Genomic DNA, 922,746 nt, shown 5'->3' on the forward strand with positions numbered 1-922,746 from the left:
TAGGTTTTCTAAACCTTGTTGATTAGGATCAATCGCAATTTTCACGGCAATGCGTTGCACGACTTTGGTGAAATTTCCTGTGGCATTGTCAGGCTTCAATACACTAAATTCAGAACCAGCCGCAGGGGAGATTTGCTCAACTTTGCCGTAAAATTTTTGATGTTTCATGCCATCGACGCTGAACCACGCTTTTTGACCAATATGCATATCTGCAATTTGCGTTTCTTTAAAGTTGGCAGTCACCCAGCGCTGCTGTGGAATCAAATACATCAGTTGAGAGCCTGCAGCAACATATTGACCAATCCGCGGGCTGACTTCGCCAAGCTGACCATCCATAGGTGCCACAATTGTGCTGTAGTCTTTGGTGGTCACGGCCTGATCAAACTGTGCTTTTGCGCTATTCACTTGTGCTTTAAGCCCCATCGCTGCAACTTGTGCGGTCTTGAATGATTCTTTGGCAACCAGCAAATTGGCTTCTGCTTGATGAAGTTGGGCCAAACTATTTTTAGCATCTGCAGTGGCTTTGTCTTGTTCCGTTTTCGATGCAGCGCCAGTATTGCCGAGTTGTTGGTAGCGCGTCATTTGTGCAAGGGCTAATTCATAGGCCGCACGCGTTTGGTCAACTTTCGCTTCGGCTGCCGTAATATCTGCTCTGCGTTGTTCAATGGCCTGGCTTTGATTGGCAAGCGAGTTCTGTGCTTGTTCCACCCCAGATTCAGCCTGTGTGACTTTTTGATCATAGGTCGTTGCATCGATATGCATAAGCACTTGACCTTTTTTCACATGATCAAAATCCGCCACCAAAACATCTTTCACATAACCATTAATTTGTGATGAAAGTACCGTCGTTTTGCCTTTGACATAGCTATTTTCAGTCGACTCGATACTGTTATGAAATGGACCAATCCGCCACGCCCATAAGATCAGTGCAATCCCCAGCAAGAGGATGATCAACATGAAAATCAGGGTACGCTGCGGCGTAGAGATAAGCTTGCTTGATGGCGCAGGCATAGCGGCTGCTGCTTGTTGTTGCTGCGTTGCTGCTGCTTGCTCAGTGGGTTTATGGTCTTCGGTCATGGTGTTCTCAATATCAATTAGGTCATTTGGCTGTGGCTTATGTTGTGTAAATCGAAGAAATCTAACTACTATCCGTGCGTTGCTGTTGGCGTAATTGATATTTATTTTTGCCCATCAGCAATAAACCCCAAAGCAACAATAAAACGGCGAAGATGCCATTTAAAAAAATCACATCGTTATAGGCTCGAACTTGGGCTTCTCGAGTGATGGTTTGATTAAGGCTACGTATGGCTTGTTGTTGGTCTAAATTGGGGTCTAAAGAATATTGATGTGCACTTTGCGCCAATTGTTGTAGGCGCTGTTCGACTATAGGGGAGGTTTGCGATAAATCATTATAAATCTGTGCCTGATAGGTTTGAGTACGCATTTGCTGATAGGTCGAAAAGAACGATGATCCGACCAGTCCCCCAAAGGTCTGTGTCGCAGAAAACAGTACGATAAACGTCACCATGTGCGATGGGCCTTTTTGCAAAGCACTGACAATGCCTGTAAGCAAAAGTGGGCCAATAAACATGCCACTAGCAAAGCCCACCAAAAACTGACTCCAATAAAAATCATGCGGTCGAACATCACTGGTCAGGTGGTAATCCAGCGCACAGGCAAAGAGCACGAGACCTGCTGCACCGAGTAGATGAAGCACGATTTTTTCTTTGGAAAAGGTCAGGGCACTAAACACTGTGCCTAAGACAATTCCGATCAGCACGACGGTATAAAAGGAAACAAATTGGTCGGGTCCCATGCCCATGGTTTTCAAAAAATTCACTGCCGCATAGCTTTGTTCTGACATGAGAAAGCGAATGGCAAAGGCACCAATAATAAAACTCACGGTAGACGATGTTCCGAGCCAGCGTGTGACAATCAGGGGATTGACCCGAAAATGTTCATAGGTCAGACCAACAACTAAAAGAATCAAAGCGGCGATGAGTAAATAGGCCAACCATTCAGCTTCAAACCACCAAAGAATCGGGCCTTGAGTCAACACGATACATAGCAACGCAAAGCCGGGTGCCAATAATGCAAAGGTGAATAAATCTTGCTTTTCAAACACTTCGATACGTAGGCTTCGTGGCAGTTTTAGAGAGACCACCATCGCCAAACAACATAAGGCTAAACCTAATTCAAAGGTATAGAAAATAGACCAATCATTTACATCGACCAGATAGGGCGACATGATCCATGCCAGTGGAATCCCCAACTGCTGAAAGCCCAAAGCTAGATAAAGCCCACGACCAAAATGAGCACGTTTAAACGCTTGCATGATGTAATACATCCCAAGCGAACTGAGTGGAGCTGCAAGTAAGCCGCTAATCACCCGTGCAAAAATTGCCATTTCATAGGTATGGACAAATAAATGCAGCATCATTACCGCGATAAATAAAACCAAACCAATTTCTGAAAATAGCCTAAGTCCATATTGTTGACGGGCTTTAAATAAGATCAGGTTAGAGCTGACATTGGCCATAACAAATGCCGCAGGGATCCATGCCGCTTCAGAAGGCGTTAAGCCATATTCACCTTGTAGAAGGGGTAAATTTGCCGTAATGAATCCATTACTTAAGCTCCCCGAGATCGCAACAAATAAACCGATAAAGAAGTATAAAAAACGCTTATAGGTGGGATGCGCAATGGCAGCGGGAGAGCCGGGCAAAGTTGGTTTTTCTTCGGGTGTCCAATCCGGAGCAGGTTCCAATAAACGTGGAGATTTGGACATAACGTGTTACCCACAAATACCATGTAGTAAAAACTCCACAGCACGTTTGGCGAGTTTTTCTTGATCTGCTTCGGTATGGCCTTGCAAAGCTGCACGCAAAATGGAGGTGACCATGGCATAGTCCGCCGGTTTAAAGTCCGCTCGGCAGCGACCATTTTGAATGGCCTGATCAATCATCGGTTGCAATATGGCATCACGTCGTTGGTATATTTCAACCATGGCGGGATCATCCCGATCGATCACACGCCAATATTCCATTAGGGCTGTGAGATAGGGAATATTATAAATATGGTCTTGAATGAGGCGAATAAATCCATCATCGAACTGTGCATAATTAAGCGCACGTTGTTCAAGTCGGTTTAAGGCAGCTTGCATTAAGGCGAGTACCAACTCACGACGGTCATTAAAATTACGATAAAACGTCGCACGTCCAACTTGAGCTTGATCCATGATGAGTTGTAAAGGCGCATTGATTCCGTGAATACGGAAAACCTCAATCGCAGCTTCTAAAAGGATTTCACGATTTTGTGCAGCGAGTTGTTGACGTGTGGACATTATTCTTTGGCATCATCATTTTAAATTTATCTAGATATTAAACGGACAAAAGTGTCCGAAGTAAAATCGTATTCGATAGCAGTTTTGTAACTTGTCTTCTATGTAGTTAAATAAAATGAATCAATTATTTATTTTTAAAAGGAAATATTTTTCTATCGGCATCAGTTTGCATCCGCATTGGAAAGACCGTCGACACATAATTCCTGACAATTGACCCTAAATCGGCAGATAAATAAGGTGAATATCTGCACAAAAATGTTATGCTGAATTTATAAACAAGATAATTATAAAAATGGAGGGCATCCAATGAGCAAATTAAGTCGGGCTGTGCTGCCTATGCTGTGCCTGTGCAGTTTTTGGATGGTGGGTTGTGATACGACTGACGAATTGCATCGTCCTCAAAATGAACATCGCACCATGATCATTGGTGGTGTCCCTGTAAATGACCTTGATTATAAATTACCGCGTGAAGATGTTGCACTCAATGAAGCCGCTGCAGATGACGATTAGCAGATGGATCCGTAAAAAAAATAGGGTGGACATACTGTCAGTACACGGTAGTGAGACGTGACATGTAAAGAGTCACAGATGCAGTGTGCTACGTCAGATGTGTGAACATTTTGAAGTAGACGTCTTACTTCTGCAGTGTAGTTTGTTGGATTAAAGCCTTACAAACATTTAAAAAGGCTCTGTACTCGCCCAGTATGCCCGAACTGGAATGAACCGTGGTTCAAATGCTTAAATCAGGTCAATCTATCAGGTCTATTTGCCAATTGGATGCCTGAATTTCTAAGTTATTTTGTCTAAGTTGCTGACTAATGCTATCGGCCTGTTTCTGTAAATCTGCCACTGCAATGGTTTTAATCCAACGGATTTCACTCGAGCTATAACGACCATTTTCACGGCGTGAGCTGTCGATTGCTTGTTGCAAGATTCGATGCTGCTGGGTCAATAAATCACGTTCATTGAGCACTGAAAGCATGCAGCGTCCAGAACGGGTTTTAGCCTGTGCGTTGGTGGCGTGAATCTTTTCAATTAAGCCATAAAGTTCTGTATTTACGGCAAATGCTTCTTGAATTAAAGCATTCGGTTCTTCACTGGGTACATCACCTTCTTGAATGAGCACGTTGTTATTGATTCGTTGTTGCAGTGAAGCCAATTTTGTTTGTAAGTCACTGCGTAAAAGTAGGGCTTCGGCTAATTTCATTGTCTTGATATTAATTTGTACTTTTAGCGATCATGCGATGGATTAATGCGGTATTCAAGTTATTTATAGTGAAAAATTTGGTCAATTAAAATAAACACTGCAAATTATAGGGAGAAATTCAGAGATTCTGTCTGTAAAATTGCCACGAATTTAAGTGAAAATGGTGTGACAGTGGAATCATTTTGGATATTAGGCTCGATTGCGGCAGCACTATTACTTGGTGCAATGAGCCCGGGGCCAACGTCAATTTATGTGGCGAAGAATTCCATTGCGATTTCACGTAAACACGGTTTATTTACTGCACTTGGTACAGGATTGGGCGCTGCAATATTTGGGCTTTTAGCGGTATTGGGTTTGCAGGCATTTTTATTGGCTGTACCTTCCGCATATTTGGCTTTAAAAATTTGTGGTGGTTTATACCTGCTTTGGATGGCATTTAAAATTATAAAACATGCCAAAGAACCGATTGAAGCTGGTGATGCCAGCAGCTCGCAGATGTCACTCCGTCGTGCCTTTACGACTGGTTTAATTACTCAGTTGTCGAATCCTAAAATTGCAATTGTGTTAGCCAGTATTTTTACGGCACTTTTACCGAAAGAGATTCCGACGTATTTTTACTTTGTACTGCCAGTTTTGTGTTTCTTTATCGATGCAGGGTGGTGCTCATTGGTCGCTGTGGCTTTGTCAGCAGAAAAACCACGTAAAATCTATTTGAAGTTTAAAGCGGGTTTTGATCGGGCAGCTGGGGCAGTGATGACAGTGCTGGGTTTAAAGTTGATTTTTGGGATGAAGTGATTGAACTTAGCTCTCTAAAAAAGCCTCTTTGATAGAGGCTTTTTTTATGCAGTCTTATTTGTTGCATTCTGGTTGTGAACGGTCAATAACTTGTGTACCTTCAACGCGATAGCCAATTTGACCAACAAGGAATGCTTGGTTTAGTTGAGTGATAACAACGTCTGAAAGTGCAACTGCACAGCGGTCTTTTTCGATAGCACGGTCAATTGCTGTTTTGAAATTTGGAATACCTAGTGGGAATAACACAACTGGTACTTTATCTTCACCAGTAACGCGCTGACCTTTTACGAATTGATTTGAGTTTAAATTATAATTTTTTGTAGAAGCTACAGTCATATCCGCCATACGGATTGAACAGCCAGTGAAAGCCACTGTCGAAACTGCTAGTGCTGCAACCAATAATTTTTTCATGTTGTACCCCTAAGATTAATAAATTATAAAAAGCGAGCACATTTTATATAAAGATAGTGAAATATCAATAAATTAAATTTACTTTAATTTAAATAAGTAGTTTTTTCACAGAGTGATTTATCCATATTTTAGTTTTAGCTCTTTTTTAGCATAGTGAATGCTTAAAGCTTTATAGTAGTTTGGAATGAATGGTTTCATGGGTCACAATGAATTTTCCCTCTCCTTTTAGGAGAGGGTTAGGGAGAGGTATATATTTGAAAGAGTTAAAATTTGTATGCGGGTTTGATTAAAAAATATAATCTATAGTAGTACATATTTAATAAATTGAAAAAATGGCGAAAGATTGGTTTGATTTTCAGGAAAAAATAGCACAGCATTTTCGTAGTCTAGGAGTAAAGGCTGTTACCAATGAGACTATTACTGGTGTTCGAACCGAACATGATATTGATATTTATGTTACTTCTAAATATTTAGGTACAAATATCAAATGGGTGATAGAAGCAAAATATTGGAAAACAAAAGTTCCAAAAGAAAAAGTTTTAGCCCTACGCACTATAGTCGATGATATTGGAGCAGATAAGGGTTTTATTATCTCACAAATTGGTTTCCAATCTGGTGCAATAGAGGCTACTAAAAATACAAATATTGAACTCTACACTTTAGATGAATTAATTTTTAAAACTAAAAGTTATATTCAAAATGAAATTTTAGAAACATATATTCAAAGAGCAAGGCTACTTGAAATAAGGTATTTTTCACATGAAAAATCTATACGAAAAGAATATGGATTAAGAGAAGAAATTTATGACACTACAAAGTTCTCAGTTGCTTGGTTATTGTTAACAATATTTGACGTATTAACAAAAGCTAAAAATAATTTGTATCCAATTGACTTAAGAACACATTTAATTGAAAAGGTTGGACATGATTTAGCAGAAGATTTTATTGAATTAGTTCAATGGTTAAACTTGAATCTTAATTGGTTGGATCAAAAGCTATTAAATGCTGAATATCACATGATAATGGATGGTGTTTTTAAGCCATCTTTAGTTGAACCTAAAGCAGATCAAGAAGCTATATATGAATTAATTCAAAATATTAGAACTAATGAATAAAATCATCTCAAATTTATAAGAAGACCTCTCCCTAACCCTCTCCTAAAAGGAGAGGGAACTTTTAGGCATAAAAAAAGCCCCTACAACGTAGAGGCTTTTTCCAATCTTAATCTTAAAAGTTAAGACACTTTATCACCAGCTTTAGCACCAGTTTCAGGTGAAATCACCCAAACACCATCGCCATTACCCGCAGCTAATACCATACCGTTAGAAATACCAAAACGCATCTTACGCGGTGCAAGGTTAGCTACCATGACCACCAATTTGCCTTTAAGGTCTTCAGGTTGGTAAAACTCACGGATACCGCTAAATACGTTACGCGGTTCAGCTTCACCAACATTTAAAGTCAATTGAAGCAGTTTATCCGAACCTTCGACGTGAGCAGCTTCAAGAACTTCAGCCACACGCAAGTCAACTTTCATAAAGTCTTCGATACCGATAATTTCAGCTTCGCCGACTTTAGGCTCAGGTTTCTTTTCAGCTTTCTTCTCTTTTTTCTTCTCAGCTTTTGGTGCTTCCGCAGGTGCAGCTAAAGAGTCTTTAGACGCATCAACCATAGCAGCAACAGCTTTGGGATCTACACGCTGCATCAATGGTTGGAATTGAGCAATTTCATGATCCACCAAAATCGTTTTACCAGACGCAAAGTCGAAAGATTCTAATTTTAAGAAGCTTTGAACTTCTGCTGCCAAGGTAGGAAGTACTGGTGCAAGGTAAACAGCCAATTGACGGAATAGGTTAATACCAACAGAACATACGTCGTGAACTTGTTGTTCTTCACCTTCAATTTTCGCTAAAGCCCAAGGCTTTTTCTCGTCGATATATTGGTTGGCTTTGTCCGCAAGCGCCATGATTTCACGGATGGCTGCAGAGAACTCACGTGCTTCATATTGAGCAGCGATTGAAGCGCCTGCATCAATAAAGCTTTGTACCAATTCAGGCTCTGCACACGTTGCAGAAAGTTTGTTATCAAATTTAGTATTGATGAATTTCGCACAACGACTTGCGATGTTGACCACTTTACCCACTAAGTCAGAGTTTACTTTCTGAACGAAATCATCAAGGTTCAAGTCAGAATCTTCAACTTTGTCAGAAAGCTTAGATGCAAAGTAGTAACGTAAATATTCAGGGTTTAAATGCTCTAAGTATGTTTCCGCTTTAATGAACGTACCGCGAGATTTAGACATCTTCTGACCATTTACAGTCAAGAAACCGTTGACGAATAAGCTTGTTGGGGTGCGGTAGTTTGCACCTTCAAGCATTGCAGGCCAGAACAACGCGTGGAAGTAAACGATGTCTTTACCAATGAAGTGATACACCTCATTTTTAGAATCTTTTTTCCAGTAGTCTTCAAAGCTTAGGTCAGGACGTTTAGTCTTGATGTAGTTTTCAAAGCTCGACATATAGCCGATCGGTGCATCTACCCAAACGTAGAAGTATTTGTTTGGCGCATCAGGAATTTCAAAACCGAAGTAAGGCGCATCACGTGAGATGTCCCAATCAGACAGACCTGCTTCAAACCATTCATCGAGTTTGTTGGCAATTGACACAGGCAGACGGCCTTCGTCTCTTGTCCATTTTTGCAGGTATTCACCAAAGTTTGGCAGTTTAAAGAAGTAGTGATCTGAAGATTTTTCTACAGGTGTCGCACCGCTCAAAGTCGATTTTGGATTGAGTAATTCAGTTGCGTTGTAGGTTGTACCACATACTTCACAAGAGTCGCCGTATTGGTCTTCCGCTTTACATTTCGGGCATGTACCTTTAATGAAACGATCCGACAAGAACATTGCTTTTTCAGGGTCAAACAATTGCGTCACAGGGCGTACTGCAATGTTGCCCGCTTCACGGTTTTTGATATAAATCTCAGAAGCACGTGCTTGGTTTTCAGGGCTATTAGTTGAGTCGTAATGGTCAAAGTCAACTCTAAAGCCAGCAAAGTCACGTTCATGTTCTTTTTGCACATTGGCAATTTGCTGTTCAGGCGAAATACCATTGGCTTCCGCACGTAGCATAATCGCTGTGCCGTGAGCATCATCCGCACATACATAAGTCACGTTATGACCCATTGCACGCATGGCACGAACCCAAATATCAGCTTGGATATAACCGAGTAAATGACCCATATGAATTGGGCCATTCGCGTATGGAAGGGCGTTAGTAACTAAAATATTACGCACGGATATGACTCTCTCATTCGTATTTATGTAATGGGCTGTAATTTTACATGAGATAGCCAGTACTTGCACAAGGGAATAGGTGAAATCTTTGCAAAAGTAAAAAAATCTATATTGCTGACACAATTACAGTGATAATAGGGCATAACTGTGATGCCTAAGAGTAACAAGCCCATGTATGAAGATGACTATGAAGACGATCAGCCAATCACTCGTATTCCTCAAAATGAACAGCGTCATAAATTGGGGCATCACATTATTAAAGATGCGCAGCAATATTTAGAACAGATTTCTGCAGATGAGCATGCCTTACTGATTCAAACCCTGCGTCATTTGGCACAAGATGAGCCTTATTTCGATATTTTGGCCGATGAACTAGATCAGCCTATAGAAATGAAAGTAGCGAATGATGCTTTAAATTTATTGTATTTTTGGCAACTGCTTCATCAACATGAAGATCAAAAACAGTTTCATTTACTCGATGCGATTAACACCGAGTTTTTTCAGACAGAAATGTTGAAAGCCTTTGATGCCTTAGAGATTGGTGAAAATAAAGCGCAACGTCGTTTGGTTCTACTTGAAGCTTTTAAACTGTATAAGCTGAATTTCCATGCCGGTTGTATCCCTGTCTTGTATGCACAGTTAGAAGGCATTTTAACGGATGTACTGATTCAAACGGGCTTTTTAAAGCAGAGCGGTACCAAGTTTGTCGATGTATATAAAATTGTACCCGGTCTAAAAGGCAGTGAAATTAAGAGTCTTTGGCATAAAGCAAAAATTGCCAATGAGTTGAATCCGTATTTTGCCGAATTGGCGGCCTATCAAATGGATAGCAGTTCAACAGTTGCGATGACGCGCCATAATATTTTACATGGAACAGAGCTTACCCATTTCAATCAAGGTCGTAGCTTTGTACTCTTTATTTGGTTATTTGCAGCAGTTAGTTTTATGAGCACAGTCAGCAAATAATCTTTTTATGTAGCGGTAAAGTGCGTGATTAGGGGCTTTACCGTTATTCCTTTTGCTTAATTTAGATTGATGAATATCAATACAATAAAAATAGCCTTTATATTTTTCAATGATTTAATACATTTAAACTCGGATCAATTTTAAATCCTAAACTTATGCCAAAAAGCATAAATGCAACGTCATGTAGCTCAATTGTTTCTAAATGCATATTTTTAAGGTCATCCCGTCAAAGCACGTTATAACTATTGTTAGACAATAACAGAGAAGAGGCGAGAACGATGACAACTGAAAATAAAATTGATCAATTGAAAGATAAAGCGTCAGAATTGGGTGATGATCTAAAGCTCAAAGCCAAAGAAGCTCAGCTTGAAGGTGAAAAAGCCCTCGATGGTGCAAAGCATAAAGCTGAAGAGTTAAAACTCGAAGGCGAAAAAGCCTTAAATGATGCCAAGCATGAACATACCGAGCAGAGTAATGAAGCCAAAGATAAATTTGAGCATCTCAAGGCTGAAGCCAGTCACAAATTAGATGAAGCCAAAGTCAAAGCCGCCGAACTTAAACATGAGGCTGTCGAAAAATTTGATGAACTCAAAGTGCAGGCGACAGAGAAATTTGACGAGTTAAAAAAGAAAGCCACTGACACACTGAATAAGTTTAAAAAAGATGATCAAGCTTAATTGGGGCTGATCAAAAAAGCCGTTCTATCAAGAGCGGCTTTTTTAGGATTCATTGTTTTAATCCATCTAAATTTTCAGTCTTAATATTTTTGACTTGATCATCGACTACGGTAATCACATAGCGCATATTGGCAATTTCATAGGTGTAATCTACCGCTAGTTTCGCAGGCAGATTTTTCTCTTGCAGCGGATAAGACACCATTTTCATCGGAGATGCTTGCATACGCGAGCGCATGAGATCGATGCTATCACCAATCGCTACAGTTTGTCGGTCAGGTGTTTGAATGGCTTCAGTTGCAATTTCTGCATAGGCTGCTGAAGTCAGGAGCATCAAGGCACATAAAGTCGTTTTATAAATATTCTTCTTATAGATAGTCTGCTGATACATAGTTTTCCCCATTTTTAAAATTAAAAGCACAAAATGTGCCTTTAGATTGCACATCCATCGCTATGATTATTCTGTTGAAACGATTGAAATATAAACTGAAATTACGCTGTAAAAGTATGGTTGATATGTAATCAATTTAAAATTTATTGGCTTTGGTTTAGCCGCATAGATCAACTATAAGGGCATTTTAAGTGGCACACGCTTGAAAACTTGCTTGAAAGCTGACTAAATTAATCAACTTTATAAGCTTATAGGGATAAGTCATTCATCTCCCTCTTACTCTGGGGCAGATGAACAGGTAAACTATCGCTATTATCTTTTGATTTTCCTGTTTGGAGACAACATAATGTCGTGGCTTTCTTCTCTAAAATCTGTGTTTTCACCCTCCCAAGAGGTGAAAGAAGAGGAAATCCAACAGGTTTTACAAAACTATGTACTTCCCAATTCAAAAAATGCCTTAAAAGACCGTATTACACAGGTGAATGTGCAAGGTCAGATCTTACAGATCACGATTAATACCTTTCCTTCAGAAGCCGATGACTTGCAAAAAATCCATGATGATTTGGCTGATGCATTGGAAAAATGTGGCATCACAGAATTAAATATGCACGTGATTCAGCAAAAGACTGGACATACATCGGGTGGTTGCGGTCATTACCATGCAGAAGACGAAAGCTGTTCTAGCCAAGAAAAAGCTGAAAGTTCAGCAGCAAAAAGCCAGTTACCTCCAGTTGTGGATGCGTCTGCGAAAACACCCGAAGCACCTGCCGAAGTTGATCCGAATAACCCACCGATTCAAAAAGCCGCTCCACAACAGCGTGATGTACCGAAACACCCACGCATTCAAAATGTCATTTTGGTGTCATCTGGTAAAGGTGGTGTGGGTAAATCGACCACCACTGTGAATTTGGCGCTTGCATTACAACAGCTGGGTTTAAAAGTTGGGATATTAGATGCAGACATCTATGGTCCAAGTATTCCAACGATGCTTGGTAACGCAGGCCGCACGCCGATGATTGAAGCTGAGCAATTTGTTCCTATCGAAGCATATGGTATGGCTGTGCTTTCAATTGGTCACTTAACAGGTGATAACAATACGCCAGTGGCTTGGCGTGGGCCGAAAGCGACAGGGGCGTTAATGCAGCTCTTTAACCAAACTTTATGGCCTGATCTGGATGTATTGGTCATTGATATGCCACCAGGTACAGGTGATATTCAGTTGACGCTTGCACAGCGTATACCGGTGACAGGTGCTGTGATTGTGACGACACCACAAAACGTTGCATTAATGGATGCGACCAAAGGCATTGAGTTGTTTAATCGTGTACACATTCCCGTGATGGGCGTGGTTGAAAATATGTCGACCCATATTTGTTCGAACTGTGGGCATGAAGAGCAAATCTTTGGCACAGGTGGTGGCGACCAACTTTCAGCCCAATACGACATTCCACTCTTAGGCCGTTTACCGCTGAACGTACAAATTCGTGAAAATGCCGATGCAGGGAAACCGTCCGTGATTGCTGGTGATGATGCTGCTGAAAGCTACATGGCGATTGCACAAAAAGTTGCAGATGCATTACCTCAGGCTGAAAAAGATAAAAACCGTATTTTCTAAGGGTGAACTGAAATTTAAGTTGATCGTATTAAAATCTGGCCTCGTGCCAGATTTTTTATAACGTGGTATTGGGAGTGTTTGAAAATTATGAGTACTGAACTTTAGACATTCAACGATGTCTATGAATTACACATCTAAAAAACGATTTGCACAATTTCTTATTTTTCCTGCGATTATAAGCCGTCTGCCAAGGATAAAATTCTTGAGGCATATCAAAGGATGTCGCGTTTGTACTTAGTTTTTACAAAATAGCTTTCACGATATTTCTATTATTTTGGCTAGGATCAATTCTTTGAACGGCAGTAACTGTACAAACGCATTGTGTCTTAGATTTTTTGCCAAATGTCCTCTGTTACAAGGGGCTTAGCATTGAAAAAATATAGAGGAACAAATAATTTTAAATATTATTTGAAGTCATTAAAACCCACCCATCAAATGAGGGTACGCCTTAGTCTAAGAAATTAAAAAGCCCGGTAATTACCGGGCTTTTTAATTGGTTTTTTAGGAGGAAAGAGACGGGTTTGCTTTACGTTTAGCAGTGATAATATTCACCGTAATTGCGATGATGACCATGATAATGCCTACAATATCTGTAATGGTTTCTGGAATAATCATACACAGCGCACCCACACCTAAAAAAATACGCCAGAACCAGTTGAGATAAGTCTTGAAATAACCTTCAACTGCGGAGCCTAAAGCGAGAATTCCTATCACTGAAGTGACAGTAATACTCACTATAGTTGTCCATGCAGGAAAGGCAAATTCTCGAGCATTGACTGCAACATTGGTGGTATCAATCATCAGCATGGCAGGGTTATAAACGAATAAAAATGGAACAATAAAACCAGCAAGAGATAGTTTTAAGGCCTGAAACCCAGTGCGCATTGGATCACCGCCTGCAATTCCTGCGCCCGCAAAGGCGGCAAGGGCAACTGGTGGGGTGATGTTTGCAAATAAACCAAAATAGAACACAAACATATGCGCGACTAATACAGGGATATCAAAGTTTGCGAGTGCTGGTGCTGCCATGGTGGCAGTAATGATATAGGCCGGAATAGATGGAAGCCCCATGCCTAAAATCATCGATGCAATCATGGTTAAAAATAAAGTGAGAAAGAGACTACCTGCACCTAAACTCATAATTGAAGAAGTCATTACTGAACCAAAACTTGTCAGACTTACTACGCCGATAATAATACCAACGACAGCACAAGCAGCCATCACAGATAATGATTGTTTGGCTCCATCAACGAGCGCATCTAAAATATCTTTTACACCCATTCGTGTTGATTTTCTTAAAGCTGCTACAAAGATGGTCAGGACGATGGTGTAGACAGCAGCATAGCTCACAGGAATATTTTGAAATAAGAAAAAGACCAGTGCCAAAATTGGAATAAGTAAATGTCCACGCTCTTTTAGAACTTCTTTTACTTTAGGTAAATCAGCTTTAGGTATGCCTTTCAGATCATCTTTACCCGCACGGAAATGAACTTGAGCCATGACGCCAAGGTAATACAATAAGGCAGGTAATAATGCGGCTAGTGCAATCGTGCCATAACTCACGCCAGTTGTTTCGGCCATAATGAAGGCACTCGCACCCATGACTGGCGGCAAAATTTGTCCACCGACGGATGCACTGGCTTCAACGGCACCAGCAAAATTCTTGTGATAACCAATTTTTTTCATCAATGGAATGGTAAATGAGCCTGTGCCAACAACATTGGCAACAGCAGTTCCATTAATACTGCCCATAAATCCACTTGAAATTACAGCAACTTTGGCAGGACCACCTTGTTTATGACCCGCCAATGCCATGGCAAGATCATTGAACAATTTCCCCATACCTGATTTTGCAAGAAAAGCACCAAAAAGGATAAATAAGAAAATAAAAGTGACGGATGCACCAATTGCCGAAGAATATAAGCCTTCGGTTTTTAAATACATATGTCCGAAAATGTCGCTGATGGTATAAGGGCGAGTAATTAATCGATCTGGCAACCAATCAAAGTGACTGATAAATGTATAGGTCAGGAAAATTAAACTTAAAATGGGCAGCATCCACCCCATGACCCGGCGAGTTGCTTCTATGACTAATACCACACTCATAATTGCAAACGCGATATCTAAGGTATTTGGAATACCACCTCGAGTGGTCATAATAGATTGATATTCTTTCCATAAATATAAAAAACTGAAGATGGAAAGCAAAGCCAAGAACCAATCGAGAAGTGAAATATGCTGTCGGGAGCTTGTTTGACGAGCTGGATAGAGTAAAAAAATGAGTGCTAGGCCAATAGCGACATGGGCTGCACGCTGTATTAACTCAGGTAAAGGATTAAACGTAATAAATAAATGAAATAATGAATAAAAGATCGCTACAAATGCAACAAAGTAGGTAACAGATTTGCTCATATTGATTCGAGTAACAGATTCCCGATCAAATTTTTCTAATATGGCTTGTTGTTGTTTCTCATCGAGTTGTTCTAATACAACTTTATCTTCTTTGGAATTCATAGGCATTCTCCAATCCACCAAGACTTCCATTTGGGTTGATATTGAACCGAGATGTTGACCAAACTATAGTCTGGGTAACTTTGAAAAATAGACCAAATTTTTTGGTCAGCGAGGATCGTGCCTTGCATATTTCTAGAAATCACCCAGTTGATTTCATCTATATTTTGATTGACCCGCATTCTAATCACACCATTTTTTTGAAACTCAATGGGATAATTTGAGGGTGTACCTGCACCAAATGAAATCAAATCGGTGTGGCGCAGTAAAAACTTATTCTTTTGACGCTGATATTGTTCAGACCAAGCCGTCTTTTCTACTGAATGCTTCCACTGTAAATCAAATTGATCAGTTGAAATTTTGCATATATCAGTTTCAACTCTAACCTGCGTATACAGTGTTGGATAGCTAGCATAGATTAAGAAGAACAATATAAAAAATGCAGTATAAACTGCATTTTTTTGAAGCTTATTATTTTTTAGCCACTTCATCATAGTAGCGTTTCGCGCCTGGATGTAGAGGCGCTACAAGGCCTTGTTGAGCACCTTCAAGCGTGATTTCTGTTGCTGCTTGGTGTGAAGTTGCCAATTGAGGCAAACTGTCAAAGAAAGTTTTTGTTAGTTTGTAGACATCATCATCCGATATATCTGTGCGAACAACTAATGCATTTTTAATTGCGGCAGTTTGAATGTCCGCAGTATTGCCATATGTGCCTTTTGGAATAATCATCGGTAAGAAATAACTTTGATCTTTAGCTATTTCTTTGACTTTATCTGCATTGATTGAAACTAACTGTAGATCAAAGCTTTGTTGAAGTTCCATGAGTGATGAATTTGGAATGCCACTAGTCAGGAATGCTGCATCAAGCTTGCCACCTTTTAAAGCATCAGCGGCTTCAGCATAGCCTAAATAATCAACTTTAATATCTTTATAGGTGATTCCAAAACCATTCAACAGTGTGCGTGCATTTACTTCTACACCTGAATTTTGTGCACCCACAGCGATACGTTTACCTTTCAAATCTTCGATATTTTTGATCCCTGATTTTTTAGAGGTTACGATTTGTACGTAGTTTGGATAAAGCGCTGCGACTTGGCTGACATTCTCAACTTTACCATTTGCGAAACTTCCTGCTCCGTTCAGTGCTTCTGTTAAGCTGTCACTCATAACAAATGCCATTTCAACTTTATTCTGTTTGAGAAGGTTTAAGTTTTCGACTGATGCACCTGTAGTCTGAGTCTTAGAATTTACACCAAAAGTTTTGTTATAAATTTCTGCAAGACTCGTCCCAATCACATTGTAAGGTCCTGATGCTCCGCCAGTTGCAATGGTTACGAACTTAGTTTGAAGTTGGTTAGATGTAGCTGTTTCTGCGCTTTTTCCTTCCGTGGTATTTTTTGAAGTAGATTGATCATTTGAGCAAGCAGTAATACACGCCAAAGTAACCGAGAGTAACGTGAGTTTTGTCCATTGGTTCATAGAAACGTCCTTTTACACATAAATTTTGAATATTGATTTGATGAGTTTTAATTTTAATTTCCACTACTCAATTGAACATAACTTAATCAATTATTTTTGAAAAGTATTTTTTTTTGATTTTTTAGTCTCCAATAAATAATGGTTATGCGTAAGAATGGCATGGAGCTATATCGTTTATTTTAATAATATTTTGTCACGTGTAAAAACTGTAGGGTATACATGGAATCATGTGAAATTTCTTTTATAAATATAAGTTCAAGATATTTCTTTGAATTGTAAGGTGCTCTGAATGACTGTTCAGCTAAGGTTTTGTTTTTCTATTTAAGTTACTGAATTTATAATTAAATAAGGAGTTTTTTATAAGCATTTCTATTTTTTATTTTGCTAATACGAAACAACTGAATTAATCTTCGCGGATTAAGTTTGAGGTCAAAGTATGATTTCATGGTTTTTTATTGGTCTAGTTATCAGTATTTTGTTAACGCCAGGACCAACCAATACCTTACTCGCATCTTCGGGTATTCAAGTTGGGCTACGTAAATCATTCCGACTCATTCCAGCGGAAGCCTTTGGTTATCTTATTTCGATTAGCCTATGGGGTTTTCTCATTGGTAAAATTTCCGTCCATCTCCCTTTACTGCCGACCATTTTGAAATTGTTTAGTGCCGGCTATATTCTATTTTTGGCTATGCGATTATGGCGTACAGCAACTGGTGCTGAAAATTTTAATCAAAAGGGTATTCGTGCACGCGAACTCTTTGTTGCGACTTTATTAAATCCTAAAGCACTATTATTTGCATCCGCGATTTTTCCTGCATTGGCTTGGCAAAATGTGCAGTATTACGTAGCACACATGCTGATTTTCTTGCTGTTGATCGTTCCAATAGCATTCTTTTGGACTTTCCTCGGTTCAGTTTTGGCGTCGAATAAAATTAGTTGGCTCAATCAAGCCAATTTACAACGAACAGCGTCATTGGTCTTGGTTAGTTTTTCGATTCCACTGAGTTATTCTGCGATTTTAAAACTCTAAATTGATTTGAAAATGACTAAATCCGCTTAGTTCGGCAAAGCTTATTTTCATTAAGTCGGATTTCAGTTAAAGTACCACGCAATAATTGATTTAAGTTTTTGGATAGAGATAAATGGCTATTAAGTCTGATCGTTGGATTCGCGAAATGAGCGAAAAACACGGCATGATTGAACCGTATGCAGAAAACCAAGTCCGTTATGATGAAAATGGCGAAAAGCTTATTTCGTATGGCGTGTCGAGCTATGGTTATGACGTGCGCTGTGCTCGTGAATTTAAAGTCTTTACCAATGTTCATTCAGCAATTGTTGACCCTAAAAACTTTGACGATAAAAGCTTTATTGATATCGAATCAGACGTTTGTATCATTCCGCCGAACTCGTTTGCACTGGCACGGACAGTCGAATATTTCCGTATTCCACGTAATGTGTTAACCGTTTGTTTGGGTAAATCAACCTATGCGCGCTGCGGTATTATTGTCAATGTGACGCCTCTTGAACCAGAGTGGGAAGGTCACGTTACTTTAGAATTTTCGAATACAACCAACTTACCTGCACGTATATACGCGGGTGAAGGTGTCGCACAAATGTTGTTCTTTGAATCAGACGAAGTGTGTGAAACCTCTTATAAAGACCGTGGTGGTAAATACCAAGGTCAAACCGGTGTGACATTACCGAAAGCTTAATCCTTCGGATTGAGTTTAAAAAAGCGGGCGAATTAGCCCGCTTTTTTGTTGGGTCATTCATCGGAAAATAGACCATTCGGTGGGGAAGTTTTTGCAATTGAGTAATTATTCAGCATAATAAAAAGTTAAGTGACTGGTCTATCACAAGTCTCCATTTAAGGAATAAATGGACAATAACATCAAAGCCAGTTCTTAGGAATAAATATAAGAGAGATGCAGAGCATCTGATAAAAGGAAGGTCGAGATGACTCAATTCACCCAGGCTAAGTTATTCCGCCAGAGTTGCTTAGCAGCCGCAGTCAGCATTTTTGCTGCACCATCTGTTTATGCGCTTCAAGATTTATCAGATGAAGCACTTTCAGCCACAACTGGTGAAGGTGTTGCACTCACTTTAGAGAATTTCAAAATGGTCTTTCAAGGGCCAAATGACCGTTCTACGGCTTCTAGTTATGCGTCTGGTATGGTTGATCCTGGGAAAAACGATACAGGTTTTATTCGGATTATTCCTACAGGTGAAAACTATGAACAATTAGGGCAGCGTGCTTACGATAAAATCTACAAAGCAGCTTATGTTGATGCTTATCAGCAAGGCCGAGTTACGGGCTATAACGGTGTTTATGACTCCACTTTCTTAAGTTCTAAAAGCACCTATGAGACCAATAATGCTACACGTATTACCAATGAAACCATCGCAACATATTCAACAGAATATCGTGGCCGATTAGTACAGTCTTATCTTGAATCACCAACGATGAAGGCATATTACGATCAGCGTTATGCAGATTATTATGATGGTTCATCGGCTGGCTTATCTTTTGAAAACGATGGCACAACGAAAGAATCAATTACACCGTTCTTAAAAGAAAAGTCTCAAGCTGCCGCTTTAAAAAATACCTATGAAATGATTGAGTTACTATACGGTAACAATAGTACGGGTAATTTACCGACCACTTCGACATTTTATAAAAATTATGTCTCAGGAAAAATTACACGTTCAAATATTATTGATACAACAAAAGATGCTCAGTTAAATGCCAAAGCTGCAGAAACCCTCAATCAGTTGGCAACGGACTATGCCAAGCTTGAAGCTCAAAAGGCAAGCGATGCAGCATTAGCAACCGTGAAGAAAAATGCTGAGATTACAGCAAAACAAATTGCTTCGACTGCGACCGTATCGAGTCTCAGATCGAAAGCAGATGTCTTTATATATGGCTTAGCCCTGTCCAATAGCAAAGATAAAAATGGCAAAAGTTCATTAGCAACACGCTATACAGACCAAGGATTTAATTGGGGTACAGCAGAAAACCCATGGCTTTTCCATGCGGGGAATCAAGATGTTGAACAATTTGCGAAAGATAATAAGGGGAATGTTGGTTACTTAGCGATTGAGGCACCATTAAAGAAAATTGCGGCAGATGATGCATCTAACAACATCAAGCTTGGTTTGTGGATGGATGTATTTTCACGGTCTTTAAATTCAAGTAATGTCGTCGATCCGATTACCGGTGCGCCGACCAGTGGCTTAGATAAAGACTATCGTTTACGTACTCAAATTGTTGCGAATGGTTTGAGTTTTAATGGTTCACAAGTTCGAATTTTTCAAACCCTAAAATCAACAAATACCAACTATAACCAAACTTTAGGTTTAGCCAGTTTAATTCGTATTAATACCAATGATCGTGCTGAGTCACTGAGTATCAATGACGGTGATTTGGATGCTCGCGGTATGCGTATCAGTACAGCTGCACGCTCCGAACTGGATGATGGTACTGCAGCGACACCAGCGATGGATCGATCTGCAGCTCCAATCTTTCATGAAACTGAAGGTCTATATTTATATAGCCCAAATATCAATTTAGTTTTAGGAAATATGTATCAGCCCTTTATTGTGGGTTCAGAAGGTCGAAATATTATTCTGGAAGTAACTCGTATTCCAAATGTGCCTTCTATTTACAGTAAAATTTATACCTACTATACGGATATCCCGGGTAATACCACAGGTACATCGGGTTTAACCGCTGCTGACTTTAAAGGTTCAACCTGTAACGTCTATAGTTGTGGTACGGAGTTAAAAGCAAACTCTTCAGATGCGACAGCACTATATCAAGGGCGTAATGCAACACATAGTAGTATTGCAATCGGTACAGTAGAGCGCTTGCCTGGTAATCTGCTGAATGCAAAAAGTACGGATACGGCGACAGGTGTGGTCTTTAAAGGTGTCAATGGACAAAGCACGAATTTAGGATCTGTTGCCATAGATGGCGTATTGATTCAGCACTTAAAAATAAGAACAACAGGGCTGTAGGAGAAATTAAATGTATAAAATTTTATGCGCTGTTGTTTGTGCTGCACTGACACAAACTCATGCAGGCTTAGTGTCTATGGATAATACCGAACTCACTGCTGCAACCGGTCAAGGCGGTGCTGATCTCAGTTGGACACTTTCATTAAACCATCAATACGCCAATGATATGTCGAAAAACAACATTTCTATCATGGATGCGAATGGAAAAACGACTCAAGCTTTTTATGGATATCAATGTTCATCCAATGAGTTTTGTCGCTTAGCACTTGCGCCCAATAATCATGTGGATGCAAATGGTAATAAGAAATGGTTGGTGTTTAAACAGTTTCAAGGAACGTTACAGATCGATCAATTTTCACTAGATGGTGTGACGATTATCAATCGTGAAGGCAATCCACAAACGGCTATGCAGTTGACATTTTATGATGATAAACCATTAAAAATTAGAAATTTAGGTTTTGCTACGTTGGCGGTGGAAACAGGGACGACAGGTAAGGAAGGTTATGAAAATACCAGTACTTATACGACCTATACCGAAAAGAAAGCTGATGGAACAACTTCAACTTTAGCTGTGCCTGATTTTGATCGTGGTTCAGAACAAGGATTTATGGGTGTTAATGTGCATGGCAACATGCACATGAGTGGAAAGTTAAACATCTTCAGTTTTAACTGCACTGGAAATGGTGCAGGTCGCTGTTAATCAGCTTTGACTGAATATAAGGATATTGTGATGAAAAAAATAACAACTTTAACGGCACTCGCAACCAGTATTTTACTTGCTCAACACGCCTATGCTTTTGAAGCGATGACCGATGAAAGCTTGGGTGCAGTTACTGGCCAAGATGGTATTTCGATTACCCATGAAGTTTCTAGAGTCAAAGTTGATCAGTTAAATTGGGTTGACCCAACCGACCAAAATAAGATGAAAATGGGTTTGCACAATGTGCAAATAGATGGCGTTGGGCAAAGCACCATTACATCAAAATTAGATTTTGATGTCGGGACTACGGATGCTGGTGTAGGCATGCGTATAGCTGCGAGTGTCAGCCCATTTACGGCTGTTGCACAAAATATTATGTTGCTGTGTCAAGGTGCAACGTGCCAAACGCCTACACAAAATTTAGGTTCACTTACGATTGCAACATCTTCACCTTTAAAAGTATTACTTGAAACCAGTAATGGTCTATTTAACCGTAATGATACGGCATATATGGAATTTCAATTGCAAAATGCCAGTATTAGTCATGGTATGAATGGACATAGCGTAACCTTAAAGGACTTTAACTTTAACTTTGCTGGTTCAGGTTATATGTATGTCGCAGCTGATGAAGGCATTGTTCTCACCACAAAATCCACAGGGAGCAAAGACCATGCGGTCAATTTGGGGCGGGTAAAGGATACTTCAGATGTACATAGCTCACGTAGCGATGCCACAAACCCCGGCGTTAATATCGATTTACGCTACGGTACCGATGGTGGTGCACAGCGCAATTTAATTCGTATGGGAGCATCGGGTGCTGTCACTAATGCACGAGTTGCCTTAAATGCCAATCAAGAAGGAATTAAAGATTTTGGTCTAGCAACGAAAGCTTCAGGATATGAGTCCGTTGGTTCAGGTGGTTTACATTTAGGTGTGCGCGCGGATTTCACTTCAAAAGATGATCCGAGTCTTGTTGCAGGTCAAGCACCGACAACCTTAGAAATTGGCCATACGGGTATTGGTAGTTATGCCATTGAGTTTTCTAATTTAACGTCTTTAGTTGCTGATAAAAATGCCTATATTGATTTTGGCGATATTTATATCAATACCATTCAAGCAAAAAGCCTTGATTTTCTGGTAAATGATAAATTAAAAGCGACATTAGGTTTAACCAATAATGTTTTAACCCAGAATCTGTCAAATCAAACGGCGGGCGGAAATTTTGCACTAGTGGCGATTCGTGGTATGGATTTTCAGTCCATCGCGCGTACCGCACGATTTATTTCTGATAACTCAATTGCCGCAATTGCAAGTAATGACAACAGTTGGGGGATTGGTATCCCAATTTATAATATGAATGCCAACGTTGCATTATCAGAGAAAAAATACAGTTATAAAAATGCGGCTGAAAAATCAGGTATTGGCTATAACCTTGTAATGAGCACAGATGGTTATGGTGTTGATAAAAAAACAGGAACACCAAGTACAACTTCTATTATTTTGATTGATGGTAAAAAAGGTATTAATGGTCAAGAAGTCAATTATTATGCCGGCTTGCGAAACATCAATGCACTTATTCAATCTGATGGTGTGATTGGTTATGAAAATGATGGCATCTATGTACGTGCAGATAATTTATTGATTGCAGCTAATGCCGAGTTAGCGATTGGTCAACTTCCGGGTTCAACCTATAACTGTGCGACTACAGCTTCTGCCAAATGTGGGATTACAGTACCTTTAGATAATTTCTCTAAACGTGATGATGTGTTGACGAATATTGCGTTTAAACTCGATGGTAAAGGTGAGCTATTTATAGTACCGGGTCTAAATGACAGTGCAGAAAATAATTATTTATCTTTTCGTGGAAGCTTTGAATTTAAAGCATTAACAGATGCTGAAAAGAAAGATCAAAAAGTTATGGGAAGCTATTTAAGTTTGATGAATGAAGATGTAAATGCCAGCGGTGTCGTTTCAGCTTCAAGTATCAATATTAATAAAATGCAGGGTGATCTAGGCTTTGATGCTCGAATTAAAATGAAACAAGATTCGGTAGAGTTTGATAATCAGGTAAAATTCAATCCAACCAATAATATGTCTAAAGCGTTTCGTGCAGAAGTTTCGATGTTAACAAATGGCAATATGCAGAAGATGGCGGATATTGCCCTAACAGGTGGAACAATGCGAAGTACGATGGGGATTACTCCACGCTAGTAAAATTAAATCAATAACAAATAAATAAAATAACGAACAGGGAATTTGTTATGAAAAAGAAGTTAATCAGAGGTTTGATATTCTCGACATTTGCGATGAGTAGCTTATCTCATGCAATGATGGCTTTAGATGATGAAAGCTTATCAAAAGTTGATGGTCAAGCTTTACTCTCCATGGAATATACGCAGGGGTATAATTCTGTGGATGAGAGTGGACAAGCCGTTGACCAATCCAAAGTTGGCTTTTATAAACTTGGTTTGGAAGCTGAAATGGAGCTCAATGCCAATATTAAAAAGCTCCAATTGGGTTGTGGTGGTGCAAATGGCTCAGGTGCTTGTGATATTGATATTGATCATATTTCACTGAGTGGCTTGCCTGCAAATAGCAATTATACGTCGGATGAACGTGCGGCAACTTCAGCTTTGCTGACCAATCCTTTTATCGAAATTGCAATTAAAGATCCGAAATCAGCGGCAACACGTGAAGTGATGGGCTTTCGTTTGAGCGCTGAAAAAATTTCTGGATTAATGACATTAGGTACAGAAAATAGCAATACACCCAATGGTATCAATACCTTTAGTGGTTATATGAAAACAAAAGCGTCTGCGGGTGTTGCAACAACTGCCGAGCGTGTGATGGACTATGCTTCTACGCAGCAATACATTGAAGGGGCTGTTAAGGGGACATTATTTGGTGCTGAAGTTGATCTACCGCTTCACTACAAATCAGATAATTATTCTTTTAATTTAAAATCAACCACGGCTCCTTTTACGATTCCAGCCACTGTTGTAAGTGGGAATCGAATGACAGATGTACAGTTAAAGGGTACAGGAACTGTTGATCGTCTAGATTTTAGTGGTCCATTAGAAGCTCAAATCTCTTTACTCGGTTTAAACATTAATTTGAATAAAGATGTGACGGGGTATCTTACTGGGCTAAAAACCGATATTACGGTAAATCAAAGTTTAGGTTTGATTCACGCACTTTATCTAAATAACCCTGCTTCGCTATCTTTACAAGCTCAAAAAATACTCTGGCCTGGTGCTGCAGTCGCAGCAGAAAGAGGGTGGTGGCTGGCGATGGAAGATGAAGTTGATTTGGGCAGTATTACACCATCAGATAAAGTGGCGATTACGGATGAAGTATTGAAACAAACGATCGCCGGAATTAACCATGACCTAAGTACCAATGTTCGTAACTGTGGAGATTTACTCTTTGGTTGTGTTGCAGGTTCTTCTTTGGATGTTAAAGAGATTAAAAACCCGTCATTAATTGATTTCCCATTAACCAATTTAAAACTGTCTGGACAGGAGTTTCGTTCTAACTGCTTCGGCGGTCTGAAATTCTGTTAAGGCTTAAAATATTTCATATAAAAAATCCCGCACTTAGCGGGATTTTTTATGTTTAGCGCAAATTATTTTGCAATTTTCGCTAAAAGGTCTTCTTTACTGAGGTTGCTTGATTCTTCATCACGGCGACCTTTGTACTCAAATGTACCAGCATCCAAACCTTTCTCGCCAATGACAATACGGTGTGGAATACCTGTTAACTCGATATCAGAGAATTTAACACCAGGACGCTCATTACGATCATCAAGAAGAACATCATAACCAGCAGCAGTTAATTCTGCATACAGTGCTTCAGCTGCTTCCATTGTACGTGGTGACTTATGTGCATTCATGGGCACAATAGCAACTTCGAAAGGAGCAATTGCAGATGGCCAAATAATACCTTTGTCATCGAAGTTTTGTTCAATCGCAGAAGCAACAACACGAGTTACACCAATACCGTAGCAACCCATAGTCACAACGAGAGGTTTGCCATCTTCACCTAAAACTTTGCAGCCAAGCGCTTCAGAGTATTTTTGACCCAACTGGAAGATATGACCAACTTCAATACCACGTTTAATCAAGATTGTACCTTGACCATCTGGAGAAGGGTCACCTTCAACAACATTACGCAGGTCATAAACTTCGGTGAATTGTGCATCGCGTTCCCAGTTTACACCTACAGCATGTTTATCAACTTGGTTTGCACCAGCAACAAAGTCTGAAAGTACAGACGCTGCACGGTCAACAATAACGGTAATGCCTTTTTCGGTTAAGCCTTGAGGGCCACAGAAACCAGCAGTTAAGCCTAAGTCAGCTAATTGTGCTTCAGTTGCAAAAGTTAATGGAGCAGCAATTAATGGGTGTTTTTCTGCTTTAATTTCATTCAGTTCATGGTCGCCACGTAGGAATAAGGCAACCACTGGTGCAGCTTTACCTTCTTCAGCAACACCTAGAACCAATAATGCTTTGACAGATTGAGTAGGGTCTGATTTAAGGAATTCAGAAACCTCAGCAATGGTTTTCTGATTTGGTGTATCAACAATCTCAAGTGCTTTAGTCGGAGCAGCACGTTCACCTACTAATACTGCTTCCGCCATTTCTACGTTAGCAGCATAATCTGACTCTGTAGAGAATGCGATGTCATCTTCGCCGCTAGACGCAAGGACGTGGAATTCGTGTGAACCAGAACCACCAATTGAACCTGTATCCGCTTGAACTGGACGGAAATTTAAACCTAAACGAGTGAAAATTTTGCAATAAGCTGCATACATCTTGTCATAGGTTTCTTGTAAAGAAGCTTGGTCAACATGGAAAGAATAGGCATCTTTCATGATGAATTCACGTGAACGCATCACACCGAAACGAGGGCGGATTTCGTCACGGAATTTGGTTTGTACTTGGTAGAAGTTTGCAGGCAATTGCTTATAGCTTTTCAATTCATTGCGAGCAAGATCTGTAATCACTTCTTCATGTGTAGGGCCAAGTACAAAGTCATTGTTATGACGGTCTTTAAAACGTAAAAGTTCTGGACCATATTGTACGAAACGACCTGATTCTTCCCATAAAGATGCGGGTTGAGTGACAGGCATCAGGACTTGAAGTGAACCAGCACGATCCATCTCTTCGCGGATAATCGCTTCAACTTTATTTAATACGCGAACGCCCATCGGCAGCCAAGTGTATAAACCTGAAGCCAATTTACGAATCATCCCGGCACGAAGCATAAGCTGATGTGAAATAACTTCAGCATCGTTTGGGGTTTCTCTTAACGTTGCAAATAAAAAGCGACTCGCGCGCATGGAAACTGTCCTAAAAAATTAAGCGTTAAAGTGGAGAGTATACAATAAAAAATGAGGTGAACATTTTCCAAAGTCACCTCATTTTAGATTTTGTCATTATGACATGATTTTTTTGGCCTGACGTGCAAGGAAGTTTCGGAAATCATCCAAATAGGTAAAAATCACCGGCACAACCACAAGTGTTAGTAGGGTAGAGGTAATCACCCCGCCAATCACGGCATGTGCCATTGGCGCGCTTTGTTCACCGCCTTCACCTAAACCAAGTGCAAGCGGAACCATACCCATCACCATTGCACTGGTGGTCATTAAAATGGGACGTAAACGGGTTTTACCTGCTTCAATAATCGCTTCATAACGATCTACACCATGATCCATGGCTTTTTTAATAAAGTCGATGAGTAGAATTGCGTTCTTTGTCACCAAGCCCATGAGCATAATAATCCCGATAATGGAAAAGAGGTTCATGGTTGAATTAAATAAGAATAAGGCTAAGAATACCCCAATCAATGATAAGGGCAATGAAGCCATAATGGCTGCAGGGTGAATGAAGCTATTAAATTGTGAACCCAAAACAATATAAATAAATACAATAGAGAGGGTAATCGCTGTCATTGCATAACCCGCAGACTCAGCCATATCTTTATTGGCACCTTGCGTGACAAAACTATAACCTGGTGGCAAGTCGAAGTTTTTCTCTATCTCATTGATTTCGGCACCAATATCACCCGCAGGACGTCCTGCTGTGTTGGCTTCAACCATCACTTCACGTGCCAGATCACGACGGTTAATTTGTGAAGCACCAAGTGTTTCTTCAAAGCTTGCCACACTTGCCAATGGAACTAAAATAGGTAAGCCTGCAGCATCGGTTTTTTGTGATGTGATGTACATGCTTTGAATGTCAGTTGGCAGTCGACGCTGATCTTCAGTGAGTCTTAAATTTACATCATAGGTTTCGCCTTTATCATCCTTCCACGTTGTTACATTATCACCCGCAAGAAGAGGGCGTAATACATTGGCGATTTGATTGACGGATAAACCTAAATCACTGGCTAAAACGCGATTGATATGTACACCTAAGGTCGGTTTAGGTTCTTTGAGTGAGCTTTCTAAGTCGACAATACCGTCGACTTTCGAAATTTCTTTCATGAAGCGGTCAGAAATGCGTTGTAACTCATCTAAGTCTGGTCCTTTAATCGAGATCATAACCGGCTTTTGGCCGCCCGATACTGTTTCATCAGCTGAGGCAATCGAGGTAATGGTAATACCTGCTACATGTTTTAAGCGGGTACGGAATTCATTGTTGAGATCCGTTAAGGTCTGACTACGCTCCGTACGTGGTGAAACAGTGACACGAATGCTAGCATGGTTTTTACCCCGATCAGTGGCACTATTAATTGCACCATAAGTGGCTTTGACTTCTGGATGTTGGCGAATGATACGATCTACTTGCTTAAGCTTAGCCTGCGAATATTCAAGGGTTGCATCAACTGGTGTTTCAAATTTGATCCGAATTTCACCTTTGTCTGGTACGGGTACAAATTCAGTTCCGATCATTTTGGATAAACCTAATGCACCAAATAAAGACGCGACGGCGATTAAAAGGGTAATGAGCCTAAATTTTAAAGCAAGCTTGAGTAATTTTTCATAATGATGGCTTAGGTTGTCGAGCTTGCCCGAAATCCAGTTAAAAAAACGTTTGATTTTACCCGGCTTTTTATTTGGATCTTGGCGCTCTGCCCAGTGAGCAGACAACATGGGGTCAAGGGTGAAACTCACAAACATTGAAATCAGTACAGCGGTACTGACGGTTACACCAAATTGATAGAAGAAACGCCCAATAATGCCGCCCATAAATGCCACAGGTAAAAATACCGCGACAATGGTCAATGTTGTGGCCAATACGGCTAAACCAATTTCTTTCGTGCCGTCGAGTGCAGCGGTGACGTGGTCCTTGCCCATATCGGCATGGCGGACAATATTTTCACGAACCACAATGGCATCATCAATCAGGAGACCGATACTCAGTGAGAGAGCTAGTAGGGTCATCATATTGATAGTAAAACCAAAAATCCAAACAAAGGTGAGGGTACCTAGTAGCGAAATCGGTAGGGTTAAACCTGTAATGGCTGTCGAACGAAATGAGCCGAGAAATAACAATACAATGAGTACCGCAAGTACTGCACCTTCAATAATCGTACGTGCCACGTCTTTAATGCTGCCACGAATACCTTTTGAAGAATCAACCACAATTTCTGCAGTCGTGCCTTTTGGCAATTGCTGTTGGATTTTACTTAAGGTTTTACGGGTATTATCAACCACCTCAATTACATTAGAGTCCGAACTTCTCAGAATGTCGACAGCGACGGCTGTTTTACCATTCAGATAGGCACTCGACTCCATTTCAGCTTGGCTATCTTCTATCTCGGCAATTTGTTTGAGATAAATCGGCGCGCCATTTTTATTGGCAACCACTAAATCTCCGAAAGAATTTGGGTGAATAACCCGAGATTTAATTTCGACCACCAATTCTGAGTTCTTTTGTTTTAAAGTCCCCCCCGGAACTTCAATATTTTCAGATTTTAGGGTGTTTATAACTTGGTCTATCCCAATCCCGAAACTTTGTAATTTTTGTGGATTTACTTGTATCCGAATTTGACGCTGCGCATCGCCCAATAAATTGACCGTACCAACACCGGGAACCGTTCTAAGCTGTGGCACAATCCGTTGATTCAGATAGGAACTCAAATCACGTAAAGACATGTCCTTCGATTCAAAAACAATCGACATAATCGCACTGGCAGTAGGGTCGTAGCGTTCTACAATCGGGTCATCAATTTCATCACGAAATTGTGCGGTTACTGGTGCAATTTTATCTCGAATATCCTGTGCAGCTACAGAGGACGAGACATCTAGATTAAATTCGACAATAACCGTGGATAAACCTTCACTGGACTGTGAAATGACTTGCTTGAGGCCTGAAATCGTATTGATCTGATCTTCAAGTTTCTTAGTGATTTCAGATTCGACAGACTCAGGAGAAGCACCCGGATAGTTGGTGTAGACTACAACAAAAGGGAAGTCGACATCAGGAAACTCTTCAACACCCATACGTTGCCAAGAAGCAAGTCCTAACACCATCAGACAAAACATCATCATGATGGTGAAAACAGGATATTTCACACTAATTCGGGTTAACCACATAACAACTGTCCTGCCTTATTCTTTTAATTTTGGCTGATACTTACATCTTGTTTGATATCTGAATCATTAAATTTAATTCGGCTGATCAGATCGCTATTTTGTAAGCCCTGAACAATCGCGGTGTTATTGCTATAACTCTGATTCAAAATTTGTACAGGTACTTTGGCAATTTTATTTTGACGAATGACCCAGACGTAAGGTTTATCTTTTAGACTTTGGATGGTGTCGAGTGGAATTTTTTGGCCTGAAATATTATCCGTGCCTAAGATGTGGCCTTCGACAAAAGCACCAATACTTAATGAAGTAATAGTTTCATTTGGGGCTGCAAAAAATTCAATTTGACGACTGGCTTGATCGGCAATCGGTGAAATCCGGCTGATTTGTGCTGTGAGTAAATTGCTATTACCTTGGATGCTATATTCAATCTTTTGTCCAATTTTCAGTGCAGCTTGCTGATCACTTGGTAATTTGGCTTGAATTTCTAATTGGTCTGGATTGACAATTTCAAAAAGGGTTTGTCCGGCAGCAACCGTTTGTCCCGGTTCAACATCACGTTTGGTAATCACGCCTTGGATAGGGCTATAAATGGTACCATCTTGATTGGCTTTTCGCGCAATATCGACATTAGCTTGTTGGGCACGAACATTTTCCATTTGAGCTTGGTAATCGACACGACTTTGTTCAAACTCTACTTTGGAAATAAAGCCTTGATTCAGCAAACGCTGTTTACGTTCCATCATCAGTTTAGCTTGATTGGCTTGAGCTTGCGTTGATGCAAGGTTTGCTTGAGATTGAGCAAGACGTGCGGCATTGTCTTGATTATTTAAACGCACCAACACTTGGCCTTTGCTGACACGTTGTCCGACTTCTGCATTAACATTGGTTGCAGTCGCAGTGACTTGGGCTTGAATACTGCTCTGATTGACCGCCCGAATGGTACCTGTAAAGGCTGTTTTTGAAATGGCGTTGCCTTGTTCGATCGTGACCAGATCTTGTTGAATCAATTCAATCTTATTTTCTGGTTTAACACTTTGCTGCGGATCTTCTTTTTGACATGCAGCCAAAGTCAGGCTTATGCAAAGCAGGCTAAGCTTTAAAAATGGGGATGATTGCTGTGCAGAGTGCATAATGGTCCTTATATCAGCGGTCTACAAAAGCAATTGAATAACAAGTTTATTCCATCGCTTTTAAACGCGTAATAATTCTGTCGTATTCAGCTTCTGTATTTCGATAGCGAGTTTGTAACGATTGAATGTATTCTTTTTTTGCTACCATATTTTTTTGATTATTATCCAACATTGTTTTTAATTTTGCCGGAACGGTTTCACCTTTTCGAAAATGTTCACGTTCTTGGCGAACAAATAATACACGATCATTTTGTAATTGTTTTAATTGTTCTTGTTCAAACACGATCTGTTTACGTATACCAGTCAGTGCATCACGCTTTTTGATGGCCGCAGTTCGGCTATTGGTATAGGCTTTTTTAAGTTTGATATCTGATGCTTGCTGACGTGCTTGGGCAGCACGCTGAGGAGCTTGTCTAACATCAGCTTCAGCATTGTAGGGGCGGTTACGTTTAATCACTTGCATATTTTGATCAAGTGCTTCATAACCATAGCGGATGTGATTTGGTGTCACATTGGTACTGATGTTTGCTACACCTTTACTGTCATAGTAACGATACCAAGTCGCCTTTTGTGGTTGCTGTATATTGGTTGGTGCAGCAAATAAAAGCGGGGTATAAGCCAGTAAACAAGTCGTCAGAATGATTTTTTTTGAGAAATGTTTAAGGCCAATCAAGTGAATTTTTTTTGTAAGCGGACTCAACCTTGTACTCCCCAGTTTAAAGTTGACTAAATTACTTATTTTAAAGTAATAATCTTGCTATAATATGCTTAATTAAGATAATTAAATACTATTCCAAGTTAAAAAAAAATCGTTGGTCATTGGAAAGTGTGAAGCAGTTAATAAAAACAAGAAATCTTGTGTGTTTGCGCAGAAAATGTTCATTGAAAACGCAAGTAAAGATATGTTAAAAATGTTCACAACTTGTAAATAATAATGCTGCTAACTTAATTGTTTGTACATCCTCAATGGGTAGGGTCAATAAATGGACGATAAATTCCAAAATCTAAAAGTCATGGTAATTGATGATTCAAAAACCATTCGTCGTACGGCCGAAACGCTGCTTCAGCGTGAAGGATGTGAAGTAGTCACTGCTGTAGATGGTTTTGAAGCACTTTCAAAAATTGCAGATGCGAATCCAGATATCGTATTTGTCGATATAATGATGCCACGTCTAGATGGCTATCAAACTTGTGCCCTGATTAAAAACTCTCAAAATTATCAAAATATTCCTGTGATTATGCTTTCAAGTAAAGATGGTTTATTTGATCAGGCGAAGGGTCGTGTTGTAGGTTCTGATGAATACTTGACTAAGCCATTCAGTAAAGATGAATTGCTGAATGCAATCCGTAATCACGTTACAGCTTAATTAGATTTTTTATTTTTTGGGGAAAAAGCATGGCACGTATCCTAATCGTTGATGATTCACCAACAGAAACTTTCCGTTTTAAAGAAATTTTAGGTAAACACGGATTTGAAGTGATTGAAGCTTCAAATGGGGCAGATGGGGTGACAATGGCTCAAGCTGAGTTACCAGACTTGGTCTTAATGGATGTGGTAATGCCGGGTGTGAATGGATTCCAAGCAACACGTCAAATTGCACGTGGTGCGACCACCAAGCATATCCCGATTGTCATTGTAAGTACCAAAGATCAGGCAACTGACCGTGTTTGGGGTAAACGCCAAGGTGCTTCTGATTATCTAACTAAACCTGTAGACGAAAAACAATTAATTGATGTGATTAAGCAACACCTCAATGCAGGATAAAGCTCTATGGCAGCAAATGGATTTATCGAATTACTTCGAATCGCAAAACGAGGAAACAAAAACTACGTTTCCACTGAAAATGAAGTAAACCGATGGTCAGGCATTGCTTTTGAGATGATGGGGCAATATTACGTTGCTCCTTTAGGTGAAGTAGCTGAAGTGATCTACCCACCAAAATATACGCCAGTTCCCAATACCCAACCTTGGGTGATGGGATTAGCCAATATTCGGGGACGCTTACTTTCTTTGTCTGACCTAGCACAATATATAACCGGTCATCGAAGTAGTTTTTCACCCACTCAAAAAGTTTTATGTATTAGTCATAATGACCATTATGTCGGTTTAGTAGTCGATCAAGTTTTGGGTATTCAACACTTTAATAAGAAAAGTTATTTTTCTAAACATAATGAGTTGGATCGAAATTTGCAGGAATATTGTCAGGGGTATTTCCACCAGCATAACCAGCAGTGGAATGTATTTCTCTTCAGTCGTTTACTGCAAAATCCCAAATACATGAACGCATCTATAAAATTTATAAATTAATTGTCGCGCACGAACGAAAGAAGGCGTAATCGGGGAGAAGCTGAATGGGCTTTAAACTTAAAAAGAAAAATACGGGTGAAAGCACCAGTGGTCGTAAAGGCGGTAATGCTTTTCTGGCAAAACTGCAATCACAGACAGATCAATTATCTCGAGTTTTTGGTGATAGTGAAAAATCCAAACCATTTATTTATGGTGCGATTGGTTCATTAGTACTGGCAACGATTATTTTATTATACCTATTCTATAGCGTTCCTCGCGGTAACCAATTAACGCAAAGTTTGGGTGAACTCCGTCTTCTTTCGCAAACAATTTCGCGTCAAGCAACTGAGGCAACTGCATCAGGTACTGAAGATGCAATGAAAAAATTAATTGCCTCTCAAGATTCGTTCAAAGAAAACTTAGAAACTGTAAAAGACATTCATGCAAATACAGATGCGCTGAAATCTGTAGATACGCAGTGGGCTGAGGTTTCAAAAAGTATTGACTTGATTACTTCGCAACAAAAAATCATTAATAAGTTATATGACACGAACATCGCGATTGGTGAAACCATTCCGGGGATTCAGGCTGAATATAACTTGATGGTCGACCAAATGGCACGTCAAGACATGCCTTCGAATCAGGTGGTTATTGCGAAAAACCAGGTATTCATTGCTGAACGTATTTTACGTTCGATCAGCTCGGTGCTTTCAGGTTCTGATAGCTCACGTGAGTCTGCGGATGACTTTAGTGCCGATACTGAAACCTTCGGTTTGTACTTAAATGCCCAATTGGATGGTAGTACAGAGCTTGGTGTACAACGTATTGAAAGCCCTGAATTACGTGAGTCACTTGAAGGCATTAAAGCTGAATATGACGATGTATTAAAATCAGCGGCTGCGACAATTTTGAAAAACTCAACGCAAATTGTGAACGTACGTAAAGCATCTTCACAAATTTTTGCTGAGTCAGACAAATTGTTGGACAACTTAAATCAATTGTCTTCTAGCACAGGCTTGAAAACCATTTTACCTGCGGTACTGTTGATTCTTGCTTTAACAGCCTTCTTGATCTGTGTGTTCAAACTTCTTTCTTTACGTGGTCAATCGGATAAATTCCGTGTAACCCGTCTTCAAGAAGAATATGACCGTAACCAGAACGCGATTTTACGTTTACTCGATGAAATTGCCGATCTTGCAGACGGTGACTTACGTTCGTATGCGACGGTATCTGAAGACTTTACGGGTGCGATTGCCGACTCGATTAACTTCGCAATCGACCAATTACGTGACCTTGTATCGCGTATTACAGAAACTTCTCAAGAAGTTGCACAATATACGGCAAATACGCAGGGTATTACCAACCAGCTTGCAGAAGCATCTGAACATCAGGCGCAAGAGATTGCTGGTGCATCTGCCGCGATTAACGAAATGGCAATGTCGATTGACCAAGTATCTTCGAACGCTGAAGAATCAGCTGTCGTAGCAGAACGTTCTGTACAAATTGCTGCAAACGGTGCAGATGTCGTAAACCGTTCAATTGAAGGTATGGACACGATTCGTGAACAGATTCAGGAAACTTCAAAACGTATTAAACGTTTGGGTGAGTCTTCACAAGAGATTGGTAATATTGTCGCATTGATTAACGATATTGCCGACCAAACAAACATCTTGGCATTAAACGCAGCAATTCAGGCGTCGATGGCGGGTGAAGCAGGTCGTGGTTTCGCCGTGGTAGCGGATGAGGTACAGCGTCTTGCGGAACGTTCAGCGTCTGCAACCAAACAGATTGAAGGCTTGGTAAAAACCATTCAAACGGATACCAACGAAGCCGTAATTTCAATGGAACAAACGACTTCGGAAGTTGTACGTGGTGCGAACTTGTCTAAGGATGCCGGCGTAGCACTGGATGAAATTCAGTCTGTATCGGGTAACTTGGCGAAACTGATTGCAAACATTTCGGATGCTGCAAAACTTCAGTCTGCTTCAGCAGGTCATATTGCGACAACGATGAACGTTGTACAAGAAATTACCTCGCAAACCACCAGTGCAACATTTGATACTGCACGTTCGGTATCTGAATTGGCGAACATGGCTGAATCATTACGTGAATCTGTATCTGACTTTAAACTCCCAGAGTAAGTCAGGCGCAAACCTGGAGTACCTTAGCTGCGGCTAGGGTACTGCACCGATTACAGATAACACATCGATAAGGTGAACTTAACGTCACAGTTAAGTCTTAGGTGATGGTTACAATTAAGTTTGAGCAACCTTCTTGGTGGCAAAACATAAGAAGCCTTAGCTATGAAAGAAATATTAAAAAATTTAGTTGAAACAACTACGCTTCCTGAAGATAGTTATCTTGATCAAGATGCAGAAATTTTAGAGATTTTTGTTGAAGAAATAGAAGAAATCTTTGAAGAACTGGCGGGTTTATTTACAACTTGGTTGGAAAATCCACAAGATAAAGACACTTTAACGACGATTCGTCGTCATTTCCATACCCTGAAAGGTTCAGGTCGTATGGTCGGGGCAAAATCGGCGGGTGAAACTGCATGGGCAGTTGAAGATACACTGAATCGTGTCATTGCGGGTTCAGTACAGTTAACGCCGACCGTTCAAAAGTTTGCACAAACAGTTTTAAATGTTTATCAATATAAGCTCTATCCACGGTTTAAAAATGTTGCCGAATTGGATGTAGACTTACGTCCATTGGTTTTAATGGGGCAACAATTACAACAAAATATTAGCCTTGAGCCTGCACTCGAAGAATTATTAAAACTGGCAGATCAATTAAAATCTGAAGATGGTGTCACTGGTTTAGAACTGACTGATGTTGAAGCTACAGCACCTGTAGAAGTGCTTGAAAGTACGATTGATGTGGTTGTTGAATCAGAACCTGCTCCTGAACAAGTGGATGCAGATGCATCACTGGTCGAAGAGACTGTGAGCATTTTTATTGAAGAAGCTGAAGAACATCTACAAACGATTGATCAGTTCCTCCAATCAGATGACAGTAAATCACAAGACTATAATGGCTTGATTCGCGCGCTACACACCTTACGTGGTAGTTCGTCAATGGCGCAAATCGAAGAGATTTTTGAAGCCAGTTCAAAAGTTGAAAACTTATTCAAAACCTTATTACAAGACGAAATCGTATCGAGCTCGAAAGAAACTGCTTTATTGATTCAATATGCTGAATTTGTTCGTGATTATTTGCACGTGCTGCGTTCAGGGGATAAGACAAATCTTGCATCTATTTATGAAACCTTCAAAGCTGCTTGGGATGATTATGGTTTTGCTAGCCAAGATCAATTGGCGCCTGAAGATAATCCGCAAGGTTTGGTTTCTAAGCTAATCGAATTAAATATTGATCAGTTATTGGATGCTGAATTTGAGTTTGATAAACGTGCCCTTGCTGAATTCCCAGACTATATTCAACAGCTCAGTCAACAAGCTTTAGAGTTGATCAAACATACGGATAATCGTGCGTCTGTTGGAATCCATGATTTCACAACTCAACTGCGTGCAGCATATCAGTCTTTAGTTGAAAAGCCTGAATTACTCCATGCTGATTATGGCTATGAGTTATTTGCGCAAGCACATCAAGAGTTTATTCACTTATTTGACACTTTAGCTGCAGGTCAGCGTGTAGTGTTAAGTGAAGCGGTTCAACGTTTCTTAAATGAGCTGACTGCATTTGTTCAACAAGACATTGAAGCAGTTGCAGCGACGACAACACCAGAAGCCCATGTAGTTGCTGAACCTGTTGCCACTGTAGAAGATAAAGCCGCTGTTCCAAATACAACAGCAGTAGACTTTGCACAATTAAGTCAGCGTATTCAACTTGATCATCAACAGATGCAAGCGGCGGATGCGAATAATGACTTTGATGAAGATCTTTTAGGGATCTTTATTGAAGAGGCTGAAGAATTATTGGTGGGGATTGACCAAGACCTCAGTACTTGGACGCGCGATCAAACCAATACTTCAGCTTTGAATAATTTAATGCGTTATTTGCATACCCTAAAAGGTGGTGCAAATATGATTGCCGCGTCTCATGTGGGTTTAATTTCGCATGAATTGGAATCGATTTATGAGCGTATTATTCGTCAGCAAATTTTGATTACCCCTGCGTTAATTCAAATTATTCGTTTGGTGCAGGATGATATTTCAGATCGTATTCAAACCATTCGTGACCAAGGGATCGACTACCCTGCGAATAATGTGATCGATATTCTCAAGAATATTCAGTCAATTGTGGCAGGAGAGCGTTCAGAAGCTGTTGCATTGGCTTCGACCGATTCTATTTTAGCTGAAACTGAACAAGCAGCAGTAGAACAAGATGTATCGGTGTTAGAGCCGATGGATGTTGCTGTAGACACAGCAGAAGCAGTGGTTGAAGCTCAAACGACTGCTCACACTGAGTCCGCTGTTGAACATCTTGAACATGCGGTTGCTGAACATGTTGAGCATCCAGATGATGATCTACGTTCGGTCATGGAAGAAACCTTCCTTGAAGAGTCTGAGGAAATTCTTGAACAAGCCGTTCAATTATTAAATCAATGGACTGAACAACGTAGTGACCGTAACGTATTGCTTCAATTACAACGTGCTGCCCACAGTATTAAGGGTGGTGCGCGTATGGTTGAAAATGAACCTGTTGCCGCAATTGCGTATCAACTTGAGACGACGTTTGAGCATTTTGCGGTTCATCATTTCAACTCAAATGCATATGACGGCTTAATCAAAACGACGTTGGCATGGTTAAAAGAAGCAATCTTCAACCATGACTATAGTAATTTTGACAGCATCAAATTGAGCTTAGAATCCATTCAGTATGTGGATGTTACGGTTCAATTGCCAAACCGTGTTGCAGAATTAGAACAAGGTATTGTCAGTAAAGGCTTTGAATTTATTCAAGGTGATGGTGTTGAACCTCCATCTATGTTGGGTGAATGGTCTGAAGCTAATTCTTCTGATAACAGTAATGAGATGATTCGTATCTCGGCTGATCTCGTCGAGAAGATGATTGACTTATCAGGCGAAAACTCGATTAACCGTTCACGTATTGAGATGGACTTAGGTCAGCTAGGCAATACTTTGAATGAAATGGAGTTAGCAATTAAGCGACTTGCTGACCAGTTACGTCGAATGGATGGTGAGCTTGAGTCACAAATTATTGCCAAACATGGTTCTGAAAATTCACGCTATGCGGATTTCGACCCATTGGAGATGGACCAATATTCATCGATTAACCAATTGTCAAAATCTCTAGCCGAATCTGCGTCGGATTTGGTTGACTTCAAGAGTACTTTGGCAGAAAAAATCCGTGATGCGGAAGGTTTGTTATTACAACAATCACGTATTCAGTCAGAAATTCAAGAAAGTCTGATGCGTACCCGTTTGGTGCCATTTGATCGTTTGTTACCACGTTTACAACGTATTGTGCGTCAAACCTCTTCGACCTTGAACCGTCCTGCAGAATTGATTGTTCAAAATACAGAAGGTGAATTGGACCGTACGATCTTAGAGCGTTTGGTGACACCATTTGAACATATGCTGCGTAATGCGGTCGACCATGGTTTAGAAGATACTGCTGACCGTTTGGCTTTAAAAAAGCCAGAAGTAGGTAGCATCGTCTTGAACATTAGTCGTCAGGGTACTGATGTACTGGTGTCTTTCAGTGATGATGGTAAAGGGATTGATGAAACCAAAATTAAAGACAAAGCCTTAAAACTTGGTTTAATCAAAGCGGATCAGTTCCTCGATAAACAAGAAATCTTGCAATTGATCTTCCATCCAGGTTTCTCAACGGCACAATCGGTAACGCAAATTTCGGGTCGTGGTGTTGGTCTGGATGTGGTGCAAAGTGAAATTAAAGCCTTGGGTGGTCATGTTTCCGTTGAGTCTGAGTTAGGTAAAGGGACGACCTTTACCATTCGTGTACCAACCACAGTAGCGGTCAGCGATGCCTTGATGGTGAAAGCGGGCGATCAGCAATATGCGATTTCATTAGCGCAAATTGAACGTATTGTCCGTATTGCACCTACGGCACTCGAAACTTACTTCAATAGTAAGGATGACATGTTTAAAATTGACAACACCAATTACAAACTACGTTATCTATCAGAGTTTGTGGGTAATCAGCCAATTCCACGTTTAAATAATGTCGGCCATTCATTGCCTGTACTACTAATTAAAGGCAACAGTGGTCAAACCATTGCTTTATTGGTCGATCAGCTGGTGGGTTCACGTTCTCAAATCGTGGTGAAACCAATTGGTCAACAATTTACCAGTGTAGCCGCGATTGCAGGTGCCACGATTCTAGGTGATGGTCATGTATGTTTGATTTTGGATGGGCAAAATATTGCACGTCAAATTCAAACTACGCAGCGTGTTAAACATTCAGCTGAACAGCGTGATTTGGGCCGTCAAGCCAATGCGCGTCGTTTAGTGATGATTGTCGATGACTCGGTAACTGTACGTAAAGTGACTTCACGCTTACTTGAACGTCAAGGTTATGACATTGTGACAGCGAAAGATGGTGTGGATGCAATTGAGCAGCTTGAAAATGTCCGTCCAGACTTGATGCTACTCGATATTGAAATGCCACGTATGGATGGTTTCGAAGTGACAAACTTAGTTCGTCACCATGACATTCACCGTGAGCTGCCAATCATTATGATTACATCACGTACAGGTGAAAAACATCGTGAGCGTGCATTTAGCTTAGGTGTGACTCACTATATGGGTAAACCATTCCAAGAAGCTGAATTGCTTGCCAATATTGAAGCTTTAATTGCAGAAAAGCAGGGGTAATCTATGAGCCAAAATACTGTTTCTCAGATTGTCAGCGATAAAATTGATCAACAGGAACTGCAACATCTCATTACGGTATCTACCGGGTTTATCGATGCATATATCATTGATTGTCATGGTAAAGAGCCAATGTTGTTGCCACAAAATATTGTGCTATCAGCGCTCGATAGTGCAACCAAGGTTCCTTTTGTTGAATGGCATGAATTGAAATTGCCTGTTTTCTCAGTCAATGATCCTGCCAAAAATCAGGGTGTGGCTTTGGTGATTGAAGGCGATGATGTTGGACAGCGTTTTGCACTGATGTGTAATGAAATGCCGAAAACCATTCGTCTGCGTATTTCTGAAGTGGTTGATGAAGAAAAAGCCGTGAAAGACGCCAATATTTTCCAATATGTACGCATGGCCGATCAGGTATTTCATATTCCAAATTTAGCCAATATTCAAAACAGCATTGGGCTTCAAGCGGCTTAATATTTGCAAAAAAGAGATATAAAAAAGGAACTCTATGGAGTTCCTTTTTTATATCTTTACGGGAAATGTTTAGGCCAAAAGATTTTCTAAAATCTTTTCGTAAATTTCAGAAAGCGGCTCTAGTTCTGCTACATTGACGTGTTCATTTATTTGGTGAATCGTGGCATTTAAAACACCCAGTTCAAGCACCTGCGCACCTGTAGGCGCAATGAATCGACCATCAGAAGTACCACCACTGGTCGAAAGTTCTGTTTCTGTTCCTGTAACATCTCGAATGGCGTCACGTGCGGCATTTACTAACTCACCTACAGGGGTTAGGAATGGAAGACCAGATAACGTCCATGAGATGTCATATTCAACGCCATGACGATCTAGAATTTCCAAGGTACGTGCTTTGAGTTCATCTGCCGTTACTTCAGTTGAATAACGGAAGTTAAACAGTAGATTCATCGTGCCCGGAACAACGTTGGTTGCACCTGTACCGGCATTGATATTGGAAATTTGGAACGACGTTGCAGGGAAGTATTCGTTGCCATTGTCCCACACGGTATCGCAAAGCTCGGCCAATGCTTTTGAAGCAGTATGGATTGGATTGATTGCTAGATGTGGGTAAGCAACGTGCCCTTGTTTACCCTTAACTGTTAAATTGGCATTTAGCGAACCACGACGACCATTTTTAACAATATCACCGAGTGTGTTGGTGCTAGATGGTTCACCTACCAGACACCAAGTCATTTTTTCATTACGCGCTTCTAAAGTTTCAACAACTTTGACTGTCCCGTTGATCGAAGGACCTTCTTCGTCAGAGGTAATGAGAAATGCAATAGAACCTTTATGATTTGGATGCTTCGCAACAAAACGTTCTGAAGCCACAACCATAGCTGCCAACGCAGTTTTCATATCTGCGCTGCCACGACCATACAGTTTACCGTCGCGAATTTCAGGAAGAAATGGGTCAGAACCCCATGCATCCAAGTTACCCGTAGGTACTACATCAGTATGACCTGCAAAGCAAAATACTGGTGCTTCAGTCCCTTTACGTGCCCAAAGATTATCTACATCATCAAAACGCATATTTTCAATGTTAAAGCCAATCTTGGCTAAACGTTCCGCCATAATGTTCTGGCAGGTATGGTCAATCGGTGTTACCGAAGGTTGGCGCAGTAATTCTAGGCTGAGATCAAGAGTTGCTGTTGAGGTCATGCTAAATACAGAAGTCAAAAATGTCGCAATATAATAGGCGAATCAACAAGCGAAGGGAAATTTAGACGTAAAAAAACCCTATTTAAAAAATAGGGCTCTTTTATAAATTCTTGGGAAAGAAATTAATTGCGGCGAATTTCTTCCGAAGTTTTCTCAGCAGTATTGGTTACAGCATCTCCAGCTTTAGATACGTCTTTACCAACACCTTTTACTGTATTACAACCTGTCAATACGAAAGCAACCATAAGTGATGCAGCTAAAATTTTTTTCATTGAATGTAATCTCCATTATGAAAGAATAATTTTTAGAGGACTAAATTATTCTGTTGTGAGATTTAGATTAAAAAATAGGCTTATTGAACAGTAGGTAGTTTTTATGGTGGTTGAGTAAATAAATGTAATTATCTACTAGGCTTTATATTTAGTATTCTGCCATTTCAAGTGGTTTGAGGCAAAATTAAGCGTGGTAATCTATACATATAATAGCTTTCATCACTGTCCTTTTTATATAAACCATCTGTCCACCAATGTGCAGTTTTATTTGTGGGTTGCTGCTGTGCGCAGATCCATTCATGTCGTTGTAGGCGATAGAAACCTTGACTTATGGACGGAATGACATGTCCCCATTGACCTATTCTGCGCGCAGGATTGACCCAGTTTGGCAATGTGTTGGTACACTGAATAGGTAAATATAATTGACCCTTTAAAACGCAATAGCGTTGTTGAATCTGCTGCCCAAGTGCTTCATCAAATTGGAATTGTTTTTGGGTAAAATGATTAAGCTTTCGAGCCAAAGTATCACTACGATTTAAGCCATACCAATAGGGTAATTGAAAATCGCGCTCTGCTAGATAGTATTTTAAAGCCACTTCCCAATGTTCAACTTCACCACTTTCAGTATTTTTTAAAACAAAGTCGAGTTCACCTACTGTACGAGGGCCGTCAATTTTTTGAATGCTATGTCCGAGTAACTGGTAGGGATGGTATGGGTGATCGAGAAGCCAAAACCATATAAACATTTCGAAACGTAAACCAAGGCGAGTACTTTTTAATTTTTGTAAAAATTCTACTAATGCACTTGGGTGTTGTTCGAGTTGTTTTAAACGGGGAAGGTAGGCTTCAAAATGTTTTTGCCAAAGCTCGTTTGAATGAAAATGAAAGGGATAGCGGATTTCGAGTTCATTGGGAATTTGCTGCAGAATATTTGGGCTAGCAATACAGAAAGCTAATTGGCGAACTAAGGGCTGTTTAAATTGCAACCATGGCTCAAAATAAGACGACGTTGTCGGGGCTACAGCCATATTGAAACCTTTTGAATAATGCAGAATAACAACGGATAATTGTTAAAAACATCTTATACTACCTGAATTGAAAGTTCAGGGTAGCGGTATGAAGACGTTGTTTTGGCGAAGCTTAGTGGTTGTCTTTGTCATTTTAGGCTTTATAGGGGCTTTATTGCCGGGAATGCCCACGACAGTCTTCTTAATATTAGCGGCATGGGCGGCTTCAAAAGGTTGGCCTCAAATGGATGCTTGGTTGTTGAATCATCCTAAATATGGGCCAACCTTACGCGCTTGGCGCGAAAATGGCACAGTCCCACGCAAAGCAAAATGGTTTGCATCGATCATGATGTTTGTGAGTGGTCTGATTATGCTTTTTACATCAGCACCGATTGCCGTCAAGATTTTCACTGACTTAACCATGTTGATTGTTGGCATTTGGTTATGGACACGACCAGAGCCAAATAAGATTAGAACTATTGAAACATCGCCGCAGACACAACCACAAGATAAAGATAAGCAGAAAGAGCAAGAGCATGTCTGAATATACCCAAGATCAAGCAGATATCCTGATTAACTTGAAAGATCAAACTTTAACTTTGCCGAAACTGAATAAGTTTTACCTCATTTCATCGGGTAAAAATGGCATTGGTGAGCAGGAAAATAGTGGAAAGACGCCACGAGGCTGGCATCAAGTGGCTGAAAAGTTTGGTGGACAACATCCTCAAAATGCAGTTTTTAAAGCACGTCAGTGGACCGGAGAGGTTTACGACGAGCAACTTGCTGCATCACACCCTGATCGGGATTGGATTTTATCTCGAATATTATGGCTCAGTGGCTTAGAACCCGGCTTTAATGCAGGTGAGGGCTGTGATACTTATCAACGTTATATTTATATTCATGGCACACCAGATCGCGAGCCTATGGGTATACCGATGTCACATGGTTGTATTCGCATGCGAAACAGCGATGTTATAGAACTTTATCAATTGATTCCATTAAATGCGCTGGTTTACATCACTGAACATTGAACACGTCGTTAAAAGCACAAGCCATGAAAGCCGAAGTTCATGACATCAAACCATGGTTTGAAGAATTAAAGTGAGTTTGAAAGGCGTTTTTTGTCAGAAGTAATACACGCAAACTAACAGAAAATCGTGTTTGAATGTATTTTGTACACTGTGGTGTTTTAGAATGTAGTGTATGTGATGAATTAATCGTCGGTTCGCTGAATGATTAGTTATGAGTCCACGCGAAAAACTGTTTTTTATGTGAATGATGCAGAATATAAGTCATATTTTTAGTAATAAATTTACAGGTTTATAGCTAAAAAATGTTCAAAAATACTGATTTTTCCGCAATATAACTTATTTTTTAATCACTCAAACAGAAAAAGTGGAAAAGAGTTAGAAAAGCGTTTGACAGACCGTGAGGATTCTCTATAATGCACCTCATCAAACGATGAACATGTTTTGAAAAGGGCGCTTAGCTCAGTTGGTAGAGCGTCTGCCTTACAAGCAGAATGTCGGCGGTTCGATCCCGTCAGCGCCCACCAAACCTTTTCAGCGTTAAGATATTTAGAGTGCAGCGGTAGTTCAGTTGGTTAGAATACCGGCCTGTCACGCCGGGGGTCGCGGGTTCGAGTCCCGTCCGCTGCGCCACTTTGAATCTTAATTCGTTTGAACCACAATAGCGACATTGTGTAAGTGCAGCGGTAGTTCAGTTGGTTAGAATACCGGCCTGTCACGCCGGGGGTCGCGGGTTCGAGTCCCGTCCGCTGCGCCATTTACATGATAGACCTTTTGAGGGCGCTTAGCTCAGTTGGTAGAGCGTCTGCCTTACAAGCAGAATGTCGGCGGTTCGATCCCGTCAGCGCCCACCATATTTTTTGCGATGCAGCGGTAGTTCAGTTGGTTAGAATACCGGCCTGTCACGCCGGGGGTCGCGGGTTCGAGTCCCGTCCGCTGCGCCATTACAAAGAATATAATTGTTGTACCCTTTAAGGGCGCTTAGCTCAGTTGGTAGAGCGTCTGCCTTACAAGCAGAATGTCGGCGGTTCGATCCCGTCAGCGCCCACCATATCTTTTAAGATATAGGTTGTGTTTCGAAAGAAACTACGTGATGCAGCGGTAGTTCAGTTGGTTAGAATACCGGCCTGTCACGCCGGGGGTCGCGGGTTCGAGTCCCGTCCGCTGCGCCATTTATCTTAAAAATCTCTGTTCAAGAGAATGCCTTTAGAAAAATCTTGGATTTTTCTCTTGCGCTCAGACAAGGCTTCGCTTTGTTACTCTTCGCTCAGGGCGCTTAGCTCAGTTGGTAGAGCGTCTGCCTTACAAGCAGAATGTCGGCGGTTCGATCCCGTCAGCGCCCACCATATTCTTCTATAGAAACTTCTTTATCCAAAAGCTTGCCTAAATTTTCTGATTTACATAAAATCCGCTCTATAATAATTTTAATATTGTATGTGATCTATGAGAAATCCATATCAGCGCAAGGCAGCGTCTAAAACTCAAACTACAAATTACAATCCTCAAGAAACCTATAAACAATTTATTGAAAATATGGTCGCTCAAGGTAGCGTGATTGCGTTATATCAAGATGGTTGGGCACTTTGTGCGACACCTACAGGTCAGCGTTCCTTCGCTATTTGGCAAAACCGTGGTTTGGCACGTTTATTAATTAAAGATAATTGGTCCAATTATGAAATTCAGGAAATTTCATTAAAAGACTTTATTGAAAAAGTCATTCCGTTTTTACGCAGCGAGAGCACTACGGTATCTTTAGATTTGACCCCAGAAGGGCAAAATATTTTGGTTGCGCCTGAAAAGATGCTATTAGATATTAAAAATTATTTATATCAAGTCTATCAACAGCGCCCAGAAATTTTTGAAAACCTTAAAATTCCTTTGCCACGTAACATTCGTTTAAATTAATTGTTTATTCACAGCATAAAAAGCCCTTGTTTACTGATCAAACAAGGGCTTTTTTTAATATTCATTGAGTACAAAACCGCTCAAAAAGGCAAAATATTCACGTAACCAAGAGTTGTAGCGGATGTACAGCGGTGTAGGCGCTGCAATGGTATACACCTGTGTATAGCCTAGCTTTTGTGCAATTGCTTTTGCACGTGGGAGATGAAAGTCACTACTGGCAATCGCAATGGGTGCATCAAGCGAAATCTGATGTTGTTTTAAAATCATTTTACTGTTGATCAGGTTGAGTTCTGTACTGGTACTTTTACTTTCTTCATATATGCCTGCCGCTGAAATGTCATAGTGTTGAAGTAAATAGCGTTTCATGACGGAAGATTCGGTCATTTTTTCATTAAAGTCTAAACCACCGGTCATGATCACAATAGTATTGGGTTGTTGCAAGGCATACGGTGCTGCGGCATCGAGACGCGCCTTTAAGGTCGGAGAGGGTTGACCATTTTCAATACCACTACCCAAAACGATGATGGCTTGGACGGAAGTAAATGGCTTGGATTGCTGGCTATTGAAGTGTAAATACGCAAAAAACAGTAAAAGGCTCAATAGCCAAAGCCAAAACAACCACCATGCCGCACGCCAGAGCCTTTTGAGTTTGGGGGAATGATCTAAAATATTGTGGATTTGGGTTGTAAATAGTCCGGATATAAGAAAAATACACCCAATGACTAAGGGTAAAAGGATGCCTAAATGAATTTTATCTAATGTAAGTAACCAAATGGCATCTACACAGAGCAGTAAGCCTACACAAAGCATTAGTATTCTTTTCATTCAAAAAATTCAAGCAGTATCCGTATTTGGCCTAAGTATAGCGTGAAAAAACCAGACACGAGGTCTGGTTTTGAGTTGGGACTATTTATGAGTAAACATCTTATTAGTAAACATCACGGCGGTAACGCCCAGCTTGACGCAGTTCAGCAACAACATCTTCACCTAATATATCAATCAGTGCGTGGTCAACGTCCGTTGCCATACCGTTGATACTACCGCAAACGTAGATCACGGCACCTTGTTCTACCCATGATTTTAGTAAGGATGCTTGATCACGTAGCTCATGATGCACATAGCGTTTCTCCGCTTGATCACGAGAGAAGGTGAGGTCTATGCGTTGAACTAAACCGGTGTTTTGCCATGCTTCAATGATGTCTTGATAGAAGAAATCATGTGCACGTTGGCGCTCCCCAAAAATCAGCCAGTTTTGCGTATAGTCTTGACGAACTCGTGTATGTAACAGGCTGAGTAAACCAGCAATACCTGTACCGTTACCAATACAAATCACAGGACGATTATCTGCAATCAGATGGAATGATTCATTGGTACGAATACGCATTTGTAGTGTGCTATTGATCGCAGCATGTTGTGTTAACCACCCTGAGCCTAAGCCGAGCTCACCATCCGCATTGGATTGCTGACGCACCACTAAGCGTAATACTTGCTGACTTGGAATACTGGCAATCGAGTATTCACGAGTTGGAAGCGGTGGAAGCTGTTCGAGCAAATGATCAAGGTTGGCAAAGGGTTCAACATCCGTATTTAGGTTACGATCCCATAATGCATCTTCAATGCGTTGCTGGGTAGAATCAACCACTTGCTGACTTTGAATCTGATACTTTTGCATGAAGTTTGCAATACGTTCAGCACTATTACCCGGCTGAATCTCTGCAATATCACCCGCTTGCCAATTGGCTTCATGTTGCGGTTTTAACTCAATATTAAATGCAGGTGCACCTAAACTGTTCGGGTTGAGTAAATCACGTTTGGTCAATGTCCATGCATCAAAAGTTTTTTCAATTTGCATGTGCTGAAGTTCAAGTTTAGTCGCTTTGGCTAAAGCACTATTCCATGCTTGAATGGCTTGGGTGTCGCCATTATTGACTTCAATCGTCTCAAACAGGGGCTTCGCAGCATTACTTTGCATCCAGCGATGAATCTCATGACCAAAGCTACAGAACGTATCCGGATATTCTTCTGAACCTAAAGCTAATACGGCAAACTGAACATGACTCAAATCGAGGCTTTGTGTCATCAGTTTACGTTCAAAGCTTGAAGCGAGGTCAGGTGCTTCCCCAGTGCCATAGGTACTTGCAACAAATAAAACCTGAGCGGCTTGCGTTAAGTCATCTGCTGAAAGTTGCTGAACAGCTTTCACTGTGACAGGCTGACGAGCCTCTTGTAAGCTTGTTGCTGTACGCCATGCCAATTGTTCAGACTGACCTGTTTGTGATGCATAGCAAATTAACCAAGGCTGTGCATTTGGGTCGATGGTAACTGGTGCTAAGCTTTGACGGGCTTGCTGTGTCAGTTTTTTCTGTTTACGACGTTTGAGATAGAGCATCCATCCTGTGACAAAGAACAGCGGCATCATGAGGGATGCAATAACCACAAAGAACTGATAAATCGGTCCGAAGAAACTACCACGATGCACAGGTAACATGCTGGTCATGATTTTTTCATTTAATTTTTTATCTTCGTATAACTCGATATCGGTGAGAGCAGACGTTTTGTAGTTATAAGTCGCTTTGTTGCGAGCACGTTCATGTTGAGGGACGGCATCCACAAAGTTAATTTCTAATTCACCATTGGCTTTTTTCGGAATATTAAAAGTGACACTTGAGTATTCACGACCAATATTTTGATTAAAGCCATTCCAACTTTGGGTAAGGGCAATATTCACTTGTTCTGGTTTTAGACCACGTTTTTCTCCGCGACCTTCAGCACCATGTTTATTTTCTTGAGCGCCGTGTTCAGAGGGACTCGACGTTGCAGGATTTCTTTCAGAACGTGCTTGGTGTTCACCACGAGTTTGTCTTGCTTCAGTGGCTTGTTTTTCAGCGCTTTGCTTTTCGCCCGCATGTTCAGCAGGTTGTCCATTCGTTTTTGGACCTTCTTGCAATTGGGGCTGTGGACGTTCAACGCCCATGACTTTAAACATGCCATTACGCCACCAATCATAAGACCAGTACAGACCTGTACATGCCAAAATGAGATAAAAAACAATCACCCATGTGCCGACGACAGCATGTAGATCCCACAGGAAATTACGTCCTTTGAGCTTTGGTTTAACTGCAAGCCATTGTTTAACAGAATGTCTCTTTGGCCAACGCAGATATAAACCACTCAATACAAAATAAATCAGCATCAGTGTACATGCGCCGGTAATTTGTTTACCAACAGGGCCAACAGTTAAATTACGGTGTAGCTGCTGTACAAACTGGAAGAATTTTTGACCTTTAATTTCAGGTAAAACTTCGGCTGTATAGGGGTTAACCATCATGTTATAGCCACGACGAGCACCTTCTTTGACAATATTCACGGTACTTGAGGCGGTAGCATCTGAGGCAATAGAGATGCTGTTAATTTTCATGTCAGGATCAGACTGACTAAAGTGCTGATAAAGCTCAGCAGGGGTTAGTTTAGGCTGCTGTTGAGCCTGAACCACATAACTGTCCTGATTGATTGCTTTAAGTATTTGCTGTTCATAGGAATAAATGGCACCTGTAACCCCCATGAGCGAGAGTATTAAGCCGGCACTAATCCCCAAGAACCAGTGAATCTGGAAAAGGGTTTTCTTAAACATGATGAATTTAATATTGATAAAAGGTTGCTGAATTGCGACAAATTATAAACGATGATGTAGTAGAGAATGTGGAAAAAGTAAGTAATATTCATTCTCATTATTGTAATTATCAATAATTATTCAAAAATTAAACAGATAAAAAAACCTCCAAAGAGAGGAGGCTTTTTATACACAAACGTCTGTTAGGCTTAAATTGGTTTAGCAGGGCCTACAGTTTCATTTAAATGTTTACGAATGGTCGAAAATGGAAACTTCTTGCTATCCATACGTTTAGGCAAGATGTATGCACCGTCTTGACCCTTTACTTTAAAGTTCAAAAGGATGAAGTCTTTGGTGTCATACCATTCATGAATGTCTTTCCAACCGACAGTCATCGTCCCCATGTTTGCGCCCATACGTTGCTGCATAGAGATCCCATGCGGCTGAACACCCATACGGATGCCTTTAATTTCTTGAACAGGGACTTCGTTCAGTTTGCGTTTCGCATACCACTCGATACCGAATTTACGCACAAGGAAGTAAATCACAACACAGACAATAGCTACCCAGCAAAATACTGTTGAATAGTTCTTAATAAAGATGAGGCCCAAGAGTGCCAGTGCAAGAATTGCACCCATAATTAGCCATGCTTTTTTGCCAATTTTGAAGTTACTGCGAGACAGAACAAGTTGAGCATAACGTTGTTCTTCTTCAGAAATTTCATAAGCCACTGGCTCTAGCGTGTAGGCGTATAAATTTTTTGCGGTCATAGTGAAAGTAACAGATTTAAAACTGTAAAAAGTTTAGCATTATTTATACCAATTCAGTGAGTATATTGTTCCAAAATCATCCAAATTATAGCGAAGCCAGTTCAGTCGATGCTTGATCATGCTCATGACTGAGATTTTGTTTCAATTGGCTAAATTGGTTCAACACGTTAAACATTAAGGATAGCTGTTGTAACACAATTAAGGATTTTTGATCTTCCTCACTATTTTGTGACAATCGCTGACGGATTTCTTGCAACATATTTTGCGCAGATAAGTCTGGAACTTCGTCACGTAGTAATGCACCTTGAATGTCATCTGTGGCTTTATCCAATAAGGTTAAGACCTGTTGATCTTGAATTTTTTCACGATGTGCACCTAAGGCTGCGATATAACTAATAAAGGTATGATTGAGACACAAAAACTCAAAGGCTAAAGCTTTTTGAGTCGGATCGGTATCGGGTTCGGTGGCTAATGTGGAAATCAGTGATGCTACTTCTGCATCGGTATTATGTGCTGCACGACGGACCACACGATAATTCAAGCCGTTATTACGACCAGATTTGTATTGTTCAACCACTTCGGCCAAATAATCACACTGCGCTTGAATCGAACGGCTGATGGTCCGAGGTAGGCGACGGAACTTCCAGTCTGGGAAAATGAAACTCACACCAAACCATGCCAAGGCACAGCCAATCAGTGTATCAATCATACGCGGCATAGCTGCGGCAAAACCCATGCCATCTAAGTTAAAGTTGATCAGCGCCAAAATGGTAATAAATGCAGTGGCTTGTGCATATTGCTTACTGCGTAATTCAAAAAACAACACGCCACTTAAAATGAGCAGTAATAGTTGACCTTCGACAGAAGGGACAAAATATAAAATCGCATAACCTAAAATAATCCCGACCAAGGTGCCAATGATACGTAAATAGAGGCGACGTTTGGTGGCGTTAAAGTTCGGCTGGCTGACAAACAGTGCGGTCAATAAAATCCAATAGCCATAACTGATATTGGTCACTTGGACAAAAATATAACCAATAAATAAGACAGTCGATAAACGCACAGCATGACGGAACAGCACCGACTCTGGACTCAAATGTTGTTTGAATCGAATGACGATATCGTCCCAGCCTTTTAAATCATCATCTTTTAAACGATTTTCAATCAGGGCTTGTCGGTCAATATAACGCTCAGTTTCGACGTTGCGTAATTGCGCATCGATGCCTTTTAGGTTTTGGTATAAAGCAAATAAAGAGTTGATCCAGACTTCATCGTATTTTTGTTCTTCACGCAGCTTTTCGAGTGACAATTTTAGATTGTGGAACGCATGTTTAAAACGTTGATTATGATGATAGGGTTTTCGCTGTAAGATGCTGATACTTAAATCTTTACAGGCTTTTCCTTGAATTGAGAGCACGCGTTGAAAGCGAAATAAAATATCACTATGTTCAAAAATACGGGTCAATTTTTGATAATCAATATGTGCGGAATCGGCACGTTCATGGATGTCTTGCGCGACAAAATAATATTGCAGGCTACGACGTGTATCTTTTTGTCCACGGTCTCCTTTTAAACGCGTTAATAAGGCCGTTTTCATATCGTTGAAAATGCCAATTAATTTGCCATTTTCGAGCGATAGCTCAATCAAACTTTGCTGGTAACTTTCTGGTGTCATATCGACATCAAACAAGTTAGATTTTGCAAATAAGAAGTCACCTAGAGATGAATAGCTTTGCGCCAATTTGTCCTGAACTTGACGTACAGGAAACAGTAGAAAGCTCAAAGTCGAAAGCAGTCCATACCACATCGCACCGATGACCAATAAACCTGCTTGTGTATACCAATTTTCAAAAAGTTCGACCCCTAGCATGGAATACACGGAGATTACCAGACAGCCATAAGAAATGGTGGCATAGCGACGACCCAATGAACCCAAAAGAATCCAACCGATACAAGACACAATCAGCCCCAAAGCAAATAAAATCGGATGTGGGAACAACAGATAAATGGATACCGCAGTAACAAAGAACCCGATATAGGTATAAATTTGATTGAGCACACGGACTGAAAAGCGGTCATCGATATCACTTAGACCTGCGGCCACCACACCCAAAGTGAGGGGAATGGTCATTAATTGCTGATCTAAAAAATAAGGGACAAAAGCAGTTCCTGCGAAGGCAATGACCATGCGCAAGTTATACATAAAGGTCGTGTTATAGGTTGCTTGTTTCAGTCGTGCGAGCCAGGCGTTCAAAATTTTTCCTTTGCTAAAGCGATGGGGCAGTAAGCAATGTGTATCGTGTGAATTTTCACATTGAAGCCAAGAAATAATACTATGTGCAGTGTAAACTTGTCTGCAAAACTTGCTTGCAATAAATGAATTATTCTTATGAAAAGCGTCGAATCACAAAAGGAATTTTCTCAACGCTGGATCGTCTTATTGGCGTTGCTGACTTCTTTAGGGCCACTTTCAATCGACATGTATTTGCCGGCTTTGCCTCAAATGGCTGACGATTTTGGTGTCACAACCCAACAAGTAGCCAATAGTCTTCCAGCGTATTTCTTGGGTTTGGCGATTGGCCAGTTAATTTATGGGCCAGTCAGCGACCGTATTGGGCGTAAAACACCGCTATATTTCGGTTTGGTTTTATATATTTGTGCCAGTTTTCTGTGTGTCTTTGCCAATAGTGAATGGAGCTTGATCGCTGCTCGTGTTTTGCAAGCGTTGGGTGGCTGTGTCGGTGTGGTGATTGCCCGTGCTGCAATTCGTGATCGCTTAAGTATGCAAGCTTCTGCTCAAGCCTTTGCGAGTATGATGATCGTGACAACAATTGCACCAATCATTGCACCTACTTTAGGCGCGTGGGTGTTACAGGTGTTTGAATGGCAATACATATTTGCGGTATTGGTACTTGTCGGTATTTTTTGTCTTTTCTGCGTACATTTTTTCTTTCAAGAAACCCTCCCTGTTGAGCGGCGCTTAAACTTAAGTTTAAAACAAGTCTTAGGTTTATATGGTGCGATTTTGCAAGACGAAACCTTCCGTAAACCGATGCTCACAGGCTGTTTTTCTGGCGCAATTTTATTTTGTTATATCAGTGGCTCATCTGCCATTTTAATGGATGGTTATGGTCTGAGCCAACAGCAATTTGCTTATGTATTTGGTGCGAATGCTTTAGGGATTATGGTGTTTTCGACCCTCAACAAGAAACTTGCAAATCGACTGGATGTTCGCCATCGATTGCACTTGGGTAATGCACTTCAATTGTGTGGTGTGCTGATCTTATTGGTGGCGGGGCTATTTTATCTTTCATCTATCATTGTTGTAATGTTGGGCATGTTCTTATGTGTTGCATCAATTGGCTTCACTGGGCCAAATGCGATGGCTTTGGCGATGTCTGAACAAGGCTCACGAGCTGGCACAGCCAGTGCAATCATGGGAAGTATGCAATTTGCCTGTGGTCTATTGGCTGGAGTGTTTTTGAACTTTTTAGTATGGTCAGCGCTGATCAATATGGCCCTGATTATGCTGCTATTTGTGGTTGTTGCAATGATTATAATGCGTAGTTTAAAAGCTTCAGCCATGGGTTGAGCTGAATGCAGGTGATGACGTTTAGCAGGTCTTACTTAAACGTCAGTCATCAACGTACTAGTATTATTGATCAAATATCCACGTCACTCATTATAAATGTTCATCATCCATAACTTTAGAAGAGGGCGCTATTTTCCCATTGTGAGGGCAGTATCTGTTTACTCGAAACTTATATCTAAACAATCATCCACTTGAAAATAATTAATGAAACTGCGCATCATTGTTGTCTTAATCTAAGGAAATAGAATAATTATTAAATAAGTATTATTCGCATTAAATACATTAAGTTATGCTGGATAAATACATTGTGAATGTCTCTATCGGTAATATATCGGATTTTATAGTTTTTATTGCATACCTACAGGGTATGGGTTTTTACCTTTAAGGTATGAATATTGAGATTTTTTGCCATCTGAATCGGCTAAGTCCGAATTTTAACTAAATATTTCAGTCTATTTTCAGTAATGGATTCAGATTTCTTGCTTTTTGCTTTCAAGTATTTCGTTATTGGGGGCTACAAGTTAAGGCTTTAATGCGACTAAAGCACGGATATGCAGCTTGAAATTTGTCCGCTCAAATAGCTGAATAACAAAGCACCCGGATTTAGGGTATACAACAATGACAGGACAATAGAGAGCTTAGGATGAAAACTCAAACTGTATTCCACCCAATGAAAACCCTTGTTGTTGCCATGAGTTTGGCAACGGTATCAATGGCTCATGCAGGCAGCAATACTTCTGAAATTGAACAATTACGTGCAGAAGTTGCAGAACTGAAAAGTTTGATTAAAGCGCAGCAGCAAGTTCAACAACAGCAACAAACAGAGATTCAGCAAGTTAAAGCGCGTCCTGTTGCACCACCACCGCAACCAGCTACTCCAGCTGCAAGCTTAAAATCTAAAACAGGTGCAGATGTAAGTCTTTACGGTTTTGTTCGTGGTGATGCGAACTACATTATTGAAGGTGCGGATAACGACTTTAACAACGTACATACGTCTAAAGAAGAAGCACGAGATAAACTTCGTGCAACTGCAAAAACCACACGTTTTGGTTTAGATTTTACAGCACCCGTCGGTGGTGATGATAAAGTGGGCGGTAAAATCGAGGTCGATTTCAATGGAAGTGGCGAAACTATTCGTCTACGTCATGGTTACTTAACCTTTAACAACTGGTTATTTGGTCAAACGACATCTAACTTCTTGTCTAACCATGCACCAGAAATGATTGATTTCAATACAAACTTGGGTGGTGGTACTACACGTATTCCTCAAGTTCGTTATAACTACAAGTTAGCTCCAGATACTCAATTATTTGTTTCTGCGGAAGAAGGGGATAGTAAAGGGACTGTTGCTGCAGATCCGACGTATCGCCTTCCAAACTTAACTGCCAAAGTGACTCAAAGTTTTGCCGCAGGTAAAGGTAGCGCTTCAGCTCGTGCATTGGTTGAAAACTACAAATCTAAAGCTGCGGATGATACTGAAACAGCTTGGGGTGTAGCAGCGGGTGCATCTTATGCAGTGACTGATCAATTGAAATTGAATGGTGATGTTTCGTATACAGAAGGCAACAGCAACTATTTATATGGTTCTAACTCGGCTTACTCTGTGGTAGATGGCAACATCGAGCAAAACAAATTCACTGCTGTACAAGTGGGTGCAACTTATAAGTTTAATGAAAAACTACGTTCGACTTTAGCTTACGGTGCGCTATTTGCGGATGATGGCAGCGCGTATGCGAAAGATGCATCTAACTCAAATGCAAACGAAGAAGCACAGCAAGCTTGGATTAACTTTATTTACGCACCTGTAAAACCAGTTGAACTTGGCTTGGAATATGTGAACGGTAAACGCAAAAACTTTGCGGGTGAATCTTATAACGATGACCGCGTGGGCTTAATGGCTAAATATAGCTTCTAAGCTAAATCATCGAAAAGAATCGATCAAAAAAGCCTGACTCAGTTCAGGCTTTTTTTGTTGAAACAGGAGATTTTTCAACGCAAATTAACCCATAGCACTAAGCAGATGGAATCACTAAATCGCCTGAGTCTTGATGTCGTACTGGTTAAAGCAGTCGTTTAACCACGTCTTACATGGGCATCATGTTCAAATCTTTAATATTTTATATAGATAAAAAATGCGAATGCATTTAAATAAAAACAATTAGATATAACTTTAAATTATAGGAAAATTAACTTTTTTTAATAAAAAGTGCTGAAATTTTATCTCACTCCACGCATAATGTGCGACTTTTCTAATCAGCATTTGATTTTATGTATTTCATCTATGATGTGAATATTGTAGTAAGTGTTGGTTTAGTAAGCATGAACTGCTTTTATGGATTTGTTTTGTCGAATTGAGTTTTCACTTTTTTCAACTCAGGCATACATATTTGAATCAGATGATGAATATTTATGATTGGCAATGAATAGCTGGTAGCCTGATTTATTGGTTAAATTTACAAATTGGAATTGTATTTTAATTTATAAACGCTACTAATTTCTATTAATTGGACTAATAAATATTCTAACCATTTTGGACAAATTATTATGGAATTTAGCTTTAACGCATTTTATACCTTAATTGCGGCGGTGATCGTTCTTTTATTAGGACGTTTTCTGGTAAATAAAATCAGTTTTTTGAGGCGTTACAATATTCCTGAGCCCGTAGCTGGTGGTTTGGTTGCTGCAATAATTTCATTGGTTGTACATAGCATTTGGGGTTATAGCATTACTACGAGTAGTGAATTACAAACCAGTTTTATGCTGATTTTCTTCGCATCCATTGGTTTAAGCGCAAACTTTGCCAAATTGAAAGAAGGTGGAATTGGTCTTGTTATTTTTCTGGTAGCCGTTGCTTCTTTCATTGTTGTGCAGGATGTCGTTGGTATCAGTCTTGCCACTTTATTGGGTATTGATCCACTGATTGGTTTGATTGCAGGTTCAATTACGTTGACAGGTGGTCATGGTACAGCTGGTGCATGGGGTGAAATTCTTGAAGTTGAACACGGTATACAAGGTGCATTAGCTTTAGGTATGGCAAGTGCAACTTTTGGTTTAATCATTGGTGGTATTATTGGTGGCCCATTAGCTAAGTTGCTAATTAATCGTTATCGCCTAGCAACTCCGCGCACGAATGAGCAAATTGAGCGTAGTGATAACACACCACTAGCTGATATTAATTCAACAGAATATGTACCTTTTGAATATCCACATCGTGTTCGTTTAATTACCGCAGATAATGCAATTACGACTTTGGGCTTATTTGCTGGCTGTTTAGCATTTGCTGATTTTATGACGGCTTTCAGTAAAGGTACGATGTTTGAATTACCGACATTTGTATGGGCTTTAGCTGGTGGTGTCATTTTACGTAATGTATTAGAAGGTATTTTCCGTGTACAAATATTTGATCGTGCAATTGATGTATTTGGTAATGCCTCATTATCACTGTACTTAGCAATGGCACTATTATCGTTGAAACTATGGCAGCTATCAGATCTTGCAGGACCATTAGTTGTGATTTTGGGAGCCCAAACATTAACAATGGCACTATATGCTGCGTTTATCACTTTCCGTGTAATGGGCAAAAATTATGATGCTGCGGTTTTAGCGGCGGGTCATTGTGGTTTTGGTATGGGGGCAACACCTACCGCAGTTGCAAATATGCAAGCCATTACCAATATGTATGGTCCATCTCATAAGGCTTTCCTAATCGTTCCTTTATGTGGCGCATTTTTTGTTGATTTGATTAACGCAACAGTTATTCAATTAATTCTTAAATTCTTTGCTTAATTTAGAAAGGCTCTTCAAAAAAGAGCCTTTTATACTTTTGACCATTTAAAACTAGGGTTGAATATGAATGAACAATTAAACGAAACCCTGATGAGCTGGGTCAAAGTTTTTAATGATCCGCTTTGGGATTTCTTAGTCGTATTTTTAGTGGCGGTTGGTATTTTTTATACCTTAATCACTGGTGCAGTTCAGATTCGTCTATTTTTTCATAGTATTAAAGTGATGAAATCTAGCCGTAAAGAAGGCGATGATGAGCATGGGATTACACCATTCCAAGCCTTTGTGACTGGACTGGCAAGTCGTGTCGGTGTGGGTAATGTCGCAGGTGTTGCAATTGCGATTGCAATTGGTGGGCCGGGTGCAGTGTTCTGGATGTGGTTTACCGCATTTTTAGGCATGAGTTCTGCATTTGTGGAGTCTTCACTTGCACAGCTCTTTAAAGTGCGAGATACGCAAAATCAGCAATTCCGCGGTGGACCAGCTTATTACATTACCCAAGGCTTAAAACAAAAATGGTTGGGTGTAGTATTTGCGATTGCCCTGATTTCAACCTATGGCTTTGTGTTTAATGCAGTACAAGCCAATGCCATTACGGGTGCAACTTCACATGCTTGGGGTTGGAATAAAGCCAATCTAGTATTGAGTTTGGGCAGTTTTAGTTTTGAAATTTCATGGGTAGGGTTATTCCTTGTCTTTATAACAGCGCTGATTATTTTTGGTGGTATTAAGCGTATTGCAAAAGTGGCAGAACGTTTTGTTCCATTTATGGCATTACTTTATTTGGCAGTCGCGCTCTATATCGCTTTTGCTAACTTTGCAATCTTGCCTGATATCTTCCAGTTAATATTCAGCAAAGCATTTGAGTTTGATGCTGCAGCTGGTGGTTTCTTCGGTGCTATGGTTTCTATGGCGATGATGCAAGGCATTAAGCGTGGATTATTCTCAAACGAAGCGGGTATGGGTTCTGCTCCGAATGCTGCGGCAGCATCAGATGTTAAACACCCGGTCAATCAAGGCCTAGTTCAGATGCTCGGTGTCTTTGTCGATACATTTGTGGTGTGTACCTGTACGGCGATCATTATTTTGGCATCTGGCTTGTATGAAAATGCAGGCTTTGAGGGTGTTGCTTTGACGCAAATGGCGCTTGAAAGCCAGATTGGCGCATGGGGAGATGACTTTCTTGCCATAATCTTGTTCTTATTCGCTTATTCTTCAGTAATCGGTAACTATGCTTATGCTGAAGGTAATGTGCAGTTTATCAATAACAATCCTAAGGTCATGTTTATATTCCGCGTAGTCGTCCTCATGATGGTGTACTTTGGCTCAATCATGAGTGTGCCACTGATTTGGAACTTAGCGGATCTCTTCATGGGCGTGATGGCGAGTATTAACCTCTTTGCGATTTTATTGCTGACGCCATTCTTATTGATGCTGATGAAAGACTACACCTCACAGTTAAAACGGGGTGTAAAAGAGCCAGTATTTAAAATGGATGAACATCCAAAATATAAGGATCGCGTTAATTCCGATATTTGGTAAAGTCAAAAATTAACTTTAAAAAGCTCCGTTATCGGGGCTTTTTTTGCTAGACAATTTTTTGGATCTTGATGTGGAAATTCTGCTAGACACTGAAATTTTGACAGCCAATGACTTTCTAGGTTGTATGTCAATATAATGTGCATCGGTCAGAGGCATTAACGAATAATAACAGTGACGTGAATGTGGACTGATTAGACTACTTTTTCTCTTCAAATCTCGAGTTGCATTTGGAATATCTCTCAATGAAAAGCATAACTGTTTTGATGACTGCATTCGCAATCAGCCTTGTAGGTTGTCAAAGTGTGGGCTCAAAAAAGGTCAGCGCTGAAACAACATCACAAATTCGAACTTATACAGCAGCACCTGCTCAAGTGGCGAATAACCGCATTGACTTTAAAAAAGTGAAAATGCAGGAAAAGCGTCCGATTGTTGCTTTGGTTTTAGGGAGTGGTGGGGCACGTGGTTATGCACACATTGGCGCCATTCAGATACTTGAACAGCAGGGAATACACCCAGATTTTATTGTTGGAACCAGTGCGGGTAGCATTGTGGGTTCAATCTATGCTTCAGGTAAAAGTGCCAATGAGTTAAGAGATATCGCCTTAAATATGAAAGCCAATGATGTTCGAGAAATACGTTTGGACAAAAAAGGCTTTTTTGACGGTAAAAAAGTTGAAGATTATATTAATGAGCAAGTTGATGATGTGCCTTTAGAGTTGCTAAAAACCCCAATGTATGTGGTGGCAACCGAGTTAAAGGATGGCAAAAAAGTCGTGTTCAATTATGGTAATACGGGGCAGGCCGTTCGTGCTTCGGTGTCGATTCCGAGTATGTTTATTCCAACGATTATTGAAGATACAGAATATGTCGATGGTGGCTTGGTCAGTCCTGTTCCTGTGGACGTTGCACGCGATTTAGGGGCAGATATTATTATTGCGGTGGATATTTTGGCACGACCGATTCATACCGAAACGTCGAATGTTTGGGGCTTGTTTAACCAAAATATCAATATTATGCAAAATCGTTTAGCTCAAGAAGAGCTCAAGCGAGCAGACATTGTGATTCAACCTGATTTACGTGAAAAAGCACATATATTTGATGTGAAAGGGCGTGAAGCGACGATGCTTGCAGGTGAAGAGGCAACCTTGGAAAAACTTGGAGAGATTTCTCGGGTCTATGCTGAACATCAATACAGCAAGGGACATCATATTCCTTATTTAGCGGCCAAAGACTAGGTTGGTACAATCCATAAATTGACATGCATCCTGTTCACGTAAGAGGGTGCATTTTTTTTCAGCAAAGCATTTTAATTTTTGCTCTCAGCTTTTCCCATGCTTAATAGTGTCTATTAATCATTAATATATTGGATATTGATTGGTTTTAGGTCTTAATCAAAAGATTTGTCAAATATAAAAATCGTAATACTAAGAAAATATACAGTTAATTGTTTGAAAATAATTAAGAAATTTATATTAATTTGTTTTACGTAGCTTTTAAGAGTATATATCTATATTAGCGTTTTTATTCATGTGCTTACGTTTACCAATACTGTTGAAGTGTTTAGAATATCATCAGGTTATTAATACTTAAAACCAATAAATTTTTTAAAGGTGGCTGTAGATGAAAACGCTTGATGTAGGACAAAAAGTAAAGCTTGCGATGATGGAAGATAACGTATTTATTGTCACTCATGTACATGTAGATAATTCTTACACGCTAGAAAGTACCAATGATGGTGGACAAAAAACCAGCTATGACAACGTATCTTTCGAGATGTTAAAAGTCTTAGAAGATTAAGTTTAATGCCGTGCTATGTTGAATCGATGAACAACGCGTTTTAATGTATATGTTTTAAATATAAAACACAGCATAGCTTGGATTAAAAAAAACTGATAGATAGCGCGATAAATACTTGTTTATCGGGTGTATATCGTTATCGATATATATTTTACTGAATGATGGTATGATCACTATAAATAATAATGATGGTTTTTTTGCCGATTTGAACATTTAATTTTGATTAAAATCTATATAATAATCACATTAATCATTGTTATATCACGAGTCTAGAGAAACAAGATGTCCCCATTAGATCAAATTGCGAATGCACTAGACGACCAGTCAGAATTATCGATGTCAGTTTTAATGACTCCTGACATGGCGAATTTTTCGGGTAATGTGCATGGTGGAACGATTCTAAAATTGTTAGACCAAGTCGCGTATGCTTGTGCAAGTCGCTATTCTGGTAGCTACGTGGTGACACTATCAGTCGATAAAGTAAATTTTAAAGAACCAATTCACGTGGGTGAGTTAGTGACTTTCCTTGCAAGTGTGAACCATGTTGGTCGTACTTCAATGGAAATTGGTATTCGTGTTGAAGCGCAGAACATTCAAAAACGTACAGTACGTCATACCAATAGTTGCTATTTCACAATGGTCGCTGTTGATGATCAAGGTAAGCCGAAACAAATTCCAGCATTGAATCTAGATAATGACTGGAAACGTTGTCGTTTCGAAGCTGCGGAACAACGTAAAGTGGCACGTTTACAGGAAAATCATCATCCTTCTTGCAGTATTTATAAAAAGTCGACACAAAGCTAATCACTTTGGTGGTTGAATATTTGAAAAGATCGCTTAGGCGATCTTTTTTGTATTCTGAAATTCGTCTGGAGAGTGCAGTTGAGATTTGAGTTCCGAGTGTGCGACTAAAGTTTATTCTTCGAAGCTCAGTTAAAGATAGTCATTCAGTCCAATAATGTTTAATATAAAACGATACGTAGCGTTTCGTTTTTAAATTATGAGTGAAACTGAAAAAACTTCTCGGCGTAAGCAATGTATCTTACAAGCGGTCACTGATGCTTTAGCGGAAAGTGATTATCGAAGCATGACCATTGAAGATATTGCGGCTCGTGCAGGCGTGGGAAAATCGACGATTTACCGTTGGTGGAAGCATAAGTCTGATCTGGTTTTCGATGCTTTTAAAGCGCACACCGCGTCGGTGTTTGAACTCGATTTATCACAAAGTTTAGAGTTCAATCTAAATCAACAATTGCTCAAACTATCACGGGCTTTAAATCAGCACGTGGGTCGAGCATTGCTGGTTGTATTGGCGGAGCATCGTGAAGCAGCGGGTGAGTTTTTTAAACAGTATTTGTTACCTCGACGAGAAGCGACACGTGAGCTGATCCAATTGGCCATTCAACGAGGCGAAATTCGCGCGGATTATCCTTTCGAACTCATGTTGGATATGTTGTATGGCCCGATTCATTATCAGATCATTTTCTTTAATACCCAGCCAGATGAAGACTATATCAAGCGACTGGTGCAGTTGGCGCTAAACCCGATTTTTACGCAGTCCCAAGCCACGCGTAGCAGCGAGACAATGACCTCATGACTACTCAACATCAGGCATCGCTATGGAACAAGTCTTTCGTTTTTTGTCTGTGTAATAACTTGTTTTTATTTAGCTATTACTTTGCGCTGCTGACCATATTGCCCATTTATATTATGAAAGAATTGGGTGGTTCGATTCAGCAAGCGGGTATGGCTTTAACGCTATTTTTGGTGTCATCCATTGCGATTCGTCCCTTTTCCGGCATGATCATTGAACGTTTTGGTAAAGCCAATTCTGTACGTATTTCAGGCTTTATCTTTGTCGTTTTTGCGCTGAGTTATTTGTGGATTGACAGCATGTGGTCGTTGTTGGTCATTCGTTTTTTACATGGTTTTTGGTTCAGTATATTAACCACGGTCAATGTTCCCATCGTAAATGATTACATCCCAGATCATCGAAAGGGCGAAGGCATGGGCTACTTTGTCATGTCGACCAACTTAGGCGTGGTGATCGGGCCATTTTTAGCGCTGAGTATGATTCAATTCAGCAGTTTTAGTACCTTATTTGCAGTATTAGCCTTATTGGTTGCAGTGGGCTATATTTTTACGTGGTTAGTTCAAATACAAGAACACGTACAGCATAAATCAAGTGATCAAGCGAGCCAATCCGCAGCCATCCAATGGCGTGATGTGATAGAAACACGGGTACTTGCCATCAGTTTTGTGGCATTGCTGACCGCATTTGCATATTCGAGTGTGATGAGCTTTATCACCGCTTATGCAGAGTTGAAGCATTTACTCGCTTATACCAGTATCTTTTTTATTGTCTTTGCCGTATCGATGTTGATCGTCCGTCCTTGGGTTGGCAAAGTTTATGATCGCAAAGGCCCGAGCGCAGTCATCTATCCATCCTTTATTTGCTTTGCCATTGGTTTGGTGGTTGTGAGTTTTCTCACGAATCAATGGGTGCTTTGGATATCGGCAGTTTTTATGGGCATCGGCTACGGTTCAGTGTTCCCATGCCTGCAAACGGTCGCAATTCAAACGGTAGAAAAAGCCCGAATGGGACATGCGATATCCACCTTTTTTGCCTTGTTTGATATTGGCCTTGCTGTCGGTTCGGTCATTATGGGTGTGCTGATTGCATACTTTGGATTTCAGGCAACCTATTTATTTTGTGCGGTGATGGTGCTGTTCACTACGTGGATGTATCGTCTATTCGTGGCAAACCAATTCAAACGCAGTGCTTTAGGAGCTGAATAATGGAATTACGACATCTACGATATTTTGTTGCGGTTGCCGAAGAGCTAAATTTTACCAAGGCTGCGCAGCGAATGTGTACTGTGCAACCTTCTTTAAGTCAGCAAATTAAAGATCTAGAACAGGAAGTTGGGGTGCAATTATTGATGCGAACCAACCGAAAAGTTGAACTGACTGCAGAAGGTCAGGCCTTTTTAAAAGAAGCGCGTTTGAGTTTAGAGCATGCAGAAAAAGCTATGATTGATGCGCGTCAAATTGCGAAGCTCAGTAAAGAACAACTGAATATCGGCTTTGTTCCTGTGGCTGAAATGAAGGTCTTTCCTTATATCATGCCAAATATTCGAGCTCAGTTTCCTGAGTTAAAAATTCATTTTCATAGTTTAATGGATGTCGATCAGATCAGTGCAGTGCGTAAGGGAGAGATTGATATTGCCTTTACCCGTTATGTCGAAGAAAGCCCTGATATAGAATCTGTTCAGATTTTTACTGAGCCTTTGGCGTTGATTGTACCGAAAAATTCGCCTGTTGCAGAACAGCGGCATATCAGCATTAAAAACATGAATAATCAGGATTTTATTATTAGTGATGAACATTCATCACCTGAGCTATACCGAATTATTCAAGATTTCTTTAAGCAAAATAAACTGAATGTGAACTTAGTACAGCATTCGACCAATATTTTGTTAAATGTCAATTTGGTCGGTATGGGTGTGGGGTGGAGTTTGGTGCCGTCTTATGTCATTCCATTGCTCGGTGATAAAATATTGGTTAAAAGTACCGTTGAACCCTTGCCGACCATTGGTTTGTATGCGAGCTATCGAAAAGATCGTAAAAATGATGCGATCGAATTGATTTTAAAAGTCTTAAAAGAGCAGTTCTATATGGGCTTTTTCTAAGCCTTTAAATATTGCCCTAAGATTTAAATAAAAAAATCCCGAATTAAGCGCTTCGGGATTTTTTTATTTATCGTATTTTTAATCATAGATTAAATGAAGAATGGAGCTTGTTCAGCTCATTCATTTAAACCATTTTTGTAAATAGGGTTTCATCACGCGGTAGGCAATCAAACCGATAATAATAATCAGATAGATTGGCCAAATCGTAATGAGAATAACCAGCAGGCTCAACACAAATTGCCAACCTTTTTGAATACCGTACCACGCTCTTTGCCAGAAACTATCGCCATTTAACTGCGCAATAGCATCAAGGTTAATATCGATATGTTCACGGACAGTGGCAGGTTGAGTAAAGCCAATCACAATCGTGCTATAGCGGACACGATCTTGAACTTCTAAGCGAGTCAGGCGTGAGATTTCATTGACTTGCGCGGCTGCAACATGGTCTGGCACGACCTGTGTTTGTGACATTTTTTCTTCGAGTAGTTTTAGCTCATAGCGTTTTGCCGAATATTGCTGACGGTTCAAAAAATGCATAAGGGGCAACAGTTGATTGACGAAATGTGCAGCTTTTTCACTTGGCACACGAATGATCATTTCCGCTTGCGGATTTACTTTTTCAAAGATTTTAATTTTGCCGTCAGCAATCGGGTAGGATTGACTCTCTTGCACCACAAAGTCGATATTTTTCTGTTCAATAAAGCCACCTAAACTTAGCGTGAGTTTTTCAATTTCTAAGGCCGTTTTAACCACATCTTTCGACTCAAAACTGACATTAGCTTCTCGAACCATTTTACGAGAGGCTTCGGCTGGGTTGACCTGCTCATTTAAAATAGTTTCAGGTTTTTGTGTTGTTGCAGGCGTGGTAGACGGTTCATTGGAAGTGCTTACCGCTGCTTGATCTTGCTGTGTACTGACTTGAGCAGGTTGTGCATCTGCGCTGGCTTCAGTTGCCATTTCTTCGGTTTTCTTGGAACAGCCTGAAATTAAAATCACCGTTAACATGGCAATTAAATATTTATTTTTCATAGATGTAGAGCTCAATTGTTTGATTATCAGAAAGTCGGAGTAAATACTTTTTGCTTTAAATATAGATTCAAATTTAGCGTAATTATTAGTCGGGCGTATTGTATCGGAAAGTGTTTAAAGCAGGGATGAACGCAACATAATTCTACATAGAGCCGCGTATAGTCATAGATAGAACAACAAGGAAGAAAATAAGGATATCTACAATGAACCCAACAATGAAACTCTACAGCAATCCACGCTCACGCAGTAATACCATTCTGCCTTTATTGAAAGAATTAAATATCTATTGAAAGAATTAAATATCGAGTCAGAAGTTGAGATTATTGAAGTGCCATATGAAGAGATGCACCAAGCGGCATATCTCAAGATTAATCCCATGGGCAAAGTTCCCTGCTTGGTCGATGGTATTGTCGTGATTAGTGAGACCGCAGCCATCTTTAGTTATTTAGCCGATAAATTCAGTGACAAAGGTTTGGCACCCGCCTTGGATGATCCCAAACGTGGTGAATATTTGAAATGGATGTTTTTCTGTCATGGTCCGCTGACTGAATACCTGGACATGAAAAATGTCGGCATTAGCACAGAGTTGATGGATGAGAAACGTGGCAGTTTGAGTTTTGGTAATGAAAAAATACTTTTAGATTTTATTAAAACAGGGCTTGCACAGGCTCAACCATATCTGTTGGGGGATAAAATTAGTGCAGCAGATTTGTATTTAGCTTATTGGATGGTGTATGCAATTTCATTCAAAATATTGCCATATTTGGATGAATTTAAACCTTTTATTCAGCTGATTCAGCAACGTGAATCGGTAAAAGATGTGCATTGGTTTCAGTCGGTTTAACTTGGATACTTATTTGATTAATGACTGAACGTAGTGTTGCTATATGTCTATTCATATAACTCTTTCTTTGAGAACTAAAAAGAAAGAGTTTTAAATATCAATCACGAAGATGCTAAAGCGATTTTAATTATTGCCTAGATAATGTATGGCATATATTGCGCTAAATTAAATAGACTCAATCGTTGTTGGTTCTATTTAAAAAATCATGGGATTCATCATCAGATAGAGGTGGGCCTAAATCTCTTTCAAGTTTGGCATATATTTCAAGCAGTCTTTTTTGTTGTGGATCCATATCTAAGGCACGATGCTGCTGATATGTTAATTGATCATTAATCCAATAATAATGCTGAACCGCAGCCCCTGCGAAACTGGTTTTCAAATGGAGTTTGTAATAACCAGAAAATTTATGTTTCTTGGTATCTAGACAGAGATACGCGAAGGTAGACCAACCACTTTCGGGAAATTTAAGGCGAGCTCGGCAGGGCTTCTTTTCTAGTGTAAATGTAGGTGAATAGACTTGGCCTTTTAGAATGATATTTTTATCTTGACCAAAATATTGAGTTTGTAATGCAAATAAAGCAAGAATCACTGTGGTGAGAAAAAAGCTGGCAATGACTGAATAAAAAAATGAAATGTATAAATGGAAGGACAAAAAATTAGATTCTTCGTTTTTGTTCACATCTTTTTCTAAGCGTAATAAATAGCAATTCAAAGAAATAAGAAAACAGAGGCAAAAAACGAAAATAGGTAACCAACTATTGGCATGAAAATGATGTATCTCTACGAAAATGAGTGAACAGATAAAAATAAAACCTAACAAACTATAAATGAATAATTTCTGAAATCTTTTTTGCATTTTGCGAAGCTTATAATTATGTATTGAACGATTATAGCATCTGATGTTTATAGTGATTGTAGAAAAAAATCACCATGCTTTATGCATGGCGATTTTTAATTCTTGCAGATCTATTTAGATTATTAAGCATGCAATTTTGCAAAAAATTGTTGGCTCACGCTGTCTAAAGTTTGTGGAATTGCAATCGCTGCAACAAAACGGTCTGGGCGAAGAATCGTAACAGATTCAGTGGTTTTACCAAACCAACCACGAATATCGGTACCAATATCACCAATCGTAATCACATTGTCGTACTTGGTGCGATTTTCATTGCTAAGTTGAACAGCAGGCAATACTTGGATAAATTTAACGCCCAATTTTTGCCATTTTTTCATGGTCGCATCTGACAGACCCCATTTTGGATCGACGCCCCAAGCAATGATTGCAAAGTCGTTACCGATGACTTCATCAAGTAGGACTTTCTCACCAGATTCAAGTTGAACATGTGGTTGAATGAACATTTTACCCACAGGTGAGTCTTTAACGCCGTTATTGATCAACGCACCGTCGTTGTACTTTGGCATCGGCTTGAAGCGCATTTCCAATAGATATTGCTTGATCGGTTTGATGTAATTGAGCGCATACGCGATACCATCACGCACGAAACCTTGCCATTTTTTAGGTGGCGCAAGGACATGACCTGCCATTACAGAAAGATCAATCATCGCTTTGGCATGATCTTTACGTTCAACTTGGTATGTATCTAAAAGCGCTGGGCCAGCTTTGCCTTGTACAACCATTGCAACTTTCCACGCAAGGTTGAATGCATCACGCATACCACTGTTATACCCTTGACCTTGCCATACTGGCATGATGTGCGCAGCATCACCTGCAAGTAAAATACGGTCTACACGGAATTTATCTGCAATACGGGCATTGTGGGTATAAACGCGCTGACGAATCACTTCAATACCGTCGGTCGTTGGAAGCACTTTCGACAATAATTTGGCAATGTTTTCAGGTTTGCTTAATTCTTCTTGAGTTTCACCAGGCATCACCATAAATTCGAAACGACGAATACCGTGTGGAAGAGCAGCAGATACATAAGGACGCACAGGGTCACAGCATAGGTAAATGTGTGGCGTTGCAAGTGGGTCATTATTGATGTCGATCACGATCCATTGGTTCGGTGCAGTTTTACCATCGAAGCCGATGTTGAGGGTACGACGTACCACAGAGTTACCACCATCACAAGCAATCAAATACTGCGCTTGAATTATTTCAGCTTCACCGTCTTTATTTTGAATATTGAGCGTTACACCATTGGCATCTTGGCTAAAATCAGACAATTGACGAGAGAATAAAACATTTGTGGTTTCGTACTGTTTTAAACCTTGTAGTAGTACATTATCGACTTGCGGTTGAATAAAGGCATTACGACGTGAGAAACCAAATTCACGAGTGAGCGGTTGAATGTCTGCGAAACAACGACCTTTAGGGGTTAAGAAACGCATCGCGTGGTTCGGTGTCGTATGCGGTAACACTTGGTCCACTAAACCTAATGATTGGATGGTACGTAATGATTCATCATCAATACCAATCGCACGTGGGTAGTCAATCAGGCTGTCCAGTTGTTCAATCACAGTGACTTTGACACCTTGCTTACTTAAGTAGTTTGCAATGGTTAAGCCGACAGGACCTGCGCCCAGAATGGCAACTTCCGTTGTGTAATTTGCTTTATTGCTCATGCGTAAACATCCAATCACTTCACATATGCCACTATTAAGTTCTAAAGCAAGGCTTTCAACAAGCTAGGCATAAGTCGAAACGATGAATCGAATTGTCGTGTTTTTTGCAGGGTTTTATTTTAAGTAAATGATATATATTTATTTATATGAAAATCATCAATCATTTTGAATGATTTATCTATCATTAAAATCTATCAATTAGTAGCTTTGAGCATAAAAAAGCCGAACCATTTTTCAATGATCCGGCGACTTTAATTCATTTAGCACAACATTCTATTAGTGAGGGATAAATGTTGAGCAGCAGACTAAATGAATTTAGCGTGTGGAGTACGCTATCCGTCTATTACTGAGCAGGTTGAGCTGGTGCAGAACCTTCAGCATTGGCTTCTGAAGCAGGTTGAGCAGCAGTACCTTCAGCAGCAGTTGTTTCAGTCGCTGGCTGTTCTTGAGTGCTAACCACTACTTTTTCTTGTTCAGGTGCTTCTTGTTTATCTTTGCTTGCAGCAAAACTTGTTGCAGCTGCAGCAGCTAGAGTAGAAGCAAGTAAAATTTGAGTTAATTTCATTTTGAGCATCCTTATATATTTTAGTAAGTCCTGAAAAGATCATCACGTCCATCAGGAGAGAACTCATGCTAAATCGAGAAAACCGAGTGATCAATGCGAGCAACAAAGTGAAACAGACTGGTTAACTGGATGAATACATAACCGTCCATCCTGTGTTTTAAATGTAAAAAAATATCGGAATCTTCATTTAACTTTGCAAGAAAAAATGACCAAATCGACTTCATGATTCATTCATTGTTTACATGATGATTACATCGAAGTCGTAATTAAGCTGAATCCAGAATTTTCACTAAAATCCAAATGTAAGGATTCTTTTCGATATGGCTATTTTTTAAATATAAGAGTTAACTTTGCCAATAAAATGTGACCAGATATGTCATGCATTCATGCAAATGGAATAAATAGGCTGTTTAACAGCCAGATCATCATTCAATGCCTCGGATACTAGGCTGATCTATGCTTTAGGAAAATGAAGACGGAGAAATGAAGACTAGGCTTGCAGCATTTTTTTGAAATCATTATGGTAAAGGCCATCAATCATTGGCTATTTATTTGAGTGACTCACTTTTGAAATTAGTTTCTACCCACGGTGCGATTCCTGTTCATATTATTTCTGGCTTTTTAGGTGCGGGTAAAACCACAGTTTTACAGCAGCTATTAAAGCAAAAGCCAGCGGGCGAAACTTGGGCCGTACTGATGAATGAGTTTGGGCAAATTGGGGTCGATCAACAGATGTTGCCGCAAGATCAGGGCTTTGCGGTGAAGGAATTATTGGGTGGTTGTCTATGTTGTAGCAGCCAACTGCCGATGCAAATTGCGTTGTCACGGTTATTGTCAGAGGTGAAACCCGACCGACTGTTTATCGAGCCAACAGGTTTGGGGCATCCTGGACAACTTTTGGAGCAATTGACTGAGCCACATTGGCATCCGCATTTAGCCATGCGGGCATTGGTAACCGTGGTTGATGGCTCACGCTTACATGATCAAGAGTGGACTTCGCAAAATCTGTATGCCGATCAACTCAAAGTGGCACAAATCGTTGTGGTGTCTCATGTCGATTGCATGAGTGATGCCGATCAAGCTGGTTTGGAACGACTCAAACAAGCATATTTACCGTATCAGCAGCAATGGATCAATGTTGTAAAAGGTGATTTAAAACTGGCAAATATTGATCTCGCCTATGTGGTAAGTCCGCGTAAAATTCAGCCTTTATTGGCGATACAAAAGCAAATGCTGGTCGATGTGCCCATAGAAATTAAACAGTTGCCTTATCATTATGTTGAATCCGCTCAGGGCTATAGTGTCGCAGGTTGGAAACTCCCAAAACGATGGACCTTCGATTTTTTTGAGCTGTTAGATTTACTCTGTGAGCAGCAAGATTGGCTACGGATCAAAGGTATTTTTCAGACCGACCAAGGGTGGAAAACCTTTAACTTTAATCCCGATCAGTTTAATTATCAGTCGAGCGAGGAAAGTATCGATAATCGTGTCGAAATTATTTACCAAACTGAACGTGAATGGCTCGAATTTGAAGATCGCTTAATGCAGTGTCGTATCGATGCCGATAAAGCTGAGAAATAAGTAAATCAACGCAGCAAAAGCTTGCTAAATCTTATATGCTAGGCGCCAAATTTGAGGACTTTACCATGGCGCTAAAAGCTACAATTTATAAAGCAGATTTGAACATTGCCAATATGGATGTACACCAATATGGTGATTATCAATTGACGATGGCTTTGCATCCTTCTGAAACGATTGAACGTTTGATGGTGCGTGTCTTGGCATATGCACGCTATGCAGATGAAGCATTAGAATTTACCAAAGATCTTTTCGAAACAGATGAACCAGCGCTGTGGGAAAAAGATTTAACAGGCCAATTGGTGAAATGGATTGAAGTCGGCTGTCCTGACGAAGACAAAGTCAAAAAAGCCAGTGCACGTTGCCCAAACGTTGCTGTGATTACTTATGGTTCATCAGTAGATGAATGGTATAAACGCAACAGCAAATTGAAAACACTGAAGAATGTTGAGATTTGGCAATTATCTGAAGCGAGTACAGCTGCCATTCAAGAGTTATGCGAACGAACCATGTCTTTACAATTAAACGTAATGGACGGCGAATGGACTTTGATTGGTGATAAAGCTCAAGCTGTGATTGAATGGACACAATTGCAATAAGCGCATGATTTGATTTAACTCATGATGATGGATGCGAGTTTAGGCTTGCATCCTTGTCGCTATAACTATTTTTCAGCTAATACAATTCTGTTAATTTAACTGTCGATTTAAAACTCAGTTGACCTAAAACCATCATAAAAATCTAATTTGGGGAAAATTTCCAGGCCTCAATTTATGTAATGCTCATGGATGAATCCTCTTTATTATCATTGTAAATAGCGTTGTTCTTACCGCATAAATGTCTTCATTCAATGAACGTTCAAACTTTTAGAGCGCTTTAAATTTTTTATTCGTTTCTTCCCAATGCATCTTAGTGATAACGGAATACTCCTAAATGTTTCAAGACATGTGAGCTTTACTAGTAAATGTTTATTTGCATGCTGATCTAAATCATTGTGTTCTCAACTTTGAGTCGGTAAGTTCTAATGCATTCAAGGGCATCATGTTCAGACTGATTCTGTTTATAATAGTGCTTTATTTAGATTGCGGCATTTGAGGTTGAGAGCATGAGCACGGAATTAGAAATTATTGACTTAGTGGTAGGTGAAGGTAAAGAAGCGGTTAAAGGCGCTTTGATTACAACTCACTATACAGGCTGGTTAGAAGACGGTACAAAATTTGATTCATCACTGGATCGTGGTAATTATTTTGAAACAGTGATTGGTACTGGCCGTGTGATTAAAGGTTGGGATCAGGGCATCATGGGGATGAAAGTCGGTGGTAAACGTAAGTTAATCGTGCCATCACATTTGGCTTATGGTGAACGTAAAATGGGTAATGTAATTCCTGCCAATTCAAATCTTATTTTTGAGATTGAATTGTATGATGTAAAAACTCGCGATTAAGACTTCGACTGTTTTAGATCAGTGACATGGAAGTTATTGATCAATTTGATAAAATAGTAGTTGTTATTTTTGTCTTTTACCGTAGATTAGAATAATTGCTCGAGTATAAACGCAGGAATCAAAGCCGTTGTCTTTACAGTTGCCTTGCACCAGATTGTTCTGGGTTCTTACCTTTATTATTTTTACATTGGCATTCACTGTATCGACTGCTCAAGCACAGTATGAAACTGCTCCTAAATCGTTTTATTTAAAACATCAAAACGAAGTTAACCAAATCTACTTCACGGAAGACACCAGTAGCCTCTTACAAGGCAAATGGTTGTTTTATCCAAATCAATTTTTAACGTCTCCGAGTTCGGTTCTAGTCGGTCAAACGGTCTATCTGCCTGCATCATTTAAAGACATCACAGGGGACAGTAAAGGTTTTGGGACATACACTGGGCATTTCCAAATTCCCAAACAATTTATTGGCCGACGTATCGCGGTATTGATTCCAAATCAGTACGGTGCATATCGGGTATTTTTAAATGGTGATGTGATCGTTCGTTTGGGAGAAGTTGGGCGTACTGAAGCAGAACAAAAAACGGAGAATGCGCCGCGAATTGCCTATTTTGTGGCACAAGATGAATATTTCACTTTAACCATTCAGGCTTCAAGTTTTAACAGTATGCATGGCGGGTTTGAAAACCCGATGCGTATTGGTATTGCTAAGACAGTAAACCGCCAATTCCAACAACAGATGATGAGTATTGGAATGGTGTCTGGTGCCGTTTTGGGTGTGGGACTATTTACGATCCTATTTTCTGTTTTCCGAGGTTTACGCGGTCGCAATAGCCGAAGTAATTTGGTGTTTGGCTTATTTATTGTCTTTTTAGCACTCCATAATTTATTTTCAGCACCTTATGCCTATACCACTTTTACCGATATTAATTGGTTGTGGGGCACGCGATTAGAATACTTATTTACCTATTTGGCATCGATTTTCTTTTTAAGTTATATCCACTTGCTCAGTCGTCGCTATTTATTTACCTTAAATTATCAGATCGCGATGTTGCTGTTGTCGTTGAATATTTCAGTGACTTTTGTTTCGACGCCTGAAATTTTTCAACCTTTGGCAACTTACAGTTTTGCCTATGTGATCGTTGTTCTAAGTAATTTTGCTTATGGTTTTTACCTAACACTGAAAAAGAAAGAGCCGTATTCAAAATTAAATTTAATCGCGGTTATTTTCCTGTGCATTACTTTTTTAAACGACTTTTTGCTGATGATGAATTTGATTGATTCCGTCAATTTATCGTTCATTTCAACCAGTTTGTATGCCTTGTTGATCATGTTTCAGCAATCGCACCATTATGCACAGCAGTCGATGCATACCGAGCAGTTAAATAATAGTCTGCTTGAGCTAAACAGTTCACTCGATCAGAAAGTTAAAGAACGCACCTTACAGCTCCATGAGCTGAATAAAAAATTAGAGCTACAAATTCGTATTGATGCCTTAACGGGGGCATTCAACCGTCGTGCTTTGAATGCCGAAATTCAACGTTTATATTCAGAAGTCCGTTTTCATAGTCATCGAACATTGGTCTTTGCCATGTTAGATGTCGATTATTTTAAAAATTATAATGACCACTATGGACATCTCAAAGGCGATGAGGTGTTACAGCAGATCGTGAAAACCATGCAAAATACCCTGCCAAGTTCAGCCTATGTGGCTCGCTACGGTGGAGAGGAGTTTGCCATATTGATGCATGATGTTCCGTATGCGATTGCCCAAGAGCAATTACAATTGGTACTCGAAGCCATGCGTAATGAACAACTTGAACATGTTAATCGGGGTGATGAAAAAAATTATGTCACACTGAGTTTGGGCATGGCATGGATGGATAAGCAAAATGACTTCGACAGTATCGAAGCCTTAATGAAGCATGCAGATCATTATTTATATATGGCCAAACAGGCAGGACGCGATCAACTTAAGCCTTGATACACAGTTGTAAACGGTTAAAACTTTGCGGTGCTATTGTTAGTACCATTGCCAATACTCATTTAAATTCATCTCTCAAATTCATGCTGTTTGAAAATCTATCCTTCTATGAACTTTATCTCTCTACTAACAGAGCTGTTTAACCAATTTGAGCGGAACATCGGCAGGCTCAAAATCCTGATGTGTGACAAAGCCATATTTTTGGTAAAAGGCGAGTGCCGTATGGGTACTTTCTAGACTGATCTCGGTAATATTCTTTTTCCGGACACAGTGAATCATGTTTAACAATAACGCCTTACCAATGCCTTGGTACTGACGTTCTGGGCAGATATAGTTCAGTAAAATTTGTCCCTGATCACTGACTAAAATAAAGCCGACCACTCGATTGTCACTGACGTAGACCCAACTATCGTTGTAAAGCATCCACATTAAGATATTTGATTGATTTGCCTCCTCAAGCCAAGTTTGAATCACACTTTCATTACGTTGATGGTCCTGGATACATGAACGAATGCTGTTGTGAATCACGTGAATAATTTCGGGTATATCCTGAATTTGTGCTTCGCGTATCATAATTTTTTCTTTTTATAAAAAACTCCAACAGCCTGTCATTTCAGAAGATATCGCCTTGTGCTTAAAGAGGCTTCTTGTTGCGTTTTATGTTTTTTTGCAGCCATTGCGCCGTTGGGTTGGGTTTTTATTTCAAAATTGTTGCAAAATTTACAAATGTATATTTATAAATTAATCGTTAAATACGGATAAATAACCACATAAATGCATCTAACTATACTGTTTTTAAAGTAATAATAGATTTTTTAGAAATGTATACATACTCAATGATTTCAACAGGTGTAATAGTTTGAAATAAATTAGCAAAGAAAATTGGCAAGATTTCAGCTTTAAAATAATTTTGTATGAATTTTAAACGTTATTGTGCGTTATATTAGTCCATAAAAATATTCGATGATTCAAGATGTGCATGCGCGTCATCGGCAGTAGGTTGTTATTATGGTTAATTTTCTCATTGTGATATGTATTCTGATCGCGTTGTCTGCAGCGGGCATTGTGGTCAAAAAAATCCTAAAAACAGAAAAATATCGTCAAAAATATACGCGCTACCAAGCACCAAAAAAATCGAACAGTATCTCTTTAGCATCGAATGATGATGCTATACGCCAAGTCGATCAGGTCATTGAAGTTGATGAATATGAACAGCAACTTTTTGATGATATTGCGGAAATTTTCTTTCAACAACAATACAAATTAGATTCGCTACAGGCAGCCGAGCAATTACAAGAAGTCTTTTTACGTCGCATGCCAGTGAATTGTAAAACTCAAATTCGCCAATTAGATCTGAATGAATGGTCGATTTATTGGAGTTTTTACAATCAATCGCTCGAGTATTATTTAGGCCGATACGGTGAGTTTTATACACATGTCGACCGTTTTGGCGAAGAACATAAAATTGAATATCGCTATCAAGACTCCGCAAGTTGAAGCAAAATGCGTTCTCGGACTAAATCGAGATAACTCAAATCATCGCTCATTCGAGCCATTAAAATTGCGCCTTCATAATCCGCCAAGCTGACTTTGGCAAGTTGCGTGGCGTGTTCGATGGTCATGCATCGCTTAAAAAACACTTCAAAGGCGAGTTGCCACTCGTGAAAGATGGATTGTAATTTTGCAAAAATCTCAGTTGGCAAATGTTGCCGCTCCATACTTAAGATCCCGACTAAACAACCTAATCCACCTTGGCTAAAAAATTGTATGGCGAGTTGATGGATGTGCGAGAAAGCCTGTTGAGGTGAGGTAGTAGTTTGCTGTAATTGCTGAAAAATACTGTGCTGTAACTTTATATGCGTCAGGTTTAAAATTTCCATCAGCAAAGCGTCTTTATTCGGATAATCATAATAAAACGCAGCTTTTGAAAGTCCACAGGCTTCAGCCAATTTCCCCATGCTGCAGCCTATATAGCCATAGCGTTTAAATGCGTGTGCTGACTGTAGTAATAGATGTTCTGAGGTGTTTTTCCGTGGACGCATGTATCTCTCTATCCAAATAAATCACTATGATGTGTATAAAGTAAATTGGTTTAACCGACTAATAGTTCGTCAAACCGTTCAATCACTTCCTGCCATAAGAGTTCAGCACCTTTGCGGAAATATCCCATATGACCAATCTGTTTTAGACCATAATCTTGCGCTTCAATATTGATATAGTGCATTGATGCTTGCGCATAATGTTGCATAAAAGCATGTCGTGAATTGGGTAATGCCCAGTCATCATCAAGTGCAGCGACCGCATAAATCGGCGTTTGAACTGCAGCATATTGTTGAGATAGCTCACTCAGCTCAGGGTCGGCAAAGAAATAGGTTGGGTTTTTACACCAACGACGCCATTGTTTATAGACATCGACAGGAAGGTCAGTGCCCATATTGAGTTTGCTCCAAGGCAAATACCCTTTTACGGCAACCATCGGCGGAAAAACGATATTCCACATCACATGAACTTTCATTTTTTCTTTAAAGGGCATATAGCCATGCCAACCTGCGCCAGTGCCAAAACAATACATGGCACGAATCTGATCATGATTTGAGGTGAGGCCTAGGGCTTGACCGCCATAGGAATGTCCCACTAGAAAAGTTTCCTGACTGTGTTGTTGCATATAAGCTATGGCACCAGAAAGGTCATAACGTCCCCAGTCGAGGTAGGACATCTTAAAGCCTTTAAGTTTTGACGGTGCAGAACGTCCAATACCACGATAATCAAAAGTCAGTACTTGATAACCGAGTCCTGCGGCATATTCGGCAAAACGACGGTAAAATTGTTGAGGTACACCTGTTGCACTTGAAATAATAATATTGGCTTTAGCAGCAGAATTAGGCCGATATTCAACGCCTGAAAGCGTATAGCCATCGGTTGCTGGGAAACTCACGGGTGTAGTACGTATTTCTTGCGTTGCTTGTTCTAAATCCGTTGGCATAATTTTTCTCTTCGTGTGGCAGGGTGCTAAGGGTTTATTCGGTTTAAACAAAGGCTTATTTGCCCTGAAAATTGGCTGGGCGACGTTGTAGCATGGCTATCACACCTTCTTGTACATCTTGTGTTTTTAGTAGTGGCTGTAAGTGCTGATCCAATTGAGCAAAGGCAGCATCGGCTCCCAAATGCACCCCTTGCTGTGCTGCAGAGAGTGTTGCCTGAACCGCCAGTGGTGCAGCCTGTGCAATTTGTTCTGCAAGTTCTATTGCACGAGATAAGGGCGCTTGGTCTGTGATTTCAGTCACCAAGTTCATGTCATATGCCGTTTGTGCATTGAAACGTTCACCCGTGAGTAAATAGCGCATCGCCTTATTCCAACCCGCTGCTTGCACAAAGCGAACAGTTGCACCACCAAAGGGAAGAATGCCACGTTGCACTTCCATTTGAGCAAACTCTGTCTGACGCTGAGCGATCACGATATCGGCATTCAGCATGAGTTCAATACCCGCTGTAAAACAGAACCCTTGTACCGCGACCACAACTGGTTTTTTTCGTTGTCGTGAGTTGGTTCCCCACGGATTAATTTGCTGATCAGGAAAATTAAACAGTCCACTGCCAAGTTTGGGTTGTAGTTCGACCAGATCTAGACCTGCAGTAAAATGCTCGCCATGTGCAAAAATCACTGCACAGCGTAAATTTGGATCATCTTCATATTCAGTGAGTGCCAGTGAAAGGTCATGAATTAAATGACTGTCAAACGCATTTCGTTTATCTGCACGGTCCAAACCGATCAAATAAAGATGACCACGGATTTCTCGACTTACACGACCTTGTTGTTCTGACATTTTAATGATTCCTTCTGATTATTCTTTAGATATAGCTAAGTTTTTAAACGATTGTTAGAAAACTGTCAAAACTGATGCGTTCAAAACATCAAAATCATCGTCTGGTGGATGAGTGGTTTGATTTAAAATTTACAGAGTTGATATGAAATAGTGCATGATATAGCTTGCCTTTAGGCTGAATTTTTCCATAATAGCTGCAGCTTTTTTAAGGCCCAATCAACCATGTCGAACTTAGAAATATTTGCAGTCATTATTAGCTTAATCGGGGTGACTTTAACCATAAAGCGAAATATGTGGTGTTGGTGGTTTAACTTTGCAGCTTTTTTGCTGTATGCCTACTTGTTTTATACCTACAAACTTTATGGCGAAACCATTTTGCAGTTTTTCTTTGTGGTGGTGAACTTCTACGGTTTTTATCACTGGTTGAAGGGCAAACAACAAGATCATGACATCCGTATTGAACCGATTGCGACCAAAATTGTGATCTTTCAAATGCTCTTAGCTGCGGTGGGCGGTTTGATTTTTGGTTTAAGCCTGCACTATTTTACCGATGCAGCCGTACCAATTTTGGATGCACAATTGGCCGCGTTTAGCTTACTCGCAACGTATTGGACCAGCCGGAAACATATTGCTACTTGGGTGCTTTGGGTATTTGTCGATATTATCTATGTGGGTATGTTTATATACAAAGACCTGTATCTCACTGCGGCGTTGTATGCAGGTTTTGTGGGCTTGGCGGCATTTGGTTGGTGGCAATGGACACAAGTCAAAAATAAACAGCAGCAACAGGCGATGAAAGCTTTATCCATTTAGCCCACAGATGTTTTTTTCATTCCCAATTTGACAATTTATAAAAATATATTTACTTTGTAACCATAAAGGGCATTTCATAATCGGGCTTCACCCCGATGAGAAGTGCCTTTTTTATGCCTTAAGAAATGTGGCTGTGTTCATTTGAGTCTAAGACATGTCATAAAATCCTCTGTGAATTTATAAGCAAAATTGGGTGTCTGCGAAGCTTGATTTTAATAGCCGATGATCCGATCCCGATGAATAAGTAAAGAGCGTGCAGAGTCATGATTATCGACTTTCAACTTGAGCAGCAACTGCGTTTTGACCGACAAGCTACGGTTCTACTGCAGCAAAAGGCGAGCTTTTTTCAGTTTGAGCAAATAGCAGATGTGTATAACGCTGAATGGCTCAAGGCATTTCCACAAGGGACGCAATGTAGCATCAGCGGTTTGGATGATGGTGCAGATGAATACGGCATCCAAATCAGTTATAAACACCAAAGCATCTTGATCGATTATTCACAACCGATCAAATTGGTACACCGTGATCGGGATGGTGTAGTGCATAGCATGCTGTTAAATTAACAACTTAAATTAAACTGAGATTTATAAAAGCAGTACCACAAAGATTTGTTATAGAAATATAAAAATAAGCGCAAGAAGAAATGAAAAGATATGGGAAGCTATTAAAGCAATGACGCAACTTGATCCCAAAGATTCAACATTTGAAATTTTTAATCAGCTATGTTTTGAACTGTTTCATCATTATGGCTCGCACTTCAAGTCTTTTGAACCTAGCGCTTTAATACATGCAAAACCAATGCAACAGCTTCCTGAACAAGCCAGCTTTGATATTTTTAGCCTCGAGTTTGGTCATTGGTACGCAAAGTTGTCCTATGCAGGGATGTATTTAAAAATTGATGCGGGCTGGGAATTTCAGCTCGAGTTGAAAAATCAGCATGGGCAAATATTTCAAAAAAGCCTTTAAGGCAGAGTCCCTCTGAGTTGCAGTATGGCAATTCTGTTTTTCTAGCTTGGTTTCAGGTCAATGACAGCCACAGCGCTTTTCGATTTAATTCAAAGCACAGTTTTAGCAACTGTAGACTGGGCGAAATAAAACAATAAAACCAATATTGACCTGAAGGATTACGAGAATGGCACATCAATTTACCGTCAATGCCACAATTCATGGCGTTTCACTTGAAGATTTTAAACGACTAGCCGCAGATATCAGCTTGCATGAAGCGGTGTGCAAACGCATACCGGGTGAAAATCTAGAAATTTTAGAATCAAAAAAAACAGGTGATATGTATACCTTAAAACGTGCCTATAACTTGGATGTAAATATTCCAGATATTGCCAAGAAGTTTTTAAAAGATGCGTTTCGTCTGAAACGTACGGATATTAGTAATTTGGCGGCATTAACCTCTGACGTCAAACTAGATCCGAACCTACCGCTCGAAGCCAGTTGTAAACGAAGTGTCAGTGGTGATGCAACACAAGTGAGTTTCAATTTGGACTGGACGGTGAAAGTCAAAGTTCCACTGCTTGGTGGATTACTTGAAAAACATGCAGAAGGTGAAATTCGTCGTTTTAGTCAGCTTGAGATTGAAATTGTAGAAGATGAATTGCGTAAAAATTTAAAAGCCTGAATTGATTTGAAAGAGAGTTAAAAAAAGCGGTCATTGACCGCTTTTTTTAGTGACTGATGTTACGCACGTAAAAGTAATTTCACAATTTTTAAATGATATTCAAGTCTATTCGACGGGGTCTTTCATCTATGGATTGAATAAAGGGATTAGCCTTCGGCTGGAGGTACTTTTGTTTAGGCAAAAGTACCCAAAACCATTGTCATCCGCAAAACTCGTTCACTAGCGTCAAATTTTTCAAAGTATTGCAAAAACAATTTTGATTAAAAGTAGTCCTGTCTCAAACACTTGCGGATGACCTTAGCGCGTATCGTTCATTTATTTGAATCAAATTGCGCTGCTGATGTTACTTCGTAACATCAGTTAGTGCGAAGTTTTTTCAAAACGTTGACGATAGAGCATCGCAGTAAAGAAGGTCACCAAACAGACGGTCCAAATATAATACATGGCGCCAATGTTGCTGTATAAACTCAACCATTGAACCAATGGCAAGGTGATACCACCCGCGATGGCATAGGCCAAATTGTATGAAAATGAAATGCCCGAGAAACGAATCTGTGCAGGGAACATTTTCACCATACTATAAGACACCATACCAACCGTGCCTGATGCCAAACCGAGCAGCATATAGAGCGCAAACACGGTCGATGCTGCCACATGGCCCAAGCTGTTATAGAACACGCCCGCAATTATCGCGACAAGGAGGGAACCGAACAGCATCACTTTGCCCGCACCGAAGCGATCTGCCAAAAGACCTGCCAAGATACAACCGACCATTTGCATCACAATAGCGGCACTTTGCATTTTAAAGGCATCGGCCCGTTCAAAACCAAAGGCGCCCGTGAGTAGATTTGGCATCGCTAAAATCAGCACAACAACACAGCCGGTTAAGAACCATGTAAACAGCATACCAATCACAACGCCTGTTTTGTGCTGTTGCAGTACTTGTTTCACTGGAAGCTCTTTAGCCAATTGTTTCTTTTCTTGCATGGCTTTAAATACTGGCGTTTCTTTTAAATAACTGCGTAGATAGAGCGCAACAAAACCAAAGATTCCGCCTAGAATAAATGGAATCCGCCATGCCCAATCATGGATTTCTGACTCTGTAAATTGTAATGAAATAAACAAAGACATCAGTGCGCCCAATAGGATACCTAAAGATAAGCCAGCAGTGAGTAAGCCATTGGCGATCCCAATTTTTTGCTCAGGCACATGCTCTGAAACAAAAGTCCATGCCGCTGGGATTTCACCACCAATCGCGATGCCTTGAATCACACGCATCAGTAGGAGCAAAAGTGGTGCTGCATAACCAATACTTTCAAAAGTCGGCATCACACCAATCATCAGTGTAGGCAGAGCCATGAGTAAAATAGACAAACTAAATAAACGCTTACGACCAATCAAATCGCCAAAATGCGCCATCACCACACCACCCAATGGGCGGAAAAAATATCCTGCTGCAAAAATACCGTAAGTATTCAGCATCGCCCAAAATGGACTGAGTCCAGTGGGGAAAAACAGTTCCGAAATAATTTTGGCGTAAAACACATAAATGACAAAGTCATAAAACTCAAGTGCGCCACCGAGGGATGACAGTCCGAGGGTGCGTTTATCTTGACGAGTCAGGCGTGGCTGAGCTTCCATGCAAATATTTTCCAGCAGCAAATAGCATTTGACGATTTTAGTGATTCAATTTTTTATTGAATAATCAAACTTTTTTGCCTTATTAAAAACTTATAGTTATGAAAATATTATTAATTAAGAACAAAATAATATAGATAAAGTCGCATTAACTTAAAGAATGATTGGTAATAGATAATGGCGTACCTTGATGTATAAATGATAAATATCAATGGCATAGGGTAGTATGATCTACTTTTTTACTTTGTGCTCTATATAAACCACAAAAGATTCAAAGCCATAGCACGCTGTTGTTTTATACTCAGAACCGATAATAATGCATATTGCATGGTTGTTTTTTAAAGTGATTTCAGCCCGCTAGACTTAAAGAAAGGATAAATACATGAGTTATGTTGCTGCTGTTGCACAGCGTGGTGAAGCAATTTTGACGCTAACTGCCGCAGAGGTACAAGCATCTGAAATAGGTTCTGCATGGTTAACTGCACTGAGCGAAACACTGCATGCCACCATGCTTGAGCGTCAAGGCGTAGGCATTGCCGCACCGCAAATTTATGTTTCAAAGCGGGTGATTATCGTGGCTTCACGTGCAAATTTACGCTATCCCGACGCGCCTGAAATGGAGGCGATCGTGATGGTGAATCCAGTGATTACATCTCGATCTACGACCACGGTTTTGGGTGAAGAAGGCTGCTTAAGTGTGCCGAATGCACGAGGACAAGTCCCGAGAGCCGAGCAAATTCACGTGCGATATTTGACCCTTCAAGGTGAAGTCAAAGAGAAAACCCTGAATGGCTTTCCTGCACGGATCTTACAACATGAGGTCGATCATCTGAACGGGATCTTATTCACCGAGCGTTTAGAATAATAAACCGTGTTATTTCAAAAATAAAAAAGTGACCAATTGAGCTAAAAAAATAACGGAAAAGTAATTTGAATAGTGGTGCAAGTGAAGTTTAAAGGCTTCAAAGATTGCATGCTTAACTGTGAAAATAGACTTTCTTTTTGAAGCTGAAACCTTGTATAACTAGCGAAATAATAAAATAAAAAAGAAGATTAATGGGGAAAAATTGGGGCAATGCTGTCTGTACGAAATGGGGCGTACAATGGCGTAAATTGAAGCATCTTTTATTTGAATCCGACTATCTCATCATCAATTGGTCTGACTATGATAAAGGGCGTTTACTCCTCATCTTTGGCATGCTGAGTCAAGTTAGCGTGTTGAAGTGGTGCATCATGAATTTTTATTATTCGACCAATCGGATTTGGTTTAATCCGAGTGAACTCAAGTTCAGGATCATCGTCGCTTGTATAGTCCTACTCAGTTATGGCGTATTGGCAGTACTCAGTCTTTATTTTAAAAAATATTTAAATTTTAGACTGTTTTTTAGCTATTTTGCGCCCGTCCTGTTTGGGATCGGCATGATCTATGGTGGCTATATGATCGGGATCTATAGTCCTGCCACTATGGCGGGGACGGTCAATCTGCTGATGGTCGGTTTGGTTTTTTATCGTCCTGCGATTATGCTCAGTATTACATTTCCGATCACACTGTTTATTGGCTACATTTGCTATCAAACTTCGATTGACCATCTAGAATATGCACCGATTTTCAGCCCAGCTTTAAAACAGAGTGAGTTTTACGACAACGCCTTTTGGCTCATGAGTATGGCGGAGTTGTATTTACCCATATTGATCGTCAGTGCAGTATTTTTTCAGATTTTGCTTTTACGGTGGCGACACCGTGAACAAAAGATGGAAGTCCTCAGCCGTGTCGATGGGCTGACCAATGTGTTTAACCGTCGTTATGTTAGTCATGAACTTGATACGCTCAGCAAACGGACACGGCCTGAATTTGCAGTCGTTTTGCTTGATCTCGACCATTTTAAACTGATCAATGACCAATTTGGTCATGACGCAGGAGATGCTGTTTTACAGTGTGTTGCTCAAATTTTAAATGACAATACCCGTGTGCAAGATGTGGTTGGGCGTTATGGCGGTGAAGAATTTATTTTAATTTTAAAAAATCAGAGTTTAGAGCAGGCGATAGAGGTCGCTGAGCGCTGTCGATTGGCCATTTCTGAAGCTAAAACCATGATAGCCAACAATCAAATGTTGAAGATTAGTGCAAGTTTCGGTGTGGCAACGGCGATTGAGGGGACACCGTCTGCTGTAGTCACGCGTATGGCCGATCAAGCACTGTATATGGCAAAGCAACAAGGACGTAACCAAGTGCGCAGCTTTCGTGAGTTAAACTTGGCAGAAGATTAAAAAAGTTAAAAGGTAGCGATGCAGCAATTACAATTTCAGCTCGGATTAGAGCAGCTCGACTTTCAGACCGAGCAACAGAATATTCATTATGATCACGGCTTAGCGGCTTTGGTACAAAAATGTGTTCGACATCAGCGCTTCGATGCTTTGGCAATTGAATATTTGATCTATGAAATTGAAGAAATTTTAGAACGATTACAGCTCGATTATCAGACGCAGCGCTATGCTCAGTCGAATGACTCGATGCTGCATATATTGGCGCAGACCTTTTTTGAACATGCGACCCTCATTGAACGACAAAGCTTAGAACATGGCTTTAATGAAATGATTGAACATACTGAATATTATCAAAATCTATTTGGTGAACAGGCAATCATTCAACTCAGTTATTTCGTTTTTATTCGAGAAATGATGCACCATTTAAACCTACGGCACATACAGATTTTAGCTCAGAACACGTCTTCACCATAAGGACTTATACAGAGGCAGCTCAATTTGTTATAAATAAAAAAGCACACAACAAAAAATAGCCCTTATGAAAACGCCTGTTCCAGACTATTTACAGCATGTCCTCAATGCCTGCGATGCCAATCAGTACGGAGCTTTGGCAGATTATATTCCTGAGTTAGCTAACGCCAATCCGAATAGACTGGCTTTGGCACTGTCTACCGTAGATGGCAAGATTTATTCTACGGGTGATGACGAAGTCGAGTTCACCATTCAGTCGATGTCTAAACCTTTTGCTTATGCCTTAGCGATTTGTCATCTTGGCTTAGACAGTGTTTTACAAAAAGTTGGTGTCGAGCCATCGGGAGAGGCGTTTAATCAAATTGCGCTCGATCCACAAAGCAATACCCCGAAAAACCCGATGATCAATTCGGGGGCAATCACCACACATTCACTTTTACCGCATGACGAGCACAGCACTCGAGCTGAAAAACTCCGTGAATTTTTAAGTGAAATGGCAGGGCGTGAGCTGAGGTTTGATGAAGCGGTTTACCAGTCTGAAGTGAAGACGGCTTTTCGAAATTTGTCGATCGGTTACATGCTACGCACAGTCGGTGTACTTGAAGAAGACCCTGAAGATGTGGTGAACGGCTATATTCGTCAGTGTGCAATATTAGTGACGGTTAAAGATTTGGCAAAAATGGCCAGTGTGCTTGCCAATGGTGGCGTGCAAGCAGCCACAGGCAAACGGTTGCTGTCTCGTTCGGTGGTACGCCAAGTGTTGAGTGTGATGATGACTTGCGGCATGTATGATGCTGCGGGTGATTGGCTGACAACGGTCGGTATTCCTGCCAAAAGCGGTGTGGCTGGTGGTATTATGGGGGCCTTGCCAGGGCAGGTTGGGCTGGCGGTCTTTAGTCCGAAACTCGATACACATGGAAATAGTGTTCGAGGCGTCGAAATATTTGAACGACTGTCTAAGGACATGGGACTACATGTCATGGAGGGAACACCTTCAGCGCAAACGATCGTCCAAAGTCGCTATACCTGCGGGATAGATCATTCGGTCGTGGTGTATGAGCTGCGTGGTGTATTGCAATTTACTGAGTCGGAAATGTTGCTGCGGATCTTAGAAGATGAACCTGTTGCGAATAACCATATCGTTTTAGACCTGACCAATATTTCTTTGATACACGATGTTGGTGTTCGAATGCTCTTTGAAGGCGTCGATCGTTTAATTGCAGATGGTCATCGCGTGGCAGTGATCGACTCAGAGCATCTCTTGGAACAAAGTCGAAGTCATGCAGGACATGAGGTGGTGGTTCGAGAAGAGTTGGGTCAATATTTACAGCAGTTTGATGGTTAATTGATAAAAATCCATTGTTGATTCATACAAGGTGCTCATAAGTTTAGTGCTTAGATCGGCTATAATTTTCTTTTTGCGTTAAATTTGCTTATGTCTTTTGAGTTAAAAGTCAGTTTACTCCCGAGTGTTGACGCTTTATCCCCACAGCATAAAAAGCTGAATAAACTGATTGAGCAAATCGAACAGCAAAAGCTGGATTTAGATCTTTGGCAAAATGCCAAAAGTGAGATTCAGAGTTATATCCAACTGAAACTTGTGCCGATATATCGTGATTTGCATGCGGTGTACTACCGCCAGCTTGCACAGCTTTGGCACCACATACAGCAAGAAGACTTTGCCAAAGCGGATTTAGCTCAGCTCGATGTGAAGCTTGCGAAATTGGCAAAGCAGCTGAAAAAATCCAACTATTTAAATACAGCAGAACTTGAAAAAGTCTCGGAGGTCGATGCTTTTTATCAGCAGCACCATGCGCATAATCAAAAGCCAAATAAAAAGGCCAAGTCAGCCCAAACTGAACAGAGCAAAGTAGAAGGTCATGTTGATATAGAACAAGAAACTACAGAACAAAATGAGTCTTATGAAGCGTGGGACAGCGAACAATATCAACGTGAGAAAGAAGAGCATCAGCGCAGACGCTTAGCGCAAAAACGCGAGCAAGCTGAAAAGTTAGTGAACCAATCACTGAAAACTGTGTATTTAAAAATCACTGCCATGATTCACCCGGACCGTGAACCTGAGGAAGCTAAAAAAGCGGAAAAAACCGAGTTGCTGCAAGTGGTGAACCAAGCCCATGAAGCACAGGATTTGTTTTATTTATTAAAGTTGCAATTACAGCTTGAGACCAATAAAGGCAAAAGCCCTAAAGCCTTAACCGATGAACATTTAAAGTTTTATAAAATGGCTTTAGAGGCACAAAGCCAACGCTTAGCGAGTCAGATAGATGACATCACGGATAGTTTTCACTGGACTGAAAAACCGAAGCCGAAAAATATGCAGATAAAAGATGTGTATAAGGTGATTGATGGCGATGTTTCGGTGTTAAAAGAACAAGTGAGGTGGGAAAAAGAACGACTGAAATATATGGAGAAGGTGAAAGGGTTGGAAGTGTTGTTGGCACAGAATGTACTTTGATGCTTTTCTCCCTTAAAAGCACCTCTCAATAACCCTCTCCTCGAGTTACCCTCACCCCCTTGCGAAGCAATGCTTCTCATCCCAAAGGGAGAGGGAGTTGCATCTAATTAAATACCGTCTATTGGCTTAATAATGAATATTCCCTCTCCTTGTAGGAGAGGGCTAGGGAGAGGTTATAAAATTTGATAATCTAAATAAAATAATAAAAAGCAAAATGCAATGAACAATAAACTCGACCCCCAACTTTTAATATTCGCCAAAACCATGCGCCACACTGCCACCGATGCAGAACATCTGATGTGGCAACTTCTACGTGCTAAACGCTTTATGAACCTGAAATTCCGCCGTCAGCATGTAATCAAACCTTATATTGTGGATTTTTACTGTCATGAAATTGGTTTAGTGATTGAGTTGGATGGTAGTCAGCATGGAACGGATGAGGCAATTGAATATGATGCTGAACGGACGAAGTTTTTAGAGACTTTGGGTTTAACCGTTGTGCGGTATTGGAATCATGATGTTTTGAGTCGGACGGATGCGGTGTTGGAGGATTTGAGGCAGAGGTGTGCTGAATTGAAAAATACCTCTCCCTAACCCTCTCCTAAGAGGAGAGGGAAATTCTTTAAAATTTAAATATAGTTGTTGTATGTTTTTTATTCTTATATAATTTAATACAAATTAAGTCCTTACAGAGAGATAGATGAATAACTTTATATTATCTAGCCTTTCTTTTTTAGGATTTGTATTTTTTTACATACTTAAAAATGAATTTTTTCAGAATGAGCTTTCAATAGTATTTACTTATGATGCTCTAATAATTCTATTTGTACTTTTTAACCTGTGGGGTGGGTGCTTCCTTCGAAATCTTCCTCATGATGAAGTGGCTGATTTTACTAATTCTGAAATTGTTCCCATGGAAGGCAGTTTAATTCCTGTTTATTTAGGAATGTATGTAATTTCTTTAAGCTTAGGTGGATTGAATGTTGGAACTTATATTATAGGGGCTAGCTTATTTGCTCTTTGGGTTTCTTTAGGAAGAGTAACATTTTTTAATCCAATCTTATGTTTTTATGGTTATAGATTTTACCAAATAAAGACAAAGGGGAATTTTCCTATATTGTTAATTTCAAAAAGAAAAAATCTAAAGATTTTGGGTTCTACGGAAAATTTAAGGCGAATTAATAGTTATACTTTTTTGGATGATGGTACAGGATGAGTATTAAAAAAAGGTTATTTGCATTACTAGATGATGGTCATTTTTGTTTTATTTTTAATGATCAAACTCATCCACAAGCAATAAAAGAAATTGAAGATTATTTTTCAATTTCTGATAAGTTAAATAAAATACAGTTCAATGTAGAATATAATTTAGCAGATACGGAAATTTTCACCTTTAGTCAAACACCAAACGATCCAAAGATATTACCCTTAATAAAAAAATATACGGATATTTTGGCTAATACTCTTAATGGGCACGAAGTAAAAGAATGTTCTGATAATTTATCTAAAATAGTGTGTTTTTGTTTTTCTGAAAAAAAAGGTGCTATTGAAACTATAAAATTCTCACGAGTATTTAAGAAGTACAAATTAAGTAATAAAAAAGTTTTAGGTATTTTTGGCAAAGGAAAGCCTGAAGTTGTAGAGGTTAATAATCAGATTGAATTTAGTGGAATAGTTGATGCTTATTGGGATGGACAAACTCTAACATTTAAAAAATTTAATCATATTTCAAGTTTATTTGATGGTGTTCACCAGTTTTATAGAGAGGCTAATGAGTTGGAGGTACACCAATTTCTAACGCAATCTTGGTTTAATTTATCTAGTGATTATGATGTTAATACAATTCACTTAAGATCCTCAAAAAAAATTGCACAGATTATGGATTCAAAAAAAATTGATTTTTCAAATCCGCAATTATTTGGGAAAATTACGAGTAATATTAATCAGTTTCCATCTAATAAACTTAAGATAGAAAAAGGTAAAATTATTATTTCTAATAATGAAGATATAAATGAATTTTTGAAATATGTTGAAAGTAAATATTATTATTCATTGATTGATGGCGAGCCTATGGAAGCTTTAGCAACTCAAAAAGCTAAATAAAAAATCCCCTCATTCGAGGGGATTTTTTTGAATCAAATTACAGCATTAAAGCGCTGCAATTTGCTCCATATTCGCTTTAATCTTCGCTAACTGATCAGCAAACTCAGCAAGTTTAACTTTCTCGCCTTCAACCACAGCAGCAGGTGCTTTCGCTACAAAACCTTCATTGCCAAGTTTAGTGGCAATTTGGTCATGCTGTTTTTGAACCTTGTCTAAGTCTTTTTGTAGACGACCCAATTCCGCTTTAGGGTCAATTAAGCCCTTCATTGGAACGAATACAGACACATGACCCACTACAGATGAAGAAGACAATGGCGGTTGTTCAGCATCAGCAAGGAAAGTAATGCTTTCAACTTTCGCCAAAGCTTTAAACAATGGTTCAATACGTGCAATTTGCGCTTTTTCAGCTTCAGTCGTGTTTTGAAGAAGAACAGGCAACAAGCGAGCATTACCAAGACCCATCTCACCACGGATGTTACGTACAGCACCAATCAAACCTTGAAGCCATTGCATATCAGCTTCAGCTTGGTCGTTAATGAGTGCTTGCTCAGCAACAGGGTACTGCGCCAACATAATGGTTTCGCCAGAAATGTTGAGTTTCGGCGCAAGTGTTTGCCAGATTTCTTCTGTTAGGTAAGGCATTAACGGATGAGCCAAACGTAACGATGCTTCCATCACAGAAAGAAGAACACGACGCACTTCAGCTTTACGCTCAACTGATACGTTTTCATCATTTAGAACAGGCTTAGTCAGCTCTACATACCAGTCACAGTATTCATTCCAAATGAACTCGTAAATCGCTTGCGCAGCCAAGTCTAAACGGTAGGTCGCAAATGCTGTTTGCACTGCTTGTTCTGCTTTTTGCAGACGGCTCACGATCCATTGTTCAGGCAATTCCCAAAGGTCTTGACGAGCATCGATACCAATTACTTGCTCTTCGCAGTTCATCATCACGAAACGCGTTGCGTTCCAGATTTTGTTGGCAAAGTTACGGTAACCTTCAACACGTTTCATGTCGAACTTGATGTCACGACCTGTGTTTGCAAGCGCACAGAATGTGAAACGAACCGCGTCAGTACCGTAAGATTGAATACCTTCAGGGAATTCTTTACGGGTTGATTTTTCAATCTTCGCTGCTTGTTTCGGGTTCATCAAACCTGTTGTACGTTTTTGTACTAAAGTTTCAAGATCAACACCGTCAATCAAATCTAATGGGTCAAGCACGTTGCCCTTAGATTTAGACATTTTCTGACCTTCGCCATCACGAACCAAACCGTGTACATACACAGTTTTGAACGGAACTTGCGGTGTGCCGTCTTCATTTTTCATGAAGTGCATGGTCATCATGATCATGCGGGCAACCCAGAAGAAGATGATGTCGAAACCTGTTACTAGTACATCAGTCGGGTGGAAAGTATTTAAGAAGTAGTTTTCTTTATCTTTCGCAGCGTCACCAGTCCAACCTAAAGTTGAGAATGTCCAAAGACCAGATGAGAACCATGTATCCAATACATCTTCGTCTTGTTTTAATTCAACTTCAGGTGCAATGCCGTTTTTCGCACGAACTTCAGCTTCATCACGACCTACAAATACGTTGCCTTCAGCATCGTACCAAGCAGGAATACGGTGACCCCACCACAATTGACGTGAAATACACCAGTCTTGAATGTTATTCATCCAAGCCATGTACATGTTGCTGTATTGCTCAGGGACAAACTTAATTTGACCGTCTTGAACCGCTTTAATTGCAGGCTCAGCAAGTGGTGCAATTTTTACGTACCATTGGTCTGTTAGAAGTGGCTCAACGATCACGCCTGAACGGTCACCACGAGGTGGCTTCAAGGTATATGGTTGAATTTGGTCTAACCAGCCTTCAGCTTCCGCTTGAGCAACCAATTTTTTACGTGCTTCAAAACGTTCTAAACCAATGTAGTCCGCAGGTGCAGGAATGGTTTTAGAAATTTGCTCGCCCGCTTTCGCGATGTATTCAAATTCAGCAAGAACTTCAGCATTTTTGTTGAAGATGTTGATGATTGGAAGTTCACAGCGTTTGCCCACTTCATAGTCATTGAAGTCGTGTGCAGGCGTGATTTTTACACAGCCTGTACCAAATTCTTTGTCTACATATTCGTCTTTAATGATTGGAACTGCACGGCCTGTAATTGGCAAGATAATGTTCTTGCCAACAAGCGCTGCATAGCGTTCATCATCCAGTGCAACTGCAACAGCGGTATCGCCAAGCAATGTTTCAGGACGTGTTGTCGCCACAACGATGTGGTCTTTACCATCGTGGGTGCGGATTGATTTGTCTTCAAAGAAATATTTGAAGTGCCAAAGTGAACCTGCTTCTTCTTTATCAGACTCAACTTCTAAGTCAGAAAGGGCAGTTTGTAGTTTAGGGTCCCAGTTTACAAGGCGTTTACCACGGTAAATTAAGCCTTCTTCATGTAGCTTAACAAAGACTTCTTTAACGGCATTTGAAAGACCTTCGTCCATGGTGAAGCGTTCACGTGACCAGTCTACAGATGAGCCTAGACGACGAATTTGACGGGTAATGTTCCCGCCAGATTGTTCTTTCCATTCCCACACTTTTTCGATGAACTTTTCACGGCCAAGGTCGTGACGGCTGATGCCTTCAGCACCCAATTGACGTTCAACAACCATTTGCGTTGCGATACCTGCATGGTCGGTACCCGGCTGCCAAAGGGTATTTTTGCCAGACATGCGGTTATAACGAGTCAACGCATCCATAATGGCATTGTTAAAACCATGACCCATGTGCAAGCTACCAGTGACGTTTGGTGGCGGAATCATAATACAGAATGAATCACCTTTTTGAGATGGCTTGAAGTAGCCTCTCTCTTCCCAAGTCTTGTACCATTTTTTTTCGATCTCGGTCGGATCGTAGGTCGTAGCAATATTTTGCGCTGAATCAGTCATAGTCTAAACAGATCAAAAGTGGATAAAAAATTAGATCTATTGTAGCAAAAAAAATGGTGAATTAGGGATGTTGGGCGAATGTTAACTTTTAGGATTTGGCAGTAAATAAAAGAGTCCGTATGATAGGACCTAAGATAAGAAGTATCCATTGATCCCAAAACTAAGATAAAAGGAGCAATATCAAATGACTTATTCTATTTCTTTAAAGATTCAACCTACGACATATCAACGTTTTGAGACGATTCATCAAAAACTCAATGCAGGTGAAACAGAAAGTCAGTCCAAAGCCTTAGGGGATAATCTAGCGGATATTGCATGTGAAATTTTAGATCAAGTTTTTGGCCAAATGGCGCGCATGAATAAGTCTGGAGACAATGAATCCGAAAAAATTATTCAGCAAATACGTGAAACGACCCGTAAATATATGCCGTGGTCGGTGTCTTTTTTTGGCAATGACCGCCTTGTACCGATGGTCAATTATTTATATGGACGTTTTTACAGCGAAGATGGTCAGCATTATATGCATTATCCGATCGATGCCTCTTTAGCCACCGACTTGCTTGCCTATGTCAATCAAATGAAAGAAGGGCAGAATCAATATGTGCCGCTCGCGTTGAAGGCATTTACACAAGTGGTCGATGCCGGGGTGACGCATTTGGTGCGAGAACCGAAAAAAATGCTGAAATTTAACATGGTGGTGGATAAAACTTTAACCGGTGTCATCAATCTCACCACGCAACTCGGTTATAAACGTTTTGATAAACTCGGCAAAATTTATGATGCACAGTCAATGAGTCAGTATTTTGACCATTTTATGGTGTTTTTGAACAATGAGCCTGTACTACGTAAAGCATAAAATACATATAAATGAATAAATTAGTTATTTAAAAGGATGTCAAAATGGCAAAACGTGATGATTTGAACGGAAAAGTGGTATGGATTACTGGGGCATCGTCAGGTTTGGGTGAAGCTTTAGCAAAAGAATGTGCTTTGCAAGGGGCGCAGGTCATTTTGACCGCACGTCGATTTGAAGAGTTGGAAAAAGTCCGTGTTTCATTATTACATCCAGATCAGCATCTTTCAGTGTGTGCAGACATTACCAATGAAGAACAAGTTCGCCATGCTTATGAACAAGTCCTTGCGCATAAAGGTCGAATTGACTGGCTAATCAATAATGCGGGATTGAGTCAGCGTGCATTGATTACGGATACGACCATGCAGACTGAACGTGCCATCATGGAAGTAGATTATTTTTCGCAAGTCTATTTAACCAAAACCGTTTTACCGACATTTTTAGCACAAAAGTCTGGTCGAATTGCTTTTGTTTCAAGTGTTGCAGGCTTATTAGGGACACAATACCGCGCGACCTATTCTGCTGCAAAAGCTGCCATTCATATGTGGGCGAACAGTCTACGTGCGGAAGTTGCGGATCAAGGGGTGGGCGTATCGGTGATATTCCCCGGATTTGTCAAAACCAATGTTTCATTTAATGCACTCAATGGTGCCGGCAAGCCACAAGGGCATCAGGATGAAGCCATAGAAAATGGTCTAGAAGCCAATGAGTTTGCCGAAACGGTGGTGCAATCTTTGCAGCGTGGGGAAGAATACATCGTGGTGGGTGGTTCTAAAGAAAAGCTCGGTGTTTGGGTATCTCGATTATCACCGACAACGTTATATAAAATGATTCGTAAAACCAAAGTGAAGTAAATTTTATCAAGTTTAAATAGTTTAAAAGTCACTCTTAACAGTGACTTTTTTAATGAGTAACGAGATTATAAGAAATGAAAAAGAATAATTTTAACAAATGGGGAATAGCCATCATTTTGTGCGCAATCATTGGTGCAATCGGTACGGTGGCTTATTTTTATTTTAAACAGAAAACTCAAAAAATTGAGCACAACTCAACACTCGAAAAGCCTGAAAAAGAAATAGGAACTGTATCAGAACCCGTTACTGAATCTGTTGAGATTGAACCTAATGTTGAAGCGGCGAGTGCAGAAGTTGTTATGCGAGGACCGAACGAGGGGTGGTTACCGATCGAAGCACTGTTTGATGAAAAAGGATTATTGAAGTCTGAGTATTATAGTCAAAATCCTCAAGATTCAGATGTTGATAAATTACCTTATAGCTCGAATAAAATTGGTGATTTTAAATGGCGAGCTGAATTTCATCCTGTTGATGATTTTAAAGGCGATCAAGCTAGACTCAAAGATCAATGTTTTGGATATTGTATTTTAGTGAAAGGTAAGTTGCTGACCAGTGTTGAATCGACTGTATTTACGGGAGCATTTATTGCGAAAGATCATTTGATCGAAGTGATTGCACATAAGGGGAGTGGCGCATATATGCCTGTCAACTATAGCTTTATCAAAATCGACAAAGCTGGTAATGCAGAGTTAATCTCAGATGATCATAATTCTTACAAAGATCAATTGGCTCGTATCAATCATTCGGGACTCGAGATTGACTTAAAACCATTTAGAAAACTTCAATATTTTCTTCTAATGAATGAAAATGGTTTAAATGTGTCGATGCAAAAACCCAATAAGGTGGATGTCGAACCGACTCAGTGTAAAGAGTATTACGAAGGAACATTAGAGGCATGTCCAACTTTATATGGATGTAAAGCTGACATTGTGGTGCAAGATCTGGCACGTGCTTATGCTGGAGATGTTGCATTTAGTTATCATGATCCAAATATTGATGAAAAGAAATTTAATGAAGTTTGTTTTAAAGTTTGTCGCAATGAAAATGTGAGTTATGAAGAGTTTGAAAACACATTGTGTAAAGTAAATTAAATAGTAAAAATGAATTGGGGAGAAGTAGAGAGATCAGATGTCTCTCTTTTGAATAGCAGTTCCATACGCAAAGACTTCGACCATGCCGCCTTGCATACCCAGCTCAGTGGTGCTTAAACGTAAGCCCATAATTTGGTTTGCGCCCATCTTTTCAGCTTCTTGCTTTAAACGCACCACGGCTTCACGACGCGCCCGATCGACGATGCTTTCATAACTGGTTAAACGTCCACCAAAAAAGTTCTGAATATTGGCAATCACATATTTAAAATAATCATGTGAAATCACTACATTACTTGAAATCAGTTGTCCGAAATGTTCAGTAGTTTTAAAGCGGTTGTTGTCTATGCGAATATGCGCCAATCGCTTTTCTTGAGCTTCGAGTTCTTTGAGATGTTTTTGTTCGATATGGCGACCAAAGCCCCAACCAATACAAAAGAGCACCACAAAGATCAGGACTTTAAAAATAAAGGCATCCATGACTTAGTCCTGAGTTGGAAATGGGTCTGGTAGTTTTGCTGAGTTGGCTTCTACGCGAACAGCCGTGCCATACACAAATAATTCAGAGGCGCCTTGAGCAATATTTGAGGTTGAAAAACGGATGCCGACGACAGCATTCGCGCCTAAGGCACGTGCTTTGTCAATCATACGGCTCATGGCTTCTTGACGAGATTCTTCGAGTAGTTCTGTATAACCTTTGAGTTCACCACCCACGATATTTTTTAGGCCAGCCATAAAGTCACGACCAACATGTTTACTGCGGACAGTACTGCCATAAACGACATCAAGTTGTTGTGTAATGGTATGACCCGGAACAGATTCAAGATTACTTAAAAGCATTTTTAGTTATCAATATAAAAAGGTGAATTGAAGATAGAAAACTCTTTAGCAAAAAGCAATAAATTCATTTTTATTTTAAAGCTTCGATCTAAAAATGAAAAAGCCCACCGAAGTGAGCTTTTCAAATATTACGGGCTAGGCTAAATCAAATTATTGTTTTGATGCTGCTTTACGCTCAGCAGTAGAAGGTTGGTATTGCACAGCATCAGAAGTGTTGGCTTTGATACCACCACCAAGTGTTTTATACAATTCAACTTGGTTGTTGAGATTTGCTTGTTCAAGCAACAACAAACCTTGCTCAGCTGCATAAGATGCACGCTGCGCATCCAGCACAGTTAGGTAGCTATCAATACCAGCACGGAAGCGAGCATTTGATAGTTTGTAAGTTGTATTGGTTGCATCAACTAAACGGCGCTGTGCTGCAATACGGTCACCGATGTTTTGACGAACTGCAAGCGCATCATTCACTTCACGGAAAGCAGACTGAACTGATTTTTCATAATCAGACAATGCAATTTTCTGGTCAGTTTCAGAAACTTTAATATTGGCCTGACGTGTACCCCAGTCGAAGATTGGAATATCTAGGCTAGGGCCAGCAGACCATACAAAGTTGCCTGATTTAAATAGATCACCTAAGTCCGTTGAAGCATAACCCGCAGAACCTGTTAGGCTAATCGTAGGGAACAGACGTGCTTTAGCTGCACCAATGTTCGCACCAGCGGCAGACAGTTTGTATTCAGCTGCACGTACATCTGGACGGTTGTTCAACAAGTCACTTGGAATACCTGAACCAATGGTATTGGTCGAAGTAATTCGATTGACACGTTGGTTCGGCAGCAAGTTCGCAGGTACTTGTTGACCCACTAATAGGTTCAATAAATTTTGCGCTTGAGCAATTTGAGTTTTGTAGTTCGCAACATCATTACGTGCAGTTTCTACAGAAATTTGAGCCTGACGAACAGGAACTTCACTGTCAATACCGACATCAAAACGCTTTTTGTTCAGGTTGTAAGATTCAAGCTGAGCTTTTAAGGTTTGATCCGCAAGCTTCAAGTTCGAATTGGCATACGCGTAGTTTAACCATGCTTGAGCCACTTGACCGATCAACGCAATTTGTGTTGCATCACGGGCACTTGCAGTTGCAAGGTAACTGTCCAAAGCATTGTCTTTTAAGCTACGTACACGACCCCAAAAATCAAGTTCATAGGCAGTGACACCTAAACCGACATTATAAGAGGTGATAGGCTTTTGTGTATTCAACGTGTCTTGACGAAGTACACTACCACTTGCACCAATGGTTGGTAATTGACCATTGGCAGTGATTTGATACTGTTGCTGTGCACGTTCAATATTTAAAGCAGCCGTACGTAGGTCACGGTTATTGGCTAAAGCTAAGTCAAGAACTTGTACCAGACGTTGGTCAGCAAAGAAATCTTTATATCCTTGTTCAGCAACAGAAGTACCAGAAGCACTTGCTGTGTAGCTTTCGGGGATATTGGTCTGAACAACCGGCTCTGGACCACGCATGCTTTGGCAGGCAGCCAAAGCAAGCGCAAGTGAAGAAACCGCAATGCTACGACCTGCAATAGACCATACATTTTGCATCACGATAAATGCTCCTGATTATTTTGTTGTTTTGGTTTGTACTTAAAGATACTTCGGATCCATACATAGAACACAGGAATAAAGAAGATACCAAGTAGGGTAGAACTGATTACGCCGCCCAATACACCATAACCTACGGAGTGCTGACTACCTGCACCTGCACCCGAAGAAAGGGCAAGCGGAAGTACACCAAAACCAAAGGCTAAAGTGGTCATGATAATTGGACGTAGACGCATTTTAGCGGCATGCAATGTTGCGTCAAACAGATCTTCACCTTTTTCTTGAAGTTCTTTGGCGAATTCTACGATCAAGATCGCATTCTTCGCAGACAAACCAATGACGGCAATAATAGCCACCTGGAAGTAAATGTTATTCGCCAAGTTTGGATTTTTGAAGAACACCATTCCAAGGAAAGTCAGTAATAACGCACCCAATACACCTAATGGTACAACCAGTAATACTGAGAACGGAATAGACCAGCTTTCATACAAGGCAGCAAGACATAGGAAGACGATTAACAATGAAAGTGCGTATAAGAATGGTGCTTGTGCGCCAGACTCACGTTCTTCTAGAGATAAACCAGTCCATTCATAGTCAAAGCCTTGAACGCCCATCGAAGGAAGTTTTTGTACAATTTCTTCCATCGCTTTCATCGCATCGCCCGAACTTACACCCACACCCGGTGAACCTTGAATGTTCACAGATGCGATACCGTTATAACGTTCAAGACGTGGTGAACCATAAGTCCATTCGCCAGTAGCGAAGGTCGAGAATGGAACCATTGTGCCTTGGTTGTTACGGACATACCACTGGCTCAGGTCTTCAGGCATCATACGTGCCGCAGCTTCACCCTGTACATAGACTTTCTTCACACGACCACGGTCAACGAAGTCATTGATGTAAGAACCACCCCATGCCATACCCATTGTGGTATTGATTTCAGCAATGCTGACACCCATAGCACCGGCTTGAGCTTGGTCAATCGTGATTTTGTACTGTGGCGTATCTTCTTGACCGTTAGGACGAACACCCATGAGGCGTTTATCTTGAGCAGCCATACCGAGCACCATATTACGGGCATCGATAAGTTGTTGATGAGTTTGACCTGCAGAAGCTTTTAACTGCAAGTTGAAGCCGGCAGTTACACCCAATTCAGGCATTGCTGGTAATTGGATTGGCATGATGTATGAAGCATCCTTCACGATCATGTTCAATGCCATACCACGTTGAATAATCGCACCCACTTGAGATTCAGGTGATGTACGGTCTTCCCAATCTTTTAACTTGATGAATGCAAGACCTGCGTTTTGACCTACACCTGTGAACGAGAAACCGGCAACACTGAATACAGAATCGACATATTTTTCTTCGTTTTTCAGGAAGTAATCGGTCATTGCAGTGACAGTTTTATCCGTACGCTCAAGTGAGGCATTCGGTGGTAACTGTACCAGTGTCATTACAACACCTTGGTCTTCTTCAGGTAAGAATGATGATGGTAACTTTTGGAATAAAAGCACTAATAAGCCGATTACAACTGCATAAATCACACCAGAGAAAATCTTGTGGTGTGTCATGAAGTTCACGCCGCCTTGGTATTTATGCGCAACTTTATCAAAAGAGCTGTTAAACCAACGGAAGAAACGGGCAAAGATATTGTTGCTTTCGGGTTTGTTTGGATCATGTTGTTTCAACATGGTCGCGCATAGGGCAGGGGTAAAGGTCAATGCTACAATCAATGACAGAATCATTGCTGTTACCAGCGTGATTGAGAACTGACGATAAATTACACCTGTTGTACCACCGAAGAATGCCATCGGCACGAATACAGCGGTTAACACAGAGGTAATACCGATAAGGGCACCCGAGATCTGTTTCATTGAGATTTCAGTTGCAGTCACTGGGTCAAGATGATCTTCAACCATGACACGTTCAACGTTCTCTACGACAACAATCGCATCATCCACGAGGAGACCAATCGCCAGTACCATCGCGAACATGGTGAGTGTGTTGATCGAGAAACCAAACATGTTAATGACAGCAAAAGTACCCAATACCACTACAGGTACAGCCAATGTCGGAATAATCGTTGCGCGCCAGTTCTGTAAGAATAAGAACATCACAAAGAATACAAGAATCACGGCTTCTACAAGGGTATGTACAACACTTTCAATCGATAACTTAATGAATGGAGTCGTATCAAATGCAAGCGTGTCTTCTAAACCTTCAGGGTAGTTTGGACGTAGTTCTTTTAAACGTGCTTCAACAGCTTCGGCTGTGTCTAATGCGTTTGCACCAGTTGCTAGTTTGATCGCTACACCACCAGCAGGTTTGTTGTTGAACTTAGAGTCGAACTGATAGTTGTCAGCACCTAATTCAACACGTGCAACATCACCTAAACGTACCTGAGCACCATCACTACTGTTACGCAGGAAAATGTTTTTAAACTGCTCTGGTGTTTGCAACAAACTTTGTGCTGTAACTGTCGCGTTCAGTACTTGACCTTCAGTTGCAGGCGCACCGCCTAACTGACCAACAGCAACCTGAGCATTCTGTGTACGGATAGCCGCAGCCACATCACTCGGTGTAACTTTCAGGTTTGCCATTTTGGCTGGATCTAGCCAAATACGCATCGCATAAGAACCACCGAATACTTGGACTTCACCTACACCTGCCACACGGCTGAGAGGTTCAGAAATATTCGAGTTTACATAGTCCTTAATGTCGTCCGCAGTCAACTTACCCGATGGTGAGTGGAATGCTACAACTTGTAGGAAGCTTGCGCCAGATTTGGTGACTTTTACACCTTGACGTTGTACGTCTTCAGGTAATAGCGCTGTCGCAGACTGGAGTTTGTTTTGGACTTGAACTTGGGCGATATCTGGATCGATCCCTTGTTCAAAGTTCAATGTAATAGATGCTTGACCGTTACCCGCACTGTTTGACGAAATATAACGTAAGCCATCCAAACCATTCATTTGTTGTTCAATGATTTGGGTTACGGTGTTTTCAACTGTTTCTGCAGACGCACCAGGGTAAGTCGCAGAGATTGAAACCGTTGGCGGCGCAATGGTCGGATACTGTGCAATTGGCATATTAGATAGCGTGAGTACACCCGCCAGCATAATCACCAATGCAATCACCCATGCAAAAATGGGGCGATGAATAAAGAATTGAGCCATTCAGTCTACTCCCTATGCGTTTGAAGTAGCTTTTTGTTCAGATTTAGGTGCTGCTTGTTCTGCAACTTTAGCATCTGGCTTTGCTGCAGCAGGTTGTTGCGCACCTTGAGGTGCAGCAGCCTGAGGTTGATACGGTTTGGCTACAACTTGTTGCTCTGGCTTAACTTTCGCAATACCGTCAACAATCACTTTATCGCCAGTATTCAAGCCTTGAGTCACGATCCAATTCGAACCTTGTGTACCAACAGTGGTTACAGGACGAGATTCAACAGCACCTTTTGCATTCACAATCATTGCCATTGCTTGACCTGTAGGGGTACGTGTAATAGCAGCTTGTGGAATCAGGTAAGCATTTGGAATCACACCTTGAACGATGCGAGCATTGGCAAACATACCCGGAAGTAATAAATGATTCGGGTTAGAAAAAACAGCACGAAGTGTAACCGTACCTGTATCTGGGTTTACACTCGCATCAGAAAATGCAAGACGACCTTCAATTGGGTATTCGCTACCATCTTCAAGACGTAATTTCACTTTGGTGTTATTACTGCTGTCTAAGTTGCCTTGGCTTAATTGTTGACGTAAGCGAAGAAGTTCAGCACTTGATTGGTTAATGTCAACGTACATTGGATCAAGACGTTGAATTGTGACTAATGGATCAGCCTGAGATGCAGTAACTAATGCACCCGCTGTGACTGTAGAACGGTTGGTTTGACCTGAAATTGGCGCACGTACAGTTGAGTAACCTAAGTTAATTTCTGCATTTTTAAGTTCTGCCTGAGATGCAGCAACGTCTGCTTCAGCCAGTTTTACTTGCGCAACAATATCGTCATATTCTTGTTTAGAAATCGCATTTGAGCCAACAAGCTGACGGTAGCGACCTTCTTTAACACGTAACACGCCTAAATTTGCTTGTTGACGTCTTAAAGCAGCACGAGCACTGTCAGCTGAAGCACGGTTTGTACGCGAGTCGATCTCGTACAAGGCTTGTCCTTCGCGAACATAGCTACCTTCTGCAAATAAACGTTTCAGTACTACACCACTGGTTTGTGGACGTACTTCTGAAATTTCATAGGCAGATGTACGGCCTGAAAGTTCAACAGATTGTTCAACGCTTTGCGGTTGGGCAACAATGACACCGACTTCAGTTGGTGGCATTTGCTGTGCAGCAGCAGCTTGCTGTGCATTTTTAGGATCTTTGCTACAACCAACAAGTGCAATACTTGTTGCCAATGCGCAAGCAGTCAGGGCGGGAGCCCAAAGCTTTGCAGACATCATTGTTCCACCTCAATTAGATATTTATCTAAATTATTCATTTGTTTACGCTTTACTGATTTTGATGTAACTCAAATAAAGTAGCGCGATCCAAATAAAACTTATGCTCCAACCGGATAAGACATCTGTCGGAAAATGAACCCCAACATATACTCGCGAAACACCCATACACAGCATCCATAACAATGCCAAAATGGTGATCAAGCGATGTTGAGCATGTTGTCGGTAAATCAAGATCATAAGACACGCAAGCGATGCAGCATAACAACTGTGTGCGCTTGGGAATGAACTCCCGTAAGACGCTACAAGATGGTACATTTCTGGGGGACGCGGTCTGGTGAACGTAAATTTAAGCAACCATGCAAGGCCGATACTTCCAAAGATCCCTATACTGATAAAAACAATCTCTGTGTATTTTTTATACCACGCAAAGTGTAAACACCATAGCGTGGTGAAAAATAATACAAAAGGCATGCCGCCTAGCGCCGAAAGTCCGATGGCAATTTGATTAAAAACAGCAATACGGTGCTGACTCATCCATTCCACGATACTTAAATCTAATAGATTTAAATAGCTAGAATAAAGCGACAACACACTGATAATTAATGCAAAAAAACCAACAAACAGTAGCGTTCGTGGCATATTTTATTCCTTGTCATTTTAACCGGTTTGAGCTCGGTTAATTAATGGACTAAAGTGTACTCATCAGTACACTTTATTTCAAGTATGTGTAAATCATACTGATTTTATTTTTTGTGTTCATTTACATCTTACTAAAATAAAACACAAATCTGCTAATGATTGTTCTTACTGGCTTGTGTGCCATCTTCAACTTCAAGTGGGGTTTTCGGTGGCCAGAAAAAATCACTTGGTCGCGTTAGAAAATGAGTCATCACCAGTTTAGCCAGTGGTTTCCATTGTTCAAATCTTACGCGACGTGCCCGTAGTGCCACAATAATGGTTAACGTGAAACTGACGAATAAGTTAGTCAGACCGATCAGAATAACCCCTAAGAATGACACAATGATTAAGCCAATGTCTGGTGAACCATTAATATTGATGAGGCCTTGAATGAAGTTGGCCGAGGCGAAGGCGATATGGCGAATATCTAAAGGTAAACCAAAAATAAATCCAATCGTTCCCATACTGCCCAGCATGATCCCGAATAAGAAGTTACCTGCTAAAGCACCTAAGTTTCGCTCAATGTAAGCGGCAAGCTTATCCAGTCTCTCTTGACCCATGATGCGTTTTAACTTTGGATGTGCTTGAATCCGTGGTCCAACTTTGCGATAGATCGCCATGTTGTCAAAGTATCCAGCAAGCAAACCTGATAAAAACAAACATACCCCAGCAATCGCAGCATGTGGCACAGCCAATGAGGTAAATGGATTGAGGTCGTGTAAGGTTTTAGCTGCTTTTGCATGATTCATTAATGGCTCATGTAAAGCCATGTCCCAACTTAATGCGATCAATGCTGCAACTGGAATCGCAATACTGATGTTGCCTAAGATTGCAATAAACTGGGTTCGAATGATGTTAATAATCAGCGCGGCAAGCTCGGCAATCTGCGCCATTTTCGAGCCTTTACGATGCTGAACCGTCGAGGCAAGGGCGGCAGCTGTCATCGCAGGCTGTTTAGTGGCAACAGTAAAATGTAAGACATGAATCAGCATAAAGCCGAAAGAGTAGTTCAGACTATATGAAATGGCTTGCATGAGCGGTGCCATGCTGACACGGGCCATCAGCACTTTTAAAGTTGCCATACACGCAATGATCACACCGGCACCTGCCGCAGATCGGTACATGCTCATAAAGCCTTGTTTGTCCGTACTTACATAGTGTTCGCCGGTTTTACTTGCATTTTCGGTGACTTGTAGGGCAACCAATTCACTATTGGTGGCGAGCAAATCGCGCACACTGCGTTCGCTATAAATCGCTGACGTCACATCACTGAGTAAACTACCCATAGACACATAGCGGACATCATCTTCTTCAACAATCAGGTTGAGTAAGATTTCTAAGCGATCTAAACACTGTTCTAAAAGCGACAATAAGTAAGTCAGGCTGACACTTACGCCAATTCGTTTGGTCGCACGCCGAATCTTCAGTACCACATCACGACATTGTTCCAGCATTACCAACGCTTGAGAAGCATCTGGCGGTAGCACAGCACTCATTTCTTCAGCACTTTGATGGAGCTTTTTATACTGCTGAATAAAATCGTTTATTTCGCGGTTTTGCACCAAAAAAGGTGATTCATATTCGGTCAGTTCAGGCTGTGCATTAATAAATTCAGGATATAAGCCAATACCACTTACCCGATAGGACAAAACGGTAATGGCTTTAATTAACTCACGGCGAATTTTCTTTTTTTCTTCCTGATTGCTATGACCTTGATTAAATAGTCGAAATAGCTGCATCCATTGCTGATCATCAATACTGTCCAGCCAATATTTGTCGCTATGACGATAAAAAACTCGACGGACTAAATCTTGTAATTGAGTTTCGTCATTGATCAGAGGAAGAAAATGTGCGCCAAGCCGTTGGAACAGTTGTCCCCAGAAACCATCGAGAGACAAAATACCCGTGTCCGCATATAAACTGGTTTGTTTATATCGGCTAATGAGCTTTAGGACAAAACTTTGCAGGGTAGAGGCTGCATCTGGCGTGATGAGTAAAGCTTGGATGAAAGCCTGAAATTTTTTCTTAATTTCGTCGGTATTTTTTGTATCTTCTGGTCGAATTCGGTTGACCAATTCGATCAGCAAGTTTTCATCCAGCACAGCCCGAGGGGTATCGAGCTGTTGCTGCATGGTCAAAAAGATATCATTGAGTTTTATATGCATAGGCAAGGGGAATTACGATGAATATTGTTAATTATTGAATTCGGTGTAATGCCAAGTTTGCGAGGTTGATTAAAGCTTGACGATATTCAGTATCTGGTAGCGCTGCTAAAGCGGCTAGTGCTGCCTCAGTTTCTTCAGTCGCTCGTTGGCTACAATAATCAAGTGCCCCAGAGCTTTGTACAATCTGAATAACACGCTCTAAATCTGCCGTACCACCTGTGGCAATACTGCGGCGAATAATGTCATGTTCTTCGCCAGTGGTATTCTTTAAGGCAGAGATTAAAGGTAAAGTTGGTTTACCTTCCATCAAATCATCGCCAATATTTTTACCTAATGTTTCAGCATCTGAGGTGTAATCTAAAATATCGTCAATAATTTGAAAGGCATTTCCAAAGTGTCCGGCAAATTTTCTAAGCGGTTCACGGTACTCTGGTGTACCAGTCAGAATCGCTGCACCTTCGGTAGCGAGCTCAAATAAACGCGAAGTTTTACCGTGAATAATATCTAAGTAGGTTTGTTCAGTGGTTTCAGGTTGGTGCTGTGATTGAAGTTGTAAAACTTCACCTTCAGCAATTTCACAGGTACCCGTTGAAAAGTCTTTGAGTAAAACTTTGCTGTCTAGATCCACCAATAAATCAAAAGCGCGAGAAATCAAAAAATCACCCACAAGTACGGCAGTTTGATTATTCCATGTCGCATTTGCTGTTGGGCGGCCACGGCGTAAACCCGATTCATCGACTACGTCGTCATGTACCAAGGTCGCGGTATGCAGCATTTCTATAATTGCTGCAAGTTTACGGTGTTTTTCTAAATCTTCTGCGCCACAAGCCTTTGCTGCAAGTAAGCACATAATGGGACGCATGCGTTTACCGCCTGCTTCAACCACATGTTTACTGACTGCCATGACCAAGGCAACTTTAGACGTGATCCCTTCATTAATAAATTTGTCCATCGCAGCAAAGTCAGTAGCAACAGGCGCGAGAATATCTTGCTTAAAGTCGATGGTCATATGAAGAGAAACCTCAATAATTTTTGAATTACAGACGTAGTGTAGCAATTTGTTATATGAATAACAGATAAGAACTTACTCAATTGACTTAATCTTAAGTGATTTTTTTCATCAAGCGGAAGTATTGTACTTATTTTTTAACAGACTTTTATCTTTAGCATGTTGTTTGAACAGCATGTTGTTGATGTTAGTCCAGTGTATATTAGCGAATTGTTGCTAAAAATCTATGTCAAACCTTGCCAAAAGCATGATAAGTGAAATAGAGCACTCATTTTAATGGTTTTAATGACACTGTTTATATAATAAACGCATACTCATCTAATATTTTACGGAAATGACTTGTTGTTTTTCGGGTTATCCCTTAAAATCTTTGCCTTTGCGAAACCCCAGTGACGATCGTTTTAAGATCGGTATATCCCTTTACCGGCACGACAACACGGGCATGTTTGGAGTACTTAAATGTACGCAGTAATCCAAAGCGGTGGTAAACAACACCGTGTAGTTGAGGGTGAAACCCTTAAAGTAGAATTATTGAAAGCTGAAACTGGCTCAACTGTTACTTTTGATGACGTGTTGATGCTTGTTAACGGTGACAGCATTCAAATTGGTGCACCAGTAGTAGCTGGCGCTAAAGTAACTGCTGAAGTAGTTAGCCATGGTCGTCACGACAAAATCCGCATCATCAAAATGCGTCGTCGTAAACACTATCGTAAACAACAAGGTCACCGTCAATGGTTCACTGAGTTGAAAATTACAGCTATTTCAGGCTAATTACGAGGAGTAAGTAGACATGGCAACTAAAAAAGCCGGTGGTTCGACTAAAAACGGTCGTGACTCGAACCCAAAAATGTTGGGTGTTAAAATCTACGGCGGTCAATCTGTGACTGCTGGTAACATCATCGTTCGTCAACGTGGTACTGAATTCCACGCTGGTGTAAATGTAGGTATGGGCCGTGACCATACTTTATTTGCAACTGCTGACGGCGTTGTGAAATTCGAAGTGAAAGGCCAATTCGGTCGTCGCTACGTATCTGTTGAAGCGTAAGCTTTAATAGAAAAAAACCCGCATTTTTGCGGGTTTTTTTTCGTCTGATGAAAATGTGAGGTATTTTTCTTGATTGTTATAAACGATGTATGAAGCAATAAATCACCATAAACAGTGACTTAAATCACAAAATATAAAGAGCGTAATAGAGGAGTACAAATACAAAAAAAGGATAAGGACATGAATAAAATATTGAATACAGTTTTTATCGGTGCTGACTATCAGAAAAGGAATTGTCCTGATAAAAGCCAACAAATTGAATTTGAAAAGACACTAGGACTTGGTGAAATAACTTCAATCGCTATTAAAGCTGTACCAAAATTACTTGCTGTGAGTATTTTACTTTCTCTAGGTTCAATTGCATGGGCCGGTGGGAGTGGTTCATCACATCATGGGCATACTTGTAATCGTTACAATAGTGGTATTCCTGGTCCAGCAGGGCCAATGGGTCCTTAAGGTCCTGCTGGTGAAAAAGGCGATACAGGAGCAACAGGCGCTACTGGTAAAGATGGACTCAATGGCCGAGACGGCATCGATGGTAAGGATGGGTTGAACGGTCTGAATGGCAGCAATGGTCTAGATGGTGCAGGTGCTTATCAAGTTGCGGTGAGCAATGGTTATGAAGGCAATGAAGACCAATGGTCAGAAAGTCTACGTGGTGCAGTTGGCGCACAAGGACTAACTGGTGAAAATGGTTTCAGTGCATATGAACTTACGATAAAAAATGGATTTGTAGGTACTGAAGTGAACTGGTTATTGAGCTTAAAAGGAACAGATCCGTACATTAAAATACAATCAAACGTTGCCAATACAGCACCTAAACCAACTGCGAATGGACAAGATGCGATTGCAGTCGGTGCAGGTAACAAAGCTGATGGTAATCAGTCTATTGCCCTCGGTGTAAACAATACAGTCAGTGGTGATGGATCTGGTGCAGTAGGTTCAAATAATACAGTCACAGGTAATAATACCTATGTGATTGGTAACAATATCAACACATCGGCAAATAATGCTATTGTACTTGGCAATGGTTCAAGCTCTGCAATAATACGGTTTCCGTTGGCTCGGCTGGTGCAGAGCGGCAAATTATCCATGTGGCAGCTGGTACGGCAGACACCGATGCGGTAAACGTGAAACAAATGCGTCAAGCAGATCTAGTAGTGTTAAATAGTTCAAAAGCATATACAGATCAGCATGGGGCAAATGTACTCAACCAAGCCAATAGTTATACCAATCAACGTGTGAATGAATTGAATCATAATTTCAATAAATTTAAAGATAATGTTTACGGTGCTGTTGCTTCAAGTATTGCAATCGCCTCCTTACCGCAACCCACAGATGCTGGATATAACATGTTTAGCGTAGGTATGGGGACTTGGGAAGGTTCACAAGGCTATGCAGTAGGTTTTAGTGGAGTAACTGAGAGCAATAAATATGTGTATAAATTGGCTGCAACAGGGAACTCTGAAGGTGACTTTGGCGCTGGTGCATTGCTCGGTTGGCAATGGAAATAACTCAATATTGGATTATTAAAATTGCTAAATCGTTGTTTAACTATTTGAAAGGCATTTGAATCAAATCAAGTGTCTTTTTATTTTATATTTCTCCATCATGATGAATAAAAAACAGCAATTTGCATTAATAACCATACAAAACTTCTTATTTTCTCTAAATTTAGTCAATGAAAGTGGTTTAAGATGGAGCCATCTAACAAATTGCGTTGATGCAAATATAAAAGGTGAATCTATGAAAATGCTTCGTAAAACCATCTGTGCTATGGCATTAGGTGCAGCGACACTGGCACCGGTTATGAGTACGACAGTATTCGCGGCACCAGTTGCAGCGTCGGAGCAGCAGGCAACTGCCAATTTGGTGAAACAATTATCGGGTATTAAAAGTTTTACTGCTAACTTTCAGCAAACTACAAAAGTGACTAACCCCAAAGCAACTCAAAAGAAAGGTTTAAGTGCGCAGCATATGAACCAGACTTTTACTGGGGTCATGAAAGTTCAGCGCCCGGGTAAATTCTATTGGGAAACAACCAGCCCATCTAAGCAAACTATTGCGACCACAGGTAAAACAGTTTGGATCTATGACCCAGACCTACAACAAGCAGTACGCCAAAGCTTAGATGACCAAGTTGCGAATACGCCTGCATTATTATTGTCAGGTAATACTGCTCAAATCATGAAGTCTTATCGTATTACACAGCCGAATAAGACCAAAACTTATTACACTTTATATCCAAAAAGTGATGATGGTGTGTTTCAAAGCTTAACCATTAGTTTTGGTGCGAAAAATGCGCCGACTTTAATGATTCTCCAAGACTCATTAGGTCAAACAACCCATGTACGTTTCAATAATGTGAAGGTGAATGCGTCTATTCCAGCGTCAACCTTTAATTTTGTACCTCCAAAAGGTACGGACATTATTGATCAATAATTCTCATAATCGAAAAAAAGCAGACATCCGTCTGCTTTTTTTATGGAGAAATGTAAAGCCAGCAAGCTGAATATAAGAGAAATTTAGTAGTATGCTGATATTCACAGTTTGCTTAAATGAAGTGACTTGTGGTTTTGACTGTTGCTATAGGGAATTTTGGGATGAAAAAAAATCATATGAATAATATAGCTTGGGCTGTTTCAGCTGTGGTTTTAATCGGGTCATTAACGGCCTGCCATCCTCGAAATGAACCTGTTGAAGGTGAAACAACGGAACAGAAGCCAGCGGTCGTCGCTGATGCGATTCCACTTATTCAATCTAAATCTGTCGAGATGCAATTACCAAAAGCACAGGCTTGCGATGCGGAAGGCTGTACCCAATATAGGATTCAAACAGTTGAAACCAATGTTGATTGGATTAATCAATATTTTACTGATCGGATTAAAAAAGCAGACCCGATTGCATTTTCAACTGAGCCGAATCAAAAAATCGATTTATCAGACAAGACGGATGCAGGCCTAAGTCAAAGTACCACTTCTGTTCGATATATTAGTCAGTGGGGACATATCGCAACTTTTGCGATTGAAAGCTATACCTACGCAGCGCATGCGGCTCATGGTATGTCCCATGTTGAATATGTCAATTTTGATTTAAAAGCCAAAAAACGTTTGGCTTTACAAGATGTCTTGGTCAAAGGTGCAGATGCGAAAGTGATTAGCGCACTTTTTGATGCCAACTATATGTGGTTAGATAGTCATGATATTGAACGTTCAAAACTTCAGTTAAGCGATAATTTTTATTATGGTGCGAACGGGATTGTATTTGCTTATCCACTGTATGAATTGGCGAGTTATGCAGAGGGCATGCCTGAGCTAAAACTTCCATATTTTACGGCTAAAGGACTATTTAAACCTGAATATTTACCAAGTTTGCCAAATTACGACACCAAATAAGACAATTTGAAGCAAGATTATTGGTCTAATAAGGGGCAGCTGTAAGCTCGGTCACTGTATTTTTGAGTGTTAAGAGCTTACACTATAGCCAGTTTTTTTCTTTACTTAAGATTGGCTATGATCGACCCGAAATTACTCAGAAATAATATTGAGGCTGTAAACTTAGCCTTAGCAAAACGTGGTGTTCAACTTAACGTAGCAGAGTGGGCAGACCTTGAAGCTCGCCGTAAGGAAATTCAGTCTAAAACTGAGTCGTTACAAGCTGAACGTAATGCTGGTGCAAAACAAGTTGGTCAAATTAAAAAAGCTGGCGGTGATGCATCTGAAATCATGGCACGTATGTCTGCTATTGGTGATGAAATTAAAGCTGCAGAAGTTGCACTTTCTGAGCTTCAGGCTGAACTTGAAGCCAAATCTTTATCGATTCCAAATTTACCTCATGAGTCTGTGCCAGAAGGTAAAGACGAAAACGACAATGTTGAAGTTTTAAAATGGGGTACACCACGTCAGTTTGATTTTGAGATCAAAGACCATACTGACTTGGGTGAAATGATGGGCGGTTTAGAATTTGAAACCGCAACCAAATTGACAGGTACTCGTTTTAGCGTACTCAAAGGCCCATTGGCACGTTTACAGCGTGCAATTACCCAATTTATGTTAAATACACATACCTTGGAAAATGGCTATACAGAAGCGTATGTACCTTATTTAGTTAATGCAGATTCTTTACGTGGTACAGGCCAATTGCCTAAATTTGAAGAGGATTTATTCAAACTTCAAGGCGAAAAAGAATACTACCTGATCCCGACTGCAGAAGTGCCTGTAACTAACTTCGTGCGTGATGAAATCATTGACCCAGAACGTTTGCCATTAAAATATGCAGCGCATACGCCATGTTTCCGTAGTGAAGCGGGTTCGTATGGCCGTGATACACGCGGTTTGATCCGTCAACACCAATTTGACAAAGTAGAAATGGTTCAGATTGTAAAACCTGAAACTTCGATGGATGCTTTGGAAGAATTAACGGGTCATGCCGAAGGTATTCTTCAAGCATTAGGCTTACCATACCGTAAAGTCGTTCTGTGTGGCGGAGACATGGGCTTTGGTGCAATCAAAACTTATGATTTAGAAGTTTGGGTGCCAAGTCAAAATACCTACCGTGAAATTTCATCTTGCTCATGCATGGGTGACTTCCAAGCACGCCGTATGAAAGCGCGTTACCGTGCTGACCAAAAGAAAACTGAGTTTGTACACACGCTAAATGGTTCAGGTTTGGCAGTTGGTCGTACTTTACTTGCCGTGATGGAAAACTATCAACGTGCAGACGGTTCAATTGAAATTCCAGCAGTACTTCGTCCATATATGGGCGGTGCTGAATTTATCGATTAATAGTCGATAAAGTGCATACATTTGTGCACAAAAATTGCTTAAGACAATCAGATTTAAACTATTGAGGTCGTGTGTGGATATCTTTCCAATCTCTTTGAAGTTGCAGCAGCAACCTTGTCTGATTGTTGGTGGTGGTCGAATTGCATATCGAAAGGCTGTGCTGCTTGCAAAAGCGGGCGCTCAGCTGACAGTTTGCTCACCCGAAATTGAAGATGATTTATTGACCTTGGTTAATAAAACCCAAGGTCAATATCTCAACTCGATTTATCACGAATCGGTTTATCGAGAAAATGCCATTGCGCTGCGTCAGTTTCGTTTAGTGATTGCAGCAACCAATGACAAAGCGGTCAATCAGGCGGTTTTTGAAGCCTGCGAAGCTGAAAATGTCTTGGTTAATAGTGTTGATGATCCGCCGCATTGTCGTTTTATGGTTCCTGCGATCATTGACCGTTCTCCACTGGTCATCTCCGTTGCATCTAATGGCACATCGCCAGTACTCTCGCGCCAAATACGCACCCAGTTAGAAAGCTCGATTCCGCATGGCATGGGCAAACTGGCTGAGTTCTCAGGCCAATGGCGCGCAGCCGTTAAAGCCAAAATCGTCAATCCAGATGAACGCCGTATTTTTTGGGAAGACTTGTATGCAAGCCCGCTCAAAGAGCAGGTATTCAATGACAATTTCACTGAAGCCAATCGTTTGATTGAACAGGCCTTATTGGAATGGAAACAGCCGAAAGGTGAGGTGTATTTGGTGGGTGCAGGGCCGGGTGATCCTGAACTGCTGACCTTAAAAGCCCTGCGTTTAATGCAGCAAGCGGATGTGGTGATCTATGACCGTTTGGTCTCTCAGCCGATTATGGACCTCTGCCGCCGTGATGCAGAGAAAATCTACGTAGGTAAGGCACGATCCAATCATGCTGTTCCGCAAGAAGGCATCAATGCCTTACTAGTGAAATATGCAAGTGAAGGAAAACGCGTTTGCCGCTTAAAAGGCGGAGATCCGTTCATCTTTGGCCGCGGCGGTGAAGAAATTCAGGAACTCTTTGCGGCAGGCGTTGCCTTCCAAGTCGTTCCGGGAATTACTGCTGCCTCTGGATGTTCGGCTTATGCAGGGATTCCTTTAACGCATCGAGATTATGCGCAAAGTGTACGCTTCTTGACAGGGCATCTCAAAGAAGGTTCACCTGAGCTACCTTGGAATGAGTTGGTTTATCAAAATCAAACGCTCGTGCTGTATATGGGCTTGGTCGGTCTAGAAAAAATTTGTGAGAAACTCATCGCGCACGGGCAGCGTCCAGACATGCCTGTCGCATTGGTTTCTAAAGGGACGACACCTGAACAAAAAGTCGTGGTTGGGACATTGGCAGATATTGCATCTAAAGTCAGTGAATACCAAATTCAGGCGCCTACATTGACCATTATTGGTGATGTGGTGAGTCTGCGTGAACAACTTCAATGGCATGAGCGAGGGTAAGCAACGCAACGCGTTGCCCGAGCGCAAGGCGAAGGCTATGCCTGAGCAAAGAGGATAAGCAAGTTATTGTATTGTCCAATTGCAAGGCGAAAGCTAAGTACAAAGGATATGAGTAAGTGGATTGTCCTCGTGTAAAGCGAAAGCTAAGCAATGTAGATAAGCAAGCGCTTGTTGTACCATCTAAACTTATGCTACAGCTATAGAAACTATAGCCTGAGCTTTAAGCCATTATTTAACTAAAGAGTAGAGAAAAAAACTGTGATCCATGTTGTTTTATACGAGCCAGAAATTCCTGCAAATACAGGGAATATCATTCGTTTATGTGCCAATACTGGAGCGCAGTTGCATTTGGTCAAGCCATTAGGTTTTGAGCTGGATGATAAAAAACTCCGCCGCGCCGGTTTGGATTATCATGAGTGGGCACACATGAAAGTGTGGGAAAACTTTGAAGAATGCCTTGCGGGCTTAAAAGCACAAGGTATTGAGATGGATGCCATTTATCCATTAACCACCAAAGGTTTTGAAACACCGCATACCTCTAATTTAAATCGTCCTGTGGCACTGTTGATGGGGCCAGAAACACGTGGTTTGCCGGAAGATGTCCGTATGATGTTCCCGAAAGAACATTGGATTCGCCTGCCGATGGCACCTAATTCACGCAGTTTAAACTTGTCTAATGCTACTGCTGTGATTTTATATGAAGCTTGGCGTCAGCAAGACTTTAAAGAATTGGTCTAAGTGTGATCTGTTCAAAAAGCCGCTCTATCGAGCGGTTTTTTATTGGGAGTGAACACAGTGAACCGTTTACAGCAATGAAGTTTTGTAAAATAAGGGCTTAAAAACTTCAGCATCAATATAAAAATGTGTATAAGAACACTGTGAAGAAATAAAACGGGTACTTAAAACTTGAAATCTATAAATTTAAAAGCTTTTGGTGTCGTGATTGCGACCGGATTCATTTCATCAATGAGTTGGGCTAATCCAACCGTATCGAACACAACAGAACAGACACCAGTGACCGTCACTGCAACTACAGAAAATGTTCCAGTTGTACCGAAGGTTGAGGTGATCAAGCCTTTTACTAAGGCTGAAATCCAGCAGGGCATGCTGGAAATGCAGCAAAGACAAAATCAGCGTATTGAGGAATGGGGAAAAACACTAAAAGCCGACGATTTTGAACGTTCATGGTATGGTGGTCGTCAATTGAAAAAGTCCAAGCGTCAGGAAGTTTGCGGGATCTATCAGGGTTTAGTGAATGAAACCTATGGGTTGGCACAAAAAAATAAAGCAAGATTGAGTCAAGCGGATCAAAAACAAATATCAGACCGCAACCAATTTATTCAAAGCTTAGGTTATGAAAATAATATCGTTGATACCAAGATGGGTTTTAATTGCCGCTTAAAATAAGTGATTTTTATCACTGCTTTGATTTATGTGAATGATCCATGTCCTTGATGTAAAAAATAAAGGACATGGAAAAGCTCGAGATACCTCATGAATTAATCAATTAAATTAAAGTCACTCAGTTCTGTTTGTAGATGTTTTGGATTATTTGCAAACAGCAGTTGACCACTGGTGTATAACCAACCGAGTTGACCTTGCTGCTGAAGACGTTTCAGTAAGACGTCGTTAAATGTCGACGTTGCAAAGACAGTTTCACTAAAGACTTTAAACTCACCGACATTAGTGTTTTCGCTGTCTTTCATAAACAGCATGCCGTTTTTGGTGGTTGAACTCATATCTAAAGCACGGCTGACTAAGCGGTAACCGTCTTTTGCTTGCTCATCGATCATCTCCTGTAATTTTAAGCTGCGCTCTACACTATTGCTGCCGGTTGGGTAAGTTTTATAGCGATAGCTGTAAGTGCCATGGTGTGCGCTGCTATTTATACAGGTTGCAACTTTAGGACTGTTTTGATTGCCGTTCAGAATTTCAGGACGAAAACCTGTGTAATAGCTTTTGAATTGAATAATACGGCAGCCTTGGGCACCCAGTGTATTGAGCATAGTTTCCAGTTGCACTGGGTCTACGAGCGGGGAAACATAGCCGCTGTCGTAAGTATATGTCGCGGTATCATTTTCCTTCTTAATAAAATAATCTTTGAAATTCAGGGCATTGGTTGGTCTGACGCTATGCAGGTATTGATAGCCTGATTTACCTTTTTCATTTAACTGATTACGCCATGTAAAATATATGTCAGCGATAGAGGGTGCTGTACGGTCTGCCACAATATGATTGAAACGCGTATTTTCATTGGCAAGTTTCATGTAGCTATTAACATTACCATTGTCCAAAGTTTTAGAATCATAGCCAATTAACTTATAACCGCTTTGTCCCATTGTATTGAGCTGAGCCAAGAAGTTTACTGTGTCGGTGGTATTAATAAAATTCTCAGACTTAAAATCTGCAGTTGTGATTTTGGTTTTCGGTTTTAAATTGGTGAAGAATTCATTGGAATTTTTTGTATAGCAGCGGCTGTCCTTGAGTGGGTCGGTAATTAGACCTCGTTGCATGATAATATAGCTTGGATTTGAAATCGTCGCGTTAATCACACAGAAAGAATGATTATTTAAAAAAGTTAAGACACGATTGCTCGTCGCGCCACCTCTGACTGGTTGAAACTTAATCGAATGATATTCAAAGTTATTTAGTGTCGCAGCCGGCTGTATTTCACTCATGACCATGTCATGAAGTAATTGATAGCGTTTGGAAATAAATTCACCGCTGCAAGTTTTACTTGAACTATTGTGTACCGCATATTTTAGTTCTTCGTTCACTGCACTGACTGAGTTTTCACTGGTTTTATGAATTGAAATTTGTGGTAAATCGCAATTATTGTTACCGAGGGCAGAATTCCCTTGAATCCATTCTCCTGTGAATTTATCCGCTACAGTTGTTGGCGTTGGCGTTGGCGTTGGCGTTGGCGTTGGCGTTGGCGTTGGCGTTGGCGTTGGCGTTGGCGTTGGCGTTGGCGTTGGCGTAGGTGTAGGTGTAGGTGTAGGTGTAGGTGTAGGTGTAGGTGTAGGTGTAGGTGTAGGTGTAGGTGTAGGTGTAGGTGTAGGTGTCGCGCCACCATCATTGGAGCTTGATCCACCACAGCCCACCAATGTCGTAAATACAGCAGCGATAATGCTGATTTTGTGATTATTATTCATGACTAGTGCTCAATAGAGTAAAGTTGTTATGTACGGCTGATGCGGTTGTATAAACATTTAAAATCAAGATTTATTGAACAAGGTGTGATTCAATCCAGCCATTGCCATGTTCTGTAGTGACTTCTATCAAACCTGTTTTAGTCATGTTTCCCGCAAAAATAATATCTGCATTTTTTGACAGTTTATTAATGACTTGGCTCGATTTATCGGCAGTTTGATAAAGCGGTAGATTATTAATTTTAGGTCTGAGTTGCTGTCCCATACTGAAACCATTTGCAGCATAATTTGAATTAGTCGTGGCCCGACTACCTGTCCATTCTTTTGCGGTATTCGATACTTCTTTGGATGTTTCATTAAATTGATTCAGCGTATTTCTTAAATCACGCATGGTATCGGAAAAACCTGCATATACCGGTATTGAAGCTAAAGACAGACTGCTAACGATGACTAAATGACGAATTTTCATGAACTTTCTCCTTTACTTTGTTATGTCATTCCGCGTGATATCTGACGGATTCATAACATTCGCGGTGTTTAAATAATTATAAAATGCGAAAATTTAGCATTTTTAAAATAGATCATTTATACTTCACTTGTAAAGAGGGTGGAGTAGTGAAAATGAATGTAGAAAGCCAGAGTGAACATCTAAAGCAAAGTAAAAATTGGTATCAGTCCTTACCGACGGAATGGCAAAATTGGTTGAATGAAAATATTGAAAATGGTTGCGATGTACAGAAAATAAGTCTAATTTTACAATCACATGGATTAAGCCCAAGGGCGGATCAATACTTATTTTCTGATGCAGACCAACTTTCAGAACAGCTGCAAAATGAACTTTTGGACTACAGTCTTGAGGGCTTAGATACAGATGAAATTTTAGAAAAAATTAAGCAAAAAAATATTTCAAATCATTTGATCATTCAGTTTTTAAAGCGTGTAAACAATAACGTAATTTTTAAAAAACTGAAGCAAGTACAGCAACAGCAGAATAAACAGCGTTGGCTATTACAGGTGATGGGTCAATTGAATCAATTGAACGACCACATTCCATCTACAATCGATTGCATAGAAACACCTGATTTTGAAACATTTATAGAGCGGTATTATAGCCAGATGCGACCAGTCATTTTAAAAGGTGGGATACAACATTGGCCTGCACTGCATAAATGGAGTCCTGATTATTTTGCACAGCATTTTGAAAATGAGTTGGTTGAAGTCCAGATGCATCGTGAGCAGCATCAAGATTTTGAAAAAAAATCGGTACAATTGAAACGTATTATTTTGATGCAAGATTTTGTCGCACAAATTAAAGCCACTAAGCACAGCAATGACATTTATTTAACTGCGAATAACGCCGCTCAAAATAAGCAATTTATGCAAAAGATTAGTGAAGATCTAGGTGACTTCGCCAAAGCTTATTGTCAAAAAGAGATCAAAAATCGACATTTTTTATGGTTTGGCCCTGCAGGCACATTTACACCACTGCATTATGACTTAACCAATAATATGTTGGCACAAATCTATGGACGTAAAAAAGTGACTTTGATTCCTGCATGGCAAATGCCGTATATGTATAACGATCATTGGGTATTCAGTCAGGTTTCAGACGTCGCAAAGGCTGATCTAGCAGACTATCCATTGTTAGAAAAAGTGACGCCATTTGAGTGCATTTTGCAACCTGGAGAAACCTTATTTATCCCAATTGGCTGGTGGCATAGTGTTGAAAGTTTAGATATATCGATCAGTGTTTCATTTACGCATTTTAATGTAAATAATCATTTTTTTACTGAATATCCTCAAGATCTCATCAGATGAAAATTGTGAAGAAGATCAAATAATGCGAAAATTTCATCTACAGAGTATTTCTTTATTTGTTGGCTAATTGCATGACTAAACTGCCGCTAGACGATGCCCAATTCAATTTACAGCAAGTGCTGCTTTTAATGGGCTATTTAAGTGAATGGCTCATTCGTTCAGGTGTGGGCTATACGGAGTTTACTGCTGCATTGAAGCCGATATTTTATGAACAGGCAGAGCTGGAACTGGCGCGCATTGAGCAAAAACCGACAATTTCAGCGATCAGTTTGCTGTCTGGCCTGCACCGTAAAGATGTCACCGCTTATAAGCAGACTGTACAGGCGGGTAAGGCGCTGACTGAAGCGCCGGTCTCAGAACCGATCAGCGTGCCGTCCAGAGTTGTTGGCCTATGGCTGGCTGAAGGCTGGAAAGAGACTTTGCCGTTTTACAGCGAAACCGAAAACAGCTTTGAACATCTGGTGAAACGGGTATCTACAGAACGCCACCCGCGTTCTGTCTTGAATGAACTGATCCGTTTAGGGGTCGTCACTGAGCAAGCAGAGAATGTATCGCTGCAAAAAGGCCAGTTTATTCCTGACCCCTCATTGCAGGAAGCCCGGAAAATTTTGACAGCTAATTTGAGCGCGCATTTGGCTTCAGGCTTACATAATTTGTTTCAAAATACAGGTGATACTTATCTGGAACAGGCAATTTGCGCAGATGAATTAACTGAAGAATCAATTAAAATTTTACATAATGAAAGCCTGAAATTATGGCAAGAATATTCATTGCGCTTATTAAAAATAGCATCGGAAAGATGCGCTATAGATGAAGGAAAGCCTGATGCGACACAAGCCTTCAGATTTGGAGTTTATCAGCATGACCGTGAGTAAGTCGCTCAAGCTGTTCAGTATTTGCATGCTTTTCGCAGCAATGTCAGGATGCGGGGATTTATTTGGCGCAGGAGGCGTCAGCTTAGAAGGGACAGGCAACGGCAAGCCGACCGTGCCGGGCATGGGAAATGCCGGTGAGGATAAAACAGATAAAGTAGCGGATTCAGATTATAAGCTGAATCTGTCATTGGGAGCATCAGCGGTAGATTCCTGCAATTTAGTGATTCGTGAATTGCAGTTCATCAATACCGCATCCGATACCGCGGTATTTCAAAATTCAGTGATCCCTGTGAACTTTGATAAAGACGGCATTGTGCCGGTCACAGTGCAGCTGACTTTGGAAAACGCCAATGCGTCCGCTGTGGAAATTGAATATCCGCATTGCGATGTGCCGCTAATGCTGCAGAATGTCGCTGCGGATGTGCAGTATTTTCCGGCGCGCGAATGCAGCGCAATGAAAACAGAGCTGCTGGCTTCGGATGAAATACGCAGTTTTAGGCTGAATTACAGTCTGGATACAGCTATGCAAGGCAATTGGAGTGTGCACAGCAAGCTGAAAATGAGTGTGCCGGGACAGCCAGCAGAACAGTGTGAACCGCTGCTGTTGCCGATAAGCCTGACATTGAAATGATCAGGTGCAAATCATGCAGGGAAGTATGTGCAGCCTGCTGAACCGCTGCATCTGAATCAATAAAATACAACATAAAAAAAGGCGCTTTAAGCGCCTTTTTTGTTTAGAGATAAACTTGATTAGAATTTATCATCAAATTCGTTATGTTGCGGCGCAGGGTGTTTAAAACCTTTGGTTTTGTATGCTAAATAACCAACACCAATAACAGCCCAAGCTAGTCCTAGTTTAAGTGCCATCTCATCAATTTCTAACCACATTAGGAATACACTGGCAAAACCAAGTGTAGGAATAATCACATAGTTAATGATTTCCTTTAATGATTTAGTTCTTCCATCACGTAATGCATAACGTGAAATTACAGAAAAATTGACAAAACTGAATGCAGTTAATGCACCAAAGCTGATTAGGTTAACAATATGCTCAAGATCAAGGAAACCCGCAGTAAGTGCAACTACACCAACAATTAAAATATTATAAGTTGGTGTGTGGAGTTTAGGGCTAATATGACCAAAAATCTTTTTGTTAATCACACCATCACGGCCCATGACATACATTAAGCGTGATACACCCGCATGTGCCGAAATACCTGAAGCAAGAACGGCGATAACTGCAAAATAGAGCACTAGATTTTTGAATGCAATACCAGTAATTGCGGTTAAAATTGTTGTGTTGCCAAGCGCTTCCAGCATTACCGGTTGTGATTCATCCAATGGATTAAAATACAAATTTGCATTGCTAGGGAAAAATAGCTGGATAAAATATGTGCTGACAATAAATATAATGCCGGCAATTAATGCGGTTGAGAAAATTGCTTTAGGCAAGGTTTTTTCAGCATCTTTGGTTTCTTCCGCAAGTGATGATAATGCGTCAAAACCTGTGAAAGAAAAACACAAAATTGTCGCACCGCCAATTAAAGCACCAATCGTGGTCATTTCATTCCAAAAAGGAGTAAGTGACCAAAGTCCAGCTTTATCTGGATTTAAAGTGCCATCTGCATAAACACCTTGGGTAAGGAGTAAGTAAACTTCATAAACAAAGTAGAAGATTACCCCTAACTGTACGAACACTATAGTACTGTTAAAGCGAGCGACAAAACGTGAACCAAATAAATTGATGACCGTCATAATTACAGTCAATCCAATTACCCAAATCCAGTTATTTACATCTGGGAATAAGGCTCTTAGATAAATATCTGCCAAGATAATGTTGACGAGAGGTGAAAGTAAATAATCTAGCCAAGATGACCAGCCAACCATGAAGCCAACGTTTGGGTGAATGGATTTTTGAGCATAGGTATACGCCGAACCCGATGATGGATAGCGGCGGATCATATGTCCATAACTGATTGATGTTAAAAGAATGGCCACAAGTGCAAAAATATAAGAAGTTGGGACATGTCCTTGACTTCCGTCTGATACCAAGCCAAAAGTATCAAATAAGGTTAGAGGCTGAATATATGCCAGACCAATAATGATGATATGCCACAGCACAAGATTTTTTTTCAGTTTAGCTGCAGATTGAGTCCCAGAGTAATTTGTCAACGGCGTTATCCTCTTATCGTTGATCAAGGATCAGTCATATTCTAAGGATCGTTTGAGACGAACGATCCCCCCTACGTTTTAAAACAAAAGTGCGCCAATCTACTCCAAATTGGTACATTTTGTCAGTAACTTTGAAATTATTTTTAGCAGAAATTATGCCAGTTTGATTAAAAAATAACTGATATTGCGTTCTGCAAGTGAAAAGCCCGATGTTTAAAAAAACATCAGGCTTAATTTTTCGCTATATTCGCTTATTTTTCAGCAATTACCAAGCTTTTTTTAGAATAGTTTTGAGGTCTTCTAAGCTGGCTTCTTTAGGATTATAAATAATCGATCCATCATTCAGTGCTTTCTCTGCCACTTCATCTAATTGAGCTTCAGTCACTTTACCTGTTTCACTCAAAGTACGTGGTAATTTGGTCAAACTAAACAAGCGGTCACGCATGGCTAAAAGCGTTGAAATAGCTTTTTCAGCGCGGAGGTTGGCCGGTGTTTGTGCATAAATATCAGGACCAGCCAGTGGTAATAGCAATTCAGCAATCTTATCGCCATTCACTTCTTTGTTGTATTCCAACACATACGGCAAGAATAAGTTCATGCATAAGCCGTGGGGCAGGTGAGCGACTGCACCCAGCGCATGACCTAATGAATGCACTAAACCGACCATTGAGTTCGAAAATGCAATTCCTGCCATCGTAGAGGCTTGTGCAAGTTCTAAGCGCCCATGTGCATCGCTGGTATTATCTAATACACCAAATAAGCTATTGCTAATTTTCTTGATTGCGGCAGTTGCATAGGCATCTGAAATCGGGTTCGCCGCCATGCACGTATAGGCTTCAATGGCATGCGTCATCGCATCCATCGCTGTCATTGCTGTAAGATGAGGCGGCAAAGTTTGCGTCATACGTGGGTCAAGAATTGCTGCATGTGGCATCAAATAATTCGATGCAAAAGCCATTTTAACATTCTTTTCAGGGTCAGAAACCACAGCGACCATAGTCACTTCTGAACCTGTCCCTGAGGTTGTTGGAATCACAAAAAATGGTTTTAAAGGTTTTGGTAAGTTGTGCGCACCTGAGTATTTCAGTAAGTCATCACCACCTTCAGATACCAAGATGTTGGTTGCTTTAGAGGTATCAATCACTGAACCGCCACCGACGGCAATAATGGCATCACATTGGTTGTCGCGGTAAAGTTGAGCCGCTTTACGTACGGTTTCTAGACTTGAGTCTGGCGGAACATCATCAAAAATATAGCCAATCACCGTCTCGGTACTTTCAAATGCCGCTTCAATCGGTGCAAGTAATTGATTACTGCGAACGCCTTTGTCAGTAATGATCATGGGGCGTTTAGCACCCAAAGTAGACAGTTCGAATGGAATGTGTTCTAAAGCAGCATGGCCAGCAATCACTTTTACAGGACAGAAAAATTCGTAATATGGTTTAGCCATGTGTTATGCGCTCCGTTTTAAATAAGACTGGGCTACTTTTAAATAAATATTTGCAGCACCGCTCAGTTTTTCTTTTAGGCTTAAATGTGTTGGATATTCTTTGACAGCCAATTCAGCCACCAATTTAGGTAAAATTAACGCTTCCATTTTGTTGAGACAACGCACCAGTCGGATGGCATAAGACAAATCACCATCGGCGATCATGCGGTCATTGGCAAAGGCTTGTGCGGTACTTTCTTGAAATGAGAAGACCAAAAAGGCATGATTCAAATGCTTAAACGTAATGGTTAAGTCAGGCTTTTGAGTGCCGGGTGTGAGGAGTTTGAGTTGATGGTCTTCCGTGACTTGCGCGACAAATGCAGCACCATTAGGAAAAACATTCATAGATAAAATAAAATTAACTGGAAATTTAGCAACTTCTTGTTTAATTTCTTCATCGACCTGGCTCGCCATGACCAGACCTCTGCCAATCACATCCATCATGAGTTTGACATAGGCCTGCTGGAGCGCGGGTTTAACGGATTTAGTTGCAATCACGTGTACATCCCTTATCTATAATTATTAATTTAGAGCTTTTACTCTAAATTATTTTATTTGAGAAAGCAAAGTCTTTTATAGTTGTTTGACTGTTACGTCTTTAAAGTAACCACTGTTTTTCAAAGTATCAATGATATCGACGCATAAGTTTTCAAATTTAGGGTAATCTTGCACCAAATCTTGTATACGAACCATTTCTAATCCAGCATAGCCACATGGATTAATGGTATGAAAACCAAATAGATCACAATCGATATTCAGTGCCAAACCGTGATAACTGCGGCCTTTACGAATTTTAAAACCGAGAGAACCAATTTTGCGTTCTGCAACATAAACACCGGGTGCATCAGGCTTGGCATAAGCGTCGATGCCGTACTTTTTCAGCAGTTCGATCATCAAGTTTTCTGCATAGGAAACCAGCGTACGCACGTTCCAACCTAAGCGATTTAAGTCAAACATGAAATAAGCGACCAACTGACCCGGTCCATGCCAAGTGACTTGTCCACCACGGTCTGTTTGTACCACAGGGATGTTACTTTGCACCAAAATATGTTCAGGTTTGCCAGCTTGCCCCTGAGTTAATACATCGGGATGTTGCAATATCCACAGCTCATCGGGTGAGTATTCATCTCGCTGTTCGGTGAGAGTTTTCATCTCTAAAAAGCGGTCTGCATAAGGGGTAAGGTGGTTATATTGACGAATGATTAATTCGGGTTTTTGAACAGTTTCAGTCACGTATTTCGTGTCCTTTTCTATCAAATTCATGTATGGATTATAATGAATTAGACGTACAAAAGGGGGGTTAAATACTGAATTACTTGAGGGTATTACTATTATACTTAGACATAAAAAACACGCCCTAAAGCGTGCTTTTTTATTTAAATCAACTGAATTACAGCGCGGTACGAATGTGTTTACAAGCTGCTAAATCCGCATAGACCGCATGTACTTGTTCTAACTCTTCGAAACGTAATTGAGCAGTAATTGAATGATATTTACCTGTACGAGATGGAGTCACAGTCATTTTACTGCCATCAAAATCAGGAAAATGTTTAACAAAAATTTCATTCACTGCAAGGCGAAGTTCTTCACCTGCATTACCAATCAATTTAATAGGGTAGTCCATAGGGAAGACCCAAAGATGCTCTTGCAATTCACGTGAAGGAGCGCGATTAGTCATATCAGTCATGGGACACCTCATTATTTAAAAATACCTGCAATGAGCAGGTATTTGGAATCATTTGCTACATGCTCATAATATGGGGCGGAAAACCCCATATTCAAGCCTGCATTGTCCTAGTTATAGGTTAATCATTCTCAAGGAATGAACGCAAATGCTCTGAACGTGATGGATGGCGAAGTTTACGTAATGCTTTCGCTTCAATCTGACGAATACGTTCACGTGTTACGTCAAACTGTTTGCCCACTTCTTCCAAGGTATGGTCGGTTGGCATATCGATACCAAAACGCATTTTCAAGACTTTCGCTTCACGTTCAGTCAAGTTTTCAAGAACTTCACGTGTTGCTTCTTTTAAGCCTTCTGACGTTGCAGCGTCAATAGGAGAGGTGATATTACCGTCTTCAATGAAGTCACCAAGATGCGAATCTTCATCATCACCAATTGGTGTTTCCATTGAAATTGGTTCTTTCGCGATTTTAAGCACTTTACGAACTTTCACTTCGTCCATTTCTAGACGTTCACCTAATTCTTCTGGTGTCGGTTCACGACCCATTTCTTGAAGAAGTTGGCGAGATACACGGTTAATCTTGTTAATGGTTTCGATCATATGTACTGGAATACGAATAGTACGTGCTTGGTCGGCAATTGAACGCGTAATCGCCTGACGAATCCACCAAGTTGCATAAGTAGAGAATTTATAACCACGACGATACTCGAATTTATCCACCGCTTTCATCAAGCCAATGTTACCTTCTTGGATCAAGTCGAGGAATTGCAAACCACGGTTGGTGTATTTTTTCGCAATCGAAATTACCAAACGTAAGTTAGCTTCAACCATTTCCTTTTTCGCACGGCGAGCTTTCGCTTCACCAATCGACATACGTTTAGAAATGTCTTTGATGCCTTTAACATCTAAACCAAGTTCTTTCTCGATGTCAGCGATTTTTTGTTGGAATGCCAGAACGTCAGGGCGGACTTTTTCAAGATAGCCTTTCATTTCTGCAGGTGCTTTAGCAATTTGTTCATCTAACCAAGCAAAGTTAGACTCTTGGCCTGGGAATGACGTACGGAATTGAGTACGGTCCATACGACCACGACGTACTGCATAGCGCATAACTTCACGTTCAGAAGTACGGATTTGGTCATGGGTATTACGAATCAAATCAGAGATGATGTCGAATAAACGTGGTGTGAATTTGAACATCATGAACACAGTTGCAAGTGCTTCAAGTGCAGCAGCAGCTTCTTTACTGTTACGACCATGTTTTTCAATTGCAGCTTTAGTGACTAACCATGCTTGTTCAAGCTCAGTGAAACGTGCTTTAGCAATTTCAGGATCTGGACCAGATTCGCCTTCAGAATCATCATCACCTTCAGACTCTTCTTCTTCATCGTCATCATCAAGTTTGACATCTTTAGTTGGCTTGTTGGTTGACGCTTCATCTTCATCGATCTCAGAATCATCTTCGTCGATCACTTCTGGGATGGCTTCGTCAGATTCTGGATCTAAATAACCAGAAAGAATATCAGCTAAACGGCGTTCACCCGCTTCATAATCTTTATATTCTTGCAATACAACTTCGACTGCATTTGGCCAATAAGCAATAGAATGTAAAACGTCACGAATACCTTCTTCGATGCGTTTTGCAATGCTAATTTCGCCTTCACGTGTCAAAAGCTCAACTGTACCCATTTCGCGCATATACATACGCACAGGGTCAGTGGTACGACCGGGTTCATTTTCAACAGATGCAAGTACAGCAGCGGCTTCTTCTTCAGCAACTTCGTCAGTCGCTTCGCTGCCACCTTCAAACATTGTATCGTCAGTTTCTGGTGCACGATCATGTACCGGAATACCCACGTCATTCAACATCTGAATGATGTCTTCAATCTGTTCACTTTCAGTGATTGAGTCCGGGAGATGATCGTTAACCTCGGCGAAAGTTAGGTAACCTTGCTCTTTGCCTCGGCTAATCAGAGCCGCTACTTGAGAAGTAGGGGAAGTCATATCGCTCATCTTTGCTTACTCTTCGTTGAATCTGTGGCAGTAAAAAACCGTGCATTTTAGCACGATCGTCTCATTAAATCTTGTTAATAGCTGGCTTATCCCATTAGGACGGTACAGCATCAAGCTGTCCAATGAGATATTAAAAATTTAAATTCAGTAATTTAGGTGGGGCTGAAATTGTTGTTTTCAAGTTCATCCCATGCATCGATTATTTTACGAGTCATCTTTGACTGTCATAAAAATGAAGGACGCAGGGTGGATTATATCATGCCACAGGTTTTGGTAAGAAAAAAAGACCTATTTTTAAAGTTTAGTTGTTAAAAAAACAAATAAAACTTGACAATATTTTATATCCCATATAAATAGCGGCTAGACCCCTTCAATTTTTTTCATTATGAGGTAGTTTTGGTGTCTTCTACAGATTTTGAACTAGATGATAACTACGGTGATGATGATGTGAATTTCGATGAGGCCAGTGCAAAAACTAGCGCGAAAGAATCGTTAGAAAAGCGCCGACTTATTGATGACCTTCTGGCTCAGCGCCGTCTTGAACGTGAGCTTAAAGATTTTGATTACGACATCGACGATGACGATGATTTTGATGACGAAGAAGACTAAATAGCGATTTAGCATAGCGCTTGAAAATGCTATGCTTACGCATTAAGTTTCTAACTCTGGATTTGAAATGAGTGCTTTAGATTTAGACCTTTTGAGTGACTATCTAGACGGCGATGACAACGAGCATGGTCTAGATTTTGCAGCGACTCATGGTTTTTTATGTGCAATTGCAGTAGGCCCAGCTTTTGATAAATGGCTAGACGAACTTTTTGATAACAATCAGAAAAAAGTACCTGCTGAAATTATTGCACAAGTAAAAGCATGGCTCGAATCGATTCGTCAGAATCTTGCCAATGAAGATGGTATTGAATTTCCCTTTGAAATTGAAGAAGCCGATGTTGAATCAAGTCTTGGTGACTGGAGTGTTGGCTTCGTTGATGCCATGTTCCTAAACGAAGATGCATGGTTCACCGACGAGTTTGAAGAACAATTGGTAGATTTAACTTTGCCAATCATGGTGTTCAGCGGCATTGATGTAGAAGATCCACAAATGGAATCTTTCCGTCGTAATGGTCAGTTGATGGATGAACTTGCAGAAGAAATCCCAACCAATTTAAACGAATTATATTTGATGTATCACACACCAAATTAATTTCGACGAAATTTAAAAAAAGCACCTTGGGGTGCTTTTTTTAGCGCTATACCTTTTCAATTCAAAGTTAGTCTAAAGGCTTAACTACGTTTGGCTTTTAAGAAGCTCTTTGCCATCCATCCAAAAGATAAAGCCAACATGAGATAATGGATGAATAAAGTAAAGCTGATAGCAAGCAGCCAGACCCAAGCGGGTAATTGCGTTAGCGCCATTTGAATAAAGGCTTGGGTTTCAGGGAAGATCAAGAGACAAATGACTGTAGCAACGACACTGATGAGAACCGAAGCTAAAATACAGCTCCAAATCAAAGTTCGCTTTTCTAACTTATTTGGCACTCGCTGATGGTCTTTAACAAAGCTAGATGCTACAGCAAGACCGCCCACGATGAGACAGGTAATAGATGAACCACTAGGTAAATCAAAGAAAGATTCGATGGCTGCGACAGCAACCATGGCGACGGCATAAGCAATGCTAAATGTGATGATGTATTTTTTCATTATTCAATGTTCATATTTTCGTTATATAAAGGGAGAGTATAACTTACCCGAAGTTTCTTCACTGAATTTTAAGTTTTAGTGAAGGGTATTGATTCAAATTCTAACGGAATAATTTAAAAAAATTTATAATTTTTTAGCGCAGTAGTCTGCATACCAACCATAGGCAATATGAAATATTGTGCCATGAATGGCGACCAAACAAAGCATAACCACAGCAGTTAGCCCGATGCCTGCATGATCTACAGACTTCATAATGCTTTCGGCATTGGGATTCATTAGCACCAAGAACAGCACAAAAAAGCTCCCAATGATGATTGCAACGGCACTGGAGCCCCAAACCAGTTGAATCTTTTCATGGTTGCTAGGCACGCGTTGTTCTTTCTTTACAAAATGCCCAACGCTGATTAATGCACATGCCACCAATGTAGGAATTAATGTAATACCACCAAGATTTAATCCAAAAATTAATACGGTAATCAAAAGCACCAAGGCGATGCTATAAACAGCAGCAAAGTGTAGGAGATAGTGTTTCATTTAAGCCCCAAAACAAAAAATTAACGAGGTCGACGTTGATGTCGACGGTACAAAATCCAAGCAATAATGATGACTGTGATTAGAATAATCACATGGCCAACTTTACTAAATATTTGCTGCATTAACTGCTGATTTTCACCTAAATAAAAACCCATACAAGCTAAAAAAGTGGTCCAAATAATCGTACCTAAACCACTATAAAACATAAACTTCCAAAATGGCATGCGGCTCATTCCAGCAGGAATACTAATGAGAGAACGCACAGCTGGAATCATTCGGCCAAAAAATACAATGCGGTGACCGTATTGCTCAAACCATGCTAGAGATTTTTTTACATCTGCCGATTTGATAAATAAATACTTTCCATAGCGATCGACGAAGTGAAAGATGGATTCATGCTTAAATTTATAACCAATCCAATATAGCAATGCAGCCGCCAGTAAAGAACCGACACAACCTGAAATAATGACACCAATGAGGAGTAGTTGACCTTGGGAGGCAGAATAGCCAGCCGAGGGCATAATGATTTCAGAGGGGATTGGGGGGAAGACATTGTCAAGAAACATGAGCAGGGCAATACCGAGATAACCCAATTGTTCCATGATTGAAATGATCCATTCAGTTAAAGTCATGGTAGCTAAGGCAGAGAAAAGGTGTATTTATCCTATGTTGAAAAGCGCAGTGGGTAAAGTTCCGTTTTAAATATTCCTGAAACCACCTAAGTAAAACAACAAATATTGATTTCATCTTGTATTAAGTAGCACGTAGGCTGAATTAGAAGGAAAAGTATGAATACGTGATGGCATTAAGCAATGCTGAATGATATAAGGTTGAATAATTGAAAGGCTTGGATCATAGTTTTTATAGTATTGAGTGTACGCTGTTCAGTTTGGATTTTATTTTGATGTCGGAGCTTTAGCAGCTTTAAAAATCGTTTTATGTACTGAACAGCGTAGGACAAAGTTGCAATAAGTAGCGTTGCAAGGTGCATAAATTAATCATCATGTTCCATATTTAATAGTGTGTGAATATAGACTTGGCGTAAGCTCAGAGATAAAGCAAATGGAATCACACAAAGTCCAAGAATGTTGAGCATAGTGGGTTGTAAGTGCAATGTATAAGCAATAAATAAGGCAAAAATTGCACCAATGCATGTAGCAATACTGACTATCAAAATATGCGACTGTTGGTTAAGGAGGTGTTTTAATTCTCCTACACTTTCTTTTACACGGGGAGCGGGTAAAGCAAGGCGCCTTGAGGTTGCAATTGGAGAGTTGATTAATTTTGGCATAATGCTTTCCTTTTCAATTATCTATAATGATTTTCTCGGATCAATTGATCAGAATAAGCATAAATGCGCGAACTGATTCTCGTAAATAACCAGATATAGTTATTTTGTCAAAAAAATTAAGTCACTGTTGAGAATGCGTAAAAAAAGCCCTAAAAATAGGGCTTTTATTTATATATCGTTACAACAAATTTTCCTTAGAGACGCTTACGTTTTGCTGCCACAATTTGTGATTGACGCATACGGAAGCCTGCTTTTTGCTGTTCAGTAGTTTTGTCGATACAGTATTTGCATGATACGCCGTGTTCGTAGCTCGGAAGTTCAACTTCAGCAGGAGCCAGTGGCCAACCGCATGCGTGACATTTGATATTTTCGCCTTCTTCCATACCGTGAGTGACAGCAGTACGACCGTCAAATACGAAACATTCACCTTCCCACATGCTTTCTTCAACAGGGGTTTCTTCTAAATATTTTAAGATACCGCCTTTAAGGTGATAAACCTCATTAAAGCCTTCTTGAAGTAAAAGTGAGGTTGATTTTTCACAGCGAATACCGCCTGTACAGAACATGGCAATTTTCTTATCTTTATGCTGCTCAAGCTCTTTTTTCACGTATTCAGGGAATTCACGGAAAGTCTCAGTTTTCGGGTCAATCGCACCCTTAAATGTACCTGCTTTGTATTCATAGTCGTTACGTGTATCAATTAGGATTACGTCATCACGTGCAATTAGTTCATTCCATTCTTTAGGATCAAGATAGTGACCGACTAAATCACGTGGTTTCACTTCCACACCTAAAGTCACGATTTCTTTTTTCAGTTTGATCTTCATTTTACGGAATGGTTTATCCGTACTATGCGATTCTTTGTATTCCATCGCATTAAAGCCTTCATTGAGAAGGAATTGATGGATGATATCTACAGATTTACGGTCACCGGCTACAGTACCGTTAATTCCTTCACCTGCCACAATTAGAGTACCGCAAAGGTTGATGGTTTTTACCAAGTCTAAAAGACGTTGTTGAAGATCGGCAGGATCTTGAACTTCTTTGAATTGATAAAGTGCGGCAACAACCCAACCAGAGGTCGCTTGCTGTTCTACAGGTGCAAGCTGTTCTACAGTAGCGTTCATGGAGTACTCCAAATGAATAAACAGGATAAAAATTAAGGCGCACATTCTACCGTGATTTGGATGAATAAGCGAGTAAAGCGATGGCTTTTAACCACACATTTGATCATAGCTTCATTTCAGTAGTTTTAGCGTGTATAGTCATGCCGAGTTGTTTTTATCCCATAAATATTGATTGAATGGAGCCGGTTTTGAGTACTGATCGTCGAATTGCCTCGTTAACCCCATGTGCAGGGCGTTGTTCTACGGTATTTGGTGATTCAGTCTGTCGTGGTTGCCGCCGCTTTAACCATGAAGTCATAAAATGGAATACCTATACAGCAGAGCAACACACGGCCATTTGGTGTCGTTTAGATGCACAATTAGATCAAATTTTAATACCGATGTTGCCGCAAGCAGATATCATCCATGTCGAAGGCTTTGTCTTGTCTAAGCGAGTTCGCTTACGTCCAGATGCAAGCAAAGGCCGTAAACTGTATCACGCACTCAAGCTCTGCGAAAAAAACCGTCATTTCACAGATGAAAGTGGACTCGGGATACATTACAAACAGGTGCGACCGTTGTGGGATGAATTTGAGCGTCGTATTTTAGCACTCGCCACAGCCAGCTATGATTTGGCATTTTTAAGAGCAGATGCCATTCGCTTGCATTTATTGCAAAACATGGATGAAGAGGACTAAGTCCTCTTTTTTTATTTATGAAATTTATCTTGATGTAAAAAAATAAGTGAAGGAATTTCAGCGTGAATTATTCGGAGTACTTTTTATATTGTGTTGCAGTCATCGTGATGATTGCAACACCTGGACCTGTCATGCTGTTGGTCGCAAGTTCAGGTTTACAAGGCGGATATAAAAAGGCATTTCAAACCATTGTCGGGACAAATTTTGCGTCACTGATTTTGATTGTGCTGTCAGTGTGTATTTTAAAGGCATTTTAAATGTTAATGCGCATTGGCTCGATGGCATTAAAATACTGGGTTGTTTATATATTGCTTATATTGGTTTTGATATTTTAAAAGAAGTAACGATACAGCCCACTGCACAATCTCTGCAGTTAAAAGCAGCACAAGGGGGTTTTAAGCAAGGACTAATTGTGGGGATTTCAAATCCTAAGGATATTATTTTCTTCGCGTCATTTTTTCCGCAGTTTGTAGGAATTACTCCTCATCTTAATCTGAGTTTAATTGTGTTGACCCTGAGTTGGATCGTTTTAGATTTCGCAACTTTGTCTTTGGTGTATTTGTCTTTTCATCGATTGTCGAAATCACGCTGGTATAAAAAATTGTTGGCACTGTGTGGGCTGATTTTAGTGGTAGTTGCCATCTACGGGATCTATAGCATATTCACGGTTTAATTCTTAACTTGAAATGTGCAGTAAAAAATAAAAAGGCTGATTCAGTCAGCCTTTTTATGAACGTGTAGAGCTTTAATTAATTCGCACTAGAGATTGTGCTGTAAACGATATTGCACAATCTCTTCAATGGTGAGTACAGTCAAATGATGGGTTTGTGCATACGCTAAAACTTGTACGCCATTGGCCATTGTGCCGTCTGGGTTGGTTAATTCACACAAGACACCTGCAGGTTTTAAACCGGCCAGACGTGCCAAATCAATAGTCCCTTCAGTATGTCCACGACGGGTCAATACGCCGCCTTCACGCGCACGTAAAGGAAAAACATGACCCGGACGGTTTAAGTCACTAGCCACAGCACCATCTTTAATTGCGGCTTTGACTGTAGTTGTTCGGTCTTTTGCTGAAACGCCAGTAGTAACACCTTCCGCAGCTTCAATGGTGACAGTAAAGGCAGTTTTAAAATGGCTAGAGTTATCAGACACCATGGGTGGAAGTTCTAAATGATTGGCTTGAGCATCGGTTAAACACAGGCAGACAATTCCTGAACCGTCACGAATCATACGTGCCATGGTTTCTACAGTCAGTGTTTCTGCAGCAACAATCAGGTCGGCTTCATTTTCACGGTCAAAATCGTCCATGACTAAAACAGGCTTGCCATGACGAATGTCTTCTAAGGCTTGCAGCATGCGCTGTTCTGCAGGTGGAAGGGCAGAAAAGAAAATTTCGGGTTGAATTAAACTAGACATTGAAACGCTCGCGTAAATTTTAGATACGGTTGAACATTTCAGGACATGTGAAATAGTGGCGTTACGATATATATTGAAAATGATCAATGATATAGAGATGTGACGTCGTCTTCTTTCATCCGGACTATACCGTCGGCTCAGGTATTGCACCTGATCTGCGAATCGCGTTTAAACGATTGGCTCGTGGGCTTTTTGTAGGGCTTTCAACCCAGCAAATTTACCACCGGTGGGGAATTTCACCCCGCCCTGAAGCGATGTGTCTTGAGTATAGACCTGTTTGAGTGATGATGGGGGATTATTGCTTAAAATCATTTGCAAAATTTTAGATAAGTAAATTTATAAGATTGGATTTGTAAGCATTTATATAAAGTGTGTCAAAGCATGCTATCGTGCCGATAAATCAACCATGATTGCATAATGATAAAAAATGACCGCTCCTCAGCATTCTCAGCAGCAGAATATAAAGCTGCATCATTCACAGTTAGATCAAGAGTTTTCAACAGATCTGTTCCAAGATGTGCAGGTTATTCGGTATCTGCAAGTAATCGGTGTTGCACTGATAGCAGCCAGTTTCGTGTATTTGATCGCGGCAAACTGGTTGATGTTGCCAAAATTCATCCAATTGGCAATTCCAATGTTGCTGTTGCTACTGAGTGCTGTGACGAGTGTATATGTTGCAAGTCGTGTTTGGATTCAGCAAAGTTTAGATACTTTAAGCGGTTTGTTGCTTGGATTGAGTTTGGCTGTGATTGGGCAGGTCTATCAAACAGGTGCAGACAGTTATCTGTTGTTTTTGGTGTGGGCTTTGCTGCTTTTACCTTGGTTATATCGACCGAATATTGGAGTCTTTGCGTTACTGTGTTTGATCAGTCAATTGGCATTATTTTTATATTTTAAACAAAGCTATTTAATCGTTGATCATTCATGGTGGTATTTACTCTGCATGAATGTATTGACCGCAATATGTGTGACCTTGTGTTTGAAATATTATGCTGCACTGCGCTTTGTATTTGTTGCATTTATTACACTAATGTCGATGTATTGCATGTTTTTATACTGCGGAAATGGGGCAGAGCAGTATCAATGGCAATATTTAATTTTTGCCTTGTTGCTTCCAATTTATCTGATTATCTATTTTTATCGACAACAGCGTGCGTTAGAAACCAGTTTACAAGCCGCGGGTCTTGCCGCGAGTTTCAGTATTTTGATTTTCCAATGGGCAGAACATATTTTATCTGACTCGAGTGCAGGATTGTTGGTTTTTGCCTTGCTGATATTTGCTTGGTTTGCGGTGATCAGTTGGGCACTGATGAAATTTTTGCCACAGACTAAATTTGCGGTTATTCCTTTAGCTATTGGGGCATGGTTCGCAGGCATTATTTTATCGAGCTTATTGCTGACCTATTGGAAAGCGTTTTCGATCGTCATGGGCTTAGTTTTTGTGGCTGTGGCTTGGTGGTTGATTCGACATGCTAAGAGTATCTTTAGCCGTCAATTTGCTTACTGCTTATGGGTATGTGGCCAATCTGCGGTCTTCATACATACAGAGAGCTTAACCAATAGCATTTCGTTTATTTTATTGTTGCAAATTGGCGTTATCTTGCTCTGTTTGTTTAGTCGAATGCATTGGTTTATTGTTTTTGTTCAACTCATTGCAGGATACGGCCTTGCAGTGGCCACACTATTTGATGCCGATCTTTTTATGAGCGATGAACATGTCATCTTAGCTGTGATTGGATTGAATTATATTCTACTGATTTTCTTGCTCGGGAGTGCAACAGCTTGGTTGCACTCGATGTATCGAAAAAGCATTGTGTTATGGATGTTATGCATCGTATTGGCGGGTGTGGTGTTGCAGACGTTGTCAAATAACATTCTACAGTTTGAACAGACCCAACATGGTGTTCTTGACCTGTTTATCGGTTATCTGTTGCCTGTAGTTTGGCTTGGCCTTTACATCGCAAATCAGAAAAAACAGGCTGGGAGCGAAAAATGGCTTTTACTGCTATTGGGCCTTGTACTGATTGCGATGGGTTATTTTGAAATTTTCTTGCTATTGGTTTTATTGGCATGGGCGCAGGTCTATCAGCAATCTTTGGTTAAAGCCCTGAGCATCGTGTTGATCATTTTTAGCTTATGGATGCTGTATTACAATTTAGGTCTGAGTTTTTTATTAAAAAGTTTAACGATTTTGATCTCTGGTCTTTTGCTGCTTGGCATCACCAAAATGTTATCTACGATACAGCTTAAACAAGGGGGAGGAGCATGATGAACATACTCAATAAAAAAATACTTCCTATTGGTTTGGCTGTACTCAGTATTCTTTTATTTGTACTGATGATTGCACGTCATGAATGGCATCTGGCAAACAGTCAGAGTATTTATGTAAAGCTGCAACCTGTCGATCCGCGCTCTTTGATTCAAGGGGATTATATGGCCTTGAATTATCAGCTCTATTTTGGTGGTCAGCCATCAAAAGAGCAATCTGCCAATGGGCAAGCTGCCAAAGCGAACAAAGAAGAAAATGTACACCGTGACTATTTTGTCGATAAAAACAGTATTGTGAGTTATGCGCAGCTTGATGCACAGCGTAGAGTGATTCGAACCAGTTTCAACCCAGAGTTATTAGCGCAGTATCCAAGCTCATCCACAAAACTGGTGCTCAAAAATCCTGACAATAGATTTGAGGGTTTATATCCCGCTGCGAGCAGCTTTTTATTTGCTGAAGGCTTGGAAGCATGCTATCGCGATTCGCAATATGCAGAGCTAAAGGTACAAGAAAATGGTCAGCCTTTGTTGGTGGGTTTAGTCGGAGAGCATTTACAGCCCTTTGATTGTAAACAAAACCAAGCATGGTGGAAGGGCCCGAGAGCAGGGGAGATAAGTTGAGCTGTTGAGTTGTATGTAGTGATATGCGTCTAATACTGAATTTTTGCAGTCAATAATGCATAGTTCAGCCATAAAAAAGCCCGCAAATTTTGCGGGCTTTTTAGAATCTTTAAATGCTTGAATTAAGCAACTTGAACTGGAATACAGTTCGCTGTGTGGTTCACCGTGTTGTTTGGGTTCGCATAGACTAGACGTGGCTTATGTGCATTTGCTTCAGCTTCTGTGAAATCGCCAAAAGTTGCGATAATCATCAAGTCGCCAATATCTGCTTGGTGAGCAGCACCGCCATTTACAGAGATAATGCCCGAACCTTCTTCACCACGAATGGCATAAGTGGTAAAACGCTTACCATTAGTCACGTTCCACATATGAATTTCTTCATATTCACGGATACCGGCTAAATCTAGAAGAATACCGTCAATTGCACAAGAACCTTCATAATGTAATTCTGCTTGTGTAACGACGCAACGGTGGATTTTAGCTTTTAATAAACGAGATAGCATGGCTAGCGTCTCCTTGGTAGACCTAAGATCGTATCTTATGGTGGAACAATCTCTTGAATGCTGGGTGAGCAGTCAAATGCAAGCGCATTTTGCTCTGAAATCATTCAGATGGCAATAAGTATTGTTCAACAATTTGTGGAATTGTCAGTTCTATTTGTAAGCGTTGATCTGGTTCATGGCTTGCTGAATCTCACCACTTACCAACAATTTAGTACGTGATAAGGCATGTGCAATAGCATCATCCATTAAACCTTGTTCACTACTTGGTGCTTTACCTAAGACATGGCCTGAGACACGTTCTTTAGAACCAGGGTGACCAATACCAATACGTAAACGATGGAAATTTGGACCAATATGCGGGACGATATCGCGTAAACCATTATGGCCACCATGACCACCGCCAGTTTTCAGGCGAATGACACCAGGGTTCATATCAAGTTCATCGTGTGCGATAAGCATTGCTTCGGGAGCAATTTGATAGAATTTGGCGAAGGGAACAACACTTTGACCAGAGAGGTTCATAAAGGTTGTAGGTAACAGCAGACGAACGTCTTGACCTTCGATATTACCACGACCACTGATGCCTTTATATTTAGGATCAGCTTTGAGTTGGATGCCATATTGTTCTGCAAGGCGTTCTACGAACCAGAAGCCTGCATTATGGCGGGTTTGGGCATACTCAGAACCTGGGTTACCCAAACCAACAATCAGTGAAAGTTTACTCACTCATTTACACCATTTAACACTTATGCGCGTTTGAAGTCAGCGTGCATAGGAGTGTTTTTAGCTGGGTGACGTTGTAAAGCTTGGATTTTAACGCTTTCAGCTTTACCGTCAATGTTGATTTCAACAACTTCTTCAAAGAATGCGTTGTTTTCTAAAGCTTTAACAAGTTCGCGAAGTTCCAAAGTAACTGCTACAGGTTCAGCTGCACCACCGTAGATGATTGCTGGTACTTTATTTTGAAGACGAAGGCGGCGGCTCGAACCTTTCCCTTGTACTGCTTCTTCACGTGCTACTGCATTTAATACGAAGTTTGCCATGATAGACATTCCTATTTAAGTTTAATTGACTAGACCTTCGACCAGTCTAGTGATAGAAAGCCCCACCAAAAGGCAGGGCTTTTAAATTTAGCGCTATATTATAGATAAGAATCGAACATTGCGCTAATAGATTCTTCGTTGTTAATACGACGAATTGTTTCAGCAACCATACTTGCAACTGAAACTTGGCGAATCTTACCAAGAGCTTGAGCTTCTTCTGAAAGCGGAATAGTGTCTGTTACAACCAATTCGTCAATCACAGAGTTTTTCAAGTTTTCTAAAGCTTTACCAGAAAGTACAGGGTGAGTTGCGTAAGCAACAACTTTGCGAGCACCAAAAGTTTTTAGTGCGTCAGCAGCTTTACACAATGTACCTGCTGTATCCACCATATCATCAACGATGACACAGTCACGGCCTTTAACGTCACCGATCAAGTGCATTACTTGAGATTCATTCGCTTTTTGACGGCGTTTGTCGATGATCGCAAGATCGATATCACCCATTTGCTTAGCTACAGCACGCGCACGTACTACACCACCAACGTCAGGAGAAACAACCATTAAGTTGTCGTGTGACTGTTGACGAAGATCTGCTAAAAGTGCAGGAGTACCGTAGATGTTGTCTACAGGAATATCGAAGAAACCTTGGATTTGGTCAGCATGAAGGTCGATCATGACAACGCGGTCAATACCAACAGTTGTGAGCATATCTGCAACAACTTTTGCTGTAATTGGCACGCGGCTTGAACGTGGACGACGGTCTTGACGAGCATAACCAAAATAAGGAATGACAGCAGTGATACGACCAGCACTTGCTCGACGCAAAGCATCAGCCATAACTAAGATTTCCATAAGGTTATCGTTAGTTGGAGCACAAGTTGGTTGTACGATGAATACGTCTTTACCACGAACATTTTCAGTAATTTCGACAGCGATTTCACCGTCAGAAAATTGACCTACAGATGCAGCACCTAGAGGGATGTGAAGGTGGCTAACGACTTTTTGGGCGAATTGTGGATGTGCAGATCCACTAAAAACGACAAGATTGGGCATGAAGCACCCTTGGCGGTTGGCAAATTGGAGAATTAGATGGCAGGGGCGGCTGGATTCGAACCAACGGATGCCGAGATCAAAACCCGGTGCCTTACCACTTGGCGACGCCCCTAATGCGGCAGAACTTTAATATTTTTACAGTATTTTGTCAAGTTGAAACAACAAAGATACTGCAAATTATGCTCTGTCTTTTTTGAAGTAAATGGCAGGGGCGGCTGGATTCGAACCAACGGATGCCGAGATCAAAACCCGGTGCCTTACCACTTGGCGACGCCCCTAAATTGATGAAATAGCGAATAAAGTAAATGGCAGGGGCGGCTGGATTCGAACCAACGGATGCCGAGATCAAAACCCGGTGCCTTACCACTTGGCGACGCCCCTAATACTTTACAGCAATTACATCTACAGGTGAAAAATGATGGCAGGGGCGGCTGGATTCGAACCAACGGATGCCGAGATCAAAACCCGGTGCCTTACCACTTGGCGACGCCCCTATATCAAACTTCAAAATGACGTAATGGTGATTCTTGCAAACTGCGAACCAAGTAAGATTTACATGGTGCATCTTTCAATATGTCATCAATATTCATATTTTCAGTCACTTCAGTAAATACACAAGCACCTGTACCTGTAAGCTTTGCTGTACCGAACTGATCTAAGTACCGCATTGCTTCATCGACTTCGGGATATAAGCTTCGTGCCACAGGCTCAAAGTTATTTCCAAAATCAGATGGCGTTTCCTGATAGCCGCAAAATTTAGTGGGCTTTGAGTCTCTTGTCAACGTTTTTTGTGAAAAAAGCAGTTGAGTGCTGATAAAACAGTCAGGTTTTAACACAATGTACTGTTTTTGAGCTAAATCTATGAATGTTAAGTGTTCACCGATGCCTTCTGCCCATGCATTTAGACCATGTACAAACACGGGAACATCTGCTCCAAGTTGTAAGCCGAGCTCTGCAAGTTGTTCGGTATTTAGACCGCATTTCCATAGTTGATTAAGCACGATTAGGGTGGTGGCTGCATTGGATGAACCACCGCCGAGCCCTGCACCCATCGGAATATTTTTTTCAATGTGGATTTTTTGTGCAGTTAGTGCTTTAGCAAACGGTTTGAGTATTTGAGCAGCACGATAAATTAAATTTTGCTCTAGATTGACGCTGTTTAAGCCCTCAATTTGAATAAAATCTTCATCAGCAGAATTTGCACGTGGATGAAATTCCATCCAATCCGATAAATCGATGAGCTGAAAAATCGTTTGTAATTCGTGATATCCATTCGGACGTCGGCCAGTAATGTGCAAAAACAAATTGAGTTTTGCAGGAGAAGGTACACGAATCACAGAAGTCATAGCTCAGCTTTTAGGCAAATTAACGATTTTGAATCACCATTGTAATACGGTTTTCCTGACCGGATTCAAGTGCTTGTTTTAAAATTAACTTGTTCGGTACCGTTGCAGTTTCATTATAACTCAGGTCAACCGTCCAACCATCTTCAATAATCTGTTGTGGGCGCTGCGCAGTATCGCGTTGAATTTTTGCTTGTGTGGTTGCAGGGCGTGCCTGTACCCAGTCGACGAGGTGGGTAATGGGAGCTTGCCAACCGGTAGCACGCTCGAGTAATTCTTCTGGTGTTGCTGCTTCAATCAAACCGGTTTTTGCACTATTGAGTTGAACTTGACCGGGTTTACCGCTGATTTGAGTTTTTCCAACACCTAATATGCCACTCAGTTCGATATCATATTCATTGCGGTCTTGAACCCAAGTAAAAAAAGCACTTCCTGACTGTTGTGGCGTGCGCACACCAATCTTACCTTGTAAGTTGAATTGATTTGCAGCGACTTCTTCAGGGCTGGGTTGATCGGGTGTTTTAATATATTGCTGACAACCGGTAAAAAATAAAGCGCAGCAGGTCAGGGCAGATACCCCAAATTTTGAAGATACTTGCATAAAGTCTTTTTAACTCTTTTTCATGGGTTGGGGTAACAATAACGAATGTAGTTGCTCTAATTGCGGATCATTCGGATGTTTTTGTTGGAGTTGTTGTAACAACGCGTCAAATTTATTCATATCACCTTGCATGAAGACTGATCGTGCGTAGCGAATGCCAATTTTTAAACTATTACTCAGTTCATATGCTTTGGCCAAAACAGATGCAGATGTACTAAAATCATTTTGCAAATAACAAATATAACCGAATGTATCTAAAATTGAGGCTTGCTCAGGAGCATATTCTAAGGCATGTTCGACGTATTTTCGGGCTTCATCTAAGCGTCTATTTTGTACCGCCAAGGTATAGGCATATGCATTTAAATAGGTCGGGCTATTGGGTTCAATTTCAAGTAATTGTTTTAGTAATTGGTCGAGTCTATCTTTATCTTGATGGGCGTCGAGCAGTAGAACTTCGGCATAAATGAGCTCAGGATCTTCGGGCAAGTTTTTTACCGCTTCATCAAGCAAACGGACTGCTGCTTTTTTATTGTTCATGCGTTTTAAAATATCTGCCTGAGCAAGATATAAGAAACTGGCATGTTGAGGATAATTAACCCGCTCTTGGGTTAAAAAGCGCAGTGCATCATGCAGCTTATTTTGCTGGCTAAAAATGCTGATCATATTGCGCCGTGAAACTGTATAAAGACTGCCATCAACAAGGCGATAATAGGCTTTTGCCGTTTCATAATGCTGTTTGCGTTCAGCATTTACTGCGAGATAGTAATACGCTTCATTTTGGTATTTGCTCGAATAACGTAACTCCACCAAATACTTTTCGGCTTTTTCATAAAGCTCTAAGTCAATACTGGTCAAACCTGCCATAAATAGCGGTTCTTCAGCAGATGGCCATTTCTTTAGTATATCTTCGAGTTTTTCTAGACCTAATTCTGACTGATTGATTTTAATTAAATATTTTGCTTCTGCTAAGCGAACTTCCATATTGTTGCGGTGTTTACGGCTGGATTTTTCGAACCATTTTAAGGTTTCGTCTTCATCACCCAACGACATGAGTAAATTGGCTTTCATTAGGATATAGCCAGTCACTTTCGGGCGTTTTTTCAGTGCTAAATTAATGGTGTCTAAGGCATCAGCAAAGGCACCATTTTGAGCTTGTAAACCTGCGACTAAGACCAAAATAGAAGGGTTGGTTTTTTCCTTGCTAGCGGTCAGTGCTTGAATCAGATAGGCGCGATCTTCCTCTGATTCAGGGGAAATACCCGCCAAAATTTGTTCTAAATCTGCATTTGGGTCAATGGTTAAAATTTTATCAAGTGTTTCGGCGGCAAGCTCATATTCATGGGCTTTCAAAGCAATATGTGATAAATAAAATAATGCTGGTACATCTTCAGGTTCTTGCACAACCCAATGTGTAGCAATATCTAAGGCTGCTTGTAAATCATTTTGCTCAATAGCAACGTTTAAAGCACGCTGTTTGACCATGGTGGATTTGCTTTTGATTGCAAGCACGGTGTAATTATGAAGCGCGGTTGGGATGTCGTTATAAGCTAAGGCAAATTCTGCAATCATACTTTGTTTAATTGCATCATATCCTGAATTTGCATGGTAAACTTCTCCCACGGCCCGAATTGGGGCAGTAGAAGCCATGCTACCAACAAGTAAGAATGTGGTAGAATACTGCTTTATTGTCTGGCCGTTCAGTCGGCTATTTGTTAGACGCAATTTTTCTTGATCCAAGTAATGCTTTTTATGACGCCGATAATGCACAATAGCATAAATTTAGCGAAATGATGATCTGATATGTCTTTCTTTGCATTGGGTGTCAACCATCAAACCGCCTCTGTAGAACTGCGCGAACAGATTGCATTTAACCCTGAAAAGTTAACAGCGCTGCTTGAACAGCAAAGCCATGCACCTGAACTCAATGACATGGTGGTGGTATCTACATGTAATCGTACTGAAGTCTATGCGATGTCTGAAAATGGAGACATGGTATTGAATTGGCTTGCCCAATCAAATGGTATTGATGTAAAGCAATTGTCAAATCATGTGTATCGTTATGAAAATGCACAGGCGGTGACACACCTCATGCGTGTGGCTAGCGGCTTGGATTCGCTCATGCTTGGTGAGCCTCAAATCTTAGGTCAAGTTAAAACGGCTTTGTCCTTAGCCAAAGATGCCGAAACTGTCTCCCCAAATTTAAACCGTATTTTTGAATATGCTTTTTATGCGGCAAAACGAGTGCGTTCTGAAACAGCGGTAGGAAATCATGCGGTGTCGATGGGCTATGCCGTTGCTCAGCTAGCTTTACAGGTTTTTAGTCAGCCTGAAAAATTAACGGTCATGATTGTTGCTGCTGGTGAAATGAATAGCTTGGTTGCGAAGCATTTGACCGAAATGGGTGTGGGTAGAATTATTATCTGTAACCGTACACGTGCCCGTGCTGAAGCTTTATCCCAAGAGATTGCTCATCGTGTAGAAGTTGAAATAATTGATTTTGCAGATTTGGCAGACAATTTACATCGCGCAGATGTAATTTCAAGTTGTACTGGAAGCTTGCATCAAGTGATTTATTTTGCGGATGTCAAAGCAGCACTGAAAAAACGTCGTTATAAACAAATGCTGTTGGTTGATTTGGCTGTACCACGAGATATTGAAGCCAAAGTTGAAAGTTTAGATGGTGTTTATTTATATGGTGTAGATGATCTGCAAACAGTCATAGAAGAAAACTTGGCTCAGCGTCGTCAGGCGGCAGTTGAAGCCGAAGTGATGGTCAATCAGCTTGCGACAGATTTAATTACACAGCAAAAAGTGAATTTGGCTGGCTCGACGATTCATGCATACCGTGAACATGGTGAGTCATTGCGTCAAGAAGAACTGGCTTTAGCCCTGAATCGTCTACAAAAGGGCGAAGATGCTGCGAAGATTATGCAAGAAATGTCGCATCGTTTAACCCAAAAGCTTTTGCATCCAACCTCTATCGTGCTGCGAAATGCAGCAATGGCAGAAGATCCCGCTTATTTTGAAATGATAGAACAAGATTTAGTTAATGTTGCTGAAAATCGCCGTAAACCAAAGAAATAAATAAAGCTATTCATTGAATAACGGTCATTCACAGCTTGAACTTGAAATTAAAACTTAATCTTCAAGGAGCGTGAGTGATCTTTTTTTATCAATATCATAAATACGTTGTTTTAAATTACGCATTTCTGCAAGGCTTGAAAACTTATTCGACTTGATCTTGAGTTGTAAGAATTGATATTGCAATTTTGTCGATAAATCTGCCGCAAGTTTATCTGCTTGTTCAGGTGATGACGTATAGTCACTGATATTGGCATGTTCTAAAATATGTTGTAATTCATGATGATGTGCTGCACAAGCACCGAGTACATAATAGGTGGATAACTCTGGATCATCAGGCAATTCCTCAAAAATCACATTGAAAATATTTAACACATGATAAAGCAATAGGTCTTGTGAAACTAAGGCGCGTAAAGGCTCAAAGTGAATGTAGAGATAAGGATGATTGATTAAAATCGCAATCACATATTCTTCAGCATCAATTTTTGTACTAAAGCTCAATGATGCATCATTATTGACTTGAGGCTGCCACTTTCGGCTAAACCCTAATTTTTCACGGAAATATTGTTGTAGCAAATAACGATATGAACCACCTTTCGGCAACAGTTCAGTGAGCTGTCTGAGTTCACCCATCACCTGACTTTTACCCTCAGGTGAACTGACATCATGATTTTGCGTTAAATGTGCAAAAACAAATTCAGAAAGAAGCGGTGAGGTGTGCAGTAACCGTCGAAAATTTTCAATACCTTCACGGCGGATCAATGAATCTGGGTCATGGTCATTCGGCAATACAAAGAATTTAAGTTCACGTCCATCATTCAGTAATGGAAGGGCAATTTCGAGCGTACGACGAGCTGCTTTTTGACCTGCGGCATCACCATCAAATGCAATGGTAATGCGGCTATTTTGCTTAAATAAAATGTTTAAATGTTCAGTATTACTGGCAGTCCCTAAAGTCGCTACAGCGCCATGAATGCCATATTGCTGTAGGGCAATAACATCCATATAACCTTCGACCATTAACCAATCTTGGGCTTTTTGTTTACGGCCTTCGTATAAACCATAAAGTAACTGGTTTTTATGGAAAACTTCAGAGTCTGGGGAGTTGATGTATTTCGGTTTGATTTCATCATTTAAGGCACGACCACCAAAACCGACCACACGACCTTTCGCATCTCGAATCGGGAAAATCACCCGCTCGCGCAGTAGGTCAAAGTCACGACCACTGTCACTGGTTCGAATCAAACCGAGAAGTTTGAGTCCTTCGATATCTTGTGGAAAGGCTTTTTCCAGATGTTGCCAATCTTCAGGGGCATAGCCTAAGCGCCAATAGGCGATGGTGTCTGCACTGAGACCCCGTTGTTTAAAATAAGCTTGCCCAATTGGACTGAGCGGAAGTTGTTGCTCATAAAACTGTGCGACATTTTCCAGCAAGTCATATAAGTTTCCGTCTTGCGGCACATCTTCAAATCCATTGGTAACTTGGTCAAAGTGAGCAAACGGATCGTTCCCATAAAAGGCATCTTCGTTATTTTGAAACTCAGCAAATGGGTCGTGTTCGAAATTTACTGCAGCAGGATTTGTGTCGGTTTCGCCTGTTTTGGGTGGCAGAGCTTTTGCTTCGATTGGAGGTTTTTGTACAGGTTTGGGTTTAGATTCGCGTTTATATTTGAGTTTATTGGAATCGTTATTGTCTTTCGGTAGTTCAATACCCGTTTGGCTAGATAAATCCTTCATTACTTCGATGAAGTTACGGCTACCAATATCCATTAAAAAACGGATGGCATTACCATTGGCCTGACAACCAAAGCAGTGAAAATATTGTTTATCACGATAGACATGGAAAGATGGCGATTTTTCCTGATGGAATGGGCAGCATCCTGAGTAGGTGCGTCCAGTCTTTTTCAATTTCACAAATTGACCAATCACATCGACAATATCGGTGCGATCTAAAATTTGATCAATTGTATGTTGAGGAATGGCCATGCTGTTTTATCTGTCTATCTATTGAATTTGGGCAGTTCGGAAATATTTTGAAATCAGCAATGCTGTAAGTTCAGGTGGAGATCCAGTACAGCATCGTCCATCGAACTATTGTATACCTTTTAATCTAACCGAATCTGTAGATCCTGAAAAGATAAAAGGGCAAGTATTCTAACTTGCCCTTTGTGAAAAATCGACCTTCGTTGCGACTATATTATTCAGCTTATTCTGACGACTCAGTTTTTTCGCTATGAGGACGATCCAATAAGCCAAAGCTTAAACGATTGGTTAAACTGCGTTTTTCTTCATCGGTTTCAACTACGTCTGTAGAGGTTTGCTCAGACATCGTCTGTGCTTCTTTACCGAAAATACCCAAAGTTGCACGGTTAAGGAAGCTGCCTTCACTACGTGCAGCACGCATATTGACCGTACCGTCTGACTTCACAAGTTTTGGATAGTTCAGTTTAAGTACTTCAATGTATTGCTGAGACGTGGTTTTATCACCAAGTTTGTCGTAACCATAGGCTACAGTCGCTAGAGCTTCTGGAACTTGCGGTGCTTGCGGATAATGTTCGATCACCCAAAGTGAACGTTCAACAGCAGCTAACCATGCTTTACGCTTCACATTAAAACGCGCCGCATTCATTTCGCTTTCAGCCAATTCTTGACTGATGAACTTCATACGTTGTGCGGCATCGACTGCATATTCGCTCGATGGATAGCGACGGATAAAGTCGACAAAGTTTTGATAAGCCACTTTGAGATAGCTTACATCACGATGCGATTGCTTTAAAGAAGTATAGCGAAGCAAACCATTGTAGTTTTGCTCCATGTTTGAAACACCACGCACGTAATACGCATAATCAACTTGCGGATGTTGTGGGTTCATACGAATAAAACGGTCTGCAAGTGCAATCGCACCTTCATAGTCTTTTTGCTGAAACTTTACATACAATAGTTCAAGTTGTGCTTGCTGCGCATAGTTACCTGTAGGGTAGTAGGTCTCTAGAGCTTCAAGGTGTTTTGCTGCATCTGTATATTGGTTACGTTCAAGCGCTTTTTGTGCTTTTTCGATATAAATCTGTTCGCTTGATTGTGGACCTGTGTCGACCACTTCTTTCTTTGGATTACTGCTACAGCCTACCATTGCCGATGCAATGCCTATTGTTAGAGCAAGCATTGTCATTTTATATTTTGGTAGCGACATAAAAATTCCTCTGTTAATACGGGCAATGAGCTACAATTGAACTATTAAACCACTTTTGTCTGAATGAGCAAATGAGTCAAGCACAATCTTCCAATTCTAATTTCCCTGAAACTGATTTCAATTTACTTGAAGATTCTGAGGATGCAGATAACCATACTTCAGACTCAACTGCAACACGTTTATCGTTGCAATTTCAATTGGATGAAAGCTATTTAGGACAACGTATTGATCAGGTTTCAGCACTGGTTTGGACTGATTTTTCTCGTGAAAAGCTAAAACAGTGGCTCAAAGAGGGCCATTTGTTGGTCAATGGTAACACTGTGAAACCAAAGTACAAATGCGAAGGCACAGAGTTATTGACTTTAGACGTCGAGTTAGAAGCACAAACCCGTAGCTTACCTGAAGATATTCCACTTAATATTGTCTATGAAGATGAAGATATTATGGTGATTAATAAACCTGTCGGTATGGTTGTACATCCGGGCGCTGGAAACAGTACAGGCACATTGGTGAATGCAATTTTGCACCATTACCCAAAATCTTCAGAGTTGACCCGTGCAGGTTTGGTGCATCGTATTGATAAAGACACCTCAGGTTTGTTGGTTGTTGCGAAAAACCTCGAATCCCAATTTTCTTTAAGTAAGCAATTGGCGAAGAAATCGGTTTACCGTATTTACGATTTGATCGTATATGGCAACATTATTGCTGGCGGTACAGTCGATGAACCAATTAAACGTCATCCTGTCGATCGCATCAAAATGGCAGTCTTGCCGGGCGGTAAAGATGCGGTGACTCACTATAATGTGAAAGAACGTTTCCAAAACTTTACCCGCGTTCAAGCACGTTTAGAAACGGGTCGTACCCATCAAATTCGTGTGCATTTCACTTATATCGGTCATGGTCTTGTGGGCGATCAAGTGTATGTACCACGTGTACGTATGCCTGCAGGCGCGTCGGTGTTATTAGATGACACTTTACGTGGCTTTAAACGTCAGGCTTTACATGCGGTTAAATTGGGTCTCGTTCATCCACGTACAGGTGAAGACATGATGTTTGAAGCACCATGGCCTGAAGACTTTAATCAATTGGTTGAAGTATTACGTAGCGAAAACAAAGCTTATTAAGTTTTAAACTGATTTACACGCCATAGATAGAAAAGGACGGCAACATGCAATTTGTTCAGGGACTTCCACAGGGTGTTTTTGTGGGACAAACTCGAGTTCATCATGATCAGACGCAACCTGCTGAACAACCTGAACTGACAGGATTTAATCTGGCATTGCATGTGGGAGATGATGCAGCGCGTGTGCAAAAGCACCGGATGCAATTGCTCAAAGACTTTGCTGAATATGGCGTGAATAAAATCAGCTGGATGAACCAAACCCACAGTACGCTATGCCATCGCATTGATGAACAGATCAACTTTGTTGCACCCGAAGGCGATGGTATGGTCACGCAGTCTAAACACCATGCCCTGATGATGATGACCGCAGACTGCTTACCCGTGGTTTTAGGTGATACTGACGGGACAGAAGTTGCCAATCTGCATGCAGGTTGGAAGGGCTTGGCCAACGGTATTGTGGAAAACACCATTGCAGCCATGCACACTCAGCCAACATGGGCTTGGTTGGGGGCAGCTATTTGCCAAGAGAGTTTTGAAATTGGTGCAGAAGTCAAAGCTGCCTTTTGTTCCAAATACCCAGAACTTGAAAGTGCATTTAAAGCTGGTGTAAGGGAAGGCAAATATTATGCTGATCTTTATGCGATAGCGCGTTATATTCTTGCATTACATGGGGTTAAAGCCGTAACAGGTGGCGACCAATGTACCTTTTTGCAAACTGAAGAATATTTTTCATATCGCCGCGAAGCGAAAACAGGACGTATGGCAACATTCGTCTTTATGCTTTGAAAATGCTAAACTTGACTGAATCTATCGACTTTTAAATGTTATGTCTTTGACTGCTAAATCTCTTGCTGTTGTTTACCACAGTCCCTATGGGCACACTGCCAAAGTGGCGAATTTCATTGTACAAGGTGCAGAAAAAGCCGGTGTAAAAGTCCATCTCATGAATGTAGAGCATGTGGATTGGGATGAATTGGACAGTGCAGATGCCATCGTTTTTGGATGCCCAACCTATATGGGCAGTATGAGTGCGGCAATGAAATTATTCATGGAGCAATCATCTAAACGCTGGTTAGCACGGACATGGCAAGGCAAGTTAGCCGCTGGTTTTACCAATGGTGGCGGCTTAAGTGGAGATAAATTGGCAGTATTGCAGCAAATCAATTTATTCGCCATGCAGCACGGCATGTTGTGGAGCGGTCTTCCATTGATACCAACTGGACGAAGCACAACAGATTTAAATCGGATGTCGAGTTTTTTAGGTTTAATGACACAATCGGATAATGCGCCTGTTGAAGTCACGCCACCTGCGGGTGATTTAGAAACCGCTATTTGGTTTGGTGAATATCTGGGACTGTTGTTAAATAAAGTTAATTAATTTGTAAATAAATCGTTTGAACTATCATTTATAAATCTTTGAAAACCCTAGTGATGGAAATGTTACTGGGGTTTTTATTGGCCTAAAATTCGTGAAAATTGGCATTTTGTATAATTGAGTTGTGATGCGTGTCACAAATTGCCATTCATTTACGCCAACGCTATTGATTTAATCTTCTCATAAATTTCACTCGGGATGAGTGACGAATATTAAAAAGGATTAAATAATCGTGAAAAAAACAATAGTCGCAATGGCATTGACCTTATGTGTTTCTGACGTTGTTTTTGCAGCAGAAGGATTGGTGGGATTAGCCGATGAAGAATTGTCTGCCATCAATGGTGCTGCATTGATGAATATGTCCTATACCGATCCTATTTTGGTCAACCAACAAATGGTCGATGAAAATATTGGTTTCTACAAACTCAGTTTAGATGCCGTCATGGATCTGAACGTCAATGTCAAAAGTTTGCAACTCGGCTGTGGTGGGGTAAATGGGTCAAATGGCTGTGATATTGATATTCGTCATCTGGCGTTGAGTGGTAATGCTACTTCAACTGATGCCAACGGTAATCCCGTCTTTAATGGTGATCGAGCGTCAACAAGTGCCGAACTGAAAAATCCGTTTATTGAATTTGCAATTAAAAACCCAAAACAAGCCGCTTTACGCGAAGTTAAAGGCTTCCGTGTCAGTGCTGAATCAATTACAGGTTTATTGACCACAGGTATTCAAAACACGGGTGCGCCGACAGATGGGATTAAGTCGCTAAGCGGTTATATGAAAATTGCACCAACTACAGGGACAGCAAAGACCCAAGCAGCGATTTTTGGTGATAGCAGCAGTGAGACTTTATCCGGTAACTTGGTGATTAATACGATTTGGAACAATGATCGTAGCTTTGTTAGCCAACCCGAAAATAGTAAGGGTTTAAAAATTCCTTCAATGAATGTGCCGTTTACCGTCCCTGAAATTACTATCAACGGAAAACGACAAACTCAAGCCGTTGCCAAAAATATCAGTGCGACTGTACCGTCGATTCAACTCAACCGTGATAGTGGTAGTTTGCAGGTCAAACTTGACCGTAATTTGTTATGGGTAGAAGGGGCGCAGTTCTTTATGGATTCGGGTTCATCAATTGATGGTTTGAAAATGAACATTACCTTTGAGCAAGCCTTAAATATGATTCATAACATCCCATTAAATGGCACAGCCGGTTATTTATCGCTTCAATCTCAAGATATCAGTTGGCCAGATGCCAATGCAGATGATATTGCACGTACAGGTTGGTGGATGTCATTTAAAGACCCGATCAATATTGGCAAATTAAATCCAACATCTGAAGTGGATATCTCAGGCGTCTTGCCACAAGTTGCTCAAAAAGTATCGCAAATTTTAACCAATGAACCAATTTATATTCCGTTAGGTTCTGCTGTTGGTGCAGCATTTGGTCTGCCAATTTATAAAAATGTAGGTTCAATTAACCTCAGTAATGCAGGTGCGGCCAATTTAACTTTAAAAAATCAGGTCTTGGGGAATCAGGAAGTTCGGACTAACTGTTTTGGTGGGTTGAAATTCTGCTAAATCTGCAATTTAAAAATAAAAAAACCTCCAAGATGGAGGTTTTTTTATTGAACTTATTTATGAAAAATACGGGCTTTATCGCGCTGCCAATCACGGTCTTTTTCCGTTGCACGCTTGTCGTGAAGCTGCTTACCTTTTACTAGGGCAATTTCAAGTTTGGCATGAGGACCTTTCCAGTAACATGCCAAAGGCACACATGAATAACCTTTTTGGTTAATCGCACCTTGTAGTTTTTCAATTTCACGGCGGTTCAGCAATAATTTACGAGTACGTGTTGCTTCAGGCACCACATGTGTCGAAGCACTCAGTAAAGGTTGCACTTGAGCGCCGAATAAAAATGCTTCACCATTTTTAAACGTAATATAGCTCTCTACGATAGTCATACGACCCGCACGCATTGATTTGACTTCCCAGCCTTGTAATGAAAGACCCGCTTCAAATTTTTCTTCAATGAAATAATCGTGACGCGCACGCTTATTTAGGGCAATCGTACTGCTACTATTTTTTTTAACTACTGCTTTCGTCATAATCAAAAACTTCCAAACTTAGCACTATTGTACCCGAACTTTGAATAAGATGAAGTTTTTAAATTTACAAGCTGACTTCACCTATAAATCAAGATTTTGTTAAAATACCCGTCTACAAAATAACAGAGTACAACTGGATGTCTAAAACTCGTGTAATTTATCCGGGCACATTCGATCCAATTACTAATGGTCATATCGACTTAGTGACACGTGCATCACGCATGTTTGACGAAGTTGTCGTGGCAATTGCAATTGGACATCACAAAAACCCTGTGTTTAGTCTGGAAGAACGTGTTGCACTAGCGCAAGAGTCTTTAAGTCATTTGTCAAATGTTGAGTTTGTAGGTTTTGATGGGCTGTTGGTCAACTTCTTTAACGAGCAAAAAGCAACAGCCGTGTTACGTGGTTTACGTGCAGTTTCAGATTTTGAATATGAATTTCAATTGGCAAATATGAATCGCCGTTTGGACAGTAAATTTGAAGCCGTGTTCTTAACCCCATCAGAGCAATATTCGTTTATTTCATCTACGCTCGTGCGTGAAATTGCACGTTTAAATGGTGATGTCACTCAGTTTGTACCACAAGCTGTTGTGGAAGCCTTTAAGCGTAAACAACAGCAAGGTTGGTAGAGTGTCTTTATATATCACTGATGAATGCATCAACTGCGATGTCTGTGAACCTGTATGCCCCAATGAGGCGATTTTCATGGGGGAACTCATTTATGAGATTAACCCTGATTTGTGTACGGAATGCGTTGGGCATCACGATAAACCGCAGTGTCAGTTGTTCTGTCCGGTAGATTGTATTCCATTGGATCCGGCTCATTCTGAAACTCAGGAACAGCTTCAACAAAAGTACGAAAAACTAACTGCTCAAAAAACATCAAGCAATTAGTTGTCAGATTTGTTAGAATGCGCCCCGAAGTGAACCAGACGATCGCTGCTGTGTATAGGTCTCCGTGACTAAAGCAGGGGAGGAAAGTCCGGGCTTCATAGGGCAAGGTGCCAGGTAACGCCTGGGCGGTGTGAGCCGACGGAAAGTGCAGCAGAGAGTAGACCGCCTTCACTATGGTTTTGAGCAATCAAAATCGGAGGTAAGGGTGAAAGGGTGCGGTAAGAGCGCACCGCATGACTGGTAACAGTTCATGGCATGGTAAACCCCACCGGAAGCAAGACCAAATAGGGATCCTTTAGGCATGGCCCATGCTGGATCCGGGTAGGTCGCTTGAGCGTATGAGTGATTGTACGCCTAGAGGAATGATCGTCCTCGACAGAACCCGGCTTATCGGTTCACTTCAACAAATTTTGATCAAATACGCGCATTATGGGCTTGACGATATTTAAATATCCCTCCATAATGCGCGCACAGTTTAAGGCTATGTAGCTCAGTTGGTTAGAGCACCGCACTCATAATGCGGGGGTCACAAGTTCAAGTCTCGTCATAGCCACCATATTCAAAAAAAAGACCACTCCGATTGAGTGGTCTTTTTTTATTTCTAAATCTTCCAAATTTAAAAAATTAACGGTAAACAAAACGACGCATGCCTGCACGTAAGGCAAATGCGCCATGCATATATACGCCACCTAGCCAATACGGCACATTATAAATATCTTCATGGCGATATTTGACTAATGCAAACTCTGCCAATAGTCCTTCAAAGAACATGCCACCAATGGCAAGCATGATGGCCAATATCAGTAGCCATGTACGCTCATAGCTAAATAGCCAGCGAATAAAAAAGCTAATGTAAAAAATCCAACAAAGTGCTTCTGGATGAAAATTGCCAAATCCGCTGAGTATATAGACTATGGCAAATAGTATTAGGCTTTCGACGAGGGGCGCAGTGCCGTCATGATGGCAACTGAGCTGAGTCATCACATAGTGTTTAAGTCGTTGTGTAAGTTGAATATAGCTAAATGCCATGAAAGCAAAGGCAATAAAAAAGCCTGGGAATACCCACCAAGCTTGATGGAAAAATAATGGGTTGGGATAACTAAGTGTCTGGGTATAGACATAAATCGCATCGCAAAAAGTTGCGACGACTGCTGCCAGCAGGGCAAGTATAAATATGCCTGAGAATTGAGTGGTTCTCGTCATCATTCATCCTGAAAAGTGGTTTTTTTTATTTTGTGAGTTCTTTATAGAATGAATTTGGAGAAAAGGTTATGACAAGTTACGAGATGCTCATGTGTAAATGTTAATTTATAGCGCTACTGCTATACTCAATACATAGTTAACTTAATGAATATAAATAGAAATGATAGATAACCAATTAAACTGGCCTAAAGATAATTTTGAGAATATTGAAACTGCATGGGAAGGTGATCTTTGGGATCGCCGTCGTTTAGGAGAGCAGCTTACAAGTTATGTTGATCGCTTAAACTGCGGTGCTGTTCTTGCTTTGGATGCACGATGGGGTGAGGGTAAAACGTGGTTTGTCCGTCATTGGGCGAAGCATTTAGATGATACTCAGCATAACGTGATCTATTTGGATGCATTTGCTAATGATTATTTGGAAGATCCATTTTTAACGATTGCAGCTGAAATAAGTCAAACTTTTAAAGAGTCAGAAGAAATTGATGATGATGAAATTAAAGATTTTAATGCTAAGACTGCTTCAGTATTAATATCGTTGGCGGCTGTCATACCAATGATTGCGGCTAAAGCGGGCATGCATTGGATTGGCTTGGGTGGAGCTGGAGAAGCATTTAAAGAGGTATATGAAGAAGGAAAAGCGTTGTATGACACAGCAAGTGAGGAAATAGCTGCAAAAGTTAAGGAGAAAATCGAAAAGAAAATTGAGAATCATCAGGTTGAGAAACAAACAATTCATGACTTTAAGAAAGAACTTGCTGTATTAGCTGGAAAATTAGATAAACCTTTAGTTTTTATTATTGATGAATTGGATCGTTGTCGTCCTGATTTTGCGATACGATTAATTGAAAGGGTTAAACATTTCTTTGATATTCCTAAAATTGTTTTTGTTTTGGTGATGAATAAGCCACAATTATCACAGTCAGTTCAGAATTTTTATGGTTATGAAGCAGAGATAACAGCTGATTATTTTGAAAAATTTATAGATTTAACAATTAAATTTCCAAATTTGGAACCTTATATTAACTATGAAAATGTATTGAAGGAAGAACTTTATAGAATTGGTGAGATGGAGCATAAAGAAGCTTTAAATGAATTCTTTTTTTGGGTATTAGCATTACAAAATTATAAAAACTTCAACTCACGTGAATTAAAAAGAAAAATTAATCAATATGCTATTTTGAAAACTAATGATTTTAGAAAAAACCTAATATTAATTGCGTTTGTATTTGGTGTGGAATTTTCAAAAGATTTGAAAATATTTCGTTTAGTTTTAAGTAAGTTAGTTGAAAAATTTAATTTGTCTTTTAGTGACAGTAAATTTCTTGGAAATATTATTATCAGTAAACTACGAACTGAATATTTCATTGATGAATTTCATATAGGAAATTTATATAATAAACAAGTAACATTGAATGAAAAATATGTATCAGTGGGACAACAAGATGCCAAAGAATTGTATATGCTGGAAACTTATACTCCCTTTGCTATCCAGAAATTAAAACACTCCGATGATTTTATAATTGATTGGAAAAACTATGTTGAATCGGGATTTAATCTAGATATTTGATTAATGTATCAACATCATCCGTCTGCAATTTTTCCCGCATCTTTAAAAACTGCTTTTCATCTAAGTCATAGAGCTTGAGGGAAAGTAGTTTTTTGATATCTTCTTCAGGAAAGCGATATTTAATAATTTTAGCAGGGACTCCGCCTACTACTGCATAAGGTGGCACATCTTTAGTCACCACAGCACCTGTAGCAACGACAGCACCTTCACCCAGTGTAACACCTTGCATAATCATGGCACGTGAGCCGATCCAGCATCCATCACCAATGATTGTGTCACCCGCAGGGACAAAACTCCGTGTATCAAACGGAAAGGCTGAAATCCAGTCCGTGCGGTGGAGTTGGTTACCACCCATCATAATCACGCATTCTGCGCCAAAACAGACAAAATTACCGATATGTAGCTGGTCTATCGGCTTCTCAGTTGTTGCGGGTTTGTCGTGCAAATAACGCACCACACAGCGCTCAAAACCCTGATCCCAATATGCAGAATAATATGAATAATTACCTTTGATGTGAATATTTGGGTTCTTCACTGTTTTAGAGATGAACTCAAATTCACACCAATGATTGACAGGTGAATTAATCAATTTTTCAGACATAACTGGGATACAAAAATAGGGAATGTGCCATTATACCGAATAGATCTTTACGCTGGTGAACAATCCAATTCCACAAATGAACTGATGGCAAAACTAAGTTTTTAGGTGGTTTTAGATTGTTGAGGAATACGGGCAATGACCTTAATTTCAAAATCAAAACCCGCCAGCCAATTCACACCAATCGCTGTCCAGTTCGGATAAGGCTTTTGGGTAAATACCTGATTTTTGACTTTCATAATGCTTTCAAATTGCTGTTCAGGATCAGTATGAAAGGTGGTGACATCAACGATATCATCAAAAGTACAACCAGCAGCTGCCAATGTTGCAGCCAGGTTTTCAAAAGCCCGTTCTACCTGTTTCTCAAAATCAGGTTCAGGAGAACCATCCTCACGGCTACCAACCTGACCTGATACAAAGAGTAAATCTTCCGATTTGATGGCAGCCGAGTAACCATGCTGTTCATACAAAGCATGCCGATCTTGGGGAAATATTGCAGTTCTTGTCATGACTATTCTCGCTTAATGTTAAATTTAAAAAAATATTTTTAAAAACGGCATAAGTTTTTACATACGCTTCGTATGTAAACATAATTGACATACGGGCCGTATGTCAATTAAAATTTTGGTAAGGATGAGGTAAGCAAAGCAATGTCTGTTCGTGAACAAAAAATGGCGGCAACCCGCAAGAAACTGATTGAAGTGGCACGTCGTGCATTTGCTGAGTATGGTTATGCAGACACGTCCATGGATAAACTCACGGCAGACGCGGGGCTGACCCGTGGCGCGCTGTACCATCATTTTGGCGACAAACGGGGCTTATTTGCTGCTGTGGTCGATCAAATTGATTCAGAAATGGCTTCATCTGCCCAGCAGCATCTGGAGCAGCCTGAAGATCTTTGGGAAGGGCTGATGCTTGAAGGGCAAGCCTATATTGAAAATGCTTTGAATCCTGAATTTCAGCGTATTGTACTGCGTGATGGGCCAGCTGTATTGGGAGATCCTGCACATTGGCCCAGTCAAAACAAATGTTTGCAGTCTACCCGTGAGTGCGTACAACAGTTATTGGCAGTAGATCGAATTAAAGCAGTAGATCCTGAAGCGGCTGCCGTATTTTTAAATGGCGCTGCCATGAATGCCGCACTTTGGGTCGCCTCCAGTGAGCATCCTGAACAGGCACTCCCAGAAGCATTACATGCCTTTCAAGTCTTTGCGTCAGGATTGTTAAAAGAAGGATAGAGTGGGGTTGTTGATAATCAATTGTCTGAATATAAAAAACCCCTCAAAAGAGGGGCTTAAAATTGCTTATCTTAATGAATTAAAGATATTCAACTTTAGAAATTTCATACTCAACTTCACCTTGTGGTGTGTTGATTTTTACATCGTCGCCTTCGTTTTTACCCAAAAGACCACGCGCAATTGGTGAATTCACAGAGATTTTGTTGATTTTAAAATCTGCTTCGTCATCACCAACGATTTTATAAGTCTTTTGTTCTTCAGTATCTAAGTTTTCAATGGTCACAGTCACACCGAAAACCACACGGCCATTTTGCTCAAGTGATTTAACATCAATCACTTGGCAAGCACCCAATTTACCTTCGATATCTTGGATACGGCCTTCACAGAAACCTTGTTGCTCACGAGCAGCGTGGTATTCAGCGTTTTCTTTCAAATCCCCATGTTCACGCGCTTCAGCAATTGCTGCAGTAATACGTGGACGATCAACACTTTTAAGTTGCTGTAATTCTTTCTCTAGGGCAATTTTGCCTTCGGGAGTCATAGGATAACGTTGCATTGTTGTCCCTCATGTTTGTAAAAAGAAAAAATCAGTAAAATTTTTACTGACCTAGAAATGAAAAAAAGCCCGCCACCGAGAGGTGGCGGGACTTCTCGGTAACTTAATTAACCTTTAGTAAGGTCTTGTAAGCGGTATACATCCATTGGCAATTTGATTGCTAAAGCTTGGCATACTGCATCAGCACCGTTAAGGGTAGTTGTGTAATACACTTTACCTTGTAATGCAGAGCGGCGGATCGAGAATGAATCTTCTTGAGCCTGTTTGCCTTCAGTTGTATTGATAATGAGGTGAACTTCGCCATTTTTCAAGCGGTCTACGATATTAGGACGGCCTTCAGTCACTTTGTTCACACGTTCACATTCAATACCAGCATCTTTAATCACATCATAAGTACCGCCAGTAGCGATGACTTTGAAGCCAAGATCTGTTAGCTGTTTCGCAATACCAACAGCACGAGGCTTGTCAGAATGACGAACAGATAAGAATGCATGTTTAACTTCGCCTTCTGTTGGTAGGCCAGGTAAACGGTCATTAGAGCCTAACACAGCTTTATAGAACGCTTCACCAAATGTTTTGCCTACACCCATCACTTCGCCTGTAGATTTCATCTCAGGGCCAAGAATTGGGTCAACACCAGGGAATTTGTTGAATGGGAACACTGCTTCTTTTACAGAGAAGTGTTCAGGAATAATCTCTGTAGTGAATCCTTGAGATTCTAAAGATTGACCAGCCATACAACGCGCAGCAACTTTCGCTAAAGATTCACCAATGCACTTAGATACGAATGGAACAGTACGTGATGCACGTGGGTTTACTTCTAGAATGTATACATCAGTACCTTTAACCGCAAACTGAACGTTCATCAAACCAATTACGCCAAGCTCTTTTGCCATAGCGATGGTTTGACGGCGCATTTCGTCCTGTACTTCTTTAGATAAAGAGTAAGGAGGAATAGAACATGCTGAGTCACCTGAGTGAATACCAGCTTGTTCAATATGCTGCATGATACCGCCGATCACAACGTCTTTACCGTCAGATACGCAGTCTACGTCAACTTCAATCGCATCATCTAGGAAGTGGTCAAGAAGTACAGGTGCTTCGTTCGATGCTTGAACCGCATCACGTAAGTAGCGTTTCAATTCGTCATCGTTGTACACGATTTCCATCGCACGACCACCAAGTACATAAGATGGACGTACCACAAGTGGGTAGCCAACTTTTGCCGCTTCAGCCATACCTTCTTCAGCAGATTTTACGATGCTGTTGTTTGGTTGACGAAGTTGTAGACGTTGAATCATTTGTTGGAAACGTTCACGGTCTTCTGCACGGTCAATCGCGTCAGGTGATGTACCGATAATTGGCGCACCAGCTTCTTCTAAAGCACGAGCCAATTTAAGCGGAGTTTGACCGCCGTACTGAACGATAATGCCTTTAGGCTTCTCGATACGTACGATTTCAAGTACATCTTCCAAAGTGATTGGTTCGAAGTACAAACGATCTGATGTGTCGTAATCCGTAGAAACTGTTTCAGGGTTACAGTTCACCATGATAGTTTCATAGCCGTCTTCACGCATTGCAAGGGCAGCGTGTACACAGCAGTAATCGAACTCGATACCTTGACCAATACGGTTAGGACCGCCACCGATGACCATGATCTTGTCGCGAGTAGACGGATTCGCTTCACATTCTTCATCGTAAGTTGAGTACATGTAAGCTGTATCAGATTCGAATTCAGCCGCACATGTATCTACACGTTTGTAAACAGGGGTCACGCCCAAGTTCCAACGGTGTTTACGGAATTGTTTTTGTGAAATACCCATCAATTTCGCAATACGAAGGTCAGATAAACCTTTGCGTTTGAACGAACGGATGTTGTCAGCGTTTAAGTCACCAAAACCTAAAGATTTGATTTTCTCTTCAGTTTTGATGATGTCTTCGATTTGGATCAAGAACCAACGGTCAATATTCGTCGCAGCGAACACTTCATCTAACGTGAAACCATGACGGAATGCATCGCCTACGTACCAAATACGCTCAGGACCAGGCACTTTAAGTTCTTGAAGGATTTTCTCTTTCGCACCTTCAGTACCCACTTCGATTTTTTCATCAAAGCCAGCAGCACCCACTTCAAGACCACGAAGCGCTTTTTGTACTGACTCTTGGAAGTTACGGCCAATTGCCATGACTTCACCCACAGATTTCATCTGTGTAGTTAAAGTTGCATCAGCTTGTGGGAATTTCTCGAAGTTGAAACGAGGAATCTTAGTCACAACATAGTCAATCGCAGGTTCGAATGATGCAGGAGTTGTACCGCCAGTGATGTCATTTTTCAATTCATCAAGGGTATAACCGACTGCCAATTTCGCTGCAATTTTTGCAATTGGGAAACCGGTTGCTTTAGATGCCAAAGCAGATGAACGAGAAACACGAGGGTTCATCTCGATCACAACCATACGGCCATCTTTCGGGTTAATACCAAACTGAACGTTCGAACCACCCGTTTCTACACCAATTTCACGAAGTACTGCTAAAGAGGCATTACGTAAAAGTTGGAATTCTTTGTCTGTTAATGTTTGTGCAGGGGCAACAGTGATTGAGTCACCTGTGTGCACGCCCATTGGGTCAAAGTTTTCAATGGTACATACAATGATACAGTTGTCGTTTTTGTCACGAACAACTTCCATTTCGTACTCTTTCCAACCAATCAATGATTCATCAATTAAAAGTTGGTGAGTAGGAGAAAGGTCGAAACCGCGTTCACAGATCTCGATAAATTCTTCTTTGTTGTATGCGATACCACCGCCTGAACCACCCATCGTAAATGATGGACGGATAATCACAGGGAAACCGAAGCGTGCTTGAATTTCTAACGCTTCTTCCATTGATTCAGCGATGTCAGCTTTTGGACATTCAAGACCAATTTTACGCATTGCTTGGTCGAAGAGTTTACGGTCTTCGGCTTTTTCAATTGCTTCTTTAGTCGCACCGATCAATTCAACATTGTATTTTTCTAAAATGCCGTGCTCATCAAGGGCAAGGGCACAGTTCAATGCTGTTTGACCACCCATTGTAGGAAGAACTGCGTCTGGGCGTTCTTTCTCAATGATCGCTGCAACAGTTTGCCACGTAATCGGTTCGATATACGTTGCATCTGCCATCGCAGGGTCAGTCATAATGGTCGCTGGGTTAGAGTTCACCAAAATAACACGGTAGCCTTCTTCACGAAGGGCTTTACATGCTTGCGCACCTGAGTAGTCAAACTCACATGCCTGACCGATCACAATCGGACCAGCACCGATAATTAAGATGCTTTTAATGTCTGTACGTTTAGCCATGATGCTTCCTTAATTACTTCTTAGATGCTTCGATAAGTTCGATGAAATGATCGAACAGTGGTGCGCAGTCATGTGGACCAGGGCTTGCTTCTGGGTGACCTTGGAAACTGAACGCAGGTTTGTCTGTACGATGAATCCCTTGAAGGGTTTGGTCGAACAGCGATTTGTGCGTAGCTTTCAAGTTTGCAGGAAGAGTTTCTGCATCCACTGTGAAGCCGTGGTTTTGAGAAGTAATCATCACTGTACCATTTTCTAAGTTTTGTACAGGATGGTTAGCACCGTGGTGACCGTGAGGCATTTTCACAGTTTTTGCACCTGATGCAAGTGCAAGAATTTGGTGACCTAAGCAAATACCGAATACAGGTACATTACGTGCGTCTTCTACAATTGTTTTTACAGCTTCAATTGCATAATCACATGCTGCTGGATCGCCGGGGCCGTTCGATAAGAACACGCCATCTGGATTCAGCGCAAGTACATCAGCAGCAGGAGTTTGCGCAGGCACGACAGTCAATTTACAACCGCGGTCTGCGAGCATACGTAAGATGTTGGTTTTGACACCGTAGTCGTATGCTACAACATGGAATTTAAGTTCTGGTTGAGCGAAACCTTTACTAAGCGCCCAAGAGCCTTCAGTCCACTCGAAACCGGTCGGATCACAGCATTCTTTTGCAAGGTCTAAACCATTAAGACCACCAAAAGCACGTGCTTTAGCTAACGCTTCTTCTTCAGTCGCGTTTTCACCAGCAAGGATACAACCGTTTTGCGCACCTTTTGATCGCAGAATACGCGTTAATTTACGAGTATCAATATCTGCGATAGCAACAACATTGTGTTGTTTAAGGTAATCACTTAGTGATTGCTCAGCACGGAAGTTGCTATGCAATAAAGGTAGGTCACGAATGATCAATCCGTTGGCCCATACTTTATGAATTCGACCTGACTCAGCGTCTTCATCATTACAACCTGTGTTACCGATATGTGGGTAAGTTAGGGTCACAAGTTGTTGTGCATAACTTGGGTCAGTCAAAATTTCTTGATAGCCAGTCATGGCAGTGTTGAAAACGACTTCACCAGTCGTACTACCCGATGCGCCAATTGAAGTACCTTTAAAAATAGTACCATCGGCAAGGGCTAAAATTGCTGGGGTGCTCAAACCAAAGCTCCTGAAATTTAGGCTGTAAAAAAGCGAGAAGACGAAAAAAAAGGAAGGCTGCTTAAAAACCTACCCTCCTTACATCTGCTCGCTTGAACTTAACACGGCATTATACGCAGAAAGCCACTGAAAGTCCATTGTAAATATTAGGAATAAAGCAGATAAAGCGCTTGCATTTTAGAATAAAGTTTGGTTTTGCAAAATCGTAGAAAAATGTAAGCAATTAATTATTGTCAGACAAATCATAAATTAAAATTTATCAATAAGCGCTATTGTGGTTCGGTCAGCAAAAACTATAGGTACAAAGTCATGGCAACACAACAAAAACAAACAGCGGCTAAATCCTCCCTGAAAGAAGTCGTTATCGAAGGTGCTGAAAAGCTTGAACAAGTTGCAAAAGAAGCGAGTGTCCAAGCCACAGAAGCGGTCACTGAAAGCAAAGAAAAGATCGGAGCAGAGGCAAAGCAGTTGAATGCCAGTGTGCAAGATCAATTGCGTCAGTTGAAGCAAGATGTATTGAATAAACTTGATCAGTTAAAAGTTCAGTTTGGTTCATCGCAAAAAGATTTTAGTGAACTCAAAGAGTTTGTGAAAACTGAGTTTAATACGGTTATTGATGATCTTTCAAAACTTGGAAAAGAGCTGAAAGAAGATGTGACTCAAATTTCAGGAAAGCACAAAGATCATTTAACAGAAACATTTAAGCGTTCTAAGGAACATACTTTAGAAGCGTGGAAAAAAGTTTCACCAGTGAAAGCTGATGTTACGGATCAAACCACAGATCTTAAAAGTTAATTGTGAATGACATGAATTTTAATACGCTTAAGCTAAGTCTAGTCATTCCAGGGAGCTGGATTGGGTGAGAGCGAATTAAACTTAAAGTTAACGCTATATATGCATAAGGGAGCCATTAATGGCTCCCTTATTGTGAATAGTACATTTAAGTACAAAGCACTTATTTAAAAATAAGCAGGCAATAAAAAAGCAAAAGATCGTACTTTTGCTTTTTATCGAAGATCAAAACATTAAAAAGTTTAGAACTGATGTAGCCAATCACGTTTGTTGTGAAAGTCAGCATTTGGACTACTATGCTGCATGGCATAGTACTGTTCACCTTGAGGAGTTTTCAGTACAGCAGTTAGACCGATATATAGATCTTCCCATTTAAGTTTGTACTTCAGCATAAATTCTGTCAGATCAAGACTGACATTTAAGCCATAGTGCGTCCGTTTCAACTGATTCAGTTCAATATCGTAAGCAGCTTGTGGCGGCATATCTTCTGGATAGCGATATTCTTCAAACTGGTAAGCTTGCCATGCTTGGGAAGGGGAGAGGTTGACTTCGCGGTAGTAGTCTTCGCCTTGAACCCCAATGAAAATTTCATAGCAGGTGTCTTCCCACAAAAAATCGATTCGTGGGTGAGCTGATACCAATTCTGGCCATTGAATCAGTTGGTTTGGGTCTCGAATCCAATAACCCACATTTAAAGTATATGGGCTTTGTTGTTCGATAGCACCAACGACTGATACAGCCTGAAAGCGACGATCAAAAGCGCTGAGTTCGAAACTTGCCATAAATGCTTAGTTAGACAGGTGTGCGTAGCGAACAAGGTTAGACAGTTTTGCATTTTGTTTTGCCGCTTTGCGGTAAATCAAAGCAATCTTACCAATCGTTTGAACAACTTCAGAACCTGAAACAGTCGCAATTTCAGTAATCATTGCAGCACGTGCTTCGCGGTCTTCTGCCACAACTTTCACTTTAATTAACTCATGGTCGTTTAACGCACGGTTTAATTCTTCAACAACGCTTTCTGATAAGCCTTTGTCCGCAACCATTACAACTGGGTTTAGAGTGTGACCAATTTGACGTAAGCGTTTACGTTCTTGAATAGATAAAGCCGCCATAAATATAACCTAATTTTAAAAACGACCTAGTATAGCAAAATCAAAGTTGAAGCGCTGTATTTAATCGGCATTTTCTCGATGAAGATTATTGAAAAAAACATGATTTAAGATGCTTTTTAGATACACATGTCTACTGCAAAAGTGCTGAATTTCACGTACAATCAAGACTGAGAAGTTTTTTTTATTTAGAGAGTTATGGCTACCCGCATTACTAACCAGAAATTATCCAAAAGTAGTCGTGACTGGATGCGTGAGCATCTTGATGACCCCTTTGTGAAAAAAGCACAAAAGGAAGGATATCGTGCGCGTGCCGCTTATAAATTGCTTGAAATTCAAGAAAAATACAAATTGATCAAGCCAGGCATGACCGTTGTCGACTTAGGTGCTGCACCAGGTAGTTGGTCGCAAATTGCCGGTAAACTTGTTGGCGACAAAGGTTTGGTGATTGCTTCTGATATTTTACCAATGGATGCTTTACCCGATGTGACCTTCTTGCAAGGTGACTTTCGTGAACAAGAAGTGTTCGATGAATTGTTAAAAATTTTAGATGGACGTACTGTAGACGTTGTAATTTCAGATATGGCCCCCAATACATCAGGTAATAAGGCTGTAGATCAACCGCGTCAGATCTATCTTTGTGAATTAGCAATCGACTTTGCTCAAAAGGTTCTTGGACCAAATGGACAATTTGTTGTTAAAGTGTTCCAAGGTGTTGGATTTGATGAATACCGTAAGCAAGTTGTAGACACATTTGATGTGCTGAAAACAGCAAAACCGGCGGCTTCACGTGCTCGATCTAAAGAAGTGTTTTTAATCGGGCAGGGACGTAAGAAAGCTTTCAAGTAAAGTTTACTTGCCAACTCGTTAAAAATTGTGCATTTTGTACGTTTTTAAATTATTGCGAAGCTACTCTGCAGCGTAAGTATTAGAGTCACCCATGTAAATGGGATTGAACGAATTAGATAGAAATGGGAATAAAGCTTTGAGCGATCTTTTTAAGAATGCCGTGTTGTGGCTGGTTATCCTAGGCGTGCTGGTTTTAATCTTCAGCAACGTCAATGACCGCAATCAACCGACCGCGATGAACTATTCTGAGTTTGTGGCAGCCGTAAATGCGGGTCAGATTAAACAAGTCACCATTGATGGCGAAAGAATTCGTGGCGAAAAATCAAACGGTTCAGAGTTTGAAAGTATCCGTCCTGCGGTTCAAGATCCTGAACTTATGCCGAACCTGATCAAGAACAATGTTGTTGTTGAAGGTACAGCGCCACAGCGTCAAAGTATTTTGATGCAACTTCTGATTGCAAGTTTCCCTGTTCTTTTAATCATTCTGTTATTCATGTTCTTTATGCGCAACATGGGTGGTGGAGCTGGTGGTAAGAATGGCCCAATGAGTTTTGGTAAGTCAAAAGCAAAAATGCTGTCTGAAGACCAAATCAAAGTGACATTTACTGATGTTGCGGGCTGTGATGAAGCTAAACAAGAAGTTGTTGAAATCGTTGACTTCCTAAAAGATCCATCTAAGTTCAAACGACTTGGTGCAAGCATTCCAAAAGGCGTGCTTATGGTTGGTCCTCCGGGTACGGGTAAAACTTTACTTGCTAAAGCGATTGCGGGTGAAGCGAAAGTACCGTTCTTTAGTATTTCGGGTTCTGACTTTGTTGAAATGTTCGTAGGTGTGGGTGCGTCCCGTGTCCGTGACATGTTTGAACAAGCAAAGCGTCATGCGCCATGTATCATTTTCATCGATGAGATCGATGCCGTTGGTCGTCACCGTGGTTCAGGCACAGGTGGTGGTAATGATGAGCGTGAGCAAACATTAAACCAAATGTTGGTTGAAATGGATGGCTTTGAAGGCAACGAAGGTATTATCGTTATTGCTGCAACAAACCGTGCTGACGTATTGGATAAAGCTTTACTTCGTCCGGGTCGTTTTGACCGTCAAGTGATGGTATCTCTACCGGATATTAAAGGTCGTGAGCAAATCCTCAATGTACATTTGAAAAAATTACCTTCTGTGACTGGTGTAGATGTTAAAGTCTTGGCACGTGGTACACCGGGCTTCTCAGGCGCTCAGTTGGCTAACCTTGTAAACGAAGCGGCACTGTTTGCTGCACGTCGTAACAAGAACACGGTCGATATGCATGACTTTGAAGATGCAAAAGACAAGCTTTACATGGGTCCTGAACGTAAATCGATGGTGATTCGTGAAGAAGAACGTCGTGCGACGGCTTATCATGAAGCTGGTCATGCGATTGTTGCTGAAATCTTGCCGGGTACAGACCCTGTGCATAAAGTGACAATTATGCCGCGTGGTTGGGCACTGGGTGTGACTTGGCAGTTGCCTGAACATGACCAAACCAGCCATTACAAAGACAAAATGTTGAATGAACTTTCAATTTTGTTTGGTGGTCGTATTGCAGAAGAAGTCTTCATTAACCAAATGTCGACTGGTGCTTCAAATGACTTTGAACGTGCAACGAAAATGGCACGAGCAATGGTTACTAAATACGGTATGTCCGATAAAATGGGCGTCATGGTTTACGAAGATGATTCACAGCAGTCATTCATGGGTGGTTTAGGAAGTCGTGTGATTTCTGAAGCAACGCAGCTTGAAGTTGACCGTGAAGTTCGCCGCATTTTAGATGAACAATATAAAGTTGCACGCGATATTCTTGAAAATAACAAAGATATCGCACATGCCATGGTGAAAGCATTGCTTGAATGGGAAACCATTGATCGTGATCAAATCCGTGACATTATGGAAGGTCGTGAACCTCAACCACCAAAAGTGTACATCGCTGAAAATCCAGTGATTGATGTTACACCAACGGATGGTCCAGATGTTCCACCACCATTACCGTCATTGCCAAAAGCATAAAATTTTAAAACCACCTTCGGGTGGTTTTTTTATATGAAAATAAATGCATGTGAGCGCAATGCTGAGCAAACTTAGCGTTAAAATAAGCGCAGCAAAATCTGGGATGTGTAATATGAAGTTGGTGTCTTTGCCTAATAAAATTTTAAACTGTGGTAATTTGCAATTAGATTTGTCAGAGCCACATGTGATGGGGATTTTAAATGTCACACCGGACTCTTTTAGTGATGGTGGCAAACATAATGGTAAAGACCAAGCTATAGCACATGCCTTACAAATGATTGCTGATGGCGCGACAGTGATTGATGTCGGTGGTGAGTCAACACGTCCAGGCGCATCTGTTGTTGAGGTTGAAGAGGAAATTCGACGGGTCGTACCCGTCGTTGAAGCATTATCCAAACACAATGTGGTGATTTCTATCGATACCTCGCAACCTGAGGTGATTGAGGCAGCGGTTCAAGCAGGTGCGCATATCTGGAATGATGTACGTGCATTAACTCGGCCGAATGCCTTAGAAACCGCTGCAAAACTGGATATTCCAGTGATCATTATGCATATGCGTGGAGAACCCACCACGATGAATAATCTAGATCAGTATCAAGATGTCGTTGCTGACGTCATCGATGAATTAAAGCAACGTGTGCAAGATGCATTGGACGCAGGCGTCCGTGCAGAAAATATTATGATTGATCCGGGTTTTGGTTTTGCTAAAAATGCGCAGCAAAACTTAAAGCTTTTACAGCAATTCTATCAATTGAATAACATGGGCTATCCGATCCTGTCTGCATTATCACGTAAGCGTTTTATCGGTGAAGCACTTGGTGGTGCAGATGCACAAAATCGCGCTGTAGGCTCGGTTGCAGCGCATTTACTCAGCATTCAACAAGGTGCATGTATGGTTCGCGCACATGATGTCAAAGCGACGGTAAATGCGATTCGTGTTTGGCAAGCCATGCAGAATGCAGTGTGATTTGAAAATACTGAATCCCAATAAATTTGGTGAATTGTAGTATTTGTGTTATATAAGCGCCCTGAATGTTTTGTGATAGAGTTTCGTATGTTTGCAGATTTACTGCTACCCATGTTTGATGATGAATATTACCCAGATGTGTTGGTTGCAGAGGTGAAGTTATTGGTTGTTCAATTTGCGAAGAAAATCGCAAAAGCAGATTTAAGTTCAACTGATATCTACCATTTTGCCAATGAAACGGTTGCACAGCTCAATAAGATGAAACCTCAATTTGAAGATTTAGATTCGTCTTTGGATGATACGGCTGCAGATTATATTGCAGAAGCCATGATGATGGTGCTGCAAGACGAAGGCCATATGGATATTGAAATGGAAGAGTTAGTTGCTAACCGAGAATGGTAATTGAACTTTAAAAAAAGCCCTGTAGTGACAGGGCTTTTTTGTGTCTAGGGATTTAAAAAATTATTTAGCTTTGTCTATAAAATCTTTAAACGATGATTTGATCGATGCTGATAGTTTCTGTTCTTCTTGCATGGCTTGTAAGTGTAGGGCGTAGAAATACGTTTGATGCTCTTTTTGTTTTAAGGATTGTTGATAAGACCAAAATGCCAGTTGGCGAAGCTTTTGTAGTTTTACTCGTTCAATGGCACTGCTATCACGTTTATAAAACAATTCAGTAAATACACATAAAAAAAGACTGAAAAAAAGTCCACAGAGACTGATGAGGTTTAATACATCTGTTTGTAGATATTTAAAGTTAGTAGCGAGGATAAGTGTGAATCCCCCAAGGAGATACAGTTGTATTTGCAGACGTTGAACTGCAAACTTACTGCTAAAACGTGCTTGATAATGTGCATACCAAACATAGCAATAGATCAAAGGAAGAATAATCAATACACCAAGATTGAACGCCATTTTGGGGGCGTGAATTGAAAGTGCCGTTGAAAGTATATGCCCAAGTGCTGCGCTGCCAAGTGAGATAAAAAGTATCAGGCAAAAGCTAAAGATTAAAACGGGTGCAGTGGGTGTTAGATTGATAATTTTGAAATGCGCAAACAGCAACCGTTGATAACAGGCATCGGGATGCTTGAGTTGTAGTGTAGGGAGATCAAAATCTGAAGATATTAGCATTGAATAATAATAGATTTATAAATTTTAGGCATAAAAAAACCAGCAAATTGCTGGATCTTTTATTGCACCAATCTTAGAAGTATAAGAATGGTGCCCGAGGCCAGACTCGAACTGGCACGCTTTGTGGGCGGGGGATTTTAAATCCCCTGTGTCTACCGATTTCACCACTCGGGCATGTGCGCAATAATAGAGGACGAAATGGACCTTGGCAAGTGTATTTGATGGTGTTTGTTTTAAAATCAATCAATTCATGCATATAAGTTGAAAATATTCAAAAATATTGATGTATTGAATGACATTTTGAGCAGTGAATTAAAGTTTTTTTCACTACACCAAAGTCAACTTATTTCATTAACTCATCAAGATAATGTTCAACATTTTGGTGCTTTAGCTTTTTACACAGCTGATTTTCCTGATGTAGCATTTGTATGTGCAAATTTTGGAACTGGGTAAAGCGCTCAGATAACCACTTGTAGTTTGCTTGATTCGGATTACTGAGCATTAAACGTAATTTTGCTTTAAGCATTTGTTTATACGACCAATAAGCAATACGACGTGTTTCATGCAGAAAATAGTATTCTTGGGTGTTACTTCCACCTTTGAATAGATTTTCTTTATAAAAACGCACAAAGCCGAAACTCATGGCGAAAAAGAACAATACAGATTGAACAAAGGTGCTTTGTAAAAAGGCGATATTGAGTAATTGTAATAAAATCACGATCGCAAGTCTGAACGGCGTATTTTTCAAACTTTGATACAGGGACATTGAACTGTGCTTGATTTGCTTGATGACTAAGGGCACAACCAGCATGAAAAACAACATAATACTTAGTACAGCAATACCATGAGCTCGAAACTCACTCATATTAGGTAAATACAGTTGCACTGCATGACCAATACTCATGCTCAAAGAAATAAAAATCATCGCCGCCAAAACCCAAGGAATAAGCTCTTTGAGTTCGTCTAAAATGCCTTGAGTTTTCAGTTGGCTATAAAATAAATAATTATGTTTAAAGGCTGCTGGATATTGCTGTTTCAGTTGTTGAAGGTAAAGTGCAGCCGGTTTTTTTTGAGCCATATTGTGACGTTAATATTAAAGCGTGAAAGTAATATAGTTGATTTCGATATTTTTGACAGAATTTTTTTTCTAAATCATGTTGTATATCTGAACATTATAAGAGAAAACGCAATTTCTATAGCGAAGGTCGCAGTTTTCACGCTGCTTTTATGCGAAAATACATACTTATTGAATATTAAGTTTTTATAGGCAGTTTATGACTGATCATTCTCCTGAAACATTAAGCGATATCGAAATTCTAGACATTCTTCAGTCGATGAAATCAGATGTTTTAAATACTGAAGCAAATGAAGTGATTCGTAGTGGGGGGAAAGCTGGTCGTCAAGAGGCTCATAAACAAGCTTTGGTGAAATTAAATCAAGCATTTGAAGATAAATTTGTTGAAGCTGTGACTTTGGCTTTAGGCTTAAATGAAGGCCAAAGTAAAAAAATTCGCTATAAGAAAGACCGTATCCGTATTTTGAAAGTTCGTGGTATCGATTATTTAGCGATTGATGGTGCTGAAACTGCACAAGTATTGTCACAAGTTGCACAAGCAATTGTACGTGAAGACGCAACGGTGACTCATGACCTGCATAATATTTTCCCATTTTGGAAAGAAGGATGGCCAATGGTGCAATTCGACAATGTCTATAAAATTTTAGAAGATGACATTCGTATTCATTATGAAGCAGTTTTAGAGGCATTAATTTCAAAGCATTAATTACTACAAATGAACCTGTGAGTGTAAAGCACTGGCTAGTTCTATTGTTAAACATAAAAAAGCACCTGATGGTGCTTTTTTTATCTTTAAAATTTTAAGTTAAGCTCGAATAAAACGGAAACATCCCAAAGATCAGGCCTGCTGCTAACATGACAAAACACGTGATTACAGCCCAGATAATGGTAAATTTCTGATGTTGTCCAAACTCGATACCTGCAAGTCCACAGAGTAAATAGGTCGAAGGAACAAGCGGAGAGAGTAGGTGTACAGGTTGCCCTACGATGGAGGCACGTGCCATTTCTACAGGTGCAATTCCATAATGAGCGGCAGCATCGGAAAGAATCGGCAAAACCCCAAAATAGAAAGCATCATTCGACATAAAGAAAGTCATCGGCATACTGATGACAGCGGTGATCGGTGCTAAATAGGGGCCCATACTTTCAGGGATAATTGCCACAAGTTGTTTGGACATGGCTTCTACCATACCTGTTCCAGCTAAAATACCGGTAAAAATACCTGCAGCAAAAATAATACCGACCACGTTTAAAGCACTACCTGCATGATGTGCGATTAGCTTTTTCTGCAAGTCGACATTTTTGTAGTTGACGACTAGCGCAATACACAAAGCTACCATGAATAAAATAGGCATAGGTAAAATACTGAAAACCAGACAAATCATCAAAATGACGGTTAACAGTGCATTGAACCAACGTAGATCTGCGCGGTTGGCTTCTGGATTATCTGAGATTTGAATGTTTTCACCATGACTGATATCCAATTGGACAATTCCCAGACGCTTTCTTTCCATTCGACCATACATGGTTCCCAAAAAGTACAACCAGCCGATGGCAAATAGCATCGGTATAACCATCGGAACAAAAACATCACTTGGGTCGACATGAAGTGCGCTGGCGGCGCGGGCTGTAGGCCCACCCCATGGCGTAAGGTTCATAATGCCGCTAGAGAGCATAATCAAACATGCCATAATCAATGGGCTCATACCTAAGCGCTTATAGAGTGGCAGCATGGCCGCAACACAGATCATATATGTTGTAGAACCATCTCCATCCAAAGAGACAATTAACGTCAGGGTAATGGTTCCAAGAACGACTTTTAAGGGATCACCTTTGACCATTTTTAAAATAAATTTCACCGAAGGGTCGAACAAACCTGTATCAATCATGATGGCAAAATACAGAATCGCAAAAAGCAGCATGATGCCAGTCGGTGCAAGTTTTTTTACACCTTCAATCATCATGTCGCCAATTTCATTTATTTGTATGTGTGACAAGCTGTCAAAATAAAAACCAAGTAACCACGCAATCAAGGCAAAAAGTAGGGGAATTAAAGTCAGTGCGACAAGTGGGCTTAAGCGTTTCGACATGATCAAATACATAAAGCACAAGATCATGCCCAAACCGAGTACGGTTAACATGGTTCATTCCTTTGAAATATAAAGCTGTTTTTAAATCCAAGGGCAGAGCATAAAGAGAAATTTCATCAGTCAAAACAAAGGTGAGAAAATGTGAAATACATCACTATTTTAATAAGAAATAGTCATTAATAATGAAGGTATTAAAGAAAGGCAGTTATTCGATTTATTTTAATTTTTATTCAAAAAAAGTGGTCTGTTTACATATATTCAACATCTGTAGAGAACTGTAAGTGCGTGTAGATCCAGTTTGATCACAATAAGTGCGCTTAAGCAAAAATAGACAGTAGCGTCCGAATCGGCCAACTAAAAAATCGGAACCAAAAAATTAAGGGATTATAAAAGAACAGACCAAAATGCATGGTTTCGTCAAAATGTTGTCTGCCGCGTTCATAGGGATAAGGCGTTAAAAACCAAGCAGTGACGATCAGTGCAACACCGAGCAATAGAAATAAAGGTTGTGGATGAGCTTTGAAAAAATAATAGATCAGATAAGCCCCAGTATAAAAACTAAAGCAAGTCAAAATCGCTTTAAGTGAAAAAGACATCTTCGTATTCCATCGTATTTATATTTTATTGTTTTAGAAAAAAGAAGAATCGAATTAATACGATTCTTCTGGTGTATCAAGTTCAGTTTCAGTCTGTTGTAAGCGGGTCACTAATAATTGGTCAATTTTAAAGTGGTCTACATCCACAACTTCAAATTTGTAGCCATGATAGGTAACAAAGTCCGCTGGACGTGGAATTTTACGTAGTTTAAACATCATAAAGCCTGCAAGGGTTTCATAGTTTTCTTCATCCGGCATTTCATCTAGAGCGAGTGCATGTTTTAGATCTTCGATTGGTGTACTGCCATCGATAAGCCAAGAATCTGCATCTCGTTTAATAATTTGTTGCTCTGCTTCAATCGGTGTTACCCAGTCGCCCATCACGGTAATCATAATGTCGGAGAGGGTAATAACGCCGACAACCAACGCATATTCGTTAATTACAACGGCAAATTTTTCTTTGGTTGAGCGGAAGCGATCGAGTAACTCGGACAGTGTTAAGGTATCTGGAATCGTGAGAACATTACGAATAGTATTTTCGTTGAGTTGTAAAAGTGACTGATTGTTGAGGATACGAACCAAAATATCTTTGGCATCTACATAGCCAATCACATCATCAATATTTTCACTACAGACCAAAAACTTCGAATACGGAAATTCAGCGAGTTTTTGACGAATACTGGCTTCTGATTCTTTTAGGGTAAAGTACACCACGTTTTCACGTGTGGTCATACTTGAAGGGACGTTACGTTCTTCCAGCTCAAATACGTTTTCAATAAAGTGGTGTTCTTGCTTTTGTAGTACACCAGCTTGAGCACCGGCATCCATCACGGCTGAAATATCGTCAAAGGTAATATTGTCATCACGTGTTGTATTCACTTTAAATAAACGAAACAACAAATTGGCAATGGCATTAATCACCCACGCCATTGGCTTACACACCTTAATAAAGATTTGAATCGGGTCTACAACAGCAACGGCAATTTTTTCAGGAGCGATCATCGCCAAACGTTTTGGCATCAAATCAGCAAATAGAATGAATAAGGATGTGACTAAAGTAAACGACAGGGTGAAACCGATAGTTTCAGTCCACGGGCCCTGATAAAAACGAGTGACTAAGCTAATGAAGTAAGGACGAAAAGCACCTTCACCCAAAATACCGCCAAGAATTGCCACAGCATTTAAGCCAATTTGTGATGCGGCGAAAAAGTCTGCTGAGTTGGCTTGTAAGTCAAGCACACGTTGTGCACGTGAATCTCCAGATTCAGCCAAAATTTTAAGTTTTACTTTTCGTGCACCCGCAAGGGCAATTTCTGTTAATGAAAGAAAACCCGCACCGACGATCAGGAGAATAATAATGACAATATTTTGGAAAAGGCTCACGAATACACCTGTTTGTGATTCATTCTATTTTTCTGTATTTCTAACACAAAAATGGGCAAGGTAGTAGTCTTAACTACTACCTATATAGTGACAGTATACGTTTGAATTAATAAGGAATTAAAGAATTAATTACTGATACTGTGAAAACTGAGAGTTATTCATTAAGTATTCGCGGTTTTCTTCTTCAATCATTTGACGTGCAACATACAATATAAGTTGACGTAACCAGCGATGAGCAGGGTGATGATGAAGTAATGGACACCAAGCCATTTTTAATTCAAATTCAGGAATATAGAATGGCGGATCACGAAGTAACAGGTTTTGACTTTTGGCTTGAAGTCGAGCAATACGGCTTGGCAGAGTTGCAACCAAGTCAACATTCGATGCCAATAAGCCCGGCATTTGATAATGACGGGTGAAAACTGAAATTTTACGTTTTTGGCCAATACGTTCTAAGGCTTGATCAATCCAACCTAGACCCGCTTGTTTTTCTGGGTTGACACCAAAACCGACACCCATACCTGTTTTAGACACCCAAATGTGTTGTGCATCTAAATAGCTTTTCAGGTTTAAATTATTTGCAGCAGGGTGCTTGGCATTTAAAAGGCATGAAAAACTGTCACGCCAGACCAAAACTTGGTGGAAACTTTGCGGAATTTCATTAAAGCGGTTAATCGCCAAGTCGACTTTACCTTGTTCCATATCTCGATAAGACACATCACTAGGCGTTAAAAAATCGAGAACCACATTGGGTGCTTCTGAGCGCAAAGCTTTTACTAGGCGCGGCACCAGTGTTGCTTCAGCATAATCTGAAGTCATGATGCGGAAGACACGATTTGAGGTGTAAGGGCGGAACTCGGTACGGGGTTCCAAAATCATCGAAAGGTCAGAAAGTGCATCACGGATACGTGGCTGTAATTCAAGCGCACGTTCTGTAGGTGTCATACCTTCTGAAGAACGAATAAGAAGTGGATCATTAAATAAGTTGCGTAGACGACGTAAAATATTACTCATCGCGGGCTGAGTTACACCCAGTTGCTCGGCAGCACGAGTCACATTTTTTTCACGAAGAAGTACATCAAGATAAATTAATAGATTGAGATCGACCCGCTCCAGATTCATAAAATAAATACCGACAATAAAATCATGAAATTTATCTGATTATGCCATAACTACTAAGGCTTGTGTAAAAAATGGATGAAAAAATGACGTGTACTTTTGTACTAAAATTCGGCAGTTTTAAGACAAATTTGTTGAAGTCCCAGCGCATATTTCTTAAATACTTATTACCTTTTTAGACCGATATTTTTAAAGTGAATGAAATAAAAATACCGAGCAATTTTGATTATGCGAAGTGATGTTCATAAAACTCAAAAGTAAGATGAAATATCTCATTTACAGAATCATTTGAGGACGGAATAACCATGCATTTAGTTTGGTAAATTTGGGCAAAAAAGGCGTAAAAAATGCTTTTTTTTTTTAAAGTGAATGCTCAGTCGACTTAAGTCTAATGAAGAATAATTCATCGAAGTGTTTGTAAAATAGACAAAAAAATCAGCCAAATTTATTGATAAAATTATTTAAATACAAATACTTCTGAATATTGGTTAATTATTATAATACGACTTTAATCTACATATTTTTTAAATAAATACTGAAAATTAATGCAGAATATTGGATTAATTTTTTTAGTCAATCTACTCTGTGTCTATCGCAACGAAGTGTTCTAAATCTGAACAATCATTCGAGGGTATGATTTTAGCCTTACGTTGCAGAAAAATCCTAATATTATTACAGGAACATATCATGTCTACATACTTAACAGCGATTGATGCAATCCGTGAATTAAAAGCAAAATTCGGAAGCACTTGGCGCGATATTAGCCCAGAAGATGCTGCACGTATGCAAATGCAAAACCGTTTCAAAACTGGTTTAGACATTGCGAAATATACAGCTGCAATTATGCGTCGTGATATGGCTGCTTATGATGCTGATTCTAGCAAATACACTCAATCATTAGGTTGCTGGCACGGTTTTATCGCACAACAAAAAATGATTGCGAACAAAAAATACTTCGGTACAACTGAACGTCGTTATATCTACCTTTCTGGTTGGATGGTTGCAGCTCTTCGTTCAGAATTCGGTCCACTTCCTGACCAATCTATGCACGAAAAAACTTCAGTTCCTGCATTGATCGAAGAAATCTACACTTTCCTTCGCCAAGCTGATGCGAAAGAATTAAACGACTTATTCCGTGCGCTTAAAAAAGCAAACGAAGCAGGTGATACTGCTAAAGCTGCAGAAATCACTGCTCAAATCGACAACTTCCAAACTCACGTTGTGCCAATTATTGCGGACATCGACGCTGGTTTCGGTAACGAAGAAGCGACTTACTTACTAGCTAAGAAAATGATCGAAGCGGGTGCTTGTGCACTACAAATCGAAAACCAAGTATCTGACGCTAAACAATGTGGTCACCAAGCTGGTAAAGTTACAGTTCCACACGAAGACTTCATCGCGAAAATCCACGCTCTTCGCTATGCATTCTTAGAAATGGGTCTTGATGACGGTATCATCGTTGCTCGTACTGACTCTGAAGGCGCTGACTTGACTCAAAAAATCCCAGTGGTTAAAGAGCCAGGCGACATCGCTTCTCAATACATCAGCTACTTAGACACAACTGAAATTGACATTTCAGAAGCTCAAGAAGACGAAATCCTAATCAAGCGTAACGGTAAACTTCACCGTCCAAAACGTCTTGCTTCTGGCTTGTACCAGTTCCGTCCAGACACGCAAATCGACCGCGTTGTACTTGACTGTGTATCTAGCCTTCAAAATGGTGCTGACCTTCTTTGGATCGAAACTGCGACTCCAAACGTTGAAGAAATTGCTCACATGGTTAACCGTGTACGTGAAGTTGTTCCAAATGCGAAACTTGTTTATAACAACTCTCCATCATTCAACTGGACATTAAACTTCCGTCAACAAGCGTACGATCGTTGGGTTGCTGAAGGTAAAGACGTATCTGCATACGACCGCGCTAAATTAATGAGCGCTGAGTACGACAACTCTGAATTGGCTGCTGAAGCTGACGAAAAAGTTCGTACATTCCAAGCAGATGCTTCTCGTGAAGCGGGTGTATTCCATCACTTGATCACACTTCCGACTTACCACACTGCAGCACTTTCTACGCATGAACTTGCTCAAGGTTACTTCGGTTCTGAAGGTATGTTGGCTTATGTTGCTGGCGTACAACGTAAAGAAATCCGTGGCGGTATCGCTTGTGTGAAACACCAAGCAATGGCTGGTTCAGACATCGGTGATGACCACAAAGAAATCTTCGCTGGTGACAACGCGCTTAAAGCGGGTGACGATGCGAAAAACACAATGAACCAATTCGCTGCTCACTAAGCATTGAACTGATTCGAAAAAAAGCCCAGCGAAAGCTGGGTTTTTTTATGGCTTTAAAATCTTCTTAAATCCATTTATTGAAGTGTGTCGATATAAAAAAGCAGGGCATAACCCTGCAAATATAATGAGACCCCCTTTATTTAGGGCCAAAGGATAATTAACCAAGTAAAAAAAATAATTGCTAAAGCGACAAATTGAGCGGCACTTCCCATATCTTTGGCAATTTTAGAAAGTGGATGCTTGTCTAGAGATACCCGGTCGACCACGGCTTCAATAGCAGAATTGAATAACTCAACAATTAAGGCAAATAAACACACCACTACCATAAGGGCATGTTCAACACGACTCACATCGAGTAAGCAACTGGTGGGAATAAGCACAATATTCATCCAGACAATTTGTCGAAATGCAGCTTCATTTTGATAAGCAGCTTTGAATCCGTCGAGGGAATATTGCGTTGCATTAAAAATTCGTTTAAGTCCAGATTTACCTTTAAACGGGGAAATTTCACTCATAGCACTGTACAGACGTATAGATTTAAAAACTGGCGAAAATATAGCATGCCAAGCTTAAAGTTTTCTTGCATTCAGTTTTTATTTTATTGGGCCTAAAAGTTTAGGATGATTTACATAAGCCTGTTTCAAGTTAGTGCTATGTTTATCCAGTATTAGACTTAAAATTTGCCTGAATTTCAGGCACAATACAGGCGTTCAAATTTTTTAATTTTGAAGCCTTTGCTTCATTGCATGAAATAATAAAAGTGATATAGGTCAACAATGAAAAACTTTAGTTTTGCTGTGCTTGCAGCAACACTTTTAACCAGCCAGTTTGTCAGTGCAGAGCCGGCAGTTATTCAAACGGAAATCAAAACGAATGTGACACAGCCCATGGGATTTTATCCTTTCCAAGTGGGTGCATATAAAGTCATTGCTTTAAAAGATGGGACACTCGAATTAAGTCCTGATTTGTTTAAACAAAATTTAACTCCAGAAGAAGTCAGTGCCTTATTTCAAAAGCTTGCGGTTGATCAGAGTAAAGGCATACAAACCAGTGTCAATGCCTATCTGATTGATGATGGACAAGGTGGTATCAGTCTTGTTGATAGTGGTGCAGCCAGTTGTTTTGGTCCGAACTTAGGTTCTATTGCACAAAATATTGAAGCGGCCGGCTATAAGCTTAATCGTGTACGCAGTGTTTTCTTAACCCATTTACATCCTGATCATGCATGTGGCATTGCGAAACAAGGTAAGGCCGTATTTCCAAATGCAACGATCTACGTCAATGAGCAAGAAAGTCAGTATTGGTTAAGTGAAAATACCGTCGACACTTTGGCTGCTGAAAAACGTGAAGGTTATTTAGCGACCGTTGCAAAAATTAAAGCTGCGATTGCGCCTTATCAAACCATGCGGAGTTTTAAGACGTTTAGCGTTGGTTCGGTGATTAATGGATTAGAAGTTCTACCGAGTATTGGACATACACCGGGGCATTATTCTTTTATCTTAAAATCGCAAGCTAAAAGTTTTGCCATACTCGGCGATGTGGTTCACTCCTATCATTTACAGTTTGAACAACCCAAATTATCTGTCGATTTTGATGTCGATCCGGTCAAAGCCAGTGAAACTCGTTTAGCAATTTTTAAACGTTTTGCTCAAGAGCAAACTTTCGTTGCATTTGCACATTTACCATTTCCAGGTATTGGTAAAATAAGTGAAATGAATGATGGTCAGTTCCGTTGGAACCCGCTAAATTTAGCTCCGACAGCTCCGACAGCTCCGACAGCTCCGACAGCTCCGACAGCTCCGACAGCTCCGACAGCTCCGACAGCTCCGACAGCTCCGACAGCTCCGACAGCTCCGACAGCTCCGACAGCTCCGACAGCTCCGACAGCTCCGACAGCTCCGACAGCTCCGACAGCTCCGACAGCTCCGACAGCTCCGACAGCTCCGACAGCTCCGACAGCTCCGACAGCTCCGACAGCTCCGACAGCTCCGACAGCTCCGACAGCTCCGACAGCTCCGACAGCTCCGACAGCTCCGACAGCTCCGACAGCTCCGACAGCTCCGACAGCTCCGACAGCTCCGACAGCTCCGACAGCTCCGACAGCTCCGACAGCTCCGACAGCTCCGACAGCTCCGACAGCTCCAGCACCTCAGCCAGTGGCAACGCAGTCAGCCGCAGAATATTTGGCAAACCCGCTTTAAGGTTTCCATTGAACAATAAAAAAGACGCCTCGGCGTCTTTTTTCATTTTAGGAAAATTAGGGCTTTTGCAGTTGCGTTAAGGTTTTACGTGCCAGTCCCGGATCATCTGCAAATACACCATCTACACCAGCTTTATAGAAGTTTTCAAATTCTTTAGCTGCACCCGTATCACAACGTTCGGTCGCCACTGAGTTACATTTTAAATAGTCAGGTAAAAAACCATTTTCAGGTCTGAGCGTATAAGGATGGACTTTCAAACCAGCAGCATGGGCATCTTTGACAAAACTGGTTTGTTTAAATTCAGTGTTTGAAAAGATATACGTTTTACTTGGGCCTACACCATCTGCATATTTTGCCACTGATTTTAGGCCTTCTGCAGTGGCTAAACTTGCATAATTTTGAGGTGAGCTTTGTTGCTGTAAGTCACCCGGTATGGCAGTTGGGCTATCTAATAATTGAATAATTTTGCCATGTTTGAGGGTTTTCTTTTGCGCGAGTTGATCACGTAAGTATTTAAGATTGGTGGATTCAAAAGACTGTAAATATACAGGCGCGATATCACGTGTATAACTGTATTTGGCAAGCGTGGAGAGTAAACGATCTTCCATAGCTAGATTTTGCTGTTGGAAAAATGTTGGATGCTTGGTTTCAATATATAAACCAACAATTTTCCCGGTTTTTTTATAGTGCGCATCTGCAAGTTCAATGATCTGTTCGAGCGTCGGGATGCTGTATTGATCATTATATTGAGTGTTATTAGGACGATATTGTGCAATACGCTCACGTGCTTTTACATTTTGGGTCAGTTCATTCAAATTAAAGTCTTCCGTAAACCATCCTGTATAGTCGATACCATCGATTTTTTTGGTGGTTTTTCGATCCGCAAATTGTGACAGCGTACTAATATTGGTAGTCCCTGAAATTTCACTTTCATGGCGCGCAACCAGATAGCCATCCTTGGTTGGCACTAAATCGGGTTCGATAAAATCCGCACCATCATCAATCGCTTTTTGATATGCGGCAAGAGTATGCTCAGGTCGCAAAGCACTGGCACCACGATGCCCAACAATGACAAAACCTGTATCAGGCAAAATAGGGGGCTTGGTGACATGGGTTTTATCGTCATCCGAATTACATGCAGATAAACCAAAAACGCTAAAAAGGAGCAGTGAAGACACGCCCCATGAGGATTTCACTTTGCTAGTTATGGCTAGATTTAACTGTTTTGTTAATTGTTTTTGCATGGCGGCCTCTGCATCTTTTTATATAAATGAATGATGTTGCAGGCATACATTGCAGGGCAGTGGCTAAGGCTTCATGACAGAGGCGGTTTTGTCACATAAATTTACTAAAATAGCTGAAGTGGAGGCTCTCCATATTTTCTACATATTTCGCTTCAAGCAAGGTTTTTATGTAGTCTAGGCTTGTAATCAAGCTCATTGTGATTGATTATCAATAAGATTTTTTGAAAAAATTCAATCTATATTTTTTATTTCTTCAATTGAAAAGTGACATGGACTGATGCTGTCTAAGTTTTTTATTTATCGACCGATTTTTGCAGGTGTCTTGGCGATCATCGTCATGGCGCTCGGGTTATTTGCTGTGCTTAATTTACCGGTAGAGCGCTATCCAGATATTGCACCACCACGAATTACGGTCAGTGCAAGTTATAGCGGTGCGTCAGCAGAAACAGTCGAGGAAAGTGTCACACAAGTTCTTGAGCAACAAATTAAAGGAATTGATCATCTTTTATATTTTAGTTCAAGCAGCGACTCTTCAGGTCGAAGCCGGATCAGCATCAGTTTTGAAAATGGCACTGACCCAGATACCGCTCAAGTACAAGTACAAAATGCCATAAATGGAGTAATCAATCGGCTGCCTGAAGATGTGCAGCGCCAAGGGGTAAATGTCTATAAATCTTTGGGTGATACCCATATGGTTATCGGCCTCTATGATGAGACTGGCAAGAGTTCGAATATCGAACTTGGTGACTATATGATGACTCATCTAGAACAGGACATTGCTCGAATTGAGGGTATTGGTGAAGTCGATGTTTTTGGTTCGCAATTTGCCATGCGTATTTGGCTCAACCCACTGAAGTTAAAGCAATATAGCCTTATGCCCAGTGATATCCGTGCGGCTGTTGAATCACAAAATACGCAGGTTGCAGCCGGAGCCGTAGGTGAATTGCCCAGTGTTTCGGATCAATATCTCAATGCAAAAGTCACTTCAGGTACACGTTTAAAGTCAGTTGAAGAATTTGAAAATATTATTGTCAAATCTACACGAGACGGCAGTTTTGTCTATTTAAAAGATGTTGCACGTGTTGAATTGGGTGCGGAAAATTATTCAGGGGTGAATACCATTAACGGGTATCCATCTTCAGGGATGGGGATCTCATTGGCTTCTGGGGCAAATGCACTTGAAACCTCAGCCTTAATTAAGCAAGAAATTGAACAGTTAGCGAAGCAATTACCTGCCGGTTATAAAATTGTTTATCCACGGGATAACACGCCATTTGTACAAGAATCGATTAAAGAAGTGGTGAAAACATTATTCGAAGCCGTTTTACTGGTGGTTTTGGTGATGTTTATCTTCTTACAAAATTGGCGAGCAACGCTGATTCCTGCGATTACGGTGCCTGTGGTGATTCTTGGGACTTTAGCGATTTTATATGCTTTGGGCATGACCATTAATACGCTCACATTGTTTGCATTGGTACTGGCCATCGGTCTGTTGGTCGATGATGCGATTGTTGTGGTGGAAAACGTCGAACGTTTAATGCATGAACAACAGTTAACAGCAAAACAAGCGGCCATCGAGTCGATGCATGAAATTAGCGGGGCATTAATCGGGATTACTTTGGTATTGACCGCTGTATTTATTCCCATGGCGTTCTTTGGTGGCTCAACGGGCGTGATCTATAGACAATTTTCCATAACACTTGTGGCTGCAATGGGCTTGTCATTGATGGTTGCGCTGATTTTAACCCCTGCATTATGTGCCTTAATTTTAAAACCCAATCCGAAACCACAGCGCTGGGCGATTTGGTTTAATGCCAAATTAGAGATTTTAAAAACCAAATATCTAGCACTTGCACAAGCCACGGTTCGTTATCGCTTATGGACGGTGGTTTTGTTTGCGGGGCTCATTACGGTATTTGCTTTGTTTTATCGTGCTTTGCCGACCAGTTTTATTCCTAGTGAAGACCAAGGTATTTTGAGTGTGCAACTTAAATTACAAGAAGGTGCACCGATGTCGAAAAGTCGTGAGGTCGGTGAACAAATTCGGCAGTACTTTTTAACTGAAGAAAAGCAAAATGTTGATTTGGTGATGATTCGTTATGGACGAAATTTTTCTGGTACGGGTCAAAACTTAGGGCAAGGCTTTATTGCACTGAAACATTGGGATGAACGTTCAGGACAACACAATTCAGCGCAAGCGATTCGTGAACGTGCTATGAAACATTTTAAAAAATTTAACAATGCACAAATCAATGTCAGCATGCCTTCCTCTGTCAGTGGCCTTGGGCAAACCGATGGTCTGGAATTTTGGCTGCGAGATATGAATGGTGAAGGCCGTGCTTATCTCGATGCGCAATTTAAAAGCTTGCAAGAAAAATCTTCACAATTCAGCAGTTTCGAAAATTTAGACAAACGCTCTAACCCAGACAAAGCTGAACTAAAAGTGGATATTGATCAAAAACAAGCAATGGCCTTGGGGTTAACTCAAAATGCGATTAATAGCACCATGAGTAGCGCATGGAGCGGTAGCTATATCAACGATTTTATCGACCGTGGGCGCATTAAACGCGTCATGATGCAGGCAGATGCCGAATTCCGTTCTAAACCAGAAGATTTAGCTTATTGGCATGTACGTAATGACCAAAATGAAATGATTCCATTTAGTAATTTTTCAACCATTGGTTGGAGTGGTGGTCCAGAAGTTGTTAACCGTTTCATGGGCTATACCGCATTACAAATGGAAGCGGATACAGCCAAAAATGTCTCAAGTGGACAAGCCATGCAGGATGTTAAAGCTTTAGTTGATCAAGTGCCGGGTGTGGACGTGGCATGGAGTGGGTTATCCTTTGAAGAGCAAAAATCAAGTCATCAAGCGATTTGGCTATATTTGGTCTCGATTGGATTTATTTTCCTCTGTCTCGCTGCCCTATATGAAAGTTGGAGTATTCCAACTGCAGTCATGAGTGCGATTCCACTTGGGATAGGTGGTAATATTTTGTTTAGCTACATGACCGGTTTTCCAAATGACATCTATTTCCAAATTGCTCTACTGACAACAATTGGTTTGTCCTGTAAAAACGCGATCTTGATTGTAGAGTTTGCAGCGATGGCACAAGAAAAAGGCAAACATGTAATCGAAGCTGCAATGGAAGGCGCAGCACTTCGTTTACGTCCTATTTTGATGACCTCTTTGGCTTTTGGTGCGGGAGTGGTTCCTTTAGTTCTTGCTTTTGGTGCAGGTGCAGCCAGTCGCCAAGAGATTGGGGTGAGCGTACTCGGTGGGGTAATATTCGGTACGGTTTTGGTGCTGATCTTTATTCCGTTTATGTATGTCATGGTTCGTTCCATTTTTAAAATCAAACCGGTGTCTGAGTCTATGAAATAAACTTTAGACAGCATCTAGTTGTACGGAAATCCACCGTTAAAGCTTGGATACTTGACGGTGGTTTTTTATTCTGGAGAATTTTTTGGCGGGGAAGAAATTCCACTGAGAACTTTTATAGATATAGAGATCATATTGAAGTGATTTGAAACTCTTCATTTTATCCTTCAAAATGTGTTTAACAAATAAAGATTAAAATTTGAGTGAGTTGAATGGCGGATTTAATACAAAGACAGCGTGATATTTCCGCTTTGTTGCAACAACAAAATTATACAGAGGCCGTTGGTGTTTTACAGCCTCTGAACTATGCTGATCAGGCCCGTTTAATTCAGCAATTTCCAATTGAATATCAAATTGAGTTACTTTCAGGTTTAGCGCATCAAGGTTTGGTTTTTGAGTTTTTCCCTTTTGAGTCACAGCGACAGCTGATTTCGCGTTATCCACTGCGTCTACAAATTGAATTATTTGATGACATGCATTCTGATGATGCAACGGATTTATATAAAAGCTTAACAGATGCAGAACAAGATCGAATTTACCAACAACTTGATCAAGATACACAAGAGCATTTAAAGGCGTTATCTGCTTATGCAGAAGAGTCTGCAGGCGCAATCATGAGCTCAGACTATGTCAGTATGCCTGCTGACTTTACCATGCAACAAGCCATAGAGGCCTTGCGCCATGAACCGCATGACCGTGAAACCCTGTATTTAATTTATGTCACCAATGATCAGTCTCAATTAAAAGGGGTGATTTCACTGCGGCAAATTTTGCAAGCCGACCGTGATGCACGGATTCAAGAGGTGATGACCAAAGATGTAGTGACTGGTTGGATAGACGAAGACCAAGAAAGTATTGCACGTAAACTGGCTGAATATGATTTTATGGCCTTGCCGATTGTGGATCATGCCAAGCGTTTGATGGGGATTGTCACCTATGATGATGCGATGGATGTGGTACAGGCTGAAACTACCGAAGACTTTTTAAAAGCTAGTGCAGTGAGTACCGAACCAGGTATGAGCATTAAGAAAGCACCGATTTTAAAGTTGTATCAAAAGCGGGTGTTTTGGTTGGTGATATTGGTCTTCGGCAGTTTATTGTCCGGTTTAGGTATTTCCTATTATGAAGATATCATTGCCGCACATATCGTCTTGGTTTTTTTCTTACCCTTACTGGTCGGAAGTGGAGGCAATGCAGGTTCTCAGTCTGCGACCTTAATGGTGCGAGCGCTTGCCACAGGGGATGTAAAGATTCGTGATTGGTTTTATTTGTTGGGGAGAGAGACGCTTGTTGCTCTTTGCTTAGGCGGAACCATGGCCATTGCTGTATCGATTTTAGGCTACTACCGTGGTGATGCAACCGTGGCCTTGGTCTTGGCACTGAGTATGATGGGTATCGTATTGCTCGGTTGTTTAATTGGCATGAGTTTGCCTTTCATACTCAATAAGTTAAAGCTCGATCCTGCAAGCGCTTCTGCACCTTTGGTAACCTCGATTTGTGATGCGACTGGCGTGGTGGTGTATTTGATGATTGCTTCACAATTGCTCAATTTATAGAGATTAGCATTTTGCAACAGATTGAAGACTTCTAATATGTTTTAATCTCAGTGATTTACACGTTTTTTATTGGATAAAACATGGCTGAACCATTAAAACAAAAAATGTCAAAGCAAGAAGTCATTCGTCTTGAACGCGATCTCGCAAAGTTTGCCAATATGATGGACTCCGTGGTTCGGATTCCATTTACCAGACAAGGGGTAGGTGCGGACGCAGCGTTGAGTACCATTCCCGTAGCTGGTGATATCGCAGGATTTATCTTGACCTGTTATGCCGTCTATAAAGCCAAACAGATTGGCGTACCACAAGCCAAATTAAATGGTGTGATGAAACTCGCAGTTATAGATGCTGTCGTGGGGTTTATTCCTGTTGCAGGGACGATCTTTGATGTGTTTATTCGACCGAGCCGTAAAGCTTTAGATGTTGTACATACGCACATTCGTGAAGAATATCAAATCAGTACAGATCAACATGTGATACATCCGTTTTTACATGAAAAATTAGAACAGAAACAACAGCAATCTGCTTTTTGGCGCAACCCTGTGGTTGCATGGATATGGATCCATATCCCAGATATACTCGGGATGATTTTCTTATTAATCTTTATCTTTGCAATTTATATGGGTGGTTCATTGCTTTGGCAATGGCTAAAGGCCAATGGAGTATTGTAGATAGAAATGCCTTGTTGCTTGAACGCGATCACTGAGAGGCTATTCAATTGAAAGATCGTTCAGCTGAAAGATTATTGATAAGACAATAAATGTTCGGAAAAAATTAGACTTAAAAAAGCCTCCATAGGGAGGCTTTTTTACGACATACATTAGATGCTCGATTATGGGCAATCTAATTGTTGTAATGCCGCAACACGTTGTTCAATCGTTGGGTGTGTTTGGAACAATGCAGCTAAACTGAAACTTTGTTCTTGACCCGCAGAAATTGCAAAGGCTTTCATTTCTTTTGGCATTTGATCTGGCATTTCAGATTCTGCTTGTAAACGTAACAGGGCAGAAATCATCGCTTGTTTACCTGCTAAACGCGCACCAGCTTCATCGGCACGGTATTCACGGTAGCGAGAGAACCACATCACAATGGCAGACGCTGCGATACCAAAAACAATATCTAATACAATCGTAATGACAAAATATGCGATACCCGGTGCTTCACCATCTTCACGACCAAAAACATTACGGTCAATGAAGTCACCTGCTACACGCGCAAAGAACATCACAAAGGCGTTGACTACACCTTGCACCAATGCAAGGGTTACCATATCACCATTGGCTACGTGACCAATTTCGTGAGCGAGTACGGCACGGAGCTCGTCTTTGTTCATACGCTCAAGTAGACCGGTAGAAACTGCTACTAAAGCATCATTTTTATTCCAGCCTGTTGCAAAGGCATTTGACTGGTACGATGGGAAAATACCCACTTCTGGCATTTTGATACCAGAACGTTGTGCTAGTTGCGCAACTTCGTTAAGTAACCATGCTTCAGCTTGGTTACGTGGTGCATTAGGGTCAATCAGCTCTGTACCCGTGGTTTTCTTCGCCATCCATTTTGACATGAATAGTGAGATCATTGAACCCACCATACCGAACACAAAACAGATTACGAGCAAGTTGCCTAAGTTTAAGCCGCCTGCACCGTGGTAACTACCGACACCGAAGAGTGACAAGATTATGCCAGCTACAACCAGTACCGCGAGGTTGGTCAGCAAGAACAAACCAATCCGCATCATTGGGTAAATCCTCTTATTATAGAAAAATGATCTGATTTACAAATAAAAATCATTAAACTCAATATGAGGTGAAAGTCTTAAAATTTCAAGGAAAAATTAGTAAAACAGATGCAATTTTACAAAATCAGTGAATTTATTCATTGAAATAAATACGCGCTGAAGCAGACGCATTTGCTGTGGCAAATGAACCTGAAGGTGCGTCGGTAAAACTACCATTGTCTGTTTGAATAATTTGACGTGCCGATGATTTAGCAACCGTAGGGGCAGCAGCATGATAATTATCCGAACTGGCAATAATCCGACCACTATTTGAAGCGATATTGGAATTGCTCGAACCTGATATACTTAAACTACCAGCATATAGGTTGTTGTAGCGGCTAGTAACACGGCGGACATAATCTTGTGTTTCACGAAAAGGTGGGATACCACCATATTTTGCGACATTGCCTTCACCTGCGTTATAACCAGCTAAGGCAAGTGAGGTGTTACCATTAAAACGTTTCAGTAGCCAAGATAAATATCGAGCACCAGCCATAATATTCTGATGAGGATCATAAGCATTTGTTACATTGAAGCGACGTGCCGTGGCAGGCATGAGCTGCATTAAACCTTGGGCGCCAACAGGTGAACGAGCATTAGTGTTAAAGCCTGATTCGGTATGCATCACCGCTTTGATCAGACCTTCGGAAACACCATGTTGGGCCGCTGCTTGTTTAATAATATTGTCAAAGGCATTTTTATTCCGACTATAACTGGGTAACACAGACGCTTCATTTGAGCCCCAGTTACTATAACTATGGATATTACTGTCCGGATAGTAGGTTTTTTTCTCAACTTTTAGATTGCTATAGCGGCCTTGTTTATTGGTCAGCAACGTTGTGCCATTACTTTCACGCAATTGATAAATCGTTTGGCCGGCAAAAATGTTTGGTGCAGCTAAACTGATAGCCACACTTCCACCTAATAACAGCCCCAAAGTCCAAGTAATGTTTTTCATTTTATTGTGAAGAAAAATTCTGTCCCCAAACAGTTAAAGAGAGTTTATCAAAAAAAAATTAGATGAAAAGGCTTCATAGACTGATTTCTTCTTTACTTTGTAAAAATCAAGTCATTTTGATGATTCAATAATCAAAAAAAATATTTATTTTTTTTTATTGATCTTAACTTGACACACTTAAGTCATTGATAATTAAATTTATTTAAATTGATCAAAAAATGATCAATTTAAATAAAAGCCTTAAAATAAGGGCGGCTCACCTTGTCAAGTCATTTAGAATCCACAAAGTTATCCACAGCTTTTGTGGACAACTGTGGAAAAGTCCAAAAGATAAGCATTTGGGCTAAAAAATGAACTGTACCGTATAGAATATTGCACTGAAGATTACGTGATCATGACAGTATTTCTACTTTTTTCGGAAATTACATTCTTTTGATGCGAGAAGTCTGCGAATCGGATAAAATTGCGCGGTATTTTTTTTTAGGTTTAACTCGTCTATGTTCTCGCCAGTTGAGTCCGAACAAGGATTTAATTTCAAACCAGAACTACCAACTAGCTCTGCGTATTATCGTTTATTGAAAAAGCTACGCCGTCAGGTCGGTCATGCTATTCGTGATTTTAAAATGATCGAAGAGGGTGACAAAGTGATGGTCTGTATTTCAGGCGGTAAAGACAGTTATACCTTGCTCGACATTTTGTTGCAGTTTAAGCGTATTGCGCCGATTAATTTTGATGTGGTTGCGGTCAACCTTGACCAAAAACAGCCGGGTTTCCCTGAAGACGTATTGCCACGTTATTTAGAAGAAAACAAAATTCCGTATTACATCTTAGAAAAAGATACTTACAGCATTACCAAACGTTTAACACCAGAAGGTAAAACGTACTGCGCAGTGTGCTCGCGTCTACGTCGTGGTTCGTTATACGGCTTTGCTCAAGAAATTGGGGCGACGAAAGTGGCTTTAGGTCATCACCGTGATGATATTTTGGCGACGTTCTTTTTGAACTTGTTCCATGGCGGCAGCTTAAAAGCCATGCCACCGAAATTATTGTCTTCTGACAAAAAGAACATTTTGATTCGTCCACTGGCTTATGTGGAAGAAAAAGACATTATCAAATATGCAGAAATGCGTAAGTTCCCAATTATCCCATGTAATTTGTGTGGTTCTCAAGAAAACTTACAACGTGCGATGCTAAATGACATGCTGCGTACTTGGGATAAAGAATTTCCTAAACGTTTACACAGTATTTTTGGTGCGTTGCAAAATGTTTCGCCCTCACAACTGGCTGACCGTGAGTTATTCGACTTTGAAGCCCTAGATGAACAACGCGAATTTGATTTTAAAAATAGCGAAAGTTGTTCAACTGAAGAAGGTGAGTCAGAAAGCAAACGCATTAATATGGTGAACTTAGGGTTTATGGCAGATTAAGCCGAAAACCTTATCATGCAAAAGGCATTCTACAGAATGCCTTTTTTATGCTTATGATTTTTCTCATTTTGTTATTAAACAGTTAAATATTGAACGGTGCGTACAAAAAACTTTAGCCTTTTCACAAATGATCATGCTATAACAAACCTCAAGCAAAATATGCTTGCACTGATGTTGTCCGGAACGGCAACACACACGAACAAAATAAATTGAGGAAAGATCATGCCTGCTTTTTTAACTGATGATTGGTTTTCAACTGTAGAAACTCTGACAGCTCAAGCTGGTGATTTAAACTTACCACCTGCATTGGCTAATCTTGCAATTAACCTTGTGGTTGCTGACGCTGCAGGCAATACTGAATTGTCATTAGACGGTGGTGCAATTAAAAAAGGTTTATCTTCAAACGCGAAAACAACTTTGAACATGGATGCTGAAACTTTACGTAAAGTATTCCTTGAGTTTGATATGGCTGCAGCGATGCAAGCGTTTATGACGGGCAAAATAAAAGTACAAGGTGATATGTCACAATTGATGGCATTACAAACAGCAAAACCAAGTGCTGAGCAAAAAGATTTGTTCAAAAAAGTACTTGAGCAAACTGCTTAAGTTTAAAACGAAAAAAGCTTACCCGAAGGTAAGCTTTTTTTGTGCGCTCACATGTAAATGTTAGGTGGACGCATATTAGATATTCACAAGTTGAGGTGTGGTTTTAATATGTTCCAAATACGCACGAATACGCGTGACATATTGCACAGCTTGACGATAACGACCATTGCTGGCCTTGTTACGGTCTAGATAAGCATATAAATTCACCCACTTATTCGGGTTTTTACCCTGAGACTGGATGCGCTTTTGAATCTGACTTACAGCACCAGGACCCATGTTATAAGCCACTAAGGCATACCAATTACGATCAGGGTACGGAATGTTACTATAACGGTTTAACATTTGGTCATAGTACTTTGCACCACCTTGAATGCTTTGAGTCGCATCTGTACGGTTGCTCACACCCATGGCTTTTGCTGTACTGTTGGTCAGCATCATAATGCCACGAACACCCGTTGGGGATACCGAGTCAGGTTTGAGGTAAGACTCTTGATAACCAATGGCTGCCAATAAATGCCAGTCAAGGTCGTATTGCTTGGCCGTGTTTTTAAAACTTGCCTTATAGATCGGCATACGTTTACTTAAATCACGTTGAATCACATTCCAAGAATCTTGTTTGACCACATTACGGTTGTAGAATGATGCCAACTGTCCAATTGCGCCATTTTGTTTGGCACGGCAAATAAAGCCACTCGCGGTTTGGCTGAGTGGATCATCTGCATTTTTAAATACCCAGTTTAAGTTGCTGTTTAAACCATTCTTTTTCAAAGAAACGGTATCACCACAACTGGCTGAAAATGACGTCAAATGCTTGGCTTCAATGGTACTCATTTCGGCAGTGGTCATAGCAAAATTGGCTTGACCTTTGGCAACCATTTTTAAAGCAGTGGCATTGTCATTCACTGTTTTAAAATCTAATTGAACATTTAAACTTTCTGCATAGTTACGTGCAAGGTCGTAACCAAAACCATGTCGATGTTTACCATCCTGAAAAACAATGGCAGGATTGGCAACTGCAACAACAGTGAGTTTATTACTGTTGACGACAGCATCATATTGATGTGCTGTTTTGCTGGCATTAATACTGTGAAAAGGAATTAAGACAGTACTAAGTGCAAGCGCTTTAAATGGGAGAGAGTTAAAAGAGTTAAGGCAAAGCCTCGACCCAGAAGTTGAACTACTGTGCATGTTGTCTCCGCTACAAGTAATTTATGCCCTAAAAAGCAAAGGCAAACAGGCCTCAGACTTTTTCAAGTTTGATAAATTCAATAAGGGTTGGGCAGTCATGACGTCATTCAAAAATGACTAGGGGGTTTCGGGAAATATGTAGAAAATCTACACTGGATAAAAATTAAACAAGCCTAAAAGATGTGCGCATAATAATGAGCAAAAAAATACTTGTCAAATTTTGTACGAAAAAATATTAAAATATGTAACATAAACAATTGATTTTGTTTGGGAATAAATTTTATATACTTTGCCTGTGTAGAAATGGAGGATAAAATAGGCATGTTTTGTAAAAATCAGCACTTGCTCAAGGCCTAAAAATCATCATGAAATCTAACTTAGTTACCCGTGGTGGACACGATTTATTGGTCGCTGAACTTCAACATTTATGGCATGAAGAGCGACCTGAAATTACCAAAAAAGTGAACTGGGCGGCTAGTCTTGGAGATCGTTCGGAAAACGCGGATTATCAATATAATAAGCAATTGTTACGCAAAATTGATCGACGTGTACGCTACTTGGGAAAACGTTTGGAAGAGCTTCGTATTATCGATTACTCACCCGAACAAAAAGGGAAAGTTTATTTTGGGGCATGGGTTGATATTGAAAATGATGAAGGCGAACAAAAAACGTTAAGGATCGTGGGGGTAGATGAAATTTATGATCATCATCCACAGCATATCTCAATTGATTCACCTATGGCTCGAGCACTCCTGTCCAAGCAAGTGGATGATGAGGTCGAAGTCCTGACCCCACTAGGAAAAAAATGTTGGTATATCAATTCAATTCGTTATGAAATGGGCGAAAGTACTGAAAAATAACAAACTGCTCTTATTTTGTTCAATTGGACGTGTTTTTTACAAAATAATTTGCCATTGCTGAAATTTATTTATATGATGGCGGCCATGGAAGCGTGGCAGAGCGGTTTAATGCACCGGTCTTGAAAACCGACGAGGGCGCGAGTCCTCCGTGAGTTCGAATCTCACCGCTTCCGCCAAATTCAAAAACCCTGATGTTTTAACATCAGGGTTTTTTTATGTGCGTAAATTGAGGTAATGCAATTAGCCTTGACCTTAATTCAATAAATTTTGATTGAGCTTCTATTTTTCAGCTCGAAGCCAAAATTTTACAATCGCCTAAATTTTGTATGAACGATTCGCCAAGTGTTCAAAATAAGGCAAAATAATTTGCCAAGCTGAATTTTTATTTATATGATAGCGGCCATGGAAGCGTGGCAGAGCGGTTTAATGCACCGGTCTTGAAAACCGACGAGGGCGCGAGTCCTCCGTGAGTTCGAATCTCACCGCTTCCGCCATATTCAAAAACCCCAATGTTTTACATTGGGGTTTTTTTATTGCCTAAATTTTTGAATAGTTTTTTTCTACAGGCGAAGTTGATATACAGCATGAATATGACATGCTATTAATTATTCACAATAAACAGAAAACATAATTAATCGATTTAGAAAAGGAATTCATCCATGCAAAAACCAGAGCTTATTCATGAACTGGAATGGCAAGCGCGTTGTCAATTGGCGGCACTGTATCGCTTAGTGGCTTATTATAAAATGACCGACTTAATTGATACTCATATCAGCCTGCGTTTAAGTCATGAACCGGAGCATTTTTTGATTAATCGTTATGGTGTGACCTTTGACAAAATGACAGCTTCTGATTTGGTCAAAATTGATCATGAAGGAAAAATTATTGAAACTTATGATGCAGGGAAGATGGTGAATGTTGCGGGCTTTGTGATTCATTCGGCCTTACATCATGCGCGTGCAAATATTAATTGCGTTATTCATACGCATACTGCGGATGGCGTGGCAGTTTCTGCACAGGAACATGGATTATTGCCAATCTCACAACATGCGTTAAAGTTCTATCAGAACATTGCTTATCATGAATATGAGGGCATAGCCTTTTCAACTGAAGAGCGTGAAAGATTGGTACAGGATATGAGGCATTATCGCTGTATGATTTTACGTAATCACGGTTTGCTTGCGACTGGTGATAGTGTGGCACGGGCATTTCATGAAATTTACTTTTTAGAACGAGCTTGTCAAATTCAAGTAAAAGCATTGTCGAGTGCTACATTGCATTATCCAAGTCCGAAGGTTTGTGAATATACGTTGCAGCAGTTTGAAAATCCGATGGCCGAGCCCATTATTCAAGCGGCTTGGCAGGCGGCCTTGTCCTTAATTGACGATCAGCAGTCAGATTATTGTCGTTAATATAATTTTCTATCATTTAGCTTATAAAAAAATGGCGCTATGCTTTATGTGCAGAAGAATAGTCATGGCATGAGCAACGCGTTATCATGTTCGTAGTGGAATTATGAGATGAACTATGAAAATCGTTGCAGATGAAAATCTGGCATTTACTGAGTATTTTTTTACCGAATTTGGTGAAATAAAGCAAGCGGCAGGTCGAACATTGACCCATGAGGATGTCAAAGAAGCCGATGCATTATTGGTACGATCAGTGACTCAGGTAAATGCAGAATTAATTCAACAGACCGCACTCAAATTTGTCGGTAGTGCTACGATTGGAACAGATCATTTAGATATTAATGCTCTAGAAAAGCAGGGCATTGCTTGGTCAAATGCCACAGGTTGTAATGCACAAGCGGTTGCTGAATATGTGATTACTGCATTGCTCTTCGTTAAACCTGAATTATTTAATGCAAATGAACAATTTACCTTGGGTATCGTTGGTTTAGGTAATGTCGGTTCACGTTTGGCTGTCATGGCAGAATTATTCGGTTGGAATGTCATTGGCTATGATCCATTTGTGCAATCTGATCAGGTGAAACAAGTTGAATTTGCAGAACTGTTAAAAAAAGCAGATGCGATTAGTACCCATGTGCCACTGACCAAAGAGGGTGAATATCCAACGTATCATTTAATCAATGCTACTGCGCTTGCTGCTATGAAGCCTTCAGCGATTTTGATTAATTCCGCGCGTGGGCCAGTGGTCGAAGAAGCTGCCTTAATTGCCGATATTCAACAGACTCAGCGTAAAGTGGTCTTAGATGTTTTTGAACATGAGCCAGAGATTTCAGCAGCGTTGTTGGATTTAATTTACGTGGTGACACCCCATATTGCAGGCTACAGCTTGGAAGGTAAAGCACGTGGCACACAGATGATCTATGAAGCATTCTGTCAAACTTTCAATCAACCGATAAATAAAGCTTTTGAAAGTCAGTTACCCGTCTGTGAGCAGTATTTTACTGGTGCTGACTTTAAGACGGTATTACAGCGTTATTTAAAAGATATTTATGATATCGCTCGTGATGATGCAAACTTACGTGCTTGCCTAAAAGACGGCAAGGTGGATCAAAAAGCCTTTGATTATTTACGTAAAACCTATCCTTTACGCCGTGAATGGGCTGCGCATGGAGGCCCTGCAGCATGAGTCAAATGAACTTTCAACCGAGTTGTGAACTCACTGCACTTCGTGCACGTGCCACGATGTATGCTCAAATTCGCCAGTTTTTTGCAGCACGTGATGTTCTTGAAGTGGAAACACCTGTACTTTCTCAAGCCGGTGTCACTGATGTACATTTAGCATCGGTACAGGCTCAGCGCCATGTGAATGGACAAAAGCAAACGCATTATTTGCAAACTTCACCTGAATTTGCCATGAAGCGTCTGTTGGCAAGTGGTAGTGGGCCAATTTACCAAATCTGTAAAGTTTTTCGTGATGATGAACATGGACGTAAACACAACAGTGAATTCACCATGTTGGAATGGTACCGTCCGAGTTTTAGCTTAAAAGACTTGATGTTTGAAGTGACTGACCTATTGAATGAAACTTTGAAACAGCGCTTTGGTGAACTTCGTCCGACTATTTTGAGCTATAAGCATGCCTTTATGGATCGTTTGGATTTGAACCCGTTACAAGCTTCTTTACAAGATCTAAAAGATTGCTGTCGTCGTGTGGGGCTAAGCTTAGATTTGGGTGAAGACCGTTTAGGCTATATCGATTTATTGTTTTCGCATTATGTTGAGCCGAGCCTCGGTTTTGATACGCCAGTGTTCCTTACTGATTTTCCACCGGAAATGGCTTCTTTGGCGAAAACCCGTGTGGACGAAGATGGTGAATTGGTTGCAGCACGATTTGAGCTCTATATCGAAGGTTTAGAGTTAGCGAATGCTTATGATGAACTGATTGATGCGGATGTTTTACGCAGTCGTTTTGAGGCAGATAATGCAGAGCGCGCTAAACTTGGGTTGCATGTGATGCCGATTGATGAATATTTGCTTGCTGCATTACCGCATATGAGCGAGTGTGCAGGTATAGCCTTAGGTATTGATCGATTGCTAATGGTGGCTATGAATCAGCTAAAGCTTGAAAAAGTCATTAGTTTTCCAGCAGCTGTGTCATAAGTGAACTGAATAGCTGCTGTCTATAAATGCTTATACATTTTAGACAGCAGCATAGCTTTCAAATTTAAAAAGGCCTATCAACGTATAGATTGTGATTTAGCGATAATATGTCTAAATATTTATAAAAGATGCAATTTAATTACAGCAGAGTAGCTAAAATTTTATATAAATTATCAATGTCACAATAATAAAAAGAGTAATAAAGGCTATTTCAAGACCTTTATTTCTTTGAATTTTTTTATGATAGAAAACAATGCTGAGTGGGGAAAGAAAAAAGGAGACAATTATCGCCCACAGCCAGTTTAAATTTGGGCTTCTATCAATACTCCCGTCATTCTGTGTAGTCCAGTCTTGATGTGGATGAATAAAATCCACAGCAGCGCTCGCCAATAGAAAAATATTAATATAAAACATAACTCCCAAAACTATATAAAAAGGAATAGAGCTTATAAATGAACGCTTAATTATTAAGGAGCCTAAGGTTAACATTCCAAAAAATATCATGATGAGCTGTGGCAAACTTTTTAAAAGGGTTTGGGTAAAGCCCATTCCTACTAGGAGTCCGCAAAAGACAATAGCAATCAATATATTGGAAAGTTGTTTCTTCATTATTTTTATTCTTTTTACCAGTCTTAAATTGGGTTGAGTATCAGTATTTAATTTTCAGAGATGACACTAAATTATTTCAATTTTTCATTTATGTCAAAATACTTCGGCAGGCTTAACAGCAATGATGAAAGTCAATCCTCTCATTTCTGAGAGGATTTATTTTAAGCTGTAGGCGTGTTATGGCCGAGTTCATGCTTGAATTGTCCGATAGCTTCAATTCGTTTCTGAATCAACATTTCACCAATATCAGGGCCTTTCACATCTGAAGGTAAGTCAGAAGCCTTAATATTACGAACCACCTGCATGGCATCTAAAACGTATTGAGCTTGCGGATAGGCACGATCCTCTAAACCTAAGCGACCACGTGAATCACATTCACAGGCTTGTACAAAGGCCTCTACGCGTTCAGGACGGCGTAGCACATCCAGACGTTGTAACAGGCGCCACAAGGTACCCGGTTTTAAACTCAAGGCTTGATGGCATTTTAAATGTTCTTTACACACTGAGATAGCCAATTGTTTGGTATTGGTGGGAACACGCATACGGTCACAGACATCAGTAACTGGTTTTACACCACGCTCTTCATGCATGATATGGCGCGGTAACTCATCTACTGGAGTAAGTGCTTTGCCTAAGTCGTGTACCAGTACAGCAAAACGAATATCCAAAGAATAATTTGCACGACACGCTTGTTGTAGCGACATCATGGTATGAATGCCACAGTCTATTTCAGGATGATATTCAGGACGCTGTGGAATACCGTATAACGCATCAATTTCAGGGAACAAGACTTTTAAAGCGCCACAGGCTCTTAATACCTCAAAATATTCATCTGCGTGGTCTTCCATTAATGCACGAGACGTTTCCTTCCATACACGTTCAGGTGTAAGGGCTTTAAGCTCGCCAGATTTGGCAAGCTCTTGCATCAGTTCCAATGTTTCATCAGCCACTTTAAAACCTAAAGCTTTATAACGTGCCGCAAAACGTGCAATCCGCAGAACTCGCAAAGGATCTTCGACGAAGGCATCAGACACGTGGCGAAGGACGCGTCGCTCTAAATCTTGTTGACCATGGTAGGGATCATAAATCTGACCTGCGTCATCCATGGCAATCGCATTGATCGTGAGGTCACGTCGAATGAGATCTTGTTCGAGTGTGACATTGACGTCGGTATAAAATTCAAATCCATGATACCCATGTCCAGACTTACGTTCTGTACGGGCTAAGGCATATTCGTCTTTGGTCTCTGGATGAAGAAAAACAGGGAAATCTTTACCCACAGGTTGATAACCTTGAGCAAGTAATTGTTCCGGCGTTGCACCGACAACGACATAATCTTTTTCGTGATAGGGGTGCCCGAGCAAGTGATCTCGAACTGCACCGCCTACTAAATAAACTTGCATGAAAAAACCTCTATTCTTAGAGCAATCATGCTACAGAACAGAGGTTTTCTCAAGTCACAAAGTGTGTTCAGGTCAACTAAATTAGAGTGCTAATTTTTCGTTTTCTTGAATCTCTGCAACTGTTAATGCAGTCATATTCACTAAACGGCGAGTTGTCGCTGTTGGCGTTAAAATATGAACAGGTTTTGCAGCACCCAAAAGAATTGGGCCAATCGTCACGTTACTACCTGAAGTTGATTTCAACAAGTTGAACGAAATGTTCGCTGCATCCAGATTAGGCATAATCAGCAAGTTCGCAGAACCTTTAAAACGTGAGTTCGGGTATGCGAAATGACGAATATTTTCATCCAGTGCGGCATCACCATGCATTTCACCTTCAACCTCAAGTTCAGGTGCAATTTCTGACAAAATATCATAAACCTTACGCATTTTTTGTGCACTAGGATCATTTTGGTCAGAACCGAAACTTGAGTGAGAAAGCAATGCTACACGCGGCGTAATACCAAAACGGCGTACTTCTTCAGCCGCTAAAATAGTCATTTCAGCAAGCTGTTCAGCTGTTGGATTACGGTTAATGTAAGTATCGGCAATAAACAAGTTACGATCTTCAAGCATCAATGCATTCAGCGTGAAGAAGTTATTACGGCCTTCTTTTAGACCAATCACATTGCTGACGAAGTCTAAGTGAATGTCGTAGCTTGAATATGTACCACACAGCATGCCGTCAGCCACACCATGGCGAACCAGCATTGCCGCAATAAGTGTAGAACGACGACGTGCTTCACGCTGAGCATATTCAGGCGTTACACCTTTACGCTGCATGATGCTGTAGTAATCGTCAGCAAACTTATCGTAATCAGGGTTTTTCTCTTGATCGACGATAGTGATGTTCACGCCGTCTTCAAGACGTAGACCTAATTTTTTGATGTTTGCTTCAATGACTGCAGGACGGCCTACAAGAATTGGTTTTGCTAAACCTTCATCAACAGCAATTTGTACTGCGCGAAGTACACGTAAATCTTCACCTTCAGCATATGCAATACGTTTTGGATCAGTTTTCGCTTGCGCAAAAATTGGTTTCATCATGAATGCAGAGTTATAAACAAACTCAGACAAACGTTGACGATACGCAGAGAAGTCTTGAATTGGACGAGTTGCAACACCTGAATCCATCGCTGCTTGCGCAATAGCAGGTGCAATTTCAAGAATCAAACGTTGATCTAATGGGCGCGGAATGAGGTAATCACGACCAAATGAAGCAGATTTTTCACCATATGATGCAGCATCAGCTTCGACATGTGCCATGCGAGCAATCGCATGTACACAAGCAATCTTCATCTCTTCATTAATTGTGGTTGCACCAACATCGAGTGCGCCACGGAAGATATAAGGGAAGCAAAGCGCATTGTTCACTTGGTTTGGATAGTCTGAACGACCAGTTGCCATAATCACGTCTGGACGTGCTTCATGTGCATGTTCAGGAAGAATTTCAGGGTCTGGGTTAGCAAGGGCAAAGATAATCGGATCTTTCGCCATGACTTTAACCATTTCTTTGGTCAAAATACCTGCTGCTGAAAGACCGAGGAACATGTCCGCACCTTCCATTACATCAGCAAGCTGAGAGCCTTCGATGTCTTGAACGTATGCCTTTTTCGACTCATCCAAGCCTTCACGTTTAGTCGTCAATAAACCGCGTGAATCTGCCACAACGATGTTTTCTTTTTTCACGCCAAGTGCGCAAAGTAAGTTCAAACATGAAAGGGCAGCAGCACCTGCGCCAGAAGCGACAATTTTGATTTCTTCAATTTTTTTGCCATTGAGTTGAAGTGCATTCAGTAATGCAGAACCCACAATGATCGATGTACCGTGTTGGTCATCATGGAACACAGGAATATTCATGCGTTCACGAAGTTTTTGCTCGATGTAGAAACACTCTGGGGCCTTGATGTCTTCAAGGTTGATACCACCGAAAGTTGGTTCTAATGCTGCAACGATATCTACGATTTTGTCTGGATCGTTTTCAGCAATTTCAATGTCAAAAACATCAACACCAGCGAATTTTTTGAATAGAACGCCTTTACCTTCCATAACAGGTTTTGACGCTAAAGGACCAATGTTACCTAAGCCCAGTACGGCTGTACCGTTACTGACTACAGCAACAAGATTACCGCGCGCTGTGTAAAGTGCAGCAGTAGATGGGTCGCGTTCAATTTCTAAACAAGGTGCAGCGACACCTGGCGAGTATGCGAGGGCTAAATCGTGTTGGTTGACCAATTGTTTGCTTGGTGTAACGCTGATTTTCCCCGGAGTTGGAAATTCGTGATAATACAAAGCCTGCTGTTTTAAAGATTGATCGTCCATCTGTATCTCGATTGTGTTTTGTTTATCCAATATAAAGCTGCAATGCTTGCTTTATCCGCTTGAATATAACATTAGTTGCACAGTTGGGACAGTCGAAGTCGCGTCTTTTTCAGACAATCTTATAGCTCAGGCATAGTGACTTATATTAAGTAAGTATAAGCAGGCGAAGAGATATTATTTTCAAGGAACACGGTTGCCTCTTCTTGTGGCAATGGCTTAGAGAAAAAATAGCCTTGAGCAATGTCACATTCTAAGTCTTGTAGATACTGTAACTGCTGTTCAGTTTCAATCCCTTCAGCGACTACCGTCATGCCCATCGCTTTACCCATGGCAATCATGGCACTAACGATGGCCAATTGTTTATTTTCACCAATTTTAGAGATAAAACTGCGGTCTATTTTTAAGATATCAATTGGAAAATCAGCTAGATAGGATAGAGAAGAATAGCCCGTACCAAAGTCATCAAGTGAAATATTGATCTTACGTTTTTTTATTTCATTTAACAGTTCACGTACTGAATCTAGATTTTCGACCAAAGAAGATTCTGTAATTTCCAGTTCCAGACTGGCACCATCAATCTGATTGGCATCTATCGCTTCATCGAGATCATTTAATAATTGTCCACGGCGCAGTTGCTGTGCAACAATATTGACGGATACACAAATATTTTGATAACCCAAATTATTCCAAAAGCGAATTTGCTGCGCGGTTTTTTGCAGGACAAAACGCCCGATATCCGAAATTAAACTTGTTTGTTCTGCTAAAGGAATAAATAAGCCCGGTGGTATTAAGCCTTTTTCAGGATGATTCCAGCGCACCAAGGCTTCAAAACCGTAAATATTTTTATCACGGAAATTGATCTTCGGTTGGTAATACACCACCAGCTCATTATTTTGAATGGCTTTACGCAAGTCGCGTTCCAAGAAGATCCCTTGCTCTAATAATGCGGTATTTTCATTGGAATAATAACGTGTAGTATTGCCTCCCAAATTTTTGGCTTCGCTCAGCGCTTGTTCAGCACAGTTATTTAGATAATCTAGCTGACGGCCATGCTCAGGGTAGAACGCTACACCCATAGATAAGGTGATGACATGATCTTGGCCAAAAATATTAAATGGAATGCTAAAGGCTTTATTGATGCGTTCACAATGCTCTTGCACAGAAGGGCGGATGTGTGAAATTTCATACACAATCGCAAAATCATCGCCATTTAAGTGTGCGACAAACAGAGCTTCGGCATTGGTTAGACGTAAACGCTGTGCGACTTGGCGTAACAGCTCGTCACCACCATTGTTGCTGAGATATTCATTTAATGGACGGAAACGGTCGATGTTTAAACGAATGACAGCCAACTGTTTAATCGAATCTTGCTGTGAAACTAAATATTGATGCAGTTGATAGTTGTAATAAAAACGGTTCGGTAAATCCGTTAAGGTGTCATAGTTTTCTAAATATGATAAGCGTTGTTCTTGCAATTTACGTTCTGTTAAATCTGAGACAATTCCAATGTAATGGGTGACGCGATTTTGATCATCCGTAATCGCATTAATATGCATCCATAGTGTCAGTTCTTTACCTGAAAGAAATTTTTCGTGCAATTCACCATCATACTCACCAATTTTCAGCACTTGCTTAATGATCGAATAGTGCATACTACGTTGAATTGATTTGTAATTTGCAGTGATATCAAAAAGATGTTTACCAATAATTTGGTCGTAGTTAAAGCCGGTTAATTGTTCGTAAAATGGATTGACTTCGATATAGCACAGCTCTTCATTTAAAATGAAAATCCCTTCAGCAGCTTGTTCGAGTACACTGGCTGCAAGTTTTAAACGTTCCTGAGACGTCCGTTCCTGATGAATGTCACGACGAATACCGACCATGCGCAATGGCTTACGATTATCTGGATCGCGTTGAATGACCCGTCCAATATCATGTACCCAACTCCATTTTCCTTGACTGTTTTGAATCCGATAGGTGGCCTCATAACGGTCTTTAAATCCACGTAGATGTTGAATCATCGCTGATTTAAAATGAGGGATATCATCAGGATGGATCACATGTTGTAACTGTTGCTGATGCTCTTTCGAATGTCTAAGGGTTTTTTCTTGCTTATAGTTGGTGACAACGATTTTACGGTCTTTGATATTCCAATCCCAAGGACGTAAACCGGCGATTTCATGCGCAAGGACTAAATTGGCTTGTTGGTTTTCTAAATCCTTGTTCATTTGCTCAATGTCGAAGGTCCGCTCTTTAACTTTCTGTTCAAGGATTTGGTTACCCAGTTGTAGCTGTAATTCGATGTCTCGTGATTTGTTGACTTCATCTTGGAGCTGCTGACACAGTTCATCAGTCCATTTGACTTGTTGCTTGGCACTATCGACCAGTAGGTTATTTTTAGCATGTAAAGTCGATACACGACGATGAATTCGATATGACGTCATGGCGCACATTAGAATCACAATGAGCCCAAAATTAATACTCAGGCTAAATAAGTGATTTGAACCATCTAAGAAAAAGAACTGTGCAATCAGATAGGGCACGATAGACGGGATAAAGGCTAAACAGAAATAATTAAGTTTTTGCGTCAAATAGGTCAAACCAAAGGTTTGCGTCACGATCAAGAGTAGGGCAGAGAGTGTCAGGGCTTGAATTGGTTCAAAGCTTTGATTGGTCGCAGGTAAATAATAAAAAATTAAAAAAATACCGCTCGCAATCAGTGTGCCGATAGAAAAACACTGAAATTGTAGCCAACGATGCGCAATCATCAGTGAATATTGTTCGGGTTTAAAATAAACGGTGCTCATCAGCCAGCATAAACTGACAAAAACTTCTGTAAAAATAAACCAAATATTGAAATACAAAGATGGCGATTTATAAAAAATTTGATATATCGAAAAAATATATAAGCAAATAATCAGGATACTGACTAAAAAATAGCGGCTATGGCGAATCGTGTTCGCAATTTGAGCAGTATGATTGTACTGCTTGATATATTCATCTTGTTTATACGTCATGAATATAAAAACCCTGCCTTAACTAAATCTAGATCGTTGTATTTGTATTGTTTCTGAGAGTATTTGTTTATTCTTGGTAACAAATCATTTATTTTTATTGACTCTAGGGTAATTGCGTTACGAATAAAAAGCAATATCAAGGATGCCATCATTGATGATTTCAGATGAACTATCGAGTAAAAATTAAATAAATTTATAATTTAAAATTGAAAGTGCAACTACAGGTGCAGTTTCTGTGCGAAGGACACGTTCACCGATACACCAGTTCACGAAACCTTTCTCATTTGCTGCGCTGATCTCGGCTTCGCTCAAGCCACCTTCAGGGCCAATCAGTAAGGCAAATTGTGGGTCAGCATCAGCTAATACATCAATTTCATCTTTATTGGGTGCGAGTACCAATTTTGTTGTCGGTAGGTCACTTTCCAACCATTTTTCAAGGGAAAGAGGCGGAAGTACTTTAGGAACAATGTTGAGTCCACACTGTTCGCAAGCAGCAATAGCAATGCCTTGCCAATGGTCAAGTTTCTTTTGATCACGATCGTACTTCAAACGCATCTCACAACGTTCTGAAGTGAGTAGTTGAATTTCAGAAACACCGAGTTCCACCGCTTTTTGAATCGCATAATCCATGCGGTCGCCTTTGCTCATCACTTGACCTAATAGTGCCGTAAAATGTGGTGTGCGATTGCTTGGATTGAATTGCAAAACTTGGACGGTAGCCGACTTTTTAGCGATTTCAACCAATTCAACATGGTATTCGCCACCTTGCCCATTGAACAAAGTGGCTGTTTCGCCTACTTGAGCACGTAAAACTTTTACCCAGTGATGAAACACTGTTTCCGTTAATTCAACAGTCGTATCAACAGTTAAATCAGCTTCAATATAAAAACGTGGCATTAAAGTTTTACTCTCAAATAGGTCGAAATGTCTTATGCTAGACCGAGGTCTTTCACAAGTTGGCGTGTAGGGTCAGTGGTGTTCATGGTATAGAAGTGCAAGCTTGGCGCACCACCAGCAATCAGGCGTTCGCAAAGTTTTACAATCACTTCATGACCAAAGGCTTTGATAGACGCTGTATCGTCGCCATAAGTCGCAAGCTGTTTGCGAATCCAACGTGGAATTTCTGCACCTGTACCATCAGCAAAGCGAATTAAATTACTTGCATTGGTAATCGGCATAATGCCTGGCGCTACAGGAATGTTCACGCCTTCTTTTTGAATGCGTTCTACAAAGTAGAAGTAGGCATCTGGATTGAAGAAGAACTGTGTGAGTGCTGCGTTAGCGCCCGCATTGGCTTTATCACAGAAACGTTTGATGTCGAGGTCAAAGCTGTCTGCTTGAGGATGCATTTCTGGGTAAGCTGCAACTTCAATTTTGAAGTGATCGCCAGTGTGCTCACGGATGAAACGCACAAGATCTGTTGCATAAGGCAATTCGCCCAAGCCCACTTGACCAGACGGCAAGTCGCCGCGCAGCGCAACAATACGGTCAATGCCTTGCGATTTATACAAATCCAGCAATTCAGCAATACGTTCTTTGCTGTCACCAATACAAGACAGGTGAGGGGCAACCGGTGTGCCTTTACCGTTGAAATCATTCAATGTAGACAAAGTGCGTTCACGGGTAGAACCGCCTGCACCGTATGTTACAGAGAAAAATTCAGGATTTAATAATTGAAGTTCTTGGTGGACAACTTTAAGTTTTTCCGCGCCCGCATCAGTTTTAGTCGGGAAAAACTCAAAGGAAATAGGAATCTGTTTTGACATGTTCAAATCCTTTTTTATAAATACTTTTATTTAAAAAAATCCCCTCATCCTAACCTTCTCCCAGAGGGAGAAGGGACTTCCATTATGAAAGTAATAGTGATTTGGAGTTAACATCAAATTTGCTTTCACAATGAAGAGTTCCCTCTCCTTTTAGGAGAGGGTTAGGGAGAGGTATTTATAAAACTTAGTATTTATAAGCCTCAGCTTTGAACGGGCCTTCAACTTGAACACCGAGGTAATCCGCTTGTTCTTGAGTCAAAGTCGTTAATACGCCGCCGAAACCAGCAACCATTGCAGCAGCAACTTCTTCGTCTAATTTCTTAGGAATAAGTTCTACGCGGATTGCAGCTTGTTTTTGATCTTCAGGAAGATCAGCAAATTTTTCAGCGAACAAGTGCATTTGCCCCAACACTTGGTTAGCAAAAGAACCATCCATAATACGTGAAGGGTGACCTGTTGCATTACCAAGGTTCACTAAGCGGCCTTCTGAAAGAAGAATAAGGTAATCATTTTCATTTTCTGAACGATACACTTGGTGAACTTGTGGCTTAACTTCAACCCACTTATAACCACGTAAGTAATTTGTGTCGATTTCAGTATCGAAATGACCGATGTTACAAACTACAGCGCCAGCTTTTAATGAATCAAGCATTGCAGCGTCACATACGTGGTAGTTACCAGTTGTTGTTACGATCAAGTCAGTATTTTGAAGAAGGTCAAGGTTGATGTCTTCTTTCTTACCCGTTTGAATGCCATTTTTATACGGAGCAACAACTTCGAAACCGTCCATGCATGCTTGCATTGCACAGATAGGATCAACTTCAGTGACACGTACAATCATGCCTTCTTGACGAAGTGATTGAGCAGAACCTTTACCTACGTCACCATAACCGATTACAAGTGCACGGCGGCCAGATAAAAGCATATCTGTACCACGTTTGATTGCATCGTTTAATGAGTGGCGGCAGCCGTATTTATTGTCATTTTTAGACTTGGTTACAGAGTCATTTACGTTAATCGCTGGAACTTTTAAAGTACCGTCGCGGTGCATTTCGTAAAGACGTTGAACACCTGTAGTGGTTTCTTCAGTAATACCGTGGATTTTTGCAATCACTTCTGGGTATTTTTCGTGAACAAGTGCAGTTAAGTCACCGCCATCATCCAGAATCATGTTGGCATCCCAAGGCGTACCATTCACATTAATTTGCTGTTCAAGACACCACATGTATTCTTCTTCAGTTTCGCCTTTCCAAGCAAATACAGGAATACCTGCAGCAGCGATTGCAGCAGCAGCGTGGTCTTGAGTAGAGAAGATGTTGCATGAAGTCCAGCGTACTTCTGCGCCCAATTCAACTAGAGTTTCAATTAAAACTGCAGTTTGAATAGTCATGTGGATACAGCCTAGGATTTTCGCGCCAGCAAGCGGTTTAGCCGCTGCATAGCGTTTGCGAAGACCCATTAGGGCTGGCATTTCTGCTTCTGCAAGTTTGATTTCTTTACGGCCGTAGTCAGCTAGTGAAATATCGGCAACTTTATAATCTGTAAATGAAGCATTAACCGCGTTCATCACGATCTCCTTAATAAAAACAATTGATCATTCAGTTCGCGGATGCCGTTGTTGATTGGAACGAGTATCCAACCGAATCGTCGAGCCTAGCGATCTTATATTTAGTGCCTATAAGAAAGTCGCAGCATCCCTCGACTAGGGCAGTATTGTACTTGGAAATAGAGTGAGTTCCAATCAAAAATTGGTTAATATGTAGATGAATAATCTGATAATAAAAAGATAATAACGTACATATCATGAATATATTAAAATTTAATATTTTCCTAGTTTTACTCGTATCTTCACAAGCTGTCTCAGCAAGGCGAGGCGACTTTTCACCACAAGATATTTTTTTTCTGCCTTTAATTTTGATTGGGGTTTTATCCTTATTTAAATTTTCAGGCTTTATTGAAAATTATACGAAAGGCTTAAATTTAACCTTTAGAGTAGTCATAAAAGTAGTGAGTTTTATTATTTTGATTGGCATCATTGCCCTTATAATTATCGGGATAGGGCTAATTTCTGAGTATATTCCTGAAAAATGGTCGATGATATTCTAGTGCAATTATAAATATAAAAATTGGAAGCTAATAATGAAAAAATTAACTGCATTCATATGCTTGTGTTTTTCAGCACTAACATATGCCAACGATTCAACAGGCTATGTGGCAACGGGAGGGGTGCAGTACCTTAAAAATAAAGACATTCAAATGTTCAGTGAAGACCTGTTTATTAGTAAAAAAATGATCAAGGTCGATTATCAGTTTAAAAATCTGAGCAATAAAGACGTGACTGAAACCATACTCTTTCCACTGCCAAAAGTTGAAAACTTCTTTGAATCTGATTTTGCCAATACTGAAAAATTGCTAAAAAGTTTTAAAGTTCAGGTGAATGGAAAAATGATTCAGCCTGAAATGCATGTGCGCACTTTTATTCAAAAAGATGAAAAAACAGCCCCGATTGATATGACGGAGAGTTTTAAGCAATGCGGGTTTACGGAAAAAGACATGCTGAATCCGTGGAGCAGGCAAGATGTTGAATATGAAACTTTTGAGAGAAAGCTTAGAAACTGTAAAAATGCAGCGCTGCAAAAAGTTTTGCCCAAAGATCCGAGTGAAGTCATTTCATGGTCATCTCAGGTAATTTACAGCTGGAAGCAAACTTTTAAAGCCAATGCGCTCACACGTGTACAGCATCAATATGCACCGCTGGTGGGCGGGTCTGTGGCTTTATATCCGGATGAATATAATCAAAGTTATTGTATGGATCAAAAGTTTAAGGCAGGACTCAGAAAGGCCAAATCACAGCATGCACCATTTCAAGCACTGGGCTATATCTTAAAAACTGGCGCCAATTGGGCAAAGCCTATTCAAGATTTTAAACTGACTATCGAGCGTGATGCAGGAGAGCTGGTTTCTTTTTGCTGGGCAGGTAAAGTGAAGAAAATCAGCGCTACGCAGTTTCAAATGGTTGAAAAGAATTTTGTACCGAAACAAGATTTGGACATTATTTTTGTGAGTAAACGTCCGTCATAAGACACAATCCAGCAAGAGATATAACCAAAGTAATGAGCCTAGAAAAATTTAAATCATATGCTGCATATTTCTTGGGAATGTGTGCCTGTTTATATGGTTGTTATACTTTTTTCTATGAAAATGACAAATGGCATTTGTTGCTGTTTTCAATAATGTTGTACGGCTTGCTGTATGCAGTATTTAGATTTATCAGCAAAAAATCATGGAGCTGGTTGTGTCATGGCCTCAGTTTTATTGTTTTGTATAGCACTGTTTTAGCCATATTTTTTAGTTCAAGTTTTTTACAAATTAAAGAATTTCAACTGACTCATCCCAACTGGATTTTGGCAGATCAGGTTCAGATTAATCAAGTTGAAATTGATGATTATAGGCACAGGCGTTCACTGCAATATGCGTATACGCGAGCGCAATACCAATACATGCTGAATGAGCAAATAAGTACAGGTGTTGCAGATAAACTTGACCCGCAATATATGCTTTGGTTTCTTGAAACGTCGCAGGATTTAAAAGTCAGAGCAGCACTCAAAACTGAGCATGCAATACATCAGCAGCAGTATTCAGTGTATGTAAATACTCAAAATCCGAATCAATCACGATTTTTTCTTAACCAAGACTATTTTGAACTTCGTAATTCAGGGTTTGCATGGCTGATTTACGGCCTTCAAATGCTGTCCTTGGTTTTAGTTCTTATCGTTGTCATTTTGCTGTGGGATGCCTTTTCTGATTCGAAAGAATCTAAGACCGCTAAAAAAAGTAAGACTAAGCCTAAGGCAAAGGTGTAAAAAGCTAAACCTGATATGGAGTAAACATCTTCGTCCTAAAAAACTTCTGCACTAGGGATAAATTTTTTTTGATGCGGCATAACTATGTTTATAAAAATTGCCGTACAAATCGCGCTGATTTGTTTATTATCACTGCAGATTTAAGTTGTGAGTTCTTATTATGTCTTTGGAAATGCCTGAAGAATTAGCCAATCTTGAAGCCAATGGCGGCATTTTTGCAGTATGGATGCTGTTGCAGCATTTAGGCATTGATGCGGATGTTCAACAGTTGGTCGAAGTCTGCGGCTATGAGGCAGAGCATGGCACAACCACCATTGGTTTAGCTGTAGGACTGAGAAAGTTTGGCTTTCAAGTCAAGTTTTACACAGAGCATGATCCTGAGCTGCAGGACAGTGAAAAACGCAGTTATGCAGAAGCAGACCAATTGGAACTGTCTATATTGCCTGCAATTGGCTATGCACAAATTCAGCAGGCTTTTGAACAAAATCAGTTTGTGATTGTGTATTACGATACTCTAGAGGGCGTGGGGAACCATTCTTTGGTATATGACATTGACGAAACTGAAATTAGTTTCTTTGACAGTTTTGATGTCATGCCAGCAGAGGTATTTGAACAGCAGCGTGGGGCAGAGGGCATTTGCCGACAAGTGATTACTGTAGATGTAAATGACTATGTGGCGAGCTGAGCCATTTTGTTAAAAGCAAAAAGCCCATCATGAGATGGGCTTTATTTTTTTAGAAAAAAATTGGATTACTGCTCAGCCACATCGGCTTTTTCATTCCAAAAATCTGCTTTTTTTTCATCAGCGTCGATGCCTAAGCCATTGGCATAAATAAACGCTAAGTCACGCATGGCCTGAACTTCACCTAATTTTGCAGATTGTTCAACTAGTTCAATGGATTTAGCGACATCTTTTTCCACCACATCGCCGCGACGGTAAAAATTGGCCAATTCTAAAATTGCAGCAGGATGGTCATGTTTTGACGCTTGTTCTAACCAGCGGTGCGCATGCTCAAAATAGGTTTTAGATTCTTCAGGATCTTCTTCGAGCATGTCTTTGGCATAGACTGCATAGCCTTCACCCAGCCAATACATTGCTTCTACATGACCTAACTGAGCTGCTTTGAGTGCCCATTCTTCAGCAAGTTCAACATGCTCATCATTTTCACTTTGCATATAAATTTCAGCCAGTTCAAACTGAGCATCTTTATTGCCTGCCATAGCGCGGTTATATAAAGCAGGAGAGATTGAAAGTTCAGACATGTGTAATCCAAAAAAGCAGAATAGGCATAGCCTAATCGGTTGGCATGAAAAAAGCCAATCCGAAGATTGGCTTTTAATGTTTAGAGATCGTTGTCTAAAGAATTAAAATTTCAATAACACAGCTGACAATACAAATATGACAACTAATGCACCAATAATTTTCCAAAAATATTCAGCGATATAACTAATACATAGCCCGACAAATAAAGCCGCAATGGTCAGCGCGCCAAACCAATAACTGATGTTATTGCTCGGCGTTCCAAGAGAGAGGCAAATTATCAAGGCAATAATCAATAGCGCCCAGCCGACTAACGTGGCTAAGCGTGTTTGGCCCTCACTTAACTCTTTGCTGTAGAACTGCTTTTGATGTTTAGACATGCTGCTTGCCAAGGCAAAAAAGCCTAAGCCACTCAGTGCCCAAATCAGGAGAAAGAACATCATGCTTCAGCCTCCTTTGTGCCACGTGCTTTTTTAACAGGCAGCCCTTTATGCTTTTTCACTTTGTAAAATGAATAGGCAAACAAGATAGCCAAAAGCCACATTGCAAGATCAAAGGATGCAATCATCCATTGGCCATTTACCATGGTATTCCAAAGCGCTTGACCACCAGTCATGAAGTTTACAATCGGCAGTAAGGCAAAAATTGCTGTGGCAAAAGCTAAAAGTTCTAGCCACGCTTGACGGTGCGTACGGAAAATCGCATAAACGAGCGTCAGTAGCCAAACAATAAAGAAACTACGAATTTCTAATTCCGAACGGTTTTCAAGCTGTGCGGGAATAAAACGGTTGGCATAGAAAAATGCTGCACAGGCAATGGGTAAACCAATAATCGCTGCAATATTGGTCACTTCAACCGTGCGGTAGCCAAATGATTTAAAGCCTTGTTTTTGCTGTTGCGGTGCACGTTTTACACACCACAAAATGAGACCTGTAGCGACCATCAGGGTGCCTACAATCCCTGAAATAAACAGCAGCCAACGTAGTGCTAAATCTACACCGCGTGCTTCATGTAGCGTGGTCACTACATTGTAAATACCCATCGGTACAGAAGGGTGCTTTAACTTGGCACTTTCGTCAGTTAAGTCTTTGCCTGTTACGCCATCAAATTGTTTACTTGCATAGACATTTCGATATGCAACACTTTCACCATGTAAGGCGCGTAGCTCAATTTTAGCTTGGTCTGTATTCGGTGCAATGATGCTAACGGTACTAATAGGATTAGTTTTCCATTCAGCCTGAACTGCGGTCACGATTGGTGCTAAGTTGGTCAACGGCGCAGCAACGACAGGTTGCTCTTCACGTTTAGAGCGACGATCTCCTCGACCTTCACCACGGCCCTCAGCACGATTTTCACCTGGGTTTTGCGCAGAATTGGCACGGGCTTGCTGTGGGCGTTCGCCACGTTCTTCGCGTCCTTGAGCAGATTCACGTCCTTCAGGTTTATTTTCCTGAACTAAGGCACGATTTTGTTCTTGTAAAAATTGTCCCCGGTTTTCATAAATACGTTCAATCCCCCAAGGCATGATCGTAAATAACAGCAGCAATAGGCCACTAAAGGTGATCATGATGTGGAAGGGAAGCGCAAATACTGCGGTTGCATTATGTGCATCGAGCCAAGAACGTTGTCCTTTGCCTGAACGGAAGGTAAAGAAATCTTTAAAGATTTTTTTATGAGTAATCACACCACTAATGATGGCAACTAACATCAACAGTGTCGCTATACCGACAAACCATCGCGTCCACATACGTGGCATACCATAAAGTTCGAAATGGAAACGATAGAGAAAATTACCACCACGCGTATCGCGCGGCTCAAGCACTTCACCTGTAGCACTATCAATGTAGATTTGTTTACCACCACGGCGTGCGCGAGGGTCTTCACCTTGTTCACGAACGGTAATTAATGTGGCATTTTGACGCGTATTCGGCAGCAAAATATTCCAAACACCTGCATTCGGATGATTTTGCTGTAAATAATTTAGTGCCACTTGAGTTTGTTGGACTTGTGAACTGGCTGGAACAGACTGATGCAGCTCAGGTGTCATCCAGACATTGATTTCATTTTTAAAGAAGCTTAGGGTCCCGGTCAGGAAAATTGCATACAGCAACCAACCTAAAATTAGGCTAGCCCATGTATGCAGCCAAGACATGGACTGGCGCGGTCCCTCTACTTTTGCATCAACACGCATTTTAGCTTCCCATCATCATGTAAATGGCATACAAACACACCGCAGGGATCATAATGCCTAAAGTTGCTTTGAGGGTTTTATTCACCATAAAGACCCAAATAAATGCACAGCTCCACAGGATAAATGCAATTAAAGTTGCACTCATGGCTGCACTTCCACGGTCTTCGCTAAATACATCTGCGATGACGATGGCAGAGAGCATCGCGACAACATATCCGCCCACTAAAGCGAGGGCAAAGCGATAGAAAATCATCAAGCGATAGCTCAATAGAGAGGGGGTGTCTTTACGCGTTTTAGGCAGCGCAGATGTGAGGGGGGGGCACGAGTGCCTCAGGTGGTGAGCTATTCATAAAATACTTAAGCGCTTGGAAATTGTATTAAAGTTAATCTAAATGATAACAATTATTATTAATAATTAGAATAATGTATTCACAAAATTATTGATTTTTCAGCATGCTGAGTAGAAATGGATTTAAAAAGAGGGGAATTAAAGGCGAAAAAATAGCGACCGGAGTCGCTATTTTAGAATGCAAGAATGCTTAATTGTCTACATTATTGCTCTTGTTGAATGCCTGCAACCAACCAGTCTTGATCAGAACCCGCAGGTTTAACAAAATGCCATACTTCAGCAAATGGCTGTGGCAGGCTATTTAAGTCTTCACTTACCGTACCTGTAAAACGCACACTTACAACGTATTGACCATTTTCGTTAGCAGAATCGACCACCATAGCATTTAAGTTAGAAAACTCAGCAACGTCTTCATCTTTATTCGCCATAATGTCGTTATACATAGACTGGTATAGGTCAGGCGTTAAGTAACGCTGAATTTCAGAAATGTTGCTTGCCGTATTCATCGATTGAATGTGGTTGAAACGCTGACGCGCAACACGTAAGAATGTTGCTGGTTCTGTACCGTCAGGCAATTGATTACCGCTATTAGTATAAGCGGCACCAAAAGGCGCATTCGTTGCTGCAGCTGCACCAAATGGAGCATTTGAAGCTGCTGAATTACCGCCTACAGAATTACCAAAAATATTCGTATTGTCATTACCTGCACGAGGTGCAGCATTTTGCTGGCCAAACGGTGCATTGTTTGCACCGCTGTTTGGCGCATACGGATTGTTAGCGGCTAGTTTTTTTTTTGCGCCCATCTTACGGAAAATGAAGAAGGCAACAGCAGCGGCAAGTAAAATCCAGATCCAGCCTGGAATACCACCTTTCTCTTCCTGTTGTTGAGCTTGCGCTTCAGAAGCTGCTTGACCGTTATTGTCATCGGCCATCGCATTTGCAGCGACTGCACCAATTGCAGCACCAGCCACACCAGCTGCAACCATTCCGCCCACATTCGAGCCAGATTTAGCTGGAGCGCCAGCAGTTGCAGGCTGTTGAACAGGAGCAGATTGACGAGGTTGCTGATAAGACTGAGTTGGAGCAGCTTGACGGCTCATACCATGGCTTTTACCACCGCCGGCACGTTTCGCTTCTGCAATCGGCGCTACCAAAAGGGCTGCTGTTAAAAGAGCAGTCATCAAACCACGCTGTCGAACTTCCATCAAATTTTCCTATATCTATATAAAATTAAAATAGCCATCTAGTTATGCCGCCATTTGTACTGAATTTCAATAGAACATCGGTAAAAAATTGAAAATTCATTCAAAATAAACGATTCAACGTGACTAAGACTCATCGGTAAGTGTAATTGCCTGACTCAACGCCTCATGTAAACGTGCGACAGAAATAATCTCTACACCTGAAATAGGTTTTTGCGGTGCATTCCCACGCGGTAAAATAATAGTTTTAAAACCATGCTTAATGGCTTCTTTGAGCCGTTCTTGTCCATTGGGTACAGGGCGGATTTCGCCTGAAAGGCCGACTTCACCAAATACTGCCAAATGCTGTGGCAGGGCTTTAGCTCTTAAGCTAGAGGCGCAGGCTAAAAGTACCGCAAGGTCAGAACCTGTTTCTGTGATTTTTAAACCACCCACGACATTGACATAAACATCTTGTCCTGCAGTTTGTACGCCACCATGACGGTGCATAACGGCTAAAAGCATGTTTAAACGGTTTTGTTCTAAACCTAAGGCCACGCGTCGAGGTTGTCCGTGCGCATCATCTACCAAAGCCTGAACTTCAACCAAAAGTGGACGTGTACCTTCACGGCTAATCATGACAATGGAACCCGGAATGGCTTCATCATAACGACTAAGGAAAATGGCGGAAGGGTTTGATACCTCGCGCAGACCTTTATCAGTCATGCCAAATACACCAAGCTCGTTGACCGCACCAAAACGGTTTTTCACCGCCCGAATCATACGGAAGCGCGAGTCAGACTGACCTTCAAAATACAAAACACAATCGACCATGTGCTCAAGCACGCGAGGGCCTGCCAAAGAACCTTCTTTCGTTACGTGACCGACAATAAACAATGCTGTGCCACTATTTTTGGCAAAGCGGGTCAGGAGTGCAGCCGATTCACGAATTTGGGAAACACCGCCCGGCGCAGACTGGAGTGTCTCGGTGTATAGAGTTTGGATCGAATCTAAAATGGCAACGGCAGGGCGTTCATGTGCCAAAACTTCACAAATACGCTCGACACAGGTTTCTGCCATGACTTTGAGTTGATCGGTCGGCAAATCTAGGCGCTGGGCACGTAGAGCCACTTGAGACAAAGATTCCTCACCAGTGACATATAAGGCAGAACTTTTACTCGCCGCCATATAGGTTGCGGTTTGTAGCAAAATAGTGGATTTACCAATGCCGGGGTCACCACCAATCAGCACAACTGAACCTGTGACCAGTCCACCACCGAGCACACGGTCAAATTCACCAATACCTGTTGCCATTCGAGTTTCATGCGAAACGGAAACTTGATTTAAGGTAGTCACAGCAGCAGCTTGACCTGCATAGCCACCGCCCATTTTCGGCTGTGCACGGTGTGTAACGGCGGGAGCAATACTGACTTCGACTAATGAATTCCATTCACCACATTCGGTACATTGACCGGCCCATTTGGGATGATCAGCACCACATTGTTCACATCGATAGACACTTTTTGCTTTCGCCATAATATTTACTGTGCACAAACTCAAATTGAGTCACAGCATAGCGGTGAATACATCGAAAAACCAAGTTTTTATCGCATGAAATGACTGATGAAGGTCAATTGATGTCGTTTTATTTTCAAGAGCTGCACTTTTTTACATAGTAAGCACTTTATAATAGCGCATTATATTTTTTGAAATGGGTCACCACATGACTGAACTATTACGACATATCGATGCCATCGCACGTGAAAAAAATCGTGATGTGTTATTTGTGCATTTTGAAGAATATGATCATCAACATCCTGAAAAAAATACGGTGCGTAATGATGTTATGCACTGGTTTGACCTGCAAAATATAGACTATTTCCCTTGTATGGGGCTAGAAGGTGAGTCTTTAATCGATAGTTATACAGGTGATTTATACCTTGACGTGCCTTTTGATGAAAGCAGCCCTGCATATAAAACCCTCAGTGAATACCTTGAAGATGAACAAGGGAACATGAAAATTCAGGGGGTATTGTTCTTTTCTTTATCTTTGGAAATTGCCCTAGAAATCGAAGCTGATCTGATGGAAGCCAGTGCTGTAGATTCTGAATATGCTGAAAATGAGTTTGGTGACCAATTTGGTGAAGGCTTTATTGAAGATTCTGAATTAGATCCAAAAGATGAAGCGGCCAATGAAAGCAAGACGAAAAACGACAAATTTGATGATGGTCAAATTGGCACGATTCAATAAGTAAATATTGATTTTCAGTCCGAATAAAAAAGCCACGTGAATTCACGTGGCTTTTTGTTTAGCAGGGGATTAGTACAATTCACCTGATTTACGACGTTCAATAAAATCTTTCGATTCTTTTACAATGATGCCTGAGAGCAATAACAGTGCAATACAGTTTGGTGCAGCCATCAAACCGTTAAAGGTATCGGCAAATAGCCAAACGAGATCAAGTGTTACGACACAGCCGACAAAGACTGATGCGATGTAAATTAAGCGATAAATCATTACTGATTTTTCACCTAACAGGTAAGTACAGCATTTTTCACCATAATAGCTCCAACCCAGAATGGTTGAATAAGCGAAGAAAATAATACCGAAAGTCACGACCCAACCACCGAAGCCCGGAAGTAGTTTGTCAAAAACACTGATCGTTAATACTGCACCCGTTTGATCACCAAAGCTTTGTCCTGCCATGATGAAGCCCATCACCAGTACGATACCTGTAATTGAGCAAACAATGATGGTGTCTAAGAACGTACCTGTCATAGAGACAAGACCTTGACGTGCTGGGTGGTCAGTTTTTGCAGCCGCAGCGGCAATAGGTGCTGAGCCCATACCTGCTTCATTAGAGAATACACCACGTGCCACACCATAACGAATCGCAGCACCAATCGCACCACCCGCAGCAGCTTCGCCCGTAAATGCATAGCTAAAGATCATTTTTAGTGCAGGGATCACCAATTCAAGGTTGGTGAAAATAATGATTAAGCCACCCAATACATAACCTACCGCCATGATTGGAACAATAAATGAAGAGGCTTTTGAAATGGATTTGATGCCGCCTAAAATAACGAGGGCAGAGAATATGGTGATGACGATGGCAGTGGTGAGTGTGCTGATCCCTAAGCTGTTTTGCACAGCAAGCGCGACAGTGTTGGACTGTACTGAGCTACCAATACCAAAGGATGCCAAAGTACCAAATAGGGCAAATACCACTGCCAACCATTTCCACTTAGGCCCAAGTCCACGTTCGATGTAATACATCGGACCACCGTTCATTTCGCCATTTTCATTTTTATGACGAAACTTTACAGCAAGTACACCTTCACCATATTTGGTTGCCATACCAAAGAGCGCGGTTATCCACATCCAAAACACTGCGCCCGGACCACCGAGCACACAAGCGGTGGCTACACCGGCAATATTACCTGTACCAATGGTGGCAGAAAGTGCGGTCATAAGTGAGGCGAAATGAGAAATATCGCCATCATGTTGATTTGCTTTAGGATGCTTGCCAAAGACTTGTTTGAATGCGAAAGGCAACATGCGAAATTGCCAGAAAAGTAGTCGGAAGGTGAGGAATACACCTGTTCCAACAATGAGGACCAACATGTATGGACCCCAGACCCATCCACTGAGTGTTTCCATGATATTTTGAATTTCTTGCATAGTATCTTCTTCTTATCGGCCCTGAGTGAGTGAATGCTACATTTTTGATATCTGTAGCAATTGATATGCCATTGTTAGAAACTTCCATGATTTTTGGCATAAATTTTTATCGTTGGTAAAATATTTTTTGCATAAAATTTAAGTTATTACAAGTAAATTGTTGTTTTATTGGTCGCTTTAAAATGTGAGCTGGCGCTAAGATTTTTATATATAAGAAAAATAAATTAACTTTGTCACTTAATCCGAAAATATAGATGATGAGAAATAATTTTGTATTTTCTGAAATTTTTACGTTAATTTGTCGCAATTGGAACGCGAAGTTGAATTAAATAATGTCAAATGAAATTCATGGATCGCACGCTGATAGCGGCGATTTGAAACGAAGCTTGTCCAACCGACACCTGCAATTGATTGCGATTGGTGGTGCGATTGGTACAGGTTTATTTATGGGGTCAGGAAAGACCATCAGTTTAGCTGGTCCGTCCATCCTTATTATCTATATGATTATTGGTTTTATGGTTTTCCTCGTCATGCGTGCATTAGGCGAGTTATTACTATCAAATCTTGAATATAAATCTTTTATCGATTTTGCAACCGACTTAATCGGCCCGTGGGCAGGCTATTTTGTGGGTTGGACCTATTGGCTGTGCTGGATCACTATAGGGATTGCTGATTTATCGGCCATCATTTATTACCTGCAATTCTTTAATGGAGGTAACCCGTTCTCGCCCGAAGAAGGGGTGATGATCAGTGTTGCCGCCATTGTATTTATCATGGGTTTAAACCTTGTTACGGTTAAACTTTTTGGTGAATTAGAGTTCTGGTTTGCACTGATTAAGATTATTGCAATCGTGGTGCTTATTGGTGTCGGTCTTTGGATGATCTTTACCGGTTTTACCTCATCGACAGGTGAAATCGCATCATTCACACATTTATGGTCACATGGTGGTCTATTCCCAACAGGAGTAACTGGTTTCTTGGCAGGTTTCCAGATCGCCATTTTTGCCTTTGTCGGCGTAGAACTCGTTGGTACTACGGCAGCAGAAACCAAAGATCCAGAACACAACTTGCCTAAAGCTGTAAACTCGATTCCGATTCGTATCATTATTTTCTATGTGCTTGCACTTGTGATTGTGATGTCCGTTACGCCATGGAATGCCATTGACCCAAGCATTTCACCATTCGTGAACTTGTTTAGCCAAGCCGGTATTGCTGCTGCTGCGATTATTATGAACTTGGTTGTGTTGTCATCAGTTATGTCATCGATGAATAGTGGTGTGTTCTCGACTTCACGTATGTTGTTTGGTTTATCTCGTGAAGAGCAAGGTCCAAAAGCGTTCGGTCGTTTAAACTCACGTGCAGTTCCTGCAAATGCGTTATATTTCTCGGCAGTTTGTTTACTGTTGGGTGCTGCATTACAGTATTTCGTACCGAACACGGTTGAAGCCTTCACTTTAGCAACCACACTGTCTACGATTTTATTTATCTGCGTATGGCTCATGATTATCTGGAGCTATATCATTTACTATAAAACTCGTCCTGAGTTACATGCGAAGTCAACCTTTAAATTACCAGGTGGCTTATATACTTGCTGGCTTGTGATTATCTTCTTCATCGGCATGATTTATGTTTTGTCATTAGAAGCAGATACCATGAAAGCGCTCATGGTGAGCCCAATTTGGTTCATCATTTTGATTATTGGTTATTTCGGTTTTTATAAGAAAAAGCACCATTAATTTACATTTTTGAACGGATGTAAAAACATAAAAAGCTGCTCCTGATGGGGCAGCTTTTTTATTTGAATATGGATTTAATTTACACTAATACACAGTATTCATTAGTGCTAATAGAAGTATAAAACAGCATTCAAATTGATAAGCTATTTCAGTGAAATCAATAGCCTGATCGGTATAGAAAAATACACAAATGTGGTTTGAAAACAGCACCATCAAATTTTGCTTAAATTTAGTGCAGAATGGCAAAAAGCTCACTTGGAATTACAGGGCTTTTCTTTTATCCGCGGGTTGATCACGTTATACTCGGAAAAATCTTTTCATTAGGTACGTTTATGTATCGTTTTATGAATTATAAAATTATTGTATTAGCAAGTGCTGTGCTGCTGACCGCTTGTGGTCAGTCTGGTGCATTGCATTTACCTTCAGATGCAAATGCAGATAAGCGCGCAAAATATCTGATTTATCCAGATACGCCTGCACAGCAAAAGCAGGAAAAACAAGCGGCTCCTGTTGCAACTGAATCGGAATCTTCAAATTCTAACCCTACACCTTAATGCTTTTATAGAAAGGATACTTTCATGAGTTTCACCCGTACGAATGGGGTATTGCATGCAGAGCAATGTTCTTTACAACAGCTTGCACAGCAATATGGCACACCGCTTTATGTTTATTCAAAAGCTACTTTTGAAAAGCATTATTCAGATATGGATCGTGCATTTAGCTTTATCGACCATCAAATTTGTTTTGCGGTAAAGTCAAACTCTAATCTTGCGGTGTTAAACGTACTTGCCAAGCAGGGCGCTGGTTTTGATATTGTGACGGGTGGTGAACTCGCACGTGTATTAAAAGCCGGTGGTGAAGCTTCTAAAATTGTATTCTCAGGTTTAGGTAAAACTGAAGCCGATATCCAAAAAGCGTTGGACGTGGGTATTGCATGTTTTAACGTTGAATCACATGCAGAGCTTGATCGAATCCAAAAAGTGGCTGCTGCAATGGGTAAGAAAGCACCGATTTCATTGCGTGTAAATCCAGATGTGGATGCCAAAACGCATCCTTATATCTCTACGGGTTTAAAAGAAAACAAATTCGGTATTCCTTCTGACAGCGTTTTTGACACTTACGCGTATGCGGCTTCGTTGCCAAATCTTGAGATTATCGGGATTGATTGCCATATCGGCTCACAGTTGACTGAAACTCAGCCTTTTGTTGATGCACTTGATCGTGTCATTGTGATGATCAATCAACTGAAAGAGATGGGTATTCATCTAAAACATATCGATATCGGTGGTGGCTTAGGCGTAACGTACAAAGACGAAGTTCCGCCAACCGTTGAAGAATATGCTCAGGCAATGCGTCCAGCTTTAGAGAAATTAGGCCTTAAGGTGTATATGGAACCGGGGCGTAGTATTTCTGCAAATGCAGGTGTGTTGTTAACCAAAGTTGATTTACTCAAACCGACCAATCATCGTAATTTTGCGATTATTGATGCTGCAATGAATGACTTAATACGTCCCGCTTTATATGAAGCATGGATGGATATTCAGGAAGTAACACCTCGTACAGATACAGAAAAGAAAGACTGGGATGTTGTTGGTGCGATTTGCGAAACCGGTGATTTCCTCGGTAAGCAACGTCAGTTGGCGATTCAAGAAAATGACGTGCTTGCAGTATTGGGTGCAGGTGCTTATGGTTTTGTCATGAGCTCAAACTACAACAGCCGCGGACGTGCTGCTGAAGTAATGGTTGACGGTGATCAGTCTCATTTGATTCGTGAGCGTGAAACCATCGAATCATTATGGGAACGTGAACGTTTATTGCCTTAAGGAGAAATTCGAGATGTTATTAGAATTTACCAAAATGCATGGCCTTGGCAATGACTTTATGGTGGTCGATCTGATTAGCCAACGGGCTTATTTAGATACAGTGACGATTCAGCGTTTGGCCGACCGTCATTTTGGTATTGGTTTTGATCAGCTTTTGATTGTAGAACCACCAGATTTACCCAACGTCGATTTTAAATACCGTATTTTTAATGCAGATGGTTCTGAAGTTGAACAATGCGGTAATGGCGTACGTTGTTTTGCGCGCTTTGTGCATGAACGTAAGTTGACCAGCAAAACCAAAATCAAAGTACAAACCAAGTCAGGTATCGTAGAGCCTGAATTAGGTGCAAATGGTTGGGTGCGCGTTAACATGGGTTATCCTCGCTTTTTGCCGCATGAAATTCCATTTATTGCGGAAGAGCCTGAAAACTTATACGACATTGCATTGGCGAATAATGAACAACTCACCATTGATGTGGTGAGTATGGGTAATCCGCATGCAGTGACGATCGTTCCTGATGTCATTACCGCAGACGTTGCTAAAATTGGTCCACAAGTCGAATCGCATGAGCGTTTTCCACAGCGAGTAAATGCTGGCTTTATGCAAATTGTGGATGAGAAACATGCACGCTTACGTGTATTTGAACGTGGTGTCGGTGAAACGATGGCCTGTGGTACAGGTGCTTGTGCAGCGGCAGTATCAGGTATGCGTCGTGGCTTATTAGCCAATTCGGTCGAAATAGAGTTGGCAGGTGGTAAGCTGCAAATTGAGTGGCAAGAAGGTGGTGTGGTCTGGATGACCGGACCAACCGCAACAGTTTACGAAGGACGCTTAGACTTAAGTTACTTCCAAGGTTAAACTCCAAGCCCTGATTCATTCAGGGCTTTTTTCACAAAATAAAAAGTGAATAAAAAATTATAATTCAATGGGATTGGAATCAACATGGAACAAATAAACGAAGAAATAAAAGAAGAAATCTTAGAGCAACTTTTTCATAAAGCCTTACATGAACCCGCGTATCGCCCAGAATTTTTAGCTCAGTTATTGGCAGCCAAAGTGTATTGTGTGGGAACAACAGGGGGACGTGATTCACGTATTGCCGAAGATTTGATCTTGGATGAAGGTGACAGTGTTCAATTGAAATCATGGGAAGATGAGACTTATGATTGCGTCATCCCATTTTTTACGTCCTTGGAAAAAATGCGGTTGGCAATATCTGAAGAGGAGTCGTATATCCGGCTACCAACCAAGGCATTATTTGAAATGACCATGGGGGCAAGGCTTGTATTGAATCCACAATCACCTGATGCGACGAAGGACTTTGTACCAGAAGAAATTCAACATTTGCTGAACGGGCAGTATATTCAGCCCTCAGAAAACTATGAAGTTACGGAAGATACGGAAGTTTTAATTGGTCAGCCGGCGGAATATCCGCAGTTTATGATTGATCAATTAAGCATTTTTTTCGGCACAGAGCGTGTGGTAAAAGCTGCTTATTTAGCGCAAATGCTGAATCAAGCTCGAGATGATTCACCGACTTTGTTGATCGGATTAGATTTAGAAGCAGGATTATCTGAACAACAAATTCAAGAATTGCACAGTAAAATTGGTCGTATCACACAGGATAGTTTAAAAGAGCAATGCCCAGTGGATCTGATCCATGTCAATCCACACAGTGCGGATGGTGTAGAAGGGTATTTGCTTAATGAAACGCAAGCTTTTTACCAACGTGTTGATGGTAAGCCTAAGGGGTTCTTTGCTAGACTCTTTTCATAAAACAGATATGTAAGATCGCTTTAGAGAACGTACCACAACGCTAAAGCACATGTTGAAATGGGAGAAGACAGGTGACGATGGATCAGAGTCAACTACTGGCTATGTGGTTGAAGGAACGTGAAATTCAAAATCAGTCTAAACATACCTTGCAAGCGTATGAGCGTGATGTCAGTGATTTTCTCCAATTTTGTACAATACGCAACTTGCCACTGCATGATGTTGAAAAGTCAGATCTGCGTGAATTTGTTGCTCATAAAGTGGAACAGTTTCAGCTCAGTCCAAGTAGTTTGCAGCGCATGTTATCTTCGATACGCCAATTTATGAAATGGGCAGAACAAGGGGATTATCTTAGTTTCAACCCCGCAGATGATTTTCAGCTCAAACGCCAATCACGTCCTTTACCTGGATTGGTCGATATTGAAACCATTAAACAAATCATGGAACAGCCTGAGCCAGAAAGTGAAACTCAACGGCAGCTTTGGATACGTGATAAAGCGATTTTGGAGCTGCTATATTCAAGTGGTTTACGTTTGGCTGAAGTGCAGGGCTTAACCATTCGAGATATTGATTTTAATCGCCAACTGTTACGTATTACGGGTAAAGGGAATAAAACGCGCATTGTACCTTTTGGTTCTAAAGCCAAAGAGGCTGTGATGCATTGGTTGCAATTATATCCTGCATGGCATGGTGATTTTGTCCCAGAAGCCCAAGTTTTTATCACTCAAAAAGGCAATCCACTGGGGGTAAGACAAATAGAAAATCGAGTTAAATTTCAAGCTCGACGTGCAGGTGTAAATGTCGATTTACATCCGCATTTATTACGACATTGCTTCGCTAGCCATATGTTGTCCAATAGCGGTGACTTGCGTGCTGTACAAGAAATGTTGGGGCATAGTAATTTAACCACTACACAAATTTATACCCATGTGGATTTTGATCGATTGGCACAAGTTTATGATCAGGCCCATCCAAGGGCACAGCATAAAGATTCGTAACAATTGCAAAAACGACTTTGGTACTCAGTGGTCTAAATTTTGCTTAAATTTATAGGCTAGATTTTACATTTTGCATCCTAAAGTGGTCTACTTCATGAAAATTAAATAAGGATGTGAAAAAATATTGGTAAAATTGACCGACATTTTGAACTATTGTCGCATTATAAAAATTCAAATTATCGGGTATAAAAATTGTCCATTATTGAATTGACGTAAGTGCTGAAGTGAAATTCGCCATTTACTAAATTGCTGTACCGTTAAAAATATATAGGCCATACCATGATTTCAGATATTCAAGAAAAATATGACCAGTTAAATGGTCAGCAAAAAGAAATTTTTGCAGGATACGGCTTACGCCAGATCAAACACTTTGTTGAAATCAGTTTGCCTGAAGTAGAAGCTGTATTGCCTGAAGGTGCGCAGCTACAAGGGATTAATGCCGATGGTAAAGTTCAGGCGTTTAATGCGGCGACGGGCCAATACTTTATTTGGATTTCGGATAAACAATGGCAGCTTACCAATAAAGCAACTGCTAAATTTGACAGTAAAGAAGATGCCCTCACCATTTGGCGTATTTTTGATTTGGCAAAGTATGAACTTATTGACCTAAGCCACATCCATCGTGACTTTTTGGAAAAACAGCCAGCCTAAACCATTGGTCAAATAAACAACTCATGGGCTATCTTCATTGGTTTTGGATGTTTAGCCCTTATATCACCCGCACCATGACATGTTGTGATGCTTATGAGCAGAGCGTTAAAGTGTCTACCTCGTTTAGTTTTAAGCTTTCAAATGAACATTTGAGATAAGCTAGTGGACGTCTTTGCAAAACTTATGATGCTAAACAAAATCTCTAAATGTAAACCCATTTTGCTGTTCAGTAATCAATTCGCTCAGTTTTGATAGCGAGAGCCTGTAAATCCAATCAGTCGTATTCTTGTTTAAGAAATTAATCTCAAAGGTTCCTTAGATTGTGTTCGTTCATTTGCCGCAAATCATTATTTTTCTTTGCTTAAAATATAAGTAAATACCGCATAGCTAGGTATTTGCATTCGAGGCTGTGAATAACTGCGTTACTACATTGCCAAGCTTGTAGTATCAGCCTCGTCGTTTCTGATGCTTGAGTTGTTCCTTGGCAGACCAATTTCTGTTTATAAATCTTCTAGCGGTAACTGGAAGCTTTGTTTGATGATTTGGCTTGGTAAATCAGTCTTTACACTGGTGATGCCATTTTTCTTGGTTAAGTGCGTAGACTGAAATTTGCGGTAACTTTCTAGGTCAGGCACCACTACTTTGAGCATTGCATCGCACTCACCCAAAATAATGTAGCACTCCATGACTTGAGGAAGTTCTTTCATCGCTTCGATAAAAGTATCGATGGTTTCAGCATCTTGCCCAGTCAACCAAATACGAGAGAATAAAATCAATTGAAAGCCAATCTTTTGTGGATCGACCACGGTGGTGTAATTCTGAATCACACCTGCTTCTTCGAGTAATTTGACCCGACGTAAACAAGAAGAAGGCGAGAGTCCAATTTCCTTGGCTAAGTCATTATTTTGCATGCGGCCATTATTTTGAAGTGCGCGAATGATATTTTTATCAATACGATCTAGTTTAACTAGAATTGACTTAGAAGATGTCTTCATAAAATAGAATATAATTCTAAAAATAATATCTATTATAGAATATTTGATATCCTATTTTAAAGCGATTCAAACATACTAATTTCACTTTCAGGACATAGAAAGGGAAAATTGAAATGTCTGTATTTGCTTTGTTTGCCTTAACGGTAATTCCCCTTATTTTCACACCAGGACCCGATATGCTTTTTATCCTGTCACAAGTGATGGGTAAGGATGCAAAAGCAGGCATGATGGCAACAGTGGGGGTGTGCTCAGGTTATTTGGTTCACTCGATTTTAGTGGCATTGGGTATTGCTGCGATTATCGTGTCATTTCCACTACTGTTTGAAACAATCCGCTGGTTGGGGATTGCTTATCTTTTATATTTGGCAACGCATTTGCTGCGTTCAGTATTTAGCAGTAAAAAATTAAGTATTGAGAAAAAGTCAGCGTCCAACCCGATTAAAAAAGGCTTTTTTACGGCTTTACTGAACCCGAAAGGAATGTTGATATATTTTGCAATTTTGCCGCAATTTATCGATAAATCAGCGAATACCGTGAGTCAAGGTTTGATTTTGTCCTTCATTTTTATTGGGCTGATTTTTGTGGTGTATTGTAGTTTAAGTGTGGTCTTTGCACGTATTACACAAAAAACTGAAATTGATGAACGCAAACAAAAGTGGGTTGATGGTACATCAGGTGGTTTGTTGGCTCTTGCTGCGACATGGTTAATTGCCAATTAAAAACAGCAAATGTAAATAGAAATAAATGCCTTAACTAAAACCTTCGTGAAAGCGGAGGTTTTTTATATGTGCTGAATATCGACACATATTAAGAACAAGAAAGAGAGAAAAACCCACCAATTAGCTTCGGAAAAGTGAAATTAGCGCTAAATTCATTATGCTTCTATCTTAAATGACAAGTTTAGATATGTTGCCGAATGTGTAGATGGAAAGCTCTATTTCAGAAAGATTGATCGAAAATTGATATTAAATCAGATCTTTTGATGAGCTAAATCAAGTAAAAAAATAATAAAAATCAATGCTTAAAAAATAACTGAATAATGCGTTTTTTTGGATAACTGAAGCATTCTTTAAAAAATGTGAACGATAAGTTCAAGGAAATTACGCTTTTTTACAGGTCTTTCGATAATTGTGACTTGACCGAAATGCCGTACACATTGCAAGATAGGGCACCTAAAAAATTTAAAGTGAAGAGTTAATATAACTTTTCTCAACATTTACATTTGCTAAAACAGCCGAGGATTACATGAAGGCTCTTGTTGCTGTAAAACGTGTGGTTGATGCCAACGTTAAAGTTCGCGTTAAGCCGGACAACAGTGGTGTTGACTTAACGAACGTTAAAATGTCAATTAACCCATTCTGTGAAATCGCAGTGGAAGAAGCGGTTCGTTTAAAAGAAAAAGGAACTGTTTCAGAAATCGTTGTTGTTTCTATTGGTCCTAAAGAAGCTCAAGAACAAATCCGTTCTTCTATGGCGCTTGGTGCAGACCGAGGTATCCTTGTTGAAGCTGACGACAGCCAGTTAGGTGCACTTGAAGTTGCAAAAATCCTAAAAGGTGTTGTAGACGCTGAACAACCTCAATTAATCCTTCTTGGTAAACAAGCAATTGATGACGACTCTAACCAAGTTGGTCAGATGCTTGGCGCGCTTTTAGGTGCTGGCCAAGGTACTTTCGCTTCTGAAGTGAAAGTTGAAGGCGATAAAGTACAAGTGACTCGTGAAATCGATGGTGGTTTACAAACTGTTGAACTTGCACTTCCAGCAATTATTACAACTGACTTACGTTTGAATGAGCCACGTTATGCTGCTCTTCCAAACATTATGAAAGCGCGTAAAAAGCCGCTTGATACTAAGTCACCTGCTGATTATGGCGTTTCACCTGCAACTAAGCTTAAAACTGTTAAAGTTGAAGCTCCTGCAGAACGTAAAGCGGGCGTACAAGTGAAGTCTGTAGACGAGCTTGTAGATAAATTGAAAAACGAAGCGAAAGTGATCTAATACAGAAGGATAAAAATCATGAGTATTTTAGTTATCGCTGAGCACGACAACAAAGCACTAAATGGTGCAACTCTTAACGTTGTTGCTGCAGCGCAAAAAATCGGTGGTGATATCACTGTATTAGTAGCTGGTTCAGGCGCTCAAGCAGTTGTAGACCAAGCAGCTAAAGTTGCGGGTGTAAGCAAAGTATTGCTTGCTGACGACGCTGCTTATGCTAATCAATTGGCTGAAAACGTTGCTAAATTAGTTGCTTCTATAGGTGCGGGTTACACTCACATCCTTGCTGCTTCTACGACAACGGGCAAAAACGTACTTCCACGTGCTGCTGCGCTACTTGACGTAAGCATGATCACTGACATCATTGCTGTTGAAGGTCCTAAAACTTTCAAACGTCCAATCTATGCAGGCAACGCGATTGCAACTGTAGAGTCTGGAGAGTCTGTTGTAGTTGCGACTGTTCGTGGTACTGCATTTGATGCTGTTGCAAGCGAAGGCGGCTCTGCTGCAGTTGAAGCTGTTGCATCTACTGGTGATGCTGGTATTTCTAAGTTCGTTTCTGAAGAAATCGTGAAATCTGAACGTCCAGAATTAACTGCTGCGCGTATTGTTGTTTCAGGCGGTCGTGGTGTTGGTTCAGGTGAAAACTATCACACTGTTCTTGATCCATTAGCGGACAAGCTTGGTGCTGCGCAAGGCGCATCTCGTGCTGCTGTTGATGCTGGTTTCGTACCAAACGATATGCAAGTGGGTCAAACAGGTAAAATCGTTGCTCCTGACTTGTACATCGCTGTAGGTATTTCAGGTGCGATTCAGCACTTGGCAGGTATGAAGGAATCTAAAGTGATCGTTGCGATCAACAAAGACGAAGAAGCGCCAATTAACTCAGTAGCTGACTACTGGTTAGTGGGTGACTTGAACACTGTAGTTCCAGAATTAGTATCTAAAATCTAATTTCTGAACGCAGTTCAAAACGCTCCTAAGCTTATGGTTTAGGGGCGTTTTTTATTGCGGAATGAATAGTCTGGTAGATCTTCTTGATCATGCTTAATTGATAAACCATATGTGAATGTACATAAATATGAATTGCACTTTTATTTTTCATATTTATGAGAGTGGTGGATTCTTAATTTAGTACTTCAAAATTCATCCGAGGTATTTTCTTATTATCAGTCTTAGACACGACTGTTGCATAAGCTAAACGTATGTTGAAACTTAAATGGTAAGTAAGCAGGAGCAATCGCTTGGTAATAGGATGGAAATTAATAAATTATAAAAAATACAAAGATTTAAAATAAAATAATCAAGACCTATTCTTCAAGCTTGAATCTTAAACTTAAAGCAAGCTTAAAGGATTGTATATTTTGTGTTAAAATTGCTTTTTTATTGAACTTGCCCTTTAGGCGGAGTCTCCCTTTGAAATTTGATTTTCAGTTACCAGTCAGTGTATTGGTGCTGATGATCTGCTGTTTACTTTTTCCTGTTTTACAAAGTATCTCTTTTCCTTTATTTGATGGAATGACTGTTACAGCAGTTGAATCGGTCCAAGCATTGTTATTGCTTTTTTTTTTGCGATTTTTACTTTTTTTTATATTCGACCACTTGAAATGCAAGATGGAAAGAAACAATTTTGGTTGTGGGCTGTTGCGTGGTGGTGGTTGCTATTTGGTCGTAGCATTAGCTGGGGGCGTGATTATTTCCCAGATGTGCCTAAACCGTATTTTCGTTTAATTTCGGTATTCATGATTGCACCTGTCGTCTTTATGCTGTTTTCGCCGTATTTACGTCAAGAAATTGCACGTAAGCTAAAAACCTTGGCTTTACCAATTTGGCCATTGGGCTTGGTGATATTGGGCTTACTTATTTCTGATGCAGTTGAGCATAGTCGAAGTCTTAGTTTTTTATTTTTGTACGATTTGGCTTATAAAGATTTCATCGAAGAAGTTTATGAGTTTCCGCTTATTTTAGGTTTGTTTTTAACAGCATACCCATGGATGCAGCAGGATCATGTGCCTCAAGAATTAGAGATCATGCAATATCATAAAGAGTGATTTTTATCACATTTATGCTTCTAAATTTGAAGCTTCAAAAAGAATTTTTTTGAACATTAAACAACCTCTATTCGTAGAGGTTTTTTTCACAGCAAATAAAATCAAAATGCTTAAAATAAATACAAAAAATCATGGTTCTAGTGCAAGATGATTGGCACAAAAATCAGGGTTTTTATGCTATACTGTCCGACTTGATTTTTGATATTGGTTCAGTATTTTTTGAACTAATTTTTACAGATTTACGATATATAAATGCGGGCAGAATTCTGCTTGTATAACAAGGAGTATGCATGAGCGTATCGGAAATTAGACCGATTGCCATTGAGGATGAACTGAAGAGCTCATATCTCGATTATGCAATGAGCGTGATTGTGTCACGTGCGTTGCCAGATGTCCGAGATGGTCTCAAACCTGTTCACCGTCGTGTGCTTTTTGCAATGCACGAATTGGGCAATGACTACAACAAAGCTTACAAAAAGTCTGCCCGTGTAGTCGGTGACGTCATCGGTAAATATCACCCACATGGTGACTTAGCTGTATACGAAACCATTGTTCGTATGGCTCAAGATTTCAGCTTACGCTATCAATTGGTTGATGGTCAGGGTAACTTCGGTTCTGTCGATGGTGACAGTGCAGCAGCAATGCGTTATACCGAAGTTCGTATGCGTAAATTAACCCACGAACTTTTAGCGGATCTTGAGAAAGATACCGTAGAGTGGGAAGACAACTACGACGGTTCTGAACGTATTCCACAAGTCATGCCAACACGTGTGCCTAACTTGTTGATTAACGGTGTAGCTGGTATTGCTGTAGGTATGGCAACCAATATGGCTCCGCATAACATGACAGAAGTCATTAATGCATGTCTTGCTTATGCCAACGATCCGCACATCAGCATTGAAGGATTAATGGAACACATTTCTGGTCCAGACTTCCCTACAGGCGGTATCATTTACGGTAAATCTGGCATTGTCGATGCGTACCGTACTGGTAAAGGCCGTTTGCATATCCGTGGTAAATATCACATTGAAGAAGACCAAAAATCGGGCCGTAGCACGATTGTCTTCACTGAAATTCCTTATCAAGTTAACAAAGCAAAAACCATTGAACGTATTGCTGAGTTGGTCAAAGAGAAAAAACTTGAAGGTATTTCTGAACTTCGTGATGAATCAGATAAAGAAGGGATGCGTATTGCAATTGACTTGAAGCGTGGTGAAAACGCTGAAGTGATTGTAAATAACCTATTCCAAAATACCCAATTAGAAAATTCATTCAGCATTAACATGGTCTGCCTCGATAATGGTCAGCCTAAGTTAATGAACTTGAAAGATATTATTGCAGCGTTTATCCGTCACCGTCAGGAAGTGGTTACACGCCGTACCATGTTCGAATTGCGTAAAGCACGTGAACGTGGACATATCTTAGAAGGTTTGACGGTTGCACTTGCAAACATCGATGCGATCATTGAAACCATCAAAACATCTGCAAACCCAAGCGAAGCACGCGAACGTTTACAAGCGGGCGAGTGGGCAGGCGGTGGTGTTGTTGCATTGCTTGAAAAAGCGGGTGCGGTATCTGTCCGACCAGATGAAATTGAAGGCGAAGATCCAGCACGTCCATTTGGTTTAACAGGTGATATTTATCGTCTGTCTCCAACCCAAGTAGGTGCGATCTTAGAACTTCGTTTACATCGCTTAACTGGTCTAGAACAAGACAAGTTACAAGCTGAATATACAGAAATTCTAGGTCAAATTGCTGAATACACTGCAATTTTGAACGATTTCAACTTATTGATGAATGTAATTAAAGAAGAATTGGCTTTAATCCTTCAACAATATGGCGATGCACGTCGTACCGATATCGTGGAATCACGTATCGACTTCTCTCGTGAAGATTTAATCCCTGAAGAGCAAATGGTACTAACTGTTTCTAAATCAGGCTATGCAAAAACTCAACCATTGTCAGACTACGCTGCACAGCGTCGTGGTGGACGTGGTAAGTCTGCAACTTCAATGAAAGAAGACGATTACATCCAGCATTTGATCGTGACTTCAAACCACGCAACAGTGCTTTGCTTTACCAATGTGGGTAAAGTTTATCGTTTGAAAGTGTATGAAGTACCTCAAGCATCTCGTGGTGCGAAAGGTCGTCCGATGGTGAACTTATTGCCATTGGATGAAAACGAAACCATCACCGCTATTTTACCTGTGGTTGATGCGCCGAAGAAATTTAAAGAACGCTTGGCTGACTTTAAAGCATTTGTAAAAGCCAATAGTGCACAGCTACAAACCAATGAAGTGATTAATAGTCATTTTGCTGGTTTAGAAGCTGCACTTGCTGAGACTGAAGACGGTGCAGATGACTTGTCTGATGCATTACGTGTTCAATTGAAACAGTTGGGCTTAGAGCTTTCTACCACTGATCTTGATGATGAAATCATCAATGACTTTGCACAGCAAGCAGAAGCCGTTCGTAAAAACTTCTATGTATTCATGGCGACTGAATACGGTACGATTAAACGTGTTGAACTAGAACAATTCTCGAATGTTCGTTCTAACGGTCTACGAGCGATTGAACTCAATGGTGATGACACCTTAATCGGTGTCGCCATTACCGACGGCGAACAACAAATCATGTTGTTCTCAAACGAAGGTAAAGCCATTCGTTTTGCCGAAACTGACGTGCGATCAATGGGTCGTTCTGCCAAAGGTGTTCGTGGTATGCGCGTGACCATTGGTGCGGCTGCTCAAGCTGAAGATGCTGAGGATGCGGATGTCGAGTCTGATGATGAAGATAACTCTGATTCAGCTCTCATTAGCCGTATTGTGTCATTGGTGGTTGTTCCTGAAACCGGTGAAGTACTTTGTGCTTCAGCTAATGGTTATGGTAAGCGTACACCAGTAGATGACTTCCCAACCAAGAAACGTGGCGGTAAAGGTGTTATTGCAATCAAAACATCTGAACGTAACGGTGAACTTGTTGGTGCGGTAGCCATTGATGCGTCTAAAGAGCTAATGTTAATTTCAGATGGTGGTACGCTGGTTCGTACACGCGCATCTGAAGTGGCACAAACAGGTCGTAATGCTCAAGGTGTTCGTTTGATCCGTTTAGGTGAAAGCGAAATCTTAGTCGGTGTTGTGGCGATCGAAGCAGTTGAAGAAGACGAAACTTTTGAAGAAGTGGAAGCAATCGAAACTGAGCAACTTGTAGATGACTCAACGATTATTGATCAAAATGACAATGAATCAGATCTCAATGAGCCTGAAGAAGACTAATTGAAGATTGAGAAAAGAGGGCGCTACGGCGTCCTTTTTTATAGACAGATAATTTTAGATTGATGAGTACAATATGAAATTAAAATATTTTGCAATGGCTTCACTTATTGGGCTTGGCGGCTGTGACCAAATTGGTCAAAAAGCCTTAAATGCAATCCCAGACCCAAGTGCTGAACAGACTGAAGTTGCCCAAGCTGCCTATGATCAATTACGTGAAGGCAATTTTGAAAAGTTGTATACCTACTTTGAACCAGAACTCAAAGCGAAGTTTGAACAGAATGAAAAAGAGCTGCGTAAATTTGCACGAGGTATTCCGAAACAAGATTACTCACGTAAAAATATAGTGGCTAAGCACATTGAAAAATCGACTGAAAAGCCGTCTTTATATACAGTTACTTATGAGTACGGTTATACCAATAAAAACCTTGTACAGTATGATGTAAGTTTTGATAAACCCGCAGGAAGTAACAAAATTCGAGATTTTAATATTTCAGTTTTTGGCGAAAAAAATAAATAAAATTAGGTAAAAAATAAAACAAAGCTGTAAAAAAGGACGCCTAAGCGTCCTTTTTTATGTCATCAAATTAAGCGGCATCTTTTAGATTAGAGGCATAATTTTTTTGTTTTTCAGTATCAAATTGGCCTTCCCATTTACTGATCACCAGTACCGCAAGCGCGTTACCAATCACATTCAGTACAGTACGTGCCATATCTAAAATACGGTCAATACCTGCAATGAATGCCAGACCTTCAAGTGGAATACCGACACTACCGAGAGTCGCCAGCAAGACCACGAAAGAAACGCCAGGTACACCTGCAATCCCTTTAGAGGTAATCATCAAAGTCAGGACCAGAATCACTTGTTGGGTGATTGTCAGATCAATCCCGTAAAGCTGAGCAATAAAGATAGCTGCAATACTTTGATATAGGGTCGAACCATCGAGGTTAAATGAATAGCCAATTGGAATCACGAAACTGGTAATCGGTTTCGGAGCACCATAAGCTTCCATTTTTTCCATAATACGGGGGAGGACGGTTTCAGAACTTGCAGTTGAATATGCGAGAATCAATTCATCTTTTAAGATCTTGATAATGGCCCAAACACTGAAGCCACAGAATTTAGCAACTGAACCTAATACAATGAAAATAAAGAAGAATATTGCACCATAAACTAAAACTGCGAGCTTAAGCAGTGGCACAAGAGAGCTGAAGCCGAAATTCGCAACAGTCGCTGCAATCAAGCCGAATACACCAATAGGTGCAAACATCATGATCATGTGCGTAACTTTAAACATCGTTTCAGAAACAGCGGTCAACACTTTAATTAAAGGTTGTTTTACTTCCTGATCAAGCGCACCTAAACCTACACCAAACATCACAGAGAAAAAGATGATTGGGAGCATTTGACCACTCGTCAAAGCTGCAAAAAAGTTAGATGGAATAAGTGAAAGTATTGTTTGAATCAAACCATGAGAATGTTCACTGACTTCATGTGTTGTTTCTTGATACTTTGAAATATCGACTTGCGTCAATGCAGACATATCAATGCCGGCACCAGGTTGGAATACGTTGGCTGCAACTAAACCGACTAAAATAGCAACGGTGGTAATGATTTCAAAATAAATAATTGTTTTGAAACCAAGTTTACCTAAGTTACTACCGTGACTTGTATTGGCAATACCTAAAATAAGCATCGACACAACAAGCGGAATAACGATCATCTTAATGAGGTTAATAAAAATTGAGCCCAAAGGAGTCAAAAAGTTATTAACTAAAGCATCACGATATTCAGGAGAATAGTGTAGGAAAGCACCAACAAGTATACCTAGAATGAGAGCAATCACGATTTGCCAGGCAAGGCTCACCTTAATCTTTTTCATACATCAGCTCTTATGTCAGATTTGGGAGAAAAAAGCCCACAGTCATCCACGAACAAATGTTGCAGACAGACTGAATCCGCCATGACAAAAAGTTCTGAATAATTTGGGAGATAAATACGATAATATTTTGCAGTTTATATGAGAATACAGCCAACGATTTTGATCAAAACCAAACTGTTTGATCGATAAATTATCATTTTTAGTTGTATAAGCGATTTGATTATTAAGTTTAATTTATAGAACGAATAAAATTGAGTTATTAATGAACACTTCACAAAATCTCTGATTTGCCTAGAAAGATCGAGAAACTAGGGTCTGTTGACATTTGTTGATTAAAAAAATAGCGAGATAGTAAAATTAAATCGCCAAACCCAATTTTACACTCGCTATGCCTCGAACAATGCTAAATGATCAACACTGGTCCAAGTTACTTGCTATTTTCCGTCACTTTAATATTTATCTCAAATTAAATTTACGGAATTTTATTGAAGCGATTTTATTTCGAATTAGAACAGGCTGTCCTTGGCGTGATTTACCTCAAGAGTTTGGTAAATCAAATTCTATTTTTAAGAAATATAATCGATGGTCTAAAAATAGTAAGTTTATGAATATTTTTAAATTATTCAGCCAGCATGCTGATAAAGAGTGGATTTTTATCGATGGGAGCCATGTACGAGCGCATCAACATTCAGCCGGTATTAAGAATCAAAGTATTTCCAAAAGTATTGGTGGTAATAGTTCAAAAATACATTTAGCAATCGATTCAAATGGTAATCCTATTGAATTTATTATTTCAGATGGAACTTCACATGATATTAAGGTTGCACCTGATCTTGTATCAAAATTAGATTTAACAGAGTCAGAAATGCTATGTGCAGATAAAGGCTATGATTCAGAAAGTTTCAAAAAGAAAATTAGAGAAAGTAATACGAAAGCAAACATTCCTCGAAGATCAAATGCCAAATCTAGCAATGATGATATGGACTGGTATATGTATAAAATCAGACATTTAGTTGAAAATGCGTTTTGTAGATTAAAACAATTTAGAGGAATTGCCACAAGATACGATAAGCTAAAACGTAACTATCAAAGCGCTGTTGCTTTAGCTTGTATATTTATATGGTTGCCTCTTTAGCTCAATTTATCGGCTGTAAATGTCAACACACCCTAATTGTGAGCCTGTATTTTTCATTTTTGTATAGAAGTTTGCTTTATACTTGTGAGGCAGATAAATCAGTGAAAATTCTATAAATCACACAGATTATCCGAACTAAATTTTAACTTTATATATTTTAATAATAACCAGAGGGCTTGTACGGTGTTGAAAAAATTAGTCGTCATCATTGCTTTAATCTTACCTATAACGGCTTGTGAAAAAATCGGCGATTTCTTGATTGCAAAATTCGAATCAAGCCTGCCAAGTGAGACAAGTTCACAGCGTGCGAAGTCAGAAAAATTATTCGCAGCACTACACCAACCCCATCAAGACAGCTTTTTGGCATTGGTTGAAGAAAATGTTCGTGATGCGATGCTGGCAGATCAGGAGCTGTTCTCGCGTATGAAAAAGCTGATTCCAGCAGGTCAACCTAGCGCTGAGGCGGAAGTGATTCAGCGAATGGCAAATACTCGGCTGGGAGAAGGGGAGACCACAACGATTGTGTATAAATATGATTATCCGCAAAAAAAACTATATATGAGTGTGGTCTTTGCAGGTCATGATGGGGACGATAAAGTGAAAGGATTCTGGCTTGAAAACGCTGCAGAAAAAGAATCAGATGATTTGGTTACTGAGATCACCTCAGATGCAGATGATTTTAATACTCAAGTGGATGAAGCATCGACTGTGACGCCAACAGCATACAGTTAATAGGTGGCAGAAAGCATTAAAATTTGAGACATGCTAAGAAGCAAAGCGTTCGAGTCCATGATGAATAGGTTTGAACGCATTTCTCCTGAGATCAGACGTGTCTTACAGCACAAAAAGCTTTATCTTTTGGCAAACTTTAAACGCCAGACAGCAAGACATAAAAAAATCAGTCCAATACTTGTGAGGTAAAGCAGTTTAGGAATGACGATTGCTGTAGGTACACCCATCTGATTGAGTTGAAGGAACATCTGAATGCCTTGGGTTGATGGCAACACCTGAGCAAGTATTTGCATCCATTCAGGCATAGCTGCATGCGGCCATGCCGTTCCCGAGAGTAGAAATAGTGGAATAGAACTAAAAACGATGACATGTCCCGCACGTTCTGGCAGGTCAAGAAAGGTGGCTAAATAGAGCGTCATCGCAATAATACAACTGAGGAAGATGGGTACAGCAATGAACATGCCCAAAAAATTTCCACCCCGTGGATAGTCATTCAGCCAAAAGGTAAAACCAAATAAATAGAAGCATCCCAAAGTTCCAATGGTCAAAATACACAAGAAGATTCCAGCCAATTGTGCATAGCTCGGACGCCAAGTGGTGTTTTGTCGATAGGTCGCAATCAACATGCACAGACCCAATAAAATCGTCTGATGAATAATTAAGGGTGCAACCGCCGGAAAAATATAACTGCCATAGCCTGAAAGTGGATTAAATAATGGAATCTTATGGATAGACAAAGCTGGGCTAAAATCGGATATGTTCTGGAATTTTTCTGCATATTCGACGAGGGCATTTTCCATCGAACTGGCCAAACCTAAGCCAATTTTTTGAGTCTTTAGAAAATTTGCAGCACTGAGATATAAACCAATTCCACCGGTTTCACCACGGCGAATGCTATTTGAAAGATTACTCGGCAGCAGCAAAATCCCGTCAGCTTGCTGACTTCGGAGCATATTTTCAGCTTCCGCAAAATTACCAGTCACAGCTCGAATTTCTACATTGGGGCTATTGGCTACAGCACCAATAATCGTATTGGTGAGTATGCTTTGTTCCTCATCCACCACAATGATAGGGAGCGATTCTGCGTGTTCCGCTTGATAAGCAATGGGATAAAAAAAACTGTAAAGAAAAACAGAAAGCACTAAGGTGGTAAAAATCGAACTGTGCTTCACAATATCTTTAAAGCTTTGAATATAGTGTCTGAGCAAAGTTGATAGAAATGACACGATTTTATTCATATGATTTGCTCCTTCAGTACTTTCCGTAAAAAGAAGCTGGCAAGAACCAAATAGAACAGACAGTAAATGATCAGGGTGACAAGCGGTGTGATTGAAATGGAGATTGGGCTACCAATGACCCATTGTTCTGTTTGTAATTTGGCATAAGGCGTATAGGGAATAATATTGGCCCAGAATTTTGTAAACATCGGCGCGTTATTCAGCGGCAATGTCACCCCTGCAAAACTTAGTGATGAGCCACCATATACCGCTATAAAACCAAAGGACTTGGTGAGATCACGTGTCGCCAAAACTACAGTAGAGCTGATAAAGGCATAGGCTGTATAAAAAAACAATTGCCCGAGCAAAATGAGCAATAATGAACCCTGAACAAACCAACCTCGAAACGCGATTAGCCACAACATCCACGCCCATGTCCAAGCGGTAAAAATGAAAACATAACTGAGATTTTTAGCGATTAAAGCTTGAAAGATAGAACTTGGATTCACCCATTGATTTACAGTGCCATATTTGATTTCTTGACCAACCGAAAATGCGACACAGCAACACAGTAGTAAATGTAGAATCGCAGGAATCATGTAGGGCTCTAAATAGAACTCGTAATTTAAACCAGGATTATATAAGGGTGAAATTTTGACATTGGGTGTCGGTGCATCGAGGTAGGGGATAGTATTTTCTAAATACTGATGACCACTAAAATCGGCCATGGCTTGCAATGTACTTAGCAGCATGGCTGATGAAATACTATTGCCGACACTAAAATAGCTTTGGTTATAGGCAATGCTGATTTCTGCATCTTTTGCTTGAACCAGTCGTTGCTCTGCACCAGCAGGAATATGAATATAGCCCCAAATTTGAGTCTGATTTAAAAGCTTTTCAGCATCGTCCATACTAGGTGTAATGGTGGCTACTTTTAAAGTATGGTTGAGCTGCGCAAAATGAGTAATGTTACGACTTAAACTGCTTTGATCTTGGTCTATGATCGCGATGGGTAAATGATCTGGTTTGCCTTGAGCAAACATATTGGTAAAAAGCAAAATCACAAGGGCAGGGGCAAGTGTGACCATACACAAGTCCCATTTATGCTGCATCAAATAGCTAAACTCACGCAGAATGCCCCTAAACATTATTTACGCTCTTCAATTTTAAACAAAACGCTCATACCCACTTTTAAGTCAGCAATCGGCTGAGCGGGTTTCAGTTGGATTTTAAAACTACGAATGTCATAGCCGCCCGTTTGCCGCGTGGTTTTAATCGTTGCAAATTCACCTTCGGCTTCTATGTGATCAATTTTAAACTCGGCAGATTTGTTTAGCGCCGGTATAAATCCTTGCATGGTCTTGAGTTGATACACTTGAGCATACTGGTCTTCACGTACATTTAAGCTAATCCATAAGCTATCATCTTGAATCAGGCTTACAACGGGCACACCCATTGCAACTAATTCTGAAACTTTGCCATAGGTTTTTGAAATAGTGCCATTGGACGGTGCAAATAACTTGGTTTCAGCCTCAAGTGCATTGGCTTCAGCCAACGCGGCTTGCGCAATCTTGACTTGGGCATCTGCCGAGCTTTGTTGTTGTGGTGTACTGCCACGTTTTGCACGCGCATATTGTTGATAAGACGCTTCTGTCATTTGTGCAGCAGACACTGCGGCAGCTTGCATTTCATCACGGCGTTGTCGTGAAATGACACCTTCTTTATAAAGGTTTTGACCACGTTGGTAGGTGGTTTGCGCCAATTGTCGCTGTGCTTTTAGACTTTGCCAATTGGCATATAAACTATCAATATTTTCTTGTTGAGAGCCGCGTTCAGCTGTGGATTGCAATGCTTGGGCAGATTGGAGTGCAGCTAAAGCCTGTTGTTTCTTTGCATCGACTTCAGGACTGGTTAAACGAACCAGCGCTTGACCCGCTTGTACTTTTTCACCGTCATGCACATATATTTCTTCGATACGGCTAGGTACTTTGGTACTAATGTGGATGGTTTCAGCCTCAACTCGACCTTGTAATTCAACCTGTTTGGGCTGATAACTTTTCCATAAGCCAAATGCAATCAATGCCAAAAGCAGAACCAAGACGATGCCAATCCCGAACTTGATCAAAGTAGATTTATTGCGACTTTGCACTGAGGTATTTTTCGTTTCTGCATCGGTATTGGTCGCCACTTTTTCTTGAGTATCCTCAGCAGTATTTGCTGTAGATGAAACGTCTGAACTCGAGACATTGGATTGGGATGTTTCACCTTTCGCAGAGGCATCTTCTTGGTGATCAGTTGAATCCTGATTCATGTGCATTTCCCCAGTCTAAGTTTAACGGATGTAATCGGTGTGTGATTGATTGATATAGCTTTGGAACTGGTCAATGCTCCCGTGACTTTGTAGCAATGTTGCAAGTGACATCACGTATTTATAAGCATTGAGTGCCATTTCACTTTGTAGCCCGCTCAGTGCATTTTGTGCATCAATCACTTGTGTGGCTGTTCCCATATCTTCTTTAAATGAAAGCTGTTGAATTCTTAAATTTTCTTGAGCAGCTTTTAGGTTTTGCTGCAACAACAGGTGACTTTGTTGAGCGCTGGTGACTTCATTAAATGAGCTATAAATCAGGCTTTCAATTTCTTGTTTGGTACGCTCAGTCATTAACTCAGATGCATAGCGTTGAAGTTCAGCAGCTTGTACGGATTTGTTTTTATCAATACCTGAAAATAAGTTGTAGCGAGCGGCAACACCAACGATCCAGTTTTGTTTATCGTCGAGACTATATTCGCCAAATGCAAAGACGTTGGGTTTTTTTGCTGCGCTTTGGGCTTTCACATTGGCACCGGCCAATTGACTGTCCAATTGCATTTTACGCACCAAACTAGACTGATCCTGATAACTTTTTAGTAAGGCGGTTATATTTTGATTGTGTTGCTGATTGATAAATAATGGCGTTGAAAGATCAGTAATTTGGCTGCTTTGCATTAAGTTGTTTAACTTAAATAAGCTAGAGCGAAGATTCGCTTCAGTATTTTGAAAAGTTCTGAGTGCATTATTCTTTGCCACTTCAAATTGCATACGCTGGCCTTTGCTAATAAAACCCTGTTGTTCCATTTTGAGTGCATTGGCATAGTGTTGTTGCATCGCATTTAAATTGAAGCGGCTGCTTTCGACTAATTTTTTTTGTAATTGAGCATTGAAGTAGGCTTGGATTAATTCAAAACGTTGCACATCTTGTTGTTGTTCACTGCTTATCGCGCTGCGTTTGGCTTGGATATTGGCAATTTCCTTGGCGCTAGACGTTAACCCACCGGTATACAGCGGCATCATTACGGAAACGGTAGGGCGGATCACTTGATCATCTAAGACCACTTGGGAAGAATCTGGAATTAATCCGACACCATCACGGATTGGCTGTTGCAGACTGTCTTTTAATGGGTATGCCAAATCACTCGGTAAGCTTTCATCAATTTTATTATTAATGCCATTACTCAGCGTTTGTTCTAAGTTGTTTTTTAAGGCACCGAGAGGAATATCGAGTTCATTATGAAAGGCATAGGCACGGACGTTTAAATCCACACGAGGTAAACCAAGCCCTTTAATGGCCTGAGCTTGAAGTTCGGCAGATTGTTGTAGTGCTTGGTTGGCCTGAGTACTATACGAACTAGTGAGTAGACTTTGTTCTGCTTGGCTATAACTGATACTTTGCGCAAGTACCGTGGGGCTAAAAAAGCCACTGAAACAACCAAGGCCAAGCAGTAAACCTGAACGAAATGTATGTTTAATTTTTATAGAATAATCTGTTCGAGGTAAAGGCATAAAAACACACTCACAGCTAGGATGGGTTCATTATAGTCATTGTGATGAAGTTGGGTAAATTCACTAAGTTGTTGTATTGTTTCATATACATATGTAAATAAATTTTATCTTTGTAGCGCACATCATTTTTCTCACATCAAGACCTTAAATTAGCATCAATTCAAGGGATAAAAAATATCAGTAAATCTAATAATTTGAATTAAGAAGAATTAATTTTGATCTTTATTGAAATTTTGACTTCAAATGTCAGACAGCATTGGAATATTTTCAGCTTTAACTACTGCAAGCACGCGTCAGATATGGTTAAATGCCATCATTTTATTGTGTTTCACTTTGAAAGGAAAACTCATGCGCGCGTACAACTTCTGTGCTGGTCCTGCTGCATTACCCACTGCCGTTTTAGAAAAAGCTCAAGCTGAAATGCTTGACTGGCAAGGCAAAGGCCTTTCGATCATGGAAATGAGCCACCGTAGTAAAGACTATGTTGCTGTGGCAGAGAAAGCAGAAGCTGATCTTCGTAAGCTGATGAATATTCCAGACAACTATAAAGTGTTATTCCTTCAAGGTGGCGCATCACTTCAATTCTCTGCGATCCCATTAAACCTATTGGGTAAAAACAGCAAAGCAGACTATATCCACACGGGTATTTGGTCTGAAAAAGCGTTGAAAGAAGCACAGCGTTATGGCGACATTAATGTCGTTGAAGCGGGTACCACCATTGACGGTAAACTTGCGATTACTGATCAAAGCACTTGGAACTTATCTGATGATGCGGCTTATGTGCATTATGCAGATAATGAAACTATTGGCGGTCTTCAGTTTGCCAATATTCCTGAAACAGACAAACCATTGGTTGCCGATTTTTCATCAAGCATTTTATCTGCACCATTAGACGTATCTAAGTTCGGTTTAATCTATGCAGGCGCTCAGAAAAATATTGGCCCTGCTGGTTTAACTTTGGTGATTATTCGTGATGATTTATTGGATCAAGCGAAAGCAGATATTCCAAGTATCTTGAAATATTCAGCTCAAGCGAAAAATGGTTCAATGGTGAATACACCATCAACTTATGCATGGTACTTATCTGGCCTCGTTTTTGAATGGTTACTTGAGCAGGGCGGTGTAGACGCAATTTATAAAGCGAATATGGCAAAAGCTGAATTGCTTTATGGTTATATCGATTCAAGCGATTTTTATGCAAATCCAATTGCAAAAGAATTCCGTTCAATAATGAACGTACCATTCACTTTGGCGAATCCAGATTTGGAAAAACAATTCTTGAAAGAAGCTGAAGAAAACCACTTGCTTAATTTAGCCGGTCACCGTTCAGTGGGTGGTATGCGTGCAAGTATTTATAATGCTGTTCCGCTAGAAGGTGTTCAAGCACTGGTTAACTTTATGGATGACTTTGCAAAACGCAACGCATAATTGTAAAGGCATAAAAAAACCGGCAAATGCCGGTTTTTTTATTGAATAGATTAAAAAATAAAAGTATGTAAAACGTATGCACAAATCAGCATACCTAACATAAAAAATAAGCAGGACATTGGCTCGATTTGATATCGAGATTCCATGTGATGGTCAACTTGTGATAAGTTTTCTTCTTGCACGACTTTCATAGATATTCTTTCCGATCTATTTATCGTTAATTACTATTTCTTAAACGCATTTTTAACATAATTATTTGATTAAATAAAGTACTATCTGTCATAAACTTACTAAACTATTTAGTTTATTTAAAAATAAGCAACTGAATTGATAAATTTAGTTTCATAAATTTCCTATCTTATTTATTTATATTAGATTTTTATATTTTATCCTTTGCAGATGGATTTATTTAGCAGCATTATTTTGAATTTAATATTGTGGATAAGTTATTTAAATTTGAATTTAAAAATAGAATATATTGACTGGTTTATGGATAAGAAATATTCAATCATTTAAATATTCAGCGAATACACATGATTAGCGAGAAATAAAAAAACCGCACTGAGGCGGCTTTTTTTATTTGAAATAGGGTTTTTGAATTTAAATTAGGCAGATTTCGCGTAAATATTGGCTTGTATCCACAGGTTGCCACGAATATATTGCCCAACATTGAAATCTTTATGCGCCGGATTTCGTGTTGCAACACGAACAATCACCGCTTCTTGGTTTTCTTCGTGGATTAAGGTCACATCATACAGCGTATAGTCTTGCTCTTTAAATTGCATGGCAGTTTTGCCAACTATATGCCCTTGGAACCATGCTTCATCTTCTTGTCCAAGATTTTCACCATATAGGTATGCAACCATTTTAGAAAAATCGACTGTGACTGGTGCTTTGTCATCTTCAGACTTCGGTTGCCACGCTTTAATCTGTTCGTGTAAGTCTGCAGGGGCAACACCATTATTTGCTGCCAAGATATCGTTTAAAGCACGATGATGTTTAATCGACGCGGGATCATCGACGACCAATTGTTCATGTTCGGCAACAGGTTCTAGCTCATATGCCCATGCATTAAGTTGCACGCTATACGATGAATCTTTTTCATATTGATTGTGGTTGACACTGTACAGACAGTCAAAGGCATACACACTGGTATTCGCACCCAGATCAAGGCAGAGCACCGCTTGTGTATTAGATTTGCAGGTAATAATTCGCTCAATAGTTGCTTTGGTTTTATATGGACTATCAAAGCTTGGAAAAGCCGTTTTTACCGCTTTAGGTTTATTATTTTCAACAGCAATGACCTGACACAATTGAATACTGGCTTTGGCAGGCCCTTGAATGAGCCAGGTACTTTGATCCATATCAGATTCTTGTGCACATAAGCCCATCGGCATAATGGGTGCATCCAATGCCTGACCCAGCCAAACTGGTACATCCGTTGTCGGGTTGCCTGTAAGCAAATTCCAATGTTCAACATGACTACCAAAAGTTTGATCTTCAATAGTGATAATTTCAGGGCTATTTTGTTTTTTCATATGCACAATTGATATTGGGTTGGTTTCATAATTAATAAATCGAGGGTTATTTGAAATTTTCAAGTCACCGACGTCATATTTATCATGAAATCATGCATAAAAAATGTTTTCAGTAGGATTTAAATGTTAAAGCATTGGAAAATAGGCTCAACTTTGGCTCATTTTGCAGCTTTTCGATTCTCATGATTAGAGAAATGTAGATCCATTCAGCGGATGCAGATCCCCAAATTGTCATGTAGATTTGTTACTATGAGTTATGTTTAAAAGTGAATGGAAAATCAGTGCTACCATTTAAATTATGGGTGGATGCAGATGCGTTACCACGCATTTTACGTGATGTAATTATTCGTGCTTCTGATCGTTACCAGTTAGAAGTCACTTTTGTCGCCAATCAAAATGTTGGGATAACGCCTTCGGTCCGAATTAACTCGATTCAAGTCATGAGTGGGGCAGATGCAGCGGATAAAGAAATTATTCAGCGCATGAAAGAGCACGACATCGTGATGACACAGGATATTCCACTTGCTGCTGAAGTGATTGAGCGGGGCGGTATAGCGATACATCCTCGGGGTGAGATTTATACCACAGCAAATGTCAAAGCACGTCTACACTTACGCGACTTTATGGATACTTTACGGGGCGCAGGTGTGCAAACCGGTGGTCCAGCACCGATTTCTGAACGAGATAAGCGTGAATTTTCCAGCAGCTTAGATCAAACTATTCAAAAGCAAAAACGTAAAACGGCGCAGAAGTAAAAACCATGCCATCTAAAACAAATCTAGCGACGACCTATGCGTTGTTGGTGTTCATTTGGTCGACCACGCCACTTGCTATCGTTTGGAGTGTCAGTGATATCAATGCGTTTTGGGCACTGACATTACGCTTTTTTATCGCATTACCCTTGGCTGTCGCATTATTGTTTATTTTTAAACATAAACTTCCGATGGATAAAACCTCCCTGCACAGTTATTTGGCGGGGGCATTTAGTTTTATTGGTTCTCAGATTTTTACCTATATGGCAACGGCCTATCTCAGCTCAGGCATTATTGCCCTGATGTTTGGTTTGGCACCAATTATGACGGGTCTGATCGGTCGTTTCTTCTTTCATACCTATCTGCATCGCTTGCAATGGATTGGGATGTTGATTGCCGTCTGTGGTTTAGCCATTATTTGCTTAGGCGGCAGTGATCAGCACGTACAGCCTGTTGGCATCGTCTTAATGTTAATGAGCGTATTCGTCTACTGTATGTCGATTTTTTGGGTGAAAAAAGTCAATGCGCCATTGCAGCCCATGTCTCAAGCCACGGGTTCGATTCTTATCTCAGCACTATTTTCTGCTGCAATGCTACCGTTTATTTGGCAGTATGCACCGACACAGATGCCTTCGACCAAAGCACTCATTGGCTTATTTTATGCAGTGATTATGGCTTCATTGATTGCAATGTTTTGTTATTTCAAACTGGTACAAAACATCAAGGCGACAACTTTGTCTTTAACAACGGTACTCACACCCATGCTTGCTATGCTCTTTGGTGCTTTACTGAATGATGAAAAATTATCATTGATGGTTTTACTTGGTGCTGTGATTCTATTATCAGGCTTGTTTGTTTATTTTTATAAAGATTTTCGGGCGAACAGAGAGCTCGCCCACAAATTAAAACATTGATTAAAAATCACTCTTTGTTTTGGGTCAGTGCGATACACTCTGCAAGTTTGACGCGGTCTTGAGGGAGCAGTGTGATAAAATAGGCACCCGTACGGTATAAGTTGCTTTCTTCTTCACGGCTATAAACCACTTGCGCAGTTGCCGCAATATGGAAGAAATTTTCAGGGTGGCTTAAGGTCACATGGATATAAGTACCTTCTTTAATCGCGCGTTCGCTAAAAAAGCTCAGACCGGTCTCGGAAAAATTCACATGCTCAGGCACTGGTAACATGCTTTGTACAATTGCGTCGTATAAAGAACCCGTAATAAGGTTTAACTTTTGGTTAAATAAGGATAAGATTCGAGCAATTTGTTGATCTTTCTCAGCTAATTGTTCTAATTCGTAGTTGAGTGCATGATCAAATTGATCTAATTCAGCAAGTAGTAGAAAATAGCGCGGCAATACAAAATTAGGATCGTAAGGATCATTCAGTGCAACATCATCAGAGATAATCTGATAGTTTATGCGCAAAGCAGCATCGATACGCGACATTACACGGCGTTCAGTTTGAACGCTTTGATGCTGTAAGTTTTCCATAATATATATTACCTCGGACTAGATGGTTATGTTTAAACCAATCTCGCTGTATATAGGGTTGAGATACACTCGCGCTCGGCGCAGTAACCACTTTATTTCTTTTATTGCTCTGGTATCCATGATCGGCCTCACGCTTGGTGTGGCAGTCCTTATTACAGTTTTATCTGTGATGAATGGTTTCGATCGTGAGCTGAAAACTCGTGTCTTAGGAATGATACCTCAAGCCACTGTTTCTTCAACACAAATTTTAACAAATTGGCCTGAACTTGCAAAAAAAATTGAGCAGCATGAGCATGTTCAAGGTGTCGCACCATTCACCCAATTACAGGGAATGTTGACGGCACAAGGTCAAGTGTCTGGCATTATGGTCAGTGGGATTGAACCGCAGTATGAAAAAAAGGTATCAATTATCCAAGACCATATGGTGGAAGGCAGTATCGATAACCTGAAAAAAGGTGAGTTTGGTATTGTCCTTGGCAAGCAAATGACAGATGCCTTAGGTTTAGGCTTGAATGACAGTGTGACCTTAGTGCTTCCTGAAGCAACACCTTCTCCGGCTGGCGTTGTTCCGCGTTTTAAACGATTTAAAATTGTGGGTATTTTCAGTATTGGTGCGGAAGTTGATTCGATGATGGGCTATGTGGCCCTGAACGATGCGTCGACTTTATTAAGACTGCCAGATGGTGCACAAGGCATCCGTATGAAGTTGGATGATATTTTTGCAGCGCCACAAGTATCTCAAGAAATTGTGCGTGATTTACCTGCAAACTTTTATGCTTCAGATTGGACTTATACGCACGGTAATCTGTTCAGTGCGATTCAAATGGAAAAGGCAATGGTAAGTTTATTGCTGTTCCTGATTGTATTGGTTGCAGCATTTAATATCGTGTCTTCATTGGTGATGGTGGTCACTGATAAAAAATCCGATATTGCCATTTTGCGTACACTAGGCGCTTCACCGGCTACAATCACACGGATCTTCATGGTGCAAGGTACAGTGATTGGGGTGATTGGTACGGTGTCAGGGGCGATTTTAGGGATTATCGCTGCATCGAGTATTAGTAATTTAGTCGGTTGGTTGAATACAACATTGGGCTTAAATATGTTTGATGCTTACTTCATCAACTATTTACCGTCTTATTTAAGATGGCAAGATGTTGTGGTGATTGTGTCCTTATCATTGGGCCTGAGCTTTATCGCGACTATTTATCCGGCTTTACGTGCAGCTAAAGTTCAACCTGCAGAGGCTCTACGCTATGAGTAATTTAGTTTTAGATGCCCAAAACATTACCAAATCTTTTACCGATGGGAAGTCTACAGTCGATGTGATTCGTGGACTTTCATTACAAGTCAAAGCAGGTGAGTTTGTTTCGATTGTGGGGTCAAGTGGTTCTGGTAAAAGTACGTTGTTGCATGTATTGGGTGGCTTAGATCGTCCAACATCGGGTCAAGTGATGATTAATGGTCAACGCTTTGACACTTTAGGTGAAGCAGAGCGTGGTTATATCCGTAATGAGCATTTAGGTTTTGTGTATCAATTCCATCACTTGTTGCCTGAATTTACCGCCTTTGAAAATGTGGCAATGCCATTGATGTTACGTAAGTCGAGTAACTTCAAAGAAGTGAAGCAGCAAGCTGAATATCTTTTGGAACGCGTTGGACTTTCCCACCGCATGACGCACAAACCTGGTGAGCTTTCAGGCGGTGAACGTCAACGTGTGGCTTTGGCTCGTGCATTGGTAGCAAGACCTAAGTTGATGATGGCTGATGAGCCAACAGGGAACTTAGACCGCAAAACCGCGGTGAAGATTTTTGAGTTGCTATCTGAGTTGCGTAAAGAATTTAACATGGCAATGCTAATTGTGACCCATGATGAATATTTAGCTCAATCTGCTGATGCGATTTTGCATATGCAAGATGGTTTATGGGTAGATGACTAAGCGCTAAATTGATTTTGTAAAAAAAATTAGTGGATTAAGATTGTTTGATTGAAGCTCACCGCGGTGGGCTTTATTATTGCCAGCACATAATAAAAATAATGACGACTCATGTTACAAAGTTTTTGTATTGGCTGGATTTTAGGTATTTCTTTTATGGGGTTCATGTTTTGGAATCCACAACTCTCGACAGCTCAGTTGCTTTTTATTGTCCTGATTTGGCTAGTGCTACAGCTCTACATTTCACCAAAACTAAAAAGTATCTTTTCGAAAATCTTACAGCTCAGTGCAAATCTTTGCATAGGTGCAATTCTCGGCTTTAGTTTCGCCAATACTCAACTCGATCAGCGTTTGGCATTGGTTGAACATCAGAGCAGACAAGGCGAGTTTATTGCGTATATTCCACAGATCAGCCAACTCAAAGACCAAGCAATTCAGCAAAAAATTGAAGTGCTCAATGTGAATCAGCAGATTCAACATTTTATGGCGTATTTACCCAATTCAATTTTGCAAAATAATGAACAGACGATTCAGTTGGTCCCTGGACAATACTATCGTATGTATGGTGAGTTACGACCTACCCAAAGCTATGTGACAGAAGGTGCATTTGACCAAGAGCGGTGGAGCGTACAGCAAAATATACATGCCAGTTTAAAGGTGAAGTCGGTGGAATTAATACCACCTCAACATGTGATTGCGATGGGCTATGGGCAGCAGTATCAACGACATCAAGGTGTGCTACACCAGTTCAAAATAAAAGTCGAACAACAACGTTTATATTTAAGAGCGTTTATATATCAACAACCGCTGCGGAATCATGGCTTGTTGTTAGCACTGCTTACAGGCGATAAAAGTTTACTCACTGAAGGCACCAGTGAATTATTTCAACGCTTTGGGATGAGTCATTTATTGGCGATATCTGGTCCGCATGTACTGGTTTTTGCCAGCATGCTCTGTTGGGCGATGCAGTTAGGTATCCGTAAATATTGTCCCAAAATTTATCTCAAGTGGCCCAAACAATATGTATTGGTCGTGCCCTTTATCTTCTGTGTCCTTCTATATTGTGCTTTTACTGGCTTTGAAATACCGGCGCTAAGAACGCTGACGATCTGCCTAGTCGCAAGTAGCATGCTTCTGTTACGGCAAACCATTCAGCCTTTTCAATTGCTGGTTTTTAGTGCTGCTATATTATTGCTTGTGGATCCCTTTAGTATTTTATCCGCGGCATTTTGGTTGTCTTATGGCGCATGCTTTATTTTACTGCGGATTTATCAAACCTTAAGGAAGCATTTACTGGCTCAAACGGACGCCAGTTTTTGGCAAAAGTTAAAGCATTCAATGTGGTTGATGGTGGAATCACAATGGAAAATCTTTGTCGCTTTATTTCCATTGATGGTGATTTTTTTCAAGCAAGTGACTTGGATTAGCCCACTAAGTAATTTATTTGCCATCCCGTGGTTAGGGGCTGTGGTGGTTCCTTTAGATATCATCGGAGGGGCACTTTCTTATATTTCTACACCTTTGGCGCATTTGGTTTTTTTATTCAATGATCTTTGTTTGGAAATATTGCATGTATTTCTCTATGGCTTAGATCGACTCTTTGCACCAAAAATGCAAGATGTCGCATTGACGTCAACTCAAATCATACTGTTGATACTCGTTGTAGTAATCTTATTTTTACCTGAAGGTATCTTGCCAAAATATTGGGCGGTCATTGCCTTTTTTGCTCTGTTTATCCCATGGAGAAATTCAGCAAATTTTCAGCTTTCAATTTTAGATGTGGGGCAAGGGCAGGCGATTTATATCCGATCTGTAGATCATCATATGATGGTGGACTTCGGTGGAAACTATGATGAAAGTCAATTTAGTGTCGGGCAGAATATCATCCGACCATTTTTGAGTGTGCAAGGTGTCCATCGACTAGATCGGGTATTATTGACTCATTTAGATCAAGACCATAGTGGTGGTTATTTCTCATTGGAGGAACTGCTTGATATTGGGCAGCTTTCAAGTAATGAGCGGGTACAAACCACGAACCAAGCTCCACAGCGCTTATGTCAGCGTGGTCAGCAGTGGAATTGGGATCAGCAAGTCTATTTTGAAATACTCTCGCCAAAGCCTGAAGATCTGAGAGATGCCCAATGGAATGCCAATGAACGTTCTTGTGTTCTATATGTCACGGTCAAAGACGTCAATGGCCCACGACATTTTCTATTGATGGGGGATGCGGGTTGGGAGACTGAATATCAAATATTAAGTGATTATCCAGACCTAAAAGTCGATGTCTTGGTGCTCGGACACCATGGTAGTCGGCACAGTTCATCCTATGCGTTTTTAAACCATTTTAAGCCCAAGTTGGCGATTGCTTCTGCAGGGCGCTTTAATCGTTATGGACATCCTGCAAACATGACCCAAACACGCCTCAAACAATTAGACATTCCACTCTTGCAAACTGCACAAAGTGGAAGTATCCATTTCAAGCAAAATAAACAGCAAATTGAACTAATTGAAGAGCGGACAAAGTATAAATGGCTCGATCTATATCGCAGGCTATCTAAAGAATCTGAATAGAAAACTGCTTCAAGTGTATTGCTTGAAAATGTCATTCTGCCACATTTTTTATTGTTTGCTGTCTTTGATATTCCTCACGAATATCACGAATGCGTTGAGCGGCTTCTTCATCACTAATATTGTATAGATTTCTCAATTTTGGGTTGGCTTTAAAGCGTTTATAGCTCCAGTGATAATGCTCTGGATAACGATGAATTAAATCTTCCACTGCTTTAAAGATAACTATAGAGCCATCATCTGCATTGCCTTGATAGATATTCTCATCCATAGGTTCGATATGCATATCAAAACCATGATTATCGTTACGAATGGCATACAGTAAGAGCGCACGTGCTTTGGTTTTTTGAATTAATTTTGCACTTAAGTTGCTGGTTTTTAGTGGAATACCAAAGTATGGAATCATTTCGCCGCCGGCATTGGGGGTATGGTCTGGCAAGATCACAGTCGTCCCACCTTGTTTTAAGGCTTTGAAAATCTGACGTACACCTGATTCATCCGTAGGAACCAATATTGCTTGCTCACGGCTTCGAGCAGCACGGACAAAATTGTTGGCAGATTCGCTTTTTACCGGCTTGTACATGATGGTCATTTGAGTGTACTGCGCAACCCATGCATTCATGATTTCCCAAGTACCAAAATGTGGTACTACGAGTACAACGCCTTTTTGTAGGGCGAGCGCTTCATGTAAATATTCAGCGCCATGTACGTGATGAATCCGTTGAATATTTTTTTCTGTACTTGCACCCCAAATGTTAAAAAATTCAAAATAAGAACAAAGTTCGTTTCGAATCGCTTGTTTAGTGAGTTGAATGCGAGCTGACTCTGATAATTCAGGCAATGCAATTTTGAGATTGCGTTGAATCGTAGAGTAGGTTTTAGAGATTTTTAAAACATTGACTAACCCAGCCAAACCTTTTGCAATTAATCTTGAAATTTGAATAGGTTGACGGCTGATAAATTTTAACAGGTGATATGTGGTGTCCTGTGAATTTTGGTCGGTCATCTTATTTAAGTCTGAAAGAAATGAAAGAAAATTTAAAATAATTATAGGGGAAAATGAATTGATTAGACAGTTATAGCGATTAGCGTGTATATAATGACTACAAATTAACGATCAAATGGGTTTTTTTATGTCCGAATGGCCACCAAAACCTGAAGAAAAACAGCAAAGTTCTTCAAACAATATTCAGCAGCCAACTGGAAATGAATGGAAAATATTAGAAAAAGCCGTGCTTTCTTCCGTTGAAGAACAACGTAGAGCACGTAGATGGGGCATATTTTTTAAATTTTTAACCTTTGCTTATTTGTTATTTATTATCATTGCGATGGCAAAAAGTTGCAGCATGTCGTCATCTGATCCTGCAGCAACAGCGGGTTCACATATTGCCGTGGTTGATATCATTGGGACCATTGCAGCGGACAAGCAAAGTGTAAACAGCGCAAATACCATCAAAGCTTTGAAAAAAGCCTATGAAAACAAACAAAGCAAAGCGATTGTTTTAAATATTAATTCACCAGGTGGTTCACCTGTTCAGTCTGATGAAATTTGGCAAGAAATTCAGTACTTGAAAAAAGCCCATACCGATAAAAAACTGTATGCCATTATTGGTGATACAGGCGCTTCAGGTGCGTACTATATTGCGTCTGCGGCAGATGAAATTATTGTCAATCCTTCAAGTTTAGTGGGTTCAATTGGCGTGATCATGCCGAATTATGGTGTTAGTGGTTTGATGCAAAAATTCGGTGTAGAAGATCGCACCATGACTTCGGGTGAGAACAAAGCCATTTTATCCATGACTCAACCTGTAGATGCAGCACAAAAAGCACATGTTCAAGGTGTACTTGATAATGTTCATGCGCATTTCATTAATGCAGTGAAGGAAGGTCGCGGTAAGAAATTAAAATCAAATGATCCAGCTATTTTCTCAGGTTTATTTTGGACGGGTGATCAGGCTGTGAAGCTAGGTATTGCTGACCGTACAGGTAGTTTAAATAGCCTGAAACGTGAATTGAAAACTGAAAAAGCCGTGAACTACACCATTGAAAATAGTCCGTTTGATTCTGTACTAGGTCGTATGGGAAGTTCATTTGGTCAAGGTTTGGCAAGCGCATTGTCACAACAGGTTCAATCTGAAAACAGCACGAAATTACAATGAAACCGTTAATTCATTTTGCGCACGCCAATGGCGTGCCATCACGGGTTTATCAAAAATTGTTTGATTTACTGAGTGATGAATATGATGTGATCTATGTGCCGTTACTTGGGCCAGATAAGCGTTACCCAATCGATAACCATTGGAAGAGCTTAACACAGCAAGTCATTGACAGTATTGTACGTCAGGCCAATGGTCGTAAGGTGATTGGATTAGGTCACTCATTAGGTTCGGTTTTAACATTTCAGGCTGCTTTACAACGCCCAGAATTGTTTGAACAAGTGTTAATGATTGATCCGCCTATGATCATGGGGAAAGAGTCTTTTGCTTTGCACATCGCAAAACTCCTCAAACTTAAAGTCCTCGATAAAATGTCCCCAGCAGGATTATCGAAGCGTCGTCGTGATCATTGGGACAGCCGTGAACAAGCAGCAGAGCTTTTAAGGCCGAAAGGTTTTTACAAAGATTTCGATCCAGACTGTTATCAAGCTTATATTGATCATGCCTTGATGGACGATAAACTGCGTGGTGGGGTGGAATTGACGATTTCACGTGATGATGAGGTTCATATTTTTCGAACTAATCCTTCACTGTGGTGGTTACCTCATGCTCAACCGCAAGTACCTGTACAGCAGTTAATTGCAGAGCAGGGACCATTTTTAGCTCGGCACTTTCCACAAATGGTAGAGAAAAAATTTGGGATTCCATTTAAAGTTGCTGCGGGGAGTCATATGTTCCCATTGGAACATCCTGTGGAAACTGTTGAATTGATCAAAGATTTACTTAAATTGCCTAAGCGTCATCATTAAACCTTAAAAACCACAACACATAAAAAAAGCACTCTATAGAGTGCTTTTTTTATGAATGAAACATTCTACTTTTGAGATTTATTTCGCATTTTCAAATTGTAAAATAACTTTGTTATTGGCATCTAAAAATTTCAAATGATCTTTAGAGGCATCATAATGAGTAACTTGGCTCAATGCCTGCGAAAAATGTTGAGGAATATTTGTCGCAGTCAAACACGCTCTTTGTGTTGTAGCAAGGTTTGAAAATTGGATTTTTGTGTTTTGCACAGCGTAACCGCCCATGAATCGATTACAACCATCAGAACCACTTACACGAGTATCGTCGAAAGTGATGGTGGGTACGTTCGAATTGTTAGGGTCAGCTTCGAGCTTAACGCCTTGAATTTCACTCGCAACCCAATTTTTGTTTTGTAATTTATCTAAATTACGATCAGTAGCTGGATTTGATGTCGTAGCACAACCAATCATACCCAGTGTTATACATGCACAAGTCGCCAGTGTGATGGATTTTAACATGTGATTTTCTCCACTTTTGTTTGAAGGATGTAATATTTCTAGATTTATAAGGTTTTCTAATTGCAATATAAGCTTATTATTTTAATGATGCTAAAAGTTTTAATTTAACTAAAAACTACATATTGATCATAAAGTTGAACATTCTGCAAAAATGGATTTTAGATTTTAGATTTTAGATTTTAGATTTTAGATTTTAGATTTTAGATTTTAGATTTTAGATTTTAGATTTTAGATTTTAGATTTTAGATTTTAGAAATAAATAGAGTTTTATTTGGCCCTTAAAAAACAAAACGCACCCTAAGATGCGTTGATTGTTAAGTTATACAGTTGCTTAGAACTTACAGAATTGAACAGGTTGTTGCAAAGGCTCGCCACGATATAAAACACCGTTTTCAGTGTGTTGAATGGTGCCATTACAAATCCATTCTGCCACTTGAGGGTAAATCACATGCTCAAGCACGTGAACCCGATCTGCCAGACTTTCAGCATGATCATGCACATTGACTTTAAGTACGCCTTGAGCAAGCGCTTGACCAGCATCCAGCTCTGCAGTCACATAGTGAACTGTACAGCCATGGAAGACATCACCGGTGTTTAAAACACGTTGATGAGTATGCATTCCTTTATAATTTGGTAGCAGAGAAGGGTGGATGTTAATCATTTTTCCTTCCCATGCTTTGACAAATTTTGCGCTTAAAATGCGCATAAAGCCTGCCAAAATGACCAAATCAACATCCCAGTCGAGCAGTTGTTGATGCATCACATCATCAAAAGCTTCACGACTTGGATATTGCTTATGTTCAATGACTGCAGTTGCAATCTTTGCTTTTCTTGCACGTTGCAGTGCAAAAGCGTCAGGTCTATTGGAAATCACCCCAACGATTTGACCTGATAGATTGGCATCGATCAGGGCTTGCAGGTTAGATCCGCTGCCTGAAACAAGTACAGCAATTTTAATCATGAACGTTGCTTATGCGAAAACTACACGGATTTTTTCGTCAGCGCCTTCAACAGATTCAGCATTATCTGCAATGTGACCCATTGTGAATGCTTTTTCGCCAAGGCTATTGAGTAATTCAACAGTTTTGTCAGCATCGGCTGCATCAACCACGAGAACCATACCTACGCCACAGTTAAATGTGCGGTACATTTCAAATTGTTCAACACCACCTTCTTTTTGAAGTAGTTTGAATAATTCTGGCCATTCCCAAGATGCTTCATTGACTACCGCTTGAGCACCATTTGGCAGTACGCGAGGTAAGTTACCCGGTAAACCGCCGCCTGTGATGTGCGCCATAGCGTGTACATCCACTTCTTTCAATAACTGAAGAATTGGTTTTACATAAATACGTGTTGGTTCCATTGCTGTATCTGCAAGTGGACGACCATCAACGATTTGAGTAAGGTCAACGTTTTTCACATCTAAAATTTTACGAAGAAGTGAGTAACCGTTTGAGTGTGCGCCAGAAGATGCAACACCAACTAAAACGTCACCCGCTTTAACTTTAGAGCCATCAATAATTTTACTTTGCTCAACTACACCTACGCAGAAACCTGCAAGGTCATAGTCTTCGCCTTCATACATACCTGGCATTTCAGCAGTTTCACCGCCAACCAATGCACAGCCTGCAAGTTCACAACCCGCACCGATACCAGTCACAACATTTGCTGCAACGTCAACGTTGAGGTGGCCAGTTGCATAGTAGTCAAGGAAGAACAGTGGTTCAGCACCACATACAAGAAGATCGTTTACGCACATTGCAACCAAGTCTTGACCAATTGTGTCATGACGGTTCAAATTCAATGCTAAACGCAATTTTGTACCAACACCATCTGTGCCAGATACGAGAACAGGTTCTTCATAACCTTTAGGAATTTTACAAAGAGCGCCGAAGCCGCCTAGGCCGCCCATTACTTCAGGACGTGCAGTACGTTTCGCGACAGATTTGATACGATCGACTAACGCGTCGCCCGCTTCAATGTCGACACCTGCATCTTTGTAGCTTAAACCAGTGTTTGGGGTAGAAGTTGAGTTGCTCATAATGAAGTCTCCGCATTCGCGCGGGGATTATAACCTGAATATGCAAAACTCTTATGCTATTTCGCACTAAAATGTTATCTTTATTAAAATATTTTCCTTTCTATAACGATTACATTGAAAAAAGGTGACTTTATATGGGTGATCGCACCTTGCGCCGAATATTTATTCTTGCTGGGATAGCATTGATCATATGGGTTTTATACTTATTAAAGCCTGTAGTTGTTCCTTTTATCGGCGCATTTCTAATTGCATATTTATTTAGCCCTTTAGTCGATAAATTACATAATATTGGCTTGCCGCGCTGGTTATCTATCAGTTTGGTCTTTATTGGAATTGGTGTCGCTATATTCCTTGCAATGTGGTTCCTCGTACCACTGGTATGGGAACAGTTGATGTATGCAAAAAACAATATTCCAAACAATATTCATTGGGTCAACTATACATTCCTGCCGTGGTTATCAGAGACATTTAATCTTGTACCGATGGAAATTGATACAGAGCAAATGTCAGCAGCGATCATGGAGTATATTCAAACCAACTATAGTGCAGACAGTATCCAAGCCATGTTGTTAAAAGTGGCACAATCGGGTCTGAATTTCATACAGATTGGTGGCACGATTGTCTTAATTCCAATCATAGCTTTCTATTTCTTATTAGATTGGGAGCGTATGTTAGAAAACATGCGTCGACTTATTCCACGTAAATATGAAAAAAGCACGCTCACAATCGTGGGCGAATGTCATGAAGTTTTAGGTGCATTTGTAAAAGGCCAATTCTTGGTAATGTTCTTATTGGGCGTTGTTTATGCGGTTGGACTCCAATTAGTCGGTATTGAGGTTGGCATCATCATTGGGATGATTGCGGGTCTAGCCAGTATTATTCCGTATTTGGGTTTTGCGGTTGGTATTATTTCGGCAATTGTGGCTTGCCTGTTCCAATTCGGTTTGGATTGGGTGCATTTGGCCTTAGTACTGATGGTATTCATGGTAGGGCAGGCAATAGAAGGTTATATTTTACAGCCTTTCTTATTAGGCGACAAAATTGGTTTGTCTCCTGTGGCAGTGGTATTTGCAGTCCTTGCAGGCGCGCAATTGGCAGGACTTCTCGGAATGCTCATTGCACTACCCGTTGCAGCGATTATTGTGGTCTTATTACGTCATGCACGCGAAAATTACGAGAAAAGTAATTTATACCGAAATGATGTACTTGTCGTAAATGATGCTGCAAGTGGCACTTTAAACGTAGAAACCAATCAAGTTGCTGTCGATATTGAGCTCAAAAATCAGTCTGCAAATTCGCTGCAAGATCCTGAAATTTCGAGTAACATTGAAAGATCAGAACATAAAGATTGATAAGGCCAAAATATAGATATGCGTCAATTGCAGCTAGATATAGAACCACAACTCGATGCCCGAATTAGTGATTTTTCTGGGCCGAGTTGGGGGCATGTAATCGATGGTGTTCGTCAGTTACATGCTGGTTTAATGAATCGTTTCTATATCTATGGTGGAGCTGGCACAGGAAAAAGCCATTTACTGTCTGCAATATGTGATTCCTATTTAGAAATTGGCAAATCAGCAATTCAAGTTTCATTGCTTGAATTGCTAGATGCTCCCACTGAAGCGATTACTTCGCTCGATCGCTATGACTTGGTGGCTTTAGACGATATTGAAGCGATTAGCGGAGTTCCACATTGGCAAAAAGCTGTTTTTCACCTGATTAATTATAATAACGAAGAAGGTGGTCAATTGGTCTTTTCATCTCGGCTGGCGCCCATTGAACTCAAACTTGAACTGCCAGATTTACAGTCTAGATTAACTCAGGCTGTCAGTGTAAAAGTACCCAATGGTAGTTTATACGCAGACCGACAAGCACTCGTAAACTCTGTTTTGGCGCGACGTGGCATCCATATGGATCAACAAATTGTAGATTATTTGTTGGCACATGGGCCGCATCAGGCATCCATTTTACTTAGATCTTTAGAACAACTGATTCAGATGTTAAAAGGTGAAAAAGTCAAATTGAGTCATGCCAATTTAAGACAAATTTTTGCCCTAATTGATGAATATCGGTAAGCAATAAAAATTCTTGAGTAATTACTCAAGCTGTGACAAAGTACATAAAAATATTTTAATGTTGCAAGGATTGTGCAACTTAAGAATAAAAAGATAAAAAATATTTAAGGAGATGGATATGCTCAAACAGAGCATAGGCATTGGCATGCTTCTCATGGCAGGTCATGCATTTAGCGCAGAAATTACCGTTACAACTACTGAAGATGTTGTGAAGGATGACAAGGAATGTTCACTTCGTGAAGCCATAGAATATATCAATAATGGTATGCCAGAAGCCGGATATAATGGTTGCGGGGGTAAAGACGCCTATGCCTCAATTTCTCTGAAAAAAAATGAAGTTTATAAACTCACTAAAAAAATTGATATTAAAGCAGAACTGAATCTGAAAACGGCTTATGACAGTAACGTCAATGAAGATGTCGTACTCGGTCTTAATAATGCCGTCATTGAAATGACGGGTAAGGATCAAATTTTTAATATTAATGATGGCGAAAAAGAACTACTTGCGATCAATTTTAAAGAAATTTCATTTAAAGGATGTAAGCAAGATCAATGTGCTGATAAAGGCGGCATCATTTTTAATAATGAAAAACTCATACTTGAAAATGTAAAGTTTGAAGATGGCTATGCACGACTTGGTGGTGCAATCTACAATGTTGGATTTTCAGAAGATGGCGCAGCTGTAGCAAGCCGTCTATATATACGAACCACGATTTTTCAAAACAACAAAGCGGTAGATGGTGGTGCAATTTACTCAGAAGCACCTGCTTATGAAATCTATACATCTTTGTTCAAAAATAATGAAAGCACTTCTGGTCGAGCGATTGTTTACAATCAAAATGGGCTCGCGGACATCAGCAAGTTAGTGTTCAGTAACCCTCAAAATATCATTGCCAATAGTACCTTTTTCAAAAACAAAGGTTTTGCTGTCAACTTACGTGATGGTTTAGCACTCAATAATATTACAGTACTGAAGAACAGTGGTGGTATTGAACTAAATAGTACCTCTGAGCATGCTTATTTAGCCAATAGTGTGGTGATTGGTAATGCGCTCAGTGGCACCGCTCAAGATTGTAAAGTTGTGAACTCAGGAACAGACAAATCTGTTTTTTATAACAACTTAGTGGCTGCGAGTTGTCCTGTTGGGCCTGTTGCAAATTTAAATGATGTGTGGTCTGGGACAAGTTTAATCGCGGGTGAAGATGAAGGTAGCTGTAAAACCTTAACAGAAGATCGTAATGCACTTTTCTGTCCATTTACCACAGCAAACAACGCATTTATTGGTTATTTACGTCCTCGTATTTTATTAGATTACGAAACGATTTTCTCAAGCCCGATATTAAATAAGGGGAAGACCACAGCAGATGGCAATGAGCATCATGTGTATTGTGAGTCTTCTGATCAGCGTGGAAAAAATCGTAATTTGGATGATGTTTGGTGTGATCGTGGGGCTATCGAAATTGTGGTTCCTGTGAGCATGCCTCGCTTAGGTAAAGACATACGTACAGGTGAAGTGGCGAAGTTTAATATCTTAGATGCTTTAGGTGACAGTGATTTAATTCCAAAAGAAGAATGTACAAAAGTGATGGGTATGGCAAATCCAACAGGTGAGCCATGGCAAGATGGTTGTCCAATAGTTGTACAAAGCACCGAATCAAAAGGTAAATTTACACTGAATTTGAATGGTGATTTTGAATACACGCCAAATGGAAATTGGCATGGCGCAGATATTTTTGAATTGCGTGTGGTGACGTCTTCAACCCGTTTTAATACTTCGGCAAAAAATTATTTAGCTGCAGAAGTGCGTATTTTCCAAGAACCAAACAATGAAATGGAAAGTAAAACAGTTAAAACATCAGGTGGTGCTCTAGGCTGGGCAGGTATTTTTGCACTACTTGGCTTAGTTGGATTTCGTCGCTTTAAAAAATAGTCTGGATAGAATTAAGGACAGCACATGAAAAATTATAAAAAAGGATTGCTGGCGGTCATGGTCCTTGCGGCTATGTCATCTATGGCAGCGACAAGTAACATCATCAAAGTTACGACCTTTGAGGATGAAAATGGTGAAAATCTCAATCAATGTTCTTTACGTGAAGCGATTGAAACTGCACGTAAAAACAAATCTTTTGGTGGATGTAATGTCGGTAACCCAAATAATGGGCAGACCGATTATATTCAACTTGAAGCAGGTGAATATCTTCTGACCAAAGGTGAGTTAGTTCCGCTCAATCAGATCGTGATTGAGGGGAAAAGTCGCTTTAACTATGATTCAAAAAATTTACTGACGCAGAAATTTCCTGCCTATGAAGATATTAGAACGACGATTAATGCCCAAGGCAAATCGCGTATTTTTAATACTTCACGCTCAGAAGCCAACTTTATCGTCAATAATGTACGCCTTACTGGCGGGATGGCAGAAGACCGTGGTGGTGCCTTGTATTTAGGGGGAGCATTTACCTTAAATAATGGTGCAATAGAAAACTCTCAGGCCAAAGTTGCTGGCGGTGCTATCTACTCCGTTGCGCATAATATGTCGAAAAAAACATTATTGGTGAGCAGTTTAGTTCAGGGTAACGTCGCACCTAAAGGTAGTGTTGTCGCTATGGACTGTATCGGCAACTTGGGGGATACCCAGCCTGAAATTGTGTTCCAGCAAAGCAGTATTATTCAAAATGGTTCATCGACGAGCAATAGTGTGATGGACTTCTGTGGAAATGCCAAGGTTGAACTGACAGCAAATACGATTGCAAAAAACCAAGCAAATCCAAGTACGGGTAGTATTATCCGTGCCATTTCTCAGGGAACGGAACGTTTAAGTGCTTTCTCTAGCTTCGTTTTAACCAGTAATACAATAGTCGAGAACAATGCGGCTAGTACCTATTATTATGATAACAATGGTACAAAGGCTTGGTATTTCAATGTATTGGCCTACAATACTGGTGGAAAATCTTGTCGTTATCTGAATAATGCAGTACCTGATAATGGTCAAAAATTTGTGGCAAGTAATAATGCATTTGAACTGGCAGCCGCACAGTGTGATTTACCAGAAAGTGTGCTGAATAGTACGGAAAGCTTTCTGCAAAACCATGATGTAAGTAGTTATGCTATGGGGACTTTATTAAGCGCCCTACAAACAAAATCTGCTTATAATTTGTATTTACCTTTGTATTACCCGAAAGCGATCGGCAGTGGTTTTGACTTGATCAATCTGGGCTTAGACGGCTGTAGTGATGCGGATCAACGGGGCATTTTGCGGATCACAGATGGTACTTTACAGTTATCACCTACGCAAAGAAACACATGTGATATTGGTTCGGTTGAGTTAATGAATTTAACGGCAGCAGATATGGCAGATATTACCAATGAGTCTTTAACAGCTCTGCAAGATAAGTATCAAAATACAATTGATGCTTTGAAAAAGGATATCGACGATCCAGATTATGCAGAATACAAAGTTGCCAATCAGGATGATTTAACAAAATACGAAGCGGTATTCAGTGCATTAAAAAATAACCTCAAATATCGTGCGGTTTATTTTGATCCATTCCCAGCATCATTACCTCAAGAAGAGTCTGTGAACGGAAGTGCTGAAACACGACAAATTGCCTTAAATGCTGACAACTATACCGTGACGACTTCACCAATCGGCATTGGTAGTGAAATTACGGTGTCTAGTACAGGCGAAGCAAGTATTGTGGGTAATCCACCACATGACCTACACTGTGATTGGGATGCGGGAATAAAACAAATCGTTATATATCGCACTAGTGGGGCAACAACAGCGCCTACCGAATACGGTTTTTGTAAATATACGCTAAAACAAAAGACAGGGAGTCAGGCGGAATCTTCTGGTGTAGTACGTGTGGCATTTAAAAATATGACCCCAGTGGCCAAAGCTGCCCAATATACGATTAGTCCGTCAAATAATTTGTCTGTTACCGTCAATAATTTATTAGAGAATGCTAATGATGATGGTGATGGTCCAGTTGCATCTATGCCAGCGGGTAAATCGGTATGGCATAAAAATGAAGAAGGCCAAATTATTCCAATTCGTTTTACGAAAATCCCAGCAGGTTTAAACTTTGAAGCTGAGTATAGTGGCAGTTGCCCAGCAAGTTATTTAAAGGAAACTTGCTACGGTGGCAAGATTACCTTCTCAGTAAAAAATGGCTTTAGTCAGTTTGACTATCCTGTTGAATATAGCGTTGTCGATAGTGATGGCATTGCATCAAGCAATGCAATTCTGACTCTTAAGAATACCGCGAAAAACACCAACTCTTCTTCTAGCGGCGGTGGCTCAATGGGAGTATTTGGACTGTTGGCATTAATTGGTTTAGGTGTGTATCGTCAACGTCGGTTGAGCAAGTAATACAATAAAAAAGCCTCGATAAGAGGCTTTTTTATGGCTTAACTAATGTAATTGATTTGATTTTCACAACATACTGTTGTTTTTGATTAGTGAACGACAGCGATAGGCTGTAAATATTTATTGATATACTCATCGCGAATAGCAGGTCGTTCATCAGGACTAGCTTTTTGCATACGTGTCGCGAGTTCTTTACGTTCTAAAGTACTCATTTTTTGCCATGTTTCGCGCATACGCTGCTTTTCACTATCTGGAAGTTGGGTGAACCAATCCATGCGCTGTTGCAAGCTGACACGTTGATCTGCAGGAATCTCTTTGAGTGCCTGATACTTTTTAATTAAAGCCTGTTGTTCTGCTTCAGATAGCGAATCCCAAGTTTCATTGACTTGAGTATCTGCATCTTTTGAAAATATCCAAAAGCGATCAAAGCCAGCAAAACTGGTTTGCAGAAAACTAAAAGCACAGAATGCAATTGCTAATTTTTTAGCTGCCATGTGGAACTTTGTCCTCACCCAGAACCATCAACATTTCAAGATCTTCCACCATTTGAGGGGAGAGCTTAGGGGTTGAAATCACCTGATTTTGTGGTTTGTCATCCAGTACAGTCGCATTCGGTAAAATGACAAAACCTGCAATTGCTGCTGCAAGTGCAAAGCCAGACATTTTCCAGAAACCATAACGTGAAGTTTCGCGCCGATGAATATCTTCAAGCACGTTATTCATGACAGTTGCTTTGTCTTTATGGTGCTGTGCGAGTCCATCAAGTTTGGAAGTTACTTGCTTTAAGAAATCATCTTGTTTCATTCGGATGATCCTCCCATATGTGGATTCAAATGTGCCAAAGCGGTACGTAAACCTTGAATGGCACGGTGGTAATGTGTTTTCACACTGCCTTCGGAACAATTCATAATTTCTGCAGTTGTATGCGTATCAAAGCCTTCCCAAGCTCGCAACATAAATGCTTGTTGCTGGCGGACTGGAAGTTCTGCGATAGCATCTTGTATTTCCTCTGCAGTGACAGCCTGATCCAGAAAGTCGAAAGGGTTTGGTGTAGATTCATCTACAACATCCTGTATTTCGACATCGTCGTCATCTAGGCTGACTTTTCTAAATAAGGAAAACGGCTGCGAACGACGTGCTTCTTTTCGACGCCAGTCTTGCAGCTTGTTATTTAAAATGGTGTAAAACAGGGGATACCATTCCTCTGTGGATTTTTCAGCATAAGCTTTATGTAAGGAAATAAAGGCTTCTTGCACCAAGTCCATGGCAATGCCATGTTGACCGTGCGTTGCACTTTCCATCATTACTAAAGCACGCCCCGTCACTTCATTCATGAAGTTTTTCAGGCGAGACTCAGCCGTGCTTTTTAAAACACTGCTGTCTTGCGTCTCGGACTTTTTGGGTGCTAAATCCATAGAGATGGAAAATCCTGTCATCGGATACCCACCATTATTTCCATATTCATATACAAATAACGATGGAAATAACGGTTAGGTTGACAAAAAGAATTATTATTTTTTCTAGTGTAGTCTATTTTTTTCAGGCTTAAGCGCTAAATACAATAAAATAACGATTTTACTGACGCTGACGTACCATTTCAAAAAAACAGATCGAGCCAGCAATGGCTACGTTTAGTGATTCTTGACCACCCGGTTGAGGAATCGCAACGGCTTCGGCATGTTGTAATGCATACTCAGAAACACCTTGACCTTCATTGCCTAAAATCCACACACATTGTTTGCGTAAATTTTTGCTATATAGGTTTTCAGACTGATGTGAGCTTGTTGCATACACTGGAATTTTGAATTTCGTCAAAATATCTTCAAGGGCAATATTTTCAAAGGTATTTAATGAAAAATGTGCGCCCATACCTGCGCGTAATACACGCGGTGACCAGAGCGATGCAGAGCCTTTGGTACAAACAACTTGTTCAATACCTGCTGCGGCAGCAGAACGGAGTAGGGTGCCTACATTTCCTGGGTCTTGAATATTGTCTAAAATTAAGGTGTCTTCACTGAAGTTAAGTGCTTCACTTGAACTTGGTAAATCCACAATCGCTAAGCAAGCAATCGATGTTCCAAGTGTACTGATATCTTTGTATAAAGATTCACTTAGAATAAACACCGCACCTTGATATTGTTCCGCAATGCGGTCGAAATCGGCATGGTTAATCGATTGTTCAGTGGTGAAAATCGATTTGATTGGACGTTTTGAGTCTAACCATGACAACACCAAGTGTGTGCCTTCTAAAACAGTTTGACCTTGTTTTTTACGGTAGGCATTTTGTTCGATTAAGCCACGGAGGTGCTTAATTTTCGGGTTGTCTTTTGATTCGAGATAAATCAGAGCCATGAGGGAGATATCCACGAAAGTCAGCAAAAATACTGACTTTCGTTATAAGAAATTAATTATGGTATGACGTAACTAGGTCAACTTCGTTTTTAGAACCAATAATCACAGGAACACGTTGATGAAGTTCTGTTGGTTGGATGTCTAGAATGCGAACACGGCCTGTTGTAGAAGCACCGCCAGCTTGTTCCATCAACATACTCATTGGGTTTGCTTCGTACATTAAACGTAGACGCCCTGCTTTTTTCGGATCTTTGAAGTCGTATGGATACATGAAGATACCGCTACGGCAAAGAATACGATGAATATCACCCACCATACATGCGACCCAACGCATATTGAAGTCTTTTTCACGCGGGCCAGTTTTACCTGCAAGCAGTTCGTCGATATAACGTTTTACAGGTTCTTCCCAGTGACGTTGGTTCGATGCATTAATTGCATATTCTTTAGTGTCTGCTGCAACCGCAATCGCATCTTTAGTTAATAAGAATTCTTTGCTTTCTGGATCAAAAGTAAAGAAGACTACGCCAGCACCGACAGTTAGAGCCATCATTGTTGATGGGCCATACAGTACATAACCTGCAGCCGCTTGGTTAACTCCCGCTTGCATGAAATCTTCAGCTTGCGTTACCGCATTTTTTGCAGGAAGAATTGAGAAAATTGTGCCGACACACATGTTGATATCGATGTTGCTTGAACCATCTAATGGGTCGAACAAGACAAGATAATCACCATTTTCTTGAGCTGGTGTGAATTCATCTAATTCTTCAGAAGCCAAACCACCAACATGTGGATGAACTTTTAATGCATCGATGAGGTAATCATTTGAAATGACATCAAGTTTCTTTTGTTCTTCACCTTGAACGTTTTCGTGTTGCGCGCTACCCAATACACCAGCCAAAGCACCTTTTTGTAATAGAAGGTCAATGTCTTTGCATGTATTACCAATTGTTTCAATAACTTGTGCTAATGCAGGAGTAAGATTACCACTTTGTTGTTGTAGAAATTGGGAAAGGGTGAGATTTGACATAACCGGAAAACTCCAAATATTAATTTATCAAAAATGATAAAAATGTGATTGTGCAACATTTTAGATGAGAACGAAGGAAAAGAAAAATTAAACTAGACTATTTGTCGTGATTTTACCCTTGCAAGTCCTGAATAACATGCTATGTTGAATCTAATGTATAAATCGAAAGACAGGGAGCACAACAATGACCACACAAAAATTTGATGCGACTCCGACTGCAACTGAGGGATTGAATTTAGACGATATTTCTGCGGATACCGTTAAAGCTGCATGGAGCAGTTACGAAGCAAAAGCAGAGTATAAAAAGTTCAATAAACATGACCTCATTGAGTCGATGCAAACAGAAAAAGAAAATGCTGAACATCCAGAAGCAGAAGCGTAATGATTTGGATTGTTAAGCTAATTTTCTAGTTGGTAAAGCTAAGGATCTCGTTTTAAAAGTCGTTCATTTGCATTTTTAATTGGATATTTTCTTAAAGTTGTTAAGCCGCTAATCGAATTTATCCTGAGTTAAAGGGCTAAAATGAGTAAAAGCACAGAACGTTGCAACAGAACTGTGCAAATGAAACGATATAAATTAAATGATACGGGTTAAATAAAAAAGCACTCATCAATGAGTGCTTTTTTTAGCTCATACTTTTTCAAGTCTTATTTAAGTAGCGGAGGAACCGCTTCGTAGTTAATTTCTACACGGCGGTTTTCTTTCCATGCATTTTCATCATGACCCGCATTGATTGGCATTTCTTTACCATAGCTGACTGCTTCAAGCTGGTTAGGGCTTACACCTGTTGTAATCAGGAAGCTTTCAACAGCTTTGGCACGACGTTCACCAAGTGCCATGTTGTATTCACGAGTACCACGTTCATCGGTATGACCTGTTAAAGCCACGCGTGAGTTTGCATTAGCAACAAGGAACTGTGCATGAGCTTGAAGGGTTTGTAAGTCCTCATTGCTAAGCTCGGTACTGTCGTAGTCAAAGTGTACTACGCGCTTCGCTAAAAATGCTTTATTCGCTTCAGTTACACCTTTCGATGATGCACCCGCAAGGTTTTGTGCATTGAGTGCTGCATCTTCACTTAAACCTGAAGTGTTTACAGTGGTTGAGCCATTTGGGTTTTGTCCTGCTTGTACATCTGCTGCAGGTTTACGGCTGGCACAACCAGTCATTACTATTGCTGTAGCTAAAACAGGTAGCGCAATCAGTTTCATTGCTTTCATATTGATCTCCATGACGGTTATTTATGATGTTTCATTAAAAAGTTATTGTTGAATAAATCATGCAGTGTTTATTTCGGTGCCCAAGCTGGTTCACGAACTTCACCTTGTTCACTTGGTAAGTTCATGCGGAAACGACCATCTAAAGACATGATCGAGAGCAAACCACGGTTTGCTTCACGTGTTGCATACACCACCATTTGACCATTTGGAGAGAAGCTTGGGGATTCATCTAAACTTGTTGGTGTTAAAATATTGGTTACACCAGAACCAATGTCTTGAACCGCAACTTTATAGTTACTACCGCTAGGACGATGCACCAAAGCTAATTTTTTACCATCAGCACTTAACGTACCACGTGCATTGAAAGCGCCACGGAAAGTCAAACGTTTTACGCTTTCAGTACTTAAGTTGTAGGTATAAATTTGTGGAGAGCCACCACGGTCAGAGGTAAAAATAAATGATTTACCGTCAGGGGCATAACGCGCTTCTGTGTCGATGGCAGTATCATTGGTCATCCGTTTTAGCTGACGACTTTGTAAATCCATTTGGTAAATTTCAGGGTTGCCATGCATAGATGCAGTGAACAACATGCTTTTACCATCGGGCGAGAAGCTTGGAGCACCATTTAAACCACGGAAACTTGCAACTTTTTCACGGCTACCAGTTGCTAAGTCTTGAATGTAAATTGCAGGGCGTTTGGTTTCAAAAGAAACATAAGCTAGCTTTTTAGCGTCAGGTGTCCAAGCAGGGGAAAGGATTGGATCACGTGAAGTCAAAATGGTGCGTGGCTGCTCCCCATCTGTGTCGGCAATTTGTAAGGTATAGCGTTGATCTGGAGTTGCTGCATTACGCAGAACATAAGCGATACGGCCGCTGAAGTCACCAGGAATGCCAGTTAAAGCTTGATAGATCGCATCACTGATCATATGCGCTGCTTGACGGTAACGGGAAGCAGGTACAGTGAGTAGTTCATTTAACAGGTATTGTTTTTTTTCAACATCATACAGTTGGTAGTGAATTTCATAAGAGCCATCTGCAGTTGTTTTTGATGTACCTGTCACAACATAGGGTACGCCCGCAGCTTTCCATGCTTCTGCATTAGGTGAATTTATTGTTGCAGTTGCAGGTAAGTTTTTAGAGGCACTGGTAAATTTACCTGAGCGGTTCAAGTCATTTTCAACCACAGGATAAATATTTGAGTCATTACTAAAAGGCACGATCGCAATTTTAGGTGCCTCTTCAGGCGCCTTGGTGATTTCAAGATGAAGCTGTGCATGTGTTTGAGTGATTAAAACTGGACTCAAAGCGGTCATAATTGCTAAGCAAAGAAGATGTTTACGCGTCATTTCCATCATTCGCTAACTACTCTAAAAATGTGAGTTATTGTCTGTATTAGGTTGTGTCACATAATGGCATGATTTTGGATTATTAAAAGCATGAAAATATGACTGAACTGTTATAACACTGTGAAAAATGCAGAGATTTTATTCGAGTTCACTGAAGTTTATCTTAAAATTGGTGCAGACAACATCACATTTTGAATTGGAAATGATAATTCTATATAGTTGAAATTTAATTTTTGAATCAAATGTTTAGAAGAAATAAGTAGCTCTTAATTAGGCTGAGCTAGTAAAACTTATATATATGTCATTTTATGAAAAGTGTCGACCAAATAGAATTTGTTTCATTCAAAAAATCAGTGAATGAACCCATCTAATCAATAAATTTTCCAAAGTTTGCCATATTCAGAAGAAATATAAAAAAATCCCCGCAATCAATGCAGGGATTTATCAAACTTAATTTGAAGATCTAAATGTAGAGGTAAAGCTTTGTGCTTCACGTCTAGCATCAGGGTCGCTTGGCATTGGGTACGGTGCTGCAGCACGAACCGCGGCTTCAATACTGGCTTTCATATCAGGGTCACTAGAGTTCACAATAACTGATCGGACTGAACCACTTTCTGATAATGTCACCCGAGCAGTTGCCGATTTACCCGCAGAGTCAGAAGGTGTGTCCCATGCACGACGGATTTTATTTTCAAAATCTTTCTTTGCAGTAGATGCAATCTTCTTCGCTTCAGCCTTTTTCTGTGCGGCTTCTTCAGCTGCTTTTTTAGCTGATGAAGCTTTGGCTTCTTCGGCTGCACGTTCGCGTGCTTCGGCATCGGCTTTAGCCTTTGCATCTGCCTTGGCTTTTGCATCGGCATCTGCTTTACGTTTTGCAGCTTCTGCATTGGCCTTGGCTTTCGCATCAGCATCTGCTTTACGTTTTGCAGCTTCCGCATTGGCCTTAGCTTTGGCATCAGCATCTGCTTTACGTTTTGCAGCTTCCGCATTGGCTTTAGCTTTTGCATCGGCGTCTGCTTTACGTTTTGCAGCTTCTGCATTGGCCTTAGCTTTTGCATCAGCATCTGCTTTACGTTTTGCAGCTTCTGCATTGGCCTTGGCTTTCGCATCAGCATCTGCTTTACGTTTTGCAGCTTCCGCATTGGCTTTAGCTTTCGCGTCTGCATCTGCTTTACGTTTTGCAGCATCCGCATTGGCCTTGGCTTTTGCATCTGCCTTGGCTTTTGCCGTTGCTGCAGCTTTGGCTTTGTCAGCTTCTGCTTTTCTTAAAGCATCGGCACGGATTTTTTCAGCCTTGGTTTTGGCATCAGCATCTGCTTTACGTTTTGCTGCTTCAGCATTGGCTTTCGCCGTAGCATCTGCTTTTGCCTTAGCCGCATCCGCTTTGGCTTCTTGTTGTGCTTTTAGTTTTGCAGCTTCAGCCGCTTTAGCTTGTTCTTGAGCACGCTTTGCATTGTCCGCAGCTTTTTGTTCAGCAAGCTGCTGTGCTTTTGCCGCAGCGAGTGCCTGTTGAGCAGCAACCTGTGGATCTGCCTTAGGTGGTTCTGCTGGTTTAGGTGGTGCAGCCGTTGGAATCTCGGGTGCTGGTTCAACGCTAGGTTCTGCTGTTTGCGTGATTTGTTCAGCTACATTTTCATGCGCGGTTTCATCAAACTCAGTGACTTCACGTGTTACAGGTTTTAAATCTTCCGGTTTTACCAAAATAGTGGTTATTTTTTTAGGGGGCTCAGGTGGTTTACTCATGCCAAGATAAAGTAAGCCAACCACAGCGACGATATGAACACCTAGTGTGAAACCAATCGCAACGGCTTTTTGTTTAAAAGGCGGCTTGTTGAAATCTTTCATAAATTATTTTAATGGCTCAGTCAGTAAACCTACTTGTGTTAAACCTGCATCTTGAAGGGCAGACATGAGTTTCATGACTTCACCATAAGGACGAGATTCACTGCCGTTAATCAGGACACTCATTTGCTTTTTCTGTTCGTTCGCTTCATTTTGTGAAGCAGTTAAAACAGATTTTAGTTCATCAAGTGTGAGTACATCATTCTGATGATTTTTATCTTCGAGTTTGATCGTTCCATCCGCCTCAAGTGTAACAATCGCAGGGCGATCTTCCGCTTGCATAGGCGTGCCATTTGCCTGTGGTAAATCGACTTTGACACCTGTGGTGATCATAGGTGCAGTGACCATGAAAATCACCAAAAGAACTAACATGACATCAATATAAGGTACGACGTTCATGTCACTTTTTAATGGTTTTTTGATGCGCTCAAAGCGTCCAGAACGTTGAATAGCCATTAGTCATTGTCCTGAGTTGAACCTACAGACTGGCGTTGTAATAACGCAACCATTTCTTCGGCAAAAAGCGCACGATCGTTATAAACGGCTTCACCTTTGGCTGTGAAATGGTTAAATGCAAGTACAGCAGGAATTGCCGCAAAAAGACCAATGGCCGTTGCAATCAATGCTTCTGCAATACCCGGAGCAACCGTAGCAAGGGTGACTTGGTCAACATCTGCCAAACCAATAAAAGCGTTCATAATGCCCCAAACGGTACCGAATAAACCAACATAGGGTGCAACCGATCCAATACTCGCAAGCGCGCCTAAACCATTTTCTAAATGTCCTTGGTCACGGCTTAAACCTACGCGAAGAATACGTTCTGTACCTTCAATTGATTGTTCTGCGCTGGCATTACGTTTTTTAAGTTTGAAAAACTCGCCTAAACCTTGATAGAAGACATCTTCAAGGCCAACACGTTTCGAGTTGAGCTGAGCATTGTTGTATAAAGTGTTGAGTTCGGCGCCAGACCAAAAGATTTTTTGGAAATGTTCATCATCGGCCTGCGCTTTTTTATAACTCATGTGTAACTTGGCAATCAGATACCAACTGAATAACGAAGCTAAGAGCAGCAGGAGCATTACCAGTTGTACGACAGGACTTGCTTGTAAGATGAGGTCTGAAACTTTGAGTGTTGATTCTAGTTGAGTTGCCATAGTTACTACATGTGCCAAATAATTTTTTTAATCTTGTTCCAATTCTTTCAGAATCAGTTCACGTATTTCATCAGGAAGGCGACGGGGTTTCATCTCTGCACTGATACATGCCAATTCTACCTCACCTGATGCCAGCATAATATCACCACGATAAATATTTTGTTGCAACACAAATGACGTAGCCTTACACGAAACTACACTTGCTGTAACAGTAATCAGGTCATCCATTAATATAGGACGTGAATATTTCACATTAATTTTATGAACGACAAAGTTGTAATCTTTTTGATGCCAATAATGGTCTACACCTGAAGCGCGCAGCCATTCTGTGCGGGTACGTTCCATAAAGCGAATATGATTTGCGTGGTAAACAATGCCACCTGCATCTGTATCTTCAATATATACACGAATGTTGAATTCGAATTTATTCGCCATGAGAGTGTTCCGTCTTTATAAAATCTGAAAAATATTGTTCTGCACTTCAGCATAGAATTAGAGCATTTAAAAATGGCGATAATTCAATGATTCGTCAAGTGCTTCAATGACGGGCAGTTTAGCACCGTGAGTCATCAGTCCAATGGCACAAGGTTTCAACTCACGTAAATCTTTAACTTTCGTAGTTGTCATTATTGGTTAAAAAAGAGGCTGCTTTTAATTTGTTTGTTCATCTAATTTAAATTTTGCATCGACAAAATCCTGTAGATGAGCTGCTAAATATCCCGCAATATGAAAGTGAGTTTCTTCCATTTTCTTTTTCTGTTGCTTTGGGAGTAATGCCTTTAAAGATTCATACATATACGTTAAGCAGCAAAAGCCAAGGCCAATAACTAACATAAGTAAAAGTTTATTAGCTAGATCTATCCAGAAAAACACATAAACGAGTATGACTAAAGCAAAGAATGAGAGGCTGAAATAAAATGTATTAATTTTTGCTGGCTTAAAGTTTTCCTTGACCAAAACTTGTACGTCGTCGTGATAGTACGTCCCAATAAAAATGAGGGCAGAAGTATAGTTGAAGCTCAGGTTTTTTATACGATATGCAGAAGGCGATTGTTTAATAGTTAAGATATTATCTTCACTTACTTCTATGGTTTCTTTGCTAAGAATGTTTTCACATTCGACAGTGATAAAATAATTGTATTCGGTGTGGAATAAGCTTTCAAAATCACTCATTTGTTTAGGGTTAAATGAACTGATGGGTTGTTCTCTGGGAATGTTTTCAATGGCACTGTCTAATGGAAGGTTTTGAATGTATTCGCTATTAATTTTGTTAATTATTCTATTCTCAAGATTTATCATTTTAGTTTGCTGTTTGTAGTGGATTGAATTTATTTAAAAATTTAAATAAACATTCAGGGAGAATTTAACTCCCTGAAGTCGTTTGGTGAATAATCAGCTATTTATCTTTAGGTTCGGGAGGCGTCATCCCAAACTGTAAATACGCCATATTGGTGGCAATACGCCCACGTGCAGTACGCATGACATAGCCTTGCTGAATGAGGTAGGGTTCGATCACATCTTCAAGCGTACCTGAGTCTTCTGCCATAGCTGCAGCTAGAGCTTCTACACCTGCAGGGCCACCATCAAAACGCTCTAGAAGCATTGATAAATAACGACGGTCTAGCGTATCTAAACCATCTTTATCAACATTTAGCATGTCCAAAGCACGTTGCGCCATTTCTTGGGTCACTTCGCCTGTACCTTTGACTTGGGCATAATCTCGAACACGGCGTAATAAACGGTTGGCAATACGTGGCGTACCACGTGCACGACGTGCAACTTCCAGTGCGCCATCTTCAGTAATCGGTACATCCATTAAGTTTGCTGAACGAGTCACAATATGAGTCAGATCTTTTACGGAATAGAATTCTAAACGTTGCACAATCCCAAAACGATCACGTAAAGGTGAGGTGAGTAGTCCCGCACGTGTGGTTGCTGCAACTAATGTAAATGCAGGTAAGTCGAGCTTGATAGAACGGGCAGCTGGTCCTTCACCAATCATGATATCCAACTGATAATCTTCCATGGCTGGATATAAAATTTCTTCAATCACCGGTGAAAGACGATGAATTTCGTCAATAAACAGTACGTCACCTTCTTCAAGGTTGGTCAGCATTGCAGCTAAGTCGCCAGCACGCTCTAGAACAGGGCCTGAGGTCGATTTAAGGTTGCCGCCCATCTCACGGGCAATGATATTGGCCAGTGTGGTTTTACCTAAACCCGGAGGGCCAAAAATTAAGGTGTGATCGAGTGCTTCTTCACGGCCACGTGCAGCACCGATAAAGATTTCCATTTGTTCACGGACGACAGGCTGCCCGATGTAGTCATCAAGGGATGTTGGACGGATGGCACGGTCGAAGTGGTCTTCGGGTTTTTCTGAACCACTGATAAGACGGTCTTGCATAATTATTTAACTAATCTCTATATCGTTGTGGAAGAATCACAGCCTCAAAAAGCGATTGAACTTTAAATGCCATTGTATAGGCGATTCTCACTTTTGACTGGGCAAAAGTGACAAAACCCATTTGTTAAACTGATGCTACGTCCTTGTAGCACAGTTTAACGGCGACATCCTTGTCGCCTGCGTGATTCACATACTGTCTATAACCCTAAAAGGCAAAGGATGCAGTGCTCATTAGAAACTAAAAATTATTTATTGATCGACTTAAGTGCTGCACGGATAATGTCGCTGGCTTCAGTAAAGTCACCTTTGGCAGCATTCACTAATTTTTGTGCTTCAATTGGTTTGTAACCTAATGATTGCAATGCCGCTTCAGCTTCAGCCACAGCAGAGTTGCCTGTAAATTGAATTTGTTCAACAGTTGAATTGGTTGGTGCAGTCCCTGAAGCCATGGCTTTAAAGCGATCACGTAACTCAATCATGAGGCGTTCAGCGGTCTTTTTGCCTACACCCGGAACTTTGACTAAAGTGTTTACATCTTCATGTTCAACCGTGTGAATCAGCATTTCAACACTTAATGTTGATAAAATGCCCAGTGCCATTTTAGGGCCTACGCCGTTGACTTTTAATAGTGTGCGAAAAATCAGTTTTTCTTGAGCATTGCTAAATCCATACAGCAGTTGTGCATCTTCACGAACAGCCAGATGTGTCCATAGGGTAATTTTTTGACCTTTTTGTAGTTGGCAAAATGTAGAAAGTGGGGTGTCAATCTCGTAGCCTACACCATTTACATTGAGTAATACTGTTGGTGCTTCCAATGCCAGCACTTCGCCAATTAAACATCCGATCATGTCATTTATTCACTTTATTTCAGTTTAGTCTGAGCTATTTGCTCAATTTCAATTTGTTGTGAGATTAGCTTGAAGGCCAGCGAATTACTAGCCTTCACATTTTTTCAGCTTTAAAAGAAACCAACTTTATTGCCTTGAAGTTCTTGTGCAAGGTTATAAGCCTGATGGTCTGAAAACTTAGAGATGATATCGAGTACTTGCATAATATTGTCATAATGCGACATACCAAAATGTGCTCCTGAACGATGTAAAATAGACATCAATCGTTGCTCTTTAAAGCTCAAAGTTTTATTGGGCGTGGTCAGTGGAATAAAGGCATCCAAAATATTTTGCAAACTTTGGTGTGCAATAATTTCCAAACCTGCCTTATGCGGATGTTCAAAGATTTTATCACGAGCCAGTTCTTTGGCACGGTTAATCCCGATTTCAATATCTTCACTGCAATATTGCAATAAACTGCCTTTAAGTTGGCCAGACAAAATTTCATTATGATGACGTGCAAAAGCTGTAGTTACTTCTTCAACCAAACGCTTCATCACACGGCCACGCAAAGCGGCAATTTTCTGCTGCCATGTGGTATCCGTCATTGCAAGTTCGGCAGGAATACCATAATCACCAATCAGGTCAAGGAAAATTGGCTCAACTTCATTATAACTCAACATATTGAGAATAATGCCATCTTCCAAATCAATCAGGGCATAGCACATATCATCCGCTGCTTCTAATAAATAAGTCAGAGGATGACGGCAATAATGATATTCACCGAGTTGAATTAAGCCGAGTTGTTCTGCAATTTGCTGCAAGATGTCTTTTTCGGCTTGGTAACAGCCAAACTTGGCACGCTGACTGGCAGGCTTATTTCCTTGTGATGCAATGGTTTTTGAAAGCCATGGGTACTTTAGGTAAGCCCCTAAGGTTGCGTAAGTTAGGCGCATACCACCATCATTCGGGTGATAGTCAATTTTAGTCAGTAAACGTAAACCTTGAGCATTACCTTCGAACTGACGAACATCGGCTTCTTCTTCAGGGCTTAAGTCCTGTAAAAAATTGGTATGTGATGCATCATCAAACCATTCTCGAATGGCATATTCGCCTGCATGACCAAAAGGCGGGTTGCCAATATCATGTGCTAAACAAGCGGCTTGAATAATCGCGCCAACATCGGCAGGCGAAATCCACATCGGGAGTTCATCTTTAATTTTTTCCGCTGCCAACATCCCCAATGAACGTCCAATACAAGACACTTCTAAAGAGTGCGTCAGGCGAGTATGAATGCCATCGTGTTGGGTTAATGGATGGACTTGGGTCTTGCGATTAAGCTGTCGAAAACTCTGCGAAAATATAATGCGGTCATAGTCTTTATGAAAAGGGCTACGTGCCTGTTCAGAACTGTGTTTATTGCTACCAATACGAACTGTAGAAAGAAGTTCAAGCCAACGCATTTGAGTCATTTATCATTATTCAATTATTACTTGAATTGAATAATGCCAAACTTAGCAGAAAAGCACTAGTCTGAGGCGACACAACTTGTCTTAAAAGATGTATGAGTGATTTGCCTTAATGAAATGCAAAACAAAACAGAAATTTAAAAATGGGCTGTTAGTATAGATGGGCAAATTTTACCTTTTATCCCATTTTTTAATTTTTAATGAGAATAATTTAAATGTATAGAAAACAATTTCTTCCTACGTTGACTGCTCTAAGTTTGGGCGTGACATTTTTTTTGTCAGGTTGTACAAGTTTCAACACAGAAAAAAATATAACGAAAGTGCAGCCAAACCAAAATGTTGCTGCATCAGAAAATAGCATGATGCATCATTTACAAACATTTGAAGAAATTGCGGAACAAAATGGTGGCAATCGTGCAGTAGGTACAGCAGGTGGATTGGCTTCTGCACAATATATTCTTAAACAAGCCAAGAAAGCAGGCTTGCACGCGCAAATGTTGCCATTTGAAAATCGAGAAAAGACCGGTGGGCAAAATATTGTGATTGAGATTGAAGGGCAATCCAAAGATACCGCTGTGATAGTCGGCGCGCACTATGATTCGGTGAAAATGGGGCCTGGGATTAATGATAATGCTTCAGGCGTTGCAGTATTGTTAGCATTATTACAAGACTATGCAAAGCAAAAGGTAAAACCTAAACACACACTATATCTTGCCTTTTGGGATTCGGAAGAGGTTGGTATTGCAGGTTCACAAGCTTTTGTGAAATCACTCAGTGAGAAACAGATTCAAGGCATTCAAGCCTATATCAATGTTGATATGGTGGGAACAAAGAATCCGAATATCATGATTGCCGATGGTGACCATTCATCAATTGCAGAAATGGCGGCACAGTTTAAAGCCAATGGACTTATACAAAGTGATTATCAGCCAATCTTAGACAGCATGAGCCAATTACCTAAGCACCCGCAGGATGCTGCATTAGAACAAAGCATGCGTCAATATTTTAAAACCAATAATATTCAGATTAAAGATGATGTAACGACTTTAACAGCAAGCGATACTTTGCCATTTTTAGGGAAAGTTCCCGTTACTTCACTAATTTTATTTAATGAGCAAATGAAAGGTGATGAACTCGAATTTGCACCGTGCTACCACAAGGCTTGCGATACGATTGATGGTGTAGATGTAAACTCACTGAACTTAGCCCTTAATGTTATTCAACATCTATTGTCAGATTTGAATAAATAAAATGTTTCAATTTCAAATGTGAATTGATTTTAGTCTTTATGAATTTCAGGTTTAAATCTCACACATTTAGACCTGAAATTCATTTTCAAATATGGTTTGAACGCTTGATTAAAAAGTGAGTTGTTGTTGAAAAATAAAACATTTTTATAGTTTGAATATTATTCTTAGGGTGAAATGAAAAAATCAGATAATTTTGTGTTAATCTGTGCGACTAAATTCAATTTTATTATTTAAAAATAAAAGCATTATTGCCTAAACTTCCCGATATAAGCACTACAATTTCACTTTCACATCTAGCTGATTTAACTAATACACAGTAGAATATGCGCTCTCTCAAGTCACATTGTGGCATGGTCTTTTCGATCATCCCGTGGAGCCAAAATCAGCATGTTTATCGTTGCCGGTGCACCTGCACATTCTTCATTTAAGAAAACTCAACTATTATCACGTTTAACGTCAATTAGTTCTGTTCAATCAATTGAAAGTCAATGGGTTTACCTTTTTGACCAAGCGCTCAACGAGCAACAACAGCAATCCGCTTTACAGCTTCTCAACGATGGTCAATCTTTTGAATTGCACCAAGCAGCAAGTGACGAAGTCCAAATTTTAGTGACGCCACGTGTTGGAACCATCTCTCCGTGGTCGTCTAAGGCAACAGACATTTTTGCCAACTGTAATACACCGGTTCATCGCCTTGAACGCGGTGTTTTGTTTACTTTGAAGGGCGTAAATGCTGTTTCTGATGAAGTAAAACTAGCATTACATGACCGCATGACCGAAAGTGTTTTCAATGCTATTGAAGATGCTGCGGCACTTTTCTCTGAAACTGAACCAAAGCCTTTAAACTCAATTGATATTTTGGGTCAAGGTAAAGAAGCGTTGGTGAAAGCTAACTCTGAATTTGGTTTTGCGCTTTCTGATGAAGAAATCGATTATTTAACCGATGCATTCACAAAAATGGGTCGCAACCCGCATGACATCGAATTGATGATGTTTGCTCAAGCAAACTCTGAACACTGCCGTCATAAAATCTTTGGTTCAGAATGGACAATTGATGGTGAAGTTCAACCATTGTCATTGTTCCAAATGATTAAAAACACCTATAAAGAATCACCTACAGATGTATTGTCGGCATATAAAGACAACGCTTCTGTAATTGTTGGTTTTGACACACAGCGTTTTTATCCAAAACTAGATGCTGAAACAGGTCACCACGTTTATAAATACAAGAGTCAAGCCGCTCACATCTTGATGAAAGTGGAAACACATAACCATCCGACAGCGATTGCACCATTTGCTGGTGCAGCAACAGGTTCGGGCGGTGAAATCCGTGACGAAGGCGCAACAGGTCGTGGTGGTAAGCCAAAAGCAGGTTTAACAGGTTTTACCGTATCTAACTTGAACATTCCGGGCTTTGAACAGCCATGGGAAGAAAACTACGGCAAACCATCTCGTATGGCATCTCCACTTCAAATTATGATTGAAGGTCCATTGGGTGGTGCAGCGTTTAACAATGAATTTGGTCGTCCTGCGTTAAATGGTTACTTCCGTACATTTGAACAAAATGTCAATGGTGATGTAAAAGGCTTCCATAAGCCAATTATGATTGCCGGCGGTTACGGTAACATCCGTCCTGACCATGTTGAAAAAGATGCAATCCAACCGGGCGATCTTTTAATCGTACTTGGCGGTCCTGCAATGTTGATCGGTCTAGGCGGTGGCGCAGCGTCTTCTGTAGACAGCGGTAAGTTAGGTGAAAACCTAGACTTTGCTTCGGTGCAACGTGAAAACCCAGAAATGGAACGCCGTTGCCAAGAAGTCATCGATGCGTGCTGGCGCATGGAAGACCATAACCCAATCGTGTCTGTACATGACGTGGGTGCGGGTGGTATCTCAAATGCAATGCCTGAACTTGTGAACGATCACGAGTTAGGTGCAATCCTTGATCTTCGTAAAATTCCATCATTGGAAAAAGGCATGTCTCCGATGGAGATCTGGTCGAATGAAGCGCAAGAACGTTATGTTTTGGCGATCCGTCCATCATCTTTAGAACTCTTTGAATCACTGTGTGCACGTGAGCGTTGTCCGTTTGCGGTATTGGGTGAAGCGACTGAAGCGCGCCATTTAACCGTTGAAGATCCATTGTTTGAAAACAAAGCTGTGGATATGCCAATGCAAGTGATGCTTGGCGGTACACCACGCATGAGCCGTTCATACGAAACCATTGAACGTAAAGGCGATGACTTCACTGCTGAAACAGTAACAGATTTGAAAGATGCGATTTACCGCGTTCTTAAGAATCCAACTGTTGCATCTAAATCGTTCCTCATCACCATTGGTGACCGTTCGATTACAGGTATGGTTGCACGTGATCAGTTCGTCGGTAAGTGGCAAGTGCCTGTAGCGGATGCTGCAGTAACAACGACTAGCCTTGTTGGTTATACAGGTGAAGCGATGGCAATGGGTGAGCGTCCACCAGTTGCGTTGTTGAATCCTGCTGCTTCTGCACGTTTATCTGTAGCAGAATCAATTTCAAACATCATGTCTGCAAAAATCGACCAGATCAGTGACATTAAATTGTCTGCAAACTGGATGGCTGCAGCAGGTCAACCGGGTGAAGACCAAGCGCTATTTGAAGGCGTTAAAGCCATCGGTATGGAAATGTGTCCTGCTTTAGGTATCGCAATTCCTGTAGGTAAAGACTCATTGTCTATGCGTACAACTTGGAATGATGACGGTGTTGATAAATCTGTAACATCTCCTATGACAGGCGTGATCACAGCATTTGCACCTGTAACAGATGTTCGCAAAACATTAACACCTGAACTTAAAAATATCGAGTCTGTACTTGTACGTATCGATCTTTCTAAAGGTCAATTCCGCCTTGGCGGTTCGATCCTTGCTCAGGTTTATAAAGCAATTGGTTCTGTAACACCTGATGTAGACAGTTTTGATGACTTCAAAGCATTCTTTGCATTGGTTCAAGACTGGAACAGCCGCGATCTAATCAAGGCTTACCATGACATCGGTGATGGCGGCCTATTGGCGACTGTTGCAGAAATGATGTTCGCTTCACGCCTAGGTGTAGCACTTGAAGATCAATCTACTGCAAGCTTGTTTGCAGAAGAAATTGGTGCAGTGCTTCAAATCAGCAAAGCAGATTGGGCTGCCTTAGAAGCTGAAGTTGCAGCGTCTAGCCTTAAAGATGCAATTGCAGTGGTAGGTACTGTAAATGATACAGATACTTTAACTGTAAATGGTTTGAGCTTAGACCGTGCTGAATTACAGCAAGCATGGACTGAAGTGTCACATCAAATCCAACGTCTACGTGACAACGTAGAAACTGCGGATCAAGAATATGCGTTAATCGCTGACAAATCACATGCAGGTTTAATTGCAAAACCAACATTTGATTTGAACGAGCCTATCGAAGCACCGTACATCAATGAACGCCGTCCAAACATGGTGATTCTGCGTGAACAGGGTGTAAACGGTCATGTAGAAATGGCTGCTGCATTCGATAAAGTCGGCTTCAACACTGTAGATGTACACATGAGCGACTTGCTTGCTGGCCGTATCAGTCTTGATGACTTTGAAGGTTTAGTCGCGTGTGGCGGTTTCTCTTACGGTGACGTATTGGGCGCAGGCGGCGGTTGGGCTAAATCTGTATTGTTTAACCCGAAACTTCGTGACCAATTTGAGAAATTCTTCAACCGTGATGAAACTTTCTCTCTAGGTATTTGTAACGGCTGTCAAATGTTGTCTCAGCTTGCACCATTAATTCCAGGTGCAGACGCTTGGCCTCGTTTCCACCGCAATACTTCAGAGATGTTTGAAGCTCGTGCTGTAAACGTACGCGTTGAAAAATCAAATTCTGTATTGTTAGAAGGTATGGAAGGTTCGATTCTTCCTATCGCTGTAGCACATGGTGAAGGTCGTGTGGTTACAAGCGCAGAAAACATTGCAGCATTGAATGCTGGCGATCAAGTGATCTTGCGTTATGTAGATAGTCAAGGCAACCCAACGCAGCATTACCCAATGAACCCGAATGGTTCGCCAGAAGCGATTTCAGGTGTAACGTCTAAAGACGGTCGTGCAACGATTATGATGCCGCACCCTGAACGTAACTTCCGTGCGATTCAGCATTCTTGGAAACCAGAAGATTGGGATCAAGACGGTGCTTGGTTACGTATGTTCCGTAATGCACGTAAATTTATTGGTTAATCTTAGATAGATGAATAATAGAAAAGAGCCGCCTTCGGGTGGCTTTTTTTATGTTTAAAATTTACCAAAAGATATATTAATTATTGTGAATGCTTATTTTTACACATATAATCGCTTTCGATTTTTAACCACCTGCGGGTGGTTTTTTGTTGGTTTTAAATTTTTATTTCTCCCACTGAACTTGGTTTAGATTTTGCTTTTATATTTGTGGAAACATGCTAGTGTGTAATTTATGCACAATAACTATGCAAGATTAAAGACTAGCAAGATAAAAGAAAGATGGATAAGTAAACGAGTTCAGTATCAACACTCATGATGAGGTGATGACATGATTAAAATAGTAGAATATTCGGCAGTGGATAAGTCTGCGCTGCGTAAAAAGGGCTGGAAGCTTTTTAGTGCAGTCGTGTGTTTGCAGTTGGTGTTTTTAGTTTTGGGTTATGCTTTGCAGATGTAATATTTGAACAATTGAAACCGCCGTGAGGCGGTTTTTTATAAACCATCATCTCTGGGAGATAGCCAGTCTTTATATTTTACTTTTAAGTCCTGTTTAAGAATTTCATCTTGAATAATAAAATCAATACCACCATCATAAGGTGCAACAATAATTTTTTTATCAAATGAAATGAGAAAGGCTTCAATTTCTTCATTTGCAATTTTTAATAATAAATCATCATGTTTTTTAGGCCGCCATATTACTTGAGTGTATAAAGGTATAAAACAGTTATCATTTTTATCACCATCATCAAAGTAATCAGGATCTATCTGATGTAGATTTATAGAAGGAGATTCTATTAAATTGTAGGAAATGATTTTTCTTCTATCATACTCAGGGTGGAAATAATTTGGCTCTGGCTGAGAATAATGTGGCGTAATATAATTACCAGTCACAAGGTAAACCGAGGTATCTAAGCCTAAGCAATCTGTAATGATCTGATTTTGATGATCTAATAAAAGTAGCACTTCTTCTGTTGTGTCTGCATATTGTTTAGACTTTGGCAAACTGTGTATACGGAACCAATATTCTGAAAAATAAAATTTAAATACGTATGGAATTGGAACTTTATTTGGAAAGTGATCATTCTATTGTTGTTCAAAGGTTTTAGTCATTGTTAATCTTTATATATTCTTAATGGGTTTAATATAACTTAGCATTAGGTAAATTTTCATATATCAAATGCAATGCTCAAGCTTATCTACTTCATACCTGAATAGCATCTTGAATCTACCAAACTTGCCGTATTTGAAGCAGGTGTCAGAGGTAGGCAATTTTGAGCACTGTACGTGGTAAATTTAGAGACAATACCAACTCAACATTTAGTCCGACAGAGCCTAACGGGCGACATCCATGTCGTAGGTTCCGTGATCAAATATTAAAATTTGATTTGATGATTGACTGTTAATGATTCTATTTAAATCATTAACTGAATCTGTTTTAACACAGCCTTTAACGTATTTTCATAATCAAAAGCAGCATTAGTACTGTCTTGGTATCGCCAAGCGACATAACCATCTGGACGAACTAAGACAGCGCCTGATTCATGAATTTCAGATTTCGCATTCCATGTACCATAAACGTCACGGTATTCACGAGAACCAATTTGAATCACATCTAAATAAGGTAGATTCAACGATTCAGCAGCAGATTTCCAACCTTTTCCTGAAAGACCTGTCAGTAGGGTGAAATGACCATGCCCTGTAATATCTAAAGTTGATTGCTTATCGCCTTTGGCATCAATAATCCAAGTATGTGGAACTTTAGCCCCTGGACGCGTGGTCGCTTGTAAGTACAGTTGTTGATCTTTTTCAAATACTTCAGGTTCAGAATTTGAGCTTAAGTTGTGATGCCTTGGTCAAAGCCAAATACCTCTTTGAGATGCTTATAGTCAAAGCGAGATTGATTGGCACGCGCCACGATTTGCTTGCCAACAGGCGCACGCTCTAATGTATAAGAATCAAGTAGCCATGGCAGTGACCAACCTTTAACTGCGTATGCAAGTTTCCAACCGAGGTTAAAAGCATCTTGCATACAGGTATTTGAGCCTAAGCCACTTGATGGTGGATGACGATGTACCGCATCACCGCCGCAGAATACACGCCCTTTCGAGTATTCAGTTGCCCATGTTTGGTTCACATACCAATAAGACAATTTTTGAATTTCGACATTTTCTACTTCAGCACCGACAAAGGCATTTAAACGCGCACGAACTTGCTCTTCGGTGACTTGTGGTTCGCCTTTGGAAATATCAAAGCCCCAACCCATAATCCATTCATTCCAAGGTGTAATGGCACGGAGTAAGCCCATGCCCAGATCACCAAAGCTCGCTTCAGGGTTAACAATCCATTGCAAAATAGCAGGGCGGTTTTTCACATATTGAGAGAGATCTGCTTTAAACGTGACATAGACTGTACCTGCGCGAGACATCACCCCTTCAAGGGGTAAATCAAGCTGTTCAAGGATTTTGGATTTTGCCCCATCCATACCGACCAAATATTTGGCACGTAAGCTGAATTCAGTATTTGTAATACGATTTAAAAAGGTTGCTGTTACACCATGCTCATCTTGTATATGCGATAAATATTCAGTATTAAAATTATAAATCGCACCACGCTCGGCTGCATTTTTTACCAACAAAGCTTCCATTTTCGGTTGAATAAGATCGACTAATGGACAGGGGCTACCTTTAATATAATCGCCATGACGTTCATCACCCGTGCCCCAAGCACTCATACGGGCAATTTCTTCACCGACAAGACTTGTGGTAATGAGGCTTTCACCCATCTGCTCCCAAGGAGTTGCAATTTCTTTGACCTGTTCTTCGATACCTAAGTCACGTAACACTTCCATCGCACGTTGGTTGGTAATATGGGCACGAGGACTATTGGTTAACCAATTAAATTGGGTAAAAAGCTGAACCTGAATACCGTAATTTGCCAAGGCTAAACCTAAAGTAGAACCTGCAGGCCCTGTGCCAATAATCAGAACATCGGTATCGTATTGCTGTGTCATACAAAACTCCATGTGTATGTGAAGCGCAAACTTGGAATAGTCCGCAGTCTAGGCAAATGATTTTCCGAGTAGAATGGATATTCATATAAACTATAGATCTATTGGTATTTTGACTGCATGACACGGGTGATGTAGTGAGTGTGTGGAGTGAAGCGAATGGAATTACGACATTTACGTTATTTTGTGACGGTGGCGAAAGAACAGAGTTTCACTAAGGCAGCGGAAAAACTATTTACAGCACAACCATCGCTCAGTCAGCAAATTAAAGACTTAGAGCAGGAGGTTGGGGTGCAATTATTTGAACGTTCTGCCCGAAAAGTCTTACTGACCGATGAGTGGCAGGCTTTTCTGAAATATGCAGAGCAAGCACTAGAAAATGCCAAACAAGCTATAGCAGCAGCTCGCCACGTGGCGCAAGCCAAAAATAATCAAATACATATTGGCTTTTTAAATGTCGCAGAATTGAAAATTATGCCGAGTATTTTGGCGCAATTAAAACAACATATCCCTGATTTGAAAATTCATTTACATAGCTTGACGTGTACAGAGCAGATTCAAAAACTAAAAAATACTGAATTGGATATTAGCTTTACGCGTTATCACTTAAGTCATGACGACTTTACCAATATTCAGGTTTTAAGTGAGCAGATCTATCTAGTCGGTGCAGCGCATCTGCATCCATCAGATCGAATCTTAAAACTTCAAGAATTAAAAAATCACACCATTATTATGTGTGAGCAAAATGTTTCTCCTGTGTTTTACGATACCTTAAATGTCTTGATTCCTTTTGATCAGCATCAACATGATCATATGCTGTGGGTGACCAATGTCATGCAGCATTTAAATTTGATTAATATGGGCATGGGCCTGAGTTTTGTGCCCGAATATTTACTCAAATTTTTTAATGATTCGGTCAAAGTCATTCAAACAGATGTGGAATTACCGAAACTAGGTTTATATGCAACCTATCCGAATGCATCGAATAATGTTGCATTGAAAATGATTTACAGTGCTTTAAATAATGTAACTGCACAATAGCGTCTGGAATAGCCAATGTTAAAACTAATTTATTATGTACCTGAGTCTCACCTAGAGTCGACTAAACTTGCTGTATTTGACGCAGGTGCAGGCGGTATAGGCAACTATGAACACTGCGCTTGGCAAGTACTTGGAACAGGGCAGTTTAAACCTGTAAAAGGTGCAAATCCATTTATTGGTGAGTTAGATATGTTGGAGAAAATTCCAGAATGGCGCGTGGAAATGATTGTACCTGAAGATAAAGCGAGTGAGGTCGCAAGGGCTTTAAAAGTAAGTCATCCTTATGAAGAGCCAGCATTTGAGTTTATTCAAATGGTGGATATTCAATTTTAATGATGCTTTTAAATTTTTAAGTTATAGAAAAAAGTAGATACACGAAGGGTGACATGGATGTCACCCGTTAGACAGAGATTCAAGGATGAATCTTCTGTCTAACAAGGGATTTTGGTTACTTTGATCCTTCAAAGTAACGTAATACCTACGCGTTATAAACTAAAGTCACGTAGCTAATTGAGGTTGTGAGTATTCAATTGAAAGCAAGTTAAACCTTCTGAATAAATAAATCACGGTCAAAACGATACTGCGGGAAGAATACACCATCTTTAGCACGTTCACCTGCACCAATCACCATCACTGGGTATTGCTGAGCATTTAATCCTAAAATCTTCTTCACCAAAGGTTCATCAAAACCTTCCATCATACAACTGTCAAAACCATAGGCACGTAAAGCCAAAACTAAGTTTTCACAAGCCAATGCTGTGGTTTTGCTCGCCCAAAGTTTTGCATCTGCTTCATTAAAAGCTGTTACAGGCAATTGTTTATCCAGTGTACGTGCAACTTTGAAAGCAACTTTCTTAAAGTTACCTAGGGCGTTGAAGTAACCAGTTTTATAGTTATAAGGAATAAACTTGTAATACTTCTGTACCGCTGCGGGTGCTTCAGGAAATGGAAATTCAGAAATATTCCGTTTTGCCATTTCATCTACACGGTCGGTACGCGCGACACAGACAATCAATTCAGCAGCAGTTTTTGCAGCTAGTTGCCCTAAGCAAGCTTTCACCAATTGTTTTTTCTTTGCAGGGTTCTGAACGACATAGAATGTCCACGGTTGTAAATTCGATGAATTCGGTGCAAGCAAGGCGAGGTCTAAGCATTCATCTAAAACGTCGTTTGGAATGGCCTTGTCGGTAAACTTACGTACAGAACGACGGCTTTGTACAACTTTTTTAAAATTCTCGATATCGATGCCTTCAGGCGCAGGCTCGTAGTAGCGTTTCTTTTCAGGTTTAGTTTCAGTTTGTGATACTGCAGTCATGTGGAAACATCCAGTTTTTTAATTTAGAAAATAGATTGGGGCTGAGATGAAAAAAACCACCCAAATATGAGTGGTTTTTTAGTTACATTAAAACATTAATTGAACTGAGAGAAGTCAGGTTTGCGTTTTTGCATAAAGGCGGCAACAGCTTCCATCATTTCTGGAGAGCCTACACGATCCATGAAAATCTCAGCTTCATGATCAATCCATGCCACGATTTCATCTACATTATGTTTCATTAATGCTTTCGATTGAACCAAAGACGCTAGTGGAAGTGCAGATAACTGTGCTGCTTTTTTCGCAGCTGTCGCATAAGCATCTTCTTCAATGCTATTGACCAAATTTGCTGAAAGCGCTGTCGCACTATCAAACTTCTGAGCAGTTAACAGTAATTCCGCCGCTTTATGGTAGCCGGCTTGTTGAACCAATAGCTTGCTCGATGCACCTTCAGGCGATAGACCAAGGCTCACAAACGGAATTTGGAATAGGGCAGTATTGTCGCTGTAGACAAGATCGCAATGAAGCAGAATCGTAACACCAATCCCAATGGCAACACCGCGAACCGCAGCAATCAGCGGCTTAGAAAATTGAGCAGCAGATTTTAACAAAATAAAAGGTGCGCCTTCTGAAGCTGGAGCTTGTCCTTTTTGAGCAGCAGATTTCATAAAATCTTGCATGTCATTGCCCGCACTGAAGTCTGCATCTTGACCACGGAGTACTACTACACGCACTGAAGTATCTTGATCAGCTTCATCTAATGCTTTTGCAATCCACAGATATAATTCTGTATACAGCGCGTTCTTCGCCTGAGGTCGGTTAATGGCTAAGGTCAGTACGCCATTGTCCAAATTCGCATTCAAATGTTCATGGGGTTGTTGAATACAGCTCAGTGTCATCGTACTATCCTTGCGTAAAAGTTTCGTTTTGATTTTATGCTCGACATTATGTCGCATATTTCAGCCTGTGGCACAACTGCTCAGTTCATAAAAAGTTTGATTTGATATGAAATATACATTTGATTATTTGGTTTTCATTGGGCGTTTTCAGCCGTTCCATTTAGCGCATTTGCAAACCATTAAAATTGCCTTGCAACAAAGTCAATATGTGCTTCTGGCGCTTGGTTCGGCGCAAAATGAACGTAATATCAAAAATCCATTTTTGGCTGTAGAACGTGAGCAGATGATCTTGTCGAATTTTTCAGAGCAAGATCAGAAGCGAATCAAGTTTGTGCATGTGATTGATGTATATAACGATGAAAAATGGCAAAAGTTAGTCAAATCTTTAGTAAGTGACGTGGTTGAAACGAATGCAAAAGTCGGTTTGATTGGACATTTTAAAGATGATTCTTCTTATTATTTAAAATTCTTCCCCGAGTGGGAAATGGTTGAGCTGGATAGTCTAGAAGGGGCGATTTCTGCGACACCAGTACGTGAAGCGTATTTTCGTGGTGAAATTGAACGAGATGCCTTTCCTCAAGGTACCATTGATTTTTTGCTAAAATTTCAACAGACAGACATTTATAAACAACTTCAACACAAATTTATGACTCAGGATAAAACAAATCTGCTATAAAAAAAAACGCTAAATTTCTAGCACCACAATGGAGTAAAAAAATAAACATTGTAGTGATTTTAGGCTGTGTTTTATTCAGGAGAAAAACATGAGTTTGCGTCAGGGAACGTTTGCAAAATATATGGGAGCCTTCGCTTTATGTTGCGTATTTCCCCTACATGCTGCTGAATGGACGCTAACGCCTAATAGTCAGGTCACTTTTGGTATTAAATCTGTGGGGCTGTCTATTGTAGAAGGCCGCTTTAATAAGGTTCAATCGAACCTAAAATTTGATCCTGAAATTCCGCATAAAGGTTCAGCGCATTTAGTGTTAGATGTGGATAGCATCAGTTTTAGTAACCCAAGCTTGAAAGGATTAATCTTGGGCAGTGAATATTTTGATGCCGCTGAATTTAAGCAAGTGAAGTTTGTCAGTAAACAAATCGAACCCGTGGCTTATGCCAAGTATATGATTCGAGGGGATCTCACCATTCGTGGCATCACTAAGCCTGTGATCTTCGATACCACACTCACCCCAAGCCCACAAAATCCAAAAGTGTTGGATGTTCAATCTTTAGCAACCATTAAACGTAGTGATTTTGGTATGCGTAAAGCACTCGGTGGAGTAGGTGAGCAAGTATTAATACAACTCAAAGGCCAATGGCGGCTTGAATAACCCTATTTTGCTGGCTTCAACACATATGATCTTTGGCGTGTTGTAGCATAACAGCAGTTATTTTCTGTAATTGAATTGATTGTTGGTTCCAATGATGCCAATACAAGGCTAAATCAATACTGAGTTCTGTTGAAAGCTCTATCAATTTTCCCGCTGCTAATAAGTCTTTGCTTTGATAGTCGGGTAACCATCCATAGCCCAAGCCCATCGTAATGGCATCAAAAAATGCAGTTGAAGAGGGAATGAAATGATGCGGATATTGTGAAGGATTGAGCCCGAAATTCTTCTGAATCGATTGCGTATGTAGGTCATCCTTCTCATTAAAAATCAGTGCAGGCGCAGCCCTTAAGGCATTTCGCGTCACGCCTTGACCGAACCATCTTTGGATAAAATCAGGGGTTGCTACAAAGCGATAATGCATTTCTCCCAGATATTCTGCAACGCAGCCCTTCATGGCTTCCGATTCTGTTGTGACACAGGCATTGACTAGTCCTGCTTCTAATAAATGATGTGTTTGTGACTGATCATCGACCTGAAAATGAATCACGATTTTTTCTTCAATTAAGAGATCTTTGAATAGCGGAAGCAACCATGTCGCAAGTGAGTCAGCATTGGTTGCAATATTGACTTGATAGAAAGCATTCGCCGTTTGTCCTGTTAGATTTTGAAGAAAATTATGTTCTAATAATTTGCTGTGTTGTAGATAATGCAATAAAGATTGGCCTGCAAGTGTTGGACGGCACGGACGTTCACGTACAATGAGCACATGACCTAATTTCTTTTCTAAAGTTTGCAGCCTGAGCGTGACCGCAGATGCCGTAATATTTAAACGCAGTGCCGCTTGTTCAAAGCTTCCTGTTTCAGCAACTGCAAGAAATGCTTCACTATGTTTGCTTTGTAACATGAGTCACCTATGAGCATTAGAGATTCCATAAACTAAGAAAAACTTAGTTATAATGATATTTATTTATAAATACTTATTTTTAACAATAAGCTTCGATAATAGCAACATTCATTTAATGCTTTGAAAGTGTAGTTAAAAAATGTTGCACAGTTATATGCAAGGGCTCGCAATTGGATTTAGCCTAATTATCGCGATTGGTGCGCAAAATGCGTTTATTCTCAAGCAGGGGTTAAAAAAGCAGTATGTCTTTTGGCTTTGCGCTATTTGTGCTGCTTCTGATTCGATACTCATCTTATTGGGTGTACTCGGATTCTCCCAATTGGTTGAAAGTTATCCGGAAATTGTGAGTGGAGCGAAATATTTAGGCGCAACGTTTTTAACAGTTTATGGAGCACAGCATTTTCTGCAAGCCTTCAAAACTTCGAGCAGTTTAGCGCCCAATGAGAAGAATGAAACCAAACTATTGAAGTTGGTGCTGATTTGCTTGGCTTTAACGTGGTTAAATCCACATGTATATCTCGATACGGTTGTGCTGATTGGGTCTATTTCAACGAAGTTTGAATCGACAGCCGTATATTTTGCGATTGGGGCAATTACAGCTTCATGGGTGTTTTTCTTTGTCCTCGGATTTGGCGCGCGCTATTTATTACCGCTCTTCCAAAGTGCAAAGGCATGGAAGGTTTTAGACTTTATTATTGGCGTTGTGATGTGGGGAATTGCAATTTCATTATTGCTCTAGTTAGAAGCTCTTATTAAGTTTGAGCCCATTCCTATAGGAGCAGGCTCAAATCATTTATTTTATGCTGCTTGTAGTGCTTTTAAATCTTCTAAGACTTGTTCTGCATGGCCTGCAGCTTTGACTTTGCGATATTCTTTTACCAGCTTGCCATGATGGAAAATAAAGGTTGAACGTTCGATGCCCATAACCTTTTTGCCATACATATTTTTTTCTTTAATCACGTCAAAATGCTGACATAGCACTTCTTCTTTATCACTGATTAAATCAATGCTTAGATTTTGCTTTTCAGTGAAGTTTTGATGGGCTTTAACCGAGTCACGAGAAATGCCGTAGATTGGGGTATTAAGCGCATCAAACTGATCTTTTAAGCATGAAAACCCAATGGCTTGCGTCGTACATCCTGGTGTTGAATCTTTAGGGTAGAAGTAAACAATCAGCCAGTCATTGTTAAGTTCCGCAAGGTTAACTTCACCTGAGGTAGTTGGAAAGGTTTGATTTGGTAAGCTAATTTCAGTCATGAAGATTTCCTTTTTCGTGTCTTATCCCTAAAGGGGCTTAAACAAAGTATGTGAAATATGACCATCATACAGAATTTACTTTGAACTTAAAGCAATAAAAAAGCCTGCATTTGCAGGCTTTTTTAAGACGAAAATTATTTTTTCGCTTGAGCAGATTTCATTGCTTCTTCAGTTAAATTTTTTAATTTACCTGTTAACTGAGGACCGAAACATGCTTGAAGGTCTTTATTTTGTTTTTGAACAAAAGCGAGTGTTGCAGGGCTTTTCTTCTGGTTGATTGTGCTTTGGATTTCCCATTTTTGAGCATTGGTTAAACGACCATCTGCTTCAACAGCACACGTACAGTATTTGCTAACTTCAGCGGCAGTTAGTTTTTTACCTTTGCCAGTTTCTTCTTTACAAACATTAATTAACGAAGATTTAACGTTAGTGCTCTTATATGCTTGTTGAAGCTTGTCGTTGTCAGCGTGTGCAACTGAAGCAAACAATGCAGCTGCAGAGAAAGCAGCAGAAAGAATAATGTTTGATTTTAAATTTTTCATAAACCCTACCTTGTTATTTCGGTATGTAACGTGTCGGATCTTCAACACCTGCGTCAACGAAACCTTGTTTACGAAGACGGCAGCTATCGCATTTACCGCAAGCACGACCTTGGTCATCTGCTTGATAGCAAGACACCGTTTGACTGTAGTCTACGCCATGTTCTATACCTAAGCGAATGATATTTGCTTTGGATAAATGTAACAGAGGTGTTTCAAATTTAAGTGGTTTTCCTTCAACGCCAACCTTTGTTGCAAGGCGAGCCATGTTGGCAAATGCTTCGATAAACTCTGGACGACAGTCTGGATAGCCTGAGTAATCAACTGCATTAATACCAATGACAATCGCTTCTGCACCAAAAACTTCCGCCGCAGCTAAAGCATATGACAAGAAAATCGTGTTACGCGCTGGTACATAAGTTACAGGAATACCGGCTTGTTCATGATCAGGAACTTCAATGCTATGGTCAGTTAACGCAGAGCCACCTAAGTTACCTAAATCGATATTAATGACACGATGTTCTACACCAGCCTGCTTAGTTAACTCACGAGCAGCATCCAGTTCTGTCGTAGAACGTTGACCATACATAAAACTTAAGGCAATACATTCATAACGTGCTTGAGCCCAAGCTAAACAAGTGGTTGAGTCTAAGCCGCCAGACAATAAAACTATGGCACGAGGGCGCATATGCATTACTCCAAATAATTCTTTAAAACTTAACGACCAGTTTCATCGTTCCAAAGCAACTTATGTAATTGCAATTGGAAGCGAACAGGGAGATGGTCTTCTAAAATCCATTGTGCTAAATCACGTGCAAGCTGAGGCAAACGAACAGCACCTTTTTCAATGGCAAAGGCCGGAGAGAACCAAATGGTGCTAACTTTTTCGTTTAGCTTATAGCGCTCAACTTGCTGTTTTGACCATTCATAGTCTTCACGATTACAAATTACAAATTTGATTTGGTCGTGTTGAGTTAGATGATCGAAGTTGCTAAGCAAATTTCGTGCAACTTCACCCGAAGTTGGGGTTTTTAAATCCATAACTTTAGAAACACGCGGATCAACTTTAGAGACATCTAAAGCACCACTTGTTTCTAAAGAAACTTCGCAGCCTAAATCGGCCAGACGAGTCATGAGGGGAAGAGCGTTCGGTTGAGCAAGCGGCTCACCACCCGTCACGCAAATATAAGGGGTTTTAAAATCTAAAGTAGTTTGAATAATTTCTTCTAATGATTGGCGTTCACCGCCTTCAAACGAATAGGTCGTATCACAATAAGTGCAACGTAACGGACAGCCCGTTAAGCGGATAAAGACCGTAGGCAAACCTGCGGTATTGGCTTCACCTTGCAATGAATAAAAAATCTCCGTAATACGTAAACCCGCAGACGGATCAGAAACAGGAATAGCGGAAGATCGAAGGGTACTCATAACAAAATTAACCAGATATAAAAAAACAAAAAATCTCTACGATTATTGCTAACCGTAGAGACGAGGAGCGATAGAAGCTCCACGGAACACGAATGCTCCGCTGAAATAAAACTTAGTCTTCGCGTAATAATTCGTTCAAGCTTGTTTTCGCACGAGTTTTCGCGTCAACTTTTTTCACGATTACTGCAGCATATAGGCTGTATTTACCGCATTTAGAAGGCAGGCTGCCAGAAACCACAACAGAGCCAGCAGGAACACGACCGTAATGGATTTCGCCAGTTTCACGGTCATAAATCTTAGTCGATTGACCAATAAATACGCCCATTGAAATCACAGAACCTTCTTCTACGATCACACCTTCAACGATCTCAGAACGCGCGCCGATAAAGCAGTTGTCTTCAATGATTGTTGGATTCGCTTGAAGTGGTTCAAGAACGCCACCAATACCAACGCCACCAGATAAGTGAACATTTTTACCAATTTGAGCACATGAACCAACAGTTGCCCATGTATCAACCATTGTACCTTCGTCAACATATGCACCAATATTGACATATGAAGGCATCAATACAACATTTTTTGCTTGGAAAGAACCTTTACGTGCTACAGCAGGTGGTACTACACGTACACCTGCAGCTTTAAATTGTTCTTCAGTCCAGTCAGAGAACTTAGTATCAACTTTGTCATAGAAGCGTAAGTCACAAGCTTCCATTGGTTTGTTGTCATTCAATTTGAATGAAAGCAAAACGGCTTTTTTCACCCATTGATGAACAATCCATTCACCATCAATTTTTTCAGCAACACGTAATGTACCGTTGTCTAGGCCAGCGATCACTTCTTCTACTGCTGCACGTACTTCAGCAGGACAGTCAGCTGCAGTGAAATTAGCACGGTCTTCAAACGCTTGTTCAATGATTGTTGAAAGCTGAGACATGTTCTTCCATCCAGAAAAAAATTTTCCAAGATTTTACACTAAATCGAGTTAAAAATAGATGGTAAATCGGCCTAGGATCGGAATTAATTATTAAGCAAGCACTAAATCCAAGAAATTAAGAGTGATGAATTTAGCATTTTCATAAGGTTTGTATAAAAAATACGCAAAATATACAGAATTGTTCCTTAACATCATTATTATATTTAAAAAAATGAAACAAAAACTCTTTATTAATCAATATTAAAATCTAAATGTATCAAAAGTTAACAAAAAATCAGTAAATTTGCATAAATGTTGAGCTGTGTTTCCTTTTAACATGTGCCATATAACAAGTCTGTAAAATCTGAATAACAGTTTATTTTGAGGAGAAACACATGAAATCATTACGTTTATTAACAGTAGCTGCTCTATTTACTGTTGCAGGTACTGCAATGGCAGATACCTCTGTAGTTCATGATGGCTATGCATTTGATCAAAACCAACTTATCCCAACTGGCGCTCGTCTAGAAGTGGGTACGACTGGTTATGGTGGTGCGTTACTTTGGACTGCGAACCCATACGTCGGCCTTGCATTAGGTTATAACGGTGGTGATATTTCATGGTCTGATGATTTGTCAATCAATGGCACTAAATATGACATGGATATGGATAACAGCGTTGGCTACTTAAATGCAGAAATTCGTCCATGGGGCGCAAGTACGAGTCCTTGGGCACAAGGCTTATATGTTGCTGCAGGTGTAGGTTATATCGATAATGAATACGGTCTAAATAAACATAATAAAAATGCCGAAGGTACGATTAAAGTTGATGGTACGAGCTACACTGGCATTGGTGGTGTGAAAGGTAACTTATCTTATGATAACGACATTGCGCCTTATGTAGGTTTAGGTTTTGCACCAAAATTAAATAAAAACTTTGGTGTATTTGGTGAAGTAGGTGCTTATTACACTGGCAACCCTACTGTGAAACTTCAAGAGTACGGTAATCTTCAAAACTCTGTAACAGGCTCACCTTCAATCAGCGAATCTGTAGATAATGAGGCACGTAAAATTGCAAACGATGACAAATATGAATGGATGCCAGTAGCTAAAGTAGGTGTGAGCTACCATTGGTAAGTTCTTAATGAAACAAAAAAACGAGCTTCGGCTCGTTTTTTTGTTTATTAGAAAGCGTTTAAAATCTGTGACCAAATTTCAGACCATAGATCATGGCATCATTGTCTGAGACACTTGCAAGACCTGAAATATGAGATGTTTCAGTATTCGATGGTTTTGAGAGTTTCATATAATACAGGCCAGTCGCTAGAAAATTGTTCGGGTTAAATTTATGCATCATACCTAAACCTAAACCTCGATAGCCATCACTTGGGTTTAAGGTAGACGCCGCATTTCCTGTCCCGTTGTCCCAAATAAACTCTGCAGCAGCGAGCCAACTCGGATTCAATTGATGTGCAATCCCTAACTTTCCTGACCATTGATCTTTCTGATATTCAACCAATTGGATATCAGCTAAATCACGGTATTGTGGATCGAGTGCCGCGTATTGAAGCACGGCATTAAACTGCGGTGGCTGAATGTTGAAATGTTTCCAATTAATCCACCGAACTGTGCCATATACAACATTGTGTGGGCTAATGGCTGTTTGAAAATCAAAATTGACGCTTTGTGGCGTTTGAATTGAGGTATGGGTGTCAAGTACTAATTGAAAAGGACCATTTGAATATAAAGTTGATTCAGAGGTCTTATTTTCATGTTTTATTTTTGAACGATAGGTTAGGCTAGTTTTAATAGCATATTCAGGGATTTGATAACTGAATCCGAGCAGCCAACCAATCGCTTCATCTTGTTTAAAATCGGCATGGTAGCCATTGAGAGCAGCATATTGTTGCCCAGAAATTTTTAAATCACCTTTAAATGTTTGTAGGCTTAAACCGCTATAAATATTCCAATTATTATTGGGTTGATAGCCTACCAGTCCAGTTAGGTTATGCGTTCTAAAGTTAATATCGGCGCTTTCAATATCGATATTTGAGCTATCTGGTAAGCGAGGACTATATTGATAACTGATATCAGTATGAAAAGGTTGCTCATAAATTACTCCCGCAGAAATATTTTCATGTGGTTGAATTTTAAGTGCAAATTTCCCAGAAAATTGTTGATGAGCGAGATTCCCTGTAGAAAAATCAGTGATGCCCAATTCACTAATTAAGCCTTGATTCTGAACTTTGCCGTCAACTTGAGCATCGACATAAGCGAAACTGGCTTCAGTATAATTTCCGGGTTCAAGAAAGGCCGAGATCGATTGATCTGAGTTTTCTATTCCTGCTGCATACATGATTTGTATGGGGCAGACGATACCGACTGCCACTGCGACGAATTGATTTTTCATAAAGTCCTGGCTTATGGGTCGGAAGTAATGAGGTTTTAATTTTTATTGTGTTGGATGTATTTTAATCACAATTAAAAATAAAGCCAAGAAAACCTAGATAAAATATGTGTTTACCAAAAAAAGAGGACAGCAGGTGTCCTCTTTAATTCGTTAATTGGCCTATCAGTCTTCTGGGTAAGCGACTTTTTTCAACGCTTTGATGTCAGCATCTGGTGAACATAAAGAAATAAACTCATAGCCATAGCCACGTAGTAAATGTCCTTTGCGAACAGCAATCCAAGTGGTATTAACACCAAAAATATCGGTAGGAATTTGTTTTAAACGGTAATCTCGTTCTGGGTCATATGCCACATCGTTGACAATACCCACTCCCATATTAAGTTCAACATAGGTTTTAATAACGTCTGCATCAAGTGCGGACATCACGATATCAACATCAAAGCCTGAATCTTCAAAGGCTTTATCAATTTTTGAACGACCTGTAAAACCACCGTGATAGGTAATAATTGGATAGTTCGATAAATCTTCAATGGTGATATTTGATTTTTGGGTCAGTGGGTGCTCTTTAGGCGTAATGATGCTGTGTTGCCAGTTGTAGTAAGGCACGCTTGCCAGGTTATCTTCATTGGTTAATGATTCGGTTGCGATCCCGATATCCGCTTCACCTTGAAGGAGCATTTCTGTAATTTCAATAGGGCTTGCTTGTTGCAAAATTAGATGAACTTTTGGAAATTCTTTTTTAAATTGGTTCACAATCGGCGGCAAGACATAACGTGCTTGCGTATGTGTGGTCGCAATCGTCAATGTCCCTTCATCTACTTTGTTGAAGTCATCTGCCAGACGTTTAATATTATCTGCATCTACGAGCATGCGTTCAACGATACCCAATAATGACTGGCCTGGTTCGGTTAAACCGAGTAGACGTTTACCTTTACGGATAAACAGCTGTACACCAAGTTCATCTTCTAGATCTTTGATGTGTTTACTCACGCCAGACTGCGAGGTGTAAAGTGCAGCAGACGCTTCTGTTAAATTAAAATTCTGACGTACTGTTTCTCGAATAATTCTTAATTGTTGGAAATTCATAATTTTATTTTACCTTAAAAGCAAGTGGGGCTTGTGAAGGCCCCAACTTATTGTTTTATGCAACTTGGTTTTCAAATAAATGCAAGTTCGTTGCACTTAACCATACCGTTTGATTTGGGCGGAATTGATGTGCTTTCGCTTCATCAGCCGTTAATGAAATTTCGATCAGATTGCCTTGGCGGTCATGCAGTTCAGCAATGACTTTACCTGCAATCCAAAGCTCACGTACAAAAGTCGCTTGGATGGCATTTTCTTGCGGCTGTGCATGAATACGCAGTTCATCCGGACGAGCAAAGGCAATGACATTGCCTTGCGGTGCATTGGCATTTTGTGGCAACAAAATTCGGTCTTCACCAATTTGAAAAAGGCCATTGCTATTTTGACCTTCAAAACGGTTGGCTTGACCTAAAAAGTCAAATACAAACGGTGTTGCAGGTTTTTCATAAACTTCACGCGGCGAGCCAATCTGTTCTACGTTGCCTTTATTCATCACAATGATTTGATCGGCCACTTCAAGCGCTTCTTCTTGGTCATGGGTCACGAAAATAGAGGTGATGTGGAGTTCGTCATGCAAGGTACGTAACCAGCGGCGTAATTCTTTACGAACTTTGGCATCCAATGCACCAAAAGGTTCATCCAGTAATAACACACGCGGTTCAACCGCTAAAGCACGTGCTAGTGCAATGCGTTGACGTTGACCACCTGAAAGTTGAGCAGGGTAACGGTCAGCCAAGAAACCAAGCTGAACAAGATCAAGCAAACGAGTAACCCGCTTTTTGATCTCGGCTTCAGATGGGCGTGTTGCACGTGGGCGTACACGTAAACCAAAAGCAATGTTGTCAAATACGGTCATATGACGGAACAGTGCATAATGTTGGAATACAAAACCAACTTCACGTTCACGGACATGAACTTTAGTGGCATCTTCACCTTCTAGAATGACTTGACCGCTATCGGCAGATTCAAGTCCTGCAATGATACGGAGCAGGGTGGTTTTACCACAGCCTGATGGGCCAAGCAACGCAACGAGCTGGCCATCAGGGAAATCTAAAGAGATATTTTTAAGTGCATGAAATGCACCAAAGTGTTTTTCAATATTTTTTACTTGAATACTCATGAGGTCATTCCTTAAGAAACTTGTGAATCTTCTTTACGCTTGTCTTGTCGTTCCTGACGTAGTTCAACCCATGTTTTTAAAATCAGGGTCACAATCGCCAAGAGCGCTAATAGTGAAGACACAGCAAAAGCAGCACTAAAGGTATATTCGTTATAAAGGATTTCTACGTGTAGCGGTAAGGTGTTGGTTTCGCCGCGAATGTGACCTGAAACCACAGAAACAGCACCAAACTCACCCATTGCACGTGCATTACAGAGAATCACGCCGTAGATTAAGCCCCATTTGATATTTGGAAGTGTCACTTTCCAGAATGTCTGCCAGCCTGAAGCACCCAATACGATTGCTGCTTCTTCTTCCTCTGTTCCTTGAGCTTCCATTAATGGAATCAACTCACGTGCCACAAAAGGAACGGTAATAAACACAGTAGCAAGGACAATGGCTGGAACGGCATATAAAATTTTGATGTCGTTATCCATCAGCCAGCCGCCTAACCAACCTTGAGTACCAAAAATCAGTACCAACATTAAGCCTGCAATGACTGGAGAGACTGAAAATGGCATATCAATAATCGTGGTTAAAATAGATTTACCACGGAAATTAAACTTGGCAACAGACCATGCCGCAGCTACACCAAAGACCACGTTCAACGGTACGGCAATCACAGCTGTCAGTAATGTCAGTTTCACCGCAGATAATGTATCAGGATGAACCAGTGCTTGGAAGTAAACGCCAACACCTTGTTTAAAGGCTTCAACGAAAACCAAAACCAATGGCAGAATCAGGCAGCTTAAGAAGAAAATTAAAGCAATGATGATCAGGGTATAACGAACCCATGTCGGTTCACGCGTTGCATCACGCGACTGTAATTTTTCCGCAAGCGCATTACTGTTCGTATTCATCGTGCAGTTCTCCCTGTACGGCGACTTGCCCATGCTTGAACCAAGTTAATTAAGAATAAAATGGCAAAAGAAATCACCAGCATCACAACAGCAATCGTGGTCGCACCTGCATAATCATATTCTTCAAGGCGAGAGATAATCATCAATGGGGCAATTTCAGTTTTGAAGGGTTGGTTACCTGCGATAAAAATCACCGAACCATACTCACCCACACCGCGTGCAAAGGCCAAAGCAAAACCTGTTAACAGCGCAGGAAATAGAATAGGTAAGATCACTTTGGTCACGATCTGAAAGCGGTTTGCGCCCAGTGCCGAAGCTGCTTCTTCAAGTTCAGTTTCTAGATCACTCAGTACAGGCTGTACAGTGCGAACCACAAAAGGAATACCAATAAAGATGAGGGCCAAGGTAATACCGATCGGGGTATATGCGACTTTAATGCCAATGGGTTCAAGGTACTGACCGATCCAACCAGTCGGTGCATATAACGAAGTTAATGCAATACCCGCAACGGCAGTTGGCAATGCAAAAGGTAAATCAACCAAAGCATCAACAATACGTTTACCCGGGAAGGTATAACGAACCAAACACCATGCTAAGAGCAAACCAAAAACCACATTGACTAACGCAGCAATAATGGCGGCACTAAAACTCAGTTGTAACGATTTTAAAATACGTTCTGAGCTTAAAATTTCCCATAGTCCATCCCAACCGATACCTAAAGATTTAATAAATACGGCCGAAAGGGGAATGAGCACAATTAAGGATAAATACGCTAGGGTAAAGCCTAGAGAAAGACCAAATCCTGGCAGCACTCGGGATCGCTGCGACATGATGACTCCTCAAAATGAGAAAAGCTGACTTAAAAGGTCAGCAAAATTGAATAAATGATTTTGCGACAAGCTTAATGCTCAGTACTTAAAAAGCAAATTGAAATAAATACTTGTTTTCATCAGTAAAGCTGATATGTTTCATGTGGTTTTCTGAAATTAAGTAATTGAAAATTTTAGGAAACGGTCCAAAACCTGATGCAACATTAATGTGACCCACAGCACCCATATTTACAGGGTAAAGCTTCCAAGCATCAGCAAGTTGTTTTGCATCTTCAAAGCCAAGCCAAGGATCATTTTCACTAATCAACATCGTTGTCGGCACACGAATACTTAATTGATGAAAAAATGCTTTGTAATCCGTTGTACTGTCGCGTGCAAAGCCGTTTTCTCCAAAGCGAGCTGGATTGGCTGGCGCAACCAAAACTAAATTTTTGATTTTTTTATTCAGTTCAGGATGCAAGGCCAATGCTGCCACTGTGGTCAAACAACCAAAGCTATGCGCCACAATTTGAATTTCACCCTGTAGAGGTCGTACGGTTTGAACAAATTGTTTAATCCAGTCCTTGAGTACAGGGTGATTCCAATCTTTTTGCTGAACACGAGAGCTAGACATGAGCTGACGTTGTAACCAAGATTGCCAATGTGCGTGTTCACTACCGCCTACACCCGGGACAATTACTGTATGTGTCATGTCAAGTTCTCCTGATTCAGTCAATGACTGATCTTATTTTCCGTTGTTGGCTTTAACGATTTGGTCAAACACGCCGCCATTTTCAAAGTGTGCTTTTTGGACTTTATCCCAACCACCAAATTCTTTATCAATGGTTACGAGTTTAAGTGGCTTAAAGACTGATGCGTATTGTGCAAGCGTTGTAGCGTTACGTGGACGGTAAAAGTTCTGAGCTGCGATTTGCTGACCACGTGGTGAATAAAGGAAGTTTAAATAACCTTTGGCTAAATAAAGATTACCTTTTTTCTCTGCGTTTTTTTCAAGAATAGCAACAGGTGGCTCAGCTAAAATTGAAAGTGAAGGGGTCACAATTTCAAATTTACCCGGTTGTTCACGAATCGCTAAATGTGCTTCATTTTCCCAAGCCAGTAATACATCACCAATGCCACGTTCAGCAAAGGTCGTAGTCGAACCACGTGCGCCTGAATCGAGTACTTTGGTGTTTTTATAAATCTTACGGACAAATTCTTGAGCCGTTGTATCATTACCACCCGCTTGATGTTTTGCCCAAGCCCATGCAGCTAAATAGTTCCAACGTGCACCGCCTGAGGTTTTCGGATTTGAGGTGATAATACCCACGCCTGGTTTAACCAGATCGCCCCAATCTTTAACTGCTTTGGGGTTGCCTTTACGGACTAAGAATACAATCGTTGAGGTATATGGCGTTGAGTTTTGCGGAAGTTTCTTTTGCCAATCTGCAGGTAAAAGTTTGGCTTTTTCTGCAATCACATCAATATCTGCTGCGAGAGCTAAAGTCACCACATCGGCATCTAAGCCATCAATGACGGCACGCGCTTGTTTACCTGAACCACCATGAGATTGTTTAAAATTAATTTTTTGACCTGTACGGCTTTCCCAATATTTACTGAAGTCTTTATTCACACTTTCATAGAGTTCACGCGTTGGGTCGTAAGATACGTTTAAGAAGTCTTTTGCAGCTGCGCCAAAAGAAACCGTCGAAATGACTGCAGCAAGAACACCCAATTTTAATTTTGCGGAAATACTCATGTGAACCTCAATAATTTTTACTTTATCTGTAACATGGGTGAAGAATAGCGCCAATCTTTATGCATAAAAAATAATTAAAAACGAATTTTATATGAATAAAAAAGATAACAGACGTAGCTACGAAAAAAAAAGCATCGACCTTATGCGAAAGGACGATGCTTTTCGGTATTTAAAGCATTATTTGGAATTATTGGTCTTCACGATTTGGTCAAAGACGCCACCATTTTCAAAATGCTTTTTCTGCACTTTGCTCCAACCGCCAAACTCTTTATCAATAGTCACTAATTTTAAAGGTTTAAAGACGGATTTATATTTTGCTAGTACCGCAGCATTACGTGGACGATAAAAGTTCTGTGCAGCAATGGTTTGACCTGCAGGTGAGTACAGATAATTTAAATACGCTTTGGCTAAATTTTCATTGCCATCTTTCTTGGCATTTTTTTCTACAATCGCAACAGGCGGCTCGGCCAAGATAGAAAGTGAAGGGGTCACAATCTCAAACTTACCTGGCTGTTCACGAACTGCCAAATGTGCTTCATTTTCCCAAGCCAGCAATACATCACCAATACCACGTTCAGCGAATGTAGTTGTTGCACCACGAGCACCTGAGTCGAGGACTTTGGTTTGCTTATAGATTTGGCGGACAAATTCTTGGGCTTTTGCATCATTACCACCTGCTTGATGTTTTGCCCAAGCCCACGCTGCTAGATAGTTCCAGCGCGCACCACCCGATGTTTTTGGGTTCGGGGTAATAATGTCGACACCCGGTTTAATTATATCGCCCCAGTCTTTAATGCCTTTCGGGTTGCCTTTATGCACTAAGAACACAATGGTCGATGTATATGGCGTTGAGTTTTGCGGGAATTTTTTTTGCCAGTCTTTTGCAACTAAACCACGTGCAGCAATTTCATCAATATCAGCAGCCAAAGCCAAAGTGACGACATCTGCATCTAGACCATCAATAACTGCACGAGCCTGTTTGCCTGAGCCACCATGAGATTGTTTAAAGTTAATGTCTTGGCCTGTGGTTTTTTTCCAGTAAACACTAAAGTCTTTATTGAAGTTGTCATACAATTCACGGGTTGGATCATATGACACATTTAAGAAATCTTTGGCAGATGCACTGAATGCTGTGGCAGAAATGAATGCAGAAAAAACCCAAGTTTTAATTTCGATAGATTCATGTTGTCCTCAATTTTTATACATGTTTTGTTGGATGAGGCAAGAATATCTGTAGTTTTAATGCAGAAAAAATAATTAAAAAAGAATTTAATATGAACAAAAAAGAAATATATGCTGAGCGATTATTTTTTAAAATAAAGTGATGTAATTGGGATGACGACGTATGCAGTGTTTTAAAAATGCGCAGCAAATAGAACAAGTTGATTTACTTGATCGCGCCTTTCACTATGGCGATGGCTGTTTTAGCACGGCACGTATTCGCCAAGGACAAATAGAACTTTTAGCTTTGCATATTGCACGATTAAAACTGAGCAATGAGCGATTAAAGCTAAATGCAGATTTAAACCTTATTGAAGACACTTTAAAATTGTTACGTAAACAAGATGTCGTCAATGGCACTTTAAAAATTGTGTTGAGTCGTGGTATTGGTCAGCGTGGCTATAGTTTACCTGAGCACCCAGCAGATGTTTGGGTGTTTTATTACCCCAAAACCGTTGCAGATTTTGAGTACGAAACTGTCGAAAGTGGTGTATTACATCAAGCTATTGGGTTAACCATGCCAAGTTTGGTGGGCTTAAAGTCCTTAAATCGATTAGAACAAGTCATGCTCAAAGCAGAGTTGGATCAAACCCCATGGGGCGAAGCTTTGGTGACGGATGTACAAGGTACAGTTGTTGAAGGTGTGAGCAGTAATTGTTTTATTCGCACAAATGAAGGATGGATTACGCCCGAACTTCGTTATAATGGCGTACATGGTGTCATGCGTGCAGAAATTTTAAAACGGATGCAGCAGCTTCAGATTCCATGTACTCAACGTCACGTCAATATGGATGAAATTACGCATTTTCAGAGTGTTTTTTTCTGTAATGCCTTAAGTCCCATGAAAATTGCATCAACTCTGAATGGAGTTGAGTTAGATGTTCAAGCTTGTATTGAACTTTTCCGAACACTTCAATTAAGTCAGATTCGTTAATATGTCCACCGTGTCTAAAAAAACAAATAAGAAAAAATCTGCCAAAGCAGGTTTTCCATTTAAAGCATGTTTGGTTGTGCTACTTGGTATCGTTGTACTTGTGGCGATCTTACTGTGGTCGAGTTTGTTTAAAGCCTATCCTGTGGAAGGCAAAAAGCAAATGTTGGCGATTGGTGCAGGGGATACCTATTCAGGATTTATTGACAGACTAGCCAAAGAGAAACAAGTTCATTTTCCTATTATTTTGAAGTTGTATCAAAAGTTCATGATTAATGACACCTTAAAAGCAGGTGTGTATGAAATTCATGAAGGTATGAGTGTACGAGAAGTTATGGAGTTGATTTCGAATTCTGAAAATGCGCAAATGAATCGAATTTTAGTGATCGAAGGGACGACATTTAAGCAACTGATAGATGCTTTAAAAAATGACCCTTTGGTGACGCATGACATCAGTCATTTACCGTATGCAGAAATCTTAAAAGAGCTCGGCATTTCGTATTCACACCCTGAAGGATTATTTGCACCGAATACGTATTTCTTTGCAAAAGGCGAGTCTGATCGAAAAATTTTGAAGGATTTATATAACCGACAAATCAAAGCCTTAGATCAGGCTTGGACTAATCGAGCTCAAAATTTACCGTACAAAGATAAATATGAAGCCTTAATTATGGCGTCGATTATTGAAAAAGAAACCAGTATTGATAGTGAGCTTGAACAAGTGTCTGGTGTATTTGTGCGTCGTCTCAAACAAGGGATGCGTTTGCAAACAGATCCAACTGTGATTTACGGTATGGGCGATAAATACCAAGGCAATATCACTCGCCAAGATTTACGTACACCTACAGCATATAATACTTATACGATCAATGGCTTACCGCCTACACCGATTGCTTTGCCAAGTCAAAAAGCTATTGAAGCCGCGATGCATCCAGATGCGTCAAATAACATCTATTTCGTGGCAACAGGTAACGGTGGTCATAAATTTAGCAGTAATTTGTCAGACCATAACCGAGCGGTACAAGAGTATTTATCGGTAATTCGTGCGAAAAATTGAGGAGTGAGCATGTTTATTAGCTTTGAAGGCACGGAAGGTGTGGGTAAAACTACACTCATTCGTAAATTACATGATCATTTCCAAAATTTGGGTAAAAATGTCGTACTTACACGTGAGCCGGGTGGTACACCTATGGCTGAACAAATTCGTGCATTACTTTTGGCCGTCAATCATGATGAAGCAATGAGTGATGATACAGAGTTGTTACTTATGTATGCTGCACGTGCACAGCATTTGGCGCGCGTGATTTTACCTGCATTGGCAGAAGGTAAAATCGTTTTATGTGATCGTTTTGCCGATTCGAGTTTTGCTTATCAATGTGCAGGACGTGGTTTAGATCGTGACAAGCTCAATGTCTTAAATGCAAGTTTTGTTGCGCGTATACCGGATATTACTTTTTGGCTTGATGCACCGATTGAAACAGGAATGTTAAGAGCAAGAGAGCGTGGTGCTTTAGACCGTTTTGAACAAGAGAAAGCAACTTTCTTTGAGAAAGTAAGATCAGGTTTTGCTGAGATTCATCAAACGCACCCTGAACGAATGAAACGCCTTGACGCAACCCAAACACCTGAGCATGTTTTCCAACAGGCATTATCGCATCTACAGCAGATCTAAAATGCCATAGTATTTGTTAGGCAATTGATTTAAAAATCATTCATAGCAAAAGTTATGGATGATTTTTTATGCATGCTACAAAACAGGAGATTATTGATTTTTTACAACGTGAATTTGCCCCAAGTTTAAAAAATTGCACGATTCAAGAGGTTGGACAGCAAACCGCGACCTTAATTTGGCATGTCACCGAACAAGATCTAAGACCAGGTAATACGATTTCTGGCCCAACCATGATGACTTTGGCGGACTTTGCGCTATATGTGGCTATATTGGGGGAGATCGGAATTGTCGGACTTGCAGTCACCACAAGTATGAATATTAACTTTTTAAGGAAGCCTGAGGCGAATAAAGATTTGCGGGGAGAATGTCGATTACTTAAAGTCGGTAAAAGCATCATTTATGGTGAGGTATTGGTTTATTCAGCAGGTGTGGATGAGCCTGTGGCACATATTACTGGTAGCTATTCGATTCCTCCGCAGCGACATTGAACTGAAAATATGCAGTTGATCCATTAGATTGGATTAAAATGCAGCAGTCTGTCTAAATAAATTGTGCATTGGTTGGTGAATTTTCTGCGTAGTGTATTTTTATTTGCATAATTTCAATAGCTTAGTAGAAATCAATTAACTCATAAGTGTTATTTTAAATCTATAATTGAATCACAGATTTGATTGGTTAAATACATGACTGCTACTGCACATGAAGTTGTTCGGCTCTTTCAGGAGCATGCATATCCTTTGTCAGAAAAATTGACAGAAATGCTGAATGAGCATTACTCACATCAAACAGAACGACGTGGCTGTGGATATACTCAAGCCACACGTGTATTAGCTGAATATATTAATTTGCCGCGTGCATCACATGAATTTCAAGATCTCAAACTCTTTGATCAATATGACACGCATGGTTTACGCAAAATTTTAGATCAAAGTCGTGCTTATCATTTAGATTTGTCTAGTTGGCGTCATCTAGATTTAAATCAAAATTTAAATCAAAACATTCAGCAATTGAAACAATCCCCAGACTTTTACGAGGTTTTACAGAAAGAATTGCATTTTCAAAAAAGTTTGCGTCAAATCCAGCAACATGCAAATTTGGAAGAAAGTCAGCTTATTTGTACCTTGATTGAAGATCTGATTTTGCCAAAATCGTCAACTGAAAACCAAATCGTTGAAGTACAAGCACTGGCTAATAAGCCAAAAGTTGGCTCTTGTCCAATGGCTGAAAATTTCTTTTTAAAAATTGCACATCGACGTGTATTTCGTAGCGGTGAAATTAATATTTTTGTAGATGAATACGGTCAGCCCTTATTTATGGAAAAATTAAATATGGGGGATAACCATTCTTGTATCAGCTTGAAACCTGTACTCATGAATGGTGTCCGTATTCCAGCCGGTTCACTTTTTTCCGTCGATTATGATCCAGAACAATTAGCTGAAAAACGGGGGAATCGTGAGTTTAAAGGCTTTGTGATTCCTTATCAGGCTATTTCTGGGTGGTGGTTTTTACGTTTAACGACTTTGGCCGTGTCGCCACAAAATCGAAAACGTGCATTCAGTACACATTTTCAGCAGCAAGTGGATAATGGTCTGTATAGTCCAGGTACGACTGAGCTTCAGCAATTAATAGATGTGGCAATAGCGCAACTTTGAGTATTTCCATCATGTTAGATGTATGCTTTTCGCCAAAATATTTTGCTCATACCCATACCAATAGTATGGAAAAATTATTAGCAGTTGGAACAGCTTTAGAACAATGGCAGAACATCCGAATACATGAACCTGAGTGTATTGACGCTGAAATTTTAAGCCAAGTGCATGATCCTGTTTATGTGGACGCATTTATGACAGGGCAGCCCACTAAGCTTGCGACCTTTTCAGGTTTTAAGCCTTGGAATACTCAGCTTCGAGATGCAGTGCTGAGAATCAATGCAGGGCAGTTGATGGCAGCAGAAATGGCTTTGCAAAAAGGCATTGCAGCAAATGTTGCACAGGGTTTTCATCATGCAGTGTTTGAATATGGCGGATCATTTTGCACATTCAATGGTTTGGCTTTGGTGGCACAGCAGAATCCGAATAAAAAAATCTTTGTACTCGATTGCGATCAACATGGGGGGAACGGCACAGCTGATTTTACTAGACGGTTAGATAACCTTTTTAATTTTAGTATTTATGGGCTACATTTTGGTTGTCCTACTTATGAACGTTCTTTAACACGGCATGTGCATAAAGAACGTGGAAATTTCGCACAATATACTTTGGCTATACATGAAGGAATTCAGCAAGCTAAAGCATGGGGTGCAGATTTAATTATTTATCAAGCAGGGATGGATTGTCATCAAGCTGACCCTTTTGGCTCATCATGGTTTAGCACCGCTTTGATACAGAAACGCGAAGAAATGGTCTTCAATTTGGCTAAACGTGCAGATATTCCGCTGATGTTTGTATTGGCTGGGGGCTATCAAAATATGAATGATCTTGTAAATCTGCACTTAGAAACTTTCAAAGCGGCATTACATATTTATGGGTAGTAAAATCAAAAAAAAGCCGACATCATGTGCGGCTTCTTTTTTAATTTAAAAGTTTTAAGAGACTAACTCAGTATTAACTACAGGGCAATCAACCGTGAAATCGGGTGGACTTAACACCGTTTTACGTAGTTCGTCTGCTTGTTCAGGATAGTCTAAAGTGAAATGCAGACCACGAGACTCTTTACGTTCCATTGCACAGCGCACAATCATTTCTGATACCAATACTAAGTTACGGAGTTCAATCAGATTTTTACTGACTTGGTAATCTTGGTAATACTCGGTGATTTCACGCTTAAGCATTTCAATGCGGTGTAGGGCACGTTGGAGGCGCTTGGTCGTTCTGACAATGCCCACGTAATTCCACATGGTTTGGCGAAGTTCATCCCAATTCTGCAAAATCACCACGTCTTCATCAGGGTTAGTCACTTGCGAGTCATCCCATTCTGGGACATGAGGTGCCTGATAAGTTCCTTGATGCTGTGCTGTGATATGTGCTGAAGCACTCATACCATAGACAAAACATTCCAGTAAGGAGTTACTCGCCATACGGTTTGCACCATGTAGGCCGGTATAAGAGGTTTCCCCAATGGCATATAGGCCTGGAATATCGGTCTGACTGTTTTCATCAACCACAACGCCACCACAGGTGTAGTGTGCTGCAGGAACCACTGGGATCATTTCTTTGGTAATATCAATACCGAGTTCCATTAAGCGTGCATACAATGTTGGGAAATGTTCTTTGACAAATTCGGCAGGTTTATGGGTGATATCAAGCCAAACATGACGGATTCCTAGACGTTTGATTTCATAATCAATAGCGCGCGCTACGATATCGCGTGGTGCTAATTCGGCACGCTCATCAAAGCGCAGCATAAAGCGTTCACCATCTGGAAGACGTAAATAGGCACCTTCGCCACGCATCGCTTCGGTAATTAAGAAAGAGCGAGCTTGAGGATGATATAAACAGGTTGGATGGAATTGGTTAAACTCCATATTGGCAACACGGCAGCCTGCACGATACGCCATGGCAATACCATCACCCGTCGCAATGTCGGGATTTGATGTATATAAATATGCTTTCATGGCACCACCACAGGCAAGGGCAGTGAAGGGTGCTAAAAAGGTATGTACTTTTTCGGTTTTTTCATCTAAAGCATACAGACCGAGAGCACGGTTTTCAGTTTCAGGATTTAATTTTTGTGCGGTGATTAAATCGATTGCAATAAAATTTTCAAAAATATGAATATTGGCTTTTTCTTGCGCACGTTCAACCAATGTTGTGGAAATAGCACGACCTGTGGCATCTGCTGCATGGATAATCCGCCGGTGAGAGTGACCACCTTCACGTGTCAGATGTAACTGTTCTTGGTCGTCTAAAGTAAATTGCACACCCTGATTCAGTAGAAAATCGACAGAAGATTTACCACCTTCAACGGTTTGTTTTACCGCTGCCATTTCACATAAATGCGCACCGGCAATCATGGTGTCATTGATATGTTGTTCAATAGAATCTGTTTTATCGAGGACGGCAGCAACACCACCTTGGGCATAATATGTACTGGCATCCGTCAGCGTCGATTTAGCTAAAACAGCAATATTAAAATGATCTGGTAACGATAGGGCTAAACTTAGGCCTGCACCGCCACTTCCCACAATAATCACATCAAATTGATGTGTCGTGTTTAAATTAGACATGTCCATCAGCTAATTTTAAAAATGTCCGATCATCACAACTGTTTTTGCCTAAAAACGCAATGACTATAAATTAACTAAATAATGAAAAATATTCATAGATCTGTAATATTTAAGGAATGTTTAAGATTGTTTATCATAAATAATCATCAAACATTTTATTACGAAGCTTAGACTTGCATTGTGATAAAAACTAACGTATTTCAAATGATAAGCACAATTGAGTGAATGCTAACAATGAATAAATCGTATTTACAAAAGGGACTCTATGCAGCTGTGTTTACGGTTGCTAGCGTGCAGACTCAGGCAGCGGGTCCTGTTGATTTTTCCAATTTGGTTGAACAAGTCAGCCCAGCTGTCGTAAGCGTGAATGTGGTTAAAAAGCTTAGTCAAGAAGAGCTTTTGCAGCAACAAGTCCCAGAAATATTACGACGCTTTTTTGGTAATCAGGTGGTTATTCCGCAGCAAAAAATGCCGCAAGAAAAGACCGGTTATGGAAGCGCATTCTTTATTAGTAAAGATGGTTATCTATTAACCAATCACCATGTGGTAGAAGATGCCTCGAAAGTCACCATTGTACTGAATGACCGCCGTGAAATTGATGCCACAGTTGTGGGTAGTGATGAGCGGACTGACGTGGCTTTGTTAAAGGTCAAAGGTTCAAATTTTCCTGAGCTACGCACAGGCAATGTTGACCGTTTACGTGTAGGTGAGCCAGTGTTGGCCATTGGTTCACCATTTGGCTTCGACTATTCAGCTTCGGCAGGAATCGTTAGTGCTAAAATGCGTAATATGATGGGAGAAACCTCGGTTCCATTCATTCAAACTGACGTGGCATTGAACCCGGGTAATTCTGGTGGTCCATTATTTAATCAGTCTGGTGAAGTGGTCGGGGTAAATTCTCGTATCTTTAGTGGTACAGGCGGTTATATGGGGTTATCGTTCTCGATTCCCATTGATGTTGCAATGGATGTTGCAGACCAATTAAAGAAAAACGGCAAGGTAACACGTGCTTATTTAGGCGTCATGCTACAAGATATCGATCGTAATCTTGCAGAGTCTTATAACCTTTCAAAACCAGAAGGCTCTTTGATTACTCAAGTTGCACCAAATTCACCTGCTGCAAAAGCTGGCTTTAAAGTAGGTGATGTCATTTTGAAATTTAATGGCACACCAATTTCACGTACAGGCGAACTGCTGAATTATCTTAATCGTACAGGTCCAAATCAAAGTATTCAGCTTGAAGTACTGCGTGATGATAAACGCCAAAATATTTCAGCAACCTTGATCACAGCACCAGATGATACGCCTGCAAAAGCTGAAACGACATCTGTGAAAAAAGGTCCAGTGATTGGGGTGTCGATCCGCAACTTAAACGCAGATGAATTAAAACAACTGAGTCTAAAAGGCGGTGTCTTGATTCAAGATGTGCGAGCTGGTGGTATAGCTTCACAAGCGAGAATTCAGCCGGGGGATGTTGTCACCCAAGTTAATAATAAAGTCGTAAACAATGCTGAAGATTTTGTGAAAGTTATTTCTGAGTTGAAAAATGGTAGCATTGCACGTGTTTCTTTGATTCGTCAGGGACAGCGTGCGATTGTGGGCATGCGTATTCAGTAATGAGTTACTAAATGAAAACCACTCCAAGCGAGTGGTTTTTTAACTTTAGCGTTTTTGCAATTCACCCTTAGATAAAAATGGGTAGACTGTGGGCCACAATTTAAAATTTGCAGGACGCTATGAGCGATATCTTTGATTTAAAAATTACAGTTCAAGCTGAACATATCGACACATTAAATCATGTGAATAACGTGGTGTACGTCAGTTGGATGCAAGATGTCGCGACAGCACATATTGAAGCTTTGGGTTTAGGCTTAAAAGAATATATTGAATTGAAGCATGCCATGGTCGCTGTTGAGCATCATGTGCAATATCGTAAAGCAGCGCTCGAAGGTGAGGAGATTATTTTACGAACTTGGCTAAATGATATCAATGCATTGTATTCGTTTCGGCAGTATGTATTTTATCGCCCTAAAGACAAAGCGATATTATTTACAGGCAATACACAGTGGGCATGCATTGAAATTGCTACAGGCCGTCCAAAGCGCATGTCGCCAACATTTACCCAAGCTTATCAACCCATCGCAGATAGCCTAAATCCGCTTGATTTTAGTGCTTATGATCTCTGAGTTTGATTTCAAAGTAATATTTCAAACCAAGACCAGCCAAGTTCTACATGCAGGAAAAGTGGTTAGCATAAAAGCAATGCATTATTTTCGATACTTTGAAAAATCCATCTGCTATAATCCTCGGCAATTTCTATTCGGCTTTTGCTATGCATAAAGAATTGCATGCATAGCGCTTTTATTTTTCCAAGGTAGCCCATGGCGCAAGCTAAAAAATCTGTTGATATAAAAAACATTCGTAACTTCTCGATCATTGCGCATATCGACCATGGTAAGTCGACGCTTGCCGACCGATTTATTCAAACTTGTGGTGGCCTGCAAGATCGTGAAATGCAGGCACAGGTTCTAGATTCTATGGAATTAGAACGTGAGCGTGGTATTACGATTAAAGCTACGTCTGTGACTTTGTATTACACTCATCCTAACGGTGAAGAATACCAGCTTAACTTTATTGACACACCTGGGCACGTTGACTTTTCTTATGAAGTTTCACGTTCACTTGCTGCATGTGAAGGCGCATTATTGGTTGTCGATGCTGCACAAGGTGTAGAAGCCCAGTCTGTTGCTAACTGCTATACAGCAATTGAACAAGGCTTAGAAGTCCTACCTGTTTTAAATAAAATCGATTTGCCGCAAGCAGAGCCAGAACGTGTTATTCAAGAAATTGAAGACATTATTGGCATCGAAGCGACTGAAGCACCGACGTGTTCAGCTAAAACCGGTCTAGGCATTGAAGGGGTGCTTGAAACACTAGTCAATGTCATTCCTGCACCCGAAGGCGATCGTAATGCACCATTACAAGCCTTAATTGTTGACTCTTGGTTCGACAACTATTTGGGCGTGGTTTCTTTAGTTCGTATTAAAGAAGGTCGTGTGCGTAAAGGCGATAAAATGTTGATGAAATCAACTGGTCAAACGCACATCATCACCTCAGTAGGTATTTTTAATCCTAAACATACAGAAACTGACATGCTCGAAGCAGGTGAAGTTGGTTTCGTGATCGCGGGTATTAAAGATATTTTTGGTGCTCCAGTTGGTGATACGATTACCTTGGCAACTACACCAGAAGTTGAAAGCTTACCGGGTTTCAAAAAAGTGAAACCACAGGTCTATGCAGGTTTATTCCCAATCGATTCAAGTGAATTTGAACCGTTCCGTGAGGCGCTGCACAAACTGCAAATTAATGACTCAGCGTTGTTCTTTGAACCTGAAAGTTCAGATGCACTTGGTTTTGGCTTCCGTTGTGGCTTCTTGGGTATGCTGCACATGGAAATTGTACAAGAACGTTTAGAACGTGAGTATGATCTGGACCTGATTTCTTCAGCACCAACCGTAATTTATGAAGCGGTGATGAAAAATGGTCAAACCATTTATATCGACAGTCCTTCTAAAATGCCTGATGGTTCAACAGTTGAAGACTTACGTGAGCCAATTGCTGAATGTCACATTTTAGTACCGCAAGAATACTTGGGTAATGTGATGACTTTATGTGTTGAACGTCGCGGCGTTCAAAAGAATATGAAGTTTATGGCGAACCAAGTGGCCATTACGTTTGAAATCCCAATGGCTGAAGTAGTGATGGATTTCTTTGATAAATTGAAATCATGTTCACGCGGTTTTGCATCGTTAGATTATAACTTTGTGCGTTTTGAGAGTTCATCTCTAGTTAAGGTGGATGTGTTAATCAACGGTGAAAAAGTTGATGCCTTGGCCATGATTTGCCACCGACAAGATGCTCGCCATCGTGGTATTGCACTTGTGGAAAAAATGAAAGATTTAATTCCACGTCAAATGTTCGATGTGGCTATTCAAGCAGCGATTGGTGCACAAATCATTGCACGCTCAACTGTAAAAGCGATGCGTAAAAACGTTTTGGCTAAATGTTATGGTGGTGACGTGTCGCGTAAGAAGAAACTTCTTGCGAAACAAAAAGAAGGTAAGAAACGTATGAAACAAGTGGGCAGCGTCGAAATCCCACAAGAAGCGTTCCTTGCTGTATTGAAAGTAGAAAGATAATAAATAGAGGTTTATGAGCTCATGGATTTTGACTTTAATTTGATCCTTGTTCCTGCCACAGTCATTTTTTTCTTAATTTGGCTGTTGGATAAGTTTGTCTGGAAGCAACGGCAGACCAAAGGTAAAGGGAATGAAAATGTCGTTATCGCATGGGCTTATGATTTCTGGCCGATTCTAGCGATAGTTTTGGTGATGCGTTCATTCTTATATGAGCCATTTAATATTCCATCTGACTCTATGGTTCCAACCTTAGAAACAGGTGATTTTATTGTGGTGAATAAATATCAGTATGGCGTACGTTTACCTATCGTCAATAAAAAAATTCTTGATGTCGGTGAACCTGAGCGTGGTGATGTCATTGTATTCCGTTATCCACCACAACCAACCATCAGCTATATTAAACGAGTGGTCGGTTTACCAGGTGATCATATTATTTACGATCATGGTCAACTGAGTGTGAATGGTCAAAAGGTGGCAAAAGTTCCTGTAGAATTTAGCCGTGAAAAAGATCAACTTGATACACCTACATCGATTTATCATAAAGAAACCATGGGTAAGCATACGTTTACCATGCGTGAGCTTGAAGGCGTCAATGTTGCGCGCCAAGCACCATTTATCAACTATGTTGAAAATGGTAAATATTCAACAGAAAATGGTTTATATTGGGAGGTTAAGGTTCCTGAAGGTCACTATTTCGCGATGGGGGATAATCGCGATCAAAGTGCGGACAGTCGTTTTTGGGGCTTTGTGCCTGAAGAAAACCTCACTGGACGGGCTTTTTACAAGTGGATGCATAAGGAACCTGGTTTAAAACTGCCTTCGTTTAGCCGTAATGGCAGTATTGATTAGTCTTACATCAGGAAAATAAAATGAGACATCAACGGGGAACGTCTTATATAGCAATTTTAATTGCTGTGATTGGTTTTGCTTTTTTAGCAAAAGCATTAATTGCGGTTTGGGGACCGTATGTTGACGACCGTCTCGTCAACAATGAAATTGAAGAATTGATGAAGAGCAGTCCTAAAAATATTGCTCCGAGTAAGTTTGAGTCACAAATGTCACAGCGTTTAGATATGAATGGTGTACGTGATTTAAATTTTAAAGATATTGCTCAAGTCACTAATGTAGATGGTCTACAAGTGAAAACAGATTATGAAATAAGAAAACCTTTCTTATTGAATATTGATATTGTGTTGAAGTTCGAGAAAAGTTTTGATCAAAGCTCAGTCCAAGCTAAATGAAGCTCGTTTAGCAAGTCGTATCGGTTATCAGTTTAAACAACCTGAATTGTTACAACTGGCCTTGACCCACCGATCGGTGAGCCATAAATACAATTATGAACGCCTAGAATATCTGGGCGATTCATTGTTGGGTATGATAATTGCCAATTATCTGTACCATGCCTACCCGCATGAAAATGAAGGGCGTCTAACGCGTATGCGTGCGACACTGGTTCGTCAGGAAGCGCTAGGAAAAATTGCCAATGACTTAAAACTCAGCCAAGAATTAATCTTGAGTACAGGTGAGTTGAAATCTGGCGGTCATCATCGTGAGTCTATACTTGCGGATACTGTTGAATCGATCATTGGTGCAATCTATGTCGATTGTCAGGATTTAAAAATTCTGGAACCGATTGTTCTTAAATGGTATGTGCCATATTTAGATCATATTGAACCAACTGATCAACTGAAAGATCCTAAATCACGTTTGCAAGAGTATTTACAAGCACGTAAAAAACCTCTCCCGGTTTACGAGGTTGTAGATATTCAGGGTGATGCTCCGAACCAACATTTTAAAGTTGAATGTACAGTTGAAGGGCTCCCTGTTAAATACGGTGAAGGTTCAAGCCGTCGCTTTGCTGAACAGGCAGTAGCGGCAGAAATCTTAGAAATTTTGGAGAAAAAGTCTTAATGACTACTCATTCCGATCACGTAGATGCTGATCACGAGTCGCAAGGCGACAGTAATGATTTAATTAGTCAGTTTTTTAGTGCACAAGGCACTGAAATTCCTGCCGATTTTAAAAGTGGGTTTGTGGCGATTGTTGGTCGTCCAAACGTGGGTAAATCAACGTTGATGAACCATATTTTGGGTCAAAAACTTTCCATTACCTCTCGTAAACCACAGACCACACGTCATAAAATTGTGGGTATTGACTCACGCGAAAAATCTCAAGCGGTATTTGTAGATACCCCGGGGATGCACAAAAAAGAAGTCCGTGCCATCAATAAAATGATGAACCGTGCGGCACATTCTGCACTTCGTGATGTGAACTTAGTTTTGTTTGTGATTGATGCAGACAAATGGACACAGAATGATGATTTAGTGTTAGAAAAGCTAAAAAATGCCGATATGCCAGTGATTCTTGTGATCAATAAAATTGATACACTAGAGAATAAAAACCATGCATTACCATTGATACAAGAGCGTGCAAAATTAATGAATTTTGCAGAAATTGTTCCTGTATCAGCATTACGTGGTGCAAATTTAGATCATTTGCGCAGCACGATTGAAAAATATTTGCCGTTCCAACCACCACTGTATTCACTTGAGCAATTGACCGATCGTTCAGAGCGTTTCCTTGCGTCTGAAATTATCCGTGAAAAAATCATGCGTCAATTGGGTGAAGAGCTGCCTTATGATTTAACGGTTCAAATTGAGTCGTTTAAAACAGAAGAAGCAACGGTAAATCCAAAAACTGGTCGTCCTAAAGCGGCATGTACTTATATTGATGCGACGATTTTTGTCGATCGCTCTGGTCAGAAAGCTATTGTGATTGGTGAGAAAGGTGCCAAACTGAAAAAAATCGGTATGGATGCACGTGTGGATATGGAAAAAATGTTCGAGCAAAAGATCATGTTGACGCTTTGGGTGAAAGTCAAAGGCGGTTGGTCTGATGATGAGCGTGCATTGAAAAGCTTAGGTTATAGCGATATCTAATCGTTAAATAACAAACTTTGAGGGAAGAGTAATGATGAAAGTATTGGCCGTAGTTGCATGTGTTTTGTTTCTACAAGGGTGTATTCATAAAATCGTTACTGTTCCTGTCAAAGTGGCTTATAAAACCACAAAAGGCGTGGTTAAAGGTACTGCTGCAGTTGTGGGTGCAGTCATTCCAGATGGGGATGAAGATGAAGACGACAAGAAAAAGAAAGACAAGGATTAATATTTCAAATCATGCGTAATGAGATACTGCATGGTTATTTAATTCACCATCGTAAATATCGTGAAAAAAGTCATATTGTGCACTTGTTTACTCAGGAGCATGGTCGAATTGATGGTATTCTCAGGCAAACGCCACCTCCCCAGTATCAACCAATTTGCTTGCAAGCATCTGGTAAGTCCGAACTTAAAAACTTTAGTAAACTCGAAATTGTAAATCAACCGATTTTCTTTTTTGGTGATGCTTTTTTTTCAGGATTTTATCTAAATGAAGTCTTATTGAGGCTATGTCCGTTAGAGGTTGAGATGCCTGAGACATTTGCTCAATATGCACACACCTTGGAAAAACTTCAATGCATGTCTGTCCAGGCCAACCCTGATCTATTCTTACGGCAAATCCTTAGACAATTTGAGCATGTGCTGCTTGAAGAGTTGGGTTTTGCGTTGGATTTTTCAACTGATGCAAATCAACAGCAAATTCAGCCTCATGAAAATTATCAATTTCATTTAAACGAAGGTTTTCAACCTGTCATTAAAGCCTCACGCGCAACATTGTCAGGTCAACATATTTTAAGTATGTGTGATTATGAAAAAGGTGGGGAATTTAATCCTGAACAGTTACAATTACTGTCTAAGTTGTACCGACAAATGATTACTTCCTTGCTTGGCGATCGCCCATTAAAAAGTCGTCAATTGTGGATACAGAATTCTCAAACTCAACGTCATTAGGAAAGAATTATGGCAGCTTTGCTTGGTGTAAATATTGACCATGTGGCAACACTACGAAATGCACGTGGGACAACTTATCCAGATCCTGTGAATGCCGCAATTATTTGTGAGCAAGCGGGGGCGGAAGGGATTACGCTGCATTTACGTGAAGATCGTCGCCATATTAAAGATGATGATGTACGTCGAATGCGTTCTGTATTAAAAACCCATATGAACCTTGAAATGGCAGTGACCAATGAAATGGTTGAATTTGCCAAAGAGATTCAGCCGCATCATGTATGCTTTGTTCCTGAAAAGCGTGAAGAAGTCACGACTGAAGGCGGTCTAGATGTGGTTGGGCATTTTGAAGATGTAAAAAACGCGACTCAAGCACTCGCGGCGATTGGTTGCGAAGTTTCATTATTTATTGATGCTGACTTTGCTCAAATTGATGCAGCGATTGCCTGTGGTGCGCCTACGATTGAGTTGCATACAGGTGCATATGCAGATGCTGAAACACCTGAAGCGCAGAAAGCAGAGCTGGAACGTATTATTCGAGGTGCTGAATATGCGGCATCTAAAGGATTGATTGTGAATGCTGGTCATGGCTTAAATATTGACAATGTCACTCCGATTGCGCGCATTGCTCAAATTCATGAATTGAATATTGGTCACTCGATTATTGCTGATGCAGTGTTTATTGGATTGGCACAGTCTGTAAAACAAATGAAAGCTGCGATTAAATCTGCACGTTAATTTTTAAGTAAAGTATATGTCAAATATTGATTATGATGCCCTAATGAAGCCAGTCATTGGCTTCTTGGGGTGTGAAACACCAAAAGCATGGCTAGATGAAGCTTTAAATAATTTGGATATCCTGATGCAGGATCATGCCAATTGTGAAAAGAAAGCAGCAAGTACAGCAATGAATTTGATGTTTCGTTATAGTTTTTTCTCGGATTTACAAATCAAACTGGCACAGCTAGTACGTGAAGAAATGCTGCACTATGAGCAAGTGCTGGAACTGATGGCAAAACGTGGTCAGGAATGGACTGCAATCAGTGCTGGACGGTATGCAGGTGGCCTACGCAAAGAAGTGCGGACTTATGAGCCAGAAGCGTTAATTGATATCTTGGTGATTGGCGCATTTGTTGAAGCACGGTCATGTGAGCGTTTCTATGCGCTTGCACCACATGTGGATGAAGAGTTGGGGCGTTACTACCGCTATTTGCTAAAGTCTGAATCACGCCATTATGAGGACTATTTGGCATTGGCCATGGATGTGGCGACGACCAATAAGCTAAAGAACCCGAAAGAAGATATTCAGATGCGTATTGAGCATATTCGTGAAGTTGAAAAAAATTTGATTAGCAGCCCAGATGAGTTATTCCGCTTTCATAGTGGTGTGCCAGTCAAAGCCGCTTGATAAAATAATCCTCCAAAATGGGGGATTTTTTATGCACTTAAAATAAATGATAATAAGAATTATTTACAATTATCTTGGGTGAATCTAAAATGAAATGATCTCTATGAATCAAACAATTTAAGCTCACTTATTTAATATGAAATTACAATTCACTTTACTCTGTATCGCTTTGTGTACGGTTGGTCAGGCTGAAGCGCATTATCCTTATGTGGCGCCATTAAACTATCAAACATTTAATAATCATAGTGCCATTCTTTCTGGTTTTTATGACAATCCATTTGTTTCTGAAATAGCCATTAAAAATTTTAATTTCCATGTACATACACCGTCAGGTGAAAAGCTACATTTAACAGATGCCGATTGGGTAAAAACGCAAACGGTCAGCAGCTATAGTTTAGAAAATAAGCAGGATGGCACGTATCGTATTCGCGGTGAAAAGCAAGGAAGTACAGCGCGTTTTGCTTATGATCAAAAGCAGTGGAAAGCGTTAATCAATGGTGTGCGTGATCCTCAAAAAGCTGCGAATGCAAATGTTATTTACACAGCGGAGTTGTCTAAAAAGTCGCAAATCAAAAGCATTCAAACCCAAGAAATCATTGAAACTTTTGTATCACGTCGTGTAACGTCTACACAAGTGGTGAATCATTTGCATGATGGTTTTGATGTGCAATTTAGAACCCATCCGAATGCCATTATGCAAAATGAGCCAGTACAACTGAAAGTGCTAGATCAGAAAAAAGCGGTTGCGGGTTTGCAGATTGAAATTTTGCAGCAAACAACGGATTACAGCCGTGAAGGAAAAGTTTATAAAACGCTTAAAACTGATCAAGAAGGAAACTTGAATTTTAGCCTATCAGATCGTGGTCAGTATTTACTGAAAATTGACTATCAGCAGCCTTTTGAAATGAAGGGAGACGCATTAAAACGATATAAATATACTTTGAGTTTTAATGTGATCTAAAGCGAAGGGTAGTTAAATGAGAAAAAGCTCTGTGATTTGCAGAGCTTTTTTATGAAAATGATTTAGCTATCTTTAGGTTCAAGATAAAACATCGATAAACCTATCAATAAAATTAAACTGGTTTGAGCGAAAAAGTGTTTATTAAAACCGCCATAATATTGCTGCGAATAGCCTGCAATTAGTAAATAACCCGTTAAATAAAGCAATCGATAATATCGGCTCTCAAAACAATAACAGACACTTGCAAAACATAAAATCAGACAACCAATCACCATATAGTGGATATCCCAAATGATGGTGTTGATTACAAATAAAAGTGCTGAAAGTGCGCCGATAGATAAATTACGAAGGCTTTCAAACCCTTGAAAAATGTGCATCAAAGCGAATATGAAGAGTGGCAATAGAGCAAGTGCATATTTTATTTTCATACTGTTTTGCGTCATGAGCATATAATTCTGCTGTTTCTCAACAATGGGGCTAGTACTGATGCTTAGGCGAAGCCATTGCAGGGTTAAGTGTTCAGGGGTGTTGGCTTTAACTAAAAATTTGAGTGTGGCTTGCGGTGGAATAATATAATTTTCTTGGAAATCATGGCCATAAAACATCCAAGACTTATTGGTTTCCAATGTGTGATATTGCGTATTTTTTTGAGTTGAGATGTTAAAGAGTTGTCCACTTGCATTTAACCCAGCTTTCATACATGGCGTTTCTTTCTCGTTAACAATGCATAACGGAAGTACTGAAATTTCAAGATCTTTTCGTGTTTGTTGCTGACCTGCAAAATCGATATGAACATATAGCTGATCAGATTGGTTTTGCAGCGTAATCGGTGTGCTTGACCAATATAGTCCTTCTGTCATCTCATTCAATACAGATTCAGATATTTCGGAAATAGGATTGTGATTTTGAAACTGCTGAGGTGGAATCAACCATTGTAGCTTGCTGTCAAGAAGGGTGTTCGATTCACTATTATATAAATTGGGTGGTGTTTTGAAATGTTGCTCAATTTCACTTTCGGGTGTGCAGCTCACCAAATAAATTGCAAATGGGCTGATAAAAATTAAAAGAAAAATGAATGCAGTGAGATAGTGTTTTAAGGCAGTTTTATTTGATTCAGCATCAACTTGAATGAACATTTTTTTTATTTTAATGACAATGACTTATAGATTATATGTAAATCATAGGCATTAAAAAAGCCCATTTAAATAAATGGGCTTTAGAATTTGGCTCTCCAACCTGGGCTCGAACCAGGGACCTGCGGATTAACAGTCCGTCGCTCTACCGACTGAGCTATTGGAGAATCTGAATGCGATTATAAGCAGATTTTGAAGAGGGTCAAGCTAAAAATACCAATATGAGGAGAAATGCGTGATAGATGTTTTTTATTTGAACAAAAAAAAGGATTTTTTAGAAAAAATGAATCTTAGGCTTGCAAAGAAAAAATTCAATTGATAGTCTGAATACAACAAAAGAGCGTTTAAACATATGTTTAAACAGTGTGGATTTAAACCCAACTTGCCAGCACTAAAATGGCTAAACAGGAGAAAGCGAATGAATACGCTGACTATTTCTCAGATTTTTTCAAACTTTTCTTTTTACCAAGAAAACTATCTTTCCATTATTAGTAACCAAGAGCAATATCAAACACCTGTCGAAGGTGCATACGTTGACGTTTGGCCTTTGGGTCGACGTGACTTGGCATTGGGTGATTTATTACAACTGTGGTTTAGTGAAAAATGGTTGATCAACGCGCTATGTCATTTACGTTTTGAACATCAAGATGATGGTCGTCGTGTGCCTTTACAACGCAAGCAAGATTTGTATTTATACCAATTGGCCGGTAATGCGTTATCAGGCTCAAATCGTTCTAAAGTATGGTCTATTTCAGAACAACAAGAACTTCGTGTTGAGTTAGATAGTGCTTTAAAATATTACTGCTTTCAAAAGGGCAGTAATCGCATTGATCTAAGCGAAGGCCAATTAATTCGCGCCTTACATTCAGCAATTTAAGTTTGAACCATCATCTGCTCGCATTGAATTGCGAGCAGAAAAATAAAATATTAAGGACGTATAATCATGCATGTCGCTGTTGCATGAGCATATATCTTTCCATTGTTATCCATAATTCTGCCTTCTGAAATTGCTAAATTTTTGCTGATATTAATTAAATGGCCTATTGCTGTTAAATCTTGATTTTTAGGGATAGGTCGACACATTTTTATATTGAGATCAATGGTGCCATAGCCTATACCAGCTTCTAATGCTGAGTGTACGACACACCCTGTAACTGTATCTAAGACTGTTGCTGCAAAGCCACCATGCACACCACCAAGTGGATTTAAATGGCGCTGATCGGCTTTTACAACAAACTCTACATTACCTTGTTCAATCTTTTTGGGTTGCATTGGAATAATTTCACTAATGCTTGCAGGTGGAATTTGGCCTTGCATCATTGCCTTTAAAATTTCGAGTCCAGTCATTTCTTTGATGTTCATTGGTATATCTCTGGATAGGTTAGTTTTGTGGTTGTTTTGGGTTCTAAAATGGAACTTATTTAAATAACATAGCTGAAAACGTAAAAAGAATGCAAACCAAAGATTTAAATATGAAGGTTAGTTTTAGGTTTTATCGTTTGGCTTTTTAATATTTAAGTCGATTTGAAGGGAGTCAAATGGGCTGGATGAGCTTTGTTATTTAGTTTGAACCGCGAAAAAAATTGATCAAAAGTATGTTGAAGTGAAGAGTATTAATTTATTCTTTTGGTGAGTATAAAAAACCCGCGATATTCGCGGGTTTTTTAAATCTAGCTTTTTAAAAGCAGATTATTTTTCAGCAGCAATGGAAGCAATCGCAGCGTCAACGCCTTCGATTGAATCAGCAGCTTTCTTGATACGTGCAAGCGCATCTACAAGCACTTCGTCTGCAGTTGCATAAGAAATACGCATGTAACCACCTAGACCGAACGCATCACCAGGAACAACGGCAACACCAGTTTCTTCCAACAACCATGCAGAGAATTCTGTGCAAGATTTTAAACCTTTTGCACGAATCAATGGACGGATGTTTGCGTATGCATAGAATGCACCATCAGCAGGAAGGCAAGTAATACCGTTGATGTCGTTCAAACCTTTTACAACTAAGTCGTGACGACGTTTGAATGCTTCAATCATTGGCTCAAGAACGTCTTGAGGGCCATTTAATGCAGCTTCTGCAGCAACTTGTGAAATAGAAGTTGGGTTTGAAGTTGATTGAGATTGGATTTTTTTCATCGCACCAATAAGTTTAGCAGGGCCCGCTGCGTAGCCAATACGCCAGCCAGTCATTGCATAAGCTTTAGATACACCGTTAAGAACGATTACGCGATCGTAAAGGTCTGGTGCAACTGTTGCGATGTTGTAGAATTCGTCGTCCCAACGGATTGGTTCGTACATGTCATCAGAAGCAACTAAAACTTCTGGGTATTTACGTAGTACGTCAGCTAAAGCAAGCAATTCTTCTTTAGTGTAGATCATACCTGTTGGGTTAGAAGGGCTGTTTAGAACCACTAAACGAGTTTTGTCAGTGATTGCAGCTTCTAATTGAGCGGGCGTAATTTTGAAACGTTGGTCTTCACCACATTTCACGATTACAGGAGTACCTTCAGCAATGATCACCATGTCTGGGTAGCTTACCCAGTAAGGAGCAGGGATAATTACTTCGTCACCTTTGTTTAACAAAGCAAGTGCCAAGTTAAAGAAAGATTGTTTACCACCACAAGAAACCAAGATTTGGTTTGCAGCGTAATCAAGGTTATTGTCGCGTTTTAATTTAGCAATAATTGCTTTTTTAAGACCTGGAGTACCGTCAACAGCTGTATATTTTGTGAAGCCATTGTTGATAGCAGCAATTGCAGCATCTTTGATGTGTTGTGGGGTATCGAAATCCGGTTCACCTGCGCCTAAACCAATTACGTTTTTACCAGCAGCTTTCAATTCAGCAGCTTTGTTAGTAACAGCAAGTGTAGGGGACGGTTTGATGCTATTTACACGATCAGACAGACGTACGTCCACGGCAGTATTCCTTCTTATAGGGATTAAAAAATAAAAAGCACACTATCTTAGCTTAAATGCACAGTAATGGGGAGTGGCAAAATCAACAATGTGCAAAAAAGTGTGATATTCCATCCTAACCTTATAATTGAGAAAATTTACATTGAGTTACTTAAATTTTTAATCAAATTTTATGGAAAAATCTTAAAGTCACGAATAAAAAAAAGGCATAAAAAAGGCCACAATATGTGTGACCTTTTTAATTAAATTTTATACTTCAAATACTTTGCTTATTGAACAAAACGCGATAAATCTTCTTCAGGGCGAGCAGTTAGCACTTCTACACCATTTTTTGTTACAAGTAGCGTGTGTTCGTACTGTGCAGACAAGCTATGATCTTTAGTCACGACAGTCCATTTATCGCCAAGAAGTTTGGTTTTCCAGTCGCCACCATTCACCATTGGTTCAATCGTGAATGTCATGCCTTCTTCTAAGATCATGCCTGTATTTGGTTGACCATAGTGTAAAACTTGTGGTTCGTCATGGAAAACGGTACCAATACCATGACCACAATATTCACGTACAACACCAAAACGTTCTGATTCAACATATTGTTGAATAGCATGGCCGATATCACCCATGGTTGCGCCTGGTTTTACCACCGCCATACCACGGTACATGGCTTCTTGGGCAACTTTGCATAAACGGTTCGCTAAAATAGTGGTTTCACCGCCGACGATGTACATCATGTTGGTATCACCATGGTAACCATCTTTGATCACAGTGACATCGATGTTTAAGATGTCACCTTTTTTTAATTTTTTGCTTTCAGATGGAATACCGTGACACACCACATGGTTCACTGAAGTGCAGATAACGTGCTGAAATGCTGGACGACCCGGCGCAGCGCCATAACCTAAACATGCAGGAATAGCTTCTTGTTTATTGACAATATAGTCATGACAAATCGTATCAAGTTCTAGGGTAGTCACACCTGGAACAATATGCGGTTTGATCATATCCAAAACTTCTGCCGCCAGTCGACCCGCGACGCGCATTTTTTCAATTTCGTCAGGCGTTTTAATTAATCGACGTGGAGCTTCGTAAGTACTGTTCATGATCTCTAAAAACTTTTGGAAATTTGTATGTGACTATGGTATAAATAGCCGCCCATTTTATCAAATGCTTTTTCGTGAATATCTTTCACGAGCTTTGTGCGATGGGGCAATAAAATCCGCACATATATCGACACATTTCTCTGGGTGCCTTTTTAGGTGGAGAATGCGGGTATATGGAGGCCTAACCCAAACTTTAAGGTAAAGAAAATGGCAGATTACAACGTAAGCATGCGCGACCTTCTTCAAGCAGGCGCACACTTCGGTCACCAAACACGTTTTTGGAATCCAAAAATGCGCGAATACATCTTCGGCGCGCGCAACAAAATTCACATCATCAACCTTGAGCACACTGTTCCTGCGTTAAATGATGCTTTGAACTTTGCTAACAACTTGGCTAGCAAAAAGAACAAAGTTTTGTTCGTTGGTACAAAACGTGCAGCTTCTGCAATCATTCGTGAACAAGCTCAACGTGCAGGTCAACCATATGTTGATCACCGCTGGTTGGGTGGTATGTTGACTAACTGGAAAACTCTTCGCCAGTCAATCAACCGTCTAAAAGACCTTCAAACTCAATCTACTGACGGTACTTTCGCTAAACTTACTAAACGTGAAGCTTTAGAACGTACTCGTGAGATGGAAAAACTTGAACGCGCTCTTGGCGGCGTTAAAAACATGGGTGGTTTACCTGACGCATTATTCGTAATCGATGTTGATCACGAAGCAATTGCAATTAAAGAAGCTAAAAACCTTGGTATTCCTGTTATCGGTATCGTTGATACAAACTCTAACCCAGACAACGTAGACTACGTTATTCCTGGTAACGACGATGCGATCCGTGCAGTTACTCTTTACGCTTCTGCTATGGCTGATGCGATTCTTGCTGGTAAAGAATATGCTCAATCACAAGCAAATGCACAAGCTAAAGGCGAAGAAGCTCCTGCTTCTGAGGCTTAATGCGTTTGACGTAAGCTTGTCATTTTTGCGACACGTGATGGTGGCAAAGTAAGCGTCATGTATGCAGACGGCCCAAGAGACAGCTCTGGGCCGTTTCTGTTCTAAAAAGAATTCATTTTCTACCGTATTTAGGAGATTAACATGACTGCAGTTACAGCAAGCATGGTTAAAGAATTGCGCGATCGTACTGGTCTTGCAATGATGGAATGTAAAAAAGCATTAACAGAAGCGGGCGGTGACATCGAATTAGCGATCGACAACCTTCGTAAATCTGGTCAAGCTAAAGCTGCTAAAAAAGCGGGTAACATTGCTGCTGACGGCGCGATCACTATCGCTCAAGAAGGCAACAAAGCAATCCTTTTAGAAGTGAACTGTCAAACTGACTTCGTTGCTAAAGACGAAAACTTTGCTGGTTTCTCTGCTAAAGTTGCTGCTGCTGCGCTTGCTGCTGGTGTAACTGACGTTGCTCAAATTGCTGAATTGAAACTTGAAGATGGTGCTACTGTTGAAGAAGCTCGTATCGCGCTTGTTCAAAAAATCGGTGAAAACATCCAAGTACGTCGTGCTCAAATCGTTGAAGGCGACAACCTTGCAGTTTACAAACATGGTTTAAAAATCGGTGTTGTAGTTGCATACGCTGGTGATGCTGAAACTGGTAAAGGTTTGGCTATGCACATCGCTGCATTCAACCCAGTTGCTGTAAACGAAGCTGGCGTTTCTGCTGAACTTATCGCTAAAGAAAAAGAAATTGCTGAAGCGAAAGCAATTGAATCTGGTAAACCAGCAAACATCGTTGAAAAAATGGTAACTGGTTCAGTTCAGAAATACTTGAACGAAGTTGTTCTTGAGAACCAAATGTACGTTATCGACAACGATAAGAAAGTTGCAGAAGTTCTTAAAGCAACTGGTACTACTGTTGCTAACTTCGTACGTTTCGAAGTTGGTGAAGGTATTGAGAAAAAAGCTGAACTTTCTTTCGCTGAAGAAGTTGCTGCTGCTCAAGCTGCTGCAAAATAATCTCTGATTATTTGTAGAAAAAAGCCCTCGTTTTAGAGGGCTTTTTTTATGGCTGTAGCTTTACTGATTTTAAAGCTATTTAAACTTTATATTGTGTACATTGTTGTTCACAGATTCTATTTTTATCCATATTAATGACTATAATGAGTTGAAAATTTAGATTTAAACTATCTTATGGCAAACAAAACAAACTTAACCATCGGCGGAATTATTGTTGCGCTTGCAGCAGCTTATTTCGGAATCGATTTACAACAACAAAAAACTGCACCAGTTCAGACGACAGCGGAACAAAACTCACAGCCACAAATAGAACCAGTACAACCCGCAGATGCTCAACAAAAAGGGCAGAGTGCTGAAGATGTTATTGCGCATGCATTTAAAAATAAACTCAGTAATGTTCAGGTTGAGGGTACAGGTCGAGTGAAAGCGGTACTTCGAGATGATAATGAAGGTAGTCGCCATCAAAAGTTCATTTTGACCTTAAATAATGGTCAAACCCTTTTAGTTGCACATAATATCGATCTAGCCCCACGAATTGATAACTTGCAAAAAGGCGATATAGTTCAATTTTACGGTGAATACGAATATTCAGATAAGGGTGGTGTGATGCACTGGACACATCACGATCCGAATGGACGTCATCAGGATGGTTGGTTAAAGCATCAAGGTAAAACCTATCAATAAAAATCAAGTAGTCATTTTTAACTTTAGTCATTTAAATGATTATGATTCAGATGAAGCTATCAACATAAAATTGGATTAACCATATTGAGTAAAAGCCAGTGTTTAAACACTGGCTTTTTGGTCGTATAAATAGAAAAAATGATTGGAAATACCAGAGATAGATACACCTATAAACAGTAGGGTTTTAAGCATCGAATATGAAGAAAACCGATGTGGAAGAAGTGAAAAAGAGATCCATGAAATTAATCGTGCTCTAAATGCTCTTTATTTGCGATTTATGGCGTGTTTTCCAATTACCAAGTACTTTGCCTGTAAATGTATCTAAACACCAAATAGGGCCAATGAGGAGGAATTGGAGATCTTTGAAAAAAGAGGGCTTTTTACCTTCAATTTTATGGCCATAAAATTGACCAATCCATGCGAATACAAAGAGTGCGATATAAAAGCCATAACCAACTGGTAGTACCCAAATTAGCCATACCATGATTAACGTTAACGCGGCCATTGCAACAGCAAGCACAATGTCTAAACGTGCGTAAAAGATAAATGCTAAGGCAAGTAAGACAGCAGTAAGTAGCGCGCTAAAATGCGCCAATATGCCAACGATTGAAAAATAAATCGTGGGTACGCAAATCCAGTGAATCATTTTATTGGTTTTATTTTGATGACTTTCGCTGTATTCATCAAACCATTCGTTGATTGTTTTCATGATAGTCCTTAATCATGGAGATGGACTCAAATATAAACAAGAATGGGGGATAGGTCAAAAGCAGCTTTACTGATGATTTGAAAGGCTAAGAGGCTTCAAATAAAAAAACCACGCTAAGCGTGGTCTGTTAAATGCAGTCACTTCATTGGAGAATTAAGAATTTGGACCGTCTACGCGTTCAATACTCACGTTTGCAGTACCTGCACTGGTAATACCCAATTGCTTAGCAGCACCATAAGATAAATCAAGAACACGGTTACCATGGAATGGACCACGGTCATTTACTTTCACCACGACACTTTTACCATTATTGCGATTCGTAACACGGATAAAGCAATTAAGTGGCAGGCTACGATGTGCTGCTGTAAGTGCGTTCATGTCAAAAGTTTCACCACTTGCTGTTTTACGACCGTGGAATTGACGACCGTACCAAGAAGCAGTACCTGTTTGAGTGAACTTACGAACAGTATTCGATGCAACAGTATTTAACTTTTCAATCACTGAAGGCTCATCTTCAGGAATTTCGATTTTAGCAGCGATTGTTTGACGACGAATTTTATCGCCAGAACGCTCAGTGATTGAAAGGCTACTTAAATTCGTAAAGTTTGAATTGAAGCTTTGAGCTTCTTTATTCAATACACGAGCTGCAAGACGCGAGTTGTCATTATCATGATTGAATGATGATGACTGAACCATCTCAGCTTGTGACTGACTTAGCGCAACTGCCGTGGCAACCGCTAAGGCATATTTAATAATTGATGACTGCATTGTTTATCTCCCAATGGCATATTTACTGGTTCAACTAAGTCGCTGATATCCATGTAAACACGTCTGATATTTCACTTTTGCAACTATATTTAACGAGATGGATAATATTCATGCCATCAATAGGCTGTCTAGTGTTTAATTAAAATACTTTGAAAATGTCTAAAAAATTAACAATAGTTGTTTAAAAAATAATCAATAATGTAACAAGGTGTGTAAAATGTCGAATAAATGCTCATTTTGTTGAAAATATTTATTGACTTTTTTGCTCTATAAGAAAAAACCAGTCTTATCGACTGGTAACTTCAGTGCCTAAAAGCCATAGTGCAGTCGCATACATACGGCTTTTGTTATAGGTTGTAATGACCTGAAAATTTGGATAAGTGATGTAATAAATTGGTCCATAACTATCTTGCAATTGGATGACATTGACTAAATCGAGATCATCGATTTTTACCAATGGATTCATAGGGGTTACACCTTGAGCCTTGAGTACACCATAGGGTGTTGGCTGGTTTAAATCCTTTGCAATAATAGCATCTGGGTTGTTTCCGCTATAGCGAGCAGCAAAAGCAATCGGTTGATTACGCTGCCAACCATAATTTGCTAAATAATTTGCAATTGAACCAATGGCATCGACAGCCGAATTACGCAGGTCAACATGACCATTGCCATCGTAGTCCACACCAAATTTTGGAATGTTACTTGGCATAAATTGAGGATAACCCACAGCACCTGCATATGAACCGACGACAGTGTTGGTTGGAACACCATCTTTATATGACCAAGCAATCAGTGCAGCAAGTTCATCTTGGAAATATTGCGCACGGCGTTCATAGCCAAAACCAAGGGTCGCCAAAGCATCACGGGTAATAAAATTACCTTTATTGCTGCCGTAGCCTGTTTCAACACCCAAAATGCCTAAAATCACGGATTGAGGCACACCAAATTGTTGTTCTGCACGATTTAAAGTGTCGGCATATTGATTTTTGAAGCGAACGCCGCGTTGAATTGTACTTTCAGCTAAAAAATTGGTTTTATATTGATACCAAGGCTTTGATTCGCCGGGTCGATTCATAATGCTAATAATATTGGGTAGGTTTTTACTACCTTGCATTGCCCAATCAATTTGATTTTCACTCAGACCATAGGTTTGCATTGCATTTTGTTTAAAGCTTGCATATGCCGGATGAGATTGGAAGTCGTTGGCCTGACAAAAACTGGTCAGTGAAAGTGAACCGGCCATAATGGCAATATGTGATAGTTTTTTATAAAAATTTCGATTTAGCATAAATAAAAAATTTCCAGTTGCTTTAGCGATGAGTATGAACAAAATTTCGAGGGGGTAAAGGTCCTGAAAATTGTGATGACCTTCTGGTTTCATAGCTAATTAAAGGTAAAGGTTACCAATAGCAACTAAGATACCACTGACAGTGCATGCTTTCATAAATAGATATACAAAAAAAGACAAAGCAAAGGTTTTTTTCGCAGTTAACATATTGAAAAGTGACATATTCATTTACATAACTTGCAAATATTCACAAATCATTTGAAATAAAGATGACTCTAAAACTCATGCGTCATAAAAACGCAGAACGAATAACCTTTATTGTGTTGCGAAATATTGTTTAGAAGCTACAAATTTTGCAAAGTAAAATCCAAAAACGAAGAGGCTTGATTAGAAAAGTACCGGTCTAAAACACCCATATGCAAGCAGTGGTTTATTCATTACATAGTTTTTTTCGCTAACGCTTCAATGCTGTTGAAAACGTCGCTATATATAGTAGAAATATAGACTGAATGATAAAAAAGAAAGAGATTGAATATTAAAATGGACGCATTGAAATTTAAACCAAAATGACGGCTCACATTAAAATATGATCTATATTCAGGTTCTTCCTGTTCTTTGTAGATTTTTAAAAATTGTGGATATCAATGTACTGTCTTTCTTTTAATAAAAATCTGTTCAATTCTAGAACTGTGTTTGCATGACTATATAGTCATTGTATCGGGATTCGATTTTATGCGTTTAGCCATAAAAAAACCTAGCCAAAGCTAGGTTTTGACGAAAAGCGAGATTTATTTGTTAAACATCGCATCATGTGCTTCTGCAAGGGCACTTAGCTCTTCTTTGGTTAAATTTGGGAAAATCTTATCAATTGCAATATGAATAGCTTTAATCACAGCAGAAGAACCGATATCGGCTGCTTTACGTTTAATCATGCCTAAATCGAGAGTTTTATTAAAGTCATTCATAAAATGACGCACTGCAGCTTCAGCAAACTGTTTATACAGTTCACCAAAAGCAGCTTTATTTATATCTGCGCCCGATTTAATTTCCGCATAACTATTTTTAAGGTTAGTGACTAGTCCTGCATCTAAACTTAGACCTACACGATAAGTGCCAGTCGCGTCTTGAAATAAACTTCGTTCTGAAAATTCAATGGATTGTTTCACCACATCATTCGGAGATTTACCTAGTAGTTGCTTTAACAATACAGCGACTGTTGATTTGACATAGCCAGCCAGTTTTTCTGCTGTGTCGCGCTTATCGCTTGCAGGAAACAGATGAACAGGAGCTAATATAGTTGCACCAATGATTTCTTCATTAATCAGCAAAGCTGTTTTATCACGTAAAGGATAAAGTGGTTCACTCGAATTTTTTTTCGCGTGACCAGTTTGGATACTGCTTAGAAGTTCCTCAGAAGGAATAAAACCAAAAAATGGCATCACTAACCTCAATTTTTTTATTGTCGCGCCAATCGAATGGGGCGAGGCATCCATGTTAAATCCGATACACGACAAGGGTTGATATCCAATCCACCACGGCGTGTATAGGCAGCATATACCATCAGCTGACTTGGTTTTAAATGTTGCCAAATATCGGCAAACATTTGCTCCACACATTGTTCGTGGAAACCATTATGCTGACGGTAAGAAATAATATAAGCCAGAATACTACGATAACAAGGCTTAGTACCTTTATACCGTATAAATACCGTTCCCCAATCAGGTTGACCCGTGACTGGACAGTTACTTCTTAATAAATGTGAATAAAGTTGAATTTCAACTTCTTCTTGCGCTGCATCTTCATCTAAAGAGAGTAAAGCTGCATTTGGATGATTTTCTAACTGGGTGGGTTCTAAGTCATCAATACAGATGCCTTGCGGTTTTGAAATTTCAACTTCATCAACATGAAATAGATCAATAGTCACAGCGGCATTGGCTGCAGCAGATAAGTCTTTTTCAACGGTTGCTTTAAACGCTGCCTGAGAATCAAATTTGGTAAAGTTCATACTATTAAAGTAGAGCTTTAAAGATTTGGATTCGATGAGGTTGTCTGAACTTGCAGGCAAAGTTAAACGGCCAATAGCGACTTGAGGCACACCAGAAGCATTTAACCAAGAAATTTCAAAAACATGCCACCAGTCTGTACCTTGGCGGATGCCTTCCACATGGGCATATTGTTCACGTGCAGTGGCACGTGCAATCGGAAACAGAATATCGGGTTGATATTCTGTTGGGTAGTTGGTGTCTTTACCTAAAAGGGATTGTTCTACACTCATTATTCACGCATTCCTGAACCACGAGAAAGTAAATGATACGCCACGCCATAAAGTACAACGCAACATGCAGTAATTACTGTCAGTGAAATGCCGACATTCACATCGCTATGGCCCAAAATACCGTAGCGGAATGCATTTACCATATACACGACAGGGTTGATTAAAGAGAGATTTTGCCAAAAAGGACTCAGTGATGAGATGGCATAGAAAACACCGCCTAAATAAGTCAGCGGAGTCAGGACGAAAGTCGGGATAATCGAAATGTCGTCAAAAGATTTTGCATAAACAGCATTAATAAATCCGCCAAGAGAAAACAGCAGCGAAGTAATGAGAACTGTATATATAGTTACGAAGATATTGGTCAGGTGTAATTCAGTAAAAAATAGGCTCATCACAGTGACAATAAAGCCGACTAAAACACCACGGCAAACACCACCGATCACATAACCCCAAAGCACCATGTGTAACGGTACTGGACTCATGATTAATTCTTCGATGCTTTTTTGAAATTTTGCACTAAAGAAACTGGATGACACATTGGCATAGCTGTTGGTGATGACCGCCATCATAATTAAGCCGGGCACGATGAACTGCATATAGCTAAAACCGCCCATTTGCCCAATGCGTGAACCAACTAAATTACCGAAAATCACAAAGTACAAACTCATGGTGATTGCCGGTGGGAGAAGGGTTTGCGGCCAAATACGCATGAAACGGCGAATTTCTTTATACACTAAGGTGTAGAGGGCAATACACAGTTGGTTAAAATTCATTGTGCTGCACCTTCAAGATTTTTTTCGACCATACGGACAAACAGTTCTTCTAGTCGGTTAGATTTATTACGCATACTACGAACCTGAATACCTTGAGATTCCATGAGTTGGAATAGATCATTTAAGGTATGGGCTTTATCCATAGTGACCTCTAAAGTGACGGGGTCAACTAAGTTGAAACGAACACCAATAATTTCAATATGGATCGGTTCAATGGGTTCGGCTAAATCGAAAATAAAGGTTTCTTCATTTAACTGACTGAGAAAACCTTTCATGCTGGTGTCTTCTTTAATCACACCACGGTCAATAATTGCGATTCGACGGCACAACATTTCTGCTTCTTCTAAATAGTGTGTCGTTAAAATAATAGACGTACCTTTTTCGTTCATTTCTGTGAGGAAATCCCACATCGAACGGCGTAGTTCAATATCAACACCAGCAGTCGGCTCATCTAAAATCAGCAGTTTAGGTTCATGCATCATGGCACGAGCGATCATTAAACGGCGTTTCATACCGCCCGATAACATACGTGCTTGGGTACTGCGTTTTTCCCAAAGACCAAGCTTTTCTAAATATTCCTCTGCACGTTTCTCTGCTATCTTTTTAGAAATACCGTAATAACCAGCTTGAGTCACCAAAATATCAAATGTTTTTTCAAATTGACCAAAGTTAAATTCTTGAGGGACAACGCCCAAACACTGCTTTGCATGCGAGGGATGGGTATCTAAATTGTGCCCAAAAATTTCGACAGTACCTGAAGTTTTACGGGTTAGTGAACTGATAATACTAATCGTGGTAGATTTTCCTGCACCATTGGGACCTAAAAGTGCATAAAATTCACCTTCGGGTACTGTTAAATCAATACCTTTAAGCGCCTGAAACCCATTTTTATAGGTTTTTGACAGCTGCTTTAACGTTAGTGCATCAGTCATAAATAATTCACTCTATAAATAGTGTGAGTATTGTGCGATATCGGGGCAAATAAACCAAGTAAATCGTATGGAATTCTGCATTTTATAAATAGAACGTTGTATAAAGCTTAAGCAGAAAAAAGCCTAACATCTATATAGTTGCTTTACCTTACAGTTTTTTTTGTTATGATGTGCGCAATCCAAAATAAGCGCTCATAGCTCAACTGGATAGAGTACAGGTCTCCGAAGCCTGTGGCGTGGGTTCGAGTCCCGCTGAGCGCACCACTTACATATTTCAATACATACCAAAATAACCGCAAATCCTTATAAATACTGTATTATCGCTCCTTTCTTTGTTTCAACTTGTTCCATGTAGTACCGCTATAATCCGAATTTTTAGCAGTACATTTAGCAGTACAACATGGCAGCACTAAATAATGTACTACTAAACATGGCCAGAACTGTCGTAAGTCTCACTGATACCAGGATCAAATCAGAAATTACTAAACACAAAAAATCACCAGATAAGATTGTAAAACTGTCTGACGGTGGTGGTTTATTTCTACTTTTAGATAAAAAAGGTGGAACTTATTGGCGGTTTGATTATTTTAAGCCCATAACAAAAAAGAGAACCACGATTGGCATTGGTATTTATCCAGCGATGACGTTGGCGGAAGCGCGAAAACATCGTGAAGAGTATCGTGAGCTACTGTCACAAGGTATAGATCCATTCACGCATAAGCAGCAATTAGAAGAACAAGCGCGATTTGCGTTGAACAATACATTTGAAGCTGTGGCTCGCGAATTTATGCAAACAGAAAAACTGGCTGAATCAACGCGGCATCGTAACGAATTTGTTTATCAGTATTTATTCGATGCAATCGGGAAAAAACCGATTCATGAAATAACGGCCCGTCAATTATTAGATGTTTGTCAAATTTATGAGAAGCAAGGGAAATCTGAAACGGCAAGACGCATGCGCTCTAAAGCCGGTCAAGTTTTTAAATATGGATTGGTGCTTGGTCTTTGTGACAGAAATGTCGCATTAGATATTCAGGGATTATTGCAGCCACATCGGGCGACTCATCATGCTGCAGTAACAGATCCAAAATTGTTGGGTGAACTTCTAGTTGCGATTGATCAATACACAAAGCGTGGATCTATCGTCATGTGTTACGCATTGCGAATATTGCCACATGTTTTTGTGCGCCCTGGTGAATTACGTGCAGCCAAATGGGCGGACATAGATTTAGAAAATAGCACCTGGTCTTATACGCCGGCCAAAACAGAAAATGCGATTGGTACACAGTTAATAGTGCCTCTATCACACCAGGTAAAAAAGCTTTTTGAAGAACTCAAAATGGTGACTGGTAATAATGAATACTGTTTTGCGAATTATTGGGGAAAAACACGGCTTTTATCTGACAGTTCTATCAATAAAGCACTTAAAAATTTAGGTTGGGAAAATGGTGAAACAACAGGGCATGGTTTTCGTGCAACTGCTCGGACGTTGCTAGATGAAGTTTTAAAATTCCCGATTGAGCGTATTGAACAGCAGCTGGGGCATCAAGTGCGTGATATGCATGGACGTGCCTATAATAGGACAAAATATTTAGATGAACGTCGAGTAATGATGCAAGCCTGGTCAGATTATCTGGATAGCTTAAAAGAAAAAGCCCTTAGTTTATAAGGGCTTTGATTTGTTCTGCATATGCTTCCGAAAGTTTATCAGGTAATTTGACACGTACTGATCGGCCAAATTCAATTCGTTCAAGTTCACCGCGATCAAACATTCTATAAACTGTAGTGCGGCCAATATCTAAAAGTTTGCAAGTTTGACTAATCGTTAAAACCATTATTTAGCCTCCTTTTCATCCAGCAGCTGCGCAAGCAGTACTGCACCTGTACGAATGCGATTCACTAATTTCGTGACGTTAGCATCATCGTAAGTCACTATATCATTTCGAAATTTAGGCAATGGTAGTTCTCGGCCAGCCTTTGAAAACTCATGATTGATATGCGCCACAATTTTGTTTTCAAGCTTACGTTTGAAGTTGGGGTTTTGAAGCATTTCAATGTGAGTCATTAATTTATTTTTCATGCTGATGCTTCCTTTCTCAATTGCTTAGTGCGTTCACGGCATTCAACGCAGTGGCACTTTCCGCTTTTATATACTTTGTATACAGTCAAACCATGCAAATCACATTTACCCTCAAAATAGTTTTGACCAGCATCTAAAGCTTTGGTTTTGGCATCAAAGTTAAATTTGTGACGTTGCTGCTCTTTTGTCAGTTTCTTTTCAATAGTTTTCAATACTGGACGATTAACACTCACTGAACGTGTCATCATCTTCCGCATAGTTTCCTGACTTGTTGTATATGATTCAGGTTTCGATCGACTAACACCCGATTGGCCAAAAGGGATTTGTGTCACTTTGCCCTTGGCCTTAAGAAAGTCGTCGACTTGGTTGGCAAGGGCAATAGCTTTGCCCTTGGCCTTAAGAAAGTCGTCGACTTGGTTGGCAAGGGCAATAGCTTTGCCCTGATTGATGTAAACATCATGTGCAAGATTCGAGTTCATTGATGCTCTCCCAATTCTTGAATCAAACGCGCTGCAGTAACACTGTCAACAGTCGCAGGTACGATGTGATTTCCAAGCATGTGAAAAGTGATGATATGAGCGCCGTTTTGAAGTCGGTAGACCACATTTGTCATATTTGCTAAATGGATCGTATGTTCTGCATTATTCAAATCAGTAAACTGAAGCATGTCTTATTCTCCAATTTTAGTTTTATGTTGCATTGCTTGCGCCTTCAGTTCACCAGCATGATTAATCATCAAGCGGAAAAATATTGAGGCAGCCAAAACAGCGGGACAAACAATAAAAATGAACACGGCAACATGGCCATAATGTAAATTCATGGCACATACCCCACAGCGTCCACAGCATTGTTAAGGTGCTTGTCTTCATCAGATAGAGCAACTGGAGTGTCTTGGATCAAACAATGACAGCATTGTTCGTCCGTATAATTTGGACATTTCCCTTGGCAAGCATGGCCACCTTTTTTTCGATGCAGTTTTGGCCATGAATCAATGACTGATTGCTCGGGTACGATGCTTTCAGGAGTAACTGATAAGTTCATACATACTCCTCGATCAATTGAGCACGCATAGCCTTTGCAACCTCATTAAGCCATTTAGCTTTTTCAGTTAAGTCAATAAATTCGAAATTGATTGCAGCATCAATGAATGCATTTGCTTGTGCAATTGCGATTGTAAATTCGTGTTGATTGTTTGACTTATAGATGCTGTGAATAGCGGTCTGTATCTGTGAAACAGCACGTTCTTTGTAGAAAACAAAGTCTTTAATTTGGGGTAGACCAAAGTCATCAGCGAGTAGACGACTGACAATGATTTGATCGAATTGATCATTTTTTTGAGGATTTGAATTTTTCATAAAAAAACCTAAGTGTAGTTAGATTGAAATTAATCTAACCTAGCTTAGGTTTAATGGCAATAAATATTTCTAAGTTTACTTAGAAAAAATTACTTATATTTGATATTTAAAGAAATTTTTTCGAAGGTTCAAATCTACCTACATACTTTCCTTTGTATAAGCAATTCTCTTTCAAATTTATGATATTGGGTTGGAAATTAGGATTAAGTGCTTGAAGATAAATATTATTGTGTTCACGTACTAATGCCTTGAACGTGGCATCACCATCACATTGAGCGACAATCATTTCACCTGTTTGAACGGAATCAAAGTCTACATCAGGATCAATACATACATAATCACCATCTTTAAAATGTGGTGAATTGCTAGTTCCTTGGATAATCATATAGAAACTATTTTTACCTGCATTAGGTGGTGCTGGAAGCCATTGTTCTATTTCATAATTTTCTAAACAACGAATACTGGTCCAATTACCAGCCTGTACATAGCTAAGTACAGGGAGTAACCGGACTACTGGGCGAACATCACGCACAGATGGTTCTGAGCCTTCAACACCATATTTCAAATAATTAACTGTTGTATCAAGTACTTCAGCAATAGCCATTAAAGTCTGAAATTGTGGTTCATTAACATCACGTTCCCAATATCCAACGGTGACATCAGATACATCAACAAGATTTCCAAGTTTACCTTGAGTTAGTTTTTTACTTTTTCTCAATTTTTTGATTCTTGAGCCAAGGGTTTCCATGAGCTTTCCCATAAAAATAAATCTAAGCTATCTTAGCTATTGACGTTACGTTAAAACTTCGATTTAATAAATCTAAGTCAACTTAGATTTATTGGTGAATTATGAAACGCCGAGAAGCGTGCAATCTGCTTGGATGCAATCTTTTAGAATTATCAATCAAGCTAAATATTTCTGATTCTGCGGTCGCTCAGTGGGGTGATGATCGCGATATTCCAAAATTAAGGGAATATGAGGTATTGGAACTGGTCCGAATAAACAAAGCAGAAGCTATGTCAAATTTAGCTATGTCATCTGACTTAGAAAATATCCAAAATTAAGGACAAATTAGATATGAGTGATTTTTTATCAAATTTCGCTGCACAAAATGCTGTCTTGCCTTTGGATGTTGCGCTATATCGTGCTTGTAAAGATAGACATGGAAGTAAAGCCGCCATAGCTGAAATTCATGGGTTTAATCCAATGGTATTCAGCAAATGTGTTGATATACAAAATACGCAATATCATTTGCATCCTGAACATGTCGAAGCAATTTTGAACTACACAAAAGACATTCGCATTTTGCAAAGTGCAGCTGCCGCGCATGGTAATGCAGTGGTTTACGAATTACCTGCCGTTATTGATATTCATGACACGGGCTTTTTGGCCAATATAGGTGCAATTTCTAACCGTGTAGGTGAGTTATTCACAACGGTGAGTGCTGCATTGAAAGATGGACGAATAGTCGATGTTGAACTGGCAAGCATTGAAAAAGATGCAATGTGTCTGATTGCAGCTGTAGCACAACTTAAAAAATTAGCCCGTCAAAAGGCAGAAAATGATGTGGAGACAAATTAATGGCTCTAACATTTGATCAAGTGCGGGATGCTGCGCTCGGACGTTGGAAAGATCTTGTATACCCGGCATTTGGCATCACAGTACCAGCTAAAAAAAATATGCATGGTCCATGTCCGATTTGTGGCGGTAAAGACCGTTTTCGTTGTGACGACAAACAGGGAAAAGGTACGTGGATCTGTAATCAATGTGGTGCAGGTGATGGATTTGCACTGATTGAAAAGTCTCGCAGCATGAACTATTCAGAAGTTTTAACAGAAGTTGGCGCAGTACTGGGCTTATCTGCAGAAACCAAAGTCACAGATGCAGACCGTAAAAAATGGAAAGAAAAGGCCGAAGCACAAGCCAAAGCAGCTGAACTTGAAGAGCGTAAAGCACAAGAAGCTGCAGCCAAACGTGCGGCACGGATCTGGGCCTATAAATCATCTGATCGTGATTGCCCGTACTTGGCACGCAAGCAGGTTCAAAACCATGGCTGTCGCATAAATGGCAAAGGAAATCTGATTGTTCCGCTGTTTGATATAGACGGAAAAATTTGGAATGTTCAAGAAATTCATGCGGATGGCCATAAGCCTTTTTTACCAGGCGGGCGAGTCAGTGCATGTTTTTACATGATTGGCCAGGTGACTCAGCAAGATCAAATTATCTGTATAGCTGAGGGCTATGCGACTGGTGCCAGCATTTATGAGGCGACCGGTCACGTCACGGTTGTGGCGTTTAATTCAGGAAATATAGACAAAGTGGGTAAAGAAATACGCATATTGCATCCGCATGCACGTCTTGTGTATTGCGCTGACGATGACAGTCATTCGACTCCACCTGATGCAGGCTTAAAAGCTGCGAATAAAGCTGTGGCTGCAACAGGCGGCATTGTGATTATCCCCGAATTTAGTCAAGCGGTGAACGTATGAGTCAAGATGAAATGTTAGAGCAGCCGCAGGCATCATCAAAGCCACTATCAGATTTCAATGACCTGCATGTGTCAGAGGGACTAGGGGTTGTGCGGGAGCAGATTGAAAGCGGTATTTCGTCACAATCTTCAGCTTTTTCTGTTTCCCCAGACCCCCTTGTTTTAGCCGACCACCTTTCGGGGCAAATGTCAGAATTTGGGCATGATATTGGCTTTGAAAAACAAATGAATGCTTGTGAAGATTCAAGGCTTGATGATTTTTCCTTGGATTTTGCACCTCCTATGAATGGTCACCCAGAAACTGGCTCGCAGGAGCATCAGGGGGCTAGGGGTGGACACACTGATGATGAGAAATTACAAAATGCCTTGGATCGTTATGCGGTTATCTCATGCAGTAATGATGCTTTCGATTTAAAAAACAACCATAAATTTAAGATTTCATCTCTAAAGCACACACTAAGCACGACATTTAAGTACTGGTATAGCCATGACAATAGAAAAACTATTGAAAAAGATGAAGTTGAGAAACTATTAATCGAAAATGCTGGTGCAGTTGCGCCAAATATGAGCAAAAACTGTGTGCTGCTTAAAGGTGAAACTTTTTTGTATGACAAGTCGTTAAATCGTGTTGTTGGCTGGTCAGCTGCACAACTGATGTATCCGCATGAGTATAAAAAGTGGATTGAAAGTCCGACTCGTTGTGAAATTGATTATGAAAAATTGATTTTTGACCCGACTCGAAAAATTGATATTGATCCAAACTATATCAATACATTTGAAGGTTATCCCGTTAAAGAATTGTTGGATCAGGAGCAGAACCGCATTGAATATGCAATAACTCGGTCACGTTGTACTGCGATCTTGAAAATGATTTGGTCACTATGTAATGGCGATTCAAGTATTCAACGGTGGTTGCTTCAATGGCTAGCATATCCATTACAAAATGAAGGCCAAAAAGCGCACAGTGCTGTCTTAATGGCAAGCCATATACAGGGTTCAGGTAAAACTACACTGTTTGAGAAAGTTATGGGTGGTATTTATGGGAAATATCATAGAGTGATTACTTCCCAGGAGCTAGAAAGTCCGCAATTTAACGGATGGCTTAATAATGCTGCATTTATTTTTGGTGAAGAAATTGCGACGAATGCAACTAAGTACAACGTTACACCTTATTTGAATGCATTAATTACTGCAAAAAGTGTCACGATTAATGAAAAGCAGCGTCCACAGAAACAGGTTCCTGCATATTTCAATATGGCTTTCGCATCAAACGAAAATATACCATTTCCGTTGCACGGAGAGGCTCGTCGATGGTTCGTAATTGCTCCACAAAATAAACTAGACGAAGGTTTAAGTGAACAAGTTTATGCAGAAATTGCTGGAGATGGTTTGGATGCTTTTTACACCTATTTGTTGAGTATTCCATTGGATGATTTTAAGCATGATAAGCCGCCAATAACAGATGCTAAGCGATTGTTAATTAATGCGAGTAAGCGTTCGATTGAAGTTTTTATCGACGAATGGCTATCTGGCGAAACAAAATACAAGTGCATCAGCTGCAAAGCAAAACAGCTATATGAATCTTATAAAGAATGGGCTTCATCATCCCTTGAACACAAATATTCTTATCGAAAATTTACGGAGGATTTAAAGAAAATTGAAGGTATTAATTTACTTGAAAAACAGCGGTGGAGGTATGGCCGAGAGGAAGGGCAGTCTCTAATAATCGCCATTGGTGAGCGACCAGATGGAAAAACGGATATGGATTGGTATGGCGAGTGTGCAAATGAATTCGAGAAGGGGGTTCCAAATGTTCTTGACAAATAGTTTATCAAAACCTAATATTTATCTCGTTAAAACAATGGCTTATAAGTCATTAAATGTGAACGATGGGAATGATAAAAAACCTCGTTCACACGTTCGTTCACACGATAACCGATTGAATAACAAGCTAATATTCGGTAAATGTGAACGAGTGAATAGTTTCTCATGCGCACACGTGGGAAATTATTTTATTTCCTCTATATTTTCAATTCTTTCTATTAGATTTACTGTATTTATTTTTTTTGTTCTCTCACGCGCGTATATTTTATTATTCACTTGTTCACATTTAATTAAAATAAACCTAAAAACAATGGCTTACCATGTGAACGAGCTTAGAAACTCATTCCCATGTCATTCACATCATTCACATTTGGGGTGATGTAATGGAGAAATTCATGCGTTTACTCAATCCAAAGTCAATCAATTACGAAGCAGATCGCATTGATGGTGGCCAGCCATCAATGACAGCACAAGATATTCTGCTAGCAATGAGCTTCGCAAAACTGACTAAGCTACAAGACAACTTGATCCGCTTAAAATACTTTGGTGCAAACACCAAAGGCAATGTACAAATCTTTAGTGAAATTCTAGTTGGCAAGTATGAACAGCAGTTCACTGATGCGGGTGTGAATCAGATTTATCATCAGTCCATCGTACTGATTGCATTGACCGAGTTTTGTCTGGTCCCTGCAAGTTATAAACCTACTGAGCGTGCACGTGCTTCAATTTGTGGCTGGAGTGATACGACTGTTAGAAATCATATGAAAATCTGTGTTGAGTACACACTTAAAGATTTGAATGCTGAGTTATCTTTTGGCGAAGAAAAGATTTTTACTTGTATAAGTAAATCTAAGTAAACTTTGATATTGACTCAAAAGCAAAATGAGGTTAAATTTTACCACAATGGAAAACTCTAGATAAAAGCGCTGTAGTTCTCCATGGAACCGAAAGGTTCTTTAAACAAACTGCATGATTACCCTCGGAAAGTTCATGCAGTTTTTTTATGCCCGCATGTTGCACTGGTCGCAATCATGCGGGTTTTTTTATGGGATACGCAGGCATGGCTAAAAAGAATCGAGCAGCTCACTGGCAGGAGCATGAGCAATCAGCCGACAAAGCTGAGAAGGCCAGAGCAAAACCGCTAAAAGATGACAAGGCCAAAGCATGGCGTAAAGCCTGTGCAGATTATCTACTGGCGAATCGATACTGCTATGACTGCACTAAGCGTGGTTATACAAGCCCAGCAGATCAGGTTGCGCACATTGATCAGCCTATCAGCCAAGTGAAGTTCTGGAACATCGATAACTGGCAGGCATTGTGTGAGCCATGCTTCCAGCGGATCACTGAGGGCAAGCCACTGACTGTGCAGGAACCCATACCTAAAGACGCAAAATTATATACGGTGAAGTAATGGCACGATTAACAAAGCTGGGTGGATCACTACCAACACTCAAGAGTAATCAACCGACCTTAGCCAAACAAGAAAACTATGGCCAAGGTCGTGGCGGTCGGCCATGGCGTCGGATCAAACGTGAAGTGCATGTGCGTGATAACTGGACGTGCTGCAAGTGCCAGCGTGTATCCATGAACCTTGAGTGTGACCATATCGTAAACAAAGCCCAAGGCGGAACGGATGACATGGACAACCTGCAGTCGTTATGCAAGCAATGCCATGACCAGAAGACACAACAAGAAAGCAAACACGGGATGCAAAGATTTTAGAACATACAGAACTGGCACACGTTAGCTTAGTTCAATGTTGGCAGCTCGGAATAGACGGCACGTTCATGTGTAAGCAAACTCATGAATGATTCTATGTCTCAGCAGGATGCTGAGAGGACAGAGTGGGTAGTGAAAGGATTCATACCTTGGTGACGGCAAGCCATTAACACATCAATTGGCCATCGTGGACGACTCTAATCCCTGTCAGAAATGGCAGGGATTTTTAATTCGTGGAACATATATCGTGATTCATTTTATTAAAGTTTTCGTGGAACATTTTAATAAAATGAATGACTTGCATCATATTGGTGCGCATTTTACCCCGTGGGGGTATCAAAATTTAAAAATTTCGGTCCCAACGGACACCGCCCCCTAATCTCATTTGTAAAAAAATTCCTGATTTGAGCAAAAGTAAATAAACTTTTTATTCAAAATCATAAATTTAGGTTAATTTTTTTAAATATTCAGCATTGAAGGTGAAAATATGGCTTTGACTGAACAGATGAAAAAATTTGCTCATGCCAAACTGAAAAGTGATCCAGAGACTGGAAAGCAACTGTCAAACAAGCAAGCGGCCATTGAAGCGGGCTATTCTGAGAAGTCGGCTGGGTCGAAAGGCAGCCAGTTGGCCCAAAATCCCGAGGTCATTACCTATCTGGACGGGCTTTTAAAATCAGGGGGAGAGGGGGCGGCGGTCTTTGAATCTATGCCTTTGGGCGAAGCCGCGATACAAGCCGACTTCAAGGAGATGGAGAGTGTATCAAACTCTTTAGATTTTTTGCGATCAATTTATAAAAATGCACGTTTGGAACGTAAGGTGCGAATTGAAGCTGCCAAAGCTGCTTTGCCGTATGAGTTTGGCAAAGTGGGTGAAATGGGTGTGAAGCAAGGCCGTGAAAATGCGGCTGGTGATGTTTCTGAAAATGACGATGACTTTGCAACTGCTGGTAATCAACGTGCAGCTCGGGGTCAACATAGAGTGAGTTGATATGTCTTCAATGTCCCCGATCTGGACAACAGCTTGCCCGGATTGGGAAAAGAAGATTCTTGCAAAAGAATCGCTGATTGCCTGCAAGCCGTTGTACCCAGATGAAGCCGAAATGGCTTTGAATGTTTTTAAGAAACTGACGCTGGTGGATGTTGCCGGAAAGCCGAAAGTAGGCGAAGTGACAGGACAGTGGGTCTTTGATTTTGTTGGTGTGATTTTTGGTGCTTACGATTACGAAAAAAATGAACGCTTAATCAACGAATTTTTCCTGCTCATTAGCAAGAAAAATACAAAATCAACACTTGCTGCGGGCATTATGCTGACCGCGATTATTTTGAATGATCGTCATTCTGCTGAATTCATTATTTTGGCCCCAACGAAAGAAGTTGCAGACAATTCATTTAAGCCGATTCGCGACATGATTCGTGAAGATCCAAAGTTGAATGCGCTGTTTAGCGTGTCAGAACATACACGAACAGTCACACATCGTAAGACCAAGGCAACTTTGGCAGTTGTAGCAGCGGATACCGGATCTGTAGGCGGAAAAAAAGGCGCTTATATTCTTGTGGATGAGCTTTGGATTTTTGGTAAACGTGCAAATGCTGAGTCTATGCTTGAGGAAGCGACTGGCGGTATGGCTTCTTTCCCGGAAGGTTTCCTGATTTGGTTGTCTACGCAGTCAGATGAACCGCCAGCTGGCGTGTTTAAAAAGAAATTGGATTATGCTCGAAAGGTGCGTGATGGTGAGATTATCAATCCATCATTCTTGCCGTTGCTGTACGAATTTCCGCAAAGCATGATTGATGATGAAAGCTATCTGAACCCAGACTATTTCTACGTGACCAATCCCAACTTAGGGCGTTCTACCCATATTCGTTATTTGCTGAATAAGTATGAGCAGGCGAAAGAGAGTGGTGCAGATTCAGTTCAAATTTTCTTGGCGAAATATTTGAATGTCGAAATAGGCATGAACAAGCGTGCGGATCGTTGGGCAGGTGCAGATTTTTGGATGCTCTCAGCATACAAAGATAAACTTTTTGTAGAGTCGATATTGGATCTAAGTGAGATTTGCACTATTGGGTTCGATGGAGGTGGTCTTGATGACTTGTTTGGAATGGCCGTAATTGGTCGTGATAAGCATGATCGTTCAAAATGGTACTGCTGGAATCGTGCCTGGGCGCATCCAATTGCGCTTGAGCGTCGTCAGGAAATTGCCCCGGCATTGAAAGACTTTGAGCAAGACGGCGATTTAGTCATTGTAAAAAATATTGGTGATGACGTTCGTCAAGCTGCTCAAATTTGCAGGCGAATTTATGACGCTGGTAAGCTTCCTGAAAAAGCGGCAATTGGTTTGGATAAGTTGGGCATGCCATCGTTGCAGGATGGTCTGCTTGAAGAAATTCCATTTGAGTTGTTAATTGGTGTGCCGCAAGGCTTTCAGCTTTCAGGTTATGTGCAAACGACTGAGCGAAAAGTTGCTGAAGGAAAATTTTTGCATGCTGGACAGCGCATGATGAATTGGTGTGTTGGTAATGCAAAGGGTGTTTACCAAGGCAATGCAATGACAATCCGAAAACAAGAATCAGGAAAAGCCAAAATTGATCCTCTGATTGCGACATTTAATGCTGTTGCGCTGATGTCAGCAAACCCAGAGGCTGCAGCGCAAAGTTATGGGGTATTTTTTGTATGACAAGAAATCAAAATATTCGACAGGAAATTCGTCACCAGCTGGCAATTCAAAACCATTTAGGGGCCTGCACAACAGCAGGCAAATCGGATAAAGAAATCGCTCACATTGATGAGCGATTTTTTTTGGCTTGTGAAAAGTTAGAAGCACTTCAAGCAGGCTTAAAGCGAAGTAAAACCAAGGAGTAGAAAAGCGATGAAGCTTGCTTACAGCTTACTCGAAGTCAAATCAGTCAATGATGAAGAGTGGAAGCTTGAAGGTATTGCAACAACACCGACGCCTGATCGTGTTGATGATGTTGTAGAGCCTAAAGGCGCACAGTTCACTTTGCCAGTGCCGTTTTTGTGGCAACACGACAAACGACAGCCCATTGGTAATGTTACTGAAGCTCAGGTGACAGATGAAGGAATCAAAGTTGTTATTCAGCTTGTGAAACCAGATGAAGTTGAATCGGATGAATTGAAGAAGCGCCTGCAGGAAGCATGGGACAGTATTAAAACAGGCTTGGTTCGCGGTCTTTCAATTGGATTCCGAGGTCTTGAAGTTGCGGATATTCAAGGCACTTGGGGCTATAAATTCATTAAATGGGATTGGTATGAATTATCGGCAGTTACGATTCCTGCGAATCAGGAAGCAACAATCACTGGCATTAAGACACTCTGCCATCCCGATCAGACAACTAAACAAAATACTGAGCAGCAGGAAAAAACTCTGCCGTGTAAACCGCCCGTAGTCACGCAGCCTGAATCAAAACATTTGGTCGTGAAATTGGCTGAAACATCAAAATCTTTTGGAGTAAAACTCGTATGAAACTTGCTGAACAGATTGCAAAATTAAAGGCAAATATTAAGTCACATCAAGACCAAATTGTTGTGAAATCAGGTGCATCAATTTCAAAGGGCGTTACGCCGGATGAAGCAACTGAAGCTGAAATTAAAGGTCTTCAGGATGAAATTGCTGTGATGCAAAAAAATCAGGACCGTCTTGAAGCTATTCAGAAATCACAGGCTGCATTAGCTGACACCACAACGCCTGTTGACGGTAGTACTTCTGAAAAAGGGTTGAACTCTACCCAAGGTAAAACGGTGGTTAAAACTGAAAGCAATTTGCCTAAAGGTCACGGTATAGCGATGATTGTCCGCGCAAAAGTGGCATCGCAACAACTTGCTAAAAATCATAGTGAATATGTAAGTGCTAGCGATTTATTGAAATCTTGGAATGCTCCAGAAATTGTTCAAAATGTTGCAAAAGCGGTTGCGGGAACAACATCAAGTGATGAGTATTCAGCGCTAATACAAACTCAGAACTTAGTAAATGACTTTATGGATGTTATGCGTCCTCAAACAATTATTGGGCGTATTAAAGGCTTCCGTGAAGTGCCATTTAATATTACCGTTCCAACTAAAACTAGCGGCAGTATTGTGAACTGGGTAGGTGAAGGTAAGAAAAAACCAGTTACTAATTTAGTCATTGGTAAAACTTCCTTATCTTTCGCTAAAATCGCAGGCATCGTGCCATTTTCAGATGAATTAGCTCTGTACACGACAAATTTCACAGAACCCTTATCCTATCAGGATTCTGCTTTCTTAAAATTGCCAAAATTTCCTTAAACTCTTCTTTTTTCCCAAAACCAATTAAACGCTGAATCGCCATTTGAACATAGTCTAAACCATAGCGAAATAAACTCATTGAGAGTCGTCCATGCTTCTTTATTTTTATCGCTTTTTTTTGATTATGTTGCCATTCACCCGTTAAGTAACACCAACAGAAGCTTATAGCTAACACCGCAATCAATTTTTTCACTCGTCTAGGGTCTGTCAAGCGCGTATTTTCAAGATTAAACCCGCGTCCTTTGAGACAACTGAATAAGGTTTCAATTTCCCAGCGTAATGCATAATCCTGAATAGCATTGGCATTAAACTGAGGAGAAACGACGAGTAAAAGCTCTCCATTTTCTAACTGTAGTGCACTTATATATAGTTTCACCCGACCAACCAAAATCCGTCGTTTACGACATTCAATTTGACCAACTTTAAGATGGCGAAATAAATCACTAATTTTATGATTCTTTCCTAAATGATTGGTGACAATGAAGTTTTTTTAACACGAATGCAGAAGTTGATGTCTTGTTCAATTAACCATGTAAACCACTGCTCACCGATAAACTCTCTGTCTGCGAACACATTCACAATACGGTCTTTACCAAAAATGGCTATAAAGCGTTGAATCAAAGCAATACGCTCTTTCGTATCTGAATTTCCACGTTTATTAAGCAATGTCCAAAGGATAGGTATCGCTATTCCACGATAAACGATTGCGAGCATCAGGATATTAATATTTCGTTTTCCCCATTTCCAATTGGTTCTATCTAAAGTCAGTTGCACTTGGTCGAATGAAAACATATTGAAAATCAACTGAGAAATTTGACGATAATCAAAATACTGACCTGCAAAGAAGCGCTGCATACGTCGATAAAATGATTGTGGTAAACACTTGATGGGCAAGGCTTTAGATGCAGAAGAAAGATTACATGTTTGCTTTAAAATAATCACAAGCATGATGAGCGCAAAGCACTTTAAATGTGACTTGTTCCATTTTAGAGATTTGTTTAAGATAAGATATAACTCATTGAGATGTGTCATAGTATTCGTCGTTAGAAAACAATTATTGTGACATTATTTCAATGAGTTATCTATTTTTGTCGTGTACAGAGATGAATTAGGTAAGTTTTCAGATCCTAAAGTAGATGCAATGGTCATGCAGGATCTATCGGATTCCATTACTGGTTTTTCGGATGCTCAATTCTTACTACCAGCAAAAGCAGAGACTATTGAAAGCCCTGCGTCTATTTTACATGGTGTCACTCCGATCACGGCTGCAGGTTTGACAATAGATAACTTCCGTTCAGATCTGCGTAAACTGCGCGGTCAGTTTATTGCGGGTAATGTTTCGTTGACGGGATGTTACTACATCATGAGTGAGACAATGGCTAGCTTTATGTCTGATCTTATTGATGCTTTAGGGAACCCTGTTTACCGTGGTATGGATGCGCCAGTCGGTGAAAAAACCTTGAAAGGTTTACCGGTTGTTGAATCTGAATCTGCAGGTTCAATTATTGCATTAATTAAACCATCGGAAATCTTACTTGCGGATAATGGTGGTATTGATCTTTCAATTTCTTCAGAAGCGACTCTGGATTATAACGATGGAACAGATGACGTTTCTCTGAATTTATGGCAGCAAAACATGGTTGCTGTTCGTGCTGAACGTTACATCCGTTGGAAAAAGCGTCATGCTTTAGCGGCAGCTTGGATTGATTATTCGGGCCAAACCTTGCAGTAAATCATATTTAAATTTTGGTTGAAGGTAGCTAGAAATAGCTACCTTTTTTAATTACTAAAAAGGTGATGAAGTGGAAATCAAATATTTAAAAGATGCACCACTTGGCAAAAAAGGGCAAAAGGCAATAGTCCAGGATCATGAGGGAAAAGTTCTCATAGCATTGGGTTTTGCCAAAGAAATTAAATTGAAGTCATCTGTTGATTCTTCTGAGAATATAACTTTATTGAATCTGAATGGATCACCAGTAATTGATGATTTCGGAAGTGTCGCGCAAGTAGTGGTTAACTGAGGTTGAAAAAATGGGTCTTTTTAGCAATATGTTTCGCAAAAAGTCTTTCTCTACAGTTAATAACGGTGGGTGGACTAAAATTTTTGAACCTTTCACTGGTGCTTGGCAGCGAAATATAGAGCTAAATCGTGAAGACTTACTTTCATTTCATGCTGTTTTTGCCTGCATTTCTATCATTTCAAAAGATATTGGCAAGCTGCCATTGGAGCTTCGCAAAAAAGAAAATGGCGTTTGGGTCAAAACCAAGGACAAAAATCTACCATTCTTTGAAAAACCAAATCATTTTCAAACCATGCAGCAGTTTCTTGAGTATTACATCATTTCCAAAGAAACCCGCGGCAATACTTATGTGCTCAAGCTGCGAAACTTTAAAGGTGATGTAGAGCAGCTGATTGTACTTAATCCTGACAATGTTACGCCTTTGGTCAGCGATGACGGTGATGTCTTTTATCGCATTGGCATTGATAAGTTGGCCAAACAATTAGAATCAATCATATTGCCAGCTTCGGAAATTATTCATGACCGCTGGAACTGCTTATACCATCCACTTGTCGGGATTAGCCCTGTTATTGCATGTGGTTTATCGGGTGCTCAGGGCGTAGCAATTCAAAAGTATGGCGCTAAATTTTTTAGCAATAACGGCCGTCCCAGTGGCATTTTGACCATGCCGGGTAAGATTGATCCAGAAGAAGCCAAAAAGATCAAAGAAGGCTGGGAGGATAATTATTCTGGTGAAAATATTGGTAAAACTGCGGTACTCGGCGGCGATGTGAAATACATTGCAATGTCTATGCCTGCCGCAGATGCACAAATGATTGAGCAGCATAAATGGTCTGCTGAAATTTGCTGTTCAGTCTTTAACGTCCCACCTTGGAAAATTGGGATTGGCAGTATTCCGCAAGGCCAAAAAGTTGAAGACATGGAACGGATCTACCTGAACAGTTGTTTGCAAAGTCCGATTGAAGCGATTGAAAACTGCTTTGATGCTGCTTTTGACTTAAAAGCTAAAGGCTATGAAGTATTTCTTGATCTTTCAACTTTGCTTCGCATGGACAGCATGTCGCAAATGAACTTTTATTCGCTTGGTGTGCAGCGCGGTATTTTTGCACCAAACGAAGCGCGGGCAGTATTCAATTACGAACCTAAAACTGGCGGTGATACGCCATATATGCAGCAGCAAAACTATTCACTTGAAGCAATTTCAAAACGTGATTCGAAAGATGATCCCTTTGCTTCGGGTTCTGGTAAATCAAATGGAGAAGGTGATGGCGCTAACAGTGAATGACGTGGCTCGTCATCTTCGCTATGACGATGACGATATTGTGGCTTTAGACCTGAAATCCATTATGGACAGTGCAGAACAAGCTGTAAAAGATCATGTACTGACGAAATATGATGCTGAAAATAAGATTCAGCAGCGGGCAGTTTTGATGATGTGCGGGTATTTTGATGAGCATCGCGGTGTGAATAAAGATACCCCATCAAATGATGGTTTTTTGCCGCAACCGGTGAAGGATTTATTGTCTCCCTATTACCTACCATTGGTGGTTTAGATGGATGAATTCATTAACTTCGTAAAACAAACACCGCAATATACCAATTTAGTTTTCATTTATGGTGAGCGCCTTTTTATACGTCGAAATGGCGTATTTGAGGTGCCAGCCATTGAATTGGCTTGGCTTGCTTGGAATAAATAATATGACTTGTTCAGGATGTGAGGAAAGACGTGAGTGGATTAGAAAACACACCCAGCGCGCAAAGTTGCGAATGCAAAAACTGCTGCAGCAGCTTGGTGCATCAAATGTTGGAAACAATAAACAACCAAAGTCAGCAGATCACAGCACTGATCAACAGTCACACAGCACTGATCAATAGTCACGCTGAGCAAAACAAAGTTTTGGCGCAAATTATTGATCAAAATAACGACCTGATTGCTGAGCTTATACAAGATGATGAGGATAATGAATCTTCATCGTCCAGATATTTGGATGACTAGTTATGAGTTTAGCAAGTGAATTACGGCATCGCGTAGTGATTCAAATTAAAGGGCCTGATCGTGATGCAGATGGCTATCCAATCCCTGTAGCTTGGACTGAATACAAAAAACTCTGGGCTAAAGTAACGCATCTGTCCGGCAAAGACTTGATTGCCGCACAGGCGAATCAATCTAAAGTCGTTGCTCGCTTAAAGCTGCGCTATCGTGAAGATATTAATACAGAAATGCGTGTGGTTTATAAGGACCAGATTTATGCGATTGATAGCCAAGCCTTAGAAGACAACAATAGTGGTAACGAATACATCACTTTTTTACTTTCGCAGGGTACAGAACACGCCCAAGGCGGGTGACATGTCAACAAATTTTAAGATAGAAGGATTGGAAGAGGTCAAGTCTAAATTAGATCGATTGGCCAATCCTAAAAAAGCAAAATCTATTGCACGTAAAGCAGCCCGTAAAGCAATGAATATTGTAAGAGATGCGGCTCGTACAAATGCAAAGTCAATTGATGACCCTGAAACTGTCGCAATGATTCATAAAAATATTGCAGTGCAGGCAGGGAAAACTCAAAGTGCTAATGATATTAAAATGCGCGTTGGTATTAAAGGAGGTGCAAGTCAGAACCAGCATTCGATCAGCACAGCTAGCTTGAGCGGTGGAGATACTCGGCACTGGCGTTATATAGAATTTGGAACTAAATATCAGCCAGCGACTCCTTTTATGCGAATTGCGTTTTTTAATAATTTTAATGCTGTGACAACCAAATTTGCTGAAGTATTTAATGCAGAACTGGATAAGGAATTAGCATTATGACCGTTGAAATTTCACGAGCACTTAAAGCAGATGATGTTCTAGGACCAAAATTAGGGGGGCGAATATTTCCGAATACAGCAAATCGGGGGACGCGTGTTCCATATGTTGTTTTTCAGGGAATAGGTTCCGACCCTGAGCATGCTTTAGATTGTGGCGCAGTGAATGAGAATAACCAGTATCAATTTGCAGTTTGGCATAACGACATTCAAGAAGCTGAGGCGATTCGCTCACGTGCAATTAAAGTGCTAGAAAAACTAGGGTTTTTCTATCAAGGCAAGCATCCAGATAATGAAGACTTTGAAACAAAACTGTTTGGCCGTGGCTGGGATATGAGCTACTGGTCGGGCGTATGAGTCATTAACTAATTTTTTTATATACCACCGAAAGGTGGTTTTTTTATGCCAAAAATTTGAGGAGTAGCTACTCATGGCGCGTATTAAAGTTCAAAAATCACAGTTGTATTACCACGAAGAAGGTGCGACCGCAGTTGAATCGGTTCAGTGTGCAAAAGAGCTGGAATTGGGTACAGACACTGAAGAAGATATTGATGTGACTTGTCTTGACGACGAAGAAGATAACTTTGATCCGGGTAAGAAAACACCGGGTGAAGGGTCGCTATCAATTGATCTTGATGATGAAAACTCATCTCACTTAAAACTGATTGCACTTTCAAAAACCACACCACGTAAAAAAGTCACTTGGTATTTAGGCTCAAGCAATTCGGATGATGCCCCAGAGGTCACAGGCGGTGCGGTTACATTGCCACCTTCTCGCACTTGGTGGGTTTGGGAAGGTTATCTTAAGTTAGCTGAGAAGACTTTCGTGAAAGGGCAATTTGTTGGCTACAAATTCCCAATGAAGAAAACTTCTATTGTGAATGAAACAATTCGCACAATCCCACCTGTAGGACCTTAAAACATGGCTAAAAAAAATAAATTAACACTTGCCTCTGTCCGCAAAGCGGCAGGGGTTGGGGTGCTGGTTGAACGAACAATCAGTTTTGTTGGAAATGATGGTGAAAAGTTTGAAGGCGAGATTCTTGTTAAGCGCCTTTCGCATCAAGAGCGATTAGAAGCTATAGACGCTTGGGGCCTAGAGGATAAATCCAAGGCGACTGTAGATCAGTATTCAAAGGCAATGCTTTTTGCTGCTGTCTATTCATCAGAAGATGAAAAGTTCTTTTCAGTTATTGAGGACACAGGCCTCGTGAACTCGGAAATCATCGCATCTATGAGTGAGGCAGTAGAAGATGTGAATGACTTCATGGGAAAGAAGTGGATCTTGAATCAGAAGAATTCTGGTGCGAGCTCGTCATCAACGGAATCGGCGGAAGAACCATCGAAGAAGCAAAAGCCCGAATAAGTGCGGAGGAATTTGCAATATGGAGAGCCTATCGTATCAAGCGAGGCTCCTTATTTGTTGGCCGCAGAATCGAGCAGGGTTTTGGGAATTTGGCGGCAACATACTTGGCATCTAAAGGTGCTAAAGATATTAAAGCAGTTTCTTTTATGCCGCATGAAGATCAACCGGAAGATGAAATCCTATCTGTAGATGAAATGATGCAAAAAGGAATAGGGTAGTCTTATTTCTTTTGTGTCGCAAAATTAGTATCTTGTCCTTAAATTACAAATTAGGGGTGGGGTATGGGTATTAAGCCGTGTAAAGAATGTGGATCACCAGTAAGCGACAAGGCGGAAAGTTGTCCACGTTGTGGGGCGAAGCAACCAAAGAAAACCAGTGTGTTAACTTGGGTTGTTTTAGGTGTAATAGTGCTTGTAGGGGTAATTGGAGCATTAGCGCCGGAAGGTTCTAAAAAAAATCAAACTGAAATAGCGAAACTTTCATCTAATAATGAAAATTCCAAAGAGGTTGCAACACCAAAGAATTGGAGTTATGAAACTACAAAAGATGAAATGCGAAACACAACTACACTTTTCGCATCAAACGTAAGTCAGAATACAGTCAACTTTGACTTTCCTTATCAAGGTGGTTCAAATTTAGTTATTACTTTAAGAAAGAAAGGAGATGCTACTGATGTGATAATAGCGATTACGAAGGGGCAAATCCTTTGTAGTATTCGCAATTGCGAGGTTGCATTTAAATTTGATAACAATCCTATCCAATCAATTACGATGTCGGAGCCGGATAATCATTCCGCTGATGTATTGTTTGTGGCACACGATTCCACTGCTAAAAAAATCATTAATCAGATGAAAATAAGCAAAAAACTAACTATTGAAGTCCCTTTTTATCAAGAGGGCAGTAAGCAATTCACATTTGATGTGAGTAATTTAGATTGGAAGTAAGAACAGTTAAACAAGGCCCGCATTGAGCGGGCTTTTTTATTGCCTGAGGTTTTGTATGAGCACCAAACTTGGAACATTAACATTAGATTTAATTGCCAAGATTGGCAGCTTTGTTGGGCCAATTAAAGACGCAGAAAAACAAACTAAGCAAAGTTTTGAAAGTATGCGCAAGCATGTCAATAGTTTTGGCTCAGTTGCAGTGGCGGGCGCTGCTGCAGCGGGGGCAGCCGCATTTGCAATGGCTAAGAACTATGCTGATGCAGCGCAAGAACTGCGTATTTTTTCAAGTATTGCGAATGCCAGCAATCAAGAATTTCAAGCAATGGCAGTTGGTGCTCAAACAATGGGTATCAGCCAAGAAAAGCTCGCAGACCAGTTAAAAGATTTCAATGAAAAGCTGGGGGAATTCATCACAATTGGTTCGGGGGGTGCTGTAGATTTTTTTGAACAAATTGCCATTAAAACAGAAGGTAGTGCTGAAGGAGCAAGAAAACTTGCTTTAGAAATGCAAAACCTATCTGGACCCAAAGCACTTCAATTGTATGTAGATAAGCTTGAGGAAGCTGGTGTCACTCAGCAACAAATGTCTTTCTATTTGGAAAGCATGGCCTCGGACACAACTAATTTAATCCCGTTGCTTAAACAAGGAGGTGAGGGATTTAAGTTTTGGGCAGATGCGGCTGAACGCGCCGGTGTCATCATGGATGAATCAGCCATCGCCAAGGCTGCAGAACTAAAAGTTCAGCTTGGATTATTAGATCTGCAGGTTCAAGGGGCAACAAACCAATTTATCCAGGGTTTAATACCAGCGCTTGTTTCTGTGGGGGATGCCATGTCTGATGCCACTGTGAATACAAACATGATGGCAGATGCAGGTGAATTGCTTGGCGAGGTATTTAAGGGTGTTGCAGCAACAGGTATGGGTGTTTATGCAACAATTAAACTTCTATCCAATTCAATTGCGGGATTGGCTTACGATGCAAATGTGGCTAAAAAGCACATGGAGGTCGAATCTGGTTGGAAGAAGTGGACTGGTATAAATTTCTTCAAGAGCGCAATACTCGGCACTGCTGCCGCAAGAACTTCTGAAAACAGTGGTATAGCAATGGCTGCTCAAGATAACAATAAAGTTATCGAGGATGTAGCAAACTCCATTAACAGACTGTATTCAGATACTGCTAGTGCTGCTACTAAACAAATGGCTAAGATTCAGAGCAGCCAAGCGGGTGTTACAAAGGGCTCTCAGGAATGGGTGAAGAAGCAAAATGAAGCTACTCAAGCCGCAAAATCAAACGCAAAAGCGACATCTGATGCAGCCAAAGCGCAACGCGAATATAACCAAGCGGTAGAACTTGGTAAGCGTCTAATTTATGAATATGGTGATGAGCAACTACGAATAGCAAAAGATTTAGAAAATGATCTTGAGGATATTCGCAGTGCATCTTTAAAACAGGAAGCGAAAGATCGTTATTCAGAAGTTGCCAAGCTACAAGCTGAAGCAAGGAAGAAAGCGTACTTTGCAGAACTTGAAGATGAGCTGTTTGGGCATCGTAAAACTGAAGAAGACAAACTTAAAGACGAACTAAATATTAATAAGCTTCGTCTTGATGCTCAGCGCGGACTCAATAAAAACGAATTGGATTTGCGAAAAGCAGCACTCGAAGACAAAGCTCGATTAGAGCTGTCATACATCCAAGCTGACAAATTAGCACGAGCAGATTCAGCCATGGCTGCATGGGGTGGCACCTATTCAGACATGACAGGCACAGGCGACCAGTTTGGGATTGAGTCAGAAAAGTTTAATCGCTTTGATCAGTCGCAAGAGTTGTTTGATGCACAAATGGCGTTAGCTGAGTCTGCTGAGCAACGTGAAGCAATATGGCAAGCGCATCATGAACGAATGACCGCAATTGAGTTGAGTTATAACGAGTCAAAAAGAGCACTCGCAATGGCTTCAGCTGGCGACATGCTCGGCAATATGACTGACTTGATGGGTTCATTGCTAGGTGAGCAGTCTGCTGGTTATAAAGCAATGTTTGGTATTCAGAAAGCATTTGCAATTGCGCAAATTTTGCTGAATGCGCCCGAGTCATACTCAAAAGCATTTAACTCAATGGTTGGTATTCCTTTAGTTGGTCCTGTCTTGGCACCAATAGCTGGTGGTGTGGCTATTGCTACTCAGTTGGCTCAACTGGCAACAGTGAAGTCTGTATCACTTAGCGGTATGGCCCACGACGGTATTGATAACATCCCGAAAGAAGGTACATGGCTTTTGGATAAGGGTGAGCGTGTAGTTGATGCACGTACAAACGGAGATTTGAAAGACTTTATTGCAAACAGCAATAACGGTCCAAAAGTCATTATCAATGTGCCAGCTGGACACACAGCAAATCATAATGTCGGGGCTGACGGTACTGTGACTGTTGATGTTGTACGTCAAGAGATTGCAGGTGCATTTAACAACGTACGACGATCAAACAGTACTGAAAGCCGAGTGTTTCAAGAAACCTTTGGTTTGAGCCCTTCACGATAGGAAAAAACATGGATCAATTTATGCTTTGCCCTCTCCGGGAAGGGTATGTTTTTACGCCAGGTAATAATTTGCGTGAACAAAAAACAGAAGGCGGTATGCCCCGACAAGTAATTAAATTTGTCGGGGCAATTCATTCTGTTTCTGCTGCTGTGTATCTGAAAGATCCGCGCGAACGTCAATATTTTTGGGCATTCTGGCGGATCAATCAAACCAAAATTTGGCGCTGGAATCTGGCTTTAGATAACGGCGTTAAAGAGGATTGCTTATGTCAATTTTCAGCTGAAAGCGTGCCGCAAGAAAATTTGATTGAGGGTGTAAAGCGTAAAGTTACGATCAATATTTATGTTGTCCCAATTAAACGCGATCCAGCTTTTGATAGAACAATCATAGATTTATGGCAATCGGGATTAATCAATAACTTGAGTGATATTGAGAAAATTCCGAATGTCTGGTTGCCCGATGCTGTGGGGGTTTAAATGGAAATTACTACAGAAATGTCATCAATGCTTGACCAATCAGCAGGGCCAGTAGGGTTGATCGAATGCATTGAAATATCACATTCGAAATGGCCGGCTATTTTGCGTTATGTCATTAACTCCAGTGAGCCGATGATCTTGACACATGAAAATGGCCAATCATATGAATACGTCTACGCACCGATCAGCATCACCCGTTCTTCAGAAGAAGATACGCTTGAGCAAGAGCTTAGTTTCAGTCTTGGCGATGTTGGTGAGACAGTACCGGCACTGATCGACCTGATTATTCACGATGAAGAGATTGAATTGCCGCTGGTGTCATACAGAGCGTATTTGATCGGTCAGTATGCATCACCAATCTTTGTTGCGCGTGATCTTGAGCTTGAAAATGTGACGCGGGATTGGAAAGGCACGCAAGGCGATTCCAAAGCACCAGGGTTGAATGATTCGGGAAATGGCGAGGTTTATTCAGCATCCACTGATCCAAGCTTAATAGGATTTTACTGATGATTAATCGCTTATTTCACTGTGAATACAATCCACAGAAATATCACTGTGTCCATTTTGTGATTGAAGCAGCACGAGTGCTCTACGGCAAAGATTACTCTGCAAGTTTTATTGGCCTGACGGGTTCGCTGGATGAAACGGTGAAAACTTCACGTTCAACTATCATCAAAAATAAGCGTATAGATCGGCCAATTGAGGGCTGTATCGTCCTGATGTCATACCACAATGAAAGCTCGCATGTCGGGCTTTTTTATCGTCAACGAATTTTTCATTTAACAGAAAAAGGCGTGCAACGAATCACGTTAGAACAAGCAAAACCAATGTTTAAAAGGATGCGTTTTTATGAGCCAAATTTGCATCATTAAGAATGCTCTCGATCATACCGAGCAAGAGGTTGTGCAATCTGAAAATGCATTGAAAACCTTTCTTAAAGTTAGAGCAAACCATCCGCATGCGCGGATATATAAGGGAAATCCGTGTCCTGAAAATGACATCACACCATCGCAACAGGACAAAGCTAGTATTGCGCGGCTACTTGAAACAAATGAAGTTCTAACAATTGTTTGTCATCCGGGCGATATTATTTCCGCTGTGAACTATGCTGTTGCAAAGATTTTTGGTGAAGCTGTTAAAGTCTTCGTTAAAGTTCCAAAAGCACATGCGGACAACGGTAAATCCACGGGTTCAAGCAACAATAACTTAGCAAACCCAGAAAATAAGCAGCGTATTAAAGAGCGTATTCCCTATATTATTGGCCGTGTCAAAGCGATTCCAGATCTACTCGCGCCTGCACTTCGTTACTTTAAAGAAGGTGTTGAAGTTGAAGAGCTGTTGATGTGCTTGTGCGAAAATCCAGTTCAAGTGTCCAATTTTAAAGAAGGCGATACGCCGGTTGCAGAGATTCCGGGTAAATCCATCACGGCATATGATTTAAATCAATCCATTGTCGGAGCTGAAAACATTTACAAAATTGGTGATAGCTTTACCGATGCGCCAGTTGTAGCGAAACAAAACAGCTCAGTGAATGGTCAGACTTTACTACCACCAAACAGCACCCGATTTGAGCGCTCAGATGTATATTTTGTTTACCCAAACCAAATCAAAACGCTTAACAATACGTCTGATTTTGAAAAGTTTGTTGTGAATGAATTGGTGACTATTGAGGGGGCGAACTTTGGTATTGCAGATCTAGCCATCACTGGTTCAGTAAATATTAATTATTTAACTCAAACGCTTGAAATTAGCTCGAATCAAACCGCAGTTAATTTTCAAGATTTTCGCAAGATCAACATCACCGCAATGCTGATTACTGATCCAGTGAATGGGCAATTAGATTTGGCGGGCTTGTATGATGTGGATACGATCACGTATAACAGCGGTGTCTATGCAATCAAATTGCTTAATGCAACCAACACCAATACCAATTTTGCCAATTTAACTGAAAATGCAGTAACGAATTTGAGTGCAAATTTAACGGCCAATACTGCCAACATCTTTTTAGATGGCACGTACACGATCACGGGTATTGATAAAGCCAACCGCTTGATGACACTTGCGACACCGAGCACAACAAATCCGGATTGGAATAAATTAGCTGATCTGGCGGGGCAGCAAACCCCGACAACACGTATTAAATTACGCGGCAATCAGGAGAATTATATTGGCTGGTTTACGATTGATTCACCTCAGGCGAAAGGGTTGTTGTTAAACTTTAGAGCAGGTAATGGCATCTATCAGGGCTCGTCTGCAAAAGCAGTCAGCATTGAAGCTGAGTATCAGCAAGTCGTGAATAACGTGCCAACCGGGCAGATTTATCGTAGAAGTATCACACTTACGGGTAAGTCAAATAACCGGGATGCCGTAGGCGCGTCAATGTGGATTGATTTGCCATTCTCCGGTGCTGTGCGGTTTCGTGCACGTCGAACCAATGATAATGGTGATTCTGCTGAATTAATGGATGAAACCAAATTTTATCAAGCTTATGCATATCATTATCTTGAAAAACTGGTTTATCCGAATCGGATTATCGTTCGTGCAAGAACAGTGGCCACAGCGAATGCAACGAGCCAAGATTCACGGCAGTTGAACTGTATCGCTGAGGGATTAGTGTATTCATATCGTGGTGGGGGTAAATCTGCTGAACGTATTGCTTCACGCAATATTGCAGATACCACGATTGATTTGGCTCTGCATCCGAAAATCGGGCGGCGATTTGAATCTGAAATTGATTTTGATCGTATTTATCAAGTTATAGATGATCTGCAAGCATATTTTGGTTCTGAGCGAATGACTGAATTTAATTATACGCTTGATAACACAAACACTTCGTTTGAAGAGATTATGCGCATGATGTCAGCAGTCACGTGTACGCATGATCGTCGGGTGAATCGAAAGATTTATTATGATCTTGAAGGCGCTGAAAATGAGCCATTAATACTATTTAATCATCGTAATAAGAAATCTCAAACAGAGGTCCGTTCCCATAGCTTTCGGGTTGAAAATCGGCATGACGGTGTTGAATTGACATATATCGACTCGGATGAAGGTTGGATTGAAAAGACGCTGAAAATTCCAAATGAAGCGATCAATAATCCAAAGAAAATTGAAGGTACCGGTATTGTTTACAAGCAGCAAGCACATATAGTTGCTTGGAGAGCATGGAATAAACTGAAGTTTAGCCGTGTGACTGCACGCTTCACTGCCTACCACGAGAGTGATCTGGTATTTCGTGGTGACTGTATCTTGAATACCGATGACACCCGACTCGGCAATTGCACCAGTGGTGAAGTGTTGAATTGGAACAATCTTTCAATTGAGGTCTCGCAGCCCTTTAAATTGGTGCCAAATCAGCTATATGTGATTCATCTACAGCTGAAAAGCGGTGTCATTGATGTGATGAAAATCACTCAGGGTGAAGACGAGTTTCACTTTGTACTTGAACGTCCACCAATGGAAGCTCTAGTCACAACTGGGCAGGTCAAAACAGTGTATTCAGTCACGACTGATGATAGACAGAATGAACAGAAGTTTCTTGTATCAAGCAAGAAGCCAATCGATGTGTTTGAAAATGAAGTAAGTGCAATCAATTTTGATGAGCGTTATTACCGAAATGATCAGGACATCATCAACAATTTGATTTAAATGAATTTCAACTTATGCCCGCTTTATTGCGGGCTTTTTTGTGGAATAGAAATATGGCTGAGATGATTACTGCTCAAGTGCAACAAGACATTGAAGATATTGGTAAAGCAGTCAATACCGATGCAATTATCACACCGCGTGTTGGTGAACCTTTTGAATCTATTCCAATGGTTTCACGTAAAGCGCTACCTAGAATCACCAATCTGGAACAAGAAAAAGCAAATAAAGTTGAAGTTGCAGATGCATTGTCTGAAAAAGTGAATACAGATGAGGTGTATCTAAAATCGCAAACTTACTCAACTGATGAAGTTGATCAAGTAGTTCAAGCATCTGAATTGAATTTGCAAACCCAGATCGCAGCTGTTGGCGTTGGCAATAAAGCCTACAAAACCTACGCCTTAATGGACGCAGATAAGACAAACATTCCTGCCAAATCTAAAGTAACTGTAACCAATGATGAAACAGCTTCAAATAATGGTGACTGGCAGTGGGATGGGGCAGCATTTACAAAGAGTTCTTATGATCCGCTGACGCAGGCAAAGCAATATTCTGAAAGTTACACTAACTCAAAAACAAAAGTATTAGAAAGTGTAAAAAATGATAATGTGGAAAATCATTTTTACCTCGCAGATTCAGAAGGTGACGTTATTGGGCTGATTGATCAAGATCTTATTTTTAATTTCTTTGGCTCGGATATTATTTTAAATAACAAAAAAATCTCTTTGAAAAATATTGGTGAGTCTAGTGCGGAGGTTCAAAAAACTATAAAAAAAGAAGCGCTTTCCAGTATTTTTCATGTCGTAGATGATGAGGAAAATATTCTTCTCACGATTGATCAAAATGCACAAATTCATATCAGTGATTTAGATTATTCAGTCCAAGAAGAATTAAAGCGCATAAGTAAAAGACAGAAATTTTCGGAGCGATTAGCAATTAATGATTGGTTTTATGAAATATCAATCGAAGCAAAAGAGAAGTTAAAATCGTTACTTGCAATCTATCAAAACCCAAACCTAAAGCCTGTATTTACCAAAAAACGTATTGAAAATTATGGCGAAAATGGCATGGGCACAAGGCGGATTCCGGTGTTATGCAAAGTATCTGAGGGCCGCGTCATTATGTTTTTTAACCGTGCGAGATATGGATATGATGGAGATGGTGCGGGTGCTGATCTATATAAGGTTTTTATAGATTACGATGCCAAGGGGAATATTTCGGTCGGAAATGCTGAATTATTTAAAAGTGTTTCTTCTATTAATCCGCTAGGTATTGTTAAACATCCGCACTTGGGTAAAACATCAGATGGGCGTTTGATTCTGATGTTTGATATCAGTACAGCAAGTGTTGTGGCTTATTCACAATATCAATGTTTTTCATCAGATGGTGGTATAACGTGGACTGAGCCAACATTGGTGGATTTTGGATTAGGCAGATCAATAACACTAGGCACCGGTGGGAAAATCATTACATTGCCGAGCGGTCGACTACTAAATACTTTTTATTATCGTGAGTCACCGTATGCGATTGGCTGTATATATTCTGACAACAATGGAGCAACCTGGGAGGCAGGCCAAAGCATAAATGGAACGACTTGGGATCATAGCTATAGTGAATCAACACCTATTGTGAATTCTAAAGGTGAGCTGTTGCTTTATTGTCGATCTAGTCCGTACACGGTGGGCCGAGCGAGTGTTTTTAAATCAACGGATAATGGTGAAACACTTGCATATGTTGGTGATTCAACATTCACAATTCCAGCTTGCCAGCTATCTCTTGAGCAAATCCCAGATCGAAACTTGTTGGTGGCTTCACATCCAACACATGCTCAAGATCGTGTTCAATTTAAAATATCTTTCAGCTTAGATGACGGTGAAAATTGGGACATCGTTCAAGTCCAACCGTATGACGACGATATGTATGGGGGTTATTCATCAACCATTTATCTGGGTAACGATCTGCTTATGTGTGCTGTAGAAGGTTTGTACAAGCCATATGTTATGAATAGTCGTGAAAACATCGAAGTAATTACAATGAACTTAAAAGGGGTTATGCACAATGTCACTTCAGCTTAAATCAAATATCGCATCTAATTTAACAAACTTACAAAATGTTTATGATTTTTATTCTGCAGACCAACTAAAAAGCGAATATATATCAAGAGTCTTAGCAGATGGTGGTCAGATAGTAAACGATACGTATCTCACAAACATTTGTAATCACCTGGTTGCTAATGGCTTGGTTGGTAAGGCGCATACAATAGCATCAGCGTCTCTAGGAGTAAAAAAAGACTCATTAGACAACATTATTAAGTTGTATAACTTGGTTGGTATTTGTGACTTTACGATCGAAAGTCATGGTGCTGTCACTACAACTCCTAAATTTATTCAACCAGGTTCGGGTCGACCGTATATCGCAATGAATAATGTAAATACAGTTGGTGGTGGAGATGTTGCATCAGAATACGGTCATTTTTTAGTTCAAGACGCTCAAACAATATCTAAAGACCTTAATCTAGCGATTATTTCAATTCATGACTTGATCAATAAAACTACATCGTCAGCAACGCAAATACCTATTTTAAGTTTTGCTGATGGCGGTATTACTCATAATACTGTTATTGATTACAGCATCAATGCAACACCTAGTAATCTAAGTGCATCTCAGACTTCTCGGGTTCAATTTAGGGATATTCGAAATGAAGGATCAGATGCAGATAGTAACTTTGTTTCTAATGAGTCGATAGGAACAAACTTTATTGGCCCGGCTTGCGTGAATATTATATTCACATCTACCACGAATCGCGGTCAAATTTTTAAAGCAACAAGCGCTGGGGCGTACACTATAAATCAAGCTGCATGGAGCACTTCTCAAATAACAGCACAAGTAAAAGCTAAAAGAAAATTAACCTGGGGTGGTTCAGGATACTTAAAGACATCTGCAAACACACGCTATTCAAACTTAAAACTTTATGACATTTTTGTTTTGAGAAAGATTTCAGACACTTTAGCATTGCAAAATTTTGCTAATTTTATTTCATCGCAAGTATAGATGCTTAAAAGTTCAAAATATTTTTTTGTAATTTTTTATGGTTTAATGTGAAAAATTATTAATGATTAATTTTATGAAAAGATATGAGAGCTTAGATTGGTTGCGAGGGCTCATGGCTCTTGCAATCATGATCTATCATTTTATGGCTTGGGAATTTGTTCAACCTCAATCAGGAAGTTTGTTGGGTAACTTTGGTGTTTATGGAGTTTCAATATTCTTTGTATTATCTGGCTTAAGCATGGCTATTGTTTACAACAATTATATTAGGGATTTTGATTCCTCATTAGTATTCTTTATTCGTCGATTATTTAGGTTACTGCCACTTCTATGGGTTACTATTTCAATAACTACTGGTATTAATTTTATTTTAAATGGTGAGATTGATATTTATAAAATTTTCTTAAATGTCACATTATTATTTGGTTTTATTGCGCCTGGAGAATATATAAATACTGGTGCATGGAGCATTGGTAATGAGGTGTTTTATTATGCATTTACACCAATATTAATAATGCTATACGCTAGAAACAAGCAAGCAGCAAATATAGTTGTTTTATCACTTGTAGCCTTAGGTGGATATTTTGCATTTTATGCCCTGGATCCAAGTAAAACACTAGCTGATCAATGGCAAATTTATATCAATCCATTCAATAACTTCTTTTTGTATGCATGTGGGTTGGCTTTGTACTATAACCTTCATCAATTAAATATGGCTAAGATCGCACCATATTTAATTTTAGCTTCAATGGTAATTTTGATTTTCTATCCTGTTTCTGGTAATCAAATAAACATTGTGACTGGGATTAATCGCTGCATATTTTCAATTGCCGCTATAGTACTCACACTGGGTTTCTATAAATTAGAAGTCAATTTTCCGGAATGGTTCTCAAAACCTTTTGCGAATCTAGGGGAGTCCACTTATGGGGTTTATATTTTGCATCCGATCTTATTAATGTTCGTAAATAAGGTAATAAGCAATCCATTCGTAAGTGTGGCTTTAACTGGCGTTATAACAATTATCGTTGCTAATATTTCATATAAATTTTATGAGAGGCCTTTTATTAAAATCGGAAAAAAGCAGCGGATAATATTGTGCTAATGAAAAAACAACTTACTATTTAAGTAACACCCAACAAACCACTACCAACCCTGGCTTTTAATTAAGTCGGGGTTTTTTATTACCAAAATTTAGGGGGCGCAATGCCAAATGACTACACAACCGATCCACCAGTAGCAACAGCAGGGCAGCTTCTTGCCATCTCAGACAAGATCAACGACATATCAAAAAATATGGACAAGCTTGCTGAAATGCCACAAAAGCTTGATCGCATGAATATGCAGTTAGAGCAATTAAATAAGGAGCATCAGCAGACCCGCAATGACTTAACTCAGACTCGGGACAATCTGCAAGATGACTTGGATCAAGCTAAGTCAAACTTTAAAAGTGAGATTAAGCAGCTTAAGAATGAAGTTGAGCCAAGATTTAAAGAGGTGGATTCACAGATCAGAGTGCTACATGAAAGTAAAACCAAAATCGATAGCATTACCAACCTTGTGCGCTTTGGTGGCATTTTTTTGGCAGGTCTATTCGTCGTTGCTTGGAATACTCAGACGAGCAAAACAGACACAGTAAATACTCAAGCCACGACCAACGCTCAAAGCATTCAGGTTCTTGAAAAGCAATCTGATCAACTCTTAAGAACGGTTGAAGAAATCCGCAACAAAATTTATGAACGAAATATGAGAGAGGAAAAATGAAATTGATTGATAACTGGAAGCAGGCTTGGAAACTAAAGTCAGTACAAGTAGGCGCATTAAGCGCCTTTTTTTATGCCCTGATTTTATTCTCAGAACAGTTTTTAAGTGTCTGGTATTTAATTCCACAGGAACTAAAAAACAAGATTCCTGAAAACATTGCGGAGTGGGTAGGTCTCTTTATTGGTGTGGCCACAGTGCTTGCACGTCTGAAAAAGCAGCCTGAACTACACGATGTAAATCAATTTGTGACAATTACTGCAGGGCATAGCAATACTGATCCTGGTGCAGTGCGGGGTAAAGATAAAGAAGCTGATTTTGTCGTCAAAGTCCGAAATGCTGTTGAGCTTTACCTTTTGCGTGCTGGATTAGAAGTCAAAACAGATGGCAGTGGTGGCATTAATTTACCACTGACAAATGCAATTCAAATTGCTAAAGGTGCGAGTACAAAAGTTGAATTTCATCTGAATGCTTCTGATAACCCAAAAGCCAACGGCATTGAAACCATTGCGTTACCTAAAGACAAAAAATTAGCACAAGCCATTTCCCAAGCCATTGCGGGTGTCACGGGTGGCGTATTACGTGGTGATAAAGGTTGGATTGATCAAAGTCAATCTGCACGTGGAAAGCTTGGCTTTGTGACGAATGGTGGCTTGGTTGTAGAGCTTGGCTTTCTGTCAAATGCTGCTGAGTTTGCAGTACTGCAAGCGAAATATTGGCTCGTTGCTAAAGCCATTGCAGATGTGATTATTCAGCATGAAAAAGCCCTCAAGTGAGGGCTTCTTTAAATCACTCATTAACCACCTCAACACCTTCCCAAAATTCGCCTTTCTTCTTAGCTAGAAAAATATTCGCATCCCGAACAAACTATAAGTATGAAGTAAAATGCATAAATGGATTAAATAAAATATGCGACAACTTAGCGTCAGTATTAAAATAAAATATTGATATTTAATATATTAGCTTGTCCTTGACATAGTGGCGCTCTGCAAGTTTTCCGAAAAATTATGCGTGTCGCCAGTGCTTTATAAGAAGGGATAAGAACCCAGAGCAATTTTTTGTTTTAGTGGTACATTTAGTGGTATTTATTTTCTAATAATTAAATTAATTTAATAAAAACAATTATATATATTGTTATTCTTGTGCACGCTGAGCGCACCATTTTTTAGTTTTGATTGTTTAACTAAATTTTGCAAATCAACTGCTTTTTTTATATCTCTATTTCTATTCATCCCAATCAATTTCAAAAAACAATATTGATGTATCTTTTTCCAAACACATAAATTTCAAAATATTTCTCAATCTTTTTATTGAAAATTAGGGTCTGTTGACATTTGTTGATTAAAAAAATAGCGAGATAGTAAAATTAAATCGCCAAACCCAATTTTACACTCGCTATGCCTCGAACAATGCTAAATGATCAACACTGGTCCAAGTTACTTGCTATTTTCCGTCACTTTAATATTTATCTCAAATTAAATTTACGGAATTTTATTGAAGCGATTTTATTTCGAATTAGAACAGGCTGTCCTTGGCGTGATTTACCTCAAGAGTTTGGTAAATCAAATTCTATTTTTAAGAAATATAATCGATGGTCTAAAAATAGTAAGTTTATGAATATTTTTAAATTATTCAGCCAGCATGCTGATAAAGAGTGGATTTTTATCGATGGGAGCCATGTACGAGCGCATCAACATTCAGCCGGTATTAAGAATCAAAGTATTTCCAAAAGTATTGGTGGTAATAGTTCAAAAATACATTTAGCAATCGATTCAAATGGTAATCCTATTGAATTTATTATTTCAGATGGAACTTCACATGATATTAAGGTTGCACCTGATCTTGTATCAAAATTAGATTTAACAGAGTCAGAAATGCTATGTGCAGATAAAGGCTATGATTCAGAAAGTTTCAAAAAGAAAATTAGAGAAAGTAATACGAAAGCAAACATTCCTCGAAGATCAAATGCCAAATCTAGCAATGATGATATGGACTGGTATATGTATAAAATCAGACATTTAGTTGAAAATGCGTTTTGTAGATTAAAACAATTTAGAGGAATTGCCACAAGATACGATAAGCTAAAACGTAACTATCAAAGCGCTGTTGCTTTAGCTTGTATATTTATATGGTTGCCTCTTTAGCTCAATTTATCGGCTGTAAATGTCAACACACCCTAAAAGTGATACAAAACTTTAAATTGAAAGCTTATAAATAGTGGCAATAGTAATTTCACTGTATTTATATCTGCATCTAAATCAAAAGAATCTATTGAAAACACGATTATAAAAGTCATGCACCAAAATAGTGGAGCTTGGAAACTTAATAGAACACTTATCGTTTTGTATTGCCTAAATAAAATAGGGAAATGATTGTTTTTTAATATTAAGATATTGAAAAATAATAAAAAATTAATTTTGGCATGATGTGTGCAATACAGTATTCAAACTTGGATACAAGAATGAGCACATCAATGAACCCAATAAAAACTTTAGGCTGGACTTTAGCGGAATGGAAAGCGGGCTACACGAATAACACAATTCAACTCGAAGAATTATATGCCTTGGTCGAGCAATTTGATCATGCAGATCCAGCATGGATTTCAATTGCCTCTATAGAACAATTAACTGCACAGATTGACGCTTTAAAACAAATCGAAAATGCTGGGGCCTTACCTTTATTTGGTGTGCCTATTGCAGTGAAAGACAATATTGATGTGGTGGGCTTTGCGTCAACGGCTGCGTTTAAATTATTTACGGACATAAAAACTGAAGATGCCTATGTGGTGCAACGCTTAAAACAAGCGGGTGCGATTATTGTAGGCAAAACCAATTTAGATCAATTCGCTACTGGTTTAGTGGGTACACGTTCGCCATTTGGTGCCGTGCCGAATACTGTTAATCCTGACTATGTAAGCGGTGGTTCAAGCTCTGGTTCAGGCAGTGTAGTAGCACGTGGTTTAGTCCCGATTGCACTCGGTACAGATACTGCAGGTTCAGGACGAATCCCTGCAGCTTTCAATAATATTGTCGGTTTAAAGCCGACCAAAGGTCGCTTTTCAAATACAGGCTTATTGCCTGCCTGTAAGAGCTTAGATTGTATTTCAATTTTTGCCTTAACCGTCGCTGATGCAACTGCAGTGGCAGAAGTTATGGAAGGTTTTGATGTAACCGACAGCTATTCACGTGTGAACCCAGCAACAGCGCCTGCAAAGTTCAGCGCACAATTAAAGTTAGCCATTCCAAAACAGTTAGAATTTTTTGGCGATGCTCAATCTGCTGATGCATTTCAGCAAGCACTAACTGAATTAAAAAACTTAGGTGCTGTACTAACTGAAATTGATTTCAGTCCTTTTGCAAAATTGGCTGCACAACTGTATCAAGGGTCATGGGTAGCAGAGCGTACGGCAGCCGTAGCTGAAATTTTAGACAGCCATGCAGATGACTTTGATCCAACAGTTTTAGAAATTATTCAAAAAGGGCAGCAGTACACTGCGGTGGATGCTTATAACGCCGAATATTTAAAGCAAGATTTGGCACGCCAAATTCAGCAAACCTTAGCGCAATTTGATGCTTTAGTGGTGCCAAGTTCGCCAACCATTCACACACTGGCTGAAATGGCAGAAGCGCCAATTGAAAATAATAGCCACTTTGGCACCTATACCAACTTTACTAATTTAGCTGACCTCAGTGCCATCGCTGTACCTACAGGCTTTCGTGCCGACGGGCTGCCTTTTGGAATCACATTCATTGCGCCGGCTTGGCACGATACGGCTCTAGCAGACTTTGCAGAAAAATGGCAAAACCACCTGCAATTACCGCTGGGTGCAGTAGCTAAAACATTGCCTGACGCAGCTTCAGTCATTTCTGCACCATCAGCACAGCATTTTCGTGTTGCTGTTGTAGGCGCACATCTCACAGGTATGCCACTCAATTTCCAACTGACAACACGCCAAGCCGTGCATGTTGAAACCACAACGACTTCTGCCGATTACGCCCTCTATGCACTGCCGGGCACAGTACCGCCGAAACCAGGTTTAGCGCGTCAGGAAGCGGGTCAAAAAATTATTGTCGAGCTTTGGGATATTCCAAAAGCACGCTTTGGTGAATTTGTCGCCGAAATTCCAACACCACTAGGTATGGGCAATGTCGAGCTTGCCGATGGACGTTGGGTGAAAGGCTTTATTTGTGAACCTTATGGCCTAAACGGTGCAAAAAATATCAGTGAATTTGGCGGCTGGCGCGCTTATATGCAATCACTGCAAGCAACAACAGCAAAATCAAATTAAAAAAATCGGGGAAATAATCATGTTTAAAACAGTTTTAATTGCAAACCGTGGTGAAATTGCTGTTCGTGCGATTCGTACTCTAAAAAAATTAGGTGTGAAATCTGTTGCCGTGTATTCAGAGACCGACCGTTATGCACAGCATGTGTTAGATGCAGATGTAGCGGTTTCACTTGAAGGTGTTAAACCTGCAGAAACTTATTTAAGTATTGAAAAATTGATTCAAGCAGCCAAACAAACTGGCGCTGAAGCAATATTTCCCGGTTATGGTTTTTTATCTGAAAGTGCCGACTTTGCCCGTGCATGTGAGGAAAATAACATTGCTTTTATGGGGCCAACGGCTGAACAAATTTTAGAGTTTGGTTTGAAGCATCGTGCACGTGAATTGGCTGCGGCCGCCAATGTACCCATGACACCAGGCACAGGTTTATTGGCAAGTTTGGATGAAGCACTCGCATCTGCTGCAGAGATTGGCTATCCAATCATGCTGAAAAGCACCGCAGGTGGTGGCGGAATTGGTTTAACCCGCTGTGATGATGAACAATCATTAAAAGATGCGTATGAAAGTGTAAAGCGTCTAGGCGAGCAATTCTTTAAGGATGCAGGTGTTTTCCTCGAACGTTTTGTCGATAAAGCCCGTCACGTAGAAGTACAAATTTTTGGTGATGGTTTAGGTCAAGTCGTTGCCTTTGGGGAGCGCGATTGTTCATTGCAGCGCCGTAACCAAAAAGTCGTTGAGGAAACACCTGCACCGCACTTACCAGAAGCAACCCGTCAAAAATTGCACCGTGCTGCTGTAGAGCTTGGTCAATTGGTGAAATACCGCAGCGCAGGTACGGTTGAGTTTATCTATGATGCTGCCCGTGATGAAGTGTATTTCCTTGAAGTGAATACCCGTTTGCAGGTTGAACACCCAGTCACTGAAATGGTGACGGGCTTAGACCTGATTGAATGCATGCTGAAAGTGGCGGCAGGTGATGCTTTAGATTGGGAAAAACTCAGCAATATTCAACCCAATGGTGCTGCCATTGAAGTGCGAATTTATGCGGAAGATCCAGTGAAAAACTTCCAGCCAAGTCCGGGTGTGTTGACGGATGTGTATTTCCCTGAAGATATTCGTGTGGATACTTGGGTGTCTACAGGTACTGAAATTTCACAATATTTTGACCCGATGATTGCCAAAATTATTGTGCATGCTGCAGACCGAGACAGTGCGATTGCCAAGTTAAAAACAGCCTTGGCTGAAACCCGCTTGAATGGCATCAGCACCAACTTAGACTATGCGCATACCGTAGTGTCTGATGCACGCTTTGAAAATATGCAAATTTGGACACGCCTGCTGGATGATTTTAAATATGTGCCAAATGTGATTGAGGTGCTGCAACCAGGTACACAAAGTACGATTCAGGATTATCCGGGGCGTGTGGGCTATTGGGATATTGGTGTACCGCCATCAGGCCCAATGGATGATTATGCATTTCAGTTGGCCAATCAAGTTGTGGGTAATCCAAAATCGGCAGCAGGCTTTGAATTTACCTTACAAGGACCAAGTCTTAAATTTCATGCCAACAGCATCGTAGCCTTAGCAGGTGCGCCATGCAGCGCGGCTCTAGATGGAGTAAATGTCGATTTTTGGCAGCCGATCAACATCAAAGCTGGGCAAACTTTGGTACTAGGACAAGTTGAATCGGGTTGCCGTACATATCTTGCAATCCGCAATGGGTTAAATGTACCTAAATATCTAGGCAGTCGTTCAACCTTTGCATTGGGTAATTTTGGCGGTCATGCAGGGCGAGTGCTGCGCGCAGGCGACATGATTAAAATGGTCAACCCTAGCCTGCCTTTGGATGGATTGGAAATTGCTACAGCAGCACCACAAGCTTTGGCAGCAGAGCGTATTCCAAGCTATGGCAAAGAATGGAAAATTGGCGTGCTGTATGGTCCGCATGGTGCACCCGATTTCTTTAAACCTGAATATATTGAAGAATTCTTTGCTTCAACATGGAATGTGCACTTTAACTCAAACCGTTTAGGTATTCGCCTAACAGGCCCGACACCATGCTGGGCACGTGAAAATGGCGGTGAAGCAGGTTTGCATCCATCCAATGTGCATGACTGTGAATATGCTATTGGGGCGATTAACTTCACCGGTGATTTCCCTGTGATCTTGGCGAAAGATGGCCCAAGCCTCGGTGGCTTTGTTTGCCCAGTGACGATTGCCAAAGCTGAACTTTGGAAAATTGGTCAACTTAAGGCAGATGACAGCATTAGTTTCTATCCGATGAGTGTTGAACAAGCCAATGCATTGGAAGTTCAGCAAATTGCCGATATCCAAAACTTTGCTCAAGCACCTGAAAAGTCAGCGTTGGTCAATTTTGAATGCAAGCCTGAAGGGATATTGGCAGTGCGTGAAGCAGATGCACATGCGCCAAAAGCGGTCTATCGTCAGGCAGGTGACAGTTATATCTTGTTGGAATATGGCGAAAACGTTCTCGATTTGGCATTGCGCTTACGTGTTTATCGACTGATGCAGCTGATTCGTGAAGCGAATATTGATGGAATCTTAGAGCTTTCACCGGGTGTGCGTTCACTGCAAATTAAATATGATGGATTGTGTTTCAGCCAAGCGAATTTAATTCAGTTCTTATTAGGACTCGAAAATGAGATGGGAGATTTGAGCCAAATCAAGATTCCATCCCGTATTATTCACTTGCCGATGGCATTTGAGGACTCGGCCACTTTAGGTGCTGTGGAACGTTATCAAGAAAGTGTCTGTGCCAAAGCGCCGTGGTTGCCAAATAACGTCGATTTCATTCAGCGCATTAATGGCTTAGACAGCCGTGAGCAAGTCAAAGACATCATTTTTGATGCCAATTATCTGATTTTAGGTTTGGGTGATGTGTATTTAACTGCACCTTGTGCCGTTCCAATTGATCCGCGTCATCGTTTACTCAGCTCGAAATATAACCCTGCACGTACTTTTACCGCAGAAGGCACTGTGGGTATTGGCGGTATGTACATGTGTATCTATGGCATGGACTCACCAGGCGGTTATCAATTGATTGGCCGTACACTGCCTATTTGGAATAAGTTTAAAAAGAACAAACAGTTTGGCGATCAGCAATGGTTCTTACGCTTCTTTGATCAAATTAAATATTATGAAGTAACCGAAGCTGAACTGGATCAATTCCGTGCTGACTTTGCCAATGGTGTGGCGGAAATCAAAATTGAAGAAACTGAATTTGATTTTGCAGCCTATCAAGCCTTTTTGGAAACAGAAAAGGACAGTATTGCCGAATTTAAAGCACAGCAGCAGCAGGCATTTACAACTGAAGTTGAACGCTGGAAAGATGAGTTCGATGTACCTGCAGAAATGGAAATCCTGCAAGATGATACCGACTATAGCCAATTTGCAGCCTTGAATGCGTCGATGACTGGCAACATTTGGAAAATTTTTGTCGAAGCTGGACAGTCTGTGAAGAAAGGTGAGACTGTAGCCATTATTGAAGCGATGAAAATGGAGCTTCCAGTCTATGCCGATGATGATGGTATCGTGAAAGCGATTATCTGCCGTGCAGGACAAACGGTACATAGCGGTGAGCCGCTGGTTTATATGGAATAAATATGACCTCAGCCATTGTTGGGAAAAGCTCAGACAACTTGTCTGAGCTGGTTTTCCAAAAAATAAAAAACGATATTTTTGATTTTCAGCTCAAACCGGGCGCACGGTTTACCGAATCTGAAATTGCCGAATTATATGAAGTAAGCCGTACACCCGTACGGCAGGCTTTATACCGTTTACAGCAAGATGGCTATGTAAGAGTACATTTTCGTAGCGGTTGGGAAGTCAAGCCGCTGAACTTTAAAGCCTACGAAGAATTGTATGATTTACGGATTTTGCTTGAATGCTATGCCATTGAGCAGCTCTGCAAAATGGAACCAGAACAACTCAAACAGGCTTTACAAGACTTGGTAAATTTATGGTGTATTCAGCCTGAACAGTATTTGCATGATTTAAAAACTTTATCGATGCAAGATGAAGCATTTCACTGCCAATTGGTTGAAGCGATTGGCAATAGTGAAATGGCGAAAGTGCATCGGGATGTGAGTGAAAAAATCCGTATTATTCGTCGCTTAGATTTTTCTAAAGATTATCGAATTGAAGCCACTTATGCCGAGCATCAACAGATTTTACAATTGATCCTTGGACATAATGTGACAGCGGCATTGGAGAAAATGCGCAGCCATATTCAGCAAAGTAAAGAAGAGGTGAAAAAAATTACTTTGGAAATGTTGGCGCGAATGGCATAGAAGTATTTGCAAAAGATCTACCTCATGGAAAGTCTTGGAAAATATGCATTTTACGAGTCAATCTGTGTCGTTCAGGTCGCGCTTAGAGCTACTAATATCTATATTCATTGGTTAATATGATGGAGCAAAATAAAAAAAACCACGAAGGGGAGGCTCTATATTTCAACTTTAGAAAACGCGATTTCTTTGGCGACTGAACGCCATTTCGGACAAGTCGATAAAGCGGGACAAGCCTATATTCAGCATCCACTTCGTGTGATGCAAAATGTGCAACATCCCGACGCTAAAATCGTCGCTGTATTACATGACATTTTAGAAGATACAGAGACAACGACGGATGAGCTTCATGCTTTAGGTTTTCAAGCCCATATTATCGACGCAATACAGGCACTAACTAAAACAACAGGTGAGAACCGATTTCAAGCGGCGCAGCGTACTGCTAAAAATGCAATAGCGTGTGAAGTAAAACTCAGTGATTTACACGACAATATGGATTTGTCTCGCTTAACTTCGGTCACAGTAAAAGATAAACGTCGGTATCAACAATATGTAAAAGTTAAACGTAGATTAGAGCGTGCTCGGAGCGTCCATTTACATCTGATCGATTTAAATCTAACAACAGATTATCCGAGATTGCAATTTCAAAGTTCACAGCAAAATTTTCAATATCTGCTCAATGCGATGTTTGATCTTCAGCATTCATTAGGTGGCATTCAGATTGAAAGTCCACAGGAATGGTGGATTTTATTTGAAGATGTCAGTGCATATTTTGCATATTGCCAAAGAAAGGGTGTCACTCCCAAGCAAGCAACGTACTTCGATTTAATTTTAATCACAGATCTGGACTATTTCGGGGGCATTTTTCAAGCTGAACAAGATCGGCAATTATTTGCTTCTATGTTTGGCGTCTTTATGCAAAATCATTTTTATCGCTTGGAGGCTTAAGGCTGACTGGGTGGATTCTAGGGGTCGTACATAAAGTGCAAGCGCACCAAGAGAAAGTCACTGGTGATTGATGAATCTTATCTAGATAATTAGATGCTGAGTGTCATTTAAGAATATCTCGAAATGCTTGATTTCGAGACTTTTAAAGTGATTCCATCCATTGACATCTCCAATGAAACATGTGGCCATGCTTGCTGAACCTTATGCCTCAATCCTACATGGCATTATGGTGGCTGCTGGATTTATTATTCCGTCTTTAGTGTTGATGTGGTTATATAAACGCAGTGAACGCCTTAGCCAAGCTGCATAAAAAAAGCCCTCACATTTGAGGGCTTTTAATTATTTTACTTCGGGTAAATCAAACCAAATCACTTGAGCATCTTCAAGCGCTTCAATTTGGCTATCTTCTAAGAACGCAATTGCACCACCAGCTTCAACTTTATGTTCAGCAATTTGCACTGAACCTGAAATAACATGGATATAGTTGATATGCTGCGTTGCATGGATATCTAAAGATTGACCTTTCGTCAAAAATGCAGATTTAACTTCCGCTTGCTGGCGAATATGCATCGGTGCATTGTCATTTGGACCGACAATTAAATGCCATTGATTGGGTTGATCGCGTGGATCACATTTAATTTGTTGATAGGTCGGTTCAGCATCACGTTCATTTGGAACGATCCAAATTTGTAGTAAATGCACATCTTCATCACCTTGGTTCATTTCGCTATGACGCACACCTGTACCTGCACTCATCAGCTGCCATTCACCCGCAGAAATGCCACCATGGTTGCCCATGCTGTCTTTATGCGTAATGGTGCCTTTTAACACACAGGTCAAAATTTCCATGTTGTCATGTGGGTGTTGACCAAAACCTTCATGTGCTGCAATTAAGTCATCATTAATTACACGAAGCGCACTAACGCCCATGTATTTCGGGTCATACCAGTTACCAAAAGAAAAGCTGTGTTTAGACTCAAGCCATCCCATTTTTACGTGACCGCGGTTTTCACTTGGATGTAAAAAAGCATTCATGGCATTCATCCTTATCTTAATTATTGAACATGTGCCTATTTTAAGATTGAACTAAATCGGGATATATAGTTTTTTAGCGACAATTCATCCTATTTTTGCAACGCTCAGCCAAGATTGAGTCTTTTGTTATGCATGAAAGCACAGCTATAAAAAAAGCCTGCATGATGCAGGCTTTTTTAAATATGACTAAAATTATTCTAAGAATTTAACAGTCACACCAGATTTGACTTTCTTACCTAAGTCATTTGCATCCCAGTTGGTCAAACGAATACAACCGTGTGACGCAGTTTTAGAAATAGCAGATGGGTTCGGTGTACCATGAATACCGAATGATTTTTTGCTCAAGCCAATCCAGATATTACCAACAGGACCATTTGGACCAGGTGGTAAAGACAATGGTTTTCTGTTGTTGCCTTGAACAAAGTTAGAAGGTGAGTAGCTGTACCAAGGGTTTGGTGCAACACCTGTTACTTTATATGTACCTGTAGGTGATGGTGTATCTGAACTACCAATCGTTGCCGGGAATGAACCGATCATTTGGTTGCGGCTATTAAATAAGTAAAGTTGTTTCGCGCCTTTATGTGCAACGATCAGGTGAATATCTTCAGGAACTTCGTTACGAATATTCGCTACTAAGATTTTTTCACCAGCTTTTTTAAATGTCGCTTTTGGATTCAACTTTTTCAAAAAGTCTTCGTCCATGTGGAATTTTTCACCTAACATTTCAGTCACACGTGTGTAGTACAAGCCTTTCATTTTTGCTTGTAATGCATAGTCGTGTGGAATTGATGCTGCATAAGGACCTTTCAAGTCTGCATCAGTCAACGTGTATTCAATGAATGCAGGTTTAGAACCTTGTTTCGCAATCAGCGCATCCCAAGTTTCTTTAGTTAAAGTCCCTGTAGGTTTCAACCCATTCATTTGTTGGAATGAAGCGATCGCCTTTAGGGTATTTTTACCACTGGTACCATCAATTGCACCCGGTGAAGCATGTGCATTATTGAGCATGACATGCGCACGTGCATAAACAGGGAATTGACCTTTACCAATGTTGTCATACCACTGAGCATTATTTAGGTCATTTAAACCCCAAGCAACTTTGGCAGCAGGCGAAGTTGATGTTGGAGTTGTAGCAGTCGCTGTAGCAGGTGCAGCACCGATGTCGGCTTTAACATCTTCTGATTGTTGCAAGCTGTCTAAAGTTTGCGATGCTTGGTTCAGATCTTCTTGTTCTTGAGCGCTAATCTGGCTAGTTGCAGATGAAGCTTCAGTCGCTAACGGATCAATGGGATCCTGAACTGCAACATTAGTCACTTTTTTTGGCGTTAATGGTTGTTCAGCAGTAGATGCGGCAATAGCTGTACCAGCAAATATGCAACTTAGGCTCAGTGCGAGCATGGTGCGAACGAACATGTAATTCAACCTTAAGAATTATTCATTTACTGTGTATTAAAAACTGGCTAAGTATTACAGAAAAAAAGTGGAGATGCAGTAGTTGTTTTGTGTAAATATCATTTTTGGCACTCAACATGATCGGTTTTTAAATGCTTGAGAAGTTATTATATTTACAACCTTTTTGATATGATGATGCGAATATCGAATTAAGTTGGGAAAGTGAATGACGACCTTAAAAAATGATCGTTTCTTGCGTGCCTTATTACGTGAACCGGTAGATGCAACTCCGGTTTGGATGATGCGTCAGGCTGGCCGTTATTTACCAGAGTATCGTGAAACACGTGCCAAAGCAGGTGATTTCCTATCCCTTTGTAAAAATACAGAATTTGCTTGTGAAGTTACTTTACAACCTTTGCGTCGTTATGACTTAGACGCTGCCATTTTATTTTCAGACATTTTGACTGTACCTGATGCGTTGGGTTTGGGACTGTATTTTGAAGCAGGTGAAGGTCCGAAGTTTCATAAAACTGTACGTACCGAACAAGATGTACTGAATTTACCTAAGTTTAATGCCAAATCTGACTTAGATTATGTCATGAATGCTGTGACTACGATTCGTTCAGCATTGGGCGGACAAGTTCCTTTGATTGGCTTCTCAGGCAGTCCTTGGACATTGGCAACCTATATGGTGGAAGGTGGTTCAAGTAAAGATTTTCGTTTTACGAAACAAATGATGTATGCACAACCTGAAGTGCTGCATGCCTTATTAGACCGTTTGGCTGTTGCGGTGACTGAATATCTCAATGCGCAGATTGATGCAGGTGCGCAAGCCGTACAAATCTTTGATAGTTGGGGTGGGGCATTAGCACACCGTGAATACATTGAATTTTCACTGAACTACATGCAAAAAATCGTGGCAGGTTTACAGCGTGAAAAGGATGGACGCAAAGTCCCTGTGATTTTGTTTACCAAAGGTGGTGGTCAATGGTTAGAGCCAATGATTGCAACGGGTGCAGATGCTTTTGGTTTAGATTGGACTACGCCATTAAATGTAGCACGTCAAACAGTCGCAGGCCGTGCAGCTTTGCAAGGTAACTTAGACCCAGCAACATTATATGGTTCGCCTGAAGCAATCGCGAAAGCGACGCGTGCTATGTTAGATGACGCATATGCCAACGGTGAAAAAACTGGTTATGTGGCGAACTTAGGTCATGGTATTACCCAGTGGGTAGATCCAGCCAATCCAAAAGCTTTTATTGATACGGTACACGAATATAGTGCCAAGTATTTATAAGGCTTTAGGGAAATTGGTTTAGGATTCAACCGTGGTCAAGATGATAAAATCATGTTTTGAGTTCTCTTATAAGGCAGCTGCGGCTGCCTTATTTGGGATATTACTGCTGATCGCTTTTGCATTAACTGCAGCAATGGGAAGTCAGGAATATTTTGGCTTTTTCCGTTATGACTATTTATTGTTTTATGCACTGATCATTCAAGTGTGTTTACTTTACTTAAAACTCGAATCTTGGGCGGAAGCTAAAGTCATAGCACTGTTTCATCTGCTGGCTATGGGGATGGAAATATTTCTGACTCATCCACATATTGCCTCATGGCAATATCCGCAGCCTGCGGTTTTTAAACTGCTGACAGTGCCATTATTTGCAGGTTTTATGTATTCGGCGGTGGGGAGTTTCTTTGCACGTTCACTACGTCTATATCAAGTGTCGTTCAGTAACTTACCGCGTTTTTGCAATATGCTGTGCTTAGCCGTTTTGTCATATCTTAATTTTATGACCAAATTTTTTGTGCCAGATATTCGTATGTTTTTGTTTGCTTGGAGTGTGGTGATCTTTTGGAAAACTAAGCTCAGTTTTCAATTACAAAATCATGTGATTCAGTTGCCGATGTTACCAGTACTGTTGATTTTGGCATTTTTGATTTGGATCGCAGAAAATATCAGTACTTTCTATCAAATTTGGTTATATCCAAGTCAGGTTGATGCATGGCATATGGTCGGTTGGGGGAAACTCGGTTCTTGGTATTTGTTGCTATTACTCAGTTTGGTTTTAGTGCTCAAAATTCTTGGAAAACGTGATGAAAATGGTACTTGGTTGCTCAAAAAATAGTGAAAAAGAACGTATTATTTTTAGCCAAAAGTTTTAGATGAAAATGTTTTGCCTTATCTGAAAGATCAAGTTAATCTACAGGTGTGTAATCAAAATTACACATGTTTTAATAATTAAAAACAATGGAATAAAATTCCCTGGAGAAGTGCTATGTTAAAAAAATTAGCTTTAGTTGCAGTCGTTGCACTAGGTTCTACAGCTGCTTTTGCTGACCGTGACGTAGGTTGTGGTGTTGGTTCTCAAGTTTGGGCTGGTCAATCAGGTAAAATTCCTAAAATTTTAGCTGCGACTACCAACGGTATTTTTACTAACCAGTTACTTGGTATTACCTTTGGTACTTTAGGTTGTAGCGGTACAGGTACAGTGACTGCTCAAGCGGTAACATTTACCAATGAAAATGCTGAATCACTTGCTCGTGATATGGCAGTTGGTCAAGGTGAGAGCCTGAATGTTTTGGCTGAGCTTTTAAACATCCAATCAACAGATAAAGCACGTTTCTTTGCTGTGTCTAAAGCAAATTTTGCTGAAATCTATTCAGCTGAAAACCAGTCTTCTCTACAAGTACTTGCTTCATTACAAAGTGTAATGGCAAAAGACGAAGTACTTAAAGCATACGTTTAATCGATGCTTTCAAAACCCTGTCTCTCGGCAGGGTTTTTTATTATCTAAAATATATAAAAATGGATTTGAATATAACTGAATGAAATCAATTGCTTTATTTTGTACCTTTATGATTCCGAGCATCTTATATGCTCAGCAAGTTGTAGATCCAAACCTATCTAAAACCGTAGAGCTACAGCGATATATTGAACTTGCACAATCAAAAAAACTGTCTGAACACATCAGTTGGCAACGACTTTTATATACAGATCATAAAGGACAAAGTGAAGTTACCTATACAGGTTACTTTTTGGCTGAAAATGGCCGTCAAAATGCCCAAGCTGAATTAGAGGCAGATGTCGCTGCACTGTTTCAAACCGCCGAACCTAATCAAGCCTTTCGTTGTCGTTTCCCTGCGCGTAGTCAGTGGCTGATGCAAGAGTTATCCATCCGTTCAGAGCAGTTACCTGTGGTGAGTTGCCCTGAGTTTGATGAATGGTTTGGGAAAATTAAGCCTTATAAAGCAACATTAATCTACGCCACAGACTTTATGGGTAATCCAAGTTCTATGTTTGGACATACCTTGTTGCGTCTCGATCCGAAAGATCAGAAAGAGCTAAATTTGGTGTCATACGCCATTAACTATGCAGCGACAGTTGCAGGTGAAGATAACTGGTCTTATGCATGGAAAGGCTTAACAGGGCAATATCCTGGTGAATATTCCTTGATGCCGTACTACCGGAAGGTGAAAGAATATGGTGATTTTGAAAGTCGTGATTTGTGGGAATATGAGCTAGCACTGACCGAGCAAGAAACCAGTTATTTGGTTAAACATATTTGGGAAATGCAAAATGTCAGTTTTCCCTATTATTTTGCTAGCGATAACTGTGCATATAGATTATTGGGCTTAATGGATTTGGTTCGCCCGACACTGAATTTAACCCAGAAATTTAAAGTCGCTTCCATTCCCGTTGAGACGATTAAAGCAATTAATGATGAAAATCTGATTCAAGCAGCAGTTTATCGTCCTGCATTAGAAACGCAGCTTTTATCACAAGCGCAGCAACATGGATATCGTTTAGCACGTGAAGCGCATAAGCTCGCTGAAATTGAACCTGCGAACATGTCTACAGAACTCGCTGAGTTTAACGAAGCAGAGCAAGCGAAAATATTGGAAATGGCGTATGACCATCTGTATTTATTACTGATTGGTCGAAAGGTGAGTGCGGAAGAAACGCAGCCTAAATTGCGTCAAATCTTGGCCTTACGTAGCCAATCTTCACAACCCAAACAACGGATTGAACCTAAGCAGCCAAGTCTAGATCCAGTCAATGGACATCATGCGAGAAATTTTTCAGCTACCGTGGGTGAAGTTCAAGGTAACCAATATATCGAACTCGGTCATCGTCAGGCTTATCATGATTTGATCGATCCGCAAGGTGGCTTTCGGATTGGTACGCAGTTGATGTTTTGGGATGGCTCGATCCAATATCGAGACGACCAACTCAAACTCAATCATTTTGATTTTTTATCGGTCAACTCCTACAATCCGATCACGCCATTTAAAACACCGCTAAGCTGGGGTTTTAATTTTGGTTGGCAGCAAGTGTCTGTAGATGCAGGTCAATTTAGTGAAACGAAACAACATGGCGTAGCTGAATTAAAAGCGCAATCTGGATATAGCTGGGCCAATCAAGAACGCATGCATTTGTGTTATGTGCAGTCTCAAATGCAAGTGCAGGGCGGTAAGTCTCTAGATGATGGATGGCGAGTGGGCCTTGGGCCGACACTGGGTTGCCAAAATATTTGGTCAGAAAAACTCAACAGTTTGGTTCAGGCAGAGCTTCCGTATTGGGAAGATACACATCAATGGAATCTGAAACTCGATGCTGAATTACAATATATCGTCAACCAACAAAATGCTTTAAGACTAGGATACGAATACCAACAACAAGATGATCAAGATTGGAATAAATTGAAATTGAGTTATGTATTTTTCTATTAATTTTTAAGATAGATAAAATGTGAAATATCAAATAAATTTGTTTTTTTATGTAAGTAAAGCAAGGTATGATTGCTAGCTTTGTAATCGCTGTGGTTTGTGTCACCGAATGAATCAAGAATGTATTACAGGTCTAAGTCAGACTTGGAAAGATATTTGTGATCAATATACTGAAAATGAACATCTTGCAGCTTTGCAATTTATCCAGAAGCATGTTGAGCATTTAGTTACTGTTTTTTATGAACAAATGTCGAGAGAACCAGCGTCAGCTGAATTTTTTAAAGACGATATTATTCAAAAAAGGCTCATCGACACCTTAAGAAAATGGTTATTAGAAACATTTAATGTTGCACTAAATAATGATTTTGAAATTTCGGTTAAAAGGCAGCAAAAAGTTGGAATGGTGCATGCGCGTGTCGGCATTCCGTCATGGTTGATTATGCGTGGTGTACGTGAAATAGAACGTAAAATATTTGAAATTTTAGAGCTAAACCATACGCAAAATATTCTCCATATGTGCAGTTATATTGTACAAATTATCGGATTTAGCACAGAAATTATGTGCCGATCTTATGAGATCAATACGGAAAAAAAGCAAGAAACCAAGCATAATTATCGCTTATTTTCAGCGATGCAAGATGTTGCAGTGCATAAAGATAAACAACGTGGTTCATTGCTCAATTGGGAAAATGAATTGATGTTTAAAATCTTTTCGGGAAATGTCAGTTTTTATCATTCCTTACTTTCAAAATCAGAATTTGGATTGTGGTTTATTCATAAAGCGGCATATGCTTTTTCGGGTTCAGATCAAGTTCAATTAATTATTGATCGAATTTATCAAGTGGATGAGCTAACGCAGCAAACCACACAAATAACGGATAAAGATGAACTGCAACATTTGATTCAACAGATTCGAGACTTAAATCGTGAAATTCAGCATTTAGTCGATCAATTATTTCAGGTGGCTGAATATATTGAGTCAGGCAATGATTCTTTGACGCAACTCCTAAACCGTCGTTATCTTAGTACTATTATTTCACGTGAAATTACTTTTGCACGTCAAAATGAAACGCCTTTGTCTTTGCTAGCCTTTGACGCGGATTACTTTAAAATGATCAATGATAAGTTTGGTCATGCGGCAGGTGATCTTGCACTGAAATTTATTGCCGAAGCTTTGCAGCGTTACAGCCAAGGTAGCGATTATGCATTCCGTATTGGTGGCGAAGAGTTCTTGTTACTCTTGGTGGACACCAATGTAAACCGTGCGATGAAAGTTGCAGAAAATATTCGCCAATATATTGAAAACGGAGTGATCCGAACAGTACAAGGTCAGCAATTTAGTTTAACCGTTAGCGTTGGTTGTGAGCAGTATAACGGTCATCCTGACTATCAACGTTTACTAGATGCTGCCGATATAGCACTCTATGCTGCCAAGAATACTGGTCGTAACCGTATTTACGTTGCTAAAACTGATCAGCAAACAAGATCATCTTCATCCTAAATGGATATTCACTTAATTTTGCTTTGTAGAAAATCTAAAAATTTTGCTTTTTGCTCTACATACTTGGGATGAACTTTAGCTTCATCCCATTTTTGTTTAAATACTCGTGCAGCAGCTGCTTTGACGGGATCCTCTTTTTGTCTTGGAAGCTCTTCGCGTCCATGTGCACCACTTAATCCTTTTTTATCATTAGGGACTGGACCCTCATATTTTTTACCACCTTTATGGTTGGCATAGCGACGTGCACGTGTAAAACCCATCTGCAAAAATTTACGTGCCATATCTGCACCGACAAAATCTTCAGCGTCTAAATACTCTTCAAAAAGTTGCCAAATTTTGGTGCTGCTTTCGATGGCTTTTTCTTCATTAGCAAATCGCCAATAAGGCAAAATTTCAGATTTATAAGGCTCTACGAGTAATACACCTTGTTCACCACGTCCAATTCTATAAAGTTCAGGGTGTTCGCGAAAATTTATCTTTTTAAAATCTAAACTGTAATTAAAACTATTGGAATGAACGCGTGATACACGCTTAGGTGTGGGGATGGATTTATTATTCATATTCACTCCATTACAACCTTACTCTATTTCAAGCTTAAGCTAAAAAAGTAGCCCCAGTTGGGGCTACTTTTTATTTTGTCTTTTTGCTGGTGGATTTGGCTTTGGTCGTCTTGGGTTTTTCTCCCTTAGACTTGCTTGCCTTAGCATCCGTTTTCTTTTCTTTTGAAGATTTTTTGGTTGTTTTCTTCTCAGCTTTTGGCTTTTCCTCTTTAACCTTAGTGCTTGTTTTTGATGTGCTGGCTTTTTTAGGGGCCTCTTTTTTGTCAGCTTTAGATTTCGGCGAACTTTTAGTTGACGCAGATTTTTTAGCTTTTACTTTTTCATCTTTAGTTGCAGCTTCTTTTTTAGAAGTGCTGTCCTTAGATTTTTTTTCAGCAGTTTTCTTTGTTGCTTTGTTTGAATCTTTACTCGATGCTTTAGCTGATTTTTTTACTTTATCCTCATTCTTTTTTGCAGTTTTTGCCGTAGTTTTCGCTGTCTTTTTCTCATCTTTTTCAGTTGTCTTTTTTGCGGCTACCATAGTGATCACCCTTAGTTAGTAAAAAAAAGAAAATAGCAATGAATCTAAAGGATTCATCTTGTTTTCAATGTACGGACTAATCTTGAAGATGGGGGGTGAAATCATGTTATGAAATGTTTAATTTATGAACAGAAATACATTAAGTAATTGATATCAATTTTATGCTGTAGTTTTGAGTTACAAGTCTTACAGCACGGTTACAAACAATATTTTTAAAAGATATTTTTTCAAAATAAATATTTTGGGCGATTAAACTTCTACAACCACATAGTATTTTTTGACGGCTTCGACAACTTCAAACTTGCCCTGAAACGATGGGGGAATAATGCCCGCTTGGCCACCGGAAACCTCGATATAACCACCTTGTTGATCATGAATACGTACTAATCCTTCAAGGATAGTAAAAAACTCTTGTTTGTTCGGTGCAAAGACAATATTCCATGTGCCAACTTCACATTGCCAAATCCCGCAGTCCATATTGGGGTGTACATACAGGCTTGCAGTTTCACGTTTAGGATTGCCCTGAACCAAACGGTCTGGGCGAGGGAAGTCTATGCTGTGTTTGGCTTGCGCTAAACCCTGACCGGCAATATATACATCTGACATGATTCATCCTGAAAATAGTGCTTTGCTATCAAAGCAAACGATTTGCAACATTAAAACACAAATAAAAAAAGCCTCAAGAGCTCGAGGCTTTTTTTATGAGTGCTAACGCTGAATGTTCTATTAATAGCTTTCTGGAACTGCACTTAAAAATTCACGACGTTCTTCTTTATTGGTTTTAAAGTCACCGATAAAAGAAACGGTACGTGTTGTAGACTCTTGTTTACCTACACCACGCATCATCATGCACATGTGAGCTGAATCAATCACCACAGCGACACCACGTGCACCAGTCACTTCAGCCACAGCTTCAGCGATCTGCTGAGTGAGGTTTTCCTGAATTTGTAAGCGACGGGCAAACATTTCTGTAATACGTGCGAATTTTGATAAACCTAAAACATTGCCTTCTGGGAGATAAGCAATATGTACACGGCCATAAAAAGGCAATAAATGGTGCTCACACAATGAATAGAATTCAATATTCTTAACTAAGACCATTTCACGGTTATCGGATGGGAAAACCGCATTGTTGGTCACTTCTTCAAGTGTCTGGCTATAACCAGAAGTAAGATATGAAAAAGCTTTAGCAGCACGCATAGGCGTATCTTTAAGACCCGGGCGATTCAGATCTTCACCAACGGCAGTTAGGATATTTGCGTAGGATTGCTGCATAGACATAAGACGTGTTCACTTACACTGAGAGATTGAACAAGGACGGCATTGTAACAGAAAACTATTACAATGCCTTCTTTTGGAGTTAAATCCAATTATTGTTTAAACTGTGGTTTTTTTTCTGCACGTTTAAGCAGAACCAGTACAGCACCTGTGCCGCCTTGTTTTTCTGGGGCGCTCACAAATGCCAATACATCACGATGTTGACGTAACCAACTATTTACATAAGTTTTTAAAATTGCTTCTGGACCTTTGCCATGCACAATTTTAATGACGTTTTGATTGTCATCTTTCGCCATTTGAATAATTTGCAGCACGGCAGAACGGGCTTCTTCAACAGTGCAACCGTGTAAGTCGACAGCTTCAAACCAACGTAGATTACCAGCTTTTAAATCTTCAAAAACTTTATGTTGTAAGGTTGCAATGCGATAGCTTAAAGCAGCTTGACTGGCAACAGGGTTGAGCATCGCTTGCGTATCAGAAAGTAATGCATCATCTGTTTCCATAGGACCAATTGCAGCAGCACGTTTAGCCAACGTTTGCGCATCAGGTTTTTTACGACCCACTTTTTCCATTTTTGCAATATTTCCTGCATTCATTTTTTGAACACCTTGCATTTGCTTTTGGAAAAGCGCGAAGTCTTCTTCCTGCTCTTGTTCAACAGTCTTTGGCGTTGGCTCAGGCTGTTTAGCAATCGTTGAGGAATGTGGATTCGTAATTTGCTTTTTAAAAGATTTCAGTAGGTTGTACTGATCTTTTGAAAGCGAAGAATCGTGTTTGCTCATAATGAAAAAACGGGAAATATACAAAAATTTAGTGCAATTATAGCCTTAAATGGCACTGATTTGAACTGGAAAGACTTTATATAAAGAAGATCTCTTAATTCATTACAAGTCCTATTTGGGCTTCAAAGTTGAATTAATTAATTTAATAACTTTTTTATTTTTATATTGTTCTGCAAGAGCTAATGCTGATTGTTCTTCATTAAATTTAGAAATACACACGATTTCGGTTGAAGCGCCTTTTTCAAGTAAATAAGAAATTATCTGATATTGATTTAGGCGGATAGCTTTACCTAATGGGGAGCATCTAGTGAAATAATATGTTTGTGGTTCAACTTCATCTACTACAAGTTCATTTATTTTTCTCAGCTTCATTTTTTTGATGAAAGAAATATCTGTGTGCTCGATAGCCGCCATAATTAAGGTGGTATCATAAAATTCATTGTTTTCACCAAAATTTAAATATTCAAGATACAATTTTTTGGCTTTTTCATAATTATCAATATCATTTTTCTGTGTCAGGTTCTTTATCGCCTTTTGGAAAAAATCATTCATATCATCAAAATCATTTATTGCTGCATGGAACATGAATATATTTATTAAATATGGCTCATCAGCTAAATTCTTTTTCAATAAATGAGGGGTATCTTTATAAAAAATTTGTTCAAAATGATTTAATTTTTCCATGGAAATAGGGTGAGATTTAATATTGATTGGTTTTGATAAAGAATTTTTATGTCCTTTAGAAATAGAAAAATAGGTTGAATTTTCAATATTCTTGTTTTTAGTATTGATTGAGTAATTAATGACTATTGGTAAGCCTTGATAACTAATGATTTCAATTTGATTATTATTGAAATCATAATTTTTGCCCTTTAGCACGTTAGTATTTATATTTGGAAAAATTTGATTTAGGTCAATCTGCGCAGCAATGATGCCTTCGGGCATAGTGGAAATATTAAAGTAGAGGATATGATTTTGGTCAATATGATACGGTGAGCCAGTATAAAGAGTTATATTTTTTGCCCAACTTATCTGGTGTAGTGAAACCAAGATTAATGAAATGAATAGAAGAGTAGAAGAAATAATCGACTTCATTATTTTTAATTCTCAATTGAATAAAAATTATAAAAAGGATGTGTAATTTTTTTAATATGGATGCAAAGTAGAAAAAGGGTGAGCGAACTCACCCTACATATTTCATTTATATTTTATCAGACACACCAAACAGCTCCTTAAACGCCTGATCAGGGCGTGGCTGCTTCATAAAACTTTCACCGACCAAGAATGCATGAATGTCATGTTCTTGCATCATCGCGACATCAGCAGGTGTTGCAATACCACTTTCTGTCACAAGTAGGCGAGAAGGCTCAAGTAACTTCTTCAAACGTAATGATGTATTGAGGTCAACATCAAAGGTTTTTAAATTACGGTTATTGACGCCTAGTAGACAGTTGTCAGAAAGACGCATTGCACGCTCAAGTTCTTCTTCGTCATGTACTTCAACCAACACGTCGAGATTGTGCTCAAAAGCAGTTTTCGACATTTCTTCGAGTTGTTGATCAGACAAACAAGCCACGATTAATAAAATACAGTCCGCATGTAAAGCGCGTGCTTCAATTACACCATAAGGGTCAATTAAAAAATCTTTACGTAGCGCAGGTAAGTCACAGTTCGTACGTGCAATCTGAATATTTTCATCGGCACCTTGGAAAAAATCTACATCGGTGAGAACAGACAAACATGCCGCACCAGCATCTTGATACTGCTGCGCAATTTCAGCAGGGTTAAAGTTTTCACGAATGATGCCTTTCGATGGTGATGCCTTTTTAATTTCAGCAATCACCCCCGGACGTTTAGAGCCGAGGTTTTGTGCAAAACCTCGAACAGGTGTAGCTGCTTGAGCTAGCTCTTCGACATCTTTATAGCTACGTTGCTTAAGACGGGCTGCAAATTCTTCTTTTTTACGGTCAACAATTTTACCTAAAATTGTATTGGCTATATCTACCATGATTTGAGTCCTAATCTTAAGCTTCGTATTCTTTTAAAGTTTTAGTAAATTCAGACAAAATGCCCATTTTCTCTAGTGCTTGACCGCCATAAATAATGTCATGTGCTAATGCAACACCTTGTTTATAGCTATTGGTTAAGCCTGAAACATAGATACCGGCACCTGCATTTAGGGCAATCATATTCGCGGCTTTATCACCGAGTGCAGATTTGTTTTTACCTAAAGCATCTTTGATCAATTTTAGACTTTCAGCAGCACTATCTACAGATAGACCCGTTAAGGTTTGCGACTCGATATCTACAGCTTCCGGCTGAATTTCCCATTCAGTGACTTCGCCATCTTTGAGTTCAGCAACATAAGTACTTGATGCAAGGCTAATTTCATCTAAACCGTCTTTTGAATGCACCACCAAGACATGTTCTGCACCGAGTTGTTTTAAAACTTCAGCCATAGGACGACATAATTCTGTAGAGAAAACACCAATCACAAAACGTTTTACGCCGGCCGGATTCGTAAGCGGGCCAAGTAGGTTGAAAATACTACGGAAGCCCAATTCTTTACGTGGACCAGCAGCATATTTCATGGCTTTATGATGATTAGGGGCAAAGAGGAAACCAACGCCCATTTCACGAATACAACGTTCAGTTTGCTGCATGTTAAGGTCAAGGTTAATTCCAGCTTGTTCTAAAAGATCAGAAGAGCCTGATTTTGATGAAACACCACGACCGCCATGTTTAGCAATAGTTGCACCTGCTGCTGCAATAACAAAACTAGACGCAGTAGAGACGTTAAATAAGTTTTGACCATCACCACCTGTACCAACGATATCCACCAAATGTGGCAGATCACTGACATCAATTTTGATCGCAAACTCACGCATTACACGTGCTGCGGCAGTGATTTCATCAATACTTTCACCTTTTTGGCGTAAGCCCATCATCAGTGCGCCAATTTGAGCATCGGTCGCTTCACCTTGCATGATGGTTCGCATCACTTCTTCCATTTGAGGTTGAGTGAGTTCAATATTTTTAGTGATGTTATTTAAAGCTTGTTGAATATTCATAATATTTTTTGCACTCGATTAAGCGTAAATTTCTAAGAAGTTTTTAAAGATTTGATGGCCATGTTCACTAAGAATTGATTCAGGGTGAAACTGCACGCCTTCGACAGGCAATGTCTTATGTTTAACGCCCATGATTTCTTCCATCGTGCCATCTTCTTCATTGGTCCAGCAGGTCACTTCTAAACATTCAGGCAAAGTCGCTTGATCAATCACCAAAGAGTGATAACGCGTTGCGGAAAATGGAGAAGGGAGGTTGCTGAAAATACCTTGATCGCTGTGATACATGTCAGATAAACGACCGTGCATCACTTTTTTAGCGCGAATAATATCGCCGCCAAAAGCTTGTCCTATGGCTTGGTGGCCTAAACACACACCCAGTAAAGGAATTTTCCCCGCAAAGTGTTGAATCGCAGGAATTGAAATGCCTGCTTCACTTGGCGAACAAGGGCCAGGACCAATGACTAAATACTTCGGTTGCCATCGCTCGATATCTTCCAATGTCACGGCATCGTTACGTACAACTTTTACTTCCTGATTTAACTCGCCAAAATATTGGACGATGTTGTAGGTAAAAGAGTCATAATTGTCGATCATCAAAAGCATGAGCGTATTAACCTTTGAAATTTATGCACTTAAATGTGCTTTGAATAGTCCGAAATGATTCTAAATAGTTGTATATTGCCCCAAATATCGTGTGGATATTTTAAATAGAAAAATAGTGAAATATTTAGAATGCAGCCAATCATAGCAAATATTATTCAATTTCTGCTGAACAATTTCGCCAAAGTTCATCGCAACTGAAATCATTTCAATAAATTTTCGACTTATAAATTTGGGATTTAATTTGAACAAGACATTAGGCTGAATTTAAGTGGGTGAAATATGTTCAATTGATATTTTAAAAAGATCTGCTTGATGTCGTTAAAAATAGCAATTCAGGCTCTAGATGGAAAAATATGAACCGTTTTGAAGCAAAATCACCAAAATGGAGCACAATTAATGTTAAGGTAAATTGATTAAAATTAAAACAAAATGGTTAAATTAACGTCAAAAAATGGATACTTTACGGGCTCAAAAAACCTAGATATCGATCATTAATTCAGTTATTACGCCAGTATTTTTCCATTTATAACTAGCTAAGCCATTAGTTTCTATCGTATTTAAATTCGACCTTAAAGCTTTGATAAAATCTCAATGATTTTATCGTTGAAAGCGATTAATCATTTTGGTGCAAAACCAAGTTGCACTATTTTGATACACCTGCGAGAAGTTTTTAAACAAAAGTGATGAAGAGTGGCTGAATATGGTGCATTTACTGTTACACACAGTATAATAGTCGAAAAGCTAGGAGCTAAAATCTTCTATTCTGATAAGGAATTCAATATTTTAGCTTGGCTTTTAAAAGTTGGTACGGTAATTGCTTAATAACTACCAACTACTAACACGCACTTCAGTGTGCACAAAAAAATCATCGGAGCAAAATGAGCATGGCGAACAAGGTCCTTCAACTCATCCAAGAAAGTGGCGCAAAATGGGTCGATTTTCGCTTTACTGATACTAAGGGTAAAGAACAACACGTAACTTACCCAGCAGATTCAATCGACGAAGATACGTTTGAAGATGGCAAAATGTTTGATGGTTCTTCAATTGCTGGTTGGAAAGGCATTGAAGCATCTGACATGATCTTACGTCCAGATGCAGAAACTTGTTTTATCGACCCGTTCTTTGCAGAAGCTACAGTTGTTGTGACTTGTGATGTTATCGAACCTTCAACTGGTCAAGGTTATGAACGTGACCCACGCTCTATTGCTCGCCGTGCGGAAGAATACCTAAAATCAACTGGTATCGGTGATACAGCTTTCTTTGGTCCAGAACCAGAATTCTTCGTTTTTGACGAAGTAAAGTGGGACATCGATATGTCTGGCGCGCGCCACACATTAATCGCTGAAGAAGCTGCTTGGTCTACTGGTAAAGATTACGAAGCGGGTAACTCTGGTCACCGTCCACGTGTGAAAGGTGGTTACTTCCCAGTTCCTCCTGTTGATTCTTCACAAGATATGCGTGCAGATATGTGTGCAAAAATCGAAGACATCATGGGCCCAGGTCGTGTAGAAGTACATCACCATGAAGTTGCATCTTGCCAGCTTGAAATCGGTGTAAGCTTCAACACTATGGTTCGTAAAGCGGACGAAGTTCAACAGTTCAAATATGCTGTTTGGAACGTTGCTCACCAATATGCTAAAACTGCTACATTTATGCCTAAACCAATGGTTGGCGATAACGGTTCTGGTATGCACGTTCACATGTCGATCTCTAAAGATGGCAAGAACTTGTTTGCTGGTGATGAATACGCTGGTCTTTCAGAAATGGCGTTGTACTTCATTGGCGGTGTGATCAAACACGCTCGTTCATTGAACGCAATCACAAACCCATCAACTAACTCGTACAAACGTTTAGTTCCACATTTTGAAGCGCCGATTATGCTTGCTTACTCAGCACGTAACCGTTCAGCTTCTATCCGTATTCCTTATGTTTCTAGCCCTAAAGGCAAACGTATCGAAGCACGTTTCCCAGATCCAATGATGAACCCGTACTTAGGTTTCGCTGCACTTCTTATGGCTGGTCTTGACGGTATTCAAAACAAGATCCACCCAGGTGAAGCTGCTGACAAGAACTTGTATGACCTTCCTCCTGAAGAAGAAGCTAAAATCCCTACAGTGGCTCATAGCTTAGATATGGCGCTTGAAGCGCTTGCAGCTGACCATGATTACCTTCTTAAAGGTGGCGTGTTCACTAAAGAAATGCTTGATGCTTACATCGAACTTAAAACTGAAGAAGTTCGTCGTCTTAACACGACAACTCACCCAGTTGAATTCGACATGTACTACAGCTTGTAATTCTGTGCAGAATTTCACTGTAAAAAGACCCGCCTTGTGCGGGTTTTTTTATGAGATGGGTTAAGATAATGCAAAGATTTGAATGAATATCTAAACATGGCAAAACCACGTAAAAAACATACCGGTTTTTTTCCTTGGATTGATCCAGCGGATCAAGCAAAGGGATTTAAACTCAACTTCTCAGAAGTGACTTATTTGGAAGTGGGGCGGACCGTTGAAGGTTATAAGCAGGCTGAATTTGTCGAACTGAAAAACCCAGAGCTAGCATTGGAGTTTGATTACCCTGAAAATTTTTATATTACCACCGAAGGACTAGTTCTGATTAAAACGTCGCAAGGCAAGTTTGAAGCCATTGCCAAGACAGATAACTTTTAATTCAACACTAAAAAATTGAACTGAAAAAATGACCTACAACGTCGCAGGTCATTTTTTATTGAATATCTAGAAATTTGCCAATCGTCATTGCAAACCATGCTGTTTCAAATTGTCGATTTCATAAGGCGCATCTTCGGCGGGGTAGCGTAAGTTTTCTAATCCTTTTGTTTTGGCAATGGACCAAATTACACTTTCACCCGCAGGGATGTTTTGGCTGTGCTGCGTATATAAGGGGTCTTGCAGGGCGTCTGCTGCTGAAATAAAAGTCCAGCCATGCTGCTGAAAAGCAGTAATGACATCCTTTAAAATTGCGGCATTAATAGCATTCACATGTAAAAGTAAAACATGCTGTGGCGAACGATTTATGGTGAGCTGGGCAAGTTGGTCATAATAATCTGCTCGGTGAAGCAGGTGAGCAATATACGCTTGTTTTAGTCGGTCTAATTTGTCCTGATCTTGCAGTTTGGCATAGTCGAGATATTTTCGGTTATAAAACCAGTCACTGGCATCTATACTGACTCCGCCAATGCGGTATTTATGCTGTGCTAACCATAGATAGACAGCATCACGCTTTTTAGCGCTATTACCTTCTTTTAAAAAAGGATACCGGTAAATACGTGTGTAATTTGGCAGCGTTTTTAGCACTGTATCCGCCTGTTCAATGCTGTGCAGATAATCGTGTACAGCGACATTTTCTTTATTTAGATTTTGGTGCAGTGCACTATGATTGCCAATCAGATGACCAGATTGTCCCCACGCTTGAATCAGTTGTTTACCTTGATAATCGCCAATTTTAATCAGGCTAGGGAAGACAATAGTTTTGATTTGTTGATCATGCAGATGTTTTAAAATTTGGGCATTGATTTGTTCCGCTTGTGCGTTAAACGCTGGATTTAATCCATCATCAAAACTGAGCGCAATAGATTTTGCTTGAGCCGTGATATTGGCACAAAGTAAAACGAAAAAAATAAAAACATATAGCGGCTTATATGGAAACATTATGCTTGTGTAATTTAGTGGTTATCCACGACATCATACTGTGTATGTGAGGTTTGTGTTGATTACATATGTAATGAAGTGCTTAAGCTGTTTTGGTTTTGCTCATTTTACTGAAAACAAGCTATTGGTCATGAAAAACGATGTTGAGTTGGTTACACTAAGGATTCGCTATACTCAGCAAATGCTTATAAGGGAAATGAAATATGCAGCGTCAAGCATGCGAAATGCGGGATAAAAGAATGTCTCCTGAATTAAGAACATGGTTGTATGCTTCGGGTTCATTAACCCAACAATTAACAGATTTTGCCCAAGGTGTATTTAAAGTTGAGCCGAGTATTGAGCAATTTCAACGTATGACGCTTCAAGATGCACGGTGGCTACAAATGCCAATACAGCACACAGCTTGGGTACGTGAAAGTTATTTATATGGCTGTGAAGCTGAGCCGTGGGTCAAGGCAAAAAGTATATTTCCAATCCTTAGCATACAAGGACGTGCGCGGATTTTTCAGCATATTGGTAAAAAACCGATCGGACATTTTTTATTTCAGCGTACCAATCCGAAGTGTGAGCGGCGTGTACTGTGGCTAGACGATGGTTGGACACGTCAGAGCTGTTATACTTGGCATGGTTGTAAATTTATTGTTCAGGAAACTTTTTTAGCGAGTTTTGAACAATATTTGCAGAAATAACATTACCAGATGAAGGACAATCATGGCCGTGGTGCAACAGATTACTTGGCAGCAGCGTTTAGAAGCTTATTACTATTTATGTCGCTTCGATAAGCCAATTGGCACGGAACTGGTTTTTTGGCCAACCATGTGGGCACTGTGGATTGCCAATCAAGGAACACCGCAATTCAGTATTTTGATTCCTATGATTTTGGGCACGATATTTATGCGTGCAGCAGGTTGTGCGATTAATGACTTTGCTGACCGTAAAGTCGATGGTGCTGTGGAAAGAACCAAGCATCGTCCTTTAGCGACAGGCGTAATTAGTGCTAAAGAAGCCATATATGTGTTCTTGATCTTGGTGCTTGCTAGCGCATGTATGTTGTTCTTTTTACCGATAGAAACTTTTTATTGGTCCTTTGGGGCATTGTTTTTAGCGTTCATTTATCCCTTTATGAAACGCTACACGCATCTGCCACAAGTATTTTTAGGCGCGGCATTTTCATGGTCGATTCCTATGGCCTATACCGCTGTGGGGCAAACACCTGATTTAACGTGTTGGTTATTGTACTTTGGTAATTTGGCGTGGACGGTTGCGTATGATACACAATATGCCATTACTGACCGTGAATATGATTTGAAAATTGGCGTGAAATCGACTGCGATTTTATTTGGTAAATACGATATTGAAATCATTTCATTATTGCAGGTGCTTAGTATTGTATTGATTGCTATTGCGCTGTATTTAGAAGATCTCTTGATGCCATTCGGTTTGGTCGCGTTATTGGCTGTGGCTGCCGATTTTATTTACCAGTGGACTAAAACCAGAGGCCGTGATCCGCAGTTATGTTTTTGGGCGTTTCGCCATAACCGTTGGGTAGGGTTTATGATTTTTATTGGAATTTTTATGGCATTGGCTCTTTAATGTCATTGATCTGAAACTTTTTAAAATAAACTAAAGCATCCTATTCGGGTGCTTTTTTTTATGCATTAATAAAAAGGCATGTAGTTTCATGTTTAAAGAATAATGATTAAAAAGGATATTTTATGAAACGTTCAAAAATAGCATTGGCTTTGACAGTTGCAGTTTCTATGCTGTCTTTAACCGCGTGTAATGACGATGATAATGACTCATCATCTTCGAATCAAAAATCAACATTTGTGTCTGAAGCAAATTATGCTTTCAATACAGTAGACAATACATCGTCCATTAAAGTCATGACCTATAACATGACTAATGTACAGGGGAAAGCAGCGACTGCAACAGCCTTGGTATTATTTCCAAAAGCTACACAACCTAAAGATGGGTATCGCGTTGTGGTGTGGGAGCATGGAACAGTTGGAGCAGGAGATGAGTGTGCGCCAAGTAAAAATGTAATTCATCCACGTTTTAAAATTCTAGCCAACACACTTATGGCGGCAGGTTATGTAATTGTGGCACCAGACTATGAGGGTTTAGGAACCAAGGGAGTTCATCCATACCTTAATTTATCAAGTGCGGCAAATTCGGCGCTTGCTGCAGTTAAAGCGGCAAAAGAACATTATGGTAAGCAACTCAATGGTCAGTGGATGTCGATTGGTCAATCGCAAGGTGGTCATGCATCCTTAGGGACGGCGGAATTTGCGAATACCGATACTAACTATAAAGGTGCAGTAGCAGCCGCACCTGCGTCGAGTTTAGGCACGATTATTAAGATTTACTTAGATCCAAAACTAAATGTAGATGCAAATGGTCAACCTAAAGCCCATGGATTGAATAGATTGGATGAACAGTTGGCACAAGTGCGTTATGCACTTAGTATGGGGCAGCTTTCTGAGGTTCAAGCACAGGCGTTAATTGATCAAATTGCAGATGGCTATGCTGAGCTTTTGGCATATGCTGCATTGACCAGTTCGGGTATTAAAGCCTATGAGCCAAATTATGATTTAAAAAATATTTTTACTGCTGATGCTGGTGTTATTGCAGAAAAAGCCTATGGACGTACAGGAGATGACGGTGCATGTTTAAGTTATGCTGATCCAAATGGCGCAAATGGTTTGCAAGAACAGTTTAAAGCAGCTGTGATTGAATTTTTAAAGGATCCAACGCATACAGTTTCACAGTATGGAATTGATCTGAATAAAATTGATACTGATCCTGTTGTTCAGAAATTTTTAAATGATAATCAGCCAGCGACAAATGCAACTGCTGCCAAAGTAATTAAAGCGCCTGTGTATATTATTCAAGGTGCAAATGATCAGGCAGTTATTCCTGTGGTTACGCAAGCGCTATTTGCAAATATGAAAACACAAGCGAAGAAGTATTTCCCAGATGCAAATTATGCTGAAGGTTATCAATTAGACGTTGTGCCAAATGCAAGTCATACACAGGCAATTATCTGTAGAAATGCGCAAGCGGTCGAATTTATTCAAGCTAAAATGTCTGCAGGTACAGGTATTGTCTTAACCAATGAGCAAAAAGATGTAAGCCAAAGTCCACATTGTAAGGGGGTAGCTGCTTCAAGCTAAGTTTTTTCAATAATAAAAAAAGGAGCATGTCTCCTTTTTTTTGCATATTGGATTATTAATCATTCAATCCTTAAAAATGAGGGGCACAGTTAGTTCGAGCAAAGAATGTTATGAATACTTGAGCGAATTTTGTTTTTTGCTATATTGGGCGTCGAATTATTTATGTATATGAAAGAATAGTTATGTCTGAAGTTAAGCCAAAACCCAATACCAAAAAGATGATCACTCTGATGGCACTTGGGCTATTGATTCCTATATTTTTGGTCAGCATGGCTTTTCTTGCAGTCAATAGTGATGCCAAAAACCAAGAAAAATATAAGCAACAACAAGCTGAAATGATTGAGCGCATTAAAGCAAAAGAAGCACAAGATGAGGCTTTGGCTGCTGAGGCTGACCAAGCAGTATCAGAAGTGCTGGCAGCTCAAGAGTCAAATGCTCAATAAAATTCTGCTTACGTTATGGATGTGAATGCAATAATGCGCATTCACTCAATGTTCGATTGTACTTTACGTATTTAACAACTATTTATTTACATCATGCCTGAGCGTGTGAACTGTTGGAATACTGGTATAGCGGATTACACGGTAGCCAGCTTCTTCAAGCATTGCATCACGTTCAGCATCTTCTTGCTCTTTGCCTATATGACTGGGGTCATCCAGTTCGATAATCACAAGCACATCATAAGTTTGGTCAAGTATGACAAAATCAGTGACTTTTCGATTAAATCTATTTCTGATTTTATAATTTTGATTGGTGATCAGTGCACTAAAAGCCACTTGGGCTAAAATGTGGTAGTTCGGAAATGCTTCATTTAAACGATGAAACATCTTACTTTCAAAGGCAGTGATTACACGACGTGGGAAATACTTTTGTCTGCTTCTAAACAGTCTGGGAAAGACTAAGCAGACAAGGGCAAAAGTTGCCAAGCAACCAATAATAAAAAATATGAACTGACTGAGATCTGGCACGGAATAAACTACATATATGAAAAAAGCCCACGTCATGATGCGTGGGCTTTTTAGAATTTGGCTCTCCAACCTGGGCTCGAACCAGGGACCTGCGGATTAACAGTCCGTCGCTCTACCGACTGAGCTATTGGAGAATCTGCACGCATTCTATGGGGCAAATGCAGTGAGGTCAAGTCAGAATTGCAAAAAATAAGGAAATTTAGGCTGAATGTATTAAATATAAACACCTTTAATATAAAGCGTTTTTAAAACTTAAGCTCTGACTATTCTTTCTAATGTGGTCGGAGAGCTAAGTGAATAGCTTAGGTCATAGAGCAAGTTATACTTATCTTAAAACAAAAGTCAGAGCATAAAAAAGCCCACGACATAATGCGTGGGCTTTTAGAATTTGGCTCTCCAACCTGGGCTCGAACCAGGGACCTGCGGATTAACAGTCCGTCGCTCTACCGACTGAGCTATTGGAGAATCTGAAACGGATTCTAAAGATGTATGGCAGGGTGGTCAAGCCTGATTTAAATAAAATACAGAAAAATCAAATTAAGTGTTTTAAAAATAGCCGAATCAGACAAGTTAGTACTTATACGGATACTTTTAGGAAAGCATAAACAAAAAAGTAGGTATGCTTTGTTAAATAGTAGGCAATAAAAAACCCACTTCGCAATGAGTGGGCTTTTTAGAATCTGGCTCTTCCACCTGGGCTCGAACCAGGGACCTGCGGATTAACAGTCCGTCGCTCTACCGACTGAGCTATGGAAGAATAGATGGCTCTCCAACCTGGGCTCGAACCAGGGACCTGCGGATTAACAGTCCGTCGCTCTACCGACTGAGCTATTGGAGAATCTGATGCGCATTTTAGGGATGAATTTTAAAGTGGTCAAGCAGATTTGATGAAATGACTATTTGAATGTTTTTTTATTGTTCAAGTCTAGAAATTTTTTCTTAAATAGCGGTTATTTTTGAAGTTTTTTATATCATCTAGGTTACTGATTTGCTTTATCGTCAAATTTTGTAGATTTAAATTTTTAAGCGTAGTTATGCGTTTCTCTTGATCTACAGGAATTATAATTTGGAATAATAAATATATTTCTAAAATTTGATGGTTTGCGAAGGTATCTAAATGAAATTTAGAAAAAGACATAACAGGTTTAATGGTGTTTTGGAGTAGATTAAAAAGATTTTGATTGTGTTTGAATACAATCCTTAATAAATATTCATTACCGACAGGTAATAGTTTGTAGTGACTTTTTGTGTTGTTAATGGATATGCTTTCTATTTGATCATAGTTAAACTGAATTTTCATTATATAAAGTTGAATTATACAATGACTTTCGAAAAATCTAATTTGTGGCAGTCCATTTTTGATGATAAGTAAAATTAAGACGAATTCCATAATTGATAATCCAGTCAGTATTAGTGCTGAATTAAAGCTATATTTAATAGATTCTTGAACATAAGAGTAACTCACATACTGGATTATAGTGATAAAGATAAACATCACTAATATTTTGGTATATTTTGCTTTTATGATTAGTAATGGCTCTTGATTCATTCTTTTGTGTAATATTGTTTGTTGTGGCAGTATGATATTTAAAGCATAAAAAATCACCCTAAAAGGGTGATTTTTTTACTTTAAAATAAGTTTTAAAACTTATTTTTCAACGCCAGCAGCTTGACCTGCATATTTAGCGTTTGCATAGTCCCAGTTCACTAGGCTTTCTAAGAAAGTAGAGATGTATTTAGGACGAGCGTTACGGAAATCGATGTAGTAAGCGTGTTCCCAAACGTCGATAGTCAACACAGCAACTTTACCGTGAGCAAGTGGAGTGTCAGCATTTGAAGTTTTAAGGATAGAAAGGTTGCCGTTTACTTCGTCAGCAACTAACCAAGCCCAACCTGAACCGAACTGAGTTGCAGCAGCATTTGCAAATTCTTCAGCGAATTTTTCGTAAGAACCGAAAGCTTCGTCGATTTTAGCTGCTAAAGCGCCAGTAGCTTTACCGCCACCGTTTTTAGCCATACAGTTCCAGTAGAATGTGTGGTTCCATACTTGAGCTGCATTGTTGAAGATACCAGCTTTAGAAGCATCGCCTTTAACAGCAGTGATGATTTCTTCTAAAGTTTTGCCAGCAAGGTCAGTACCTTCAATTGCTTTGTTTAGGTTAACCACATAAGTATTGTGGTGTTTGTCGTGATGGTATTCTAAAGTTTCTTTGCTGATATGAGGAGCAAGATCTTCGTAACCGTAAGGTAACGCTGGTAAAGTAATCGTTGTCATGTTTTCAATTCCTTGCATTTTGCTGGGTTTTGACATTAAGTGCCGTTATTGTAATAGATTCTTGCAGTAAAATGCGCATTGCTTATAAATAACAATACAGAATAAAGCCTGAAAATATACGTATAAGGACTGAGCCAAAGACCAGGACGATTTAAATTAAATCGGGTTGTTTAATTCGAAATAACTATACTCAATATTGAACTGTTCTGAAATAGCTTTTGCGAGTCGTTGTACACCATATCTTTCAGTTGCATGATGTCCACATGCATAATAATGCACATTTAATTCTTCAGCTTCGTAAAAAGTACGTTCACTCACTTCACCTGAAATGTACGCATCACAATCTAATGCAGCGGCTTTGCCAATAAAGTCTTGTGCGCCACCCGTACACAAACCAATTTTTTGAATCGATGGTTTATCTGCCGGCAAGTGAATGACATCAAATCCTAATTTTTCAGAAACGAAGTCTTTAAACGCTGTTGGAGTCATTGCTTGTTTTAAATAACCAACATTGCCAATAGGATTGCGCTCAGTAGGATCTAAGGCTTCAATATTCTTTAATTCGAGCAAATCTGCTATCGCTGCATTATTACCTAAAGTAGGGTGACTATCTAAAGGTAAGTGATAACCAACGAGTGAAATATCGTTTTTGATCAGGGTTTTGATGCGTTTGCCACGCATACCTGTGATTGGGTAAGCTTCACCTTTCCAAAAATAACCATGGTGTACCAATAGCAAATCAGCTTTTGCTGCTATCGCGGCTTCAATCGCTGTTTGTGATGCGGTAACTGCACATAAAATTTTATGCACTTCTGCTGAGCCTTCAATTTGCAAGCCATTGGGAGCATAGTCCTTAAATTCATGTGTTTTGAGTGTGCTGTCACACCACTGAATAATTTCACTTAACTGAGCCATATACTGTCCAAAATCTCAAAGAGATGCATCAAAATTTACGATTGTTTAAATTGTAACTAAAGAATCACAAATCTCTGTATTTATTTTTAATTTTGTTGAAAAGATTACATTACAATACGATATAAATTATTTAGCCATCAATGAATTATAAAATTTAGAGGATATAGACGTGCGTCGGACCTTTACATGGTTACCTTGGGTATTATTAATACTTGTGATCATCGGTTTCTTTACATGGCAACAGGTTCAAAAACCTAAAGCACCCATTGCCCCAGATGGGGTTAAAATGCCTGCAGAAAAGGTTGAGCCCCTCATTGATACGTCGCGTACAGGCGGTGTAGTTTCGTATAGTGCTGCGGTAAAAGTTGCTGCGCCAGCGGTTGTCAATATTTTCACTACGCAAAAAGTGAAACAATTGGATCATCCTTTATTAAATGATCCGGTTTACCGTGAGTTTTTTGGTAATCAACTTCCAGATCAAACCAATCAAAACGAAAATAGTTTAGGTTCAGGTGTGATTGTTCGTCCAGATGGCTATATTTTGACGAATAACCATGTGATTGCGCAGGCCGATCAGATCGTTGTGGCTTTACATGATGGTCGCCGTGCTGAAGCGAAAGTTGTAGGCACAGACCCAGATACAGACCTAGCTGTGATTAAGATTGAAATGAGTCAATTACCGGTTTTGCCGTTTAAGCTAAGTGGCAATGAAGTCGGTGATGTTGTCCTAGCGATTGGTAACCCTTTTGGCGTAGGTCAGACGGTTACGCAAGGGATTATTTCGGCTACAGGTCGTTCAGATTTGGGGATCAATACCTACGAAGACTTTATTCAAACAGATGCGGCGATCAACCCCGGCAACTCTGGTGGTGCTTTAATTGATGTTGCAGGGAACTTAATTGGTGTAAATACCGCGATCTTCTCGCAGTCAGGTGGCTCTTTGGGGATTGGTTTTGCCATTCCTGCAAAAGTATGTCAACAAGTGCTGAACGCCATTTTAAAAGATGGGCGAGTGGTTCGTGGTTGGTTAGGTATTAGTTTACTTCCAATTAAACAAGAAAATATTTTAGATCCACGGGTGAATGGTGTGATTGTGGCAGATGTTATTCGTAATGGACCTGCAGCACAAGCAGGTTTAAAACGTGGTGATAAAATCATGAAAGTGAATAATGAGCTGATTACCTCGACCTCACATTTAATCAACTACGTTGCACAACAAGCGCCATTGAGCACTATGCAAATTGACATTGAGCGAGACGGAAAGGCGATGACATTACCTGTACAAGTGGGAGAGCGTAAACCGCAAACTCAAAATAGTGACTCGCAATATATTCCATTACCCCGCTAGCATAGAAAATCCCTCGTCATGAGGGATTTCTTTTGAGTACCTTTTTTTGTGTATCGCTTTGAAGAGCATCGTTTGCGCCAAACAATGCGCTTTGTAATTGAAATATCAATTACAAAAATGCATTGCACACTTTGCTGAATTTGGCTTAATTTATAAGCAATAATAATCAGATAAGCGTATAAGAATATGAGCTTTTTACCCGCTGAATATGCCAAAGTTTTATCCAGTCAAGCCAATTTAGATATCGCCTTATATAAGACACGTTTGGCTTTGCTGATTGAGGAAAATGCCAAACAGGGGAATACCGCCGTATTTACGGTTTTACCCAAGCATTTAGCTTTAGAAGAGATTCGAAGTTTATCTGCTGAGCTTACAGAATTGGGATATCAAGTTCGATTTGAAGTGAATGAATTCTTCTATAATTTTAATGTGTATTGGATTTGATTCGGGATTCACTGCATTTAAGGTCCTAAGTTAAAAACAAGATGAAACCCTTTAGAAAACCACGATAATCGTAGTTTTCTAAAGCCGTTTTATAACGCAGTAACTTATTCAGATTTTTGATAGTCATTAATGACTTCAAGTGCCGCACGAAAGGCTTCTTGAGTCGCCGGTGCGCCACAATATGGCAAACTATGAAGTAACACTTCCTGAATTTCTTCTACAGTCGCCCCATTATTTAAAGCACCTCGGACATGACCCTTGAGTTCTGTTGGACTTTTTTGTGCAGTTAAAAATGCAATGGTAATCAGTGAGCGATATTTACGGGGTAAAACGCCTTCACGCTGCCAAGTTGAACCCCATGCATGCTCATTAATCCAATCTTGCAAAGGTTGAGTAAATGGCACGGTATTGTCTTGCGCCCGTTTAACAAAACTTGCGCCCATAACTTCAGTACGAACTTTTAAGCCATTTTCATAATCTTGTTGTGACATGCAGCAAACCCTCTGTGATGTAATTTTTCAGTACAGCCTATACCTTTGACTCTGCGATACCATTGGCTGATGGTCGTATAAAAAAGCCATCCCATTGTTTAACAGTGGAATGGCTTTTATTTTGAGAAAAATTAAGCTCAAAAGCGATGCAGAAGCTGATTAATAACGCAGGAAGGCTTCTGGTTCATCATCGGTGTGTTGTTGCTTTTTCACTTCTGGTGCAATGGTTAAATGTGGATTTGATAGCTCAAGTTCATGCATGAGCTGCATGTCAAATACATCTGTGAGCATACTGTCATAGCGTTGAATGTTGTAAGTGCTGAGCTGTTCAGCTTCGGAGGCTGTAATGACTTTTTGTGCAATCGCATCGGCTATATGTGCTTCAAAAGTTAAACCTTTAAATTGGCCTTTAGATTCAGCTTTTTTAAATTGGTTCCACAGCGGTTCAATTTTTAACAATTGTAAAAAGGCATTTTCCATACGACCTGAAACTTCATCTGCTGCAGTGCTGTAATACACATGCTTTTTGAGTTCTTGGCGGAAAGTATTGTCTAGCATCATTTGAGTGGCAACTTCACGTTTTAAACGGTCTGTCGGTTTAGCAACAACTCGTCCAAACGGAAAGCAGATGATTTTTACTACGCTAGCTGCCAGCCGCATTGGGAAGTTGTCAAATAAGCCCTGGAAAGCTTCTTCAACATTGTACAAAGCTTTATCTAATGCAAGTTGCGCATGTAATTGTTCAGCTTCACTTCTTTGACCTTGTTCATAATATTTAAGAATAGCCGTTGCTATAAATAAATAAGAGTGAATGTCTGCAAGTCGGCCCGAAAGCATTTCTTTACGTTTAATATCACCGGCTAATAGGCCAAGACACATATCTGCAGTCAGCGCGAAATCGGCACTGAATCGATTAATTTTTTTATAGTAGGGACTGCTAAATTCATCTGCTGAAGCAGGTGAGTCGGATGGGCCACCTGTGAACGCATAAGCAAAAGCACGTGCAGTTCGGTTAAAGGTATACCCTAAGTGCTTAAAGAGCATTTCATTGAATGTATTGAGTGCAGCGTTTTTATCTTCGGCTTGAAGTAATTGTAGCTCTTCAAATAAATATGGATGGCACCGCATTGAGCCTTGTCCAAAAATCATCAGAGAGCGACTTAGAATATTGGCACCTTCGACAGTAATTGACACAGGAATGGCCTGATAATTCAAAGCTAAAAAATTACGAGGTCCCATTTGCACGGCACGTCCACCGACGATGTCCATGCCATGATTCACCACTTTCCGCATGGTTTCAGTGGCATAGTATTTGGCCATTGCAGTCATTACAGCAGGTTTGCCGCCTTGGTTTAAACCACATGTCACCAAATAGCGAAATGCTTCAAGCATATATGCATCTGAAGCGATATCACTCGAAGCTTCTTGTACGCCTTCAAAATTACCTACAGAAATTTTAAATTGCTGACGAACTTTGGCAAATGCACCAACATTTAAATATGCCATTTCTCCGGCTGCCGTTGACAACGCAGGGAGTGAAATACCACGACCGACCGCTAAGCATTCCATCAGCATACGCCAGCCTTTGCCAGCATTTTCAATTCCACCAATGATCCAGTCTAAGGGAATAAAGACATCTTTGCCTTCAACTGTCCCATTCATAAACGGTGAGCCTGGATTATGACGTGGTCCTGTAATGACACCGTCATGACTCGCTGGTAGCAGCGCACAAGTGATGCCATATTCCGTTTTATTTGTATCTCCCAATAAGCCATCTGGATCGTATAACTTAAATGCCAGACCAATGACAGTGGCAATCGGTGCAAGGGTAATCCAGCGTTTAGAGAAATTCATGTTTAAGCCGAGCACTTGTTGTCCCTCAAAGGTGCCATAACAGACGACCCCTGTATCTGGAATAGCACCTGCATCCGAACCGGCTTCAGGACTGGTGAGTCCAAAACATGGAATTTCTTCACCTTTGGCAAGGCCTGGGAGATATCGGTCTTTTTGTGCTTCAGTACCATAGTGTAGAAGCAATTCCCCAGGTCCAAGCGAGTTGGGCACCATACAACTGACTGCGGCAGTCAGTGATCGGGATGCAATTTTGCTCATGACACGGCTTTGTGCAAATGAACTAAATTCACGCCCCCCATACGATTTTGGAATCACTAGTCCTAAGAAACCATTATCTTTAATGAATTGCCATGCTTCTGGTGGAAGGTCTTTATGTTTATGGTGAATATCCCACTCGTTGAGCATGGCACAAAGTTGTTCAACTTCATTATCAATGAATGATTGTTCTTCAGCGCTGAGCTGAGGGTAGGGATAAGCCTCAAATTTTTTCCAATCAGGAGCGCCCATAAATAGCTCTTTTTCCCACCAACTTGTTCCTGCATCCAACGCTTCACGTTCCGTAGTACTCATACTCGGCATTGCATTTGCTAAGGTTTTATAGGCAGGTTTGGTGAGCAGATTGAGCCGCAGTGGGTCAATCAACACAACTAAACTCAAAGCAATAAGCGGGATGCCAAGTATTAATGACCATGGGGTTAAAAAGGCGAGTGCAATTGAAACAAATATCAGTGTTATTGCGCCTACAGCTCGTGAAAGTTCAAAGAAAAAAACGGCCCAAAGAGCAAAAATAAAGAGTACTGCACTGAGTATAAATAGCATTTGTTATGGCTCCAGTGACAAGGGCCAGAGCGTTATGCGTTTAAAACAGCCTACATGCGTTTAAAAATGATCTCATCTTTTGTCTTTCTGATTTTAAAGTGCATGAGACTGTCAAAATGGCATCACTCGGCTGGTGAGTATGATTGGACAATTGCGCGAAAATAATGAAAGCGCAAATAAAGTGTTATCAATAGATTGATTAATAAATAATCACAATACAATCCCTATCGGGCAAAAAAATGTCACATTACGTAAACTTGGATGATTCGATATATTGGATAACGTTTAAGGAACGGACAATTTTCGAAAGATCTTATATTTGTTAACGAATTAGGCTGAGCGTGTGAAAGCCACAAAAAAGCCCTCAATCAATGAGGGCTTTAATTTGCGATGTTTTAAATCTTTGCGTGATTAAGCTTCAATCGTTTGAACTGCAATTTTCTTTGCAGGATCAGTTTTACGACGTACCGCAGGTACTGGCTCACCATAGTATTGACGGTCAGCAAAGTAGCTTGAACGGACCATTGGTGCAGCCCAAATGTTTTTGAAACCAAGCTTTTGACCATGTGTTGTGTAACGATCAAACTCTTCAGGCGTAACAAAACGATCGATCGGTGCATGTTCTTTAGAAGGCTGTAAGTACTGACCAATGGTGACATAGTCAACATCGTGTGCTTTTAAGTCGTCTAATAACGCGATCACTTCTTCTTCAGTTTCACCAATACCGACCATCAAACCACATTTGGTTGGTACATCTGGGCAGTATTCTTTAAACATTTTTAATAAGTTTAGAGAGTGTTGGTAGTCAGAACCTGGACGCATTGCTTTATACAAACGTGGCACAGTTTCAATGTTGTGGTTAAATACATCGGGTGGGCACTCCGTCATGATACGAAGGGCAACATCCATACGACCACGGAAGTCAGGAACTAGAATTTCCAAAAGTGTTTTTGGACTCAAGTCACGAGCTTCTTTAATACAGTCAACAAAGTGCTGTGCGCCGCCATCAACTAGGTCATCACGGTCGACCGACGTAATTACGGCATATTTCAAACCAAGATTGGCAATGGTTTCTGCCATGTGACGTGGTTCATCTGGGTCAAGAGCATTGGGACGACCATGCGCAACGTCGCAGAATGGGCAACGACGAGTACAGATATCGCCCATAATCATAAAGGTTGCAGTACCGCCACCGAAACATTCAGGTAAGTTCGGGCAAGCCGCTTCTTCACACACGGTATGTAATTTTTGTGCGCGCAAAGTTGTTTTAATACGTTGAACTTCATCAGGGGCAGCCATTTTGACCCGAATCCAGTCAGGCTTACGAGGCGTTTCAACCGTTGGCACAACCTTCACAGGTATGCGAGCGACTTTTTCTGCGCCACGAAGTTTTACACCCTGTACAGGTTTACGGTTCTCAGACATATTCAACTTTTCCACTGTTTTTGACGAGGAGATATTCAAAAAATTAGCTCGATCATTATAGCGGACTTGAGCTTAAATAGGGGGAAAACGATATTCATATAATAAATGTGGTTATCACATAATATATGTGAGCTAAATATCCAAAAAAGTTAGGATATACGTCATAATACAGCCTAGATTAAAGAATATTTGTAAAGGAGCGTTGAATGCCACGTAAGAAAGAGGTCGTTAGTGGAACTTTCGTGAAATACGATGCGGTAGTTCTGGGTTCTGGCCCTGCGGGTGAAGGCGCTGCAATGAAACTTGCTAAATCAGGTAAGCGAGTTGCAATTGTAGATATGCGTGAACAGCTTGGTGGTAACTGTACCCATGTAGGAACAATTCCAAGTAAAGCATTGCGTCAGACCGTTTCAAGCATTTTACGTTACCAACGTGACCCTATGTTCCAAAAAGTCGGTGAATGGAAACAGTTCACGATGAAACAGGTGTTACGTAATGCGCATAAAGTGATTCAACAACAAGTTGAAACGCATTCACGTTTTTATGACCGTAATAAAATTGATATTTTCCACGGCCGTGCGTATATTCAAGATCAAAACACTGTTTTGATTTTTAGCAATGAAGGTATGACGGAAACTTTAGTATTCCAGCAATTAGTGATTGCAACAGGTTCACGTCCTTACCGTCCAGCTGCTTTAGACTTTAATCATCCTCGCGTATTTGATTCAGATAAAATTTTGGATCTGGATTATTCAATCCAAAAAATCATCATTTATGGTGCAGGTGTGATTGGTTGTGAATATGCGTCTATCTTTATTGGTCTAGACCACAAAGTCGACTTGATCAATACACAGCACAAATTACTCAGCTACTTAGACGATGAAATCTCAGATGCATTGTCATATCGTTTACGTGAGCAGGGTGTACTGATTCGCCACAATGAACAGATTGATCATCTTGAAACACATGATGATCATGTGGTTCTGCACTTGCAAAGTGGTAAGAAAATTAAAGCCGACGCGATTTTGTGGTGTAACGGCCGTTCTGGTAATACAGATGGTTTAGGCCTAGAAAATGTAGGTATCAAACCAAACAGCCGTGGTCAATTAACCGTGAATGATCAATATCAAACTGAAGTAGAGAATATCTTTGCTGCGGGTGATGTAATCGGTTGGCCTTCACTTGCATCTGCTGCATATGACCAAGGTCGCTGTGCCGGTTCTAACATGAGCGGTGAAGAAGGAATTGCACCTGTAACGGATATTCCTACAGGTATTTATACAATTCCTGAAATTTCTTCGATTGGTAAAACTGAACAACAGTTAACTGAAGAAAAAATTCCGTATGAAGTGGGTCAGGCATCTTTCCGTCATTTGGCACGTGCGCAAATTACGGGCGATACCGTGGGCGAGCTTAAAATCTTGTTCCATCGTGATACTTTAGAAATTTTAGGTGTTCATTGCTTCGGTAATAATGCTGCGGAAATTATTCACATTGGTCAGGCCGTGATGAACAGCCCGAACAATACGATTAAATATTTCGTAGAAACCACATTCAACTATCCGACTATGGCGGAAGCGTACCGTGTGGCAACATTGAATGGTATGAACCGCTTATTCTAAGGTTAAATTTAACTTAGATTGTGCAATAAAAAACCCGTAAGTTTCGGCTTGCGGTTTTTTTATTGTTAGAATAAAGTGCATGAAAAATATACAAGCAATAAACTTATAATCATCAACATTTCCAACTCATTTTAGGTAACCCATGACGATCCGTTCAGTGACTATTCAAGGTTTTCGATCTATTCATCATATGAATTTGACCTTGTCGCGTCTGAATATTGTCAGTGGTCCGAATGGTTGTGGTAAATCCAATCTATATAAAGCTGTACGTCTCCTACATGAAGCTGCAAATGGCCAATTATCCCAAGCTATTGCAAATGAGGGCGGGATTCAAAAAATCATGTGGGCAGGTGGTCACCGTGCGGGTGATCGATCGAAAGATCCTAAGCGCATGAAGCTTGCGGTGGACATGGAACATTATGAATATCAACTTGAAATTGGTTTTCCTGAACCGCTCATCACCTTGTTTGCACTCGATCCTTTGGTCAAAGTTGAAGGGATTTGGTTAAGCGGCTATCAACGTCGAAAAATGAGTGAGTTGTTGGAAAGAACCAACCAAGCGGCATTTCTTAAAAATGTTGATGAAGAACGGATTGCTTATCCGATGGCATTAACACCAGAAGAGTCGGTGTTTGGACAATTGTCCGATCCACACTTATATCCCGAAGTTTCACAAGTGCGTGAGACCATGAAAAACTGGCGCTTTTATCATGAGTTTTCTGTCAGTGGAAATTCACCGATCCGTGTCCCACAGGTGGGCATTCGTTCGCCAGTTTTAGCGCATGATGGTACAAATTTAGCTGCGGCTTTTGAAACCTTGCGTGAGCGGGGCAACAGTGAAACCTTGTTTGAAGTACTAGAAAAAGCCTTTCCGCAGACCCAATTTTATGTGCAGGAAATGGGTGGGCGCTTTCAAATGATGATGCAAAAGCAAGGGATCTTAAGACCTTTGGAAAGTGCCGAATTTTCAGATGGGACTTTACGGTTTTTGTGTTTAGCTGTGGCTTTATTGAGTCCAAGACCCCCAAATTTTATGGCACTGAATGAGCCAGAAAATAGCCTACATCCCGATTTATTACCTGCCTTGGCGATGCTGATTGCCGAAGCAAGTCGCTATACGCAGCTTTGGTTGACCACACATTCCAATGAACTGGTTGAAATGATCAAACAGTATAGTGATGTGCAGCATTATCAACTAGATCAAGTCGAGGGGAAGACCGTGGTCAAGGGCGCAAGCTTAATCGATGAGGATTAGATTATTCCTTTAGCTATAGTTTTTTTACTTTCGTTTAAAAAGGCAGAAAAGTTAAAAAAGCATAATAGCCGATAAAACTGCTTATTAAGCTAAACCAGACTGGCAGCTTGCTGCGAAGTAAAGCAATAACGACGGCAACAAATATAAAGTCCGTCCATTGAATGATGTATTTTTGGCTCATTTGAAATAGTAGACACAGTAATAAACCGACGACAGCTGCATTGATTATTTTTAAGGTGCCAAAAAGCATCGGGTATTTCATCACCTTATTCCAAAACGGTAATAAGCCAAACAATAATAAAAATGATGGTAAAAATATCGCCACAGTCGCGAGTACAGCATTTAAGAGTAGCACATCAGTCATGGGTAAAAGTGTGCCGAGATAGGCGGCGAAACTAAACAAAGGCCCCGGCATGAGTTGTGCAAGGGCATAGCCTAAGTCAAAATTTTCATTACTGATCAGTCCTGTCGAGACAAAATCCTGATGTAAAAATGGCAAAATAATATGTCCACCACCAAAGACGAGGGATGCTGTGCGGTAGAAGCTTTCTAAGTTGAAAGCCAATATATTGCTATGTTGTATATCGAAGAATGGCAGAACGAAAAAAGGGCTGATAAAGGCGAGAAGCCATAGCCAAGAGGTGCGAGTATTTTCATGTGCATTCTGGCTAAAATTGTCATGTTTGGGTGGAACTGTTTCGGCGATATTTGGCTTTTGGCTGTGTAATTGATTTGACGATAAAACTAAACCGATAATTGCAGCGCATAAAATCACCAAAACTTGATTTAGAGAAAATTGAAAGAAATAAATAAAAAATGCAGCTAAAAGCATGACTAGATACTGAAATTTTGTTTTACAGAAGCTTCGCATCATTTGCCAAAATGCCCATGCAACAACGGCTAGTACAATTAACTGAATAACATGAAAGAATAAAGTTGAGAGTTGATTACTGAGTTTTATACTTAAAGTGGCCGCGGCACACATCAGCAGGGCTGAAGGTAAAGTAAATCCTAACCATGCAAAACAAGCACCTTGATAGCGGTTGAGTTGAAATCCAATCGCCATGCCGAGCTGGCTACTTGTTGGGCCTGGAAGGACTTGAGCCAAGGCAAGCAAATGCGCATATTCATGCTCTGTTATCCATTTTTCTTGTTTCACAAAATACTGAAAAAACAACACTAAATGTGCCGCAGGTCCACCAAATGCAATACACCCTAATCTTAAAAAGGTGAGAAAGATGACAAGGTTTCGTTGTGGTTTGGACTGGCTCATGCGTTACCAATATTTAAAATCAAAAGTAAGGTTATGAATTTCTAAAGGATAAAATTATTAAAGTTAAAAGATCTTAAAGGCTGATTATTGCAGGAGTATGTAAATCCTGCTTCAAAAATATTTTGAAGTGCTTAGCAGGGAAAAAGATAATTGGACGAAGTGACATAGTGCTGTCCCACATGCACATGGCGTCGGTTTCCGCCGCTGATTAGCATCTGCACATACACATAAAAAATTGTCTAAAAATGACTTCTCCAAAATCAGACACCTTATCAGAAATTTTGAGCGCTTTATTGAAGTGGTTGATGAGTGGCATTGCATCGTTACTCTCAATCATGGTATTTGCAGATGATCAGCTACTTGCTTCACAAGCATTAGCAAGTTATACAGATCAAAACAGTTGGCAGGGCATTCAGCACTATCTACCCAAAGAATACCATTTAGATGAAACGCAGCGACCCAAAGAAGAGTGGTGGAGTTGGCAGGGTCATACTGTTCACTTAGATACTTATCGGCATCCACAGGCAAAAGTGAAGGTGATTCTGTTTCATGGTGTGGGAACAAATGGTCGACAAATGTCGATGATTTTGGGTCATCCTTTGGCACAACGTGGCTATGAAACTATCGCTATTGATATGCCCGGTTATGGCCTCACCCAAGTCAAAAAGGGCTCAAAAATTCGTTATGATGATTGGGTTCAAGCAGGTAATGACCTCATTGAAGCCGAGCTACAAAAAGATCATCGTCCTATCGTTTTGTATGGGCTTAGTGCAGGTGGTATGTTGACCTATCACGTGGCGGCAAAAAATAAAAAGGTGAAAGGTATCGTCGGTATGACCTTTCTAGACACTTCAAATAAAACTGTGCGTGATCAAGTCTCTTTGAATAAATTTATGAGCCGCGTGGGCAGCCCACTGGCTCATGTGACAGCACATACACCATTATCAGCATTACCAATGCCGATGCGTTGGGTAAGTAAAATGCATCGTTTGGTGAATAATGACGCAGCATTGCAGGTCTTCTTAAAAGATAAAACGTCAGCTGGGAATAGTGTATCGGTTAAATTTCTAGATTCGTATTTATATTATAAAAATGATACGCCACCGGAGCAGTTTAATGTCTGCCCAATTCTACTGACGCAGCCTGAACAAGACCGCTGGACACCTTTGGCTTTAAGCCAGCCATTTTTAGCACGGATTCATCAAGTTCCAGTCGATGTCGTCATGCTAAAAAATGCAGGACATTATCCTTTGGAACAACCGGGACTTGAGCAAATGGTCAATGCAATTGATGCGTTTTATCAAAAAGTCACGCAATAATCTGTTGAAAGTGTAATGCGTAATTCATACCAACATAGATATAAAAAAACCGCCAGAAGGCGGTTTTTTTATTGGGACTTTATCGTGGAAATATTTAAGCAAAATGACCATGTTGAAAATCATAAAATGCCTGACGTATTTCATCTTCAGTATTCATGACGAATGGTCCATGTGCCGCAATCGGTTCATTTAAAGCTTCGCCACTTAAAATAAGCAGTTTGGTTGCTTCAAAAGATTTAAGTTTCAAGGACGATACTTGGTCACTCACATATAAAGTCTGTTTCGCATCAAAGCGTTGACCTTCAATTTCGATCGCCCCACTTAATACAAAAATCATGTTATTCCACTGTGGGTTGAATGAAAATTCCTGTTCAGCATTTGCATTCAAGCGCACATCCAATACATTCATCGGGCTAAAGGTTTCAGCGGCGCCCAATGTATCTTCGAATTGGCCAGCAATGACGCGTACCACGCCAGCATTTTGTGCAAGTTTAACTTCAGCAATATTGGCTTTAGTCAGTTCTTGATAGCGAGGTTCAGTCATTTTGGCATGACGAGGTAAATTGACCCAAAGTTGTACCATGTCTAAATTTCCGCCAGTTTTTGCAAAATCTTTAGAATGGTGTTCTTCATGCATAATGCCTCGACCTGCGGTCATCCATTGCACTTCGTCTTTGGCAATACTGCCGTGATTTCCTTTAGAGTCAAAATGCTCTAATTCACCTTCATAAACAATGGTTACTGTTTCAAAGCCACGATGTGGATGTGATCTAACACCACGTTGATGATGACTTGGAGAGAAATGATATTGGCCGGTATAGCCCATAACGAGGAATGGACTGGTTTGATTGCCCATTTCTTGCATAGGGAGCATAGAGTTTGTTGGGAAGCCATCGCCCACCCAAGTCCTACGATCACTATGATAAACACGTTTGATTGAATTCATAATTCAGCCCTCAATTTATTGCTTCTGAGATCTATTATTGAGGTATAGTGAGGGAATGACAGGGCGAAAAACTCAACAGATTATTCTAAAAATGAAACAATCATGCAAAATTTAAATGACTATTACTATTTCGTGCAAGTGGTGAAATACCAAGGTTATACCAAAGCCAGTGAAGCATTGGGTATTACAAAATCTAAGCTATCACGCCGTATCACAGAATTAGAGACCCGTTTGGGGGTGCGTCTGATTCAGCGTAATACGCGTAAATTTACAGTAACTGAAATAGGACAACAGTTCTATTTGCATTGCTTAAAAATTTTAGAGGAAGTCAGCGAAACGGAAAACTTTGTGCTTAGTACGTTGAACGATCAACTCTGTGGCCAGATTAAAATTTCTTGTCCTGTGGCTTTGGTAGAAATGCCTGTTGCAAAAATGGTCACTGATTTTATGCAGCAATATCCAGACATCAGTGTGCATCTGATGGCGACCAATCATCGGGTTGATGTGATTGAGGAAGGCGTAGATTTAGCCATTCGTGTGCGTAACATGCCTTTATTGGATAGTGATTTGATCGTTCGAGATTTAGATGCTTGGGATCATGTTTTGGTGGCATCGCCACAACTTTTCTTCGAGCGTGAAATACCACAGCAATTGGCTGAGATCCAAAATTTTCCGTGTATTGGTTTTGACCGGCCTAAACATTTCTGGGATTTCCGACATCGTGAAAAAAGTGAAACTCAACAAATTGAATTTCATCCACGCTTAAGAACTGACAGTTTTAGTGCCATGATTTCTGCTGCTCTTTCTGGCGTGGGAATCGCTTCTTTGCCCAAAGTGTTTGTACGTGATGCTTTAAAAAGTGGTGAGTTAATTGAACTATTTCCTGAATGGCAATTGCCGCAAGGGGTCATCCATGTTGCCTACGCGACACGACAAGGCATGCTGCCGGGTGTGCGTGCGATGTTAGATCATTTAATTTCAGGTTTTAAGGCATTAGATATAGATCATCCGTAATTTGAGCAGTGTTCTTATTGTTTTAAAATTTTAATTATTTGGAGTTATTGCTCAAACACGGATTTTACTGGGTTATTTATTTTTTATTGTTGGCATGAAGTTCAACATTAGTATGGTCGTCCTCCTGCTAGGCTAATTCGCTTTAATAAGCGGCGTTGGTCTGAAGGGAAAGGGCGGCGTGAGTGTAAAGTGGCTTGGTTATCCCAAAATACAATGTCACCTTCTTCCCATTGATGTTCATATCGAAACTCAGGTTTCAATAAATGTTCACGTAAAGATGCAATCAACTCACTGCCCGACTGATCATCGTAGTGAACCAATTCCACTTCAGATCTTTCATTTAACCACAGACCTTTACGGCCACTTTCTGGATGGGTACGTACAAGTGGATGTGGATAGGCATGTCCAACAATCGGTTGGTTTTTGAAACGATATAGCGGTGTAGCGCCATATCCCGTTGTGCCTTTATTATTTTTGGCACGGACAAATGGGTTGTAGGTAATGAGTTGAAGTTGGTCTAAATGTTTTTGTGTCGCTTCATCTAAAGCTTCATAGGCTTTAATGGTGTTATACCATGAGGTTTGTCCACCGTCTTGCGGTAGTTCAATGGCATAGAGTAATGAGCCAAAAGATGGCAGCGGAGTCCACTGATGATCTGCATGCGCAGCCAATTCACCATGTCCAGTATAGTCACCTTTGCCGACTGCATTTGACACAGGTACGACGTCTGGTGGTGTACCGGTATCATCTTGTGACGCTAACACAGGAATATCTGCACCGGGACGGAAGATTGAACCGAAGTAACTTGCAAACGCGAGATACTGTAAATCATCTAGACTTTGATGTTTGAAAATTAAAATCAAGTGTTCTGCCAGCGCTTGTTTTAAACGGTAGATGGTTTCCCCAGACTGTGCTTTACGCGCATCTAAACCATAAACCACAGCCCCCAAAGCTTGGTCATGTTGCACTTCAATACGAATTTCATTGCCATCTTGAAAATGTTCTGCTTGATGCCAAAGCGGAGCATCATGGATGGCTTGTGAAAGTTGAGTTAATGCGGTCATTTCATAAGTTCTCAAATTGTTCTTTATTGAGACTTAATCTAAGGAAGAAAGTGCAGGATGGAAAATTAAAAAATAAGCTAAGTTTATGAAAAAACTTATTATTAATACTAATATGCTGAAAATGCAGCTTTTATTGAATCGTGTAGAAAATAGCTAAAAAACTGCTGTTGTAGTGTTGATAAAACAGCAGTTTGGGTCGGAATTAAGATTTCAATACGTCTTTAATGCGCACAAAACGCTTGGTTAAAGTATTCAAATAATTCAGGTGTTTGGCTCCATAAGCCGATGGATAAGGCCAACAAGGCCAGAATACTGATAGCAATACTGAGTCTGAACCATAATGTTGAATTAGTCATGAATGACACTTTCCTCATTAACCATGAAATGAACCAATACCCCAAAAATACTCAGGACAATCGAAAAAATCCAAATGGCATTATAGTTACCGGTCATATCGTGGTTCACACCACCCAACCAGCCACCAAAAAATGAACCGACTTGGTGAGTAAAGAACACGATACCACTCAGCATACTGAGATATTTAACGCCAAACATATTGGCCACTATACCGTTGGTGAGCGGTACGGTAGAAAGCCATAGTAAACCCATAATGACGCCAAATGCATAGATTGTCCATGTACTTAAAGGCAGCAAAAGAAAGGCAATAATGGCAATGCCACGTAAACCATAAAGTCCCATTAACAGCTTTGGTTTGGAATATTTGCCACCGAGCCAACCAGCTGTGTAGGTGCCGACAATATTAAACAGTCCAACGAGCGCTAGGAAAATAGTGCCTGTAGTGGCATTAAAGCCATGATCAATTAAATAACCCGGCAGATGGATACCAATAAACACCACTTGGAAGCCACAGACAAAGAAACCAAGTGCTAAAAACCAAAAGGGTTTATGCTCCCAAGCCAATTGCAAAATTTGTTTAAATGTCAGAGAGGCTTCATGCGTATTGGTTGCATTTGGTGCAACATACATTGGTGCTTTTAACATCCAAGCTAAAGGAATAATAAGCGCAATTAAAATGGCGCTGACCACCAAAGCCGAAGACCAACCAAATTTTTGCAGTAGCAGTAATGTAGAGGGCAGCATAATGAACTGACCAAAAGAACCTGCGGCACTGGCAATACCCATGGCTAAACTACGTTTGTCTGGATGCGCTGCACGTCCTACGGCCGAGAGTAATACTGGAAATGAAGTGGCCGAGAGAGCCAAACCTAGGATTAAACCTGCGCTTAAATTAAGAAGTAAACCGGTAGAGCTGATGGCCATGAGTAATAGCCCGAGGGCATATAATGCACCACCGACTGCGACCACGATCTTACTGCCATATTTATCTGCAAAAGCCCCAGTAATTGGCTGCACAGCACCCCAAATTAAGTTTTGCATGGCAATGGCAAGGCTAAAAACGTTATGTCCCCAACCAAATTCATCACTCATCGGCACGAGATAGAGGCCAAATGCATGACGCACCCCTAAAGACAATGCCAAAATAATTGCACTGCCAATGAGCATGTAAATCAGGGGCTTTGAGAAACGAGTATCAGACATACAGCAGTCTACATTCTTTAAATTTAACCCAATGGTATTCGAATAAACGCAGAGTTGCGATTAAATTTAATTCACCAAACAATAAATTTTTTTTATAGGTAACTATGGATGAATAAAGGAAATTGACACAGCAAAAATTCAAAAGTATTTAAAAGAGATTGAAAAGATATTTCAGAATAAAAGACCATATAAAAGCCAATAAAAAAGACGACCGTAGTCGTCTTTTTTATATTTAGGTTATTTATTAGAAACGTATACCGATACCTGCATACGCAAGGATTGGGTTTACTTCAATATCGGCTTTAGATTTGATCAGTTCGCCGTGTGTCGCATCTGTAACGGTAATAGTGGTTTCATTTTGTAGATGTGCATAGCTGACAGAACCTACAGCAAACCATTTGTCATTGAAGTCATAGGTGAAGCCAACCGTTGCAACTGGAGCAAATGCATCAGTTGCCTCTAAATCAACTTTTGGATTTGCCTTACTTGGTTTTCCTTCTAAAGAAGCACCTGCATTACCTTCTTTAATGTTGGCAATCATGTGACCTGCGGCAATCAAATCTTTCTCAATTTGTGGATTCATTTCCAATTCATTGAAGTAAGCATACATCACGCCTAGACCCACGTAGGGACGGAATTTATTAACGCCAGTTTTACCAAAGTGATATTGGATTTCTGCAGCAGGAGTCCATGCACGTGCAGAAGCTGCTGCACCATGTGCGCCTAAGTCGGTAATGAAAATATCGTTTTCCAGTTCAAGATTTCCAAGTGCGCCGCCTAGTGGTTTCGCAATGGCTGAAAATGGTGCGTAAATTTTTCCTGAGCCTTGTAAATCAACTTTTGGCGGAATACCCGCTTTCATTTCTAATGATACATTGTCAGTGAAGAAATAGTTGGTCATGATCCCAAGGGTTGTGACATCGTCTGCTTCAAGACCGGTCCCTGGATTGTCCCATTGTTCAAGTCCTGAAATGGTGGCTTTACCACTCATTGCAGCAGGAACGGTAGTCAGAGCACTCAAAGCAACGTCTAATGCAAATGGAACGTCATATCCTTCTCGAATATTGTCTTTTACTGTTTGTGTTTTAACATCACCAACTTCTGCCTCATAGCCTTCATTGATGGCAGTATTTACACGGAATGGTTGTGCTTTACCTTGTGGCATAACATGTAGAGCACCGACAGAGACAGAAAAACGTTTGAAGCCATCGCCATCTTTTAAACTAAAATATGGTGAGTCTGCATGACTGAGCATAGGTAGGGCAGCCATTGAAGCAGCAATGCACAATACACTTTTTTTCATTTGAAAGGACTCCATGTCCGTAAATTGATAATAATTTTTCTAAGTGCTCATTATTCAAAATTAGTGCGTAAAAAATGTTATAGAAAACAAGAATAAACGTAATAGTCCTGTAACATTTTTGATGATTTGTATTATTTGAGGGCTTTAAGTAGGTATTTGTGTAAAAAAATCTAACTTTTTTGAAATTTTGAAATGGTCCTATCTATTTGTAAATATTCAATATTTATTGACATAAGTGACAGTGTATTGGTTGAATTGGGTCAATAAAATAGTTTAAAACGACCATATTCAAAGCACTTTTTTGTGCTGTTGTCCTCTATAGATATAAAATTCATAGCTGATCATTGAGTCTTTATATGCCAATCGAGTCTAATCACTCAAAGCCTTTTACACCAAAACCATTTTTTTTTGTACAATAGCGCCAGATTCAATTGAGTTATTCGTATGAGTACGCAAAACCCTCCCAAGAAAAAGGCTTTAGTCAATTTGCCTTTTCCGATTAAAAAAGCTGAAGATAATGCTTCGGATGAAATCTTTGAAGATATGCGTCCAAAACCTCAGCGTTATGCTGACCGTACTTGGATGCCACCACGCGGTACACGTCGTTCGATGGGTAAGCGTTAAAAGATTTAAATAAAAAAGCCATGATTAAAACCATGGCTTTTTTATTGCAAATGATTGATGTTAATTGCGTATTTCAGACTGAATTCTGCGGTCTTTATTGAGATAATACTTTTTCTTCTGACGATACATGTCCAAATCGGCACGTTTAAGCATATCGTCCATCCGCTCATTCAGCCCATTGGTGGCACAGCCAATCGAGATACTCATCGGTTGATTAGAATAAAATTGGTTATCGACCAATAACAACTCATTCAAACTTTGTAAGCAGTTTTGCAGCGCTGCATCATCTGCACCCGGTAATAGAATGACAAATTCATCACCGCCAATGCGCGAAGCAGAATAGGGCGTATGCTGAATAAGCTGGTTTAAAATGTTGCCCAGACGTCTGAGGATACTGTCACCAGCATCGTGCCCAATACTGTCATTGAGTTCTTTTAGTCCATTCAAATCAATAAAAATACAAGAAACAGGACGTAATTGATTGCGTTCGAGACGATTGAGTTCTGCGATATAAAATGAACGGTTATAGAGCTTGGTCAGAACGTCATGCTTACCTAAATATTCAAGATAATTTTCAGCCTTTTTACGTGCGGTAATATCAGTCAGCGCAACCTGCACAGTGCTCCAGTCATCGAGATAATCTGGAAATACAGTAAATTGCAATAATACGTGGCGAATACTGCCATCAAGTGCATAATTTACGGCTTCACGTTGATGATGTAGATTGCCATTCCAAAGTTCAATCAACTGTTCTTTAAAGGTTTGCAGCATTTCTTTGGCAAACACTTTATGTACATTTTTGAGCAATATTTCTTTGTTCGGGGCACCAAATAAATCAAGCGTGGCTTGATTGACGTCAACGATCAGTATTTCTTTAATGCACTCTTGTACAAAATCGGGATGAACATCCAAAAAAGTCACAAAGTCTTCGATTTCTAAAGTGCGTAGCTGATCTAATTTGATTTTAATCCGGCTAAAATCTTCGACCCAAAGTGAGGTCGGAGAATAATGAAAACGCGCTTCTGCTAAATGACGACTTTGTTCTTGTAAACGGCAAGCTTCAGTATAAGAGGTGATATCTTCAGTCGTTATTAAGACGGCAGATAAATCCTGCTCATGACTCGGTAGCACGATGCCCTTGAGTTGAATGTCTAGGCGTTGTCCACTGAGCGTATAGTTCACGGCAGAATGGGAAAAATGTGTTTCACCATTCCATAATGCAACCAATTCTCTAATGTGTGTTTGACACATCTCCGCCTGAAAAACTAAATCAAGGTTTTGACATAAATGTTCAAAGTCACGTGCTTGATAAAGTTCCAACGTTTTTGCGTTGACCTGTAATAGTTTTATTTTTCTCGCACATTGCAGAATACGTGATTCATCTTGTTGAAGAAAAGTGGAGAGATCCTGCACACCTTGCTGACGCCAGAGATCAAATTGTTTTTTGACTTCACTGTAATCTTCAAGCCACATGGCAATGGGGGATAGCTCAAAAAAAGGAGAATCTAGCATGTCTATTTTATGTGCTCGTCATTCTTTATGATAATGTCAGCAAGTAGTATAAGACGAAAAAAATGATATTAAAATAATGTGATATGTAAAATAAACTTTGTTTTTAATGTGACTTAAGTCGCTAAAAGTCATTAATCCACCTTAGATAAAAAGCCAATGTGGACTTTGGCTTTTTTGGGGGGAAATGTGGTGAAAATAGTCTTTAGCGGCTGGCTTTACGAGCTTTATTTTCAGGCTTTGGTGCAGCGATTTCACGTTCAGCTTTCCAAACATCAATAAAATCTTTTTCATTAATATTGTACAGTTCAAGTAGGGCTAAAATGACGCCGCCAAACATCATTGGGCCTTCTGAGTTGCTTTGAAACTCGAATATTTTCCCATTCAGGGCATGCAAAATATCTTCAATTTCAAAAATACGGTCACGACCATTGCTATCTGTCGGGTACATTTGGGTATTCAGCACAATTTTCGCAAGACTTTTTTCATTATCTGTTAAGGCCAGAACATCAACCAATTCATCTGCCGAAGGTGCAAAAATTACCGAGTCTTGAAAAATTGTATGTAGAAGTTTCGAAGTAAGTTTAGGTAAAGCTTTTTCAACGAAAGGACGGAATGAAATTGGAAAAATAACATTTCTGGAAATCCCCTTAAACATGGGAGCAATTTCTTCAACTTTATAGCCAGCGACACCACAGCCAATCGAAGTAATGAAATATTTGGTCTTCGGATGATTCTTGGTATAGATTTTAAAATCATCAACATAATGTTGAATCTGAGACAATGGCATTTGTTGTAAATGCTCATTCATTGTTGGAATAGCAAAACTTTGACCAGCCCATCCACGACCAATACCATTCATCGCACCAAAATGCTCTAGGGCAGTACGCGCTGCACCGCCAGCATGTTGACCTGCCATATTGCTGCCAAAAACAAAAATAGTATCTTCGGGTAGGTTTTTAACAATACTTTCGTCATGATATTGGTAAGTCATAAGTTTGATCTGTGGCGTCCTTTTGTTCATGTTGCAGGTGAAATTAATATAGGTCAAGTATCAATAAGGGATAAATGAACGCTTTATTCTTGAGTTTTTTTAGAGCCAAGAGTTTCCTCAAGAAAAACATGCGAAATCAGGCGAATTATTTTTCAAACATGAAAAAAATCTATGGGTTTATGTTGAATTATAATTTTACAGTCTGTATACGCCTCTGGTATTTACATAAATTTAGCGTTGTTTTGTTCAACTTTGCCCTCATAATAAAGCCATATAAAACTGTTGAAGAAGAGTGTGATGCAGGAACAGCCTTTTGAACTGGTAACACAATATCAGCCGGCAGGTGATCAGCCTCAAGCGATTGAGAAATTGGTGAAGGGGATTGAAAAAGGAATGCATGATCAGTTGCTCTTAGGGGTAACAGGTTCAGGTAAAACCTATACCATGGCAAATGTGATAGCACGCACGCAACGTCCAACGATTATTATGGCGCATAATAAAACTTTGGCTGCGCAGCTTTATGGCGAGTTTAAAGCCTTCTTTCCGCATAATGCCGTGGAATACTTCGTCAGTTATTATGACTATTATCAACCCGAAGCCTATGTTCCATCTTCAGATACTTTTATTGAAAAAGATTCATCGATTAATGATCATATCGACCAAATGCGTCTTTCGGCAACACGGGCATTATTAGAGCGACGTGATGCAATTATCGTAGCGTCAGTTTCAGCTATTTATGGTCTGGGTGATCCCAATGCTTATATGAGTATGCTTCTGCATATCGTGGAAGGAGACCGTATTAGCCGTGATGATATCATCCGTCGTTTGGTGGAAATGCAATACACCCGAAATGAACTCGAATTTTTACGGGGCACATACCGTATTCGTGGTGAAATTATTGATATTTTTCCTGCTGAATCTGATCAAAATGCCATTCGAATAGAATTATTTGATGATGAAGTTGATTCAGTTCGATGGTTTGATCCATTGACGGGCAGAATGGTCCGTAAAGTGCCACGGATTACGATTTACCCAAAAAGCCATTATGTAACACCTAAAGATAATTTACAGCGTGCAATTGGGACGATTCGTGAAGAACTCGCAGAACGACTAGGATTCTTTCGTGCAAATGATAAATTACTCGAAGCACAGCGTATCGAACAACGTACACGGTATGATTTAGAGATGATGCAGCAGCTTGGCTATACTAACGGTATTGAAAACTATTCACGCCACTTGTCTGGCCGTCCTTCTGGTGAAGCACCTCCGACTTTGTTTGATTATGTACCTGATGATGCCTTATTAATCATTGATGAATCGCACGTTACCGTTCCGCAAATTGGGGCTATGTATAAAGGTGACCGTTCACGTAAAGAAAATTTGGTCAATTACGGTTTTCGTTTACCAAGTGCGCTTGATAACCGCCCAATGAAATTTGAAGAATGGGAGCGGATTATTCCTTCGACCATTTATGTCAGTGCAACGCCTGCACATTATGAAATGGAAAAGTCTGAACAAGTCGTTGAGCAAGTGGTTCGACCCACAGGTTTGGTTGATCCTGAAATTGAAATTCGTCCAGTGTTAACGCAAGTGGATGATGTATTGTCAGAAATTAATAATCGAAAAAACTTAAATGAGCGTGTATTGGTTACGACATTAACCAAACGTATGGCAGAAGATTTAACTTCATATTTGAAAGAATATGGTATTAAGGTCGCTTATTTACATTCTGATATTGACACTGTTGAACGAACTAAAATTATTCATGAATTGCGTTCAGGTGTATACGATGCAATTGTCGGGATTAACTTACTGCGTGAAGGCTTAGATATGCCAGAGGTGTCTTTAGTCGCCATCTTAGATGCTGATAAAGAGGGCTTCTTGCGTTCTGAGCGTTCTTTGATTCAAACCATTGGTCGTGCAGCGCGTAACTTAAACGGTAAAGCGATTTTATATGCAGATCGTATGACTGACTCCATGCAAAAAGCCATTGATGAAACGGATCGTCGTCGTAATTTACAGATTGCATTTAACCTTGAACATGGCATTACGCCACGTAGTGCTGTACGCCAAAACGTTAATGATATTGATACTGGTGAACTGCTGACAGATGATGAAATTGATGAAAAAATTTCAGATCAGGCCAAGGCATTAACTGCAGATGAACGTCATTTGATGTCGGATCCAAAACTTCTGGCAAAACATATGAATAAGTTGGAAAAAGAAATGCTAAAAGCGTCTAAGGATTTACAGTTTGAACAAGCCGCTCGATTACGCGATGAAATCTTGCGTTTAAAAGCACAGATGATTTCATAATTTTGTTAGACAAGATGCGGAATATTGTTTGAATGACATACATAATTCAGACAAGAAAATGATTTTTAGAGCAATTTTTTCCGCTAGAGTAAAAACACGAGAGAAAGAATTACTTAATTTTCATCGAATGTTTTGCATCGAAATGAGGCATAAAAATGACAACAACGAATCTTCCGAAAGCTGGTTTTAAACTCGCAAAAATTGCACTTGGTGCAGCAGTGTTAATTGGTTTGGGTGCAGCCACAATGGCCTATGCACAGACGAAACCGTTACAGACTGTGGAAAAAGTCGAGCTCGATCGTTATTTAGGTATGTGGTATGAAGTAGCTCGTAAGCCTATGGTTTTTCAAAAAAGCTGTGACCGTGATGTGATTGCGGTTTACACGCTAAATGAAAATGGCAACATTAATGTAAATAATCGCTGTGTATCTAAAGATGGTACCAAGAAGCAATCAATAGGCGAGGCATTTGTACAAAATGCACCGTTTAACACGAAATTAAAAGTTAGTTTCTTACCAGAAGCCATTCGTTGGTTGCCTGTGGGGCGTGGTGATTATTGGGTACTCAAAGCCGATGAAGACTATCAAACAGTTTTGGTGGGTGAGCCACGTCGTAAATATATGTGGGTTCTTTCTCGTTCGGCTCATCCAGATCAGGAAGTGATTCAGGAATATCTAAATTATGCTCAATCTGTCGGTTATGACTTATCAGATATTATTCATACCAAGCAAACAGTAAAACCATAAAACCTAAATATTTGAACAAATGCTAAAAAACCATGCCTGTGCATGGTTTTTTATTTGCTAGAATGTCCAGATGAAAAGCTTGATTCATCAAGCAAAATATCAAGATTATGTAGTCATTTGGACTGGAGTGAAAGATGTATAAAGGCGTTGCATTGTCTGTATTGGCATCGGTCACTTTCGGTATTTTGTATTTCTTTACCATCTTTTTAAAACCTCTAGATAGCGAGCAAACTTTTGCATGGCGCATGTTGGCGACCTTGCCATTTTTAACCTTATTTATGTGGTGGATGAAAGATTTAAACAAAGTCAGTGAAATTTTTTGGCGTGTGGTCAAGCAACCGATCTTTCTCATTTGGTTAATCATTAGTTCATTTTTATGTACTACACAGCTTTGGTTGTTTTTGTGGGGACCAATTAATGGCCGAGGGCTAGAAGTATCTTTAGGGTATTTTCTATTGCCCTTAGTGATGGTTCTGGTTGGATGTGTACTATATAAAGAAAAGCTGTCTAAATGGCAGATGGCTGCCGTGGCATTGGCAATTTTAGGGGTCGGCCACGAAATTTGGCGTATTGGCAGTATCGCGTGGGAAACTGTCTATGTCGCTGTGGCTTATCCGATTTATTTCTTTTTACGTCGTACCTTTAAAACCGATCATTTGGGTGGTTTTTGGTGGGATCTTTGCTTAATTTTGCCTGTAGCCTTTTATTTAGGATTTATTCATAGCGATAGTTTAGCGCTGATGTCGTTATTCCCGTATCTGATTTTGGCGGTTTTAGGACTGGGTTTTCTGAGTGCGCTTGGCTTAGGTAGCTATATGTTGGCGAGTCGTTATTTGCCATTTGTGATTTTTGGTTTGTTGAGTTATTTAGAACCCGTGTTGTTAGCTTTTGCATCCATCGCATTGGGGGAGCGAGTAGAAGCCGAAGAATGGCTGACCTATATTCCAATTTGGGGTGCGGTATTGTTATTGGTGATAGAAGGTGTCTTGCATCTGTTTAAACAAAAGCAAAATGAACGTGCGCTAGCAAAAAATGTAAAAGCGTTAAATGATCGAATCGATTCTTAGACTGAAAATATTGGTACGATAAATTGATCAGTTTACAATTAATGCTTGCTGTTTTTTAATAAAATCTTAAACTTAGAAAACTAAAACACGCCATGATTCAATTTATTGTTTAGGAAGAACAGCATTGAATGATGGTGTACAAAAATATTTATTTTAGATAAAAATAAACTGAAATCGATAAAAGATTGATTAAAGAACCAAGATACAGGAAGCAGTCAGTGGTTGTCCCATTTCATCTAAGCGCAAAACTTTTACAGCTACAACCCGTGCTGGATCAGCATTGGCAGAGTATCGTGTCTGAAGTGTGCACTGATCTTGATCAATCCAATTTAGCACAGATACAGCAGGTGTTATTGCAAAAAGGTATTCGTTGGGAGTCTTCATCACAGTCGTATCAAAGCGATGTACCGATGAATTTGGGCATGCTGATGAAAGTACTAAAATATGATGTCATGCGTGAGCATGCACAGTATTTGGCAACACAGCTTGAAGAACTTCGAACATTGACAATGAGTATTCAAGTTGCGCAAAAATTAGAAGAAAACCTATCCTATATCAATAAAATAGATGCAGAAGAAGATTTTGAATTACAGTATGAAAAAAATGTATTACATCAGCATTTCATTTTAAATGCCGCACAAATCATTCGTGAAATGGATTTGATTGCGCCGAGTGATGCACGTCAACTCACTGCTCTGCAAGTAAAAATTTTCTTGATCGAAATTTTCTTAAAGTCACATATGTTAGGGCAAGTTTTTGATGCTTCTATCCCGAAATCATCTGAGGTTTGGCAACATCCGATTTTTAAATATTATTTAAAGCGTGAACAAAAAACGCGATATTTACAAATCGTACAAACATCTGAGTTTATTTATATTTTGTCGCCTGATTTAGATTGGACGACGCAGTATTCAGCAACTCGGTTTTTATCGACAAAGCATAATGAGGCCTTAGCAGACGACGTTTTTGATGGGGTGGCCATAGATTTAACTACTGCTTTAGAGAATCAGCAGATCGAACAATTAAAATTTCGAGTCTCAAAGTTGGCATCCATTGCAGGTTTTATACATTTAGATCTACAAAATTTAATGCAGCAACTACATACACGGGTAGATAAGCATCTACTTTTAATGCTGCATGTAGAGGATGCTACTCAATTAGCGACGGTTTTACCTGCTTTTGAGCAGCAGTTCGATGCATTGATCTTGAAGCCCTTACATCAGACTGTTCAATATCAACTGAGTGAGCAGATACAGCATGATTTTGTCTTTTTCCATAGCATGCAAATATCTCAGAAGCTCATCACGAGTCTAAACGTCTTGAGTAGTTGCCCTAAGTTTGAGGCAAGTTTGGAGTTGAAGCGACTGCGACTTCAACTACAGGCTTGGCAGGTGCTTTTGTTGAAACGGCGTACGCACATTTTTCATGTTCAAAACGAAGATGATTGGGAGTTACATCATCAGCAGTCACAACAAATTCATACGGCGTTGAAAGCGCTCTTGCAGCCGAACGAGGATCAACAGAAGATCTTTGCTAAAGACGTAATTGTAGAAAATACGGGTGCCCATGGCGCGCATGTTGGATTTTCCAAACGCATGACGAAAACAGGGGAGTATGAAAGCCTTGAAGCCGATACTTTAAAAGCGCAGCAGCAAAAAAAGCGACAGACTTATATGCAGGTTTTAATGCTGCTGAAGGAACATGCGCTACAGCTCGTCAATCTCGATTTTGAGCCATGTGAAAATGCCTTAAAGGTGCAGTCTTTTAGTGATCGGAGATATTTTGCGATTAGTGCTGGAGAGAATGGTTTAAATGCACTACCGAAAATATTAGAGCTGAGTGTAAATTTCTTTGATTTTAATTTGGAAAATTTTGCTGAGAATCTGAAAAATTAACAGAATTTTAAATATTGATCTGACTTTAAAACTAATGTTAGGCAGTAACATTAGAGGTGTAATTTGATTCAAATAAAAGAACGATACGCGGTAATGTTATCCGCAATTGTCTAAGACAAGGTTACTTCTAATAAAAAATGTTTTTGCGATACTTTGAATAAATTGACGGTAGTGAAGGAGTTTTGCGGTGAGGAGCATTGCTCCGCAAGATGGTTTCCTTGCGAAGCTTCGCTTCTCATTTTGCCAAATGAGAAACAACGTTTCGTAAGAGTACCTCCAGCTGAAGGCTAAACCCTTTATTCAAACCTCAGGTGTAAGACTCCGTCGAATATTCTTAAAAATCATTTAAAAATGTGAAATTATTATTACGAGCTTAGCATCAGTAAAAATACTATAAATTGAGCAAAATAAAAAAACAGCACAATTTGAAAAATATAAATATTCGTTCATCTTTGAGCTAAATCTGCTGAGATCTGGTTGATAAAACTACATTTGAAATTTTGTGACAAAAATCTGCTAAAAAGCCTGTTTTTCAACTTTCGGCTATAAAATCATAATACTAATCATGATTATTTTGAAAATTGATAGTGAATATATAACAAAATAACCTTGTCGAAATCTGCTTTTAGATTCATTAATTTTCAGTTTTCCATTACAATTGTGGGGTTTTGAAATTTATGCTTAGATTTACAATTAATTAGAGGACGTATCTGTGAGCAAAGACACTATCGTTGCCCTACATGCAGAGCACCAAGGTCGCTGGAAAAACCGTGAAGAAATCGCGGAACGTATGATTGCCCTAGTGGGTCAGTTATATCGTGAAAAAAACATCGTAGCTACAGTATACGGTCGTTCTTTAATTAACCGTTCGGTTATCCAAATTCTTAAAGCGCATCGTCGTACTCGCGTACTTGACGTTGAACTTTCAGTTGTGAACACTTTCCCAATTCTTGAAGCTTTGGCAAAAATCGAAAACATCGGTACTGCTGAAATTGATCTTGGCAAACTTGCTGTTGAGTTCAAAGAAAAAGGCGGTGATGTTGACGCATTCGTTGCTGACGCTGTGAAATCACTTGAAGGCAATGCAACTAACGTTGAAAACCGTGATGTTGTACTTTACGGTTTCGGTCGTATTGGTCGTATCCTTGCACGTTTGATGATCAGCCAATCTGGTTTAGGCCGTGGTCTTAACCTTAAAGCAATCGTTGTTCGTAAATCATCTGACGGTGACTTAGAAAAACGTGCGTCTTTGTTACGTCGTGACTCTATTCATGGTCCATTCGCAGGTACGATTTCTGTTGATGAAGAAAACGAAGCAATCATTGCTAACGGTAACTTCATCAAAGTGATCTATGCGTCTAACCCATCTGAAGTTGATTACACTGCTTACGGTATTAACAATGCGCTTGTAATCGACAACACAGGTAAATGGCGTGATTCTGAAGGTCTTGCACAGCACCTTAAATGCGCTGGCGCTGCACGTGTCATTCTAACTGCACCTGGTAAAGGTGATATGAAGAACGTTGTATACGGTGTGAACCAAGCTGACATCCTTGATGAAGATACAATCATCTCTGCTGCAAGCTGTACAACAAACGCGATTACACCAACACTTAAAGTGTTAAATGACAAGTACACAGTGATTAATGGTCACGTTGAAACAGTTCACTCGTTCACAAACGACCAAAACTTGATCGACAACTACCATAAAGCTGACCGTCGTGGTCGTGCTGCTACTTTAAACATGGTAATCACTGAAACTGGTGCTGCTAAAGCTGTTGCTAAAGCACTTCCTGCTCTTCAAGGTAAATTGACTGGTAACTCAGTACGTGTACCTACTCCAAACGTATCTCTTGCAATTTTGAACCTTACTTTGGGTCAAGATGTTGACCGTGAAGAAGTGAATGAATACATTCGCCAAATTTCAATCAACTCTAACCTTCAAGGTCAAATCGGTTATACAAACTCAACTGAAGTTGTATCGTCTGACTTTATCGGTTCACGTACTGCTGGTGTGTTTGACGCTCAAGCGACAATCGCTTCTGGTAACCGTTTAACTGCTTATGTTTGGTACGATAACGAAGTGGGTTATAGCTGCCAAGTATTGCGTATTGCTGAGCAAATGGGCGGCGTAAGCTATCCAAAAGTTCCTGCTGAAACTAATGCTTAATTAGTTCATGCTGTAAAAAAAGGGCCTCATTTGAGGCTCTTTTTTTATCTAAAGAGTATGGGTTAAAAACTTAAGGCATAGATGACGAATGGATTGATCAAAAGTATCAAAAGTTCTTGTTTTTTCTGCCACTGTTAGATGAGTGTGAGTCATTTATAATGAAAAGCTGACTAAAATATTCAGGTTTTAAGTTAATGAAATTATTAAAGAATTAAATACAAAAAATTGCAAACTGGTTTGTATAATGTGTTCAAAATGAGATTGTAAAAAATAAAAAGCAAAAGGAATTTAGTTTGCAAGCAAAGCACATGCTCAGTGGATTGGCATTTATTGTGTTTGCTGCGCTCTGTGGTGTACTTATCGCCATTTGGGTGTTTAAGCACTTTAATATTTATATCCCGCTAGAAAATCAGAACGTCAATATTGACCTGCAAGAGCCGTTACAAGCCGAAGTCAAAATTCATGATGCCTTGGATGTGGACGTGACAGGGAGGGTGAATGCTGAAATTCCGATACATGAAAATTTAAATATTCCCTTAACTCAAACGCTGACGCCACGGGTGTATTTTGATAATCAAGTCCCGATTAAGACCACGATTCCAGTGCGTGAAACTTTGAAAGTGAATCAAAACCTTCCTGTGAATACCAAAGTGAAAGTTAAAGTCATGGGGCAGGATGTGACTTTGCCGCTCAAAGGTGATATCCCGATACAATTGGATATTCCAGTAAATATGAATGTGCCTTTGGAGCAAAAAGTACATTTAAAATTTGATGCGCCAGTCAAAACCGTGCTGAAAGAAAACCTACATATTCCACTGAATGCAAATTTAAAAACCAACATTCCTATTGAAGGTAATTTAAATGTTCCAATTAAAACGGCATTAAAAGCGACAGTGGATGTGCAAAATACGTTGCCGGTTCAAATTAAAAAGGGTGAATTAGTAATTCCACTAAAAACAATGCGACTCAACAGAGAGCATGCCAAAACTGAAGCGAAAGCTCAGGAGTAAGCCATGTGGATATTTCAATCGGCGAAGCGCATCATTTTGAGTTTTATCGCAGTTGCGTTATTGGTTGCGGTACTATTTTGGTTGTATTTAAATATTTATGCGTCGATGCAAGTACGTGCAAAAAATGCTGATATTCAATTGTCGCATTCACTACCCACCAAAATTTCCGTTGGTAATTATTTGCAAACGCAGTCTATTGGGACGTTGGATACGCAGATTGCTTTAGATCGGAAGCTGCAACTACCCTTGAAGGGAAAATATCTGGCAGATTTGCAGTTTAGTGTAGAGGTTCCCATCTCTGTGGATATTGATTATTCCACCAATATTCAAATTAACCAGACGATGCCACTTGAGGCGACCACAGATTTGGTGATTAAAAATAAACTTGTGCCGAAGTTTCCGTTAAAAATGGATATACCAATAAAACTGGATGTCCCATTTCACTTAAAACGAACCTATAACATTCCTATTCGAATTAATTTTAATGGTCCTGTGTATTTTGAGTTTAATGAAAAAGTCGATTTGCATGTGGTACATCAGTTTGCACCACAGCTAAAACTCAATGACCCGATGACCATGCGAAAAATCGCAACCTTTAATGCCACGATGTACAACGCAGAGCGTAATACCAAGGCAAATTTAGATATGAATATGGATTTGCCGATAAAAAATGTACATCCATAACTCAGATTCAGATTCAAATCAAATAAAGCCCGAATCAATTCGGGCTTTTTTGTTGGTTTGATCTTATTTTAAAGCAGCTTCAACAGCACTACGTAGAGAAGTGGTTGGATGACCGAGTAAGTGTTCCAAGTCCTTACGATCACTTTGCATTGCACCGTCAATGCTGTTGATATCAGCATCGACGATCACATCTACAAGACCAGCAGGTAAGCCAGCTTGTAATAAACCTTGCGTGTAGTCTTCTGCAGTTAGATTTTGATAGTGAACATTTTGACCTGAAACTTGCTGTAGGGTTTCAGCAAGCTGTGCCAAGGTGAAACTGTCTGAGCTTGCAAGTTCATAGGTTTTATTCTCATGACCAGAGCTTGTAAGTACTTTTGCAGCTGCTTCAGCATAGTCAGCACGGGTCGCTGCATTAATTTTCCCATCCTTTGCTGCACCAAATAAGGTACCTGTTTCCACCACATGTCCTGCAGCAGCAAGATAGTTTTCGACATACCAGTTATTTCGTAAGAAGGTATAGGTTAAACCACTAGCTTGAATCAGGCTTTCTGTTTCACGATGCTCTTGAGATAAACCCAATGGTGACGTATCTGCACGTAACAGGCTGGTATAAGCAAGATATGGAACTTTTGCTTCTACAGCAGCATCAATTACGGCTTTGTGTTGTGGAGTACGACGACCAATTTCATTGGCAGAAATGAGTAATAATTTATCGACACCTTGTAGTGCAGGAACCAGTGTGTCTGGTTGATCATAGTCAAAATGACGAAGCTCGATGCCTTGAGCTTGTAGGGACGTTGCTTTTTCTGGTGAGCGAACTAAAGCGATGATGTTTTCGGCCGCGGTTTCTTTCAATAAGAATTGAAGGACCAATTGGCCTAGTTGACCTGTTGCACCTGTAATTGCGATTTTCATATTTAAACCCTCTGATTGTTGAATAAATGATCTTGATGGTTGAATCTTAATCTGTTAACTTACTAAATGTAAGTACGTACCAAAAAGTAAGTTAGTGACTTTGAGGAAAGATTTAATGAACACATACGCTACAAGTAAGTTATTAGGTCAAGTTTTATCCACGGACTGTCCTTCTCGAGAAATATTGGAACATCTCACCAATAAATGGTCAGTATTAGTTTTGCGTTGTTTGACTGAAGGGGTACACCGTTTTAGTGAACTTAAGCAGCGGATCGAAGGGGTGAGCGAAAAGATGCTGGCTCAAACGCTGAAAATGCTCGAGCAAGATGGTTTTATCCTACGGACAGTCTATCCAGTCGTGCCACCCAAAGTTGAATATCAACTGACTTTAATGGGCTCACAGGCTGCAGAAAAGTTAATGCATCTGATTGGTTGGGTTGAACGAACCTTGCCTGAAATTATTGAAGCCAAGGAAAATGCACGTAAATAGCTTTCGGAAATGGGGAGTGAAATTCGTTTGCCATTTATCAAAGGTATTTTGATGATGAGCTAAAGATTTTCGAGTGAGGTGCGGATTTTCCTAAAAATTTGCATCAGTACCAAGATAAATGAAATTTATAGTATTGCTGAATAATATTGTTCGAGAAATTCTTTAAAATATGGCAGAATAAGCGGTTTTAAAGTTTTTAGAGGATTGGCAAATATGCGCTTTGTTGATGAAGCAGTCATTACCGTAGAGGCTGGCGACGGTGGCAATGGCGTAGCCAGTTTTCGCCGTGAAAAATTCGTACCATTTGGTGGTCCAGATGGTGGTGATGGTGGTCGTGGCGGTAACGTATACGTTCAAGCCGACAACGACACAAGTACCCTAGTAGATTATCGTTATACACGTAAATTCCGTGCAGAACGTGCTAAAAATGGTCGTGGAGCGAACTGCTCAGGCCGTGGCGGTGAAGATACCGTATTGCTCGTTCCAGTGGGCACAACAATTGTAGATACAGAATCTGGCGATATCATCGGCGACTTAGTGGCTGACGGTCAGCGTGTGTTAGTGGCAGCAGGTGGTGAAGGTGGTTTGGGTAATACTCACTTCAAATCTTCAACCAACCGTTCTCCACGTAAATGTACACACGGCTCAAAAGGCGAATTTCGTGAAATTCGTCTTGAATTAAAAGTACTCGCAGACGTTGGTTTGTTGGGTATGCCAAATGCGGGTAAATCAACCTTTATCCGTGCAGTTTCAGCAGCAAAACCAAAAGTTGCAGATTATCCATTTACCACTATGGTGCCAAATCTAGGTGTGGTTGATGCCGATAGTCACCGTTCATTTGTAATGGCGGATATTCCGGGTCTAATCGAAGGGGCTGCAGAAGGTGCAGGTCTAGGTATTCGATTCCTGAAACACTTGGCTCGTACGCGTATTTTATTGCACATCGTAGATGTTCAACCGATTGATGGTTCTGACCCTGCGTATAATGCAAAAGCAATTTTGGAAGAGTTGAAAAAATTCTCCCCAACACTTTCAAAATTACCTGTTGTATTGGTACTCAATAAAGTAGACCAATTGGCGGCTGAAACGCGTGATGAATGGTGTGATCACATTCTCGAAGAGTTACAGTGGAAAGGCCCTGTATTCAAAACTTCAGGTTTAACGTTTGAAGGTACTAAAGACGTTGTGTATTACCTGATGGATCAAATTGAAGAACAGCGCGAACGTGAAACTGAAGATCCTGAATATGCTGCAGAAGTTAAAGCGTTCCGTGATCAGCTTGAAGCTGAAACACGTGAGCAAACGCTTGCTGCGAAAGAAGCATATCGTGAAATGCGTCGTCAACAACGTCTGGCAGGTCAAGGTGAAGACTTTGATGATGAATTTGAAGACGGTGATGATGAGGCAGAATCGTACTACGTACGTTAATTGCTGAATAAGTGTCAAAGCAAACAAGTCTGAGGACAAGATGATAGAAGTGGTAGATGGGCAACGTCAGCTCAAGGGTTGTAAACGTATCGTTGTTAAAATCGGATCATCACTACTCACAGCAAACGGAAAAGGGTTAGATCTGGATGCAATCTCGCATTGGGCGGGACAAATTGCAGAACTACACAATGCAGGGCACGAGATCATTCTTGTGTCTTCCGGTGCTGTGGCTGAAGGTATGGTTCGAATGAATCTGGACAGCCGACCCACAGATCTACCCAGTCTTCAGGCTTGCGCAGCCATTGGACAAATGGGTTTAATACATACTTGGTCAAGCGTTTTAGAACAACGTTCGATTCGCACAGCACAAGTTTTATTAACCCATGACGATTTGGCTGACCGTCGTCGTTATTTAAACTCTTGTGATGCCTTGCAGCATTTGATTGATTGGCGTGTGATTCCTGTGATCAATGAAAATGACACAGTGTCGACTGACGAAATCCGCTTTGGTGATAACGATACTTTGGCAGCTATGGTGGCGGGTCAGGTACATGCAGACTTATTGGTGATTTTAACTGACCAAGAAGGCATGTTTGACTCAGACCCTCGTTCCAATCCAGATGCCAAACTGTTCCATACAGTACGTGCAATGGATGAATCATTATTCGATATGGCTGGCGGCGGCGGTAAATTCGGTCGTGGTGGTATGTTGACCAAAGTTCGTGCGGCACGTTTGGCAGCCAAGTCCGGTTGCCCAACAGTCATTGCGAGCGGTGATAGTGATAATGTGCTGTCACGCGTGATGGCCGGTGAATTACTTGGTACATTATTTATTACCGACAATGACCGTGTCACAGCCCATCAACAATGGTTAGCTGCACATTTACAAACAGCTGGTCGCTTAGTAATTGATGATGGCGCAGTCAAAGCCATTCGTGATAATCACCGCAGTTTATTACCTGTCGGTGTGAAAGCGGTTGAAGGGCATTTCGAACGTGGTGATGTGGTGGAATGTGTCGATACACAAGGTCATCGTGTTGCCGTCGGTCGTGTAAACTTCAGTTCACGTTCGGCAGAAATCGTCAAAGGTTTGGCCTCAGATAAAGTTCATCAAGTTTTAGGGGAAGCCCGATCACTTGAAATGATCCATCGCAATCATATGTCGATTTACTAAATTGAAAGATCAAAATCCTGCTTCCGAGCGGGATTTTTTATGGCATGCCATTTGAATATAACGATAAAAATAGAAATAAGAGGAAAAGAAGATGAGCGAAATTCAATATTTAAACATTCAAGATCTAAAAGATGAGCAGGCTCAACTGTGTGAATTATTGGCACAATGTGTGCAAGATGGTGCATCACTGGATTTTTTAGCAGAAGAATCTAAGTCGCACTATGATGAATATTGGTCTGCTGTGGCAAAGGATATTCAAAAGCATAAAACCTTTTTGTGGGTGGCGCTGCAAAGCGGTGAAGTTGTGGGCACAGTACAATTGGTTCGTGCCACCAAAGCCAATGCGCTGCGTCGTACTGAGATTGAAAAACTTATGGTGCATCCAAAGGCACGTCAAAAAGGCATTGCTCATCAACTATTCACACTTGCAGAAGATCAAGCAAAACATTTGAACTTGAAATTACTTGTATTTGATACGCGTACAGGCGATGTCTCTGAAAAGCTATATGAAAAATTTAACTTTATAAAAGCTGGGATCATTCCGCAATTTGCATTGAGCCATACAGGTACAATAGATTCAACGACATTATTTTATAAATTATTAGTTGAAGTTGAAACGGATGGATATTTTAGACCAAAACTCCTGCACAGATGCAGGAGTTTTTCATTAAAGGTTCTTTTGATTAACTCGTTTAGAGAGTTCTTCCGCACTTTCAACTCGTTCAGAATAGCGATCTGTGAGGTAGGCAGATTGACCACGTGTGAGTAGGGTAAATTTATATAATTCCTCCATCACATCGACAATGCGAGTGTAATAGGAGGAAGGTTTCATGCGATCATTTTCATCAAACTCTAAAAATGCTTTCGCAACGGAAGATTGATTTGGAATCGTGATCATCCGCATCCAACGCCCAAGGATGCGCATTTGGTTAACAGCATTAAAAGATTGCGAACCACCACTGACTTGCATTAACGCCAGCGTTTTACCTTGAGTAGCACGAATGGCACCTGCAGCTAAAGGAATCCAATCAATTTGTGCTTTCAATATAGAGCTCATCGCACCATGTCGTTCTGGCGAACACCAAACCATGCCTTCAGACCATGCAAGTAATTCATGTAATTCCTGAACTTTAGGATGGGATGTTTCAGCATCTTCAGGCAGAGGAAGACCTTTAGGATGAAAGATTTTAACTTCTGCACCAAAATGTTCAAGGATTCGACCCGCCTCCAATACCGTTAGGCGGCTAAATGAGCGTTCACGGTTAGAGCCATATAGCAGCAGAATGCGTGGCGGATGTTCAAGTGCTTTAGCTTGAACTTGTTCAAAACGCGGTGTTTCAAGTAAATCTAGTTGAATATTGGGGAGCTTCATTTTAGTTCTCTTTATACCATTTGCGTTTTAACCATAGCGATACACTCACTAATGCAATAAGCACAGGGACTTCAACCAATGGGCCAATAATCGTGGTAAATGCAATCGGAGATGCAATGCCAAAGGTCGCGATGGCAACAGCGAGGGCAAGTTCAAAATTATTACCTGCTGCGGTAAAGGATATGGCAGTGGTTTTGGCGTAGTTATTGCCCATCCATTTGCTCATCAAAAAGCTAATGAAAAACATCACCACAAAGTAGATTGTGAGGGGAATGGCAATACGCAGTACATCCATCGGAAGGCTCACGACATCTGCACCTTTGAGGCTAAACATCACCACAATAGTAAAGAGTAATGCGATTAAACTGATGGGGCTGATTTTGGGTATAAATTGATTTTTATACCAAGCCAGACCTTTTTGTTTTACCAATATGGCACGCGTTAGGAAACCGAGCAGGAAGGGAATGCCTAGATACACCAATACTGCATGTGTGATGGTCCAAAAGCTGACTTGGATCACTTGTGCTTCTATACCAAAATAAGGCGGTAAAAAACTCAAAAAGAACCATGCGTAGGTACTAAAAAATGCAATTTGAAAAATACTGTTAAATGCCACTAAAGCTGCAACGTATTGGTTATCCCCACAAGCGAGATCATTCCAAACCAGAACCATTGCAATACAACGTGCTAAACCAATCAGAATCAAACCGGTCATGTATTCAGGGTAGTGTTGTAAAAACACGATAGCCAAAATAAACATCAGGCAAGGCGCAATTAACCAATTTTGAACCAGTGATAGGTATAAGGTACGTTTATCTTTAAACACTTCAGGCAGCGCTTTGTAATCCACTTTAGCCAAAGGTGGATACATCATCAGGATTAAACCAATGGCAATCGCAATATTGACATCACCGATATTGAGTTGATTTAAAGCTCTTGAAGCACTTGGAGCATACACGCCAATCGCAATCCCTAGTCCCATTGCGATAAAAATCCATAGCGTTAGATTGCGGTCTAGAAATGACAGTTTTGCAGCAGCCATTATTGAATCTCTGAAATTTTTTGGATTTCTTTGTTAAGCTCTTCACGACTTAATTGCTTAAAATCGAGTGCAAATAAAGCATCTAAACGGCGGTTAATATGCGCCACGGTATCAAGAAAAGCTGCAAGTTTTACGTCATCTGCAAGCTCTAAATGGGAAGGGTCTTCTAAACCCCAGTGTGCTTTGATGGCAGAGCCTAAGTAAATTGGGCAAGCTTCTTGAGCTGCAGAACCACAGACAGTAATTACCACATCGGGTTGGTATTGTTCACATGCTGTGATGGTTTTACTCGACAAGCCCTCAGTCGGTAGATTGAGGTTATGTAGGGTTTTTAAGGTAAATGGGTGGACTTGTCCTGAAGGTTTACTGCCTGCGCTATAAGCACGGAAACCTTCAGGGGCACGCTGGTTAAAAAGTACTTCGGATAAAATGCTGCGGCAGCTATTGCCAGTACATAGAAATAAAAAATTCATAGCGTTTCACACAATGTGGTAGTGCCTTTCGGGGAGTTTAAATCGAGGTCTTTAAATCGTTCTTGGTGACGCATGACATCGAGTATTTGTGTACACCAAGTAGGCAGTGCAGGGTGAATGGAGTAATAGACCCATTGACCTTTACGTTGATCACTCAGCACACCTGATGAACGCAGTAATGCCAAATGACGCGAAATTTTAGGTTGGCTCAATTCAAGGGACTCAGTGAGTTCGCAGACGCAGAGTTCACCTTTACAAGCCAACAGCATGATGATGTTCAGACGAGTCTCATCTGCAAGTAATTTGAAAAATTCAGTCTGTTCCATGTTTATCTGTATATATGGATTTGCATATATCTTTACATGTGAACATATGGATGTCCATATGTATTGTTCAATAAAAATCCCACACTTGGTGGGATTTTTATATTTAGATCAGTTTAAAAGTCGAATGAAGTTTGTAAAAAGAAAGTACGTGGCTGACCAATATATTTACCACCGGTTGTATCTGATGAACGGGTGAAATACTGTTTATCAAATACATTCTTGATGCCAGCGGCAACTTTAACCCCTTGCAGCGAACCGCTAAAGTCATAGCCTGTACGTACAGCGAAAGTTGAATAGCCTGGAATATCGCCCAGTTTACCATTTGCCGTTTCTTCAGTTTGGTAGATGCCAGAATCTTGGTTGCCGGGGGCACGTTGTTTAGATTGTGCATACATGTCGGCATTGATTGACCAAGCATCATATTTATAGCCTAAGCCAAAGTTTGCGACATTTTGTGAATAGAAGGGCAAATCTTTACCCTTAAAGTTACCTGCTTCAGCAACCGCTTTGGTAAAGGTGTAATTACCATAGGCTTTTAAGCCTTCGAGATTGTCAGCTAAATGTCCAAAGTCATAGCTAAAACCGGTTTCAATCCCTTTATGACTTGTAGCACCGAGGTCAGTCCAAATGCCATTGTTTGCAGCATCACGTTCTAAAATCAGTTCTTTGTCAAAATCTAGATAAAACGCAGTCAATTCAGCACTCAAACCATTGCCTAAATATTTTGTACCAATTTCATAGTTATTAGACTTTTCAGGATGTAAGCCATCTAAGGTGGTGACCGCTGTAGTGCCTTGCGTTGTTGCTAATTGGTTATATTGCTGTGGACCAAAAGAAACACCTGCATTAGCAAAGAAATTCCAATGGTCTGTTGCTTTATATAGGACAGCTAAACTTGGTAAAAATTCATCTGATTGGATCGATGGATGAACAGTATTTTGTAATACGCCATTTTTATAGGCACTAAAACTGTTTTGCGTATCAATCGATTCAAAACGAACGCCGGGTGTAATATTCCATTTACCCAATTCTATACGGTTATCGATATAAGCTGCGTGTGCTTTGGTGCCACCCGCACTACGTGTACGTGCAATAAACTGACCGGGTTCAGCATCTGCAGCGTATTCAGTACGGCCTGCGAACTCGGTGCTTTCTTCATCCATATAACGGTAGCCTACAGTCACTTCATTCAGCGTGCTACCTAAGCTATAGCTACGAGAATAACGTGGCTCAATGGCAAAGACTTTATAATCACGCGGTGAGGTATCTAAGCGATGATTACCATTGGTTAATGTGGATTCAAGGTTGCTGGTACGGAATGAATCGATGTAATAACTTAAAAGTTCAAAGTTATTCGTGTCATCTTTATGTGTATAACGTAAGGATACATCTGAACGACGGCCAGTGAAAAAGTCACGATAATGCGACGTTTGATACGGATTTGCTTCGAATTCAGCAGCACTTAAACCTTCAGGCATTTCACCTGTACCATCGTAGTGATGGAAATTTAATGCGATTTTATCCTGATCAGTGATGTCATAAGCGGTTTTTAACATGACATCATCAATGTCATTTTTATTGTTTGCTTCACGATAACCGTTGCCTTTAGTGCCTGAATAAAGCAAGGCAAGACCTAAACCATTATCTAATGTTCCACCAACAAACAGACTAGGACTTAATTTTACCTGATCTGTACCTGTCGCATATTCAGAGTTTAATGCCATGGTACCTTTAAAGTCTTCAGGAATGCTACGTGTGGCAAAGTTGATAATACCGCCGACATTTTGTGGCCCAAAACGGACAGAACCTGCACCACGGACTACATCAACAGATTCTATATTTCCTAAAGAGACAGGCGCCATCGAAAGCTGTGGTTGGCCATACGGTGCAAATGACATTGGTATGCCATCGATCAACACAGTTGAACGTGGAGAGAGGCGAGAAGTTAATCCACGAACGCCAATATTTAATGAAACATCGCTACCGCCAGTACCATTATTTTCTTGAACCTGAACACCAGGAACTTGGCGTAACGCATTTTTAAGAGATGTTGCTGCGCTTTCGTTTAAGCGTTTACGGTCAATAATGGTCCGCGCACCGGCATGCTTTTGCACCTTTTTTTCATTGGCGTTTTCCAGCCAGTTACCTTGAGTTTCAATGGTGATGGTCGGTAAAACATTAGCTTGCGCGGTATCTGTATTTTCAGCAGCAGAAGCCATAGTGGCAACCATGCTTATACCTACGGCAATACTCAGCGGTAATAAAGGGAAGTTTTGAAGCTTTGGAGATTTTTTGCTTGAACTATACATAAAAGTGTGAGCAATGGAGAGAGTGCGCGTATCATAATCTTGAGTGTGATAAATTTAAATAAGGATGATTATCATTTAAAACTATGAATATGATTAAGCTAATAGACTTTTTAATTTAAATAAAGAATAGGTGTAATTTATAGTCAAAAAAACCGCACTAAAGCACGGTTTTTTAAAATGAATTTAATTATTTGAACTGGATAGAGCCATTTGCACTGACCGTGATTTTAGATTCACCACCTGCCATTTCTTGTTCAGGAATAGCATCGGCACTTGCAGCTTTCATCATCGCCATACGCGGAACTGGCTGACCACCATAATTGCTGGTATTTAAATTAATATTAACTAAGTTGTAGCCTGATTTATTCCATGCCTGAGCGAGCGCTTGGGCACGTTGTTGAAAGTTTTTGGATACTTCAACCATCAGTTCATTTTCAACTTTTTTACGCTGTGCATCTGACACACTAAAGCTGATGGATTGAGTTTGGAAATTTTGTTGTAACTCGCTCACCAATTGGCTAGCTGCTTTAAAGTCTGTACTTTCTAAACGCACTTCGGCACGACCACGCCATTCTTTCAATTTACGACTGTCATTGTCATAAATCGGGTAGGTGCTTTGAGATCCCGTTTCGATTTTTACCGCAGGGTATTTACGGGCTGTGTTCACCGCTTGGGTCATCAATTGGTTGATTTGGGTAGCAAGTTCAGCCGGCTGTTTATTTGATTTTTCAATATATAAAACGGCATACATTTGGTCGTTCGACACTTGGCGAGTAGCATCCGCCTGAATATTCACGATGTTGTAATTGAGTGGGTCAGCTGCTTGAGTTGCTGCTGCCAAACCTAGACCGGATGCTAATAAAACAGTGGATAAGATAATTTTACGCATTGTTATGACCTATTCTTCTTTCAGAATGATTAATTTAGCTTATGCTGTTATCTTAAAAGGGGATTGTGATGGATTAAAGGAAAATCTGTGGTGGGATTGTAAATCTTTCAAGAAAAATAAATGTAGTGCTTGATGAATTATTTATTTAAATAATCAGTACTTAGTTGTTTAAATAATTGATGATTACAATAATCATTCATAAGTTGTAAAAAAGCATAAAATAAAAAGGTTTTCTTTGTTTTGTCACACTGTAAGATGATAATTCAAGATATCCATGGAATAGATCTGTTTTTTCTCTAAATTATCTTTTTATTTGATCATAAAAGTGATTTATTTTCTTGAAAAAGTCTGTATCATCCGCCCTCTAGTTAGCCATTATATAGAGAGCTCTTAAAACTAACTGGAACTCATAAAGCACCGAGTCAAAGGACCGCAAGTCACCCGACTTATTTCTTTTAACCCATATCAGAGATGGTAATTCGATATGAGCGTTTCTTCTGTAAACCCTGCCACTAATTCTACTAACGAATACTATTTGACTCGCCAAAGCCAGATGGAATCCAATGTTCGTAGCTATCCGCGTAAACTTCCACTTGCGATAGCAAAAGCTTTAGGTTGTTGGGTTACTGATGTTGAAGGTACAGAGTACCTCGATTGTTTAGCTGGGGCAGGAACATTGGCATTAGGCCATAATCATCCTGCGGTCATTCAAAGTATCCAAGACACACTTGCAAGTGGCCTCCCATTGCATACTTTGGATTTAACAACGCCTTTAAAAGATGCTTTTACTGAAGCACTACTTGAGCAATTACCTGGTGGTAAAGAAGAGTATTGTCTACAGTTCTGTGGCCCGTCTGGTGCAGATGGTACAGAAGCAGCAATTAAGTTAGCAAAAACATACACTGGTCGTAGTTCAGTGATTAGCTTCTCTGGTGGCTACCATGGTATGACTCACGGTTCTTTAGCAATGACAGGTAACTTGTCTGCTAAAAATGCTGTGAACGGCTTAATGCCGGGTGTTCAATTTATGCCGTATCCGCATGAATACCGTTGCCCATTAGGCATAGGTGGTGAAGCGGGTGTAGACGCATTAACGTATTATTTCGAAAACTTCATTGAAGACGTAGAAAGCGGTGTAACGAAACCTGCAGCTGTAATCTTGGAAGCAATCCAAGGCGAAGGCGGTGTAGTGACTGCACCTGTAAAATGGTTAAAGAAAATCCGCGAAGTGACTGAAAAGCACAACATTGTGTTGATTCTTGATGAAGTACAAGCGGGCTTTGCACGTTCAGGTAAAATGTTTGCCTTTGAACATGCAGGTATTGAGCCAGACGTCATTGTAATGTCTAAAGCGGTAGGTGGTAGCTTACCACTTGCAGTATTGGGCATTAAACGTAAGTTTGACGCATGGCAACCAGCGGGTCACACGGGTACATTCCGTGGTAACCAACTTGCTATGGGTACTGGTCTTGCAACAATCAAAACCATCAAAGAGCAAAATCTTGCGCAAAATGCACAAGAGCGTGGTGACTTCTTACAAGCTGAAATTAAAAAATTAGCGGTAGAATTCCCATGTATCGGTAACGTACGTGGCCGTGGTTTGATGATTGGTGTTGAAATTGTTGATGAACGTCAAAAAGCAGATCACATGGGGTCTTTACCAGGTGATTCTCAATTGGCAGCAGCAATTCAAGCAGCATGTTTCAACAACAAATTGTTGTTAGAAAAAGGTGGTCGTAACGGTACTGTCATTCGTTTACTTTGCCCATTGATCATCAATCAAGCTGAATGTGAAGAAGTGATCGTTCGCTTCAAGAAAGCACTTGCTGAAGCACTTGTTGCAACTCGAGGCGCGTAAGACATGGTAGATTTTGCAGAACATCGTAAAGCGTTATTCTGCAATGATGCACAATCCATTGCTGACTACCAGTCAGCAATGGGCGAAGCGGTTAAAGCCGTTTCTGCATGGTTGCAAAATGACAAAATGTACACCGGCGGTAGCATTAAAGAGCTTCGTAGTGCAATTGCTTTCAATCCATCTAAAGATGGTATTGGTGTGCAAAAATCACTAGACCGTATGGTTGAGCTTTTCTTAAATAAAAGCTTAAAAGTACATCACCCGCACTCTTTAGCGCATTTGCATTGCCCGACAATGGTGACAAGCCAAATCGCGGAAGTGCTCATCAATGCAACGAACCAATCAATGGACTCATGGGATCAAAGCCCTGCAGGTTCATTGATGGAAGTTCAGTTAATTGACTGGCTTCGCCAAAAAGTTGGCTATGGTGCAGGTCAAGCAGGTGTATTCACCTCTGGCGGTACGCAGTCAAACTTGATGGGCGTTTTGCTTGCACGTGATGCATGTATTGCTAAAAACTGGAAAGACGAAAACGGTAACCCGTGGTCTGTTCAGCGTGATGGCGTACCTGCGGAAGCAATGCGTAACGTAAAAGTGATCTGTTCTGAAAATGCACACTTCTCTGTGCAAAAGAACATGGCCATGATGGGTATGGGTTTCCAATCTGTTGTCACTGTTCCTGTAGATGCAAATGCACGCATGGATATAGACGCGCTTGAGAAAACCATGGCGCACCTTCAAGCTGAAGGTAAAATTGTAGCATGTGTGGTTGCAACTGCGGGTACAACCGATGCAGGCGCAATTGACCCATTGAAAGAAGTGCGTGCAATCACCAACAAGTATGGCGCGTGGATGCATATCGACGCAGCATGGGGCGGTGCACTGATTCTTTCAAATGACTATCGTTCAATGTTAGATGGTATTGAACTGTCTGACTCGGTAACGCTTGATTTCCATAAGCATTACTTCCAAACGATTTCATGTGGCGCGTTCTTGCTGAAAGACGAAGCGAACTATCGTTTCATGCATTATGAAGCTGAGTATTTAAACTCTGCTTATGATGAAGAGCATGGCGTTCCTAACTTAGTATCTAAGTCACTACAAACAACTCGCCGTTTTGACGCGTTGAAATTGTGGATGACGGTTGAAGCGTTAGGTGAAGAGCTTTACGGTTCGATGATTGATCATGGTGTAGGTCTAACACGTGATGTTGCAGACTATATTACTGCCACTGACGGTCTAGAAATGCTGGTTGATCCTCAATTTGCATCGGTATTGTTCCGTGTAGTACCAGCAGGTTACCCAGCTGAATTGTTAGATACATTGAACCAAAACGTTGCAGACGAATTGTTTGCTCGGGGTGAAGCGAATATTGGTGTAACTAAAGTAGGTCAAGTTCAATCATTGAAAATGACGACTTTAAGCCCAGTAGCGACTTTAGACAACGTGAAGAATTTGCTTGCTCTTGTGCTAGCAGAAGCGGATCGTATCAAAGGCCCAATCGCTGATGGTACATATACACCTGCAATTGACTAATTGTCATTTTGTAATTGTAGAAGAAGGGGCTCGTAAGAGCTCCTTTTTTTTAAAAAATGAAAAGGCGCTTAATTTATTGCATGGCCGCAATTTTTCATTGAGTGATGATAGTTTACTGAGTAGGCAGATTGTTACTTTGAGGGATCAAAGTATCTAAAATCCTTCTCAGGTAAAAGGTACATCCATGTGACCATTACCTTATAGTGACATCCCTGTCGCCAGTCGCGATATTCATTGATGTTTATCATTTGATGAATGAGATACCACAATATTTATAACCAATATAAGGCTTGTAAAGGAGTTTCCCTCTCCTTGTAGGAGAGGGTTAGGGTGAGGTGAATGCAATACGATATTGATGTTATGCCGCAAATAATGGACTAAAACCTTTTTTACGCAATAATTTGCGGTACATGCTGGAACTGCGGTCCGCATGGAAAATGCGCTTCGATGCTTAAATCTAAGGGTAAATATTCAGGCTTTTGCGATTCAGAGACCAAACGGTCCTCCTCAAATATTTTCAGGTTAAAGTCATAAGCATCTTCGACAGGTAAGTCTTTGTCATAATTGCGGCAAATGGGAGCAAATAGACGGGTAGAACGAGCAGTCATCGGTGAAGCCGCATTCATAATCACTTGCTTGCTGTTATTTGGAAAATGAATCGTCAGCGTTGCAGTAAACGGCAGATGAATTTCAAAATGGCGCAGCCATTGGAAACCCTCTTGTCCGCGCTGTTCTAAACCAATTGGATAGCGCCCAACACTGCTCCAATAGTCTGCATTAAAGCCAGTTTCTGTTTCGATGGTCGTGTAGTCAGGTACTTCTACATTTGCAGGGTCGCCAAACGTATCGGGATGTACCCATGCAAAATGCGCAACATCAATAAAACCTTCAAGCTGCCGGCCTGCAAAACATTGAAAATCGACCGTTGGACATACCAATTGCTGAAACTCGGATTTATCCCAATATGGTATTGCAGGGATATTTGATGCAGTACCTTTAGGCGCACTAAGTGAGCACCATATCAGTCCATAACGCTCAACAGCGGCATAAGTACGCAAGTTAAAGCGAGGTGAAATTTTGTGTTCTGGATGTGCAGGAATACGGTTGCAATGACCATGTTCATCAAAGCGTAAGCCACGATATCGGCAGACCACGCCTTGACCATCATTCTTGCCTAAACTTAGAGGTACGTCGCGGTATGGGCAGGCATTTTTAGCTACAATCAGTTCATCTCCCATTTTATAAATAACGAGCGGCATATCTAAAAGCATGGTGCCATAAGGCTGTTTTGTAATGTCTCGAGTGAGTGCAATCGGATACCAATATTTCGCAAGTAAGTGCCAGTCATGTTCTTCAAAAGTCATATGCACAGGCAAGCCTGGATTAAATGTCGCAATGGCTTTACTGGTTATTTTAGGCTCTGTTTTTATGTAAACTTGCATATTGAGCTAACTAAAAATGTAATGAAATTTCAATTATTGGAATAACATGGAATAAAAAATCGAACATGCAAATGTGTATCATTCAGAAAAAGAGGAGAATTTGAAAAAAGAAAATAAGACAAAATATGACAGTGATATGAATTCTTACGGATATCAAAGTAGAAATATATAAGACCAATACTTTGATAAATTTTATTACGTATTGAAAAATAAAGAATTATATTTAAATCAATGAGCAATCATCAATTATCATAAAAGCGTCATAAAGATGTAACCTAACTGTCATACTCTAAAATCAAAATGCGTATATCGAAAAAGTACAAGACTTTATTAGAAAGTGGCGTACTCCAATAAATGCATCAATAAAGAGAGATGAGAATGCGCTTCAATCATATCGCAATTGCGTTGGCACTTTCAGGGGCAGCTGTTGCAACAACTGCAAATGCAGCTCGTGACACGATCCAAATTGCTGGTTCTTCTACAGTTTTGCCTTACGCAAGTATTGTTGCAGAAGAGTTTGGTAATACATTCCCACAATTTAAAGCACCTGTTGTAGGTTCTGGTGGTACTTCTGGTGGTTTGAAACAATTCTGTAATGGCGTTGGTGATAACACTATCGATATTGCTAATGCATCTCGTAAAATTAAAGACACTGAGCTTGCTGCTTGTAAAAAAGCAGGTGTAAACCAAGTTCTTGAGATTAAAGTAGGTTATGACGGTATCGTGTTTGCATCAAACGCTAAAAAAGCCGCATTCAAACTTCGCCCACAGCACGTATTTGCTGCACTTGCTGCTGAATTACCTTCAAAAGGTAAATTGGTTCCAAACCCATACACACGTTGGAATCAAATCGACCCAACTTTACCAAACGAAGCAATCACTTTAGTTATTCCTGCATCAAATCACGGTACTCGTGAAGTATTCCAAGAGAAAATGGTAGATGCTGGCTGTGAAACTTACCAAGCATTTGCGAAGCTAGATAAAGATGCAAAGAAAAAGGCATGTTCTACATTCCGTAAAGATGGCCGTGTAATTGAAATTGCTGGTGACTATACAGAGACATTGGCACGCTTAAAAACTTCACCTAACGCTGTAGGTGTATTCGGTCTAGGTTTCTATGACCAAAACCGTGACAAGTTACGTGTAGCAACTGTGAATAATGTAGCGCCATCTGAGAAAACAATTCTGAATGGTTCTTACCCTGTATCACGTCCATTGTTCTTCTACGTGAAAGGTGAACATCTTAAATCCATCAAAGGCTTGAAAGAATTTACAGAATTCTTTGTAAGCAAAAAAGTATCTGGTAAAGGTTCTAAGTTAGAAAAAGCAGGCTTAATTTCAATGTCTGATAAAGAACGCGCTGCAGTTCTTGCAAACTTTAAAGCGGGTAAAGCTGTTAAATAAAGTATGGAAATAGCCAATGGCAGGGTCGACCTGCCATTGGTTTTTTTGCAAAGAAACAGTTTTTTCAAAATGTGTAATTGAAGAAACAGTGGAGATTACATGAATCTGCTCCTCATTGGTGTGTTACTAGCGATTATTGCCATTGCCTATCAAGTTGGTTTAACCAAGAGTCGTAAACTTGCAGGTAAAGGCAATAACTCAGCAATGCTGCATTCTCGACCGGGCTATTATGGTGTTTTGGTCGCTTTATGGTGTGGGATTCCCGCTTTTTTAATCTTGATTGTTTGGAACTTGGTTGAACCGAGTATTTTTCAACATGTTATTTTAAATAATGTTCCTGAAAATATTCGTTTAAGTTTAGATCCTGCAAGCACGAGCGTAATGGTTGACCGCGTTCAAGCGATTGCTTCTGGTTTTGGAGTAAGTGATACGCCAGCTGCATATGAACTTGCAGCAGCAGAACAGTTAAAGAAAATTGAAAGCATCGGCTCATATGCAAAATTGGCCGTTGTGATTTGTGCGGCATTGATTGGTTTAGTCATGGCTAAACGCCGCATCGCAGAAAAATATCGTGCACGTAACCAAGTCGAAAAAGTCATTAATATCGCATTGGCATTATGTTCCGGTGTCGCCATCCTGACAACAGTTGGCATTGTGATGTCGATGTTTAGTGAAGCCATGCGTTTCTTTAGTTTTGTCAGTCCACTAGATTTCTTCTTAGGCACTGAATGGAACCCCGGTTTTAGTACGTCAGGGAATGCCGAAGGTAGTTATGGTTTGCTGCCACTTCTTTGGGGCACACTCATGGTCAGTGGTATTGCGCTATTGGTTGCTGTTCCTGTTGGTTTGATGATTGCTATTTACTTGGCTGAATATGCAAAGCCAAGTTTCCGTGCTTGGGCAAAACCTGCCATAGAAGTTCTCGCAGGTATTCCAACCATCGTTTACGGTGTATTTGCCTTAATGATTATTGGACCCTTTGCAAAACAGCTTGGCGCATATATTGGACTCGATATTAATGCAACCAGTGCTCTAACAGCAGGCTTTGTGATGGGGATTATGATTATCCCATTCGTTTCATCATTATCTGATGACATCATTACTCAAGTTCCTCGCGCGCTTCGTGACGGTTCACTCGGTTTGGGTGCAACAAAATCAGAAACGATTCGCCAAGTAGTGATACCTGCAGCTTTGCCGGGCATTATCGGTGCATTCTTATTGGCAGCATCTCGTGCAATTGGTGAAACCATGATTGTGGTACTTGCAGCAGGGAACAGTCCTTTACTACACATTAATCCGCTCGAAGCAGTGTCTACAGTCACCATTACCATCGTAAACCAATTAACAGGTGATACAGACTTTGCGAGTCCTCAAGCATTGGTTGCTTTTGCACTCGGTTTAACACTGTTTGTGATTACCTTAGGGCTGAATATTGTTGCACTGTACATTGTGCGTAAATACCGTGAGCAATACGAATGAGTACAACGAATACATCAAACATGGATCAAAAATTTGATTCACATGCAGCCGCTGAGCTTCGTGAAAAACGTAAGAAAATCATTGAAAACTCTTTGGCGAAAAGACATCGTAAAGAAAAGACCTTCCGTGTCTTGGGCTTTAGTGCAGTAGTGACTGGTTTATTTTTCGTCGTGCTATTGTTTGGTAGTATTTTAGCCAAAGGTTTACCTGCATTTTGGCAAAGCTCAATGACGGTACCTGTGTTTTTTGATCCAAACATTGTCAATGTTGGTGCGAAACCAATTCAAAAAGAAGGTGAATCACCTGCACAGTTCCAAGAGCGTTACATTGCTTGGCAAACTGAAATGGGCATGGTGGATTGGGATGCGCTGATCGTAAATGGCATCATAGCAAAAGATCCAGCGATTGCCTCACAACGTGATGATCTCAACAGTTTATATACAAGTTCAGAAGCTTATCGCTTACGTGACATGGTAATGGCAGATCCGTCATTGATTGGTCAAAAACAAGATTTTAAAATCCTTGCAGATGCTAATGTCGATGTCTGGTTGGCTGGTAATATTGACCGTAGCTTGCCTGATGAACAGCAACAATTGAGCCCAGAAGTACGCCAACTTGCAGATAAACTTAAAGCTGATGGTGTTATCACCAACTCATTTAATACTGAAATATTTAAAAATCCAGACTCTCGTAGCTCACCTGCAACTTCAGGTTTAGCAGGGGCGTTTATGGGTTCACTCTTCATGATGCTGATCGTGATCATTATTTCGATTCCAATCGGTGTAGCATCCGCAATTTACTTAGAAGAATTTGCACCTAAAAACTGGATTACCGATGTTGTCGAAGTCAACATTAACAACTTAGCAGCGGTTCCTTCGATTGTCTTTGGTTTGCTCGGTGCTGCGATTTTTATTGGTTGGATGCACATGCCGCTTTCGGCACCAGTGGTTGGTGGTTTGGTCTTGAGTTTAATGACACTACCAACCGTAATTATTACAACACGTGCATCTTTAAAAGCTGTTCCTCCATCGATCCGTCAAGCCGCTTTAGGTTTGGGTGCATCACGTTTACAAACTGTATTTCACCACGTCTTGCCACTGGCATTACCAGGTATCTTAACCGGTGCCATTATTGGTGTTGCGCAAGCCCTAGGAGAAACTGCTCCATTATTATTGATTGGTATGAGTGCCTTTGTGGCAAGTGTACCAGCCACTCCTTTAGATCAATCCACTGCATTACCTGTACAAATTTTCCTTTGGCAAGGTAATGAGCTACGTAACTTCTTTGAAGGACGTACCGCAGCAGCAATCATTGTACTTCTTGCTCTCATGATCGGCTTAAACAGTTTAGCCATCTGGTTACGTAAGAAATTTGAAGTACGCTGGTAATTGAGGGCATTATATGAATAGCGTCATTACAACTGAAAAGAATTCCTTATATCAGGATAAATCCGTGAATCCAGAACAAACACAATTTACCTCTGCTCAGGGCAGCCAAAAACAAACCAATACTGCGTTTGTGTCACAATTCGATACGCAATCTAGCGCGAAAAAAGATGCGAAATCGAGCAATGTGAAAATCAGTAGCAATGATGTGCATGTGTACTATGGCGAATCTGAAGCGATCAAAGGCATTGATCTGAACATTTATGAAAATGAAGTGATCGCCTTTATTGGACCGTCTGGTTGTGGTAAGTCAACTTTCCTGCGTACGCTCAACCGTATGAATGACACGATTGATTCTTGTCGTGTGACAGGACAAGTGCTCATGGATAATCAAGACATCTATGATCCAAATCTTGATGTGGTATTACTGCGTGCCCAAGTAGGTATGGTTTTCCAAAAGCCGAACCCATTTCCAAAGTCAATTTTTGATAATGTCGCTTATGGTCCAAAACTTCATGGTTTGGCACGTGATAAATATGACATGGAAGAAATAGTTGAAAATAGCCTGCGTAAAGCGGGGCTTTGGGATGAAGTGAAAGATCGTTTGAACCAACCGGGTACGGGGCTTTCAGGTGGTCAGCAGCAACGTCTATGTATTGCACGAACCATTGCAGTCAGTCCTGAAGTGATTTTGATGGATGAACCATGTTCAGCACTCGACCCGATTGCAACAGCTAAAGTAGAAGAACTCATCACTGAACTTTCAGCGCAATATACCATTGCGATTGTGACGCACTCGATGCAACAAGCAGCACGTGTATCTGACCGTACCGCATATTTCCATTTGGGTGATTTGATTGAAGTCAATTCCACTGAAAAAGTCTTTACTCAACCGGATCATCAATTGACTGAAGCGTATATTACCGGGCGTTTTGGCTAATCTAGTCTGTCTAAAAAAGAGCCGAAAGGCTCTTTTTTTATGAAGTCAATAATTAGGTCAAAAAGTCTTGATAAAAATAAAATGCTCAATTTGGCTCATTGAGAATTATTTTCAAAAAATAGATTGAATTTTTGTGACGCAACCCACATGTTATACAACATAAATATGAATTAAATGAGTTTCAATTTTATGCTATTTCATAATCCCAAGTTGCCTGCGGAAATTCGTGTAAGCCATTTAAATGCACGTATTAATGAACAACGAAAAAAAATTGCGCAAACGACTGCATCTAAACTTGAGCTGCTGCAACTAAGCCAACAATTATCAAAAGAAGCGCGCGCACGTAAAAAGAATAACCAAAAAATTTATGTAATCGATTTTAATGGTGATACCGCTGCATCTGCGGTAACAAGTCTACGTGAAGAAATTACCCTAATCTTAGCGACAGCAAAAGCTGGGCGCGACCGCGTGGTTTTACGTTTAGAGAGCCCAGGCGGGATGGTGCATGGCTATGGTCTGGCTGCAGCACAATTGGTACGTTTACGTGATGCTGGATTTAACTTAACCATTTGTGTGGACAAAGTTGCTGCAAGTGGTGGCTATATGATGGCCTGCATTGCAAATGAAATAGTTTCAGCTCCATTTGCAGTTGTGGGATCGATTGGCGTGGTTGCACAAGTGCCAAACTTTAACCGTTTATTGAAAGAAAAACATATCGATTTTGAACTGTATACAGCAGGTCAGTTCAAACGTACCGTCACTATGTTTGGTGAAAATACGGCTGAAGGTAAAGCTAAATTTGAAGAAGAGTTACAGCAAACGCATAACTTGTTTAAACACTTTGTTGAAAAATACCGTCCTCAACTCAATGTCGATAAAGTTGCAACAGGTGAGCATTGGTATGGGCAAGATGCCATTGATCTTAATCTAGTCGACAAACTGCAAACGTCAGATGAATATCTATTAAGTCTCATGCCACAACATGATGTATATATGATTGAAACCCGCAAAAAGCCAACACTTGGTGAGAAGTTGGGCTTACAAGCAGCACAAATTGCGGATTCATTGGTTCCTGCAGTCATGTCTAAAGTGATGGAGTCATTGAGCAAAGCCAATTCGAGTCTCGTGCAGTTGCGTGATCCTAAACTCTAAAATCGTTTTTGTTATGATGTCTTTAAAGCTCACTTCGGTGAGCTTTTTTTATTCTAAATGACACTACTTTGAAAATTGCAGCAAGCGCGGCTAATACACAGCAATCCTTTATAAATACTTAGATAATTTTGATTATCCAAACTTGGCTGAATCTAAAATATTAAAATGGATAGAACCATAGAAACCGCTGTTATTGGCGTAGAATTTAAGGTGGAAAATTAAATAAAAATAATTCTGATGAATTAACATCCAGAATGGTTTGTCTGTTCAGCACCAATTTGATAAGGTACTTAACTAATTATTTATTAGATGTTTATTACATAATAACACTGAGGGCGAAATGACAAAAATTGTCGTGATATCAAAGAAAGATCAAACGATTTTAAAAGAAACTCAGGCCACAAAAATACAAATATCTCAACCGTCCGTTATTCAGTTAGAACTTAAGCCAGCCGATATTCAGTCGATCCATAGGGTAGGTAATCAATGTGTGATTACCCTGAAAAATGGTCAAAAAATCGTGATTGATCATTTTTATACAGATGAATTTAGCTCTGATAATTCTTTGGTTTTACATAGTGGGCCAGAGCAATTTGAGCTAGTCGAAATGGATGTCGATGGCAAAACGGTGAGTTATCGTTCAGTGAATGAATTTGCGCAGCCTTTATCTGCATCGACACAGTTAAATCAGGCAACAACACCTGCTCAAGCTACGGAAGTTGCAAGTGAAGATGATGGTTCGCCATCACTACTTAAGGCAGGATTGGCGATCTTGGGTGCAGAAGCGGTATATCTGCTGGCTTTTGACAAAGAAGATGAACAATCCTCTAGCAATGACAAAACAGCACCAAGTACGCCAACTGGAAGTTTTGATAGTGATGGAAAAGTCGTGTCCGGCAAGGCGGAAGCTGGTGCAACGGTTTATATCGTAGATGCGAAAGGCAATACGATTGGTCAATCTAAAGCAGATGCCGATGGCAACTATAAAATTACTTTAGATGACGCGATTACAGACGGCAATCGCGTGATTTTGTACGCGAAAGACAAGGCGGGAAATAGTTCTCAATCGACGATTTTAACGGGTAGCAAAGATACTATTGCTCCAGATGCTGCAAATGCACAAGTAGATGAAAGCGGTAAGTTTGTCTCTGGTTTTGCCGAAGCGGGTGCAAAAGTTTATGTTTATGCTGCAGATGGCACAACACTTTTAGGTGGGCCTGTGACTGCGGCAAGTGATGGCAATTTCTCCATTGCATTAAGTGATACTTTACAAGCAGGTGAGACGGCTAAAGTCATTGTAGAAGATAAAGCAGGCAACAAATCTGAAGCGCAGTCAGTTGAGATGGGCAAAGATACGCTTCGACCTGATCAACCTAAGATTGAAGTGAATAAAGCCGGAACTGAACTTGTTGGTATCGCCGAAGCCAACAGTACTATTAAAATTTTAGATGCAAATTTACAAGTCATCGCCACCACTACGGTAGATGCAAATGGTCAATTTAAAATTACATTGTCCCCAGCTCTATCGGACAGTAATCAGGCAACCATGATTGTGGTTGATGCAGCAGGCAATCAATCGATACCGTTAAATGTCACTGCCGGAACGGATAATACGGCACCCGTTGCACCAACAGCAACAATCAATACAGATGGTACAGAAGTGTCAGGAAACGCTGAAATTGGTGCCAAAATTACCATTAAAAACAGTGCAGGAAATACGCTTGGTACCGTAACTGTAGGTGACGATGGTCGCTATACGGTGAAATTAAGCAGCGCAATTACGGATAATAACGTTGTCCAAGTGACTGCGACAGATGCCGCTGGCAATAGCTCAAAGAGCACGCAAGTCATTGGAACAAAGGACACGATTGCTCCTTCCGCGCCGACATTGACGACTGTGTATGATGATCGCGAGACGACAAAGCTCACCATTAAACAGGGGGAGAGCACTCAAGATTCAACCCCAAGTTTTGAAGGCAAAGGTGAGGCAAATGCCACGATCACCATTTATAAAAATGGCGTCGCAGTGGCAACGGTCAAAGCAGATACCAGTGGAAAATGGTTGTATACACCAGAATCTGACTTAGCGGCAGGTAAGTATAGCTATAGTTTTACCCAAACGGATCTAGCTGGAAATACCAGTGCCAAAAGCTCAGCATTTGATTTTACCGTCGAAGCGATGACAGTTGCCAAAGTGAGTTTATTCTTGATCTCAGAAGAACAGGCTTCGAATGAATTACATGATCAAGCATCGCAGTTAGTAGATGATAATACTGTGTTTGATGTACTTGCGCAGCACAGTGTGTCGGGCTTTGGCTTAAACGAAATAAGCTCTTTTATTTCTGATGATCAAATCGATTTGAACAGCTTATTGAACAATCAAGAGCCAAACAATGCTCTTGATGTAATATCAGATGATTCATCTTATTTAAATGCGTCCATCAATACGGTATCGGGTGGGACAGCAGTTTCGAATGCAGCGTTCCAAACAGCATGGGGCACATTAGATCCTTTAGATCAATCCTTAAATGTGCTACCACTCTATTAATTATTAATACATCCATTCATGAATATAGCGATAAAAAAGCACTCGGATGAGTGCTTTTTTATTTAAGATTTTTTCATATTGAAATATAAAAGGCCGCCAGTGATCATCGCACCAAATGTTGCAAGCAGCATATCTTTATGCGCATCCCAAATATCACCTTGTTGCCCATTGTAATTTTCAGCGTCCTCTGGTGATAAGCCAATGGCAATCAGCCATTCGATCCATTCATAAAATAAACTGGTCGCCATGACGAATTGTACGACCAATAAAAAGAGTGTTCCGGCTTTTAACTGCGGTAGCCAGATTTGAAATATGCGATAAAAGAACGGGTAGAGCAGCAAACCATAGGCAAGATGTACAAGCCGATCATACATATTCCGGGTCCATCCCATGCTTTGGTCAAGGTTGAAACCGAGGAGAGCTTGTGTCCATTCAGAATAAGGCACATAAGAATATAAATAATGGGCACCAATGACATGAATCAGTAAAAAGCCAAGATACAGACAAACTGTTGTGAAAGTTAGCCCTATTTTATAGAGGAAAACGAGCAACACGATCAGCATAAACGCTGTGCCGATTTGATGGAGGATATACGCTTCCATTTCTAAAGGTTGGATACTGGCGATCACAATGGCAAGCGTTAATAACGCAAAAGCTAAGATGTGCTTAAGTTTTAATTTGAAATCAATCATGAAAAGGCAAAGCTCAAAATTTTTATCGGTGTGCAGTGGTTATAATTCGCGGCAAGTATAGCCATAATGCGATGAAAAGTGTTAGTTAGACGGCGCTAGAATTTGTGCATTATTTTTTCAAATGTCTTTAGTTTGCGGCTGGGGATAAGTATTTTTAAAAAGATTGTATTAAACTCAGATGAATATCGATGTTTAAGTATTTGGAAGTAACTATGGTCGTTGTTGAGGCATTTATTGCGACTCAAAATTGTTATTTTAACTATGAGTTTGAAGAACTTAATTCAACAGATGATTTTCCAGAAGAGCTCTCTGTGTCTTTGCGCGGCATGATGTTTCGGCATGAGATTCAATATCCCGATGCCACATATTATGTTTATTATTCAGATGTTTTAACAGGCTGTGAATTACAACGGATGAAAGATGATTGGGCGAAATATTGCCCTGCAGAATAAAATTACTTCTAAATTTTCTCTCTCCTTGTATAAGAGGGTTTGGAGGTGGAAATTCTCATCCTCTTGCGGAGCATGCTCTTCATCCCAAAGGGAGTAGGAGTATATAGGTGGAAACAAAAAACGAGGCATGATGCCTCGTTTTTTTGATCTATCTAAAATCAGATTTTAGAAATAAGATCTTTAATGTTTGCTGCTTGAGTCGATGCATTACCTGTATAAGTCGCAGGTGTCATTTCTGCAAGGCGTGCACGGTCAGCAGCAGGAACAGCTTCAAGCTCATTACCATTTACGAAATCAACCATCATTTCGCGAGTCATTGCTTGACCACGAGTGAGGGCTTTAAGTTTTTCGTATGGTTTTTCAACTGCATAACGACGCATAACAGTTTGAATTGGTTCAGCAAGCACTTCTTGAGCATGGTCGAGGTCTTCTAGAATACGTTGAGCATTCAACTCAAGTTTGCCAATACCTTTAGAACAAGCTTCAAATGCAATCAAGCTTTGTGCAAAACCAACACCCATGTTACGAAGCACAGTTGAGTCAGTTAAGTCACGCTGCCAACGAGATACAGGAAGTTTTTCACCAAGGTGAGCCAATACCGCATTCGCAATACCCAAGTTACCTTCAGAGTTTTCGAAGTCAATTGGATTAACTTTATGTGGCATTGTTGAAGAACCAACTTCGCCTTCTTTCAAACGTTGTTTGAAGAAACCAAGTGAGATATAGCCCCAAACGTCACGGTTAAAGTCGATCAAAATCGTATTGAAACGACGTAGCGCATCAAAAAGTTCCGCCATGTAGTCATGTGGTTCGATTTGAGTGGTGTACGGGTTAAATTTTAAGCCTAAAGATTCAACAAATGCTTGTGAATGCGCAGGCCAGTTAATTTCAGGGTAAGCAGAGTAGTGCGCGTTGTAGTTACCTACAGCACCGTTAATTTTACCTAAAAGTTCAACTTGTTTGAATTGTTTGATTTGACGTGCAAGGCGGTAAGCCACGTTCGCCATTTCTTTACCCAAAGTTGTTGGGCTTGCAGTTTGACCATGTGTACGAGACAACATTGGTTGTTCAGCGTGTTGTTCAGCCAAAGCAACGATTGAATCGATGATTTGCTGCATAGCTGCAACTAAAACTTCACGGCCATTTTTAAGCATTAAAGCATGAGACAAGTTGTTGATGTCTTCAGATGTACATGCGAAGTGAATGAATTCGCCTGCATTTTTAAGCTCATCGATATGTGCGATTTGCTCTTTTAAGAAGTACTCAACGGCTTTTACGTCATGGTTTGTTGTACGTTCAATTTCTTTAATGCGGTTTGCATTGTCTTCAGAGAAGTTCGCAACAATTGCATCAAGCGCAGCGTTAGTTTCAGCACTGAACGCTGGAACTTCAGTGATTTCAGGACGGTTTGCAAGCGCTTGTAACCAACGCACTTCAACAGTCACACGAGCATGGATTAAACCAAACTCAGAGAGGAAGGGACGTAGAGCATCACATTTGCTTGCGTAACGTCCATCTAATGGAGAAAGTGCGGTTAAAGCGTTCATAGCGATTCCTTAAATTTTGGAATTAAACGTAAAACAAAAAGCCCGTACTGCATCAGTTAAACCACCTGATACTGTAAACGGGCAAGATCTTGAATATCTTGTAGTAGCTTGCGCTTACTGAAAATCATACCCCATGAGCTACCGCCGAGCTGACGCCACAAGTGAGCCATTTGTAAGCCTGTGAATAATGTCGCGCGAATGCGATTGGTATGAGAGGTGTCTTTAAATGCTTCGGCATTACCACGAACCATAATACGTGGATTAATTTGGCCAGCAGTTTCAATATAGGTTTGCGCTAAATTGGCAATGATACTTGGATGTAAATAATTATTATCGAAAAAGGAAAGCTGTCTTAGGATTTTTTGTTGGGATTGTTCAATGATTTCGACAAATTGGGGATTGCTGTAGACTTTCTTTTCTAACTGCAATAACGCCATCGCATACGTCATGGGTAGCTTGGTATTGGCAAGTTTAGGAAGTCTAGATTTGGGAGATGTATTGAAGGGTTGAGTAATGCTACTTTCTAAGGTCTTTAAACCCAGTGAAATATCCGCCAAACCACTAAAAAAATCGAGCGTCTGACTAGACTGATTCGACTTGGGACGGATATTTAAACTGGCTTTAATGAGATGTTCAAAATAAAAGTTACCGCTTTCTCCGATACTCTGTTGCCCAGTCAATGCAGTCATATGAGTCAGCTGTGTTGCTTGAAATACAGCAGCTAACGCCAATGCACGATTTTGGCGAGTATTCAGAGTCTGAGGCTGTTGAAACGGTAACTCTGTCATCCGAAACAATCCTTATACAATAAAATCCGGTTTAGGCGCATTGGTATGATGAATCACACCGCCACCTAAACAAACTTCACCGGTGTAGAACACCACACTTTGACCCGGTGTAACAGCACGTTGTGGCTCATCGAATTCGACACGCACACCATTTGGCGCTGTAGAGTCTTTAAATAATGTACAGTCTTGGTCAGGCTGACGATAACGAGTTTTCGCTGTGCAGCGGAAGCCTGTTTCAGGAATCTCTTGTTCACCAGCCACCCAATCAATCGCTTCAGACCATAAAATGGTGCTTTGCATGAGTGGATGTTCATGACCTTGACCAACGACTAGGCGATTACCTTCGATATCTTTATGCAGTACAAACCAAGCGCCTTCTTCAGCACCTTTTAGACCACCAAGACCGATGCCACCACGTTGGCCGAGCGTATAGTACATTAAGCCGTGATGTTCACCAACCTCTTTACCCGTGTCTAAGACGATTTTTCCGGGTTGAGCAGGTAAATATTGCTTTAAGAAGTCATTAAATCGACGTTCGCCAATAAAGCAGATGCCAGTAGAGTCTTTTTTCTTCGCAGTGGCTAAACCAAGTTCTTCAGCGATTTTACGCACTTGTGGTTTTTCAATTTCACCTACAGGGAACAAAGTTTTGTTAATTTCACGACCATGCACTGCATGTAGGAAATAGGTTTGGTCTTTATTGTTGTCTAGGCCACGTAGTAGAGGTGCATACTCTTCACCACGTGAATTTTTTAGCGTTTCACCACGGCGGCAATAATGGCCTGTCGCAATAAAGTCAGCACCTAAGTTCACAGCATGGTCTAGAAATGCACGGAATTTAATTTCTTTATTGCAGAGAATATCTGGGTTTGGTGTACGACCTGCGGCATATTCTTCTAAGAAATGCTCAAAGACACGGTCCCAATATTCCATCGCAAAGTTTGCGGTATGAAGTTTGATACCAATTTTGTCACAAACAGCTTGAGCATCGGCAAGATCTTCCATTGCCGTACAGTATTCCGTGCCGTCATCTTCTTCCCAGTTTTTCATGAAAAGACCTTCAACTTGATAACCTTGTTGAAGTAAAAGTGCTGCAGATACAGAAGAATCTACACCACCAGACATACCGACGATGACACGTTGTTGCATAGGATTAAGCATCCAAATTTGAAATTAAGGGAGAATTTTGGTGCTCGTAAATGAGCGATAAAGGAAATTTTTGACCTGAAAGAGCATCTTGTACAGCTTTGATGACTAATGGACTGCGCGCACGGGCAGACTCAATGAGTTCATCAAGCGTCATCCATACTGCACCGACAATACCTGTGTCTAACTGTGCATCGGAATGGTACTGAATGTCTTTAGCTAAGAAACAGAAACGGAAATAAGTACGATCAGGGAACATCGGGGGAGTATAAGTATACATGCCTAGGAGGTTCATGATTTCTACATCGTGACCTGTTTCTTCCATGGTTTCTCGAATGGCTGCTTCAATAATGGTTTCGCCAGCTTCGACATGACCTGCAGGTTGATTAAATACAGTATGGGTCACACCTTCTGTATGTTCTTCAACAAATAGGAATTTTCCGTCTTTTTCAACGACTGTCGCAACAGTGACGTGAGCAGTCCAAGCGGTCATAGAAAAGCACCATGGGGTAAAAACGCTATTCTACAAAATTTAGGGAGCGGTGGCTATGATGGGAGGTGAATTCTTTGGAGAGAGATATTTTTTAGCGTAGATATTTATGGAACACTGTTTCATAAATGGGGTTGGAAACAATGAATCATAAAAAGCCCTGAACAGTTGATATAGGCTTTTTTTGTAATATGGATATGATTAATATTAAAAAATAATTAGGGTCTGTTGACATTTGTTGATTAAAAAAATAGCGAGATAGTAAAATTAAATCGCCAAACCCAATTTTACACTCGCTATGCCTCGAACAATGCTAAATGATCAACACTGGTCCAAGTTACTTGCTATTTTCCGTCACTTTAATATTTATCTCAAATTAAATTTACGGAATTTTATTGAAGCGATTTTATTTCGAATTAGAACAGGCTGTCCTTGGCGTGATTTACCTCAAGAGTTTGGTAAATCAAATTCTATTTTTAAGAAATATAATCGATGGTCTAAAAATAGTAAGTTTATGAATATTTTTAAATTATTCAGCCAGCATGCTGATAAAGAGTGGATTTTTATCGATGGGAGCCATGTACGAGCGCATCAACATTCAGCCGGTATTAAGAATCAAAGTATTTCCAAAAGTATTGGTGGTAATAGTTCAAAAATACATTTAGCAATCGATTCAAATGGTAATCCTATTGAATTTATTATTTCAGATGGAACTTCACATGATATTAAGGTTGCACCTGATCTTGTATCAAAATTAGATTTAACAGAGTCAGAAATGCTATGTGCAGATAAAGGCTATGATTCAGAAAGTTTCAAAAAGAAAATTAGAGAAAGTAATACGAAAGCAAACATTCCTCGAAGATCAAATGCCAAATCTAGCAATGATGATATGGACTGGTATATGTATAAAATCAGACATTTAGTTGAAAATGCGTTTTGTAGATTAAAACAATTTAGAGGAATTGCCACAAGATACGATAAGCTAAAACGTAACTATCAAAGCGCTGTTGCTTTAGCTTGTATATTTATATGGTTGCCTCTTTAGCTCAATTTATCGGCTGTAAATGTCAACACACCCTAATACATGCACTATTTCAATTGTTACTTTCAATTGCCATTTCATAAGAACCCTGAAATTGGAACTTCATTGTTTCATCTGTAGTCGAGTTAATGAATTTTTCCATTTGTTCTTTATACTCACCATGTCCTGATTTATACATAGCTAATAAATATCCCCATTTAGCATACGGATAGGCTGGATCATCTTTGGGGATAGTCTTTAATTCATTCCTTATACCTTCTGCTACTTTACTCTGACAAGATCGCAGGTCATTTTGCGGATATTTCAAAATTTGCATTAGTTCACAGTGCTTAAATAATTTAGCTTGAGTTGGTCTCTCATTGAGTTGTTTCTTATTTAATTCATAAGCCTCTTGATACATGTCTAAAGAGAGATAAATATTCATTTCTATTTTTTCTCGCTCATTTTGAGCTTGGATTTTTTTTACATCTAATAAAATATTTTTTAATTTTTCTTTAGATTTAGGGTTATGAATGTCTATATCATTCATTAATGTTCTGTATTTTTGGATGATAATATCATCTGATAGGGATATTTTTTGTTCTTCTACAACTTCATTTTTCTTTGGAATCTCTTGTGCATTAGAGCATCCAGTTATAGTGAAAACTGTACTAAAAAGAATAGTTAAAATTAGATATTTTTTCATGAAATACGTCTAGCAGCCGAAGTTAATGTGAATGTATGTGTTGTAAATCTTGGATTTGGATAAATTATTCCGCCATCTAATTTGGCTTCATATCCCATTTGCATTTCAACTTTAATTAAAGATGAAGTTTTCTTGATTAAACTGATTTTTTACAAATTTTTTTATTACAGACTTCATTTTCTATTTTTAAGTTTTTTTCTAATAAATTTAGAACACTTGCATTTCTCTAAATATTTTCATTAGTTGCTACAATAGCAAGTAATGCTAGACCTACCTGAGTTTTCATTTTTTTACATAAAAATCTTATGCAAAATCTATTTTATTTATAATTCCCCGACACCTTCACATAATTCTGCGCTGAATAAGGCAAGAACGCTTTTTCTTTATCTGTTAAAGGTCGAACTTTCTTAACGGGACTGCCCACATATAAATAACCACTTTCTAGAACCTTATTAGGTGGAACCAGTGAACCAGCACCAATCATCACATCATCTTCAACAATTACATCATCTAAAATAATCGTACCTATACCCACCAAAACACGATTACCAATAGTACAGCCATGCAATTTTACATGATGACCAATTGTGACATCTTCACCAATAATCAGTGGAGAACCCTCAGGCTTATCGGCTTTTTTATGACTCACATGCAACATTGAGTGATCTTGCACATTAGAGTTTTTACCAATACGAATATGGTTTACATCACCACGAATCACAGCAAATGGCCAAACAGAGACATTTTCAGCCAATACAACATCGCCAATCACCACTGACATTTCATCGATATAGCAAGAGTCAGCAATACGTGGAACATTGTCTAAATAAGGGCGAATGTTTTGGCTCATAGGAAAGTCATCTACAGGTTTTTAGGCAGTATAAAATAAAAAAGCACCTAGACCGAAATCTAGATGCTTTCACTTTAGTCTTAATATCGAGTTTTTATCAAACTTAGAATAAGTTGCTAAAGAATTGTTTGATGTGATCAATCATTTTTGCAAAGAAACCAGCTTCTTCAACATTTTGTAGAGCTACAAGTGGTTTTTCAGCAATGACTTTGCCATTAAGCGTTGCAACGTATTTACCAACCACTTGACCTTGTTTTAAAGGAGCAGTCAATTTAGGTTGAACAACCAATTGAGTTTTAATGGCGTTCGCTTCGCCTTTAGGCATCGTCACGTTAAAGTTTTCAGCTAGACCTACTTGAACTTGATTGTCTTTACCGTACCAAACTTTTGCTTTTGCAAGCACTTGTTTAGCAGGTTGAACTTTTACAGTTTCAAAGTTTGCATAACCCCAAGCTAAAATTTCACGTGTTTGAGATGCACGCTCGTTCATGCTTGGCGCGCCAAAGATCACTGAAATTAAACGTAAAGGACCACGTTTAGCTGAAGTCGTTAAGCAATAGCCCGCTTCTTCAGTATGACCAGTTTTTAAACCATCTACACTTGGGTCAGTATAAAGCAGGGCATTACGGTTGCCTTGCTTAATGCCATTGAACGTAAATTCTTTTTCAGAATAGATCGGATAGTATTTTGAACTGTCATGAATGATATGTTGCGCTAGAGTCGCCATATCTTTGGCAGTCGAGAAATGACCTTCAGCTGGCATACCTGTCGCATTGATGAATTGAGTATTCACCATGCCAATACGTTTCGCTTCTTGGTTCATCATGTGGGCAAAGGTGCCTTCATTGCCAGCAATATGTTCTGCCATAGCTTTAGAAGCATCGTTACCCGACTGAATGATAATGCCACGTAACATTTCTAATGCAGTTGCAGTACCGTTGAGCGGAACGTACATACATGACTCAGTGCTGCTGCCGCGACACCAAGCCGACTCATTCATACGTACTTTTTCATTTTCAGTTAGTTCACCGCTTAATAACTTTTGCTCAATGATGTAACTGGTCATCATTTTTGTCATTGAAGCAGGAGCTAATTTTTCGTTTTCATTTTTAGAAGCAAGGATTTGCCCTGTCTCATAGTCCATCAGCACATAAGATTTATTATTTAATTCAGGTGGTGCAGAAAGGACAGTTGCCGCGAATGAAAAACTAGGTGCAAGTAGTAATGCGGCAAGGGCGGTTTTTCGGGTCATTCTGGGTGGTTCCAATAACTTAGGTATAAGCACAAAGAGCCTAGCATTTTAGGACAAAGCTAGGCGGACTGCTATGGGGTGCAAGCGCTTATTTTAAAAGTATTGTAACCAATTGGTATTATTTGCTGTAAGCAGTCAATTCTTTGCAAATCGCACCATTTTTCTTATCGCCAGCTTTCTTCGCATCAGACTGCGCTTCTTTTAAAGCGTCTTTAAAACTTTTCTGTTTGCTGAGTTGCTGTAAAGCATTTACTGGGTTCTTTTCATTCGGCATATATTCTTTAGCTAATTTTGCATAACCCGCTTCAAACTTTGGTTGATCTTTGTCATTCACCAATTTTGGGCAGACTTCAGATAGTACATAGATAGCTGCAAGTTCTTGACTGGTCACTTGAGGTGTAGGGGTAACTTCAATTTTTTCATCTGCGGCATGTGCAGACATGGTAGTGAAAGCAAAAGTAGAAAGGCTAAGGGCACAAAGAGATTTTACAAAGGAGTTTTTCATTTAAATAACCTAAAAGATATCAAATAGCTAAAATTTATTTGCCTAGCTTAATCGTATTTCTGGTAGAGATCAGTAGAAAATTGTATTGAAGCTGTTTAGAAATCAATACATTGTGAAAGAAAAAAGGATGAGGCTATAAGGCTTCATCCTTTTTTTGGCAGGTGATGCAATAAGGACTAACCTATTTAGAGGACGTCCAAAGTTCAATGATCAATTAACCTTCATAACTTAAAACGTCATCACAAACTGATTTTTGCTCAGCTTTATCAGTTTCTTTAGCAGCTTGACGCGCTTCTTCAAGAACTGATTTATATTCGCTGTCAGACTGTAATTTTTCTAATGTCATTGATTTATCAGAATAATCAGCAAGATATGTTTTAGTGAGTGCTTGAATGTTGGCATCAAATTTTGCATTTTGACCAATAATCGCAGGGCATACTTCTAACATGACTTGTGCAGATGCAATATCTTCTTTTACGATGGTATTGGCTTCTTCTTGAGTGAAGTCATTGTCTGCGACCACAGTTTGAGTCATGCAAGCTGCTAGAGCAAAGCTCAATAAACCACGAAGTGCTACGGTTTTATTCATTTTGTACACACACATTTATGCTGGATGTTGAAATGTAAATATATATAATTATTCATATATTTCAATAAAATGTTCTTGCGAGTCATTTTTAATTTTTTAGTAATGGAAATTTAGTTGTGAATATTTTAATTGCCAATGATGATGGCGTTTTTGCTCCCGGTATCCAAGCTTTAGCACATGCATTGCGTCCTCTCGGTCGTGTGGTGATTGTGGCGCCTGAAAGCGAACGCAGCGGTTTTTCAAGTGCTTTAACTTTAGATCGACCATTACGACCTGTCGAAATTGCACCGAATATGTGGGCGGTAAATGGTACACCTGCGGACTGTGTGTATTTATCAATGAATGGTCTGTTTGATTTTGAATTTGATCTGGTGGTGAGTGGAATCAATAGTGGCGCAAATCTGGGTGATGATGTGCTGTATTCAGGGACAGTGGGTGCGGCATTTGAAGGCCGTTTAATGAAACAACCTGCGCTAGCCGTCTCTTTGGCTGGGCCAAATGTGCGTAGTTATAATAACCCAGAAGATTATGCAGTCGCCGCGCAATGGGTGCATGATTTTATTGCCAATGGACTACCTGCGCTACCTGCACGACATATTTTTAATATTAATATTCCAGATGTTGCTGAACTTCAAGGCACCAAAGTGACCTATCAAGGAAGACGTTTACAGTCCAAACCGATTACCAGTCATGTAGACCCGCGTGGTCGTCAAGTCTATTGGATTGGATTGGCAGGCGAGGCAGTGGCAGAGCCTAAGAAAGGCTTAACCGATATCGAGTCAGATTTCTTTGCCGTGGCAAATGGTTATGTCAGTGTAACGCCTATACAAATGGATGCTACAAACTATGAGATTTTGAATAACTTACACGCAGAGTTATCTAAAATTTAAGTATTAGTGTTATAACTTTGTGAAAATGGTTATGCCGCAACTTTTTTAGAGTGGATTTTTGCTAATCTTAGCCCATTCATAATGACTATATTTGAATTATTAGTGAGGAAGATGATGTCCCTGGTGTCACAATATCGCGTTATTACCGCTCCTGCAGCATTATTTAAGACCCTTGTTTTATCTGCTGCTGTGGTTACAACTTTGGTCATGACTGGCTGTGCGTCAAAACCACAAATTAATAATGCGACCCGTTATGCGACTGCTCCGGATTATTATACAGTTCGTTCGGGAGATACTTTAAGTGGCATCGCAGCTCGCTATGGCTTGAGCTATGTCAGCATCGCAGAAATGAACGATATTGCCCAGCCTTATCGCATCTATGTTGGACAATCCATTCGCCTTAAAAATAGTGGCTCTCGTCGTACGACGTCTACACAAGCCATGACTCAAGCGGCACCAATTCAACGCCAAACGATTGCAATGCCAACGCAAACAGCGCCCGTGACTCAAGCTTCAACCACACCATCGACAGTGACTCGAACTACAGTTCCAACGCCTGTGGTCAGTTCTTCAAGTTTACGTTGGGTGAGTCCAGTATCGCGTCCTACGGTATTACAAGGCTATAACTTAGCATCGAATGTGAAAGGAACACGTTACGTAGGTAATACAGGTGATCCTATTTTTGCAGCAGCTGATGGTCAAGTGGTCTATGCCGCCGATGGTCTTAAAGAGTACGGCAATTTAATTTTGGTGAAGCATATTAATGGCTATATCACTGCATATGCACATAACAGTAAAATGAATGTCAAAAGTGGCGATACTGTGAAAGCAGGGCAGCAAATTGGTGAGATGGGTTCATCGGGTACCAACCGCACGATGCTTGAGTTCCAAGTGCGTTTAGATGGTAAACCAATCAATCCAACTTCAGTTTTACCAAATAATTAAATATATAATGCAAAAGCAAAATATCCCCGTATAATACAATGAGTTGCTTTTATCGAAAGATGAAGCTTCTCATAAGTTTATGAGGGAAATTTATGTTAGATCAACTTCGAGCAATGGGTGTCTTTGCTTGCGTTGTGGAAAAAAATTCGTTTAGCGGTGCTGCTCGTGAGTTAGGTATTACCACGAGTGCCGTGAGTCAGCAAATCCGCTCACTAGAGCAGGATATGGAAGTCATTCTTTTACATCGTTCAACACGTAAGTTAAGTTTGACAGAAGCTGGACAAGCTTTTTTTCATAGTTGCCAAGAGATGCTATCTGCCGCAGAGCGCGGCAAAATTCGTATCAATGAACTTCGTGACGACTTAGTCGGTGAATTACGTATTGCATCGACACCAGAAATTTGTGCGAATCATGTGATTCCTGCATTGTCACATTGGATGTCGGCACATCGCGGTTTATCCGTTCATCTAGAAGCAGATAATCAATATATCGACTTAATTGATGGCCGCATTGATATTGCGTTACGAATGAGTTCAAAAATTGATGATCAACAGTTTCATGTGGTGCCATTGGCACATGTTGAACAAGTTCTCGTTGCAGCACCAAGCTATATCAACCAAACCAGTTTAATTACACGACCAGAAGATTTACAAAATCATGATATGGTTCAAATAAATTTGGTTAAAAACTTTCAGCATTTTGCATTTGAAAATGCAGTGACTAAAGAGCAGGTTGCATTGGATGTGCACTCCCGATTTACAACAAATAATGTATTTGCTGCAAAAGCAATGTGTCAACAAGGACATGGCATTGCAAGAATATTATATCTAGATACGCAAAAAGACTTATTAAACGGTTCTCTTGTTGAAGTTTTACCAGAATGGCGTTTACCATCATTTACTCTATATGCGGTGATGTCTAAACGTGATCAACAGCCTACTAAAATTCATCGTTGCCTAGATGCATTAAAATTGTATTTCAGTCAATTACCAGGCGGACGTGTATACCAAGAAGCCTCATAAAAACAAAAAAATTTGAAGAAGATATAAAAAAAGCCGCAATTAGCGGCTTTTTTTACTTTCGGCACATATTACGCTAGAAAGTTATTCACCATTTTAACAATGCGTTCAATCAAGATATCCGCTTGTTTTTTATTGATGTTCAGCGTAGGTAATAAACGAATCACAGAGCCTGCTGTTACGTTAATAATCAAGTGATGCTCATCACGTGCAATATTCACAAGTTCGCCACATGCTTTAGGTAATTCAATGCCGACCATTAAACCAAAACCACGAACAGTCACGTTTTGCTCTGCAAGTTGCTCTGTGAATTGCTCAACAAGATACGCACCCATATTTGCAGCATTTTCAACAAGGTTTTCTTTTTGAATGGTATCAATCACGGTATAAACCACACGTGAACCTAATGCTGTACCGCTATAAGTTGAACCGTGGTTACCCGCTGTTAAAACGCCAACACCACGACCTTGAGTCATGACTGCGCCGATAGGGAAGCCATTACCCAGACCTTTAGCTGTAGTTAGCACATCAGGAACAATATTAGTGTGTTGATACGCAAAGTATTTACCTGTACGACCATTACCTGTTTGCACTTCATCAAGCATCATTAACCAGTTGTGCTGATTACAGATTTGACGAATTTCTTCTAGGTAGCTAAAACCCTGAGGTGCAGTATTTACACCACCTTCACCTTGGATCGGCTCAACCAAAATCGCTACGATGTCAGGGTGGTGAATCGCCGCTTCCTCAATCGCTTCGATATCACCGAAAGGTACACGGATAAAACCTTCAACCAATGGGCCAAAGCCTTCTTGAACTTTTTTGTTACCTGTTGCAGATAAGGTTGCCATGGTACGACCATGGAAAGAATGATCAGCAACGATAATTTTTGGTGTTGCGACACCTTGCATATGACCAAATTTACGTGCAATTTTGATTGCACCTTCATTTGATTCTGCACCACTATTTGAGAAGAAAACTTCTTCCATACCCGCAACTTCAGCTAATTTTTGCGCAGCAGCCGTTTGCCAAGGCACTTCAAATAAGTTACTGGTATGAATGAGGGTCGCTGCCTGTTCAGCAATTGCAGCTGTAATTGCAGGATGTGAGTGACCTAAACCACAAACAGCTATCCCTGTCAGTGCGTCTAAGTATTCTGTGCCATCTGCGGTATACAGGTGAGCACCTTGACCTCGGACAAAGCTGATCGGTTGGCGGCCAAATACTGGCATCAAGTGCGATGGTTGATCAGTTTGTACTGGGGCAAGGGTAATGTTATTCATGACTAACTCTAATTTGTCAGGTGATTGAAATAATATAGAGGAGACGCCATATATATATGAGCATCAAGAGGTCTATATAAGCAAAATATGACTCACTTGAAAAGCTGAAATGTAAATAAAACGTGAAATATTGCTTTAGTCATATTGTTTTACTCAGTTTTGGGTATAATGCGAAGCAGATTTATTGAGGATATATCAATGACTGAACAAGCACGCGATACAGAAGCGTTAATTCGTGACCAAATTGCTAAACACGCAGTTCTACTTTACATGAAAGGCACTCCACAGTTTCCACAGTGTGGTTTCTCTGCGCGTGCAGTAGAAGCGCTCAGTCAAATTGGTCGTCCATTTGCTTATGTAAATATTCTTGAAAATCAAGATATTCGCGCAACTCTTCCACAAATTGCAAACTGGCCGACTTTCCCACAATTATGGATCAATGGTGAATTGATCGGTGGTAGTGACATTATGCTTGATATGTTCCAAAAAGGTGAATTACAACCTTTAGTTGAACAATATAGCCCAGCTCCGGAAGCTTAATTGGATGTGTATTTGATGATTTTAATCATTGGATACAGATAAAAAATAGCGCCTTTAAGGCGCTTTTTTTATGACTTAATTATCTAAAAAGTCTGGGGTTATGCGTTTTTCCACCATTTCAAAGGCATTTAAAGTGCAATGAATGGTGGAAAAATCAACAAATGAATAATCTAATCGAACATTTATGACGGATTGTCTTCAGTCGGACTTTCTTCAATGACTTGCTCATTTTCAGCAGTACTGTCTTGAGCTTCAGACTTCTTTGCCTTTTTATCTTTGTCCTTTTTTGACTTCTTCTTTTTTTTCTTTTTCTTTGGCTCTTCTTCCTCAAACTCAGCACCATCTTCAATCGCTTGCCAGTATTCAAGTTGCTCCATGACAGCAGCGTAGATTGAGCCTTTGCTATAACGACCTTTTTTATCAAGAGTGCCTACTGGACGCGCCATCAAAATTTCTAGAGCTTGGTCAATGGTATCTATAGCGTGAATATGGAATTGACCTTGTTGCACAGCTTCAATCACATCTTTGCGTAACATCAAGTGCTGCATATTTTGGCGTGGAATAATCACACCTTGCTTGCCTGTTAACCCTTGTAATTTACATGCATCATAGAAGCCTTCAATCTTGGCATTTACACCCCCAATCGGTTGAACTTGACCCAATTGGTTCATTGAGCCAGTGATTGCCCATGATTGATCGATCGGTAATTGGCTAATAGCGGAAATCAGTGCTGAAAGCTCTGCAACAGTTGCGCTGTCGCCATCTACTTGGCCATAGCTTTGCTCAAAGGCAAGGGCAGCAGAAAAATGTAAAATTTGTTCACGACCAAAGTGTGCCTTTAAGAAACTCGACATCAGCAGGACGCCTTTGGCATGCAGAGAACCACCGAGTTCTACACTACGCTCGATATCTAAAATATCGCCGCCACCTTGATAAACCGAAGCCGTTAAACGTGACGGTAAACCAAATTCAACATCAGCATATTGAATCACAGAGAGGGCGTTAATCTGCCCGAATCGATGACCTTTGGTTTCGATTAACTGTGTACCGCGAGTGAGATCTTGCCAATATAATTCACGTAAGTAGCCTAGACGGTATTTACGATGATCAAGAGCGGTGTTGATATGTGTTTCTGTCACCATTTTATCGCCAGCAAGTGCTGCATGATGATGTGCTTCACGAATCAAATCACCTAAGGTGAGGGCATGTAATGACAAAGAGCTTTGATCTTCAGCTTGACGACTTGAATCAGTTAACAGTGCAGCAAGTGCTGTACGGTCAAACGGCAGAAGTTTGTCTGTTTGCACATAATCAGCAATTAGCTGCATATATGCCTGCTCATTAATGTCATTACGTTGTAATGTATCGGTAAAATCGGCACGAATTTTAAAGACACTGCCCAGTTCTGGTTCGAGTTCTAAAATATCGTAATAAATATCAGGTTCAGCAAGCAGGATCACTTTGATATTTAAATCAATAGCTTCAGGCTCAATCGAAATACTGCCTGTCAATGTAAGCATATGTTCAAGTGAAGACAGCTTTAAATGTCCTGATTTTAATGCACGTTTTAGACCTTGCCATGCATAAGGCTGTTCTAAAAGTTGTTCAGCTTCCAAGATGAGGAATCCACCATTGGCCTTATGTAATGCACCGGGACGGATTAAGGTAAAGTCTGTGGTGATGGTACCGTTTTGAGTTAGTTGTTCAACATGACCTAACAAATTGTAATGGGTAGGGAAATCTTCAAAAATGACGGGCGCACCAGCATTAGGTTTGTGTGTGGCAATGATGTTTGCTTGGTAGCGAGATGGCACGCGGTTAAATAGGCCAGGTGTAAAGTCATCTTCTTCTTGCTCAAGCACAAACTCAACATTTTGAATGATGTCATCTGCATATTGCTTCAGATAATCTTCCAAGCCTTCAACCATGCTAAATTTATTTTGAATTACATCAATACGCGGCATGACGACTTGTTTAGCAATTTCACGGTTTAAAACCTGAACTTTATCGCGTGCGTCATCTTCAAGATCACCAAGATGTAGACCAAGACGTTCAAGTTTTTTATCCATATAACGGACGTTTGACGCAATTTCAGCACGTTGTTTGCTGCTTAAAGCATTGATGTCTTCTTTCGACATTTCTTGGTATTTGTTATCGACCAAATGCATCGGAACGAAACAATGATCATCATCCTGAGAAATCAGTTTAAGATCGAGCTCTTCACCTTCTCGGGTTAATTCAACTAAAGCAAGATGTTGTTCATCACCAGCATGTTGGCGAATCATTTCAATGCGATTGTGATAGGTTTCTGCGGTGAAGCGACGTTCAAGCTGTTTTAATATAGTTTGCCAACTTTGATGTAATAACGTTTGGAATTTTGTCGCTTGACCAGAAGGAAGTTTCAGCGCAATCGGTTCACGCGGAAACTTGAAATTATTGACATACACCCAGTCTGAAGGCGTTGGCATATTTTTAGCGTGTTGTTGTAATAAGCGCTTAATCATGGTGCGCTTACCTAAGCCTGCGGTACCTACAGCAAAAATGTTATAGCCTGAATAGGGTAATGCAATGCCAGCCTCGACCGAAGCTCGGGCACGATCTTGTCCTAAAAAGTCATTAAGTGGTTTGATCCGCTTGGTAGACGTTGGTATTTTTTTGAGTTCAGGTGTATGCGTCAGCTGAAGCGGCTGCAACTGGGTTTTAGTTAAAGTATTCTGTATTTCGGGTTGATCAAAAGCGCTCTTTAGTGTCGTTACTGTTTCTGCTAAGTTTTTTGTGTTGGTTTCATTAATGGTGGTTGATAAAGAAGAGTGAATTTGTTCAAGTCGCTGGGTCACTGTTGAATCCAAAAAACTAAAGAATAGAGATATGTAATTAAGGTATACAGGTTTAATGCCAAAGATCAAGCAACAGCATGCGAAATATCGATAAAATAAAACAATGATTTCATAAATGTTGTTGAAACCGTTGTCATTAAGCGCTTGAATAGCAACATTCGATTTTGACAAAAATAACTGAGTCATGACAACACAAGCTTCAGGATGGAAATCTGCTTTTACTGCATTTTTAGACCGACGTGCGCTGATTATGCTTTTTCTTGGCTTTTCGGCCGGTATTCCAATTTTACTGATCTTTTCCAGTTTATCGCTTTGGTTAGGTGAAGCAGGAATTGATAAAAGTGCAGTAACTTTTTTTAGTTGGGCTGCACTTGGCTATTCGTTTAAGTTTGTTTGGGCACCCTTAATTGATGAGTTGCCTGTACCATTTTTAACCAAACAACTCGGACGTCGCCGTGCATGGTTGTTGATCGCTCAGGTTCTCATTATCTGTGCAATTTGTATCATGGCATTTTCAGACCCAGCTTTAGGGCAAAGCTATATTTACCAAATGGCTGCTGGAGCCGTATTACTTGGTTTTTCTGCTGCAACGCAAGACATTGTGATTGATGCGTATCGTATTGAGTTGGCAGAAACTGAAATGCAGACCGTTTTAGCTTCGACCTATAATGCAGGTTATCGTATCGGCATGATCGTGGCAGGTGCAGGGGCGTTATTTTTGGCTGCATATTTAGGCACGGCCAAAGGTAACTATATTTATGAAGCTTGGAAATATACTTACCTTGCAATGGCTGCTGTAATGGTTATCGGTATTATCACAACTTTATCGATACGTGAGCCGCAAGTTGACCGTGTACAAAAGCATTATAAACGGACCGACTATTATCGTTTAGTCGCTGTATTCTTTGCTGCGGTGGTTGCCTTTGTCTTGAGTTATATCTATTCAGGTGTAGCGGTTGAAAGCTTGAAAGAGCAGTGGCAAATTTCAGACTCATTCGCCTTGTTCTGTTTAGAGGCTGTACGCTTTATTGGTTCAGCTGTGGTTGCTTTTGGTGTCGGTTCTGTTTTAGTGAAATCGGGTGCTGTAAATAAGCAGATGGCATTTGAAACTTGGGTTAATCCAGTTGCAGATTTCTTTAAGCGTTATGGTCTAAAACTGGCTTTAGTGTTGTTGTTACTTATTGGTTTTTACCGTATTTCCGATATTATCGCCGGCGTCATTTCTAATGTGTTTTATCAAGATTTAAACTTCACCAAAGAGCAGATTGCCGAAGCTGTAAAAGTCTATGGTGTGATATTTAGCTTGGTTGGTGGCTTCCTTGGCGGTTTGCTAGCGCAGCGCATGAACATTATGAAATTGATGTTTGTTGGTGCAATTTTAGCAAGTTCAACAAACTTGATTTTTATCGGTCTGGTCAAATCAGGTCAGCCATTGAGTGATGTCACTGTCAATGTAGCAGGGCAGCAATATACAGCGACGCCGGATGATACGGGTGCTTGGGCAGTTCAAATTCCAAAAGCAGTCTTGGCTGCAGATCAAAATATTAAAGTCAGTGCGGATTATCAGTCTAAGAATCAACATCCAATACAGGTGAGTTTGCCGTATCTGAATAATGCTTTTGCAAACTCAGCAATGATGTTGTTGCCAGTGACTTCAGATAACACGATTTCAGCTCAAGAGACTGCAAATAGTATCGTGGTCCGTGGACAATACTTGGCAGGCGAGTTAAAAGAAAGTCAAAAAATTCAAATTATTTTGGATGCTAAACCATTCGACGCGAAGCTTGATAAAACTGGTGTTTTTAGTGCTGCAATTCCAGGTCAAGCGCTCGAAACAGCAAAGCAAAAAACATTAACGGCTCAACTACTAGAAAATGATGTGGTGAAAAAGAGTGTCGATTTAGCATATCAAGTGAATACATCGGCCAATATGGCGGGTGTGCTTGGTGTTGATATTCAACCGATTAACTTAGCAAGTGCTGAACAGAATGTGGACATCAAAGGTAAGGTCATTAAGCCTTATAGTTCGCTGTGGCTGTATTTTGCGATTATTGTTGATAACTTGGCTTCTGGTCTTGCTGGTGCGGCATTTATTGCATTTTTATCGAGCTTAACCAGTGTTTCTTTCACAGCTGTTCAATATGCCATCTTTAGTTCATTAATGACCTTAACCCCTAAAATTTTAGGCGGTTACTCAGGTACGATTGTGACCAATATCGGTTATCCAAACTTTTTCTTGATGACAACTCTAATTGGTATTCCGATTTTAATTTTAGTGGTTTGGGTCGCCAAACTATTGAGAGAACATGAACAGAAATCCAGTTCATAATTCAATTTAACTTAAAAAAAGCCTATTCAGTTTGAGTGGGCTTTTTTATTCTAAGCTGTTGAATAGCCTAAGCAGGTCTACGGTTTTGGACAAGGATATTTGAAATAAGGCGGTATATGTGCTCTAGACTTAAATTGAACTTTGCATGTTAAATCCCTATAGTATTCAAACATAATGATAGATTTAGGAAACTCGATTATGCGCATGCTGCATACCATGTTACGTGTAGGCAATTTAGAGCGTTCATTGGCGTTCTATACTGAAGTACTCGGTATGACTTTGCTTCGTAAGCGTGATTATGAAGAAGGTCGTTTTACTTTGGCATTTGTGGGCTATGGTGATGAAGAAAATCATACCGTACTCGAGTTAACGCATAACTGGGATACGGAGAGTTATGAATTGGGTAACGCTTATGGCCATATTGCTATTGCAGTAGATGATGCCTACAAGGCTTGTGAAGAAATTAAAGCACGTGGCGGAAACGTGGTACGTGAAGCAGGACCAATGAAAGGTGGTGTGACCGTCATTGCCTTTGTTGAAGATCCCGATGGCTATAAAATTGAGTTGATCCAACAAGACTCAAATGCACGAAATAATTAATGTGCAATCATTAATATAAAGTCATCTGTAATTCTGAATATTCTTATTTATAAATTTTTTTGCGTTGAGCTCACTATCAACGTTTAAAATAATGAATATATCGGAGAAAAGCTGGCTTTATTTATATGGCCCAGTAAGATGAAATTTACTCAATGGTAAATTTAGCTTATTGGGCATTTTTGTGCCGATGAGCTTTAAAGGGAAATTTGTACAGGATGTTGTTATGCTAAAAATGTTGGCTTTGGATCGTTTTACCATTCTACTTTTTGTAATGGTCATACTTGCGACTTTTTTGCCTGTTAGTGGTCAAGCTGCAGAAATCTTTGGCTATATTACCACGGCTGCAATTGCCATTTTATTTTTCCTCCATGGTGCAAAGTTATCTCGTGAGGCTGTGGTTGAAGGCATTATGCATTGGAAGTTACATGCTTTAGTTTTTGCTTTTACCTTTGCATTATTTCCATTATTGGGTTTAATGGCGAAACCAATTCTCGTGCCGATGTTAGGGCAAGAGTTGTATTGGGGCTTTTTGTTTATGTGCTTTTTACCTTCGACAGTACAGTCTTCTATTGCATTTACTTCGGTAGCACAGGGTAATGTTGCTGGCGCAGTCTGTAGTGCATCATTTTCAAATATTATTGGGATGTTTATTACCCCAGTGATGGTGGCCTATTTTATTCTCGGTCAGTCACAACATAACTACGATCCGACGGCATCTATTATCCAAATTACCCTGTTATTACTGATTCCCTTCATTTTAGGGCAGCTCCTCCGTCCTTGGGTGTTTCCTTATATGAAGAAAATGCCAAAAATTGTGAAGGTATTTGATCAGGGCTCAATTTTGATGGTGGTCTATGGCGCATTCAGCAGTGCGGTGGTGGCAGGGCTATGGCATCATGTGAGTGGTATGACTTTATTCCTGTTGATTGTGGCGTGCTCTGTCTTGTTAACAATCATTATGTTATTGGCGCTATATGTACCACGTTGGTTGGGCTTTAGCCGAGCTGATCAAAAGACGATTTTCTTTTGTGGTTCTAAAAAAACCTTGGCGAGCGGCGTGCCCATGGCACAAATTTTATTTATTGGGCAGCCGATGGGGATGATAGTTTTACCGATTATGATCTTTCACCAAATTCAGTTGATGGTCTGTGGTGTGATTGCCAACCTTTGGGCAAAACAAAGCCGTGGGCAAGAATAGGGCGAGATGAATAGGTCCTTTTAAAATACCTTATATAGATAAAAAAAATCATGAAAATTAAAAAAGGCATCTTCATTTTATTCTTGGGTATGAACACAGTCGTTCATGCTCAAGAGGATTTATCCGTAAATAGTAACCGTGATGTCATTGAAAAAATGCCGCTCATCAGCCTGCAGCCCATGTTGGATTTTTGTCGTGATCGACAACCACAGATGAATACGGAATTAGATCAGGCTTATCAAGCTGCCAAGCTAAAATTAATTGCTGCGGTTCAGGCTGTCCGTTTTAATGGTGTAGAGCCATTAAAGGCAAAAGATGTTGATCAGCCCGTCGATGCACAATTTAAACAGCAGGTTCAAAGTATGTTAGAGGGCATGAGCAGATCATTACAGTCAGTAAATGCTACGACGTTTTGTCCTGCATTTATTGAAAAATTAGACCATTTTGATCAAGCCCAATTTCAGCGTACAGTCGAATTACAATATCAGAAATATTTAGAGCAAGCTCAACCTAAAGAGTAGAGCGATTCAGCCTTGAATATCTATTTATTAACAATAAAAAATCAGCTATAATTTGCCCCAACTTGTTGTGCTTAGCTCTGACGGTATCCGTCTCGGTGGGCCAAAAGAATGGTCTGTTATGGTGTTGGTCTGCTTTTTTAAGCCTTCCTTGTAGTGATGCAAGAGTGATCAATTGCGATGACAGCTAAACCTTCTTAAATCTTAGGAGTAATCGACGATGCGCGCCGATATTCACCCAAAATATGAAACTTTAGTTGCTACATGTTCATGCGGTAACGTAATTGAAACTCGTTCAGCTCTTGGTAAAGAAACTATTTACCTAGACGTATGTTCTGCTTGCCACCCATTCTACACTGGTAAACAGAAAAGCGTTGACACTGGCGGTCGTATCGACAAATTCAAACAACGTTTTGCTGGTATGTCACGTTCTATCAAACGTTAATATCCAAAACGAAAAACGGGCTTTATGCCCGTTTTTTTGTGCCGATAAAAAAGATAAACCTTAAATCGGCAATGTTCAGAACCTTATTGGTCCTGAACATCGATGAGATGGTCGAGTTTCTTCTGGAAATAATCGCCTTGAATAAAGCGAGCTTCGACATTCCAAGCATTGGCAAATAGTGTCATGTCATTTAATTCACGTAACATGATTTCAACAGTTTTGATTTCATGATAAGTGGTAATTTTTTCTTGGAGCTCTTGGCACGACTTATCGTTTGCAAGCATTTTGGTCAAACTTGAATCTAATGTTAAGCAGTGAACATCCATTTGGCGTAATAATGATTCACTAAACATCGAATGACCAAAATTGCGTAAAGCCAGTTCGGCACCATTTTTACGAAGTTCTACAAATGCTTTTTGAGCGGCATCGATATTGAGCTGAATGTCTTCTTCGGCAAATTGTAAAATCAGTGGATTTTTCAATTTACTACGAATAATCGTAATTAGTTTCGAAATAAACTCAGGGAAGGTGCGGTCGTTATATAGCACTTCTTTGTTCAGGTTAACGATTAATTTAGCTTCAGGGAACTGAGTGATGAAGTTGTGTAGTTGTTTACACGATTCAACTAAGATCCAACGATCCAATTTAATGGAAAGCTCAGAGTCTTCAGCCAATTCACGTAGTTGGGCGATATCTTTCCATTTATTTTCAAAAATAAAGCCGCTGGTTACTTCATAAGTATAAAGATGTGAATCTTCTTTATCATACAGTTGCTGATATTTAAGATGAATTTCACCGCGTTCTAAGCAGTTGCGAAGGGCCTTGATAACAGGAGCTTCATCACTAACGACAATCGGCGCAATTTGTGCTTCTGGTGTACCGAAATCTAAACTTGGTATGTCAATTTCTAATGGAATCGTTAAATCGATTTCAGGTGCTTGTTGGTTGGTTGGTAGCGCAGTATTAAAGGCTTTCGCAATAAAGGTATCAAAATGTGCTTCATCACGAATATCGCTGTCTAAAACACTGTATCCTATGCGTAAATTTAATGGATAAGTTTCATTGTTTACACTGAGTAATTGAGGTTTGCTCAGGGTGTTAAGACCAATCAACTTAGAATCAAGTTTGAGCTGATTATCCGCTTGGAATAAGGCAACGATTGCACCATTATCTAAACTAAATAATGGAGCATGAGTCTGATCTTTCAAGAAGTCTTTAATATTGGTGAAATAGCTCTTATAGGTATTCCAATCTTTTTGAAAAATCGCATCAGAACAAGAAGCCAATGTAAATAGAACCAATGCATTTACATTAGCAGGTTGCTGGCCAATGGTGCGGTTGAGTTGTTGAAATGCTTTTGGTTTTTGTGGGCTAGCTTCAACTGGAGCGTTGCTTACAGCATTGCTGCTTTGACTGCCAATTTCAATTGCGAGCTGTAAAGCATCTTCTTCAGCCGCGGCAATAAATTCGAGTTTTAGTGGGTTTTGCCCAGCCACTGCGATATTTTGCGAAACAAGATCAAAACGTCCTAAATCGAGCTGTCCTTGGCTGATTTTTTTAAAGCGTTGTTTAAAGTCGTTGAGGTCAGTAGGTTGTAATAGATCGAGTAAAGGCAGACCAATTACATCATCTTCATTCTTTAGACCAAACAAAGTGAGATATTCAGCATTGGCTTGAATATGAATGCCTTCTTGAATCACGGCAACCGCTTTACGACTATCTTCAACTAAAGACTGGGTTTGGATTTGAGCTGTTTCGAGCTCTTCCATTAAATGTTGCTGCGATTGTTGTAGGCGACTAAAGGATAAAGCACGGATTAAACCAAAATAGAAACTCTCAGGTTCAGCAATATCGACAATGTCATAAATCCCTTTTTTGACTAAACTTGCATATTGTTCTGCTTGATAGTCTTCGGGTTTAAGTAAAATAATCGGTAAATTCGGTTGGCTCGATAGTTGAACTAAACTTAAAGCTTGTTCATATTTTAAATCATAAGCACGTCCAAAAATGATCAAGTCCCAATTGAGATTCAGCTGTTTTTCGAAATTTTGTAAATCATCAAGTAATATGGCATGAACTTGATGTTCGCTGTCTGTCAATAAATCACGTATCTGGTTAAAACGTATTTGATTATCATCAATAATGAGTAATCGAGTTTCCGTACGTTTTAGTTTTTTGGATAGTAATGGATTTCTCACTTTAATGCTTCCCATAAGTCGTTATTTTTGATCTCATTGCTCTGTTTCGCAATATAGTCTTTAACGACATTTTCTTGCTCTTCATTCAATAATTCATATTCAAAGCGAATAAAGCTTTGTGTCACCAACTGCGCTTTGGTGAGATAGACTTTGATATCTTCTTTGCCTAAGCGAAGGTGGATCGTTTGTTTCTCTCGGAAGAGATTTGCCCCAGGTAAAATTAAGGTCGTAGACACTTGATCAAGTTGTGTGGTCTGTACCAATAAAGCAGGTTGATGATTTGTTGTATTGCGGTCGGTACGAATATGGGCTGAACATGGATACAAATCTTGAGCCAGTACTTCGAGACCCAATTCCAAACTTTTTTCAGTCGATTGTTTGATCCAACGAACAACACCGCCACGCCATTGGCTTTGAGCATTTTCTTGGATCAAAATAAATTCGCCGGTTTTTAAATTGGCTGGGGTAGGGCCAGTCCATTTAATGCGATAACCATTCACACTAATATCTAATACGTCAGCAGTATGAATCCGTTTTGCTTCACGATCTAGCGCTTTCGCATTAGTCATGCCTGTTGGCATATTTGAATCATGCGAATTGACAAAAGAGGCTTCATTGTGGAATTGATAATTGCCTTCCAAATCTAAAGTTTCGTGGAAGTTTTTACCTTTAGAGAGATAGAAATGCGCCACCATTAAGCTAAAGCAAATATTAATTTGCGCAGAATATTCATAACGTTCATGACGACGTTCAGTGTTGTTGGTCAAAATATTATGAATATGGAAATATAGCGCTGGAGTTAAAAATAACTTTTCATTTTTAGATAAATAATTGGCATTTCTAGTTTGCGTTTCGGTCAAATGATCGAGCAAGTTTTGCGTTGAAATGTATACATTGGCTTGATAAGACCGATCTTGTTTTGAGTTATAAATCGGTGGGTGATCTTTTTTCGTGTCTACAACATAGCGTGAAAGCGTGGTTTCTTTCGGTAGGATTTGAACCAATTTTGCCCAGTCAAAGCTACATAAATACAAACCTTGGATTTCAGCAGGGCGAATCTGATGATTATTGAAAATATCTAATAAGATTAATTGTGCATAAGCTTGAGCAATATTTGCAATTTGATGTTGAGTACCCAGTAACTGATTGACATTACTTTGATAGAAATTGTGTTCAATGGCACATTCAATCAGTTGATGTGCCGCAATCCATTGACCTGCAGTCGGTGTGGCATACAACATATGTTGTTGATACAACAACAGTGTCAGTTGTTGCAACGCATAGTAGATTGATGCAATTCGAGCGGTTTGTAAGCTTTTTTTATGGCCGAATGAAAAAATCGAAAACTTTTGTTGATTAAGCTGCTGATTACATCGTTTGGCAATATCAATATAGATTTTGGCAAAGTGACTGCGTAAAAGCATAGCCAATTCAATGATTTGGTCATTACGATCCGTGGTAATGAGGCTTTGATTGGTAAAGTGTTTTTCTAAGCTTGTGAGCACACTTTCCATAGTCGGATGTAAAATTTGAACCAAATCAAAACGTAACATCTCTTGGCATTTCAGCTCGGAGATTTCAAGTAAGGCATTGAATAAAGCTTTAGATGAGGTACCCAATTGTAAAATTGAAATACCGTTTAACCACTCTTGCAGACCTTTAGCATTGGTCGGACAAAAGCTCAGTTTATCCAGCTTTAATTCAGTCGGATTGTAAAACGTATCTGAAGTATGCGTGGTCATCTTTATTATTTAACTCAAAAAGTTGAAGCCCCAAAAAGCGGTGTCTTGTTTTTTTCGCCCGCTATTTCCCGTACAAGTTTAGGAACCAAATAACCAGGTAGGTTCTCTAAAACTTTTTTATAAATTAAATCAATATCCTGAGCTGGTGTATCAAAATGATGAGCACCTTTTACTTTATCCAGAACATGCAAATAATATGGCATTACACCTGCGTCGAATAAGCGGTAACTCAAATCGACCAATACTTCTGCAGAATCATTAACCCCTTTTAATAAGACTGCTTGGTTCAGCACGGTGATTCCTTGTTTGACAAGCTGTTGAAGCTGGCTGCACGTGAAGTCATCTAGCTCTGATGGATGATTTGAGTGTACCACTAGAATAATGCGTAGCCTACTGTTTTTTAAAATAGAAACCAGCTCTTCATCGACACGGTTGGGGATTACGATAGGAACTCGTGAATGAATTCTCAAAAATTTAATTTGTGGCAAAGTCGATAAACGTTCAATCCACACTTGAAGTTTACGATTTGATAGTGTGAGCGGGTCTCCACCACTTAAAATCACTTCATTAATATCGGGTTGTTGTTCAATATATTGTTTAATGTTTGGCCAATCGTCATTTTTAGGCAGGTTTTCTTGGTATGGAAAATGACGGCGGAAACAATAACGGCAATGGACCGCGCAGGCACCGGTTAAAGTCAGTAAAAAACGAGACTTGTACTTATGTAATACCCCTGGCTGTTGGTTAGCCTGCTCTTCACCTAAAGGGTCGGTGACAAAACCGGCGTGTTCTTCAAGTTCCAAATGATGCGGTAGAACTTGGAGTAAAAGCGGATCAAGCGGATTACCTTTTTGCATTTTTTCGACAAAAGCGCGCGGCACACGTAGGCGAAACTCATCTGCTGCGAACTGAGCACCCGATAATAACTGATCATGCGAAAGTTCTAATACATCGAGTAATTCTTGAGGATTTGTTATCAAATCACTCAATTGGGTTTGCCAGTTTTGCTCTTGAAATAAATAGTTTATCATGCCGATTGTTTAAAAAATGCAGAAAGGTGAGTAGGGAATATTGCTGAAATTAATGCATCGAACTTTGATGTTTAAGCTGAAAAAATTCCGATAAAGCTTAGAACGGATGAAGCCTACGAAACATTTATTAAGTTTCAGTAAACAGCAATTTTACCTGTTTGTGGGCATTGTATAAACAAAGTTCTTTAATGTCTGAGTGTAAGTTAAGCAGCTTGACCCCTTTAATGGGGATTTTTTCGTTGCGACATGGTGCATTGGTCATTTAGAATACGCAATATCACATTAATGTGCATGTGGCAGCCAATGTTACAGTCAGTACTTGCTAAATGACATGTTACAGCCCATAGCATCTATAGATTAAAGTTAGTAAGTTTGGAGTGAGCCAGTCATGGCCTATTATTCTACGAATGATTTCAAGTCAGGCCTTAAGGTCATGCTTGACGGTAACCCATGTTCAATCATGGAAAACGAATACGTAAAACCAGGTAAAGGCCAAGCTTTTAACCGCGTAAAATTACGTAACCTTAAAACTGGTAAAGTTTTAGAAAAAACTTTCAAATCTGGTGATTCACTAGAAGCTGCTGACATCCAAGAAGTTGAAATGAACTACTTGTATAACGACGGTGAAATGTGGAACTTCATGGACCCAGAATCTTTCGAACAAATCGCTGCTGATAAAGTTGCTATGGGCGACGCGGCTAAATGGTTGAAAGATGACTCAAATGAACTTTGCACAATCATGTTATGGAATGGTGTTCCTTTAACTGTGAGCGCGCCAAATTTCGTTGTATTAAAAATCGTTGAAACTGATCCAGGTGTACGTGGTGATACTTCAGGCGGTGGCGGTAAACCGGCTAAGCTTGAAACTGGTGCAGTTGTACGTGTTCCATTATTCGTACAGCAAGAAGAAAGCGTTCGTGTAGACACTCGTACTGGTGACTATTTAGAACGTGCATAATGGTTTAAAAATAGACTATTATCGAAAGGGATGAAGTGATTCATCCCTTTTTTTATACCTATTGGTTTAAATTTTTATTCCAAAGTATTAGATGAAAAAGCCCATAACAGGAGTAGAGTTTCAAGGGAAGAAACAGCAGTACCTCGAACAAGAAAAATCAAGCTGATTTATTTCAACATTTATGAGGGATTGAGATGGAAAACATTCAACCGAAGTCAGGAATGGCTTCAAAGATTATCTGGCTGTTTGTAGCCATTCTAGGTGCCGTTTCATTCGGCATACTAGCACTCAGTCGAGGCGAGCATGTCAATGCAGTTTGGCTGATCCTTGCAGCAATCTGTGTGTATAGCATTGCATATCGTTTTTATAGTTTATTTATTGCCAATAAAGTCTTTGAACTGAATGAGCGACGTTTAACGCCTGCCCATCGCTTAGCTGACGGTTTGGATTATGTGCCGACCAATAAAAGCGTTCTATTTGGTCACCACTTTGCCGCGATTGCAGGTGCAGGTCCTTTAGTCGGACCGATCCTTGCTGCGCAAATGGGTTATTTGCCGGGAACAATTTGGCTCTTAGTGGGTGTTGTTCTCGCAGGTGCGGTTCAAGACTTTTTAGTCTTATTCATCTCGACGCGTCGTGATGGTCGTTCACTCGGTGAAATGGCAAAACAAGAACTTGGCTCATTTGCCGGAATCATCGTGATGCTTGGTGCACTTGGTGTGATGATCATCATTCTAGCGGTGCTGGCATTGGTAGTTGTAAAAGCGTTGACCAACAGTCCGTGGGGTGTTTTCAGTATCGCGGCCACTGTACCGATTGCGATTTTCATGGGTATCTATATGCGCTTTATCCGTCCGGGTAAAATTGCAGAAGTTTCAATCATTGGTTTTGTGCTGATGATGGCAGGGATTATCTATGGTGGCGACATTGCACAGCATCCTTATTGGGGGCCATTCTTTACACTTTCAGGTACTGAACTGACTTGGTGGCTGATCGGTTATGGTTTCGTAGCATCTGTGTTACCCGTATGGTTATTGCTTGCACCACGTGATTACCTATCGACCTTCTTGAAAATTGGTGTTATTGCAGGTTTAGCAATCGGGATCATGTTTGCTTTACCTGAAATGAAAATGCCAGCGGTAACGCATTTTATTGATGGTACAGGTCCTGTATTTGCTGGTTCAATGTTCCCATTCTTATTTATTACCATTGCCTGTGGTGCGATTTCAGGTTTCCATGCGCTCGTTTCTTCAGGAACGACACCGAAGCTTGTGAATAATGAAAAAGATATTCGCATGATCGGTTATGGCGGCATGTTGATGGAATCTTTTGTTGCGATCATGGCTTTGGTCTGTGCAACGATTCTTGAGCCTGGTGTGTATTTTGCGATTAATGCGCCAGCAGCTGTGATTGGTACAACGGTTGAGTCCGCTGCAGAAGCAGTTCGTACATTAGGCTTCGTGGTAACACCTGAAGCATTGACCTTACTTGCACAAGAAGTGGGTGAAAATTCGATTCTGTCTCGTACAGGTGGTGCACCAACGTTTGCGATTGGTATGGCGCATATCATTACGGAAATTTTTAATAACCGTTCAATGATGGCGTTCTGGTATCACTTTGCGATTTTATTCGAAGCACTCTTCATTTTAACGGCAGTTGATGCGGGTACACGTGCATGTCGTTTCATGGTGCAAGATACTGTGGGTATCGTGATTCCTGCGGTAAAAAACTCACATAACTTCTTCGGAAATCTGTTAGGTACAGCGGTGGCTGTTGCAGGTTGGGGCTTCTTCGTTTACCAAGGCGTGGTTGATCCACTCGGCGGTATTAATAGTTTATGGCCGCTATTTGGTATTGGTAACCAAATTCTTGCTGCGATGGCATTGATCTTGGGTACAGTGATTTTATTCAAGATGAAAAAACAAAAGTATGTTTGGGTGACAATTATCCCAACATTATTCTTGTTTATTACTTCAATGACCGCTGGTTGGCAGAAGATTTTCCACGAAAATCCAAAGATTGGTTTCTTGGCTCAAGCAGATCGTTTTAATGCAGCAATTGCAAAAAATGAATTGTTGGCACCTGCGAAAACCATGGCTGAAATGCATACGGTTGCATTGTCGAATCAAATCAATGCCGGTCTTTGTGCATTCTTTATGATCGTGGCATTTGTGATGTTATTTGCAGCGATTGGTGTGGTACGTCGTGCCTTGGCAAATCCAAACCCATCGGTGAATGAAGCAGAAGCGATTTACCGTGACCCAGCTGAAATTAATCCGTCAAATTCAGCACATTAATAGGGGAATATGAATGAACCTGAAGTTTGCAAAAAGTGGAAAAACGGTGATTTATAAAATCATTAAAATGACCATTATGTCGCAGAAGGATTTAATTCTGAACCCGAAAAATTGGTCACGTATTGCGACGTTGTGGCAACGTTTACAGCAAAGCTTCCGCCTGATGGTGGGTGTGCCAGATTACCAAAACTATTTGGAACATATGGCAAAACATCATCCTGATTTGGAAGCGATGGATGCAAAAAAATTTTATCGTCACTGTGTAGATGCACGTTATCCATCAGCTGGTGGTGACATGAAGAAGTGTCCTTGCTAATGCCTTGACTCGCGCTAAAAAACAAATAAAAAGCGTTCTTCGGGACGCTTTTTTTATTGCTGATTTGTGATCAGTCGAAGCGAAAACAACGCTTTTGTATACTCAATAAATATCAAGGATATCTATTTAAAGTATGGAACTGGGTATAGCTTGGAGATAAACAATGTATTTTTAAATAAAAACCTGTATGTTAGTCATTCATTTAACTTTTTTATTGGGGAATAAAAGGTGTTTTGGGGATCAGAGAAAAGCCAACAAAATAATACATCAACGCTTTTAAGTGAGCAGAGCCTTGCGCCTTTTTACCCGAAAATAAATACATTCCTCGAACAAATTAACCAAATTATTTTGGATAAAAAGCAGCAAACCAAATTGGCTTTAGCTTGTCTATTGGCAGGCGGGCATGTGCTATTTGAAGACTTACCTGGTTTAGGAAAAACGACATTATCTAGCGCCTTGTCACATTTGGCGGGTTTAAAGTTTCAACGGATTCAATTTACCAATGACATGCTGGCCAGTGATGTGATTGGGGTAAACATGTTTAATCAAAAAGAACATCATTTTGAGTTTAAATCTGGGCCAATTTTTACCCAAATATTATTGGCAGATGAAATCAACCGTTGTAGTCCAAAGACCCAAAGTGCTTTATTAGAAGCCATGGAAGAGGGTTATGTGACGGTCGATGGTGTACGATATGCTTTGCCTCAACCATTTTGGGTGATTGCGACACAAAACCCTTTATTTCAAAGTGGTACTTATGCTTTGCCTGAGTCCCAGCTAGACCGGTTTTTAATGCGGTTGTCTTTAGGTTATCCATCGCGTCAGGCAGAGAAATTATTGCTTCAACAAACTTCACGCCATGATCTGATTGCAGTATTAGCAAATATTTTTAACGAAGCCGAAATTTTACAACTACAAGGCTTTGTCGAGCAGATACATCTGAGTGATCGTTTAATGGATTACATTTTGGATCTTGCTGCTGAAACACGTAAAGGGAGACATGGTCTTTCTACGCGTGGTGTTTTAGCCTTAAAGAAAGCTGCGCAAGCCTATGCGCTGATTGATCAGCGAAATTATGTGAATCCTGACGATGTGCAAGCGGTGTTTACAGCGGTAGTGTCTCATCGAATTGGGCTGTCAGATCTTGAAGCCTTTAAGCTTTTAGAACAAGTTTCGATTCAATAAAGGAGTTGAACCTTGGCTTCAATGTGGCAGCAATGGATTGAACGTCGATTTAAAATTGATCAGCATAAACAGCTGACCCAAAAAGACGTCTTGATCTTTATCTATCAGCAAGGCTACTTGTATTTGGTGTTAATTTTCATCACCTTTATTGCAGGTGTGAATTATGCCAATAACTTGATTTTAGGATTTTGCTTTTTAATTAGCGCCGTATTGTGTATTAGTTTCTATATTACTTTTAAACAGCTTCATGCATTGCAGATTCAAATAAATGTTGTTGATACACCGCAAGTAGGTGAATTGCTCTCGGTCGAAATTTACTTCAAACAAGAGAGCGAGCAGGCGCGATATTTGTGGATTAAAACTGAAAATCAGCTACATAAATTATTGTTCAATACGCAACAGCATTGCTTTCAATTAAATTTTACAACCAGCCAACGCGGTGTTTTTCAGATTCCACCTATACAAATTTATAGTGTTTATCCCTTTGGTTTGGTTCGGGCCTGGACGTATTTGTACGTACAGCAACCAGTGTGGGTTGCACCTCAAGCCAGTTGGCATTCCGTTGAAAATAAGCAACAACAGCAAAACTTTGAACCTGATCTTGATGAATTTCGCGAATTACGGAGTTTTCAGACGGGGGATTCACTTCATGCGGTGTCTTGGAAACAAGCAGCACGAGGACAAGGTTTATATGTGAAAGTCTTTGAACAATATGAAGATCTAAAGAAATTGGAGATTCATTATCACCATATGCCAACTCAAAGTCATGAAGAAAAACTTAGCCTTATGATGGGTTTGGTCGAGCAGGCTGAGCAAAATCACGATCAATATGCACTGTATTTACCTAATTCTGAGTTGTCCTCAGGCAATGGGCCACTGCATTTTTCCGAAGCTAAACGGTTATTGGCGCAGGCTTGATTTATGATTGAAAATACCATAAGCCGCTCCATACTACTCACTTTAGCTTTGGTGCTCATTGCGCAAATGCTTTATATACCAGTGGTGACATCATTAGTATTTTTAGTCATTTGGCTTATTTTATTACACAATACCCGCGCCAGTAAAAAACCATTTTCTAAAATTTTAACCTATGTGCTGACATTGATAGCTTTATTCAGCATTTACATAAGCCATAAAACCTTTATTGGTGTTGATGCAGGGGTTACAGTACTTAGTACATTTTTATTTGCTAAATCTTTAGAAACAAAAACACGTCGTGATGTAATTATTCTATTTAACTTTGCGATGTTTGTGATTGCCAGTAGCTTTCTGTTTAGCCAGTCTTTCGCCATGGCACTGGTTATTTTATTGGCACTGTTGAGCTGTTTTATTGGATTATACCGTTTACAGACCGTTGGTTTTAGCCAAAACTCAGGCGGTGAAGTACAAGCGATTAAACAAGATATTGGGCATGTGGGAAAATTTATTGCCTTAGCTGTTCCATTTTTTATTTTACTGTTTCTCTTTTTTCCACGCCTACCACCGCTATGGCACATTCCTATTCCTGAAAATAAAGCCACAACAGGAATCAGTGACAGCATGTCTCCTGGCGATATTGCTGAGTTATCACAGTCGAGTAGCTTGGCATTTCGTATAATCGGAGATATTCAAGCCTTGCCACCACGTACAGAGCTGTATTGGCGGGCGATGGCTTTAGATGAATATGATGGTTCTAAATGGACAAGTCATTTTTTTAACCAGAACGTTATACAGCTGAATCCAGCCGATTTAAAACCCAAGCGGACATTGAATTATCAATATTTGGCTGCCGACCCAACTGTGATGTGGATTATGTCGTTGGAGCAATCCGTTCCCAATGAAGCACGTTTTGCTTTAGGTCAAGATGGTCGAATTACACCCTACCGATTAACAGCACGTACAGAGCCGATTCAACTGAAATGGTTAGGAAATGCAGAGCCGCCACAAATAAAAAATGTGGCTCTACTTGAAAAATTAAACACTCGCTATGTTGAACACTTGGATGTTCAATCACAACGATTGGCCCAAACTTTATGGCAGCGAAGTCGTCAAAATCCTGAGCGTTATATTGCCGAAGTTTTGCAATGGTATAAACAAAATCGCTTTGCATATACTTTAAGCCCAGGTGTATTGGGGCAAAATCGGATAGATGATTTTTTATTTGGATCAAGACAGGGCTTTTGCGAACATTTTGCTTCAAGTTTTGCAATGTTGATGCGCTATGTTGGCGTACCATCGCGTATTGTCGTGGGATATCAAGGGGGGCAATTAGCACCAGATGGGAAAAGTTGGGAGGTTCGTCAGCTCGATGCACATGCGTGGACAGAGGTTTATGTCAATCAACATTGGCGTCGTATTGATCCGACGGCCATGATCGCACCGCAGCGTATCGATGGGGGGATGCAGGATTATATGGAACAAGATCGGACAATTTTTGGGAGTCAGCAGTCGACTTGGGCCTATCAACAATTTTCGATGTTGAATAAAGTCCGTGTATGGAGTGATTATGCGAGTTACCAATGGCAGAGTAAAGTGGTGGGTTACAATGCAGAATCACAGCAACAATGGTTTAAAAAGCTCGGGGTAAATTCTGCTTATGCAGGTGGTTTAATTCTTATATTGAGTATTGGTGGAGTTGTTGCATTATATTTTATATGGATTTTGTGGAAAAAAAGAAAAAGCCTAAGCTCTCTGGAAAGAGAAATTGCCAAGTTTGCTAAGAATATACCCTTGAGCCAGCAAAAATTGACTTCTGAAAGTTTTCGGCATTGGTTACAACGTTTGGCTGAAAATGTACCTGAACATGAAAGACGTTCATTTGAACAATCCATCAAGTTATTTGAGCAGGAAATTTATGTAGGTACCGCGCTAAGTTCTCATGATATTCAATATTTTAAGGCTTTGCTTAAAACTTGTACGCAAAGTTTAAAAAAGTCAGAAAAGGGCTTGTCATAAAAAATAAAAATGAATATGATTCTACGCATTCTAGGTTTATAGCTCAGTTGGTTAGAGCGCTACGTTGACATCGTAGAGGTCACCAGTTCGAATCTGGTTAAACCTACCAAATTCAAAAAGCAGAATCAAAATGATTCTGCTTTTTTTTATCTGAAATTATTAGGGTCTGTTGACATTTACTGTTCATAATTAACCCTATAAAGGTAGCCATAAAAATATACAGGCTAAAGCAACAGAACTTTGATAATTCCTTTTGAGCTTGTCATATCGAGTAGCTATTCCTCTAAATTGCTTTAATCTACAAAACATATTTTCAACTAAATGCCTGATTTTATATAAATACCAGTCCATATGGTCATTGTTCGATTTGCTATTCGTTTTCCTTGGTATATTCGCTTTAGTCCTTGTTTTCCTGATCTGTTCACGCAGTGATTCTGAATCATAGCCTTTATCTGCGCATACCACTTTTGTCTCTTTTAAATCTAATATTGATATTAAATCAGGTGCAACTTTAACATCATGTATGGTTCCATCGATAATCATGAAATCAATAGGATTGCCATGTGCATCAACAATCAAATGTATTTTTGAGGAGTTTCCTCCTACACTTTTAGAAATAGATTGATTCGCTATGCCGGCAGAATGTTGATGAGCACGTACATGAGAGCCATCAATAAAAATCCACTCCATATCGGGGCATGAGGCTAGTAATTTAAATAATCTAAGTAACTTACCGCTGCTTGACCAACGATTAAAACGTTTGAAAATAGAGTTTGAATGACTAAAACAAGAAGGAATATCTCGCCACGGACAGCCTGTTCTAATTCTATAGAGAATAGCTTCAATAAAATTGCGTAAATTTGAGCTGTGGTGAATGGATAAATTACGCAGAATAACTTTCAACTTTTGCCAGTGTTGATCTGTCAGCATGGTACGAGGCATAGCGAATAGTAAATTAGGTTTGGCGATTTGATTTTACTACTTCGCTATTTTTTAAGCTAAAAGTGTCAACACACCCTAATTAAAGTGTTATTAAGACTATAGTTGAATCAAATCTACTTATATGTAAGGTGTTATTCGCAATCGTTTTCAATCGTATTTGGCTTGAATAGATTCATATGGATTGAGTCGTAAAATAATCATGAGATGGAATTGGGTGTAAATGCATCTATGTGCAAATACATCAATTTGGATATTGGTTGTTTAAGTGATTAAGCCAAACTTCTTTGGCTCAAATATCTGCATTTATGACTATATATAGTAGTGCTTGATACAATGTGTGCTTTAGCGGATTGTTTGAAACAAAAGAGCCGCATTCTATGCGGCTTTTAATTGAACAAATAAATTATGCATCTTCAGTTTCTAAAATTTCGAAGTCATGGGTAATTTCTACACCACCATCCATCAGCATTTTACTAGCAGAACAGTATTTTTCAGCAGAAAGTTCAACCGCTTTTGCAACTTGCTTTTCCTTCACGCCATGACCAGTGACTACAAAGTGCAAATGAATTTTAGTGAATACAGCAGGAATAGTGTCGGCACGTTCTGCATTTAATTCACAACGAACATCAGTAATGTCTTGGCGTGCTTTCTTTAAAATCGTCACAATATCGAAAGATGCACAACCACCAAGTCCTGTTAAAATCAGTTCCATTGGGCGCGGACCACGGTTTTCACCGCCATATTCTTGTGATCCATCCATCATAACAGTGTGACCACTTTGAGTTTTTGCTTCAAAAGCAACATTCTCTAGCCAATGAACACTAGTTTGCATTGCAAGTCCCTAAAAAAAGCTATAAATTTACGCAGTACCTGTACACTAACATAAATTGAGTTGATAAGGAATTTCAACTCTTACGTGTGACAAGTTCACTTTAGGTCTTGTGCGATCTATAAATTATCCATATTCGGAAACTGTTAGCATGACTTCAAACTTTTCACAACTTAGCACAGATGCGCTATCTCCGGGGCAGTTACCTGAGTCGGTGAAGGCATTATTAAAACGTGCATATATTAATCGTTACCCAAAACGTACAACAATCATTGATGCGGGCTCAGAATCTAAATCTTTGTATTTAATTCTTAAGGGTTCAGTATCTATCATTTTACGCGAAGATGATGAGCGTGAAATTGTGGTTGCGTACTTAAATGCGGGTGACTTTTTTGGGGAAATGGGTCTATTCGAAGCAAATGCACAGCGTACTGCAGAAGTGCGTACGCGAGATGTATGTGAAATTGCTGAGATTACCTATGAAAACTTTCATGAATTAAGTAAACAATACCCAGACTTAAGTTATGCGGTATTTGCACAGCTTGTACGCCGTCTTAAAAATACGACGCGTAAAGTAACTGACCTTGCGTTTATTGACGTATCAGGTCGAATTGCACGTTGCTTAATTGATTTATCTTCACAACCAGAGGCAATGATTTTGCCGAATGGTCGTCAGATTCGTATTACTCGTCAAGAGATTGGTCGTATCGTGGGTTGTTCCCGTGAAATGGTTGGTCGTGTTCTAAAAACACTTGAAGAGCAAGGCATGATCGAAACTGATGGTAAAGCGATTCTAATTTTTGATGCATCGCTTGAAGAGAAAAGCCAATTGGCTTCTGACGATTTCGACGACGAAGAATAATCAGTCTTCCGAATCTAAAAAAAGCAAACTCAGGGGTTTGCTTTTTTTATGTCCATTCATTTCTCACTATTATAGCGGAAGCAACCTTTCTCACATTTTTTGACAAATAAACAGAAAATTATGATTTAAACAAAGCCGATATCTTATGTAAGCTACTTCGTGACTTATATATTGATATTTAAAATAAAGAGGGAATTTGCGGCATGCAATTTAAACCATTGGCACATACAGGCATATTAGTTCCAGAAATTTGTTTAGGCACCATGACGTTTGGTGAACAAAACACCCATGCAGAAGCTTTCGAGCAACTGGATTATGCTTTAGAGCGTGGTCTTAACTTTTGGGATACTGCAGAAATGTATCCTGTCCCGCCGAAACCTGAAACCCAAGGTTCGACTGAAACTATTATAGGTAACTGGATTGCAGCTCGCGGTGGCCGCGATAAAATAATCTTAGCTTCAAAAATTGCAGGACCGTCACAAGGCGGTAGTCATATTCGTGACGGGCAAACTAAATTTATTGCTTCGGAAATTGAGTCTGCACTGGATCATTCTCTTCAGCGCTTACAAACAGATTATCTTGACTTATACCAGTTGCATTGGCCGCAACGTCCAACCAACTTTTTCGGTAAATTGGGTTATGGCAATGCCGAAGCAAACAGTACGCAAACTATTACCAATTTAGAAGAAACATTAGTTGCTTTAAGTCATGAGGTGAAAAAAGGTCGAATTCGCTCAATTGGACTATCTAATGAAACGCCATGGGGAACGTTGAAATTCCTACAACTTGCAGAAAAGCATGGTTTAGAAAAAATTGTCAGTGTGCAAAATCCATATAGTTTGTTGAATCGTACTTATGAAATCGGTTTATCTGAAATTGCACACTACGAAGGCGTGGGCTTATTGGCATATTCACCTTTAGCATTTGGTTATCTAACAGGTAAATTCCGTCATGGTGCACGTCCTGCCAATGCTCGAGTGACACTATTTTCACGCTTTAGCCGCTATTCAAATGCGGAGAGTGAATGGGCAACAGAACAATATGCACAATTGGCTGAACAGCATGGTTTAACGTTGACACAGTTAGCACTTGCATTTATTAAGCAGCAATTCTTTGTCACCAGTACAATTATTGGTGCGACGAATCTAGATCAGTTGAAAGAAAATATTGATGCGTTTGATGTGAATTTATCAGAAGACATTCTAAAAGGGATTGAAGATATTCATCGCCAGCAGCCAAATCCTGCACCTTAAGCTGAACTTTTCAGTGGATTATGTAAAAGCCTGCATGTAAATGTGGGCTTTTTTGACATTTACGTGATTTAAGCTAGTGGAAAATCATTGAATTTTATTGTCAGAAAGTCAGTTGAGTTGACAAGAAAATTGCCTAAAAATACATTTGTATTTAAATAACATAATAAAGTACTAAATTCTTCAATAATTGACTTGAAAAGTATTCAATTTATACCAATATTATAATTGAGATTTATCTTTATCTTAAAATTAACTCATTGAAAAATATTTAAAAAATGTATTTGAAATTTTAAATATGACTCCCATATATGCTTCAAGTACAGAATTTGTTGTGAGGAATAACAAGAATGCGATTCGAAAAATTCACAAACCGTTTGCAGCAAGCATTATCCGATGCCCAATCTTTAGCAATGGGGAAAGACCATACAGCCATTGAAGGAATCCATATTCTTTCGACATTGCTTGAAGAGCCGTCGAACCAAAACTTGTTACAACAGGCAGGTGCTAATCTTCCTGAGTTAAAAACCAAACTTCAGCAAGCCCTACAGGATACCGCCACTATTGCGACGCCTACAGGGGACATCAACCTAAATCCTGAAGCAGTCAAGGCGCTGAATTTAGCCGACAGTTTTGCTCAAAAAGCTGGAGATGAGTTTCTTTCTACAGATTGGGTGATTCTCGGTTTAGCTGAAACGGGTAAAACCAAAACCTTATTAAATAGTGTAGGCGTAACGACAGATAAATTACGCAAAGCGATTGAACAAATACGAGGCGGTGAACAAGTCATGAGTAATAACCACGAAGATCAACGTGATTCACTCAACAAATATACCTTAGACCTCAATGCACGTGCATTAGAAGGCAAGTTAGATCCAGTTATTGGTCGTGATGAAGAGATTCGCCGTACCATTCAGGTTTTATCACGTCGTAGCAAAAACAACCCGGTATTGATTGGTGAGCCTGGTGTGGGTAAAACAGCAATCGTTGAGGGCTTAGCACAGCGTATCGTCAATGGCGAAGTTCCTGAAAGTCTGAAAGGTAAACGTGTACTTTCACTCGACCTTGGTTCATTGCTTGCAGGTGCAAAATACCGTGGTGAATTTGAAGAACGTCTCAAAGCAGTTCTAAAAGATTTAGCCAAATATGATGGCGAGATTATTCTTTTCATTGACGAACTACATACGCTTGTTGGCGCAGGTAAAGGCGATGGTGCAATGGATGCTGGTAACATGCTTAAACCTGCATTAGCGCGTGGTGAGCTACGCTGTGTAGGTGCGACAACACTTGATGAATATCGTCAATATATCGAGAAAGATGCGGCTCTAGAGCGTCGTTTCCAAAAAGTGATCGTTGATGAACCGAGTGTGGAAGATACCATTGCGATTTTACGTGGTCTAAAAGACAAATATGCAACCCATCATGGTGTGCAAATTTTAGATTCTGCGATTATTGCTGCGGCAAAAATGTCGCATCGTTACATCACAGACCGTCAGTTGCCAGACAAAGCCATTGATTTGATTGATGAAGCAGCATCACGAATTAAAATGGAAATTGACTCAAAACCTGAGCCACTTGACCGTTTAGATCGTCGCCTAATTCAATTGAAAATGCAGTTAGAAGCGGTGAAAAAAGATGCAGATTCAGTCTCAAAAGCTGAAGTTGAGCACCTAGAGAAACAAATTGCTGAAGTTCAAAAAGAATATAGTGATTTGGAAGAAGTGTGGATTGCGGAAAAACGTCTAGTTGACGGCACAAATCAGGCTCAAATTGAGCTAGATAAAGCACGTACTGCCTTTGAAAAAGCACAACGTGAAGGTGATTTAGCAGAAGCTAGCCGTTTGCAATATGGTGTTATTCCTGAGTTGCAAAAACGCTTGAATGAAGAAGAAGTTGCCGAGGTGAATGAAGAACCAAAACTGATTCGTACCAAAGTCACTGAAAATGAAATCGCTGAAGTGGTAAGTGCGGCTACAGGTATTCCTGTTGCGAAAATGCTGCAAGGTGAACGTGAAAAACTCTTACACATGGAGGAGTTCTTACATAACCGTGTAGTTGGTCAAGATGAAGCTGTTGTCGCAGTGTCGAATGCGGTGCGTCGTTCTCGTGCAGGATTATCCGATCCAAACCGCCCAAGTGGTTCATTCTTATTTCTTGGGCCTACAGGTGTAGGTAAAACTGAGTTAACCAAAGCTTTAGGTAACTTCTTATTTGACAGTGATGATGCGATTATTCGTATCGACATGTCAGAGTTTATGGAAAAGCATTCGGTGAGCCGTTTAGTGGGTGCACCTCCGGGCTATGTAGGTTATGAAGAAGGCGGTGTATTAACTGAGGCTGTACGTCGTAAACCTTATAGTGTGGTGTTGTTTGATGAGGTTGAAAAAGCTCATCCAGACGTGTTTAACATCTTGCTTCAAGTGTTGGATGATGGTCGATTAACAGACTCACAAGGCCGTGTGATTGATTTCAAAAACACCGTGATCGTGATGACCTCGAACTTAGGTTCAACCGATGTTCGTGAATTAGGTGAAAACCCGTCGAAAGACGAAGTTCGCGCTGTGGTTATGGCTGCGGTATCTGAACATTTCCGACCTGAATTTGTGAACCGTATTGATGAGTTGGTGGTTTTCCACTCTTTACAAAAAGCGCAAATTCGTGGCATTGCGGATATTCAGTTGGATCGCTTACGTTCTCGTTTGGCAGATAAAGACATGAGTCTAGCGGTTGAAGATAGTGCCTTTGAATTACTTATCGATGCTGGTTTTGACCCTGTGTATGGCGCACGTCCTCTGAAACGTGCTATCCAACAACAAGTTGAAAATACATTGGCACAGAAAATCTTATCAGGTGCTTTCCAACCGGGCGATACGATTGTCGTTCAAGCGGAAGGAGATCACCTAACTTTTGAAAAGTTAAAACTCAACTAAAAAGCACAAATCTGCTACATCCAGTTGTAAAAACAGAAACCCGGTTTAGGCCGGGTTTTTTAATTTTACGCTTGTCGTAATTTTCGTTTAAATACGTAAAGTTCATTGCATTTCATCATTTTCACCCACTAATATGACGTCCGCACACATCCAACGAGATGACTGTGTTCTGTAAAACAAAAACAATATCGCTCGTTCATCATGAATGAATGGCAACAGGAAATTATGATTATGATGGAATTTAAACTGCTTAGGCAGATCAAAAAAGAACCTTATAGTTTATATAAACGTACAGATGACATCACTGTTCAAGAACTCAAACGCATGTATGGTATTTACCAAAAGTATTATGCCAATACCCGTTATGAAATTTTTGAACGCGACTTCTTAGAAAAAACCGGTGTTTTTTTCATTATTGAACCGAAAAATAATCAAATTGTCGGATTCTCGACGGTTATGGAGCGTGACTTTATTGTTGATGGTAAAGCCCGACATGCTTTTTTCAGTGGTGATACCATTATTGAGAAAGAGTATTGGGGGAATCGTGCATTAACCCGAGCAATGTTCCGTTATATTATTAGTTTTAAATTTCGTCATCCAAGAACCCCTGTATATTGGATTTTAATCTCTAAAGGCTTTAAAACTTATCTGCTCTTAGCCAATAACTACTACAGCTACTATCCACATTATGGTGAGAAAAATGCCCATCTCAAAGACTTTGTCGAATCGTACTGTAAAGAATATTACTCAGAATACTATAACCATGAAACAGGTCTTCTGAATTTTGGCGAAGACTACCAGCCACTCAAAGCAGATGTTGCGCCAATCACCCATGAGATGCGCGAAAACAATACCAAGATTGCTTTCTTTGAAGACAAGAACCCAACGTGGGTCGATGGAACTGAACTACCGTGCATTGGTGAATTACGTTGGAGCGATTTATACCGTTATGTAAATCGATTCTTAACCAAGACCACCAGTGTGAGTAAACATGACAGCAAGTTACGTTATAAGTCTCGTACATTGCATATTGCGACAGGTTCAGACTCGAAGGTGGCCTAATGGGATTGCTTCTCACTACAGCACATCAAGTTTTGAATATTGCCTGCCGTAAAGCATTTCAACGCTATACACAGCAGGCAAATCAGCTGGAAAATGTGCAACGTAAAAAATTAAGTCATTTTTTAAAGCAGCACATTTCGCAAAATCTAAGCTATGAGCAATTTTCCAAAAAATATCCGCTTTCGCGTTATAGCAATTGGAAAAGCCAAATTGAACAATCCAGACAAAGTGGCAAAAATTGTTTGGGGCCTGAAAAAATTGTCCGTTTTCAACCGACCAGTGGGTCGAGTGAAGCAATTAAATTCATTCCCTATACTCAGGCTTTTTTAGATGAATTGGATGAAGCTATTGGGTTATGGCTCACCAATTTATACCGAACTCATCCACAACTTACAAATTCAACGCATTATTGGTCGGTTTCATGGTTGCCTGAAAGCCAGCGAAAGCTTTTAGAAAATAGTAATTTGAATGATGACAGTGCGCTGCTTAATCTGTCGAAGCGAGTGTTGAGTAAAATTACCCAGTCGGTACCGACTGAAATTGCGATGGCGAATTCAGCCGAAGATGCCATGTTTGCAACTGCGGTGTATCTCGTTGCAGATAAGCATTTAGGCATGATTTCGGTATGGAGTCCTACATTTGCTTTGCAATTGTTGGATATTATTCAAGAACATCAAGCTGAAATTGTGCAGGTCTTGAAAACTGGACAATGGCAACGTGAGGGATTGAGTTTTCTGCAAGTTCCTAAATCTTGTCAACAATGCTATCGCTTACAAGACTTGGATTTGACCCAAGCAGCGGCGTGGAAAAAACTGTGGCCTAAACTCAGTCTGGTTTCGAGTTGGGATACAGCGAGCGCAGAGCAGTGGGCAGTACAACTCCAGCAACGAATTGCAGGTGTAGCATTTGAAGGTAAAGGTTTATGGGCAACTGAAGGCGTAGTAACGATTCCATTTGCAGAGCGTTTTACCTTAAGTTATCAGTCACATTTTTATGAATTTATTTTGCAGGACAGCCAAAAAGTGGTGCCATCTTGGCAACTGAAAATAGGCGATATCGTTAGTCCTGTGATCACGACAGGTTCAGGATTAATTCGTTATGTGATTGATGATGAATTAGAAGTCACAGACTTTTATCAGCAAGTGCCATGCTTCAAATTTTTAGGTCGCAAAATGACGGTAGATTTGGTCGGAGAAAAGCTCGACCACAATGCTGCAGTTAAAGTGCTTGCAGAGTTTAAACAAGCGGATTATTTGCCGATTAGTATCTTGGGTATTGAACAATGTTCGGTTAAAAAACCACACTATATTTTACTCAGTGAAGGTAATGTAGACAAAAAACCCTCCGCTCAAGCACTAGACCGTTTGCTTAAACATAATTTTCATTATGAATTGGCACGAGATCTAGGGCAGTTGGATGAACCTGAAGTTGTACATGTACAAGATGCTTGGGACTACTACAAAACACTAGCCATGAACAATGGCATGATTGAAGGGAATATTAAGCCTGAGCCGCTTAAGAAAATGAAAACAAAAATAATTGAGTATTGAGATGGATATCGATGTGTTAGATGCACCGTTCGATGAAACGGCGCTATATCATTCAAAGAATGAGACTAAGTTTGCGGTTCGAAATGCGACTGTCGAAGATGATGAGCAACTAATGAAAATTAGTGCTGAGAGTGTGCCAAGTAATGGCATTACCTTATCTTATGAGCGTCACCCGAGTTATTTAGCTGCTAGCTATGCACAGTATAATCGACCAGATTTAAAAGTGGTTGTCCCTGTGGACGATCCATCTATCGTGATTGCGATGATGAATTTGGGGTGGCGTTATTGTTATATCAATGGTCAGCCTGACCTAATACGTTATGTTGCCGATTTAAGAATGAATCCGGCGTATCGTGGTGCCAAAGTCATGCGATTATTAATGGACTATGTCCATGATGAAATCCCCCAAGATACGATTTTTGAAAGTGTAGTTTTAAACGCCAATATTGTCGCAGCTAGTATTTTACATCATGAAAGATCAGGTTTTCCGTTGCCATTTTTTTATGATGAAATTCGAACCTTTACTGTTTCACAGGCAATGAGACCAAAAACTTTCAATCAATATCAATTTAAAATGCTGACTGCTGAACGTGTAGATGAAGCGAATGATTTCATTTTAAAAATGAAAGACCATTATAATTTTTTACCTAGCTATGATTTTAATGCGTTGGTTGATGGTCAAAATCCATTTTGGGCAGGCTTAAATCTGGACGATTTTTATTTGATTTATGATCAGCATAATCTGTTGGTTGGACTCTACGGATTATGGAATCAAAAGAGTTTCAAACAAACTCGTGTGATCGACTATTCACGTCCATTAAAGTTGATGAAGCCTTTTTATAATGCCTATGCGAGTGTGCGTGGTGTATTATCACTGCCAAAAATTCAGGGAACTTTCGATTATTTAATGCTGCATAGTCCACTATGTCATCCTGAAGATCTAGAAGTATTTGCAAGTTTGATTTTTCATGCCAAGCAACAGACCAAGCGACGTGGCAAAGAAACCTATTGCATCACTTTGGCAGAGAAGGACCCGCGTATAGGATGGATGAAAAATACCACCTCTCACGTGTTAAAAGCCAAGCACTATTTTCATAGTTTTAAAGGCAATCCATATGCCGCATTTGATCGTAAACGTATAAGTTATTTTGAAGCTGGGCGTATATAGTTGAAGTGATAGCCATCAAAAAATCAATTAAAACTGTCAAATCAATCATTTAATATTATTTTAATTGTGTACTTATGTAACTGAGTTCTTCAGTATACTGCGCAAAGAATAATCAGAATGAGAAAGACATGTCAAAATTGATGTGGGGAATTGGCAGTTTAGCGGTGCTTTCAGCAGCTGTGGTGGGAGGGAATTTATATGCAGATAAATCTCTTGCCCAATTTTATACACAGAATAATTGGTCAGCAGCTGTACAAGATGTTGATGTGAAGTACAGCAATTATCAAATGGGCTTGATGGGCGGAACGGTCGATTGGGTATTAACGCTGAAAACAGACCCGTGTAAACCCAAAGAAGTGATCGTATTGAAGGGTACCGATCAGATTCAACGTGGGTTGAAAGGTTATAACATCAACTCGAACTTTAAGATTGTTCAACAACAAAGTACGTCCGAATATGCCAAGCTTTTTGGTACGGACTTAACGGCAAAAACTTTGGTCAATTGGATTGGTCAAAGTAAAACAGATCTACAGATTCCTGCATTTAAAACGACTGCACAAGGTGCAACGGTACAAGCTGATGCCAGCCAATTGCAAATTCGGATCAGTAGTCTACCGGGGCAAGCCACTAAGGTATCTGAGCTTTCAATCCATTTACCTGTGGTTCGGTTGAGTGAAGGTCCAATGCAAACCATGGTGCAAAATTTTTCGATGAAGACCAATCAAGGTTTAAATCAGAAAAATCTCGAAAATGGTTTTGTTGAAATCCAAGCGGCTTCTATCAAACGTTTAGATCAAAAGTTCTCAGGCGGCATGCGTGGTATGCAATTGCGTTGGGAGACCGAACTAAATAAACATGATGTGGACTTTGAAGGCTACTTAAAAGCTGATGAGATGGATTTCCCAGGTTCACCGGTCACTAAAGATTTCGCACTGAATTTGGCATTGCATAAAGTTAATCTAGATAAAGTTCGTGCATTTAGTGAACTTTTGCATAAGGTGGAAAATTCATGCGATGCAGTGGGTGAATCAAGTGAAGAAATGACTCAAGCTTTCTTAGCTATCGCAAGCCAAGGTTTTGATTTTGAGTCTAAAGATAACTCGATCAGCATTGGTGGAGGTAAAGCTTCTGCAAATGTCGTGGGGAAAGTCATGCCGGGTCACCATGCTTCAATGGAGTCTTTTATTAAAATGGTGCCGAGCTTACTCGATTTTCAAGCTGACTTAAGTTTTGATAAAAATATGATGACTGCAATCATGAATAACTTTTTGCAATTACAAGGCAAAAGTTTGTCAGGACAGGAAGCTGAAGCCATGTTTGCAGGCTTTGAAACATCAGGGCAAGGCAAGCGCGATGGCAATAACATGGTCATGAGTATGCAATATAAGTTTGGTCAAAAGCTTTTTGGTCAAGCCATACAAAAGAAATAAGTAACCAGTAGTGAGTAGTTAAGTTTAAAAAATATCAAACCGTCATAGATTGGCGGTTTTTTATTTTGAGCTGCGGAATCATGATTTTCACTTTATCGGAACACAGTGGCCTAGCCATTGTTGAACAGTTGAAAAGTTGCTAGCGTCAATGGGCAACTAGCCAATCAAAACAACAATAGGAAAGACACGATGTCACACGATTATTTTTTCAGACAGAAACTTATTCATTCATCCATGCCTAAATGTTCTTGGGTAAAACACAGTCTTGTTAGTAGCATTTTTTTAATCGCTGTTCAGTCTACAGCTTTTGCGGGTACTTCAATTTCAGATCAACGTTTGTCGAATGAAACGCAAGGTAAAAAACAGTTTAGTGAAGAAACCTTAGATATTATTGAGAGTGAAGCAGCTAAACCCAAAGAAGAGCAGCAGAAAAATTCAAATCATAAATCTAATCGTAATAATAAGATCATTCAAGAGACCCAGCTCGAAGGCTCAACCATGAGTGATTATTTGCTTCAAAAGAAAAGGGCAGCGGATCAGGTCGGGTTAATACAATCTCCAGAAGTGGCACCGATTAACCGTATTGTGCTGCAAGAGCGCCACGAAAATATTCGAGTAACGTATCCAGATGGCGTTGTGGTTGAAATGAAGCACTGACGTGCTTCATTTCATAGATCAGGAATTTCTAAAGTCAAACCTTAGATTTGTGGATGAGTGATTTTCCATGCACGGTGAATTTTAGTATTACGTTTAAAGTCTAGGCCAATGGTTTCATTGCTGATTTCTTCAACGTCAAACATTGCCATGATCACATCATCCATCTCAAAACCTCGGTAGTTGTTTGAGAAGTAAAGCGTACCGTCAGTGGTTAAACGGTTCATGGCACGTTTCAGTAAAGACATATGGTCGCGTTGGACATCAAACGTACCATAGAACTTTTTAGAGTTTGAGAATGTTGGTGGGTCAATAAAGATCAGGTCATATTGCTCGTGACCTTCTTTTAACCATTCAAAACAGTCGCTAGAGAAGAACTGATGTTGTTCATCTGCATGATCTACAGTCAAACCATTCAGTACAAAGTTCTCTTTAGACCAGTTTAGGTAGGTATTTGACAAATCGACACTGGTCGTACTTGCTGCACCGCCAAGCGCCGCATGTAAGCTCGCTGTAGAGGTATAGCTGTATAAGTTTAGGAAGTGTTTGCCTTTGGCTTCTTTGGCAATGCGTAGACGCATTTGACGATGGTCAAGGAACAAACCTGTATCGAGGTAATCTGTTAAGTTCACCAAAATCTTAGCTTTGCCTTCTTGAACGATAAAACGTTTAGACGCAGTACTTTGTTTGGTGTACTGATTTTTACCTTCTTGGCGCGCACGTGTTTTAATGAAAATCGCATCACGACCTAAGCCTGTCACTGCACGAATCGCTTGAAGTGCTAAGTTAAAGCGTTTTTTGGCTTTTTCAGGGTCAATTTTTTTCGGTGGTGCATATTCTTGTACGTGTAAACGATCACCATACAAATCTACCGCGACATTAAAGTCAGGCAAATCGGCATCATATAAACGTAGGCAGAAAATATTTTCTTTGACTGCCCATTTTTTAAGATTCTGCATGTTTTTTTGCAGACGGTTAGTAAAGTCTTCTGCACCTTCAATTTTTTCAAATTGTTGCGGTTCCCAATGCTCTAGGAAAGGCTTTTGAACTGCCGCAGGTTTGACTGTACCAAAACGGACGTAAATTGGTAGCTTACCATTCATCAAACGCAAAATTTGTGGATCATTAAAGGCAAGGACATCGGCCTGTTCAACTTGTGCTGCAATAATTGCAGCAGGCTGATTTGGGAAGTTCTTTTGTAATAATGCCGATAGACCTAAATATAGTGCGCGGTTAGAGGCTTTATCACCTAAACGCTCGCCGTATGGAGGATTAGTGACAACAAAGCATTTCTTACCTGTTGCTTGGAAATCTGGCCAGTCTGCAAGTGTACGTTCTTCAATTTTAATTTGATCAAGTACAGATTCGAAACCTGCAGCAATAATATTTTGTTTGGTCGCTTTTACCGCTTCCCAGTCTGCATCAAATGCATAGAATTGTGGGAGAGGGTTTTCAAGTGCGGCTTTATGACGTTCAGCAGCTTCGCCTTTGATCGACATCCAAAGTTCATGGTCATGACCATTCCAACCATTAAAACCAAAACGACGAACAAGGCCTGGCGCACGGTCAGTCAAAATCATTAAAGATTCAATGATAAAGGTCCCTGAACCACACATTGGGTCCAAGATAATATCGGGTTGATGCTGTTTAAGTTTTGCTTTCTGTAAGATAGCAGCCGCTAAGTTCTCTTTAATCGGTGCATCTGTCATATAGCGACGGTATCCGCGTTTATGCAGAGAGTCACCTGATAAATCTAAGCAATAAGTATGTTCAGTTTTGCCAGCTAATACATACAACGTAATTTCAGGTTGCTTAATGTCAATGCTAGGACGTTTGCCCACAGCTTCCATAAAGGAATCGACCACACCATCTTTAACACGTAAAGTTGCAAACTGAGAATTGACTTTAATGTCACGTTCAATATGTAAACGCACGGCAAATGTACTTTGTGGTGCAAAAATAAGTGACCAGTCAAAGTTTATTGCACCTTCATAGAGCTCTTCCGCTACATCACGTGCATCATGTGTGAACTCTAATTCATGTGTATGAATGGGGGTGAGTACACGTGAAGCCAAACGTGACCACATGCAAATACGGTATGCATCTTCAAGTGTGCCTTTGAATACAAGACGACCCGGGAACTGTTCAATATTTTGAACACCTAAACCTTCAATTTCCTCGCGGAGTAAGGTTTCCAGTCCATCTGCACAGGTAACCCAATATGTAGAAAGACGCGGTTTCGAATTCATGTAAATTTCCAAAGGCAAAAAAGCAATCGCATATTTTAACGTATTTTCGTGGATTTGGGCGGACGATATTGCGCTGAAACGGGAGAAATATCGGTAGATTTGAATGACTTTATCAAATTTATTCTGTGTACATTGTGAGAAATATCACTTAATGGTACAAAAATTGCTATAACACTGATCAAAATTCGATCTTTATAATATTGATATCATTAGGGGTATTTATGACAGGGCTGGCAATCAATAGTCAATCAAACGCATTTTCAATCGCAACCTTAATCTATGCGCGTTTACGTCGTGTGTCAGGTCGGGTTATTGACGCATTATATGTAGTTGAAAATGTCGAATATGCACGCTTTGTTTCTAACTTGGCTTTGGAAACGGCTGATCCTGAATTATCTCGTTTAGTTGCACGTTTATATTATGAGTTGAATTTGCATGAAGTTGCAGTTTCAGCACCAGAAGAACCAATAGTTAGCTCAGTTCAATCTGAAACAGCAGAAATTTTAATGAGCGAACCGACTGCGGAAGATATCTATAAAGCACAGGTTGCACATCGTTATATCGGCGCATTGCGTTAATTCAATCCTGCTGTGAGCAGTAGGTATATTTTTCTTGCTGCGCACAGCCTGATGTATAAATCAACTTCCTTATTTCAAGAGTTGTTGAACTGCGCAGAAGGCGGCTGTTTATAGCTGAACTTTATCTGTTTGAAAGTATTCAAATCAATCAAAAATAAGGACAGATAGAAGTCCTGTTTGAAGGCTTTTTGAAAGGGGAAAGGTGAAGTTTAATTTAAAACGTTTAATTTATCTAATTGAAATGATAGATAGGAATTTGAAAATTCATTTTGAATAACATCATGCGTTTGCATTGAACGTTGAAAACTTCAACTGCCATTTGTCAAGATTCTCTGTATAATGCGTTAACTTAACGATAAGGAATCTCTCATGCACTTGGCGGCATTGCATACACCGAGCCAGATTCAACTCAACAAAGATGGTAACTTAAAACATTTCCTCACCATCGAAGGCCTTTCTAAAGGAACTCTCACAAAAATATTGGACACTGCACAGTCCTTTTTTAATGACCAAAATCAGCTGATTACCAACAACCTTTTAGAAGGTCGTACGGTAATGAACCTGTTTTTTGAAAATTCAACACGTACCCGTACCACTTTTGAAGCGGCAGCAAAACGTCTGTCCGCAAACGTATTGAACATTGATATTGCACGTTCAAGTACATCAAAAGGCGAGACACTGCGTGATACCTTGTGGAATTTAGAAGCGATGGCGACCGACATTTTTGTGGTTCGTCATTCATCGTCAGGCGCGCCGCACTTTATTGCCAAAGATGTTTGTCCGCATGTGGCTATCATCAATGCAGGCGATGGTCGTCATGCGCATCCTACGCAAGCCATGCTGGATATGTTGACGATTCGCCGTGAAACCAAAAAGAATTTTGAAGACATTTCCATTGCCATTATTGGCGATATTAAGCATTCGCGTGTTGCCCGTTCAGATGTCGCTGCATTGCAAACATTGGGCTGTAAAGATATTCGTGTCATTGCGCCAAATACTTTGCTGCCTTACGGTTTTGATGATTATGGCGAAGGCATTCGTCTGTTCAACAACATGGAAGCCGGCATTCAAGACTGCGACGTGATTATTACTTTACGTATTCAAAATGAACGTATTGATTCTCCTGCGCTGTCATCTCAAGCCGAATTCTACAAAATGTATGGTTTGAATAAAGAGCGCTTGGCTTTGGCAAAACCTGACTGCATCGTGATGCATCCGGGACCAATGAACCGTGGTGTTGAAATTGACTCAAGTATTGCCGATGGCACTCAGTCAGTGATTTTACATCAGGTAACCAATGGTATTGCGGTGCGTATGGCGGTACTGGCTTTGGCAATGCAAGGTCAGTTGCAAGAAAAAGGTTTAATTGAAGCGATTGCGGTTTAAGGGATAGTCATGAGTATTGTTAAAGTTGAAAATGTACGTGTCTTAGATCCAATCAATCAAACTGACAGCGTACAGACAGTTTATATTGAAAATGGCCGATTGGTTGCCGAAAGCAATGCCGCTGAAACCATTGATGGTCAAGGCAAATGGCTGATGCCAAGTATGGTTGACCTTTGCGCGCGTTTACGAGAGCCGGGTCAGCAGCAGCACGGCACTTTAAAGTCAGAAGGTAAGGCTGCGCGTGCGAATGGTATTTTGCATGTGTTTACCCCGCCTGACTCTAAACCGATTGTGCAAGACAATGGTGCATTGATTCATGGCCTGGTGGAAAAAGCCATGCTAGACGGCGGCATTTATCTGCAGGTGATTGGCGCGCAAACTCAAGGCTTGTTAGGCAAGCAGCCTGCGAATATGGCGGGTTTGAAAAAAGGTGGCTGTACTGCGGTATCGAATGCTAATGCGCCATTTATGGACGATGATGTGGTGATTCGTACCTTGGAATATGCTGCGGGTCTGAACATGACCGTTGTGTTCTATGCCGAAGAACCGCAGATTGCCAAAGATGGCTGTGTGCATGAAGGCTTTGTCGCATCTCGTCAAGGTTTACCGATGATCCCTGCATTAGCGGAAACCGTAGCCATTGCAAAATATTTACTGATGATTGAAGCTACTAAAGTGCGTGCGCACTTTGGTCTGTTGTCATCAGGCGCATCTGTTGAATTGATTAAACATGCCAAAGCAAAAGGCTTACCGGTGACTTGCGATGTAGCCATGCACCAATTGCATTTAACTGATCAGTTGATCGACGGCTTTAATTCACTTGCGCATGTGCGTCCGCCGCTGCGTTCTGAGCAAGATAAAGACTTGCTCCGCCAAGCAGTGAAAGACGGTGTGATTGATGCAATTTGTACGCATCATGAGCCGCTGAGCAGCTCAGCGAAAATGGCGCCATTTGCTGAAACACAGCCCGGTTTTACTGCATTTGATACCTATGTACCTTTTGGTATTCAATTGATTCAAGAAGGCCTATTAAGCCCACTGGAATGGGTTGAGAAAGTCACACTCGCACCTGCTAAAGTAGCCAATATGCAACAACGTTGGGCAGATGAAGCGGGTTGGGTACTTGTTGATCCAGAGCTTGAATGGACCATCAATAAAGACACGATTGTGTCAAATGGTAAGAACACACCATTAATTCAGCACACCGTTAAAGGTAAAGTGCTTCAAGCTTTTTATGCCGTTTAAGCTGAAGCTCAACATGGAAAATGTTGAGCCCTAGCATTTTAATTTGATATCTAAAAGTCAGCTTCGGCTGGCTTTTTTTATGAGGATTGAAATTAATAGATTGAAAATAGAAAAGAAATTAACGCGCTGACAAGTCCGAACAAATTATTACATTTGATCAAAAAATAAGCATATAAACTAAAGTACACATGAAAATAATGACAACCGCATGGAGTACAAATATGAATATAGACTTATTAGCGCTGATTAAGCAGCACGTCTCCTCGATTGTGCTGGACGGTGATACACAACACTTAACTGAAAAAAATTCAGCCATTAGCCAATTTATTCCATTCCTGTTAAATATTTTTCGATCCAAACCTGAATTTATTGATGCCTTTCAAAAACAGTTAAACCCTCGTATTAGTGATATATTTTCGGCAAATCCCACATTAAAAGATCAATTTTTGCAACATCTCGGTGGCGGTACGGCCCCAACGTCAGAAATAGAGCAAACCTTAAACCACTCTATAGCTCCAACTTTAGGGGCACTTGAAAATGAAGCGGGTTCATCTGATCCCGTCGCAATCACGCATTTACTTGATAATCATGCAGATAGCATTTTGGCGGCACTACCACAATGGGCAGTGCCTTTACTCGCAGGTTTAGGGGTAAACACTGCAACTGGCCGTACATTACACCAAGCGCCTGTTGTTGAACCAACACCTGTTATCGTTGAAGAAAAACGCTCGAATTGGTTATTGCCAATTATTGCGCTGCTTATATTATTGGGTCTGATCGCATTTTGGTTTAAGTCTTGTACTAATAAAGAAGAACCAACCACCTCTGCAACAACGGTTGCACAGCCTGCTGCATCTCAGCCAGCACATTTGCAATTTAGCACCGGTACAGATGGGCAGTTAACCAACTGTCAAATTCAAACTGGTGATTCAAATTATCTTGAAATTTTGCAGCAACAAGTCAAACAGATCTTTAACTTTAATACGGGTTGTGGTGCTTCATCTGATGCCAGTTACCATACGCAATTTATTGATCAAGATACCATTCCAACGGTTCTGCAAAAACTTAAAGGTGTGCCAAATACCACTTTAACCTGGACAGAAAATCAGTTATCGATTTTGTCGCAAAATCCTGCGGATGCTCAAAACCTTGCCAATCAAATTAAGCCTTTAGCAAAAAATATGACGGTATTGGTTCAAGAAGGTGTGAGTGAACAAACTGCAGTAGATAACAGTATTACTGATGCACAAAAAGCATTAGCAAGCATTAACCCTGAACAAGTTCGTGCGCTAGATGTTGCGACTGCGCTGAACTTACAAATTATTAATTTTGCGACAGGTTCATCTGATATTCCTGACGTGAATAAATCGATTTTGGATCAAGCGGCAGCGTTAATGCAGCGCGCTACAGAAGTACATCTGACTGTACAAGGTCATACCGATGCTGTGGGTAATGCGGAAGCGAATAAAGCTTTATCGCAAGAGCGTGCACAAGCTGTGGTGGATTACTTGGTGTCGAAAGGCGTTGATCCTGCACAGCTTCAAGCGGTGGGTTATGGTCAAGAAAAACCGGTAGCAGAAAACAGCACCAAAGAAGGTCAATTCAAAAACCGTCGTATTGAGTTTGAAGTTTTAAATACCGAGAATGGTAAAGTACGAGATGTCACCAGCGAAGGCGTAACTGAAAAGACCAATTAAAACCGTACTAAATGAGATGATATATAAAAAATCCCTGCACATGCGGGGATTTTTCTCGTCAAAGCGCTGTAATTTTGAGTAAAATACGCCCGAAGAATAAAATCATAATGGTACTTATACAATGAAAAAAATAGTCATCACGAGCCTCATGTTGTCTGCGGCATTGATATCCGGCTGTGATAATTTTAAAAATAAAAAAGATACTGAAGCCAAAACGGAAGCGCCTGCTTTGGAAGATTGGAGTTGTACAGCACAAGCCAATATTGACCAATTGCAAGATCATTTAAAAAAAGAATATCTCAAAGAATTAAACAAAGAAATACGTCAGTCAGATTATGAAGCCGATCAGCAACTCATGGATCTGATTGTAAAAAATCTAAAATTTAACATTCAAAATGTCACGACTTTAACTGAAGACCCTAATAAAGCCAAAACATTGGAATGTAGCAGTCAATTGTTGGTGGTTTTCCCGAAAGGATTACAAAAGCGTGCTGAAAACGCCTATGCTGAACGACCATGTGACGAAGGCTGTGAAGAACGTGGTAATTATACTTTGAATGATTCACTCGAAGATGGTGAGTCAGGCTTAAGCATGGACAATGATCAGCTTAAAGGGAACTTTAGCTATAGCATCACTAAAACGGACAAAGATGGTTTAAGTTTAAGTGTCCCAAGTCAAAATGACGTAATTGATAGCGTTGTAACAGTGACACGTCATGCGGTGCTATATGCGGCATATAGTGCACAAAATAAGCGAGACGAAGAATCCTATCAGCAAGGGATGGAGAGTCAATCTCAACAAATGAGCCTTGCACAAAAGGCGATGGATATTCGTAAGAAAGAGCTAGATCAGGATAATGCCAAAGTGGTGGATCGTCTCAATCAGACTTGGGATCGTTTTAGTGATGAACAAAAGGCGCAGTTACAGCAAGATCAAGCAGACTGGTTTGAAAAGCGTGATATCGACTGTAAAGTGCTTGCACAAAAAAGTGTTTATTCATTAAATGAAAGTGAAAAAGAGACTTATCAAAAGCATTCGCAATACTGGGATGATGCGATGAATACGCAAAATCAAGAGTTGCAATATACCAAATGTTTTAATCAGAAAACTACAGAACGAATTGTGTATTTAAATAACGTGTTTAATTGATCTAAAAGAAGAAAAGCCCTCAATGAAGGGCTTTTTTTGAATCTTAGTTTATTGCTTGATGATCAAAACAGGAATTGGGCACTGCGTTAAAATATTTTGTGCCACGCTGCCTAGCATGGCTTTTTTCAAACCTGTGCGTCCATGTGAACCCATGATGATTAAATCCGCAGAGATTTCATCAGCCACTTGTAAAATCCCTTCAGTTGGCGATACACCATGAATCAAACGAGTTTTAACTTCGATACCATCACGTACAAAGGTTTGTTTGATATCTTCTAAACGCAGCTGAGCACTTTTTTCAGCTTGCATAAAATATTCAGTGATTGCAGGTGCAACAGCATAGAAATCGACACCAACGAATGGATCAACAGCAACAACACTAACAATGGTCACTTGTGCATTTTGACTTTTAGCCAAGCTTAGCGCATGTTCAACAGCAGAATATGAAATTGGAGATTCATCCACAGGGACTAAAATTTGTTGATATTGACTCATATCTGCTTCCTTAATATTTTAAATGTTATCAATCTAATCTTGCTCTATTCACGATATTGTATGAATTAGACAAAAGGGTAAGCCTATGGGTGAAGGGTGTGCTGAATACAAAAAAGCCCACATGATGTGGGCTTAGTCATCTTAAGCTTTTACAACCAACACAGGTAATTCAGTATTACTGAGCACATCTTGTGCGAAGCTGCCGAGTAGCATTTTCTTAAAGCCTTTACGACCATGTGAACCCATAACAATCAAATCGGCTTTGACTTCATTGGCTGCTTCTACCACACCTTCAGCAGAAACTTGGCCTTTAATGATTTTACTTTGTGCTTCTACACCCACTTCAGTTGTAATTTGCACAGCTTCTTTCAATGCGGATTCTGCATTTGCATAAGCTTGTACGAAATATTCTTTCATGATTGATGAAGAATAATAGAAGTCTGCATCGGTAAATGGGTCTTCAGCAACAAGGCTGATTAAAGTGAGTTGGCTGTTAAACGCCTTGGCAATAATTGCAGCTTTTTTAACTGCAGAAAACGAGATTTCTGAACCATCGACAGGTACTAAAATGTTTTGATATGACATGGAACAATCTCCTGTAATTTTGCTTTTAAACCCTATAGATTATTGATAACACATTGTCGTGCATGGTTCAATTTATTAATCTAAAAAATATTGTAAATTCATAAAATTACATAAATTAATGTCGATAAATCGTCAAATAAATCTGAGCAAAAAACTCGGACTTTGCTCAAAAATATTAAAATAAAATCGACCAATTTTCTCGGATTTTGAGCTTAAAAGATCAATTTGAACTTTATGAAAATAAGCCTAAACTATATACAGTTTTAAATCTAAGATTTATAACAAAATTGATGCGATTGGATAGTTTGATATGTCATATAAAGCAGGGTTGGTTGTACTTAGCATGTGTTCAGTGTTGCATTTGTCTGGTTGTCAAAACACGCAAAGTAGTACCAAAGTGATTGCAGGTGCTTTTAATTTATCGACACAAGTTCAAAAGACCTTCATCAACCTACATGCTCCTGACAATGTTATTGTGCAGTCAAATATTCAATATCTACAAAATCCAAATTTAAACTTGGATATCTATCAACCTGAAACAAGTATGGCGATTGCACCAAGACCAACGATTGTTTGGATCCACGGTGGCGGTTGGGTCTCAGGCTCAAAAGAGCATGCAGGTGGATATTTTAAACGGCTCGCAGCCCAAGGCTATAATGTGGTTTCGGTTCAATATCAGTTTGCACCTGAAGCCATTTATCCCACACAGCTCAACCAAATTGATGCAGCATTGAGGTTTTTAAATCTACATGCGGCACAATATGGCATTGATTCGCAAAATATGTATTTGGCAGGGGATTCTGCAGGTGCAAATATGGCCAGTCATTATGCCGCCTTGGTTACGAATCCAGATTTTGCGCAAGCGTCAAAGATTCAGCCTGTATTAAAGCCTTCACAGCTTAAAGGGCTGATTTTACATTGTGGTATTTATGATTTAAACAGCTTTGTAAATACTGCACCCAACGAGATTGGACTGATCGAGTGGGGCGTCTATAACTTGGTTCAGGCCTATACCGGAGACAAAAAAGATGATGCCGAGTTTTTAACGCGTATTTCAACGGCCTCAAATATTAATGCAAATTATCCACCAGTATTTATCAGCGGTGGTAATAAAGATTTTTTAACCAAAACTCAATCTGAGCCTTTTGTAGAAAAATTGAAGGCAAATAATGTACCTGTGACAGCGGTATTTTATCCAGATTCGAAAGAATTTTTGGTACATGAATATCAATTTATGATGAGTAAAAAGGCCAGTCAGCAGACCTTTGATCGTACTTTAGAATTTTTGCAACAACACACACAGACCGTCAAAAATTAAAAACAGACTTAAAAGGCTTGCAGAATAATCTTTAACTTAATAACATACCTACCAGTTGGTATGTTTATTTTGGAATGATTAATGAATTCGGTAACATTGGCCTATGGCTTACTGTCATTGGCGATTATCTCAGAAGTAATTGGTTCGACATTTTTGGTGAAGTCAGAAGGCTTTACCAAACTTGCGCCTTCATTGGCTGTCGCAGTTTTATTCTGTTTGGCATTTTATTTATTGTCTCAGGTGATTAAAGTCATACCACTTGGTATTGCTTATGCCATTTGGGCAGGCGTTGGTATTGTTTTAACCGCACTAATTGGCTACTTTATCTTTCGTCAAAGTTTAGACCTCCCAGCCATGTTAGGGATAGGCCTGATTGTTTCAGGTGTGGTCGTGATCAACCTGTTTTCAACTTCAGCTGGACATTAATATGGATAATCCGCATCAGCGTAAGAAAGAACCTCAACTGATACGCCAAAGTATTTTGCAGCATGCAATCCGTCTTGCTGCAGATAAAGGTGTCAACGGGGTGTCGATTCAAGCCGTTGCGGATTTAGTTGGGGTCACAAAAGGTGGTGTATTTCATCATTTTTCAAATAAGCAAAAGCTCTTAGAGTCCATGATTGTGATGCTTTTGGCTCAATTAGACGAGGTCGTTGACCGATTAATTGACGAAGACCCTGAGCCATACGGTCGTTTTACCCGAGCCTATATTGAAATTACTTTAGAAAAACAAATCATGGGTTTGCAACAGTCTTGGTCCGCGATTTCGATGACCATGCTGACCGATAAAACATTTAATGAATATTGGATCGAATGGATGAACTCACGTTTAGAGCGTCATCATCAGACCGATTCGGATATAGAACTGAAAATTGTTCGTTATGCAGCCGATGGTATTTGGCTCACCGCTTTTACAGAAGTGGAAGATGAGAGCGAAACCCAATTATTAAAACAAGAACTGATCGCCCGAACGTATCGAGCGAAATAGATTAAATAACTGATTTTACATACGTAAAAGTAATTACGCATTTTTAAAATGATTTTTAAGTCTATTCGACAGAGTCTTACATCTACGGATTGAATAAAGGGATTAGCCTTCGGCTGGAGGTACTCTTGAAATGTTGTTTCTCATTCGGCAAAATGAGAAGCGTGCTACGTAAGGAAACCATCTTGCGGAGCATTGCTCCTCACCGCAAAACTTGTTCACTAGTGTCTAATTACTCAAAGTACCGCAAAAACATTTTTGATTAGAAATAGTCCTATATCAAACACTTGCGTATGACGTTACCGCGTATCATTCTTTTATTTGAAGCAAATTATTTAACTGAGGGCTTAATTTCTCTTATACTTGAAAATAGCATGTACGACTAAACCAAAGACCAAACCCCAAAATGCAGAGCCAATACCAAAAAACTGTACGCCCGATGCACTAAACAAGAAGGTGAGTAGAGCGGCGTCACGTTCACTCGCTTCTTGGAAAGCAATGACGATGTTGTGTCCAATGGTGCCTAGTAGGGCAATGCCTGCTAAAGCGGTAATAAACACCAATGGGAAAGCGGTTAAGAAACTCACCAAAGTGGCTGCAAACAGGCCCATCAAAATATAAAAGACGCCACAGGTCATACCTGCGATATAGCGCTTTTTCTCATCGGGGTGGGCTTGGTCATCTAGACTGATTGCCGCACTAATCGCAGCAATATTGACACTAAAACATCCAAATGGCGCGAGTAGCGTTTGGGCTGTCCCAGTCCAACCGATCAGTTGATTGACGTGGGGTTGATAACCATAACTTTTAATCATGGCTAAACCCGGTAAATACTGAGAGGCCATATTGATTACAAAGAGGGGCAGCGCTAAACCCAGTATTGCTGAGATCGAAAATTCAGGTGTGACCCAAACCGGCTGTGCGAGTTCTAAATTAAGCGCCGGTAATTGAAAGCCAAGTAACAATGGACAAAGCATAATGCCAATGATCACCGTAATGACAATGCTATAACGTGGTAACAGTCGTTTACTGATAACATAAGCCGCGAGTAAACCCAGAACGAATGCCCATTCATTTTGTAAATTGACAAATAGCTCAATACCAAATTTAAGGAGTACACCCGCCAACATTGCACTGGTTAGGCATTGCGGGATATAGCGCAGTATTTTTTCAAAAATGCCTAAAAATCCAAGTATTGCTGTCAATAAGCCACAGACCAAGAAAGCACCTAGGGCGGCATTCATGCTGTAACCATTTGCAGTCGCTAAAATCAGTGCTAGTCCTGCAGTGGACCATGAAGTCGCAACGGGATATTTAAATTTCCAAGACAGAATCAGCCCGCTTAAGCCGATACCCAAACCTAGAGCCCAAAACCAAGAGGTTATTTCTGCAGTGTTGGCACCGAGCATTTGTGCAGATTGGATCACCAAAACAGCCGAGACACTGATCCCGACTAAGAACGTAATAAAACCTGCAAAAGCAGCTGGAATGGAAAAGTCTTGGAGTAGTTTTTGCATAATGATCGAGCTATGACTATTGTTGGCGCAGATTTAGGATGACATTTTTCAGGATGATACGCTCAAGTCTTGTACAGTAAAAGTGCTTAACAAGATGTTAGGGAAATACTTTATTTATTCACGAACGACACTTTAATCAAAGGCACTTTAATAGTACGAACCGACAACCTAGATTGTGGATGTTTCATCCATTCAAAATTTAAAAGCATTGTAAATTTTTATAATTTAAAAAATTGAACTATGTCTCACATGTCATTTACAACGTAGATGTCGCAAGTTTTAGACCAAATCCACAAAATAGAAGACCAACCGCTGCCACGCAGCATGCCGTAAATTTATAGCGATGGCTAAAATAGGTAGCCAGTTTTGCACCCGAAAAGATCAAAATCGTTAAATAGCTCATACTGATAATTTGCAGCACGATCGCGAGTGCGGTGAATGTAATCGCTGGATATGGATATGCAGGATCGACGAATTGTACAAAGAACGATAAGTAAAAAAGAATGGCTTTAGGGTTTAAAATACTGATAGTTAATGCAGTCTTAAACGGTTTCAGTTCGCTCAAACTCAGTTGTTTAGTGTCGAGTTGTTCTGGCATTTGAACGGCATTCCATGTTTGGTAGGCAGCCTTGAAAAGTTTGATACCTAGATAGCTTAAATACAGCGCACCGACAATTTTTAATAATAAGAATAACCAAGGGAAGGCGTGAAGTAAGGATGCAGCCCCCAGAGCGGTGAGTAAGATTAAGATTAAATCGCCAGTATAAACACCAAAAGCGCCTAAATAGCCGACCTTAATGCCATAACGAGAAGCAACAGACATGACATAAAGTGAATTTGGACCGGGTAAAATCACAATTAATATCGTACCAATAATAAAGGTCGTTAAGTCTGTGATTCCAAACACTGAAGACACTCAAATAAAAAACCGAAGCTGTAGTATACAACTTCGGTTCTAGATGAAACTGAAAATTTCTAATTTATGCTTTTATTTCAGCATCTAAGCCAAAAGATTGACGCAGTAGGCTACTCAGCTGCTCACGTGCTTTAATAAAACCATCAATACCGCCTTGTAATAGTTGGAAAGACATTAAGTCTTTTTCAATTTCAGCTTTGAAAGTTTGCTTGTCGAGCACTTGTATGTCGTGTTGACAGTGTGCATGTGCATGATGATTAGACAGTTGCACTTCAACGGTACGCTGATCTTTTTCCAGTTCTGCCAATAAATTTGGTGAAACTGTCAATAAATCACATCCTGCTAAGCCGAGCACTTGATCAATACTACGGAAGCTAGCACCCATAATTTCAGTTTTGATGTCATGTTGTTTATAGTAGTGGTAAATCTGCTTAACTGATAACACGCCTGGATCTTTCTCAATCGGGTAGCTATCCACATTTTCAGCTTTTTTGTACCAATCTAAAATACGGCCGACAAATGGCGAAATCAGCGTGACTTGAGCATCTGCACAGGCTTGAGCTTGATGCAAACCAAACAACAGAGTCAGATTACAGTGAATGCCTTCAGCTTCAAGGGCTTTAGCGGCTTGAATGCCTTCCCACGTTGAGGCAATTTTAATTAAGATACGGTTTTGATCGATACCATACTGTGCATATAAAGCCAATAACTCTTTAGCTTTTGCAATGGTGGCATTAGTATCATAGGACAAGGCTGCATCGACTTCTGTAGAGACACGTCCTTCGATCAATTTTAAAATTTCTACACCAAATTTGACCGTAAGGATATCGATAGTGCGCTCAACCAGCTCATCGTTTTGATAACCTTCTTTACGCGCTTGTTCAAAAGCACTTTCAATCAGTTCTTTATTTTCAGGTTGATTTGCCGCTGCTGTAATTAAAGATGGATTTGTGGTCGCATCCAATGGACGGAATGTATTAATCGCAGCTAAATCACTGCTGTCAGCAACAATCGTTGTTAGGCTTTTTAATTGGTTTAACGCATTTTGAGTCATTTGAAATCTAGTTCTTAATGTTCTTGGTGTACATACTTTTATAACACAATCTGTTTAGAACCCAACCAAAAACCGCCTAATTAGGTGCTCTAAATCGTAGTTTTTCGTGAATTTCGGATGTGATTAATCAAAAAATGAGCAGCCGAGCCGAGTGGTTTTTCACGGTTCCAGACCAAGTCGACGAAATATTCAAATTTGGGTGTGAAATCTTGAAAGCTTAAAATTTTGAGTTGATCTTTGAGCGTCGGATTTTCATTAAACATCTCTAATGGAAGCACACCCCAGCCCAAACCTTGAATAATCATCGAACAAGCTGAGTGGTGGTTATCTGTACGCCAATTGTGTTTGGAAAATAACAACTCTGGTTTGATGCTTTTATCACGACTTGCAACCACGATTTGCCGGCTTTGCAAAATTTGCTCAAAACTGACTTGCTTAAATTTCGACAGGGCATGTTTTTTCGCCGCAACTGGAACCAGTGCTTCACGCTTTAATTCAACAAATTGTTCATAACTCTCAAGCTGTTCACGTTCAAACATTAGAGCAAGCTGTGCTTGACCTTGTAATAGCATCTTTTGGGCATCTTCTTGAGGCGCAGAAAAAATATTGATTTGCAAAGATGGAAAATGAGTTTCTAGCAAAGAGATATAGTCGGTCCACTGTGTATGTAGCAGTTCTGATACCACCACGATATTCAGTGAAGACTCTAAACCATGACTCAGTGCAATTGCATGCTGTTTCCATTGATTGATTTCTATCAATAATTGTTCAGTTTTTTCGTATAGGTTAAGCGCTTGAGCGGTGGGCACAGGTTCACGACCAACGCGCTCAAACAGTTTAAGGTTGAGATCAATTTCGAAATTTGCAATGGACATACTGACCGCCGAAGGTACTTTGCCGAGTTGTCTGGCAGCTGCGGAAAATGATCCTGTTTCCATGACTGTTTTAAAAATCATCAGTTGTTCTTGATTAATATTCATGTGCATTCAAAAAATAAAGAAATACAACCTTTCAATAATATTGAAAGAAGCTGACTCGATTAATCAATAATATAAAAATAAAATGTGTTTTTTACAAATGATAGAGTGTTTCAAAATGACGATTTCCAAGAGAAGGATTATTCATGCGCTAAGCTATGAGATCATCCTATTGGTGATCATTGCTATTGCTTTAAGTTTTATTTTTAAAGTTCCGATGGAGGTGACAGGTACGCTCGGTATTGCAATGGCGGTCACTTCTGTGATTTGGAACATGATTTTTAATCATTATTTTGAAAAATTTGAAGCAAAAAGAAAGTTAAAAAGAACCTTTGGTGTACGTGTTTTACATGCAATTGGATTTGAGGGCGGTTTAATGCTTGCAACCATCCCAATGGTGGCTTATGCCATGCATATGACCTTATGGCAGGCGATTTTGCTCGATTTTAGTATGACCATGTGTATTTTAGTCTACACATTTATTTTCCAATGGTGCTATGACCAGATCGAAGCGTACCTAGGTTACCAACCACAATATCGTTAAATTTCAATAAGAAAATCACATTGGCCTGTATTGATAAGTACAGGCCTTTTTTGCATTAAAATAGTGCAAAAATTTACAAATAACAATATATAAAAACATAATATAACTATAAAAAATTATACTAATTACATAACTTTTAAACATAAGAACAAAGAATGTTTTTATGAGTGGATTAAAAAAATATGCAAGACAAGGAGTTAGCTTATGAAATTGATAAAAATTGTCACACCTGTTGTTTTATTTGGGCTTACATAATTTACATTTGCAGATGGTAACTTTAAACGTTTTTCTGTATCTGCGGGTTGGATGCATGTGATGCCGCAAGGTAAGGCGAATCCTTTTAATATTCGTACTGCTGTATCTCCAGTGAATACAATTCCTGTTGGTACTATTTCTCTAGGTTCATTACTCGGATCAATAGATGGGGATGCACAAGTTCCAGGTTTACCAGAGGGTATGACAGGCAAAGACATATTATTTCCAGTATTTGAGGAAATGCTAGACCAGCCTGATGATTGGTATGCACTGGGTTTTTTGGATGAGGATGGTAATCTAGTTGCTACAGAATCAGGAGATGCTGAAATTAGAGGGCTTGATCAATGGACTAATCAGGGTACAGGCTTAGAAGCAGATGATGTAGATACTTTAGGTTTAACATTTAATTATTATATTAATGATAATGTTTCATTACAGATGATTGGCGGGATTCCACCTAAAGTCGATATTAAAGGTGTGGGTATTATTAATGCACCATTATCTGGAATTGCAATATTGCCACCAACTTCTATATTACAGATAGCGGGTATATCTGAGTTTGAATTAGCACAAGCGATTGAAATTACCAATCTTGGGGCACGTAAAAAAGCTTCTACAGCGCGTGCTTGGACACCGGCGCTTGAAGTTCAGTATCAATTCGGAAAATCAGGTGTGAATAAGTTCCGTCCATATGTAGGGGCCGGCATTACGTATGCTTACTTTAACGAAATTAAATTAGATAAAGGCATTGAGGCAGATCTACAAGTGGCGGGTCATATGATCCAAAATATGTTAGATGGAAAAGGTGGCGCAGCTCTAGATCGTAAAGTGAGTACTGATGCGAATGGTGATGCCTATCGCATGAAAGTTGATGTAGATACCGATACGGCTATCGCACCAATTGTAACCGCTGGTTTTACCTATGACATTACTCCTAGCTGGTATGGTGTTGCATCAGTGTCATATGCAAAACTTAATAATCAGGCAACGATTAAAGTTTTGAATGAAACGACTGAGCAACAGATGATTCATTCATCTACAAAAGTGGATATTGATCCATTAATTACTTATTTGGGTGTGGGTTACCGCTTCTAATGTATAGGTATAAAAAAACCGCTCATATGAGCGGTTTTTTATAGTGCAGATTAATTATTTTTCAATAATTGCTGTTACGCCTTGACCACCCGCAGCACAGATCGATACAAGTACACGGCCTGAACCTTTTTGGTTCAATAGTTTTGCAGCAGTTGCAATAATACGACCGCCAGTTGCAGCAAATGGGTGACCTGCAGCAAGAGATGAACCTTTCACGTTCAATTTAGAACGATCAATTGAACCCAATGGGGCATCTAAGCCTAAACGTTCTTTACAGAATTTAGGATCTTCCCATGCTTTTAGTGTAGATAATACTTGAGATGCAAACGCTTCATGAATTTCATAGTAATCGAAATCTTGTAGCGTAATACCTGCACGTTCAAGCATACGAGGCACTGCATACGCAGGCGCCATCAATAAGCCTTCTTTTTTCTCTACAAAGTCAACTGCCGCAGTTTCTTGGAAAGTTAAATAAGCAAGAACTTCGTGACCGTTTGCTTTTGCCCATTCTTCAGAGGCAAGAAGGACACATGACGCACCATCAGTCAGTGGAGTCGAGTTACCCGCTGTCATGGTACGTGCATCGCCTTTACCAAACGCTGGTTTTAACTTCGCAAGTTTTTCTACAGAAGAGTCTGCACGTAAGTTGTTGTCACGTTCTAAACCTAGGAATGGCGTAATCAGGTCATCGAAGAAACCTTCTTCATATGCAGCTGCCATTTTTTGATGTGAAGATGCAGCAAGTTCATCTTGCGCTTCACGAGAGATACCCCATTCAAGTGTCGTAATGGCTTGATGGTCACCCATAGAAAGACCTGTACGTGGTTCACCGTTCTTCGGTGCATCCATCAAATCTTTAACATTAATTTTAGTTAATGCTTTTAGGCGGTCTTTACCCGTTTTAGCAATGTTCAACTCAAGTAAAGCTTTACGTAAACCATCACCAAAAGCGATAGGTGCATCAGAGGTTGTATCTACACCACCAGCAACACCCACTTCGATTTGACCCAATGCGATTTTATTAGCAACCAAGAAAGCAGCTTGTAAACCTGTACCACATGCTTGTTGAATATCGTAAGCAGGTGTTTCAGGAGCAAGTTCAGTATTGAGTACACACTCACGGGTCATGTTAAAGTCACGACTATGTTTTAACACGGCACCAGCAACAACTTCACCAAGGCGTTGACCTTGAAGGTTGAAGCGTTCAACAAGACCATTTAATGCAGCTGTGAACATATCGCTGTTTGATGCAGTGAAGTAAGCGCCGTTAGAACGAGCGAAAGGAATACGATTACCACCGATAATAGCAACGCGGCGAACTGTGTTTTGACTCATGGTATTATCCTGTTGAACAGACGTTTGAGTTGTTGATTTTAAAGCTGTTTTAGGGTTTGAAGCGGGTGTCTTAGTACGTGTAGATGCACGACGAGGACGGCTCGTTTTAGCGACATCACTTGTAGACTTGGTTGCTGTGCCCGTACTTTTAGCGGTACGTGGCGTACTCTTTGATGTATTTGACACAGTTTCCGTAGTCGGACTTTCGACTGCTGGATTTTCTTGAGTTGTTTTGCTCATAAGGCTTTTCCAAGCATGTTGATGATCTTCTTGACGGCTACATTAGCATATTCACCAAAGGGGTAAATTGACTAAAATGACATTCGCTAAAGCATTCAGGTCAAGCCATCTGCGGTTTAACTCAAGTATGATTCCATGGAAACTGATGGAACTATTGAAATATAAGTATCTGACATCATCTTGAAGTTAAAGGGATATCTTCAGATCCATCAAAAATTAATCTGTATGAGAGATAATAAACATGACTGATCAATACCAAACATTTGCAAAATCTCCTATTGGTAAATTTGTCATCAAAAATTTAGGTTTACCATCACCGACTTTTTTAGAGCGTTTTGAGTCTGCAACACCTGTAGTTAAAGGTGCGGTTTTATTCGGTGCAGCGCCTGCTTCAACATTATCTGGTGCTATTGCACAAGTCTTGGCAAATATTCATGCCAACAGTTATGCAGGTAATAATGCGGATCTACAGCAAGCTGCTGCCAAGTCAGGTTTAAACTTAAGCGCATTCAACGAAGGCGATAAAGAGTCTAAGTTTAAAGTTGTGGTGTTTGATGCTTCAGGTATTCAAAACTCAGAACAATTGCATGCCTTATATGCCTTTTTTAACCCAATCGCACGTCAAATTCAGGCGTCTGGTCGCGTTGTCGTTGTTGGTACAACACCAGAGACTGCGAAAACTGTGAAACAAGCCATTGCACAACGTGCATTAGAAGGTTTTGTAAAATCAGTGGGTAAAGAGTTTAAGAAAGGGATTGCAGCACAATTAGTTTATGTGGACGAAGGTGCTGAAGCAAACTTAGAATCTGCATTACGTTTTGTGATTTCACCACGTTCAGCTTATGTATCGGGTCAGGTGATTCGTGTATCTAAAGCAGATGTTGTGGATGTTGACTGGAATAAACCGCTTGCAGGCAAAACAGCTGTAGTAACAGGTGCAAGCCGTGGTATTGGTGAAGCAATTGCACATGTATTGTCACGTGATGGCGCGCATGTGATTTGTTTAGACGTTCCACAGCAGCAAGCAGACCTTGACCGTGTTGCAGGTGAAATTGGCGGTTCTACGCTAGCGATTGATATTACTGCAAGCGATGCCGGTGAAAAAATTAAAGCGGCTGCAGCTGCTCGAGGTGGTTTGGATATCATCGTGCACAATGCAGGGATTACCCGTGACAAAACTTTGGCCAATATGAAGCCTGAGCTTTGGGACTTGGTGATTAACATTAACTTGTCTGCGATTGAGCGTGTAAATGATTACCTTCTTGAAAATGATGGTTTGAATGCAAATGGTCGTATTGTTTGCGTATCTTCTATTTCAGGTATTGCAGGTAACTTAGGTCAAACCAACTATGCTGCTTCTAAAGCTGGTGTGATTGGTGTGGTTAAATTTACTGCTCCATTATTGAAAAATGGCGTAACCATTAATGCTGTTGCTCCAGGCTTTATTGAAACGCAAATGACTGCTGCGATTCCATTTGCAATCCGTGAAGCAGGTCGTCGTATGAACTCGATGAGTCAAGGTGGTTTACCTGTGGATGTTGCTGAAACGATTGCGATGTTTGCTTCAACTGCGTCGACAGGCTTGAACGGTAACGTGGTACGTGTGTGTGGTCAAAGCTTGTTAGGGGCTTAATAATCCCTCCCGACCTCCCTTTGAAAAAGAGAGGAGAAGTCCCCCTTGATCAAAGGGGGATGAGGGGGATTTAAAATATCCTTCTTTAAAAGGAAGGGAACTTTATAAAGATAAAACTTCCAAAGGTTTAGTATGAATACTCGCCATTTTAGTCAACTTCCAAAACCTTATTTAGCCTATCCAAAAGTGATTCAAGGCTTGATTTTTAAAAAGCCTAAAGCTGAAAAAGTGCTGCCGCAAGTTGAATATGTGGTGGATTCATTTAAGGTCGATCAAAAACATTTAAAAGCTTATAACGAAGTGTGTGGCTTTAAAAACAATGGTTATATCCCAGCGATTTATTTGGCGGTGCTTTCTCAAAGTTTGCAAATGCATATGATGACTACGGAAGCTTTTCCATTTGCGATCTTAGGTTTGGTACATATTCGTAACCAAGTGAAGCAATATCGCAAAGTTGGTGTGAATGAAACACTGTCATTGTCATGCAAATTTGGTGAATTACAGCCACATGATAAAGGCGTGCAATTTGACTTTATTACCACTGCAAAAGTGGGCGATGAAGTGGTTGTAGAATCATTAACCACGTATTTAGCACGTCAAAAAACCGAGAACAAAGCTGCGGCAAAATCTACCGAAACAAAGTCAGCTGAGTTGCATGTTCAAGCTGAATGGAATGTTTCTGAAAATACCGGTCGCCGTTATGCGTTGACTTCTGGTGACTTTAACTTGATTCATATTCATGCTGTAACCGCTAAAGCGTTTGGTTTTAAACAAGCCATTGCACATGGTATGTGGAGTAAAGCCAAAGCCTTGTCGAGCTTAACTTTGCCAGATGCCTATGAAGCGGATGTCTGGTTTAAATTACCGATGTATTTGCCTTCTCAAGTTGAGTTCCTTACTGCACAAACGGGTAAAGATACAGAGTTTGCTATTCGAAATAGTAAGAACAAAAAGCCGCATGTCGCGGGAAGTGTAAAGGCACTTTAAGACTTAAGCCTAAATCGATATCGGTTTAGGCTTTTTTGTTTTAATCTCAAGCGATTCATATTCAAAGGAATGATGATGCAGGCGCTCAAAGAATATCTATTTGCACAGAAGAATAATTTTCAAGGTACGGTTGACGAGGCGTTTCAAGATTTGGCGGCGCAATTTAGCCGGATGCAGGATGCTCGAACCCACTTAGGCGGAGCTGCCTTAGTGGTGTATTTTAAAGGTCAAAAAGTCGTAGATATTTGGACTGGTAAAAAGTCAGCCGAAGAAGCTTGGCAGGCCAATACACCCTCAGTCTGTTATTCCACGGGTAAAGGCGTACTTGCAACGCTTGCACATATCTTAGTGAGCGAAGGCTTTCTAGATTACGATACTCCCGTTGCCGCATATTGGCCGGAGTTTGCTCAAAATGGTAAGTCGGATATCACATTAAGGCACATGCTGAGTCATCAAAGTGGTTTATACGATATCCGTAATATCATCGAAACAGCATCTGAAATGGCTGATTGGCCACATATGCTTAAAGTCATCGAACAAGCTAAGCCGCGTTTTGAGCCATCAACTGATGCAGCATATCAACCGTTAACCTTCGGTTGGCAAGTCGGTGGTGTACTTGAAAAGGCTACAGGTAGACCGCTTACAGAATTGATGCAACAGTATTTGGTTGAACCTTTAGCATTGGATCATGCTTTTTTTGGTGTACCAGAGCATCAACTTAGTGAGGTTGCCCGCTTGATTCCGAAAAAGAAAAAATTAGAACGTGCTGTAGATACAACTGTACAAGAGAATACCCAAGTGCAGACAACGAAAAAAAAGACAGAGACACGAAAAAAGTCAATCTTTGATCAGCTCCTGCAAATTTCAGGACAAAATTTGCAAGACTTTCAAGATGGTATGATTCCAAAAGGGATGCGCAAGTTTTCATTTTTTAGTGATGAGGGTTTGCAAGCCATTATTCCTGCGGCAACAGGCGTATTTAGTGCCAATAGTTTAGCGAAAATCTACGCCATGCTAGCCAACCAAGGCCAGTGGCAAGGACAGACCTTAATCACACCACAAGTTTATGAATCTTTAAGTAAAATTCAATATAAAAAGCGTGATCGTATTATGCCTTTACCAATGAATTGGCGTTTGGGATATCACCGCATTTTAACTTTAGGCAAATCGAGTCAAGGTTTTGGACATATAGGTTTTAATGGTTCTGGGGCCTGGTGTGATCCGCAGCGTGATTTAAGTTTTGCGTATACACATAACTTTGCGACGGGTTCGATCACGGGCGATTATCGCTTATGGGGCCTAACTCAAGAAACCTTACGCTGTGCAGATAAAGTATTAAAAGGGCGTAAAGGCTGGATTTAAGATACTTTGGAATAGAACAGAAATTGGGGAAATGTGAAAAATATGCTATTTTCCCTCGCAGTTTTAGATTGCTGTGATATTCCTATGAAAAAAGTTGTTTTGATTCCCTTAGTAGCAACGTCGGCAATGTTGGGTTGTCAGGATTCAACTCAAACGAAATCAAAGGAGATAGAAGCAATTACTGCTGAAAAACAGCATGCATCATGGGTCGGTAATTTTAAAGGCACCACGCCGTGTATGGGCTGTCTTTCTCGTTGTGAAGATTGTCCCGGCATGGCTGTGGCTCTTGAGCTACATGAAGACCAAACCTATACACTCACTCGTGAAAGTCTAAGTGGTCATAACGAAGTAGAAGTGCTAAAAGGTGTAATTGGTTTTAAAGATGAATCAAAGCAGCAGCTAGAACTTATGAATGTGCAAACGCGCAATCTATTGTATGTAGATTTGGATCAGCAATTGCTAGAAATTCGTGAAGACCAGACGGCGAAACGCTATCAAATGCAGAGTGATTTCCTTTTAAATAAAGCAGTTTAAGCATTCGTAATTTATATTAAATTTGCCTGATCATTGTGATAGCTCAAGATCGGATTTTTATTGTCCAAACTCTGCCATTTATTTCACTATTAGACAAAAAAACAGTATGCTTACACCTGTAAAAAGGAGCATACATGTATCAAGTACTTGCACGAAAATACCGTCCACGAAATTTTATTGAACTCGTGGGACAAAACCATGTGTCACGCGCACTTACCAGTGCCTTAGAACGTGGTCGGTTACATCATGCGTATTTATTTACAGGTACTCGAGGTGTGGGTAAAACCACTATTGCCCGTATTTTGGCAAAATGTCTGAACTGTGAAACAGGTGTAACCTCAACGCCGTGTGAAGTTTGCCCAACGTGTAAAGCAGTAAATGAAGGTCGTTTTATTGATTTAATTGAAATCGATGCGGCATCACGGACCAAAGTTGAAGATACGCGAGAACTACTCGATAACGTTCCTTATGCTCCAACCCAAGGTCGCTTCAAGGTTTATCTAATCGATGAAGTGCATATGCTCTCTACGCATTCATTTAATGCGTTATTAAAGACGTTGGAAGAGCCGCCAGAGCATGTGAAGTTCTTATTTGCAACTACAGATCCACAAAAATTACCGATTACTGTCATTTCACGTTGCTTGCAATTTACTTTGCGTCCTTTAGCCGTGGATGAAATCACCACGCATCTGACAGATATCTTACAAAAAGAACAAATTCAAGCGGAGCAAGATGCGATTTGGCAAATTGCTGAATCGGCTCAAGGTTCACTGCGTGATGCGCTGTCACTGACTGATCAGGCGATTGCCTATGGTCAGGGTTCAATTCAGCACCAAGATGTCAAAGACATGTTGGGCCTAATTGACCGTACGATTATTTATGATTTGATTTTAGCCATTCATCAAAATCAGCGTGAACGCGTGAGTGCTTTACTCATGCAATTCCGTCAACAAGCACTGGATGTGTCGCTGGTATTAGATCAGTTGATTTCAACGTTACATGAACTGGCATTATTACAATACTTGCCAGATTTAGCGTTGAAATATAGTGCTGAGATCAATCAAAAAATTATGCAATTGTCGCAGTTGATTTCAGCTCAAGATTTGCAGTTGTATTATCAAGTCGCATGTAAAGGTCGGGCAGACTTGCAGTTGGCTGTGACACAAGAGCAAGGTTTTGAGATGTGTGTACTGCGTCTATTAGCATTTCGTCCATTACAGCCAAATGAAATGTTGGTTTCTGCTGTACAGCAAGAATCAGCCGCACAGCCACCGCTTGCTCAAAATCAGGCCGAAACAGTTCAGCCGACTCAAACACAGTCTTTGCAGCAACCCAATACCGTTGTTGAGTCTGCTGCGCAGGTTGCCACTGTTGAGCAGCCTGAAGCTGTACCCGCTGTAGACACATCGCCAGCTTTCGATGATTTTGATGATTCACATTATGATGACGATGATGGCTATGTTTCTGCACCTGCAGTCGATGAACCTTCATCTGATGATTTTTTAGATGATCCTGAAGAAGACGCAATAAGCCAAACTTCTACAGCATCTACAGCAAATGGCACTTTAGATACGCAAGAGGTTGCACCGGTTGAATCTGTATCGACACAGCAAAATGACACGCTTGTTATGGATGCCGTAGCAGAAGATACATTATTCGATTTAGATCCGATGCCGAGTACTGAAACTGCAGAAGTTGATGTAAGCGCTATAAATTTTGAAGATATTACACCTTTAGAACCAACAGCTTTAGAGTCAAAAAGTGTAGAGCCTGAAACAGCTCAGCCACATTTGATCAATGCCATTGAACCACAACATGTGGTGAATGAATCAGTTTCGGGTGCTCAAGGCGATAATGGTTTTGATCTAGCATCAGCACAAGTTACGCAAAGTTCCGTTTCTTCGGATGCTGTTCAAACGGGTTCATCTTCTACCTTGATGCCACAAGATATTTTGACTTTACAGCCTCAAACCCTTGAAGGTGAGTGGACGGTCGAAAAGTGGGAATATTGGTTCCGAAATAGTCAACTTTCACCTGCGGTACAAGAGTTGGCTCAGCATGGCATCATGCGCGGTACGATTGACGGTGAATCGACTTTCCATATTCCAAAGCGATACGAAGCTTTAGTGACTCAATTGCAGCATGTATTGGAACAAGCCATTCATGCGCAATGGTCAAAATGTCGTTTCCATATCAACTTTGAAGATGTCGAAGAAACCACACCGTATGCTTTACAACATGTCCGCAAGGAAAAGGCCTTTGCACGTGCAAATGAGTTATTACATGCAGAGCCTGTTGTGAAAGACTTACTCAAAAGCTTTGATGGTGAGTTGCAAAATATCCAGCTCAAATAAGTTTTAAGCTAGATATAAAAATTAAAGTAAAAATTGAGTTAAAGCATCTCGCATATCATCGGGTATCGAGGTGCTTTTTCGTGTTTGGCGGTCAACAAATACATGCACGAAATGTCCTTGAGCTGCAGCCTCATTTTGTCCTTGTTTAAAAATGGCTAAGTCATAGCGCAGTGAAGAATTACCAATTTTTTCAATCGCAACTCCAACTTCAATGATTTCTGGATAGGACAGTTCTTGTAAAAAGCTGCAGGCTGAATCGACCACTAAACCAATGATCGGGGTATTTCGCAAATCAAAACCGGCATGTTGAATCAATAGCGCATTTGCAGCGGTATCAAAATAGCTGTAATAAGTGACATTATTGACATGGCCATACATATCGTTGTCTGCCCAACGCGTTTGGATTGGAAATAAAAAACGATAGTTTTGGCGGCGTTTAGTTTCAGGTTTCATCGTTGGTATTTTCTTTATTTCAAAAATGAGTGAACTTTAGGCATAGATCGATTGGTAAATCTGGCGAGCGTCTTCAAACTGCAGTTCTCGCGGATTATTTTGTAATAGTCGAGTTTGTAATAATGCGTCTTCTGCTAAACGATCGAGCATATTTTCAGGCACATTCAGTTGGCTGAGTTTTAGCACCAAACCGCTCTGATCTAAATGATTTTGCATATGATCAATAAATAAATCACATAAACCATCGGTACAGCCCGTACTGTATGGATCTAGCCAACTCATGAGTTCTGCATAATGCTGCTTGGCCTGAGGTGCATTAAACTTTAACACTTCAGCGAGAACCAGTGCATTGGTATGACCATGCGAGAGATGAAAGTGTCCACCGAGTGGATAGGCGAGTGCATGCACCGCTGCAACTGGCGCATTAGCAAAGGCCTGACCTGCAAGCATTGAACCGACCAGCATGTGCTGACGCGCTTCGAGGTTATGTCCGTCGTGTAAAACCAGCGCTAAATTTTTATTTAATAAACGCAAAGCTTGTTTAGCAAGCATATCCGCATACGGATTTTTTTTAATTTTTGATGTATAGGCTTCAATGGCATGCACCATGGCATCGATACCGGTTGCTGCGGTAATGTGTGCGGGAAGATTTAATGTAAAGTTCGCATCGAGGATACAGATATCGGCATATAGTACAGGGGAGACGATACCTGTTTTGGTGGTTTCACCTGTAGTGACGATAGAGATTGGTGTGACTTCAGAGCCGGTCCCTGCCGTTGTCGGAATCAAAATGAGTGGCAAGCGTGGTCGTTTTGCATTAGCTACACCATATAAATCACTGATCTGTTGTGTTTGCTTAGGATGAGCCAAGATCGCAATAATTTTAGCCACATCCATTGAACTTCCACCACCAAATCCAATAATCAAATCCACTTTTTCATTCTTGGCAAATTGAACTGCATCCAAAACTATATGTTCTGCAGGGTCAGCTTGAATACTGGAATAAATCACATAATCTTGATGGATACTTTCTAAAATATCCAAAATGGGTAAATGTAATTGTTGTTGCAACATACCGGGGTCGGTCACAAGCATGACACGCTTGGCTTTAAAGTCGCCTAGGACCTCTCTCAGTTGGGAAATAGAGCCTAAGCCTGAAATAATATTGCTGACGGTTTGAAACTGAAATTGACTCATTGGCTTATCCCTAATTTTTTATATCCAAATAAACATTATTCTTGAGTGTTGATATAGGATTCATCCTGTAAATAACTTAACATAAGACGCTTGAAATAAAAGTAGTCTTGAGGTTGTTATGTCATCCAGCACGCCATATAAGGTGTTGTGTGTTTGTTTAGGAAATATTTGCCGTTCACCTACGGCTGAAGTGGTTCTCAGACATTTTTGTGATGAAGCGCAACTCAATGTTCACATCGACTCTGCGGGTACGAGCAATTATCATCCGGGCAAAGCGCCTGATCTACGTAGCCAACAGCATGCAAAATTACGTGGCTATAACTTATCTGCATTACGCGCACGTCAGTTAACGGTTCATGATTTTATTGAATTTGATTTGATTTTGGCCATGGACTACGAAAATTTAGACAATATTCAAAACCTCATGCAAAAGGCGCAGCAACAATTCGGTCAACTACGTGCACAAGTGTCTTTGATGAGTCAACATGATCACCAATATCCGCAACAAGAAGTACCAGATCCGTACTATGGTGGTGATGCAGGGTTTGAACATGTATTAGATCAATGCGAATCTAGCAGTCAGGCTTGGGTCAATTATTTAAAAACTCAGTTACAAGCACAGCAAAAAAATTAAGGTTTAAGAATGCAAATTCAAACACAGGTTCAGCTTAAGCCATTTAATACATTAAGCCTCGATGCTGTAGCATCTCATTATGTACGTGTTCAATCGGTAGAAGATATCCAAGCAGCGCTCGACTTTGCCAAAGCTGAGCAATTAAATGTATTGGTACTTTCAGGAGGCAGTAATATGCTGTTGCCTGAGCAAATACATGCTTTAGTGATGCACATGGATATTCAAGGTATTGAATATGTACAAGACGATGCCGATACACAGACTTTAAAAGTGGGTGCAGGGCAAGTGTGGCATGACTTTGTGCTTTGGACGACGGCACACCAGTTTTATGGCTTACAAAATTTAGCATTGATACCCGGTTTAGTCGGTGCTTCACCTGTACAAAATATAGGAGCTTATGGTGTTGAGGCGGGTGAATTTATTGAATCTGTGCAGGTCTATGACCGAGTAACAGAACAGCAAAGTAGTATTAGCGCTGCCGATTGCCATTTTTCATATCGTTATAGTATTTTTAAAGATGAGCCAGAGCGCTTTATTATTACGCATGTCACGTTTAAACTTTTAAAACATGCCGATTTAAAATTAAATTATGGTGATTTAAAGCAGGCGGTAGGTGAAGACTTAAGTGCAGAAAACCTACAACAACAAGTCATTCATATTCGTCAAACCAAACTTCCAGATCCAAAAGAATTTCCAAATGTCGGAAGTTTCTTTAAAAATCCTGTGATTAGCCAGCAAGCCTTTGACCAAATTGCGCTGCAATTTCCCAATTTACCCCATTACCCACAACCGAATAATGCGGTAAAACTGGCAGCGGGCTGGTTGATTGACCAAGCAGGTTGGAAAGGGAAATCTGTGGGTTCAGTGGGTATGTTCCATAAGCAAGCTTTGGTGTTGGTCAATTATCAGGACGCCACGCTGCAAGATGTACGTACAACTTACAAAGCTGTACAACATGATGTTTTTGAAAAATTTAATATTGAACTACATCCTGAGCCTGTATTATTTGATACAAATGGCTTGATTCGATCTCACGCAGATCAATAAAAACACATAGGCTTTAGATTTATGCATAAAACACATTGGATGGTTCGCTTAGTACAAATTGCCGCAGTGCTATTTGTACTTTTGGGCTGTCTAATGATTTTTATCTATACGCCGTTTTATTCTAAATTGATCGTTAAAAGTTTAAATTATTTCGTTCCTGTAGAAGTCAATCAGCTCGCAGCGCAAAGTCAAAAACTCGGCGCCTTGAGTGATGATGATAACTATGAGCCGGGTTCTGACTTATGGATAGCGCGCCAAGCGTATTTAAAACTCATGGAGCAAGCCATACAGTCTGATGAGCCTCAAGATTTAACCCTTATACAAGCACGTTATAAGGCGTTACAGCAGCTCATTGAAGAAGAACATGAAAAAGAAAAGAATGATAGTCAAAAGGACATACCGAAAGTACCTCTGCTGAATCCTTCTGCGTCCGAGGCGGCTTCTTCTGAAGCATTGGCGGAAAATCCTGCTCAAAAAATGAAAGAGCTGCTTGAGCTCAATAGTGCGGAAAATAAAGGACTGATGACTCAATATACCGAGTTCTTAAAAACCCATGAAATTGAGCAAGCGGCTTCAGAAGCGGAACCGATCGATGATGAAACATATCTTGATCTGGCCAAAATGAAAGATAAAACCCTGAAGCAGCCAACCGCAGAGCCGTATGCGATCGTGGTGTTAGGTGGTGGTTTAACCTTAGATAAAAATGATAAAGATATCGTAGTGAATGACTACACACGACTTCGACTGGAAAAAACACTCGATGTCGAACGTGCCAATAAGTTACCGATTGTACTGAGTGGTGTTGAAGCACCGTATATGCAAGCATGGTTGAAGCAATATGATGTCGATGCGAAATTGCTTGAAGACCGCAGTATGAATACTTGCGAAAATTCGCGTTTTAGTTCGTTGCTTTTACAGAAAAAAGGTGGGGCACCGACGGTTATTTTAATCACTGACCAATATCATATGCCTCGAACACGTCGTTTATTTGCATTAAATGGTATCGAAACCATTCCTGTTGTTGCACCTATGCCAACGACACTAACCACATGGCGACCAAGTGAAAAAAATTATGACCATAGTCGTCGTGCTAATTATGAATTATTAGCCACCTTACGTGATGTTTGGTTTGGCTCAAGTGACTGTCGGGAGGTCCCATAATGTCAGATATCCCATTTCTTAATCCTTCAATCCTTAAACAATTAGATCTTCCAGTTCCAAGTCGAGAATTAACCCCACAAGTATTAGAACCGCTGAATTTAAATCGACTGTTTGAGCCTAGTGTTGAAATACAGTCATATCGACGACTTTATGGTTTAGATGCCTTGAACTGTGAACATTGGCAAGGATATGTAGAAATGCCTTTGTTCAAATTACATGTACAAGTATTTCAACCGAAACTGAAAACTGAAACGGATGTCATTAAAGGCACTGTATTTTTATTGCATGGTTATTTAGAGCATAGTGGAATATATCAGCCGATTATTCGTGAACTCTTAGATCAAGGTTTTAGTGTTTTAACCTATGATTTACCGGGGCATGGTCTAAGTAATGGATCGCCAGCCAGTATTCAAAACTTTGATCATTACCAACAAGTTTTGGAAGCAGTATATCGTTATGTGAAACATGCGGCTCAACTACCAACCCCATGGTTAGGGATTGGGCAGAGCACGGGTGGAGCGATTTGGCTGCATCATCTGTTAGATTTTGCTGAACATCGCAAAAACCCTTATGTCGAACGGGTTTTATTATTATCTCCGCTGATTCGCCCTGCAAAAACGGCATGGTGGCATAACTCGGTTGGATTAGGCATTATTCGTCGTATTAAACGTGAAGTGCCACGTCATTTTAGACGGAATAATCATAACCCTGAGTTTTTACGTTTTGTCCGCTTAAAAGATCCACTACAACCTCGAATGATGGGGATGGATTGGATTTTGGCCATGTCAAAATGGATGCAGGAGATGGAAGAACGCCCAGCGTGCCGTATTCCAGTGTGGTTAGCGCAAGGCGCACAGGATCAAACTGTAGATTGGCGTTATAACATTGAGTTTATACGTCGTAAATTTCGTTTACAGACGCTTCTCATGCTTGAAGAAGGTTCGCATCAGCTGATTAATGAACGTGCCGATATTCGTGCTGCATTAACAGGTTTGATCCCGGCATTCTTGCATGCTCAATCGAATAGCAAGTCTTATTACTAACTGATGTTACGCACTAACATCAGGAGCGTAATTTGATTCAAATAAAAGTACGATACGCGGGAAGGTCATCCGCAAGTGTTTGAGACTGGACTACTCCTAATCAAAAATGTTTTTGCAATACTTTGAATAATTTGACGCTAGTGAACGAGTTTTGTTGGTGAGGTGCATTGCACCGCAAGATGGTTTCCTTGCGAAGCTTTGCTTCTCATTTTGCCGAAACAAAAGTACCTCCAGCCGAAGGGTAATCCCGTTATTTAAGCCCTAGATGTAAGACTCCGTCGAATAGGCTTAAAAATTATTTTAAAAATGCGTATTTACTTTTACGCGCGTAACATCAGTTACTAATTGACGATTGAGCACAGCTTACCTTAATCAGTGTGATGGATCTAGACGAAAAAAAAGAGGCGTAGTTGCCTCTTTTTTATGCGGTAGGAATCAGAACTTTTCTAGATGAGCCATATTCCACATACGGAAATAGAAGTTTTCTTCATCTTTATTTTCACAACTGAGTAACTCCCCATCCTTTAACCAAAAATGTAGCTGTGCATAGTTTTTAATTTCACGGTTGTTAATGCGCTGTGCTAGATGGTGTGCACGGATATCCGACGGGTGTTGTAAACCCGCAGAGGCAATAAGTTCAGATAAACCATGCATGGTGTTTTTATGGAAATTAAAAACACGCTCTGCTTTGGTCGGAACATGGATGGCTTTTTGACGGTCTTTGTCTTGTGTCGCAACGCCAACTGGACATTGGTTGGTATGACAGCTTTGAGCTTGAATACACCCAACTGCAAACATAAAGCCACGAGCTGAGTTGACCCAATCTGCGCCAATTGCCATGGTACTGGCAATATCAAAAGCACTAATAATTTTACCACTGGCACCGATTTTAATTTTTGAACGTAAGCCTGCACCAATCAGGGTGTTATTGACAAAGAGTAGGCCTTCACGCAGTGGCGTACCCATATTATCGATCAATTCAATCGGCGCAGCGCCAGTCCCACCTTCAGAACCATCCACTACGATAAAATCAGGTGTAATCCCTGTATGTAACATGGCTTTTACGATACTCATAAATTGCCATGGTTGCCCGATACACAGTTTAAAACCCACAGGTTTGCCTTCTGACAGTTCGCGCAATTGCTGAATAAATTGCATCATTTCAATAGGGGTGCTAAAGGCAGGATGGCTAGATGGAGAGATACAGTCATGTTCACGGCTGACACCACGGATTTGAGCAATCTCTTCGGAAATTTTGTCTTTAGGTAAAATGCCACCATGGCCTGGTTTTGCACCTTGAGATAATTTGATCTCAATCATTTTGACTTGAGGGTGCTTGGCTTGTTCAGCAAAACGTACAGGGTCGAATTGACCATCAATCGTACGGCAGCCAAAGTAACCACTACCGAGTTCCCAAACAATATCGCCACCATTTTCCAAGTGATAAGGACTAATACTGCCTTCACCGGTGTCATGGTAGAAATTGCCCATTTTTGCGCCTAAGTTTAAGGCACGAATGGCATTGGCACTTAAGCTACCAAAGCTCATCGCAGAGATGTTTAATATTGATGCGCTATACGGTTGCTTACATTGCTCATTGCCGATGTTAATACGGAATGTTTCAGGAATGGCAGGAATGCAAGGTGACAAGGAGTGATTGATAAAGCGGTAATCATTTTGGTAAACATCAACAATTGAACCAAATGGTTTATCTGCATTTTGATTTTTTGCACGTTGATAGACCAAGCTGCGTTGCATACGAGAAAAGGGCAGTGCATCTTGATCAGATTCAATAAAATATTGGCGAATTTCAGGTCGAAATTCTTCAAATAGAAAACGAAAGTGCCCCATGATAGGGTAATTTTTTAAGATCGAATGTTTGTTTTGTATGACGTCATACAAACCCAATAAGCTTAAAAGCCCAGTAATGACCCAGATACTATTCAATAAGGTTTGTGGAAAAAAATATTGAATATAACGAGGGGAATAACCTAAATGAAAACTCGAAATGAGTAGGAAGATAAAAATACAAGCAAACCAAATTGAATGCCGAGAAAAAAAAGTATTTAGTAGCTTGTGGCGAATAGTTTGCGCTGGACTGGCCATATTTTGAAAAATCTTATTCAGCTCATTTGCTCATAATTTGCCGAGTTTATGCACAATGCTCAAGCTTTAATTTGTTGATTCAGTGTAGCATTTATAAAAAACAGCACTGAAGTTGGATGAATTTTTCATTTAAAGCCAAATCAGATAAGAAAAGCAGGAATGTTCTTTAAGAAAATTTGTGAAAAGCAGCGCGGTTCTTGTTATTTCACAGTACGCAAAATGGAGGTTAAAGTGATTTTACTTTCTAAACACGAGGTGCTGAATATGACTATGAAATCTATTCGTTATAATAATGCCGACCTAGCCTGCCTATGTCAGTAATTGATTATAGCCATGAGAAATTAGCGCTATGGCATAAGGTATTCAGCAGATACTTATGCTGTAGTTCCTTTGACCTAAACGACTAAAATTACAAAAATATTCTCTGTACACGACAAAAATAGATAACTCATTGAAATAATGTCACAATAATTGTTTTCTAACGACGAATACTATGACACATCTCAATGAGTTATATCTTATCTTAAACAAATCTCTAAAATGGAACAAGTCACATTTAAAGTGCTTTGCGCTCATCATGCTTGTGATTATTTTAAAGCAAACATGTAATCTTTCTTCTGCATCTAAAGCCTTGCCCATCAAGTGTTTACCACAATCATTTTATCGACGTATGCAGCGCTTCTTTGCAGGTCAGTATTTTGATTATCGTCAAATTTCTCAGTTGATTTTCAATATGTTTTCATTCGACCAAGTGCAACTGACTTTAGATAGAACCAATTGGAAATGGGGAAAACGAAATATTAATATCCTGATGCTCGCAATCGTTTATCGTGGAATAGCGATACCTATCCTTTGGACATTGCTTAATAAACGTGGAAATTCAGATACGAAAGAGCGTATTGCTTTGATTCAACGCTTTATAGCCATTTTTGGTAAAGACCGTATTGTGAATGTGTTCGCAGACAGAGAGTTTATCGGTGAGCAGTGGTTTACATGGTTAATTGAACAAGACATCAACTTCTGCATTCGTGTTAAAAAAACTTCATTGTCACCAATCATTTAGGAAAGAATCATAAAATTAGTGATTTATTTCGCCATCTTAAAGTTGGTCAAATTGAATGTCGTAAACGACGGATTTTGGTTGGTCGGGTGAAACTATATATAAGTGCACTACAGTTAGAAAATGGAGAGCTTTTACTCGTCGTTTCTCCTCAGTTTAATGCCAATGCTATTCAGGATTATGCATTACGCTGGGAAATTGAAACCTTATTCAGTTGTCTCAAAGGACGCGGGTTTAATCTTGAAAATACGCGCTTGACAGACCCTAGACGAGTGAAAAAATTGATTGCGGTGTTAGCTATAAGCTTCTGTTGGTGTTACTTAACGGGTGAATGGCAACATAATCAAAAAAAAGCGATAAAAATAAAGAAGCATGGACGACTCTCAATGAGTTTATTTCGCTATGGTTTAGACTATGTTCAAATGGCGATTCAGCGTTTAATTGGTTTTGGGAAAAAAGAAGAGTTTAAGGAAATTTTGGCAATTTTAAGAAAGCAGAATCCTGATAGGATAAGGGTTCTGTGAAATTTGTCGTGTACAGAGAAAAATATTCTAAGAAATTATCCAGTCCCAGCGTTGGGACTTTTTTATGTGTTGGTATTTTAATGGAAAATCTAAGCAAAAAATTAAGTGCTAAATATTTATTATGAAATAAAAGTTGCTACCTCAAATTTAATATTTCAGGTAGCAGAAAGTCTGAGATCGGTTTAGTCATTGCGTTGTTGTACAACCATAGCGACTTCTTCAGGTTCAATTTTCTGAATCTTTTTACCAAAACTACGCAGCCACCATGTTAACTGAGAGGTAAAAGGTACTGTTGCACTAACTTCCACCCAGCCATCTTCGGTTTTTTGAATCACTTGATCTTTACTTAGCTGACTTTCTTCAAAATAAACCGCCTCTGCTTCAGACATGGTTAATTTAAGCTGAATCATTTCAGTCGGCTTATTGAAGTCCACACGGAAGCCAAGCGCTCCAGAGTCAATATAGGCATCGATATCAAAATCGACAGGGTGTAATGCACGTGAATTTAAGACCGTAGCAGATTTAAAACGATGTAAAGCAAAGGTTTGGATGTCTGTTTTGTCATGACGTGTGCAAACCAAATAGATAATAGCACCTTTTTGGACCAAAGCCAGTGGATTTAAAATATAGGTCTTTTCTTCACTTTGTTGTCCACGACCTTGATACAGACATTCAAGTTGTTTGTCTTGTAGTAAGCCTTCATAAATCGATTGCTGTGCTGCTTTTTCAACCACAGGAGGAATCAATGGCTGAGTAGCTGGCACGATTCGCACGCGGTTAATCCACTGACGGACATTATTTTGCGACGACAAACTTCGACGTGCGAGATCAAACCAAGGATTCATTTCTTCAATTAAGCTTGGTGGAAGCAAATGTTTTAGGTGTTCCTCAACCATCATAAAGGTGACCGCCTGCGAGCTGGTCATATGTGGCAAGCTTTGAATCGGTGCATCGGAACGCCAACGCCAGCCTTGTGGCGTTGTTTTACTGCTCTCAATTGGGAAACGTAGAGAAATTTGATTTAAGTCACGTTGAATGGTGCGTAGGCTGATATCAATGCCTTCACGGTTCAGTATTTCTTGTAATTCACGAGTACCCATCCACTTACCTGTGGACAGTCGTGAAAGAATTTGCCACTGACGATAGAGGCTGTTTGACGTTTCTTTTTCTTGTGAAGACATAATCTAGTGCTTGAACTTGAACTTAAATAAATAAAAATGATGCTGTGGGACACAATAAGAAATCTTCCTGCGTTAAGCAAGTCTTCATCTGAAAAAAAACTAAGATGATTTTAATAACGCAATTTGACACAACTTGAGCAGTTACATGCTGTACCACATTGTAAAAATGATGCATAAATAATCAAAGAGAAGCAGCATATGTATTGATGGCATATATATTGCTTTATCTTATTTACAAAACATGACAAAAACATGGAGTTGCTATGCTGAAAGAAAATCGTAATACAACTTCAAATGGAATTGAGGGTTATGAGGCAAAGTTGGTCAATACTTCTGTCTCTACATTAAAAAATTTACCTCTTGCTCGAGGACATGCGCTGTTTAATCAATTTAATTCGGATTTTTTTAATGAAATGCGCGACAGTAAAACGGTAGCTAAAGAATCATGCCAACGGATAGAGCAGTGGTTATCACAGCATACACTTGATGAATTAAAACAACTAAATCAGGTAGCAAAACAACATTTTCTCTATGAGGGTATTACCTTTACAGTGTATGGCGAAGATGAAGGCATTGAACGCACTATTCCTTATGATCTTATTCCTCGTGTGATTGCACGAATGGAATGGAATAATTTATCACTGGGCTGCGCACAGCGCGTGAAAGCTCTCAATCTGTTTTTACATGATGTCTACCATCAACAAGATATTTTAAAAGCAGGAATTATTCCTGAACTGCAAGTCTTAACGCATGAAGCCTATTTGCCACAAATGTATATGCATGGGCTAAAAGGTAAAATTTATAGCCAAATCAGTGGCATTGATATCATTCGAGATCAATCAGGCGAATTTTACGTCCTTGAGGATAATCTTAGAACACCGTCGGGTGTGTCATATATGCTAGAAAGCCGTAAGATCAGTCAAAAACTGATGCCTGAACTTTGCCAGCAAAGCAACATTATGGGGATTGAGCAGTATCCGCAGCTTTTACGTGAAATTCTTGCAGAAAATGCCTACGTCGATAATCCGTTTATCGTGGTTTTAACCCCTGGGCGTTTTAACAGTGCGTATTATGAACATGCCTTTTTGGCAAGGGAGATGGATGTACCCTTAGTGACATCGCGTGACCTTTATGTAGAAAACGATAAGGTTTATGTGAAAACCATCAAAGGTCGACAACAGGTTGATGTAATTTATCGTCGTGTGGATGATGCTTTCCTCGATCCATTATGTTTCAAACCTGACAGTACTTTGGGCGTAGCAGGGCTCATGTCAGCGTATATGCAGCATAATGTGGTCATTGCAAATGCACCGGGAACAGGCGTAGCAGATGATAAATCGATTTATCCTTATGTGGATAAAATGATTCATTTCTATTTAGGCGAACAAGCGATCCTGAAAAATGTGCCGACCTATCAATGTCGTGAGCAGAACGACTTAGACTATGTGCTGTCGAATATCGAAAAATTGGTAGTAAAAGAAGCACAGGGTTCAGGTGGATACGGCATGCTGATCGGTCCACAAGCCTCTTTACAAGAATTAAATAGCTTTAAAGATAAAGTGGCCGCAGCACCACATTTATATATTGCACAGCCGACTTTAAATTTATCTGTCAGCCCAACCCTAAGTGAGGCCGGTGTTTCGGAACGCCATATCGATTTGCGTCCATTTGTACTGAGTTCTCCATATCGAACTGAAATTGTACCGGGTGGCTTAACTCGTGTCGCGATGCAAGCAGGTTCATTGGTAGTGAATTCTTCGCAAGGCGGTGGTATTAAAGATACGTGGGTAGTAGATGATTTACGCTCATAGCACTCCAGTGAAGGAGCAAAACATGATTTTATTAAACAGTAATGCAGAACATATTTTTTGGTTGGGGCGTTATTTAGCACGCACTCAATATTTATGCAGTATTTTTCCATTTCAAGATGTCGATACGGCATTGAACTATGCACATGCTTTTTGTTTACCAGCATTTGATGCCGACTCAATGAATGAATTGGTTTTAAATTCCGAGCAACCGGCGTCATTTTACAGCCAATTTAAATATGCGCAAAGTAATATACAGGACTTAAGGGGTGTACTTTCAGCAAAAAGTTATGCAGAACTCAGCCGTTTAATTCGTAATGCGAGTGATAACCCAGGTTATATCTGTGACGTGGTAACAGATTGCCAAGATGTTTTAGAGTCCGAATCTGAAGATGTATTTTTATTTTTTAGTTTAGGACAAGCCATAGAGCAGCTTGATCGTCAGCTACGCATGCAGCAGGACATTCAACACACCATTGCGAAGATTGAACATATCGTAATCGCTTTAGTTCAGTTTGGCTGGGAAAGTGTGCAAGAGGCATGGCAGGCACTAAAGCAACAACCGAATAGCCAAAATTTTTACCATTTCAGTGATCATATCCAAAATATGTTTGAGGTGGCTGTATGAGGCTAATGATCAACCATCAGACCCATTATGTTTACACTGATGTGGTTAGCAGAAGCATTCAATATATCAAAATGACCCCATCCACTAATGCGCATCAACAGGTGCAAAATTGGGATGTGAGTGTACCGGGGCAACGTGATATGCAATTGGATACTTTTGGTAATGTGTGGTTGACCACAACGCAGAGCGAACCTTATCTTCAAATGACCATTATGGCGCAGGGCATCGTAGAGATGAATTTGAGTTTAAATGATTCAAATGCGGATGATTTAAACCCGAAATTGTTTTTACAGCCAACGCCGAGTACGCAATGCGACATTTACATGAAAAGTTTTGCCGATTGTTATGTCCCTCGTATCAATCGTGTCAATCTAATTCGTTTGGCTGAAGCGATCTTGGCGCATATTCCCTATGTTTCGAATCAGACATCTGTACATACTTCTGCAATAGATGCTTTTCATTATAAGCAGGGGGTATGTCAGGATCATACTCATGTCATGATCGCAATGTGTCGCTATTTGGGTATTCCTGCACGATATATTTCTGGGTATTTATTTGTACCGAATAGTAGCCATCTTGCTAGTCACGCTTGGGTAGAAGTCTATATCGAAAATAAATGGTATTGTTTTGATGTCAGTAATCAGCTATTTACACCACAATCACATATTTATGTCGCGATTGGGCGGGATTACTGGGATGTAGCTCCTGTAAGAGGCGTTCGTGATAAAGGTGGTACTGAGTCAATGAGCTCAATTGTACAAGTGTTGAGTTGTTAATCATTTGAGGGATAAAAATGACCTATTGTTGTGCATTACGATTAAAAGATGGCATGGTATTTGTCAGTGATACACGTACAAATGCAGGAGTTGACCATATTTCAGTTTTTCGTAAACTTTATACCTTTGGTATTGCGGGTGAGCGATTTATTACCATCCAAACCTCTGGGAATTTAGCTACTACACAAGCGGTCATCGGGCATTTACAAAATCAGCTAGAGGTCAAACAAGAGCCGAATTTATATAGTGTAAATACGATGTTCGAAGTGGCTGAATTGGTCGGGCATACCTTAAAAAAAGTTATCTCTGATGTCACCTCTGATATTTTAGAACAAAGTAATTATTACTGTAGTTTATTAGTAGGTGGTCAAATTGGTAGCGCTGATATGCAGCTATATAATATCTATCCGCAAGGTAATTTTATTTGTGCGACACCGGATACCCCATATTTTCAAATTGGAGAAAGTAAATATGGTAAGCCGATACTTGACCGAACTTTGCGTTACGATATGCCACTCGATGAAGCAATGCGTTGTAGCTTAATTTCTTTTGATTCAACGATACGTTCGAATGTGTCTGTAGGTATGCCTTTAGATGCTTTGGTTTATAAAAAGGACAGTTTAGAAATACCAAATGGTAAGCGCATTTATGAAGAAGACCCATACTTCACCATGATCAGTAAAGGCTGGTCAGAAGCATTGCGTCAGGGCTTAATAGAATTGGCAAAACCAACAGCTGACTATTTTCAATAACGATTTGATCAACGAATAGATCAATTTAAAAAGCGAATAAAAAAAGCGAGATAAAAAAAGCCCAGATTTGATCTGGGCTTTTTGATTTGGCTAATTAAGCTAATTTACGTACAGGGCGCGCGCTCATACGGCATAATAATTCATAGCCAATGGTTCCGTTCGCTTCTGCAACGTCATCAACCAGACGATCTTTGCCCCAAAGCTCAACTTCAGTGCCTATTGGTGCATTCATACCAGTGATATCAATCGCAATCATATCCATTGCAACACGGCCAATCACACGTGTTTTCTGTCCTTGAATAGATACATAGTTTTGTTTAGGGAAGGCACGTGGATAACCGTCACCATAACCAATCGACACAATCGCAAGATTCATTTCTTGTTCTGCAACGAAAGTTGATCCATAACCCACAGATTCACCAGCTTGAATGGTATTTAGAGCAATCACTTCAGCGGTAAAGGTCATCACTGGTTTAAGATCTAATGCTTCTACAGAACGGTCTGCGAAAGGTGTAGCGCCATATAGCATGATGCCTGGGCGAACAAAATCAAAATTCAGTTCTGGCCATTTGAAAATTGCAGCTGAGTTACAGCACGAACCCATGATTGGCGCACAGGCTTCTTTTACGTGTAAAAATTGTTCACGTTGTTGGTCATTTAGTGGATGATTTTCTGCGTCAGCATTGGCAAAATGCATAGTCAGTACGCAAGTAAAACCTTCCGCCTTTAATGCATTGATGACATCAATAATTTCAGGCACTTTAAAGCCTAAACGGTTCATACCGCTGTTGAGTTTGACCCAAACTTTTAGACCTTGAGCGATATAGGCATCTTTATGCGCACGTAACCAATCTAGTTGTTGCTGATGATGCACCACACATTCAATTTTTTTATCGATGATAATTTGCATTTCATCATCTGAAAAAATCCCTTCAATGAGTGTAATTGGCTGTTCATAACCCAGTTCACGAATTTCTAAGGCTTCTTCTAGGCAGGCAACACCAAAGGCATCACTGTCTTTTAAGGCTGCTAAGCAGTCTTTAACTCCATGTCCATAAGCATTAGCTTTCACCATACTTACAATTTTAGCGGTTGGGGCAAGTTGTTTGACACGGTTTAAATTATATTGAAGTGCTTGTTGATCAATATAAACTGTAGCTTGGCGCACCCTAAATACTCCTACAGGGTCGATGAATTAATGGATGATAAAGAGTCTTTACTCTTCATCATCATACTGAGCATAAAACTCAGGGGAGAGGTTACTAAATTTGGTGTATTGACCTTCGAAGGCAAGACGCACAGTACCAATTGGACCGTTACGCTGTTTACCAATAATAATTTCTGCAGTACCTGCTTCTTTAGACTCTTTGTTATAAACCTCGTCGCGGTAAATAAACATGATCAAATCGGCATCCTGCTCGATTGCACCCGATTCACGTAAGTCGGACATCACTGGGCGTTTATTAGGACGGTTTTCCAGTGATCGGTTCAACTGTGACAGTGCAATTACTGGGCAGTGCATTTCTTTAGCCAGTGCTTTTAAGCTTCTGGAAATTTCCGAGATCTCGCCAACACGGTTATCGCCCATACCGGGTACTTTCATAAGCTGCAAGTAATCGACCATGATACACCCGAGTTTACCGCCATGCATTTTTGCAATTCGTCGAGCACGGGCACGTACTTCCGTTGGTGGTAGTGCAGATGAGTCATCGATATACAAATTCTTTTCTTGTAGATGCACAATAGTACTGGTCACTTTTGACCATTCATCAGCATCCATTTTACCTGAACGTAAATGTCCTTGGTGTACACGACCGAACGAGGATATCAAACGCATCGCAATCGAGTCCGCGGGCATCTCCATAGAGTAAACTAGAGCGGGCAGGTTATTATTAAACAGTACACTTTCAACCAAGTTCATGGCAAAAGTGGTTTTACCCATCGATGGACGGGCCGCCACAATAATCAAATCGCCTGCTTGCATACCTGAGGTTTTATTATCTAGTTCAACAAATCCAGTGGTTAAACCCGTGATACTGCCTTCAGTTTGTGAAAGTTCATTCAACTTATCAAAAACACTAGCAACGACAGAGTTAATAGCTTTAGGGCCTTGTGCTTTGGCGTTGTTGTTGTGTTGCTCGGCAATCGAGAAAATATTGGTTTCTGCGAGATCTAAAATTTCACTGACCGTACGACCTTTGGTGTCATAGGCATTTTGTAAAATTTCTGAGCTGACTTTAATCATGCTGCGTAAAGTGGAAAATTCTTTAATTTTTGCAGCATACGTTTCAAGGTTATAGAAACTTGAAGGTGAATCTGACATGAGTTGCATCAGATATTCTTCGCCACCAGCAGCATCGAGCAAGTTTTGTTTAATCAGCCAGTCATTGACCAAGACCGCATCATAAGGTGAGCTATCTTTTGACAGTTGATCGATGGCACGGAAAATATATTTATGACGGGTCGCATAAAAATCAGCTTCAGTCAGTACATCACCCACTTGCTCAAAAGATTCTGCAACGGTCATCAGTGCAGCAAGCACGGCTTGTTCAATCGCAAGGTTATGGGGTGGGGTACGAAACTCTTTCAACGAACTTTGTTCTGTGGTTTTTGCTGTTGGCGTAGAGTTTGGCTTGATGGCATTCGCCTGTGACATAAAAATCCCTGATGCTGAAACCATTTAATGTGATGGAAATGGGTGCTAATTACAGTTTTTTCAACTCTTCATTGAACTGAAATGATAGGCGTTTTCTACAGAAATGCGAACAAGTATTTCCGATTAATTCGTCATACATTGAATTGAATGAAGAGTTAAAAATATAAAAAAGTTGGAGCACTATTTTTTACAGATAAAAAAAGAGCATGCGTAAGCATGCTCTTTTCTTTGCAAGAAATTACTCAGCTACGATAGTAACTAGAACTTCTGCAACAACATCATGATGCAATTGGATTGCGATGTTGAATTCACCAGTGTTGCGAAGCGCACCATTTGGTAAACGAACTTCTGCGCGGTCTACAACAAGACCAGCATTAGTTAACGCGTCAGCGATGTCACGAGTACCGATAGAACCGAATAGTTTACCTTCGTCACCAGCTTTAGCAGTGATCACGATGTTAACTTCGTTCAATTGGTCAGCACGTGCTTGAGCAGCAGCTAATACTTCAGCTTCTTGTTTCTCAAGTTCAGCACGACGAGCTTCAAATGCAGCAGTGTTAGCTTCAGTAGCAGCAACTGCTTTACCTTGAGGGATAAGGAAGTTACGGCCGTAACCAGCTTTAACTGAAACTTTATCGCCTAATTTACCAAGGTTTTTAATGCGTTGTAATAAGATAATATCCACAGCTCAACCTCACTTATGATTGTCAGTGTAAGGGATCAAAGACAAGTAGCGAGCTTGTTTGATAGCAAGCGCTAATTGACGTTGGTAACGAGCTTTAGTACCTGTAATACGGCTAGGAACAATCTTGCCGTTTTCAGTGATGTACTGTTTTAAAGTGTCGATATCTTTGTAGTCGATGTACGTAACGTTCTCAGCTGTAAAGCGGCAGAACTTGCGACGACGGTAAAAACGTGCCATGTTATGTTCTCCTTATGCTTCAGCAGAGTCTTGAGCTTGTTGTGCTTCTTCACGTTGAGCTTTACGCGCACGTTTTTCTTCAGCACTCTTAGCCAATAGTGACTCTTCAGTGATAGCGTTTTCACGACGGATGATAAGGCTACGAATGATTGCATCGTTATAACGGAACAATTCTTCTAGCTCATCAAGAGTAGTTTGACCACACTCAACATTCATAAGAATGTAGTGAGCTTTGTGGATCTTGTTGATTGGGTAAGCCAATTGACGACGGCCCCAGTCTTCAAGACGGTGGATTTGACCTTCAGCTTCTTTGATGTGAGTTAGGTAACGTTCTACCATACCCACAACTTGATCGCTTTGGTCTGGATGTACCAATAGTACGATTTCGTAGTGACGCATTGTCAGCTCCTTACGGTTTAGGCAGCCCCAATCATTAATTGATTGAAGCAAGGAGTCACAACCAAAGTTGTGTCGCAAAGTTTGCGAAGCGTGAATTTTAGAGCGTTTAGGTTTGAAATACAAGGCATGGATTTAAAATGCTTGAATTATTTATGGTTTAATTCGGTTTTTCACTGCGCAATAAAAATACCACATAACCTTTAAAATAAGGATCTTGCGCTAAATGTGCAGGTGCTTGCCAAAGCCCGTTTTGTACAAGACCAATTTTATAGGGGAGTTTTAATTCTGAGACTTTATTTAAATAAAGCGTATAGTTTTTAATGGTGTGGCTGCCTTGATAGGTCTGTATAGCAATCTCATCAATATTTTGAGCAAGTAATTTTAAGGTTTGCTGATCCTGAACATTGGTCCAATCCATTAAACCCGTAATGCTTAAACGATATTTTTGAGGCATTTTCTTTCGTATCTTTTCAAGGAATACCGCATATCGATGGATATTTTGTGTCTTTGCATCAAAATCAATTTGTAAGCCTTGAATCTGATTGCCATTTTTTTCCCAATTTTTAAGCCGCTGCAAAATTTGCTGAATATTGTTATTTGACCATTGTAAATGATGGCTACGGATTACAATCCAAATTTTCTGCTGTGGTTTATGGAGGACTTGAATACCTTGTGGGATAAACTCGGATTGCTTTAACGGTTTATTCCAATTCATTTCACCTTGTAAAATATAGAGCTCCGTGGCTTGCTGTAAGTAGGGGCTACTAGAAATATTGCCCCAAATCCAAAAACTTGAATAATGTGCTGCATTAACACGTTGCTGTATTTCGGTGTGAGCTTGTTGTGTATTTCCAGATTGGGCAGGTGAACAAGCGGAACACAAAACAATGCTCAATATGAACAAAAGTTCTAATGTATTTACCCGCCTCATCACCTGTAAAAGCATTGAAAATTACCAATAATATTTTAAGGATTTAGCCCAACTTGTTTCAGGATAATCCCGTTTGATTTGATCAAACCATTGTTTGCGTACAGACTTACTCACATCTTTGTCTTGGCATTCATTATTACCACTTGGTGCATAACATTGAATAGCGCGATAGAGCGCATAAGCGGTTAATTCAGATTTGGTTCCAGTTTTAATAATATTTTTATATACATCACCGCGTGCAAAATATCGACCTTTAAAACTTTGTGGCGAATCATCTGACTGATAGCTGAGATCGACCATGCTGTAGGCTTGTGAACTACGCGCATACTCACCTAAACACAATTGCAGGCTCAGGTCTTTCGGATTTGCTTGTAATTGCTTGGTCAATGTCGCTAAGTCAGGGCATTTTATTGAATTGCTGACAGTGATGCCTTTCCATAAGAAATTGGCAAATGGTGGTTGATAGCGATATTTCTCCGCAGTATTTTGCTCACTATTAAACTGGGCTGCATTAGTTGGTAATTCGGTATAGGCTTGATTAAATAAATCAAAATTTTGATAAGCCAGTGATTTGTTCAGTAAGGTATAAAGTGCTACATTTTTTTGATCCTGAGTCGCTGCATTATTTTTCACAACACTCACTAAGCTTTGTTCATTTGCAACTTCAACTAAATATTGTTGCTGTAGATATGCTTGTTTGATTTTGGCAGATGAACCAATAAATTGTGCGGTACTTTGCTGTTGAGCATAGTGGCGATAGAGCATAAGTTCAGCCAATCCACGTTGTTCGGCAGTTTTGCTGATGGAAAGTAGGTTTTCCCAATATTGTTGAGTGGCGTGATTTTGTCCACTAGCTTCCAGAATACGGCCTTTAAGTAGTAGCTGGCTCAACTGTAGGTAACTGTTGATGCTGCTCGGTGCTCGTTGTGGTAGATATTTGAGTGCTTCTTGTGCTTTGTTTTGCACATAAAATAAGTGATTTGCCTGCAAATACTGGAACAGTTCTGGCGCGTCTTTAAAATAATTTTTTTGTGCGTTTAGTTCAGCCCAGGAAATGACAATATCATCGGAACTTTGTATTTTCCGCATGTGCATCAGATCATAGATAGTGAGGAAAAACGGATCTTTCAAATTTTTGACATTCAGACGCTTACTTTGAAATACATGACGATCTAATTCATAGGGTAGATTGGGCAGCTCTAAGTTATAAACGCTGGATTTAGGATTATTGATTTGCCATACGTATTCATTAATCAGTAAATCATGTTTTCCACTGAGCCAAAATCCACGTCTTAATAAACCGCGTGCACTTGCGGCATATTGACCTTGGGGATAGAGCTTAAAGTACTGGGTGATATTATTGAAAAAATTGGTTAATAAACTTTGATTGAGTTTGTCATGATCTAAATCGCCATATTCACCTAAACCACTTTGATAAGCCTCATTTAAAGCACTTCGAATCAACATATATTGTGATGTTTCTTTCAGCCAAGGTTGATCCACATTAGTTAATACTGAATAAATCTTAGTCGCTGTGGAAAAGTTAGCATTGTAAAACGAAATTGTGGCGTTTAAATACGATGCATATTGGCGTGCAGATACTGACCAATTTGGATTTACGCTTAGCAAAGTTAGTTTATTGTCGCAATCATTAATTTTCTGACGTTCGCGAATCAGGGTGTCTTTTTCACTACTTGAAAGCTTACTGTTCTTTTTGACTTGTTCAATAAAGGCTTGTGCGCCATTTTGAATGCTGTTGCAATGTTCGTTAAAACTTAGATCAGGTGTTTTTAAAGGTTTACGTGCATTCGGCAGTTTATTGCTGCTAGTGCTCATGATACTGGAAACTTCAAATGGAACTTTGCTGTAGCTAGTTCGCCAAAGTGTGGATTTATCTTCATGAATATTAAATTTGGCAAAACCTAAATCGCTAAGCAACAGCAGCATGTTGGTTTGATTGTCATTTGCAGGTGTGAGCGCAGGGAGTTCATCGCATGCGGTATAAGCATTGGTTTGAATAAGTGTCGACGGTTCACAATAAATATCCATGCCTGCATGACTTTGCATACTAAAGAAAATACCGAATGGAATACTCGATGTTAAAAGGGCAGAGTGAATAAATTTTTTTTGATATGACATAAGGCACAGTTAATTATAGTTGTGTGTGCAATGGTATCAAGTTGGGCTTAGGGTTTGAAGCTATTCATAAATAAAAAAGATAGAGTAAAACTCTATCTTTTTTAAAAAAATACAATTGGCTTTAGAGGAGCAGTGGAAGTAAAACTAAAAATTAAACTAATCACTGTGATCAATTTGACTGAAAACATGAAATATTGTTTTGCCCAAATTTGATCATCTTCAGCTTTGAATCCTTGAATGGTTAAATAAATCCAATACAGACTTAAGGCATTTAGGACAATCATATAAATCCAATTCGCATAACCAAAAAAGAATAAACCGTTCATGGTGATGCAGAACAAAATCACGTAAACCAAAGATTCAACCTTGGTTCGATGAATTGAACGTGCTACAGGTAAAATTGGAATACCTGCATTTTTGTAGTCATCAAATCGGTAAACTGCAATTCCCCAAGAATGAGGCATTTGCCAAAATGCATAACCAATAAAAATCAGTAATGCACCTAAATCAAACTGGTTTGCAACAGCCGTATACCCGATTACAGGTGGCGCTGCGCCAGAAAGACTGCCGATAATGGTTTGATGGATTGTTGTTCGTTTTGTCCATAAGCTATAAAAACCAACGTATACGACAAAACCAATAACAGCAAAAAGAAAAGCGTAAGCATTTACCCAGAACCATAAAATGCTAAAACCAAATACACCTAAAACTAAAGCAAAAACTAAAGCAACAGGAATCGAGATTGATTTTTTAACCATCGCACGATTTTGTGTGCGTTGCATTTTTGAGTCGATGTCTTGGTCAATAACGTTATTGACAACACATCCAGAAGCGACCACAAAGAGGGTGCCTAAGAGGGTAAGAAGCAACAGAAGGAAATCTACAGAACCTTGGGCAGCTACAAAGTAGCCACCCAAAGCGGTAACAAAGTTACCAAAGAGAATTCCTGGTTTAGTCAGGAATAAATACTTTTTCAGCATGACGACCAGTTTAGATCATCATGTTGAAGTGAAGGTAGTTCATAATCCACACAGAACCTACTAAAAGGATAGCAATTGTGAGGATTGTATAAACAAATGCAATCACGTTCCAGCGTTGCTCTGAAGAAGAGTTCATATGCAGGAAGTAAACTAACTGAATAAGAACCTGAGCAACCGCAGTAATCGCGATTACGGCAACCAATAGACCGCGGCTAAAACCACCTGCCATTACCATTCCGAATGGAATTACGGTAAGTAGAACAGAAAGGATAAAACCGATTGTATATTGTTTAACGTTACCGTGAGCTGCACCAGCAGAGTTATGATCGTGACTCATTAGATAACTCCCATCAAGTAAACAACGCTGAATACGCAGATCCAAACGATGTCAAGGAAGTGCCAGAACAAGCTTAGGCAAGCAAGACGACGAGTGTTTGGAAGTGTCAAACCATATTTCTTGATTTGGAACATCAACACAAGCATCCATACCAAACCAGAAGTTACGTGAATACCGTGCGTACCAACTAAAGTAAAGAACGCAGATAAGAACGCACTTGTGCTTGGGCCATGACCAGCATGAACTAAATGATTGAACTCATAAAGTTCCATGCCAATGAAGGCTGCACCAAATACCCAAGTAACTGCTAACCAAGTTAAAACTTGACCAACATTTTTCTTGTATGCTGCAAGAACAGCAAAACCAAAAGTTACAGAAGAGATAAGAAGGGCGAAAGTTTCAGTTAAAACGAAACCTAAAGATTCACCAAACAGCTCTTGTGCACTTGGCGTACCCACTGGAACGTGGCTACTTAATACAGCGAACGCGATGAAGAGTGTCCCGAAAAGAACCAAGTCACTCATCAAGTAAGTCCAGAAACCAAAGACAGTGATGTCAGTATCATCGTGATGATGATGTTCGTCATGTCCGTGGTTGTCGTGATGAAGTACTTCAGCCATTGTCTTAGTCCTTCTTCAAATGTTTTTCAAGAAGCGCGTAGCGTTCATTTTCAATACGTTCAACTTCTGCAGCTGGAACATAGTAGTCAACTTTCTTAGTGAAAGAAGAAACGATGAAGCTGATAATTGAAGCAATGAAAGTTACAACGACTAACCACCAGATATGCCAGATTAATGCGAAGCCCATAACTGTAATAAACATTGCAATTACGAAACCTGCCGCACGGTTTGTAGGCATATGGATGTCTTCGTATGTAGTTGGCTTAGCGTAAGCAACACCATTTTCTTTGTCAGTCCAGAAAGTATCAATACCATTGATCTTTGGAAGATAAGCAAAGTTATAGAATGGTGAAGGAGATGAAGTAGCCCACTCAAGAGTACGACCATCCCAGATATCGCCAGTAACGTCCATGTTGTCTTTGCGTTGAAGGAAACCAACAACGATTTGCATAACAAAACAGAAGATACCGATAGCAACCAATACAGAACCAAATAAAGCGATCGCTAAGTACGGATCCCATTCAGGGTTGTCATATGTATTCAAACGACGAGTCATACCCATGAAACCAAGGATATAAAGTGGCATGAATGCAAAGTAGAAACCGAAGAACCAGAACCAGAACGCTGCTTTACCCCAAGTTTCATTCAATTTCCAACCAAACATTTTTGGCCAGTAGAAAATGATACCCGCGAACATCGCGAACACTACACCACCAATAATTACGTTATGGAAGTGAGCGATAAGGAATAAAGAGTTGTGTACTAAGAAGTCCGCTGGTGGAACTGCCATTAATACGCCTGTTAAACCACCAATACCGAAAGTCACAAGGAAGCCAAGTGTCCAAAGCATTGGAGTTGTATAGGTGATGCGGCCCTTGTACATGGTGAATAACCAAGAGAAGATTTTCACACCAGTAGGGATCGCAATGATCATGGTCATGATACCGAAGAACGCGTTAACGTTGGCACCAGCACCCATTGTAAAGAAGTGGTGAACCCATACAACTAGTGAAAGAACACCAATTGCTACAGTTGCGTACACCATAGATTTGTAGCCGAACAACGCTTTGCGTGAGAACACAGCAGTAACTTCTGAGTAAATACCAAAAGCTGGTAATACCAAGATGTAAACTTCCGGGTGACCCCAAGTCCAAATCAAGTTTACATACAACATTGGGCTACCACCCATGTCATTTGTAAAGAAATGGAAGCCGAAGTAACGGTCAAGTGAAAGCATTGCAATAGTCGCAGTCAAAACTGGGAATGTTGCAACGATAAGCACTACAGTAACTAATGCAGTCCAAGTGAAAATAGGCATGTCCATAAGTTTCATGCCAGGCGCACGCATTTTGATGATGGTAACGAAGAAGTTAACACCAGTAAGAAGCGTACCTAGACCAGAAACCTGAAGTGCCCAGATATAGTAGTCTACACCTACACCTGGAGAGTATTCGATGCCAGAAAGTGGAGGGTAAGCCATCCAACCTGTTGCAGCGAATTCACCAATTGCAAGAGAAGCCATCATCAAGCCCGCAGCGCCGGCGAATAACCAGAAGCTAAGAGAGTTTAATAATGGGAATGCTACGTCACGTGCACCAATTTGAAGTGGTACAGCAACGTTCATTAAGCCAACAACTAGACCCATTGCTACGAAGAAGATCATGATTACGCCATGGGCAGTAAAGATCTGGTCATAGTGTTCTGGGTGTAAGTAACCTTCACCGCCACCTTTTGCAAGGAACAGTTGAAGACGCATCATAATCGCATCGGCAAAACCACGCACAAGCATGACAATTGACACGAGGATATACATGATACCAATTTTTTTATGGTCTACAGATGTGAACCATTCGTTCCACAAGTAGCCCCATTTTTTAAAGTAGGTGATACCAGCAACAATTGCGATACCGCCAAGGATCATCATTGCAACAGTAACCAACACGATTGGGTCGTGTGGAATTGCATCTGGTCCTAACTTACCTAATAAGCTCATGTCTTATTCCCCTGCAACAGTCGCATGTTCAACGCCTGCATGAGCTTCAGAAGCAGCAGCTTCGTGTCCAACAGTAGCTGTATGATCAGCACCGTGGTAGTTGCTCATGTATTTGTTAATCACTGATTCGAACAATTTAGGTTCAACTGAAGAATAGTAAGTCACTGGGTGTGGCTTAGTAGGGTAAGGCTTCATTGCTTCAGCTAGAGCCTTCTCTTCAGGAGTAGTTGCTTTGGCAACTAAAACTTCGATCTGGTGTTTAGAACGGTTGCCGTCACGTAAGGTTGCAAATTCAGCTTGGTCTAAAACAGTTTTTTGAACCGCTTCAGGATTAACTGAAGAACCATTACCAGCTTTAACAGCAGAAACCCATTCAGCAAACTGAGCATCAGTCACAGAATGTGCACGGAAGCGCATTTGTGAGAAGCCATAACCTGAATAGTTAGAAGAGAAACCACTGAAGCCTTCAGCAGGACTAGTTTCATCAGCTAATAAGTTCAAGTGAGTTTGCATACCTGCCATAGCATAAATCTGACCACCTAACGCCGGAATGAAAAATGAGTTCATTGTGAAGTTAGATGTTAAACGAAGGCTTACAGGAGTTTTCTCAGGGAAGCGGATCTCGTTTACAGTCGCGATGCCTTGTTCAGGGTAGATGAAGATCCATTTAAATTGTTCAGCAATAACTTGAACAGTTAAAGGAGCTTTATCTGACTCGAGTGGACGGTAAGGGTCATACTTGTGGGAACCCCACCAAGTTAACCAAGCTAAAATAGCGATAATAATTACGGGAATACCCCAAACTACAACTTCAATTGCAGTCGAGTGTGCCCAAGTAGGTGCATAGTCTGCATCTTTATTTGACGCGCGATATTTCCAACCAAACCAAAGAGCCATAAGTGCTGATGGAATAACTACCAACAACATTAGGTAGATCGCAGTAAGCATGAGGTTTGACTGACCTTCAGCAACTGGACCTTTTGAGTTTAGAAGTACCATATCACCACCACACCCAGTTAAGAGTGCAGCGATCGCAGATAAAGACAATACAGCTAAAATTGTTTGTCTCATTTTACAACCTCGGTGAAGAGTCCCATTCCCTAATTTTTAAAATTGGGATAGCGAATAAAGTGTCGCATGATTGTGATTTTTCAGATATGAAAAAAAGTTCACAATGATGTGACACCGCTACGTTGTAGGGCATTATGCCTGATATCGGCAAACTAAGCTATACATAAAGATGCTTTAAATGACTGTATTAAAACCCTATTTTGTTGGTCGGGATTGTGTTTTTTTCATCTGAATTTTATTTTAATTTCAATGTAATGCACAAAAAAGGGATGAGAAATTCATCCCTCAATAAAAGTGAAAGTTATTGGTTTATTACCTTGGTTTTTGCTAACTTGTCATGCAAAGTTTGACGCTTTTTGCCGAAAATAAAAACGGAATCAATGATTGCGCTTAAAGGCATCGATAAAAAGTTCAGAAAAATAAATAAAACACTACGTAAAGTGAAGCCACGCATGAGGTTTACAGGTTGGCTGGTTTCGGCATCTACGATTTTAATTTTGGTGATTTTTTTACCAATACTTTGACCAGATTTAGCAATCAAATACGCTTGAATGAAAAGCATAATGAAGAGGTAAGCAAACATTGCAATCCAAGCTTGGTTGGGAAACATCTCAACCATTTGTGTTTGTAGTGCTTGTAAAACATTAGGGTCAGCATTTGGGGTCATCACAGCTTGCATAAACTGTTCATTTAGATTGGTAAATTGTGTCTTTTCACTTGGATTAAAAAATGCCGTTAAGATAAAAGTTGCCGGTATCCAAAGCAGTAAATCAACGATCTTAGCCAAAACACGTTTAGGAATACTTGCTAGGCTAGTTTGCAATTGTACAGCCTGAGGTTGTGTGTAGGTATTTGATGGCGTAGTTGTAGTTTGATTTGATTCGAATGCTGTCGGTGCTATATAACCTGCAGGCATATAAACCAACTGACCTTGAGTGAGTTCACCCAAAGCTTTCCATTCGGTCATACCTTGGTGCCAAACCAAGTCCGTGAGTAACACTTGTTGGCTCGCGAGCATTTGATTAAGTTGTTCTAAGGTGTAGGGACCAGCTTGTTGGTTATTTCGTGCCAAGTAAATCTGCATAAAACTAAAATCTCAAAAAACGTCTGTAAAAGTATAAATAAAAAAAAAGACCCACATGTGGGTCTTTTTTTAACACAGTTTATTAAGCTTGTTGAGCTTTTTCTTCAGAAAGGAAGAACCAAGTGTCTAATACTGAGTCTGGATTAAGCGAAACAGACTCAATGCCTTGTTCCATTAACCATTTAGCTAGGTCAGGGTGATCTGAAGGGCCTTGACCACAAATACCTACGTATTTGCCAGCTTTACGACAAGCATGGATTGCCATAGAAAGAAGTGCTTTAACGGCTGGATCACGTTCATCAAATAGGTGAGAAACGATACCAGAGTCACGGTCTAGACCGAGTGTTAACTGAGTTAAGTCGTTAGAACCGATAGAGAAACCGTCGAAGTGTTCAAGGAACTGTTCAGCCAATAATGCGTTAGTTGGAAGTTCACACATCATGATCACTTTAAGACCGTTTTCACCACGTTTAAGACCGTTAAGCGCTAACAATTCAATAACACGTTTCGCTTCAGCAACAGTACGTACGAAAGGAATCATGATTTGAATGTTAGTTAAGCCCATTTCGTCACGTGCTTTTTTCAGTGCGCGGCATTCAAGTTCGAAGCAGTCACGGAAATTGTCAGACACATAACGGCTTGCACCACGGAAGCCAAGCATTGGGTTTTCTTCTTCAGGTTCGTATAACTTACCACCGATTAAGTTTGCATATTCGTTTGACTTAAAGTCAGACATACGAACAATCACTGGTTTGTCAGCAAACGCTGCAGCAAGTGTAGAAATACCTTCAACTAGTTTTTCAACATAGAATTCGATAGGAGATGCATAACCCGCAGTACGTGACATTACAGCAGCACGAGTTTCACGTGGTAGGCTGTCAATATTAAGCAATGCTTTAGGATGTACGCCGATCATACGGTTGATGATGAACTCAAGACGAGCAAGACCAACACCTTCGTTAGGAATTTGAGCAAAGTCAAATGCGCGGTCAGGGTTACCTACGTTCATCATAATTTTGAACGGAAGTTTAGGCATAGATTCGATAGAATTACGTTGGATTTCAAAGTCCAAAGCACCTTCGTAAATAAAGCCTGTGTCACCTTCAGCACAAGAAACAGTCACTTCTTGACCGTCAGTCAATACTTCAGTCGCATTACCACAACCTACGATTGCAGGAACACCAAGCTCACGTGCAATAATCGCAGCGTGACAAGTACGGCCACCACGGTTAGTGATAATCGCAGCTGCACGTTTCATTACTGGTTCCCAATCTGGGTCAGTCATGTCAGATACAAGTACGTCGCCGTCTTGAACTTTGTCCATTTCTTTGATCGAAGTCACGATACGAACGCGACCAGAACCAATACGTTGACCGATTGAACGACCTTCACAAATAACATTACCTTTTTGTTTAAGAAGGTAGCGTTCCATTGTGCCCACGTTTTGGCGGCTCTTCACAGTTTCAGGACGTGCTTGAACGATATAGATTTGGCCATCATCGCCATCTTTCGCCCATTCGATGTCCATTGCTGAACCGTAATGGTTTTCAATGATCAATGCTTGTTTAGCAAGTTCTTGAAGTTCGTGGTCATTTAAAGCGAATTGTTGACGATCTGCTTTTTCAACGTCTACAACAACCACTGATTTACCAGCAGCGCCTTCTTCACCATAAATCATTTTTTGGTGTTTAGAACCAAGGTTACGACGTAATACAGCGTGTTTGCCTGCATTTAAAAGTGGTTTAGATACATAGAATTCGTCAGGGTTAACTGCACCTTGTACAACCATTTCACCCAAGCCATAAGAAGCTGTGATGAAAACTGCGTCGCGGAAACCAGATTCTGTATCTAGTGTAAACATTACACCAGCTGCACCTGTTTCAGAGCGAACCATGCGTTGAACACCTGCAGATAACGCAACGACGTCATGTGCGAAGTTTTGGTGTACACGGTAAGAAATTGCGCGGTCGTTATAAAGTGAAGCAAATACTTCTTTAATCGCAATAAGGACGTTGTCGATACCACGGATGTTCAAGAAAGTTTCTTGTTGGCCAGCAAATGAAGCATCTGGTAAGTCTTCTGCTGTTGCAGATGAGCGAACGGCAACCGCGATATCAGGGTTGCCGTTTGAAAGAGCTGTGAAAGCCTCACGAATTTCTTTTTCAAGTTCAGCAGTAAGCGGAGTGTCTACAATCCATTGACGGATTTTTGCACCGGTTTCAGCAAGTGCATTTACATCGTCAACATTGAGTGCAGCAAGTTCAGCGTTAATTTTAGCGTTTAGGCCACTTTGCTCGAGGAATTCACGATATGCTTGAGCTGTAGTAGCAAAACCACCAGGAACAGATACACCAGCATTTGCTAGATGGCTGATCATTTCACCTAATGATGAGTTTTTACCACCCACGAGTTCTACGTCGTGTTTCCCTAATTTTTCTAGACCAATTACGCGCGCTTCCAAAGTTGTTACTCCACTTTTGCAGTATTAATCACTATCTTGGCATGAAATTATAACAAATTACTTAGCATTCTAAATTTACTAAGTGACAGTCATGTAAGATGGTTTACTATAAAGATTATATAGCACTAAGACAAATTTTGGAGGAGAATTTTAATGTCAGAAGGTAAACAGATTCAGCGTAGTGTTTTCTTTGTTTCGGATGGTACCGCGATTACCGCAGAAACACTTGGACACTCACTGTTAGCCCAGTTCCCTCATGTAGATTTTGACATTCATATTATTCCATATATTACCTCTGAAGAAGCAGCTACAAATGTGGTTGCAGAGATCAATCTTAGAGCGCAGCAAGACGGTCAAAAGCCTTTGGTGTTTGATACCCTTGTAGACCCGTATGTACGTGACATTATTAATACTGCAAATGCGATAAATCTTGATGTTTTTGAAGGGCTTATTAGTAAATTGTCGGACGAGTTGGGTACAGCTCCTACGACTTTAGTCGGTCAAACCCATGCAGTTACAGATTCTGAGTCTTATAAAGCACGTATTGATGCGGTGCATTTTGCTTTAGATAACGATGATGGGGCACGTACTCGTCATTATGATAAAGCAGATTTGATTTTAATTGGAGTATCACGTTCGGGTAAAACACCAACTTCAATCTATCTCTCTTTGCAATTTGGTATTCGTGTGGCGAACTATCCTTTGACAGAAGAAGATTTGGATGACAATCGTTTACCTGCAGTTTTACGTGAACATAAACATAAGTTGTTTGGCTTGATGATTGATGCAGAGCGCCTTGTAGCAATTCGTTCAGAGCGTAAGGCCAATAGTCGTTATGCAAGTTTTAGTCAGTGCCAAATGGAACTACGTGCGATTGAAGGTATTTATATTTCTGAGGGAATCAAATACTTAAACGTGTCTGAAATGTCGATTGAAGAAATTTCAACACGTGTTTTACAAATGACCGGACTGAAGCGTCGCATTGGTTAAGTGTAAATTGAGCCACTTTGGTGGCTCTTCTGATAATAATAAATTACCGTATAAATTATATAAAAATAGTATTAATTTCTGGTTTGTCATACTTTTAATGAATGATAAATATTTAAGATATTGATGAAAATTTTCCTCAATATTTAGACTTAAATTTTAAGCAATTTTTGCATTCATTTGTGTACCAATTCGATAAATTTCTTTGGATGAAAATTTATAAAATATCGCCAAATTGACAGCATGAATCTTTTAAAAGAATTCGTGTTTTGTTGTATTTTTATCTATGAATTAAGCCTGAATAATCCACTTGATATGAGTTGTGTAGATACAAGATTTAGCTGATTTGGTTTAATATTTAATCAACTTTTCAAAAAATACTGATTTAACTGCTAAAAAAATAGGCAAAAAATAGAATAAAAAATAATCAAACAGTTGCTTTTGGGTGCTAAATATAAAGAAATGGCACCATTTATTTAATTGATGTGAGTGAAAAATATTCAAATTGATAACATTCAGGCTTTAAAAGCTGATATGAAGTAATATTAAAATTGGATTTTTAGCTGTTATTTTCCTATTGAATATAGATTAGAACATAAGTAAATGTTGGCTGAACATGAGCATCGGTATAAATTTTCTAACTTATAGTTAGGGATTAAAAGAGTTGTGTAAGACAAAATTAAGCGACTGAAAATTTATTAGTTTGAAATAAAATTTTCATGAAGAATTATCATAACTATTCAAAATTGCACGTCTATAAACTCGCTGTAGCTGCTGGTGCAGGTCGGAAGCATGATTTAAGTCTGAGAGCTGAAAAAGCATGTAGCACGATTAAAGCTATTTTCATTTATGGATTTTTAAGAATCCTTAGCCTTATCGAATGAAAGTATCCAATATAGTAGGGGAGCTACCAAAAGCCGCCAGAGATGGCTTTTGGTGTTGTGAGTTTTGATCAATCGGATAAATTATAGTAAATGATATGTGAAAATCATTTCATTGTAATTACTTTTCTTTAGGCTGGTTAGATTCGCTGCGCACAATGACATCACACTCAAACGTATGTTCATCTAAAGCCGTGATTGAATTACTCTGAATTTTAGCAATCGGCCAAGTGTTTAAGATGCAGTTGGGCTGCTGTAATGCAGCATAATAATGATCAGATTTTAGAAAAGTTTTATTTTGAATTGCGGTATTTGGACTGAGTAAATGTCTTAACCAATGATTCGGTACTTGATCTTCTAAAAACCGAATCGCCAGAATACTCTTAATACGATTGCTAAATAAACGTCGATTTTTTGCAATCAGTGGATGCTGGATTAATTTATTCAGTAGACGTTCGGTGCGTGGTAAGATAAATTGCGGTTTGATTTGATAGACCATGATGTTATCTGCAACCTGACATAGATGGTGCAATTCAGAGACCACATGCTGATCTATCCCAATAATGGCGATTTTTTGATTCTTAAAATCATAATCTTTGATCTGTTCTGAACTGATGATCGTTCCACGAAAGTGTTCAAAATCCTCTAGATGATTATTAAAAATATGGTGGGTTGCATCCTGCTTGTTGGCCATATTTATTCCTTATCTTTTGTTTTTTTAGTTGAGTCTTAGATAAGAATATATTCTGTGATGGGCCAGTCGGGGTAAAGCGTTTTTTCAGTCTGATGAGTCATACAATTTGTCTAGAATTGATTTGCTTGGCCCTTGTCATTTATACATTTCTAGGAGTGAACTGATTTTTTTATGCGTTGTAGTTCATTAACCGCTCAAGCAGATCGATAAAACAATGAGCGACCTGCATGAACAGCTTTTGAGATCTATAAATTTTGTGAGTTTTAAAGTGGTTCATCATCTGATGAGTTATAGTCAAGCTGACTCGGGGTTGAATGCTTAAGTTCGGGTTGGTCGGTATGTGTACGTAAATAGTCCATATCACGAATATTTTTTTGTACAGCAACTGCACCAAACAAACTCATTAGGAAAGCCATCATGTAAAACCCTTTTTCACTTAATGCCAGTTCAGCATTCCATAAGCCAATGGCAAGAAGTACGAGGCAAATAATGACGGATGCCCAGCACAGTCCAAAGTAGATTGCAGTGACATGCAATCCTTCTAAACGGTCACGAATGATTTTTTGTAGTGAAACCGATGAAAATAATCCATAAAGCAATAAAATGAGATAAAAGCCTTTTTCATTCAACATCATATTTGCATTGAATAAACCTATGCAAAACACCACAGCGCCTAAAATGAGGGCACACCAACTTGCTGCGATAAATGCGGGTGTGGGTTTATTAATATATTGGCTCATCTGCTTATTTTTCTCTTTGTTTTGCGTATGTTTAATATTTATACAGCAATAAAAATGAGTAAAGCAATTATTTCGTTGAGGCAATGATGGTTTTTAAGTGTAGCTTTAGTAAATGTTAGCCAAAGCATTGTTCTCGGTTGTATCCGTCTAAAAGAGCCACAAAAGACGTAATCGCAATTCTGGCTTTAGACGGATCAAACGCTTGGATTAAATCATCAAGCTTAGAGTCTTAAGCTAGATCATTTTTGATTTGCATTAAACGTTCGAAATTTTCAATGCGCTTATCGGTATCGTAAATGTCGCAGGTGAAAATAAATTCATCAACGTCATATTTAGTGAGTAGGTTTTCTAAACCTGCTCGAACGGTTGCATTTGAACCGACTTGTCCTATAGCGTAGAAATTATCAACAGACATTTTTTCTGCAGCAGACCATAAGCCTTGCATACTGTCGACTGGAGCCTTGAGTTTTAAACTTTGACCGCGCATTAAACCTAAAACTCGCTGATATGCACTTGTTGCTAGATATTCTGCTTCTTCATCTGTTTCAGCAACAACCGTTGGTACGCCCATAGAGACATAAGGTTGATCTAAATATTCGGATGCTTGGAAATTTTCACGATAGAGCTGAATTGCTTGTCCAAGCATGCGTGGTGCGAAATGTGAAGCAAAAGAATAGGGTAGACCTAAACGTGCAGCGAGTTGTGCACTGAATAAACTAGAACCTAGAAGCCATACGGGAACATGTGTATTTTGTCCTGGTGTAGCAATGATGCGCTGGTGAGGTTCAGGTGCTTTGAAGTATTGCAAAATTTCAAGAACATCTTGTGGAAATTGATCTTCAGTTTCCTGACGGCCACGGCGTAGTGCGCGCATGGTGGTTTGGTCTGTACCTGGTGCTCGACCTAATCCGAGTTCAATACGTCCAGGATATAACGTTTCAAGTGTGCCAAATTGTTCAGCGACAACCAAAGGTGCATGGTTGGGCAACATAATCCCGCCTGAACCGAGCTTGATAGATTGTGTATTTGCTAAGAGATAACCGAGTAAAACCGCAGTTGCAGAACTTGCGATGCCGTCCATATTGTGGTGTTCGGCTAACCATAGACGCTCATAGCCAAGTTGTTCTGCTTTCTGTGCTAACTGGAGTGCATGTTTGAGTGAAAATTCGATGGTTTTATCATCTCGAACAGGTGCGAGTTCAAGTACTGAAAATTTTGTATCGGTTAGAGTACGCATGTTTTCTCTCAGAGATCTTTATATCGAAATAATACGATATAAAATACCTAATATATATCGAATAAATTCGATATGGTGGTGAGACGCTGTAAAAAAGTTAATTTTAGATATATCTAAAGTTTTTTATGAACATATTTCTATAAACAAAAAAAAGCACCCGAAGGTGCTGATTTTTTTCATTGAAATATATCGATTAACGTTTACCGTTTTTGTACCAACCTAAGTGACGACCATTGTCTCCACGGTAGCCTCGGTCGTTGTAGCTGTAATTATTGGTACGATAGCCACGGTTGTTATAACGACGGTCATAGCGATCATCATAACGACCATTGTAGCGGTCATCATAGCGACGGTCTTCAGACACTTTTTTACCTAGTGCAGAACCACCGGCTGAACCAAGTGCAGCACCGATATAACCACCGTTTGTGCCGCCCATGTTTTTACCTACGGTATAACCACCCGCGCCACCAAGTGCGCCACCAATGATGGCACCATTACGGTCACGTTTGTTTGCTGATGCTGCAGCACCTGCACCGCCACCAATTGCTGAACCAATCATTGCGCCAGTTTGGCCGCCAACTTGGTTACCGATTGCTGCACCAACAACACCACCTAAAGCAGATGTTAATGCAGTATTGGTGCTATTACCTGCATGTGTTGCAGTCATAGTAAGTGCTGAAGCGGCAATTGCTGCACTGAATAGAATTTTATTAATTTTCATTTTTAAACTCCTTACGAAGCATGATGTTTATCTGTTGATATCAATATATGAAAACACATAGCGAATATTTGGAGCGTGATGTGAAATAAAATACGTGTTCCGTTGCTGCAATGTAAATTTTGCACTTTATTTCTACATGATTGATGACTTGGTTGGAGGGAAGGCAAATCTAAATATTTATCAGGAGCAATAAATAAAGTTGTATTTATCATTTGAAAAAAGGCGATACATAAAAAAAGCACCCGAAGGTGCTATTTTCACTATTCAATAAGGACTCACTAATTTTGAATTAGTGACGACGACGGTAACGTTTTTTGTATTTACGTTCTTGGTGTTTGTCGTAAGCTTTATCTTTAGAGATTTTATTACCTAGAGCAGCACCACCAGCAGCACCTAGTGCAGAGCCGATGTAACCACCGTTTGTACCGCCCATGCTTTTACCAACAGTATAACCTGTACCACCACCTAAAGCACCGCCGATAGCAGATTCTGTACGGTTGCGTTTATTACTTGCTACCGCAGCACCACCAGCACCACCAAGAGCGGCACCAATTGTAGCGCCGGTATTACCGCCCATGTTTTTACCAATTGCAGTACCTGCAACACTACCTAATGCACTAGCTGCAGCAACGCGTGTTGTACTATCTGCATTTGCAGACACAGTGAACATAGAAGCAGTTGCTAGAGTGGCTGTCATTAAAAGAGTATTCAGTTTCATAGTTCACTCCATGTCCTTCATAAACGCGAGGACTTTTCTTAATCATGTCGATGGCAGTAAATGTAACAAAACTATTCGCTATAAATATGGAGAGCTTTCTCTTTATTTGGTGATTTGAGTGTCTAGTTTGTATAAGTTTTATTAATATTGTGAAAAAAATGGTCGAATGCAGAAAATCTGTACGACTTTGTGGAGAAAGGTAGGAGTGATGAAGTTCACACTTTGATGTTTAGGGTCATTGATAGGCCAAAAAACAATATATATGTCATTTCAGACCTATTATCGGTACACTAGCGCCATTATTTTGAATTTTGGCATATCCGTGAAAGTTTAGCGGTAGAGCCTGTGTATTGAGATTTTTTGAAAAATGAAAGAATCGTTACGTTTACGATTAGATCAGCTCTCTGACCGTCACGAAGAATTAAATGCATTACTCGCAGATGTAGAAGTCATTTCAGACAACAAACGTTTCCGTCAGTTGTCACGTGAGCATAGTGATTTATCTGAAATCACTGAAGTTTGGAAAAAATACCGTCAAGCTGAAGAAGATATTGAGACTGCTGAAGTAATGATGACGGATCCAGATTTTAAAGAGATGGCCGTTGAGGAAATCAAAGAAAATAAAGCTTTGATCGGTCAGCTTGAAGCAGACTTAAACATTCTGATGATTCCAAAAGATCCGAATGATGCGAACTCTGCTTATTTAGAAATTCGTGCCGGAACAGGTGGTGACGAAGCTGCAATTTTCTCGGGTGACTTGTATCGCATGTACAGTAAATATGCTGAATCACAAGGTTGGCGTATTGAAGTGCTGTCTGAAAATGACGGCGAACACGGCGGTTATAAAGAAGTGATTTGCCTCATCAATGGTGAAGGCGTATATGGTCGCTTAAAATTTGAAAGTGGTGCGCATCGTGTACAGCGTGTTCCTGCAACTGAGTCACAAGGTCGTGTTCATACTTCGGCATGTACTGTTGCGATTTTGCCGGAAATTGATGTAGACACCAGTGTTGAAATTAATCCTTCAGAATTACGTATTGATACCTATCGTGCATCTGGTGCGGGTGGTCAGCACATTAACAAAACTGACTCTGCTGTACGTATTACCCATATTCCAACGGGTACAGTTGTAGAATGTCAGGACGAACGTTCACAGCATAAAAACAAAGCCAAAGCGATGGCGCTGTTGGTTTCTCGTTTAGAAAATGCCAAACGCGCAGCGGCAGATGCCGCGACGTCTGAAATGCGTCGTGACTTGGTGGGTTCTGGTGACCGTTCTGAGCGTATTCGTACCTATAACTATCCACAAGGCCGTATGACTGATCATCGGATTAACCTAACGCTGTATAAGTTGGATGCAGTGATGGAAGGTGATTTGACTGAACTGCTAGATAGTTTGCATCGTGAATATCAAGCCGATCAGTTGGCGTTATTAGCACAGCAGAATGGTGGCTAATGAATATTGCAGAGGCTTTGGCCTATCGTGGGGAACCTGAAAGTTATGAACGTCAGGAAAATGCGTGGTTGTTAGAGCATATCACCAAGATTGATTCTTTTGATTTAATCATGAAAAAGGATCAAGAATTAACAGCTGAGCAAGAACAACTCTATGTTGAAAGTCTTGCACGTATTACCGCAGGTGAGCCTTTGGCTTACGTCACAGGTTCTCAGCCATTTTGGACGCTAGACTTAAAAGTGACTAAAGATACTTTGGTACCACGTCCTGATACGGAAGTACTTGTTGAAACTGTACTGCGTTTAGAACTTCCTGAAGATGCTCGTGTGGTCGATTTAGGAACAGGAACTGGTGCTGTAGCGTTATCATTAGCCAGTGAACGTCCAGATTGGTCAATTGTGGCTTCGGATATTTACGAACCTACATTGGAAGTTGCTGAATTTAATGCCAAAAAGCATGATCTTGAACATGTGCAGTTTGTCTTAGGTTCTTGGTTGAAACCCTTTGGTCGTGCTTTCTTTGATGTAATTGTGTCAAATCCGCCGTATATCGATGCTGATGATGTACACATGAAGGATTTGGCGACAGAGCCTGAACGTGCTTTGGTTGCAGACAATCATGGGCTTGCAGATCTTGAGCAAATCATTCTTCAAGCCAAAAAACATTTAACCGTGAATGGTTGGGTGGTGCTCGAACATGGCTATGACCAAGGCGAAGCAGTCAGACATTTGTTCTTACAGGCTGGATATCGAAATGTTCGGACTGTAAAAGATTATGGCGGCAATGACCGTGTCAGTTTAGGCCAGTGGCAACACTGATTTGGTGTTAGAGAAATAGTCAGAAATAAAGCGCATTGAATGCGCTTTATTTTTTGTTTTTCAATGCACATGTGAGCATTTATTTGCGTGCATTTGCAAGTGTGGAAAAATACGTTACTTCACCACATCACGCCAACGCAATAGATATTGTTCTAGATATTTCATCAGGCTATCGGTGATTTTCCCTAAGAGCGCCAATAGAATAATGGCGATAATCACGATATCTGGACGTGAGGTTTCACGACCATCACTGAGCAAATAGCCAATACCTTGCGTGGCTGCAATCAGCTCTGCTGCAATCATAAACATCCATGCCAAACTTAAACTATTGCGTAAGCCTGTAAGTATACCCGGCGATGCTGCAGGTAAAATAATTTCACGAATCTGCCTGAAATATTTCAAACGATAAACTTGTGCAACTTCAATGAGTTTTCGGTCTACACCTTGAATCGCTGCAACGGTATTGGTATAGGTCGGGAAAAAAGCACCTATGGCAATGAGGGTGATTTTTGAAGATTCATCAATACCTAACCATAAGAGCAGTAAGGGAATCCATGCCAAACTGGGGATAGATTTAATTGCTGAAAATGTAGGTTCCAAAAATGCTTCGGCTTGTTTGTTCAAACCGACTAAGAGTGCAAAAATCAGAGCAAGTCCGCTACCAATAAAAAAGCCTAAAAATACCCGCCAAGTACTGGTCCAGATATGCTGCCAAAGTTCACCTTCAGATAACTCTATAAATGACTGCCAAAGGCTACTCGGAGCAGGGAGTAGATACGGTTCGATAACACCATTTTTGACCAAGATTTCACATAGCAGCAATAAAACCACAGGTAGAGCAAGACCTTTTAAAATCAAGATCAACTTGGGTTTTATATGGTTTGATGAATCGGAAGCGGTCGAAACCGCCGTATCGATTTTGGGTTGAGTCAGTGATGATGACATGTTATTTCACAACCTTTTTCGCATAACGTGCATCAAAAAGTTGGTCAATGACTTGATTGACATTGGTTCCTTTACGAACTAAATCTTCCTCAGTCAAAATCGTGCCAGATTTCTTTAAAGCAGCAATATGTTTAGCTGTTGGGATATTTTGATTAAAGTTGGTACGACTCAACTGGAGCTTGGCAACAGCCAATGGAAGCTTGGACTCACGTGCCAATAATTGGGCTAATTTATCTGGATTGGCTTTGGCCCGTTGTCGTGCTTGTTCATAGGCTTTAATCACAGCTTCAACGGCTTCAGGACTTTGCTGGCTAAATTGTTGTTTGGTACTTAAAACGCTATAGCTGTTAAAACCCACATTTCGATAAAGCAAACGCGTGCCTGATTGTACTTGTGCAGATGCCATGAGTGGATCTAATCCCGCCCATGCATCGACTTGACCACGTTCTAAAGCGTTTTTCCATCAGGATGTTGTAAATGTACCAATTGCACATCACGTTTATTGAGGCCGACTGTTTCCAAAGACTGCAAAGTAAACATGAATGGATCGGTTCCTTTGGTCGCTGCAATTTTTTTGCCTTTGAGGTCTTTCAGACTTTTAATCGGAGAGTTTTTTGCCACAAGCAATGCCGTCCATTCAGGCTGTGACTGTATATATACGGTTTTAATCGGACTGCCATTGGCACGACTCAAAACGGCTGCAAGTCCTGCTGTTGAGGCAAAATCCACACTGCCACTATTGAGATATTCGAGTGAGCGATTACTACCTTGGCTAAAGACCCATTTAATTTGTGTTTTGGGTAATGCTTTTTCTAAGAGTTTTTGTTCCTTCACCACTAAACTGGTCGGTGCATAGTAGGCATAATCCAGTTTAAGTGTCGAAGGAATAGCAGCAAAGATAGAGCTACTGAATAGGCTGAATGTCAGCGTAGAAAAAATTAGTTTTGAGCTTTTAAATAGGGAAGTCATATCGTTCACAATCAAGTGTTGAATTATGAGCACATAGATACGACGGAAATATTTCAGAAACAAAACAGAATAAATGCTAAGAATAATAGAAATCGAGATAAGCGTATAAATCAAATATAGGTATTTGATTTAAAATACTTTATTGGATTTAATTGTGATGAAATTTCGTTATATAAATTAATGTGTAAACTTGCATGAAAAATGCTTAGATATTTTAGTGTAAAGAATATTCAAAAATTATAGTGCATTACAGACTTAAAATAACTTTTCCAATAAAAAAGCAGCTTTCGCTGCTTTTTATATGTGATCAATACTTACATTGGGTAGTCTTGTAAGCTATCGGAGACTTCAACTTGTTCTAAAGCTGATGTTTCTACTGCAAGACAGTAAGCAATAATTTTTGCAGTTGCACTCACTAAATTTTCATCTTTTAGATTTGCACCTGCTTGAATTGCTTCAATGTCATCTGCTTGGATATCCAGTGCATGAGCAACTTCAACTGCACTTTCAGTGCTAAAAAATTGTGAAATCAAATTTTGCAAATCGATATCTGCAACAGTTTTAAGCTGTTCGTGAAACAGTTCATCAATTGCGTCAATCTGAGTGAAAAGAGAATCTGAAAAGTTTTGAACAAGTTGTTGTTCAAGAACATCAATCATCTTAAGCATAGGAAAGCCTTTCAAGGAGATGCAGGAGAATTGGAAAATAAATAAGCAAAACGCTTTAAATTGAGTGAAAAATAACCTAATTAGACTAAAGTAGCAATCGTTCAAGGATGAATGGTCAGTCTATTTATTGAATGTTTTTAAGTTATTGATTTTCTATTAATTAGATGAATATTCAATTTATAAATAGCGAATATCAAATTTTAGACCTTGAATTCAGGCGCATTATTTTGTCGATATGCACCGGGACTGACGCCTGTCCATTTTTTAAAAGCCCGATGAAAAGCACTCGGATCATGAAAATTTAGTTCTTCACTGATATCTTGTAAGCTTTTATCGGTATGGGTTAAAAAATCGATGGCGGTATCTCGTCGGATATCATTTTTGAGTTGTTGATAACTCACACCTTCACTTTTAAGACGGCGATGCATTGTGGCTTCCGACATATTCATTTTGACCGCCAACTCATAAAACTCTAACCATTCGGCAGGAGGAACGTCTAACAGTTGTTTACGAATTTGGCTGCTGAGCGCATACGGGTTTTTAAAGCGTACCAAAAGGTTTTCAGGTGTTTGTTGTAAGAATTGATACCACGAACGTGTGTCTTGTTTGATTGGTAGACTTAAATAACTGGCATCGAGCTGTATATAGTTTTGACTGGCTTGGTAATGAATATTTTCACAGAAGCGGACTTTATAGTCGTGATCATCAAGTGGTGCATCGCATTTAAATTGGATTTGGTTTAATAAAATCCGCTGACCACTTAGCCAGCACAGTAGCGTATGGATGAGCATTAAATATGTGGCATAGCTGAACATGCGTTTAGGCGCATGTTGGTCATAGATCACGATATAAGCAAAGTGATCTTCAATAGTTAAATCACTATGCAAGTCATCTAAAACCAGATTTAAAAATTGTAGGATTTGCTTGAGTGCATCACCCAAGGTGCTGTTATGCATGACCATTTTCGACAGTAGCTTAAAACTACCACGTCGCATGGCATGCCGATCCATGCCAAAAAATTCATCATCCATCACATCTGCAAGATGAGTCCATAAAGCCGCATATTGTGAAACAGAAACTCTGGTTTTACTCGATAGCAGTAACTCTGAGGGTATACCAGACTTATGCAAAATAGCAGAAATATCAAAGTGCTTTTTTTGCGCATCGTGTAATGCTTCATGCACCAAGTCGATAGAAATCGTCCCTTTACTGTATTCGAGTCCATGCTTCGGCATATGTTCGGATAGGTCCTTGTTCAGAATTGTCCAAATACATCAGAAAAGATGCAACATTTGGAAATTGTACTGAATAAATTCTCTGTTTACTCTGCATCTTAAGTCGAATTTAAAACAAGACATCATAAATAGGGAAATGCTATGGACATTAAAGGAAAAGTTTTCGTCGTGACCGGTGGTGCATCGGGTTTAGGCGCTGCGACAGCAACACATCTGATTGGCTTGGGTGCCAAAGTGATTATTGTGGATATGAATCATGAGCATGGCGAAGCAATGCAACGTCAACTGGGTGATCATGCGAAATTTGTTCAATTGGATGTTACCGATGAACAAGCGGTAAGCGCTTTCTTTGCACAAGTTGAAGTGGAATTTGGTCAACTTAATGGCTTAGTGAACTGCGCAGGTATCGCACCCTCTGCAAAAGTTTTAGGTCGTGACGGATTACATGATTTGGCGATGTTCCAAAAAGTATTAAATATAAATGTTTCAGGTACATTCAATATGCTGCGCTATGCGGCACAACTGATTGCTAAATATGAATTAAAAGCGGGTGAAGAAGAGCGTGGCGTGATTGTGAATACGGCGTCGGTTGCGGCTTTCGATGGTCAAATTGGTCAGTCGGCTTATGCAGCATCCAAAGGGGCAGTGGTTGCAATGACATTACCTCTTGCACGTGAGCTTGCACGTGAATCAATCCGTGTGATGACCATTGCTCCGGGTATTATGGAAACGCCGATGCTCAAAGGCTTAGCACAAAATGTACAAGATGCTTTGGGGCAAATGGTGCCTTTCCCTCCACGTTTAGCAAAACCGCAAGAGTTTGCAAAATTAGTGACGCATATTTTTGAAAATGCTTATCTCAATGGTGAAGTGATACGTCTTGATGGCGCGATCCGTATGCAGCCTAAATAGTTATTTATTAAAACTGCTTATTCAGGCTTCTACGACGGAGTCTGATCGAGAATAACTTCGTTGACAGTAGCTTATCTCGTTACTTTTGTTTCGGCAAAAGTAACCAAAACCATAGTCATTTGTAAAACTCGTCATCAAGTATTTATTGATTTACAGATTACAGAAACATTAGAGATTAATGGCGTCCTGCCTCAGACAGTTGCAAATGACGTCGTCGTGTATCTAACTTTGCTTTATACAGCCAAAGTATTTTTAATTCCGCAGTTATCCAAAATTTAAAGCTATACGCGCTATAAAAGATTTAGAAAAGGAAGTCTCATGATTTTAAATGATGAACAAAAAATGGTTCAGGACATGATGCGAAGCTATTCGCAAGAAAAACTGAAACCAACGGCTGCAGAGCGTGACAAAACTGCGGCATTTCCTGCACAAGAACTTAAGGAACTGGGTGAGCTAGGTGCTTTAGGCATGACGGTTTCGGATGAATGGGGTGGTGCAGGTTTAGACTATGTGTCTTTGGTTGTTGCCTTAGAAGAAATTGCTGCGGGCGATGGTGCGATTTCCACAATTGTTAGCGTACAAAATTCACTGCCATGTGGCATTACGCAGCGTTATGGTACAGAAGCACAAAAAGAAAAATACTTAAAAAAATTAGCCACAGGCGAATGGTTAGGTTGTTTTTGCCTAACAGAACCACAAGTGGGTTCAGATGCGAGTGCGTTGGAATGTAAAGCGGAGCGTGATGGTGATGAGTGGGTGTTAAATGGCACCAAGCAATTTATTACCACAGGAAAACATGCCCAAGTAGCCTTGGTTTTTGCGGTAACGGATAAATCTGCAGGTAAAAAAGGGATTTCGTGCTTTTTAGTACCGACGGATGCACCTGGTTATATCGTATCGCGATTAGAAGACAAAATGGGTCAGCATTGTTCCGATACTGCAACGATTGTTTTAGATGACTGTCGTATTCCTGCGGATAGTCTTTTAGGCCAAGAGGGTGAAGGCTATAAAATTGCCTTATCAAACCTAGAGTCAGGTCGAATTGGTATTGCAGCGCAGTCTGTGGGTATGGCACGAGCAGCATTAGATGCAGCTGTTGAATATGCCAATGAACGCAAGGCATTCGGCGTGGAGATTGTTCAGCATCAAGCCGTGGCATTTCGCCTCGCGGATATGGCCACCCAAATTGAGGCAGCACGTCAATTAATCTTCCATGCAGCGACGTTAAAAGATGCAGGTTTTCCATGCTTAAAAGAAGCCTCGATGGCTAAACTTTTTGCATCGACGATGGCTGAACGGGTGTGTTCAGATGCCATTCAAATCCATGGGGGCTATGGTTATGTATCTGATTTTCCAGTAGAACGAATTTATCGTGATGTGCGTGTCAGTCAAATCTATGAAGGTGCATCGGACATTCAACGTCTGGTGATAGCACGTGAAGTAACCAAAGGATAGGTGATTAAAAAATAGACTTTGGTCGATGTTCAAACCCTGCAATGGCGTTGATGGTTATGGAAATTGCAGGGCACATCCAAACATGGTTATCTAGGTATAGACAGTCTAAGAATAGGTAATTTACGAATAGATTGTCGAAGAGTATAAGTTTCAAAACTAAAAAACCGACATTGCAATCGGTGTATGGAAAAGCAGTAAAAGCGGATGTGGCAAAGGAATCGTCACTAGTACGCAGCGGTACAACAACAAGATCAATAAACCTCAAAGTCTTGCACTTTGAATCATAGAGAACAGGATAGGAATTGTCGTCATGAAGACACTAGAACAAGCATATCGTGATTTTAATTTTGAAAAAATGGTTGCAGAACAATTGGTCGGTACGCCAAGTTCAATCAATGCTTATGATGAATGTTGTGGGCGCTATGTTGGGCAAAATCGAACTGCGCTGATTTGGGAAGGCAAGAATGGTGAATCTGAGCAATGGACTTTTGAGCAATTAGATTTAGCTTCTGCACAATTGGCAAATTATTATCAGCGCATTGGGCTAAAAGCAGGTGATTGCATTGCAGGTCTATTACCCCGTACTGCAGAGTTATTGATTACTATTTTGGCAACATGGCGTATAGGGGCAATTTATCAGCCTTTGTTTACGGCATTTGAGTCCAAAGCGATTGAGCATCGGGTGCAAACTGCGGGAACAAAGCTGATTGTAACCAACACTGAGCAACGATCAAAACTTAATCACATTGATTTACCGCATATTTTAAACGTACATGCCGATCAAGCAATTCAGACAGATCCTGACTTTTGGTCAGAGCTGCAACTTCATGACACCACATATAACTCAGTACCACGTTCATTTGACGATGAATTTTTAATGATGTTTACATCGGGAACGACCGGTTTGGCCAAGTCTGTACCTGTGCCACACAAAGCGTTATTGGCATTTAAAGGGTATATGACACATGCGGTTGATTTGCGTGATGAAGATTCATTTTGGAATTTGGCAGATCCGGGTTGGGCTTATGGTTTGTACTATGGAATTGCAGGGCCATTAAGTTTAGGACACAGCATTATTATGGATGAACGTGCTTTTAGTGTTGATCATGCACTTCAAGTCATCAAAAAATATAAAGTCAGTAATTTGACCGGTTCACCAACGGCATTTCGTATGTTCTTTGGTTTTAAAGAAAAATTTGATGAATCCCTAAAATCACATTTACGGGTTGTGAGTAGTGCAGGAGAGCCACTAACGCCCGAAGTGATTCAATGGTTTAATCACGATTTAAACGTCAATATTTATGACCAATATGGGCAAACAGAACTCGGTATGGTGATTGCAAATCATCACGCTTTAGAACACTACAAAAAAGTGGGTTCAGCCGGTTTTGCTATACCGGGTCATCGTTTCGCGGTGCTTAATAAAGACTATCAAGAAATTGAACGTGGTGGCATTGGAACATTGGCATTAGACTGGTCGCAATCTCCACTCATGTGGTTCACAGGCTATGGTGGCAATAACCGTAAAGCCTTTGTCGGGAACTACTATTTAACCGGTGATACCGTTCGTTTAAACGAAGAAGGCGGCATTGATTTTGTAGGTCGTGCAGACGATGTCATTACAACGTCAGGCTATCGTGTAGGGCCTTTCGATGTGGAAAGCACATTATTAGAATGTGAAGAGGTTTTAGAGTCGGCAGTTGTTGGTAAGCCTGATCCTGAGCGAACTGAATTGGTCAAAGCTTTTGTGGTATTGAAACCACAATATCAAGCAAGTTCAGAACTCATGGATAAGCTACAAGCCTATGTAAGATCTCGTTTATCCAAGCATGCTTATCCAAAAGAAATTGAATTTGTGGATGGGTTGCCTAAAACATCGAGTGGAAAAATCCAACGTAATCTATTGAAGCAACAAGAAGTGGCTAAAGCGCAATTAATTCAAAAGGTCAGTTGAATCAATTTATATACGCAAAAAAGGCTGCATGATGCAGCCTTTTTTAAATTGATGTTTGAGCTGGTGAAACCATTCATTCGAGATCATATATGTATTTGACTAACTATGGGACAATCCAAATTAACCTAAAATTAAAGCATTCATTCAAATCAATAAAATCATTTATTTTAAGTTCAGGGTATTATGTTCAGTATCAAGTTCTTGAGTTTTACCCGTTAAATTGCCCTTCAAAACTTTGAATAAATGGGTGACTTTATTGTCTTTGACATTCCAGAATTCTGCACTAATAGCATTAGCTATCAAAACGCGAACAGTAGGATCAGTCTTGCCATCGAACCAGTTTTCAGCCCAAGGATTCCATAATTTATCGATTAGGGCCGCATCTGTACTGATTTCTCCATGAGCACTAATTGATACATAAATATCGTCTGAAGGTTTAGCGAATGCTAATCCAAGATGATTACGACCTGCATTGACTGCCTCTACAAGGTCATTGTTTTCTTTCATAAGAAAATAGATATTTTCATGCTCATTCATCTTATCAGAATTAAGCATGGTCATAGGTTGAGAATGAATTTCTTGCTTGTCAGTGACATGGCTAATCATGGTGAAACGCACGTCTTTAATGAGTTCCCATAATTTTTGTCGCTGATCTTGTTCAACGTATTCTTGTGACATTTTTATTCTCCACTTTTAAGTAATCACTTTGGGGTAAAGGGGTAAATATGACTGAGCACAAAGTATTTGAATAATGTGTGTTAGCTCATAAGTTTATCGAACATATTATGTCAGCAATTTAATTCTCACTGAATTCATACATATACCTACGGATTAAATCTCTTCGCATACATAAACGCTTAAAATGTCTTGGATTAAGTTTTATTTTCTGAGGCTAAGGTAGAAAAGAATCATTAAAATTAACCTAATGTAAGCAGCTCTAGTGCAACTAAATATGTTTAAAAATATAACTATATTTTTAATTTATTATTTTTAAAACATGTATACGCTATACCTCGATGATGTTCCTACATACTAAGGTGTTTGAGATACTGTATTTTAAATAGTGTAATTGAAGATACGCTAACTGAGAAAGATGTCATGTCTACAGAGCATTTATTCTAACTTTAAGCTGTATATTGTCTTGCTCAAATAGCCGGGTGTTTTTACACTGTTTCGGGTTTGTAGCCGAATAACATTTGATGGATATCGGTGTTTTTAATCTTTTGCCTGCGGTATAAACTCGCCCATTTTTCATGCTTGACGAATTTTAATAAGGAAATACTTTGTCTACGTTTAAATCGAATGAATCAACATCTGAATTTGAATTAAGTGATGATGAAATGCATTTATACAGCCGTCAAATATTGCTTGATGGATGGGACATCGATGCACAAGAGAAGCTAAAACTTGCCAATGTACTCATCATAGGGTGTGGTGGAATTGGGTGTACCACAGCCGAATTATTGGCACGTGCAGGCGTCGGACAAATTACTTTAATTGATGCAGATCGAATTGAAATCAGTAATTTGCAACGACAAATCGCGTATACCAAAAATGACGTAGGTTTTTATAAATCGGAAATTTTGGCTAAACGCTTACAAGCGATTAACCCTCATATCCGAGTGCAAAGCTATACCAAAAAATTAGATGAAAGCAACGCAAAGGCATTGATTTCACAACAAGATTTGGTTCTCGATGGTTGTGATAATTTCAGCACGCGTTATTTGGTCAATGCAAGCTGCGTAGAAAATAGTGTGGCGCTGATTAGTGCTTCTGCAATTGGCTTTCAAGGGCAGTTATTTATGGTTGAAGCCGATGCTGCCTGTTATGAATGTCTATTTCCAAAAGAACATCATACCAGTGAAAGTTTACGCTGTGCAGACTCGGGTGTGCTTGCAACCACACCAAATGTTATGGCAAGTTTGCAGGCTCATCATGCTTTGCTTTATTTGGGTTTAGGAAAGACAGTATTGAAACAAAAACTTTTGTTGTGGGATGGTCTGTCAATGAAACAAAAAATTCTCGCTTTTGAAAAAGATCCCGATTGTCCAATCTGTCAGGCAAGATAAAGCAGCAAGCCCTTATTTTTTTGCTACACTCACGTTAATTATTTTTTTCTAAGACATTATGAAAAACAATATCTGGTTAGATGGAATTCGCTCGGTTGCCCGAATGGGTGAGACCGCAGTCGTTGCGGCAAAAGCCGGCTTTAAATATGCAACTGAAAAACCAAGTAACGCAAAACTCATGCGTGAAACTTTTGAATCACTGGGTTCAACTTATATTAAATTAGGTCAATTTATTGCCAGTACTCCTTCTTTATTTCCACGTGAATATGTAGAAGAGTTCCAAGGCTGTTTAGATCAGACACCGTCATTGCCGTTTAGTTATGTGCAGCAGGTATTGGCTTCAGAATTTGCTGGTCGTAATTTAGATGAAATATTTGCTTCAATTGATGAAAAGCCTTTAGCTTCTGCATCGATAGCACAGGTACACGCTGCTAAATTGGTCAGTGGTGAAAATGTTGTTATTAAGGTGCAAAAACCGGGTGTCGAGACGATTCTCTATACAGATTTAAACGTTTTACATTGGGCAACCAAACTGGTTGAAAAAGCTGTACCTAAAGTCAAATTTGCTTCACTTGCAGATATCGTTGAAGAAATTAAAGTTCGCATGGTACGTGAGGTGGACTTTATTGAAGAAGCTCAAAATCTTGATGACTTTGTGAACTATCTGAATGTAACTCAAAACAAAGCCGCGACTGCACCAAAAGTTTATCACCAATATTCAACACGTCGTGTCTTAACGATGGAGCGTTTATACGGCGTACCATTGACTGATTTTGATGTGGTTAAAAAAGTCGCTAAAGATCCATCGCAAGTTTTGGTAACAGCGATGAATACATGGTTTGGCAGCTTGATGTTATGTAATAGTTTCCATGCAGACTTACATGCAGGCAACCTGATGCTGCTTGAAGATGGTCGAGTTGGCTTCATCGATTTTGGTATCGTGGGCCAGTTGAAACCTGAAGTGTGGACAGCATGTATTGCGTTTATGGATGCCTTACAAAAAACTGACTACAATTTGATGGCTGAAAATATGCTGAAAATGGGCATGACGGCTGTCAAAATTGATACACAAGTCTTAGCTGCCGACTTAGAGCGCTTATTTAGCGGTGTGCTTTTAGCTGATCCGCAAGAGTTATTAACCTCGAATCCTGCCGATTTGAATGACATCATGATGGATATGGTACAAGTCGGAGAGCGTCATGGTATTCGCTTCCCACGTGACTTCGCTTTATTATTTAAACAAATGTTGTACTTCGATCGCTTTATGCGCATCCTTGCGCCATATACTGATATTTATGCAGACCAGCGTATTCAAATGGTGCAGACTATGGACCCTAATTTATTGTTGAAGCAATAATTTAGCCGCAAGATATAAATAAAATCCTCTTGCTTAAACAGGAGGATTTTATCGATGTTTAAGATTTTATTTTGAGTGTAAGAATGGACGCAATTATCATTGAAGGTTTGAAAGTTGAAACTGTAGTCGGCTGTTTCAATTGGGAGCGTCAGATTATTCAGCCTTTGATGCTCGACCTCAATATTCAAACCAGTTTAGCGCAGGCGGCTCAGTCAGATGAGCTTGAAGATACCTTGAATTATGCTGAAATTTGCGAAATATCAGCCAAAGTCATTCAAACTGCTCAACCTAAATTGATCGAACATGCAGCAAAACTGGTGATTGATGCACTTTTTGCTACCTATGACAGCATTGAATCTATTATGATTAGCATCCGGAAGCCTGCCATTATCGCGCAAGCCAATTCTGTAGGAATTCGTCTTGAACGCCACCGAAACGATTTTCGCCCTAGCTCTGGCGAGTAATTTCAATCCCAAACCGCATTTTCAACAGGCTTTACGTCAAATTCAGGCTTTGGGTCATGTTGAATTTTCCAAAATTTATGTGATTCCTTGTCGTGATGGCATTGGGACGGATTATTGGAATGCAGCTTGTTTGGTGAAAAGCAGTTTATCTGTAGATGAAATCAGCACCTTACTGAAAAAAATGGAAGCAGACTCAGGTCGTGTTCGTCCATCTCATAATATCGCTTTGGATCTGGATCTGATCGCGTGGGGCGAAAGCTTAGCGCACATGCAATTTAATCCGAAAAAACTGCCTTTAGCACTCGATGTTAAAATACCAATGTTCGACATTTGGAAAAATGAAATGTTTGAACATCCAGCACATCAATTTCCTATGGTGAGTTGCCAAAAAGTTTTAGTGGATTGAGCGAATGAAACGAAATGTTTTCAATGCACATGAGTGATATTTCAAACTGACCTAAATACGCTAGATAAACAATAACAAAAATATTCAAATCCTGTCATGGTATGAGCTAGCGCATAGGCTGTCGCAGGATTACATTATCTTTTTAGCTTCAAAATAATGATATGAACTGGACGGATCTGATTCAGCACTATGGCTATATTGCGATTTTTATTGGCACATAGTTTGAAGGAGAAACAGTGCTGATGATTGGCGCCTATGCCGTCCATCAACACATACTTCATTTTCCAATATTGATTGCGGTGGCGATGTTAGGCAGTTTTATTGGCGATCAGTTTTATTATCAAATAGGCGCTCGCTATGGGCAAAAACTTATCCAGTCGAATGCAGAATTTGCACAAAAATTCGATCGTGCGAGCCAGTTTATTGAACGTTATCCTATTTTGACCATTTTATTTATGCGCTTTGCTTGGGTTTTAGAACTATTTTACCTATTGCAGTTGGTGTGCGTGCTTATCCTATTTGGAAATATGTGCTGATTAATCTGGTTGCCTGTTTTATTTGGGCGATGTTGGTCGCAACGATTGGCTTCCAAATCAGTCATTATTTACATCTATTTTGGGCGAAAATGCTGCCTTATCATCAAGATATTTACATCGTTATTGCCGTTATTTTATGTATCGTATTCTTCCGTGTGCTCTATACGGTTTTGAAGTGGTGGTGTAAGCATCATCAACATTGATAAAGTGAACGTGGCTGATCTGATAAAGTCGTCAAGACATAATTAAAAGATTTAAAGGGATATTTAGTGAGAGCAATATGGGCTTAGGTTATGGTGCGGGTGCGGGAGGTTTTCTTATTATTTGCTTTGCGATTTTGGTGCTATTTATCGTCATTGCGATTTGGTTGAGTTGGAATAATTGGTATAAAAAGCAAAAAAATCGACCATATAAAGTAAATGCGGCACTTAAAATTGGTTTATCTGGCGTATTGTTTTTCCCTTTATTTGTTGCAGTAACGCTTGGATTGTTCGTGATTTCAGATCTAATTTCTGACTATGCAGAGTTGCAGCATCAAAAGAAAATTCATATACAGTTGCAGGAACCTTTAAACTTTGGAGAGGTTGTACTGCCTGAAGGCACGTGGATTAACCGATCATTTGAAACCAACTATTCTCTTGAACAGATGACTGATATTCGTCAAGGTCTGACTTCGGCTCGTTTTCCAGAGCTTATTCAAATAGCTGGATTTGATGTTATTGCATTTGAGCTGGATCGTCATTTATTGCTGGAATTGGCACATGATCATTCTGTTGTGATTAATAACCAAAAGGAAATTTGTCCGGCAGGATGGCTGCTTGAATTAGGTGGATCAGGTTATCCGTCCACTGCACAACGTTATAGTTTGAATTTTGATTGGTTTACACCAAGTCGATGGCAGCCTATAAACTGTTTTGATGGCGAAGGAATTATTGTATTAGAGTCAAAACATTACTTATGAAAAAGCCTGCATCATTGCAGGCTTTTTGTTCACTATTTATAAAACTTAGCGACAATCATTAGAAAATCATTAAATGTAATAACTGGTTTTGGTCATCAGCTTTGAAATACCAGTCATGGCAATACGAACTGGAACAGGAAGGTCTACACCACCTGCATTGAGTGCTGTATCACGGTGATGCAGCTCATCTTCATTCATTTGCACTAAGATTTTACGTGAACGTTCGTCTTGTTCAGGAAGTTGGCGGATGTGATCTTCTAAATGCAGGCTCACTTGGCGCTCAGTTTCAGCGACAAAACCTAAGCTGTATTTATCACCGGCAATACCTGCCAATGCACCCATCCCAAAAGAAAGGCCGTACCAAACAGGGTTGAGCAGACTAGTATGGCTGTCTAATTCTTTTAAGCGGTCTTCACACCAAGCCAAATGATCTTGTTCTTCAATCGCAGCGTGTTCCATTTCACGGCGGACATTTGGCAGTTTAGCGGTGAGTGCTTGGCCATGATAAAGCGCTTGGGCGCAAACTTCACCACTATGGTTGACCCGCATTAGACCTGCCACATGGCGTGCTTCGCTGACTGCAAGTTGAGTCTTTTCAGCAACAGACGGATTTTCACGATGTGCAGCCGTTGCTCCGGGAACTAAACTACGTAAGGCCTGATCAAATGAGTGAATAAGTTTGTCGACACCTGTAAATTGACGCATGGATTAATCCTCCAGAGAGACTTGCGTAGTTTGAAGCAAAGGTTTGATGCGTAATAGCAGCCAAATACAAAAGATTGCACTCAGCACTGCGGTTATACAAAAAAGTATTTTAATATCAATCTTTAAAACACTCAGAATGATAATTGAAAATATAGCAGAAGATACCATAAATACCGCATTTAAAATGTTGTTTGCTGCAACTACACGGGCACGATGTGAGCGAGGCGAATAGGCTTGCATCATGGCATATAGTGGAACAATGTAAAAACCACCGCTAATCCCCAATAAAGTCACTGCGATCATTACATGGTAATAGCTCCACCCTTGATGAAATACTTCCGATAAGGTAATAAGTGGGCCAGTTTGAGTCGGGACGAGGGTCAAACTAAATGCTAAATACAGTGCAAATACCGTTAAACCGACAGCACCGATGGGAACCATCTTAATATTGACTTGAGTGCCGCCCAATTTACGACAAAGCAATGAACCTACGCCCACACCGACAGAGAAAAAGGTCAATAGCAAGCTAACGACATTTTCAGAGGCATGTAGATTTTGCTGAGTCATTTGTGGAATTTGGGTGAGGTAGGTTGCACCATAAAACCAATACCACGAGTTCCCCAATAAAATAGTAAAAATCAGCGGCAAACTTTTGGCATATTTCATCGTTTGGTAACTAGTTCGGAAAAAGTTCCAATCGATTTTTAAATCTGGTGTAGTAACATTTTGCTTAAGAATAAAACGACTGGTGATATAACCTAAAATGGCGATGGTCATTACGGTCAGGCTGATCCACAATAAATTGCCTTGTGATGAAGCAATCACAGCACCACCCAAAATCATCCCGAATAAAATCGCCATGGATGTTGCAGATTGGAACAGCGCATTGCCTGACATTAGCTCATTGGGTTTTAAAATTTCAGGCAAAATCGCATATTTGATTGGACCAAAAAATGTCGAATGGGTTCCCATCAAAAATAGAGCCAACAATAACAACCATAAATGACCGGTCAGAAAGCCAATGCTGCCGATGACCATGATGATAATTTCTAAAATTTTGATACCACGGACAAGTTGTGAACGTTCAAACTTATCTGCGATCTGTCCCGCTGTCGCTGAAAAAATAAAGTAGGGTAAAATAAACAATAATGCAGCTAGATTGTTTAGCGTGCTGATGGGTAATGCCTGTTGTTGGATTAATCCATAGGTGATGACCAACAATAAAGCCTGTTTATAGACATTGTCATTGAGCGCCCCAAAAAATTGGGTCAAAAACATAGGCAGGAAACGGCGTGTACCTAGCAGATGTTCGTTGTTATTCATAAGCGTCTTGCTACATTAAGTTTTATTAAGAAATGTGAGTGATTGGTAAAATCTCTAAAAAAATCATGTAATATGTTTTTGAGTTTGGAGATGGCGAAAAACCAATAGATATAAGATCTTTAGCTCTACATCTGATTGACTAAGTCCATTACATAATGAAATTTGTTAGAGTTTGCTATGCCTGCAAAAATCAAGTTTAAAAAAACAATGCTTCATCACAGTATGGCTCACTGCATACGACAGCATCATAGCAATAAAAGTCTATATATGAGCATCTTTTTGACCTTGTGTGCTCAGCATAGTTTCGCCCAAACTCCCGCGGAAACTGTTCTAACCTCTGCAGATACAAAAGCAGAGATTGTTACTGAAATCAAGAATGAGGCTGTAAAGCAAGGGCTGTCGACGCCTGAAGCAATTGAAAAAATTGAAAATATAAATGAGCCGGAAGAATCTGTTGATAGCATGAAAATGCTGCAAGAACAGCAGCAAGCAGGAACACAACTACAAGAATTTAAACCCATTGAGTTCGAAGATTTAGAAAACTTACCTGTGACACCTGTTGATCAAAACATGGCGAATGAAATCTTCCAAGTTGCTGAAGAAGCCAAACGTCAGGCGCAGGAGTACCGTGCGACACAGCAAACAGAAGTTGCTGTAGCGGATTTTACCCAAAAAGAGTTAACGGAAATTAACCAAGCGCCAGTCAATATTGATCAGCTCATGAGTGAAATTCGCTCTGATAATGAAATTACTGCAACACAAAATGAAAATGCCAGTACTCTGCAAGAGCTGAATAATCCAACTGTGGAAGATGATGCAGAGCCAGGTATTTTTAAGCGCTTATTATATAAAGTGCGTCCGCCACGTCAGATGAATACGGCAAAAGTGCCACGAATTAGTGCGGATGTTGAAATTACCTCAGCACATAATACCAGTCAGACTTCGAGTAAGGCTTACGGTGCGGCGCTGGAAGATCTCAAAGCCAATATTAAAGGCAAGCTTTCAAGTTTTACTCAAGAGTCTTTTAGCGATTTTCCATCGGCTTTGCCTCAATTACGCAGCTTGTCCAATCAAGCTGCACAAGCTGTAGGTTTTTATCAGTCAGAATTCAAATTTGAAAAAGTGTCTGATAGTAAAGTTCGTGTATTGGTTACACCAAATACGCCTGTACAAATTCAAAAGCAAAATATTGAATTTTCAGGGGCTGGAGCTAATCAAGCTCAGTTTCAGGTGATTGGTGTTTTACCAGATCAGGAAGAAGGTGACATTCTTAATCATGGTGAATACGAAACGACGAAAGGCCGAATTAATGATGCAGCAACTAATAACGGTTATTTCGACTCGTACTGGCGTTTGCACGATGTAAGAGTGGCTCAACCACAAAATACGGCCGATATAAATTTGCGATTTGAAACGGGTGAGCGTTATAAGCTTGGCGAAGTCGAATTTCGAATGAGTGATCCTAATGCAGAGTTTCCATTGGATCGCGATATTTTAGAAAGTTTGGTGACGTGGAAAGACGGTGCTGACTATACTTTCTGGCGTGTGAATGGTTTGGCTAACAACCTAACCAACTCTCGCTATTTTAACTACACCTTAGTTGATGCGATTCGACCAGACCCAATTGAAAAGCCGCTTGAACTGCCACCAGATATTCAGACCTTGGTCGATCAAAATCAGTTGTCTGAAAGTTCACAAGTGTTGAAAGACAAAACGGAAGTGATGTCGAATAAGGAAGTCACGCAAAAAGTGGTTGATGAAGACCAATTTGCGGGGGTGAATGATGCAGAGCAATCCTCTAAATTACGCAGGTTGCAAGATACGCAAGATGCTAAACAAGCAGAACAAGAACGTTTAAAAGCGCAAGCACGTGAAGATAAAAAAGTCCCTGTGATCGTGACACTAAATGCAGATAAGTTGAATAGTGCAGAAATTGGTGCTGGTTTTGGTACCGACACCGGTACACGTGTTCGTGGCCAGTATCGTCGTGCCATTGTAAACAAACGTGGTCATTCTTTTGACGCTAACATGGAAGTATCCAAAATCCGTCAATCGATTGATGGTCGCTATAACATCCCATATAACCATCCATTAAATGACTATGTCAGTTTGGTTGGTGGTTATGAGCGTGAAGAACGTGACGATGTCGGTCAGGGTGTTAATCTTTCGATTGAATCTGCTGTAGCTGGGGTTGACCGGATTATTAAAAACCCACGTGGTAGTTGGCAGCATACCTTTGGTTTACGTTACCGTTTGGACCGTATTACCGATGACGGCCTAAGTCCTAGTGATGACATTCCAGATGCGTTCTTGGTAAATACCAACAATGAACAGCAGTCTTTGATGTTTGGCTATGAAATTTCTCGAACCGACTCTGATAAACGTGTGAATCCGAGTAAAGGGATTAAGCAAACCTATAAAGTTGAAGTCGGAAGTGAAAGCTTACTTTCAGATGTTGACATGGCGATCTTGAATGCGGGCTGGCGCTTTATTTATTCATTGGGTGAAAATGATAATCACCAGTTCGTGGGGCGCAGTGATTTAGGTTATATTCTGACAGAGAACTTTGATAAAGTTCCTTATAACTTACGCTACTTTACCGGTGGTGACCAAACCATTCGCGGCTTTGACTATAAGAGTTTAGCTGCCGAAGAAAATGGCTATAAAATTGGTGGTCAAGTCTTGGCAACGGGTTCATTAGAATATAACTACCAATTTAAAGAAGGCTGGCGTGCTGCGGTCTTTAGTGACTTTGGTAATGCGTACGATAAAGACTTTAATACACCGACTGCATATAGCGCCGGTGTGGGGATACGCTGGGCTTCTCCAATTGGCCCAATTCGTTTAGATGTTGCTACTGGACTTTCTGACGACAGTAAACCAATTCGTTTACATTTCTTTATTGGTTCACAATTATAATTTTTAGGTGATGTGTTTTTTATGACTGAACAAGAACAGCAAGAACCAGAAAACGAAACGCCGGTAGAGCAACTGCCGAAGAAGCGTCGTATTCTTCGAAGTGTCATTTTGACCTTCGTGTTCGTGCTTATCTTTTTGGTGGCTGCATTGGCGGTCATGTTCTCTACAGACAAAGGCAGTAAGTTTTTACTTGACCGTGTTCTGGAACGTCAGCAAATCATTCACTATGAATATGAAGGTGGTAACCTGTGGCGGGGCATTATTTTACGAAATGTCCTCGTTACGCTAAAACCTGTCGATGTAAAAATTGACCGTGCCGATATTACACTCGGTTGGCGCGCCATTATTAATAAAGAAATTCATTTAAATAAAGCAGATGTTAATAATCTGCAAATTATTACCAAGACCCCACCTAGCGATAAACCTTTTGCATTTAGTGAAATCCGTCTGCCGTTCGTACTTCGTGTCGATCATGCAGATCTAGATCATATGCTGATTAAAACCCATAGTTCAGGTGTGGATTTTTATGACATTGAATTGAATGAAGCGCTTTGGTCAGGGACGGAATTAAAATTTGAAGATACCCGTATGGATATGGGCTATTTATCTGTGCGCCAAGCGTCTGGGAATATGAAATTTGAAGGCAAGTATCCGCTAAATGCTGTGGGGATTGTCAATTTACCTTCACTACGTGAAAGCTTGAATATTCATGATATTCAAGTGGTGGCTAAAGGATCGTTGGATACAATTCAAGCCGGTGTGGCAACACATACCCCAGATCTTTTAACTGGTTGGGCTGTGGTCCATCCGATGCGTCCACATGTCCCGATGTTTGGTGCGCTCAAATTTAAAAACTATCATTTACCGTTACTGACTGAGCAAAAGCTCTTTGCTAAAAATGGTCTGGCAAAATTCAATGGGGATATTCAGCGTCTCAATTTAGATTTAGACACGGACCTGAGCGGGGCCAATATTCCTGAAGGTAAATATACTGCGCTCATGAGTACGGACTTGGTCAATCAACTTGATATTACTAACCTAAATGGTCAAGTGATGGGCGGCGCTGTCAATTTGGGCGGCGTGGTGAGTTGGAAAGATCAGGTCACTTGGGATGTAAGCGGTCGTTTAGATAAAATTAATCCAAAACATAAGTTGATTCCGCAGGTGGTTCAAGATTTTCTACCTGTGAGTTTAAATAGTAAGATTGCTTCTAAAGGGACCCTTGAAAAAGGCATGCACCTGACGGCGTTGGTGGATTTTGATCAATATGAAACTTGGAATTTAAAACTCGATCAAGCGCCTGCTAAAAATAATAAAGCTCAGCCGATGCTGATGGATGTGTCTTGGAAAAATATAGACCGTGCAGTGCCATATGTTGGATGGTTGAGTAGTGATTCGGGCAATGTGCAATTGGCGCTTACAGAAGGTCAGCAAAACATTAATGTGGCGACCACCGTGTCACGACATGAAAAAGGTGCTCTGCCTGCTGGCCAATATCAAGCCAAACTGAATCTGAAAAATAACAATCTCAATGTCCCTGCCTTTAGTTATGTGGCCGACAAAGGTCAGCTCAAAGGTAACGCAGTTGTAGAATTGCCTGATGAAAAACGCATGCTGAAGTGGCAAGCCAATGTACAAGCACAGCAGTTTAATCCGCAAACCATCGTGGCTGCTGCGCCTGTCGACCAAATTACAGGGGCATTAAAAGCCAATGGTTATGCAAAACCAAATCAACAGATTATTCAGCTGAATAATATTGATTTGTTAGGCCGACTTGCACAGCAAAATGAAACAGTTCATTTAACAGGTCAATCTACTGCTGCGCTGACTTTCCATGATGAGAAACAAGGTGGAGGCTTTAAAGCTTTTGCTGTGAATTATGATGGTGGCCTCAATGCAAGCCAAGTTGCCGCAAGTAAAGGCAGTTTGATTTTCAAAGTATCGGGTACACCTGAATTAATTAAAATAGCCGAGCTGCGTCATGATGGCGTGGCAGGTAAAATTTCTGCCAATGGACAAGTTTTACTACAAAAAGCCATTGGTTGGGATATTAATGCATCACTGGTGCATTTTAAGCCGCATTATTTTGCCTCAAATGTACGGGGTGAATTATCTGGAAATTTAAAAACCAGTGGTGTGTGGTCAGATGCGCTAAAACGTATTCAAATTGAACGTCTGAATTTGGCAGGTATGATCAATAACAAACCTGTCCGTGGTCAAGGTAACTTGGCGATGGTGATTAATTCAAATCAATCCGGCTTTATGCCAAAACAGTTTGAAGCGAATAATTTGCTGTTGGCTTATGCCAATAACCAAATTCAAGCCACTGGTAATGCACAAAATTTACAATTGAAAATTAATGCACCAGCATTATATGAAATTTATGCAGGCCTACGTGGACGTGCTTATGGCTACTTAAATGTTCAAGCACAGCCAAGACTGCAAGCGTCTGCCAATATCGCAATAGATGACTTCGCTTTTAATAATTTATTCGGTGTAAAAAAAATACGGGTACAAGGCGAGTTGCCAACTTCTGCGACTTCACCAAGTTTATTAACGGCAACGATGGATAATTTACGCAGTAACAACCGTGAGATTGTAAAAGGTCAAATTTCACTGGCCGGTACACGTAATGCGCATTTATTAAAAGTCAGTGCTGAAAATAAATTATCAAAATTTTATGTGCAGTTAGCTGGTGGTTTCAACGCACAAAATAATTGGCTTGGTCAGATTCAAAAAGGCGATTTTGACTCCTTGCGTACACGTCTCGTACAGCGTCAAAATGCGTCGATTATTTACAACACTGCACAGTCTGACTTATTTGTCGGTGCGCATTGTTGGATGAGTCAGCAAAGCGAATTATGTTTTGATCAGCCGATCCGTGTGAATAAAAACCGCGGCAATGTATCTTTTGTGACAAAGAATCTAGACTTAAACGACTTTGCAGCCTTTATGCCTGAAGGCCTGGCGATTACGGGTAAAGTGAATGGTTATGCGAAAGCGTCTTGGGCGAAAGGTGCAAAACCTAAAATTGATGCACGATTAGTGACTCGTGACGGTTTACTCGGTTTAGCAGCGGAAGACCCACAGTATTTAGCATCCACTTTAAAATATGATGAAGTAGGTTTGATTGCGAAAAGTGTCGCTGAAGGGCTACAAATTCGACTCGATACCAAAGCTCCTGATATTGGTACAGGTTATGCCAATATTATTATTGATCCGTATAAAGCCAATAAACCGATCCGTGGTGAAGTGGCCTTTAACCAAGTTCAATTGAAAATCTTAAAACCATTTATACAAGATGTCCGTTCAATGGGCGGTACGTTGTCTTATGCGGCAAAAATTAGCGGAACATTGTCTCAGCCTTTAATGGATGGTGAGATTCGAGTGAAAAATGGCTCGATTAGCATGATTTCATTACCTGTAAACTTGACCAATATTCAGTTGTATTCTGCTGTGCGTCAAAACTACGCGACGATTGATGGTGCATTTAACAGTGGTCGTGGTGTGGGCAAATTAACCGGAAATATTGACTGGAAAAATGATCCACGTATCCAGTTGAATTTAACGGGTAATGAAATGTTAGTCCGTCAAGCGCCATTGATCACCGCTGTTGTAACGCCTGATTTATCTTTAGATGTGCTGCCTTTCAGTAAGAAATTAACCTTAAAAGGTAAAATTGATGTGCCGCGCGCATTGATTTCGATGCCGGAATCTTCTGCAACAGTGGTTGGGGTATCTTCAGATGTACGTGTGGTACATGAAGGTGATAACCAACTTGAGATCTTAAAATCAGCACGTCCTTGGGATATTCGCGCTGACGTACAGGTGAATATTGGTAATCAAGTGATTTTCCAAGGTTTTGATAGTCGAATTCCGTTGATTGGTCGTTTGAATTTGACACAACGTGGTTTAGAAACAGCAATGCGTGCCAATGGTGCAATCGGTGTTTCTCAACGTGTGAAAATTGAAGCTTATGGTCAAAGTCTGGACTTGAACCGTGCGATTGCTCGTTTCAATGGACCATTGGCAAACCCAACTTTAGATATCGATGCCAATAAAGCCGTGCAAGGCAGTACTGTTGGTGTTCGTGTGACAGGTACAGCATCAAGTCCTGCAATTCAGGTGTATAACGATGCAGGTCTATCTGAACAAGAAGCCTTAAATGCCTTAATTACAGGTCGTATCAATGAAGGAAGTTCAGGTTTAAGTCAGGCGGAAGGTTTCCGTTCTGATGTGAACAACACGATTGCTGCAGCCGGTATTAGTATGGGCTTGGGTGGTACACGTGCATTGACCAATCAAATTGGTCGTACATTTGGTCTGAGTGGTTTGGCATTGGATGCTCAAGGAACAGGAGATGATACTCAGGTTTCTGTGACGGGTTATATCACACCTGACTTATTCATTCGTTATGGTGTCGGGGTATTTACACCAGTGAATAAACTGACCTTACGTTATCAAATGAATCAACGTTTGTACTTGGAAGCGAGTCAGTCTTTAGAGCGTGCAATCGACTTGTTCTATAACTGGCGCTTCTAGTAGTCAGAAAATATAGTGTGATTTAAGCTGTTGTTATATATTAATTTATTATACATCACGTCTACACTAAAAAATAACGTGTAGACTATATGTAGACTGTTGAGTAATTTCAGGCTTAAAATGCAAGTGTCGAATTTGTAAATTAAGCTTGAAATGAAACTCAACAAATCTAATGTTGATGCTATTGCATTGACTGAAAAAGGGCAAGCCATCTATCGTGACTCAGATTTGATTGGTTTTGCAGTCCGAGCTACAACAAAAAGCAAATCTTATATTGTCGAGCGGAGACATGCCGGGAAGCTATTCCGTGTGACGCTAGGCAAGACTAATGAGATTACACCTGCAGAAGCCAGAAAAAAGGCTCAGTCCATTTTGGCTGATATTGCTAATGGTGTTTTTGAGAAAAAGAAAGATGCCTTAAATAATGAGATCACATTAAGTCAGGCGTTCGACCTGTACTTAAAGCAAAGAAAATTAAAACCGCTTTCTGTGAATACCTACAATCACTGCATTAATACCTTTCTTTCAGACTGGAAAGAACGGCCTATATTTGAAATCAATAAAAAGGATGTATTTGACCGGTTCATTAAGCTGACCGAATATAGCCCCACTCAAGCCAACCTTACTTTAAAAATGCTTGGGTCCATCTGGCGCTTCACCCAAATCCATTGCTCAACCGATGAAAATCCAATTCTTAAACAAAACCCGATTGATGTGATTCCTGCAAAACGTGGCTGGAATAAAACTAAAGCACGTACACGCCACCTGGATGAAAGCAATATCCATACTTTTTACAATGCAGTCCTGAATTACTTCACTGAGCGTTCCTTATATGAAGATGCTTCCAAGAATGCTACACGCGACCTGGTGCTATTTATCATGTATACCGGGTGCCGAAGAAATGAAGCTCAAACCTTGAAGTGGGAAAATGTAGATATTGAGAAGGGCTTATTTGTCTTTAAGGATCCAAAGAACGGTGATGACCACTTATTACCAATGGGTGACCATCTTTTTGAGATTATCAAACAGCGTTATGAGCTGCGAAGAAATGATTATGTTTTCCCGGGTTCCAATATGACATCAAATGCAAAGCATATTGCAGGCGCTCAAGGCTTGTTAAGAACGATAGGCGAGCAAACAGGTATTGAAATCTCACTGCATGATTTGCGTCGAACTTTTGCCACCATCTGTAATAATTTGGATTATGGTCCATATACGATTAAGCGACTTTTAAACCACCGTTCTGGCGCTAAAAATGATGTGACTGGTGGGTATGTGCAGGTATCACTCAAAAAATTACGGCTTGCAATGAATGACATTGAAGCCGTGTATCAAGGAAAGCTCAACTGCTTCGATTAAGAGGCAAGTTGGGCTGTATTCATTACTGTCTGTCGCTCTTGGTAGGCCAGAACATCCGCTTTTTTGTAAGTAACACATCGACCAACCTTGGTATAAGGAATGCCACCACCTACACAGCGCAAGCGCTGCAAGGTATGAATGGAGCAGGAGAGGTATATTGCTACATCTTCCTGCGGAAATAACTGTTGATCTGATGCAGCAAGGAAGCGATCTAATCGCATATCTTTGTCTTGCTGTGACATTTCATTTAGCTTAATTTTCATGACACCTCCTTCAAACTTTCCACAACATTTCTAGGCAACCCGCTCAAATAACAACTAAACAAGTGGTATAGCTCATCAGCGTTCATTTCATTTACCTCGATCATGCCGCCTGTGCCATTTACAACGCGCTGACGAGACCAACCGCGCATATTGAAAGTAAACTCATTGTCGTAGTCGACCGCATTCACAATCGCATTAAACAGTCCAACTTCATGCGCCTCCCAGTTTTCAAAATAGGGCATGTCTTTAGAAGTTAAGTTGTCAATTTGGAGCTGAGCGAATTGGGGTTTTGTTAATTGAATTTCAGTCATTTTGATCCACCTTAACTTGAACAACTCCACCACAAGAAAAATGTGCATTGCTGGTCATATCTTTCGCGCCATCATCTTTCCAGGTGAAGCTATCGAATACAGCGTCAGCCACAGGGATTTCAAAAGCTACCATTTGAGCATGCATCAACTTTAGGCCATCTTTTAACTCATCCAAGCAATCATCAATTCGATCCACAGGGATGTTTAGTAGATCCTTTAGACTTGTAATTTTGTATTCAGTCATTGGCTGGCCCTTGTGCTTCCATCATTGCATTCAAATCCTGTTGAATCGGAAGTAATTGACCCAAAGCCAATGTACAATCTTCTTCAAACAATGCTTCTATACCATCCACTGCTTTTGCTAAGCGATCTTTCGGCACCAAAACAAACCCTTCCGGCACCGCTTGGGTTTTGGCTTTCAACCATGCAGACCAACCCCAATTAATACAATCAATTTTTGAAGAAGCTAAAAAATCGGAATGAAAGTAGTTACCTCCATTGTATAAACTCAAGTTGCTACATTGCTCTTGAGTGATTGCATCTTCAGCCACAAGCATAGCCAAGTAATTGTGCTTTTCTTTCTGAATATCCATCACGCCACCTTCATTATTTGATTAGCCACAACACGCGCTAAATTTTCATTCGTTTCATCTGATATAGCAGGGCTGCGCAAGTGCGTTTCATATTCATCAAATAACGCTTGGCATGCAGAATTACCCGTTAAATCATTCTTTACAAACACATAGCTCAAAGCCTTACGTGTGCCTTTGCCGCTAAAAGTGCAGCTACCATCTGCAAGGACTTTCTTCACATAACCGAGCTTCTCTAACCAAATTTTGAAGCCGTCGGCATGTTTATTTTTGATTCGGAAGATCATGCTGCAATCCTCCCTTTGCTACGTTCAGTAAATAACTTTTCGTAGTACGCTTGGCAGTGTGGGATTTTGTCTTTGATCTTCTGAATGATTGTCTCATCGCGCTCAATCACAACAGTTGTAAGACGCTCACGAATATCAATCTTTTCAACAAGATCAATCAATTGCTCCCGATCATCCCAATCTTTTGTGAGCTCGACAGGGCAAGGGAATAGCCAAAAATCAATAAAGCCACTCTCGAACTTAATTTCTTTGCCAAAAGTTTTTAGATACCAGTCTTCATAAGCCATAAAATAACCATGAAGCTGCACGTCATAACCTGCTTTTTTAACCTTCTCCATGGCCTCATCTGCAAAGAAAGGATGGGTGCCAATATCCCAAGTACACTTGGTATCACCAATGGTCGGGGTATTTAATTCAAGAATGTCGCACTCACCAGTGATCAAATCTGTATTCACACGACCTTCATGCTTTTTAAACTTTTTGAAGCGCATCTTCCCAGACATTTCAATCGCCAAGTCTTCTAGCATGTTGCCTTTAGCTGTGAATTGATTCCCTTTGAATGAGCGGAATGTATATAAATCCTCTTTCACCACATCGCGAATCGCATTTTTCGCAGTATCAGAAAGTGATGCATCTTTGAGTTTTTGAACTAAAGCATTTTCCTCTTCTGTGCGCTTTTTCTTACGAATGAGAGTGTTAATTTCATCATTTCGCAACTCACTGGCAATGCTTTGAGCATCACCAATAAGTTTATGTAGAGATGAGCAGCGAAATAGTTTCATGATTGCACCTCCGATAAAACTTTTAATTCAGAAGCTGGAAAAAATCCTGTACCTACATCAAATTCAACAACCCATGGATGCTCGCCATTGTACTGACTTGGGTTGTAAGCAATAACCTTACCGATCATGCCGTCATAGCAAATCTCATCAGGTTCGGGAATGTTTATGGTTTCCACTGTGCAACCTACTCTCAATTGCATCACTGAGCCTCCACTGCAATGCGCTGAGCATCTGTCAAACCGTATCCATCAAGGATGTAAGCCTTATCAATCGCGCCAGCATTCAACTGTTCAAGTGCTGCATTAAATTCATCATCAGACAGGGATGGTTTAGGTGCCTCAACCGCTGCTACCTCCACAGCTTTAGCATTCTTAAACCAATCTTTTGCTGAGCTCATACCATCACGAAGGCTGGTAAAAATCTTGCGAAGTGACACCACGTTTGCAGGGGTAATGGCTTCAAGTCGGCGCTGAATGAAGCCCTCAATATCTTCTTTAGTGACACCAAACTGCTCGAAAGCTTTAACTAGTTTCTGCACGCCTTCTGGTGATGTATCTGCATTTGCATGGATGGTTTTTTCACACTGATCCACAGCAGCATCCACAACATCACCTGGAATTACGCCCAAGATGCAGGCACGAAGTCGACGTGCGCCATTGTTTGCAACCAACTCATAAATATCGCGCGGATCGGTCAGTTTTTTAGATCCACTGCGTGTGAAGCGAATATGTGGAACCTGAAAAACCTTGGTTTGACGAGTATTGGTTTCAACATCCCAAGCAAAGGCTTCAACAGTAGATTCACCGTTTTCAGATGAAAGCTCGCGAATTCCGTACTGAATATTCCCCCAGTTCTGAGCAAGCATTTCAGCCAAGCGAATTGATGGGCCAGAGATTGAACTACCACCGCGTGCATAAGAATACACAGCGGACTGGGCTAATCCTGGACGCTGACAAGCATTCATCACGCGGTCGTAAGCTTCAATTGGATTACGTGGAAACTGCTTTGCAATCACAAGGGCAGCTTGAACCTCAGCAACTGCACGCTGACTATCAGCCTGAACAGTAGACATTGCTTGAGTTTGTGGCGCAGAAACCGCAAACGGATTTTGATTTACATGTACTGGCGCATTCATCCGTAAATCTCCTCTGCAATATCTTCTGCAACGTAAGTAGCTTGCTGTTCAGATTCCTTTAAAAACTGCTCTTCACACCACGCAAAAATCAACTCATTCAACGCACGTAACTGCTCAGGAAGTAAGACAAATTCATTGCCTTCTTTAGTTGCCACAGCATCAGTTTTCATTACAGTTACCAGTGTGTTTTCAATTGCTTTAAAAGCAGGGATATCAATTTCATGGCAGTTTTGTGGATCTGAATCACCAACTGCAAAACCTTGTGTGCACTCAAGTAATGGCATGCTGCATTCGATAGACGCATCACTGATAAAATCGAAGCGATACTGAAGCGTGAATTCAACCTTGCCATCTTGAATAGCAATGTCTTCAGCAACTTCAAAATCAGGGAAGACAGGGGCAAGGATTAAAGTATTAGCTTTGATGTTCATGCTGGCACCTCATTTGATTTATGTGTGTCATACAACTTGATTGCGTGAACAATGGCGTAACACGCCCAAACAAAGTGGTAGGTTTTAGCTGTGGTTGGCGCTTCCCAAAAATCATTTAGCTCAAGACCACCAGCCTCATCCGCATCCCAAGAATTAATTTCTTGCCAAAAATCAAATTCACTTGAATACTGATTTCCACCTATAAAGTCGTTCACCGCTTCCAATGCTAGTTTTGACTTTTCTTGATCTTCTGAGTCTAAAAGGTCTAAATCATCAATAAAATTAGTAAGATATTGTTTTACTGAATTGCATGCCGTTTCTGGATCAAACTTACTGATTTCACCTGCTTGTACTTTTTCACCCCAATACCCTGTGTTGATGTAATACGCATCATCTTGACCTCGAAAAAAGCCAAACATGTCATTAGTGCGCTCAAAGATAAAATCACCCATATCACCAGTGAAAATTAAGAACCCTGGTCGAGTTGTGATGTTGTAATACATATCTACTGAGTGGGGTTTTTTAACCGTGATATCTCTATACACACCTTGATCTAAATTTACGGTCAATTGATGAGCAGCAACGTCTTTTAAAAATCGTTCTAAGGTAGGTTGTTCCATCACACACCTCCCTTAATCGCCACAACAGCCTGACGATCCATTTGTTCCGCGTGTTTATAAAAAGCCATTAACACCAACCCAAAGAAGATTGAAATGAGCAGGGCGATAGCGAAGAAATTCTTCGCACCATTTTCAAGGCGCTCTTGCTTTGATTTAAGCGCAGATAGGTTTATGACCATCTTGCGGTTTTGGTTCGATATCAACGTGCGAATAAGTTGACGGCTTGATTCTTGTTGTTCCATAATGCTCCCCGTAGTTCATGCCCCGCATCCGCCAAGATTGTTCGGGGCTTTTTATTGATTACGAGGTTTATGTTCAGATAATTGAACTATAATGTCAATACTTTGAACACTGAAAAGTAAAAAATAATTCAGAAAACTGAACGTGTATTTATTTTTTTGAATAAAAAAGCCCGCGCAATGGCGGGCTAAAATTATGATTTTATTAAACTAGATTGAATTTCTTAGCAGGTCTGAACGATCCAACATATTTACCAACTAATACACAGTTTTCTTTGAGTGGGATGACTTGCTCGCTCCAATTTGGGTTTAATGGTTTTAGGTAATAACCATTAGTTTCAACTATAAGAGCTTTAAATGTTGCCTCACCGTCACATTTAACTACAACCATCTCACCTGTTTGAATATTTCCCAACTCCCAATCAGGATCTATACAAATTTTCTCACCCTCTTCAAAGTGTGGTGCGTTGCTTAAACCCCTAACTTCTAAATAAAAACTTCTTTTACCTGCGCCCGGCACAAGCGGAAGCATTTCACAATCTTCGATATTATTAATAGAATCCATATCCGTCCAACTACCTGCCTGCACCCATGATATTAATGGTGCATAACCTACTGATGCAATTGGACTTAATGATACATTTCCATCTAGGCGACCTGATTTGTCGTCATCTTTACCTGTCAATATCCATGTTGAAGTTGTTCTTAATGCAGTTGCAAGTGAGTCTAAATATTTGGCGCTTGGGCTATTAGGTCCATTAATCCATCCTGATACTGTGCCTCTTGCAGCCCCAGTAGCTCGCATTAAATCAGCTTGAGATAAATTTAATTCAAGCATGCGCTGTTGAATCCTTTCAAAAACGGTTTGCTGCATGGCGGAGTACTCTATTGTTGATGTTCAGAATTATGAACAATTAATTTGACAATTACTTGAACATGTTGTTCAATAAATTGAATGAAATTGTTCAAGGTTTTGAATATGAATATCCAAGATCTCATTAGTCATTACGGAGTTAAAAACAAATCCCAATTAGCGATAAAGCTAAAGGTGGGTCGCTCAACAATGACTGAATGGGAAGACAACGGAATCCCTCCGCAAATACAAGCAACTTTCGAGGTGCAAACAAATGGTGTGCTTAAAGCAGATCGTTCAGCCTTGAATTTACGATTTAAAACGTTTCGTGATTCTGAAACGAAGCCACAAGCCTTAACGGCATAACCAATAAAAGCACCAAGGACTAGGGGAGTCTTACCAGTGGGAGTTGACGAAATGCAAGAAGCCTTAAATTTAGGTTTTCTGGATATAAACGGAAAGAAAACCGATTCTACATCGGTGCGAATGACGCATGAAGCACTGCAAGCCATTGACGCTTTGGCTGCCATGGATGATGTAAAGCGTTCAGAGTGGATTCGTGATGCTGCCATAGAAAAGCTCATGAAATTCAAGAAACAACATGAGTATCTCAGCAAAGCATTCGGTAATACCACGAATACAGTGAATACATCGTGTGAAAACGAAAAAAGCCCAGTGGGTGCAACCACTGAGCCTGATGTTCGATAAGGAGTCTAGTCAATATGAACATGCCAATTTTACCACAGTTCGGAAATTCTGAACAGAAAACTATGGGCACTCGCGAAATTGCAGAACTTTGCGAAAAAGAACATCGAAATGTTAAGCGTGACTGCGACGTAATGTTCGCATCCTTAAATTTAGATGCGCTCAACTTTGAGCATATCTATTTTGACTCAATGAACCGCCAACAAACCGAATATTTGTTAGATGAAGAATTAACAATGACCTTGGTTACTGGTTACAGCATTGTTTTGCGTAATCGAGTTATTAAACGTTGGCAGGAGCTTGAAGCTCAAGCTTACCAACCACAAAAACCAACTGAATTATCCCGCATGGATCTAATCCAATTGGCTCTGCAAGCCGAGCAGGAGAATATCGAATTGCGCGGACAGGTCGCAATCCTCGAACCAAAAGCAAAAGGCTTAGATCGCATTGCTGACTGCACCAATGTTTTAGGTATTCGTGAGGCCGCTAAAGTTCTCAAGGTTGGTCAAAACCAATTAACGCAATACCTACTGGATCACAAAGTCGTATACCGCGACAACTTCTCAAAAATTCAGGCATATCAAAAGTCCATTGATCAAAAGCTTGTGCATGTTGTGACTTCTGCACCTCGATTATTTGAATCAGGTGAGAAGGTTTTTACGCAAGTGAAGCTGACTCAGAAGCTTATTACTCGCATTGCGAAATGGTTAGAGCAAGGAGTAGCGGCATGAGTATAACAATCGAAGAAGTGTCCGACTTCATCTGGACAGCTCACAGCAACCACCTAAATCGAATTGCGGATGAGTTGGTTGATAGTGGGTATGAATTCCAATGCTCGGAGTGTGAAGATCATGAGTGCCCAGTGCACGACTCAACAGAAGACATAGAAGTAGCAAAACGCTTATTTCTGCAAAACCTTGCGAATCGTTTAGATCTGTTTGGTTTGGGTGACATGCTTTCAGAGCTTAAAGATGAATGTGATCAACTCGGTGTGAACCTTAAGCTAGAGCGAGGTGTAACTAATGCATAAATACCTACACCATATTGGCGATTTCATGCGTGACACAGTTCACTTGAATGCACTTGAGGAATGCTTTTACCGTCGTGCATTGGATTTTTATTACTTGAATGAAAAACCATTACCCAAAGAAACCCAAGTGGTTTTTCGTCGGTTACGTGCAAATACCGAAGAGGAAAAGCAAGCTGTTCTAAATGTGCTTTCTGACTTCTTTGTTGAGCAAGAAGACGGTTTTCACAATAAACGTTGTGATGCTGAAATCGCTGGATATCAGGCTCATGCCGATAAAAATCGTGAAAATGGGAAAAAAGGTGGTCGACCACCAAAAAACAAGGATTTGCAAAACCCAAAAGAAACCCAGTCGGTTAATTTGGGTTCTGAAAATGAAACCCAAAAAAACCTTAACCATAAACCATTAACCATTAACCAAGAACCATTAACCAATAACCAATATAAATATACGTTTGACCTGAACACGGTGAACACGAAATTGAAAATGGCAGGTCGGTTTGAGGTGGATCAGAAGTACATTGATCAACTGCAATCACAATTCGAGTTGTACTACGCAGATCAACACATGGTTGCCAACAAAGCACTGGTGAAATTTGTTCAATGGATTATGCGAAATCAGGATTCTGAAAAACAGAATGCAGCAAAGCCGCAAATGCAAACCTCTCAACAACGCACCGCATCTGAAATGGATCGTTGGAAGCAAGGTATTCAAGAAGCTCTCGCAGATGAGGCGATTGATGTAACGCCAAAAAAGCCGTTTGTGATTCAGGAGGTGGGTAATGCCTAACATCACTACTCAGGACGTTATGCGTCTGATCAACAAAATGCGTGTGAACTACGGCAAGAAGTTTGCGGACCAGTGGACAGGTGTTGATATCGCTGAACTCGCTCAAGAGATGCTTGAAAATTACCAAGGTTTGACGGTTGAAGATTTCACTCGTGGCATGGCTCGTATGAAACGTGAAAAGTGGCCACCAACAGTTCCTGAGTTCAGAGATTGGTGTGAGCCTAAATCAGAAGAATGGCTTGATGCGCATGAAGCTTGGGCTATTGCGAAAAGTTCAATCGAAATGGGTACTGGTCGCGAATTGACAGTGGTGTGGACTGAGCAAGCAGCTAAGGCATTCGAGAAGTGTGCTGACTTGGTTGCTACTGGTGATAAGTATCAAATGGCTGAAGCTAAAAAGATCTTTACTGCTGTGTATGAGCGATTGGTTACTGAAGCGAAAGACCTTGGTGTTAAACCGGTTTACACAACAAGTCTTGGTGTGGACAAGGATCAGCAGATTGCAGCAATTCAACAGGCTCAATTGGAGGGGTTTCTACCAGCACCTGAGGCAGCCGCACAACTTGAATACAAGCAATCAAGCTCGGAGCTAAATCAAGACGCTCAGAAATTCAAAACAACTGCTCAAGAAGCGTTAGCGAGAATCCAAGATCTGATCAAGCGTGAACCTGTAAACAAGATGATCGAGGTTTTGAAAGATCCTCAGGAAGTCGAAAGCATGGAATTCGAGCATGTAGATCCATTCGATAATTTTGAGCAATACCGAGCAAGTTTAAGTTTTGAAAATAAGAAGATCCCATTTGCTTTGAGATTTATGGAAGAGGATCAACGTGTAGGAGGTGGGGTGTGAAGCAAGCAGAAGATTTTCAAACAATAGACATGTTTGGTTTTGCAGACATTCAAGAGCCTGAAAATCCAATGGATCGCGTGCCACAGTATGCGCGGAATTATGCAAAAGGGCCTGAGTTTTATCTAAAAACCGAAGCTGAGCAGCTGGAAATTATAGAACGAATCAAAGCGAGAATACTCGCAGCCATGACTGATGAGTGGGTGTTTATTGATTTTGATTATTACGAAGGCTATCGATTCTTGTGTCCGTTTTTGTACACGGAATTGCAGAAAGCTGGGGAGTTGCAGTGCCGCCGGTATTACTGGGGTAAGTGCAATATTGATTACATACCGGATGGTTGTGATGTGTTATCTGGAGAGCATGATCCGCTGGGTGGCGAGGATTGTGGCTATAACAATCAGTACCGTTTGGCAGGAGGTGTGGCGTGACATTCAAAACAGCATCACCTAGCAGGGATCGTGCACGCAGCGCATTTGAAAAGCGTCTAGATATTTTGATTCTTGCGGTGCATGCAGGATGTGAAATTACCGTGACGGATGTACTTGAGGCCGCATTGGAGACATCAAGAATGACAGCAAGGGCTTGTCTAAATGATCTGGTTGAATGCGGCTACTTGGTTAAAACAACGATCTATGCGTATCAAGCCACAGAGCAATGCAAACAACTATTCGGGGTGAAGTCATGAACCTAACAATCGAACAAATGCGGGAAATTGTGGTGGGTGCGCCTGAAACTGCAACAGTAATTTGCGATGGAAAATATTACGAAGAGTGGTCGCATAACGGTTGGGTGGTTTCTGATGGTGCTCAGTGGGTTGATTGTAAAAAGCCAAAAGGCCAAATAATTAAATTGGATTCAATTCGCGCAGCCATCGCAGACCACGACCGCACTGACGACGTGTCAGACATTTGGAATCATATTGCGCCGACGACGAGGGTGATTGAGGGATGAGTCATTCATGTAAGGAGCACGGAGAAGTGGCTTTTTATGATGGTTGTTTGATTGAAGCTCAGCAGGCTGAGATCGAACAGCTCAAAACCCAGCTCAACAACATGGAGGCCTGTTATATCGAGAAGAAGAAGGAAGTTGAGGACCAGCAGAAACGGATTGATAAAGCCTTGAGTATTACAGGGAATTATTGCGATGAGGATGATGCAGCCTTGTTGATTTATGTTTTGGAAAAGGCTTTGCGAGGTGCCAGTGACCAGCATCTCACTCGCTGAATACCATAAACAATATGCGCCCAAGACTAAACCTAAGTCTGGGCGCAGCAAATTTAACGCACAGCGCATTGAAAAGGACGGAATGAAGTTCGATAGCGTCAAAGAGTACAAGCGCTATATCGAGCTTACAGCGCGAATGCAGAGGGGTGAAATTTCAGAGTTACGGTGTCAGGTCAAATTTGTCTTGGCACCTAAAGTGAAATTGGAAGGCGAGAAAAGAGCAAAACCCGAATTTAGGTATTACGCAGATTTCACATACATCGAAAACGGGAAATTCATTGTTGAAGATGTGAAGTCGCCGGGAACGAGAAATTTACCGGGTTATCGCAACAAGAAACACTTAATGAAGTCAGTACACGATATCGATATTAGAGAAGTTTGAGGGATTGGGATGAATGCTAATAATTTTGATTGGGCACTTTATTCAAATGGTAAGTATTGGCTTTATGAGCACTGGAATGAGACCAATACAAATATCTATGGAAAAGCCAAATTTGATTCCAAGGAGGACTTCCTAAAACACGCAGGCAAACACTTAACAACAGAACAGATTGAAACTTTAGAACAGGGTCAAAGCGTATTAATCCCACAGCAAGACGGGACTACCTTGTTTTTTAAATACGTGAATTTGTAAGAGGGAATAGGGGTGAATGCAGCAGCAGAAAAATTTGAACCGTTTGAGTGGTTAACCAAAGGTATTACAGCGAAGTCACCAAACTTTGAGCCGCAAGCGCATGGTACTGGGGAGAAGCCTTTGAATTATGAAGATCGTTTGGGTGCGATTGCGAGCATGGAAACACAGCTTGCAAAGTCAGTTACAGCGCTTATTGTCTTTGATGGGAAGTGCGAAAGCGATTATGAGTATGTGCGCAATCACTTAGTAAAAATTATGTTGGTCAATGCTAAGGATGATAAGAAGCGCAAGCCTGAGCATATCACCATGAATCATTTGGCATACTTGGTTGCACGTATGGTAATTGACTTTGCTTTGAATCCTGAGCTTGAAGGGAATTTCACAGCGCAAGGTCGATTGTATTATGCGGGTATTAATTCGATGCAGATGACAACAAATGTGTATCGACTAACATGGAAACCGTATGAAGATTTAATGAGTTTAGCGCTTGAGTCTGCAATTGATGAAGCGTCGAATGCAATTAAAAAGTACAAGAAAAATACTTACAAAGAAATGCGAGCATAGGGCTATCATTATTCTGATGACTAGGGTATAGTTTTACTATACTGGTCGTATTACGGTTATCCGAGACCAAGTGTGTTTTGCACAGGATGTGCAGTAATTTTAAGTACCATTTAAAAAGGAATTTTAATGGAAAAATTTATTGAAAGTATCATCAAATACGGTCTCAACCTTGGTGTTGATAGTGTTTATGAGGCTATCCAAACCGAATTAAATCAAGAGAAAAATATTGGTTCTGAAATAGCCAATATATTTGTTGAAAAAGGGTATAGGTTTTTAAAGACTGAAATCCAACAACTCTGATTTAGTTTGATATTAAAAGCTCACCAAACGGTGGGCTTTTTTGTTGCCTGAAATTTCCTATAAACCTGAATCATTGGTGATTTTATAAAATAACGTCAACCGATTGGTAACTTGGATTTGTGACGCTGTGATTAAATTCTCTCAGCTAAAAGCACAAACGGTGTGATGCAGAAACCAGCCGCATAAGTGGTTTGAATCCAGTGCGATTTCGTCACGCACTGAGTGAGCCTCAGAGTAAAACCTTAAGAAATGGGGGTGACTCCCCAAATAATGACTGAATCGAAATCTAGATAGCACAATCCATAGCTCACTTGGGTATGTGTGGATTTAGTGAGTAGCGGTTAGCCCACGTTAAGGGCTTTAATGCCCTGAGAAATGTTTTTTGTGTAAGCAATATCAGGGCACCTATGGTGGTTCCTATTAATTTGTAGTGGTTTTTAAATTGATTACCGCCACCCAATGCGCCTATGGCAGAAAGGATTATGCATCGGACTTCTATTCCGACTTATGTGGGTTCGAATCCTACTGGGCGCGCCAAATTCTAATTAGGTCGAATTCGCCATAATTAAAACCTTTCGAATTCGAAACCTTTAAAAAGACATTTACCCTGCCACCCTCACAAATGAGGGGACCACATTTTTAACCACAAATTATTCCTAATAATATTCCAGATTCTAATTCCCTCGAATTCGATGCTTTTAAAATGGTGGAATTACACCAGATAGGAGAACAATATGCTCCAATTTTTAAAATGCTTATTCGGCTTTCATGGTGTGGTTGAAATTGATCACACGATTGATGGTGATGAGATAAAGGTTTGTCGAAGTTGTTTGAAGGAAATTTAAGAACCCCGCCAATGAGTGGGGTTTATTTTTGCAAAAAAAAAGGAAAACAAAATGATGAAAACTAAAATAATTGCGCTGGGTTTAATGTGTGCAATGGCTACTGTTGGTTGTTCTCGAGATGCTCAGGTTGCCTCGCGAAATCTATCTCATGCAGCAGACAACTTCCAATTAGATCGACGAATCGTTTTTTATAACGGTGTTACTGGTGACTATGTTCTAACGATTGAAGGAAAGTGTGCCTTTGAAGCTGTTAGTGAACGAAAGGTTGATGTGACCTGTAAGACGAGCGATACGGAATTTAAAAAGCATTCACTAGGCATTTCTGACAATGTGACTTACTTTTCCGAGCAGCTAAATAGCAAAGGTGTTAGTACCTACCAGTACAAAGTTGATTTCAGACCAAGCGTTATCATTCCTGATGTGGATCTGAAGTTACCCAAATAATTTGCCGAACGTATTACGGCACACAAAGACCCCTCGCATTCTAGATGTTGAGGGGTTTTCTTTTCTTATTTGAACTATCCGGAAATTCCGGAAGGTTGGCTGTATGGACATAGTATCTGCACAAAGGGAATTAAAAGAACACTGCGACCAGATTGATATTTTACTTAGTCTGTCCCGCAGTATGATGACCGCTAAAGAGATGGTGAATGTTGATGAAAAGCTTAAACGCCACCGAGAGCGGGCAAGAAACATCAGAATCAATCTCTATGAAGCGCAACCCCAAAAGACTTGCAGCAATCAGAAAGCTGCCGTGCGTTCGGTGTGGTAATCCAAACTCACAAGCGGCTCATTCAAATAGCGCCAAGCATGGTAAGGGTCGAAGCATTAAAGCCAGTGATGAGTTCACAGTGCCGCTATGTCATTCATGCCATAGTCAATTTGATCAGTACAAGTTGGGCAATCGTGAAGAAAGTGAAAAGCTGTTTGAGCAATGGTTGATTAAGACTGAGTTGATGATGGGTAAGCAGGATGAAGAATACTTTTAAACTCGAACCCGCTACATTCGTTATTAAGTCATTTGAAGAAGTGGGCAAGGCCATTGCATACATGCATAAACATCATGCGAATGCTTTTAATGACGGCAAGCCTTTAGTTGTTCGGATTAATCAAAAAGAAGATGACCGGAGCAAAGCGCAGAATCGCTTGTATTGGATGTGGATGAATCAATGGGCTAAGCATCAAGGCACAGATAAAGATTTAGAGCACCTATTCTTTAAGAAGCATATGCTTGCTCGGATCTATGCACGGGATGATGTTGGTCAGTATAGAGCCACGTTTAACGCAGTCAAAGTTTTAAAAGATCAAGGTCATCCGATGTATCAGCAAGTAGCTAATGGATTAAATGAGTTGATTAGCACTACAGACGCAACGGTAGATCAATTCACTGAGTATCTGAATGACATACATGCGTTTTGTAATAAACATGGGTGTTGGTTACAGACACCAGATGATTTGATGTTTGCTTGGTCATAGGGTGAGCACTTGAATAACTATATGAATTATATCTGACTTTTTAGAGAGTAAAGTAAGGGCACTTTCTAGAGGGGTAGATAAGTGAAGAATTTATTTAAAAAAATTGGCGGCATCTTTGGCTTTATTATGATTTTTGGGTCAGAGCTCCATGCCGCAGGTTATATTCCAAATGGAGTGGTCCACTCCTCAATTACACCAATGACTAACCCTAAAGGGGTTGCATTCTCTTTTGTTAAGGAGACGCCAAATGATGATGTTGTTGCTGGATATCAAATTAGTTTCCATATAAAATGTGCTGGTCAGCGCATATATTTCGATGGCTCTACAGCATATTATACTGATGGGGTTGAAAAACGCATACCAGCCACGCAAGATGGGACGGTATTATTAAAAACCAATCCTATGTACCCAATGTATTTAAAATATTGCACAAAATAAACCAAACCTCCTTCGGGAGGTTTTTTAATGGCTGGAAATTATGAAAAGACCTTACCCGCCTGAACATCTTATCGATAAAGACTGGTCGGAAGAATTTCTATTTGAACCAGCTGCAGATATTCATGATTGGCTGCAAGAGACAATCCTTAATCCAAATAGCGATTTATACAACAAAGACCACATGCATTTGATTGGTCACACAGGCATTGGATTCTTGTGGGCTGAAAGTGCATTTGAAAAACAAGGTCGTGTGGTTTTGGGGCAGGCAGAGATTGTTCAATTTCAAGCGAGTGGATGGAAGAAATACAGACAAGAAGCGCAATTGATTAAATGGTTTGGGTTTCTCCCGAAAGCACTAATCACACTGGATGCGCGTTACTGCTCAGACTGTTCTGATTCATCGTTCATGGCATTGGTTGAACATGAGCTTTATCACTTAAAACAAAAGATTAGTCCTAACGGTGGACCATGTTATGACAGCCATACAGGGCATGCAGTATTACAAATGCGTGGGCATGATGTTGAAGAGTTCTTTGGTGTAGTGCAGCGTTATGGTGGGCATTCAGGAATTCATAAAATGGCAGAGCTTGTTAATAGCGGCCCAACAATTTCTAAGGCAAATATTGCTCATGCATGCGGTACGTGTTTATTGAAGTTGGCTTGATTTTTTTGCCTATCTTGCTATACGTAGCTATACAAAGAGGTGGTTATGGCAGCCCTAAAAGAGCCTGTAAAAATATTTATAGTTCAAGCTCTTGCGTGCCGTGATACCCCTCAAGAAGTCGCGGATCTTGTTAAGCAAGAATATGGATTGAAAATTGAGCGCTCACAAATCGCTTTATACGACCCTACAAAGATAGCCGGCAAGAACTTATCAAAGAAGTTTGTAGATTTATTTCATGAAACCCGAGCTGAATTTGACAAGGGCTTAATCGATATTCCAATTGCTCAGAAGTATTACCGCATGCGCCAGTATCAAAAGCATCTTGAGAAGAATGCTAAAAATACCTTCATGGTGTTAAACATCATGAAGCAGGCAGCGCAGGACTTGGGTGGGCAGTTCACGAATCGCCAAGAAATTACTGGTAAAGATGGTAAACCTATAGAAACCGTGAACTCAAATGTTTCAACTGAGAGCTACCTTAATGCAAGGGAGCAGGCTTTAAATGATTACTGATCCAGCGCTTGACCTTGCGATTCAAATAGAAGCGCAGCAAGACTTGTACTTCTTTTCGCGGTATATGTTTAAAGAGCGCCGCAAGTACAAATGGCTTCACAATTGGCATCATCGAGTAATCTGTGACGCTTTGATGAGAGTTTTTCGTGGTGAAACAAAGCGACTAATTATTAATGTTCCTCCGCGCTATTCTAAAACTGAATTGGCTGTAATTAACTTTATGGCGTGGTGCTTTGGTAAAGCGCCTGATTCTGAATTTATCCATGTAAGCTACTCGGCTACATTGGCAGCAAATAATGCATCTCAAACACGAAATCTAGTGCTTGAGGATTCCTATAAGCGCGTATTTCCAAACCTTAAATTGCGTGAAGATAGTAAAGCTAAGGATGATTGGCGCACCGTAGAAGGTGGTGTTTGTTACTCACAAGGTACAGGCGGCACAATCACAGGATTTGGTGCAGGCAAACTGCGAGATAGTTTTGGTGGTGCAATCATTATTGATGACCCGCACAAAGCTAGTGAGGCGAGTTCAGACACAATTCGCGGTAACGTTATTGAGTGGTTTCAAAACACGCTTGAGTCGCGGACTAACTCACCAGATACGCCAATTATCGTCATCATGCAGCGTTTACATGAGGAGGATCTTGCAGGCTGGTTGCTTTCTGGTGGTAATGGTGAAGAGTGGGAGCACTTGTGTTTACCGGCAATTCAAGATGATGGCACAGCATTATGGCCTGCTAAGCATTCAATTGAACGTTTGAAGGTGATGGAGGATGCAGCACCTTATGTGTTCTCAGGGCAGTACCGCCAATTACCATCACCGCCAGCAGGCGGTTTTTTTAAGCCTGACAGAATTGAAATTGTGGACGCACTACCTGCGGAATTTACTAAAGAAGTGCGTGCTTGGGATTTGGCTGCATCTGAAAATGAAGGTGACTGGACTGCTGGTCCGCGGATGCTGAAGACTAAAGAAAACATCATTTACATCGTGGATATGGTGCGCGGCAGATGGGGCCCTGACGGTGTTGAAAATACAATTAAGCAGACGGCTCAGATGGATGGAAAGTCAGTGATGATTCGGCTGCCGCAAGATCCTGGTCAGGCGGGTAAATCACAAGCTAAAAACTTTGTAACAATGCTTTCTGGATTCCAAGTAAAAGCCGAAACCGTCTCGGGTGACAAAATAACTCGCGCCCAGCCATTTGCTGCTCAGGTCAATATCGGGAATGTGAAGATGCTGCGCGGTGATTGGAACAAAGCGCTCATTGATGAGCTGCGCAATTTCCCAAATGGCAAGCATGATGACCAAGTGGATGGCTGTAGTGATGGATTTAATGAGTTAAATGAGGCGCCACAAGTCACTCACATCGATATACCAATGTTTGGATTCTAATATGAGCATTACAGCAACACATGCCGACTATGATAAGCACATTGCGACTTGGAATAAGTTGGATGATGTTTGTGGTGGTCAGGAAGTTATTAAGGCAGCAAAAGAGAAGTACCTGCCTAAGCCCTCTCTGTTTAATTCAAAGAATGATCCAGATGGCTTAAATCGCTATAACGAATATTTGATGCGTGCAATTTTCCCCGGTGTGACAAGCCGTACTTTGGCGAGTCATATTGGCTTGGCTTATGGAAAATCACCAATATTCAATAAACCAGATGAATTGGAATATTTAGAGCGCAATGCTGATGGTGCAGGCCGATCTATTTATCAGAGTGCTCAACGTGCAACACGTTTAATTAACCGAAACTACCGCTGTGGTGTTTATGTTGATTTTCCAAATGTTGCGCCAAGTCGCAGTAAGGCAGAGGAAAAGTCTAAAGGTGCTTTTCCGATGATTCATATTCTTAAAGCTAGCTCAATTATTGATTGGGATTACATCATTGTCGGTAACCAGAAAAAGCTAAGTTTTGTGAAGCTGCTTGAGACGGTAAAAACCCGGAATGGATTTAAAGTTGAATCCAGTGATCAGTACCGAATTTTAGCACTTGAAGAAGTTGGTAGTGGCTTTGTTTACACCGTTCAAATTTTCACTAAAAATGAAAAAGGCGAATGGGTAGAAGGAGAGAAGTACATTCCAACTGATTACCATGGTCAGCCTTGGGATTACATTCCTTTCACATTCTGCGGTGCAGTAGATAACTCAGATGAAATTGGTACAGCACCACTGTATGAGTTGGCAACTATGGAGCTGTCTTATTACACCAGTACTGCTGATGTAGAAGAGTCGGCATTTATTGTTGGTCAGCCTACTTTGTGCTTTCCGAATATTACGCCAGAACAGTACGCCATGGTAAAGGAGTCAGGAGCCAGTGTAGGTAGTCGCTCTGGTATTCCTACGGATGCAAAGATGGTCCAAGCGGAAAAAAATGGACTGGCTTATGAGCGTATGAATGATAAATGGGACCAAATGAAAGAGCTTGGTGCTCGATTAATTGAAGTCGGTTCTGCTAATAAAACAGCGACTCAGGCAGACAATGATAGCTCAGTCCAACATTCAGTTTTGTCACTCGTTGTGGCGAATGTATCTGAAGCCTTTACCAATGCACTGCGCTGGTGTGCCAAATTTGTGATGCCTGAACATGATCTAAAAGTGGATGAGCTGAGCTTTACGATTGCTCAGGACTTTAATAAACCTAAATACGACCCAACACGTTCCAAGCTGATTTACGAAGCTTGTCTTGCAGGTGAATTGCCGATGTATATTTGGTATCACTACGAGCAGACCGGTACTTTCCCGGAAGATAAATGGGAAGACATCGTTAAGAAAATTGAAAAGCGGAATGATGGAGTAACTGAATAGTGAAGTGGATTAAATTAAGCGATAAGCAACCACAGTGTTATCAGCGTGTTTTGTGCTATAGACCTGATAAATTTACTGTAATTGGTAAAGCCACACTTGGCTCAAACGGTTGTACTTTTCAGGGTGAAGATGGGTATCAGTTGTTGGAAGTTACTCATTGGATGCCGCTACCTGATAAACCGCAACAGTAAGGTGAATCATGAACACATCAGCGCAAAAAACCTTACTTGATGCGCTGACTCAACATCAGGCATATCTGTACCGGGCATCTTCACAGAACGTAAATGATCTGATCAAGGTCTTTGACAAATTATCGAATGAGCAGTTGCTTAAACTGGGTGATTTGCTCGAGAACTTAACTGAATCAGAACGTAAAGCCTTGCAAGGTCTCAACTTTTCAAGCAAAGCTAAGGCCAGTCGTAATATTGAAGAAATCAAAGCCACTTTAAACGAGTGGTTTTCTTCATTAAATACTGAGCTGCCTGAGATATTTGAACAGTCAGCTATTGCCTTGGCTGTGTATGAGGCTAGTTATACCGTTGCTTTGATGGGTGAAACGCTTCAGGTTGATGGTGAAAAGCTATATCAGAAAGCCAAAAAGGTGCCTTTCTCTGGCGGTCAGCTGGTTGATTACCTGTTTGCTGATATTGCGGCAACACTACGAAAGAAAGTTGAAAGTGCAATTCGCGATGGTATTTCACAAGGGCAGACCAATCAGCAGATTGTGCAACGAATCAAGGGGCGAAAGGCTTTAGATTATAAAGATGGCTTACTTAAGTCGTCACGTGAATCAATTGAACGTCAAGTAAGAACAGCCCGCAGTCACATTAGTACTGCAACTTATATCGATACGTACAAGGCGCTTGGGTATGAGTATGTAAAAGTTGTAGCCACTTTGGATGGGCGCACTTGTGAGTACTGCGCATCAATCGACGGTGACGTATTTTCTATCGATGATCCATTGCGGCCAAGATTTCCAGTGCATCCAAATAACCGCACAACATATATGCCTTGTAATAAGGATGGTGAGATTGGTGGATTACGGCCTTTTGTTATGGATGAGCGTAAAGTCAAAGATATTCCCAAGGATGAGCGCAAACATCTTATTGGCCAGCTTGATGCCAATACATCATTTAAAGAGTTTTTCGAGCAGTCGGATGAGTTCTTTCAGCGCACTTGGCTGGGTAAATCTAAGTATGAGCTTTATAAAAAAGGTGAGTACAGTATTGATAAGTTTGCTGATCCGCTGAATAAGCGTGGTTATACGTTGGATGAGTTGAAGGTTTTAGATAAAAAAACCTTTGAATTGTTAGGTGTTTAAATATAATAGTCATCACTATTTTAACTAGGCAGATAACAACAATGAAGCTTTTCGCATTTCTATTTTGTGTAATTGTATCAAGCACCTCTTTTGCTTCAACTCAAAAAGACTTTGAACTTAAATATTACAAGTTAATGGAGCGATACGTTCAAACACAATCGGACAGAAATCAAGTGATTTCTACGGAGGCAAAGAATGAGCAAGAGGATCTAGCTAGGTCCAATAAACTTAAAGCTCTAGATTGCAAAGGTTGGAAAGAGAATATTGAACTTTATGATTTTGTCTTAAGTAGATTTAAGGAGTATGAGGGAGCTTCAGAAGGTGTCCGAGCAATGGGATACACCAAAGAAAGCCTGCAAGATGAGTCTGAATGGTTGCGTGAGCAATTAAACCAACCAGAGAACAAATGCAAATAATCCAAATCATGACCCGAAAGGGCTTTCTTTAGGTCATAAGGACATCTCAAAAGCAGTAACAGAAGTTTAACTTGCAGAAAACAAACTTTAGAAATTCGAAGGTTATTGCTTTTTTGCAATTACCCAAAAAACTAAATTCAAATAGAGCACCTCCCGAGGTGCTTTTTTATTGCCTGCTGAAAGCGGATGCGGACAGCGTAACGAGCGGATGCTCATTTTAGAAATAGGGTCGGATGACTTATGAAACTTAAAACAGTAACCGTGGATAACAAGACATATGCGGAAGTGAATGAACAGGGCTTACCAATCTATGTTCATGACGATGGCAAAGAAGTAGCACATGATGCAGCCCAAACCGTAGCAACCATTTCGCGTTTGAATGGTGAAGCTAAAACAAACCGTGAACGCTATGAAAAGGCTGAATCCACGCTTAAAGCATTCGAAGGCATTGAAGATCCAGCAGCTGCTAAAAAAGCTTTAGAAACTTTGAAAAACTTCGACGATAAAAAACTGGTGGATGCTGGTGAAGTCGAAAAAATCAAACTCGAAGCAATTAAAGCCGTTGAAGATAAATATGCACCAATTGTTCAAGAGCGTGATGCATTTCAAACTCAACTGCATAACGAGCTTATTGGCGGCGGTTTCGCTCGTTCTAAGTACATTCAAGAAAACATCGCTGTGCCGGTAGACATGATTCAAGCCACGTTTGGGAAAAACTTCCAGATTGAAAATGGCAAGGTCGTGGCGGTTGGTGTAGACGGTCAAAAAATCTATTCACGCACTCGCCCGGGCGAAATCGCAGACTTTGATGAAGCCCTAGAAACCTTGGTTGGTGGATACCAGCACAAGGATTCAATTCTAAAAGGTTCTCAAGCTGGTGGTGCGGGTTTTCAGGGTGGTGGTGGAAACAAATCGGGCCCTAAATCTTTGGCTGAATGCAAAACCAAAGAAGAAAAGATTGCTTACATGAAGCAAGTGGGCGAAAAAGCATAAATTAATTTAAGGAGAGGCATATGCCTTTTGATTTACAGGTATTTAACAAGCAAACCTATGCCGCAATGACAGAAACGGTGGCACAGGACATTAATAAATTCAACGAAGCATCACAGGGTGCAATCCAATTGATCAATGAGCCTTTCGGTGGTGATTTCAACATCGAAGCATCGTTCAAGGCAATTGCTGGAATTGTGCGTCGTCGTAATGCTTATGGTACAGGTACAGTTACCGCAAAACGTTTAGAACAATTACTTGATGTGGCTGTAAAGGTTGCTGCAGGCACTCCGCCGATTGAGTATGAAAAACAGCAGTATTCTTGGATTCTTCAAAACCCTGAACTTGCTGCCTTAACAATTGGTGAGCAGTTGGCCAAAGCGCGTTTAGCTGACATGCTGAATGCGGGAATTTTGGGTGCATCTACAGCAATTTCAGGAAATACCAATGCCGTGCATGGTGACGGTACTGATGCTGCATCATTCCGCTTGCTTAACAAAGGTGCTGCGAAACTTGGTGATCGTTCAAGCGCAATTCGTGCTTGGATTGTTCACTCTACAACAATGCACAACCTGTTTGACAATGCTCTGGCCAACTCAGAAAACCTGTTCCGTTATGATGGTGTGAATGTGGTTCGTGATCCGTTTGGTCGTGTGTTTGTGGTGACCGATGCGCCTGCCTTGGTAGGTGATAATGCTGGCACTGCATTCTACAACTCGCTAGGCCTCGTAGAAGGTGCTGTTGTCGTGAATGACAACAATGACTTCAATGCTGAATTGGTGCCGGGCACCGGTGGTGAGAATATCAAGTACACCTACCAAGCTGAGTGGACATTTGGTGCAGGTGTGAAAGGTTACGCATGGGATACCGCTACTGGTGGCAAATCTCCAACTGATGCAGCAATTGGCACTCCAACTAACTGGGATCTGATCGCATCAAGCGTGAAAGATACAGCTGGCGTCCTAATTAAGTCTGCTTAAATGAAGTGCCCCGAAAGGGGCTTTTCTTTGCCTGATTGGAAATAGAAAACATGAAAAAAGAATCTAATAAACGCCTATATTTCACGGATGACTTCTCTCCCGAAAATGTGGCAAAACTTCAAGGTGAAGGTTATATCCTCCGCAAAGCTAGTGCTTATCACGAAGCTGATACTTTGGAACCGTGCTCAGAAGTGGCTGGTGATGTTCCTAAGGCTTATCTAGATCTGATTAAGCGCAATAATTCCAGTATTGTCACCATTGAAGCAAAAGTTGGCATCACACCAGAACTTCAAGCCACGATTGATGATGCAAAAGCCGAATGTGCAAAAGTTATTGCTGAAAATGTGGAGTTGAAAGAACAACTAGCCACAGCCCAAGGTGAATTCATTGCATTCAAAAATGATGTTGCTGCTATGCAGGCGCGTATTGATGAATTGCAGCCACCCACCAAAAAGCCAACTGCTGCGGAATTGAAAGCAGCTAAAGCCGCAGAAGAAGCCTCCAAAGTAGAACAATCTAAGGAATAACCCATGAGCTTTATTACCCAAGAACAGGCTGAGCAAATTATGGGGGCAGACTTTGCACCAGCTGGTGATAAAGCTCGCCTCATTAAATTAGCAAATACATGGATGAAGAATGAAGTTGGCTTTGTTCCTGATCCAATTGATCCAATCCTGATCGATGCCGCATGTGAAATTATTAAAGGCATTCAAGCTGGTGTGATTTACGCGGGCATTGCTCGTCAAACTACCAGTGAAAGCGTAAAAGCAGACACAGTGCAGGTCACCGAAAGTTTTGCCGAGGGTAGTGTTGAGGTATCTGAGTTCGAGCAAATTGCACGGGCTTACATTGCGTCATTGGATTTAAAGCCTAAAGGCTTCGGGTTTGAGGTGTTTCGAGCATGATTAACACCGACTATGTGCCTGAATGGTATATCACGCCTTTTGAGCATTCGAAGTACACGCTTGCTCGTAATCAGATGCATATGGATCTTCTGTTTGATGACATGAATGATTCGGATGAATTTCTATCTCTTGGTTGTCCTGCGCAAGTCGACTATTACGATGACGGCAGGCACTGCATTGTTCAGCTCGGGGAAACGCAAGATAAATCACTGATAATTGTTCATGGTTTACTGTTGCATGAAGCTGTGCATATTTGGCAGCGTACAAAACACCTAATGGGTGAAAAAGAGCCAAGCATTGAATTTGAAGCATATTCAATCCAGCGAATAGCTCAAGACTTGTTTGCTATGTATGAAGAGAGCGAAAGTCATGATCAAGAACAAAATTCAGTCTAAAGTGGCTGCGGCATTTAATAAAAAGTTAGCTGATGCTGTGGATTCATTCACGTGTGAAAAGATAATTTACTCTGGTGAAATGGATTTCGAGACGCAGACTTACCCAGTCATTGGTGATGAATCTTATTCTGGTCGTGGCGTGCTATTTGGTTCTTATTTGAAAGATATGGTCAAGCCTATTGATTATCAGGTGACAGATTCAAAGGCCACTGTCTTGCAGAATGAGGTGAGTCAGGTGCCACAGATCGGTGATGTATGGACCACATCAAAAGGGCGTTTTAAGGTGGTGAATATTGGTGCTGATCCAACGGGATCTATTTGGGTTTGCCAGTTGCGGAAAGTTTAGTAATATCCCTCTGAAATTAAGGGGGATTTATGAATTTTTGTGCTGTTGATTGGAATGAGTTGATAAAATTATTCACACCTTTTTTTATTACTCTTATTGTTTATTATGTGTGGCATAAGCAAAAAGGAAAAGAAGTAATAGCAAGTGAGGCAAAGTCGCTTTTAAAGAATTTACTGGAAGAGGCTGCACATATTTCTGCACTTAAATATGAAAATTCTATCAGTTCTGAAATTCTGAGTGAAAAGATTGAGAGGATAAATATCATCTCTCAAGACAATTATAGATGCATTCTCTATCTTGAATCATGCTTGAATGAACCTGATTTATTGGAGCTATTTAAAAATTATAGTTCTTTAGCTTTTGAAGTAAAACATATCATCAGAAAATGTGTGTCTGCTAGCGAGGATGATAATTCAGATTTCCATGATAATCTTTGGAAATATAGTAAATGCTTTGATCATTATCAGGATTTAGTTGATAAAGTGATTAAGGAAGTTTCACCATTTACCACATATAAGAAAAGCTTCAAACTAAAACATTATAGTTAAATTCAACAAAACCCGCCTCGGTGGGTTTTTTAATGGGTGGAATATGGGATGGAAAAACAAACCCAGTGATTTTGCTGCACACATGCTCAAGGATGCTGACCAACATGTAAAAAATATCGTGGGCGAAACACTTCAGCAAGTCATTGTACGTTCCCCTGTAATGGATGGTGAATTTAGAGCATCACACAAAGTTACGCTTGATTCACCAGATAACTCATACCAAAAAAATTATGACGAATCAGGCTCAGAAACATTAAATCATGGTCTTAAAGTAGCAGCTTCAGCTAATTTTGGTGGCCTGATCTATATCCAAAGTAATAGTCCGTATGGCATTCGTTTAGAAAATGGTCACTCTCAACAAGCGCCAAATGGTGTTTATGCACTTTCATTTCAGTATGTATGTGAGAAATACAAATGATGACAAATACTCAAGCCTTGCGGGCTATTTTGGCACGTGTGGGTACATTCACTGGAATGCCTAAACCAAACATCCAATTAGCAAATAATCCGCTTGTTGATGGTAAACCTTTTGAGCCGCCAGCAAATGAGTTATGGGCCAAGATCACCGTTAAAAATGCAGGGAGTTTTATTGCAGAAATAGGATCTAAGCCAAGTACGCGCACTACCGGTATTGTTTATATCCAATTGTTTGCACCGCTAAATACAGGCACAGATTTGATATCTCAGATGGCTGACAAGTGGGCTGAACATATGCAGTTCCATAAAAAGGATGAGTTGGAGTTGCGTGAAGCTTCTATTATTGATGTAAGCACTTATGGTGAACTTTATTACCAGTACAACGTGAATATTTCGTACGTAGTGAGCTAAACCCAAATTCTTATTTAGCCGTCCTTTTAGGGCGGTTTTTTTATGCCTAAATTCAGGAGACAACTATGTCAAAGGGCACTGATGTGGTAATCCACATTGCGAAAGAAGAAACACCTAATACTTTGCCTGCGGTGCCAGTGTGGCATACGTTGCGTCGAAATTCAGACTCACTCAAAAAGACGGTATCAATGACACAATCTGATGAGATTGTAGATTCGCGTTTTGAGCAAGGTTCTGTGGCAAGTTCAGCTGAAGCAACTGGTAGTATCGAATTTGAATTATCAGCTTTAAGCCAAGATATGTTTTTTGAAGGTGTTGCTGGTAATTTATTTGTTGACTCAGGCACACCAAGTGTTTCTACTTTGGAAATTGGTGGTGACACACTACCAACATACACAATTGTTAAGCACGACAAAAAAGTCGGGTTTATTCAAGTTTTCACGGGTTGTCGAATTGGTGAGCTGACCATTCAAGGCGACACAGAAGGGAAAATCACAGGCACAGCTTCAATTAGTGCAACCGGCTATAGCAATCCAACAGCAACACCAGTAGTAAATCCTGTTGCAGCCACAGATACTCCATTTATGTCATCAATCAACGTGAATGAGTTTAAAATTAGTGGTGTGTCCACAGTTGGAACGGCTTGTGCCGAGTCCTTCACAATTACTATCAATAACAATCTGACTGCTAAGCCATGTTTGGGTAACGGTAGTTTGATTCCAAACCGCTACACAGAAGGTAATGTCACCATTACTCTAAACGTGACTTTGGCACTTACAACCACATCTAAAGCTTGGATTCCTTACGTTGAATCACGTGAAACTATGACAGCTGAAATTGGCATGGAAGATTCAAAAGGTAATGCCTACGGTTTTAATTTCACGAAGCTGGAGCTTGATAACGAAGGGCTTTCAGATACCAATAAAAATGATGACCACACTATGGCGATGGAATTCCGTCATGTGAAAGAAGCGCCAACGATTACACGCACAACAGCTTAACAATGGCCCCATAAGGGGCTTCTATTTTGGAAAAGAAAATGACCTTAGTTGTAGAAATTGAAAAAAGCAAAGAAACATCTCTTTGGAAAGAATACAAAGATGCTGAAGGTAACGTATTAGCTCGCTTCAAGATTCGTGGTGAGGCATATAAACCATATCGTGTTGCATTAGAACGAGCACAGAATCAGGTCGCATCTAAAGGTTATGTAGTATCTACGGCCAGTGGTGAAGATAAGCTTTATCATGAATTATTACTTGAAGCCGCTGCTTGCCACCTTATTGAAGACTGGGATGGTGTATCTTTCCGTGAAAATGGCAAAGAAACTGAGCAGCCTTGCACACCTGAGAACGCCACCAAGTTGTTAAACATGGGTGATGTCGGGGTGGCGATCTGGGCTTTTGTGAAATCTCATGCTGAGCAGATCCAATTAGAAGCAGATGCGGTTAAAGCTGATACTTTGGGAAAGTCACAAAGCTCTACCAATGGCACGTAGGAGACGGCGGACTAACGGAGTTTCAAAAGAAGATCCGTGAAAAGCAAGGGCGCAAGTTGGATGATGCGCCTGAGTTTAGTTATACAGCTCACGCTATTTTGAGTGCATTTAATGTAATCGCTCGGGGGCGCTCATATCATCCTGTAACTATGCCGATAGATGGTAGCCATATCAATGCGTATCTTGAGTTGTATGAAGCACCTTGTGAGCTGCATATCTTTGTTGAGTGTGTCTTTGCTTTGGATAATTTGTTTTTGGATGGGGTGAGGGAGAAATAAAATTAAATTCAACAAGTTAAAAAACATTGACCGAAATATATAATAAAATTAATAAGTTAGATAAAATTTTGTACTTGAACTATATTATCTTGTAGTTAATATAGGTTTCTCACTAAGCTTAAAAAAAGGAGAATAGTAATGACTAAGATTGTGGGGAGCATAGGCGCATTATGGTTGTTGGTGTGCGCTATTGCGCTTAGTTTTAATGCCCCATTACCATTTAGTGGTGCAACACAGGATTTTGGCTCAAAAGCTCGCGTTGTTACTGATGCATTTGTGGAAGCACAGTTGAATAAGTAAAAGTTTAGTTCTATGGAAACCACCCTGCGGGGTGGTTTTTTGTTACTACAAACGATATATATTAAAGATTCTTAAAAAATATTAAGGCTAACGATGAATGGTATATCTACATTCCTTCAATTAAATTCAGCGCTAATCACTGGCCTGCTAGGCTTGTTCGGAGCTTTGGCTGGTGTAATTATTACGAATTATTACAACTCAAAGAATAGTGATAAAAAAATCAATTTTGATTTAATGGACAAAGATCGAGAACGAAAATTTAACCTTAGAAAAGAAATATACTTAGAAGCTGTTGATTCGATTGTTGATTTCGAGGCAATGCTAGGAGCTGTAGCAACAGCACCATCCCTTGATGAGTTTAATGATTTTCATAGGGAACAAACAAAAAAGTTGAAAAAATTAGAGCTAATAAGTGATATGGATATATCAATAAAGGTTGCTGATTTAAGTGCTCACTTCCGCTATCTCATAAACTATATTTTAACTGCGAAGGAACCAATCTTTAAAATTGAAAGAGAATTAGATGAACTGATGGAAAAAATTAGGGTGTGTTGACATTTACAGCCGATAAATTGAGCTAAAGAGGCAACCATATAAATATACAAGCTAAAGCAACAGCGCTTTGATAGTTACGTTTTAGCTTATCGTATCTTGTGGCAATTCCTCTAAATTGTTTTAATCTACAAAACGCATTTTCAACTAAATGTCTGATTTTATACATATACCAGTCCATATCATCATTGCTAGATTTGGCATTTGATCTTCGAGGAATGTTTGCTTTCGTATTACTTTCTCTAATTTTCTTTTTGAAACTTTCTGAATCATAGCCTTTATCTGCACATAGCATTTCTGACTCTGTTAAATCTAATTTTGATACAAGATCAGGTGCAACCTTAATATCATGTGAAGTTCCATCTGAAATAATAAATTCAATAGGATTACCATTTGAATCGATTGCTAAATGTATTTTTGAACTATTACCACCAATACTTTTGGAAATACTTTGATTCTTAATACCGGCTGAATGTTGATGCGCTCGTACATGGCTCCCATCGATAAAAATCCACTCTTTATCAGCATGCTGGCTGAATAATTTAAAAATATTCATAAACTTACTATTTTTAGACCATCGATTATATTTCTTAAAAATAGAATTTGATTTACCAAACTCTTGAGGTAAATCACGCCAAGGACAGCCTGTTCTAATTCGAAATAAAATCGCTTCAATAAAATTCCGTAAATTTAATTTGAGATAAATATTAAAGTGACGGAAAATAGCAAGTAACTTGGACCAGTGTTGATCATTTAGCATTGTTCGAGGCATAGCGAGTGTAAAATTGGGTTTGGCGATTTAATTTTACTATCTCGCTATTTTTTTAATCAACAAATGTCAACAGACCCTAATGAAATTGGTAAAAAAGTTGAGTGGTTTGATAACGGGGGTGCTAAATCTTATAACGCTAAAGCTGGAGAAGAAGCAAAGTTAGAATATTTAATGAATATTAAATTGGGACAAGAGCTTAGCGCGGAGAGTTCAGAAAAGGTAAAGCTATTATTTCATGAGCAACATAAACTAGCGATGTATCTACTGGACTACTTTGACAATATTTCTGGATTGATTGGAACCATATACAAAGGTTTTAGAGCAGATTTTGGTCTAGATTTGTTTGATTCGAATCGCCATGATCTTAGTGATCAAATAAATTTAAAACAAAAAATTAATTCAAACTTTCAAGAGGCAATGGGAGATGCTAAAAATAAAATATCTTCATTGTAGTTTGGTTTTTGGTGCCGATTAGAATTTCAAAGAATACTCTTCGGAGTGGTTTTTTTGTACATAAATTAGTATCTTGTTCTAAATTAATAAATTGGGGCTGGGCGTGAAATCCAAACTATTTGTTTTTATAACCTTATTTTGTTGCTCAATAGCTCATGCTGATTTAATAGACAAGCATACTAAAGTGCTTGAGGAAGGAATGTACTACCCAGAACCAATAGCAACTAGCGATCCAGAATTAAAAAACCAAATTTGTTCTGCGGTTTTTAGTTTTGCGGAAAACTCCTTTAAAGCAAGACAAAATGGTGCAAGCGCAGAGGAAATGTTTTCTGTAATTAATGAGAAGGATGAGCCTTCAGTAAAAAAAGCTATGCAATCAATAATTGTTGATAGCTTCAAATACCCAATTATGTATAGTGGAGATGGCTTAATCTCTGCTGCTTCTGATTATGCAAACCGGTTTTACATCGACTGCATGAATTAACTTTAAACAATACAAAATATCCGCCCATGTGGCGGTTTTTTTAAACCCAAAGAAAAACCCCGATGCGGCAAACATCGGGGTTTTTTGATTCCACTCAACCGAGAAGCAAAGAGGAAATGTATCTATGCCTGAAAGTATAACAGTGATTATTAAATTTGTAGAGGCAATCATGGATAAATATGGTTTCTGGAAAGTAACATTCATCATCATATTGATGATAATTGCATGGAAGTCACCTGAATTAGTATCAGCAATCAAATCCTAAACCGACCCAAACGAGGTCGGTTTTTTATTATCTGCGTAGACTTTTTGCAAATAAATGATTACTTTATCACCTTTATTTAGGGGGTAATATGAAAAAATTATTAGCAATCGGTACTTTATCTTTAATTTCATCTTTGGCTTTGGCAGATAAGCCTTTGTTGATTCAACAAGGCACGCCCGAACCAATGAGCAGCTACGAAACCCCTGTAGCGGAAACACAATACACACCATTGCAACCAACAAGATATAAAAACGAGACAGCGCTTAATGCTTCGTTAATGCTTGAGTATTCAGCCCAGAAAGGCAAATTTGCAAATGATATTGATGAAGATCTAAAGGGTTTTGGTATCGGGATTTCATCAACTCCACACCGAAATGGTTATTGGGGTAAGTTTGAATATCAACAGAGTGATAATTACGATGGTAGCGCATACGAGTTTTCATTCGGTGGCCACTTAAACCTGATCAATGCTAATGGCTTTTATGCGTTAGCAACCGTGGGTACAGGGGTGAGTATTTTAGAAGCCGATGGGTTTGATAATTCTACCTATTGGACGCTGCCAGTTGGTTTGGAGTTGGGATATACACCTATGCCAAATCTTTCTGTTTATGGTGGTGTTGGATATAAATGGTCTTGGGATATATCATCATCCACAACATGTAAAGACGGAACCACAAGCAACAGTGTAGGTAGCGGAACATGCTCGTCACACGATGGGATTGATCACTATAATTACACCATTGGTGATTATGATGGCATGACATACAAAGCTGGATTACGTTATAACTTCTAAAACGTTAGTATTTTGATTACTCATTACAAGGGGATAAAAATGAAAATAATAGTAGCAGTGGTTCTTGCTTTAGGTTTATCAACTGTCGCTGAAGCTGGTCGCGGAAAGCAACCTTGTTCAGGCAAGAAAGGTGGCATAAGTCATTGTCAGGGATCTAAATTTGTATGCAAAGATGGTTCGATTAGTGCATCTAAGAAAATCTGCCGATAGGTGATGTTATGGGTTTTGGATTCCGGAAAAGTTTTAAAATAGCACCAGGTGTTCGCCTTAATGTGGGTAAGAAAGGCATAAGCAGTGTATCTGTTGGTGGGAAGGGTGCGCGCGTCAGTGTAGGCAAAAAAGGCACAAGAACAACAATTAGCGCTCCAGGTACAGGATTGTCTTATTCAACATTTAAGTCGCACTCTAAAACCACTCGTAATGCTTCAAATAATACTGAACCAAATTTGGCTGTTAGTATTATTGTGGGGTTCATAATATTGATTTTCTTTATTTGGCTTGTTAGCTAAAAAGACAACCGCCCAAGTGGCGGTTTCTTTTTATCCCGCAAATTAGTATCTTGTTCTAAATTAATAAATTGGGGTGGGGTGTGGAGGACTATTTAGGCAAGGCTGCTAATGAGAAACAAGCGGCTAAAATTGCCATAAGAGAAAGGAGGTTTGATGATGCTTGGAGACACTTGAGCAATCAAAAAATATTATACCTCAAGCACGCTCACAGGGAGCGGTTCTCAGCAATGCACACGCTAGTTATAGACTCTTCGCCACATGAAGATATGGCGAATATTTTAAGAATTGAGGGTAAGCACGGGAATGCCTTAAGCAATATATCGTATACATATAAGGCAGCCTACACAGCAAACCGACCAACCATTACACTAGAGAGGAAGTTGGAGGCATATTACAATAGGGCTTATAAAAACAACAAGCCATTTAAGAGGTTTTTATCTTTACTAAAGGCATTACCAAATAGTGATTTTGGGTCTGTAAAAATGTTTGTAGAAAAGTTCTACCCATTAGCCCCAGATATTTCTGATGAATCAGCCACATTAGAGAAGAAGGTTGTTGAAAATACAGGGCGTAGGATAGTAGAGCAGGCGACTAAACCTCAAGTGCTAAAAAATAATTATCAAGGTGTTATACACATTAAGCCCAAAGAAAATGATCTTAATGATGCTAAATACCCAGAACCAGCTTATTTAAAAACAAGTAATATTGCCCAAGATGCTAGTAATGGCGATGGGAAAATACTCGGATACCCTACGTCTGATTGGGTTGTTGGACTGGTTGCTGGGCTAGTTATTTTGGTGATTTTTATTTGGATTATAGGTTGATGGTAGATATGAAATCGGTTGTTTTATTGCTATTTAGCTTAGTTGGTACTGGTGCACTCGCCAGTGATATTTATACTTTTAAAAATTCAGATGGCGATACCATGCTATCAAATCGCCAGCCCGATGAGAAAAAATTTACTGAAATCAAAAAAATTAAAATTGATAATTCTGCTTATGAGGATTGGAGATATAGCTGCTCAAAAGACAAATTCAATGGCCAGAAAAGTTGCTCACTGCATAAAGCATACAGTGATGTCATGGTGAGTGTGTTTGATGGTCGCTATAGTGTTTATGTTGGGCGAAATCACTTTCCACGCACTCAGAGTGCCATAAAAATTGATAACAATGCTCCAATTTATGGCTATGAAGGATCGAGCAACACCCCGCAAAAAGTTATTGAGCAAATGAAAAAAGGCAAAGTTGCTTACACTCGATACAAAGAGTGGCCTTATGAGTACAACCAAGATGGTGAAACCGATCTAACCGGATTTGCTGAAAAATACAATGAAATGCTAGAGGAATACAAAAAACTCTAGTCAACACAATCAAATCAACCTCGCTTTATGCGGGGTTTTTTATTGCCCACAGGAAAGCAAAATGACTACACAATCAAGTCGTTTAGTAATTGAGATTGACTCCCGCAATGCTTTGCGCAACGCACAAGCCATTGGTAGAGAGCTTGAAAATATTGAGCGAAATGGTACACACGCGTCGCGCTCTATGGATAGTGTGTCTGTAGCTACCCGTCAACTTGCTGGGCACATGGCAGGACTACTAACTGTTGGTGCGGCAGTAGCAAAAATGGATGCCTATACTGGCATGCAAAACCGATTAAAACTGGTTACAGAGTCGCAAGAGCAATTAAATTTATCAATGAGTGATACTTTCGTTATTGCTCAGAAGTCCTACCAATCATGGGATTCTGTGATTCAGGTTTATCAGCGCTTTAGTGATAATGCGAAAACACTAAAAATTGATATGGCTAAAACAGCCGAATTAACAGAAACAGTTTCGAAAGCTGTTGCAATTTCAGGTGCAAGCACTCAAGCAGCTGAAGCAGCATTAACCCAATTTGGTCAAGCGTTAGCCTCTGGTACATTGCGTGGTGAAGAGCTCAACTCGATTCTTGAACAAACGCCAGCTTTAGCCAAAGCAATTGCTCAGGGTATGGGTATTACAGTTGGTCAACTTCGCTCTGTTGCTGCTGAGGGTAAGATCACTGGCGAAGTTCTGGTTGATGCACTAACTAAATCAAAAAAATCTGTAGATGAATTATTCGCCAAAACCGATGTAACTATTGGGCAGTCGCTTCAATTGCTGAGCAATGAGGTTACAAAATTCACAGGCGAAGCAGGCAAAGCGTCTGGCGCTGCAACCACTCTAGCTAGTGGAATTCAAGTACTGGCAAATAACCTTGATGCTATCGCAGGCATTGCCATGGTTGGTGGTGCAGCATTACTTACCAAGACCATTCTTACTCAAACAGTAGCTATTCGCGGATCAATTTCCGCTACTTTGGAACGCCGCGCAGCAGATACAGCAGCCATACAATCTCAAGTTCAATTGGCAGCAATTGAGGTACAGCGAACGCGCCAAGTTGCAGCACTAGCTTTAACTGAAATCAACTTAGCACGTCAGGAATTAAATAGCGCAACAACACGCCAAGCACGAGCTGCCGCAACTATGCGATTAACTCAGGCAGAGATTGCACACAATATTGCCGTTAAGCAGAGCACAGCAGCCGTAGCCACTCAAACTGCTGCTGAAAATGCATTAAATGCTAGTCGTTCACGCGGAGCAATGTTGCTTGGTTTGGTTGGCGGCCCAATTGGTGCAATCACAATCGGTGTGGCTGCATTAACTGCAGGATACATGTATCTTCAAAAACGCACAGCAGAAGCAAATGCAAAACTTGAAGAACAAGGCAAGGTAGCTGAGAAGACCAAGGAAGAACTTTTGGCTCTAAAAGGTGTTCAGCTTGATGTTGCTAAAGATGATTTGGCGGCATCATTTGAAGACCAGAACGACAAATTGAATAAGTTAAACTTGTCGTTTAATGGCTTTATTCGCACAGTTAAAAACGCGAATGCTGGCAATAAAGAGGTCCGTGAAATCTCAGATCAGGTGCACAAAGGATTGATGTCACAAGCTGATGCTATCGAGAGATTGAACAAACTAAAACTATTAACACCTGAGCAAAAATCCCAAGGTTTGGATTTAATTAAGAGTTACGAGGAGGCCAGAGTTAAAGCACAGCAAAATGCAGATGCTCAAAAAACTCTAGGTCAGCAAGTAACTTTATCTGGTAATGCTGCATCTAATGCTGTTGGCAAAGTAAACGATAATACCAATGCAATGTATAACAATGCTGATGCAGCAAATGCCGCGGCAGACGCACAGTCTAAGTACATTTCAAATCTACAGAAAGGTGCTGCACAAACCATTATGACCAACAAGCTAATCGCCAAGGGATGGGAGATTGAGCGTGCAAAAATGGCATCACAAGCAGCCTTTGAAAATGGAGGGAAGGTTTCAGCAAAAGATATTCAAATTATTGATATGAATATCGCGGCAAATAAGAAACTGCAAGCCTCAGAGGATGCAATTGCCAATGCTAAAAGAGGATCATCTAAGGCATCGAGAGCAGCTTTATCACAGCAAAAGAAAGATGCTAAAGAAGCGGATCGTTTGGCGGAAAATCAAGCCAAGTCACGCATTGATATCGATTACAGATATCTTGATGAATTTAAGAAATTCCGCGCTGATTATCTTCGTGAGGTTGAGGAGATAAACAAGGCGAATTTTGGAAGTGAAACTTCAAGCATGCTTAAAAAGGCTGAAGAAAAATATCTATTTGAGGAGGAAATGTATCTTCGGCAAGTCACTGAAGAGATAAATGCTCACAAGTGGTCTGAAAACCAAAAGCTTAAATACTTCTATGAAACGCAAAGAATCATTGTGAGTGAGTCTGGTAAATACAATGACGAAATTAAGAGCTTAAAGCTAAATGCTCTCAAGGAGCAGGAGGCCCACGAACTCGGCCTCATCAAACTCGCCAAAGAGCAGCGGATTTTTCAAATGCGAGAAGCTCTTTTATCTGAAACTGAAGCAATGCAAGAGCGATACCGTTTAGAGCGTGAGCAGATTCTTCTAAATTCAAATATAGATAAAGAGGAAAAGCAGCGTCAGATTGATTTAAGTAAAGCAGCTCAACAGGAGGAAAATCGTAGACGCTTAAATAATGCTGTTCAACAATGGGGGCAAACTCAAGCCGACATGAATGGCACAGGTGATCAATTTTCGCTGGAGCAAGAACGCTTTGATCGATACGACCAGTCGCAAGCTCTTTTTGACGCTGAGATGGCGATGGCCGGTGAAAACTATGCATTAAAAGAGCAGGCTTATCAGTCGCATCATGACCGGATGGCGGAAATTGAGCAAAACTACCGCATGTCATCTATACAACTTCAAATGGGCTATGCAGGAAATATTGTTGACTCTATTGCAAGCATGATGAAATCGATGGGTGGTGAGCAATCAAAGGGGTATCGTGTCATGTATGCTGCATCCCGCATGTTTACCATTGCGAATGCTACACTTGCGTTAATTGAGAATGTGTCAAATGCTTCAAAGGTTGGCTTCCCACTTAATATTCCACTGATTGCAGGAGCCTTTACTCAAGGTGCGACTATTGCATCAATGCTTAGCGATGCACCACAAGGCTTTGCAACTGGTGGACTTATTCGTGGTCCAGGCACGGGAACAAGCGACAGTATTCCAATTATGGCCTCAGATAAAGAGTTTATGGTGCGTGCTGCTGCTGTTAAGAGTATAGGGGTAGATAACCTCAACTATATAAATGAGTATGGTGAGTTGCCGAAAGACACTTATCGTGTCGGTAGCGGGACTGTGGATGCGATTAAATCCAACATGATGGCAGGTGAAGTTATTGTTCAGCCCCAGATCAATATCAATGTGCCGCCCGGATATACAGCAAAGCAAAGTCTGGGTGCTGACGGCACTGTGGATATTGATGTGGTTCGCCAAGAAATTGCAGGAACATTTAACAGGATACGAAAATCAAATAGTACCGAGAGTCGCATACTTCAAGAAACCTTTGGATTAAGCCCCTCAAGATAGGAAAAAACATGGATCAATTTATGCTTTGTCCTCTACGGGAGGGATATAGCTTCACGCCGGGTAATAATGTGCGTGAACAAAAAACAGAGGGAGGTATGCCTCGGCAAGTGATTAAATTTGTTGGGGCAATTCATTCAGTTTCTGCCGCTGTGTACTTGAAAGACCCTAGAGAACGTCAATATTTCTGGGCATTCTGGCGGATCAATCAGACTAATATTTGGCGATGGAATCTGACTTTGGATAACGGAATTAAAGAAGATTGCTTGTGCCAATTCTCAGCTGAAAGCGTGCCACAAGAAAATATGGTGGGCAATATTGGGCGGCAAGTGATTATCAATATTTATGTTGTCCCAATTAAGCGTGACCCAGCGTTTGATAGAACAATCATAGATTTATGGCAATCAGGATTAATCAATAATTTGAGTGATATTGAGAAAATTCCGAATGTCTGGTTGCCCGATGCTGTGGGGGTTTAAATGGAAATTACTGCTGAAATGTCATCCTTGCTGGATCAGTCTGCTGGGCCGACAGGATTGATCGAATGCATTGAAATTTCACATTCGAAATGGCCGGCTGTTTTGCGTTATGTCATTAACTCTAGTGAGCCGATGGTCTTGACACATGAAAATGGCCAAGCATTTGAATACGTCTATGCTCCGATCAGCATTACCCGTTCTTCAGAAGAGGATACGCTTGAGCAAGAATTAAGTTTCAGTCTGGGCGATGTTGGTGAAACAGTTCCTTTACTAATCGACCTGATTATTCACGATGAAGAAATTGAATTGCCGCTAGTGTCATACAGAGCGTATTTGATTGGCCAATATGATTCTCCAATCTTTGTTGCGCGTGATCTTGAACTTGAAAATGTGACGCGGGACTGGAAAGGCACACAAGGCGATTCCAAAGCACCAGGGTTAAATGATTCAGGAAATGGCGAGGTGTATTCCGCATCGACTGACCCGAGTTTAATAGGATTTTACTGATGATTAATCGCTTATTTCACTGTGAATACAATCCGCAGAACTATCACTGTGTTCATTTTGTGATTGAAGCAGCTCGAGTGCTCTACGGAAAAGATTACTCTGCAAGTTTTATTGGTCTGACGGGTTCACTGGATGAAACAGTGAAAACTTCACGTTCAACCATAATCAAAAATAAGCGTATAGATCGGCCCATTGAGGGTTGTATCGTCCTGATGTCATACCACAACGAAAGCTCGCATGTCGGGCTTTTTTATCGCCAGCGGATATTTCATTTAACAGAAAAAGGCGTGCAACGAATCACGTTAGAACAAGCAAAACCAATGTTTAAAAGGATGCGTTTTTATGAGCCAAATTTGCATCATTAGGAATGCTCTCGATCATACCGAGCAAGAGGTTGTGCAATCTGAAAATGCGTTAAAAACCTTTCTTAAAGTTAGAGCAAACCATCCGCATGCGCGGATATATCGCGGGAATCCATGTCCTGAAAATGACATCACACCATCGCAACAGGGCAAAGCTAGTATTGCGAGGCTACTTGAAACAAATGAGGATCTAACAATTGTTTGTTATCCGGGTGATATCATTTCCGCTGTGAACTATGCTGTCGCTAAAATCTTCGGTGAAGCGGTTCAGTACTTCGTTAAAACACCTAAATTTGATAACGGCAGTAAATCTTCTGGTTCCAGCAATAACAACTTGTCGAACCCAGAAAATAAGCAGCGTATTAAAGAGCGTATTCCCTATATTATTGGCCGTGTCAAAGCGATTCCAGATCTACTCGCGCCTGCACTTCGTTACTTTAAAGAAGGTGTTGAAGTTGAAGAGCTGTTGATGTGCTTGTGCGAAAATCCAGTTCAAGTGTCCAATTTTAAAGAAGGCGATACACCGGTTGCGGAGATTCCAGGTAAATCAGTCACTGCATATGACTTAAATCAGTCCATTATTGGTGCTGAAAATATCTATAAAATTGGCGATAGCTTTACTGATGCGCCGGTTGTAGCGAAACAAAATAGCTCTGTGAATGGTCAGACTTTACTACCACCTAACAGCACCCGATTTGAGCGCTCAGATGTATATTTTGTTTATCCAAACCAAATCAAAACGCTTAACATTACGTCTGATTTTGAAAAGTTTGTTGTGAATGAATTGGTGACAATTGAAGGGGCGAATTTTGGTATTGCAGATTTAGCCATCACCGGCTCAGTCAATATTAATTATCTGACCCAAACACTTGAAATTAGCTCGAATCAAACTGCAGTTAATTTTCAGGATTTTCGCAAGATCAATATCACCGCCATGCTGATTGTGGACCCGATTAACGGGCAGCTTGATCTGGCTGGCCTATATGATGTTGAAAGTATTTCGTATAGCGCGGGCGTGTATTCAATCAAGCTGTTGAATGCGACCAGTACTAATACAAATTTTGCCAATTTAACTGAAAATGCAGTAACGAATTTGAGTGCAAATTTAACAGCCAATACTGCAAACATCTTTTTAGATGGCACGTACACTATTACTGGCATTGATAAAGCCAACCGTTTGATGACGATTGCAACACCGAGTACAACAAATCCGGATTGGAATAAATTAGCTGATCTGGCGGGGCAGCAAACCCCGACAACACGCATTAAATTACGTGGCAATCAGGAAAACTATATTGGCTGGTTTACGATTGATTCGCCGCAAGCTAAGGGTCTGTTGCTAAATTTTCGTGCCGGAAATGGCATCTATCAAGGATCGTCCGCAAAAACAGTCAGCATTGAAGCCGAGTATCAGCAAGTTGTGAATAACGTACCAACGGGCCAGATTTATCGCAGAAGCATCACTTTGACTGGTAAATCAAATAACCGTGATGCTGTGGGCGCGTCAATGTGGATTGATTTGCCATTCTCCGGTGCTGTGCGGTTTCGTGCACGTCGAACCAATGATAATGGTGATTCTGCTGAATTAATGGATGAAACCAAATTTTATCAAGCCTATGCATATCATTATCTTGAAAAACTGGTTTACTCGAACCGCATTATTGTGCGTGCAAGAACGGTGGCTACAGCGAATGCGACAAGCCAAGATTCACGGCAGCTTAACTGCATTGCTGAAAGTCTGGTGTATTCATATCGTGGTGGGGTTAAATCTGCTGAACGTATTGCTTCACGCAATATTGCAGATACCACGATTGATTTGGCTCTGCATCCGAAAATCGGGCGGCGATTTGAATCTGAAATTGATTTTGATCGTATTTATCAAGTTGTGGATGATCTGTTTGCGTATTTCGGATCTGAACGTATGACTGAATTTAATTATACGCTTGATAACACAAACACCTCTTTTGAAGAGATTATGCGCATGATGTCAGCAGTTACGTGCACGCATGATCGTCGGGTGAATCGAAAGATTTATTATGATCTTGAAGGCGCTGAAAATGAGCCATTAATACTATTTAATCATCGCAATAAGAAATCTCAAACAGAGGTCCGTTCCCATAGCTTTCGGGTTGAAAATCGGCATGACGGTGTTGAGTTGACGTATATCGATTCGGATGAAGGTTGGATTGAAAAGACGCTGAAAATTCCAAATGAAGCGATCAATAACCCAAAAAAGATTGAAGGTACCGGTATTGTTTACAAGCAGCAAGCACATATAGTTGCTTGGAGAGCATGGAATAAGCTGAAGTTTAGTCGTGTGACGGCACGCTTCACTGCCTACCACGAGAGCGATCTTGTATTTCGTGGTGACTGTATCTTGAACACTGATGACACCCGACTCGGCAATTGCACCAGTGGTGAAGTGTTGAATTGGAATAATCTTTCAATTGAGGTCTCGCAGCCCTTTGAATTGTTGCCAAATCAGCTATATGTGATTCATCTACAGCTGAAAAGCGGTGTCATTGATGTGATGAAAATCACTCAGGGTGAAGACGAGTTTCACTTTGTACTTGAACGTCCACCAATGGAAGCTCTGGTCACAACTGGGCAGGTTAAAACTGTATATTCAGTCACGACCGATGATAGACAGAAAGAGCAAAAGTTTCTTGTATCAAGCAAGAAGCCAATCAATGTGTTTGAAAATGAAGTAAGTGCAATTAATTTTGATGAGCGCTATTACAGAAACGACAAAGACATCATAAGTAATTTGATTTAAATAATTTTCAACTTATGCCCGCGATTATGCGGGCTTTTTTATGGAATAGAGATATGGCTGAGATGATCCCCGCTCAAGTGCATCAAGACATTGAAGACATCGGAAAAGCAGTCAATACAGATGCGATTATTACCCCGCGTTATGGAGCACCGTTTAAGTCAATTCCAATGATTGAGCGTGAAGCTTTTGCTGATATTGTTGATTTGCGTACAAATAAAGCGGATAAAGTTGAAGTTGAAGTAGCGCTGCAAGCTAAAGCGAATGCGACGGATGTGTACCCAAAAAACGAAATTTACACTAAAAATGAAGTGGATTCGGTGGTAAATTCGGCAGTTTCAACTGTCGCAGGCGGAAATTATGGCTTTAATACACTTGCTGAATTTGATGCTATAAAAGACACTATTCCAGCTAACTCAACTGTGACAATTGCTGAGGCTGGGGCAAATCAGGGTGATAATATTTGGGATGGTGTCACGCTGATGAAAAGCCCGTATGATCCAAAGTTACAAGCTAATTTATATACAGACAAAGAAATCTCTAAAACAAACGATTACGCAGATCAAAAAACTTTCGAAGCTCAGTTGGCGGTTTTCGGGTCTTACAAGAACCATGCAAACAGTTCAATAGATGGCTATATATCAAAAACCGACGGATCTATTGTTTCCAATGCAAACTGGAAATCAACCAGCTTCATTAGTGTTAACGCGGACACAATGTTAAAAAGAATTGGAGTGTTAATAGGGTCCTCATCCGCAGCAGCAGCTGTTGCAATGTATGATGCAAATAAAAACTTTCTGGGCATCTATACAGATACTGCTGCAACATTTGAAATCAAGCCGACAGATATATTCCCATCTGCTCGTTTTGTTCGTTTAAGTATTCAAGCTGCTTCGGTTTCTACTGCCACAATTAATGTGTATGTGAGTAACCCATTAGTTGCAGATTTCTTTAAATCAAATGACGTAGAAAAAGGTTATGTCACTCTAGCGGGCGGCTTTGTTGCATCTGACACATGGGAAACTACACCGTTGGTGCCTGTGAAAGTTGGGCAAAAACTCGTTTATACGGGCAGGGGCAACGCAACACTTGTAGCTAGTATTTCAGCTTTTGATAAAAATGGGGCATTTTTACAATCCCTTTATGCATCATCTGTTGAGTCGAGCTTTAATCTTCAAATCAACGACTCAAATATCGCATATGTAAGGGCTACATCTGCAATGTCTTACGCGCATAGCCTTTCGGGGTTTTATATACCTGAATCAAAATCTAAAAAGTATTCAACAATCGTTCCGACGGAAATATACGCATTAAAGAATGAGCCGATTTTTTTGTACGCAGATGGCATCGTAGGCAATGCTGATAATGTCGCTTGGAATATCTCTGAATCAAATCAGAAAGTTTGCAAAGTTATTCCGAGCACATCAGCATCAATCCCAGTTCAGCTTCAAACTACCGAAGATATGAACGCTAAAAAAACTTTAGCTTCATTTAATGTTGTTGTGACTGATACGCCAGTTAATCCGTCTGCAAAGCGTTACATCATTGCCTTAGGTGATTCACTGACGGACAGTGTGGCAAATTCAGGAATCAAAGGCGCGTGGCCGAATGAATGCAGCCGCCGTTTAAGCGGAATAGGGTTTCAAATTTTGTCTGCTGATCTAAGCCCTACGCCGCTTGCAATGTCAAATTTTGAATTTATCGGCACATTAGGGGATAAAGTCGTAAAGCATGAGGGGCGTGGCGGCTGGCGTGCAAGCCACTATCTAAACAATGCGTCTGTTACTACGCAAACGAATGCTTTTTGGAATCCGGCTACTTCTCAATTTGACATGAGTTATTACTTATCTCAAAACGGATTTAGTGGAGTGAATGCAACAGGATCTAACTTAACTGTAGTGATCTTGCTGGGATGGAATGACGTTTACAACAGTACCGCAAAACAAGCAGCAATTGATCTTGGATTGCTGATTGATAAGATCCGTTCAACACATCCAAGTACAGACATTATTTGTCTAGGTTTAAATCAGGCGCCTGAAGTCAATTTCAAAAGTTTCACCGGTAATCGATTTATTTCAAAACGCGACGTTTTTGAATCAATTAAGCAATTTAATGACGAATACAAAGCAATGATAACGACGAAATCTAATGTCGATTTCCTGCAAATTAGCTGTGTCTTTAATTCAGAAATTGGCTACAACAAATCAGATTTTGCGGTCAGTGCTCGTTCTGCTGAAAAAATCAGCGGTGTCGCTGATCATGTGCATCCGAATGCAACCGGCTACGCAATGATTGCGGATGCTGTTTTTTATAAGTTGCTTTATAAATACTGTCGCTAGTCTTACTTATTTTGCTTGTTCTTGGGAAAACTTGACAATGGCTTTGTAAGCATTGCTTTGAATGTCAAATACGGCTGGTTTATTGTCACTAGCTTGCTTAGCCCTAGCTTTTTCCCAGAGAACAACCCCATCAGCCCCCAGCTCTTTAACATAAGACAAACTATGGTACATGTTTTCCTCGGATAGAGGGGTAATATGCATAGTATCCGGACTTGATATTTTCCAATTACTAGTTGATAGAAACGGAATGATTTTTAGATTTCTTTGTTTCGCAAACCGTTGCGCTTCTTTGATATTGAATTTTGCTTTGTCATTCCAAACATTCATGTCAGTTAAGTTATAGTAATAAAGAGTTGGATATAAGATATTTACATGGTTGGCTATTTCAGCATATTGGTCATTTAATTTTGAAAATGATGCTTTTTTATCTACGCTTAAATAAGCATTAGGAGTTAATTGAGGTAATACTCCATACACTCCAATTGGTGCGGCCCCTCCAAATTGATGATAGAGCTTTAATGCATCAAGAATGACTGGAAGATTTCTTTTGGGATCATGACGAAATGGGGGCTCAATATCAAAACAAATAGGTGTCTGAGGATTGAGTTTGGACTCATCAGCAATCCGCTTTATTTTTTTAGGATCTGCTTGATTATTGCTTAATATAAATCCCATAGTTACAACTTTAATAGGCTTGATGTTTTTAGTTTTTAAATAATTATTAAACTCATCAGTGTTTTTTGTTTGGACAAGCTTTTGATTTGCTGTGGTGTAATTACCCCAGCGTAAAAACTGATATACCTCAAATGCATTCGCGTGAGTAGTAATTGCTAATCCTAAAATTAGAGTTTTAAAAATTAGTAGTTTATTCATAGCAATAGTTTCATGAGACCGAGTTTATTTATATTTTATTATCAACTTATATGTAGCTTTAAGGAGAAAAGTAATGGTTACTGTCATTTTATGTAATTTATTTTATTAGTGAGCTTATTTAAATAGCAGCACAGCACCATCAGGTGCTTTTTTATTGCCAATAATTAGGGGGATTCATGCAAGAGCATGAGAGAAATTTACTATTGCTCATTGTCATTGGGGCAGCTATCGGTTTTGCAAAATTGCTTGTGTCAGATGAAAAGTTGACATGGCGTTTAGCAATTGGTCGAACAATTTTAGGGTCTGCTACTTCAACAATCGCAGGAGCGGTTGTTTTACAAATACCCGATATCAATCCTTTAGCATTACTAGCCATTGCTTCAGCTGTGGGCATTTTAGGAAGTGCATTTATCGAATCATGGCTTAAATCACAAGTTACAAAGTGGAGTATCAAATGAAACTAATCGATAACTGGAAGCAGGCTTGGAAACTAAAGTCAGTACAAGTGGGCGCATTTAGCGCCTTTTTTTATGCCTTGATTTTATTCTCAGAGCAGTTTTTAAATATCTGGAATGTTATTCCACAGGAACTAAAAAACAAGATTCCTGAAAACATTGCAGAGTGGGTAGGTCTCTTTATTGGTGTGGCCACAGTGCTTGCACGCTTGAAAAAGCAGCCTGAACTACACGATGTAAATCAATTTGTGACAATAACAGCAGGGCATAGCAATGCAGATCCGGGTGCTGTCAGCGACAAATATAAAGAAGCTGAATTGGTGCGACAATTCCGAAATGCCGTAGCACATTATCTTGCAGCCGCAGGTCTGTTTTATAAAACCGATGGCGCAGGCACAATCAACCTTCCTCTTACAAATGCTATTGCATTGGCGAAGGGTGCATCGATCGCAATCGAATTCCACATGAATGCATCTACAAATAGCCAAGCAAATGGCATTGAAACAATTGCACTACCTAAGGATAAGGTCTTGGCTCAAAAATTATCTAAGGCCGCGGCTGATGTTTTTGGCAGTCGTCTTCGTGGTGATAAAGGTTGGATTGATCAATCACAGTCAGCCCGAGGAAAGCTTGGATTTATTAATGCTGGAGGCTTGATTGTGGAGCTTGGCTTTATTTCAAATGCGACAGAACTTGCAGCGTTTCATTCAAAATATTGGTCGGCTGCGAAAGCTGTTGCTCAAGTAATCATCGAACATGAAAAAGCCCTCAAGTGAGGGCTCATTTATCTCAACTACAAAGGGCTTCAATTGCCCTCAGCTTTACGCTAGATACTTAAATTATATTCCAAGAATTATTAACAGTACAATAATTACCAATGCGTCCAAAAAAATTGAGTAAACATTTAAGCGTTTTAGTTATTCACTAACTATCTCCACACCTTCCCAAAATTCGCCTTTCTTCTTAGCTAGAAAAATATCAGCATCTCGAATGCTCATAAAATATTTGGCTTTCTCATAATCACTAGTCCAACACCAACCCGATTGATCTACAAAATTCACTTCTGATAATTCCCAATAATCCAAATCATCTTCTTGTTTCACATAGGAGAGATACTTTTTATTTCTCTTCATAACAATCATAGATTCACCTCACCAGCTATCAACATTAACAACCCATCAAGTCTTTTTCTCAAAACGCTATCCATTTTTTTAGTGTATTCAAAGTAAAAGTAGAGCCAAGTTTTCATTTTTATTCTCGTTCTAAGTTTGGCTCCAAGTATACATATATAGTCATGAAAAAAATGTAGACTGATTTGTAGACTGTTGAATTATATTTGTAGACTGCTAGTGGTTGCTAGTGCGAAGTGTTGTATATATACAATATATTTAAAAACAATGATATACCGTTATTTACAGCCAATTAGATTAAATGCAGAACAATGTTCTCAGAACTGGCGCTTCTAAGTGAAGCAAAATTTGAGCAAAAAAAACGCAGCTTAGGCTGCGTTTTTTTTGCAAATGATGAGCTGAGAAATCAATCTTTAAACGTATCATTCAGTGCCTGTTGTACTGCTTCAACACGGGTCTTGCAGGATTTATAGGCTTGCATCGATTCTTCAACGATTTTCATAAGATTATCAATATCGGGTTCTTGCTGAGATTCGAGTAATTCAGCATTACGTTTTAAAACTTCATAGCCTTCTTTAAAACTTAGAGTATCAGTCGTCATGATTTTTTACCTGTATATGTTGAATGTCAGCCGTGATGATGCCGTCTTGCATTTCAATTTCAATCGGCGAATGCGCTGAAGGCTGAAGATTTTTCGTTGCAAGAATGGCGTGACCTTGCTGCCGCACGATGGCATAACCTTTGGAGAGCACATGTGCAGGGTTTTGCAGCAAAGTCTCACGCATGAGTATTTCAATATTCTGCGTAGCTGTTTTAAGTTGTAACTGAGCAAAATAAGCAGTGTTATCTTGGTATTGCTGTAAGAGCCGAGTTGAGTCATTGATTTGACTCTGAGCCAAGGTCTTTATGGCTTGTAGTAACTGATCATTTTGACTTTGATATAGAGCAATTTGATGTTGTGAGCGTAGTTGAATGCTTTGTAATGCCTCTAAAACTTCCTGAGTTCGCTCAATAATATGATTACGAATCCCCCCAATCACTTTACTCGGGGTGTCGAAAGAACGATGTGCAATTTCATCTAAGATCGTACGGTCTTTTTCATGGCCGATACTGACCCAAATTGGCACGCTACGCTTAGATAGAAGTACAGCCAAATCATAATCATTCAGATAAGCAAGATCGTTAACAGCACCGCCACCACGAATAATCACGATCAAATCTGGCGCAGTTTGAAAGTCATTGGCCCATTGTCTTAAACCCAGTGCTAAAGCATCTCGGATACTTTGTGCTGCGGTATTTCCTTGAAAGGTGGCAGCATGATAGACAAATTCACACACGCCAGCATGTTGTAGTGCATCTGCATCTTTTTTAAAGTCACCTAAGCCGGCCGCATTTTCAGGTGCAATAACCAAGACATGCTGAATATCAAATGGCGCAGGCAAATTTCGATTTTTATGAATCAGACCTTCGCTGGTGAGTTTCTCTAAAATTTGTTGATAACGTCGAGCCAGATCACCCAAAGTAAAACTCGAATCAATTTCTTCGATATTGACTGAAAAGCCGTACTGTGGGGCAAATTTGGCACGCACTTTAACCAAGACATTTAAGTCGCGACTGAGCTCAATGCCGCTTTCACGTTCAAATTTTCCGACAACTTTATTTGCGGTAAATTTCCAAATTGTGGCCTTACAACTGGCAATGACTTTATCGCTTTCTTGTTCTTTTTCAGCTAATTCTAGATAGTAATGTCCACCTTTGATGTTTAAATTTCGAATCTCGGCTTTGACCCACACGGCATCATCAAAAGCCAACTGAATGACTTCTTTGACCGCAGATAGGTATTCGCTCAGCGTTAATTGAACATCAGACATAATTTAAAATAGGAGAATATAAAAATGAATATTCATTTAAATACTAAATAAATATTCAGCAATTGCAAATGATCATTTCGGTTAAAACAATAGAAGGACTAAGCGGCGCTACAACATAGTGTTTCATTTCACACGAAGCAGTTCGTTCCAATTACTCAGGTAAGCGGGGGAACACAGATTTTTTTTCATCCGCCATGTTGCAGCATCGTCCTGCGCTAAGCCGATCGAGACAAAATGATGCCCAAATTTTTTTTGAATATCGTCGATGGTGTCGGACAGTTTCAAACGGCTTTGTCTTAACGCCATATCGCAAAACAAATCTGGGGTAAAATTTTGTTTTGGAATGATTTCTAATAACACCACACCGGCTTTTTTATATTTAAATCCCGCTTTAAAGATTTTTTCGACGGCATGCGTTGCTGCTTGGGTGATGCTAATTAAGTCATCGGTATGCTCATTCAGTGTAATGGCCAGATAAGGTGCGTACTTTTCAGTAGAATTAAAGCGACTCGTTTGAATAAAAACTCCCACCATACGACATAGAGAATGATCTGCTCTTAAACGTGTGACGGCTCGCGCGATATATACACGAATAGAGGCTTTAATATCTTCCAGTTCGTAGACTGGCTGACCATAGGAACGACTACTGATAATTTGCTGTTTGCTCGGTGCTTCTTCTTCAATAGACAGACAAGATAGACCTTGCAGTTCCAAGACGGTTTTTTCCATCACCACACTAAATTTTTTTCGAATATCTTTAGGCTGTGCATTGATCAGATCTAAAACATAATGAATGCCAAGCTGATTCAGGGCTTTTGTATGATTGCGACCGACGCCCCAAACTTCATTGACTGGTGTCTGCGCAAGGAGTTGTTCTGAGGAACAAGGGTCCATTTCAACTAAATTGCATACACCGTTTAAATAAGCATTTTTTTTGGCAAGATGGTTGGCCATTTTGGCTTCCGTTTTAGAGCGACCAATCCCGACACAGCAGGTTAAGCCTAGCCATTTTAGGATCGTCTCTCGTATTTCTTTGGCATATAGGCTCAAATCAAACAGTTCTTGATAGGCAGTGAAATCTAAAAAACACTCATCGATAGAGTAAATTTCACGGTCTTCGGGGCCGACATACATGCCTAAAATATTCATAAATCGATTAGACATTTCGGTGTAGAGAGCATAGTTACTCGACAACACCTGAACATGATGTTGTTGGATTAAATCCTGAATTTGATAGACCGGCACAGCCATTTTAATCCCGAGGTCTTTGGCTTCCTGACTTCGTGATACAACACAGCCATCGTTATTGGACAGCACGACGACAGGGACATTATTCAGCTTTGGGTTAAAGACACGCTCACAACTGACGTAGCAGTTGTTGAGGTCAACTAACGCAAATATTTTATTTGCAGCTTTCATGACGAATTCTTGTGTTTAGGTGTGTGATGAGCGCTTATAAAATTGCTTTAAATTAAAGGTCACCACACCCTGAACAACGATAGATTCGCTATCTGAAGGGATAATATGCGCATAGGCTGGATTTTCTGCTTTTAGCCAAATTTTGGGTAAGACTTTATTGGGGTCACCAAAAATGTCGGCAATTTCTTCTTTTGACATTTTTGCGGTGATCATCAATCGCTTTAAGGTGATTTCACGATTATCAATCAGTGCAACCACGATATCGCCATGTTTGGCTTCTAAGCTACGATCGACTAAAAAAGTATCATTAATTTCAAAGCCGGCATTGAGTAAAGACTCGCTATCGACATGCGCAATAAATGTAGCGAGCGGGTTAATTACCAAATAATCATTTAGGTCTAAGACTTTTTCAAAAACATCTTTATTGGCGAAAGCTGGGCCAGCAGGAATACGTTCCAAGGCAACGGGAAGTTCAATACGGGTATTTTTCTGAACAGGCTGAACAGGCTGAACATTGAGCGAAGAATCCAAAAATGGATCCATAGATAGTTCTTGAGATTGCCTTTCAAGCAGGGCATTGATGGTGGGACTGGGTTTGCCATCTGCGCCCATGAGCTGTTGCAAAGACGACCAAGCTTCGTCCGAAAAATAAATCGGCAGTTTTTTTGACATATTTTGCTCCTACGCAACGTGGCGTGTTTGAAGAAAAGTACTTTTTTAGCATACGCGTTGAGCAGGTCATTTTTCAAATTTATAAAACCTTTAAAATCAAAGCTGCGACAAGTTTAGTCGTTTTAAATATTGCAAAAATCATCATCAGTTCAAAGAAAATGACGTTCTGTATTTTGAACATAGGGCACATTGCTGCCTAATTACAGAACGTGGAATGACAGCTAAAAATTGCAATAAATAACTCGTTTATTTGGCACAAACTTGATAAGTTAAATTTTTATATTCAGAAATAGACTTGATGAAAAATATATGGATTTTAGCTGCACTGACAGCATTTATGGCGGGTTGTAGCACAGCACAGCAAACTGAAACGACACCAGAAAAAATTGGTATGGCAAATCCAGCCAGCCAGTATTGTGTAGAACAAAAAGGTAAACTTGAAATTCGTGATGAAGCAAATGCTCAGGTCGGGTATTGCCATCTGCCAAACGGACAAGTGGTTGAAGAGTGGGCATTATTCCGTAGTAGCCAAACTGAATGTGTAGCTGATAAGGCTAAGACGCTGATTGGCCAAGCAAAATTGACTGAAGATCAGATCAAGGCGATTAGCCAAGCTCAAATTGTCCGTTTAGTCAAACCTGGGCAGCCAGTAACAATGGATTATCGTGTAGAGCGCGTCACCGTCACTGTAAATCCAATCAATAAAAAGATTATTCAAGCAACTTGTGGTTAATTCAAACGCATAAAAAAGGCCCGAAAGGGCTTTTTTTGTTTGTTCGGCTACGACTAATTTAAATGACAAATCCATTACGATCTTTTATATTGCCCCTCGTAAGGAGAAGTTCATGAAAAAGTTATTTGCTTTATCCGTTATGGTGGCTTTGGTCGGCTGTGCTGAAAAAAAACCATTAACCCCTGAAGAGCAGTGGCAGGGTTACTGCCGCAGTGTAGGTAATGCTGCACGTACGATTATGTTAGATCGTCAAAATGCAATTGAAAAAGACAAAGCAGTTGAGCATGCCAACAAAATTGAGGATGAAACCACCAAAGGATTTATCCTGAACATTATTGATGAAGTTTATGCCTTGCCGCAAGCTGAGATTAATACTGATGTTGAAAAAGCACGTGAAAAAATTCGTGCTGAGTTTACTGAAAAATGTATCGCAACACCGCATACTGAAATGCCAGATTATAAACCGTTCTAAGGAACGGTTTTTTATGCGAGAAAGCGCGTAAAGCAAAACCTAAAGGCTGTATTCAGCAGTGAGTAGTTACAACGGGGCAACTATCCGTTGTTTAGCCATATGATGGAGTTCATGCTTATTTTGCAAATGCATATTTATCTTCGGGTTACTTTGAATATGAGATGCTTAAAGATTTTTAAATAGCCTAAGCAGAGCGAAATACAAATTGTGACAACTTGCTAAATCATAAATATAGAAAAGCAAATCTTTTTAATGAATAATGAAATGGAGAATAAAAAACAGTAGAGGAGCAGAATATGGACGTTATAGGTTATATGCATCACTCAGATCTACTCCTAGAAGATGAACAAGGCGTAGCAATTATCGGTGGTGGGAACTACGTGCTCAGCATTGGAGATAAAGTCACATTACGCCAAAAAGTAGATGAATTTTCTCAACGCTATTTGGTCGATATCAGCTTTGCAAGTAATCAACATCAAACCACATGTCAGGACGAATGGTGCCTCAGATTTACAGGCGATCGAGCAGAACTTCAGCAATATATCACTGCAACCACTGTACACTAAGGTGGAATATCCAATACTGATAAAAACAGGCAACATTTAGTTGCCTTTTTTTGATGGTTAATTTTAGTCAAAAGTTAATATGCGCAAGAAAAGCGTGTTCTAAGTATTGATTTTGCTTAATGTATAAACGATATGAGGATCATTTATTTATAAAATAACGGGCATCACGAAGAAACACTTGTAGTGCATTAACTTTTAACTGGAATTTTAGTAAAATTTAGCAGTCCATATTATTTGCGTAGCTTTATTTAAAGCAGGAATGCGTAAATAATTTTTTAAAAAAGAGGAATAACACCGTGCTAGAAGCTTACCGCCAACACGTTGAAGAACGTGCCGCACTCGGAGTCCCACCGAAGCCACTTGACGATGCTCAAACAGCTGCATTAGTTGAATTATTAAAAAACCCACCAGCTGGCGAAGAAGCATTTTTAGTTGATTTACTAGAAAACCGTGTTCCAGCGGGTGTTGACCAAGCTGCATACGTTAAAGCTGCTTTCTTAGCTGCTTTGGCAAAAGGTGAAGCGACTTCTCCACTAGTAACTAAAGAACGTGCGGTTTACCTACTAGGTACTATGCTTGGTGGTTATAACGTTGCTCCTTTAGTTGCACTTCTTGATGATGCAGAGCTTGGTGAATTAGCTGCTGACGCACTTAAGAAAACTCTTCTTGTATTTGATGCCTTCCACGACGTTGCTGATAAAGCAAAAGCGGGCAATGCGAATGCACAAGCAGTTATGCAATCTTGGGCAGATGCTGAATGGTTCACTAGCCGTAAAGACGTTCCTGAAGAAATCAAACTTACAGTTTTCAAAGTAACTGGCGAAACTAACACTGACGACTTGTCACCTGCACAAGACGCGTGGAGCCGTCCAGACATTCCGTTACATGCTAACGCAATGCTTAAAAACGTACGTGACGGTATCAATCCAGAAGTTCCTGGCGAAGTTGGTCCACTTAGCCAAATCAAAGAGCTTATCGCGAAAGGCAACCAAGTTGCTTACGTAGGTGACGTTGTTGGTACTGGTTCTTCTCGTAAGTCAGCAACTAACTCTGTACTTTGGTTCTTTGGTGACGAAATTGCTCACATCCCGAACAAAAAAGACGGCGGTTACTGCTTAGGTTCTAAAATCGCTCCGATTTTCTTCAACACTATGGAAGATGCTGGTGCATTGCCAGTAGAAATCGATGTTCAAAATATGAACATGGGCGACGAAATCACGCTTAAAATCGACCACGCTGCTGCTAAAGTAACTGCGTTCAAAGACGGCGTTCAAATCGCTGAATCTGAACTTAAAACTCCAGTTCTTTTAGATGAAGTACGTGCTGGTGGCCGTATCAACCTTATCGTTGGTCGTGGTTTAACAACTAAAGCTCGTGAAGCTCTTGGTCTTGCACCTTCAACTTTATTCCGTACTCCAGTTCAACCTGCAGCTACTGGTAAAGGCTTCACTCAAGCTCAAAAAATGGTTGGTCGCGCTTGTGGTCTTCCTGAAGGTCAAGGTGTACTTCCAGGTACTTACTGTGAACCTAAGATGACTACTGTTGGTTCTCAAGATACAACAGGTCCAATGACTCGTGACGAACTTAAAGATCTTGCTTGCCTAGGCTTCTCTGCTGACCTCGTTATGCAGTCATTCTGTCATACAGCTGCTTATCCAAAACCAGTTGACGTTCAAATGCAACACACGCTTCCTGATTTCATCATGAACCGTGGTGGTGTTTCTCTACGTCCAGGTGACGGTATTATTCACTCTTGGTTAAACCGTATGCTTCTTCCAGATACAGTAGGTACTGGTGGTGACTCGCATACTCGTTTCCCAATCGGTATTTCGTTCCCAGCGGGTTCTGGTCTTGTAGCGTTCGCTGCAGCGACTGGTGTTATGCCACTAGATATGCCTGAATCTGTTCTTGTTAAGTTCAAAGGTAAAATGCAACCTGGTATCACTCTACGTGACCTAGTACATGCAATTCCTTACGTAGCGATCCAAGAAGGTGACTTAACTGTAGAGAAGAAAGGTAAGAAAAACATCTTCTCTGGTCGTATTCTAGAAATCGACTTAACAGAAATGGAAACTGACTTAACTGTTGAGCAAGCGTTCGAACTTTCTGATGCTTCTGCTGAACGTTCAGCTGCTGGTTGTTCTATCACACTTTCTGAAGAGAAAGTTGCTGAATACCTTCGTTCAAACATCACTATGCTTAAGTGGATGATTTCTGAAGGTTATGGCGATGCGCGTACTATGGCTCGTCGTGTTGAGAACATGGAAAAATGGTTGGCTAACCCAAGCCTAATCAAAGCAGATCCAGATGCTGAATACACTAAAGTGTATGAAATTGACCTTTCTACAATTACTGAACCAGTTCTTTGCTGCCCGAATGACCCAGATGACGCTAAATTGCTTTCTGACGTTGCTGGTACAAAAATTGACGAAGTATTTGTTGGTTCATGTATGACTAACATTGGTCACTTCCGTGCGGCTGGTAAACTTCTAGACAAAGTTCCTGGTGGTTCTTTATCTACTCGTCTATGGTTGGCTCCTCCAACTCGTATGGACGAACGTCAATTGATGGAAGAAGGTTTCTATAACATCTATGGTAAAGCTGGCGCTCGTACAGAAATGCCAGGTTGTTCATTATGTATGGGTAACCAAGCACGTGTAGCTCCGAACACTACTTGTGTATCGACTTCTACTCGTAACTTCCCGAACCGTTTAGGTCAAGGCGCAAACGTTTACTTAGCTTCTGCTGAGCTTGCTTCTGTTGCTGCTGTACTTGGTAAATTACCAACTCCAGCTGAGTACCAAGAATACGCAGCTCAAATTGATAGCATGTCTGCAGACATCTACCAATACTTAAGCTTCGACAAAATGAGCGACTATACTGACGCTTCTAAAGATGTTGATACTAAGAAAATTGCTGCGGCTCAATTAAGCTAATTTGTTGAAAAATAAATTAAATTGAGTTAAAAATGAGGGCTGAGTAATCAGCCCTTATTTTATTATTAAAAGTATATTCCGAACTTTATACGTGTTTAAATTTAGTTAATTAGAATATTGTAAGTTGACTTCTGTCACTAGGTTTAAATTACTTTTAGAAAATATTAAGAAATAAATGATATTAAATTCACGGATTAGTTATGAACTTTAGAATGTATTTTTTACCTTTAGTTATTATAATTTTTTTAAACTCTTGTACCTCAAGCTCATCTGAACCATTAATTTTATCCGAACAGCAAGAGAAAAATACTTTGAATGAATATAAAGATATGCTGGAAAAGAAAAAGTATGAAGAAGCATATAAAAAATTATTAATTTTAGAAAATGTAAATAATATCAGTAGCTATGCTAAAAATGAGATTGGCAATTTTTATGAGAATGGAATTTATGTCGATAAAAATTTAGAATTAGCATTAAAATATTACGTTGAAGCTGGTAATAAAAATTATATTCCAGCTATTTATAATGTAGGAAGAGTTCGATTAGAACAAGGACATTATGCAGAAGCAGCATCAATTTTTAAGACGATTGAAAATGATAATTTCGCACCAGCTCTTAATTTAATAGGTGTGATGTATAATTATGGCTATAATTATGATGTAGATTTGGAAAATGCGCTGAAATATTATAAGAAGGCTGCTTTGCTAGGTAATCCAGATGCGCAGTTTAATATTGGCCAAATGTATTTTAAAGGAAATGGCGGTAATGAGGATTTTAAGGAGGCTTTCAAATGGTATACTTTGTCAGCAAATCAAAATTATTATCTAGCGAAAATTCAATTAGCAACATTATATTTTAAAGGATATGGTGTGGAAGCTAATATTAATACTGCTATTAATATAATAAAGCCATTAGCAATAGATGGCCATCCAGATGCTATTTATAACTTAAGACTTTATTATAAAAAACTAAATAATTCAAAAGATTATGAATACTGGGATAAAGTATGTAAAAAAACCCATGATTGTGATATTTGACTTTAAATTTTTTTAGAAGCGATAGGGTGAAAATTTATTTAAAAATCTAGATGATTTAGCTCATACTAGTTTCAATCAAGAATTTACTACTGGGTGTGGATTTCGGTAAAATATTAGTGATTTAAGTGATGATGTGAAAATGCCCAAACAATCCCGCTTCCTCTGCATCGGTGGTTTCCTCAACGGAACCCAAGTCAAAGACCAAGGTGAAAGCTTTGTTTGCGTCGAAAATGGCAAACAGATGACTTACCACAAAAAAGAAATCTTTAACCAAGATGCGTGGGATCAAGATTACTATGTCTGTGAAACCACCAGTGATAAAGAGGCGCATAACTGGGTATTCGATATCAAATAATATCTCAAAAATCTTTATATTCAGTCATAAATAACCAATGCTCAGCACATCACATACGCTGAGCATTTTTATTTATTTCACTTATTAGGCTTCAAAAATGTGTAGTAGAAGAAGGGGCGTAAATAGCTTATTTACATTTTTCTAGCTGAAAAAACTCCAATGATTATGTAAAAAGGTAAATAAAATTGAGCACTTAAGATTAAATTATGAATTATGAGCTAGATGCTTTTTTGACAATTGTCGTGGCGGTTTTGGTTTTATTTATCGGTTATTTCTTTGTACATAAAATTTCCATCCTGAAAAAATACAACATTCCTGAACCTGTAGCAGGCGGTTTGGTCGCTGCCGTTATCACATTTATATTATTTAAAAACTTTAATATCACCGTAAATTTTGATGCCAAAATTCAGCAAATATTCATGCTGATGTTCTTTACCTCTGTAGGCTTGAGCGCAAGTTTTGGTAAACTCAAAGAAGGCGGAAAGGCGCTGGTGCTGTTTTTAGGCTGTGTCATTGTATTTGTCATGCTGCAAAACATCGTCGGTATCAGCTTGGCCAAAGTTTTGGGACTGGACCCGCTTATCGGCTTAATTACAGGCTCCGTAACACTTACAGGTGGTCACGGTACAGCAGGCGCATGGGGTACAGTGTTTGAACAAGATCATGGTATACAAGGCGCAGTCGTACTCGGTATGGCAAGTGCAACCTTCGGCTTAGTCATTGGCGGCATGATGGGCGGGCCAGTGGCGAAATTCCTCATCCGCCGTTTTCAGTTGGCAGAAGAACTTGTACCGACAACAGGACGTAATGAAGCACCGCCTGCATCTGAAACGGCGCCTTTCGAATATCCTGAAAAAACCCGTTTAATTACCGCAGATGATGCCGTCAAAACGATGGGGATGTTTGCCATCTGTATCAGCTTTGCTTATTTCATGACAGAGTTTGCTCGTGGACAGTGGTTTGAGTTGCCTACATTCGTTTGGGCTTTAGCGTGTGGTGTATTTTTAAGAAACACCCTTGAACTTGGCTTTAAAATTGAAATGTTTGATCGCTGTATCGATGTCTTTGGTAATGCATCATTGGCGCTGTTTTTATCGATGGCGCTGATGTCATTGCAGCTCTGGTTATTGGCAGATCTTGCAGGCCCACTGGTGATTATTTTACTGGTACAAACCCTCGTTTTAGCACTGTATCTGTACTTTGTAACTTTTAGGATCATGGGAAAAAGCTATGATGCAGCAGTACTTTGTGCAGGGCAGTGCGGCGTAAACCTCGGTGCGACGCCTACAGCGATTGCCAATATTCAGGCAGTGACCAATACCTATGGGCCATCACATAAAGCCTTTTTGATTATTCCTTTGACAGGGGCATTCTTTGTAGATATTGTCAATGCTGTGGTCATTCAGGCAACGATAGGCTTCTTTGGTTAATACTATATATAGCTTTAAAAAATGCTAAAGCATCTAGATAGAGTGCTTTAGCATTTCATTTTTCACCATCTTATTGATCAAGAATAATAAACAATGAAAGTTTTAAAATATCATTTGCCTTACATCAAATTGTTCATGCTATTTGTATTAACAGCATTTCCATTTTCTATAACCTTTTCAGCCGAAATTGATGTCCGAAAGACCATCGTTCAAGCAAAAAATAACGATAAACAGGCGCTTTATGATTTGGCTGTACTGAAACATATAGGGCTAGAAGGTGTGGAGATTAATCTGCCTGAAGCCATAGCGCTGTATAAGCGTGCTTCTGCCTTAGGGCATCGCTCAGCAAATCAAAATTTGGGATTGATGTATTACAAAGGTGTAGGAGTAAAAGTAGATTATGCAGAAGCCGCAAAATGGTTTGAGATCGGTGCTGAAAGAAACTTAGATGATTCAAAGCGTATGCTTTTGATCATGAATAAATATGAACTCATTCCAAGGAATGATAAAAAATTTGAAAGCCTTTTAATTGAATTTGCTAATAAAGGTAAGCAGGAAGATATCGAACAATTGGCCGACTATTATTACTATACGAAGAATGATCTACTACTTGCAGAAAAACCTACAGTACTTTTAGCAGAAAAAGGATTGGCAAAGTATCAGCACCGGTTAGGCATGATTTATTATAGAGGTACAGATGGAAAGCCAAATTATAAAAAAGCTTATCCATGGATTTTAAAGGCTGCGGAAGCAAATGATTTGAACGGAAAAATTAGCGTAGCAAGTTTTTATTTAGGTGGGCTAGGCGTACAGCAAGATTTTGAAAAAGCTGCTGCATGGTTTAATTCGGCTTATGAGCAAGACCCTGTGAAAACATGTGAAATTCACAGTCTCGTTTTGTCAGAATTGAACAATGAAACACAACAATGTGAGCTGAGTAGAAAACAATAAAAAGCCCCATGGTTAGGGGCTAGTCGTATCACTCGCGTGATACTCATATAAGGCTCATCTCATACTGTGTATATTAAAGCATAAAATTGAAAAAAATGCTGAGTAAATTGACAGTTAAAACTTTGTTGTTTTAGGAAAAACCGATCGTTATACTTTGCTCTGAACATTTGTTCATTTCACTATAACCATAAAGAACTATATTGATGAAAGAATATAAAGTTGTTATCTATCAAGAAGGTATGCTGGGATCTTTACTGCTTGGCTCTTCAAAAGTTGATCCTGTTAAATTCACCAATTTTTTAAATCAAAATGCACAGCAAGGTTGGGCGGTGATTACGATGGAAAAGGATATCCGTCGTATGCTGCTTTTTTGGAAGCGCGAAGCTTATGTAGTTGTTTTGGAGAGAGAAAAATGAAATACGGTGTCTTTAGTGCACTTATTATTTCAGTTTTATGGGGTTTATTAGCCATCGCTCAATTATGGTTTGAGTTGCTCAGTGTCGAAGTATTTACCAAACTAACCGTCACAGTAGCGATCTTAGAAGCCATCATTATTATTGCAACATTGGTCATACGTGAGTATTTGACAGATAAAAAATTGAAAAAAGATGGCTATATAGATTAGAACACATAAATAGGGCAATTGTGTGCTGAACTCAATTGCCTTAAAATTTAAAGTCATCTTATAGATTAGATCTATATTGGCTCATTACTCAATCATCATGAGGTCAGCACTGCTGGCAGATTTTAATTGTCGTAGCGCAAAAATGGAGCGGGTGTGGCGTATACCTTTCATAGAATATAAGTTTTTACGCAAAAAACGCTCATAGTGTTCAGCATTTTTAACTGCAACTTTCACCAAATAATCATAATCGCCAGTGACTAAATGGGCCTCTACCACTTCTGGCATATTGGCTAAAGTTTCACTAAATTGATCTAAAATTTCATCATCGTGACGTTCTAATGTGATTTCAATAAAGAATAATTCATTGATCCCAATCGATTTTGGGTTGATGTTGGCTGTATAGCCGTCGATAATTTTTAAATTTTCTAGACGCTTTAAGCGTGTCCAACACGGCGAAGAGGAGAGACCAACACGTTCAGAAAGCTGGGCTATGGTGAGTCGTCCATCTTCTCTTAATGCGGATAATATTAAACGATCAATTCTGTCGAGGTTGTGTCGTGCTTCACTCATGCCAAAATAGAATATAATTGAGAAAAAATAGTTATATCATTTTTTGCAATAGTCGGCTGATGAAAATAAGTACACTTGGACGTTCAGTGCAGATTTTAAAGATAGAAAATAGAATATGTAAGCTGTCAGGCAGTTTGAATGAATCTAAAAGTAGAAATTATTGTGCAGTCCATAAAAAGACCACTCAGCCGGATTACTGACTGAGTGGTAAAAACTTAAGCGTGTAACTGTTGTTCAATGATCGGCCATAGGTTTTGATGTGATGATTTAAACATCAACATATGTCCGATGGCTTTATGACCTGTTTCTTTCGGTTTTAACTCAATCATTTGAGTCGAAGCATTCGGGTATAAGCGCAGCAAGTCTTTGACATTGGCTTCCGTGGCAATTTCGTCATCGGAGCTCCATACGGCAGTGATCGGGCAGCTCACTTTTTGATGAAAATCATGCTGAACAGTTTTGCCTAAGGCATTGATGACATAACCAGGTTTGCTACAAAATTCAGCCCATTCACGAGCTACATCTTTTGGCAAATTTTCCCCCATGCCAATCGCATTGGTCGGCCCATAGCCAATGGTATAGCGTGCAATCGGGAAGATCACATTAAACATCACCGGAGCTAAAAGCTTGGTGCGATCTTTAAGTTCTTTAACATGTCCTGTAGAGCCAGAAACAGCAACTACTTTGGCAACTTTGTCATAATTTGGAACGATACCTAATAATTGCCCGCCTGCACTATGACCGAGTAATATGACTTTAGGCGCTTGCGTTTTACTGATTAAAGCGTCGATTGCCGCAGGGATATCGAGCTGCCCCCATTGAACAATACTTGCTGTCGATTGTTTTAAAGGGCTATGTAGCGACTCACCAATACCACGAAAATCAAAAACTAAAACGTCATAGCCTTGTTGGCTCAACCATGTTGCATAGCTATTATAAAATTGCTTGGTAATGCCTGTAGCTGGACAAATCAACACAGGTAAAACCTGTTTTAGGTCTGTCTGGTGCGGATAAAAGCGCGCACTCAGCGAATAGCCGTCTTGGCAATGAATCGTGAGTTTTTCAGATGATGACATGATTCAAACTTCATGGGTGTGTTCCGATGACTCTAATTTACACAAGTTCCAAAAAGAAACCTGAAAAGAGTATGACTCTAAAGTCATGTCATAACAGGTTTGAAGCAATTACTATTGCAGTATAAATACAGATAAAAATAATGCGTGTAATTGAACAATGGATGTAAATTAAAAATGGACATGCTTCAACTTTCGGGTGCAGTAAAAATTGCGATAGTCTTTAGTGGGATTTATTTATGGGTAGGTATGCTCACGGGTGTGTGGAAATATGCACAAATAAGACAGTCTGAACTGGCACGTGCGCATTATTATGTCGATATTGCACATCGGAGCAGTTTGTTATACGCCCCAGCGACGCTTATTTTAGCGGTATTGGCCTATTTTTCAGCACTTCCACATACACTCAATTTACTCTTTGTAATCATCAATTTGTTCTTTTTTAGCTTTTCGATTTTAAGCTATGTGCTGCATGGCTTTTTAGCTGATACCACCAATCAATTTAAAGTACCGCACGTCTTAGGCAAATGGCATTTACCTAAATGGATGATGAGTATGGCAATGCTTGGATTGGTGATTGGTGAGTTAATTGCAACACTCGGTTTGCTCTTTGGAGTCATCGTTAAATTTTGGTTTTAAGCAAATGTAGTATCAATCATAAATAGTACCAATTAGATTGGAGGCTAATCAGGAGATAAAAGCTTTTAAAGTGCAGACGATTGTTCGGTAGAAGAATTTATATAAACAAAATTTTAAGTTCTGCAGAATTGAAAATTTATGAGAAAAGGCTGATGATTTTCTGGTTATTTTAAGGATTATTTTTTATTGTTATTTAAAAAGGATTGAATGAACGAGAAGGTGGGGGATTGGCATCTTTTCTTTTTTCAAGATGGATGATGCCTCATCCATCTTCTAACTTAAAATTCTGTTGATTTTTGCTTTCGATATTTGTGGTCAATGACTGCCCATAAATAAAAGGCCACCGAGACAATAAGCGCATAAGCAAAGTATTCAGGTCTTAAATTTCCTTGTATTAAGCCTTGAATAAGTAGTGTCAGCATGAGAGCAATAGTGGTGCTTGTATAGGTCACCATGTTCTTATTTGCCTTCAGAGCGTTAATGAAGAATTGCTTTTTGAAATGTACTGATAACATCTCCACCCCTCCGTGTTGTTGTTTAGCCAAAACCCATGATTTTGGTCAGGTTTGAACTACTGTTGTACTTCGAAACTAGAAGTATTTCAATAGTAAATGTCATTATTTTGTCATAAAACTATGTTAGATCATCATATAAGAATAATCATTTTATTCATATACTAAATATTATGAATCTAAAGGTGTTGACTGGTGAGTAAAATGGTCGATGCATAATATCTATGTATGAATAAGCAATATATATACCAACACGGGTATATCGGCTTTATGACAAGAAACCGCCTAGCTTACAGTCTGAATCGGGCTTAATCATGGAGTTTGTGTACGGTGTATTTTGCAGAAAGTATTTGTATTTTAACTATTATTATATTTTGTAGCCAAAGGGCTGGCTTTTTTTCTCATCATGAAAATAAAACTTTATTTAAAAGTTCAATGACTTAGGATTATTGCGCTGTAGTAGGACAAATAAAAGTCAGTTTGGGTAAAACTCGACAATTATTGGTCACAGGTAAAATCGTCATTCGGGTAAAACTCCGATTTTAGACAGGTCAAAAAAGGTTATTTTTTAACTTTGTCAATTACAGCAGCAATAATCAGCACAATCACAGAAGGGATCAGCCATGCTAAATTTTGTTGAGCAAGCGGTAGATTGGCAATAAAGCTTGGAAGTGCATCTTCGAAACCAGCCACTTTTAAACCATCAAAAATACCGAAAATAAACGCACATGCGGTAACAGGCGCAATAACTCTTGATGGTGAAATAAACCATTTAGAGCAGAAGCTCAGTAGGATAACGGCAATCGCAGGTGGATAAATCGCACTTAAAACAGGCACTGAAACTGCAATGAGTTTGGTTAAACCTAAGTTTGAAATCAGTAGTGAGAAACCAACTAAAATGAACACAAAAACTTTGTATGGAATTTTAGTCAATTCTGAGAAATATTCAGCACATGCGCAGGTTAAGCCAATCGCGGTCACCATACATGCAACAAAGATCATTGCAGATAGGAAATAAGCGCCCATATCACCAAAAGCATGTTGTACATATGCATGCAGGATCACTGCACCATTTGTTGCGTTTGGAGCAATATCATGGCTGCCCATACCGAGTTTGAATAAACTGATATAAACCAGGGTAAGACCAATACCTGAAATAATACTGGCAATAACAGCATACTTGGTGACGAGCTTACTATCCGTTACACCGCGTGAAGTAATGGCTTTGACGATCACAATACCAAAAACTAAAGCGCCTAAGGTATCCATGGTTAAATAACCATTTACTACACCTTCAGAAACTGGTGCAGTTACGTAGTTATCAATTGCAGGTGGAATCACACCGGCAGGGATAAAGAACGCAGAGATACCCAGTATAACGAGGCCTAAAATCTTGAGTGGTGAAAGGAAATAACCTACGGTATCTAAAATTTTATTTGGGTAAAGTGAAACAATCGTCACCAATGCAAAATAAATCACGCTATAAATCAGCAGACTGTTTGCGCTGTTACCAAAATAAGAAGAGAAACCAATTTCATAAGAAACGGTAGCTGTACGAGGTGTTGCAAATAAAGGTCCAACAGCTAAGTAACACGCGACAGTAAGGATAATGCTGGCTGCTTTACCCAGAGGTGAACTTAAAACTTGAATAGAACCTTCTACACGCGACAAAGCAATAATCGTGATGACAGGTAGGCCAACTGCAGTGATCAAGAAACCAAATGCAGCTAACCAAACATGTTCACCCGCTTGCTGTGCGACAATTGGTGGGAAAATAATGTTACCTGCACCAATAAACAGTGCGAAGGTCATAAAACCTAAGGCAACAATATCCCGTGTACGAAGACTTGTCATAAAGGGGAGATGAACTGTGAAAAAAGGCAATTTTAGTGCAATTAAGCTCGTTTTTGGAGCAAAATTTATAAATCGTATAGATAGTTTTTATAATACGAATTATGAATATATTGACAGATAAAATAATGTTTTATTTATGTTTATGATAAATAAAAGAAATTTATTGTATATAAATTTTTTATAGGAATATGTTTAGCTATTAAGATTTATCAGATATAAATCAATTGGTCTAATTTTCAGCACTAAATAGGATGCTATAAGCCGAATAAATGCAGAAATATTGGCTGAATAAAACAAAAAAAATCTAAAAGGTCTATAATTCGGTGTATTCAAATTTGAGGATATTCAGATGAAAGCTTCCAAAATCACGATTAAAACCGAGCAAGATATTGAAAAATTACGCATTTCAGGTCGTTTAGCTGCTCAGGTTTTAGAGATGATCGGGGAGTATGTCAAGCCGGGCGTGACCACTGAATATCTAGACGATATCTGTAATGATTTTATCGTCAACACACTTAAAGTGATTCCTGCCAACGTTGGCTACTATGGCTATACCAAAACCACCTGCATTTCACCGAATGAAGTGGTTTGTCATGGTATTCCTTCGAAAGAAACCGTATTGAAAGACGGTGACATTATCAATATTGATGTTGCTATCATTAAAGATGGTTATTTCGGTGATACCAGTCGTATGTACTATGTGGGTGAGGTTTCGCCTGCGGCTAAAAAGTTAGTCGAAACTACTTACGAAGCGATGGTTGCAGGGATTCATGCAGTTAAACCGGGAGCAACATTGGGTGATGTAGGCTATGCCATTCAACAAGTTGCTCATCGTGAAGGCTACAGCATTGTACGTGAATACTGTGGTCACGGGATTGGTAAAGTTTATCATGAGCAACCAAGCGTTTTACACTATGGTCAACCGGGTCAAGGTGTCATTCTGAAAAAAGGCATGGTCTTTACCATTGAACCGATGATCAACAGCGGTAAAGCGCGTACTAAAGAGTTAAAAGACGGTTGGACAGTAATTACCGCAGACCGTTCTTTATCGGCACAGTGGGAACATATGGTTGTTGTAACCGATACTGGTTTTGAGTTGTTATCTCCATGGCCAGAGGGTACAGGCGAATATCCCGCGATCTAAGCTCTGTAGTGATGTTAATGCCATATCTGCTGTGTCTAAATGATTGAAGTTAAATAAAATTATACAGTTGTATATTTTTTGACTTTAGTCTAGGAGTTCGTGGTGGTTATGGGCGTTATCGTTTTTAAGACTAACTACATTTCTCTAAGTCTTAATTTGTAAGGCTTTGCCTATAGCTCAAAAAATCAGTTAGAGCTATTAACGATTTAATAAAGATGTATTTTATTTATACAATAGCCCTACAGATTCTGCTGTAGTTTCTGATTTTACTTAGTTTTTAAGTTTTCGCTTACCCATCACATGGGTAAGCTTTTTTTTTGCTTAAAATTTAGCGTGTTCATGTTGGCTGAGTTTTTCAACTAAGTAATCAATGAATACACGGACAGCAGGTAGTAAGCCACGACGAGATGGATAAACTGCATGGAAAATACCATGTGCAGCTTTCCATTCAGGTAGTACACGAACCAAAGCACCTGATTTCACGTGATCGGACACAATACTGTCGGGTAATAACACCACGCCACAATCTTGGCAGGCCAGTGCAGCTAACATAGACAGGTCAGAGCCCATCACGGTTGGGTTAACTTTGATTTTTTTCTGATGATGCTGTGCATCGGTCACAATAATATGTTGATCGAGATGCTCATCCGCCATACTTAATATTTGATGCTGAGATAAATCTTCAGGTTGTTTGAGTTCACCAAATTTATTCAGATACGCCTGACTGGCAAATAAGTGCTGCTCAATCGTTTCAAATTTACGAATGATTAAATTGGGGTCGTCGTCTAGATTTGAACGTACACGTAGCGCAAGATCGAAGCCTTCATTAATGATATCTACGCGTCGATTGGTCACCATCATTTGCACTTTAATTTCTGGATATTGCTTTAAAAATTCAGGCAATATTTTGGTCATTTCATTTTGCGCGATGGAAACAGGTAAGCTGACTTTAATTAAGCCGCGCGGCTGCGTACTGAGATGATCAACCAAATCGTGTGCGGCTTGAGCGGCATTCATCATAACTTGTGCATGGCGGTAGATATTCATACCAATATCTGTAACAGCAAAATGTCGTGAACTACGTTGAATCAGGCGGACACCTAAACGTTCTTCTAAGTTATAGACCCGACGACTCAGTTTTGATTTTGGAATATCTGTTGCACGTTCGGCTGCACTAAAACCACCATGTTCGACCACTTGGGCAAAACAATAAAAATCATCTAGATCACTCAGCACTGTTCTTATTCCATATTTGCAACGATTTTGCTAATTAACTTGAATTGTTTCATGAAGTCAATCACGTTTTGTAGTTTTTCATGTGAGAAGATTGAGCAAAATTGCCAATACTAAAGTCGGGTTAACCTTGTAATCGTTTCACATTAGCATGACCAAACAATAAATGTGGTGTATACATCTTTTAAATAACCGAATTTGAAGGATGTGATTTGAGTGTCGTCCTGATATATTCAAATAAAAGACCATTATGAAAGAAATTCGACATTAAAGGACAATGTCATGGAATTAAGACATTTACGTTACTTTGTTGCCGTTGTAGAAGAACAGAGTTTTACGAAGGCTGCTGAAAAGCTATTTATTGCTCAACCTCCTTTAAGTCGTCAAATTCAAAATTTAGAAGAAGAGTTGGGGGCACAGCTTTTTGAGCGTGGCAGCCGTCCTTTAAGAACCACCACCATTGGACGTTTCTTTTATCAGCAAGCTGTGAAATTACTTTCCAATGCAGAAGAAATTAAGCTCATTACGCAGCGGGCCAGTGCTACAGAACGTACCATTAATATTGGGTATGGCGGTTCGTTACTCTGTGGTTTATTACCTCGAATTGTTTATTTGTTCCGTCAGCAATATCCACACTTAAATGTAAATTTAATTGAACTGAGTGCAGTCGATCAGATTCAGGCATTAAAAGAAGGTCGGGTTGATGCATGTTTTAGCCGAGTTCGTGTGTCGGATCAGGCGGTTAAACGTGTGCTATTGCGTGAAGAGCCACTAATTGTTGCGGTGCATTCGAGCCATCCTTTATCTTCACAGCAGCAGATTGCATTAAATAATCTCAAAGATGAGCAGATTTTTATCTATCCAGCAACGGATGGTCAAAGTTATGCAACGCTGATCAAGTCGTTGTTTTTAGAATATGGTATGGAGCCGAAACGCTTTAACACTCAAGCAGATTTGCAGCAATCACTAGGCATGGTTGCCGCAGGCGAAGGCATTTGTATTGTTCCTGAATCTGTACAAATTATGCAGTTTAGGCATGTGAATTATGTGAAATTATCGGATAGTGCAGCCATTAGCCAAATTTATTTGATCGTGCGGAATGATGATGAAGGGGAATTGGCACGTCCTTTATTTGACTGCGTTTACCAAGTGTATGACTTGGAAGCAATTGAATACGATCGTCGGGTTTTCTAGGGTCTATTTTAAAAGTAATTATGAAGTTAATTTTGAAATTCAATTTTGAAGCAAACAGTTAAGTAACGTTTACCTTCATACAAAAATAGGCTCAATCTTGAAAGTTTTGAGCCTATTTTTTTCAGTCTTATAGGGTTACTTGTTTTAAGAACTTGGTGATTTCACGGCTAAATTTGACCGGTTCACTGATTAATGGAGTGTGTCCCGATTTTTTAAAAATAATCTGCTCAGCATTGATTAGGCTGTCAGCAATAATTTTTTGACCTTGGGCAGGATAGAGGATCGATTTTGCACCGGTGAAAAAAGTCGTCGGTGCGGTGAGTGCGGCAATGGCTTCACGATAATCTTCAGTATGGTTTAAATAATTTTGAATATACCAATATAAATAGGCCACACTTTGTGAAGGTAACATCAGCTTCTGTAAAGTTGGTTGTTGGTATGCAAAACGGAAAGCTGATAATGCATAAGGATTGCTATTTTGTAAGTCTATGAATCTTAACCAAGCGTCGACCAGACCTTGACGGTCATGTTTATTCATCTGCTGTGCAAATGGCACGGAGAGGTTAGTTGCAAGTACCTTCGATATGTCTTCTAAAATACTCAAAAACTCAGTGTGGCGTTTGCCATATAAACCATATTGCCAATCTGCATCTACTCGTATTTTAGGCGTTTGATCGATGTGCAAATAACGTTTAATTTTTTCAGCAAACTGACCGTATTTTAAACCGTGCATGGTGGTCGTTGCCCCCATGGAGTAGGCAATGACCGTGATTTTATCGTAACCAAGTTGGGAAACTAAGCTGTCAATATCTCGCCAATGGCTTGAAATGGTATCCATATTTGGAATTTGACAATGTTTAGAGCCGCCAAATCCACGCCAGTCTGGAATGATAAATTTAAAGTGTTTTCGGTGTTGATGTAGAAAAGGGTGCCATTGCCAACTCTGCATTCCCAGCCCAGATAAAACCAGAATGGGTTCTCCTTGACCATATTCACGAACATACAGTTGTTGCTGATCGGGCATTGTATAGTGTGGCATGCGGCTTCCTATTTATTTTTTGTTTTAGCGATTAAATTTATGCAACTGTGGAATGATGGTTTCGAGCCATTTGATCCAACCGATTTCCAAATCAATCCCAAGCTGTAAAATCATTTTATGAATGTACAAAGTACGGTCTTCATCATGCGCATGTGCAAAGTCTTTTGCAAAAATAGACTGGTACACTTTTAGTTTTTCTTTGTGAATTTCTAGATGACGTTCTAATTCGGGTAATACGCCATTTGTACCCAGCTGAGCTTCTGCACGTAAACGAACCATCAACTCTTCACGTAATTGAGCCGGAGGGCTTTGCTCAACCATCCAATTGGCTAATTCAACACGTCCAAGCTGTTCAACTTGGTAGGTTTTTTTACGGGTTGTACTGTGCTCATCTTCAATGGTGCTGATCCAGCCTTTTTGCAGCATGCCATTGAGTTCACGGTAGATTTGCTGATGTGTTGCATTCCAAAAAAAGCCCATAGAGCGGTCAAAACGGCGTGCAAGATCGATTCCTGTACTCGGTTTTTCAAGTAAGCTCGTGAGTAAAACATGGGCTAAAGACATATATGGCTCAGTCAAAATAGTTTTGTACTTTTTATTATGCAACATGTTGCATAAAAATCAAATCTCGCATATAAATTAGTGCAACAAGTTGCAAAAATATTGTATACGTAGATGGAAAGAGAAAGCTTGTATACAAGTGAAGATAAAAATAGCCAGCTTTTCAGCACGCTAAGGAGAAAAAATGTCAAATTATCCAAATTTATTGGCACCACTAGATTTAGGTTTTACAACGTTAAAGAACCGTGTATTGATGGGTTCTATGCATATCGGCCTTGAAGAAGCACCGGGTGGCTATGAACGCATGGCTGCTTTTTATGCAGAACGTGCTAAAGGCGGTGTAGGTCTGATTGTAACCGGTGGTATTTCTCCCAATGATGATGGTGTGACATTTGCTGGTGGTTCAAAATTAGACTCTTTAGAAGAAGCAGAAAAACATAAAGTGATTACGCAGGCGGTACATGATGCTGGCGGTAAAATTGCGATGCAGATTTTGCATACAGGTCGCTACTCGTATCAAGCCAATAATGTTGCACCTTCATCTATTCAAGCACCAATTAACCCAGTAAAACCGCAAGCTTTAAGCACAGCAGACGTCGAACGCACGATCAATGATTTTGCTCGATGTGCTCAGTTAGCACAGACAGCGGGTTATGATGGTGTAGAAGTCATGGGGTCAGAAGGTTATTTAATTAATGAGTTTATTGCTGCACGTACCAACCACCGTGATGATGAATGGGGTGGCAGTTATGAAAACCGGATTCGTTTTCCAATTGAGATCGTGCGTCGTACGCGTGAATTAGTCGGTGAAAATTTTATTATTATTTACCGTCTTTCTATGCTGGATCTGGTTGAAGGTGGTTCGACTTTCGAAGAAGTTGTGCAACTTGCAAAAGCCATTGAAACAGCCGGTGCAACTATTATCAATACCGGTATTGGTTGGCATGAAGCGCGTATTCCGACCATTGCAACCAAAGTGCCACGTGCTGCATTTACATGGGTGACCAAGAAATTAAAAGGTCTTGTGAATGTTCCTTTAATCACCTCAAACCGTATCAATACTCCTGAAATGGCTGAGCACGTACTTGCTTCGGGTGATGCAGATATGGTGTCCATGGCACGTCCAATGCTGGCTGACCCACGTTTTGTGGAAAAAGCAGAACAAGGTCGTAGTGATGAAATTAATACCTGTATCGGTTGTAACCAAGCCTGCCTAGATCATATTTTCTCAATGAAAATTGCAACATGTTTGGTTAACCCTCAAGCTTGCTATGAAACTGAACTGATTTTTAAAGAATCTGCACAGGTGAAAAATATTGCTGTGATTGGTGCGGGACCTGCAGGTTTAAGCTTTGCAACTTATGCTGCAGAGCGTGGTCATAACATAACTATTTTTGAAGCATCGAGCCAAATTGGTGGACAGTTTAATATTGCGAAAACGATTCCTGGTAAAGAAGAGTTTTATGAAACGCTGCGTTATTTCAAACGTAAAATAGAACTATTGCCTCAGATTAAATTGGTATTGAACCATACAGCAACGTATGAAGAATTAGCTCAGTCTGATTTTGATGACATCGTGGTGGCGACGGGTGTAACACCGCGTCAGTTAGATATAGATGGTATTGATCATCCAAAAGTATTGAGCTATTTACAGGTATTACGTGAACGTCAACCTGTTGGCAAACGTGTAGCAATCATTGGTGCAGGCGGTATTGGTTTCGATACGGCTGAATATTTAACGCATGAAGGTGAAAGCGGTAGCCTCAATCCTGAGAAATTTTATGATGAATGGGGTATTGATACCACTTATGCGCAAGTCGGTGGCTTGAAACATCCAGACGTCGAAGAATCGCCGCGTGAAGTGTATTTATTGCAACGTAAGGCTAAATCGGTTGGTGCTGGCTTAGGTAAAACCACGGGTTGGATTCACCGTACAGGTTTGAAACACCGCGATGTGAAAATGATTGCGGGTGCAAGCTACGACAAAATTGATGATCAAGGTTTGCATATTACCGTTGATGGTCAATCACGTATTTTAGATGTTGATCATGTGGTGATTTGTGCAGGTCAGGAATCCTATACCGCGATGTATGAACAGCTACAAGCAGATGGGAAAAATGTGCATTTGATTGGTGGTGCGAAAGAAGCAGGTGAGTTAGATGCTAAACGTGCCATTCGTCAAGGTGCAGATTTGGCTGCGGTGATTTAATCAGCCTCATACTAAACCACGACAACTTCATTCAATTTAATATGCAGTTGTCGTGCTTCCTCTCCATTTGGGAGAGGAGTTTGAGGAAAGGGAAATGATTCATCAAAAAAAAGACATAAACATGACTATTGAAACAACAAAAAAATCTGTTGCACGTTGGCACGAAATGCTTAACACACGGGATATGAATATTTTAAATGAACTCTTGGCAGAGGATGTGGTGTTTCGTTCACCTGTCGCGTTTAACCCATATCCAGGTAAGCCTGTAGTAACTTTTATTTTGACCAATGTGATTCAAATTTTTGAAAATTTTACTTACCACCGTGAGTTTTATAGTGAGGATGGCCTCAATGTTGTACTTGAGTTTTCTGCCAATGTTGGCGAGAAAAAGTTAAAAGGGATCGACATGATTCAGTTTAATGAACAAGGTCAGATGATTGATTTTGAAGTCATGCTTCGTCCAAAAAGTGGCTTGGAAGCATTGGCGGCGAAAATGGGTGAGCGCATTATGCAATATCAGCCTTAACTCTGCTGATTTTAAATGCTCATCACAGAATGATAAAAAGCATGATGAATATTGTCATGCTTTTTGCTTATGAGGCTTAAGCAAACAAATATTGCTAGCGAGATACGGTTTTGTAGATACATTTTTTTAATGAGCATTGTTAGTCAAAGTGAAAAGATTGAAATGATTTGCTGTGGTGCGAAGCGAGGTGAAGGTAAGGTCAATGAATAATGTGATTCATAAAGGGCGTCAGGCTCTTTTAAATTTTGTAGATAATGCTATCGGTGCAGAATTACCACAGCTTTATTATCATCCTGAAGGGCAAATGAAACATGTGCTGCCGAAGTTAAAGCAACTACATGAAAAATATCGCCCTACGCCTTGGCTGTCGAATACCCACGCACATTTACTATATTTTGATATCATTAAAAAGCGTCAAGTGAAGCTTAAATATGATGCTATAGAGCAGCTGACCATGGCTGATGGTGGAATCGCAGCCATTGCATGGTTAGGTTTAGATTTACCTGCGGCTGTGCCAACTGTGGTGCTCATGCATACGATTACGGGAACGCCTGAAAGTATGCGGGAAGTGGTTCGGGATCTTCACCTATATACTGGTTGGCGCATTGCACTGTGTTTAAGACGTGGTCATGCCAATTTACCTATGCCAGTTGCCAAAATAAATTTATTTGGTTCAACAGATGATCTACGTGAACAGATTGCCTATATTCAGCAGAAATTTCCCGCATCGAGTTTGTATGGTGTAGGTTCATCTGCAGGAACGGGGTTATTGGTCCGCTATTTAGGCGAACAAGGGGAGGAAACACCACTTAAAGCGGCTTTTGCTTTATGTCCGGGCTATGACACTGAGCTTGGCTTTAAAAATGTCCATCCTTTTTACAGTAAAATGATGACCAAGAAGCTCTTTCAGAAGTTTGTAGAACCCTATTCTGCAACATGGTCATCAACACCATCTTTAATAGAAGTCCTAAAAAGTAAAGATCTGGCGCAGTTTGAACGTACATATTTTCAAATGGCGGGTTTTACTGATTATGAAAGTTATGCCAAATCCACCAACCCAATTTATGTATTTGAAAATCTTAAAATTCCTTTGATGATTTTAAATGCCGAAGACGATCCTATTTGCCACATTCAAAACTTTGAACCCTATAAAGAATTAATCCGTTCTTTGCCGAATGTAGTGGTGGTGACCACTAAAAAAGGCAGTCACTGTGGTTATTATGAAGGTTTAGTCGACACCCATTCATGGGCAACCAAATTAATGGCAGATTTTTTAAAGTTATATGCGAACTAAAAAATAGCCTACTTTGGGTAGGCTATTTTAAGTATGTGTTATTCAGCTTGTGCGCAACATGCAGTAATTTGAGGTTTAAGCTTCATCTGTATCAATACTAAAATCAACGCTATAGCGCTCAGTGTAGCGCCTGCATAAGACACCGCAGCATAGCTTAGGTTAAGATTTAGCACTGCGGCACCTGTGACTGCACCCAATGCATTTCCAAGATTAAATGCACCAATATTCACTGAAGAAGCGAGGCCTGGTGCATCGTGAGCTACTGTCATAACACGCATTTGTAAAGGTGGTACGACGGCAAAGGCTGCTGCTCCCCAGATGATTAATGCAATCGCTGCGCCAATGGTGGTGGTTGCTAAAATTGGAAATAACAGCATCATCAGCATCAGTAAGACTAAAAAGCCAATCAAGGTTTTATCTAAAGACTGATCTGCAAACTTACCACCGAAATGGTTGCCGATTGAAAATCCGATCCCGATTAAAACCAACATGAAAGTGATAAGTTCAGGACTTGCATGGGTAAAGACTTTTAAGCTTGGTGCGATATAGGTATAGAGCGCGAACATAGCTCCAGCACTCATTACTGTGGTGAGCAGTGCTAAAACAACAGGCATGCGTGTTAATACTTTTAACTCTGCTCGTACATCAGGTTTTTCGGTCTGTTGCTGATGGGGTAGTGCTTTCCATAATGCCAACATGGTGATGATGCCCAGTAAGGTAATAGCCGCAAAAGACATACGCCAACCGATATTTTGCCCCACCCACGTTGCGAGTGGCACGCCGCCAATATTGGCAATGGTCAAGCCCATAAACATCATAGCAACGGCACTGGCTTGTTTATCTTTCGGCACAACACTCGCTGCAACGACAGAACCTAAGCCAAAAAATGCACCATGATTTAAACTAGTCACCAAACGTGCAGCCATTAAACCGAGATAATTGGGTGCAATCGTTGCCAAAATATTACCGATGGTAAAGATTGCCATAAGTAAAATAAGGGCAGTACGTTTTGGAAAACGTGCTAACCATAAGGTCATCAATGGGGCACCAATCATGACGCCAACGGCATAGGCACTAATCAGTAAGCCCGCTTGAGGAATAGATACCGATAAATCTGCTGCGATTTCAGGCAAAAAACCCATCGGTGAAAATTCTGTTGTGCCAATTGCAAAAGCACCTACGGCTAATGCAATTAATGGAAAATTGAATTTCATATTAAATATCCCAAACTGGAGCAAGTTCAGGTGGGTTCACTTCACGCGCATTTCTGTCGAGTGTGGCAATGGCCTGCATCTGTTCAGGTGTTAAGTGAATGTCTTGAGCTTTTAAATTACTGATTAAATGTTCACGTTGGGTTGAAGATGGAATTACGGCATAACCTTTTTGTAATGCCCATGCGAGTGCAATTTGGGCCGAAGTGACTTGGTGTTCGGCTGCAATATTTAACAGCGTTGGATCTTGCAAAACTTTGCCATAGGCCAAAGTCATATAGGATGTGACATCTATATTGTTCGCTTGCAGATAATTGGCCAAGTTTTGATTTTGCAAATATGGGCTAAGTTCAATTTGATTGGTTGAAATATTTTCCAGCCCGATGTGATCAATGGCTTGTTGAGTGAGCTCAATATTAAAATTAGATACACCAATATGTTCAGTCAAACCTTGTTTTTTTGCCTCATGTAAATGTCCCATTAATTCAGGAATATCGACTCCAAGTGCAGGTGCAGGCCAATGAATAAGTGTGAGGTTAACTGCATCCGTCCTTAATTTAATTAAGCTGTCTTTTAGACTGGGTATCAGTTTGTCGGCAGTATAATTTTCAGTCCAAATTTTCGTGGTTAAGAAAATATCAGCTCTATTGACCTGACTTTCATGGAGTGCTTGGCCTACTTCTGCTTCATTACCGTAAATTTGTGCGGTGTCTACAGCACGATATCCAAGCTCTAAGGCTGTTTTAATTGAGTGAATGACAGTATCACCTGTCAAACGGAAGGTGCCGACACCAAATTGGGGAACAATCATCAGGAATTCTCTTTTTTGAATTGATGCTATTGTGCTGCTAATTTTATTGAAGAAAAATGCATGAATTTGGAATATATTATTGATTAAAAATCACGAATTCGAATAAGCAATGAAATCGACTATTGAAGAGCTGCAGGCTTTTACTGTTATTGTAGATAGCGGCTCTATTATCAAAGCAGCAGAAAGACTGGATCAAACAGCATCTGGTGTAAGCCGCGCATTACAGCGTCTGGAATCTAAATTAAATGTAACCCTGTTAGAACGAACAACCCGCAAAATTAAGCTGACGCAAGAGGGGCAATTGTTTTTAGCTAAAACACGGCGGATATTGAATGATTTGAGCGAAGCGGAAGATTCTCTGCTGAAATTAGATGCAGATACATCGGGTTTGGTGCGAGTCGATTCTGCGATTTCGTTTATTCTGCATATGATCGTTCCCTTGATTCCAGAATTTAATGCGCGTTATCCGCATATACAGATTGAATTAGTAAATCATGATCAAGTGATTGACTTATTAGAGCATAAAGCGGATGTTGCAATTCGCTTTGGAAAATTAAACGACTCCAGTTTGCATGCAAAACTTATCTACAAGAGTCGACTGTGTTTGGTGGCGAGTCCTGTATATCTTCAGCAGCATGGACGTCCGCAAAATGCTGAAGAGCTAACCGCACATGCTTTACTTGGATTTAGTCAAATTACCCATATGAATACTTGGCCGATCCAAGTCGCAGGGAAACCTTTGACGATCCGACCAAATATTAAGGCATCAAATGGTGAAACGATACGCGAGCTTGCGATTCATGGGATGGGCATCGCTTGTCTTTCGATTTTTATGTTAGAAAAAGATATTGCAGAAGGACGATTGGTACAACTTTTAGACGATCAAATTGAGCCACATGAACAGCTTATTCATGCTGTCTATTATCAACAAGAGCATTTACCGAAACGTGTTCGTTTATTTATTGAATATTTAGCTGAAAAATTACAAGAATAGTTGTGAGAAAAAACAGTGCATCGTCGGGTACAGATTTTTATTTACATAGAAACAATAAAAAACCCGACTTTTGCCGGGTTTTTTTGATCATTTGTTTGATAAAACTTCGATCTTAGTTCTCTAAAGCTGGTGTTGCAGCAGCAATGGCAGCGGCAACGGCGTCATCTTCAGACTGTGCAGAACCAGAGTTTTGTTTAGGTTGAGCAGCTTGCGCAGGTTTTTCTGCTGCTTTAGGTGCTTCTGCTTTTGGAGCAGGAGCTTCTGCAGGAGGAGTGGGTTCACGACGAATTTCAGTTGTTGTATTCGGTGTTTCTTCACGAATCACTTCAACTTGCTGTTGAGTCGTTTCTTCAACAACTGGTTGTTCTTCAACTGGTTCTAATTGTGTAGGTACAGATGCTGTTGGTTCAGATGCTGCAACTTCAACCTGTTCCTGTTCTTCTTCTTTTGGTGCTTCTTTTTTTACACATGCTGTAAGAAGTAGACCTGTTGCGATTGCACCGCAGATTAAAAGTTTCTTATTCATAATTACACAAAACAAAAAAGTGTGGATTGGATAAATGCATTATAACAGCAAATAAGAATATAGAAATGATAAGAACTTACTCTAAATTTTTATGATAATTGCTGTTACAATAGCCAATTGTTAATTGTTCTATGAATTGATGCGGAATGACTTTGCTTTCTTGGTACAGAGTAAAGTAAAATCGCACAACATTGTAGGCCAATTTAGGCTCCATTGTACGAGAAACTTAATGACCCATTTTATTTTCGTTACTGGTGGTGTTGTATCATCACTAGGTAAAGGTATTTCAGCTGCATCAGTGGCTGCGCTTTTAGAAGCCCGTGGTTTAAAAGTAACCATGGTAAAAATGGATCCATACATTAATGTCGATCCAGGGACTATGAGTCCATTCCAACACGGTGAAGTTTTTGTCACAGAGGATGGTGCTGAAACTGACTTAGACTTGGGTTATTACGAACGTTTCTTGCGTCGTGCGAAAATGACCAAACTGAACAACTTTACTTCAGGACGAGTGTACCAAGATGTCTTGAATAAAGAACGTCGTGGTGACTACCTCGGTGGTACAGTTCAAGTTATTCCACATATTACTGACAATATTAAAGAACGTGTTCTTCGCGCAGGTGAAGGCTATGACGTTGCGATCGTTGAGATCGGCGGTACAGTAGGTGACATTGAATCTCTCCCATTCATGGAATCTGTACGTCAACTTATGGTCGAACTAGGTCATAAGCGAACAATGTTAATGCACTTAACTTTACTCCCATACATTAAGTCAGCTGCTGAATTAAAAACTAAACCAACTCAACACTCTGTAAAAGAGCTTTTGTCGATTGGTATTCAACCAGACATCCTGATCTGCCGTACAGAGCATGATGTTGATGCTGACACTACACGTAAAATTGCGTTATTTACGAACGTTGAAGCGCGTGCAGTTGTGGTATGTAAAGATGCGCGTTCAATTTACCAAATTCCACGTACTTTCTATGAACAAAACGTTGATGATTTAATCTGCGAACGTTTTGGTTATAACGATCTTCCAGAAGCTGATCTTACAGACTGGGATAACGTTGTAGATGCATTACTGAACCCTGAATATACAGTTCGTGTAGCGATGGTTGGTAAATACGTTGAACTTCCAGATGCATACAAATCTGTAAACGAAGCACTTTTACATGCGGGTATTCAAAACCGTGTGAAAGTTCAAATCGATTACGTCAATGCAGAAGAACTTGAAAGCCAAGATGTAAACGACGTATTAAAAGACGCGGATGCAATCTTAGTTCCAGGTGGTTTTGGTGAACGTGGTACAGAAGGTAAAATGAAAGCGATTCGTTTTGCACGTGAAAACGGTGTACCGTTCCTCGGCATCTGTTTAGGTATGCAGTTGGCTGTGATCGAATATGCGCGCAACGTTGCGGGTATTAGCGATGCAACTTCAACTGAATTTAACCGTTCTACAAAATCACCATTGATTGGTCTAATCACTGAATGGTTAGATGAGCGCGGCGAAGTTCAACAACGTAATGCAGATTCTGACTTAGGCGGCACAATGCGTCTGGGTGCTCAAAAATCTGAATTGGTTGCGGGAACAAAAACTGCACAAGTTTACGGTTCTGAAGAGATCGTTGAACGTCACCGTCACCGTTATGAAATGAACAACCGTTATATCCCAGTGCTTGAAGAAAAAGGCATGAAGATTTCAGGTTATTCTCCAGTACAGCGTCTTGTTGAAACTGTTGAAATTCCTGAACATCCTTGGTTTATTGCTGTACAATTCCATCCGGAATTTACAAGTTCACCACGTGATGGACACCCATTATTCGCAGGCTTTATTGATGCTGCTAAAAAGCAGTACCAAAAAGCGAAATAATGTGTTTTTGACTAAACCAGGAAGAGTTTAAATGTCACAATTAAAACCACAGGAAATTGTACGTTTAGGCGATATACAAATGGCAAATCATTTGCCATTTGTACTATTCGGCGGCATGAACGTACTTGAGTCAAAAGACCTTGCTTTTGAAATTGCTGAAACCTATGTGGATATCTGCAAACGCTTGGATATTCCGTATGTGTTTAAAGCAAGTTTTGATAAAGCCAATCGTTCAAGCTTGAACTCTTTCCGTGGCCCAGGTCTGGAAAAAGGAATTGAGTGGTTAGCTGATATTAAAAAACACTTTAATGTGCCGATTATTACTGACGTACATGAACCATACCAAGCTGCGCCTGTTGCTGAAGTTGCGGATATTATCCAGCTTCCTGCATTTTTAAGCCGTCAGACTGACCTTGTTGAAGCGATGGCGAAAACAGATGCCATCATCAACATCAAAAAAGCACAGTTCCTCGCACCACACGAAATGCGTCATATTTTGCATAAGTGTTTGGAAGCAGGGAATGACAAGCTGATTCTTTGTGAACGTGGTTCAGCATTTGGTTACAACAATTTAGTTGTAGACATGTTGGGCTTTGACATCATGAAAGAAATGAATGTCCCTGTGTTCTTTGATGTTACACATGCGCTTCAAACGCCGGGTGGTCGTGCGGATTCTGCAGGTGGTCGTCGTGCGCAAATCACGACACTGGCACGTGCAGGTATGGCAACTGGTTTAGCAGGTTTGTTCTTAGAAGCTCATCCAGATCCAGAAAATGCCAAATGTGATGGTCCATGTGCGTTACGTATGTCACAGTTGGAGCCTTTCTTGGCACAGTTAAAAGAACTCGATACCTTGGTCAAAGGTTTCGCAAAGTTAGACACACACTAATTCGATACACATTGATGCGTCACTTTTGACGCATCATTTTTATTAATCAACTGAGGAATTGTTCATGAGCCAAATCGTTGACATTCGTGCACGTGAAATTTTGGACTCTCGTGGTAACCCTACCATCGAAGCAGACGTAATCTTAGCCTCTGGCGTTGTAGGCCGTGCATGTGCACCATCTGGTGCTTCAACTGGTTCTCGTGAAGCTTTAGAACTTCGTGACGGCGACAAAGCTCGTTACTTAGGTAAAGGCGTTAAAACTGCGGTTAACAACGTTAACACAGTAATTCGTGATGCATTGTTGGGTAAATCAGTATTCGAACAAAAAGACATTGATAACACAATGATCGCGCTTGACGGTACTGAAAACAAAGAAAAATTAGGTGCGAACGCAACTTTAGCGGTATCGCTAGCTGCTGCACGCGCTGCTGCTGATGAAAAGAAAATTCCACTTTTCCAATACATCGCAGACCTTCGTAATAACAGCATTTTGACTATGCCTGTTCCAATGATGAACATCCTAAATGGTGGTTCACATGCAGACAACAACGTAGACATTCAAGAATTTATGATTGAGCCAGTTGGCTTCACTTCATTCTCTGAAGCTTTACGCGCTGGTGCTGAAATTTTCCATTCTTTAAAATCAGTTTTAAAGAAACAAGGTCTAAATACTGCAGTTGGTGATGAAGGTGGTTTTGCACCGAACCTTCGTTCTAACGAAGAAGCAATTACAGTAATTCTTGAAGCAATTGAAAAAACTGGCTACAAAGCAGGTTCTGATATTATGCTTGCACTTGACTGTGCATCTTCAGAATTCTACAAAGATGGTCAATACATCCTTGCAGGTGAAGGCAATAAAGCATTCACAAGCAACCAATTTGCTGACTACCTTGCTGGTTTTGCAAAACAATACCCAATCATCTCAATTGAAGATGGTTTGGACGAGTCTGATTGGGAAGGTTGGTCTTACCTCACTTCAATCCTTGGTGACAAAATCCAATTGGTTGGTGATGACCTATTCGTTACGAATCCTAAAATTCTTCAACGTGGTATCAATGAAAAAGTGGGTAACTCGATTCTGATCAAGTACAACCAAATCGGTACGTTGACTGAAACTCTAGATGCAATCTACCTTGCAAAAGCAAATGGTTACACTACAGTAATTTCACACCGTTCTGGTGAAACTGAAGATTCAACTATTGCAGATCTTGCAGTGGGTACAGCAGCGGGTCAAATCAAAACTGGTTCACTTTGCCGTTCTGACCGTGTAGCGAAATATAACCAATTACTTCGTATTGAAGAATTGACTAATGCTGCATATCGCGGTAAAGCTGAGTTCAAAGGTTTGAACTAAGCAGATCATGCTATCTATGTTAAATGTATTTGACTCCAAAGCGAGTAAAGCATTGTTGGGCCTTGCGATCTTTTTGATCGCAGGGTTTCAATATTTATACTGGTTCGGTGAAGGTGGTTATCATCAACATCAACAACTGAGTCAGAAAATACAACAACAAGTCGAACTCAATAACGAATTAAAAGAACGAAATCGCGTACTTGCAGCTGAAGTATACGATTTAAAAAATGGCGTTGAAGCTATTGAAGAGCATGCTCGTCTAGATTTAGGTTTAATTAAACCGCATGAGACTTTCGTGCAGATGAGTACGATCAGTACTCAGTACAAACCAATTTATATTGATCCAAACGCAAAAGTAGACCTACGTACCAATGAGTCAGAACCAGCCGAACTTCCACCTGAACCTTAAATTGTGGGCTATTATTCCTGCTGCTGGTTCAGGAAGTCGATTTTCTAAAACTGAACTAAAACAATATCAAAACATTGCGGGTCTAACTGTGCTTGAACACACAGTTGCACGTCTCAACCAATTGCCTTTAACAGGCTATGTATTGGCTATAGGTGAGCAAGATAATGTTGCTCAGACCTTGGCACTCACTAATCAAGAGAAGGCTCATTTTTGTTTAGGCGGTGCAGAGCGTGTGCATTCTGTACTCAATGCATTGCAATATCTATCTAGGATTGCCAATGATGATGATTGGGTATTTGTTCATGATGCAGCACGACCATGTGTCTCGCAGTTGAGTCTAGAAGATTTAGTTCAATCGGCAGTCGATTCGGAGCAAAGTGCGATTCTCGCAATTCCCGTACGCGATACCTTAAAACGAGTTGAAGCGGCACCACTTATATCAACAACGGTAGATCGTTCAACTTTATGGCAAGCGCAGACACCACAAATTGCCAAATTGGGTGTACTTAAAAATGCCATTGAACAAGCGCTTGCCGCTGGTGCGACCATCACAGATGAAGCAAGTGCCTTAGAATTTGTCGGTGAGCATGTCAATGTCGTGCAGGGTCGTTCGGACAATATTAAAATTACCTATCCGGATGACTTGGAATTGGCACGTTTAATTTTAGCGTCTCAAGTGAATAGATGATTATTTCAAGGAATATTTAAGGGACAGTGATTTTTACTGTCGCTTTAATCTATAATTCCCGCATCCTTTTTAGATCTGTTTCGCAATGATCCCTTCTCAACAGTATCGTTTTTTACGTCAGTCATTACGTGATGGCCGCAGTATAAAACACGATTCTTCTCGATGGGCTAAACTTCATTTAGACCCGTGGTTACTTTGCTTCTTGGTACTCAATGCAATATTGGGGCTGATGGTTGTCTATAGTGCGACCGCGGAAGATTCGGGAATGGTACTACGCCAAGCCACAAGTTTTGGTGTGGGCTTTATTGTGATGTTGATCTGTGCGCAAATTCCCCCCAAAGTTTACCAATCTATGAGTCCGTACTTATATGCCATCGGTATATTTTTACTGTTGTTGGTTCTGGTCATTGGTGAAAAAAGGATGGGGGCGAAACGCTGGATTAGCTTGCCGGGTATCGGCAGTATGCAGCCGAGTGAGTTTATGAAATTTGCCATGCCACTCATGATGGCGTGGTATTTTGCGCGAAAACCTTTTCCACCGAAATTTTTACAAATTGTCGGGGCATTAATTTTATTATTGATTCCATTTGCATTGGTCGCTTTACAGCCTGACTTGAATATCGGTTTGATTATTCCGGGTATTTTTGTTTTATTTTTAAGTGGTATGTCTTGGCGTTTAATTGCAGGTGCTTTAACCGCCTTTGCAATTGCAGCACCTGTACTTTGGATGTTTTTTTTACAGGAATATCAGAAAAAACGTGTACTGACGTTATTTGACCCTGAATCTGACGCGCTTGGTGCAGGTTGGAACATTATTCAATCTAAAATTGCCATTGGATCAGGTGGTTTAATGGGTAAGGGTTATACCGAAGGGACGCAGTCGCACTTGGGCTATCTGCCAGAGCATCATACTGACTTTATCATGTCGACCTATGCTGAAGAGTTTGGTTTTATTGGTGTATTTCTTTTATTTAGTTTATTTACAGCAATTATTGTTCGCTGTTTGATTATTGGACTAAATTGCTTCCATAATTTTGGACGACTCTATGCAGGAGCGATAGGATTAACTTTCTTCTTTTTTGTATTTTTAAACTCGGGTATGGTCAGTGGGATTTTACCGGTAACAGGTGATCCACTACCGTTGATGAGTTATGGTGGTACAGCTGTAATTGCGATGCTCGCAGGGATGGGGATTGTGATGTCGATTCATACGCATCGTTAAATTTTAAAGCTGGAATTAATCCGGCTTTTTTTATATTTTAAATTTTGGCATTTAAAAAATGGAAGCTGATGTTGATAGATATTTTTCGTGATTCTGAATCGATGTTGGATGAGCTATATAACGAGTTAAATCATTCAGCATTTATTGGTGGCGTGCAGCGACTTGATTTAGTCTATGAATGTTATGAATTATCCATGGAGCATGGTGAAGCCATTTTACAACTTTTAGAATCACGCCAAGATATATCTGCACTCGCATTATTTCGAATTCAATTTGAAGCTGTGGTGAGGGCATATTGGTTACTAATGGTCGCCTCTAATATAGAAATTCAGAAATTTGAAATTCAACGAGAAGAAGAGTTGCTTCAGAATGTGAAAATTCCTACCGCAGCTGAAATGATTACAAAGTTAGAAAATGTTGTAGAAATTAAGCATATTGTTGAAATGTTTAAAGAGTTTAAGTTCTATTCGTTAAAGCATTTGCATTCGATTGTGCATACTGGTCGAAACTCATTAATTCAGCGAAAAGCTGGGTTGGCGGATGCTCAGCGCATAATAATAGTAAAGCAAGTCAATGGATTTATTGTGATGGCAGCTCAAATTTTACTAAGACATGCAGCTAAAGAAAAATATATTCATCATATCCATGAAAAATTTAGAGACTGTTTTCAAATGCAAGACGATATTACAGCAGAAAAAAAAGCCGAAATTGATCGCAAATATAATAAAGCCCTCAATTGAGGGCTTTATTTAGATATTAATTAATGTAGGAACCATGTGTAGTAGCCCCATAACATCAGTGGCCAAGCGAGGAAGGGGCTAAAAAGCCATTTCCAGAACCAATGGTGTGGTGTAAAACCCACACCATGCACAAAACCACCTGAAATACCTATCATGATGAACATCAGCGCTCGATGGCTATATCCACCATTGTCATCCAGCATGGCAGCAGGATGTACAAGTAACACGGCTGCCAAAGGAAAAGCTAACAGGCAGGAAATGACCATTGCAAATTTATTTGGCTTCTTTTCTACAAGTGATTTTTCTACAGCAGCATCAGTCATTTGTTATTCCTCATCTAGATCTTGATGATGTTCGATGTAAAGCGCACTAAGTACACCTGCAAAACATGCCATCAATATACCGAGAATCCAAGCAAAATACCACATCGTCTTTTCTCCTTAGACACAGCCTTAGTATAGGCTGTGTGAATTCTCTTCAATATGTTTGTTAGTGACCACACCCCACATCTTGTAGTAACACCAAGTTGTGTAGCACAGGATAATAGGGACAAAAATACACGCGGCAACTGTCATCACAGTCAGGGTATTTTTACTTGAAACCGCATCCCACATAGTCAAACTTACAGTTGGGTTGATGCTCGATGGCATAAGGAAAGGGAACAATGCAAAACCAGCGGTTAAGATTGCACCAATGACTGCCAAGCTTGAACCAAGGAAGCTAAAACCTGCTTTACCTTTACCTGCGGCAAGGATAATGATCAAAGCACCTAAAATTGCCATGATTGGCGCAATCATAGTAATAGGATAAATACTATAATTGTTCATCCAACCTGGGTTGGCATTGGTGATCACTTCTTTAGCTAACGGGTTTGCAACGCCATTCGTGTCAAACGGTTGAGCTAATGTGTAGCCTTGGATATTACCGAAGTATAACCATGCGCCTGCAAGTAAGAAGCAAACCAAGAATACGATACCCATAAGCTGAGTCGCTTTTGCAGATCGTGCACGTAGGTCGCCGTCTGTACGAAGCATGAGCCATGCACCACCATGAGCGCAAAGCATAGATAAACTCACAATACCGCAAACTAAAGCAAATGGGTTAAGCAGCGCAAAGAAGCTACCTGTATAAGTTGAGCGAACAGTTTCGTCCATAGTGAATGGAACACCAAGGAACATATTACCAAACGCAACACCAAATACGAGGGCAGGAACGGCACCACCAATTGCTAAACCCCAGTCCCAAGAATTACGCCACTTGGTATTTTCGAGTTTAGAACGGTAATCAAAACCGACTGGACGTAAGAAAAGGGCGAAGAGTACCAGTAACAGTGCCCAGTACATCCCTGAGAATGCAGTCGCATATACCATTGGCCATGCTGCAAACAGTGCGCCACCAGCAGTAATAAACCAAACTTGGTTACCGTCCCAGTGTGGGGCAATCGTATTGATTGCCGCACGACGTTCTTCGTCTTTTTTACCTACGAATGGCATGATCGCCATTGAGCCCATATCGAAGCCATCGGTGAGGGCGAAGCCGATCAGTAGGACACCGACTAATACCCACCAAATGATTTTGAGTAATTCATATTCGATCATGCTTGAGCCTCCTCATTTGCCTTTTTTGCAGCTTCAAGTTTCTCGAAGTGGTATTTACCAGTATGTAGAGAACTTGGGCCAAGGCGTGAGAATTTAATCATTAAGTACATTTCTATGATCAGCAGTACAGTGTAGAACGCTGCTAATGCAAGGATAGAACCCCATACATCACCCGTACTTAAGCTAGAAGCTGAAAGATGTGTAGGTAGAACTTCACCGATAGTCCAAGGTTGACGACCAACTTCGGCAACATACCAACCTGTTTGTGCAGCAATCCAAGGTAACGGTAGAGCAAACAAAGCAAACTTTAATAACCAAGGTTTGTTTTCTGCATTACGTTTACCGACAGCAAATGTTGCAAGTACGAATAACAGTAGCATTAAGAAGCCAGAAGCAACCATTGCACGGAATGCCCAGAACAAGCTTGGAACATGTGGAATAGTGTCTTTTGCAGCTGCTTTGATTTGTTCGTCAGAAGCATCGACAACTTTGTCTGTGTATTTTTTCAGAAGCAAACCATAACCCAAGTCTTTTTGAGACTCAGCAAACGCTGCTTTAAGTTCAGGAGAAGTGTCGCCTGCACGAAGTTGTTCTAACTGTGAGTAAGCCACCATACCGTTACGAATACGCGCTTCGTGTTGTACGATCAGGTCTTTAATACCTGTTACTTCTTTATCAGTTGAACGTGTTGCGATAATCCCCATGACATAAGGAATTTTGATCGCGTAGTCAGTAGACATAGTTTCTTTATTTGGAATACCAAACAAAGTAAATGGCGCTGGAGCTGGGTGAGTGTCCCATTCAGCTTCAATCGCAGCAAGTTTAGTTTTTTGTACGTCACCAATTTCATAACCAGATTCATCACCCAGTAAGATCACTGAAAGTGTAGAAGCTAAACCAAAGATAGCAGCGATAGCGAATGAACGACGCGCAAATGGCAAGTCACGCTTTTTCAATAAGTAGTAACTTGAAATTGCCAGTACGAAAATAGCACCAGTCACATAACCTGCAGATACGGTATGTACGAATTTAACCTGAGCCACAGGGTTGAAAATCAATGCACCGAAGTCCACCATTTCCATACGCATAGTTTCATAGTTAAATGCGGAACCGACAGGGTTTTGCATCCAACCATTGGCCACTAAAATCCATAGTGCGGACATGTTCGAGCCAAGTGCAACCAACCAAGTGACAGCCAAATGCTGAACTTTAGATAGGCGATCCCAGCCGAAGAAGAATAAACCAATAAATGTTGATTCAAGGAAGAATGCCATCAGACCTTCAATGGCTAATGGTGCACCGAAAATATCACCGACATAGTGTGAGTAATACGCCCAGTTAGTACCGAACTGAAACTCCATGGTCAAACCAGTAGTAACACCTAAAGCGAAGTTAATACCGAAGAGTTTTCCCCAGAATTTAGTCATGTCTTTATAAATTTCTTTGCCAGAAATCACATAGGTGGTTTCCATAATGGCAAGAATAAAAGCCAGACCTAAAGTCAGTGGAACAAAAATAAAGTGATACATCGCGGTCATTGCAAATTGGAACCGCGAAAGATCGACCACGCTTTCAGAAATCATCAACGTGTCTCCTTGATTTGGGAAGGACTGCCAGCAATATGCTCGGCAACTTGATTGTCAAAGTTTTTAGGGATAGTAGGGGCGTCGAACCAAATGTTCTTAATGATCATTAAAATAATCACTTTAATTATTAGTATTGCGGTTATTTCTCTGACCACACGACGATTTAAATCTTTGAATTTTAAGCTCATGGAGATAAGCCTATTCTTTAAACTTGTACTATATTATTAACAAATATATACAAAAAGCAAATAGGTTGAACAGTTAAAATAAAAATATATTATTAAGCATAGTAAATACAAAGACTTATTGTGTTTGATAGTTAAAAAATAAACTAATTTTTTATTTTAAATACTTGACTAAAACACTTGTGTTTAAATATTTTAAATCCGACTAAAACGCTTATATTTATATTTATATTTTAAATTCTGACTAATTTACTATATTTACTAAAAGTTATATTGTTAATAATGAGAATCTTTATTGAATGAATAAGATTTTTATTTGTTATGTTTAAGTTTTGCTAAAAAAAATGGGCTATTGATGTAGTGCTGTTAAACGATCTCTATATGGTTGATGTTAAAGAGGCTGGACTAAGTTTTTTAAATACTTTTTAAATATTTGATACATGATGAACTTAGCTTATTTTAGTCCTGAAACATTTCTTTTGAGTAAAAAAAGACATACCGGAGTATGTCTTTTGGGGGAGATATTGCAGCTTAGAAATCGTAACGTAGACCAAGAGAAAGTGCAGTTGCATTTTCATCACCGATCCCTGAAATACCGTTACCGAAGCTACGACCTTCTTTCCAAGGGTTGAGTTTAGAGTTTTTGTCGTTAAGCACAGTTGCTAAGTTGCCGTATACGCGTAATGTGCTATCCAACTTATGTTCTACACCCACACCGATCAAGCTTGCATTAGCATCATCAGCATCTACGTCACGGTAGAAATATTCACCGCGTACTGAGGTTTTAGGCGTTACTTTATATTCGCCAGCTACACCAAAAACTTGAGCATCTGGGTTGGATGTATCGTTGTCGTGCTTGGCAATTTGGTATAGAGCACCCAAGTTAAATTCTTCAGTTAACTTATATGCACCGGCAATACGGAATGCATCTCGACTTGCGCCACCTGCTGCGTTTGCTGCATTTTCATCATATTTTTCGTATGCTGCAGCAAAATCAATTGGGCCTTCTTTATAGGTTAGAGCAAGGTCATAGGCTTTGTTATCATCTTTGCCTTCGCCATCTGCTTCACGGTCAATTTGTGTACCTGAATGCATCGACATTGCAGCTAATACATTGAAACCACCGCCAAATTTTGGAGATTTATATTCAATGGTGTTTTCATTACGTTCATCAAATTTTAAGTTGCCTACACGTGTTACGTTACGAACGTCACCAACCATGTCACCGAAGAAGTTCACAGGGCTACGTGCGACTTTAAATGGGCTGTCAAAACGACCTACACGTGCTTGACCATAAGTTGAACTTTTTAAACCCACGAATGTGTCACGTGTTGAAAAATCTACACCTTTGCTGTCTTGGCTACCGCTTGCAAAGTTTACTTCTTGCTCAATTTGAGCGAATACGTTGAGGTCATCATTAATTTTTTGATCTACTTTGAAGCCTAAGCGTGAAGCGTTAGAAGAAAGACCAACTTCGTTGTAATCTTTACCATCATCTAGATAGTCAAGAGAGACATGTGCACGGCCATAAATTTTTACATCTGCAGCAGATGCCATCATTGGTGTAAGAATTGTTGCCCCGATTGCTAATGCACATAGAGTTTTTTTCATTTGAAGCTCCAGAAGACTTTTCCAGTCATATCAATATGTTTTATCAGTAGCTTGGCTAGAAGTAATTTCGCTATCTAATGGCGCTAAGTATTCATTACAAATAAGACAGTTCTATTAAGGAAATATTTCAAAACGGTGAAAGGTGATTTTTGGTTTAAATTGTTTTTATATTTATAAAAATGAATATTTATTAAGTGTTTATAGTTGAATTGAACATTAAGTTGTTTAAAGCTAAAAATAGTTAGCGTAATAGTGTAGATATAAAAAATGGAGCCGAAGCTCCATTGATCATCACTTTAAATTCAATTGAACTTAAAGTGCTGCTTTGATTTTTTCGCCAATGGCTTTGATTTTTTCCATATCGCCCATTTGTGCGGCATGTTTACCTAGTTCATGGACTGAGGTCGGAATCAGGTGGAAATGCACATGCGGAACAGTTTGACCCGCAGCAGCGCCAGACAACTGCATCAATACGATACCTTTCACGTCTAAGGCTTTTTCCATTGCTTTCGCAACTTTTTGAGCTACCTGAATGGTATAAGCAGCCGCTTCTGGATCTAAATCAAGCAGCGTAATAGCAGGGGTTTTAGGAATTACGAGCGTATGACCTTCGGCCTGTGGCATGACATCCATAAAAGCGAGTACTTGATCATCTTCATAGACTTTAAACGCAGGAAGTTCTCCACGTAAAATCCGAGCAAAAATATTTTGATCATCATAAGTCATTGCTAAATTCCTTGAGCGAATTGAATCGTAATTATTTACAGTTCAATTCTTTCTGACGATCTTTGATCGCGTCAAGTCGTTGTTGCTCTTTTTCTGAAAATTTAGGCTTAGTTGTGTAGCAATTGTCATTGCCAAACTTCGCTTTAGCATCAGGATCTTTAAAGCAGAAACCTTTCGACGCATAAATCACATCATGGTCATTTTTCAACTTTTGGCATTCTTGCTCAGATGCTAAAACAGCAGTAGAAGCCCCGATTAAAGTTACAGCACCTAGCAAAGTTGCGAGGGTAAATTTGTTCATGCGAGTTTCCTCTGTCATTTGTAACAATGTGTGTTATGACACTAGAGTACAATATGATGGTTATTTATCGTTATTCAATGGCGAGATATTACTCAATTGTAATTTTACTCCATTTTTCATACATAATCATAGCGCTTGAAAAATCACTGTTTTCTTTAGCTTGATCGCTTGCTGCTTGGATTAAATTTTGCGTCAAAGAGAGCACAGGTGCTGAAAGTTTTGCTTGTCGCACAAGATCAACAGCAATTCCCGTATCTTTTGCAAGTAATGGAAGTGCAAAGGTTAATGGGAAGCTACGATTCAGTACGCGCTGCGGTAAAACTGTTTCAGTCACATTACTTTTACCGCTCGACGCATTAATACAATCGAGTGCTTCATGTAAGTCCACGCCATGCGCTTTTAAGGTGGTGAATCCTTCAGCAACTGCACAAAGATTTACAGCCATTAACATGTTGTTTACAGCTTTAACGGCAAAACCCGCACCCGGTTCACCCACATGTTTAATCAGTTTGCCAAATGTTTGGATTGCAGGTAATGCACGTTCAAAGGCTGCTTTGTCACCACCAATCATGACGGTTAATGTTCCCGTTTCAGCGCCAATGGTTTGTCCACTCACAGGGGCATCTAAGAATGCAACATTTTGCTGCTTTAAGGCAGCAGCGAGTTTTTTTGCAGATTCTGGCACACCGCTGGTACAGTCGACCCAAATCGAGCCTGATTTCAGCGTCACACTCGCAATTAAATTTTCAACATCTTGGCTGATGGGTAGGCATGAAAAAATAATGTCCGCTTGTATTGCTTGCTCTAATGCAACCGCTTGCGTACCAAATTCAGCAGCATGTTGCTCTGCCTTGGTAAAGTTTCGATTCCAGACATAAACCGTGTCGAACTGTTTTGGTAGGTGCGCTGCCATACGGTAACCCATTGCGCCCAATCCGATAAATGCAACTGACTGAATCATCTTTACCCTCTAAATTTTTATTTCAATAAACTGGATCTTTGTGTAAGCCACTGGGTCAAAGTTGGCCAAAATTGATTGGCACTTTTTTGACTCGACATTAGGCCGAGGTGACCACCGGGAATGAGAGTAAACGTGACATCTTGACTACTTGTCAATTCGCCTAAAGGACTTGCTGCATCAGCAGTAACGATTTGATCGGTAGAACCCGCGCCAATCAACAAAGAGCAGTGGATATTTTTTAATTTAATAACTTTATCTTTCAATTGAATAATGCCGTTTTTAAGTGGATTTTGTAGCCAAACATTGAACACCATGTCTTGGTTAATACCACCCGGATAGTCAATCATGTGATTGAGAAAATCGCCCATGGTTGCATGTTCATACAGGTCATGTAGATTGTCTAAGTTAGATAAAAATTGTTTTTGGCTTTTGAACCAACCCATTGGATCAACGATTTTAAATCCAATCGCATTGAGTACGCCCGGTGTATGGATAAAATGTTTAGGAATTTTCCCTGTGTAGACCTTATCTTGTAAATTCTTACTACGTGAAAGCAAGCGATTGGTTTTTTGAAATAACTTTCCGATACGACCTGAAGCATAGCTATCAATCGGTGCGCCCATCACCATTAGATTTTTAACATGTTCAGGTTGATGTAATGCGGTATACAGCGTGACAAAGACTCCAGCCATACTCCAACCGTGTAGCGAGATGTATCGACTATCTGCATGCTGACAAATTTGATCAATACAATGTGGAATCACATCATCAATAAACGATAGAAAATTTAAGAAACGATCTTGATAGTTTAATTTTCCCCATTCCAACAAATAGACATCAAATCCACTATGTTGAAAATGTTTCACCAATGAGCGATATGGATACAAATCATAAATCGCCATATTGATGGCCAGTGGAGCAACAAACACTAAGGGTTCTTTGTATTTACGATCAGGCGAAGCGTAATACCGAACTTTTGCATGTTTATATTCAGTAATTACTTCATAGGGTGTCGATTGAGAAAGGACCAACGATTTTGCATTAAACACACGTGTAGACAGGTGTTTAATTTTCTTTTGCTGCGCCAGAAATTTCTGTTTGAAAGGGTGCATAACTGTCAATTGCCTAAGTCCTTGTAGGATTGGTCGAAGTCTAAGCGATAATTTCGTATTTTACCTTGACCTTAAATAGCTTAGACGCTCAAAATATTGGCAATTCTTCACAAAGGCAGTCCTTCGCGACTGAGTAATACAGATGAGCCAACAAGACGACATCGAATACCAATTAGAGACTTTAGCGATTCGTACAGGTCATATTCGTACTTTTGAGGGTGAACATAGCGAGCCAATTTTCCTGACTTCATCATTTGTTTGTGAAAGTGCAGCAGATGCCGCAGCAAAATTTTCAGGTCAAATTGAAGGCAATACCTATTCACGTTATACCAATCCAACTGTACAAGCGTTCGAAAAACGTTTAGCTGTTTTGGATGGTGCTGAAGCCGCTGTTGCGACAAGTTCAGGTATGGCGGGCGTACACGCGATCACTTTGGCATATTTGAAAGCTGGCGATCATGTGGTGTGTTCACGTGCTGTCTTTGGTTCGATCATTTCTCTGTTTGAAAAATATGTCATCAAATTTGGCGTTGACGTTACTTTTGTTGATTTGGAAGATTTAGATGCTTGGAAACAAGCGATTCGTCCAACGACACGCCTCTTGTTTATTGAAACACCGTCAAACCCATCAGCTCAAGTAGGGGATTTACAAGCCATTGCTGATATTGCACATGCGCATGGGGCATTATTTGCAGTCGATAATACTTTCTGTACACCGGTGTTACAGCAACCGATTAAATTCGGTGCGGACCTCGTGATCTACTCATCAACAAAATATATTGATGGTCAAGGTCGTGCGCTCGGTGGTGCTGTTGTAGGTAGTGCAAAATTGATGGAAGAGATTACAGGTGTTATTCGTACACTGGGTAACTCGATGAGTCCATTCAACGCATGGATCTTCCTGAAAGGCCTAGAAACTTTAAGCTTACGTATGAAAGCCCACTGTGCAAGTGCTCAAACTTTAGCTGAATGGTTAGATGCACACCCGAAAGTTGAAAAAGTGTACTATGCTGGACTTCCAAATCACGAAGGTCATGAGTTGGCGAAAAAGCAACAAAAAGGCTTTGGCGGTGTCGTATCGTTTGTTGCGAAAGGCGAACGTGAAGGTGCTTGGACCGTGATTGATAATACCAAGTTCCTTTCTATTACAAGTAACTTGGGTGATGTAAAATCAACAATTACTCATCCTGCAACCACTTCTCATGGCAGAATGTCAGCAGAAGCGAAAAAAGCAGCAGGGATTAGCGAAGGTTTAATTCGTGTATCTGTTGGTTTAGAAGATATTAATGATATTATTCGCGATCTTTCACGCGGTTTAGATCTTATCTAAAGTGAATTCATCAGTTTTGTTCGGAGATTTTTATGAACATTAATATGCTCATGCAGCAAGCTCAACGCATGCAAAAAGAAGTTGAGAGCAACATAAAAAAAGCTAAGGAAGAGCTTGCACAAGTTGAAGTTCACGCTGAAGCAGGTGGTGGTCTGGTTAAAGTTACTATGACTGCACGTCATGTAGTGAAACGTATCGAAATCAATCCTGAACTACTTCAAGATGATGCAGATATGATTGAAGACTTAATTGCAGCAGCAATGAATGATGCATCACGTCAAGCTGAAGTGATTTCAGAAGAAAAACTGAAATCTGCAAACTCTGGTATGGGTCTTCCACCAGGCCTTTCAGGTTTATTCTAAGGAATACGTTGAATGTTTAGTGATCGTTTTGATCAACTTGTACAGGCATTGCGTATTTTGCCAAGCGTTGGGCCAAAGTCGGCTCAACGTATGGCACTGCATTTAATCATGAAAAATAGGGAAGGTGCTGTTGGTCTGGCAAATGCCTTGACTGAAGCAACCAACTATATTCATGAATGTTCAATTTGCCATTCATTGACTGAAGATGAAGTGTGCAACATATGCGTCTCGTCAGAACGTGATGATCAACTGCTTTGTGTGGTTGAATCTCCCGCAGATGTCATGGCAATCGAGCAAAGTGGCAGTTTTAGAGGGAAATATCATGTATTGGGTGGACATTTGTCACCACTCGATGGTATTGGCCCCGACGAAATTGGTATCCCATATTTAATTCAACGACTAAGTGAAGGTAAAGTGCAGGAAGTGATCTTGGCGACCAATGCAACAGTTGAAGGTCAAGCGACAGCACATTATTTGGTTGAAGCGACTAAACATTTACCAATACAAATGACCCGTATTGCACAGGGAGTACCACAGGGTGGTGAGCTTGAATATGTGGATAGTCATACCTTAAGTCAGGCCGTGCATAACCGAATGCGAATGAAGTAACTATAGAGCGAAACTCGTTTCGCTTTGTATAATTTTCACCTAATTATTTATACTTAATAACGATTAAAGTTTTTGTTTACAATGAATAAAAAAGCCAATTAAAGGAAATAAGTCACTAAAATAACGTTTTTCCTTATAGATAAATAATATATATCAGTTAATATAAGCTCATAGAGCATCTAAAATTAGACTCAGCAACTTATGTATCAATTCATTCAAAATCAGCCAGATTTAAATTCTGTTTTAAATCTTATGGACCAAAGCTCGATTTACGGACTCGACACCGAGTTTATAAAAGTAGATACCCTGTGGCCCAAACTTGGACTTTTCCAAATTAATGTACAAAATCAGGTGTATTTACTTGATGGTACAACCCTCGATTTAACCCAATTCTGGCAAAAATTATTTGCGGCTCAGCAAAACATTTTTCATGCTTGTAGTGAAGATATCGACCTGATTTATCACTATGCACAGCATAAGTCTTTAGAAAATGTCTTTGATACCCAAGTTGGGATGTCATTTTTAGGGCATGGCTTACAAGTTAGCTATCAAAATGCCTTAAAAACTATGCTCGATGTAGATATAGATAAAGATCAGACACGTTCAGATTGGTTAGCTCGTCCACTCAGTGCCGAGCAATTGAACTATGCAGCGAATGATGTACATTATTTAATGAATTTAAGCCATACGATTCAGAATGAATTGGCTGCGAAAAGTTTATTAAATTGTGTGCTTGAGGACTGCAAAAATTTAACTTATGAAATTGGCACTGAAACGCCGATCCATATGCTGTATCACGATATTGGTAATTATCGACATTCACGTCGTCAGCTCATGCAAATTCAGCAATTGGCCGTTTGGCGTGAGCAAATGGTGAAAGCCTTAAATCAGCCACGTAGCTTTATTCTTAAAAACTCAACCATCATTGATATGGTTGAAAAAAATCCAAAAAATAATTTTCAATTGAGTGCAGTAAAAGACATTCGTCCGAACATTGTGCGTGAGCATGGTAAAATTATTTTAGATTTGTTGAAGTTTTTACCAGAACAAGCTGAATGGCCGCTGCGTATGGCACGTCCAATTCGTCATTCGTCTCAGGATATTGGTTCGCGCGTCGATACAGTCATTCAGCGTGCAGTACAAGAAACCTCTGTACCTAAAGAAGTTTTAATGCGCAAAAAATGGTTAAATGCCTTGTATCAGCATGTGGTTTTTCATAATGATGAACAAGATTTACCGAGTTATTTGTTGGGCTGGCGCTATGATTTGCTGACGAAGCCTTTAATTGAAGTGCTGCATGCCGATGAAAGCTATCTTTCTGGTCAAATGAAAGTGATGGAATAAGTTCTGATTGATTAAAGAACTATCACTTATACAAATTCACGACTGATGCGTTAATAAACACTAATGTATCAGTCTTTTTTTTGATGTATCCTTTGCCTTGCGTTTAATGAGTATTGATTCAATTATGTACTGTTCTATCTACAAATCGAGCAAAAAAGATGAAATGTATCTTTATATTGCTCGTCCTGAAGTTAATGAAAACGAAACTGAAGCGACAGATCCGCTTGCAGTAATGCCTGATGCTTTACGTACAGCATTTGGTCGTGCCACATTTGTCATGGATCTAGAACTCAGTGAATCACGCAAACTTGCACGTGTGAACGTATTACACGTCATAGATTCTATTGAAACAAAAGGATTCTTTATTCAGATGCCTCCAGAAGGTTTAATTGACCCAAATGCAGTTGAGCCGGAAGGCTTGCGCGGCGCTTAAGTTAATTCAGGAGTTGTGAAAATGAATGGTGTAGTATCGGTATTGGACTCAATTCCTGAAAGCAGTATTGCAATTACGGTTTACTTAGGTGGGGCTGTAATTGCTTTGTTGTGTTGGTATGGTCTGATGAAGCGCTTACCCAAAACGATCGGTGCCATTGGTTGGCTTATCGTATTTGCTATTTTATTAACACCAACCGTTTCTGAAGGTTCAAATGCAGCAATCGCACCTGCGATTTTTGGTTTGATTTTTGGTGTATTAACAAAAGATCAGCCATTGGTTTGGTTGAATCTATCGTTGATTCTCTTTGTGCTGGGTATTGGTTTAGTCCTCGGCTATTTTTGGACAAAATACAATGCAGCGAAACCACAGCACGTTGTAAACAAGAAAATTTCACCGCTTTAAATAAAAAAATAAGGTTATGTCATGTCTGTTGAAACTCAACAATTTACTGGTACAGATCAATATATTGCGACCGATAGCTTAAAACTTGCAGTAAAAGCTGCACGTTCATTGCAAAAGCCACTTTTGGTTAAAGGTGAGCCGGGGACAGGTAAAACTCTTTTAGCCGAACAAGTGGCTGAAAGTTTAGGCCTTAAGCTCATTACTTGGCATATCAAATCGACGACCAAGGCTCAACAAGGTTTGTACGAATATGACGCCGTATCCCGTCTGCGTGATAGTCAGTTGGGCGATGACCGTGTATATGACATCAAAAACTATATTAAGCCGGGTAAACTTTGGGAAGCGTTCACCAGTGAAGAACGTTGTGTACTTCTAATTGACGAAATTGATAAAGCAGATATCGAATTCCCTAATGATTTGCTGCATGAACTCGATAAAATGTCCTTCTTTGTGTATGAGACGGGGGAAACGATTACGGCAACACAACGTCCAATCGTGATCATTACTTCAAATAATGAAAAAGAACTTCCAGATGCCTTTTTGCGTCGTTGTTTCTTCCATTATATTGAATTCCCGGACGAAGCAACCATGCGTGAAATCATCGATGTGCATTTTGAAAATATTTCAAATACCTTGGTTTCCGAAGCGCTACAAATCTTCTTTAAATTACGTCAAGTTCCGGGTTTAAAGAAACCGCCTTCAACCTCTGAGTTGATTGATTGGTTGAGTTTGCTGATGGCGGATGATATGCCAGAAGATATTTTACGAAATACGGATAAATCAAAATCAATTCCACCGCTTTATGGTGCCTTGATTAAGAACGAACAAGATGTGCAATTGCTTGAGCGTCTAGCATTTATGTCACGTCGTTAATTGATATCAATTCTTTAAAAGATTTAAAAGCCGGTTATCCGGCTTTTATTTTGAGCATAAAAAAATATAAAGGTGAATTATGCAGACAAATGCATACGTATCTCGTGTACACATAGCTGTAACTAAGAGATTAAAGCCGACTGTACTTTTGTTGGCTGCGAGCTTGTATTTATCTGGTTATAGCTATGCGATGGATGATGCTCAGTTTGAACAGCAGCATCAACAGCTACTCCAGGATGCGTATTGGGCGCAAGTTGCAGAACATCAACTAAAAGAAAAGCTCATTGATCAATCAGATCATCTCGCAGCTCAAACGGCCATTCAGCAAAAGGTCTGTGCTGCAACTGCACTTGAGCTGAAATACTATGATTTTGTGATCTTGAATCTAAGAGACTTTAACCGCTATAGAAACCATCAAGGTTTTCATAAAATCGTAACCATTGAAAAGTTACAGCAAGATCGTCTCGATGTTCAGCACAAATATGAAACTCTTAAACAATCGCTTAATAATAGAAATGCGACTTGCGAATAAATCATACCGTATGTGTTTCTTTGGGTAGTGGGGCAACGTATATGAACACGCAGTAAAAGCTTTTGGCTTTACTTGTAGAGATCAATTTTTCATAATGGTGGATGTAAAGGCAAGACTCAGTTGCAGATGAAATAACAAGATCACATGCATTCACACTGGATTTGACCTCCTGATATTTAATTTTTATTGGATTTTATTCGCCTATGTTTGTGCGATTGTTTTATACCCTTCGAAAATACGGTGTTCCTGTTTCAACTCGTGAATTGATTGACTTGAACCAAGCAGTGGCAGCAGGGCTGGTCTTTGCAGATCAAAATGAATTTTATCAGCTTGCAAAAACCGTCATGGTCAAAGATGAACGTTACTTTGATAAGTTCGACCGTGCAATGAAGGACTATTTTGACGGTATATCGACCTTTGATTTAGACGAGCTATTAAATCAGGTGCATAAACTGCCAAAGGATTGGTTTGATCTAGAGCTCATCGAAAAGCATTTGACACCTGAACAACGAGAAGAATTAAAAAAAGCTGGATCATTAGAAGAACTGATGAAAATGCTTGAAGAGCGTTTGCGCGAGCAGCATAAAAAGCATCAAGGTGGTAATCGGATGATCGGTACGGGCGGTACTTCGCCCTTTGGTGCCTATGGTGACCATCCTGAAGGTGTGCGTATCGGTGGGCCTGGTCGTAAACGATCTGCGGTGAAAGTGTGGGAACAACGTCAATACCGAAATCTAGATGATGAGCAGATTCTCGGTAGTCGTCAGATGCAGATGGCTTTGCGTCGTTTGCGTAAATTTGCCCGCCAAGGTGCAGCAGAAGAGCTAGATATCGACGGAACCATTCGTGAAACAGCCAAACAAGGAATTTTGGATGTGCAGTTGGTTCCTGAACGACGTAACCGCATTAAAGTCTTGATGCTGTTTGATGTTGGGGGCTCGATGGATTCACATATTGCCCAATGTGAGAAGCTCTTTACCGCGGCTAAAACTGAATTTAAAACCTTAGAGTATTTCTATTTCCATAACTGTTTATATGAGTATGTGTGGAAAGATAATATTCGCCGTTCAAGCACGCGTATGAATACATGGGATCTATTCAACACCTATGGTCGAGATTACCGTGTCATCGTTGTCGGTGATGCAAGTATGGCGCCGTATGAGTTGAACTCGGTAGGTGGATCTGTGGAATATATGAATGATGAAGCGGGTCAGGTGTGGTTACAGCGCTTACGCAATCATTTTGATAAAACAGCGTGGCTAAACCCTGAAGAAGAAAGTTATTGGCATTACACCCAAACCATAGCTGCGATTAAACAAATCTTTGAAGATCATATGTTCCCGATGACCCTAAAAGGTGTGGAAGATATGACGAAATATTTAGCGCGCTAAAGCGTTAAAAACGATACTTTTTCTTATCAATGATGTTTATATTACTTACTCCAATTTTGCATTGTTTCTTATTTTCAAAATTGGATAGTATTTAAAAGTCTTTGTTTTGCATACAACATGAAGGAAATATGATGGATCATCAAATTAATGGTATCGCATTACCTAATGAAGAAGGTTTCTTCGGTGAATACGGTGGGCAGTTCATTCCACCAGATTTAAAACAGGCAATGGATGACATTAATGTTGCTTATGAGCAAATTCGTCATACAGAAGAATTTCAAAATGAATTGAAAGAGTTGTTTGTACACTATGTTGGACGTCCAAGCCCATTGTTTTATGCGAAGCGCTTGTCTGACAAATTAGGTGGTGCACAAATCTACCTCAAGCGTGAAGACCTCAACCATACTGGCGCGCATAAAATTAACCACTGCCTTGGCGAAGCCTTATTAGCAAAATACATGGGTAAAACCAAAGTGATTGCTGAAACCGGCGCAGGTCAGCATGGTGTAGCATTGGCAACGGCTTGTGCCTTAGTGGGCATTCCATGTGAAATTCACATGGGGCAAGTGGATATTGAAAAAGAACATCCAAACGTGGTGAAAATGAAGATTTTAGGTGCCAACCTTATCTCTGTTACACGTGGTACAGCTACGCTTAAAGATGCAGTAGATAGCGCTTTTGAAGAATATTTAAAAGATCCAACCAATTTTATTTATGCGATTGGCTCAGTGGTTGGCCCACATCCATTCCCGAAAATGGTTCGTGACTTCCAGTCAATTATTGGTGATGAAATTAAAGTTCAAGCCAATGATCGATTTGGTGCAAATCCTGACTATGTGGTTGCATGTGTGGGTGGTGGATCCAATGCCGTTGGTGCATTTACAGCATTCCTGAATGACTCCGATGTAAAACTTGTTGGCGTAGAACCTGCAGGTCATGGTTTAGATACCAATATGCACTCTGCGACGTTGACATTGGGTAAGCCAAGTCAAATTCATGGCATGGCATGTTATGTCCTTGAGGATGAACAGGGTGAACCATTACCAGTGCATTCAATTGCATCAGGTTTGGACTATCCAGGGGTGGGGCCACAACATAGTTTGTTAAAAGACCTAGGCCGTGTTGAATATACAACAGCGACAGACCAAGAGTGTTTAGATGCATTCATGACGCTTTCACGTGTGGAAGGTATTGTTCCTGCACTAGAAAGTTCACATGCGGTTGCGTGGGCAATTCGTGAAGCACCAAAACTTGCTAAAGATGTGAAGATTGTCGTTAACGTTTCAGGCCGTGGCGATAAAGACTCAGACTATGTGGCTGAAAAATTAGGTTTAAATTAATTACTACCATTAAAAAAGACTAAGTTGCGCATCATCTGTTGATGGTGCAAAAATCTTTTGCAGTTGTATAGCCCGATCTATATTCGAAGTATCCCAGTTTTTTACTGGGATATTTTTTTTGACATAATTTTTATAAAAAGTGTGGTTAACGCTTGATGTAATTGGAATTAACTCAGGATGTAGTGCATAAATAATTGCTTTTGCATCTAAAATTTCAGCGATAGACGAAGCAATCTCCAAATTAATCGTACGTCGGTGGTATTCCAGCAGCTCATCATTCTTCATCGAAACCATTAAGCGTTCTAATTCTAAAATGATGGCATCCAGTTGGTCTAATTTATCTAAAACGGGTTTCAACATAAGAAAGGAAATTGAGAAAAGTAATTAATTTGTAATGTGTGTGTCATTACATATTGTGAGTTGTATGAAGAATTTTGATTTCTAGATTTCCCCCTTAAAGCTTGTTAAGGGGGATTTTTAAGTTTAGCCTGAAATATATTGTTGAAGTTGTTCGATCAGTTTGCGTTGATCATCCATTGCTGCTTTTACAAGGTCGCCGATGGAGATTAAGCCGGTTAATTTCTGTTCCTCAACGACAGGTAAATGACGTAAATGGCGATCTGTCATAAGTTCTAAACATTCTTCGACAGTCGCGGCACTTGTCACGGTGATGACACTACCCGTCATAATTTCGCTGACAGAGGTATCGAAAGATGTTCTTTCCATCAGGGCGATTTTACGTGTGTAATCACGCTCAGACAAAATCCCAACAACTGTGCCTTCATGGGTCACAACGAGGGCACCAATGCCTTTTTGTGCCATTAGGGAAATGGCTTCGAGTACAGTCGCATCTGGAGTGATGGTGTAGATTTCTTGATAAGCTTTGTCTTTAAGTACTTGGGCAACTGTAGTCATATTTTCATTCCTTTATAGTAGTTTTTGTTTAATTTAAATTAGCGCGAAATTTGAAAAAAGCAAATACTTTTCAGTGCATGTTGGGGTCAAACATGCACTGAGGGTTTTATGCTATTTGAATCTTATTTTGGTTAAAAAAGAATAAACGCATTTGCGAGGTTGTGAGCTTGAGACGGATGTGGCTAGAGCTATGCAACGCAGGGATAACTTTAAGACGTGTTAATGTCGGTAATAGCGATGCCTCAAAATCTTGTGATGTAATGCGTCGTGGAGTGTAGTTGGGCCAATGCTTTTTGGCATATTTATGCGCTTGAATGCCATTTAGCCAAAACGGGAATATAATATGATCTTGATCGCTGGTCATTGCCCAACCTTGTTGGTGGTAGAGACCCCAAAGGACTCCACAGTACATCATGGTTTTTAAAATACTAATTTTATAAAATAAATCTTTTGGAATAGGTTTATATTGCTTTAATTTAGACATCATATGCAGCGTGTTGTTGATGTTGCTCCTATTGTAGGAAATTCTTATGAAAAAGCTGTGTAAGCTTTGAACTTGATTGTAAGAATTTATGTAGTTAAAAGTTGAAGGGTGTAAAAAACGCCACCTTAGTGACGTTTTGTTATGCTTGCAAGGTGGCCATGTTCTGCCAATATTGCGCTTTGAGTGAGTCACGTTCTACGCGGAAGCCTTGATAATAAAGTTCAGCCAAAAATAACGCTGCTTTACCATGTCCAGCACGAGCTGCATCTTCCAATTCATGAACTGCATCGCTGAAGTTCATTTGAGATTGAATTGTGTTTACCGCATTTGCGTATACATGTTCGAGTTCATGTTGAGAGAATTGTTGAATCATATTTAACTCCTTATTCTAATTATGATCATTAAGGGCCCATTCTTTAGCCCTATTAACTAATTTAACTAAGTATTATTAAACTAATATTACAATTATCTTGAATTGTCAACTATTCACGTAAATATTTCTAATTTGCTATAGTTTACATGATTAAACAATGGACAATTGTTTTCGTGAGTAAAATACTATCATAAGAAGTTGTAGATAATAAGGAGAAGTAAAATGACAAGAGTTTTAGACGGTTTAACTTTAGATTATCCTCCGACATTAGCGCAAATTGTGGAGTTGGCACATCTACATCGTCGCAATCTTGATGAAGCAATTTTTCATCAAGAAATTCATTTAGGGGATTTTGGTTTGGCACAGCGCAAACGTGTATATGATTTCACACGGGATTTAGATAAGGGACAGCGCTTAGAATTTTACAATGCATATAATGGCGAATTACTCAAAATCGCCGATGATGATGATTTACATCCTGCGCATGCAGAAGGTGGAATGAGTATTTTTGCAGTATTTATCGTTTTGGCGATTATTGCATTAATTCTTTATTTTGCGGTGATACGTACCATTATTCATTAAATTGTTTAGCTAACTCACAGACTGAAAAGGTGAACTGATGCAGTTTTAAGCGCTGTGACTTGAACTTCTTGAACGTCAGCCATACACTACTTTGAACCTGAGGTAGTGTATGACTATTGATTTAGAAAAAATTATTCAATTCAAATCTAAAATACAGCTTGAGCAAATTTATAATATCTTTGTTTCAGTCATGATCGTGGTGATTTTGGTATTGGCTGTGATTGCCTTATATCGTCCTATTTCTGTACAGCAATACCAAAACGTGTCACGACTTGCGTTGCAGCAAAGTTATCCTGAAACACAGGAAATGGCGATGCTGCTGAGACAGCAAGATCGCATTCGTGTGGGTGCTTATCTTAAATTGATGCATGCTTATCAGATGGAGTCTGTGCGAGCACATCAACTTCCGGCTTTGGCAGAGGAACAGCTTTAGTTGTAGGGATTATCTTGGTTGGAGCTGCTTGTACATTCTTCTCCAATATCTGCTGTACTTCATTTTTATCTAAGGTTTTGCTCACCACAATCACAGTTATATTTTCAGGGTGCATGTAAGTACGAACCGCATTTTGTACATCAGTTACAGTTATTTTTTCCAATAATTTAGGGTACTGTGTCAAATAATCTGGGTCTTGTTGATAAAAGCCCAATAGACCAAGCTGTGCATTGATCGTTGCATTACTGCTGTAATTATTTGGAAAAGCACGCAGCATGCCTGCTTTGGTTTCTTCCATTTGTTTTTGATCAATAGGCATTTTGACAAAATCATTAAAAGCCTTGTGTGCCACTCGGATACTATCTATTAGCTGATTTTGACGTGTTCCATAGCTAAAGCTAAAGATACCAGGTGCTTGGCTAAAGCTAAATGCACTATAGGCACCATAAGTATAGCCACGTTTAACGCGAAGCTCTTGCATGAGGATCGAGTTAAAACCTCCACCACCAAACATTCGATTGGCTACTTCTAGGGCTAATCGATCTTTGTTATCACGTGTCGTTCCTAAATGTCCAAACATGATGTTGGCTTGGGTGGAATTGTAGGGAAGATGGATGATATCAAACCCTTGTTTTTCTTCTGGTTGTGCAAGTGCCTTAGCTTTTTCACCTTGGTTTAAGTTTCCGGAAATACGTTCTGCAAGGTTTTGTGCTTCTTTTTTGCTGAGTTTGCCTGTAATGGCAATATTCATGTTTTGAGCAACTAAAAATTGATTACGAAACTTCTTTAAAATGTCAGGGGTGATTTTTTTGATACTGCCATTGGTTCCAGTAATCGGTTCTGCATATGGGTGTGTGCCGTATACAGCCCGATAGAAACGAATATTCATTAAGCGAATTGGGCTTTCTTGGAGTTGCTTCTGACCAGCTTGGTTATTGCTGAGAGCTAAGTTTAGGCTAGAGGTTTTGAAAGTCGCATTTTTAATCACGTCCATCATCATACTTAAAGCAGGTTCTAATTTTTTAGGGTCTGACAATACGCGTAGCCGAACGACAAACATATCTCGATGTGCTTGTACGCTAAATTGAGCACCTGTTTGGTCAAAAACCGAGGCAATTTGCGTTGCATTGTATTTTTCTGTGCCTTCATCGATTAAACGTGCAGCCATGTTGGCAACACCATACAAGCCTTTTCCGACTTCTTCATCACGAGCAGAACCTGCATTAAAGGTCAGTTGAATATCCACCATAGGTAGATCTTGTGATTCAACAAACAGGCTATTTACGCCATTTCGGTTTTTCAGCACTTGAACAAGCGGAGCACGGTAGTCTTTATCAATCTGTAAATTCTTTAAACTTTGCAGCATGGGGATAGATTGTAATTGGCTCTGGTTATCGTTGAGGTCGGGAACATTTTCCTTATAAGTTTCTGCATGAAGGATTGAGCCAAACGCAGTGAGTAAGCTTAGAGATAAAATTTTCGTAATAGTCATCACTAATCCTTACAAGACGCTTTCAGTGTTTTGGGTTGAGCTGATTTGTTGCTCTGGAATAACAACTTCCGTTTGAGCGGATTTTACTGTTTGATCTGTTTTATTTGAGGTTGTTGGAACCTCCGTCTGTTCTGGAAGTAGATACATGGTGCTTAAATTTTCTCGGACAAAATACGCATTTGCGACACGTTGAATATCCTGTGCGCTGACGTTTTCATATAGTTTTGGTAATTCGTCCATTAGCCTGAAACTGAGTCCATTGACTTCTAAGTTGCCGATTGTCTTGGCTTGGCTACTGATGTCATCTTGGTTATAGACTAAATTGGAGACAAAACGTGTGGTGATACGTTCAACTTCAGGTGTTTTGACTAATTCTGTTTTTAAAGTGTCGATTTCATCTTGTATGGCTTTTTGCGCTTGTTCCATTTTGATTCCATCGGCAGGGAGTGCTGAAATGGTAAACAAGCTGTCTCCACGATTGTATGGATCATAAGAAACGCTTACAGCCGTGAGTAATTTTCTATCTCGTACCAGTTTGTCTTGTAGGCGAGATGAGATCCCACTGTCTAAAATATTGCGAATAATATTGAGTGCATAAGCATCTTGTGGGTTTTTGGCGGTAGCCAGTGAGCGTACATTCCACGCCATATACAAATTGGGCACTTGTACGGGTAAATTTAGTTCCATATGACGATAGCCCACACGCTCGAATTCCCTCACATCGTTACGATCAGGTGTTTTGCGTGATGGAATATCACCAAAGTATTTTTGAACTTGACGAATGGCTGCTTCGGCATCGACATCACCAACAATCACCAAAATGGCATTGTTCGGGGTATACCAATCTTTATACCATTGTTTTAAATCTGCTAATTTGATGTTTTGCAGATTTTTCATATGTCCAATGACGGGTTGACGATAGTGACTGGTTGGATAAGAAATCCATTTGAAACGTTCATAAGCCAAAGAACGAGGGTTGTCATCTGTGCGCTGACGGCGTTCTTCCATAACCACTTTAATTTCAGGTTCGAAATCTTGTTGTTGTAATCGTAAATTACTCATACGATCCGCTTCGAGCTCCAGCGCCATAGGGAAGTAGGCTTTAGGATACAACTGATAATAATTGGTGTAATTGGTAAAGGTTGCAGCGTTGATGCTGCCGCCATAGATACGGCTGAGACGTGTAAATTCATCATTAGGAACTTTAGTGGTTCCTTTAAACATCATATGTTCGAGTGCATGAGAGATCCCTAATAGATTGCCCGACTCATCACTACTGCCAACACGATACCAAATATGGGTCATTACCATCGGTGCACGGTGGTCTTCACGGATAATGACCTTTAAGCCATTTTTAAGCGTGGTTTCAAAGGTGCTTCGCGTTAATTGGGTACGTGTGTCTGCATGTAGATTGGGTGCAGACCAAAGGCAACTGCTGATGACACAGATAGGAAGCGCAGAACGAAATAAAGTTTTAAAAAAATAAGGAGAAAATCTTTTTTTATGGGACACAAAGGAATCCATTAAAATGCATTTTATAGCTATCTAGTTTTCCTAAAGTTAATTTTGATTGCAAGTTCAACATGTTGTTTTTTAGTGTGCTTCGCTCTGACGGGCGTGTATCGACTCAATTTAAGATAACTTATGATAGAATCGGTTTTTTTAACGCAGTGCTTTTCAAGGATTCGGCATGCAACAGCAATCTCATGGGCAGAATAAATTTTTGATTGATGCTGATATCGGTGATGACGATGTCACGCTACCGAGTTTACCTGCGGTAAATGTGCCGATTATCGAGACACCGAAAGTACAGCAAGAAGTTGCTGCACCATTACAAGAAACAGAGTCAGAAACTGAAGATTCGAAGGTGAAAGGCGGCTTCTTTAGTCGTATGAAAGAAGGTCTAGCAAAGTCACGTAAGAACTTGGCAGACGGTATGGTGAATATCCTGATCGGTGGGAAGGAAATTGACGATGAACTTTTAGAGGAAGTTGAAGAGCAACTTTTGGTTGCTGACATTGGTGTCGATGCAACCAAAACGATTATTGCGAACTTAACTGAACGTACTGAACGTGGCGATTTAATTTACTCGCACTCTTTATATAAAGCGCTTCAAGAAGAACTGGTGGCATTACTTGCACCACGTGTTAAACCGCTACATATCGACAGCAATAAAAATCCGTATGTGATTTTGGTTGTTGGTGTAAATGGTGTGGGTAAAACCACCACGATTGGTAAATTAGCGAAACGCTTACAAGGTGAAGGTAAAAAAGTAATGTTGGCTGCTGGTGATACATTCCGTGCAGCAGCCACAGAACAATTACAAATTTGGGGTGAACGTAATAATATTGCCGTTGTGGCTCAAGGTCATGGTGCAGATTCTGCATCTGTTATTTTTGATGCATTTGAAAGTGCTCGTGCAAAAGGCGTAGATGTGCTGATTGCAGACACTGCAGGTCGTTTACACAACAAAGGACACCTCATGCAAGAGTTGTCTAAAGTAAAACGTGTAATGCAAAAAATTGACGCTACAGCTCCACATGAAGTGATGTTGGTGGTTGATGCAGGTACAGGTCAAAATGCCATTAACCAAGTTGAAATGTTTGATGAGGCAGTAGGGCTTACAGGTCTAACCATTACTAAACTGGATGGTACTGCGAAAGGTGGTGTGTTATTTAATATTGCAAGCCGTACCCATGTGCCAATTCGTTTTATTGGCGTAGGTGAGAAAATTGATGACTTACGTCCATTCTCAGCTAAATCATTTGTCGCAGCATTATTTGAAACTGATAAATAAAATGCGTTAAATGTCACATAAACTCCGCAAAATGCGGAGTTTTTTGTTTTTGAGCTTACTGATTGATTTAAAAAGCAACATGTGAATAAATCATAGTCAAAATTCAGCCTGATATACCCTTAGAATAAGTAAGGAATTGTTGTTTATATATAAAAATTGCTTTGGGGTGTTTAGGGTGGCGTTACTCGAAAAAATTGGTCATGTATTGACTGCGGATATCACTAAAGATTTTAAATTAAAAAAGAAAAATACTGACCAAGAAGTAGAAGCGTCATTTGTCGACCAACTAAAGAAACGTCGCAGTATTTATGAGCTTGGAAAGAAGGTACATTATAGTCAGGCTTATTTGGCGGAACTGATTCAAGAGTCTGTAAGAAGTTGTCCATCTGCATATAATTCGCAAAGCACACGTATTGTGGTTTTATTTGGCGAATCTCATCAAAAATTTTGGGACATTGTAAAAGACGTACAACGCAAGAATGTTGCGAGTTATATATTTGAAGGTGTGGCGCTCAAAATAGATCTGTGTGCAGCTGGCCTGGGAACTGTACTTTTCTATGAAGATCAAGCTGTGATTCAACAATTACAAAAGAAAGTGCCATTAAGTGCAGAAGATTTTCCAGTGTGGTCGGAGCAAACGTCTGGCATGGCTCAATTCGCAGTATGGACTTCGATCGCAGATGCAGGTCTAGGCGCATGTTTACAGCACTATAATCCACACATTGATTATGCTGTTGCCGAACACTTTAATATTTCAAAACAATGGCTGCTACGTGCGCAGTTGGTCTTTGGTTCAATTGAAGGCCAAGCGCCTGAACGCTTAGAACCAGAAGATCAAGATCAGTTTAGAATTTATGAGTAATTTCTATGTTCTGTAAGTTGCTTTGATTTCTGCCGTACTAAAGACAGTGAAACCAAAATCTGAATGTAAGTGGGTTGTACGTATTTAGATGCTTGCAACTGATTGTTCTAGAAATAAGACACAATGTTGTAAATATAGTCATGCAACGGTTAAAAACTTCACCTATTATAAATCTCAATTTAGTAAGCTAATTGAAAATAAAAAGAGGTCTTGTAATGTCATTCTTGAATCAAATCGAACAACGTCGCACAATCTATTCTATTGGTAATAACGTTACTTTATCGCAAGATGAAATTGAGCAAACCATTAAAGATGCTGTACGTTTAAGTCCTTCATCATTTAACTCTCAAACGTCTCGTGTCGTTATTCTGTTTGGTGATGCACATCAAAAATTCTGGAATATCGTACGTGAAACGTTACGTAAAATTGTACCTGCAGATGCATTTGAAGGAACCAATGGCAAGATTAATAGTTTTGCAGCAGGTTTTGGTACAGCATTATTTTATGAAGATCAGGCTGTAGTAAAAGCTCTCCAAGAACAATTTGCACTTTATGCAGATAATTTCCCAGTATGGTCTGAACACTCAACAGCGATTGCTCAATTTGCTACTTGGACGGCTTTGGCTGAAAAAAATATCGGTGCATCATTGCAACATTACAATCCAATTGTTGATGCTGAAACAGCTGCGGCATTTGATGTGCCAGATCAATGGAAACTACGTGCACAACTTGTTTTCGGTTCGATTGAAGCACCTGCAGGTGAAAAAACCTTTATTGCAGATGAAGAACGATTCAAAACATTCAAGTAATGATGGTGTGATGAATTAAAAAGGATGCTTTGAGCATCCTTTTTTTATATGCAAAATTCTTTAATGAATATCAAAATAATGTCTTGAAACAAAATATACAGTGATTGTTAGATGTCATAAGATTGTCACATATGCATTGCATAGTGCATTCGAAACTAAATAATTGATAAAGAGTGATAATGATGACTTTAAGATTAACTGTTGCTGCTGCAGCGCTGATGTTAAGTAGTGCCGGATTTGCAGCTGTAACTTTGACTGTTCCGGAAGAAATTAAAATAGTTGCAGTTAATGATCAAGAAGTTACTGGTGGTTTATTTCGATCTACGGAGAAGTATAAGCTAGATGCAGGTGAAAACCTATTAACGGTACGTTATAGTGAATTTTTTCAACATGCTGATAATTCTCACGATATTTTAAAGTCAGGTGTGGCCGCTATTCGTACTCCAGCACTGATTGATGGTCAAGAGTATCGTTTGGGTCTAGTCAATGCACCAAAAGATTTTGATGCTGCGCAAAAATATAAAGACCAACCGATATTTGGTTTGTATGACAGATCTAATCAATTACTTGTGCAGCAAGCTGGGGCGAAGAAAGAACAAAAATCGATTTTCTCCAGTGGTGTTTTAGGTAATGCTGTAGATTTTACGAAGAAAGAAGCTGTACCAGAAAATCAACCGGCACCTGTTTATGCACAATCCTTAAATGTAAAACCAACAAACGTGGCAGCTCCTGTGGTCGCTCCAAAAAATATAGCTGTTCATCAAAATGGGGCAGATCAACAATTAATTCAGCTTTGGCAGAAGGCTAGTAAAGCTGAACGACAAAAATTTATGAGTTGGTTGGCTGAGCAAGCAAACTAAAGTCACTTTTGTAACTTCATTAGTTTTCTTAAAATCCGTGATATTCGAAAAGTCCGTTGAATTACGGGCTTTTTAGATTGAAGAATATAAAAATCACCAAGAATTATAAAATTCGTCTTTCATAAAGCAAAATATAAGGATATATTGATCTTTAAATAAGCAATAGATTGCTTTTAGTTTAAAAAATATACACTCAAGCAAAATATTATAGAAATTTCTATGATAGGGGCTTGTGTTTGTTTTGAAACTCTATAGAATACGCTGCATACCAACGCAGACAGCGATAAACGTAAGGTTTTTAGTTGTTTGATGTTGTTTTCTTATTTGCTGACGAAGTATTAAGAAAATCATTAAGAGATTGTGAAGAACAACTTGTGTGGATTTTTACTGATTGATTGATCGAAATTATTTTCATTGATTGATGGTAGAAATTACTCGAAGTTTATTTGAGCAAATTTTTGTCAGTAATTGATGAGCCAAGATTGGTACACTATATGTACTATTGATTTTAAACTGAAGAGTTTGATCATGGCTCAGATTGAACGCTGGCGGCAGGCTTAACACATGCAAGTCGAGCGGGAATAGGTAGCTTGCTACCGATTTCTAGCGGCGGACGGGTGAGTAATGCTTAGGAATCTGCCTATTAGTGGGGGACAACATTTCGAAAGGGATGCTAATACCGCATACGTCCTACGGGAGAAAGCAGGGGATCTTCGGACCTTGCGCTAATAGATGAGCCTAAGTCGGATTAGCTAGTTGGTGGGGTAAAGGCCTACCAAGGCGACGATCTGTAGCGGGTCTGAGAGGATGATCCGCCACACTGGGACTGAGACACGGCCCAGACTCCTACGGGAGGCAGCAGTGGGGAATATTGGACAATGGGGGGAACCCTGATCCAGCCATGCCGCGTGTGTGAAGAAGGCCTTTTGGTTGTAAAGCACTTTAAGCGAGGAGGAGGCTACTTTGGTTAATACCTAGAGATAGTGGACGTTACTCGCAGAATAAGCACCGGCTAACTCTGTGCCAGCAGCCGCGGTAATACAGAGGGTGCGAGCGTTAATCGGATTTACTGGGCGTAAAGCGTGCGTAGGCGGCTTTTTAAGTCGGATGTGAAATCCCCGAGCTTAACTTGGGAATTGCATTCGATACTGGGAAGCTAGAGTATGGGAGAGGATGGTAGAATTCCAGGTGTAGCGGTGAAATGCGTAGAGATCTGGAGGAATACCGATGGCGAAGGCAGCCATCTGGCCTAATACTGACGCTGAGGCACGAAAGCATGGGGAGCAAACAGGATTAGATACCCTGGTAGTCCATGCCGTAAACGATGTCTACTAGCCGTTGGGGCCTTTGAGGCTTTAGTGGCGCAGCTAACGCGATAAGTAGACCGCCTGGGGAGTACGGTCGCAAGACTAAAACTCAAATGAATTGACGGGGGCCCGCACAAGCGGTGGAGCATGTGGTTTAATTCGATGCAACGCGAAGAACCTTACCTGGTCTTGACATAGTAAGAACTTTCCAGAGATGGATTGGTGCCTTCGGGAACTTACATACAGGTGCTGCATGGCTGTCGTCAGCTCGTGTCGTGAGATGTTGGGTTAAGTCCCGCAACGAGCGCAACCCTTTTCCTTATTTGCCATCGGGTTAAGCCGGGAACTTTAAGGATACTGCCAGTGACAAACTGGAGGAAGGCGGGGACGACGTCAAGTCATCATGGCCCTTACGACCAGGGCTACACACGTGCTACAATGGTCGGTACAAAGGGTTGCTACTCCGCGAGGAGATGCTAATCTCAAAAAGCCGATCGTAGTCCGGATTGGAGTCTGCAACTCGACTCCATGAAGTCGGAATCGCTAGTAATCGCGGATCAGAATGCCGCGGTGAATACGTTCCCGGGCCTTGTACACACCGCCCGTCACACCATGGGAGTTTGTTGCACCAGAAGTAGGTAGTCTAACCGTAAGGAGGACGCTTACCACGGTGTGGCCGATGACTGGGGTGAAGTCGTAACAAGGTAGCCGTAGGGGAACCTGCGGCTGGATCACCTCCTTAACGAAAGATTGACGATTGGTAAGAATCCACAACAAGTTGTTCTTCATGACGATGTATCTGAGGGTCTGTAGCTCAGTTGGTTAGAGCACACGCTTGATAAGCGTGGGGTCACAAGTTCAAGTCTTGTCAGACCCACCACTACTGACAAAGTACGGAAAATCAGAACATTGACTTATTGATAAGCTGGGGACTTAGCTTAGTTGGTAGAGCGCCTGCTTTGCACGCAGGAGGTCAGGAGTTCGACTCTCCTAGTCTCCACCATACATTCCTTCGGAATGTATAAAGAACGAAGCTAAAATAAACAATCAAACGATTGTTAGCTTAGTCCTTAAGCGATCAAGTGTTTAGGTTATAGAGCTTAGCAACAAAGTGGCGTATGATTCGCTCCATTGTTATTAAGCTCTGTGATTTATCACAGTTTCCTGACCTGACGAAGGCTGGAAAAAATCATTAACAGAATATATTTGAGTTGAAATAATTTGTTCATACTCGTTTGATTTAACCTAACAAGCAATTGTGAAAGTTGAATGAAATGAGTTACTAGCGAAATTAACTGAATCAAGCGTTTTGGTATATGAATCTAATTGAAGCTGTACAGTGCTTAAGTGCACGGAACAACGAACTGTGAGAGAAGCCAGTTTACTGGTGGATCTTGTTGCTACACTGACTTGTAGGTGTAACGACTGTTTGGGGTTGTATAGTCAAGTAATTAAGTGCATGTGGTGGATGCCTTGGCAGTCAGAGGCGATGAAAGACGTAATAGCCTGCGATAAGCTCCGGGGAGGCGGCAAATATCCTGTGATCCGGAGATTTCTGAATGGGGAAACCCACCCGCTATAAGGCGGGTATCATAAACTGAATACATAGGTTTATGAGGCGAACGAGGGGAAGTGAAACATCTCAGTACCCTTAGGAAAAGAAATCAATTGAGATTCCCTCAGTAGCGGCGAGCGAACGGGGAAAAGCCCATTAAGTTATCTAAGCTTTAGTGGAACGCTCTGGGAAGTGCGACCATAGTAGGTGATAGTCCTGTACACGAAAGGGCTTAGATAATGATGTCGAGTAGGGCGAGGCACGTGAAACCTTGTCTGAATATGGGGGGACCATCCTCCAAGGCTAAATACTCCTGACTGACCGATAGTGAACCAGTACCGTGAGGGAAAGGCGAAAAGAACCCCTGTGAGGGGAGTGAAATAGATCCTGAAACCGCATGCATACAAGCAGTGGGAGCCAACTTGTTTGGTGACTGCGTACCTTTTGTATAATGGGTCAGCGACTTACATTCAGTAGCAAGGTTAACCGATTAGGGGAGCCGTAGAGAAATCGAGTCTTAATAGGGCGTTTAGTTGCTGGGTGTAGACCCGAAACCGGGTGATCTATCCATGAGCAGGTTGAAGGTTGGGTAACACTAACTGGAGGACCGAACCCACTGTCGTTGAAAAGCCAGGGGATGACTTGTGGATAGGGGTGAAAGGCTAATCAAACTCGGTGATAGCTGGTTCTCCCCGAAAGCTATTTAGGTAGCGCCTCGGACGAATACCATTGGGGGTAGAGCACTGTTTCGGCTAGGGGGTCATCCCGACTTACCAAACCGATGCAAACTCCGAATACCAATGAGTACTATCCGGGAGACAGACTGCGGGTGCTAACGTCCGTAGTCAAGAGGAAAACAATCCAGACCGCCAGCTAAGGCCCCAAAATTATAGTTAAGTGGGAAACGATGTGGGAAGGCATAGACAGCTAGGAGGTTGGCTTAGAAGCAGCCACCCTTTAAAGAAAGCGTAATAGCTCACTAGTCGAGTCGGCCTGCGCGGAAGATGTAACGGGGCTAAAACTATATGCCGAAGCTGCGGATTTACACATTAGTGTAAGTGGTAGGGGAGCGTTCTGTAAGCCGATGAAGGTGGATTGAGAAGTCTGCTGGAGGTATCAGAAGTGCGAATGCTGACGTGAGTAACGACAAAACGGGTGAAAAACCCGTTCGCTGAAAGACCAAGGGTTCCAGTCCAACGTTAATCGGGGCTGGGTGAGTCGACCCCTAAGGCGAGGCCGAGAGGCGTAGTCGATGGGAAATTGGTTAATATTCCAATACTTCAGTGTAATGCGATGAGAGGACGGAGAAGGTTAAGTCAGCCTGGCGTTGGTTGTCCAGGTGAAAGGAAGTAGGCATGTATCTTAGGCAAATCCGGGGTACTCTATGCTGAGATCTGACAGCAAGCTGTACTTGTACAGTGAAGTGGCTGATACCATACTTCCAGGAAAAGTCTCTAAGCTTCAGTTACACTGGAATCGTACCCGAAACCGACACAGGTGGTCAGGTCGAGTAGACCAAAGCGCTTGAGAGAACTCTGCTGAAGGAACTAGGCAAAATGGTACCGTAACTTCGGGAGAAGGTACGCTGCTTTTGGTGATGGAACTTGCTTCCTGAGCTGAGAGCAGCCACAGAAACCAGGCCCCTGCAACTGTTTATTAAAAACATAGCACTCTGCAAACACGAAAGTGGACGTATAGGGTGTGATGCCTGCCCGGTGCTGGAAGGTTAATTGATGGGGTTAGCGTAAGCGAAGCTCTTGATCGAAGCCCCAGTAAACGGCGGCCGTAACTATAACGGTCCTAAGGTAGCGAAATTCCTTGTCGGGTAAGTTCCGACCTGCACGAATGGCATAATGATGGGGGCGCTGTCTCCAGCAGAGGCTCAGTGAAATCGAAATCGCCGTGAAGATGCGGTGTACCCGCGGCTAGACGGAAAGACCCCGTGAACCTTTACTGCAGCTTGACATTGAACTTTGATCTTACTTGTGTAGGATAGGTGGGAGGCTTTGAAACCGAGACGCTAGTTTCGGTGGAGCCAATCTTGAAATACCACCCTGGTAATATTGAGGTTCTAACTCTGTCCCGTTATCCGGGACGAGGACCATGTCTGGTGGGTAGTTTGACTGGGGCGGTCTCCTCCTAAAGAGTAACGGAGGAGTACGAAGGTGCGCTCAGCGTGGTCGGAAATCACGCGTAGAGTATAAAGGCAAAAGCGCGCTTAACTGCGAGACCCACAAGTCGAGCAGGTACGAAAGTAGGTCTTAGTGATCCGGTGGTTCTGTATGGAAGGGCCATCGCTCAACGGATAAAAGGTACTCTGGGGATAACAGGCTGATACCGCCCAAGAGTTCATATCGACGGCGGTGTTTGGCACCTCGATGTCGGCTCATCTCATCCTGGGGCTGAAGCAGGTCCCAAGGGTATGGCTGTTCGCCATTTAAAGAGGTACGCGAGCTGGGTTTAGAACGTCGTGAGACAGTTCGGTCCCTATCTACCGTGGGCGCTGGAAATTTGAGAGGATCTGCTCCTAGTACGAGAGGACCAGAGTGGACGAACCTCTGGTGTACCGGTTGTGACGCCAGTCGCATCGCCGGGTAGCTATGTTCGGAAGGGATAACCGCTGAAAGCATCTAAGCGGGAAGCCTACCTCAAGATAAGATTTCCCTTGGACTTTATGTCCACTAAAGAGCCGTTGAAGACTACGACGTTGATAGGTTGGATGTGGAAGTGCGGTGACGCATGAAGCTGACCAATACTAATTGCTCGTGAGGCTTGACTATACAACACCCAAACAGTTGTATAAATAGCATCAATTGATTCACATATAATCAATCAAACTTGATTTAGTTGAAAAGCTAGATAAAATGAACACCTTAAATTAACTCAAGTACTTCTGTTAATAACTCATTTGGTAGAAAACTTAGCACGAAGAGCACTGCTCTGAGATTAGACTAAGCAAGTATCCATAACAGTTGTGCTGGCGACAATAGCAAGAGTGAACCACCTGATCCCTTCCCGAACTCAGAAGTGAAACCTCTTAGCGCTGATGGTAGTGTGGGGTTACCCATGTGAGAGTAAGTCATCGCCAGCTCATTATTCTAAACACCCCCTGCACTAGTCAGGGGGTGTTTTTTTATGTGCTGGGAAAAAGGGAAAGTTATCAAAATAGAAAAATAATAAGAGAAGCAAATTCAAAAAATAGGAAAACGAGAGATATTTAAAGAAAATAAAACTAAAATGCTCAATCCATCTATATCATTTTAAAATCTTTTGCTAATGAAAATGTGTAATAAATCAATATAATAAAATCGTTTGTTTCATTAATAATATATAGGGTATTTAAGATGTTTTTAAAAAAATTATTAACTATAGTTTTATTTGCATTTGTTTCTTTAAATACTACAGCTGGTGTGTATCAGGATAAACTAAGTGAATGTTTGGTAAATAAAATTTCAGCAGAAGAGAGTCAGAACTTAACGGCTTGGATTTATTTGGCATTTTCAGCACATCCAGAAATTTCTAAGTATAGTAAAGTGACGTCCGCTGAGATGCAAAAGATTGATAAAAATATGGCAAATTTATTTCAAGATTTATTTACTAAACGTTGTAATGCTGAAATCAAAGCTGTTACAGAAAATGAAGGAACAAATGCTTTGGGTAAAGCATTTGAACTATTGGGGAATCGTGCAGCTGAGAACCTGATGAAAAATCCAGTTGTTGAAAAACGTATTGCATCATTTGCACAATATTTTGATGAAGATAAAATGCGTGACTCGATGAAATAAATTGAATCGGACTAGGCGAATGTATTTGACAGTTGATATTCGCTTAGTTCATTACTCACTCTTTTTAAGGAATATAATAATTGCCCTAATAATACATTTTTTGATGTTAAGACAACTAATATCATGGGGTGTAGAGGATGAGAGATAGCTGTGAGTAATGCTTTACCATTTTCAGCATCTAATGTAATGGTTTGACAACCAATTAAATTAATCTCGTTAGTAAAAGCTTGAACCATTGCTAAGATCGAACTGCTTACAGCTGCAAGTTTTCCAGAATTTTCAATATTTTTCTTTTCTATAGATTTTAATTCAAAACCATCAGTTGAACATAACATCATATATTCAACACCGGACACATCAGAAATTAACTCTTTCATGAGTTTATGTGCATGTTCAATAAGCTGTAGTGGTGCTGAACGTGTTGTACGAATTGCTGTATTCATAATATCTTCATTAGATTGAAAGTTGAACTTCGGCTTTTGCAATAAGTGCTTCTAGAATAAAAAGAATGTCTTTTTTATTTCTAGCATCGATATAAAAAATCGGGTGATGTATCTGTTGTGAATCCTGCCATTCTTTATAAAGTTTGGTGGATTTATACTGCGTACTGTCTAAATGTGTAATCGCGATGATGATGTTTTCATTATTTTCAGAAAAAGAATTTAAATAATCATTCAGCTGCTGAATTGGATGGTCATGTGTATGATCAATCAAAATAATTGTACCAATCGCGCCGTTGCAAATGGTATTCCATATAAAGTTAAATCTTTCTTGGCCCGGCGTACCATATAAACCAAGTTTAGTACCATCGGCTAGAGTAAGTTCACCATAATCAATTCCAACGGTAGTCAACATTTTCTGATGCGCATTTTGATCCGTATTCAGCGCTTCTGTACTCAGTACAGGAATATCAGAAATACTTTGAATAGCAGTGGTTTTTCCGGCACCCATCGTTCCGGCAAATACGATTTTGTATTGCTGTAAAATCATAATGAAATTTTAGATTCCTAATTTTTTTCGAAGACTACGGAAAAAACTCTGTAGTGGATTTGAAGATTCTTGAGCTGTTTTTTGGCTATGATATACACTCGCCATGGCCGGTATCTCTTCTATGATTTGAGCTATGTGGCATGCAAATAAATAGCGATTGATAATGTTATGGCTCAAATGTATTTGTTCAGCGATATATTGAGTAGAACTACCTTCCATAAAAAAAGCGGATATTTTCAATAGTGATTGTCGCTCAGCACAATGTATAGGCTGTGGCCAATGCAAAAGTTTATAGTGGCTTGTGTAATTGGGGGGAGTATCATCTACGTAATCCCAAACAAATTGCCATAATCCATGCTGTAAATTTATTGATTCCAACCCATATTTAAAAGTGACAACTGTATTTGTATCTGCTGAAATGAGTGTGATTTCAGAATTTTGTGTGATTTGTATATTTTGTTCTATCCAAAACTCATTGCTTAAGTTATCAATGAGTGCGATTGGTTTTTGATCTAAAAGCAATAGTTGACGTTGATGTTTATTTAAATCTTTAAAAGCCTGTGAGATCTGGAGTGCATTTAATTTAGGTTTTGTGTCTTGAACAACAATAGGATTGGACACATTTACAGGATTAATGTCTCGGAACCTTAACGCAACTGAATGCTCTAACCAATGCTCAAATTGATTGGTATTTGTTAGGGGTAAAAACAGGGTATCGTGTTCGATTTGATTTGCTTTCAATTCATTTTTTTTAAGTTTAAGTATGATTAAAGCTTCGTGCCTTATTTTATTTATATTCGGCAGGTCGATAAAGTCATCATTGATTAATAGGACTTGGAGTTTCGAATCTGCAATGTTTGTCCAATGAATAGTAAAAGTTTCAGATAGCTTATTTGAAATAATAGATTTAATGTCATTGATAACATTTAGATTTAAGCCAAAGATAGAAATATATAATGTGCTATTCACGAAATGGTCCAGAAAAACTGGGTTATTTCTTGTGAAATAACCCAACTTTAAATTAAGAAAAATCTAATTCTTTTTCGAAATGTTTAAGTTCATGGCGAGCCATAGCAAGGTTTGATTTACTACGGTCTAAGACGAGGTAAAGAAATAATGCTTCATTTGAGTCGAGTGGGCGGATTAAGTGATATTGTTTACCCAGAGTAATTAGAATGTCTTCAATAGAGTCATTTAAATTCAACGCTTTGGCAACTTTACGCTTTGAGCGTACAACTTCAGTATTACCAGCAGCAGCTAATTCTAAATCGATGTCGTTATTGCCTTGTGTTGCCATAGCAAGGCCACTTTCGCTGTCAACCAAAGCTGCAGCAATAAAACCGTCAATGTCTGTTAAAGCGTTTAAAGATAATTTGGCCATTATTAACCCCAATAAATTATATGTTAATCAGTAATATAGTTTTACTGACCTATATGATATTAGCTAAAAATAATGAATAAACAATGCTAAAAAAATCAGCTGGTTGATTATTGTTAATAATAAATAAAGTAAAAATGGTTTTTAAACGATTCTTGGCTGCTAATAGTTGTAGGATTCTGTAGAATATTTAAACCTTTTATAGAATTGTTGTATATGAAATTCAATTAAGGTTGTTGTTTTATAAGAGTTTTTTTATTAATAGATTTAATATATTATTTCATTAATTTAATATACAAAAACGATTGTATAAGATTAAATAAGTATTAAATATCTGTGCTGTTTGTTTGTTTATTGCTCATTAAAATACATTATATAATATTATTCCAAAATCTATATTTGTGATATAAGTCTATTAAATTCAAATATTTGTGATATATGTTAAAAGTTCAATCCTAGGTCAATAGGATTGAACTGTACTTTATTACAATGCACTTTTTAAATTATTTCGATGTTGTTTCACTTGTTTTGCATAACGTTTGCCTTGTTTTTTCATTTTTCGATTGGTGTTATAAGCGGTAGGTCCGACATTATAGTAGGCTAAAGCTTTTGGCATGCTGCCAGCGGCATTTTTATATTTAGTTAAAATAAATGACCCACAATTAATATTGGTTAATTCGTCATATAAATCCCCAGGGCATGTTGCTTGCCAATAACGTGGCATCACCTGAGTTAAACCGACTGCACCTGTAGGTGAACTGACATAAGGGCGAAAAGTTGATTCTTGGCGAATAACAGCAGCCAGTAGTAAAGGATCTAAGTTGTATTGATCAGCAGTTTGCACAATGTAGGGTGACACTCGATTTGCAGTTTCAGGATTGACTGAATAGGCCTTTTGGATCCCTGATGAAAGTTTAACGGCACGTTTTTCTACAGAGCCACCACCGAGTGATGAACATCCAGAAATCAGGGTTAAAGATATAATAACAGTTGAAAATTTTAAGCTGTGAGCGCTTAGGAGCGACGAAAGATGAGTTGAAAGGCGAGTTTTATTCAGTACATTCTGCATTTATATTCACTTTAAAATAATCATGGCTAAGTGTAATTACTAAAGCGATATTATGAACTGGAGACTTAGAGGTCAATATTTTCTTAAGATGCTCTGTACAGTGAAATTGTAAGAATTGATGGAAATGTACTCAAATTACATAATTATTTAAGTGAAGAGAGAAAAACAGACAGCATTACTTGTGTCAGTATTTCTCTCTTGACATGGTACTTATTAAGATTGTGGGGACATTCAAATCCCGAGAACTTTAGTTATAAAAAACTAGAATATCCACTCATGAAATATCCCTATTTGAAAAAGCTATAACTTTTTTCAGAGGTATGAATGGAATCTAAGTATAATTTAAAGTGTTTTAAGCATCCAAATTTCGCATGCTTGGCTATGACCTGTATTGCCCTTGGGAGCTTGTAAGTGTTGAAATCCTACTTTTTCATAGAGTTTTACCGCTTGTCCAAGTGTATGTGTAGTTTCTAAATAACACGCTTTAAAATTATGATCTTTGGCGAATTGAAAACAAAGTTCTAAAATATCTTTGGCTAAGCCATGACCACGTAATTCAGGCATAAAATACATTTTTTGGATTTCTAAAATGCTTGAATCTCCAGCTAAAGGAGAAAGGCCGCCACCACCTAAAATTGTACCGTGTTGATTTTCAATAACCCAATATTGTGCATTTGCTTGCGCATAGACGTGATATAAATCATCTAATATTGGATCTGCAACGGCAAATCCTGATTCAGGTGCTAATCCAAATTCTTTGGAAACTGTGCGAATGACATTGGCAATGCTTGCATTGTCTTCAAGTTGAAGTGGTCGGATCTGAAACATAATCATCGAAAAACAAAAAGATGGATTGTTTATAGACTGATCCTATATAAAAATCCATCTTTAAGTTTCAAATTGCTCAAGCAAAGTAATTATTTTAATTCGCTTGAACTTTTACCCAGTTCACGTCGTGCAACGATTAATTGTTGAATTTGCTGTGTTCCTTCAAATATATCAAGGATTTTTGAATCACGTGCCCATTTTTCCAATAATTCATCTTCGTTATAACCAACTGCAGCTGCGAGCTCTACACATTTTAATGTGATTTCATTACCTACACGGCCTGCTTTTGCTTTAGCGATGGATGCTTCACGTGAGTTAGGTTTTTTGTTGTCGGCCATCCATGCGGCTTTGAGCATGAGTAGACGTGCTGCTTCCCAGTCTGCTTCCATACGGTAGATTTGTGCAGCAATATTCGAGCTTTGTAAGATGGGTGTTGAATACTGCTCATCTAGTTCATCTTTAAAGATTTCTTTAATTCGCTCTAAAGATGCCTTTGCACAGCCAATAGCCATCGCAGCAACGAGTGGGCGAGTATTATCAAAAGTTTCCATTACCCCAGCAAAACCCTTTGCTACATCAATTTCAGCATTGCCTAATAAGTTTGCAGCAGGGACACGACAATCAACAAAACTAATAGCAGCCGTATCAGAAGCTTTAATACCCAATTTATGTTCTAGGCGTTCTACAGTCATGCCTGGTGTACCTTTTTCAACAATAAAGGATTTAATCGCTGCTCGACCTAATTTTTTATCTAGGGTTGCCCAAACCACCACGGAATCAGCACGTTCACCCGAGGTGACAAAGATTTTTTCACCATTGAGGATGTATTCATCACCATCTTTCGTCGCTGTTGTCCGAATTGCTGCTGAATCAGAGCCGCAATTCGGTTCTGTAATGGCCATAGCGGCCCAAGTTCCTTTTAAGCGTTCTAGTTGTTCATCATTAGCTACTGCTGCAATAGCTGAGTTGCCAAGCCCTTGGCGAGGCATACTGAGCAACAGGCCTGTATCTCCATAGCACATCTCGATGATACTGAGTGCAGTCGACATATTGACACCGTTTTTATTTCCCGTGTCTGTGTCGCCACGTTTATTGACGGCAGCACCTGCATTCATGCCATCACCGCCATCATTCATACCGTCGACGAGGGAAGACAACATGTCTAACTCTTTAGGATAGGCATGTTCGGCTTTGTCATATTTACGTGAAATAGGACGTAGAACATTTAAAGCGACTTCATGGGCTTGGTCGATCAGCAATTTAAATTTTTTCGGATTTTGTAAGTTCATGGACATTTCCTTGTTTTTATTTTGCTGAATTAAGTATGTAAGCCAGATTGAAGAATCGCTGTGGCACGTAAGTCTCGATACCAACGTTCTACGGGATGTTCTTTGGTAAAGCCATGACCACCTAATATTTGCACGCCATCTGTCCCAATTTTCATTGACTTTTCAGCACATAATACGCGGGCTAAATAGGCTTCACGATGAAAGGGCTTGCCAGCTTCGGCTAGACTTGCTGCATTGAGGATGAGCATATGCATGGCATCAATTTCGATTGCCATATCTGCAATCATAAATGCCACACTTTGACGATGTGAAATTGGCTCCCCAAAAGCTGTACGTTCGTTTGCATATTGAATGCAATACTTTTTCACTGCAGTTGCGGTACCAACAGCCATTGCACACCACATTAAATTGCCAAGATCGATAAATGATGTGTAGTTGAAATCTTGATCGCCTAAGCGTTGGGCAGGGGTCTGATCAAATTTTAACGTTACCGTTTCAGTGGCTTTCAAACCCATAGCAGGTGTTTTTTTTGCGTTAATGCTCTGGTCACATTGCACAATAAAAACTTCAGGCTGCCCATTCAGCATGGCACTCACCAAGAGCACATCTGCCTGTTCACCTAAAAGGACTAAGGTTTTCTCCCCACTGATTTTATACTGCTGGCCATCAGCAATCGCGTGAGTTTTAAGTTGATAGGGATTAAATGCCGCTGTTGCCTCTTGAACCGCAAAGCTTGCACGTAGGGCTGAATCATCTGCAAATGCCGCTAAGTAGGTTGCTTGAACAGATTCGGAACCCCATTGGGTGATGGCGTTGATACAGCTAAATGTCGACAGTAAACCTGCTGTTAAACTAAAGTCACCTTCAGCCAATTGTTCAGCAATTAAGATATTGCTAATGATATTTTTTTCTGCCGCGACGCCACCCAAATCTTCAGGTAAGGCATAATAATTTAGACCTAGATCTTGGATATGTTGCCATAACGCTTCAGGAAATCTTTCCTCTTGATCGGCTTGATGAGCAAGTGGATACAAGACTTCTGTGGCAAACTGCTGCATCGCATCAGCAGTCATTTGCTGTTCTTCAGTCAGGTTTAAATCAAATAATGATTTTTGTTGATTTGGCAAACGTTGCTTTTGCACACCTTTGTTGGTCTGAAATGCTTTTTGTGTCTGGCTCAGGGTTTTAAAACCAGCTTTTGAGCTTTGATACAAAGATTTTTCAACAAATTTGCGTAGTTTAAACTGATCGAGTACATCACTTCCGGCAATTTTAGTTAAAAGTGAGAGCCCAAATCCTTGAGCCTTGTTTACCATATTGGTCATTGTTGTTTTCCATTTGCGTTGTTCTTATTTAATGCTGACATGCCAAAGATAGAAAAACCATGTCATAAATGACATGCATGATTGTCAAAGATAAACGGCGAGGTTAGGTGGGATTCGATAGATAAATGATTAATTAAGAATAGAAAAGTAAAAAGGCTTAAAAGTATTGTTATTTTAAAATTGACTTGGCTGACATTTGAGTCAGCCAAGTTTTAAGGTCTGTATTGAATGATTATTGATATTTTTGAATCATACGACGAACATTGGTTTTTGCTTCAATGACGGTCATAAAGGTATATGCACCGATAAATTTACGGCTAATAAACATAAACTCTTTAGGTGGAACTGAGAAATAGCGAGATGCCATCGATTTTGACGCTTGTTGCATCACACGGCTATGTAATTGGCTTTTTTTCCAGTCATAGCGTTGTTGTTCGTCCATAACACCAGCAGGGATGTTTGGGTTATTTTCAGTGCTACTAAATGCCTCTGTCGCTAACAAAAAGACTTTAGCCATATCAGGTTTAATACTTTGTGGAATACCATCAAAGAACTCATAACCTGTCATCGCTTTGACCATTTGCTCAGAGCTGTGATGGTAACCCGCGGTAATCAAATTACGCGCAACGCCTAATAGATGCTCATCGAACTGACGGATCGCACCAAAGTCGAGGAGAACAATTTTATCTGGCACATCCGCACCATTGCCCAAACGCACCAAATAGTTTCCGAAGTTAGGGTCGGTTTGCATTTCACCCCATTCAAAAATTTCGCGTACGGCAATTTCAAGTGATGCTTCACCTAAGGCGTTACGGCGCTCTTGAGGAAGTGACAGCATTACTGGGCTGTTAATCGGCACACCACGTTCAAAAGTCATACACAGTACTTGAGGTGTTGAATAACTTTCAATGATTTGCGGCACGATATAGCGTGGGTCTTCTTTTAAGCGTGCAGCAAAACGGCGAGTGGTATCTGCTTCGATTTTATAATTTACTTCACGATGCATCATTTCACGAACTTCATCAAACCACTGATCAAATTCACGGGTTTGAGGCACCATTCGTGTCAGTTTGAGCATGTTTTTGAATAGATTCATATCCGAATCGATTGCATCTGCCACACCCGGATACTGGATTTTTAAAACCAGTTCTAAACCATCAGATTTGCGTTTTGCACGGTGAACCTGTGCCAGAGATGCTGTGCCAAGTGGCTCATGATCAATCACGAGATCATCAAGCTTTGAGCCAAGTTGATTTTGTAATTGAACTTTGATGGCAGGCCATGCCAATGCAACTGTTTGATTGTTCAGCGTGTTGAGGGCTTGGGTGATTTCTTCAGGCAGAAAATGTTCACCATACAACGCCATCATTTGCCCAATTTTTACAATCGAACCTTTTAATTTACCAATTTCTGCGACGAGATATTCGGCCTGATCTTTCATGGCTTTTTTACGCTTTTTCTCTTTTTCTTCTTCACTCGAAAAAATAGAAGTGGCGTTTGATGCTGCCCAACGAGTTCCCGCAAGTAGCGATGCCTTTGCGATAGATAAGCGTCGATCCATAGAAGACGTTTTCAAGTGTTTGAGCTTATCGTTCTGATCTGACATGTAAATTAAATCCTTTAATCAGCAATTCGCAGAAAAATACATTGTAGCTAATTTTAACGTTTCTTAACGTATTAAAATAGTTCAACTTACTGAATATGCAGTAAGCATTTGCAAACTTAAGCAAGATGCCGCGTAGACAGGCACATTGGAAAAGAAAACTATAAACGATATTTGATTTTTACCGTATCGTTTTGCATCAATGCCGCTTTATGTTCTTCAATATGTTGATGAATAAGGTGTTGGACAGATTCGTCTTTAAATCCGGCAGCATAACCTTTGACAATAATAATGCTCGGTAAGCTAAAAAATAGGGTGCGTGCGTTTTCTAGACTCGCATTTGGGAAAACTTGATGTTCGATCAATAGTTGCTGAAAAAATGCCTTTTCAGTTTGCACATTTAAAGACTGAGTGTCTTCCCAATAGCTCTGACGCATAGCCATGAGGTTATTGTGCTTATAGCTCATTGGAGCTCCGCATTTAAAATTTAACTGTTTGTATGGGGATGATTTTAAGAAATTAAAGCTTAGGATCAAGTACAAATTGCTAAACAATTGAGCTTGAATTGGTTTTTATTCGTAATTTTCATCTAATTAGATTTTATAGAATGCTGAAGAAAGGCATAAAGTACACATTTCATTTCAGCGAATGTATCAGACCTCATATATACGGTTATGAAATGCTTTCAAGCGGTGAATAATGCCGTATTTTTATTATAAATAGCATTAAAACAAGGTATCATAGGGCGTTTAAAAAATTATGAACTGGAGACGCCTTAAGTGGATCGACCGACTATTAGCCCTGAACATTTACAGGAAGCAGCTGAAAACCTATCTACAATTCGTGATTATATCCGCTTTGGGGTAACAGCTTTACGTCAATATGATGCCCACTTAGGACAAGGTACAGAAGACTATTTTGCTGAAAGCTCAGCATTGGTTTTACAAACGTTATCTCTAGATTGGAATGCAGATGCGGAAATCTTAGATGCGAAATTATTGCCAAGTGAAGTTGCAGAATTTTTAGCATTGTTAGAACGTCGTATTAATGAAAAAGTGCCGACGTCTTATTTACTAAACTTGTCATATTTCTTTGGTAAGCCATTTTATGTCGATGAACGTGTACTGATTCCACGTTCTCCAATTGCAGAATTGATTGAAAACCGTTTTGCGCCGTATTGCTTAGGTGAAAATGGCGAAATGGGTGCTGCGGTTAATAATCTACCTGAAAATGCCAATCCAAAAACTCCTCAGCGCATTTTAGATATGTGTACGGGTTCGGGTTGTATCGCGATTGCTTTAGCTTATGCATTCCCAGACGCTGAAGTTGATGCAACAGATTTGTCTAAAGATGCACTTGAAGTGGCGCAAATTAACTGTGAACACCACAATAAACAATATCAAGTGGCTTTACTTGAGTCTGATTTATTCGCCAAAATTCCAGCGGAAAATCAATATGATTTGATCGTGTCGAATCCACCATATGTGGATGCTGAAGACATGGCAGATTTACCAGAAGAATTCCACCATGAACCTGAAATGGCGCTTGCTGCGGGTCAAGATGGTTTGGATCTTGTCCGTAAAATGTTGGCACAAGCTGCAGATTACCTGACTGAAGATGGCTTAATTGTGATCGAAGTGGGTAACTCAGAATGGGCAATGCGTCAAAACTTCAATACCGTTGATTTTTACTGGTTACAGTTCCAAAAAGGCGGTACAGGTATCTTTGCATTGACTGCTGCTCAATGCCGCGAATACCGAGATTTATTTATTCAATCTGTTCAAGCATAAGGAGTCGTTTGACATGGCAGGTAATAGTATAGGGCAACTCTTCCGTGTAACGACTTGTGGTGAATCTCATGGCGTTGGTTTGATGGCCATTGTGGATGGGGTTCCACCGGGTATTGAACTGACTGAAGCCGATTTGCAAAAGGATCTGGATCGTCGTAAGCCGGGCACATCTAAGTTTGCGACTCAGCGTAAAGAACCCGATGAAGTTGAAATTATTTCAGGCGTATTTGAAGGCAAAACAACCGGTACATCGATTGGTCTATTGATCCGTAACACAGATCAAAAATCAAAAGATTATGGCAACATCGCGCAAACCTTCCGTCCGGGTCATGCAGACTATACTTATACACATAAGTATGGTTTCCGTGATTATCGTGGTGGTGGTCGCTCGAGTGCTCGTGAAACTGCGATGCGTGTTGCTGCGGGTGCGATTGCTAAAAAATTCTTGTTTGAGAAATTTGGCATCGAAATTCGTGGTCATGTAACCCAAATTGGTACCGAAAAAGCAGAGAAATTGGACTGGAATGAAGTTCCGAATAACCCATTTTTCTGTGGTGATGCAGATGCCGTCCCACGTTTCGAAGCTCTCGTAACGTCACTTCGTGAACAAGGAACGAGCTGTGGCGCCAAACTGGAAATTATTGCGACGCAAGTACCAGTCGGTTGGGGCGAGCCTGTATTTGATCGTTTAGATGCAGATATTGCACATGCTATGATGTCCATCAATGCTGTAAAAGGTGTGGAAATTGGTGATGGCTTTGGCGTTGCTGAGCAGTTTGGTCATGAAACCCGTGATGAGTTAACAACGGATGGTTTCTTGGCAAACCATGCAGGCGGCATTTTGGGCGGTATTTCGAGTGGTCAAGACATTCGTGTTGCTATTGCCTTGAAACCAACAGCTTCCATTACTACGCCGGGTAAAACCATTACGATTAATCGTGAAGATACTGATGTACTGACCAAAGGCCGCCATGATCCTTGTGTCGGTGTTCGCGCGACACCAATTGCAGAGGCGATGTTGGCAATTGTGCTCATGGATCACTTCATGCGTAACCGTGCACAAAATGCGGATGTTGTCGCTCCATTTGCTCCAATTGAACCCAAGTGAGGAAACAAAGCGCTGCTTTGTTTCGAACGCGGTTGGTGAGTAGCGTTAGCGAGTCACAGTGGATAAATAACAAAGCACTGCTTTTTGTTCCGATGCGGTTGGTGAATAGCGCTAGCAAGCTACACTGATGAGCAAATTGCATAAAAAAACCAGACAATTGTCTGGTTTTTTTATTTCAGTAAAATAGGCCTATGAAAATAAATAGATAAAAAATATGAATATGAGACATGCTTTACTTGATGATATTCAGCAGCTCGAAAGCTTAATGAATACAGCCTATCGAGAGAATCATCCCAAGAGCTGGACCACGGAACATCATATTGTTCGAGGAAATCGAATAAATGTCTCTCAACTCAGTCAACTCTTACAAAAAAAAGGATTTTCATCTATATGTGATGGAATCGGTACACGCGCAGATCATGGGGTGTATTGGTATTCAAATAAAGGGGGGAGCTGTGAAATTGGTCATTTTGCAATTCATCCAGATAAGCAAGCTCAGGGCTTTGGAAAAAAATTATTGCAATTTGCAGAACAGCAAGCGATGTTGATGGAACCCAATGTTGAAGAATTTGTCATGTATGTGATTGATCGGCGTTTAGAATTAATAAAATATTATCAACGACGTGGCTATAACATAACAGATGAAAATCAAGCCTATCCTCTTCATCTAGAGGTGGGTCAACCGATATATGAACTGACAATTAAACAATTAATTAAACGAATAAAATAAAGATCATGTGATGTATTTGATCAATTTATAAAGCGAGATGAATAAAAAATCCCAAAAGAAAACATACACTAACTTTTGGTATTTTTATTTTAGACTATTTGAGCTTAAGAATAAGCACGTAAAAATAGTCGATAGGCATCTGAAGATTTTTGGTTTTTTAACATATAGTGTGCGATTTCACCTTGGTTGGTATTCATTATCACAGCAATATTTTTTGCGTCCCGAAATTGTTTAAGCACAGCATCTGGGATCATCACGGTATTAGAAGAATCAATCACATTTGAATTATCTAAGCGACGATAATTTGTTTGACCAATTGCAGGATAAGACAAAACTTTGCCGTCAATCACAAAAGATATTTCACTCATATCAAGCTGCTGTTGATCATAAGAATGCAGTGAAAGTGCATACTCACCTTTGTTTTTTTGCCAATCAATTGCAAGTTCAGGACATTTTTGCCCAGCTTCACATAGTAACTGACCCCGAGTAATGGTTCGTTGGATCACTTTGCTGTTTTCAACGGTATTCACACCATTTAGCTTCAAGGTTCTTGTTTCAGGTTTATTTTTAGGTACGGTAATACAACCTGTGAGTAGTAGGAGTGTAAATCCTAGAACTAAATAATTTTTCATGCGTATTTCCATGTTAGTGTTATTTTTATGAGCAATATTTATTTTGGCGCATATTCACACAGAAAAACAAAAAAGTAAAATACATCACACTTTTCTAGTTTTGTTTGAGCACTGCTTTGATATAAGTGTTCGATATTCAGATAAAAAATATTTTTTAGTGATCTTTATTGCACTTCATAGAAATTTAGATATCTTAAGCAAAATCTGTGATTTCGCGCTATCAATCTGCTCGGGATTGGTTTGTCGAGATAATTGTTCACGTGGTTTTTCACCTAAAAAATATTTGATCCGTTCAGCATTTGCACCTGATGGATGGGGAAATCCAGCTAGAATCTGTTGATCATTTAAATAGCCTAAGTTACATACATAATTTAAAACCTCATCTACACCTTTGCCTAGCGGGATGTAAATTGCGTTAGGAAGCTGTTGAACCATAGAAATAAAATAATCATCAATATGTTGTTTTAATAATTCATTTTTCAACATTGCGGGCGTTGAACCAGCATAATTTTTTCCATTGACCAAAATGCATTGCTGTAAAACCGAGCACATTTGCACCATATCTTGATGATTGCTAAATAGCTCAGCAGTGGTCTGTATGCCTAATTGAATTTGTAATCCAATATGATCTAGCAGTTGAGTTAAATTTTTACGAATAGGGCCGCTAAAAGCACCACTATTTTTTGCAAGTTTAAGAATGTTTTCCTCAGATAATTGCTGCTCTAAGCCGTCCTTCGCTGCGATTAATGAATTACGCCATTGTTGTTGGCCTGGGCAGATGCCGACGATGACCACTTTTGCATCATGGTTTATGGCCTCGAATGGTGCATAAAAACTTTGAACAGGTCCCAGAGTCTTAAGAAGGAGTAAATCACTTTGGGTTAATTCTTCAATAGAATGTGTTTTGATCACAGATGCGTAGCGAGAGAAAAGTGTTGAATCCGACATAAAACTTCAATCTTTCTAGTTATAAATTTCATTTAATATTTTAAACCTTTATTTTAAAGATTAAGTATTTAGGTTTAGAAAAAATGATTTTAAATTTATAACCTAACAACTTAAGTCGATATAAAAATAATATTTAACAATATTGACCCAAATAGGACTTGAGATTTGGTACAAATATTGCTCATATCTAACTAAGGCAATACCAAGATGAATGCCGAATAAAAACGAATGGATGATTGCAGGAGAGAAGCACATATTGTGCTCGCCGAAGGAGCAAGTTCCCCCAGGAAACTCTCAGGCAAAAGGACTGTAATCATATAAAAAATCTGGAGAGAAGTAGGCTAGACCTACTCACCGAAGGGGAAGGTTCACATTGCTTCGCAAGGAACCAAAGCTCTCAGGTACCAATGACAGATGGGGCGAGCATAGGAAATATAATTTCCAAGGAGCCTATATGTGTCATATTGTTGTGATTGGTGCAGGTATTACTGGGGTAACGACAGCTTACGAACTCGGATTACTCGGTTATCATGTCACTGTGGTTGATAAACATCTTTATCCTGCGATGGAAACGTCGTTTGCCAATGGTGGTCAATTATCAGCGTGTAATGCTGAAGTCTGGAACCAAAAAGCAACGGTGGTGAAAGGCATCAAATGGATGTCACAAAAAACCGCGCCATTATTATTAAATCCTAGTTTTAATCTACACAAATATTCATGGCTCTTTGAGTTTATGGGACATATTAAAGATTATCGTGAAAATACTCACGAGACCGTTCGTCTCGCCTTGATGGCACGTCAGCGTTTATTTGAAATAGCTGAGCATGAAAACTTACAGTTTGATTTAGAAAAACGCGGCATTTTACATTTCTTTCATAATCAACATGATTATGAGGTGGCGACTCAAGTTAATAATATGCTCTGTGAGGGTGGTTTAGAGCGTCATCCTGTGACATTAGCTGAAATCCGTGATATTGAGCCTAGTCTGACAGGTGAATACTATGGTGGTTTTTATTGTCCGGGGGATGCCACGGGCGACATCCATAAATTTACGACGCAGCTTGCCAAAGCAACAGAACGCTTTGATGTGAAATATATGTGGGGCTTTGAGGTGACTGACTTTGAACATCATGCAAAAGGTGTCAATGTTCAGTTAAAAGCCAGTGATGAAAATATGGAACATCCCGATGCTGATACCATACTTGAAGCAGATGCTGTGGTGGTCTGTGGTGGCGTAGGTAGTTATGAACTTGCACATAAACTCGGTGATCGCGTAAATGTCTATCCAGTCAAAGGATATTCAATCACTATTAATTTAAATGATGAACAAAGTCAGGCCAATGCGCCTTGGGTGAGTCTGTTGGATGAAAGTGCCAAAATTGTGACTTCACGCTTAGGTGCAAATCGACTACGTGTTGCAGGCACGGCAGAGTTTAATGGCTATAACCGAGACATTCGTGCAGATCGAATTCAGCCCTTAATTGATTGGTCAAATCGTAACTTTAATCTATCAACAGAACATGTGGTGCCATGGGCGGGTTTACGACCAATGATGCCTAATATGATGCCTGTGGTGCATGCAGGTAAGCGTGATCATATATTCTATAATACTGGGCATGGTCATCTTGGATGGACCTTATCTGCGGCAACAGCTGCAATGATTAGCCAGCAAGTGCAGCAAACACATCCGATTTAACTGACATATTGTAGACATCAAAAAAGCCTCAATGTTGAGGCTTTTTTGATGTTTCTAAGTCATTCGAATTTGATCTTAATCATATAAGCGATAAATCCCTGCAAAACGTTCACAGCCTTTTTGTTCAGTTTTTACTGAGAGTAAGGCTTTACTGTAATTGAACTGATATTTGCAGTCGTGTTCATTATCGGTGATTTGATTTTTTTGTTCGGGTGTTGTGTAAGCTAAAAATGGAATGGTTTGTGTTTCAACTCGATTGTTCGGATTACGATAGGCAATGCCTTCTATTTTGATGCTGTCTTTGCCCAGTTGATGTACCTTTAAATGTACAGGTGATGTCGCAAAATGACCATTTTCAAATTTCAGATAATGCTGCGTTAAACTTTGGTTCATCGAGGTATAAATATTCAAATCTTCATGGCGAAGTTCAAACTGTTGTTTAAAACACTCCAAGTTTTTGCATTGCTGAACTCGGCTATACCATAATTTTTGCGTATCTATCAGTAAGCGTATTGGGGCATCGGTAATCAACTGCGCTGTTAAAAAAAGCCCATCTAGCTTTTCACGCTGTTCTTTAAAACGGTCAGAACAATAATTTTTTTTTGCCTGAGTATTGGCATGATCGCAGTTAATTTTTTCTGCATGCGTAAACGTCGCTAGGCCAGAACCTATTAGCAGAACCAGTCCGAATTTTTTGATGATATTTATTTCAGTTTTCAACAGCATGATCGCTTATACTTTCACTATGTTGCGCTTGCCCACACTATAGCGAAATAGAAAGCGTGAATACAAGATTTCAATCATTATTTTCTCAAGGAACTCAAGCATGATAGCTCAAATTCGTATCGGTCAGGGCATGGATGTACATGCATTTGAAGAAGGTGACTTTGTAACGCTTGCTGGTGTTCAAATTCCACATACACATGGACTCAAAGCACATTCAGATGGTGATGTGGTATTGCATGCGCTTTGTGATGCATTATTAGGAGCTTTGGCACTTGGAGATATTGGTCAGCATTTTCCAGATACAGATCCAAAATTTAAAGGTGCCGATAGTCGAGTACTTTTAAAACACGTCTACCAAATGATTTTAGATCGTGGATATGTACTTAATAATGCTGATATTACCGTGGCTTGTGAGCGTCCTAAACTAGCAAAACATAATTTAGAAATGCGTCAAAGTATCGCAGATGTTATGGATGTTGAAGTTACACAAATTAGCATCAAAGCGACCACCACCGAAAAATTAGGGTTTACCGGTCGCCAAGAAGGTATTCTTTCTACAGCAACTGTACTGATTTCTCACGCAAAATGATCTGGATGGATCAGTGCATGTTGTAAATCTTGAGTTGCCTTACGGCCTTGAAGTTGTAAGGCAACCGCATGGATTAAACCTGTCCATGTTTCATTGGGTTCCCAAATTTGATGCATCAAATCTTGAGCCTTTGGCATATCAACATCCATATAGTATTGACGATATAAATACATCAAACTGCTGACACGGAAGTTTTTCGCACAGTGAAGCCAAACCGTTTGACCTTGAACCAAATGGTCAATCATATCGAGTACTAGAAGGCATTGATCATCTGAAGGGGTATCCCAAGAGATCGGAACTTGGATATAGTTCAGGCCTAGATCTAGGCAAATGCGGTCTTCATGCTCGATATGATTGGATGCATTGGTCAGTGCTAAATTGATAACCGTTGAAACACCATATTCTTTGATCGTTTGAAGCTCAGAAGGAGATGGTTGACCGGACGTTAATAAATGTTCATGTATATATTGGAAGTTTTCAATGTGACTTAACGCATTTTCGATTTCATTCATCTGACAAATAATCCTTCAAAGTAAAACGCCATCTCGAAGATGGCGTTTTTCATTCACTTAGCGTGTCGGTAACACGTCTTTAAGTGCTTCATGCATCTCTAACAAGACTTTTTCAGTCGTATCCCAATCGATACAGCCATCAGTCACTGATTTACCATATTCGAGGTCACATAAGTTGGCAGGAATATCCTGACGACCACCTTTTAAGTGACTTTCTACCATAATACCCACGATTGACTTGTTTCCGTCAAGGATTTGTTCAGTAATATTTTTGAGAACAAGGGGTTGTAGGTACGGGTCTTTGTTTGAGTTTGCATGACTGGTATCAATCATGATTTTGCCACTAACTTTTGCTTTGGCTAATGCCGCTTCGGCATCTGCAACAGAACCTGCGTCGTAGTTTGGTTTACCGTTACCGCCACGAAGTACAACGTGTGCATATGGGTTACCACTGGTACGAATAACTGAAACTTGACCTTGGTCGCTTAAGCCCAAGAAGCTATGACCATGTTTAACAGATTGCATAGCATTGGTCGCAACGGTTAAACCGCCATCTGTACCATTTTTAAAGCCGACTGGTGAAGAAAGCCCAGAAGACATTTCACGATGTGTTTGGCTTTCAGTGGTACGCGCACCAATCGCTGACCAAGAGATAAGATCTTGGTAGTACTGTGGTGAGTTTGGATCGAGTGCTTCAGTTGCACAAGGCAAACCTTTTTCATTCAATTCAAGTAAAAGTTTACGGCCAATACGTAAGCCTTTTTCGATGTTGAAAGAATCGTTCATGTCTGGGTCATTAATCAGACCTTTCCAACCCACAGTGGTACGTGGTTTTTCAAAATACACACGCATCACGACATAAATCGTATCTTGGATTTTGTCACTTAAAACTTTTAAACGGTCAGCATAATCATGTGCAGCGACTGTGTCGTGAATTGAACATGGACCAATGACAACAAAAAGACGTTTGTCATTTCCATCTAAAATATTACGTACAGTTTCACGGCCCTTAAGGACTGTTTGATAGGCAGTTTCAGTCAGAGGTAGCTCTTTTTTTAGTTCTGCAGGAGTAACAAGAGGCTGAATGCTTTTTACATTCACGTCATCAATGTCGTTTTGGGTAATAGAATTTGACTGTAAAGTATTCATTGCCGTCACTGGTTTGATTATACAAAAGGTTGTTTCGTGAGCCGAATATAACATGAATATAGCATTCAAATGTTATAAAAAAGATCAATAAGTCTCTGAAAAAAAAGTGATGAATCGGGCAGTTAATTTAAACCTGCTGACTATTCACCGTCGGTGCGATCAACATTGCAGTTGTTGGTTTTTCGACAGGTTTTGATTTTACTGGATTAATGATGAAATTCATGCCTAAAACAAACAAGGTAATGCCTAAGACTTTACGAATGACTTTTTCAGGTAAACGTGAGCTGATTAAAGTTCCGACCACAATTGCAGGAATAGAACCCACCAATAACCAACCCAATAAATGAAAATCGACATTACCTGAGCTCATATGACCCAAGCCTGCAACCAGTGTAAGAAGCACGGCATGTACGACGTCAGAGCCGATAATACGAATCATCGGTAAGTTCGGGAACATAAGTACCAAAGCCATAATACCGAAGGCACCTGCACCAACAGACGATAGGGTAACGAATACACCTAAAATAATCCCCATGATGATGATATATGCACGCTTATTTTTAGCTTGGAAATTGATACGTTCAAGATCCGCACTCATATCATCTAACTGATCAGTTTTTCGAAATTTATTAAAGAATTTTTCGATATGACCACGGAAAATAATTGAGATCCCTGTAATCGTCAGCATAAAACCTAAAAACATGGTTAAGACGGTTTTGTAATGTGTCGATTGGCTGAGATAGTTTTCCAGTACCCAATGGGTCGCAAAAGACGCAGGGATACTGCCGACTGCAAGCCAAATAACAATGGTCCAAACGATATTCATTTTACGGGCATGGACTAAAGAACCACAAAATTTTGAAATTGCGGCATAAAGCAAGTCCGTACCAATAGCAATGTGAGGCTCAATTTTATATAGGCTAATTAATATTGGGGTCATGAGAGAGCCACCACCAACACCGGTAATACCTACGCAGAAACCTACAATTACACCTGCCAGAATGAACTCTAAAGGACCGACCATCGCTGAATGCCAAATATCAAAAAACGTGCATATCTTATGACTAATTGATATAAGTCGTTGTCTCGATTAGTGATTTGCTTGTGAAAAAAATAGATAAAGAGTGTCTTTAATTTGGAAATACATGAATTTTTACTAAGCTAAGTTATTGATTTCGGCTTTCTCAACTGGTTGATAGTTCAAATGGAGATTATGCTGCAGTGAAATCATGTATTTAGAATATAAGGTGATGACTATCTGAAATGCATATCTAATACCAAAAAACGCACCGTAGGTTTATTTTCCTAGTCTTTAATTAGTTATTTATCGATATATGCGACTGTGAACTTAAAGTCCATTCCTGCAAAATCTAATACTCCTTAAAAAGATAAGGTTTCGCCATTATTCCAATATGAGTAGAAGGACACTGACCAGACATTTTAAACATGCAACAGGGCTGCCTATTGTCACTTGGTTAAATAATGAAAGACTGCGATATGCGGCTGAATTGCTTGAAGTGACAGATTATTCGATTGATAAAATTGCGGAAAGCGCAGGTTTTAATACAGCAGTGCTATTTCGTAAATTGTTTAAGAATAAATACGGCACAAATCCGAACCATTGGTATAAAAAATTTTAGTTAGTAGCTAAGCACAGTGAGGAATATTTCTAAAATGGTGAATTAGAGCTGTGCAGCTTTTTTCAGGAAATCTATTAACTTTGTGAAGGACTCGTATAGAATCTATAGCTAAAGAAAATTGAGTTAAAAGGACAGACTTTTGCAAAATCGGAAACTTAAAATTGGCATCGTGGTTGGGGAAGTATCCGGGGATACATTAGGCGCCAAGCTTATCCGTAGTTTTCGAGAGCAAGGGATCGATGCGGAATTTGAAGGCATCGGTGGTCCGCAAATGATTGCAGAAGGCTTTAACAGCTATTACCCGATGGATATTTTATCGGTGATGGGGATTGTTGAAGTCTTAAAAGATATTAAAAAACTCTTTGCTGTACGTGATGGTCTGGTTGAAAAATGGACTGAAAACCCTGTCGATGTTTTTGTAGGGATAGATGCACCGGATTTTAATTTGCGTTTATCTAAGAGCTTAAAGCAAAAACAGCTACCAATTAAAACAGTGCAATATGTCAGCCCTTCAGTATGGGCGTGGCGTCAAAGGCGTGTACATGGCATTAAAGCAAGTATTGATTTAGTCCTTTGCTTATTTCCATTTGAAAAAGCGTTTTTCCAAAAATGGCAAGTTCCGGCTGCATTTGTCGGACACCCATTGGCAAGTCAGTTGCCTTTAGATAATCCACTCGTTGCGGCTAAACACGAGTTAGGCTTAGATGAGCATCAAAAACACATTGCATTACTTCCGGGCAGCCGTCGCGGTGAAATTGAGCGTTTGGGGCCTTTGGTACTGTCCGCCGCACAGATTTTGACGGAGCAGCATCCAGACTATGTGTTCCTGATTCCTGCAATTAATGATGCACGTAAACAGCAAATCGAATTGTTGCTCAAGCAGTACCCTGAAGCATTACAAGCCAAAGTTCGCTTGATGGAAAACACCGATACCGAATCTAAAATTGGCCGTCAGGTGATGAACGCATCGAATATTGTCGCTTTGGCTTCGGGTACAGCGACTTTAGAAGCGATGCTTTTACACCGCCCAATGGTGACCTTTTATAAGTTAAATTGGCTGACCTATCATGTGGTGAAATTGCTGATCAAAATTCCGTATTATTCATTGCCAAATATTATTGCGGGCAAAAAGGTGATTCAGGAACTCATCCAACATGATGCAACGCCTGAAAAATTAGCAGCAGAAATTGAAAGCTTGATGGATGTTGAAAAATCGCAAATTCAAGTGATGCAGCACATCACCATGCATAAACAACTGCTTTCAGGTAACAGTGAAAACCCTGTGGAAGCGATTTTAAAGCTTTTAAATTAAATAACTGATGTTACGCAGTAACATCAGGAGCGTAATTTAATTTAAATAAAAGTATGATACACGGTAACGTCATCCACAACTGTTCGACGCAGGACTACTTCTAATCAAAAAAGTTTTTGCGATACTTTGAGTAATTTGACGCTAGTGAACGAGTTTTGTCGGTGAGGTGCATTGCACCGTAAGATGGTTTCCTTGCGAAGCTTCGCTTCTCATTTTGCCGAATGAGAAACAACGTTTCGTAAGAGTACCTCCAGCCGAAGGCTAATCCCTTTATTCAATCCCTAGATGTAAGACTCCGTCGAATAAAATTAAAAATCATTTTAAAAATGCAAAATTACTTTTATGTGCGTAACGTCAGTTAAATAAACCTCTAAGGTGACTCAGTTTTTGCGAGCTGATGCTGCTGTCGATACTGGCTCGGTGTGAGATCATAAAACTTTTTAAAAGTTTGGCTAAATGCCGTTTCAGATGAGTAACCGATACGATGTGCAATTTGCTGAATAGTTAGTTGTCCCATTTGTAAGTGCTGTGTCGCCAGTCGCAAACGATGTTGCTGCAAATAGGCGAGTGGAGTTTCACCGAGCATTTGAGTGAATAAACTGGCAAATTTAGAACGTGACATGCAACATTTTTCTGCCAAGCTTTCAACGGTCCAAGCATGCTGTGGTTGTTCATGAATCGCGGCTAAAGCATTGGATAATTCAGGATGACTCAAGGCATGCAACCAACTGCTTGAATCTGACAAGGCTGCAATATAATCACGCACACATTCGATAAATAAAATACTCACCAAATGATCCAAAATTTTGTCGCGGCCTGGACGGATCTGATGCGCTTCAACTGCCAGAAAATGTAAGCCAATTTGCAACCATTCCGGTGCGGTACTGCTCATGATATGTGGTGTATGTAACAGCGTGGGGAGGGCATTCACTAAAGGTTTTGCCATAATGCTGTCGACATGTCCACGGATCGCTAGTACAAATAATTCTTCTGCTTCATGAGATTCGGCAGAATTTAATTCAATGGTTTTATTTCGTTGCTCTTGAAACAGTGGCGTGATATTTATTGATTCGACCAAGATATCAGACTGTATAGATTTGCAGTGGTGGTTTTGCCCTGACGGAATAAGGCAAAGATCGCCAGCTTCAAGCAAAACCTGCTCTTGATCTATATGCACAACACACTGACCTTGAATCACCACATACGCAACCATGGCATTGTGATCTTGAAAATGAAAAGCCCAAGGATGCTTTGATCTCAAATAAATATATTCAGATCGGTGGAGATGAATATCATCAAAAATTTTACTTAAAGCATCCATATTTCAAATATTTACTCATATTAATTTTCTATTTATAGATAGTCACTATGTGTTTAAAGGTCAACATTTATCCTTAAATGCCAAAGACGATCACATAGTTTTTTTGGACGCTTAAAACTGTTATGGCTGCCCATATTTTACGAATATAAACACAGAAGAAGTAAATAGGGAAGTCTAGCGCATGAATGCACCAGTAAAATTAAATGAACAGCAGCTCGCTCAGTTAGAAAGCAAAATCGGTAGTGTTTTAGATAAAAAACGTTATGGTTGGCTATTGAGTCCAGGTTTACCAGTCATTGGTATGGGGATTTTGGCGGGTTATCATTTTGGTCCAAAACCGACAAAAAAACTATTTGCCATGGGCGGGCCGCTTCTACTGCATGTCATTATTCCTGCACTGGATGCACTGATCGGTGATGATGCCAATAACCCGACAGATGATGACATCAAAATTTTAGTGAATGATCCTTATTATGATCGGATCGTCAAACTATTTATTCCACTGCAAATGGCAGCGAATGCATTTGCAGGCTATGTTGTTACCCGTAAAGATGTTTCATTATTAGATCAAGTTCTACTTGGGATTTCGATGGGTGCAATCAATGGTGTTGGCGTAAATACAGCACATGAACTCTGCCATCGACCCCATAAAAAAGACCATTACTGGGCACATGCGACGCTCGCACCTTTGGGTTATAGCCATTTCCGTATAGAACATCCATACGGACACCATAAACGTGCGGCAACTCCTGAAGATCCTGCATCTTCAAAAATGGGTGAAACCTTTTATGAGTTTTGGCCACGCACTGTATTTGGTGGAATTAAATCGGCGGTGCAGATTGAGAAACAACGTTTAAAACGTAAAGGTTTAAGTTTCTTTTCGAAGGAAAATGAACTGTTTCATGGTTGGGCGATGAGTGCAGGTTTTCATGCCTCGATGCTGAAAATGTTTGGTAAAGGCGTGACACCGTATTTAGTTACACAGGCCTTTTATGGAATCAGCCTTTTTGAAATTATTAATTATATTGAACATTATGGCCTGAAGCGTGAGCAAAAACCGGATGGAAGTTATGCGCGAACCATGCCTGAACATAGTTGGAATAACAATAATATTGTGACCAATCTATTTTTGTATCAATTACAGCGACATTCAGACCATCATGCATATCCGACTCGTCCATTTCAGGCTTTAAGACATTTTGATGAAGCGCCAGAGTTGCCTAGCGGCTATGCCACTATGCTAATTCCTGCTTTAGTACCCTCTATTTGGTTTAAGATGATGGATAAACGTGTCTATGATCACTACCAAGGCGATTTAACTAAAGCCAATATTCATCCTAAACGTCGTGCAAGTATTTTTAAAAAGTTTGCAATTTCAGACATTTAAATCGAATACCTGATAAGAAGAATCCCAAGCTTGTTTACTTGGGATTTTTTATTGTGCATATTATTAACTGATGTTACGAAGTAACATCAGAAGCGCACGTTGATTCAAATAAAAGAACGATACACGGTAACGTCATCCGCAACTGTTTGAGACAGGACTAATTGTAATCAAAAATGTTTCTGCGATACTTTGAATAATTTGACGCTAGTAAACGCGTTTTGTCGGTGAGGTGCATTGCACCGCAAGATGGTTTCCTTGCGAAGCTTCGCTTCTCATTTTGCCGAATGAGAAACAACGTTTCGTAAGAGTATCTCCAGCCGAAGGCTAATACCTTTATTCAATCCTTAGATGTAAGACACCGTCGCATTGACTTAAAAATCATTTTTAAAATGTGAAATTAATTCTACATGCGTAACATCATTTAAAATCCCAAATTTTCTGTTTAAAACTTAGTCATTTCTTAAGACCACCAATAGCGCAAAATGTGGAAAAAAATCGGTGCTGAAAAGCAGATGGAATCAATTCGGTCGAGCATGCCACCATGGCCTTGGATAAGTTGTCCCCAATCTTTTACACCACGATCGCGTTTAATGGCCGACATGACCAGACCACCAAAGAAACCGAATATACAAACAATAAAACCAATACATGCAGCCTGTAGATAGCTAAAGGGTGTAAGCCATGACATAGCAACACCTAGTGCAGTGGCTAAAGCAATGCCTCCGATTAAACCCTCAACGGTCTTAGATGGTGAAAGTATCGGTGCGACTTTGTGTTTTCCAAATAGCTTGCCACAGACATATTGTAAGACATCGGAGGCTTGTACCACCATGATCAGCCAGATCGCTAGCCAAATTTTTTCACCTTCAAATCCGGGAAGTTTAAGATTTAATAGCGCAGGCACATGTGAAATACAGAATACACTGATCATCAGACCCCATTGAATTTTTGAACTGCGCTCTAAAAATCGCGTGGTATCTTCGGCTTTGAGTGTAGCGATAGGGATAAGAAGAAATACATACAGCGGAATAAAAATCGAATATAGCCCATACCAGTCGATATACACCAAGTAATACTGGTAAGGGATGACAAAATAAAAAGCGATCAATAAAGGAAGATAATCACCGCGACGGGTCGGCAGTAAACTGATAAATTCACGTAAAGCAAAGAGTGAAATCAATGCAAACAGCATCACAAAGGCGATTTTGCCTAATGAAATTGCTACACCAAGTACCAACAACATGACCCACCATGCATTGATCCGCGCATTTAAATTGTCGATGACCGGTGCTGGTGCATAACCCGCTTTAAATTTTAGTATTGAGCCAATGGTTGAGGCAATAATCAAAATAACTGCAAAGATACCAAACAATACATAGGTCATTTGCGCATTGGTGAATTCCATTATTGATACTCCAATGCTTTTAATTTGAGTAATTCATCCTGAGCGTAGTTTAAAAACTCAGTTTTACTGTGTTCATTATGGGCTTCTAAAGGTTTGCCAAAAATAACGGTAGATAATAATGGCAATGGTATAAGCGCGCCTTTAGGCATGACACGTTTTAAATTAGAGATCCACACTGGTACGATTTCAACATCAGGAAATTGATTTTTGAGATGGAATAAACCGCTTTTAAACTCTAATAATTCAACGTCATCATTTAAATTCCGAGTGCCTTCAGGAAAGAAAATAATCGAGTCACCTTGTGCTAATACGGTTTTGATCGGTTCTAATGGATCTTGATTTTGCTCTCGATTTCGCTGAATAGTGACGCCAGTAAACGTGTCTTGAATGAGAAAACGTCGAAAGCCATCTTTTAACCAATAATCCGAAGCCGCTACAGGACGCGTCTTCCGTCTGAGATCTGTCGGCAGTGATGACCAAAGCAAAATAAAGTCGATATGGCTATTATGATTTGCATAATAAATACGCTGTTTCATAACCGGTTTGCACCCGACCCATAGACTCCGCGCGCCCGTGAGTAGCCGCGCCCCACGACGAGTGAGAAAGGCAATATAGCGAGCAATTGAACGGCTTAAAAAATTACCTTTCATTGGTGAGTGAGCATTCCCTGAAGTTTCTATTGGATTTGGCATGGCTTCAAATTATTGTAAATTTATCTATACAGTAAAAATATGCAGATGAATGCGATGTATTGCAAGCAAAGCACAAAGATCTGCCATTTAAATAAAGCCAGACAACCTAACTCACGTAGTTCCCATGCGCGGCCACATTTATTTGTAGGCATTAATTTTAGGTTAATTAAGCTTAAGTCCAGCTCTTTGGTGGTTTGTTCTAGGCTTTGGGTTTGGCTGTATTCAGCGACAGTGGCTAACAGTGCCGAATCAAATTTGATTCTCAAGCTTAAATAATGCTGTATTCCGAGCAAAACTAGACAAATCAATACATATAGCAAATCGAATAGCATTACATTGCCAAACTGGATGATGAGCCAGAGCGTGAAAATGGCTGCCACATAAGCTGAGATGAGCAATCCAGTGGTGGATTGCAACAACTTTGACAGCACCACAAGTTGTAAATTCATGGTGCAAGTCCTTTTAGTTTTAAACGATAAGTATTTAAATGTTTTATTTGCGGTGCTTTAAGCACGACCCAAGGACGGTTATGGCGAATAATCCTTAAAACATCTTCGACTGAATATTCAGGATGTTGTTTCAATAATAATGCGGCAACTACAGCACTACTTCGTGAATATCCCAAAGCACAGAAGACCAAGATGTTTTGTGCTTCATCATTTTTTTTAGAGTTCAATAATAGTTCTAAAGACTCTACAGCATGATGCAGTTGATTGGCCTGTAAAGGAATCAGGTCTAAACTCAAGTTTTGAGCATAGGAGCAGTTTGGATAAGTGGGTAATTCTGCGCAACAATCGAGTAAAGCATCATATTGCTGCATGACGTGTTTGGACGGATAGCGACCTAAATAAATATAACTCTGATTGATTTTGATGATTTTAGAATCTTCAGGATGGCGATAAGTCCAGATTCGGCTATTGATCCAAGCAAATACAAAGTAAGGCGCAAACAATATTTTTGCAGCAATGGTCATATCACCATGACTGAGTTTTTGAAAAAAATGCGGTCGATTGAATAAATATGCAAACGAAACTAAAAGCAGACTGCTTGCAGGATAGAGCAGCCAAAGCCACCAACCTTTTGCATGTGCGATTGCGCTACAAAATAAGGCAGCAAACAGATAAAGGATGCCGATTTTGATGTGCTTCAAGCTTAGCCGACTTTGTTGATTTTGAACCCATGGCGCAGAGCCAGACATTGGGAATAGCCATAAACATAAGGCACCAACTAATAAACCTGTTGGGATATCTATAAAATGGTGCTGCCAAGTGCTTAGAACTGAGAGACCGATCAAAAAGGACCAACCATCTACCAGATATTTTAGCTTACCTGTGCTATGCCGACGGTAAAAATCCCAAAGAATCACCAGTAGCACAATGTGCAGGGAAGGTGCTTGATTAAACGGTTTATCAAAGCCCATCAAGACATCAAACCACAACCCGAAAAAACCTGTGAGTTCGGGGCGTTCAAAGCTAAACCGTAGTGGGAAAAGTAAAAAACAGCTGATTGAAATGATTTGTGCTGAAAAAAGTCGCAATACATGTTGTTTTAATTCAAACTTATTCCAACAAAGTAATAAAGACAAACCATAGAACAGATCAATCGACCAATATGGCACAATACTCCATGGCCAAAGTGGAATATATTTTTCCCATTCAAAGACGATAACAGGTACGGAAGCTAAGCCCGCAGCGTATTGATTGGCAAAACCATAACTTAAGAAGAAAAAAGGTGCCAGAAATGCCAAACACAGTAGGCCGTATTTCCAAGTTCCTGTTTCCGTATCCAGTTTATGCATAAGATTGACCATCCAAGCTTAAATTTTTTGTGCAACGGAAACGGTGAAAATACCAAACTCATCAATAACTTGATCGATTTTCTTGAATCCTGCTTGCTCAACCAAGGCATCCATTTCTGCTTGTGAGCGTAAACGCATGACCCATGCATCTCCTTGGCGATGTGAGGTCAGGGCACGGGCAATAAACTCTTGTTGCGGATGCCAAATTTGACCTGTGTAGATGAGATAACCATCTTTCTCAATGGCCTGACTCAAGCCTGATAAGGACTGTCTGAGTAAATCATTATCACTAAATAATTCGTATAAACCTGAGACCACGGCTAGAGTGGGTTTAGGTTCAACACTGGCTAGTGAAGTGGCATCAAAGGCGTCCGCTTCTACAAATTTGGCAATCTGGCTTAAACCTCTTTGCTCAATCATTGCTTGACCCGCTTGTACATTGATCGAGCTATAGTCTCTAAGCAGGATGGATTCAGGCTGCTGAGGCAGTTTTTGTACAGCATCTAAAATATATCGGCCATGGCCTGCTGCAATATCCATAATCCGTACCGCGTGTTGGTCATCATGTAACTTAGAAGCATATTTCGTTAATAGTGCTTCAATATTTTGTTTTCTAAGGCGAATGCCACGCCAACCAATCGCATTTAAATATTGTCGATCGATGATTTTACCCAGTGCATTTTGGCTTTCTGATTGATCTCGATAGACAAAATCTAAGGTGCTGCCAGAGTCATATCCTGTCTCTTCACCAATTTTTAAACCTTTAGAAAAGAGACTACCAATTTTAAGATTTTGTTTGGTTAAGCTCCAAAATGCATGTTTTAAAGAATGTTTGGGAAGCGTTGAACTTAAGGTTTCTGCAATAGCACAGCTTGGGCCAATTTTATCGGCATCTAAAAGTTTAGGTGCGGAATAAGACTGTTTAAAACATTGTTGAATAAAGCGATGGATTTTATCTGTGGCGATTTTTCGATGTTTTTCACCCAAAGTATCATGATAAAAACCATCTAAGACGTGAAATTCCTTCAATGGATGAGGGAGTTTTTGATAAAACGCCACTTGCGGTTTTTGATGCACCACGTAGTCAGATCCTGAACATAAAATCTGTGTAGGAACAAAAATATTTTGTGCATCTTTAACGAGTCGATCTGAAGCTGCGTATAGCCCCAGCAGCATTCGGACTGAAATGGCCCGAGCGATTTTTGGGTCAGTATCATAACTTTGCGCACGTGCAGTATCGTGTGTCAACATTTTGGCTTTGACATAACTATTAATAAAAAAGTTGCCAGCGAATTTATTTATGAGTGTTAAGCCGGGTTTTGCAAAAGGCACATAGAGTTTGATGTCAAATGCAGGCGAGGCAAGGCATAAAGCACGGATTTTAGGGGCATAATCATGCACCCATGTCGCGGCTAAAACAGCACCAACGCTTTGAGCTACAATTGCTATATTTTCTGATCGAATTTGGTAAGTTTGTTCAATATGCTGAATAAAATATTGAATGTCCTGAACGCATGCAGAAAAGCTAGGTGCATCACCACGTTCACCTGGGGTATTGCCGTGACCTCGCGAATCCCAAGCGAAAAAATCAAAATCAGGCAAATTCAATTCATTGACCAAATGCGCCATTCGTCCCGAATGTTCATGGCCACGATGAAATAAGATCACCGCTTTTTTCTTACGGTTGCTTTTTAAACTGCTATTTTCCCAATGTTGATAAAACAAGGATGTTCCATCATGGCTCGTAAAGGTATGCTGAGTATTGTTATACATTGTGTTGTTCTCAAAATAATAAATCGACTGACGATCTAAACTGAAATTTATTGTGGGTTGATAATGCTATTTTTAATGCGGTTATAAATCGTGATAAATAATAAAAAGATGATAATAATCAAAATACTATTGCAAATAAGAGACAATGTATTTAAACCGAAGTTAAATATAGAAGAAGTCACGATCACGATACAGATGATACTAAATACAAAAGCACGGTCACTTTTTCCCATTGGACCATCGTAGCGACGTTCTTGACCCACTAATGGCGCCATCACACCTGTATATTCAGCAAGTATGGCGAGAAAACAGGTCAAAATTAGCAGTTCGGCTTGAATAAAAGCAAAACAAATTAAACTAAAATAGAGTGATGAGTCAGAAATCACATCACATAATTCATTATAAAAAGCACCGAGTTTGGATTGTTGGTTGAACTCACGTGCCAGCATGCCATCTATGGCATTGAAGCCCATTCGAATAAGCATCCACACGGGGAAAATCAACAGTAAAATGCCAATACCGTTGTGAGAGAAATAGATATAAATAAAAAATGCCACAGCTAGCGAAATGAACATTGCTAGTAGTGTTACTTGATTTGCTGTAATACCAAGATGATGAAGTGATTTAACCAAAGGTCGAAGCAGGTTTTGAAATGCAGGTTTAAGTTGGTAGATCGAAGGCATATTATTGTTATAGCGGTATGATTTGCATGAATTTTATACGCTTGATGCTTCACTTAACAAGAATTTGAATGTTAAAGATTGTCACAAGGCTGACGATTCGCCTGTATAACGCATTAAATTTTCTTGTGTAGTACTTGCGACTAATTTTCCATCTTGCCACATTTGCCCATGACTAAGCCCACGTGATTGCGAGGTTCGGGTAGTATTCATGTCATAGAATACCCAATTATCTACCCTAAAGGTATGATGAAAATACATCGAATGATCAAGGCTGGTTGCGATGAGTTCAGGAGACAGATAATTTAAACCATGTGTTTTGAGCGCCGCAGAATATAAATTATAGTCTGAATAGTATGCTGCAATGGCTTGATGTATATGAAGTTGGTCAAATTGGGCATCTAAGGCATCATGGAGTTTTAAATATTCTGCATATTGATTTTGATTTAAGACAGAAGCTTGACCGGACGGTGGCAAATCTGTCAGCACGTATTCAATTGGTTTAGATATGAGCTGAAAAGGCTGTAAAAATGTGGATAGATATTCAGGTGAAATAGATGATTGGATTTGCGCTTTATAGAATTGCTCTTCTTTGAGCATACTTGGTGGAAACTGTTGGATCAGATCTGGTTCAGGTATTTGATACTCCATACCCGTTTCGTTTTTCATATAGGACAACATCACCATATATATTGGTTTGCCATGCTGTATGGCGGTCACTTGTCGTGTAGAAAAACTATGGCTATCACGTAAATTTTCGACTTTAAATAATACGGGATGATTTGCAAGACCCGCAGAAATAAAGTTGGCATGTAAAGAGTGGAGTGGGAGTGTGCAGGTAAGGATGCACTGACTATGCTCTGAGCAAGTAATTGTCCACCAAAAATATGGTCACCAAACAGAGGTTTACTTTGTGCTAAAAAGTAGCCCTGATCTTTGGGTACTACAGATAATAATTGGATGAGGTCTTGAGTCAGCGTTGTCATATTTTTTTTAAAATTTTTGCTTTGTTTAAATGTATTCAACTCAAACTTATTGCACAAGTCATGTTCATGAAAAATATAAAAGTCTTCGCCGGTCTTTCGAGAATAGGCTTATAATTAAGTTTTCCTAGTTGTCCGAATGGAATGACGATAAAGCAATGACACCTGCATGTAAACTCTTAAAATCTAATAAAATCGACTTTACAATTCATGAATATGATCATGACCCAGAAGCAAAAAGTTTTGGTTTAGAAGCTGCGGAAAAACTTGGTTTAACGGTCGAAGAAGTGTTTAAAACATTAATGGTTACGGACGATAAAAATTACTTTGTTGCCGTATTGCCAGTTGAATATCAGCTAAATTTGAAAAAAGTGGCCACAGCATTTGGCTGTAAAAAACTCAAAATGGCTGACCCAAAAGATGCAGAGCGTTTAACCGGTTATTTGGTTGGTGGTATTAGTCCAGTTGGACAGAAAAAACGCTTAAAAACTGTGATCGATGCTTCTGCGCAGCACTTAGCTAAAATCTATGTGAGTGGTGGTAAGCGTGGTTTGGATATTGGTTTAAAACCCGAAGATTTAGCAAAAGTCTTGGGTGCAAATTTTGCTGATGTGATTGATGTTTAAGTGCAGTTTTTCACTACTTAAATTTAAGTGAATTTAGAGGGAATACCTTCCACTTCACAATCTATAAAATAACAGAAGCCGCATTGAGCGGCTTTGTGGTTCGATGTCGCATCTTAATTGGGGATATTTGAAGGAGAAATCACACATGAATATTCGAACTCTCCGGGTTTAGTCTCTTTAAGTAAGTTTTCCCAAGAACTATTCTTTGTTTTAATCCAACTATAAATATCTTCATAAAATTCAGGATTGAGATTAGCTTTTTGAATATATGATTTATTTAGAAGAAATTTTGTCATCAAACACATTGAATTCAGCTCAATTGGATTTCTATTTTTTTCTAAACTAAAATTATTTTTGGCTTCAACTTCGTATTTTCTCAACATAGTTGCTTTGAGTAGTGTTGATTTAAATAATTCCATAGTTAAATCATTAGGAGGTGTTTGATTCGCTAAGGCAAAGAGATTTCCATCAATTCTCAACATAGACGGGAAAAAATTTGCCTGTACATCTAATTCTTGTTGAGGAGACGGTGAAGATTTACATCCTGTTGTTAAAATACTGCTAAAAATGAGAAAACTTATAAACTTTAAAATTTTGTTATGCATCTAGGTGAATTCCTTGTTCAGCTAAAACTTTTAACATTTTAATCTTGGTTAATACGTATTTTGCGCATATTAATACTGATCAATTCACTCCAACTGATTATTTTTAATTTGGAAGTACTAGCTAAGACTACACTTTTGTTGTTACAGATTTAGCTTTTAATAACGAAAATGTATGTAGTCGCAGAAGTAGAATTTAGTAAAACTTCATGTTTAGAGGTTGATTCATTAATAGCACTTAAAGGTGTTTAATTATAAAAATACTTATAAAAAATAGGTATTTAAAATCCGAACAAAACAGTTGTATTTTAATTTAAAAGCTGTAATTTGAAAGAGCGATCTAATAAAGAGACAACAAAATGCCTTATTCAAATACTAAAGCGATTATTGAGCAAATCTATAATTTTGTATTAGAAAAACATGGTTTAGCTTCTAAAAGTCGATTTATGCAGTTATCGATCTTCTTTAGAGAATTGCATGAAGGGGAAGAATCAAAATTTACCGCAGATAGGTCTTTTTATTACAAAGGAATCTTTAATAACAGAGAAAAAAGTATATTTGCGAATGCTGCGCCAGACTTTTTTGATAAGCACAAATTTTTGGATTGGGTTGTTAAATCAATTGATTGATTTCAACCAAATCGTTGGAGTACATAATTCATGCTCTATAACCAGTCTGAATATAAGATATAGATCAGAAATCAGTAGGTGTTTGTTATGAAATACATGCTAATTGGCAATAAGGATGTATGGCCAGTATGGTGTTAGTAAAGTCTTCAATGATTAAAATTTAACTGCACATTTCGTTCCTTGATTTAAATAAAAGCTTGGTTAAAAGCAGAATATAAAAACCCATGTAAAAGACATGGGTTTTTAGTTTAAGTTGCACAATGTGATAATTCGGCTAAAAAATAAGCAACATGATTTATTTGTTCAATGCTAAATGAGAAAATTATCATTTAGTTCCATTTCAGAAAATTATATAAATAAAAACAGAAAAGTTCATATCAAAAAAATTAATTTTTAAATACATAGAGATAAGACCAAATTTGCAATCCTGTAGCAAATCTTCACAAAAATGCAATTATTAATAATAATGATTATCATTAACATAGTTTCACGCTAGCCAGCGTACTAAGCACGACTTGCACAGTTAAAGAAACATAATTACATGACAAAGCTTGGAAAAGCTTAAAAATAGAGGATATGGTCAGATGAAAGAGCTTGCTAATCGCTTGGCGATGCAGCATCTTGTCAATGCATACTCACAAGAAACCGGTAAAGGTATTTTGCTGGAAAAGTATCAACAGAATTCATCACAATTGACGTTTAGCCAAGGCTTGACGTTGTTATGCATCCCTTTAGATTGCATACAATCACAGTTATTTGTACCACTATCTTATGTCAGCCTTGTTGGTAGACATCGTCTTGCAGATCTCCCACACGTCTTTAACAAGGGACAGAAACAGTCATTTAGTATCACCGCGATCGCGAGTTTATTACTTGAACAGCTTGTACAAGAGTCAGGTCATACACTGGATGCTTCATCATTATTGGAGCGTTGGATCGAAAGTCGTGAAGCGCTTACTCAATTTTTGACACTACGTGAACATGATTTTGAGGCTTTAGTCCAAGCGGAACAAAGTTTCATTGAATCGGAACAAGCTTTAATTTTAGGGCACAGCATGCATCCTGCACCGAAAAGTCGGGTCGGTTTTGTGCATGAAGATTGGGAAAGGTATTCGCCAGAAGCCAAAGGTCTCAGCCAACTGCATTATTGGTTGGTGGCTCCAGAATATATTCAAGAAGGTTCAGCTTTAGATCAAGCTGTATCAGCGCAATTGAAAAGCGAATTGCAATGGCATTTATCAGAAACAGATCAAGCACTACTGAATGCTTATTCGCATTATAAGTTATTGCCTTTGCATCCTTGGCAAGCACGTTATTTACAGTCAAAAACATGGTTTAAAAACTTAAAAACCAAATTAAAAATTATCGATTTTGGCGAGAAAGGTTGGGCATTTTCCCCAACAACTTCGGTACGCACCATGGCAAGTTTTGCAGCGCCGTGGATGTTGAAACCGTCACTATCCGTAATGATCACCAATTCAATCCGAGTCAATCTTGCTAAAGAATGCCACCGTGGTGAAATGACCCATCGACTGTGGCATTCAAGTCTTGGTGAGCGTATTTTACAACAATGCCCAACGCTCAAAGCGGTGAATGATCCTGCTTGGATGGCATTGAGCATAGATGATGAAATAGTCGATGAAACTATTTGCATCTTCCGTGATCAGTCTTTTAGTGAAAAGCAGCAGGTGAGTTGTATTGCATCATTGTGCCAAGATCATCCTGCACAGCCGAAAAACCGTTTTAATGCCTTATTTGAACAAATCGCAAAACAACAACCTGAACTTGATCAAAGCGCCATTGCGATCAATTGGTTTAAACAATTCTTAGCTATCAGTCTAAAACCATTAATGTATTTGTACCATCAATACGGAATGGCCTTTGAATCACATCAGCAAAATGTCTTACTTGAGCTTGAAAATGCAATGCCTAAATATCTATGGCTACGTGACAATCAAGGCTTTTACTATATTGAAGAACTTGCAGGTGAGGTCTTAAGCGCGTTTCCAGAGTTGCAAGAAAAAGCGCATGCCGTGGGTTCCAAAGCCTTTGTCGATGAGCGCTTTAGCTATTATTTCTTTGGTAATACTTTATTCGGCATTATCAATGCAATTGGTGCAACTGGATATGTCACAGAGCAAGTGTTGATATCGATATTGCAAAATGAACTGTTGGACTTACATCGGGCATATCCAGAAAGTTCATTGATTCATTCATTACTTTATCAGCCGACTTTGCCGTATAAGGGCAATCTGTTGACACGCTTGTATGAGCTGGATGAATTGATTGCCCCAGTCGATCAGCAATCGGTTTATGTACAATTGCCAAATCCTTTATGTGTGGAACAGAAGGATGTGCAATATGCTTGATTTTATTGGGATAGGCTTAGGGCCATTTAACCTCAGTTTGGCGAGTTTGCTACATAAGCAAAATCATTTGCAATATCAATTTTTTGAAAAGAAACCACAGTTCGACTGGCATGCGGGTATGCAATTGCCCAATACAGTACTGCAAGTGCCGTTTATGGCCGATCTAGTTTCCATGGTCGATCCAACCAGTCCTTTTAGTTTTTTAAATTACTTAAAGGCGCAGCAGCGTTTATACAAATTCTATTTTTTAGAACAAGCTCAGATTCCTAGACGTGAATATAACCATTATTGTCAATGGGTTGCAGACCAACTAGAGCATATTCAATATCAATCAACCGTAAAAGCCATTTATGCCCAAGAGCAAGGCTTTGAAGTCATGGTTGAACAAGATGGACGTTTTAGACGTTATCAATGCCGAAATTTGGTCATTGGTTCGGGTAATGTTCCGCATTTACCACAGTGTCTAAAAGACATACAACAGCAATATCCAGAGCGTTGCTTACATTCTGCAAATTATTGCAATGCAGCGTTAAATCACTTGAAAGGGAATGTGGTTGTACTGGGATCAGGCCAGTCTTCGGCCGAAGTCTTTATGGATCTGTTTGATCGTCAATATTTGCAGGATCAAACCACAACAGCGCAGTTTAAATTGCATTGGCTGACCCGTTCTAATGGGTTTTTCCCAATGGAATATGCGCCGCTTGGTTTAGAGCATTTTAGTCCGGATTATACTACGCATTTTTATCAACTGAGCCCTGAAAATAAAGCCGAACAACTGAAACAACAAGGTTTGTTATATAAGGGCATCAGTGCAAAAACCATCCGTGATATTTACCAAAAACTGTATCACCGAAGCATTGGTCAAAATATTCAACAGACGCATTTACATGCTCAGGTGAGTTTGGTTGCTGCCGAGCCGCATAGTGCGGGCGTCCGTTTGCAGTTTCAGCATAAAGTCACGGCAGAACAATTCTATCTAGATGCGGACTTTGTCGTGGCTTCAACGGGATATCACAGTCCAGAGTGGCAATATCTCAAATATCTAAAACCACTGATTCAATGTGATGAATTCGGTCGTTGGAAAATTAGTCAGGACTACCGCGTACAGCATGACGCTGTCGGTGAAATTTTTGTTCAAAATCAGGAAATGCACAGCCACGGCGTAGGAACACCAGATTTAGGGTTGGGTGCTCACCGTGCAGCGGTCATTGCTAATCAATTATTGGGTTTTGACTTATACGATTTAGGCGATCAAGCACAAAGTTTCCAACATTTTTCACCCAGTGAAAATGCTGAAATGCACAGTATGGGCATTGTGAAGAAATCAGCGCCAACCAATATCCAAAGATCTTTATCCGTAAAAAAAACCATTGCCAACTATGCAATGAACCGCAATACGACTATGCCGAATAAGCAAGAACAGAATGCGGTTAAACTCGAGAAATTATAATGACATTTGCAAAATTACAGATAAATCAAACGCAGTGGCGCCGTGCAGGGCAAAGACTGATTGAAATGGCGATTGCTGAATTTTTATATGAAGAAATTATTCAGATTCAGCAAGTGGAAAATAACACTTGGCAACTCAATCTGGATGACAAAACGTATCAATTTGAAGCGACTCAGTTTCTGCTTGGGCATTGGCGTATTGTTGAAGGGAGCGTTCGAGAGTTAAGTGAATCGACAACAGAGCCCGCATGGAATCTGCATGAATTTATTCGTGCTTTTTCAAATCAAGCTGATGTGAAACCATTTACCAAGGCATATTTGATTAAAGAAATGAACAATACATGGTTAGCAGAAGCCCATGTTTTCGATGAACAGCGATTGCTGAGTCAGGCTGTCTTGTCAGCGCCACACTATCAAATTGAAGGCATGTTACGTGGACACCCATGGCTTATTATGAGTAAAGGCCGTATGGGCTTTGGCTATGATGATTATTTAAGCTCCGCACCAGAGATTTCTCCAACGGTCAAAGTCTTATGGTTAGCTGTTCATCGTGATTTAGCTGAGTTTCGTTCGACCGAGGCTTGGGATGCGCAAAGCTTATATCGCCATGAATTGAATTCTGCGCAATTACACGATTTTCAACAGCAATTGGCGGACAAAGCCTTAGATGCTGCTGAGTATTTCTTTATTCCTGTACATGCGTGGCAATGGCATCAGTGGTTAATCCCCACCTATGCCAATGAAATCGTCGATCAGCGCATTGTCGAATTGGACATTGGACAAGATGACTATGTCCCAATGCAATCAATTCGTACTTTATGCAATACCAGTCATCCTGAACGTCATTATGTAAAGTTACCTGTCAGTATCTTTAATACGGCGGTATATCGAGGTTTGCCTTCAAAACGAAATTTAGCTGCACCTGCGGTGACCGCTTGGCTGAAGGACATTCAACATCATGATGTAGACCTGCAAAAAACACAGGTAGCATTTTTGGGTGAAGTTGCAAGTTTAACTTTGCAACAGCCATGTTTTGATCAGATAGACGGTGCGCCTTACCAATTTAAAGAATTGTTTGGTTGTTTATGGCGTGAAAGTGTCGAGCCATGTATTGGTGAACACCAGTTAGCACTTTCCCAAGCAGCATTGTTGCATCGAGACATAAATGGTCGGTCTATTTTATCCGTGTTGATTGAGGCTTCAGGTTTGACGCCTTTGCAATGGCTGAAGCGTTTTGCTGAAGTCTGCGTAACACCACTACTGATTTGTTTATACAAATATGGTTTGGCTTTTTCTCCCCACGGTGAAAACACCATGTTGATCCATGAAAATGGCATACCGAAAAAAATGGTGCTGAAGGACTTTATTGATGATGTCAATTTAGTTGATGAAGATTTTCCAGAACTCGAAAATTTACCACCCGAAGGGCAAATTTTACTGCGCCATCCTGCTGAAGAACTTAGTCACTTTATCTTTACAGGTTTATTCATGGTGCATTACCGCTATATCTGTAATGTCTTCCTTGAAGATTATCCAGAGCATACAGAACTTGAGTTTTGGCAAACCATCTCCAGCGTGATCGACGAATTTCATCAAGCACATCCTGAATTGGCAGATCGTATTGAAAAATTCAGTATGTTCCGTCCAAATTTCGAGAAAATTTGTCTGAACCGCGTTCGGCTGTTTACCACCAGTTATAACGACGAAGCAGAACGACCAGTACCTGTATTTTTAGATCCAATTGCAAATCCTGTGAGTCCAAGCACTTTAAATCAGTGGGCGAAACAACAGCATACCGCCGAACAGAAAACGACAACCAACCGTATTGCGTCATAAGCAGATTTTTGAGCTAAGAACAGAAAAGATTAAATAAATTTAAAGGACGAGATCATGACAACGTTATCACGACAACTACCTGATTTTTATGAATACTATGAGAATGAGACGCAATACTACTTACGACAAATGCAATATCCAGAAGATATGGCTTTGGTTCATAAATGGATGCATGAACCGCATGTGATTCCACAGTGGCAACTCAATAAGTCAGAAACTGAACTAAAAGTGTATTACGAAAAAATGCTGGCAGATGATCATCACCGAATTTTGATCGTAGGGGTAAACGGTAAAGATGTGGGCTACACAGAGATTTACGAGGGAAAACGGGATCGATTAGGTTTGTACTACGACGGTGACGAGCTAGATCTAGGTTGGCATTTGTTATTTGGTGAAAAGTCCGTTTTTGGTAAAGGCTATTTACGTCCCGTCATGCGTTTATTGAGTTTTTATATCTTTGAAAATGCCGCCTCAGCCAAGATTGTGGGAGAGCCTGATCATAGTGTGAAGCCTTATGCCGTCGTAGTTGAAGACATGTGCTATGAAGCGCAGCGCCTAATCCCAATGCCTGAAAAGACTGCCATGTTGTATTACTGCTTTAGAGAAACTTTTTATGCAAAATTTGGTCATTACTTAAACGACTCCAAGGCATTTCAGCATCAGCAACTAGCTAAGGCGGTGTCATGAGTTATCGCTGCACCCACATGCACATACTGGACATGCGCTTTTCAGCGCATGTTTCAGTGGAAGAGTTTGAACAATGGTTGACTCAAGTTGAGCGCTTTTTTTTAAAGAGTCAGCCCTTTGTTTTGGTAATGCAAACGGCTGAGGGAACGACTTTTCCCGAAGAATATCGGCAAATACAGGCCGTTTGGTACAAGAAGTTTAAACATCTCTTTTTTCAATATTGTTTGGGTCTGGTGCGTATTGCACAAGATCCAGATGACTTCAAACGTTTAAATACACCCGCACTGCATGCAGCGTGGCGTGTGCCTTATTACGTTTCATTAGAACAGTCTGATGCGCTGCAATGGGCAGTGCAGAGGTGGATATGCAACAACACTCAAGAAAATTAAATCATGCAATTTCACCATCTCAAATTTCAGTCCTAAGTTTGAGCGTCGTGATCATTTTGTACTTAGCACATGCATTGCCTTTGTATTTTTACAATGTGGCTTTGCCTGCTATTTTACGACATCAATGGGTAGATTTACGTTGGATTGGCATGTTATCGCTGCTTTACATTCCATGGGCATTCAAGTTTTTTTGGGCGCCTTGGATCGATCAGCTCTATGTCAAAAAACTCGGTAAACGTAAAACATGGCTATTATTTACGCAAATCGCATTGGTACTGGGGGTATTGGTTTTAGCCTTTACGCAGTTTTCTTATGGACTGACTTTATTTGTCATTGTTGGTTTATGGATTTCAACGTTTGCGGCAACGCAAGATATTGCGATTGATGGTTATACCGTAGAGAAATTTACCGAAGGCAATTACCGTCTGGGCAGTATGGCACAAAGTATTGGGGTGGCCGTCGGTAGTATGCTCGGTGGCGCTGCGACTTTATGGATTTACCAATATTGGGGTTGGCAGTCAGCGCTCACAACTTTAGCGCTGCTGACATTTTTAACCATGTTTGCTGTGTTTTTTATTCAAGAAGAACCAGAAACTCAACTTGCCAAAGCCAAACCAAGCCTACGACAAGCGTTTAAACGACCTGAGATTCGTTGGGCCTTGCTGCTCATTGTTTGTTATCGCGTGGTGGAAGCACCCGCTATGGCAATGCTGAATCCCATGTTGATCGATCAAAAATGGTCACTGTCTCAGATCGGGGTGTTGATGTCTGTGGTCGGTGCCGGTGTCGGCCTGATTGCAGCTGTTAGTGCAGCTGTATTGCTGAAAAAAATCAAAGCGACGCAATTGTTGGTCTGGGCAGGATGGTTACGTACATTGCTATATGCCGTCATTGGGGCAGCCGTTGTATTGGGGTGGTTGAATCAATGGCATCTGCTTTTAGGTCTGTTTGTCGTGCTGATGCTAGCCATTCGTTATATCGCCATGACATCACTCTATGCCTATTTCATGCAGACCAGTTCTAAAGAACAAGCCGGTACCGATTTCACCATATTAGTGTGCTTTGAATTGCTCGTTTACTTCATTGGCGGTGCATTTTCAGGCTTTCTCGCAAAATCATTAGGCTATGGACATTTTTACTTGGTATTGGCAATCGGCTCAGTAATCAGTGTCTTAGTTAGTCAACGTATTGTTTTAAAAGCACAAAATTTAAAAACTCAAACACTTCCGATTCAACCGGAACTCTAAGAAATGGAAAAGAATATGAAACGTTTAGCTCTACCAATGCAACTGACGTGTCTCAGCCTTGCAATTTGCACTCAGCTTTATGCACAAGACGTTACGACAGACACTGCACAAAATACTGCGGTCGAAACGCAAACTGCAGAAGCTACTCAAATGGCCCCGATTGTCGTGACGGCAACCCGTTCTGCGAAAAGCATTGCCGATATTGCGGGTACGGTGTACAGCATTCCTAAAGAAGAAATTGAAAAACAAGCCAATGCAGGTAAAAGCACAGCTGATATTGTCGGTTTATTGGTGCCATCACTGACTCCATCAAGTGGTACAACGTCTAACTATGGGATGACCATGCGTGGACGTGTGGTGCAATACATGATCGATGGTGTGCCGCAAACGGGATATCGTGATGGATCTCGACAACTGGCAAGTATTAGCCCGTCGATGATTGAACGAATTGAAGTGGTCTCAGGTGCAAGTAGTATTTATGGTTCAGGTGCGACAGGCGGTATCATCAATATCATCACCAAACGAGGTGGATCAGAGCCGCTGAGTTTTGAAACAAAAGTTGGTGTCACTTCTGGTAATAACTTTAAGTCTGATGCGCTAGCTTATGAAGCTGCACAAACCATGAATTTTAATCAAGGCAATTTACGCGGAACTTTAGGTGCAAGCTATACCAAACGTGGTGAAATACAAGATAGTCATGGCAATCGTATTGGGCCTGAGATTGCGCAAACAGACCGTCAAGATACCGACACTTTAGATCTAAATGGTCGTGTCAGTTGGAAAATTGCCGATGGTCAAACGCTGAGTTTCGGTGCGCAATATTATAATGATGAGCAAGATAGTGACTATGGTCCAGACTATGGTCCAAATTTAAATGCGCTGCGCTCACAGCCCGTGGGTGGAAAGCTGCCGTTGTCTTTAAATGCGGTAAAAGGCTTACAACTTGCCGAACAACCACAAACTGAACGTTATAGCGTCAACGCACAATATGAAAATCAAGATATTTTAGGCCACCGTCTAAATGCTGAAACCTATTATCGAAATGAAAAAGCACGGTGGTTCCCATCTGCACGTCAAATGGCACCTGAACTCTTCTTGGTGTATCAGTCAGAAACCGATATCGATGTTTTAGGCGCACGTGTTGCACTACAAAAAGATCTTAACTTAAATGGTCGTGAACTGGGGCTAACCTATGGTGTGGACTATGAAAAGGAAAAAGATCAACAAAATATCCAAATGTATGACAGTGCTACATTTATTCAAAGTAATGGTCTGAGTTATCAGCCGTTTAACTATTATGCCTTTGGCCCAGATGTTGAAACAGAAAAACTTGGCGTATTTGCCCAAGCGCAATATGAATTAACCGACCGTCTTGGTTTACAAGCCGGCATTCGCCATGAGCGGGTAGAGAGTGATGTCGATTCATCTGTGCCTTATATGGAAGCCATTACCGCAGATTTAACCCCAGGTTATGTGGCGAAAACACTGAATGGCGGCAAAGTGAAACATGATGCAACGCTGTTTAATGTTGGCGCGGTGTATCACTTAACAGATGTACAGCAAGTGTTTGCCAATTTCTCACAAGGTTCAAACTTGCCCGATGTGCAACGTATGCTGCGCGATGTGCCAGCAAATTCTGTGATTAATAGCCAAACCATTGACCCGATTAAAGTCAATAACTATGAGCTCGGTTGGCGTGTACAAAATGCCGGTGGTTTAAATGCAGGAGTGACGGCTTTTTATAATGACTCAGATAAAAGCCTGAAATTTGGTGCGCCGAATTACACCATTGATGTTATTGATACCGATGAACGTATCTATGGTGTCGAAGCCAATGCCAGTTATGAAGTTCAACCAAATTGGACGGTTGGGGGCACAGTTGCATATACCACGGGCCAATTTAAAAATACCCAAGGTGACTGGCAAGAATTGGATGCCATTCGTGTAGCACCTTTAAAAGGTACAGCATTTTCAGAGTGGCAATTTGATAATGACATGAGCCTACGTGTTCAAGCTTTAGCGATTGGCGGTACAGACAAAGCCCAAAAAGACGCTGTGAAATATGGATCTGCTCCAGCAGCGGCAATTAAAGGCTTTGCAACGATGGACGTGATTGCCAATGCAAAAGTAGGATCGGGTAATGTGGGCTTTGGTGTCTACAACGTATGGAATACGGATTATAAGTCGGTATACAGCCAGTCGGTTGAAACTGTCTATGGCCCAATTTCTAGCCTAGCAGCTCAAGGTCGTACCTACGGTTTAAGTTATACGGTGAAATACTAATTTAAATCCTGAATCAGGGTTAAAGCACGGTATCGTGACTTACAAAATAGAGGTGGCTTAAGTCACCTCTATTGTTTATAACGTAGCCATTAAAAATGGATAACAAAAATAATGGATCGAAATAATAAACTGTTTATTGCTGCCAGTCTTGCCAATGGTGCAAGTTTCTCGATGATATTGCCGCTGTTGGCGCCATTGGTTCGTGAGTTAAAACTTTCTGAACTACAAGGCGGTGCGATGGTTTCCGTCGGTGCGCTGCTGATGGCCATCGGTGCGATTTACATTTCAAAAAATCAATCCAAGTTTTCGATTTATCAACTGTTGAGTATCGGTTTTGTGGGCATGGCTGTGACATGGGGGCTATTTACTGCAGTGTTGATGTATGGCCTTACTGTTCATATAGGGATGTTGCTGCTGTTTAGTTTATTGATGTTGTCACGTGCAGCGACTGGGGTATTTATGGCGATGCCACAGATTGCCTTGCAAACTTATGTGATGACCCGTTTTAGCAATGAGCAGCAGCGTTCACAAGCGATGTCAAAATTCGGTGCATTAAATAGTGCAGGCGTGATCATTGGGCCATTTCTAACAACTTTGCTGTTGGGCTTCGGTGGAATCATGACGCCGCTTTGGGCTGCAATCATTATTTTAGCGTTGATTTCTGTGGTCTTGGTACTCAGCTTTGATCGACATACCGAACAGCATAGCGTTGAAAAGCCAGTGACAGAAAAGCATGAGTCACCATCTACGGATTTGAGCATTCAGCAATGTTATCCATGGTTAATGTTAGGTTTTAGTCTCTATCTTGCTATCGTGACTGTAAATTTAACGGCAGGGTTTTATATTCAAGACCGCTTTAATATGACTGCTGCAGAAGGTGCAGTGCATTTTGCAGAGTGTTCTCTCGTCGTAGGTATTGCTTTGGTGGTTATGCAAATGCTGATTTCTAAGTATTTAAATTGGTCTGTATATCGCTTACTGTGGGTTGGGCTGTTTAGCATGGCAGCAGCCTTGCTGATTTCGGTTTTCACCACTGAATTACGGATATTTCAAGCCACTTACCTGTTATATGGTATATCGGTTGCATGTTTAATCCCTGCATTTACAACGGGTGCAGCGCAAACGGCGCCGAGTGCGTTACAGACCAAAGTGGCAAGTTGGTGTACAGCAACTCAGGCTTTGAGCTTTGTGGTCGGGCCACTGATTAGTACGGGTTTATACCAGTGGCACAAAGAATTTCCGTATTATTTTTTATTTTTAGTGATGCTTGGTTTAATCGTATTCTTTTTATTTCAAACCAAAACTCAAACCGTAAAGCGAGTAACTGAGTGAAATATGCAGAGACTTGTATACTTACTTCAATAGGTCGGTGTGAAAATAGGACTATCCTGACAATAGATGGTTTTGATTACATGATGTTACTTGATCGGTGATTGATCTTACAAAATAGATGTTTAAAGCAAGCACTTTGATTAAAAAATAATCACAATTGTTTCATTAATTCTCAAAGTACTGAATCAATAGTTTTCTCCGTTATTCTTTTCACATAAAAAATAACGGAGGTTAAATGCTTAAATTTAATAATGATTTGGTTCTGGGCGCCATTTTTGATATGGATGGAACAATGTTTGATACTGAACGTTTACGGTTTCAAACATTGAAACAGGCATCTCTTGAATTGACCGGTGTTGAGTTTTCCGAATCATATCTGATGAATTGTTTGGGGCTAAGTGCACAAAGCGCGCATCGATTGGCCCAAGCCGAATATGATGAAAACATTCCATACGCAGATATTCGCAAACGCGCAGATGAATTAGAGCTGGAGCATGTTCGTCAGTTTGGTGTACCGATCAAAAAAGGCTTGGTTCAAGTATTAGAACGCTTACGCAAGTCAGGACTGAGGATGGCCGTGGCAACATCGAGTCGCCGTGCAATCGCAGAAGAATATCTCATCAATGCCAATGTGTATAAGTTCTTTGATGTCTTAGTCTGTGGCGATGAAGTTGAAAATGGTAAGCCACATCCTGAAATATTCATGCGTGCTGCCGCAAAGCTGAATTTAAATCCTGCTGATTGTTTGATGTTTGAAGACTCGGAAAATGGTGTGACTTCGGCCTTTGAGGCTGGCGGTATTACCGTACTGTTTAAAGATATTAAATCGCCCAATCAAAACATGCTGTCCAAAGCCAAATATTATTATGAATGTATGTATGACTGTTTGACGGAACTTGACCCGTTCACTGCGCATTTAGAGATGCCGCATGTGCAAGAGGCTTTTCCACAAACCCTTAATCAGCTCACTGTTGGTATTCATGGTTTTGGGGCGATTGGTGGTGGTTATTTAGCACAAATTTTGTCGCATTGGGATGGTTATACACGCCCGAAAAAAATTTATGCATCGACTCGTAACCCTCTATATCGCTCTGCGGTCAATGCATTTGGTACCTACTGTATTCGCTATGGTCAATTGTCTTATGACGAACGCATTGAAAACATGGCAGTCATTGATGCTGAAAATATTCAGCAGATGCAAGAGATGTACACAGAGTCGAGTTTGGTTGCCATCTGTTTGCCTGAAAAAGCGATTGCAGAAGAAGCCAAAACCATTGCACAAGGCCTGTATGCACGACATATTGCACATGATGAGAAAGCCATCGAACCTCTAACGATGCTAATCATTTTGAACAAAGTCGGGGCAAAACATTTATTAATGACACATTTAAAACAGGCTTTAACTGAGCTTGCAGGGGCGGTCGTTGCTGAGAAAATCATACAACAACACTATTTTTGCGATACCGTGGTCAACCGCATGGTATCAAAGTTAAGTGACCAAAACTTATATCGTCAGCTCCGTATAAAATATAATATTTTCAAACAATTTCAATTAGATGAAGTTGAAGTGGATGCTCAATTAGACTTAGAAGATGCGACGAAATTAAATCCTGATCAGGAACGTCAAGCCACTTTATATGTTGAGGATATGCGCCGAAATTTCCACCCAAGTCATATATTGCAAAGCATGGATTTAATTTTATTTAACGCAGAATCTGACATGCCGATCTATGTAGAAAATAACAGTCCTTTGTTAGAAAAAATGCGTCAAATGATTTTGGTCGATCATATTGAAGATATTCAGCTAATCAAAAATCGCTTATGGAATGGCGTACATGCCATGTTGGCTTGGCAATCTGCACTGTTCAATCATCAAACCATAGGTGTGGCACTTGCAGATCATCGTGTTGATCAATTTATGCATGAACTCATTGACGAGGTGAAGGCTGGTTTAGCACTGCGCTTACCAAATCGTGCTTTTGATTTAACACGACTGGCAGAAAGCTTTATAAACTCTTGTGAACATGCGTATAAAGATCCATGTGCGCGTGTGGCACGAGATCCTTTACGTAAACTTGCAATTAATGAACGAGTGTTGGGCTCGTTGGCGACCAATGTGAAATATGGACTGGAGACAACACATCTACGACAAGGGATTGTCTATGGTTTGATGTATGCCGTGAGTGTTAATCAATGTTCGATGGATCAGGTTATCAACTTTATCCAGTTGCAATTTTCAGAACTGAAAAAGACAAACGAGCTTGAACAACTGCAACGGATCGAACAGATTGAGGCCAATGTAATGGTACAGTTGCAGCAATTTGCTGAACAGTCCACAGAGCAGTTTACATCTTGGAAAAACCATGCTGTAACGCAAGATCAGAAAGATACTGCGAAATTTGCCTAAAATATAATGCTTAACTGTGACCAATATATATTGAATCAAAATGCTGAGCATAACTCGGCATTTTTTTCTTACACAGAAGCTTTAGATGAAGGAATTTCAGCTTTAAATGAATATTACTAAATCAAAATTGGGCAAAGTCTGTTTTGATTCATGCTTTAATAAAGCAGATTAAATTTAAAGTGATTTATTTGTGTTTTTAAAACCCTCAATGCAAGTCGTACCGACGCTCAATCAGGATTATCCCGATTGGCATCAAGGTCGTCAGCACTATGCTTTGTGGTATCTAGAAATACAGAATCCTGAATTATTGGCATATCTCACAGCACTTCGAGTGCAGTTTTCAGATCTTTTATACACACCGAATACGCGCCAATTTCATATCACTGTGTTTATTTGTGGCTTTTTTGAAGAGTTAAATAAAACCCAATTAATCGATCATTCTGAACAACGATGGAATGATAATTTCTCAGCAGATGAATTGGCACTGCATCAACAACAACTTCGACAGTTATCACTATCTAATATTCGGTTACGTACAGGTCAGATCAATAGCTTTCAAAGCGCGTTGTTTATTGAAATTGTGGATTTAGAGCGTAAGTTAGAGCATCTACGTCAAGCTTTGAATTTAAGTTCGAATGAAATTGCGCCAATCGAATATTGTCCGCATATCACATTGGGATTGTATAAACAGGCGTGGAATAGCGATGATATTTTTGAAAGAATCCAACAAATTGAGCAGCACAGCTTTGATTTTGAAAGCGAGCAACTGACTTTTGGTCATTATCAGGCTCAAGTATTACAAGGGGCTTTGAGTCCTTATTATCAACATCAGTTCAGACAAAATATAGAGATGGCACAGTCATGATTCATTTCATTTTGGGTGGGGCACGTTCAGGCAAAAGTCGACTTGCAGAACGAAAAGCCAAAGAAAGTGCTCAAGCCGTCATCTATGTGGCTACAGCACAAGCCTATGATGAGGAAATGCAGGAGCGAATTCAGCATCATCAAGCGGACCGACCTGAACATTGGGGGCTGATTGAAGAGCCTTTGTATTTAGCCGATCGCTTAGTTGAAATAGACCAAGCGCATCAAACCATTCTTATCGATTGTTTAACGCTGTGGATGAGTAATGTATTGCTGCATGAACAAGCAGACTTTCAACAGCATCAATGCCAAAAATTACTTACGGTGCTGCCAACATTAAAGTCAGACATTATTTTAGTCAGTAACGAAACTGGACTAGGCGTTGTTCCCATGGGACAAATCAGTCGAAAATTCGTCGATGAATCTGGGCGCTTACATCAACAAATTGGTCAAATTGCTGACCATGTGGTGTTTTGTGTTGCAGGTTTTCCAATGATCTTAAAAGGAGATAAAGCATGAACTGGTGGCAAGAACCCTGTCAAAATCCGAGTATCGAAGCTAAGCAACAGGCGGTAAATCACCAGTTACAGCTAACTAAACCTACGGGCTCGCTTTCAGAACTTGAAAATGTAGCGGTGCAACTTGCATCATTACAAAACACGGATCAGCCTAATATCGATTTTCCATGGATTACCATCTTTGCTGGTGATCATGGTGTGATGGAAGAAAATATTTCGGCCTATCCTCAAGCTGTCACACGCCAAATGCTACAAAATTTCACGACAGGTGGTGCATGTATTAGTGTCATTGCACGTGAGTATCAAGCCAAACTACAAGTGATTGACTGTGGTTCGGTAGGCGAAGCTTATGAATATGCAGGGGTAGAGCGCTACTGTATTGCAGCGGGTACAGCAAATTTTGCTAAAACTGTTGCGATGAGCGAATCACAATGTATTGAAGCGATGAATCTTGGCCGTAAAAGTGTTGAAGATGCTATCGCTGCAGGTGCGTCTATTTATGTCGCAGGGGAAATGGGCATTGGCAATACCTGTTCGGCCTCTGCTGTTGCATGTTTTTTATTTAATGAGCCGGCCGAAAAACTGACAGGTGTTGGTACAGGTATTCGTGCTGAACAATTGGCACATAAGAAACAAGTGATTGATCAGGCCTTGGCTTTACATCAGGACTATGTCGGCCAAGATGTCTTTAAAGCCCTATGTGCCGTAGGTGGTTTGGAAATTGCCGCAATGGTTGGAGCATACATTCGCTGTGCGCAATTGGGTCTGGCAATGGTCGTGGATGGATTTATTAGTACGGTTTCGGCCTTGGTCGCTGTTCGTTTAAATCCTGCTGTACGTGAGTGGATGCTTTTTGGTCATCAATCGGCTGAATATGGGCACCAACGTTTACTCCAAGCCCTTGAAGCTGATCCACTCTTAAAGTTGAATTTACGTTTAGGTGAAGGCAGCGGTGCCGGTGCGGCATTGGGGTTAATTCGTTTGGCATGTCGTTTACATAACAACATGGCAACTTTTGCACAAGCTGTTGTGATTGGTGAAAAAGTTTAAATGGAACATTTCCATTTAGATATATTGCGTCATGGTGAGACTGAACTGAGCCATACCTTACGTGGCTCTACAGATGATGCTTTGACGCAAAAAGGTTGGCAGCAGATGCAGCAGACTATAGATGATGTATTGAACGTGATACATACACACGGTTTAGCGAGCTGGGATGTCATCATCACTTCTGACTTACAGCGCTGTCGTTTATTTGCTTTGGAACTGTCTCAACAACTTAAATGTCCAATGTTTGAAAATGCGAAGTTTCAAGAAATGCATTTTGGCGACTGGGAAGCGGTATCAACCAAGTATATCTATGAAAACACCCCAGAGTTACTCGCACAGTTTTGGCAAAGTCCAAGCACATTTACGCCGCCGAATGCAGAAAGTCTTCAGCAATTTCAACAACGGATATTAAGCGGTCTAGATGAGCTAGTCTTGCAGGCTCAACAGCATCATTGGCACCGCGTTTTATTGGTTTCCCATGGTGGCGTGATTAAATTATTAAAATGTATGGCACAGCAAAGTCATTTAGATGATTTATTAAAAATGACTGCTGAATTGGGACAATTAAATTCATTCATTGTGCAAAATCGTGCAAATATTCGTCTTTTGGAGCAAAGTGAATGACACCTTTTTGGATTGCTCTACAGTTTCTCACGACTTTTCCGATTCAACTTAAAGCGATGCCATCGAAACAGCAAAATGGACAGTCTTTATTGTTTTATCCAGCGGTGGGATTGTTGATCGGTTGCATTCTTGCCTTGCTTGCTTTTACATTGCATAGTCTACCGATTATCTTACTCAGCAGTATTTTGCTGGTAGTTTGGATTTGGCTCACAGGTGGATTACATCTAGATGGTTTAGCTGATACGGCAGATGCGTGGGTCGGTGGCTTTGGTGATGCCGAGCGTACACTAAAAATCATGAAAGACCCTGCATGTGGGCCGATCGGTGTTTTGAGCCTCGTCGTGATTTGCTTACTCAAATGGTCGGCACTTTATGTTTTGCTACAACAGCAAATGTATTTGGCATTAATTGTATTTCCAGTCTTGGGACGTTTAGCCCCTTTATTTTTGTTTTTAACAACTCAGTATGTTCGCGAAAAAGGCTTAGGCTCATCGATAGCAGAAACTATTCCACGAAAGTCGGCATACCTAGTCTTTATACTCTGCCTAAGTGCATGTTTGTCTTTTAGCTGGACTGGAGTGGTCAGTATTCTTACATTTATTTGTACTTTATTGTATTTACGATGGAAATTTATTCAGCGTATAGGTGGTGTGACAGGAGATACAATTGGTGCCGCGATTGAAATCACAGAAGTGTCGAGTCTTTTAGCGTTTGTCATAGCAATACATTATTTAGCTGTATAGTTTTACAGATGAAACAGTTTAAATCATCATTTAAAAAGCCCAGAGACTGCACTGGGCTTTTTATTTATCCCAATAGATAAATGACTAAATGAATAAGCGATGGCCCAAGCAATACCATAAATACTCCAGCAAGTACCATGCTCAAGCAGGCTGCAACACCTTCTTCTTTATGACGTGATAATGCTTTACTTGTACCAAATCCGTGTGCAGCATTGCCAAGAGCCGCACCTTGTGCAAAGCGTGAATGCAATTTAAGCCCAGCCAAAACTAGGTCAGCCATAGCCACGCCGGCAATCCCAGTAATCATGGTAAATAGAATCACCAATTCTACTGAACCTCCAATATTCGAGGTAAGTTCCATGGCAAAGGGCGTAGAAATGGAACGTGCCATTAAGCTATAAGACGTTTCTTGGTCAAATTGAAACAACTGTGCCAAATAAAAAGCACTAGTAATCCCAGCTAACATGCCAATCACGATGCCTAAACTAATGCTCAGCGCATGCTGACGGATAATTTGTCGATATTCATAGATGGGAATAGCAAAAGCCACAGTGGCAGGGCCGAGCATCCATACAATCCATTGGCTTTCTTGCATATAGGTGTCATATGAAATATGAAAGCAAAGCATGAGTATAATCAGCACAAACGGGACGAATAGTGCAGGGGAAAGAACCATATACGGTAACTTACGATGTAGCTTTTTCGCCAAAATATAACCGATTAGGGTCAGGACGAAAAACAATACAGAGATGCTGTTCAACCCAAAATCGTTCATAAGTTTTTTCCTGCTGTGTTGACATCATGATCTGTCGCAGTTTGGTGTTTCGCTTTAATTTTTGCCTCGAGTTTAAAGCCCCAATAAACCGTAAATGCTGTAAACACCATGACACAGACGGTACCCAGTACCACGGCTAAAATTAACTGCCAGCCAGAGCTGAGTAATAAATCTTGATATTTAATTAATCCAACTACACAGGGGATAAAGAATAGAACCAGTTCAGCCAAAATAAAATCTGAGCCTTGTTTGACCCACTGCATTTTAAATAAACCACTCAACAATGCAGCTAATAGCAGCAATAAACCAATCACGCCAGCAGAGATCGGCAAGTTAAACCAAGATTGAATGCAAGAGCCAATCCACCAGATCAATATCAATAAACTTAGCTGCGCTAAAGTTTTGAGAAACTGGGTAAATTTGGAAGTAGATTGTGGAAACGTATCCATGAGACGACAGTAGAATAGGAGATGACGCTATTTTAAAAGTGCATACCCTGTATAATTATGAATAATTAATTATTAATTATGCTTAAATGGAATAATAATGGACATTAAAAGCCTAAAAGTCTTTGTGACCATCGTACAAAAACAGAGTTTTAGTCATGCTGCAGAAGTGCTTTTTGTCACTCAGCCGACCATTAGTAAATTAATTCGTCAGTTAGAAGACGAGATCGGAGTGCCTTTATTTCATAAAGGAGAAGCAGGTCGAAAAAGGGAAGCACAGCTCACCTATATGGGAGAGCAGATTTATCAGCATGCTTTGGTGATATTGAATGAACAACAACGGATGCTTGATACAGTCACCCAAGTTCGTGCCTTAAAACAAGGTAAATTGACTCTAGGTTTACCACCATTGGCATCGGTGTTGTTTAGTCAGTTAATTGCGCTGTTTCATAAAAAATACCCGAATATTGAACTGAGCTTTTTTGAGGTAGGGGCGACGGGTATTGAAAATGCCATTTTAAAAAAACAGGTCGATGTCGGGATTATTTTGGGTCACTTGAAACCGGTGTTGAGCGGTATTCCGGTGATGGAGTCACCTTTATGTTTATTATCCAAAAAAAACTCACAGTGGCGTAAGCGAAAAACCGTTTCGTTGATTGAATTAAAAGAAGAATCTTTTTTATTGTATGACGATACCTTCACACTCAATGACATCATTATACAGGCGGCAAATTACGTCGGATTTGAGCCAAATGTGGTGTGTAAAAGTAGCCAGTGGGACTTCATCGCCAAAATGGTAGATTCAAATGTCGGGATTGCACTCCTGCCTAAAATTTATTGTGAACAACTTGATGCGGCAAAATACCATATGGCTGAATTAGAAAATCCAAACCTAGACTGGAAACTCAGTATGGCCTGGAATACCACTGTTGCCATGAGTCCCGCAACGCGTGCATGGCTAGAAATAATTGAGGACAATAAAGACAAAATACATTTTTAGTTCATTTACAGATCAAGCAGATAAAATGAATACGTTGAAACAATGGTGGATTTATGATTTGTACATCAAAGATTATTGAAAAGGATTTTGCAAAATCAACAGGCATGAATTAAATTGGGTGTTGGTCGTTATTTTTGATGGTTCATAAAATGAAATGGGATGATATTGGTCAACAACCGTGTTCAATCGCTCGTGCACTTTCAGTGCTAGGGGATCGTTGGACCATGTTGATTATCCGTAATGCATTTATGGGCATTCGACGTTTTGATGACTTTCAACAAAATCTCGGTGTGACGCGTCATGTGTTATCTGACCGATTAAAGCGTTTGGTTGAAGAAGGTATTTTAACCAAAGTTGCTTATGTCGAGCGTCAGGAACGTTTTGAATATCGACTGACTCAAAAAGGCTTAGACTTGTATCCAATCCTTTTAGCTATGACCCATTGGGCCGATCAATATATGGATCAGGGCTTAGGATCACCTGTTGAATATGTCCATCAGGCATGTGGGCAAAAATTTAAACCGGTTTTAGTGTGCTCATGTTGTGCTGAACCGATCCAAGCCAAACAGGTGAAACCGATATTTACCCAAGCCTATTACATCGCTCTAAATCAATTAAAACCTGCCTAAGCTGTTTTATGGCTTTCTTCAAGATGCTGATTTGCATCTATTTAGCCAAATTAGCCTAAGCGGTATTTGGGTTGCTTTAAAATCACAAACAATTTGCAGGTTTAGGGATGCCCGCTAAACGACTTAAATGTCGAGCGACCAAACCGGTGTTAAATTTGTCTTGTAACACCGCATTATTAATATCAGCGCTCACCGTTTTCATTAAAAATTTAATGAGTGGGCGAGTTGCCGGCGAGTGACCAAACTGTTGATAAAACTGTCGCACAGCTTGTAAAACTTCAAAATGCCATGGGCTTAACTCAAGATCTAAACTTTTAGCCAATTCTTGGGCAACAGTTTCATTCCAAATAGTGTAATCCACCAAATGGCCATCTTGGTCTAATTCAAGATTCATATTCATTCCAAAAGAGAAGATAGTAGTAATGGATCGCTTTTACTCAAATTATTTGAGTGAAATACATCTTTTAAATCTCAGGCATAGATCAGCAAAAGCGGCATAGTCAATCACTTTCATATGACTATAATTCATAGTTTTACCTAAAATTTCAGCATCATTTTCAAGTACATAACATGTGCCAAATTGCTGAATTCGTTCATCTGCAATATTTAAGACTGCTTCACCCATCAAGATGATCGCATCTTCAGGGTTGATTAAACTGGCTAACTGCTGGATGTGCTGTAGGGTATTGGCATAGCTGGCTTGGACTAAATACAGCGTAGAATTTGACATCATCATTCCTCTTTTACCAATACAACACATGATCAAATTGTTGAATTAATTCAGTATTGAATTGAACAAATTCAAGTTCTTGTTCACTGTTGATCACAAATGGATGCTGTGAATTTTTTTGTTCAATATAAATCGGGGTGAGATCATAAAACTCAAAGCTATCAACCATGTTAGATGCGAGTTTAAATGCATGCTTGAGCTGACTAAACTCTTGTTCTGCTTGAAGTAGGCTCAGCGCAGCATCTTTGAGCAACACTTTAACGTCACAGCCGAAGGTTGCAAGCACCATGGTCGCAGAAAGACTTTCATGTACTTGTAAGCTTGCAAGATTTGCATGGGTTAAAACAACCAGTACAGATTTCACGTAATTTTCCTTTTCAATGCTACAAATGCGCGGCAATCAAAATACTTAGAATTGCAATAAGCGGTCAGCAGCTTGTACGGCATCAGCAAGTTCGCCTAGGCCCACAAGTTCAAATTGCTCAGCTAGATTATGTTGCTGAATATTGTGACGGTGTGCATTTTCCTGATCTGTGATCCCACGTGCGAGCGCTGCACTTACGCAAACAGGTAAACGAATGCCGAGTTTTTGCCATTCACTGCTGAGTTTGCGTTGATCATCTGGCACCCATTGCAGGGCATTTGCCACATTTACACCATCTTGATAGAAAAAAACCCGAAAGTTTTCGCCTTTCTGCTTCAGCGCTTGGGCAAGACCCAAAGCATGCCAAGCCAATATCGAAGCGGGTGAGGAGGTAATTAGTAATAGAGTACTCATCGAAATTCACTAAATGAATAAACGGTCTAGATCGACAGTTTGTTCTGAGTTCAGAAGAAAAAGCTAGTATACAATGATTTACTCAATGATCTGAACATTTGCAAAGTTTTGCTTATTTAGGCAGCACTGCCATTGCAAATTTTTCTTCAAATAGAACGATTGGTATAACTTCTGGCTTATTTGGGATTCAGCCTCAAGCCATCACTTTTCATAAATAAACTGTGCAGTTACATACTGAATAATCTTTATATGAATAAAATGCAATTTTTGATTTTGCTGAGTGCTATGATCTTTTCATTTTTTAAACCATCTCATGAATATAGAGAAATTTAATTTAAGTTTATTTAATTCAATCAATGCTTCGGACAATGCTTTAGATTTCACCATTTCTTTCGCCATATTTATAGCCAATGATCTATTTTATATCGTGATTCTCTTGATGTTTTTGGCTTGGTTTAAAGGCAATTTTGACACCAAAAAACAAATTGTTAAAGCCACTGTTTTTACAGTTGTCGCATTTCTAATCAGCCAAGTGATTTCAATTTTCTTTTACTATCCAAGGCCTTTTGTCTTGGACGTTGGACGCACGATTATAGAACATTCACCGAATGGATCCTTCCCGAGTGATCACATGCTGTTTTTTAGCACGATTGCATTTTCTTATATTTTTTCAAAGCAAAAAGCTGTCGGCTATGTATTTCTAGCTTTCGCTTTTCTTGTGGCGTGGTCGAGAGTCTATTTAGGTGTGCATTATCCAATGGATATGGCGGGAGCGCTGATCATTGCGGTTTTGCTGAATTTTGTTGGACTGTCTTTATGGCGAAAATATGGGTCTTATTTGGTGAGCATGATCTTAAAAGTTTATGAATTTGTATTTTCAGCCATGATTAAAAAAGGCTATATCCGCTAAATTAAGTTTGCTAGATATTTGCGATTTCAAACTTTTGCTGCTGTTGCAGTTACATTGCCAACATCTTGCTAGATGAGTAATTCTAATGATTCATCTGGCATTCACATCCAGATCCTATACCTCAAAAATAGTCAGACTGCTCAATTCAATTTGCTCATTCGATCAAGATCATTTCTAATATTTTGTTGCTGTGTAATATGTTTGCCGTGCGACTATTTTTAAATATCTTCTTCTAAACGCGTTCACTCAAATGCCACGAATAATTGTGATGTCTTCAAATTGGATCGCTAGCGAGGTCATTTGTCGTAAATCAAATACAGTTAATATCCATAACTGCAACACAGTCAAAATTCTAAAGCAGTAAGATAAAACTAGAATGCTCTTGCAGATTATTCGGCTCATGAAAAATGCTGAGGCGAAATTTCAAAATTTAGATCTGTAGATAAGTTGGTGACGACACCAAGATGATGCCAAAGATTTGTAAAAGCTTGATAACTATAAGGAGTATCTAAACAATGATTTTAGTGACTGGTGGTTTAGGCTTTATAGGCTCACATATAGCCTTGAGTTTAATGGCTCAAGGTCAAGAAGTCATTATTGTGGATAATTTATCCAATGCAAATTTACAAACACTTGAACGACTTGAATTTATTTCAGGCATGTATGTCCCTTTTGTCAAACTCGATATTCGCAATACTCCCGCACTCAATAAAGTATTTGAACAATATAACGTCGATGCTGTCATTCATACGGCAGGCTTTAAGTCATTGGAAGAATCCGTCCTTAAACCACTTGAATATTATAATGATAATGTCAGTTGTATCATGAGTTTGCTGCGTGCTATGCAGCGAACAGGTGTACGAACACTGATCCATTTATCAAGTTTAGCGGTATATGGACAGTCGTCGGCAGAATTAACAGAAGACACAGAAATCAATTTTACCTATCCAAATCCCTATGTGAAATCTCAACAAATGGTGGAAGAAATTATACGGGATACGGCACGTACTGATAATGAGTGGAAAATTGCGATTTTGCGTTTAGGAAACGTCGCAGGTGCATTCGAACATGCAGTTTTAGGTGAGTTTGTAGCGCCATTGCCAAAAAATATCGTGCCACTAGCGATGCAAGTTGGGGCTTTACAACGAGATTTTATCGAACTTCGCAAACAAGCTAAAACTGAAGATGGTACTGTGGAACGGAGTTTCGTGCATGTACTCGACTGTTGTAAGGCGGTGTGGCAATGTTTGCAATGGTTGTCGCAGCAGCAATTCGCCTGTGAGGCTTTTAATATTTCAGGTGAGTTGGTTTCGATACAGCAACTATTAGATACGCTTTCAGAAGTAACTAAGGCCGAGATTAAGACGGTCGAATCTAGTTTTTACCCAAGCCATGAATATGACCAGCTTGGGGCAAGTACACAGAAAGCGAAAAGTACTTTTGATTGGCAGCCTGAACAAGATTTAAAGAAAATGCTAGAAGATGAATGGCGTTTCTATCAACAAACATTAAGAGGGAATTAACTCGTCTTGTATTGGGTAATTTTAATCGTCGTGCATGATTTTCTTTATAAAATCACGATAAAGATTATCAAATAAACCACTTATAATTGATAATGGTTATTATTTACAAATCTAAGCAAGTTACCTAAACTGTATTTATCAGCAGAATTTGATTCTGCACAGACGTTCAAGTTTTATAGATAAGGATATGAGGTCATTTATGCAAACACGTATTGAACATGACACAATGGGCGATGTTGAAGTACCTAGCGATGCGATGTGGGGTGCACAAACACAGCGTAGTTTGCAAAACTTTAAAATTGGTGGTGAACGTTTACCACGTCCAATGATTCGTGCAATGGGTCTCGTGAAAAAATCAGCTGCGATCACCAACGCAGCATTGGGTCAAATCCCTCAGGAACTTTCTGGTTATATCGTCAACGCAGCCGAAGAAGTGATCTCAGGTCAATGGGATGCACAATTCCCACTGGTAGTTTGGCAAACTGGTTCAGGTACGCAAAGTAACATGAACTGTAATGAGGTAATTGCCAATATTGCCAATCAAAAACTAGGCAATCCATTGGGTTCACAAAAACCTGTCCATCCCAATGATCATGTCAATCGTGCTCAATCGACCAACGATTCATTCCCAACTGCAATCCATGTGGCTGCAAGTCTACAAATCAATGAGCTTTTAATTCCTGCTGTAACGAAACTGCGTAATACCTTAGAAGCTAAATCTAAAGAATTTAAAGATATTGTTAAAATTGGCCGTACACATTTACAGGACGCAACGCCTTTAACATTAGGCCAAGAGTTTAGTGGCTATGTTTCACAGGTCGATAATGGTTTGAAGCGTTTAAATCAAGCTTTAGAAGGACTGTATGAATTACCACTAGGTGGTACAGCGGTCGGCACAGGTCTGAATGCACATCCTGAATATGCTGTAAAAGCAGCAGCAGAACTTGCGAAACAAACGGGTCTGCCATTTGTCACTGCGCCAAATAAATTTGAAGCACTTGCAGGACGTGATGCTGCTGTATTTGCATCGGGGGCGTTAAAAACACTTGCTGTAAGTTTAAATAAAATCGCCAATGACGTGCGCTGGTTAGCCAGTGGCCCACGCTGTGGTTTTGGTGAGCTACGCATTCCAGAAAATGAACCAGGTTCAAGCATCATGCCAGGTAAGGTTAATCCAACTCAAAGTGAAGCTATGACGATGGTGGTTGCTCAAGTACTTGGAAATGACACAACCATTAATGTTGCTGGGGCATCGGGTAACTTTGAATTAAACGTGTTTATGCCGGTTATTGCCTTTAACTTATTGCAATCTATTCAACTCCTCGGTGATGCATGTAATAGCTTTAATGACCACTGTGCAGTAGGCATTGAGCCAAACCGTGAAAAAATCGATCATTTCTTACATGATTCATTAATGTTAGTTACGGCACTCAATCCTGTAATTGGTTATGAAAATGCTGCGAAAGTTGCTAAAACTGCATATAAAGAAGGTAAAACTCTAAAGCAAGTTGCGGTAGAACTCGGTTTAGTCACTGCAGAGCAATTTGATGAAGTGGTTCGTCCTGAGCAAATGGTTTCACCCAATACCAAATAAATTGTTTTGAGATCATTCATCTAGAGTGTTTGAAAATAAAAAGAGGGGCTGATTCATATTCAGCCTCTCTTTTTATTGGATAACTTTTTAATTCTTTTTATCGCTGAATACTGGCTAACACATATTTTTTTGAATCATAGTCATCTTGAAATGTATGTATATAAACAGGACTGTTTATTAAAAATAGGGCAACGAACAAAATGCAGCAAGGCCGGAGTATGAAGCAAGTAATTCATAGGATTGGGCTTTGAATTCATTGGCACACTTGTTAAAATGCCTTTCTTTTTCTGTTTTCGTTGCTATTTGACATTTGTTTGAATAAATATTTGCAAGACAGTGTTTTATTTAAGGATTTCCCCCAATGCTCACCATCTATTTGACAGATGTCCAAAAGAACGTTCAATTTAAAGACTATCCGGGCGAGCATCCTGTTAAATTTGTTTTGAATTTTAAAAAGATTTTCCCAAGTGTTATGGAGCTTTTGCTACCAGTTTTGCCTGAGAATGAAAATCTAGAAGAAATGAGCTGGGAATCTACTATTACTGATTTTGAAAAATTCAAATTACTACTCAGTGGTTGGGGCGTAATCGAACTGCGTTTGAATGCTATTGCGCAATATAAAGACCGTGCTTATGCAGATAACTTGGTAAAAAAAGCTCAGCAAAAGCGCAAAGAATATAAAAAAGCACAGTCAAAATTACAAACTGTTGAACTGGATTATCTATTCATGCACGAAGTTCATGGTTTGATTGATGCAGAGTTGGTTGAGCTAGGTGAAAAATTCTATCTACCGACTTTACGTGAGCTTTGGAAAAACAAAGTGTCAGCGAATGTGCTAGAAGCAAAATTCTAAACTTCATAAGGTTTTAGTCGAAAAATCCTCCGCTTAGGAGGATTTTTTATATGTACAGCAGAACTTCAGATTTACTTCGACAAGTGACTGTTTCATAGTGACCCATCAAGTAACTGAAGCATTCCAACATTTGGAAAGTCGCGATACTTACCATTCCAAATGTTTCTGACTCATCTGCACATTATATTCTAAAGGATCATTTTATATGTCAAATCAGTTTATTGACCTGATAAGCAAACGTCGCACTATTTATGCTATTGGGGACAATGTAAGCCAAAGCACAGAATATTTAACTGATTTGATCCAAACAGCGATTAAACAAAGCCCATCTTCATTTAACTCACAATCTTCTCGTGCTGTTATTTTATTTAATGGTGAAAGCGAAAAATTTTGGGGCTTAGTCGCTGACAAATTAAAATCTTATGCAAAAGATGAAGCAAGTGCTGCGAAGACGACAGCTAAAATGGCAAGTTTTGCAGCAGGTTTAGGTACAGTTCTGTTCTTTGAAGATTTGGATGTGGTCAGTGGCCTACAAGCACAGTTTCCTTCTTATGCAGAAAACTTTCCGATTTGGGCCGAACATTCAACTGCCATTGCCCAATTTGCGACTTGGACCGCATTGCACACCGAAGGTTTAGGCGCATCATTACAGCATTACAACCCAATTGTGGATGAACAAGCGCATGCTGAATGGGACATTCCTGCGAATTGGAAACTTCGTGCTCAATTGGTTTTTGGTTCAGTGGAAGGTGAAGCGAAAGAAAAAGGCTATATGGAAGATGCCGCTCGTTTTAAAGTCTTCCAATAATTGCAGTGTATAACACTCAATTTTGATAAAAAAGGAACGAAAACTAAGTTCCTTTTTTATTGCAATTTTATTGAAATAGATAGGGTTGGACAAGATTTTCATCCGTGAAAACCTTGTCCAGATTAGCCCATTGAGGACTGAGCTAAACGGGTGACTAGAACCAACTTTCTTGCATGTTGAGGCAAGTATCATCAAGTTCTAGCAATAACTTGGCTTGGTGCTCTATTTCAGGTAATTCCCAGCGGATAAAATATTGCGCGGCTTGTAATTTACCGGCTAAGAATTGTTGATCTTCAGCTAAATCTGAATGTTCAAATTTCACAAGAGCTTGATTGGCCATTTCAAGCCATAGCCATGAAATGATGACTTTGCCCATCATGTCTAGATACAAGGCAGAATTACCCAGCGCCTGATCGACACGACCTTGGGCGAGGACTTGTCCCAAACTTTGTGTGATTTTCTTCACCGTGTTTAAATGCGCTGAAAAAATTGCTGCAAGCGCTTGCGTTTTTGGATGTTGAGCTTGATCAATCGTATTTTGCATACGTTGTAATAACAGCATCAAACCTTTACTGTTGTGCTGCCAAAGCTTACGACCCAACAAATCCAAAGATTGAATGCCAAATGTGCCTTCATGGATCGGATTTAAGCGATTGTCGCGATAGCATTGTTCAAGTGGATATTCACGGGTATAGCCCGCACCACCTAAAACTTGGATGGCTAAATCATTGGCTTTTGGACCATAGGCAGAAGGGAATGATTTGACGACAGGGATAATTAAATCTAATAACAGCGCACTGTCTTCGTTGTTAGCGGCTTGATGTTCATCAATTAATCGTGCAGCAAATAGGCATAATGCAAGTGCGCCTTCCACATAAGATTTTTGCGCCAAAAGCATCCGTTTAACATCTGTATGTTGAATGATATTGACAGGTTTCGCAGCAGGATTTTTATCTGATACTAAGCGACCTTGTGGACGGTTTTTGGCATATTCGAGTGACTCTAAATAGCCACGGTATCCAATCATGGCTGCACCTAAGCCGACACCGACTCGTGCTTCATTCATCATCTTAAACATATATTTAAGACCAGCACCTGCTTCACCAATCAGATAGCCTGTACATTGGTCTTTTTCACCAAAGCTCAGTACTGTCGATGTTGTACCTCTGTAGCCCATTTTATGTAATAAGCCAGCCAGTTGAACGTCATTGGCGCCTGCAAGTGAACCATCGCTCAGGGTTTTAAACTTCGGAACAATAAACAGCGATATACCTTTCACGCCCTGAGGTGCGTCTTGGATGCGAGCAAGGACCAAATGCACGATATTTTCAGTGATGTCTTGGTCACCCCCTGAAATAAACATCTTTTGGCCTTTGATGAGGTAGGTACCATCGGCTTGCTGTATGGCTTTTGTGGTCAAATCACCTAAAGATGAACCCACATCAGGTTCAGTCATGGCCATCGTTCCTGCAAAACGACCACTAAACATATGCGGTACAAACATATCTTTTTGTTCAGTCGTACCGAAAGCTTGAATCACATTTGCAGCCGCAGCGGTTAGAAATGAATAAGCCACTGATGAAGGATTTGCTGACATGAAATAAGCATTTGCAGCCATGTTGATCAAAGTCGGAAGTTGCATACCGCCTGCATCATAATCATGCTGCGCACAAAGCAGACCTGCATCTGCAAATTGTTTCCATGCCGTTTTGACTTCAGCAATGGTTTTAACCTGTTGACCATCAAAGGTAGGTTCGTTCTGATCGGCTGTTGCGTTATGGGGGGCAAAAAAGTCTTGAGCGATACCTTGTGCAGTTTCTAGGATGCTTTTGAAGGTTTCAGCATCATGCTCAGCAAAACGTGTGTAATGCGTTAAGTCTTGCGCTTTAAACACGTCAAATAGCAAAAAATTTAAATCTTTGTCATTGATTAACTGCGCCATTGCTCAATCTCTAATCGGGTTGAATTTTATGCATCAAGACTAGCAGTTGATTTTTGGATATAAAATTGTCAATAATGACACTTAATAAGTCAAAAATGACATTTTGATAATTTGAACTTTAAATGAAGAAAATCATAATTTTAGCATTTGATGGTGCTTTGGCTTCTGCGATTACTGGGGTTGTTGATCTCTTTGCAATGGCGGGGGTCAGTTGGAACCGGATTCAAAAACAAAATGTGCAGCGGCTATTTCAGGTTAAAATTGCCTCACAACATGGTCAAGCTGTGCAATGTATCAATGGCATCAAGCTTTATGCAGATTTAGCATTTTCTGAAATAACAGATGCAGATGTCATCATTGTCCCAACTATTGGGGCGCCGATCTTAGATGTTTTAGCGCAAAACGCAGCACTGATCGAATTATTAAAAACTCGGCAATTGCAGAGCGGACTGATCGCAGGAAATTGTACGGGTAATTTTTTTCTGGCAGAAGCAGGGCTTTTAGATGGTAAGCAGGCAACGACGCATTGGGGCTTTCAGCAAATGTTTCGTGAACGCTATCCTTTGGTGAAACTGAATGCAGATCAGCTCATTAGCCATGATCAAAATATTTACTGTGCTGGAGGTGGCTTAGCATGGTTTGATTTGGGACTACACCTAATAGAACGTTTTTATGGTTTTGAAACGGCAATCCATACGGCAAAATCATTTGTATTGGATTATCGTCGTGATAGTCAGTTGTCCTATTCATTATTGAAAATATCTAAACCGCATCAGGATGGTTTAGTGCAAAAAGTTCAAGATTGGTTGGAACAGCATTATCATGAAAATATAGTCTTAGATGAACTTGCGGTGCAGTTTAATGTGACAACGAGGACATTGATTCGACATTTTAAAGCGGCTTTGGATATTCCACCGAATCAGTACTTACAATCAATACGGATTGAAGCTGCACGAAAGCGTTTAGAAGAAACGGGACATGCTTTAGATCTGATTATGCGAGATGTTGGCTATAGTGACCCAAGCTCATTTCGACGGTTATTTCAGAAAAAAACTGGGCTGAGCCCCTTAGAATATCGTCGACGTTTCAGCCGACGATTTGATGTTTAGTTATAGTTTAAGCAGTTCGAACGGTATAACGACCATGTACAATGTAGTAAGCACCAATACATGCAAAGGCAGCAAATGCGCTATACAAATACAATTGTGAGTAACCAATATGGTCGAGCAATTTACCGATAAAGTATGGTCCAAAGCCTAAGCCTGCATCCAAAAATATAAAGAAAGTCGAAGTGGCAAAGCCCATACGTTCAAGCGGCGCACTTTTTACCGCAACTGTTTGGCAGACCGACTGAATATTGCCATAACCGAGTCCAAGTAGGCCTGCACAAAGTAAAAGCATCCATGAACTCTGAGTGATGCTGAGTAATACCAATGCCACGCCCATAATCACAAAAGCAGGGTAGATCACTACATTTTCACCTTTACGGTCCATCAACGGGCCGGTAAATGGGCGAGAAATTAAAATCGCAATGGCATACATCAAAAAGAAAAACGAGGCTGTTTCAACCAAATCGATTTCTTTGGCATAGAAGTTAATGAAAGATAAAACACCTGAATAGCAGATTGAAGCGAAAAGCATGATGAATGATATCGGTAATGCTTTAGGTTCTACAAATTGAGCAATCCAACACGGTTTTTTGACGGCTTCAACAGTATCGAGGGGTTTATTGATTTTGGGTAAATCGGGCACTTGAATCAGTAAGGCAACCAATAGGCAGCTCAATGCGATAATCGTAGAAACGATAAAAATCGCGTGATAACCAATGTGTAACATCATCCAAATGGCAAGAAATGGCCCAATAGCTGTACCTAAAGTACTACTCATACTGTAGTAGCCAATGCCTTCACCGCGACGTGTCGCTGGTAAGATTTGGGCAATTAAGGTACCCAGCACTGTTGATGCCATACCCATCATAAAGCCATGCATAAAGCGTATGAAGAGCAATATGCCGACGCCAAACTGTATGAAGTAAAAACCAGAAAAAATTAAAAAGCCAATTAAACCAACGATCAGTGTTGTTTTACGACCAAAACGCTCTAGGAACTTACCCACCAATAAACGCCCGACCAATGTGCCGACAATGAACAAGCCTGAAACTAAACCTGCTTGGGCTGTAGTCGCACCCAATTCAGCCACCGCATAGCCCACGATCACCACAACCAAGAGATAAAAGGTTAAAACCAATTGGAAGTTAATGGCGCTGACTAAAATAAAATTTCGAGTCCAAAGTGGTGCTTTATCTTGCATGATCATCACCTACAGTGCTTTGTTCAAGTTCTTGCATGAGACGGTGTAAAATTTGAATGGAATGTTGGATATCTTGGCTAGCTAATGGCGCTATCAGGCGCTGCTCAAAGGCATCTATGTCTTTTGCACATTGCTGAAATAACTCACGTCCAGTCTCGCTGAGCATCATTTTCTTTTGACGTTTATCGTCAGTTTGCACATGTGCCAAAATATCCATCTGAGCAAGAATTTTGACACGCTTAGTGATGGATGGCTTGGATACATTTAAATATTCCGCTATTTCAATAGATGTACAAGCGGTTTTTTCACGGATGACAAACATGACTTGCCAAAGTGAATAGTTCAATTGATAGGGCAATAAAATCGTGTTGATTTCATCACTCATCAAACGCGCACAGCGTAGAAGTGAAGAGCGGAAACCTAATGTGGAATTCATAATAGTTAACTAGGGTAACTAAATTATCGCAACTTTACGCCTAATTTATTTTGAATTCAAGTGAACAACTTAAAGCATAAATAACAGGTATAAAAAAACCTGCGCGCACACAGGTTTTCTTGCATAACATTTCATATAAAGCTTATCGTTCAATGCATATCGTTGAATTGATACTTTAAACAATACGGGTTTATTCTACAGAAGCTTCTGCAGCTGCAATTGCAGCATCTTCCGCTGAACTGTCTGCATTTTCTGAAATTTCTACACTTTCACCATCTGCATAAGCAAATTCTTCACCTTCTGATTCAGCTTGCTCTAAATAAGCTGCAAGTTGTTCATCTGTTAATTCTTCAGGTTCACCTTCAGACATCATTGCTTGTTCTTGTAATTGGGCTTGTTCTAAATTGCTCATCATACTTTGCATATTGAACATCAATGGGATCATGACCAATAAATAAACAATCATCAAGATCAGATACAGTGACCCAATAACTTTCTCTGTTTGTTCCGTTGGACGCTTAATGCCATATTTATTTTCACCTTCGGTGCCTTTTGCAGCCATCACATAAATGCTAAAGATGGTACCGACCAGAGGGATGAGAAAAATTAAGCAGAGCCAACCGCTTTTATTTAGATCATGTAAACGACGAATCGTAATGCAGATCATTGCGACAAACATTGCAACGATAGAAACGACAATGAGAGCGATCGCACTGAGTCCTAAGAATGAATTAAAAAGTGCTTCAATACTACGTTCTGCTGAATTGAAAAATGCAAAAAGACCTAGCGCGACGCTGATGCCCAATAGACAGGTATAAATCATGCTAATGATAAATAACCACGCTAAATAGGACAGGCGGCCAAAACGTCCTTCAGGAGACAGTGGGTGATCGGCTTTTTGAATTTGAGGTTGAATATTTTGATCTTGTTGAAACGGATTCAATTCGCTTGAAGTAAGTTCAGTCATTATTATTCCAATTTTAATTATCTAATTTATTTTCTATGCCCAAAAGGGCAGCATTATTGTATAGCGAAGTAAAAAAAGGTCAAATATTAGACATGGCTAAGTCATCAAATATTCCTTAGCCATGCTGTAATGTGGTCTGTTATTTATGTAATTTACGATACTCTTTAGGGCGCATTGGACGACTGGCTTTCCACAAACCTTTCTTTTGTTTACGTGCTTTACTTTGTAAATTCATCATATAGTGCAAATGCTTTTGGTCACGGATGTATTCTTCGTACACCCACGCAGCACCACGTTTTACCATTTCTTCATTCATGCATTTACGATAGCGATAAATAACCCCAACGCAGCGGCCATAACGGTCTACATCAGTGATTTTTACGCGGACAAATTTCTTATAAACCATGGATTTGATCAGGCGGGCTGACTCTTTACCGTAGGCTTGTGTCGATTCTGGCGCATCCACATAAGCAAAGCGAAGTTTGGTTTTAGAACGTCTTAGATTCATCCGATAGCAGGTGAGGGTGTCGCCATCACTAATATCAGATACACGACAGAGGTATGATTTCCCTTTCTTAAAAGGCTGGAAAAAATCCTTTAAGAAAATGGTGACTTTATAGAGAACATAGACTGTGATCAGGCACAATACTGCACCTAACGCCATGAGCCAATTCGCGGAGAGATTTGAAAGCATACAAAATGATATGAACGAGCTCATATCGCATAAAAACAGGAATTTAGATTTTATAAGAACTCATGATTTATGGCTGTCGAATAAACCGGCGGTCAGTTAAAAATACATTAAATAATCAGCATTTGATCTATAAATATACAGCAAGTTTCATCACGCAGAATTCAATCTAAACCCATTTAAATAGCCTAAGCAAATTGATATACCATCATAAAAAATAGCCTAAGCAAATATTTTAGAAATTTCGCTTCGCAAAAAGACATGCCGTGAATTTAATTCCAAATCATTATGCCAATACATCCCTAATTTAATTTTCGGCAAGTCTACAGGTACATCAAAAATATTCAGTTCGGGAGCAACCTGTAAATGCGTCAAAATATTTTGCGGAATCGTCAATATCGCCTTGGGCTGCTGTGCCAAAATTTGTAGCGCAGTAGAGTAATGCTGACAGCGTAATAAAATCTCTCTAGAGTGTTTTTTACGATTTAAATAAATATCCTCGACTAATACACCTGCACGTCGGGAAGAAACCCCAATATGAGGAGCCGAAAGATAAATATGTTCATCCATTTTGGGATGTTGACTACAAACCACGAATTGGTCTTCAACTAAGGTTTGAAAATTAATCTTTTCACCAAAGTTTTGCTCAAGGTCAATCGCAAAATCGATTTGCTGTGCAGCTAGATCAGCCACAATGGTTTTACGATCTAATTTGATACTGGAAAATTGGATCTGAAACTGTTGCTGTTGAAAGTGTTCAACTAACTTGGGAAAAATGATCGGTTCAATTTCATCATGTACCGCAATTTTCAAGCTCTGTACCATCGACGGCGTAAATTGTTGTTTTTGGATAGAAATGCTTTGAATCGCAATAAGCGCATTTTTAATTACGGGATAAATCTGCTCGGCAAATGGCGTCGGAAGCATTTTTGCTCCAGCACGTACAAATAAGTCATCGTGTAAATGTTGTCTTAACCGTTGAAGTGCATGACTCGCTGCAGATTGAGTAATACACAAAATTTGCGCAGCTTTTGAAATGCTTTTTTGTTCATAAATTGCGATATACAGCGGATATAAATTGATATCCATACGGTGGAAAACACCCATATCGATGACGGTATTTTTATGAATACTATTCATGTTCATCTATTGAATTAAATCATTTTGTTCATATTAGATTTCAGGTTATGGTGTTGTAAAGCGTAAAGAACATAATATTTAAAGGATGTTGTCATGTTTGAACTTTCAGCACGTGCACAAGATTATATTGAAAGAACAAAAAAATTTATTAAAGATGAAATTGAGCCTGTAGAAACTGAGTTTTGGGCAGAAGTTCATGAGCTGAACCAAGGTGGCGATTGGACCAAATGGCAATGGCCGGCACAGTTAGAGGTCTTAAAAGATAAAGCCAAAGCTGCGGGCTTATGGAATATGTTCTTACCTTGTTCTGAACTTGGGCAAGGCTTATCTGTACAAGAATATGCACACATCGCAGAACTTTCAGGCCGTAGCTTACTTGCACCTACGGTATTCAATTGCAATGCACCTGACAGCGGCAATATGGAAGTGATTTGGCGTTATGGTACCGAAGAACAAAAGCAGCAATGGTTAACACCATTACTGGACGGCAAAATCCGTTCAGTATTTTGTATGACAGAACCTGCTGTTGCTTCAAGTGATGCAACCAATATGGAAGCTACAGCTGTCGTTGAAGGCGACGAAATTGTGTTGAATGGACGTAAATGGTGGTCTTCAGGTTTAGGTGATCCAAATGCCAAAATCATTATTTTTATGGCGCATACACCAGATGAAAGCAAAGACCGTCATCATCAGCATTCTATGGTTTTAGTTCCAGTAGATACGGATGGAGTCAAAATAGAACGTATGCTTCCGGTCTTTGGCGACTATGATGCGCCACATGGACATGGTGAAATTAGCTTCACAAATGTTCGTGTTCCTGTTGCAAACTTTATTGGCGGCGCAGGTCAAGGTTTTGAAATTGCACAAGGTCGTTTAGGCCCAGGCCGTATTCATCATTGTATGCGTTGTATTGGTGCTGCCGAAAAATCGCTAGAACTGATGATTGACCGCGGTATGAGCCGTACTGCTTTTGGTAAAGAAATTTTAAAACTCGGTGGCAATTTAGAACGCGTAGCAGAAGCACGTGTTGCGATTGATCAGGCACGTTTACTGACCCTTTATGCAGCATATAAAATGGATACTCTAGGGAATATGGCTGCATTAACCGAGATTTCTGCAATTAAAGTAGTTGCGCCGAGTGTCTTAGAAAAAGTTGTCGATATGGCGATTCAAATCCACGGTGGTGCTGGAGTTTCTCGAGATACACCGCTCACAGGTTTCTTTGCGCAAGCACGTTCACTGCGTCTAGCTGATGGCCCTGATGAAGTGCATAAAGGTATGATTGCTAAATTAGAATTGGCAAAGCGCGGTTACAGCAGCCGCCGTAAAAAATAAACAAGTTGTAGTCACATATTTGGCATGGCAACCCTGAGTTGTCCATGCTATAAAACTATAGAAAATTATATTTTTATCATCATGATAGATTCAAGTTTAGGAAGAAAAGCATGTCAGTGATCGATGTAGGCGGTTCAGTTCGTGAGGGTGAAGAACTGGATGTACGTGCTGTAGGAAATTGGTTGATTGAACATGGCGTTGAAATAGAAGGGCCTGTAGAAGTCACTCAATATTCAGGTGGCGCGTCAAATTGGACTTATCGCTTAAAATACGACAATGCTGATTTAATCTTACGTCGTCCTCCAAAAGGCACCAAAGCCAAGTCTGCACATGATATGGCACGTGAATATAACGTACAGAAAGCATTATCTGAATTTTATCCTGTGCTCCCTGAAATGGTGGCACTATGTCAGGACGAATCAGTGATTGGCTGTGATTTCTACGTGATGAAACGCGTAGAAGGCATCATTCCACGTGCAAACTTACCCAAAGAAATCAATTTTGATGAAACTCAAGTTCGAGCGTTGTGTACCAACGTCATCGATAAGTTAATTGAACTGCATCAAGTGCCTTATGAAGGCACCTCTTTAGAAAAAATAGGCAAGGGCGACGGATACTGTCGACGTCAAGTGGAAGGTTGGGACGCACGCTATGAAAAAGCCAAAACCTTAAATGTTCCTTCTTTTAAATATGTCCGTAATTGGCTCAAAGACAATATTCCTGCTGACTCTAAAACCTGTGTAATTCATAACGATTGGCGTTTTGACAACGTCATTTTAGATCCAAATGATCCTACCCAAGTGATTGGCGTATTGGATTGGGAAATGGCAACGCTTGGCGATCCGCTGATGGACTTAGGTTCAGCTTTAGCGTATTGGGTTGAAAGTGGCGATAACGCAATTTTTAAAGCGACACGCCGTCAGCCGACTAACTTGAAAGGCATGTTTAGCCGTAAAGAAGTCGTTGAATATTACTTAGAAAAAACTGGTCTTCAAACGGACAATTGGACCTTTTATGAAGTGTTCGGCATTTTCCGTTTAGCCGTAATCGCACAGCAAATTTATTATCGCTTTTACCACAAGCAAACCAATAATCCGGCATTCAAAGATTTTTGGATTGTGATCCATGCTTTACATATTCGTGCCTTAAAACTTATTGGTTTGCAAAAACTTGAAGCCAATGATGTGGCACAAAAATATATTGAAAAAATGAAGGATATTTTAGGGAAATGACCACGATATATTTAATTCGGCACGGTCAGGCTTCTTTTGGTGCAGAAAGCTATGACAAGCTTTCTCCCAATGGTGAGCTACAGGCTAAGGTGCTGGGACAGTATTTCGACCGTATTTTAAAAGAAAGTCCTTATGTAGTTACGGGCTCCATGCAACGTCATCAACAAACAGCCAATCTTGCATTGGCTGAATGCTTTCCAGAAGCACAAGTTGATACAGATAACGCGTGGAATGAATTTAATCATCAGCAAGTTTTTGCTCAATATGAACCTCGATTTAACCAACCGCATTTATTAAAAGAAGATGTGTCTAAGCATGAAAACCCGCGTGCTTATTTATCTAAAATTTTTGAAGGTGCCATTGAACGTTGGACAGGCGGAGAATTTCATCATGAATACGATGAATCTTGGCCACATTTTAAAAATCGAGTCGAAACAGCGCTAGAAAAGTTATGCACTCAACTGGCTGAAACCAAACCGCGTTATGCCGTTGTGTTTAGTTCAGGTGGAGTGATCTCCGTTGCAGTCGGTAAAATTTTAGGGCTGAGTCCTGAAAAAACATTTGCACTTAATTGGGCCATTGCCAATACCAGTATGACAACACTGCGTTTGGTTGGAAATGAACCGCAATTACTCAGTTTAAATGAACATCATTTTATAAAAGCAGTTGATCCAAATTTATTGACTTGGATCTAAGATAAACAAAGGAATTATCATGGCTAAAACAATTTTAATTACAGGTGCAAGCTCAGGGATTGGTGCAGGAATGGCACGCGAGTTTGCACAAAAAGGCTACAACTTAGCCATTTGTGCACGTCGTTTAGAGCGTCTAGAAACGCTAAAAAATGAACTGGAAAGCCAATATGGCATCAAAGTGATTGCGAAAACCCTCGATGTCACAAATTACGATCAAGTGTTTGAAGTGTTCCGTGCCTTTAAAGCAGATTTTGGCAGTATTGACCGTGTTATTGTCAACGCAGGTGTCGGTGAAGGTCGTCGTATTGGTAAAGGTAATTTTGAAATTAACCGCGCCACAGTTGAAACTAACTTTATCTCTGCTTTGGCGCAATGCGAAGCTGCGGTTGAAATTTTCCGTAGCCAAAATGCAGGGCATTTGGTGGTGATTTCGTCGATGAGTGCTATGCGTGGTATGCCTAAACATTTAACGGCTTATGGTGCAAGTAAAGCAGGTGTTGCTGCTCTAGCTGAAGGTATTCGTGCAGAGCTGATTGATACCCCAATTAAAGTGACGACAATTTTCCCAGGTTATATTCGTACGGAGATCAATGAAGGTGCGAAAAAACTACCATTTGAAGTCGATGAAAAAACTGGTTCACATCTTTTAGCAAAAGCCATTGAGAAAGCACCAGTTAAAGCTTATGTACCACAATGGCCGTGGTTGCCTTTAGGTCTTGCGATGAAAGTATTGCCGTTGAAGATCGTGAATAAATTGGGTTAAACCTTTATGCAATAATAAAGCTCCAATTTTGGGGCTTTATTATTCTCAAATGATATTCGTCATCCTCTGTAGGTTAAAAAGGAATACATAAAACCTGTGATGAAAAGACATAAAAAGCAGCCGATTTTGCAAAGAAAAAATGGAGTAAATACTCAGATTATTTATAAATAAGATATTGAAAATAAATAAAATGTTGAATATTTGAACAGACGATGATTTGTTCTCAAAATAGCGATTTCCTTTTTTTTAATTTGCTTTAATGTACAACTGTTCATTAATTTTTAGGTTTGTACTATGTCTATGTCTTCCGATATGACAGATCAACAGCGAATTAACAAAGTCAGAACTGTCGTAACGAAAGCTGGTGAAGACTTACGTCAGCAATATCCCATTTTAAAACATCAAAACTTTATAGGCGCAGCCATCCTTATTTTTGCGCTACTAGGAATGTTGGGTTCAGCTTGGGCGTTTGCTGTTGGCATTTTACCAGCATGGGCTTGTGTGATTTTGGTGGCGATGTTTGCTTCACTGACACATGAATTAGAACATGACCTGATTCATTATATGTACTTTAAAAAGACGCCGTGGGCTCACCATCTCATGTTGGCCTTGGTGTGGTTAGCACGTCCGAATACTATTAGTCCTTGGGCACGTCGTCGTTTGCATCTCAACCACCATAAATATTCAGGTTCAGAATACGATTTGGAAGAACGGGGCATTAGTAATGGCATGCCGTGGGGTTTACGTCGTATATTGGTCATTAGCGATCAATTGATGACGGTTTATTTGCGCCCATTTCAAATGTTCAAGATGATTAGGACATTCATTGAAAAACAACCTGAAAAAGAACGTAAAACGGCATTGTTCTCTCAATTGACTGGATTTTTCCCCTTAAGTTTTGTTTATTACGGCATTTGGTATGTATTTGTCATTTATCATGTAGTGAATGGTATTGCTCCAATGTTAGGGCAAAGTATTAGTTGGTCAGTCAATTTAGTAAAGTTAATTCCAACGATTAATTTTCTAGCTGTGGTTTGGATTATTCCGAACTTTATACGTTCTTTCTGCTTACAATTTATCAGCTCAAATATGCATTATTATGGTGATATTGACCCACGCGATGTCATTAAACAAACTCAGGTGTTAAATCCGTGGTGGTTGTTCCCAATGCAATTATTTTGCTTTAACTTTGGTTCGACCCATGCCATCCACCATTTTGTGGTCAAAGAGCCGTTTTATATTCGTCATCTAACCGCAAAAACTGCACACCAAGTCATGCGTGAGGTTGGTGTACGTTTCAATGATTTTGGAACCTTTAAACGCATAAATCGCTGGAATTAAATCAGTACTGGCTTCAAAAAAAGCCCTCAATTGAGGGCTTTTTTATGATCTAAACTTTTATAAATTACTTGTGTGCAAAAAAATGCTTGAGCGCATCTTGCAAGGCAACTTGCCATACCGCGTAGGAATGTCCGCTGATATATGATTGGTAATGCACATCATGACCTTTATTTTTTAAATCGGCTGCAACAATAGGTGAAGTCTCTAAAATACTCAGTTCATTATTATTTCGAGAGCTTTCATAACTATTGGCAGTAATAAACCAATGCTGTTTAGGTTGTGAGGTTTTATCACGAATGATTTTACTCATGCCATTAGGGAGGTCTGTCGGCGCATTTTGCCACCAAAATGATCCAGATAACGGTACGACATGACTAATTTGATTTGGATTTTCTAAGGCTAAATAAGCTGAACTTAAACCGCCAAGACTTGACCCAAGTAGTACCGTTTTCTTCGAATCGACTTTTGCAGGTGCATTTTTTTGAATCCAAGGCATCAGTTCATCACTAAAAAATGCTGAAAATTTAGTATTTGGTGTTAATTCTTTCGGTCGTTCCTGATCGTTCGGTGGAGAAACAAAAATGGCTTGAATTGGCGGTAACTGACCTTGCTCAACTAATATATCTAATGCCTTTGGAACATTCAGCAACTCGTTATATTGCTGACCATCAAAAAATATAGCGGTGATATAGCTTTCATTTTTCTTAGCTTTAGATTGGTAAATTTGGATTTTACGTGAGTTATTCAAAATTTTGCTGTCTAGAACAAACTCTTGTAATTGGGGCTGTTTAACATTTGGATATTGTTTTGGATCAATAAAAGGCGGGGCATCTTTAAGCGCCACTAAATTTTCATTACGCAAGCCTGATGTATCATTACTTGCGAGATAAATGTTTTTGTTGAAAGGATCAATCCGTTGCACTTGTATCACAGCACGACGCTGCGTTCTTGATTCTTTAAGTTTAGGATTAAGATGCGGACAATAATTTGACAGATAGCCTTCTAAGTTCGGTAAATCGACAGCAAAGCTATAACTGCCAATATAACGATGATCAATAATCGACTCTTTAAACCAAATATCGGTATTTGGTAGGCGTGTTAACCATTCATGGTCATTACTCGGGCCACCAATAAGACGAACATTATGCTGCGCACCTTTCCATAAGAAAACTATGCGGCTATGTTGTTCATCATAGTTTTCGATGATTGGTGTACCCATAAGCTCTACACGCTTCCAAAAATCTTCTAGTATTTGAGCATGTTGTTTTGGATTTTGATTTAACTGATGTTGTAGTTTTAGTAATATTTGGCTTTGCGCTTTGACATCTTCACATGCAGCAGCATAGGGGAAATGTTTTTTTTCTGTTGTATCGGTTAAAGCGGGTGAATTTTGAGTTTGGGCAAAAGCAGAAGAAACAGCAATGCTCATAGAGCAAGCTAAAAAAAGTGGGGAAAGTTTTTTCATTGAAATAATAAAATAGGTAGGATGAAAACTAATAAATGATAATCATTATTAATATAAAAAACTAGCAATATGCCCCAGAATGATGCTTTTAATAAAAGAAAATGTAGAAAAATAACAATAGAGTCAATGCTTTGTTTTTTAAACTAATTAAAATAATGCAGTCGACAAGCTCTCAATCATTGCTAAATATTATGCTACTCAAAGTATCAACACTGCTGCTGTTACCTGCATTACTGATCCAAGGTTACCGTGTGAAAAAAAATACACCACGTTTAGCAGAACCGATGGGAGAACGTTGTGGGATGAGTGGTCAGGGTAATCGACCATTATCGGTATTAATACTAGGTGATTCAGCAGCAGGTGTCGGCGTCGAGCATCAGTCGGATGCGCTATTAGGACAATTGCTTAAAATTTTATCGCCTGATTATCAAGTTCACTTTTGCCTTGAAGCCACAACGGGGCATAACAGCCAGCAAATCATCAATGCTTTGGACAATGTCACTATGCAGAACTTTGATGTCGTGATCAGCTCTGTTGGTGTCAATGATGTCACAGCTTTAAAACAGCCAGACCAATGGTTGAAGCTCCAGCAGTGGTTATATCAAGCTGTCGAGGAAAGGTTTCATCCACAGCTATTGATCATTTCAGGTGTGCCACCAATGAATGAGTTTCCAGCTTTACCGTTTCCATTGTCATGGTTGTTTGGACAATATTCGCAAAAGATGAATGCGCTGTTAAAAAAATTATGTTAATACTCAAGCGAATATGAGATTAATTCAATACGATTTACACGAGTATCGTGAAAAAAAATTAAAAATGGCCAAAGACGGCTTTCACCCGAGTAAAGAAATTTATCAGTTATGGGCTGAAAAAATAGCGAAACATATCACTGAACAATTTTCATAGATAATATATGATTCAATCACTTGGTGAAGTTACATCTATATGAGTAAAGATATTTCAGACGTGAATCCGCAAATCGAAACGCATCCTTTAGCGCCATTTTTGCCATCAAATGGGAAACTCTTGATGCTAGGGAGTTTTCCTCCACCCAAAACACGCTGGAAGATGGATTTTTATTATCCAAATTTCCAAAATGATATGTGGAAAATCTTTGGCCTATGTTTTTTTCAGGATAAAAATCATTTTCTCAATGTAGAGAGCAAGACTTTTAAAGAACAGCTCATTCGAGATTTTTTAAATGAAAAAGGTATAGGCATTTTTGATACGGCCTATCAAGTGATTCGTTTGAAAGGCAATGCATCAGACAAGTTTTTACAGATCTATCAGCCAACCGACATTGCGAAGCTGCTTACACAGATGCCGAATTGCCACAGTATTATGACGACGGGAGACAAGGCGACTGATACTTTGATGCTCTCGATGCCAGAAAATACTGAAAAACCACACATTGGGCATGCTGTTCGTACCGAATTTGCAGGCAGAGATTTGACTTTATACCGCATGCCATCATCATCTAGAGCTTATCCATTGGCACTGGAAAAAAAAGCTGAGGCCTATCAAAGCTTATTTAAAGATATAGGCTTACTTTAAGGAAGTTTACGTTATTGTGAGATACCTTGAAATATATGTCTCATTTAAACAGGCAAACATTCAATGATTAAAAGGTGGCATCTTAATAATGGATAAACACCAATTCCTTAGCCATCATATTCAACATAATCCCAAAGGTTTAAACGCGCTTTAATTTCTTTGCGAATATTCGGCAGCATAGGCAGTAAAGTGCCATCGATCCATAAACTCAGAGTCTGGGATGAAACTTTTTTGTTTGCATCATTTACAATTTGCGCGCCTTTCACGATCACCAAAGTTTCTTCGCTAGCTGCAGTTTCAATGCCTTTAAATAAAAGCTGTAATTCATGACCTGTATCTTGAATTAACCATTCCAACTCAATTTGAATATTGTGATTAGATTTAAGTACAGCTTGGCCTTCAATCATGTCATTGTCAGATAAGCAGTCATGCTCAACCCGAACTTTCGACAAAAACCATTCTTGATGACCAAGGTCAGAGAGCGTTGTAAAAGGCGTTAAAATATCACTTAAATTAAATTGGCGGCTTAAATCAAAAAATTGCATTAGAAAACTTTAGGAGGAGATAAAACAAAATAAGAGGTGGATGTTAAAGCATCATCAAGTGTGAGTAAAACCTTTGCTTTTATTGAGATATTTTATGTATAAATAGCATTCAATCTATCTAAATTAAGTCTAAGAAAAATGAATTGCGAAAATAATATACACATAAATGATGTGCCCAGCCCCCATAGACTTAAAAGATCCAATCGAAGCTAAACAGTGGGCAGCTGAAGTGAATCTAAAACGACCGTGGCATTATGACATCTTTCAAATGTATGTTGACTCTATTTTGGCTTTCAACCCGAATGCCCGTGTACTTGAACTGGGTTCAGGTCCAGGTTATTTGGCTGATTTTTTAATTAATCATTGTCCAAATATAGATTACACAGCATTTGATTTTTCCGAAGATATGCATGACTTGGCAAAAGAAAAACTAAGTACAACTCAACGCTTAAAATGTAATTTTATAACAGGGGATTTCAAACAATCGGATTGGGAAAAATCTCTTCACTTCAATGAAAAAAGTATCTTTGATGTGATTATTATTCATCAGGCCTTACATGAATTGAGACATAAGGCGTATGCAGCAGAGTTTCATCGGACTGTAAAAACGTTGTTAAATACACAAGGCGTGTATTTTGTATGTGATCATTTATATGCACCACATGCACAGCAAAATCATGAGTTGTATATGTCAGTTGAGGAACATTTAGCCGCGCTGAAAGCAGCCAAATATGGGCAAGTGGAATTTCTTGGCGAAATCAATGGCTTGGTTGTTTTTAAAAGCCAGCACTCATATGAACGAGACTGAACCAGAGCATTATTGAGTTGCTTAAAACTGCTTAATTCGTTCCTATTAGATCGTATCGATGAGAAAAACCTAACCAATTAGCAGTACATTGTCATTACATTATCCATTCAATGGGGAGGTATGACACTGCTTTTATACTAAATCGTTGGAATCGAGTTGTTTCTGGTTCATGAGTATAGGTTTTGGTTTTTCCATTTTTTTGATGCTCTAACCAAATGATTTCGCCGTTTTCATCCAGTTTTAATTCATACGCAATTTGCGGTAAATATTGGTTTAATGCGGCAGAAATATCGTTTTGTAATCGATCAGACTTAACGACAAGGCCAACTTCCGAATTTAAATTTGCGGAACGTGGATCAAAGTTAAATGATCCAATAAACACCATTCCGTCGATATCGAAAAATTTTGCATGCAAACTAGAGGTATTTTTGCCTTTTGCAGGGATGATATTTCCAGTTATGACCTCATACCATGTGCGTTTTGAACGCTCTATATAAGGTTTAAATTCATATAGTTTCACGCCATTTTCGAGTAAGTCTTTGCGATATTTTTGATAAAACGCATGAACGACAGCGACGTCATTGGCTAAAAATGAATTGGTTAACACACGGACTTCTACATTTTTACCTGCAAGACCCGTTAGAAAGTCAGTTCCTTGTTGCGTGGGAACAAAATAAGCTGAAACCAATTCCATGCGTTCCTTGGGCTGTCCCATCAAGGTCGAAAATTGGTTATAAATTAATTCTTGCTCTTTAGCCTCACCACGAATTTTATTCGGACTATCCGCAATGAAATGTGCTACGGCCCAATTCACCGGTCTTAGTTTAAGCTGAGCCGCCAGTTGTTGCTGTGCATAGTTAATGCGCTGTTGATCTTTAGTCAACGTTGTAGAGTTTTCTTGGTACGTTTGTCTTAATTGATTTAAGTCTTCTTTTGTACCTGCACCAATCCATTGCTGAACAGAATAACTTAAATCATCATTCCAAAAGTTCAAAAACACTTGATTGGCTTGTTGAATGGCTTCCCCATAGAAAAGGATATCCAAATCTGTAAATTGAAAACTTTCACTGGCATCAAAATATTCATTACTGATGTTACGACCACCAGTTACACCTATAAAACCATCGGCAACAATTAATTTATTATGCATACGATGGTTAATGTGCTTTAAGCGAAATGCATAATCAATGACACGTAATTTTCTGAATTTATAGGGATTAAACAGTTTGATTGAAATGTTGGGATGAGCTGAAAGGGATTGTAAGGTCGGATCGAGTTTCGTCCCGTTTTGATCATCAATTAGTAGCCTTACTTTTACCCCACGGTCAGCGGCATGCAGTAATTCTTGAAACATCAGATGCCCAATAGCATCATTTTCCCAAATATAATATTGCAAATCGATGGTGTATTTTGCGTTTCGAATCAAATGCAGGCGAGATGCAATGCTTAAGAAGGCATCATCTAAGGCTAAATAAGCCGTTTGTTTTTGTTGTAATTTTTCTAAATCCGTAGCAGACGTAATCCATTTTTCTGCATGTGATTGTATAGGGACATCTTTTTTTGACTGATTGCTAGGTAAGCTGCATCCAGTTAATAGGCTGATCGAAACAGTTAAACCGACAGTACAACTTATTTCACGTAATTGTATCATTCGAATAGCATTAATCATTCCTTGAAAAATTCATCATAACATCATGTTTTAAGGTTGTATCTAGGCTTAAAAAGAGGTTACTGTAACTCATCTGTTAATATAAGCCATACAGGATGTTTTTAGACATGAAATCACGTGCAGCCGTTGCTTTTGGACCGGGTCAGCCTTTAGAAATTGTTGAAATTGATGTGGCACCACCTAAAGCAGGTGAGGTTTTAGTCAAAATTAGCCATACAGGTGTGTGTCATACAGATGCATTTACATTGTCAGGTGATGATCCTGAAGGCGTATTTCCAGCAATTTTAGGGCATGAAGGTGCAGGTGTTGTGGTTGAAGTCGGTGAAGGTGTGACTTCAGTGCAACCGGGTGATCATGTTATTCCACTTTATACTGCAGAATGTGGTGAATGTTTATTCTGTAAATCGGGTAAAACAAATCTTTGTGTATCGGTACGAGCAACACAAGGGAAAGGTTTAATGCCGGATGGCACAACACGTTTTTCTTATAATGGTCAGCCGATTTATCACTATATGGGCTGTTCAACATTCTCTGAATATACAGTGGTAGCAGAAGTGTCTTTGGCAAAAATTAACCCTGAAGCGAATCATGAACATGTATGTTTGTTGGGTTGCGGCGTAACAACAGGCCTTGGTGCAGTCAAAAATACCGCTAAAGTTCAGGAAGGTGACTCAGTTGCAGTCTTTGGTTTAGGTGGTATTGGTTTGGCTGTGGTACAAGGTGCTAAAAAAGCCAAAGCAGGTCGTATCATTGCGGTAGATACCAATCCTGACAAATTCAAACTGGCTGAAGAATTTGGCGCTACAGATTTTGTTAATCCAAAAGATTATGATCGTCCAGTTCAAGAAGTGATTGTAGAAATGACGGGTTGGGGCGTCGACCATTCATTTGAATGTATTGGCAATACCAATGTGATGCGCTCTGCTTTGGAATGTGCTCACCGTGGTTGGGGGCAATCTGTGATTATTGGTGTGGCAGGTGCAGGTCAAGAAATTTCAACCCGTCCATTCCAATTGGTTACAGGTCGTACTTGGAAAGGCACTGCTTTCGGTGGTGTTAAAGGTCGTTCACAATTACCGGGTATGGTAGAAGAAGCCATGTCAGGCGAGATCAAACTTGAACCATTCGTGACCCATACCATGGGGCTGGATAAAATCAATGAAGCCTTTGATTTAATGCATGAAGGTAAATCAATTCGCTCTGTTGTACATTTTGAAGATTAAACTTTGATTTAAATATTTTTGATTAAACGACTAATCATTTAAAAATTAATGCGTTAATTTTCACTATTTAAAAACTAGGCTTTTGCCTAGTTTTTTTATTTGTGTCGTTATAACAAATCAAAACTTCAAATTAGGATTTGCAAAAAGTGACAAATTGTTAGACATAAAATGATAAAAAATGCCAAATGATAGATTTTGTCCCGAATTCACATGGTGGGAAATTAGCACTAAACATAAGGTAAGCATAATTTAAAAACAAATGTATATTAATGCATTATCCGAGGCAAAAAATGACAACTACAAGTTACAAGCCTGAGTGGATTCGGGAAGATTTTATTGATTTTATTGCAGAAAAATTTGATGCAATTTGGGCCTACAAACGTATAAAAGCACAATTGGTCAAATCACGTTGTGTGGGGATCGGGTTTTATGAACTGAGTTTTTTAGCGAATCACAACTTTAAAGCAGAAAATTATCGACCAGGCCAATGTGTTCTGGTGACAGTTGTAAAGGATGGTGTACGGCATCAACGTAGCTATAGCATCGTCGAAATCAATACATCTAGTCATGTAGTAATCGCAGTCAAACAACAAGGCAAAGTGTCCAACTGCCTGACGCAATTAAAAACAGGTGATGTTGTTGAATTATCGCAACCGCAAGGTGAGTTTGGCCTAAAGCTAAATTCGGATCGACCAATTTTACTGCTTGCTTCAGGTAGTGGCATTACCTCAATCATGACTTTGTTTAAACAAGCAATTCAGCTTGGACGTCCGGTTGACCTGATTTACTTCAATCGAGATGATGCTTACTTGGATGAATTGATTCAACTAGCGAAGCAATCTAACCGTGCGCATTTACATGCGATTAATACGCTGAAAACCAAATTGCATATCACACCAGAGGTGCTAAATCACATGGTCCCTGATTTTAAGCAGCGAGATTGCTATGCCTGTGGTGCAGCGCCAATGATGCAAAGCATTGAGCAACTGTATCGTGAGTTCAAGCTTTCAGAGTATTTAAATACTGAATACTTTCAAATGATTGCTGATGATTCAGTGCCTGCTCAACCTGTCACTTTTAGTTTAGCCCAACAAGATTTTTTAGCAGAAGGTAACTTACTTGAAAGTGCTGAAAAAGCCGGTTTAAAACCTGCACATGGCTGTCGGATGGGTATTTGTAATACTTGTTCGTGTACGAAATTGCAGGGTTCAGTGAAAAACTTACTCACTGGCGAAATCGATCATGCGAATAACACACAAATCAAATTATGTGTCTCTCAGGCAATTTCACCTGTACGTATTCAACTCTAATCCTAGCCGCATAAAAATAATCAGGGGTATCACCATGAATCAATCGATATATATTCGTCCGAATAGTAAGTCACGTTATTTATCTCCAGAACAAAATGCTGAATTTGGCGAAAAAGTTGAGCAAATTCGCCGTGAAATCATGCAGAGTGTAGGTGAAAAAGATGCAGCGTATATTTATAAAATTCGTAATTTTGTACGTTATAGCGAAATCGCATCTCGTGGCATGTTGATGTTTGCAGGTTGGATTCCACCAGTTTGGTTAATGGGTACGGGTTTATTGGGTATTTCTAAAATCGTAGAGAACATGGAACTCGGTCATAATGTGATGCATGGTCAGTTTGATTGGTTAAATGACCCGAGTTTAAATGGTGCTAATTATGATTGGGATACCATTGCCACAGGTCAAGACTGGAAATATACCCATAACTATGTGCATCATACCTATACCAATATTGTCGGTATGGACCATGATGTCGGCTATGGCTTAATCCGTGTGAGTGAATCGCAAAAGTGGGAGCCACGTTTTCTTTTCAATATTCCACTGGCAGCCCAACTCATGGTTTTCTTTGAGTGGTATGTCGGCATTCAACGTTTACATTTAGAAGATGTTATTGCGTATAAAACCAAAACTTGGAAAGATGTATGGCATGAAGCGGTCGATGTACGTCAGAAAATTAAGCGCCAAGTGATTAAAGATTATGTGTTTTTCCCGCTTATTGCAGGTCCCAATGCGATTCCGGTATTTGCAGGAAATGCTGTAGCCAACGTGATTCGTAGCTTATGGGCTTCCGCTGTCATCTTTAATGGCCATTTTACAGAAGATGCGGAAAACTTTGAGATGGACAATACCGAAAATGAAACTCGAGCAGAGTGGTATCTCCGTCAAATTCGTGGCTCCAGTAATTTTAGTGGAACACAATGGTTGCATATACTCAGTGGTAATTTGAGTCACCAAATTGAACACCATTTATTCCCTGATATGCCTGCAAACCGCTATGCAGAAGCCGCACCTAAAATTAAAGCACTTTGTGAGGAATATGGTATTCACTACAACGAAGCCAGTTTTATCAAACAGTTTGCCAGCGTTTGGGTTCGACTCGCGAAATGTTCAGTGCCGAATGACTGGAGAGCCGAGCTCAAGGAACGCTCAGCATCACTTCAGCAGCGCCTTAAACAAAAAATCATGAAGAAAATCGGGCGTTAAAACACAGTATCGAATGGATGATTTTTAAAGCTGTAAATTCGCCAAAGTAGCGTTCATCTACTTTGGCTTTTTTAGATATATCTAGCGAGCGAGAGTTATTCAACTAATTGCACGCTATTCTGAATGCCACAAGATTCTACAAAATATGCATCATGTGAAACGAGGATCACCGCACCTGTATAATGCTGAATGGCTTGAGCCAATAACATTCTAGACTCTATATCTAAGTGATTTTCAGGTTCATCTAACAATAAAAGCTCAATATTCGGTGTTAAATAATTTAAGCCCAACAAGGTCACTTTTAAACGCTCACCACCACTTAAACAGTGAAATGGCAGTTCCGCTTTTTGACCACGGATTCTAAGTTGACCGAGTTGATTACGCCATTCCGTTGACGAAACCTCAGGATTAAACTTTGCCAAATTGTCCAAAACACTCAGTTCAGGTGATAAATTACTCAAGTTTTGATCTAAATACAGGGTATGCACAGACAAAAACGTTTCATGGCTAGACTGTGATGTGACCTGACTCAAATACTTTAGAAATGTAGATTTACCAATACCATTTTTTCCTTTTAAATGAATTTTTTCACCTGCCTGTAAGGCCAAGTCGAAAGGCTGGTGCTTAGATGTTTTGCGATGAAAATGTTTAACTCTTAAGATTTCTCCTGTTTTTTCAGCGTGATGTTGAAAAACGAATTGCTGCTCTTTGACATGCTCAAGTTGTTGCTGTGACAGTGTTAGTTGAGATCTCTTTTCTTCCAATTGCTTCTGCTGTTGCGTTTGAACTGTCGCGAGGCTTTGACCGGCTTGTTCCTTTTTAAAATCGAGTAACACTTTGGCTTGGGTGCTTGACTTGCGTAGGACACGCCCTTGTTGTTCTCGTTTTTGCGCTTTCATCTGTGTTTCGTGTTGTTGTAATTTGAGTTGTTTTAACTCACGCTGCTGCTTTAAAGCATTACGCTGTAAGGCTTTATTTTGCAGATCATTTTGTTGAACGTAGTCTTCATAGTTTCCAGTAACATGACTGAGTCCAAACTCATTTAAAGCATAGATATGCTCTACATGTTGCAGCAATCCTCGATCATGACTGACGACGAATGCACCCGCAGGATGGTTTTTTAAACGATCGATGAGCCATATACGTGAAGATGCATCTAAATGGTTACTAGGTTCATCCAAAAGTAAATAATGGTCAGTTTTTAAAAATAATGCACACAAAGCCAATTTGGTTTTTTGACCTTCACTCAGCTGAGCGAGTGGAAAATTTAAATCTATTGGTAATGAAGCTTGCTTAAGTTGTTGCTCCCATAGTGCAGGACGGTGCCACTGGTTTTCAGTCAGCTCAAAGTCTTCAAAACTTGTGCTGCCTATTTCGATACGTTGAAATGCGTCATATAAGTCTTCCACACCGAGTGCAGAAGCAATCGTGTCAGCGTCTAGTCGAGAAAATTGTGATAAATAGGCATGTGGTACATTCCATGAAATTTCCCCTTCATAGGGGAAATCTTTCAGATTTTGCGCATGTAAGATTTTAAGGATGCAGGACTTTCCTAAACCATTGCGACCAATACATGCCGAAAGTTGCTGTTGATTGAGGTTAAATTTCAGGTTTTTAAAAAGTGTTTTGGATGGAAATTCCAAGCTTAATTTGGAAATTGTACAAGCCGTTTGAGTCATAGATGCACCTTGCGATAGCAAAGATGCGCAATACAAATAACTAATTTTACTCTATAAAAAAGACAATATTTGAGAAAATGCAGTCGAAGTCATTAGCCATGTGTTTGCACATCAAAAAAATGGATTTGATGATGAAAAAAACAGGGCTTACTTCATTGGTAAATACTCGAATTAAAAATAAATGGAAAAAAGCTTTAAACAGCCTAATGTTGTGCAGTCTAATAAATGTTCATTTATTAATCAATACATCAAATTTTAAAAATAGGTCGCAATTATTTACAGCAGCGTTATTTAATACAACAAAATAGCAAAAAACTATTGTCAAACCGATGAATACAGCGTATTTTAATTTTCAGACAGATACTTTTTGATGAAATCAAGATGTTAAAGCAACCTTTAATCTCAAACGCATATTATTACTTCTGGCAGTTTAGATAATTGCCTGAACGCGTTCGGGCATGAAAAAGGTTGCCCACCAAGTTTATACCTGATCGGCAACCCTGATCAGGTTTTTTTATGTCTTGATTTTTATAATATTTTTTTGGAGAAATCTCATGTTTACAGTAAATAATTCATATTTTAGCAATGGTTATTGGTTTTACTTTAGTCAGTCTATGTCTAAAGCCTTGAAGTCCCAAAGTCCCATAACGCTCAGATAAAAGATCGGACTGTTTATACGTACAGTCCAAAGGAATAGAACCAATGAATGCGCTAAATACTGCTTTACAACAAACTCAAAATTCAGAAATTCAGAAATCTACACAGCCAAAAGAAACGCTTTTGAGCTTGCCACATCAACTCAAACAACAATTACCTTTATCAGTTCATGCTGCAGAACAAATTGCTGCACATCGTGCAACGATTCAAAATATTTTGACGGGTCAAGACCCGCGTCTAATGATTATTACAGGTCCATGTTCAATCCATGATCCGATTGCTGCTTTGGAATATGCTGAAAAATTAAAACAATTACAGGCACAGGTTTCAGATCAAATTTTTCTTGTGATGCGCGCATACATTGAAAAACCACGAACTACAGTGGGCTGGAAAGGCTATATGTATGACCCAAGTTTAGATGGTTCATCTAATATGCAATTGGGCTTAGAAAAATCACGTGAGCTGTACTTACAAATTATTGAAATGGGTTTGCCGATCGCCTCTGAAATTTTAAGCCCAATGGCGACGGGTTATTTTGATGACCTTTTGGCATGGGGTGCAATCGGTGCGCGTACCAGCGAATCACAAATTCATCGTGAAATCTCAAGTCATATGCCATACAGCATCGGTTTCAAAAACGGAACAGATGGCTCAATCCAAATTGCTCTAGATGCCATTCAATCTGCTTCGCATCCACACCAGTTTTTAGGTATGAGTCAAACTGGCTTACCGTGTATTTTAGAATCTGTTGGTAACCCGCAAGCACATTTGATTTTACGTGGCTCAAATACAGGTCCAAATTATAGTTTGGCTGAAATAGACAAAATCCGCAGTAAAGTAAAAGGTGATTTACCGGCTTTAGTCATCGATTGTAGTCATGGCAATAGCCATAAAGACCCAATGAAGCAACCTGAAGTATTACGCACAATTGTTGCGGAGCGTGAGCATACCCAAGTGCGTGGTGTGATGTTGGAAAGTCATTTAGTGGATGGTAATCAAAAAATTAGTTGTGACATGACTTATGGTCAATCTGTAACAGATGGATGCTTAGGTTGGGACAAAACCATTGATTTGATTCAACAGGTTGCGAATGAACTTCGTGCATCACAAATCAAACGTAGTGCTTAACAATCCAGAGCATACTCAGTCTGAATTGATTTAGCCCAAAGCCTTAGAACATTGATTGTTCTAAGGCTTTTATTTTGAAAAATCCTTTGTTGCTTACTTCAATATAAAAATTGAAATATGGCCTATATTTTAAAATATATACTGATAATTCAGTATTTTATGTTTGAGTGAATCAAATTTTTTATGCACAATAATGTCTAAGCCCAATACAGCGCCTGAAATAATGACAATCTGTGCTTGGGTGTTTGAAATTTTATATTGGGGAAGTTGATGTACACTGCTGAATTGCTGGAAGAAGCACGCCGTTTTATGTTCCACATGTTAACAAAAGTAGTTGAATATGGTGGTTCTGATTTATTTATTACGGCAGATTTTCCACCAAGTATTAAACATCAAGGCATGATGAAACCCTTTGGGCAGCAAGAGCTTGATGCTGAGAAAACAAAGCTTTTCGCCTATAGTTTGATGAATGAGAAGCAGCGCAAAGAATTTGAGAAAGAATTAGAATGTAACTTTGCGATTAGTGTGCCAAACGTTTCGCGTTTTCGTGTCAATGTATTTCAGCAACAGTTACATGTAGGTATGGTCATTCGTACCATTACCGCAGAAATTCCAAATTTTGAAAAGCTTAAATTACCGGCTTCGCTTAAGCACGTGATTATGGAAAAACGTGGTTTGGTTTTAGTGGTTGGTGGTACAGGTTCGGGTAAATCAACCTCTTTAGCGGCGCTGATTGATTATCGAAATGAAAACAGCGCAGGGCATATCATCACTGTTGAAGACCCAGTGGAATATGTGCATAAGCATAAAAAATCCATGATTACACATCGTGAAGTCGGTGTAGACAGTCATTCGTGGCATAACGCCTTAAAAAACACTCTAAGACAAGCGCCAGATGTGATTTTAATCGGTGAAATTCGTGACACCGAGACTATGGAACATGCAATCGCCTTTGCTGAAACAGGGCATTTATGTTTAGGTACGCTACATTCAAATAACGCCAATCAAACCCTAGATTGGATCATTAACTTCTTCCCAGAGGAACGAAGAAATCAATTGCTTATGGATTTATCGAGCAATATGAAAGCGATTGTTTCGCAGCGATTAATCCGGACTAAAGATGGTAAAGGACGCCGTGCAGCCGTTGAAATCATGTTAAACACGCCACTTATTTCAGATTTGATTTTGAAAGGTGAGTTTCATGAATTAAAAGCGATCATGGCAAAATCTCGTGAACTTGGGATGCAAACTTTCGACCAAGCTTTATTTGATTTATATAATGACGGTTCAATTTCTTATGAAGAAGCCTTAAGAAATGCCGATTCAACCAATGAATTACGTTTGCAAATTAAACTGAAAAGTTCACGCGCAAATGGTACTTCAACGGCTGCACAATCATTTAGTATGGTTGAAGAAAAGAAAGAAGAACCTGAAAGTACCGAAGCATCGGAAGAAATATAAGCTGAAAATTCATGCTTACAGCGAAGGTGGCAATTCAGCCATCATATTGAAATAAAAAAATCAGCCTGAGGGCTGATTTTTTAGATATTAGAAAAATTTACAGGCCAGCTTCATATTGTTCGCTGGTCAATAAAGCATCTACATCAGCCATATTGTCTGGTTTAATTTTATAAATCCAACCTTTGCTATAAGGCGCATCGTTTACAAAATCAGGATCATCTTCAAGATCTGGGTTGACTTCAATGACTACACCAGAAACCGGTGCATGAATATCAGAAGCGGTTTTTACCGACTCAACCACACCCGCTTGTTCGCCCGCAGTGATATGTTGACCCACATCTGGTGCTTCAACATAAACTAAATCACCCAATGCGTCTTGTGCATGATCAGAAATGCCTGTAACAACAAGGTCACCTTCAATTCGCACCCATTCATGTGTACTTGCGTACTTTAAATCTGAAGGATGATTCATTGATAACTCCTTAAATCCATTAAATTCATTTTTGGCATGAGTTATACATGCTTTTTAGGTAAAACAAAAGACTTATAAGTACGGATCTTTACGCCAATTGCTTGGGCTACGACCACTCCAACGCTTAAAAGCACGGCTAAAATTGGCGACATCGCTATAGCCCAATTCATCAGCAATTTGCTCTAAGGTAAAATCAGTTCGTGACAGGAGCGAAGTAGCATGACGGTAGCGAACTTCGTCGACCAATGTTGAAAATGAAGTCCCTTCGGCAGCAAGTTGGCGTTTAAGGGTTCGATCGGACATGTGTAGCCGTTCAGCAACACTTTCGATACTTAAATAGTGCTGTTCGGAGTTGGTTAAAATATCACGAACGCGCATGGCAATACGGTGACGTTCGCCCAAAGCTGAGAGTTCAGCTTCACATTGGTTAATCGCGATTTGACTGGCAATTGGGTCTGCATGGACCAATTTATTGGTTAAATATTGCTTATCAAAACTAAGTAAGAGATGTGGCTGATCAAATCTAAATTGGTGGCGTGGATATTTTGCAATAAACCGCTCAAAACCTTCAGGTTGAGGAAAATCAAAATCAATTTCACCAGCAGAATAATCCACACCGGTAATTGCTTTGCCCATGCTGATCATGCCAAAAATTAAGGCAATTGAAATCTCAGTACGTAAAGGCTCAATCGTAACGTCTGTTTGTAGTTGAACAGTCGCTTTGGTTCCAAAAGTTGAGAAAAAAAGCTGTAAAAAGGGCATGCGTAGCTGAATAAAACGGTTTGCCAAGACTAAGGCATCGGTTATGTCCTTCGCCGTCATGATGGCATAGCCAATAAAACCATGAATAGAGATGCGCATTTGGTTGCCCAAATGAAAACCTAAAGTGGGCTCACCGGTTAATCGTAATGCGTGCTCTACCAATTGATTGGCGATGGGTGTTGGAATACGGAAATCTGGTTCAGCCAATTGTTCGCTGTTTAATTCGAAGGGACTAAATAATGTTTCTGCAGTGTAGCCCCATCGAGAGACCACATCTAAAAGGAGCAATCCATATACTCCGGGAATACCCTGATCCTGACGGGAATTAATTGTTTTCATAGCGTTCCGTTGCAATGCGGGTTTTTCTTCTGTTCAAGCTTATATTGGCATGATTCTGTGTTGTATCCCACAAAAATTGTTGGACAAACTGACTAGGCTCAATTATTTATAGCGGCCTACCTAGCGTTGTAAAGTAGGCCGTTAAGGATTAATTCGGTTTAAAATCTTTGGAAAAGACCACAATTTTGGTCGTAGACATATACAGAATGTCATTGTGCTGATTGAGCGCTTGCGTAACATAGGTCACAATGCCGCGGTCTGTCTTACTTTTCGATGGCGTAATTGCAGATATTTCAACTTCTACACGAATTTTATCCCCCGGACGTGTTGGGCGCGGCCAACGCAGACTTGACTCTGAGCCAATTAAGCCATAAGCCACAGGGAAACATTCAGTCCATAAGCGCATTGTTACAGCAGCAGTATGCCAACCACTTGCCGCTAGCCCTTGAAAGATCGGGTGTTGTTGGGCTTTGACTTCATCTGTATGAAATTCCTGAGGATCATAAGCGATGGCAAATTTTTTTATTTCTTCAACAGTCATTTCATATTCACGACTGCTAAAGTGATCACCAACTTTAAGGTCTTCCAGATACAGCATTTTCATCTTCCTTTGATTCTACTTTATGTTGTTCTATTAAAAATCCACCGGTTTGACGCTGCCACAAGTGTGCATAAATACCATTCAAAGCGACAAGCTCTTCATGGGTGCCTTGCTCAGCAATACGTCCTTGATCCAAGACAATCAATCGATCCATTTGCGCAATGGTTGAAAGTCGATGCGCAATGGCAATCACAGTTTTGCCTTGCATCAAATCATCTAAACTCGATTGAATCGCAGCTTCGACTTCTGAATCGAGCGCACTTGTGGCTTCATCTAAAATTAAAATCGGTGCGTCTTTTAAAAATACTCGAGCAATCGCAATACGTTGACGCTGACCGCCAGATAATTTAACACCACGTTCACCGACAAATGCTTCATAGCCACGTTGACCACGTAAATCGATCAATTGAGGAATGAATTCATCAGCTTTCGCTTTGCGTACTGCATCATACATTTCTTCATCAGTCGCATTCGGACGGCCATATTTAATATTTTCTTCAACCGTGCGATGCAATAACGAGGTGTCTTGGGTCACCAAAGCAATATTTTTTCTCAAGCTATCTTGGGTAATATCTTCTATATTTTGTCCATCAATCGAAATACGACCATGGTTGATATCGTAAAAGTGGAGTAAAAGTTGAATTAATGTCGATTTTCCGGCACCCGAACGTCCGACAATACCGATTTTTTCGCCTGGTCGAATAGTTAAATTAAATTGATCGATGACATTTTTATCATTATAAGCAAAACTGACGTCCTCAAATTTAATTTCGCCTTGCGGTACTTTTAAGTCGGTTGCATCAGCTTTGTCTTGAATATGAATCGGACGGCCCATGGTTTTCATCCCATCTTGAATGGTCCCGACATTTTCAAATAGGGCAGACGTTTGCCACATCATAAACTCGGAAATACTACTGAGTTTTAAAATCATGGCGGTCGCTGCTGCAATGACCCCAAGCTCAGCTTGACCATCCATCCAGAGCCAAACGGCTGTTCCAAGTACGCCACCATATAAAACAATGATCAGCAAATTCGTCGCGATGTTGTATTTTGCAGCAAGTCGCATTTGCTTATACACCGTCACCATAAATTCTTTCATTGAGGCTTTGGCATATTGGCTTTCACGGCCTGCATGGGCAAACAATTTCACCGTTTGAATATTGGTGTAGGCATCGGTGACACGACCAGTCATTACTGCGCGTGCATTGGCTTGTTCATTTGAAATTTTGCTTAATTTTGGGATGAAATAGCATGCAGAACCAATAAATAAAGCCAGCCAAAGTAATAACGGAATAATTAACAGTGGCGATATAGCACCTAAAATCACGGTGATAGAAATCAGGTAAATGAAGACATAGGCCAACATGTCACCAAGAATAATCCAAAACTCACGTACAGCCAGTGAAGTTTGCATGACTTTGGCAGATAAACGACCTGCAAAGTCGTTATGGAAGAAATCTAAACTTTGTTTCAGTAATAAGTTATGAAATCTCCAACGTAGGCGCATTGGAAAGGTGCTATATAGAATCTGATGTTTAATAATGGTTTGAAGGCAAGAAAAGAAGATATTTGCCAATAAAATAAAGCTCAAAATGGTCAGATTGGTCTGGTGCTGCTGTAAAAAGGTTTCAGGTTGAGACTTACTGATCCAATTGACTAAATCGCCAATTTTGGAATAAAGCAATGCTTCAAAACTCGCTACACCAGCTGTACAGAGTACCAATAACAATAGGTATTTTTTTACGCCAGTCGCAGCTTGCCATACAAAGGGGAAAAATTTTGTCGGCAATGGTTTATTCAAGTCCTGTTCAGGATAAGCGTCAACTAAATTTTCAAACCATTTAAGCATGCAGATAACCTGAGAATTTTGCTGTAATTAATCTTTCTTTCTTCAGCTCTGAGTGTAATGGATTCGCTGGTTTTTCTCCATTTTGATTTGTTTATTTACTTAAAAGCTTGGCTGCAAAAGTTCATAGAATTAAAATGTACAACCCTATTACGACCTTGGCGTTTTGCTTCATATAGAGCAATATCGGCTTGTTTAATTAACTGATCAAGTTTGGCGTGGTTAGGGTCAATTTTGGAAACACCAATGGAGATCGAAAATTTCACCAATTGACCATCTATATAAAACTGGTATTGTTCCATTTTATGTCTTAACCGTTCAGCAATTTTTAATGCATCTTCTGGGACGGTATAAGGCAAAAGTACAATAAATTCTTCACCCCCGAAACGCGCCAATATATCGTAAAAACGCATTTCTTTCCGTGCAATTTCAGCAATTTGGCATAACACTTGATCGCCGACATCATGTCCGTATTGATCATTAATCGTTTTAAAATGATCGACATCAAAAATCAACAGACTGGTACAGACCGTCATCGGGGTTTCTTGGATTTTTTTATTTGCAGCATGTACAAATTGGCGACGATTGCTTAACTGGGTCAATTCATCCGTATGGGCAATTTTGCGCAGGGTATGAAAGTTCCAGTCATCTAGCAGCGCTCTTAGAAACGTTTTACGAGAGTTGAGCGTAGAGTTCCAGCAGATATACATACTGAACAGCAGCACAGGAACGTACACCAATAAAAATATTGTAAAATCACCAAAATCATTAATGCGCCATGCGCCAAAAAGGATCGCTGCCGTGATCATGGCTGAGGTGATGATCGAAGGGCGAAAATGCACATGAATACTTAAATTACCCAATACGATCAAAATAATGGCGGCATATTGATAGCTATGAACCAGTTCATTTTTCGACTGAAGTAATATTTCAAACCAGAGTATCGCTGAAAGGCAAGTGGCGAGTGGCAAAATCAAATCGAGCAATTTAATCTGTTTGATATATTTAAACAGAACATAGTTCAGGCTAAATGCACCAATAATGGCAATGATACGTATCACTCCTGAAAGCATTTCTACGTCTGGCAGCACATAGCGATCTGCCCAAAAATAGATTAAAAATGCCAATTGAGCGAAATAGTTGACCTGTTTTAAATAGTCTTTCTGGTTATAGTACAAAAATTTGTAATAAGCATTTTTAAACTGTGCCGGAATACGTGCAATCGGGTCGGATAAAGCACGCTCAATACGGACACGATTCTCTAGGTCACATGCTTCTGCCTGTATGAGCGTATGTTTGGCAGAAGTGCGATTCATCGATTCTATGAGTAATTGTGATTCGTTTTTAACTGATTTCCGAGAAGGTTGATTGGGGCCTTCCATGATCAAGTTCCTATTTTAGAAGCGTTTTTATGCAACTGTTAACAAATAGTATCTAAAAATGTCTACATTTGTATAGTATTTGTTCTGATTTTTTAATTATATTTAGTTGTTTCGGATGAATTATATTTTTAAGGAATCGAGCGATTAGCGCATTTATCTGATTCGCTTTTATTCCTTATATCGCATGATCTAAAGTAATTGCGGAAGTAGAGGGGGGTAACCGATAGCCCCATGTATATTCAAAAGCCATTGTGACTTTTTAAATTTGCAGAATTTCTTCTTTGAATATACATGGGGAGAGGAAAGTTTAGCTCTTAGCTTTTATCGGCATTTGGTTGAACGAGGGCTTTAAAATCGGCACTAGAAGGGGCTTGATAGATTTTAAGTCCAAACTCGGGTGTGATTGCAATCAGATGGTCAAAGATATCAGATTGAATCGCTTCATAATCTTTCCATGCAATTGTTTTACTAAAAGCATAAATCTCTAAAGGTATGCCTTCACTCGTGGGTTGTAACTGACGCACCAAAATCGTTTGGTGTTGGGCAATGCCTGAATGCTGTTGCAAGTAGAATTCTACATAGGCACGAAAAGTCCCAAGATTGGTTAAACGGCGCTGATTATATTTCGATTGATTTGAAAGTTGCTGATTAAACTGAGCAAGCTCTTCATGCTTATGATCAAGATATTGATCTAGCAATAAAAATTCTTTGAGTTTGTTTTGCTCATCCTGTGTCATGAAATGAATAGAGCTTTGATCAATATAAAGCGAGCGTTTGATGCGGCGCACACCTGACTGTGCCATACCACGCCAGTTTTTAAAGGTGTCAGTCACCAGTTTATTGGTTGGAATCGTGGTAAAGGTCTTATCAAAGTTCTGCACGGTAATGGTATGTAATGACATATCAATGACATCGCCATCCGCATTGAGCGAAGGCATCTCAATCCAGTCACCAATTCGCACCATGTCATAAGAAGAAATTTGTACCGAAGCCACCAGTGACAAAATGGTGTTCTGAAAAACCAACATGAGCACGGCCGCCATAGCACCAAAGCCTGCGAGTAATGTAAATACATCTTTTTTCAAGAAAGTACCTAAAATCATCAGGCCACAGACCAAAAAAATAATCAATTTGACCAACTGCAAATAGCCTTTAATCGGTTTGTTTCTAGATTTTGGATTACGTTGGTAAATCAGATTAAAAATATTCAGTAATTCAGAAATTGCCAAAGCAATGGTCAAGAAGATAAAAGCCTGACAAGCCATCTGAACGATTGAAATAAATTTCACAGATAAATGTGGGACTGTGGTTATGCCATTTAAGATCACAATTGCTGGAACAATGTTAGCAAAGCGTTTAATCACACTATGTTCTGACAAAATTTGACTATGGCTAAAGGCCATTTTAGAAACGAGCTTACGAATTCCACGCACCACGATTTGCTTGGCGATAAAATTTGCAATGATGGCAAAAATAATAATGAGACTGAGCGATGTCAGCATTTCTAACCAAGGGTATTGATCTGACCAATCTTGAATATTTTTAATGAACTGAAATTTTTCCAAAATTATCCTACTCTTATTGAAGTAAATGAAAGGCTTAATGATCAAACTATTGTAATTATGATGATTATATAAGCAATTTTATACTCGTAAACTTTACGGAGTTACGACATGTATAGTCCATAATGTTACTTATTTTGTGCTAAAAATGATTTTTTGAAGGTATAACCTAATTGATGAACTAAAATAAATAAATGTTGAGCTAAAAAAAGCCCCCTAATTAGGAGCTTCATTAGCGATATGAAATGCTTACCACATTAAATCATCAGGAATTACATAAGCTGCATATGGATCTTCTTCATCCGTGGTTTGCTCATTCACTTCAGAATTATTCACAATAATAAAGCCTTCCATTTTCGCATTAATACGGTCGGCTAATTCTTTTGGTAAAAAAGCATAGTTGCTATTTTCCCGTGCAATAACAAGACTGCCAGCAACCAAGGCATTATAAATTTGCTGATTGATATAAAGCTTTTTGATCTTGGCATCATCAATAAATTGATAGGTCGATTCGCCATCGGTATCACGAATTTTATGCTGATTAATCATTTGCATAATGGCAGCTTTTAATTCTTTTTCTTGCAAAACTGCTTTACGATCTTGCTCTAAAGCATGATCTTTGGCCATTTTCTGCTGCTGATCTTGCTCAATTTTCGCCTTGATTTCAGCATCTTTACTTTCACCAGTACGTTTTTCATGTACGGCTTGTTTAGACAATTTTTTTGCCTTTTTATTATCGACCAGACCTGCTTTAAGCAGTTGCGCCTGTAATGCATTTTTAACCATAGTACGTTCCAACTAATCGTGTATATGTCGATAATGAAAATAGATGATCCAATATACCGCGCTCATGACTAAACTGAGTGCGGCAGGAATCAGGAATGCGTTTAATTTTAAATAAGGATAAAGCCAACTGGCAAGTATGCCACCAACGATAAATCCCGCCAAAATTAATAAATGTAAGACCACACGTTTAGACTCAACCGGAAGTCCACGGGCTTTATAACCCAAAGCCAAACCTAAGTCCGTCAAAACACCAGAAAGGTGTGTGGTACGAATAATGGTACCTTTATAGTGGCTAACCATTGCATTTTGTACACCCATAGCCACACATGCCCAAAGTAAAGCGTAACGTGGAAAATAGGGCAATAGTAGCCAACACAGGACAATAAAAAAAGCCACCAAGCTTAATGGGACGCCATAACGTCTGGTTAAGCTAAAGTGACTATTTCCAAGAATAAGCCCACTATAAAATGAGCCAATCACATAACAGAGCAAGACTAAAATCAAATAAATAATCGTAGTTGGCTGCCATGCAATGAAGGCCATGGCTAACATACTGACATTACCGGTCATGTGAGATACTGACTGGTGCAAGATGGTCACCAGTCCAAGTACATTAATCATTCCTGCATTCACTGCGAGGAAAAAAGCACCCAGTTGTATCCAAAGCGGTAAAGTCTGTAAAGGCATGGCCTCGCCTTAAAAAGTATCCAATATCAGGATATTATCTTAAACCACGGTCTACTGCAGCTGTAAATAATACGTCAGTCGAAGAGTTTAAAGCGGTTTCAGTTGAATCTTGAAGTACGCTAATAACCATACCAATGGCAACAACTTGCATCGCGATATCACTTGAAATACCAAACAGGCCACAAGCCACTGGAATAAGCAGCAATGAACCACCAGCAACACCTGAAGCACCACATGCAGAAACGGTAGCAACGACTGATAAAATCAACATTGTGCTGAAATCAACAGAAATGCCCAAAGTATGAACTGCTGCTAGTGTGAGAACTGTAATTGTGACCGATGCACCTGCCATATTGACAGTTGCACCTAAAGGAATCGCTACGCTTGCAGTTGACTCTGGTACACCAAGACGCTTTGCAAGGTCTAAGTTAACTGGAATGTTTGCAGCGGAACTACGTGTAAAGAATGCAGTGATACCACTTTCACGTAGACATTGGAAAACCAATGGGAACGGGTTTGAGCGAGTCATAAATGCCACCATTAGTGGGTTAATGACCAAAGCTACAAAGAACATGGTACCGAGTAATACCGCAAGTAAGTGCGCATAACTAACAAGCGTTTTTAGACCTGAGTCGGCAAATGTAACAGCAACCAAACCGAAGATACCAATAGGTGCAAAGTTAATCACTAAACGGATCACTTTATTCACTGCATCAGCAGCGTCAGATAAAAAGACTTTGGTGTTCTCTGATGCATGACGAAATGCAATACCTAAGGCAACAGCCCAAGCTAAGATCCCAATGAAATTTGCTTCAGAAATTGCTGTAACAGGGTTTGCGACAAAACTTAATAATAAGTTTTTCAATATTTCAGCAAGACTGCCTGGCGGCACAAGGTTTTCTGCAGCAACATCCAAAATTAATGTACTAGGGAATAAAAGGCTTGCTACTACTGAACTTAAAGCAGCAAGGAACATACCAATAGCGTACATCAATATAATTGGTTTAATATATGCATTACTGCTACCCACTTTGAAATTTGCAATGGATGACAGCACAAGTACAAAGACCAGTATCGGTGCTACGGATTTCAATGCCTTAATGAATAAATCACCAAGCAAACTTAAATAGGGTGCAACGCCTGGAGCAACAACAGCAACCAATACACCTAAAATAATGGCGATAATAATTCGGGTTACTAAACTCAAGCGTGTAAATGCTGAAAACATAGGAGAGCCTTGTCAGAATTACAATGACAAAATGATGAAAATTAGCCCTGTATTTTATACGAAAATGTCGCATGCTTAAAAAATAATTTAATTTAAAAATAAACCTTTGTTTTTTATAATATATTTTTGTGTATTAAAATGTAAACCCTTCAAAACTCACTGTTTATCAAATTCGAATTGATTAAACAGTGAGCTAATAGGCCTTTAAATTTGGTACTCAGAACTAGCTGTCGCAAGCTCTGTAACGGCTTGATAGTGGGTGAGAAAAATTTGACCACTTAAATGCGTGAGTAGTTTTGAGTGCTGCAATTTGTCCATGACAGGGCCTTTGACCTCGGAAAAATGCAGTCGAATATCTAATTTTGATAATTCAGCATTTAAATCTTCCAACATTTCTAAGGCACTGAGGTCAATTGAACTGACGCTTGAGCAGTTGATAACAACATGTTCTAGGTCAATATTTTCACTGACTTCATTGATCAAGAAACCTTTAAGCGTATTGGCATTTAAAAACGAGATATTTTCATCTATACGGAGCGAGAGTATATGTGGTGCGGTATAGACATGATGGCGCTGTACATTGCGGAAGTGCTGTGTGCCCTCAACCAAGCCGATCACCGCGATATGTGGACGACTGATGCGCCATAACAACAGAATAAAGGTAGAAATAATGCCAATAATGAGACCTGTAGAAATATCGATACACACCACACCGAAAAAGGTTACCCACATCGCTATACCATCAGCTTTTGAATAACGCCATGTATCCACAAAAGGTTTAAAGTCGACTAATTTCCAAATAGAAACAATAATTGTGGCTGCCAAGATCACTAAAGGTAAGTCTTGGAAAAAACCAGTGAAGTAGAGACTGACAACGATAATCAGCAATGACGACAACACGCCAGCCATCGGTGTTTTTGCACCTGCATCTGCATTAACCACTGTACGAGATAAGCTACCCGTCACAGGAAAGGCAGAGCTAACCCCAGCGCTTAGATTGGCTAAACCTAGAGCGACCAACTCTTGGTTACTGTTGAGTTGGCTGCGTTGTTGTAAGGCAGTAGCTTGGGCAATAGACAGTGACTCAACAAAACTGATCATGGCAATCATTGTTGCACCGGGCAGTAAGGTTTGTACCAGTTCCCAGTTCCAATGTGGAAAGGTTAAGGGTGGAAAACCTGAAGGAATTTCACCGACGGTTTTAATGCCGACATTTTGCAGGTCAAATAACATCACTGATGCAATTGAGATCACCACTAGTATCAATGGAAGTGCTTTACTTAGAAAGGCAGTAGAGCCGAATCTAGATTGGATCGATTGAGTGGCCAATATTTTCGGCACATAGATTAAAAACAGTATGGCCAGCACACCAAAGATGAGTGAAGCAAAGTGAGTCAAACTCAGGTATTCCCACAGACTTAAAACAAACTCAGGGATGTTGTTGGCTTTTAGCGGGACATCGACGAGAAACTTAAACTGACCGAGCGCAATGAGCAGAGCCGAGGCAATAATGAAGCTTTTAATGACAGGATGACTGATCAGCTGAATTAAAAAACCAAAACGTAGTACACCTAGCATCAGAGAAATCAGGCCGACCATTAAGGCCAAAAGTGTCGCTGCTTCAATATAAACAGGCGAACCAACTTCAAATAGCGGATTGAGCGTGGCGAAAGTCATCATCGAAATGATTGCCACAGGGCCTATCGATAAGGTTGAACTTCCACCAATGAGGGCGTAGACAATCATCGGTAAAATACTGGCATATAAACCCATGATTGGAGGTAAACCTGCAAGCATGGAATACGCCATACCTTGAGGAACCAACATGGCAATCACGATCAGCGAAGCAAGTACATCAGATTTAAATTTCACAGTGCTGTAGTGCTGTAACCACTGCCAAGCTGGAAATTTCTGTAAGAAATGAGGTTTTAAATCTGACATAAACTTATCTAAATCACAATTTCATATATATTATGCATAAAAAATGCTAAGAAGTCTTGTGCAATAAATTTGACCGTACAATATTGCAGTACATTTGTGGGATATATAAGAAACCATCATTCTAAATGAATTAATGAAAAGTATGAGCTGATTTAAAGCTTTGGATATTCGAAATAGATATAGATATTTTGAAGAAGTATTGCGGTAAATTAAGGTATTGAATTGCTGTCCATTGCGATAATTCATCTGTAGTAGTGCAAGAACAGCATGTCTGGCTTGAAATTTTAAAATAACTGAATGTTATTTATAAGATTGGTTGCAATACAATTGGTAAAGAGTATTGAGAACTTGAACTAAATTTGCATCTTTAATTGAATAATAAATTTGCTTACCATCACGACGCGTAGTCACAACATCACTTTTACGTAACATCATCAGTTGTTGTGAGAGGGTTGGCTGTTTAATATCAGTGATTTCTTCAATCTGAGACACATTCAATTCTTGCTGTGCTAGATGACATAAAATTAGTAGACGATCCGTATTTGCCAGCGACTTTAAAACGCCCACGACTAATTCGGCAGAATCACGCATAGTAGTGATTTCCAGATCGATATTCATTGGATATGTCCATACGATTAACAACAGCTCAAGTATACGGATATCACGGCTTAATACATTGAATAAATAAGACAATTTCTATGGTTTTTTATGAAATCAAATATCATTAATTTTTATAAGTTTAAATTTAGTTAATCAGTTAAATTTATTGCTTGATTTTAGTGCAAGCTTTCACAAAATGCACATAAATATAAGACATTAGCTTAAAAAATCATGCACACTTTGAAAATAATTGTATCATCTAAAGATCGTATTCAATAAATACACAAGGGATAAATAGTCATGACAACAGATTCAGCTTTTCCAGCAACGAGTAATTTAGGTATCGCAGTATATAGTAATAACGCTGAAGCGATTGGTAATACACCTTTAGTTCGTATTAATCGTGCGATTCAGTCAGAAGCAACGGTCTTGGCGAAAGTTGAAAGCCGTAACCCAGCATTTTCTGTGAAATGTCGTGTGGGTGCAGCTCTCATTGCAGATGCAGAAGAAAAAGGTTTATTAAAACCGGGTATGCATATTGTAGAACCTACAAGTGGTAATACAGGGATTGCCTTGGCATTTGTTGCAGCAGCGAAAGGTTATGCAATTACATTAACCATGCCAGCAAGTATGAGTATCGAACGCCGTAAGGTGTTGAAGTCTTTTGGTGCAAATCTCGTATTGACTGAACCTGCTAAAGGCATGAAAGGTGCAGTCGAAGAAGCACAGCGCCTCGTTGCCGAACATCCTGAAACGTATTATTTACCACAACAATTTGAAAACCCTGCAAACCCTAAAATTCATGAATTGACCACTGGCCCAGAAATTTGGGAAGCGACCGGTGGTAAAGTGGATATTTTAGTTTCAGGCGTAGGTACAGGCGGTACGATTTCGGGCATTTCAAGTTATTTTGAAAAAGTGAAAAATCAGCCGCTTTATTCTGTTGCGGTAGAACCTGCTGAATCTCCGATTATTGCCCAAGCGAAAAAAGGCGAAACACTGACTCCTGGGCCACACAAAATTCAGGGGATTGGTGCTAACTTTATTCCAGGTAACTTAGATCTAGACCTTGTTGATGAAGTGATCGGTATTGAAAGTGCTGAAGCGATCGAGTGGGCACGTAAAACGGCTACTCACGACGGTATTTTAGTGGGTATCTCTAGTGGCGCGGCAATGGCTGCGGCGGCAAAACTTGCTGCACGTCCTGAGAATGCAGGCAAAACCATTGTGGTCATTTTACCGGATGGTGGTGAACGTTACCTTTCTTCAGTTTTATTTGAAGATATTAGTGCTGACTAATAGGTCTGACATGAAAAAAAGCCCGTTCATTTGAATGGGCTTTTTTATTGATGATTTTGTTATCTATAAGTGTCTTAAGCCGCGTCTTGATCATCGTTTTTGGCATTTTGTTGTTTTATTTTTCGTTTAGGCGGTTCATATCCTAACTTTCGAGCGATATATTTAAACAGGAAGCCTAAGAGTATGCATATCGTGACAGCAGGGATAACCACTTGAGTGAGCCAAACATCAATATGATCTAGACTCCAACTTAAAATTAAAAATAAAAAAGCACACAAATATGCGCAGTTAAAGCAAATGTTCGACAGTTTGTACATGCGAAAGAGAGTAATTCGTTTGGTGGTCACGAATCTCTATCTTACTGAATAATGAGGAAAAGTGTAGTTTTAATATCAGAAAAATAAACTAATTGAATAATCATTATTCAATATTATTGATTATGTTTTTAAATCTTCGCAATTCTTTATACCTGAAAGAAAAGCCTTGCTGTGAGTCAGAAAAACTTGACCTTCCCATTGTGGTAAAGTTTAAGCTATAGCCTAAAACAAGCACATATGATTGGGATGTTGCCATGACAGATTCGACAGAACGCAAACTTTTTGATGGCACACTTGCTATTGAAGGGATGACCTGTGCTTCTTGTGTGGCACGGGTGGAAAAAGCCTTAAAAAAAGTCGATGGCATCACTGATGCTCAAGTGAATTTAGCCACTGAAACAGCACATGTTCAGAGTGATAAAAATGTGGATTATTCTGCTGTAATTCAGGCCGTTGAAAAGGCAGGTTTTGGCGTTGCACAAAAGCAGCTTGAACTTGAAATTGAAGGGATGACTTGCGCATCGTGTGTTGCACGTGTTGAAAAAGCCTTAAAGACAGTTCCAGAGGTCATTGATGCAAAAGTGAATTTGGCAACTGAAAAAGCCACGATTACGGCATTGGCATCTGTTGAAAATTCTGCATTGGCGAAGTCCGTAGAAAAAGCAGGTTTTCATATTGCACAGCCCAATATTGAATTAAATATTGACGGTATGACCTGTGCTTCATGTGTAGCACGAGTCGAAAAAGCCTTAAATACTGTTGATGGTGTCAATAAAGCAACTGTAAATTTAGCCAGTGAAAAAGCTTTTGTTCAGGCTCCCGCTTCAAAAACACAAGAATTGATCGCGGCAGTTAAAAAAGCGGGATACAGTGCTAGCATTGCTACGCAGCAACAACCGACAATGGCAGAAAAAAAAGCCGACGAAGCTCGGTTACTCAAACGTGATTTAATCATCGCATTGGTACTCGCTGTTCCTGTTTTTATCTTGGAGATGGGATCACATATGATTCCAGCTTTTCATCATTTTATTGCGCATAATTTAGGGACACAAAATAGTTGGTATATTCAGTTTATATTAACCACTTTGGTGTTAATCCTACCCGGAAGACGCTTTTATCAGCACGGCATACCAGCACTTGCGCGACTTGCCCCGGATATGAATTCTTTGGTCGCAGTCGGGACTTTATCTGCTTATAGTTTTTCTTGTGTTGCAACATTTGCTCCGCAATTATTACCGCAAGGTACGGTTCATGTGTACTTTGAAGCAGCCGCAGTAATTGTGGCGTTGATTCTTTTGGGTCGTTTTATGGAGGCGAAAGCCAAAGGTAAAACATCGCAAGCTATTCAATACTTAGTCGGCATGCAACCCAAAACAGCACGTGTTGAGCAATCTGGTAGCTATATAGATTTGCCGATTAGTGATGTTAAAACAGGTATGTTGATTGAAATTCGGCCTGGTGAACGTTGCCCAGTCGATGGTGCTGTAGTGTCTGGGAACAGTTATATTGATGAATCCATGATCAGTGGCGAGCCAATTCCTGTCGAGAAAAAAGCCGGTGATCAAGTTGTCGGTGGAACGATTAACCAAAATGGGGCCTTGAAAATACAAGCCACTGCGGTAGGTCAAGATACTGTTTTGGCACAAATTATCCATATGGTTGAACAAGCTCAGGGTTCAAAATTACCGATTCAAGCTTTGGTGGATAAAGTCACGTTATGGTTTGTACCGGTGGTGATGGCGTTGGCCTTGATCACCTTTTTAGTTTGGTATGTTGTAGGACCTGAACCGAGTTTAACCTATGCCTTAGTCAATGCTGTCGCAGTTCTGATCATCGCATGTCCATGTGCAATGGGTTTGGCAACACCAACGTCTATTATGGTCGGTACAGGGCGAGGTGCAGAGCTTGGAGTATTGTTCCGTAAAGGTGAAGCCTTACAACAACTCAAAAATACTCAAGTGGTTGCAGTCGATAAAACAGGGACATTGACGGAAGGTAAACCGAAACTGACAGATTTTGAAGTCACTGAAACATTTGATAAAGATCGCGTATTTCAGTTATTGGTCTCTGTAGAGCAGAAATCTGAGCATCCGATTGCATATGCCATTGTTCAAGCTGCAAAAGAGATGCAAGTGCAACTTTTAGAGGTTGAGCATTTTGATTCCGTGACTGGTGCTGGGATTCAGGCCGTTGTTGAAGGACAAAGCATTTTTATCGGTGCAGATCATTTGATGCATAAACTTGGTTTAGATACACAAATCTTTTCATCACTAGCGGAACGCATGGGCAATGAAGGGAAAACCCCGCTCTATGTATCGATCGATCAACAGCTTGCTGCCATTGTTGCTGTAGCCGACCCGATCAAAGCTACAACCTTCGCAGCCATTCAAGCTTTGCATGATTTAGGGCTGAAAGTGGCCATGATTACAGGCGATAACCGACATACTGCCACTGCCATAGCACGACAGTTGAAGATTGATCATGTGATCGCTGAAGTAATGCCAGACCAAAAAGTGCAATCTGTACAACAATTGCAAAAAGAACATGGTGTTGTTTGTTTTGTCGGCGATGGCATTAATGATGCGCCTGCACTTGCGCAAGCAGATGTGGGCATGGCGATTGGTACAGGGACAGATGTGGCGATAGAGGCTGCGGACGTTGTGCTTATGTCGGGTAATTTACAAATGGTTCCGACAGCAATCGCACTGAGTACTGCGACGATGAATAATATTCGCCAAAACCTATTTTGGGCATTTATTTACAATGCAGCATTGATTCCTGTCGCTGCAGGTGTGTTATATCCATTCTTTGGCATATTGCTTTCACCGATGTTCGCCGCAGGTGCAATGGCACTTTCATCGGTGTTTGTTGTGTCCAATGCCTTGCGTTTAAAAGCATTTAAAGGGCCAGTTTTTCAGGAGTCTTGAGATGAATATTGGACAAGCAGCGAAAGCATCGGGCATTTCTGCAAAAATGATCCGCTATTATGAATCGATTGGGCTGTTAAATAATGCGCAGCGCACCGATGCCGGCTATCGAGTTTACTCGGAAGCCGATATTAAAACCTTGAGTTTCTTAAGACATGCGCGTGATTTAGGTTTTTCTTCTGAACAAATGAAAGATTTACTTGGGCTTTGGAAAAATCAAAGTCGGCAAAGTGTAGAAGTTAAAGCATTGGCGTTAAAACATATCCAGACCTTAAATCAAAAAATCGCAGACTTACAGGCCATGGTTGAGATCTTGCAACAATCTGTAGATGGCTGTGCCGGTAATGATCAAGCCGATTGTACGATTTTAAATCAAATCGAAACGGGCATGGCTGAGTGCTGCCATACAGCAAAGATTTAAATCCGCTTGACCTTACAATCGTGGCAAGGTTTATAGTGTTGTTATTAGAAAAGAAGGATGAATATCATGAAATTTCGTATTGATAATATGACATGCGGTGGTTGTGCCCGTAGCGTAACAGCAACGATTAAAGACTTAGACGAAAATGCAACGGTCACTATTGATGTAGCTACAAAATTAGTTGACGTTGAATCTAGTGCCAGTGCAGAGCAATTGATTAGCGCTTTAACCGAAGATGGCTTCCCACCTGTGATTGCATAACCTAGATATTGTTTAATGAAAAAAAAGCCGAACAATTGTTCGGCTTTTTTATTTATAAATCAATTCTATACGGCTGAAATTTTATCTGGCGTCATCAGCGCCTGATTAATATATAGCTTGATTAAGCGTTCACGTGAACCGATTGATTTTTGATAATGCGTTGAATTGAGGAGTAGGGATGCACCATAAGTGACCGTCCAAATATAAGATAAATAATCACGTATCGACATTGCGCTTTCAAGTGATTTTAGATAATCACTGGTCATATCCTTAATTTCAATAATACGTTCTTCACGAACACGATAGAGCTCTTCAAATAACTCTTTTAATTTACGTTCATTATTGGTTAAGCGTTCTTCAATGACATGTAATAATATAGTTCTATTAGAATTCAACATATTATAAAGCATATATTGTGAAACATAAGTTTTAATATCATGATTATATTTTTTTGAAATTTCTAATAATCGTTTTTCATTTAAGATAATCAGTTCTAAATATAATTGGTTTTTACTTTTAAAATGTTTATAAATCGTGCCTTTGGCAATATCTAGTTCACAAGCTAACTCACTTAAGGTGATGTCTTGATTATTATCTAATAGCAGGGTTTCTGCCATGGCTAAAATTTTTTCCTTGCGAAGGATAAAATTTTGTTGGCGTACTGAACTCATGATAACTGTTCCATAAACATCTTGAGGGTGAACAAGCCTAGCTTAAGCTAAATCTTGTGAATCTTACATTCCACTATGGTCTCAAATATTACATAAATTGGTTTAAAAATAAACACATTAGTAGAGTGCGTAAAACATATAGAATTCATAGCATAAAATTAATGTCAATAAAACTGAACCCTTGAGGTCATTTTTTTGAAATAAAATTCCATTTTTATTTTTTTTAATTTATTGTCTTTTCGCTTTTACAACAAAAGCAGCATTTAACAAAACGGTCTTGGTTGTTATGTTATTAATACAACCTAAATTAAACATGATTATAGGTACTATTATGTTTGGTTTTAATCAATTACCAATTATAAATTTAGTCAATTCAATAAATTTATTTAATTGTAATAAAATAATGCTGCTCAAAATATCAGGTGGTTATTTTCCACTTGTCGGTAAAAACACGTTATCTATATTCTTTTTAGATATCTATCTGAAAAAACAGATCTTTAAAAAATCCACACAAAATTGATTTGATGATTTTGTGCGGGAGCGTGCAACTTTAAAAAAGTACTTTGTCAAAGACGCTGACAAAGCCTGTAGAAAAGGAAAGTACAATGCCAATATACAATGCGCCGTTAAAGGACATGGACTTCATCTTAAATGATGTATTCAATGCAGATGAGTTCTGGCAGTCAAATGAAAACTTAGCTCATATTGATATGGCGACTGCAAATGCCATTTTAGAAGAAATGGCTAAGTTTTCTAAAAACGTTATTCTAGACTTGAACCGTACTGCAGATGAAGAAGGTGGTGCGCAGTTTAGTAATGGTGTTGTTACTACGCCTACAGGGTTTAAAGACGCTTTTAAACAATTCGCTGAAGGTGGTTGGGTTGGTTTAGGCGCTTCTGAAGAATGGGGCGGCCAAAACATGCCGAAAATGTTGACAGTACTTGCTGACGAGATGATTTGGAGTACCAATCCATCATTTATGTTGTATCCACTACTGACTGTGGGTGCAGGTATGGCGATTAATGACCGTGCTTCGCAAGAGCAAAAAGAAACCTATCTTCCAAAATTTTATACGGGTGAATGGTCAGGCACTATGTGTTTAACTGAACCACATTCAGGGACTGATTTGGGGATCATTAAAACCAAAGCAGAGCCGAATGAAGATGGTTCATTTAATATTACAGGCACGAAAATTTTCATCACCAGTGGTGAACATGATCTGTGTGAAAACATCATCCATCTTGTGTTAGCAAAAACGCCAAATGCACCTGCGGGTTCACGTGGTATTTCATTGTTTATCGTTCCAAAATTCCATGTCAATGCCGATGGCTCAGTCGGTGAACGTAATGCTGTTTCAGCGGGTTCAATTGAACACAAGATGGGTATTAAAGGTTCTGCAACGTGTGTTATGAACTTTGATGGTGCCAAAGGTTATATCGTTGGTAAAGAAAACGAAGGTCTTGCGGCGATGTTTGTCATGATGAACTATGAACGTTTATCGATGGGTATCCAAGGGATTGGCGCTGCAGAATTTGCTTACCAAAATGCTGCACAGTATGCGACTGATCGTCTACAAGGTCGTTCTGCGACAGGTGTGAAATCTCCTGAAAAACCAGCAGACTCTATTTTAGTACATGGTGATGTACGTCGTATGTTGTTGAATGTACGCGCCAATAACGAAGCATCTCGTGCATTTGCTGTGTATGTTGGCCAGCAACTGGATATTACAAAATATTCAACTGACGAAGCTGCAGTGAAAAAAGCCAATGACCGCGTGGCTTTATTGACACCTATTGCAAAAGCCTACCTAACAGATACAGCCCTACAAGCTACTTTAGAAGCGCAAATGTGCTTTGGTGGTCATGGCTATATCCGTGAATGGGGTATGGAGCAATGCATTCGTGACTTACGTATTTCACAGATTTACGAAGGCACAAATGGCGTACAAGCGATTGATTTAATTGGACGCAAAACCACGAAATGTAATGGTGCATTTATTGCCGAATACATTGCTGAAATTCGTGACTTTGCTGCAACCATGGCTGATTCAAAAGTTAAATCTGCAGCATTGCAAGTTTCTGACGAAGTTGAAGCATTAACGCAATTCATTGTAGAACAATCTAAGACCACCCCAGACTTTAGCAGTTCGGTGGCAGTCGATTACCTGCACGCTGTTGGTTTACTCAGCTTCGTTTATATGTTTGCGTGTATTAGCAAAGCTGCGGCTGCAAAACCAGAGAGCTTCTTCCAAAACAAACTGGTACTCGCAGATTTCTATGTTGAGAAAGTTCTACCTGACCTTGCTGCCCGTGCTCAACGCATTAAAGCAGGTTCTGAACTTATCATGCAGCTATCTGAAGAATACTTCACCGCTCAATCTTAAGGTTTCATCGAAACCACTGTGAAAAACATTAAGATGGAAAATCTGAGGAACCAGTCATGGTTCCTTGGGGTTAAAAGATTTAAAACAGGATGAAATAAGAAATGATTGTAATTGTAGATGGCGTACGTACAGCGATGGGTGGTTTTCAGGGTTCACTTTCATCTTGTACAGCCCCAGACTTAGGTGCTGCAGCGATTCAGGCTGTTGTTGCACGTGCAGGTTTAGAACCTACAGATATTGACGAAGTTATTTTTGGCTGTGTATTACCGGCTGGTCTTAAACAAGGTCCTGCACGCCAAGCGATGCGTCAAGCAGGCTTACCAGATACAACGGGTGCCACCACGATTAATAAAATTTGTGGTTCAGGCATGAAGGCAGTGATGCAAGCAGCTGATGCGATTAAAGCCGGTTCTGCTAATATTGTGGTTGCTGGTGGTATGGAGTCGATGTCAAATGCGCCATATTTACTTGAAAAAGCGCGTTCAGGCTATCGTATGGGTCATGGTAAAACCACAGATCACATGTTCCAAGAAGGCTTAGAAGATGCTGAGACAGGTTTATCGATGGGTATTCTGGCACAAGATATGGCAGATAAAAAAGGCTATACCCGTGAACAGCAAGATGCTTTTGCCATCAACTCACTCAATAAAGCCGTTGCAGCGATTCAAGGCGGTTTCTTCAAAAATGAAATCGTACCAGTTACTGTTAAAAGCCGTAAAGGTGACGTCGTTGTTGACACAGATGAACAGCCATTAAGTGCTAAGCCTGAAAAAATCCCAACACTGCGTCCTGCATTCAAAAAAGACGGCACGATCACAGCTGCCAATGCCAGCTCAATTTCTGACGGTGCATCTGCTTTGGTGGTTACATCAGAAGAAACGGCTCAAGCACGTGGTTTAAAACCACTAGCAAAAGTCGTTGCTTATGCTACAAATTCACAGCATCCGTCAGAGTTCACGATTGCTCCAGTCGGTGCTATTGAGAAAGTGCTTTCACAAGCCGGTTGGGATGCACAAGAGGTTGACCTGTGGGAAGTCAATGAAGCATTTGCTATGGTTACAATGCTGGCGATTGATGGATTTAACTTAGATGAAGCAAAAGTGAACATTCATGGTGGTGCTTGCTCACTTGGTCACCCACTAGGTTCATCTGGTTCACGTATTATTGTGACGCTGATTCATGCCTTAAAACGCACTGGCGGTAAAAAAGGTGTCGCAGCACTGTGTATTGGTGGCGGTGAAGCAACAGCAATTGCGGTTGAACTGATTTAATTTGCCTCAATTTATATAAGTAAGCTTTTAGATAAGCAATAACAAACGCTATCTCAGTTCGCTGGGATGGCGAAAAAAGATGTTTATTTTGAGATATTTGTTTTTTGAGATTTAATTATGAATGGTTTAGATCGCATTCGCTTACTCTCCCTTCGCGACAAAGTAATGTCTGCTGAAAAAGCGATTGAGTTAATTCAAGATGGTTCAGTGGTTGGTTTAAGTGGTTTTGGTGGTGCAGGTGAGGCAAAGACGGTTCCATTGGCACTTGCAGATCATGCAGTTTCACATCCTCTTCGTATCACGTTGGCAACGGGTGCTAGTTTAGGAAATAGTATTGATGGTCGCCTCAATGCGGCGCATGCGATAGAACGTCGTTATCCGTATCAGGCAGATCCTGGTTTACGTAAAGCCATTAACGCTGGCGAGGTCATGTATATTGACCAACACTTGTCTGAAATGGCCGATAATATTCGTCATCATAATTTACCGCGCATTAATGTGGCCGTTATTGCAGCGACTGCAATTACAGAAGATGGTCAAGTTATTCCGACAGGTTCATGTGGTAACTCAGCCAATTTCATTGAAATGGCAGATCATGTGATTATTGAAATTGATAATACAATTAACCCAGTGCTTGAAGGTGTACATGATATTTATGTGCCGAAAGCGCGACCAAACCGTGGGCCAATTCCACTGACTCAGGTCGGTGAACGTATTGGTACGATTGGGATCAATGTCAGCCCCGATAAGATTTCAGCTATTGTGTTGAATGATCTGCCAGATACCCAGTTTAAAATGGATGAACCTGATGCTGAAACCCTAGCGATTGCTCAGCATCTGATTGATTTCTTTGAAGGTGAAGTCGCAGCAGGGCGTTTGCCTGAAAATTTAGGCCCGCTACAGTCAGGTGTGGGTTCGATTGCAAATGCTGTATTCGCAGGTTTTGAGCATTCGAATTTTCATGATTTGGAAATGTATTCAGAAGTACTACAAGACTGTACTTTCCAGCTAATTGATTCTGGAAAAATGAAATTTGCCTCAGGCTGTTCAATGACGTTATCTGAGCCTTGCGCACAGCATGTGATGAACAATTTTGATCAGTACAAAGATAAAATTGTGTTACGTCCACAAGAGCTATCCAATAACCCTGAAATCATTCGACGTTTAGGCATTATTGCGATTAATACTGCGCTTGAGTTTGATATTTACGGAAACGTAAATTCGACCCATGTGACGGGTACGAAAATGATGAACGGTATTGGCGGTTCAGGAGACTTTACTCGTCATGCGCACATTGCCATTTTCGTGACTAAGTCGATTGCAAAAGGCGGTGCGATTTCATCTGTCGTGCCAATGGTGAGTCATACCGACCACACTGACCACGACGTTGACATCGTAGTTACAGAGCAGGGCTTGGCAGATTTACGTGGTCTTTCACCACGTGAGCGTGCACGTAAAGTCATTGAAATCTGTGCACATCCAGATTATCGCGCAGCATTGTTGAGCTACTTTGAACGTGCATGTGAGCGTGGTGGTCAAACGCCGCATATTTTAAAAGAGGCTTTATCTTGGCATGCCACTTTTGAAGAAACTGGTTCAATGCGTCAAATCGTATAAATCTAAAGATTGAAAATATTTAAATAAGCCCATGATCAAGTGGGCTTATTTATTATAAAAGACTACAAATGTTTCAAAACATGACAAAAGAAAAACAGCAGGACTTGGTTTGCAACTTTTGCACAACATGAACGGTCTTAAGTTCTCTTCAAGGCTTTCTATAATGCAAAACTCATTGACAAACAAGGTCAGTATTTTGAAAAAGATTCAATTATTTTCTGCGATGTTGTTCGCATTCTCCTCACTGCATGTAAACAAAGTCCAGCGCCTGATTATGCAGGAACATGGCAAAATACCGCAGTAGATCCGCAACTTGAAAATGCGCTGATTATTAGTAAAAATGGTGAAAACTATTTCATTACCAATACTTTAAAAGATAAACAAAGTGGTAAATCTGAAAAGAAAAATCCTGTACCTGCATCTGTCGCTGAATCTGGTTTACTGGCTGTAAACTCTGGTACAGGTGCTGTTGAATTTGCGATTGACGAAAAAACTGGAAATTTAGTCGGGTCTGGATCAATTTATAAAAAAGTAAAATAGATCAATTATCTATTGATGCAAAAATATCAAAAGCAGCCTCTAAGTTGGGCTGCTTTTTTAACTTTAAAGCGAATGTTTTTTACTTTAACTCAGTTCAGAACCGAAGAGAAATCATGGATAAAATAATCCGCTTTATTTTTGATTTGCTCAATTTCGTGCTCTGAATATGCATCATACACGGCAACCACTTCAATGCCTGCTGCATTTGCAGCTTCTACACCAATGAGTGAATCTTCAAAAATTAAACATTCTTCAGGTTGAACGGCAAAATGTTCAATCGCCTGTAAATAGACTTCAGGATGCGGCTTAATATTTTTGACACTTTCACGGGTCAGGATCAGATCAAAGCTATTTTCAAAATGCAGCATTGGATAGATGTTAATATTTTTTTGATATCGATAAATATTTTGCAGGCTGGTCGTGGTGGTAATTGCCACCTGAATGCCTTGCTGAATGAGCTGTTGAACAAATAACGCTGCATGTGGTTTAAGCAAGATGATATGTTCTAAAAAATGCTGTGAAATGGCATATCGTTGCTGTTTGATTTGATCTGCTGTGTGTTGTTCAATCTTATAAGTATCTTTTAGATAGTTACAGTACATTAAGTAAGGGTCTGGTGTATTTTTAAATAATTGCAGCTGAATGTCACGTTCACGTTGAATTAAACCCAGTTGAATGGTTTGTCCAGTTAACTGTTGAATCAAATCTGCGTCGACCTGATTCCACACGCCAACAGAGTCGATAAGTGTGCCATCTAAATCAAAACAAACCAGTTTTTTTCCTTGAAGCATGTTGATATCCAAATTCGTGCTGGGTCTATTATGCGGACTGATTGGAGTGTTGAAAAGCCAAATGCAACTGAGCAGGCTAAACTGGCGTTTCATCTGCAATAAAAGTAATATTTCGTTATTGGCTTTTTGTATAATTCAGCAGATGATGCACAGCATAACTTGCAATATTTAATTAGGGATTAAATCTTTCGTGTTTGAATTGGACTGTAAACTTCTTAGCATTTTTTTTCATGTTTATAAGTACAAAAATGTGTCACAAGCTGCTGAACACTTGCAGATGAGTCAGCCTACAGTCAGTAATATTTTAAATAAAATACGACAGCATTATAACGACCCCTTATTTTTACGTATCGGCAATGAAATGGTGCCTACGGAGTTATCGCGTCAATTATTTCCTTTAGTCAGCGAAGCCTTGAGTAAAGTTGAAGCTATTAATAATTTTACGATTAATTTTGATCAAGCCATTTCAGATCAACAATTTACTTTGGCCATGACCGATGTTTCGCATTTGGTTTTATTGCCTAAAATCAGCCAATATCTAAAAAAACACGCGCCACAAATACGTCTGAATGTACGCCCGATTACCACTGAAACCAGTTATCAGATGGCGAATGGTGAAATTGATTTAGCATTGGGGTTTTTACCGCATTTGGAAAGCGGCTTTTATCAACAAAAATTGTTTGAGCAATATTATGTGGTGATTGCAGCTAAGGATCATCCACGATTAACGGGTGACACCATTACAACTGAGCAATATTTATCAGAGTCGCACATTGATATTGATGCAGGGATGGGGCATTACCATATTGAAAATGAGCTGCTTAACCTTGATTTAAAACGTAATATTTTGATGCGTTTACCTAGTTATTTAGGTGTAGGCTTAGTCGTGCAAGACACTGATGCGATTGCTACTGTGCCGTATTACTTGAGTGAAGTATTGCTTTCGCGCGGTAACTTAAAAATATTTGACGCACCGATTGCATTTCCAACCTATGGCGTGAAGCAATATTGGCATATGTCCTGCCATCATAAAACCAGCCATCAATGGCTACGTCATATGTTCCATGAAATCTTAGTGAAGTAAAAAATATCATTAAAAGATCTCGCGCAGAAAATTGATTGCTAGACGTTTAGTGAATAAAAGCATAAGTATTCCACTAATCGATAAATGCAATTTTGTGATAAATATTGTCAATTAACTTATTTTTCATCATAAAGCTGACTGATTAGTATGTGAATCAGTTATCACTTTTTATGAAAAAAATATGAGCGGCAAATCTAAACCTTTAATTATTACGGCGATCGTCATTGTGGCGATCGCTGCTTTCGTATATTTCCAAGCTAAAAAATCTACTCCTGACACTTCAACGACTGCAATTGCGCAAAAAGAGCAGAAAGCGGTAGTTATTGCCTATCAAACTGGTGTTGATCCGAGCAAAGTGGCGCAGGCCAATGGCGATTATGAAAAAGACAGCCAACAGCCCATAGAATGGAAAAAATTTGATACGGGCGCAGACGTTGTAAATGCTTTGGCATCAGGTGATGTCAGTATTGGTAATATTGGTACCAGTCCTTTAGCTGCTGCCGCCAGCCGTGATTTACCTATTGAAGTGTTTTTTATCGCAGCAAAACTGGGTGCTTCAGAAGCCTTAGTGGTGAGCAATAAATCAGGCATTGAAAAACCTGAAGACTTAAAGGGTAAAACCATTGCTGTGCCTTTTGTTTCTACAGCACATTACAGCCTACTTTCTGCATTGAAGCATTGGAATCTGTCAGAGTCTGACGTCAAAATTATTAATTTGCGCCCGCCTGAAATCTCAGCAGCGTGGGAACGTGGCGATATTGACGCGACTTATGTATGGGAACCTGCTTTAAGCAAGGCGAGTGCCACAGGTAAAGTTCTGACCGATTCTAAGCAAGTTGCAGAATGGGGCGCACCAACCTTTGATGTATGGGTGGTTCGTAAAGACTTTGCAGAGCAAAATCCAGAGTTTTTAAAATCTTTCGTTCAAACTTCTTTAAAGAAAATAGATGAATACAATCAAGATCAGAAAGCGTTTGAAGCGAATACAGCTTATATCAATAGCATTGCGCAATTAACTGGTTCTGATGCGAAAGATATTCCATTACTGCTATCTGGCAATATTTATTTGAACCAGCAGCAGCAAGCCAAAAGCTTCAGCACAGATTTTGCCAAGAATATTTTAGATACAGCGACCTTTTTAAAAGCCCAAGGCAAAGTAGATAAAGTCAAAGCCGATTACAAGGGCAATGTGACAGCCTTATTTGTTCAGCCTTAAGGATGTGAAAATGAGTATCTTAAAAGCGGAAAATATTAGCCTGACCTATCCTGAACAAGAGGTGGCTGTACTAAAAAATATCAATTTAGACGTGCCTGAATCGACTTTAACGGTTGTACTTGGCGAGTCTGGCTGCGGTAAAACGACGCTTTTAAATATTCTGGCGGGTTTTCAACCGGTGAGCGCTGGCCACGTCAAAATCGATGATGAAGTTTTAACAGCTCCAGATGCAAGACGTGCAGTGGTCTTTCAAGAACATGCTTTGCTGCCGTGGCTTAACGTGTCAGATAACGTGGCATTTTCCTTGAAATTAAAAGGCTTAAAAAGTACAGAGATAAAGTCACAAGTTGCATCAATTTTAAACACCGTCGGGCTGTCGCATGTAGCAAATGCCAATATTTGGGAGCTTTCAGGCGGTATGAAACAGCGTGTCGGCATTGCACGTGCGCTGATTAGTCATGCGCCATTTATTTTGCTGGATGAGCCCTTTGCAGCACTCGATGCATTTACTCGAGAAAGTATGCAGGAGTTTGTGCTGAATTTATGGATTAAAGAGAAAAAAGGCTTCTTTTTAATTACACATGATATTGAAGAGGCGCTTTTGTTAAGCAATCAATTGGTACTGATGACAGCGCGTCCGGGGACGATAGTTGAAACGCTCAAGCTGGATTTTGCTGAGCGCTACCGTAAAGGCGAATCTATACGAGCGATTAAGTCTGATCCGCAGTTTATTCAGCTGCGTGAAATGTTGTTTGAACGCTTAAAAGCGCAAAAATTACATGCGGTGGAGTCTTAATATGAATACGCAAATTCAAAAATTAAATAAAGCTCATCTAAGCGAAAATCGTGCAGAAACGGCAACATTAAATAGAAGCACATCTATTTCTATATTTAGAAAAAATTTACCACTTATTGTAAGCATCGGCAGCGTACTGAGCATTTTAGTACTTTGGTTTGCGGCAACCGCTTTGAAAATTATTCCAGATCTGTTTTTACCAAGCCCTGCAGCGGTATGGCAGAAGTTTATTGAAGTCAGCCAGCAAGGTTTTATGAAAGCCACGCTTTGGCAGCATTTGGCTGAAAGTATTGGCCGTGTGTTTAGCGCACTCATTGCTGCCATTGTGATTGGTGTGCCTTTAGGTTTATGGATGGGACTCAACAAATGGGTACGTGCTGTATTTGATCCTTTGGTCGAGCTTCTTCGTCCCATTCCACCGCTTGCATACTTACCGCTTTTGGTGATTTGGTTTGGTATTGGTGAAACCACCAAAGTGCTGCTGATTTTCTTTTCAATTTTGGCGCCAATTATTATCAGCAGTGCACATGGTGTGATCAGCCACCAAAAAAACCGTGAACGCGCAGCATTATCTTTAGGCGCAACGCGCTTGCAGGTTTTGCAATATGTGATTTTACCAACAGCTTTGCCGCACATATTAACGGGTGTGCGTATTGGCTTGGGTGTGGGCTGGTCAACACTTGTGGCTGCAGAGTTAGTTGCTGCTGATCGCGGTATTGGTTTTATGGTGCAGTCAGCTGCTCAGTTCCTAATTACAGATACTGTGATTCTTGGGATTATTGTGATCGCGATTGTCGCGGTAAGTTTTGAGCTATTTTTACGTTGGCTGCAAAAGCAGTTGGCGCCTTGGTATGGCCAACAGCTGTAAACAGATTTAGAGATTGAAGAAGATTTAATTATGTCATTGCAAGCAAAGCAAATTAACCCAAACATTGGCGCTGTTATTGAAGGTATCGATTTAAACCATGCCGATACACCATTGTTGCTGGAAATAAAACAGGCACTATTGCAGCATCAAGTGATCTTTTTTAGAAAGCAGGCGCTTAGCGCACAGTCGCAAGTGAGGTTGGCAAAAACCTTTGGTACTTTACATATTCATCCGATTTACCCAGCGATGGATGATGCACCGGAAGTGATTGTACTGGATAGCCACAGACAAGATTTAAGAGACAATGATCTTTGGCATACCGATGTGACTTTTAGTCACACACCGCCATTGGGCTGTGTGCTGCAAGCCATTAAAATCCCTGAATTTGGCGGGGATACGCTGTGGGCCAGTGGTACAGCTGCTTTTAATGCGCTCAGTGAAGATTTAAAACAGCAACTACGCGGTTTAACAGCAACACATGATATTCGTAAATCTTTTCCATTAGAGCGCTTTGGCGCAACAGCAGCAGACCGCGAAAGGCTTGAAAATAGTTTCCGTAAAAACCCGCCAGTAGCGCATCCAGTTGTGCGTACACACCCTGAAACTGGTGCTGAAGTGTTGTTTGTAAATGAAGGATTTACAACGCAGATTAATGAGTTGAATGCACAAGAGAGCGAGAAGTTGCTGACATTCTTATTTGAACATGCGGTGAAGGAGGAATTTCACTTGCGCTGGAAATGGCAAGAAGGTGATGTCGCTATTTGGGACAACCGCTGTACGCAGCACAAAGCGCTGTTTGACTATGGCGATGCGCACCGCATTATGCATCGTGCAACCGTGAATGGCTCGGTACCATTTTATAAATCAGCAAGTTAAAAGCGGAAGTAGCTTATTTGCAAACATCACAGGAAAGGCCCAATACTAAAATTGGGCTTTTTATTATGCAGAAATCTAAAAAAGATAAATTTAAAAATACTTAACCATGCTCGCACATGCACAAGGATGATGCATACCTAAGCAGATACACAGTTCAAAAATAGCGCAATTTAAAATCAATACTGCAGCTAAAGCATCAAAACGAACCTGAAAACCTTAGTAATACGATTTATTCAAACCGTAATACTAAATTGGCACAGCCTTTGCATTTCTACATACATCATAAAGTGATCTAGGGTTCCGATACATCTTCATGTATGACTGCGACCGAGAGTTCACGGCTTCGTTTTAATTCAAAGCAAAGCTGCACGGAGGGATAAAAGCCCGGGAGGTAAACAGTTAAGAATTAGGCAGAGGCTGCAATGAGCACAACACATTATCATGATGATAAAGCACTATGGACTGAACTTTTACCTGGCGGACACCACTGGTCAGCGCGTATTCAGCGTGGGGCAGTATTACAGCTTAAATCCCTTGGAAAAAATGCCAATGTGGCGCTGTACTGTGTAAATAGTGAAGATAAGCTTGAACGCTACAACATGCCAGATAGTCTCAAAGGTCAACACACAGCATATTTAAGTAAAAGTCATATTTTGGCATCGGATTTAGGTCGTGCCATGATCTCGATAGTCAAAGACGATCACGCTTGGAACGATGCATTTTGTGCACCAAGTACAGCACAACAAATCGAACAACAATTTGGTTCAAAAACTTTCCAAGATGCCCGTAACGATATGTACCGAAGTGGTAAGGATAGCTTACTGCTTGAAATGACCAAGTTTGGTTTATCTGCAACTGACCTGAGCAGTACCTTAAATTTATTCTCTAAAGTTCAACCTGATGACAACGGCAACTTAAGCTATGTTGCTACGGACAATACAAATCAAATCATTGAGCTTCGCTTTGAAATGGATTGTTTGGTGTTTTTATCTGCTGCACCACATGCTCTAGATAACAGCACTGAATATGCACCTGCCGATGTACAACTAAGCTTATTTAAAGCTAATCCTTTAGATGAAACAGATGTATGCCGAGATTCATGTCCGCAAAATCAGCGTGCGTTCCAAAACAACAATCGGTACTACGCACTTAGCGCACTTTAATTTTGGGGAGAATTAAAATGTCTGTATTTCATACATTAGAAAAAACAGTATTAGATCAGGTATGTCCTGCTGGCGAAGCTTGGATGTGCGAAGTCAAAAAAGGGCAATATTTCCGTATCGTTGACCTCGAAGGTAATCAAGCTGTTGATACCTTATTTATTTCAAGCCAAAACCCTGAAGAGCGTTATAGCGCTACGGATACATTGGCTATTAATCAGCAGATTTATTTAGAAAAAGGCACAGCGCTATACACTAACATTGGCAACAAAATTGCCACCATCCATGACGATAACTGTGGTCGTCATGACACCTTAGGCGGTGCATGTTCATGTGAAAGCAACACCGTTCGCTATGCACATGACAAATTCCCAATGCACAGTTGCCGTAATAATTTCATGATTGCTCTGTCGCAACATCCGATTGCCAAAAAACATGGCTTAAATGTGCGCCATATCGGTCCAAATATTAACTTCTTTATGAATGTGCCTGTGACCGCTGAGGGACATTTGAAATTTGATGATGGTATTTCTGCACCGGGTAAATATGTCGAGATTAAAGCTGAAATGGATTTAATCGTCCTCATTTCCAATTGCCCACAACTGAATAACCCATGTAATGCTTATAACCCAACAAAAATTCAACTGATCATCCGTGAAGGCGAGGAGTAATACCATGTTCAATAAAGTCCTCATTGCCAACCGTGGTGCAATCGCTTGCCGTGTGATCCGTACACTCAAAAAACTAGGCATTCAATCGGTTGCTGTGTATTCAGAAGCAGACCGTGATTCTTTGCATGTGACCTTAGCCGATGAAGCTGTATTTATTGGCGATAGTCCTGCCAGCCAAAGTTATTTAAATGTCGATAAAATGTTAGAAGTCGCGAAACAAACAGGTGCTGAAGCGATACATCCAGGCTATGGTTTCTTGTCTGAAAATGCTGAATTTTGTGATCTCTGTGAAGCTCAAGGCATAGTATTTTTAGGGCCAAATTCGGCACAAATGAAATCATTTGGCTTAAAACATACCGCGCGTAAGCTTGCGATTCAAGCTAATGTGCCGCTACTTCCGGGCAGTCAGCTTTTGGTAGATGAAGCTGAAGCACTGCTTGAAGCTAATCGTATTGGTTATCCTGTCATGCTGAAAAGTACTGCAGGCGGCGGCGGTATCGGCATGCGTTTGGTGTGGAATGAAGAAGAGCTGAAAGATGCTTATTCTACAGTGTCATATCTTGCCCAAGCCAACTTTAAAGACGCAGGTTTATATTTAGAGAAATTTGTACAGAATGCCCGTCATATCGAAGTGCAGATTTTTGGTGATGGTAAAGGCTTAGTTTTAGCACTCGGTGAGCGTGATTGTTCGGTGCAGCGCCGTAACCAAAAAGTCGTGGAAGAAACCCCAGCACCACATATTAATGATGAGCAACGTGCCTATATTCAATCGGTTGCAATTGGGCTGATGCAGTCGGTGAATTACCGTTCGGCAGGCACAGTAGAATTTGTCATGGATACTGACACGCAAGAATTCTACTTCTTAGAAGTGAATACCCGCCTGCAAGTTGAACATGGCGTGACGGAGCAAGTGTTTGGTGTAGACCTTGTGGAATGGATGGTGACTCTCGGTAGTGGGGATTGGATTGCACCAACAGCACAACTTGAATCGAAAGGTCATTCAATTCAAGTACGTTTATATGCTGAAGACCCAATCAAGAACTTCCAACCCAGTGCAGGTTTACTTACACATGTTGATTTTGATGCCAATGCACGTAATGAAACTTGGGTTGAAACGGGTTCAAATGTCTCATCATTTTATGACCCGATGATTGCTAAAATTATTGTTACTGCTGATGATCGTGACTCTGCAATTGCTGCCATGACCGAAACACTTGCCAAAACATCGGTTGCAGGCATCGAAACTAATCTTGAATATCTACAAAATATTATCGACTGCGATGTATTTAAAGCCGGTACGCAAACCACACGATTCTTAAATACATTCGAGTGGAAAACTCAAAAAATTGAAGTGTTGCAATCAGGCATTCAAACTTCTGTGCAAGATGTCACAGGTCGTTTGGGCTATTGGGATGTGGGTGTACCACCATCAGGTGCCATTGATCCGCTGTCACTTAATGTTGCGAATCAATTATTAGGCAATGCATATAACACAGCAGGGCTTGAATGCACTTTGCAAGGACCAAGCTTAAAATTCCATTGTGATAGCCAAATTGTATTGGCGGGTGGTGATATGCCATCAACCCTTGATGGTATGTTTGTACCAATGTGGCAAACCGTGAATGTGCGCAAAGGTCAGATTTTAAAATGTGGAAAAATCGCCACTGGTTGCCGTACTTATATCGGCATTAAAGGTGGTCTGAATGTGCCTGAATATTTAGGTTCACAAGCGACCTTTACCCTTGGTCAGTTTGGTGGTCATGCCGGTCGTAATTTATTGATTGGGGATATGTTGCCAATCACGGCATTTACATCTGAACAAGTGACAGCGCTTGCGCCTGAACAAGTGCCGTCATTCAGCCATGAATGGGAAATTGCGGTAATGTACGGCCCGCATGGTGCACCAGACTTTTTCACTAAAAAAGACATTGATACCTTCTTTGCCAATACTTTTGAGATTCACTTTAACTCAAGCCGTACAGGTATTCGTTTGATTGGTCCAAAACCTGAATGGGCACGAGAGGATGGCGGTGAAGCAGGTTTGCATCCATCAAATATTCATGACAATGCATACGCGATTGGTGCGATTGATTTCACAGGCGATATGCCGATTATCTTGGGTCCAGATGGTCCAAGTTTAGGAGGCTTTGTTTGTCCTGCCGTGGTGATTAATTCTGAGCTTTGGAAACTTGGTCAATTGAAAGCAGGAGACAAAGTCAGATTTATACCTGTGAGTTATCATCAAGCGAAACTTTTAAATGAAAAATATCATGTGCAATTAGAAGCAAATGATACGCAGGCTGTGGCATTTGATGAGTCATTTTATCCTGAACTTTCCACCTTAAAAAACGCGGTGCTTGATACTTTAAAAGGTCAGAATGGCTTACCGGATGTGGTGTATCGTCCTGCGGGCAATAACTACATGTTGGTGGAATATGGTGAGTTAGTTTTAGATCTGAACTTACGTTTCCGTATTCATGCACTCATGCAATGGGTTCAAAAGCAAAATATCACAGGGATTATTGATCTCACACCGGGGATTCGTTCGCTACAAATCCATTTTGATTCGATCAAGCTTGATCAATTGGATTTATTGCGTTTGCTGCAAGTCGCTGAAGCTGAACTGCCTGATGTGACCCAAATGCAAGTACCGTCACGGACTGTGTATTTACCACTTGCTTGGGAGGATTCACAAACCCAGCTAGCGACAGAGCGTTATATGCAAACGGTACGTCCAGATGCACCATGGTGTCCTGATAATATTGAGTTTATCCGTCGTATTAATGGTTTAAAAGACAAACAAGCGGTCAAAGATGTGGTTTATGACGCGAGTTATTTGGTCATGGGTTTGGGCGATGTGTATTTAGGTGCACCTGTGGCAACACCACTTGATCCTCGCCAGCGTTTAGTCACCACCAAATACAACCCTGCACGGACATGGACACCTGAAAATGCTGTCGGTATTGGCGGTGCGTATATGTGCGTGTACGGTATGGAAGGTCCGGGAGGCTATCAGTTCGTGGGTCGTACTACGCAAATGTGGTCTCGTTATCGTAAAAACCCTGACTTTGAGCAAGGTATGCCGTGGTTATTACGCTTCTTTGACCAAATTAAGTTTTATGAAGTTTCAGAAGCTGAACTGATGCAGATGCGTGAAGACTTCAAAGCGGGTCGCTTAAAACTGCGTGTAGAAGAGGGTGTACTGAACCTAAAAGAATACAATGACTTCTTAACTGAAAATGCAGAATCAATCTCAGCATTTAAATCCATCCAACAAGCCAATTTTGATGAAGAACGTCGTCGTTGGCATGAAGCTGGGCTTGCAGAGTATGTGTCTGAAAGCTTAGATACCGTAACTGATGATAGTGATGTTCAAATTCCAGAAGGTGGTTGTGCTGTGGAATCACATATGCCGGGAAGTATTTGGAAAATTGAATGCAAGTCAGGTGATATTGTGGAAGAAGGTGCAACGCTTGCTGTGATTGAAGCGATGAAAATTGAGATCCCGATTATTGCACCTGAACGGATGAAGGTTTCTGAAATTACCATTGAAAAAGGGCAGACGGTGAAAACGGGACAGGTGTTGTTTACGTTAGCGCCTGTTGCTTGATAATAGGTTCATAAAAAAAGACCGCTTAGGCGGTCTTTTTATTTATGAAGCTAAATTATATTTTTGTTCTCGTAACTTAAAGGCTCTATCTCCACCTTCAAGAATTTCACATATATGTGACTTAATTGTTTTTTGATTTAAAGTGGATGAACAACTTGGATCATGATCTAGTGATTCAATACTGCCAAACTTATATTGGAACTTATGATTATTCATATTTGGACTATGAATCCCATGTTGATTGGCAACAATGATTAGCTCACTATCGGCATTCACAACAACATTTGCATTGTGAGTCACAAGAATAATTTGTCTTTCCTTTTTCTTTTGTTTTAGGAAAGTAACCAATTCAGAATAGATAGCTCGATTATCTAAGTCATCTTCAGGTTGGTCGATGATAATAGGGCACTTACTTTCACTACAATCTAAAGTCATTTTTAACACTACAAAAGCTTTTTTGCCTTGTGACATTTCATTGTAGTTGTCACCATCATAGATCACGTCAAATTTTATTTTAAACCATGAATTATCAAAGAATTCTTTCGTAAATGTTTCTAAAGTAGTACCACCTCTAAAACGAATTTCTCCTTCTTCTAAGGATGCTACTATTTCATGATATTTATCTAATAGCTCTATTTGAGAAGCTACTTGCATTTCAGCGAATAGTTTGGCCTTTTCAGGCTGTTGGTTAATTGTCTTTTTGATAAATTCATTGAACTTAAATTTATCAAACATATTCGTTGCAATTATTTGTAGATCTTGGCTGATTGTAATTGATGATATAGCCTGAATTAATTCGGAAGCTACATTAGACATCGATAACCAAATTGTACGCTGAAACTCAGTTTTCAGACTTTCTAAAGATTTTTTTAATTCAGCAATTTTTTCTAAAATATCATCAATTTCTTGAATCTTAGCTTTTTCAATGTTCAGCCTTTCTAGCAATGGTTTTATAGCATCAGAAGACTTTAGATAGACTTCTACTTTTTTAAATGTGTCAGTACTTTGGATACCTAAAATTTCTTGTTCAATTTTTAGGATTTGATCAGAAATAGTTTGTAGGGATAGCTTTTTGAATTGCTCAAATTGAGTAGTTGTAAATTTTTCTATTTCACTTGCAAAGGATTCAAAGTGTGATTGTACTAGCACATAATTTAAATTAAGTTCTAATGGATTTAACAGTTGGTAGAAATCAGAACAGTGCTTATCTATAAGTAGTTCTTTAAAGGTAATAAGCCCTTCAAGATTTTTATTAAGAATTTTCAAAGTTTCATTCGAAGCATTAAAATCAGCCATTTCCTCCTGAGTTATATTTCCAATATCATTATTTTGAATTTTTATAGATAATTCATTAACTTGATTTTGAATATCATCCTTATTACCTTTTTGTATCAATTGTGATTGATAGTCACTTAAAGAGCTTAGAATTGAAAAATAAGTAGATACTTTCCCTGAAATTTCATGTCTTAAAAAATCATTTTGTTCTTTAAATTTAGAAAAAAGCTTGTTGTCTTTTTGCTGTATCAAGTCCTTAACTATATCTTCAATACCTTGATCTTTTGACTTTGAATACATATGTCCTTGGTAAAAATATTCAATGGGTCTACTGTAATCCTCCTTACCATCTTGCCAAATAATTCTAAAATTTGAACAAAGCTCATCAATATGCTGAGATGGGTCAAGAGTGTTTAGTGCAGTAGGTTTCAATTTATTTGCTAGACATTGCAATAGGGTGGACTTACCTGATGATCTCCCACCGATAATTGAAGTCAAATTACCATTAAAGTAAATTTTTTCGTTTGCAACATTAGTGTTGTTCAACTCAATATAATCTATTACTTCATATGTGTTTTTTATTTCAGGACAATGTTGTCCGATATGAACACGGCTTTCAGGTTCATGAATGATTTGTTTTAAACCTTCAAAAGTTGGTTCAGCTTTGATCCAGCAATAGCGGTTCATTTTAGGTTCAAATAAATCTTCTGGACAATGCGCATCACTACCATGGATACTAGGTTTAAGTGATCTGTATTTAGAAATTATCTCTTCAGCAGATTCTCGACCGTGACCTAAGAAATATTTGTGATCTGAAGGTTTTGCAGAGAATAGTCCATCAGTCAATTGATAAATAGAGTTTCTAAGACTGAACGCTGATGCCTGTTGTTGTTGTAAAATTTCTTCATGACTCTTCAATCCTGAAACACCATCATTATCTCCATTTGCAACAAAGACAAGTATTTCACTTCTTAGATTATTATTCGCTTCAAAAACTTCAATTAATTCAGTGTGTGGAATACAGAATTGCTCAATCCCTTTCTTTAAAGCAAGATTTTCGTCATTTAGCTGATCTACTGAAAGATATAAGCGGCCCAAGCTCTTTAGCCCATATTCATTAAGCTGGTATTTGTTTCCATTACCATGAACCATCTGTATATGGTTTAAAATTTGATTTTCAATAGCTTCAATCTTTGATGGATTAAAGATTAGATGTAAGTTTATTAAACTACCTGCACCTGTGGATGGGGAAATTCGTAACTCCATATTAGGAAGTATTAAAATTTTAGAAATTAAATTTTTTTCATCATCATTAAATTGAGCTTGATTGTTAATATCATCTTGAAATTTTTTTACATTTTTGTAGTTTTCAATACTAAAATAGTCCGTGATACCAATGGCTTTTATATTAAGTTCCAAAGCTTTTCTAAAAAGCTGAATACAGTATTCATCAAAAGATATATTTCCAAATTGGTCATTTTTAGCTGTACCTTTTGTATGTACATGCAAATCCCAGCGTCCCCATTCAGAACCACGTGACATAGCTATTCCCTAGTTAATTGTAGTTTTATGTAAATTTTAAACGCTATTTTTATAAAAAGCATTCTTAATAAAGAAATATTTTAAAACTGCTGGATTTCATTAGTTATGGCTAAAAAACTAGAAGAACTTTTAGATGCTCGTAGCTTCTAAAGTCGAAATCGAATTATGGAAAATGCAAAAATAATTTTGAATGATTGTCTTTCGGAAGATGTGCATTTAACAGAACTAGCAGAAAAAGCTAAAGGGCAAAAAACGATAAAGATCATTTTAGACGAGCTACAAGATCAAGTTCACAAAAACCGCGATTAAAAAGTTCACTTATTTATCCATATGTTCTCTCAAAATGCGTCGCAACTCTAAAATGGCATCTGGAGACTCATGGATGGAATGTCCACCATTGAAAATCTTTTCAGACACCGCGCCCTCTAAATGAGAACTTGTATAGGGAACAATGCCATCCGACATTTTGCTCGGTTCAGTATTTTGCGTCTGATTCCCCATAATAGAATAATAAGGAATATCTTTATTTGGCATGATGGCTGTAGTCAACAGCATAAAACGTGATTGTTGACTTAAATCTGCCGGCCCAGACTTAATCAGGCCCATAGTTGAATTTTTTGCATTCGGGATTTCAACATTGACATCATTTAAAAAACTTAAAGGCAATACCACGATTTTTTTCGCCAAATTGGTAAACCAGCGGTCTGCATAGTCAGTACCATGATGCGGGGCGGCAATGAAAATTGCACGACTAACTGGCTTCAAGGCTTTAAAGACAAAACGATCGCGGATAATCGGATGACGTTGTAACTGTGTGTTTTGTTCATAGTTCATGAGTGGAATAGCTAGAGCGGAAATATCTGCATCACTAACCAATAAACGACTAATGATGCCGCCCATACTATGTCCGATAATGACAGCATCCTGAGCCGATGGCGTATTGGGCTGAACAGTTGCAAATGCCTGTTTGAGTAAAGCATTGATTTGAAAACGACTCTCTAATATTGGCATATTGGTTGAGTAAAACACTTGCCAAACTTGGTAATGATCACGTAGTTTTTGATCCCCCATAATGTTATTGGTCAGGCCGATCCACGTTTCAGGACTGCTGGCTAAACCATGAACCATGACAATAATTTTTTTATAAGGTTGATACGGCTCTAACATAAACACATGTGGCATGCGCAAATGTTCTTCCTTATTCAGAAGTGTCCAATAGCCAGATTGTCCTAATTTATTTTCGGCTAACCAAAGTCCATAAGGCACAGAATAATTGGCCGTTAGGGTATAGGATTGAGATTCAATTATTGCCTTTTTAAATTGATAGGGATTAAATAATTCAACCTTAAAATTTGATTGCGGCGATAAAATTTCGCTAATGCTGCTATTGGTCTTGGCAGGCTCGGCGATCGCACTAACAGATAAATAGCGTGCTGTATGGATATTGGGGTTGAGTTTATTTGAATAATACTGTTCAGGATCTAGTACAAAAGGCTGTGCGGCAGACAGATCCATAGCTTTTTTGACTAAGACAAATTCAGAGCCAATGCCTTCCTGACGGTTAATGGTTTTTAAGCCTGAAAAATTAAAATTATAGCTCGACTGTAATTTATCAATGTCCGCATTTTTGATTTCAGGATAATGCTCATAATTAAAATGATAAAGCGAAGAACCCAACATTAAACTTTCAGGCATTTGCTGATAGTCAAAACGGGTGAATGATGAGGTGATCAGACGTGATAAAGCCACATTATAAAAGGTGCGGACTTGTCCCTGACGCAAATCAAATAAGCGTTCTTCAGGGGCTTGAGCGGATTTAAATAGATAGACATAGCTGTAACGCAGACTGAAATCAAAGTCAGTAAGCTGCTGATCCATACACATTTTAATTTTGCTTGAAGCTAATTTTCCGCTGTTTTGTTTTAAGCTTTTTTTGCATTGTGGATTTTGATCGGCGCTTAAAGCACGTGCCATGTACAGTTCACTTGCTGCTGCATAGACTTGGGCAATATCTAAAGTTTCATTGTTAAGCATTTTGTGAATACAGCTTTCAAGCGTACTTAAACAAGATTGGTCGCTTTCATTCACCATTAACAGGATTTGATGGCTAAATGTACTGAGCTTCTGATGGGTTAAAATGCTATCTGTTTTATTATTTAGTGACGCACTGAGTTGATTTTCTTGTAATTTGACCAATTGGCATCCACTGAGCAAACTCAGGCTGATGATACATATGAAACGAGCGAGTAAATGCGTGAAAGGCATCATTGGAAAGGTCACAGGCATCTAATTTTTGTTATTTTAACCTTTATAAAATCGTAAAAATAGGGCAGGTGTTACAGCACTCAATCCTAGAAAATTACTACGTATATATCTTTTCAAATTAAGCTAATGTCCGAATACTGTGATACCGAAAAGTTGATCTGAAATTCAAATAATGTCACGTGTTAAATTTAATCTAATTGTGCGGCTGGTTTTTTAAGGTCATGTTGAGCAGTTTGTGGTGAATAAACCGTAATTTATCCAATACGGGATTCGACAATGTAAATGGATATGCATCATCTAGCCCCATGCTGCGGTTCAACGCATTTAAATTAAAGGTCAAGGTCATCCAATGTTGCAGCAATAGGTCAAAATCCTGAGCGCCAATCGGGTTTTCTTTTAATTCTAAATTATTCAAATCCGACTTATTGGTTTTGACCACTAATCCTGCATAGTAGGCTGTTTCTAGGGTATCCATCATGTGCAAATAATGCGCCCATGTTTCCGCCCAATCTTCCCAAGGATGCGTACTGGCATATGAACTGACATAGTAATCCGCCCAATTTTGTGGCGCACCGTCATTATAATGTCGTTTCAAAGCTTCACTATAATCTTGTCGTTCATCACCAAATAGTTCCCGAAATTCATCAATCAGCTCTGGGTGTAAATGTTTGATCAAATCAAAATAATAATGACCACTTTCATGTCTAAAATGACCAAGAAGTGTACGGTAGTTTTCCCCCATTTTTATACGCGTTGTTTCGCGGTAAATCACATCTGCTTCACTGGCATTTAAGGTAATAATGCCATTAGCATGACCGGTCATCACCGGCGCATCTTCCGTGGGCATGAGAAAGTCGAAACGCAGGCCATAACGGTCATCTTTACTTCGTTTAGGGCGTGGCATGGTATTCAGTTGCTGCATCAAATATAAAAAACGCCGTTTGGCATGTTCCAATCGTGCCCAGTACACAATATGGTCTGGGTTATCTAAGTTGGGAATGGTATGCGTGAGCAGGCAAGACTCACAATAAATTTCTTCACTGTCGGCAGGCACCATCCAGTTGCATACATGATGGTGCTGATAATTATGACAAGGTTTAAAGCGTTTTCCCTTTATTTCAGGATTTAACGCAAGCCATAACGTACTGCTATGCTTGTCAAAACAGCCCATTTGCTTTTCAGAGGCAATATAACCCAGCGCAGTCTGACAATTGACACAGTGTGAATTGGCAAAAAAGATTTGGTTAGAACATACCGCGCAGCTGAAATACTTCATAGGCGTTGAGTGATGAATAGAATGATCAATCAGTATAAATGATGTTCAATGTTGATGAAATAAATTGCACTTCGAGTTTGTTGCATGTCGGTCAATGCTCTTGTTTAAGAACAACGACCTTTAGAAATAGTCTTTCATCAAATAATACATCGCAGCAATAGTGCAAAGGGGTCTCGATGAGTGCATTTATTGCACAAATCATGAACAGTAAAATTTAAAAGAAAGTTAAAAGAACAAAATAATCGATCATTTTTTGTATTTCTCACTTGGCACAGATTCTGCATTTCTATCGATATTACGAAATAAATATTTTGTATTACTCAAACAGGAGATGCATATGAACCGCCATCAATCTGCAACATTTCTGCATCAATTAAAGCAATTTTTTATTGAGTTACTGAGCGCCCGTGCGGGTTTCTATATTCAGCAAAAAAAATAAGGAAAAACAGTGCCTAAACAAAAGCTGGCGCGTATCAGTATTACCGTGCCTGAAAAAACAGTCGATGCTTTGGATCAAAAAATTGTCGATCAGCATTATGAAAGCCGTTCTCAGGCCATTGTCGACATGATCAATAAGCATCTGATTGCCGATCAGGAGCAGCGCAACGAAGTGATGGTTGGCACATTTACCTTACTTTATGACGCAAGTAGTACGGCGCTACGTATTCAGCTTTTAGATTTACAGCAGCAGTTTTTAGAACAAGTGGTGAGTTCGCTGCATATTCAACTCGATGACCACAAAATTTTAGAAGTCATGATTCTGCAAGGCGTCAGTTCAGAGCTCAAAGTTATCAGTCAGCATTTTTCAGCACTTAAAGGTGTGATTAAAGGACATTTGGAGTTGATGGACGCTGTAATGCCGCCAATTCCGCAAAATGCAAAGAATTAAGGAGTTTTAAAATGGGCCAATTATATCGATCACAAGGTCAGTTTAAAGACCAAATCACAGATAAACAGCAAGCACATGCCAATGCAGGCAACCATAGACCAAATCGTGCAAAGCGTAATACTCAATCTGTCAGTAAGCCGAATACACCATCGTTTTTGTATACCAATACCAAATTTAACTGTAATGCCATCGGGGAAATCGAACTATGATCAAAAAAGCCTGCTTATCTGCATCCGTTGTGACTGCCATCTTACTGAGTGGCTGTGACAATACGGCCAAAACACCTGAACCAAACGCGCAAGCAGAAGGCACAGTCAATACAAAAGCCATTACGATCGGCTATAGCGACTGGCCTGGTTTTGTCGCATGGCAGGTTGCTATTGAAAAAGGCTGGTTGAAAGAAGCCGGTGTCAATGTAGACTTTAAATGGTTTGATTATTCAGCCTCACTATCTGCATTTGCTGCAAATCAGTTGGATGCCGTTTTGGTCACCAATGGTGACAACTTAGTCACAGGTTCTGGCGGCACAAAAGGCGTCATGATTATGGCGACGGACTATTCTGCGGGTAATGATGTCATTATTGCTAAAGATGGCATCAATAGCCTTGCCGATCTAAAAGGAAAAAGTGTCGCGACAGAAAAAGGCTTGGTTGATCATTTGCTTTTGGCGACGGCGTTGGATGATGCAAAAATTCAAGCCTCTGAAGTAAAGTTGGTCAACACCATGACCAACGAGCTGCCACAAGTATTTGCAAGTCCTGATATTGCAGCAATTGCTGTGTGGCAACCGGTTGCAAATCAAGCGCTGAAAGCAGTTGCTGGCTCTAAAATCATTTATACATCGAAAGATAAACCCGGTCTGATTTACGACACGTTAACCGTCAATATGACGCATTTATCTGCCAACAAAGAAGAATGGAAAAAAATCATTCAAGTTTGGGATAAAACAGTTAAATACATCAACGACCCTGCAACGCATGCCGATGCAGTGAAAATCATGTCGAACCGCGTTGGCGTTAATCCTGTACAGTATGAACAGTTTATTGGAGGCACACATTTACTGGATTTAGCTGCCAACAAACAAGTCTTTAAAAAAGGAACTGGTTTTGACTCGATTTATGGTTCTAGCTACCACGTAAATAAATTCAATGTTGCTAATGGCATTTATAAAACTGAAATGGATGTCGATGGATCAATCTATCCAACATTGGTTGAAGAACTGAAATAAGTTGAAACGTAAATAAAAATAAGCTCTGAATAGTATAAATGCTTCAGGGCTAACAACATCAATTTAATGTCCCAATAACTTATGCCTTCATAATATGAAGCGGAGCGATGACCACAGTCATTAATCTGCTTCATATTTTTCCAGCGTGAAATTCCCAGTGAGCTACTAATTAAGCTAAAACCATGTTCTACCGCATAAAGTGCAGTACGCTCGAAGCGCATATCAAAACACATCGTGCAACGAATGCCTTTTTCAGGCTCATTTTCCATACCTTTAGCGCGAGCAAACCAATTGTCTGTGTCATAGTCAGAGTCAATAAACGGAATGTTATGTTTCTCGGCAAAGCGGATATTTTCCTCTTTACGGATTTCATATTCTTTCACAGGATGAATATTGGGATTGTAAAAGAAAATTGAAAAATCGATACCTGATTCAATTAATGTTTCCATGACTTCGCCAGAGCATGGTGAAACAGCAAGAGTGGAGTAAAAGCTTGTCATGACCTACTGGGAGAGTCAGTGTCTGACGTTCTAATTTATTAGACATGATTTTAAGAAGGTATAAGTATAAACCGAATATTTTAGCGATTCCTTAACATACCAAAGCTCGAATATGCTGATTTTTTCTAAGTATAAGTTGAGTCATATTCAGTATATTGACTAAAAAGCTGAAACGACATGAATATATGCTTATTTCATATTTGGTTTATCTATTTATGGCAAGGATTAAGAACTTTATAGCTCAGGACAAAAGTATATTAGTGTTACAGATTCAATATTAAAACAATTAGTGATTTGATCTTTTTTCATTTTAAAGTTAGAAAAATTCACCCAAATGAATAAATCGCTGAATTTTGAAAGTGGAGATATTGAGCCAATCTGTACGATTCGACACATTTCAGATGTGTGTTTGAATGAAAAATTATTCATTGAATTTTTTTTTAAGCCTTTATTTATATTAAATAAAATTTAAATACTACCTGAGTGGCAGTTTTTTTATCGCCAGTTGAATGATGCATAGTTGAAGAAAATTCATTGTATTTAAATCTTAAACATGAATTTATCTCACTTTGAGTTGAGGTTAAATCATTTTTATTCATCTTAAGTTTCACGTATAAATTACTTCATACAGAAATTTTGATTATTTTTAATTTTAGGGTAGTGAATCTCCATGAGTCATAAATTTGCGTGTTCAATCAAACGTATCCGCTTTGATGAAAACTATGAGCCAGCAGACAATACGCGTCTAACAACGAACTTTGCCAATTTGGCACGTGGTGAACACCGTGAAGAGAATCTGCGCCGTACTTTGGCAATGATTAATAACCGTTTCAATAGTTTAGCTACTTGTGACAACCCAAATGCAGATCGTTATTCACTTGAAATTGACATCATTTCGGCTGAACTCGATGTGGAAGGCAATGGTCAAACTTTCCCATTTATTGAAACTTTAAAGAGTACCATCATCGACCATAAAACCAATGAACGCATTGAAGGCATGATCGGCAACAGTTTTTCATCGTATGTACGTGACTATGACTTCAGCGTGGTATTACCAGCACTCGGCTGTAAGTTCAATGAAAAACCTGAAGATTTTGGTGATTTACATGGAAAGCTATATCAACACTTGATTAATTCAGAGGTATTTAAAGCTGAATTTAAGAAACAACCTGTCATCTGTTTAAGTATTTCTACGACAAAAACCTATTACCGTACTGCAAATGTGCATCCGATCTTAGGTGTGGAATACACTAATGATGACTATTCACGTACCGATGATTATTTTGCAAAAATGGGCTTAAGCGTTCGTTACTTTAAACCTGAAAATGCAACTGCACCATTGGCATTCTATTCGGCAAATAACTTGCTCAGCGACTATACAGATTTCGAACTGATCAGCGCGATCAGCACCATGGAAAGTTTCCAAAAAATCTACCGTCCTGAAATTTACAATACCAATGCGACAGCAGGTTTAGTGTATCAACCAAGCTTAAGCTTTGGCGATTACTCATTAACTCGTATTGTTTATGACCGTGTTGAACGTGGTCAGTTGGCGGTTAAACAGGGCAAATGGACGGAAGAGAACTTTATCCAGCCATATAAAGACATTCTGAATGAGTGGGCGGCTAATTTTAGTATTGAAAATGCAGACGCAGCTTAATTTTAAATTACGTAAATAGATGAAACACGGGTGAGTAAAAACACCCGTTTAAAAGAAAATAGAGATAGAAGATCGAATATGGCCATTTTACTTCCAACTTCAACTGCTGGCAGCTTACCTAAACCGTCTTGGCTGGCTGAACCTGAAAAACTGTGGTCAGCATGGAAGCTTGAAGGCGAAGAATTATTAGATGCAAAACGTGATGCGTTGAAATTATCTTTGCATGAACAAATCCATGCAGGCATTGATATTGTTAGCGATGGTGAACAAACCCGTCAGCATTTTGTAACCACATTTATTGAACATCTTGAAGGTGTTGATTTCGAAAAGCGTGAAACGATGCGTATTCGTAATCGTTATGATGCAAGTGTACCGTCAGTTGTGGGTGAAGTATCTCGTAAGAAAGCAGTTTTTGTGGATGATGCGAAATTCTTACGCAGCCAAACCAATCAGCCGATCAAATGGGCACTGCCTGGCCCAATGACGATGATTGATACTTTGTATGATGGTCATTACAAGAGTCGTGAAAAATTGGCTTGGGAATTTGCTAAAATCCTGAATCAAGAAGCTTTAGAGCTTGAAGCGGCAGGCGTGGATATCATTCAATTTGATGAGCCTGCGTTTAACGTATTTTTTGATGAAGTCAATGACTGGGGTATTGCGACATTAGAGCGTGCGCTTGAAGGTTTGAAATGCGAAACAGCAGTTCACATTTGCTATGGTTATGGCATTAAAGCCAATACCGATTGGAAACAAACCTTGGGTAATGAATGGCGCCAATATGAAGAATCATTCCCGAAACTGCAGCAATCGAAGCTCGATATCATCTCACTTGAATGCCAAAACTCTCGTGTACCCATGGATTTAATCGAACTCATCCGCGGCAAAAAAGTCATGGTTGGCGCAATTGATGTAGCAACCAATCAAGTAGAAACAGCAGAAGAAGTAGCAAATACATTACGTAAAGCATTGCAATTTGTAGATGCCGACAAGCTATATCCTTCAACAAACTGCGGTATGGCGCCTTTACCTCGCCACGTGGCGCAAGGCAAACTAAATGCGCTAAGTGCAGGCGCTGCCATTATTCGCCAAGAATTGACCGCATAAATTCGGGCTGACTCAATTTCATGTAAAGGCAAGAAGGAAATTAAATCCCTATTGCCCAAACCTGAGCGTGAGATAAGCCATATAAACCATTGAGATTGAAGAGATGATTGAAGCAACTGATTTTAGAAATGCAATGTCTTTATTGACGACTGCAGTCAACGTGATTACGACTGAGGGTGAAGCAGGCATGCATGGATTTACAGCATCAGCCGTATGCAGTGTGACAGATACACCGCCAACTTTGCTGGTTTGTATGAATCAATCATCTCGTTCTCATGCGCATTTTCTTGAAAATAAAGTTCTGTCTGTCAATGTTTTGGGCGCACAGCATGAACACATTTCCAATGCTTTTGCTTCAAGCAAATTCAATTCGGAAGAGCGTTTTAAATTGGGTTCTTGGAGCACATTAGAAACAGGTTCACCAATATTAAAAGATGCTTTGGTCAGTTTTGACTGTCAGATTGAACAGGTTCAAGAAGTGGGTACGCACAGTGTGTTTATGTGCCGTGTGGTCGCAATCAAGCAAAGTCAGCAGGAAGAGAGTTTGGTGTATTTCAACCGTGCTTATCATGCTGTGGGTCAAGTGGAGTTGGCTTAAACCAGTCAGACTTCTTCAATACATCACTTTAAAAGTATCTATTTCGTGGAACTCATTACTTTCTTAATTATTGGCGCATTTGCTGGTTTTGCTGCAGGGCTGTTTGGCGTTGGCGGCGGTACTATCATTGTGCCATTGCTCTATATTGTTTTTAGCCAAATGGGTTATAGTCCCGATGTGATTATGCATTTGGCGCTCGGCACATCTTTGGCTACGATTGTTGTGACGTCTATCAGTTCATTGATGGCGCATAATAAAAATGGCGCTGTGATTTGGCCTGTATTTAAAAATTTAGCTCCGCCTATGGCGATTGGTTGTTTTGCAGGCGCGGGTATTGCAGGCTGGCTGTCAGGCTTACATCTGCAAATGATTGTCGGTGTGTTTTTACTTTGGGTGGCTTATACCATGTTTATGGGTGCAAAAAAGCCAGTCGATCCAAATAAAACACTACCATCTACAGCTAAACAAATTGCAGCAGGTTCGGGTATCGGCGTTGCATCGGCCATCTTCGGGATTGGCGGCGGCAGTATTACGGTACCGTATTTAACGGCAAATGGCGTGGTGATGCAAAAAGCGGTCGGGACGTCTGCGGCTTGCGGTTTACCCATTGCCATTGCTGGTGCATTAGGCTTTATGTTTTTTGGTATGCAACAGCAAGTTGAAATTCCAAATACCATTGGCTTTATTCATATCTATGCCTTTTTGGGCATTAGTGTGATGAGTTTCTTTACGGCTAAATATGGCGCGAAAACTGCGCATGCGCTTTCACCAGCAGTACTGAAAAAATGTTTTGCTGTGCTGTTATGTATTGTTGGATGCTTTTTTCTAGTGAAAGGCATTTTATAGAAGCCGACTGATCACAGTTAATTCATTCGAAACGTATGCTCTAGTGTGCAACAGCAAGCTAGAGCATTTTTATCTATAGCAATTTAAGTCTTTAAAATTTCAGAGATATTATTTAAAAACTTCATTTTAAAACTGACATTTCAAAGCTCTGTGCTTTTAGAAAAAACATTAATAATCACAATACCCAATAAAATAAAGGCCAAACCAATCATGGCAGGCAGGTCTAAATTTTGTTTAAACACAATCCAGCCCACACAAGAAATCAGTACAATGCCTGCAGCAGACCACATGGCGTAGGCCAATCCCATTGGAATCGATTTAAAGGTCAAACCTAAAAAGAAGAGTGCAATGGCATAGCCCAATACGGTAAAAATAATCGGTACTAGTTCAGTAAAGCCATTGCTGGCTTTTAAGGCGGACGTGGCAATCACTTCAGCAATGATTGCGATGAGCAAATATATAAACGACATTGATTTCCTATAGACATTCTACGGCATGGTACAAGAGGTGCTGTTTTTCATTTTGCAACCAATCTGTACTTTCTGTCGTGGTATCAGTGCGATGCTGAAATGCATAATGTGGAACATAAATATCCACCTCAAATATCAGCTGTATTGCTTGACCGTTAATAATTAGGTTTTGCTTTAAATGTGTTTCATCAATAAATTCAAAATGATCAAAATTAAGTGATTGATCTTGCTGAGAGAAAGTCGTTGTATAGTACTTATGCAGACCATCTACAGCGATGGATACTTCAAAGCTTTCAATCACTTTTTCATACATAGTAGGTGCAGATGATATGTTGACGCTGGCAACTGTTTGCTGATCTGCAGGTAAACGACTCAGTGCAAAGGCCACATGCTTATCACAAATAATTAAACCGCCATCCATCTGCAAGGGTTGATGACTTTCTACATCGAGGGCTGACTTCAAGCGCAGGCCTAAGAATAGCCCTTCATGCACTTGTTGACGCCAGTCTTCGACATAGGCATTGCTTGGAGAGAATTCTAAAATACAGTTGCCAATCGCATGTAGTTTTGCAGGTTCTGGCCATTGCACATGATTTTGATAATTCGAGTGTGCTTTAACATCCCAAGACAATAATTGCTTTTCAGCATTCCAAAGGGTATTTCCAATCCAGCCTTGACGTTCATTCACTGGCGTATTTTCACGGCTTTTTAAACGTAGATCGATGGTGAAACTACGTGACTGAAACCAATACACAATGGTTTTTTCATCCGTTAATCCATTCGAAAAACTAATGCTTTTACGGCGAAAAGCACCATACAAATAGTCTGGAATAGGGCCTGAAACCTCTTGGCTTGCTGGAAGCTGTGCTAAAGCCTGAAATAAATTCATGCGTTTGCTCCTTGTACTTCTGTATTTTCATCCATACCAAATGAGGACAAAGGCACAGCATTTCTTAGACTCAGCTCTCCTGAAGCGATACGTTTTTTAAGATAATTAAAGGTTTGCGCGGTTTGGTTAAATAAGTGTTCACCCCCAATTAAGGGCTGATATTTTGGCGCGTCAGTAGAATGTACAGGCTCAATAATTGTTTCGTAATTACAGGCACAGAACAGAGGGAAAGAGTAGCGTTCTTCAGAGACTTTTTTAACACGGTGTTTGGTGGCCAAATATTTGCCATTCGACAAAATTTCCATCATGTCGCCAATATTCATCACCAAGGTATTATCAATCAATGGAATATCCATCCATTCACCTTGTTTATTTAAAACCTGCAAACCCGGTGCAGTCGGCAAGAGCAGTGTAAAACACTCATAGTCTGTATGTGCGCCAATACCTTCAGCATCTTTCACTTCAGGGTTATACGGATAATGGATTAGACGCAGTTGGCTGGTCGGATGTGTAATTTTGCGCTCAAAAAAATGCTCATCTACATTCAAAGCTAAAGCAAAGGCCTGAAAAATCTGCTCACTAATACTGCGTAAATGGCAGTAATAATCACTGACAGTACTTTTAAATGTGGCATCATTTGGCCATAAAGTAGGGCCAAGCAAAGGAAATGCCGTAGTTTCGCCGTGGTAATCATAATTGACGTCATAGGCTTCTTTTAAGTCGTAGCTGTTGCCTGCAAATTGTTCTTCACCAATTGGCACATAGCCACTATGATTTTTCGACAGCCCAATATAGTGTTGCATTTTATTGGCGGTATCTTGTTGGAAATAGAGCTTTGCCACCTGAATCAGTGATGTCGCAAAATCAAAATTGAACTGATCACCTTTTAAATATAGAAAACCTACATCTTTACAGGCTTGATCCAATGCAGAGGCTACTTCTAAACGCTCTGACAATTCCGTGCTTTGCATTTTTGAAATATCAACAAGTGGCAAAACATAAGATTCATTCATCTTCAATTCCTATAAAGTTGGCCGTCCAACGCTGTAGTTACATCATTTAGGCCGTCCTAAAGATGAAGAGGGATTAATCCAGTTATTTTTGCGTACTGACTTGGGTCATACGTGGAATTTTCGGTAGGTTTTCCAACGCAGGGTCGAGCTCGTCTTCCTGTGCATGTACCAAGAAATCCACCCGTTCGCGCAGTTGTTTAAATTCAGGACTTAGCATGAGTTCAGGATTACGAGGACGGGGTAAATCGACCTCAATAATTTCTTTAATTTCACCAGGATTGGCTTTGAGCGCCACAATACGATCCGCCAATAAAATGGCTTCATCCATATCATGTGTGACAAAAATGATGGTGATATCAATGTTTTGCCATAGATCCATTAAATGCTTTTGCATTTTTTGACGGGTATGCGGGTCAAGTGCGCCAAAAGGCTCATCCATCAATAATATTTTTGGTTCATTGACCAATGCGCGGGCAATAGCAACGCGCTGTTTCATTCCGCCAGACAGCTGATGCGGGTACTGATCTTGGTATTTTTCTAGACCAATAATATCAATCCATTCGCGGGCGCTGGATTCGGCCGAAGCATTGCTGGCACCTTTCATTAAAGGGCCAAACATCACATTTTCTTTGACGGTTTTCCATGGAAAAAGCGTGTAGCCTTGAAACACCATGCCACGCTCAGGGCTTGGGCCTTCAATCGCTTGGCCATCGACCAGCAATTCACCGCTACTGTATGGGTTAAGACCAGCCACAATTCGGCTAAAGGTCGATTTACCGCAACCCGATGGGCCAATCACGCAGATAAATTCACGTTTATGAATCTTTAAATCCAATTGATTTAAAATAGTGCGTTCAGTTTTGCCGTGCTTAAAACTTTGTGTGAGTTTTTTTGCTTCTAAAATAATAGGGCGCGCATAAATTGCATCGAAATAAGTGGTGGCATTAAATTCTGTGCTGTTCATTATTTTGCTCCTGCTTTCCATTTAAATAGACGTTGTCCGAGTTTCATGAGCACCACATCGCACACCAAACCAATCACCCCAATGATGAGGATCGCGGCATAGACATTGTCAAAATTTTGGTAACGCGCTTGTTGAGTAATAAACCATGTGATCCCAGAGGTTGTGCCAATCAGTTCAGATACGATCAGATAAGTCCAAGCCCAGCCCAGCAATACACGTAAGTCGCGGTAAATGTCGGGAAGCGCCGCTGGAATCACCACATGAAATAAGCTTTTTAATTTATTGGTACCTAGCGTAAAACCTGCTTCAATCAGGCCTCGGTCAACCATCCGTGTGGTATTGGCAATAATCAGAATTTGCTGAAACAGCGTACCAATCACGATAATGGCGATTTTAGGTGAATCATTAATGCCTAAAATCGCAACGGCTAAGGCACCAAAAGCAGGAGCGGGCAAGTAGCGAAAAAACTCAACGAAGGGTTCGGTCAGTTGTGATATCTTTTGAGAAAAACCGCAAAGAATACCCAGCGGAATACCGATGAGAGAGGCAATAAAAAATGCGCTGAACACAATTTTAATACTGTGCCATAAGCTTTGATGAAACCATGGGGCATCAGGTTGGGCAGGTGGAGTTATAAAAGCCGTAACTAATGCTTTTGCTACTTCGTGCGGTGCAGGTAAATAGATTGGATTGACCAGTTTACCTTGAGGTGGTGCTAAACCTGCATTGACCGCAGATTGCGCTTCGGCATAAAACACCGCTTTGTCTACACGGCTATCGACCTGAAAATACGGCACACTGCCTGACTGCGTAATTTGCACCTGCGGATGCCATAAAAATGGCAAATAACTCACTGCACACCAAATGAGCACAGGAATTAAAAATGATCCTAAGCCAAGCAATAGCTTGCTTTTCGGACTGAGCTCTCTTGCGACATAACCCATACTGACCAAGCCCCAATATTACTTTTTTAATAAAACGTAATACTGTTAAGCAATTTGAATGCCAAACGCGTGTATGCCGTGTTTTATTGGACTTAAGCCAAGTTAGATAAGCTATAAACAGCAAAAAGCCTGCAAAAGAAGCAGGTAATATTAGTTTTTTTGATCAATACTGATGCCAAAATGAACTTTTATGGCGCAACCAATTGTAAAAAAAGTTTTTTCATTCCTTCACTCGCGCCTGCTTTAATCAATTGATACTGCTCAGGTACGCGTTGATAGTCTGCTTTCGGGTCGATATAAAATGCACGGCAGTTGGCAGGGATTTCGTGAATTAATCCAGCCACAGGATAGACTGCCAGACTTGTGCCAATCACAATAAAAATATCTGCTGTTTGTACACTTACACTGGCATCTTCATAGGCAGGAACTGCTTCGCCAAACCAGACCACATGTGGCCGTAAAGGATAACCCTCAGGGCATTTGTCGGTCTCTAAGTTTAAATCAGTACCTTCAATAGGGAAAAATTCCTGCGTGTATTGCGCCTGAGGGCCAGAGCTTTTTGCGTAACGAATATTGCCATGCAGATGCAGTACATTGTGACTGCCTGCACGTTCATGTAGATCATCAATATTTTGTGTGATGACTTGTACATCAAAAAAATCATCGAGTTCAGCAATCAATTTATGCGCTGCATTAGGATCTGCGGCTAAAATATGTTTACGGCGTTCATTATAAAAACGCTGTACTAAAGCTGGATCGCGTGCCCAAGCTTCAGGTGTGGCCACATCTTCAATGCGATGCTGCTCCCAAAGACCATCACTGTCACGGAAGGTATTGATGCCGCTTTCTGCGCTCATACCAGCACCTGAAAACACCACAATTTTTTGCATAGATTATAGCCTTATATTTTAATTGATGCGTCCATTAGGTACGGTTACATGTATTGAACGAATAATGCAGCGAATTTACTGTACTCAAAATATAGCGACTACTTCAACTCAGCTGATGCAATTCTTGTAACACCCAATCGACAAATTTTTGTATTTGCGGTGAACTGTCTTGACTCGAGTGGACCAAATAATACTTTCTGCTACCGTGCAGTTTTTTATTTGATGCAATCACCAATTCTTTTTTTCTCAGTTCTGCTTCGATCAGCATTTGTGGAATCAGTGCCATTCCCATGCCATGACTGGCTGCCACAGAAAGCATAGAAAATAGTTCATGCCTCTGCCCATCGAAAGGCTTGGGATGCTGAATTTGATGGGCTTGAAACCATTCTTGCCAAATACTTGGACGGGTTGTTTGCTGTAATAAGGGTAATCGAAGCAATTCTTCATCACTTAAATTAAAACTATGATCATCCGTCATTTCCGCAAGTGGAAAGTTGTTTTCAATCAATTTGGGGGAACAAACGGGAACCACTTCTTCATCCATTAAATAATGCGCTTGAATGCCAGGCCAATGCTCAATTTGCTGTTGCGTTCCTGCAAAAATAGCTGCGTCAAAGACATTTTCATTAAACAAAAAAGGTTTGGTACTGGTTTCCAAATGCACGGTAATTTCAGGATGCTGTGCATTTAATTTATGTAATTTTGGCAACAGCCAACGTGTGGCAAAGGTTGGCACAACGCCCAGCTTTAAAGTACCGCCTAAGCCTTTGTGCGTCATGATATCTGAGGTGCTTTTTTCGATGCCTTGCAAAAAGGGTTTAATACTTTTTGCATATTGCTTGCCTGCTTCTGTGAGATCGACACCGTGACGTGTTCGGCTAAATAGCATGACACCTAAGTACTCTTCAAGCTGCTGAATTTGGCGTGACACGGCACTTTGCGTAATAAATAACTCTTGAGAAGCATGCGTATAACTTGCGTGTTTTGCAGCAGATTCAAAGCAAATTAAGCTTTGCAAAGACGGAATATTGCGCCGCATAGATAAAGTCCTTTTTATCGATAGGTATCACAAAATGGCATATAAGAATGATTTTCATATACCACTATAGTCTATAAATAAAGCAATCCGCAGTTCAAATCAGTGGCTAAAGTGCTTAACACGCTGTGAACAAAGCTCAGGTATGCGAAAGGCGCATATCTACATGCAAATTAATCGTTTGAATGAATCACTTTTCACACATAGCATCGAATAAAACAAAGAAAGCCCGAAAAAGCAGAGGATGCGATGAATCAAATGGTCAATGTAAAAAAACCAAAAGTACAATTTAACTGGCAAGATCCGTTTCTTTTGGAACAGCAATTAACTGAAGAAGAACGCATGATTCGCGATACTGCGCATGCATACTGTCAAGAGCGTTTACAGCCACGTGTACTCGAACAATTCCGCCATGAAAAAACCGATGCATCTATTTTCCGAGAAATGGGCGAACTTGGCTTACTTGGCCCAACGATTCCAGAGCAATACGGCGGCGCAGGTCTAAACTATGTTAGTTATGGTCTCGTTGCACGTGAAATTGAATATGTTGATTCTGGCTACCGTTCAATGGCCAGCGTTCAAAGTTCTTTGGTGATGGTGCCCATTAATGAATTTGGCTCTGAAGCGCAAAAACAGAAATACCTACCAAAGCTGGCAACAGGCGAATACATTGGCTGTTTTGGTTTAACTGAACCAGATCATGGCTCTGACCCAGGTAGCATGATTACTCGTGCAAAAAAAGTCGAAGGTGGCTATCGTCTCACGGGTGCAAAAATGTGGATTACCAACAGCCCAATTGCCGACGTGTTTGTTGTTTGGGCGAAAGAAGTATCGCCTGAAGGTAATGTTGGTGACATTCGTGGTTTTATTTTAGAAAAAGGCTGGGAAGGTCTATCTGCTCCTGCAATTCACGGTAAAGTTGGCTTACGTGCATCGATTACCGGTGAAATTGTGATGGACAATGTCTTTGTCCCTGAAGAGAATGCTTTTCCAGAAGTACGTGGTTTAAAAGGTCCATTTACCTGTCTAAATAGTGCTCGTTATGGTATCGCTTGGGGCGCAATGGGCGCCGCAGAATTCTGCTGGCATACAGCGCACCAATATACTATGGACCGTAAACAGTTTGGCCGACCATTGGCAGCGAATCAGCTGATTCAAAAGAAACTTGCAGATATGCAAACTGAGATTGCCTTGGGTTTACAAGCTGCGCTTCGATTTGGACGTATGAAAGATGAAGGCATTGCTGCTGTAGAAGGCACATCACTCATTAAACGTAACAACTGTGGCAAGGCTTTAGATATTGCCCGTGTTGCGCGTGACATGATGGGTGGTAACGGCATTTCTGATGAGTTTGGTGTTGCCCGCCATCTGGTCAATCTCGAAGTCGTCAACACGTATGAAGGAACGCATGATGTACATGCACTGATCTTAGGTCGTGCGCAAACAGGCATCGCGGCTTTTGGTAACTAATTGAATTATATATCGATAAGGTGCTCTACATAGAGTGCCTTAGAGACTTTTTATGCAAAAATAAACTTAATCAATAAAGGATTCATCGTGAAACACTCTTGTAACTCTGTGCAATAGCCTGAGCAGTGATGAAATAAAAAGAATAAAAAAGGCAAATGTGCAGACATAGGAATGCCGATGACTCATTTGGGAAAATGAGGAACAAGGAAATGAATAACGAAATGCGAAACGGAGCAGGAACGCTCAAATTGCCTTCTAACGTGGGCACGATGCATCGTATTACAAGCAACACTTGGAAAATGGCTTTTATTTTTGCCTTTATTTCTTTGGTGATTGATGGTGTAGACATCATGTTGCTGTCATTCAGCCTGACCAGTTTAAAGGCTGAATTTGGTTTAAGTACATTTCAAGCCGGAATGCTCGGTAGTTCTTCTTTAGCAGGGATGGCGCTGGGTGGTATTTCGGGTGGATGGGCGTGCGATAAATTCGGTCGTGTGAAAACTATTGCTTGGTCGGTCGTATTTTTCTCAATCATGACCTGTATTTTAGGCTTTACCCAAAGCTATGAACAATTTTTAATTTTACGTTTTATTGGCGCATTTGGTCTGGGCTCACTTTATATGGCGTGTAATACGCTGATGGCAGAATATGTACCAACCAAATACCGCACAACAGTAATTGGGACTTTGCAAACGGGTCAAACTGTGGGGTATATCGTTGCAACGCTGATGGCGGGTGCCATTATTCCAGATCACGGCTGGCGCATGCTATTTTATGTCACCATTATTCCTGCTGCTTTTGCCCTGATCTTTATGCGTTTTGTTCCTGAACCAAAATCTTGGCAGGAAGCAAAAATTGAGCAGCTAAAACGCCGTGAATTAAAACTTGAACCTGTACAGCAACATGCTGCAGTCAATCAAAATGCACCTTCTGAAAGTATTTATAAACGTATTTTTGGGCATACCAATCATCGTAAAATGTTCTTCTTTTGGATGTCGACCGCTGCATTTCTACAATTCGGTTACTACGGTGTCAACAACTGGATGCCAACGTATCTAGAAACCGAACTCAGCATGAACTTTAAAGCCATGACAGGCTATATGGTAGGCGCATATACCGCCATGATTCTGGGTAAAATTTTAGCAGGCTATGCCGCTGACAAGTTCGGACGTCGTATTACCTTTGTGTTTGGTACGGTAGCTACGGCAGCATTCTTACCGATCATCATTTTCTATAACACACCAACCAACATCGCCTATTTACTCGTAACTTTCGGTTTCCTATACGGTATTCCATACGGTGTAAATGCAACTTATATGGCAGAAAGCTTCTCGACGGATGTACGCGGTACGGCTATTGGCGGTGCTTACAATATGGGACGTTTAGGCGCAGCCATAGCACCAGCAACCATTGGTATGATTGCCGCTGGCGGATCATTCACCATGGCCTTTATTGTAATGGGTGCTGCGTACTTTATTGCAGGTGTTATTCCGGGCTTGTTCATTCGTGAACGTCAATATGATCCCCAGCAAGCATCACTTTCTTCAGATGCGGAAAAAGAAAAACTGGCAAGTGTAGATACACATGTTGCTGATGCAGAGCAAAAAGTGTCTGCAAAAACTGCGACAGTAAAATAAATAAAAAATCTGTGCCATAGCTCAATACTATGGCACATCTGGAGTGAACTATGGGTGCATTAAAAGGAATTCGTGTATTGGACTTAAGCCGTGTTTTGGCAGGTCCTTGGTGCGGTCAAATTTTGGCTGATTTAGGTGCAGAGGTAATCAAAATTGAGCGTCCAAAAGTGGGTGATGATACCCGTACGTGGGGACCACCTTGGATGCCAAATCAGCAAGGTCAAGCGACGAAAGAATCAGGCTATTACCAATGTGCGAACCGCAATAAATATTCTGTAGCCATTGATATCGCCAGTGAAGAAGGGCAAGCCCTAGTCCGTGAAATTGCTAAAACGGCAGATGTCGTGATTGAAAACTACAAAGCAGGCTCACTTGCCAAATATGGTTTGGATTATGCATCGCTCAGTGCGCTAAATCCAAATATCGTATATTGCTCAATTACAGGTTTTGGTCAGGATGGTCCACGTGCGGAAGAACCAGGCTATGACTTTATCATTCAAGGTATGTCCGGTTTGATGAGTATTACTGGTGAATCTGATGATGTAATCGGTGGTGGCGCACAAAAGGTAGGGGTCGCTGTGGTCGATATTCAGACCGGACTGTACTCAACGATTGCCATTCAGGCGGCATTGTTGGCGCGGCAGCATACAGGACGCGGTCAATATATCGATATGTCATTACTCGATGTACAGGTGGCGGCGCTAGCCAATCAAGGTATGAACTATTTGACCTCGGGTAAAGCACCTAAACGTATGGGAAATAATCACCCGAATATCGTACCCTATCAAACCTTTAAAGCTAAAGATAAAGAATTTATTATTGCCTGTGGTAATGACAAACAATTTAAAGATTTGTGTATTGCGATTGGCTATAAAGAACTGCTAGATCAGCCGAACTATTTACGTAATCAAGATCGGGTGAAGCACCGTGAAGAATTGATTCCATTATTGAGTGCCTATTTTCTGACACAAGATGCTCAAGTTTGGGTTGATGCGATTCATGCGGTAAAAGTGCCAGTGGGTGTAATCAACTCTGTAGAAGACGCATTAAATGAACCGCAAATTCAACATCGTCAAATGGTGGTGAATATTCCACATGCTTTAAATCATGATTTTAAAGTGATTGGATCACCGATGAAATTATCTGATACGCCTGTAGAATACCGTCATGCACCGCCGCAGTTAGGGCAGCACACAATCGAAATTTTGTCCCAATTTAAAACTGAAGCTGAATTAAATGAATTGGCTGCACAAGGTATCATTGATCAACTCAATCATCCTGCAGCTTAAAATTCCCAGAGATTATTCTTCAAACTATTCTTCAATATCTGGTCTTAAACACCTATGAGGAATGAGTGAAGTTAAAATTTTAGACCGAAGGACTCCAATACTTCGGTCTTTTTTCAATTTGGATATTCATCTATGGAATATTTTTAATATTAACCTTCTTGATAAAGTATAATTTTTAACCAAGGCTTGGGCCTGCAATACGGTCTTTATTTTTTTGTATGAAAGAGATGTCCATACTTTTGCGCCTTGATATTTTTTCTTTAAGCTATAACTTTAAAATTCTGGAATCCACAAACCAATTTCCGCAAAGCTGCAGGCAATAAGCATTTATATGCCTATTTTTCAAGTCTACTAATTGCACAGAAAGATCTCGATACCACCTCCATTGGCGAGAGTATAAGTCTTTATATCCTTAATACGCTGAGTTGTAACATCTGCATTAGAAATCGTAGAACTAAAGCCAATGATTAAACTAGAAAGCAATATTGATACGTTTTTTATATAGATGAATCATTCTTCTAATTGTCCATTTATTTTAAGAACGGACATTAAATCAAAGCCTTCAAACGAAACAAAGCCCTGCACAATGGCAAGGCTCTATTTTAATAACATTACATTGAATTTGTTCAGCTGCTTATTATTGCTGTATAAAATTCTGCAAAGCCTGATTAAATGCATCTGGCTGTTCGATGTTTGAAATATGCGATGCATTAATTTCAAATAATTGGCTATTTGCAATGCGTTCTTGCATGAATTGACCATCTGCAACTGTAGTTACAGGGTCTTGTTGACCTGCAATAATCAATACTGGGATGTGAATAGACGAGATTTCATTGCGTAAATCCGCTTTAGCCAAAGCTTCACAACAACTTGCATAACCTTCTGGGCTGCCAGCTCCGAGGTCGTTACTCAAAGATTGTACAGTTGCCGTGTTACTTTGGATAAAGGGTTCTGTAAACCATCGTGATGCTGCCGTTTCTGCAATTGGTTTCAGACCTTGTTGACGGACTAACTGCGCACGTTCATTCCAAGCTGATTCTTGCCCAATTTTTGCAGCGGTATTGCATATAATGACATGGTTAAAGCGTTTAGGATGATGTATTGCAAGCCATTGGCCTGTTAAACCACCCATCGATATTCCACAAAATGCGGCTTGTTGAATACTTAAATGATCCAATAAATGGATGACATCTGTACCAAATTGATCAAGGCTATATGGCCCTTGGGGGGAAGAAGATGCACCATGGCCACGTGTATCATAACAAATGACAAAATAATCCTGCTGCAGCGCCTCTATCTGAGGCTGCCACATGCTGAACTTTGTGCCTAAAGAGTTAGAAAAGACAATCGCAGGTTGTGTGTGGTCACCAAAAGTTGCGTAATTAATCGTTGCATCATTGGATATAAATGTAGGCATGTTTTGAATCCTTAATTTTATAAATCCCCTAAATCCCCCTATGATAAGGGGACTATTATTGAGGATTAAACACGTTCAATAATCAAAGCGATGCCTTGACCGACACCAATGCACATCGAACAGAGGGCATATTGACCTGAAATTGCCTCAAGCTGATTTAATGCCGTCGTGACTAAACGTGCTCCAGAAGCACCTAAAGGATGCCCCAAAGCAATAGCGCCACCGTTTGGATTGACATGTTTAGCACCATCTTCTAAACCTAATTCACGGGTTACCGCCAAGGCTTGAGCCGCAAAAGCTTCATTCAGCTCGATTACATCCATTTGCTCAAGGCTTAGACCTGTTTGAGCTAACAATTTTTTAATGGCAGGAGCAGGACCAAAGCCCATGATTTTGGGCTCAACACCCACCACCGTCGCCGCAATAATTTTGGCACGTGGCTTTAACTTAAATTTGTTGACTGCATCATCTGAAGCAATCAGCAGTGCAGCTGCACCATCATTGATCCCTGAAGCATTGCCCGCAGTTACCGTCCCATCTGCTTTCACTACAGGTTTGAGTTTTGCTAAGCCTTCAGCTGTCGTCGATGCGCGTGGATGTTCATCTGTATCGACTATCAGTGGGTCGCCTTTACGCTGTGGAATGATTACAGGGATGATTTCTTTCTCAAAAAAACCATTGGCCTGTGCAGCGGCTGTACGGCGCTGACTTTCTAAGGCAAAAGCATCTTGATCAGTACGGTTAATGTTGAATTGTTCTGCCACATTTTCAGCGGTTTGAGGCATGGTTTCCACGCCATACATTTGTTTGAGTATTGGATTGATAAAACGCCAGCCCATGGTGGTGTCTTCAATCTTTTGGCTGCGTCCATAAGCACTTTCCGATTTACCCATAACAAAGGGCGCACGGGACATACTTTCAACACCGCCAGCAATAATTAAGTCTGCTTCATTTGCTTTAATTGCACGGGCTGCCATCGCAATTGCATCAAGTGATGAACCACAAAGTCGGTTCACAGTTGTAGCAGGAACTTGAAAAGGTACACCTGCGAGTAGCGACGACATTCGTGCAACATTACGGTTATCTTCACCGGCTTGGTTCGCACAGCCGTAAATCACGTCATCAACAGACTCCCAAGCAATACTTGGATTTCGCTGCATCAGTGCCTTGATAGGTAAGGCACCTAGGTCATCGGTACGTACTGCTGCTAAACCGCCCGCATAGCGACCGAAAGGGGTGCGGATTGCATCAATAATATAGGCATTTTTCATTTTATAAATCCTAAAAACTCAGCTCCTCCCTTTTTAAAGGGAGGTTGGGAGGGATTTACAGGAAGTTAATTTTTTAATATTAATCCTCCCTAAATCCCTCCTTTAATCAAGGAGGGACTCTTTGCTTTAAGCTGTCGTATCTATCAGCTTTGCACCGGTCATTGACTGTAATTCGTCAAAGCTCAGACCCTCAACTTTTTCAATCACTTTCATGCCTTCAACTGTTACATCAATCACGCACAAATCTGTGTAAATACGATCGACACATTGCAGGCCTGTCGCAGGGTATGACAATTCGGCGACAATTTTCGGTTCACCTTTTTTGGTCACATGGTCTGTAGTAATAAAGACTTTTTTCGCCCCAACAGCCAAATCCATTGCACCACCTACAGCAGGAATTGCATCTGGCGCACCAGTATGCCAATTTGCTAAGTCACCATTTTGGGCAACCTGAAAAGCGCCTAATACTGCAATATCTAAATGACCGCCACGCATCATGGCAAAAGAGTCACCGTGATGAAAAAAGCAGCCACCCGTTTGCATAGTGACAAACTCTTTTCCTGCATTAATTAATTCAGGGTCTTCTTCGCCTTTAGCCGGAGGAGGACCAAAAGCCAAAAGTCCATTTTCTGAATGTAGAAATACATCTTTGTCTGTTGGTAAATAATTTGAAATTTTAGTGGGTAAGCCAATGCCTAAATTGACATAAGCACCATCTGGAATATCCTGTGCAACACGTTCTGCAATTTGATCACGGGTTAATTTGGTATAGCTCATGGTTCTTTCCTCACGTGATTTATGCAGATTGCTCAAGCTGTGCAGATTGAACAGCCACGACATGTTGTACAAAAATACCAGGGGTAATAATGTGCTCTGGGTCTAATGCACCAAGTTCAACCACTTCTGAGACTTGAGCAATCGTCACATCTGCCGCCATGGCCATAATGGGGCCAAAGTTACGCGCTGATTTGTTGTAAACCAAGTTGCCCCAGCGGTCGCCCTGATGTGCTTTGATTAAAGCAAAATCGGCCTTAATTGGATTTTCGAGAACAAAATCTTTGCCTTCATAATTGAGTGTAGGTTTGCCTTCTGCCAACAACGTACCAAAACCTGTTGGTGTATAAATTGGACCCAAACCCATGCCTGCCGCCTGAATACGGCAAGCCAAATTACCTTGTGGTACAAGCTCAAGTTCTATTTTTCCTGCACGGTATAGCTTATCGAATACCCAAGAGTCCGATTGGCGAGGGAAAGAACAAATCATCTTACGGACAGCACCAGCTTTGAGTAATTTAGCAAGTCCATAGTCACCATTACCTGCATTGTTGTTGACGATGATGAGATCTTTGATGCCAAGTTCTATCAATCCATCAATCAGTTCAGCAGGCTGACCAGCCGTACCGAAGCCGCCGATCATAATGGTTGATCCATCCTTAATTTGAGAAAGTGCTTCTGTTAAGGAAGCGGTACTTTTATCAATCATGCTACGATCCTTCATCAAGAACGATAAAACTATTTACCTGACTAACCACTTCAGTCATGTAAGGCAGATAATCTTTTATTTCAAATATTTACAAACTTAAAAATGCAGATCAATGGACTTCAATCATGTGCTACACAATTGGAATCCAATCGCATCAGCTATCATCACTACGAACAGAAGAGGGATGACGATTTAAAGCCATAACTTCAATATTCATATACGGGTAAAGGGGTAATCCTTGTAAAATGTTGTGTAACTCTTCATTGCTTTCAACATCAAAAATACTGATATTTGAATATTGACCAGTAATGCGCCAGATATGGCGCCATTTACCTTGACGTTGTAGATCTTGTGAATATGCCTTTTCTACAGCTTTAATTTCATTGGCTTTTTCGACTGGCATATCTAATGGAATATTGACATCCATGCGTACTTGGAAAAGCATTTCTCACTCCTAGCTAAATGTTATTTGCGACGTAAGTCATCAATTTTGTTTTCATCAATTTCAATCCCTAAACCCGCTGTGGTCGGAATCTTGAGTTCGAAATCTTGATATTGAAGTGGGGTTTTTAAAATTTCTTCAGTTAGCAGCAATGGACCAAAAAGCTCTGTGCCATAAGCTAAATTGTCAAATGTAGAAAATGCATGTGCCGATGCAATAGTGCCCACAGGGCCTTCAAGCATGGTTCCACCATATAAATCGATACCCGCAAGTTTGGCGATTTTAGAAACCTCACAGCCTTCGATTAAACCGCCAGACTGTGCAACTTTGACTGCAAAAACAGATGCAGAATTGTGCCGCGCAAGTTGATATGCCGTTTGCGGGCCCATCAGTGATTCATCTGCCATAATGGCTATATCAAAACGACGAGTTAAACGGCGCATCGCGTCAATGTTATCGATCGCGCAAGGCTGCTCAATCAGATCAACACCACCATCTTGTAACAATTGAATGCCTTTAATGGCATCTAATTCAGACCATGCACGGTTGACATCTACACGTATAGAAATGTCTGAACCTAATGCTTTTTTAATGGCTAAAACATGCTCAACATCAGCTTCAACGGGGCGTGAACCGATTTTAAGTTTGAAAATATTGTGTCGTTTTGCCGCAATCATCTTTTGTGCTTCGGCAATGTCTTTTTCCGTATTGCCAGATGCAAGTACCCAAAGAACAGGTAAGCTGTCACGTAAACGACCGCCCAATAATTCACTCAAAGGCAGATTTAAACGCTGCGCCAAAATATCGAGTAGCGCCGTTTGAATGGCACATTTAGCAAAGCGATTGCCGTTAATATTACGTTTAATGGCTTGCATGGTTTGAGCAACATTCAAACCAGTGAGGGTTTTCAGTAAAGGACTAAAATAAGTTTCAATATTGATTCGAATGCTTTCAGGGCTTTCTTCACCGTAGCCTAGACCACCAATCGTCGTCGCTTCACCCCAACCGATATAACCATCTTCGGTGGTGATTTTAATCAAAACAAGGGTTTGCGTTTGCATGGTTGCAACAGCCATCTTGTGCGGACGGATTGTTGGGATTTCCACGAGCAGGGTTTCAATCGACTTATACATCTTGCGTATTTCTTATCTATCCAACTATTTATATACCCTAATTTAATGTAATATCTTTAACTAGAGCGATTTTGGTATTTTTAGATACTTAAAAGGTATATAAATGGAATTAAGGCACTTACGTTACTTTGTCACCGTGGTTGAAGAGCAAAGTATTACCAAGGCAGCAGAAAAATTATGTATTGCTCAGCCGCCTTTGAGCCGCCAAATTCAAAAACTTGAAGAAGAACTGGGGATTACCTTGTTTGAGCGTGGTTCTAGACCCGTGAAAACAACTGAAGCAGGTATGTTCTTTTATGAGCATGCTGTGCAGATATTGACGCATACCGCCCAGGCCACAACCATGGCACAGCGGATTAATGCCGTCGATAAAACTGTCCGTATTGGTTATGTCAGTTCGCTTTTATACGCATTATTGCCGCAAATTATTTATTTATTTCGACAACGTAACCCAGATATTCATGTTGAACTCATAGAATGTGGCACACGTGATCAGATTGAAGCCTTAAAAACCGGTCGAATCGATATTGGTTTTGGACGACTTCGATTAACCGATCCGTCCATTAAACGTGTTTTATTAAGAAAAGAAGCGCTACGTTTAGCTATTCATAAAAACCATCATTTGGCTGAATTTAAAGACAAAGGCATTTATCTTTCTCAAATTTTAGATGAACCAATTTTTGCCTACCCTACGACACCTAAACCGAATTTTTCCACCCTCATCCAATCCATTTTTACCGAGTTAGGACTTGTACCTAAACATTTAACCGAAGTGCGTGAAATCCATATGGCTTTGGGCTTAGTAGCGTCGGGAGAGGGCATTTCCCTGATTCCTGAAAGTGCTAGTGATATCGGCATGAAAAATTTGATGTACATCCCAATCTTAGATTTGGAAGCCTATAGTCCAATCTCTTTGTCGGTGCGCAATATGGATCATAGTAATTACATTCCAAAGATACTGGATTGCATTCGTGAAGTCTTTGTTGAAGAAAATATCGATCTGCGCGCCATCGATGCAGATGCATAACTAAGTCAAGGTTTCATGGTCGATGTAACACAAGATCCACTATTCAGATGATAGGGTCTTATGGAATATCAATCACTTCAGCCCAAAGCATCCTGATAAATACAAGACTGAGCTATTTCAAAAACCTTTTCATCTTCAATATTCAATTGATCATATTGCTGCATTTTTTGAATCATCCATTCAAAATCTGACGTTTGTGGCGCTTGGCTCTTGCCAAAATTTTGAATGATTCTTTTGATCCGATGAAAAGCCTCGACGTGAATCTGCTCAGAACAATCAAAACGGATGATGTGATATTGCTTTAACAAAGAAAATATTTCAGAAAAATGCGTTTGTTGAAGCAGATCGTTTTGGGCTTTTTGGATGGCAAGATTGATTGCGTTTAAGGTATTGGGATGTTTTTCTGCCCAATCATGGGTAAAAGCCAAAACTTTATCTGGAATATGATCAATAATATCTTGGCTATTGACGATAATACGACTATAGCCTTGTATTTCAGCTTGTGTATTCCACGGCTCTCCGACACAAAATCCATCAATTCGTTGCGTTGATATTGCTTCGACCATATAAGGCGGTGGTAAAGTTGAAAACGTTTGCGTTTGAGCAATTTCTGTGTCTGCAAGTGCCAGCCATTCTCTTAGAATATAATGATGAATCGAATGCTGAAAAACATGCGCCAACTGAATCGTTTGATTCTGTTTTACCGCAGATACGATTTTCTCTGCTGAATTTTTTGGAAGATCCAAAGCATGGATATTTAATTCATAGCACAGCTTTTGACTCAAACTAATATAAGCACAATTAGTACTGAGTGTAAGAGAGGTTTGTAAGGGAATGCCGAGATGGTCTTTACCCGTCACAGACGCAGGCAGCATGGCCGATAAGCAATGGGCAGCATCTAAAAAACCAAAAGCTAGACGGTCGCGTAAACTTGCCCAAGACGGTTCTTGAGTCAGTGTGACATTTAACCCTTGTTCAGCAAAATATCCTTGATGTTCTGCCCAGAGCAAAGCAACACAGTCGAGTAAAGGAATATACCCCAATTGAATATCTGTTTTTTCAAGCTTTTGCATGGTTTATTCCTTAAATTGAGACTGTAACAACGCTTGCGCATCAAGCAGCCGACGCGCCATTTCACCCATTGTCATACGGTGACTCATGGCATTTTTTCTCAGCAAATTAAATGCTTGATCTTCGGTTAATCCATGCATTTGTATTAAAAGCACTTTGGCTTTTTCAATATCTTTTCGATCGGCCAATTTGCACTTGGTTTCAGCCAAATCATTCAGCAGTTTTTTATGCTTTTTATATTGTTCAATTGAAATTTCTAAAATGCTATTCAAACGTGCAGGGTCAATACCATCGACAATATAAGCCGTGACACCTGCATCAATCGCGCTTCGGATAATTTCTCGACTCGAATTTTTAGTGAACAGAACAGTCGGTAAGTCAAATTGACTGACACAGCTTTCAATGACATCGCGATGCGGGTGATCCATATCCAATAAAATCACATCTGCCTGAATATTTTGCAGATATGACATATTTAAATGATCAATTATAAAACTGGCGACCACATCAAAGTCATGCTGAATTAATGAGGCTTGAATAAATTCAGCGCGTTCTTGATCATCATCAATCAGGGCTATTTTTAGTTTTGGCATGCAAACACTCAGACAGAGCCAAACAGATACGTATTGAGCTTGCTAAGCAAATTAAATGCCAAATCTAAAGGCAATACAAAATATAAATCTGCTTCTATGTTTGAGCATAGTTATGTGCGCATTTTTAAATTGAACCATTTCCATGCACTGATCTTGTGCAGGGCTGAACCACGCTTGAACATTTAGCTGCATCTCTATAGACACATTGACTATCTATTTACCTTAATTCGCTTAATTTCTGACAAGTCGGCGTTCAAAGCCGCAATGTAAAGATGAATTGAAGTCGAAAATAAAAACTTGGCATGGCTCGTGCTTAATACTTGTTGAGTCAATGAAGACTCTAAAAATTTGTTAGACGGCCAACGACGTCCGTTCTGATCGACTCTGTTATGTGTTAGCGACATAACCGAGTAATTCATGCGTTCAGTTCAGTCAGGAGAAGGTTATGTCTTCAAATTTAAATGCCAAAAAAGCCACAAAAATAACTCTATTTAATTTTTCTTCAGCAGCAATGCGGGCCTTCCACATGAGTTGGCTCGCATTCTTTGTTTGCTTCTTTGCATGGTTTGCCTGTGCGCCGTTGATGCCAGTGATTGCAGGCGAATTTCACCTGACTAAAGATCAAATTGCCAATATTAATATTGCCGCGGTTGCAATCACGATTTTAGTCCGCCTGATTGTCGGCCCTTTATGTGATAAATATGGCCCGCGTAAGACCTACACAGCATTATTAATTGTCGGCAGCATCCCAGTCTTTGGGGTTGCATCTGCAAATAGCTATGAATCTTTTCTTTTCTTCCGCTTTCTGATCGGTGCGATCGGCGCAAGCTTTGTCATCACGCAATACCACACTAGCATTATGTTTGCGCCTAATGTGGTGGGTACAGCCAATGCGGCAACAGCAGGCTGGGGTAATGCCGGCGGCGGTGCAACTCAAGCCCTCATGCCTTTATTGCTTGGCGCACTCGTTATGTTTGGTGTAGAGCAAGCGATGGGCTGGCGCATAGCGTTAATCGTTCCTGGTATGATGATGTTGATCGTAGGCGCGCTGTATTGGAAATTTACCCAAGACTGCCCGCAAGGCAACTTTAAAGAACTGCGTGAACAAGGCGTTGCAGTCGGTTCAGATAAAAAAGGCGGTGTAGCCATTCTCATGCACGCTGCACGTAACTATCGCGTATGGATTTTATTTGGCGCTTATGCAGCTTGCTTTGGTATAGAAATCTTTATTCACAACATTATTGCGCTGTATTACGTCGACAACTTCCAATTTGGATTAAAAGAAGCGGGTATGGCAGCAGGGATCTTCGGTCTATTGGCACTGTTTGCCCGCGCGCTCGGCGGCATTGTTTCAGACAAAGTCGCGACTACCAAAGGCTTGGATGGCCGTACCAAAGTTCTGTTTGCGATGATTCTGCTAGAAGGACTGTTTTTAATACTGTTCTCGCAAATGAGCACGCCAATCTTCGCCATTCTTGCCATGACAGTCTTTGCGCTCTTCACCCATATGGCGTGCGGCGCAACCTATGCCTTGGTGCCATTCATTGACCGTGATGCTTTAGGCGGCGTGGCAGGCATTATCGGCGCAGGCGGTAACGTAGGTGCAGTGGCTGCAGGTTTTTTGCTTAAAGGCATGCTGGATATACAAACCACGCTAATGGTGCTTGGCGGTTTGGTGATGATTGCAGCCAGCTGTGTACTGATGATCCGCTTCTCTGTAGAGCATAAAGAAAAAGAACAGCGTTTGTTTGAACAAGCTGTGAATGAAAGAAATCTAGCTGAAGCTCAAAACTAATACTGAAAGTTGCCTCTAAACAAAACATAGCGCTTTAGGGGCAAACAAAAAAAATATTGCGGAGTAAGAATATGAAAATCATCATGATTGGACATGGCATGGTTGGCCACAAGTTTATCGAATCTGTACTGGAACACGCAGGTGATGATGTTGAATTAACCATTTTAGCTGAAGAGCCGCGTCTAGCTTACGACCGTGTGCACTTAACTGAATACTTCAGCGGCAAGTCAGCGAAAGACTTAACCCTGTGCCGCCGCGACTTTGCTGATGCATATGGCATAGATTTACGGCTAAGCACCAAAGCGGTTGAAATTGATCAGCGTAATAAAACGGTCACAACCAATCACGGTGATATTCTTTCTTTTGACAAGCTGGTGCTCGCAACAGGTTCATATGCATTTGTGCCGCCAATTCCAGGCAATGAGCGTGAAAACTGCTTTGTGTACCGTACCATTGAAGACTTGGATGCCATCCGTGCCGCAAGCTTCAATGCTAAAACAGGTGTGGTGATCGGCGGCGGTTTATTGGGTTTAGAAGCAGCAAAAGCGCTGCGTGATTTAAACTTAGAAACCCATGTTGTTGAATTTGCACCACGCTTAATGGCAGTTCAGATTGATGATCTAGGCGGTAAAGTTTTACGCTCGAAAATTGAAAATCTAGGTGTTAAAGTCCATACGCAAAAAGCAACATCTTGCATTGAAGACGGTGCAAATGCGAAGCATGTAATGAAGTTTGGTGATGGTTCTGAACTGGAAACCGACATCATCTTATTCTCTGCAGGTATCCGCCCACGCGATGAATTAGCGCGCCAAAGCGGTTTAGCCATTGGTGAGCGTGGCGGAATTGCGATTAATGACTATTGCCAAACTTCAAACCCTGACATTTATGCCATTGGTGAATGTGCGCTTTGGCAAAATAAAATTTATGGCCTAGTTGCGCCGGGCTATGACATGGCACGTATTGCAGCAAAGCATGTGATGGAACAAAACTGCACGCTTTTCGCTGGTGCAGATATGAGCACCAAGCTGAAACTGATGGGAGTTGATGTTGCATCTGTAGGCGATGCGCATGCAATGACACCAAATTCTTTAAGTTATTTCTATGCAGATGAAGCAGCTCAGGTTTATAAAAAAATTGTCGTGAATGCAGAGAAAACTAAGCTGCTAGGTGCAGTATTGGTGGGCTGTGCTAAAGAATACAATGACCTGCTGCAAATGATGCTGAATGGCTTAGAAGTTCCAGAAAGCCCAGAAAGCCTAATCATGCCTGGCTATGCACAATCTGCAGGTAAATCGGGCGGAAGCGGTGTCGATCTGCTGCCAGACAGCGCAACGATTTGTTCATGTAACAACGTCTCTAAAGCAGATATTTGTTCAGCCATTGCTGACGGATCGACTTCTTTAGGCGCATTGAAAAAATGTACTAAAGCTGCAACAGCTTGCGGCGGCTGTGCGCCATTAGTCACTCAAGTACTTAAATCGGAGCTTCAGCGTCAAGGTGTAACTGTAAATAACCATTTATGTGAACACTTTGCTTATTCACGCCAAGAGCTCTATCACTTGGTACGTGTGAACGAAATCAAAACCTTTGATGACCTGATTCAACAGCATGGCCATGGTTTAGGCTGTGATATCTGTAAACCGACGGCAGCCAATATCCTAGCGTCATGCTGGAATGACTTTGTACTTAAACCAAGCCATGCGGGCTTGCAAGACAGTAATGACTACTACCTCGGCAACATACAAAAAGATGGCTCTTATTCTGTCGTGCCGCGAATGGCAGGCGGTGAAGTGACTCCGGATGGTTTAATTGCCGTAGGTCAAATTGCCAAAGAATATGGTCTATATACCAAACTTACAGGCGGTCAGCGTGTTGATATGTTTGGTGCACAAGTGCATCAACTGCCTGAAATCTGGGAAAAATTGATTGCTGCTGGTTTTGAGTCTGGCCATGCCTACGGCAAATCACTGCGTACGGTGAAATCTTGTGTCGGCAGTACTTGGTGCCGTTATGGCGTGGACGATTCAGTCGGCTTGGCGATTTATTTAGAGAACCGCTACAAAGGCCTTCGCTCACCGCACAAACTGAAAATGGCTGTGTCGGGCTGTACCCGTGAATGTGCTGAGGCGCAAAGTAAAGATGTGGGCGTGATTGCGACAGAAAAGGGCTGGAACCTTTATGTATGCGGCAATGGCGGTATGAAGCCACGTCACGCAGAGCTTTTGGCATCAGACTTAGATACGCAAACATTGATCAAATACATTGACCGTTTCTTTATGTTCTACATTCAAACAGCAGACCGTTTGCAGCGTACTTCTGTATGGCGCGACAACATGGAAGGCAGTTTAGATTACCTGAAAGATGTCGTTGTGAATGATTCGCTTGGCGTAGCGGGTGAACTTGAACGCCGTATGAGCCATGTTGTGGGTACATATCAAGATGAATGGCGTACTGCTGTAGAAGATCCTGAAGTACGTAAACGCTTTGTGACTTTCGTGAACGCAAAAGCAGAACAGCAAAATGATCCGCATATTCAGTTTGCATCCGTTCGCGGTCAAATCAGACCCAAAACAGAAGCTGAACGCGATTCGTCACGCATTCCAGTGGTTGAAGCTTAAGAGAATAACGAATTTAAAACTTCTTTTATTTGATTTACATCCTTATTCGGTTTCTCGTTAAAGCGGAAACGAAAGATGGTGAACTAAAAGAAGTTTAAAAAAGGATGAAGAATATGACAATTTTAAAAGAAATGAATGATTTAGACTGGTTTGATGTTTGTGCATTAGAAGATATTACGCCAAATACAGGTGTGGGCGCACTGATTGAAAATCAGCAAATTGCGATATTCCGTGTCGGTGAAGAAAAGCGGGTTTATGCACTGAGCAATCAAGACCCATTTAGCCAAGCCTATGTTATGTCCCGCGGTATTATTGGTGACTTGCAGGGTGAACGTGTTGTGGCATCACCCATTTATAAACAGCATTTCAGCCTTGCTACTGGACGCTGCTTAGAAGATAAAGACCAAAAACTCTTGGTTTTTCCAAGCAAAATTGAAAATGGCCGTGTGCTGATTAGTCCAACTGCTCAAAAAACCTATATTACCAATAACGCGCCATCGTCTGAGTTGATGAAACTTGTTTTGGTCGGCAATGGCTTGGCGGGTATGCGTTGCTTAGAAGATCTGCTGGATATGGCGCCAGAGCGTTATGAAATTACAGTCATAGGCGAAGAACCTTGGGGTAATTACAACCGAATTATGCTTTCACCTGTGCTTTCAGGTGATAAAACAATTGAAGATATCATGCTGCATTCACATGCTTGGTATAAAGACAAAAATATCCGTTTTGTAGCAGGTGATGCGGCGGTACGCATAGACCGTCCGCGCAAGCAGGTATACACAGAAAAAGGCTTGGTCATCGATTATGACCGTCTGATTTTAGCGACAGGTTCTAAGCCATTTATTCCGCCTATACCGGGAACTGACTTAAAAGGTGTTCTCAGCTTCCGTGATATTTATGATGTAAACCGCATGCTGGATTACTGTAAATCTAAGCAAAATGCAGTGGTGATTGGCGGCGGTTTACTTGGCCTAGAGGCTGCGTATGGCCTGAAACAGCGTGGCATGAATGTCACAGTACTGCATTTGATGGATCGTATTATGGACCGTCAGTTAGATGAAAAAGCCAGCTTAATGCTCAATCATGCGATTGAACAAAAAGATATAAAAATCATGACCGCAGCAAATACCCAAGAGTTGATGGGTGAAGATGGCCATGTGAAGCAGCTTCGTTTGCAAGACGGTACTGTTTTAGATGCAGATCTTGTGGTTTTTGCGGTGGGTATTCGTCCGAATATTGAGCTTGCGCAAAGTGCAGGACTGCGCTGCGGCCGCGGTGTCATGGTGAATGACACCATGCAAACTTTTGATCCGAGTATTTATGCGGTGGGTGAATGTATTGAACACCGAAGCCAAACTTTCGGTTTAGTTGAACCGCTTTGGGGACAGGCATTCATTTGTGCATCGCATTTGGCCGAACATGGCAGCTTAACCTTCAAAGCGCCTACGGTTCCGACGCAGTTAAAAGTCAGCGGCTGTGATGTTTTTTCTGCAGGCAACTTTGAACCGTTGGATGATTTTGAAGACATTATTTTGAATGATGAAAAACGCCAAATCTATAAACGCATTATTATTCAAAAAGATAGAGTGATTGGTGCTGTGCTGTTTGGCGATACTGAAGACGGGGCATGGTATGCAGAATTGATTTCAGATCAAACTCCAATTTCAAGTATCCGAAACAAATTGCTGTTTGGTAAGGATTTTGCATTAAAGAAAGCAGGGTAACGGAATCGCCCTGATAAAAAAAGATACAAGATTTAAATCTTCATTGGATACGCGATAACGTCATCCGCTGTTGTTTAAGGCAGGATTGCAGATGAATAGTCATGTATTTGCAATACATCTGTTAGAAGCCGGTAGTGGACGAGTTCAGCGGATGACAATGGTTTTGCCTACTTTTCTCTAAAGAAAAGTAGGTCGAACCGAATGTTGACCTTTAAATATAAACGTAAATGAAAAGACACCGATTTGAGCGTGTTAAGTGTTTAAAAAAGTTTGGAAAAGGAGCCAGCAGAAGTGAATAGCATCCCGATAGTGGAACTGCATAGCTCCACAGAAAATAAAATTAAAACAACGCAAACCACTTGTCCATATTGCGGTGTCGGCTGCGGCGTGAGCGCAACAGTTGAACAGACAGCTTTAGGGCAAAAAGTGAGCGTGACTGGCGATGCGAACCATCCATCAAACTATGGCAAGCTGTGCATTAAAGGCAGTAACTTAGCCGATACGATTGGATTAGAAACACGTGTTTTACAGCCGATGCTTGGGCGTCAAACATCACCATTTCATACTCGTCAGGCTACAGATTGGAACACAGCAACAGCACTGATTGCCAAAAAATTTCAGCAATGTATAGATCTTTACGGACGTGAAAGCATCGCTTTTTATGTGTCGGGCCAACTGCTGACGGAGGATTACTATGCCGTTAACAAATTTGTCAAAGGCTATTTAGGTACTGCAAATATTGACACCAATTCACGGCTTTGCATGTCATCGGCTGTGGCGGCACATAAGCGTGCATTTGGTGAAGACCTTGTACCAGCAAGCTATGAAGACTTTGAGCATACAGATATGGTGGTGCTGGTCGGATCCAATACAGCATGGTGCCATCCCGTGCTGTATCAGCGCATTATGAAAGCCAAAGAAGAACGTGATTTGTTCGTGGTGGTCATTGATCCGCGCTTTACCAGTACCTGTGAGGCTGCAGATTTGCATTTGCCAATTTTACCGGGGCAAGATGTCGCACTGTTCAACGGTTTGCTGCAGTATTTAGTACAAAATAATCATAGTGATGTAGATTTTATCACCAAACATACTCAAGGTTTGGCGCAAGCGCTGGAGCAAAGTAAAACAGAAGCTTCTATGACAGCAGTTGCTGAGCGTACAGGTATTTCTTTAGAAAAATTACAGCTATTTTTTGAAAAATTTGCGCAAACTGACAAAGTTATGTCGCTATTTTCGATGGGGGTTAATCAGTCTTCGCGCGGTGTAGACAAAGCCAACAGTATTATTAACTGCCATTTGCTGACTGGCAAAATCGGAAAATTAGGTGCAGCGCCTTTTTCTATGACAGGTCAGCCCAATGCAATGGGTGGCCGCGAGGTTGGCGGCTTAGCCAATATGCTGGCTGCGCACTTAGATGTCGATAACACAGCGCATCAGGCATTAGTACAAGAGTTTTGGCAAAGTCCATTTATTGCCAATAAAGCGGGATTAAAAGCGGTTGATCTGTTTCAGGCGGTTGAAAGCGGCAAAATAAAAGTCATCTGGATTATGGCTACTAATCCTGTAGTTAGCTTGCCAGATGCAGATCAAGTCAAACGTGCCTTAGAGCAATGCGAGTTTGTAGTGGTGTCGGATATTTGCAAAGACACAGACACAGCAATATATGCAGATGTGCTTTTACCTGCATTGAGCTGGGGTGAAAAAGACGGAACCGTTACCAATTCTGAACGCCGTATTTCACGTCAAACTGCTTTTTTAGATGCGCCGGGTGAAGCCAGAGCAGACTGGTGGTCTATTGCACAAGTTGCGAAAAAGATGGGTTATAGCGGTTTTGACTACAGCAGCAGCTATGACATATTTATTGAACATGCAAAATTATCTGCTTATCAAAATGCGCCTTTAGATCAACGTGATACCACTGAGTCTTTTCGCTACTTTAACTTGCAGGGTTTAAGTAAGTTATCTGCACAAGATTATGCTGAATTAAAGCCCGTGCAATGGCCAGTTTGGCAGTTAGATCAGAGCGCTGATGCAGTCAGCCGTTTGTTTGCAGCAGGCCAATTCAGCCATGCCGATGCCAAAGCTAAGTTTGTAGCAACAACCGCTATTGACCCTTTGAACAAGATTTGCGGCGAATATCCGCTGGTTTTAAATACTGGCCGTATCCGTGATCAATGGCACACCATGAGCCGTACGGGTTTATCTGCAAACTTGAGTACACATATCGTCGAACCATTTTGTGAAATACACCCGCAAGATGCACTGAAGTTTGGTGTTAAAGATGGTGAACTGGTTGAGGTGAAATCTAACTGGGGCTTATGTATTTTACGTGCACAGGTCAGCAGTAAAATTCGACGCGGTCAAATTTTTGCGCCAATTCATTGGAATGACCAAGTTGCATCGGATGCGCGTATTGGCAAAGTGGTGAATCCTGTGGTCGATGCACTATCTGGTGAGCCTGAATTTAAACATACACCTGTATTTGTACAGCCGTTTTATACACAGTGGCAAGGTGTACTGTATGTACGTGACGGCTTTGAGCAAATGGTGCAAAACACCATTCAAAACACGGTGTGGTGGACCAAAATTAAAACAGCGAAAGCGACACGTTTTGAGTTGGCAGATCGTAAAAAATTTAGAAACACAGTTCAGCAGCTGAAAACATTACTGCCATTTACCGATGAAAGCTTTGAATGGCTGAATTTGGAAGATCAAACTGCCGATTTGAGTCATACCGTGGTGCTGCAAGATGGGCATTTAATTGCCAGTCTATATATTGCGCAACGCTCTATGCTGCCAGACCGTGATTGGATTGCTGGCATGTTTAAGCGTGAACGACTAAGCGCAATGCACCGCAAAGCGCTGCTTGCAGGTCAGCCGATGAACATGACCAACAGTGCAGGTCCGCTGGTGTGCAGCTGCTTTAAAGTCGGTAAAAATACCATTATCGAAACCATTAAAGAAAAGAATATTAGCCATGAAAAACAAGTTACTGCATGTTTAAAGGCTGGCGGCAATTGCGGTTCGTGCTTATCAGAAATTCGAGGCTTAATTAAAGCCTGTCGGACGGAGTACGCAGAATGATGAAGAAAATCACCAAATCAGTAGGCTATCCAGAAACAGACTTGGTTATTTTGGCGGGCGGTCAGGCCCGCAGAATGAACGGCATGAATAAAGTGCTGCAAAAATTTGATAATGAAATTCAGCTGATTAAGATTCATCAGCAGTTGAAATCACGGGCTGAAAATGTCTGGATCAACAGCCATCGCGATCATTCGATTTATAAACGGCTCATTCCCTCGATCCGCTTTTATCAAGATGATGAAGCCGGATTTTTAGGGCCATTGATGGGGATGAAAAGCGCGTGGTCACATGTTGAGTCTGATTATGTTTTGTTTGTCCCGTGCGATGTGACCTATATCCCGAAGAAAGTGCTTTCGAGATTGCATCAGGCCATGCAGCGGGATCCCTTGTGTGAAGTAGCTGTAGTGGAAATTAATGGCAAAGCGCTGTATCCATTTTGTTTGCTGAAACGAAGCAGTCTCACAATGCTGCAGGTGCATCTTGATCAAAAACAGCGCAGTTTGAAGGGGTGTTTCAGTAAAATGCACATGCAAGTTGCACGTTTTCAAAATAATGCACTCTTTTTTCACAGTATTAACTCTTTAGATGAGCTGCAGCAGCACCGTCAGCTGAATTTTCTCTAAAAGCTGTACCTTTTGCGGAGCTTTCATTTCAAATAATGAGCCTAATGTGCTGTTTTTGAACCCAGAGAGAAAATCTACAGCCAATATGAAGCTTTTGAGCATGATATCTAGAGATAAAACAGACTGCTTTTATACCTTAGATAATGGGCTTAACGGCAATTTATATTTTTAATTGCTATTAGTTATTTATAAGTTATTGATTTTGTGTGTCAAAAAAACAAACCAAATCCTCTGAAATAAATATTCAAAAAAGCGCAAAGTTGGAACACTTATTGCAATTTTTACTGCAAGAAAAGAGGGCGCAAAATTTGTACTGAGCTAAGACAGGGCAAATGACAGCACCATGGAAGATAAACATGAACAGCATGACACAATTACAGCCAGCGACCATTTTTAAGGATCAGTTTGGCCGTGAAAAACGCAAATTGCGCATTTCAGTGACAGACCGCTGTAATTTTAAATGTGTCTATTGTATGCCTGAACATCCTGAATGGATGAAAAAACATAATCTTCTTAGTTTTGAATCACTTTACAATTTTTGTGAATTTATGGTGCTGCGCGGGATTGATCAAATCCGGATCACCGGCGGTGAACCTCTTATGCGTCAAGGCGTTGTACATTTTATTGAACAGCTGCAACAGCTGAGAAAGCTAGGTCTTAAACGTATTTCCATGACCACCAATGGACATTATCTGAAGCAATATGCACAGGCCTTAAAACAAGCCGGCCTAGATGGCATAAATATCAGTTTAGACAGTTTGGATGAAGCGCAATTTTTCCAGCTGACACAAAAACAATTACAGCCTGTATTAGACGGGATTGAAGCTGCTCAGCAAGCGGGCTTTGAAATAAAAATCAATGCTGTGTTAATGAAAGGTCTAAATGAACAGCAAATCATTCCATTAACAAAATGGGCGCTGCAACAAGGTTTCGAACTACGGTTTATCGAGTTTATGCCGCTGGATGGTGATCAAAACTGGTCTAAAGCTGCGGTCGTTACCGAACAAGACATACTGGATAAACTAAAGACTGTTTTTGAAGTGCAAACACTGCACGGTCAAGGTGCGTCACCAGCCAGATCATACTTAATCAACGGCTTGCCTATAGGCATTATTTCAACCATCAGCAATTCTTTTTGCGGCAGCTGCGACCGTTTGAGACTGAATGCGCAAGGCGAGTTTTTTAACTGCCTGTTTGCCCGAAAAGGTTTAAATCTCAGCCATGAAATTCAGCAGCTGAAAAGCAGTAAAACAACAGAGTTAATGCCGCTCGATGCAATGGCTTTGCAGCAAAAATTAGGCGGTTACATTTGGCAGAAGGAACAAGGCTTTCATGCCATTACTACCCAATCCAGCCCATCTAGAAAAATCAGCATGCATATGATTGGAGGTTAAAGATGAGTCAGATCACCATCAAAATAGAATCTTTTGGCGCTATTGAACGCCTGCTGCCAGAGAATTTGAGTCTGACTTGCTTCGCACAGCAGTCGATTGCAGAGGTTTTGCAGCAAGTTACAGATCAATTTCCGGAGTCGTTCAGCATGCTTGAACGCTGCGCCTGCGCTATGGGAGAAGACATTGTGCCAAGGCAAACCGCATTGATGCAGGACAGCACCGTTGTGCTGTTGTCACCTGTGGCGGGAGGCTGAATATGGAGCTCAAGCATATTTCACGCATACAAGACACGGTATTCAGCCAAGCCGATTTTGACAGCATTAAGGCATTTCCTGAATGCGGCGGTATAGGTGTATTTATAGGCGCGGTGCGTAATCACCATGAAGGCAAAGCGGTAAAAGCTTTGAAATATACCGCTTATGCGCCTGTGGCTGAAAAAATGATCCGGAAAATTGAACAGGAAATTCAAGCCAAATACGGCGTGTCATATGTACGGGTTGTACACCGTATTGGCGCGCTGCAGGTCGGTGATACCGCCATTATCGCCATGGCCTATGCGCCGCACCGACGTGAGGCTTTTGCTGCCTGCGAAGAAGCGGTTGAGCGGGTTAAGCATGAAGTTCCGGTCTGGAAAGAAGAGTTTTATATGGACGGCAGCAGCCAATATGTAGAGGGCTGCTGTATTCGTAAAGATCATGTGCCCAAGGCGACAAGTCATGCAGCGCAGCATGCTCATATTCATGGCGAGTCATGTGAACATGCACATCAAAACAGCCATCAGACCATGCATTTGAACGCCAATATTTACCAATGGCACCTATAAAACTCCAAATTTAATACTGCAGATGCAAATGAATAAGATAAGGACAAAGCAATGAAAAATGTGGGCATGAAAGCGGAAAGTTACCGTACAGCCATTGCAACTGGAATTCTGCATGCACCGCCACATTGCATTGAACTGCTGCGTAATGGCAATACAGAAAAAGGCGACGCGCTGAAAACCGCACGTATTGCAGGTATTTTGGGCGCTAAACGTACAGATGAACTCATTCCGCTCTGTCATCCGCTGCCGATCTACCGTGCAGATGTGGAATATGAGTTGGGTGAAGCACAGGTCGAAATTATTGCCACTGTAGAAACCATTGGGCCTACAGGGGTAGAAATGGAAGCTTTAACTGCGGTCAGTCTTGCAGGTTTAACGCTGTATGACATGCTGAAACCGCACTGTGAGCCTGAAGATTTATGCCTAGATCAAGTGAAACTGCAAAAGAAAAAAGGCGGTAAATCACATTTTACCCGTGTATTAAAAGAAAGCTTATCGGCTTCGATTATTGTGCTTTCAGATACAGTTGCTGCCGGTAAAAAACCAGATACTGCGGGGCAAAATGTCCTCGAAATTTTAGAAGAAGCAAACTTCAGCAACATCAGCTATCAAGTGATACAGGACAGTCCTGAACAGCTTTTGGCTCTTATTGAACAGCATAAGACGCAATATCCGCTGATTTTGACCGTGGGCGGTACAGGTCTAGGCCAGAAAGATTTAACCGTTGAAACCATTCAGCCGCTGTTAAAACGGGAAATTCCAGGGCTGATGGAAGCATCCCGCAGTTTTGGGCAGAAACGCACCCCTTATGCGGCCCTCAGCCGCGGTGTTGCCGGCTATATTGATGACAGTTTAGTCATTACACTGCCGGGCAGCAGACAAGGCGCAAAAGAATCATTGATTGCCATTTTACCTGCCTTGGTGCATCTATTTGATGTGCAGAAGAATATTCCGCATGCAGGAGGCTACCAATGAACCAAGCCGTATTGCACGCAGGCTGCGGGGCCGAGGCTGGACTGATTTCAGTGGACGAAGCGCTTACGCTGATTCAGACACATACGCAAAGTTTAGCGCATGAAACTTTGGCGCTTCAGCACGCTTTAGGCCGTTATTTGGCGGCAGATGTGCATTCACCAATTCAGCTGCCTTTATTTGCGCAAAGCGCAGTGGATGGCTATGCCATTTGCGCAGCGGGTGAAATTAAACTCGGCGCGCAATTTAAGCTGATTGGAGAAATCCGCGCAGGGCAAACGGCTCAAATAAGCTTAAAAGCAGGGCAAGCTGTCCGCATATTTACCGGCGCGCCGATACCTGAAGGCACGGCAACTGTAGCGCGGCAAGAAATTGTAAAGGCGGATAGACAGCAGATTGAACTGACTGCAGCCTTAAGCCCGCATGCAGATATTCGAGATGCAGGTGAGGAAATTTCATTTGGACAATGTTTAGCAGCGCGTGGTCAAAAGCTGACGGTTGGATCAATTGCAGCGCTCAGTATGGCTGGTATTTCACACTGCGAAGTTTTTGCCTATCCGAAAATTGCGGTCGTAATTACAGGTGATGAAGTTGCGCAAAATATAGAAGATTACCGTGCTGGTAAAATATTTGATGCCAATGCGCCGCTGATTTTAGTATGGTTTCAGTCGCAGCACGTCCAAGTTGAAGTGATTCATATTGCAGATGAAAAACAGGCGGTTTTAGATTTATTCAACCGTTTAAAAGATAGCTTTGATTTAATTTTAACGACTGGCGGCGTATCTGTCGGTGATTATGATTTTGTTCGGCCGGCAGCCTTGGACATCGGTTTTCAGCAAATTTTCTGGAAAGTGAAACAAAAACCCGGCAAACCGATGCTGTTTGCACAATATCGACGTCCTGACAGCAGTTCCTGTTATTTACTCGGACTGCCGGGCAACCCCGCTGCAGTCTATGTCGGCATGCAAATTTATACAGATAGATTATTGAAAGCCCTACAAGGTCAAACACCTGCGCTGGACTGGTTCAGCGCAGTCATGACACATGACCTAAAAGCAGATGCACGTGAGCGGTTTTTAAGAATGTCGGCGCACTTTGATAAGCAAGGCAAGCTTCAACTAACCAGCCTGTCTAAACAGCAGTCGCATATGTTGAGCAATTTAATGCAAGCCAATTGCATTGTTCGGATTCCTGCAGGGCAGTCTGTGCAAGCAGGACAAATTCTTCAAGGCGTATTTATTCAGCATTAGGAGTTTGCTATGCGATTCAAATTTATTTTAGCAGTAGGACTGAGCTTCATTGCTGGCGCATCTCAGGCGGAAACATTCAAAATTTATGCTGCAGCCAGTTTAAGCAATGCTATCAGCGATATTGCAAAGCAATATCAGGCACAGAATCCAGACATCAAAATTGTACCGGTATTTGGCGCGTCATCTGCTTTAGCCAAACAGATTGAAGCGGGTGCGCCAAGTGATTTGTATTTTTCAGCAGATGTGGACTGGATGAATTATTTGGTGCAAAAACAGAAAATACCTGCAAAGCAAGTATTCAACATGCTAAGCAATGATTTGGTGCTGATTACGCCTAAAGCGGTGAATATGCAATTTAAAGCCGTGCCGCAGTTTAATTTTGCCAAGGCATTCAAAGGTCACTTATGTACAGGGCAAATGGAATCTATACCTGCTGGAAAATATGCCAAACAAAGCCTAACCAAGTTGGGCTGGCTATCAAGTTTGAATGGAAGGATTGTCGGGACAGATGATGTACGATCGGCTTTGGCTTTTGTTGAACGCGGTGAGTGCCAAGCGGGGATTGTTTACCGTACCGATGCGCTGATCAGTTCTAAAGTTAAAATAGCCGGGATTTTTCCAAATCATACTCATCAACCGATCATTTATCCATTGGCTTTAACACATCAAGGCGCAGCTAAACCTGAGGCCGTGAAGTTTTACCGTTATCTTAAAGACCATGCGCAAAGCAAAATGCTTTTTAAGCATTATGGCTTTGGTGTGAAAGGCTAAAGCATGCTCAGCCCAGAAGAGTGGAGCGCCTTGTTTCTGTCGGCTAAGGTTGCCGTTTGCGCCACTGTATTTTGCTTGCCATTTGCTATTGGGCTGGCTTGGGTGCTGGCGCGCTATGAGTTTCATTTGAAATTTTTAGTCGAAGCGCTATTACAAATGCCGATGGTGCTGCCGCCGGTGGTTTTGGGTTATCTACTATTGGTGCTGTTTGGTTCAAATGGCTGGATCGGCAAGCTGCTCAATGAATGGCGCATTCAACTGGCTTTTAATTGGAAAGGCGCCGTTTTAGCATCCATGATTGTGTCATTGCCGCTGATTGTGCAGCCGATCCGTTTGTCTTTTCAAATGATCAATCAGCAGCTGGAGCAGGTTGCAGGCTCACTAGGCGCACATCCATTACGGGTATTTGCCTCAATCAGCCTGCCGCTGGCTTTACCGGGGATTTTAATTGGCAGTATTTTAGGATTTAGCCGAAGTCTAGGTGAGTTTGGCGCAACCATTACCTTTGTGGGCAATATTCCAGATGAAACCCGAACCATTCCTATCGCTATTTATTCGCTGATACAGCAGCCCAATGGCGAAGAATCTGCAATGCGTTTAGTGATCCTTTCATTGCTGGCGGCTTTTGGTGCATTGATTGCCAATTATTATATTTTACAGCGCTATCAGCGAAAACTCGGAGCCGGCCATGCTTCAGTGTGATTTTCAGTTTCAATATGCAGATTTTCAATTGCAGGCTCGGCTGCAGATGCAAGAACAGCTGCTTGGCATTATGGGGCCATCAGGCAGCGGCAAGTCTACGCTGCTGAAAAATTTGGTTGGTTTGCTGCAGCCGCAGCAAGGTTATATATCGCTGAATCAGCGTGATGTGTTCGATACGGCGCAGAAGATTAACGTGCCGATGCATCAACGCAGTATTGCGCTGATTTTTCAAAAAGCATGGCTTTTTCCGCATATGAATGTGCAGCAAAATCTGCAATATGCGGAGAACTTAGGCGCTCAGGAAAATGCGAAATTTAAATTTGAGCAAGTGACTAATCTGCTTGAGTTACAGCCACTGCTCAAACGGCGGGCGCATGAACTTTCTGGCGGTGAGGCGCAGCGCGTTTCCATAGGACGCGCATTGCTGTCACAGCCTGACTTACTGCTGTTAGATGAACCGCTGACAGGACTGGACCGCAGGCTGAAAGATCAAATATTGCCATTTTTAAACACGGTGAAAGAACAGTTGGCGCTGCCGATGATATATGTTACGCATCATGGCGATGAGTTAGATTATTTAAAAGCCCATATTTTGTATCTAGAAAATGGTCAAATAAGTTTTTAAATAAATATAAATTATATAAGTAATAACAGTGAATTAGATGAAAAAATGGTATTAAGCTGCATCTTAAAGTTTTGATTAGAACTATGAAAAACTCATTTTCTAGATTAAATTGTTACAAAACAAGGGAGAACACAGCGTTTTCCCTTTTTTATTCCTAATGATCTTGGAAATAATGATTTGTACGACTGACCGTGCAGACAGGGAATCTAATCGATGCATGATGATAGCTTAGCCACACATAATTCAACTGCAAAACTGGGTGCAGGGCTATCTAATCGGCATATTACAATGATCAGTATTGGTGGTGTAATTGGTGCTGGACTGTTTGTTGGATCATCTGCTGCGATTGCAAAAGCAGGGCCTGCCGCCGTTCTTGCTTATATTACTACCAGTATTTTGGTTTTTTTAATCATGCGAATGTTGGGAGAAATGGCTGTAGCTCAACCTGACACCGGCTCATTTTCAACCTATGCAAGAAAAGCCATTGGGCCTTGGGCTGGCTTTACCATCGGATGGCTATATTGGTGGTTTTGGGTTTTGGTTATTCCAATTGAAGCAATCGCTGGTGCAGAAATTCTGCATGCATGGTTTCCTTCAATATCCAGTGCTGTATTTGCGACATTCTTTATTGTGCTTCTCAGTTTAGCGAACTTTTTTAGTACTCGGAGTTTTGGTGAGTTTGAATTTTGGTTTTCTCTGATAAAAGTCTTGGCTATTGTAATTTTTATCGGCATTGGACTCACCGCCATATTGGGGTTTTGGCCCTTAGCACCTAATGTAAGTGGTGTAGAAAATCTGTTTAAAAATGATGGATTTATGCCAAATGGCCTGGGTGGTGTACTTTCAGCAATATTGATTTCAGCATTTTCATTCTTTGGTGTAGAAATACTGTCTATCGCTGCAGCAGAATCAAAAGATCCTGAACAAAAAATTAAACGTGCAACCAATTTAGTACTGTATCGGGTCATCTTATTTTTTGTGGTTTCAATTTTTATAACGGTTGCACTGGTAGATTGGCGTTCACCACAATTACAACAATTAGGCACTTTCCAATATGTCTTGGTCAGTTTAAATGTCCCTCAATCAAAATTGATTATTGATAGTGTAGTCTTTATTGCGGTTGCAAGTTGTATGAATGCTGCACTTTATAGTTCATCAAGGATGCTATTTTCATTGGGGACACGCAAAGAAGCACCTCAATGGGTCACATCAATTAATGCCTCTGGTGTGCCTGCAATTGCAGTATTGGCATCGTCTGTAGTGGGCTTAATTTGCTGTGCAGTCAATTATTTATTTCCAGGCCAATTATTTGGATTTTTACTGTCTACAACAGGTTCAATTGCCTTATTGGTTTATTTAGTGATTGCATTTTCACAGCTTAAATTGAGAACACAAATCGAAAAAAATGGAACTGAGGTTGCGTTTAAAATGTGGCTATTTCCATGGCTGACATGGGCAGTCATTTTGGTGATCTTAAGTGTGCTGATCTATATGTTTTTATCTCCAGCCTACAGTTATGAGACTTCATTATCTTTAGGTGTTACGACATTGGTGGTGCTCTGCGGCATAGTGGTGACAAGAAAAGCTAAGTTGAAGAATGATTCCGAACTAAATTAAAAAAAGTTTCGCTGATAAAAATCGTAATCATGAACCAATGGATTGTCTTTAGAATGTATCATGTCCGGTGATCAAAGTGAATGCGTTGAGTTATATCTCAATGGCAATCCATTTTTAAGACAAATTCAAAGATTCACTTGACCTTCGACTAACTCCAAGCTTTATCATCATTCAAATTTTCTTGATTGATGCAATATGCGTTCTGCGACATGGATAACAGTCTTAGTCGGATTGTTCATGTTCCAAACCCTTTGGAACGGGCAGCCGCTTTCTGTGTGCATGAAGAGCAAACTCATGTTGTTCAAAGCTATCATTTTGGTCATCATCAAAATACCTTATGCGTCAGCAGTGAAACCAATCCACAGCATTCGTTGCATCAAGCATCTGAATCAAGTAGCAAACTAGACAAAAATACCGCAAGTGATCTGCAACTCGGTGAAGATTATCAACAGTATTTGCCGTCTATGACGCATTAGATTGTACAAAATCAACATTCGATTCTTTTTATTGCGCATCAGGCCTTTGAATATTCGCCAAAATTTGTTTGGAAGAATCTTTATCAAGCCCCTGATCTCTTACTGCAAACACCACCTCCTGTTTATGCCCCGCTAATGGGGGTAGCCTAAAACATTCCCGCCACTTTTTTTAATAAATGAGTGGGAAAAATCATGTCTTTATATTCTACTGCGTTTATACGCCTAGGCTTAGCTGTCGGTATTTCGACGGCCATACAAAGTACTTTTGCGGAAAATGTTAGCAGTTTTGAATCTACATTTGCCAAGGTACCAAACGACCAAGCACAAACAGATATTTGGCTACTGCCAGTGCTTTACCGCTGCCTTAATTCAGCTCGATCTCAATTACGGTTCATTCATTAGACAGAATGGATCGTATGGACTCAGGATTTATCAATATTTAAAATCAGCAAATCAGCATAAGCCGATATTCACCTGCATTTTCAACAGGTGCGCGGTGCACACAAGGTAAAACTGGCTGTGTAGGATGATCCACCGCTAAACGCCATAGATGACCATTGCCTAAATTTACAGGCACAGCATTGTCTTTGAGTTGATAATGTAAATCAAAAAAATATTCCTTTAAAAAGTCATCAAACTCTGAGTCAGGGCCATCGTATAAAGCTTTGAGTTGATCTCGTATTTCAGGAATTAAGATTTTTTGTGTGACTTGATCATTTGGCACAATATCACTAGAAGCACCATAATACGTACATAAAAAGGTATCGGTAGCGATGGGTGATCGATCAACATGAAAAGAATAAACATCGGTTGAGATGAAATCGAATTCATCATCGCGTTCATAACATTTAAGCAAATTCAGCGAGGGTGATGCACCAAATGCTGTTAATTGTTGCATGTCATTTAAAATGATTTCTCTAGCTAAATGACCTTGCGCTGAAAGCTTTAATTCCATCAGATCATCTATAGAAACTTCAGTAATATTTTCAATCAGTTCGAGTTTTTTGACTACTTCTTTAAAGTCACCTTGTAAGCTACGTTGCCAGCAAAGCGCATTCATTTGACCTTCGAAATGACTGTGAATCAATTCAGAAAATGTAGTAACTACACCAATTTGAGGATGCTGGGAAAAAGGATTGCTCATAATAGGGATCGAATTAAATCTGAGGCGAAGATACTGCGTGCAAGGAATAGCTAGAAGGATTCAGCAGTTTCATTTTATCTTAAAACACAAACTGCTATACAAGATTATTTGAGCTTAGGTATTAATCGTTATGCTTTCTGTTTGGCTTTTTGGCGTAAGACATACAAATATAAGCTTTCTACTTTTTCACGTGCCCAAGGTGTAGTACGTAAGAATCGTAGTGATGATTTAACGCTTGGATCTATGCAAAAACATCTAATTTCAATTTTACGGCTTAAGCCCTCAAAACCGCCGTAGTAATCCAATAATTCATCCAAGATGTCAGCAAGTTTTTTGCCGTGTAAAGGGTCATTGGAGGTGCTCATATTAGATCAATCGTATTTTGGGAGACGATCATTATAACCCGAGCGAGTTGAAAAAGTGGGAGCTTGAACTGAAATGTGATTCATATTCAATATTTAACATATTTCCGAAGCCATTTTGCAAGACTAAGATTTCTTAAAAACAAAGAAACACTCTAGATAAGATCTTGGGTATGAAGATTTATAAGCGTAAAATTAATAAAAGAAGAATTGACATTCAGAAAATAATTAATTTAAACAATTCATTTTTAGTTAGTCAGCCTATACTTCTTTTGACTGTTTATATATGCAGAAATTTATAAGCATCGGTCAAGAAAAAACTCGGATTGAAAAGTCCGAGTCAGGTCTTATTTTTAATGACAGGGTGTGCAAGTCATTTAAAAAATCTAAACGCTTAGATTATTTCCAAATAAATGGCGATTTCTTTTGTGCATTCTCAGCTTCATCGGTTGGTTCCAGTGTAATACCTGTGCGGTCTTTAAGTACACAGATTGCAATGAAAGCAATAACAGCCATAACCGTCAGATAGGTGCTTACCAAGAAAATGCCGTTAGCTTTAGTGATTAAAGCTGCAGCAATCAGGGGAGCAAATGCACCACCAATGATTGAACCCAGTGCATAAGTAATCGAAATACCAGAGAATCGAATAGATGCAGGAAAGAGTTCAGAATAATAAACAGCTTGCACACCATAGGTGATTCCAATTCCCATAGCGAGTATTGCTAAACCAAGCATAATGTATACATATTCACCAGTGCTAACCAATGGGAATAAGAATAGTGCAGTTAAAATTTGAATGATTGAACCTAAAATATAAATAGGTTTTCGACCAAATTTATCGGACATGACTGCTGAAAGCCAAGTAAAGAATGTCCAAATGACTGCAGAAGTACAGACTAAACTCAAAATTGTTGGTCGATCTAACGCCATGCCATTTGGATTAGTAGTAAAACTTTGAATGAAACCGCCTGCTGTCATATAACCAAGTGAAGTTGTACCAGCAGTAAGAAGGGAAGCTGTTAAAATAAGTTTTTTATACTCAGAAAATAGTTCCCGTATTGGTTTTTTTGCTGTGCTTTTACGCTCTTTTAATTGTTCGAACACTGGACTTTCTTCAACGGAGCGACGAATCCAATAGCCTAAACCAAATAAAATAATACTGAGTAAAAATGGTACGCGCCATCCCCATTCTAAAAATGCGTCACCAGGAGAAACATAAGCGGTCATAATCACCAGAACAAAGGATGCAAGTAACAAACCTAGTGGTACACCTAACTGTGGAAATGAACTAAATAAGCCACGTTTTTTGGTAGGAGCGTGTTCAACAGCCATTAATACAGCTCCACCCCATTCACCACCTGCAGAAATACCTTGTAAAATACGCAATAAAATTAAAATGATCGGAGCTGCGATACCAATATTCTCATAGGTTGGAAGTAAACCAATCATGGTCGTCGTCCCACCCATCAAAAGCAAAGTCATAGCGAGTACAGCTTTACGTCCTAATTTATCGCCAAAGTAACCTGCAATAAAGGCACCAAAGGGTCTGAAAATAAAACTAATACCAATCGAGGCGAAGACTAATAGGGTTCCGAAAGCAGGTCCGGCAGGTGTAAAAAAAAGTTGGTTAAAAACTAAACCTGCAACAGCGGCATAAATAAAATAATCATACCACTCGATGGTGGTACCAACGATGGTTGCTAAAGCAATTTTCTGTGTACTCGATTGTTCGGGGATATCCAGTGCAAGTTCTGGTGTATTCATTTCTATTTGCGAATTATTCATGCGAAATTCCTTTTATTCATGTCCATATAACTACCTACTTTGATTAAAATGGCAGGTTGCTTGATGCAACCAACTGTTTCTATAACCATTGTTTTGTCATTCATTTTGCAACTTCCTGTGCAAAGCTATTATTGAAATAAATTTGATACATTTATTATTTATTTTAGTTTTAAAAAGTATCATTAATCGAATTTAGGTTGAAATTCATTATTCGTCAATGCTATTTACAAAAAAAGATACAGATATATCTATGAAATAAAAAAAAGGAATCATATTGATTCCTTTTTTGGTCGAGTCGAAATTATACATCACGTTCGACAAGCGTTAAGATGTCATAGGTTGCAACCAATTCACCACGTTGGTTTTTCACTTTAATGTCCCACACCACCACGCCGTGAGGTTTTTGTTCTGGATCACGCAAGGTTTTTGGTGTTTTTTGCTTACAGGTCAGTTCCACTTGAATGGTGTCGCCAATTTTGACTGGCTCTACAAAACGTAAATTATCCATACCGTAATTGGCAATAACAGGGCCAGCTGCGGCATCTACAAATAAACCGGCTGCTGCAGATACAATAAAGTAACCATGCGCAACGCGTTCACCAAATAATGATTCTGCAGCGGCAATTTTATCCATATGTGCATAGAAGTAGTCGCCACTCAAACCACCAAAATTAACGATATCTGCTTCGGTAATGGTGCGTCGTGCAGTCAGTAAACGCTCACCAATACGCAGTTCATCAAATGACTTTTTAAATGGATGCACGCGATCTTCAAAGACTTGTGCACCTGCTGTCCAGCGATGACCAATTTGGGTTAAAACATTTGGTGAGCCTTGTAATGCTGTACGTTGCATATAATGTTTGACTGCACGTAAGCCTCCTAATTCTTCACCACCACCCGCACGCCCAGGTCCACCATGGACTAAAAGTGGTAGGGGTGAACCATGACCTGTACTTTCACGTGAACTTTCCGTATCTAGAATATGCAGGCGACCGTGCCATGGTGCAATTTTTGCGACTAAGCTTTCAATATTTTCATCCGCATTGCGTACAATGGATGCCACCAAACTGCCTTCACCTTTTGCAACCAAGGTTGCCAACTCGCTTTCTGTGCTATACGGCATCAGTGTCACCACTGGGCCAAACGCTTCAACCTGATGGACGTACTGTGCATCAAGTGGTTGACGGCAAAGTAAGACTGTAGGTGGATATAAGGCTGATTTTTCATGATATGCACCATTTACCGTGATATCTTGGCGTAAATGACTGCCAAAAATAATGTCAGCATCTTGTGCCAATATTTCGACTTTTTCTGCAACATCGAGCTTTTGTTTATAGCTCGCCAAAGCACCCATCGTCACACTTTCTTGGCTTGGATCACCCAATACGACTTTTTTTAGCTTCTCAATCAAACGCTGTTGCACCGTCTCTAATAAAGCCGTAGGGACAAATGCCCGGCGAATCGCGGTACATTTTTGTCCGGCTTTGGTGGTCATTTCACGGAAAATTTCACGGACAAACAAATCAATGCTTTCATCTGAGGCTTGTGCTGTCAGGATGGCACTGTTGACTGAATCGGCTTCCATACTAAATGGAATGGAATAGGCATTTAAATGCGGATGCAAACGTAATTTTTGTCCCGTAGAGGCAGAACCAGTAAATGTCACGGTGTCTTGTTCAGTTAAATGTTCAAAGAGATCGTAGGTTTGACCACAGATCAGTTGTAGAGCACCTTCAGGTAAGAAACCACTTTCATGAATGGCCTTCACCACTGCATGGGTCAACTGAGCACCTTCTGTTGCAGGTTTGACAATACAAGGCACACCCGCTAATAAAGTCGGTGCAATTTTTTCCAGCATGCCCCAAATCGGGAAGTTAAAGGCATTGATATGCACTGCCACGCCAGCTTTGGGACTCAGTAAATGCTTAGCACCAAATGAACCATGTTTAGACAGTTGAATAAAATCATCCTCAATCCAAACTTTTTCATCGCTCAGCTCACGGCGGACTAAACTTGAGTAGGCAAATAAAGTGCCGATACCGCCTTCGATATCAATCCATGCATCTTTACGGGTACAGCCCGTTGCTGCGGCAAGCGCATAGTAGTCTTCTTTACGTTCCAATAAGTACTGTGCAATTTGCTTTAATGCATTGGCACGTTGATGAAAGGTCCAATTGGCAACACTTGAACCATGCGTTTTGGCATATTGCACCACGGCTTGAGTGTCAATGCCATGACTACTGACTTGGTAAATGGCTTGACCTGAAATGGCGTGAAATACTGTACGTAAGTCTGCTGATGCAACGTGTTCTTGTCCAAGAACCAATGAACTTAAGCGCAGTAAAGATTCCGATGGCTCATATTTGCCATCCACTGAAATGGTATTGTCTTGTGAATTTTGCTCAAGATCCAACATCGATATAACTCCATTTATGATACGTTGTTAATATTAAATTTATAATATGCGTTTCATAAATTGCATTCAAAAAAACAGATTGTCAATCAAATTCCCTGTTAAAAAAATTATTTTTTAGTATGAAAAAAATATTAATTAAATAAAAACAATATCTTATTAATAGGTGTTAAAAATATTTATATGATACCAATAAAAATCAATTGAATTATTTTTTGTATCGTATTAATTTGAATCTAACAACACTTGGGATAAGTGAGACAACATGAACACGCAACAACAAAGATTTGATGACAACATTGTCAATAATGTATCGATTGAGCCAAAGGATTGGATGCCAGACGCTTATCGTAAAACTTTAATTCGCCAAATTGGACAACATGCACATTCTGAAGTGATTGGTATGTTGCCAGAAGGCAATTGGATTACCCGTGCGCCCACCTTAAAACGTAAAGCGGTATTACTTGCCAAAGTACAAGACGAAGCAGGTCACGCGTTATATCTCTATAGCGCAGCTGAGACCTTAGGCGCAGATCGTGACGATATGATGGATAAACTGATTGCAGGTCGCATGAAGTATTCATCAATCTTTAATTATCCAACCTTAAGTTGGGCAGATGTCGCAGCCATTGGTTGGTTGGTCGATGGCGCGGCGATTGTCAATCAGGTTGCTTTATGCCGTACCTCGTATGGTCCTTATGCACGTGCCATGGTGCGTATTTGTAAAGAAGAAAGTTTCCATCAACGTCAAGGCTTTGAAGCCATGATGCGTTTAGCAGAAGGCACACCTGAACAAAAACAAATGGCGCAAGATGCAGTCAATCGTTTTTGGTGGCCTGCACTCATGATGTTTGGTCCAAGTGATGACAATTCACCGAACAGTGAACAAAGCATGAATTGGAAAATTAAGCTGTTTAGTAATGATGCCTTACGTCAAAAATTCGTGGATAACACCGTGCCACAAGTTTTACAGCTTGGTTTAACTGTGCCAGATCCAGACCTGAAGTGGAATGAAGAGACCGGTCATTATGAGTTTGGTGAAGTGAATTGGACTGAATTCTTTAATGTGATCGCAGGTAAAGGTCCATGCAACCATGAACGTATTGAAGCACGTCGTAAAGCATGGGAAGGCGGCAAATGGGTTCGTGATGCAGCAGCAAGCTATGCCAAAAAACAACAGCAATTCAATGATACGCGCAAAATTGCATAAGCATTTAAGTCATCAATGACATACAGGAAGTTTAATCATGGATAACAAAAACAATTGGTCTTTATACGAAGTCTTCGTACGTAGCAAACAAGGTTTAAGCCATCGACATGTGGGTAGCTTACGCGCACCGGATGATGAAATTGCCTTACAAAATGCGCGTGACGTGTATACCCGTCGCAACGAAGGTATCAGTATTTGGGTGGTCAAATCTGAGTTAATTACTTGTTCACAACCAGATGAAAAAGCGGAGTTTTTTGAACCACATTTGGATAAGGTTTACCGTCATCCAACCTTTTACAACATTCCACACGGCATTGAGCATATGTAATTGGAGGATCACAGCATGACCAATAAAGTTTTATCCGAATTTCTATTACACATTGGTGACAGCCAACTGATTTTGTCACATCGTTTAGCGGAATGGTGTGGGCATGCACCTGAACTTGAGCTTGATATTGCACTTGCGAATATTGGCTTGGACTTATTAGGTCAGGCACGTATTGCGCTTTCACTGGCAGGGAGTATTGAAGGTTTAGGACGTGATGAAGATCGTTTAGCGTACTTCCGAACTGAGCGTGAATATCGCAATTTACTGCTCTGTGAACAACCCAATGGCGACTTTGCACAGACCATCGTACGTCAATGGTTAATGGATCATTATCATGCCTTGTTATTTGCCGCGTTAAGCAATAGCAACAATGCCGAACTGTCTGCCTTTGCGATTAAGTCTCTCAAAGAAGTGAAATATCACCAACGTTTTTCAACAGCTTGGATGGAGCGCTTAAGTCTGGGTACGCAAGAAGCACATGACAAGGTGCAACATGGTTTAAATCAATTGTGGCGTTTCACCGAAGAGCTATTTGCACTGACTAACGATGAAAAACAATTGGTAGAAGCCGGCATTGTTCCTGACTTAACAATATTACCTGCGAAATGGTTAGAACTGATTCAATCGGAATTAACGCGTTTCGAGCTACAACTACCACAAGAGGGAGCCTACCGTAGCGGAGCCAAGCAAGGTTTGCATACTGAACATTTAGGTTATGTCCTTGCCGAGTTGCAATATTTACAACGCAGCTATCCAGAGATGGTGTGGTAATCACAGCGTTCACAGGGAGTGAGTGACATGAACCGAATTCAACACGTTGAGCAGCAATGTTGGGAGATTTTACAACAGGTGTCTGACCCAGAAATTCCGGTGTTATCGGTCTTGGATTTGGGCATGATTCGTGGTGTAGAACTCAATGCAAGCCAAGAGATTGTGGTGCGTTTGACCCCAACTTATAGCGGTTGTCCTGCCACTGATTTACTCAAAGACGAAATCAAAACAGCGTTGTTGGCGCATGACATTCACCCTGTCAAAGTAGTGGTGGATTTATCTGAGGCATGGACCACGGATTGGATGAGTGAATCAGGTAAAGAAAAGCTACGTGAATACGGTATTGCACCACCACAAGGTTCATCTCATCTGTGTGGTACGCATGTGGCGCTGACGGATGGCGTGGCTTGCCCACATTGTGGCAGTGCACATACACAGCTGTTAAGCGAGTTTAGTTCTACTGCATGTAAAGCCTTATACCGCTGCAAAGACTGCTTAGAACCCTTTGATTACTTTAAATGTATTTAATCTAATGGACCTCGATGTGCGCTGAACAGCATAGCAATAAAATAAAAGAAGGATTTTAACAATGAGTCAATTTATTCCCTTAACCATTAAATCAATCCAGCCGCAAACGGAAAATGCCATTTGTATTTCTTTTGCTGTGCAAGATGAACAAACCTCAGCGTTTCAATATCAACCAGGTCAACACCTGACTATTCGCCATCTCACAGAGCAAGGTGAAATTCGTCGTTGCTATTCGATTTGTAGCGATGTGCAAGAAGATATGAGTATTGCCATTAAAAAAATTGACCAAGGTCAATTTTCAACATGGGCAAATGAACACCTCAAAGTAGGGGATGTGTTAGAGGTGATGCCACCTCAAGGGGTGTTTTTCCAAAAAGCAGCAAAAGTCGGTGGACAACATTATTTAGGCTTTGCTGCAGGCAGTGGAATTACGCCAATTTTATCCATCGTGAAATCAGTGCTGAATCGTCAGCAAGATGCCACATTTACACTGGTTTATGGCAATCGTTCATGGAAACAAACCATGTTTGCTGAACAAATCATGGATCTTAAAGATCGCTTTCATCAGCGTTTGCAATTGGTGAATATTTTTTCACGTGAATTGAATGACAGCGAGATCTTTAACGGTCGTATTGATGCTGAAAAGCTCCAGCAGTTGGCCAAAGCCGGTTTGATTCGTACAGATACCGATCACTGTTTTGCCTGTGGTCCAGAAGAGATGATGACGGCCGTTGAGGAAATTTTGCCGACGCTAGGGATTGAGCGCAGCAAGATTCATACAGAACGCTTTAATACAGGTACGACTACAAAAGCATCAGCACAACAAGTTGCGCAACGTAGTGAAGAAAAGGTCAACATTATTTTAGATGGTCGTGAGTTGATCATTGAGGTATCAAAACAAGATGACAGCATCCTCGATGCCGCATTACGTGCAGGTGCAGATTTACCTTATGCCTGTAAAGGTGGGGTGTGTGCCACCTGTAAGTGTAAGGTACTTGAAGGTGAAGTCGAGATGGCCATCAACTACAGTCTTGAAGAGGATGAAGTTGCAAGAGGTTTTGTCTTGAGCTGCCAAGCCCGTCCAACCACTGCCAATGTATGCTTAAGTTTTGATGAATAACGCCGTGTGGAATGAAAGTATGGACATGCAATATCTAAAAAGTAGTTCTCCAAAAACCGGTGTAGTGCTCATTGAACTGAATCGCCCTGAAAAACGCAATGCCTTAAACAATGCCACATTGCAAGAGCTCGCGGATTATCTAACAACCTTAGATACAGACCGTGAAGTGCGTGCAGTCGTGATTACAGGTCATTCACAATGCTTTGCTGCAGGTGCGGATTTGAATGAGCTTGCCCAACTTGATGTGGTCAGCATTCAACAGGATCAACGACCACAGTTGTGGAAGCGGATTGATGAGTTTTCAAAGCCTTTAATTATGGCCGTCAACGGTTATGCCTTAGGCGCAGGTTTTGAATTGGCATTGCATGGTGACATTGTGTTGAGTGGTGAAAATGCACAATTTGCTTTACCAGAAATTGGTTTAGGCATGTTGCCCGGTGCAGGTGGAACACAGCGTTTGGCACGTCTCGTCGGTCAGCAACTGTGTATGCGTTGGGCAATGACTGGTGAAATGATCAGCGCCCAGACCGCATTGCAACACGGGATCAGCAGTCAAATTTGCCCAACAGCTTTAACGGTGCAATATGCCGTTGAATTGGCAGAAAAAATTGCCAAGCAAGCACCCTTGGCGATTCGTTTGATTAAACAGTCGCTAAAAAGTATTCATGAAGTGACCCTAAGCCAGGGTTTAAAACTCGAGCGTCAACATTTTGTGTGGTTGGCAGCAACCCAAGATCGTCAGGAAGGCATTCAAGCTTTCTTAGAAAAAAGACAACCCGCATTTAGAGGTGTGTAATGGATTACCAAACAATTATTGTCGAAGAAAAAAATGCAGTCGGTTATTTAACCTTTAACCGTCCAAAGCAACTTAATAGCTTTAATGAAACTATGCACAAAGAAGTCTCAGGAGTTCTCAAAGCATGGGCAAAAAATGCTGAGATTCGTGCAGTGGTGATTTCTGCGGAAGGTCGAGGTTTTTGTGCAGGACAAGATTTAAGCGACCGCGTGGTTGATCCGAATGCCGATGCACCTGATTTAGGCCGCTCGATTGAAATGTATTATAACCCACTGATCAAACTGATTACTGAAATGCCGAAACCAGTGCTGTGTGCAGTGAATGGTGTAGCAGCGGGTGCAGGTGCCAACATTGCTTTGGCGTGTGATATTGTACTGGCTGCAAAATCAGCATCCTTTATTCAAGCCTTTTGTCGTTTAGGTTTAGTTCCAGATTCGGGTGGAACATGGTTTTTGCCACGTTTGGTTGGTCGTGCACAAGCAATGGCTTTGGCTATGCTTGGCGATAAGATTCCTGCTGAGCAAGCACAACAATTGGGCATGATTTGGCAAGTGGTTGAAGACGAAAAACTGAAAGCCGAAGCCAGCAAATTGGCAGAACATTTAGCGACACAACCCACTTATGGTTTGTCATTGATTAAAAAAGCCATTCATGCTGCAGCAGCTAATAGTCTCGATGAGCAATTGATTTTAGAACGTGATTTACAGCGTTTAGCAGGGCGTAGCAGTGACTATCGTGAAGGCGTACAAGCCTTTATGCAAAAACGTACACCACAATATACAGGATGCTAAATCATGGCAGAACTTCATTTACAGCATGCCCCTGTGGCAGTGATTGGTGCCGGTACCATGGGCATCGGCATTGCACAATTGGCGGCCATGCATGGCCATCCGACCCATGTGTATGATGTCGATCCACAACGTGTAGAAAGTTCTTTTGCTGCACTAAAACAGCAATTACAAAAACGTGTAGATGCCGGAAAAATGGCGGCTGATCTCTTGCAACTGACCTTGTCCAATTTAAACGTGGCAGCGGATTTACACGAATTAGCAGACAGCCAACTGATTGTAGAAGCGATTGTAGAAAACAAAGACGTTAAACAAAAGCTATTTCAACAGCTTGCTGATATCTGCTCGCCTGAGACGATCTTTGCATCCAATACATCTTCAATCTCGATTACTGCGATTGCTGCCAATATTCCACATCCAGAACGCGTGGTCGGTTTGCATTTCTTTAACCCAGCACCAGTGATGAAGTTAGTGGAAGTGATCGCAGGCTTAAAAACAGACCCAGCAATTTCTGATGCTTTAGTCAGCTTGATGACAGCATGGAAAAAAGTGCCAGTACGTGCAAAATCCACCCCTGGTTTTATCGTCAATCGTATAGCACGTCCTTATTATGCGGAAGGATTTCGTGCCCTGCAGGAAAATGCCACCACACCTGAGCAGCTTGATTTTATCATGCGTGAATGTGGACGCTTTTCGATGGGGCCGTGTGAGCTGACCGATTTAATTGGCCAAGACATTAATTTTTCTGTCACACAGAGTGTCTATGATGCCTTTTTTGATGAACCGCGTTATCGTCCATCCTTAATTCAAAAAGAATTAGTCGATGCAGGCTGTTTCGGTCGCAAAACTCAACAGGGTTTTTATGACTATCGAACGGAACATTCTAAAAAAGTGTATCAACTCCCTGTGATTTACAGTAAATCACCTGAAAAAATTGAGGTGGTGGTCAAAGGTGATTGGTCACATTCACTGGGTTTAATCGCACTATTACAACAATCTGCACATATTCATCTGCGTATTGAAGCGGCGCCTACGGCTGAAATTCTCATTGGTGATGTGTCTTTACGTTTATCAATGGGGCAATCTGCCGCGATTGATTATGCAACACAAAAAGTGGTGTTGATGGATTGGCATGGCGATTGGTCACAAGCCAAAGCCATTGCAGTTACAGCTTCACCAGCGTGTACAGCGATAGATCAAAAAACGATTGAACAGTTGTTTATCGGTCTAAATATTATTCCGATTTGGTCTCAGGATCATCCAGGATTATATGTACTGCGCACTATTGCCATGTTGGTCAATGAGGGATGCGAGGCCGTTTTACATCAAATTGCGTCTGAACAAGACATTGATGCAGCCATGAAATTTGCTGTGAATTATCCTAAAGGACCATTCCAATGGGCACAAGAATTAGGATACAACATTATTTTACAGACTTTGCAAAATCTGTATCGTATTTATGGTGAAGAGCGTTATCGTCCTAATCTATATTTATTAAAAAAAGCGGCACAAGGACATGTGTCAACGCAGCAGCCATTACGCGCTGCCAGTTAAGGATAAAATGATGCAAGACGTATTTATTTTTGATGGGATTCGTACCCCAATTGGGCGCTATGCCGGTGGTTTAAGTAGTATTCGTACTGATGATTTGGCTGCATTGCCGATTCAGTATTTGAAGCAACAACATCCAAATTTGCCTTGGACGGAGGTCGATGAAGTGATTCTCGGCTGTGCCAACCAAGCGGGTGAAGACAATCGTAACGTGGCACGGATGGCAAGCTTGCTTGCCGGTTTACCTGACAGTGTACCTGCCATTACCGTAAACCGTTTATGTGCTTCAGGTCTTGATGCAGTTGGTCTTGCTTCGCGTGCTATTAAATCAGGTGAAGCGCAGTTTGTCTTGGCAGGTGGTGTGGAAAGCATGTCTCGTGCGCCATTTGTTCAGTCTAAACCGACGAGTGCATTTAGCCGTACACCTGAAATTTTTGATACCACGATTGGTTGGCGTTTTATCAATCCTGCATTTAAAGACAATTTTGGTGTGGACAGCATGCCAGAAACCGCTGAGAACGTGGCAGAAAAATACAATATCAGCCGTGCCGATCAAGACCAATTTGCCTACAACAGTCAGCAAAAAGTCGCAAAAGCACAGGCTGAAGGTCGCTTTGAGCGTGAGATTCTACCAGTTGAGATTAAAAGCAAAAAAGGTGTAGTGCATGTTGTTCTCGATGAACATCCACGTGCAGAAACCACACTAGAGGCTTTAAATGCACTTAAAGCACCATTTCGTAAAGAAGGAGGTTCGGTCACAGCAGGCAATGCATCAGGTGTCAATGATGGTGCTGCATGTTTACTCTTAGGTAATAACGCCTTTGCTGAGCAGCATGGTTTAACTCCCCAAGTGAAAGTTTTAGGGATCGCAAGTGCTGGTGTAGAAGCACGTTATATGGGTATTGGGCCTGTACCTGCAGTGCGTAAAGTTTTAGCACAAACGGGCTTAACTTTAGAGCAAATGGATGTGATTGAACTCAATGAAGCCTTTGCAGCACAAGCTTTAGCTGTGATTCGTGAACTTGGATTACAAGACAAGGATCCTAGAATTAATCCAAATGGTGGTGCAATTGCACTGGGTCATCCACTCGGGATGAGCGGAACACGTTTGGTGCTCACTGCGATGCATCAACTCAAAATTCAACAAGGGAAATATGCGCTGTGCACCATGTGTGTGGGCGTTGGGCAAGGTGTTGCCTTAGTACTCGAAAATATCAATTCAGGACGTAATTGATTGACATAAAACCAGCTGTCGCGATGACTGCGTAAGGAGTAAGACAATGAATAAAAATGCAATGGAACACATCGAAACCGCATCAGTAGATGAATTACGTCAACTGCAAGTTGAGCGTTTAAAAAAGACGCTCAATCATGCTTATCATAACAGCACGGTGTATAAGCAAAAGTTTGATGAAGCAGGTGTACATCCGGATGATTTTAAACATCTTGAGGACTTAGCAAAATTCCCTTTTACCACCAAAAAAGATTTACGTGACAATTATCCATTTGGCATGTTTGCGGTGCCTCAAGAGCAAATTGTGCGCGTACATGCTTCATCGGGCACCACAGGTCAACCGACGGTGGTTGGCTATACCGAACATGACATCAATATCTGGTCGGACGTAGTCGCACGATCGCTGCGTGCTGCAGGGCTAAGCAGTAAAGACACCATTCAAGTGTCGTATGGTTATGGTTTATTTACCGGTGGCTTAGGTGCACATTATGGCGTAGAGCGTTTGGGTGCTACTGTCATTCCAATGTCAGGCGGGCAAACAGACAAACAAGCGCAGTTAATTCACGATTTTAAACCAACAGCACTCATGGTGACACCATCGTATTGCTTGAATATCATTGAAGCTCTTGAGAAAAAGTTTGGTTCAGCCAAAGACTGTTCTATTAAAACTGGTGTATTTGGTGCTGAACCTTGGACCAATGAAATGCGTAAAGAAATTGAAGCGCGTTTAGGTATTGATGCCTTAGACATTTATGGCTTATCTGAAGTCATGGGTCCTGGGGTAGCAATGGAATGTTTAGAATCCAAAGATGGTCCAACCATTTGGGAAGATCATTTCTATCCAGAAATTATCAATCCTGAAACGGGTGAAGTGGTGCAAGATGGTGAACTGGGTGAATTGGTTTTTACTACCATCACCAAAGAAGGCATGCCGGTGATTCGTTATCGTACCCGTGATCTGACGCGTTTACTGCCAGGCACAGCACGTACCATGCGTCGTATGGATAAAATTGTCGGTCGCAGTGATGACATGATGATTATTCGTGGTGTGAATGTGTTCCCATCGCAAATTGAAGAGCAAATTTTGCAAATTCCACAATTAATTGCCAATTATCAGATTCATATTTGTAAGCAAGGTCACTTGGATACATTGCATATTCGCACTGAAATGCGTCAAGATAGCAGTCCTCAATTGGCGACGCAGCTTGCAAACCAATTAAAATCACAGATTAAAACCATGGTGGGGATTAGTGTGAGTGTTGAAGTGCTGAATGAAGGGAGTTTACCTCGCTCTGAAGGCAAAGCGCAGCGCGTTTTTGATATTCGACAATCCGCTTAAATGAACATGCCTGACGATAAAGGTCGTCAGGCAATTCAATAGGTAAATGAAAACGCAATGAATCCTAAATTAAAACAAATTATTGATGAGTTTATTCAACGTGAAGCGCTCAGTGGGACTTCATTGGTCATGACCATTTTTGGTGATAGCATTTATCACCGTGGCGGTGTCATCAGTCTTGCGAGCTTAATTCAGCTAATGGACGTATTTGGCTTGAATGAACGTTCAGTGCGTACGGCGGTCTTTCGTTTGGTACAAAATGGCTGGCTCAGTTCAGAGAAAATTGGTCGCACCAGTTATTACCGTATTACTGAAAGTAGTCGTCAGCGTTTTATCATGGCCGATCAGAAAATCTATGGCTTTAGTCATAAAGATTGGGATAAAAAGTGGGACTTGGTGCTACTGAGCTCAGTTGAACTTGAAAACAAATTGGTGTTAAAGAAAGAGCTTGAGTGGTTAGGGTTTGCCAATATTGCAACCAATGTCATGGCGTATCCGGGCTGTGATCAACAAAAGCTGCAAAACTTATTACTCAGTCATCAAATGACCGATCAAGTGGTGGTATTTCGTGCCGAAACCTTAGAACTTTGGCAAGAATCTTATCCCACCATTAAACGTATGGTGGTTGTGAATTGGCCTATTCAAGAATTACATCAACGCTATGAAAAATTCATTAGTGATTTTCGTGAGTTTTTCTATTTTGTTGAGCAAGAAGAAGAAATAGATTCTGTCCAAGCCTTTCAAATTCGTATCTTATTGATTCATCAGTTCCGTCGTATTTTACTTAAAGATCCAAATTTACCATTTGACTTGTTACCGACGGACTGGCTGTCGTTAATTGCACGTAATTTAAGTACCAATTTGTATCAGGCGGTATTTATGGCAGGCGATGAGTTTTTCTTAAATGTTGCACGTACGGCTGAAGGCAGTATGCCGCCCGCACACCCACAGTTCTATAAACGTTTTGGTGGTTTAAAACAGCCAGATTTGAGCTATTAAGTTAGCGTCTAATTTAAAATTAACAATAAGGATAGAACAATGCCGTGCTATGCCATTGATGGCGTGATTCCTGTGGTCGATCCTCAGGCTTATGTACACCCAAACGCCGTGTTGATTGGCGATGTGATTATTGAGGCAGGGGTTTATATTGGACCTTTTGCTGCCTTACGTGCTGACTTTGGCCGTATTCATATTCAAAAAAATGCCAATGTTCAAGACTCTTGTACCATTCATGGGTTTCCAAACAGTGTGACTTTAGTGGAAGAGTATGGTCATGTGGGGCATGGTGCTATTTTGCATGGCTGTGTGGTACGCAAGAATGCCCTCATTGGCATGAATAGTGTGATTCTCGATGAAGCTGTGATTGGGGAAAATGTGATTATAGGTGCCAACAGTACAGTTAAGGCAAAAGCAGATATTCCTAATAATATGCTGGTATTGGGCAGTCCTGCACGGGTGGTGAGAGCCTTAACCGATCAAGAAATTGCTTGGAAACGTCATGGTACGGCGCAGTACATTGAGTTAACCGAGCGTTGTCTCAACAGTCTACAAGTGGTAGAACCTTTACCCCATGACACAGCAGAACGCTTAACATATAAAAATTTTCAGGCAGATCATGTCTTAAAGCAACAGATATAAGCTCTTCACATATTCAATTCATCTGTCCAAACGTCTCTGGCATGTTGCAAATGTCCGCTTTGATACACAGCGTTGCACCTAATTCGGTGGCGTTTAGATCAATATCATAATCTGAAGGGAAGCGCATCCAGGTTCCCGTAGGATATACATGGTGTGCTGAGCTAAGCGCACCTTGCAAGGATAAAAATTTCAATGCCATGTTCAGCACTTTCAGCCATGCATTGATTGGGTTTTAATTTTTCCAAAAAAGTCTGTTCAACATTTGATTTAAATAAGGAGCAGATTTCTCGGCCTTGCTGAATACGCCAATGCTTTGGGTCATGAGTATTAATGCGTGTTGGAGTCACTTCATGTTTTGTCATTTGCATGAGTTTGACAAAAATTTGGCAACCCATTTCACTCGATACCCGATGGCTAGATTGATGTGGATTACGCATATACCATCCTGCAAGATAGTGTTGATCCTCATTTTCAGTAAATGTTCCAGTTAAGACCCAAACCTCTTCACCAAGGGGGTGCGTATGTTCAGTGAATGGAGTCTGTGGCGAAAATTCAACCACACTGGTTGCGCGCGCATTTTCTGCACCAATTCGGTCAAGTATCATACGATTGACTTGACCGCCTGGAGATTTGACCCAATGGTAATCTTGCGGAGTGATGATAATTGGTTTTGAAAAATCAGCATGAAGATGCATAACACAATACACGTTTGTAAATTTAAAGAGAAAATAAATGTAACTTTTTCAACAACACTATACGAGTTTAAACAACATCTCAGCAGTTGAATTATTAAGTGAATTGCAGTGCAATGGACTGAAATGGGAAGGAGGAATGTCGGTTGTATGTAAAGGTGAGAGCAGGTCCGAGTAATCACAAGGGGCTCAGTACAAGGAGATACTATGATGATTCATGGTTCAATTTAGCGGTTCAAAAGTATGCTTACACCGCGTAGCAAGATCAGCATTGTGATTATCTATAAACAAAATACCTGTTGCGACTTTTAACTGCTCCACAGCGCCCAAAATTTTATAATTTCAAGCCCAAGACGGAATTTCTTACGAGCAGATTGCGACTTTACATAGTCATGCTGTGATATCGACTTGCGTTAATTTGCTTTAAAAAGCATATAGTTGCTTGGACTTTTTGGTGATTTTAAAGATGATTATGGTTATATACATGGGGTTCTGCTTGTTTCTTAGGAATTGATCAAGATGCCAAATATGTGTCAAAGCATATTTTAAAATGTTATCAAATTTTTCAAATATGCTGGGAGGATTGCTTGGCGTTAATATGACGCATAACAAGATGACTCTAGGAAAATAGGGTCATTTTTCGATGTTCTGTTTTAAATCCTAAGAAAAACGTCATGTGACAATTTTTTGGAATCAAAGCATTAAACAAGTGATCAATGTGAGAAAATAAGAATAGTTTTTGTGCCAATTAAAGAATCAGAGAATTACGTAAGCCAGACAATAGGTCAGTATCATATTTAGGTTTGCATATTACCTTAGTTTACTTATTTTCACCTAAAATCTAGTTCATAAATAATTTCTAGTGAAATTAAAATAAAAACAAAAACTTATATGATTGTTTTGAATTAAATATTAAAGTTGGTTCATGAACTAGTGCTGTAGGCTAATTTTAATCGATAGTAAATCGGTGAGATTCATACTCAAAAACCATTTTTATTATAAAAATATTATGAGTAAAATTCCTCCAAGAATAATCCGATACCAAGCGAAGACTCTCAGTGAATGTTTCTCTACAAATTTGACTAAAGCTTTGACCACAACCAGTGCAGCCATAAATGCGGCCACAAAGCCTAAGGCTATGTTCATCATATTATCTGCATTTAATAAAGAAGCATTGCGAATTAAGTCATATGACGCAGCCCCCAACATTGTTGGCATAGCAAGAAAAAAAGAAAATTCTGTAGCAGCTTTACGTGATAAACCTGAGAGCATACCGCCAATTATCGTTGCTCCTGAACGAGAAGTGCCTGGAATCATTGCAAGGCATTGAGCAAAACCGACAAGAATAGCTTGTTTTATACTAATGTCAGTGGCTTCGAGTGCTTTTGGTTCAAACTTTCTATCTTCTACAGAAAAGATAATTAACCCGCCAATAATAAGTGCGAAAGCTACGACGAGTGGGCTAAACAGCACCTGTTTGATGAAATCGACGGCTAATATACCGATGAAAACAGCGGGAAGAAAAGCAATAAAAACATTGATGGCAAAACATCTGGCATGAGTATCACTAGAGGAAAAGCCTTTTACTAAGTCGATTATCTTTTGACGGTAAAGCCAACAAACAGCAAGAATAGCACCTAGCTGAATGACGACTTCAAATGCACGGCCTGAGTCGGATTGAAAATCTATTAAATGCCCAAAAAGAATTAAATGACCAGTACTTGAAATTGGCAAAAATTCAGTTAAACCCTCAATCAGACCTAAAAATAATGCTTTTAGAAGTTCTAAATTTTCCATAAGTAAAAATAATCATCAATGGTCGGAATCTTTTAAGGTATTTCAAACTTTATATAAATGTATAAATGCAAATTTTTACGCAAATTTTACGCTTCATGCATATTTCTGAATAGAGATTTTACGGGCGTCTTTTAGATACTAAATCATGGAAATTTATCCATGCTTAGGATGGAAAAGATGAGTGCTAAATTCATAGCGCATCAAAAAATGCCGTATCACAACAATTGCGCCATACATGAGGCGATACATCTTAGAGAGATTAAAAAAAGCGTATTTGCTCTCCATTTTAAGGGGAGTAAAAACGGATGTTAGTATTTATTCTACTCATCATGATCGTTGTTGCTCTTGCTTATCCGCTTGGTAAATATTTAGCAGCCGTCATGCAAAATAAAAAAATGCGGATAGATCCACTTTTCAATTGGGTTGAAAAGCCGATTTATGCGGTGTTGGGGACTAACCCTAAATTAGGTATGAGTGTGAAAACGTATGCTCTTAGTTTTGTACTGAGTTGCATGGTGTTGGGTGGCTTTACTTGGGTTTTATTTATGACTCAAGCGAACTTGCCGCTGAACCCCAATCAGGCCCCAAATATGTCGTGGGATTTAGCCCTTCACACTATGATTTCGTTTTTAACCAATACAAATCAGCAGCATTATTCCGGACAGGCTCAGTTGTCGTACTTGTCACAAATGGTGGGGATTGTTGGTCTGCAAATCATTACTCCCATGATGGTGCAATCATAATTGTTGCTAATCGGTCCCGTTCAGAGCTGATACTTCTGGTTGCCATAATTCCGGGAATCGCACAAGCAAAACTGGATAGCAGAGGAATAAATGAACGGCCGCTAAGCCCGGCTTTAGACATTAATTTATCTAAAAGAAATGCTGCTCGGGGTAAATAGCCTGACTCTTCAAGCATTAAAATGAAGAAGAATAAAATCAAAATCTGAGGCATATATGCAAGCACGCTACCTGTGCCAGCAATTACCCCATCGACTACCAAGCTTTTTAATAGAGGATGTTGGATTAGTGGTCCAATAAAATCACTGAGCCATACGATAAAATTTTCAATGAATTCAATAAAAGGCGTTGCCCATATAAATACCGCCTGGAACATCACAAACATGGTTAAAGTTAAGATTACTAAACCCAATACAGGATGTAGAAAAATTTTATCTAGAAATGCGGTTCTTTTATCACCACTGTCATTATTTAAAATAACTTGTTTGGTGATTTGTTTGACCTGTTCAAAATGACTTAATTCAGAATGATAAGGAGTAATAAAAAGATTTTTTTGATCTAATTGATTAGGGTCTGTTGACATTTGTTGATTAAAAAAATAGCGAGATAGTAAAATTAAATCGCCAAACCCAATTTTACACTCGCTATGCCTCGAACAATGCTAAATGATCAACACTGGTCCAAGTTACTTGCTATTTTCCGTCACTTTAATATTTATCTCAAATTAAATTTACGGAATTTTATTGAAGCGATTTTATTTCGAATTAGAACAGGCTGTCCTTGGCGTGATTTACCTCAAGAGTTTGGTAAATCAAATTCTATTTTTAAGAAATATAATCGATGGTCTAAAAATAGTAAGTTTATGAATATTTTTAAATTATTCAGCCAGCATGCTGATAAAGAGTGGATTTTTATCGATGGGAGCCATGTACGAGCGCATCAACATTCAGCCGGTATTAAGAATCAAAGTATTTCCAAAAGTATTGGTGGTAATAGTTCAAAAATACATTTAGCAATCGATTCAAATGGTAATCCTATTGAATTTATTATTTCAGATGGAACTTCACATGATATTAAGGTTGCACCTGATCTTGTATCAAAATTAGATTTAACAGAGTCAGAAATGCTATGTGCAGATAAAGGCTATGATTCAGAAAGTTTCAAAAAGAAAATTAGAGAAAGTAATACGAAAGCAAACATTCCTCGAAGATCAAATGCCAAATCTAGCAATGATGATATGGACTGGTATATGTATAAAATCAGACATTTAGTTGAAAATGCGTTTTGTAGATTAAAACAATTTAGAGGAATTGCCACAAGATACGATAAGCTAAAACGTAACTATCAAAGCGCTGTTGCTTTAGCTTGTATATTTATATGGTTGCCTCTTTAGCTCAATTTATCGGCTGTAAATGTCAACACACCCTAATTAAATCTTGAATTCCTTTTGTTTTAACTGCGACAGCTTCAACTACAGGGATACCTAACAGTTGAGACAGTTTATCCTTATCAATGGAAATACCACGCTTTTTGACCTCATCCATCATATTTAATACAAGAATCATAGGGCGATTTAGAGCACGAACTTCGAGAACCAAGCTCAAATGTAAGCTTAAATTTGTGGCATCTACAACGCATATAAAAATATCGGGTAGAATTTCACCTTTTAGCTCGCCCAAACAAACTGCCCTGGTGACTTCTTCATCTAAACTACTAGGTTTTAAACTGTAAGTTCCGGGTAAGTCCAATACTCGTATTGCATCACCAGAAGGTAATTTAAAAGAACCTTCTTTTCTTTCTACGGTAACCCCAGCATAGTTGGCAACTTTTTGTCGCGTACCAGTAAGCGTATTAAATAAAGAGGTTTTTCCGCAATTTGGATTACCGACTAATGCAATGTTCTTAATCTTCATTGGATACTAACTCTACAAAAATTCTTTCAGCTTCATTCTTTCTTAATGCGAATCTTGAAGTTTCAATTTGAACTAAAACAGGATCTCCGCCAAAAACACCTTTAGCGAGTACTTGTAGAGTTTCACCCTCTCTAAAACCTAATAGTTGGAGCCGTTCCAATACGGGATCAGTGGTATGACTGTATTGATTACCTTTTTTGAGATCTCTAATTTTGACGATCTGATTTTGTTTAACTTGAAATAGATTCATTTTCGATACTCTTACTTCAAAGCCAAAATCTTTCGAGCACCATTAAGCACGAATAAAGAAACCAGGATGCCAATGATTAAGTCTGGGTAAGCTGATCCCGTCCACGCCACGAGTACACCGGCAAATATAACGCCCATATTTACGACAACGTCATTCGCCGAGAAAATCCAACTGGCTTTCATATGTGCGCCATCTTCTCGATGACCAGAAATAAGATATAAGCATGTCACGTTAGCTATAAGTGCGAGCAGGCCAATAACAATCATGAGCGTTGATTCTGGCTCGCTTCCAAACATGAATCGTCTAATGACATCAATAATCACGATGACAGCAAGTAATAACTGAATCCAACCTGCGAAATGGGCTGCTTTCACTTGATATTTCGCAGCTTTTCCGACGGCATATAGCGCAATACCATAAACGGCTGCATCGGCAAACATATCTAGAGAATCAGCAATCAATCCTGTAGACGCAGCAATAATTCCGCTGATGAATTCTATAAAGAACAGTAGAGCATTAATGCCTAATAACAGTTTAAGTACTTTAGCTTGTCTCACAGGATCAGGTTCATTAGGTATATCGCCTGTAGAAAGCTGTGTTTCATCAAGTTTCGCCCCAAAACCCAGTCCTTCAAGTTTGGCCGTAATTTGCTGACTCCCTTCATTATGGAAGACTTTCAGTTTTCGATTGGGAAGATCAAAAGTAAGACCTTTAACTGCTTCAATATCTGCAAGAGCCATACGGACCATTTGCTCTTCAGCAGAGCAATCCATTTTAGGAATGGTATAGGTACTTGTTTGCTTAGCCTGTTGATTGCTTATATAAGTTTCAGTCTTCACAAGCTTTGCACCAAAACCCAAAGCTTCAAGTTTGGTAGTTATATTTTCATCTTTTTGATTATGTAGAACCTTTAAAGACCGGTTAGGTAAATCAAAGATGAGTTTTTGAACACCATCAATTGAAGATAGCGCCATACGAACCATCTGTTCTTCCGCAGAACAATCCATTTTGGGAACTAAGTATTCACTCATGTAGTGCGAATCTTTTAAAACGTTTTCAGTGCTTAAATTTTCTTTGGGATCAGAACCACAACAGGATTGAGCGGTATCTTCACAACTGTTTGAAGTGTTACAGCAAGGAGATGAAGATTTTTCTTCTTCCTCTTCACCACAACAGCTAGGCGTATTATCACAATTCTTTGAATTGCTTGCTTCTGCAATTGATGGATGATTTTCTTGTTGAGATTTCTTATCTTCGCATGGTGTTTCTTTACTACATCCACAGCCACTCATAGTTATACCCATTAAAAAAATTTATAAACTTTGAATATTAGAATCCCTATAGTTACTATAGAGTCAAGATTTTTTGGAAATACCAACTCAATGCATTTAAAAATTGGTGAACTCTCTAAAAAAACCTCATGTTCAGTATTAACAATTAGGTTTTATGAAAAGGAAGGTTTAATTCCAGAACCAGAAAGAACGGAAGGAAATTACCGCCTTTACGATGTAGGCTATGTTGAGCGAATTAAATTTATTTTGAATTGCCGAACTTTAAATATGAGTTTGAATGAAATTCGTCAATTACTTACCTATAAAGACAAACCTGAGAAAAATTGTTCAGGGGTGAATGAATTAATTGACTTACATGTCAGTGCTATCAGAGAAAATATAATCAAGCAACAAAAGCTTATTGAACAACTATCTGATTTAAGAGGTACTTGTGATGGTTTATGTACAATTGACCAATGTGGAGTTTTAAAAAATCTAGCTTGATTATCTAGACCTATGCTTTTTTCAAAAACTCTGTATATCTTTACTTAAGGCTGCAAAAAGTTTAAGGTTACTCAAATTCTGTGATCAGATCTTTGATAGATCTGGACAGCTTCTTTATTGGTGTTTTAAATACAGATTTGTGTATGAAGAGAAAAACATTTCTAATCCAGATATTGGTACTCTTATTCACATTCCAGAATATTTGGAGTGTGGCAGAGGCCGCGTGTCTGCATGAAATGCCAAACATACCCAATTCAATACTCTCTAATCCAATCGATTTAGACGAAAAGAGTGATAGTCCTCGTCAAGCACTTTATTCCCTAGAAAACTATAAAGAAATCTATGACTATTGTCAGAAGGTTTGTTTTAACGAAAAGTGCAGTCATTTCTCAAATACAATCGTGATTCAGATTGACCCACCCGATGATCTGAAGCTTAAAGCTGATTTTGAGACCGGCATTACCCCAACTTATTTGGGAATAACTTTTTATAAATCCCCTTATCTGAATCAATTAACCCCGCCTCCCGATTTGCCCCTACTATTGGTGGGGTAGTCTTATAAAAGCCCACCACTCCTAATTTCATTATGCGTGGGGCATTTTCATGTCAAAAAACAAATTACATCAGGATACCTCCATCCTGAATTTATCCTGGTCAGCCTTAGGTAGCGGTATCTTGCTATCTGCAATGATCAGCATCAGTACTTCCGTAGTCGCCAGTACTCAAGATTTAACGCTGCAGCAAGCTATTGAGCAGGTTAACCAATATCAAGCGTCCCAAAATTTCTGGGAAACGCAAAATAGTATTAATGCCACGAATCTTCAGCAAAGTAAGCTGTTTAAAAATCCTGAATTGTCAGTTGAACAAACGGGCTTTGGTTCAAATAATGAAAAAGAGCTTGCCATTGGCATATCACAACCCTTGGATATTTTTGGTGAGCGAAAAGCAAACCAAAAATTAGCCAGTCTCTCTACAGATAAAACAGCACTGAAGCAGAAGATTTATCAAGCGCAAATTGAGCTTGCGGTGAAATATGTATGGTCACAACTGGCCATTGCTGAACTTGAAAGAAACATTGTCAATGAACAACTTCGGGTGAGCCAAGAAAACCTTAAAGCGATCGAGAAGCGCTTTACTGCGGGCGGTATCGCGCAAGTAGATGTGAATCGCGCACGTTTAAGTCATGCTGAAAATATCCGTCTTTTTAGACAGGCAGACTTACAGGTACAAGTGGCCACCCAACAATTATCAAATTTATGGGGTACGTCTGATAAGTCATTGCAGGTAAACCTCTCTTCACAAAAGCTCTGGCCAAAATCGACTCATGGACAGGTTCAAGAATATTTAGCGGAAAACTACGTTGAGAAATATCGAGCTTTACTGGTATTAGAGTCTCAAGCAACGGTTGATCAACTAAGAGCAAAGGCACGTCCTAACCCCACTTTAAACCTAGGTGTCAACCGCACCCAATCCTTGGAAAACTCCACACAAAATCAATTAGTAGTCGGAGTTAGTGTACCGCTTAATATTTTCGATCGTCAGCAAAATGGCATAAAAATCGCGCAAGAAAAAATGAACTTATTAGAGCGTCAGAAAGAGTTTTATCTGAAGCAAAATGCGCTGCAAATAGGCACAATTTTAACCGAGTTGCAGGGTTTAGAGCTGCAATTCAAAGTCGTTGACGAGACTCAAATTCCTTTGGCGACTCAAGTTCAAAGTAAGACGCTACAAGGTTTCTTGGCAGGCAAGTTTGCTTTAACCGATGTTCAGCAAGCCACGCTTCAATTACAAGACATCCGTCTGCGTAAAGTCCAGTTGTTACGGGATGGCTGGCAAAAGGCCATTGAAGCAGAAAGTTTGAGCTTAGGCATTAGCCCAAGTGAAGTCATGTCGAAAGATGCTATTGCACAAATCAATCAAAACTTATGGCAAGACATACAGGCCATGCCTGTCATTGGTGGGGGAAATTAACATGTTCGATCTTAAAAACAGCTTAAAAAAACAGAGCGGAAAAATCTCTCAACCTCTACTGATTGGTTTGGTCATCGGCGCAACCGTACTCCTCAGTATTTTCTTGATCTTGTCGGGTAAGAATAAATCTGAAACATCAGATGAACATGCAGAGGAAGAAGGCGCAGAGGAACATGGAAGTGAAGAACATGGCGGTGAAACCGAAGAGCATGCAGAAGGCGTGAGCCTGACGGCCAAGCAACTGGTGGAACAGGGCATACAGTTATCAGCGGTCGATCAAGGTCCGGTGGTTAAATTAAGTTCTTATCCTGCCAAACTCAATGTGAATACGGATCAGCAAGCGCATGTCTCACCGAGTTTTAGCGGTCATGTAGAAAATGTTTATGTAGAACTCGGCCAAAAAGTTCAGAAAGGGCAGCCTTTGGCTACATTGCTTGTTCCTGATCTAGTTGATCAGCAGGCCAATCTTAAAATTGAACAAACCAATCTGGAACTGGCAAAACAAGACTTTGAGCGTGAGCGTCAATTGTGGTCACAGGGTATCTCAGCAAAACAGGACTATCAACGGGCTTATAACAGTTATAAACGGGCACAAATCCAGGTTCAAGCGGCCCAATCACGTTTAAGTGCATTTGGTGCAGTGAATGCTAGTAACGGGCGCTATATTTTAAAAGCCCCAATTTCTGGCGTGATCAGTAAAAAGGATTTGGTTCTCGGGGAAAATGTTCAGTTAGCAAGTCAACTCTTTACCATAGACCGGTTAGATCAGCTCTGGCTTGAATTTATTGTTCCAAATTCTGAAATTGTGGGCTTAGCCCCGAATCAAAAGATCGAATTTAAATCTTTGCAAACTGAAAAGGTCTATAGGGCGGTTATTCAAACCTTAAATACTGAAGCGGATATTCAAACAGGTCGTCTTCAGGTGCGAGCAAAAGTTGAATCGAATGCAACCGAATTACGTCCAAACTTGATGGTAAACGTACAGTTGCAACAACGCAGTGAAAGTACCGCATTACGGGTGCTTAAGTCCGCAGTTCAGAATGTCGATGGAAAAGATGTGGTTTTTGTCGCCACTCAGCATGGACAAAAAGTTGAATTCACTCCGCAACCGGTGAAATTAGGTCAATCGTCTGGGGATAGCCAGTGGATTGAAGTGGTAAATGGGCTTAATCAGGGACAAAAATATGCCGCTCAAGGCAGTTTCTTACTGAAATCTGAGATGGAAAAAGGAGAGGCTTCACATGAGCACTAAAAGCCCTCACATTCCAGACCACGAATCGGTAAAACCTGAAGGGCTGTTTGATCGGCTGATCCAGTTTTCTATTCATAACGCCATTTGGATTATGCTGTTTATTGCAGCCTGGATTGCTATTGGTATTTATAGTTATCAAAAGTTACCGATTGATGCTGTACCGGATATTACCAATACTCAGGTGCAGATTAACACTTCAGCCAATGGCTTTACGGCTTTGGAAATGGAACAGCGGATTACCTATCCAATTGAGAATGCCATGTCAGGCATGCCGAAAATGGAACAAACCCGTTCGATTTCACGCTACGGCTTATCGCAAGTGACCATCATTTTTGAAGATGGCACGGATATTTACTGGGCCAGACAGCTTATCAACCAGCGCTTGCAAGAAGCAATGGGAGAAATGCCTGAAGATGTGCAACCTAACATGTCGCCTATTTCGACAGGTTTAGGTGAAATCTATCAATGGGTGATTAAAGCCGAACCAAATGCTAAAAAGCCGGATGGAACCGCTTATTCGGCGATGGATTTACGTGAAATTCAGGATTGGATTGTAAGACCGCAATTACAGCGCGTAAAAGGCGTTGCTGAGATCAACAGTATCGGTGGCTTTAATAAAACCTATGTGGTTGCCCCTGATCTGAACCGATTGCAACAATTGCAAATTCCTTTGTCTGATTTACAAACTGCCTTAACAGAGAATAATGAAAACCGTGGTGCTGGCTATATTGAGAAAAATGGACAACAGCTAACGGTTCGTGTTCCCGGCACTTTAAACACGATTGAAGATATCCAGAACATCAGTATTGCCAATAAAAACGGCTATCCGATTCGGGTGGCAGATGTCGCCAATGTCTCAATTGGTCATGACTTAAGAACAGGGGCTGCAACCTATAATGGTGAAGAAACTGTATTGGGTATTGCCATGATGATGATGGGAGAAAATAGCCGTACCGTTGCTCAAGCCATTGATGAAAAGGTGCAATCGATCCAGCAATCGCTACCTAAAGGTGTGGTGATTGAGACTGTGTATGACCGTACGCATTTGGTTGATCGGGCGATCAAAACCGTTCAGAAAAATTTGATTGAGGGTGCAATCCTCGTCATTGTTATTTTATTTCTCTTTCTAGGTAATTTCCGTGCTGCGCTGATCACGGCTTGCGTTATTCCACTGTCAATGCTGTTTACCTTGACGGGAATGGCAGAGCAGAAGATTAGTGCAAATCTGATGAGTTTAGGGGCACTGGACTTCGGTATTATTATTGATGGTGCAGTGGTTATTGTAGAAAACTGTATCCGTCGGCTAGCAGAAGCTCAGAAGCTGAAAGGTGGTTTACTTAGCCGTTCTGAAAGATTTAAAGAAGTCTTCTTGGCTGCAAAACAGGCGCGTCGTCCTCTGATTTTTGGACAGTTAATTATTTTGGTGGTTTATCTACCTATCTTTACCCTGACGGGTGTAGAAGCCAAACTTTTCCATCCTATGGCAATGACTGTTGTACTGGCTTTAATTGGGGCCATGATTTTATCTGTCACTTTTGTGCCAGCCGCAGTTGCCCTATTTGTCACTGGAGAAGTCAAGGAAACCGAAAGTCGCTGGATGCATTGGCTTAAAACCAAATATGAACTGCTTTTAGATAAAGCCTATGAGCTTCGTTTATTTGTGACTATTGTGGCTGCCTGTATTTTAGTGCTTACGGGCGTGCTAGCCACTCAAACAGGTAGCGAGTTTGCACCTCAACTGGGTGAAGGTGATTTTGCTGTTCAGCAAATGCGTTCCCCAAGTACAGGGTTAGAACAGTCACTGAGAATGCAGAAAAATACTGAAAAGTTACTGTTGAAAGAATTTCCTGAAATTAAAGCGATCTTTGCTCGTACCGGTACAGCAGAAGTGGCCACAGATGTTATGCCACCCAACATTTCAGATGGCGTGGTACTGTTAAAACCTCATGATGAATGGCCTGATCCAAAACAAACGATTGATGAGCTTCGCCAAAGAATGATTACTTTCTTAGCGACATTGCCGGGAAATAACAGTGAGTTCTCGCAACCCATTGAACTGCGCTTTAACGAGTTAATTTCAGGGGTGCGAAGTGATGTGGGTGTCAAATTATTTGGTGATGACATGGAGATTCTAAATCGCGAAGCGAATAAAATTTCTCAAAAAATTAACTCAATTTCAGGCGCGACAGCCGTTAATGTAGAACAGACCAGTGGCTTACCCTTGTTGAATGTAGAGGTGGATAAGTCCAGAGCTGCACAATATGGCTTGTCGGTAAGAGCAATTCAGGATCTGGTAGCTACAAGTGTCGGTGGCCAGAATGTTGGAACAATTTTACAGGGAGACAAGCGTTTTGATTTTGTCATCCGTCTAGATGAATCCCAGCGTAGTCCTGAACAGTTAGCGGTACTTCCTGTTCAATTGCCGAATGGTGGTTTAGTCCAACTGCAAGATGTGGCACGCGTTGAAAATATCCTGGGTATTAATCAGGTCAGCCGTGAAAATGGTAAACGTCGAGTGGTTATTACTGCAAATGTAGAAGGACGTGATTTAGGCTCATTCGTAACAGAGCTTCAGAGCACGTTATCCAAACAGGAATTACCAAGCGGTTATTGGATAGATTATGGCGGTCAATTTCAAAATCTGATGTCTGCAAAAGCGCGTATGCAATTGGTGGTTCCGCTCGCATTGTTGACGATCTTTATTTTATTGATGGCTGTATTCCATAATATCAAAGAAAGCTTACTGGTCTTTAGTGGTGTCCCGTTTGCCTTATGTGGAGGCTTAATCGCATTGTGGTTGCGTGACATTCCATTATCCATGTCAGCAGGGGTTGGCTTCATTGCACTATCGGGGGTGGCTGTACTGAATGGCTTAGTCATGCTCACCTTTATCAAAGAGTTGCGACAGCAATATGACCTTTATTATGCAACGTGGCAGGGTGCAATTTTGCGTCTTAGACCTGTGCTGATGACCGCTTGTGTGGCGTCCCTTGGGTTTGTTCCGATGGCTTTGGCAACCGGGACTGGGGCAGAAGTACAGAGACCTTTAGCGACTGTAGTCATTGGCGGGATTATCTCTTCAACATTACTAACTTTGGTGCTGTTACCCGTGCTTTATCGTTGGATAAATGAAAAAAAAGTTTCTTAATCCAATAGATTAGTCGATTTACAGCAGAGATATTGGCTGTTATCCAATATCTCTGCTCATCATAAATAGAATAAGGAAAATATTTTATGTCAGAACATCATGATCATAGCCATGCGGTTGTTACTGAAGAAAATAGTAAGAAGTTAATGGTTGCCTTAGGTTTAACGACTACTTTTTTAATAGTAGAAGTTGTCGCTGCTTTTATTACCCAAAGTTTAGCATTACTGTCTGATGCCGCTCACATGTTTACTGATGTAGCCGCATTAGCTATTGCTCTTGCTGCTATCAAAATTGGTAAAAAAGCCGCAGATGATAAAAGAACTTTTGGCTATCAGCGATTCGAAATTTTAGCGGCTCTGTTTAATGCAGTGATGCTTTTTGTGGTGGCGATATATATTGTCTATGAAGCTTACCAACGCTTTACGCATCCTGCTGAAATTCAAAGTGTTGGAATGATGATTGTCGCAGTCATTGGTTTGGTCATAAATTTGATTTCAATGAAAATCCTTTCTGCGAGTGCTCAAGAAAGTCTAAATGTGAAAGGCGCATATTTAGAAGTCCTTAGTGATGCACTGGGATCGATAGGCGTGATTATCGGAGGAGTGGTCATTTATTTTACCCAGTGGATGTGGGTAGATACCGTAATCGCTGTGTTAATTGGCTTCTGGGTTTTACCTCGAACTTGGGTTTTATTAAAACAAAGTATCCATATTTTGCTTGAAGGGGTTCCTGATGAGATTGATATTGAGTCGTTAAGAAATGATTTATTGATGCTAGAGGGTGTTGAAGGGATTCATCAGTTGAAAGTCTGGGCTATATCTTCAAAAAACATTCATTTAACTGCTCATTTGGTTGCTCCTAATAGCGATCCAGATCAGCTCTATCAAAAGGCCTTAGACGTTCTAAAACATAATCATAGTATTACTGAAATTACGTTACAAATAGAAAGTAAGGAATGTAATACATTGGAACAGCATAAACATTAAAGTGCTGCTCTTTCTACATAATGGACAGATGACTAGGCTGATAAACCTTACCATTTTCCTGTATTACACTTCTATTTATCACACGCACTTTAAACACCATCCTGAGACATTTTAAAATTACAAGAATGTAATTTATGAGTCCTCTGGGTGTTAATTCTTTAAAGTTAGAATATCTAACAAGTATTAAATGAGAGTAAATAAACATGCTATTCAAAAATAAATTTTGTACTAAATTACTGTTAATTAGTGCATTCTTTAGTATCGCAAGTTTTAGTTATGCAGATGGCGGCTTGTTATTTCTTGAAAAGAATTTAAAAGCTTCTAAAGTTGAAAATTCTAAACAAAAACAAGTTAAAAATAATGAATCAAATGAATCAAATGAATCAAATGAATCAAATGAATCAAATGAATCAAATGAATCAAATGAATCAAATGAATCAAATGAATCAAATGAATCAAATGAATCAAATGAATCAAATGAATCAAATGAATAGTTGGGTTGCATAAATAAATCAATTAGACTTATTCATTCAGCAATATAATTCCTGAATGAATAAGTTTATAACTAAAACCGGCTTTGTTGCATAAACATTCAAAAGCTGAGTTTTCCCCAATCCATTCAAATTTAAGTGACAACTTGGGTGTGAGGTCTACCTAATTCCGTAAATCTATTCAGAACTGCCACACGCGCATGAACTTCATTGACCTGACTTTGAAAATGTCTTGCCGTCAGCTTATCTCCTAATAATTTGATGCAATGCATCTTGGTTTCCACCAAACTGCGACGGTGATAGCCCGACCATTTTTTCCATAGGGTTCTGCCTAAATGCTTAACCGTTTGAAGTAACTCATTTCGTTCTATTGAACTGATTTTAGAATCTTTCCAGGGCTTGGCATTCTTCCTGGGTGGAATTACGGCACTGTTGCAAATAACCACGAATGGTAAGCTGAAGGGCACTGTTGCAAATAACCACGAATGGTAAGCTGAAGACTGTTTTAGCTAAAGGTGCAGCATATGAATCCTTTCCATGGTCGGCATTTTCAGGGCGAAATCATTCTTTGGGCTGTGCGCTGGTATTGTAAATATGGCATTAGCTATCGTGAACTGCAGGAAATGCTGGCTGAACGGGGTGTGAATGTTGATCACACGACTATTTACCGTTGGGTTCAACGTTATGCTCCTGAAATAGAAAAACGTTTACGCTGGTATTGGCGTAATCCTACAGATCTGAGCTCGTGGCATATTGATGAAACCTATGTAAAAGTGAATGGACGATGGTCTTATCTGTATCGTGCAGTCGATCAACGTGGCGATACCATTGATTTTTATCTTTCTTCTAGACGTAATACCAAATCAGCATATTGTTTTCTTGGAAAAATTTTAAATAATGTGAAGAAGTGGCAAATTCCACAAGTGATCAACACGGATAAAGCACCCACATATGGACGTGCTTTATCACGGTTAAAACGGGAAGGTAAATGTCCACCAGACCTTGAGCACAGGCAGATTAAGTATAAAAATAACGTGATTGAATGTGATCATGGCAAGCTAAAGCGGATCATCAGGGCCACATTAGGATTCAAATCTATGAAGACGGCTTATGCCACAATTAAAGGTATTGAAGTCATGCGTGCACTACGTAAAGGACAAGCATCGTCATTTTATTATGGTCAGCCTCAGGGTGAAGTGTGTCTAATCAACAGGGTTTTCGGTCTCTAAGTACTTTTTAAAGGGAACATCATCGACTCAAATCTCTATTTGCAACAGTGCCGTTGAAAGTGATGGTGATAAAAAGCTAATTCTACCTGTACCACAAGTCATTGATTGGTTAACAGATCTACTAGGAACAGATGTAGACAATGTTGCCAACCATAGCCTAGATATAGACATTCAAAATTTACGACGCTCTCTCTATAATTGGAAGAATGGTTCTAATACTATTCGTTATAGCTCGATTTATGAATATTTTCCAGAAGAGTCGACCTTAGATTTTAAAGGTGTATTTATTCTAGATGAAACTGTCACTCTTGATGAGCAATTTAACCAAGCATTAGCTTTCATCAACAAAAAAGACCTAAATGCTCAAAAGCTTAAATTTGAACTTCCATTGTCTGAGGAAGCCCTTACCGATATTTTGCAGGGGAATGTAAATGTTAAAGAGAAAATTAGATTAATCGAATGCTTATTAAATCGCTATTCAGCACCTTCTATAGACGTTATTCGCCAACGACTTATTGTCGCTAGTGTAGTGCAGGATATTTATCACCGATTAGTCAATTCTCTGTGTCCTGACGTAGATAAGTATTGTGTTGACATCAAGAAAAATAAAGTCCTACAACTATTTGTATTATATAAAGGTGTTTATAACCTTACTATCGAGGCATGGAGAAATTGTAGAGGTAAAGGTGAATTTGCGGAAGATATGTGGTTTGAAGCTCATTTACCTGAATGGGATAAACAAAGCATATTTCTTTCAATTATACCCTCTAGTAAAGAAACAGCTATTGATGAGCTAGCAACGTATCTGAGCTATAGCTTCCGTATCAATGCAAGCGATGCACTTGATGATGTAATTGGTCATGATCAGGAATCATGTGCTGAAATTGCTGAACGCACTCTACTTAAACTGCATCACTTTTATGAAGAACAAACCAAAGTTCAAGATCTAAAAAGTCGTATGCAACAGAGCTCACCATGGAGAGCATTACAAAATGAGCAGAATTATTGGGTAGTAAGTGGCGTAGCTCAGTCAATAGATATACCGATTCGATTGAAAGAAATGACCACTAAGCGTATGAGAGAATTGGCTAATACGCCTATAGAGAAAATTCTAGTTGTTATTCCGGAGCTTGCTTACTATTTAAATGGTGAAAGTAAAAATAGACCTAAAGATTGCAAAAATAAGGTTGATGCTTTACTTGATGAAGCAGAAAAAACCGAAGGATATGATTTATGGAAGTTTGCCATTTTGCAGTACAAAGCTAAACACTTATTGGCACAAAATAATTTTGATGAGGCATCAAAATATTTCAGAGATGCACTGGAAGAAAGTTTTAAATGTAGTTATGGCCTAATAACTGGAGAAATTGCACGAGATTGTTTAGCCATAGCGGTAGCGAATCAAAAACTTATCACGAACAATCACGAAAAATATTATCGTGAAATGCTTAGTGGTGGAATAATAGAAAGTGATCAAATTCCTTCTATAGAGGAAGTAGCACGCTGGGCATACTCTTATTTTTGGGAAGATCTTTATAAACCGTATCCTGGAATCAAGCCTCAACAACCGCTCAGTAAAACTCTAGTCAAACCGGCGTTGGATAAACTTTTTCCTTTGCTAGAAAAAAATAATTTAGCAGGGTTGAAGGATTGGCTAAATTCTAATAATACTTTGTTTAAATCTAATCTGCCTGACGTTGAAGGTAACTCAATGCTCATGCTGATGCTAAAATTATTTTTTGAAGCTCAAAAATTAATGGATGCGAAGATATTAGAGGTTTGGGAAAACTTCTTA

At 40.1% G+C, this 922,746-nt stretch carries 876 protein-coding genes, 26 tRNA genes, 3 rRNA genes, 1 other RNA gene, 22 pseudogenes and 3 riboswitches (2 of these 931 only partly in view); of the genes and pseudogenes, 536 read left to right on the forward strand and 392 right to left on the reverse strand.

Annotated elements, in window-relative coordinates:
* The 3 genes from G0029_RS03535 to G0029_RS03545 all read right to left on the reverse strand — a co-directional run.
* A protein-coding gene (locus G0029_RS03535; protein WP_180107326.1) for an HlyD family secretion protein crosses the window boundary here: on the reverse strand, positions 1–1,077 show its 5' portion. The gene continues 45 nt to the left of window position 1, outside the view; only the first 1,077 of its 1,122 coding nucleotides appear in the window; the start codon lies at positions 1,075–1,077; its stop codon lies beyond the left edge, outside the window.
* 61 nt (positions 1,078–1,138) lie between these two features.
* Complete coding sequence (locus G0029_RS03540) at positions 1,139–2,788, reverse strand: MFS transporter (protein ID WP_180107327.1); 1,650 nt, start codon at positions 2,786–2,788, stop codon at positions 1,139–1,141.
* Positions 2,789–2,794: 6 nt separating this feature from the next.
* Complete coding sequence (locus G0029_RS03545) at positions 2,795–3,343, reverse strand: TetR/AcrR family transcriptional regulator (protein ID WP_180059305.1); 549 nt, start codon at positions 3,341–3,343, stop codon at positions 2,795–2,797.
* A gap of 306 nt (positions 3,344–3,649) precedes the next feature.
* Between G0029_RS03545 and G0029_RS03550 the strand changes: the two genes are divergently transcribed.
* A complete protein-coding gene (locus tag G0029_RS03550; protein WP_180107328.1) occupies positions 3,650–3,853 on the forward strand; it encodes an NF038215 family lipoprotein in 204 nt (67 codons plus the stop codon).
* Positions 3,854–4,091: 238 nt separating this feature from the next.
* On the opposite strand, the gene G0029_RS03555 is transcribed toward G0029_RS03550, so the two are convergent.
* Positions 4,092–4,550 carry a DIP1984 family protein gene (locus tag G0029_RS03555; RefSeq protein ID WP_180107330.1) on the reverse strand — a complete coding sequence of 153 codons (459 nt, stop codon included), beginning with the start codon at positions 4,548–4,550 and terminating at the stop codon, positions 4,092–4,094.
* 171 nt (positions 4,551–4,721) lie between these two features.
* Here G0029_RS03555 and G0029_RS03560 point away from each other — a divergent pair, with 171 nt between their 5' ends.
* Positions 4,722–5,345: a LysE family translocator gene (locus tag G0029_RS03560; RefSeq protein ID WP_180107332.1), complete on the forward strand. Its 624-nt coding sequence runs from the start codon at positions 4,722–4,724 to the stop codon at positions 5,343–5,345.
* A gap of 54 nt (positions 5,346–5,399) precedes the next feature.
* Here G0029_RS03560 and G0029_RS03565 read toward each other — a convergent pair whose 3' ends face one another.
* A complete protein-coding gene (locus G0029_RS03565) occupies positions 5,400–5,756 on the reverse strand; it encodes a hypothetical protein (RefSeq protein ID WP_067764607.1) in 357 nt (118 codons plus the stop codon).
* A gap of 332 nt (positions 5,757–6,088) precedes the next feature.
* On the opposite strand from G0029_RS03565, the gene G0029_RS03570 reads away from it, so the two are divergent.
* A complete protein-coding gene (locus G0029_RS03570; RefSeq protein WP_180107334.1) occupies positions 6,089–6,871 on the forward strand; it encodes a restriction endonuclease in 783 nt (260 codons plus the stop codon).
* Positions 6,872–6,990: 119 nt separating this feature from the next.
* On the opposite strand, the gene metG is transcribed toward G0029_RS03570, so the two are convergent.
* On the reverse strand, positions 6,991–9,048 hold the full coding sequence (metG, locus tag G0029_RS03575) for a methionine--tRNA ligase (RefSeq protein WP_180107338.1): 2,058 nt from the start codon (positions 9,046–9,048) through the stop codon (positions 6,991–6,993).
* A 171-nt stretch (positions 9,049–9,219) separates the two neighbouring features.
* On the opposite strand from metG, the gene G0029_RS03580 reads away from it, so the two are divergent.
* Together G0029_RS03580 and G0029_RS03585 are read left to right on the forward strand one after the other, a co-directional pair.
* Complete coding sequence (locus G0029_RS03580) at positions 9,220–10,014, forward strand: hypothetical protein (RefSeq protein WP_180107404.1); 795 nt, start codon at positions 9,220–9,222, stop codon at positions 10,012–10,014.
* A 278-nt stretch (positions 10,015–10,292) separates the two neighbouring features.
* Positions 10,293–10,691 (forward strand): hypothetical protein, encoded by a 399-nt coding sequence (locus G0029_RS03585; RefSeq protein WP_111884912.1) that lies wholly within the window; start codon positions 10,293–10,295, stop codon positions 10,689–10,691.
* A gap of 49 nt (positions 10,692–10,740) precedes the next feature.
* On the opposite strand, the gene G0029_RS03590 is transcribed toward G0029_RS03585, so the two are convergent.
* Positions 10,741–11,079 (reverse strand): hypothetical protein, encoded by a 339-nt coding sequence (locus G0029_RS03590; protein ID WP_111884913.1) that lies wholly within the window; start codon positions 11,077–11,079, stop codon positions 10,741–10,743.
* 346 nt (positions 11,080–11,425) lie between these two features.
* Between G0029_RS03590 and apbC the strand changes: the two genes are divergently transcribed.
* On the forward strand, positions 11,426–12,694 hold the full coding sequence (gene apbC, locus G0029_RS03595) for an iron-sulfur cluster carrier protein ApbC (protein ID WP_180107339.1): 1,269 nt from the start codon (positions 11,426–11,428) through the stop codon (positions 12,692–12,694).
* Between the two features lie 501 nt (positions 12,695–13,195).
* Here apbC and G0029_RS03600 read toward each other — a convergent pair.
* Genes G0029_RS03600 through G0029_RS03610 form a run of 3 tightly spaced genes read right to left on the reverse strand, consistent with a single transcriptional unit; the run spans position 13,196 to position 16,684 of the window.
* On the reverse strand, positions 13,196–15,208 hold the full coding sequence (locus G0029_RS03600) for a TRAP transporter permease (RefSeq protein ID WP_180107340.1): 2,013 nt from the start codon (positions 15,206–15,208) through the stop codon (positions 13,196–13,198).
* Positions 15,205–15,699: a DUF1850 domain-containing protein gene (locus G0029_RS03605; RefSeq protein ID WP_227591861.1), complete on the reverse strand. Its 495-nt coding sequence runs from the start codon at positions 15,697–15,699 to the stop codon at positions 15,205–15,207. Before G0029_RS03605 ends, G0029_RS03600 begins: the two co-directional genes overlap by 4 nt.
* Positions 15,677–16,684 carry a TAXI family TRAP transporter solute-binding subunit gene (locus G0029_RS03610; RefSeq protein WP_180107342.1) on the reverse strand — a complete coding sequence of 336 codons (1,008 nt, stop codon included), beginning with the start codon at positions 16,682–16,684 and terminating at the stop codon, positions 15,677–15,679. Before G0029_RS03610 ends, G0029_RS03605 begins: the two co-directional genes overlap by 23 nt.
* A gap of 436 nt (positions 16,685–17,120) precedes the next feature.
* On the opposite strand from G0029_RS03610, the gene G0029_RS03615 reads away from it, so the two are divergent.
* From G0029_RS03615 to G0029_RS03640, 6 genes are all read left to right on the forward strand, one after another.
* The gene (locus G0029_RS03615; protein ID WP_180107344.1) at positions 17,121–17,714 is read left to right on the forward strand and encodes a LysE family translocator; all 594 of its coding nucleotides are present in this window, start codon (positions 17,121–17,123) and stop codon (positions 17,712–17,714) included.
* Positions 17,715–17,826: 112 nt separating this feature from the next.
* The gene (gene dcd, locus G0029_RS03620) at positions 17,827–18,396 is read left to right on the forward strand and encodes a dCTP deaminase (RefSeq protein ID WP_005008040.1); all 570 of its coding nucleotides are present in this window, start codon (positions 17,827–17,829) and stop codon (positions 18,394–18,396) included.
* A 244-nt stretch (positions 18,397–18,640) separates the two neighbouring features.
* Positions 18,641–20,701 (forward strand): hypothetical protein, encoded by a 2,061-nt coding sequence (locus G0029_RS03625; protein WP_180078182.1) that lies wholly within the window; start codon positions 18,641–18,643, stop codon positions 20,699–20,701.
* 10 nt (positions 20,702–20,711) lie between these two features.
* Complete coding sequence (locus tag G0029_RS03630; RefSeq protein WP_067764582.1) at positions 20,712–21,401, forward strand: hypothetical protein; 690 nt, start codon at positions 20,712–20,714, stop codon at positions 21,399–21,401.
* A 30-nt stretch (positions 21,402–21,431) separates the two neighbouring features.
* Positions 21,432–23,612 (forward strand): DUF6160 family protein, encoded by a 2,181-nt coding sequence (locus G0029_RS03635; protein ID WP_180107346.1) that lies wholly within the window; start codon positions 21,432–21,434, stop codon positions 23,610–23,612.
* 50 nt (positions 23,613–23,662) lie between these two features.
* Entirely contained in the window at positions 23,663–24,964 is a 1,302-nt protein-coding gene (locus G0029_RS03640; protein WP_111884918.1) for a hypothetical protein, read from the forward strand.
* Positions 24,965–25,026: 62 nt separating this feature from the next.
* Here G0029_RS03640 and G0029_RS03645 read toward each other — a convergent pair whose 3' ends face one another.
* The 4 genes from G0029_RS03645 to G0029_RS03660 all read right to left on the reverse strand — a co-directional run bounded on the left by G0029_RS03645 (position 25,027) and on the right by G0029_RS03660 (position 31,710).
* On the reverse strand, positions 25,027–26,742 hold the full coding sequence (locus G0029_RS03645) for a proline--tRNA ligase (protein WP_180107348.1): 1,716 nt from the start codon (positions 26,740–26,742) through the stop codon (positions 25,027–25,029).
* Positions 26,743–26,838: 96 nt separating this feature from the next.
* Complete coding sequence (locus G0029_RS03650; RefSeq protein WP_180107349.1) at positions 26,839–29,943, reverse strand: efflux RND transporter permease subunit; 3,105 nt, start codon at positions 29,941–29,943, stop codon at positions 26,839–26,841.
* 23 nt (positions 29,944–29,966) lie between these two features.
* Entirely contained in the window at positions 29,967–31,070 is a 1,104-nt protein-coding gene (locus G0029_RS03655) for an efflux RND transporter periplasmic adaptor subunit (protein ID WP_180109762.1), read from the reverse strand.
* A 46-nt stretch (positions 31,071–31,116) separates the two neighbouring features.
* Complete coding sequence (locus G0029_RS03660) at positions 31,117–31,710, reverse strand: hypothetical protein (protein WP_373685909.1); 594 nt, start codon at positions 31,708–31,710, stop codon at positions 31,117–31,119.
* 343 nt (positions 31,711–32,053) lie between these two features.
* Here G0029_RS03660 and pilG point away from each other — a divergent pair, with 343 nt between their 5' ends.
* The 6 genes from pilG (at position 32,054) to G0029_RS03690 (ending at position 40,649) form a co-directional block, all read left to right on the forward strand.
* Positions 32,054–32,437, forward strand: coding sequence for a twitching motility response regulator PilG (gene pilG / locus G0029_RS03665; protein ID WP_078191060.1), 384 nt, complete (start codon positions 32,054–32,056; stop codon positions 32,435–32,437).
* Positions 32,438–32,466: 29 nt separating this feature from the next.
* A complete protein-coding gene (locus G0029_RS03670; protein ID WP_078191059.1) occupies positions 32,467–32,835 on the forward strand; it encodes a response regulator in 369 nt (122 codons plus the stop codon).
* A 6-nt stretch (positions 32,836–32,841) separates the two neighbouring features.
* Complete coding sequence (locus tag G0029_RS03675) at positions 32,842–33,378, forward strand: chemotaxis protein CheW (RefSeq protein ID WP_078191058.1); 537 nt, start codon at positions 32,842–32,844, stop codon at positions 33,376–33,378.
* Positions 33,379–33,422: 44 nt separating this feature from the next.
* Entirely contained in the window at positions 33,423–35,498 is a 2,076-nt protein-coding gene (locus G0029_RS03680) for a methyl-accepting chemotaxis protein (protein ID WP_078192256.1), read from the forward strand.
* A gap of 162 nt (positions 35,499–35,660) precedes the next feature.
* Positions 35,661–40,178, forward strand: a complete 4,518-nt coding sequence (locus G0029_RS03685) for an Hpt domain-containing protein (protein ID WP_180107353.1) — start codon at positions 35,661–35,663, stop codon at positions 40,176–40,178.
* 3 nt (positions 40,179–40,181) lie between these two features.
* Positions 40,182–40,649, forward strand: a complete 468-nt coding sequence (locus G0029_RS03690; RefSeq protein ID WP_078192254.1) for a hypothetical protein — start codon at positions 40,182–40,184, stop codon at positions 40,647–40,649.
* A gap of 69 nt (positions 40,650–40,718) precedes the next feature.
* Here G0029_RS03690 and dapE read toward each other — a convergent pair whose 3' ends face one another.
* The 3 genes from dapE to G0029_RS03705 form a co-directional block, all read right to left on the reverse strand.
* Positions 40,719–41,852, reverse strand: a complete 1,134-nt coding sequence (dapE, locus tag G0029_RS03695; protein ID WP_180023170.1) for a succinyl-diaminopimelate desuccinylase — start codon at positions 41,850–41,852, stop codon at positions 40,719–40,721.
* A gap of 122 nt (positions 41,853–41,974) precedes the next feature.
* A complete protein-coding gene (locus G0029_RS03700; RefSeq protein ID WP_078191053.1) occupies positions 41,975–42,124 on the reverse strand; it encodes an entericidin A/B family lipoprotein in 150 nt (49 codons plus the stop codon).
* A 164-nt stretch (positions 42,125–42,288) separates the two neighbouring features.
* Positions 42,289–43,152, reverse strand: coding sequence for a DUF1853 family protein (locus tag G0029_RS03705; protein ID WP_180107354.1), 864 nt, complete (start codon positions 43,150–43,152; stop codon positions 42,289–42,291).
* Between the two features lie 88 nt (positions 43,153–43,240).
* Here G0029_RS03705 and G0029_RS03710 point away from each other — a divergent pair, with 88 nt between their 5' ends.
* From G0029_RS03710 to G0029_RS03760, 11 genes are all read left to right on the forward strand, one after another.
* Positions 43,241–43,675, forward strand: coding sequence for a YbaN family protein (locus G0029_RS03710; RefSeq protein ID WP_180004991.1), 435 nt, complete (start codon positions 43,241–43,243; stop codon positions 43,673–43,675).
* Positions 43,668–44,162 carry a cell wall-recycling L,D-carboxypeptidase ElsL gene (elsL, locus tag G0029_RS03715; protein ID WP_180078155.1) on the forward strand — a complete coding sequence of 165 codons (495 nt, stop codon included), beginning with the start codon at positions 43,668–43,670 and terminating at the stop codon, positions 44,160–44,162. Before G0029_RS03710 ends, elsL begins: the two co-directional genes overlap by 8 nt.
* A 448-nt stretch (positions 44,163–44,610) precedes the next feature.
* Positions 44,611–44,686 (forward strand) — tRNA-Val (locus G0029_RS03720).
* A gap of 29 nt (positions 44,687–44,715) precedes the next feature.
* Positions 44,716–44,792, forward strand: a tRNA-Asp gene (locus tag G0029_RS03725).
* A gap of 47 nt (positions 44,793–44,839) precedes the next feature.
* Positions 44,840–44,916: transfer RNA gene (locus G0029_RS03730), tRNA-Asp, on the forward strand.
* Between the two features lie 21 nt (positions 44,917–44,937).
* A tRNA-Val gene (locus G0029_RS03735) sits at positions 44,938–45,013 on the forward strand.
* 13 nt (positions 45,014–45,026) lie between these two features.
* A tRNA-Asp gene (locus tag G0029_RS03740) sits at positions 45,027–45,103 on the forward strand.
* A gap of 31 nt (positions 45,104–45,134) precedes the next feature.
* Positions 45,135–45,210 (forward strand) — tRNA-Val (locus G0029_RS03745).
* Positions 45,211–45,254: 44 nt separating this feature from the next.
* Positions 45,255–45,331: transfer RNA gene (locus tag G0029_RS03750), tRNA-Asp, on the forward strand.
* Between the two features lie 98 nt (positions 45,332–45,429).
* A tRNA-Val gene (locus tag G0029_RS03755) sits at positions 45,430–45,505 on the forward strand.
* Positions 45,506–45,602: 97 nt separating this feature from the next.
* Positions 45,603–46,064 carry a DUF2750 domain-containing protein gene (locus tag G0029_RS03760; RefSeq protein WP_180107355.1) on the forward strand — a complete coding sequence of 154 codons (462 nt, stop codon included), beginning with the start codon at positions 45,603–45,605 and terminating at the stop codon, positions 46,062–46,064.
* 54 nt (positions 46,065–46,118) lie between these two features.
* Here the strand turns inward: G0029_RS03760 and G0029_RS03765 are convergent, their stop codons facing one another.
* The 4 genes from G0029_RS03765 to yccS all read right to left on the reverse strand — a co-directional run bounded on the left by G0029_RS03765 (position 46,119) and on the right by yccS (position 52,698).
* A complete protein-coding gene (locus G0029_RS03765) occupies positions 46,119–46,889 on the reverse strand; it encodes a YdcF family protein (RefSeq protein ID WP_180107356.1) in 771 nt (256 codons plus the stop codon).
* Between the two features lie 103 nt (positions 46,890–46,992).
* The gene (locus tag G0029_RS03770) at positions 46,993–49,695 is read right to left on the reverse strand and encodes a PepSY domain-containing protein (RefSeq protein ID WP_180107357.1); all 2,703 of its coding nucleotides are present in this window, start codon (positions 49,693–49,695) and stop codon (positions 46,993–46,995) included.
* 188 nt (positions 49,696–49,883) lie between these two features.
* On the reverse strand, positions 49,884–50,444 hold the full coding sequence (locus tag G0029_RS03775; protein WP_180004995.1) for a YcxB family protein: 561 nt from the start codon (positions 50,442–50,444) through the stop codon (positions 49,884–49,886).
* A gap of 85 nt (positions 50,445–50,529) precedes the next feature.
* Complete coding sequence (gene yccS / locus G0029_RS03780; RefSeq protein WP_180023177.1) at positions 50,530–52,698, reverse strand: YccS family putative transporter; 2,169 nt, start codon at positions 52,696–52,698, stop codon at positions 50,530–50,532.
* A 135-nt stretch (positions 52,699–52,833) separates the two neighbouring features.
* Between yccS and G0029_RS03785 the strand changes: the two genes are divergently transcribed.
* The 10 genes from G0029_RS03785 (at position 52,834) to G0029_RS03830 (ending at position 64,850) form a co-directional block, all read left to right on the forward strand.
* Positions 52,834–54,036 carry a multidrug effflux MFS transporter gene (locus tag G0029_RS03785; RefSeq protein WP_180107358.1) on the forward strand — a complete coding sequence of 401 codons (1,203 nt, stop codon included), beginning with the start codon at positions 52,834–52,836 and terminating at the stop codon, positions 54,034–54,036.
* A 643-nt stretch (positions 54,037–54,679) separates the two neighbouring features.
* Positions 54,680–55,951, forward strand: coding sequence for a DcaP family trimeric outer membrane transporter (locus G0029_RS03790; protein WP_180107359.1), 1,272 nt, complete (start codon positions 54,680–54,682; stop codon positions 55,949–55,951).
* Between the two features lie 629 nt (positions 55,952–56,580).
* On the forward strand, positions 56,581–57,822 hold the full coding sequence (gene gltS / locus G0029_RS03795; protein ID WP_180034498.1) for a sodium/glutamate symporter: 1,242 nt from the start codon (positions 56,581–56,583) through the stop codon (positions 57,820–57,822).
* A 63-nt stretch (positions 57,823–57,885) separates the two neighbouring features.
* Positions 57,886–59,361: an alanine/glycine:cation symporter family protein gene (locus G0029_RS03800; protein ID WP_180109763.1), complete on the forward strand. Its 1,476-nt coding sequence runs from the start codon at positions 57,886–57,888 to the stop codon at positions 59,359–59,361.
* A 242-nt stretch (positions 59,362–59,603) separates the two neighbouring features.
* Positions 59,604–60,596: a patatin-like phospholipase family protein gene (locus tag G0029_RS03805; RefSeq protein ID WP_180109764.1), complete on the forward strand. Its 993-nt coding sequence runs from the start codon at positions 59,604–59,606 to the stop codon at positions 60,594–60,596.
* A 385-nt stretch (positions 60,597–60,981) separates the two neighbouring features.
* A complete protein-coding gene (locus G0029_RS03810) occupies positions 60,982–61,158 on the forward strand; it encodes a hypothetical protein (protein ID WP_171263721.1) in 177 nt (58 codons plus the stop codon).
* Positions 61,159–61,440: 282 nt separating this feature from the next.
* Positions 61,441–61,962: an acyl-CoA thioesterase gene (locus G0029_RS03815; RefSeq protein WP_078192241.1), complete on the forward strand. Its 522-nt coding sequence runs from the start codon at positions 61,441–61,443 to the stop codon at positions 61,960–61,962.
* A gap of 196 nt (positions 61,963–62,158) precedes the next feature.
* A complete protein-coding gene (locus G0029_RS03820; RefSeq protein WP_180107360.1) occupies positions 62,159–62,755 on the forward strand; it encodes a TetR/AcrR family transcriptional regulator in 597 nt (198 codons plus the stop codon).
* On the forward strand, positions 62,752–63,957 hold the full coding sequence (locus G0029_RS03825; RefSeq protein WP_180109765.1) for an MFS transporter: 1,206 nt from the start codon (positions 62,752–62,754) through the stop codon (positions 63,955–63,957). The genes G0029_RS03820 and G0029_RS03825 overlap by 4 nt, the downstream gene beginning before the upstream one ends.
* The gene (locus G0029_RS03830) at positions 63,957–64,850 is read left to right on the forward strand and encodes a LysR substrate-binding domain-containing protein (protein ID WP_078192238.1); all 894 of its coding nucleotides are present in this window, start codon (positions 63,957–63,959) and stop codon (positions 64,848–64,850) included. Before G0029_RS03825 ends, G0029_RS03830 begins: the two co-directional genes overlap by 1 nt.
* Before the next feature lie 120 nt (positions 64,851–64,970).
* Here G0029_RS03830 and G0029_RS03835 read toward each other — a convergent pair whose 3' ends face one another.
* Positions 64,971–65,879, reverse strand: a complete 909-nt coding sequence (locus G0029_RS03835; protein WP_180107364.1) for a DUF4349 domain-containing protein — start codon at positions 65,877–65,879, stop codon at positions 64,971–64,973.
* A gap of 215 nt (positions 65,880–66,094) precedes the next feature.
* On the opposite strand from G0029_RS03835, the pseudogene G0029_RS03840 reads away from it, so the two are divergent.
* A pseudogene (locus tag G0029_RS03840) lies at positions 66,095–66,723 on the forward strand (glutathione S-transferase family protein).
* Between the two features lie 175 nt (positions 66,724–66,898).
* On the opposite strand, the gene G0029_RS03845 reads toward G0029_RS03840, so the two are convergent.
* From G0029_RS03845 to G0029_RS03855, 3 genes are all read right to left on the reverse strand, one after another.
* The gene (locus tag G0029_RS03845; protein ID WP_180107366.1) at positions 66,899–67,402 is read right to left on the reverse strand and encodes a hypothetical protein; all 504 of its coding nucleotides are present in this window, start codon (positions 67,400–67,402) and stop codon (positions 66,899–66,901) included.
* Between the two features lie 299 nt (positions 67,403–67,701).
* Complete coding sequence (locus G0029_RS03850; RefSeq protein ID WP_180107368.1) at positions 67,702–69,306, reverse strand: bifunctional 3-(3-hydroxy-phenyl)propionate/3-hydroxycinnamic acid hydroxylase; 1,605 nt, start codon at positions 69,304–69,306, stop codon at positions 67,702–67,704.
* A gap of 343 nt (positions 69,307–69,649) precedes the next feature.
* Complete coding sequence (locus G0029_RS03855; protein WP_078191424.1) at positions 69,650–69,871, reverse strand: hypothetical protein; 222 nt, start codon at positions 69,869–69,871, stop codon at positions 69,650–69,652.
* A gap of 567 nt (positions 69,872–70,438) precedes the next feature.
* Between G0029_RS03855 and G0029_RS03860 the strand changes: the two genes are divergently transcribed.
* From G0029_RS03860 to G0029_RS03875, 4 genes are all read left to right on the forward strand, one after another.
* The gene (locus tag G0029_RS03860; protein WP_180107370.1) at positions 70,439–71,452 is read left to right on the forward strand and encodes a CobW family GTP-binding protein; all 1,014 of its coding nucleotides are present in this window, start codon (positions 70,439–70,441) and stop codon (positions 71,450–71,452) included.
* 65 nt (positions 71,453–71,517) lie between these two features.
* The gene (locus G0029_RS03865) at positions 71,518–72,048 is read left to right on the forward strand and encodes a YaeQ family protein (RefSeq protein WP_180107372.1); all 531 of its coding nucleotides are present in this window, start codon (positions 71,518–71,520) and stop codon (positions 72,046–72,048) included.
* Between the two features lie 506 nt (positions 72,049–72,554).
* Positions 72,555–72,893, forward strand: a complete 339-nt coding sequence (locus G0029_RS03870) for an FKBP-type peptidyl-prolyl cis-trans isomerase (RefSeq protein ID WP_078191421.1) — start codon at positions 72,555–72,557, stop codon at positions 72,891–72,893.
* Positions 72,894–73,080: 187 nt separating this feature from the next.
* Positions 73,081–74,877, forward strand: a complete 1,797-nt coding sequence (locus tag G0029_RS03875; protein WP_180034601.1) for a diguanylate cyclase domain-containing protein — start codon at positions 73,081–73,083, stop codon at positions 74,875–74,877.
* A gap of 126 nt (positions 74,878–75,003) precedes the next feature.
* Here the strand turns inward: G0029_RS03875 and G0029_RS03880 are convergent, their stop codons facing one another.
* The gene (locus G0029_RS03880; RefSeq protein WP_180041948.1) at positions 75,004–75,450 is read right to left on the reverse strand and encodes a GNAT family N-acetyltransferase; all 447 of its coding nucleotides are present in this window, start codon (positions 75,448–75,450) and stop codon (positions 75,004–75,006) included.
* 435 nt (positions 75,451–75,885) lie between these two features.
* Here G0029_RS03880 and G0029_RS03885 point away from each other — a divergent pair, with 435 nt between their 5' ends.
* A complete protein-coding gene (locus tag G0029_RS03885; protein WP_180023189.1) occupies positions 75,886–76,374 on the forward strand; it encodes a hypothetical protein in 489 nt (162 codons plus the stop codon).
* Here G0029_RS03885 and G0029_RS03890 read toward each other — a convergent pair.
* Genes G0029_RS03890 through G0029_RS03900 form a run of 3 tightly spaced genes read right to left on the reverse strand, consistent with a single transcriptional unit; the run spans position 76,356 to position 78,701 of the window.
* The gene (locus G0029_RS03890; protein WP_180107374.1) at positions 76,356–76,919 is read right to left on the reverse strand and encodes a TetR/AcrR family transcriptional regulator; all 564 of its coding nucleotides are present in this window, start codon (positions 76,917–76,919) and stop codon (positions 76,356–76,358) included. The genes G0029_RS03885 and G0029_RS03890 overlap by 19 nt on opposite strands.
* A 50-nt stretch (positions 76,920–76,969) precedes the next feature.
* Positions 76,970–77,860, reverse strand: coding sequence for an alpha/beta fold hydrolase (locus G0029_RS03895; protein WP_180107376.1), 891 nt, complete (start codon positions 77,858–77,860; stop codon positions 76,970–76,972).
* A gap of 55 nt (positions 77,861–77,915) precedes the next feature.
* The gene (locus tag G0029_RS03900) at positions 77,916–78,701 is read right to left on the reverse strand and encodes a crotonase/enoyl-CoA hydratase family protein (RefSeq protein WP_180109766.1); all 786 of its coding nucleotides are present in this window, start codon (positions 78,699–78,701) and stop codon (positions 77,916–77,918) included.
* A gap of 222 nt (positions 78,702–78,923) precedes the next feature.
* Here G0029_RS03900 and pnuC point away from each other — a divergent pair, with 222 nt between their 5' ends.
* The 4 genes from pnuC to G0029_RS03920 all read left to right on the forward strand — a co-directional run bounded on the left by pnuC (position 78,924) and on the right by G0029_RS03920 (position 81,144).
* The gene (gene pnuC / locus G0029_RS03905; protein WP_111885562.1) at positions 78,924–79,514 is read left to right on the forward strand and encodes a nicotinamide riboside transporter PnuC; all 591 of its coding nucleotides are present in this window, start codon (positions 78,924–78,926) and stop codon (positions 79,512–79,514) included.
* A gap of 263 nt (positions 79,515–79,777) precedes the next feature.
* On the forward strand, positions 79,778–80,077 hold the full coding sequence (locus tag G0029_RS03910) for a hypothetical protein (protein WP_180023193.1): 300 nt from the start codon (positions 79,778–79,780) through the stop codon (positions 80,075–80,077).
* 109 nt (positions 80,078–80,186) lie between these two features.
* On the forward strand, positions 80,187–80,480 hold the full coding sequence (locus G0029_RS03915) for a hypothetical protein (protein WP_180107380.1): 294 nt from the start codon (positions 80,187–80,189) through the stop codon (positions 80,478–80,480).
* A 166-nt stretch (positions 80,481–80,646) separates the two neighbouring features.
* On the forward strand, positions 80,647–81,144 hold the full coding sequence (locus G0029_RS03920) for a DUF2505 family protein (RefSeq protein WP_180109767.1): 498 nt from the start codon (positions 80,647–80,649) through the stop codon (positions 81,142–81,144).
* A 360-nt stretch (positions 81,145–81,504) separates the two neighbouring features.
* On the opposite strand, the gene G0029_RS03925 is transcribed toward G0029_RS03920, so the two are convergent.
* Complete coding sequence (locus G0029_RS03925; protein ID WP_180055499.1) at positions 81,505–82,785, reverse strand: MFS transporter; 1,281 nt, start codon at positions 82,783–82,785, stop codon at positions 81,505–81,507.
* Positions 82,786–83,164: 379 nt separating this feature from the next.
* Here G0029_RS03925 and def point away from each other — a divergent pair, with 379 nt between their 5' ends.
* From def to G0029_RS03965, 8 genes are all read left to right on the forward strand, one after another.
* A complete protein-coding gene (gene def, locus G0029_RS03930; protein ID WP_180107384.1) occupies positions 83,165–83,647 on the forward strand; it encodes a peptide deformylase in 483 nt (160 codons plus the stop codon).
* 191 nt (positions 83,648–83,838) lie between these two features.
* Positions 83,839–85,050, forward strand: a complete 1,212-nt coding sequence (locus tag G0029_RS03935) for a GGDEF domain-containing protein (RefSeq protein ID WP_180107386.1) — start codon at positions 83,839–83,841, stop codon at positions 85,048–85,050.
* Between the two features lie 18 nt (positions 85,051–85,068).
* Entirely contained in the window at positions 85,069–85,521 is a 453-nt protein-coding gene (locus G0029_RS03940) for a hypothetical protein (RefSeq protein ID WP_180107389.1), read from the forward strand.
* A gap of 64 nt (positions 85,522–85,585) precedes the next feature.
* Positions 85,586–86,863 (forward strand): glutaminase, encoded by a 1,278-nt coding sequence (locus G0029_RS03945; RefSeq protein ID WP_180107391.1) that lies wholly within the window; start codon positions 85,586–85,588, stop codon positions 86,861–86,863.
* Between the two features lie 90 nt (positions 86,864–86,953).
* A complete protein-coding gene (locus G0029_RS03950; RefSeq protein WP_180107393.1) occupies positions 86,954–87,994 on the forward strand; it encodes a molecular chaperone DnaJ in 1,041 nt (346 codons plus the stop codon).
* 219 nt (positions 87,995–88,213) lie between these two features.
* The gene (locus tag G0029_RS03955) at positions 88,214–88,588 is read left to right on the forward strand and encodes an endonuclease domain-containing protein (RefSeq protein ID WP_180107394.1); all 375 of its coding nucleotides are present in this window, start codon (positions 88,214–88,216) and stop codon (positions 88,586–88,588) included.
* Between the two features lie 106 nt (positions 88,589–88,694).
* Positions 88,695–89,210, forward strand: a complete 516-nt coding sequence (locus G0029_RS03960) for a hypothetical protein (protein ID WP_180107723.1) — start codon at positions 88,695–88,697, stop codon at positions 89,208–89,210.
* Positions 89,207–90,097, forward strand: coding sequence for a Kiwa anti-phage protein KwaB-like domain-containing protein (locus G0029_RS03965; RefSeq protein WP_180107724.1), 891 nt, complete (start codon positions 89,207–89,209; stop codon positions 90,095–90,097). Before G0029_RS03960 ends, G0029_RS03965 begins: the two co-directional genes overlap by 4 nt.
* A 45-nt stretch (positions 90,098–90,142) precedes the next feature.
* On the opposite strand, the gene G0029_RS03970 is transcribed toward G0029_RS03965, so the two are convergent.
* Positions 90,143–93,037, reverse strand: coding sequence for a valine--tRNA ligase (locus G0029_RS03970; protein WP_180107725.1), 2,895 nt, complete (start codon positions 93,035–93,037; stop codon positions 90,143–90,145).
* A gap of 184 nt (positions 93,038–93,221) precedes the next feature.
* Here G0029_RS03970 and G0029_RS03975 point away from each other — a divergent pair, with 184 nt between their 5' ends.
* The 3 genes from G0029_RS03975 to G0029_RS03985 all read left to right on the forward strand — a co-directional run bounded on the left by G0029_RS03975 (position 93,222) and on the right by G0029_RS03985 (position 95,835).
* Positions 93,222–93,893, forward strand: a complete 672-nt coding sequence (locus G0029_RS03975; protein ID WP_078192215.1) for a hypothetical protein — start codon at positions 93,222–93,224, stop codon at positions 93,891–93,893.
* A 44-nt stretch (positions 93,894–93,937) separates the two neighbouring features.
* A complete protein-coding gene (locus tag G0029_RS03980; RefSeq protein ID WP_078191399.1) occupies positions 93,938–94,744 on the forward strand; it encodes an SDR family oxidoreductase in 807 nt (268 codons plus the stop codon).
* A 74-nt stretch (positions 94,745–94,818) separates the two neighbouring features.
* The gene (locus tag G0029_RS03985; RefSeq protein ID WP_180107726.1) at positions 94,819–95,835 is read left to right on the forward strand and encodes a hypothetical protein; all 1,017 of its coding nucleotides are present in this window, start codon (positions 94,819–94,821) and stop codon (positions 95,833–95,835) included.
* Positions 95,836–95,868: 33 nt separating this feature from the next.
* Here G0029_RS03985 and G0029_RS03990 read toward each other — a convergent pair whose 3' ends face one another.
* From G0029_RS03990 to sdsA, 8 genes are all read right to left on the reverse strand, one after another.
* Complete coding sequence (locus tag G0029_RS03990; protein ID WP_078192213.1) at positions 95,869–96,312, reverse strand: YbjQ family protein; 444 nt, start codon at positions 96,310–96,312, stop codon at positions 95,869–95,871.
* A gap of 3 nt (positions 96,313–96,315) precedes the next feature.
* A complete protein-coding gene (locus G0029_RS03995; RefSeq protein ID WP_078192212.1) occupies positions 96,316–96,672 on the reverse strand; it encodes a YbjQ family protein in 357 nt (118 codons plus the stop codon).
* A 150-nt stretch (positions 96,673–96,822) separates the two neighbouring features.
* Positions 96,823–98,277, reverse strand: coding sequence for a multidrug efflux RND transporter AdeIJK outer membrane channel subunit AdeK (gene adeK, locus G0029_RS04000; protein ID WP_180021981.1), 1,455 nt, complete (start codon positions 98,275–98,277; stop codon positions 96,823–96,825).
* Complete coding sequence (locus G0029_RS04005) at positions 98,277–101,456, reverse strand: efflux RND transporter permease subunit (RefSeq protein WP_180109768.1); 3,180 nt, start codon at positions 101,454–101,456, stop codon at positions 98,277–98,279. Before G0029_RS04005 ends, adeK begins: the two co-directional genes overlap by 1 nt.
* 12 nt (positions 101,457–101,468) lie before the next feature.
* Positions 101,469–102,734, reverse strand: coding sequence for an efflux RND transporter periplasmic adaptor subunit (locus G0029_RS04010; protein ID WP_180107728.1), 1,266 nt, complete (start codon positions 102,732–102,734; stop codon positions 101,469–101,471).
* Between the two features lie 42 nt (positions 102,735–102,776).
* Complete coding sequence (locus tag G0029_RS04015) at positions 102,777–103,373, reverse strand: phosphatase PAP2 family protein (protein WP_180023210.1); 597 nt, start codon at positions 103,371–103,373, stop codon at positions 102,777–102,779.
* A gap of 152 nt (positions 103,374–103,525) precedes the next feature.
* Complete coding sequence (locus tag G0029_RS04020) at positions 103,526–105,577, reverse strand: site-specific recombinase (RefSeq protein ID WP_078192207.1); 2,052 nt, start codon at positions 105,575–105,577, stop codon at positions 103,526–103,528.
* A gap of 31 nt (positions 105,578–105,608) precedes the next feature.
* The gene (gene sdsA, locus G0029_RS04025; protein WP_078191391.1) at positions 105,609–106,586 is read right to left on the reverse strand and encodes an All-trans-nonaprenyl-diphosphate synthase; all 978 of its coding nucleotides are present in this window, start codon (positions 106,584–106,586) and stop codon (positions 105,609–105,611) included.
* Between the two features lie 459 nt (positions 106,587–107,045).
* Between sdsA and rplU the strand changes: the two genes are divergently transcribed.
* The 11 genes from rplU to G0029_RS04080 all read left to right on the forward strand — a co-directional run bounded on the left by rplU (position 107,046) and on the right by G0029_RS04080 (position 115,296).
* Entirely contained in the window at positions 107,046–107,357 is a 312-nt protein-coding gene (rplU, locus tag G0029_RS04030) for a 50S ribosomal protein L21 (protein ID WP_078191390.1), read from the forward strand.
* Between the two features lie 19 nt (positions 107,358–107,376).
* On the forward strand, positions 107,377–107,631 hold the full coding sequence (rpmA, locus tag G0029_RS04035) for a 50S ribosomal protein L27 (protein ID WP_067764378.1): 255 nt from the start codon (positions 107,377–107,379) through the stop codon (positions 107,629–107,631).
* 180 nt (positions 107,632–107,811) lie between these two features.
* Positions 107,812–108,087: a hypothetical protein gene (locus G0029_RS04040; protein ID WP_180107722.1), complete on the forward strand. Its 276-nt coding sequence runs from the start codon at positions 107,812–107,814 to the stop codon at positions 108,085–108,087.
* A 93-nt stretch (positions 108,088–108,180) separates the two neighbouring features.
* A complete protein-coding gene (locus G0029_RS18410; protein ID WP_180107729.1) occupies positions 108,181–108,759 on the forward strand; it encodes a hypothetical protein in 579 nt (192 codons plus the stop codon).
* On the forward strand, positions 108,726–109,145 hold the full coding sequence (locus G0029_RS04050) for a YadA-like family protein (RefSeq protein ID WP_265088147.1): 420 nt from the start codon (positions 108,726–108,728) through the stop codon (positions 109,143–109,145). The genes G0029_RS18410 and G0029_RS04050 overlap by 34 nt, the downstream gene beginning before the upstream one ends.
* A 232-nt stretch (positions 109,146–109,377) precedes the next feature.
* The gene (gene lolA, locus G0029_RS04055) at positions 109,378–110,073 is read left to right on the forward strand and encodes an outer membrane lipoprotein chaperone LolA (protein ID WP_111885313.1); all 696 of its coding nucleotides are present in this window, start codon (positions 109,378–109,380) and stop codon (positions 110,071–110,073) included.
* Positions 110,074–110,234: 161 nt separating this feature from the next.
* Positions 110,235–111,026, forward strand: coding sequence for an RsiV family protein (locus G0029_RS04060; protein ID WP_180107730.1), 792 nt, complete (start codon positions 110,235–110,237; stop codon positions 111,024–111,026).
* A gap of 117 nt (positions 111,027–111,143) precedes the next feature.
* The gene (gene serS, locus G0029_RS04065; RefSeq protein WP_180007573.1) at positions 111,144–112,415 is read left to right on the forward strand and encodes a serine--tRNA ligase; all 1,272 of its coding nucleotides are present in this window, start codon (positions 111,144–111,146) and stop codon (positions 112,413–112,415) included.
* Positions 112,416–112,488: 73 nt separating this feature from the next.
* Positions 112,489–113,889, forward strand: coding sequence for a siroheme synthase CysG (cysG, locus tag G0029_RS04070; protein WP_180107731.1), 1,401 nt, complete (start codon positions 112,489–112,491; stop codon positions 113,887–113,889).
* A 258-nt stretch (positions 113,890–114,147) separates the two neighbouring features.
* On the forward strand, positions 114,148–114,627 hold the full coding sequence (locus G0029_RS04075; protein ID WP_111885295.1) for a tRNA (cytidine(34)-2'-O)-methyltransferase: 480 nt from the start codon (positions 114,148–114,150) through the stop codon (positions 114,625–114,627).
* A gap of 168 nt (positions 114,628–114,795) precedes the next feature.
* Positions 114,796–115,296 carry a hypothetical protein gene (locus G0029_RS04080; protein ID WP_218948048.1) on the forward strand — a complete coding sequence of 167 codons (501 nt, stop codon included), beginning with the start codon at positions 114,796–114,798 and terminating at the stop codon, positions 115,294–115,296.
* Between the two features lie 92 nt (positions 115,297–115,388).
* Here the strand turns inward: G0029_RS04080 and G0029_RS04085 are convergent, their stop codons facing one another.
* On the reverse strand, positions 115,389–117,044 hold the full coding sequence (locus tag G0029_RS04085) for a PT dipeptide repeat lipoprotein (protein WP_180107732.1): 1,656 nt from the start codon (positions 117,042–117,044) through the stop codon (positions 115,389–115,391).
* 70 nt (positions 117,045–117,114) lie between these two features.
* Entirely contained in the window at positions 117,115–117,510 is a 396-nt protein-coding gene (locus G0029_RS04090; protein WP_180107733.1) for a hypothetical protein, read from the reverse strand.
* A gap of 152 nt (positions 117,511–117,662) precedes the next feature.
* Between G0029_RS04090 and G0029_RS04095 the strand changes: the two genes are divergently transcribed.
* From G0029_RS04095 to G0029_RS04105, 3 genes are all read left to right on the forward strand, one after another.
* Positions 117,663–118,859 (forward strand): cupin-like domain-containing protein, encoded by a 1,197-nt coding sequence (locus G0029_RS04095; RefSeq protein WP_180107734.1) that lies wholly within the window; start codon positions 117,663–117,665, stop codon positions 118,857–118,859.
* Positions 118,860–118,930: 71 nt separating this feature from the next.
* On the forward strand, positions 118,931–119,734 hold the full coding sequence (locus G0029_RS04100) for a DUF6502 family protein (protein WP_180034460.1): 804 nt from the start codon (positions 118,931–118,933) through the stop codon (positions 119,732–119,734).
* Positions 119,721–120,365 (forward strand): hypothetical protein, encoded by a 645-nt coding sequence (locus G0029_RS04105; protein ID WP_180109769.1) that lies wholly within the window; start codon positions 119,721–119,723, stop codon positions 120,363–120,365. The genes G0029_RS04100 and G0029_RS04105 overlap by 14 nt, the downstream gene beginning before the upstream one ends.
* A 119-nt stretch (positions 120,366–120,484) precedes the next feature.
* On the opposite strand, the gene G0029_RS04110 is transcribed toward G0029_RS04105, so the two are convergent.
* The 6 genes from G0029_RS04110 to rpoD all read right to left on the reverse strand — a co-directional run bounded on the left by G0029_RS04110 (position 120,485) and on the right by rpoD (position 127,090).
* Positions 120,485–121,906, reverse strand: coding sequence for an APC family permease (locus G0029_RS04110; RefSeq protein ID WP_180107736.1), 1,422 nt, complete (start codon positions 121,904–121,906; stop codon positions 120,485–120,487).
* 265 nt (positions 121,907–122,171) lie between these two features.
* Positions 122,172–123,356, reverse strand: coding sequence for an iron-containing alcohol dehydrogenase (locus G0029_RS04115; RefSeq protein ID WP_111885299.1), 1,185 nt, complete (start codon positions 123,354–123,356; stop codon positions 122,172–122,174).
* 3 nt (positions 123,357–123,359) lie between these two features.
* Positions 123,360–123,893, reverse strand: a complete 534-nt coding sequence (locus G0029_RS04120; RefSeq protein ID WP_180011534.1) for a hypothetical protein — start codon at positions 123,891–123,893, stop codon at positions 123,360–123,362.
* Between the two features lie 75 nt (positions 123,894–123,968).
* Positions 123,969–124,628, reverse strand: a complete 660-nt coding sequence (gene lipB, locus G0029_RS04125) for a lipoyl(octanoyl) transferase LipB (protein ID WP_180023222.1) — start codon at positions 124,626–124,628, stop codon at positions 123,969–123,971.
* 157 nt (positions 124,629–124,785) lie between these two features.
* Positions 124,786–125,073 carry a YbeD family protein gene (locus tag G0029_RS04130; protein WP_078191448.1) on the reverse strand — a complete coding sequence of 96 codons (288 nt, stop codon included), beginning with the start codon at positions 125,071–125,073 and terminating at the stop codon, positions 124,786–124,788.
* 127 nt (positions 125,074–125,200) lie between these two features.
* Positions 125,201–127,090 carry an RNA polymerase sigma factor RpoD gene (rpoD, locus tag G0029_RS04135; RefSeq protein ID WP_078192191.1) on the reverse strand — a complete coding sequence of 630 codons (1,890 nt, stop codon included), beginning with the start codon at positions 127,088–127,090 and terminating at the stop codon, positions 125,201–125,203.
* 399 nt (positions 127,091–127,489) lie between these two features.
* Here rpoD and G0029_RS04140 point away from each other — a divergent pair, with 399 nt between their 5' ends.
* Together G0029_RS04140 and G0029_RS04145 are read left to right on the forward strand one after the other, a co-directional pair.
* Complete coding sequence (locus G0029_RS04140) at positions 127,490–127,699, forward strand: PA3496 family putative envelope integrity protein (protein WP_078191373.1); 210 nt, start codon at positions 127,490–127,492, stop codon at positions 127,697–127,699.
* A gap of 67 nt (positions 127,700–127,766) precedes the next feature.
* Positions 127,767–128,291, forward strand: coding sequence for a YecA family protein (locus tag G0029_RS04145; RefSeq protein ID WP_180109770.1), 525 nt, complete (start codon positions 127,767–127,769; stop codon positions 128,289–128,291).
* A gap of 80 nt (positions 128,292–128,371) precedes the next feature.
* Here the strand turns inward: G0029_RS04145 and G0029_RS04150 are convergent, their stop codons facing one another.
* The 5 genes from G0029_RS04150 to G0029_RS04170 all read right to left on the reverse strand — a co-directional run bounded on the left by G0029_RS04150 (position 128,372) and on the right by G0029_RS04170 (position 131,740).
* Entirely contained in the window at positions 128,372–128,788 is a 417-nt protein-coding gene (locus tag G0029_RS04150; RefSeq protein WP_180107738.1) for an ABZJ_00895 family protein, read from the reverse strand.
* A 123-nt stretch (positions 128,789–128,911) separates the two neighbouring features.
* Entirely contained in the window at positions 128,912–129,322 is a 411-nt protein-coding gene (locus tag G0029_RS04155; protein ID WP_111885304.1) for an ABZJ_00895 family protein, read from the reverse strand.
* Between the two features lie 20 nt (positions 129,323–129,342).
* Entirely contained in the window at positions 129,343–129,954 is a 612-nt protein-coding gene (locus tag G0029_RS04160; RefSeq protein ID WP_111885305.1) for a DedA family protein, read from the reverse strand.
* A gap of 362 nt (positions 129,955–130,316) precedes the next feature.
* Positions 130,317–130,613, reverse strand: coding sequence for a hypothetical protein (locus G0029_RS04165; protein WP_078192186.1), 297 nt, complete (start codon positions 130,611–130,613; stop codon positions 130,317–130,319).
* Positions 130,614–130,807: 194 nt separating this feature from the next.
* Complete coding sequence (locus G0029_RS04170; protein ID WP_180093757.1) at positions 130,808–131,740, reverse strand: rhodanese-related sulfurtransferase; 933 nt, start codon at positions 131,738–131,740, stop codon at positions 130,808–130,810.
* Between the two features lie 188 nt (positions 131,741–131,928).
* On the opposite strand from G0029_RS04170, the gene G0029_RS04175 reads away from it, so the two are divergent.
* Both G0029_RS04175 and G0029_RS04180 read left to right on the forward strand, forming a co-directional pair.
* A complete protein-coding gene (locus tag G0029_RS04175) occupies positions 131,929–132,417 on the forward strand; it encodes a DUF1289 domain-containing protein (RefSeq protein WP_180034455.1) in 489 nt (162 codons plus the stop codon).
* A 62-nt stretch (positions 132,418–132,479) separates the two neighbouring features.
* Positions 132,480–133,090 (forward strand): annotated as a pseudogene (locus G0029_RS04180) (LysE family translocator).
* 86 nt (positions 133,091–133,176) lie between these two features.
* Here G0029_RS04180 and ribB read toward each other — a convergent pair.
* Entirely contained in the window at positions 133,177–133,836 is a 660-nt protein-coding gene (gene ribB, locus G0029_RS04185; RefSeq protein ID WP_180101767.1) for a 3,4-dihydroxy-2-butanone-4-phosphate synthase, read from the reverse strand.
* 103 nt (positions 133,837–133,939) lie between these two features.
* Positions 133,940–134,093, reverse strand: a riboswitch (FMN riboswitch).
* A gap of 170 nt (positions 134,094–134,263) precedes the next feature.
* On the opposite strand from ribB, the gene G0029_RS04190 reads away from it, so the two are divergent.
* Both G0029_RS04190 and G0029_RS04195 read left to right on the forward strand, forming a co-directional pair.
* Complete coding sequence (locus G0029_RS04190; protein ID WP_180107739.1) at positions 134,264–136,105, forward strand: DUF2157 domain-containing protein; 1,842 nt, start codon at positions 134,264–134,266, stop codon at positions 136,103–136,105.
* Complete coding sequence (locus tag G0029_RS04195; protein ID WP_227591862.1) at positions 136,102–136,725, forward strand: GDYXXLXY domain-containing protein; 624 nt, start codon at positions 136,102–136,104, stop codon at positions 136,723–136,725. Before G0029_RS04190 ends, G0029_RS04195 begins: the two co-directional genes overlap by 4 nt.
* A gap of 122 nt (positions 136,726–136,847) precedes the next feature.
* Here G0029_RS04195 and panD read toward each other — a convergent pair whose 3' ends face one another.
* The 11 genes from panD to G0029_RS04250 all read right to left on the reverse strand — a co-directional run bounded on the left by panD (position 136,848) and on the right by G0029_RS04250 (position 142,989).
* Positions 136,848–137,228: an aspartate 1-decarboxylase gene (gene panD / locus G0029_RS04200; RefSeq protein ID WP_078192181.1), complete on the reverse strand. Its 381-nt coding sequence runs from the start codon at positions 137,226–137,228 to the stop codon at positions 136,848–136,850.
* A 150-nt stretch (positions 137,229–137,378) separates the two neighbouring features.
* A complete protein-coding gene (gene pth / locus G0029_RS04205; protein WP_168378106.1) occupies positions 137,379–137,954 on the reverse strand; it encodes an aminoacyl-tRNA hydrolase in 576 nt (191 codons plus the stop codon).
* Positions 137,955–137,974: 20 nt separating this feature from the next.
* On the reverse strand, positions 137,975–138,271 hold the full coding sequence (rplY, locus tag G0029_RS04210) for a 50S ribosomal protein L25 (RefSeq protein ID WP_078192179.1): 297 nt from the start codon (positions 138,269–138,271) through the stop codon (positions 137,975–137,977).
* Positions 138,272–138,369: 98 nt separating this feature from the next.
* A complete protein-coding gene (locus tag G0029_RS04215) occupies positions 138,370–139,323 on the reverse strand; it encodes a ribose-phosphate pyrophosphokinase (RefSeq protein ID WP_078191360.1) in 954 nt (317 codons plus the stop codon).
* A 37-nt stretch (positions 139,324–139,360) separates the two neighbouring features.
* Positions 139,361–139,435: transfer RNA gene (locus G0029_RS04220), tRNA-Gln, on the reverse strand.
* Between the two features lie 91 nt (positions 139,436–139,526).
* Positions 139,527–139,601 (reverse strand) — tRNA-Gln (locus G0029_RS04225).
* A gap of 28 nt (positions 139,602–139,629) precedes the next feature.
* Positions 139,630–139,704: transfer RNA gene (locus tag G0029_RS04230), tRNA-Gln, on the reverse strand.
* A gap of 38 nt (positions 139,705–139,742) precedes the next feature.
* Positions 139,743–139,817 (reverse strand) — tRNA-Gln (locus G0029_RS04235).
* 3 nt (positions 139,818–139,820) lie between these two features.
* The gene (gene ispE, locus G0029_RS04240) at positions 139,821–140,660 is read right to left on the reverse strand and encodes a 4-(cytidine 5'-diphospho)-2-C-methyl-D-erythritol kinase (protein ID WP_180107757.1); all 840 of its coding nucleotides are present in this window, start codon (positions 140,658–140,660) and stop codon (positions 139,821–139,823) included.
* 28 nt (positions 140,661–140,688) lie between these two features.
* Positions 140,689–141,267, reverse strand: a complete 579-nt coding sequence (gene lolB / locus G0029_RS04245) for a lipoprotein insertase outer membrane protein LolB (protein ID WP_180083771.1) — start codon at positions 141,265–141,267, stop codon at positions 140,689–140,691.
* Between the two features lie 9 nt (positions 141,268–141,276).
* A complete protein-coding gene (locus tag G0029_RS04250; protein WP_180107740.1) occupies positions 141,277–142,989 on the reverse strand; it encodes a hypothetical protein in 1,713 nt (570 codons plus the stop codon).
* A 78-nt stretch (positions 142,990–143,067) separates the two neighbouring features.
* Here G0029_RS04250 and hemA point away from each other — a divergent pair, with 78 nt between their 5' ends.
* Complete coding sequence (hemA, locus tag G0029_RS04255) at positions 143,068–144,351, forward strand: glutamyl-tRNA reductase (protein ID WP_180107741.1); 1,284 nt, start codon at positions 143,068–143,070, stop codon at positions 144,349–144,351.
* A 54-nt stretch (positions 144,352–144,405) separates the two neighbouring features.
* On the opposite strand, the gene G0029_RS04260 is transcribed toward hemA, so the two are convergent.
* Positions 144,406–146,334, reverse strand: a complete 1,929-nt coding sequence (locus G0029_RS04260; RefSeq protein WP_180107742.1) for a DNA primase — start codon at positions 146,332–146,334, stop codon at positions 144,406–144,408.
* Positions 146,335–146,554: 220 nt separating this feature from the next.
* Entirely contained in the window at positions 146,555–147,538 is a 984-nt protein-coding gene (locus tag G0029_RS04265) for an outer membrane protein assembly factor BamD (protein ID WP_180065829.1), read from the reverse strand.
* A gap of 71 nt (positions 147,539–147,609) precedes the next feature.
* On the opposite strand from G0029_RS04265, the gene rluD reads away from it, so the two are divergent.
* The 4 genes from rluD to G0029_RS04285 all read left to right on the forward strand — a co-directional run bounded on the left by rluD (position 147,610) and on the right by G0029_RS04285 (position 151,618).
* Positions 147,610–148,662, forward strand: coding sequence for a 23S rRNA pseudouridine(1911/1915/1917) synthase RluD (gene rluD, locus G0029_RS04270; protein ID WP_180107743.1), 1,053 nt, complete (start codon positions 147,610–147,612; stop codon positions 148,660–148,662).
* Positions 148,663–148,706: 44 nt separating this feature from the next.
* Positions 148,707–149,447: a peptidoglycan editing factor PgeF gene (pgeF, locus tag G0029_RS04275; protein WP_180107744.1), complete on the forward strand. Its 741-nt coding sequence runs from the start codon at positions 148,707–148,709 to the stop codon at positions 149,445–149,447.
* Positions 149,448–149,487: 40 nt separating this feature from the next.
* Positions 149,488–150,039: a flavodoxin family protein gene (locus G0029_RS04280; RefSeq protein ID WP_180109771.1), complete on the forward strand. Its 552-nt coding sequence runs from the start codon at positions 149,488–149,490 to the stop codon at positions 150,037–150,039.
* A 229-nt stretch (positions 150,040–150,268) separates the two neighbouring features.
* Positions 150,269–151,618, forward strand: a complete 1,350-nt coding sequence (locus G0029_RS04285; RefSeq protein ID WP_078192170.1) for a hypothetical protein — start codon at positions 150,269–150,271, stop codon at positions 151,616–151,618.
* Positions 151,619–151,671: 53 nt separating this feature from the next.
* Here G0029_RS04285 and smpB read toward each other — a convergent pair whose 3' ends face one another.
* Positions 151,672–152,145: an SsrA-binding protein SmpB gene (smpB, locus tag G0029_RS04290; RefSeq protein ID WP_078191351.1), complete on the reverse strand. Its 474-nt coding sequence runs from the start codon at positions 152,143–152,145 to the stop codon at positions 151,672–151,674.
* Between the two features lie 137 nt (positions 152,146–152,282).
* On the opposite strand from smpB, the gene coaD reads away from it, so the two are divergent.
* From coaD to G0029_RS04310, 4 genes are all read left to right on the forward strand, one after another.
* On the forward strand, positions 152,283–152,774 hold the full coding sequence (gene coaD / locus G0029_RS04295) for a pantetheine-phosphate adenylyltransferase (protein ID WP_078191350.1): 492 nt from the start codon (positions 152,283–152,285) through the stop codon (positions 152,772–152,774).
* A gap of 1 nt (position 152,775) precedes the next feature.
* Positions 152,776–153,039, forward strand: a complete 264-nt coding sequence (locus G0029_RS04300; RefSeq protein WP_180107745.1) for a YfhL family 4Fe-4S dicluster ferredoxin — start codon at positions 152,776–152,778, stop codon at positions 153,037–153,039.
* A gap of 26 nt (positions 153,040–153,065) precedes the next feature.
* Positions 153,066–153,445: RNase P RNA component class A (gene rnpB, locus G0029_RS04305), an RNA gene on the forward strand.
* Between the two features lie 73 nt (positions 153,446–153,518).
* A tRNA-Met gene (locus G0029_RS04310) sits at positions 153,519–153,595 on the forward strand.
* A 68-nt stretch (positions 153,596–153,663) separates the two neighbouring features.
* On the opposite strand, the gene G0029_RS04315 is transcribed toward G0029_RS04310, so the two are convergent.
* Positions 153,664–154,242, reverse strand: a complete 579-nt coding sequence (locus G0029_RS04315; RefSeq protein WP_180107758.1) for a hypothetical protein — start codon at positions 154,240–154,242, stop codon at positions 153,664–153,666.
* A gap of 160 nt (positions 154,243–154,402) precedes the next feature.
* Between G0029_RS04315 and G0029_RS04320 the strand changes: the two genes are divergently transcribed.
* On the forward strand, positions 154,403–155,809 hold the full coding sequence (locus G0029_RS04320) for a P-loop NTPase fold protein (RefSeq protein WP_078192168.1): 1,407 nt from the start codon (positions 154,403–154,405) through the stop codon (positions 155,807–155,809).
* On the opposite strand, the gene G0029_RS04325 is transcribed toward G0029_RS04320, so the two are convergent.
* A complete protein-coding gene (locus G0029_RS04325; RefSeq protein ID WP_078192167.1) occupies positions 155,793–156,410 on the reverse strand; it encodes a CatB-related O-acetyltransferase in 618 nt (205 codons plus the stop codon). The genes G0029_RS04320 and G0029_RS04325 overlap by 17 nt on opposite strands.
* A 101-nt stretch (positions 156,411–156,511) precedes the next feature.
* The gene (locus G0029_RS04330) at positions 156,512–156,916 is read right to left on the reverse strand and encodes a RidA family protein (protein WP_078192166.1); all 405 of its coding nucleotides are present in this window, start codon (positions 156,914–156,916) and stop codon (positions 156,512–156,514) included.
* 141 nt (positions 156,917–157,057) lie between these two features.
* On the opposite strand from G0029_RS04330, the gene G0029_RS04335 reads away from it, so the two are divergent.
* Positions 157,058–157,645: a TetR/AcrR family transcriptional regulator gene (locus G0029_RS04335; RefSeq protein ID WP_078192165.1), complete on the forward strand. Its 588-nt coding sequence runs from the start codon at positions 157,058–157,060 to the stop codon at positions 157,643–157,645.
* Positions 157,646–157,724: 79 nt separating this feature from the next.
* Here G0029_RS04335 and greA read toward each other — a convergent pair whose 3' ends face one another.
* The 3 genes from greA to carA all read right to left on the reverse strand — a co-directional run bounded on the left by greA (position 157,725) and on the right by carA (position 162,695).
* The gene (gene greA, locus G0029_RS04340; RefSeq protein WP_078192164.1) at positions 157,725–158,201 is read right to left on the reverse strand and encodes a transcription elongation factor GreA; all 477 of its coding nucleotides are present in this window, start codon (positions 158,199–158,201) and stop codon (positions 157,725–157,727) included.
* A gap of 107 nt (positions 158,202–158,308) precedes the next feature.
* Positions 158,309–161,539 carry a carbamoyl-phosphate synthase large subunit gene (gene carB / locus G0029_RS04345; protein WP_180107746.1) on the reverse strand — a complete coding sequence of 1,077 codons (3,231 nt, stop codon included), beginning with the start codon at positions 161,537–161,539 and terminating at the stop codon, positions 158,309–158,311.
* 13 nt (positions 161,540–161,552) lie between these two features.
* The gene (gene carA, locus G0029_RS04350; RefSeq protein WP_180107747.1) at positions 161,553–162,695 is read right to left on the reverse strand and encodes a glutamine-hydrolyzing carbamoyl-phosphate synthase small subunit; all 1,143 of its coding nucleotides are present in this window, start codon (positions 162,693–162,695) and stop codon (positions 161,553–161,555) included.
* 309 nt (positions 162,696–163,004) lie between these two features.
* Here carA and G0029_RS04355 point away from each other — a divergent pair, with 309 nt between their 5' ends.
* Positions 163,005–163,490 (forward strand): hypothetical protein, encoded by a 486-nt coding sequence (locus G0029_RS04355; protein ID WP_180106626.1) that lies wholly within the window; start codon positions 163,005–163,007, stop codon positions 163,488–163,490.
* Between the two features lie 239 nt (positions 163,491–163,729).
* On the opposite strand, the gene G0029_RS04360 is transcribed toward G0029_RS04355, so the two are convergent.
* Entirely contained in the window at positions 163,730–164,269 is a 540-nt protein-coding gene (locus G0029_RS04360) for a DOMON-like domain-containing protein (protein WP_180039574.1), read from the reverse strand.
* 6 nt (positions 164,270–164,275) lie between these two features.
* A complete protein-coding gene (locus G0029_RS04365) occupies positions 164,276–164,599 on the reverse strand; it encodes a YhbY family RNA-binding protein (RefSeq protein WP_078191340.1) in 324 nt (107 codons plus the stop codon).
* A 195-nt stretch (positions 164,600–164,794) separates the two neighbouring features.
* Here G0029_RS04365 and rlmE point away from each other — a divergent pair, with 195 nt between their 5' ends.
* From rlmE to G0029_RS04385, 4 genes are all read left to right on the forward strand, one after another.
* Complete coding sequence (rlmE, locus tag G0029_RS04370) at positions 164,795–165,445, forward strand: 23S rRNA (uridine(2552)-2'-O)-methyltransferase RlmE (protein WP_078192159.1); 651 nt, start codon at positions 164,795–164,797, stop codon at positions 165,443–165,445.
* A gap of 136 nt (positions 165,446–165,581) precedes the next feature.
* Positions 165,582–167,480, forward strand: coding sequence for an ATP-dependent zinc metalloprotease FtsH (gene ftsH, locus G0029_RS04375; protein WP_218948055.1), 1,899 nt, complete (start codon positions 165,582–165,584; stop codon positions 167,478–167,480).
* A 112-nt stretch (positions 167,481–167,592) separates the two neighbouring features.
* A complete protein-coding gene (gene folP / locus G0029_RS04380) occupies positions 167,593–168,447 on the forward strand; it encodes a dihydropteroate synthase (protein WP_218948057.1) in 855 nt (284 codons plus the stop codon).
* Positions 168,448–168,534: 87 nt separating this feature from the next.
* Positions 168,535–168,849, forward strand: a complete 315-nt coding sequence (locus G0029_RS04385) for a DUF5713 family protein (RefSeq protein WP_078191338.1) — start codon at positions 168,535–168,537, stop codon at positions 168,847–168,849.
* 60 nt (positions 168,850–168,909) lie between these two features.
* Here G0029_RS04385 and G0029_RS04390 read toward each other — a convergent pair whose 3' ends face one another.
* The 3 genes from G0029_RS04390 to G0029_RS04400 form a co-directional block, all read right to left on the reverse strand.
* A complete protein-coding gene (locus G0029_RS04390; protein ID WP_180076753.1) occupies positions 168,910–169,362 on the reverse strand; it encodes a hypothetical protein in 453 nt (150 codons plus the stop codon).
* Positions 169,363–169,666: 304 nt separating this feature from the next.
* Positions 169,667–169,752 (reverse strand) — tRNA-Leu (locus G0029_RS04395).
* Between the two features lie 169 nt (positions 169,753–169,921).
* Positions 169,922–170,656 carry a hypothetical protein gene (locus tag G0029_RS04400; RefSeq protein WP_180107749.1) on the reverse strand — a complete coding sequence of 245 codons (735 nt, stop codon included), beginning with the start codon at positions 170,654–170,656 and terminating at the stop codon, positions 169,922–169,924.
* 196 nt (positions 170,657–170,852) lie between these two features.
* On the opposite strand from G0029_RS04400, the gene G0029_RS04405 reads away from it, so the two are divergent.
* Positions 170,853–171,359: a hypothetical protein gene (locus G0029_RS04405; protein WP_078191335.1), complete on the forward strand. Its 507-nt coding sequence runs from the start codon at positions 170,853–170,855 to the stop codon at positions 171,357–171,359.
* 94 nt (positions 171,360–171,453) lie between these two features.
* Here G0029_RS04405 and G0029_RS04410 read toward each other — a convergent pair whose 3' ends face one another.
* From G0029_RS04410 to G0029_RS04425, 4 genes are all read right to left on the reverse strand, one after another.
* On the reverse strand, positions 171,454–172,794 hold the full coding sequence (locus G0029_RS04410; protein WP_180107750.1) for a CitMHS family transporter: 1,341 nt from the start codon (positions 172,792–172,794) through the stop codon (positions 171,454–171,456).
* A gap of 266 nt (positions 172,795–173,060) precedes the next feature.
* Positions 173,061–173,339: a hypothetical protein gene (locus tag G0029_RS04415; RefSeq protein ID WP_180107751.1), complete on the reverse strand. Its 279-nt coding sequence runs from the start codon at positions 173,337–173,339 to the stop codon at positions 173,061–173,063.
* Between the two features lie 54 nt (positions 173,340–173,393).
* Positions 173,394–174,722: a hemolysin family protein gene (locus G0029_RS04420; protein ID WP_180107752.1), complete on the reverse strand. Its 1,329-nt coding sequence runs from the start codon at positions 174,720–174,722 to the stop codon at positions 173,394–173,396.
* 129 nt (positions 174,723–174,851) lie between these two features.
* Positions 174,852–175,844: a LysR family transcriptional regulator gene (locus G0029_RS04425; protein ID WP_078191331.1), complete on the reverse strand. Its 993-nt coding sequence runs from the start codon at positions 175,842–175,844 to the stop codon at positions 174,852–174,854.
* A gap of 684 nt (positions 175,845–176,528) precedes the next feature.
* Here G0029_RS04425 and G0029_RS04430 point away from each other — a divergent pair.
* A complete protein-coding gene (locus tag G0029_RS04430; RefSeq protein ID WP_078192152.1) occupies positions 176,529–178,133 on the forward strand; it encodes an isocitrate lyase in 1,605 nt (534 codons plus the stop codon).
* 140 nt (positions 178,134–178,273) lie between these two features.
* Here G0029_RS04430 and G0029_RS04435 read toward each other — a convergent pair whose 3' ends face one another.
* Complete coding sequence (locus tag G0029_RS04435) at positions 178,274–178,648, reverse strand: diacylglycerol kinase (protein ID WP_180076757.1); 375 nt, start codon at positions 178,646–178,648, stop codon at positions 178,274–178,276.
* A gap of 372 nt (positions 178,649–179,020) precedes the next feature.
* Between G0029_RS04435 and G0029_RS18200 the strand changes: the two are divergent.
* Together G0029_RS18200 and G0029_RS18205 are read left to right on the forward strand one after the other, a co-directional pair.
* A pseudogene (locus G0029_RS18200) lies at positions 179,021–179,752 on the forward strand (MBL fold metallo-hydrolase); the annotation flags it as partial.
* Positions 179,753–179,971: 219 nt separating this feature from the next.
* Positions 179,972–180,109 (forward strand): annotated as a pseudogene (locus G0029_RS18205) (hypothetical protein); the annotation flags it as partial.
* A 281-nt stretch (positions 180,110–180,390) separates the two neighbouring features.
* On the opposite strand, the gene G0029_RS04445 reads toward G0029_RS18205, so the two are convergent.
* Positions 180,391–181,578 carry a glycerophosphodiester phosphodiesterase family protein gene (locus tag G0029_RS04445; RefSeq protein ID WP_180107760.1) on the reverse strand — a complete coding sequence of 396 codons (1,188 nt, stop codon included), beginning with the start codon at positions 181,576–181,578 and terminating at the stop codon, positions 180,391–180,393.
* Between the two features lie 277 nt (positions 181,579–181,855).
* On the opposite strand from G0029_RS04445, the gene G0029_RS04450 reads away from it, so the two are divergent.
* The 3 genes from G0029_RS04450 to G0029_RS04460 all read left to right on the forward strand — a co-directional run bounded on the left by G0029_RS04450 (position 181,856) and on the right by G0029_RS04460 (position 187,187).
* On the forward strand, positions 181,856–184,963 hold the full coding sequence (locus tag G0029_RS04450; RefSeq protein ID WP_180109774.1) for a multidrug efflux RND transporter permease subunit: 3,108 nt from the start codon (positions 181,856–181,858) through the stop codon (positions 184,961–184,963).
* Positions 184,964–185,172: 209 nt separating this feature from the next.
* On the forward strand, positions 185,173–186,516 hold the full coding sequence (gene mgtE, locus G0029_RS04455; RefSeq protein WP_180023268.1) for a magnesium transporter: 1,344 nt from the start codon (positions 185,173–185,175) through the stop codon (positions 186,514–186,516).
* An 80-nt stretch (positions 186,517–186,596) separates the two neighbouring features.
* Positions 186,597–187,187, forward strand: a complete 591-nt coding sequence (locus G0029_RS04460) for a DUF4112 domain-containing protein (RefSeq protein ID WP_180023269.1) — start codon at positions 186,597–186,599, stop codon at positions 187,185–187,187.
* Between the two features lie 161 nt (positions 187,188–187,348).
* On the opposite strand, the gene htpX is transcribed toward G0029_RS04460, so the two are convergent.
* Positions 187,349–188,254: a protease HtpX gene (gene htpX, locus G0029_RS04465; protein ID WP_180023270.1), complete on the reverse strand. Its 906-nt coding sequence runs from the start codon at positions 188,252–188,254 to the stop codon at positions 187,349–187,351.
* A gap of 133 nt (positions 188,255–188,387) precedes the next feature.
* Positions 188,388–189,251, reverse strand: a complete 864-nt coding sequence (locus G0029_RS04470) for a lytic transglycosylase domain-containing protein (RefSeq protein ID WP_180107762.1) — start codon at positions 189,249–189,251, stop codon at positions 188,388–188,390.
* Positions 189,252–189,748: 497 nt separating this feature from the next.
* Between G0029_RS04470 and ttcA the strand changes: the two genes are divergently transcribed.
* Together ttcA and G0029_RS04480 are read left to right on the forward strand one after the other, a co-directional pair.
* Positions 189,749–190,678 carry a tRNA 2-thiocytidine(32) synthetase TtcA gene (ttcA, locus tag G0029_RS04475; protein ID WP_078192144.1) on the forward strand — a complete coding sequence of 310 codons (930 nt, stop codon included), beginning with the start codon at positions 189,749–189,751 and terminating at the stop codon, positions 190,676–190,678.
* A 222-nt stretch (positions 190,679–190,900) separates the two neighbouring features.
* Positions 190,901–191,284: an SCP2 sterol-binding domain-containing protein gene (locus tag G0029_RS04480; RefSeq protein WP_180008384.1), complete on the forward strand. Its 384-nt coding sequence runs from the start codon at positions 190,901–190,903 to the stop codon at positions 191,282–191,284.
* A 75-nt stretch (positions 191,285–191,359) separates the two neighbouring features.
* On the opposite strand, the gene G0029_RS04485 is transcribed toward G0029_RS04480, so the two are convergent.
* Positions 191,360–192,472, reverse strand: a complete 1,113-nt coding sequence (locus G0029_RS04485; RefSeq protein ID WP_180107763.1) for a transglycosylase SLT domain-containing protein — start codon at positions 192,470–192,472, stop codon at positions 191,360–191,362.
* A gap of 365 nt (positions 192,473–192,837) precedes the next feature.
* Between G0029_RS04485 and greB the strand changes: the two genes are divergently transcribed.
* The 6 genes from greB (at position 192,838) to epmA (ending at position 196,901) form a co-directional block, all read left to right on the forward strand.
* Positions 192,838–193,332 carry a transcription elongation factor GreB gene (greB, locus tag G0029_RS04490; RefSeq protein ID WP_180107764.1) on the forward strand — a complete coding sequence of 165 codons (495 nt, stop codon included), beginning with the start codon at positions 192,838–192,840 and terminating at the stop codon, positions 193,330–193,332.
* Positions 193,333–193,418: 86 nt separating this feature from the next.
* Positions 193,419–193,508 (forward strand) — tRNA-Ser (locus G0029_RS04495).
* A 228-nt stretch (positions 193,509–193,736) separates the two neighbouring features.
* A tRNA-Ser gene (locus G0029_RS04500) sits at positions 193,737–193,826 on the forward strand.
* A 165-nt stretch (positions 193,827–193,991) separates the two neighbouring features.
* Positions 193,992–194,744, forward strand: coding sequence for a class II aldolase/adducin family protein (locus G0029_RS04505; protein WP_180109775.1), 753 nt, complete (start codon positions 193,992–193,994; stop codon positions 194,742–194,744).
* A gap of 115 nt (positions 194,745–194,859) precedes the next feature.
* Positions 194,860–195,927, forward strand: coding sequence for a 4-phosphoerythronate dehydrogenase (locus tag G0029_RS04510; protein WP_180107766.1), 1,068 nt, complete (start codon positions 194,860–194,862; stop codon positions 195,925–195,927).
* A gap of 5 nt (positions 195,928–195,932) precedes the next feature.
* Entirely contained in the window at positions 195,933–196,901 is a 969-nt protein-coding gene (epmA, locus tag G0029_RS04515; RefSeq protein WP_373685042.1) for an EF-P lysine aminoacylase EpmA, read from the forward strand.
* Positions 196,902–197,054: 153 nt separating this feature from the next.
* On the opposite strand, the gene G0029_RS04520 is transcribed toward epmA, so the two are convergent.
* The 7 genes from G0029_RS04520 to ahcY form a co-directional block, all read right to left on the reverse strand.
* Positions 197,055–197,510 carry a hypothetical protein gene (locus G0029_RS04520; RefSeq protein ID WP_180107768.1) on the reverse strand — a complete coding sequence of 152 codons (456 nt, stop codon included), beginning with the start codon at positions 197,508–197,510 and terminating at the stop codon, positions 197,055–197,057.
* A 161-nt stretch (positions 197,511–197,671) separates the two neighbouring features.
* Positions 197,672–198,913 (reverse strand): multifunctional CCA addition/repair protein, encoded by a 1,242-nt coding sequence (locus G0029_RS04525; RefSeq protein WP_180107769.1) that lies wholly within the window; start codon positions 198,911–198,913, stop codon positions 197,672–197,674.
* A gap of 81 nt (positions 198,914–198,994) precedes the next feature.
* Positions 198,995–201,274, reverse strand: a complete 2,280-nt coding sequence (locus G0029_RS04530) for an NADP-dependent malic enzyme (protein ID WP_078192090.1) — start codon at positions 201,272–201,274, stop codon at positions 198,995–198,997.
* Positions 201,275–201,414: 140 nt separating this feature from the next.
* Complete coding sequence (locus G0029_RS04535; RefSeq protein WP_180107770.1) at positions 201,415–204,291, reverse strand: EAL domain-containing protein; 2,877 nt, start codon at positions 204,289–204,291, stop codon at positions 201,415–201,417.
* Positions 204,292–204,474: 183 nt separating this feature from the next.
* Positions 204,475–205,188, reverse strand: coding sequence for a 16S rRNA (uracil(1498)-N(3))-methyltransferase (locus G0029_RS04540; protein ID WP_180107771.1), 714 nt, complete (start codon positions 205,186–205,188; stop codon positions 204,475–204,477).
* Positions 205,189–205,220: 32 nt separating this feature from the next.
* Positions 205,221–206,057: a methylenetetrahydrofolate reductase [NAD(P)H] gene (metF, locus tag G0029_RS04545; RefSeq protein WP_168378282.1), complete on the reverse strand. Its 837-nt coding sequence runs from the start codon at positions 206,055–206,057 to the stop codon at positions 205,221–205,223.
* 184 nt (positions 206,058–206,241) lie between these two features.
* The gene (ahcY, locus tag G0029_RS04550; protein WP_078192086.1) at positions 206,242–207,624 is read right to left on the reverse strand and encodes an adenosylhomocysteinase; all 1,383 of its coding nucleotides are present in this window, start codon (positions 207,622–207,624) and stop codon (positions 206,242–206,244) included.
* Between the two features lie 236 nt (positions 207,625–207,860).
* On the opposite strand from ahcY, the gene G0029_RS04555 reads away from it, so the two are divergent.
* From G0029_RS04555 to G0029_RS04570, 4 genes are all read left to right on the forward strand, one after another.
* On the forward strand, positions 207,861–208,163 hold the full coding sequence (locus G0029_RS04555; protein WP_180026682.1) for a hypothetical protein: 303 nt from the start codon (positions 207,861–207,863) through the stop codon (positions 208,161–208,163).
* A gap of 33 nt (positions 208,164–208,196) precedes the next feature.
* Positions 208,197–209,138, forward strand: coding sequence for a DUF4424 family protein (locus tag G0029_RS04560; protein WP_180109776.1), 942 nt, complete (start codon positions 208,197–208,199; stop codon positions 209,136–209,138).
* A gap of 152 nt (positions 209,139–209,290) precedes the next feature.
* Entirely contained in the window at positions 209,291–209,920 is a 630-nt protein-coding gene (locus tag G0029_RS04565) for a hypothetical protein (RefSeq protein ID WP_180093716.1), read from the forward strand.
* 160 nt (positions 209,921–210,080) lie between these two features.
* On the forward strand, positions 210,081–210,605 hold the full coding sequence (locus G0029_RS04570) for a cysteine peptidase family C39 domain-containing protein (protein WP_180107774.1): 525 nt from the start codon (positions 210,081–210,083) through the stop codon (positions 210,603–210,605).
* Positions 210,606–210,670: 65 nt separating this feature from the next.
* On the opposite strand, the gene G0029_RS04575 is transcribed toward G0029_RS04570, so the two are convergent.
* The 6 genes from G0029_RS04575 to radA form a co-directional block, all read right to left on the reverse strand.
* On the reverse strand, positions 210,671–211,183 hold the full coding sequence (locus G0029_RS04575) for a tetratricopeptide repeat protein (protein WP_180074148.1): 513 nt from the start codon (positions 211,181–211,183) through the stop codon (positions 210,671–210,673).
* Between the two features lie 102 nt (positions 211,184–211,285).
* Positions 211,286–211,624, reverse strand: coding sequence for a DUF3325 domain-containing protein (locus G0029_RS04580; protein WP_180107775.1), 339 nt, complete (start codon positions 211,622–211,624; stop codon positions 211,286–211,288).
* On the reverse strand, positions 211,621–213,372 hold the full coding sequence (locus G0029_RS04585; protein WP_180107776.1) for a PepSY-associated TM helix domain-containing protein: 1,752 nt from the start codon (positions 213,370–213,372) through the stop codon (positions 211,621–211,623). Before G0029_RS04585 ends, G0029_RS04580 begins: the two co-directional genes overlap by 4 nt.
* A 1-nt stretch (position 213,373) precedes the next feature.
* Positions 213,374–213,718 (reverse strand): hypothetical protein, encoded by a 345-nt coding sequence (locus G0029_RS04590; RefSeq protein WP_180107789.1) that lies wholly within the window; start codon positions 213,716–213,718, stop codon positions 213,374–213,376.
* Between the two features lie 206 nt (positions 213,719–213,924).
* Entirely contained in the window at positions 213,925–214,926 is a 1,002-nt protein-coding gene (locus G0029_RS04595; protein WP_078192078.1) for a Tim44 domain-containing protein, read from the reverse strand.
* A gap of 123 nt (positions 214,927–215,049) precedes the next feature.
* Entirely contained in the window at positions 215,050–216,438 is a 1,389-nt protein-coding gene (gene radA, locus G0029_RS04600) for a DNA repair protein RadA (protein ID WP_180026689.1), read from the reverse strand.
* A gap of 187 nt (positions 216,439–216,625) precedes the next feature.
* Here radA and G0029_RS04605 point away from each other — a divergent pair.
* Positions 216,626–216,982: pseudogene (locus G0029_RS04605) on the forward strand (hypothetical protein); the annotation flags it as partial.
* 240 nt (positions 216,983–217,222) lie between these two features.
* On the opposite strand, the gene G0029_RS04610 reads toward G0029_RS04605, so the two are convergent.
* Positions 217,223–218,584 (reverse strand): alanine/glycine:cation symporter family protein, encoded by a 1,362-nt coding sequence (locus G0029_RS04610; RefSeq protein ID WP_078192076.1) that lies wholly within the window; start codon positions 218,582–218,584, stop codon positions 217,223–217,225.
* A 332-nt stretch (positions 218,585–218,916) separates the two neighbouring features.
* Here G0029_RS04610 and G0029_RS04615 point away from each other — a divergent pair, with 332 nt between their 5' ends.
* From G0029_RS04615 to G0029_RS04645, 7 genes are all read left to right on the forward strand, one after another.
* Positions 218,917–220,320, forward strand: coding sequence for an amino acid permease (locus tag G0029_RS04615; RefSeq protein ID WP_180107777.1), 1,404 nt, complete (start codon positions 218,917–218,919; stop codon positions 220,318–220,320).
* Between the two features lie 344 nt (positions 220,321–220,664).
* Complete coding sequence (gene lptM / locus G0029_RS04620) at positions 220,665–220,874, forward strand: LPS translocon maturation chaperone LptM (protein WP_372491094.1); 210 nt, start codon at positions 220,665–220,667, stop codon at positions 220,872–220,874.
* Positions 220,875–220,898: 24 nt separating this feature from the next.
* The gene (gene lysA, locus G0029_RS04625) at positions 220,899–222,143 is read left to right on the forward strand and encodes a diaminopimelate decarboxylase (RefSeq protein ID WP_180056051.1); all 1,245 of its coding nucleotides are present in this window, start codon (positions 220,899–220,901) and stop codon (positions 222,141–222,143) included.
* 13 nt (positions 222,144–222,156) lie between these two features.
* Positions 222,157–223,002: a diaminopimelate epimerase gene (gene dapF, locus G0029_RS04630; RefSeq protein ID WP_111883917.1), complete on the forward strand. Its 846-nt coding sequence runs from the start codon at positions 222,157–222,159 to the stop codon at positions 223,000–223,002.
* Between the two features lie 84 nt (positions 223,003–223,086).
* Positions 223,087–223,920 (forward strand): enhanced serine sensitivity protein SseB C-terminal domain-containing protein, encoded by an 834-nt coding sequence (locus tag G0029_RS04635; protein WP_180065025.1) that lies wholly within the window; start codon positions 223,087–223,089, stop codon positions 223,918–223,920.
* A gap of 77 nt (positions 223,921–223,997) precedes the next feature.
* Complete coding sequence (locus G0029_RS04640; protein WP_180049082.1) at positions 223,998–224,915, forward strand: tyrosine recombinase XerC; 918 nt, start codon at positions 223,998–224,000, stop codon at positions 224,913–224,915.
* A gap of 279 nt (positions 224,916–225,194) precedes the next feature.
* Positions 225,195–225,566, forward strand: a complete 372-nt coding sequence (locus G0029_RS04645; RefSeq protein ID WP_218948070.1) for a hypothetical protein — start codon at positions 225,195–225,197, stop codon at positions 225,564–225,566.
* Positions 225,567–226,066: 500 nt separating this feature from the next.
* Here the strand turns inward: G0029_RS04645 and G0029_RS04650 are convergent, their stop codons facing one another.
* The gene (locus tag G0029_RS04650) at positions 226,067–226,561 is read right to left on the reverse strand and encodes an Lrp/AsnC family transcriptional regulator (protein WP_078190405.1); all 495 of its coding nucleotides are present in this window, start codon (positions 226,559–226,561) and stop codon (positions 226,067–226,069) included.
* Positions 226,562–226,674: 113 nt separating this feature from the next.
* Between G0029_RS04650 and G0029_RS04655 the strand changes: the two genes are divergently transcribed.
* From G0029_RS04655 to G0029_RS04680, 6 genes are all read left to right on the forward strand, one after another.
* Positions 226,675–227,280, forward strand: coding sequence for a LysE family translocator (locus tag G0029_RS04655; protein ID WP_168378266.1), 606 nt, complete (start codon positions 226,675–226,677; stop codon positions 227,278–227,280).
* Between the two features lie 526 nt (positions 227,281–227,806).
* Positions 227,807–228,559, forward strand: coding sequence for an electron transfer flavoprotein subunit beta/FixA family protein (locus tag G0029_RS04660; RefSeq protein WP_078192067.1), 753 nt, complete (start codon positions 227,807–227,809; stop codon positions 228,557–228,559).
* Positions 228,560–228,577: 18 nt separating this feature from the next.
* Complete coding sequence (locus G0029_RS04665) at positions 228,578–229,510, forward strand: FAD-binding protein (protein WP_180109777.1); 933 nt, start codon at positions 228,578–228,580, stop codon at positions 229,508–229,510.
* A 653-nt stretch (positions 229,511–230,163) separates the two neighbouring features.
* Positions 230,164–230,607: a hypothetical protein gene (locus tag G0029_RS04670; protein ID WP_227591863.1), complete on the forward strand. Its 444-nt coding sequence runs from the start codon at positions 230,164–230,166 to the stop codon at positions 230,605–230,607.
* Positions 230,608–230,897: 290 nt separating this feature from the next.
* Complete coding sequence (gyrA, locus tag G0029_RS04675) at positions 230,898–233,882, forward strand: DNA gyrase subunit A (protein ID WP_180109778.1); 2,985 nt, start codon at positions 230,898–230,900, stop codon at positions 233,880–233,882.
* A gap of 73 nt (positions 233,883–233,955) precedes the next feature.
* On the forward strand, positions 233,956–234,399 hold the full coding sequence (locus G0029_RS04680; protein ID WP_078192064.1) for a DUF3887 domain-containing protein: 444 nt from the start codon (positions 233,956–233,958) through the stop codon (positions 234,397–234,399).
* A gap of 67 nt (positions 234,400–234,466) precedes the next feature.
* On the opposite strand, the gene gltP is transcribed toward G0029_RS04680, so the two are convergent.
* Positions 234,467–235,762, reverse strand: a complete 1,296-nt coding sequence (gene gltP / locus G0029_RS04685) for a glutamate/aspartate:proton symporter GltP (RefSeq protein ID WP_180107781.1) — start codon at positions 235,760–235,762, stop codon at positions 234,467–234,469.
* Positions 235,763–236,150: 388 nt separating this feature from the next.
* Here gltP and G0029_RS04690 point away from each other — a divergent pair, with 388 nt between their 5' ends.
* Together G0029_RS04690 and G0029_RS04695 are read left to right on the forward strand one after the other, a co-directional pair.
* Entirely contained in the window at positions 236,151–236,897 is a 747-nt protein-coding gene (locus G0029_RS04690) for an IS5 family transposase (RefSeq protein ID WP_180168141.1), read from the forward strand.
* A gap of 183 nt (positions 236,898–237,080) precedes the next feature.
* The gene (locus tag G0029_RS04695) at positions 237,081–237,629 is read left to right on the forward strand and encodes a hypothetical protein (RefSeq protein WP_180107782.1); all 549 of its coding nucleotides are present in this window, start codon (positions 237,081–237,083) and stop codon (positions 237,627–237,629) included.
* 119 nt (positions 237,630–237,748) lie between these two features.
* On the opposite strand, the gene G0029_RS04700 is transcribed toward G0029_RS04695, so the two are convergent.
* Genes G0029_RS04700 through G0029_RS04715 form a run of 4 tightly spaced genes read right to left on the reverse strand, consistent with a single transcriptional unit; the run spans position 237,749 to position 242,666 of the window.
* Positions 237,749–238,867, reverse strand: a complete 1,119-nt coding sequence (locus G0029_RS04700; RefSeq protein ID WP_180107783.1) for an ABC transporter permease — start codon at positions 238,865–238,867, stop codon at positions 237,749–237,751.
* Positions 238,864–239,994, reverse strand: a complete 1,131-nt coding sequence (locus G0029_RS04705) for an ABC transporter permease (RefSeq protein WP_180107784.1) — start codon at positions 239,992–239,994, stop codon at positions 238,864–238,866. Before G0029_RS04705 ends, G0029_RS04700 begins: the two co-directional genes overlap by 4 nt.
* Positions 239,994–241,157, reverse strand: coding sequence for an HlyD family secretion protein (locus G0029_RS04710; RefSeq protein WP_180107785.1), 1,164 nt, complete (start codon positions 241,155–241,157; stop codon positions 239,994–239,996). The genes G0029_RS04705 and G0029_RS04710 overlap by 1 nt, the downstream gene beginning before the upstream one ends.
* 21 nt (positions 241,158–241,178) lie before the next feature.
* Entirely contained in the window at positions 241,179–242,666 is a 1,488-nt protein-coding gene (locus tag G0029_RS04715) for a TolC family protein (RefSeq protein ID WP_180107786.1), read from the reverse strand.
* Between the two features lie 348 nt (positions 242,667–243,014).
* Here G0029_RS04715 and serC point away from each other — a divergent pair, with 348 nt between their 5' ends.
* The gene (gene serC / locus G0029_RS04720; protein ID WP_111884024.1) at positions 243,015–244,094 is read left to right on the forward strand and encodes a 3-phosphoserine/phosphohydroxythreonine transaminase; all 1,080 of its coding nucleotides are present in this window, start codon (positions 243,015–243,017) and stop codon (positions 244,092–244,094) included.
* A gap of 605 nt (positions 244,095–244,699) precedes the next feature.
* Here the strand turns inward: serC and G0029_RS04725 are convergent.
* Complete coding sequence (locus G0029_RS04725) at positions 244,700–245,632, reverse strand: hypothetical protein (protein ID WP_180107787.1); 933 nt, start codon at positions 245,630–245,632, stop codon at positions 244,700–244,702.
* Between the two features lie 266 nt (positions 245,633–245,898).
* Here G0029_RS04725 and G0029_RS04730 point away from each other — a divergent pair, with 266 nt between their 5' ends.
* Positions 245,899–246,387 (forward strand): YaiI/YqxD family protein, encoded by a 489-nt coding sequence (locus G0029_RS04730; RefSeq protein WP_372491130.1) that lies wholly within the window; start codon positions 245,899–245,901, stop codon positions 246,385–246,387.
* Positions 246,388–246,392: 5 nt separating this feature from the next.
* Entirely contained in the window at positions 246,393–247,298 is a 906-nt protein-coding gene (locus tag G0029_RS04735; protein ID WP_168378072.1) for a DMT family transporter, read from the forward strand.
* Between the two features lie 7 nt (positions 247,299–247,305).
* Here G0029_RS04735 and G0029_RS04740 read toward each other — a convergent pair whose 3' ends face one another.
* Positions 247,306–247,875, reverse strand: a complete 570-nt coding sequence (locus G0029_RS04740; RefSeq protein WP_078192054.1) for a PilZ domain-containing protein — start codon at positions 247,873–247,875, stop codon at positions 247,306–247,308.
* 28 nt (positions 247,876–247,903) lie between these two features.
* Here G0029_RS04740 and G0029_RS04745 point away from each other — a divergent pair, with 28 nt between their 5' ends.
* The 3 genes from G0029_RS04745 (at position 247,904) to G0029_RS04755 (ending at position 252,383) form a co-directional block, all read left to right on the forward strand.
* The gene (locus tag G0029_RS04745; RefSeq protein ID WP_078190389.1) at positions 247,904–249,139 is read left to right on the forward strand and encodes a lipoprotein-releasing ABC transporter permease subunit; all 1,236 of its coding nucleotides are present in this window, start codon (positions 247,904–247,906) and stop codon (positions 249,137–249,139) included.
* Positions 249,132–249,815, forward strand: a complete 684-nt coding sequence (lolD, locus tag G0029_RS04750; protein WP_180034388.1) for a lipoprotein-releasing ABC transporter ATP-binding protein LolD — start codon at positions 249,132–249,134, stop codon at positions 249,813–249,815. Before G0029_RS04745 ends, lolD begins: the two co-directional genes overlap by 8 nt.
* A gap of 108 nt (positions 249,816–249,923) precedes the next feature.
* Positions 249,924–252,383: a DNA internalization-related competence protein ComEC/Rec2 gene (locus G0029_RS04755; protein ID WP_180110018.1), complete on the forward strand. Its 2,460-nt coding sequence runs from the start codon at positions 249,924–249,926 to the stop codon at positions 252,381–252,383.
* Between the two features lie 31 nt (positions 252,384–252,414).
* Here the strand turns inward: G0029_RS04755 and G0029_RS04760 are convergent, their stop codons facing one another.
* Positions 252,415–253,386 carry a lysophospholipid acyltransferase family protein gene (locus tag G0029_RS04760; RefSeq protein ID WP_168378069.1) on the reverse strand — a complete coding sequence of 324 codons (972 nt, stop codon included), beginning with the start codon at positions 253,384–253,386 and terminating at the stop codon, positions 252,415–252,417.
* A gap of 127 nt (positions 253,387–253,513) precedes the next feature.
* On the opposite strand from G0029_RS04760, the gene sppA reads away from it, so the two are divergent.
* Positions 253,514–254,539, forward strand: a complete 1,026-nt coding sequence (gene sppA, locus G0029_RS04765) for a signal peptide peptidase SppA (RefSeq protein WP_078192397.1) — start codon at positions 253,514–253,516, stop codon at positions 254,537–254,539.
* Complete coding sequence (locus G0029_RS04770) at positions 254,536–255,345, forward strand: alpha/beta fold hydrolase (RefSeq protein ID WP_180063184.1); 810 nt, start codon at positions 254,536–254,538, stop codon at positions 255,343–255,345. The genes sppA and G0029_RS04770 overlap by 4 nt, the downstream gene beginning before the upstream one ends.
* Before the next feature lie 78 nt (positions 255,346–255,423).
* Here the strand turns inward: G0029_RS04770 and G0029_RS04775 are convergent, their stop codons facing one another.
* The 3 genes from G0029_RS04775 to purM form a co-directional block, all read right to left on the reverse strand.
* Positions 255,424–255,861, reverse strand: coding sequence for an META domain-containing protein (locus G0029_RS04775; RefSeq protein ID WP_180107986.1), 438 nt, complete (start codon positions 255,859–255,861; stop codon positions 255,424–255,426).
* Positions 255,862–256,192: 331 nt separating this feature from the next.
* On the reverse strand, positions 256,193–256,822 hold the full coding sequence (gene purN / locus G0029_RS04780; RefSeq protein ID WP_111883942.1) for a phosphoribosylglycinamide formyltransferase: 630 nt from the start codon (positions 256,820–256,822) through the stop codon (positions 256,193–256,195).
* A gap of 9 nt (positions 256,823–256,831) precedes the next feature.
* Positions 256,832–257,902 carry a phosphoribosylformylglycinamidine cyclo-ligase gene (gene purM, locus G0029_RS04785; RefSeq protein ID WP_078190382.1) on the reverse strand — a complete coding sequence of 357 codons (1,071 nt, stop codon included), beginning with the start codon at positions 257,900–257,902 and terminating at the stop codon, positions 256,832–256,834.
* A gap of 134 nt (positions 257,903–258,036) precedes the next feature.
* Here purM and cxpE point away from each other — a divergent pair, with 134 nt between their 5' ends.
* From cxpE to G0029_RS04805, 4 genes are all read left to right on the forward strand, one after another.
* On the forward strand, positions 258,037–259,254 hold the full coding sequence (cxpE, locus tag G0029_RS04790) for a chloramphenicol efflux transporter CxpE (RefSeq protein WP_180110019.1): 1,218 nt from the start codon (positions 258,037–258,039) through the stop codon (positions 259,252–259,254).
* Positions 259,255–259,272: 18 nt separating this feature from the next.
* Positions 259,273–259,977: a DnaA regulatory inactivator Hda gene (gene hda / locus G0029_RS04795; RefSeq protein WP_078190380.1), complete on the forward strand. Its 705-nt coding sequence runs from the start codon at positions 259,273–259,275 to the stop codon at positions 259,975–259,977.
* Between the two features lie 118 nt (positions 259,978–260,095).
* Entirely contained in the window at positions 260,096–261,907 is a 1,812-nt protein-coding gene (gene rbtA / locus G0029_RS04800; RefSeq protein ID WP_180107987.1) for a rhombotarget A, read from the forward strand.
* A 24-nt stretch (positions 261,908–261,931) separates the two neighbouring features.
* Positions 261,932–264,346 (forward strand): CSLREA domain-containing protein, encoded by a 2,415-nt coding sequence (locus tag G0029_RS04805; RefSeq protein WP_180108014.1) that lies wholly within the window; start codon positions 261,932–261,934, stop codon positions 264,344–264,346.
* A gap of 86 nt (positions 264,347–264,432) precedes the next feature.
* Here the strand turns inward: G0029_RS04805 and G0029_RS04810 are convergent, their stop codons facing one another.
* From G0029_RS04810 to G0029_RS04830, 5 genes are all read right to left on the reverse strand, one after another.
* Entirely contained in the window at positions 264,433–264,837 is a 405-nt protein-coding gene (locus tag G0029_RS04810) for a DUF3106 domain-containing protein (RefSeq protein WP_078190378.1), read from the reverse strand.
* Positions 264,827–265,147, reverse strand: a complete 321-nt coding sequence (locus tag G0029_RS04815; protein WP_180107988.1) for a hypothetical protein — start codon at positions 265,145–265,147, stop codon at positions 264,827–264,829. Before G0029_RS04815 ends, G0029_RS04810 begins: the two co-directional genes overlap by 11 nt.
* Positions 265,144–265,758: an RNA polymerase sigma factor gene (locus G0029_RS04820; RefSeq protein WP_111883945.1), complete on the reverse strand. Its 615-nt coding sequence runs from the start codon at positions 265,756–265,758 to the stop codon at positions 265,144–265,146. Before G0029_RS04820 ends, G0029_RS04815 begins: the two co-directional genes overlap by 4 nt.
* 160 nt (positions 265,759–265,918) lie before the next feature.
* Positions 265,919–266,695 carry a TrmH family RNA methyltransferase gene (locus tag G0029_RS04825; RefSeq protein WP_180110020.1) on the reverse strand — a complete coding sequence of 259 codons (777 nt, stop codon included), beginning with the start codon at positions 266,693–266,695 and terminating at the stop codon, positions 265,919–265,921.
* Between the two features lie 52 nt (positions 266,696–266,747).
* Positions 266,748–267,722, reverse strand: coding sequence for a class 1 fructose-bisphosphatase (locus G0029_RS04830; protein WP_078192041.1), 975 nt, complete (start codon positions 267,720–267,722; stop codon positions 266,748–266,750).
* A gap of 184 nt (positions 267,723–267,906) precedes the next feature.
* Here G0029_RS04830 and G0029_RS04835 point away from each other — a divergent pair, with 184 nt between their 5' ends.
* Positions 267,907–268,104 carry an NF038105 family protein gene (locus G0029_RS04835; RefSeq protein WP_078190373.1) on the forward strand — a complete coding sequence of 66 codons (198 nt, stop codon included), beginning with the start codon at positions 267,907–267,909 and terminating at the stop codon, positions 268,102–268,104.
* A 266-nt stretch (positions 268,105–268,370) separates the two neighbouring features.
* On the opposite strand, the gene pal is transcribed toward G0029_RS04835, so the two are convergent.
* The 11 genes from pal to G0029_RS04885 all read right to left on the reverse strand — a co-directional run bounded on the left by pal (position 268,371) and on the right by G0029_RS04885 (position 277,985).
* Positions 268,371–268,940: a peptidoglycan-associated lipoprotein Pal gene (gene pal / locus G0029_RS04840; RefSeq protein ID WP_180107990.1), complete on the reverse strand. Its 570-nt coding sequence runs from the start codon at positions 268,938–268,940 to the stop codon at positions 268,371–268,373.
* A gap of 68 nt (positions 268,941–269,008) precedes the next feature.
* Positions 269,009–270,292, reverse strand: coding sequence for a Tol-Pal system beta propeller repeat protein TolB (gene tolB / locus G0029_RS04845; RefSeq protein WP_180093857.1), 1,284 nt, complete (start codon positions 270,290–270,292; stop codon positions 269,009–269,011).
* 444 nt (positions 270,293–270,736) lie between these two features.
* The gene (gene tolA / locus G0029_RS04850) at positions 270,737–272,131 is read right to left on the reverse strand and encodes a cell envelope integrity protein TolA (protein ID WP_180107991.1); all 1,395 of its coding nucleotides are present in this window, start codon (positions 272,129–272,131) and stop codon (positions 270,737–270,739) included.
* Between the two features lie 3 nt (positions 272,132–272,134).
* Positions 272,135–272,584 carry a protein TolR gene (tolR, locus tag G0029_RS04855; RefSeq protein WP_078190369.1) on the reverse strand — a complete coding sequence of 150 codons (450 nt, stop codon included), beginning with the start codon at positions 272,582–272,584 and terminating at the stop codon, positions 272,135–272,137.
* Positions 272,584–273,282 carry a protein TolQ gene (gene tolQ / locus G0029_RS04860; protein ID WP_078192037.1) on the reverse strand — a complete coding sequence of 233 codons (699 nt, stop codon included), beginning with the start codon at positions 273,280–273,282 and terminating at the stop codon, positions 272,584–272,586. The genes tolR and tolQ overlap by 1 nt, the downstream gene beginning before the upstream one ends.
* Positions 273,283–273,309: 27 nt before the next feature.
* Positions 273,310–273,717: a tol-pal system-associated acyl-CoA thioesterase gene (gene ybgC, locus G0029_RS04865; protein WP_078190367.1), complete on the reverse strand. Its 408-nt coding sequence runs from the start codon at positions 273,715–273,717 to the stop codon at positions 273,310–273,312.
* Between the two features lie 66 nt (positions 273,718–273,783).
* Complete coding sequence (locus G0029_RS18415; RefSeq protein WP_257223222.1) at positions 273,784–273,909, reverse strand: hypothetical protein; 126 nt, start codon at positions 273,907–273,909, stop codon at positions 273,784–273,786.
* A 24-nt stretch (positions 273,910–273,933) separates the two neighbouring features.
* Positions 273,934–274,581 (reverse strand): hypothetical protein, encoded by a 648-nt coding sequence (locus tag G0029_RS04870; protein ID WP_180107992.1) that lies wholly within the window; start codon positions 274,579–274,581, stop codon positions 273,934–273,936.
* Positions 274,582–274,678: 97 nt separating this feature from the next.
* Complete coding sequence (ruvB, locus tag G0029_RS04875) at positions 274,679–275,686, reverse strand: Holliday junction branch migration DNA helicase RuvB (RefSeq protein ID WP_111883949.1); 1,008 nt, start codon at positions 275,684–275,686, stop codon at positions 274,679–274,681.
* 245 nt (positions 275,687–275,931) lie between these two features.
* Entirely contained in the window at positions 275,932–276,534 is a 603-nt protein-coding gene (gene ruvA / locus G0029_RS04880) for a Holliday junction branch migration protein RuvA (protein WP_180110021.1), read from the reverse strand.
* Positions 276,535–276,644: 110 nt separating this feature from the next.
* Positions 276,645–277,985 carry a deoxyguanosinetriphosphate triphosphohydrolase gene (locus G0029_RS04885; protein WP_180107993.1) on the reverse strand — a complete coding sequence of 447 codons (1,341 nt, stop codon included), beginning with the start codon at positions 277,983–277,985 and terminating at the stop codon, positions 276,645–276,647.
* A 212-nt stretch (positions 277,986–278,197) separates the two neighbouring features.
* Here G0029_RS04885 and G0029_RS04890 point away from each other — a divergent pair, with 212 nt between their 5' ends.
* The 3 genes from G0029_RS04890 to G0029_RS18420 all read left to right on the forward strand — a co-directional run bounded on the left by G0029_RS04890 (position 278,198) and on the right by G0029_RS18420 (position 283,913).
* Positions 278,198–279,232 carry a M20/M25/M40 family metallo-hydrolase gene (locus G0029_RS04890; protein WP_373685046.1) on the forward strand — a complete coding sequence of 345 codons (1,035 nt, stop codon included), beginning with the start codon at positions 278,198–278,200 and terminating at the stop codon, positions 279,230–279,232.
* Positions 279,233–279,619: 387 nt separating this feature from the next.
* Positions 279,620–283,456: a phosphoribosylformylglycinamidine synthase gene (gene purL / locus G0029_RS04895; RefSeq protein WP_180107995.1), complete on the forward strand. Its 3,837-nt coding sequence runs from the start codon at positions 279,620–279,622 to the stop codon at positions 283,454–283,456.
* Between the two features lie 328 nt (positions 283,457–283,784).
* The gene (locus tag G0029_RS18420; RefSeq protein ID WP_257223223.1) at positions 283,785–283,913 is read left to right on the forward strand and encodes a KGW motif small protein; all 129 of its coding nucleotides are present in this window, start codon (positions 283,785–283,787) and stop codon (positions 283,911–283,913) included.
* 35 nt (positions 283,914–283,948) lie between these two features.
* On the opposite strand, the gene G0029_RS04900 is transcribed toward G0029_RS18420, so the two are convergent.
* On the reverse strand, positions 283,949–284,458 hold the full coding sequence (locus G0029_RS04900) for a hypothetical protein (RefSeq protein WP_227591864.1): 510 nt from the start codon (positions 284,456–284,458) through the stop codon (positions 283,949–283,951).
* Positions 284,459–284,868: 410 nt separating this feature from the next.
* Positions 284,869–286,466, reverse strand: a pseudogene (locus G0029_RS04905) (FAD-dependent monooxygenase).
* Positions 286,467–286,622: 156 nt separating this feature from the next.
* On the opposite strand from G0029_RS04905, the gene G0029_RS04910 reads away from it, so the two are divergent.
* Together G0029_RS04910 and G0029_RS04915 are read left to right on the forward strand one after the other, a co-directional pair.
* Positions 286,623–287,504, forward strand: coding sequence for a LysR family transcriptional regulator (locus G0029_RS04910; RefSeq protein ID WP_180110022.1), 882 nt, complete (start codon positions 286,623–286,625; stop codon positions 287,502–287,504).
* Positions 287,505–287,519: 15 nt separating this feature from the next.
* The gene (locus tag G0029_RS04915) at positions 287,520–287,837 is read left to right on the forward strand and encodes an NGG1p interacting factor NIF3 (RefSeq protein ID WP_180110023.1); all 318 of its coding nucleotides are present in this window, start codon (positions 287,520–287,522) and stop codon (positions 287,835–287,837) included.
* 208 nt (positions 287,838–288,045) lie between these two features.
* On the opposite strand, the gene G0029_RS04920 is transcribed toward G0029_RS04915, so the two are convergent.
* Complete coding sequence (locus G0029_RS04920; RefSeq protein ID WP_078192029.1) at positions 288,046–288,819, reverse strand: nitroreductase family protein; 774 nt, start codon at positions 288,817–288,819, stop codon at positions 288,046–288,048.
* 95 nt (positions 288,820–288,914) lie between these two features.
* Complete coding sequence (locus tag G0029_RS04925) at positions 288,915–289,715, reverse strand: enoyl-CoA hydratase-related protein (RefSeq protein ID WP_078192396.1); 801 nt, start codon at positions 289,713–289,715, stop codon at positions 288,915–288,917.
* Positions 289,716–289,821: 106 nt separating this feature from the next.
* Here G0029_RS04925 and G0029_RS04930 point away from each other — a divergent pair, with 106 nt between their 5' ends.
* Both G0029_RS04930 and G0029_RS04935 read left to right on the forward strand, forming a co-directional pair.
* Positions 289,822–290,391 carry a nicotinate-nicotinamide nucleotide adenylyltransferase gene (locus G0029_RS04930; RefSeq protein WP_180107996.1) on the forward strand — a complete coding sequence of 190 codons (570 nt, stop codon included), beginning with the start codon at positions 289,822–289,824 and terminating at the stop codon, positions 290,389–290,391.
* 88 nt (positions 290,392–290,479) lie between these two features.
* On the forward strand, positions 290,480–291,046 hold the full coding sequence (locus G0029_RS04935) for a YceI family protein (RefSeq protein ID WP_180107997.1): 567 nt from the start codon (positions 290,480–290,482) through the stop codon (positions 291,044–291,046).
* A gap of 16 nt (positions 291,047–291,062) precedes the next feature.
* Here the strand turns inward: G0029_RS04935 and G0029_RS04940 are convergent, their stop codons facing one another.
* Positions 291,063–291,950 carry a LysR family transcriptional regulator ArgP gene (locus tag G0029_RS04940; protein ID WP_180110024.1) on the reverse strand — a complete coding sequence of 296 codons (888 nt, stop codon included), beginning with the start codon at positions 291,948–291,950 and terminating at the stop codon, positions 291,063–291,065.
* Positions 291,951–292,089: 139 nt separating this feature from the next.
* Here G0029_RS04940 and G0029_RS04945 point away from each other — a divergent pair, with 139 nt between their 5' ends.
* Entirely contained in the window at positions 292,090–292,689 is a 600-nt protein-coding gene (locus tag G0029_RS04945) for a LysE/ArgO family amino acid transporter (protein ID WP_180107999.1), read from the forward strand.
* 59 nt (positions 292,690–292,748) lie between these two features.
* On the opposite strand, the gene G0029_RS04950 is transcribed toward G0029_RS04945, so the two are convergent.
* The 5 genes from G0029_RS04950 to dapD form a co-directional block, all read right to left on the reverse strand.
* Positions 292,749–293,207 carry a peroxiredoxin gene (locus G0029_RS04950; RefSeq protein ID WP_111883962.1) on the reverse strand — a complete coding sequence of 153 codons (459 nt, stop codon included), beginning with the start codon at positions 293,205–293,207 and terminating at the stop codon, positions 292,749–292,751.
* 134 nt (positions 293,208–293,341) lie between these two features.
* Positions 293,342–293,749, reverse strand: coding sequence for a hypothetical protein (locus G0029_RS04955; RefSeq protein WP_078192024.1), 408 nt, complete (start codon positions 293,747–293,749; stop codon positions 293,342–293,344).
* A gap of 13 nt (positions 293,750–293,762) precedes the next feature.
* The gene (gene queC, locus G0029_RS04960) at positions 293,763–294,434 is read right to left on the reverse strand and encodes a 7-cyano-7-deazaguanine synthase QueC (RefSeq protein WP_078190349.1); all 672 of its coding nucleotides are present in this window, start codon (positions 294,432–294,434) and stop codon (positions 293,763–293,765) included.
* 29 nt (positions 294,435–294,463) lie between these two features.
* Positions 294,464–295,174, reverse strand: a complete 711-nt coding sequence (gene queE, locus G0029_RS04965; protein ID WP_180108000.1) for a 7-carboxy-7-deazaguanine synthase QueE — start codon at positions 295,172–295,174, stop codon at positions 294,464–294,466.
* 112 nt (positions 295,175–295,286) lie between these two features.
* Positions 295,287–296,108, reverse strand: a complete 822-nt coding sequence (dapD, locus tag G0029_RS04970) for a 2,3,4,5-tetrahydropyridine-2,6-dicarboxylate N-succinyltransferase (protein ID WP_078190347.1) — start codon at positions 296,106–296,108, stop codon at positions 295,287–295,289.
* 374 nt (positions 296,109–296,482) lie between these two features.
* Between dapD and carO the strand changes: the two genes are divergently transcribed.
* A complete protein-coding gene (gene carO, locus G0029_RS04975; RefSeq protein ID WP_180108001.1) occupies positions 296,483–297,223 on the forward strand; it encodes an ornithine uptake porin CarO in 741 nt (246 codons plus the stop codon).
* A gap of 58 nt (positions 297,224–297,281) precedes the next feature.
* Here the strand turns inward: carO and G0029_RS04980 are convergent, their stop codons facing one another.
* The 8 genes from G0029_RS04980 to G0029_RS05015 all read right to left on the reverse strand — a co-directional run bounded on the left by G0029_RS04980 (position 297,282) and on the right by G0029_RS05015 (position 305,342).
* Positions 297,282–298,496, reverse strand: a complete 1,215-nt coding sequence (locus tag G0029_RS04980; protein ID WP_227591869.1) for an OmpP1/FadL family transporter — start codon at positions 298,494–298,496, stop codon at positions 297,282–297,284.
* Positions 298,497–298,658: 162 nt separating this feature from the next.
* Positions 298,659–299,582 (reverse strand): CysB family HTH-type transcriptional regulator, encoded by a 924-nt coding sequence (locus G0029_RS04985; RefSeq protein WP_078192020.1) that lies wholly within the window; start codon positions 299,580–299,582, stop codon positions 298,659–298,661.
* A 55-nt stretch (positions 299,583–299,637) separates the two neighbouring features.
* A complete protein-coding gene (locus tag G0029_RS04990) occupies positions 299,638–300,699 on the reverse strand; it encodes a sulfate/molybdate ABC transporter ATP-binding protein (RefSeq protein ID WP_180048716.1) in 1,062 nt (353 codons plus the stop codon).
* Positions 300,700–300,710: 11 nt separating this feature from the next.
* Positions 300,711–301,598, reverse strand: coding sequence for a sulfate ABC transporter permease subunit CysW (gene cysW / locus G0029_RS04995; protein ID WP_078192018.1), 888 nt, complete (start codon positions 301,596–301,598; stop codon positions 300,711–300,713).
* A complete protein-coding gene (cysT, locus tag G0029_RS05000) occupies positions 301,595–302,428 on the reverse strand; it encodes a sulfate ABC transporter permease subunit CysT (protein ID WP_078190342.1) in 834 nt (277 codons plus the stop codon). The genes cysW and cysT overlap by 4 nt, the downstream gene beginning before the upstream one ends.
* Before the next feature lie 85 nt (positions 302,429–302,513).
* Positions 302,514–303,119, reverse strand: coding sequence for an alpha/beta hydrolase (locus G0029_RS05005; protein WP_180110025.1), 606 nt, complete (start codon positions 303,117–303,119; stop codon positions 302,514–302,516).
* Positions 303,120–303,152: 33 nt separating this feature from the next.
* Positions 303,153–304,166, reverse strand: a complete 1,014-nt coding sequence (locus G0029_RS05010; protein WP_180108004.1) for a sulfate ABC transporter substrate-binding protein — start codon at positions 304,164–304,166, stop codon at positions 303,153–303,155.
* 177 nt (positions 304,167–304,343) lie between these two features.
* Positions 304,344–305,342 carry a sulfate ABC transporter substrate-binding protein gene (locus G0029_RS05015; RefSeq protein WP_180108016.1) on the reverse strand — a complete coding sequence of 333 codons (999 nt, stop codon included), beginning with the start codon at positions 305,340–305,342 and terminating at the stop codon, positions 304,344–304,346.
* A gap of 169 nt (positions 305,343–305,511) precedes the next feature.
* On the opposite strand from G0029_RS05015, the gene pabC reads away from it, so the two are divergent.
* The 6 genes from pabC to G0029_RS05045 all read left to right on the forward strand — a co-directional run bounded on the left by pabC (position 305,512) and on the right by G0029_RS05045 (position 310,520).
* A complete protein-coding gene (pabC, locus tag G0029_RS05020) occupies positions 305,512–306,321 on the forward strand; it encodes an aminodeoxychorismate lyase (RefSeq protein WP_180108005.1) in 810 nt (269 codons plus the stop codon).
* Between the two features lies 1 nt (position 306,322).
* On the forward strand, positions 306,323–307,375 hold the full coding sequence (gene mltG, locus G0029_RS05025; protein WP_180108006.1) for an endolytic transglycosylase MltG: 1,053 nt from the start codon (positions 306,323–306,325) through the stop codon (positions 307,373–307,375).
* A 9-nt stretch (positions 307,376–307,384) separates the two neighbouring features.
* Complete coding sequence (gene tmk, locus G0029_RS05030) at positions 307,385–307,990, forward strand: dTMP kinase (protein ID WP_180040130.1); 606 nt, start codon at positions 307,385–307,387, stop codon at positions 307,988–307,990.
* Between the two features lie 68 nt (positions 307,991–308,058).
* A complete protein-coding gene (locus G0029_RS05035; protein ID WP_180108007.1) occupies positions 308,059–308,478 on the forward strand; it encodes a PaaI family thioesterase in 420 nt (139 codons plus the stop codon).
* A 195-nt stretch (positions 308,479–308,673) separates the two neighbouring features.
* The gene (locus tag G0029_RS05040; RefSeq protein WP_180108008.1) at positions 308,674–309,642 is read left to right on the forward strand and encodes a hypothetical protein; all 969 of its coding nucleotides are present in this window, start codon (positions 308,674–308,676) and stop codon (positions 309,640–309,642) included.
* Positions 309,643–309,653: 11 nt separating this feature from the next.
* Positions 309,654–310,520, forward strand: coding sequence for a histone deacetylase (locus tag G0029_RS05045; protein WP_180108009.1), 867 nt, complete (start codon positions 309,654–309,656; stop codon positions 310,518–310,520).
* A gap of 54 nt (positions 310,521–310,574) precedes the next feature.
* On the opposite strand, the gene nadB is transcribed toward G0029_RS05045, so the two are convergent.
* Positions 310,575–312,221 carry an L-aspartate oxidase gene (nadB, locus tag G0029_RS05050; protein ID WP_180108010.1) on the reverse strand — a complete coding sequence of 549 codons (1,647 nt, stop codon included), beginning with the start codon at positions 312,219–312,221 and terminating at the stop codon, positions 310,575–310,577.
* A gap of 228 nt (positions 312,222–312,449) precedes the next feature.
* On the opposite strand from nadB, the gene G0029_RS05055 reads away from it, so the two are divergent.
* The 12 genes from G0029_RS05055 (at position 312,450) to G0029_RS05110 (ending at position 322,670) form a co-directional block, all read left to right on the forward strand.
* Complete coding sequence (locus G0029_RS05055) at positions 312,450–313,832, forward strand: Do family serine endopeptidase (protein ID WP_111883975.1); 1,383 nt, start codon at positions 312,450–312,452, stop codon at positions 313,830–313,832.
* Positions 313,833–313,951: 119 nt separating this feature from the next.
* Positions 313,952–314,401, forward strand: a complete 450-nt coding sequence (locus tag G0029_RS05060; protein ID WP_078192006.1) for an acyl-CoA thioesterase — start codon at positions 313,952–313,954, stop codon at positions 314,399–314,401.
* A gap of 195 nt (positions 314,402–314,596) precedes the next feature.
* The gene (gene lepA, locus G0029_RS05065) at positions 314,597–316,414 is read left to right on the forward strand and encodes a translation elongation factor 4 (protein ID WP_111883977.1); all 1,818 of its coding nucleotides are present in this window, start codon (positions 314,597–314,599) and stop codon (positions 316,412–316,414) included.
* Positions 316,415–316,435: 21 nt separating this feature from the next.
* Positions 316,436–317,263: a signal peptidase I gene (gene lepB, locus G0029_RS05070; RefSeq protein ID WP_111883978.1), complete on the forward strand. Its 828-nt coding sequence runs from the start codon at positions 316,436–316,438 to the stop codon at positions 317,261–317,263.
* Between the two features lie 20 nt (positions 317,264–317,283).
* Complete coding sequence (locus tag G0029_RS05075; protein ID WP_078192003.1) at positions 317,284–317,655, forward strand: DUF4845 domain-containing protein; 372 nt, start codon at positions 317,284–317,286, stop codon at positions 317,653–317,655.
* Positions 317,627–318,325: a ribonuclease III gene (gene rnc / locus G0029_RS05080; RefSeq protein WP_111883979.1), complete on the forward strand. Its 699-nt coding sequence runs from the start codon at positions 317,627–317,629 to the stop codon at positions 318,323–318,325. The genes G0029_RS05075 and rnc overlap by 29 nt, the downstream gene beginning before the upstream one ends.
* Complete coding sequence (era, locus tag G0029_RS05085) at positions 318,325–319,353, forward strand: GTPase Era (RefSeq protein WP_067765139.1); 1,029 nt, start codon at positions 318,325–318,327, stop codon at positions 319,351–319,353. The genes rnc and era overlap by 1 nt, the downstream gene beginning before the upstream one ends.
* 31 nt (positions 319,354–319,384) lie before the next feature.
* Positions 319,385–319,579 carry an NF038104 family lipoprotein gene (locus G0029_RS05090; RefSeq protein ID WP_078192000.1) on the forward strand — a complete coding sequence of 65 codons (195 nt, stop codon included), beginning with the start codon at positions 319,385–319,387 and terminating at the stop codon, positions 319,577–319,579.
* Positions 319,580–319,587: 8 nt separating this feature from the next.
* Positions 319,588–320,304: a DNA repair protein RecO gene (gene recO / locus G0029_RS05095; protein WP_180108017.1), complete on the forward strand. Its 717-nt coding sequence runs from the start codon at positions 319,588–319,590 to the stop codon at positions 320,302–320,304.
* Between the two features lie 9 nt (positions 320,305–320,313).
* Positions 320,314–321,039, forward strand: coding sequence for a pyridoxine 5'-phosphate synthase (gene pdxJ, locus G0029_RS05100; protein ID WP_111883982.1), 726 nt, complete (start codon positions 320,314–320,316; stop codon positions 321,037–321,039).
* A 16-nt stretch (positions 321,040–321,055) separates the two neighbouring features.
* Positions 321,056–321,709: a tRNA-(ms[2]io[6]A)-hydroxylase gene (locus G0029_RS05105; RefSeq protein ID WP_078190322.1), complete on the forward strand. Its 654-nt coding sequence runs from the start codon at positions 321,056–321,058 to the stop codon at positions 321,707–321,709.
* A 136-nt stretch (positions 321,710–321,845) separates the two neighbouring features.
* Positions 321,846–322,670: a DUF4198 domain-containing protein gene (locus tag G0029_RS05110; protein ID WP_180110026.1), complete on the forward strand. Its 825-nt coding sequence runs from the start codon at positions 321,846–321,848 to the stop codon at positions 322,668–322,670.
* A gap of 62 nt (positions 322,671–322,732) precedes the next feature.
* Here the strand turns inward: G0029_RS05110 and G0029_RS05115 are convergent, their stop codons facing one another.
* Positions 322,733–323,806 (reverse strand): hypothetical protein, encoded by a 1,074-nt coding sequence (locus G0029_RS05115; RefSeq protein ID WP_180110027.1) that lies wholly within the window; start codon positions 323,804–323,806, stop codon positions 322,733–322,735.
* Positions 323,807–323,894: 88 nt separating this feature from the next.
* A tRNA-Asn gene (locus G0029_RS05120) sits at positions 323,895–323,970 on the reverse strand.
* A gap of 251 nt (positions 323,971–324,221) precedes the next feature.
* On the opposite strand from G0029_RS05120, the gene G0029_RS05125 reads away from it, so the two are divergent.
* Positions 324,222–324,680 carry a hypothetical protein gene (locus tag G0029_RS05125; RefSeq protein WP_180108013.1) on the forward strand — a complete coding sequence of 153 codons (459 nt, stop codon included), beginning with the start codon at positions 324,222–324,224 and terminating at the stop codon, positions 324,678–324,680.
* A gap of 50 nt (positions 324,681–324,730) precedes the next feature.
* On the opposite strand, the gene G0029_RS05130 is transcribed toward G0029_RS05125, so the two are convergent.
* From G0029_RS05130 to map (G0029_RS05140), 3 genes are all read right to left on the reverse strand, one after another.
* Positions 324,731–325,165 carry a PaaI family thioesterase gene (locus G0029_RS05130; RefSeq protein ID WP_111883987.1) on the reverse strand — a complete coding sequence of 145 codons (435 nt, stop codon included), beginning with the start codon at positions 325,163–325,165 and terminating at the stop codon, positions 324,731–324,733.
* Between the two features lie 327 nt (positions 325,166–325,492).
* The gene (locus G0029_RS05135; RefSeq protein WP_111883988.1) at positions 325,493–326,719 is read right to left on the reverse strand and encodes a pyridoxal phosphate-dependent aminotransferase; all 1,227 of its coding nucleotides are present in this window, start codon (positions 326,717–326,719) and stop codon (positions 325,493–325,495) included.
* Between the two features lie 269 nt (positions 326,720–326,988).
* On the reverse strand, positions 326,989–327,816 hold the full coding sequence (gene map / locus G0029_RS05140) for a type I methionyl aminopeptidase (protein ID WP_180003232.1): 828 nt from the start codon (positions 327,814–327,816) through the stop codon (positions 326,989–326,991).
* A 207-nt stretch (positions 327,817–328,023) separates the two neighbouring features.
* Between map (G0029_RS05140) and rpsB the strand changes: the two genes are divergently transcribed.
* The 3 genes from rpsB (at position 328,024) to G0029_RS05155 (ending at position 330,471) form a co-directional block, all read left to right on the forward strand.
* Positions 328,024–328,770, forward strand: a complete 747-nt coding sequence (gene rpsB / locus G0029_RS05145) for a 30S ribosomal protein S2 (RefSeq protein WP_078190314.1) — start codon at positions 328,024–328,026, stop codon at positions 328,768–328,770.
* Between the two features lie 141 nt (positions 328,771–328,911).
* Positions 328,912–329,787: a translation elongation factor Ts gene (tsf, locus tag G0029_RS05150; RefSeq protein WP_180066391.1), complete on the forward strand. Its 876-nt coding sequence runs from the start codon at positions 328,912–328,914 to the stop codon at positions 329,785–329,787.
* A 174-nt stretch (positions 329,788–329,961) separates the two neighbouring features.
* Entirely contained in the window at positions 329,962–330,471 is a 510-nt protein-coding gene (locus G0029_RS05155; protein ID WP_180110028.1) for a DUF3465 domain-containing protein, read from the forward strand.
* Between the two features lie 253 nt (positions 330,472–330,724).
* Here G0029_RS05155 and G0029_RS05160 read toward each other — a convergent pair whose 3' ends face one another.
* The 7 genes from G0029_RS05160 to G0029_RS05190 all read right to left on the reverse strand — a co-directional run bounded on the left by G0029_RS05160 (position 330,725) and on the right by G0029_RS05190 (position 337,216).
* Entirely contained in the window at positions 330,725–331,180 is a 456-nt protein-coding gene (locus G0029_RS05160; RefSeq protein ID WP_180110029.1) for a DUF962 domain-containing protein, read from the reverse strand.
* Positions 331,181–331,333: 153 nt separating this feature from the next.
* A complete protein-coding gene (locus G0029_RS05165; protein ID WP_078190310.1) occupies positions 331,334–331,948 on the reverse strand; it encodes a septal ring lytic transglycosylase RlpA family protein in 615 nt (204 codons plus the stop codon).
* A 286-nt stretch (positions 331,949–332,234) separates the two neighbouring features.
* Positions 332,235–333,236: a lytic murein transglycosylase B gene (mltB, locus tag G0029_RS05170; protein ID WP_180108307.1), complete on the reverse strand. Its 1,002-nt coding sequence runs from the start codon at positions 333,234–333,236 to the stop codon at positions 332,235–332,237.
* A gap of 788 nt (positions 333,237–334,024) precedes the next feature.
* Positions 334,025–334,675 (reverse strand): hypothetical protein, encoded by a 651-nt coding sequence (locus G0029_RS05175; protein WP_180108306.1) that lies wholly within the window; start codon positions 334,673–334,675, stop codon positions 334,025–334,027.
* A gap of 17 nt (positions 334,676–334,692) precedes the next feature.
* Positions 334,693–335,511, reverse strand: a complete 819-nt coding sequence (gene queF / locus G0029_RS05180; protein WP_111883994.1) for an NADPH-dependent 7-cyano-7-deazaguanine reductase QueF — start codon at positions 335,509–335,511, stop codon at positions 334,693–334,695.
* Complete coding sequence (locus G0029_RS05185; protein ID WP_180023368.1) at positions 335,511–336,284, reverse strand: ABC transporter permease; 774 nt, start codon at positions 336,282–336,284, stop codon at positions 335,511–335,513. The genes queF and G0029_RS05185 overlap by 1 nt, the downstream gene beginning before the upstream one ends.
* Entirely contained in the window at positions 336,281–337,216 is a 936-nt protein-coding gene (locus tag G0029_RS05190; protein WP_111883996.1) for an ABC transporter ATP-binding protein, read from the reverse strand. The genes G0029_RS05185 and G0029_RS05190 overlap by 4 nt, the downstream gene beginning before the upstream one ends.
* A 188-nt stretch (positions 337,217–337,404) precedes the next feature.
* Between G0029_RS05190 and G0029_RS05195 the strand changes: the two genes are divergently transcribed.
* Positions 337,405–337,480: transfer RNA gene (locus tag G0029_RS05195), tRNA-Arg, on the forward strand.
* 166 nt (positions 337,481–337,646) lie between these two features.
* Positions 337,647–338,885, forward strand: a complete 1,239-nt coding sequence (locus G0029_RS05200; RefSeq protein ID WP_111884028.1) for a tyrosine-type recombinase/integrase — start codon at positions 337,647–337,649, stop codon at positions 338,883–338,885.
* On the opposite strand, the gene G0029_RS05205 is transcribed toward G0029_RS05200, so the two are convergent.
* The 8 genes from G0029_RS05205 to G0029_RS05240 form a co-directional block, all read right to left on the reverse strand.
* Positions 338,875–339,051: a helix-turn-helix domain-containing protein gene (locus G0029_RS05205; RefSeq protein WP_111883997.1), complete on the reverse strand. Its 177-nt coding sequence runs from the start codon at positions 339,049–339,051 to the stop codon at positions 338,875–338,877. The two genes, G0029_RS05200 and G0029_RS05205, sit on opposite strands and share 11 nt — an antisense overlap.
* Complete coding sequence (locus tag G0029_RS05210; protein WP_227591870.1) at positions 339,051–339,296, reverse strand: hypothetical protein; 246 nt, start codon at positions 339,294–339,296, stop codon at positions 339,051–339,053. The genes G0029_RS05205 and G0029_RS05210 overlap by 1 nt, the downstream gene beginning before the upstream one ends.
* The gene (locus G0029_RS05215) at positions 339,293–339,775 is read right to left on the reverse strand and encodes a hypothetical protein (RefSeq protein ID WP_180110030.1); all 483 of its coding nucleotides are present in this window, start codon (positions 339,773–339,775) and stop codon (positions 339,293–339,295) included. Before G0029_RS05215 ends, G0029_RS05210 begins: the two co-directional genes overlap by 4 nt.
* Positions 339,772–339,963, reverse strand: coding sequence for a hypothetical protein (locus tag G0029_RS05220; protein WP_180110031.1), 192 nt, complete (start codon positions 339,961–339,963; stop codon positions 339,772–339,774). The genes G0029_RS05215 and G0029_RS05220 overlap by 4 nt, the downstream gene beginning before the upstream one ends.
* 3 nt (positions 339,964–339,966) lie before the next feature.
* Positions 339,967–340,116, reverse strand: coding sequence for a hypothetical protein (locus G0029_RS05225; RefSeq protein ID WP_180040740.1), 150 nt, complete (start codon positions 340,114–340,116; stop codon positions 339,967–339,969).
* Positions 340,113–340,337: a hypothetical protein gene (locus tag G0029_RS05230; protein ID WP_180110032.1), complete on the reverse strand. Its 225-nt coding sequence runs from the start codon at positions 340,335–340,337 to the stop codon at positions 340,113–340,115. Before G0029_RS05230 ends, G0029_RS05225 begins: the two co-directional genes overlap by 4 nt.
* A complete protein-coding gene (locus G0029_RS05235; RefSeq protein WP_180110033.1) occupies positions 340,334–340,651 on the reverse strand; it encodes a hypothetical protein in 318 nt (105 codons plus the stop codon). Before G0029_RS05235 ends, G0029_RS05230 begins: the two co-directional genes overlap by 4 nt.
* Positions 340,652–340,757: 106 nt before the next feature.
* A complete protein-coding gene (locus tag G0029_RS05240) occupies positions 340,758–341,399 on the reverse strand; it encodes a LexA family protein (RefSeq protein WP_180110034.1) in 642 nt (213 codons plus the stop codon).
* 101 nt (positions 341,400–341,500) lie between these two features.
* Between G0029_RS05240 and G0029_RS05245 the strand changes: the two genes are divergently transcribed.
* The 12 genes from G0029_RS05245 (at position 341,501) to G0029_RS05300 (ending at position 350,971) form a co-directional block, all read left to right on the forward strand.
* A complete protein-coding gene (locus tag G0029_RS05245) occupies positions 341,501–341,716 on the forward strand; it encodes a hypothetical protein (RefSeq protein WP_180040748.1) in 216 nt (71 codons plus the stop codon).
* Positions 341,717–341,729: 13 nt separating this feature from the next.
* Positions 341,730–342,233 (forward strand): phage regulatory CII family protein, encoded by a 504-nt coding sequence (locus G0029_RS05250; RefSeq protein WP_180110035.1) that lies wholly within the window; start codon positions 341,730–341,732, stop codon positions 342,231–342,233.
* Entirely contained in the window at positions 342,233–343,141 is a 909-nt protein-coding gene (locus tag G0029_RS05255; protein WP_180110036.1) for a primase-helicase zinc-binding domain-containing protein, read from the forward strand. Before G0029_RS05250 ends, G0029_RS05255 begins: the two co-directional genes overlap by 1 nt.
* A complete protein-coding gene (locus G0029_RS05260; protein WP_180110037.1) occupies positions 343,138–344,967 on the forward strand; it encodes a DUF5906 domain-containing protein in 1,830 nt (609 codons plus the stop codon). Before G0029_RS05255 ends, G0029_RS05260 begins: the two co-directional genes overlap by 4 nt.
* A 392-nt stretch (positions 344,968–345,359) precedes the next feature.
* Complete coding sequence (locus tag G0029_RS05265) at positions 345,360–345,821, forward strand: hypothetical protein (protein WP_227591871.1); 462 nt, start codon at positions 345,360–345,362, stop codon at positions 345,819–345,821.
* Between the two features lie 146 nt (positions 345,822–345,967).
* Positions 345,968–346,375 carry an HNH endonuclease signature motif containing protein gene (locus tag G0029_RS05270; RefSeq protein WP_180110039.1) on the forward strand — a complete coding sequence of 136 codons (408 nt, stop codon included), beginning with the start codon at positions 345,968–345,970 and terminating at the stop codon, positions 346,373–346,375.
* Positions 346,375–346,686 (forward strand): HNH endonuclease, encoded by a 312-nt coding sequence (locus tag G0029_RS05275; RefSeq protein WP_180110040.1) that lies wholly within the window; start codon positions 346,375–346,377, stop codon positions 346,684–346,686. Before G0029_RS05270 ends, G0029_RS05275 begins: the two co-directional genes overlap by 1 nt.
* Before the next feature lie 484 nt (positions 346,687–347,170).
* On the forward strand, positions 347,171–347,674 hold the full coding sequence (locus G0029_RS05280) for a terminase small subunit (RefSeq protein WP_180110041.1): 504 nt from the start codon (positions 347,171–347,173) through the stop codon (positions 347,672–347,674).
* A 1-nt stretch (position 347,675) separates the two neighbouring features.
* Complete coding sequence (locus tag G0029_RS05285; RefSeq protein ID WP_180110042.1) at positions 347,676–349,364, forward strand: terminase large subunit; 1,689 nt, start codon at positions 347,676–347,678, stop codon at positions 349,362–349,364.
* Entirely contained in the window at positions 349,361–349,549 is a 189-nt protein-coding gene (locus tag G0029_RS05290; RefSeq protein WP_180110043.1) for a hypothetical protein, read from the forward strand. The genes G0029_RS05285 and G0029_RS05290 overlap by 4 nt, the downstream gene beginning before the upstream one ends.
* Positions 349,550–349,556: 7 nt before the next feature.
* A complete protein-coding gene (locus G0029_RS05295) occupies positions 349,557–350,171 on the forward strand; it encodes an HK97 family phage prohead protease (RefSeq protein ID WP_180110044.1) in 615 nt (204 codons plus the stop codon).
* Positions 350,168–350,971 (forward strand): phage major capsid protein, encoded by an 804-nt coding sequence (locus tag G0029_RS05300; protein ID WP_180110045.1) that lies wholly within the window; start codon positions 350,168–350,170, stop codon positions 350,969–350,971. Before G0029_RS05295 ends, G0029_RS05300 begins: the two co-directional genes overlap by 4 nt.
* On the opposite strand, the gene G0029_RS05305 is transcribed toward G0029_RS05300, so the two are convergent.
* Positions 350,913–352,003, reverse strand: a protein-coding gene (locus G0029_RS05305) for an IS4-like element ISAba1 family transposase (RefSeq protein ID WP_085940648.1) whose coding sequence is annotated in 2 segments (ribosomal slippage) — positions 350,913–351,463 and positions 351,463–352,003 — 1,092 coding nt in all. Because the reading frame shifts where the segments join, the coding sequence is not laid out codon by codon here. The two genes, G0029_RS05300 and G0029_RS05305, sit on opposite strands and share 59 nt — an antisense overlap.
* 61 nt (positions 352,004–352,064) lie before the next feature.
* On the opposite strand from G0029_RS05305, the gene G0029_RS05310 reads away from it, so the two are divergent.
* The 29 genes and pseudogenes from G0029_RS05310 to G0029_RS05450 all read left to right on the forward strand — a co-directional run bounded on the left by G0029_RS05310 (position 352,065) and on the right by G0029_RS05450 (position 379,418).
* A complete protein-coding gene (locus G0029_RS05310) occupies positions 352,065–352,703 on the forward strand; it encodes a phage major capsid protein (RefSeq protein ID WP_180110306.1) in 639 nt (212 codons plus the stop codon).
* Positions 352,704–352,773: 70 nt separating this feature from the next.
* Positions 352,774–352,992 (forward strand): hypothetical protein, encoded by a 219-nt coding sequence (locus tag G0029_RS05315; RefSeq protein WP_180110305.1) that lies wholly within the window; start codon positions 352,774–352,776, stop codon positions 352,990–352,992.
* Positions 352,993–353,020: 28 nt separating this feature from the next.
* Positions 353,021–354,277, forward strand: a complete 1,257-nt coding sequence (locus G0029_RS05320) for a phage portal protein (RefSeq protein ID WP_227591872.1) — start codon at positions 353,021–353,023, stop codon at positions 354,275–354,277.
* Positions 354,258–354,545: a head-tail connector protein gene (locus G0029_RS05325; RefSeq protein ID WP_180110303.1), complete on the forward strand. Its 288-nt coding sequence runs from the start codon at positions 354,258–354,260 to the stop codon at positions 354,543–354,545. Before G0029_RS05320 ends, G0029_RS05325 begins: the two co-directional genes overlap by 20 nt.
* Positions 354,546–354,689: a hypothetical protein gene (locus tag G0029_RS05330; RefSeq protein WP_180040779.1), complete on the forward strand. Its 144-nt coding sequence runs from the start codon at positions 354,546–354,548 to the stop codon at positions 354,687–354,689.
* Between the two features lie 104 nt (positions 354,690–354,793).
* Positions 354,794–354,988 carry a hypothetical protein gene (locus G0029_RS05335; protein WP_180110302.1) on the forward strand — a complete coding sequence of 65 codons (195 nt, stop codon included), beginning with the start codon at positions 354,794–354,796 and terminating at the stop codon, positions 354,986–354,988.
* A gap of 2 nt (positions 354,989–354,990) precedes the next feature.
* Complete coding sequence (locus tag G0029_RS05340) at positions 354,991–355,338, forward strand: phage head closure protein (protein WP_180110301.1); 348 nt, start codon at positions 354,991–354,993, stop codon at positions 355,336–355,338.
* 1 nt (position 355,339) lies between these two features.
* The gene (locus tag G0029_RS05345; RefSeq protein ID WP_180110300.1) at positions 355,340–355,801 is read left to right on the forward strand and encodes an HK97-gp10 family putative phage morphogenesis protein; all 462 of its coding nucleotides are present in this window, start codon (positions 355,340–355,342) and stop codon (positions 355,799–355,801) included.
* On the forward strand, positions 355,798–356,154 hold the full coding sequence (locus G0029_RS05350; protein WP_180110299.1) for a tail completion protein gp17: 357 nt from the start codon (positions 355,798–355,800) through the stop codon (positions 356,152–356,154). The genes G0029_RS05345 and G0029_RS05350 overlap by 4 nt, the downstream gene beginning before the upstream one ends.
* A 73-nt stretch (positions 356,155–356,227) precedes the next feature.
* Positions 356,228–356,716: a phage tail tube protein gene (locus tag G0029_RS05355; protein WP_180110298.1), complete on the forward strand. Its 489-nt coding sequence runs from the start codon at positions 356,228–356,230 to the stop codon at positions 356,714–356,716.
* A gap of 3 nt (positions 356,717–356,719) precedes the next feature.
* Positions 356,720–357,163 (forward strand): hypothetical protein, encoded by a 444-nt coding sequence (locus tag G0029_RS05360; protein WP_180110297.1) that lies wholly within the window; start codon positions 356,720–356,722, stop codon positions 357,161–357,163.
* Positions 357,164–357,252: 89 nt separating this feature from the next.
* Positions 357,253–357,381 carry a hypothetical protein gene (locus tag G0029_RS18495; RefSeq protein WP_306669730.1) on the forward strand — a complete coding sequence of 43 codons (129 nt, stop codon included), beginning with the start codon at positions 357,253–357,255 and terminating at the stop codon, positions 357,379–357,381.
* Positions 357,382–357,444: 63 nt separating this feature from the next.
* Entirely contained in the window at positions 357,445–358,107 is a 663-nt protein-coding gene (locus G0029_RS05370; RefSeq protein ID WP_180110296.1) for a zinc ribbon domain-containing protein, read from the forward strand.
* Between the two features lie 55 nt (positions 358,108–358,162).
* Positions 358,163–360,640, forward strand: coding sequence for a hypothetical protein (locus tag G0029_RS05375; protein WP_180110295.1), 2,478 nt, complete (start codon positions 358,163–358,165; stop codon positions 360,638–360,640).
* An 8-nt stretch (positions 360,641–360,648) separates the two neighbouring features.
* Positions 360,649–361,116, forward strand: a complete 468-nt coding sequence (locus tag G0029_RS05380; protein ID WP_227591874.1) for a hypothetical protein — start codon at positions 360,649–360,651, stop codon at positions 361,114–361,116.
* Positions 361,117–361,623, forward strand: coding sequence for a hypothetical protein (locus G0029_RS05385; RefSeq protein WP_180110294.1), 507 nt, complete (start codon positions 361,117–361,119; stop codon positions 361,621–361,623).
* Positions 361,620–361,988 (forward strand): hypothetical protein, encoded by a 369-nt coding sequence (locus G0029_RS05390; protein ID WP_180110307.1) that lies wholly within the window; start codon positions 361,620–361,622, stop codon positions 361,986–361,988. The genes G0029_RS05385 and G0029_RS05390 overlap by 4 nt, the downstream gene beginning before the upstream one ends.
* Positions 361,966–364,764 carry a host specificity factor TipJ family phage tail protein gene (locus G0029_RS05395; protein ID WP_180110293.1) on the forward strand — a complete coding sequence of 933 codons (2,799 nt, stop codon included), beginning with the start codon at positions 361,966–361,968 and terminating at the stop codon, positions 364,762–364,764. Before G0029_RS05390 ends, G0029_RS05395 begins: the two co-directional genes overlap by 23 nt.
* 53 nt (positions 364,765–364,817) lie before the next feature.
* Positions 364,818–366,836 carry a sialidase family protein gene (locus G0029_RS05400; protein WP_180110292.1) on the forward strand — a complete coding sequence of 673 codons (2,019 nt, stop codon included), beginning with the start codon at positions 364,818–364,820 and terminating at the stop codon, positions 366,834–366,836.
* The gene (locus G0029_RS05405; protein ID WP_180110291.1) at positions 366,820–367,812 is read left to right on the forward strand and encodes a hypothetical protein; all 993 of its coding nucleotides are present in this window, start codon (positions 366,820–366,822) and stop codon (positions 367,810–367,812) included. Before G0029_RS05400 ends, G0029_RS05405 begins: the two co-directional genes overlap by 17 nt.
* Positions 367,813–367,924: 112 nt before the next feature.
* Positions 367,925–368,911, forward strand: a complete 987-nt coding sequence (locus G0029_RS05410) for an acyltransferase family protein (RefSeq protein ID WP_265088150.1) — start codon at positions 367,925–367,927, stop codon at positions 368,909–368,911.
* Positions 368,912–369,012: 101 nt separating this feature from the next.
* Positions 369,013–369,570, forward strand: a complete 558-nt coding sequence (locus tag G0029_RS05415; protein ID WP_180110289.1) for a coiled-coil domain-containing protein — start codon at positions 369,013–369,015, stop codon at positions 369,568–369,570.
* The gene (locus G0029_RS05420) at positions 369,567–370,343 is read left to right on the forward strand and encodes an N-acetylmuramoyl-L-alanine amidase (protein WP_180110288.1); all 777 of its coding nucleotides are present in this window, start codon (positions 369,567–369,569) and stop codon (positions 370,341–370,343) included. The genes G0029_RS05415 and G0029_RS05420 overlap by 4 nt, the downstream gene beginning before the upstream one ends.
* A 621-nt stretch (positions 370,344–370,964) precedes the next feature.
* On the forward strand, positions 370,965–371,711 hold the full coding sequence (locus G0029_RS05425) for an IS5 family transposase (RefSeq protein WP_180168141.1): 747 nt from the start codon (positions 370,965–370,967) through the stop codon (positions 371,709–371,711).
* 329 nt (positions 371,712–372,040) lie between these two features.
* Positions 372,041–373,855 (forward strand): allophanate hydrolase, encoded by a 1,815-nt coding sequence (atzF, locus tag G0029_RS05430; RefSeq protein WP_180110062.1) that lies wholly within the window; start codon positions 372,041–372,043, stop codon positions 373,853–373,855.
* A 19-nt stretch (positions 373,856–373,874) separates the two neighbouring features.
* Positions 373,875–377,474 carry an urea carboxylase gene (gene uca, locus G0029_RS05435; RefSeq protein ID WP_180110060.1) on the forward strand — a complete coding sequence of 1,200 codons (3,600 nt, stop codon included), beginning with the start codon at positions 373,875–373,877 and terminating at the stop codon, positions 377,472–377,474.
* Positions 377,475–377,476: 2 nt separating this feature from the next.
* On the forward strand, positions 377,477–378,163 hold the full coding sequence (locus G0029_RS05440; RefSeq protein ID WP_180110059.1) for a GntR family transcriptional regulator: 687 nt from the start codon (positions 377,477–377,479) through the stop codon (positions 378,161–378,163).
* Between the two features lie 159 nt (positions 378,164–378,322).
* Positions 378,323–378,724 (forward strand): annotated as a pseudogene (locus tag G0029_RS18220) (guanosine-3',5'-bis(diphosphate) 3'-pyrophosphohydrolase); the annotation flags it as partial.
* A gap of 556 nt (positions 378,725–379,280) precedes the next feature.
* The gene (locus tag G0029_RS05450; RefSeq protein WP_180040818.1) at positions 379,281–379,418 is read left to right on the forward strand and encodes a hypothetical protein; all 138 of its coding nucleotides are present in this window, start codon (positions 379,281–379,283) and stop codon (positions 379,416–379,418) included.
* Positions 379,419–379,447: 29 nt separating this feature from the next.
* Here the strand turns inward: G0029_RS05450 and G0029_RS05455 are convergent, their stop codons facing one another.
* Entirely contained in the window at positions 379,448–380,143 is a 696-nt protein-coding gene (locus G0029_RS05455) for a pirin family protein (RefSeq protein WP_180108303.1), read from the reverse strand.
* A gap of 192 nt (positions 380,144–380,335) precedes the next feature.
* Complete coding sequence (locus G0029_RS05460; protein WP_078191979.1) at positions 380,336–381,556, reverse strand: L,D-transpeptidase family protein; 1,221 nt, start codon at positions 381,554–381,556, stop codon at positions 380,336–380,338.
* A 205-nt stretch (positions 381,557–381,761) separates the two neighbouring features.
* On the opposite strand from G0029_RS05460, the gene hemE reads away from it, so the two are divergent.
* From hemE to G0029_RS05485, 5 genes are all read left to right on the forward strand, one after another.
* Positions 381,762–382,832, forward strand: coding sequence for a uroporphyrinogen decarboxylase (gene hemE / locus G0029_RS05465; protein WP_078191978.1), 1,071 nt, complete (start codon positions 381,762–381,764; stop codon positions 382,830–382,832).
* A 40-nt stretch (positions 382,833–382,872) separates the two neighbouring features.
* The gene (locus G0029_RS05470) at positions 382,873–383,664 is read left to right on the forward strand and encodes a DUF817 family protein (protein ID WP_180108311.1); all 792 of its coding nucleotides are present in this window, start codon (positions 382,873–382,875) and stop codon (positions 383,662–383,664) included.
* A gap of 150 nt (positions 383,665–383,814) precedes the next feature.
* On the forward strand, positions 383,815–384,285 hold the full coding sequence (locus G0029_RS05475; protein ID WP_078190276.1) for a DUF3015 family protein: 471 nt from the start codon (positions 383,815–383,817) through the stop codon (positions 384,283–384,285).
* Positions 384,286–384,394: 109 nt separating this feature from the next.
* Entirely contained in the window at positions 384,395–386,269 is a 1,875-nt protein-coding gene (locus G0029_RS05480; protein WP_373685056.1) for a DUF4105 domain-containing protein, read from the forward strand.
* A gap of 106 nt (positions 386,270–386,375) precedes the next feature.
* Positions 386,376–387,767, forward strand: coding sequence for a diguanylate cyclase (locus tag G0029_RS05485; RefSeq protein ID WP_180110058.1), 1,392 nt, complete (start codon positions 386,376–386,378; stop codon positions 387,765–387,767).
* An 8-nt stretch (positions 387,768–387,775) separates the two neighbouring features.
* Here the strand turns inward: G0029_RS05485 and G0029_RS05490 are convergent, their stop codons facing one another.
* The 9 genes from G0029_RS05490 to G0029_RS05530 all read right to left on the reverse strand — a co-directional run bounded on the left by G0029_RS05490 (position 387,776) and on the right by G0029_RS05530 (position 394,581).
* The gene (locus G0029_RS05490; protein ID WP_180108300.1) at positions 387,776–388,327 is read right to left on the reverse strand and encodes a DUF4385 domain-containing protein; all 552 of its coding nucleotides are present in this window, start codon (positions 388,325–388,327) and stop codon (positions 387,776–387,778) included.
* A gap of 70 nt (positions 388,328–388,397) precedes the next feature.
* Entirely contained in the window at positions 388,398–388,847 is a 450-nt protein-coding gene (locus G0029_RS05495; RefSeq protein WP_180108299.1) for a hypothetical protein, read from the reverse strand.
* 249 nt (positions 388,848–389,096) lie between these two features.
* Positions 389,097–389,453: a cupin domain-containing protein gene (locus G0029_RS05500; protein WP_180108298.1), complete on the reverse strand. Its 357-nt coding sequence runs from the start codon at positions 389,451–389,453 to the stop codon at positions 389,097–389,099.
* 120 nt (positions 389,454–389,573) lie between these two features.
* Positions 389,574–390,122, reverse strand: a complete 549-nt coding sequence (gene folE, locus G0029_RS05505; RefSeq protein ID WP_180035634.1) for a GTP cyclohydrolase I FolE — start codon at positions 390,120–390,122, stop codon at positions 389,574–389,576.
* A 95-nt stretch (positions 390,123–390,217) separates the two neighbouring features.
* The gene (locus G0029_RS05510) at positions 390,218–390,907 is read right to left on the reverse strand and encodes a Smr/MutS family protein (protein ID WP_180108297.1); all 690 of its coding nucleotides are present in this window, start codon (positions 390,905–390,907) and stop codon (positions 390,218–390,220) included.
* A 111-nt stretch (positions 390,908–391,018) separates the two neighbouring features.
* On the reverse strand, positions 391,019–392,002 hold the full coding sequence (locus tag G0029_RS05515; protein ID WP_180110057.1) for a hypothetical protein: 984 nt from the start codon (positions 392,000–392,002) through the stop codon (positions 391,019–391,021).
* A gap of 106 nt (positions 392,003–392,108) precedes the next feature.
* The gene (gene trpC, locus G0029_RS05520; RefSeq protein WP_180108178.1) at positions 392,109–392,915 is read right to left on the reverse strand and encodes an indole-3-glycerol phosphate synthase TrpC; all 807 of its coding nucleotides are present in this window, start codon (positions 392,913–392,915) and stop codon (positions 392,109–392,111) included.
* Positions 392,916–392,931: 16 nt separating this feature from the next.
* Entirely contained in the window at positions 392,932–393,978 is a 1,047-nt protein-coding gene (gene trpD / locus G0029_RS05525) for an anthranilate phosphoribosyltransferase (protein ID WP_078191968.1), read from the reverse strand.
* Between the two features lie 18 nt (positions 393,979–393,996).
* A complete protein-coding gene (locus tag G0029_RS05530) occupies positions 393,997–394,581 on the reverse strand; it encodes an anthranilate synthase component II (protein ID WP_078190263.1) in 585 nt (194 codons plus the stop codon).
* 878 nt (positions 394,582–395,459) lie between these two features.
* Between G0029_RS05530 and glnA the strand changes: the two genes are divergently transcribed.
* Together glnA and G0029_RS05540 are read left to right on the forward strand one after the other, a co-directional pair.
* Complete coding sequence (glnA, locus tag G0029_RS05535) at positions 395,460–396,875, forward strand: type I glutamate--ammonia ligase (RefSeq protein ID WP_171319222.1); 1,416 nt, start codon at positions 395,460–395,462, stop codon at positions 396,873–396,875.
* Positions 396,876–396,971: 96 nt separating this feature from the next.
* Positions 396,972–397,250: a hypothetical protein gene (locus G0029_RS05540; protein WP_180110056.1), complete on the forward strand. Its 279-nt coding sequence runs from the start codon at positions 396,972–396,974 to the stop codon at positions 397,248–397,250.
* A gap of 84 nt (positions 397,251–397,334) precedes the next feature.
* On the opposite strand, the gene G0029_RS05545 is transcribed toward G0029_RS05540, so the two are convergent.
* Complete coding sequence (locus G0029_RS05545; protein WP_180110055.1) at positions 397,335–398,249, reverse strand: polysaccharide deacetylase family protein; 915 nt, start codon at positions 398,247–398,249, stop codon at positions 397,335–397,337.
* A gap of 203 nt (positions 398,250–398,452) precedes the next feature.
* Between G0029_RS05545 and G0029_RS05550 the strand changes: the two genes are divergently transcribed.
* From G0029_RS05550 to G0029_RS05565, 4 genes are all read left to right on the forward strand, one after another.
* Positions 398,453–398,938, forward strand: coding sequence for a chorismate--pyruvate lyase family protein (locus G0029_RS05550; protein ID WP_111884531.1), 486 nt, complete (start codon positions 398,453–398,455; stop codon positions 398,936–398,938).
* Between the two features lie 22 nt (positions 398,939–398,960).
* A complete protein-coding gene (ubiA, locus tag G0029_RS05555) occupies positions 398,961–399,842 on the forward strand; it encodes a 4-hydroxybenzoate octaprenyltransferase (RefSeq protein WP_180023423.1) in 882 nt (293 codons plus the stop codon).
* A gap of 122 nt (positions 399,843–399,964) precedes the next feature.
* Positions 399,965–401,425, forward strand: a complete 1,461-nt coding sequence (locus tag G0029_RS05560) for an alpha/beta hydrolase family protein (RefSeq protein WP_180110054.1) — start codon at positions 399,965–399,967, stop codon at positions 401,423–401,425.
* A 182-nt stretch (positions 401,426–401,607) separates the two neighbouring features.
* A complete protein-coding gene (locus G0029_RS05565; RefSeq protein ID WP_180101918.1) occupies positions 401,608–401,868 on the forward strand; it encodes a hypothetical protein in 261 nt (86 codons plus the stop codon).
* A gap of 78 nt (positions 401,869–401,946) precedes the next feature.
* Here the strand turns inward: G0029_RS05565 and G0029_RS05570 are convergent, their stop codons facing one another.
* The 7 genes from G0029_RS05570 to G0029_RS05600 all read right to left on the reverse strand — a co-directional run bounded on the left by G0029_RS05570 (position 401,947) and on the right by G0029_RS05600 (position 405,583).
* A complete protein-coding gene (locus G0029_RS05570) occupies positions 401,947–402,429 on the reverse strand; it encodes a DUF2726 domain-containing protein (protein WP_218948119.1) in 483 nt (160 codons plus the stop codon).
* Between the two features lie 22 nt (positions 402,430–402,451).
* A tRNA-Asn gene (locus tag G0029_RS05575) sits at positions 402,452–402,527 on the reverse strand.
* Positions 402,528–402,782: 255 nt separating this feature from the next.
* Positions 402,783–402,858, reverse strand: a tRNA-Asn gene (locus G0029_RS05580).
* Between the two features lie 216 nt (positions 402,859–403,074).
* Positions 403,075–403,150 (reverse strand) — tRNA-Asn (locus G0029_RS05585).
* Positions 403,151–403,155: 5 nt separating this feature from the next.
* Positions 403,156–403,231, reverse strand: a tRNA-Asn gene (locus G0029_RS05590).
* An 810-nt stretch (positions 403,232–404,041) separates the two neighbouring features.
* The gene (locus G0029_RS05595; protein ID WP_078192384.1) at positions 404,042–404,668 is read right to left on the reverse strand and encodes a superoxide dismutase; all 627 of its coding nucleotides are present in this window, start codon (positions 404,666–404,668) and stop codon (positions 404,042–404,044) included.
* A gap of 156 nt (positions 404,669–404,824) precedes the next feature.
* The gene (locus tag G0029_RS05600; protein ID WP_180076868.1) at positions 404,825–405,583 is read right to left on the reverse strand and encodes a Nif3-like dinuclear metal center hexameric protein; all 759 of its coding nucleotides are present in this window, start codon (positions 405,581–405,583) and stop codon (positions 404,825–404,827) included.
* Positions 405,584–405,752: 169 nt separating this feature from the next.
* On the opposite strand from G0029_RS05600, the gene G0029_RS05605 reads away from it, so the two are divergent.
* Entirely contained in the window at positions 405,753–406,931 is a 1,179-nt protein-coding gene (locus tag G0029_RS05605) for a S1C family serine protease (protein ID WP_078191894.1), read from the forward strand.
* A 186-nt stretch (positions 406,932–407,117) separates the two neighbouring features.
* Positions 407,118–407,375, forward strand: coding sequence for a hypothetical protein (locus tag G0029_RS05610; protein WP_180004813.1), 258 nt, complete (start codon positions 407,118–407,120; stop codon positions 407,373–407,375).
* A gap of 104 nt (positions 407,376–407,479) precedes the next feature.
* Here G0029_RS05610 and G0029_RS05615 read toward each other — a convergent pair whose 3' ends face one another.
* From G0029_RS05615 to lipA, 3 genes are all read right to left on the reverse strand, one after another.
* Positions 407,480–407,866 carry a carboxymuconolactone decarboxylase family protein gene (locus G0029_RS05615; RefSeq protein WP_180108291.1) on the reverse strand — a complete coding sequence of 129 codons (387 nt, stop codon included), beginning with the start codon at positions 407,864–407,866 and terminating at the stop codon, positions 407,480–407,482.
* A 159-nt stretch (positions 407,867–408,025) separates the two neighbouring features.
* A complete protein-coding gene (locus G0029_RS05620; RefSeq protein ID WP_180108290.1) occupies positions 408,026–410,539 on the reverse strand; it encodes an acyl-CoA dehydrogenase in 2,514 nt (837 codons plus the stop codon).
* Between the two features lie 411 nt (positions 410,540–410,950).
* The gene (gene lipA / locus G0029_RS05625; protein WP_180108289.1) at positions 410,951–411,964 is read right to left on the reverse strand and encodes a lipoyl synthase; all 1,014 of its coding nucleotides are present in this window, start codon (positions 411,962–411,964) and stop codon (positions 410,951–410,953) included.
* Positions 411,965–412,170: 206 nt separating this feature from the next.
* On the opposite strand from lipA, the gene sthA reads away from it, so the two are divergent.
* Together sthA and G0029_RS05635 are read left to right on the forward strand one after the other, a co-directional pair.
* Complete coding sequence (gene sthA, locus G0029_RS05630) at positions 412,171–413,586, forward strand: Si-specific NAD(P)(+) transhydrogenase (RefSeq protein WP_078190237.1); 1,416 nt, start codon at positions 412,171–412,173, stop codon at positions 413,584–413,586.
* Positions 413,587–413,728: 142 nt separating this feature from the next.
* The gene (locus tag G0029_RS05635) at positions 413,729–414,841 is read left to right on the forward strand and encodes an AAA family ATPase (RefSeq protein ID WP_180110053.1); all 1,113 of its coding nucleotides are present in this window, start codon (positions 413,729–413,731) and stop codon (positions 414,839–414,841) included.
* A gap of 34 nt (positions 414,842–414,875) precedes the next feature.
* Here the strand turns inward: G0029_RS05635 and chrA are convergent, their stop codons facing one another.
* Positions 414,876–416,114 (reverse strand): chromate efflux transporter, encoded by a 1,239-nt coding sequence (chrA, locus tag G0029_RS05640; protein WP_180110052.1) that lies wholly within the window; start codon positions 416,112–416,114, stop codon positions 414,876–414,878.
* Positions 416,115–416,449: 335 nt separating this feature from the next.
* On the opposite strand from chrA, the gene G0029_RS05645 reads away from it, so the two are divergent.
* Entirely contained in the window at positions 416,450–417,433 is a 984-nt protein-coding gene (locus tag G0029_RS05645; protein ID WP_227591912.1) for an alpha/beta hydrolase, read from the forward strand.
* Positions 417,434–417,527: 94 nt separating this feature from the next.
* On the opposite strand, the gene G0029_RS05650 is transcribed toward G0029_RS05645, so the two are convergent.
* Entirely contained in the window at positions 417,528–418,379 is an 852-nt protein-coding gene (locus G0029_RS05650; RefSeq protein WP_180110050.1) for a pirin family protein, read from the reverse strand.
* 102 nt (positions 418,380–418,481) lie between these two features.
* Between G0029_RS05650 and G0029_RS05655 the strand changes: the two genes are divergently transcribed.
* Positions 418,482–419,393, forward strand: coding sequence for a LysR substrate-binding domain-containing protein (locus G0029_RS05655; RefSeq protein ID WP_078190231.1), 912 nt, complete (start codon positions 418,482–418,484; stop codon positions 419,391–419,393).
* Positions 419,394–419,500: 107 nt separating this feature from the next.
* Here the strand turns inward: G0029_RS05655 and G0029_RS05660 are convergent, their stop codons facing one another.
* From G0029_RS05660 to G0029_RS05670, 4 genes are all read right to left on the reverse strand, one after another.
* Positions 419,501–420,457, reverse strand: coding sequence for a TauD/TfdA dioxygenase family protein (locus G0029_RS05660; RefSeq protein WP_180108285.1), 957 nt, complete (start codon positions 420,455–420,457; stop codon positions 419,501–419,503).
* Between the two features lie 221 nt (positions 420,458–420,678).
* Positions 420,679–420,813 (reverse strand): hypothetical protein, encoded by a 135-nt coding sequence (locus tag G0029_RS18430; protein WP_257221407.1) that lies wholly within the window; start codon positions 420,811–420,813, stop codon positions 420,679–420,681.
* Positions 420,806–422,017 carry an MFS transporter gene (locus tag G0029_RS05665; protein WP_180023436.1) on the reverse strand — a complete coding sequence of 404 codons (1,212 nt, stop codon included), beginning with the start codon at positions 422,015–422,017 and terminating at the stop codon, positions 420,806–420,808. Before G0029_RS05665 ends, G0029_RS18430 begins: the two co-directional genes overlap by 8 nt.
* Positions 422,018–422,261: 244 nt before the next feature.
* Positions 422,262–423,320 carry an OmpW/AlkL family protein gene (locus tag G0029_RS05670; RefSeq protein WP_180108284.1) on the reverse strand — a complete coding sequence of 353 codons (1,059 nt, stop codon included), beginning with the start codon at positions 423,318–423,320 and terminating at the stop codon, positions 422,262–422,264.
* A gap of 444 nt (positions 423,321–423,764) precedes the next feature.
* Here G0029_RS05670 and G0029_RS05675 point away from each other — a divergent pair, with 444 nt between their 5' ends.
* Positions 423,765–423,944 (forward strand): hypothetical protein, encoded by a 180-nt coding sequence (locus G0029_RS05675; RefSeq protein ID WP_078190224.1) that lies wholly within the window; start codon positions 423,765–423,767, stop codon positions 423,942–423,944.
* Between the two features lie 60 nt (positions 423,945–424,004).
* Here the strand turns inward: G0029_RS05675 and G0029_RS05680 are convergent, their stop codons facing one another.
* Both G0029_RS05680 and G0029_RS05685 read right to left on the reverse strand, forming a co-directional pair.
* Positions 424,005–425,462, reverse strand: a complete 1,458-nt coding sequence (locus tag G0029_RS05680) for a sensor domain-containing diguanylate cyclase (protein ID WP_180108295.1) — start codon at positions 425,460–425,462, stop codon at positions 424,005–424,007.
* A 196-nt stretch (positions 425,463–425,658) separates the two neighbouring features.
* Entirely contained in the window at positions 425,659–426,447 is a 789-nt protein-coding gene (locus G0029_RS05685; RefSeq protein ID WP_180108283.1) for a hypothetical protein, read from the reverse strand.
* Between the two features lie 294 nt (positions 426,448–426,741).
* On the opposite strand from G0029_RS05685, the gene uvrB reads away from it, so the two are divergent.
* The 7 genes from uvrB (at position 426,742) to G0029_RS05720 (ending at position 436,335) form a co-directional block, all read left to right on the forward strand.
* On the forward strand, positions 426,742–428,763 hold the full coding sequence (gene uvrB, locus G0029_RS05690) for an excinuclease ABC subunit UvrB (protein WP_143221641.1): 2,022 nt from the start codon (positions 426,742–426,744) through the stop codon (positions 428,761–428,763).
* A 155-nt stretch (positions 428,764–428,918) separates the two neighbouring features.
* Positions 428,919–429,509 carry a lipocalin family protein gene (locus G0029_RS05695; RefSeq protein WP_180060292.1) on the forward strand — a complete coding sequence of 197 codons (591 nt, stop codon included), beginning with the start codon at positions 428,919–428,921 and terminating at the stop codon, positions 429,507–429,509.
* Between the two features lie 134 nt (positions 429,510–429,643).
* Complete coding sequence (gene rarD, locus G0029_RS05700) at positions 429,644–430,576, forward strand: EamA family transporter RarD (RefSeq protein WP_078191878.1); 933 nt, start codon at positions 429,644–429,646, stop codon at positions 430,574–430,576.
* Between the two features lie 218 nt (positions 430,577–430,794).
* Complete coding sequence (locus G0029_RS05705) at positions 430,795–432,471, forward strand: hypothetical protein (RefSeq protein WP_180110049.1); 1,677 nt, start codon at positions 430,795–430,797, stop codon at positions 432,469–432,471.
* 712 nt (positions 432,472–433,183) lie between these two features.
* Positions 433,184–434,641, forward strand: a complete 1,458-nt coding sequence (locus tag G0029_RS05710; RefSeq protein ID WP_111885541.1) for a glyceraldehyde-3-phosphate dehydrogenase — start codon at positions 433,184–433,186, stop codon at positions 434,639–434,641.
* Positions 434,642–434,949: 308 nt separating this feature from the next.
* Positions 434,950–435,651: an MFS transporter gene (locus G0029_RS05715; RefSeq protein WP_143221649.1), complete on the forward strand. Its 702-nt coding sequence runs from the start codon at positions 434,950–434,952 to the stop codon at positions 435,649–435,651.
* A 3-nt stretch (positions 435,652–435,654) separates the two neighbouring features.
* Entirely contained in the window at positions 435,655–436,335 is a 681-nt protein-coding gene (locus tag G0029_RS05720) for a hypothetical protein (RefSeq protein ID WP_180084155.1), read from the forward strand.
* 63 nt (positions 436,336–436,398) lie between these two features.
* Here G0029_RS05720 and G0029_RS05725 read toward each other — a convergent pair whose 3' ends face one another.
* Positions 436,399–437,253, reverse strand: a complete 855-nt coding sequence (locus tag G0029_RS05725; protein ID WP_180107534.1) for an SDR family oxidoreductase — start codon at positions 437,251–437,253, stop codon at positions 436,399–436,401.
* A 115-nt stretch (positions 437,254–437,368) separates the two neighbouring features.
* Here G0029_RS05725 and G0029_RS05730 point away from each other — a divergent pair, with 115 nt between their 5' ends.
* The 4 genes from G0029_RS05730 (at position 437,369) to G0029_RS05745 (ending at position 441,114) form a co-directional block, all read left to right on the forward strand.
* Positions 437,369–437,743 carry a winged helix-turn-helix transcriptional regulator gene (locus G0029_RS05730; RefSeq protein ID WP_078191873.1) on the forward strand — a complete coding sequence of 125 codons (375 nt, stop codon included), beginning with the start codon at positions 437,369–437,371 and terminating at the stop codon, positions 437,741–437,743.
* Between the two features lie 213 nt (positions 437,744–437,956).
* Positions 437,957–439,171, forward strand: coding sequence for an Obg family GTPase CgtA (gene cgtA, locus G0029_RS05735; RefSeq protein WP_180022810.1), 1,215 nt, complete (start codon positions 437,957–437,959; stop codon positions 439,169–439,171).
* A gap of 40 nt (positions 439,172–439,211) precedes the next feature.
* Positions 439,212–440,345 carry a glutamate 5-kinase gene (proB, locus tag G0029_RS05740; RefSeq protein ID WP_180004924.1) on the forward strand — a complete coding sequence of 378 codons (1,134 nt, stop codon included), beginning with the start codon at positions 439,212–439,214 and terminating at the stop codon, positions 440,343–440,345.
* 91 nt (positions 440,346–440,436) lie between these two features.
* Positions 440,437–441,114: a GNAT family N-acetyltransferase gene (locus G0029_RS05745; RefSeq protein WP_180107533.1), complete on the forward strand. Its 678-nt coding sequence runs from the start codon at positions 440,437–440,439 to the stop codon at positions 441,112–441,114.
* On the opposite strand, the gene arsH is transcribed toward G0029_RS05745, so the two are convergent.
* The 6 genes from arsH to G0029_RS05775 all read right to left on the reverse strand — a co-directional run bounded on the left by arsH (position 441,013) and on the right by G0029_RS05775 (position 446,756).
* Positions 441,013–441,717 carry an arsenical resistance protein ArsH gene (arsH, locus tag G0029_RS05750; protein ID WP_078191860.1) on the reverse strand — a complete coding sequence of 235 codons (705 nt, stop codon included), beginning with the start codon at positions 441,715–441,717 and terminating at the stop codon, positions 441,013–441,015. The two genes, G0029_RS05745 and arsH, sit on opposite strands and share 102 nt — an antisense overlap.
* A gap of 1 nt (position 441,718) precedes the next feature.
* Positions 441,719–442,759, reverse strand: coding sequence for an ACR3 family arsenite efflux transporter (gene arsB / locus G0029_RS05755; RefSeq protein ID WP_180107532.1), 1,041 nt, complete (start codon positions 442,757–442,759; stop codon positions 441,719–441,721).
* Positions 442,759–443,232 carry an arsenate reductase ArsC gene (locus G0029_RS05760; RefSeq protein ID WP_078191858.1) on the reverse strand — a complete coding sequence of 158 codons (474 nt, stop codon included), beginning with the start codon at positions 443,230–443,232 and terminating at the stop codon, positions 442,759–442,761. The genes arsB and G0029_RS05760 overlap by 1 nt, the downstream gene beginning before the upstream one ends.
* Positions 443,229–443,558 (reverse strand): metalloregulator ArsR/SmtB family transcription factor, encoded by a 330-nt coding sequence (locus tag G0029_RS05765; protein WP_078191857.1) that lies wholly within the window; start codon positions 443,556–443,558, stop codon positions 443,229–443,231. Before G0029_RS05765 ends, G0029_RS05760 begins: the two co-directional genes overlap by 4 nt.
* 113 nt (positions 443,559–443,671) lie before the next feature.
* Positions 443,672–445,867 (reverse strand): TonB-dependent receptor family protein, encoded by a 2,196-nt coding sequence (locus tag G0029_RS05770; RefSeq protein ID WP_180110048.1) that lies wholly within the window; start codon positions 445,865–445,867, stop codon positions 443,672–443,674.
* Positions 445,868–446,054: 187 nt separating this feature from the next.
* Complete coding sequence (locus G0029_RS05775; protein ID WP_180093489.1) at positions 446,055–446,756, reverse strand: SIMPL domain-containing protein; 702 nt, start codon at positions 446,754–446,756, stop codon at positions 446,055–446,057.
* A gap of 484 nt (positions 446,757–447,240) precedes the next feature.
* Here G0029_RS05775 and G0029_RS05780 point away from each other — a divergent pair, with 484 nt between their 5' ends.
* Entirely contained in the window at positions 447,241–448,614 is a 1,374-nt protein-coding gene (locus G0029_RS05780; RefSeq protein ID WP_180035339.1) for a diaminobutyrate--2-oxoglutarate transaminase, read from the forward strand.
* 3 nt (positions 448,615–448,617) lie between these two features.
* Positions 448,618–450,150 (forward strand): pyridoxal phosphate-dependent decarboxylase family protein, encoded by a 1,533-nt coding sequence (locus G0029_RS05785; protein ID WP_180107530.1) that lies wholly within the window; start codon positions 448,618–448,620, stop codon positions 450,148–450,150.
* A gap of 358 nt (positions 450,151–450,508) precedes the next feature.
* On the opposite strand, the pseudogene G0029_RS05790 reads toward G0029_RS05785, so the two are convergent.
* A pseudogene (locus tag G0029_RS05790) lies at positions 450,509–451,562 on the reverse strand (aromatic ring-hydroxylating oxygenase subunit alpha).
* 408 nt (positions 451,563–451,970) lie between these two features.
* Here G0029_RS05790 and G0029_RS05795 point away from each other — a divergent pair.
* From G0029_RS05795 to G0029_RS05820, 6 genes are all read left to right on the forward strand, one after another.
* Positions 451,971–452,996: a substrate-binding domain-containing protein gene (locus G0029_RS05795; protein WP_180107529.1), complete on the forward strand. Its 1,026-nt coding sequence runs from the start codon at positions 451,971–451,973 to the stop codon at positions 452,994–452,996.
* A 99-nt stretch (positions 452,997–453,095) separates the two neighbouring features.
* Positions 453,096–454,475: a phosphate ABC transporter permease subunit PstC gene (pstC, locus tag G0029_RS05800; protein WP_180023450.1), complete on the forward strand. Its 1,380-nt coding sequence runs from the start codon at positions 453,096–453,098 to the stop codon at positions 454,473–454,475.
* Positions 454,472–455,863, forward strand: coding sequence for a phosphate ABC transporter permease PstA (gene pstA, locus G0029_RS05805; protein ID WP_180110047.1), 1,392 nt, complete (start codon positions 454,472–454,474; stop codon positions 455,861–455,863). Before pstC ends, pstA begins: the two co-directional genes overlap by 4 nt.
* Positions 455,864–455,876: 13 nt before the next feature.
* A complete protein-coding gene (gene pstB / locus G0029_RS05810; protein ID WP_218948117.1) occupies positions 455,877–456,800 on the forward strand; it encodes a phosphate ABC transporter ATP-binding protein PstB in 924 nt (307 codons plus the stop codon).
* A gap of 189 nt (positions 456,801–456,989) precedes the next feature.
* Complete coding sequence (gene sohB / locus G0029_RS05815; protein ID WP_078190186.1) at positions 456,990–457,952, forward strand: protease SohB; 963 nt, start codon at positions 456,990–456,992, stop codon at positions 457,950–457,952.
* A gap of 340 nt (positions 457,953–458,292) precedes the next feature.
* The gene (locus G0029_RS05820) at positions 458,293–460,500 is read left to right on the forward strand and encodes an Ig-like domain-containing protein (protein ID WP_180107526.1); all 2,208 of its coding nucleotides are present in this window, start codon (positions 458,293–458,295) and stop codon (positions 460,498–460,500) included.
* A 62-nt stretch (positions 460,501–460,562) separates the two neighbouring features.
* Here the strand turns inward: G0029_RS05820 and G0029_RS05825 are convergent, their stop codons facing one another.
* Positions 460,563–461,192, reverse strand: coding sequence for a DUF2238 domain-containing protein (locus tag G0029_RS05825; protein ID WP_180107525.1), 630 nt, complete (start codon positions 461,190–461,192; stop codon positions 460,563–460,565).
* Between the two features lie 212 nt (positions 461,193–461,404).
* Between G0029_RS05825 and G0029_RS05830 the strand changes: the two genes are divergently transcribed.
* Positions 461,405–461,644 carry a hypothetical protein gene (locus G0029_RS05830; RefSeq protein WP_180107540.1) on the forward strand — a complete coding sequence of 80 codons (240 nt, stop codon included), beginning with the start codon at positions 461,405–461,407 and terminating at the stop codon, positions 461,642–461,644.
* 158 nt (positions 461,645–461,802) lie between these two features.
* On the opposite strand, the gene purB is transcribed toward G0029_RS05830, so the two are convergent.
* Genes purB through G0029_RS05850 form a run of 4 tightly spaced genes read right to left on the reverse strand, consistent with a single transcriptional unit; the run spans position 461,803 to position 465,618 of the window.
* A complete protein-coding gene (purB, locus tag G0029_RS05835; protein ID WP_111884214.1) occupies positions 461,803–463,191 on the reverse strand; it encodes an adenylosuccinate lyase in 1,389 nt (462 codons plus the stop codon).
* A 56-nt stretch (positions 463,192–463,247) separates the two neighbouring features.
* On the reverse strand, positions 463,248–463,979 hold the full coding sequence (gene hflD, locus G0029_RS05840; RefSeq protein WP_194087879.1) for a high frequency lysogenization protein HflD: 732 nt from the start codon (positions 463,977–463,979) through the stop codon (positions 463,248–463,250).
* A 12-nt stretch (positions 463,980–463,991) separates the two neighbouring features.
* Positions 463,992–465,128 carry a tRNA 2-thiouridine(34) synthase MnmA gene (gene mnmA / locus G0029_RS05845; protein ID WP_180107523.1) on the reverse strand — a complete coding sequence of 379 codons (1,137 nt, stop codon included), beginning with the start codon at positions 465,126–465,128 and terminating at the stop codon, positions 463,992–463,994.
* A 4-nt stretch (positions 465,129–465,132) separates the two neighbouring features.
* The gene (locus G0029_RS05850; protein WP_180107522.1) at positions 465,133–465,618 is read right to left on the reverse strand and encodes an NUDIX hydrolase; all 486 of its coding nucleotides are present in this window, start codon (positions 465,616–465,618) and stop codon (positions 465,133–465,135) included.
* Between the two features lie 295 nt (positions 465,619–465,913).
* Here G0029_RS05850 and G0029_RS05855 point away from each other — a divergent pair, with 295 nt between their 5' ends.
* A complete protein-coding gene (locus G0029_RS05855) occupies positions 465,914–466,660 on the forward strand; it encodes an IS5 family transposase (protein WP_180168141.1) in 747 nt (248 codons plus the stop codon).
* Between the two features lie 49 nt (positions 466,661–466,709).
* Here the strand turns inward: G0029_RS05855 and G0029_RS05860 are convergent, their stop codons facing one another.
* The 5 genes from G0029_RS05860 to G0029_RS05880 form a co-directional block, all read right to left on the reverse strand.
* Positions 466,710–467,342: a hypothetical protein gene (locus G0029_RS05860; RefSeq protein WP_180107521.1), complete on the reverse strand. Its 633-nt coding sequence runs from the start codon at positions 467,340–467,342 to the stop codon at positions 466,710–466,712.
* A 319-nt stretch (positions 467,343–467,661) separates the two neighbouring features.
* On the reverse strand, positions 467,662–468,192 hold the full coding sequence (locus G0029_RS05865) for a gamma carbonic anhydrase family protein (protein WP_180107520.1): 531 nt from the start codon (positions 468,190–468,192) through the stop codon (positions 467,662–467,664).
* Positions 468,193–468,295: 103 nt separating this feature from the next.
* Positions 468,296–469,444: a D-alanyl-D-alanine carboxypeptidase PBP5/6 gene (dacC, locus tag G0029_RS05870; RefSeq protein WP_111884220.1), complete on the reverse strand. Its 1,149-nt coding sequence runs from the start codon at positions 469,442–469,444 to the stop codon at positions 468,296–468,298.
* A gap of 118 nt (positions 469,445–469,562) precedes the next feature.
* Positions 469,563–469,949, reverse strand: a complete 387-nt coding sequence (locus tag G0029_RS05875) for an MCR_0457 family protein (RefSeq protein WP_180107519.1) — start codon at positions 469,947–469,949, stop codon at positions 469,563–469,565.
* A 214-nt stretch (positions 469,950–470,163) separates the two neighbouring features.
* On the reverse strand, positions 470,164–470,538 hold the full coding sequence (locus G0029_RS05880) for an MCR_0457 family protein (protein ID WP_111884222.1): 375 nt from the start codon (positions 470,536–470,538) through the stop codon (positions 470,164–470,166).
* Between the two features lie 116 nt (positions 470,539–470,654).
* Between G0029_RS05880 and surE the strand changes: the two genes are divergently transcribed.
* The 3 genes from surE to G0029_RS05895 all read left to right on the forward strand — a co-directional run bounded on the left by surE (position 470,655) and on the right by G0029_RS05895 (position 473,395).
* A complete protein-coding gene (surE, locus tag G0029_RS05885; protein WP_111884223.1) occupies positions 470,655–471,428 on the forward strand; it encodes a 5'/3'-nucleotidase SurE in 774 nt (257 codons plus the stop codon).
* Positions 471,429–471,542: 114 nt separating this feature from the next.
* Positions 471,543–472,373 (forward strand): peptidoglycan DD-metalloendopeptidase family protein, encoded by an 831-nt coding sequence (locus tag G0029_RS05890; RefSeq protein ID WP_180050620.1) that lies wholly within the window; start codon positions 471,543–471,545, stop codon positions 472,371–472,373.
* A 92-nt stretch (positions 472,374–472,465) separates the two neighbouring features.
* A complete protein-coding gene (locus G0029_RS05895) occupies positions 472,466–473,395 on the forward strand; it encodes a LysR family transcriptional regulator (protein WP_180004878.1) in 930 nt (309 codons plus the stop codon).
* A gap of 68 nt (positions 473,396–473,463) precedes the next feature.
* On the opposite strand, the gene G0029_RS05900 is transcribed toward G0029_RS05895, so the two are convergent.
* Positions 473,464–474,675, reverse strand: a complete 1,212-nt coding sequence (locus G0029_RS05900; RefSeq protein ID WP_180107518.1) for an aspartate aminotransferase family protein — start codon at positions 474,673–474,675, stop codon at positions 473,464–473,466.
* A 198-nt stretch (positions 474,676–474,873) separates the two neighbouring features.
* Between G0029_RS05900 and grxD the strand changes: the two genes are divergently transcribed.
* The gene (grxD, locus tag G0029_RS05905; protein WP_067762767.1) at positions 474,874–475,215 is read left to right on the forward strand and encodes a Grx4 family monothiol glutaredoxin; all 342 of its coding nucleotides are present in this window, start codon (positions 474,874–474,876) and stop codon (positions 475,213–475,215) included.
* Positions 475,216–475,397: 182 nt separating this feature from the next.
* Here the strand turns inward: grxD and G0029_RS05910 are convergent, their stop codons facing one another.
* A complete protein-coding gene (locus G0029_RS05910; RefSeq protein ID WP_373685026.1) occupies positions 475,398–478,031 on the reverse strand; it encodes a Lon protease family protein in 2,634 nt (877 codons plus the stop codon).
* A gap of 205 nt (positions 478,032–478,236) precedes the next feature.
* Here G0029_RS05910 and G0029_RS05915 point away from each other — a divergent pair, with 205 nt between their 5' ends.
* The 5 genes from G0029_RS05915 to rpmE all read left to right on the forward strand — a co-directional run bounded on the left by G0029_RS05915 (position 478,237) and on the right by rpmE (position 483,142).
* Complete coding sequence (locus G0029_RS05915) at positions 478,237–480,381, forward strand: AmpG family muropeptide MFS transporter (RefSeq protein WP_180107516.1); 2,145 nt, start codon at positions 478,237–478,239, stop codon at positions 480,379–480,381.
* A 198-nt stretch (positions 480,382–480,579) separates the two neighbouring features.
* A complete protein-coding gene (gene gloA, locus G0029_RS05920) occupies positions 480,580–480,981 on the forward strand; it encodes a lactoylglutathione lyase (RefSeq protein ID WP_078191833.1) in 402 nt (133 codons plus the stop codon).
* 223 nt (positions 480,982–481,204) lie between these two features.
* On the forward strand, positions 481,205–482,179 hold the full coding sequence (locus tag G0029_RS05925) for a bile acid:sodium symporter family protein (RefSeq protein ID WP_180004882.1): 975 nt from the start codon (positions 481,205–481,207) through the stop codon (positions 482,177–482,179).
* 50 nt (positions 482,180–482,229) lie between these two features.
* On the forward strand, positions 482,230–482,700 hold the full coding sequence (locus G0029_RS05930) for a hypothetical protein (RefSeq protein ID WP_180107515.1): 471 nt from the start codon (positions 482,230–482,232) through the stop codon (positions 482,698–482,700).
* A gap of 217 nt (positions 482,701–482,917) precedes the next feature.
* Entirely contained in the window at positions 482,918–483,142 is a 225-nt protein-coding gene (gene rpmE, locus G0029_RS05935; protein WP_078190165.1) for a 50S ribosomal protein L31, read from the forward strand.
* 83 nt (positions 483,143–483,225) lie between these two features.
* Here rpmE and G0029_RS05940 read toward each other — a convergent pair whose 3' ends face one another.
* From G0029_RS05940 to epmB, 3 genes are read right to left on the reverse strand one after another with little or no spacing between them, the layout of a single operon-like run.
* Complete coding sequence (locus tag G0029_RS05940) at positions 483,226–485,355, reverse strand: EAL domain-containing protein (protein ID WP_180107514.1); 2,130 nt, start codon at positions 485,353–485,355, stop codon at positions 483,226–483,228.
* Positions 485,337–487,082 carry a GTPase gene (locus G0029_RS05945; RefSeq protein ID WP_180107513.1) on the reverse strand — a complete coding sequence of 582 codons (1,746 nt, stop codon included), beginning with the start codon at positions 487,080–487,082 and terminating at the stop codon, positions 485,337–485,339. The genes G0029_RS05940 and G0029_RS05945 overlap by 19 nt, the downstream gene beginning before the upstream one ends.
* Before the next feature lie 14 nt (positions 487,083–487,096).
* Positions 487,097–488,113, reverse strand: coding sequence for an EF-P beta-lysylation protein EpmB (epmB, locus tag G0029_RS05950; protein ID WP_078191830.1), 1,017 nt, complete (start codon positions 488,111–488,113; stop codon positions 487,097–487,099).
* Positions 488,114–488,501: 388 nt separating this feature from the next.
* On the opposite strand from epmB, the gene efp reads away from it, so the two are divergent.
* The 7 genes from efp to G0029_RS05985 all read left to right on the forward strand — a co-directional run bounded on the left by efp (position 488,502) and on the right by G0029_RS05985 (position 495,912).
* Positions 488,502–489,071: an elongation factor P gene (gene efp, locus G0029_RS05955; RefSeq protein ID WP_067762759.1), complete on the forward strand. Its 570-nt coding sequence runs from the start codon at positions 488,502–488,504 to the stop codon at positions 489,069–489,071.
* A gap of 194 nt (positions 489,072–489,265) precedes the next feature.
* Positions 489,266–491,368, forward strand: coding sequence for a carbon starvation CstA family protein (locus tag G0029_RS05960; RefSeq protein ID WP_078191829.1), 2,103 nt, complete (start codon positions 489,266–489,268; stop codon positions 491,366–491,368).
* Positions 491,369–491,381: 13 nt separating this feature from the next.
* Positions 491,382–491,684: a YbdD/YjiX family protein gene (locus G0029_RS05965; protein ID WP_180110233.1), complete on the forward strand. Its 303-nt coding sequence runs from the start codon at positions 491,382–491,384 to the stop codon at positions 491,682–491,684.
* A gap of 228 nt (positions 491,685–491,912) precedes the next feature.
* On the forward strand, positions 491,913–492,869 hold the full coding sequence (locus G0029_RS05970) for an AAA family ATPase (RefSeq protein ID WP_180107512.1): 957 nt from the start codon (positions 491,913–491,915) through the stop codon (positions 492,867–492,869).
* A gap of 12 nt (positions 492,870–492,881) precedes the next feature.
* Complete coding sequence (locus tag G0029_RS05975) at positions 492,882–493,787, forward strand: DUF58 domain-containing protein (protein ID WP_180107511.1); 906 nt, start codon at positions 492,882–492,884, stop codon at positions 493,785–493,787.
* Between the two features lie 3 nt (positions 493,788–493,790).
* A complete protein-coding gene (locus G0029_RS05980) occupies positions 493,791–495,803 on the forward strand; it encodes a transglutaminaseTgpA domain-containing protein (protein ID WP_180107510.1) in 2,013 nt (670 codons plus the stop codon).
* A gap of 32 nt (positions 495,804–495,835) precedes the next feature.
* Positions 495,836–495,912: transfer RNA gene (locus G0029_RS05985), tRNA-Val, on the forward strand.
* Between the two features lie 86 nt (positions 495,913–495,998).
* Here the strand turns inward: G0029_RS05985 and G0029_RS05990 are convergent.
* Positions 495,999–496,745 (reverse strand): IS5 family transposase, encoded by a 747-nt coding sequence (locus G0029_RS05990; RefSeq protein ID WP_180107509.1) that lies wholly within the window; start codon positions 496,743–496,745, stop codon positions 495,999–496,001.
* A 403-nt stretch (positions 496,746–497,148) separates the two neighbouring features.
* Complete coding sequence (locus G0029_RS05995) at positions 497,149–497,577, reverse strand: OsmC family protein (protein ID WP_078191820.1); 429 nt, start codon at positions 497,575–497,577, stop codon at positions 497,149–497,151.
* A 148-nt stretch (positions 497,578–497,725) separates the two neighbouring features.
* Here G0029_RS05995 and crp point away from each other — a divergent pair, with 148 nt between their 5' ends.
* The 8 genes from crp (at position 497,726) to G0029_RS06035 (ending at position 508,483) form a co-directional block, all read left to right on the forward strand.
* Positions 497,726–498,436, forward strand: coding sequence for a cAMP-activated global transcriptional regulator CRP (gene crp, locus G0029_RS06000; protein WP_078191819.1), 711 nt, complete (start codon positions 497,726–497,728; stop codon positions 498,434–498,436).
* Between the two features lie 203 nt (positions 498,437–498,639).
* Positions 498,640–499,689 carry an NADP(H)-dependent aldo-keto reductase gene (locus tag G0029_RS06005; protein WP_180107508.1) on the forward strand — a complete coding sequence of 350 codons (1,050 nt, stop codon included), beginning with the start codon at positions 498,640–498,642 and terminating at the stop codon, positions 499,687–499,689.
* Between the two features lie 347 nt (positions 499,690–500,036).
* A complete protein-coding gene (clpB, locus tag G0029_RS06010) occupies positions 500,037–502,616 on the forward strand; it encodes an ATP-dependent chaperone ClpB (RefSeq protein ID WP_180035308.1) in 2,580 nt (859 codons plus the stop codon).
* 201 nt (positions 502,617–502,817) lie between these two features.
* Positions 502,818–503,678, forward strand: coding sequence for a hypothetical protein (locus G0029_RS06015; RefSeq protein WP_227591875.1), 861 nt, complete (start codon positions 502,818–502,820; stop codon positions 503,676–503,678).
* The gene (locus G0029_RS06020; protein WP_180107506.1) at positions 503,678–505,228 is read left to right on the forward strand and encodes a GH3 auxin-responsive promoter family protein; all 1,551 of its coding nucleotides are present in this window, start codon (positions 503,678–503,680) and stop codon (positions 505,226–505,228) included. Before G0029_RS06015 ends, G0029_RS06020 begins: the two co-directional genes overlap by 1 nt.
* 1 nt (position 505,229) lies before the next feature.
* Positions 505,230–506,396 carry a GNAT family N-acetyltransferase gene (locus G0029_RS06025; RefSeq protein ID WP_180107505.1) on the forward strand — a complete coding sequence of 389 codons (1,167 nt, stop codon included), beginning with the start codon at positions 505,230–505,232 and terminating at the stop codon, positions 506,394–506,396.
* Between the two features lie 128 nt (positions 506,397–506,524).
* Positions 506,525–507,826, forward strand: coding sequence for a DUF945 family protein (locus G0029_RS06030; RefSeq protein ID WP_180110232.1), 1,302 nt, complete (start codon positions 506,525–506,527; stop codon positions 507,824–507,826).
* Between the two features lie 234 nt (positions 507,827–508,060).
* Positions 508,061–508,483, forward strand: coding sequence for a hypothetical protein (locus tag G0029_RS06035; RefSeq protein WP_180110231.1), 423 nt, complete (start codon positions 508,061–508,063; stop codon positions 508,481–508,483).
* A 41-nt stretch (positions 508,484–508,524) separates the two neighbouring features.
* Here the strand turns inward: G0029_RS06035 and rlmKL are convergent, their stop codons facing one another.
* A complete protein-coding gene (rlmKL, locus tag G0029_RS06040) occupies positions 508,525–510,729 on the reverse strand; it encodes a bifunctional 23S rRNA (guanine(2069)-N(7))-methyltransferase RlmK/23S rRNA (guanine(2445)-N(2))-methyltransferase RlmL (protein WP_078191812.1) in 2,205 nt (734 codons plus the stop codon).
* 221 nt (positions 510,730–510,950) lie between these two features.
* On the opposite strand from rlmKL, the gene G0029_RS06045 reads away from it, so the two are divergent.
* The 5 genes from G0029_RS06045 to G0029_RS06065 all read left to right on the forward strand — a co-directional run bounded on the left by G0029_RS06045 (position 510,951) and on the right by G0029_RS06065 (position 516,785).
* Positions 510,951–511,307: a hypothetical protein gene (locus G0029_RS06045; protein ID WP_180107502.1), complete on the forward strand. Its 357-nt coding sequence runs from the start codon at positions 510,951–510,953 to the stop codon at positions 511,305–511,307.
* A gap of 369 nt (positions 511,308–511,676) precedes the next feature.
* The gene (locus tag G0029_RS06050) at positions 511,677–512,693 is read left to right on the forward strand and encodes an aspartate carbamoyltransferase catalytic subunit (RefSeq protein ID WP_180107501.1); all 1,017 of its coding nucleotides are present in this window, start codon (positions 511,677–511,679) and stop codon (positions 512,691–512,693) included.
* Between the two features lie 9 nt (positions 512,694–512,702).
* Complete coding sequence (locus tag G0029_RS06055) at positions 512,703–513,938, forward strand: dihydroorotase (protein WP_111884257.1); 1,236 nt, start codon at positions 512,703–512,705, stop codon at positions 513,936–513,938.
* A 221-nt stretch (positions 513,939–514,159) separates the two neighbouring features.
* Entirely contained in the window at positions 514,160–515,635 is a 1,476-nt protein-coding gene (locus G0029_RS06060) for an OmpA family protein (RefSeq protein WP_180107499.1), read from the forward strand.
* Between the two features lie 121 nt (positions 515,636–515,756).
* Positions 515,757–516,785 carry a DUF1311 domain-containing protein gene (locus G0029_RS06065; protein ID WP_180107498.1) on the forward strand — a complete coding sequence of 343 codons (1,029 nt, stop codon included), beginning with the start codon at positions 515,757–515,759 and terminating at the stop codon, positions 516,783–516,785.
* Between the two features lie 48 nt (positions 516,786–516,833).
* On the opposite strand, the gene G0029_RS06070 is transcribed toward G0029_RS06065, so the two are convergent.
* Both G0029_RS06070 and G0029_RS06075 read right to left on the reverse strand, forming a co-directional pair.
* Positions 516,834–517,280, reverse strand: coding sequence for a universal stress protein (locus tag G0029_RS06070; RefSeq protein ID WP_078188616.1), 447 nt, complete (start codon positions 517,278–517,280; stop codon positions 516,834–516,836).
* A 141-nt stretch (positions 517,281–517,421) separates the two neighbouring features.
* Complete coding sequence (locus G0029_RS06075; protein ID WP_078191806.1) at positions 517,422–517,865, reverse strand: universal stress protein; 444 nt, start codon at positions 517,863–517,865, stop codon at positions 517,422–517,424.
* Between the two features lie 310 nt (positions 517,866–518,175).
* On the opposite strand from G0029_RS06075, the gene G0029_RS06080 reads away from it, so the two are divergent.
* From G0029_RS06080 to G0029_RS06090, 3 genes are all read left to right on the forward strand, one after another.
* On the forward strand, positions 518,176–519,183 hold the full coding sequence (locus tag G0029_RS06080) for an alpha/beta hydrolase (protein ID WP_180107497.1): 1,008 nt from the start codon (positions 518,176–518,178) through the stop codon (positions 519,181–519,183).
* Between the two features lie 81 nt (positions 519,184–519,264).
* Positions 519,265–519,609, forward strand: coding sequence for an SMR family transporter (locus G0029_RS06085; RefSeq protein ID WP_078188613.1), 345 nt, complete (start codon positions 519,265–519,267; stop codon positions 519,607–519,609).
* Between the two features lies 1 nt (position 519,610).
* Positions 519,611–520,171 carry a TetR/AcrR family transcriptional regulator gene (locus G0029_RS06090; RefSeq protein WP_168377764.1) on the forward strand — a complete coding sequence of 187 codons (561 nt, stop codon included), beginning with the start codon at positions 519,611–519,613 and terminating at the stop codon, positions 520,169–520,171.
* A gap of 344 nt (positions 520,172–520,515) precedes the next feature.
* Here the strand turns inward: G0029_RS06090 and G0029_RS06095 are convergent, their stop codons facing one another.
* The 4 genes from G0029_RS06095 to G0029_RS06110 all read right to left on the reverse strand — a co-directional run bounded on the left by G0029_RS06095 (position 520,516) and on the right by G0029_RS06110 (position 524,635).
* Positions 520,516–521,685, reverse strand: coding sequence for a benzoate/H(+) symporter BenE family transporter (locus G0029_RS06095; RefSeq protein ID WP_180107496.1), 1,170 nt, complete (start codon positions 521,683–521,685; stop codon positions 520,516–520,518).
* Between the two features lie 256 nt (positions 521,686–521,941).
* Positions 521,942–522,592 carry a leucine efflux protein LeuE gene (gene leuE / locus G0029_RS06100; RefSeq protein WP_180107539.1) on the reverse strand — a complete coding sequence of 217 codons (651 nt, stop codon included), beginning with the start codon at positions 522,590–522,592 and terminating at the stop codon, positions 521,942–521,944.
* A 73-nt stretch (positions 522,593–522,665) separates the two neighbouring features.
* On the reverse strand, positions 522,666–523,655 hold the full coding sequence (tal, locus tag G0029_RS06105; RefSeq protein ID WP_180107495.1) for a transaldolase: 990 nt from the start codon (positions 523,653–523,655) through the stop codon (positions 522,666–522,668).
* A gap of 89 nt (positions 523,656–523,744) precedes the next feature.
* Positions 523,745–524,635: a LysR family transcriptional regulator gene (locus tag G0029_RS06110; protein WP_180107494.1), complete on the reverse strand. Its 891-nt coding sequence runs from the start codon at positions 524,633–524,635 to the stop codon at positions 523,745–523,747.
* A 115-nt stretch (positions 524,636–524,750) separates the two neighbouring features.
* Between G0029_RS06110 and aceI the strand changes: the two genes are divergently transcribed.
* Positions 524,751–525,176, forward strand: coding sequence for a chlorhexidine efflux PACE transporter AceI (gene aceI, locus G0029_RS06115; protein ID WP_078191799.1), 426 nt, complete (start codon positions 524,751–524,753; stop codon positions 525,174–525,176).
* A gap of 273 nt (positions 525,177–525,449) precedes the next feature.
* Positions 525,450–526,526: pseudogene (locus G0029_RS06120) on the forward strand (OmpW/AlkL family protein); the annotation flags it as partial.
* Between the two features lie 54 nt (positions 526,527–526,580).
* Here G0029_RS06120 and G0029_RS06125 read toward each other — a convergent pair.
* Positions 526,581–528,101: an acetyl-CoA C-acetyltransferase gene (locus G0029_RS06125; RefSeq protein ID WP_180007893.1), complete on the reverse strand. Its 1,521-nt coding sequence runs from the start codon at positions 528,099–528,101 to the stop codon at positions 526,581–526,583.
* A 241-nt stretch (positions 528,102–528,342) separates the two neighbouring features.
* Here G0029_RS06125 and G0029_RS06130 point away from each other — a divergent pair, with 241 nt between their 5' ends.
* From G0029_RS06130 to dnaX, 5 genes are all read left to right on the forward strand, one after another.
* Positions 528,343–529,734, forward strand: a complete 1,392-nt coding sequence (locus G0029_RS06130) for a 3-oxoacyl-ACP reductase (RefSeq protein WP_180107492.1) — start codon at positions 528,343–528,345, stop codon at positions 529,732–529,734.
* Positions 529,735–529,866: 132 nt separating this feature from the next.
* Positions 529,867–530,721: a MaoC family dehydratase gene (locus G0029_RS06135; RefSeq protein WP_180107491.1), complete on the forward strand. Its 855-nt coding sequence runs from the start codon at positions 529,867–529,869 to the stop codon at positions 530,719–530,721.
* 75 nt (positions 530,722–530,796) lie between these two features.
* Positions 530,797–532,083: a serine hydrolase domain-containing protein gene (locus tag G0029_RS06140; protein WP_180107490.1), complete on the forward strand. Its 1,287-nt coding sequence runs from the start codon at positions 530,797–530,799 to the stop codon at positions 532,081–532,083.
* A gap of 84 nt (positions 532,084–532,167) precedes the next feature.
* Complete coding sequence (locus G0029_RS06145) at positions 532,168–532,617, forward strand: copper resistance protein NlpE N-terminal domain-containing protein (RefSeq protein ID WP_180107489.1); 450 nt, start codon at positions 532,168–532,170, stop codon at positions 532,615–532,617.
* A 134-nt stretch (positions 532,618–532,751) separates the two neighbouring features.
* Positions 532,752–534,971, forward strand: coding sequence for a DNA polymerase III subunit gamma/tau (dnaX, locus tag G0029_RS06150; protein ID WP_180107488.1), 2,220 nt, complete (start codon positions 532,752–532,754; stop codon positions 534,969–534,971).
* 21 nt (positions 534,972–534,992) lie between these two features.
* Here dnaX and G0029_RS06155 read toward each other — a convergent pair whose 3' ends face one another.
* Together G0029_RS06155 and G0029_RS06160 are read right to left on the reverse strand one after the other, a co-directional pair.
* A complete protein-coding gene (locus tag G0029_RS06155; protein WP_180093557.1) occupies positions 534,993–535,424 on the reverse strand; it encodes an acyl-CoA thioesterase in 432 nt (143 codons plus the stop codon).
* 36 nt (positions 535,425–535,460) lie between these two features.
* Positions 535,461–536,621 carry an iron-containing alcohol dehydrogenase gene (locus G0029_RS06160; protein WP_180107487.1) on the reverse strand — a complete coding sequence of 387 codons (1,161 nt, stop codon included), beginning with the start codon at positions 536,619–536,621 and terminating at the stop codon, positions 535,461–535,463.
* A 118-nt stretch (positions 536,622–536,739) separates the two neighbouring features.
* On the opposite strand from G0029_RS06160, the gene G0029_RS06165 reads away from it, so the two are divergent.
* From G0029_RS06165 to G0029_RS06180, 4 genes are read left to right on the forward strand one after another with little or no spacing between them, the layout of a single operon-like run.
* Positions 536,740–537,255, forward strand: a complete 516-nt coding sequence (locus G0029_RS06165; RefSeq protein WP_180107486.1) for a low molecular weight protein-tyrosine-phosphatase — start codon at positions 536,740–536,742, stop codon at positions 537,253–537,255.
* A 9-nt stretch (positions 537,256–537,264) separates the two neighbouring features.
* Positions 537,265–538,302 (forward strand): UDP-N-acetylmuramate dehydrogenase, encoded by a 1,038-nt coding sequence (gene murB, locus G0029_RS06170; RefSeq protein ID WP_180110230.1) that lies wholly within the window; start codon positions 537,265–537,267, stop codon positions 538,300–538,302.
* 21 nt (positions 538,303–538,323) lie between these two features.
* On the forward strand, positions 538,324–539,463 hold the full coding sequence (locus G0029_RS06175; protein WP_078188595.1) for a YdcF family protein: 1,140 nt from the start codon (positions 538,324–538,326) through the stop codon (positions 539,461–539,463).
* Entirely contained in the window at positions 539,463–540,506 is a 1,044-nt protein-coding gene (locus G0029_RS06180; RefSeq protein ID WP_180107485.1) for an alpha/beta hydrolase, read from the forward strand. Before G0029_RS06175 ends, G0029_RS06180 begins: the two co-directional genes overlap by 1 nt.
* Before the next feature lie 435 nt (positions 540,507–540,941).
* On the opposite strand, the gene G0029_RS06185 is transcribed toward G0029_RS06180, so the two are convergent.
* Positions 540,942–542,612 carry an FMN-binding glutamate synthase family protein gene (locus tag G0029_RS06185; protein ID WP_180107484.1) on the reverse strand — a complete coding sequence of 557 codons (1,671 nt, stop codon included), beginning with the start codon at positions 542,610–542,612 and terminating at the stop codon, positions 540,942–540,944.
* Positions 542,613–543,105: 493 nt separating this feature from the next.
* On the opposite strand from G0029_RS06185, the gene G0029_RS06190 reads away from it, so the two are divergent.
* Positions 543,106–544,196 (forward strand): IS4-like element ISAba1 family transposase gene (locus G0029_RS06190; RefSeq protein WP_085940648.1). Its coding sequence is split into 2 segments (ribosomal slippage): positions 543,106–543,646 and positions 543,646–544,196, totalling 1,092 coding nucleotides; the frame shifts between segments, so codons are not numbered across the junction.
* A 182-nt stretch (positions 544,197–544,378) separates the two neighbouring features.
* Here the strand turns inward: G0029_RS06190 and G0029_RS06195 are convergent.
* A complete protein-coding gene (locus tag G0029_RS06195; RefSeq protein ID WP_078193976.1) occupies positions 544,379–545,377 on the reverse strand; it encodes a helix-turn-helix transcriptional regulator in 999 nt (332 codons plus the stop codon).
* 263 nt (positions 545,378–545,640) lie between these two features.
* Here G0029_RS06195 and G0029_RS06200 point away from each other — a divergent pair, with 263 nt between their 5' ends.
* The 4 genes from G0029_RS06200 to G0029_RS06215 are packed head-to-tail and all read left to right on the forward strand — an operon-like array spanning position 545,641 to position 549,341.
* Positions 545,641–547,188 (forward strand): circularly permuted type 2 ATP-grasp protein, encoded by a 1,548-nt coding sequence (locus G0029_RS06200; RefSeq protein WP_180107482.1) that lies wholly within the window; start codon positions 545,641–545,643, stop codon positions 547,186–547,188.
* A 22-nt stretch (positions 547,189–547,210) separates the two neighbouring features.
* Positions 547,211–547,813 carry an alpha-E domain-containing protein gene (locus G0029_RS06205; protein WP_180107481.1) on the forward strand — a complete coding sequence of 201 codons (603 nt, stop codon included), beginning with the start codon at positions 547,211–547,213 and terminating at the stop codon, positions 547,811–547,813.
* The gene (locus G0029_RS06210; protein ID WP_180107480.1) at positions 547,810–548,589 is read left to right on the forward strand and encodes a transglutaminase family protein; all 780 of its coding nucleotides are present in this window, start codon (positions 547,810–547,812) and stop codon (positions 548,587–548,589) included. The genes G0029_RS06205 and G0029_RS06210 overlap by 4 nt, the downstream gene beginning before the upstream one ends.
* A gap of 17 nt (positions 548,590–548,606) precedes the next feature.
* Entirely contained in the window at positions 548,607–549,341 is a 735-nt protein-coding gene (locus G0029_RS06215) for a proteasome-type protease (RefSeq protein ID WP_180023501.1), read from the forward strand.
* Positions 549,342–549,435: 94 nt separating this feature from the next.
* On the opposite strand, the gene alr is transcribed toward G0029_RS06215, so the two are convergent.
* From alr to ppsA, 14 genes are all read right to left on the reverse strand, one after another.
* A complete protein-coding gene (alr, locus tag G0029_RS06220; RefSeq protein WP_180107479.1) occupies positions 549,436–550,509 on the reverse strand; it encodes an alanine racemase in 1,074 nt (357 codons plus the stop codon).
* Positions 550,510–550,557: 48 nt separating this feature from the next.
* Complete coding sequence (gene dnaB / locus G0029_RS06225; protein ID WP_180035272.1) at positions 550,558–551,997, reverse strand: replicative DNA helicase; 1,440 nt, start codon at positions 551,995–551,997, stop codon at positions 550,558–550,560.
* Between the two features lie 238 nt (positions 551,998–552,235).
* The gene (gene rplI, locus G0029_RS06230; RefSeq protein WP_078188585.1) at positions 552,236–552,682 is read right to left on the reverse strand and encodes a 50S ribosomal protein L9; all 447 of its coding nucleotides are present in this window, start codon (positions 552,680–552,682) and stop codon (positions 552,236–552,238) included.
* A 9-nt stretch (positions 552,683–552,691) separates the two neighbouring features.
* Positions 552,692–552,919: a 30S ribosomal protein S18 gene (gene rpsR, locus G0029_RS06235; protein ID WP_004278792.1), complete on the reverse strand. Its 228-nt coding sequence runs from the start codon at positions 552,917–552,919 to the stop codon at positions 552,692–552,694.
* A gap of 12 nt (positions 552,920–552,931) precedes the next feature.
* A complete protein-coding gene (gene rpsF / locus G0029_RS06240; RefSeq protein WP_004696436.1) occupies positions 552,932–553,318 on the reverse strand; it encodes a 30S ribosomal protein S6 in 387 nt (128 codons plus the stop codon).
* Between the two features lie 157 nt (positions 553,319–553,475).
* Positions 553,476–554,264 carry a DUF3142 domain-containing protein gene (locus G0029_RS06245; protein WP_180107478.1) on the reverse strand — a complete coding sequence of 263 codons (789 nt, stop codon included), beginning with the start codon at positions 554,262–554,264 and terminating at the stop codon, positions 553,476–553,478.
* Positions 554,265–554,270: 6 nt separating this feature from the next.
* Positions 554,271–556,388, reverse strand: coding sequence for a hypothetical protein (locus tag G0029_RS06250; RefSeq protein ID WP_180107477.1), 2,118 nt, complete (start codon positions 556,386–556,388; stop codon positions 554,271–554,273).
* A 101-nt stretch (positions 556,389–556,489) separates the two neighbouring features.
* Positions 556,490–557,368: a heme o synthase gene (gene cyoE, locus G0029_RS06255; protein WP_180107476.1), complete on the reverse strand. Its 879-nt coding sequence runs from the start codon at positions 557,366–557,368 to the stop codon at positions 556,490–556,492.
* A gap of 10 nt (positions 557,369–557,378) precedes the next feature.
* The gene (locus tag G0029_RS06260) at positions 557,379–557,705 is read right to left on the reverse strand and encodes a cytochrome o ubiquinol oxidase subunit IV (RefSeq protein WP_078188582.1); all 327 of its coding nucleotides are present in this window, start codon (positions 557,703–557,705) and stop codon (positions 557,379–557,381) included.
* Positions 557,705–558,325 (reverse strand): cytochrome o ubiquinol oxidase subunit III, encoded by a 621-nt coding sequence (cyoC, locus tag G0029_RS06265; RefSeq protein ID WP_078188581.1) that lies wholly within the window; start codon positions 558,323–558,325, stop codon positions 557,705–557,707. Before cyoC ends, G0029_RS06260 begins: the two co-directional genes overlap by 1 nt.
* Before the next feature lie 4 nt (positions 558,326–558,329).
* Positions 558,330–560,318, reverse strand: a complete 1,989-nt coding sequence (cyoB, locus tag G0029_RS06270; protein WP_078193968.1) for a cytochrome o ubiquinol oxidase subunit I — start codon at positions 560,316–560,318, stop codon at positions 558,330–558,332.
* 3 nt (positions 560,319–560,321) lie between these two features.
* Entirely contained in the window at positions 560,322–561,389 is a 1,068-nt protein-coding gene (gene cyoA / locus G0029_RS06275; RefSeq protein WP_180110141.1) for a ubiquinol oxidase subunit II, read from the reverse strand.
* Positions 561,390–561,690: 301 nt separating this feature from the next.
* Positions 561,691–562,473, reverse strand: coding sequence for an RDD family protein (locus G0029_RS06280; RefSeq protein ID WP_180110140.1), 783 nt, complete (start codon positions 562,471–562,473; stop codon positions 561,691–561,693).
* A gap of 82 nt (positions 562,474–562,555) precedes the next feature.
* Positions 562,556–564,934 (reverse strand): phosphoenolpyruvate synthase, encoded by a 2,379-nt coding sequence (gene ppsA, locus G0029_RS06285; RefSeq protein ID WP_180107473.1) that lies wholly within the window; start codon positions 564,932–564,934, stop codon positions 562,556–562,558.
* Positions 564,935–565,087: 153 nt separating this feature from the next.
* Between ppsA and G0029_RS06290 the strand changes: the two genes are divergently transcribed.
* Complete coding sequence (locus G0029_RS06290) at positions 565,088–565,924, forward strand: pyruvate, water dikinase regulatory protein (protein ID WP_078193964.1); 837 nt, start codon at positions 565,088–565,090, stop codon at positions 565,922–565,924.
* A 999-nt stretch (positions 565,925–566,923) separates the two neighbouring features.
* Here G0029_RS06290 and G0029_RS06295 read toward each other — a convergent pair.
* From G0029_RS06295 to G0029_RS06315, 5 genes are all read right to left on the reverse strand, one after another.
* A complete protein-coding gene (locus G0029_RS06295) occupies positions 566,924–567,496 on the reverse strand; it encodes a flavoprotein (RefSeq protein ID WP_180107472.1) in 573 nt (190 codons plus the stop codon).
* Positions 567,497–567,759: 263 nt separating this feature from the next.
* On the reverse strand, positions 567,760–568,236 hold the full coding sequence (yiaA, locus tag G0029_RS06300) for an inner membrane protein YiaA (RefSeq protein ID WP_180110139.1): 477 nt from the start codon (positions 568,234–568,236) through the stop codon (positions 567,760–567,762).
* Between the two features lie 229 nt (positions 568,237–568,465).
* On the reverse strand, positions 568,466–569,473 hold the full coding sequence (locus tag G0029_RS06305) for an LLM class flavin-dependent oxidoreductase (protein WP_180107471.1): 1,008 nt from the start codon (positions 569,471–569,473) through the stop codon (positions 568,466–568,468).
* A 193-nt stretch (positions 569,474–569,666) separates the two neighbouring features.
* The gene (locus G0029_RS06310) at positions 569,667–570,194 is read right to left on the reverse strand and encodes a hypothetical protein (protein WP_168377731.1); all 528 of its coding nucleotides are present in this window, start codon (positions 570,192–570,194) and stop codon (positions 569,667–569,669) included.
* A 289-nt stretch (positions 570,195–570,483) separates the two neighbouring features.
* Positions 570,484–570,912, reverse strand: coding sequence for a glycine zipper domain-containing protein (locus tag G0029_RS06315; protein ID WP_078193959.1), 429 nt, complete (start codon positions 570,910–570,912; stop codon positions 570,484–570,486).
* Positions 570,913–571,279: 367 nt separating this feature from the next.
* On the opposite strand from G0029_RS06315, the gene prfA reads away from it, so the two are divergent.
* Entirely contained in the window at positions 571,280–572,368 is a 1,089-nt protein-coding gene (gene prfA, locus G0029_RS06320) for a peptide chain release factor 1 (protein WP_078188570.1), read from the forward strand.
* Positions 572,368–573,186 carry a peptide chain release factor N(5)-glutamine methyltransferase gene (gene prmC, locus G0029_RS06325; protein ID WP_180107470.1) on the forward strand — a complete coding sequence of 273 codons (819 nt, stop codon included), beginning with the start codon at positions 572,368–572,370 and terminating at the stop codon, positions 573,184–573,186. The genes prfA and prmC overlap by 1 nt, the downstream gene beginning before the upstream one ends.
* Before the next feature lie 114 nt (positions 573,187–573,300).
* Here the strand turns inward: prmC and G0029_RS06330 are convergent, their stop codons facing one another.
* From G0029_RS06330 to G0029_RS06345, 4 genes and pseudogenes are all read right to left on the reverse strand, one after another.
* Positions 573,301–574,062, reverse strand: a complete 762-nt coding sequence (locus tag G0029_RS06330) for an ABC transporter permease (RefSeq protein WP_372491147.1) — start codon at positions 574,060–574,062, stop codon at positions 573,301–573,303.
* Positions 574,063–574,132: 70 nt separating this feature from the next.
* Positions 574,133–575,100, reverse strand: a pseudogene (locus G0029_RS06335) (aliphatic sulfonate ABC transporter substrate-binding protein).
* A 314-nt stretch (positions 575,101–575,414) separates the two neighbouring features.
* On the reverse strand, positions 575,415–575,768 hold the full coding sequence (locus G0029_RS06340; RefSeq protein WP_180107467.1) for a hypothetical protein: 354 nt from the start codon (positions 575,766–575,768) through the stop codon (positions 575,415–575,417).
* 200 nt (positions 575,769–575,968) lie between these two features.
* Positions 575,969–577,003 (reverse strand): AraC family transcriptional regulator, encoded by a 1,035-nt coding sequence (locus G0029_RS06345; RefSeq protein WP_180107465.1) that lies wholly within the window; start codon positions 577,001–577,003, stop codon positions 575,969–575,971.
* Positions 577,004–577,144: 141 nt separating this feature from the next.
* Here G0029_RS06345 and G0029_RS06350 point away from each other — a divergent pair, with 141 nt between their 5' ends.
* The 3 genes from G0029_RS06350 to G0029_RS06360 all read left to right on the forward strand — a co-directional run bounded on the left by G0029_RS06350 (position 577,145) and on the right by G0029_RS06360 (position 581,324).
* A complete protein-coding gene (locus G0029_RS06350) occupies positions 577,145–577,915 on the forward strand; it encodes a 3-hydroxyacyl-CoA dehydrogenase (RefSeq protein WP_180107463.1) in 771 nt (256 codons plus the stop codon).
* 318 nt (positions 577,916–578,233) lie between these two features.
* Positions 578,234–579,370 carry an acyl-CoA dehydrogenase family protein gene (locus G0029_RS06355; RefSeq protein WP_078193952.1) on the forward strand — a complete coding sequence of 379 codons (1,137 nt, stop codon included), beginning with the start codon at positions 578,234–578,236 and terminating at the stop codon, positions 579,368–579,370.
* A 310-nt stretch (positions 579,371–579,680) separates the two neighbouring features.
* The gene (locus tag G0029_RS06360; RefSeq protein ID WP_180107461.1) at positions 579,681–581,324 is read left to right on the forward strand and encodes an AMP-binding protein; all 1,644 of its coding nucleotides are present in this window, start codon (positions 579,681–579,683) and stop codon (positions 581,322–581,324) included.
* 162 nt (positions 581,325–581,486) lie between these two features.
* Here G0029_RS06360 and G0029_RS06365 read toward each other — a convergent pair whose 3' ends face one another.
* Positions 581,487–582,002: a pyridoxamine 5'-phosphate oxidase family protein gene (locus tag G0029_RS06365; protein WP_180023516.1), complete on the reverse strand. Its 516-nt coding sequence runs from the start codon at positions 582,000–582,002 to the stop codon at positions 581,487–581,489.
* A gap of 662 nt (positions 582,003–582,664) precedes the next feature.
* Between G0029_RS06365 and G0029_RS06370 the strand changes: the two genes are divergently transcribed.
* From G0029_RS06370 to G0029_RS06395, 7 genes are all read left to right on the forward strand, one after another.
* Positions 582,665–583,393 (forward strand): HesA/MoeB/ThiF family protein, encoded by a 729-nt coding sequence (locus G0029_RS06370; protein ID WP_180107538.1) that lies wholly within the window; start codon positions 582,665–582,667, stop codon positions 583,391–583,393.
* Positions 583,394–583,451: 58 nt separating this feature from the next.
* Positions 583,452–584,750 carry an ABC1 kinase family protein gene (locus G0029_RS06375; RefSeq protein ID WP_078193949.1) on the forward strand — a complete coding sequence of 433 codons (1,299 nt, stop codon included), beginning with the start codon at positions 583,452–583,454 and terminating at the stop codon, positions 584,748–584,750.
* 83 nt (positions 584,751–584,833) lie between these two features.
* Positions 584,834–585,214, forward strand: a complete 381-nt coding sequence (gene folB / locus G0029_RS06380; protein ID WP_180004951.1) for a dihydroneopterin aldolase — start codon at positions 584,834–584,836, stop codon at positions 585,212–585,214.
* Entirely contained in the window at positions 585,171–585,620 is a 450-nt protein-coding gene (locus G0029_RS06385) for a 2-amino-4-hydroxy-6-hydroxymethyldihydropteridine diphosphokinase (RefSeq protein ID WP_180107459.1), read from the forward strand. The genes folB and G0029_RS06385 overlap by 44 nt, the downstream gene beginning before the upstream one ends.
* A 236-nt stretch (positions 585,621–585,856) precedes the next feature.
* A complete protein-coding gene (locus G0029_RS18225) occupies positions 585,857–586,156 on the forward strand; it encodes a DedA family protein (protein WP_227591876.1) in 300 nt (99 codons plus the stop codon).
* Complete coding sequence (locus G0029_RS18230) at positions 586,150–586,359, forward strand: hypothetical protein (protein WP_227591878.1); 210 nt, start codon at positions 586,150–586,152, stop codon at positions 586,357–586,359. Before G0029_RS18225 ends, G0029_RS18230 begins: the two co-directional genes overlap by 7 nt.
* 77 nt (positions 586,360–586,436) lie before the next feature.
* On the forward strand, positions 586,437–587,117 hold the full coding sequence (locus tag G0029_RS06395; protein ID WP_180107457.1) for a hypothetical protein: 681 nt from the start codon (positions 586,437–586,439) through the stop codon (positions 587,115–587,117).
* A gap of 69 nt (positions 587,118–587,186) precedes the next feature.
* On the opposite strand, the gene coq7 is transcribed toward G0029_RS06395, so the two are convergent.
* Entirely contained in the window at positions 587,187–587,822 is a 636-nt protein-coding gene (coq7, locus tag G0029_RS06400; protein WP_180004953.1) for a 2-polyprenyl-3-methyl-6-methoxy-1,4-benzoquinone monooxygenase, read from the reverse strand.
* A 3-nt stretch (positions 587,823–587,825) separates the two neighbouring features.
* Positions 587,826–589,145, reverse strand: coding sequence for an MFS transporter (locus tag G0029_RS06405; protein ID WP_180110138.1), 1,320 nt, complete (start codon positions 589,143–589,145; stop codon positions 587,826–587,828).
* 177 nt (positions 589,146–589,322) lie between these two features.
* Here G0029_RS06405 and G0029_RS06410 point away from each other — a divergent pair, with 177 nt between their 5' ends.
* The 3 genes from G0029_RS06410 to G0029_RS06420 all read left to right on the forward strand — a co-directional run bounded on the left by G0029_RS06410 (position 589,323) and on the right by G0029_RS06420 (position 597,965).
* Positions 589,323–592,064 carry an autotransporter assembly complex protein TamA gene (locus G0029_RS06410; RefSeq protein ID WP_180110137.1) on the forward strand — a complete coding sequence of 914 codons (2,742 nt, stop codon included), beginning with the start codon at positions 589,323–589,325 and terminating at the stop codon, positions 592,062–592,064.
* A gap of 21 nt (positions 592,065–592,085) precedes the next feature.
* Positions 592,086–596,606: a translocation/assembly module TamB domain-containing protein gene (locus G0029_RS06415; RefSeq protein ID WP_180110136.1), complete on the forward strand. Its 4,521-nt coding sequence runs from the start codon at positions 592,086–592,088 to the stop codon at positions 596,604–596,606.
* Positions 596,607–596,759: 153 nt separating this feature from the next.
* Positions 596,760–597,965: a tyrosine-type recombinase/integrase gene (locus G0029_RS06420; protein ID WP_180110135.1), complete on the forward strand. Its 1,206-nt coding sequence runs from the start codon at positions 596,760–596,762 to the stop codon at positions 597,963–597,965.
* On the opposite strand, the gene G0029_RS06425 is transcribed toward G0029_RS06420, so the two are convergent.
* From G0029_RS06425 to G0029_RS06480, 12 genes are all read right to left on the reverse strand, one after another.
* Positions 597,962–598,228: a helix-turn-helix domain-containing protein gene (locus G0029_RS06425; protein WP_180110134.1), complete on the reverse strand. Its 267-nt coding sequence runs from the start codon at positions 598,226–598,228 to the stop codon at positions 597,962–597,964. The two genes, G0029_RS06420 and G0029_RS06425, sit on opposite strands and share 4 nt — an antisense overlap.
* A complete protein-coding gene (locus G0029_RS06430; protein WP_180110133.1) occupies positions 598,225–598,539 on the reverse strand; it encodes a hypothetical protein in 315 nt (104 codons plus the stop codon). Before G0029_RS06430 ends, G0029_RS06425 begins: the two co-directional genes overlap by 4 nt.
* Complete coding sequence (locus G0029_RS06435) at positions 598,532–598,783, reverse strand: hypothetical protein (protein WP_180110132.1); 252 nt, start codon at positions 598,781–598,783, stop codon at positions 598,532–598,534. Before G0029_RS06435 ends, G0029_RS06430 begins: the two co-directional genes overlap by 8 nt.
* Complete coding sequence (locus tag G0029_RS06440) at positions 598,776–599,132, reverse strand: hypothetical protein (RefSeq protein ID WP_180110131.1); 357 nt, start codon at positions 599,130–599,132, stop codon at positions 598,776–598,778. The genes G0029_RS06435 and G0029_RS06440 overlap by 8 nt, the downstream gene beginning before the upstream one ends.
* A complete protein-coding gene (locus G0029_RS06445; RefSeq protein ID WP_227591879.1) occupies positions 599,132–599,416 on the reverse strand; it encodes a hypothetical protein in 285 nt (94 codons plus the stop codon). Before G0029_RS06445 ends, G0029_RS06440 begins: the two co-directional genes overlap by 1 nt.
* Positions 599,413–600,198, reverse strand: coding sequence for a hypothetical protein (locus tag G0029_RS06450; RefSeq protein ID WP_218948126.1), 786 nt, complete (start codon positions 600,196–600,198; stop codon positions 599,413–599,415). Before G0029_RS06450 ends, G0029_RS06445 begins: the two co-directional genes overlap by 4 nt.
* Positions 600,195–600,374: a hypothetical protein gene (locus tag G0029_RS06455; RefSeq protein ID WP_180110130.1), complete on the reverse strand. Its 180-nt coding sequence runs from the start codon at positions 600,372–600,374 to the stop codon at positions 600,195–600,197. The genes G0029_RS06450 and G0029_RS06455 overlap by 4 nt, the downstream gene beginning before the upstream one ends.
* A 23-nt stretch (positions 600,375–600,397) precedes the next feature.
* Positions 600,398–601,333 (reverse strand): hypothetical protein, encoded by a 936-nt coding sequence (locus G0029_RS06460; protein ID WP_180035557.1) that lies wholly within the window; start codon positions 601,331–601,333, stop codon positions 600,398–600,400.
* A complete protein-coding gene (locus tag G0029_RS06465; protein WP_180110129.1) occupies positions 601,330–601,764 on the reverse strand; it encodes a hypothetical protein in 435 nt (144 codons plus the stop codon). The genes G0029_RS06460 and G0029_RS06465 overlap by 4 nt, the downstream gene beginning before the upstream one ends.
* Complete coding sequence (locus G0029_RS06470) at positions 601,761–602,384, reverse strand: hypothetical protein (RefSeq protein ID WP_180110128.1); 624 nt, start codon at positions 602,382–602,384, stop codon at positions 601,761–601,763. Before G0029_RS06470 ends, G0029_RS06465 begins: the two co-directional genes overlap by 4 nt.
* Positions 602,384–602,626 carry a hypothetical protein gene (locus G0029_RS06475; RefSeq protein WP_180110127.1) on the reverse strand — a complete coding sequence of 81 codons (243 nt, stop codon included), beginning with the start codon at positions 602,624–602,626 and terminating at the stop codon, positions 602,384–602,386. Before G0029_RS06475 ends, G0029_RS06470 begins: the two co-directional genes overlap by 1 nt.
* 202 nt (positions 602,627–602,828) lie before the next feature.
* Positions 602,829–603,497: a LexA family protein gene (locus G0029_RS06480; protein ID WP_180110126.1), complete on the reverse strand. Its 669-nt coding sequence runs from the start codon at positions 603,495–603,497 to the stop codon at positions 602,829–602,831.
* A gap of 105 nt (positions 603,498–603,602) precedes the next feature.
* Between G0029_RS06480 and G0029_RS18545 the strand changes: the two are divergent.
* From G0029_RS18545 to G0029_RS06685, 42 genes and pseudogenes are all read left to right on the forward strand, one after another.
* Positions 603,603–603,659, forward strand: a pseudogene (locus tag G0029_RS18545) (hypothetical protein); the annotation flags it as partial.
* Positions 603,660–603,686: 27 nt separating this feature from the next.
* Positions 603,687–603,842 (forward strand): hypothetical protein, encoded by a 156-nt coding sequence (locus G0029_RS06485; protein WP_306669726.1) that lies wholly within the window; start codon positions 603,687–603,689, stop codon positions 603,840–603,842.
* Between the two features lie 51 nt (positions 603,843–603,893).
* Positions 603,894–604,184 (forward strand): ribbon-helix-helix domain-containing protein, encoded by a 291-nt coding sequence (locus tag G0029_RS06490; protein ID WP_180110124.1) that lies wholly within the window; start codon positions 603,894–603,896, stop codon positions 604,182–604,184.
* Positions 604,185–604,198: 14 nt separating this feature from the next.
* Positions 604,199–604,912, forward strand: coding sequence for a phage antirepressor KilAC domain-containing protein (locus G0029_RS06495; protein ID WP_180110123.1), 714 nt, complete (start codon positions 604,199–604,201; stop codon positions 604,910–604,912).
* Positions 604,909–605,211, forward strand: a complete 303-nt coding sequence (locus G0029_RS06500) for a hypothetical protein (protein ID WP_180110122.1) — start codon at positions 604,909–604,911, stop codon at positions 605,209–605,211. The genes G0029_RS06495 and G0029_RS06500 overlap by 4 nt, the downstream gene beginning before the upstream one ends.
* Positions 605,204–605,998 carry a YdaU family protein gene (locus tag G0029_RS18235; protein WP_227591880.1) on the forward strand — a complete coding sequence of 265 codons (795 nt, stop codon included), beginning with the start codon at positions 605,204–605,206 and terminating at the stop codon, positions 605,996–605,998. The genes G0029_RS06500 and G0029_RS18235 overlap by 8 nt, the downstream gene beginning before the upstream one ends.
* Positions 605,991–606,848, forward strand: coding sequence for a hypothetical protein (locus G0029_RS06510; protein ID WP_180110121.1), 858 nt, complete (start codon positions 605,991–605,993; stop codon positions 606,846–606,848). Before G0029_RS18235 ends, G0029_RS06510 begins: the two co-directional genes overlap by 8 nt.
* A complete protein-coding gene (locus tag G0029_RS06515) occupies positions 606,845–607,276 on the forward strand; it encodes a hypothetical protein (RefSeq protein ID WP_180110120.1) in 432 nt (143 codons plus the stop codon). The genes G0029_RS06510 and G0029_RS06515 overlap by 4 nt, the downstream gene beginning before the upstream one ends.
* The gene (locus G0029_RS06520; protein ID WP_180110119.1) at positions 607,273–607,533 is read left to right on the forward strand and encodes a hypothetical protein; all 261 of its coding nucleotides are present in this window, start codon (positions 607,273–607,275) and stop codon (positions 607,531–607,533) included. Before G0029_RS06515 ends, G0029_RS06520 begins: the two co-directional genes overlap by 4 nt.
* Positions 607,530–607,799: a hypothetical protein gene (locus G0029_RS06525; RefSeq protein WP_180110118.1), complete on the forward strand. Its 270-nt coding sequence runs from the start codon at positions 607,530–607,532 to the stop codon at positions 607,797–607,799. Before G0029_RS06520 ends, G0029_RS06525 begins: the two co-directional genes overlap by 4 nt.
* 26 nt (positions 607,800–607,825) lie before the next feature.
* Positions 607,826–608,071: a hypothetical protein gene (locus G0029_RS06530; protein ID WP_227591881.1), complete on the forward strand. Its 246-nt coding sequence runs from the start codon at positions 607,826–607,828 to the stop codon at positions 608,069–608,071.
* Positions 608,049–608,453 (forward strand): DUF1064 domain-containing protein, encoded by a 405-nt coding sequence (locus G0029_RS06535; protein WP_180110145.1) that lies wholly within the window; start codon positions 608,049–608,051, stop codon positions 608,451–608,453. The genes G0029_RS06530 and G0029_RS06535 overlap by 23 nt, the downstream gene beginning before the upstream one ends.
* 9 nt (positions 608,454–608,462) lie before the next feature.
* Complete coding sequence (locus G0029_RS06540) at positions 608,463–608,705, forward strand: hypothetical protein (RefSeq protein ID WP_180110117.1); 243 nt, start codon at positions 608,463–608,465, stop codon at positions 608,703–608,705.
* A gap of 12 nt (positions 608,706–608,717) precedes the next feature.
* Positions 608,718–609,269: a hypothetical protein gene (locus tag G0029_RS06545; RefSeq protein ID WP_180110116.1), complete on the forward strand. Its 552-nt coding sequence runs from the start codon at positions 608,718–608,720 to the stop codon at positions 609,267–609,269.
* 126 nt (positions 609,270–609,395) lie between these two features.
* A complete protein-coding gene (locus G0029_RS06550) occupies positions 609,396–609,569 on the forward strand; it encodes a hypothetical protein (protein WP_180035574.1) in 174 nt (57 codons plus the stop codon).
* A gap of 461 nt (positions 609,570–610,030) precedes the next feature.
* Positions 610,031–610,106: transfer RNA gene (locus G0029_RS06555), tRNA-Arg, on the forward strand.
* Positions 610,107–610,468: 362 nt separating this feature from the next.
* Positions 610,469–610,858: a hypothetical protein gene (locus tag G0029_RS06560; protein ID WP_180110144.1), complete on the forward strand. Its 390-nt coding sequence runs from the start codon at positions 610,469–610,471 to the stop codon at positions 610,856–610,858.
* 103 nt (positions 610,859–610,961) lie between these two features.
* Complete coding sequence (locus G0029_RS06565) at positions 610,962–611,186, forward strand: hypothetical protein (RefSeq protein WP_194087880.1); 225 nt, start codon at positions 610,962–610,964, stop codon at positions 611,184–611,186.
* Positions 611,125–611,403: a hypothetical protein gene (locus G0029_RS18240; protein WP_218948127.1), complete on the forward strand. Its 279-nt coding sequence runs from the start codon at positions 611,125–611,127 to the stop codon at positions 611,401–611,403. Before G0029_RS06565 ends, G0029_RS18240 begins: the two co-directional genes overlap by 62 nt.
* Positions 611,387–611,890, forward strand: coding sequence for a hypothetical protein (locus G0029_RS06575; protein ID WP_180110114.1), 504 nt, complete (start codon positions 611,387–611,389; stop codon positions 611,888–611,890). Before G0029_RS18240 ends, G0029_RS06575 begins: the two co-directional genes overlap by 17 nt.
* A gap of 81 nt (positions 611,891–611,971) precedes the next feature.
* Complete coding sequence (locus tag G0029_RS06580; RefSeq protein ID WP_180110113.1) at positions 611,972–612,328, forward strand: hypothetical protein; 357 nt, start codon at positions 611,972–611,974, stop codon at positions 612,326–612,328.
* A 40-nt stretch (positions 612,329–612,368) separates the two neighbouring features.
* Positions 612,369–612,992 (forward strand): putative metallopeptidase, encoded by a 624-nt coding sequence (locus G0029_RS06585; protein ID WP_180110112.1) that lies wholly within the window; start codon positions 612,369–612,371, stop codon positions 612,990–612,992.
* Between the two features lie 45 nt (positions 612,993–613,037).
* The gene (locus tag G0029_RS06590) at positions 613,038–613,505 is read left to right on the forward strand and encodes a DUF2280 domain-containing protein (protein WP_180110111.1); all 468 of its coding nucleotides are present in this window, start codon (positions 613,038–613,040) and stop codon (positions 613,503–613,505) included.
* The gene (terL, locus tag G0029_RS06595; RefSeq protein WP_180110110.1) at positions 613,495–614,898 is read left to right on the forward strand and encodes a phage terminase large subunit; all 1,404 of its coding nucleotides are present in this window, start codon (positions 613,495–613,497) and stop codon (positions 614,896–614,898) included. The genes G0029_RS06590 and terL overlap by 11 nt, the downstream gene beginning before the upstream one ends.
* Position 614,899: 1 nt before the next feature.
* Positions 614,900–616,315, forward strand: a complete 1,416-nt coding sequence (locus tag G0029_RS06600) for a DUF4055 domain-containing protein (protein WP_180110109.1) — start codon at positions 614,900–614,902, stop codon at positions 616,313–616,315.
* Entirely contained in the window at positions 616,315–616,506 is a 192-nt protein-coding gene (locus G0029_RS18550; RefSeq protein WP_180110108.1) for a DUF551 domain-containing protein, read from the forward strand. The genes G0029_RS06600 and G0029_RS18550 overlap by 1 nt, the downstream gene beginning before the upstream one ends.
* An 8-nt stretch (positions 616,507–616,514) precedes the next feature.
* Positions 616,515–617,636, forward strand: coding sequence for a minor capsid protein (locus tag G0029_RS06610; RefSeq protein WP_180110107.1), 1,122 nt, complete (start codon positions 616,515–616,517; stop codon positions 617,634–617,636).
* A 41-nt stretch (positions 617,637–617,677) separates the two neighbouring features.
* Complete coding sequence (locus G0029_RS06615; RefSeq protein ID WP_078191933.1) at positions 617,678–618,052, forward strand: hypothetical protein; 375 nt, start codon at positions 617,678–617,680, stop codon at positions 618,050–618,052.
* A 240-nt stretch (positions 618,053–618,292) separates the two neighbouring features.
* Positions 618,293–619,045: a DUF6651 domain-containing protein gene (locus G0029_RS06620; RefSeq protein ID WP_180110106.1), complete on the forward strand. Its 753-nt coding sequence runs from the start codon at positions 618,293–618,295 to the stop codon at positions 619,043–619,045.
* A gap of 20 nt (positions 619,046–619,065) precedes the next feature.
* Positions 619,066–620,022, forward strand: coding sequence for a major capsid protein (locus G0029_RS06625; protein ID WP_180035586.1), 957 nt, complete (start codon positions 619,066–619,068; stop codon positions 620,020–620,022).
* A gap of 50 nt (positions 620,023–620,072) precedes the next feature.
* Entirely contained in the window at positions 620,073–620,549 is a 477-nt protein-coding gene (locus G0029_RS18245; protein WP_227591883.1) for a hypothetical protein, read from the forward strand.
* Between the two features lie 3 nt (positions 620,550–620,552).
* Complete coding sequence (locus G0029_RS06635) at positions 620,553–620,927, forward strand: hypothetical protein (RefSeq protein ID WP_180110105.1); 375 nt, start codon at positions 620,553–620,555, stop codon at positions 620,925–620,927.
* Entirely contained in the window at positions 620,924–621,322 is a 399-nt protein-coding gene (locus G0029_RS06640) for a hypothetical protein (RefSeq protein WP_180110104.1), read from the forward strand. Before G0029_RS06635 ends, G0029_RS06640 begins: the two co-directional genes overlap by 4 nt.
* Positions 621,297–621,668 carry a glutamate 5-kinase gene (locus tag G0029_RS06645; RefSeq protein ID WP_218948124.1) on the forward strand — a complete coding sequence of 124 codons (372 nt, stop codon included), beginning with the start codon at positions 621,297–621,299 and terminating at the stop codon, positions 621,666–621,668. Before G0029_RS06640 ends, G0029_RS06645 begins: the two co-directional genes overlap by 26 nt.
* Positions 621,669–621,697: 29 nt before the next feature.
* The gene (locus G0029_RS06650; protein WP_180110103.1) at positions 621,698–622,216 is read left to right on the forward strand and encodes a hypothetical protein; all 519 of its coding nucleotides are present in this window, start codon (positions 621,698–621,700) and stop codon (positions 622,214–622,216) included.
* Between the two features lie 43 nt (positions 622,217–622,259).
* Positions 622,260–622,634, forward strand: a complete 375-nt coding sequence (locus G0029_RS06655; RefSeq protein ID WP_180110102.1) for a hypothetical protein — start codon at positions 622,260–622,262, stop codon at positions 622,632–622,634.
* Positions 622,631–623,044 carry a phage tail terminator-like protein gene (locus G0029_RS06660; RefSeq protein ID WP_180035591.1) on the forward strand — a complete coding sequence of 138 codons (414 nt, stop codon included), beginning with the start codon at positions 622,631–622,633 and terminating at the stop codon, positions 623,042–623,044. The genes G0029_RS06655 and G0029_RS06660 overlap by 4 nt, the downstream gene beginning before the upstream one ends.
* Before the next feature lie 65 nt (positions 623,045–623,109).
* Positions 623,110–624,045 (forward strand): phage tail tube protein, encoded by a 936-nt coding sequence (locus G0029_RS06665; protein ID WP_180035592.1) that lies wholly within the window; start codon positions 623,110–623,112, stop codon positions 624,043–624,045.
* A 38-nt stretch (positions 624,046–624,083) separates the two neighbouring features.
* Positions 624,084–624,539 (forward strand): hypothetical protein, encoded by a 456-nt coding sequence (locus G0029_RS06670; protein ID WP_180110101.1) that lies wholly within the window; start codon positions 624,084–624,086, stop codon positions 624,537–624,539.
* Between the two features lie 56 nt (positions 624,540–624,595).
* Positions 624,596–624,817 carry a hypothetical protein gene (locus tag G0029_RS06675; RefSeq protein WP_218948129.1) on the forward strand — a complete coding sequence of 74 codons (222 nt, stop codon included), beginning with the start codon at positions 624,596–624,598 and terminating at the stop codon, positions 624,815–624,817.
* Between the two features lie 138 nt (positions 624,818–624,955).
* On the forward strand, positions 624,956–625,117 hold the full coding sequence (locus G0029_RS06680; protein WP_180110100.1) for a hypothetical protein: 162 nt from the start codon (positions 624,956–624,958) through the stop codon (positions 625,115–625,117).
* Positions 625,118–625,210: 93 nt separating this feature from the next.
* A complete protein-coding gene (locus G0029_RS06685; protein ID WP_180110099.1) occupies positions 625,211–625,672 on the forward strand; it encodes a hypothetical protein in 462 nt (153 codons plus the stop codon).
* A 22-nt stretch (positions 625,673–625,694) separates the two neighbouring features.
* Here G0029_RS06685 and G0029_RS06690 read toward each other — a convergent pair whose 3' ends face one another.
* A complete protein-coding gene (locus tag G0029_RS06690; RefSeq protein ID WP_180168141.1) occupies positions 625,695–626,441 on the reverse strand; it encodes an IS5 family transposase in 747 nt (248 codons plus the stop codon).
* Positions 626,442–626,504: 63 nt separating this feature from the next.
* On the opposite strand from G0029_RS06690, the gene G0029_RS06695 reads away from it, so the two are divergent.
* The 13 genes from G0029_RS06695 to G0029_RS06755 all read left to right on the forward strand — a co-directional run bounded on the left by G0029_RS06695 (position 626,505) and on the right by G0029_RS06755 (position 640,366).
* Positions 626,505–626,894: a hypothetical protein gene (locus G0029_RS06695; RefSeq protein ID WP_180110147.1), complete on the forward strand. Its 390-nt coding sequence runs from the start codon at positions 626,505–626,507 to the stop codon at positions 626,892–626,894.
* A 103-nt stretch (positions 626,895–626,997) separates the two neighbouring features.
* Positions 626,998–627,378, forward strand: a complete 381-nt coding sequence (locus tag G0029_RS06700) for a hypothetical protein (protein ID WP_180110148.1) — start codon at positions 626,998–627,000, stop codon at positions 627,376–627,378.
* Positions 627,379–627,731: 353 nt separating this feature from the next.
* The gene (locus G0029_RS06705) at positions 627,732–628,436 is read left to right on the forward strand and encodes a hypothetical protein (RefSeq protein ID WP_180110149.1); all 705 of its coding nucleotides are present in this window, start codon (positions 627,732–627,734) and stop codon (positions 628,434–628,436) included.
* Positions 628,437–628,475: 39 nt separating this feature from the next.
* Positions 628,476–628,646 (forward strand): hypothetical protein, encoded by a 171-nt coding sequence (locus G0029_RS06710; RefSeq protein ID WP_180110150.1) that lies wholly within the window; start codon positions 628,476–628,478, stop codon positions 628,644–628,646.
* Positions 628,647–628,654: 8 nt separating this feature from the next.
* Positions 628,655–628,945 carry a DUF4236 domain-containing protein gene (locus G0029_RS06715; protein WP_180110151.1) on the forward strand — a complete coding sequence of 97 codons (291 nt, stop codon included), beginning with the start codon at positions 628,655–628,657 and terminating at the stop codon, positions 628,943–628,945.
* Between the two features lie 80 nt (positions 628,946–629,025).
* Positions 629,026–629,769 (forward strand): hypothetical protein, encoded by a 744-nt coding sequence (locus tag G0029_RS06720; protein WP_180110152.1) that lies wholly within the window; start codon positions 629,026–629,028, stop codon positions 629,767–629,769.
* Complete coding sequence (locus G0029_RS06725) at positions 629,769–630,305, forward strand: hypothetical protein (protein WP_227591884.1); 537 nt, start codon at positions 629,769–629,771, stop codon at positions 630,303–630,305. Before G0029_RS06720 ends, G0029_RS06725 begins: the two co-directional genes overlap by 1 nt.
* Positions 630,306–630,366: 61 nt before the next feature.
* On the forward strand, positions 630,367–633,909 hold the full coding sequence (locus G0029_RS06730) for a tape measure protein (protein WP_180110153.1): 3,543 nt from the start codon (positions 630,367–630,369) through the stop codon (positions 633,907–633,909).
* Positions 633,910–633,917: 8 nt separating this feature from the next.
* Positions 633,918–634,385 carry a hypothetical protein gene (locus tag G0029_RS06735; RefSeq protein WP_227591886.1) on the forward strand — a complete coding sequence of 156 codons (468 nt, stop codon included), beginning with the start codon at positions 633,918–633,920 and terminating at the stop codon, positions 634,383–634,385.
* Complete coding sequence (locus G0029_RS06740; RefSeq protein ID WP_180110154.1) at positions 634,386–634,892, forward strand: hypothetical protein; 507 nt, start codon at positions 634,386–634,388, stop codon at positions 634,890–634,892.
* Positions 634,889–635,257 carry a hypothetical protein gene (locus tag G0029_RS06745; protein ID WP_180110179.1) on the forward strand — a complete coding sequence of 123 codons (369 nt, stop codon included), beginning with the start codon at positions 634,889–634,891 and terminating at the stop codon, positions 635,255–635,257. Before G0029_RS06740 ends, G0029_RS06745 begins: the two co-directional genes overlap by 4 nt.
* Entirely contained in the window at positions 635,235–638,030 is a 2,796-nt protein-coding gene (locus G0029_RS06750) for a host specificity factor TipJ family phage tail protein (RefSeq protein WP_180110155.1), read from the forward strand. Before G0029_RS06745 ends, G0029_RS06750 begins: the two co-directional genes overlap by 23 nt.
* 53 nt (positions 638,031–638,083) lie before the next feature.
* Complete coding sequence (locus tag G0029_RS06755; RefSeq protein ID WP_180110156.1) at positions 638,084–640,366, forward strand: SGNH/GDSL hydrolase family protein; 2,283 nt, start codon at positions 638,084–638,086, stop codon at positions 640,364–640,366.
* Positions 640,367–640,372: 6 nt separating this feature from the next.
* Here G0029_RS06755 and G0029_RS06760 read toward each other — a convergent pair whose 3' ends face one another.
* Complete coding sequence (locus G0029_RS06760; protein ID WP_180110157.1) at positions 640,373–641,239, reverse strand: hypothetical protein; 867 nt, start codon at positions 641,237–641,239, stop codon at positions 640,373–640,375.
* Positions 641,240–641,415: 176 nt separating this feature from the next.
* Here G0029_RS06760 and G0029_RS06765 point away from each other — a divergent pair, with 176 nt between their 5' ends.
* Together G0029_RS06765 and G0029_RS06770 are read left to right on the forward strand one after the other, a co-directional pair.
* Positions 641,416–641,697 (forward strand): holin, encoded by a 282-nt coding sequence (locus G0029_RS06765; RefSeq protein ID WP_180109369.1) that lies wholly within the window; start codon positions 641,416–641,418, stop codon positions 641,695–641,697.
* On the forward strand, positions 641,694–642,470 hold the full coding sequence (locus tag G0029_RS06770) for an N-acetylmuramoyl-L-alanine amidase (RefSeq protein ID WP_180110158.1): 777 nt from the start codon (positions 641,694–641,696) through the stop codon (positions 642,468–642,470). Before G0029_RS06765 ends, G0029_RS06770 begins: the two co-directional genes overlap by 4 nt.
* A 141-nt stretch (positions 642,471–642,611) precedes the next feature.
* Here the strand turns inward: G0029_RS06770 and G0029_RS06775 are convergent, their stop codons facing one another.
* The 5 genes from G0029_RS06775 to G0029_RS06795 all read right to left on the reverse strand — a co-directional run bounded on the left by G0029_RS06775 (position 642,612) and on the right by G0029_RS06795 (position 646,786).
* Entirely contained in the window at positions 642,612–642,836 is a 225-nt protein-coding gene (locus G0029_RS06775; protein ID WP_180110159.1) for a hypothetical protein, read from the reverse strand.
* A 394-nt stretch (positions 642,837–643,230) separates the two neighbouring features.
* A complete protein-coding gene (xseB, locus tag G0029_RS06780) occupies positions 643,231–643,425 on the reverse strand; it encodes an exodeoxyribonuclease VII small subunit (RefSeq protein ID WP_180110160.1) in 195 nt (64 codons plus the stop codon).
* Positions 643,415–644,695 (reverse strand): exodeoxyribonuclease VII large subunit, encoded by a 1,281-nt coding sequence (xseA, locus tag G0029_RS06785; protein ID WP_180110161.1) that lies wholly within the window; start codon positions 644,693–644,695, stop codon positions 643,415–643,417. Before xseA ends, xseB begins: the two co-directional genes overlap by 11 nt.
* A 123-nt stretch (positions 644,696–644,818) precedes the next feature.
* Positions 644,819–646,114, reverse strand: a complete 1,296-nt coding sequence (locus G0029_RS06790; RefSeq protein ID WP_180110162.1) for a Y-family DNA polymerase — start codon at positions 646,112–646,114, stop codon at positions 644,819–644,821.
* A gap of 15 nt (positions 646,115–646,129) precedes the next feature.
* Positions 646,130–646,786, reverse strand: a complete 657-nt coding sequence (locus G0029_RS06795) for a LexA family protein (RefSeq protein WP_180110163.1) — start codon at positions 646,784–646,786, stop codon at positions 646,130–646,132.
* 298 nt (positions 646,787–647,084) lie between these two features.
* On the opposite strand from G0029_RS06795, the gene G0029_RS06800 reads away from it, so the two are divergent.
* The 10 genes from G0029_RS06800 (at position 647,085) to G0029_RS06845 (ending at position 655,891) form a co-directional block, all read left to right on the forward strand.
* Complete coding sequence (locus G0029_RS06800; RefSeq protein ID WP_180110164.1) at positions 647,085–647,519, forward strand: I78 family peptidase inhibitor; 435 nt, start codon at positions 647,085–647,087, stop codon at positions 647,517–647,519.
* 112 nt (positions 647,520–647,631) lie between these two features.
* Complete coding sequence (locus G0029_RS06805; RefSeq protein WP_078193938.1) at positions 647,632–647,991, forward strand: hypothetical protein; 360 nt, start codon at positions 647,632–647,634, stop codon at positions 647,989–647,991.
* A 296-nt stretch (positions 647,992–648,287) separates the two neighbouring features.
* Positions 648,288–648,557 carry a hypothetical protein gene (locus G0029_RS06810; RefSeq protein WP_078189189.1) on the forward strand — a complete coding sequence of 90 codons (270 nt, stop codon included), beginning with the start codon at positions 648,288–648,290 and terminating at the stop codon, positions 648,555–648,557.
* A 296-nt stretch (positions 648,558–648,853) separates the two neighbouring features.
* Positions 648,854–651,493 (forward strand): bifunctional aconitate hydratase 2/2-methylisocitrate dehydratase, encoded by a 2,640-nt coding sequence (locus G0029_RS06815; protein ID WP_180035788.1) that lies wholly within the window; start codon positions 648,854–648,856, stop codon positions 651,491–651,493.
* A gap of 200 nt (positions 651,494–651,693) precedes the next feature.
* Complete coding sequence (locus tag G0029_RS06820; protein ID WP_180107450.1) at positions 651,694–652,530, forward strand: tetratricopeptide repeat protein; 837 nt, start codon at positions 651,694–651,696, stop codon at positions 652,528–652,530.
* A gap of 139 nt (positions 652,531–652,669) precedes the next feature.
* On the forward strand, positions 652,670–652,885 hold the full coding sequence (locus G0029_RS06825) for a hypothetical protein (protein ID WP_078193934.1): 216 nt from the start codon (positions 652,670–652,672) through the stop codon (positions 652,883–652,885).
* A 206-nt stretch (positions 652,886–653,091) separates the two neighbouring features.
* Positions 653,092–654,315 (forward strand): sodium/glutamate symporter, encoded by a 1,224-nt coding sequence (gene gltS / locus G0029_RS06830; protein ID WP_180107448.1) that lies wholly within the window; start codon positions 653,092–653,094, stop codon positions 654,313–654,315.
* Between the two features lie 93 nt (positions 654,316–654,408).
* On the forward strand, positions 654,409–655,266 hold the full coding sequence (locus tag G0029_RS06835) for a tetratricopeptide repeat protein (RefSeq protein ID WP_180110165.1): 858 nt from the start codon (positions 654,409–654,411) through the stop codon (positions 655,264–655,266).
* 203 nt (positions 655,267–655,469) lie between these two features.
* Entirely contained in the window at positions 655,470–655,682 is a 213-nt protein-coding gene (locus G0029_RS06840; RefSeq protein WP_078193931.1) for a DUF4177 domain-containing protein, read from the forward strand.
* Positions 655,679–655,891, forward strand: a complete 213-nt coding sequence (locus G0029_RS06845; RefSeq protein WP_180004964.1) for a hypothetical protein — start codon at positions 655,679–655,681, stop codon at positions 655,889–655,891. The genes G0029_RS06840 and G0029_RS06845 overlap by 4 nt, the downstream gene beginning before the upstream one ends.
* 84 nt (positions 655,892–655,975) lie before the next feature.
* Here the strand turns inward: G0029_RS06845 and G0029_RS06850 are convergent, their stop codons facing one another.
* Together G0029_RS06850 and G0029_RS06855 are read right to left on the reverse strand one after the other, a co-directional pair.
* Positions 655,976–656,461, reverse strand: a complete 486-nt coding sequence (locus G0029_RS06850; protein ID WP_078188537.1) for an Lrp/AsnC family transcriptional regulator — start codon at positions 656,459–656,461, stop codon at positions 655,976–655,978.
* Positions 656,462–656,676: 215 nt separating this feature from the next.
* The gene (locus tag G0029_RS06855) at positions 656,677–657,537 is read right to left on the reverse strand and encodes an alpha/beta fold hydrolase (RefSeq protein ID WP_180110166.1); all 861 of its coding nucleotides are present in this window, start codon (positions 657,535–657,537) and stop codon (positions 656,677–656,679) included.
* 174 nt (positions 657,538–657,711) lie between these two features.
* On the opposite strand from G0029_RS06855, the gene G0029_RS06860 reads away from it, so the two are divergent.
* Complete coding sequence (locus G0029_RS06860) at positions 657,712–658,173, forward strand: hypothetical protein (RefSeq protein ID WP_180107444.1); 462 nt, start codon at positions 657,712–657,714, stop codon at positions 658,171–658,173.
* Positions 658,174–658,451: 278 nt separating this feature from the next.
* Here G0029_RS06860 and G0029_RS06865 read toward each other — a convergent pair whose 3' ends face one another.
* Together G0029_RS06865 and brnQ are read right to left on the reverse strand one after the other, a co-directional pair.
* Positions 658,452–658,688 carry a hypothetical protein gene (locus G0029_RS06865; RefSeq protein ID WP_078188534.1) on the reverse strand — a complete coding sequence of 79 codons (237 nt, stop codon included), beginning with the start codon at positions 658,686–658,688 and terminating at the stop codon, positions 658,452–658,454.
* A 558-nt stretch (positions 658,689–659,246) separates the two neighbouring features.
* A complete protein-coding gene (gene brnQ / locus G0029_RS06870; protein WP_180107442.1) occupies positions 659,247–660,539 on the reverse strand; it encodes a branched-chain amino acid transport system II carrier protein in 1,293 nt (430 codons plus the stop codon).
* Between the two features lie 349 nt (positions 660,540–660,888).
* On the opposite strand from brnQ, the gene map (G0029_RS06875) reads away from it, so the two are divergent.
* Positions 660,889–661,683, forward strand: a complete 795-nt coding sequence (gene map / locus G0029_RS06875) for a type I methionyl aminopeptidase (protein WP_078193926.1) — start codon at positions 660,889–660,891, stop codon at positions 661,681–661,683.
* A 321-nt stretch (positions 661,684–662,004) separates the two neighbouring features.
* On the opposite strand, the gene G0029_RS06880 is transcribed toward map (G0029_RS06875), so the two are convergent.
* On the reverse strand, positions 662,005–662,919 hold the full coding sequence (locus G0029_RS06880) for a LysR substrate-binding domain-containing protein (protein ID WP_180107440.1): 915 nt from the start codon (positions 662,917–662,919) through the stop codon (positions 662,005–662,007).
* Positions 662,920–663,198: 279 nt separating this feature from the next.
* Here G0029_RS06880 and G0029_RS06885 point away from each other — a divergent pair, with 279 nt between their 5' ends.
* Positions 663,199–664,110, forward strand: a complete 912-nt coding sequence (locus G0029_RS06885; protein ID WP_078188530.1) for a LysR family transcriptional regulator — start codon at positions 663,199–663,201, stop codon at positions 664,108–664,110.
* Between the two features lie 127 nt (positions 664,111–664,237).
* Here the strand turns inward: G0029_RS06885 and G0029_RS06890 are convergent, their stop codons facing one another.
* Together G0029_RS06890 and G0029_RS06895 are read right to left on the reverse strand one after the other, a co-directional pair.
* Entirely contained in the window at positions 664,238–665,149 is a 912-nt protein-coding gene (locus G0029_RS06890; protein WP_180107438.1) for an alpha/beta fold hydrolase, read from the reverse strand.
* 24 nt (positions 665,150–665,173) lie between these two features.
* Positions 665,174–665,713, reverse strand: a complete 540-nt coding sequence (locus tag G0029_RS06895) for a PadR family transcriptional regulator (RefSeq protein WP_078194002.1) — start codon at positions 665,711–665,713, stop codon at positions 665,174–665,176.
* A 181-nt stretch (positions 665,714–665,894) separates the two neighbouring features.
* Here G0029_RS06895 and G0029_RS06900 point away from each other — a divergent pair, with 181 nt between their 5' ends.
* The 3 genes from G0029_RS06900 (at position 665,895) to G0029_RS06910 (ending at position 669,739) form a co-directional block, all read left to right on the forward strand.
* The gene (locus tag G0029_RS06900) at positions 665,895–667,919 is read left to right on the forward strand and encodes an NADPH-dependent 2,4-dienoyl-CoA reductase (RefSeq protein WP_180107436.1); all 2,025 of its coding nucleotides are present in this window, start codon (positions 665,895–665,897) and stop codon (positions 667,917–667,919) included.
* A 121-nt stretch (positions 667,920–668,040) separates the two neighbouring features.
* Positions 668,041–668,445, forward strand: coding sequence for a nuclear transport factor 2 family protein (locus tag G0029_RS06905; protein WP_078193923.1), 405 nt, complete (start codon positions 668,041–668,043; stop codon positions 668,443–668,445).
* Positions 668,446–668,647: 202 nt separating this feature from the next.
* A complete protein-coding gene (locus tag G0029_RS06910) occupies positions 668,648–669,739 on the forward strand; it encodes a YheT family hydrolase (protein WP_180107434.1) in 1,092 nt (363 codons plus the stop codon).
* Between the two features lie 38 nt (positions 669,740–669,777).
* Here the strand turns inward: G0029_RS06910 and G0029_RS06915 are convergent, their stop codons facing one another.
* Positions 669,778–670,953, reverse strand: a complete 1,176-nt coding sequence (locus tag G0029_RS06915) for an MFS transporter (RefSeq protein WP_180107432.1) — start codon at positions 670,951–670,953, stop codon at positions 669,778–669,780.
* Between the two features lies 1 nt (position 670,954).
* Positions 670,955–671,761: a 2,5-didehydrogluconate reductase DkgB gene (gene dkgB, locus G0029_RS06920; protein WP_180110167.1), complete on the reverse strand. Its 807-nt coding sequence runs from the start codon at positions 671,759–671,761 to the stop codon at positions 670,955–670,957.
* A gap of 109 nt (positions 671,762–671,870) precedes the next feature.
* On the opposite strand from dkgB, the gene G0029_RS06925 reads away from it, so the two are divergent.
* Positions 671,871–672,755, forward strand: coding sequence for a LysR family transcriptional regulator (locus G0029_RS06925; protein WP_180107429.1), 885 nt, complete (start codon positions 671,871–671,873; stop codon positions 672,753–672,755).
* A gap of 112 nt (positions 672,756–672,867) precedes the next feature.
* Here the strand turns inward: G0029_RS06925 and G0029_RS06930 are convergent, their stop codons facing one another.
* Positions 672,868–673,281, reverse strand: coding sequence for an internalin (locus tag G0029_RS06930; RefSeq protein ID WP_180041001.1), 414 nt, complete (start codon positions 673,279–673,281; stop codon positions 672,868–672,870).
* Positions 673,282–673,510: 229 nt separating this feature from the next.
* On the opposite strand from G0029_RS06930, the gene G0029_RS06935 reads away from it, so the two are divergent.
* The 7 genes from G0029_RS06935 to G0029_RS06965 all read left to right on the forward strand — a co-directional run bounded on the left by G0029_RS06935 (position 673,511) and on the right by G0029_RS06965 (position 680,453).
* Complete coding sequence (locus tag G0029_RS06935) at positions 673,511–675,151, forward strand: CTP synthase (protein WP_078188523.1); 1,641 nt, start codon at positions 673,511–673,513, stop codon at positions 675,149–675,151.
* A gap of 31 nt (positions 675,152–675,182) precedes the next feature.
* Entirely contained in the window at positions 675,183–676,040 is an 858-nt protein-coding gene (gene kdsA / locus G0029_RS06940) for a 3-deoxy-8-phosphooctulonate synthase (RefSeq protein WP_078188522.1), read from the forward strand.
* 64 nt (positions 676,041–676,104) lie between these two features.
* Positions 676,105–677,394 carry a phosphopyruvate hydratase gene (gene eno, locus G0029_RS06945; RefSeq protein ID WP_078188521.1) on the forward strand — a complete coding sequence of 430 codons (1,290 nt, stop codon included), beginning with the start codon at positions 676,105–676,107 and terminating at the stop codon, positions 677,392–677,394.
* Between the two features lie 16 nt (positions 677,395–677,410).
* On the forward strand, positions 677,411–677,803 hold the full coding sequence (locus G0029_RS06950; protein ID WP_078193918.1) for a septum formation initiator family protein: 393 nt from the start codon (positions 677,411–677,413) through the stop codon (positions 677,801–677,803).
* Positions 677,766–678,491: a 2-C-methyl-D-erythritol 4-phosphate cytidylyltransferase gene (gene ispD / locus G0029_RS06955; RefSeq protein ID WP_180107428.1), complete on the forward strand. Its 726-nt coding sequence runs from the start codon at positions 677,766–677,768 to the stop codon at positions 678,489–678,491. Before G0029_RS06950 ends, ispD begins: the two co-directional genes overlap by 38 nt.
* Positions 678,492–678,576: 85 nt before the next feature.
* Positions 678,577–679,713, forward strand: coding sequence for a rod shape-determining protein RodA (rodA, locus tag G0029_RS06960; RefSeq protein ID WP_078193916.1), 1,137 nt, complete (start codon positions 678,577–678,579; stop codon positions 679,711–679,713).
* A gap of 68 nt (positions 679,714–679,781) precedes the next feature.
* Positions 679,782–680,453: a DUF6988 family protein gene (locus G0029_RS06965; protein WP_227591887.1), complete on the forward strand. Its 672-nt coding sequence runs from the start codon at positions 679,782–679,784 to the stop codon at positions 680,451–680,453.
* 20 nt (positions 680,454–680,473) lie between these two features.
* Here the strand turns inward: G0029_RS06965 and G0029_RS06970 are convergent, their stop codons facing one another.
* From G0029_RS06970 to G0029_RS07015, 10 genes are all read right to left on the reverse strand, one after another.
* Positions 680,474–680,776, reverse strand: coding sequence for a cyd operon YbgE family protein (locus G0029_RS06970; protein WP_078188516.1), 303 nt, complete (start codon positions 680,774–680,776; stop codon positions 680,474–680,476).
* Between the two features lie 3 nt (positions 680,777–680,779).
* Positions 680,780–680,881, reverse strand: coding sequence for a cytochrome bd-I oxidase subunit CydX (gene cydX / locus G0029_RS06975; RefSeq protein WP_002120988.1), 102 nt, complete (start codon positions 680,879–680,881; stop codon positions 680,780–680,782).
* A 24-nt stretch (positions 680,882–680,905) separates the two neighbouring features.
* Positions 680,906–682,051, reverse strand: coding sequence for a cytochrome d ubiquinol oxidase subunit II (cydB, locus tag G0029_RS06980; RefSeq protein WP_078193913.1), 1,146 nt, complete (start codon positions 682,049–682,051; stop codon positions 680,906–680,908).
* Positions 682,048–683,634: a cytochrome ubiquinol oxidase subunit I gene (locus tag G0029_RS06985; RefSeq protein WP_078188514.1), complete on the reverse strand. Its 1,587-nt coding sequence runs from the start codon at positions 683,632–683,634 to the stop codon at positions 682,048–682,050. The genes cydB and G0029_RS06985 overlap by 4 nt, the downstream gene beginning before the upstream one ends.
* A complete protein-coding gene (gene cydP / locus G0029_RS06990) occupies positions 683,634–683,825 on the reverse strand; it encodes a cytochrome oxidase putative small subunit CydP (protein WP_078188513.1) in 192 nt (63 codons plus the stop codon). The genes G0029_RS06985 and cydP overlap by 1 nt, the downstream gene beginning before the upstream one ends.
* A 528-nt stretch (positions 683,826–684,353) precedes the next feature.
* Positions 684,354–685,433, reverse strand: a complete 1,080-nt coding sequence (locus G0029_RS06995) for a porin (protein WP_180110168.1) — start codon at positions 685,431–685,433, stop codon at positions 684,354–684,356.
* A 312-nt stretch (positions 685,434–685,745) separates the two neighbouring features.
* A complete protein-coding gene (locus tag G0029_RS07000; protein ID WP_078188511.1) occupies positions 685,746–686,159 on the reverse strand; it encodes an HIT family protein in 414 nt (137 codons plus the stop codon).
* 31 nt (positions 686,160–686,190) lie between these two features.
* Positions 686,191–686,460 carry a YARHG domain-containing protein gene (locus G0029_RS07005; protein WP_078188510.1) on the reverse strand — a complete coding sequence of 90 codons (270 nt, stop codon included), beginning with the start codon at positions 686,458–686,460 and terminating at the stop codon, positions 686,191–686,193.
* 88 nt (positions 686,461–686,548) lie between these two features.
* Positions 686,549–687,421: an NAD(P)-dependent oxidoreductase gene (locus tag G0029_RS07010; protein ID WP_180110169.1), complete on the reverse strand. Its 873-nt coding sequence runs from the start codon at positions 687,419–687,421 to the stop codon at positions 686,549–686,551.
* Positions 687,422–687,438: 17 nt separating this feature from the next.
* The gene (locus G0029_RS07015; RefSeq protein ID WP_180110170.1) at positions 687,439–688,533 is read right to left on the reverse strand and encodes an alpha/beta fold hydrolase; all 1,095 of its coding nucleotides are present in this window, start codon (positions 688,531–688,533) and stop codon (positions 687,439–687,441) included.
* A gap of 142 nt (positions 688,534–688,675) precedes the next feature.
* Between G0029_RS07015 and G0029_RS07020 the strand changes: the two genes are divergently transcribed.
* From G0029_RS07020 to trpB, 10 genes are all read left to right on the forward strand, one after another.
* A complete protein-coding gene (locus G0029_RS07020; protein ID WP_180102471.1) occupies positions 688,676–689,863 on the forward strand; it encodes an O-succinylhomoserine sulfhydrylase in 1,188 nt (395 codons plus the stop codon).
* A gap of 32 nt (positions 689,864–689,895) precedes the next feature.
* Positions 689,896–690,225, forward strand: a complete 330-nt coding sequence (locus tag G0029_RS07025; protein ID WP_078188506.1) for a YbaB/EbfC family nucleoid-associated protein — start codon at positions 689,896–689,898, stop codon at positions 690,223–690,225.
* Positions 690,226–690,237: 12 nt separating this feature from the next.
* Positions 690,238–690,834 carry a recombination mediator RecR gene (recR, locus tag G0029_RS07030; protein WP_180102470.1) on the forward strand — a complete coding sequence of 199 codons (597 nt, stop codon included), beginning with the start codon at positions 690,238–690,240 and terminating at the stop codon, positions 690,832–690,834.
* Between the two features lie 201 nt (positions 690,835–691,035).
* Positions 691,036–692,178 (forward strand): ribonuclease D, encoded by a 1,143-nt coding sequence (locus tag G0029_RS07035; RefSeq protein WP_180110171.1) that lies wholly within the window; start codon positions 691,036–691,038, stop codon positions 692,176–692,178.
* Positions 692,179–692,302: 124 nt separating this feature from the next.
* Entirely contained in the window at positions 692,303–692,611 is a 309-nt protein-coding gene (locus G0029_RS07040) for a YcgL domain-containing protein (protein ID WP_180011296.1), read from the forward strand.
* 21 nt (positions 692,612–692,632) lie between these two features.
* The gene (locus G0029_RS07045) at positions 692,633–693,016 is read left to right on the forward strand and encodes a hypothetical protein (RefSeq protein WP_180110172.1); all 384 of its coding nucleotides are present in this window, start codon (positions 692,633–692,635) and stop codon (positions 693,014–693,016) included.
* A gap of 21 nt (positions 693,017–693,037) precedes the next feature.
* A complete protein-coding gene (locus G0029_RS07050; RefSeq protein WP_078188501.1) occupies positions 693,038–693,889 on the forward strand; it encodes an AAA family ATPase in 852 nt (283 codons plus the stop codon).
* 79 nt (positions 693,890–693,968) lie between these two features.
* Entirely contained in the window at positions 693,969–694,421 is a 453-nt protein-coding gene (locus tag G0029_RS07055) for a hypothetical protein (protein WP_180110173.1), read from the forward strand.
* A 203-nt stretch (positions 694,422–694,624) separates the two neighbouring features.
* The gene (locus G0029_RS07060) at positions 694,625–695,812 is read left to right on the forward strand and encodes a vWA domain-containing protein (protein WP_180110174.1); all 1,188 of its coding nucleotides are present in this window, start codon (positions 694,625–694,627) and stop codon (positions 695,810–695,812) included.
* 131 nt (positions 695,813–695,943) lie between these two features.
* Complete coding sequence (trpB, locus tag G0029_RS07065; protein ID WP_180110180.1) at positions 695,944–697,152, forward strand: tryptophan synthase subunit beta; 1,209 nt, start codon at positions 695,944–695,946, stop codon at positions 697,150–697,152.
* A gap of 9 nt (positions 697,153–697,161) precedes the next feature.
* Here trpB and G0029_RS07070 read toward each other — a convergent pair whose 3' ends face one another.
* The 4 genes from G0029_RS07070 to G0029_RS07085 all read right to left on the reverse strand — a co-directional run bounded on the left by G0029_RS07070 (position 697,162) and on the right by G0029_RS07085 (position 698,924).
* A complete protein-coding gene (locus G0029_RS07070; protein ID WP_180110175.1) occupies positions 697,162–697,512 on the reverse strand; it encodes a hypothetical protein in 351 nt (116 codons plus the stop codon).
* Between the two features lie 123 nt (positions 697,513–697,635).
* Positions 697,636–698,067, reverse strand: a complete 432-nt coding sequence (locus G0029_RS07075) for a CBS domain-containing protein (RefSeq protein ID WP_078193901.1) — start codon at positions 698,065–698,067, stop codon at positions 697,636–697,638.
* Between the two features lie 106 nt (positions 698,068–698,173).
* Positions 698,174–698,551: a DUF2750 domain-containing protein gene (locus tag G0029_RS07080; protein WP_180107412.1), complete on the reverse strand. Its 378-nt coding sequence runs from the start codon at positions 698,549–698,551 to the stop codon at positions 698,174–698,176.
* A 139-nt stretch (positions 698,552–698,690) separates the two neighbouring features.
* Positions 698,691–698,924: a hypothetical protein gene (locus G0029_RS07085; protein WP_078188494.1), complete on the reverse strand. Its 234-nt coding sequence runs from the start codon at positions 698,922–698,924 to the stop codon at positions 698,691–698,693.
* 222 nt (positions 698,925–699,146) lie between these two features.
* Between G0029_RS07085 and G0029_RS07090 the strand changes: the two genes are divergently transcribed.
* Both G0029_RS07090 and G0029_RS07095 read left to right on the forward strand, forming a co-directional pair.
* Positions 699,147–699,506: a hypothetical protein gene (locus tag G0029_RS07090; protein WP_180023554.1), complete on the forward strand. Its 360-nt coding sequence runs from the start codon at positions 699,147–699,149 to the stop codon at positions 699,504–699,506.
* Positions 699,507–699,615: 109 nt separating this feature from the next.
* Positions 699,616–699,939 (forward strand): hypothetical protein, encoded by a 324-nt coding sequence (locus G0029_RS07095; protein ID WP_078193898.1) that lies wholly within the window; start codon positions 699,616–699,618, stop codon positions 699,937–699,939.
* Here the strand turns inward: G0029_RS07095 and G0029_RS07100 are convergent.
* The gene (locus G0029_RS07100) at positions 699,863–701,434 is read right to left on the reverse strand and encodes a M16 family metallopeptidase (protein WP_373685022.1); all 1,572 of its coding nucleotides are present in this window, start codon (positions 701,432–701,434) and stop codon (positions 699,863–699,865) included. The two genes, G0029_RS07095 and G0029_RS07100, sit on opposite strands and share 77 nt — an antisense overlap.
* A gap of 123 nt (positions 701,435–701,557) precedes the next feature.
* Positions 701,558–702,871 (reverse strand): annotated as a pseudogene (locus G0029_RS07105) (M16 family metallopeptidase); the annotation flags it as partial.
* 250 nt (positions 702,872–703,121) lie between these two features.
* Here G0029_RS07105 and ftsY point away from each other — a divergent pair.
* The 10 genes from ftsY to G0029_RS07155 all read left to right on the forward strand — a co-directional run bounded on the left by ftsY (position 703,122) and on the right by G0029_RS07155 (position 713,406).
* Positions 703,122–704,228, forward strand: a complete 1,107-nt coding sequence (ftsY, locus tag G0029_RS07110; protein ID WP_180007272.1) for a signal recognition particle-docking protein FtsY — start codon at positions 703,122–703,124, stop codon at positions 704,226–704,228.
* Between the two features lie 175 nt (positions 704,229–704,403).
* Positions 704,404–705,090: a nitroreductase family protein gene (locus G0029_RS07115; RefSeq protein ID WP_180110176.1), complete on the forward strand. Its 687-nt coding sequence runs from the start codon at positions 704,404–704,406 to the stop codon at positions 705,088–705,090.
* Positions 705,091–705,305: 215 nt separating this feature from the next.
* Positions 705,306–705,899, forward strand: coding sequence for a nitroreductase family protein (locus G0029_RS07120; RefSeq protein WP_180035761.1), 594 nt, complete (start codon positions 705,306–705,308; stop codon positions 705,897–705,899).
* A gap of 182 nt (positions 705,900–706,081) precedes the next feature.
* Positions 706,082–706,759: a DUF2057 domain-containing protein gene (locus tag G0029_RS07125; protein WP_180107536.1), complete on the forward strand. Its 678-nt coding sequence runs from the start codon at positions 706,082–706,084 to the stop codon at positions 706,757–706,759.
* Between the two features lie 510 nt (positions 706,760–707,269).
* Positions 707,270–708,808 (forward strand): 16S ribosomal RNA (locus G0029_RS07130).
* A 61-nt stretch (positions 708,809–708,869) separates the two neighbouring features.
* A tRNA-Ile gene (locus G0029_RS07135) sits at positions 708,870–708,946 on the forward strand.
* Between the two features lie 47 nt (positions 708,947–708,993).
* Positions 708,994–709,069 (forward strand) — tRNA-Ala (locus tag G0029_RS07140).
* 438 nt (positions 709,070–709,507) lie between these two features.
* Positions 709,508–712,401: ribosomal RNA gene (locus G0029_RS07145) — 23S ribosomal RNA — on the forward strand.
* Positions 712,402–712,597: 196 nt separating this feature from the next.
* Positions 712,598–712,712 (forward strand): 5S ribosomal RNA (gene rrf, locus G0029_RS07150).
* The 16S, 23S and 5S rRNA genes sit together here with 2 tRNA genes alongside, the layout of an rRNA operon.
* Positions 712,713–712,965: 253 nt before the next feature.
* Positions 712,966–713,406: a hypothetical protein gene (locus G0029_RS07155; RefSeq protein ID WP_180107217.1), complete on the forward strand. Its 441-nt coding sequence runs from the start codon at positions 712,966–712,968 to the stop codon at positions 713,404–713,406.
* Between the two features lie 11 nt (positions 713,407–713,417).
* On the opposite strand, the gene G0029_RS07160 is transcribed toward G0029_RS07155, so the two are convergent.
* From G0029_RS07160 to G0029_RS07205, 10 genes are all read right to left on the reverse strand, one after another.
* Positions 713,418–713,849: a roadblock/LC7 domain-containing protein gene (locus tag G0029_RS07160; RefSeq protein ID WP_180107215.1), complete on the reverse strand. Its 432-nt coding sequence runs from the start codon at positions 713,847–713,849 to the stop codon at positions 713,418–713,420.
* Between the two features lie 10 nt (positions 713,850–713,859).
* On the reverse strand, positions 713,860–714,396 hold the full coding sequence (locus G0029_RS07165; protein WP_180107213.1) for a GTP-binding protein: 537 nt from the start codon (positions 714,394–714,396) through the stop codon (positions 713,860–713,862).
* Positions 714,397–714,405: 9 nt separating this feature from the next.
* Positions 714,406–715,365, reverse strand: coding sequence for a hypothetical protein (locus G0029_RS07170; RefSeq protein WP_078193878.1), 960 nt, complete (start codon positions 715,363–715,365; stop codon positions 714,406–714,408).
* Between the two features lie 52 nt (positions 715,366–715,417).
* Positions 715,418–715,777, reverse strand: a complete 360-nt coding sequence (locus G0029_RS07175) for a hypothetical protein (RefSeq protein ID WP_078193877.1) — start codon at positions 715,775–715,777, stop codon at positions 715,418–715,420.
* 481 nt (positions 715,778–716,258) lie between these two features.
* Positions 716,259–716,843 carry a lytic transglycosylase domain-containing protein gene (locus tag G0029_RS07180; RefSeq protein ID WP_180107212.1) on the reverse strand — a complete coding sequence of 195 codons (585 nt, stop codon included), beginning with the start codon at positions 716,841–716,843 and terminating at the stop codon, positions 716,259–716,261.
* 342 nt (positions 716,844–717,185) lie between these two features.
* Complete coding sequence (locus G0029_RS07185; protein WP_180107229.1) at positions 717,186–717,671, reverse strand: GNAT family N-acetyltransferase; 486 nt, start codon at positions 717,669–717,671, stop codon at positions 717,186–717,188.
* An 89-nt stretch (positions 717,672–717,760) separates the two neighbouring features.
* Entirely contained in the window at positions 717,761–718,960 is a 1,200-nt protein-coding gene (locus tag G0029_RS07190) for an acyl-CoA dehydrogenase family protein (RefSeq protein WP_180107211.1), read from the reverse strand.
* A 29-nt stretch (positions 718,961–718,989) separates the two neighbouring features.
* Positions 718,990–720,276, reverse strand: coding sequence for an acyl-CoA dehydrogenase family protein (locus tag G0029_RS07195; protein ID WP_180109889.1), 1,287 nt, complete (start codon positions 720,274–720,276; stop codon positions 718,990–718,992).
* Positions 720,277–720,517: 241 nt separating this feature from the next.
* Positions 720,518–721,891, reverse strand: a complete 1,374-nt coding sequence (locus G0029_RS07200) for an ABC1 kinase family protein (protein ID WP_180041466.1) — start codon at positions 721,889–721,891, stop codon at positions 720,518–720,520.
* 158 nt (positions 721,892–722,049) lie between these two features.
* Positions 722,050–722,355, reverse strand: a complete 306-nt coding sequence (locus tag G0029_RS07205; protein WP_180109864.1) for a hypothetical protein — start codon at positions 722,353–722,355, stop codon at positions 722,050–722,052.
* A 312-nt stretch (positions 722,356–722,667) separates the two neighbouring features.
* Between G0029_RS07205 and prmB the strand changes: the two genes are divergently transcribed.
* From prmB to G0029_RS07220, 3 genes are all read left to right on the forward strand, one after another.
* A complete protein-coding gene (gene prmB / locus G0029_RS07210) occupies positions 722,668–723,678 on the forward strand; it encodes a 50S ribosomal protein L3 N(5)-glutamine methyltransferase (protein ID WP_078193871.1) in 1,011 nt (336 codons plus the stop codon).
* Between the two features lie 13 nt (positions 723,679–723,691).
* The gene (gene aroC, locus G0029_RS07215) at positions 723,692–724,786 is read left to right on the forward strand and encodes a chorismate synthase (protein WP_168378684.1); all 1,095 of its coding nucleotides are present in this window, start codon (positions 723,692–723,694) and stop codon (positions 724,784–724,786) included.
* 214 nt (positions 724,787–725,000) lie between these two features.
* A complete protein-coding gene (locus G0029_RS07220; RefSeq protein ID WP_180107209.1) occupies positions 725,001–725,516 on the forward strand; it encodes a GNAT family N-acetyltransferase in 516 nt (171 codons plus the stop codon).
* 104 nt (positions 725,517–725,620) lie between these two features.
* Here the strand turns inward: G0029_RS07220 and G0029_RS07225 are convergent, their stop codons facing one another.
* Both G0029_RS07225 and G0029_RS07230 read right to left on the reverse strand, forming a co-directional pair.
* Positions 725,621–726,148 (reverse strand): hypothetical protein, encoded by a 528-nt coding sequence (locus tag G0029_RS07225; protein WP_180023579.1) that lies wholly within the window; start codon positions 726,146–726,148, stop codon positions 725,621–725,623.
* 174 nt (positions 726,149–726,322) lie between these two features.
* Entirely contained in the window at positions 726,323–727,096 is a 774-nt protein-coding gene (locus tag G0029_RS07230) for a hypothetical protein (RefSeq protein ID WP_180107208.1), read from the reverse strand.
* Between the two features lie 229 nt (positions 727,097–727,325).
* A riboswitch (glycine riboswitch) is annotated at positions 727,326–727,416 on the forward strand.
* Between the two features lie 134 nt (positions 727,417–727,550).
* On the opposite strand from G0029_RS07230, the gene G0029_RS07235 reads away from it, so the two are divergent.
* Entirely contained in the window at positions 727,551–728,792 is a 1,242-nt protein-coding gene (locus G0029_RS07235) for a D-amino acid dehydrogenase (RefSeq protein ID WP_180107207.1), read from the forward strand.
* Between the two features lie 75 nt (positions 728,793–728,867).
* Here the strand turns inward: G0029_RS07235 and G0029_RS07240 are convergent, their stop codons facing one another.
* Positions 728,868–729,518, reverse strand: coding sequence for a hypothetical protein (locus G0029_RS07240; protein ID WP_180107205.1), 651 nt, complete (start codon positions 729,516–729,518; stop codon positions 728,868–728,870).
* A 100-nt stretch (positions 729,519–729,618) separates the two neighbouring features.
* Here G0029_RS07240 and ispF point away from each other — a divergent pair, with 100 nt between their 5' ends.
* Positions 729,619–730,107 (forward strand): 2-C-methyl-D-erythritol 2,4-cyclodiphosphate synthase, encoded by a 489-nt coding sequence (gene ispF / locus G0029_RS07245; RefSeq protein WP_111884307.1) that lies wholly within the window; start codon positions 729,619–729,621, stop codon positions 730,105–730,107.
* Here ispF and G0029_RS07250 read toward each other — a convergent pair.
* From G0029_RS07250 to G0029_RS07260, 3 genes are all read right to left on the reverse strand, one after another.
* Complete coding sequence (locus tag G0029_RS07250) at positions 730,095–730,619, reverse strand: protein tyrosine phosphatase family protein (protein ID WP_180107203.1); 525 nt, start codon at positions 730,617–730,619, stop codon at positions 730,095–730,097. The genes ispF and G0029_RS07250 overlap by 13 nt on opposite strands.
* 57 nt (positions 730,620–730,676) lie before the next feature.
* Entirely contained in the window at positions 730,677–731,768 is a 1,092-nt protein-coding gene (locus G0029_RS07255) for a 3-deoxy-7-phosphoheptulonate synthase (protein WP_143221612.1), read from the reverse strand.
* A 127-nt stretch (positions 731,769–731,895) separates the two neighbouring features.
* Positions 731,896–732,792 (reverse strand): sulfite exporter TauE/SafE family protein, encoded by an 897-nt coding sequence (locus G0029_RS07260; protein ID WP_078193863.1) that lies wholly within the window; start codon positions 732,790–732,792, stop codon positions 731,896–731,898.
* A 388-nt stretch (positions 732,793–733,180) separates the two neighbouring features.
* Here G0029_RS07260 and G0029_RS07265 point away from each other — a divergent pair, with 388 nt between their 5' ends.
* Together G0029_RS07265 and lpxB are read left to right on the forward strand one after the other, a co-directional pair.
* Positions 733,181–733,408: a helix-turn-helix domain-containing protein gene (locus G0029_RS07265; protein ID WP_180107201.1), complete on the forward strand. Its 228-nt coding sequence runs from the start codon at positions 733,181–733,183 to the stop codon at positions 733,406–733,408.
* Positions 733,409–733,547: 139 nt separating this feature from the next.
* Positions 733,548–734,720 carry a lipid-A-disaccharide synthase gene (gene lpxB / locus G0029_RS07270; protein ID WP_180107199.1) on the forward strand — a complete coding sequence of 391 codons (1,173 nt, stop codon included), beginning with the start codon at positions 733,548–733,550 and terminating at the stop codon, positions 734,718–734,720.
* Between the two features lie 370 nt (positions 734,721–735,090).
* On the opposite strand, the gene G0029_RS07275 is transcribed toward lpxB, so the two are convergent.
* The gene (locus G0029_RS07275; RefSeq protein WP_180107197.1) at positions 735,091–736,041 is read right to left on the reverse strand and encodes an AraC family transcriptional regulator; all 951 of its coding nucleotides are present in this window, start codon (positions 736,039–736,041) and stop codon (positions 735,091–735,093) included.
* A 181-nt stretch (positions 736,042–736,222) separates the two neighbouring features.
* Here G0029_RS07275 and G0029_RS07280 point away from each other — a divergent pair, with 181 nt between their 5' ends.
* The gene (locus G0029_RS07280) at positions 736,223–737,428 is read left to right on the forward strand and encodes an alkane 1-monooxygenase (RefSeq protein ID WP_180107195.1); all 1,206 of its coding nucleotides are present in this window, start codon (positions 736,223–736,225) and stop codon (positions 737,426–737,428) included.
* 460 nt (positions 737,429–737,888) lie between these two features.
* On the opposite strand, the gene G0029_RS07285 is transcribed toward G0029_RS07280, so the two are convergent.
* The 8 genes and pseudogenes from G0029_RS07285 to G0029_RS18555 all read right to left on the reverse strand — a co-directional run.
* Positions 737,889–738,833, reverse strand: coding sequence for a phosphatidate cytidylyltransferase (locus G0029_RS07285; protein WP_180107193.1), 945 nt, complete (start codon positions 738,831–738,833; stop codon positions 737,889–737,891).
* The gene (locus G0029_RS07290; RefSeq protein WP_078191048.1) at positions 738,833–739,483 is read right to left on the reverse strand and encodes a lysophospholipid acyltransferase family protein; all 651 of its coding nucleotides are present in this window, start codon (positions 739,481–739,483) and stop codon (positions 738,833–738,835) included. The genes G0029_RS07285 and G0029_RS07290 overlap by 1 nt, the downstream gene beginning before the upstream one ends.
* 62 nt (positions 739,484–739,545) lie before the next feature.
* On the reverse strand, positions 739,546–739,974 hold the full coding sequence (locus G0029_RS07295; protein WP_180107191.1) for a hypothetical protein: 429 nt from the start codon (positions 739,972–739,974) through the stop codon (positions 739,546–739,548).
* Positions 739,971–741,323 carry a phosphatase PAP2/dual specificity phosphatase family protein gene (locus G0029_RS07300; RefSeq protein ID WP_373685017.1) on the reverse strand — a complete coding sequence of 451 codons (1,353 nt, stop codon included), beginning with the start codon at positions 741,321–741,323 and terminating at the stop codon, positions 739,971–739,973. The genes G0029_RS07295 and G0029_RS07300 overlap by 4 nt, the downstream gene beginning before the upstream one ends.
* 18 nt (positions 741,324–741,341) lie before the next feature.
* Entirely contained in the window at positions 741,342–743,096 is a 1,755-nt protein-coding gene (locus G0029_RS07305; RefSeq protein ID WP_180109865.1) for a bifunctional alpha/beta hydrolase/class I SAM-dependent methyltransferase, read from the reverse strand.
* Positions 743,097–743,143: 47 nt separating this feature from the next.
* Positions 743,144–743,779 (reverse strand): CDP-alcohol phosphatidyltransferase family protein, encoded by a 636-nt coding sequence (locus tag G0029_RS07310; RefSeq protein WP_111884317.1) that lies wholly within the window; start codon positions 743,777–743,779, stop codon positions 743,144–743,146.
* Between the two features lie 81 nt (positions 743,780–743,860).
* Positions 743,861–744,445, reverse strand: coding sequence for a hypothetical protein (locus G0029_RS07315; RefSeq protein ID WP_373685016.1), 585 nt, complete (start codon positions 744,443–744,445; stop codon positions 743,861–743,863).
* A gap of 63 nt (positions 744,446–744,508) precedes the next feature.
* Positions 744,509–744,649 (reverse strand): annotated as a pseudogene (locus tag G0029_RS18555) (hypothetical protein); the annotation flags it as partial.
* A 268-nt stretch (positions 744,650–744,917) separates the two neighbouring features.
* Between G0029_RS18555 and ybaK the strand changes: the two are divergent.
* Positions 744,918–745,385, forward strand: a complete 468-nt coding sequence (gene ybaK, locus G0029_RS07320) for a Cys-tRNA(Pro) deacylase (RefSeq protein WP_180023982.1) — start codon at positions 744,918–744,920, stop codon at positions 745,383–745,385.
* A gap of 113 nt (positions 745,386–745,498) precedes the next feature.
* Here ybaK and G0029_RS07325 read toward each other — a convergent pair whose 3' ends face one another.
* A complete protein-coding gene (locus G0029_RS07325) occupies positions 745,499–745,990 on the reverse strand; it encodes a hypothetical protein (RefSeq protein ID WP_180107185.1) in 492 nt (163 codons plus the stop codon).
* Between the two features lie 356 nt (positions 745,991–746,346).
* On the opposite strand from G0029_RS07325, the gene G0029_RS07330 reads away from it, so the two are divergent.
* The 15 genes from G0029_RS07330 to G0029_RS07400 all read left to right on the forward strand — a co-directional run bounded on the left by G0029_RS07330 (position 746,347) and on the right by G0029_RS07400 (position 764,414).
* A complete protein-coding gene (locus tag G0029_RS07330) occupies positions 746,347–746,616 on the forward strand; it encodes a hypothetical protein (RefSeq protein ID WP_180107183.1) in 270 nt (89 codons plus the stop codon).
* Positions 746,617–747,200: 584 nt separating this feature from the next.
* The gene (locus G0029_RS07335) at positions 747,201–748,985 is read left to right on the forward strand and encodes an IucA/IucC family protein (protein ID WP_180107180.1); all 1,785 of its coding nucleotides are present in this window, start codon (positions 747,201–747,203) and stop codon (positions 748,983–748,985) included.
* The gene (locus G0029_RS07340; RefSeq protein WP_180107178.1) at positions 748,978–750,435 is read left to right on the forward strand and encodes a lysine N(6)-hydroxylase/L-ornithine N(5)-oxygenase family protein; all 1,458 of its coding nucleotides are present in this window, start codon (positions 748,978–748,980) and stop codon (positions 750,433–750,435) included. Before G0029_RS07335 ends, G0029_RS07340 begins: the two co-directional genes overlap by 8 nt.
* The gene (locus G0029_RS07345; protein WP_180107176.1) at positions 750,435–752,270 is read left to right on the forward strand and encodes an IucA/IucC family protein; all 1,836 of its coding nucleotides are present in this window, start codon (positions 750,435–750,437) and stop codon (positions 752,268–752,270) included. The genes G0029_RS07340 and G0029_RS07345 overlap by 1 nt, the downstream gene beginning before the upstream one ends.
* A 54-nt stretch (positions 752,271–752,324) precedes the next feature.
* Positions 752,325–752,957, forward strand: a complete 633-nt coding sequence (locus tag G0029_RS07350) for a GNAT family N-acetyltransferase (protein WP_111884324.1) — start codon at positions 752,325–752,327, stop codon at positions 752,955–752,957.
* Entirely contained in the window at positions 752,954–753,346 is a 393-nt protein-coding gene (locus G0029_RS07355; RefSeq protein ID WP_078190999.1) for a hypothetical protein, read from the forward strand. The genes G0029_RS07350 and G0029_RS07355 overlap by 4 nt, the downstream gene beginning before the upstream one ends.
* Positions 753,322–754,593: an MFS transporter gene (locus G0029_RS07360; RefSeq protein ID WP_227591888.1), complete on the forward strand. Its 1,272-nt coding sequence runs from the start codon at positions 753,322–753,324 to the stop codon at positions 754,591–754,593. Before G0029_RS07355 ends, G0029_RS07360 begins: the two co-directional genes overlap by 25 nt.
* Before the next feature lie 15 nt (positions 754,594–754,608).
* Positions 754,609–756,876 (forward strand): TonB-dependent receptor, encoded by a 2,268-nt coding sequence (locus G0029_RS07365; protein WP_180107172.1) that lies wholly within the window; start codon positions 754,609–754,611, stop codon positions 756,874–756,876.
* A gap of 111 nt (positions 756,877–756,987) precedes the next feature.
* Complete coding sequence (locus G0029_RS07370; protein ID WP_180107170.1) at positions 756,988–758,208, forward strand: MFS transporter; 1,221 nt, start codon at positions 756,988–756,990, stop codon at positions 758,206–758,208.
* A 235-nt stretch (positions 758,209–758,443) separates the two neighbouring features.
* On the forward strand, positions 758,444–760,615 hold the full coding sequence (mtlD, locus tag G0029_RS07375; RefSeq protein WP_180107168.1) for a bifunctional mannitol-1-phosphate dehydrogenase/phosphatase: 2,172 nt from the start codon (positions 758,444–758,446) through the stop codon (positions 760,613–760,615).
* Positions 760,616–760,805: 190 nt separating this feature from the next.
* On the forward strand, positions 760,806–761,480 hold the full coding sequence (locus tag G0029_RS07380; protein WP_227591889.1) for a 2'-5' RNA ligase family protein: 675 nt from the start codon (positions 760,806–760,808) through the stop codon (positions 761,478–761,480).
* Positions 761,477–761,998 (forward strand): bifunctional adenosylcobinamide kinase/adenosylcobinamide-phosphate guanylyltransferase, encoded by a 522-nt coding sequence (gene cobU, locus G0029_RS07385; RefSeq protein ID WP_180109867.1) that lies wholly within the window; start codon positions 761,477–761,479, stop codon positions 761,996–761,998. The genes G0029_RS07380 and cobU overlap by 4 nt, the downstream gene beginning before the upstream one ends.
* Positions 761,995–763,047 carry a nicotinate-nucleotide--dimethylbenzimidazole phosphoribosyltransferase gene (cobT, locus tag G0029_RS07390; protein ID WP_180109868.1) on the forward strand — a complete coding sequence of 351 codons (1,053 nt, stop codon included), beginning with the start codon at positions 761,995–761,997 and terminating at the stop codon, positions 763,045–763,047. Before cobU ends, cobT begins: the two co-directional genes overlap by 4 nt.
* Entirely contained in the window at positions 763,048–763,671 is a 624-nt protein-coding gene (locus G0029_RS07395) for a histidine phosphatase family protein (protein WP_180109869.1), read from the forward strand.
* On the forward strand, positions 763,668–764,414 hold the full coding sequence (locus tag G0029_RS07400) for an adenosylcobinamide-GDP ribazoletransferase (RefSeq protein ID WP_180109870.1): 747 nt from the start codon (positions 763,668–763,670) through the stop codon (positions 764,412–764,414). The genes G0029_RS07395 and G0029_RS07400 overlap by 4 nt, the downstream gene beginning before the upstream one ends.
* Before the next feature lie 64 nt (positions 764,415–764,478).
* Here G0029_RS07400 and G0029_RS07405 read toward each other — a convergent pair whose 3' ends face one another.
* On the reverse strand, positions 764,479–765,189 hold the full coding sequence (locus G0029_RS07405; RefSeq protein ID WP_180109871.1) for an LrgB family protein: 711 nt from the start codon (positions 765,187–765,189) through the stop codon (positions 764,479–764,481).
* The gene (locus tag G0029_RS07410; protein ID WP_180109872.1) at positions 765,186–765,638 is read right to left on the reverse strand and encodes a CidA/LrgA family protein; all 453 of its coding nucleotides are present in this window, start codon (positions 765,636–765,638) and stop codon (positions 765,186–765,188) included. Before G0029_RS07410 ends, G0029_RS07405 begins: the two co-directional genes overlap by 4 nt.
* Before the next feature lie 97 nt (positions 765,639–765,735).
* Between G0029_RS07410 and G0029_RS07415 the strand changes: the two genes are divergently transcribed.
* Complete coding sequence (locus tag G0029_RS07415) at positions 765,736–766,635, forward strand: LysR family transcriptional regulator (protein WP_180109873.1); 900 nt, start codon at positions 765,736–765,738, stop codon at positions 766,633–766,635.
* 149 nt (positions 766,636–766,784) lie between these two features.
* Positions 766,785–767,264 (forward strand): winged helix-turn-helix transcriptional regulator, encoded by a 480-nt coding sequence (locus G0029_RS07420; RefSeq protein ID WP_078191046.1) that lies wholly within the window; start codon positions 766,785–766,787, stop codon positions 767,262–767,264.
* 82 nt (positions 767,265–767,346) lie between these two features.
* Here the strand turns inward: G0029_RS07420 and G0029_RS07425 are convergent, their stop codons facing one another.
* From G0029_RS07425 to tusD, 4 genes are read right to left on the reverse strand one after another with little or no spacing between them, the layout of a single operon-like run.
* Positions 767,347–767,658 (reverse strand): TusE/DsrC/DsvC family sulfur relay protein, encoded by a 312-nt coding sequence (locus G0029_RS07425; protein WP_168378648.1) that lies wholly within the window; start codon positions 767,656–767,658, stop codon positions 767,347–767,349.
* 48 nt (positions 767,659–767,706) lie between these two features.
* Positions 767,707–767,994 carry a DsrH/TusB family sulfur metabolism protein gene (locus G0029_RS07430; protein WP_180107155.1) on the reverse strand — a complete coding sequence of 96 codons (288 nt, stop codon included), beginning with the start codon at positions 767,992–767,994 and terminating at the stop codon, positions 767,707–767,709.
* 13 nt (positions 767,995–768,007) lie between these two features.
* Entirely contained in the window at positions 768,008–768,358 is a 351-nt protein-coding gene (locus G0029_RS07435; protein WP_078193833.1) for a hypothetical protein, read from the reverse strand.
* A 45-nt stretch (positions 768,359–768,403) separates the two neighbouring features.
* Positions 768,404–768,772 (reverse strand): sulfurtransferase complex subunit TusD, encoded by a 369-nt coding sequence (gene tusD / locus G0029_RS07440; protein ID WP_180107152.1) that lies wholly within the window; start codon positions 768,770–768,772, stop codon positions 768,404–768,406.
* A 313-nt stretch (positions 768,773–769,085) separates the two neighbouring features.
* On the opposite strand from tusD, the gene G0029_RS07445 reads away from it, so the two are divergent.
* The 5 genes from G0029_RS07445 to G0029_RS07465 all read left to right on the forward strand — a co-directional run bounded on the left by G0029_RS07445 (position 769,086) and on the right by G0029_RS07465 (position 774,460).
* Positions 769,086–769,682 carry a phosphatase PAP2 family protein gene (locus G0029_RS07445; protein ID WP_180107150.1) on the forward strand — a complete coding sequence of 199 codons (597 nt, stop codon included), beginning with the start codon at positions 769,086–769,088 and terminating at the stop codon, positions 769,680–769,682.
* 515 nt (positions 769,683–770,197) lie between these two features.
* Positions 770,198–771,205: an SDR family NAD(P)-dependent oxidoreductase gene (locus G0029_RS07450; protein ID WP_180107148.1), complete on the forward strand. Its 1,008-nt coding sequence runs from the start codon at positions 770,198–770,200 to the stop codon at positions 771,203–771,205.
* Positions 771,206–771,404: 199 nt separating this feature from the next.
* Positions 771,405–772,799, forward strand: coding sequence for a class II fumarate hydratase (gene fumC, locus G0029_RS07455; RefSeq protein ID WP_180107146.1), 1,395 nt, complete (start codon positions 771,405–771,407; stop codon positions 772,797–772,799).
* A gap of 361 nt (positions 772,800–773,160) precedes the next feature.
* Positions 773,161–773,652 carry a hypothetical protein gene (locus tag G0029_RS07460; RefSeq protein ID WP_180107144.1) on the forward strand — a complete coding sequence of 164 codons (492 nt, stop codon included), beginning with the start codon at positions 773,161–773,163 and terminating at the stop codon, positions 773,650–773,652.
* A 205-nt stretch (positions 773,653–773,857) separates the two neighbouring features.
* Positions 773,858–774,460 carry a nitroreductase family protein gene (locus G0029_RS07465; RefSeq protein ID WP_180107142.1) on the forward strand — a complete coding sequence of 201 codons (603 nt, stop codon included), beginning with the start codon at positions 773,858–773,860 and terminating at the stop codon, positions 774,458–774,460.
* Between the two features lie 154 nt (positions 774,461–774,614).
* On the opposite strand, the gene G0029_RS07470 is transcribed toward G0029_RS07465, so the two are convergent.
* Positions 774,615–776,402: an acyl-CoA dehydrogenase gene (locus tag G0029_RS07470; protein ID WP_180109874.1), complete on the reverse strand. Its 1,788-nt coding sequence runs from the start codon at positions 776,400–776,402 to the stop codon at positions 774,615–774,617.
* Positions 776,403–776,524: 122 nt separating this feature from the next.
* Here G0029_RS07470 and G0029_RS07475 point away from each other — a divergent pair, with 122 nt between their 5' ends.
* Entirely contained in the window at positions 776,525–777,511 is a 987-nt protein-coding gene (locus G0029_RS07475; protein WP_180107137.1) for a GlxA family transcriptional regulator, read from the forward strand.
* Positions 777,512–777,518: 7 nt separating this feature from the next.
* On the opposite strand, the gene G0029_RS07480 is transcribed toward G0029_RS07475, so the two are convergent.
* The 5 genes from G0029_RS07480 to G0029_RS07500 all read right to left on the reverse strand — a co-directional run bounded on the left by G0029_RS07480 (position 777,519) and on the right by G0029_RS07500 (position 781,946).
* A complete protein-coding gene (locus G0029_RS07480) occupies positions 777,519–778,718 on the reverse strand; it encodes an MFS transporter (RefSeq protein ID WP_180107135.1) in 1,200 nt (399 codons plus the stop codon).
* Positions 778,702–779,151: a MarR family winged helix-turn-helix transcriptional regulator gene (locus G0029_RS07485; protein ID WP_373683041.1), complete on the reverse strand. Its 450-nt coding sequence runs from the start codon at positions 779,149–779,151 to the stop codon at positions 778,702–778,704. Before G0029_RS07485 ends, G0029_RS07480 begins: the two co-directional genes overlap by 17 nt.
* 187 nt (positions 779,152–779,338) lie before the next feature.
* Positions 779,339–780,115 (reverse strand): DUF805 domain-containing protein, encoded by a 777-nt coding sequence (locus tag G0029_RS07490; RefSeq protein WP_180107133.1) that lies wholly within the window; start codon positions 780,113–780,115, stop codon positions 779,339–779,341.
* A gap of 139 nt (positions 780,116–780,254) precedes the next feature.
* A complete protein-coding gene (locus G0029_RS07495; RefSeq protein ID WP_078193824.1) occupies positions 780,255–780,809 on the reverse strand; it encodes a thermonuclease family protein in 555 nt (184 codons plus the stop codon).
* A gap of 219 nt (positions 780,810–781,028) precedes the next feature.
* Entirely contained in the window at positions 781,029–781,946 is a 918-nt protein-coding gene (locus G0029_RS07500) for a LysR family transcriptional regulator (RefSeq protein ID WP_180109875.1), read from the reverse strand.
* Positions 781,947–782,039: 93 nt separating this feature from the next.
* Here G0029_RS07500 and G0029_RS07505 point away from each other — a divergent pair, with 93 nt between their 5' ends.
* From G0029_RS07505 to G0029_RS07525, 5 genes are all read left to right on the forward strand, one after another.
* Entirely contained in the window at positions 782,040–783,281 is a 1,242-nt protein-coding gene (locus tag G0029_RS07505) for an acyl-CoA dehydrogenase family protein (RefSeq protein ID WP_180035742.1), read from the forward strand.
* Between the two features lie 110 nt (positions 783,282–783,391).
* Entirely contained in the window at positions 783,392–784,513 is a 1,122-nt protein-coding gene (locus tag G0029_RS07510) for a phosphotransferase family protein (protein WP_180107131.1), read from the forward strand.
* A complete protein-coding gene (locus G0029_RS07515; RefSeq protein WP_180107129.1) occupies positions 784,510–785,208 on the forward strand; it encodes a histidine phosphatase family protein in 699 nt (232 codons plus the stop codon). The genes G0029_RS07510 and G0029_RS07515 overlap by 4 nt, the downstream gene beginning before the upstream one ends.
* 19 nt (positions 785,209–785,227) lie before the next feature.
* Positions 785,228–785,971, forward strand: coding sequence for an SDR family oxidoreductase (locus G0029_RS07520; protein WP_078193819.1), 744 nt, complete (start codon positions 785,228–785,230; stop codon positions 785,969–785,971).
* A 294-nt stretch (positions 785,972–786,265) separates the two neighbouring features.
* Entirely contained in the window at positions 786,266–787,312 is a 1,047-nt protein-coding gene (locus G0029_RS07525) for a fatty acid desaturase (protein ID WP_180107127.1), read from the forward strand.
* Between the two features lie 64 nt (positions 787,313–787,376).
* On the opposite strand, the gene G0029_RS07530 is transcribed toward G0029_RS07525, so the two are convergent.
* Positions 787,377–788,741 (reverse strand): alpha/beta hydrolase-fold protein, encoded by a 1,365-nt coding sequence (locus G0029_RS07530; protein WP_180107125.1) that lies wholly within the window; start codon positions 788,739–788,741, stop codon positions 787,377–787,379.
* Between the two features lie 227 nt (positions 788,742–788,968).
* Here G0029_RS07530 and G0029_RS07535 point away from each other — a divergent pair.
* Positions 788,969–789,683, forward strand: a pseudogene (locus G0029_RS07535) (SGNH/GDSL hydrolase family protein).
* A gap of 39 nt (positions 789,684–789,722) precedes the next feature.
* A complete protein-coding gene (locus tag G0029_RS07540) occupies positions 789,723–790,331 on the forward strand; it encodes a uracil-DNA glycosylase family protein (protein WP_180107123.1) in 609 nt (202 codons plus the stop codon).
* 107 nt (positions 790,332–790,438) lie between these two features.
* On the opposite strand, the gene G0029_RS07545 is transcribed toward G0029_RS07540, so the two are convergent.
* Positions 790,439–790,876, reverse strand: a complete 438-nt coding sequence (locus G0029_RS07545) for a hypothetical protein (protein ID WP_111884355.1) — start codon at positions 790,874–790,876, stop codon at positions 790,439–790,441.
* A 166-nt stretch (positions 790,877–791,042) separates the two neighbouring features.
* Here G0029_RS07545 and G0029_RS07550 point away from each other — a divergent pair, with 166 nt between their 5' ends.
* Positions 791,043–791,684, forward strand: a complete 642-nt coding sequence (locus tag G0029_RS07550; protein ID WP_180107121.1) for a class I SAM-dependent methyltransferase — start codon at positions 791,043–791,045, stop codon at positions 791,682–791,684.
* Positions 791,685–791,778: 94 nt separating this feature from the next.
* Here G0029_RS07550 and G0029_RS07555 read toward each other — a convergent pair whose 3' ends face one another.
* Positions 791,779–793,335, reverse strand: a complete 1,557-nt coding sequence (locus G0029_RS07555; RefSeq protein ID WP_180107119.1) for a phospholipase D family protein — start codon at positions 793,333–793,335, stop codon at positions 791,779–791,781.
* Positions 793,336–793,460: 125 nt separating this feature from the next.
* Between G0029_RS07555 and G0029_RS07560 the strand changes: the two genes are divergently transcribed.
* The 3 genes from G0029_RS07560 to G0029_RS07570 all read left to right on the forward strand — a co-directional run bounded on the left by G0029_RS07560 (position 793,461) and on the right by G0029_RS07570 (position 797,090).
* Positions 793,461–794,576, forward strand: a complete 1,116-nt coding sequence (locus G0029_RS07560) for an S-(hydroxymethyl)glutathione dehydrogenase/class III alcohol dehydrogenase (RefSeq protein WP_078193885.1) — start codon at positions 793,461–793,463, stop codon at positions 794,574–794,576.
* A gap of 290 nt (positions 794,577–794,866) precedes the next feature.
* On the forward strand, positions 794,867–795,886 hold the full coding sequence (locus G0029_RS07565; RefSeq protein WP_180107117.1) for a flavin reductase family protein: 1,020 nt from the start codon (positions 794,867–794,869) through the stop codon (positions 795,884–795,886).
* 34 nt (positions 795,887–795,920) lie between these two features.
* A complete protein-coding gene (locus G0029_RS07570; protein ID WP_180107115.1) occupies positions 795,921–797,090 on the forward strand; it encodes a fatty acid desaturase family protein in 1,170 nt (389 codons plus the stop codon).
* Positions 797,091–797,185: 95 nt separating this feature from the next.
* Here the strand turns inward: G0029_RS07570 and G0029_RS07575 are convergent, their stop codons facing one another.
* The gene (locus G0029_RS07575; protein ID WP_180107113.1) at positions 797,186–798,769 is read right to left on the reverse strand and encodes an ATP-binding cassette domain-containing protein; all 1,584 of its coding nucleotides are present in this window, start codon (positions 798,767–798,769) and stop codon (positions 797,186–797,188) included.
* A 702-nt stretch (positions 798,770–799,471) separates the two neighbouring features.
* On the opposite strand from G0029_RS07575, the gene G0029_RS07580 reads away from it, so the two are divergent.
* On the forward strand, positions 799,472–800,554 hold the full coding sequence (locus G0029_RS07580; RefSeq protein ID WP_180107111.1) for a 3-deoxy-7-phosphoheptulonate synthase: 1,083 nt from the start codon (positions 799,472–799,474) through the stop codon (positions 800,552–800,554).
* 270 nt (positions 800,555–800,824) lie between these two features.
* Positions 800,825–802,015 carry a PilT/PilU family type 4a pilus ATPase gene (locus G0029_RS07585; RefSeq protein WP_180109876.1) on the forward strand — a complete coding sequence of 397 codons (1,191 nt, stop codon included), beginning with the start codon at positions 800,825–800,827 and terminating at the stop codon, positions 802,013–802,015.
* 97 nt (positions 802,016–802,112) lie between these two features.
* On the opposite strand, the gene gcvH is transcribed toward G0029_RS07585, so the two are convergent.
* The 11 genes from gcvH to G0029_RS07640 all read right to left on the reverse strand — a co-directional run bounded on the left by gcvH (position 802,113) and on the right by G0029_RS07640 (position 814,239).
* A complete protein-coding gene (gene gcvH, locus G0029_RS07590; protein ID WP_180107108.1) occupies positions 802,113–802,487 on the reverse strand; it encodes a glycine cleavage system protein GcvH in 375 nt (124 codons plus the stop codon).
* Between the two features lie 72 nt (positions 802,488–802,559).
* Complete coding sequence (locus G0029_RS07595) at positions 802,560–803,588, reverse strand: AraC family transcriptional regulator (RefSeq protein ID WP_180011731.1); 1,029 nt, start codon at positions 803,586–803,588, stop codon at positions 802,560–802,562.
* A 148-nt stretch (positions 803,589–803,736) separates the two neighbouring features.
* A complete protein-coding gene (locus G0029_RS07600; RefSeq protein ID WP_180109877.1) occupies positions 803,737–804,186 on the reverse strand; it encodes a MaoC family dehydratase in 450 nt (149 codons plus the stop codon).
* Complete coding sequence (locus tag G0029_RS07605) at positions 804,164–806,038, reverse strand: ABC transporter ATP-binding protein (RefSeq protein ID WP_180109878.1); 1,875 nt, start codon at positions 806,036–806,038, stop codon at positions 804,164–804,166. Before G0029_RS07605 ends, G0029_RS07600 begins: the two co-directional genes overlap by 23 nt.
* A 95-nt stretch (positions 806,039–806,133) precedes the next feature.
* Entirely contained in the window at positions 806,134–807,417 is a 1,284-nt protein-coding gene (locus tag G0029_RS07610; protein ID WP_227591890.1) for a GGDEF domain-containing protein, read from the reverse strand.
* A 314-nt stretch (positions 807,418–807,731) separates the two neighbouring features.
* Complete coding sequence (locus G0029_RS07615) at positions 807,732–808,982, reverse strand: mechanosensitive ion channel family protein (RefSeq protein WP_180107103.1); 1,251 nt, start codon at positions 808,980–808,982, stop codon at positions 807,732–807,734.
* 246 nt (positions 808,983–809,228) lie between these two features.
* Entirely contained in the window at positions 809,229–809,765 is a 537-nt protein-coding gene (locus G0029_RS07620; RefSeq protein WP_168377529.1) for a DUF2058 domain-containing protein, read from the reverse strand.
* A gap of 12 nt (positions 809,766–809,777) precedes the next feature.
* Positions 809,778–810,452: a YoaK family protein gene (locus tag G0029_RS07625; protein WP_180107101.1), complete on the reverse strand. Its 675-nt coding sequence runs from the start codon at positions 810,450–810,452 to the stop codon at positions 809,778–809,780.
* A 34-nt stretch (positions 810,453–810,486) separates the two neighbouring features.
* Complete coding sequence (gene sstT / locus G0029_RS07630; protein ID WP_078193803.1) at positions 810,487–811,680, reverse strand: serine/threonine transporter SstT; 1,194 nt, start codon at positions 811,678–811,680, stop codon at positions 810,487–810,489.
* Between the two features lie 204 nt (positions 811,681–811,884).
* A complete protein-coding gene (locus tag G0029_RS07635; protein WP_180107099.1) occupies positions 811,885–813,621 on the reverse strand; it encodes a SulP family inorganic anion transporter in 1,737 nt (578 codons plus the stop codon).
* A gap of 300 nt (positions 813,622–813,921) precedes the next feature.
* On the reverse strand, positions 813,922–814,239 hold the full coding sequence (locus tag G0029_RS07640; protein ID WP_180078856.1) for an ArsR/SmtB family transcription factor: 318 nt from the start codon (positions 814,237–814,239) through the stop codon (positions 813,922–813,924).
* A gap of 282 nt (positions 814,240–814,521) precedes the next feature.
* Here G0029_RS07640 and cysK point away from each other — a divergent pair, with 282 nt between their 5' ends.
* The 5 genes and pseudogenes from cysK (at position 814,522) to G0029_RS07660 (ending at position 819,446) form a co-directional block, all read left to right on the forward strand.
* Positions 814,522–815,520: a cysteine synthase A gene (cysK, locus tag G0029_RS07645; protein ID WP_111884368.1), complete on the forward strand. Its 999-nt coding sequence runs from the start codon at positions 814,522–814,524 to the stop codon at positions 815,518–815,520.
* A gap of 625 nt (positions 815,521–816,145) precedes the next feature.
* A pseudogene (locus G0029_RS18560) lies at positions 816,146–816,253 on the forward strand (cation transporter); the annotation flags it as partial.
* A 93-nt stretch (positions 816,254–816,346) separates the two neighbouring features.
* Positions 816,347–818,764, forward strand: a complete 2,418-nt coding sequence (locus G0029_RS07650; protein WP_413782959.1) for a heavy metal translocating P-type ATPase — start codon at positions 816,347–816,349, stop codon at positions 818,762–818,764.
* 1 nt (position 818,765) lies between these two features.
* Positions 818,766–819,185, forward strand: coding sequence for a Cu(I)-responsive transcriptional regulator (gene cueR, locus G0029_RS07655; protein WP_111884371.1), 420 nt, complete (start codon positions 818,766–818,768; stop codon positions 819,183–819,185).
* 66 nt (positions 819,186–819,251) lie between these two features.
* Complete coding sequence (locus G0029_RS07660) at positions 819,252–819,446, forward strand: heavy-metal-associated domain-containing protein (protein ID WP_078190942.1); 195 nt, start codon at positions 819,252–819,254, stop codon at positions 819,444–819,446.
* A 65-nt stretch (positions 819,447–819,511) separates the two neighbouring features.
* On the opposite strand, the gene G0029_RS07665 is transcribed toward G0029_RS07660, so the two are convergent.
* The gene (locus G0029_RS07665; RefSeq protein ID WP_078190941.1) at positions 819,512–820,117 is read right to left on the reverse strand and encodes a TetR/AcrR family transcriptional regulator; all 606 of its coding nucleotides are present in this window, start codon (positions 820,115–820,117) and stop codon (positions 819,512–819,514) included.
* 605 nt (positions 820,118–820,722) lie between these two features.
* On the opposite strand from G0029_RS07665, the gene G0029_RS07670 reads away from it, so the two are divergent.
* The 3 genes from G0029_RS07670 to G0029_RS07680 all read left to right on the forward strand — a co-directional run bounded on the left by G0029_RS07670 (position 820,723) and on the right by G0029_RS07680 (position 825,389).
* On the forward strand, positions 820,723–822,501 hold the full coding sequence (locus G0029_RS07670; protein WP_180107095.1) for an acyl-CoA dehydrogenase C-terminal domain-containing protein: 1,779 nt from the start codon (positions 820,723–820,725) through the stop codon (positions 822,499–822,501).
* A 101-nt stretch (positions 822,502–822,602) separates the two neighbouring features.
* Positions 822,603–823,772, forward strand: coding sequence for a thiolase family protein (locus G0029_RS07675; protein WP_180107093.1), 1,170 nt, complete (start codon positions 822,603–822,605; stop codon positions 823,770–823,772).
* A 117-nt stretch (positions 823,773–823,889) separates the two neighbouring features.
* Positions 823,890–825,389 carry a succinate CoA transferase gene (locus G0029_RS07680; RefSeq protein WP_180054798.1) on the forward strand — a complete coding sequence of 500 codons (1,500 nt, stop codon included), beginning with the start codon at positions 823,890–823,892 and terminating at the stop codon, positions 825,387–825,389.
* A 629-nt stretch (positions 825,390–826,018) separates the two neighbouring features.
* Here the strand turns inward: G0029_RS07680 and G0029_RS07685 are convergent.
* Positions 826,019–826,720 carry an HAD family hydrolase gene (locus tag G0029_RS07685; RefSeq protein ID WP_180107088.1) on the reverse strand — a complete coding sequence of 234 codons (702 nt, stop codon included), beginning with the start codon at positions 826,718–826,720 and terminating at the stop codon, positions 826,019–826,021.
* Positions 826,721–826,910: 190 nt separating this feature from the next.
* On the opposite strand from G0029_RS07685, the gene G0029_RS07690 reads away from it, so the two are divergent.
* The 8 genes from G0029_RS07690 to uca (G0029_RS07725) all read left to right on the forward strand — a co-directional run bounded on the left by G0029_RS07690 (position 826,911) and on the right by uca (G0029_RS07725) (position 837,001).
* Complete coding sequence (locus G0029_RS07690) at positions 826,911–827,804, forward strand: LysR substrate-binding domain-containing protein (RefSeq protein WP_111884376.1); 894 nt, start codon at positions 826,911–826,913, stop codon at positions 827,802–827,804.
* Between the two features lie 181 nt (positions 827,805–827,985).
* Positions 827,986–829,020: a taurine ABC transporter substrate-binding protein gene (gene tauA / locus G0029_RS07695; RefSeq protein ID WP_180107086.1), complete on the forward strand. Its 1,035-nt coding sequence runs from the start codon at positions 827,986–827,988 to the stop codon at positions 829,018–829,020.
* A 10-nt stretch (positions 829,021–829,030) separates the two neighbouring features.
* Positions 829,031–829,816, forward strand: coding sequence for a taurine ABC transporter ATP-binding protein (locus G0029_RS07700; protein WP_180109880.1), 786 nt, complete (start codon positions 829,031–829,033; stop codon positions 829,814–829,816).
* A 1-nt stretch (position 829,817) separates the two neighbouring features.
* Positions 829,818–830,684: a taurine ABC transporter permease TauC gene (gene tauC, locus G0029_RS07705; protein WP_180107084.1), complete on the forward strand. Its 867-nt coding sequence runs from the start codon at positions 829,818–829,820 to the stop codon at positions 830,682–830,684.
* A 30-nt stretch (positions 830,685–830,714) separates the two neighbouring features.
* Positions 830,715–831,560, forward strand: a complete 846-nt coding sequence (gene tauD, locus G0029_RS07710) for a taurine dioxygenase (RefSeq protein ID WP_180107082.1) — start codon at positions 830,715–830,717, stop codon at positions 831,558–831,560.
* Positions 831,561–831,841: 281 nt separating this feature from the next.
* A riboswitch (guanidine-I (ykkC/yxkD leader) is annotated at positions 831,842–831,953 on the forward strand.
* Between the two features lie 29 nt (positions 831,954–831,982).
* Complete coding sequence (locus G0029_RS07715) at positions 831,983–832,723, forward strand: urea amidolyase associated protein UAAP1 (RefSeq protein ID WP_180109881.1); 741 nt, start codon at positions 831,983–831,985, stop codon at positions 832,721–832,723.
* A 17-nt stretch (positions 832,724–832,740) separates the two neighbouring features.
* Positions 832,741–833,391, forward strand: a complete 651-nt coding sequence (locus tag G0029_RS07720; protein WP_180107078.1) for an urea amidolyase associated protein UAAP2 — start codon at positions 832,741–832,743, stop codon at positions 833,389–833,391.
* 4 nt (positions 833,392–833,395) lie between these two features.
* Positions 833,396–837,001 carry an urea carboxylase gene (gene uca, locus G0029_RS07725; RefSeq protein ID WP_180107076.1) on the forward strand — a complete coding sequence of 1,202 codons (3,606 nt, stop codon included), beginning with the start codon at positions 833,396–833,398 and terminating at the stop codon, positions 836,999–837,001.
* A 42-nt stretch (positions 837,002–837,043) separates the two neighbouring features.
* Here the strand turns inward: uca (G0029_RS07725) and G0029_RS07730 are convergent, their stop codons facing one another.
* Complete coding sequence (locus G0029_RS07730; RefSeq protein ID WP_180107075.1) at positions 837,044–839,818, reverse strand: TrlF family AAA-like ATPase; 2,775 nt, start codon at positions 839,816–839,818, stop codon at positions 837,044–837,046.
* Between the two features lie 165 nt (positions 839,819–839,983).
* Here G0029_RS07730 and G0029_RS07735 point away from each other — a divergent pair, with 165 nt between their 5' ends.
* A complete protein-coding gene (locus G0029_RS07735; RefSeq protein ID WP_227591891.1) occupies positions 839,984–840,127 on the forward strand; it encodes a hypothetical protein in 144 nt (47 codons plus the stop codon).
* A gap of 9 nt (positions 840,128–840,136) precedes the next feature.
* Here G0029_RS07735 and G0029_RS07740 read toward each other — a convergent pair whose 3' ends face one another.
* Both G0029_RS07740 and G0029_RS07745 read right to left on the reverse strand, forming a co-directional pair.
* A complete protein-coding gene (locus tag G0029_RS07740) occupies positions 840,137–842,086 on the reverse strand; it encodes a lipase family alpha/beta hydrolase (RefSeq protein WP_180107074.1) in 1,950 nt (649 codons plus the stop codon).
* Between the two features lie 190 nt (positions 842,087–842,276).
* A complete protein-coding gene (locus G0029_RS07745; protein WP_180107072.1) occupies positions 842,277–843,359 on the reverse strand; it encodes a putative zinc-binding metallopeptidase in 1,083 nt (360 codons plus the stop codon).
* A gap of 448 nt (positions 843,360–843,807) precedes the next feature.
* On the opposite strand from G0029_RS07745, the gene G0029_RS07750 reads away from it, so the two are divergent.
* The 3 genes from G0029_RS07750 to G0029_RS07760 are packed head-to-tail and all read left to right on the forward strand — an operon-like array spanning position 843,808 to position 845,476.
* Positions 843,808–844,248, forward strand: a complete 441-nt coding sequence (locus tag G0029_RS07750) for a CopG family ribbon-helix-helix protein (RefSeq protein WP_078190923.1) — start codon at positions 843,808–843,810, stop codon at positions 844,246–844,248.
* An 11-nt stretch (positions 844,249–844,259) separates the two neighbouring features.
* Positions 844,260–844,457: a hypothetical protein gene (locus tag G0029_RS07755; protein ID WP_180107070.1), complete on the forward strand. Its 198-nt coding sequence runs from the start codon at positions 844,260–844,262 to the stop codon at positions 844,455–844,457.
* The gene (locus G0029_RS07760; RefSeq protein ID WP_180107068.1) at positions 844,454–845,476 is read left to right on the forward strand and encodes an ABC transporter substrate-binding protein; all 1,023 of its coding nucleotides are present in this window, start codon (positions 844,454–844,456) and stop codon (positions 845,474–845,476) included. The genes G0029_RS07755 and G0029_RS07760 overlap by 4 nt, the downstream gene beginning before the upstream one ends.
* 68 nt (positions 845,477–845,544) lie before the next feature.
* On the opposite strand, the pseudogene G0029_RS07765 reads toward G0029_RS07760, so the two are convergent.
* Positions 845,545–846,022 (reverse strand): annotated as a pseudogene (locus G0029_RS07765) (epoxyqueuosine reductase QueH); the annotation flags it as partial.
* Positions 846,023–846,646: 624 nt separating this feature from the next.
* Here G0029_RS07765 and G0029_RS07770 point away from each other — a divergent pair.
* From G0029_RS07770 to G0029_RS07785, 4 genes are all read left to right on the forward strand, one after another.
* Entirely contained in the window at positions 846,647–847,636 is a 990-nt protein-coding gene (locus G0029_RS07770) for a putative oxygenase MesX (protein WP_180107067.1), read from the forward strand.
* Between the two features lie 78 nt (positions 847,637–847,714).
* Positions 847,715–848,743, forward strand: a complete 1,029-nt coding sequence (locus tag G0029_RS07775; RefSeq protein WP_106984404.1) for a methionine synthase — start codon at positions 847,715–847,717, stop codon at positions 848,741–848,743.
* Between the two features lie 103 nt (positions 848,744–848,846).
* On the forward strand, positions 848,847–849,341 hold the full coding sequence (locus G0029_RS07780) for a flavin reductase (protein ID WP_180107066.1): 495 nt from the start codon (positions 848,847–848,849) through the stop codon (positions 849,339–849,341).
* A 45-nt stretch (positions 849,342–849,386) separates the two neighbouring features.
* Positions 849,387–850,187 (forward strand): sulfite exporter TauE/SafE family protein, encoded by an 801-nt coding sequence (locus G0029_RS07785; protein WP_121530785.1) that lies wholly within the window; start codon positions 849,387–849,389, stop codon positions 850,185–850,187.
* Between the two features lie 140 nt (positions 850,188–850,327).
* On the opposite strand, the gene G0029_RS07790 is transcribed toward G0029_RS07785, so the two are convergent.
* The 7 genes from G0029_RS07790 to G0029_RS07820 form a co-directional block, all read right to left on the reverse strand.
* Positions 850,328–850,657 carry a DMT family transporter gene (locus tag G0029_RS07790; RefSeq protein ID WP_168377505.1) on the reverse strand — a complete coding sequence of 110 codons (330 nt, stop codon included), beginning with the start codon at positions 850,655–850,657 and terminating at the stop codon, positions 850,328–850,330.
* 7 nt (positions 850,658–850,664) lie between these two features.
* Positions 850,665–851,546: a hypothetical protein gene (locus G0029_RS07795; RefSeq protein WP_180107065.1), complete on the reverse strand. Its 882-nt coding sequence runs from the start codon at positions 851,544–851,546 to the stop codon at positions 850,665–850,667.
* Positions 851,543–852,559 (reverse strand): isopenicillin N synthase family dioxygenase, encoded by a 1,017-nt coding sequence (locus G0029_RS07800; RefSeq protein WP_180107064.1) that lies wholly within the window; start codon positions 852,557–852,559, stop codon positions 851,543–851,545. Before G0029_RS07800 ends, G0029_RS07795 begins: the two co-directional genes overlap by 4 nt.
* 82 nt (positions 852,560–852,641) lie before the next feature.
* Positions 852,642–853,523: an ABC transporter ATP-binding protein gene (locus tag G0029_RS07805; protein ID WP_180109882.1), complete on the reverse strand. Its 882-nt coding sequence runs from the start codon at positions 853,521–853,523 to the stop codon at positions 852,642–852,644.
* The gene (locus G0029_RS07810; protein ID WP_180107062.1) at positions 853,523–854,467 is read right to left on the reverse strand and encodes an ABC transporter permease; all 945 of its coding nucleotides are present in this window, start codon (positions 854,465–854,467) and stop codon (positions 853,523–853,525) included. The genes G0029_RS07805 and G0029_RS07810 overlap by 1 nt, the downstream gene beginning before the upstream one ends.
* Positions 854,468–854,655: 188 nt before the next feature.
* Positions 854,656–855,357, reverse strand: a complete 702-nt coding sequence (locus G0029_RS07815; protein ID WP_111884690.1) for an SIR2 family NAD-dependent protein deacylase — start codon at positions 855,355–855,357, stop codon at positions 854,656–854,658.
* 103 nt (positions 855,358–855,460) lie between these two features.
* Positions 855,461–856,396 carry a LysR substrate-binding domain-containing protein gene (locus G0029_RS07820; protein ID WP_180107060.1) on the reverse strand — a complete coding sequence of 312 codons (936 nt, stop codon included), beginning with the start codon at positions 856,394–856,396 and terminating at the stop codon, positions 855,461–855,463.
* Positions 856,397–856,642: 246 nt separating this feature from the next.
* Here G0029_RS07820 and G0029_RS07825 point away from each other — a divergent pair, with 246 nt between their 5' ends.
* The 3 genes from G0029_RS07825 to G0029_RS07835 all read left to right on the forward strand — a co-directional run bounded on the left by G0029_RS07825 (position 856,643) and on the right by G0029_RS07835 (position 860,789).
* Complete coding sequence (locus G0029_RS07825) at positions 856,643–857,863, forward strand: acyl-CoA dehydrogenase (RefSeq protein ID WP_180023660.1); 1,221 nt, start codon at positions 856,643–856,645, stop codon at positions 857,861–857,863.
* A gap of 209 nt (positions 857,864–858,072) precedes the next feature.
* Entirely contained in the window at positions 858,073–859,500 is a 1,428-nt protein-coding gene (locus G0029_RS07830) for an MFS transporter (RefSeq protein WP_180109883.1), read from the forward strand.
* Between the two features lie 50 nt (positions 859,501–859,550).
* Positions 859,551–860,789 carry a CaiB/BaiF CoA transferase family protein gene (locus tag G0029_RS07835; RefSeq protein ID WP_180107053.1) on the forward strand — a complete coding sequence of 413 codons (1,239 nt, stop codon included), beginning with the start codon at positions 859,551–859,553 and terminating at the stop codon, positions 860,787–860,789.
* Between the two features lie 637 nt (positions 860,790–861,426).
* Here G0029_RS07835 and pcaD read toward each other — a convergent pair.
* The 6 genes from pcaD to G0029_RS07865 all read right to left on the reverse strand — a co-directional run bounded on the left by pcaD (position 861,427) and on the right by G0029_RS07865 (position 866,535).
* Positions 861,427–862,206 carry a 3-oxoadipate enol-lactonase gene (pcaD, locus tag G0029_RS07840; protein ID WP_180107051.1) on the reverse strand — a complete coding sequence of 260 codons (780 nt, stop codon included), beginning with the start codon at positions 862,204–862,206 and terminating at the stop codon, positions 861,427–861,429.
* Between the two features lie 65 nt (positions 862,207–862,271).
* Positions 862,272–863,477, reverse strand: coding sequence for a 3-oxoadipyl-CoA thiolase (pcaF, locus tag G0029_RS07845; RefSeq protein WP_180107048.1), 1,206 nt, complete (start codon positions 863,475–863,477; stop codon positions 862,272–862,274).
* Positions 863,478–863,603: 126 nt separating this feature from the next.
* Positions 863,604–864,254: a 3-oxoacid CoA-transferase subunit B gene (locus tag G0029_RS07850; protein WP_078193766.1), complete on the reverse strand. Its 651-nt coding sequence runs from the start codon at positions 864,252–864,254 to the stop codon at positions 863,604–863,606.
* Positions 864,255–864,273: 19 nt separating this feature from the next.
* On the reverse strand, positions 864,274–864,960 hold the full coding sequence (locus G0029_RS07855; protein WP_180023664.1) for a 3-oxoacid CoA-transferase subunit A: 687 nt from the start codon (positions 864,958–864,960) through the stop codon (positions 864,274–864,276).
* A 154-nt stretch (positions 864,961–865,114) separates the two neighbouring features.
* Positions 865,115–865,405 (reverse strand): muconolactone Delta-isomerase, encoded by a 291-nt coding sequence (gene catC / locus G0029_RS07860; protein WP_078190886.1) that lies wholly within the window; start codon positions 865,403–865,405, stop codon positions 865,115–865,117.
* 20 nt (positions 865,406–865,425) lie between these two features.
* On the reverse strand, positions 865,426–866,535 hold the full coding sequence (locus G0029_RS07865; RefSeq protein ID WP_180107046.1) for a muconate/chloromuconate family cycloisomerase: 1,110 nt from the start codon (positions 866,533–866,535) through the stop codon (positions 865,426–865,428).
* A 103-nt stretch (positions 866,536–866,638) separates the two neighbouring features.
* Between G0029_RS07865 and catM the strand changes: the two genes are divergently transcribed.
* Positions 866,639–867,562, forward strand: a complete 924-nt coding sequence (gene catM / locus G0029_RS07870; RefSeq protein WP_180023667.1) for a cis,cis-muconate-binding transcription regulator CatM — start codon at positions 866,639–866,641, stop codon at positions 867,560–867,562.
* Positions 867,563–867,639: 77 nt separating this feature from the next.
* Here the strand turns inward: catM and G0029_RS07875 are convergent, their stop codons facing one another.
* Both G0029_RS07875 and G0029_RS07880 read right to left on the reverse strand, forming a co-directional pair.
* Positions 867,640–868,635: an ABC transporter substrate-binding protein gene (locus tag G0029_RS07875; protein WP_180107044.1), complete on the reverse strand. Its 996-nt coding sequence runs from the start codon at positions 868,633–868,635 to the stop codon at positions 867,640–867,642.
* A 3-nt stretch (positions 868,636–868,638) separates the two neighbouring features.
* Positions 868,639–869,226: an ANTAR domain-containing response regulator gene (locus G0029_RS07880; protein ID WP_078193761.1), complete on the reverse strand. Its 588-nt coding sequence runs from the start codon at positions 869,224–869,226 to the stop codon at positions 868,639–868,641.
* A 445-nt stretch (positions 869,227–869,671) separates the two neighbouring features.
* Here G0029_RS07880 and G0029_RS07885 point away from each other — a divergent pair, with 445 nt between their 5' ends.
* The 16 genes from G0029_RS07885 to G0029_RS07960 all read left to right on the forward strand — a co-directional run bounded on the left by G0029_RS07885 (position 869,672) and on the right by G0029_RS07960 (position 888,102).
* Positions 869,672–871,021, forward strand: coding sequence for an MFS transporter (locus tag G0029_RS07885; RefSeq protein WP_180109884.1), 1,350 nt, complete (start codon positions 869,672–869,674; stop codon positions 871,019–871,021).
* Between the two features lie 71 nt (positions 871,022–871,092).
* Entirely contained in the window at positions 871,093–873,639 is a 2,547-nt protein-coding gene (nirB, locus tag G0029_RS07890; protein WP_194087881.1) for a nitrite reductase large subunit NirB, read from the forward strand.
* Between the two features lie 113 nt (positions 873,640–873,752).
* Positions 873,753–875,363: a nitrite reductase small subunit NirD gene (gene nirD / locus G0029_RS07895; protein ID WP_180109885.1), complete on the forward strand. Its 1,611-nt coding sequence runs from the start codon at positions 873,753–873,755 to the stop codon at positions 875,361–875,363.
* A 291-nt stretch (positions 875,364–875,654) separates the two neighbouring features.
* Positions 875,655–878,447: a nitrate reductase gene (locus G0029_RS07900; RefSeq protein ID WP_180107038.1), complete on the forward strand. Its 2,793-nt coding sequence runs from the start codon at positions 875,655–875,657 to the stop codon at positions 878,445–878,447.
* Positions 878,447–879,070, forward strand: coding sequence for a molybdenum cofactor guanylyltransferase (locus G0029_RS07905; protein ID WP_373423882.1), 624 nt, complete (start codon positions 878,447–878,449; stop codon positions 879,068–879,070). Before G0029_RS07900 ends, G0029_RS07905 begins: the two co-directional genes overlap by 1 nt.
* A 356-nt stretch (positions 879,071–879,426) precedes the next feature.
* Entirely contained in the window at positions 879,427–880,464 is a 1,038-nt protein-coding gene (gene moaA / locus G0029_RS07910; protein ID WP_180107036.1) for a GTP 3',8-cyclase MoaA, read from the forward strand.
* A gap of 2 nt (positions 880,465–880,466) precedes the next feature.
* Positions 880,467–880,718 (forward strand): MoaD/ThiS family protein, encoded by a 252-nt coding sequence (locus tag G0029_RS07915; RefSeq protein ID WP_180107034.1) that lies wholly within the window; start codon positions 880,467–880,469, stop codon positions 880,716–880,718.
* A 2-nt stretch (positions 880,719–880,720) separates the two neighbouring features.
* A complete protein-coding gene (locus G0029_RS07920) occupies positions 880,721–881,287 on the forward strand; it encodes a molybdenum cofactor biosynthesis protein MoaE (protein WP_180107032.1) in 567 nt (188 codons plus the stop codon).
* A gap of 51 nt (positions 881,288–881,338) precedes the next feature.
* The gene (moaCB, locus tag G0029_RS07925; RefSeq protein WP_180107030.1) at positions 881,339–882,262 is read left to right on the forward strand and encodes a bifunctional molybdenum cofactor biosynthesis protein MoaC/MoaB; all 924 of its coding nucleotides are present in this window, start codon (positions 881,339–881,341) and stop codon (positions 882,260–882,262) included.
* The gene (locus tag G0029_RS07930; protein ID WP_180107028.1) at positions 882,259–883,509 is read left to right on the forward strand and encodes a molybdopterin molybdotransferase MoeA; all 1,251 of its coding nucleotides are present in this window, start codon (positions 882,259–882,261) and stop codon (positions 883,507–883,509) included. Before moaCB ends, G0029_RS07930 begins: the two co-directional genes overlap by 4 nt.
* A gap of 9 nt (positions 883,510–883,518) precedes the next feature.
* On the forward strand, positions 883,519–884,280 hold the full coding sequence (gene modA / locus G0029_RS07935; RefSeq protein ID WP_180107026.1) for a molybdate ABC transporter substrate-binding protein: 762 nt from the start codon (positions 883,519–883,521) through the stop codon (positions 884,278–884,280).
* A gap of 3 nt (positions 884,281–884,283) precedes the next feature.
* On the forward strand, positions 884,284–884,982 hold the full coding sequence (gene modB / locus G0029_RS07940) for a molybdate ABC transporter permease subunit (protein ID WP_180107024.1): 699 nt from the start codon (positions 884,284–884,286) through the stop codon (positions 884,980–884,982).
* On the forward strand, positions 884,969–885,607 hold the full coding sequence (locus G0029_RS07945; protein ID WP_180102096.1) for an ATP-binding cassette domain-containing protein: 639 nt from the start codon (positions 884,969–884,971) through the stop codon (positions 885,605–885,607). Before modB ends, G0029_RS07945 begins: the two co-directional genes overlap by 14 nt.
* 213 nt (positions 885,608–885,820) lie before the next feature.
* A complete protein-coding gene (locus G0029_RS07950) occupies positions 885,821–887,224 on the forward strand; it encodes an amino acid permease (RefSeq protein WP_180109886.1) in 1,404 nt (467 codons plus the stop codon).
* Between the two features lie 209 nt (positions 887,225–887,433).
* Positions 887,434–887,700: a hypothetical protein gene (locus tag G0029_RS18250; RefSeq protein WP_227591892.1), complete on the forward strand. Its 267-nt coding sequence runs from the start codon at positions 887,434–887,436 to the stop codon at positions 887,698–887,700.
* 192 nt (positions 887,701–887,892) lie between these two features.
* Positions 887,893–888,102: a hypothetical protein gene (locus tag G0029_RS07960; protein ID WP_180109887.1), complete on the forward strand. Its 210-nt coding sequence runs from the start codon at positions 887,893–887,895 to the stop codon at positions 888,100–888,102.
* A 43-nt stretch (positions 888,103–888,145) separates the two neighbouring features.
* On the opposite strand, the gene G0029_RS07965 is transcribed toward G0029_RS07960, so the two are convergent.
* From G0029_RS07965 to paaZ, 4 genes are all read right to left on the reverse strand, one after another.
* The gene (locus tag G0029_RS07965; RefSeq protein WP_111884666.1) at positions 888,146–888,844 is read right to left on the reverse strand and encodes a DUF1826 domain-containing protein; all 699 of its coding nucleotides are present in this window, start codon (positions 888,842–888,844) and stop codon (positions 888,146–888,148) included.
* A gap of 128 nt (positions 888,845–888,972) precedes the next feature.
* A complete protein-coding gene (locus G0029_RS07970) occupies positions 888,973–889,209 on the reverse strand; it encodes a VF530 family DNA-binding protein (RefSeq protein WP_078193741.1) in 237 nt (78 codons plus the stop codon).
* 396 nt (positions 889,210–889,605) lie between these two features.
* A complete protein-coding gene (locus G0029_RS07975; protein ID WP_180107020.1) occupies positions 889,606–890,991 on the reverse strand; it encodes an MFS transporter in 1,386 nt (461 codons plus the stop codon).
* A gap of 301 nt (positions 890,992–891,292) precedes the next feature.
* Positions 891,293–893,407 carry a phenylacetic acid degradation bifunctional protein PaaZ gene (gene paaZ, locus G0029_RS07980; protein ID WP_180107019.1) on the reverse strand — a complete coding sequence of 705 codons (2,115 nt, stop codon included), beginning with the start codon at positions 893,405–893,407 and terminating at the stop codon, positions 891,293–891,295.
* A gap of 262 nt (positions 893,408–893,669) precedes the next feature.
* Between paaZ and paaA the strand changes: the two genes are divergently transcribed.
* The 12 genes from paaA to G0029_RS08040 all read left to right on the forward strand — a co-directional run bounded on the left by paaA (position 893,670) and on the right by G0029_RS08040 (position 904,707).
* Positions 893,670–894,614: a 1,2-phenylacetyl-CoA epoxidase subunit PaaA gene (gene paaA / locus G0029_RS07985; protein WP_111884663.1), complete on the forward strand. Its 945-nt coding sequence runs from the start codon at positions 893,670–893,672 to the stop codon at positions 894,612–894,614.
* Positions 894,615–894,651: 37 nt separating this feature from the next.
* A complete protein-coding gene (paaB, locus tag G0029_RS07990; protein WP_078193737.1) occupies positions 894,652–894,942 on the forward strand; it encodes a 1,2-phenylacetyl-CoA epoxidase subunit PaaB in 291 nt (96 codons plus the stop codon).
* Positions 894,943–894,957: 15 nt separating this feature from the next.
* Entirely contained in the window at positions 894,958–895,713 is a 756-nt protein-coding gene (paaC, locus tag G0029_RS07995) for a 1,2-phenylacetyl-CoA epoxidase subunit PaaC (protein ID WP_180107018.1), read from the forward strand.
* Positions 895,714–895,740: 27 nt separating this feature from the next.
* Positions 895,741–896,241 carry a 1,2-phenylacetyl-CoA epoxidase subunit PaaD gene (gene paaD, locus G0029_RS08000; RefSeq protein WP_180107017.1) on the forward strand — a complete coding sequence of 167 codons (501 nt, stop codon included), beginning with the start codon at positions 895,741–895,743 and terminating at the stop codon, positions 896,239–896,241.
* Between the two features lie 61 nt (positions 896,242–896,302).
* Entirely contained in the window at positions 896,303–897,361 is a 1,059-nt protein-coding gene (gene paaE, locus G0029_RS08005; RefSeq protein ID WP_180107016.1) for a 1,2-phenylacetyl-CoA epoxidase subunit PaaE, read from the forward strand.
* A gap of 25 nt (positions 897,362–897,386) precedes the next feature.
* Complete coding sequence (locus tag G0029_RS08010; RefSeq protein ID WP_180109891.1) at positions 897,387–898,157, forward strand: enoyl-CoA hydratase-related protein; 771 nt, start codon at positions 897,387–897,389, stop codon at positions 898,155–898,157.
* Positions 898,157–898,948 carry a 2-(1,2-epoxy-1,2-dihydrophenyl)acetyl-CoA isomerase PaaG gene (gene paaG, locus G0029_RS08015; RefSeq protein ID WP_078193733.1) on the forward strand — a complete coding sequence of 264 codons (792 nt, stop codon included), beginning with the start codon at positions 898,157–898,159 and terminating at the stop codon, positions 898,946–898,948. Before G0029_RS08010 ends, paaG begins: the two co-directional genes overlap by 1 nt.
* A gap of 3 nt (positions 898,949–898,951) precedes the next feature.
* Positions 898,952–900,499 (forward strand): 3-hydroxyacyl-CoA dehydrogenase, encoded by a 1,548-nt coding sequence (locus tag G0029_RS08020; protein WP_180107014.1) that lies wholly within the window; start codon positions 898,952–898,954, stop codon positions 900,497–900,499.
* A gap of 10 nt (positions 900,500–900,509) precedes the next feature.
* Positions 900,510–901,730 (forward strand): 3-oxoadipyl-CoA thiolase, encoded by a 1,221-nt coding sequence (gene pcaF, locus G0029_RS08025; RefSeq protein ID WP_180107012.1) that lies wholly within the window; start codon positions 900,510–900,512, stop codon positions 901,728–901,730.
* A 46-nt stretch (positions 901,731–901,776) separates the two neighbouring features.
* Complete coding sequence (gene paaK / locus G0029_RS08030; protein WP_180107009.1) at positions 901,777–903,069, forward strand: phenylacetate--CoA ligase PaaK; 1,293 nt, start codon at positions 901,777–901,779, stop codon at positions 903,067–903,069.
* A 57-nt stretch (positions 903,070–903,126) separates the two neighbouring features.
* A complete protein-coding gene (locus G0029_RS08035) occupies positions 903,127–904,068 on the forward strand; it encodes a PaaX family transcriptional regulator C-terminal domain-containing protein (RefSeq protein WP_180107007.1) in 942 nt (313 codons plus the stop codon).
* Positions 904,069–904,107: 39 nt separating this feature from the next.
* Complete coding sequence (locus G0029_RS08040) at positions 904,108–904,707, forward strand: gamma carbonic anhydrase family protein (protein WP_180079108.1); 600 nt, start codon at positions 904,108–904,110, stop codon at positions 904,705–904,707.
* Positions 904,708–904,712: 5 nt separating this feature from the next.
* On the opposite strand, the pseudogene G0029_RS08045 reads toward G0029_RS08040, so the two are convergent.
* Both G0029_RS08045 and G0029_RS08050 read right to left on the reverse strand, forming a co-directional pair.
* Positions 904,713–905,402 (reverse strand): annotated as a pseudogene (locus G0029_RS08045) (cupin domain-containing protein).
* Between the two features lie 993 nt (positions 905,403–906,395).
* Positions 906,396–907,196, reverse strand: a complete 801-nt coding sequence (locus tag G0029_RS08050) for an undecaprenyl-diphosphate phosphatase (protein ID WP_180109888.1) — start codon at positions 907,194–907,196, stop codon at positions 906,396–906,398.
* Positions 907,197–907,501: 305 nt separating this feature from the next.
* Here G0029_RS08050 and G0029_RS08055 point away from each other — a divergent pair.
* Positions 907,502–907,927, forward strand: a pseudogene (locus tag G0029_RS08055) (potassium-transporting ATPase subunit KdpA); the annotation flags it as partial.
* On the opposite strand, the pseudogene G0029_RS08060 reads toward G0029_RS08055, so the two are convergent.
* A pseudogene (locus tag G0029_RS08060) lies at positions 907,926–908,504 on the reverse strand (nucleoside recognition domain-containing protein); the annotation flags it as partial. The pseudogenes G0029_RS08055 and G0029_RS08060 overlap by 2 nt on opposite strands.
* 78 nt (positions 908,505–908,582) lie before the next feature.
* Here G0029_RS08060 and G0029_RS08065 point away from each other — a divergent pair.
* Entirely contained in the window at positions 908,583–909,329 is a 747-nt protein-coding gene (locus tag G0029_RS08065; RefSeq protein WP_180168141.1) for an IS5 family transposase, read from the forward strand.
* A gap of 34 nt (positions 909,330–909,363) precedes the next feature.
* Here G0029_RS08065 and G0029_RS08070 read toward each other — a convergent pair.
* The 3 genes and pseudogenes from G0029_RS08070 to G0029_RS08080 form a co-directional block, all read right to left on the reverse strand.
* A pseudogene (locus G0029_RS08070) lies at positions 909,364–909,849 on the reverse strand (FeoB small GTPase domain-containing protein); the annotation flags it as partial.
* Complete coding sequence (locus G0029_RS08075; RefSeq protein ID WP_004665962.1) at positions 909,839–910,099, reverse strand: FeoA family protein; 261 nt, start codon at positions 910,097–910,099, stop codon at positions 909,839–909,841. The pseudogene G0029_RS08070 and the gene G0029_RS08075, both read right to left, overlap by 11 nt.
* Before the next feature lie 11 nt (positions 910,100–910,110).
* Complete coding sequence (locus tag G0029_RS08080; RefSeq protein WP_004910216.1) at positions 910,111–911,391, reverse strand: cation transporter; 1,281 nt, start codon at positions 911,389–911,391, stop codon at positions 910,111–910,113.
* Between the two features lie 90 nt (positions 911,392–911,481).
* On the opposite strand from G0029_RS08080, the gene cadR reads away from it, so the two are divergent.
* The 7 genes and pseudogenes from cadR to G0029_RS08115 form a co-directional block, all read left to right on the forward strand.
* Positions 911,482–911,874, forward strand: coding sequence for a Cd(II)/Pb(II)-responsive transcriptional regulator (gene cadR, locus G0029_RS08085; RefSeq protein WP_039624321.1), 393 nt, complete (start codon positions 911,482–911,484; stop codon positions 911,872–911,874).
* Between the two features lie 143 nt (positions 911,875–912,017).
* Positions 912,018–912,428, forward strand: a complete 411-nt coding sequence (locus tag G0029_RS08090) for a hypothetical protein (protein WP_039624319.1) — start codon at positions 912,018–912,020, stop codon at positions 912,426–912,428.
* A gap of 49 nt (positions 912,429–912,477) precedes the next feature.
* A complete protein-coding gene (locus tag G0029_RS08095; RefSeq protein ID WP_174560618.1) occupies positions 912,478–913,845 on the forward strand; it encodes a TolC family protein in 1,368 nt (455 codons plus the stop codon).
* 1 nt (position 913,846) lies between these two features.
* On the forward strand, positions 913,847–915,097 hold the full coding sequence (locus G0029_RS08100; RefSeq protein WP_086197158.1) for an efflux RND transporter periplasmic adaptor subunit: 1,251 nt from the start codon (positions 913,847–913,849) through the stop codon (positions 915,095–915,097).
* The gene (locus G0029_RS08105) at positions 915,087–918,245 is read left to right on the forward strand and encodes an efflux RND transporter permease subunit (RefSeq protein ID WP_174560617.1); all 3,159 of its coding nucleotides are present in this window, start codon (positions 915,087–915,089) and stop codon (positions 918,243–918,245) included. Before G0029_RS08100 ends, G0029_RS08105 begins: the two co-directional genes overlap by 11 nt.
* A gap of 86 nt (positions 918,246–918,331) precedes the next feature.
* The gene (locus G0029_RS08110) at positions 918,332–919,231 is read left to right on the forward strand and encodes a cation diffusion facilitator family transporter (RefSeq protein ID WP_174560616.1); all 900 of its coding nucleotides are present in this window, start codon (positions 918,332–918,334) and stop codon (positions 919,229–919,231) included.
* A gap of 203 nt (positions 919,232–919,434) precedes the next feature.
* A pseudogene (locus G0029_RS08115) lies at positions 919,435–919,614 on the forward strand (hypothetical protein); the annotation flags it as partial.
* Between the two features lie 242 nt (positions 919,615–919,856).
* Here G0029_RS08115 and G0029_RS08120 read toward each other — a convergent pair.
* A pseudogene (locus tag G0029_RS08120) lies at positions 919,857–920,150 on the reverse strand (IS5/IS1182 family transposase); the annotation flags it as partial.
* 96 nt (positions 920,151–920,246) lie between these two features.
* Between G0029_RS08120 and G0029_RS08125 the strand changes: the two are divergent.
* On the forward strand, positions 920,247–920,951 hold the full coding sequence (locus tag G0029_RS08125; RefSeq protein ID WP_001067784.1) for an IS6-like element IS1006 family transposase: 705 nt from the start codon (positions 920,247–920,249) through the stop codon (positions 920,949–920,951).
* A 388-nt stretch (positions 920,952–921,339) separates the two neighbouring features.
* Positions 921,340–922,746, forward strand: partial view of an ankyrin repeat domain-containing protein gene (locus G0029_RS08130; RefSeq protein ID WP_180107900.1) — the 5' portion only. It continues 513 nt past the right edge of the window; only the first 1,407 of its 1,920 coding nucleotides appear in the window; the start codon lies at positions 921,340–921,342; its stop codon lies off the right edge, out of view.

It is taken from the genome of Acinetobacter sp. YH12138 (genome assembly GCF_015218525.1).
GTDB classification, from domain to species: Bacteria; Pseudomonadota; Gammaproteobacteria; order Pseudomonadales; family Moraxellaceae; genus Acinetobacter; species Acinetobacter amyesii.

Bases quoted from the DNA above. Each gene is read 5' to 3' on its own strand.
- G0029_RS03540 (WP_180107327.1), bottom strand. From the start codon at position 2,788: ATGTCCAAATCTCCACGTTTATTGGAACCTGCTCCGGATTGGACACCC.
- G0029_RS03545 (WP_180059305.1), bottom strand. From the start codon at position 3,343: ATGTCCACACGTCAACAACTCGCTGCACAAAATCGTGAAATCCTTTTA.
- G0029_RS03550 (WP_180107328.1), top strand. From the start codon at position 3,650: ATGAGCAAATTAAGTCGGGCTGTGCTGCCTATGCTGTGCCTGTGCAGT.
- G0029_RS03555 (WP_180107330.1), bottom strand. From the start codon at position 4,550: ATGAAATTAGCCGAAGCCCTACTTTTACGCAGTGACTTACAAACAAAA.
- G0029_RS03565 (WP_067764607.1), bottom strand. From the start codon at position 5,756: ATGAAAAAATTATTGGTTGCAGCACTAGCAGTTTCGACAGTGGCTTTC.
- G0029_RS03570 (WP_180107334.1), top strand. From the start codon at position 6,089: ATGGCGAAAGATTGGTTTGATTTTCAGGAAAAAATAGCACAGCATTTT.
- G0029_RS03580 (WP_180107404.1), top strand. From the start codon at position 9,220: ATGTATGAAGATGACTATGAAGACGATCAGCCAATCACTCGTATTCCT.
- G0029_RS03585 (WP_111884912.1), top strand. From the start codon at position 10,293: ATGACAACTGAAAATAAAATTGATCAATTGAAAGATAAAGCGTCAGAA.
- G0029_RS03590 (WP_111884913.1), bottom strand. From the start codon at position 11,079: ATGTATCAGCAGACTATCTATAAGAAGAATATTTATAAAACGACTTTA.
- apbC (WP_180107339.1), top strand. From the start codon at position 11,426: ATGTCGTGGCTTTCTTCTCTAAAATCTGTGTTTTCACCCTCCCAAGAG.
- G0029_RS03600 (WP_180107340.1), bottom strand. From the start codon at position 15,208: ATGAATTCCAAAGAAGATAAAGTTGTATTAGAACAACTCGATGAGAAA.
- G0029_RS03605 (WP_227591861.1), bottom strand. From the start codon at position 15,699: ATGATGAAGTGGCTAAAAAATAATAAGCTTCAAAAAAATGCAGTTTAT.
- G0029_RS03610 (WP_180107342.1), bottom strand. From the start codon at position 16,684: ATGAACCAATGGACAAAACTCACGTTACTCTCGGTTACTTTGGCGTGT.
- G0029_RS03615 (WP_180107344.1), top strand. From the start codon at position 17,121: ATGATTTCATGGTTTTTTATTGGTCTAGTTATCAGTATTTTGTTAACG.
- dcd (WP_005008040.1), top strand. From the start codon at position 17,827: ATGGCTATTAAGTCTGATCGTTGGATTCGCGAAATGAGCGAAAAACAC.
- G0029_RS03625 (WP_180078182.1), top strand. From the start codon at position 18,641: ATGACTCAATTCACCCAGGCTAAGTTATTCCGCCAGAGTTGCTTAGCA.
- G0029_RS03630 (WP_067764582.1), top strand. From the start codon at position 20,712: ATGTATAAAATTTTATGCGCTGTTGTTTGTGCTGCACTGACACAAACT.
- G0029_RS03635 (WP_180107346.1), top strand. From the start codon at position 21,432: ATGAAAAAAATAACAACTTTAACGGCACTCGCAACCAGTATTTTACTT.
- G0029_RS03640 (WP_111884918.1), top strand. From the start codon at position 23,663: ATGAAAAAGAAGTTAATCAGAGGTTTGATATTCTCGACATTTGCGATG.
- G0029_RS03645 (WP_180107348.1), bottom strand. From the start codon at position 26,742: ATGCGCGCGAGTCGCTTTTTATTTGCAACGTTAAGAGAAACCCCAAAC.
- G0029_RS03650 (WP_180107349.1), bottom strand. From the start codon at position 29,943: ATGTGGTTAACCCGAATTAGTGTGAAATATCCTGTTTTCACCATCATG.
- G0029_RS03655 (WP_180109762.1), bottom strand. From the start codon at position 31,070: ATGCACTCTGCACAGCAATCATCCCCATTTTTAAAGCTTAGCCTGCTT.
- pilG (WP_078191060.1), top strand. From the start codon at position 32,054: ATGGACGATAAATTCCAAAATCTAAAAGTCATGGTAATTGATGATTCA.
- G0029_RS03670 (WP_078191059.1), top strand. From the start codon at position 32,467: ATGGCACGTATCCTAATCGTTGATGATTCACCAACAGAAACTTTCCGT.
- G0029_RS03675 (WP_078191058.1), top strand. From the start codon at position 32,842: ATGGCAGCAAATGGATTTATCGAATTACTTCGAATCGCAAAACGAGGA.
- G0029_RS03680 (WP_078192256.1), top strand. From the start codon at position 33,423: ATGGGCTTTAAACTTAAAAAGAAAAATACGGGTGAAAGCACCAGTGGT.
- G0029_RS03685 (WP_180107353.1), top strand. From the start codon at position 35,661: ATGAAAGAAATATTAAAAAATTTAGTTGAAACAACTACGCTTCCTGAA.
- G0029_RS03690 (WP_078192254.1), top strand. From the start codon at position 40,182: ATGAGCCAAAATACTGTTTCTCAGATTGTCAGCGATAAAATTGATCAA.
- dapE (WP_180023170.1), bottom strand. From the start codon at position 41,852: ATGACCTCAACAGCAACTCTTGATCTCAGCCTAGAATTACTGCGCCAA.
- G0029_RS03700 (WP_078191053.1), bottom strand. From the start codon at position 42,124: ATGAAAAAAATTTTAGCTGCATCACTTATGGTTGCTTTCGTATTGACA.
- G0029_RS03705 (WP_180107354.1), bottom strand. From the start codon at position 43,152: ATGGCTGTAGCCCCGACAACGTCGTCTTATTTTGAGCCATGGTTGCAA.
- G0029_RS03710 (WP_180004991.1), top strand. From the start codon at position 43,241: ATGAAGACGTTGTTTTGGCGAAGCTTAGTGGTTGTCTTTGTCATTTTA.
- elsL (WP_180078155.1), top strand. From the start codon at position 43,668: ATGTCTGAATATACCCAAGATCAAGCAGATATCCTGATTAACTTGAAA.
- G0029_RS03760 (WP_180107355.1), top strand. From the start codon at position 45,603: ATGAGAAATCCATATCAGCGCAAGGCAGCGTCTAAAACTCAAACTACA.
- G0029_RS03765 (WP_180107356.1), bottom strand. From the start codon at position 46,889: ATGAAAAGAATACTAATGCTTTGTGTAGGCTTACTGCTCTGTGTAGAT.
- G0029_RS03770 (WP_180107357.1), bottom strand. From the start codon at position 49,695: ATGTTTAAGAAAACCCTTTTCCAGATTCACTGGTTCTTGGGGATTAGT.
- G0029_RS03775 (WP_180004995.1), bottom strand. From the start codon at position 50,444: ATGACCGCAAAAAATTTATACGCCTACACGCTAGAGCCAGTGGCTTAT.
- G0029_RS03785 (WP_180107358.1), top strand. From the start codon at position 52,834: ATGAAAAGCGTCGAATCACAAAAGGAATTTTCTCAACGCTGGATCGTC.
- G0029_RS03790 (WP_180107359.1), top strand. From the start codon at position 54,680: ATGAAAACTCAAACTGTATTCCACCCAATGAAAACCCTTGTTGTTGCC.
- gltS (WP_180034498.1), top strand. From the start codon at position 56,581: ATGGAATTTAGCTTTAACGCATTTTATACCTTAATTGCGGCGGTGATC.
- G0029_RS03800 (WP_180109763.1), top strand. From the start codon at position 57,886: ATGAATGAACAATTAAACGAAACCCTGATGAGCTGGGTCAAAGTTTTT.
- G0029_RS03805 (WP_180109764.1), top strand. From the start codon at position 59,604: ATGAAAAGCATAACTGTTTTGATGACTGCATTCGCAATCAGCCTTGTA.
- G0029_RS03810 (WP_171263721.1), top strand. From the start codon at position 60,982: ATGAAAACGCTTGATGTAGGACAAAAAGTAAAGCTTGCGATGATGGAA.
- G0029_RS03815 (WP_078192241.1), top strand. From the start codon at position 61,441: ATGTCCCCATTAGATCAAATTGCGAATGCACTAGACGACCAGTCAGAA.
- G0029_RS03820 (WP_180107360.1), top strand. From the start codon at position 62,159: ATGAGTGAAACTGAAAAAACTTCTCGGCGTAAGCAATGTATCTTACAA.
- G0029_RS03825 (WP_180109765.1), top strand. From the start codon at position 62,752: ATGACTACTCAACATCAGGCATCGCTATGGAACAAGTCTTTCGTTTTT.
- G0029_RS03830 (WP_078192238.1), top strand. From the start codon at position 63,957: ATGGAATTACGACATCTACGATATTTTGTTGCGGTTGCCGAAGAGCTA.
- G0029_RS03835 (WP_180107364.1), bottom strand. From the start codon at position 65,879: ATGAAAAATAAATATTTAATTGCCATGTTAACGGTGATTTTAATTTCA.
- G0029_RS03850 (WP_180107368.1), bottom strand. From the start codon at position 69,306: ATGAGCAATAAAGCAAATTACACAACGGAAGTTGCCATTCTGGGCGCA.
- G0029_RS03855 (WP_078191424.1), bottom strand. From the start codon at position 69,871: ATGAAATTAACTCAAATTTTACTTGCTTCTACTCTAGCTGCTGCAGCT.
- G0029_RS03865 (WP_180107372.1), top strand. From the start codon at position 71,518: ATGGCGCTAAAAGCTACAATTTATAAAGCAGATTTGAACATTGCCAAT.
- G0029_RS03870 (WP_078191421.1), top strand. From the start codon at position 72,555: ATGAGCACGGAATTAGAAATTATTGACTTAGTGGTAGGTGAAGGTAAA.
- G0029_RS03880 (WP_180041948.1), bottom strand. From the start codon at position 75,450: ATGATACGCGAAGCACAAATTCAGGATATACCCGAAATTATTCACGTG.
- G0029_RS03885 (WP_180023189.1), top strand. From the start codon at position 75,886: ATGGTTAATTTTCTCATTGTGATATGTATTCTGATCGCGTTGTCTGCA.
- G0029_RS03890 (WP_180107374.1), bottom strand. From the start codon at position 76,919: ATGCGTCCACGGAAAAACACCTCAGAACATCTATTACTACAGTCAGCA.
- G0029_RS03895 (WP_180107376.1), bottom strand. From the start codon at position 77,860: ATGCCAACGGATTTAGAACAAGCAACGCAAGAAATACGTACTACACCC.
- G0029_RS03900 (WP_180109766.1), bottom strand. From the start codon at position 78,701: ATGTCAGAACAACAAGGTCGTGTAAGTCGAGAAATCCGTGGTCATCTT.
- pnuC (WP_111885562.1), top strand. From the start codon at position 78,924: ATGTCGAACTTAGAAATATTTGCAGTCATTATTAGCTTAATCGGGGTG.
- G0029_RS03910 (WP_180023193.1), top strand. From the start codon at position 79,778: ATGATTATCGACTTTCAACTTGAGCAGCAACTGCGTTTTGACCGACAA.
- G0029_RS03915 (WP_180107380.1), top strand. From the start codon at position 80,187: ATGACGCAACTTGATCCCAAAGATTCAACATTTGAAATTTTTAATCAG.
- G0029_RS03920 (WP_180109767.1), top strand. From the start codon at position 80,647: ATGGCACATCAATTTACCGTCAATGCCACAATTCATGGCGTTTCACTT.
- G0029_RS03925 (WP_180055499.1), bottom strand. From the start codon at position 82,785: ATGGAAGCTCAGCCACGCCTGACTCGTCAAGATAAACGCACCCTCGGA.
- def (WP_180107384.1), top strand. From the start codon at position 83,165: ATGAGTTATGTTGCTGCTGTTGCACAGCGTGGTGAAGCAATTTTGACG.
- G0029_RS03935 (WP_180107386.1), top strand. From the start codon at position 83,839: ATGGGGAAAAATTGGGGCAATGCTGTCTGTACGAAATGGGGCGTACAA.
- G0029_RS03940 (WP_180107389.1), top strand. From the start codon at position 85,069: ATGCAGCAATTACAATTTCAGCTCGGATTAGAGCAGCTCGACTTTCAG.
- G0029_RS03945 (WP_180107391.1), top strand. From the start codon at position 85,586: ATGAAAACGCCTGTTCCAGACTATTTACAGCATGTCCTCAATGCCTGC.
- G0029_RS03950 (WP_180107393.1), top strand. From the start codon at position 86,954: ATGTCTTTTGAGTTAAAAGTCAGTTTACTCCCGAGTGTTGACGCTTTA.
- G0029_RS03955 (WP_180107394.1), top strand. From the start codon at position 88,214: ATGAACAATAAACTCGACCCCCAACTTTTAATATTCGCCAAAACCATG.
- G0029_RS03960 (WP_180107723.1), top strand. From the start codon at position 88,695: ATGAATAACTTTATATTATCTAGCCTTTCTTTTTTAGGATTTGTATTT.
- G0029_RS03965 (WP_180107724.1), top strand. From the start codon at position 89,207: ATGAGTATTAAAAAAAGGTTATTTGCATTACTAGATGATGGTCATTTT.
- G0029_RS03970 (WP_180107725.1), bottom strand. From the start codon at position 93,037: ATGACTGATTCAGCGCAAAATATTGCTACGACCTACGATCCGACCGAG.
- G0029_RS03975 (WP_078192215.1), top strand. From the start codon at position 93,222: ATGACTTATTCTATTTCTTTAAAGATTCAACCTACGACATATCAACGT.
- G0029_RS03980 (WP_078191399.1), top strand. From the start codon at position 93,938: ATGGCAAAACGTGATGATTTGAACGGAAAAGTGGTATGGATTACTGGG.
- G0029_RS03985 (WP_180107726.1), top strand. From the start codon at position 94,819: ATGAAAAAGAATAATTTTAACAAATGGGGAATAGCCATCATTTTGTGC.
- G0029_RS03990 (WP_078192213.1), bottom strand. From the start codon at position 96,312: ATGGATGCCTTTATTTTTAAAGTCCTGATCTTTGTGGTGCTCTTTTGT.
- G0029_RS03995 (WP_078192212.1), bottom strand. From the start codon at position 96,672: ATGCTTTTAAGTAATCTTGAATCTGTTCCGGGTCATACCATTACACAA.
- adeK (WP_180021981.1), bottom strand. From the start codon at position 98,277: ATGCAAAATGTATGGTCTATTGCAGGTCGTAGCATTGCGGTTTCTTCA.
- G0029_RS04005 (WP_180109768.1), bottom strand. From the start codon at position 101,456: ATGGCTCAATTCTTTATTCATCGCCCCATTTTTGCATGGGTGATTGCA.
- G0029_RS04010 (WP_180107728.1), bottom strand. From the start codon at position 102,734: ATGATGTCTGCAAAGCTTTGGGCTCCCGCCCTGACTGCTTGCGCATTG.
- G0029_RS04015 (WP_180023210.1), bottom strand. From the start codon at position 103,373: ATGCCACGAACGCTACTGTTTGTTGGTTTTTTTGCATTAATTATCAGT.
- G0029_RS04020 (WP_078192207.1), bottom strand. From the start codon at position 105,577: ATGCATATAAAACTCAATGATATCTTTTTGACCATGCAGCAACAGCTC.
- sdsA (WP_078191391.1), bottom strand. From the start codon at position 106,586: ATGACCATCGACTTTAAGCAAGATATTCTCGCGCCTGTTGCTACTGAC.
- rplU (WP_078191390.1), top strand. From the start codon at position 107,046: ATGTACGCAGTAATCCAAAGCGGTGGTAAACAACACCGTGTAGTTGAG.
- rpmA (WP_067764378.1), top strand. From the start codon at position 107,377: ATGGCAACTAAAAAAGCCGGTGGTTCGACTAAAAACGGTCGTGACTCG.
- G0029_RS04040 (WP_180107722.1), top strand. From the start codon at position 107,812: ATGAATAAAATATTGAATACAGTTTTTATCGGTGCTGACTATCAGAAA.
- lolA (WP_111885313.1), top strand. From the start codon at position 109,378: ATGAAAATGCTTCGTAAAACCATCTGTGCTATGGCATTAGGTGCAGCG.
- G0029_RS04060 (WP_180107730.1), top strand. From the start codon at position 110,235: ATGAAAAAAAATCATATGAATAATATAGCTTGGGCTGTTTCAGCTGTG.
- serS (WP_180007573.1), top strand. From the start codon at position 111,144: ATGATCGACCCGAAATTACTCAGAAATAATATTGAGGCTGTAAACTTA.
- G0029_RS04085 (WP_180107732.1), bottom strand. From the start codon at position 117,044: ATGAATAATAATCACAAAATCAGCATTATCGCTGCTGTATTTACGACA.
- G0029_RS04090 (WP_180107733.1), bottom strand. From the start codon at position 117,510: ATGAAAATTCGTCATTTAGTCATCGTTAGCAGTCTGTCTTTAGCTTCA.
- G0029_RS04095 (WP_180107734.1), top strand. From the start codon at position 117,663: ATGAATGTAGAAAGCCAGAGTGAACATCTAAAGCAAAGTAAAAATTGG.
- G0029_RS04100 (WP_180034460.1), top strand. From the start codon at position 118,931: ATGACTAAACTGCCGCTAGACGATGCCCAATTCAATTTACAGCAAGTG.
- G0029_RS04105 (WP_180109769.1), top strand. From the start codon at position 119,721: ATGACCGTGAGTAAGTCGCTCAAGCTGTTCAGTATTTGCATGCTTTTC.
- G0029_RS04115 (WP_111885299.1), bottom strand. From the start codon at position 123,356: ATGGCTAAACCATATTACGAATTTTTCTGTCCTGTAAAAGTGATTGCT.
- G0029_RS04130 (WP_078191448.1), bottom strand. From the start codon at position 125,073: ATGACTAATCGCGCTCCTTCACGTGAATTGCAAGAGCATCTTTGGGTC.
- rpoD (WP_078192191.1), bottom strand. From the start codon at position 127,090: ATGAGCGATATGACTTCCCCTACTTCTCAAGTAGCGGCTCTGATTAGC.
- G0029_RS04145 (WP_180109770.1), top strand. From the start codon at position 127,767: ATGAGTGCTTTAGATTTAGACCTTTTGAGTGACTATCTAGACGGCGAT.
- G0029_RS04150 (WP_180107738.1), bottom strand. From the start codon at position 128,788: ATGAAAAAATACATCATCACATTTAGCATTGCTTATGCCGTCGCCATG.
- G0029_RS04155 (WP_111885304.1), bottom strand. From the start codon at position 129,322: ATGAAACACTATCTCCTACACTTTGCTGCTGTTTATAGCATCGCCTTG.
- G0029_RS04160 (WP_111885305.1), bottom strand. From the start codon at position 129,954: ATGACTTTAACTGAATGGATCATTTCAATCATGGAACAATTGGGTTAT.
- G0029_RS04165 (WP_078192186.1), bottom strand. From the start codon at position 130,613: ATGCCAAAATTAATCAACTCTCCAATTGCAACCTCAAGGCGCCTTGCT.
- G0029_RS04170 (WP_180093757.1), bottom strand. From the start codon at position 131,740: ATGAACGCTACTGTAGAACAGCTTGCACCTGTAGAACAGCAAGCGACC.
- ribB (WP_180101767.1), bottom strand. From the start codon at position 133,836: ATGTCTAGTTTAATTCAACCCGAAATTTTCTTTTCTGCCCTTCCACCT.
- G0029_RS04190 (WP_180107739.1), top strand. From the start codon at position 134,264: ATGACCGCTCCTCAGCATTCTCAGCAGCAGAATATAAAGCTGCATCAT.
- G0029_RS04195 (WP_227591862.1), top strand. From the start codon at position 136,102: ATGATGAACATACTCAATAAAAAAATACTTCCTATTGGTTTGGCTGTA.
- panD (WP_078192181.1), bottom strand. From the start codon at position 137,228: ATGCTATCTCGTTTATTAAAAGCTAAAATCCACCGTTGCGTCGTTACA.
- rplY (WP_078192179.1), bottom strand. From the start codon at position 138,271: ATGGCAAACTTCGTATTAAATGCAGTAGCACGTGAAGAAGCAGTACAA.
- G0029_RS04215 (WP_078191360.1), bottom strand. From the start codon at position 139,323: ATGCCCAATCTTGTCGTTTTTAGTGGATCTGCACATCCACAATTCGCC.
- lolB (WP_180083771.1), bottom strand. From the start codon at position 141,267: ATGCAAGTATCTTCAAAATTTGGGGTATCTGCCCTGACCTGCTGCGCT.
- hemA (WP_180107741.1), top strand. From the start codon at position 143,068: ATGTCTTTCTTTGCATTGGGTGTCAACCATCAAACCGCCTCTGTAGAA.
- G0029_RS04260 (WP_180107742.1), bottom strand. From the start codon at position 146,334: ATGGCCATTCCTCAACATACAATTGATCAAATTTTAGATCGCACCGAT.
- G0029_RS04265 (WP_180065829.1), bottom strand. From the start codon at position 147,538: ATGTCGCTACCAAAATATAAAATGACAATGCTTGCTCTAACAATAGGC.
- rluD (WP_180107743.1), top strand. From the start codon at position 147,610: ATGAGTCAAGCACAATCTTCCAATTCTAATTTCCCTGAAACTGATTTC.
- pgeF (WP_180107744.1), top strand. From the start codon at position 148,707: ATGCAATTTGTTCAGGGACTTCCACAGGGTGTTTTTGTGGGACAAACT.
- G0029_RS04280 (WP_180109771.1), top strand. From the start codon at position 149,488: ATGTCTTTGACTGCTAAATCTCTTGCTGTTGTTTACCACAGTCCCTAT.
- smpB (WP_078191351.1), bottom strand. From the start codon at position 152,145: ATGACGAAAGCAGTAGTTAAAAAAAATAGTAGCAGTACGATTGCCCTA.
- coaD (WP_078191350.1), top strand. From the start codon at position 152,283: ATGTCTAAAACTCGTGTAATTTATCCGGGCACATTCGATCCAATTACT.
- G0029_RS04315 (WP_180107758.1), bottom strand. From the start codon at position 154,242: ATGACGAGAACCACTCAATTCTCAGGCATATTTATACTTGCCCTGCTG.
- G0029_RS04320 (WP_078192168.1), top strand. From the start codon at position 154,403: ATGATAGATAACCAATTAAACTGGCCTAAAGATAATTTTGAGAATATT.
- G0029_RS04325 (WP_078192167.1), bottom strand. From the start codon at position 156,410: ATGTCTGAAAAATTGATTAATTCACCTGTCAATCATTGGTGTGAATTT.
- G0029_RS04330 (WP_078192166.1), bottom strand. From the start codon at position 156,916: ATGACAAGAACTGCAATATTTCCCCAAGATCGGCATGCTTTGTATGAA.
- G0029_RS04335 (WP_078192165.1), top strand. From the start codon at position 157,058: ATGTCTGTTCGTGAACAAAAAATGGCGGCAACCCGCAAGAAACTGATT.
- greA (WP_078192164.1), bottom strand. From the start codon at position 158,201: ATGCAACGTTATCCTATGACTCCCGAAGGCAAAATTGCCCTAGAGAAA.
- carB (WP_180107746.1), bottom strand. From the start codon at position 161,539: ATGGCTAAACGTACAGACATTAAAAGCATCTTAATTATCGGTGCTGGT.
- G0029_RS04355 (WP_180106626.1), top strand. From the start codon at position 163,005: ATGGCAACACAACAAAAACAAACAGCGGCTAAATCCTCCCTGAAAGAA.
- G0029_RS04360 (WP_180039574.1), bottom strand. From the start codon at position 164,269: ATGGCAAGTTTCGAACTCAGCGCTTTTGATCGTCGCTTTCAGGCTGTA.
- G0029_RS04365 (WP_078191340.1), bottom strand. From the start codon at position 164,599: ATGGCGGCTTTATCTATTCAAGAACGTAAACGCTTACGTCAAATTGGT.
- rlmE (WP_078192159.1), top strand. From the start codon at position 164,795: ATGGCTACCCGCATTACTAACCAGAAATTATCCAAAAGTAGTCGTGAC.
- folP (WP_218948057.1), top strand. From the start codon at position 167,593: ATGAAGTTGGTGTCTTTGCCTAATAAAATTTTAAACTGTGGTAATTTG.
- G0029_RS04385 (WP_078191338.1), top strand. From the start codon at position 168,535: ATGTTTGCAGATTTACTGCTACCCATGTTTGATGATGAATATTACCCA.
- G0029_RS04390 (WP_180076753.1), bottom strand. From the start codon at position 169,362: ATGGCGTTCAATCTTGGTGTATTGATTATTCTTCCTTTGATCTATTGC.
- G0029_RS04400 (WP_180107749.1), bottom strand. From the start codon at position 170,656: ATGGCTCAAAAAAAACCGGCTGCACTTTACCTTCAACAACTGAAACAG.
- G0029_RS04405 (WP_078191335.1), top strand. From the start codon at position 170,853: ATGACTGATCATTCTCCTGAAACATTAAGCGATATCGAAATTCTAGAC.
- G0029_RS04410 (WP_180107750.1), bottom strand. From the start codon at position 172,794: ATGTTAACCGTACTCGGTTTGGGCATGATCTTGTGCTTTATGTATTTG.
- G0029_RS04415 (WP_180107751.1), bottom strand. From the start codon at position 173,339: ATGTCTTTTTCACTTAAAGCGATTTTGACTTGCTTTAGTTTTTATACT.
- G0029_RS04425 (WP_078191331.1), bottom strand. From the start codon at position 175,844: ATGAATCTGGAGCGGGTCGATCTCAATCTATTAATTTATCTTGATGTA.
- G0029_RS04430 (WP_078192152.1), top strand. From the start codon at position 176,529: ATGTCTACATACTTAACAGCGATTGATGCAATCCGTGAATTAAAAGCA.
- G0029_RS04435 (WP_180076757.1), bottom strand. From the start codon at position 178,648: ATGAGTGAAATTTCCCCGTTTAAAGGTAAATCTGGACTTAAACGAATT.
- G0029_RS04445 (WP_180107760.1), bottom strand. From the start codon at position 181,578: ATGCAAAAACAATTAACAAAACAGTTAAATCTAGCCATAACTAGCAAA.
- G0029_RS04450 (WP_180109774.1), top strand. From the start codon at position 181,856: ATGCTGTCTAAGTTTTTTATTTATCGACCGATTTTTGCAGGTGTCTTG.
- mgtE (WP_180023268.1), top strand. From the start codon at position 185,173: ATGGCGGATTTAATACAAAGACAGCGTGATATTTCCGCTTTGTTGCAA.
- G0029_RS04460 (WP_180023269.1), top strand. From the start codon at position 186,597: ATGGCTGAACCATTAAAACAAAAAATGTCAAAGCAAGAAGTCATTCGT.
- htpX (WP_180023270.1), bottom strand. From the start codon at position 188,254: ATGATGCGGATTGGTTTGTTCTTGCTGACCAACCTCGCGGTACTGGTT.
- G0029_RS04470 (WP_180107762.1), bottom strand. From the start codon at position 189,251: ATGAAAAACATTACTTGGACTTTGGGGCTGTTATTAGGTGGAAGTGTG.
- ttcA (WP_078192144.1), top strand. From the start codon at position 189,749: ATGTTCTCGCCAGTTGAGTCCGAACAAGGATTTAATTTCAAACCAGAA.
- G0029_RS04480 (WP_180008384.1), top strand. From the start codon at position 190,901: ATGCCTGCTTTTTTAACTGATGATTGGTTTTCAACTGTAGAAACTCTG.
- G0029_RS04485 (WP_180107763.1), bottom strand. From the start codon at position 192,472: ATGCACAGTAGTTCAACTTCTGGGTCGAGGCTTTGCCTTAACTCTTTT.
- greB (WP_180107764.1), top strand. From the start codon at position 192,838: ATGAAATCTAACTTAGTTACCCGTGGTGGACACGATTTATTGGTCGCT.
- G0029_RS04505 (WP_180109775.1), top strand. From the start codon at position 193,992: ATGCAAAAACCAGAGCTTATTCATGAACTGGAATGGCAAGCGCGTTGT.
- G0029_RS04510 (WP_180107766.1), top strand. From the start codon at position 194,860: ATGAAAATCGTTGCAGATGAAAATCTGGCATTTACTGAGTATTTTTTT.
- epmA (WP_373685042.1), top strand. From the start codon at position 195,933: ATGAACTTTCAACCGAGTTGTGAACTCACTGCACTTCGTGCACGTGCC.
- G0029_RS04520 (WP_180107768.1), bottom strand. From the start codon at position 197,510: ATGAAGAAACAACTTTCCAATATATTGATTGCTATTGTCTTTTGCGGA.
- G0029_RS04525 (WP_180107769.1), bottom strand. From the start codon at position 198,913: ATGCAAGTTTATTTAGTAGGCGGTGCAGTTCGAGATCACTTGCTCGGG.
- G0029_RS04530 (WP_078192090.1), bottom strand. From the start codon at position 201,274: ATGGACGATCAATCTTTAAAACAGCAGGCTTTGTATTATCACGAATTT.
- G0029_RS04535 (WP_180107770.1), bottom strand. From the start codon at position 204,291: ATGACGTATAAACAAGATGAATATATCAAGCAGTACAATCATACTGCT.
- G0029_RS04540 (WP_180107771.1), bottom strand. From the start codon at position 205,188: ATGCCACGTTTTTATATTGAAGCTGATTTAACTGTTGATACGACTGTT.
- metF (WP_168378282.1), bottom strand. From the start codon at position 206,057: ATGTCAAAACAGATTCCTATTTCCTTTGAGTTTTTCCCGACTAAAACT.
- ahcY (WP_078192086.1), bottom strand. From the start codon at position 207,624: ATGAACGCGGTTAATGCTTCATTTACAGATTATAAAGTTGCCGATATT.
- G0029_RS04555 (WP_180026682.1), top strand. From the start codon at position 207,861: ATGAATATATTAAAATTTAATATTTTCCTAGTTTTACTCGTATCTTCA.
- G0029_RS04560 (WP_180109776.1), top strand. From the start codon at position 208,197: ATGAAAAAATTAACTGCATTCATATGCTTGTGTTTTTCAGCACTAACA.
- G0029_RS04565 (WP_180093716.1), top strand. From the start codon at position 209,291: ATGTTGTACGGCTTGCTGTATGCAGTATTTAGATTTATCAGCAAAAAA.
- G0029_RS04570 (WP_180107774.1), top strand. From the start codon at position 210,081: ATGTCTTTGGAAATGCCTGAAGAATTAGCCAATCTTGAAGCCAATGGC.
- G0029_RS04575 (WP_180074148.1), bottom strand. From the start codon at position 211,183: ATGTCTGAACTTTCAATCTCTCCTGCTTTATATAACCGCGCTATGGCA.
- G0029_RS04580 (WP_180107775.1), bottom strand. From the start codon at position 211,624: ATGATGTTCTTTCTCCTGATTTGGGCACTGAGTGGCTTAGGCTTTTTT.
- G0029_RS04585 (WP_180107776.1), bottom strand. From the start codon at position 213,372: ATGCGTGTTGATGCAAAAGTAGAGGGACCGCGCCAGTCCATGTCTTGG.
- G0029_RS04595 (WP_078192078.1), bottom strand. From the start codon at position 214,926: ATGGAAGTTCGACAGCGTGGTTTGATGACTGCTCTTTTAACAGCAGCC.
- radA (WP_180026689.1), bottom strand. From the start codon at position 216,438: ATGGCGAAAGCAAAAAGTGTCTATCGATGTGAACAATGTGGTGCTGAT.
- G0029_RS04610 (WP_078192076.1), bottom strand. From the start codon at position 218,584: ATGCAAGAAATTCAAAATATCATGGAAACACTCAGTGGATGGGTCTGG.
- G0029_RS04615 (WP_180107777.1), top strand. From the start codon at position 218,917: ATGTCAAATGAAATTCATGGATCGCACGCTGATAGCGGCGATTTGAAA.
- lptM (WP_372491094.1), top strand. From the start codon at position 220,665: ATGAATTATAAAATTATTGTATTAGCAAGTGCTGTGCTGCTGACCGCT.
- lysA (WP_180056051.1), top strand. From the start codon at position 220,899: ATGAGTTTCACCCGTACGAATGGGGTATTGCATGCAGAGCAATGTTCT.
- dapF (WP_111883917.1), top strand. From the start codon at position 222,157: ATGTTATTAGAATTTACCAAAATGCATGGCCTTGGCAATGACTTTATG.
- G0029_RS04635 (WP_180065025.1), top strand. From the start codon at position 223,087: ATGGAACAAATAAACGAAGAAATAAAAGAAGAAATCTTAGAGCAACTT.
- G0029_RS04640 (WP_180049082.1), top strand. From the start codon at position 223,998: ATGGATCAGAGTCAACTACTGGCTATGTGGTTGAAGGAACGTGAAATT.
- G0029_RS04645 (WP_218948070.1), top strand. From the start codon at position 225,195: ATGATTTCAGATATTCAAGAAAAATATGACCAGTTAAATGGTCAGCAA.
- G0029_RS04650 (WP_078190405.1), bottom strand. From the start codon at position 226,561: ATGAAGACATCTTCTAAGTCAATTCTAGTTAAACTAGATCGTATTGAT.
- G0029_RS04655 (WP_168378266.1), top strand. From the start codon at position 226,675: ATGTCTGTATTTGCTTTGTTTGCCTTAACGGTAATTCCCCTTATTTTC.
- G0029_RS04660 (WP_078192067.1), top strand. From the start codon at position 227,807: ATGAAGGCTCTTGTTGCTGTAAAACGTGTGGTTGATGCCAACGTTAAA.
- G0029_RS04665 (WP_180109777.1), top strand. From the start codon at position 228,578: ATGAGTATTTTAGTTATCGCTGAGCACGACAACAAAGCACTAAATGGT.
- G0029_RS04670 (WP_227591863.1), top strand. From the start codon at position 230,164: ATGCAAGATGGAAAGAAACAATTTTGGTTGTGGGCTGTTGCGTGGTGG.
- gyrA (WP_180109778.1), top strand. From the start codon at position 230,898: ATGAGCGTATCGGAAATTAGACCGATTGCCATTGAGGATGAACTGAAG.
- G0029_RS04680 (WP_078192064.1), top strand. From the start codon at position 233,956: ATGAAATTAAAATATTTTGCAATGGCTTCACTTATTGGGCTTGGCGGC.
- gltP (WP_180107781.1), bottom strand. From the start codon at position 235,762: ATGAAAAAGATTAAGGTGAGCCTTGCCTGGCAAATCGTGATTGCTCTC.
- G0029_RS04690 (WP_180168141.1), top strand. From the start codon at position 236,151: ATGCCTCGAACAATGCTAAATGATCAACACTGGTCCAAGTTACTTGCT.
- G0029_RS04700 (WP_180107783.1), bottom strand. From the start codon at position 238,867: ATGAATAAAATCGTGTCATTTCTATCAACTTTGCTCAGACACTATATT.
- G0029_RS04705 (WP_180107784.1), bottom strand. From the start codon at position 239,994: ATGTTTAGGGGCATTCTGCGTGAGTTTAGCTATTTGATGCAGCATAAA.
- G0029_RS04710 (WP_180107785.1), bottom strand. From the start codon at position 241,157: ATGAATCAGGATTCAACTGATCACCAAGAAGATGCCTCTGCGAAAGGT.
- G0029_RS04715 (WP_180107786.1), bottom strand. From the start codon at position 242,666: ATGCCTTTACCTCGAACAGATTATTCTATAAAAATTAAACATACATTT.
- serC (WP_111884024.1), top strand. From the start codon at position 243,015: ATGCGCGCGTACAACTTCTGTGCTGGTCCTGCTGCATTACCCACTGCC.
- G0029_RS04725 (WP_180107787.1), bottom strand. From the start codon at position 245,632: ATGAAAAAACAAAATAGCCCTGAAATTATCACTATTGAAGATCAAACT.
- G0029_RS04735 (WP_168378072.1), top strand. From the start codon at position 246,393: ATGCCATCTAAAACAAATCTAGCGACGACCTATGCGTTGTTGGTGTTC.
- G0029_RS04740 (WP_078192054.1), bottom strand. From the start codon at position 247,875: ATGGAAAACTTACAGCATCAAAGCGTTCAAACTGAACGCCGTGTAATG.
- G0029_RS04745 (WP_078190389.1), top strand. From the start codon at position 247,904: ATGTTTAAACCAATCTCGCTGTATATAGGGTTGAGATACACTCGCGCT.
- lolD (WP_180034388.1), top strand. From the start codon at position 249,132: ATGAGTAATTTAGTTTTAGATGCCCAAAACATTACCAAATCTTTTACC.
- G0029_RS04755 (WP_180110018.1), top strand. From the start codon at position 249,924: ATGTTACAAAGTTTTTGTATTGGCTGGATTTTAGGTATTTCTTTTATG.
- G0029_RS04760 (WP_168378069.1), bottom strand. From the start codon at position 253,386: ATGACCGACCAAAATTCACAGGACACCACATATCACCTGTTAAAATTT.
- sppA (WP_078192397.1), top strand. From the start codon at position 253,514: ATGTCCGAATGGCCACCAAAACCTGAAGAAAAACAGCAAAGTTCTTCA.
- G0029_RS04770 (WP_180063184.1), top strand. From the start codon at position 254,536: ATGAAACCGTTAATTCATTTTGCGCACGCCAATGGCGTGCCATCACGG.
- G0029_RS04775 (WP_180107986.1), bottom strand. From the start codon at position 255,861: ATGTTAAAATCCATCACACTGGCGACTTGTGCATGTATAACACTGGGT.
- purN (WP_111883942.1), bottom strand. From the start codon at position 256,822: ATGATTAAAATTGCTGTACTTGTTTCAGGCAGCGGATCTAACCTGCAA.
- purM (WP_078190382.1), bottom strand. From the start codon at position 257,902: ATGAGCAACTCAACTTCTACCCCAAACACTGGTTTAAGCTACAAAGAT.
- cxpE (WP_180110019.1), top strand. From the start codon at position 258,037: ATGGGTGATCGCACCTTGCGCCGAATATTTATTCTTGCTGGGATAGCA.
- hda (WP_078190380.1), top strand. From the start codon at position 259,273: ATGCGTCAATTGCAGCTAGATATAGAACCACAACTCGATGCCCGAATT.
- rbtA (WP_180107987.1), top strand. From the start codon at position 260,096: ATGCTCAAACAGAGCATAGGCATTGGCATGCTTCTCATGGCAGGTCAT.
- G0029_RS04805 (WP_180108014.1), top strand. From the start codon at position 261,932: ATGAAAAATTATAAAAAAGGATTGCTGGCGGTCATGGTCCTTGCGGCT.
- G0029_RS04810 (WP_078190378.1), bottom strand. From the start codon at position 264,837: ATGGCAGCTAAAAAATTAGCAATTGCATTCTGTGCTTTTAGTTTTCTG.
- G0029_RS04815 (WP_180107988.1), bottom strand. From the start codon at position 265,147: ATGAAACAAGATGATTTCTTAAAGCAAGTAACTTCCAAACTTGATGGA.
- G0029_RS04820 (WP_111883945.1), bottom strand. From the start codon at position 265,758: ATGGATTTAGCACCCAAAAAGTCCGAGACGCAAGACAGCAGTGTTTTA.
- G0029_RS04825 (WP_180110020.1), bottom strand. From the start codon at position 266,695: ATGGCTCTGATTTATCTCGAATCAAAAGACAACCCGAAAATTAAGCAC.
- G0029_RS04830 (WP_078192041.1), bottom strand. From the start codon at position 267,722: ATGTCAAATCTCACCCTTTCCCAATTTCTACAACAACAAAGTGGTAAT.
- G0029_RS04835 (WP_078190373.1), top strand. From the start codon at position 267,907: ATGACCACACAAAAATTTGATGCGACTCCGACTGCAACTGAGGGATTG.
- pal (WP_180107990.1), bottom strand. From the start codon at position 268,940: ATGAAAGCAATGAAACTGATTGCGCTACCTGTTTTAGCTACAGCAATA.
- tolB (WP_180093857.1), bottom strand. From the start codon at position 270,292: ATGGAAATGACGCGTAAACATCTTCTTTGCTTAGCAATTATGACCGCT.
- tolA (WP_180107991.1), bottom strand. From the start codon at position 272,131: ATGAAAGATTTCAACAAGCCGCCTTTTAAACAAAAAGCCGTTGCGATT.
- tolR (WP_078190369.1), bottom strand. From the start codon at position 272,584: ATGGCTATTCAACGTTCTGGACGCTTTGAGCGCATCAAAAAACCATTA.
- tolQ (WP_078192037.1), bottom strand. From the start codon at position 273,282: ATGGCAACTCAACTAGAATCAACACTCAAAGTTTCAGACCTCATCTTA.
- ybgC (WP_078190367.1), bottom strand. From the start codon at position 273,717: ATGGCGAATAAATTCGAATTCAACATTCGTGTATATATTGAAGATACA.
- G0029_RS18415 (WP_257223222.1), bottom strand. From the start codon at position 273,909: ATGACAACTACGAAAGTTAAAGATTTACGTGAGTTGAAACCTTGTGCC.
- G0029_RS04870 (WP_180107992.1), bottom strand. From the start codon at position 274,581: ATGATAAATCTTGAGAATAGAATAATTAACAAAATTAATAGCGAATAC.
- ruvB (WP_111883949.1), bottom strand. From the start codon at position 275,686: ATGCAAGACCGTCTTATCAGTGGTTCAGAAAAACCCGAAGACCACTTC.
- ruvA (WP_180110021.1), bottom strand. From the start codon at position 276,534: ATGATCGGATGTTTAATTGGCGAAGTGCTGGCATTGGAAGCACCAACA.
- G0029_RS04885 (WP_180107993.1), bottom strand. From the start codon at position 277,985: ATGACTCAAATGCGTTGGCTTGAACTTCTTTCTACAGTTCGTATTGGT.
- G0029_RS04890 (WP_373685046.1), top strand. From the start codon at position 278,198: ATGTATAGAAAACAATTTCTTCCTACGTTGACTGCTCTAAGTTTGGGC.
- purL (WP_180107995.1), top strand. From the start codon at position 279,620: ATGTTTATCGTTGCCGGTGCACCTGCACATTCTTCATTTAAGAAAACT.
- G0029_RS18420 (WP_257223223.1), top strand. From the start codon at position 283,785: ATGATTAAAATAGTAGAATATTCGGCAGTGGATAAGTCTGCGCTGCGT.
- G0029_RS04910 (WP_180110022.1), top strand. From the start codon at position 286,623: ATGGAATTACGACATTTACGTTATTTTGTGACGGTGGCGAAAGAACAG.
- G0029_RS04915 (WP_180110023.1), top strand. From the start codon at position 287,520: ATGTTAAAACTAATTTATTATGTACCTGAGTCTCACCTAGAGTCGACT.
- G0029_RS04920 (WP_078192029.1), bottom strand. From the start codon at position 288,819: ATGACTGCAGTATCACAAACTGAAACTAAACCTGAAAAGAAACGCTAC.
- G0029_RS04925 (WP_078192396.1), bottom strand. From the start codon at position 289,715: ATGACACTGAGCTGTATTCAACAACCCCATGAACATTTGAATGCGAAT.
- G0029_RS04930 (WP_180107996.1), top strand. From the start codon at position 289,822: ATGAAATATACATTTGATTATTTGGTTTTCATTGGGCGTTTTCAGCCG.
- G0029_RS04935 (WP_180107997.1), top strand. From the start codon at position 290,480: ATGAGTTTGCGTCAGGGAACGTTTGCAAAATATATGGGAGCCTTCGCT.
- G0029_RS04940 (WP_180110024.1), bottom strand. From the start codon at position 291,950: ATGTTACAAAGCAAACATAGTGAAGCATTTCTTGCAGTTGCTGAAACA.
- G0029_RS04945 (WP_180107999.1), top strand. From the start codon at position 292,090: ATGTTGCACAGTTATATGCAAGGGCTCGCAATTGGATTTAGCCTAATT.
- G0029_RS04950 (WP_111883962.1), bottom strand. From the start codon at position 293,207: ATGACTGAAATTAGCTTACCAAATCAAACCTTTCCAACTACCTCAGGT.
- G0029_RS04955 (WP_078192024.1), bottom strand. From the start codon at position 293,749: ATGAAAAATTTAAAATCAAACATTATTCTTTCTGCTGCTTTCTCTGCA.
- queC (WP_078190349.1), bottom strand. From the start codon at position 294,434: ATGCGCCCTCGTGCCATAGTTTTATTGTCTGGCGGCTTAGACTCAACC.
- queE (WP_180108000.1), bottom strand. From the start codon at position 295,174: ATGAGTACCCTTCGATCTTCCGCTATTCCTGTTTCTGATCCGTCTGCG.
- dapD (WP_078190347.1), bottom strand. From the start codon at position 296,108: ATGTCTCAGCTTTCAACAATCATTGAACAAGCGTTTGAAGACCGTGCT.
- carO (WP_180108001.1), top strand. From the start codon at position 296,483: ATGAAATCATTACGTTTATTAACAGTAGCTGCTCTATTTACTGTTGCA.
- G0029_RS04980 (WP_227591869.1), bottom strand. From the start codon at position 298,496: ATGAAAAATCAATTCGTCGCAGTGGCAGTCGGTATCGTCTGCCCCATA.
- G0029_RS04985 (WP_078192020.1), bottom strand. From the start codon at position 299,582: ATGAATTTCCAACAATTAAGAATTATTCGAGAAACAGTACGTCAGAAT.
- G0029_RS04990 (WP_180048716.1), bottom strand. From the start codon at position 300,699: ATGAGTATTCAAGTAAAAAATATTGAAAAACACTTTGGTGCATTTCAT.
- cysW (WP_078192018.1), bottom strand. From the start codon at position 301,598: ATGAATACGAACAGTAATGCGCTTGCGGAAAAATTACAGTCGCGTGAT.
- cysT (WP_078190342.1), bottom strand. From the start codon at position 302,428: ATGTCGCAGCGATCCCGAGTGCTGCCAGGATTTGGTCTTTCTCTAGGC.
- G0029_RS05005 (WP_180110025.1), bottom strand. From the start codon at position 303,119: ATGACACATACAGTAATTGTCCCGGGTGTAGGCGGTAGTGAACACGCA.
- G0029_RS05010 (WP_180108004.1), bottom strand. From the start codon at position 304,166: ATGAGTATTTCCGCAAAATTAAAATTGGGTGTTCTTGCTGCAGTCATT.
- pabC (WP_180108005.1), top strand. From the start codon at position 305,512: ATGCAGTGTTTTAAAAATGCGCAGCAAATAGAACAAGTTGATTTACTT.
- mltG (WP_180108006.1), top strand. From the start codon at position 306,323: ATGTCCACCGTGTCTAAAAAAACAAATAAGAAAAAATCTGCCAAAGCA.
- tmk (WP_180040130.1), top strand. From the start codon at position 307,385: ATGTTTATTAGCTTTGAAGGCACGGAAGGTGTGGGTAAAACTACACTC.
- G0029_RS05035 (WP_180108007.1), top strand. From the start codon at position 308,059: ATGCATGCTACAAAACAGGAGATTATTGATTTTTTACAACGTGAATTT.
- G0029_RS05040 (WP_180108008.1), top strand. From the start codon at position 308,674: ATGACTGCTACTGCACATGAAGTTGTTCGGCTCTTTCAGGAGCATGCA.
- G0029_RS05045 (WP_180108009.1), top strand. From the start codon at position 309,654: ATGTTAGATGTATGCTTTTCGCCAAAATATTTTGCTCATACCCATACC.
- nadB (WP_180108010.1), bottom strand. From the start codon at position 312,221: ATGGACATGTCTAATTTAAACACGACACATCAATTTGATGTGATTATT.
- G0029_RS05055 (WP_111883975.1), top strand. From the start codon at position 312,450: ATGAATAAATCGTATTTACAAAAGGGACTCTATGCAGCTGTGTTTACG.
- G0029_RS05060 (WP_078192006.1), top strand. From the start codon at position 313,952: ATGAGCGATATCTTTGATTTAAAAATTACAGTTCAAGCTGAACATATC.
- lepA (WP_111883977.1), top strand. From the start codon at position 314,597: ATGGCGCAAGCTAAAAAATCTGTTGATATAAAAAACATTCGTAACTTC.
- lepB (WP_111883978.1), top strand. From the start codon at position 316,436: ATGGATTTTGACTTTAATTTGATCCTTGTTCCTGCCACAGTCATTTTT.
- G0029_RS05075 (WP_078192003.1), top strand. From the start codon at position 317,284: ATGAGACATCAACGGGGAACGTCTTATATAGCAATTTTAATTGCTGTG.
- era (WP_067765139.1), top strand. From the start codon at position 318,325: ATGACTACTCATTCCGATCACGTAGATGCTGATCACGAGTCGCAAGGC.
- G0029_RS05090 (WP_078192000.1), top strand. From the start codon at position 319,385: ATGATGAAAGTATTGGCCGTAGTTGCATGTGTTTTGTTTCTACAAGGG.
- pdxJ (WP_111883982.1), top strand. From the start codon at position 320,314: ATGGCAGCTTTGCTTGGTGTAAATATTGACCATGTGGCAACACTACGA.
- G0029_RS05105 (WP_078190322.1), top strand. From the start codon at position 321,056: ATGTCAAATATTGATTATGATGCCCTAATGAAGCCAGTCATTGGCTTC.
- G0029_RS05110 (WP_180110026.1), top strand. From the start codon at position 321,846: ATGAAATTACAATTCACTTTACTCTGTATCGCTTTGTGTACGGTTGGT.
- G0029_RS05115 (WP_180110027.1), bottom strand. From the start codon at position 323,806: ATGTTCATTCAAGTTGATGCTGAATCAAATAAAACTGCCTTAAAACAC.
- G0029_RS05125 (WP_180108013.1), top strand. From the start codon at position 324,222: ATGAATACGCTGACTATTTCTCAGATTTTTTCAAACTTTTCTTTTTAC.
- G0029_RS05130 (WP_111883987.1), bottom strand. From the start codon at position 325,165: ATGAACATCAAAGAAATGACTGGACTCGAAATTTTAAAGGCAATGATG.
- map (WP_180003232.1), bottom strand. From the start codon at position 327,816: ATGAACAGTACTTACGAAGCTCCACGTCGATTAATTAAAACGCCTGAC.
- rpsB (WP_078190314.1), top strand. From the start codon at position 328,024: ATGGCAGATTACAACGTAAGCATGCGCGACCTTCTTCAAGCAGGCGCA.
- tsf (WP_180066391.1), top strand. From the start codon at position 328,912: ATGACTGCAGTTACAGCAAGCATGGTTAAAGAATTGCGCGATCGTACT.
- G0029_RS05155 (WP_180110028.1), top strand. From the start codon at position 329,962: ATGGCAAACAAAACAAACTTAACCATCGGCGGAATTATTGTTGCGCTT.
- G0029_RS05160 (WP_180110029.1), bottom strand. From the start codon at position 331,180: ATGAAAACAATCAACGAATGGTTTGATGAATACAGCGAAAGTCATCAA.
- G0029_RS05165 (WP_078190310.1), bottom strand. From the start codon at position 331,948: ATGCAGTCATCAATTATTAAATATGCCTTAGCGGTTGCCACGGCAGTT.
- mltB (WP_180108307.1), bottom strand. From the start codon at position 333,236: ATGCTAAATCGAAATTTTTATAAAAAACTATCACATATTGCCATTATG.
- G0029_RS05175 (WP_180108306.1), bottom strand. From the start codon at position 334,675: ATGCCATTTTTTGGTTTTATTCCTTCTGAGGAACTTCTAAGCAGTATC.
- queF (WP_111883994.1), bottom strand. From the start codon at position 335,511: ATGAGTGTAGAACAATCCCTTTTAGGTAAAGACACCAACTACCCAACA.
- G0029_RS05185 (WP_180023368.1), bottom strand. From the start codon at position 336,284: ATGAATTTTAACCAACTGTGTATTGCCCTCTACACCTTAGTGTATAAA.
- G0029_RS05190 (WP_111883996.1), bottom strand. From the start codon at position 337,216: ATGACTGATGCACTAACGTTAAAGCAGCTGTCAAAAACCTATAAAAAT.
- G0029_RS05200 (WP_111884028.1), top strand. From the start codon at position 337,647: ATGGCCAGAACTGTCGTAAGTCTCACTGATACCAGGATCAAATCAGAA.
- G0029_RS05205 (WP_111883997.1), bottom strand. From the start codon at position 339,051: ATGGTTTTAACGATTAGTCAAACTTGCAAACTTTTAGATATTGGCCGC.
- G0029_RS05210 (WP_227591870.1), bottom strand. From the start codon at position 339,296: ATGAAAAATAAATTAATGACTCACATTGAAATGCTTCAAAACCCCAAC.
- G0029_RS05215 (WP_180110030.1), bottom strand. From the start codon at position 339,775: ATGAACTCGAATCTTGCACATGATGTTTACATCAATCAGGGCAAAGCT.
- G0029_RS05220 (WP_180110031.1), bottom strand. From the start codon at position 339,963: ATGCTTCAGTTTACTGATTTGAATAATGCAGAACATACGATCCATTTA.
- G0029_RS05225 (WP_180040740.1), bottom strand. From the start codon at position 340,116: ATGAATTTACATTATGGCCATGTTGCCGTGTTCATTTTTATTGTTTGT.
- G0029_RS05230 (WP_180110032.1), bottom strand. From the start codon at position 340,337: ATGAACTTATCAGTTACTCCTGAAAGCATCGTACCCGAGCAATCAGTC.
- G0029_RS05235 (WP_180110033.1), bottom strand. From the start codon at position 340,651: ATGAAAAATTCAAATCCTCAAAAAAATGATCAATTCGATCAAATCATT.
- G0029_RS05240 (WP_180110034.1), bottom strand. From the start codon at position 341,399: ATGGAAACCCTTGGCTCAAGAATCAAAAAATTGAGAAAAAGTAAAAAA.
- G0029_RS05245 (WP_180040748.1), top strand. From the start codon at position 341,501: ATGAAACGCCGAGAAGCGTGCAATCTGCTTGGATGCAATCTTTTAGAA.
- G0029_RS05250 (WP_180110035.1), top strand. From the start codon at position 341,730: ATGAGTGATTTTTTATCAAATTTCGCTGCACAAAATGCTGTCTTGCCT.
- G0029_RS05255 (WP_180110036.1), top strand. From the start codon at position 342,233: ATGGCTCTAACATTTGATCAAGTGCGGGATGCTGCGCTCGGACGTTGG.
- G0029_RS05260 (WP_180110037.1), top strand. From the start codon at position 343,138: ATGAGTCAAGATGAAATGTTAGAGCAGCCGCAGGCATCATCAAAGCCA.
- G0029_RS05265 (WP_227591871.1), top strand. From the start codon at position 345,360: ATGCGTTTACTCAATCCAAAGTCAATCAATTACGAAGCAGATCGCATT.
- G0029_RS05270 (WP_180110039.1), top strand. From the start codon at position 345,968: ATGCCCGCATGTTGCACTGGTCGCAATCATGCGGGTTTTTTTATGGGA.
- G0029_RS05275 (WP_180110040.1), top strand. From the start codon at position 346,375: ATGGCACGATTAACAAAGCTGGGTGGATCACTACCAACACTCAAGAGT.
- G0029_RS05280 (WP_180110041.1), top strand. From the start codon at position 347,171: ATGGCTTTGACTGAACAGATGAAAAAATTTGCTCATGCCAAACTGAAA.
- G0029_RS05285 (WP_180110042.1), top strand. From the start codon at position 347,676: ATGTCTTCAATGTCCCCGATCTGGACAACAGCTTGCCCGGATTGGGAA.
- G0029_RS05290 (WP_180110043.1), top strand. From the start codon at position 349,361: ATGACAAGAAATCAAAATATTCGACAGGAAATTCGTCACCAGCTGGCA.
- G0029_RS05295 (WP_180110044.1), top strand. From the start codon at position 349,557: ATGAAGCTTGCTTACAGCTTACTCGAAGTCAAATCAGTCAATGATGAA.
- G0029_RS05300 (WP_180110045.1), top strand. From the start codon at position 350,168: ATGAAACTTGCTGAACAGATTGCAAAATTAAAGGCAAATATTAAGTCA.
- G0029_RS05320 (WP_227591872.1), top strand. From the start codon at position 353,021: ATGTTTCGCAAAAAGTCTTTCTCTACAGTTAATAACGGTGGGTGGACT.
- G0029_RS05325 (WP_180110303.1), top strand. From the start codon at position 354,258: ATGGCGCTAACAGTGAATGACGTGGCTCGTCATCTTCGCTATGACGAT.
- G0029_RS05330 (WP_180040779.1), top strand. From the start codon at position 354,546: ATGGATGAATTCATTAACTTCGTAAAACAAACACCGCAATATACCAAT.
- G0029_RS05335 (WP_180110302.1), top strand. From the start codon at position 354,794: ATGTTGGAAACAATAAACAACCAAAGTCAGCAGATCACAGCACTGATC.
- G0029_RS05340 (WP_180110301.1), top strand. From the start codon at position 354,991: ATGAGTTTAGCAAGTGAATTACGGCATCGCGTAGTGATTCAAATTAAA.
- G0029_RS05345 (WP_180110300.1), top strand. From the start codon at position 355,340: ATGTCAACAAATTTTAAGATAGAAGGATTGGAAGAGGTCAAGTCTAAA.
- G0029_RS05350 (WP_180110299.1), top strand. From the start codon at position 355,798: ATGACCGTTGAAATTTCACGAGCACTTAAAGCAGATGATGTTCTAGGA.
- G0029_RS05355 (WP_180110298.1), top strand. From the start codon at position 356,228: ATGGCGCGTATTAAAGTTCAAAAATCACAGTTGTATTACCACGAAGAA.
- G0029_RS05360 (WP_180110297.1), top strand. From the start codon at position 356,720: ATGGCTAAAAAAAATAAATTAACACTTGCCTCTGTCCGCAAAGCGGCA.
- G0029_RS05370 (WP_180110296.1), top strand. From the start codon at position 357,445: ATGGGTATTAAGCCGTGTAAAGAATGTGGATCACCAGTAAGCGACAAG.
- G0029_RS05375 (WP_180110295.1), top strand. From the start codon at position 358,163: ATGAGCACCAAACTTGGAACATTAACATTAGATTTAATTGCCAAGATT.
- G0029_RS05380 (WP_227591874.1), top strand. From the start codon at position 360,649: ATGGATCAATTTATGCTTTGCCCTCTCCGGGAAGGGTATGTTTTTACG.
- G0029_RS05385 (WP_180110294.1), top strand. From the start codon at position 361,117: ATGGAAATTACTACAGAAATGTCATCAATGCTTGACCAATCAGCAGGG.
- G0029_RS05395 (WP_180110293.1), top strand. From the start codon at position 361,966: ATGAGCCAAATTTGCATCATTAAGAATGCTCTCGATCATACCGAGCAA.
- G0029_RS05400 (WP_180110292.1), top strand. From the start codon at position 364,818: ATGGCTGAGATGATTACTGCTCAAGTGCAACAAGACATTGAAGATATT.
- G0029_RS05405 (WP_180110291.1), top strand. From the start codon at position 366,820: ATGTCACTTCAGCTTAAATCAAATATCGCATCTAATTTAACAAACTTA.
- G0029_RS05410 (WP_265088150.1), top strand. From the start codon at position 367,925: ATGGCTCTTGCAATCATGATCTATCATTTTATGGCTTGGGAATTTGTT.
- G0029_RS05415 (WP_180110289.1), top strand. From the start codon at position 369,013: ATGCCAAATGACTACACAACCGATCCACCAGTAGCAACAGCAGGGCAG.
- G0029_RS05420 (WP_180110288.1), top strand. From the start codon at position 369,567: ATGAAATTGATTGATAACTGGAAGCAGGCTTGGAAACTAAAGTCAGTA.
- G0029_RS05425 (WP_180168141.1), top strand. From the start codon at position 370,965: ATGCCTCGAACAATGCTAAATGATCAACACTGGTCCAAGTTACTTGCT.
- atzF (WP_180110062.1), top strand. From the start codon at position 372,041: ATGAACCCAATAAAAACTTTAGGCTGGACTTTAGCGGAATGGAAAGCG.
- uca (WP_180110060.1), top strand. From the start codon at position 373,875: ATGTTTAAAACAGTTTTAATTGCAAACCGTGGTGAAATTGCTGTTCGT.
- G0029_RS05440 (WP_180110059.1), top strand. From the start codon at position 377,477: ATGACCTCAGCCATTGTTGGGAAAAGCTCAGACAACTTGTCTGAGCTG.
- G0029_RS05450 (WP_180040818.1), top strand. From the start codon at position 379,281: ATGAAACATGTGGCCATGCTTGCTGAACCTTATGCCTCAATCCTACAT.
- G0029_RS05455 (WP_180108303.1), bottom strand. From the start codon at position 380,143: ATGAATGCTTTTTTACATCCAAGTGAAAACCGCGGTCACGTAAAAATG.
- G0029_RS05460 (WP_078191979.1), bottom strand. From the start codon at position 381,556: ATGTTCGTTCGCACCATGCTCGCACTGAGCCTAAGTTGCATATTTGCT.
- hemE (WP_078191978.1), top strand. From the start codon at position 381,762: ATGACGACCTTAAAAAATGATCGTTTCTTGCGTGCCTTATTACGTGAA.
- G0029_RS05470 (WP_180108311.1), top strand. From the start codon at position 382,873: ATGATAAAATCATGTTTTGAGTTCTCTTATAAGGCAGCTGCGGCTGCC.
- G0029_RS05475 (WP_078190276.1), top strand. From the start codon at position 383,815: ATGTTAAAAAAATTAGCTTTAGTTGCAGTCGTTGCACTAGGTTCTACA.
- G0029_RS05480 (WP_373685056.1), top strand. From the start codon at position 384,395: ATGATTCCGAGCATCTTATATGCTCAGCAAGTTGTAGATCCAAACCTA.
- G0029_RS05485 (WP_180110058.1), top strand. From the start codon at position 386,376: ATGAATCAAGAATGTATTACAGGTCTAAGTCAGACTTGGAAAGATATT.
- G0029_RS05490 (WP_180108300.1), bottom strand. From the start codon at position 388,327: ATGAATAATAAATCCATCCCCACACCTAAGCGTGTATCACGCGTTCAT.
- G0029_RS05495 (WP_180108299.1), bottom strand. From the start codon at position 388,847: ATGGTAGCCGCAAAAAAGACAACTGAAAAAGATGAGAAAAAGACAGCG.
- G0029_RS05500 (WP_180108298.1), bottom strand. From the start codon at position 389,453: ATGTCAGATGTATATATTGCCGGTCAGGGTTTAGCGCAAGCCAAACAC.
- folE (WP_180035634.1), bottom strand. From the start codon at position 390,122: ATGCAGCAATCCTACGCAAATATCCTAACTGCCGTTGGTGAAGATCTG.
- G0029_RS05510 (WP_180108297.1), bottom strand. From the start codon at position 390,907: ATGAGCAAACACGATTCTTCGCTTTCAAAAGATCAGTACAACCTACTG.
- G0029_RS05515 (WP_180110057.1), bottom strand. From the start codon at position 392,002: ATGAAGTCGATTATTTCTTCTACTCTTCTATTCATTTCATTAATCTTG.
- trpC (WP_180108178.1), bottom strand. From the start codon at position 392,915: ATGGTAGATATAGCCAATACAATTTTAGGTAAAATTGTTGACCGTAAA.
- trpD (WP_078191968.1), bottom strand. From the start codon at position 393,978: ATGAATATTCAACAAGCTTTAAATAACATCACTAAAAATATTGAACTC.
- G0029_RS05530 (WP_078190263.1), bottom strand. From the start codon at position 394,581: ATGCTTTTGATGATCGACAATTATGACTCTTTTACCTACAACATCGTC.
- glnA (WP_171319222.1), top strand. From the start codon at position 395,460: ATGAGCATGGCGAACAAGGTCCTTCAACTCATCCAAGAAAGTGGCGCA.
- G0029_RS05540 (WP_180110056.1), top strand. From the start codon at position 396,972: ATGGCAAAACCACGTAAAAAACATACCGGTTTTTTTCCTTGGATTGAT.
- G0029_RS05545 (WP_180110055.1), bottom strand. From the start codon at position 398,249: ATGTTTCCATATAAGCCGCTATATGTTTTTATTTTTTTCGTTTTACTT.
- G0029_RS05550 (WP_111884531.1), top strand. From the start codon at position 398,453: ATGCAGCGTCAAGCATGCGAAATGCGGGATAAAAGAATGTCTCCTGAA.
- ubiA (WP_180023423.1), top strand. From the start codon at position 398,961: ATGGCCGTGGTGCAACAGATTACTTGGCAGCAGCGTTTAGAAGCTTAT.
- G0029_RS05560 (WP_180110054.1), top strand. From the start codon at position 399,965: ATGAAACGTTCAAAAATAGCATTGGCTTTGACAGTTGCAGTTTCTATG.
- G0029_RS05565 (WP_180101918.1), top strand. From the start codon at position 401,608: ATGTCTGAAGTTAAGCCAAAACCCAATACCAAAAAGATGATCACTCTG.
- G0029_RS05570 (WP_218948119.1), bottom strand. From the start codon at position 402,429: ATGACGTGGGCTTTTTTCATATATGTAGTTTATTCCGTGCCAGATCTC.
- G0029_RS05595 (WP_078192384.1), bottom strand. From the start codon at position 404,668: ATGACAACGATTACTTTACCAGCGTTACCTTACGGTTACGAAGATCTT.
- G0029_RS05600 (WP_180076868.1), bottom strand. From the start codon at position 405,583: ATGGCTCAGTTAAGTGAAATTATTCAGTGGTGTGACAGCACACTCAAA.
- G0029_RS05610 (WP_180004813.1), top strand. From the start codon at position 407,118: ATGAGCTTTTTACCCGCTGAATATGCCAAAGTTTTATCCAGTCAAGCC.
- G0029_RS05615 (WP_180108291.1), bottom strand. From the start codon at position 407,866: ATGTCACAACAAGATTATGAAAATGGCTTAAAAGTTCGTACTGAAGTT.
- G0029_RS05620 (WP_180108290.1), bottom strand. From the start codon at position 410,539: ATGCTATTTATACTCAGTGCAGTACTCTTTATTTTTGCTCTTTGGGCC.
- lipA (WP_180108289.1), bottom strand. From the start codon at position 411,964: ATGTCTGAGAACCGTAAACCTGTACAGGGTGTAAAACTTCGTGGCGCA.
- sthA (WP_078190237.1), top strand. From the start codon at position 412,171: ATGCCACGTAAGAAAGAGGTCGTTAGTGGAACTTTCGTGAAATACGAT.
- G0029_RS05635 (WP_180110053.1), top strand. From the start codon at position 413,729: ATGACGATCCGTTCAGTGACTATTCAAGGTTTTCGATCTATTCATCAT.
- chrA (WP_180110052.1), bottom strand. From the start codon at position 416,114: ATGAGCCAGTCCAAACCACAACGAAACCTTGTCATCTTTCTCACCTTT.
- G0029_RS05645 (WP_227591912.1), top strand. From the start codon at position 416,450: ATGGTATTTGCAGATGATCAGCTACTTGCTTCACAAGCATTAGCAAGT.
- G0029_RS05650 (WP_180110050.1), bottom strand. From the start codon at position 418,379: ATGAATTCAATCAAACGTGTTTATCATAGTGATCGTAGGACTTGGGTG.
- G0029_RS05655 (WP_078190231.1), top strand. From the start codon at position 418,482: ATGCAAAATTTAAATGACTATTACTATTTCGTGCAAGTGGTGAAATAC.
- G0029_RS05660 (WP_180108285.1), bottom strand. From the start codon at position 420,457: ATGACCGCATTAACTCAACTTTCACAAGCCATCCATGATGCTCCGCTT.
- G0029_RS18430 (WP_257221407.1), bottom strand. From the start codon at position 420,813: ATGACTAATTCAACATTATGGTTCAGACTCAGTATTGCTATCAGTATT.
- G0029_RS05665 (WP_180023436.1), bottom strand. From the start codon at position 422,017: ATGTCTGATACTCGTTTCTCAAAGCCCCTGATTTACATGCTCATTGGC.
- G0029_RS05670 (WP_180108284.1), bottom strand. From the start codon at position 423,320: ATGAAAAAAAGTGTATTGTGCATTGCTGCTTCAATGGCTGCCCTACCT.
- G0029_RS05675 (WP_078190224.1), top strand. From the start codon at position 423,765: ATGAGTACGCAAAACCCTCCCAAGAAAAAGGCTTTAGTCAATTTGCCT.
- G0029_RS05685 (WP_180108283.1), bottom strand. From the start codon at position 426,447: ATGACTTACCAATATCATGACGAAAGTATTGTTAAAAACCTACCCGAA.
- G0029_RS05695 (WP_180060292.1), top strand. From the start codon at position 428,919: ATGACAACAACGAATCTTCCGAAAGCTGGTTTTAAACTCGCAAAAATT.
- rarD (WP_078191878.1), top strand. From the start codon at position 429,644: ATGTATAAAGGCGTTGCATTGTCTGTATTGGCATCGGTCACTTTCGGT.
- G0029_RS05715 (WP_143221649.1), top strand. From the start codon at position 434,950: ATGCTCAGTGGATTGGCATTTATTGTGTTTGCTGCGCTCTGTGGTGTA.
- G0029_RS05720 (WP_180084155.1), top strand. From the start codon at position 435,655: ATGTGGATATTTCAATCGGCGAAGCGCATCATTTTGAGTTTTATCGCA.
- G0029_RS05725 (WP_180107534.1), bottom strand. From the start codon at position 437,253: ATGAAAATCGCAATTACAGGTGCAACAGGTCAACTAGGCCAATTGGTC.
- G0029_RS05730 (WP_078191873.1), top strand. From the start codon at position 437,369: ATGAACACATACGCTACAAGTAAGTTATTAGGTCAAGTTTTATCCACG.
- cgtA (WP_180022810.1), top strand. From the start codon at position 437,957: ATGCGCTTTGTTGATGAAGCAGTCATTACCGTAGAGGCTGGCGACGGT.
- proB (WP_180004924.1), top strand. From the start codon at position 439,212: ATGATAGAAGTGGTAGATGGGCAACGTCAGCTCAAGGGTTGTAAACGT.
- G0029_RS05745 (WP_180107533.1), top strand. From the start codon at position 440,437: ATGAGCGAAATTCAATATTTAAACATTCAAGATCTAAAAGATGAGCAG.
- arsH (WP_078191860.1), bottom strand. From the start codon at position 441,717: ATGAAGCTCCCCAATATTCAACTAGATTTACTTGAAACACCGCGTTTT.
- arsB (WP_180107532.1), bottom strand. From the start codon at position 442,759: ATGGCTGCTGCAAAACTGTCATTTCTAGACCGCAATCTAACGCTATGG.
- G0029_RS05760 (WP_078191858.1), bottom strand. From the start codon at position 443,232: ATGAATTTTTTATTTCTATGTACTGGCAATAGCTGCCGCAGCATTTTA.
- G0029_RS05765 (WP_078191857.1), bottom strand. From the start codon at position 443,558: ATGGAACAGACTGAATTTTTCAAATTACTTGCAGATGAGACTCGTCTG.
- G0029_RS05770 (WP_180110048.1), bottom strand. From the start codon at position 445,867: ATGTATAGTTCAAGCAAAAAATCTCCAAAGCTTCAAAACTTCCCTTTA.
- G0029_RS05775 (WP_180093489.1), bottom strand. From the start codon at position 446,756: ATGCGTAAAATTATCTTATCCACTGTTTTATTAGCATCCGGTCTAGGT.
- G0029_RS05780 (WP_180035339.1), top strand. From the start codon at position 447,241: ATGAGCGTTTCTTCTGTAAACCCTGCCACTAATTCTACTAACGAATAC.
- G0029_RS05785 (WP_180107530.1), top strand. From the start codon at position 448,618: ATGGTAGATTTTGCAGAACATCGTAAAGCGTTATTCTGCAATGATGCA.
- G0029_RS05795 (WP_180107529.1), top strand. From the start codon at position 451,971: ATGCGCTTCAATCATATCGCAATTGCGTTGGCACTTTCAGGGGCAGCT.
- pstC (WP_180023450.1), top strand. From the start codon at position 453,096: ATGAATCTGCTCCTCATTGGTGTGTTACTAGCGATTATTGCCATTGCC.
- pstA (WP_180110047.1), top strand. From the start codon at position 454,472: ATGAGTACAACGAATACATCAAACATGGATCAAAAATTTGATTCACAT.
- pstB (WP_218948117.1), top strand. From the start codon at position 455,877: ATGAATAGCGTCATTACAACTGAAAAGAATTCCTTATATCAGGATAAA.
- sohB (WP_078190186.1), top strand. From the start codon at position 456,990: ATGCTATTTCATAATCCCAAGTTGCCTGCGGAAATTCGTGTAAGCCAT.
- G0029_RS05820 (WP_180107526.1), top strand. From the start codon at position 458,293: ATGACAAAAATTGTCGTGATATCAAAGAAAGATCAAACGATTTTAAAA.
- G0029_RS05825 (WP_180107525.1), bottom strand. From the start codon at position 461,192: ATGATTGATTTCAAATTAAAACTTAAGCACATCTTAGCTTTTGCGTTA.
- G0029_RS05830 (WP_180107540.1), top strand. From the start codon at position 461,405: ATGGTCGTTGTTGAGGCATTTATTGCGACTCAAAATTGTTATTTTAAC.
- purB (WP_111884214.1), bottom strand. From the start codon at position 463,191: ATGAACGCTTTAACCGCACTTTCTCCATTAGATGGACGTTACGCAAGC.
- hflD (WP_194087879.1), bottom strand. From the start codon at position 463,979: ATGACAGAGTTACCGTTTCAACAGCCTCAGACTCTGAATACTCGCCAA.
- mnmA (WP_180107523.1), bottom strand. From the start codon at position 465,128: ATGCAACAACGTGTCATCGTCGGTATGTCTGGTGGTGTAGATTCTTCT.
- G0029_RS05850 (WP_180107522.1), bottom strand. From the start codon at position 465,618: ATGACCGCTTGGACTGCTCACGTCACTGTTGCGACAGTCGTTGAAAAA.
- G0029_RS05855 (WP_180168141.1), top strand. From the start codon at position 465,914: ATGCCTCGAACAATGCTAAATGATCAACACTGGTCCAAGTTACTTGCT.
- G0029_RS05860 (WP_180107521.1), bottom strand. From the start codon at position 467,342: ATGAAAAAATATCTAATTTTAACTATTCTTTTTAGTACAGTTTTCACT.
- G0029_RS05865 (WP_180107520.1), bottom strand. From the start codon at position 468,192: ATGAGCCAAAACATTCGCCCTTATTTAGACAATGTTCCACGTATTGCT.
- dacC (WP_111884220.1), bottom strand. From the start codon at position 469,444: ATGACCCGAAAAACCGCCCTTGCCGCATTACTACTTGCACCTAGTTTT.
- G0029_RS05875 (WP_180107519.1), bottom strand. From the start codon at position 469,949: ATGAAAAACTCCTTTGTAAAATCTCTTTGTGCCCTTAGCCTTTCTACT.
- G0029_RS05880 (WP_111884222.1), bottom strand. From the start codon at position 470,538: ATGAATAAAACCGTAGCACTTCGTGGTTTATTGAGCTTTGCTCTAGCA.
- G0029_RS05890 (WP_180050620.1), top strand. From the start codon at position 471,543: ATGTCCCTGGTGTCACAATATCGCGTTATTACCGCTCCTGCAGCATTA.
- G0029_RS05895 (WP_180004878.1), top strand. From the start codon at position 472,466: ATGTTAGATCAACTTCGAGCAATGGGTGTCTTTGCTTGCGTTGTGGAA.
- G0029_RS05900 (WP_180107518.1), bottom strand. From the start codon at position 474,675: ATGAATAACATTACCCTTGCCCCAGTACAAACTGATCAACCATCGCAC.
- grxD (WP_067762767.1), top strand. From the start codon at position 474,874: ATGACTGAACAAGCACGCGATACAGAAGCGTTAATTCGTGACCAAATT.
- G0029_RS05915 (WP_180107516.1), top strand. From the start codon at position 478,237: ATGACAACACAAGCTTCAGGATGGAAATCTGCTTTTACTGCATTTTTA.
- gloA (WP_078191833.1), top strand. From the start codon at position 480,580: ATGCGCATGCTGCATACCATGTTACGTGTAGGCAATTTAGAGCGTTCA.
- G0029_RS05925 (WP_180004882.1), top strand. From the start codon at position 481,205: ATGCTAAAAATGTTGGCTTTGGATCGTTTTACCATTCTACTTTTTGTA.
- G0029_RS05930 (WP_180107515.1), top strand. From the start codon at position 482,230: ATGAAAATTAAAAAAGGCATCTTCATTTTATTCTTGGGTATGAACACA.
- rpmE (WP_078190165.1), top strand. From the start codon at position 482,918: ATGCGCGCCGATATTCACCCAAAATATGAAACTTTAGTTGCTACATGT.
- G0029_RS05940 (WP_180107514.1), bottom strand. From the start codon at position 485,355: ATGGGAAGCATTAAAGTGAGAAATCCATTACTATCCAAAAAACTAAAA.
- G0029_RS05945 (WP_180107513.1), bottom strand. From the start codon at position 487,082: ATGACCACGCATACTTCAGATACGTTTTACAATCCGACTGAATTAAAG.
- epmB (WP_078191830.1), bottom strand. From the start codon at position 488,113: ATGATAAACTATTTATTTCAAGAGCAAAACTGGCAAACCCAATTGAGT.
- efp (WP_067762759.1), top strand. From the start codon at position 488,502: ATGGCCTATTATTCTACGAATGATTTCAAGTCAGGCCTTAAGGTCATG.
- G0029_RS05960 (WP_078191829.1), top strand. From the start codon at position 489,266: ATGGAAAACATTCAACCGAAGTCAGGAATGGCTTCAAAGATTATCTGG.
- G0029_RS05965 (WP_180110233.1), top strand. From the start codon at position 491,382: ATGAACCTGAAGTTTGCAAAAAGTGGAAAAACGGTGATTTATAAAATC.
- G0029_RS05980 (WP_180107510.1), top strand. From the start codon at position 493,791: ATGATTGAAAATACCATAAGCCGCTCCATACTACTCACTTTAGCTTTG.
- G0029_RS05990 (WP_180107509.1), bottom strand. From the start codon at position 496,745: ATGCCTCGTACCATGCTGACAGATCAACACTGGCAAAAGTTGAAAGTT.
- G0029_RS05995 (WP_078191820.1), bottom strand. From the start codon at position 497,577: ATGCAAACTAGTGTTCATTGGCTAGAGAATGTTGCTTTTGAAGCAAAA.
- crp (WP_078191819.1), top strand. From the start codon at position 497,726: ATGACTTCAAACTTTTCACAACTTAGCACAGATGCGCTATCTCCGGGG.
- G0029_RS06005 (WP_180107508.1), top strand. From the start codon at position 498,640: ATGCAATTTAAACCATTGGCACATACAGGCATATTAGTTCCAGAAATT.
- clpB (WP_180035308.1), top strand. From the start codon at position 500,037: ATGCGATTCGAAAAATTCACAAACCGTTTGCAGCAAGCATTATCCGAT.
- G0029_RS06015 (WP_227591875.1), top strand. From the start codon at position 502,818: ATGAATGAATGGCAACAGGAAATTATGATTATGATGGAATTTAAACTG.
- G0029_RS06020 (WP_180107506.1), top strand. From the start codon at position 503,678: ATGGGATTGCTTCTCACTACAGCACATCAAGTTTTGAATATTGCCTGC.
- G0029_RS06025 (WP_180107505.1), top strand. From the start codon at position 505,230: ATGGATATCGATGTGTTAGATGCACCGTTCGATGAAACGGCGCTATAT.
- G0029_RS06030 (WP_180110232.1), top strand. From the start codon at position 506,525: ATGTCAAAATTGATGTGGGGAATTGGCAGTTTAGCGGTGCTTTCAGCA.
- G0029_RS06035 (WP_180110231.1), top strand. From the start codon at position 508,061: ATGCCTAAATGTTCTTGGGTAAAACACAGTCTTGTTAGTAGCATTTTT.
- rlmKL (WP_078191812.1), bottom strand. From the start codon at position 510,729: ATGAATTCGAAACCGCGTCTTTCTACATATTGGGTTACCTGTGCAGAT.
- G0029_RS06045 (WP_180107502.1), top strand. From the start codon at position 510,951: ATGACAGGGCTGGCAATCAATAGTCAATCAAACGCATTTTCAATCGCA.
- G0029_RS06050 (WP_180107501.1), top strand. From the start codon at position 511,677: ATGCACTTGGCGGCATTGCATACACCGAGCCAGATTCAACTCAACAAA.
- G0029_RS06055 (WP_111884257.1), top strand. From the start codon at position 512,703: ATGAGTATTGTTAAAGTTGAAAATGTACGTGTCTTAGATCCAATCAAT.
- G0029_RS06060 (WP_180107499.1), top strand. From the start codon at position 514,160: ATGAATATAGACTTATTAGCGCTGATTAAGCAGCACGTCTCCTCGATT.
- G0029_RS06065 (WP_180107498.1), top strand. From the start codon at position 515,757: ATGAAAAAAATAGTCATCACGAGCCTCATGTTGTCTGCGGCATTGATA.
- G0029_RS06070 (WP_078188616.1), bottom strand. From the start codon at position 517,280: ATGAGTCAATATCAACAAATTTTAGTCCCTGTGGATGAATCTCCAATT.
- G0029_RS06075 (WP_078191806.1), bottom strand. From the start codon at position 517,865: ATGTCATATCAAAACATTTTAGTACCTGTCGATGGTTCAGAAATCTCG.
- G0029_RS06080 (WP_180107497.1), top strand. From the start codon at position 518,176: ATGTCATATAAAGCAGGGTTGGTTGTACTTAGCATGTGTTCAGTGTTG.
- G0029_RS06085 (WP_078188613.1), top strand. From the start codon at position 519,265: ATGAATTCGGTAACATTGGCCTATGGCTTACTGTCATTGGCGATTATC.
- G0029_RS06090 (WP_168377764.1), top strand. From the start codon at position 519,611: ATGGATAATCCGCATCAGCGTAAGAAAGAACCTCAACTGATACGCCAA.
- G0029_RS06095 (WP_180107496.1), bottom strand. From the start codon at position 521,685: ATGCAAAAACTACTCCAAGACTTTTCCATTCCAGCTGCTTTTGCAGGT.
- tal (WP_180107495.1), bottom strand. From the start codon at position 523,655: ATGACTCAAAATGCGTTAAACCAATTAAAAAGCCTAACAACGATTGTT.
- G0029_RS06110 (WP_180107494.1), bottom strand. From the start codon at position 524,635: ATGAATATTAATCAAGAACAACTGATGATTTTTAAAACAGTCATGGAA.
- aceI (WP_078191799.1), top strand. From the start codon at position 524,751: ATGACGATTTCCAAGAGAAGGATTATTCATGCGCTAAGCTATGAGATC.
- G0029_RS06125 (WP_180007893.1), bottom strand. From the start codon at position 528,101: ATGAGCAAAACAACTCAAGAAAATCCAGCAGTCGAAAGTCCGACTACG.
- G0029_RS06130 (WP_180107492.1), top strand. From the start codon at position 528,343: ATGACTGATCAATACCAAACATTTGCAAAATCTCCTATTGGTAAATTT.
- G0029_RS06135 (WP_180107491.1), top strand. From the start codon at position 529,867: ATGAATACTCGCCATTTTAGTCAACTTCCAAAACCTTATTTAGCCTAT.
- G0029_RS06140 (WP_180107490.1), top strand. From the start codon at position 530,797: ATGCAGGCGCTCAAAGAATATCTATTTGCACAGAAGAATAATTTTCAA.
- G0029_RS06145 (WP_180107489.1), top strand. From the start codon at position 532,168: ATGAAAAAAGTTGTTTTGATTCCCTTAGTAGCAACGTCGGCAATGTTG.
- dnaX (WP_180107488.1), top strand. From the start codon at position 532,752: ATGTATCAAGTACTTGCACGAAAATACCGTCCACGAAATTTTATTGAA.
- G0029_RS06155 (WP_180093557.1), bottom strand. From the start codon at position 535,424: ATGAAACCTGAAACTAAACGCCGCCAAAACTATCGTTTTTTATTTCCA.
- G0029_RS06160 (WP_180107487.1), bottom strand. From the start codon at position 536,621: ATGAGTCAATTTCAGTTTCAAACCGTCAGCAATATTATTTCAGGCTTA.
- G0029_RS06165 (WP_180107486.1), top strand. From the start codon at position 536,740: ATGTCATCCAGCACGCCATATAAGGTGTTGTGTGTTTGTTTAGGAAAT.
- murB (WP_180110230.1), top strand. From the start codon at position 537,265: ATGCAAATTCAAACACAGGTTCAGCTTAAGCCATTTAATACATTAAGC.
- G0029_RS06175 (WP_078188595.1), top strand. From the start codon at position 538,324: ATGCATAAAACACATTGGATGGTTCGCTTAGTACAAATTGCCGCAGTG.
- G0029_RS06180 (WP_180107485.1), top strand. From the start codon at position 539,463: ATGTCAGATATCCCATTTCTTAATCCTTCAATCCTTAAACAATTAGAT.
- G0029_RS06185 (WP_180107484.1), bottom strand. From the start codon at position 542,612: ATGGCCAGTCCAGCGCAAACTATTCGCCACAAGCTACTAAATACTTTT.
- G0029_RS06195 (WP_078193976.1), bottom strand. From the start codon at position 545,377: ATGTCTTCACAAGAAAAAGAAACGTCAAACAGCCTCTATCGTCAGTGG.
- G0029_RS06200 (WP_180107482.1), top strand. From the start codon at position 545,641: ATGCTGAAAGAAAATCGTAATACAACTTCAAATGGAATTGAGGGTTAT.
- G0029_RS06205 (WP_180107481.1), top strand. From the start codon at position 547,211: ATGATTTTATTAAACAGTAATGCAGAACATATTTTTTGGTTGGGGCGT.
- G0029_RS06210 (WP_180107480.1), top strand. From the start codon at position 547,810: ATGAGGCTAATGATCAACCATCAGACCCATTATGTTTACACTGATGTG.
- G0029_RS06215 (WP_180023501.1), top strand. From the start codon at position 548,607: ATGACCTATTGTTGTGCATTACGATTAAAAGATGGCATGGTATTTGTC.
- dnaB (WP_180035272.1), bottom strand. From the start codon at position 551,997: ATGTCACAGGCGAATGCCATCAAGCCAAACTCTACGCCAACAGCAAAA.
- rpsR (WP_004278792.1), bottom strand. From the start codon at position 552,919: ATGGCACGTTTTTACCGTCGTCGCAAGTTCTGCCGCTTTACAGCTGAG.
- rpsF (WP_004696436.1), bottom strand. From the start codon at position 553,318: ATGCGTCACTACGAAATCGTACTATTGGTACATCCAGACCAAAGCGAT.
- G0029_RS06245 (WP_180107478.1), bottom strand. From the start codon at position 554,264: ATGCTTTTACAGGTGATGAGGCGGGTAAATACATTAGAACTTTTGTTC.
- G0029_RS06250 (WP_180107477.1), bottom strand. From the start codon at position 556,388: ATGTCATATCAAAAAAAATTTATTCACTCTGCCCTTTTAACATCGAGT.
- cyoE (WP_180107476.1), bottom strand. From the start codon at position 557,368: ATGCTGAAAAAGTATTTATTCCTGACTAAACCAGGAATTCTCTTTGGT.
- G0029_RS06260 (WP_078188582.1), bottom strand. From the start codon at position 557,705: ATGAGTCACGATCATAACTCTGCTGGTGCAGCTCACGGTAACGTTAAA.
- cyoC (WP_078188581.1), bottom strand. From the start codon at position 558,325: ATGGCTGAAGTACTTCATCACGACAACCACGGACATGACGAACATCAT.
- cyoB (WP_078193968.1), bottom strand. From the start codon at position 560,318: ATGAGCTTATTAGGTAAGTTAGGACCAGATGCAATTCCACACGACCCA.
- cyoA (WP_180110141.1), bottom strand. From the start codon at position 561,389: ATGAGACAAACAATTTTAGCTGTATTGTCTTTATCTGCGATCGCTGCA.
- G0029_RS06280 (WP_180110140.1), bottom strand. From the start codon at position 562,473: ATGCAGATTTACTTGGCACGAAATAACCAACAAGCTGGTCCCTACACC.
- G0029_RS06290 (WP_078193964.1), top strand. From the start codon at position 565,088: ATGTCAGAAGGTAAACAGATTCAGCGTAGTGTTTTCTTTGTTTCGGAT.
- G0029_RS06295 (WP_180107472.1), bottom strand. From the start codon at position 567,496: ATGGCCAACAAGCAGGATGCAACCCACCATATTTTTAATAATCATCTA.
- yiaA (WP_180110139.1), bottom strand. From the start codon at position 568,236: ATGAGCCAATATATTAATAAACCCACACCCGCATTTATCGCAGCAAGT.
- G0029_RS06305 (WP_180107471.1), bottom strand. From the start codon at position 569,473: ATGCGTACTCTAACCGATACAAAATTTTCAGTACTTGAACTCGCACCT.
- G0029_RS06310 (WP_168377731.1), bottom strand. From the start codon at position 570,194: ATGAAAATTAATAAAATTCTATTCAGTGCAGCAATTGCCGCTTCAGCA.
- G0029_RS06315 (WP_078193959.1), bottom strand. From the start codon at position 570,912: ATGAAACTGAATACTCTTTTAATGACAGCCACTCTAGCAACTGCTTCT.
- prfA (WP_078188570.1), top strand. From the start codon at position 571,280: ATGAAAGAATCGTTACGTTTACGATTAGATCAGCTCTCTGACCGTCAC.
- prmC (WP_180107470.1), top strand. From the start codon at position 572,368: ATGAATATTGCAGAGGCTTTGGCCTATCGTGGGGAACCTGAAAGTTAT.
- G0029_RS06340 (WP_180107467.1), bottom strand. From the start codon at position 575,768: ATGCTTAAGATGATTGATGTTCTTGAACAACAACTTGTTCAAAACTTT.
- G0029_RS06345 (WP_180107465.1), bottom strand. From the start codon at position 577,003: ATGCCGAAGCATGGACTCGAATACAGTAAAGGGACGATTTCTATCGAC.
- G0029_RS06350 (WP_180107463.1), top strand. From the start codon at position 577,145: ATGGACATTAAAGGAAAAGTTTTCGTCGTGACCGGTGGTGCATCGGGT.
- G0029_RS06355 (WP_078193952.1), top strand. From the start codon at position 578,234: ATGATTTTAAATGATGAACAAAAAATGGTTCAGGACATGATGCGAAGC.
- G0029_RS06360 (WP_180107461.1), top strand. From the start codon at position 579,681: ATGAAGACACTAGAACAAGCATATCGTGATTTTAATTTTGAAAAAATG.
- G0029_RS06365 (WP_180023516.1), bottom strand. From the start codon at position 582,002: ATGTCACAAGAATACGTTGAACAAGATCAGCGACAAAAATTATGGGAA.
- G0029_RS06370 (WP_180107538.1), top strand. From the start codon at position 582,665: ATGCATTTATACAGCCGTCAAATATTGCTTGATGGATGGGACATCGAT.
- G0029_RS06375 (WP_078193949.1), top strand. From the start codon at position 583,452: ATGAAAAACAATATCTGGTTAGATGGAATTCGCTCGGTTGCCCGAATG.
- folB (WP_180004951.1), top strand. From the start codon at position 584,834: ATGGACGCAATTATCATTGAAGGTTTGAAAGTTGAAACTGTAGTCGGC.
- G0029_RS06395 (WP_180107457.1), top strand. From the start codon at position 586,437: ATGGGCTTAGGTTATGGTGCGGGTGCGGGAGGTTTTCTTATTATTTGC.
- coq7 (WP_180004953.1), bottom strand. From the start codon at position 587,822: ATGCGTCAATTTACAGGTGTCGACAAACTTATTCACTCATTTGATCAG.
- G0029_RS06405 (WP_180110138.1), bottom strand. From the start codon at position 589,145: ATGAATAACAACGAACATCTGCTAGGTACACGCCGTTTCCTGCCTATG.
- G0029_RS06410 (WP_180110137.1), top strand. From the start codon at position 589,323: ATGCCTGCAAAAATCAAGTTTAAAAAAACAATGCTTCATCACAGTATG.
- G0029_RS06415 (WP_180110136.1), top strand. From the start codon at position 592,086: ATGACTGAACAAGAACAGCAAGAACCAGAAAACGAAACGCCGGTAGAG.
- G0029_RS06420 (WP_180110135.1), top strand. From the start codon at position 596,760: ATGAAACTCAACAAATCTAATGTTGATGCTATTGCATTGACTGAAAAA.
- G0029_RS06425 (WP_180110134.1), bottom strand. From the start codon at position 598,228: ATGAAAATTAAGCTAAATGAAATGTCACAGCAAGACAAAGATATGCGA.
- G0029_RS06430 (WP_180110133.1), bottom strand. From the start codon at position 598,539: ATGACTGAAATTCAATTAACAAAACCCCAATTCGCTCAGCTCCAAATT.
- G0029_RS06435 (WP_180110132.1), bottom strand. From the start codon at position 598,783: ATGACTGAATACAAAATTACAAGTCTAAAGGATCTACTAAACATCCCT.
- G0029_RS06440 (WP_180110131.1), bottom strand. From the start codon at position 599,132: ATGGATATTCAGAAAGAAAAGCACAATTACTTGGCTATGCTTGTGGCT.
- G0029_RS06445 (WP_227591879.1), bottom strand. From the start codon at position 599,416: ATGATCTTCCGAATCAAAAATAAACATGCCGACGGCTTCAAAATTTGG.
- G0029_RS06450 (WP_218948126.1), bottom strand. From the start codon at position 600,198: ATGAAACTATTTCGCTGCTCATCTCTACATAAACTTATTGGTGATGCT.
- G0029_RS06460 (WP_180035557.1), bottom strand. From the start codon at position 601,333: ATGAATGCGCCAGTACATGTAAATCAAAATCCGTTTGCGGTTTCTGCG.
- G0029_RS06465 (WP_180110129.1), bottom strand. From the start codon at position 601,764: ATGAACATCAAAGCTAATACTTTAATCCTTGCCCCTGTCTTCCCTGAT.
- G0029_RS06470 (WP_180110128.1), bottom strand. From the start codon at position 602,384: ATGGAACAACCTACCTTAGAACGATTTTTAAAAGACGTTGCTGCTCAT.
- G0029_RS06475 (WP_180110127.1), bottom strand. From the start codon at position 602,626: ATGGAACAACAAGAATCAAGCCGTCAACTTATTCGCACGTTGATATCG.
- G0029_RS06480 (WP_180110126.1), bottom strand. From the start codon at position 603,497: ATGCAGCAAACCGTTTTTGAAAGGATTCAACAGCGCATGCTTGAATTA.
- G0029_RS06485 (WP_306669726.1), top strand. From the start codon at position 603,687: ATGACTGAATGGGAAGACAACGGAATCCCTCCGCAAATACAAGCAACT.
- G0029_RS06490 (WP_180110124.1), top strand. From the start codon at position 603,894: ATGCAAGAAGCCTTAAATTTAGGTTTTCTGGATATAAACGGAAAGAAA.
- G0029_RS06495 (WP_180110123.1), top strand. From the start codon at position 604,199: ATGAACATGCCAATTTTACCACAGTTCGGAAATTCTGAACAGAAAACT.
- G0029_RS06500 (WP_180110122.1), top strand. From the start codon at position 604,909: ATGAGTATAACAATCGAAGAAGTGTCCGACTTCATCTGGACAGCTCAC.
- G0029_RS18235 (WP_227591880.1), top strand. From the start codon at position 605,204: ATGCATAAATACCTACACCATATTGGCGATTTCATGCGTGACACAGTT.
- G0029_RS06510 (WP_180110121.1), top strand. From the start codon at position 605,991: ATGCCTAACATCACTACTCAGGACGTTATGCGTCTGATCAACAAAATG.
- G0029_RS06525 (WP_180110118.1), top strand. From the start codon at position 607,530: ATGAACCTAACAATCGAACAAATGCGGGAAATTGTGGTGGGTGCGCCT.
- G0029_RS06540 (WP_180110117.1), top strand. From the start codon at position 608,463: ATGAATGCTAATAATTTTGATTGGGCACTTTATTCAAATGGTAAGTAT.
- G0029_RS06550 (WP_180035574.1), top strand. From the start codon at position 609,396: ATGGAAAAATTTATTGAAAGTATCATCAAATACGGTCTCAACCTTGGT.
- G0029_RS06560 (WP_180110144.1), top strand. From the start codon at position 610,469: ATGAAAACTAAAATAATTGCGCTGGGTTTAATGTGTGCAATGGCTACT.
- G0029_RS06565 (WP_194087880.1), top strand. From the start codon at position 610,962: ATGGACATAGTATCTGCACAAAGGGAATTAAAAGAACACTGCGACCAG.
- G0029_RS18240 (WP_218948127.1), top strand. From the start codon at position 611,125: ATGAAGCGCAACCCCAAAAGACTTGCAGCAATCAGAAAGCTGCCGTGC.
- G0029_RS06575 (WP_180110114.1), top strand. From the start codon at position 611,387: ATGAAGAATACTTTTAAACTCGAACCCGCTACATTCGTTATTAAGTCA.
- G0029_RS06585 (WP_180110112.1), top strand. From the start codon at position 612,369: ATGAAAAGACCTTACCCGCCTGAACATCTTATCGATAAAGACTGGTCG.
- G0029_RS06590 (WP_180110111.1), top strand. From the start codon at position 613,038: ATGGCAGCCCTAAAAGAGCCTGTAAAAATATTTATAGTTCAAGCTCTT.
- terL (WP_180110110.1), top strand. From the start codon at position 613,495: ATGATTACTGATCCAGCGCTTGACCTTGCGATTCAAATAGAAGCGCAG.
- G0029_RS06600 (WP_180110109.1), top strand. From the start codon at position 614,900: ATGAGCATTACAGCAACACATGCCGACTATGATAAGCACATTGCGACT.
- G0029_RS06610 (WP_180110107.1), top strand. From the start codon at position 616,515: ATGAACACATCAGCGCAAAAAACCTTACTTGATGCGCTGACTCAACAT.
- G0029_RS06615 (WP_078191933.1), top strand. From the start codon at position 617,678: ATGAAGCTTTTCGCATTTCTATTTTGTGTAATTGTATCAAGCACCTCT.
- G0029_RS06620 (WP_180110106.1), top strand. From the start codon at position 618,293: ATGAAACTTAAAACAGTAACCGTGGATAACAAGACATATGCGGAAGTG.
- G0029_RS06625 (WP_180035586.1), top strand. From the start codon at position 619,066: ATGCCTTTTGATTTACAGGTATTTAACAAGCAAACCTATGCCGCAATG.
- G0029_RS18245 (WP_227591883.1), top strand. From the start codon at position 620,073: ATGAAAAAAGAATCTAATAAACGCCTATATTTCACGGATGACTTCTCT.
- G0029_RS06635 (WP_180110105.1), top strand. From the start codon at position 620,553: ATGAGCTTTATTACCCAAGAACAGGCTGAGCAAATTATGGGGGCAGAC.
- G0029_RS06640 (WP_180110104.1), top strand. From the start codon at position 620,924: ATGATTAACACCGACTATGTGCCTGAATGGTATATCACGCCTTTTGAG.
- G0029_RS06645 (WP_218948124.1), top strand. From the start codon at position 621,297: ATGATCAAGAACAAAATTCAGTCTAAAGTGGCTGCGGCATTTAATAAA.
- G0029_RS06650 (WP_180110103.1), top strand. From the start codon at position 621,698: ATGAATTTTTGTGCTGTTGATTGGAATGAGTTGATAAAATTATTCACA.
- G0029_RS06655 (WP_180110102.1), top strand. From the start codon at position 622,260: ATGGGATGGAAAAACAAACCCAGTGATTTTGCTGCACACATGCTCAAG.
- G0029_RS06660 (WP_180035591.1), top strand. From the start codon at position 622,631: ATGATGACAAATACTCAAGCCTTGCGGGCTATTTTGGCACGTGTGGGT.
- G0029_RS06665 (WP_180035592.1), top strand. From the start codon at position 623,110: ATGTCAAAGGGCACTGATGTGGTAATCCACATTGCGAAAGAAGAAACA.
- G0029_RS06670 (WP_180110101.1), top strand. From the start codon at position 624,084: ATGACCTTAGTTGTAGAAATTGAAAAAAGCAAAGAAACATCTCTTTGG.
- G0029_RS06680 (WP_180110100.1), top strand. From the start codon at position 624,956: ATGACTAAGATTGTGGGGAGCATAGGCGCATTATGGTTGTTGGTGTGC.
- G0029_RS06685 (WP_180110099.1), top strand. From the start codon at position 625,211: ATGAATGGTATATCTACATTCCTTCAATTAAATTCAGCGCTAATCACT.
- G0029_RS06690 (WP_180168141.1), bottom strand. From the start codon at position 626,441: ATGCCTCGAACAATGCTAAATGATCAACACTGGTCCAAGTTACTTGCT.
- G0029_RS06695 (WP_180110147.1), top strand. From the start codon at position 626,505: ATGTCAACAGACCCTAATGAAATTGGTAAAAAAGTTGAGTGGTTTGAT.
- G0029_RS06705 (WP_180110149.1), top strand. From the start codon at position 627,732: ATGAAAAAATTATTAGCAATCGGTACTTTATCTTTAATTTCATCTTTG.
- G0029_RS06710 (WP_180110150.1), top strand. From the start codon at position 628,476: ATGAAAATAATAGTAGCAGTGGTTCTTGCTTTAGGTTTATCAACTGTC.
- G0029_RS06715 (WP_180110151.1), top strand. From the start codon at position 628,655: ATGGGTTTTGGATTCCGGAAAAGTTTTAAAATAGCACCAGGTGTTCGC.
- G0029_RS06725 (WP_227591884.1), top strand. From the start codon at position 629,769: ATGGTAGATATGAAATCGGTTGTTTTATTGCTATTTAGCTTAGTTGGT.
- G0029_RS06730 (WP_180110153.1), top strand. From the start codon at position 630,367: ATGACTACACAATCAAGTCGTTTAGTAATTGAGATTGACTCCCGCAAT.
- G0029_RS06735 (WP_227591886.1), top strand. From the start codon at position 633,918: ATGGATCAATTTATGCTTTGTCCTCTACGGGAGGGATATAGCTTCACG.
- G0029_RS06740 (WP_180110154.1), top strand. From the start codon at position 634,386: ATGGAAATTACTGCTGAAATGTCATCCTTGCTGGATCAGTCTGCTGGG.
- G0029_RS06750 (WP_180110155.1), top strand. From the start codon at position 635,235: ATGAGCCAAATTTGCATCATTAGGAATGCTCTCGATCATACCGAGCAA.
- G0029_RS06755 (WP_180110156.1), top strand. From the start codon at position 638,084: ATGGCTGAGATGATCCCCGCTCAAGTGCATCAAGACATTGAAGACATC.
- G0029_RS06760 (WP_180110157.1), bottom strand. From the start codon at position 641,239: ATGAATAAACTACTAATTTTTAAAACTCTAATTTTAGGATTAGCAATT.
- G0029_RS06765 (WP_180109369.1), top strand. From the start codon at position 641,416: ATGCAAGAGCATGAGAGAAATTTACTATTGCTCATTGTCATTGGGGCA.
- G0029_RS06770 (WP_180110158.1), top strand. From the start codon at position 641,694: ATGAAACTAATCGATAACTGGAAGCAGGCTTGGAAACTAAAGTCAGTA.
- G0029_RS06775 (WP_180110159.1), bottom strand. From the start codon at position 642,836: ATGATTGTTATGAAGAGAAATAAAAAGTATCTCTCCTATGTGAAACAA.
- xseB (WP_180110160.1), bottom strand. From the start codon at position 643,425: ATGACGACTGATACTCTAAGTTTTAAAGAAGGCTATGAAGTTTTAAAA.
- xseA (WP_180110161.1), bottom strand. From the start codon at position 644,695: ATGTCTGATGTTCAATTAACGCTGAGCGAATACCTATCTGCGGTCAAA.
- G0029_RS06790 (WP_180110162.1), bottom strand. From the start codon at position 646,114: ATGAAAGCTGCAAATAAAATATTTGCGTTAGTTGACCTCAACAACTGC.
- G0029_RS06795 (WP_180110163.1), bottom strand. From the start codon at position 646,786: ATGTCAAAAAAACTGCCGATTTATTTTTCGGACGAAGCTTGGTCGTCT.
- G0029_RS06800 (WP_180110164.1), top strand. From the start codon at position 647,085: ATGAAAAATATATGGATTTTAGCTGCACTGACAGCATTTATGGCGGGT.
- G0029_RS06805 (WP_078193938.1), top strand. From the start codon at position 647,632: ATGAAAAAGTTATTTGCTTTATCCGTTATGGTGGCTTTGGTCGGCTGT.
- G0029_RS06810 (WP_078189189.1), top strand. From the start codon at position 648,288: ATGGACGTTATAGGTTATATGCATCACTCAGATCTACTCCTAGAAGAT.
- G0029_RS06820 (WP_180107450.1), top strand. From the start codon at position 651,694: ATGAACTTTAGAATGTATTTTTTACCTTTAGTTATTATAATTTTTTTA.
- G0029_RS06825 (WP_078193934.1), top strand. From the start codon at position 652,670: ATGCCCAAACAATCCCGCTTCCTCTGCATCGGTGGTTTCCTCAACGGA.
- gltS (WP_180107448.1), top strand. From the start codon at position 653,092: ATGAATTATGAGCTAGATGCTTTTTTGACAATTGTCGTGGCGGTTTTG.
- G0029_RS06835 (WP_180110165.1), top strand. From the start codon at position 654,409: ATGAAAGTTTTAAAATATCATTTGCCTTACATCAAATTGTTCATGCTA.
- G0029_RS06840 (WP_078193931.1), top strand. From the start codon at position 655,470: ATGAAAGAATATAAAGTTGTTATCTATCAAGAAGGTATGCTGGGATCT.
- G0029_RS06845 (WP_180004964.1), top strand. From the start codon at position 655,679: ATGAAATACGGTGTCTTTAGTGCACTTATTATTTCAGTTTTATGGGGT.
- G0029_RS06850 (WP_078188537.1), bottom strand. From the start codon at position 656,461: ATGAGTGAAGCACGACACAACCTCGACAGAATTGATCGTTTAATATTA.
- G0029_RS06855 (WP_180110166.1), bottom strand. From the start codon at position 657,537: ATGTCATCATCTGAAAAACTCACGATTCATTGCCAAGACGGCTATTCG.
- G0029_RS06860 (WP_180107444.1), top strand. From the start codon at position 657,712: ATGGACATGCTTCAACTTTCGGGTGCAGTAAAAATTGCGATAGTCTTT.
- G0029_RS06865 (WP_078188534.1), bottom strand. From the start codon at position 658,688: ATGTTATCAGTACATTTCAAAAAGCAATTCTTCATTAACGCTCTGAAG.
- brnQ (WP_180107442.1), bottom strand. From the start codon at position 660,539: ATGACAAGTCTTCGTACACGGGATATTGTTGCCTTAGGTTTTATGACC.
- map (WP_078193926.1), top strand. From the start codon at position 660,889: ATGAAAGCTTCCAAAATCACGATTAAAACCGAGCAAGATATTGAAAAA.
- G0029_RS06885 (WP_078188530.1), top strand. From the start codon at position 663,199: ATGGAATTAAGACATTTACGTTACTTTGTTGCCGTTGTAGAAGAACAG.
- G0029_RS06890 (WP_180107438.1), bottom strand. From the start codon at position 665,149: ATGCCACACTATACAATGCCCGATCAGCAACAACTGTATGTTCGTGAA.
- G0029_RS06895 (WP_078194002.1), bottom strand. From the start codon at position 665,713: ATGTCTTTAGCCCATGTTTTACTCACGAGCTTACTTGAAAAACCGAGT.
- G0029_RS06900 (WP_180107436.1), top strand. From the start codon at position 665,895: ATGTCAAATTATCCAAATTTATTGGCACCACTAGATTTAGGTTTTACA.
- G0029_RS06905 (WP_078193923.1), top strand. From the start codon at position 668,041: ATGACTATTGAAACAACAAAAAAATCTGTTGCACGTTGGCACGAAATG.
- G0029_RS06910 (WP_180107434.1), top strand. From the start codon at position 668,648: ATGAATAATGTGATTCATAAAGGGCGTCAGGCTCTTTTAAATTTTGTA.
- G0029_RS06915 (WP_180107432.1), bottom strand. From the start codon at position 670,953: ATGAAATTCAATTTTCCATTAATTGCATTAGCCGTAGGTGCTTTTGCA.
- dkgB (WP_180110167.1), bottom strand. From the start codon at position 671,761: ATGATTGTTCCCCAATTTGGTGTCGGCACCTTCCGTTTGACAGGTGAT.
- G0029_RS06925 (WP_180107429.1), top strand. From the start codon at position 671,871: ATGAAATCGACTATTGAAGAGCTGCAGGCTTTTACTGTTATTGTAGAT.
- G0029_RS06930 (WP_180041001.1), bottom strand. From the start codon at position 673,281: ATGAATAAGAAACTTTTAATCTGCGGTGCAATCGCAACAGGTCTACTT.
- G0029_RS06935 (WP_078188523.1), top strand. From the start codon at position 673,511: ATGACCCATTTTATTTTCGTTACTGGTGGTGTTGTATCATCACTAGGT.
- kdsA (WP_078188522.1), top strand. From the start codon at position 675,183: ATGTCACAATTAAAACCACAGGAAATTGTACGTTTAGGCGATATACAA.
- eno (WP_078188521.1), top strand. From the start codon at position 676,105: ATGAGCCAAATCGTTGACATTCGTGCACGTGAAATTTTGGACTCTCGT.
- G0029_RS06950 (WP_078193918.1), top strand. From the start codon at position 677,411: ATGTTAAATGTATTTGACTCCAAAGCGAGTAAAGCATTGTTGGGCCTT.
- ispD (WP_180107428.1), top strand. From the start codon at position 677,766: ATGAGTCAGAACCAGCCGAACTTCCACCTGAACCTTAAATTGTGGGCT.
- rodA (WP_078193916.1), top strand. From the start codon at position 678,577: ATGATCCCTTCTCAACAGTATCGTTTTTTACGTCAGTCATTACGTGAT.
- G0029_RS06965 (WP_227591887.1), top strand. From the start codon at position 679,782: ATGTTGATAGATATTTTTCGTGATTCTGAATCGATGTTGGATGAGCTA.
- G0029_RS06970 (WP_078188516.1), bottom strand. From the start codon at position 680,776: ATGACTGATGCTGCTGTAGAAAAATCACTTGTAGAAAAGAAGCCAAAT.
- cydX (WP_002120988.1), bottom strand. From the start codon at position 680,881: ATGTGGTATTTTGCTTGGATTCTCGGTATATTGATGGCATGTTTTGCA.
- cydB (WP_078193913.1), bottom strand. From the start codon at position 682,051: ATGATCGAATATGAATTACTCAAAATCATTTGGTGGGTATTAGTCGGT.
- G0029_RS06985 (WP_078188514.1), bottom strand. From the start codon at position 683,634: ATGATTTCTGAAAGCGTGGTCGATCTTTCGCGGTTCCAATTTGCAATG.
- cydP (WP_078188513.1), bottom strand. From the start codon at position 683,825: ATGAGCTTAAAATTCAAAGATTTAAATCGTCGTGTGGTCAGAGAAATA.
- G0029_RS06995 (WP_180110168.1), bottom strand. From the start codon at position 685,433: ATGAAAAAAACTCTATGTGCATTAGCAATCGGGGCAACAATTCTTACA.
- G0029_RS07000 (WP_078188511.1), bottom strand. From the start codon at position 686,159: ATGACTTATGATGATCAAAATATTTTTGCTCGGATTTTACGTGGAGAA.
- G0029_RS07005 (WP_078188510.1), bottom strand. From the start codon at position 686,460: ATGAACAAATTTACCCTCGCAACTTTGCTAGGTGCTGTAACTTTAATC.
- G0029_RS07010 (WP_180110169.1), bottom strand. From the start codon at position 687,421: ATGATTCAGTCAGTTGCATTTATCGGATTGGGCGCAATGGGTTACCGT.
- G0029_RS07015 (WP_180110170.1), bottom strand. From the start codon at position 688,533: ATGCACCCTTTCAAACAGAAATTTCTGGCGCAGCAAAAGAAAATTAAA.
- G0029_RS07020 (WP_180102471.1), top strand. From the start codon at position 688,676: ATGAGCCAACAAGACGACATCGAATACCAATTAGAGACTTTAGCGATT.
- G0029_RS07025 (WP_078188506.1), top strand. From the start codon at position 689,896: ATGAACATTAATATGCTCATGCAGCAAGCTCAACGCATGCAAAAAGAA.
- recR (WP_180102470.1), top strand. From the start codon at position 690,238: ATGTTTAGTGATCGTTTTGATCAACTTGTACAGGCATTGCGTATTTTG.
- G0029_RS07035 (WP_180110171.1), top strand. From the start codon at position 691,036: ATGTATCAATTCATTCAAAATCAGCCAGATTTAAATTCTGTTTTAAAT.
- G0029_RS07040 (WP_180011296.1), top strand. From the start codon at position 692,303: ATGTACTGTTCTATCTACAAATCGAGCAAAAAAGATGAAATGTATCTT.
- G0029_RS07045 (WP_180110172.1), top strand. From the start codon at position 692,633: ATGAATGGTGTAGTATCGGTATTGGACTCAATTCCTGAAAGCAGTATT.
- G0029_RS07050 (WP_078188501.1), top strand. From the start codon at position 693,038: ATGTCTGTTGAAACTCAACAATTTACTGGTACAGATCAATATATTGCG.
- G0029_RS07055 (WP_180110173.1), top strand. From the start codon at position 693,969: ATGCAGACAAATGCATACGTATCTCGTGTACACATAGCTGTAACTAAG.
- G0029_RS07060 (WP_180110174.1), top strand. From the start codon at position 694,625: ATGTTTGTGCGATTGTTTTATACCCTTCGAAAATACGGTGTTCCTGTT.
- trpB (WP_180110180.1), top strand. From the start codon at position 695,944: ATGGATCATCAAATTAATGGTATCGCATTACCTAATGAAGAAGGTTTC.
- G0029_RS07070 (WP_180110175.1), bottom strand. From the start codon at position 697,512: ATGTTGAAACCCGTTTTAGATAAATTAGACCAACTGGATGCCATCATT.
- G0029_RS07075 (WP_078193901.1), bottom strand. From the start codon at position 698,067: ATGACTACAGTTGCCCAAGTACTTAAAGACAAAGCTTATCAAGAAATC.
- G0029_RS07080 (WP_180107412.1), bottom strand. From the start codon at position 698,551: ATGTCTAAATTAAAGCAATATAAACCTATTCCAAAAGATTTATTTTAT.
- G0029_RS07085 (WP_078188494.1), bottom strand. From the start codon at position 698,924: ATGATTCAACAATTCTCTCAACATGAACTCGAACATGTATACGCAAAT.
- G0029_RS07090 (WP_180023554.1), top strand. From the start codon at position 699,147: ATGACAAGAGTTTTAGACGGTTTAACTTTAGATTATCCTCCGACATTA.
- G0029_RS07095 (WP_078193898.1), top strand. From the start codon at position 699,616: ATGACTATTGATTTAGAAAAAATTATTCAATTCAAATCTAAAATACAG.
- ftsY (WP_180007272.1), top strand. From the start codon at position 703,122: ATGCAACAGCAATCTCATGGGCAGAATAAATTTTTGATTGATGCTGAT.
- G0029_RS07120 (WP_180035761.1), top strand. From the start codon at position 705,306: ATGTCATTCTTGAATCAAATCGAACAACGTCGCACAATCTATTCTATT.
- G0029_RS07125 (WP_180107536.1), top strand. From the start codon at position 706,082: ATGACTTTAAGATTAACTGTTGCTGCTGCAGCGCTGATGTTAAGTAGT.
- G0029_RS07155 (WP_180107217.1), top strand. From the start codon at position 712,966: ATGTTTTTAAAAAAATTATTAACTATAGTTTTATTTGCATTTGTTTCT.
- G0029_RS07160 (WP_180107215.1), bottom strand. From the start codon at position 713,849: ATGAATACAGCAATTCGTACAACACGTTCAGCACCACTACAGCTTATT.
- G0029_RS07165 (WP_180107213.1), bottom strand. From the start codon at position 714,396: ATGATTTTACAGCAATACAAAATCGTATTTGCCGGAACGATGGGTGCC.
- G0029_RS07175 (WP_078193877.1), bottom strand. From the start codon at position 715,777: ATGGCCAAATTATCTTTAAACGCTTTAACAGACATTGACGGTTTTATT.
- G0029_RS07180 (WP_180107212.1), bottom strand. From the start codon at position 716,843: ATGCAGAATGTACTGAATAAAACTCGCCTTTCAACTCATCTTTCGTCG.
- G0029_RS07185 (WP_180107229.1), bottom strand. From the start codon at position 717,671: ATGTTTCAGATCCGACCACTTCAACTTGAAGACAATGCAAGCATTGCC.
- G0029_RS07190 (WP_180107211.1), bottom strand. From the start codon at position 718,960: ATGAACTTACAAAATCCGAAAAAATTTAAATTGCTGATCGACCAAGCC.
- G0029_RS07195 (WP_180109889.1), bottom strand. From the start codon at position 720,276: ATGGTAAACAAGGCTCAAGGATTTGGGCTCTCACTTTTAACTAAAATT.
- G0029_RS07200 (WP_180041466.1), bottom strand. From the start codon at position 721,891: ATGTCAGATCAGAACGATAAGCTCAAACACTTGAAAACGTCTTCTATG.
- G0029_RS07205 (WP_180109864.1), bottom strand. From the start codon at position 722,355: ATGAGCTATAAGCACAATAACCTCATGGCTATGCGTCAGAGCTATTGG.
- aroC (WP_168378684.1), top strand. From the start codon at position 723,692: ATGGCAGGTAATAGTATAGGGCAACTCTTCCGTGTAACGACTTGTGGT.
- G0029_RS07220 (WP_180107209.1), top strand. From the start codon at position 725,001: ATGAATATGAGACATGCTTTACTTGATGATATTCAGCAGCTCGAAAGC.
- G0029_RS07225 (WP_180023579.1), bottom strand. From the start codon at position 726,148: ATGAAAAATTATTTAGTTCTAGGATTTACACTCCTACTACTCACAGGT.
- G0029_RS07230 (WP_180107208.1), bottom strand. From the start codon at position 727,096: ATGTCGGATTCAACACTTTTCTCTCGCTACGCATCTGTGATCAAAACA.
- G0029_RS07235 (WP_180107207.1), top strand. From the start codon at position 727,551: ATGTGTCATATTGTTGTGATTGGTGCAGGTATTACTGGGGTAACGACA.
- G0029_RS07240 (WP_180107205.1), bottom strand. From the start codon at position 729,518: ATGCTGTTGAAAACTGAAATAAATATCATCAAAAAATTCGGACTGGTT.
- ispF (WP_111884307.1), top strand. From the start codon at position 729,619: ATGATAGCTCAAATTCGTATCGGTCAGGGCATGGATGTACATGCATTT.
- G0029_RS07250 (WP_180107203.1), bottom strand. From the start codon at position 730,619: ATGAATGAAATCGAAAATGCGTTAAGTCACATTGAAAACTTCCAATAT.
- G0029_RS07255 (WP_143221612.1), bottom strand. From the start codon at position 731,768: ATGAATACTTTACAGTCAAATTCTATTACCCAAAACGACATTGATGAC.
- G0029_RS07260 (WP_078193863.1), bottom strand. From the start codon at position 732,792: ATGGTCGGTCCTTTAGAGTTCATTCTGGCAGGTGTAATTGTAGGTTTC.
- G0029_RS07265 (WP_180107201.1), top strand. From the start codon at position 733,181: ATGAGTAGAAGGACACTGACCAGACATTTTAAACATGCAACAGGGCTG.
- G0029_RS07275 (WP_180107197.1), bottom strand. From the start codon at position 736,041: ATGGATGCTTTAAGTAAAATTTTTGATGATATTCATCTCCACCGATCT.
- G0029_RS07280 (WP_180107195.1), top strand. From the start codon at position 736,223: ATGAATGCACCAGTAAAATTAAATGAACAGCAGCTCGCTCAGTTAGAA.
- G0029_RS07285 (WP_180107193.1), bottom strand. From the start codon at position 738,833: ATGGAATTCACCAATGCGCAAATGACCTATGTATTGTTTGGTATCTTT.
- G0029_RS07290 (WP_078191048.1), bottom strand. From the start codon at position 739,483: ATGAAAGGTAATTTTTTAAGCCGTTCAATTGCTCGCTATATTGCCTTT.
- G0029_RS07295 (WP_180107191.1), bottom strand. From the start codon at position 739,974: ATGAATTTACAACTTGTGGTGCTGTCAAAGTTGTTGCAATCCACCACT.
- G0029_RS07300 (WP_373685017.1), bottom strand. From the start codon at position 741,323: ATGCATAAACTGGATACGGAAACAGGAACTTGGAAATACGGCCTACTG.
- G0029_RS07305 (WP_180109865.1), bottom strand. From the start codon at position 743,096: ATGTATAACAATACTCAGCATACCTTTACGAGCCATGATGGAACATCC.
- G0029_RS07310 (WP_111884317.1), bottom strand. From the start codon at position 743,779: ATGCCTTCGATCTACCAACTTAAACCTGCATTTCAAAACCTGCTTCGA.
- G0029_RS07315 (WP_373685016.1), bottom strand. From the start codon at position 744,445: ATGAAAAACGAAACGGGTATGGAGTATCAAATACCTGAACCAGATCTG.
- ybaK (WP_180023982.1), top strand. From the start codon at position 744,918: ATGACACCTGCATGTAAACTCTTAAAATCTAATAAAATCGACTTTACA.
- G0029_RS07325 (WP_180107185.1), bottom strand. From the start codon at position 745,990: ATGCATAACAAAATTTTAAAGTTTATAAGTTTTCTCATTTTTAGCAGT.
- G0029_RS07330 (WP_180107183.1), top strand. From the start codon at position 746,347: ATGCCTTATTCAAATACTAAAGCGATTATTGAGCAAATCTATAATTTT.
- G0029_RS07335 (WP_180107180.1), top strand. From the start codon at position 747,201: ATGAAAGAGCTTGCTAATCGCTTGGCGATGCAGCATCTTGTCAATGCA.
- G0029_RS07340 (WP_180107178.1), top strand. From the start codon at position 748,978: ATGCTTGATTTTATTGGGATAGGCTTAGGGCCATTTAACCTCAGTTTG.
- G0029_RS07345 (WP_180107176.1), top strand. From the start codon at position 750,435: ATGACATTTGCAAAATTACAGATAAATCAAACGCAGTGGCGCCGTGCA.
- G0029_RS07350 (WP_111884324.1), top strand. From the start codon at position 752,325: ATGACAACGTTATCACGACAACTACCTGATTTTTATGAATACTATGAG.
- G0029_RS07355 (WP_078190999.1), top strand. From the start codon at position 752,954: ATGAGTTATCGCTGCACCCACATGCACATACTGGACATGCGCTTTTCA.
- G0029_RS07360 (WP_227591888.1), top strand. From the start codon at position 753,322: ATGCAACAACACTCAAGAAAATTAAATCATGCAATTTCACCATCTCAA.
- G0029_RS07365 (WP_180107172.1), top strand. From the start codon at position 754,609: ATGAAACGTTTAGCTCTACCAATGCAACTGACGTGTCTCAGCCTTGCA.
- G0029_RS07370 (WP_180107170.1), top strand. From the start codon at position 756,988: ATGGATCGAAATAATAAACTGTTTATTGCTGCCAGTCTTGCCAATGGT.
- mtlD (WP_180107168.1), top strand. From the start codon at position 758,444: ATGCTTAAATTTAATAATGATTTGGTTCTGGGCGCCATTTTTGATATG.
- cobU (WP_180109867.1), top strand. From the start codon at position 761,477: ATGATTCATTTCATTTTGGGTGGGGCACGTTCAGGCAAAAGTCGACTT.
- cobT (WP_180109868.1), top strand. From the start codon at position 761,995: ATGAACTGGTGGCAAGAACCCTGTCAAAATCCGAGTATCGAAGCTAAG.
- G0029_RS07395 (WP_180109869.1), top strand. From the start codon at position 763,048: ATGGAACATTTCCATTTAGATATATTGCGTCATGGTGAGACTGAACTG.
- G0029_RS07400 (WP_180109870.1), top strand. From the start codon at position 763,668: ATGACACCTTTTTGGATTGCTCTACAGTTTCTCACGACTTTTCCGATT.
- G0029_RS07405 (WP_180109871.1), bottom strand. From the start codon at position 765,189: ATGAACGATTTTGGGTTGAACAGCATCTCTGTATTGTTTTTCGTCCTG.
- G0029_RS07410 (WP_180109872.1), bottom strand. From the start codon at position 765,638: ATGGATACGTTTCCACAATCTACTTCCAAATTTACCCAGTTTCTCAAA.
- G0029_RS07415 (WP_180109873.1), top strand. From the start codon at position 765,736: ATGGACATTAAAAGCCTAAAAGTCTTTGTGACCATCGTACAAAAACAG.
- G0029_RS07420 (WP_078191046.1), top strand. From the start codon at position 766,785: ATGAAATGGGATGATATTGGTCAACAACCGTGTTCAATCGCTCGTGCA.
- G0029_RS07425 (WP_168378648.1), bottom strand. From the start codon at position 767,658: ATGAATCTTGAATTAGACCAAGATGGCCATTTGGTGGATTACACTATT.
- G0029_RS07430 (WP_180107155.1), bottom strand. From the start codon at position 767,994: ATGTCAAATTCTACGCTGTATTTAGTCCAAGCCAGCTATGCCAATACC.
- tusD (WP_180107152.1), bottom strand. From the start codon at position 768,772: ATGAGTACTCTATTACTAATTACCTCCTCACCCGCTTCGATATTGGCT.
- G0029_RS07445 (WP_180107150.1), top strand. From the start codon at position 769,086: ATGAATATAGAGAAATTTAATTTAAGTTTATTTAATTCAATCAATGCT.
- G0029_RS07450 (WP_180107148.1), top strand. From the start codon at position 770,198: ATGATTTTAGTGACTGGTGGTTTAGGCTTTATAGGCTCACATATAGCC.
- fumC (WP_180107146.1), top strand. From the start codon at position 771,405: ATGCAAACACGTATTGAACATGACACAATGGGCGATGTTGAAGTACCT.
- G0029_RS07460 (WP_180107144.1), top strand. From the start codon at position 773,161: ATGCTCACCATCTATTTGACAGATGTCCAAAAGAACGTTCAATTTAAA.
- G0029_RS07465 (WP_180107142.1), top strand. From the start codon at position 773,858: ATGTCAAATCAGTTTATTGACCTGATAAGCAAACGTCGCACTATTTAT.
- G0029_RS07470 (WP_180109874.1), bottom strand. From the start codon at position 776,402: ATGGCGCAGTTAATCAATGACAAAGATTTAAATTTTTTGCTATTTGAC.
- G0029_RS07475 (WP_180107137.1), top strand. From the start codon at position 776,525: ATGAAGAAAATCATAATTTTAGCATTTGATGGTGCTTTGGCTTCTGCG.
- G0029_RS07480 (WP_180107135.1), bottom strand. From the start codon at position 778,718: ATGATCATGCAAGATAAAGCACCACTTTGGACTCGAAATTTTATTTTA.
- G0029_RS07490 (WP_180107133.1), bottom strand. From the start codon at position 780,115: ATGACTGAACTTACTTCAAGCGAATTGAATCCGTTTCAACAAGATCAA.
- G0029_RS07495 (WP_078193824.1), bottom strand. From the start codon at position 780,809: ATGCTTTCAAATCTCTCCGCGAATTGGCTCATGGCGTTAGGTGCAGTA.
- G0029_RS07500 (WP_180109875.1), bottom strand. From the start codon at position 781,946: ATGAATAGTATTCATAAAAATACCGTCATCGATATGGGTGTTTTCCAC.
- G0029_RS07505 (WP_180035742.1), top strand. From the start codon at position 782,040: ATGTTTGAACTTTCAGCACGTGCACAAGATTATATTGAAAGAACAAAA.
- G0029_RS07510 (WP_180107131.1), top strand. From the start codon at position 783,392: ATGTCAGTGATCGATGTAGGCGGTTCAGTTCGTGAGGGTGAAGAACTG.
- G0029_RS07515 (WP_180107129.1), top strand. From the start codon at position 784,510: ATGACCACGATATATTTAATTCGGCACGGTCAGGCTTCTTTTGGTGCA.
- G0029_RS07520 (WP_078193819.1), top strand. From the start codon at position 785,228: ATGGCTAAAACAATTTTAATTACAGGTGCAAGCTCAGGGATTGGTGCA.
- G0029_RS07525 (WP_180107127.1), top strand. From the start codon at position 786,266: ATGTCTATGTCTTCCGATATGACAGATCAACAGCGAATTAACAAAGTC.
- G0029_RS07530 (WP_180107125.1), bottom strand. From the start codon at position 788,741: ATGAGCATTGCTGTTTCTTCTGCTTTTGCCCAAACTCAAAATTCACCC.
- G0029_RS07540 (WP_180107123.1), top strand. From the start codon at position 789,723: ATGAGTAAAGATATTTCAGACGTGAATCCGCAAATCGAAACGCATCCT.
- G0029_RS07545 (WP_111884355.1), bottom strand. From the start codon at position 790,876: ATGCAATTTTTTGATTTAAGCCGCCAATTTAATTTAAGTGATATTTTA.
- G0029_RS07550 (WP_180107121.1), top strand. From the start codon at position 791,043: ATGATGTGCCCAGCCCCCATAGACTTAAAAGATCCAATCGAAGCTAAA.
- G0029_RS07555 (WP_180107119.1), bottom strand. From the start codon at position 793,335: ATGATACAATTACGTGAAATAAGTTGTACTGTCGGTTTAACTGTTTCG.
- G0029_RS07560 (WP_078193885.1), top strand. From the start codon at position 793,461: ATGAAATCACGTGCAGCCGTTGCTTTTGGACCGGGTCAGCCTTTAGAA.
- G0029_RS07565 (WP_180107117.1), top strand. From the start codon at position 794,867: ATGACAACTACAAGTTACAAGCCTGAGTGGATTCGGGAAGATTTTATT.
- G0029_RS07570 (WP_180107115.1), top strand. From the start codon at position 795,921: ATGAATCAATCGATATATATTCGTCCGAATAGTAAGTCACGTTATTTA.
- G0029_RS07575 (WP_180107113.1), bottom strand. From the start codon at position 798,769: ATGACTCAAACGGCTTGTACAATTTCCAAATTAAGCTTGGAATTTCCA.
- G0029_RS07580 (WP_180107111.1), top strand. From the start codon at position 799,472: ATGAATGCGCTAAATACTGCTTTACAACAAACTCAAAATTCAGAAATT.
- G0029_RS07585 (WP_180109876.1), top strand. From the start codon at position 800,825: ATGTACACTGCTGAATTGCTGGAAGAAGCACGCCGTTTTATGTTCCAC.
- gcvH (WP_180107108.1), bottom strand. From the start codon at position 802,487: ATGAATCATCCTTCAGATTTAAAGTACGCAAGTACACATGAATGGGTG.
- G0029_RS07595 (WP_180011731.1), bottom strand. From the start codon at position 803,588: ATGAAAACAATTAATTCCCGTCAGGATCAGGGTATTCCCGGAGTATAT.
- G0029_RS07600 (WP_180109877.1), bottom strand. From the start codon at position 804,186: ATGCTGTATCTGGAAGACCTTAAAGTTGGTGATCACTTTAGCAGTCGT.
- G0029_RS07605 (WP_180109878.1), bottom strand. From the start codon at position 806,038: ATGCTTAAATGGTTTGAAAATTTAGTTGACGCTTATCCTGAACAGGAC.
- G0029_RS07610 (WP_227591890.1), bottom strand. From the start codon at position 807,417: ATGGAAGGCCCCAATCAACCTTCTCGGAAATCAGTTAAAAACGAATCA.
- G0029_RS07620 (WP_168377529.1), bottom strand. From the start codon at position 809,765: ATGGTTAAAAATGCATTACAGGCGCAACTGCTTAAAGCAGGTCTGGTC.
- G0029_RS07625 (WP_180107101.1), bottom strand. From the start codon at position 810,452: ATGCCTTTACAGACTTTACCGCTTTGGATACAACTGGGTGCTTTTTTC.
- sstT (WP_078193803.1), bottom strand. From the start codon at position 811,680: ATGTTTTCAGCATTTACACGCTTGAGTTTAGTAACCCGAATTATTATC.
- G0029_RS07635 (WP_180107099.1), bottom strand. From the start codon at position 813,621: ATGTCAGATTTAAAACCTCATTTCTTACAGAAATTTCCAGCTTGGCAG.
- G0029_RS07640 (WP_180078856.1), bottom strand. From the start codon at position 814,239: ATGAATATCGATCTGGAAATCACTACTATGCGTGATTCTGCCGAATTA.
- cysK (WP_111884368.1), top strand. From the start codon at position 814,522: ATGACAACAGATTCAGCTTTTCCAGCAACGAGTAATTTAGGTATCGCA.
- G0029_RS07650 (WP_413782959.1), top strand. From the start codon at position 816,347: ATGACTTGCGCATCGTGTGTTGCACGTGTTGAAAAAGCCTTAAAGACA.
- cueR (WP_111884371.1), top strand. From the start codon at position 818,766: ATGAATATTGGACAAGCAGCGAAAGCATCGGGCATTTCTGCAAAAATG.
- G0029_RS07660 (WP_078190942.1), top strand. From the start codon at position 819,252: ATGAAATTTCGTATTGATAATATGACATGCGGTGGTTGTGCCCGTAGC.
- G0029_RS07665 (WP_078190941.1), bottom strand. From the start codon at position 820,117: ATGAGTTCAGTACGCCAACAAAATTTTATCCTTCGCAAGGAAAAAATT.
- G0029_RS07670 (WP_180107095.1), top strand. From the start codon at position 820,723: ATGCCAATATACAATGCGCCGTTAAAGGACATGGACTTCATCTTAAAT.
- G0029_RS07675 (WP_180107093.1), top strand. From the start codon at position 822,603: ATGATTGTAATTGTAGATGGCGTACGTACAGCGATGGGTGGTTTTCAG.
- G0029_RS07680 (WP_180054798.1), top strand. From the start codon at position 823,890: ATGAATGGTTTAGATCGCATTCGCTTACTCTCCCTTCGCGACAAAGTA.
- G0029_RS07685 (WP_180107088.1), bottom strand. From the start codon at position 826,720: ATGCTTCAAGGAAAAAAACTGGTTTGTTTTGATTTAGATGGCACACTT.
- tauA (WP_180107086.1), top strand. From the start codon at position 827,986: ATGAGCGGCAAATCTAAACCTTTAATTATTACGGCGATCGTCATTGTG.
- G0029_RS07700 (WP_180109880.1), top strand. From the start codon at position 829,031: ATGAGTATCTTAAAAGCGGAAAATATTAGCCTGACCTATCCTGAACAA.
- tauC (WP_180107084.1), top strand. From the start codon at position 829,818: ATGAATACGCAAATTCAAAAATTAAATAAAGCTCATCTAAGCGAAAAT.
- tauD (WP_180107082.1), top strand. From the start codon at position 830,715: ATGTCATTGCAAGCAAAGCAAATTAACCCAAACATTGGCGCTGTTATT.
- G0029_RS07715 (WP_180109881.1), top strand. From the start codon at position 831,983: ATGAGCACAACACATTATCATGATGATAAAGCACTATGGACTGAACTT.
- G0029_RS07720 (WP_180107078.1), top strand. From the start codon at position 832,741: ATGTCTGTATTTCATACATTAGAAAAAACAGTATTAGATCAGGTATGT.
- uca (WP_180107076.1), top strand. From the start codon at position 833,396: ATGTTCAATAAAGTCCTCATTGCCAACCGTGGTGCAATCGCTTGCCGT.
- G0029_RS07730 (WP_180107075.1), bottom strand. From the start codon at position 839,818: ATGTCACGTGGTTCTGAATGGGGACGCTGGGATTTGCATGTACATACA.
- G0029_RS07735 (WP_227591891.1), top strand. From the start codon at position 839,984: ATGGAAAATGCAAAAATAATTTTGAATGATTGTCTTTCGGAAGATGTG.
- G0029_RS07740 (WP_180107074.1), bottom strand. From the start codon at position 842,086: ATGATGCCTTTCACGCATTTACTCGCTCGTTTCATATGTATCATCAGC.
- G0029_RS07745 (WP_180107072.1), bottom strand. From the start codon at position 843,359: ATGAAGTATTTCAGCTGCGCGGTATGTTCTAACCAAATCTTTTTTGCC.
- G0029_RS07755 (WP_180107070.1), top strand. From the start codon at position 844,260: ATGGGCCAATTATATCGATCACAAGGTCAGTTTAAAGACCAAATCACA.
- G0029_RS07760 (WP_180107068.1), top strand. From the start codon at position 844,454: ATGATCAAAAAAGCCTGCTTATCTGCATCCGTTGTGACTGCCATCTTA.
- G0029_RS07770 (WP_180107067.1), top strand. From the start codon at position 846,647: ATGAGTCATAAATTTGCGTGTTCAATCAAACGTATCCGCTTTGATGAA.
- G0029_RS07775 (WP_106984404.1), top strand. From the start codon at position 847,715: ATGGCCATTTTACTTCCAACTTCAACTGCTGGCAGCTTACCTAAACCG.
- G0029_RS07780 (WP_180107066.1), top strand. From the start codon at position 848,847: ATGATTGAAGCAACTGATTTTAGAAATGCAATGTCTTTATTGACGACT.
- G0029_RS07790 (WP_168377505.1), bottom strand. From the start codon at position 850,657: ATGTCGTTTATATATTTGCTCATCGCAATCATTGCTGAAGTGATTGCC.
- G0029_RS07795 (WP_180107065.1), bottom strand. From the start codon at position 851,546: ATGAATTTATTTCAGGCTTTAGCACAGCTTCCAGCAAGCCAAGAGGTT.
- G0029_RS07800 (WP_180107064.1), bottom strand. From the start codon at position 852,559: ATGAATGAATCTTATGTTTTGCCACTTGTTGATATTTCAAAAATGCAA.
- G0029_RS07805 (WP_180109882.1), bottom strand. From the start codon at position 853,523: ATGAACAGCACAGAATTTAATGCCACCACTTATTTCGATGCAATTTAT.
- G0029_RS07810 (WP_180107062.1), bottom strand. From the start codon at position 854,467: ATGGGTTATGTCGCAAGAGAGCTCAGTCCGAAAAGCAAGCTATTGCTT.
- G0029_RS07815 (WP_111884690.1), bottom strand. From the start codon at position 855,357: ATGCAAAAAATTGTGGTGTTTTCAGGTGCTGGTATGAGCGCAGAAAGC.
- G0029_RS07820 (WP_180107060.1), bottom strand. From the start codon at position 856,396: ATGCGGCGCAATATTCCGTCTTTGCAAAGCTTAATTTGCTTTGAATCT.
- G0029_RS07825 (WP_180023660.1), top strand. From the start codon at position 856,643: ATGAATCAAATGGTCAATGTAAAAAAACCAAAAGTACAATTTAACTGG.
- G0029_RS07830 (WP_180109883.1), top strand. From the start codon at position 858,073: ATGAATAACGAAATGCGAAACGGAGCAGGAACGCTCAAATTGCCTTCT.
- G0029_RS07835 (WP_180107053.1), top strand. From the start codon at position 859,551: ATGGGTGCATTAAAAGGAATTCGTGTATTGGACTTAAGCCGTGTTTTG.
- pcaD (WP_180107051.1), bottom strand. From the start codon at position 862,206: ATGCCTACATTTATATCCAATGATGCAACGATTAATTACGCAACTTTT.
- pcaF (WP_180107048.1), bottom strand. From the start codon at position 863,477: ATGAAAAATGCCTATATTATTGATGCAATCCGCACCCCTTTCGGTCGC.
- G0029_RS07850 (WP_078193766.1), bottom strand. From the start codon at position 864,254: ATGAGCTATACCAAATTAACCCGTGATCAAATTGCAGAACGTGTTGCA.
- G0029_RS07855 (WP_180023664.1), bottom strand. From the start codon at position 864,960: ATGATTGATAAAAGTACCGCTTCCTTAACAGAAGCACTTTCTCAAATT.
- catC (WP_078190886.1), bottom strand. From the start codon at position 865,405: ATGCTTTTCCAAGTACGCATGGATGTCAATATTCCATTAGATATGCCA.
- G0029_RS07865 (WP_180107046.1), bottom strand. From the start codon at position 866,535: ATGTATAAGTCGATTGAAACCCTGCTCGTGGAAATCCCAACAATCCGT.
- catM (WP_180023667.1), top strand. From the start codon at position 866,639: ATGGAATTAAGGCACTTACGTTACTTTGTCACCGTGGTTGAAGAGCAA.
- G0029_RS07875 (WP_180107044.1), bottom strand. From the start codon at position 868,635: ATGCAAAAGCTTGAAAAAACAGATATTCAATTGGGGTATATTCCTTTA.
- G0029_RS07880 (WP_078193761.1), bottom strand. From the start codon at position 869,226: ATGCCAAAACTAAAAATAGCCCTGATTGATGATGATCAAGAACGCGCT.
- G0029_RS07885 (WP_180109884.1), top strand. From the start codon at position 869,672: ATGTCTTCAAATTTAAATGCCAAAAAAGCCACAAAAATAACTCTATTT.
- nirB (WP_194087881.1), top strand. From the start codon at position 871,093: ATGAAAATCATCATGATTGGACATGGCATGGTTGGCCACAAGTTTATC.
- nirD (WP_180109885.1), top strand. From the start codon at position 873,753: ATGACAATTTTAAAAGAAATGAATGATTTAGACTGGTTTGATGTTTGT.
- G0029_RS07905 (WP_373423882.1), top strand. From the start codon at position 878,447: ATGAAGAAAATCACCAAATCAGTAGGCTATCCAGAAACAGACTTGGTT.
- moaA (WP_180107036.1), top strand. From the start codon at position 879,427: ATGAACAGCATGACACAATTACAGCCAGCGACCATTTTTAAGGATCAG.
- G0029_RS07915 (WP_180107034.1), top strand. From the start codon at position 880,467: ATGAGTCAGATCACCATCAAAATAGAATCTTTTGGCGCTATTGAACGC.
- G0029_RS07920 (WP_180107032.1), top strand. From the start codon at position 880,721: ATGGAGCTCAAGCATATTTCACGCATACAAGACACGGTATTCAGCCAA.
- moaCB (WP_180107030.1), top strand. From the start codon at position 881,339: ATGAAAAATGTGGGCATGAAAGCGGAAAGTTACCGTACAGCCATTGCA.
- G0029_RS07930 (WP_180107028.1), top strand. From the start codon at position 882,259: ATGAACCAAGCCGTATTGCACGCAGGCTGCGGGGCCGAGGCTGGACTG.
- modA (WP_180107026.1), top strand. From the start codon at position 883,519: ATGCGATTCAAATTTATTTTAGCAGTAGGACTGAGCTTCATTGCTGGC.
- modB (WP_180107024.1), top strand. From the start codon at position 884,284: ATGCTCAGCCCAGAAGAGTGGAGCGCCTTGTTTCTGTCGGCTAAGGTT.
- G0029_RS07945 (WP_180102096.1), top strand. From the start codon at position 884,969: ATGCTTCAGTGTGATTTTCAGTTTCAATATGCAGATTTTCAATTGCAG.
- G0029_RS07950 (WP_180109886.1), top strand. From the start codon at position 885,821: ATGCATGATGATAGCTTAGCCACACATAATTCAACTGCAAAACTGGGT.
- G0029_RS18250 (WP_227591892.1), top strand. From the start codon at position 887,434: ATGGATAACAGTCTTAGTCGGATTGTTCATGTTCCAAACCCTTTGGAA.
- G0029_RS07960 (WP_180109887.1), top strand. From the start codon at position 887,893: ATGTCTTTATATTCTACTGCGTTTATACGCCTAGGCTTAGCTGTCGGT.
- G0029_RS07965 (WP_111884666.1), bottom strand. From the start codon at position 888,844: ATGAGCAATCCTTTTTCCCAGCATCCTCAAATTGGTGTAGTTACTACA.
- G0029_RS07970 (WP_078193741.1), bottom strand. From the start codon at position 889,209: ATGAGCACCTCCAATGACCCTTTACACGGCAAAAAACTTGCTGACATC.
- G0029_RS07975 (WP_180107020.1), bottom strand. From the start codon at position 890,991: ATGAATAATTCGCAAATAGAAATGAATACACCAGAACTTGCACTGGAT.
- paaZ (WP_180107019.1), bottom strand. From the start codon at position 893,407: ATGTTGGATCTTGAGCAAAATTCACAAGACAATACCATTTCAGTGGAT.
- paaA (WP_111884663.1), top strand. From the start codon at position 893,670: ATGAACACGCAACAACAAAGATTTGATGACAACATTGTCAATAATGTA.
- paaB (WP_078193737.1), top strand. From the start codon at position 894,652: ATGGATAACAAAAACAATTGGTCTTTATACGAAGTCTTCGTACGTAGC.
- paaC (WP_180107018.1), top strand. From the start codon at position 894,958: ATGACCAATAAAGTTTTATCCGAATTTCTATTACACATTGGTGACAGC.
- paaD (WP_180107017.1), top strand. From the start codon at position 895,741: ATGAACCGAATTCAACACGTTGAGCAGCAATGTTGGGAGATTTTACAA.
- paaE (WP_180107016.1), top strand. From the start codon at position 896,303: ATGAGTCAATTTATTCCCTTAACCATTAAATCAATCCAGCCGCAAACG.
- G0029_RS08010 (WP_180109891.1), top strand. From the start codon at position 897,387: ATGCAATATCTAAAAAGTAGTTCTCCAAAAACCGGTGTAGTGCTCATT.
- paaG (WP_078193733.1), top strand. From the start codon at position 898,157: ATGGATTACCAAACAATTATTGTCGAAGAAAAAAATGCAGTCGGTTAT.
- G0029_RS08020 (WP_180107014.1), top strand. From the start codon at position 898,952: ATGGCAGAACTTCATTTACAGCATGCCCCTGTGGCAGTGATTGGTGCC.
- pcaF (WP_180107012.1), top strand. From the start codon at position 900,510: ATGCAAGACGTATTTATTTTTGATGGGATTCGTACCCCAATTGGGCGC.
- paaK (WP_180107009.1), top strand. From the start codon at position 901,777: ATGAATAAAAATGCAATGGAACACATCGAAACCGCATCAGTAGATGAA.
- G0029_RS08035 (WP_180107007.1), top strand. From the start codon at position 903,127: ATGAATCCTAAATTAAAACAAATTATTGATGAGTTTATTCAACGTGAA.
- G0029_RS08040 (WP_180079108.1), top strand. From the start codon at position 904,108: ATGCCGTGCTATGCCATTGATGGCGTGATTCCTGTGGTCGATCCTCAG.
- G0029_RS08050 (WP_180109888.1), bottom strand. From the start codon at position 907,196: ATGGAAAATTTAGAACTTCTAAAAGCATTATTTTTAGGTCTGATTGAG.
- G0029_RS08065 (WP_180168141.1), top strand. From the start codon at position 908,583: ATGCCTCGAACAATGCTAAATGATCAACACTGGTCCAAGTTACTTGCT.
- G0029_RS08075 (WP_004665962.1), bottom strand. From the start codon at position 910,099: ATGAATCTATTTCAAGTTAAACAAAATCAGATCGTCAAAATTAGAGAT.
- G0029_RS08080 (WP_004910216.1), bottom strand. From the start codon at position 911,391: ATGAGTGGCTGTGGATGTAGTAAAGAAACACCATGCGAAGATAAGAAA.
- cadR (WP_039624321.1), top strand. From the start codon at position 911,482: ATGCATTTAAAAATTGGTGAACTCTCTAAAAAAACCTCATGTTCAGTA.
- G0029_RS08090 (WP_039624319.1), top strand. From the start codon at position 912,018: ATGAAGAGAAAAACATTTCTAATCCAGATATTGGTACTCTTATTCACA.
- G0029_RS08095 (WP_174560618.1), top strand. From the start codon at position 912,478: ATGTCAAAAAACAAATTACATCAGGATACCTCCATCCTGAATTTATCC.
- G0029_RS08100 (WP_086197158.1), top strand. From the start codon at position 913,847: ATGTTCGATCTTAAAAACAGCTTAAAAAAACAGAGCGGAAAAATCTCT.
- G0029_RS08105 (WP_174560617.1), top strand. From the start codon at position 915,087: ATGAGCACTAAAAGCCCTCACATTCCAGACCACGAATCGGTAAAACCT.
- G0029_RS08110 (WP_174560616.1), top strand. From the start codon at position 918,332: ATGTCAGAACATCATGATCATAGCCATGCGGTTGTTACTGAAGAAAAT.
- G0029_RS08125 (WP_001067784.1), top strand. From the start codon at position 920,247: ATGAATCCTTTCCATGGTCGGCATTTTCAGGGCGAAATCATTCTTTGG.